The 922,746-nt window shown below is 71.4% G+C and carries 799 protein-coding genes, 8 tRNA genes, 1 other RNA gene and 6 pseudogenes (2 of these 814 only partly in view); 340 read left to right on the top strand and 474 right to left on the bottom strand.

The genetic code is table 11. The annotated features are described in order from the left end of the window. From ELQ40_RS05365 to ELQ40_RS05340, 6 genes are all read right to left on the bottom strand, one after another. Positions 1-830, bottom strand: the 5' portion of a protein-coding gene (locus tag ELQ40_RS05365; RefSeq protein WP_127792761.1) for an ABC transporter ATP-binding protein. The gene continues 70 nt to the left of window position 1, outside the view; the window shows 830 of its 900 coding nt (coding positions 1-830); the start codon lies at positions 828-830; the stop codon falls past the left edge of the window. Further along, complete coding sequence (locus ELQ40_RS05360) at positions 827-1,957, bottom strand: ABC transporter permease (RefSeq protein WP_127792760.1); 1,131 nt, start codon at positions 1,955-1,957, stop codon at positions 827-829. The genes ELQ40_RS05365 and ELQ40_RS05360 overlap by 4 nt, the downstream gene beginning before the upstream one ends. Further along, a complete protein-coding gene (locus ELQ40_RS05355; protein ID WP_127792759.1) occupies positions 1,950-2,948 on the bottom strand; it encodes an ABC transporter permease in 999 nt (332 codons plus the stop codon). Before ELQ40_RS05355 ends, ELQ40_RS05360 begins: the two co-directional genes overlap by 8 nt. Positions 2,949-3,001: 53 nt before the next feature. After that, positions 3,002-4,678, bottom strand: coding sequence for an ABC transporter substrate-binding protein (locus tag ELQ40_RS05350; protein ID WP_127792758.1), 1,677 nt, complete (start codon positions 4,676-4,678; stop codon positions 3,002-3,004). A gap of 371 nt (positions 4,679-5,049) precedes the next feature. Beyond that, positions 5,050-5,652 carry a bifunctional 4-hydroxy-2-oxoglutarate aldolase/2-dehydro-3-deoxy-phosphogluconate aldolase gene (locus tag ELQ40_RS05345; RefSeq protein WP_127792757.1) on the bottom strand — a complete coding sequence of 201 codons (603 nt, stop codon included), beginning with the start codon at positions 5,650-5,652 and terminating at the stop codon, positions 5,050-5,052. Further along, positions 5,649-6,644, bottom strand: coding sequence for a sugar kinase (locus ELQ40_RS05340; RefSeq protein WP_127792756.1), 996 nt, complete (start codon positions 6,642-6,644; stop codon positions 5,649-5,651). Before ELQ40_RS05340 ends, ELQ40_RS05345 begins: the two co-directional genes overlap by 4 nt. A gap of 104 nt (positions 6,645-6,748) precedes the next feature. Between ELQ40_RS05340 and ELQ40_RS05335 the strand changes: the two genes are divergently transcribed. From ELQ40_RS05335 to ELQ40_RS05310, 6 genes are all read left to right on the top strand, one after another. Further along, complete coding sequence (locus tag ELQ40_RS05335) at positions 6,749-8,095, top strand: alanine racemase (protein ID WP_127792755.1); 1,347 nt, start codon at positions 6,749-6,751, stop codon at positions 8,093-8,095. Positions 8,096-8,105: 10 nt separating this feature from the next. Next, positions 8,106-9,755 (top strand): amidohydrolase family protein, encoded by a 1,650-nt coding sequence (locus ELQ40_RS05330; RefSeq protein WP_127792754.1) that lies wholly within the window; start codon positions 8,106-8,108, stop codon positions 9,753-9,755. Then, a complete protein-coding gene (locus ELQ40_RS05325) occupies positions 9,755-10,486 on the top strand; it encodes an IclR family transcriptional regulator (RefSeq protein ID WP_127792753.1) in 732 nt (243 codons plus the stop codon). The genes ELQ40_RS05330 and ELQ40_RS05325 overlap by 1 nt, the downstream gene beginning before the upstream one ends. 73 nt (positions 10,487-10,559) lie before the next feature. Beyond that, complete coding sequence (locus ELQ40_RS05320) at positions 10,560-10,943, top strand: RidA family protein (protein WP_127792752.1); 384 nt, start codon at positions 10,560-10,562, stop codon at positions 10,941-10,943. 85 nt (positions 10,944-11,028) lie between these two features. Continuing rightward, entirely contained in the window at positions 11,029-12,201 is a 1,173-nt protein-coding gene (locus ELQ40_RS05315; protein ID WP_240665952.1) for a glycoside hydrolase family 6 protein, read from the top strand. A 47-nt stretch (positions 12,202-12,248) separates the two neighbouring features. After that, positions 12,249-13,181, top strand: coding sequence for a response regulator transcription factor (locus ELQ40_RS05310; RefSeq protein ID WP_127792751.1), 933 nt, complete (start codon positions 12,249-12,251; stop codon positions 13,179-13,181). Between the two features lie 18 nt (positions 13,182-13,199). Here ELQ40_RS05310 and ELQ40_RS05305 read toward each other — a convergent pair whose 3' ends face one another. After that, positions 13,200-14,696 carry a glycosyltransferase gene (locus ELQ40_RS05305; RefSeq protein WP_127792750.1) on the bottom strand — a complete coding sequence of 499 codons (1,497 nt, stop codon included), beginning with the start codon at positions 14,694-14,696 and terminating at the stop codon, positions 13,200-13,202. 165 nt (positions 14,697-14,861) lie between these two features. On the opposite strand from ELQ40_RS05305, the gene ELQ40_RS05300 reads away from it, so the two are divergent. Further along, positions 14,862-15,548 (top strand): hypothetical protein, encoded by a 687-nt coding sequence (locus ELQ40_RS05300; protein WP_205649435.1) that lies wholly within the window; start codon positions 14,862-14,864, stop codon positions 15,546-15,548. Positions 15,549-15,578: 30 nt separating this feature from the next. On the opposite strand, the gene ELQ40_RS05295 is transcribed toward ELQ40_RS05300, so the two are convergent. From ELQ40_RS05295 to ELQ40_RS05280, 4 genes are all read right to left on the bottom strand, one after another. Next, complete coding sequence (locus tag ELQ40_RS05295; protein WP_127792749.1) at positions 15,579-16,742, bottom strand: diguanylate cyclase domain-containing protein; 1,164 nt, start codon at positions 16,740-16,742, stop codon at positions 15,579-15,581. Next, positions 16,739-18,373 carry a cell wall metabolism sensor histidine kinase WalK gene (locus tag ELQ40_RS05290; protein WP_127792748.1) on the bottom strand — a complete coding sequence of 545 codons (1,635 nt, stop codon included), beginning with the start codon at positions 18,371-18,373 and terminating at the stop codon, positions 16,739-16,741. Before ELQ40_RS05290 ends, ELQ40_RS05295 begins: the two co-directional genes overlap by 4 nt. A gap of 105 nt (positions 18,374-18,478) precedes the next feature. Further along, entirely contained in the window at positions 18,479-19,534 is a 1,056-nt protein-coding gene (locus tag ELQ40_RS05285) for an aspartate-semialdehyde dehydrogenase (RefSeq protein WP_127792747.1), read from the bottom strand. Positions 19,535-19,574: 40 nt separating this feature from the next. Next, complete coding sequence (locus ELQ40_RS05280; RefSeq protein ID WP_127792746.1) at positions 19,575-20,849, bottom strand: aspartate kinase; 1,275 nt, start codon at positions 20,847-20,849, stop codon at positions 19,575-19,577. Positions 20,850-20,985: 136 nt separating this feature from the next. Between ELQ40_RS05280 and ELQ40_RS05275 the strand changes: the two genes are divergently transcribed. Further along, entirely contained in the window at positions 20,986-21,489 is a 504-nt protein-coding gene (locus ELQ40_RS05275; RefSeq protein WP_127792745.1) for a hypothetical protein, read from the top strand. A gap of 49 nt (positions 21,490-21,538) precedes the next feature. Here ELQ40_RS05275 and ELQ40_RS05270 read toward each other — a convergent pair whose 3' ends face one another. From ELQ40_RS05270 to ELQ40_RS05260, 3 genes are all read right to left on the bottom strand, one after another. Then, entirely contained in the window at positions 21,539-21,898 is a 360-nt protein-coding gene (locus tag ELQ40_RS05270; protein ID WP_127792744.1) for a nuclear transport factor 2 family protein, read from the bottom strand. Between the two features lie 145 nt (positions 21,899-22,043). Then, positions 22,044-22,640 carry a recombination mediator RecR gene (recR, locus tag ELQ40_RS05265; protein ID WP_127792743.1) on the bottom strand — a complete coding sequence of 199 codons (597 nt, stop codon included), beginning with the start codon at positions 22,638-22,640 and terminating at the stop codon, positions 22,044-22,046. Between the two features lie 3 nt (positions 22,641-22,643). Further along, positions 22,644-25,280, bottom strand: coding sequence for a DNA polymerase III subunit gamma and tau (locus tag ELQ40_RS05260; RefSeq protein ID WP_127792742.1), 2,637 nt, complete (start codon positions 25,278-25,280; stop codon positions 22,644-22,646). A 151-nt stretch (positions 25,281-25,431) separates the two neighbouring features. Here ELQ40_RS05260 and ELQ40_RS05255 point away from each other — a divergent pair, with 151 nt between their 5' ends. After that, positions 25,432-25,803 (top strand): TraR/DksA C4-type zinc finger protein, encoded by a 372-nt coding sequence (locus ELQ40_RS05255; protein ID WP_240665951.1) that lies wholly within the window; start codon positions 25,432-25,434, stop codon positions 25,801-25,803. A gap of 89 nt (positions 25,804-25,892) precedes the next feature. Here the strand turns inward: ELQ40_RS05255 and ELQ40_RS05250 are convergent, their stop codons facing one another. The 3 genes from ELQ40_RS05250 to pta form a co-directional block, all read right to left on the bottom strand. Next, the gene (locus ELQ40_RS05250; protein WP_370296668.1) at positions 25,893-27,026 is read right to left on the bottom strand and encodes a fatty acid desaturase; all 1,134 of its coding nucleotides are present in this window, start codon (positions 27,024-27,026) and stop codon (positions 25,893-25,895) included. 152 nt (positions 27,027-27,178) lie between these two features. Then, positions 27,179-28,402 carry an acetate/propionate family kinase gene (locus tag ELQ40_RS05245; RefSeq protein ID WP_127792741.1) on the bottom strand — a complete coding sequence of 408 codons (1,224 nt, stop codon included), beginning with the start codon at positions 28,400-28,402 and terminating at the stop codon, positions 27,179-27,181. Positions 28,403-28,404: 2 nt separating this feature from the next. Continuing rightward, positions 28,405-30,558: a phosphate acetyltransferase gene (pta, locus tag ELQ40_RS05240; RefSeq protein WP_127792740.1), complete on the bottom strand. Its 2,154-nt coding sequence runs from the start codon at positions 30,556-30,558 to the stop codon at positions 28,405-28,407. Positions 30,559-30,701: 143 nt separating this feature from the next. Between pta and ELQ40_RS05235 the strand changes: the two genes are divergently transcribed. From ELQ40_RS05235 to ELQ40_RS05215, 5 genes are all read left to right on the top strand, one after another. Continuing rightward, on the top strand, positions 30,702-32,033 hold the full coding sequence (locus ELQ40_RS05235; protein WP_127792739.1) for an NAD(P)/FAD-dependent oxidoreductase: 1,332 nt from the start codon (positions 30,702-30,704) through the stop codon (positions 32,031-32,033). Next, on the top strand, positions 32,030-32,989 hold the full coding sequence (locus ELQ40_RS05230; RefSeq protein ID WP_127792738.1) for a bile acid:sodium symporter family protein: 960 nt from the start codon (positions 32,030-32,032) through the stop codon (positions 32,987-32,989). Before ELQ40_RS05235 ends, ELQ40_RS05230 begins: the two co-directional genes overlap by 4 nt. Beyond that, complete coding sequence (locus ELQ40_RS05225) at positions 32,986-33,939, top strand: NAD-dependent epimerase/dehydratase family protein (protein WP_127792737.1); 954 nt, start codon at positions 32,986-32,988, stop codon at positions 33,937-33,939. Before ELQ40_RS05230 ends, ELQ40_RS05225 begins: the two co-directional genes overlap by 4 nt. Before the next feature lie 141 nt (positions 33,940-34,080). Then, positions 34,081-34,177, top strand: an RNA gene (gene ffs, locus ELQ40_RS05220) — signal recognition particle sRNA small type. Next, positions 34,175-34,259 (top strand) — tRNA-Ser (locus tag ELQ40_RS05215). The genes ffs and ELQ40_RS05215 overlap by 3 nt, the downstream gene beginning before the upstream one ends. Positions 34,260-34,534: 275 nt before the next feature. Here the strand turns inward: ELQ40_RS05215 and ELQ40_RS05210 are convergent. From ELQ40_RS05210 to ELQ40_RS05200, 3 genes are all read right to left on the bottom strand, one after another. Continuing rightward, on the bottom strand, positions 34,535-35,065 hold the full coding sequence (locus ELQ40_RS05210) for a TlpA disulfide reductase family protein (RefSeq protein WP_127792736.1): 531 nt from the start codon (positions 35,063-35,065) through the stop codon (positions 34,535-34,537). 8 nt (positions 35,066-35,073) lie between these two features. Continuing rightward, entirely contained in the window at positions 35,074-35,529 is a 456-nt protein-coding gene (locus tag ELQ40_RS05205; protein ID WP_127792735.1) for a hypothetical protein, read from the bottom strand. 100 nt (positions 35,530-35,629) lie between these two features. Further along, entirely contained in the window at positions 35,630-38,161 is a 2,532-nt protein-coding gene (locus ELQ40_RS05200; RefSeq protein ID WP_240665950.1) for an Ig-like domain-containing protein, read from the bottom strand. 540 nt (positions 38,162-38,701) lie between these two features. On the opposite strand from ELQ40_RS05200, the gene ELQ40_RS05195 reads away from it, so the two are divergent. Continuing rightward, positions 38,702-39,166 (top strand): hypothetical protein, encoded by a 465-nt coding sequence (locus ELQ40_RS05195; RefSeq protein WP_127792734.1) that lies wholly within the window; start codon positions 38,702-38,704, stop codon positions 39,164-39,166. A gap of 24 nt (positions 39,167-39,190) precedes the next feature. Here the strand turns inward: ELQ40_RS05195 and ELQ40_RS05190 are convergent, their stop codons facing one another. The 6 genes from ELQ40_RS05190 to ELQ40_RS05165 all read right to left on the bottom strand — a co-directional run bounded on the left by ELQ40_RS05190 (position 39,191) and on the right by ELQ40_RS05165 (position 45,086). Then, a complete protein-coding gene (locus ELQ40_RS05190; protein WP_127792733.1) occupies positions 39,191-39,811 on the bottom strand; it encodes a GNAT family N-acetyltransferase in 621 nt (206 codons plus the stop codon). A gap of 16 nt (positions 39,812-39,827) precedes the next feature. Beyond that, the gene (locus ELQ40_RS05185; RefSeq protein ID WP_127792732.1) at positions 39,828-41,786 is read right to left on the bottom strand and encodes a helicase HerA-like domain-containing protein; all 1,959 of its coding nucleotides are present in this window, start codon (positions 41,784-41,786) and stop codon (positions 39,828-39,830) included. Between the two features lie 84 nt (positions 41,787-41,870). Next, a complete protein-coding gene (locus ELQ40_RS05180) occupies positions 41,871-43,007 on the bottom strand; it encodes a sulfate/molybdate ABC transporter ATP-binding protein (RefSeq protein ID WP_127792731.1) in 1,137 nt (378 codons plus the stop codon). Continuing rightward, positions 43,004-43,813 (bottom strand): ABC transporter permease, encoded by an 810-nt coding sequence (locus ELQ40_RS05175; protein WP_127792730.1) that lies wholly within the window; start codon positions 43,811-43,813, stop codon positions 43,004-43,006. The genes ELQ40_RS05180 and ELQ40_RS05175 overlap by 4 nt, the downstream gene beginning before the upstream one ends. After that, positions 43,810-44,646, bottom strand: a complete 837-nt coding sequence (gene modA / locus ELQ40_RS05170) for a molybdate ABC transporter substrate-binding protein (RefSeq protein WP_370296807.1) — start codon at positions 44,644-44,646, stop codon at positions 43,810-43,812. Before modA ends, ELQ40_RS05175 begins: the two co-directional genes overlap by 4 nt. Before the next feature lie 35 nt (positions 44,647-44,681). Then, the gene (locus tag ELQ40_RS05165; protein WP_127792729.1) at positions 44,682-45,086 is read right to left on the bottom strand and encodes a molybdopterin-binding protein; all 405 of its coding nucleotides are present in this window, start codon (positions 45,084-45,086) and stop codon (positions 44,682-44,684) included. 115 nt (positions 45,087-45,201) lie between these two features. Here ELQ40_RS05165 and ELQ40_RS05160 point away from each other — a divergent pair, with 115 nt between their 5' ends. The 5 genes from ELQ40_RS05160 to ELQ40_RS05140 are packed head-to-tail and all read left to right on the top strand — an operon-like array spanning position 45,202 to position 49,631. Further along, positions 45,202-46,599, top strand: coding sequence for a ThiF family adenylyltransferase (locus tag ELQ40_RS05160; protein WP_127792728.1), 1,398 nt, complete (start codon positions 45,202-45,204; stop codon positions 46,597-46,599). Next, on the top strand, positions 46,596-47,873 hold the full coding sequence (glp, locus tag ELQ40_RS05155) for a gephyrin-like molybdotransferase Glp (protein ID WP_127792727.1): 1,278 nt from the start codon (positions 46,596-46,598) through the stop codon (positions 47,871-47,873). The genes ELQ40_RS05160 and glp overlap by 4 nt, the downstream gene beginning before the upstream one ends. Beyond that, positions 47,870-48,355 (top strand): cyclic pyranopterin monophosphate synthase MoaC, encoded by a 486-nt coding sequence (moaC, locus tag ELQ40_RS05150; protein ID WP_127792726.1) that lies wholly within the window; start codon positions 47,870-47,872, stop codon positions 48,353-48,355. Before glp ends, moaC begins: the two co-directional genes overlap by 4 nt. A gap of 2 nt (positions 48,356-48,357) precedes the next feature. After that, positions 48,358-49,392, top strand: coding sequence for an NTP transferase domain-containing protein (locus ELQ40_RS19080; protein ID WP_127792725.1), 1,035 nt, complete (start codon positions 48,358-48,360; stop codon positions 49,390-49,392). Continuing rightward, positions 49,392-49,631, top strand: a complete 240-nt coding sequence (locus ELQ40_RS05140; protein WP_127792724.1) for a MoaD/ThiS family protein — start codon at positions 49,392-49,394, stop codon at positions 49,629-49,631. The genes ELQ40_RS19080 and ELQ40_RS05140 overlap by 1 nt, the downstream gene beginning before the upstream one ends. 129 nt (positions 49,632-49,760) lie before the next feature. On the opposite strand, the gene ELQ40_RS05135 is transcribed toward ELQ40_RS05140, so the two are convergent. Both ELQ40_RS05135 and ELQ40_RS05130 read right to left on the bottom strand, forming a co-directional pair. After that, positions 49,761-50,210, bottom strand: coding sequence for a molybdenum cofactor biosynthesis protein MoaE (locus ELQ40_RS05135; protein WP_127792723.1), 450 nt, complete (start codon positions 50,208-50,210; stop codon positions 49,761-49,763). Next, positions 50,210-50,698 carry a molybdenum cofactor biosynthesis protein B gene (locus ELQ40_RS05130; protein ID WP_127792722.1) on the bottom strand — a complete coding sequence of 163 codons (489 nt, stop codon included), beginning with the start codon at positions 50,696-50,698 and terminating at the stop codon, positions 50,210-50,212. The genes ELQ40_RS05135 and ELQ40_RS05130 overlap by 1 nt, the downstream gene beginning before the upstream one ends. A gap of 66 nt (positions 50,699-50,764) precedes the next feature. Here ELQ40_RS05130 and ELQ40_RS05125 point away from each other — a divergent pair, with 66 nt between their 5' ends. Then, positions 50,765-51,619, top strand: a complete 855-nt coding sequence (locus tag ELQ40_RS05125; protein WP_127792721.1) for an aminoglycoside phosphotransferase family protein — start codon at positions 50,765-50,767, stop codon at positions 51,617-51,619. Between the two features lie 53 nt (positions 51,620-51,672). Here the strand turns inward: ELQ40_RS05125 and pucL are convergent, their stop codons facing one another. The 13 genes and pseudogenes from pucL to ELQ40_RS05065 all read right to left on the bottom strand — a co-directional run bounded on the left by pucL (position 51,673) and on the right by ELQ40_RS05065 (position 65,528). Next, positions 51,673-52,572, bottom strand: a complete 900-nt coding sequence (gene pucL / locus ELQ40_RS05120) for a factor-independent urate hydroxylase (protein WP_127795139.1) — start codon at positions 52,570-52,572, stop codon at positions 51,673-51,675. Positions 52,573-52,644: 72 nt separating this feature from the next. Continuing rightward, the gene (gene uraH / locus ELQ40_RS05115; RefSeq protein WP_127792720.1) at positions 52,645-52,986 is read right to left on the bottom strand and encodes a hydroxyisourate hydrolase; all 342 of its coding nucleotides are present in this window, start codon (positions 52,984-52,986) and stop codon (positions 52,645-52,647) included. Continuing rightward, positions 52,983-53,480 (bottom strand): 2-oxo-4-hydroxy-4-carboxy-5-ureidoimidazoline decarboxylase, encoded by a 498-nt coding sequence (gene uraD / locus ELQ40_RS05110; protein WP_127792719.1) that lies wholly within the window; start codon positions 53,478-53,480, stop codon positions 52,983-52,985. The genes uraH and uraD overlap by 4 nt, the downstream gene beginning before the upstream one ends. Beyond that, positions 53,470-53,997, bottom strand: coding sequence for a thioredoxin-dependent thiol peroxidase (bcp, locus tag ELQ40_RS05105; protein WP_127792718.1), 528 nt, complete (start codon positions 53,995-53,997; stop codon positions 53,470-53,472). Before bcp ends, uraD begins: the two co-directional genes overlap by 11 nt. Before the next feature lie 98 nt (positions 53,998-54,095). Next, on the bottom strand, positions 54,096-55,454 hold the full coding sequence (gene allB / locus ELQ40_RS18920; protein WP_255424736.1) for an allantoinase AllB: 1,359 nt from the start codon (positions 55,452-55,454) through the stop codon (positions 54,096-54,098). A 12-nt stretch (positions 55,455-55,466) separates the two neighbouring features. Next, positions 55,467-56,579, bottom strand: a pseudogene (locus tag ELQ40_RS19075) (glycerate kinase); the annotation flags it as partial. Position 56,580: 1 nt separating this feature from the next. Further along, positions 56,581-58,377 carry a glyoxylate carboligase gene (gene gcl, locus ELQ40_RS05095; protein ID WP_127792716.1) on the bottom strand — a complete coding sequence of 599 codons (1,797 nt, stop codon included), beginning with the start codon at positions 58,375-58,377 and terminating at the stop codon, positions 56,581-56,583. Positions 58,378-58,397: 20 nt separating this feature from the next. After that, complete coding sequence (locus tag ELQ40_RS05090) at positions 58,398-59,276, bottom strand: 2-hydroxy-3-oxopropionate reductase (protein WP_127792715.1); 879 nt, start codon at positions 59,274-59,276, stop codon at positions 58,398-58,400. Further along, positions 59,273-60,079 carry a hydroxypyruvate isomerase family protein gene (locus ELQ40_RS05085; protein ID WP_127792714.1) on the bottom strand — a complete coding sequence of 269 codons (807 nt, stop codon included), beginning with the start codon at positions 60,077-60,079 and terminating at the stop codon, positions 59,273-59,275. The genes ELQ40_RS05090 and ELQ40_RS05085 overlap by 4 nt, the downstream gene beginning before the upstream one ends. A 211-nt stretch (positions 60,080-60,290) precedes the next feature. After that, on the bottom strand, positions 60,291-61,127 hold the full coding sequence (locus tag ELQ40_RS05080) for a bifunctional allantoicase/(S)-ureidoglycine aminohydrolase (RefSeq protein ID WP_127792713.1): 837 nt from the start codon (positions 61,125-61,127) through the stop codon (positions 60,291-60,293). Continuing rightward, on the bottom strand, positions 61,124-62,470 hold the full coding sequence (locus tag ELQ40_RS05075; protein WP_127792712.1) for an aldolase/citrate lyase family protein: 1,347 nt from the start codon (positions 62,468-62,470) through the stop codon (positions 61,124-61,126). Before ELQ40_RS05075 ends, ELQ40_RS05080 begins: the two co-directional genes overlap by 4 nt. Next, positions 62,470-64,068, bottom strand: a complete 1,599-nt coding sequence (gene aceB / locus ELQ40_RS05070) for a malate synthase A (RefSeq protein ID WP_127792711.1) — start codon at positions 64,066-64,068, stop codon at positions 62,470-62,472. Before aceB (ELQ40_RS05070) ends, ELQ40_RS05075 begins: the two co-directional genes overlap by 1 nt. Continuing rightward, complete coding sequence (locus ELQ40_RS05065; RefSeq protein ID WP_127792710.1) at positions 64,065-65,528, bottom strand: NAD-dependent malic enzyme; 1,464 nt, start codon at positions 65,526-65,528, stop codon at positions 64,065-64,067. Before ELQ40_RS05065 ends, aceB (ELQ40_RS05070) begins: the two co-directional genes overlap by 4 nt. Positions 65,529-65,761: 233 nt before the next feature. Here ELQ40_RS05065 and ELQ40_RS05060 point away from each other — a divergent pair, with 233 nt between their 5' ends. From ELQ40_RS05060 to ELQ40_RS05035, 6 genes are all read left to right on the top strand, one after another. Then, complete coding sequence (locus ELQ40_RS05060; protein WP_127792709.1) at positions 65,762-66,511, top strand: IclR family transcriptional regulator; 750 nt, start codon at positions 65,762-65,764, stop codon at positions 66,509-66,511. Between the two features lie 306 nt (positions 66,512-66,817). Continuing rightward, positions 66,818-66,997, top strand: a complete 180-nt coding sequence (locus tag ELQ40_RS05055; RefSeq protein WP_127792708.1) for a hypothetical protein — start codon at positions 66,818-66,820, stop codon at positions 66,995-66,997. Between the two features lie 191 nt (positions 66,998-67,188). Then, positions 67,189-68,664, top strand: coding sequence for a xanthine dehydrogenase small subunit (locus ELQ40_RS05050; protein ID WP_127792707.1), 1,476 nt, complete (start codon positions 67,189-67,191; stop codon positions 68,662-68,664). Beyond that, entirely contained in the window at positions 68,661-71,096 is a 2,436-nt protein-coding gene (xdhB, locus tag ELQ40_RS05045; RefSeq protein ID WP_127792706.1) for a xanthine dehydrogenase molybdopterin binding subunit, read from the top strand. Before ELQ40_RS05050 ends, xdhB begins: the two co-directional genes overlap by 4 nt. 14 nt (positions 71,097-71,110) lie before the next feature. Beyond that, the gene (gene xdhC / locus ELQ40_RS05040) at positions 71,111-72,073 is read left to right on the top strand and encodes a xanthine dehydrogenase accessory protein XdhC (protein WP_127792705.1); all 963 of its coding nucleotides are present in this window, start codon (positions 71,111-71,113) and stop codon (positions 72,071-72,073) included. Beyond that, complete coding sequence (locus ELQ40_RS05035; RefSeq protein ID WP_240665948.1) at positions 72,070-72,816, top strand: SDR family oxidoreductase; 747 nt, start codon at positions 72,070-72,072, stop codon at positions 72,814-72,816. Before xdhC ends, ELQ40_RS05035 begins: the two co-directional genes overlap by 4 nt. Before the next feature lie 28 nt (positions 72,817-72,844). On the opposite strand, the gene ELQ40_RS05030 is transcribed toward ELQ40_RS05035, so the two are convergent. From ELQ40_RS05030 to ELQ40_RS05020, 3 genes are all read right to left on the bottom strand, one after another. Then, positions 72,845-74,098, bottom strand: coding sequence for an MFS transporter (locus tag ELQ40_RS05030; protein ID WP_127792704.1), 1,254 nt, complete (start codon positions 74,096-74,098; stop codon positions 72,845-72,847). Between the two features lie 74 nt (positions 74,099-74,172). Beyond that, the gene (locus ELQ40_RS05025; RefSeq protein ID WP_240665947.1) at positions 74,173-75,654 is read right to left on the bottom strand and encodes an NCS2 family permease; all 1,482 of its coding nucleotides are present in this window, start codon (positions 75,652-75,654) and stop codon (positions 74,173-74,175) included. A 36-nt stretch (positions 75,655-75,690) separates the two neighbouring features. Beyond that, positions 75,691-76,221 carry a nucleoside deaminase gene (locus ELQ40_RS05020; RefSeq protein ID WP_127792702.1) on the bottom strand — a complete coding sequence of 177 codons (531 nt, stop codon included), beginning with the start codon at positions 76,219-76,221 and terminating at the stop codon, positions 75,691-75,693. Positions 76,222-76,484: 263 nt separating this feature from the next. On the opposite strand from ELQ40_RS05020, the gene moaA reads away from it, so the two are divergent. Beyond that, positions 76,485-77,624: a GTP 3',8-cyclase MoaA gene (gene moaA / locus ELQ40_RS05015; protein ID WP_127792701.1), complete on the top strand. Its 1,140-nt coding sequence runs from the start codon at positions 76,485-76,487 to the stop codon at positions 77,622-77,624. 21 nt (positions 77,625-77,645) lie between these two features. On the opposite strand, the gene ELQ40_RS05010 is transcribed toward moaA, so the two are convergent. Continuing rightward, on the bottom strand, positions 77,646-78,224 hold the full coding sequence (locus tag ELQ40_RS05010) for a TetR/AcrR family transcriptional regulator (RefSeq protein WP_127792700.1): 579 nt from the start codon (positions 78,222-78,224) through the stop codon (positions 77,646-77,648). An 89-nt stretch (positions 78,225-78,313) separates the two neighbouring features. Here ELQ40_RS05010 and ELQ40_RS05005 point away from each other — a divergent pair, with 89 nt between their 5' ends. Beyond that, a complete protein-coding gene (locus ELQ40_RS05005; RefSeq protein WP_127792699.1) occupies positions 78,314-79,807 on the top strand; it encodes a hypothetical protein in 1,494 nt (497 codons plus the stop codon). A 19-nt stretch (positions 79,808-79,826) separates the two neighbouring features. Here the strand turns inward: ELQ40_RS05005 and ELQ40_RS05000 are convergent, their stop codons facing one another. The 10 genes from ELQ40_RS05000 to ELQ40_RS04955 form a co-directional block, all read right to left on the bottom strand. Further along, entirely contained in the window at positions 79,827-81,137 is a 1,311-nt protein-coding gene (locus tag ELQ40_RS05000) for a D-arabinono-1,4-lactone oxidase (protein ID WP_127792698.1), read from the bottom strand. Between the two features lie 79 nt (positions 81,138-81,216). Further along, positions 81,217-82,230, bottom strand: coding sequence for an arabinan endo-1,5-alpha-L-arabinosidase (locus tag ELQ40_RS04995; protein ID WP_240665946.1), 1,014 nt, complete (start codon positions 82,228-82,230; stop codon positions 81,217-81,219). Positions 82,231-82,232: 2 nt separating this feature from the next. After that, a complete protein-coding gene (locus ELQ40_RS04990; protein ID WP_127792697.1) occupies positions 82,233-83,744 on the bottom strand; it encodes an alpha-N-arabinofuranosidase in 1,512 nt (503 codons plus the stop codon). Between the two features lie 119 nt (positions 83,745-83,863). Beyond that, positions 83,864-84,769, bottom strand: a complete 906-nt coding sequence (locus ELQ40_RS04985) for a carbohydrate ABC transporter permease (protein ID WP_205649478.1) — start codon at positions 84,767-84,769, stop codon at positions 83,864-83,866. A gap of 35 nt (positions 84,770-84,804) precedes the next feature. Further along, positions 84,805-85,761 (bottom strand): carbohydrate ABC transporter permease, encoded by a 957-nt coding sequence (locus tag ELQ40_RS04980; protein WP_127792696.1) that lies wholly within the window; start codon positions 85,759-85,761, stop codon positions 84,805-84,807. Between the two features lie 97 nt (positions 85,762-85,858). Next, positions 85,859-87,199, bottom strand: a complete 1,341-nt coding sequence (locus ELQ40_RS04975) for an ABC transporter substrate-binding protein (protein WP_127792695.1) — start codon at positions 87,197-87,199, stop codon at positions 85,859-85,861. A gap of 387 nt (positions 87,200-87,586) precedes the next feature. Continuing rightward, complete coding sequence (locus tag ELQ40_RS04970; RefSeq protein WP_127792694.1) at positions 87,587-88,609, bottom strand: LacI family DNA-binding transcriptional regulator; 1,023 nt, start codon at positions 88,607-88,609, stop codon at positions 87,587-87,589. 21 nt (positions 88,610-88,630) lie between these two features. After that, positions 88,631-89,473 carry a phosphatase PAP2 family protein gene (locus ELQ40_RS04965; RefSeq protein WP_127792693.1) on the bottom strand — a complete coding sequence of 281 codons (843 nt, stop codon included), beginning with the start codon at positions 89,471-89,473 and terminating at the stop codon, positions 88,631-88,633. A 124-nt stretch (positions 89,474-89,597) separates the two neighbouring features. Beyond that, complete coding sequence (locus ELQ40_RS04960; protein WP_127792692.1) at positions 89,598-90,884, bottom strand: multidrug effflux MFS transporter; 1,287 nt, start codon at positions 90,882-90,884, stop codon at positions 89,598-89,600. 181 nt (positions 90,885-91,065) lie between these two features. After that, positions 91,066-92,289 carry an ROK family transcriptional regulator gene (locus ELQ40_RS04955; RefSeq protein ID WP_127792691.1) on the bottom strand — a complete coding sequence of 408 codons (1,224 nt, stop codon included), beginning with the start codon at positions 92,287-92,289 and terminating at the stop codon, positions 91,066-91,068. Positions 92,290-92,410: 121 nt separating this feature from the next. On the opposite strand from ELQ40_RS04955, the gene ELQ40_RS04950 reads away from it, so the two are divergent. From ELQ40_RS04950 to ELQ40_RS04930, 5 genes are all read left to right on the top strand, one after another. Next, entirely contained in the window at positions 92,411-93,700 is a 1,290-nt protein-coding gene (locus ELQ40_RS04950) for an ABC transporter substrate-binding protein (RefSeq protein WP_240665944.1), read from the top strand. A gap of 157 nt (positions 93,701-93,857) precedes the next feature. Next, the gene (locus tag ELQ40_RS04945; protein WP_240665943.1) at positions 93,858-94,721 is read left to right on the top strand and encodes a carbohydrate ABC transporter permease; all 864 of its coding nucleotides are present in this window, start codon (positions 93,858-93,860) and stop codon (positions 94,719-94,721) included. 1 nt (position 94,722) lies between these two features. Further along, on the top strand, positions 94,723-95,628 hold the full coding sequence (locus ELQ40_RS04940) for a carbohydrate ABC transporter permease (protein WP_127792688.1): 906 nt from the start codon (positions 94,723-94,725) through the stop codon (positions 95,626-95,628). Then, entirely contained in the window at positions 95,625-98,018 is a 2,394-nt protein-coding gene (locus ELQ40_RS04935; protein WP_127792687.1) for a beta-glucosidase, read from the top strand. Before ELQ40_RS04940 ends, ELQ40_RS04935 begins: the two co-directional genes overlap by 4 nt. Before the next feature lie 201 nt (positions 98,019-98,219). After that, on the top strand, positions 98,220-101,669 hold the full coding sequence (locus ELQ40_RS04930; protein ID WP_164863474.1) for an endo-1,4-beta-xylanase: 3,450 nt from the start codon (positions 98,220-98,222) through the stop codon (positions 101,667-101,669). 91 nt (positions 101,670-101,760) lie between these two features. On the opposite strand, the gene ELQ40_RS04925 is transcribed toward ELQ40_RS04930, so the two are convergent. Beyond that, on the bottom strand, positions 101,761-102,810 hold the full coding sequence (locus ELQ40_RS04925) for a LacI family DNA-binding transcriptional regulator (protein WP_127792685.1): 1,050 nt from the start codon (positions 102,808-102,810) through the stop codon (positions 101,761-101,763). Between the two features lie 62 nt (positions 102,811-102,872). Here ELQ40_RS04925 and ELQ40_RS04920 point away from each other — a divergent pair, with 62 nt between their 5' ends. From ELQ40_RS04920 to xylB, 3 genes are all read left to right on the top strand, one after another. Then, the gene (locus ELQ40_RS04920; protein ID WP_127792684.1) at positions 102,873-103,541 is read left to right on the top strand and encodes an MOSC domain-containing protein; all 669 of its coding nucleotides are present in this window, start codon (positions 102,873-102,875) and stop codon (positions 103,539-103,541) included. 89 nt (positions 103,542-103,630) lie between these two features. Beyond that, positions 103,631-104,821, top strand: a complete 1,191-nt coding sequence (xylA, locus tag ELQ40_RS04915; protein ID WP_127792683.1) for a xylose isomerase — start codon at positions 103,631-103,633, stop codon at positions 104,819-104,821. 120 nt (positions 104,822-104,941) lie between these two features. After that, a complete protein-coding gene (gene xylB, locus ELQ40_RS04910) occupies positions 104,942-106,375 on the top strand; it encodes a xylulokinase (RefSeq protein ID WP_127792682.1) in 1,434 nt (477 codons plus the stop codon). A gap of 105 nt (positions 106,376-106,480) precedes the next feature. On the opposite strand, the gene ELQ40_RS04905 is transcribed toward xylB, so the two are convergent. The 8 genes from ELQ40_RS04905 to ELQ40_RS04870 form a co-directional block, all read right to left on the bottom strand. Continuing rightward, on the bottom strand, positions 106,481-107,545 hold the full coding sequence (locus ELQ40_RS04905) for a DUF1648 domain-containing protein (protein WP_127792681.1): 1,065 nt from the start codon (positions 107,543-107,545) through the stop codon (positions 106,481-106,483). Beyond that, positions 107,542-108,000, bottom strand: coding sequence for a GntR family transcriptional regulator (locus ELQ40_RS04900; RefSeq protein ID WP_370296658.1), 459 nt, complete (start codon positions 107,998-108,000; stop codon positions 107,542-107,544). Before ELQ40_RS04900 ends, ELQ40_RS04905 begins: the two co-directional genes overlap by 4 nt. A gap of 98 nt (positions 108,001-108,098) precedes the next feature. Continuing rightward, positions 108,099-109,214, bottom strand: a complete 1,116-nt coding sequence (locus ELQ40_RS04895) for a glycerate kinase (protein WP_127795134.1) — start codon at positions 109,212-109,214, stop codon at positions 108,099-108,101. 50 nt (positions 109,215-109,264) lie between these two features. After that, positions 109,265-110,029 carry a ThuA domain-containing protein gene (locus ELQ40_RS04890; RefSeq protein WP_127792680.1) on the bottom strand — a complete coding sequence of 255 codons (765 nt, stop codon included), beginning with the start codon at positions 110,027-110,029 and terminating at the stop codon, positions 109,265-109,267. A 2-nt stretch (positions 110,030-110,031) separates the two neighbouring features. After that, positions 110,032-112,011 carry a beta-galactosidase gene (locus ELQ40_RS04885; RefSeq protein WP_240665942.1) on the bottom strand — a complete coding sequence of 660 codons (1,980 nt, stop codon included), beginning with the start codon at positions 112,009-112,011 and terminating at the stop codon, positions 110,032-110,034. Positions 112,012-112,141: 130 nt separating this feature from the next. Next, positions 112,142-113,821 carry a cyclic nucleotide-binding domain-containing thioredoxin-disulfide reductase gene (locus tag ELQ40_RS04880; RefSeq protein WP_127792679.1) on the bottom strand — a complete coding sequence of 560 codons (1,680 nt, stop codon included), beginning with the start codon at positions 113,819-113,821 and terminating at the stop codon, positions 112,142-112,144. A gap of 335 nt (positions 113,822-114,156) precedes the next feature. Then, entirely contained in the window at positions 114,157-115,365 is a 1,209-nt protein-coding gene (locus ELQ40_RS04875) for a M24 family metallopeptidase (protein ID WP_240665941.1), read from the bottom strand. After that, entirely contained in the window at positions 115,362-116,465 is a 1,104-nt protein-coding gene (locus ELQ40_RS04870; RefSeq protein ID WP_127792678.1) for a LacI family DNA-binding transcriptional regulator, read from the bottom strand. Before ELQ40_RS04870 ends, ELQ40_RS04875 begins: the two co-directional genes overlap by 4 nt. 245 nt (positions 116,466-116,710) lie before the next feature. Between ELQ40_RS04870 and ELQ40_RS04865 the strand changes: the two genes are divergently transcribed. The 5 genes from ELQ40_RS04865 (at position 116,711) to ELQ40_RS04840 (ending at position 122,798) form a co-directional block, all read left to right on the top strand. Continuing rightward, positions 116,711-117,751 carry an NAD(P)-dependent oxidoreductase gene (locus ELQ40_RS04865; protein ID WP_127792677.1) on the top strand — a complete coding sequence of 347 codons (1,041 nt, stop codon included), beginning with the start codon at positions 116,711-116,713 and terminating at the stop codon, positions 117,749-117,751. A gap of 131 nt (positions 117,752-117,882) precedes the next feature. Beyond that, positions 117,883-118,878, top strand: coding sequence for a 5-dehydro-4-deoxyglucarate dehydratase (locus ELQ40_RS04855; protein WP_127792675.1), 996 nt, complete (start codon positions 117,883-117,885; stop codon positions 118,876-118,878). Next, positions 118,875-119,978 (top strand): mandelate racemase/muconate lactonizing enzyme family protein, encoded by a 1,104-nt coding sequence (locus tag ELQ40_RS04850; protein WP_127792674.1) that lies wholly within the window; start codon positions 118,875-118,877, stop codon positions 119,976-119,978. Before ELQ40_RS04855 ends, ELQ40_RS04850 begins: the two co-directional genes overlap by 4 nt. An 88-nt stretch (positions 119,979-120,066) precedes the next feature. Next, positions 120,067-121,566, top strand: coding sequence for an aldehyde dehydrogenase (NADP(+)) (locus tag ELQ40_RS04845; protein ID WP_127792673.1), 1,500 nt, complete (start codon positions 120,067-120,069; stop codon positions 121,564-121,566). A 62-nt stretch (positions 121,567-121,628) separates the two neighbouring features. Then, complete coding sequence (locus ELQ40_RS04840; protein ID WP_127792672.1) at positions 121,629-122,798, top strand: MFS transporter; 1,170 nt, start codon at positions 121,629-121,631, stop codon at positions 122,796-122,798. A gap of 133 nt (positions 122,799-122,931) precedes the next feature. Here the strand turns inward: ELQ40_RS04840 and ELQ40_RS04835 are convergent, their stop codons facing one another. Beyond that, positions 122,932-124,275: a Gfo/Idh/MocA family protein gene (locus ELQ40_RS04835; RefSeq protein WP_127792671.1), complete on the bottom strand. Its 1,344-nt coding sequence runs from the start codon at positions 124,273-124,275 to the stop codon at positions 122,932-122,934. A gap of 229 nt (positions 124,276-124,504) precedes the next feature. Between ELQ40_RS04835 and ELQ40_RS04830 the strand changes: the two genes are divergently transcribed. From ELQ40_RS04830 to ELQ40_RS04790, 9 genes are all read left to right on the top strand, one after another. Beyond that, positions 124,505-125,566 (top strand): LacI family DNA-binding transcriptional regulator, encoded by a 1,062-nt coding sequence (locus ELQ40_RS04830; protein ID WP_127792670.1) that lies wholly within the window; start codon positions 124,505-124,507, stop codon positions 125,564-125,566. A 182-nt stretch (positions 125,567-125,748) separates the two neighbouring features. Then, positions 125,749-127,008, top strand: coding sequence for a Gfo/Idh/MocA family protein (locus tag ELQ40_RS04825; protein ID WP_127792669.1), 1,260 nt, complete (start codon positions 125,749-125,751; stop codon positions 127,006-127,008). Continuing rightward, complete coding sequence (locus ELQ40_RS04820) at positions 127,008-128,231, top strand: dihydrodipicolinate synthase family protein (protein WP_127792668.1); 1,224 nt, start codon at positions 127,008-127,010, stop codon at positions 128,229-128,231. Before ELQ40_RS04825 ends, ELQ40_RS04820 begins: the two co-directional genes overlap by 1 nt. A 95-nt stretch (positions 128,232-128,326) precedes the next feature. Beyond that, the gene (locus ELQ40_RS04815) at positions 128,327-129,211 is read left to right on the top strand and encodes a sugar phosphate isomerase/epimerase (RefSeq protein WP_127795132.1); all 885 of its coding nucleotides are present in this window, start codon (positions 128,327-128,329) and stop codon (positions 129,209-129,211) included. 86 nt (positions 129,212-129,297) lie between these two features. Continuing rightward, complete coding sequence (locus tag ELQ40_RS04810) at positions 129,298-130,593, top strand: GNAT family N-acetyltransferase (protein ID WP_164863473.1); 1,296 nt, start codon at positions 129,298-129,300, stop codon at positions 130,591-130,593. Between the two features lie 237 nt (positions 130,594-130,830). After that, complete coding sequence (locus ELQ40_RS04805) at positions 130,831-131,901, top strand: sugar ABC transporter substrate-binding protein (RefSeq protein WP_127792666.1); 1,071 nt, start codon at positions 130,831-130,833, stop codon at positions 131,899-131,901. A gap of 118 nt (positions 131,902-132,019) precedes the next feature. Then, entirely contained in the window at positions 132,020-132,772 is a 753-nt protein-coding gene (locus ELQ40_RS04800; protein WP_127792665.1) for an ATP-binding cassette domain-containing protein, read from the top strand. After that, the gene (locus tag ELQ40_RS04795) at positions 132,769-134,052 is read left to right on the top strand and encodes a sugar ABC transporter permease (protein ID WP_127792664.1); all 1,284 of its coding nucleotides are present in this window, start codon (positions 132,769-132,771) and stop codon (positions 134,050-134,052) included. The genes ELQ40_RS04800 and ELQ40_RS04795 overlap by 4 nt, the downstream gene beginning before the upstream one ends. 206 nt (positions 134,053-134,258) lie before the next feature. Next, positions 134,259-135,860 (top strand): peroxidase family protein, encoded by a 1,602-nt coding sequence (locus ELQ40_RS04790; protein WP_127792663.1) that lies wholly within the window; start codon positions 134,259-134,261, stop codon positions 135,858-135,860. 62 nt (positions 135,861-135,922) lie between these two features. Here the strand turns inward: ELQ40_RS04790 and ELQ40_RS04785 are convergent, their stop codons facing one another. The 4 genes from ELQ40_RS04785 to ELQ40_RS04770 form a co-directional block, all read right to left on the bottom strand. Beyond that, positions 135,923-137,059: an AI-2E family transporter gene (locus ELQ40_RS04785; RefSeq protein ID WP_127792662.1), complete on the bottom strand. Its 1,137-nt coding sequence runs from the start codon at positions 137,057-137,059 to the stop codon at positions 135,923-135,925. A gap of 17 nt (positions 137,060-137,076) precedes the next feature. After that, positions 137,077-138,090: a serine/threonine-protein kinase gene (locus tag ELQ40_RS04780; RefSeq protein WP_164863472.1), complete on the bottom strand. Its 1,014-nt coding sequence runs from the start codon at positions 138,088-138,090 to the stop codon at positions 137,077-137,079. 116 nt (positions 138,091-138,206) lie between these two features. Next, positions 138,207-139,715 (bottom strand): lipase maturation factor family protein, encoded by a 1,509-nt coding sequence (locus tag ELQ40_RS04775; protein WP_127792660.1) that lies wholly within the window; start codon positions 139,713-139,715, stop codon positions 138,207-138,209. A gap of 4 nt (positions 139,716-139,719) precedes the next feature. Further along, entirely contained in the window at positions 139,720-140,454 is a 735-nt protein-coding gene (locus ELQ40_RS04770; protein ID WP_127792659.1) for an NUDIX domain-containing protein, read from the bottom strand. A 58-nt stretch (positions 140,455-140,512) separates the two neighbouring features. Here ELQ40_RS04770 and ELQ40_RS04765 point away from each other — a divergent pair, with 58 nt between their 5' ends. Further along, positions 140,513-141,280, top strand: coding sequence for an MBL fold metallo-hydrolase (locus ELQ40_RS04765; RefSeq protein WP_205649431.1), 768 nt, complete (start codon positions 140,513-140,515; stop codon positions 141,278-141,280). A gap of 6 nt (positions 141,281-141,286) precedes the next feature. On the opposite strand, the gene ELQ40_RS04760 is transcribed toward ELQ40_RS04765, so the two are convergent. Further along, the gene (locus ELQ40_RS04760; RefSeq protein ID WP_127792657.1) at positions 141,287-141,859 is read right to left on the bottom strand and encodes an NADPH-dependent F420 reductase; all 573 of its coding nucleotides are present in this window, start codon (positions 141,857-141,859) and stop codon (positions 141,287-141,289) included. A gap of 100 nt (positions 141,860-141,959) precedes the next feature. Between ELQ40_RS04760 and ELQ40_RS04755 the strand changes: the two genes are divergently transcribed. Beyond that, a complete protein-coding gene (locus ELQ40_RS04755) occupies positions 141,960-142,484 on the top strand; it encodes a MarR family winged helix-turn-helix transcriptional regulator (protein ID WP_127792656.1) in 525 nt (174 codons plus the stop codon). 111 nt (positions 142,485-142,595) lie between these two features. Here ELQ40_RS04755 and ELQ40_RS04750 read toward each other — a convergent pair whose 3' ends face one another. Then, a complete protein-coding gene (locus tag ELQ40_RS04750) occupies positions 142,596-142,898 on the bottom strand; it encodes a DUF1540 domain-containing protein (RefSeq protein ID WP_127792655.1) in 303 nt (100 codons plus the stop codon). A gap of 203 nt (positions 142,899-143,101) precedes the next feature. On the opposite strand from ELQ40_RS04750, the gene ELQ40_RS04745 reads away from it, so the two are divergent. Then, the gene (locus ELQ40_RS04745) at positions 143,102-144,115 is read left to right on the top strand and encodes a PHP domain-containing protein (RefSeq protein WP_127792654.1); all 1,014 of its coding nucleotides are present in this window, start codon (positions 143,102-143,104) and stop codon (positions 144,113-144,115) included. Between the two features lie 9 nt (positions 144,116-144,124). Here ELQ40_RS04745 and ELQ40_RS18730 read toward each other — a convergent pair whose 3' ends face one another. Continuing rightward, entirely contained in the window at positions 144,125-144,286 is a 162-nt protein-coding gene (locus ELQ40_RS18730) for a hypothetical protein (RefSeq protein WP_164863418.1), read from the bottom strand. Between the two features lie 142 nt (positions 144,287-144,428). Beyond that, the gene (locus ELQ40_RS04740; protein ID WP_127792653.1) at positions 144,429-145,070 is read right to left on the bottom strand and encodes an SDR family oxidoreductase; all 642 of its coding nucleotides are present in this window, start codon (positions 145,068-145,070) and stop codon (positions 144,429-144,431) included. Positions 145,071-145,332: 262 nt separating this feature from the next. Here ELQ40_RS04740 and ELQ40_RS04735 point away from each other — a divergent pair, with 262 nt between their 5' ends. Continuing rightward, positions 145,333-145,824 (top strand): NUDIX domain-containing protein, encoded by a 492-nt coding sequence (locus tag ELQ40_RS04735; RefSeq protein WP_127792652.1) that lies wholly within the window; start codon positions 145,333-145,335, stop codon positions 145,822-145,824. A gap of 40 nt (positions 145,825-145,864) precedes the next feature. Here the strand turns inward: ELQ40_RS04735 and ELQ40_RS04730 are convergent, their stop codons facing one another. Next, positions 145,865-147,052: a S9 family peptidase gene (locus ELQ40_RS04730; protein WP_205649430.1), complete on the bottom strand. Its 1,188-nt coding sequence runs from the start codon at positions 147,050-147,052 to the stop codon at positions 145,865-145,867. 172 nt (positions 147,053-147,224) lie between these two features. Here ELQ40_RS04730 and ELQ40_RS04725 point away from each other — a divergent pair, with 172 nt between their 5' ends. Both ELQ40_RS04725 and ELQ40_RS04720 read left to right on the top strand, forming a co-directional pair. Further along, the gene (locus ELQ40_RS04725) at positions 147,225-148,205 is read left to right on the top strand and encodes a hypothetical protein (protein ID WP_127792650.1); all 981 of its coding nucleotides are present in this window, start codon (positions 147,225-147,227) and stop codon (positions 148,203-148,205) included. Positions 148,206-148,407: 202 nt separating this feature from the next. Next, positions 148,408-148,869 carry an Lrp/AsnC family transcriptional regulator gene (locus ELQ40_RS04720; RefSeq protein ID WP_127792649.1) on the top strand — a complete coding sequence of 154 codons (462 nt, stop codon included), beginning with the start codon at positions 148,408-148,410 and terminating at the stop codon, positions 148,867-148,869. A gap of 8 nt (positions 148,870-148,877) precedes the next feature. On the opposite strand, the gene ELQ40_RS04715 is transcribed toward ELQ40_RS04720, so the two are convergent. Next, positions 148,878-149,573 carry an NAD-dependent deacylase gene (locus ELQ40_RS04715; protein ID WP_127792648.1) on the bottom strand — a complete coding sequence of 232 codons (696 nt, stop codon included), beginning with the start codon at positions 149,571-149,573 and terminating at the stop codon, positions 148,878-148,880. 93 nt (positions 149,574-149,666) lie between these two features. Here ELQ40_RS04715 and ELQ40_RS04710 point away from each other — a divergent pair, with 93 nt between their 5' ends. Further along, on the top strand, positions 149,667-150,764 hold the full coding sequence (locus ELQ40_RS04710) for a PLP-dependent aspartate aminotransferase family protein (protein ID WP_127792647.1): 1,098 nt from the start codon (positions 149,667-149,669) through the stop codon (positions 150,762-150,764). Between the two features lie 13 nt (positions 150,765-150,777). On the opposite strand, the gene ELQ40_RS04705 is transcribed toward ELQ40_RS04710, so the two are convergent. The 3 genes and pseudogenes from ELQ40_RS04705 to ELQ40_RS04695 all read right to left on the bottom strand — a co-directional run bounded on the left by ELQ40_RS04705 (position 150,778) and on the right by ELQ40_RS04695 (position 152,607). After that, positions 150,778-151,374 (bottom strand): class I SAM-dependent methyltransferase, encoded by a 597-nt coding sequence (locus tag ELQ40_RS04705; protein ID WP_164863471.1) that lies wholly within the window; start codon positions 151,372-151,374, stop codon positions 150,778-150,780. Between the two features lie 32 nt (positions 151,375-151,406). After that, on the bottom strand, positions 151,407-152,156 hold the full coding sequence (locus ELQ40_RS04700) for a putative immunity protein (RefSeq protein WP_370296654.1): 750 nt from the start codon (positions 152,154-152,156) through the stop codon (positions 151,407-151,409). Then, positions 152,153-152,607 (bottom strand): annotated as a pseudogene (locus tag ELQ40_RS04695) (DUF6194 family protein). Before ELQ40_RS04695 ends, ELQ40_RS04700 begins: the two are co-directional and overlap by 4 nt. Positions 152,608-152,649: 42 nt before the next feature. Between ELQ40_RS04695 and ELQ40_RS04690 the strand changes: the two are divergent. Beyond that, positions 152,650-153,399: a MerR family transcriptional regulator gene (locus tag ELQ40_RS04690; protein WP_127792645.1), complete on the top strand. Its 750-nt coding sequence runs from the start codon at positions 152,650-152,652 to the stop codon at positions 153,397-153,399. A gap of 22 nt (positions 153,400-153,421) precedes the next feature. Beyond that, positions 153,422-154,264 carry an EI24 domain-containing protein gene (locus ELQ40_RS04685; RefSeq protein ID WP_240665939.1) on the top strand — a complete coding sequence of 281 codons (843 nt, stop codon included), beginning with the start codon at positions 153,422-153,424 and terminating at the stop codon, positions 154,262-154,264. Between the two features lie 11 nt (positions 154,265-154,275). On the opposite strand, the gene ELQ40_RS04680 is transcribed toward ELQ40_RS04685, so the two are convergent. Next, complete coding sequence (locus ELQ40_RS04680; protein WP_127792644.1) at positions 154,276-154,911, bottom strand: histidine phosphatase family protein; 636 nt, start codon at positions 154,909-154,911, stop codon at positions 154,276-154,278. A 196-nt stretch (positions 154,912-155,107) separates the two neighbouring features. Continuing rightward, a complete protein-coding gene (locus ELQ40_RS04675) occupies positions 155,108-156,271 on the bottom strand; it encodes an epoxide hydrolase family protein (protein WP_127792643.1) in 1,164 nt (387 codons plus the stop codon). Between the two features lie 69 nt (positions 156,272-156,340). Between ELQ40_RS04675 and ELQ40_RS04670 the strand changes: the two genes are divergently transcribed. The 5 genes from ELQ40_RS04670 (at position 156,341) to ELQ40_RS04650 (ending at position 161,392) form a co-directional block, all read left to right on the top strand. Next, positions 156,341-157,327, top strand: coding sequence for a YafY family protein (locus tag ELQ40_RS04670; protein WP_127792642.1), 987 nt, complete (start codon positions 156,341-156,343; stop codon positions 157,325-157,327). A gap of 91 nt (positions 157,328-157,418) precedes the next feature. Beyond that, positions 157,419-158,270 carry a class I SAM-dependent methyltransferase gene (locus ELQ40_RS04665; RefSeq protein WP_127792641.1) on the top strand — a complete coding sequence of 284 codons (852 nt, stop codon included), beginning with the start codon at positions 157,419-157,421 and terminating at the stop codon, positions 158,268-158,270. Positions 158,271-158,297: 27 nt separating this feature from the next. Next, on the top strand, positions 158,298-158,591 hold the full coding sequence (locus ELQ40_RS04660) for a hypothetical protein (RefSeq protein WP_127792640.1): 294 nt from the start codon (positions 158,298-158,300) through the stop codon (positions 158,589-158,591). An 11-nt stretch (positions 158,592-158,602) separates the two neighbouring features. Then, entirely contained in the window at positions 158,603-160,954 is a 2,352-nt protein-coding gene (locus ELQ40_RS04655; protein WP_127792639.1) for a LuxR C-terminal-related transcriptional regulator, read from the top strand. Positions 160,955-161,074: 120 nt separating this feature from the next. Next, positions 161,075-161,392, top strand: a complete 318-nt coding sequence (locus tag ELQ40_RS04650; protein ID WP_127792638.1) for a hypothetical protein — start codon at positions 161,075-161,077, stop codon at positions 161,390-161,392. 84 nt (positions 161,393-161,476) lie between these two features. On the opposite strand, the gene ELQ40_RS04645 is transcribed toward ELQ40_RS04650, so the two are convergent. Together ELQ40_RS04645 and ELQ40_RS04640 are read right to left on the bottom strand one after the other, a co-directional pair. Then, positions 161,477-161,893 carry a hypothetical protein gene (locus ELQ40_RS04645; RefSeq protein WP_127792637.1) on the bottom strand — a complete coding sequence of 139 codons (417 nt, stop codon included), beginning with the start codon at positions 161,891-161,893 and terminating at the stop codon, positions 161,477-161,479. A 97-nt stretch (positions 161,894-161,990) separates the two neighbouring features. Then, positions 161,991-163,532 carry an ATP-dependent DNA ligase gene (locus ELQ40_RS04640; RefSeq protein WP_127792636.1) on the bottom strand — a complete coding sequence of 514 codons (1,542 nt, stop codon included), beginning with the start codon at positions 163,530-163,532 and terminating at the stop codon, positions 161,991-161,993. Positions 163,533-163,656: 124 nt separating this feature from the next. On the opposite strand from ELQ40_RS04640, the gene ELQ40_RS04635 reads away from it, so the two are divergent. The 3 genes from ELQ40_RS04635 (at position 163,657) to ELQ40_RS18725 (ending at position 167,202) form a co-directional block, all read left to right on the top strand. Further along, complete coding sequence (locus ELQ40_RS04635) at positions 163,657-164,679, top strand: 1-aminocyclopropane-1-carboxylate deaminase (protein ID WP_127792635.1); 1,023 nt, start codon at positions 163,657-163,659, stop codon at positions 164,677-164,679. Positions 164,680-164,816: 137 nt separating this feature from the next. After that, positions 164,817-166,937: an acyltransferase family protein gene (locus tag ELQ40_RS04630; RefSeq protein ID WP_164863470.1), complete on the top strand. Its 2,121-nt coding sequence runs from the start codon at positions 164,817-164,819 to the stop codon at positions 166,935-166,937. A 118-nt stretch (positions 166,938-167,055) separates the two neighbouring features. After that, positions 167,056-167,202: a hypothetical protein gene (locus ELQ40_RS18725; protein ID WP_164863469.1), complete on the top strand. Its 147-nt coding sequence runs from the start codon at positions 167,056-167,058 to the stop codon at positions 167,200-167,202. Between the two features lie 35 nt (positions 167,203-167,237). Here ELQ40_RS18725 and ELQ40_RS04625 read toward each other — a convergent pair whose 3' ends face one another. Further along, the gene (locus tag ELQ40_RS04625; RefSeq protein ID WP_127792633.1) at positions 167,238-168,239 is read right to left on the bottom strand and encodes a DUF5937 family protein; all 1,002 of its coding nucleotides are present in this window, start codon (positions 168,237-168,239) and stop codon (positions 167,238-167,240) included. Positions 168,240-168,317: 78 nt separating this feature from the next. Here ELQ40_RS04625 and ELQ40_RS04620 point away from each other — a divergent pair, with 78 nt between their 5' ends. Both ELQ40_RS04620 and ELQ40_RS04615 read left to right on the top strand, forming a co-directional pair. After that, on the top strand, positions 168,318-168,611 hold the full coding sequence (locus ELQ40_RS04620) for a DUF4287 domain-containing protein (protein WP_127792632.1): 294 nt from the start codon (positions 168,318-168,320) through the stop codon (positions 168,609-168,611). A 123-nt stretch (positions 168,612-168,734) separates the two neighbouring features. Continuing rightward, entirely contained in the window at positions 168,735-169,640 is a 906-nt protein-coding gene (locus ELQ40_RS04615) for a 3-methyladenine DNA glycosylase (RefSeq protein ID WP_240665938.1), read from the top strand. 41 nt (positions 169,641-169,681) lie between these two features. Here the strand turns inward: ELQ40_RS04615 and ELQ40_RS04610 are convergent, their stop codons facing one another. After that, positions 169,682-170,431 carry an SDR family oxidoreductase gene (locus ELQ40_RS04610; RefSeq protein WP_127792631.1) on the bottom strand — a complete coding sequence of 250 codons (750 nt, stop codon included), beginning with the start codon at positions 170,429-170,431 and terminating at the stop codon, positions 169,682-169,684. 147 nt (positions 170,432-170,578) lie between these two features. On the opposite strand from ELQ40_RS04610, the gene sigJ reads away from it, so the two are divergent. Next, positions 170,579-171,523, top strand: a complete 945-nt coding sequence (gene sigJ / locus ELQ40_RS04605) for an RNA polymerase sigma factor SigJ (RefSeq protein ID WP_127792630.1) — start codon at positions 170,579-170,581, stop codon at positions 171,521-171,523. A gap of 104 nt (positions 171,524-171,627) precedes the next feature. On the opposite strand, the gene ELQ40_RS04600 is transcribed toward sigJ, so the two are convergent. From ELQ40_RS04600 to ELQ40_RS04580, 5 genes are all read right to left on the bottom strand, one after another. After that, on the bottom strand, positions 171,628-172,419 hold the full coding sequence (locus ELQ40_RS04600; RefSeq protein WP_127792629.1) for a siderophore-interacting protein: 792 nt from the start codon (positions 172,417-172,419) through the stop codon (positions 171,628-171,630). An 88-nt stretch (positions 172,420-172,507) separates the two neighbouring features. Next, positions 172,508-174,319 (bottom strand): beta-galactosidase family protein, encoded by a 1,812-nt coding sequence (locus ELQ40_RS04595; protein ID WP_127792628.1) that lies wholly within the window; start codon positions 174,317-174,319, stop codon positions 172,508-172,510. Positions 174,320-174,423: 104 nt separating this feature from the next. Beyond that, the gene (locus tag ELQ40_RS04590) at positions 174,424-175,770 is read right to left on the bottom strand and encodes a sugar ABC transporter substrate-binding protein (protein ID WP_127792627.1); all 1,347 of its coding nucleotides are present in this window, start codon (positions 175,768-175,770) and stop codon (positions 174,424-174,426) included. Between the two features lie 53 nt (positions 175,771-175,823). Continuing rightward, on the bottom strand, positions 175,824-176,636 hold the full coding sequence (locus ELQ40_RS04585; protein ID WP_240666092.1) for a carbohydrate ABC transporter permease: 813 nt from the start codon (positions 176,634-176,636) through the stop codon (positions 175,824-175,826). 158 nt (positions 176,637-176,794) lie between these two features. Beyond that, entirely contained in the window at positions 176,795-177,736 is a 942-nt protein-coding gene (locus ELQ40_RS04580; protein WP_127792626.1) for a carbohydrate ABC transporter permease, read from the bottom strand. Between the two features lie 163 nt (positions 177,737-177,899). On the opposite strand from ELQ40_RS04580, the gene ELQ40_RS04575 reads away from it, so the two are divergent. Further along, a complete protein-coding gene (locus tag ELQ40_RS04575; protein ID WP_240665937.1) occupies positions 177,900-178,937 on the top strand; it encodes a LacI family DNA-binding transcriptional regulator in 1,038 nt (345 codons plus the stop codon). Between the two features lie 87 nt (positions 178,938-179,024). On the opposite strand, the gene ELQ40_RS04570 is transcribed toward ELQ40_RS04575, so the two are convergent. From ELQ40_RS04570 to speB, 6 genes are all read right to left on the bottom strand, one after another. Beyond that, entirely contained in the window at positions 179,025-180,470 is a 1,446-nt protein-coding gene (locus ELQ40_RS04570; protein WP_127792625.1) for a basic amino acid/polyamine antiporter, read from the bottom strand. Positions 180,471-180,528: 58 nt separating this feature from the next. Continuing rightward, on the bottom strand, positions 180,529-183,390 hold the full coding sequence (locus ELQ40_RS04565) for a hypothetical protein (RefSeq protein ID WP_127792624.1): 2,862 nt from the start codon (positions 183,388-183,390) through the stop codon (positions 180,529-180,531). 232 nt (positions 183,391-183,622) lie between these two features. After that, positions 183,623-184,315, bottom strand: coding sequence for a cyclase family protein (locus ELQ40_RS04560; protein ID WP_127792623.1), 693 nt, complete (start codon positions 184,313-184,315; stop codon positions 183,623-183,625). A gap of 10 nt (positions 184,316-184,325) precedes the next feature. Next, entirely contained in the window at positions 184,326-185,735 is a 1,410-nt protein-coding gene (locus tag ELQ40_RS04555) for a cytosine permease (RefSeq protein WP_127792622.1), read from the bottom strand. 36 nt (positions 185,736-185,771) lie between these two features. Then, on the bottom strand, positions 185,772-186,233 hold the full coding sequence (locus ELQ40_RS04550) for a nuclear transport factor 2 family protein (protein WP_127792621.1): 462 nt from the start codon (positions 186,231-186,233) through the stop codon (positions 185,772-185,774). Continuing rightward, positions 186,230-187,249: an agmatinase gene (gene speB, locus ELQ40_RS04545; RefSeq protein ID WP_127792620.1), complete on the bottom strand. Its 1,020-nt coding sequence runs from the start codon at positions 187,247-187,249 to the stop codon at positions 186,230-186,232. Before speB ends, ELQ40_RS04550 begins: the two co-directional genes overlap by 4 nt. An 83-nt stretch (positions 187,250-187,332) precedes the next feature. Between speB and ELQ40_RS04540 the strand changes: the two genes are divergently transcribed. Beyond that, positions 187,333-187,917 (top strand): helix-turn-helix domain-containing protein, encoded by a 585-nt coding sequence (locus tag ELQ40_RS04540; protein WP_127792619.1) that lies wholly within the window; start codon positions 187,333-187,335, stop codon positions 187,915-187,917. 48 nt (positions 187,918-187,965) lie between these two features. Here ELQ40_RS04540 and ELQ40_RS04535 read toward each other — a convergent pair whose 3' ends face one another. From ELQ40_RS04535 to ELQ40_RS04525, 3 genes are all read right to left on the bottom strand, one after another. Beyond that, complete coding sequence (locus tag ELQ40_RS04535; protein WP_127792618.1) at positions 187,966-188,574, bottom strand: hypothetical protein; 609 nt, start codon at positions 188,572-188,574, stop codon at positions 187,966-187,968. A gap of 185 nt (positions 188,575-188,759) precedes the next feature. Further along, on the bottom strand, positions 188,760-191,402 hold the full coding sequence (locus tag ELQ40_RS04530) for a fibronectin type III domain-containing protein (protein WP_127792617.1): 2,643 nt from the start codon (positions 191,400-191,402) through the stop codon (positions 188,760-188,762). A 155-nt stretch (positions 191,403-191,557) separates the two neighbouring features. Next, the gene (locus ELQ40_RS04525) at positions 191,558-192,223 is read right to left on the bottom strand and encodes a GyrI-like domain-containing protein (protein WP_127792616.1); all 666 of its coding nucleotides are present in this window, start codon (positions 192,221-192,223) and stop codon (positions 191,558-191,560) included. Between the two features lie 228 nt (positions 192,224-192,451). Here ELQ40_RS04525 and ELQ40_RS04520 point away from each other — a divergent pair, with 228 nt between their 5' ends. Then, complete coding sequence (locus ELQ40_RS04520) at positions 192,452-194,152, top strand: ABC-F family ATP-binding cassette domain-containing protein (RefSeq protein WP_127792615.1); 1,701 nt, start codon at positions 192,452-192,454, stop codon at positions 194,150-194,152. On the opposite strand, the gene ELQ40_RS04515 is transcribed toward ELQ40_RS04520, so the two are convergent. The 4 genes from ELQ40_RS04515 to tatA all read right to left on the bottom strand — a co-directional run bounded on the left by ELQ40_RS04515 (position 194,094) and on the right by tatA (position 196,728). After that, the gene (locus ELQ40_RS04515) at positions 194,094-195,077 is read right to left on the bottom strand and encodes an oxygenase MpaB family protein (RefSeq protein ID WP_127792614.1); all 984 of its coding nucleotides are present in this window, start codon (positions 195,075-195,077) and stop codon (positions 194,094-194,096) included. The genes ELQ40_RS04520 and ELQ40_RS04515 overlap by 59 nt on opposite strands. Positions 195,078-195,138: 61 nt before the next feature. Continuing rightward, positions 195,139-195,912 (bottom strand): IclR family transcriptional regulator, encoded by a 774-nt coding sequence (locus ELQ40_RS04510; RefSeq protein WP_127792613.1) that lies wholly within the window; start codon positions 195,910-195,912, stop codon positions 195,139-195,141. 91 nt (positions 195,913-196,003) lie between these two features. Further along, positions 196,004-196,462 (bottom strand): hypothetical protein, encoded by a 459-nt coding sequence (locus tag ELQ40_RS04505; RefSeq protein WP_127792612.1) that lies wholly within the window; start codon positions 196,460-196,462, stop codon positions 196,004-196,006. A 68-nt stretch (positions 196,463-196,530) separates the two neighbouring features. After that, entirely contained in the window at positions 196,531-196,728 is a 198-nt protein-coding gene (gene tatA / locus ELQ40_RS04500; RefSeq protein ID WP_127792611.1) for a twin-arginine translocase TatA/TatE family subunit, read from the bottom strand. A 274-nt stretch (positions 196,729-197,002) separates the two neighbouring features. Between tatA and ELQ40_RS04495 the strand changes: the two genes are divergently transcribed. The 6 genes from ELQ40_RS04495 to ELQ40_RS04470 all read left to right on the top strand — a co-directional run bounded on the left by ELQ40_RS04495 (position 197,003) and on the right by ELQ40_RS04470 (position 208,587). Then, positions 197,003-197,932 (top strand): carbohydrate ABC transporter permease, encoded by a 930-nt coding sequence (locus ELQ40_RS04495; protein WP_127792610.1) that lies wholly within the window; start codon positions 197,003-197,005, stop codon positions 197,930-197,932. Position 197,933: 1 nt separating this feature from the next. Continuing rightward, entirely contained in the window at positions 197,934-198,845 is a 912-nt protein-coding gene (locus tag ELQ40_RS04490) for a carbohydrate ABC transporter permease (protein WP_127792609.1), read from the top strand. 55 nt (positions 198,846-198,900) lie between these two features. Then, positions 198,901-200,193, top strand: coding sequence for an extracellular solute-binding protein (locus ELQ40_RS04485; protein WP_127792608.1), 1,293 nt, complete (start codon positions 198,901-198,903; stop codon positions 200,191-200,193). A 55-nt stretch (positions 200,194-200,248) separates the two neighbouring features. Beyond that, positions 200,249-202,501 (top strand): FAD-dependent oxidoreductase, encoded by a 2,253-nt coding sequence (locus ELQ40_RS04480; protein WP_127792607.1) that lies wholly within the window; start codon positions 200,249-200,251, stop codon positions 202,499-202,501. A 34-nt stretch (positions 202,502-202,535) separates the two neighbouring features. After that, entirely contained in the window at positions 202,536-203,171 is a 636-nt protein-coding gene (locus ELQ40_RS04475) for a TetR/AcrR family transcriptional regulator (RefSeq protein ID WP_127792606.1), read from the top strand. A 202-nt stretch (positions 203,172-203,373) separates the two neighbouring features. Beyond that, the gene (locus ELQ40_RS04470; protein WP_164863468.1) at positions 203,374-208,587 is read left to right on the top strand and encodes a glycoside hydrolase family 2 TIM barrel-domain containing protein; all 5,214 of its coding nucleotides are present in this window, start codon (positions 203,374-203,376) and stop codon (positions 208,585-208,587) included. 64 nt (positions 208,588-208,651) lie between these two features. Here ELQ40_RS04470 and ELQ40_RS04465 read toward each other — a convergent pair whose 3' ends face one another. From ELQ40_RS04465 to ELQ40_RS04440, 6 genes are all read right to left on the bottom strand, one after another. Continuing rightward, a complete protein-coding gene (locus tag ELQ40_RS04465; RefSeq protein WP_127792604.1) occupies positions 208,652-209,554 on the bottom strand; it encodes an ABC transporter ATP-binding protein in 903 nt (300 codons plus the stop codon). Then, positions 209,551-210,573: an iron chelate uptake ABC transporter family permease subunit gene (locus tag ELQ40_RS04460; protein ID WP_127795127.1), complete on the bottom strand. Its 1,023-nt coding sequence runs from the start codon at positions 210,571-210,573 to the stop codon at positions 209,551-209,553. The genes ELQ40_RS04465 and ELQ40_RS04460 overlap by 4 nt, the downstream gene beginning before the upstream one ends. Before the next feature lie 95 nt (positions 210,574-210,668). Continuing rightward, on the bottom strand, positions 210,669-211,760 hold the full coding sequence (locus ELQ40_RS04455; protein WP_127792603.1) for an iron chelate uptake ABC transporter family permease subunit: 1,092 nt from the start codon (positions 211,758-211,760) through the stop codon (positions 210,669-210,671). 15 nt (positions 211,761-211,775) lie between these two features. Next, positions 211,776-212,672, bottom strand: coding sequence for a siderophore-interacting protein (locus ELQ40_RS04450; protein ID WP_240665936.1), 897 nt, complete (start codon positions 212,670-212,672; stop codon positions 211,776-211,778). After that, positions 212,669-213,634, bottom strand: coding sequence for an ABC transporter substrate-binding protein (locus ELQ40_RS04445; protein WP_240665935.1), 966 nt, complete (start codon positions 213,632-213,634; stop codon positions 212,669-212,671). The genes ELQ40_RS04450 and ELQ40_RS04445 overlap by 4 nt, the downstream gene beginning before the upstream one ends. 100 nt (positions 213,635-213,734) lie before the next feature. Next, the gene (locus ELQ40_RS04440; protein ID WP_127792602.1) at positions 213,735-214,568 is read right to left on the bottom strand and encodes an AraC family transcriptional regulator; all 834 of its coding nucleotides are present in this window, start codon (positions 214,566-214,568) and stop codon (positions 213,735-213,737) included. A gap of 54 nt (positions 214,569-214,622) precedes the next feature. Between ELQ40_RS04440 and ELQ40_RS04435 the strand changes: the two genes are divergently transcribed. The 3 genes from ELQ40_RS04435 (at position 214,623) to ELQ40_RS04425 (ending at position 218,882) form a co-directional block, all read left to right on the top strand. After that, on the top strand, positions 214,623-216,293 hold the full coding sequence (locus tag ELQ40_RS04435) for an ABC transporter ATP-binding protein (RefSeq protein ID WP_127792601.1): 1,671 nt from the start codon (positions 214,623-214,625) through the stop codon (positions 216,291-216,293). Further along, positions 216,290-218,095 carry an ABC transporter ATP-binding protein gene (locus ELQ40_RS04430; RefSeq protein WP_127792600.1) on the top strand — a complete coding sequence of 602 codons (1,806 nt, stop codon included), beginning with the start codon at positions 216,290-216,292 and terminating at the stop codon, positions 218,093-218,095. The genes ELQ40_RS04435 and ELQ40_RS04430 overlap by 4 nt, the downstream gene beginning before the upstream one ends. A 76-nt stretch (positions 218,096-218,171) precedes the next feature. Next, the gene (locus ELQ40_RS04425; protein ID WP_127792599.1) at positions 218,172-218,882 is read left to right on the top strand and encodes an endonuclease/exonuclease/phosphatase family protein; all 711 of its coding nucleotides are present in this window, start codon (positions 218,172-218,174) and stop codon (positions 218,880-218,882) included. A 58-nt stretch (positions 218,883-218,940) separates the two neighbouring features. Here ELQ40_RS04425 and ELQ40_RS04420 read toward each other — a convergent pair whose 3' ends face one another. The 3 genes from ELQ40_RS04420 to ELQ40_RS04410 all read right to left on the bottom strand — a co-directional run bounded on the left by ELQ40_RS04420 (position 218,941) and on the right by ELQ40_RS04410 (position 221,270). Continuing rightward, positions 218,941-220,275 carry a serine hydrolase gene (locus ELQ40_RS04420; protein ID WP_127792598.1) on the bottom strand — a complete coding sequence of 445 codons (1,335 nt, stop codon included), beginning with the start codon at positions 220,273-220,275 and terminating at the stop codon, positions 218,941-218,943. A 67-nt stretch (positions 220,276-220,342) separates the two neighbouring features. Further along, the gene (locus tag ELQ40_RS04415; protein ID WP_127792597.1) at positions 220,343-220,789 is read right to left on the bottom strand and encodes a hypothetical protein; all 447 of its coding nucleotides are present in this window, start codon (positions 220,787-220,789) and stop codon (positions 220,343-220,345) included. Between the two features lie 4 nt (positions 220,790-220,793). Further along, positions 220,794-221,270, bottom strand: coding sequence for a GNAT family N-acetyltransferase (locus ELQ40_RS04410; RefSeq protein ID WP_240665934.1), 477 nt, complete (start codon positions 221,268-221,270; stop codon positions 220,794-220,796). A gap of 146 nt (positions 221,271-221,416) precedes the next feature. Between ELQ40_RS04410 and ELQ40_RS04405 the strand changes: the two genes are divergently transcribed. The 3 genes from ELQ40_RS04405 to ELQ40_RS04395 are packed head-to-tail and all read left to right on the top strand — an operon-like array spanning position 221,417 to position 224,047. Beyond that, positions 221,417-222,109, top strand: coding sequence for a DUF2306 domain-containing protein (locus ELQ40_RS04405; RefSeq protein WP_127792596.1), 693 nt, complete (start codon positions 221,417-221,419; stop codon positions 222,107-222,109). Between the two features lie 28 nt (positions 222,110-222,137). Beyond that, the gene (locus tag ELQ40_RS04400; protein WP_127792595.1) at positions 222,138-223,340 is read left to right on the top strand and encodes a sensor histidine kinase; all 1,203 of its coding nucleotides are present in this window, start codon (positions 222,138-222,140) and stop codon (positions 223,338-223,340) included. Between the two features lie 35 nt (positions 223,341-223,375). Beyond that, positions 223,376-224,047, top strand: coding sequence for a response regulator transcription factor (locus ELQ40_RS04395; protein WP_127792594.1), 672 nt, complete (start codon positions 223,376-223,378; stop codon positions 224,045-224,047). A 54-nt stretch (positions 224,048-224,101) separates the two neighbouring features. Here ELQ40_RS04395 and ELQ40_RS04390 read toward each other — a convergent pair whose 3' ends face one another. Beyond that, positions 224,102-224,680, bottom strand: a complete 579-nt coding sequence (locus ELQ40_RS04390) for a helix-turn-helix domain-containing protein (RefSeq protein WP_127792593.1) — start codon at positions 224,678-224,680, stop codon at positions 224,102-224,104. Between the two features lie 79 nt (positions 224,681-224,759). Here ELQ40_RS04390 and ELQ40_RS04385 point away from each other — a divergent pair, with 79 nt between their 5' ends. Together ELQ40_RS04385 and ELQ40_RS04380 are read left to right on the top strand one after the other, a co-directional pair. Next, positions 224,760-225,776, top strand: coding sequence for an NAD(P)/FAD-dependent oxidoreductase (locus ELQ40_RS04385; protein ID WP_127792592.1), 1,017 nt, complete (start codon positions 224,760-224,762; stop codon positions 225,774-225,776). A gap of 167 nt (positions 225,777-225,943) precedes the next feature. Further along, positions 225,944-226,447 carry a hypothetical protein gene (locus ELQ40_RS04380; RefSeq protein WP_127792591.1) on the top strand — a complete coding sequence of 168 codons (504 nt, stop codon included), beginning with the start codon at positions 225,944-225,946 and terminating at the stop codon, positions 226,445-226,447. 78 nt (positions 226,448-226,525) lie between these two features. On the opposite strand, the gene ELQ40_RS04375 is transcribed toward ELQ40_RS04380, so the two are convergent. Beyond that, entirely contained in the window at positions 226,526-229,123 is a 2,598-nt protein-coding gene (locus ELQ40_RS04375; RefSeq protein WP_127792590.1) for a lamin tail domain-containing protein, read from the bottom strand. Positions 229,124-229,366: 243 nt separating this feature from the next. Between ELQ40_RS04375 and ELQ40_RS04370 the strand changes: the two genes are divergently transcribed. Continuing rightward, a complete protein-coding gene (locus ELQ40_RS04370) occupies positions 229,367-230,674 on the top strand; it encodes an endonuclease/exonuclease/phosphatase family protein (RefSeq protein ID WP_240665933.1) in 1,308 nt (435 codons plus the stop codon). Positions 230,675-230,687: 13 nt separating this feature from the next. Further along, the gene (locus ELQ40_RS04365) at positions 230,688-231,185 is read left to right on the top strand and encodes a DUF427 domain-containing protein (RefSeq protein WP_127792589.1); all 498 of its coding nucleotides are present in this window, start codon (positions 230,688-230,690) and stop codon (positions 231,183-231,185) included. A gap of 10 nt (positions 231,186-231,195) precedes the next feature. Here the strand turns inward: ELQ40_RS04365 and ELQ40_RS04360 are convergent, their stop codons facing one another. Beyond that, a complete protein-coding gene (locus tag ELQ40_RS04360; protein ID WP_127792588.1) occupies positions 231,196-231,708 on the bottom strand; it encodes a DUF1453 domain-containing protein in 513 nt (170 codons plus the stop codon). A 123-nt stretch (positions 231,709-231,831) separates the two neighbouring features. Between ELQ40_RS04360 and ELQ40_RS04355 the strand changes: the two genes are divergently transcribed. Further along, the gene (locus ELQ40_RS04355; RefSeq protein ID WP_205649426.1) at positions 231,832-232,380 is read left to right on the top strand and encodes a TetR/AcrR family transcriptional regulator; all 549 of its coding nucleotides are present in this window, start codon (positions 231,832-231,834) and stop codon (positions 232,378-232,380) included. Further along, positions 232,373-232,777 (top strand): hypothetical protein, encoded by a 405-nt coding sequence (locus ELQ40_RS04350; RefSeq protein WP_205649425.1) that lies wholly within the window; start codon positions 232,373-232,375, stop codon positions 232,775-232,777. The genes ELQ40_RS04355 and ELQ40_RS04350 overlap by 8 nt, the downstream gene beginning before the upstream one ends. Here ELQ40_RS04350 and ELQ40_RS04345 read toward each other — a convergent pair. Both ELQ40_RS04345 and ELQ40_RS04340 read right to left on the bottom strand, forming a co-directional pair. Further along, positions 232,728-233,375 carry an RNA polymerase sigma factor gene (locus ELQ40_RS04345; RefSeq protein ID WP_127792586.1) on the bottom strand — a complete coding sequence of 216 codons (648 nt, stop codon included), beginning with the start codon at positions 233,373-233,375 and terminating at the stop codon, positions 232,728-232,730. The genes ELQ40_RS04350 and ELQ40_RS04345 overlap by 50 nt on opposite strands. Positions 233,376-233,620: 245 nt before the next feature. Further along, positions 233,621-233,824, bottom strand: coding sequence for a hypothetical protein (locus ELQ40_RS04340; RefSeq protein WP_127792585.1), 204 nt, complete (start codon positions 233,822-233,824; stop codon positions 233,621-233,623). 136 nt (positions 233,825-233,960) lie between these two features. Between ELQ40_RS04340 and ELQ40_RS04335 the strand changes: the two genes are divergently transcribed. Then, positions 233,961-234,356 (top strand): DUF4440 domain-containing protein, encoded by a 396-nt coding sequence (locus tag ELQ40_RS04335; RefSeq protein WP_127792584.1) that lies wholly within the window; start codon positions 233,961-233,963, stop codon positions 234,354-234,356. A 20-nt stretch (positions 234,357-234,376) separates the two neighbouring features. Here the strand turns inward: ELQ40_RS04335 and ELQ40_RS04330 are convergent, their stop codons facing one another. Further along, on the bottom strand, positions 234,377-235,213 hold the full coding sequence (locus tag ELQ40_RS04330) for a CPBP family intramembrane glutamic endopeptidase (protein WP_127792583.1): 837 nt from the start codon (positions 235,211-235,213) through the stop codon (positions 234,377-234,379). A gap of 189 nt (positions 235,214-235,402) precedes the next feature. Between ELQ40_RS04330 and ELQ40_RS04325 the strand changes: the two genes are divergently transcribed. After that, positions 235,403-235,621 carry a DUF2188 domain-containing protein gene (locus ELQ40_RS04325; protein WP_127792582.1) on the top strand — a complete coding sequence of 73 codons (219 nt, stop codon included), beginning with the start codon at positions 235,403-235,405 and terminating at the stop codon, positions 235,619-235,621. A gap of 39 nt (positions 235,622-235,660) precedes the next feature. Here the strand turns inward: ELQ40_RS04325 and ELQ40_RS04320 are convergent, their stop codons facing one another. From ELQ40_RS04320 to ELQ40_RS04305, 4 genes are all read right to left on the bottom strand, one after another. Beyond that, entirely contained in the window at positions 235,661-236,455 is a 795-nt protein-coding gene (locus ELQ40_RS04320) for an MBL fold metallo-hydrolase (RefSeq protein ID WP_127792581.1), read from the bottom strand. Then, complete coding sequence (locus tag ELQ40_RS04315; RefSeq protein ID WP_127792580.1) at positions 236,452-236,898, bottom strand: nitroreductase/quinone reductase family protein; 447 nt, start codon at positions 236,896-236,898, stop codon at positions 236,452-236,454. Before ELQ40_RS04315 ends, ELQ40_RS04320 begins: the two co-directional genes overlap by 4 nt. 137 nt (positions 236,899-237,035) lie before the next feature. Further along, positions 237,036-239,630, bottom strand: a complete 2,595-nt coding sequence (locus ELQ40_RS04310) for an ATP-dependent Clp protease ATP-binding subunit (protein ID WP_127792579.1) — start codon at positions 239,628-239,630, stop codon at positions 237,036-237,038. Between the two features lie 129 nt (positions 239,631-239,759). Continuing rightward, complete coding sequence (locus ELQ40_RS04305) at positions 239,760-240,833, bottom strand: PIN domain-containing protein (protein WP_127792578.1); 1,074 nt, start codon at positions 240,831-240,833, stop codon at positions 239,760-239,762. A 154-nt stretch (positions 240,834-240,987) separates the two neighbouring features. Between ELQ40_RS04305 and ELQ40_RS04300 the strand changes: the two genes are divergently transcribed. The 3 genes from ELQ40_RS04300 to ELQ40_RS04290 are packed head-to-tail and all read left to right on the top strand — an operon-like array spanning position 240,988 to position 244,260. Then, positions 240,988-242,229 carry a DNA cytosine methyltransferase gene (locus tag ELQ40_RS04300; protein WP_127792577.1) on the top strand — a complete coding sequence of 414 codons (1,242 nt, stop codon included), beginning with the start codon at positions 240,988-240,990 and terminating at the stop codon, positions 242,227-242,229. Then, complete coding sequence (locus tag ELQ40_RS04295) at positions 242,216-243,328, top strand: hypothetical protein (RefSeq protein ID WP_127792576.1); 1,113 nt, start codon at positions 242,216-242,218, stop codon at positions 243,326-243,328. Before ELQ40_RS04300 ends, ELQ40_RS04295 begins: the two co-directional genes overlap by 14 nt. Continuing rightward, on the top strand, positions 243,325-244,260 hold the full coding sequence (locus ELQ40_RS04290) for a hypothetical protein (RefSeq protein ID WP_127792575.1): 936 nt from the start codon (positions 243,325-243,327) through the stop codon (positions 244,258-244,260). Before ELQ40_RS04295 ends, ELQ40_RS04290 begins: the two co-directional genes overlap by 4 nt. Before the next feature lie 170 nt (positions 244,261-244,430). Here ELQ40_RS04290 and ELQ40_RS04285 read toward each other — a convergent pair whose 3' ends face one another. From ELQ40_RS04285 to ELQ40_RS04250, 8 genes are all read right to left on the bottom strand, one after another. Then, positions 244,431-245,381, bottom strand: a complete 951-nt coding sequence (locus ELQ40_RS04285) for a carbohydrate kinase (protein WP_127792574.1) — start codon at positions 245,379-245,381, stop codon at positions 244,431-244,433. After that, positions 245,381-246,943: a glycoside hydrolase family 32 protein gene (locus ELQ40_RS04280; protein ID WP_127792573.1), complete on the bottom strand. Its 1,563-nt coding sequence runs from the start codon at positions 246,941-246,943 to the stop codon at positions 245,381-245,383. Before ELQ40_RS04280 ends, ELQ40_RS04285 begins: the two co-directional genes overlap by 1 nt. Before the next feature lie 78 nt (positions 246,944-247,021). After that, entirely contained in the window at positions 247,022-248,497 is a 1,476-nt protein-coding gene (locus ELQ40_RS04275) for a glycoside hydrolase family 32 protein (RefSeq protein WP_127792572.1), read from the bottom strand. 35 nt (positions 248,498-248,532) lie between these two features. Beyond that, on the bottom strand, positions 248,533-249,552 hold the full coding sequence (locus tag ELQ40_RS04270; protein ID WP_127792571.1) for a LacI family DNA-binding transcriptional regulator: 1,020 nt from the start codon (positions 249,550-249,552) through the stop codon (positions 248,533-248,535). Beyond that, positions 249,549-250,478, bottom strand: a complete 930-nt coding sequence (locus tag ELQ40_RS04265; RefSeq protein ID WP_240665932.1) for a carbohydrate ABC transporter permease — start codon at positions 250,476-250,478, stop codon at positions 249,549-249,551. The genes ELQ40_RS04270 and ELQ40_RS04265 overlap by 4 nt, the downstream gene beginning before the upstream one ends. Next, entirely contained in the window at positions 250,475-251,356 is an 882-nt protein-coding gene (locus ELQ40_RS04260; RefSeq protein ID WP_127795121.1) for a carbohydrate ABC transporter permease, read from the bottom strand. The genes ELQ40_RS04265 and ELQ40_RS04260 overlap by 4 nt, the downstream gene beginning before the upstream one ends. Before the next feature lie 70 nt (positions 251,357-251,426). Next, on the bottom strand, positions 251,427-252,776 hold the full coding sequence (locus ELQ40_RS04255; RefSeq protein WP_127792570.1) for an ABC transporter substrate-binding protein: 1,350 nt from the start codon (positions 252,774-252,776) through the stop codon (positions 251,427-251,429). Positions 252,777-252,844: 68 nt separating this feature from the next. Then, positions 252,845-254,332: a glycoside hydrolase family 32 protein gene (locus ELQ40_RS04250; RefSeq protein WP_127795120.1), complete on the bottom strand. Its 1,488-nt coding sequence runs from the start codon at positions 254,330-254,332 to the stop codon at positions 252,845-252,847. Between the two features lie 172 nt (positions 254,333-254,504). Between ELQ40_RS04250 and ELQ40_RS04245 the strand changes: the two genes are divergently transcribed. Continuing rightward, positions 254,505-256,601 (top strand): PQQ-dependent sugar dehydrogenase, encoded by a 2,097-nt coding sequence (locus ELQ40_RS04245; protein ID WP_127792569.1) that lies wholly within the window; start codon positions 254,505-254,507, stop codon positions 256,599-256,601. 24 nt (positions 256,602-256,625) lie between these two features. On the opposite strand, the gene ELQ40_RS04240 is transcribed toward ELQ40_RS04245, so the two are convergent. Beyond that, entirely contained in the window at positions 256,626-257,912 is a 1,287-nt protein-coding gene (locus ELQ40_RS04240) for a serine hydrolase (protein ID WP_127792568.1), read from the bottom strand. A 172-nt stretch (positions 257,913-258,084) separates the two neighbouring features. On the opposite strand from ELQ40_RS04240, the gene ELQ40_RS04235 reads away from it, so the two are divergent. Together ELQ40_RS04235 and ELQ40_RS04230 are read left to right on the top strand one after the other, a co-directional pair. After that, a complete protein-coding gene (locus ELQ40_RS04235) occupies positions 258,085-258,444 on the top strand; it encodes a VOC family protein (protein ID WP_127792567.1) in 360 nt (119 codons plus the stop codon). A 22-nt stretch (positions 258,445-258,466) separates the two neighbouring features. Beyond that, the gene (locus tag ELQ40_RS04230; protein ID WP_127792566.1) at positions 258,467-260,221 is read left to right on the top strand and encodes an HNH endonuclease signature motif containing protein; all 1,755 of its coding nucleotides are present in this window, start codon (positions 258,467-258,469) and stop codon (positions 260,219-260,221) included. A 38-nt stretch (positions 260,222-260,259) separates the two neighbouring features. Here the strand turns inward: ELQ40_RS04230 and ELQ40_RS04225 are convergent, their stop codons facing one another. Beyond that, on the bottom strand, positions 260,260-260,970 hold the full coding sequence (locus ELQ40_RS04225) for a LysE family translocator (protein ID WP_127792565.1): 711 nt from the start codon (positions 260,968-260,970) through the stop codon (positions 260,260-260,262). Between the two features lie 171 nt (positions 260,971-261,141). Here ELQ40_RS04225 and ELQ40_RS04220 point away from each other — a divergent pair, with 171 nt between their 5' ends. From ELQ40_RS04220 to ELQ40_RS04205, 4 genes are all read left to right on the top strand, one after another. Beyond that, positions 261,142-261,489 carry a PadR family transcriptional regulator gene (locus ELQ40_RS04220; protein ID WP_164863466.1) on the top strand — a complete coding sequence of 116 codons (348 nt, stop codon included), beginning with the start codon at positions 261,142-261,144 and terminating at the stop codon, positions 261,487-261,489. Beyond that, positions 261,486-262,250, top strand: a complete 765-nt coding sequence (locus ELQ40_RS04215; protein ID WP_127792563.1) for a hypothetical protein — start codon at positions 261,486-261,488, stop codon at positions 262,248-262,250. Before ELQ40_RS04220 ends, ELQ40_RS04215 begins: the two co-directional genes overlap by 4 nt. Beyond that, a complete protein-coding gene (locus tag ELQ40_RS04210; RefSeq protein ID WP_127792562.1) occupies positions 262,247-263,011 on the top strand; it encodes a hypothetical protein in 765 nt (254 codons plus the stop codon). Before ELQ40_RS04215 ends, ELQ40_RS04210 begins: the two co-directional genes overlap by 4 nt. Positions 263,012-263,097: 86 nt before the next feature. Then, positions 263,098-264,345, top strand: a complete 1,248-nt coding sequence (locus ELQ40_RS04205; RefSeq protein ID WP_127792561.1) for a serine hydrolase — start codon at positions 263,098-263,100, stop codon at positions 264,343-264,345. Here ELQ40_RS04205 and ELQ40_RS04200 read toward each other — a convergent pair. Next, positions 264,335-265,294: a LysR family transcriptional regulator gene (locus ELQ40_RS04200; protein WP_127792560.1), complete on the bottom strand. Its 960-nt coding sequence runs from the start codon at positions 265,292-265,294 to the stop codon at positions 264,335-264,337. The two genes, ELQ40_RS04205 and ELQ40_RS04200, sit on opposite strands and share 11 nt — an antisense overlap. Before the next feature lie 72 nt (positions 265,295-265,366). Here ELQ40_RS04200 and ELQ40_RS04195 point away from each other — a divergent pair, with 72 nt between their 5' ends. The 3 genes from ELQ40_RS04195 (at position 265,367) to ELQ40_RS04185 (ending at position 269,855) form a co-directional block, all read left to right on the top strand. Next, entirely contained in the window at positions 265,367-266,317 is a 951-nt protein-coding gene (locus ELQ40_RS04195; protein WP_127792559.1) for an EamA family transporter, read from the top strand. 58 nt (positions 266,318-266,375) lie between these two features. Further along, positions 266,376-266,798: a thioesterase family protein gene (locus ELQ40_RS04190; RefSeq protein ID WP_127792558.1), complete on the top strand. Its 423-nt coding sequence runs from the start codon at positions 266,376-266,378 to the stop codon at positions 266,796-266,798. A 108-nt stretch (positions 266,799-266,906) separates the two neighbouring features. After that, complete coding sequence (locus tag ELQ40_RS04185; protein ID WP_127792557.1) at positions 266,907-269,855, top strand: hypothetical protein; 2,949 nt, start codon at positions 266,907-266,909, stop codon at positions 269,853-269,855. A 51-nt stretch (positions 269,856-269,906) separates the two neighbouring features. Here ELQ40_RS04185 and ELQ40_RS04180 read toward each other — a convergent pair whose 3' ends face one another. The 3 genes from ELQ40_RS04180 to ELQ40_RS04170 are packed head-to-tail and all read right to left on the bottom strand — an operon-like array spanning position 269,907 to position 271,984. Continuing rightward, a complete protein-coding gene (locus tag ELQ40_RS04180) occupies positions 269,907-270,257 on the bottom strand; it encodes a metallopeptidase family protein (protein ID WP_127792556.1) in 351 nt (116 codons plus the stop codon). 50 nt (positions 270,258-270,307) lie between these two features. Then, positions 270,308-271,174, bottom strand: a complete 867-nt coding sequence (locus ELQ40_RS04175) for an alpha/beta fold hydrolase (protein WP_127792555.1) — start codon at positions 271,172-271,174, stop codon at positions 270,308-270,310. A gap of 60 nt (positions 271,175-271,234) precedes the next feature. Beyond that, the gene (locus ELQ40_RS04170; protein WP_127792554.1) at positions 271,235-271,984 is read right to left on the bottom strand and encodes a TetR/AcrR family transcriptional regulator; all 750 of its coding nucleotides are present in this window, start codon (positions 271,982-271,984) and stop codon (positions 271,235-271,237) included. Between the two features lie 54 nt (positions 271,985-272,038). Between ELQ40_RS04170 and ELQ40_RS04165 the strand changes: the two genes are divergently transcribed. The 6 genes from ELQ40_RS04165 (at position 272,039) to ELQ40_RS04140 (ending at position 276,273) form a co-directional block, all read left to right on the top strand. Further along, positions 272,039-272,422, top strand: coding sequence for a VOC family protein (locus ELQ40_RS04165; protein WP_127792553.1), 384 nt, complete (start codon positions 272,039-272,041; stop codon positions 272,420-272,422). 72 nt (positions 272,423-272,494) lie between these two features. After that, positions 272,495-273,460: a DUF389 domain-containing protein gene (locus tag ELQ40_RS04160; RefSeq protein WP_127792552.1), complete on the top strand. Its 966-nt coding sequence runs from the start codon at positions 272,495-272,497 to the stop codon at positions 273,458-273,460. Between the two features lie 97 nt (positions 273,461-273,557). Next, positions 273,558-274,181, top strand: a complete 624-nt coding sequence (locus ELQ40_RS04155; RefSeq protein WP_127792551.1) for a dihydrofolate reductase family protein — start codon at positions 273,558-273,560, stop codon at positions 274,179-274,181. Positions 274,182-274,196: 15 nt separating this feature from the next. Further along, positions 274,197-274,556 carry a YciI family protein gene (locus tag ELQ40_RS04150; RefSeq protein WP_127792550.1) on the top strand — a complete coding sequence of 120 codons (360 nt, stop codon included), beginning with the start codon at positions 274,197-274,199 and terminating at the stop codon, positions 274,554-274,556. After that, on the top strand, positions 274,553-275,779 hold the full coding sequence (locus ELQ40_RS04145; protein ID WP_127795119.1) for a DUF6596 domain-containing protein: 1,227 nt from the start codon (positions 274,553-274,555) through the stop codon (positions 275,777-275,779). The genes ELQ40_RS04150 and ELQ40_RS04145 overlap by 4 nt, the downstream gene beginning before the upstream one ends. An 80-nt stretch (positions 275,780-275,859) precedes the next feature. Continuing rightward, on the top strand, positions 275,860-276,273 hold the full coding sequence (locus ELQ40_RS04140; protein WP_127792549.1) for a hypothetical protein: 414 nt from the start codon (positions 275,860-275,862) through the stop codon (positions 276,271-276,273). 19 nt (positions 276,274-276,292) lie between these two features. On the opposite strand, the gene ELQ40_RS04135 is transcribed toward ELQ40_RS04140, so the two are convergent. The 4 genes from ELQ40_RS04135 to ELQ40_RS04120 all read right to left on the bottom strand — a co-directional run bounded on the left by ELQ40_RS04135 (position 276,293) and on the right by ELQ40_RS04120 (position 278,989). Further along, positions 276,293-276,865, bottom strand: coding sequence for a cytochrome b (locus tag ELQ40_RS04135; RefSeq protein WP_164863465.1), 573 nt, complete (start codon positions 276,863-276,865; stop codon positions 276,293-276,295). Positions 276,866-276,912: 47 nt separating this feature from the next. Next, on the bottom strand, positions 276,913-277,677 hold the full coding sequence (locus ELQ40_RS04130; RefSeq protein WP_127792547.1) for an SGNH/GDSL hydrolase family protein: 765 nt from the start codon (positions 277,675-277,677) through the stop codon (positions 276,913-276,915). Then, entirely contained in the window at positions 277,674-278,168 is a 495-nt protein-coding gene (locus ELQ40_RS04125; protein ID WP_164863464.1) for a nitroreductase family deazaflavin-dependent oxidoreductase, read from the bottom strand. Before ELQ40_RS04125 ends, ELQ40_RS04130 begins: the two co-directional genes overlap by 4 nt. A gap of 152 nt (positions 278,169-278,320) precedes the next feature. Further along, the gene (locus ELQ40_RS04120) at positions 278,321-278,989 is read right to left on the bottom strand and encodes a LysE family translocator (RefSeq protein ID WP_240665930.1); all 669 of its coding nucleotides are present in this window, start codon (positions 278,987-278,989) and stop codon (positions 278,321-278,323) included. 81 nt (positions 278,990-279,070) lie between these two features. Between ELQ40_RS04120 and ELQ40_RS04115 the strand changes: the two genes are divergently transcribed. From ELQ40_RS04115 to ELQ40_RS04105, 3 genes are all read left to right on the top strand, one after another. Beyond that, on the top strand, positions 279,071-279,523 hold the full coding sequence (locus ELQ40_RS04115) for an Lrp/AsnC family transcriptional regulator (RefSeq protein ID WP_127792545.1): 453 nt from the start codon (positions 279,071-279,073) through the stop codon (positions 279,521-279,523). 72 nt (positions 279,524-279,595) lie between these two features. Then, positions 279,596-279,949, top strand: coding sequence for a Fe-S protein (locus ELQ40_RS04110; RefSeq protein ID WP_127792544.1), 354 nt, complete (start codon positions 279,596-279,598; stop codon positions 279,947-279,949). A 59-nt stretch (positions 279,950-280,008) separates the two neighbouring features. Then, positions 280,009-280,494: an ASCH domain-containing protein gene (locus tag ELQ40_RS04105; RefSeq protein WP_127792543.1), complete on the top strand. Its 486-nt coding sequence runs from the start codon at positions 280,009-280,011 to the stop codon at positions 280,492-280,494. Positions 280,495-280,528: 34 nt separating this feature from the next. Here ELQ40_RS04105 and ELQ40_RS04100 read toward each other — a convergent pair whose 3' ends face one another. Next, positions 280,529-281,101, bottom strand: a complete 573-nt coding sequence (locus ELQ40_RS04100) for a dihydrofolate reductase family protein (protein WP_127792542.1) — start codon at positions 281,099-281,101, stop codon at positions 280,529-280,531. Positions 281,102-281,377: 276 nt separating this feature from the next. Here ELQ40_RS04100 and ELQ40_RS04095 point away from each other — a divergent pair, with 276 nt between their 5' ends. From ELQ40_RS04095 to ELQ40_RS04075, 5 genes are read left to right on the top strand one after another with little or no spacing between them, the layout of a single operon-like run. Then, entirely contained in the window at positions 281,378-281,707 is a 330-nt protein-coding gene (locus tag ELQ40_RS04095) for a PadR family transcriptional regulator (protein ID WP_127792541.1), read from the top strand. A 1-nt stretch (position 281,708) separates the two neighbouring features. Beyond that, a complete protein-coding gene (locus ELQ40_RS04090) occupies positions 281,709-282,083 on the top strand; it encodes a DUF1048 domain-containing protein (RefSeq protein ID WP_127792540.1) in 375 nt (124 codons plus the stop codon). Positions 282,084-282,085: 2 nt separating this feature from the next. Further along, on the top strand, positions 282,086-282,451 hold the full coding sequence (locus ELQ40_RS04085) for a DUF1048 domain-containing protein (protein ID WP_127792539.1): 366 nt from the start codon (positions 282,086-282,088) through the stop codon (positions 282,449-282,451). Positions 282,452-282,495: 44 nt separating this feature from the next. Further along, on the top strand, positions 282,496-283,317 hold the full coding sequence (locus ELQ40_RS04080) for an ABC transporter ATP-binding protein (RefSeq protein ID WP_127792538.1): 822 nt from the start codon (positions 282,496-282,498) through the stop codon (positions 283,315-283,317). Position 283,318: 1 nt separating this feature from the next. Then, on the top strand, positions 283,319-284,083 hold the full coding sequence (locus ELQ40_RS04075) for an ABC transporter permease (protein ID WP_127792537.1): 765 nt from the start codon (positions 283,319-283,321) through the stop codon (positions 284,081-284,083). A 203-nt stretch (positions 284,084-284,286) separates the two neighbouring features. Here the strand turns inward: ELQ40_RS04075 and ELQ40_RS04070 are convergent, their stop codons facing one another. After that, a complete protein-coding gene (locus tag ELQ40_RS04070) occupies positions 284,287-285,363 on the bottom strand; it encodes a winged helix DNA-binding domain-containing protein (protein ID WP_127792536.1) in 1,077 nt (358 codons plus the stop codon). Positions 285,364-285,460: 97 nt separating this feature from the next. Between ELQ40_RS04070 and ELQ40_RS04065 the strand changes: the two genes are divergently transcribed. Beyond that, the gene (locus ELQ40_RS04065) at positions 285,461-286,483 is read left to right on the top strand and encodes an NADPH:quinone reductase (protein WP_127792535.1); all 1,023 of its coding nucleotides are present in this window, start codon (positions 285,461-285,463) and stop codon (positions 286,481-286,483) included. A 95-nt stretch (positions 286,484-286,578) separates the two neighbouring features. Then, the gene (locus ELQ40_RS04060) at positions 286,579-287,553 is read left to right on the top strand and encodes a hypothetical protein (protein ID WP_127792534.1); all 975 of its coding nucleotides are present in this window, start codon (positions 286,579-286,581) and stop codon (positions 287,551-287,553) included. A gap of 78 nt (positions 287,554-287,631) precedes the next feature. On the opposite strand, the gene ELQ40_RS04055 is transcribed toward ELQ40_RS04060, so the two are convergent. The 4 genes from ELQ40_RS04055 to ELQ40_RS04040 form a co-directional block, all read right to left on the bottom strand. Continuing rightward, positions 287,632-288,522, bottom strand: a complete 891-nt coding sequence (locus ELQ40_RS04055; RefSeq protein ID WP_127792533.1) for an RNA polymerase sigma-70 factor — start codon at positions 288,520-288,522, stop codon at positions 287,632-287,634. Further along, positions 288,519-289,202 carry a carboxymuconolactone decarboxylase family protein gene (locus ELQ40_RS04050; RefSeq protein ID WP_127792532.1) on the bottom strand — a complete coding sequence of 228 codons (684 nt, stop codon included), beginning with the start codon at positions 289,200-289,202 and terminating at the stop codon, positions 288,519-288,521. Before ELQ40_RS04050 ends, ELQ40_RS04055 begins: the two co-directional genes overlap by 4 nt. A 92-nt stretch (positions 289,203-289,294) precedes the next feature. Next, positions 289,295-289,759, bottom strand: coding sequence for a hypothetical protein (locus tag ELQ40_RS04045; RefSeq protein WP_127792531.1), 465 nt, complete (start codon positions 289,757-289,759; stop codon positions 289,295-289,297). Continuing rightward, positions 289,756-290,229 carry a cupin domain-containing protein gene (locus ELQ40_RS04040; RefSeq protein WP_127792530.1) on the bottom strand — a complete coding sequence of 158 codons (474 nt, stop codon included), beginning with the start codon at positions 290,227-290,229 and terminating at the stop codon, positions 289,756-289,758. Before ELQ40_RS04040 ends, ELQ40_RS04045 begins: the two co-directional genes overlap by 4 nt. Positions 290,230-290,308: 79 nt before the next feature. Between ELQ40_RS04040 and ELQ40_RS04035 the strand changes: the two genes are divergently transcribed. Next, positions 290,309-291,136 carry an SGNH/GDSL hydrolase family protein gene (locus ELQ40_RS04035; RefSeq protein WP_127792529.1) on the top strand — a complete coding sequence of 276 codons (828 nt, stop codon included), beginning with the start codon at positions 290,309-290,311 and terminating at the stop codon, positions 291,134-291,136. 62 nt (positions 291,137-291,198) lie between these two features. Beyond that, positions 291,199-292,464 (top strand): GNAT family N-acetyltransferase, encoded by a 1,266-nt coding sequence (locus ELQ40_RS04030; protein ID WP_127792528.1) that lies wholly within the window; start codon positions 291,199-291,201, stop codon positions 292,462-292,464. Positions 292,465-292,489: 25 nt separating this feature from the next. Here the strand turns inward: ELQ40_RS04030 and ELQ40_RS04025 are convergent, their stop codons facing one another. From ELQ40_RS04025 to ELQ40_RS04015, 3 genes are all read right to left on the bottom strand, one after another. Beyond that, positions 292,490-293,362: a CPBP family intramembrane glutamic endopeptidase gene (locus tag ELQ40_RS04025; RefSeq protein WP_127792527.1), complete on the bottom strand. Its 873-nt coding sequence runs from the start codon at positions 293,360-293,362 to the stop codon at positions 292,490-292,492. Between the two features lie 126 nt (positions 293,363-293,488). Continuing rightward, positions 293,489-294,382 (bottom strand): TerC family protein, encoded by an 894-nt coding sequence (locus ELQ40_RS04020; protein WP_127792526.1) that lies wholly within the window; start codon positions 294,380-294,382, stop codon positions 293,489-293,491. Positions 294,383-294,444: 62 nt separating this feature from the next. Then, positions 294,445-294,930 carry a dehydrogenase gene (locus ELQ40_RS04015; RefSeq protein WP_127792525.1) on the bottom strand — a complete coding sequence of 162 codons (486 nt, stop codon included), beginning with the start codon at positions 294,928-294,930 and terminating at the stop codon, positions 294,445-294,447. Between the two features lie 80 nt (positions 294,931-295,010). On the opposite strand from ELQ40_RS04015, the gene ELQ40_RS04010 reads away from it, so the two are divergent. Next, entirely contained in the window at positions 295,011-295,394 is a 384-nt protein-coding gene (locus ELQ40_RS04010; RefSeq protein WP_127792524.1) for a YciI family protein, read from the top strand. On the opposite strand, the gene ELQ40_RS04005 is transcribed toward ELQ40_RS04010, so the two are convergent. Next, the gene (locus ELQ40_RS04005; RefSeq protein ID WP_127792523.1) at positions 295,391-295,855 is read right to left on the bottom strand and encodes a MarR family winged helix-turn-helix transcriptional regulator; all 465 of its coding nucleotides are present in this window, start codon (positions 295,853-295,855) and stop codon (positions 295,391-295,393) included. The genes ELQ40_RS04010 and ELQ40_RS04005 overlap by 4 nt on opposite strands. A 123-nt stretch (positions 295,856-295,978) precedes the next feature. Between ELQ40_RS04005 and ELQ40_RS04000 the strand changes: the two genes are divergently transcribed. Then, positions 295,979-297,208, top strand: a complete 1,230-nt coding sequence (locus ELQ40_RS04000; protein WP_127792522.1) for an MFS transporter — start codon at positions 295,979-295,981, stop codon at positions 297,206-297,208. A gap of 22 nt (positions 297,209-297,230) precedes the next feature. Here the strand turns inward: ELQ40_RS04000 and ELQ40_RS03995 are convergent, their stop codons facing one another. Further along, complete coding sequence (locus ELQ40_RS03995; RefSeq protein WP_205649424.1) at positions 297,231-298,238, bottom strand: NAD(P)-dependent alcohol dehydrogenase; 1,008 nt, start codon at positions 298,236-298,238, stop codon at positions 297,231-297,233. A gap of 102 nt (positions 298,239-298,340) precedes the next feature. Here ELQ40_RS03995 and ELQ40_RS03990 point away from each other — a divergent pair, with 102 nt between their 5' ends. Together ELQ40_RS03990 and ELQ40_RS03985 are read left to right on the top strand one after the other, a co-directional pair. Continuing rightward, positions 298,341-299,030, top strand: coding sequence for a TetR/AcrR family transcriptional regulator (locus ELQ40_RS03990; RefSeq protein WP_127792521.1), 690 nt, complete (start codon positions 298,341-298,343; stop codon positions 299,028-299,030). 166 nt (positions 299,031-299,196) lie between these two features. Continuing rightward, entirely contained in the window at positions 299,197-299,664 is a 468-nt protein-coding gene (locus ELQ40_RS03985) for a VOC family protein (RefSeq protein WP_127792520.1), read from the top strand. Between the two features lie 7 nt (positions 299,665-299,671). Here ELQ40_RS03985 and ELQ40_RS03980 read toward each other — a convergent pair whose 3' ends face one another. Continuing rightward, the gene (locus tag ELQ40_RS03980; RefSeq protein WP_127792519.1) at positions 299,672-300,127 is read right to left on the bottom strand and encodes an SRPBCC family protein; all 456 of its coding nucleotides are present in this window, start codon (positions 300,125-300,127) and stop codon (positions 299,672-299,674) included. Positions 300,128-300,231: 104 nt separating this feature from the next. Here ELQ40_RS03980 and ELQ40_RS03975 point away from each other — a divergent pair, with 104 nt between their 5' ends. Together ELQ40_RS03975 and ELQ40_RS03970 are read left to right on the top strand one after the other, a co-directional pair. Next, the gene (locus tag ELQ40_RS03975; RefSeq protein ID WP_127792518.1) at positions 300,232-300,693 is read left to right on the top strand and encodes a nitroreductase family deazaflavin-dependent oxidoreductase; all 462 of its coding nucleotides are present in this window, start codon (positions 300,232-300,234) and stop codon (positions 300,691-300,693) included. 73 nt (positions 300,694-300,766) lie between these two features. Beyond that, positions 300,767-301,366, top strand: coding sequence for a hypothetical protein (locus ELQ40_RS03970; RefSeq protein ID WP_127792517.1), 600 nt, complete (start codon positions 300,767-300,769; stop codon positions 301,364-301,366). A gap of 15 nt (positions 301,367-301,381) precedes the next feature. On the opposite strand, the gene ELQ40_RS03965 is transcribed toward ELQ40_RS03970, so the two are convergent. The 3 genes from ELQ40_RS03965 to ELQ40_RS03955 are packed head-to-tail and all read right to left on the bottom strand — an operon-like array spanning position 301,382 to position 303,395. Beyond that, complete coding sequence (locus ELQ40_RS03965) at positions 301,382-301,696, bottom strand: metalloregulator ArsR/SmtB family transcription factor (protein ID WP_127792516.1); 315 nt, start codon at positions 301,694-301,696, stop codon at positions 301,382-301,384. Next, the gene (locus tag ELQ40_RS03960; RefSeq protein WP_240665929.1) at positions 301,693-302,166 is read right to left on the bottom strand and encodes an SRPBCC domain-containing protein; all 474 of its coding nucleotides are present in this window, start codon (positions 302,164-302,166) and stop codon (positions 301,693-301,695) included. Before ELQ40_RS03960 ends, ELQ40_RS03965 begins: the two co-directional genes overlap by 4 nt. Beyond that, positions 302,163-303,395 (bottom strand): MFS transporter, encoded by a 1,233-nt coding sequence (locus tag ELQ40_RS03955; RefSeq protein WP_127792514.1) that lies wholly within the window; start codon positions 303,393-303,395, stop codon positions 302,163-302,165. Before ELQ40_RS03955 ends, ELQ40_RS03960 begins: the two co-directional genes overlap by 4 nt. 217 nt (positions 303,396-303,612) lie before the next feature. Here ELQ40_RS03955 and ELQ40_RS03950 point away from each other — a divergent pair, with 217 nt between their 5' ends. Both ELQ40_RS03950 and solA read left to right on the top strand, forming a co-directional pair. After that, complete coding sequence (locus tag ELQ40_RS03950; protein WP_127792513.1) at positions 303,613-303,858, top strand: hypothetical protein; 246 nt, start codon at positions 303,613-303,615, stop codon at positions 303,856-303,858. A gap of 107 nt (positions 303,859-303,965) precedes the next feature. Further along, complete coding sequence (gene solA, locus ELQ40_RS03945; RefSeq protein WP_127792512.1) at positions 303,966-305,186, top strand: N-methyl-L-tryptophan oxidase; 1,221 nt, start codon at positions 303,966-303,968, stop codon at positions 305,184-305,186. Between the two features lie 126 nt (positions 305,187-305,312). Here solA and ELQ40_RS03940 read toward each other — a convergent pair whose 3' ends face one another. Beyond that, the gene (locus tag ELQ40_RS03940) at positions 305,313-308,783 is read right to left on the bottom strand and encodes a right-handed parallel beta-helix repeat-containing protein (protein WP_127792511.1); all 3,471 of its coding nucleotides are present in this window, start codon (positions 308,781-308,783) and stop codon (positions 305,313-305,315) included. A 479-nt stretch (positions 308,784-309,262) separates the two neighbouring features. On the opposite strand from ELQ40_RS03940, the gene ELQ40_RS03935 reads away from it, so the two are divergent. From ELQ40_RS03935 to ELQ40_RS03920, 4 genes are read left to right on the top strand one after another with little or no spacing between them, the layout of a single operon-like run. Beyond that, positions 309,263-310,138, top strand: coding sequence for an RNA polymerase sigma-70 factor (locus tag ELQ40_RS03935; protein ID WP_127792510.1), 876 nt, complete (start codon positions 309,263-309,265; stop codon positions 310,136-310,138). A gap of 19 nt (positions 310,139-310,157) precedes the next feature. Continuing rightward, positions 310,158-310,541: a hypothetical protein gene (locus ELQ40_RS03930; RefSeq protein WP_127792509.1), complete on the top strand. Its 384-nt coding sequence runs from the start codon at positions 310,158-310,160 to the stop codon at positions 310,539-310,541. Positions 310,542-310,581: 40 nt separating this feature from the next. After that, positions 310,582-311,340, top strand: a complete 759-nt coding sequence (locus ELQ40_RS03925; RefSeq protein ID WP_127792508.1) for an SDR family oxidoreductase — start codon at positions 310,582-310,584, stop codon at positions 311,338-311,340. An 8-nt stretch (positions 311,341-311,348) separates the two neighbouring features. Continuing rightward, positions 311,349-312,155: an SDR family oxidoreductase gene (locus ELQ40_RS03920; protein WP_127792507.1), complete on the top strand. Its 807-nt coding sequence runs from the start codon at positions 311,349-311,351 to the stop codon at positions 312,153-312,155. Positions 312,156-312,230: 75 nt separating this feature from the next. Here the strand turns inward: ELQ40_RS03920 and ELQ40_RS03915 are convergent, their stop codons facing one another. Further along, complete coding sequence (locus ELQ40_RS03915) at positions 312,231-313,643, bottom strand: hypothetical protein (protein ID WP_127792506.1); 1,413 nt, start codon at positions 313,641-313,643, stop codon at positions 312,231-312,233. Continuing rightward, positions 313,640-315,232, bottom strand: a complete 1,593-nt coding sequence (locus ELQ40_RS03910; protein WP_127792505.1) for an ABC-F family ATP-binding cassette domain-containing protein — start codon at positions 315,230-315,232, stop codon at positions 313,640-313,642. Before ELQ40_RS03910 ends, ELQ40_RS03915 begins: the two co-directional genes overlap by 4 nt. A gap of 155 nt (positions 315,233-315,387) precedes the next feature. Between ELQ40_RS03910 and ELQ40_RS03905 the strand changes: the two genes are divergently transcribed. Next, positions 315,388-315,711 carry a PadR family transcriptional regulator gene (locus tag ELQ40_RS03905; RefSeq protein ID WP_127792504.1) on the top strand — a complete coding sequence of 108 codons (324 nt, stop codon included), beginning with the start codon at positions 315,388-315,390 and terminating at the stop codon, positions 315,709-315,711. Then, a complete protein-coding gene (locus tag ELQ40_RS03900; protein WP_127792503.1) occupies positions 315,708-316,310 on the top strand; it encodes a DUF2812 domain-containing protein in 603 nt (200 codons plus the stop codon). The genes ELQ40_RS03905 and ELQ40_RS03900 overlap by 4 nt, the downstream gene beginning before the upstream one ends. 15 nt (positions 316,311-316,325) lie before the next feature. Here the strand turns inward: ELQ40_RS03900 and ELQ40_RS03895 are convergent, their stop codons facing one another. The 5 genes from ELQ40_RS03895 to ELQ40_RS03875 form a co-directional block, all read right to left on the bottom strand. Next, positions 316,326-316,967, bottom strand: coding sequence for a TMEM175 family protein (locus ELQ40_RS03895; protein ID WP_127792502.1), 642 nt, complete (start codon positions 316,965-316,967; stop codon positions 316,326-316,328). A gap of 62 nt (positions 316,968-317,029) precedes the next feature. Next, entirely contained in the window at positions 317,030-317,242 is a 213-nt protein-coding gene (locus tag ELQ40_RS03890; protein ID WP_127792501.1) for a hypothetical protein, read from the bottom strand. A gap of 182 nt (positions 317,243-317,424) precedes the next feature. After that, the gene (locus ELQ40_RS03885) at positions 317,425-318,219 is read right to left on the bottom strand and encodes an SDR family NAD(P)-dependent oxidoreductase (protein WP_127795116.1); all 795 of its coding nucleotides are present in this window, start codon (positions 318,217-318,219) and stop codon (positions 317,425-317,427) included. After that, a complete protein-coding gene (locus ELQ40_RS03880; RefSeq protein WP_127792500.1) occupies positions 318,219-318,650 on the bottom strand; it encodes an SRPBCC domain-containing protein in 432 nt (143 codons plus the stop codon). Before ELQ40_RS03880 ends, ELQ40_RS03885 begins: the two co-directional genes overlap by 1 nt. Continuing rightward, positions 318,647-319,087 (bottom strand): helix-turn-helix transcriptional regulator, encoded by a 441-nt coding sequence (locus ELQ40_RS03875; protein ID WP_127792499.1) that lies wholly within the window; start codon positions 319,085-319,087, stop codon positions 318,647-318,649. Before ELQ40_RS03875 ends, ELQ40_RS03880 begins: the two co-directional genes overlap by 4 nt. A gap of 153 nt (positions 319,088-319,240) precedes the next feature. Here ELQ40_RS03875 and ELQ40_RS03870 point away from each other — a divergent pair, with 153 nt between their 5' ends. After that, positions 319,241-319,645: a cupin domain-containing protein gene (locus tag ELQ40_RS03870; RefSeq protein ID WP_127792498.1), complete on the top strand. Its 405-nt coding sequence runs from the start codon at positions 319,241-319,243 to the stop codon at positions 319,643-319,645. Between the two features lie 140 nt (positions 319,646-319,785). On the opposite strand, the gene ELQ40_RS03865 is transcribed toward ELQ40_RS03870, so the two are convergent. After that, positions 319,786-320,172: a PLD nuclease N-terminal domain-containing protein gene (locus ELQ40_RS03865; RefSeq protein ID WP_127792497.1), complete on the bottom strand. Its 387-nt coding sequence runs from the start codon at positions 320,170-320,172 to the stop codon at positions 319,786-319,788. 61 nt (positions 320,173-320,233) lie between these two features. Further along, on the bottom strand, positions 320,234-321,049 hold the full coding sequence (locus ELQ40_RS03860; RefSeq protein ID WP_255424735.1) for a helix-turn-helix transcriptional regulator: 816 nt from the start codon (positions 321,047-321,049) through the stop codon (positions 320,234-320,236). 342 nt (positions 321,050-321,391) lie between these two features. Here ELQ40_RS03860 and ELQ40_RS03855 point away from each other — a divergent pair, with 342 nt between their 5' ends. Then, the gene (locus tag ELQ40_RS03855) at positions 321,392-325,831 is read left to right on the top strand and encodes an alpha-amylase family glycosyl hydrolase (protein ID WP_127792495.1); all 4,440 of its coding nucleotides are present in this window, start codon (positions 321,392-321,394) and stop codon (positions 325,829-325,831) included. A 61-nt stretch (positions 325,832-325,892) separates the two neighbouring features. Here the strand turns inward: ELQ40_RS03855 and ELQ40_RS03850 are convergent, their stop codons facing one another. Beyond that, the gene (locus ELQ40_RS03850; protein ID WP_127792494.1) at positions 325,893-326,609 is read right to left on the bottom strand and encodes a TetR/AcrR family transcriptional regulator; all 717 of its coding nucleotides are present in this window, start codon (positions 326,607-326,609) and stop codon (positions 325,893-325,895) included. Between the two features lie 82 nt (positions 326,610-326,691). Between ELQ40_RS03850 and ELQ40_RS03845 the strand changes: the two genes are divergently transcribed. Next, positions 326,692-327,495 (top strand): alpha/beta fold hydrolase, encoded by an 804-nt coding sequence (locus tag ELQ40_RS03845; protein ID WP_127792493.1) that lies wholly within the window; start codon positions 326,692-326,694, stop codon positions 327,493-327,495. 41 nt (positions 327,496-327,536) lie between these two features. Here ELQ40_RS03845 and ELQ40_RS03840 read toward each other — a convergent pair whose 3' ends face one another. After that, positions 327,537-328,178, bottom strand: a complete 642-nt coding sequence (locus ELQ40_RS03840; protein ID WP_127792492.1) for a PLD nuclease N-terminal domain-containing protein — start codon at positions 328,176-328,178, stop codon at positions 327,537-327,539. Positions 328,179-328,301: 123 nt separating this feature from the next. On the opposite strand from ELQ40_RS03840, the gene ELQ40_RS03835 reads away from it, so the two are divergent. The 6 genes from ELQ40_RS03835 (at position 328,302) to ELQ40_RS03810 (ending at position 334,021) form a co-directional block, all read left to right on the top strand. Further along, the gene (locus tag ELQ40_RS03835) at positions 328,302-328,886 is read left to right on the top strand and encodes a GNAT family N-acetyltransferase (RefSeq protein WP_127792491.1); all 585 of its coding nucleotides are present in this window, start codon (positions 328,302-328,304) and stop codon (positions 328,884-328,886) included. Between the two features lie 76 nt (positions 328,887-328,962). After that, complete coding sequence (locus ELQ40_RS03830; protein ID WP_127792490.1) at positions 328,963-330,363, top strand: FAD-binding oxidoreductase; 1,401 nt, start codon at positions 328,963-328,965, stop codon at positions 330,361-330,363. Between the two features lie 111 nt (positions 330,364-330,474). Further along, entirely contained in the window at positions 330,475-331,824 is a 1,350-nt protein-coding gene (locus tag ELQ40_RS03825) for a SufS family cysteine desulfurase (RefSeq protein ID WP_240665928.1), read from the top strand. Next, on the top strand, positions 331,821-332,273 hold the full coding sequence (gene sufU / locus ELQ40_RS03820) for a Fe-S cluster assembly sulfur transfer protein SufU (protein ID WP_127792489.1): 453 nt from the start codon (positions 331,821-331,823) through the stop codon (positions 332,271-332,273). The genes ELQ40_RS03825 and sufU overlap by 4 nt, the downstream gene beginning before the upstream one ends. 42 nt (positions 332,274-332,315) lie before the next feature. Beyond that, positions 332,316-333,620, top strand: coding sequence for a diaminobutyrate--2-oxoglutarate transaminase (gene ectB / locus ELQ40_RS03815; protein ID WP_127792488.1), 1,305 nt, complete (start codon positions 332,316-332,318; stop codon positions 333,618-333,620). 56 nt (positions 333,621-333,676) lie between these two features. Then, positions 333,677-334,021, top strand: a complete 345-nt coding sequence (locus ELQ40_RS03810) for a CHY zinc finger protein (RefSeq protein ID WP_127795114.1) — start codon at positions 333,677-333,679, stop codon at positions 334,019-334,021. Positions 334,022-334,023: 2 nt separating this feature from the next. Here the strand turns inward: ELQ40_RS03810 and ELQ40_RS03805 are convergent, their stop codons facing one another. The 3 genes from ELQ40_RS03805 to ELQ40_RS03795 form a co-directional block, all read right to left on the bottom strand. Then, entirely contained in the window at positions 334,024-334,491 is a 468-nt protein-coding gene (locus ELQ40_RS03805; RefSeq protein ID WP_240665927.1) for a MarR family winged helix-turn-helix transcriptional regulator, read from the bottom strand. An 80-nt stretch (positions 334,492-334,571) separates the two neighbouring features. Continuing rightward, positions 334,572-335,369, bottom strand: a complete 798-nt coding sequence (locus tag ELQ40_RS03800; protein ID WP_127792486.1) for an alpha/beta fold hydrolase — start codon at positions 335,367-335,369, stop codon at positions 334,572-334,574. A 58-nt stretch (positions 335,370-335,427) separates the two neighbouring features. Next, on the bottom strand, positions 335,428-335,955 hold the full coding sequence (locus ELQ40_RS03795; RefSeq protein ID WP_127792485.1) for a bifunctional nuclease family protein: 528 nt from the start codon (positions 335,953-335,955) through the stop codon (positions 335,428-335,430). Positions 335,956-336,016: 61 nt separating this feature from the next. On the opposite strand from ELQ40_RS03795, the gene ELQ40_RS03790 reads away from it, so the two are divergent. Beyond that, positions 336,017-336,499, top strand: a complete 483-nt coding sequence (locus ELQ40_RS03790) for a hypothetical protein (RefSeq protein ID WP_205649422.1) — start codon at positions 336,017-336,019, stop codon at positions 336,497-336,499. Here ELQ40_RS03790 and ELQ40_RS03785 read toward each other — a convergent pair. Next, positions 336,423-338,885 (bottom strand): HAD-IC family P-type ATPase, encoded by a 2,463-nt coding sequence (locus tag ELQ40_RS03785; protein ID WP_240666090.1) that lies wholly within the window; start codon positions 338,883-338,885, stop codon positions 336,423-336,425. The genes ELQ40_RS03790 and ELQ40_RS03785 overlap by 77 nt on opposite strands. Before the next feature lie 162 nt (positions 338,886-339,047). Here ELQ40_RS03785 and ELQ40_RS03780 point away from each other — a divergent pair, with 162 nt between their 5' ends. The 8 genes from ELQ40_RS03780 to ELQ40_RS03745 all read left to right on the top strand — a co-directional run bounded on the left by ELQ40_RS03780 (position 339,048) and on the right by ELQ40_RS03745 (position 350,387). Then, positions 339,048-342,761 (top strand): nitrate reductase subunit alpha, encoded by a 3,714-nt coding sequence (locus ELQ40_RS03780; protein ID WP_127792483.1) that lies wholly within the window; start codon positions 339,048-339,050, stop codon positions 342,759-342,761. A gap of 123 nt (positions 342,762-342,884) precedes the next feature. Beyond that, on the top strand, positions 342,885-344,627 hold the full coding sequence (narH, locus tag ELQ40_RS03775) for a nitrate reductase subunit beta (protein ID WP_127792482.1): 1,743 nt from the start codon (positions 342,885-342,887) through the stop codon (positions 344,625-344,627). Further along, positions 344,624-345,247 carry a nitrate reductase molybdenum cofactor assembly chaperone gene (narJ, locus tag ELQ40_RS03770; protein WP_127792481.1) on the top strand — a complete coding sequence of 208 codons (624 nt, stop codon included), beginning with the start codon at positions 344,624-344,626 and terminating at the stop codon, positions 345,245-345,247. Before narH ends, narJ begins: the two co-directional genes overlap by 4 nt. Then, entirely contained in the window at positions 345,247-346,059 is an 813-nt protein-coding gene (gene narI, locus ELQ40_RS03765; RefSeq protein WP_127792480.1) for a respiratory nitrate reductase subunit gamma, read from the top strand. The genes narJ and narI overlap by 1 nt, the downstream gene beginning before the upstream one ends. Further along, positions 346,059-347,297: a NarK/NasA family nitrate transporter gene (locus tag ELQ40_RS03760; RefSeq protein WP_127792479.1), complete on the top strand. Its 1,239-nt coding sequence runs from the start codon at positions 346,059-346,061 to the stop codon at positions 347,295-347,297. Before narI ends, ELQ40_RS03760 begins: the two co-directional genes overlap by 1 nt. A 51-nt stretch (positions 347,298-347,348) precedes the next feature. Beyond that, a complete protein-coding gene (locus ELQ40_RS03755; protein ID WP_127792478.1) occupies positions 347,349-348,185 on the top strand; it encodes an alpha/beta fold hydrolase in 837 nt (278 codons plus the stop codon). Positions 348,186-348,242: 57 nt separating this feature from the next. Next, positions 348,243-349,682: an MFS transporter gene (locus tag ELQ40_RS03750; RefSeq protein ID WP_127792477.1), complete on the top strand. Its 1,440-nt coding sequence runs from the start codon at positions 348,243-348,245 to the stop codon at positions 349,680-349,682. A gap of 42 nt (positions 349,683-349,724) precedes the next feature. Next, positions 349,725-350,387 carry a collagen-like protein gene (locus ELQ40_RS03745; RefSeq protein WP_127792476.1) on the top strand — a complete coding sequence of 221 codons (663 nt, stop codon included), beginning with the start codon at positions 349,725-349,727 and terminating at the stop codon, positions 350,385-350,387. Here ELQ40_RS03745 and ELQ40_RS03740 read toward each other — a convergent pair. From ELQ40_RS03740 to ELQ40_RS03710, 7 genes are all read right to left on the bottom strand, one after another. Continuing rightward, on the bottom strand, positions 350,376-351,404 hold the full coding sequence (locus ELQ40_RS03740) for a putative zinc-binding metallopeptidase (RefSeq protein WP_127792475.1): 1,029 nt from the start codon (positions 351,402-351,404) through the stop codon (positions 350,376-350,378). The two genes, ELQ40_RS03745 and ELQ40_RS03740, sit on opposite strands and share 12 nt — an antisense overlap. 69 nt (positions 351,405-351,473) lie before the next feature. Next, positions 351,474-352,553: a permease prefix domain 1-containing protein gene (locus ELQ40_RS03735; RefSeq protein WP_127792474.1), complete on the bottom strand. Its 1,080-nt coding sequence runs from the start codon at positions 352,551-352,553 to the stop codon at positions 351,474-351,476. After that, positions 352,550-352,894, bottom strand: coding sequence for a PadR family transcriptional regulator (locus ELQ40_RS03730; protein ID WP_127792473.1), 345 nt, complete (start codon positions 352,892-352,894; stop codon positions 352,550-352,552). The genes ELQ40_RS03735 and ELQ40_RS03730 overlap by 4 nt, the downstream gene beginning before the upstream one ends. Positions 352,895-353,019: 125 nt before the next feature. Beyond that, the gene (locus ELQ40_RS03725; protein WP_127792472.1) at positions 353,020-353,313 is read right to left on the bottom strand and encodes an ATP-binding domain-containing protein; all 294 of its coding nucleotides are present in this window, start codon (positions 353,311-353,313) and stop codon (positions 353,020-353,022) included. Next, entirely contained in the window at positions 353,310-355,118 is a 1,809-nt protein-coding gene (locus ELQ40_RS03720) for an AAA family ATPase (RefSeq protein ID WP_127792471.1), read from the bottom strand. The genes ELQ40_RS03725 and ELQ40_RS03720 overlap by 4 nt, the downstream gene beginning before the upstream one ends. Before the next feature lie 336 nt (positions 355,119-355,454). Next, the gene (locus ELQ40_RS03715; protein WP_127792470.1) at positions 355,455-356,228 is read right to left on the bottom strand and encodes a PspA/IM30 family protein; all 774 of its coding nucleotides are present in this window, start codon (positions 356,226-356,228) and stop codon (positions 355,455-355,457) included. Positions 356,229-356,280: 52 nt separating this feature from the next. After that, a complete protein-coding gene (locus ELQ40_RS03710) occupies positions 356,281-356,928 on the bottom strand; it encodes a hypothetical protein (protein WP_127792469.1) in 648 nt (215 codons plus the stop codon). 192 nt (positions 356,929-357,120) lie between these two features. Here ELQ40_RS03710 and ELQ40_RS03705 point away from each other — a divergent pair, with 192 nt between their 5' ends. Then, positions 357,121-357,744, top strand: a complete 624-nt coding sequence (locus ELQ40_RS03705; RefSeq protein ID WP_127792468.1) for a TetR/AcrR family transcriptional regulator — start codon at positions 357,121-357,123, stop codon at positions 357,742-357,744. 136 nt (positions 357,745-357,880) lie between these two features. Here the strand turns inward: ELQ40_RS03705 and ELQ40_RS03700 are convergent, their stop codons facing one another. From ELQ40_RS03700 to ELQ40_RS03685, 4 genes and pseudogenes are all read right to left on the bottom strand, one after another. After that, positions 357,881-358,864, bottom strand: a complete 984-nt coding sequence (locus ELQ40_RS03700) for a nitronate monooxygenase family protein (protein ID WP_127792467.1) — start codon at positions 358,862-358,864, stop codon at positions 357,881-357,883. Between the two features lie 9 nt (positions 358,865-358,873). Next, a complete protein-coding gene (locus ELQ40_RS03695; RefSeq protein WP_127792466.1) occupies positions 358,874-361,066 on the bottom strand; it encodes a 3-hydroxyacyl-CoA dehydrogenase NAD-binding domain-containing protein in 2,193 nt (730 codons plus the stop codon). Between the two features lie 86 nt (positions 361,067-361,152). After that, positions 361,153-362,358, bottom strand: a pseudogene (locus ELQ40_RS03690) (acetyl-CoA C-acetyltransferase); the annotation flags it as partial. An 11-nt stretch (positions 362,359-362,369) separates the two neighbouring features. Beyond that, positions 362,370-363,545, bottom strand: a complete 1,176-nt coding sequence (locus tag ELQ40_RS03685; RefSeq protein ID WP_127792464.1) for an acyl-CoA dehydrogenase family protein — start codon at positions 363,543-363,545, stop codon at positions 362,370-362,372. A 192-nt stretch (positions 363,546-363,737) separates the two neighbouring features. On the opposite strand from ELQ40_RS03685, the gene ELQ40_RS03680 reads away from it, so the two are divergent. Together ELQ40_RS03680 and ELQ40_RS03675 are read left to right on the top strand one after the other, a co-directional pair. Beyond that, positions 363,738-365,072 carry an acyl-CoA dehydrogenase family protein gene (locus ELQ40_RS03680; RefSeq protein WP_205649421.1) on the top strand — a complete coding sequence of 445 codons (1,335 nt, stop codon included), beginning with the start codon at positions 363,738-363,740 and terminating at the stop codon, positions 365,070-365,072. Beyond that, entirely contained in the window at positions 365,056-365,802 is a 747-nt protein-coding gene (locus tag ELQ40_RS03675; protein WP_127792462.1) for an SDR family oxidoreductase, read from the top strand. Before ELQ40_RS03680 ends, ELQ40_RS03675 begins: the two co-directional genes overlap by 17 nt. Positions 365,803-365,964: 162 nt before the next feature. Here the strand turns inward: ELQ40_RS03675 and ELQ40_RS03670 are convergent, their stop codons facing one another. The 7 genes from ELQ40_RS03670 to ELQ40_RS03640 form a co-directional block, all read right to left on the bottom strand. Then, positions 365,965-367,029 carry a branched-chain amino acid ABC transporter permease gene (locus ELQ40_RS03670; RefSeq protein WP_127792461.1) on the bottom strand — a complete coding sequence of 355 codons (1,065 nt, stop codon included), beginning with the start codon at positions 367,027-367,029 and terminating at the stop codon, positions 365,965-365,967. Continuing rightward, positions 367,026-367,901 (bottom strand): branched-chain amino acid ABC transporter permease, encoded by an 876-nt coding sequence (locus ELQ40_RS03665; protein WP_127792460.1) that lies wholly within the window; start codon positions 367,899-367,901, stop codon positions 367,026-367,028. The genes ELQ40_RS03670 and ELQ40_RS03665 overlap by 4 nt, the downstream gene beginning before the upstream one ends. Positions 367,902-367,991: 90 nt before the next feature. Beyond that, positions 367,992-368,699: an ABC transporter ATP-binding protein gene (locus tag ELQ40_RS03660; RefSeq protein WP_127792459.1), complete on the bottom strand. Its 708-nt coding sequence runs from the start codon at positions 368,697-368,699 to the stop codon at positions 367,992-367,994. Further along, positions 368,696-369,466, bottom strand: coding sequence for an ABC transporter ATP-binding protein (locus ELQ40_RS03655; protein WP_127792458.1), 771 nt, complete (start codon positions 369,464-369,466; stop codon positions 368,696-368,698). The genes ELQ40_RS03660 and ELQ40_RS03655 overlap by 4 nt, the downstream gene beginning before the upstream one ends. Positions 369,467-369,559: 93 nt before the next feature. Continuing rightward, positions 369,560-370,843, bottom strand: coding sequence for an ABC transporter substrate-binding protein (locus ELQ40_RS03650; RefSeq protein WP_127792457.1), 1,284 nt, complete (start codon positions 370,841-370,843; stop codon positions 369,560-369,562). A 145-nt stretch (positions 370,844-370,988) separates the two neighbouring features. Next, positions 370,989-372,578 (bottom strand): alcohol dehydrogenase catalytic domain-containing protein, encoded by a 1,590-nt coding sequence (locus ELQ40_RS03645; protein ID WP_127792456.1) that lies wholly within the window; start codon positions 372,576-372,578, stop codon positions 370,989-370,991. Between the two features lie 4 nt (positions 372,579-372,582). Next, the gene (locus ELQ40_RS03640) at positions 372,583-374,157 is read right to left on the bottom strand and encodes a long-chain-fatty-acid--CoA ligase (RefSeq protein ID WP_127792455.1); all 1,575 of its coding nucleotides are present in this window, start codon (positions 374,155-374,157) and stop codon (positions 372,583-372,585) included. Positions 374,158-374,335: 178 nt separating this feature from the next. On the opposite strand from ELQ40_RS03640, the gene ELQ40_RS03635 reads away from it, so the two are divergent. After that, the gene (locus tag ELQ40_RS03635; RefSeq protein WP_127792454.1) at positions 374,336-375,562 is read left to right on the top strand and encodes a TetR/AcrR family transcriptional regulator; all 1,227 of its coding nucleotides are present in this window, start codon (positions 374,336-374,338) and stop codon (positions 375,560-375,562) included. A gap of 65 nt (positions 375,563-375,627) precedes the next feature. Here the strand turns inward: ELQ40_RS03635 and ELQ40_RS03630 are convergent, their stop codons facing one another. The 7 genes from ELQ40_RS03630 to ELQ40_RS03600 form a co-directional block, all read right to left on the bottom strand. Beyond that, on the bottom strand, positions 375,628-377,133 hold the full coding sequence (locus ELQ40_RS03630; protein ID WP_127792453.1) for an aldehyde dehydrogenase family protein: 1,506 nt from the start codon (positions 377,131-377,133) through the stop codon (positions 375,628-375,630). 91 nt (positions 377,134-377,224) lie between these two features. Then, positions 377,225-378,304 carry a phosphotransferase family protein gene (locus ELQ40_RS03625; RefSeq protein ID WP_127792452.1) on the bottom strand — a complete coding sequence of 360 codons (1,080 nt, stop codon included), beginning with the start codon at positions 378,302-378,304 and terminating at the stop codon, positions 377,225-377,227. Then, positions 378,301-379,158 carry a cytochrome b/b6 domain-containing protein gene (locus ELQ40_RS19065; RefSeq protein ID WP_240665926.1) on the bottom strand — a complete coding sequence of 286 codons (858 nt, stop codon included), beginning with the start codon at positions 379,156-379,158 and terminating at the stop codon, positions 378,301-378,303. Before ELQ40_RS19065 ends, ELQ40_RS03625 begins: the two co-directional genes overlap by 4 nt. A gap of 575 nt (positions 379,159-379,733) precedes the next feature. Then, a complete protein-coding gene (locus ELQ40_RS03615) occupies positions 379,734-380,771 on the bottom strand; it encodes an electron transfer flavoprotein subunit alpha/FixB family protein (RefSeq protein ID WP_127792450.1) in 1,038 nt (345 codons plus the stop codon). An 11-nt stretch (positions 380,772-380,782) separates the two neighbouring features. Then, positions 380,783-381,559 (bottom strand): electron transfer flavoprotein subunit beta/FixA family protein, encoded by a 777-nt coding sequence (locus ELQ40_RS03610; protein ID WP_127792449.1) that lies wholly within the window; start codon positions 381,557-381,559, stop codon positions 380,783-380,785. Continuing rightward, the gene (locus ELQ40_RS03605; RefSeq protein ID WP_127792448.1) at positions 381,556-382,761 is read right to left on the bottom strand and encodes a CaiB/BaiF CoA-transferase family protein; all 1,206 of its coding nucleotides are present in this window, start codon (positions 382,759-382,761) and stop codon (positions 381,556-381,558) included. The genes ELQ40_RS03610 and ELQ40_RS03605 overlap by 4 nt, the downstream gene beginning before the upstream one ends. A gap of 237 nt (positions 382,762-382,998) precedes the next feature. Continuing rightward, complete coding sequence (locus ELQ40_RS03600; RefSeq protein ID WP_127792447.1) at positions 382,999-383,628, bottom strand: TetR/AcrR family transcriptional regulator; 630 nt, start codon at positions 383,626-383,628, stop codon at positions 382,999-383,001. Positions 383,629-383,862: 234 nt separating this feature from the next. On the opposite strand from ELQ40_RS03600, the gene ELQ40_RS03595 reads away from it, so the two are divergent. The 3 genes from ELQ40_RS03595 (at position 383,863) to ELQ40_RS03585 (ending at position 387,174) form a co-directional block, all read left to right on the top strand. Next, complete coding sequence (locus ELQ40_RS03595) at positions 383,863-386,328, top strand: phosphoketolase (protein WP_127792446.1); 2,466 nt, start codon at positions 383,863-383,865, stop codon at positions 386,326-386,328. A gap of 46 nt (positions 386,329-386,374) precedes the next feature. Beyond that, positions 386,375-386,842 carry an ATP-binding protein gene (locus ELQ40_RS03590; protein WP_127792445.1) on the top strand — a complete coding sequence of 156 codons (468 nt, stop codon included), beginning with the start codon at positions 386,375-386,377 and terminating at the stop codon, positions 386,840-386,842. Between the two features lie 95 nt (positions 386,843-386,937). Then, the gene (locus ELQ40_RS03585) at positions 386,938-387,174 is read left to right on the top strand and encodes a hypothetical protein (protein ID WP_240665925.1); all 237 of its coding nucleotides are present in this window, start codon (positions 386,938-386,940) and stop codon (positions 387,172-387,174) included. 130 nt (positions 387,175-387,304) lie between these two features. Here the strand turns inward: ELQ40_RS03585 and ELQ40_RS03580 are convergent, their stop codons facing one another. The 11 genes from ELQ40_RS03580 to ELQ40_RS03530 all read right to left on the bottom strand — a co-directional run bounded on the left by ELQ40_RS03580 (position 387,305) and on the right by ELQ40_RS03530 (position 405,844). Further along, the gene (locus tag ELQ40_RS03580; RefSeq protein ID WP_164863462.1) at positions 387,305-393,073 is read right to left on the bottom strand and encodes a peroxidase family protein; all 5,769 of its coding nucleotides are present in this window, start codon (positions 393,071-393,073) and stop codon (positions 387,305-387,307) included. 385 nt (positions 393,074-393,458) lie between these two features. Then, positions 393,459-395,681, bottom strand: coding sequence for an MMPL family transporter (locus tag ELQ40_RS03575; RefSeq protein ID WP_127792443.1), 2,223 nt, complete (start codon positions 395,679-395,681; stop codon positions 393,459-393,461). 94 nt (positions 395,682-395,775) lie between these two features. Beyond that, the gene (locus ELQ40_RS03570) at positions 395,776-396,894 is read right to left on the bottom strand and encodes a hypothetical protein (RefSeq protein ID WP_127792442.1); all 1,119 of its coding nucleotides are present in this window, start codon (positions 396,892-396,894) and stop codon (positions 395,776-395,778) included. Beyond that, positions 396,891-398,540, bottom strand: coding sequence for a cell wall metabolism sensor histidine kinase WalK (locus ELQ40_RS03565; RefSeq protein ID WP_127792441.1), 1,650 nt, complete (start codon positions 398,538-398,540; stop codon positions 396,891-396,893). The genes ELQ40_RS03570 and ELQ40_RS03565 overlap by 4 nt, the downstream gene beginning before the upstream one ends. Before the next feature lie 20 nt (positions 398,541-398,560). Further along, a complete protein-coding gene (locus ELQ40_RS03560; protein WP_127792440.1) occupies positions 398,561-399,355 on the bottom strand; it encodes a response regulator transcription factor in 795 nt (264 codons plus the stop codon). 130 nt (positions 399,356-399,485) lie between these two features. Then, positions 399,486-400,679 (bottom strand): NAD-dependent epimerase/dehydratase family protein, encoded by a 1,194-nt coding sequence (locus tag ELQ40_RS03555; RefSeq protein ID WP_127792439.1) that lies wholly within the window; start codon positions 400,677-400,679, stop codon positions 399,486-399,488. 169 nt (positions 400,680-400,848) lie between these two features. Continuing rightward, a complete protein-coding gene (locus tag ELQ40_RS03550) occupies positions 400,849-401,391 on the bottom strand; it encodes a hypothetical protein (protein WP_127792438.1) in 543 nt (180 codons plus the stop codon). A gap of 115 nt (positions 401,392-401,506) precedes the next feature. Next, on the bottom strand, positions 401,507-402,787 hold the full coding sequence (locus tag ELQ40_RS03545) for a carbohydrate-binding protein (protein ID WP_127792437.1): 1,281 nt from the start codon (positions 402,785-402,787) through the stop codon (positions 401,507-401,509). A 149-nt stretch (positions 402,788-402,936) separates the two neighbouring features. Continuing rightward, positions 402,937-403,749 (bottom strand): cupin domain-containing protein, encoded by an 813-nt coding sequence (locus ELQ40_RS03540; RefSeq protein WP_127792436.1) that lies wholly within the window; start codon positions 403,747-403,749, stop codon positions 402,937-402,939. Further along, on the bottom strand, positions 403,749-404,666 hold the full coding sequence (locus ELQ40_RS03535) for a PmoA family protein (RefSeq protein WP_127792435.1): 918 nt from the start codon (positions 404,664-404,666) through the stop codon (positions 403,749-403,751). The genes ELQ40_RS03540 and ELQ40_RS03535 overlap by 1 nt, the downstream gene beginning before the upstream one ends. Continuing rightward, on the bottom strand, positions 404,663-405,844 hold the full coding sequence (locus tag ELQ40_RS03530) for a Gfo/Idh/MocA family protein (RefSeq protein WP_127792434.1): 1,182 nt from the start codon (positions 405,842-405,844) through the stop codon (positions 404,663-404,665). Before ELQ40_RS03530 ends, ELQ40_RS03535 begins: the two co-directional genes overlap by 4 nt. A gap of 67 nt (positions 405,845-405,911) precedes the next feature. Between ELQ40_RS03530 and ELQ40_RS03525 the strand changes: the two genes are divergently transcribed. Beyond that, entirely contained in the window at positions 405,912-406,229 is a 318-nt protein-coding gene (locus ELQ40_RS03525; protein WP_127792433.1) for a Dabb family protein, read from the top strand. A 100-nt stretch (positions 406,230-406,329) separates the two neighbouring features. On the opposite strand, the gene ELQ40_RS03520 is transcribed toward ELQ40_RS03525, so the two are convergent. Continuing rightward, positions 406,330-407,307 carry a zinc-binding dehydrogenase gene (locus tag ELQ40_RS03520; protein WP_127795112.1) on the bottom strand — a complete coding sequence of 326 codons (978 nt, stop codon included), beginning with the start codon at positions 407,305-407,307 and terminating at the stop codon, positions 406,330-406,332. Between the two features lie 247 nt (positions 407,308-407,554). On the opposite strand from ELQ40_RS03520, the gene ELQ40_RS03515 reads away from it, so the two are divergent. The 4 genes from ELQ40_RS03515 (at position 407,555) to ELQ40_RS03500 (ending at position 413,187) form a co-directional block, all read left to right on the top strand. Continuing rightward, positions 407,555-410,758: a BTAD domain-containing putative transcriptional regulator gene (locus ELQ40_RS03515; RefSeq protein ID WP_205649419.1), complete on the top strand. Its 3,204-nt coding sequence runs from the start codon at positions 407,555-407,557 to the stop codon at positions 410,756-410,758. A gap of 126 nt (positions 410,759-410,884) precedes the next feature. Continuing rightward, positions 410,885-411,142 (top strand): hypothetical protein, encoded by a 258-nt coding sequence (locus tag ELQ40_RS03510; protein ID WP_127792432.1) that lies wholly within the window; start codon positions 410,885-410,887, stop codon positions 411,140-411,142. A 34-nt stretch (positions 411,143-411,176) separates the two neighbouring features. Beyond that, a complete protein-coding gene (locus ELQ40_RS03505) occupies positions 411,177-411,863 on the top strand; it encodes an alpha/beta fold hydrolase (RefSeq protein ID WP_205649418.1) in 687 nt (228 codons plus the stop codon). Between the two features lie 82 nt (positions 411,864-411,945). Then, positions 411,946-413,187, top strand: a complete 1,242-nt coding sequence (locus tag ELQ40_RS03500; protein WP_127792430.1) for an MFS transporter — start codon at positions 411,946-411,948, stop codon at positions 413,185-413,187. Between the two features lie 64 nt (positions 413,188-413,251). Here the strand turns inward: ELQ40_RS03500 and ELQ40_RS03495 are convergent, their stop codons facing one another. Beyond that, positions 413,252-414,220: a LysR family transcriptional regulator gene (locus ELQ40_RS03495; protein WP_127792429.1), complete on the bottom strand. Its 969-nt coding sequence runs from the start codon at positions 414,218-414,220 to the stop codon at positions 413,252-413,254. Positions 414,221-414,291: 71 nt separating this feature from the next. On the opposite strand from ELQ40_RS03495, the gene ELQ40_RS03490 reads away from it, so the two are divergent. From ELQ40_RS03490 to ELQ40_RS03470, 5 genes are all read left to right on the top strand, one after another. Continuing rightward, positions 414,292-416,067: an L-aspartate oxidase gene (locus tag ELQ40_RS03490; RefSeq protein WP_127792428.1), complete on the top strand. Its 1,776-nt coding sequence runs from the start codon at positions 414,292-414,294 to the stop codon at positions 416,065-416,067. A 159-nt stretch (positions 416,068-416,226) separates the two neighbouring features. Then, positions 416,227-419,262, top strand: coding sequence for an FtsX-like permease family protein (locus ELQ40_RS18720; RefSeq protein ID WP_164863461.1), 3,036 nt, complete (start codon positions 416,227-416,229; stop codon positions 419,260-419,262). Continuing rightward, positions 419,259-422,114 carry an FtsX-like permease family protein gene (locus ELQ40_RS03480; RefSeq protein WP_127792427.1) on the top strand — a complete coding sequence of 952 codons (2,856 nt, stop codon included), beginning with the start codon at positions 419,259-419,261 and terminating at the stop codon, positions 422,112-422,114. Before ELQ40_RS18720 ends, ELQ40_RS03480 begins: the two co-directional genes overlap by 4 nt. A 5-nt stretch (positions 422,115-422,119) precedes the next feature. Next, positions 422,120-423,109, top strand: coding sequence for an ABC transporter ATP-binding protein (locus tag ELQ40_RS03475; RefSeq protein WP_127792426.1), 990 nt, complete (start codon positions 422,120-422,122; stop codon positions 423,107-423,109). Next, a complete protein-coding gene (locus tag ELQ40_RS03470; RefSeq protein ID WP_127792425.1) occupies positions 423,106-423,783 on the top strand; it encodes an ABC transporter ATP-binding protein in 678 nt (225 codons plus the stop codon). The genes ELQ40_RS03475 and ELQ40_RS03470 overlap by 4 nt, the downstream gene beginning before the upstream one ends. A 73-nt stretch (positions 423,784-423,856) precedes the next feature. Here the strand turns inward: ELQ40_RS03470 and ELQ40_RS03465 are convergent, their stop codons facing one another. The 5 genes from ELQ40_RS03465 to ELQ40_RS03445 are packed head-to-tail and all read right to left on the bottom strand — an operon-like array spanning position 423,857 to position 427,659. Continuing rightward, positions 423,857-424,339 (bottom strand): DNA alkylation repair protein, encoded by a 483-nt coding sequence (locus ELQ40_RS03465; protein ID WP_240665924.1) that lies wholly within the window; start codon positions 424,337-424,339, stop codon positions 423,857-423,859. After that, entirely contained in the window at positions 424,336-425,067 is a 732-nt protein-coding gene (locus tag ELQ40_RS03460; RefSeq protein WP_127792424.1) for a hypothetical protein, read from the bottom strand. The genes ELQ40_RS03465 and ELQ40_RS03460 overlap by 4 nt, the downstream gene beginning before the upstream one ends. A gap of 56 nt (positions 425,068-425,123) precedes the next feature. Continuing rightward, positions 425,124-425,939 carry an MBL fold metallo-hydrolase gene (locus tag ELQ40_RS03455; protein ID WP_127792423.1) on the bottom strand — a complete coding sequence of 272 codons (816 nt, stop codon included), beginning with the start codon at positions 425,937-425,939 and terminating at the stop codon, positions 425,124-425,126. A gap of 12 nt (positions 425,940-425,951) precedes the next feature. Continuing rightward, positions 425,952-426,797: an alpha/beta hydrolase gene (locus ELQ40_RS03450; RefSeq protein ID WP_127792422.1), complete on the bottom strand. Its 846-nt coding sequence runs from the start codon at positions 426,795-426,797 to the stop codon at positions 425,952-425,954. A gap of 37 nt (positions 426,798-426,834) precedes the next feature. Then, positions 426,835-427,659 (bottom strand): alpha/beta fold hydrolase, encoded by an 825-nt coding sequence (locus ELQ40_RS03445; RefSeq protein ID WP_127792421.1) that lies wholly within the window; start codon positions 427,657-427,659, stop codon positions 426,835-426,837. Here ELQ40_RS03445 and ELQ40_RS03440 point away from each other — a divergent pair. Then, positions 427,658-430,552, top strand: coding sequence for an AAA family ATPase (locus tag ELQ40_RS03440; RefSeq protein WP_127792420.1), 2,895 nt, complete (start codon positions 427,658-427,660; stop codon positions 430,550-430,552). The two genes, ELQ40_RS03445 and ELQ40_RS03440, sit on opposite strands and share 2 nt — an antisense overlap. Here the strand turns inward: ELQ40_RS03440 and ELQ40_RS03435 are convergent. Next, entirely contained in the window at positions 430,524-432,035 is a 1,512-nt protein-coding gene (locus tag ELQ40_RS03435) for an MFS transporter (RefSeq protein ID WP_127792419.1), read from the bottom strand. The two genes, ELQ40_RS03440 and ELQ40_RS03435, sit on opposite strands and share 29 nt — an antisense overlap. A 132-nt stretch (positions 432,036-432,167) precedes the next feature. Continuing rightward, positions 432,168-434,318 carry a nucleoside hydrolase-like domain-containing protein gene (locus ELQ40_RS03430; RefSeq protein WP_240665923.1) on the bottom strand — a complete coding sequence of 717 codons (2,151 nt, stop codon included), beginning with the start codon at positions 434,316-434,318 and terminating at the stop codon, positions 432,168-432,170. Positions 434,319-434,559: 241 nt separating this feature from the next. On the opposite strand from ELQ40_RS03430, the gene ELQ40_RS03425 reads away from it, so the two are divergent. After that, positions 434,560-435,543 carry a sugar-binding transcriptional regulator gene (locus ELQ40_RS03425; protein WP_240665922.1) on the top strand — a complete coding sequence of 328 codons (984 nt, stop codon included), beginning with the start codon at positions 434,560-434,562 and terminating at the stop codon, positions 435,541-435,543. Here the strand turns inward: ELQ40_RS03425 and ELQ40_RS03420 are convergent. The 9 genes from ELQ40_RS03420 to ELQ40_RS03380 all read right to left on the bottom strand — a co-directional run bounded on the left by ELQ40_RS03420 (position 435,503) and on the right by ELQ40_RS03380 (position 445,402). Then, positions 435,503-436,522 (bottom strand): sugar-binding transcriptional regulator, encoded by a 1,020-nt coding sequence (locus ELQ40_RS03420; RefSeq protein WP_127792418.1) that lies wholly within the window; start codon positions 436,520-436,522, stop codon positions 435,503-435,505. The two genes, ELQ40_RS03425 and ELQ40_RS03420, sit on opposite strands and share 41 nt — an antisense overlap. 28 nt (positions 436,523-436,550) lie before the next feature. Continuing rightward, positions 436,551-437,537 carry a sugar phosphate isomerase/epimerase gene (locus tag ELQ40_RS03415; RefSeq protein WP_127792417.1) on the bottom strand — a complete coding sequence of 329 codons (987 nt, stop codon included), beginning with the start codon at positions 437,535-437,537 and terminating at the stop codon, positions 436,551-436,553. A gap of 90 nt (positions 437,538-437,627) precedes the next feature. Continuing rightward, a complete protein-coding gene (locus ELQ40_RS03410; RefSeq protein WP_127792416.1) occupies positions 437,628-438,605 on the bottom strand; it encodes a D-ribose ABC transporter substrate-binding protein in 978 nt (325 codons plus the stop codon). A 72-nt stretch (positions 438,606-438,677) separates the two neighbouring features. Then, complete coding sequence (locus tag ELQ40_RS03405; RefSeq protein ID WP_127792415.1) at positions 438,678-439,808, bottom strand: ABC transporter permease; 1,131 nt, start codon at positions 439,806-439,808, stop codon at positions 438,678-438,680. Then, the gene (locus tag ELQ40_RS03400) at positions 439,805-441,370 is read right to left on the bottom strand and encodes a sugar ABC transporter ATP-binding protein (RefSeq protein ID WP_127792413.1); all 1,566 of its coding nucleotides are present in this window, start codon (positions 441,368-441,370) and stop codon (positions 439,805-439,807) included. The genes ELQ40_RS03405 and ELQ40_RS03400 overlap by 4 nt, the downstream gene beginning before the upstream one ends. After that, positions 441,367-442,017 (bottom strand): DUF2291 family protein, encoded by a 651-nt coding sequence (locus tag ELQ40_RS03395; RefSeq protein ID WP_164863459.1) that lies wholly within the window; start codon positions 442,015-442,017, stop codon positions 441,367-441,369. Before ELQ40_RS03395 ends, ELQ40_RS03400 begins: the two co-directional genes overlap by 4 nt. Positions 442,018-442,057: 40 nt before the next feature. After that, positions 442,058-443,572 carry an FGGY family carbohydrate kinase gene (locus ELQ40_RS03390; RefSeq protein ID WP_127792411.1) on the bottom strand — a complete coding sequence of 505 codons (1,515 nt, stop codon included), beginning with the start codon at positions 443,570-443,572 and terminating at the stop codon, positions 442,058-442,060. After that, positions 443,565-444,530 carry a transketolase family protein gene (locus ELQ40_RS03385; RefSeq protein ID WP_127792410.1) on the bottom strand — a complete coding sequence of 322 codons (966 nt, stop codon included), beginning with the start codon at positions 444,528-444,530 and terminating at the stop codon, positions 443,565-443,567. The genes ELQ40_RS03390 and ELQ40_RS03385 overlap by 8 nt, the downstream gene beginning before the upstream one ends. Further along, positions 444,527-445,402 (bottom strand): transketolase, encoded by an 876-nt coding sequence (locus ELQ40_RS03380; RefSeq protein WP_127792409.1) that lies wholly within the window; start codon positions 445,400-445,402, stop codon positions 444,527-444,529. Before ELQ40_RS03380 ends, ELQ40_RS03385 begins: the two co-directional genes overlap by 4 nt. 191 nt (positions 445,403-445,593) lie before the next feature. On the opposite strand from ELQ40_RS03380, the gene ELQ40_RS03375 reads away from it, so the two are divergent. The 3 genes from ELQ40_RS03375 to ELQ40_RS18715 all read left to right on the top strand — a co-directional run bounded on the left by ELQ40_RS03375 (position 445,594) and on the right by ELQ40_RS18715 (position 447,508). Beyond that, complete coding sequence (locus ELQ40_RS03375) at positions 445,594-446,808, top strand: S9 family peptidase (protein WP_127792408.1); 1,215 nt, start codon at positions 445,594-445,596, stop codon at positions 446,806-446,808. Positions 446,809-446,841: 33 nt separating this feature from the next. Next, positions 446,842-447,264: a tautomerase family protein gene (locus ELQ40_RS03370; protein ID WP_240666088.1), complete on the top strand. Its 423-nt coding sequence runs from the start codon at positions 446,842-446,844 to the stop codon at positions 447,262-447,264. Between the two features lie 85 nt (positions 447,265-447,349). Next, positions 447,350-447,508, top strand: coding sequence for a hypothetical protein (locus tag ELQ40_RS18715; protein WP_164863458.1), 159 nt, complete (start codon positions 447,350-447,352; stop codon positions 447,506-447,508). 59 nt (positions 447,509-447,567) lie between these two features. On the opposite strand, the gene nrdF is transcribed toward ELQ40_RS18715, so the two are convergent. The 4 genes from nrdF to nrdH all read right to left on the bottom strand — a co-directional run bounded on the left by nrdF (position 447,568) and on the right by nrdH (position 451,488). Beyond that, on the bottom strand, positions 447,568-448,590 hold the full coding sequence (nrdF, locus tag ELQ40_RS03365; protein WP_127792407.1) for a class 1b ribonucleoside-diphosphate reductase subunit beta: 1,023 nt from the start codon (positions 448,588-448,590) through the stop codon (positions 447,568-447,570). A 37-nt stretch (positions 448,591-448,627) separates the two neighbouring features. Next, a complete protein-coding gene (gene nrdE / locus ELQ40_RS03360) occupies positions 448,628-450,760 on the bottom strand; it encodes a class 1b ribonucleoside-diphosphate reductase subunit alpha (RefSeq protein WP_127792406.1) in 2,133 nt (710 codons plus the stop codon). A gap of 5 nt (positions 450,761-450,765) precedes the next feature. Continuing rightward, on the bottom strand, positions 450,766-451,182 hold the full coding sequence (gene nrdI, locus ELQ40_RS03355; protein ID WP_127792405.1) for a class Ib ribonucleoside-diphosphate reductase assembly flavoprotein NrdI: 417 nt from the start codon (positions 451,180-451,182) through the stop codon (positions 450,766-450,768). 72 nt (positions 451,183-451,254) lie between these two features. Next, positions 451,255-451,488, bottom strand: coding sequence for a glutaredoxin-like protein NrdH (nrdH, locus tag ELQ40_RS03350; protein WP_127792404.1), 234 nt, complete (start codon positions 451,486-451,488; stop codon positions 451,255-451,257). 440 nt (positions 451,489-451,928) lie between these two features. On the opposite strand from nrdH, the gene ELQ40_RS03345 reads away from it, so the two are divergent. Further along, positions 451,929-452,726 carry an alpha/beta fold hydrolase gene (locus tag ELQ40_RS03345; RefSeq protein WP_127792403.1) on the top strand — a complete coding sequence of 266 codons (798 nt, stop codon included), beginning with the start codon at positions 451,929-451,931 and terminating at the stop codon, positions 452,724-452,726. On the opposite strand, the gene ELQ40_RS03340 is transcribed toward ELQ40_RS03345, so the two are convergent. The 4 genes from ELQ40_RS03340 to ELQ40_RS03325 all read right to left on the bottom strand — a co-directional run bounded on the left by ELQ40_RS03340 (position 452,716) and on the right by ELQ40_RS03325 (position 457,190). After that, on the bottom strand, positions 452,716-454,161 hold the full coding sequence (locus ELQ40_RS03340; RefSeq protein WP_127792402.1) for an acyltransferase: 1,446 nt from the start codon (positions 454,159-454,161) through the stop codon (positions 452,716-452,718). The genes ELQ40_RS03345 and ELQ40_RS03340 overlap by 11 nt on opposite strands. A gap of 157 nt (positions 454,162-454,318) precedes the next feature. Continuing rightward, positions 454,319-454,990 (bottom strand): response regulator transcription factor, encoded by a 672-nt coding sequence (locus ELQ40_RS03335; protein WP_127792401.1) that lies wholly within the window; start codon positions 454,988-454,990, stop codon positions 454,319-454,321. A gap of 58 nt (positions 454,991-455,048) precedes the next feature. Further along, positions 455,049-456,494, bottom strand: coding sequence for a sensor histidine kinase (locus ELQ40_RS03330; protein ID WP_127792400.1), 1,446 nt, complete (start codon positions 456,492-456,494; stop codon positions 455,049-455,051). A gap of 111 nt (positions 456,495-456,605) precedes the next feature. Continuing rightward, entirely contained in the window at positions 456,606-457,190 is a 585-nt protein-coding gene (locus ELQ40_RS03325; protein WP_127792399.1) for an HhH-GPD-type base excision DNA repair protein, read from the bottom strand. Between the two features lie 278 nt (positions 457,191-457,468). On the opposite strand from ELQ40_RS03325, the gene ELQ40_RS03320 reads away from it, so the two are divergent. After that, on the top strand, positions 457,469-457,840 hold the full coding sequence (locus ELQ40_RS03320) for a VOC family protein (protein ID WP_127792398.1): 372 nt from the start codon (positions 457,469-457,471) through the stop codon (positions 457,838-457,840). Here the strand turns inward: ELQ40_RS03320 and ELQ40_RS03315 are convergent. The 15 genes from ELQ40_RS03315 to ELQ40_RS03240 form a co-directional block, all read right to left on the bottom strand. Continuing rightward, a complete protein-coding gene (locus tag ELQ40_RS03315) occupies positions 457,779-458,864 on the bottom strand; it encodes a LacI family DNA-binding transcriptional regulator (protein WP_127792397.1) in 1,086 nt (361 codons plus the stop codon). The two genes, ELQ40_RS03320 and ELQ40_RS03315, sit on opposite strands and share 62 nt — an antisense overlap. A 66-nt stretch (positions 458,865-458,930) precedes the next feature. Then, positions 458,931-459,953, bottom strand: coding sequence for a galactofuranose ABC transporter, permease protein YjfF (yjfF, locus tag ELQ40_RS03310; protein WP_127792396.1), 1,023 nt, complete (start codon positions 459,951-459,953; stop codon positions 458,931-458,933). Next, a complete protein-coding gene (locus tag ELQ40_RS03305; RefSeq protein WP_127792395.1) occupies positions 459,950-460,996 on the bottom strand; it encodes an ABC transporter permease in 1,047 nt (348 codons plus the stop codon). Before ELQ40_RS03305 ends, yjfF begins: the two co-directional genes overlap by 4 nt. Beyond that, the gene (locus tag ELQ40_RS03300) at positions 460,993-462,609 is read right to left on the bottom strand and encodes a sugar ABC transporter ATP-binding protein (protein WP_127792394.1); all 1,617 of its coding nucleotides are present in this window, start codon (positions 462,607-462,609) and stop codon (positions 460,993-460,995) included. Before ELQ40_RS03300 ends, ELQ40_RS03305 begins: the two co-directional genes overlap by 4 nt. 167 nt (positions 462,610-462,776) lie before the next feature. Further along, positions 462,777-463,766: an ABC transporter substrate-binding protein gene (locus ELQ40_RS03295; protein WP_127792393.1), complete on the bottom strand. Its 990-nt coding sequence runs from the start codon at positions 463,764-463,766 to the stop codon at positions 462,777-462,779. Positions 463,767-464,110: 344 nt separating this feature from the next. Continuing rightward, the gene (locus tag ELQ40_RS03290) at positions 464,111-465,115 is read right to left on the bottom strand and encodes a type IV toxin-antitoxin system AbiEi family antitoxin domain-containing protein (protein ID WP_164863457.1); all 1,005 of its coding nucleotides are present in this window, start codon (positions 465,113-465,115) and stop codon (positions 464,111-464,113) included. A gap of 213 nt (positions 465,116-465,328) precedes the next feature. Then, positions 465,329-466,471, bottom strand: a complete 1,143-nt coding sequence (locus ELQ40_RS03285; RefSeq protein WP_205649417.1) for a LacI family DNA-binding transcriptional regulator — start codon at positions 466,469-466,471, stop codon at positions 465,329-465,331. 54 nt (positions 466,472-466,525) lie between these two features. Beyond that, entirely contained in the window at positions 466,526-468,049 is a 1,524-nt protein-coding gene (gene araA, locus ELQ40_RS03275; RefSeq protein WP_127792389.1) for an L-arabinose isomerase, read from the bottom strand. Positions 468,050-468,078: 29 nt separating this feature from the next. Then, positions 468,079-469,743 carry a xylulokinase gene (locus ELQ40_RS03270; RefSeq protein WP_127792388.1) on the bottom strand — a complete coding sequence of 555 codons (1,665 nt, stop codon included), beginning with the start codon at positions 469,741-469,743 and terminating at the stop codon, positions 468,079-468,081. Continuing rightward, entirely contained in the window at positions 469,740-470,459 is a 720-nt protein-coding gene (locus ELQ40_RS03265; RefSeq protein ID WP_127792387.1) for an L-ribulose-5-phosphate 4-epimerase, read from the bottom strand. Before ELQ40_RS03265 ends, ELQ40_RS03270 begins: the two co-directional genes overlap by 4 nt. A 332-nt stretch (positions 470,460-470,791) precedes the next feature. Next, entirely contained in the window at positions 470,792-472,048 is a 1,257-nt protein-coding gene (mmsB, locus tag ELQ40_RS03260) for a multiple monosaccharide ABC transporter permease (RefSeq protein WP_127792386.1), read from the bottom strand. A gap of 37 nt (positions 472,049-472,085) precedes the next feature. Then, on the bottom strand, positions 472,086-473,615 hold the full coding sequence (gene mmsA / locus ELQ40_RS03255; protein ID WP_127792385.1) for a multiple monosaccharide ABC transporter ATP-binding protein: 1,530 nt from the start codon (positions 473,613-473,615) through the stop codon (positions 472,086-472,088). 90 nt (positions 473,616-473,705) lie between these two features. Continuing rightward, on the bottom strand, positions 473,706-474,782 hold the full coding sequence (gene chvE, locus ELQ40_RS03250; protein WP_127795106.1) for a multiple monosaccharide ABC transporter substrate-binding protein: 1,077 nt from the start codon (positions 474,780-474,782) through the stop codon (positions 473,706-473,708). 159 nt (positions 474,783-474,941) lie between these two features. After that, entirely contained in the window at positions 474,942-475,670 is a 729-nt protein-coding gene (locus ELQ40_RS03245; RefSeq protein ID WP_127792384.1) for an L-ribulose-5-phosphate 4-epimerase, read from the bottom strand. A 272-nt stretch (positions 475,671-475,942) separates the two neighbouring features. Continuing rightward, complete coding sequence (locus tag ELQ40_RS03240) at positions 475,943-477,028, bottom strand: LacI family DNA-binding transcriptional regulator (protein ID WP_127792383.1); 1,086 nt, start codon at positions 477,026-477,028, stop codon at positions 475,943-475,945. A 215-nt stretch (positions 477,029-477,243) separates the two neighbouring features. Here ELQ40_RS03240 and ELQ40_RS03235 point away from each other — a divergent pair, with 215 nt between their 5' ends. Continuing rightward, positions 477,244-477,741: a hypothetical protein gene (locus ELQ40_RS03235; protein ID WP_127792382.1), complete on the top strand. Its 498-nt coding sequence runs from the start codon at positions 477,244-477,246 to the stop codon at positions 477,739-477,741. Here the strand turns inward: ELQ40_RS03235 and ELQ40_RS03230 are convergent. The 4 genes from ELQ40_RS03230 to ELQ40_RS03215 form a co-directional block, all read right to left on the bottom strand. Further along, positions 477,710-479,155 (bottom strand): MFS transporter, encoded by a 1,446-nt coding sequence (locus ELQ40_RS03230; protein ID WP_240665921.1) that lies wholly within the window; start codon positions 479,153-479,155, stop codon positions 477,710-477,712. The two genes, ELQ40_RS03235 and ELQ40_RS03230, sit on opposite strands and share 32 nt — an antisense overlap. A gap of 21 nt (positions 479,156-479,176) precedes the next feature. After that, entirely contained in the window at positions 479,177-480,007 is an 831-nt protein-coding gene (locus ELQ40_RS03225; protein ID WP_127792381.1) for an aldo/keto reductase, read from the bottom strand. A 121-nt stretch (positions 480,008-480,128) separates the two neighbouring features. Next, entirely contained in the window at positions 480,129-481,052 is a 924-nt protein-coding gene (locus ELQ40_RS03220; protein WP_127792380.1) for a cyclase family protein, read from the bottom strand. Then, positions 481,049-482,452 carry an APC family permease gene (locus tag ELQ40_RS03215; RefSeq protein WP_240665920.1) on the bottom strand — a complete coding sequence of 468 codons (1,404 nt, stop codon included), beginning with the start codon at positions 482,450-482,452 and terminating at the stop codon, positions 481,049-481,051. The genes ELQ40_RS03220 and ELQ40_RS03215 overlap by 4 nt, the downstream gene beginning before the upstream one ends. 135 nt (positions 482,453-482,587) lie before the next feature. Here ELQ40_RS03215 and ELQ40_RS03210 point away from each other — a divergent pair, with 135 nt between their 5' ends. Next, positions 482,588-483,052: a nitroreductase/quinone reductase family protein gene (locus tag ELQ40_RS03210; RefSeq protein WP_205649416.1), complete on the top strand. Its 465-nt coding sequence runs from the start codon at positions 482,588-482,590 to the stop codon at positions 483,050-483,052. A gap of 9 nt (positions 483,053-483,061) precedes the next feature. On the opposite strand, the gene ELQ40_RS03205 is transcribed toward ELQ40_RS03210, so the two are convergent. The 3 genes from ELQ40_RS03205 to ELQ40_RS03195 all read right to left on the bottom strand — a co-directional run bounded on the left by ELQ40_RS03205 (position 483,062) and on the right by ELQ40_RS03195 (position 487,403). Then, complete coding sequence (locus ELQ40_RS03205; protein WP_127792379.1) at positions 483,062-484,219, bottom strand: cystathionine gamma-synthase; 1,158 nt, start codon at positions 484,217-484,219, stop codon at positions 483,062-483,064. 149 nt (positions 484,220-484,368) lie between these two features. Continuing rightward, complete coding sequence (locus ELQ40_RS03200) at positions 484,369-485,742, bottom strand: cystathionine beta-synthase (RefSeq protein WP_127792378.1); 1,374 nt, start codon at positions 485,740-485,742, stop codon at positions 484,369-484,371. A gap of 158 nt (positions 485,743-485,900) precedes the next feature. Beyond that, positions 485,901-487,403, bottom strand: a complete 1,503-nt coding sequence (locus tag ELQ40_RS03195; protein ID WP_127792377.1) for a sugar porter family MFS transporter — start codon at positions 487,401-487,403, stop codon at positions 485,901-485,903. A gap of 151 nt (positions 487,404-487,554) precedes the next feature. Between ELQ40_RS03195 and ELQ40_RS03190 the strand changes: the two genes are divergently transcribed. Together ELQ40_RS03190 and ELQ40_RS03185 are read left to right on the top strand one after the other, a co-directional pair. Further along, positions 487,555-488,223 (top strand): DUF3105 domain-containing protein, encoded by a 669-nt coding sequence (locus tag ELQ40_RS03190; RefSeq protein ID WP_127792376.1) that lies wholly within the window; start codon positions 487,555-487,557, stop codon positions 488,221-488,223. Then, the gene (locus ELQ40_RS03185) at positions 488,220-488,996 is read left to right on the top strand and encodes a DUF305 domain-containing protein (protein ID WP_127792375.1); all 777 of its coding nucleotides are present in this window, start codon (positions 488,220-488,222) and stop codon (positions 488,994-488,996) included. The genes ELQ40_RS03190 and ELQ40_RS03185 overlap by 4 nt, the downstream gene beginning before the upstream one ends. 6 nt (positions 488,997-489,002) lie before the next feature. Here ELQ40_RS03185 and ELQ40_RS03180 read toward each other — a convergent pair whose 3' ends face one another. From ELQ40_RS03180 to ELQ40_RS03165, 4 genes are all read right to left on the bottom strand, one after another. Further along, positions 489,003-490,895, bottom strand: coding sequence for an ABC transporter ATP-binding protein (locus tag ELQ40_RS03180; RefSeq protein ID WP_127795102.1), 1,893 nt, complete (start codon positions 490,893-490,895; stop codon positions 489,003-489,005). A 66-nt stretch (positions 490,896-490,961) separates the two neighbouring features. Continuing rightward, positions 490,962-491,963: a carbohydrate ABC transporter permease gene (locus ELQ40_RS03175; RefSeq protein WP_127792374.1), complete on the bottom strand. Its 1,002-nt coding sequence runs from the start codon at positions 491,961-491,963 to the stop codon at positions 490,962-490,964. After that, on the bottom strand, positions 491,960-492,928 hold the full coding sequence (locus tag ELQ40_RS03170) for a carbohydrate ABC transporter permease (RefSeq protein ID WP_127792373.1): 969 nt from the start codon (positions 492,926-492,928) through the stop codon (positions 491,960-491,962). Before ELQ40_RS03170 ends, ELQ40_RS03175 begins: the two co-directional genes overlap by 4 nt. A 122-nt stretch (positions 492,929-493,050) precedes the next feature. After that, positions 493,051-494,409, bottom strand: a complete 1,359-nt coding sequence (locus ELQ40_RS03165; protein ID WP_127792372.1) for an ABC transporter substrate-binding protein — start codon at positions 494,407-494,409, stop codon at positions 493,051-493,053. A gap of 271 nt (positions 494,410-494,680) precedes the next feature. Between ELQ40_RS03165 and ELQ40_RS03160 the strand changes: the two genes are divergently transcribed. Beyond that, complete coding sequence (locus tag ELQ40_RS03160; protein WP_127792371.1) at positions 494,681-495,706, top strand: LacI family DNA-binding transcriptional regulator; 1,026 nt, start codon at positions 494,681-494,683, stop codon at positions 495,704-495,706. Between the two features lie 42 nt (positions 495,707-495,748). Here the strand turns inward: ELQ40_RS03160 and ELQ40_RS03155 are convergent, their stop codons facing one another. Continuing rightward, positions 495,749-496,987 carry an MFS transporter gene (locus tag ELQ40_RS03155; protein ID WP_127792370.1) on the bottom strand — a complete coding sequence of 413 codons (1,239 nt, stop codon included), beginning with the start codon at positions 496,985-496,987 and terminating at the stop codon, positions 495,749-495,751. Next, a complete protein-coding gene (locus tag ELQ40_RS03150) occupies positions 496,984-497,457 on the bottom strand; it encodes a MarR family winged helix-turn-helix transcriptional regulator (RefSeq protein ID WP_240665919.1) in 474 nt (157 codons plus the stop codon). Before ELQ40_RS03150 ends, ELQ40_RS03155 begins: the two co-directional genes overlap by 4 nt. Positions 497,458-497,759: 302 nt before the next feature. Here ELQ40_RS03150 and ELQ40_RS03145 point away from each other — a divergent pair, with 302 nt between their 5' ends. The 5 genes from ELQ40_RS03145 to ELQ40_RS03125 all read left to right on the top strand — a co-directional run bounded on the left by ELQ40_RS03145 (position 497,760) and on the right by ELQ40_RS03125 (position 504,296). Next, on the top strand, positions 497,760-498,689 hold the full coding sequence (locus ELQ40_RS03145) for a carbohydrate ABC transporter permease (RefSeq protein ID WP_127792368.1): 930 nt from the start codon (positions 497,760-497,762) through the stop codon (positions 498,687-498,689). After that, positions 498,676-499,608: a carbohydrate ABC transporter permease gene (locus ELQ40_RS03140; protein WP_127792367.1), complete on the top strand. Its 933-nt coding sequence runs from the start codon at positions 498,676-498,678 to the stop codon at positions 499,606-499,608. Before ELQ40_RS03145 ends, ELQ40_RS03140 begins: the two co-directional genes overlap by 14 nt. An 86-nt stretch (positions 499,609-499,694) precedes the next feature. Beyond that, positions 499,695-501,017 (top strand): ABC transporter substrate-binding protein, encoded by a 1,323-nt coding sequence (locus ELQ40_RS03135; protein ID WP_127792366.1) that lies wholly within the window; start codon positions 499,695-499,697, stop codon positions 501,015-501,017. A 208-nt stretch (positions 501,018-501,225) separates the two neighbouring features. Further along, on the top strand, positions 501,226-503,133 hold the full coding sequence (locus ELQ40_RS03130) for a DUF6807 family protein (RefSeq protein WP_127792365.1): 1,908 nt from the start codon (positions 501,226-501,228) through the stop codon (positions 503,131-503,133). Continuing rightward, on the top strand, positions 503,130-504,296 hold the full coding sequence (locus ELQ40_RS03125; RefSeq protein WP_127792364.1) for a Gfo/Idh/MocA family protein: 1,167 nt from the start codon (positions 503,130-503,132) through the stop codon (positions 504,294-504,296). Before ELQ40_RS03130 ends, ELQ40_RS03125 begins: the two co-directional genes overlap by 4 nt. 154 nt (positions 504,297-504,450) lie before the next feature. On the opposite strand, the gene rplL is transcribed toward ELQ40_RS03125, so the two are convergent. The 6 genes from rplL to ELQ40_RS03095 form a co-directional block, all read right to left on the bottom strand. Continuing rightward, positions 504,451-504,840, bottom strand: coding sequence for a 50S ribosomal protein L7/L12 (rplL, locus tag ELQ40_RS03120; RefSeq protein ID WP_127792363.1), 390 nt, complete (start codon positions 504,838-504,840; stop codon positions 504,451-504,453). Between the two features lie 50 nt (positions 504,841-504,890). Beyond that, complete coding sequence (rplJ, locus tag ELQ40_RS03115) at positions 504,891-505,406, bottom strand: 50S ribosomal protein L10 (protein WP_127795101.1); 516 nt, start codon at positions 505,404-505,406, stop codon at positions 504,891-504,893. Between the two features lie 348 nt (positions 505,407-505,754). After that, a complete protein-coding gene (locus tag ELQ40_RS03110; protein WP_205649415.1) occupies positions 505,755-508,091 on the bottom strand; it encodes a Xaa-Pro dipeptidyl-peptidase in 2,337 nt (778 codons plus the stop codon). Between the two features lie 43 nt (positions 508,092-508,134). Beyond that, entirely contained in the window at positions 508,135-510,528 is a 2,394-nt protein-coding gene (locus ELQ40_RS03105; protein ID WP_127792362.1) for a M64 family metallopeptidase, read from the bottom strand. Positions 510,529-510,645: 117 nt separating this feature from the next. After that, complete coding sequence (locus tag ELQ40_RS03100) at positions 510,646-511,749, bottom strand: DUF916 domain-containing protein (RefSeq protein WP_127792361.1); 1,104 nt, start codon at positions 511,747-511,749, stop codon at positions 510,646-510,648. Positions 511,750-511,907: 158 nt separating this feature from the next. Further along, positions 511,908-513,170, bottom strand: coding sequence for a CdaR family transcriptional regulator (locus ELQ40_RS03095; RefSeq protein WP_127792360.1), 1,263 nt, complete (start codon positions 513,168-513,170; stop codon positions 511,908-511,910). A gap of 165 nt (positions 513,171-513,335) precedes the next feature. Between ELQ40_RS03095 and ELQ40_RS03090 the strand changes: the two genes are divergently transcribed. From ELQ40_RS03090 to ELQ40_RS03080, 3 genes are all read left to right on the top strand, one after another. Beyond that, entirely contained in the window at positions 513,336-515,129 is a 1,794-nt protein-coding gene (locus ELQ40_RS03090; RefSeq protein ID WP_240665918.1) for an MDR family MFS transporter, read from the top strand. A gap of 10 nt (positions 515,130-515,139) precedes the next feature. Further along, positions 515,140-515,580, top strand: coding sequence for a MarR family winged helix-turn-helix transcriptional regulator (locus ELQ40_RS03085; protein WP_164863456.1), 441 nt, complete (start codon positions 515,140-515,142; stop codon positions 515,578-515,580). Between the two features lie 105 nt (positions 515,581-515,685). Further along, positions 515,686-516,081 (top strand): RidA family protein, encoded by a 396-nt coding sequence (locus ELQ40_RS03080; protein ID WP_127792358.1) that lies wholly within the window; start codon positions 515,686-515,688, stop codon positions 516,079-516,081. Position 516,082: 1 nt separating this feature from the next. On the opposite strand, the gene ELQ40_RS19320 is transcribed toward ELQ40_RS03080, so the two are convergent. Together ELQ40_RS19320 and ELQ40_RS03070 are read right to left on the bottom strand one after the other, a co-directional pair. Further along, positions 516,083-517,711, bottom strand: coding sequence for a cell wall metabolism sensor histidine kinase WalK (locus ELQ40_RS19320; RefSeq protein WP_305004409.1), 1,629 nt, complete (start codon positions 517,709-517,711; stop codon positions 516,083-516,085). Further along, positions 517,708-518,454, bottom strand: coding sequence for a response regulator transcription factor (locus ELQ40_RS03070; RefSeq protein ID WP_127792357.1), 747 nt, complete (start codon positions 518,452-518,454; stop codon positions 517,708-517,710). The genes ELQ40_RS19320 and ELQ40_RS03070 overlap by 4 nt, the downstream gene beginning before the upstream one ends. Positions 518,455-518,670: 216 nt before the next feature. Between ELQ40_RS03070 and ELQ40_RS03065 the strand changes: the two genes are divergently transcribed. After that, the gene (locus tag ELQ40_RS03065; RefSeq protein ID WP_127792356.1) at positions 518,671-520,197 is read left to right on the top strand and encodes an ABC transporter permease; all 1,527 of its coding nucleotides are present in this window, start codon (positions 518,671-518,673) and stop codon (positions 520,195-520,197) included. Then, positions 520,194-520,988 (top strand): ABC transporter ATP-binding protein, encoded by a 795-nt coding sequence (locus ELQ40_RS03060; protein ID WP_240665917.1) that lies wholly within the window; start codon positions 520,194-520,196, stop codon positions 520,986-520,988. Before ELQ40_RS03065 ends, ELQ40_RS03060 begins: the two co-directional genes overlap by 4 nt. 131 nt (positions 520,989-521,119) lie before the next feature. Here the strand turns inward: ELQ40_RS03060 and ELQ40_RS03055 are convergent, their stop codons facing one another. Continuing rightward, a complete protein-coding gene (locus tag ELQ40_RS03055; RefSeq protein ID WP_127792355.1) occupies positions 521,120-522,322 on the bottom strand; it encodes a bifunctional 2-polyprenyl-6-hydroxyphenol methylase/3-demethylubiquinol 3-O-methyltransferase UbiG in 1,203 nt (400 codons plus the stop codon). A gap of 168 nt (positions 522,323-522,490) precedes the next feature. Next, positions 522,491-523,564: an alpha/beta fold hydrolase gene (locus tag ELQ40_RS19060; protein ID WP_127792354.1), complete on the bottom strand. Its 1,074-nt coding sequence runs from the start codon at positions 523,562-523,564 to the stop codon at positions 522,491-522,493. 102 nt (positions 523,565-523,666) lie between these two features. Here ELQ40_RS19060 and ELQ40_RS03045 point away from each other — a divergent pair, with 102 nt between their 5' ends. Next, positions 523,667-524,605, top strand: coding sequence for a DUF1254 domain-containing protein (locus tag ELQ40_RS03045; protein ID WP_127792353.1), 939 nt, complete (start codon positions 523,667-523,669; stop codon positions 524,603-524,605). A gap of 76 nt (positions 524,606-524,681) precedes the next feature. Here ELQ40_RS03045 and ELQ40_RS03040 read toward each other — a convergent pair whose 3' ends face one another. Next, positions 524,682-525,173 carry a hypothetical protein gene (locus ELQ40_RS03040; RefSeq protein ID WP_127792352.1) on the bottom strand — a complete coding sequence of 164 codons (492 nt, stop codon included), beginning with the start codon at positions 525,171-525,173 and terminating at the stop codon, positions 524,682-524,684. A gap of 196 nt (positions 525,174-525,369) precedes the next feature. On the opposite strand from ELQ40_RS03040, the gene ELQ40_RS03035 reads away from it, so the two are divergent. After that, a complete protein-coding gene (locus tag ELQ40_RS03035; protein WP_127792351.1) occupies positions 525,370-526,158 on the top strand; it encodes an amidase domain-containing protein in 789 nt (262 codons plus the stop codon). A gap of 45 nt (positions 526,159-526,203) precedes the next feature. Here the strand turns inward: ELQ40_RS03035 and ELQ40_RS03030 are convergent, their stop codons facing one another. From ELQ40_RS03030 to ELQ40_RS02995, 8 genes are all read right to left on the bottom strand, one after another. Next, positions 526,204-526,599 carry an SIP domain-containing protein gene (locus ELQ40_RS03030; RefSeq protein WP_127792350.1) on the bottom strand — a complete coding sequence of 132 codons (396 nt, stop codon included), beginning with the start codon at positions 526,597-526,599 and terminating at the stop codon, positions 526,204-526,206. A 98-nt stretch (positions 526,600-526,697) separates the two neighbouring features. Next, a complete protein-coding gene (locus ELQ40_RS03025; RefSeq protein ID WP_164863455.1) occupies positions 526,698-527,741 on the bottom strand; it encodes a sugar phosphate isomerase/epimerase in 1,044 nt (347 codons plus the stop codon). Then, complete coding sequence (locus tag ELQ40_RS03020) at positions 527,738-528,607, bottom strand: sugar phosphate isomerase/epimerase (protein ID WP_127792349.1); 870 nt, start codon at positions 528,605-528,607, stop codon at positions 527,738-527,740. The genes ELQ40_RS03025 and ELQ40_RS03020 overlap by 4 nt, the downstream gene beginning before the upstream one ends. A 106-nt stretch (positions 528,608-528,713) precedes the next feature. Continuing rightward, positions 528,714-529,919 (bottom strand): substrate-binding domain-containing protein, encoded by a 1,206-nt coding sequence (locus tag ELQ40_RS03015; protein WP_127792348.1) that lies wholly within the window; start codon positions 529,917-529,919, stop codon positions 528,714-528,716. After that, positions 529,919-531,082: an ABC transporter permease gene (locus ELQ40_RS03010; protein ID WP_127792347.1), complete on the bottom strand. Its 1,164-nt coding sequence runs from the start codon at positions 531,080-531,082 to the stop codon at positions 529,919-529,921. Before ELQ40_RS03010 ends, ELQ40_RS03015 begins: the two co-directional genes overlap by 1 nt. After that, on the bottom strand, positions 531,079-532,164 hold the full coding sequence (locus ELQ40_RS03005) for an ABC transporter permease (protein ID WP_240665916.1): 1,086 nt from the start codon (positions 532,162-532,164) through the stop codon (positions 531,079-531,081). Before ELQ40_RS03005 ends, ELQ40_RS03010 begins: the two co-directional genes overlap by 4 nt. Beyond that, positions 532,161-533,756, bottom strand: coding sequence for a sugar ABC transporter ATP-binding protein (locus ELQ40_RS03000; protein ID WP_127792346.1), 1,596 nt, complete (start codon positions 533,754-533,756; stop codon positions 532,161-532,163). The genes ELQ40_RS03005 and ELQ40_RS03000 overlap by 4 nt, the downstream gene beginning before the upstream one ends. Then, a complete protein-coding gene (locus ELQ40_RS02995; protein WP_127792345.1) occupies positions 533,753-534,865 on the bottom strand; it encodes a Gfo/Idh/MocA family protein in 1,113 nt (370 codons plus the stop codon). Before ELQ40_RS02995 ends, ELQ40_RS03000 begins: the two co-directional genes overlap by 4 nt. A 116-nt stretch (positions 534,866-534,981) precedes the next feature. Between ELQ40_RS02995 and ELQ40_RS02990 the strand changes: the two genes are divergently transcribed. The 3 genes from ELQ40_RS02990 (at position 534,982) to ELQ40_RS02980 (ending at position 537,786) form a co-directional block, all read left to right on the top strand. Further along, positions 534,982-536,172, top strand: a complete 1,191-nt coding sequence (locus ELQ40_RS02990) for an ROK family transcriptional regulator (protein ID WP_127792344.1) — start codon at positions 534,982-534,984, stop codon at positions 536,170-536,172. An 82-nt stretch (positions 536,173-536,254) separates the two neighbouring features. After that, on the top strand, positions 536,255-536,971 hold the full coding sequence (locus ELQ40_RS02985; RefSeq protein ID WP_127792343.1) for a YqaJ viral recombinase family protein: 717 nt from the start codon (positions 536,255-536,257) through the stop codon (positions 536,969-536,971). Continuing rightward, positions 536,968-537,786 (top strand): alpha/beta fold hydrolase, encoded by an 819-nt coding sequence (locus tag ELQ40_RS02980; protein ID WP_127792342.1) that lies wholly within the window; start codon positions 536,968-536,970, stop codon positions 537,784-537,786. Before ELQ40_RS02985 ends, ELQ40_RS02980 begins: the two co-directional genes overlap by 4 nt. Positions 537,787-537,818: 32 nt before the next feature. Here ELQ40_RS02980 and ELQ40_RS02975 read toward each other — a convergent pair whose 3' ends face one another. Continuing rightward, positions 537,819-538,823, bottom strand: coding sequence for a DUF5937 family protein (locus tag ELQ40_RS02975; RefSeq protein ID WP_127792341.1), 1,005 nt, complete (start codon positions 538,821-538,823; stop codon positions 537,819-537,821). Positions 538,824-538,878: 55 nt separating this feature from the next. Here ELQ40_RS02975 and ELQ40_RS02970 point away from each other — a divergent pair, with 55 nt between their 5' ends. Beyond that, entirely contained in the window at positions 538,879-540,201 is a 1,323-nt protein-coding gene (locus ELQ40_RS02970) for an MFS transporter (protein ID WP_240665915.1), read from the top strand. 92 nt (positions 540,202-540,293) lie between these two features. Here the strand turns inward: ELQ40_RS02970 and ELQ40_RS02965 are convergent, their stop codons facing one another. The 10 genes from ELQ40_RS02965 to ELQ40_RS02920 all read right to left on the bottom strand — a co-directional run bounded on the left by ELQ40_RS02965 (position 540,294) and on the right by ELQ40_RS02920 (position 556,510). After that, entirely contained in the window at positions 540,294-541,016 is a 723-nt protein-coding gene (locus ELQ40_RS02965) for a hypothetical protein (RefSeq protein WP_127792339.1), read from the bottom strand. Continuing rightward, on the bottom strand, positions 541,013-541,873 hold the full coding sequence (locus ELQ40_RS02960) for a PP2C family serine/threonine-protein phosphatase (protein WP_240665914.1): 861 nt from the start codon (positions 541,871-541,873) through the stop codon (positions 541,013-541,015). The genes ELQ40_RS02965 and ELQ40_RS02960 overlap by 4 nt, the downstream gene beginning before the upstream one ends. Beyond that, on the bottom strand, positions 541,870-542,508 hold the full coding sequence (locus ELQ40_RS19315; protein ID WP_127792337.1) for an FHA domain-containing protein: 639 nt from the start codon (positions 542,506-542,508) through the stop codon (positions 541,870-541,872). The genes ELQ40_RS02960 and ELQ40_RS19315 overlap by 4 nt, the downstream gene beginning before the upstream one ends. Further along, entirely contained in the window at positions 542,447-543,280 is an 834-nt protein-coding gene (locus ELQ40_RS19310; protein ID WP_127792336.1) for a DUF5684 domain-containing protein, read from the bottom strand. Before ELQ40_RS19310 ends, ELQ40_RS19315 begins: the two co-directional genes overlap by 62 nt. Continuing rightward, positions 543,277-545,859 carry a transglutaminase domain-containing protein gene (locus ELQ40_RS02945; protein ID WP_127792335.1) on the bottom strand — a complete coding sequence of 861 codons (2,583 nt, stop codon included), beginning with the start codon at positions 545,857-545,859 and terminating at the stop codon, positions 543,277-543,279. Before ELQ40_RS02945 ends, ELQ40_RS19310 begins: the two co-directional genes overlap by 4 nt. Next, positions 545,856-547,241, bottom strand: coding sequence for a DUF58 domain-containing protein (locus ELQ40_RS02940; protein ID WP_127792334.1), 1,386 nt, complete (start codon positions 547,239-547,241; stop codon positions 545,856-545,858). The genes ELQ40_RS02945 and ELQ40_RS02940 overlap by 4 nt, the downstream gene beginning before the upstream one ends. Next, positions 547,238-548,203, bottom strand: a complete 966-nt coding sequence (locus ELQ40_RS02935; RefSeq protein ID WP_127792333.1) for a MoxR family ATPase — start codon at positions 548,201-548,203, stop codon at positions 547,238-547,240. The genes ELQ40_RS02940 and ELQ40_RS02935 overlap by 4 nt, the downstream gene beginning before the upstream one ends. 75 nt (positions 548,204-548,278) lie before the next feature. Beyond that, positions 548,279-554,356 (bottom strand): Ig-like domain-containing protein, encoded by a 6,078-nt coding sequence (locus ELQ40_RS02930; protein ID WP_127792332.1) that lies wholly within the window; start codon positions 554,354-554,356, stop codon positions 548,279-548,281. After that, a complete protein-coding gene (locus tag ELQ40_RS02925; protein ID WP_255424717.1) occupies positions 554,356-555,453 on the bottom strand; it encodes a serine/threonine-protein kinase in 1,098 nt (365 codons plus the stop codon). The genes ELQ40_RS02930 and ELQ40_RS02925 overlap by 1 nt, the downstream gene beginning before the upstream one ends. 46 nt (positions 555,454-555,499) lie before the next feature. Next, the gene (locus tag ELQ40_RS02920) at positions 555,500-556,510 is read right to left on the bottom strand and encodes an FHA domain-containing protein (RefSeq protein ID WP_127792330.1); all 1,011 of its coding nucleotides are present in this window, start codon (positions 556,508-556,510) and stop codon (positions 555,500-555,502) included. Between the two features lie 62 nt (positions 556,511-556,572). Here ELQ40_RS02920 and ELQ40_RS02915 point away from each other — a divergent pair, with 62 nt between their 5' ends. Next, positions 556,573-557,937, top strand: coding sequence for a deoxyribodipyrimidine photo-lyase (locus tag ELQ40_RS02915; RefSeq protein ID WP_127792329.1), 1,365 nt, complete (start codon positions 556,573-556,575; stop codon positions 557,935-557,937). A 9-nt stretch (positions 557,938-557,946) separates the two neighbouring features. Here the strand turns inward: ELQ40_RS02915 and ELQ40_RS02910 are convergent, their stop codons facing one another. From ELQ40_RS02910 to aceA, 3 genes are all read right to left on the bottom strand, one after another. Further along, on the bottom strand, positions 557,947-558,483 hold the full coding sequence (locus ELQ40_RS02910) for a GNAT family N-acetyltransferase (protein ID WP_127792328.1): 537 nt from the start codon (positions 558,481-558,483) through the stop codon (positions 557,947-557,949). Between the two features lie 130 nt (positions 558,484-558,613). Beyond that, positions 558,614-560,284: a malate synthase A gene (aceB, locus tag ELQ40_RS02905; RefSeq protein WP_205649414.1), complete on the bottom strand. Its 1,671-nt coding sequence runs from the start codon at positions 560,282-560,284 to the stop codon at positions 558,614-558,616. Positions 560,285-560,312: 28 nt separating this feature from the next. Beyond that, on the bottom strand, positions 560,313-561,644 hold the full coding sequence (gene aceA, locus ELQ40_RS02900) for an isocitrate lyase (RefSeq protein ID WP_127792327.1): 1,332 nt from the start codon (positions 561,642-561,644) through the stop codon (positions 560,313-560,315). Between the two features lie 683 nt (positions 561,645-562,327). On the opposite strand from aceA, the gene ELQ40_RS02895 reads away from it, so the two are divergent. The 3 genes from ELQ40_RS02895 (at position 562,328) to ELQ40_RS02885 (ending at position 565,144) form a co-directional block, all read left to right on the top strand. Then, entirely contained in the window at positions 562,328-563,038 is a 711-nt protein-coding gene (locus ELQ40_RS02895; RefSeq protein WP_127792326.1) for a hypothetical protein, read from the top strand. 200 nt (positions 563,039-563,238) lie between these two features. Further along, a complete protein-coding gene (locus ELQ40_RS02890) occupies positions 563,239-563,598 on the top strand; it encodes a PadR family transcriptional regulator (RefSeq protein ID WP_127792325.1) in 360 nt (119 codons plus the stop codon). Between the two features lies 1 nt (position 563,599). Beyond that, a complete protein-coding gene (locus ELQ40_RS02885; RefSeq protein ID WP_127792324.1) occupies positions 563,600-565,144 on the top strand; it encodes a permease prefix domain 1-containing protein in 1,545 nt (514 codons plus the stop codon). A gap of 7 nt (positions 565,145-565,151) precedes the next feature. On the opposite strand, the gene ELQ40_RS02880 is transcribed toward ELQ40_RS02885, so the two are convergent. Then, on the bottom strand, positions 565,152-566,105 hold the full coding sequence (locus ELQ40_RS02880; protein ID WP_127792323.1) for a YafY family protein: 954 nt from the start codon (positions 566,103-566,105) through the stop codon (positions 565,152-565,154). Positions 566,106-566,234: 129 nt separating this feature from the next. On the opposite strand from ELQ40_RS02880, the gene ELQ40_RS02875 reads away from it, so the two are divergent. Next, a complete protein-coding gene (locus tag ELQ40_RS02875; protein ID WP_127792322.1) occupies positions 566,235-566,681 on the top strand; it encodes a VOC family protein in 447 nt (148 codons plus the stop codon). A 24-nt stretch (positions 566,682-566,705) separates the two neighbouring features. Here ELQ40_RS02875 and ELQ40_RS18710 read toward each other — a convergent pair whose 3' ends face one another. From ELQ40_RS18710 to ELQ40_RS02860, 3 genes are all read right to left on the bottom strand, one after another. Further along, positions 566,706-567,194 carry a hypothetical protein gene (locus ELQ40_RS18710; RefSeq protein ID WP_164863454.1) on the bottom strand — a complete coding sequence of 163 codons (489 nt, stop codon included), beginning with the start codon at positions 567,192-567,194 and terminating at the stop codon, positions 566,706-566,708. A gap of 106 nt (positions 567,195-567,300) precedes the next feature. Next, entirely contained in the window at positions 567,301-568,653 is a 1,353-nt protein-coding gene (locus ELQ40_RS02865; RefSeq protein ID WP_127792320.1) for a M20/M25/M40 family metallo-hydrolase, read from the bottom strand. Positions 568,654-568,666: 13 nt separating this feature from the next. Beyond that, positions 568,667-570,136, bottom strand: a complete 1,470-nt coding sequence (locus tag ELQ40_RS02860; RefSeq protein WP_127792319.1) for an anaerobic C4-dicarboxylate transporter family protein — start codon at positions 570,134-570,136, stop codon at positions 568,667-568,669. 264 nt (positions 570,137-570,400) lie between these two features. On the opposite strand from ELQ40_RS02860, the gene ELQ40_RS02855 reads away from it, so the two are divergent. The 3 genes from ELQ40_RS02855 to ELQ40_RS02845 all read left to right on the top strand — a co-directional run bounded on the left by ELQ40_RS02855 (position 570,401) and on the right by ELQ40_RS02845 (position 573,964). Next, on the top strand, positions 570,401-571,909 hold the full coding sequence (locus tag ELQ40_RS02855) for an XRE family transcriptional regulator (RefSeq protein ID WP_127792318.1): 1,509 nt from the start codon (positions 570,401-570,403) through the stop codon (positions 571,907-571,909). Positions 571,910-572,111: 202 nt separating this feature from the next. Then, positions 572,112-573,560 (top strand): FAD-binding oxidoreductase, encoded by a 1,449-nt coding sequence (locus ELQ40_RS02850; protein WP_127792317.1) that lies wholly within the window; start codon positions 572,112-572,114, stop codon positions 573,558-573,560. Beyond that, on the top strand, positions 573,557-573,964 hold the full coding sequence (locus tag ELQ40_RS02845; RefSeq protein ID WP_127792316.1) for a cupin domain-containing protein: 408 nt from the start codon (positions 573,557-573,559) through the stop codon (positions 573,962-573,964). Before ELQ40_RS02850 ends, ELQ40_RS02845 begins: the two co-directional genes overlap by 4 nt. Before the next feature lie 11 nt (positions 573,965-573,975). Here ELQ40_RS02845 and ELQ40_RS02840 read toward each other — a convergent pair whose 3' ends face one another. The 3 genes from ELQ40_RS02840 to ELQ40_RS02830 form a co-directional block, all read right to left on the bottom strand. After that, the gene (locus tag ELQ40_RS02840) at positions 573,976-574,722 is read right to left on the bottom strand and encodes a helix-turn-helix domain-containing protein (protein ID WP_127792315.1); all 747 of its coding nucleotides are present in this window, start codon (positions 574,720-574,722) and stop codon (positions 573,976-573,978) included. Between the two features lie 4 nt (positions 574,723-574,726). Next, positions 574,727-575,179, bottom strand: coding sequence for a VOC family protein (locus ELQ40_RS02835; protein WP_127792314.1), 453 nt, complete (start codon positions 575,177-575,179; stop codon positions 574,727-574,729). A 103-nt stretch (positions 575,180-575,282) separates the two neighbouring features. Then, positions 575,283-576,911: a PucR family transcriptional regulator gene (locus ELQ40_RS02830; protein WP_127792313.1), complete on the bottom strand. Its 1,629-nt coding sequence runs from the start codon at positions 576,909-576,911 to the stop codon at positions 575,283-575,285. A 226-nt stretch (positions 576,912-577,137) separates the two neighbouring features. Here ELQ40_RS02830 and ELQ40_RS02825 point away from each other — a divergent pair, with 226 nt between their 5' ends. The 5 genes and pseudogenes from ELQ40_RS02825 (at position 577,138) to ELQ40_RS19305 (ending at position 582,991) form a co-directional block, all read left to right on the top strand. Beyond that, positions 577,138-578,622, top strand: a complete 1,485-nt coding sequence (locus ELQ40_RS02825) for a CoA-acylating methylmalonate-semialdehyde dehydrogenase (RefSeq protein WP_127792312.1) — start codon at positions 577,138-577,140, stop codon at positions 578,620-578,622. 11 nt (positions 578,623-578,633) lie between these two features. Then, the gene (locus tag ELQ40_RS02820; protein ID WP_127792311.1) at positions 578,634-580,025 is read left to right on the top strand and encodes an aspartate aminotransferase family protein; all 1,392 of its coding nucleotides are present in this window, start codon (positions 578,634-578,636) and stop codon (positions 580,023-580,025) included. Positions 580,026-580,138: 113 nt separating this feature from the next. Beyond that, positions 580,139-581,329 (top strand): aminotransferase class I/II-fold pyridoxal phosphate-dependent enzyme, encoded by a 1,191-nt coding sequence (locus ELQ40_RS02815; protein WP_127792310.1) that lies wholly within the window; start codon positions 580,139-580,141, stop codon positions 581,327-581,329. Positions 581,330-581,617: 288 nt separating this feature from the next. Continuing rightward, positions 581,618-581,749: pseudogene (locus ELQ40_RS19385) on the top strand (hypothetical protein); the annotation flags it as partial. 90 nt (positions 581,750-581,839) lie between these two features. Beyond that, positions 581,840-582,991, top strand: a complete 1,152-nt coding sequence (locus tag ELQ40_RS19305; RefSeq protein ID WP_127792308.1) for an NAD(P)/FAD-dependent oxidoreductase — start codon at positions 581,840-581,842, stop codon at positions 582,989-582,991. Here ELQ40_RS19305 and ELQ40_RS02800 read toward each other — a convergent pair. Beyond that, positions 582,876-583,610, bottom strand: a complete 735-nt coding sequence (locus ELQ40_RS02800) for a Pr6Pr family membrane protein (protein WP_127792307.1) — start codon at positions 583,608-583,610, stop codon at positions 582,876-582,878. The genes ELQ40_RS19305 and ELQ40_RS02800 overlap by 116 nt on opposite strands. A 173-nt stretch (positions 583,611-583,783) precedes the next feature. Between ELQ40_RS02800 and ELQ40_RS02795 the strand changes: the two genes are divergently transcribed. Further along, positions 583,784-586,588, top strand: a complete 2,805-nt coding sequence (locus ELQ40_RS02795) for a helix-turn-helix transcriptional regulator (RefSeq protein WP_127792306.1) — start codon at positions 583,784-583,786, stop codon at positions 586,586-586,588. Here ELQ40_RS02795 and ELQ40_RS02790 read toward each other — a convergent pair. From ELQ40_RS02790 to ELQ40_RS02770, 5 genes are all read right to left on the bottom strand, one after another. After that, positions 586,528-587,472, bottom strand: coding sequence for an NADP-dependent oxidoreductase (locus ELQ40_RS02790; protein WP_127792305.1), 945 nt, complete (start codon positions 587,470-587,472; stop codon positions 586,528-586,530). The two genes, ELQ40_RS02795 and ELQ40_RS02790, sit on opposite strands and share 61 nt — an antisense overlap. 2 nt (positions 587,473-587,474) lie before the next feature. Beyond that, positions 587,475-588,674 (bottom strand): epoxide hydrolase family protein, encoded by a 1,200-nt coding sequence (locus ELQ40_RS02785; RefSeq protein ID WP_127792304.1) that lies wholly within the window; start codon positions 588,672-588,674, stop codon positions 587,475-587,477. Positions 588,675-588,826: 152 nt separating this feature from the next. Further along, positions 588,827-589,705, bottom strand: a complete 879-nt coding sequence (locus tag ELQ40_RS02780; protein ID WP_127792303.1) for an amino acid ABC transporter ATP-binding protein — start codon at positions 589,703-589,705, stop codon at positions 588,827-588,829. After that, positions 589,689-590,372 (bottom strand): amino acid ABC transporter permease, encoded by a 684-nt coding sequence (locus tag ELQ40_RS02775; RefSeq protein ID WP_240665912.1) that lies wholly within the window; start codon positions 590,370-590,372, stop codon positions 589,689-589,691. The genes ELQ40_RS02780 and ELQ40_RS02775 overlap by 17 nt, the downstream gene beginning before the upstream one ends. Before the next feature lie 114 nt (positions 590,373-590,486). Continuing rightward, positions 590,487-591,314, bottom strand: coding sequence for an amino acid ABC transporter substrate-binding protein (locus ELQ40_RS02770; protein ID WP_127792302.1), 828 nt, complete (start codon positions 591,312-591,314; stop codon positions 590,487-590,489). Between the two features lie 282 nt (positions 591,315-591,596). On the opposite strand from ELQ40_RS02770, the gene ELQ40_RS02765 reads away from it, so the two are divergent. Then, the gene (locus ELQ40_RS02765) at positions 591,597-591,923 is read left to right on the top strand and encodes a hypothetical protein (protein WP_127792301.1); all 327 of its coding nucleotides are present in this window, start codon (positions 591,597-591,599) and stop codon (positions 591,921-591,923) included. 99 nt (positions 591,924-592,022) lie between these two features. On the opposite strand, the gene ELQ40_RS02760 is transcribed toward ELQ40_RS02765, so the two are convergent. Together ELQ40_RS02760 and ELQ40_RS02755 are read right to left on the bottom strand one after the other, a co-directional pair. Then, a complete protein-coding gene (locus ELQ40_RS02760) occupies positions 592,023-593,267 on the bottom strand; it encodes an acyl-CoA dehydrogenase family protein (protein ID WP_127792300.1) in 1,245 nt (414 codons plus the stop codon). Further along, positions 593,264-594,403, bottom strand: coding sequence for a CaiB/BaiF CoA-transferase family protein (locus tag ELQ40_RS02755; protein ID WP_127792299.1), 1,140 nt, complete (start codon positions 594,401-594,403; stop codon positions 593,264-593,266). The genes ELQ40_RS02760 and ELQ40_RS02755 overlap by 4 nt, the downstream gene beginning before the upstream one ends. 216 nt (positions 594,404-594,619) lie before the next feature. On the opposite strand from ELQ40_RS02755, the gene ELQ40_RS02750 reads away from it, so the two are divergent. Continuing rightward, positions 594,620-595,984 carry an NAD-dependent succinate-semialdehyde dehydrogenase gene (locus ELQ40_RS02750; RefSeq protein WP_127792298.1) on the top strand — a complete coding sequence of 455 codons (1,365 nt, stop codon included), beginning with the start codon at positions 594,620-594,622 and terminating at the stop codon, positions 595,982-595,984. 89 nt (positions 595,985-596,073) lie between these two features. Further along, on the top strand, positions 596,074-596,379 hold the full coding sequence (locus ELQ40_RS02745; protein WP_127792297.1) for an acylphosphatase: 306 nt from the start codon (positions 596,074-596,076) through the stop codon (positions 596,377-596,379). 96 nt (positions 596,380-596,475) lie between these two features. On the opposite strand, the gene rplA is transcribed toward ELQ40_RS02745, so the two are convergent. The 5 genes from rplA to ELQ40_RS02720 all read right to left on the bottom strand — a co-directional run bounded on the left by rplA (position 596,476) and on the right by ELQ40_RS02720 (position 599,272). After that, positions 596,476-597,165, bottom strand: a complete 690-nt coding sequence (gene rplA, locus ELQ40_RS02740; RefSeq protein ID WP_127792296.1) for a 50S ribosomal protein L1 — start codon at positions 597,163-597,165, stop codon at positions 596,476-596,478. A 100-nt stretch (positions 597,166-597,265) separates the two neighbouring features. Next, a complete protein-coding gene (rplK, locus tag ELQ40_RS02735; RefSeq protein WP_127792295.1) occupies positions 597,266-597,694 on the bottom strand; it encodes a 50S ribosomal protein L11 in 429 nt (142 codons plus the stop codon). 187 nt (positions 597,695-597,881) lie between these two features. Beyond that, entirely contained in the window at positions 597,882-598,811 is a 930-nt protein-coding gene (gene nusG, locus ELQ40_RS02730; RefSeq protein ID WP_127792294.1) for a transcription termination/antitermination protein NusG, read from the bottom strand. Between the two features lie 70 nt (positions 598,812-598,881). Continuing rightward, positions 598,882-599,157, bottom strand: coding sequence for a preprotein translocase subunit SecE (secE, locus tag ELQ40_RS02725; RefSeq protein ID WP_127792293.1), 276 nt, complete (start codon positions 599,155-599,157; stop codon positions 598,882-598,884). 42 nt (positions 599,158-599,199) lie between these two features. Continuing rightward, positions 599,200-599,272: transfer RNA gene (locus ELQ40_RS02720), tRNA-Trp, on the bottom strand. Between the two features lie 178 nt (positions 599,273-599,450). Between ELQ40_RS02720 and ELQ40_RS02715 the strand changes: the two genes are divergently transcribed. Then, positions 599,451-601,019 (top strand): deoxyguanosinetriphosphate triphosphohydrolase family protein, encoded by a 1,569-nt coding sequence (locus ELQ40_RS02715; protein ID WP_205649413.1) that lies wholly within the window; start codon positions 599,451-599,453, stop codon positions 601,017-601,019. A gap of 14 nt (positions 601,020-601,033) precedes the next feature. Here the strand turns inward: ELQ40_RS02715 and ELQ40_RS02710 are convergent, their stop codons facing one another. Continuing rightward, entirely contained in the window at positions 601,034-601,423 is a 390-nt protein-coding gene (locus ELQ40_RS02710) for a hypothetical protein (RefSeq protein ID WP_127792292.1), read from the bottom strand. Between the two features lie 119 nt (positions 601,424-601,542). On the opposite strand from ELQ40_RS02710, the gene ELQ40_RS02705 reads away from it, so the two are divergent. Then, positions 601,543-602,769 carry a pyridoxal phosphate-dependent aminotransferase gene (locus ELQ40_RS02705; protein ID WP_127792291.1) on the top strand — a complete coding sequence of 409 codons (1,227 nt, stop codon included), beginning with the start codon at positions 601,543-601,545 and terminating at the stop codon, positions 602,767-602,769. Between the two features lie 149 nt (positions 602,770-602,918). Here the strand turns inward: ELQ40_RS02705 and ELQ40_RS02700 are convergent, their stop codons facing one another. From ELQ40_RS02700 to ELQ40_RS02690, 3 genes are all read right to left on the bottom strand, one after another. Beyond that, positions 602,919-603,092 (bottom strand): CsbD family protein, encoded by a 174-nt coding sequence (locus ELQ40_RS02700; RefSeq protein ID WP_127792290.1) that lies wholly within the window; start codon positions 603,090-603,092, stop codon positions 602,919-602,921. 120 nt (positions 603,093-603,212) lie between these two features. Then, positions 603,213-606,365 carry a hypothetical protein gene (locus tag ELQ40_RS02695; RefSeq protein ID WP_205649412.1) on the bottom strand — a complete coding sequence of 1,051 codons (3,153 nt, stop codon included), beginning with the start codon at positions 606,363-606,365 and terminating at the stop codon, positions 603,213-603,215. 208 nt (positions 606,366-606,573) lie between these two features. After that, positions 606,574-607,470, bottom strand: a complete 897-nt coding sequence (locus tag ELQ40_RS02690) for a LysR family transcriptional regulator ArgP (protein ID WP_127792289.1) — start codon at positions 607,468-607,470, stop codon at positions 606,574-606,576. 72 nt (positions 607,471-607,542) lie between these two features. Between ELQ40_RS02690 and ELQ40_RS02685 the strand changes: the two genes are divergently transcribed. After that, complete coding sequence (locus tag ELQ40_RS02685) at positions 607,543-608,325, top strand: LysE/ArgO family amino acid transporter (protein WP_240665911.1); 783 nt, start codon at positions 607,543-607,545, stop codon at positions 608,323-608,325. A gap of 69 nt (positions 608,326-608,394) precedes the next feature. On the opposite strand, the gene ELQ40_RS02680 is transcribed toward ELQ40_RS02685, so the two are convergent. Continuing rightward, on the bottom strand, positions 608,395-609,801 hold the full coding sequence (locus tag ELQ40_RS02680; protein ID WP_205649411.1) for an alanine--tRNA ligase-related protein: 1,407 nt from the start codon (positions 609,799-609,801) through the stop codon (positions 608,395-608,397). 197 nt (positions 609,802-609,998) lie between these two features. Between ELQ40_RS02680 and ELQ40_RS19380 the strand changes: the two genes are divergently transcribed. Further along, positions 609,999-610,838: a YciI family protein gene (locus tag ELQ40_RS19380; protein WP_370296596.1), complete on the top strand. Its 840-nt coding sequence runs from the start codon at positions 609,999-610,001 to the stop codon at positions 610,836-610,838. Then, positions 610,835-612,172, top strand: a complete 1,338-nt coding sequence (locus tag ELQ40_RS02665; protein ID WP_205649472.1) for an RNA polymerase sigma factor — start codon at positions 610,835-610,837, stop codon at positions 612,170-612,172. Before ELQ40_RS19380 ends, ELQ40_RS02665 begins: the two co-directional genes overlap by 4 nt. Before the next feature lie 142 nt (positions 612,173-612,314). Here the strand turns inward: ELQ40_RS02665 and ELQ40_RS02660 are convergent, their stop codons facing one another. Continuing rightward, positions 612,315-615,005 (bottom strand): phosphoenolpyruvate carboxylase, encoded by a 2,691-nt coding sequence (locus ELQ40_RS02660; protein WP_240665910.1) that lies wholly within the window; start codon positions 615,003-615,005, stop codon positions 612,315-612,317. Between the two features lie 164 nt (positions 615,006-615,169). Between ELQ40_RS02660 and ELQ40_RS02655 the strand changes: the two genes are divergently transcribed. The 5 genes from ELQ40_RS02655 (at position 615,170) to ELQ40_RS02635 (ending at position 620,698) form a co-directional block, all read left to right on the top strand. Beyond that, a complete protein-coding gene (locus tag ELQ40_RS02655; RefSeq protein ID WP_127792287.1) occupies positions 615,170-616,120 on the top strand; it encodes an ABC transporter ATP-binding protein in 951 nt (316 codons plus the stop codon). After that, complete coding sequence (locus tag ELQ40_RS02650) at positions 616,117-616,932, top strand: ABC transporter permease (RefSeq protein WP_127792286.1); 816 nt, start codon at positions 616,117-616,119, stop codon at positions 616,930-616,932. Before ELQ40_RS02655 ends, ELQ40_RS02650 begins: the two co-directional genes overlap by 4 nt. Before the next feature lie 108 nt (positions 616,933-617,040). Beyond that, positions 617,041-618,327, top strand: a complete 1,287-nt coding sequence (locus ELQ40_RS02645) for a sensor histidine kinase (RefSeq protein ID WP_127792285.1) — start codon at positions 617,041-617,043, stop codon at positions 618,325-618,327. Then, a complete protein-coding gene (locus ELQ40_RS02640; RefSeq protein WP_127792284.1) occupies positions 618,324-618,959 on the top strand; it encodes a response regulator transcription factor in 636 nt (211 codons plus the stop codon). Before ELQ40_RS02645 ends, ELQ40_RS02640 begins: the two co-directional genes overlap by 4 nt. A gap of 62 nt (positions 618,960-619,021) precedes the next feature. Continuing rightward, a complete protein-coding gene (locus ELQ40_RS02635; RefSeq protein ID WP_127792283.1) occupies positions 619,022-620,698 on the top strand; it encodes a bifunctional phosphatase PAP2/diacylglycerol kinase family protein in 1,677 nt (558 codons plus the stop codon). A 56-nt stretch (positions 620,699-620,754) separates the two neighbouring features. On the opposite strand, the gene ELQ40_RS02630 is transcribed toward ELQ40_RS02635, so the two are convergent. Genes ELQ40_RS02630 through ELQ40_RS02620 form a run of 3 tightly spaced genes read right to left on the bottom strand, consistent with a single transcriptional unit; the run spans position 620,755 to position 622,852 of the window. Further along, positions 620,755-621,954, bottom strand: coding sequence for a UDP-N-acetylmuramate dehydrogenase (locus ELQ40_RS02630; RefSeq protein ID WP_127792282.1), 1,200 nt, complete (start codon positions 621,952-621,954; stop codon positions 620,755-620,757). Beyond that, positions 621,954-622,406, bottom strand: a complete 453-nt coding sequence (locus tag ELQ40_RS02625; RefSeq protein WP_127792281.1) for a MaoC family dehydratase — start codon at positions 622,404-622,406, stop codon at positions 621,954-621,956. Before ELQ40_RS02625 ends, ELQ40_RS02630 begins: the two co-directional genes overlap by 1 nt. Continuing rightward, positions 622,406-622,852 carry a MaoC family dehydratase N-terminal domain-containing protein gene (locus ELQ40_RS02620; protein ID WP_127792280.1) on the bottom strand — a complete coding sequence of 149 codons (447 nt, stop codon included), beginning with the start codon at positions 622,850-622,852 and terminating at the stop codon, positions 622,406-622,408. The genes ELQ40_RS02625 and ELQ40_RS02620 overlap by 1 nt, the downstream gene beginning before the upstream one ends. 130 nt (positions 622,853-622,982) lie before the next feature. Between ELQ40_RS02620 and ELQ40_RS02615 the strand changes: the two genes are divergently transcribed. Beyond that, positions 622,983-625,508 carry a collagen binding domain-containing protein gene (locus ELQ40_RS02615; RefSeq protein ID WP_127792279.1) on the top strand — a complete coding sequence of 842 codons (2,526 nt, stop codon included), beginning with the start codon at positions 622,983-622,985 and terminating at the stop codon, positions 625,506-625,508. Between the two features lie 61 nt (positions 625,509-625,569). On the opposite strand, the gene ELQ40_RS02610 is transcribed toward ELQ40_RS02615, so the two are convergent. After that, complete coding sequence (locus ELQ40_RS02610; protein WP_164863453.1) at positions 625,570-625,983, bottom strand: nuclear transport factor 2 family protein; 414 nt, start codon at positions 625,981-625,983, stop codon at positions 625,570-625,572. 164 nt (positions 625,984-626,147) lie between these two features. Here ELQ40_RS02610 and ELQ40_RS02605 point away from each other — a divergent pair, with 164 nt between their 5' ends. After that, a complete protein-coding gene (locus ELQ40_RS02605) occupies positions 626,148-626,753 on the top strand; it encodes a hypothetical protein (protein WP_127792277.1) in 606 nt (201 codons plus the stop codon). Positions 626,754-626,792: 39 nt separating this feature from the next. Here the strand turns inward: ELQ40_RS02605 and ELQ40_RS02600 are convergent, their stop codons facing one another. Both ELQ40_RS02600 and ELQ40_RS02595 read right to left on the bottom strand, forming a co-directional pair. Then, a complete protein-coding gene (locus ELQ40_RS02600; protein ID WP_127792276.1) occupies positions 626,793-627,467 on the bottom strand; it encodes a response regulator transcription factor in 675 nt (224 codons plus the stop codon). Beyond that, positions 627,460-628,626 carry an ATP-binding protein gene (locus ELQ40_RS02595; protein ID WP_127792275.1) on the bottom strand — a complete coding sequence of 389 codons (1,167 nt, stop codon included), beginning with the start codon at positions 628,624-628,626 and terminating at the stop codon, positions 627,460-627,462. Before ELQ40_RS02595 ends, ELQ40_RS02600 begins: the two co-directional genes overlap by 8 nt. A gap of 77 nt (positions 628,627-628,703) precedes the next feature. Here ELQ40_RS02595 and ELQ40_RS02590 point away from each other — a divergent pair, with 77 nt between their 5' ends. Next, the gene (locus ELQ40_RS02590) at positions 628,704-630,401 is read left to right on the top strand and encodes a PspC domain-containing protein (protein ID WP_127792274.1); all 1,698 of its coding nucleotides are present in this window, start codon (positions 628,704-628,706) and stop codon (positions 630,399-630,401) included. Position 630,402: 1 nt separating this feature from the next. Then, positions 630,403-630,912: a hypothetical protein gene (locus ELQ40_RS02585; RefSeq protein WP_127792273.1), complete on the top strand. Its 510-nt coding sequence runs from the start codon at positions 630,403-630,405 to the stop codon at positions 630,910-630,912. Between the two features lie 174 nt (positions 630,913-631,086). Here ELQ40_RS02585 and ELQ40_RS02580 read toward each other — a convergent pair whose 3' ends face one another. From ELQ40_RS02580 to ELQ40_RS02530, 11 genes are all read right to left on the bottom strand, one after another. After that, the gene (locus ELQ40_RS02580; protein WP_127792272.1) at positions 631,087-632,655 is read right to left on the bottom strand and encodes an APC family permease; all 1,569 of its coding nucleotides are present in this window, start codon (positions 632,653-632,655) and stop codon (positions 631,087-631,089) included. Then, entirely contained in the window at positions 632,652-633,542 is an 891-nt protein-coding gene (locus ELQ40_RS02575; protein WP_240665909.1) for a universal stress protein, read from the bottom strand. The genes ELQ40_RS02580 and ELQ40_RS02575 overlap by 4 nt, the downstream gene beginning before the upstream one ends. Continuing rightward, positions 633,539-634,915 carry an NAD(P)/FAD-dependent oxidoreductase gene (locus ELQ40_RS02570; protein WP_127792271.1) on the bottom strand — a complete coding sequence of 459 codons (1,377 nt, stop codon included), beginning with the start codon at positions 634,913-634,915 and terminating at the stop codon, positions 633,539-633,541. The genes ELQ40_RS02575 and ELQ40_RS02570 overlap by 4 nt, the downstream gene beginning before the upstream one ends. A gap of 162 nt (positions 634,916-635,077) precedes the next feature. Beyond that, positions 635,078-636,547 (bottom strand): NAD-dependent succinate-semialdehyde dehydrogenase, encoded by a 1,470-nt coding sequence (locus tag ELQ40_RS02565; RefSeq protein WP_127792270.1) that lies wholly within the window; start codon positions 636,545-636,547, stop codon positions 635,078-635,080. Positions 636,548-636,645: 98 nt separating this feature from the next. Then, complete coding sequence (locus tag ELQ40_RS02560; protein ID WP_127792269.1) at positions 636,646-637,932, bottom strand: Glu/Leu/Phe/Val dehydrogenase; 1,287 nt, start codon at positions 637,930-637,932, stop codon at positions 636,646-636,648. After that, positions 637,929-639,296, bottom strand: coding sequence for a 4-aminobutyrate--2-oxoglutarate transaminase (gabT, locus tag ELQ40_RS02555; RefSeq protein ID WP_127792268.1), 1,368 nt, complete (start codon positions 639,294-639,296; stop codon positions 637,929-637,931). The genes ELQ40_RS02560 and gabT overlap by 4 nt, the downstream gene beginning before the upstream one ends. A gap of 181 nt (positions 639,297-639,477) precedes the next feature. Beyond that, the gene (locus tag ELQ40_RS02550) at positions 639,478-641,391 is read right to left on the bottom strand and encodes an iron ABC transporter permease (protein ID WP_127792267.1); all 1,914 of its coding nucleotides are present in this window, start codon (positions 641,389-641,391) and stop codon (positions 639,478-639,480) included. Positions 641,392-641,395: 4 nt separating this feature from the next. After that, positions 641,396-642,568 carry a hypothetical protein gene (locus ELQ40_RS02545; RefSeq protein WP_127792266.1) on the bottom strand — a complete coding sequence of 391 codons (1,173 nt, stop codon included), beginning with the start codon at positions 642,566-642,568 and terminating at the stop codon, positions 641,396-641,398. Between the two features lie 62 nt (positions 642,569-642,630). Next, positions 642,631-643,767 (bottom strand): ABC transporter ATP-binding protein, encoded by a 1,137-nt coding sequence (locus tag ELQ40_RS02540; RefSeq protein WP_127792265.1) that lies wholly within the window; start codon positions 643,765-643,767, stop codon positions 642,631-642,633. Next, positions 643,764-645,383 carry an LVIVD repeat-containing protein gene (locus tag ELQ40_RS02535; protein WP_127792264.1) on the bottom strand — a complete coding sequence of 540 codons (1,620 nt, stop codon included), beginning with the start codon at positions 645,381-645,383 and terminating at the stop codon, positions 643,764-643,766. The genes ELQ40_RS02540 and ELQ40_RS02535 overlap by 4 nt, the downstream gene beginning before the upstream one ends. A gap of 129 nt (positions 645,384-645,512) precedes the next feature. Beyond that, complete coding sequence (locus tag ELQ40_RS02530) at positions 645,513-646,481, bottom strand: LysR substrate-binding domain-containing protein (protein WP_127792263.1); 969 nt, start codon at positions 646,479-646,481, stop codon at positions 645,513-645,515. Positions 646,482-646,562: 81 nt separating this feature from the next. Between ELQ40_RS02530 and ELQ40_RS02525 the strand changes: the two genes are divergently transcribed. From ELQ40_RS02525 to ELQ40_RS02455, 15 genes are all read left to right on the top strand, one after another. Then, the gene (locus tag ELQ40_RS02525) at positions 646,563-648,101 is read left to right on the top strand and encodes a 2-hydroxymuconic semialdehyde dehydrogenase (protein ID WP_127792262.1); all 1,539 of its coding nucleotides are present in this window, start codon (positions 646,563-646,565) and stop codon (positions 648,099-648,101) included. Then, a complete protein-coding gene (locus ELQ40_RS02520; RefSeq protein WP_305004408.1) occupies positions 648,098-648,991 on the top strand; it encodes a 2-keto-4-pentenoate hydratase in 894 nt (297 codons plus the stop codon). The genes ELQ40_RS02525 and ELQ40_RS02520 overlap by 4 nt, the downstream gene beginning before the upstream one ends. Next, positions 648,988-649,932 carry an acetaldehyde dehydrogenase (acetylating) gene (locus ELQ40_RS02515; RefSeq protein WP_127792261.1) on the top strand — a complete coding sequence of 315 codons (945 nt, stop codon included), beginning with the start codon at positions 648,988-648,990 and terminating at the stop codon, positions 649,930-649,932. The genes ELQ40_RS02520 and ELQ40_RS02515 overlap by 4 nt, the downstream gene beginning before the upstream one ends. Continuing rightward, the gene (gene dmpG, locus ELQ40_RS02510; protein ID WP_127792260.1) at positions 649,929-651,050 is read left to right on the top strand and encodes a 4-hydroxy-2-oxovalerate aldolase; all 1,122 of its coding nucleotides are present in this window, start codon (positions 649,929-649,931) and stop codon (positions 651,048-651,050) included. The genes ELQ40_RS02515 and dmpG overlap by 4 nt, the downstream gene beginning before the upstream one ends. After that, complete coding sequence (locus tag ELQ40_RS02505; protein ID WP_127792259.1) at positions 651,047-651,862, top strand: 2-keto-4-pentenoate hydratase; 816 nt, start codon at positions 651,047-651,049, stop codon at positions 651,860-651,862. The genes dmpG and ELQ40_RS02505 overlap by 4 nt, the downstream gene beginning before the upstream one ends. After that, entirely contained in the window at positions 651,859-652,317 is a 459-nt protein-coding gene (locus tag ELQ40_RS02500) for a RidA family protein (protein WP_127792258.1), read from the top strand. The genes ELQ40_RS02505 and ELQ40_RS02500 overlap by 4 nt, the downstream gene beginning before the upstream one ends. Beyond that, positions 652,314-652,838 carry a 3-hydroxyanthranilate 3,4-dioxygenase gene (locus tag ELQ40_RS02495; RefSeq protein ID WP_127792257.1) on the top strand — a complete coding sequence of 175 codons (525 nt, stop codon included), beginning with the start codon at positions 652,314-652,316 and terminating at the stop codon, positions 652,836-652,838. Before ELQ40_RS02500 ends, ELQ40_RS02495 begins: the two co-directional genes overlap by 4 nt. 5 nt (positions 652,839-652,843) lie before the next feature. Then, positions 652,844-653,836, top strand: a complete 993-nt coding sequence (locus ELQ40_RS02490; protein ID WP_127792256.1) for an amidohydrolase family protein — start codon at positions 652,844-652,846, stop codon at positions 653,834-653,836. Between the two features lie 56 nt (positions 653,837-653,892). Continuing rightward, positions 653,893-655,164: a kynureninase gene (kynU, locus tag ELQ40_RS02485; protein ID WP_127792255.1), complete on the top strand. Its 1,272-nt coding sequence runs from the start codon at positions 653,893-653,895 to the stop codon at positions 655,162-655,164. A 145-nt stretch (positions 655,165-655,309) separates the two neighbouring features. Continuing rightward, positions 655,310-656,869: a PucR family transcriptional regulator gene (locus ELQ40_RS02480; RefSeq protein ID WP_127792254.1), complete on the top strand. Its 1,560-nt coding sequence runs from the start codon at positions 655,310-655,312 to the stop codon at positions 656,867-656,869. 77 nt (positions 656,870-656,946) lie between these two features. Continuing rightward, a complete protein-coding gene (locus ELQ40_RS02475) occupies positions 656,947-657,141 on the top strand; it encodes a DUF1918 domain-containing protein (protein ID WP_127792253.1) in 195 nt (64 codons plus the stop codon). Between the two features lie 116 nt (positions 657,142-657,257). Beyond that, positions 657,258-657,764, top strand: coding sequence for a hypothetical protein (locus tag ELQ40_RS02470; protein WP_127792252.1), 507 nt, complete (start codon positions 657,258-657,260; stop codon positions 657,762-657,764). Continuing rightward, entirely contained in the window at positions 657,761-658,105 is a 345-nt protein-coding gene (locus ELQ40_RS02465) for a hypothetical protein (protein ID WP_127792251.1), read from the top strand. The genes ELQ40_RS02470 and ELQ40_RS02465 overlap by 4 nt, the downstream gene beginning before the upstream one ends. Before the next feature lie 102 nt (positions 658,106-658,207). Further along, entirely contained in the window at positions 658,208-658,591 is a 384-nt protein-coding gene (locus ELQ40_RS02460; protein ID WP_127792250.1) for a DUF2255 family protein, read from the top strand. 51 nt (positions 658,592-658,642) lie between these two features. Continuing rightward, positions 658,643-659,401, top strand: a complete 759-nt coding sequence (locus tag ELQ40_RS02455) for an SGNH/GDSL hydrolase family protein (RefSeq protein WP_127792249.1) — start codon at positions 658,643-658,645, stop codon at positions 659,399-659,401. A gap of 10 nt (positions 659,402-659,411) precedes the next feature. Here the strand turns inward: ELQ40_RS02455 and ELQ40_RS02450 are convergent, their stop codons facing one another. The 6 genes from ELQ40_RS02450 to msuE all read right to left on the bottom strand — a co-directional run bounded on the left by ELQ40_RS02450 (position 659,412) and on the right by msuE (position 665,404). Continuing rightward, positions 659,412-659,906: an FBP domain-containing protein gene (locus ELQ40_RS02450; protein ID WP_127792248.1), complete on the bottom strand. Its 495-nt coding sequence runs from the start codon at positions 659,904-659,906 to the stop codon at positions 659,412-659,414. 53 nt (positions 659,907-659,959) lie between these two features. Continuing rightward, positions 659,960-660,799, bottom strand: a complete 840-nt coding sequence (locus tag ELQ40_RS02445) for a hypothetical protein (protein ID WP_127792247.1) — start codon at positions 660,797-660,799, stop codon at positions 659,960-659,962. Between the two features lie 59 nt (positions 660,800-660,858). Next, positions 660,859-661,752: a bile acid:sodium symporter family protein gene (locus ELQ40_RS02440; RefSeq protein ID WP_240665908.1), complete on the bottom strand. Its 894-nt coding sequence runs from the start codon at positions 661,750-661,752 to the stop codon at positions 660,859-660,861. Between the two features lie 86 nt (positions 661,753-661,838). Beyond that, entirely contained in the window at positions 661,839-663,152 is a 1,314-nt protein-coding gene (locus ELQ40_RS02435; protein ID WP_127792245.1) for an aminotransferase class V-fold PLP-dependent enzyme, read from the bottom strand. Positions 663,153-663,369: 217 nt separating this feature from the next. Continuing rightward, positions 663,370-664,776: an NtaA/DmoA family FMN-dependent monooxygenase gene (locus ELQ40_RS02430; RefSeq protein ID WP_127792244.1), complete on the bottom strand. Its 1,407-nt coding sequence runs from the start codon at positions 664,774-664,776 to the stop codon at positions 663,370-663,372. 34 nt (positions 664,777-664,810) lie between these two features. Continuing rightward, positions 664,811-665,404 carry an FMN reductase gene (gene msuE, locus ELQ40_RS02425; protein ID WP_127792243.1) on the bottom strand — a complete coding sequence of 198 codons (594 nt, stop codon included), beginning with the start codon at positions 665,402-665,404 and terminating at the stop codon, positions 664,811-664,813. 199 nt (positions 665,405-665,603) lie between these two features. On the opposite strand from msuE, the gene ELQ40_RS02420 reads away from it, so the two are divergent. After that, on the top strand, positions 665,604-666,167 hold the full coding sequence (locus ELQ40_RS02420) for a GIY-YIG nuclease family protein (RefSeq protein ID WP_127792242.1): 564 nt from the start codon (positions 665,604-665,606) through the stop codon (positions 666,165-666,167). Positions 666,168-666,177: 10 nt separating this feature from the next. Further along, positions 666,178-667,437 (top strand): non-homologous end-joining DNA ligase, encoded by a 1,260-nt coding sequence (gene ligD, locus ELQ40_RS02415; protein WP_127792241.1) that lies wholly within the window; start codon positions 666,178-666,180, stop codon positions 667,435-667,437. Here the strand turns inward: ligD and ELQ40_RS02410 are convergent. Beyond that, entirely contained in the window at positions 667,434-668,381 is a 948-nt protein-coding gene (locus ELQ40_RS02410) for an aldo/keto reductase (protein ID WP_127792240.1), read from the bottom strand. The two genes, ligD and ELQ40_RS02410, sit on opposite strands and share 4 nt — an antisense overlap. A 161-nt stretch (positions 668,382-668,542) precedes the next feature. Between ELQ40_RS02410 and ELQ40_RS02405 the strand changes: the two genes are divergently transcribed. Then, positions 668,543-668,833: a Fe-S cluster assembly protein HesB gene (locus ELQ40_RS02405; protein WP_127792239.1), complete on the top strand. Its 291-nt coding sequence runs from the start codon at positions 668,543-668,545 to the stop codon at positions 668,831-668,833. Between the two features lie 136 nt (positions 668,834-668,969). Here ELQ40_RS02405 and ELQ40_RS02400 read toward each other — a convergent pair whose 3' ends face one another. Then, positions 668,970-670,871 carry a DEAD/DEAH box helicase gene (locus ELQ40_RS02400; RefSeq protein ID WP_127792238.1) on the bottom strand — a complete coding sequence of 634 codons (1,902 nt, stop codon included), beginning with the start codon at positions 670,869-670,871 and terminating at the stop codon, positions 668,970-668,972. 106 nt (positions 670,872-670,977) lie between these two features. Between ELQ40_RS02400 and ELQ40_RS02395 the strand changes: the two genes are divergently transcribed. The 9 genes from ELQ40_RS02395 (at position 670,978) to ELQ40_RS19025 (ending at position 678,050) form a co-directional block, all read left to right on the top strand. Next, entirely contained in the window at positions 670,978-672,036 is a 1,059-nt protein-coding gene (locus tag ELQ40_RS02395; RefSeq protein ID WP_127795085.1) for a DNA polymerase IV, read from the top strand. A 114-nt stretch (positions 672,037-672,150) separates the two neighbouring features. After that, complete coding sequence (locus tag ELQ40_RS02390; RefSeq protein ID WP_127792237.1) at positions 672,151-672,552, top strand: group 1 truncated hemoglobin; 402 nt, start codon at positions 672,151-672,153, stop codon at positions 672,550-672,552. 5 nt (positions 672,553-672,557) lie between these two features. Continuing rightward, positions 672,558-673,766: a globin domain-containing protein gene (locus ELQ40_RS02385; RefSeq protein WP_127792236.1), complete on the top strand. Its 1,209-nt coding sequence runs from the start codon at positions 672,558-672,560 to the stop codon at positions 673,764-673,766. After that, complete coding sequence (locus ELQ40_RS02380) at positions 673,763-674,572, top strand: DivIVA domain-containing protein (protein ID WP_127792235.1); 810 nt, start codon at positions 673,763-673,765, stop codon at positions 674,570-674,572. The genes ELQ40_RS02385 and ELQ40_RS02380 overlap by 4 nt, the downstream gene beginning before the upstream one ends. A 13-nt stretch (positions 674,573-674,585) precedes the next feature. Continuing rightward, positions 674,586-675,050, top strand: coding sequence for a GNAT family N-acetyltransferase (locus ELQ40_RS02375; protein ID WP_127792234.1), 465 nt, complete (start codon positions 674,586-674,588; stop codon positions 675,048-675,050). Continuing rightward, a complete protein-coding gene (locus ELQ40_RS02370; protein ID WP_127792233.1) occupies positions 675,047-675,529 on the top strand; it encodes a hypothetical protein in 483 nt (160 codons plus the stop codon). Before ELQ40_RS02375 ends, ELQ40_RS02370 begins: the two co-directional genes overlap by 4 nt. 139 nt (positions 675,530-675,668) lie before the next feature. Beyond that, positions 675,669-677,261 (top strand): SPFH domain-containing protein, encoded by a 1,593-nt coding sequence (locus tag ELQ40_RS02365; protein WP_127792232.1) that lies wholly within the window; start codon positions 675,669-675,671, stop codon positions 677,259-677,261. Positions 677,262-677,301: 40 nt separating this feature from the next. Further along, positions 677,302-677,619 carry a helix-turn-helix transcriptional regulator gene (locus ELQ40_RS19030; RefSeq protein ID WP_127792231.1) on the top strand — a complete coding sequence of 106 codons (318 nt, stop codon included), beginning with the start codon at positions 677,302-677,304 and terminating at the stop codon, positions 677,617-677,619. Next, complete coding sequence (locus tag ELQ40_RS19025; protein ID WP_127792230.1) at positions 677,616-678,050, top strand: SRPBCC domain-containing protein; 435 nt, start codon at positions 677,616-677,618, stop codon at positions 678,048-678,050. Before ELQ40_RS19030 ends, ELQ40_RS19025 begins: the two co-directional genes overlap by 4 nt. Before the next feature lie 56 nt (positions 678,051-678,106). Here the strand turns inward: ELQ40_RS19025 and ELQ40_RS02350 are convergent. From ELQ40_RS02350 to ELQ40_RS02340, 3 genes are all read right to left on the bottom strand, one after another. Continuing rightward, positions 678,107-678,183 (bottom strand) — tRNA-Met (locus tag ELQ40_RS02350). Between the two features lie 34 nt (positions 678,184-678,217). Next, positions 678,218-678,289 (bottom strand) — tRNA-Thr (locus tag ELQ40_RS02345). 66 nt (positions 678,290-678,355) lie between these two features. Beyond that, entirely contained in the window at positions 678,356-678,721 is a 366-nt protein-coding gene (locus tag ELQ40_RS02340) for a DUF4190 domain-containing protein (protein WP_164863452.1), read from the bottom strand. 299 nt (positions 678,722-679,020) lie between these two features. Between ELQ40_RS02340 and ELQ40_RS02335 the strand changes: the two genes are divergently transcribed. After that, positions 679,021-681,750, top strand: coding sequence for a BTAD domain-containing putative transcriptional regulator (locus ELQ40_RS02335; RefSeq protein ID WP_127792228.1), 2,730 nt, complete (start codon positions 679,021-679,023; stop codon positions 681,748-681,750). Positions 681,751-681,765: 15 nt separating this feature from the next. Here the strand turns inward: ELQ40_RS02335 and ELQ40_RS18905 are convergent, their stop codons facing one another. The 19 genes from ELQ40_RS18905 to ELQ40_RS02240 form a co-directional block, all read right to left on the bottom strand. Then, a complete protein-coding gene (locus tag ELQ40_RS18905) occupies positions 681,766-683,175 on the bottom strand; it encodes a zinc ribbon domain-containing protein (protein WP_205649409.1) in 1,410 nt (469 codons plus the stop codon). After that, the gene (locus tag ELQ40_RS02325) at positions 683,172-683,735 is read right to left on the bottom strand and encodes a phage tail protein (protein WP_164863451.1); all 564 of its coding nucleotides are present in this window, start codon (positions 683,733-683,735) and stop codon (positions 683,172-683,174) included. The genes ELQ40_RS18905 and ELQ40_RS02325 overlap by 4 nt, the downstream gene beginning before the upstream one ends. A gap of 1 nt (position 683,736) precedes the next feature. Beyond that, the gene (locus ELQ40_RS02320) at positions 683,737-685,680 is read right to left on the bottom strand and encodes a putative baseplate assembly protein (protein ID WP_127792226.1); all 1,944 of its coding nucleotides are present in this window, start codon (positions 685,678-685,680) and stop codon (positions 683,737-683,739) included. Further along, positions 685,677-686,090: a GPW/gp25 family protein gene (locus tag ELQ40_RS02315; RefSeq protein ID WP_127792225.1), complete on the bottom strand. Its 414-nt coding sequence runs from the start codon at positions 686,088-686,090 to the stop codon at positions 685,677-685,679. The genes ELQ40_RS02320 and ELQ40_RS02315 overlap by 4 nt, the downstream gene beginning before the upstream one ends. A gap of 14 nt (positions 686,091-686,104) precedes the next feature. Continuing rightward, the gene (locus ELQ40_RS02310) at positions 686,105-687,967 is read right to left on the bottom strand and encodes a VgrG-related protein (protein WP_127792224.1); all 1,863 of its coding nucleotides are present in this window, start codon (positions 687,965-687,967) and stop codon (positions 686,105-686,107) included. After that, positions 687,954-688,706 carry a LysM peptidoglycan-binding domain-containing protein gene (locus ELQ40_RS02305; RefSeq protein ID WP_127792223.1) on the bottom strand — a complete coding sequence of 251 codons (753 nt, stop codon included), beginning with the start codon at positions 688,704-688,706 and terminating at the stop codon, positions 687,954-687,956. Before ELQ40_RS02305 ends, ELQ40_RS02310 begins: the two co-directional genes overlap by 14 nt. 9 nt (positions 688,707-688,715) lie before the next feature. After that, positions 688,716-689,159 (bottom strand): phage tail protein, encoded by a 444-nt coding sequence (locus ELQ40_RS02300; RefSeq protein WP_127792222.1) that lies wholly within the window; start codon positions 689,157-689,159, stop codon positions 688,716-688,718. Continuing rightward, positions 689,156-691,771, bottom strand: coding sequence for a hypothetical protein (locus ELQ40_RS02295; RefSeq protein ID WP_127792221.1), 2,616 nt, complete (start codon positions 691,769-691,771; stop codon positions 689,156-689,158). Before ELQ40_RS02295 ends, ELQ40_RS02300 begins: the two co-directional genes overlap by 4 nt. 3 nt (positions 691,772-691,774) lie before the next feature. Beyond that, the gene (locus tag ELQ40_RS02290; RefSeq protein ID WP_127792220.1) at positions 691,775-691,933 is read right to left on the bottom strand and encodes a DUF6760 family protein; all 159 of its coding nucleotides are present in this window, start codon (positions 691,931-691,933) and stop codon (positions 691,775-691,777) included. Then, on the bottom strand, positions 691,930-692,364 hold the full coding sequence (locus ELQ40_RS02285) for a hypothetical protein (RefSeq protein WP_127792219.1): 435 nt from the start codon (positions 692,362-692,364) through the stop codon (positions 691,930-691,932). Before ELQ40_RS02285 ends, ELQ40_RS02290 begins: the two co-directional genes overlap by 4 nt. Beyond that, a complete protein-coding gene (locus ELQ40_RS02280; RefSeq protein WP_127792218.1) occupies positions 692,364-692,810 on the bottom strand; it encodes a phage tail protein in 447 nt (148 codons plus the stop codon). The genes ELQ40_RS02285 and ELQ40_RS02280 overlap by 1 nt, the downstream gene beginning before the upstream one ends. 61 nt (positions 692,811-692,871) lie before the next feature. After that, on the bottom strand, positions 692,872-694,428 hold the full coding sequence (locus tag ELQ40_RS02275; RefSeq protein ID WP_127792217.1) for a phage tail sheath subtilisin-like domain-containing protein: 1,557 nt from the start codon (positions 694,426-694,428) through the stop codon (positions 692,872-692,874). Positions 694,429-694,576: 148 nt separating this feature from the next. Beyond that, complete coding sequence (locus ELQ40_RS02270; protein WP_127792216.1) at positions 694,577-698,050, bottom strand: hypothetical protein; 3,474 nt, start codon at positions 698,048-698,050, stop codon at positions 694,577-694,579. 4 nt (positions 698,051-698,054) lie between these two features. Further along, complete coding sequence (locus ELQ40_RS02265; RefSeq protein ID WP_127792215.1) at positions 698,055-698,849, bottom strand: DUF4157 domain-containing protein; 795 nt, start codon at positions 698,847-698,849, stop codon at positions 698,055-698,057. Positions 698,850-698,963: 114 nt separating this feature from the next. After that, positions 698,964-701,264: an SH3 domain-containing protein gene (locus ELQ40_RS02260; RefSeq protein WP_127792214.1), complete on the bottom strand. Its 2,301-nt coding sequence runs from the start codon at positions 701,262-701,264 to the stop codon at positions 698,964-698,966. A 71-nt stretch (positions 701,265-701,335) separates the two neighbouring features. After that, positions 701,336-703,387 carry an ATP-binding protein gene (locus ELQ40_RS02255; RefSeq protein ID WP_127792213.1) on the bottom strand — a complete coding sequence of 684 codons (2,052 nt, stop codon included), beginning with the start codon at positions 703,385-703,387 and terminating at the stop codon, positions 701,336-701,338. After that, a complete protein-coding gene (locus ELQ40_RS02250; RefSeq protein ID WP_127792212.1) occupies positions 703,387-704,049 on the bottom strand; it encodes a DUF4255 domain-containing protein in 663 nt (220 codons plus the stop codon). The genes ELQ40_RS02255 and ELQ40_RS02250 overlap by 1 nt, the downstream gene beginning before the upstream one ends. Next, entirely contained in the window at positions 704,046-707,978 is a 3,933-nt protein-coding gene (locus ELQ40_RS02245) for a hypothetical protein (protein ID WP_127792211.1), read from the bottom strand. The genes ELQ40_RS02250 and ELQ40_RS02245 overlap by 4 nt, the downstream gene beginning before the upstream one ends. 148 nt (positions 707,979-708,126) lie before the next feature. Continuing rightward, positions 708,127-708,747, bottom strand: coding sequence for a response regulator transcription factor (locus tag ELQ40_RS02240; protein ID WP_127792210.1), 621 nt, complete (start codon positions 708,745-708,747; stop codon positions 708,127-708,129). Positions 708,748-708,929: 182 nt separating this feature from the next. On the opposite strand from ELQ40_RS02240, the gene ELQ40_RS02235 reads away from it, so the two are divergent. Together ELQ40_RS02235 and ELQ40_RS02230 are read left to right on the top strand one after the other, a co-directional pair. Further along, positions 708,930-710,207, top strand: coding sequence for a hypothetical protein (locus ELQ40_RS02235; protein WP_127792209.1), 1,278 nt, complete (start codon positions 708,930-708,932; stop codon positions 710,205-710,207). A gap of 2 nt (positions 710,208-710,209) precedes the next feature. Further along, on the top strand, positions 710,210-710,524 hold the full coding sequence (locus tag ELQ40_RS02230) for a PAAR domain-containing protein (RefSeq protein ID WP_127792208.1): 315 nt from the start codon (positions 710,210-710,212) through the stop codon (positions 710,522-710,524). Positions 710,525-710,615: 91 nt separating this feature from the next. Here ELQ40_RS02230 and ELQ40_RS02225 read toward each other — a convergent pair whose 3' ends face one another. From ELQ40_RS02225 to ELQ40_RS02210, 4 genes are all read right to left on the bottom strand, one after another. After that, on the bottom strand, positions 710,616-712,472 hold the full coding sequence (locus tag ELQ40_RS02225) for a glycoside hydrolase family 13 protein (RefSeq protein ID WP_370296575.1): 1,857 nt from the start codon (positions 712,470-712,472) through the stop codon (positions 710,616-710,618). Positions 712,473-712,520: 48 nt separating this feature from the next. After that, positions 712,521-713,519 carry a sugar ABC transporter permease gene (locus tag ELQ40_RS02220; RefSeq protein WP_127792206.1) on the bottom strand — a complete coding sequence of 333 codons (999 nt, stop codon included), beginning with the start codon at positions 713,517-713,519 and terminating at the stop codon, positions 712,521-712,523. Beyond that, positions 713,519-715,141 (bottom strand): ABC transporter permease subunit, encoded by a 1,623-nt coding sequence (locus ELQ40_RS02215; RefSeq protein ID WP_127792205.1) that lies wholly within the window; start codon positions 715,139-715,141, stop codon positions 713,519-713,521. Before ELQ40_RS02215 ends, ELQ40_RS02220 begins: the two co-directional genes overlap by 1 nt. A gap of 113 nt (positions 715,142-715,254) precedes the next feature. After that, on the bottom strand, positions 715,255-716,490 hold the full coding sequence (locus ELQ40_RS02210) for a maltose ABC transporter substrate-binding protein (RefSeq protein WP_127792204.1): 1,236 nt from the start codon (positions 716,488-716,490) through the stop codon (positions 715,255-715,257). Positions 716,491-716,775: 285 nt separating this feature from the next. Here ELQ40_RS02210 and ELQ40_RS02205 point away from each other — a divergent pair, with 285 nt between their 5' ends. Continuing rightward, positions 716,776-718,512, top strand: coding sequence for a glycoside hydrolase family 13 protein (locus ELQ40_RS02205; protein ID WP_127792203.1), 1,737 nt, complete (start codon positions 716,776-716,778; stop codon positions 718,510-718,512). A gap of 51 nt (positions 718,513-718,563) precedes the next feature. Here the strand turns inward: ELQ40_RS02205 and ELQ40_RS02200 are convergent, their stop codons facing one another. Together ELQ40_RS02200 and ELQ40_RS18700 are read right to left on the bottom strand one after the other, a co-directional pair. Then, on the bottom strand, positions 718,564-719,010 hold the full coding sequence (locus ELQ40_RS02200) for a hypothetical protein (RefSeq protein ID WP_127792202.1): 447 nt from the start codon (positions 719,008-719,010) through the stop codon (positions 718,564-718,566). 28 nt (positions 719,011-719,038) lie between these two features. Next, positions 719,039-720,094 (bottom strand): M23 family metallopeptidase, encoded by a 1,056-nt coding sequence (locus tag ELQ40_RS18700; RefSeq protein WP_164863450.1) that lies wholly within the window; start codon positions 720,092-720,094, stop codon positions 719,039-719,041. A 120-nt stretch (positions 720,095-720,214) separates the two neighbouring features. Here ELQ40_RS18700 and ELQ40_RS18695 point away from each other — a divergent pair, with 120 nt between their 5' ends. Beyond that, entirely contained in the window at positions 720,215-720,616 is a 402-nt protein-coding gene (locus ELQ40_RS18695; protein WP_164863449.1) for a hypothetical protein, read from the top strand. A gap of 215 nt (positions 720,617-720,831) precedes the next feature. Here ELQ40_RS18695 and ELQ40_RS02190 read toward each other — a convergent pair whose 3' ends face one another. After that, the gene (locus ELQ40_RS02190; RefSeq protein ID WP_127792200.1) at positions 720,832-721,674 is read right to left on the bottom strand and encodes an inositol monophosphatase family protein; all 843 of its coding nucleotides are present in this window, start codon (positions 721,672-721,674) and stop codon (positions 720,832-720,834) included. Positions 721,675-721,842: 168 nt separating this feature from the next. Here ELQ40_RS02190 and ELQ40_RS02185 point away from each other — a divergent pair, with 168 nt between their 5' ends. Continuing rightward, positions 721,843-724,587 (top strand): HAD-IC family P-type ATPase, encoded by a 2,745-nt coding sequence (locus ELQ40_RS02185; protein WP_127795084.1) that lies wholly within the window; start codon positions 721,843-721,845, stop codon positions 724,585-724,587. A gap of 38 nt (positions 724,588-724,625) precedes the next feature. Further along, the gene (locus tag ELQ40_RS02180) at positions 724,626-724,946 is read left to right on the top strand and encodes an ATP-dependent DNA ligase (protein WP_127792199.1); all 321 of its coding nucleotides are present in this window, start codon (positions 724,626-724,628) and stop codon (positions 724,944-724,946) included. A 10-nt stretch (positions 724,947-724,956) separates the two neighbouring features. On the opposite strand, the gene ELQ40_RS02175 is transcribed toward ELQ40_RS02180, so the two are convergent. Next, on the bottom strand, positions 724,957-725,268 hold the full coding sequence (locus ELQ40_RS02175; protein ID WP_127792198.1) for an ATP-dependent DNA ligase: 312 nt from the start codon (positions 725,266-725,268) through the stop codon (positions 724,957-724,959). 141 nt (positions 725,269-725,409) lie between these two features. Here ELQ40_RS02175 and ELQ40_RS02170 point away from each other — a divergent pair, with 141 nt between their 5' ends. Beyond that, positions 725,410-726,189, top strand: coding sequence for an EAL domain-containing protein (locus tag ELQ40_RS02170; protein WP_164863448.1), 780 nt, complete (start codon positions 725,410-725,412; stop codon positions 726,187-726,189). Positions 726,190-726,193: 4 nt separating this feature from the next. Here the strand turns inward: ELQ40_RS02170 and ELQ40_RS02165 are convergent, their stop codons facing one another. Next, complete coding sequence (locus ELQ40_RS02165; protein WP_127792196.1) at positions 726,194-726,460, bottom strand: hypothetical protein; 267 nt, start codon at positions 726,458-726,460, stop codon at positions 726,194-726,196. 34 nt (positions 726,461-726,494) lie between these two features. Here ELQ40_RS02165 and ELQ40_RS02160 point away from each other — a divergent pair, with 34 nt between their 5' ends. Further along, positions 726,495-726,788 (top strand): hypothetical protein, encoded by a 294-nt coding sequence (locus ELQ40_RS02160; protein ID WP_127792195.1) that lies wholly within the window; start codon positions 726,495-726,497, stop codon positions 726,786-726,788. An 8-nt stretch (positions 726,789-726,796) separates the two neighbouring features. Here ELQ40_RS02160 and ELQ40_RS02155 read toward each other — a convergent pair whose 3' ends face one another. From ELQ40_RS02155 to ELQ40_RS18690, 4 genes are all read right to left on the bottom strand, one after another. After that, positions 726,797-728,728, bottom strand: coding sequence for a diguanylate cyclase (locus ELQ40_RS02155; protein ID WP_240665906.1), 1,932 nt, complete (start codon positions 728,726-728,728; stop codon positions 726,797-726,799). Positions 728,729-728,889: 161 nt separating this feature from the next. After that, positions 728,890-728,974 (bottom strand) — tRNA-Tyr (locus ELQ40_RS02150). A 100-nt stretch (positions 728,975-729,074) separates the two neighbouring features. Further along, a complete protein-coding gene (locus ELQ40_RS02145; RefSeq protein WP_127792194.1) occupies positions 729,075-729,803 on the bottom strand; it encodes a PH domain-containing protein in 729 nt (242 codons plus the stop codon). A 9-nt stretch (positions 729,804-729,812) separates the two neighbouring features. After that, entirely contained in the window at positions 729,813-729,977 is a 165-nt protein-coding gene (locus ELQ40_RS18690) for a hypothetical protein (RefSeq protein WP_164863447.1), read from the bottom strand. 167 nt (positions 729,978-730,144) lie between these two features. On the opposite strand from ELQ40_RS18690, the gene ELQ40_RS02140 reads away from it, so the two are divergent. The 4 genes from ELQ40_RS02140 to ELQ40_RS02125 are packed head-to-tail and all read left to right on the top strand — an operon-like array spanning position 730,145 to position 733,261. Next, positions 730,145-731,164, top strand: coding sequence for a LacI family DNA-binding transcriptional regulator (locus ELQ40_RS02140; RefSeq protein ID WP_127792193.1), 1,020 nt, complete (start codon positions 730,145-730,147; stop codon positions 731,162-731,164). 2 nt (positions 731,165-731,166) lie between these two features. Continuing rightward, the gene (locus ELQ40_RS02135; protein WP_127792192.1) at positions 731,167-732,024 is read left to right on the top strand and encodes an MOSC domain-containing protein; all 858 of its coding nucleotides are present in this window, start codon (positions 731,167-731,169) and stop codon (positions 732,022-732,024) included. Positions 732,025-732,054: 30 nt separating this feature from the next. After that, the gene (locus tag ELQ40_RS02130) at positions 732,055-732,543 is read left to right on the top strand and encodes a YajQ family cyclic di-GMP-binding protein (RefSeq protein WP_127792191.1); all 489 of its coding nucleotides are present in this window, start codon (positions 732,055-732,057) and stop codon (positions 732,541-732,543) included. 7 nt (positions 732,544-732,550) lie between these two features. Further along, positions 732,551-733,261, top strand: coding sequence for an NUDIX domain-containing protein (locus tag ELQ40_RS02125; RefSeq protein ID WP_127792190.1), 711 nt, complete (start codon positions 732,551-732,553; stop codon positions 733,259-733,261). Here ELQ40_RS02125 and ELQ40_RS02120 read toward each other — a convergent pair. Then, a complete protein-coding gene (locus tag ELQ40_RS02120; protein WP_127792189.1) occupies positions 733,242-734,078 on the bottom strand; it encodes a GAP family protein in 837 nt (278 codons plus the stop codon). The genes ELQ40_RS02125 and ELQ40_RS02120 overlap by 20 nt on opposite strands. Positions 734,079-734,196: 118 nt before the next feature. On the opposite strand from ELQ40_RS02120, the gene ELQ40_RS02115 reads away from it, so the two are divergent. Together ELQ40_RS02115 and ELQ40_RS02110 are read left to right on the top strand one after the other, a co-directional pair. After that, complete coding sequence (locus ELQ40_RS02115; protein WP_127792188.1) at positions 734,197-735,447, top strand: sensor histidine kinase; 1,251 nt, start codon at positions 734,197-734,199, stop codon at positions 735,445-735,447. Continuing rightward, complete coding sequence (locus tag ELQ40_RS02110) at positions 735,444-736,091, top strand: response regulator transcription factor (protein WP_127792187.1); 648 nt, start codon at positions 735,444-735,446, stop codon at positions 736,089-736,091. Before ELQ40_RS02115 ends, ELQ40_RS02110 begins: the two co-directional genes overlap by 4 nt. Positions 736,092-736,154: 63 nt before the next feature. On the opposite strand, the gene ELQ40_RS02105 is transcribed toward ELQ40_RS02110, so the two are convergent. The 5 genes from ELQ40_RS02105 to ELQ40_RS02085 form a co-directional block, all read right to left on the bottom strand. Further along, complete coding sequence (locus ELQ40_RS02105) at positions 736,155-737,171, bottom strand: alpha/beta fold hydrolase (RefSeq protein ID WP_127795082.1); 1,017 nt, start codon at positions 737,169-737,171, stop codon at positions 736,155-736,157. Between the two features lie 68 nt (positions 737,172-737,239). Then, on the bottom strand, positions 737,240-737,887 hold the full coding sequence (locus ELQ40_RS02100; protein ID WP_127792186.1) for an A24 family peptidase: 648 nt from the start codon (positions 737,885-737,887) through the stop codon (positions 737,240-737,242). Between the two features lie 66 nt (positions 737,888-737,953). After that, positions 737,954-739,333 (bottom strand): FAD-dependent oxidoreductase, encoded by a 1,380-nt coding sequence (locus ELQ40_RS02095; protein ID WP_127792185.1) that lies wholly within the window; start codon positions 739,331-739,333, stop codon positions 737,954-737,956. A gap of 59 nt (positions 739,334-739,392) precedes the next feature. Continuing rightward, a complete protein-coding gene (locus ELQ40_RS02090) occupies positions 739,393-740,514 on the bottom strand; it encodes a polyprenyl synthetase family protein (RefSeq protein WP_127792184.1) in 1,122 nt (373 codons plus the stop codon). A 75-nt stretch (positions 740,515-740,589) separates the two neighbouring features. Beyond that, positions 740,590-741,294, bottom strand: coding sequence for a class I SAM-dependent methyltransferase (locus tag ELQ40_RS02085; protein ID WP_127792183.1), 705 nt, complete (start codon positions 741,292-741,294; stop codon positions 740,590-740,592). Between the two features lie 66 nt (positions 741,295-741,360). Between ELQ40_RS02085 and ELQ40_RS02080 the strand changes: the two genes are divergently transcribed. Continuing rightward, on the top strand, positions 741,361-742,683 hold the full coding sequence (locus ELQ40_RS02080) for an isochorismate synthase MenF (RefSeq protein ID WP_240665904.1): 1,323 nt from the start codon (positions 741,361-741,363) through the stop codon (positions 742,681-742,683). A 12-nt stretch (positions 742,684-742,695) separates the two neighbouring features. On the opposite strand, the gene ELQ40_RS02075 is transcribed toward ELQ40_RS02080, so the two are convergent. From ELQ40_RS02075 to ELQ40_RS02065, 3 genes are all read right to left on the bottom strand, one after another. Next, positions 742,696-743,553 carry a polyphosphate kinase 2 family protein gene (locus ELQ40_RS02075; protein WP_127792182.1) on the bottom strand — a complete coding sequence of 286 codons (858 nt, stop codon included), beginning with the start codon at positions 743,551-743,553 and terminating at the stop codon, positions 742,696-742,698. A gap of 79 nt (positions 743,554-743,632) precedes the next feature. Continuing rightward, on the bottom strand, positions 743,633-745,501 hold the full coding sequence (gene menD / locus ELQ40_RS02070) for a 2-succinyl-5-enolpyruvyl-6-hydroxy-3-cyclohexene-1-carboxylic-acid synthase (protein ID WP_240665903.1): 1,869 nt from the start codon (positions 745,499-745,501) through the stop codon (positions 743,633-743,635). Beyond that, positions 745,494-745,934: a PLD nuclease N-terminal domain-containing protein gene (locus ELQ40_RS02065; RefSeq protein WP_127792180.1), complete on the bottom strand. Its 441-nt coding sequence runs from the start codon at positions 745,932-745,934 to the stop codon at positions 745,494-745,496. The genes menD and ELQ40_RS02065 overlap by 8 nt, the downstream gene beginning before the upstream one ends. A 131-nt stretch (positions 745,935-746,065) precedes the next feature. Here ELQ40_RS02065 and ELQ40_RS02060 point away from each other — a divergent pair, with 131 nt between their 5' ends. Then, the gene (locus ELQ40_RS02060; RefSeq protein WP_127792179.1) at positions 746,066-746,341 is read left to right on the top strand and encodes a DUF4229 domain-containing protein; all 276 of its coding nucleotides are present in this window, start codon (positions 746,066-746,068) and stop codon (positions 746,339-746,341) included. A 36-nt stretch (positions 746,342-746,377) separates the two neighbouring features. Here the strand turns inward: ELQ40_RS02060 and ELQ40_RS02055 are convergent, their stop codons facing one another. From ELQ40_RS02055 to ELQ40_RS02045, 3 genes are all read right to left on the bottom strand, one after another. After that, the gene (locus tag ELQ40_RS02055; RefSeq protein ID WP_127792178.1) at positions 746,378-747,385 is read right to left on the bottom strand and encodes a 1,4-dihydroxy-2-naphthoate polyprenyltransferase; all 1,008 of its coding nucleotides are present in this window, start codon (positions 747,383-747,385) and stop codon (positions 746,378-746,380) included. Between the two features lie 79 nt (positions 747,386-747,464). Continuing rightward, complete coding sequence (locus ELQ40_RS02050) at positions 747,465-748,664, bottom strand: AMP-binding protein (RefSeq protein ID WP_240665902.1); 1,200 nt, start codon at positions 748,662-748,664, stop codon at positions 747,465-747,467. A gap of 43 nt (positions 748,665-748,707) precedes the next feature. Further along, positions 748,708-749,640 carry a 1,4-dihydroxy-2-naphthoyl-CoA synthase gene (locus tag ELQ40_RS02045; protein WP_127792176.1) on the bottom strand — a complete coding sequence of 311 codons (933 nt, stop codon included), beginning with the start codon at positions 749,638-749,640 and terminating at the stop codon, positions 748,708-748,710. Between the two features lie 62 nt (positions 749,641-749,702). On the opposite strand from ELQ40_RS02045, the gene ELQ40_RS02040 reads away from it, so the two are divergent. After that, positions 749,703-750,728 carry an o-succinylbenzoate synthase gene (locus tag ELQ40_RS02040; protein WP_127792175.1) on the top strand — a complete coding sequence of 342 codons (1,026 nt, stop codon included), beginning with the start codon at positions 749,703-749,705 and terminating at the stop codon, positions 750,726-750,728. Positions 750,729-750,782: 54 nt separating this feature from the next. Here the strand turns inward: ELQ40_RS02040 and ELQ40_RS02035 are convergent, their stop codons facing one another. The 8 genes from ELQ40_RS02035 to ELQ40_RS02000 form a co-directional block, all read right to left on the bottom strand. Then, positions 750,783-751,016 (bottom strand): hypothetical protein, encoded by a 234-nt coding sequence (locus tag ELQ40_RS02035; RefSeq protein WP_127792174.1) that lies wholly within the window; start codon positions 751,014-751,016, stop codon positions 750,783-750,785. Between the two features lie 87 nt (positions 751,017-751,103). Next, on the bottom strand, positions 751,104-753,779 hold the full coding sequence (locus tag ELQ40_RS02030; protein ID WP_127792173.1) for an AAA family ATPase: 2,676 nt from the start codon (positions 753,777-753,779) through the stop codon (positions 751,104-751,106). 75 nt (positions 753,780-753,854) lie between these two features. Then, complete coding sequence (gene pulA / locus ELQ40_RS02025; RefSeq protein WP_127792172.1) at positions 753,855-759,977, bottom strand: pullulanase-type alpha-1,6-glucosidase; 6,123 nt, start codon at positions 759,975-759,977, stop codon at positions 753,855-753,857. 327 nt (positions 759,978-760,304) lie between these two features. Further along, positions 760,305-761,393, bottom strand: coding sequence for a c-type cytochrome biogenesis protein CcsB (gene ccsB / locus ELQ40_RS02020; protein WP_127792171.1), 1,089 nt, complete (start codon positions 761,391-761,393; stop codon positions 760,305-760,307). A 9-nt stretch (positions 761,394-761,402) separates the two neighbouring features. Continuing rightward, positions 761,403-763,127 (bottom strand): cytochrome c biogenesis protein ResB, encoded by a 1,725-nt coding sequence (locus ELQ40_RS02015; protein WP_205649408.1) that lies wholly within the window; start codon positions 763,125-763,127, stop codon positions 761,403-761,405. A 37-nt stretch (positions 763,128-763,164) separates the two neighbouring features. Further along, positions 763,165-763,917, bottom strand: coding sequence for a cytochrome c biogenesis CcdA family protein (locus ELQ40_RS02010; protein ID WP_127792170.1), 753 nt, complete (start codon positions 763,915-763,917; stop codon positions 763,165-763,167). 1 nt (position 763,918) lies between these two features. Further along, the gene (locus ELQ40_RS02005; RefSeq protein ID WP_370296569.1) at positions 763,919-764,476 is read right to left on the bottom strand and encodes a TlpA family protein disulfide reductase; all 558 of its coding nucleotides are present in this window, start codon (positions 764,474-764,476) and stop codon (positions 763,919-763,921) included. An 89-nt stretch (positions 764,477-764,565) separates the two neighbouring features. Next, positions 764,566-765,228 carry a histidine phosphatase family protein gene (locus ELQ40_RS02000; protein WP_127792168.1) on the bottom strand — a complete coding sequence of 221 codons (663 nt, stop codon included), beginning with the start codon at positions 765,226-765,228 and terminating at the stop codon, positions 764,566-764,568. Positions 765,229-765,382: 154 nt separating this feature from the next. Here ELQ40_RS02000 and aspS point away from each other — a divergent pair, with 154 nt between their 5' ends. Then, entirely contained in the window at positions 765,383-766,732 is a 1,350-nt protein-coding gene (gene aspS / locus ELQ40_RS01995) for an aspartate--tRNA(Asn) ligase (RefSeq protein ID WP_164863446.1), read from the top strand. A gap of 21 nt (positions 766,733-766,753) precedes the next feature. Here the strand turns inward: aspS and ELQ40_RS01990 are convergent, their stop codons facing one another. From ELQ40_RS01990 to ELQ40_RS01970, 5 genes are all read right to left on the bottom strand, one after another. After that, positions 766,754-768,409, bottom strand: coding sequence for a SulP family inorganic anion transporter (locus ELQ40_RS01990; RefSeq protein WP_127792166.1), 1,656 nt, complete (start codon positions 768,407-768,409; stop codon positions 766,754-766,756). Between the two features lie 4 nt (positions 768,410-768,413). Then, positions 768,414-769,370, bottom strand: coding sequence for an HAD family phosphatase (locus tag ELQ40_RS01985; RefSeq protein ID WP_240665901.1), 957 nt, complete (start codon positions 769,368-769,370; stop codon positions 768,414-768,416). Beyond that, the gene (locus ELQ40_RS01980) at positions 769,363-771,705 is read right to left on the bottom strand and encodes an arylsulfatase (protein ID WP_127792165.1); all 2,343 of its coding nucleotides are present in this window, start codon (positions 771,703-771,705) and stop codon (positions 769,363-769,365) included. The genes ELQ40_RS01985 and ELQ40_RS01980 overlap by 8 nt, the downstream gene beginning before the upstream one ends. 105 nt (positions 771,706-771,810) lie before the next feature. Then, positions 771,811-772,074 (bottom strand): glutaredoxin family protein, encoded by a 264-nt coding sequence (locus ELQ40_RS01975; protein ID WP_127792164.1) that lies wholly within the window; start codon positions 772,072-772,074, stop codon positions 771,811-771,813. Between the two features lie 158 nt (positions 772,075-772,232). After that, positions 772,233-772,331 carry a 30S ribosomal protein bS22 gene (locus tag ELQ40_RS01970; RefSeq protein WP_003792170.1) on the bottom strand — a complete coding sequence of 33 codons (99 nt, stop codon included), beginning with the start codon at positions 772,329-772,331 and terminating at the stop codon, positions 772,233-772,235. A gap of 128 nt (positions 772,332-772,459) precedes the next feature. On the opposite strand from ELQ40_RS01970, the gene ELQ40_RS01965 reads away from it, so the two are divergent. Together ELQ40_RS01965 and ELQ40_RS01960 are read left to right on the top strand one after the other, a co-directional pair. Next, positions 772,460-772,969 carry a GNAT family N-acetyltransferase gene (locus tag ELQ40_RS01965; RefSeq protein ID WP_127792163.1) on the top strand — a complete coding sequence of 170 codons (510 nt, stop codon included), beginning with the start codon at positions 772,460-772,462 and terminating at the stop codon, positions 772,967-772,969. A 97-nt stretch (positions 772,970-773,066) separates the two neighbouring features. After that, positions 773,067-773,549, top strand: a complete 483-nt coding sequence (locus tag ELQ40_RS01960) for an anthrone oxygenase family protein (RefSeq protein WP_127792162.1) — start codon at positions 773,067-773,069, stop codon at positions 773,547-773,549. A 32-nt stretch (positions 773,550-773,581) separates the two neighbouring features. On the opposite strand, the gene ELQ40_RS01955 is transcribed toward ELQ40_RS01960, so the two are convergent. After that, a complete protein-coding gene (locus ELQ40_RS01955) occupies positions 773,582-774,013 on the bottom strand; it encodes a helix-turn-helix transcriptional regulator (protein WP_127792161.1) in 432 nt (143 codons plus the stop codon). Between the two features lie 71 nt (positions 774,014-774,084). On the opposite strand from ELQ40_RS01955, the gene ELQ40_RS01950 reads away from it, so the two are divergent. The 5 genes from ELQ40_RS01950 to ELQ40_RS01930 all read left to right on the top strand — a co-directional run bounded on the left by ELQ40_RS01950 (position 774,085) and on the right by ELQ40_RS01930 (position 779,667). After that, positions 774,085-775,530, top strand: coding sequence for a TrkH family potassium uptake protein (locus tag ELQ40_RS01950; RefSeq protein ID WP_127792160.1), 1,446 nt, complete (start codon positions 774,085-774,087; stop codon positions 775,528-775,530). Further along, complete coding sequence (locus ELQ40_RS01945; RefSeq protein WP_127792159.1) at positions 775,523-776,191, top strand: TrkA family potassium uptake protein; 669 nt, start codon at positions 775,523-775,525, stop codon at positions 776,189-776,191. Before ELQ40_RS01950 ends, ELQ40_RS01945 begins: the two co-directional genes overlap by 8 nt. 94 nt (positions 776,192-776,285) lie before the next feature. Next, a complete protein-coding gene (locus ELQ40_RS01940; RefSeq protein ID WP_127792158.1) occupies positions 776,286-777,287 on the top strand; it encodes an ABC transporter ATP-binding protein in 1,002 nt (333 codons plus the stop codon). Then, positions 777,287-778,897, top strand: a complete 1,611-nt coding sequence (locus ELQ40_RS01935; protein ID WP_127792157.1) for an ABC transporter permease — start codon at positions 777,287-777,289, stop codon at positions 778,895-778,897. The genes ELQ40_RS01940 and ELQ40_RS01935 overlap by 1 nt, the downstream gene beginning before the upstream one ends. A gap of 221 nt (positions 778,898-779,118) precedes the next feature. Then, positions 779,119-779,667 (top strand): DUF6611 family protein, encoded by a 549-nt coding sequence (locus tag ELQ40_RS01930; RefSeq protein ID WP_127792156.1) that lies wholly within the window; start codon positions 779,119-779,121, stop codon positions 779,665-779,667. 52 nt (positions 779,668-779,719) lie between these two features. Here ELQ40_RS01930 and ELQ40_RS01925 read toward each other — a convergent pair whose 3' ends face one another. Beyond that, positions 779,720-780,142, bottom strand: coding sequence for a hypothetical protein (locus ELQ40_RS01925; RefSeq protein ID WP_127792155.1), 423 nt, complete (start codon positions 780,140-780,142; stop codon positions 779,720-779,722). Between the two features lie 351 nt (positions 780,143-780,493). Between ELQ40_RS01925 and kdpF the strand changes: the two genes are divergently transcribed. From kdpF to ELQ40_RS01895, 6 genes are all read left to right on the top strand, one after another. Beyond that, positions 780,494-780,583 (top strand): K(+)-transporting ATPase subunit F, encoded by a 90-nt coding sequence (gene kdpF, locus ELQ40_RS01920; RefSeq protein WP_127792154.1) that lies wholly within the window; start codon positions 780,494-780,496, stop codon positions 780,581-780,583. Between the two features lies 1 nt (position 780,584). Then, positions 780,585-782,258: a potassium-transporting ATPase subunit KdpA gene (gene kdpA, locus ELQ40_RS01915; RefSeq protein WP_127792153.1), complete on the top strand. Its 1,674-nt coding sequence runs from the start codon at positions 780,585-780,587 to the stop codon at positions 782,256-782,258. A 3-nt stretch (positions 782,259-782,261) separates the two neighbouring features. Beyond that, positions 782,262-784,511, top strand: a complete 2,250-nt coding sequence (gene kdpB, locus ELQ40_RS01910) for a potassium-transporting ATPase subunit KdpB (protein ID WP_127792152.1) — start codon at positions 782,262-782,264, stop codon at positions 784,509-784,511. A gap of 25 nt (positions 784,512-784,536) precedes the next feature. Beyond that, on the top strand, positions 784,537-785,148 hold the full coding sequence (gene kdpC, locus ELQ40_RS01905; protein WP_127792151.1) for a K(+)-transporting ATPase subunit C: 612 nt from the start codon (positions 784,537-784,539) through the stop codon (positions 785,146-785,148). Positions 785,149-785,283: 135 nt separating this feature from the next. Next, positions 785,284-787,713 carry an ATP-binding protein gene (locus ELQ40_RS01900; protein ID WP_240666079.1) on the top strand — a complete coding sequence of 810 codons (2,430 nt, stop codon included), beginning with the start codon at positions 785,284-785,286 and terminating at the stop codon, positions 787,711-787,713. Further along, positions 787,710-788,432, top strand: coding sequence for a response regulator (locus ELQ40_RS01895; RefSeq protein WP_127792150.1), 723 nt, complete (start codon positions 787,710-787,712; stop codon positions 788,430-788,432). Before ELQ40_RS01900 ends, ELQ40_RS01895 begins: the two co-directional genes overlap by 4 nt. A gap of 13 nt (positions 788,433-788,445) precedes the next feature. On the opposite strand, the gene ELQ40_RS01890 is transcribed toward ELQ40_RS01895, so the two are convergent. Then, positions 788,446-789,006: a DUF402 domain-containing protein gene (locus ELQ40_RS01890; protein WP_127792149.1), complete on the bottom strand. Its 561-nt coding sequence runs from the start codon at positions 789,004-789,006 to the stop codon at positions 788,446-788,448. Between the two features lie 35 nt (positions 789,007-789,041). On the opposite strand from ELQ40_RS01890, the gene rlmC reads away from it, so the two are divergent. Beyond that, a complete protein-coding gene (gene rlmC / locus ELQ40_RS01885) occupies positions 789,042-790,226 on the top strand; it encodes a 23S rRNA (uracil(747)-C(5))-methyltransferase RlmC (protein WP_127792148.1) in 1,185 nt (394 codons plus the stop codon). Between the two features lie 12 nt (positions 790,227-790,238). Here rlmC and ELQ40_RS01880 read toward each other — a convergent pair whose 3' ends face one another. Beyond that, positions 790,239-791,576 carry a beta-N-acetylhexosaminidase gene (locus ELQ40_RS01880; RefSeq protein WP_127792147.1) on the bottom strand — a complete coding sequence of 446 codons (1,338 nt, stop codon included), beginning with the start codon at positions 791,574-791,576 and terminating at the stop codon, positions 790,239-790,241. Beyond that, positions 791,573-792,421, bottom strand: coding sequence for a pyrroline-5-carboxylate reductase (gene proC, locus ELQ40_RS01875; protein ID WP_127792146.1), 849 nt, complete (start codon positions 792,419-792,421; stop codon positions 791,573-791,575). Before proC ends, ELQ40_RS01880 begins: the two co-directional genes overlap by 4 nt. A gap of 23 nt (positions 792,422-792,444) precedes the next feature. On the opposite strand from proC, the gene ELQ40_RS01870 reads away from it, so the two are divergent. Together ELQ40_RS01870 and ELQ40_RS01865 are read left to right on the top strand one after the other, a co-directional pair. Next, complete coding sequence (locus ELQ40_RS01870) at positions 792,445-793,407, top strand: cation diffusion facilitator family transporter (protein ID WP_127792145.1); 963 nt, start codon at positions 792,445-792,447, stop codon at positions 793,405-793,407. Next, positions 793,404-794,138, top strand: coding sequence for a gamma-glutamyl-gamma-aminobutyrate hydrolase family protein (locus tag ELQ40_RS01865; RefSeq protein WP_240665900.1), 735 nt, complete (start codon positions 793,404-793,406; stop codon positions 794,136-794,138). Before ELQ40_RS01870 ends, ELQ40_RS01865 begins: the two co-directional genes overlap by 4 nt. 28 nt (positions 794,139-794,166) lie before the next feature. Here the strand turns inward: ELQ40_RS01865 and ELQ40_RS01860 are convergent, their stop codons facing one another. Continuing rightward, complete coding sequence (locus tag ELQ40_RS01860; protein WP_127795077.1) at positions 794,167-794,613, bottom strand: nucleoside deaminase; 447 nt, start codon at positions 794,611-794,613, stop codon at positions 794,167-794,169. A gap of 86 nt (positions 794,614-794,699) precedes the next feature. Between ELQ40_RS01860 and upp the strand changes: the two genes are divergently transcribed. The 4 genes from upp to ELQ40_RS18685 all read left to right on the top strand — a co-directional run bounded on the left by upp (position 794,700) and on the right by ELQ40_RS18685 (position 799,004). Further along, on the top strand, positions 794,700-795,332 hold the full coding sequence (upp, locus tag ELQ40_RS01855) for a uracil phosphoribosyltransferase (protein WP_127792144.1): 633 nt from the start codon (positions 794,700-794,702) through the stop codon (positions 795,330-795,332). 503 nt (positions 795,333-795,835) lie between these two features. Then, positions 795,836-796,615, top strand: coding sequence for a winged helix-turn-helix domain-containing protein (locus ELQ40_RS01850; RefSeq protein ID WP_127792143.1), 780 nt, complete (start codon positions 795,836-795,838; stop codon positions 796,613-796,615). Positions 796,616-796,731: 116 nt separating this feature from the next. Next, entirely contained in the window at positions 796,732-798,237 is a 1,506-nt protein-coding gene (locus ELQ40_RS01845) for an APC family permease (protein ID WP_127792142.1), read from the top strand. Next, complete coding sequence (locus ELQ40_RS18685) at positions 798,234-799,004, top strand: IclR family transcriptional regulator (RefSeq protein WP_164863445.1); 771 nt, start codon at positions 798,234-798,236, stop codon at positions 799,002-799,004. The genes ELQ40_RS01845 and ELQ40_RS18685 overlap by 4 nt, the downstream gene beginning before the upstream one ends. Before the next feature lie 41 nt (positions 799,005-799,045). On the opposite strand, the gene lepB is transcribed toward ELQ40_RS18685, so the two are convergent. The 6 genes from lepB to ELQ40_RS01810 form a co-directional block, all read right to left on the bottom strand. Continuing rightward, the gene (lepB, locus tag ELQ40_RS01835; protein WP_164863444.1) at positions 799,046-799,600 is read right to left on the bottom strand and encodes a signal peptidase I; all 555 of its coding nucleotides are present in this window, start codon (positions 799,598-799,600) and stop codon (positions 799,046-799,048) included. After that, positions 799,597-800,274 carry a DUF305 domain-containing protein gene (locus ELQ40_RS01830; protein ID WP_127792139.1) on the bottom strand — a complete coding sequence of 226 codons (678 nt, stop codon included), beginning with the start codon at positions 800,272-800,274 and terminating at the stop codon, positions 799,597-799,599. Before ELQ40_RS01830 ends, lepB begins: the two co-directional genes overlap by 4 nt. A 67-nt stretch (positions 800,275-800,341) precedes the next feature. After that, positions 800,342-802,264, bottom strand: coding sequence for a hypothetical protein (locus ELQ40_RS01825; protein ID WP_127792138.1), 1,923 nt, complete (start codon positions 802,262-802,264; stop codon positions 800,342-800,344). Between the two features lie 5 nt (positions 802,265-802,269). Further along, a complete protein-coding gene (locus tag ELQ40_RS01820; RefSeq protein WP_127792137.1) occupies positions 802,270-803,016 on the bottom strand; it encodes a hypothetical protein in 747 nt (248 codons plus the stop codon). Positions 803,017-803,204: 188 nt separating this feature from the next. Continuing rightward, entirely contained in the window at positions 803,205-804,656 is a 1,452-nt protein-coding gene (locus ELQ40_RS01815; RefSeq protein WP_127792136.1) for an Ig-like domain-containing protein, read from the bottom strand. Between the two features lie 193 nt (positions 804,657-804,849). Next, positions 804,850-805,635: a hypothetical protein gene (locus ELQ40_RS01810; RefSeq protein ID WP_127792135.1), complete on the bottom strand. Its 786-nt coding sequence runs from the start codon at positions 805,633-805,635 to the stop codon at positions 804,850-804,852. A gap of 293 nt (positions 805,636-805,928) precedes the next feature. Between ELQ40_RS01810 and ELQ40_RS01805 the strand changes: the two genes are divergently transcribed. Continuing rightward, entirely contained in the window at positions 805,929-806,402 is a 474-nt protein-coding gene (locus ELQ40_RS01805; RefSeq protein WP_370296562.1) for a MarR family winged helix-turn-helix transcriptional regulator, read from the top strand. Positions 806,403-806,663: 261 nt separating this feature from the next. On the opposite strand, the gene ELQ40_RS01800 is transcribed toward ELQ40_RS01805, so the two are convergent. The 9 genes from ELQ40_RS01800 to ELQ40_RS18680 form a co-directional block, all read right to left on the bottom strand. Then, the gene (locus ELQ40_RS01800; protein WP_127792134.1) at positions 806,664-806,954 is read right to left on the bottom strand and encodes a GNAT family N-acetyltransferase; all 291 of its coding nucleotides are present in this window, start codon (positions 806,952-806,954) and stop codon (positions 806,664-806,666) included. A gap of 16 nt (positions 806,955-806,970) precedes the next feature. Further along, positions 806,971-808,329: a hypothetical protein gene (locus ELQ40_RS01795; protein WP_127792133.1), complete on the bottom strand. Its 1,359-nt coding sequence runs from the start codon at positions 808,327-808,329 to the stop codon at positions 806,971-806,973. 184 nt (positions 808,330-808,513) lie between these two features. Next, a tRNA-Arg gene (locus ELQ40_RS01790) sits at positions 808,514-808,586 on the bottom strand. Positions 808,587-808,674: 88 nt separating this feature from the next. Next, entirely contained in the window at positions 808,675-809,661 is a 987-nt protein-coding gene (locus ELQ40_RS01785; protein WP_205649407.1) for a carbohydrate ABC transporter permease, read from the bottom strand. After that, complete coding sequence (locus ELQ40_RS01780) at positions 809,658-810,635, bottom strand: carbohydrate ABC transporter permease (RefSeq protein WP_127795075.1); 978 nt, start codon at positions 810,633-810,635, stop codon at positions 809,658-809,660. The genes ELQ40_RS01785 and ELQ40_RS01780 overlap by 4 nt, the downstream gene beginning before the upstream one ends. Positions 810,636-810,714: 79 nt before the next feature. After that, positions 810,715-812,076: an ABC transporter substrate-binding protein gene (locus ELQ40_RS01775; RefSeq protein ID WP_127792131.1), complete on the bottom strand. Its 1,362-nt coding sequence runs from the start codon at positions 812,074-812,076 to the stop codon at positions 810,715-810,717. A 74-nt stretch (positions 812,077-812,150) separates the two neighbouring features. Then, positions 812,151-813,821 carry a glycoside hydrolase family 13 protein gene (locus tag ELQ40_RS01770; protein ID WP_127795074.1) on the bottom strand — a complete coding sequence of 557 codons (1,671 nt, stop codon included), beginning with the start codon at positions 813,819-813,821 and terminating at the stop codon, positions 812,151-812,153. A 345-nt stretch (positions 813,822-814,166) separates the two neighbouring features. Further along, entirely contained in the window at positions 814,167-815,174 is a 1,008-nt protein-coding gene (locus tag ELQ40_RS01765; RefSeq protein ID WP_240665899.1) for a LacI family DNA-binding transcriptional regulator, read from the bottom strand. Between the two features lie 144 nt (positions 815,175-815,318). Beyond that, complete coding sequence (locus tag ELQ40_RS18680) at positions 815,319-815,486, bottom strand: hypothetical protein (RefSeq protein ID WP_164863443.1); 168 nt, start codon at positions 815,484-815,486, stop codon at positions 815,319-815,321. A gap of 341 nt (positions 815,487-815,827) precedes the next feature. Between ELQ40_RS18680 and ELQ40_RS01760 the strand changes: the two genes are divergently transcribed. Together ELQ40_RS01760 and ELQ40_RS01755 are read left to right on the top strand one after the other, a co-directional pair. Further along, a complete protein-coding gene (locus ELQ40_RS01760) occupies positions 815,828-816,094 on the top strand; it encodes a Rho termination factor N-terminal domain-containing protein (protein ID WP_127792129.1) in 267 nt (88 codons plus the stop codon). 6 nt (positions 816,095-816,100) lie between these two features. Beyond that, positions 816,101-817,099 carry a DNA topoisomerase IB gene (locus tag ELQ40_RS01755; RefSeq protein ID WP_127792128.1) on the top strand — a complete coding sequence of 333 codons (999 nt, stop codon included), beginning with the start codon at positions 816,101-816,103 and terminating at the stop codon, positions 817,097-817,099. A 62-nt stretch (positions 817,100-817,161) separates the two neighbouring features. Here ELQ40_RS01755 and ELQ40_RS01750 read toward each other — a convergent pair whose 3' ends face one another. After that, on the bottom strand, positions 817,162-819,657 hold the full coding sequence (locus ELQ40_RS01750) for an ATP-dependent DNA ligase (RefSeq protein WP_127792127.1): 2,496 nt from the start codon (positions 819,655-819,657) through the stop codon (positions 817,162-817,164). Between the two features lie 103 nt (positions 819,658-819,760). On the opposite strand from ELQ40_RS01750, the gene ELQ40_RS01745 reads away from it, so the two are divergent. Further along, positions 819,761-820,720: a Ku protein gene (locus tag ELQ40_RS01745; protein ID WP_127792126.1), complete on the top strand. Its 960-nt coding sequence runs from the start codon at positions 819,761-819,763 to the stop codon at positions 820,718-820,720. A 3-nt stretch (positions 820,721-820,723) separates the two neighbouring features. Here ELQ40_RS01745 and ELQ40_RS01740 read toward each other — a convergent pair whose 3' ends face one another. Continuing rightward, positions 820,724-821,149: a hypothetical protein gene (locus tag ELQ40_RS01740; RefSeq protein WP_127792125.1), complete on the bottom strand. Its 426-nt coding sequence runs from the start codon at positions 821,147-821,149 to the stop codon at positions 820,724-820,726. A 92-nt stretch (positions 821,150-821,241) separates the two neighbouring features. Here ELQ40_RS01740 and ELQ40_RS01735 point away from each other — a divergent pair, with 92 nt between their 5' ends. Both ELQ40_RS01735 and ELQ40_RS01730 read left to right on the top strand, forming a co-directional pair. Next, positions 821,242-821,799, top strand: coding sequence for a hypothetical protein (locus ELQ40_RS01735; protein ID WP_240665898.1), 558 nt, complete (start codon positions 821,242-821,244; stop codon positions 821,797-821,799). Positions 821,800-822,301: 502 nt separating this feature from the next. Further along, the gene (locus ELQ40_RS01730) at positions 822,302-822,550 is read left to right on the top strand and encodes a hypothetical protein (protein WP_127792124.1); all 249 of its coding nucleotides are present in this window, start codon (positions 822,302-822,304) and stop codon (positions 822,548-822,550) included. 1,009 nt (positions 822,551-823,559) lie between these two features. Here ELQ40_RS01730 and ELQ40_RS01725 read toward each other — a convergent pair. After that, positions 823,560-823,727 carry a twin-arginine translocase TatA/TatE family subunit gene (locus ELQ40_RS01725; RefSeq protein WP_127792123.1) on the bottom strand — a complete coding sequence of 56 codons (168 nt, stop codon included), beginning with the start codon at positions 823,725-823,727 and terminating at the stop codon, positions 823,560-823,562. A 26-nt stretch (positions 823,728-823,753) separates the two neighbouring features. Next, positions 823,754-826,498 carry a Tat pathway signal sequence domain protein gene (locus ELQ40_RS01720; protein ID WP_127795072.1) on the bottom strand — a complete coding sequence of 915 codons (2,745 nt, stop codon included), beginning with the start codon at positions 826,496-826,498 and terminating at the stop codon, positions 823,754-823,756. Positions 826,499-826,741: 243 nt separating this feature from the next. On the opposite strand from ELQ40_RS01720, the gene ELQ40_RS01715 reads away from it, so the two are divergent. Next, positions 826,742-827,842, top strand: a complete 1,101-nt coding sequence (locus tag ELQ40_RS01715; protein ID WP_127792122.1) for a rhamnogalacturonan acetylesterase — start codon at positions 826,742-826,744, stop codon at positions 827,840-827,842. 568 nt (positions 827,843-828,410) lie between these two features. Here the strand turns inward: ELQ40_RS01715 and ELQ40_RS01710 are convergent. The 5 genes from ELQ40_RS01710 to ELQ40_RS01690 all read right to left on the bottom strand — a co-directional run bounded on the left by ELQ40_RS01710 (position 828,411) and on the right by ELQ40_RS01690 (position 833,542). Beyond that, positions 828,411-829,040, bottom strand: coding sequence for a hypothetical protein (locus ELQ40_RS01710; RefSeq protein ID WP_127792121.1), 630 nt, complete (start codon positions 829,038-829,040; stop codon positions 828,411-828,413). Beyond that, positions 829,037-829,933 (bottom strand): carbohydrate ABC transporter permease, encoded by an 897-nt coding sequence (locus ELQ40_RS01705; protein ID WP_127792120.1) that lies wholly within the window; start codon positions 829,931-829,933, stop codon positions 829,037-829,039. The genes ELQ40_RS01710 and ELQ40_RS01705 overlap by 4 nt, the downstream gene beginning before the upstream one ends. Next, positions 829,930-830,898, bottom strand: a complete 969-nt coding sequence (locus tag ELQ40_RS01700; protein ID WP_127792119.1) for a carbohydrate ABC transporter permease — start codon at positions 830,896-830,898, stop codon at positions 829,930-829,932. Before ELQ40_RS01700 ends, ELQ40_RS01705 begins: the two co-directional genes overlap by 4 nt. Before the next feature lie 60 nt (positions 830,899-830,958). Continuing rightward, positions 830,959-832,284, bottom strand: coding sequence for an ABC transporter substrate-binding protein (locus ELQ40_RS01695; RefSeq protein ID WP_127792118.1), 1,326 nt, complete (start codon positions 832,282-832,284; stop codon positions 830,959-830,961). A 100-nt stretch (positions 832,285-832,384) separates the two neighbouring features. Then, a complete protein-coding gene (locus ELQ40_RS01690; protein ID WP_240665897.1) occupies positions 832,385-833,542 on the bottom strand; it encodes a LacI family DNA-binding transcriptional regulator in 1,158 nt (385 codons plus the stop codon). A 9-nt stretch (positions 833,543-833,551) separates the two neighbouring features. On the opposite strand from ELQ40_RS01690, the gene ELQ40_RS01685 reads away from it, so the two are divergent. After that, positions 833,552-835,531: a DUF2264 domain-containing protein gene (locus tag ELQ40_RS01685; protein ID WP_240665896.1), complete on the top strand. Its 1,980-nt coding sequence runs from the start codon at positions 833,552-833,554 to the stop codon at positions 835,529-835,531. 41 nt (positions 835,532-835,572) lie between these two features. Then, positions 835,573-836,529, top strand: a complete 957-nt coding sequence (locus ELQ40_RS01680) for a hydroxyacid dehydrogenase (protein WP_240665895.1) — start codon at positions 835,573-835,575, stop codon at positions 836,527-836,529. A gap of 224 nt (positions 836,530-836,753) precedes the next feature. On the opposite strand, the gene ELQ40_RS01675 is transcribed toward ELQ40_RS01680, so the two are convergent. The 5 genes from ELQ40_RS01675 to ELQ40_RS01655 form a co-directional block, all read right to left on the bottom strand. Beyond that, positions 836,754-840,467 carry a carboxypeptidase regulatory-like domain-containing protein gene (locus ELQ40_RS01675; protein ID WP_164863442.1) on the bottom strand — a complete coding sequence of 1,238 codons (3,714 nt, stop codon included), beginning with the start codon at positions 840,465-840,467 and terminating at the stop codon, positions 836,754-836,756. 162 nt (positions 840,468-840,629) lie between these two features. Beyond that, complete coding sequence (locus tag ELQ40_RS01670) at positions 840,630-842,666, bottom strand: beta-galactosidase (protein ID WP_127792114.1); 2,037 nt, start codon at positions 842,664-842,666, stop codon at positions 840,630-840,632. 103 nt (positions 842,667-842,769) lie between these two features. Continuing rightward, positions 842,770-844,074 carry an ABC transporter substrate-binding protein gene (locus tag ELQ40_RS01665; RefSeq protein ID WP_127792113.1) on the bottom strand — a complete coding sequence of 435 codons (1,305 nt, stop codon included), beginning with the start codon at positions 844,072-844,074 and terminating at the stop codon, positions 842,770-842,772. A 79-nt stretch (positions 844,075-844,153) separates the two neighbouring features. Next, positions 844,154-845,080 (bottom strand): carbohydrate ABC transporter permease, encoded by a 927-nt coding sequence (locus ELQ40_RS01660; RefSeq protein ID WP_127792112.1) that lies wholly within the window; start codon positions 845,078-845,080, stop codon positions 844,154-844,156. Next, the gene (locus ELQ40_RS01655) at positions 845,073-845,993 is read right to left on the bottom strand and encodes a carbohydrate ABC transporter permease (protein ID WP_127792111.1); all 921 of its coding nucleotides are present in this window, start codon (positions 845,991-845,993) and stop codon (positions 845,073-845,075) included. Before ELQ40_RS01655 ends, ELQ40_RS01660 begins: the two co-directional genes overlap by 8 nt. Before the next feature lie 196 nt (positions 845,994-846,189). Between ELQ40_RS01655 and ELQ40_RS01650 the strand changes: the two genes are divergently transcribed. Further along, positions 846,190-847,191: a LacI family DNA-binding transcriptional regulator gene (locus tag ELQ40_RS01650; protein WP_127792110.1), complete on the top strand. Its 1,002-nt coding sequence runs from the start codon at positions 846,190-846,192 to the stop codon at positions 847,189-847,191. Positions 847,192-847,227: 36 nt separating this feature from the next. Here the strand turns inward: ELQ40_RS01650 and ELQ40_RS01645 are convergent, their stop codons facing one another. Together ELQ40_RS01645 and uxaC are read right to left on the bottom strand one after the other, a co-directional pair. Continuing rightward, positions 847,228-848,559, bottom strand: coding sequence for a mannitol dehydrogenase family protein (locus tag ELQ40_RS01645; protein ID WP_205649406.1), 1,332 nt, complete (start codon positions 848,557-848,559; stop codon positions 847,228-847,230). 74 nt (positions 848,560-848,633) lie between these two features. After that, the gene (gene uxaC, locus ELQ40_RS01640) at positions 848,634-849,968 is read right to left on the bottom strand and encodes a glucuronate isomerase (protein ID WP_240666077.1); all 1,335 of its coding nucleotides are present in this window, start codon (positions 849,966-849,968) and stop codon (positions 848,634-848,636) included. 320 nt (positions 849,969-850,288) lie between these two features. On the opposite strand from uxaC, the gene ELQ40_RS01635 reads away from it, so the two are divergent. The 4 genes from ELQ40_RS01635 to ELQ40_RS01620 are packed head-to-tail and all read left to right on the top strand — an operon-like array spanning position 850,289 to position 856,607. Further along, positions 850,289-853,843, top strand: coding sequence for a glycosyl hydrolase 115 family protein (locus tag ELQ40_RS01635; RefSeq protein WP_164863441.1), 3,555 nt, complete (start codon positions 850,289-850,291; stop codon positions 853,841-853,843). 21 nt (positions 853,844-853,864) lie between these two features. Next, on the top strand, positions 853,865-855,052 hold the full coding sequence (gene uxuA, locus ELQ40_RS01630) for a mannonate dehydratase (RefSeq protein ID WP_127792108.1): 1,188 nt from the start codon (positions 853,865-853,867) through the stop codon (positions 855,050-855,052). Further along, entirely contained in the window at positions 855,049-855,984 is a 936-nt protein-coding gene (locus ELQ40_RS01625) for a sugar kinase (RefSeq protein WP_240665894.1), read from the top strand. Before uxuA ends, ELQ40_RS01625 begins: the two co-directional genes overlap by 4 nt. After that, positions 855,981-856,607, top strand: a complete 627-nt coding sequence (locus tag ELQ40_RS01620) for a bifunctional 4-hydroxy-2-oxoglutarate aldolase/2-dehydro-3-deoxy-phosphogluconate aldolase (RefSeq protein WP_127792107.1) — start codon at positions 855,981-855,983, stop codon at positions 856,605-856,607. Before ELQ40_RS01625 ends, ELQ40_RS01620 begins: the two co-directional genes overlap by 4 nt. A 233-nt stretch (positions 856,608-856,840) precedes the next feature. Here ELQ40_RS01620 and ELQ40_RS01615 read toward each other — a convergent pair whose 3' ends face one another. After that, a complete protein-coding gene (locus ELQ40_RS01615) occupies positions 856,841-857,821 on the bottom strand; it encodes a hypothetical protein (protein WP_127792106.1) in 981 nt (326 codons plus the stop codon). Beyond that, the gene (locus ELQ40_RS01610; RefSeq protein WP_127792105.1) at positions 857,818-858,198 is read right to left on the bottom strand and encodes a hypothetical protein; all 381 of its coding nucleotides are present in this window, start codon (positions 858,196-858,198) and stop codon (positions 857,818-857,820) included. Before ELQ40_RS01610 ends, ELQ40_RS01615 begins: the two co-directional genes overlap by 4 nt. Before the next feature lie 144 nt (positions 858,199-858,342). Here ELQ40_RS01610 and ELQ40_RS19375 point away from each other — a divergent pair, with 144 nt between their 5' ends. The 7 genes and pseudogenes from ELQ40_RS19375 (at position 858,343) to ELQ40_RS19360 (ending at position 862,589) form a co-directional block, all read left to right on the top strand. Next, entirely contained in the window at positions 858,343-858,633 is a 291-nt protein-coding gene (locus ELQ40_RS19375; RefSeq protein WP_164863440.1) for a transposase, read from the top strand. After that, a complete protein-coding gene (locus ELQ40_RS01600; RefSeq protein WP_127792103.1) occupies positions 858,630-859,427 on the top strand; it encodes an IS3 family transposase in 798 nt (265 codons plus the stop codon). The genes ELQ40_RS19375 and ELQ40_RS01600 overlap by 4 nt, the downstream gene beginning before the upstream one ends. 89 nt (positions 859,428-859,516) lie before the next feature. Next, the gene (locus ELQ40_RS01595) at positions 859,517-860,716 is read left to right on the top strand and encodes an IS30 family transposase (protein ID WP_127792102.1); all 1,200 of its coding nucleotides are present in this window, start codon (positions 859,517-859,519) and stop codon (positions 860,714-860,716) included. A gap of 7 nt (positions 860,717-860,723) precedes the next feature. Further along, positions 860,724-861,014 (top strand): annotated as a pseudogene (locus ELQ40_RS01590) (IS3 family transposase); the annotation flags it as partial. Positions 861,015-861,057: 43 nt separating this feature from the next. After that, a pseudogene (locus tag ELQ40_RS19370) lies at positions 861,058-861,195 on the top strand (zinc-ribbon domain-containing protein); the annotation flags it as partial. A gap of 36 nt (positions 861,196-861,231) precedes the next feature. Then, entirely contained in the window at positions 861,232-861,675 is a 444-nt protein-coding gene (locus ELQ40_RS19365; protein ID WP_370296547.1) for a zinc-ribbon domain-containing protein, read from the top strand. A gap of 230 nt (positions 861,676-861,905) precedes the next feature. Next, positions 861,906-862,589: an HNH endonuclease signature motif containing protein gene (locus tag ELQ40_RS19360; RefSeq protein WP_127792100.1), complete on the top strand. Its 684-nt coding sequence runs from the start codon at positions 861,906-861,908 to the stop codon at positions 862,587-862,589. Between the two features lie 422 nt (positions 862,590-863,011). Here the strand turns inward: ELQ40_RS19360 and ELQ40_RS01575 are convergent. From ELQ40_RS01575 to serS, 6 genes are all read right to left on the bottom strand, one after another. Beyond that, positions 863,012-863,100 (bottom strand) — tRNA-Ser (locus tag ELQ40_RS01575). Between the two features lie 96 nt (positions 863,101-863,196). Continuing rightward, positions 863,197-864,489, bottom strand: coding sequence for an LCP family protein (locus ELQ40_RS01570; protein ID WP_240665893.1), 1,293 nt, complete (start codon positions 864,487-864,489; stop codon positions 863,197-863,199). 40 nt (positions 864,490-864,529) lie between these two features. Further along, positions 864,530-864,614, bottom strand: a tRNA-Ser gene (locus ELQ40_RS01565). Between the two features lie 130 nt (positions 864,615-864,744). Continuing rightward, positions 864,745-866,016: an LCP family protein gene (locus tag ELQ40_RS01560; protein WP_164863439.1), complete on the bottom strand. Its 1,272-nt coding sequence runs from the start codon at positions 866,014-866,016 to the stop codon at positions 864,745-864,747. A 70-nt stretch (positions 866,017-866,086) separates the two neighbouring features. After that, positions 866,087-866,902: an HAD family hydrolase gene (locus ELQ40_RS01555; protein ID WP_127792097.1), complete on the bottom strand. Its 816-nt coding sequence runs from the start codon at positions 866,900-866,902 to the stop codon at positions 866,087-866,089. Next, on the bottom strand, positions 866,899-868,164 hold the full coding sequence (serS, locus tag ELQ40_RS01550) for a serine--tRNA ligase (RefSeq protein WP_127792096.1): 1,266 nt from the start codon (positions 868,162-868,164) through the stop codon (positions 866,899-866,901). The genes ELQ40_RS01555 and serS overlap by 4 nt, the downstream gene beginning before the upstream one ends. 83 nt (positions 868,165-868,247) lie before the next feature. Here serS and ELQ40_RS01545 point away from each other — a divergent pair, with 83 nt between their 5' ends. Next, positions 868,248-869,270, top strand: coding sequence for a diacylglycerol kinase family protein (locus ELQ40_RS01545; RefSeq protein WP_240665892.1), 1,023 nt, complete (start codon positions 868,248-868,250; stop codon positions 869,268-869,270). Here ELQ40_RS01545 and ELQ40_RS01540 read toward each other — a convergent pair. The 3 genes from ELQ40_RS01540 to pheA form a co-directional block, all read right to left on the bottom strand. Continuing rightward, the gene (locus ELQ40_RS01540; RefSeq protein WP_127792094.1) at positions 869,208-869,564 is read right to left on the bottom strand and encodes a hypothetical protein; all 357 of its coding nucleotides are present in this window, start codon (positions 869,562-869,564) and stop codon (positions 869,208-869,210) included. The genes ELQ40_RS01545 and ELQ40_RS01540 overlap by 63 nt on opposite strands. Then, on the bottom strand, positions 869,561-870,172 hold the full coding sequence (locus ELQ40_RS01535; protein ID WP_127792093.1) for a hypothetical protein: 612 nt from the start codon (positions 870,170-870,172) through the stop codon (positions 869,561-869,563). The genes ELQ40_RS01540 and ELQ40_RS01535 overlap by 4 nt, the downstream gene beginning before the upstream one ends. Before the next feature lie 63 nt (positions 870,173-870,235). Continuing rightward, complete coding sequence (gene pheA, locus ELQ40_RS01530) at positions 870,236-871,210, bottom strand: prephenate dehydratase (RefSeq protein WP_127792092.1); 975 nt, start codon at positions 871,208-871,210, stop codon at positions 870,236-870,238. 122 nt (positions 871,211-871,332) lie between these two features. Between pheA and ELQ40_RS01525 the strand changes: the two genes are divergently transcribed. Next, positions 871,333-872,607, top strand: coding sequence for a DUF445 domain-containing protein (locus ELQ40_RS01525; protein WP_127792091.1), 1,275 nt, complete (start codon positions 871,333-871,335; stop codon positions 872,605-872,607). 75 nt (positions 872,608-872,682) lie between these two features. Here the strand turns inward: ELQ40_RS01525 and ELQ40_RS01520 are convergent, their stop codons facing one another. Both ELQ40_RS01520 and ELQ40_RS19300 read right to left on the bottom strand, forming a co-directional pair. Further along, positions 872,683-873,339, bottom strand: coding sequence for a hypothetical protein (locus ELQ40_RS01520; protein WP_127792090.1), 657 nt, complete (start codon positions 873,337-873,339; stop codon positions 872,683-872,685). Between the two features lie 111 nt (positions 873,340-873,450). Next, complete coding sequence (locus ELQ40_RS19300; protein ID WP_127792089.1) at positions 873,451-875,001, bottom strand: helix-turn-helix transcriptional regulator; 1,551 nt, start codon at positions 874,999-875,001, stop codon at positions 873,451-873,453. A 65-nt stretch (positions 875,002-875,066) separates the two neighbouring features. On the opposite strand from ELQ40_RS19300, the gene pgm reads away from it, so the two are divergent. Beyond that, the gene (gene pgm, locus ELQ40_RS01510) at positions 875,067-876,692 is read left to right on the top strand and encodes a phosphoglucomutase (alpha-D-glucose-1,6-bisphosphate-dependent) (protein ID WP_127792088.1); all 1,626 of its coding nucleotides are present in this window, start codon (positions 875,067-875,069) and stop codon (positions 876,690-876,692) included. A 126-nt stretch (positions 876,693-876,818) separates the two neighbouring features. Here the strand turns inward: pgm and ELQ40_RS01505 are convergent, their stop codons facing one another. The 3 genes from ELQ40_RS01505 to ELQ40_RS01495 all read right to left on the bottom strand — a co-directional run bounded on the left by ELQ40_RS01505 (position 876,819) and on the right by ELQ40_RS01495 (position 880,582). Continuing rightward, the gene (locus tag ELQ40_RS01505) at positions 876,819-877,859 is read right to left on the bottom strand and encodes an amidase domain-containing protein (RefSeq protein WP_127792087.1); all 1,041 of its coding nucleotides are present in this window, start codon (positions 877,857-877,859) and stop codon (positions 876,819-876,821) included. Between the two features lie 435 nt (positions 877,860-878,294). Continuing rightward, entirely contained in the window at positions 878,295-879,629 is a 1,335-nt protein-coding gene (locus ELQ40_RS01500; protein WP_127792086.1) for an MFS transporter, read from the bottom strand. Positions 879,630-879,637: 8 nt separating this feature from the next. Then, a complete protein-coding gene (locus ELQ40_RS01495) occupies positions 879,638-880,582 on the bottom strand; it encodes a M15 family metallopeptidase (protein ID WP_240665891.1) in 945 nt (314 codons plus the stop codon). A gap of 215 nt (positions 880,583-880,797) precedes the next feature. Here ELQ40_RS01495 and ELQ40_RS01490 point away from each other — a divergent pair, with 215 nt between their 5' ends. The 5 genes from ELQ40_RS01490 to ELQ40_RS01470 all read left to right on the top strand — a co-directional run bounded on the left by ELQ40_RS01490 (position 880,798) and on the right by ELQ40_RS01470 (position 886,733). Beyond that, positions 880,798-882,099, top strand: coding sequence for an ABC transporter substrate-binding protein (locus tag ELQ40_RS01490; RefSeq protein ID WP_127792085.1), 1,302 nt, complete (start codon positions 880,798-880,800; stop codon positions 882,097-882,099). 90 nt (positions 882,100-882,189) lie between these two features. Continuing rightward, entirely contained in the window at positions 882,190-883,233 is a 1,044-nt protein-coding gene (locus ELQ40_RS01485; RefSeq protein ID WP_127792084.1) for a carbohydrate ABC transporter permease, read from the top strand. Then, on the top strand, positions 883,230-884,195 hold the full coding sequence (locus ELQ40_RS01480) for a carbohydrate ABC transporter permease (protein WP_240665890.1): 966 nt from the start codon (positions 883,230-883,232) through the stop codon (positions 884,193-884,195). Before ELQ40_RS01485 ends, ELQ40_RS01480 begins: the two co-directional genes overlap by 4 nt. Then, positions 884,195-885,697, top strand: coding sequence for a glycoside hydrolase family 1 protein (locus ELQ40_RS01475; RefSeq protein WP_127792083.1), 1,503 nt, complete (start codon positions 884,195-884,197; stop codon positions 885,695-885,697). Before ELQ40_RS01480 ends, ELQ40_RS01475 begins: the two co-directional genes overlap by 1 nt. 22 nt (positions 885,698-885,719) lie before the next feature. Next, entirely contained in the window at positions 885,720-886,733 is a 1,014-nt protein-coding gene (locus tag ELQ40_RS01470; protein WP_127792082.1) for a LacI family DNA-binding transcriptional regulator, read from the top strand. Positions 886,734-886,883: 150 nt separating this feature from the next. Here the strand turns inward: ELQ40_RS01470 and ELQ40_RS01465 are convergent, their stop codons facing one another. The 4 genes from ELQ40_RS01465 to ELQ40_RS01450 form a co-directional block, all read right to left on the bottom strand. Then, positions 886,884-887,804 (bottom strand): LLM class F420-dependent oxidoreductase, encoded by a 921-nt coding sequence (locus ELQ40_RS01465; RefSeq protein WP_127792081.1) that lies wholly within the window; start codon positions 887,802-887,804, stop codon positions 886,884-886,886. Further along, positions 887,801-888,727, bottom strand: coding sequence for a site-specific DNA-methyltransferase (locus ELQ40_RS01460; protein ID WP_240665889.1), 927 nt, complete (start codon positions 888,725-888,727; stop codon positions 887,801-887,803). Before ELQ40_RS01460 ends, ELQ40_RS01465 begins: the two co-directional genes overlap by 4 nt. A 31-nt stretch (positions 888,728-888,758) precedes the next feature. Then, positions 888,759-889,073 carry a hypothetical protein gene (locus ELQ40_RS01455; protein WP_127792079.1) on the bottom strand — a complete coding sequence of 105 codons (315 nt, stop codon included), beginning with the start codon at positions 889,071-889,073 and terminating at the stop codon, positions 888,759-888,761. A 106-nt stretch (positions 889,074-889,179) separates the two neighbouring features. Beyond that, positions 889,180-890,238, bottom strand: a complete 1,059-nt coding sequence (locus ELQ40_RS01450) for a biotin/lipoate A/B protein ligase family protein (protein WP_127792078.1) — start codon at positions 890,236-890,238, stop codon at positions 889,180-889,182. Positions 890,239-890,272: 34 nt separating this feature from the next. On the opposite strand from ELQ40_RS01450, the gene ELQ40_RS01445 reads away from it, so the two are divergent. Beyond that, positions 890,273-890,923 (top strand): histidine phosphatase family protein, encoded by a 651-nt coding sequence (locus ELQ40_RS01445; RefSeq protein ID WP_127792077.1) that lies wholly within the window; start codon positions 890,273-890,275, stop codon positions 890,921-890,923. 39 nt (positions 890,924-890,962) lie between these two features. Here ELQ40_RS01445 and ELQ40_RS01440 read toward each other — a convergent pair whose 3' ends face one another. From ELQ40_RS01440 to ELQ40_RS01415, 7 genes are all read right to left on the bottom strand, one after another. Continuing rightward, positions 890,963-892,528 carry a glycoside hydrolase family 6 protein gene (locus tag ELQ40_RS01440; RefSeq protein ID WP_127792076.1) on the bottom strand — a complete coding sequence of 522 codons (1,566 nt, stop codon included), beginning with the start codon at positions 892,526-892,528 and terminating at the stop codon, positions 890,963-890,965. Positions 892,529-892,700: 172 nt separating this feature from the next. Further along, positions 892,701-893,549, bottom strand: a complete 849-nt coding sequence (locus ELQ40_RS01435) for an alpha/beta hydrolase (protein ID WP_127792075.1) — start codon at positions 893,547-893,549, stop codon at positions 892,701-892,703. Between the two features lie 123 nt (positions 893,550-893,672). Next, positions 893,673-896,597 (bottom strand): NPCBM/NEW2 domain-containing protein, encoded by a 2,925-nt coding sequence (locus tag ELQ40_RS01430; protein WP_240665888.1) that lies wholly within the window; start codon positions 896,595-896,597, stop codon positions 893,673-893,675. Positions 896,598-896,657: 60 nt separating this feature from the next. Then, positions 896,658-897,485: an alpha-glucosidase domain-containing protein gene (locus ELQ40_RS19015; RefSeq protein WP_240665887.1), complete on the bottom strand. Its 828-nt coding sequence runs from the start codon at positions 897,483-897,485 to the stop codon at positions 896,658-896,660. A gap of 203 nt (positions 897,486-897,688) precedes the next feature. Continuing rightward, positions 897,689-898,534: a transglutaminase family protein gene (locus ELQ40_RS01425; RefSeq protein WP_127792074.1), complete on the bottom strand. Its 846-nt coding sequence runs from the start codon at positions 898,532-898,534 to the stop codon at positions 897,689-897,691. Then, positions 898,531-899,460: an alpha-E domain-containing protein gene (locus ELQ40_RS01420; protein ID WP_127792073.1), complete on the bottom strand. Its 930-nt coding sequence runs from the start codon at positions 899,458-899,460 to the stop codon at positions 898,531-898,533. Before ELQ40_RS01420 ends, ELQ40_RS01425 begins: the two co-directional genes overlap by 4 nt. Next, a complete protein-coding gene (locus tag ELQ40_RS01415; protein WP_127792072.1) occupies positions 899,454-901,196 on the bottom strand; it encodes a circularly permuted type 2 ATP-grasp protein in 1,743 nt (580 codons plus the stop codon). The genes ELQ40_RS01420 and ELQ40_RS01415 overlap by 7 nt, the downstream gene beginning before the upstream one ends. 147 nt (positions 901,197-901,343) lie before the next feature. On the opposite strand from ELQ40_RS01415, the gene ELQ40_RS01410 reads away from it, so the two are divergent. Together ELQ40_RS01410 and ELQ40_RS01405 are read left to right on the top strand one after the other, a co-directional pair. Further along, positions 901,344-901,844, top strand: coding sequence for a MarR family winged helix-turn-helix transcriptional regulator (locus ELQ40_RS01410; protein ID WP_127792071.1), 501 nt, complete (start codon positions 901,344-901,346; stop codon positions 901,842-901,844). Beyond that, positions 901,841-903,259, top strand: coding sequence for an MFS transporter (locus ELQ40_RS01405; protein ID WP_127792070.1), 1,419 nt, complete (start codon positions 901,841-901,843; stop codon positions 903,257-903,259). The genes ELQ40_RS01410 and ELQ40_RS01405 overlap by 4 nt, the downstream gene beginning before the upstream one ends. A 26-nt stretch (positions 903,260-903,285) precedes the next feature. On the opposite strand, the gene ELQ40_RS01400 is transcribed toward ELQ40_RS01405, so the two are convergent. From ELQ40_RS01400 to ELQ40_RS01380, 5 genes are all read right to left on the bottom strand, one after another. Further along, complete coding sequence (locus tag ELQ40_RS01400) at positions 903,286-904,329, bottom strand: LacI family DNA-binding transcriptional regulator (RefSeq protein ID WP_127792069.1); 1,044 nt, start codon at positions 904,327-904,329, stop codon at positions 903,286-903,288. Between the two features lie 50 nt (positions 904,330-904,379). Continuing rightward, the gene (locus ELQ40_RS01395; RefSeq protein WP_127792068.1) at positions 904,380-906,497 is read right to left on the bottom strand and encodes a family 78 glycoside hydrolase catalytic domain; all 2,118 of its coding nucleotides are present in this window, start codon (positions 906,495-906,497) and stop codon (positions 904,380-904,382) included. Between the two features lie 5 nt (positions 906,498-906,502). Then, positions 906,503-907,333 carry a carbohydrate ABC transporter permease gene (locus ELQ40_RS01390; protein WP_127792067.1) on the bottom strand — a complete coding sequence of 277 codons (831 nt, stop codon included), beginning with the start codon at positions 907,331-907,333 and terminating at the stop codon, positions 906,503-906,505. Then, on the bottom strand, positions 907,330-908,271 hold the full coding sequence (locus ELQ40_RS01385) for a carbohydrate ABC transporter permease (protein WP_127792066.1): 942 nt from the start codon (positions 908,269-908,271) through the stop codon (positions 907,330-907,332). The genes ELQ40_RS01390 and ELQ40_RS01385 overlap by 4 nt, the downstream gene beginning before the upstream one ends. Positions 908,272-908,350: 79 nt before the next feature. After that, positions 908,351-909,670, bottom strand: a complete 1,320-nt coding sequence (locus tag ELQ40_RS01380) for an ABC transporter substrate-binding protein (RefSeq protein ID WP_127792065.1) — start codon at positions 909,668-909,670, stop codon at positions 908,351-908,353. 240 nt (positions 909,671-909,910) lie between these two features. Between ELQ40_RS01380 and ELQ40_RS01375 the strand changes: the two genes are divergently transcribed. Continuing rightward, the gene (locus ELQ40_RS01375) at positions 909,911-910,957 is read left to right on the top strand and encodes a LacI family DNA-binding transcriptional regulator (RefSeq protein WP_127792064.1); all 1,047 of its coding nucleotides are present in this window, start codon (positions 909,911-909,913) and stop codon (positions 910,955-910,957) included. 72 nt (positions 910,958-911,029) lie between these two features. Beyond that, positions 911,030-913,699 carry a family 78 glycoside hydrolase catalytic domain gene (locus ELQ40_RS01370; RefSeq protein ID WP_127792063.1) on the top strand — a complete coding sequence of 890 codons (2,670 nt, stop codon included), beginning with the start codon at positions 911,030-911,032 and terminating at the stop codon, positions 913,697-913,699. Between the two features lie 78 nt (positions 913,700-913,777). Here the strand turns inward: ELQ40_RS01370 and ELQ40_RS01365 are convergent, their stop codons facing one another. Continuing rightward, positions 913,778-914,812 carry a LacI family DNA-binding transcriptional regulator gene (locus ELQ40_RS01365; RefSeq protein ID WP_127792062.1) on the bottom strand — a complete coding sequence of 345 codons (1,035 nt, stop codon included), beginning with the start codon at positions 914,810-914,812 and terminating at the stop codon, positions 913,778-913,780. 170 nt (positions 914,813-914,982) lie between these two features. Between ELQ40_RS01365 and ELQ40_RS01360 the strand changes: the two genes are divergently transcribed. The 7 genes from ELQ40_RS01360 to ELQ40_RS01330 all read left to right on the top strand — a co-directional run. Next, a complete protein-coding gene (locus ELQ40_RS01360; protein ID WP_127795066.1) occupies positions 914,983-916,473 on the top strand; it encodes a sugar ABC transporter ATP-binding protein in 1,491 nt (496 codons plus the stop codon). Positions 916,474-916,520: 47 nt separating this feature from the next. Then, complete coding sequence (locus tag ELQ40_RS01355; protein ID WP_205649466.1) at positions 916,521-917,528, top strand: ABC transporter permease; 1,008 nt, start codon at positions 916,521-916,523, stop codon at positions 917,526-917,528. Continuing rightward, positions 917,528-918,586: an ABC transporter permease gene (locus ELQ40_RS01350; protein WP_127792060.1), complete on the top strand. Its 1,059-nt coding sequence runs from the start codon at positions 917,528-917,530 to the stop codon at positions 918,584-918,586. The genes ELQ40_RS01355 and ELQ40_RS01350 overlap by 1 nt, the downstream gene beginning before the upstream one ends. A 63-nt stretch (positions 918,587-918,649) precedes the next feature. Further along, positions 918,650-919,690: a rhamnose ABC transporter substrate-binding protein gene (gene rhaS / locus ELQ40_RS01345; RefSeq protein ID WP_127792059.1), complete on the top strand. Its 1,041-nt coding sequence runs from the start codon at positions 918,650-918,652 to the stop codon at positions 919,688-919,690. A gap of 313 nt (positions 919,691-920,003) precedes the next feature. Continuing rightward, positions 920,004-920,378 carry an L-rhamnose mutarotase gene (locus ELQ40_RS01340; protein WP_127792058.1) on the top strand — a complete coding sequence of 125 codons (375 nt, stop codon included), beginning with the start codon at positions 920,004-920,006 and terminating at the stop codon, positions 920,376-920,378. Positions 920,379-920,435: 57 nt separating this feature from the next. Beyond that, positions 920,436-921,602 carry an L-rhamnose isomerase gene (rhaI, locus tag ELQ40_RS01335; protein WP_127792057.1) on the top strand — a complete coding sequence of 389 codons (1,167 nt, stop codon included), beginning with the start codon at positions 920,436-920,438 and terminating at the stop codon, positions 921,600-921,602. 158 nt (positions 921,603-921,760) lie between these two features. Beyond that, positions 921,761-922,746, top strand: partial view of a bifunctional aldolase/short-chain dehydrogenase gene (locus ELQ40_RS01330; RefSeq protein WP_127792056.1) — the 5' end (the start) only. 1,066 nt of this gene lie beyond the right edge of the window; 986 of the gene's 2,052 nt are visible here — the first part of the coding sequence; its start codon is at positions 921,761-921,763; the stop codon falls past the right edge of the window.

Here is a 922,746-nt window from a genome sequence, read left to right as displayed (position 1 = left end):
CCGCCTGCGCGCAGGAACCCGCCGCGCTCGCCGCGCAGGCTCGGGAAGCTCGACAGCAGGCGCTTCGTGTACTCATGCTTCGGCGCCCGGTAGATCTGCTCGGCGGTGCCGATCTCGACGATCTCGCCCTGCAGCATCACCGCGATGCGATCGCTGATCTCGATCAGCAGCGGAAGGTCGTGCGTGATGAACACGACGGCGAAGCCGAGCCGCTCGCGCAGGCGCATGATCTCGCGGATGATCTCGCGCTGCACCACAACGTCGAGCGCGGTCGTCGGCTCGTCCATGATCATGACCTGGGGGTCGAGGGCGAGCGCCATCGCGATCATGACGCGCTGGCGCATGCCGCCCGACAGCTCGTGCGGGAAGCTCGCGAGCCGATCCGGGTCGACGCCGACGAGCTGCAGCAGCTCGCGACTGCGCGACCGGCGCTCGGCGCGCCGCATGCCCGGGCGGTGCGTGCGGAACACGTCGTCGAGCTGCGCCTTGACGCTCAGCACCGGATTCAGCGAGTTCATCGCCCCCTGGAACACCATCGACACCTTGCTCCAGCGGAACGCGCGCAGATCTTCGGCGCGGAGCCCGACGACGTCGATGTCGACGCCGTCGCGATCGTGCAGCACGACCTCGCCGCCGGTCATGATCGCCGGCGGCTTCAGCAGCCGGTTGAGGCCGTAGGCGAGGGTCGTCTTGCCGCAGCCGGACTCCCCCGCGAGCCCGAGGATCTCCCCCCGGTGCAGCGTGAGCGACACGTCGCGGACCGCCAGCACGGGCGGGGCGACCTCGTACTCGATGCTGACGTTGCGCGCGGTCAGGACGGGGTCGTTCATGCTCCGGCCTCCTCGGCGCCGACGATGCCGCGACCGGCCTTCGCCGCCTCGCGCTGGCGGCGCGCGTGGTCGGGTGCGATCCGCAGCTTCGGGTTGATGATCTCGTCGATCGAGAAGTTGATCATCGCGAGGCCGCCCCCGAGCAGCGCGATCAGCAGCCCCGGAGGTACGAACCACCACCACGCGCCCGTGCCGAGCGCCTGCCCGGTCTGCGCGTCGTTGAGCATCGTGCCCCACGTGATCGAGTCGGTCGCGCCGAGGCCCAGGTACGACAGGCCGGCCTCGCCGAGGATCGCGAAGATGATCGCGAACAGGAACTGCGCGGCGAGCAGCGGCAGCAGGTTCGGGAGCACCTCGACGAGGATGACCCGCACCGCCTTCTCGCCCGACACGCGAGCCGCCGACACGTAGTCGCGCGCCCGCAACGACCGGGTCTGCACGCGCAGCACCACCGCGGAACCCGCCCAGCACGTGATGCCGAGGACGAAGGCGACCAGCAGCCAGCTGCGACCCGGGAAGTAGGTCGCGATCACCATCACGAGCGGCAGGCCCGGGATCACCAGCATGATGTTCGTCACGACGTTGAGGCTCTCGTCACCCCATCCGCCCACGTACCCCGCGAGCACGCCGAACACGATCGACAGGGTGAGCGCGATGAGGCCGGCGATGAGGCCGATCATCAGCGAGCCCTGCGTGCCGTGTGCGAGCTGCGCGAACACGTCGTAGCCGAGTTTGGTCGTGCCGAGCAGGTGCTCGGGCGACGGCGGCTGCAGCGACGGGTTGTCGCTGTCGCGCGGGTCCTGCACGAACAGCGGTCCGAGCACGCCGAACAGCACGATCGCGCCGACCAGTCCCACGCCGATGAGCAGCTTCGCCGACCTCCGCGGCAGGAGCTGGCGGATGCCCCGCCGCGGCGCGCGCGCCGGAGCGGTCAGCCCGGCATCCTCGATCGCGGCGCTCGAGACCGTGAGCGGCGTCGGAACGGTGGGCGGCGACGGCGTCGGCACGGTCGCCTGCGACGGGACGGCGGTCTCCGGAGCAGTGGTCGTCGGAACGTCGAGCGGCGTCACCGCCTCGGCGACCTGCTGCTCGCGCAGGTCGGGTCCGGTGGTCTGCGTCTCAGGCATGCTGGCGGGCTCTCGGGTCGATGGTCCCGTAGACGAGGTCCATGATGAAGTTGGCGGCGAGCACCGTGATGGTGATCACCAGGAACACGCCCTGCATGAGCGCGTAGTCGTTGTTCTGCACCGCCTGGAACATGAGCTTGCCGACCCCGGGGTAGGTGAACACCTGCTCCATGACGATGGACCCGGCGACGACGGTGCCGAGCGTGATCGAGAATCCCGCGATCGACGGGATCGCCGCGTTCCGGGCGGCGTAGGCGCCCAGGATGCGACGCGGGCGGAGGCCCTTGGCCTCGGCGGTGACGATGTAGTCCTCGCTGAGCGTGGACACCATCATGTTGCGCATGCCGAACAGCCAGCCGCCGACCGAGCTCAGCACGATCGTGAGGGCGGGCAGCGTGCCGTGCTCGATCACGCTCGCGACGAACGCCCAGCTGGGGTCGGGGCCGGCTGGGAACTCGAAGACGTCGTACCCGCCGATGATGGGGAACCAGCGCAGGTTCACCGCGAAGATCGACACGAGGATCAGGGCGAGCCAGAAGTACGGGATGGATTGCAGCACCGTCGTGGACGGCACCAGGTGGTCGACCCAGGTTCCGCGCCGCCACCCGGCGATCGCGCCGAGGCCGACGCCGAGGACGAACGAGATGATCGTCGCCAGGCCGACGAGCCCGATCGTCCACGGCAGGGCGTTCGCGATGAGCTCGCTCACCGGGGCCGGGTACTTGGTCACGGAGACGCCGAGGTCTCCCTGCAGCAACCGGCCCCAGTAGGCGACGTACTGGTCCCAGAGGGACGAGTCGTCGTCGGACGAGCCCAGCATGAGCTGGATGTTGCGGATGGTGGTCGCGCTGATCTCACCGTTCCGTTGCAGCTTGGCGATCATGATGTCGGCGGGGTCGCCGGGCATCAGTCGCGGCAGCAGGAAGTTGAGCGAGATCGTCGCCCAGAGGGTCACGAGGTAGAACGTGATCCTTCGTGCGTAGAACTTCATGGTGAGGTGTGCGACTTCCCTGTCTCAGCGCTGCCGGGCTCGTCCGACGCGGATCACTCGGCCGGCTCGAGGTTCGCGAGCACGACCCCGGCCGAGGACGAGCCCCAGGCCGGCGGGAACACGTACAGGTCGTCCTCGGTGGGCCATCCGGTGAAGTCCTTCGAGTTGAAGAACGTCTGCGTGGCGTTGATCACGAGCGGGATGTAGGGCAGGTCGCGCACGATCTCGGTCTGGATGGTGGCGTACGCCTCGCGCTTGGCCGCGTCGTCGTTCGTCGCCGCGGCTGCCGCGACGGCCTCGTCGACGACGGGGTTCGAGTAGCGCGAGAAGTTCCACGTGCCGGGCTGCAGCTCGCTGCCGACCGCGACGGTCGAGGTGCCCGAGAACCAGTCCTTGTAGATCTGGTACGGGTCGGCCACCGACGTGCCGATCACGCCGCCGACGATGAGCTCGAACTGGCCGGTCTGGCGGGCGTCCGAGAACTCCTGCCACTGCACGGTGCCGACGTTGACCTTGATGCCGGCCTCCGCGGCCTGCTCGCCGATCAGCTTCGCGGCGTCGTTGTAGTCGGTCCAGCCGTCGACCGAGATCAGGTCGAGCTCGATGGTCGCGCCGTCCTTGCCGTAGAACCCGTCGGCGCCCTTGACGTAGCCGGCGCTCTCGAGGATCTGGCCCGCCGCCGCGGCATCCGACGTCTGCGGGCTGACCTCGTTCGCCGGGTCGGCGAGCCACTTCTCGTCGCGCGGCATGAGGGTGAACGCGGGTGAGATGTCGCCGGTGAGGCCGACGAACGCCTTGTCCTTGATGGTGCCGCGGTCGATCGCGACGTTGAGGGCCTGACGCACCGCGACATCCGTCTGCTCGCCCGCGCAACCGAGGTCGACGTTCGCGCAGGTGTACAGCACGGTCGGATCCTGCGGGGTGTTGATCGTCGAGATGATGCCGTTCGAGGTGACGTCGTCGGGGTTCGGCACGAACATGCCGGCCCAGTCGAGCTCGCCGGCGGCCAGCAGGTCCTGCGCCGACTGGTTGGCGTCGAGCGCGACGTACTGCACGGTCTTGACCGCGGGCTTGCCCTCCTCGCGGAACTGCTCGTTCGCGACGACCGTGTACGACGCCTCGGTCGTCGCCTCGACCACGTACGGACCGGTCGCGACGGGCTCCTCGTCGAGGAACGTCGTGAAGTCGTCGACCTCGCTCCAGACGTGCTCCGGGATCATCCACGTGTTGCCGAGCAGCTTGAACTCGTTCGTGAACTGCGGCGTCGAGAAGGTGAGCACCACGGTCGTCTCGTCGGTCGCCTCGGCGCTGACGAGTCCGACCTGGTTGGCGTAGTCGTTGGCCTCGTACTCGAACGAGAAGACGACGTCGTCGGCCGCGAAGTCCTCGCCGTCGTTCCAGGTGACGCCGTCCTTGAGCGCGACCGTGAGCTGCGTGCCGTCCTCGTTGAACTCGTAGGACTCGGCGAGGAGGCCTGTGGGCTCCTCGTCGGCGGTCTTGTTGAACGAGAAGAGCGTCTCGTAGATCGGGCCGAGCGCGGCGTGCAGCACGTTCGGCGCGTACGGGTTGAAGGTGACGGTCAGCGGGGTCTGGCTGCCGGCCCAGACGCGGAGCGCGTCGCCCCCGCCGGACTCGCCGCTGTCGGACGGCGCGCAACCGGTGAAGGCGAGCGCGAGGGCGGCCGCTCCGGCCGCGGCGGCGATCGCCGCACGGCGCTTGGTTCGGATCATCGTTCCGTGGTTCCTTTCGAGGCTTCATTGCAGGGAAGGTGCGGGCGACGACGGCTGCGCCGAACCGGCGGGCCGTGCTACCTCGAAGGAACCTAACAGAAAAGGAACTTTATGGAAAGAGTCCTTACAAATCACGGATCACGACTCGGTCACGATGGATGCCGGCCCCTGCGGCCCCGCCGCCCCGTCCCGAGCCGGACTGCCCGCGGCCAAGTCCATCGCGTGCGGGTTTCTCCCACGCGTGCGAGATGCATGGCGCACGCGCGGGAGAAACCCGCACGCCGCGGAAGAACTCGCACGCGTCGGGTACGGGAGGGATGGGGACGGCGAGGAGGGAGAGGGCTGTCGGGCCCCGCGGCTTCGACTGCCGGTCAGCCGAGCAGGGCGGCGAGGCGCGGGAGCTGCTCGGGGTCCTCGAGGGCGGAACCGACGGCGGCGACCCGCACGCCGGCGTCGAGGTATGTCGCGATGTTGCCGGCGTCGAGCCCACCGGTCGCGACGAACGACACCTCCGGGAACGGCCCGCGCATCGCACGGAACCAGTCGGGGCCGAGCGCGGTCGCGGGGAACGCCTTCAGCCAGGTGAGTCCGAGCGCCCGCGCCGCCATCACCTCGGTCGGCGTCGCGACGCCGGGGAGGGCCGGCACACCGGCGTCGAGCGCGGCCCGCACGACGTCCGCGTCGAACCCGGGGCTCACGATGAAGGCGGCGCCGACGGATGCCGCGACCTCGACCTGGTCGACGGTCAGGACGGTGCCGGCACCGACGCCGACCCCGCGCGCGCGTCCGGCCTCGACGACCGCGGCGAGCGCGTCGACGTCCTCGGCGCTCTGGATCGGCACCTCGACGGCTTCGATGCCGAGATCCCACGCGGTGTTCGCGAGCGCCAGGCACCGCTCGGCCCCCATGCCCCGGAAGATCGCCATGATCCGCCGTCCGGCGAAGAGCTGCTCGAAGGTGACGTCGGTCGTCATGCGGGAGTCCTTTCGTTGCCGGCTGCGGAGCCACCGGCTGCGGAGCCACCGACCGCGGACTCCCCGGTCGCTGACGCCCCGCTCGCCGGGCGTCTCGGGAAGTCGGCGGTGTCCGCCAGCGTCAGCGCCGCCCGGGCGTGCCCGGCCGACAGTCGTTCGGCGGCGGCGCGTCCGTCCAGCAGCGCGTGCAGGTACCCGGCGGCGAACGCGTCGCCGGCGCCGACGACCTCGACGACGTCGACGGCCGGCGTCGCCACGAACACGGCCGATCCGTCGCGTGCGAGGGCGGTGGCACCGACTTCGCCGTCCTTCACGACGACCTCGTCGGGTTCGGGCAGCAGGGCGCGCACGTCGGCGGGGGTCCGCGCCCCCCAGAGCACCTGGGCCTCGTCGAGCCCGACGAACACGAGATCGGCACGGCGGGCGAGCGCCAGGAGCCGTTCGCCGGCACGGTCGGGTTCGCCGGCGGCGCGCCAGAGGGCCGGTCGGTGGTTGACGTCGAACGCCAGGCGCGCGCGACCCGCGGCGACGCGGTCGACTGCGGCGTCGACGAAGGCGCCGCAGGTCGCCGACAGGGCCGGGGTGATGCCGCTGAGGTGCACGATCGCGACCTCGTCGATCGGCATCCGATCGAGGAATCCCGGATCCGTCCGCGACGCCGCCGAACCGGCGCGGTAGTACGTCACGGCCCCGCCGGGATCCTTCACGTACAGCCCGGACGGGGCGTGCGGGTCGAGTTCGACCCAGCGCGTGTCGACGCCGCGATCGCGGAGTTCGGCGGCGATGCGGCGGCCGAGCGCATCGTCGCCGAGGCGCCCGGCGAAGGCGGCGCGGCGACCGAGTGCGGCCAGGTGCGAGGCGACGTTCGCCTCGGCGCCGGCGGCATCGATGCGGAACTCGCGGGCGTGTTCGACGGACTCGGCGGCGGCCGGCACGACGAGCGCCATGACCTCCCCGATGGCGAGCACCTCGGGATGCGTCGGCGCGGGCATGCACCTATGCTGACCATTGTGCAATCGCAGCGCAAGCGCGTTGCAACATACGCAACACGGAGCGGTCCAGCACCGCGAGACGCACAGAGACGAGACGACTCCGGATGCCCCACCTCGACGCCGACGCCCTCGCCGGGCTCGACGACCTCGTGCTCTCCCCCGTCGACACCGGCCTGCCCGCCCGTGCGGCCGGCATGACCGCGCGCGACTTCCTGGCGACCGCACCGACCATCGACGAGTTCTGGACGCCGCTCACCGTGCTCGACCGCGCCGCGCTCGAGCACAATGCCGACACCATCCAGGCGTGGTCGGCCGACCGCGGCCTCGAACTCATGCCGCACGGCAAGACGACGATGGCGCCGGCCCTCTGGCAGCTCCAGCTCGAGCGCGGGGCGACCGGGCTCACCCTCGCGACGCCCGGGCAGGTGCGCACGGCGAGGGCGTTCGGCGCGACCTCGATCCAGCTCGCGAACGCGATCGCGGCACCGCAAGCGCTGGCGTGGCTGGCCGCCGAGCTCTCCGACGAGGCGTTCGCGTTCCGCAGCTGGGCCGATTCCGCCGCCACCGTCGAGGCGATGGAGCGGGGCCTCGCTGCGACAGGCGCCGACCGTACGCTCCCCCGTCCCATCGACGTGCTCGTGGAACTCGGCGCCCCAGGCGGCCGAACCGGCGCGCGCACCGTCGACGAGGCGATCGAGGTCGCACGGCGCATCACCGCGTCGCCGGTGCTCCGCCTCGCGGGCGTGGCCGGATACGAGGGCAGCCTCGGCCACGATCGATCCGACGCCGCTGAGGGCGCCGTGCGCGGATACCTCGGCGACATGCTCGACCTGTTCACCGAGGTCCGCGGCCTCCGCGCCGACCAGGGCAGCGCGGACCGACGCCGCGCCGACGACCCCGGCGCCGACGACCCCATCCTCTCGGCCGGCGGCAGCGCCTACCTCGACCTGGTCGCCGAGGTGTTCGCCCCGGCAGCAGCCGACCCCGGGGCTCGCGTCGTGCTGCGGTCCGGAGCTTCGCTCGTCCACGACGAGGGCTTCTACCGCGGCATCTCCCCCATCGACGAGGCGCTCCGGCCGGCGATGCGCGGCGTCGCCCGCGTCGTGTCGCACCCTGAACCAGGGCTCGCGCTCCTCGACGGGGGCAAGCGCGACCTGCCGTACGACGAGGGGCTGCCGATCCCGCTCGCATCCGGCGACGGCGTCGGAGCGGCGCTGCGCGCCGCGGCGGAGGCATCCGACGTGCGCCCGCTCGCGGAGGCATCCGTCACCGCGGTGAACGACCAGCACGCCTACCTGCGATCGGATGCCCCGCTGCCCGTCGCCGTCGGCGACGTCGTCGCGCTCGGGTTGTCGCACCCGTGCACCGCGTTCGACAAGCGCCGGGTGCTGCCCGTCGTCGAGCACGCCGGCTCCGATCTCGTCGTGGCCCTCGTCCGGACCCTGTTCTGAGGCCGGCGGCATGAGCGTGCTGATCACGAACGTCTTCGCGGTCGACGGCGACGGGCGCGGCGACGCCCTCGTCGACGTGCGCGTCACCGGTGATCGGATCGCCGCGATCACGCCGGCCGCGTCCGGTGGGTCGGATGCCTCGGGCGAGGCAACCGCCGTCGGTGCATCGGTGATCGACGGCGACGGCAGGCTGCTCCTGCCCGGCTTCGTCGATGCGCACTCGCACGCGGGCGGCCTGCTCGGCGACCCCGAGGTCCCGCTCGCGCTGCTCCGGCAGGGCGTCACGACCGTCGTCTCCGGGCAGGACGGCGTCGGCTCGGCGCCCGGCGACGGACGCTACGCGGGCGAGTACTTCGCCGCGATCGACGGACCGAACGGCGGGTACGACGGCGGCGGGATCGCGGCGCTGCTCGCCGCCGCCGACGGCGCATCCGCGCTCAACCTCGCGACCCTCGTGCCCGCGGGCACCGTGCGCTTCGAGGTCATGGGCCGTTCGACCGCGGCCGCCACCGCCGATGAACTCGACGCCATGGCGGCGCTCGTCGCCGAAGGCCTCGCACAGGGCGCCGTCGGGCTGTCGACCGGACTGGACTACGTGCCCGGCATCTTCGCGAGCACCGACGAACTGACCGCGCTCGCGCGCCCGCTCGCCGACGCGGGCGGCGTCTTCGTGTCGCACATGCGGGGCGGCTACGAGTCGGGCTCGGCCGCCGGCATCGCGGAGCTCGCCGCGATCTCGCGCGGCTCGGGCGCGCCGATCCACGTCTCGCACTTCCACGCCGAGCCGCACCTGCTGCTGGGCCTCCTCGACCAACTCGACGCCGACGGCATCGACGCCACGTTCGACGCGTACCCGTACGGCCGCGGATGCAGCCTGCTCGGGATGCCGATCCTGCCCGCCGCCCTCTCGGTGCTGCCCGTCGACCGGGTGCTCGCGACGCTCCGAGACCCGGTCGAGCGCGAGCGGCTGCTCACCGAGTGGTTCCCGACCATCGTCGACTACCCGAGCCTCGGCCCCGACTGGCCCTCGATGCTCACCTTCGCGCACATCGCCGCCCCCGAGTACGACTGGGCGCACGGATGCACCGTGGCCGAGGCATCCGCGCGCGGCGGCGCGTCGCCCGCCGAGTTCGCACTCGACGTGCTGGTCGCGAGCCGCCTCGAGGTCACCGTCGTCATGGCCGTGCAGGTCGAGCGCCGGGACGCCGACCTGCGGCGGATCCTCGCGCACCCCGCGGCGATGGGCGGATCGGACGGGATCTTCATCGGCAGGCATCCGCATCCGCGGGCGCGCGGCACCTTCGCGCGGTACCTCGACCTGCTGGTCGGCGGGGGCGACGGCGATCGCGGCGGCGTGCTCGACTGGGCGCAGGCGGCCGCGCTGTGCTCGACGCGGGCGGTCGACCGGTTCGGCCTCGGCGAGCGAGGTCGCGTGCGCCCGGGAGCGATCGCCGACCTGGTGCTCGTGGACCCGGCGCGCGTGCGCGACCGGGCGTCGTATGACGAACCCCTGCGCCTCGCGGAGGGCATCGACGACGTGCTCGTCGGCGGGGTGCCGGTGCTCGCCGGCGGTCTGGTCACCGGTGCGGCCCCGGGCCGGGGTATCCGCCGGTCGGGCATCCGGCCGTCAACCGATCGATCCGCCGGAGGGGAGCCCTGATGTCGCAGTCCGTCACGCGCGCCGCACGCATCATCGACCGCATCGCGGCAGACCCCGGCACCGTCGCCGAACTCGCCGAGCAGTTCGGCCTGCACCGGTCGACGATGTTCCGCGAACTGCAGGCGCTCGAGCAGGTCGGATGGGTCCGACGCCGGCCGAGCGGGCGCTACGCGCTCGGCACCCAGCTGGCCGCGCTGTCACGGCAGGCGCTCGAATCGCTCGACCTGCGCGACGTCGGCGGGGAGCATGTGCGACGACTGCACCGGCGCACCGGGAACACCGTGCACCTCGCCGCGCTGATGGACCGGTCGATCGTCTACGTCGACAAGGTCGAGGACGAGTCCGGCATGCGCATGTACTCGCGGGTCGGCAAGGCCGTGATCCCCCACTGCTCGGCCGTCGGCAAGGCGATCCTCGCCGGGCTCGACGCCGACCGGCGCGACGACATCCTGGCCCGCGCGACCTGGGAACGCTTCACCGAGACGACCATCACCACGCGCGAGCGCCTCGACCGCGAACTCGCGACCGTCACGGCGCGCGGCTACGCGACCGACGACCGCGAGTTCGAGGCCTTCGTGAACTGCATCGCCGTGCCGATCGTCGCGGACGTCGGCGTCGTCGGCGCGGTGTCGGTCACCGCGATCCAGATGGTCGCCGATCTCGACCGCCTCGCCGCGCACGTGCCCGCCATGCGGGAGACCGCAGCCGCCATCGCCGACGAGCTCGACTGACCATCGGATGCCCCGCCCGGGGCATCCGCCGCCATCGTCGGCGCCGCCGACATCCACCCGCCAGGAGGACCCCATGCCCAAGACCGCCGTCACCCTCTCCAACGCACCCAAGCCGGCCGGCCCCTACAGCCACGGCGTCGTCGCGAACGGCTTCCTGTACACCGCGGGCTTCGGCCCGCAGGACCCGGCCACCGGCCTCGTCGTCGAGGGCGGCGTGCAGGAGCAGACCCGGCAGGTGCTGCGGAACATCGGCGCCGTGCTCGCCGAGTACGGCCTCACCTTCGACGACGTGGTGAAGGTCACCGCGCACCTCGAGGACCTCGCCGACTTCGCCGAGTACAACGAGGCCTACGCCGAGTTCTTCACCGAGCCCTACCCGGTGCGCACGACCGTCGGGTCGCGGCTCGCGAACATCCTCGTCGAGATCGACGTGGTCGCGGCGGTGCCGCAGGGCTGAGACGCCGCCCTGAATCCCGGCCGAGCGCCGATCGTAGACTGGCGACCGGGGGCACGCCGGCACGGTACGGCGCGGAGGGGGCGAAGTGAGCGACGGTCGGAGCGGCGAGCGCGCCGGGCATCACCGCGACGACGATCGCTACCTGGTGGTGCGCGCCGACTCGCCGGATCCGCGTGGCGGCACCCCGCCCGACGCGGAAGGCGCCGCGAGCGGAGCCCCTTCGACCTCGTCGAGTGCGCAGGCCGCCCCGGCACCGCACGACCGGCGAAGCCGACGGCGTCGGCGGCGCGCCGCCTGGATCGCCGCCGGCACGATCGCCGCGGTCGGGCTGGTCGTCGGAGCCGTCGCCGTCGTTCGCCTCCTCACTGCCGACGACGACCCGTTCGCCGCGCGTGCGGAGATCTGGACCGACGCCGACTCCTCAGCCGCGCGCGCCGCGGTCGAGGGTGCCTCCGCCGCGGAACGCGACGCCGCCGAGGTGCTCGCGGCACGCCCGACCGCGATCTGGCTCACCCCCGAACGCGACCCCGTCGACGACATCGGCTCGCGGCTCGACGGCATCATCGACGCCGCGGCGTCGGCGGACGCGGTCCCGGTCGTCGTCGTCTACGGGATCACCGACCGCGACTGCGGCGGGGCGTCGGCGGGCGGCCTGCCGCCCGCCGAGTACGAGGACTGGATCGACGAGATCGCGCGAACACTGCGACCGCCCGCCGCGGTCGTGCTCGAACCCGACGCCCTCGCCCTCGCCCCCGAGTGCGACGACCCCGACGCCCGGATCGACCAGGTCGCCGACGCGCTCGACGCGCTGGGGCGCTCCGGCGCAGCGATCTACCTCGACGGCGGGCACTCGGCGTGGCTCCCGCCCGACCGGATGGCCGACCTCCTGCGCCGTGCGGGCGTCGACCACGCCCGAGGATTCGCGACCAACGTGTCGAACACGCAGTCGACCGACGCGGAACTCGAGTACGCGAGCGCGCTGTCGACCGCGCTCGGCGGTTCGCACGCCGTCATCGACGTGTCACGCAACGGCGCGGGACCGCCCGCCGACGGCGAATGGTGCAATGCTCCCGACCGCGCGATCGGCACCGACCCACGGCCGATCGACGACCCCGTCGTCGACGCGCTGCTCTGGGTGAAGCCGCCGGGCGAGAGCGACGGACCCTGCAACGGCGGTCCCGCCGCCGGCACGTGGTGGCCGGATGCCGCGATCGAGCTCGTGCGCAACGCGGAGGGGTCGCCCGCGGGCGACCGTTGATCGGAGCGGGGCCGATCGGACAGACTCGGGACAGGGGGTACACCGGAATGACGGATCAGCAGCGCATCGCCATCGTGATCGAGGACGAGCCCGACATCCGCGAACTGCTCGTGCAGGTGCTCGGCCAGGGCGGGTTCACCGTGCACGCGGCCGGCAACGGGCTCGACGGGGTCGCGCTGGTGGAACGCCACCGGCCGCTCGTGACGACGCTCGACGTGAGCATGCCCGGCATCGACGGCTTCGAGGCCGCAAAGCGCATCCGGGCGATCAGCGACACCTACCTGATCATGCTCACGGCCCGCGGTGACGAGATCGACACGCTGATGGGGCTCGAGGCGGGCGCAGACGACTACATGCTCAAGCCGTTCCGGCCGCGCGAGCTCCGCGCCAGGATCGACGCGATGCTGCGCCGGCGCGCACGCGACGCCGCGGTGGCGCCGGCTCCGAACGGCTCACCGCGACCGGAGGGGGCCGCCGACGCAGGCACTGCCGCATCCCCCGTCACGACGACTCCGGATGCAGCAGCGGCACCGGCACCGGCACCGAGCGACGAGCGGCCTGCCCGGCCGGCCGAGGCAAGGGCGGCAGGGGCCGCGACCGCGGACGGCGATCCGACGAGCACCCGTCCCCGATCCGTGCCCGGCGACGACGACGGCTGGCTCGAGCACCGGGGCATCCGGCTCCAGCCCGACATGCACCTCGTCACGCTCGACGGCGAGGAGCTCGACCTCACCCGTAGCGAGTTCGAGCTCCTCCACCTGCTCCTGACCTCGCGCCGTCGCGTGCGGAGCAAGGCCGATCTCGCGCTCGCGCTGCGCGGTGAGAGCTACGTCACGTCGTACTACGTCGGCGACGCCGACAAGCGCGCTGTCGAGGTGCACCTCGCCAACCTGCGCCGCAAGCTCGGCGAGAGCGCCACGCAGCCGACGTGGATCGAGACGGTGCGCGGCGTCGGCTACCGGCTCACCGCCGACGACTGATCCACCCGACCGGGCCGGTCAGACCTGGTAGCCGTGGTGGCGGCGGACCAGCTTGCCGAACATGCCGAGCGTCTGCAGCACGGTGATCACGCCCAGCACCGGCCAGCCGACCCACAGGATCGACGACTGCACCACCGGCGAGAGCTGCGTCCAGATCGCGATCATCGCGATCACCACGGCGAGCGCGATGAGCAGCGGCGTGAGGTAGCCGTGGCCGCCACCGCGCTCGGCCTTCGCCTGCGCGTCCCAGTTGTCGACCTGCTTGCGGCTCGCAAACTTCGTCCACGCCCGGAGGAAGTGGCCGATGCGCACCCACATGTAGACCTCCGCGGGAAGGATCAGCACGGCGAACAGCACGTCCTTCCACCCCCGATCGCGCATCGACAGCGCGATGCGCAGGTTCAGCAGCACCGCGACCACCGGCGGGATCAACCACACCGGGCTGAACACGAACGCGTCGATCGACAGCGACCCCGCCAGCAAGACCAGGAACAGCACGCGCGTGAGCGCATTGACCGCCATCGAGAGGTTCTCGAACCACCTCAGGCGCAGGTTCGGGTGGAAGGGCTGGCCCTTCGTGTCACCGCGCTGCCCCGGCCACATGAGCTCGATCGCACCGTAGTTCCACTTGACCTGCTGCGCGTCGAGCGCGCGCAGGGTGGTCATGCCGCCGACGTCCGCGCGGGCGCGGGCGGAGATCTTCGTCAGGTACCCGGCCGACTTGATCTGCAGCGACAACAGCGAGTCCTCGACCTCGCTGTCCTTGACCCACGGCGTCGTCTGGCGGTTCGCGGCCATCGCGTCGCGCAGGGCCTTCGTCGAGAAGATCGAGTACTGGCCGCCGAGCACCGCCATGTTCCGTCCGCGCAGCATGTTCTGCATGTTGAACGCCGCGAACTGCGCGCGCTGGCCGGCGATGAGGAAGGGTGCCACGACGCCGGTGAACGGGCGGTCGTCGATCGAGTAGATCGCCGAGATGCCGCCGATGCGGCTGTCCGACGCGATCTCGGCCTCGAGGAATTCGACGGCCTGGGGATCGGCGACCGTGTCGCCGTCGACACCGAGCAGGTAGTCGAGGCCCTCGACGAGGGTGTACCCGTAGTTGAGGGCGCCGACCTTCTTGTCGGGGTTCGAGCCGATGTCGTGCACGTACACCTCGGCCTGCTGCTCCACGCCGTCCGCATCGACCCGCGTGTGCAGGCCGGCGAACGCGGCGGCGCGCTCCACGGTGCGGTCGGTCGAATTGTTGACGACCACGTGGATGACGTCGGGCAGACGGCTCTGCGCGAGCAGCGAGTCGAGCACCTCGGCGATCGACTCCTCCTCGTTGTAGGCCGGAACGACGCATCCGATCGTCGAACGTGCCGTCGGAAGGGTCTCGACGACGGCGAGGAACTCCCCGGCCAGCGAATCCGCCACGGGACTGCGGTACTGCCGGTCGTCCCGAGGGTCGGCGTCGCGCCCCATCGATGCGGTCCGAGGGGCGTCGGACACGGGGGTCGCGAGGTCGGTCATCTCGGTTCGTCCTCCTGTTCATGGTGACGCGGATGCGTCGTTCCGGTGTTTCCATGGTCGAGCGCCGACCGCAGCGGGAGCCGAGGGATGCGATAGCGTCGGCTCAAGATCTCCTCAGGATTCGGCGTTTGGGGGGCCAGGCGTCGCCGGACCGGAAGGAACCGCGTGCCGAACCGATCCCAGCACCGCCCGCTGCGCGCCGTCGGCGCCGCTGCGCTGCTCGCCGCCGGCCTCGCCGTGGGGCTGTCGTCGTGCTCGACCCCGCCCTGGCTCGGGCCGGACGACACCGCCGCCCCCACGACGAGCGCACCGCAGACCACGCCGGCCCAGCCGGTGCAGAACGACCTCGCGGCCGGCTCCGCGACCCGCACCCTCGAGGTCGGCGCCGTGACGCTGACCGTCGACTACTGGTCGACGCTCTCGATGGACCAGTGGACGGCGGCCGCCCAGAAGCCGCTCAGCTTCTCGCTGCGCGGCACGATCGCACCGGCCGACGGACAGAAGCTGTACCTGTCGCGGGTCACCGCGACGCCGGCGGTGCGCGCCGCCGACGGCTCCGCGCTGCCCGGGTTCGATCCGATCGTCGACCAGTCCACGGTCGCCCCGGGTTACCTCATCCTCGACCCGTACAGCTACAGCCAGACGTTCACGCTGCCTCCGGTCGACCAGGCGGCGACGAGCATCGAGATCTCCATGCGCTACGAACTGCTGCAGCAGTCGACGCCGACCTCGACCGACTACGCGAAACAGACCGTCGTGGACACCCTGACCATCGCGATCGCCGCCGAGCCGGGCGACTCGGAGCCAGGCGATGCAGAGGCGCCCACGGAGACCACCGAACCGGCCGAGTAGCGCAGAGCGCGCCGCATGCGCGCGCGAACCTCAGGCCGACGCGGTGTCGGCGCCGACGACCACGTCGCCGCCGCTCGCCGCGGCCTGATCCACCGCCTCGGACGCCGCCGTGAGCAACCGATCGTAGTCGTGCCCGAAGGCGTCGCTTCCGGCAAGCCCGATGCTCGCCGACATGCGCAGGCCCTGCACTCCCTCGATCGGCCGCTCGCGCAGGCCCCCCTGCATCGCCAGGGCGTTGCGCCGGGCGTCGTCCAGGCGCGCGAACGGCGCGACGATGGCGAGCTCGCCCTCCGAGAGCCACCCGACCGCCGAGTTGGGCGCGGTGTGCCGTCGCACGTCGGCCGTGAACCGATCGACGAACGCCGCCCCCGCCGACCGTCCGAAGGCCGTGTTGATCGGGCCGAGCCCGTCGAGCCGGACCACCGAGAACACCAGCTGCTCGTCGTGGAACGCCGACCGGTCGAGCCAGTCCTCGACGATGCGCCGGAACGCGACGGGCGCGAGCACGTCACCGGGCAGGTACAGCTCGGCGGCGCGCGCGGCGATGGGCCTCGGCACCCGCTCGGACTGGAGCACCACCATGCTGATGACCGACACGATGATGAGCGAGATCAGCACGAATCCGGCCGCCTCCGTCCCGAGGAACGCGCGGAACCACGGGTCGTCCGGACCGGCCACGACGAAGGCCGCCGCCCGGAGCGCATAGTACGCGGCGACGAAGAGGAACATGACGGTCAGCCCGCGCGCCGTCCAGTTCTCGCGCATCGGCGCCCGCAACGACTCGGCGGCACCCAGGGCGGCGAAGACCGCGATGGCGATGAACATCGCCGCGCCGCCCGCCCACCCGTCCTCACGCGACCTCTCCACGATCGCCGCGAGACCCACCAGCACGGCGCCGACCAGCGCGACCCAGACGAGGTCGCGCCGGCCGTTGTAGGCGCGGCATCCGGCCCACAACAGCCCCGGGGACAGCGCCACCGCGGCGTTGCCGAGGGCGACCGCCCACCAGGCCGCCGGCTCGAGCGCCCACACCGCATACGCGACCGAACCGAGGATGCCCGCCACGAACGCGACGGCCCAGACACGTCCGGCGGCATCGGTGCGCCGCAGGAACGTGTCGAGGATGAACATCACGCCCGCGACGATCGTCACCGTCGTCGTCGCGAGCTGCATCGTGAACAGGTCGATCGTCATGCGTCCTCCGGTCCTGCGATGGGTAGCGCGATCGAGACCGTCGTGCCGCGGCCGATCGCGCTGTCGAGGTCGATGGTCCCGCCGTGACGCAGGACGAGGTCGCGCACGATGCCGAGGCCCAGCCCGCTGCCGTGCACCGTGCCTCGGCGTACGGTGTCGGCGCGGTAGAACCGGTCGAACACCCTCGGCAGGTCGGCGGCCGGGATGCCCGCCCCGGAGTCGCGGAACACGAGGTGCGCCGTGCCGCCGTCGACCGTGACGTCGATCGCGACCTCGCCGGCGTGACGGTTGTACTTGACGGCATTCGACAGGACGTTGTCGACGACCTGCCGGATCCGGAACGCGTCCACCCGCGCGACGACCACCGGATCGCCCGTGACGCGGACCGCGATCTCGCGCTCGGCGGCCCGCGGCGCCGCAGCCTCGACGGCGTCGCGCACGATCTGCGCCAGGTCGGCCGGCGCGAGGTCGAGCGGAGCCGGTGCATCGGCCCGCTCCGCGCCCTGGAGGATCGAGGCGATGAGCTCGAGCATCCGGTCGCCGTTGCGCTCGATGACCTCGAGGTTCCGCCGGATCGCCGGGGTCACGTCGGGCTCGTCGAGTGAGAGCTCGACGTAGCCGAGCACCGACGTCATCGGCGTTCGCAACTCGTGCGACACCGAGGCGACGAGGTCGTCGCGCGCACGCACGGCGCGGCGCTCGGCGGTGACGTCGCGGGCGACGATGACGCTCCCGTCGGACCGGCCCTCGGCGTCGCGCAGGGCGCGGGAGGTCACCGCCACGGCGCGCAATCCTCCGATGCCGTCCGGGATCCAGGTCACGACGTCGTCGAACTCCTCGCCGGACACGGCCCGGGCGAACGGGAGGTCGGCGTCGGCGAGCGGCGTCACGCCATCCTCGGCGAATGCCGTGCCCGCCGCGGCAGCCGTCGGATCGCCGCGCCGGATGCCGTAGAGGCGGCCGTACGCGGCGTTCATCACGGCTCCCCGCCCGTCGCGATCCAGCCGGACCACGCCGAACTCGACCGCATCCAGGACCTCCGCGAGCAGCGCCTCCTGGCGGTTCGCCCGGCGCACCGCGCGCTCGAGCTGCTGGGACTGGGATTGGAGGAGCACGCGCTGGGCTGCCGTCCTCCGACTCGAGAGCACCGCGCTGGTGGCGACGAACACGAGCGCGATCGGCAGCAGCACGACGCTCGGGATGCTCTCGGGCGTGAACGCCCGGCCCGCCGCGAACTCGGACACCCAGAGCATGACCCCGGTCGATCCGATCGCGATGATCGCTCCGCGCGCGCCGAAGTAGGTCGCGAGCCACAGCGTGGGGAAGATCCACAGCAGCCCGATGCCGCTCGTGGCTTCGGCGATGCGGATGCATCCGATCGCGACGATGTCGAGGATCGGCACGATCATCACCACACCGCGTCGGACCCGGTGCCACGGCACGAGCATCGTCACCCCGGTGACCGCGAACGCCACGCCGATGCCGGCGATGGTGAGCGGCTCGACCAGCATCTCGGGCTGGAACAGCAGCAGCGTGAACAGCACCACGACGAAGGCCACGCCGAACAGCAGCTGCGAGAGGATGACGGAACGGTCGAACACCGCCCGCCGCGGTTCCCCCGAGCCCGGCATGCTGTCGAGTGTATCCACCGCGGCGCCCGGGAACGCGGAACGGCCGGTCCCGTCAGGGACCGGCCGTTCAGGCGGTCGGCGACAGCCGACGCACGCGTGCGACCGTCAGACGGCGGCGGGCAGCTTCGCGGCGATGAGCTCGGCGATCTGCACCGCGTTCAGCGCGGCGCCCTTGCGCAGGTTGTCGTTGGAGACGAAGAGCACGAGGCCCTTGCCGTCCGCCGCCGACTGGTCCTGGCGGATCCGGCCCACGTAGCTCGGGTCGTTGCCGGCCGCCTGCAGCGGCGTCGGCACCTCGCTGAGCTCGACGCCCGGGGCATCCGCCAGCAGTTCGGCGGCCCGCTCGGGCGTGATCGGGTTCGCGAACTCGGCGTGGATCGACAGCGAGTGCCCGGTGAAGACCGGCACCCGGACGCACGTGCCCGCGACGCGCAGGCCCGGCAGCTCCAGGATCTTGCGGCTCTCGTTTCGGAGCTTCTTCTCCTCGTCGGTCTCGAGGTCGCCGTCGTCGACGATCGAGCCGGCGAGCGGGATCACGTCGAACGCGATCGTGCGGGGGAACTTCTCGGCGTCGGGGAACTCGACGGATGCCCCGTCGTGCACGAGCGACCGAGGGTCCTGCTCGACGGCTGCCTTGGCCTGCTCGTAGAGCTCCTCGCCGCCGGCGAGCCCGGCACCCGACACGGCCTGATACGTCGAGACGACGAGTCGCTCGAGGCCGGCTTCGTCGTGCAGCGGCTTCAGCACCGGCATCGCGGCCATCGTGGTGCAGTTCGGATTCGCGATGATGCCCTTGCGCGCCTCGTCGATGGCGTGCGGGTTGACCTCGCTGACCACGAGCGGCACGTCGGGGTCCATGCGCCAGCCCGACGAGTTGTCGATGACCGTGACGCCGGCTGCGGCGAACCGCGGGGCCTGCGCCTTCGACGTCGTGGCACCGGCGGAGAAGATCGCGACGTCGAGCCCGGTCGGATCGGCCGTCGCGGCATCCTCGACCGTGATCTCCTCGCCCTTCCACGGCAGCGTCGAGCCGGCCGAGCGCGCCGAGGCGAAGAAGCGGATCGTCGCGACCGGGAAGTCGCGCTCCTCGAGCAGCCGGCGCACGACCGCGCCGACCTGGCCGGTGGCACCGACCACGCCGATTTTCACTCCGTTGGACATTGCAGGTTCCTCACGTTTCGGGGTCTGGTTCCAGTGTGCGCTATCGGCCGGTGCCGGCGTGCACGACCGCGTCCTGCTCGGCATCCAACTCGAACGCCGAGTGCACCGCGCGGGCAGCCTCGTGCACGCTGTCGGCGCGCGTCACGACCGAGATCCGGATCTCGCTCGTCGAGATCATCTCGATGTTGATGCCGGCCTCGTACAGCGCCTCGAACAGCTTCGCCGAGACGCCGGTCGCCGACCGCATGGCCGCGCCGACGAGCGAGAGCTTGCCGATCTGGTCGTCGTACTGCAGCGACTGGAAGCCAACCTGGTCCTGCACGCTGCCGAGCGCGGCGAGCGCACGCTCGCCGTCGGACTTGGGCAGGGTGAACGAGATGTCGGTGCGACCCGTGGCGGCGGCCGAGACGTTCTGCACGATCATGTCGACGTTGGCGTTGGTGTTCGCGACGATCTTGAAGATCTTCGCGGCGGCACCGGGCTTGTCGGGAACGCCGACCACGGTGATCTTCGCCTCGGAGAGATCGACGGCGACACCGGCGATGACGGACTCTTCCACTTCGGCTCCTTCGGCCTCACGCGAGGGGTCGTAGACGATCGTCCCCTCGTTGTTGTTGAACGACGAACGCACGTGCAGCGTGACGCCGTGGCGACGCGCGAACTCGACCGCGCGGATGTGCAGCACCTTCGCACCGGATGCCGCGAGCTCGAGCATCTCCTCGCTCGTGACCTTGTCGAGCTTGCGCGCCTTCTTCACGATGCGCGGGTCGGAGGTGAACACGCCGTCGACGTCGGTGTAGATCTCGCAGACGTCGGCCTCGAGCGCCGCGGCCAGCGCGACGGCCGTGGTGTCGCTCCCGCCGCGGCCGAGCGTCGTGATGTCGCGCGACTCGCGGCTGAATCCCTGGAAGCCCGCGACGATGACGATCGCGCCCTCGTCGAGCGCCTCGCGCAGCCGCACCGGGGTGACGTCGACGATGCGGGCGGCGCCGTGCGTGGCATCCGTGATCATGCCCGCCTGGCTTCCCGTGAACGAACGCGCGTCGTGGCCCATGCCCTTGATCGCCATCGCGAGCAGCGCCATCGAGATGCGCTCGCCGGCGCTCAGCAGCATGTCGAGCTCCCGCGGCGCCTGGATCGGCGTGACGTCGTTCGCGAGATCGAGCAGCTCGTCGGTCGTGTCGCCCATCGCGGACACCGCGACCACGACGTCGTTGCCCGCCTTGCGGGTCTCGACGATGCGCTTGGCGACCCGCTTGATGCTCTCCGCATCGGCGACGGACGATCCGCCGAACTTCTGCACGATCAAGCTCACGTGGTCTCCCAAGGGGGTGGGGTGTGCGCGCCTCGACCGACCGGCGGGCGCCGGAGCCTTCATCATACGGCGGCGGGCATGCACGCCCCGCCATGTGACAGGGCGCGACGGATGCCCCGCCCACTAGCATTTCGGCATGGGGGAACTACTCGAGGCGTGGTCGGAGTTCAACGTCGCGATGGTCGGTGCCACCGCCGCGCTCGCGGGCCTGCTCATCGTCGCGATGTCCGTGAACATCGCCACGATCCTGCAGTCGCCGACGCTGCCCGCCCGCGCGGCCGCGTCGATCGCGACGCTCGTTCTCGCGATCGCCGTGACGGGCCTGGCGCTCGCCCCCGGCCTGGCGGCCTGGGTGTACGGCCTCATCGTGCTCGTGGCCGCCGCCGGCACGAGCGTCTTCGAACTGCATGCGATCCGGGTCATCCGGCACGATTCGAGCGCGCACGGCGGCACCCCGGGCGAGCGCGTCGCGAAGTCGATCGCGGGGGTCGTCCCGCTGGTCGTCTACCTCGTCGGGGCCGTGGCGCTCCTGGCCGGGGCGACCGCGCTCGGACTCTGGTCGCTGGCCGTCGCGACGATCCTCGCGATCGCGTCGGCGATCCTCTACGCCTGGATCGTGCTGGTCGAGGTGCTGCGCTGAACCTCCGCGCTGCGCCGAGCGGATGCCTCGGCGGAGCGTCGACGGTCAGTCAGTCGCGCGGGCGCTCCATGTACCACTCGGTGAAGCGGCTGGCCCGCCCGTCGGGTTCGAGGCGCACGACCCAGAGGCTGTCGTAGTCCTTCTCGGCGGGGTACTCGACCCGGCCGACCACGACGGCGAGTTCGGGGGTGTCGACGAGCAGCGTCCAGTCGTAGGTCCACGTGCCGGGCTGGTCGTCGGCCTCGATCCATTCCCGGATGATCGCCTCGCGCCCGCGGGCGGCCTCCGGGTCGTCGGGCCGGTACTCGTAGACGGCGTCGTCGGTGAACAGCGCCCCGATGTCGTCCGGATCGTTGGTCTCCCACGCCCGGATGTATCCCTCGACCCATGCAGCCCCAGCGCTCGACATGCGCATAGTCCACTCCCGCGGCGAGGCCGCGTCAAGGGCCGGCCGCCGCGCGCCGGTGTATGCGCCGGTTCGTCGGGCCCGCGCCAGACGGTCGGGCGCGATGCCGACCAATTGGCGCAGCGCGGCAGGCGCGAGGGCGCGGGCGTCAGCCGACGACGCGGCGACCTTCGAACGCCCGGCCGAGCGTCACCTCGTCGGCGTACTCCAGGTCGCCGCCGACGGGCAGGCCCGAGGCGAGGCGCGTGATCTTGATGCCGAGCGTCGTGAGCAGGCGGCTCAGGTAGGTCGCGGTCGCCTCGCCCTCGAGGTTCGGGTCGGTCGCGATGATGACCTCCTGCACCGTGCCGTCGGCCAGACGCTGCATGAGCTGCCGGATGCGCAGCTCGTCGGGGCCGATGCCGTCGATCGGGCTGATCGCGCCGCCGAGCACGTGGTACAGCCCGCGGAACTCGCGCGTCCGCTCGATCGCGACGACGTCCTTCGCCTCCTCGACCACGCAGATCAGCGCGGGGTCGCGGCGCGGGTCGCGACAGATCGAGCAGGTCGCCTGCTCGGAGACGTTGCCGCAGATCTCGCAGAAGCGCACCTTGTCGCGCACCTCGAGCAGCACCTCGGCGAGCCGGGTCACGTCGAAGTGCTCCGTCTGCACGATGTGGAACGCGATGCGCTGCGCCGACTTCGGCCCGATGCCGGGCAGCCGGCCCAGCTCGTCGATCAGTTCCTGGACGATTCCCTCGTACACGGCCTAGCCACGCTCCCCGAACCCGCGAACGGGCGCTTCGACCTCTTCGAGGAACCTCGCGCCGAGCACCTCGCGCACGACCGCCTCGCCGTACCGCTGGATGCCGTCGGCGTCGGCGCGCGCCGGCCGCGTCGCACCGGATGCGTTGCGGGTCGGGCGAGCGGATGCCTCCGCACCGCGGCCCGTCGTCGCGCCGCCGTTCGGCGTCCCTGTCGGGGCGGCCGTCGGCGCAGCAGGCGCGGCGGGCGACGGGCCTGGGCCTCGCACGCCGTCGATCGCGGGGTCGAGCGGAGGCTCGAAGTCGTCGGGCGGCGGCGCGTCGTCGTCGCTCGGCAGGTCGGTCGGCGGCCGGCCGGTTCGAGCCGCGACGTCGGGGGCGTCGCCGGCCTGCGCCCCGGTGCGCGGGCGCTCGACCACGGCCGTCGCGGTCGCGGTCGCGACTGCGGCGCCGCCGCTCGTGATCGGCGATCCGAATGATCCGTCGGAACCGGAACCCGGCTCGGGGTCGGCGGGGATCGCGACCGTGGTCCACGAGTCGACCGATCCCGAGGGCGCCGACGTGGCCGACGCGCGACCCGCTGGCGTCACGGGCGACGACCCGGCGCGGTCGGTTCCCGGCGCCTGCGGGGCAGCGCTGCTCCGCACACCACCCGCCGTGCCATTCGACGGGCCGGTTCCGTTCGAGGAGCCGGTCCCGTTCGACGGGCCGGTTCCGTTCGAGGAGCCGGTCCCGTTCGCGGGGCCCGCCGCGGGCGTTGCGGTGCCCGACGGGGCGGCACCGGCGGAATCGACTCCCGACGGGGTGCCGCCGGAGGGCACCGGCGCAGGCGGTGCAGTACCCGGCGTTCCCGACGCGGCAGACGCTCCTCCTCCCGCTCCCGGCTCGTCCGACTGCCCGCCGACGCCCGGGCCTCCGCTGCGCGCCGCGGCGCCCTCGGCGCGGGCGATGAACTTGACGCGCACGCCGAGCACGTCGGCGATCGCGTTGCGCAGCAGGTCGCTGACCGACTGGCCGGGCGAACCGCCGCGGAATCCGGCGACATCCTGCTCGCTCGGGAACCCGAGCACGAGGATGTCGTCGTCGCGGTAGTCGCGGACCTGCGCCGTGAAGGCCACCATCCACGCCGAGCGCTTGGTGCGCTGGAGCGCGGCGAGCACCTCGGGCCAGGCATCCTTCACCTGCTGCAGGGTCACCGGCCCGACCGGACGCGGCGGCGCGATCGGAGCCGACGGCTCCGCAGCGCGTGACGAGGAGTCGGTCGACGGCGCTGCTGATGGCGACGACGAGATCGAGTCCGAGACCGCTGCACTGCGAGCATCCTGAGCGGCGGGCTCGGCGGTCGGCGCGGGTTCGCCGGCGGGGGTGGGCGCACCGGCAGGTCGGCCCGACTCCGGGGGGCGCGGCGCTTCGGCGACCCGAACCGGCTCGGCGGCCGGCGTGCGGGCCGGCGACGACACCGCGGCATCCGCTCCTTCGACGCCGACACGGCGTTCGAGCCGCTCGACCCGGGCGAGCGCGCCGCGCTCGGAGTCGTCCGATGCGGGAACGAGGACCCGGGCGAGCATCAGTTCGAGGTGGAGTCGCGGCGACGTGGCGCCCGTCATCTCGGTGAGGGTCTGGTTGACCAGGTCGGCGACCCGGGAGAGCTCGGCCTGCCCGAACGCGCGCGCCTGCGCGGCCATGCGGGCGAGTTCGTCGGCGGGCACGCCGCGCAGCACCGCGGCCGCAGCCTCCGGCGAGGATGCCGCGACCACGATCAGGTCGCGGAGCCGCTCGAGCAGGTCTTCGACGAAGCGGCGCGGGTCCTGGCCGGTCTGCACGACGCGGTCGGCTGCCGCGAAGGCGCCCGCCGCATCCTTCGCGCCGATCGCGTCGACGACCTCGTCGAGCAGCGCGCCGTGCGTGTAGCCGAGCAGCGCGACCGCGCGCTCGTAGTCGATCGTCGTGCCCTCGGATCCGGCGATGAGCTGGTCGAGCAACGACAGGGTGTCGCGGGGCGAACCGCCTCCCGCACGCACGACGAGCGCGAGCACGCCCGGCTGCACCTCGATGCCCTCCTCGGTGCAGAGCTGCTGCACGTATTCGAGCATCGGCGCCGGCGGCACGAGCCGGAACGGGTAGTGGTGGGTGCGCGAGCGGATGGTGCCGAGCACCTTGTCGGGCTCGGTGGTCGCGAAGATGAACTTGACGTGCTCGGGCGGCTCCTCGACGAGCTTCAGCAGGGCGTTGAACCCCTGCGGCGTCACCATGTGCGCCTCGTCGAGGATGAAGATCTTGTACCGGTCGCGTGCGGGCGCGAACACGGCCCGCTCGCGCAGGTCGCGCGCGTCGTCGACGCCGTTGTGGCTGGCGGCGTCGATCTCGACGACGTCGAGCGAACCGCCGCCGCCGCGCGAGAGCTCCACGCAGCTCGGGCAGGTGCCGCACGGGGTGTCGGTCGGGCCCTCGGCACAGTTGAGGCAGCGCGCGAGGATGCGCGCCGACGTCGTCTTGCCGCAGCCCCGGGGGCCGCTGAAGAGGTAGGCGTGGTTGACCCGGTCGGTGCGCAGCGCCGTCATGAGCGGCTCGGTGACCTGCGACTGGCCGATCATCTCGGCGAACGTCTCTGGCCGGTAGCGGCGATACAGGGCGGTGACCACGCGTCAATGCTAGACGCCCCCGCCGACAGCGCGGCGGGCGGATGCCGCAGCACGCGGGGTCGGCTCCGCCACCTCGTCGGCGGGTGGGGCTACGATGCCAGCACGCACGCGCGACGGCGAGGACGACGGCGCACGCGGGGGAGGAATCGGCATGACGAGGACGTTCACGCCCGACCGCATCGAGAAGTTCGAGCGCCTGCTCGAGGCCGAGCGCACGGAGGCGAAAGCGAGGCTGGCCGAGCACCTCGAGGGCATCGACGAGGTGCGCGTCGCGCGATCGGATGCCGCAGCCGACGACGAGCACGACCCCGAGGGTCCGACGATGACGCAGGAGTGGTCGCAGCGCACCGCCGTGCTCGCCGACGCCGAGGCCGAGGTCGCCGACGTCGAACGGGCGCTGTCGCGTCTGGCGCAGGGCACCTACGGCACCTGCGAGCGCTGCGGCAAGCCGATCACGGTCGCGCGGCTCGAGGCCAGGCCGACGGCGACGCTCTGCATCGACTGCGCCCGGCTCGTGCGCTGAGGCGCGCGCCGCGTCACGCGGACGACAGGCGCCGGGCCGCGCCGTCGCGGTTCGGCTCGGTCGCAGTCCGGCTCGGTCGCAGTCCGGGTTCAGTCGCGTCGGCGATACGCCCCGACCACCGGGCAGTCGAACGGATCCCGCGCGGCCAGCCCCACCCGGTTCAGGTAGGCGATGACGATCCCGTACGACTCGAAGAGCCCGGTCTCGGTGTACGGCACGTCGTTCTCGCGGCAGTACTCGCGAACGATCTCCTGTGCGCGGGCGAGGGCCGGCCGCGCCATGCTCGGGAACAGGTGATGCTCGATCTGGTAATTCAGTCCGCCCATGGCGGCGTCGATGAACCGCCCGCCACGGATGTTGCGGCTGGTCAGCACCTGACGCTCGAGGAAGTCGACGCGTGCCCCGCGCGGGATCAGCGGCATGCCCTTGTGATTGGGTGCGAACGACGCGCCCATGTACACGCCGAACACGCCGAGCTGCACGAACAGGAACACGGCGGCGAGCGGCGGCGGGAACGCCCAGAACACGAGTGCCGCCACGCCCACCAGGCGCGCCCCGATGAGCGAGAGCTCGAGCGCACGCCGCTTCACCCCCGCCTTGGCGACGAGGTGCCGGATACCGTGCACGTGGAGGTTCAGGCCCTCGAGCAGCAGCAGCGGGAAGAACGCGTAGCCCTGCCTGCGCGTGATCAGACGCACGAGCCCGCGGCTGCGCGCCGCGTCCTCCTCGAGGAAGGAGATCGTGTCCTTCTCGATGTCGGGGTCCCGCCCGACCACGTTGGGGTTGCCGTGGTGCCTCGTGTGCTTGTTCATCCACCAGCTGTAGCTGATGCCGACGACGAGGTTCGCGAGGATCAGGCCGGCCCAGTCGTTCGCCGGCCCCGACCGGAAGATCTGCCGGTGCGACGCCTCATGCGCCATGAACGCGAACTGCGTCAGCACGACACCGAGCACGGCGGCCACCGCCAGCTGCCACCACGAGTCGCCGAGGAACACGGATGCCGCCACCGCCGTGCCGCCCACGAGCGCCCAGAACACGGCCTTCCGCACGTAGAAGCCGACGAAGCGGTCGAGCAGCCCTTCCGCCTTGATCTGCCGCGACAGTCTCGCGAACCCGCTCTGCGCGGGGTCGACCCGGTCGCGGTCGCCTCGACGACCGACGGTCGAGATCACGGGTGAGAGGGTGCCGGCGGCTCCCCCGGGTCGTTCGAGGACGGTGCTCACATGCGCTCATCTCGTCAGGGGAACGCACGAATGGGACAGACGAACGCTTCGGGCTCAGCGGCCGGGATCGACCGTGCTTCGACCGTACGAACGCCGCACCCCCGGGCGCATCACCCCGGTGAGCCATCTGCACCCCGTACCGGGGTAGGGGGTCAGCCCTGGGCGGCGCCCGCTCCCGACATCGCCCCGAGCGTCTGCCGCGCGATCTCGAGCTCCTCGTTGGTCGGGATCACGAGCACGTCGGTGAGGGAGGCATCCGTCGAGATGCGCCGTGCGCCGCGGCCTCCGTCGCGGTTGCGCGCCGGGTCGACCTCGACGCCGAAGAACTCGAGGCCGGCCAGCGACCATTCGCGCACGGTCGCGGAGTTCTCGCCGACGCCGGCCGTGAACGCGATCGCGTCGACGCGGCCCAGCTGCGCGGCGTACGCCCCGACGTACGAGCGCACGCGATGCGCGTAGATCTCGAGCGCGAGCGCCGACTGCGGGTCGCCCGCGGCGACCGCGGCCTCGAGGTCGCGCATGTCGGCATGGCCGCTGAGGCCGAGCAGGCCGCTGCGCGAGTTCAGCATTCGGTCGACCTCGTCGGTCGAGAACCCGGCGCGACGCTGCAGGTGCAGCAGCACCGCCGGATCCACGTCGCCCGACCGCGTGCCCATGACCAGGCCCTCGAGCGGCGTCATGCCCATGCTCGTCTCGACCGACCGACCGCCCGACACGGCGCACGCGGATGCCCCGTTGCCGAGGTGCAGCACGATCGTGCGCAGGTCCTCGACGGGTCGGCCCAGGAACTCGGCGGTCGCGCGCGACACGAACCGGTGCGACGTGCCGTGGAACCCGTACCGGCGGACGCGGTGCTTGGCGGCGACCTCGCGGTCGATCGCGTATGTGTACGCCGCGGGCGGCATCGTCTGGTGGAACGCGGTGTCGAACACGGCGACGTGCGGCACGTCGGGGAACGCGCGCTGCGCGGCCTCGATCCCGGCCAGGTTCGCGGGGTTGTGCAACGGCGCCAGCGCCGACAGTTCGTCGATGTTGATCTTCACGAGGTCGGTGATGATCGTCGGCTCGAAGAACCGTGCGCCGCCCTGCACCACCCGGTGCCCGACCGCGATGGGCGCGTACTCCTGGAGCGACGGGCCGTGGGTCTCGAACGCCGCCAGCATCGCCCCGAATGCGGCGAAGTGATCGGATGCCTCGACCGCGCCCTCGAACGAACCGCCGGTGCCCGAGGCATCCGTCTCGTTGCGGTGCTTCGCCGAGGCATCCGAACCGATCCGCTCGACCAGACCGCTCGCGAGCGTGTGCGACCGTTCCACGTCGATGAGCTGGTACTTGAACGACGACGAACCCGAGTTCACGACCAGCACGACGCTCACGGTCACTCCCCTTCTGCGGCCTGGATCGCGGTGATCGCGACCGTGTTCACGATGTCCTGCACGAGCGCGCCGCGCGAGAGGTCGTTGACGGGCTTGCGCAGGCCCTGCAGCACCGGTCCGATCGCGACCGCCCCGGCCGACCGCTGCACCGCCTTGTAGGTGTTGTTGCCCGTGTTGAGGTCGGGGAAGACGAACACGGTCGCACGGCCCGCGACATCCGAATCGGGGAGCTTGGTGCGCGCGACGGCGGCGTCGGCGGCCGCGTCGTATTGGATCGGTCCCTCGATCGCGAGCTCCGGAGCGCGCTCGCGCGCCAGTTCGGTGGCTCGGCGCACCTTCTCGACATCGGCGCCCGACCCGGACTCCCCCGTCGAGTACGACAGCATCGCGACGCGCGGCTCGATGCCGAACTGCGCGGCCGTGCGCGCCGACGAGATCGCGATGTCGGCGAGCTGCTCGGCCGTCGGGTCCGGCACCACCGCGCAGTCGCCGTAGACGAGCACGCGATCGGCGAGCGCCATCAGGAACACGCTCGAGACGACCTCGACCCCGGGTTTCGTCTTCACGATCTCGAACGCCGGGCGGATCGTGTGCGCGGTCGTGTGCGCGGCGCCCGACACCATGCCGTCGGCGAGCCCGAGCTCGACCATCATCGTGCCGAAGTACGAGACGTCCTGCACGGTGTCGCGCGCCTGTTCGAGCGTCACGCCCTTGTGCGCACGCCGCCGCTGATACTCCTCGGCGAAGCGGTACACGTGCACGATGTCGTGGTTGGACAGCACCTGGGCCTTCGAGATGTCGAGGCCGAGGCCGATCGCGCGCGACCGGACCTCGATCTCCTCGCCCAGGATCGTCAGCTCGGCGACGTCGCGCGCGAGCAGCGTCGCGGCAGCGCGCAGCACGCGGTCGTCGTAGCCCTCGGGCAGGACGATGTGCCGTCGGGCGCGGCGGGCACGCTCGAGCAGCCCGTACTCGAACATGAGCGGGGTCACGACGTCGGTGCGCGCCACGTCGAGGCGGTCGAGCAGCGCCTGCCCGTCGACGTGCGTCTCGAAGAGGGCCAGCGCGGTGTCGCGCTTGCGCTGCGACTCCGCGGCGAGCCGGCCGCGGGTCTGCGTGATCGCGACCGCGGTCTCGTACGTGCTGAGCTCGGTGCGGAGGATCGGCAGTCCGGCCTTGAGGCCCTCGATGAGCCGTTCGACGGCCTCGGGCGTCGGGAACCCGCCGTTCAGGATGATGCCCGAGATCGACGGGAACGTCGCCGACGCGTGCGCGGTGAGCACTCCCAGCAGCACCTCGCTGCGGTCGCCCGGAACGATCACGACCGCGCCCTCGATCAGTCGGGTCAGCACGTGCTCCATCGACATCGCCGCGACCACGACCGCGAGCGCCTCGCGGTCGAGCAGGTCGGGATCGCCCGCGTACAGCTCACCGTCGACGGCCTGCATGATGGCCCGCATCGACGGCGCGACGAGGTACGGGTCCTCGGGGATCGCCGCGACCAGCAGTCCACCGGTCGTCGGGGTGTTCGTGGCACCCGCCTCATGCGCAGCGGCGCGTTCGACGGCGCCGGCGATCTCGGGGAGCCGGTCGGGGTCGGCGCGGTTCGCGATCACCCCGAGCAGCGTCGCGTGCTCGCGGGCGAGCTCGTCGACCGCGAGCTCGGTGAGCTGCGCGAGATCGTCGGGCGTGCGCGCCTCGCCCTGGCCGAGATGCTCCGACCGGATGCCGCCGGAGGGCACCCGCCCGCCCACGACCAGCAGCACCGGGATGCCCAGGTTCGCGGCGATCCGCGCGTTGTAGGCGAGCTCGGTCGGGCTGCCGACGTCGGTGTAGTCCGACCCGAGCACGACGACCGAGTCGCAGCGCGCCTCGACGGCCTTGAACCGGCGCACGATCTTCGCGAGCGCGGCCTCCGGGTCGGCGTGCACGGCGTCGTAGCCCACGCCGATCGCGTCGTCGTACGCGAGGTCGATCACGCCGTCGTGCGCGAGCAGCAGCTCGAGCACGTAGTCGCGTTCCTCGACGGATCGCGCGATGGGCCGGAACACCCCCACCCGGGTCGCCCGGCGGACGAGCGTGTCGAGCGCGCCGAGCGCGACGGTGGACTTGCCGGTGTTCCCCTCGGCGGAACAGATGTAGATGCTGTGCGCCACGCGCTCCAGCCTATGCGGCGAGCACGCCGGCATGCGAGGAAGCGAGCGGTGGTCGCTTATGCTGTCGAGGCGCCGCGCCCCCTCGCGGAGCCTTCCCAACCCCCTTCAGACAGTGGAGTCTGCTCCCATGAACCCCATCGCCGATCGGCGCGGGTCCGTCCGGCCTCGCCGGCGCACGCGCCCTCGACCGGGCGGGCCTCCCGTTCGAGGTCTACGAGGCGGCCGACGACGTCGGCGGCCTCTGGAACATCGACAACCCGCGCTCGACGGTCTACGAGTCCGCCCACCTCATCTCGAGTCGCACGACCACCGAGTTCGCCGAATTCCCGATGGACTCGCAGACCGACTACCCCGGTCACCGCGAGCTCATGGCGTACTTCCGGTCGTTCGCCGACCGCTTCGGCCTGGCCGACCGCATCCGGTTCGGCACCCGCGTCACCGCGGTCGCGCCCGTCGGCGGCGACGCGACCGGGCGGAGCGGATGGCTCGTCACGAGCGAACCCGTCGGCGGCGGCGCCCCGGTCACGCGCACGTACTCCGCCGTGGTGCTCGCGAACGGCACCCTCGCCGAGCCCAACGTGCCCGAGTTCTCCGGCGAGTTCAGCGGCGAGGTGCTGCACACCAGCGCGTACAAGCGGGCCTCGACGTTCGACGGCAAACGGGTGCTGATCATCGGCGCCGGCAACTCCGGCTGCGACATCGCCGTCGACGCCGTGCACCACGCGGCATCCGTCGACCTGTCGGTGCGTCGCGGGTACTACTTCGTGCCCCGGTACCTGTTCGGGCGCCCGTCGGACACGCTCAACCAGGGCCGGCCGCTGCCGGCGCGCCTCAAGCAGGCGATCGACACGCGCGTCCTCCGTGCGTTCACCGGAGACCCGGCCCGGTTCGGGTTCCCCGAGCCCGACTACAAGATCTACGAGTCGCACCCGATCGTGAACACGCTCGTGCTGCACCACCTGGGCCAGGGCGACCTGCGCGTCATGCCCGACATCGAGCGGTTCGACGGCGACACCGTGCACTTCCGCGGGCGCGACGGCGCACCGGGCACGTCCGCCGAGTACGACCTGATCATGCTCGCCACCGGGTACCGACTCGACTACCCGTTCGTCGACCGGGCGCACCTGAACTGGACGAACGCATCGCCCGACCTGTACCTGAACGTCTTCCCGCCGAGCTTCAACGGCCTGTTCGTGCTCGGCATGATCGAGGCGTCGGGCATCGGCTGGCAGGGCAGGGCCGAGCAGGCCGAGCTCGTCGCGGCCTACCTCGCCGCCGAGCAGGACGCGCCCGAGGCATCCGCCGAGTTCCGCCGCACCGCGCAGGGTCCGTGGCCCGACCTCACCGGAGGCTACGACTACCTGGGGCTGGACCGCATGTCGTACTACGTGAACAAGGACGCCTATCGCAGGCAGGTCAAGCGCGGCATCCGCTCGCTCCCCCGCCCGACCGCGCTCGAGGGGGTGCGCGCATGAACGTCGACGACGTCATCGTCAGCTTCGCGCCCGGATCCATGCTGATCCTCAACGTCGTGCTCGGCCTCATCATGTTCGGCATCGCGCTCGACACGTCGGTCGACGACTTCAAGGCCGTCGCCAAGGCGCCCAAGGCCATGGCGATCGCCTTGATCGCGCAGATCGTGCTGCTGCCCGCCGTCACGTTCGGACTCACCCTGCTGCTCCAGGTGCAGGGCTCGATCGCGCTCGGCATGATCCTCGTCGCGTGCTGCCCGCCCGGGAACATCTCGCAGGTGCTGACCTATCGGGCGCGCGGCAACGTCGCCCTGTCGGTGTCGATGACCGCCGTCGCGAACGTGCTGTACATCTTCGTGCTGCCGCTGAGCCTCGCGTTCTGGGGCGGCCTGCACCCGACGGGCCGCGAGTTCCTCGAGGAGGTCAGCCTCAACGGCTGGCAGATGATGGGCGAGATCCTCCTGATCATCGGCCTGCCGTTCGCGGTCGGATTCCTCCTGCGCGCCCGGTTCCCGCGGTTCGCGGCGAAGGTGCAGCCCTACGCCCGCTGGATCAGCCTGATCGCCCTCGTCGGCTTCATCGTCGCCGCGCTCGTCGGCAACTGGACCGTGTTCGTCGCCGTGCTCGGCATCGTGCTGTCGGTCGTGTTCCTGCACGACGCCGTCGCGCTCGGCCTCGGCTACGCGTCGGCGCGCATCGGCGGCCTCCCGTCGCGCGACCGCAAGGCGCTCACGTTCGAGGTCGGCATCCGCAACGCGGGACTCGGCCTCGGCCTCGTCTTCACCTTCTTCGGCGGGCTCGGCGGCATGGCGGTCGTGGCCGGCTGGTGGGGCGTATGGGACATCATCGCGGGCCTCATCGTCGCCTCCCTCTGGGCGTGGCGCACGAAGCGGGCTGATGCCGCGGCCGCAGCGACCCCGGCGGACGCGCCGTCTGGCGCCTCGGGAGACGCCGCGTGAGGCGCGTGCTCGTCACCGGCGGAGCCGGGTTCCTCGGGTCGTCGGCCGTTCGCGCGCTCGCGGGGCATCCGTCGGTCGAGGCCGTCGTCGCGGGCGACATCCGCGAACCGGCCGCGCCGCTGCCCGAAGGCGCCGCCTTCGAGACGCTCGACGTGACGGATGCCTCCGGCATCGCCGGTGTACTCGCCCGCCACCGCATCGACACGATCGTGCACCTCGCCGCGATCGTGAATCCCGGCACCGTCGGCGAGGACGTCGAGCGCCGCGTCGACGTCGACGGCACCCGCAACGTGCTCGATGCGGCCGTCACCGCCGGCGTCACGCGCATCGTGGTCTCGTCGTCGGGCGCGGCCTACGGGTACCACCCCGACAACGCCGAGTGGCTCACCGAGGACGACCCGATCCGCGGCAACGAGGAGTTCAGCTACTCACGACACAAGCGGCTCGTCGAGGAGATGCTCGCGTCGTACCGCCGGACCGCCCCCTCGCTCGGGCAGGTGGTCCTGCGCATCGGCACGATCCTCGGCCCGGAGGTGCGGAACCAGATCACCGCGCTGTGGGATGCCCCGCGCCTGCTGCTCGTGCGCGGATCGGACAGCCCGTTCGTGTTCGTCTGGGTCGACGACGTGGTCGGGGCGATCGTCGCCGGCACGACCGGCACGGCGACGGGTGCGTTCAACGTCGCGGGTGACGGCCGGGTCACCGTGCCCGAGATCGCGCAGCGGCTGGGCAAGCGCACGATCGCGGTGCCGGCGCCGGTGCTCGCCGGGGCCCTGCGGGTGGGCCGGGCGCTCAGGCTCACCGTGCACGGGCCGGAGCGGGTCGGGTTCCTGCGCTACCGGCCGGTGCTCGACAACACGCGCCTCAAGTCCGTGCTCGGCTACACGCCCACGATGACGAGCCGCGAGGCGTTCGAGGCGTTCGCGACCCTGAGATATCCGGATGCGTGAGGCCTGCGCGGCTTCGCAGCGGCCGTACTCCGGATCCCCGCGCGTGGCGCGGCGTGTCGGTTCCAGGCGGCCGGCGCGTCGCCCGAAGCATCCGGAATTCGGCAGTCGTTCAAACCGGGCTCACGCCTCGGGTAGACTGACTCAGGCTCCTCACGTGGCGCCATCCAGGCCAACTCCCCCAGGGCGGAAACGCAGCAAGGGTAACCGGGCTCTGGCGGGTGCGTGAGGAGTCCCAGGAGGATTCGCCTAGTGGCCTATGGCGCACGCTTGGAAAGCGTGTTGGGTGAAAGCCCTCGGGGGTTCGAATCCCCCATCCTCCGCTGAGACGAAACGAGCGCCGCGCCCGAAGGGTGTGGCGCTCGTTTCGTCTCAATTGATGCTGTGGATTCGGGGAGGAGTGAGGCGGAGCCGAACGACGGAGTCCCCCATCCTCCGCCATGCGAAAGGCGCCGTGCCCGAAGGGTACGGCGCCTTTCGCATCGATGGACGCTGTGATTCGAGGAGGAGGGAGGGCGGAGCCCGACCGACGGAGTCCCCCATCCTCCGCTGAGACGAAACGAGCGCCGCGCCCGAAGGGTACGGCACCGTTCGCGCTTCATCCCAGCAGCGCGTCGAGCTCTGTTCGCAGGTCGGCTTCGGTGGCGCCGCCCGGCCACATCCTGACGATGCCCCCGCTCGCGTCGATGACGGCGGTGACCGGCGGCTCGACGACCGCGTAGCGCTCGAACAGGCTCCCGTCGGGATCGACGACGACGGGGACCGACGGGGCGTGGTCTCGCAGGAACGCCTGCAGGTCGGCCGGCTCGTCCTGCTCGGCCCCCACGAACACGACCTGCACGTCATCGCCGTGCTCCTGCGCGGTGTCGGTCAGCAGTTCCGCCTGGTCCACGCACTGCGTACACCAACTGGCCATGAACTGCACGAGCGTGACTCGGCCGGCGAACAACTCGTCGGAGTCGACCTCGGTGCCGTCTGCGAGTTCGGCGGTGAAGTGGGGCGCGGGCACGGACTCCGCCGCGGTCGCGTCGGTTGCACCGCCGCCCGAGCGGACGGCGTCCGCCCCGCCGAGCGTCGAGCTGCATCCGGCGAGGGCGAAGGCGGCCGCGACGGCGAGGGAGGAGATCATGATGCGCTTCACGGCGTACCTCCGGCATTGGCTTCGGGGATCAGGATGGTCGGGATGCCTTCGGCCTCGGGCAGGTAGGTGAACGTCCCGTGTTCGTTGCCGTCGACCGAGACGTGGTACTCGCCGTCGGCTCGGAGGTCTCCGGCATCGAGCGTGAAGACGCAGAACGTCGGCACCCGCGGCGTGTCCTCGAGGTCGAGGCCGGTCGCGTCGACCGCGGCTCCCGGTTCGAGGGTCCGACGCAGCGCCTCGCGACCCTCCGAGTCGGTCAGGACCACCTCGACCCCGGCGTGGATGTGCCGGTACGGCGCGGTGCCCGCGCAGTCGTCGCCGACGGCTCGGAGCGACCCGTCGCCCACCGCCAGCTGCAACGGATGACTCGGCGAGCCTGCGCCCGCGCAACCGGCGAGGAGCATCGCGGCGAGCGCGAGCCCGCCGCCGATGCCGCTGCTGCGTCTGATCAAGCTTTCCTCCGTGCTTCGGTTCGGCTCCGCCGTCGCCCCTGCGGGACGGGGCGGAGCGGGCTGCACCCCACCAGGGGTGCAGCCCGCCCGTTCCGATCGATTACTGCAGTGTGAACGGAACGACCGTCGTGTTTCCCGCGACGTCGTACACGATCAACTCGTTCGTGCCGGACACGGCTCCGAACGTGCCGGGCTTGACGAAGTTCACGTCAGACCAGGCGTTGTTCGTCAGATCCTTGACCACGCCGTTCAGCGTGACCTTGTCGATCTTGCCCGCGTCGTAGAGCTTGAAGCTCACGAGCGAGTACGACCCGTCGGATCCGATCGTCTCGTTGGCTCCGGTCTTGACCGTCACCGTCGGCTTCGTGGCGTCGACGACGACGTCGAACGTCTTCGTCTGCGACACGTTGCCCACGAGGTCGTGCGCGTTGTACTTGATGGTGTACGTCCCGTCGGGCAGCGTGACCGTCGCCGAGTGGCTTGCGGCGGTCGCGCCGTTCGCCGCCGACTGGGTCGACTTCACGAGCGTGCCGCCCTGGTAGATGTTCGCGACGATCTTCGCCACGCCGGTGTCGTCGGTGGCGTCGACCGTCAGGGCGATCGCCGAGAACGGACCCGCCGTGGCCGGAGCCGTGAGGGTCACCTCCGGACGGGTGGTGTCGATGATGCAGTCGACCGAGGAGGTCGCGGCCGGGTCGTTCTCCGAGGTCGCCGTGATGGTGACCTTGGCGCCCGATGCGCCCTCGCCTTCCTTGAGCGCGTAGACCGGGACCTCGATGGTCTCGCCCGCCGCGGCGGTGACGATCGCGCTCGGCGTGTGCGCGGCCCATCCGTCGCCCGCGACCGAGGTCGAGATGCGGTAGATGTCGCTGTTCGCGGCCTCGTCGGCCACCGCTGCGCCGGTGTTGGTGAGCGGAACCGTGCACTGCGCGATCTGGCCGGACTCGACGGCACCCTTGGCGCCCACGACCGCGGGCGCGGCGAGGCCGACGCCGCGCGCCTGCGGACCGGCGTTCCCGATCGAGCGGATCGCCACGTCGTACTCGAGCAGGCCGTCGGCGTCGCGACGCATCTCCTCGATGTAGAAGTGGAGCCCGTTCGCCTCGTCGACGTACTCGTACTCCGAGCCGGAGTCGACCCCGGCGTGGAACAGGGCGTCGTTGAGCTGGCGCTGGTCACCACGCGTGACGGGGATCGGAACGCCGTCGCCGCGGATGTAATCGAGTGTGTCGATGTCCTGCGGGTTGGCGTCGATCGTCCAGATGAACGGGTTGCGGTCGGCCACCTTCGTCTTGGCGATCATGACACCGTGGTCGGGCTGGAACGAGTCCGTGCCCATCCGGTCGATCACCTCGAGCGTGTAGTGGTTGAATCCGCCTCCGTCGCAGTCCCACTTCTCGCGGCGCGTGCACGAACCGGTCGACTGGTCGCCGCCGCTGAGCTCGAGGTTGATGCCGGTAAGGCGGTCGTCGAGCATGACCGCACGGCTCAGGACGTTCGCCGTGACCGATCCCTTGGCCGCGAGATCGGCGGTGGAGAGCTGCATCACGTTGTCCTCGCCGATCACGTCGAGGTTCAGGCGGTTGCGCAGCGCGATACCCGCAGGGACGGATCCACCCTGGACGGACGGGATGTTCCAGCGCGTGTGGGTTCCGCCGGGACCGTTGAAGGAGCCACGCGCGAGGATGTCGAACGGCCCGGAGGTGTCGCGCAGCGGTCCGCCGTCGGCGGCATCCGTTCCGTAGGGATTGCCGTAGTTGTCCGAGATCTCGAGGATGTGCGCGAACTCGTGCGCGAACGTGCCCATGCCCGAGGACTCGCCCTGGGTCGAGTTGCCGGCCCGGGTCGACGTCGGGAAGTTGGCGTTCGGCCAGTGGTTGATCGCGGCCTTCCACGACGTCCACGGCACGTACCGGGTCTTGGCCCAGTTCGCCATCGGCTGACCGTTCTGGTCGAGCGCGACGCCGTTCTCATCGCGGGGCGGTCCGAATGCGTCGGGAACGTCCTCCGGAGCGGCGAACATCATCTGGCCGAACTCCTCCCACGTCGACGACTCGTCGTGGCCGGCCGTGATGTAGAACACCTGGTCGAACTGCGTCAGCGGGTCGGCGACGCCCGTGTCCGCTGCCCAGAGGGCGTTCGCGTCGGTGCGGATGACCTTGTTGCAGCTGTCGCCTTGCGGGCAGAACGCCTGGTTCGGGCGGTTGAAGCTGTCGTTGAGACCGTACTCGTGGATCTTGCCGGGCATCTCGTACGGTCCGAAGGCCTCCATCTGGACGCTGATGCGGCCGCCCGTCTGCTCCATCCAGTACTCGTTGAGGGTGCGTCCGCCGTTGAGTTCGCTCGGCGTGTTCAGCAGATCGAGGTAGTACTCCGGGACGTCCTCGCGGTCGATCGGGTCGAAGCCGGCCGTCGGGTTCTCGAACGCGTGGCTCTCAGGCTCCTGCGTGACGACGAACGGCTGGTCGGTGAAGTCCAGGAGCACGATCGCGCCATTGAACTCGCGCTGGGTCCCCTCCGAATCCTGGGACCAGTTCGTGTTCGGGACCGGGACGTAGTCGTCCCGGGTCATGTCGTCCATGTTGACCCAGTTCTGCGGGTCGACGGGCTCCAGGACGGACGGGTCGACCACCGGGGCCGTAGGTGCCGCGGTGGCCGCCTGCGACGCGAGTGCGCCGCTCAGGACGACACCGAGGGTCGCTGTCGCAGCGATCCCGACGCGCCAACTCCGCGAGCGTCGTGTGCTTGACGTGGGGCTCAAAAGCTCCTCCTCTGATGGAATGAAGCGATGCGCCGGTGCCCGGGCCGGGCTGCGGTGCCAAGTGAGTGGCGCATTCGTGGTCAGTACTATGTCACGCACGCAATGCGTGGTCCGATGGGAATACCCGGCGCGTATCGGTTGGAAAAAGCGAACGTTCGATCCCCGTTTCGTGACGGCGCGAACTGTAGCGCACGGCCGCCCGAACGCCGTGTCCTCATTAATGCCGAATGGTGCGCCGCCGATTCGTTCCGCATGATGTGAGAGATGTCGGCGACGAAAGCGAAGCTCAGGAGTGGGGACGCAGGGGGCTCCTTCGCATCGGAGACGGCAGAAGGGGGCGACGGCCTCAGGGTTCTGACCCTGAGGCCGCGTCGCTCGCTCGCACTCAGCTTCGGCCTCCCGATCGGGATCGTGCTGATCTCGCTCGGCGGCGTGCTGGCGTGGCAGCAGCAGCAGTTGCATCCCGGCATCCGCACGGCCTTCATCTGGACCGCGGTGATCGTCGCCGCGGCGATCGTCTACGTCGTGTTCCGGTTCCGGCGCACCGAGATCACGGTCAGCCCGTACGGCATCGTCGAGCGCGGCTTCTTCGGGATCACGCACAGCGTGCCCGTGCGCGACATCGACTCGGTCGTGCGCGTCGACCTGTACCGCGGAGCCAGCGACGAGACCGTCAACCAGGTCTTCGTGGTCGGCCACGACGGTCGCTGCCTGGTGCGCATGCGGGGCACCTTCTGGCACGCGACGGACATGGACGAGGTGGCGACCGTCCTCGACGTTCCGGAGCACGTCCGGTCGGAACCGGTCTCGAAGGCCGAGCTGCACGCGACGGATTCGAAGCTGCTCTACTGGTTCGAGCGGCCGTTCATCGGCTGACGCCGGGAAGGCGCCCGTCGCGCGTCAGTCGCGCGTCGCGATGCCGAGCAGCGGGGCTTCCGGGCGGCTCGACGGCAGTTCGTGGAAGCCGAGCCGATCGTAGAACGCCCGCGCCGAGGTGTTCGCCGGGTCCATGCCGAGGTGCAGCGCGGGCACGCCGCGTTCGGCGAGCGCTGCGCGCAGCACGTCGATGAGCCGTCGCCCGAAGCCCAGGCCCTGGAGCTCCGGCAGCAGGTCGATGTGCAGGTGCGCGGGGTAGTCGTCGAGCTCGGCGATGCGCATCCGCTCCGGGTCGCCGCCCGCCTCGAGCAACTCGGCCTCGGTGAACGTGGGAGCCGCCGCCGTCACCGGCCCGGGCGACGGATGCCGCTCCCGGAACCCGGGGGCCCACTCGCGCGCGTACCAGTCGACGAAGGCGGCGGTGTCGGCGACGCCCAGGACGTACCCGACGGCGAGGTCGTCGTCATCGGCGACGACGAACGCGAGGTCGGGCGCGTACTCGACGTAGGGCAACGCGAACACCTCGGGCATCAGCGAGTCGTCCGAGTAGACGCCCGTCGCATCGCCGCCGCCGCGCGCGGTGAGCAGGCAGATGTGCCGGATCCGGTCGCGGTCGGCGACACGGTACGGACGGATTGCGGGCATGGAGCTCCTCGGTGGTTCAGCGTCTGCGCCGAGTTCCGAAGATACCCTCCACGACGCTGGTCAGCACGTCGCGGGTCGCCTTCGAGCCGAGCACCTGCTCGAGCATCGAACCCCCGCCGCGCGATGCGGATCCCGACCGCGAACCGGAGCGCGATCGGCTCGCGCCGGACGTCTGCTTCATGATCCGGTCGTACTCGGCCTGCGCGGCCTTCGCCTCCTTCTCGCGCTGCTTCTCGGCTGCAGCCTGCAGCTTGGCGGCCTCCGCGTCGGCCTTCGCCTGGGCGACGGCGGCGTCGGCTGCGGCCTGCGCCTCGGCGGCCGCGTTCATCTTGGCCGTGAGGAGCTCGTGCGCCGACTCGCGATCGACCTCGGCGCCGTACCTGGCCTGCAGCGGCGAGGCGGCGACGACCTGGTCGATCGAGGCATCCGACGACGGCGACATGAGCGCCTGCGGAGCGCGCAGCCGGGTCCAGGCGACCGGGCTGGGTGCGCCCTTCTCGTTCATCACGGTGACGATGGCCTCGCCGGTGCCGAGGGTGGTGAGCACCTCCTCGAGCTCGTAGCCCGACCTGGGGTAGGTCGACACGGTCTGCCGGAGCGACTTCGCGTCGTCGGGCGTGAAGGCCCGCAGTTGGTGCTGGACGCGCGAACCGAGCTGCGCGAGCACATCGCCGGGAACGTCCTTCGGGGTCTGCGTGACGAAGAACACCCCGACGCCCTTCGACCGGATGAGTCGGACGGTCTGCACGACCTGTGCGAGGAAGTCCTTCGACGCGTCGGCGAACAGCAGGTGCGCCTCGTCGAAGAAGAACACCAGCTTGGGCTGGTCGAGGTCGCCGACCTCGGGCAGGTCGTTGAACAGGTCGGCCAGCAACCACATGAGGAACGTCGAGTAGAGGGCCGGCTTGTCGGCGACGCCCGGTACCTCGAGCAGGCTGACGATGCCGCGGCCGTCGGAAGCCACGCGCAGGAACTCGGCCGTGTCGATCTCGGGTTCGCCGAACAGCGCGTCGGCACCGGCCTCGGCGAACGCGACCAGCGCGCGCAGGATCACGCCGACCGTCGCCTTCGACAGGCCGCCGAGCCCCTCGAGTTCGCCCTTGCCCTCGTCGCTCACGAGGTACTGCAGCACCGAGCGCAGGTCCTCGAGGTCGAGCAGGGCGAGCCCGGCATCCTCGGCGTAATGGAAGACCAGTGCGAGGCTCGACTCCTGCGTGGCGTTGAGCCCGAGCACCTTGCTGAGCAGGAGCGGCCCGAACCCGGCGACGGTCGCGCGGATCGGCACGCCGCGGCCGACGCCGCCCAGCGCGAAGTACTCGACGGGGAAGGAGGCCGGCGTCCAGTCCTGTCCGATTCCCGCGGTGCGGGCCAGCAGCTTCTCGCTCGATTCGCCGGGCGTCGCGATACCCGACAGGTCGCCCTTGATGTCGGCGGCGAAGACCGCGACGCCCGCGGCTGAGAGCTGCTCGACGAGCACCTGCAACGTGCGGGTCTTGCCGGTGCCGGTCGCACCGGCGACGAGCCCGTGCCGGTTCGTCATCGCGATCGGGATGCGCACGGGGACGTCGGGCAGCGCGTCGCCGTTGACGAGCGCACCCATCTCGAGCGCCCGCCCCTCGAAGGCGTATCCGGCGCGGATCGCATCGACCTGCGCCTGGTCGAGCGGGCCGGACGCGGCGGCGGGAGCGTTCGCGGATGCCTCGGCGGACGCCTCGGCGGACGCCTCCGCGGGCGCTTCCGCGGGTGCGGATGCCTCGGCGGGTGCTTCCGCGGGTGCGGAGGCCGTCGCGCTCGCGCGCTGCGACGCCTCCTGCGCCTCGGCCGCGGCCTGTTGCGCCTCGGCGGCAGCCTGCGCGAGCTGCGCCGCCTTCTCCGCCCTGCGGATCGCCTCCTGGGCCTGCGCCTGGAGCGCCTCGGCCGCTGCTGCGGCCTGCGCGGCCGCTTCCTTCGCCTGCTGGACCGCATCGTCGGACATGGCCCGATCCTATCGAGGGGTGCTCAGCTTGCGGCCGGCGATTCAGTCCAGGGCGTGCAGGCGTCAGTCCAGGGCGTGCAGGCGTCAGTCCAGGGCGTGCACGCGCACCTCGGATGCCTTCACCGCCAGCCAGACCTCGTCGCCGACCGAGAGGCCGAGTTCGGCGAGCGCGGCCGCCGTCACCTCGGCGGCGAGGGCCGGCCGGTCGAACCGGAGCCGGGCGCCGCCCTGCGCCGGATCGATCGCGACGAGGCGCTCACGCCAGATGTTGCGCAGGCTCGTGCCCTCGGGCCGCTGCACGGCGACGATGACCGAGGCCGGCCGGAACACCGCCGCTGCGGGCTCGCCGTCGCGCAGCGTCTCGCCGCCCTGCCCAGCGAATCGTTCGCCGCCCGCCTGCACCGCACCGTCGCGCACCGTGCCGATCAGCAGGTTGACCCCGGCGATCGCGGCGGTGAACGGGCTGCGCGGCGCCGAGAGCACGCTCGCGGTCGGCCCGTCGTCGACGATGCGCCCGCGTTCGATGACGGCGGTGCGGTCGGCGAGCACGACGGCGTCGAGCACGTCGTGGCTCACGACCACGGCGGAGGTGCCCGACGCGGCGAGCTGCTCACGGAGGAGCCGGCGGATGTCGGTGACGACCTCGACGTCGAGCGACGCGAAGGGCTCGTCGAGCAGGAGTACCGAGGGCGCCGCGGCGAGCGCGCGTGCGATGGCCGCGCGCTGGCGCTGCCCGCCCGAGAGTTCGGCGGGCCGTCGGTCGCCGAGTCCCGAGAGCCCGACGCGGTCGAGCCAGTCCGCGGCGAGCGCTGCGGCGTCGCGCCGGTGCATGCCCGCGGTCCGCGGGCCGAAGGCGATGTTCTGGGCCGCCGTGAGGTGCGGGAAGAGTCGCGGGTCCTGGCCGAGCAGGCCGATGCGGCGCCGCTCCGGCCGCACGTGGGTGCCGGCCGTGACGTCGTCGAGCACGACACCGTCGAGCGCGACGCGCCCTGCGTCCGGTCGCTCGAGGCCCGCGAGCATGCCGAGGATCGTCGACTTGCCGGCACCGTTCGGGCCGAGGAGGGCGAGCACCTCGCCCGGGAGGAGCCCGATCCGGGCGTCGAGCCGGAAGGCGTCGCGCGCGAGCGCGACTTCGGCGGTGAGCGCGCCGCGCGGGGCATCCGACGTGGTGGGCGCACCGGGCGTCGCGCGGACGCGGCGAGCGCCGGTGGCATCCGTCACGTCGAGCTCCCCGGTCGCCAGCCGCGCACGAGCACGAGGATCACGACCGCGACGGCGAGCAGCATGAGCGACAGGGCGACCGCGGTGCCCTGGGTGACGCCCGCGCCGTTGAACGCGGTGTAGATCGCGAGGGGCATCGTGCGGGTCGTGCCCGCGGCGTTGCCCGCGAAGAGCGCGGTCGCGCCGAACTCGCCGAGCGCGCGGGCGAAGCACAGCACGGTGCCGGCGACGAGACCGGGCGCCGCGAGCGGCAGGGTGATGCGGCGGAACGCGGTCCACCGGCTCGCCCCGAGGGTCGCGGCGACGCGCTCGTAGGCGGTGCCGGCGGCGCGCACGGTGCCCTCGACCGAGAGCACCAGGAACGGGAGCGCGACGAACGTCTGCGCGATGATCACGGCCGCCGTCGTGAACGGCAGGCGCAGGCCGACGGCGTCGTCGAGCCACTGCCCGAGCGGGCTGGTCCGGCCGAGCAGGTAGAGCAGGGCGATGCCGCCCACCATCGGCGGCAGCACCAGCGGGATCGTCACCAGCGCCCGAAGCCAACCGGCGAGGCGGCCCGACGCCCGCGCGATCACGAGGGCGAGCGGCACGCCGAGTACCAGGCAGCAGGCTGTGGACGCCGTCGCCGTCGCGAGCGAGAGGCCGAGCGCCTCGACTGCGGCCGGCGAGGTCGCGTCGGCGACGAACGTCGTCCAGTCGACCCGCGCCAGCAACGCCAGGAGCGGGAGGACGAGCACGGCGACGCCGATCGCCGCCGGCACGATGACGAGCGGCGGGATGTCCCGCAGCGTCGCCGTGCGGGTCACGGGGCGCCGAACCCGTGGGCCTCGAGCACCGCCTGCCCCTCGTCGCCGAGCACGAACGCGACGAACGCCGCCGCGACGTCGGACGATGCGGCACCGCGCAGCGCCGCGATCGGGTACGTGTTGACGACCTCGTCGGCGCCCTCTGGCTCGATCGACTCGACGTCGTCGCCCGCAGCGGCCACGTCGGTCGCGTAGACGAGTCCCGCGTCGGCCTCGCCGGACTTCACCTTCGTGAGCACCGCCGAGACGTTCTGCTCCTCGCTGACGGGTGTCACCGACACCCCGTCGAGGTCGAGCAGCTTGCGGGATGCGGCGCCGCAGGGCACCTCGACGGCGCAGAGCACGACCGAGAGGGCAGGGTCGGCGAGATCGTCGATCGTCTCGACGCCGCCGGGGTTGCCGGCGGGAGTCGCGATGCGCAGCGTGTTCGACGCGAACAGCTCGGGTTCGCCGTCGACGAGGTCGGCATCGGTCACGGTCGCCATGGTCCGCTCGTCGGCGGACGCGAACACGTCGGCCGGCGCGCCCTCGACGAGCTGCGTCGCGAGCACCGACGACCCGTCGTAGACGATCGGCAGGACGTCGACGCCGGGGTGGGCCTCCTCGAACGACTCGGCGAGCTCGTCGAAGGAGGCCGTCAGGGACGCCGCGGCGTAGACCGTCAGCTCGCCCTCGAGCTCGGGAGCGGCATCCGCCGACGCGGTCGGCTCGGGCGACGAGCTGTCGCCGGACGTGCCGCCCGTCGCGCAGCCGACGAGCGCGAGCGCGGCGAGGCCGGCGACGAGGATCCCGGCGGCGCGGGACGCACCGCGCGTGGCGGAGCGGGACGGGATGCGAGCGGCGGTGGGGTGGGTGATGCGGCGGGTGTTCAACGGGATCCTTCCGGGGTCTCGACGATGACGGTGGTGGCCTTGACGACGGCGACGGCGAGCGAGCCCGGTTCGAGCCGGAGGTCGTCGACGGCTTCGGCGGACATGAGCGAGACGACGCGGTGGGGGCCCGCCTGGATGTCGACCTGCGCCATGATGCCGTCGCGTTGGATGCGGGTGACGATGCCGACGAACCGGTTGCGCGCGCTGCGGCCGACGCGCGACGGGTCCTCGGCGGCCTCGGCGAGTTCGACGGCGCGGCGGGCGGCGTCGACGCCGTCGACGATGAGCCGGCCGACGTCATCGGTCGTGGCGGCGAGCGTGCCGGCATCGATCCAGCGGCGCACGGTGTCGTCGCTGACGCCGAGCAGGCTCGCGAGTTCTGAAATCCGATAGTGCGGCATGAATGGAAGATTACTTCCGCAGATGCGGAGTTGTCGAGTCGGATGCCGCGCGATGCGCGTCGTCACGTGACCGGGTGCCGAGCCCGCAACCGCCCGGCCGGGTTAGCGTTGAGGCATGTCCCTGCCTCCCCTGGTCGAACCCGCGCCCGCGCTGCCCGCGGGCGAGGTCGGCCGCACCGACCGGCAGCGCCGCCTGCCCGAGCTCGGCGACCTCGGCCAGCGACGGCTCGCGAACGCCCGGGTGGTGGTCATCGGCGCCGGCGGCCTCGGCTCGCCCGCGCTCACCTGGCTCGCCGCCGCGGGCGTCGGCACCATCGGCATCGTCGACGACGACGTCGTCGAGCACTCGAACCTGCACCGGCAGCCGCTGCACGGCATCCACGACCTCGGGCATCCGAAGGTCGACAGCGCCGCCGAGTCGATCGCCCAGCTCGCCCCCGACGCCACCGTGATCCGTCACGGCGTCCGGCTCGTCGCGGCCAACGCCCGCGAACTCCTCTCGGGCTACGACCTCGTGCTCGACGGCACCGACACCTTCGAGACCCGCTACCTCGTCGACGACACGTGCGCCGAGCTCGGCCTGCCGCTGGTCTGGGCGAGCGTGCTCCGGTTCGACGCCCAGCTGTCGGTGTTCTGGGCCACGCCCCCGACCGGCGACGGCGTGCGGTTACGCACGCTGTTCCCCGAGCCGCCCGCGCCCGGCGAGGTGCCCTCGTGCGCCGAGGCCGGCGTGCTCGGCGCCCTCTGCGGGCAGGTCGGCGCGATGATGGCGCAGGAGGCCGTGAAGCTCATCACGGGCATCGGCGAGCCGCTGCTCGGCCGCGTGCTCGTGATCGACGCGCTGCGGGGTCGGCAGCGCGAGATCCCGCTGATCGCGACGTCGGATGCCCCGGCGCCCGCCGCGCGGACAGGCTCCGTGGCACCCGCCTGCGACGTGGCGCCGACGGCCGCCGCGATCCCGCGTGTGGACGCGGTCCGTGTCGGTGTTGCCGGTCGCAGTGCCGCCGGTGGCGGTACCGCTGCGGTCGGTGCCGGCGGTGCCGGTTCGGACCGTCCCGCGGTCGCCCACGTCGACGTCGCCGCACTGACCGAACGCCTCGCGGCGCGCGCGGCCGGGGCCGACGAGTTCGCCCTGGTCGACGTGCGCGAACCCGACGAGGTCGCCGCCGGGGCCATCCCCGGTTCGGTGCCGCTCCCCCTCGGCGAGATCCTGCGAGACCCGGCCGGTGCTCGCGAACGCATCGCGGCCGCGGCCGCGGCGGCAGGGTTGCCGCCGGTGACGGAGGACACCGCGCTCGTGCTGCACTGCCTCGTGGACCTGCGGTCGCGTCGCGGAGCCGCGGCGCTCGCGTCCGCGGGCGAGGCCGTCACGATCGTCGACGGCGGGTACACGGCGTGGCGCGAGGCATCCGACCTCGTCGCAACCGGTGCCGCGTCGGATGCCGATGCCTCGACGGATGCCGGCGCCTCGACCGATGCCCCGGACCGCACCGGCGCCGAGGCCCACGCATGAGCGTCGAACCCACTGCCGCCGCGCAGGAGTCCGCACCCGTCGAGGTCGAGGTGCATCTCGCCGCGATCCTCGACCTCGTCGAGCCGCTCCCGGTGGAACGCGTGCCGCTCGCCGCGGCGCTCGGACGCGTGCTCGCGACCGACGTGATCGCCGTGCAGTCCGTGCCGCGCTTCGACAACACCGGCATGGACGGCTACGCCGTGCGCAGCGCCGACCTGGCGGGTGCCGACGAGGCGAACCCGGTCTCGCTCCACGTCGTCGGCGAGGTCGCCGCGGGCTCGGCGGAGGACCCCGCGCTCGCCGCCGGCCAGGCCGTGCGCATCATGACCGGAGCCGCGCTGCCCAGCGATGCCGACACGATCGTGCCGGTCGAGCACACCGCCGCCTACCGCGACGCCCACGCGTGGGCCGAGGTGGGCGGCGTCGTCGAGGTCGTGACCGAACCCGCGCCGGGCGCGCACGTCCGCCGCGCTGGCGAGGACGTGGCGGCCGGTGCCGTCGTGCTCGAGGCCGGTGCCGTGCTCACGCCCTACCGGCTCGGCGCCGCGGCATCCGCGGGCGTCGGCGAGGTCTCGGTGCGACGCGCGCCGCGGGTCGCGATCGTGGCGACCGGCGACGAACTCGTCGCCCCGGGCGAGACGCCCGCGCGCGGGCAGATCCCCGAGTCGAACTCGGTCCTGCTCGCCGGCGTCGTCGCGGGTGCAGGGGCCGATGTCGTCTCGATCGCGCGGGTCGGCGACGACCCAGCGGACCTGCTCGCCGAACTCGAGCGGCTCGGAGCCGAGCACGCGCCCGACCTCGTGGTCTGCACCGGCGGCGTCTCGGTCGGCGCGCACGACGTGGTGAAGGCCGCGCTCGACGGACGCGGCATCGTCTTCCGCAAGGTCGCGATGCAGCCCGGCAAGCCGCAGGCGTTCGGGCGCCTCGAATCGGGTGCGCTGCTCGCCGGGCTGCCCGGCAACCCGGTCTCGGTCGCGGTGTCCTTCGAGGTCTTCGTGCGACCCGTGCTGCAGGCGATGCAGGGACTTGAGCCCACCGGGGCCGCGCGCACCGAGGCCGAGGTCGTCGACGGCTGGCGCAGCCCGCCGGGCCGTCGCCAGTACATGCCCGTCGCGTTCGACGGTTCGGGCCGCATCCGCCGGGCGACCGGCGGCGGGTCGGGCTCGCACCTCGCCGGCGGACTCGCGCACGCCCAGGGATTCGCGATCGTGCCCGCCGAGGCCGAGGCGGTTCGCGCGGGCGAACGCCTGCCTGTCATGCTGGTCGGACCATGACCGACGCGCCCCGCAGCCCCTTCACGCACCTCGACGATGCCGGACACGCCCGCATGGTCGACGTCACGCAGAAGACGCCGACCGTGCGCAGCGCGACCGCCGAGGGGTTCGTGCGGTGCCCGGCCACGGTCGTCGCGGCGCTCCGCGACGGGACGGTGCCGAAGGGCGACGTGCTCGCGGTCGCCCGCATCGCCGGAATCCAGGGCGCCAAGCGCTGCGCCGAACTGCTGCCGCTCGCGCACGTGATCGGCGTGCACGCGGCATCCGTCGACCTCGAGGTCGTCGACGACGGCGTCGCGATCCGCGCCACCGTCGGCACCGCCGACCGGACCGGCGTCGAGATGGAGGCGTTCACCGCCGTGTCGGTCGCCGCGCTCGCGGTCGTCGACATGGTCAAGGGCCTCGACAAGGACGTCTCGATCGAGGGCGTCCGACTGCTTTCCAAGACCGGCGGCAAGTCGGGCGAGTGGCACCGGAGCTGATCGTGGCCGCTGCCACCCACACGACCGGCGCCGACACGACGGGCACCGACAAGACCGGCACCGACCCGAGCGCCACCGACCCGACCGGCACCGACCCGACGGGCACGACCGCAACCGGTGCCGCCGCCAGCCGGAGCGCTGCGACGGGCGGCCTCGACGCGATCGTGCTCGCCGGCGGCCGTGCCGAACGGCTCGGCGGCGTCGACAAGGGCCGCCTGCACGTCGGCGGCACGGCGCTCGTCGACCGGGTCGTCGCGGCCGCGGCATCCGCCGGCGCGGCACGCATCGTCGTCGCCGGCCCTCGCCCTGCATCCGGCGCGGCGGCCGACGGCGCCGACCTGCGACACGTCGTCGACGACCCGCCCTTCGGCGGACCGCTCGCCGGACTCGCCGCCGCGCTCGACGAGACGGATGCCCCTCTGGTGCTCGTGCTGGCGTGCGACCTGCCGTTCGCGGAGGCATCCGTCGCCGAACTCGCGGCACGGATCTCGGCCGCACGCGAGGCCGACGGCGCCGTGCTCGTCGACGACGACGGCCGCGCGCAGTGGCTGTTCGCCGCCTACCGGCGCGACGCCCTCGCCGCCGGCGTCGCCCGACTCGGCGACGTGCGGGACCTGCCCGTGCGGGCGCTCGTCGGGGCGCTCGACCTCGTCGAGGTGCCGGCGACCGGCGACTCGGCGCTCGACGTCGACCGTTGGGGCGACCTCGCCCGCGCGTCGACGATCGCCGCCGGCGGCGTATCCTCGTCCAGTTCCGTCTCAGAGCCGGGAGGCCGACCCATGTCCGAATCCACGCCCGCCACCCCCGAGGTGCTCGACGACTGGGTCGCCGCGCTCAGCGCCAGGCTCGGCATCGAGGCGACCGACGTCCCCGTCGGCACGCTGCTCGACCTGACCCGCGACGTCGCGCACGCCGTCACCCGGCCCGCGGGCCCGCTCACGACGTTCCTCGTCGGCTACGCCGCAGGTCGCACGGGCGACCTCGACGGCGCCGTGGCGCAGGCCGAGGCGCTCGCGGCCGAGTGGGGTGCACGCTGATGGCGACCGTCCGGTACTTCGCCGGGGCGGCCGACGCCGCCGGCACCGAGCAGGAACGCCTCGACGCGACCGACCTCGGGTCGTTGCGCGCCGCGATGCTCGCCGCGCACGGCGAGGAGCTCGGCCGGGTGCTCGGCCGGTGCAGCCTCCTGCTCAACGGCCGGCGCACCGAGGACGACGCGGCCGCGGTCGGCGACGACGACCTCGTCGACGTGCTCCCGCCGTTCGCCGGCGGCTGAGCGACCGCAGCAGCAGCGCACCAGCAGCGCTGGCGCCGATCGAGTGGGCGCGAATCGCTGTTGCCCAACTCAGGAACAGCGATGATCGCCCACTCGAATCATGTCCGACGCGGGCGGCGGGCGGCCCGCTCAGGTCAGGCCGACCCAGTGGCTGCTGCCGTCGTCGGTCTCCTGCTGCTTCCAGATCGGCAGCTCGGCCTTCACGCGCTCGACGAGCTCGCGACAGATCTCGAAGGCCTGCGCACGATGCGCCGTCGACACCGCGCACACGAGTGCGAGGTCGCCGACCGTCAGCGTGCCGATGCGGTGGCTCACGGCGATCAGCACACCATCCGTCGCGAACCGGTCGGCGATCTCGCGAAGGATGCGCGGCGCGTCGGGGTGCGAGCTGTACCGCAGCTCGACGACGGTGCCCGCGGCCTCCGGGTCGTGGTCGCGGACGACGCCGATGAAGTTCGCGATGGCGCCCGCGTGGGGGTCGGCGACGGCGTCGAGGTGGGCGGCCACGTCGAGCGGTTCGTCGACGACGGCGGTGCGGGGCTCGGAAGCAGGGACCGGGGCATCCGGTGCGGTGGTCATCAGTGGTCGCCTCCGTCGAGTTGGGCGATCGCGTGGGGCGCGATGCGCAGGAGCAGGTCGATGCCGTCGGATGCCCCGCCCGGCGAGCCGGGCAGGTTGACGACGAGTGCGCCGCCCGTCCCGGGCTGGTCGGCGATGCCCGCGATCCCGCGGGACAGGACCGCGGTGGGCACGTGTTCGGCCCCGGTGCGTCGCAGCGCCTCGGGGATGCCGGGCAGCTCGCGGGCCAGCACCGGCGCGGTGCCCTCGGGCGTCCGGTCGCGGGGGCCGAGGCCGGTGCCGCCGCTCGTGACGATCAGGCGCGCGCCGGCGGCGACGGCGTCGCGGAGCGCGGCTTCGACCGAGGCGGCGCCGTCGGGCACGACCCGCGGCTCGTCGACGGCGAAGCCGCCTCCACGCAGCCGCTCGACGAGCACGGGACCGACTGCGTCGGCGCGTTCGCCGCGCGAGCTGCGGTCGGACACGATCACGACGACGGCGGGGGTCATCCTGCCAGCGTAGACGCCGACGGCAACCCCCGGCACCGGGCGGGCGGACCGCCGATACTGGAGTGGATGAGCGATCTCGGACCCGTCTCCCCCGGCCACCGGGCCGACGCCGAGTGGCAGCGCCGCTGGCGCCTGCGTCCCGACGGCGACCCGCGCACGACCGCGTCGAGCGCCCTGCTGCCGGTCACCACGCGGCAGGGCGAACCCGCGATGCTCAAGCTCTCGCGCGTCGCCGAGGAGCAGCGCGGCGGCGTGCTCCTCGAGGCGCTCGACGGGCACGGCGTGGCCAGGGTGCTGCGGCGGAAGGGCCGCGCCATCCTGATCGAGCGCGCGACCGGCATGGGCGACCTCGTCGCGATGGTCGCCGCGGGGCGCGACGACGAGGCGACGCGCATCGTGTGCGAGACGGGCGCGCTGCTGCACGCGGCATCCGCCGACGTGCTCGCGCTCGACGATCCGCCCGAGCTCGTCGACCTGCCCACCTGGTTCCGGCAGCTCTTCGAACGCGCCGACCGGCTCGATCCGTTCCATCGTCGCGGCGCCGACCTCGCCTGGACGCTGCTCGAGGCCCCGCGTGACGAGGTCGTGCTGCACGGCGACCTGCACCACGGCAACGTGCTCGACTTCGGCGAGCGGGGCTGGCTCGCGATCGACCCGAAGGCGCTGTACGGCGAGCGCGCCTTCGACTTCGCGAACCTCCTCTGCAATCCCTCGCACGAGCGGGCGCTGCGACCGGGCCGGCTCGCGCGGCAGCTCGACGTGGTCGTCGCGACCACCGGCATCGATCGCGGGCGGATGCTCGACTGGCTGGTCGCGTGGTGCGCCCTGTCGTCGACCTGGTTCGCGATCGACGGCGACCCGGGGCATGCGCGGTCGGCGGTGGCGATCGGCGAGCTCGCGCTCGCCCTGCGCGCAGGCTGAGCGCGCGGCATCCGCCCCGTTCACAGCGGCGGATGCCGGCGCCCCACCGCGGCTCAGCAGAAGCTGCTGACGCTCCCCCACGCGATCGGTGCCGGCGCGACGCCCTCACGGGCGACCTCGGCCTCGATCAGGCCGTACGACCGGTCGGAGGCGTAGAAGACCTCGTTCGGGTTGTCGAGACCGAACGGCTCGAGGTCGACCACGAAGTGGTGCTTGTTCGGCATCGAGAAGCGGATCTCGACGATCTCGGGCACCGACTCGAGCACCGCCTGGCCCATCTCGAACAGGGTCGTCTGCAGCGCGGCCGAGTAGTTCTCGGTGAAGGCCTCCAGCAGCGTCGCCTTCACGCGGTCGTAGACGGCGTTGTAGTCGACCTCGGCACCGGGCGCGTAGCGCCAGCGGGTCGACACGCTCGTCGCGAGGATGCGGTCGGTCGTCTCGGGCAGGGTCGTGTAGCGGTCGCGCGGGTAGCCCTCGAAGCCGGACCCGGTGGTCTTCAGCACCGTGAGGTCCTTGAGGCCCGCGATGACGTGGCGCTCGTCGCCGTCGACGACGACCGCGGCCGTGCGCACCTCCTGGCCCTTGCGCACGAACGAGTGGTCGTGGTCGGCGCCGTGCGCGACGATGCGCTCCCACGCGTAGCTCTCGGCGAGCCAGCGACCGCCGGTGACCCAGTCGAAGCTCCCGGTGAAGTGGTCGGCGAGCCGGCCGAGGAACGCCTCGGGCGAGCCGACGCCGTCGCGGGCGAACGCGAAGATCGTGTTCTTCTGCGTGTCGGTGGCGACGACGTGCGCGTTGTCGCCGTCGAGGTGCGCGCCCGCGAAGTCGCCGCGGAGCTGCGACGTGACGTTCAGGTCCTCGATCTCGTGGCGGTCGGTGTCGCGGGTGACCTTGACGACGCGGACCTCGGCCTTGCCGTACTGGTTCGCGCCGAGCACGATGCCGCCGGGCACCGCGTTCGCTGCGCCGGGCGTCGTCGCCTCGGGCTGCGGTGCGATCAGGGTGTCGGTCATGGTGTTTCCTCTCTAGCTTCCTCGGTAGGTGGAGTAGGCGAACGGGCTCAGCAGGATCGGCACGTGGTAGTGCCGGGCCTCGTCGTCGACGACGAATGCGAGCTGGATCTCGGGGTGGAACGCGGCGACGTCCTGCGCCTGGAACCAGGCGCCGGTCTCGAACCGCAGGCGGTACTCGCCGGCCGGCACGGACTCGGGCCCCAGGTCGGTGATGCGGCCGTCGGCGTCGGTGACACCCTGCGCGAGCCGGGTCCAGTCGTCGCCGTCGCGCTGCGACAGCTCGACCCCGATGCCCGCGGCGGGCAGTCCCTTCGTGGCGTCGAGCACGTGGGTGGTGATGTGCGAGCGGCTCATGCGGCGATCCGATCGTCCAGGCGCAGCAGCGCGATCTCGCGCAACTGGGCGGCGACGATGGCCTGCTCGGTCACGAGGTCGTTGCCGAGCCGGTCGTGGAGGGCATCGAGGATCTCGGCGGCCGAACGGCCGGCCGCACGGATCAGGAACACGCGGCCGAAGCGGCGCTCGTACTCGGCGTTGCCCTCGGCGAGCGCGGTCAGCACGGCCGCGTCCGAGGGGTCGACACCGGCCTGTTCGGTGCGGGAGTGCTCGGCCTCGGCGTGCGTGCCCCTCGCGCGGTCGCCGATGCGGGGGTGGTGCGACAGCGCCTGCTCGACCTCGGCGGCGGTGAACGGCAGCGCTGCCGCGGCGGCGGCGGCGCGCAGGTCGGACCCGGTCGCGTACGGACGCCCGTCGGCGATCTCGGCGCACCACCGGTTCACGTCGACGCAGGGGCGGAGCTCGGCGATCACGTCGTCGCGATCGGCCTCGTTGAACTGGTCAAGCCGCATTGCCGGCCTCCGTCCCGTCGACGGATGCCCCAGTGGATGCCCCGGCCCCGAGCAGTTCGCGCAGCCGCGCGACGTGCCCGTTCGGGTCGACGTTGTACTCGACGTGGCGTACGACGCCGTCGGCATCGACGACGACGGTCGAGCGGATCAGCCCGTCGAACGTGCGGTCGCCGACGGTCTTCTGGCCCCACGCGCCGAAGGCGCGGGCGACATCGGCATCGGGGTCGGACAGCAGGGTGTACGGCAGCGCCTGCGCGGCCGCGAACTCGGCGAGCTGCTCGACCGGGTCGGGCGAGATGCCGAGCACCCGGTAGCCGGCGGACTCGAACGCCGCGAGGTTGTCGCGGAAGTCGCAGGCCTCGGTCGTGCAGCCGGGCGTGAACGCGGCCGGATAGAAGTAGACGATCGCGGGCGTGCCGCGGACCTCCGAGAGGGTGCGGGCGGTGCCCGAGGCATCCCTGAGCGAGAAGTCGGGCGCGGGCGTGCCGGGCTCGAGCTCGTCGGACGAGGTGATCATGTGGTGCTCCAGTCGGTCGGAACGTGCGCGGCGCGCACGTCGTACGGCGGGGTGGGGGTGGGCCGGGGCGCGGTGGGCGCGCCCCGGCCGGGTGGGCGTCAGCTTCCCCGACGAAGCAGACGACCCTGTCCGCGAGCGTCATCGATCGGCGCGCCGGAGAGCAGCGTGCGCCGAACGACCCCTTCCAGCTCGCGGCCGTCATAGGGGGTGATCGGATGCCGGTGCGCGAGCGCCGCGGCATCCACGGTGAAGGTCTCCTCGGGGGCGAAGACGACGAAGTCGGCGGCGCCCCCCACACGGATGCGTCCCTTGTCGCGAAGGCCGACCAGGTCGGCCGGCGCCGCCGACATCCAGTGGACGACCCGCTCGAGGGGGATGCCCCGGCGGTGCGCCTCGGTCCACATGAGCGGCAGCCCGATCTGGAGCGACGCGATGCCGCCCCAGGCCTGCCCGAAGTCGCCGTCGCCGGCGTACTTCATCTCGGGCGTCGACGGCGAGTGGTCGGAGACCACGAGGTCGATCAGCCCGTCCTCGAGGCCCTGCCAGAGGGCGTCGCGGTTGTCGTCCTCGCGGATCGGCGGGCAGCACTTGAACGCGGTCGCCCCGTTCGGCACGTCCTCGGCCCGGAGGGTGAGGTAGTGCGGGCAGGTCTCGACCGTGAGCCGGACGCCGTCGGCCTTCGCGGCCGCGATCTGCGGCAGCGAGTCGGCCGAGCTCAGGTGCACGATGTGCGCCCGGGCGCCCGTGCGGCGCGCGCGCTCGATGACCTCGGCGATCGCCGCGTCCTCGGCGGCGCGCGGCCTGGATGCGAGGAAGCCGGCGTACTCGGGACCGTGCGCGTGCGGGGCCGCGTCGATGACGTGGCCGTCCTCGGCGTGCACGATGAGCAGCGAGTCGGCCTCGGCGATGACCCGCATCGCCGCCTCCATCTCGTCGGGCGTGACCTCGGGGAACTCGTCGACGCCGGAGTGCAGCAGGAAGCACTTGAATCCGAAGACGCCGGCGTCGACCATCGGTCGCAGCTCGTCGAGGTTGCCCGGCACGACGCCGCCCCAGAAGCCCACGTCGACGCGGACCTGGTCGGCGGCGACCCGGCGCTTCTCCTCCAGCGCCGCCACCGACACGGTCGCCGGGACGCTGTTGAGCGGCATGTCGACGATCGTCGTCACCCCGCCGTGGGCGGCGGCGCGGGTCGCCGAGTCGAAGCCCTCCCACTCGGTGCGGCCGGGCTCGTTGACGTGCACGTGCGTGTCGACGAGTCCGGGCAGTAGCACCTCGTCGTCGGCCAGTTCGACGACGCGCTCGGCCTGCAGGTGCTCGCCGCCCCGGTTGCGCGGGGCGATGCGCACGATCCGGCCGTCGCGGACCGCGACCTCGGCGGCCGTGAATCCGCCCTCGAGCAGCACCCACTCGGCGCGAACGACGAGGTCGTACGGCCGGGCGAGCGCGTCGAGGATGTCTCGGGCGAGCAGCCCGGCCGTGCGCTCGAGGAGCGCGGGCGCGTCGGTCATCGCCTGCTCGGCGTCGGGCTGGAGGTCGAGCAGGGCGCGCACGCCGTCGAGGCCCGCCGCGGAGCTCGCCGCGGGATCGAGCAGCGAGCGCCCGCACACCGCGAACGTCGGGATGCCGGCCGCGGATGCGGCGCGGGCGACCCCGATCGGCGTCTTGCCGCCGAGGCTCTGCGCGTCGAGGCTGCCCTCGCCCGTGATCACCGCGTCGGCGCCCGAGATCGCTTCGGCGAACCCGATGATCTCGAGCACCACGTCGACGCCCGGTCGACGTACGGCGCCGAGCACCGCGATCGCGGCGAACCCGACCCCGCCTGCGGCACCGGCGCCCGGCCGGACCGCCGCTTCGCGCGCCTCGACCTGGATCGCATCGCCGAGGGCGGCGAGCACGTCGACGAGGCGCGCCAGCGCCGCGTCGAGCATCGCCACGTCATCGGCGGTGGCGCCCTTCTGCGGGCCGAACACGGCCGCGGCGCCGTCGGCACCGAGCAGCGGATGGTCGACGTCGCTCGCGAGCACGATCTCGGTGCCGGCCAGGCGGGGGTCGAGCCCGGACAGGTCGACCTCCGCCAGGTCGGCGAGCGCTGCGCCGCCGTCGGGCAGCTCGGCGCCCGAGGCATCCAGGAACCGGGCACCCAGCGCGCGGAGCAGTCCAGCTCCGCCGTCGGTGCACGCGCTGCCGCCGATTGCGAGCACGATCCGCCGGCACCCGGCGTCGAGCGCGCGGGCGACGAGTTCGCCCGTGCCGCGGCTGGACGCTCCGAGCGGGTCGAGCGAGCCCCGAGGCATCCGGTCGAGGCCGGAGGCCCTGGCCATCTCGATCACCGCATCGGTGCCGCGGACCGCGAAGCCCGCGGCGACCGGCGTGCCCACCGGGCCCGTGACCGTCGCGACCCGCAGTTCGTACCCGACGGCGAGCGCCGCATCGATCGTGCCCTCGCCGCCGTCGGCGACCGGGAGCTCGACGACCTCGATCGCGGGGTCGACGCCGTGCAGCCCGGAGGCGACGAGCGACGCCACCTCGCGGGCCGACAGCGACCCCTTGAACTTGTCGGGTGCGATGACGATGCGCATGTCAGGCCCTGGCGAGCGAGAGGATCGCGGTCGGTGCGTCCTCGGGCGACTCGGCGATCGGCTCGAACTCGTTCACCGCGTCGATCTCGGTGCCCATCGAGATGTTCGTCACGCGCTCGAGGATGACCTCGACGACCACCGGCACCCGGTACTCCTCGGCGAGGCGGCCGGCCTCGTCGAACGCGGCGCCGAGCTGATCGGGGTCCTCCACGCGGATCGCCTTGCAGCCGAGGCCCTCGGCGACCTTGACGTGGTCGACGCCGTAGCCCTGGGCGGTGCTGGTGCCGTCCTGCGGGGTGTTGACGTTCTCGAACGCGAGCGACACGTGGTAGTCCATCTGGAAGCCGCGCTGCGACTGGCGGATGAGGCCCAGGTAGCTGTTGTTCACGACGACGTGCACGTACGGCAGGTTGAACTGCGCACCGACGGCGAGCTCCTCGATCATGAACTGGAAGTCGTAGTCGCCCGAGAGCGCGACGACCGTCGAGTCGGGCTTGCCGCGCACGACGCCGAGGGCCGCGGGGCCGGTCCAGCCGAGCGGGCCCGCCTGGCCGGCGTTGATCCACCGGCGGGGTCCGAACACGTGCAGCATCTGCGCGCCCGCGATCTGCGACAGGCCGATCGTCGTGACGTAGGTGGTGTCGGGGCCGAACGCCCGGTTCATCTCCTGGTAGACCCGCTGCGGCTTGATCGGGATGTCCGGGAAGTTCGTCTTGCGCTGCAGCTTCGCCTTGCGCTCGCGCACCTCGTCGGCCCAGCCCGAGTAGTCGGGCAGCTTTCCGGTCAGGGCCCAGCGGCGGGCGACCTCGAGGAAGCGGTCGATCGCCGCTCCCGCGTCGGAGACGATGCCGAGGTCGGGGGCGAACACGCGGCCGATCTGCGTCGGCTCGATGTCGACGTGCACGAAGGTGCGGCCCTTCGTGTACGTGTCGATGCCGCCGGTGTGGCGGTTCGCCCACCGGTTGCCGATGCCGAGCACGAAGTCGGAGGCGAGGAACGACTCGTTGCCGTACCGGTGCGAGGTCTGCAGGCCCACCATGCCCGCCGAGAGGCGGTGGTCGTCGGGGATCGCGCCCCAGCCCATGAGCGTCGGCACGACGGGCACGCCGAGGAGTTCGGCGAGTTCGACGAGGCGGTCGGATGCCCCGGCGTTGATGACGCCGCCGCCTGCGACGATCAGCGGACGCTCGCTCGCGATGAGCATCTCGAGCGCACGCTCGGCCTGGCGGACCGTGGCCGCCGGGTTCACGACCGGCAGCGGCTCGTAGGTGTCGATGTCGAACTCGATCTCGGCCATCTGCACGTCGATCGGCAGGTCGAGCAGCACCGGGCCCGGGCGACCCGAACGCATGAGCTGGAACGCCTTCTGGAACGCGCCCGGCACCTGCGCCGGCTCGAGGACGGTCATCGCCATCTTCGTCAGCGGCTTCGCGATCGACTCGATGTCGACGGCCTGGAAGTCCTCCTTGTGGAGCTTCGAGACCGGCGCCTGGCCGGTGATGCACAGGATCGGCACCGAATCGGCCCAGGCCGCATAGAGCCCGGTGATCATGTCGGTGCCGGCGGGGCCGGACGTGCCGATGCAGATGCCGATGTTGCCGTCGGCGGCGCGCGAGTAGCCGTCGGCCATGTGCGAGGCGCCCTCGACGTGACGGGCGAGGGTGTGCCGGATGCCGCCGTGGGCGCGCATCGCGGAGTAGAACGGGTTGATCGCCGCCCCGGGAAGGCCGAACGCCTCGGTGGCGCCCTCCTTCTCGAGGATGGCCACGGCCGCGTCGACCGTGCGCATGCGGGTCATGTTCGTGTCCTTCGTGGGATTCAGTCGCGGCCGGAGGCGGCGAGGGTGAGCTTGAAGAGTCCGGAGTGGTCGAGCCCGCCGTCGCCGTTGGCGACGGTCGAGCCGACGAGCTGGGCGACCTGGGCGCCGAGCGGGATGACGATGCCGGCCTCGCGGGCGGCACCGGTGACGATGCCGAGGTCCTTGTTGTGCAGCGCGAGGCGGAAGCCCGGGCCGAAGTCGCGGTCGAGCATCTTGCGGCCCTTCTGCTCGAGCACCTTGGAGCCGGCGAGCCCGCCGCCGAGCACCCGGAGGCCGGCCTCGGTGTCGACGCCGTAGGCCTCGAGGAAGAGGATCGCCTCGGCGAGCGCCTGGATGTTGACGGCGACGATGAGCTGGTTGGCCGCCTTGACGGTCTGGCCCGAACCCGACGGCCCGACGTGCACGATGGTCTTGCCGACCGCCTCGAGCACGGGCAGCGCGGCCTGGTAGTCGCCGTCCGAGCCGCCGACCATGATCGACAGCGCGGCGTCGATCGCGCCCTGCTCGCCGCCCGAGACGGGGGCGTCGACGGCGCGCAGGCCGGCTGCGGCGGCCTCGGCCGCGAGCTCCTTGGCGACGTCGGGGCGGATGCTCGACGCGTCGATCCAGAGGGCGCCGGCCGGCGCGTTGGCGATGATGCCGTCGTCGCCGCGGACGACCGCCGCGACGTCGGGCGAGTCGGGGACCATGGTGATCACGACGTCGGCGCGCTCGACCGCGTTCGCGATGCTGGTGGCGCCTCGGCCGCCGGCCTCCACGAGGAGGTCGATGCGCTCCTGGCTGCGGTTGTAGCCGGTGACGGTGTGGCCGGCCTTGACGAGGTTGACGGCCATGGGCAGGCCCATGATGCCGAGGCCGATGACGGTGACGTTGCTCATGCTGAAGTCCTCACGGTGGTGGTGGCGAGCCAGCCGAACGCCTCGTCGGCGGGCGACTGGTACTCGAGGCCGATCGGGCCGGCGTAGCCGAGTTCGCGGCTGCGCTCGACCCACGCGGCGATGGGGAGTTCCCCGGTTCCCGGGGCGCCGCGGCCCGGGGCATCCGCGATCTGGATGTGCCCGAACTGCGCGGCGTGCGCCTCGATCACGGCGGCGACGTCGTCGCCGTTGACCGAGAGGTGGTAGAAGTCGGCGAGCAGGCGCACGTTGTCGGCGCCGGATGCCTCGCGCACGCCGTCGATGACGCGCAGGGCGTCGGCGGCGGTGCGCAGCGGGTAGCGGTCGGCGCCGGAGACCGGCTCGAGGAGCACGGTGCCGCCGATGGCCGCGACGCCCTCGGCCGCGGCCGCGAGGTTCTCGAGCGCGACCGCGTCCTGCTCGGCGGGGTCGACGCCGTCGAGGCGGTTGCCGTAGAGGGCGTTGAACCCGCGGGTGCCGAGCGCCTCGCCGATGGCGGCGACGACGGGGATGTTGTCGCGGAACTCCTTCGCGCGGGCGGGATTGGAGACGAGGCCGCGCTCACCGGCGGGCATGTCGCCGGCGTTGAAGTTCAAGCCGGTGAGCTGCACGCCCGCGTCGCGGATCGCGGCGATGAACGCGTCGACCTCGCGGTCGGCCGGGACGGAGTCCTGGAAGGGCCACCAGAACTCGACCGCGTCGAAGCCGGCGGCGGCTGCGGCGGCCGGGCGCTCGAGCAGCGGGAGCTCCTTGAGGAGGATCGAGCAGTTCACGGTGTACGTCATCGTGCATCCTTCGCGCTGGTGTGGCGTGCGCTTCCTTTTCGTATTGTGGAAGCTAATTTCTATCTGTCGAAAGTAAAGCACGGAGACCGGCATGCGTCAACCACGCGTGGACGACTGATCGACGACCTGTTTCCGGGCAGCGCAAAGCGCCCGACGGCGTGCGCGTGCGCCGGGCGCTTCCCGAGCAGGGGCGGCGGGGTGCCGCGTGCGCTCAGGTCAACCGGATCTGCCGGTTGACGTCCTTGTAGAGCAGGTACCGGAACGGCCCCGGTCCACCCGCATAGCAGGCCTGCGGGCAGAACGCCCGAAGCCACATGAAGTCGCCCGCCTCGACCTCGACCCAGTCGTCGTTGAGGCGGTAGACGGCCTTGCCCTCGAGCACGAACAGGCCGTGCTCCATGACGTGCGTCTCCGCGAACGGGATCGACGCGCCGGGCTGGAAGGTGACGATGTTGACGTGCATGTCGTGCGCGAGGTCGTCGGGGTCGACGAACCGGGTCGTCTTCCACGCGCCGTTCGTGTCGGGCATCTCGCGCGGCTCGACGTCCTGGTCGCGCGTCACGAACGACGCCGGCGGCTCGATGCCGTCGACCGGCTCGTACGCCTTGCGGATCCAGTGGAACCCGGCGAGGGCCGAGCCGTTGTTCGCGAGCGACCAGTCGGCACCGGCCGCGAGGAACGCGTAGCCGCCGGCGGCGAGCACGTGCCGTTCGCCCTCGATGACGAGCGTGAGCTCGCCGGCCGTGACGAACACCACGCCCTCGACGCCCGCCTCGGGCTCGGGCTTCGTTGCCCCGCCGCCCGGTGCGATCTCGACGATGAGCTGCGCGAACGTCGTCGCGAACCCGGCGATCGGGCGCGCGATGATCCAGGAGCGCGTGTCGGTGAACCCGGGCAGGTTGCTCGTCACGATGTCGCGCAGCACGCCCTTCGGGATGACCGTGTAGGCCTCCTTGACGACCGCACGGTCGGTGAGCAGGTCGGTCTGCGCGGGCAGGCCGCCCTTCGGGGTGAAGTACGTCGCGGGCGCGGTGTCGGTCAGGTTCATGGCTGGTCCTCGTTCGTGGAGTGGACGGTCGCGGACGGCGACGACGACGTCGGCGCCGCGAGCCGCGGGTGGGCGAGCAGGGTGAGCGTGCGCCGGTCGACCCCCGTGTCGGCCGTCACCTCGGCGTCGGTCAGGGCACCGCACTGCAGGCCGCGGAGCACGACGTCGGCGAGCGCGCGGGCCGTCGCCGGCTCGTCGAGCACGGCGCCCGGCGTGCGCTCGAGGTAGGCGCGCAACCGCGCCGCGGCCGGGGCGTAGGCGTCGCGATAGAACGCGTACGTCGCGAGGTACCGGGTCGGCAGCTGCGCGGGATGCAGGTCCCACCCCTGGTAGTAGCCGCGTTCGAGCGAGCGGCGCACGAGCCTGGCGTGCAGCGCCCACGCCTCCTCGGCGCGGTCGCCGATGGGCAGGATGTTCGTCGAGCCGTCCGAGAGGCGGACGCCGGTGCCGGCGACCGCGAGCTGCATGACGCCCTTCGCGAGGTCGGCGACCGGATGCTCCATCGACTGGTGGCCGGCGGCGATCTGCAGCGACGCGCTGTAGTCGTAGGTGCCGTAGTGCAGGCCGCTGATGCGGCCGGGTGCCGCGAGCGGCAGCTGCGCGACGGGCGAGCGGCCGTCGGCGCCGAGCACGAGCTGCGGCGTCTCGACCTGCACCTCGAAGCGGATGCGTCCGGGCGCGAGCCCGTGCGCCTGCTCGAGCGCCTCGGCGAGCTGCACCATCGCCTCGACCTGCGCGACGGTCGTCACCTTCGGGAGGGTGAGCACGAGCCCGTCGGGCAGCCCTCCCTTCTCGATGAGCCGGGTGACGAACAGGTCGAGCGTCCGGATGCCCCGAGCCCTGGTCGGCCGTTCGAAGCACTTGAACCGGATGCCGATGAACGGCGGCGCGGTGCCCTCGTCGACGGCTCGTCGCACGCGTTCGGCGGCGAGCCGCACGTCGGCGTCCTCGGTGTCGTCGCCGCGGTCGCCGTAGCCGTCCTCGAAGTCGATCCGGAGATCCTCGATCGGCTCCGTGCGCAGCTTCTCGGCGACCCTCGGCACGACCGCCGCGGCCAGGTCGGCGGGCAGCCCGACGCGGTCGGCGAGCCCGTCGAGCCCGCCGCCCGCCTCGACCGCGGCCAGCGCCTGCTCGCCCCACTCCGCGGCGAGCGCCGGCGTGAACCGGTCGGCGGGCACGTAGACCGTGTGCACGGGTTGGCGCGTGCCGTCGTCGCCGGGATAGGCGCGCTCGAGGAGTTCGTCGGTGTCGAGGAGCCGTGCCTCGACGTCGCGGAGGACGTCGGCACCGAGGGACGCGCCGTGCGCGACCCCTGCCGCCGATTGCGCCTGCCGACCCGTCATCAGTCGACCAGCTCGTACGCGGGCAGCGTCAGGAAGTCGACGTAGTCGTCGTCGAGGCAGATGTCGCCGATGAGGCGTGCTGCCGGCTCGTAGTAGGCGACGAACCAGTCGGGGTCGACCTCGACGCGCAGCTGCTCGACCTCCTCGGCGAGGAGTTCGCGCACCAGGTCGTCGGTGACGAGGCGGCCCGTGTCGGCCAGCACCACGCCGTTGCGCAGCTGCTGCCACACCTGCGAGCGCGAGATCTCGGCCGTCGCGGCATCCTCCATCAGGTTGTGGATCGCGACCGCGCCGTTGCCGGCGAGCCAGGCGGCCGTGTACGCGACGGCGACGTAGAGGTTCGTGCGGAGGCCGGCCTCGGTCGCCTCGCCGGGCGCGCTCGGCACGTCGAGCAGGTCGCTCGCGGCGACCTCGACGTCGGGGCGCTGGCGCTCGAGCTGGTTCGGCCGGTCGCCGAGCACCGCGTCGAACACCTCGCGGCACACCGGCACGAGGTCGGGGTGCGCGACCCACGAGCCGTCGAACCCGGCCTCGGCCTCGCGGGTCTTGTCGGCACGGACCTTCTCGAACGCCGCGCGCGTGACCTCGAGGTCGTTGCGGTTGGGCACGACGGCGGCCATGCCGCCCATGGCGAACGCTCCGCGCCGGTGGCACGTCTTGACGAGCAGCTCGGCGTACGCGCGCATGAACGGCGCGGTCATGGCGACCTGGCCGCGGTCGGGCAGCACGAAGCGCTCGCCCGCGTCGCGGAAGACCTTGATGAGGCTGAACAGGTAGTCCCAGCGGCCGGCGTTCAGGCCGGATGCGTGCTCGCGGAGCTCGTAGAGGATCTCGTCCATCTCGAACGCGGCGGGGATCGTCTCGATCAGCACGGTCGCCCGGATCGTGCCCTGCGGGAGGCCGAGGTGCTCCTGCGCGAACACGAACACGTCGTTCCAGAGGCGCGCCTCGAGGTGGCTCTCGAGCTTGGGCAGGTAGTAGTACGGGCCGTGCCCGCCTGCGAGCAGCAGCTTCGCGGTGTGGTGGAAGTGCAGTCCGAAGTCGACCAGCGCACCGGCGACGGGCTCGCCGTCGACGAGCAGGTGGCGCTCGGGAAGGTGCCAGCCGCGAGGGCGGGTGACGACGACGGGCCGGCGCACGTCGGTGCGCAGTGCGTACTCCTTGCCGGCGGGCGAGGTCCAGGCGAGCGTTCCGCGTGCGGCGTCGCGCAGGTTGCGGATGCCGGTGATCACGTTGTCCCACGTCGGGGTCATCGCGTCCTCGAGGTCGGCGAGCCAGACGCGGGCGCCGGAGTTGAGCGCGTTGATGGCCATCTTCGCGGGCGACGCGGGCCCGGTGATCTCGACCCGGCGGTCGCGGAGCGCCTCGGGCGCCTCGGCGACGACCCAGTCGGACTCGCGGACCTCGCGGGTCTCCTCGAGGAAGTCGAGGGTGCCGGTCTCGGCGGCCGTCGCGCGGCGGACCGCGCGGCGCTCGAGCAGTTCGCGTCGGCGCGGCTCGAAGCGGCGGTGCAGGGCCTCGACGAGCGCGAGGGCCTCGGGGCTCAGGATCTCGGCGGCGCCCTCGACGCCGGCAGGACGGACGATCTCGATGCTCACGCGGCGACCTCCTCGTGCCGTGCGCCCGATCCGGCCGTTTCGGCCGCATCGGCCGGTTCGACCCTCCCGGCATCCTCGCCCCGTGCGGCCGCGCCCGCAACCGCCTCGGCCACCGCGCGCGACACGTTGGGGTCGAACACGCTCGGGATGATGCGGCTCGCGTTGAGCTCGTCGGCGTGGACGCACGAGGCGATCGCCTCGGCGGCGGCGACGAGCATCTCGGGCGTGATGTCGACGGCTCCGGCGTCGAGCAGCCCGCGGAAGAACCCGGGGAACGCCAGCACGTTGTTGATCTGGTTGGGGAAGTCGCTGCGACCGGTCGCGACGACCGCGGCGTACCGGGCGGCCAGGACGGGGTCGACCTCGGGGTCGGGGTTGGCCATGGCGAAGACGATCGCGTCGCCGGCCATCGACGCGAGCTCGGCCTCGCCGAGCAGGTCGGGGGCGCTGACGCCGATGAAGACGTCGGCTCCCACGAGGGCCTCGGCGAGCGTGCCCGTGACGCCGTCGGCGTTGGTGTGCTCGGCGATCCACGCGCGGTGCTCGTCGTCGTACCGCTCACCGCGGTGGATGACGCCGGCGCGGCCGGCGGCCACGATGTGGCGCGCACCCTCGATGAGCAGGAGCTGGATGATCGCGTGGCCTGCTGCACCGACCCCGGAGATCACGATGCGGACCTCGTCGAGTCGCTTGCCGACGACGCGCAGCGCGTTCACGAGCGCGGCGAGGGTCACGATGGCGGTGCCGTGCTGGTCGTCGTGGAACACGGGGATGTCGAGTTCCTCGCGCAGGCGGCGTTCGATCTCGAAGCAGCGCGGGGCGGCGATGTCCTCGAGGTTGATGCCGCCGTAGACGGGCGCGATCGCCTTGACTGTGCGGATGATCTCCTCGGTGTCCTGCGTGTCGAGCGCGACGGGCCAGGCATCGACGTCGGCGAACTGCTTGAACAGGGCGGCCTTGCCCTCCATCACGGGGATGGATGCCTCGGCGCCGATGTTGCCGAGGCCGAGCACGGCCGACCCGTCGGTGACGACGGCGATCGTGTTGCCCTTGACCGTGAGGCGACGGGCATCCGCCGGCTTCTCGGCGATGGCGAGGCAGACGCGGGCCACGCCGGGCGTGTACGCGCGGGAGAGGTCGTCACGGTTGCGCAGGGGCGACTTGGGCACGATCTCGAGCTTTCCGCCGGCGTGCATGCGGAAGGTGCGGTCGGCGACGTCGAAGACCTCGACGCCCTCGCGTGCGGCGAGGACGGCGGCGACGCGGTCGGCGTGCTCGGTGCTCGCGGCGTAGCAGGTGAGGTCGACGAGCACGCGATCGGGCGTCGACTCGCTGACGTCGACCGCGGTGACCACGGCTCCGGTCTCGGCGACGGCCTGCACGAGTTCGCTCGTCGCGGTCAGGCCGGCCGGTGTGCCGACGCGGAGCTGGATGGAGTAGCCGGGACTGGGATTCGCCATCGGATCGTCTTTTCTCGAGCGTCAGGCCGCTCGCTCAGCCGTCGGCCGGGGCGCTTCCGTGCGACATCCGGTCGATGAATTTCGTATCACGGACATTATTATCTGTATTTCGGAAACGCAAGTCGGTGCGGGCCGATCGTCCACCTGACCGCATCGGCGTGTGCGATATCGTGAGCGAACCCCGATTTCCGCGATGCGGATACTTCATCCACACGATCCCAGGAGACCGCGACATGGCGGAAGCCGAAGGCGTCAAGTCCGTCGCCCGAGTGTTCGACCTGCTCGAACTCATCGCCGACGCCGGCGGAGACGTCACCCTGAGCGAGCTGTCGACGATGGCCGAACTCCCCCTCCCCACCATCCATCGACTGCTCCGCACGCTCGTGTCGCTCGGGTACGCCCGCCAGCTCGCGAACCGTCGCTACGCGCTCGGCCCGCGCCTCGTGCGCCTCGGCGAGGTCGCCAATCGCCAATTCGGCCAGATCGCCCGCCCCCAGTTGAAGCAGCTCGTCGAGCGACTCGGCGAGACCGCCAACCTGGCCACCCTCGACGGCGACCGCGTGATCTACGTGTCGCAGTCGCCGTCGCCGCACGCGATGCGCATGTTCACCGAGGTCGGCCGCCGCTCCTACCTGCACTGCACGAGCGTCGGCAAGGCGATCCTGGCCGAGCTTCCAGAGGAGCGCGTCCGCGAGATCGTCTCGCGCACGGGCCTGCCCGCCGAAACCGAGCACTCGATCACCTCGCTCGACGCGTTGCTCGAGGACCTCCACAGGGTGCGCGAGCGCGGCTACGCCATCGACGACGGCGAGCAGGAGATCGGCGTGCGCTGCTACGCGATGTCCGTGCCCGGCGCGCCCGTGCCGACCGCGGTGTCGGTATCGGGTCCGGTCGCCCGAGTCGACGACGCGTTCGCGGAGCGCGCCATCCCGGTGCTGCGCGAGGCCGCCGGCGAGATCGGCGTGCTCGCCTCGATCACGTAGGACCGCACGCGCTCGCGCTCGACCACGCCCTCACGAAACGCCGCCGGCTCCGCCCGGCGGCGTTTCGTGCATCGCTGGGGCGGCCGCGCGGCAGGGCGCGTCGCGTCGCCCGAAGTGCTGGATTCAGGAAATCGAACGCAGATCAGGACCGAATCCACCTATCCCTCCTGATTGGCTTTCGATCTCCTGAATCCAGCACTGGCGGCAGGACAAGCGCGCGCTTGACGCATCCGCCGCTCTCGCATACTCTTTCCGGACCACAGAAGTTGGTTTCCATATCTCGGAACTCCATGGAGGAGGGTGGCAATGATGCTCCAAGCGACGACCTCGACCCCCGCGGCGGATGTCCGCGTCAGCGTCTCCTCCCTCTATGCGAGCGTCGACGTCGACCCGGACATCCACATCCCGGAGCGACGCATGACCACCGGGCGATTCACGAGACTGCTGCGCCGAACCCTCGGCCGGCGGCGCCTCGCGGCCGCCTGAATCCGGATCGCGGAAACCCGCCGTCGGGATCCGAGAACGCACACAGCCGTGCGGAGTATCATCGGCAGATTCGACGGATGTCACCGAGGCATCCGGCGGATGAGGCGCGATGTCGGGCCGAACTGCTGAGGGATTTCGAGAGTCCGACGCCGGTCGCCCCGACCGGCAGCGCCAGAACCGAGGAGCTCGTCATGCAACACACCGCCGTCAACGTCAACGGGCAGCCCCGCCCGCTCGAGGGGGTGGCGTCGCACGCCACCGCACTCGACTGGCTGCGCGACACCGGCCTCTCCGGCAGCAAGGAGGGCTGCGCCGAGGGCGAGTGCGGCGCCTGCGCGATGCTCCTCGCGACGCCGACGCCCGAGGGCGGCACCGCGTGGACCCCCGTGAACGCATGCCTCGTTCCCGTCCTCGCCCTCAACGGCCAGGAGATCGTGACTGCCGAGGGCCTCGGCGACGTCGAGGCCCTCCACCCCGTGCAGGAGAAGCTGGCCGAGGCCGGCGGCTCGCAGTGCGGCTACTGCACCCCGGGCTTCGCATGCAGCATGGCCGGCGAGTACTACCGCGCCGACCGCGAACCATCCGAGCACGGCGAGGACTGCCCCGAGCACGGCGCCAACGGGTTCGACCTGCACGCGCTCAGCGGCAACCTCTGCCGCTGCACCGGATACCGCCCGATCCGCGACGCCGCCTACGCCCTCGGCGAGCCCGAGGCCGGCGACCCGCTCGCCGAGCGACGCGATCGGCCGGCCCCCGCGCCGGTCCCCACCGACCACGAGGTCGACGGCGCGCGCTTCATCCGGCCGGCGACGCTCGCCGAGGCGCTGCGACTCCTGGCCGACGAGCCGGATGCCACGCTGGTCGCGGGCTCCACCGACTGGGGCGTCGAGGTGAACCTCCGCGGCCGTCGCGCGCCGCTCGTCGTCGCGATCGAGCAGCTCGAGGAACTCCGCACGCTCGAGGTCGGCGCCGACGTGATCGAGATCGGTGCGGCGTTGCCGCTGTCGGAGGTCGAGCAGCGCCTCGCCGGCGAGGTGCCGTTGCTCGCGCAGCTCTTCCCGCAGTTCGCGTCGCGGCTGATCCGCAACCGCGGCACCATCGGCGGCAACCTCGGCACCGGCTCCCCGATCGGCGACACCCCGCCGGCACTGCTCGCCCTCGAGGCGAAGGTCGTGCTCGCCCGCATCGACGGCGAAGCCGTCGTCGAGCGCGAGGTGGAACTCGCCGAGTACTTCACCGGCTACCGCCAGACCGTGCGACGCAGGGACGAGCTGATCCGGGCCATCCGCATCCCGCGTCCGCTGGCCCGGGTCACGGCGTTCCACAAGATCGCGAAGCGCCGCTTCGACGACATCTCGAGCGTCGCCGTCGCGTTCGCGCTCGACATCGAGGGCGGCGTCGTCACGCGCGCCCGCATCGGCCTCGGCGGCGTCGCCGCAACGCCGCTGCGCGCGCTCGCCACCGAGCAGGCGCTCGTCGGCAAGGTCTGGAACGTCGCCACCATCCGCGCCGCCTCGGCGATCCTCCGCGGCGAGGGCACGCCGATGTCCGACCACCGGGCGAGCGCCGACTACCGCTCGCTCATGCTCGGCAGCGCCCTGCTGAAGCTCTACAGCTCGACCGTCATCGATCAGTCCGGCACCGACTCGAAGGAGGCCTCCGCATGAGCGCCCTCGCCGATCGCCCCGCGAACCCCGTCGTCGGCCTCCGCGCCGCGCACGAGAGCGCCGCCCTGCACGTCACGGGCGCCGCCATGTACACCGACGACCTCGCCGCGCACACCGCGGGCGTGCTCACCGCCTGGCCCGTGCAGTCCACGAACGCCCACGCGAACGTCACGATCGACGTCGCTCCCGCGTACGACGTGCCGGGCGTCGTGCGCGTGCTCACGGCCGAGGACGTCCCCGGCATCAACGACGCCGGCATCAAGCACGACGAGCCGCTGTTCCCCACCGAGTCCATGTTCAACGGGCACGCGCTGGTCTGGGTGCTCGGCGAGACGCAGGAGGCCGCGCGCCTCGGCGCCGCCGCCGTGCGGGTCGACTACGAGCCGCTCCCCTCCTACATCTCCGTGCGCGACGCCATCGCGGCGGAGTCGTACCAGGGCATCGCCCGCACGGTCAGCCGGGGTGACGCGCCGGGCGCCATGGCGGGCGCGGCCCACGTGTACGAGGGCGTCACCGAGTTCGGCGGCCAGGAGCACTTCTACCTCGAGACGCACGCGTCGCTCGCGCTGCGGGACTCCGAGGGCCAGTACTTCGTGCAGTGCTCGACGCAGCACCCGTCGGAGACGCAGGAGATCGTCGCGCACGTGCTCGGCATCTCGTCGAGCGAGGTCACGGTGCAGTCGCTGCGCATGGGAGGCGCGTTCGGCGGCAAGGAGATGCAGCCGCACGGGTTCGCGGCGATCGCGGCCCTGGGCGCGAAGCTCACCGGCCGGCCCGTGCGACTGCGCCTCAACCGCACGCAGGACATCACGATGACCGGCAAGCGCCACCCGTTCCACATCACCTGGCGCGCGGGCTTCGACGCCGACGGCTTCATCCAGGCCCTCGAGGCCACCCTCACCGCCGACGGCGGGTGGAGCATCGACCTCTCCGAGCCGGTGCTCGGCCGGGCGCTCTGCCACCTCGACAACGCGTACTGGATCCCCAACGTGCTCGCGCACGGCCGCATCGCGAAGACGAACAAGACGTCGCAGACCGCGTTCCGCGGCTTCGGCGGCCCGCAGGGCGTGTTCCTCATCGAGGACATCCTCGGCCGGGTCGCGCCGCAGCTCGGCATCGACCCGATCGAGCTGCGCCGCCGCAACTTCTACCGGCCGGGCCAGTCGACGCCGTACGGCCAGCTCGTCAAGGACGCCGACCGCATCTCGACGATCTGGGGCCAGCTCGAGTCCGAGTCCGACGTCGCCGCACGCCGCGCGGAGATCGAGGCGTTCAACGCGCAGAGCCCCGACGTGAAGCGGGCCCTCGCGATGACCCCGGTGAAGTTCGGCATCTCGTTCAATTTCGCCGCGTTCAACCAGGCCGGCGCGCTCGTGCACGTCTACAAGGACGGCTCGGTGCTGATCAACCACGGCGGCACCGAGATGGGCCAGGGCCTGCACACGAAGATGCTGCAGGTCGCCGCGACCGCGCTCGGCCTCGAGCTGCACCAGGTGCGGCTCGCGCCGACCCGCACCGACAAGGTGCCGAACACCTCGGCGACAGCGGCGTCCTCGGGTGCCGACCTCAACGGCGGTGCGGTGAAGAACGCGTGCGAGCAGATCCGCGAGCGCATGGCCAAGGTGGCCGGGCGCCGGCTCAACGTCGACGAGCGCGACGTGCGCTTCGAGGGCGGGTTCGTCACGGGTCTCGGCAACCGCGAGCAGCGCCTGACCTTCGCCGAGGTCGCGAACGCCGCCTACCTGCAGCGCGTGCAGCTGTGGGCGGCCGGCTACTACCGCACCGAGGGGCTGCACTGGAACCCCGATCTCATGCAGGGTTCGCCGTTCAAGTACTTCGCCTACGGCGCGGCGGCGACCGAGGTCGAGGTCGACGGGTTCACGGGCGCGTACCGCATCCGCCGCGTCGACATCGTGCACGACGTCGGCGACTCGCTCTCGCCCATGCTCGACATCGGCCAGATCGAGGGCGCGTACGTGCAGGGCGTCGGATGGCTCACGCTCGAGGAACTGCGCTGGGACGAGACCGACGGCCCGAACCGAGGTCGCCTGCTCACCCAGTCGGCGTCGACGTACAAGCTGCCGAGCTTCTCGGAGATGCCCGAGGAGTTCAACGTGCGCCTGTTCGAGGACGCCCGCGAGGACGGCGCCGTGTACGGCTCGAAGGCCGTCGGCGAGCCGCCGTTCATGCTCGCCTTCAGCGCCCGTGAGGCGCTGCGCGAGGCGGTCGCCGAGTTCGGCCCGGCCGGCCACTCGGTGGACCTGGGTTCGCCGGCCACGCCGGAGGCCGTGTTCTGGGCCGTCGAGGCGGCGCGCGGCGCATCCGGCGAGGCATCCGTCGGCGAGACGACCGCAGCCGGAGCGGCGGATGCCGAGGCGACCGCCGTCGAGGACGCGGCCGGCGCCGACGTGCTCGTGCCCGCCGGCAGCTGAGGGGTTCGCGCACCATGGACTGGATCGACGAGCTCCACCGGTTGCGGGCCGCGCGCCTGCCGGCCGTCGTCGTGACGATGGCCATGGTGCGCGGGCACGCGCCGCGCAACGGCGGCGCGAAGATGGTGGTCTCCCCCGACGGCGTCTTCGGCACCGTCGGCGGGGGCAACCTCGAGCAGACCGCGATCGAGCGCGCGCACGACCTGCTGGGTTCGGGCGCCGCCGAGCCCGAACTGCTCACGCTGACGCTCAGCGACAAGGCGAACACCGACTACGGCGTGCAGTGCTGCGGAGGCGAGGTCACGATGATGCTCGAACCGGTGCGGGTCGTGCCCGCCGTCGCGATCTTCGGCGTCGGGCACGTCGGACTCGAGCTCGCCCGCATCCTCTCGCGACAGGAGCTCGACCTGCACCTCGTGGACTCGCGCGCCGAGATGCTCGCGCCCGACCGCATCGGCGTTCCAGGGCGCTCGGGCGTGCTCGCCGACGCGGTCGCCTCGGTGACCGTGCGGCATGCGCCCGTGCCCGAGTCGGCGATCGCCGACCTGCCGGCGGGCGCGCACGTGCTGATCATGACGCACGACCACGTGGAGGACCTCGCGATCACCGACATGTCGCTGCGCGCCGAAGGGCTCGGCTCGATCGGACTCATCGGCTCCGCGTCGAAGTGGTCGCGGTTCCGCGTGAAGCTGCGCGACCTCGGCCACGACGACCGTTCGCTCGAACGGGTCACGACGCCGATCGGCATCCCCGAGGTCGCCGGCAAGGCTCCCGCGACGATCGCGGTGAGCGTGGCCGCGAAGATCCTGCAGCTCGTCGAGGCGGGCGCAGCGACATCCGAATCGGATGCCGCGCCGGGGTCGGATGCGGCGCCGGATGCCGCGCCGGGGTCGGATGCCGGCACTCGGGCGAACTCGGACACCGAATCGGATGCCGCCGCTCGCGGCTCGGCCGCCGCGGCGGGCGCCGAATCGTGACCGCGCCGCGCACCGCGGTCGTGACCGGTGCCGGCAGCGGCGTCGGCCGCGCCTGCGCGGCGGCCCTGCTCGACGCCGGCTGGCACGTGACGCTCGCCGGGCGACGTCCCGCACCGCTCGACGCGACCGCGGCGGGGCGCCGGACGGCACTCGTCGTACCGACCGACGTGACCGACGCCGCACAGGTCGCCGACCTGTTCGCGCGCCACGAGTCGCGGTTCGGCCGCCTCGACCTGCTCTTCAACAACGCGGGCGTGTTCGGCCCGGCCGCCGACGTCAGTGAACTCTCGCCCGACGACTGGCAGGCGACCTTGGCGGTGAACCTCACCGGCGCGGTGCTCTGCGCGGGCGAGGCCTTCAGGCGCATGTCGGCGCAGCGGCCGAGCGGCGGGCGCATCATCAACAACGGATCGGTGTCGGCCCAGGTGCCTCGTCCGCGATCGGCGGCCTACACGACGACCAAGCATGCGATCGCGGGGCTCTCCAAGACGATCGAGCTCGACGGACGCCGGCACGGCATCACGTGCACCCAGCTCGACCTCGGCAACGCCCGTACCGAGCTCATCGACGCACTCGTCGGCGACGGCGCCCTGCAGGCCGACGGGTCGCGTGCGGTCGAGCCGACGATGGATGTCTCGGCCGTCGCGGCCCTGGTGCTCGCCATCGCGCAACTGCCCGCGGAGGCGAGCGTGCCGAACCTCACCGCGACCGCCGCGGGCATGCCGTACATCGGACGGGGCTAAGCCCCGAGCCGGTCGGCGCTCGAGCGGTTCAGGCCTCCGCCGACCCGCGCCGACGTGCCCGCACGAACGCGAACGGCAGAGTGCACAGCGTGATCGCGGCGGCGGCGGCGGCGGCGAGCGCCCAGCCGAACCCGGTCGCCGCGGCGATGGCTCCGGTGACGACGGCCCCGAGGCCGGTGCCCGCGTCGAAGCCGACGTTCCACGCTGCGGAGGCGACGACCGCGTCGCGCGGCGCCACGGCGGAGAACGACTGCACGAGGGTGAGGTTCTGCAACCCGCCGTAGGCGATGCCGATCAGCACGGCCCCGACGGGCACGGCGGCACCGGCAACGCCCTGGGTGAGGAGCCCGGGCGCAACCGCTGCCGCCACGATCGTGAGTCCGACGACGGCGACGATCACGAGCGGCCACGTCAGCCTCGACGGACCCAGGCGATCGGCCAGCCCGCCCACGAGCCACCTCGTGAGCGCGGCGGTCGCCGTCAGCAGCACGAGCCCGACCGTGACCAGCAACGCGTCGTCGAGCATCTGCGGCAGGAACGTGATGATCGCCCCGCCCGCCAGCGTGGCGCCGAGCAGCAGCACCACCGGGGGCACCAGACCGCGGAAGCGCGCGAACACGTGTCCGTGCTCGAGGTGCTCGGCGGGGGGATGCGGCGGGCGAGCCCGGATGCGCGCCGCCAGCACGAGCGCGGGCGCGATGCCGAGCACGGGCACGGCACCGCAGGCGAGCACGACCGGGGCGCCGAACTGCTCGACGAGCCACGGCCCGAGGGGGAGCACGATCACCTGCGGCCCCGCGATCGCGAGTCCGAACGCGCCGATCGCCCGTCCCCGCCGCGCGGGTTCGACGAGCTCGGCCACGGCGGCGCTGCCGGCGACGGTGATCACCGCGAACCCCATGCCGCGCACCGCAGACCAGGCGAGCACGGGCCCGAGCTCGGCGGAGAGCAGGTAGCCGAGGGCCGGGGCGCCGAGCAGCACGAGGCCGACGACGAGCACCGGGCCCCACCCGAACCGTCGGAGTGCGGCGGGCACGAACCCCTGCGCGAGCACGGTGGCGAGCATGAACACGCCCGTGACGAAGCCGGCGCCCGCGGCATCCGCCCCGCCCGACACGGCCCACAGCGGGGCGACGGGCAGCAGCACCGAGTACCCGGCGAACGCGAGCGCGACCGTCGCGATGAGCGGCGGCATGCCGGGCGCCCGCCAGACCGAGACGGGCCGCACGGCCTCGGGCGCGGGGGCATCCGATCGGTCGGCGGGTGCGGGATGCGGATCCATGGAACTCCTGTCGGACGCACCGCCGCCCCGGCAGGCGAACCTGCCGGGGCGGCGGTGGGCTGGTACTTCGGATGCTACGCGCCGAGGAGCGCCTCGATGGGTCCGCGGACGAAGTAGAGCAGGAAGCCCGCCGCCACGACCCACAGCAGCCAGTGCACCTTGCGGGCACGACCGGCCGCGGCGTTCACGAGCGCCCACGAGATGAACCCGACGCCGATGCCGTTCGCGATCGAGTACGTCAGCGGCATCGTGACGATCGTCAGGAACGCCGGGAGGGCGACCGCGAAGTTCGTGAACTTGATCTCCTTGACCTGCGCCATCATCATCGCGCCGACGACCACGAGGGCAGCCGAGCCGACCTCGATCGGCACGACGAGGGTGAGCGGCGTGAGGAACATCGACAGGAAGAACAGGCCACCGGTGACGAGCGAGGCGAGGCCCGTGCGGGCACCCTCGCCGATGCCCGCCGCGCTGTCGACGTACACCGTCGCCGACGAGCTCGACGTCGCGCCGCCGATGATGGCGCCGGCACCCTCGACGACGAACGCCGAGCGCAGGCGGGGGAACGTGCCGTCCTTCTGCGCGAGTCCGGCGTTCTTCGCGAGACCGGTCATCGTGCCCATCGCGTCGAAGAAGTTCGTGAACACGAGGGTGAAGATGAGCATCACGGCCGCGAGCGCGCCGATCCGACCGAACGCCCCGAACAGGTCGAACTGGCCGACGAGGCCGAAGTCGGGGATCGTGACGATCGACGTCGGCAGCTCGGGGATGGTCATGTGCCAGCCGCCCGGGTCGCTGAAGCTCGGGCCGAGCTTCAGGATCGACTGCGCCACGATCGCGAGGACCGTGCCGACGACGATGCCGATCAGGATGCCTCCGGGCACGCGCCGGGCGACCAGGATGCCGATGACGACGAGCGTGACGAGGAAGACCAGCGTCGGCACGGATGCGATCGAGCCGCCGTCGCCGAGTTGCACGGGCGGGCCGCCCGGGGTGCGCGTGACGAAGCCGGAGTCGACGAACCCGATGAAGGCGATGAACAGGCCGATGCCGACCGTGATCGCGGCCTTCAGCGCCTGCGGCACCGCGCGGAAGATCGCGGTACGCGCGCCGGTGGCACCGAGCAGCACGATGATGACGCCGTTGATGACGACGAGGCCCATGGCCTCGGCCCAGGTGACCTGCCCGACGACCGAGACGGCGAGGAACGAGTTGATGCCCAGGCCCGCGGCGATCGCGAAGGGCATCCGGGCGAAGATGCCGAACAGGGCGGTCATGAGGCCGGCCGTCAGGCCGGTCACGGCGCCGACCTGTGCCGGGTTGAGGAACTGGCCCGAGACGTCGGTGGCGTTCTCGCCACCCAGGATCAGCGGGTTGAGGATCACGATGTACGCCATCGTGAAGAAGGTGACGACGCCGCCGCGGATCTCGCGGGAGACGGTCGAGCCGCGGCGGGTGATCTCGAAGAAGCGGTCGAAGGCGCTCGGCGCCTTGCCGTTCTCCTGCTTCGGGGCCGCGTTGTCCGTGCCGTCGTCGACGGCTGTGGGTTGTGACACGTGTTGCCTCCAGATGAGGTTCGACCGAGGTCGAAGTCAGTAGTCGATGCGGGTGGTGTTCTGGTTCCACTCGGTGAACGGCGCGACCCTGCGCTCGTCATCGAGGGGGATCCGATCCACGGGCATGATCCGTCGGTCTTCCGGGCCGCCCTCGAAGTAGCGGTAGAAGACGGCGTCGTCGAACCCGGCGTCGGCGGCATCGTCGCGGTCGGCGGCGAAGTACACGCGGTCGAGACGCGCCCAGAGGGAGGTCGCGAGGCACATCGGGCAGGGCTCGCAGCTCGTGTAGAGCGTCGCGCCCGTGAGGTCGAACGTGCCGAGCCCCTGGCAGGCGTTGCGAATCGCCGTCACCTCGGCGTGCGCCGACGGGTCGAGGTTCGCGGTCACCCGGTTGACGCCCTCGAAGACCCGGCCGTCGGCGGAGACCACGATGGCTCCGAACGGGCCGCCGCTGTTGCGGACGTTCTCGGTGGCGATGTCCACCGCACGGAGCAGGTAGTCGGCGGCGAGACGTTCGCCGTCGGATGCGCCTGCGGCGGGCGGGAGGGTGATGCCGATCGTTTCCATGGGGAGAGCTTCCTTGCTGCACGTGCCGGCTCAGCGAGGCATCCCAGATGGGAGTTGGATCCTCGTCGATCCGGCGGCGGTGTTCCGTCTGGTGGATGGGTCGCCGGCGCTTCGTGGGGTGGGCGACGTCGTCGACAGTACCAACGGATGCTGGGAATGCCAAGTTTTTCGAAATCTTTTTTCTGGATCGTGAAATTGCCCGGAACGTGGTCAAATGGTGTGGACTGGAGTCCTCGACTCCTGTCGACTCCGAGACGACGACGATGACCCTCACCGATCCCGCGATCGCGCCTGCCGCGCCCACCACACCGGATTCCGCTCCGACGGACCCCGGCCACTCGCGTGCGCGGACGATCACCCGGCTGCCGTCGTCCGGCCTCACCGATCGCCGCGGACGCGGCCTGCGCGACCTGCGCATCTCGATCACCGATCGCTGCAACTTCCGCTGCGTCTACTGCATGCCGAAGTCCGTGTTCGGGCGCGACTACGCGTTCCTCGACCGCGACGAGCTGCTGAGCTTCGAGGAGATCACCCGCATCGCGCGCGCGGCCGCCGCGCACGGCGTCGAGAAGCTGCGCCTGACCGGCGGCGAGCCGCTCCTGCGCCGCGGCATCGAGGAGCTCATCGCCCAGCTCGCGGAGCTGCGCACCCCCGACGGACGCCCGCTCGAGATCGCGCTCACGACGAACGGCGCGGCCCTCGCGGTCAAGGCGCAGTCGCTGCGCGACGCCGGGCTCTCGCGCGTGACGGTCTCGCTCGACTCGCTCGACGACGCTCGCTTCCAGGCGATGAACGACGTCAAGTTCCCCGTCGGCCGGGTGCTCGACGGCATCGACGCCGCGCACGCAGCCGGCCTCGGGCCGATCAAGCTCAACATGGTCGTCAAGCGCGGCATGAACGACGACGAGATCCTGCCGATGGCCCGTCACTTCAAGGGCACGCCGTACACGCTGCGGTTCATCGAGTACATGGACGTCGGCAACTCCAACGGCTGGTCGCTCGACGAAGTCGTGCCGTCGAGCGAGATCGTCGAGCGCATCGGCCGCGAACTCCCCCTCGAACCCGCCGCGCCGACCGCGCCGGGCGAGACCGCCGCCCGTTGGCGGTACGCCGACGGCGAGGGCGAGATCGGCGTGATCTCGAGCGTCACGAACGCCTTCTGCGGCACCTGCAATCGCGCACGCCTGTCGACCGAGGGGAAGCTGTTCACCTGCCTCTTCGCGACCGACGGCCACGACCTGCGCGCGCTCCTGCGCGGCGGCGCCTCCGACGACGAGCTCTCCCAAGCGCTGGGAGCTATCTGGGGCACGCGCGACGACCGCTACTCCGAGGTGCGCTCGTCGCTCACGCCCGAGCTGCGCGCGTCGCGCCAGCGCGTCGAGATGAGCTACATCGGCGGGTAGGCCCGTTCGCGCGACGGACGCCTAGGCCGACGCAGGTGTGCCGATCCGCGCCAGCGTGGGCGCCAGGTCGTCGAATCCACGGGCGGCCAGGGGGTCGATGAGCCACTGCAGGGTCGCACCGTTGATGAGGGCGAGCGCGACCGAGCCGACCGACGCCGCATCATCGTCGCTCAAGTGCTCCGCGGGCACACCGAGGATCAGGGCGGCGAGGTCGACGCGGGCGCGTTCGTACGTGCTCCTGAACTGCTCCCGGACCACATCCGAGAACGCTGCCTGACCATAGGCCTGCACACTGGCGGCGATCACCTGGCGCTCCTGCGGCCCTGCGGCGAGGACACCTCGGATGAAGTGTTCCAGGCGTTCGCCGGGCGTGTTTCCCGCCGCGCCGTCGGCAGCTTCGGCGATGCGGTCGCCCCATTCCTCGATGAGCTGCAGCACCGCGGCGATCATCAGGGCGTCCTTCGACCCGAAGTGGTAGCCGATCGACGCGAGGTTGGCACCCGGATTCGCCGCCACGATGTCGCGGGCGGTGGTGTGCGCGTATCCGCGCTCGAGCAGGCAGGTCCTCGCCCCTGCCAGCAACTGTTCTCGCTGACCCACGAGCCGAGTCTAGCGCCCCGCGAACATCCGTGTTATACATTTGTACCGTACAACTGTATACATTTCTCCTCGACGGAAGATGACTCGCCATGACTGACCACTCACTGCTCGCCCCGCCGGAACACGCACCCGCGATTCCCGTGTCCGTCGACTGGACCGACGCCTCGCGGACCGTCGACACCGTTCTGACCACGCACCTCTGGGCTGCGCCGCCCATCGAACGCGGCGCTCCGGCGCACGACCGTGCGTTCCAGGCCCTTCGCGAACTCCAGGTGGACCACGCGCGGTTCCTCCCCTGGTTCTCCAACCCTCTCGTCTCGGTGCCTGCGCTCCGGGCGCCGACCGCAGCAGAGACCTCGTGGGACTTCTCCCGGCTCGATCCGTACGTCGAGGACTTCATGGAAGCCGCGGAGGGCCGCCCGGTCGTCGCGAACTTCGCGACCATCCCGCACTGGATGTTCGTCGGCGGCGAAGACGTGGTGATCGGCGACGACCCCGACCGCATCCACTGGGACTACGAGCAGGGCATGCACTTCCGCGACGAGTCCCTCGAGGAGGTCGCCGACTACTTCTACCGGCTGGCCAGCTGGTACATCGCCGGCGGCTTCACCGACGAACTCGGCGTTCGCCACGAATCGGGACATCACTACCGGTTCGCGCACTGGGAGGTGCTGTGCGAGCCCGACCTCAACCGCCGGATGAGCCCTGAGGTCTACGTGCGCCTCTACGACGCCGTGGTCTCCCGCCTGCGCACGCTCGATCCGGAGATGCGGTTCATCGGCCTTTCCCTCAGCCATGTGCACCACGACCCCGAGTACTTCTGGACCTTCCTCGATCCGTCGAAGCACGCGCCGGGTATCCCGCTCGACGCGTTCTCGGTGCATTTCTATGCCTCGCCCGACATCGTCAACCCGTTCGGAATCGAGGGGAACCCGCCCTTCGACCAGTGGCAGACGGCCTTCTTCACGCAGGCCGACGGGTTCATCGAGCAGTTGCGATACGTCCGATCGATCGCGCAACGCCTGTCGCCGCAGACGAAGATGCTGCTGAACGAGATCGGAACCTACCCATCCGACGTGATGAACCCGGACCCGGAGATCCCGGACGCGTACTGGGCGCTGAGCGCGGCCGTGCAGACCTACCTCTGGGCGCGCAGCCTCGAGCTCGGTGCCGCGCTCTTCGGCGTCGCCGAGTTCAACGGCTACCCGGGGATGATCCCGGGGACCTCCCTCGTCGACTGGGAGACGGGCGAACCGAACGCCCGCTACCGCGCGCTGAAGCTCGTCGTCGACAGCGTCAGGCTCGGCGACATGATCGCACCGACGATCACCGGGTATCCGGGGTTCCCCGACGCCCGCGTGCTCGCCCAGGCGTTCACCGGGAACGACGGCAGGAGGACGGTCGTCCTCGTGAACAAGCGAGACGAACCGCTCGACGTCGAGATCGAGGGGTGGGATGCACCCGCCACGTCGTCCTCGGTCGATCGACGGTCGGGATCGGGTGAGCCGCTGACCGAGTCCGTGGTCGGGGGCCGGATCACCCTCGCTCCCCATGCCACCCTGGTGCTGCGGGCCTCGCGCTGAGGTATCCGCTGCGGCCGGCTCAGAGCCCGATGCGCTCCAGGTAGGGGTTCACCAGTCGCCGATCCGGGTCGAACCGGGCGCGGAGCGCCGCGAAGTCGTCGAATCGCGGGTACCGCGCCCGGATCTCCTCGGCCGGCAGCGTGAACAGCTTGCCCCAGTGCGGACGCGCCGTCTCGGGCAGCGCGGCCTCGATCACCGGCAGCACGGCCGTGACCGCGGGCTCGTCGAGCTTCCAGGTGAAGTGGATGCCCATGACATCGCGCTCGTACGCGGAGCTCAGCCACAGGTCGTCGGCACGCACCGTGCGCACCTCGCAGACCTGCAGGACCGGCGCGATCCGCGGCGCGAGCGCGCGCACGGCCTCGAGCGCCGCGACCGCGTCGGAGCGCGGCACGAGGTATTCCGACTGCAGTTCCGCGCCGGCCGACGGTGTGAACTCGAGCCGGAAGTGCGGCAGACGCTCGAACCACGGGCCCGGTTCGCCGAGCTGAGGCGTGCACGCGTCGGCCGCGAGTCCGATGATCGGATGCCTCGCCTCGGTCGCCGCGCGGGCGCCGAGCCTCGCGGCGACCGCGTCGCGGCGCGCGGCGGCATCCGATGCGCCATCGTCGGATGCCGCGGGATCGACCCGCTGCTTGACCCAGAGCTGGTCGGCGCGGCCGGTGTCGAGCCACCGTGTGAAGATGCTGACGCTCGTGCCGAGCGAGGTCACCGCGTCGAGGTCGGCGAGGATCGCGTCCCATGAGGGGCCCTCGAACACGTACTGGGCGACGTCGTACGTCGGTTCGACGTCGAGCTCGAGGGCGGTGACGAGTCCGAGCGCGCCGAGGCTGACGACCGCCCCGGCGAAGTCGCGGTCCGTACCACGCGTCAGCGTCAGCGACTCGGCCGACGGCGTCACGATCGAGATCGACCGCACCGCGCTCGCGAGCGAACCGATCCCGTCGCCCGAGCCGTGCGTACCGGTCGCCACCGCGCCCGCCACCGAGATGTGCGGCAGCGAGGCGAGGTTCGCGAGCGCCGTGCCGTTCGCGTGCAGGATCGGCGCGAGGTCGCCGTAGCGGAGGCCTCCCGTCACGCGAACGGTGCTCGCGCCCCCGCTCGACGTGTCGACGTGCACCGGCAGCCGGTCGGTCGCGATGAGCGTGCCGGCCGTGTCGGCGAGGTCGTTGAACGAGTGGCGCGTGCCGAGGAAGCGCACGGGTCCGTCGGTCGCCAGCACGGCGTCGACGACGTCCGGCACCGACGTCGGGTGCAGCACGCGCTCGGCTCGGTAGGCGAGGTTGCCCGCCCAGTTGCGCTCGACGCTGGTTCCGTCGGACTCGGTCACGGTTCCTCCTCAGCAGGGACGACGACTTCAGCAGCGTCGGCGGGGCATCCGTCAACGCTACCCGGGTGCGTCACGGGGCTCACCACTCGACGACCGGCCAGCCGTCGGCATCCCATCGCAGCGGCACGAGCGCGAGCTGGTGCGCGCCGTCGAGCCGCGCGTCGTAGTAGTGCAGCGCCATCGTGTCGCCGTACACCGATTGCCCGCCGGGCCCGATCCGGTCGCCGGATGCCTCGAGCACGGGCTCGTACCCGTCGAGCAGCATCGGGGTGCCGTCGCGGTCGAGGTAGGGCCCCGTGATCTCGTCGGCGCGGCCGACCGCGATCGAGTACGTGCTGTCGAGGCCCTGGCAGCACGAGTCGCGCGAGACGAACAGGAACCAGTCGCCGTCGTGCTCGACGAGGTAGGGCGCCTCGACCGCGTTGGGCGGCGCGCCCCGGTCGACGAGGTGCAACGGCTCGGCGTCGTCGGCCCGAAGCCCGCTCGGCCATTCGAGCGGGACCATGCGGATGCCGCTCCAGAACGAGCCGAACGCCATCCACGGCCGTCCGTCCTCGTCGGTCGCGACGCCCGCGTCGATCGCGTTGAAGTCGTCCGACGTCGACGAGGCGATCACCTCACCGCGATCGACCCACTCGGAGTCGGGGTCGTCGGGATCGAGCGTGGTGTTCGTCGCGAGCGCGATGACCGAGCGGTTCTTCCCGAACGTCGAGGCCGAGTAGTACAGGTACCAGGTGCCGTCGTGCTCGACGAGTTCGGGCGCCCACAGGTTCTTGACACCCGGGACCGCGTCAGCGAGCCAGTCGGGCTGCTCGTCCCACACGGTGCCGCGCGACACCCAGTCCGCGCCGTCGTCGGACGAGCGGATCTGGATGTTGCCGTCGCCGCTCGTCTCCGACCCCGTCGAGTAGACGTACCAGGTGTCGCCGTCACGGGCGAGGGCCGGGTCGTGCGCCGTGAGGTCGCCGGTGAGGTCGCGGGCACCCTGGGGAGCACAGCCGGAGAGCGCGGCGAGTGCCGCGAGGGCCGCCGACGCGATCAGCGCTCCGACGGCCCTCGCGGTCCCCCTCCCGGCGCCCCTCCGCCGGTGCACGGTCACCCGAGGCCGACCGCGGTCCACGAGACGGGCGGCAGGGTCACGGTGAGCGTGCCCCCGTCGAGCGCGGCCGACTCGTTCGCCCGCACGCCGACCCGCTCGGGCTCGTCGAGCGTGTTCTTCGCGTACACGTCGTCGTCGGCCAGCAGGAGCGTCTCGCGGATGCCCAGGCCGTCGAGCCCGACGAGGTCGACCGTGACCGTGATCGCCTCGGTCTGCGAGCGGTTCACGAGGAACACGGCCGCCTGGCCGGCATCCGCGTCGTGCGTGGCGACCGCGTCGACGAGCGGCACCTCGCCGTACGCCTTCGTCTCGTAGGTCGGCGCGTCGAGCTTCAACTCGAGCGCCTCGCCCTGTGCGAGCCGGGAGGTGATCGAGAACGGGAAGAAGGTCGTCTGACGCCAGGCGATGCCGCCCGGCTCGGTCATGATGGGCGCGATGACGTTGACGAGCTGCGCGAGCGACGCGCTCGTGACCCGGTCGGCGTGCTTGAGCAGCGAGATCATCAGGTTGCCGAAGACGACGGCGTCGGCGACCGAGTAGACGTCTTCGAGCAGGCGGGGCGCGACCGGCCAGTTGTCGATGCCGGAGATCTTGTCGACCCCGTGGAACCGCTCGATGTACCAGACGTTCCACTCGTCGAACGAGATGTTGATCGTCTTCGAGCTGCCGTTGACGGCCTTCACGTGGTCGGCCGTCGCGACGACCGACTCGATGAAGTGGTCCATGTCGACCGCCGACGCGAGGAACGAGCCGAGGTCGCCGTCGCGCTCCTCGTAGTACGCGTGGCACGAGATGTAGTCGACGTCGTCGTACGTGTGCGTGAGCACGACGCGCTCCCACTCGCCGAACGTCGGCATGTGCGCGCTCGACGACCCGCAGACGACGAGTTCGACCGACGGGTCGAGCTGGCGCATCGCCTTCGCGGTCTGGCTCGCGATCTTGCCGTAGTCGTCGGCCGAGCGGTGGCCGAGCTGCCACGGACCGTCCATCTCGTTGCCGAGGCACCACATCTTCACGCCGAACGCATCGGTGCGGCCGTTGTCGATGCGGCGCTGCGAGAGCGCCGTTCCGCCACTGAGGTTCGAGTACTCCAGGAGGTCCAGGGCCTCGAGCGTGCCGCGGGTGCCGAGGTTGACGGCGAGCATCAGGTCGCTGCCGACCTTGTCGAGCCAGTCGGCGAACTCGTGCATGCCGACCTCGTTGGTCTCGGTCGAGTGCCACGCGAGGTCGAGGCGGCGCGGGCGCTCCTCGCGCGGGCCGACGGAGTCCTCCCAGCGGAAGCCCGACACGAAGTTGCCGCCCGGATAGCGGATCGTCGAGACGCCGAGCTCCTTGACCAGGTCGATGACGTCGGTGCGGAAGCCGTCGGCATCCGCCAGTTCGTGGCCGGGCTCGTAGATCCCGTCGTAGACGTGGCGGCCGAGGTGCTCGACGAACCCGCCGAAGACGCGGCGATCGATGCGGCCCACCGCGAAGTGCGGGTCGACGGTCAGGCGTGCTGCAGACATGATGCTCATTTCGAAGTGGGGTCCGCGGCGCGGACCGATGGAACGAAGTCGTGGGAACGGATGGGTCGGGTGGTCGGATGCCGGGCCGAGCGCGCGGCCGGCACGTTGCGGACTCTGCGCTACTTGATCGAGCCGATCGTGAGACCGCCCTGCCAGTAGCGCTGGAGGAAGAGGAAGGAGAGGATCAGCGGCAGCACCGAGATGAAGGCACCCGTGGTGATCAGGTTCCACACCTGCTCGCCGCCGGCGCCGGCGTTCGACAGCGCCGTCCACCGGTTGAGGCCGACGGTCACGGGCAGCAGGTTCGGGTCGGTGAGCACGGCGAGCGGCAGGAAGAAGTTGTTCCACGTGCCGACGACCGAGAGCAGCAGCACCGTGACGATCGCGGGCCGCAGCAGCGGAAGCGCAACCTGGAAGAACGTGCGGATCTCCCCAGCGCCGTCGATGCGCGCCGCCTCGAGCATCTCGTCGGGCACCGCGTCCTGCGTGTAGACGCGCATCAGGTACACGCCGAACGGGCTCAGCAGGCTCGGCAGGATCACCGCCCACGGGGTGTTGATCAGGCCGTACTGGCTCAGCAGCATGAACGTCGGGATGACGAGCGCGGTCAGCGGCACCATGATCGAGCCGAGGATGATGCCGAACACCGCGCCGCGGCCGCGGAAGCGGTACTTCGCGAAGCCGTAGCCGGCGAGGATCGACAGGATCGTGGCACCGATGCCGCCCGCGAAGGCGTACAGGAACGAGTTGCCGAGCCAGGTCCAGTAGATTCCGTTCTGCTGGCTGAACAGGCCCGCGATGTTCTCGAACAGCGCGAAGTGGTCGTCGAACCAGAACGCCGGGCTCGAGAAGAGCCCCGAGGTGTTCTTCGTCGCGGCGACGAAGAGCCACCAGATCGGGATGACGAAGTAGATCGCGAGGATGATCAGGAAGACGTGCGACCCGATGCGGCGGCCGCCCTCGCGGCCGGAGCGTCCACGGGGTCCGCGCGGGGTGCGACTCGGCATGCCGGTGACCGTCGTCATCGGCTCGGGGCCGGTGGTGCTGGCGTGGAGGGTCATCACTTCAGTCCGCTCTGCTTGCGCGTGAGGAAGAGGAACAGGTACGAGCCGGCGAACACGAGGATGCCGAGCGCGAACGCGATCGTCGACGCGTAGTTGAACTGGCTGTAGCTGAAGGCGAGCGAGTACGCGTACATGTTCGGCGTGTACGCCGCGTCGATCGCGCCCTGCGCGATGTTGCGCAGCACCACGGGTTCGGTGAAGAACTGGAGCGTGCCGATGAGCGCGAAGGTGATCACCATGACCATCGACGACGAGATCATCGGCACCTTGATGCGGGTGGCGGTCTGGAACCCGTTCGCGCCGTCGATGCGGGCGGCCTCGTAGATCGACGGGTCGATCGACCGGAGCGCTGCGTAGATCACGACCATGTAGTAGCCCGACCACTGCCAGGTCACGATGTTGACGAGGCTGCCGAAGATCGTGTCGGGGGCCAGGAAGCTCGGTGCGTCGAGGCCGACGAGGTCGAACAGGGTGGTCGCCGGCCCGAAGCGCGGGCTGTAGAGGAAGCTCCACATGAGCGCCCCGATGACGACCGGGATCGCGTACGGCGCGAAGATCAGCAGCCGCGAGAGCTTCGAGACCCAGGTCGTCAGGCTGTCGAGCACGAGGGCGGCGACGAGGGCGACCAGCAACTGGGCCGGGATCATCACGAGCGCGTACGCGCCGACCCGCAGCAGGCCCTCGAGGAACAACGGGTCGGTGAACGCCTTGAGGTAGTTGTCGATGCCCGTGAACTTCGTGCCCGTCGCGAGCGTCGAGGTGAACAGGCTCATCCCGAACGCGTAGAACAACGGGAAGACGAGGAACGCCGCGAAGACGACGAGGAACGGGCTCACGAACAGCCAGCCCCAGCGCTGCCGTCGGCGTTCGAGCCTCGACCCGCGAGGCTTGCGGGCGTCGCGCCCGCTGCGCGTCGCCGTAGGCGGCGGCGCGGCGGTGGTCTGGATGGTCATGCTCGCTCTCCTCGTCGAGGCAGTCGTCGATCGATGGGATGCGCAGGAGCGGTGCGGATGCCTCGGGCACGGCCACGAGGCATCCGCTCGCCTGCTCCTACTGCAGGGTGAAGCCCTGCTCGCCGGCGTACTTCTCGAGCGACGCCTGCAGGTCGTCGAGCGCCTGGTCGGAGCTCTTCTCGCCCTGCACCATCGCGAACAGCTGCTCGGTGAGCTGGTCGTACGCGTAGTTCTGGAAGGGGCTGAACGTGAAGCCCTCGTAGCCGGCCGCGGCCTCGAGGAACACGTCCTTGTTGATCTGCTGGCCGCCGAAGAACGGGTACTCGAGGTCGCGGAAGTAGTCGGACTCGAGGATCGGCTTCCACAGCGGGAACAGCGCGGCCTCCTCGATGCCGATCTTCCACGCCTCCTCGGTGCCGAAGATCTCCTTGGCGACGACCGCGGCCGCCTCCTTGTCCTTCGCCTGGCTGGTCACCGCGAAGGTCGAGCCGCCCCAGTTGATCTGGACGGGGTTCGCCGGGTCCCATTGCGGGACGGGCGCGGCCACCCACTGCGCGTCGGCGTCGGCGTCGCTGAGGCCGGCGAGGTAGCCGGGGCCCCAGGCGGCTGCGACGTAGATCGCGTAGGAGCCGTCGACGAGCTTCGTGTTGTAGTCGGCCGTGAACGCGTCGTCGGTCGCGACGAGGCCGTTCTGCACCAGGTCGTCCCAGTACGCGAGCACGTCCTTCGAGCCCTGGTCGTTGACCTCGATGCCGATCTCGGTCGGGTTCGCGCTGTCGTAGGTCCACGGCGTCGAGCCGGCCTGCGCGAAGAGGGCCTGGTTGTACGCGCGGCCGTTCGTCGGGAAGTCGGCGAGCACGCCGGGCGCACCGGCATCCTTCAGCGCCTGCGCGGCGGCCGCGAACTCGTCCCACGTGGTGGGCGCCGCGATGCCGTACTGGTCGAGGATGTCCTTGCGGTACAGCATGCCCATGGGGCCGCCGTCGACCGGGATGCCGTAGACCGCGTCGCCCGAGGAGACGTCCTTCCACGCGCCCGCGGTGTAGTCACCCTCGACGTCGGCGGCGCCGTACTCGCTCAGGTCGACGAGCGCGTCGCGGATCGAGAAGCTCGAGAGCACCTCGGACTCGAGCATGATGACGTCGGGCGCACCCGAGCCGGCCTCGATCGCGGTGGAGAACTTCGTGTACTCGTCGTTGCCCTGACCGGCGTTGGTCCAGCAGACCTGGACGTCGTCGTGGGTCTCGTTGAACAGGTCGACCACGCCCTCGAAGGCGGGGTACCAGGCCCAGACGCTGACCTGGGTCGCGTCGGGGTTCACGATCGTGTTGGTGCACTCGCTCTTCGCCGAGTCACCGCCGTCGCCGGGGGCGCAACCGGTCAGGGCGGCGGCCGAGACGGCGGCCACCCCGGCGATCGCCAGGAGCTTGCTCTTCATGCTCAGGTGCTCTTTCTCTCGCGGTGTACGACACCGTTGTCTGCTGTGCGGAGGCCCTCGACCGTCGTCGACGGGAGGTCCTCGTCGTCGAGATCGAGCGCTTTTACAACGTTGTAGGTAAACGTTGTAGGAGTCATATTGACGGCAACTCCGGACGCTGTCAAGTGCAGCGCTCCGCGCGTCCGGCGTGGTGAGGGGTGGCCGTCCGGCGCGACGGCACGGCGCAACTCCGGAACGGCGCGACGACTCGCCGGAACATTGCCGGCGACACGCCGACGCGCCGGGCGATCCACCGGAGATGCGCCGACCGGATGCCTCGGGGGCGCGGCCGGCACGGGGCAAGCGCGCGTCAGTGCCGCGCAGACCCGTCAGCGCCGCGCAGGCCCGTCAGCGCCGCGCGGTCGACTCCCGCTCGACGACCCGGAACGGCACCTCGACCTCGCGGGCGACCGGCCCGTCGTCACCGGCGTTGATGCGCTCGACGAGGAAGTCCACCGCGGTCTCGGCGATGCGTTGGCGACCCGGGTCGATGGTCGACAACGCGGGCTTGGTGTACCTGGTCTCGTCGAGGTCGTCGAAGCCCATGACGAGCACGTCCTCGGGGACCCGCCGTCCCGACTCCTGCAGCACGCGCATCGCGCCGAACGCGACGGCGTCGTTGAACCCGAACACGGCGTCGAACTCCACTCCGTCGTCGATCAGCTCCTGCATGAGCCGCGCGCCGTCGGAGCGGAACCACGTGCCGCCGGGCGGCACGAGACGCTCGTCGTACGGGATGCCCGCCGCCTCGAGCGCCTCGCGATAGCCGCGCAGGCGGAGGCCCGCCGAGCCGACGACCTCGCCGGTGTGCGCGCCGAGCGCGGCGATCCGCGTCGCGCCGCGGGAGATCAGGTGCTCGGTCGCCGCGCGGGCGGCCTCGACGTTCTGCATCGTCACGTGGTCGGTGGGTCCGCCGAAGATGCGCTCGCCGAGCAGCACCATCGGCACGGGCGCCTTGCGGAGCTCGGCGACGTCTTCGTCGCGCATGGCCAGCACGCTGTAGAGCACGCCGTCGACCCCGCGGCGCATCGCCGCGTCGACGACCTCGAGTTCGGCCTCGGGCCCCTCCTCGCCGCGGATCTGCTCGATGAGCACCGACAGGCCGTGCGTGGCCGCGGCCGTCATGACGTCGTTCGCGAGCTCGGCGAAGTACACGTTGCGCAGGTCGGGCATGATCAGGCTGATCAGCCCGGATCTGCCGGAGCGCAGCAGGCGCGCCGCCCGGTTCGGTCGATAGCCGGTCTGGGCGATCGCCTCCTCGACGCGTTCTCGCGTGGCGGGTCGCACGTGCGGGTAGTCGTTGATGACGTTCGAGACGGTCTTGATCGAGACCCCCGCAAGCCGTGCGACATCGTGCAGCGTCGCAGCCATGGTCCTCCCTCGCGGGACACTCTACAACGTTGTAGAGCCGTCGCCGCCACCCCTCGGCTTCGCGGGCGGCGTGACGTGCGCCTCGGCTCGCGCCCTGGCGGCATCCGCTCGCCGTTCGCCCCACGCGAGCCGCTCGCGCTCGAGCGGCTTCGCGAGCACGGTCCACACCACCAGGGCGACCCCCGCCCCGACGAGCGCGCCGCCGATCGTGTCCGTGATCCAGTGCGCCCCGAGGTAGGTGCGGCTGATCGCCATGAGCACGGTGTAGCACGCACCCGCGATCCACACGGCGACTCGCGGCACGATCACGCCGAGGGCGACGGCGATGGTAGCCGCGTTCGCGACGTGGCCCGACGGGAAGGACCCGTAGTCGCTGGTGACCATCATGTCCTCGGGCCGAGCGCGCCCGAACAGCTCCTTGAGCAGCTGCACGACGAGCGCGCTCGCGGCCGAGGCGACGATGAAGTAGAGCGCACCCCACGGCCGGCGGCTCACCAGCAGCAGCACGGCGACGAGCACCGGGATGATGAAGACGCCCACCACGCCGCCGCCCAGCCAGTTCATGGTGAGGGCCAGGAAGTCGCCGAACGGGCCGTGGATCGTGAGGATCTCCTCCGCCCACTCCTCGTCGAGGTCGACGAGGATGCCGTTGCGGATCGTGACCACCAGCCCCAGCAGCGCCGCAAGCCCGACGGCGACGAGACCCGCGACGAGCGGCACCCGCCGGCTGAACGCGTGCGCGCGGCGTTCGAGGCGCGGTTCGAGCGCCGGCCCGGGGCCCGGGGCATCCGTCGGCGGGGCATCGGGGCTCGCGGCGGGCACCCCGTCCGAGGCATCCGCTGCGTCGCGCTCGTCGCTTCCCATCGCCCAACCGTACCGGCGGCTCGTCGAACGTCTCCGAACCCGTCCAGCGTTTCCGTTCGGACGGATGCGCTCGGCGACGACGGAGCCACTCGGCGCGGCGCGCGGCGCGGCGCCCGCGGCGCGCTCAGTCCGCGAGCGGCGGCACCGTCTTCGGTCGGATGAGCGCCCACAGCGCGATGATCGCGACGGATGCCGCGAGCACCATGACGAAGGCCATCGGCACGGCGCTGCCCACGCCGAGCAGGCCGATGAGCGGCGAGATGACGCCCGCGAGGCCGAAGTTCATGGCGCCGAGCAGCGACGCCGCGGTGCCGGCCTCGGCGCCGTGGTTCGCGAGGGCGAGCACCTGCACGGCCGGGAACGAGAAGCCGCACGCGAGGATGAAGAACCACAGCGGGATCGCGGTGCCCCAGAATCCCGCGCCCGAGAGGTCGAGCCCGATGATGGCGAGGGCCATGACCACGTGCACGATCGTGGTCGCCGCGAGGATCCACTGCGGCGGCACGGGCCCGCGCATGAGCCGGGAGCTGGTCTGCACGCCGATGATCACGCCGATCGAGTTCACGGCGAAGAGCAGGCCGTACTCCTGCGCGCTGAACGCGTAGACCTCCTGGAAGAGGAACGACGACGTCGACAGGTAGGCGAAGAGCCCCGTGAAGGTCATGCCGCCGACGATCGCCGCACCGAGGTACACGCGGTCGCGGAAGAGCGCCCCGTAGCGCGCCCGCATCGTCGAGTGGCCGGCCACGTGGCGTCGCGTCTCGGGCAGCGTCTCGACGATGAACAGCGCGACCGCCACCACGACCACCGCGCCGTACGCGCCGAGCACCCAGAACACGCCGCGCCAGTCCATGACGGCGAGCAGCTGCGAGCCGATGACCGGTGCGAGCACGGGGGCGAGGCCGTTGACGAGCGCGAGCCGCGAGAGCATCCGCACGAGGGGCTTGCCGCCGAAGAGGTCGCGCACCATCGCCATCGCGACGACGCCGCCGGCCGCGGCGCCGAAGCCCTGGAGCAGTCGGAACACGAAGAGCCACGTGATGTCGGGCGCGAGCGCCGCACCGACGGATGCCGCGATGTGCAGGATCGTCGAGAGGATCAGGGGCAGGCGGCGACCGACCTTGTCGCTCCACGGTCCGACGATGAGCTGGCCGAACCCGAAGCCCAGCATGGTGCCGGTGAGGGTGAGCTGGACGGCCGTCGCCGAGACGCCGAGTTCGTCCTGGAGCACCGGGAAGGCGGGCAGGTAGAGGTCGACCGTGAACGGTCCGAGCGCGGTGAGGGCACCGAGCACGAGCACGTAAACGAGGCGCTGGCGGCGCGACAGCGCGTCGCCGGGGTGCGCGTGGACGACCGGGGTCGACCGGGTGTCGTCGGGGCGGATGATGGGGATGGAGCTCGTTGCAGACATGGATTCCTACTGGCGCGCGGGCGGAACGACGGACGCGGCGCGCGACGGTCGGCACCGATGGGAACGGCGGTGTCGCGGGGACACCGCCGGGTTCGATGAGCCGATGGAGCGGGCTCGAATCGATTCGACTGCGTGTCAGTCTAGCGCGCGACCCCGGGGTCGCCGCAACCCGCCGAGTCGGTCAGGCCGCGCCCTCGACGCCCATCGGGTCGGCGAGCAGGGCCGCGAACGCGGCCTCGGCGGCGCCGATCAGCAGGCGATCCTCGCCGAGCGCCGCCACCCGCAGGTCGACGTCCTCGACCGCCGCGGGCATCGCCTGGGCGACCACCGCGTCGCGCAGGGCGGCCGGATCCTGCGCCGCGAGCGTGGCGAGGAACCCGCCCAGGATCACGACCGACGGGTTCAGCACGTTCACCGCGTTGGCGAGGGCCGTGCCGAGGATCCGGCGCTGCCGCGCGATCTCGTCGGCGACGGGTGCGGAGGCGTCCGATTCCGGGGCATCGGATGCCTCGGCGCCCGCGGTCGCCGCCTCGATCGCCGCGGCGAGCGCGGGCTCGTCGGCGTGCCGGAGGCCGACCACCTCGAGCAGTCGGGCGCGGCTCACCTCGTCCTCGAGCACGCCGCCAGGCACCAGGCGGTCGCCCGGCGCGTCGATGCCGGGACGGTTCTGGCCGAACTCGCCCGCGTAGCCGCCGGCCCCGCCGATGAGCGCACCCCCGACGATCACTCCCCCGCCGATGCCGCTGGCGCCGCCGTTGAGGTAGACGAGGTCGTCGACGCCGCGGCCGGCGCCGAAGAGGTGCTCGGCCATCGCGCCGAGGCTCGCATCGTTGCCGACGGCCGCGGGCAGGCCGGTCGCGTCCTCCACGAGCGCGCGGATCGGGGCGTCCCGCCAGTCGAGGTGCGGGGCGAACCGCACGAGGCCGTCGGAGGCGCGCACGAGACCCGGCACCGCGAGGCCGACGGCGATCGGTCGGGCGTCCGCGAGCAGCCCACCCGGTGCACGCCATCGCGCGACGGCCTCGGCGGTCAGGCGCGCGGCCTGCTCGGGCGTGACGAGGTCGTCCATCTCGACGCGCTCGCGCGCGGGAATCGTGCCGTCGAGCGCGACCGCGGCGATGGTGACCGCGTCGACCTCGGGGTTTACGGCGATGGCGACCACGCCCGAGTGCGGGGCGACGACCGGCGACGGCCGACCGACGCGGTTGGTGGGGTCGGGCGCACGCTCCTCGACGAGTCCGAGGTCGACGAGCTCGGCGGCGAGCGAGGCGACGGTCGACCGGTTGAGCCCGGTCGCGGCGGTCAGACGGGCTCGCGAGAGCGGCCCGTCGAGGTGCACCAGGCCGAGGATCTTCGAAAGGTTTCGGCGGTGCACGCCGTCGAACGTTCCGGCGCGGTCGGTCATGGCTCCACTCTAGGGCGAAGGTGCGAATATGTTGCGCTTGACGCCAAATCCGGCGCCACGTATATTCGAGGCGTCCAGATCACTTTCGACGTTGGCGTCGAAATTTTCGAGAGGTTCGATGATGAACAGACGCAGCACCACGCTCGTCGCCCTGGGGGCCGGCACCGCCCTCGTGGCGGCCGCCCTCGCCGGATGCAGCCCCTCGGGTGACGGCGGCGGCGACGGCGACGTGACGATCACCTGGTGGCACAACGCCACCTCGGGTCCGATGCCCGCCGTGTGGGAAGAGGTCGCCGCCGAGTTCGAGGAGGCCCACCCCGGCGTCAAGGTCGAGCAGACCGGCTACCAGAACGAGGAACTGCAGCGCACCCTCATCCCGAACGCGCTCGCCTCGGGCGACGCCCCCGACCTGTTCCAGGTGTGGCCGGGCGGCGAACTGCGCGACCAGGTCGCCAACGGCTACCTCATGGAACTCGACGACTCGCTCGCCGACACCATCTCGAGCGTCGGCGCGACGGCGACCCCGTGGCAGGTCGACGGCAAGACGTACGGCATCCCCTTCACGTTCGGCATCGAGGGCTTCTGGTACAACGCCGACCTGTTCGAGCAGGCCGGCATCAGCGAGCCGCCCGCCACGCTCGACGAGCTGAACGACGCCGTCACGGCGCTCAAGGGCGCCGGCGCAGCGCCCATCGCAGTCGGCGCGGGCGACAAGTGGCCGGCCGCGCACTGGTGGTACCAGTTCGCGCTCAAGTCGTGCTCGCCCGAGACGCTGCAGGCCGCCGAGCTCGAGTACGACTTCAGCGACGACTGCTGGGTCGAGGCCGGCGAGCAGCTCGAGGCCTTCATCGCTACCGAGCCGTTCCAGGAGGGCTTCCTCGGCACCGCGGCCCAGCAGGGCGCGGGCAGCTCGGCCGGCCTCGTCGCCAACGGCCAGGCGGCCATGGAGCTCATGGGGCACTGGAACGCGGGCGTCATCGGCGGGCTCACGCCGGACGAGGAGGTCCCCGAGTTCCTCCGCTGGTTCCCCGTCCCCGGCATCGACGGCGCCGACGGCGACCCGACCGCAGCCCTCGGCGGCGGCGACGGATTCGGCTGCTCCGCGGAGGCCCCGCCGGAGTGCGCCGAGCTGCTCGAGTACATCATGAGCGAAGAGGTCCAGAAGAAGTTCGCCGCGTCCGGCTCGGGCATCCCGACGGTGCCTGCCGCGATGGAGTCGCTCGAGGACCCGAACCTGAAGCTCGTCGCGGAAGGCCTGCAGAACGCGTCGTTCGTGCAGCTCTGGCTCGACACGGCGTTCGGCACCACCGTGGGCAACGCGATGAACGAGGGCATCGTGAACCTCTTCGCCGGCACCGGCACCCCGGAGGACATCGTCACCAAGATGCAGGCCGCGGCGGACACCCTCTGACCATGGCCGCCCTGCTCGACTCGGCCGGGCCCGCGATCGCCGCGGGCCCGGCCCCCTCCCCGAATCCGCCGCCGGACGCGGCGAGCGCCGGCCCCGCCGTCGTGGCGCCGCGCGCACGCGCGTCGAGATCGCCCTGTTCGCGGGCCCCGCCCTCGTCGTGTTCGTCGGCTTCGTGATCCTGCCCGTCGTGCTCGCGGCGGTGTACTCCTTCTACAACCTTCCCGCGGCGTTCAAGTGGGAGAACCTCGCCGACCCCGAGCGATTCGTCGGCTTCGACAACTACGTGCGGGCGCTCACGACGCCCGAGTTCCTCCGGGCGATCGGCAACAACTTCACGATCCTCGCGCTGTCGCTGCTCATCCAGGGTCCGCTCGCGATCGGCATCGCGCTGCTCCTCAATCGCCGCATGCGCGGCCGCAGCGCCCTCCGCCTCCTGATCTTCGTGCCGTACGTCCTCGCCGAGGTCATCGCGGGCCTCGCCTGGAAGCTGCTGCTCCAGCCGAACGGCGGGGTCAACGCTCTCCTCGAGGCCGTGGGCCTCGGCGCGCTGCAGCAGAACTGGCTCGCCGACCCGGACATCGCCCTGTGGACGCTGTTCGGCATCCTCACGTGGAAGTACACGGGCTTCGCGATCATCCTCATGCTCGCCGGCCTCCAGGGCGTGCCCGAGGAGCTCGGCGAGGCGGCATCCATCGACGGTGCGAGCTGGTGGCAGATCCAGCGACACATCACGATCCCGCTGCTCGGCCCGACCATCCGCATCTGGGCGTTCCTGTCGATGATCGGCGCCCTCCAGCTGTTCGACATGGTGTGGGTCACGGTCGCGCCGACCGTGCGCCAGATGTCGACCGAGACGATGGCGACGTACATGGTGCAGCAGGGCCAGTTCGCCGGGCAGCCCGGCTACGGCAGCGCGATCGCCGTCATCCTCTTCCTCATCTCGCTCGTCGTCGCGCTCGTGTACCAGCGCTTCGCCCTCCGCCGCGACCTCGCCGGCGCAGTCACCTCTGGAGTGCGCTGACATGACCGCCACCTCCGCAACCTCCGCCGTCGTCACCGGCCGCGATCGGCCGCCTCGGGGCGCCGCCGCGGGGCGCCGCTTCGACTGGGGCCAGCCGTTCGTGTACCTGATCGCGCTCGTGGTCGCCGCGCTCGCCATCGGCCCCGTGCTGTACGTCATCATCGGCGGGTTCCGCACCACGGGCGACCTGAACGCGAACCCCGCTGGGATGCCGAACCCGTGGGTGTTCGAGAACTACGCGACCGTGCTCGGCTCGACCCGGTTCTGGGGCAACGTGCTCGCGAGCATGATCCTCGCGTTCGCCACGACCGCGGGCGTGGTCGTGCTCGGCATCATGGCCGCGTTCGTCATCGCCAGGTACGAGTTCCGTGGCCGGCAGGGCCTCTACACGATGTTCACGGCGGGGCTCATGTTCCCGCTGACGGTCGCGGCGCTCCCGCTCACGCTGCTGCTGCGGACCCTCGGCCTGCACGGCACGTATCTCGGCGTCATCATCCCGTCGATCGCGTTCGCGCTGCCGACGACGATCATCATCCTGGTGCCGTTCCTGCGGGCGATCCCCGACGAACTCGAGGAGGCCGCGGCGATCGACGGCACGACTCGCATCGGGTTCTTCTGGCGCATCCTGCTGCCGCTGTCGATGCCGGGGCTCGTCACGGTCGGCGTGCTCGCGTTCGTCGGCAGCTGGAACGGCTACCTGCTGCCGCTGCTCGTCATCTCGACCGGCACGCTGCCGCAGGACTTCTGGCCGCTGCCGCTCGGCGTCACGCAGTTCTCGACCCAGTACTCGCAGAACACGGGTGCGGTGCTCGCGTACACGTCGCTCGCGATGATCCCGGCCCTCGTGTTCTTCCTCGCCGCCGAGAAGCGCATCGTCGGCGGACTGCAGGGTGCGGTGAAGGGATGAGCGACGTGACGATCACGGATGCCCCGTGGCGGGACGCCACCCGCCCGGTCGCCGAGCGCGTCGAGGCGTTGCTGGCCGAGCTCACGCTCGAGGAGAAGATCGCCCAGCTCTACGGCGTATGGGTGGGCGCCTCGGCCGACGGCGAGGACGTGGCGCCGAACCAGCACGAGATGCAGAGCGAGCCGGTCGACCTCGACGTCCTGCTGCCGAAGGGGCTGGGTCAGCTCACCCGGCCGTTCGGCACGGCCCCGGTCGACCCGGCGCTCGGCGCCCGCTCGCTCGCCAGGACGCAGCGGCGCATCGTCGCCGAGTCGCGGCTCGGCATCCCCGCGCTCGCGCACGAGGAGTGCCTCGCGGGCTTCGCCGCCTGGGGCGCGACCGCCTACCCCGTTCCGCTGTCGTGGGCGGCGACCTTCGATCCCGCGCTCGTCGAGCGGATGAGCCGCCGCATCGGCGACGACCTGCGCTCGGTCGGCGTGCACCAGGGCCTCGCACCCGTGCTCGACGTCGTGCGCGACGCCCGGTGGGGGCGCGTCGAGGAGACCATGGGCGAGGATCCGTTCCTCGTCGGCACCATCGGCGCCGCGTACGTGCGCGGCCTCGAGGCGGCCGGCGTCGTCGCGACCCTGAAGCACTTCGTGGGCTACTCGGCCTCTCGGGCCGGGCGCAACCTCGCCCCGGTCTCGGTGGGGCCGCGCGAACTCGCCGACGTGCTGCTGCCGCCGTTCGAGACCGTGCTCCGCGAGGGCCGCCCGCGGTCGGTCATGAACGCCTACACCGACCTCGACGGCGTACCGACGGCCGCCGACGCGACCCTGCTCACCGACCTGCTGCGCGGCGTCTGGGGCTTCGAGGGCACCGTGGTCGCCGACTACTTCTCGGTGGCGTTCCTGCACACCCTGCACGGCACGGCCGGTTCGCTCGGCGACGCGGCCGTGGCCGCGCTCGAAGCCGGCATCGACGTCGAACTGCCGACGGTGCACGCGTTCGGCGCCCCGCTCGTCGAGGCGGTCGGCGGCGGCAGGCTCGACGAGGCGGTGATCGACCGCGCGCTGCGCCGCGTGCTCGCGCAGAAGGTCGACCTCGGCCTGCTCGACGCCGGATGGGACGCGACGCCGCCGGCGCTGGCCGCGCTCGGGGCGGGCGCACCGCGCGGTTCGATCGACCTCGACCCGCCCGCCAACCGCGCGCTCGCGGCCGAGGTCGCCGAGCGGGCGATCGTGCTGCTGCGCAACGACGGCACCCTGCCCCTGACCGGCCGCGGCGTCGACGGCCAGGACCGCACGGCGCCGGCGCGCATCGCGGTGATCGGGCCGACCGCCGACGACCGGTTCGCCGTACTCGGGTGCTACGCCTTCCCGACGCACGTCGGCGTGCACCACCCGGAGTGGGGCGACGGCATCGAGCTGCCGACCCTCGTGGAGTCGCTGCGCGCCGAGTTCCCGGACTCGGCGATCACGGTCGCCCAGGGCACCTCGATCGACGGCGACGAGACCGACGGGTTCGCGGATGCCTCCGCCGCGGCATCCGACGCCGACCTCGTGGTGCTCGCCCTCGGCGACCGGGCTGGGCTGTTCGGGCGCGGCACGAGCGGCGAGGGCTGCGACGCCGAGGACCTCGAGCTCCCGGGCGCGCAGCGCGCGCTGCTCGAGACCGTGCTCGACACCGGCACACCGACGATCGTGACGCTACTCGCGGGCCGCCCCTACACGCTCGGCACCGCACCCGTGCGGGCGGCGGGCATCGTCGAGGCGTTCTTCGCCGGCGAGGAGGGCACGCGTGCGATCGCGGGAGTCTTGAGCGGGCGCGTCGAGCCGTCGGGCCGGCTGCCCGTGTCGGTGCCGGCCTCCGCGGGCGTGCACCCGTCGACCTACCTGGGCTCGAAGCTCGCGCACGCCAACGGCGTCTCCAGCATCGACCCGACCGCGACGTACCCGTTCGGGCACGGCCTGTCGTACACGTCGTTCGACTGGACCGAGCTCTCCGGCGATGCCGGCGAGATCGAGACGGCCGGCAGCCTCACCGTCCGCCTCCGGGTCCAGAACGTCGGCGGGCGCGCGGGCAGCGACGTCGTGCAGCTCTACCTGCACGACCCGGTGGCATCGGTCGTGCAGCCCGTGCAGCGGCTCATCGGCTTCGCGCGGGTCGACCTCGCGCCCGGCGAGGCATCCGACGTGTCGTTCGAGGTGCCGGCCGACCTCGCCTCGTTCACCGGACGCGGCGGCGAACGCCTCGTCGAGCCCGGCGAGATCGTGCTCAGCGCTGGGCGCTCGAGCGGCGACCTCCGCTCGACGCACACGGTCTCGCTGACCGGGCCGGTGCGCACGCTCGGAACCGACCGGGCGCTGCGACCGACCGTCGTGATCGGAGGCCCGCTCCCCGGCGCGTGAGGGTGGTCCGGCGCCGGACCTCCCCACCGGCGCCGGACCACGATCGCGGCCGGATCTCCCACCACCCCACCGGCACCATCGCACAGCACGAACAGCACCACCGGCACCACCCATGCGCCGGCGCTCCTTCGCGCGCCGGCCCGACGCGCGAAGGAGCGCAGCATCATGCAACGACGCAGGATACGAACGGGAATCGGGCTCGTGACCGCCGCAGCGGTCGCCGCCGCGGGGGTGCTGCTCGGCACCACGCCCGCCGCGGCCGAGCCCACCACGGTCAGCTCGGTCGACTTCGAGGACGGCACCACCGGCGCCTGGACGCAGTCGGGCGGCGGATCGGGCCTCCTCGAGGTGGTCGACGGCCCCGACGGCGGCAAGGTCCTCCGGGTGAACCAGCGAGCCGCCGACTACGAGGGCGTCCAGTCGCCGACCGGCCTCTTCGAGCCCGGCGCGACGTACGACTTCAGCATGCGGGCCCGGCTCGCCGACGGGGTCGCAGGGCCCGCCGGGGTGCGCTTCGTCATGAAGCCCGCCTACAGCTGGATCGGCAACACCACGATGACGGCGGATGCCTGGACCACGGTCGCCGGCTCCTTCACCGTGCCGGCCGACGCCGACCCCGCCGCGCTGCAGGTGTACCTCGGCACGGGCGACCTCACGCCGGCGGCACCGTACTCGTACCTGATCGACGACCTCCGCATCACCACGGAAGATACCTCGGGGCCGACCGACCCCGGCAGCCCGGGCGAGGTCGTGCTCTCGAGCGACTTCGAGGCCGGGCTCGACGGTTGGGCGCTGCGCGGCGGCAGCGGCTCGACCGCGGCGACCGTGTCGCTCAGCACCGAGCAGGCGCACGCCGGCGCGCAGTCGGCGGTCGTGACCGGCCGCGAGGGCCAGGGCGACGGCATCGGACACGAGGTCACCGGCCTGCTCGACGCCGGCGTCACCTACGAGCTCAGCGCGTGGCTGCGGTTCGGCGACGGACAACCGGTCGACGACGTGTGGCTGAGCCGGGCGAACACGACGGCCGGTTCGACGTCGTATGCGACGCTCGCCCAGTTCGACGGGGTGACGGACGAGGGCTGGACGAAGGTCACCGCGACGTTCCAGGGCTCGGACGCCGAGGCCTCGCAGCTGTACTTCGAGACCCGCTGGGACAACGGCGCCACGGGCAACACGAGCGACCTGTACCTCGACGACGTCACGCTGCGCGTCCCCGAGCCGCCCGTCATCGAGGACCTGACCGGCATCCGCGAGACCGTCGACTTCCCGGTCGGCGTCGCGATCGACAGCCGGGAGACCGCGGGTGCGGCATCCGAACTCGTGCTGCGCCACTTCGATCAGGTGACGCCCGAGAACTTCATGAAGCCCGAGGCCTGGTACGACGCCGACGGTGCGTTCGTCGAGGTCAACGCCGAGTCCGACGCGCTCATGGACTTCGCGCAGGCGAACGGCCTCGACGTCTACGGCCACGTGCTGGTCTGGCACAGCCAGACGCCCGCCCGGTTCTTCCAGGACGACGCCGGGCAGCCGCTGGCCGCCGACGACGCCGGGAAGCAGGTGCTGCGCGACCGGCTGCGACAGCACGTGTTCGACGTGGCCGGATACCTCGCCGGCAAGTACGGCGAGTTCGGCAGCGACACGAACCCGCTCGCCGCGATCGACGTGGTCAACGAGGTCGTCTCCGACGGCGGCGAACACCCCGACGGGCTGCGTCGCAGCGAGTGGTTCCGGGTGCTCGGCGAGGAGTTCATCGACCTGGCGTTCCAGTACGCCGACGAGGCGTTCAACGGCGAGTTCGCGGCCGCAGGCGCGGACCGCCCGGTGACGCTGTTCATCAACGACTACAACACCGAGCAGGGCGGCAAGCAGGATCGCTACCGGGCGCTCGTCGACCGGCTCCTCGAACGCGGCGTGCCGCTCGACGGCGTCGGCCACCAGTTCCACGTGAGCCTCGCGATGCCGGTCTCGGCGCTCGAGGGCGCGATCGAACGGTTCGCCGACCTGCCGGTGACGCAGGCCGTCACGGAGCTCGACGTGACCACCGGAACCCCGGTGACGCAGGCGAAGCTCATCGAGCAGGGCTACTACTACCGCGACGCGTTCCGGGTGTTCCGCGAGCACGCCGACGAACTGTACTCGGTCACGGTGTGGGGCCTCACCGACGGGCGCAGCTGGCGGGTCGACTCGGGCGCGCCGCTGCTGTTCACGGACGCCCTGAAGGCCAAGCCGGCCTACGTCGGCGCGGTCGACGGCGAGCTGCCGGCGCTGCAGCGCACCGCGAACGTGTTCGGCGCCGACGTGCCGCTCGGCACCTCGCCCGACGGCGCCCTCGCGTCGCCGGAGTGGGCGCGGCTGCCGCTGCACCCGATCGGGCAGGCGGCCGCGTTCCAGCTGCGTTGGGCGGGCGAGCGGTTGACGGCGTACGTGCGGGTGGAGGATGCCTCGCCCGAGGCATCCGACGCCGTGACCTTCACGCTCGACGGCACCGAGTACCGGGCCGCGCGCGACGGCACCGGCGACGTCCCGGCCATGGTCGGCGAGCGCGACGGCGGGTACGACCTCGCCGCCGAGCTGCCGATCCCGGGTGCCGCCGAGGGTGCGACGCTCACGTTCGACGTTCGGGCGACCGACGGCGACACGACCGCGGGCTGGAACTCGGAGGGCGCCGTCGGCACCCTCACCCTCGTCGAGCCGCTGTCGTACCTCGAGGTGTCGGAGGTGCCGGTCGACGCCGATGCACCGACGATCGACGGCGCAGTCGACGACGTGTGGTCGGATGCCTCCGCCTCGGCGGTCACGACGGGCAAGGTCGTCAGCGGGACGGACGGCGCCACCGCGACCGTGCGCACGCTCTGGCGCGACCAGACGCTGTACGTGCTCGCCGAGGTCGCCGACCCGATCGTCGACGTCACCGGGTCCGACCCGTGGATCCAGGACTCCGTCGAGGTGTACGTCGACGCCGGCAACGCGAAGAACGGCTCGTACCGATACGACGACACGCAGATCCGCATCAGCGCGGCGAACGCGGTCTCGTTCGGCACCGGCGACGAAGCGTTCCAGCGGGCGCGCGTGCAATCGGCGACGACGACCGTCGAGGGCGGGTACGTGGTCGAGGCGGCGATCGGGTTGCTCGAGTACGGCGGCGCGGGCACGTTCCACGGGCTCGATTTCCAGGTCAACGACGCGTCGGGCGGACAGCGGACGGCAATCCGCAACTGGGCCGACCCTACGGGCGCCGGCTACCAAACGACCGCGCACTGGGGCGTCGGGCGGCTCATCGCGGCCGCGGACCCCGAGCCCGTGCTCGAGAACCTCGTCGCCCCCTCGATCACGGGCGACCCGGTGAAGGGCCGCACCGTCACCGCGGATCCCGGCGAGTGGTCGACCGGCGACGCCGCGTTCGCCTACCAGTGGCACCTCGACGGCACGCCGATCCGGCGGGCGTCGGATGCCGCCTACAAGGTGAAGCCCGGCGATGTCGGGCGCGAGCTCACCGTCGTCGTCACGGCGACCGCCGATGGATTCGACCCCGTCGCGGCGACGTCGGCGCCCGTGGAGGCACTGCCCAAGCCGTCGACTCCGAGCCCCGGCGACGTCATCCGGTCGATCGTCGCCGCGATCCTCGACTGGCTGTCGAAGCTGTTCCCGTGATTCTGCGATGATGCTCGGGGGTCCGGCCGACGCGATCGGGCCCCCGAGCCGGCGCTCAGCCCCGAGTCGTCGCTCAGCCCCGAGTGGTCGCTCAGCCCCGCGGCGCCGCCGTCGACTCGCGCACGACGAGGCTCGTCGCGAGGTCCATCCGCGGCGTGGCGCCGGCCTGCGCCGAGGCACCTGCGGGTTCGGCGGCCAGCCGCAGCGCGAGCCGTACCGCCTCCTCCCCCATGCGGCGCAGCGGCTGGTGCACGGTCGTGAGCGGCGGGTTCACCCACCGGCTGATCGGCACGTCGTCGTAGCCGACGATCGAGAGGTCGTCGGGGATCGACAGCCCGGCGCTGCGCGCGGCATCCATCACGCCGAGCGCCTGGAGGTCGCTGCCCGCGAAGATCGCCGTCGGCCGTTCGCCGGCGGGGCGGCTGAGCAGCTCGGTCGCGTGGTTGCGCCCGCCGGTCACGTGGAAGTCGCCGAACCGGATCCAGGCAGGATCGATCGGCAGGCCCGCGGAGTTCATCGCCGACCGGTAGCCGTCGACTCGGGCGAGCGAGCACATCATGTCCTCGGGACCGGTGATCGTCGCGATGCGCCGGTGGCCGAGCTCGATCAGGTGCCGGGTGGCCGCGAGGCCGCCCGACCAGTTCGCCGATCCGACGCTCGGCACGTCGGGCGACGGGTCGCCCGCGGGGTCGACGATGACGAACGGGATGCTCCGCGTGCGCAGCTGTTCGCGGTACTCGGGCGCGAGTTCGCTGAAGACGAGCACGATGCCGACCGGCCGGCGCCGGATCACGCCGTCGATCCAGTCGGGGTCGGGCGCGTGGCGGCTGCCCGACACGGTGAGCACCACGCTGAGGCCGTGCTCCTTGGCGACCTGCTCGACGCCGCCGATGAGTTCCATCGACCAGATCTCGTCGAGCTCGTGGAACACCAGCTCGATGAGGTCGGCGTGGCCCTCGCTGCGCCCCGCGCCTCGGCGCTGGTACCCCCGGCGCTGGAGCAGTTCCTCGACGCGCGAACGCGTCGCGGGCGACACGTCGGACCGCCCGTTGAGCACCTTCGAGATCGTCGAGAGCGAGACGCCGGCCTCGTCGGCGACCTCGGCGAGCGTCACGCGCTCCGCGGAGACATCCGATGACATGTTTCGAATCCTAGCCCCGAAACTTGCGGCACCGCGGAATCGATCCCCGATAGCCTGTCGCGATGGGCCACGTCGACTCGGTGAACCTCGCACAACCCCGTCCGAACCCGTACAAGGACGCCCGGTCGACCGGCATCGGCAAGGTGCCCGTCGCCGGGCCGGTGGAGGTGCGAGCTCCGGGCTCGAAGGCCGACGGACTCGGCAGCGGGCTCGTCGGCGACTTCATCGGCGACCGCCGCCATCACGGCGGCGACGACCAGGCGGTCTACGCGTTCCAGCGCGAGGACCTCGACGACTGGGAGACGCGGCTCGACCGGGAGCTGCCGAACGGCTCCTTCGGCGAGAACCTCACGACCGTCGGGGTCGAGGTCAACGACGCGCGCATCGGCGAGATCTGGCGCGTCGGTCGCGATCTCGTGCTCCAGGTGACGAGCCCGCGCACGCCGTGCGCGACCTTCCGGGGTTCGATGGGCGAGCGGGGATGGGCGAAGACCTTCGCGGCGGCCGCCCGGCCGGGCGCCTACCTGCGGGTGCTCGAGCCCGGCCCGGTGTCGGCGGGAGACGAGGTGACGGTCGAGCACCGACCAGACCACGACGTCACGGTCTCGCTCGTGCTGCGCGCGACGACGACCGAGCGCGAGCTGCTGCCGCTCCTGCTCGCCGCGGGCGACGACCTCGACGACGAGCTGCGCGAGATGGCCCGCTCCGGCACGGTGTTCGAGCTCGACTGAGCGCGTCGCGGCGGCTTGCGTGCGCGGCATCCGTCCTTTATGTTGATCTTGCCAACAAATCACCGAAGACGCTGAAAGGCGGATCCACCATGGCCAGCGCGCCCACCCGCGACGACAAGTTCTCCTTCGGCCTCTGGACCGTCGGCTACAACGGCACCGACCCCTTCGGTGGCCCGACGCGCAACGCACTCGACGTCGTGCACGTGGTCGAGAAGCTCGCCGAGCTCGGCGCCTACGGCCTCACCTTCCACGACGACGACCTGTTCGCCTTCGGATCCACCGACGCCGAGCGCCAGACCCAGATCGACCGCCTCAAGGGCGCCCTCGCCGACACCGGCCTCATCGTGCCCATGGTCACCACCAACCTCTTCTCGGCCCCCGTCTTCAAGGACGGCGGCTTCACCTCGAACGACCGCCAGGTGCGCCGCTTCGCGCTTCGCAAGGTGTTCCGCCAGCTCGACCTCGGCGCCGAGCTCGGTGCGAAGACCTTCGTCATGTGGGGCGGCCGCGAGGGCGCCGAGTACGACTCGGCCAAGGACATCCGCGCCGCCCTCGAACGCTACCGCGAGGCCGTCAACCTCCTCGGCGACTACGTGACCGACAAGGGCTACGACATCCGCTTCGCGATCGAGCCGAAGCCGAACGAGCCGCGCGGCGACATCCTGCTGCCGACCCTCGGCCACGCGATCGCCTTCATCGACTCGCTCGAGCGCCCCGAGCTCGTGGGCCTCAACCCCGAGGTCGGCCACGAGCAGATGGCGGGCCTGAACTTCACCGCCGGCATCGCGCAGGCGCTCTACCACGGCAAGCTCTTCCACATCGACCTCAACGGCCAGCGCGGCATCAAGTACGACCAGGACCTCGTCTTCGGCCACGGCGACCTGCACAACGCGTTCTCGCTCGTCGACCTGCTCGAGCACGGCGGCCCCGGCGGCGTCCCGGCCTACGAGGGCCCGCGCCACTTCGACTACAAGCCGTCGCGCACCGAGGACGAGACCGGCGTCTGGGAGTCGGCCGCCGCCAACATGCGCACCTACCTGCTGCTCAAGGAGCGCGCCGCAGCGTTCCGCGCCGACCCCGAGGTGCAGGAGGCGCTCGAAGCCGCGAAGGTGACCGAGCTGTCGGTGCCGACGCTCGGCGAGGGCGAGTCGTACGACGACTTCCTCGCCGACCGCTCGGCCTATGAGGACTTCGACGCGAACGCGTACCTCGGCGGCAAGGGCTTCGGCTTCGTGCGCCTCCAGCAGCTCGCCACCGAGCACCTCCTCGGCGCCCGCTGACGCCTTCCACCCCGCCTCCGGTGGTCGAGTAGCGACGAAGGAGCGTATCGAGACCTCGCAGGCGGTCTCGATACGCGCTTCGCGCTACTCGACCAGCGGGACAACCCAAGGAGAGCACAGATGACGCTCGTCGCCGGGGTCGACTCGTCGACCCAGTCGTGCAAGGTCGTGATCCGGGATGCCTCGACCGGTGCGCTGGTGCGCACCGGTCGGGCCGCGCACCCCGACGGGACCGAGGTCGACCCGCAGGCCTGGTGGGTCGCACTGCAGGCGGCGATCGCCGACGCCGGCGGCCTCGACGACGTCGCCGCGATCTCGATCGCCGGCCAGCAGCACGGCATGGTCGTGCTCGACGCCGAGGGCCGGGTCATCCGCAACGCCCTGCTCTGGAACGACACGCGCTCGGCCGGCGCCGCCCGCGACCTGATCGACGAGGTCGGCGCGGCCGAGTACGCCGAGCGCACCGGCGTCGTGCCGGTCGCATCGTTCACCGCCACGAAGCTGCGCTGGCTGCGCGACGCCGAACCGTCGAACGCGCAGCGCGTCGCGGCCGTCGCGCTGCCGCACGACTGGCTGACCTGGCGACTGCGCGGGTACGGTCCGGCAGGTGCGCCGGATGCCCCGCTCGGCCCGGTGCTCGACGAACTCGCCACCGACCGGTCGGATGCCTCGGGCACCGCCTACTGGGGCGGCTCAGGCTCGGGAAGAGACGGCTACGACCGCGACCTGCTCGCACTGGCCCTCGGCCATGACGCGGTGCTCCCCCGCGTGCTCGGCCCCGCCGACCGCGTCGGCGAGACGCCTTCGGGCCTCGTCGTCGCGCCCGGAGCGGGCGACAACGCCGGCGCCGCGCTCGGCCTCGACGCCCAGCCCGGCGACGTCGTCGTGTCGATCGGCACGTCGGGCACCGTGTTCGCCGTCACGGGACAGCCGGTCGCGGATGCCTCGGGCACGGTTGCCGGCTTCGCCGACGCGAGCGGCAACTGGCTGCCGCTGATCGCGACCCTGAACGCCGCCCGGGTGCTCGACTCGACGGCGGGCCTGCTCGGGGTGGACCACGAGGAGCTCGGGCGCCTCGCGCTCGAGGCCGAGCCCGGGGCATCCGGACTCGTGCTCGTGCCCTACTTCGAGGGCGAGCGCACCCCGAACCTGCCCGATGCGACCGCATCGCTGCACGGGATGACCCTCACGTCGACGACGCGGGCGAACCTCGCACGCGCGGCCGTCGAGGGACTGCTCTGCGGACTCGCCGACGGGCTCGACGCCGTGCGCGGCCAGGGGGTCGAGGCGTCGCGGGTGCTGCTCATCGGCGGGGCCGCGCAGAACCCGGCCGTCCGGGCCGTCGCAGCCCAGGTGTTCGACGTGCCCGTGGCGGTGCCGGCTCCGGGCGAGTACGTCGCCGACGGCGCCGCCCGCCAGGCCGCGTGGGCGCTCACCGGCGACCGCCCGGCGTGGCCGGTCGAACTCGCGGCCGAACTCGCGCCCGACCCGCGGCCCGAGATCCGCGCCGCGTACGCCGCGGCGGTCGGCACGTCGCACGTCGATCCCCGCTGACCTCGCGCCCCGGCCCCCTACCGACCCGAGCACCCTTTTCAGGACCACAGCCCCGGTGGCTCGCAGAGCGGGTCCACGCCGCCCTGGTCCTGAAAAGGTGGGGGGTCAGCCGCGCGCCGCTGCGGCGAGCGCGTTCAGCAGCGCCGCGCCCGTGCGGGCGTCCGGCACCGTGACGACGAGTGTGGGGGCGTCCGTTCGCCGCACCTCGATGCCGGGGCCGCCGCGCAGGATGATGCCGCGCCGCCCCTGACCATCGAAGCGGAACCCCCAGCCGCCGAACTCGCCGGGCAGGACCTCGACGTCGGCGGCCGATTCGACCCGGTCGAGTGGCACCCGCGTGAGGCGGAATCCGAGCATCGTGCGCGCGGTGAGTCCCCGTCGGTCGACGGTGACGGTCATCCGGAGCGTCGTCGCGAGCGCCAGCACCACGACGAGCAGGATGCCCCAGAGCCACCAGGCCGCGGGCGCCATGACGATCGGCACGACGAGCCACGCGGAGGCGAGCCCCACGATGAGCAGCACCGCCCACGGCGCGGTCACCGACTCGGTCCACACCGCGCGCTCACCCGGCGCCAGCGCGAGCGCCGGTGTCGCGTCGGGCACCGCACCGCGTACCGGGGCCGGAAGCGCACGCCAGATGAGCCAGGCGACGAGGCCGCTGACCACGATGCCGCCGATGACGATGACGGGGATCGCCCACGCCGCGGGCACGCCGTCGTCGAGCTGCGTGCCGGTCAGCGAGAGGGTGATCACCGCGAGCAGCAGGGCGATGGCGGGCGCGATCGCCGCCATGAAGCGCACGCGTGCAAGCAGTCGGGCGTCGGCGTCCACGCCGGGAGCGAGTGCCTGCCGACCGGCGAATGTCGCCAGCGCGAGCGCGACGACGAGTGAGACGGCGATCGCGAGGTACGCGAACAGCGCCTGCGTCGGCGTCGCCCAGTTGTCGGGCTGCCCGGCGGCATCGAAGTGGATCGCGATCTCCTCGGGCAGCCGGTGCGCCCAGCCGAGCTGGATCACCGTGGCGAGTGCGACGATCGCGAGGGGCACCCAGACCACGAGCAGCCACAGGATGCGGCGGTCGCGGCGATGCTGTGCGACGCGGTCGGCATCGGCGGGTGCGGGTGCGGGTGCGGAGGCACTGGGCCGCTGGTCGTCGTGACGGTCGGTCATCGGTCGAATTCCTCTCGGATGATGGCGAACACGGTGTCTGCGGCGAGTCCGGATTCGCGGGCGGCTGCGACGAGGCCGGCGGCGAGGTCGCGCACGGCCTCGGCGTCGGCGGCCGCGTTCGTGACCACGGCCCCTCGCCCACGGCGCAGCTCGATGAGTCCCTCGTCGCGGAGCGTCTGGTAGGCGTGCAGCACGGTGTGCGCGTTCACGTCGAGCGAATCGGCGAGGTCGCGCGCGGCGGGCAGCCGTTCGCCTGCGGCAACCCGCCCGGCCAGCACCTCGGTGCGCACGGCGCGGACGAGCTGCTCGAAGATCGGCGTCGCCGAGCCGGGGTCGATGCGGATGATCACGCGGCCTATTATTCTAGTTATCACTAGAACAAGCCAAACTGCGGTCGACTGGCCGAACCCGACCTCCTCGTCGCGGCTCAGGAAGGACTGCGCACGGGACGGCATGTCCCGTCCGTCGAGACGGCGTGTCGGCCGAACGATCCTGAATCGCGAAGATCCCGCCCATGCCGGGCGCTCGACGCTCGGCGCTGGGCACGCGACGCTCAGGCGCGCCCGATCGCCACCGCGGCCAGCGCCGCCCCAGCCGCCTCCAGCCAGTGCAGCGGGTCGCGCATCGCGGCGTCCGAGGAGCCGGCGAGCTCGGTCAGCGACACCGCCCCGCCCTCGAAGCCCGAGGCGTCCGCCGTGATCGCACCCGCGACGAGCGCGACGGGCACTCCCGCGGCGACCGCTCGCGAAGCGACCTCGCTCGGCACCTTGCCAGCGGCCGACTGCCCGTCGAACCGGCCTTCACCGGTCACGACCACGGATGCCCCCGCCAGCGCGGCATCCATTCCGATTGCGTCGGCTACGGCGCCCGCGCCGCCGGCCATCGCCGCGCCCCACACCAGGAGCCCGAACCCGGCACCGCCCGCAGCGCCGGCGCCCGGCGCCGACGCGAACGAGGCACCGCCCGCCACGACGGCGACGAGGTGCGCGAGATTCGCCTCGAGGCGTTCGACCTGCGCCGGGTCGGCGCCCTTCTGCGGGCCGAACACGGCGGCGGCACCGGCCGGGCCGAGGAGCGGGTTGGTCACGTCGGAGAGGATGCTGGCGCCGCCGGGCGGCAGCGCCCTGAGCCCGTGCAGGTCGAGGGCCTCGATCGCGGCGAGCCCACCGCCGCCGGGCGGGATCGGCCGGCCGGAGGCATCCATCGCCCGCGCGCCGAGCGCCGCGAGCGCGCCGACCCCGCCGTCGGTCGACGAGCTGCCGCCGATCGCGAGGAGCAACCTGGTCGCGCCGCTGTCGAGGGCCGCGGCGATCGCCTGCCCGAATCCGAGGGTGTGCGCGTCGAGCGGACGCAGCGGGTCGAGCAGCGTGATGCCGCTCGCGAGGGCGAGTTCGACGAGCGCCGTGCCGTCGGGCAGTCGCAGCCAGCACGCGTCGACCGGGCGGTCGTCGGGGCCCTGCACGGTGACGGGCAGGCGCTCGGCGCCGGGCACGGCCACCGCGAACGCGTCGAGCGTGCCCTCGCCGCCGTCGGCCATCGGCAGTTCGACGATCTGGTCGGCGGGTGCGACCGAGCGCCAGCCGCGCGCGAGCGCGGCGGCCGCCTCGGTCGCGGTGGCGGTGCCCTTGAACGAGTCGGGCGCGAGCACGACGCGGCGCGGGGCGTTCACGACGCCCGGTGCGACCGTGCCGGCGGTGCTGGCGGGGCCGCCGACGCCGTTCACGACGGGAAGCCGAAGTCGGCGACGCCGTGCCCCGCGCTCGGTGCGGGGACCTCGGCGAGCCAGCCGAGCGCCCTCGCGATCAGGTCGCGATTCGCGTCGGACTCGTACGAGCGCGCATCGTGCCCGAGGCCCGAGTACACGAGCCGCGACCGCCCGATCTCCCGCGCCCAGACGAGCGGATGCCGCTCGCCGCCCTCGTCGTGCTCGGCGATCGGCTCGATGACGCCGGTCAGGCGCAGGTCGGTGTACCGCTCGTCGAGCACCGAGAAGTCGACGAGGCCCTCCGCGATCGGGTGGTTGCCCACGACGTGCACGTGCGCCTCGCCGAACGGCGGATGCCACGAGTGCCCGGCGATCCATCGGGCGCCGAGCGCCTCGCCGTAGGCGGGCAGCTCGCGCAGCGTCGCGGCCGCCGAGTGCAGCGCGAGGATGCCGACACCGCGTTCGAGCGCCGCGTCGAGCGAGTCGGCGGCAGTGGCCACGAGCTCGGCCGACGGCTGCGGCAGGTCGACGGCGCCCGGCGCGGGTTCGCCGTCGGGGTCGCCGGCGTTCACGATGAGCACCCGCACGTCGTCGGCCACGGCCTGCCCCGACGACCCGACCGCCCTGCCGAGCCCGGCGAGCCCCTCGAGCGGTCCTTCCACGATCTCGACGTCGAAGCCCGCGTCGCGCGCGATCGCGGCGAGCGCGGCACTGGTCTCGGGGTAGGGGTGCCACGGGTCCGCCGTCCGGCCGGATCCGCTCAGGATCACTGCTCGCATGTTCACTTCCTCACCATCGCCCAACCGTACGGCGCGAGCGTCAGGCCGTCGACCGGGGCTCCGGTCGCGGCATCCGTTCCGACCAGGTTCACGGCGACATCGCCGGTGGCGTGGTTGACCACGGTGACGACGTCGCCGCGGCGCATCGCCTCCACCTGCTCGGGCAGCCTCACGGCGACCGGCTCCACCCCGGTCGCCGTGAGGAGATGGTCGACGAGGGCCTGGGTGCCCGCCTCGTCGGGGATCGTCGCGAGGTACCGGGCCGACCCGGCACCGTGCTCGCGCAGCGTGAGTGCGGGGCGGCCCGTCAGGCGCCCGCCCGTGAAGGAGGCCTCGATCGAGGCATCCGTCACCCGGAGTTCCTCGGCGAGCAGCGTGCCCGTCGCGTCGCCGAACGGGCCCGCGAACGGCGCGACGCGCTCGCCCGGTTCGGCCGCCGGCGCGTCGGGGGCGACCAGCGCGCCGAAGTCCTCGACGTCGACGCCCAGGATCCCCCGCAGCTGCGTCGTGAACCCGCCCTCGCGGAACCGGTCGTGCTCGTCGACGACATCGGTGAACGGCCCCGTGACGAGGTGGCCGCCCGCGTCGACGAACGCCGTGAGCGCCGCGGCATCCGACTCGCGCAGCAGGTACAGCAGCGGCGCGATGACGAGGTCGTACTCCCCCGCGCGCTCGGCCGGGATCAGGTCGACCTGCACGTGCCGGCGGTGCAGCGCGCGGTGCCAGCGCTGCACGACCGCGGTGACGTCGAGCGCGTTCTGCGGGTGATCGGAGCCTTCGGCGGCCCACCGGTTCTCCCAGTCGTACACGATCGCGACGCGCGCGTCCGCGGGCTGCGGGGCGGGCAGTCCGGGCAGCGCCGCGAGCCGCGCGCCGAGGTCGACGACCTCGCGCCAGGTGCGCGTGTCGGTGCCCGCGTGGGGCAGCATCGCCGAGTGGAACTTCTCGGCGCCCGCCCGCGACTGCCGCCACTGGAAGAACAGGATGCCGTCGGCCCCGCGCCCGACCGCCTGGGCACTCAGCGCCGCCATCTGGCCCGGCGCCTTCGGCGCGTTCGTCGGGCGCCAGTTCAGGGCGTTCGTCGACTGCTCCATCAGCAGCCACGGCACGCCCGGCTTCAACGACCGCATGAGGTCGCGCGAGAACGCCGCAGTCCGGAACGACTCCGGGTCATTCGGGTCCGGGTAGCAGTCGTCGCTGACGACGTCGACGTGCTCGGCCCATTTCCGGTAGTCGGCCGGCTCGAACGCCCCCATGAAGTTCGTGGTGATCGGCTGGGTCGCCCCGGCGGCGCGGATCAGGTCGCGCTCCATCAGGTAGCACTCCAGGAGCATGTCGTTCGTGAACCGCTTGAAGTCGAGCACCTGGCCCGGATTGCGGCTGTACGGCGCCTTGCGCGGCGGCAGGATCTCGTCGAACGAGCCGTAGCGCTGCGACCAGAAGTCGGTGCCCCACGCCGCGTTGAGCGCGCCGATGTCGTCGTACCGATCGGCGAGCCAGCGGCGGAATGCGTCGCGCGCGGCATCCGAGTAGTCGGCGTGGAGGTGGCATCCGTACTCGTTGTTGACGTGCCACATCACGACCGCCGGATGCCCCGCATAGCGCTCGGCGATCGCCGTGACCAGCTCGCCCGCGAGCCGCCGGTAGACCGGCGACGACGGCGCGTAGGCCTGCCGGGAGCCGGGCCAGAAGACGGAGCCGTCGGCGTCGCGCGGCAGCAGTTCGGGGTAGGCGGCGCTCGCCCACGGCGGGGGCGACGCGGTGGCGGTCGCGAGGTCGACGGCGATGCCGCCGGCGTGGAGGAGGTCGATCACCCGGTCGAGCCAGCCGAAGTCGAACTCGCCCTCGCGCGGCTGGATGCGCGCCCACGAGAAGATGCCGAGGCTGACCATCGTGACGCCGGCTTCGCGCATGCGGGCGACGTCGTCGGGCCAGATCTCCTCGGGCCATTGCTCGGGGTTGTAGTCGGCGCCGTAGAGCACGCGGGTTCCTCTCGTCGGTGGGGTCGGACTCCCGTGGGATCGGCAGCCCGCGGCAGGCCGCGCCGCAGGAAAGCGTATTCCAATCGTACGCCATGCTCACGCCCCGCGCGCACCTCGAGATGCCGGAGGCCTAGGCTCGGGCGTCCTCGCGCGGCAGGGCCAGGTACCGGTGCACGAACGCGATCGCCATGCCGCCCTCGCCGACCCCGGCGGCGACGCGCTTCACCGAGCCCGATCGCACGTCGCCCACCGCGAACACGCCCGGCACGCTCGTCTCCAGGGCGAACGGCGGGCGCTCCTGCGTCCACGAGCCGCTCGACGCGGCATCCGCGCCCGTGAGCACGTATCCGCGATCATCGCGGGCGATCTCGGCCGGCATCCATCCGGTCACCGCGTCGGCGCCGATCATCACGAAGACCACGTCGCAGTCGCGACGCAGCGTCGTCCCGGTGCGGCGATCGGCGACGTCGATCGCGTCGAGTCCGTCGACGCCGTGGAGTCCGACGACCTCGCTGCGGGTCTCGATCCGGATGTCCTCGTGCGCCTCGAGCTGGTCGATGAGGTACCTCGACATGCTCGCCTCGAGCGACTCCCCGCGCACGAGCATGGTCACCGACCTCGCGTGCCGCGAGAAGAACAGCGCGGCCTGGCCGGCGGAGTTCCCGGCGCCGATGATGCAGACGTCGGCCCCCTTCGCGACGGCCGCGTCGCTGCGCGCGGCGCCGTAGAAGACGCCGTTGCCGAGGTACCGATCGACGCCGTCCACGGGCAGGTCGCGCCACTCCACCCCGGTCGACACGATCACGACCGCCGCGTGCAGGCGCTCACCGCCGTCGAGCACGAGGACGTGCGCCGGCGCTCCCGTCTCGATCGCCTCGACCGTGCGGGTCACCACGATCTCGGCCCCGAGCCGCTTCGCCTGCTTCAGCGCACGGCTGGCGAGGTCGTCGCCGGAGATGCCGAACGGGAACCCCGTGTAGTTCTCGATGCGGGTCGACGTACCCGCCTGGCCGCCCGGCGCGAGGGACTCGATCACGACCGTGCGAAGGCCCTCGGCCGCTCCGTTCACCGCGGCCGTCAGTCCGGCCGGTCCGGCGCCGAGGATGACGACGTCGTACGCAGCGGATGCCGGCTCGACGTCGAGTCCCGCGGCGACCGCGACCTCGCGGAGCGTCGGGTCGACGAGGCGGTCGCCGTCGGCGGTCTCCAGCACTGGGCGTTCGTCGGGTTCGGGACCGCCGGGTCGCTCGTCGTGATCGCCATCCACGCCCTCGACGGCGACCCGGTCGAACGCGACCTGGTTGCGCGTGAGGAACCGTTCGATGCGGTGCGTGCGCGCCTCGTTGCGCGGCCCGACGAGCCGGATGGCCGTCTCGGGCACCTCGGCGGCGATGGCCTGGAGGGAGTCGAGGTACCGGCGCGCGAGCGCCGCGACCCGGGCGGGCACCGACGGCGCCTGCGCCGCGAGGGTGTAGAACGCGGTCACGTCGAGCTTGAGGATTCGCGAGGCCGCCAGGCCCGGCGCCGCACGCCCGCTCGCGGGGAACGGCGTGCTCAACGTCATCGGCACCTCGCCGAAGAACCGGCCCGGCCTGCGCGTGCCGATCACGCGCTCCTCGCCGTTGACGACCTTCGTGATCTCGGCACCGCCCTCGATCACGACGAACAGCGCACGCTCGTCGCCCTCGTGCGCGAAGTACTCCCCCGGCGAGAGGTGGATGTCCTCGGCCGCCCGCGCCAGGCCGGCGAGCGTCGCCTCCGGCAGCGTCGAGAAGATGGGGACGGAGCGGAGCAGTTCGACCGTGATCACGACGCGCCTCGCCGCATCGCCCGAACCGACATCGACGTCCCCGCATCCGGCATTCGCACGCTGCGACCGTACTGAGCGGGCGACGACCGTCGCCACCCCCAGATCGCGGGCACCGACGGCGATCCGGGCATCACCCCGACCGTGGGATCCACCGGATCTCCGTGCGACCGGTGCGGCCGAGACCGTGGGGGCGTCAGGGGTGCGCGAGGGGAGGAGAATCGCGTGACGGGAGGCCTCCCATGACCACGATCGACCTCCCGTCACGCGATTCCCCTCCCCTCCCCTCGCGCCGCGAAGCGTGCGCCGGCCGCGTGCGTCGGTTGAGTACGTCGGGCTCAGCGAACGAGGGTGATCGGCCGGGCGAGCCCGCCGACCTGGACCGTGGGCCACCCCGGGTCGACCGTGAGCACCTCGAACCCGTCGACGTCGCGCACGATCGTGTCCTCGACCTTCGCGTCGGGCGCGGTCGGGTTCCAGGCGAACGCCTGCCCGGCCTGGACGAGGTCGTCGACCCCCGGCCCCGGCAGCGCGCGCGGATCGCGCCCCACGTAGCCGGCCGCGCCGCCCTGGTGGTGCCTGCGCCACTCCTCGGCGTCGAAGCCGTGCGCGGCGTAGGCGGCCGTGCCGGCGGCGAAGACGTCGGCGATCGGCGTGCCCGGCCGGGTCGCGTCGAGGAACGCCCGTTCGACCTCGAGGATGCGCCGCTCGCGGTCGGTCGATTCGCCGGTCGAGTCGCCGGTCGAGGCCGCCGGCGCGTCGCTCGCGGAGGCATCCGTCGCCGTGGCACCGGATGCGGCGATCCCGGCGAACGAGACCCAGCGCGTGACGTTCGAGATGAGCCCGTGCTTCCGACCGCAGACGACGAGCATCGCGCGAGAGCCGATCGGAGCGCCGGTCGGGAGCGGATGCCGGTGCCGCAGGCGCTGCGCGCCGGCGACGAGCACGACGAGCGGGTCCACACCCTGGAGCACGAGCCGCTCCGCGAGCAGGGCGGCCGCCTGCCGCTCGGTCCAACCCGGTTCGACGACGGATGCCACGCCCCCGACGGCCTCCGCCGACGCGCGGCCGAGGTGACGGAACCGGTCGCGTTCGGCCGGGAGCAGGCTCGCCCGCGCGGCGCGCAGGTCGGCTGCGACCTCGGATTCCTCGAGTGCGGCCACGCCGGCCGGCGCGAGCTGGTCGAACCACGGCACCTCGTGCACCGACGCGCGGTCGGCCGCGCCGAGCTCCTCGTCGGCGAGGCGATCGGCCTCGTTCGCGAACACCCGGATCTCGTCGCCGGCCCGGTCGACGACGACGGCGACGACCGGATCGCCCGCCAGCGAGACGTGGGTGCGCACCCCGTCGAGGTACCACGACACCGCGCCATGCGATCGGAGCACGAGCGAATCGGCGCCGTGCCGGTCGAGGATCTCCAGCACGCGCGCACGCTTCGCGCGGCGATCGGATGCCGAGGGTCCGGGCGAGCTCGAAGCGGTCGAGCCGACCGACGGCGCCATCGGAGCGGGTGCGGTGGTCGCCGCACCGCGGGTCGCGGCGCTCACGCGTCGACCCCGGCCGCGTCGATGCCGGCTGCGTCGACGCCGACTGCCTCGATGCCGGCTGCGTCGGGGCCCGCTGCGTCGGGGCCCGCTGCCGCACCGACCGGCCCGGCGCTCTCGCGCACCTCGAGCCGTGGGCGGTACACGACCGCGTGCCCGACCGGGTCGCCGGCGATGAGCGCGCGGAGCCTCGACCACACCTGGCCGCCGAGTTCGGCACGCGGCACCGAGAGGCTCGTGAGCGCCGGTGTCGCGAACGCGGCCATCGGCACGTCGTCGAACCCGGCGACGGAGAGGTCCTCGGGCACGCGGACCCCGAGCTTCCGGAGCCGCGTGAGCAGGCCGAGCGCGACGAGGTCGTTGAAGGCGAGGACGCCGGTCACCCCGTCGCGCTGCGCGGCGACCACCGCCTCGGCGGCGGCGAACCCGTCGTCGAGCCTCGAACCGCAGGGCTGGACGGAGATCTGCATCCCCGGGTCGGCGGCGATGGCCTCGGCGACGCCGCGGATGCGGTCGGCGTTCGAGGCGCTCGACTCGGGGCCGGCGAGGTAGAGCAGCCGGCGGTGGCCGAGCGCCGCGAAGTGTTCGACCAGGTCGCGGATGCCTCGGGCGTAGTCGACGCCGATGACCGGCGCGTCGCCCTCGAGCGTGCGGTTCACGACGACAGCGGGGGCCAGCCGTGCCGTGAGCTTCGCGAGCCGTTCGGCGGGTAGTCGCGGCGCGCACAGCACGATCGCGTCGCACCGCTCGCGGGCCTCGATGGCGATCTCCTCCTCGTCGTCGACCCGCTCGTTCGTGTCGGCGACGAGCACCCGGTAGCCCTCTGCCGCCGCCGCGACGCTCAGGCCCTTGAGGATGCCCTGGAACAACGGGTTCTCGAGGTCGGGCACGACCATCGCGATCGTCTGGTTGCGTCCCTGCACGAGGCTGCGCGCGGCGGGGCTCGGCCGGTACCCGAGGTCGGCCACCGCGCGGCGCACCGCCCGGACGATCTCGGGGTCGACCGAGGCCTTGCCGTTGAGCACGCGCGACACGCTCGCCTGCGACACCCCCGCCCGCGCCGCGACGTCGGCGATCGTCGTCGCCCGGCCTCGCTCACCCATGATCGCCTCCACTGCGCGTCGCGCGTCGCATCCGTTGTCGCCGCACCCGTCGCTCGTCGCGCGGATCCGAGAAATCGATTCCCCATCTTATGCATGAGATTGCCGAACCCGCTTGCATTCTGTACGCTCACGGCGAGAAAGCGATTTCTCGAACTATCTCAGATACGCCGAACCGGCCGAGCATCGACGCGGGTCGGCGCACCACGGGCCACGAACGGCACGACCACGAACAGAAGGAGACCTCGATGCGCGTCCTCGTCACGGGCTCGGCCGGGCGGCTCGGCCGCAGCACCGCCATCGGGCTGGCCCGCATCGGCCACGAGGTGATCGGCGCCGACCGCGAGATCGCCGGCCTCGACGGCGTCGACGAGCGCGGAATCGACCTCGTCGACGAGGCATCCGTCGCCCGCCTGCTCGCGGAGGTCCGCCCCGATGCCGTCGTGCACCTCGCGGCCATCGCCGTGCCGTTCAGCGCCCCCGAGCGCCACATCCTGGTGACGAACACCACGCTCGCGCACACGGTGCTCGCGGCCGCTGCGAACGCCGGAGTCGAGCGCGTGCTCGCGGCCAGCAGCCCGACCGTCATCGGCTACGGCACGCCCTCGTGGCGGCCGTCGTACCTGCCGCTCGACGAGGCCCACCCGGTCGCGCCCTCGAACGCGTACGCGGTCTCGAAGGTGATGATCGAGGAGCTCGTGCGCACCTTCGCCCGCACCGCGCCCGGCGCGTTCGGCTTCTACCGTCCCTGCTACGTCGTCTCGCCGGAGGAGTGGTCGGGCGCCCCGACCCAGCAGGGCCACACCATGGCCGAGCGCCTCGCCGACCCCGCACTCGCCGCGGTCAGCCTGTTCAACTACGTCGACGCGCGCGACGCGGCCGACTTCGCGAACGCCTGGCTCGCCGCGCCCGCGTCCGCCGTCGACGGCGAGGGCTTCTTCGTCGGCGCCGCCGACGCGCTCGCCGTGGAACCCGTCGCCGACCTGTGGCGCGAGTTCGCCCCGGCACTCGGCGAGGCCGCGGACGCGCTGACGGGCACCCGGCCCGTCTTCACCTCTGCCAAGGCCGCCGAGCGTCTGGGCTGGCGCCCTCGCCGCAGCTGGCGAACCGAGCTGTCGTTCGCCCGCCCGGCCGCGCCCACGCCCCTGCGCACGTGCCCGCCCGCGCCGCCACGCCCGCACCCTCGCGCACCTCCGCCCCCGCGCCCGCACACGTGCCGGATTCAGGAGATCGCACGCTGCTCAGGACCGAATCCGGCATTTCGTCCTGATCCGGCGCCGATCTCCTGAAACCGGCACCACCAGCCCCAGCCCGCCGGTTCACAGCCCACCAGCCACCAGCCACCAGCCACCAGCCACCAGCCACCAGCCACCAGCCACCAGCCACCAGCCACCAGCCACCAGCAGCATTGGAGTCGCAGATGACCCTCTCGTTCGACGGAGTCCTGTTCTTCCCCGTCACGCCGTTCGACCGTCGGGGTCGGGTCGACCTCGACCGATTCGCCGAGCACGTCTCGAGCCGACTCGACTTCGCGCCCGGCGGCGTCTTCCCGGCGTGCGGCACGGGCGAGTTCCACGCCCTCTCGACGCGCGAGATCGGCGACGTCGTGCGCGCCGCGGTCGACACGGTGGCCGGGCGCGTGCCGGTCATCGCCGGTTCCGGAGGCTCGCTGGGCGATGCGCTCGAGACCGCCCGGGCGGCGGCGGATGCCGGGGCCGACGGCCTGCTGCTGCTCCCGCCGTACCTCGTGTCGGGCACGACCGACGGGCTCGTCGCCTGGGTCGACGCGATCACGGCGGAGACCGACCTGCCCGTCGTCGTCTACCACCGCGGCACCGCCCGGTACACGCCGGGCGCGATCGCGCGGCTGGCCGAGAACCCGAAGGTCGTCGGCTTCAAGGACGGCACCGGCGACATCGGGCTCGCCCAGGAGATCGTGCTCGCCGCGAACGCCACAGGCCGCGAGTTCGCGTTCTTCAACGGCCTCCTGACCGCCGAGCTCAGCCAGGGCGCCTACCGCGGCATCGGCATCCCGCTGTACTCGTCGGCCGCGTTCGCGATGCTCCCCGAACTGGCGTCGCTGCACTACCGCGCCTACGAGTCGGGCGACGAGGCGACGCGGATGTCGCTCCTCGAGGAGTTCTACCGCCCGCTCGTCGCGCTGCGCGACGAGACCCCCGGGTTCGGCGTCTCGCTGATCAAGGCCGGCCTGCGGTTGCGCGGCGTCGACGTCGGCTCGGTGCGCCCGCCGCTGGTCGACCCGACGCCGGCGCAGGAGCAGCGGTTGCAGGCCATCCTCGACCACGGCCTGGAACTCGCGGAGCGATTCGCAGCGACCGCGGCGACCGCAGCGACCACCGCAGCCTCGGCGGCCGCCCCCGAGTCGCCCGCCCCCGAGCCGGCCGCCGCGCGATGACCGCCACGATCCGCCGGATCGACGTCCGGCCGCTGCGGGCGGAACTCCGCCGCCCGTGGGGTCCCGACGTGCGCGACCTGACGTTCCTCGCCGTCGAGGTCGAGGACTCCGACGGCGCCGTCGGCGACGGCTTCTCGTGGACGCCGACCATCGGTGCGGCATCCGTGCGGGCGATGCTCGAGCACGACATCCGCGACTGGGCGATCGGCAGGCCTGCCGACGCGACCGAGGTGTGGGAGCCGCTGTGGCGGCACCTGCACGAGGCGGGCGGCGGCGGCGTCACGACGATCGCGATGGCCGGGCTCGACCTGGCCCTGTGGGACCTCGCCGCGCGGCGCGCGGGGGCATCCGTCGCCGACCACCTCGGGCGTCGCCGCGATCGGGTACGCGCGTACGGCAGCGGCATCAACCGCCACTACCCGTTCGACGAGCTCGTGGCGCAGGCCGAGCGCTGGGTCGCGGCCGGGTTCGACGCGGTCAAGGTCAAGGTCGGCCTGCCCGACCTCGCCGATGACGTCGCACGCGTGCGCGCCGTGCGCGAGGTCATCGGGCCCGACCGCGGGCTCATGATCGACGCGAACCAGCTGTGGACGCTCGACCAGGCGCTGCGCGCCGTGGACGCGCTCGCCCCGTTCGGCCTCCGCTGGATCGAGGAGCCGCTGCGCGCCGACGACCTCGCGTCGCACCAGCGGCTCGCCGCGCACCTCCGGCTCGCCGACGCGTTCGACGTGCCGATCGCAGTCGGCGAGAACCTCTACACGCGCTACCGGTTCGCCGAGTACATCGACGCGGGCGTCGCGCGCATCGTGCAGCCCAATATCGTGCGCGTCGGCGGCATCACGCCGTTCCTCGAGATCGCGAAGCTCGCGGAGTCCCGCGGCGTGCAGTTGGCCCCGCACCTCCTGCTCGACCTCAGCGCGCAGCTCGCGATGGCGGTTCCGCAGGAGATCGCCGTCGAGGCTGCGGAGGATGCCTCCCTCGCCGAGCTCGGCGTGCTCGCCGACGATCCGCCGGTCGCGGTCGACGGCGGCTGGGCGCGCGACACCTCGCAGGTCGGGCTCGGACTCCGGCTCGCGGCATCCGTGCCGACGCCGGCCTGAGTCGCCGCGCCGCCCGTCCCGCCGCGCACCTGCGCGCCGACCCGAACCCGCCTACCCTGAACACGGCCCCGAACACGGAGGATCGACGATGACCGACCTGACCACCGCACCCGCGACATCCGATGCCGAAACCGGCGCGACCGGATCCCCGGTTGATGCCGCGGCCGCCGCGGCCCGCACCGCGTTCGCCGCGACCGTCGCGTCGACGGCCGCGGAGCGCGCCGCCTGGCTGCGCGCCGTCGCCGATGCGCTCGAGGCGGCGCGCGACGAACTCGTCGCCCTCGCCGACGAGGAGTCGCACCTGGGCCCGGTGCGCCTGAACGGCGAGCTCAGCCGCACCACCAACCAGCTGCGGTTGTTCGCCGACGCCGTGCTCGAGGGCTCCTACCTCGAGGCGACGATCGACCACGTTGACCCGTCGGCGATCCCGCCCCGACCCGACCTCCGCCGCATCCTGCGGGCGCTCGGCCCGGTCGCGGTGTTCAGCGCCTCGAACTTCCCGTTCGCGTTCTCCGTCGCGGGCGGCGACACCGCATCGGCCCTCGCCGCCGGATGCCCCGTCATCGTGAAGGGGCACTCGGCCCACCCGCGCCTGTCGGCGCGCACCGCCGAGATCGTCGCGGGCGCCCTGGCCGCCGCCGGAGCCCCCGACGGGATCTTCGGCCACGTCACCGGGCGTGAAGCGGGGGTCGCGCTGGTGCAGCACCCCGAGATCCGCGCGGTCGGGTTCACGGGGTCGCTGCACGGCGGCCGGATCCTCTTCGACCTCGCGGTCGGACGCCCCGATCCCATCCCGTTCTACGGCGAGCTCAGCGCCGTGAACCCCGTGATCATCACGCAGGCCGCCCTCGACGCGCGCGCCGACGAGCTCGCCTCGGGCCTCGCGGGATCCTTCACGCTCGGCGCGGGGCAGTTCTGCACCAACCCGGGCGTCGTGTTCGTGCCGGCCGGCAGCGGCTTCGCCGAGCGGGTCGCGACGGCGGTCGGGGCCGAGCCCGCGGCCGTGCCCATGCTCACCGACGGCATCGCGTCGGCGTTCGCCGGCGGGCTCGCCGACCTGGCCGCCCGCGACGGCGTCCGCCTCGTCGCCGGGTCCGTCTCCCAGCAGGCCGCGACCGGATCGGCCGTGGTGCTCGGGACCGACGCCGCGACCGTCGCCGCCGATCCGCAGGCCCTGTTCGCCGAGTGCTTCGGTCCGTCGACGCTCGTGGTCGAGTACGACGACGTCGACCAGGCGCTCGACGCGATCTCGCGCGTCGGCGGCAGCCTCACCGCGACGGTGCACGCCGAGCCCGACGAGGACGTCGCCGAGATCGTCGCGGTGCTCACCGAGATCGCCGGCCGCGTGCTGTTCGCGGGCTGGCCGACGGGCGTCGCGGTGAGCTGGGCCCAGCAGCACGGCGGACCGTGGCCGTCGACGACGACGATCCACACGTCGGTCGGCATGACCGCGATCCGCCGGTTCCTTCGCCCGGTCGCGTACCAGGATGCCCCGGCGCACGCGCTGCCGGCCGAACTGCGCGACGACAACCCGCTCGGCATCCCGCAGCGGGTGGACGGCGTGCTGGTGGTGCCCTCGGGCGCGTAGCCCGCGGGCATCGGCTCGGGGCGTCGGCCCGCGGGCGGTCGGGCACCGCGTAGCCTCGGAGGATGCCCCGCCAGCACGTCGCCAGCTACCTCGCGGCGGCGACGCCGCCCAGGCTCGCGGTCGGAGGCATCACCGTCGCGATCCCGGTGCTCGCCGTCGAGCAGACGGGCGACGTCGCGCTCGGCGGCCTGCTCGCGGCGGCGACCCTCGCCCCGAGCATCGTCGCGGCGCCGTTCGTGGGCGTGCTGCTGGACCGCAGCCGCAGGCCCGGTGCGCTGATCGCGATCGCCGCCCTCGTGATGGGCGTCTCGTACGGCGTCGCGGCGTTCCTCGGCCCCATCCCGGCCTGGGCGGTCGCGATCGTCCTGCTCGCCGGCGGGGCATCCGGCCCGTTCGTGATGGGCGGGCTCTCGAGCTTCGTGACCGAGCGCATCCCCGACGAGCGCCGTGCGTATGCGATCGACGCGCTCGCCTACAACCTGGGCTCGGTGGTCGGCCCTGCGGTCGTCGCGGCCGCGGCGGCGCTCGGCTCCGCCCGGCTCGCGACGCTGCTGATGGCGGCGAGCGCGCTCCTCGGCGCGGCAGGCACCCTCCCGCTCGGCCTGCAGCCCCTGGGGGCGCCGGCGCGCGGGTCGATGCTGCACACCATGGCGCGGGGCATCCGGCACATCGCCCTGCACCGCCCGCTCGCGATCGTGACGGCGAGCGGCACGCTCAGCCAATTCGGCGCCGGCGGACTCGCGATCGCGGCGGTCGCGCTGTCGCTGCAGCGCACCGGCGACGCCGACCAGGGCGCCGTCGTCGTCACCGCCTTCGCGATCGGCGGCCTCATCGGCGCACTGTGGAACTCGAGCCGGCCGGCGCGCCTGCGCCCCGAGGCGACGATGGGCTGGGGGTTCGCCGCGACGGGGGTGCTGACCGTGCTCGCGGCCCTCGACCTCGGCCTGTGGTGGACGGTCGCGGCGATCGGGGCATCCGGCCTGTTCACGGCGGCGAGCGCCGCCGCGATGCTGCTGATCCGCAAGCAGCAGAGCCCGCCCGCACTGCGGTCTCAGGTGTTCACCGTCGGTGCAGGGCTCCGGGCCGCAGCCGCCGCGGCCGGCGCCGCGGTGGCAGGGCTCGCATCCGGACTCGGCGCAGGCCCCCTGCTCGTGCTCATCGGCCTCAGCTGGATCGCCTCGGGCGCGATGCTCCTCGCCTACCCGCGCGACGCCCAACCGATCGACCGCTGAGCGCAGCGCCGTCGACCGCCCGGCCCATGGCCTGCACGCGTGCGGGTTTCGCCCTCGCGTGCGAGGAACTCGGCGCACGCGTGGGTGGAAGCCGCACGCGCGACTGAAACCCGCACGCGTCGGTGAAGCCCGCTCAGGTCCCGAGCTCGAGGTCGGCCACCAGCACCGGCTCGCCGGTCTCGAGCGACCGGTTGCCGGCGATGCCGACCGACACCGCGCGCACCCCGTCGGCGTAACCGGCGACCCGCGCGAGCGGCGCGTCATCCGTCACCCGTCCGAACAGGTGCCGCAGCAGGAACGCGTCGCCGCCGCCGTGGCTGCCGATGCCCTTCGGGATCTCGACCGTCTCGGCCTGCTCCCAGTGCCGCTGCACGACGAGCCGCTCCGAGTGGGGGCGGATGTCGTCGGCCGGCACGTCCTCGGGGTGCATGCTCGGGTCGACGACGACCCTGCCGTCGGCGCCCACGAGCACCGACCCGCGCTCGACCACCTCGAGTTCCGCGCGGCCTTCGGTGCCGTTGACCGTGACCCGGTATCCCTCCCACGGCGCGTGCGCGTTGAGCGAGTAGCTCAGCGTCGCTCCCGAGTCGTAGTCGACGAGCGCGGCGAGGTTGTCCTCGATCGTGATGCCCGGGTCGAACACGTCGCGGTCGCGCAGGTAGCCGTCGTGGTGCTCCTGGTCGAGGTAGAGGCGCTTGAGGCGCGCATCGGCCGCCAGGTCGAGGGCGAACGGGTCGCCGGATGCCCCGGTCCCCCGCTCCGGCCTCGCGCCGAGGCCGCGCGCTGCGGCGTTCTCGGCGCCGTAGAACCGCAGGCCGCCGCTCGCGAACACGCGCACCGGCGCGGCCTGGATCCACCAGTTCACGAGGTCGAAGTGGTGCGATGCCTTGTGGATGAACAGCCCGCCGGAGTTCCGCTTGTCGCGGTGCCAGCGGCGGAAGTAGTCGGCCCCGTGCACGGTGTCGAGCGCCCATTCGAAGTGCACGCTCGTGACGCGGCCGATGCGCCCGTCGGCGATGACCTGGCGAAGGGTCGAGTTGCGCGGGCTGTACCGGTAGTTGAACGTGGTGATGACCTCGCGGCCGGTCTCGGCGATCGCGTCGCCGATGCGCCGGACGCTCTCGGCGTCGATGGTCAGCGGCTTCTCGACGACGACGTCGGCGCCGGCCCGCAGCGACCGCACGATGAAGTCGGCGTGCGTGAAGTCGGGTGTGGTGATGACGACGCGGTCGACCTGCTCGTCGACGATCATGCGTTCGAGCTCGTCGGGTGCGTACCGCTTCGGCACCGGATGCCCCGCCGCCGTGAGCTCGCGTTCGTACACGTCGAGCCGGCCGGGGTTGAGATCGCTCCACGCGACGAGCTCGGCGAGCCCCGGCACCTCCTCGGCACCGGTGAAGGTGCCGCTGATCGCCTCGAGGTACATGCCGGCGCGGCTGCCGGCTCCGATCAGGGCGTACCGTTCGCGTCGCGTCATCGCGTGCTGCTCCTCGTGGTCGTTGTGGTGCTGGAATCGATTTCCCGTGTATGGACGGGTGTTGACGGCCCATCGACGAAGGGTTCGGGAAAGCGCTATCTCGCTCCGACAGTTGTAGCAGATCCCCGCCGCCCGGCCAACCGACGTCCGCCGCGTCCGAGGACGCCGTGCCGCGCGAGACTCCTCGCGCTAGCATGTGTGATCCCCTTGAACCCGCGTGGAGGACCCGATGAGCGCGACCGACCGCACCTCCCCCGCAACCCTCCACGACGTGGCCCGCGAGGCCGGGGTCTCGCTCGCCACCGCGTCCCGATCGCTGAACGGGAGCACGCGCAAGGTCAACGAGGAGTACCGCTCCCGCGTCCTGGAGGCCGCGGCCCGCCTGAACTACACGCCGAACCTCTCGGCGCAGGCCGTCGCGAGAGGCACGACGACGACCGTCGCCCTGCTCGTCGCCGACATCGCCGACCCCTACTTCTCGTCGATCGCTGCGGGCGTCGTCGCCGAGGCCGACGGCGAGCATCTCATCGTCACCATGGCGGCCACCGAGCGCGATCCGGCACGCGAGCTCGAACTCGTGCGACAGCTCCGCGGGCAGCGTCCCAGGGTCATGATCCTCGCGGGGTCGCGGCCGCTCACGGACGCCACCGACGGCGCCCTCACGGCCGAGCTCTCGGCGTACGAGGCATCCGGCGGTCGCGTCGTGCTGATCAGCCGGAACGAACTCGACTTCCCGACCGTTCCCCTCGACAACCGCGGCGGCGCCGAGCGCCTCGCGCGCGCGCTGGTCGACCTGGGCTATCGGCGGTTCGCCGTCGTCACCGGCGACGAAGGCCTGCGCACCGCGGCCGACCGGCTCGACGGATTCCGCGCCGGGATCGAAGCCGCGGGGGGCCGGCTCGACGACGCCGACGTCATCCGCTCGGCGTTCACGCGCGACGGCGGATACGACGGCGCGAAGCGGCTCATCGATCGCGGCCTCGACGGCATCGACGCCGTGTTCGCGACGAACGACGTCATGGCGGTCGGCGCGCTGTCGGCGATCCGCGACGCCGGGCTCGAGCCGGGACGCGACCTCGCGATCGCCGGATTCGACGACATCCCGACGGTGCAGGACGTGACGCCCGCGCTCACGACCGTACGGGTCCCACTCGAGGAACTCGGCCGGCGCGCACTGCGCCTGGCGCTCGAGGGCGCGCCGAACGAGGGCGAGGCATCCGGCGCCGACGCGCCCGTGGTGGCGACCGAGGTCGTCCTGCGCGCCTCGACACCGGGCATCAGCCGCGCCTGACCGCCGCGGCGCCGCACCGGTCGGCGGCCGCACGACCGGCCGCGCGAGCGTTCGCACTCGCCGTGCTTGCGGCCGCGCCGACGCTGTGGCACACTTTGGTAAACGCTTTCCGGCGCCGGGGTCCGCCCCACCCGCCACGGCGGCCACGCACCCGCATCCCAGGCTCGAAGAGGAACCACACCATGGCAGACCAGACCGCCCCCCAGTCCATCGGCATCATCATGAACGGCGTCAGCGGCCGCATGGGGTACCGCCAGCACCTCGTGCGCTCGATCCTCGCGATCCGCGAGCAGGGCGGCGTGCTCCTCGCCGACGGCGAGACGCGCGTGCAGGTCGAGCCGATCCTCGTCGGCCGCAGCGAGAAGAAGCTCGCCGACCTCGCCGCCAAGCACGGCATCGAGCACTGGACGACGAACCTCGACGAAGCGCTCGCCGACGACCGCTGGCAGATCTACGCCGACTTCCTCGTGACGAAGGCCCGAGCGGCGGCGCTCAAGAAGGCCATCGCGGCGGGCAAGGCGATCTACACCGAGAAGCCGACGGCCGAATCGTTCGAGGAAGCCCTCGAGCTGGCGCGGCTGGCCGACGAGGCCGGCATCAAGAACGGCGTCGTGCACGACAAGCTCTACCTGCCGGGGCTCCAGAAGCTCAAGCGCCTCATCGACTCGGGCTTCTTCGGCCGCGTCCTGAGCGTCCGCGGCGAGTTCGGCTACTGGGTGTTCGAGGGCGACTGGCAGCCCGCCCAGCGCCCGAGCTGGAACTACCGCGCCGAGGACGGCGGCGGCATCATCGTCGACATGTTCCCGCACTGGAACTACGTGCTCGAGAACCTCTTCGGTCGCGTCGAGTCGGTCTATGCGAAGGCCGTGACCGAGATCCCGCAGCGCGTCGACGAGCGCGGCGAGGCGTACGCCGCGACGGCGGATGACGCGGCCTACGCGATCTTCGAGCTCGAGGGCGGCGTCGTGGCGCAGCTCAACTCGAGCTGGACCACGCGCGTCAACCGCGACGAGCTCGTCGAGTTCCAGGTCGACGGCACGCACGGCTCGGCCGTCGTGGGGCTCTTCGGCTGCAAGATCCAGCCTCGCAACGCGACCCCGAAGCCGGTGTGGAACCCCGATCTCGCCGATGAGCACGACTACGCCGGCGACTGGATCGAGAGCCCGGGCAACCGCGACTTCCAGAACGGGTTCAAGGAGCAGTGGGAGGAGTTCGTCCGCCACGTCGTCGAGGACGCCCCCAACCGCTTCGACTTCCTCGCCGGCGCCCGCGGCGTGCTGCTCGCCGAGGCCGGCCTGCAGTCGTCGGCCGAGGGACGTCGGGTCGAGATCCCGGTGGTCACCCTGGCGACCGGTGCGCAGGCGGATGCCGCAGCGGATGCCTCGGCCGTCGCCGAAGCCGCCGACGACGAGCTCTCGGCCGAGTTCGCCGGAGCCCGCTGATGACGTCGCTCACCCTGCTCGCGGCCGACGGCGCGCTCAGCGCCGTGCCGCTCGCGACGGCTCCGGCGTTCCGCAAGCCGACCCAGCCGCTGCGCAGCCGCGTCGCGTACGCCGCAGCCCACGTCGTGCCGAAGCCGTTCGCCGACAACACGCCGGGGCAGCCGGCCGAGATCGACTGGGACGCGACCCTCGCGTTCCGCCACCACGTGTGGTCCTGGGGCCTCGGCGTCGCGGACGCGATGGACACCGCGCAGCGCAACATGGGCCTGGACCCGGCGGCGACGCGCGAGCTCATCTCGCGCAGCGCGGCCGCGGCGAACTCGGTGGGCGGCAAGCTCGTCGTGGGCGTCAACACCGACCACCTCGAGCACGAGCAGGTCTCGCTCGACGAGGTGATCGACGCGTACAAGCAGCAGCTGCACCACGCCGAGGACTCGGGCGCGGGTGCCGTGCTGATGGCGAGCCGGCACCTCGCCAGGGCCGCGCGCAGCGCCGACGACTACCGCCGCGTGTACCGCGAGGTGCTTGCCGCGGCGTCCGCGCCCGTCGTGCTGCACTGGCTCGGCACCGCGTTCGATCCGCAGCTCGAGGGGTACTTCGGCTCGACCGACTGGCAGGCGGCGGCGCAGACGCTGCTCGAGATCATCGACGCCGACGCCGACCAGGTGCAGGGCGTGAAGATGAGCCTGCTCGACGCCGACGCCGAGATCTCGGTGCGCGAGCGCCTGCCCGAGTCTGCGCGCATGTTCACGGGCGACGACTTCCACTACGTGAGCCTGATCGCCGGCGACGGCTCCTCGCACTCGGACGCGCTCCTCGGCGCGTTCGCCGCGCTCGCGCCGAACGCGTCGGCGGCGATCCAGGCGCTCGACGCCGGCGACGAGGCCGCGTACCACCGCATCCTCGGGCCGACCGAGGCGCTGTCGCAGCAGGTGTTCGCCGCGCCGACGTACTACTACAAGACGGGCGTGGCGTTCCTGTCCTGGCTGAACGGCCACCAGGTCGCCTTCCAGATGGTCGGCGGCCTGCACGCCGCACGGAGCCTGCCGCACCTGTCGCGCATCGTCGAGCTCGCCAACGCCTCGGGCGCACTCGAGCGGCCCGAACTCGCCGCCGCGCGCTGGCACGAGCTGCTCACGCTCAACGGGCTCGACCCGGCCGCAGCGAGCGCCGCACCGGCCGTCGAGGTCGCCGGAGTCCCCGCCGAGGAGGTGCTCGCGTGAGCACGCTGCCGAGCCCGAGCCCGAGCCCGAGCCCGAGCCGGAGCACGGGGACGGTCCCGGGTACGAGCCCGGGCAGGCCGCACCCGCGCCTCTCGATGAACCAGGGCACGATCAAGCGCTCGACGCTCGACGACGCGCTGCGTGCGGTCGCCAGCGGCGGCTACGAGTCGATCGGCCTCTGGCGCGAGCCGGTGCAGGAGGTCGGCCTCGCCGAGTCGGCCCGCCGGCTCAGCGCGAGCGGGCTGCGATTCTCGACGCTCTGCCGAGCCGGATTCTTCACGATGGAGGAGGGCCCGGCACGCCGGGCCGCGATCGACGACAACCGTCGCGCGATCGAGGAGACGGCCACGCTCGCCGCGGCGGGCGCCGACGGCTCCGCCGCCGTGCTCGTGCTGGTCGCGGGCGCGATCCCCGACGGCTCTCGCGACGTGATCGGCGCTCGCGAACGGGTCGCGGACGCGCTCGCCGAGCTCGCGCCGGAGGCTGCCGCGTCGGGCGTCACGCTGGCCATCGAGCCGCTGCATCCGATGTTCGCGTCGGACCGCTGCGTGGTGACGACGCTGAAGCAGGCGCTCGACCTCGCCGAGCCGTTCGATCCCGCGGTCGTGGGCGTCACGGTGGACACGTTCCACATCTGGTGGGATCCCGAGGTGCTGCCGCAGATCGCGCGCGCCGGGGCATCCGGTCGAATCGCGACCTACCAGGTGTGCGACTGGAAGACGCCGTTGCCCGCGAACGTCCTGAACAGCCGGCACTACCCGGGCGACGGCGTGATCGACTTCGCGACCCTGACCCGTGCCGTCGAGGCGACGGGTTATGCCGGTGACGTCGAGGTCGAGCTCTTCAACGACGACATCTGGGCTGCACCGTTCGACGAGGTCGTCGCCCGCACGGCGGCGAGCTTCGGCGAGGCCGTCGCCCCGCACCTCGCGCCGGTCGATTCGGCCGCCGCCGTTCCGGCGCCGGCGACCGCGGTCTGACCGCGACGGCGGACGTCGGGCGTCGCTAGGCTGGATCGGTGCCGTTCGACCTCCGCAGCCAGTCCGTAGACCGTCGGTCCGAGGCCGTGCTCGCGGCGCACGGACTCGAATACCGGCTCGTCGACCCGAACGATCGCGACCGCTTCGACGCCTGGGTCGAGGCCGACAACCGCGGGTTCCACCACGGGCGACCCCGCGAGGTCGACCTCCAGCACGAGCGGGCGAGCTTCGCCGATCGGCGGGTGCACGGCGTCTACGACCCGACGAGCCCCGAGTCGCGCATCCCGGTCGCGACGATCTCCAGCTGGCCGACCGGACTCAGCATGCCCGGCGGCCGCGGTGTCGACGCGTGGGCGATCAGCTCGGTCACGGTCGCGCCGACGCACCGTCGTCGCGGCATCGCCCGCGCGATGGTCGAGGCCGAGCTGCGCGATGCCGTCGACGTCGGTGCCGCGCTCGCCGTGCTCACCGTGAGCGAGGCGACGATCTACGGCCGGTTCGGCTTCGCACCGGCCACCCGCGCGGCGACCGTCGAGATCGATCGGCGGCGCGCCCGGTGGATCGGTCCGGATGCCCCGGGCCGCACGCACCTCGTCGACCCGCGGTCGCTCCGCGAGGTCGCTCCGCAGGTGATCCGCCGCGCGGTCGCCCGCACCCCGGGCGAGATCGACCGGTGGCCGGCGCTGCTCGACAAGGTGCTCGGCCTGGTCGATCCCGAGTCCGACGCGTCTCGCCGCACCCGGGCCGTGCGCTACGACGACCGCAACGGCGAGACGCAGGGCTTCGCCACCTACCGCATCACGCGCGACGCCAATCAGGCGGGCGTCCTCGAGTTCGACTTCCTCGCGGCGGCGACCGACGACGCCGAGCGGGCACTCTGGCGCTCGCTCATCGAGGTCGACTTCATCGACAAGGTCCGCGGGCTGCTCCGCTCCCCCGACGAGCCCCTTCCCTGGCTGCTCGACGATCCGCGCGCGTTCCGCGTCGCCGAGGTCGTCGACCACCTCTGGGTGCGGGTGCTCGACCCCGTGGCGGCCCTCCGCGCGCGCCGCTACGGCTCACCCGGGTCGCTCACGATCGAGGTGACCGACCCGCTCGGTTTCGCGGCGGGCACCTTCGAGCTCGAGGTCTCAAACGGCGGCCGCGCCGAGGTCAGCCGGGTCGAGTCGTCGGATGCCTCGCCGGCGGCGTCGCGCCGCGGCCTCCGCGCTGCCGGCGGAGGCATCCGCCTGAGCGTGAACGAACTGGGCGCGATCCTGCTCGGCGACGTCCGCCCGTCGACGCTCGCCCGTGCCGGGCGGGTCGTCGATGCCGGCGCGGTGGAGCTCGCCGACCGCATGTTCGCGACGTCGAAGGCACCGCAGCTGAGCATCTGGTTCTGACGCGCGACCGTCGAAACCCTTCGCCCGTCATCCCGGCGATGAGAGCGCGACCGCTCGACAACGCTTTCCAGCCGGGGCTCCGGTGAGTGAAGAGTTACTGACTCGTAAGTAAGTTATGTGACCGTTATCATCGGATGCTTCCGGTGCCGCGATCCACGCGCCAGTATGGCCCTGCCGACGTCGACGAAGACGGCGGAACCCGGAGGGGTCGACCTCACCTTGATGAAGGGGAGAGCCGTGAAGAAGACTTCATTGGTCTCTGTTGCAGCGATCGCCGGAGCGTCGGCGCTGCTGCTCGCAGCCTGTTCCAGCGGAAGCGGTAGCGGTAGCGAGGAGGGCGGCGGCGGCGAAGCGGCCGGCACCCGCGCGTGCGTCATCCTTCCCGACGCGGCGTCATCGCCCCGCTGGGAGAACAACGACCGCACGTACCTCGAGCAGGGCCTGGCCGACGCCGGGTTCGAGACCGACATCCAGAACGCCCAGGGCGACACGAGCAAGTACGCGACCATCGCCGACCAGCAGCTCAGCAAGGGCTGCGGCGTGATGCTGCTCGTCGACTACAACGGCGCGGGCGCCGCGGTCGCCGAGAAGGCCAAGGCCGAGGGCATCCCGGTCATCGCCTACGACCGCCCGATCGAGGGCGCCGACTACTACGTCTCCTTCGACAACGTCGAGGTCGGCCGGCTCGAGGGCCAGTCGATCGTCGACGGCCTCGCCGCCGCAGGCAAGGACCCGGCTTCCGCAGTCGTCGTGTACATGGGCGGCGACCCGACCGACGGCAACGCCAAGATGTTCCACGACGGCGCCGTCGAGGTGATGGAGGGTGCGGGCATCTCGCCGGCCGCCGAGCCGCCGGGGGTCTGGGACGGCGACGAGAGCGCGACGAACTTCGAGAACGCGCTGACGTCGCTCGGCGGCAAGGTCGACGCGGTCTGGGTCGCCAACGACACCAACGCGGCCGGCGTCATCACGGTGCTCGACAAGAACAACCTCGTCGTGCCCGTCTCCGGCCAGGACGCCTCGATCGCGGGCCTGCAGAACGTGCTGCTCGGCAAGCAGACCGCCACGGTCTACAAGCCGATCAAGGAGGAGGCCGACGCGGCCGTCGAGCTCGCCATCGCGCTGCTCAACGGCGAGTCGCCGACCGCCGACCAGGAACTCGAGGACGGCACCCCCTACATCGCGGTCACGCCCATCCTGGTCGGGCCGGAGGAGGTCGTCACGGTCGTCGAGGCCGGCGACGCGGACGCCGGCGAGCTGTGCCAGGGCGAGGTCGAGGCCAAGTGCGCTGAGTTCGGCATCGAGTGACCCACCGGTCGGGGCTCCCGGCGACGCCGTCGCCGGGAGCCCCGACCCATCCGGCTCGCGAGCCGAAACGCGTGTCGCAGCTGCGGCACGAGACAGCGTCGTCTGAAAGGAACCCGGCATGGAAGTGCCGCTCATCGAGCTCACCGGAGTCGTCAAGGGCTTCGGACCGGTCAGCGTCCTCAAGGGCGTCGACCTCAAGGCGTACCCGGGGAAGGTCACTGCGCTCGTCGGCGACAACGGCGCCGGCAAGTCGACCCTGATCAAGGGCCTCGCCGGCGTCCAGCCGTACGACGGGGGCACCGTGCGCTTCGACGGCGAGGAGGTCGCGCTCCACACGCCGCGCGACGCGGCGCGACTGGGCATCGAGGTCGTCTACCAGGACCTCGCCCTGTGCGACAACCTCGACATCGTGCAGAACATGTTCCTCGGCCGGGAGGAGACGTCGTTCGGCACGTTCGACGAGGGACGCATGGAGCGCGAGGCATCCGACACGCTGCGCTCGCTGTCGGTGCGGACCGTGAAGTCGGTCCGCCAGAAGGTGTCGAGCCTGTCGGGCGGCCAGCGCCAGACCGTCGCGATCGCCCGCGCGGTGTTGAAGAAGGCGCGGGTCGTCATCCTCGACGAACCGACGGCCGCGCTCGGCGTCGCCCAGACCGAACAGGTGCTCAACCTCGTCACCCGCCTCGCCGAGCAGGGCGTCGCGGTCATCATCATCAGCCACAACCTGAGCGACGTCTTCCAGGTCGCCGACCACATCAACGTGCTCTACCTCGGCCAGATGGTCGCGTCGCTCGAGACGCGACAGACGAACACCGACGAGGTCGTCGGCTACATCACCGGAACCCGGATGCAGGCGGGAGCAGGCGCATGACCACGCAACGGCAGTCCCCCGCACCCGACACGTCGGTGACCGATGTCGCTCCCGACCTCATCGGCAGCGGTCACGAGGGCACGATCGGCGACCAGGTGCGCGCCTGGCTCCAGCGGGTGCGCGCCGGCGACATGGGCGCCCTCCCGGCCATCGGCGGGTTCATCGTGCTCAGCGTGATGTTCTCGATCCTGAGCCCCTTCTTCCTCACCGAACGCAACTTCGCGAACCTCATGACGCAGGCCGCGACGCTCGTGATGCTCGGCATGGCGCTCGTGTTCGTCATCCTCCTCGGCGAGATCGACCTGTCGGCCGGCGTCACGGCAGGCGTCTCGATGTGCCTGTTCATCGTGCTCGTGAACGTGCAGGGGCTGCACTGGCTGGTCGCCCTCCTGATCGCGTTCGCGGCCGGGCTCGCGATCGGCACGTTCATCGGGTTCTTCGTGGCGAAAGTCGGCATTCCATCGTTCGTCGTGACGTTGGGCCTGTTCCTCGGGCTCCAGGGGTTCGAACTCATGATCATCGGCTCGGGCGGGCTGTACCGCGTGCAGATCCCCGAGATCCTCGCGATCCAGAACAGCAACCTGCCGATCTGGGCCGGCTGGGTGATGCTCGCCGTCATCCTGGCGGTGTCTGCGTCGACCTCCTTCTGGGACCGCGCACGCCGTCGCCGCGCCGGCGTCGCGAACCGCACGATCGCACTCGTGTGGATCAAGCTCGGCGTCATCGCGGTGCTCGGCGGGCTCGCGGTCTACATCTTCAACCAGGACCGCGGGCAGTCGGTGAAGGCCGTCCAGGGCGTGCCGATCGTCGTGCCGATCGTGCTCGCGATCCTCTGGATCGGCACGTTCGTGCTCGACCGCACCAAGTACGGCCGGTACATCTACGCGATCGGCGGCAACGCCGAGGCCGCCAGGAGATCGGGCGTGAAGGTCGTGCTGATCCGCTGGACCGCGTTCATCGTGTGCTCGACCCTGTCGGTGGTCGCGGGCGTGTTCATGATCAGCAAGGTCGGATCGGTGGATGCCGCCGCCGGTCGCGACCTGGTGCTGAGCGGCGTCGCCGCCGCCGTCGTCGGCGGGGTGAGCCTCTTCGGCGGCCGAGGCCGGCTCCTGCACGCCGCGATCGGCGCGCTCGTGATCGCCGTGATCACGAACGGCCTGGGCCTGCTCAACCTGCCGGCGGGCGTGAACTACGCGGTGACCGGTGGCGTGCTGATCCTCGCGGCCACGGTCGACGCGGTGTCGCGGCACCGCGCCGGCGGCCAGGTCCTGCGCACCTGATCTGCACCCGAGCCGGCCCACGCCGGCCGGGCTCAGGGCCAGCCCTGAAAAGCGTGCCACCCGTCCGCGCCCACCTCCGGGCGCGGACGGGTGCGCGTACGGTGGCGCGCGTCCGACACCATCCATCTCGCGCACCGGCCCTCGGCATTCCCCCGACCGAACACGGCCACCGCCGGTTCGGCGCGCATCCCTGGGGAGGGAACGCCATGAGACACGCCGCCGCGCACTCCATCGTGCCGCTCAACGTCCCGCATTCGCGCAGTCACGAGGGCCGGTTCGGCCGGCTCTTCGGCCGGGGATTCTCGGTCTGGGAGCCGCCGGGCGCCGGTGACCTCGAGAAACAGGTCGCGATCCACGACTTCGCCGTCAACGAGATGTTCGCCGACGGCGCGCCGCCGGACTCGACGATCCCGGTGGGATACACCTATCTCGGCCAGTTCGTCGACCACGACATCACGTTCGACCCGCAGTCGAGTCTCACCCGCCACAACGACCCCGACGGCCTGCAGAACTTCCGCTCGCCCCGGTTCGACCTGGACAGCCTCTACGGGCGCGGACCCGACGACCAGCCGTACCTGTACGACCAGCAGCGACCGCTGCACGACGGCTTCGCCGGGTTCCTCCGGACCGGGTTCGGCGAGAACGGCACGGAGCCCGACCTGCAGCGCAACTCCGACGGCATCGCCGTGATCGGCGACCCGCGCAACGACGAGAACGTGATCGTCGCCCAGATGCAGCTCGCCTTCGCGCGGTTGCACAACGCCGTGCTCGAGCGGCTCGCCGAGGCATCCGACGCGGCGCTCTCGACCGGACGCAAGCTGTTCCTCGAGGCGCAGCGCATCACCGTGTGGTTCTACCAGTACGTCGTCTGGAACGACTTCGTGTCGCGCATCGTCGACCCCGCGGTGTTCGCGAAGGCCGTCGAGTTCGACGAGGACGGCGGCGACGGCGGCGGACCGAGGTACGACGTGAGGTACGGGCTCGACGACGTCTACGACTGGAGCGTGAACCCGTACATGCCCGTCGAGTTCTCGGTCGCGGCGTACCGGTTCGGGCACTCGATGATCCGCGGCGAGTACCAGCTCAACTTCCCGCTCCAGGGCGGCACCGGCATCGAGTTCGGCAAGCCGATCTTCGTCGCGCCGCCCGTGCCGCCGACGCATCCCGAGACGCCGGGGCCCGCCGACCTGCGCGGCGGACGCGCCCTGCCCGACCGGCACTCGCTGCAGTGGGACTGGTACTTCGACTTCGCGTCGTCGCGCCGCCCGCAGTTCCCGCAGTTCGCGCACAAGATCGACATGAAGCTCTCGCGGTCGGTGTTCAACATCCCCGCCGGGCCGAACGCGTCGAATCCGTTGGCGGAGCTCAACATCCGGCGCGGCTGGAAGATGGAGCTGCCGCCGGCGTCCGAGGTGGCGACGGCGCTGCACATCGATCCGATCCAGGGCCTGCACCCGATGGAGGAGTCGCTCTGGGTGTACGTCCTGAAGGAGGCGATGCAGGAGCACGACGGCGAACGGCTCGGCTCGGTCGGTTCGACGATCGTGGCCGCGGTGTTCTCGGGCCTGCTGCGCGGCGACGAGTTCTCGTACCTGAACAAGGCGCCCCGGTGGACGCCGGCGCACGAGCTCGTCGACGGCGAGCCGCTGTTCGAGAAGGTCTCGGATGCCGCCGCCGAGTCCCGTGGCGAACAGCCCCGGGCCGTGTGGGAGATGGTGGACCTGATCCATGCGGCCGGGATGCCCGAGGACGTGCCGCAGACGGCCGCGTTCTTCGGCACGGCACCGGTCGCTCCGCCGCAACCGTAGCGACGCGACTGCGCGGAGCGGGCGGGCGGATGCCGAGGCATCCGCCCGCCCGCTCGCCGTGTCTAGATCGAGTCCTGTCTCGGGAAGACGACCTTCTCGATGATGATGATGAGCGAGGCCGCGACGGGGATCGCGACGAGCGCGCCCATGACGCCGCCGAGCGTGCCGCCCGCGACGGCCGCGATCACGACCAGTGCGCCGGGCACGGCGACCGCGCGGTTCATGATCCGCGGGCTCAGCACGTACGCCTCGACCTGCATGTAGACGAGGTAGTAGATGATCGCGGCGAGCGCGGTGATCGGCGACGCGATCAGGCAGACGAGCGAGATGACGATCGCGCCGGTGAGCGTGCCGACGAGGGGCACGAGCGAGCAGAGGAAGGCGATGAACGCCAGCAGGATCGGCGACGGCGCGCCGATGATCGAGAGGTAGATGAAGCTGAGGACGCCGTTGATGAGGCCGAGCGCGACCTGGCCCATGACGTACCGGCCGACCGATCCAGTGATCTCGTCCGACAGGTCGAGGAAGCGCTGCCGGCTGGTGGCCGGTACGAACCGGGCGGCGTAGCGCTCCATCGATCGCAGCGAGGCCATGAAGTAGAGCATCAGGATCAGCACGATCACGACACCGGTGAATCCACCGGCGATGCCTGCACCGACGGCGAGCACGCCGCCGCCGAGCGATGCGAGGTGCCCGGGGTCGGCGAGCCAGGTCGCCGCGTCCTCGATGATCGTCTCCAGGTTGAGCTGGTCGCCGAACAGGCCCTGCGCCCAGACGACGATCGGGCTGTCGGCGAGTCCCTTGCCGATCTCCTCCCAGTTCTCGATGAGGAACGCCGTCTGCTGGACGATGATCGGCACGATGGTCGCGACCAGGATGGCGACGATGCCGAGCACGAGCGCCACGATGACGAGGATCGACACCCAGCGCGGCATCCACCGCTCCAGCCAGGTGACGAGCGGATCGAGGCCGAGTGCCAGGAACAGGGCGAACACGACGTAGAGGATGACGGTCGTGAGCTGCCCGATCACGCTGCCGAGCAGGAGGGCGGCGAGCACGCCGAGCGCGCCGACGAACCCGATGCGGAACGCCCGGATCTTGAACTCGGGTCCCCGGCTGTCGCCGTTGGTCGTGAGCTCGGCGACCGGCGGCGGCGACGGGATCGGCGTGGTGCGCGGCTTCCTGCGGATGACGGCCATATCGCGACGCTACTGCGTCAGCCCTTCATGCCCCAGAAGCGGCGCGCGGGCCGGGCGGATGCATCGTGACGCGCACCCGCACGCCGGCCGGCCCTGCGTGATCTGCGACCGGCTCCCGCTGCGGCGAGTTCGTGCACGAGGTCGCGCATGACCGCGGCGACGTCGTGCGCGGTCGGCCTCGCCGACGGATCGGCGTGCGTCATCGCGGCCAGCAGCTCCTGCCAGTCCTCGGGCAGGTCCTCGGGCACCTCGGGGTCGCGTGCCAACCGCCCGAGCGCGGACTCGATCGCCGTGCCCGAATACTCCCGTTCCCCCTTGAGCGCCTCGAGCAGCACGAGCCCCAGCGAGTAGACGTCGCTGGCCGGCCCGACCTCCTCGCCGCGCGCCTGCTCCGGCGAGATGTACGCGGCCGTGCCCATGATCGCGCCGTCGGCCGTGAGCCGCGACGAGTCGACGTACTGGGCCACCCCGAAGTCCGCGAGCTTCGCGATCACGGAGTACCCGAGCGCGGGCGTCTCGTCGAGCAGGATGTTCTCGGGCTTGACGTCGCGGTGCACGACGTCGTGGCCGTGCACGTAACTGAGCGCGTCGGCGACCTGGGCCCCGATGTCGGCGACCGACCGCGGCTTCAGGGCCCCGATGCGGATGCGGTCGGCGAGCGCGTGCCCGGCGACGTGCTCCATCACGAAGAACCGTCGCGCTGCGCCGCCGTCGTGCACGAAGCCCGCGTCATGGACGGCGACCAGGCCCGGGTGCGAGAAGCCGACGAGCAACTGGATCTCGCGCTCGCGGCGGAGCCGGTCGTCGGCGGTGTCGTGGTCGGCGCGGAACACCTTGACGGCCACCTCGCGCCCCAACACGGTGTCGCGGGCGAGGTAGACGTCGGCCATGCCGCCCGAGCCGATGAGCCGCGAGGCCTCGTACCGGCCGTCGGCGGTCGGGGCCGCGGCGAAGGCGGCCGAGTCGAAACCGGCGGCGTCGAAACCGGCGTCGAAGCCGTGCAGGCGACGAGCGGAACGGGCGTCGATCATGGGTTCCTCCTGCGAGCGGTCCGGGAGCTCCGCGCGGTGGGGGCGCGGTCGGCTTCGGGGATCGTATCCGCCACGGCCGACATCCCGGAGGCCGTTGCCCACCGGTGATGCGTCTGCTAGCGGCGCATCTGCTGCGCGCCCGTCGGCGGCACCACGATGCCCTCGAGCTCGCGGATCCATCGGGCCCGCGTCGCCCGGAACTCCGCCCGGCCGGCGAACCGGTACCGGTACGCCGACGCGCGGACGTACGCCGGCCGCTCCCCCGCGAACGGGTCGTGTGCGAGCAGCCGCAGGGTCGGGGCATCCGCGTCCAGCAGGCGTTCGAGGAACCGCGCGAACCACGGTTCGGCCATCCGCCCGAGCGGCAGGAACCACATCAGCCAGTCGAGCCGCAGGTGGTACGGCGCGAACTGCCCCGGGATGCGCCGGACGTCGCCGGGCTTGCCCTTGAACCCGTACTCGCGCCACTCGGCGTCGACGGCGTCGGGGTCGTCGGCGAGGGTCCCCTCGACCACGATCTCGATCCGGCGCCTGGTCACCGTGCCGAACGCGCCGTACGCGTTGCCGAGCATGAACCGGTTGAAGCTCGCGTTCATGAGCTGCCGCTTCGAGAGCAGGTTGCGCAGCGGCCACCAGGCGAGCACGACGAACAGCACGGATGCCGCGCCGACGACGATCGCCCACCACAGCGGCAGCGCCCCCGCGGCGGCCTGGCCGGACACGGCGGCGTGGGGCACTGCGGCGTCCGGCACGGCGGCGTCCGCGAGACCGGCCCACGGCAGCAGCGCGTGCCACGCCGAGTCGCTGATCGCGCCGGCCGCGAGCACGACGGTGATCCAGTTGAGCCAGGCGAAGTTGCCGGTGACGATGAGCCAGAGCTGGGTCAGGACGATCACCCCGGCCGCGATCGACCGGACCGGGCCGGGCACGAAGAGCAGGAACGGCACCGCGAGCTGGGCGACGTGGTTGCCGACGACCTCGACCCGGTGGAACCACGCGGGCAGCAGGTGCGCCTGCCGGCTCAGCGGCCCGGGCATCGGCTGGGTCTCGTGGTGGTACATGAGCGCGGTGAGGTCGCGCCATTCGCGACCGCCGCGGATCTTGATCATGCCCGCGCCGAACTCGAGCCGGAACACGAGCCACCAGATCGCGATGAGCACCGGCCAGGGCGGTGCGTCGTGCACCGACCCGAGGAAGGCCACCGTGAACAGCGCCTCGCACAGCAGCATCTCCCAGCCGAACCCGTAGAAGGTCTGGCCGACGACCACGATCGACAGGTACAGCACCCAGAGCGCGAGGAACACGAGCAGCGGCACGAACGGCGGCCCGAGCTGCGGCAGTCCCACGACGACGGATGCCGCGAGCACGATGCCGACCCAGCACACCGCGACCAGTCTCCGGTCGGTGTAGCGCCACCACCGGAACAGGCTCGGCCCGCGCAGACGCCCGCCGGTCGCGCGCAGCAGCGCCGGCACCGGCAGCAGGCCGTGCTCGCCGAGCAACGGCCGGAACTGGTTCAGCGTCGAGGCGAACGCGACGATCGCGAGCGCGGCGACCCCTCGCTGCAGGATCTCGCGGGCGATCGTGTAGTCGCCGGCGCCGAGCACTGCGAGGAGGTCTGGCATCCGCTCAGAACGTGTGCAGGTACACCCACGGCAGCCGGTCCATCATGAGCCGGTGCCGGTTGCCGTGCGCGTCGGGCGCGTCGTCGGGCACCGCCGGGTGGCCGTGTCCGTCGCCTTCGACGTCGTGCTCGTACTCGGCGTCCTCCTGCCAGAGCAGCGTGGTGCGGTCCGAGGAGGTGAACCGCGACACGTAGGGGCGCACGTCGTTCGCCCGCAGGCCGGCGAGGGCCGCGTCGACGGACGCCGCCTCGCGCAGGCCGTGCAGCGTCACGAAGGTCGGCGGCCACAGCGTGAGGGCGCCCGCGGCGTGGCGGTCGAGCGCGTCGTCGGGGCGCAGCCACTCGACCTCGACGACCTCGGCCGGCGCGGGGCGCAGTTCGCCCTCGGGCGCGCGGACGGCGAAGAACGTGGTGACGAGGTGCTTCGGCGAGCCCGCGGGCGGAGTCCACCGGGAGAAGGGCACCAGGTCGGCCGGATCGACGACGAGGCCGACCTCCTCCTCGGTCTCGCGCACGGCGGTGCGCCGGGCGACGTCGTCGCTCCACGGGTCGCCGCCGTCGAGGTCGCCCGGCTCCACGACACCGCCCGGGAAGACCCATGCGCCGGCGAACGACCCGCCGTCGCGGGGCCGTTCGGCCAGCAGCACCTCGAGGCCGCGCTCGCCGTCGCGCAGCAGCACGACGGTGGCGGCGAACCCACGCTTCGTCGCGGCGGTGAGGGACCCGAGATCGCTGTCCATGTCGATCACCCTAGGTCGACCCGCCGACCTCCGCACCCTCGCGCGTAGGCTGCCCGGTATGGATCCTGCCCCCGACGTGCGGCTCGTGCTCGCCCCGAACCCCGGCCCGATGACCCTCGACGGCACGAACTCGTACGTGCTGCAGGCACCCGGCTCCGAGACGTCGGTCGTCGTCGATCCGGGGCCGCTCGTCGACGCGCACCTGCACGAGCTCGCGGCATCCGATCGCGTGGAGCTGATCCTGCTGACGCATCACCACGTCGACCACACCGCGGCGGCGACCGCGTTCGCCGAGCTGACGGGCGCCCCGATCCGGGCGATCGACCCGGCGTTGTGCCGCGAGGCCGAGCCGCTCGTCGACGGCGAGCGGATCCGGGCGGGCGGGCTCGAGTTCGAGGTGTGGGCCACGCCCGGGCACACGGCGGACTCGATGTGCGTGGTGCTCACGGGCGACGACGGCTCGGCCGCGGTGCTCACCGGTGACACCGTGCTCGGCCGGGGGACGACGATCATCGCGCACCCCGACGGGGCGCTCGGCCCCTACCTCGCCTCGCTCGAGCGGCTGCGCGCCTTCGGCGAGCGCGGCGACGTCACGGTGCTGCCGGGCCACGGACCGGTGCTGCCCGACCTCGCGGCGATCTGCGCCGCGTACCTCGCCCACCGCGAGGAGCGGCTCGGCCAGGTGCGCGAGGCGCTCGACGAGCTCGGCGCGGATGCCTCGGCGGAGGCCGTCACCGACCTCGTGTACGCCGACGTCGACGCCGGGGTGCGGCCGGCCGCCGAGGCATCCGTTCGCGCGCAATTGGAGTACCTGCGCGCGAACTGAGATCGATCAGGCGGCGACGGCGAAGCCGCCGGTCCAGCCGATCTTCTCCTGCACGGCGAGGGTGAGCTGGAGGAAGCCGATCGACTCCAGCTCGCGGGCGCGCTTGAGGGCTCCGGCGTCGATCGCCTGCACGCCGCCGGCGCGCACGACGTCGATGAGGGCCTGCTTGGCCTCGGTGTCGTCTCCCGCGACGAGCACGGTGGTCGCCCCGTCGCCGACGCTCTTCGTGGCGAGCGTCGCGGCGAAGTTCGTGTTGAACGCCTTGAGCACTCGCGACTCCGGCAGGAGTGCCGCGAGCTCGGCGGCCTTCGAGCTGTCGGACGCTGGCACGAGCGAGTCGAAGGTCTCGAAGTCGAGCGGGTTCGTGATGTCGACGACGACCTTGCCGGCGAGGTCGGCACGGCGCGCCTCGGCGATCTCGGGGAGCGCGAAGTGCGGCACCGCCAGCACGACGATGTCGCCCGTGACGGGCTGCGCGAGGTCGCGGCCGATCACCTCGACGCTGTTGCCGCCCGCGGCGACGACGGCGCCGATCGCCTGGCCCATGTTGCCGTTTCCGATGATGCTGACCGTGGTCATGGTGTTCCTCTCCGCGCCGTGCGACGCGATTACTTGTATCGACAACAAACACCCTAGCCGCAATCAGTTGTTGCGTCAACCAATGCGGTAGACTTCCGTCATGACCGACGACACGAAGTGGCTGAGCACCGAGGAATCGGCCGCGTGGGTGCGCCTGGTCGCCGTCGCCGAGCTCCTGCCCGGGGCTCTCGACGCACAGCTGCTGCGCGACGCCGGGCTCACCCACTTCGAGTACGCCGCGCTCATGGCGCTCGCCGAGGCGCCGGCCCGCACCATGCGCATGACCGAGCTCGCCTCGCGCACCAACGCCACGCTGCCGCGACTGTCGCACGTCGCCCGCAGGCTGGAGGAGCGCGGGTTGATCCGGCGCTTCCCCTGCCCCGAAGACCGCCGGGCGACCAACGCGACCGTGACCGAGGCCGGCCTCGAGCTCATCGCCGACGCCGCACCCGGCCACGTCGGCACCGTGCGCGCGAACGTGCTCGACGCGCTCACCCCCGAGCAGCTCGAGCAGCTCTACGTCATCGCCGGCGCGGTGCTCGCGCGCCTCGACCCCGACGAGCGACTGACCGCCACGTCGTGCCAGTTCAGCGAGGGCCCGGTCGCGCGCACGCTCCCTGTCTGACGCCGACCTCGCACCCAGGCTGCGACGCCGCACCGATCGCGCCGCGCAGGCGAACGGGCCGCCCCGCGTGCGCGGAACGGCCCGTTCGGTCCGATGGGTGCGGTCGGCCGGTCAGGCGACCTCGTAGGTGAGGCAGTCGGCCTCCTCGGCGCCCGCACCGATGCGCACCGACGCGGCGGTGCATTCGAGCGAGGAGTTGTGCACGCACTCCGAACGCTGGCAGGCCCCGACGTGCGTGACGACCTTGTCGAGGCCGCCCTTCGGGCCGAGCGGGATGAACGTCGCGCACTCGGCGTCGCCGACCGCGCCGGCGATCGTGACGGCGGCCGCGTGGCAGTGCGAGTGGTCGTTGTAGGAGCATCCGCTCACCGAACATTCGGCGACGGCGGGCAGATCGTCGAGCGTCATGCTCATGGGTGCCTCCCTGGGAACAGGGCCGCTCGTGCGGCTCGCGTACCGGCGATGGTACGCCGACGAGGACGTGGCCGGAAGAGTTGACACGCGCTCTTTCCGCAGGTCAGGCGGTATTTCTGGGTTAGGCTAGCCTTTCCTTGCGCGTCATGAGCGACCGCTGCCGAGGGTGGCCCGCGCCCGAGTTCACGGGCAGGATGGAGCGCATGGACGCCCTCACCGCGCTGGAGGAGATCGCCACCCTCCTCGAACGCGAACTCGCCAATCCCTACAAGGCGAAGGCGTTCCGCAAGGCCGCCGCCGCGATCGAGCCGTTCGCCCCGGACGATCTCGCCGCGCGCATCGCCGACGGTCGGCTCCGGCGCCTCGAGGGCATCGGCGCCACGACGTACGACGTGATCGTCGCGGCTTCGGCGGGCGAGGTGCCGGCGTACCTCGCCGACCTGCGCGCCAAGGTCGGCGGCGGGCAGCGCACCGGCCTCGCCGCCATGCTCAAGGGCGACCTGCACAGCCACTCCGACTGGTCGGACGGCACGACGAGCATCCAGACGATGGCCGAGGGCGCGAAGGGAGTCGGCCTCGAATGGGTCGCCCTCACCGACCACTCCCCCAGCCTCCGCGTCGCGAACGGTCTCTCCGCCGAGCGGCTCGCGTCGCAGCTCGAGATCGTCGAGGCCCTCGACGGCTCGGGCTCGCTCGGCATCAGGCTGCTGCCGGGCATCGAGGTCGACATCCTCGAGGACGGATCGCTCGACCAGTCGCCCGAGATGCTCGACCGGCTCGACGTCGTCGTCGCCAGCGTGCATTCCAAGCTGCGCACCCCGTCTCCGGCCATGACGGAGCGGATGCTCGGCGCGATCGCCGACCGGCACACCAACGTGCTCGGGCACTGCACGGGCCGCCTGATCCGCGGATCGCGCGGCACCCGCCCGCAGTCGACGTTCGACGCCGAGGCGGTCTTCGCCGCGTGCGCCGCGAACGACGTCGCCGTCGAGATCAACTCCCGGCCCGAGCGCGAGGACCCGCCCGACGAACTCATCGCGATCGCGCTGGCGGCAGGATGCCTGTTCAGCATCGACTCCGACGCGCACGCGCCCGGGCACTACGGCTTCCTCGGCCTCGGCGCCGAACGCGCCGAGCGCGCCGGCATCCCGCCCGAGCGAATCGTGACGACGTGGGAGGTCGAACGACTGCTCGAGTGGACGCACCGGAAGCGGTGACCCGGGGAATCAGGCCGGGGCGTTCTCGGGATCGACGGTCTCGATCGTGTCCTCCTCGACGGGGTTGTCGGCGTCGAGGTCGTCGGGCTCGGTCGCCTCGGCGTCCTCCGACAGGTCGCCGGTCGGCGCGAGCCGATCCTCTTCCTCCCAGGGGTTGAGCGGGTCGCTCATGGGGTCCTCCAGACTTCGGATGCCCCGAGCCTCGCGCGATCCGGCGGGCGCGGCAACGCCCTTGACGGGCGGCGTGCGGCGAGGCACCTCGCGCGGCGCCGGCTCAGCCGCGCAGCGTGAGGCTCAGCCGCGCAGCGTGGGCTCAGCCGCGCAGCGCCTCGGCGATCGGCGTCGCACCGGTGTTGAAGCGGATGGTGCGCCCGATGGTGCCGTCGTCGGCCAGCGCGGCCGCCACGACCGCGGCGACGTCGTCGCGCGACACCTCGGTGCCGGCCGATGCATTCGTGTCGATCGCGCCGACCGCCGGGGCATCCGTCAGCTTCGACGGCCCGAGGATCGTCCACCGCAGCGTGGTGGACGCGAGGTGCTCGTCGGCGTCTGCCTTGGCCTCGGCGTAGGTGTGGAACGGATTCGACGACGGGACGTCGCGGTCGGGCGAACCGAAGTAGGAGACCATGACGTACCGCTCGACGCCGGCCTGCTCGGCCGCCTGCATCGATCGGATGGCCGCCTCACGGTCGACCGCGAGCGTGCGCGCGGGATCGCCCCCGCCCGCACCGGCCGACCACACCACGGCGTCCTGCCCTGACAGGAGCCGGGCGAGGGCGTCGACGTCGAGCGGTTCGATGTCGGCGACGATCGGCGTCGCGCCGGCAGCCGAGACGTCGGCGGCGTGGTCGGGATTGCGGATGATGCCGCTCACGTGGTCGCCGCGGTCGGCGAGCAGACGCTCGAGCCGGAGGGCGACCTTGCCGTGAGCACCGATGATCGCGATGCGTGCCATGGCCCAACGCTAGCCCGAAGGGACGCCCGCGGGGCAGAATGGGCGGATCGGTGCAGGTCGCCGAACGGTGCGGGTCGCCGAACGGTGCGGGTCGCCGAACGGTGCGGGTCGAGGAGGGGTCGAGGAGGGGTCGATGACGGTCGAGCAGATGCTCTGGGCGGTACTGGGTGCGATCGGGGTGGTCGGCGGGCTGGGCCTGCTCCTCGCGCTGTGGTCCCTCATCAAGGCGCCCAAGGAGCACTAGGTCGGTGAGGGTCGCCCGATGCCGGTGACGAGCGCCGGCCTGCTGCTCGTGCGGCGCGGCGCCGGGGTGTCGGCCCGTGCGGCCGGCGCGCTCGACGTGTTCATCGCGCACATGGGCGGGCCGTTCTGGGCGCGGAAGACGGATGCCTCGTGGTCGATCCCGAAGGGCGAGTACGACCCCGACGGCGAACCGTCCCTCGACGCGGCCCGACGCGAGTTCGCCGAGGAGATCGGGGTCGAGGCACCGCCGGGCGACGCCGAGGACCTGGGCGAGTTCCGGTACTCGTCGGGCAAGCGGCTGCGCGTGTTCGCGATCGTGGCGCCGGCGTTCGAGGTCGACGAGGTCGCGAGCAACACGTTCGAACTCGAATGGCCGCCGAGATCGGGCCGCACGCAGTCCTTCCCCGAGGTCGACGACGCCCGCTGGGTCGGGCTCGAAGAGGCTCGGCCGATGCTCGTCGCCGGTCAGCGACCGGTGCTCGACGTCGTCGCCGCGCGGTTCGGGCGGTGAGCGCACCGGGTTCTCGACCCGGAGCCGCATCCGCGGTCGGTCACCCGCCCGTCGGCGGCGCGTGCTCGGCGAGCCAGGGCATGAGGGTCGGCATCGCGCGATCCGCGACCAATCCGTGTCCGGTGTCGGGGATCGAGAGGAAGGTCACGTCGGTGCCGAGGGACTGCTGCCGTTCGACGTAGGCCTTCGTCAGGTCGGGGTGCACGAGTGTGTCGGTCGCGCCCTGCGCGACGAAGAGCGGGATCGTGAATCCGTCGGCCCCTGGCGTGTTCCGCGCGAGCAGGCTCGCCCATGGCTCGGTGGTCGCCGGGTCGGACGACACGAAGTTCCCGATCAGCGGCTGCCCCAGGTCGTGCAACTCGCTGTTCTGGCCGAGCAGGCAGAGGTCGGCCATCTTCGGCACCGCCGCGACGGCCTCGGGCGTCAGGATGGTCGACAGTTCGGCGCCGTCGGAACCGGCGTAGACGTCGGCGTAGGCGGTGAACGCGTACGACCCGATGCTCACCCCCGAGATCGTGTCGAGGTCGGCGTCGAGCAGTGCGGTGAGATCGGCGGCCGGGGCCGCGACCGACGCCGCCTGCACCTCGAGTTCGGGTGCGTAGTCGTCGGCGAGGTCCGCCGCCGCGAGCACGGCGTGGCCGCCCTGCGAATGGCCCCACAGCGCGACCCGCTCGGACGCCCCCAGATCGTCGAACTGTTGCACGGCCCGCACGATGTCGAGCATGTTGCGGCCCTCGACGTCGGAGATCAGGTACGAGTCGGGTCCCTCGATGCCCATGCCCGAATAGTCCGTCGCGGCGACGGTGTACCCCGCTGCGATGAGATCTCCGAAGCCTTCGATCAGGTCGAACGGATCGATGCCGTTCGAGGGCGCGCATCGCGGTGCCGTCCCGGTCGTGGGATGCCCCCACGACACGACGGTCCGTCCACCCGCGGGCGCCGGATCGTCGAGCGCCGCGACCACTCCGGAGACCAGCGCGTCGTCGCCGTGCGCATCGAGCGAGTGGTAGACCACCCGGTACGCGACGACGCCGTCGGGTGCGCTGGCGAGCCGCTCGGAGCGGACGACATCGCCGGGATCACCCGACGGCATCGGCGTCGGGAGCGCGTAGAACGGGCCTTCGCCGATCGCCTCCTCGGCACCCTCGATGAGCCGGCGTTCCCACGTGCACGAGCCGAGCGCCCCGATTGCGAACGCCGCGACGGCGATCGCGGCGAGCGCGCGCACCGTCGGAGCCGACAGCCTCCGACCGGCCCGACCAGCGCCGACCCCGACACTTCCGGCCCGCACCCTTCCGCCCACCGCCATCTGATCTCCTCGCCTCCGGTTCTGACAGTCTGCTGCCCACGTCGTCCCGTGTCGATGGCCGCGCGTCCGCCGAATGCGGCAGGATGGCGGCATGGCCGCTGGGGGGACGACCATCGTCGAGATCGCCGACGAGCTGTACGGCCTGCCCGCGAACGAGTTCACCGCCGCGCGCAACGCGAGCGCGAAGCGGCTGCGCGCCGACGACCGCGAGGCGGCCGCGCGCGTGGCGGAGCTGCGGAAGCCGTCGGCCTCGGCCTGGGTGGTGAACCAGTTCGCCCGCCACCGCGCCGACGAGCTCGACGAACTGCTGGCACTGGGCGCCGAGCTTCGCGCCGCCCAGGACGACCTCGACGCGGCCGCCCTGACGGCCCTCGCGCGCGAGCGACGCGCGCTCGTCACGGCGATGGCCCGCGCCGCGGCATCCCTCGCCGAGGAACTGGGCCAGCCGGTGCGCGACGCGACCTTCGACGAGATCGTCGAGACCCTGCAGGCGGCCACGACGGATGCCTCCGCCGCCGCGGCCGTGCGCAGCGGGCGACTCGTTCGGGCGCTCGAGACCATCGGCACCGAGGTCGACCTCGCGGGCGCCGTCAGCGGCGGCGAGGTCGCAGCCTCGGACGCGCCGGCCCGCCGGGACGGCCGAACCGCTCGCGACGATCGCGAGGGCACCGGCGCCGAGGCGGACGGTCGATCGGGCCTCACCGCCGTCGAGCCGGTGCAGGAGGACTCGCGGTTCGCCGCCAGGCGCCAGGCCGAGCGCGAACGCGCCGAGCGCGCGGCCGCCGAGGCCGAGTCGCGGGCCGATGCCGCCGAGCAGGCCGAGGCCGAGGCATCCGATCGGCTCGCCGAGGCCAGGTCGGCCGTCGACGACGCGTCCCGCGTGCGCGACGACCTCGAGCGGCGCATCCGCGATCTCGAGACGCAGCTCGCCGCCGCCGAACGCGTGCACGCCGAAGCTCAGCGCGCGGTGCGGCCGCTCGAACGCGAGCACGACCGCGCGACACGCGCCGCCGAGGAGGCGCGGGCCGCGGCGGACGAGCTGCGGGACGAGCTCGACGACGAGGCGAACTGACCACGACTCCTCGGCGTGCTGGTTCCGGCCGAGGGGACTCGTCGAGCGGGTGTGCTCTCCGGCCCCACGATCGCTGCTCGTGGCGGCTCTCGTCTGCGTGTGCAAGGATCACACCACTTGCAATGCAGATCACACAACAGCATCCGTTTCAATTGATCGAACTGATCAATCGAGGACGTGCCGCCCGACGAGGAGTGAACAGATGAGCCAACTCGACGAGACCGACCGCCGCATCCTGCTCGCGCTCGACGACGATCCGCGCCTACCGGTGGCGATCCTGGCGCAGCGCCTGTCGCTCGCGCGGGGCACGGTGCACGCCCGGCTGGACCGGCTTTCGCGCGCCGGGATCCTGCGGGCCAACAGCACCCGCGTGACACCGCAGTCGCTCGGCCGCGGGGTGGCGGCATCCATCCGGGTGGAACTCGACCAGCACCTGATCGGCGAAGCGATCGAGGCCCTGCGCGGAGTTCCCGAAGTGCTCGAGTGCTTCGCCCCCGCCGGCGACACCGACCTGCTCCTGCGGGTCGTGGCCAAGAGCCCGGACGACCTCTATCGCGTCGCCGAGGTCGTACGGCTCTGCCCGGGCATCCTGCGCACGTCGACGAGCCTGTTCCTGCGGGAGGTCATCCCGTATCGCGTGAGCGAGCTGCTGCGAGCCGGGTGAACGCGACCTCAGCCGACCTCGGCGAGGATCTCGTCGACCCACGCCGGCACGAGCATGCTCGCGAGCCCGTGGCGCACCTCGTCGAACAGCAGCGAGACCTCGCTCTCGACGAGGTTGAGTTCGAGCGTGCGCGCGCCAAACCCGGCCGCGGTGAGCACGAAGCCGGCCGCCGGGTACACGGCGCCCGAGGTGCCGATCGCGACGAACCGGTCGCACGCAGCCAACTCGAGGTCGATGCGGTCCAGGTCGTACGGCATCTCGCCGAACCAGACCACGTCTGGCCGGAGCGAGGCCGTGCCGCAGGCCGGGCAGCCAGCGTCGTCGGCCAGGTCGCGGTCGACCGGGGTGCGCGCGCCGCACGTCTCGCAGAGGGCCGTGTCGAGCCGCCCGTGCATGTGCACCACCCGGGTCGACCCCGCCTGCTCGTGCAGGTCGTCGATGTTCTGCGTGACCACGACCAGGTCGTCGCCGAGCCGGCGTTCGAGCTCGGCGAGCGCGACGTGCGCGGGATTCGGCCGTACCGCGGCGACCGCGCGGCGACGCTCGTCGTAGAAGCGCTGCACCGTGCGAGGGTCGCGCTCGAAGGCCTCGGGTGTCGCGACGTCCTCGACGCGGTGCCCCTCCCAGAGTCCGTCGGCATCGCGGAAGGTCGGCACGCCGCTCTCGGCGGAGATCCCCGCCCCGGTCAGCACCACGATCCGCACTCCCCCATCATGGCCGCTCGCACCTTGCGGCCGCTCGCACAGCCGGGCGTCACACGGTCGGGAGCCACCGGCTCGCGGGGTTACGCTCGAAGCATGCCCCCCGAGTTCCACGCCGACGCCGCGCGCGCCGAAGCACCCGCACTCCACCCCGAGACCCTCGTGGTCACCGCCGGGCGCCCCGGACACGAGCCGGGCGACCCGATGAACGTGCCGATCCACCTCACGTCGACGTACGTCGCGGGCGGCGAGCACGAGTACGGACGCTTCGGCAACCCGTCGTGGACCGCGTTCGAAGAGACCCTCGGTGCGCTCGAGGGCGGCCGCTGCGTCTCGTTCGCCTCGGGGCAGGCGGCGATCTCGGCGGTGCTCGACCTCGTGCCGAACGGCGGCATCGTGGTCGCCCCGCGGCACTCGTACACCGGCACGATCGGGCACTTCGAAGACCGGGTCGCCACCGGGCGCATCGAGATCCGCTGGGTCGACATCACGGACACCGAGGCGGTCATCGCCGCGAGCCGGGGCGCTGCACTCGTCTGGTTCGAGTCGCCCACCAACCCCGCGCTCGAGGTCGGCGACATCGCCGCGATCACCGCAGGCGCCCACGCAGGCGGGGCGCTCGTCGCCGTCGACAACACGTTCGCGACGCCGCTGCGCCAGCGCCCGCTCGCCGACGGCTCCGACATCGTCGTGCATTCGGCGACCAAGTCGATCTCGGGGCACAGCGACCTCGTGATGGGCGCGGTCGTCGCCACCGACGACGCGACGGTCGACGCGATCACGGCACGGCGCACCCTCGTCGGCGGCATCCCGTCGGCGTTCGAGGCGTTCCTCGCGTTGCGGGGCATCCGCACCCTCCCGGTGCGTCTCGATCGCGCCGAGGCGACCGCGCGCACGCTCGTCGAGCGACTCACGGGCCACCCTGCCCTCGCCGAGGTGCGCTACCCCGGCTTCGGCACGATCGTCTCGATCGTGCTCCACGGCGCCGAACCGGCCGACGAACTCGTCACGAAGACCTCCCTGTGGATCCACGCGACAAGCCTCGGCGGCGTGGAATCGACCTTCGAGCGCCGCCGCCGGTGGCCGGCCGAGGCCGAGACGATCCCCGCGGGCCTCGTGCGCCTCTCAGTCGGCCTCGAGCACGCCGACGACCTCGCCGGCGACCTGCTCGCGGCGCTCGACTCGCTCGGCTGAGGCTCGGACTTCGCTAGTCGCCGCGCGCGGCGGCGTGCCCGTCGAAGAGCAGGATGGGCTCGGCGGGGAACGGCGTCGTACGCACCCGGACCCGCTGCACGTCGTCGGCGACGAATCCGGCGGCGGCGAACGCCGGCTCGGGGTCGCGGTCCCAGTGGCATCCGTGGCACACCCGGCGCGTGACCGGCGTCGCGACGCGCTGCACGAGACGCGTGAATGTGCGCGGCGGGGCGATGACGTGATCGACGAACACGATCCGGCCTCCGGGAACGAGCACGCGACGCGCTTCGGCGAGCACCCCCTCGAGGTCGGTCACCGAGCACAGCACGTAGGTGCCCACGACCGCGTCGACCGAGGCATCCGGCAGCGGGATCGACTCGGCGACCGCATCGAGCGGCGCGCGCGGATGCCGCCACTCGCGGGCCCGCGTCGCGAGTTCGGCGCGGCGGGTCGCGTCGGGTTCGAGGCCGATCCACTCGACATCCGGATGCCACGCGCCGAAGTTCGCACCGTCGCCCGCGCCGATCTCGAGCACGCGCCCTCGCACCCTGCCGAGGAGCTCGCGTTCCAGGTCGTCGAGGGCGTCGTCGTCGATGAGCGGGGCGGGCACCGCTCCATGCGACCACCACGCCGGCGCCGGCGTCAAGCCGACGGCCACCTCGTTTCAGGAGAACGGAAGCTGCTCAGGACGGATGCCCCGATTCGGTCCTGATCAGCCTCCGATCTCCTGAATCCAGATCGTCCGAACGGGTGCGGATGAATCGGATGACTCGGATGACTCGGATGAGGTAGATGGCTCGCGATGCGGGTCTGGAGGTCGCGGATGATCTCGCCGACGCGTCCCGCGGCGAGCAGGCCGCTGCCGAGCGGGCCCGCGGTGTCTTCGCCGACCGCGGGCAACCGGCGCACGGCCGCTGCGGTGTCCGGGGTCAGCTGCGCGACCTGCCACGCGAGCTCCGCCGCGGCTGCTGCCGCCGGGTCCAGCGCCGTCGGGTCCGGCGCGGCGGCGTCCGGCTCGGCCGGCCGCTGGGATGCCGCTGCCGCAAGCTCCACCGCCCGCACCGCGTAGGCCGCGGCGCCGAGCGCGTGCGCGCCCATGTGCGCGACCCCGGCAGCCTGTGCAGCGGCGCGGGCGGCGGCGACCGCCGCCGGTGCGCGCACCGTGTTCGCCGCGCGACCCGCGACGAAGCGGCGTCGGATCTCCTCGGCCGCACCCAGTTCGCCTCGCGCAAATGCCCTCGCCCGCGCGATCGCATCCCTCGGTCGCCCGTCGGCCGGCGCCTCGGCCTCGAACAGGTGCAGCACCCGCTCGGCGCAGTCCGCCGCCCAGGCCGCGACCAGGCGACGATCGGGCTCGTCCAACGTCTGGGGCGAGCGGGGGCGCGAGGTCACCGGTCCCTCCTGGCCGCACGGCGCCTCGCCGCCTCGTGCGCGTCGCGGAGCAGGTCGATCACGGCGTCGGCGGTGCGCGGGCCGGGATCCACGACCGAGATCCAGCCCTGTCGTCGTACAGCGGGTGGCGGACGAACACATCGGGCTCGGCCGGGTCCGCGCCGTCCTGCACCAGCCGCGCCGCGGCATCACGGCCGACGTGGACGTTGACACGGAACCGGCCCGGTTCGTCCAGCCGCGACGCCGAGTCATCCGGATAGTCCTTCGTGACGATGGTGCCGTACGGCTGCGTGCGCTCGGGCATCACGCCGTCGGGTGCGTGGAAGAAGAACGCGTCGCCCCACGCGATCTCGGGGAACGGTCCGCCCTCGTCCGGAATCACGACGAGCGCTCCGTCGAACGCGCGGACGGCCGCGACGATCCGATCGATGTCCAGGTTGCGTCGGTTCATGCCTCGATCGTGACATTCGCGTGCTTATGTGGACTCATGCCGATGATCACGGGCGACAACGGGCGGAAGCCTCAAGTCGGCATCTCGACCACCACCTCGGGCCTCGGGCGCGCGGTCGGATACTCGACGCAGCAGGTCCGCGACCTCGAACGCCTCGGCGTGCTGCCCGCGGCCGAGCGCGGCGCGAACGGCTACCGCCGCTACCGGGAGGAGCACCTCGTGGCGCTGCGCGCCTACCGCGCGCTCGCGGCCGCGATCGGGCCCGTGGCCGCCCGACACCTCATGCCCGGACTGCGGTCGGCGCCCGTCGCCGAGGCCGCCGAGCACATCGACGGACTCCACGTCGTGATCGCCGCTGAGCGTGCGCGCGTGCGCCGGGCTCGCATCGGCCTGGATGCCGTGCTCGCCGACACCGGTGCCGACGCACGTTCCGGCGCCGCGTTCGAGGACCGCGATGCGATGTCGATCGGCGAGCTCGCCGGCGCGCTCGGCGTGCGGACCTCCGCGCTGCGCCACTGGGAACGCGAAGGCCTCGTCTCGCCCGGCCGGACGACCGCGACCCGCGCCCGTCGGTACGACGCCCGGGCGATCGCCGAGGCGAGGATCGTCGCCGCACTGCGCGAGGGCGGATACGGCCTGCCGCCGATCGCCCGGGTGCTCGACGACCTGCGCGATCGGGGCCTCACCACGGAGGCTCGGCGCCTCCTCGACGAGCGCCTCGACGCCCTGACCCGACGCAGCGTCGCACTGCTCGAGGCATCCGGAGACCTGCACCGGCTGCTCACGACGTGAGCGCGCGCCCTATCCTGATCCGGTGGTGAAGGAGTTCGCGGCCGGATTCGGCGTCCTCGCGAAGGGGTTCGGGTACTTCCGTCGCGAACCCGGATACCTCGTGCTCGGGCTCGTCCCCGCCGCGATCGCGTTCGTGCTGCTCGTGGCCGCGCTGATCGGCCTCGGACTCGCGCTGCCGGGACTCGTCGACTGGGCGACGCCGTTCGCCGACGGCTGGCAGGAGGCATGGCGCAACCTGTTCCGCATCTCGGTGAGCGTCGTCGCATTCGGCGCGGCCGCGGTGCTCTCGGCGATCGCGTTCACCGCGATCACGCTCGTCATCGGCGATCCGTTCTACGAGCAGATCTGGAGGGCGGTCGAGGAGGACCTCGGCGGCGACGTCCCCGAGACCGGGTCGGGGTTCTGGCGCACGGTCGTCGACGCGCTCGAGCTCATCGCGCTGGGCATCCTGGTCGCGATCGCGGCCGCGCTGCTCGGGCTCATCCCCGTCGTCGGGGGCGTCGTCGGCGCGGTGCTGGGCGTCGTGCTGACGGGCAACCTGCTCGCGCGCGAGCTCATGACCCGCGCGTTCGAATCGCGCGGGATCCCGAGCGCCGAGCGCCGAGCGCTCATCCGCTCGCAGCGGTGGCGTGTGCTCGGATTCGGCGTCGCGACGCAGCTGTGCTTCCTCGTCCCCCTCGGCGCGATCGCGACGATGCCCGCGGCCGTGGCCGGGGCGACCGTGCTCGCGCGACGGCTGCTCGACGGGGCATCCGGTCCAGGGGCCGATGCCGGGCCGGGTGCCGCGCCGGATGCCGGGCCGGGCGCGGCGCCGCCTCCGGCCCCGGCGGCCGATTCGGGGACGCCGGGTCCCTCGGCAGGCTGACGCGCGACGAGTCAGCCCGCGAGTTCGACCGGCGTTCCCGCCGCGCGGGCGTCGAGGTCGATGACGAGCTCGTCGAACGCGACCCCGCCGACGGTGTGGACAAACCATGCCGCCTCGTCGCCGGATGCCGACCCCGGGCGGACCTCCGAGCTCGAGAGGTTGTCGAGCCGCGGGTAGTGCTCGGGGTCGTGGCCCGAGAGCGCGGCGAGGGTGCGGCGGATGAGCGTGCCGTGCGCGACCGCCAGCACTCGGCGGCCGGGGTGCTGCTCGGCGATCGCCGTGAGCACGGCGACGCCGCGGCGGGCGACGTCGGCGTCGGGCTCCATGCCCGGGATGTCGCGCGCCGGCCAGCGCTCGCGGATCTCGGCGACCGGAACGCCCTCGGCGTCGCCGAACTCCTGCTCGATGAGTCCCTCGAACGTGCCGCCGAGCTCGATGCCCAGCTCGTCCGCGAGGATCCCGGCCGTCTCGCGGGCCCGTCCGAGCGGCGAGCTCACGACCAGGTCCCAACCGCCCGCGGCGAGCGCGGCGGCAGCGGTGCGCGCCTGCTCGCGCCCGGTCCGGTTGAGCGGGATGTCGGTGCGACCCTGCATGCGGAGTTCGCGGTTCCAGTCGGTCTGACCATGACGGATGAGGGCGATGACCATCGCTCCAGCCTAGGGCGGGTGGGCTGGGCGGGCGCTGGGTGGGGGTGCTGGTGCGGTGGTGGGGCAGGCGGCGGTGGGGTGACCGGCGCAACTCCGGATGCGCAGAGTTCAGGAGATCCGGGGTCATGTGGGCGGGAGGCGCCCCATGACCCCGGATCTCCTGAATTTCTCGGGATGCCTCGCCGCCCGGCCCGGCTCAGCGCAGCGAGGCGAAGAACGCCCGGATGTCCCCGGCGACGTCGCCGGGCCGCTCGAGCGCGGCGTAGTGGCCGCCCTCCTCGAACCGGCTCCAGTGCACGATGTTCGAGTTGTCGCGCTCGGCGAAGACCTTGATCGTCTGGAAGTCGGCGGCGAACACCGCGACACCCGTCGGCGACGCGTTCACGGCCGGCTGCTCGCCGGCGGCCTCCGCGGCCGCGGCCTCCCGCGCGTTCTCGAGGTACGCCTGGCTCATGCCTGCGGCGGCGTTCTGGAACCAGTTGACGCTGACCTCGGTGAGGAGCTGGTCCATCGTGACGAGCGCCGTGCCGTTGCCGAACGACTCGAACAGCTCGCTGTACGCCAGCAGCCCGATCGGCGAGTCGCTGAGGCCGACGGCGACGGTGTGCGGCCGCGAGGCGTTCATCGTGTTGTACCCGCCGACGGACTGGAACCACTGCATGTGCTCGAGGCCGGCGTAGTCCTGCGGTTCGAGCCGCTCGAACTCGGTCGGGTCGCCCGACGGGAACGAGAACAGCTGCAGCACGTGCAGGCCGATCAGGCCCTCGGGCGCGAGCACGCCGAGGTCCCGCGCGACGAGCGCGCCGTTGTCGGAGCCGTGGACGCCGTACCGCTCGTAGCCGAGCCGCCGCATGAGCGCGTCGTAGGCCGCGGCGACGCGGGCCGTGGTCCAGCCCGACGAGGCGAGCGGCTGCGAGAAGCCGAAGCCCGGGGCATCCGGCACCACGACGTCGAACGCGTCCTCGGCGCGGCCGCCGTACGCGACCGGGTCGACCAGCGGCCCGATGACGTCGAGGTAGTCGACGGCCGATCCCGGGTAGGTGTGCGCGAGCAGCAGCGGGGTCGCGTCCGGGTGCGGGGAGCGCACGTGCATGAAGTGGATCGGCTGGCCGTCGATCTCGGTCATGAAGTGCTCGAACTCGTTGATGCGGGCCTCGGCGGCACGCCAGTCGAACGCCTTCCACGCTTCGACGGCGTCACGGAGGTAGCTGTTCGGGGTGCCGGTCGACCAGTCGTCGCCTGGGGCCGGCTGCGGGAGCCGGGTGCGCGCGAGACGGTCGCGGAGGTCGTCGACGTCGGCCTGGGCGATGTCGACGCGGAACGGGCGGATGTCGGTCACGGTGGCGGTTGCGCTGTTCATGACCCTCACGTTACGGTCGATATAGGAATGCTCAATTCCTATATTCCGAAACTCGTTCGGAGGCCTTCCATGGCGCTCGACACCGCCGCACGTCGGCTCTCGATCCTCGGCCTGCTGCAGTCCCGGCCGGAGTGGTCGGGCCGCGAACTCGCCGAGCGATTCGACGTGACGACCCGCACCGTCCGCAACGACATCGAGGCGCTCCGCGCGCTCGACTACCCGGTGCACGCGACCCGCGGAGCCGCCGGCGCGTATCGGCTGGGCGCGGGCGGGCGGATGCCGCCGCTCATGCTCGACGACGACGAGGCCGTCGCGGTCGCCGTCGGACTGCGCACGGCAGCCGGGCTCGCCGGAGTCGAAGCCGCCGGCCGGCGGGCGCTCGTCAAGCTCGAGCAGGTGCTGCCGGCTCGACTGCGAGCGAGCGTCGATGCGCTCGGCCAGGCCGTCGAGCGCGCTCCCGAGAACACCGGCACGGATGCCCCCGACCCCGAGGTCGACCCCGCGGTGCTCCGGCAGCTCGCAACCGCGATCGGCGATGCCGAACGGGTGCGCTTCGAGTCGGGCGGGCGTGCGTGGGCGGTCGAGCCGTACCGCCTGCTGTCATGGCAGCGGCGCTGGTACCTCGTCGGCCGTATCGCCGAATCGGGCGCGTGGGACGTCTGGCGCGTCGACGGGCTCGAGCCGAAGCCCCCCACCCGGCGCCGGTTCGAACCGGTCGTCGTGGCATCCGACGAACTGACCGCCTTCATGATGCGCCGCGTCGCCACCACCGGGTGGAACGTGCACGCGCGGCTGCGCATCGCGGCATCCGCGCAATCCGTGCTCGACCGTATCAATCCCGCGGTCGGCGCCGTCGAGGCGGTCTCGGCGACCGAGTGCGTGCTCGTCACCGGCGCCGACAGCCTCGACACGATCGCCGCCTACATCGGCATGCTCAACATGGACTTCACGGTGGACTCGCCGGCCGAGCTGGTGCCGTTGCTGCGCACCATCGGCGAGCGGTACCTGCGGGTCGCGGCCGCCGCAGCCGCCGCGGCCGCCCCGGGTGGACACTGAGGAAATCTCCGTGCGCAGCACGGATGCCGGCCGGGGGCCGGGCGAGCACCCTTGGCAGCACGGGACATCCGTGATGCAGAAGGAGAACCAGATGACCGACCTCCAGACCCGAGCGGCGACCACCGGCGTCGACGCCGAGGCCGACCTCGCCCTCAAGGCGAAGCACCGCAGCATGTGGGCGTCCGGGGACTACCCGACGCTCGCCTCCGACCTGATCTGGGACCTCGGGCGCCGCGTCGTCGACGCGGTCGATCCCCGACCCGGCGAGCGCGTGCTCGACATCGCGGCCGGCAGCGGGAACGTCGCGATCCCGGCTGCGCTGCGCGGCGCGACGGTCGTCGCCTCCGACCTCGCGCCAGAGCTGTTCGAGACCGGCAGGCGCCTCGCCACCGAGGCCGGCGCCGAGCTCGAATGGCGCGAGGCCGACGCCGAGGCGCTCCCGTTCGACGACGCGTCGTTCGACGTCGCGACCTCGTGCGTCGGCATCATGTTCGCGCCGCACCACGAGCGCGCCGCCGACGAGCTCGTGCGCGTCGTGCGCCGCGACGGCCGGATCGGCCTGCTCAGCTGGACGCCTGAAGGGTTCATCGGGCAGATGTTCGGCGTCATGAAGCCGTACGCTCCGCCGCCCCCGCCCGGAGCGCAGCCCGCTCCCCGATGGGGCGACGAGGCGCACGTGCGGGAGCTCCTCGGCGACCGCGTCGACGACGTCGTCGCCCGCCGCGACACGATCCTCGTCGATCGCTTCGCGACGGCCGAGGCATTCCGCGACTACTTCAAGACCCACTACGGCCCCACCATCGCGGTCTACTCGCGCATCGCCGACGACCCGGAGCAGGTCGCGGCACTCGACGCCGCGCTGGTCGACAACGCGCGGGCCCACGGCGCCGACGACGGCGTCATGCGGTGGGAGTACCTGCTCCTCACCGCTCGTCGCCGCTGACGGCGACCCACTCGGAAGGAACCCGACATGTACGTCCACGAACACCAGTTCCCGCACCTCGTGCGCTCGCACGAGGACTCGCTGGCCGCCGCCCTCGAGCAGCGACGCGTCGTGCTCGAGCGCCTCGCGGAGGAGCGCGACGCGACCGCCGGCTGGGTCGACGCCGGCGCGGCGCGCGGCATCCGCCAGCACCTGCCCTCGCGGCTCGCCGCGATCCTGGGCCGCATCGCGGCGCGCGATCGCGGAGGGCGCCCCGCCGGCACCGGCGGTGCGGTGCCGGGAGCGCCGCTCGTCGGCGTGCACGCGCGACCGATCGGGTGACGATCGCCCAGATGCCCACCCGGCACACCGGCCCTAGACTGGTCGGCGTGCCGGGTCAGGCATTGACGCCGCGGGAGCGGGCCGTGCTGGCCGCGATCGAGCGGCGGCTGAACAACTCCGAGATCGCCTCGGAGCTGTTCATCTCCGTGCGCACCGTCGAGAGCCACATCGCGTCGCTGCGCCGGAAGCTCGGCGCCGACTCCCGCGCCGGACTCATCGACGCGTCGGCCGAACTGCGGGGCGTCGCGATCCGGGTGCCCGCGACCAGCTTCGTCGGTCGAACCGCCGACCTCGCCGAACTCGGGCGGCGCCTCGATCGGCATCGCCTCGTCACCATCGCCGGCCCCGGCGGCGTGGGCAAGACCCGACTCGCGCTCGAGCACGCGCGCGACGCCGGGGAGCGGGTCCCCGTCGTCGTCGAACTCGAGCACGCCGGCCCCGACGACGTCGCGGCGCGCATCGCCCGGGCGATCGACGTCGAGTCCGCCCGCGGCACCGATCCACTCGAGCGATGCGCGGTCGCGCTCTCGACGCATCCGTACCTGCTCGTGCTCGACAACGTCGACCGCGTCGGCGAGTCCGTCGCCCGTGCCGCCGCCGTGCTGCTCGCCGCCGCCCCCGACCTGCGGATCGTCACGACCTCGCGGACCCCGATCGGCGCACCGGAGGAATCGGTGCTCCAGGTCGGCCCGCTCGACTGCGACGGCCCGGAGGCGCCGGGCGTGCGCATGTTCCTCGACCGGCTCGATCGATGGGGCCGCGATCCGCAGGCCGGCGATCGAGAACTCGCCCAGGAGGTCTGTTCACGGCTCGACGGCCTGCCGCTCGCGATCGAGCTCGCGGCGTCGGTCGCCCGTCACCTCTCGCTCGCGGAGCTCGCGGCTCGCCTGGATCGGGACTTCACGACCCTCGACCGCGCGACGCCGTCGGGCCGGCACCGCACGCTGGAGACGGCGTTCGAATGGACCTGGGACCTGCTGGACGACGACTCGCGGGACATCCTCTGCCGTCTCGCGGCGCTGCCTCGCACGTTCGACGTCGACCTCGCGACGGCGGCGACCCGGCCCGGCACCGAGGGAACCCTCCTGCGACTGGTCGACCACTCCCTCATCGTGCCGATGGGCGGCAGCCCTGCCCGGTTCCGCCTGCTCGCCGTCATGCGGGAGTTCGTGCGCGCCCGAACCGAGCCCGCCGTCATCCGCGAGGTGCTCGAACGGCACGCCCGGTACCACACGGAGATCGCCGAGGTCTTCGTCGGACGAGCCCGGACCGACGACAGCGAGGAGGCGCTGCAGATGTCGGCGCGGCTCTGCCCCGAGGTCAACGCAGCCCTGCGCTGGGCGCTCGCCGCCGAGCATGCGACCGCGCTGCCCCTCGCGGCTGCGCTGTCGGTCGGCATCGAGCAGTACGGATCCGATGTCGACAGCGTCCACTCGATCGCGCTGGCCGCCCGCAGTCCCCGGTTGCGCGCGGAGGCGAGCGCCGAGGACCTGCTCGCCATGGGCGTCGCGCTCTCCTACCTCGACGTGCCGCTCGTCGAGGAACTCGCCGAGCTGGCACTGCTGCTCGTCGCCGACGCCGCGACCGAACCCGGCGGCGACCGGATGCGGATGGCCGCCGAGCACCTCGCAGGCGTCGCGGGCGCCTATCGCGACGACGGCGAGCGCACGCTCGCCCACCTCGATGCCGCCGAGCGACTCGCGCTCGAGATCGGCGACGGATGGAGCCTCGCGGCGGTCCGCCAGATGCGCGGCATCGCCCTGCGCGGCGCCGCCCTCGACGACCCGGTGGGAGCGATCGCCCAGTTCTCCGCCGCCATGCACGGCTACGCGGCCGCCGGAGACGCGATGCACGTCAACAACGCCCGCTGCATGATGGCGCGGACCGCGGCCGAGCACGGGATCCGCACCGAGGAGGCCGCGACCTGGGCTGCGGAGTGCGTCGACTACGCCGGCAGGGTCGGCAACCTGCACGAGCTCGCGCACGCCGCGATGGTGCAGCACCTGCTCGCGTCACCCGAACCGGCGCTCGGCGCCGAGGAGCTCACCGAGACGTTCCGCCGGCTCGGCGACGTCCGCTGCCTCACGCAGTCGCTGCTCATCGCGGCCGACGACGGGTCACCGCCATCGGGGCCTGGGTCGGGGCCGGCACGGAGACTCGCGCACCTCGAGGAGGCGCAGCGCCTGGCCCGCGACACCGGCGACCGCACGCAGCAGGCCCGAGCGCTCGCTCGGCTGACGCGCGCGTACCGATCGAGCGGCGACACGGTCCGCGCTCGAACCGCCTTCGGGCAGCTGGCGGCCCTGATCGGCGCCGAACCGGCGGCGCTCGCCGCTCCCGACGGGCTCGAGCTCGTCGATTGAGTCGCGGGACTGCATCGCAGGTGTGAATCGCGGGCGTGAGTCGCGGGACTGAATCGCAGGCGTGAATCGCGGGCTCGGATGTCGGGCTCGGATGTCGGAATCCGGAGGTATCCTCACGCCATGGATGAACGAGCGCACGGCCGAGACCTCCTGCGCGACGCGGCGACCGAGCTGCTCGACCGCCCCGACGTCGAATCCGGTCGGTTCTTCGGCTCCGACGGGCTCGGGGTGCGCGGCAAGCTGTTCGCCTTCGTCGGCACCGACGGCGAACTCGTGCTGAAGCTCCCGAGCGCGCGCATCGACGAGCTCGCACTCGAGCACATGGTCATGCGCGGCAGGCCAATGCGGGAATGGGCGGTGGTGCCCCAGACGCGATCGGCCGACTGGCGCGACCTCACGATCGAGGCGCACGCGTTCGTCGACGCGATCACGCCCTGAGGCGGCCGGCGCGCCCGCCAGCGCCTCAGCACGTCGGCGGCTGGAGCGCTCGTCGCCGGCTCGGCCCGCCAGCGGTTCGGCGCCTCAGCGCTTCGCGCGGCGCGGCCCCGTCGCCCAGATCGCCAGCCACACGAGCAGCGGCTGGAACAGCAGGCGCACGCCGCGCTTGGCGTCGGTGTCGAGGCCGAACCCGTCGCGGTGCTGCGTGAACTGGGCGATGTTGCCCGGGAATACGGCGGCGAAGAACGCCGCGGCGATCCAGCCGATGCGGCGGCGTTCCTTCGGCAGCGCGACGAGCGCGGCGCCGAGGCCGATCTCGGCGACGCCGGAACCGACGACGACCGCGTCGGCATCCATCGGGACCCACGGCGGCACCTGGGCCCGGAACTCCTTCCGCGCCCAGAACAGGTGGCTGACGCCCGCGAAGACGAGACCCGCGGCCAGGGCCCATCGGGCGATCGTGCGGCCGCGCGTGGTCTCGGGTCCGTCGTGCTCGGTCATGCGATGCTCCTCCGGTTGCGGTCCTTGGTCACGGCGAGATCCACGCTAGACGGCGGCGACCGCCGGGTGGAGGGGTTGCGCCGAACCGCCACCGCCCCTATCCGCGCAGCAGCGCGCGCAGCGTCTGGATCGTGTCGGCCTCGTCGGGCCGCTTATCGTCACGGTAGGCCTTGACGCGGGCGAACCGCAGCGCGACGCCGCCCGGGTAGCGAGTCGAACGCTGCACGCCGTCGATCGCGATCTCGACGACGAGCACCGGCGCGATCTGCACGGTCGAGGACGTGCGCGCGATCTCGAGCTCCTGGAAGCGCTCGGTCTGCCAGGCGAGGAGCTTGTCGGTGAGCCCCTTGAACGTCTTGCCGACCATGACGAAGCCGCCCGGTTCGCCGAAGTCGCCCGAGGGATCGCGCGCGCCGAGGTGCAGGTTGGAGAGCATCCCGGTGCGCCGGCCGTACCCCCACTCGGCCGCGAGCACGACAAGGTCGTACGTGAGCACGGGCTTCACCTTGATCCAGCTCGAGCCGCGGCGCCCGGCGGCGTAGGTCGAGTCGATCGCCTTCACCACGACGCCCTCGTGGCCGGCGGCGAGCGCGTCGCGCGAGACACGCTCGGCCTCTGCCGGGTCTGCGGTGACCTCGCCGGGGATGCGGTGGTCGGGCGCGATGCGCGCCAGTTCGGCGAGGCGCACCGAGAGCGGCTCGTCGAGCAGGTCGCGGCCGTCGACGTGGAGCACGTCGAAGAACCACGGGTGCAGCAGCGCCTCGCGGGCCGAATCGGCGCCGAACCGCGACATCGTGTCCTGGAACGGGCGCGGTGCGTCGTCCTCGTCGAGCGCGAGCGTCTCGCCGTCGAGGATCACGCGGTCGACGGGGAACCCGCGCACGACGTCGACGACCTCGGGCAGTCGCGTGGTGATGTCGGCGAGGTTGCGGGTGAAGACGCGGATGTCGTCGCCGTCGCGATGCACCTGGATGCGCGCCCCGTCGAGCTTGTATTCGACGGATGCCTCGCCGACGGCTTCGACCGCCTCGGTCGGCGTCGCCGCGGTGGCGGCGAGCATGGGCTGCACGGGGCGGCCGACCACGAGTCCGACGCCCGCGAGGGCGCCGGGCTCGCGAGGTTCCACGACGAGCGCGAGGCGCGCCGTCTCGCCCAGGTCGCCGGTGAGCATGGCCGCCCGGCGCACGGCGGGTGCCGGCTGCTCGGCGGCGCGCGCGATCGCCTCGACGAGCACGCCCTCGAGCGCGCCGGTGCGCAGTTCGCCGAGGATCACCCGACCGAGGAAGTCGCGCTCGGCCTCGGTGGCACGGCCCGTGAGCTCGGCGAGGAGTGCGGCCCGCCCCGAGGCCGACCCGCTGCCGGTCGCGGCCTGCAACCGGTCGAGCAGGTCGTCGACGTCGGTGATCTCGAGCGAGGGCTCGGCCGCCGCTGCGCCGGATGCCTCGACCGCCGAGGCCCAGCCGCGCCATCCGACGCCGACCCGGCCCTGCCTGGGCTTCGCGGTGAGGAACCCGATCGCCGGTGCCAGTTCGGCCTCGTCGAGGCGCGCGAGCAGCCCCGCGAGTGCGTCGACCTTCGCGAGTCGCGACCTGGTGGCGCCGACGGCGTCGGCGACGCGCACGACCTCATCGAGCAGCATCCAGGCAGTCTGCCATCGACCGCCGACATCGGGACGGGTGCCGGGTGCCGACTTGACGGATCGCCGTTCTCCCGCTGCAATATATTGCATGCCGCCAGCCGGCACGAACCCTCGAAGGAGCACCATGGCCCTCGCCGACTTCCCCCGTCATCGCCTCACGTTCGGGCCGAGCCCGATCCACCCGGTCGACCGGCTCAGCGCCCACCTCGGCGGCGCCCGCGTCTGGATGAAGCGCGAAGACGTCTCGAGCGGGCTCGCCTTCGGCGGCAACAAGACCCGCAAGCTCGAGTACCTCGTGCCCGACGCGCTCGCGAAGGGCGCGGACACGCTCGTGTCGATCGGCGGCGTCCAGTCGAACCACACCCGGCAGGTCGCCGCCGTCGCCGCGCACCTCGGGCTCAAGGCCGTGCTCGTGCAGGAGCACTGGGTGGACTGGCCCGACTCCGTCAACGACCGGGTCGGCAACATCCTGCTCTCCCGGCTCATGGGCGCCGACGTCCGGCTCGACTCGGCCGGCTTCAGCATCGGCTTCCGGGACTCGTGGAAGCAGGCGATCGCCGACGTCGAGGCATCCGGCGGAGTGCCCTACGCGATCCCGGCGGGGGCATCCGACCACCCGCTCGGCGGACTCGGATTCGCGAACTGGGCGCACGAGGTCGCCGCGCAGGAGGCCGAGCTCGGCGTGTTCTTCGACACCATCGTGGTGTGCGCCGTCACCGGGTCGACGCAGGCCGGCATGATCGCCGGATTCGCCGACCTGCAGGAGCACTTCGGCGGCCGCCCTCGCACGGTGATCGGCATCGACGCCTCGGCGAAGCTCGACGAGACGCGCGACCAGGTCGCCCGCATCGCCCGGAACACGGCGGCGACCATCGACCTCGGCCGCGACCTGCGCGACGACGAGATCACGGTGCTGGAGGGGTGGGCCGGCGACGAGTACGGCGTCCCCGTCGAGTCGACCGACGAGGCGATGCGGCTCACGGCGAGCCTCGAGGGCGTGATCCTCGACCCGGTCTACGAGGGCAAGTCGATGGCCGGACTGATCGACCTCGTCGCGACCGGCCGGATCGCGAAGGACGCCAACGTGCTCTACGCGCATCTCGGCGGGCAGCCCGCGATCAACGCGTACAGCGGTCGGTACCATTGAGCACCTCTCCCCGCTGACCGTGAGGCGGGGCTCGGGCGTGCTGATGACCTCCGGATGTCAACGAACGCAGGCACCGTATATCATCTACATCACCCCCGACCCGGCGCAGTAGCCCCCCACCCGAACGCGAGCCCGAAGTGCCCGACACGCGCCCCGCTCTCCGCGCGCCCAGACGCCTGGACATCCAGGGACTGCGCGCGATCGCGGTCCTGGCCGTCATCGCCTACCACGTGCGACCGAGTTGGCTGCCCGGCGGCTTCGTCGGTGTGGACGTGTTCTTCGTGATCTCGGGGTTCCTCATCACGGGCGCCCTCGTACGCGAACTCGACTCGAACGGCCGGATCCGCCTCCGCCGATTCTGGGGGCGACGCGTTCGACGGCTGATGCCCGCGGCGACGCTGGTGATCCTGGTCACGCTGCTGGTGGCGTACCTGGTGATGCCGCCCACCGCGTGGGCCGGGCTCGCCGCGCAGGGCATCGCCGCCTCGGTGTCCGTGCAGAACTGGGCCCTTCTCGCGAACTCCGTGAACTACCTCCACGCCAGTGAGCTGCCCAGCCCGCTCCAGCATTTCTGGTCGCTCTCGGTGGAGGAGCAGTACTACCTCGTCCTGCCCCTCGTGCTGATCGCTGCGGCGTGGTTCGCCGTTCGAACGGGCGGCCGGTCACGGACGTGGCTCCTCGGCGCGGTCTCGGTCATCGCCGTCGCCTCGTTCGTGTTCGGCGTCGTGCAGTCCAGGGTGCAGCCCGACGTGGCGTACCTCTCGACCGCGACACGCGCCTGGGAGCTGCTGATCGGCTCCATGCTCGCGATCGTCCTCCCGGGGTTGCGGATCGGGCCTCGCACAGCCGGCGCGCTCGCGCTCACGGGAGCGGTCGCACTCGTCGCGAGCCTTTGGCTGATCACCGGGACGATGCCGTTCCCGGGGATCGTCGCACTCGTCCCGACGATCGCGACGGCCGCGCTCATCGCGTCGGGCGCCGCGAACGAGACGAGGGTCGGCCGGGTGCTCGGGTCGCGGCCGCTCACGTTCGTCGGCGACATCTCCTACAGCGCCTACCTCTGGCATTGGCCGCTCGTGGTGTTCGCCATCTCGCTCACCGGCTCGGCCGCCCTTCCGCTCTGGGTGGTCGCGATGATTCTCGCAGCGACGGGCGTCCTGGCCGTGCTCTCGAAACGCCACGTGGAGGATCGGTTCCTTCATCCGAGCCCGCCCGTGGAGCCGCAGCGCCGACGCGATCGATTCCGCCGGAGCTCCCTCGCGCTCGGGAGCGCGCTGGTGCTCTCGACCGTGCTCGCCGGCAGTGCCCTGCAGTTCGGGCTCGTGCGCGCCGAGGCGGCGCAGGCCGACTTCGACGCCGTCGCCTATCCCGGTGCGCGGCTGCTCGACCCCGACTTCCACGCGTCGAATGTCCCCGACGGGCCGGTCCCGCCCCGTCCGACGTCCTTGAGCCTGCAGAAGATCGAACGGCAACTCACTCCGGAGTGCATGTCCATCGTCGCCGATTCGTCGATCACCACGTGCTCCGGCGGAGATCCGGAGGGCGACCGCACCGTTGCGCTCGTCGGCGACTCCCACGCCGCTGAATGGCTTCCCGCGCTCGACGAGATCGGCGCCCGCGAAGGCTGGCGCATCGTCGTCATCGCCAAGCAGTCGTGTCCGCTCACGACACTCGGGCAGGCCGACGACGGGTACGTGGACGGAGATCCGGTCTACCCGGCATGCGAGGCGTGGAACGATCGCGTCACGCCCTTCCTCCGGGAGTTGGCGCCTTCGTTGATCGTCACGTCCGCCGCCGAGTACTCGACGCGCCACGACTTCGCGCCGGGCGATCCCGTCTTCGAGCAGATCGCGGCGCAGGCCCACACCGAAGCGTTCATGTCGATCGCGACCCCCGAAACACCCGTCGTCGCCATCGTCGAGACGCCGACGTTCCCGGGGCACAGTATCCCCGAGTGTCTGGAGACCCCGGGCCGAACGGTCGCGGAGTGCGCCGAATCGATGGATCGCTCGCGCTCGCACGCACCGTCGCGGCTCCGGGTGGCGGCGGAGCTTGCCGGCTCGGTCGGCCTCATCGACGTGAACCCGCTCATCTGCCCCCCGAGCGGCTGCCGCCCGGTCTCGGGGAACGTGGTCGTCTACCGCGACGACAACCACCTCACGCCGCAGTTCGTGGAGAGCCTCACCTGGTTCATCGAGCAGCAGCTACGCACCCAGCACCCGTCGCTCTTCGACCGCGGCAGCGGGCCAGCCGGCTGACGCTCCCGTCGTCGCCGAAGCCTCGGTCCTGCGGGTCGCGCTGCCGACCCCGAGGTTGACCCGAGCAGGTGTCGGGGAGAGGATCGATGGATCAGCCGACCCCGGCGACAGGAGCGACATGACCGAGACCGAGCACCACGACGGGCACATCGTGTCGCACCATCATTTCGATGCGCTCAAGGCCGACTACTGCCGTCGGTGCGGCCTGCCGATCTCACCGAGCGAGCGGCACGACCACGACGACGAGGAACCGACCGAGCGCTGAGCGCGAGGACGCGTCAGCGCGAAGTGCGCCCCCCGTCACGCCGGCCCCGATACCGCCGCGCCCACGACGGCCTCGCCGAGCGGCGTGCGGACGTGGAACACCCGGGCTCCGTCGCGTTCGGATGCCACGAACCCGGCATCGCGCAGCACCGTGAGGTGGTGCGACGCGGTCGAGATCGCGAGTTCGGCGTCGGCCGCGACCTGCGAGGTCGTGCGCGGTTCGTGGGCGCCGAGCAGGATCGCCGCGCGGGTCGGGCCGAGCAGCGCGCCGAGGGCGTGCTCGACCTCCGGTGCGTCGCGCGCCCACCGTTCGGTGACGCCCAGCGCCGGATAGAACAGCGTGGGCTGCGCCGGCTGTTCGGTGAGCACGGCGCAGCCGCGGGACCCGAACACCGAGGGCACCAGCACGAGCCCGATACCGCGGCAGTCGAGCACCTCCGAGAACGCGCGCATCTCGACGAGCACGGCGTCGTCGCCCCAGCTCACGTGCGGATGCATCGCGCCGATCATGCGCGCGAGGCCCTCGGTCGCCGCCCGCCGCGACCTGACGGCGATGTCGGCGCGCAGCACGCGCTCGAGCTGGGCCCAGACCGGGTCGAGCATGGTGCGCCAGACCTCGCTCCACGCGTCGGCGATGAGGGCGCGGGCGCGTTCAGGCTGCTCGCGCATCCGTTCGATCGCCTGCTGCCGCGGGCCGACGGAGCGGAGCACCATCTTGGCGAGGTCGGCGCGGATGAGCTCGGCCGGCACCTCCCGCAGGCGTGCGGCCTCGTCCTCGGGCGTCGTGTCCCAGGTCGGCGTCGTCGTGAAGAAGTCCGGGAAGTACCCCTCCGGGCCGATCACCATCGCGAGCAGGTCGAACGCGTCGCGTGGCACGCGGTCGCGAACCTGGCGCAGCCACCCCCACTGCAGCGGATGCTCCGCCGGGCGTTGCACGACCCGCACCGCATGGCACAGTTCGTGCCCGGGCGAGACGCCGAACCGGATCGCCGAGACGTCGTGCGGCGCGAGGCGGAACTCCACGATGTTTCGATCCACGTCGAAATCGTACCGACCGACTCCTCGACCGGACAGGCTGGGAACCACATCCACCACCACCGAATCCGGGAGCATCCGATGTCATTCCAGGCCTATCTCGACAACGCCGAGGCGAAGACCGGGGTCACGCCGCGGCAGTTCATCGACCTCGCCCGCGAACAGGGCTTCGACGAGTCCACGAAGACGACGCCGATCATCGCCTGGCTCAAGGCGGACTACGGCCTGGGCCACGGTCACGCGGCCGCGCTCGCCCATGTCATCACCAAGGGCCCGAAGATCGACGCCAAGCACGTGAACTCGGGCGGCACGCACGCCGACCCGTCGGACACGCTCTGGCTCGACGGTGCCGCCACCAAGCCCCCGGGCTTCTGACCGCTCCCGCCGTGCATGAGATTCCGGTCTACGGATGCCTCCACGGCGTCGTAGGCCGGAATCTCATGCACGGCGCTCAGGCCGGACGGGCAGGTGCTCAGGCGCCGCGCCTACCATCGAGGGATGACCTCGCCCGCCGCACCGATCGCCGTCGCCGACCCGGCGACGGCGATCGTGCTGCCCGAGCGGGCCTGGCGCGAGCGCGAGGCCGCGCACGAGGCGCGCGCCGATGCGCTGACCCGCGCGCACCGGGATCGCGCGGCCCGACGCGAGCGGCATCCGATCGAAGACTTCCTCTTCACGTACTACTCGTACTCGCCGAGCCTGCTGCGCCGGTGGCATCCCGGCCCGGGCGTCGACCTCGACGGGGCCGCCGGCGACGCGCGTGCCGCGTGGCGCTGGTACTCCCCCGGCGCGGCGAGCGGCTCGCTGACGGTGGACCCCGCGGCCATCCGTGCGGAGAAGGCGCCGATGCTCGGCGCGATCGAGCGGATGCTCCGCCTCACCGCTGCACGACCTGCGAGCTTCGGATGCTTCGGCCTCCACGAGTGGGCGATGGTGTATCGCCAGCCCGAGCATCGGCATCCGGTGCCGTTGCGGCTGGGGCAGGCGGCGACCGACGAGGTCGTCGACGCGCACGACCTGCGCTGCACGCACATCGACGCGTTCCGGTTCTTCACCCCTGAGGCGGTGCCGCGCAACCGGTTCGCGCCGACGCGCGAGTCGCAGCCGCAGCTCGAGCAGCCCGGATGCCTGCACGCCAACATGGACGTCTACAAGTGGGTCGTGAAGCTCGGCCCGCTCGTGCCGGGCGAGCTGCTGCTCGACGCGTTCGAGCTCGCGCGCGACATCCGGTACCTCGACATGCAGGCGTCACCGTACGACATGGAGCCGTGGGGCGGCGACCCCGTGCGCATCGAGACGGCCGAGGGCAAGGCCGAGTACGTGCGGCGGCAGCGCGGGTTCGCGGAGCGGGCGAATGCGCTGCGCGCGCGCATCCTCGCGGCGGCGTTCGCGGTCGACGCCTGAGGCCGTTCGCGGTCGAGGTCAGAGGCCGTTCGCGGTCGAGGTCAGGCCGCGACCTGGGTGCCCAGCCACTCCTCGTACGTCTGCCGGCCAAGCTGCGCATCGCGGCCGGGCAGCGCCTCGCCGCGGCGCATCGCCGCCATCTGCTTGCCGGGCAGGCTCACGGCGATCACCGGACCGCGAAGCGCCCGAGCGCGCACGAGCCGGCGCACCATGTCGTCGAGCTGCTCCTCGCGCGGTCCCGCGAGATCCGCCACGCGGCCGGCGGGCGCCCCCTCGGCGAGCTCGACCAGGCGCTGCGCGACCTCGTGCGCGGCGATCGGCTGCGTGCGCGCCCGCGGGGCGAGGTGGATGCCGGCGACGGTGAGGTTCTCGAGCATCTGCCCCGCGAACTCGTGGAACTGCGTCGCCCGCAGGATCGTCCACGGCACGTCTCCCGACTCGACCGCGCGCTCCTGCGCGACCTTTCCGGCGTAGTACGCGTACGGCGCGCGGTCGACGCCGACGATCGACAGGGCGACGTGGTGGCCGACGCCCGCGTCGCGCTCGGCAGCCAGCAGGTTGCGGGTGACGGTCGTGAAGAACACCTCGCTCTCGGCGGCCTTCAGCGTCGACACGTTGCTCACGTCGACGACGACCTCCACGCCAGCGAGGGCGGCGGCGAGCCCGGTGCCCGCGACGAGGTCGACGCCCGAGGCCCGCGACAGCACCACGACCTCGTGCCCGCGCTCCCGGGCGATCTCGACGACGTGGCGGCCGAGCGTTCCGGTTCCCCCGGCGACGGCGATCTTCATGATGCGGTTCCCTTCGCGGCGAGTCATCCGCTCGCCCTCACCCTGTTCGACGACGCAGCCGCTCGGAATGTCAGGCGGATGCCGCGATTCGGTCGCGGCGGGCCCGGATTCCGTCACGGATGCCCCGCACGCTGCCAAGCTGGAGCGATGACGCCTGCCGACCCGGATGCCTCGGACCCGGGTGCCTCGGACCCGGTCGACGCCGAACGCGGCCGGTTGCTGGGCCTCGCGTATCGCATGCTGGGATCGACCGCCGACGCCGAGGACGCCGTGCAGGAGACGTACCTGCGCTGGTACCGGATGCCGCAGGCCGAACGCGACGGCGTCGACAACGTCGCCGCGTGGCTCACCACTGCTGCGAGCCGGGTGTGCCTGGACGTGCTCGGGTCGGCGCGGGCGCGCCGCGAACGGTACGTCGGCGAGTGGCTGCCCGAGCCGATCCCGGAGTCGGCGGCGGGAACGTTCGGCTACTCGGTCGGGGCGCGAGCAGGTGCCGGTCGCGGCGACGACCCGCTCGAGCGCGCCGCGCTGGACGAGTCGGTGAGCGCGGCCGTGCTGGTGCTGCTCGAGTCGCTGTCGCCGGCCGAGCGCGTCGCGTTCGTGTTGCACGACGTGTTCGCCGTGCCGTTCGACGAGATCGCCGAGGCCGTCGGCCGGACGCCCGCCGCGAGCCGGCAGCTCGCGTCGTCCGCGCGACGCCACGTGCGCGAGGGCCGACGGCGCGCGGCATCGCGTGAGGAGCACGACGGCGTCGTCCGGGCGTTCCTCGCCGCGGCCGCGGGCGGAAGCATCGACCTGCTCGTCGGGCTCCTCGACCCCGCCGTCGAACTGCACGGCGACGGGGGCGGCCTGGCCACGGCCGTCCGACGGCCGGTGCTGGGGCCCGACCACGTGTCGCGGTTCCTCGCCGGCACGGTGGCGAAGCGCCCCGGAATGACGGTCGACCTCCGCGGCACGGCCGACGGCCTCGCGCTCGTGGCAGCCGAGGGCGGCGTCGTCGACACGGTGATGGTGTTCGAGGTGGAGGACGGGCGCATCACGCGCATCTGGACGATGCGCAACCCGGCCAAGCTCCGGCTCTGGAACGCGTGAACGTCGATCGCCGGTCGGTCACCGGGGCGGGCGGCCCATCCTCCCCCCACTGATCGGATGGGACGCCCGCGCCGGGGTCTGGTGGCGGCGCCCTGCGGTCGCGCCTACTGGTGGCGCCAGTACCCGCAGAACGACACGGCCTGCTTGGCGACGCCGCGATCGCCCACGAGGTGACGCCGTGCGCCGGTCGCGAGCTTCGACTCGCCCCCCGCGAACGCCTCGACGGACCCCTCGAACGCCGGCAGGTCGCGCAGCCGGGCGAGCGCCGCTTCGGCCGGCGTCTGTCCCTTCGCGCGCTCGAGCCAGTGCACCGAGAACCCGTCGGGCGCGGCGACGTCCTGCCGGTCGGCGAGGTCCGCGAGCTCGATGATCGCGTGGCCGCTCGCCTCGCGCGGCAGGTCGCGCAGGATGCCCACGACGGCCGGCAGCGCGGTCTCGTCGCCGACGAGCACGGTCGTGTCGGCCCCCTTGGGCGTGAACCCGCAGCCCTGGTCGATCAGGCCGACCGTGTCGCCGACGGGGAACCGCTGCGCCCAGGGTCCGGCGATGCCGTGGTCGCCGTGCACGACGAAGTCGATGTCCATCCGCCGCTGCTCGCGGCGGAACTCGCGGACCGTGTAGTTGCGGATCACCGGCCGCGTCGCCTTCGGCAGTGTGAGGTACTTGAGGTAGGCGGCCGTGTTGAACGTGTCCGACAGGTTGTCGAAGCGGTTGTGGTCGTTCGTCGGCACGGCGAGGCGGAACCACTGGTCGAATCCGAGGTCGCGCCATGCGGCGAGCTCGTCGCCCTCGATCGTGACCCGGACGAAGTTCGGCGAGATCCGCCGGGCCTCGACGACCTCGGCGGTCACGAGACCGGTCTCGGCGTGGGTGACGACGATGTTGCTGGATGCCATGGGGCGACTCCTCGGGGCGACGGGTAAGGATCACCTTACCTGCTGCGGACGGATGTCTCCACTTGGCGCGGTCCGCGGTCGCGCGGCCTCAGACCTCGGTGTGCCCGAGTTCGGGGTGCGCGAGCGTGCGCAGCGAGGCATCCGCGAACGCCTCGAACTCGAGCACCACGACCCGGTTCTCGCCCGCACGCGTCACGGGCGACGGCACGACGAGCGTGCGCTGCGGGCCGCGCCGCCAGTACCGGCCGAGCAGGAACCCGTTGACCCATACGACGCCCTTGCCCCAGTCGAGCGTGTCGAGGAACAGGTCGGCGGGCCCGTCGAGGTCGAACGTGGCGGTCGCGAAACCCGGACCCGGCCCGAACGAGCGCGGCGCGGTCGGCGCCGACCCTGGCCACCAGCCGCGGCCGGCGAGCGCGGCGGGGGCATCCGCCTGCGCCTGTTCGACCGTCTCGACCACGCGATCGAGGTCGATCGGCACGACTCGCCAGCCGGTCAGCTCCTCGCCGTCGAGGTGGACGCCGCCGACGAGTCCCTTGTGCTCGCCGATGCGGACCCCGTAGTCGACGCGCCCCTGGTCCTCGACCACGATCGCGAGCTCGCCGGATGCGTCCGGCAGCACGATCGCGCGTTCGTGCGCATCGCGGGCCAGCACGCCGACGGGCGACCCGTCGATCAGCACCCACGCCCGGTCGCGCACCTCCTCGCCGATCGTGAGCGTCGCGGGGCCGCCGCGGTCGATCCGGGTCGTGAAGACCGCGAAGCCGCGGTAGTGCTCCAGGTCGTCGAACGTCGGCATCCCGCGATGATCGGATGCCTCGCCGAGCGCCTCGGCGATCTCGAGCAGGCGGGGGCCGGGGTCGAGCGGCGTCTCCACCACCGGGGCGGCCGGTCGCAGGCCCGGGACCTCGTCGGGCACCGGCGCGTACTTCGCGATGACCTCGCGGAACGCGAAGTACTTCTCGGTCGGGTGACCGCTCTCGTCGAGCGGCGCGTCGTAGTCGTAGCTCGTGGTGATCGGGGCGTACCGGCCCTTGTCGTTCGCGCCCGTGGTCAGCCCGAAGTTCGTGCCGCCGTGGAACATGTAGATGTTGACCGAGCCGCCGGCCGCGAGCAGCGCGTCGAGCTCGGCGGCCGAGGCCGAGGCATCCGTCACGTGGTGATGCGATCCCCAGTCGTCGAACCATCCGCACCAGAACTCCATGCAGACCAGCGGACCCGTCGGCTGGAACTCGCGCAGGGTCGCGAGGCGGTCGGGAACCCGAGAGCCGAACGACCCCGTGAGGTGCAGGCCGGGCAGGCTGCCCGCAGCGAGCATCTCCGGCGTCGGCTGGTCGATGGTGGTGAGCGGCACCGTGACGCCGGCCTCGCGCGTGACGTCGACGAGATGCTGCAGGTACGCCTTGTCCGAGCCGTACGCCCCGTACTCGTTCTCGATCTGCACCAGCACGACCGGGCCGCCCGCGTCGACCTGCCGCGGCACGACGATCTCGTAGACGCGCCGGAGGTAGCCGGTGACGGCATCGACGTAGCGGGGTTCCGAGCGCCGGATGCCGACCTCCCGGTCGCGGAAGAGCCACGCCGGCAGTCCGCCGCCGTCGAACTCGGCGCAGATGTACGGGCCCGGGCGCACGATCGCGTGCATCCCCTCGGCTGCGACGAGGTCGAGGAACCGGCCGAGATCGAGCTCGGCGTCGGCGCGCCACTGCCCACGGCGGGGCTCGTGGAGGTTCCAGGCGACGTACGTCTCGATGGTGTTCAGCCCCATCAGGCGCGCCTTGCGGATGCGGTCGGCCCACAGGTCGGGGTGGACACGGAAGTAGTGGAGGGCACCCGCGAGGATGCGGACGGGCCGGCCGTCGAGTTCGAAGTCGGTCTCGCCGATCGTGAAGCGGCTCACTGGTTCTCCTGGGTGACGCGCGTGGGGTGACGCGATGCTCGGTGACGCGGAAGGGGCCGACTCGGGCCGGCCCCTTCCGTCGTCGGGACGGTGGTCGCAGGCGGCTACTGGTTGACCGAGAAGCCCTGCTCGTTGCCGTAGTCGACGAGCTGCTGCTGCCAGTCGGCGAGGCCGTCTTCGAGGCTCGTGCCGTTCGCGTAGGCCTGGCCGACGGTGTCGCCGAAGATGCTGTTCGCGTACACCTGGTAGGGCAGGTACTGCCAACCGCTCGACACGTCCTTCGAGGCCTGCACGAGCACCTCGTTGATCTTCTGGCCGCCGAAGTACTCCGACTCGTACGCGAGGAACTCGGGGGCCTCGAGGTCGGCCGTCGTCGACGGGAAGCCGCCGGACTCGAGGAAGACCTCGATCGACGCCGGGTCGTTGTTCAGCCAGCGCAGGAACGCCGCGGCGAGCGCGGGGTTCTCCGACTGCTTGGTGACGGACTGGCCGCCGCCGCCGTTCTCGGCCGACACCGCGGTGCCGTCGTACGTCGGCATCGGCGCGACCGCCCAGTCGCCGGCGGCGTCGGCGACGCTCGACTCGAGCACGCCGGGCATCCAGGCGCCGGTCACGAGCGACGCGATCGACCCGTCGCCGAGGCCCTGGTACCACTCGTCGGTCCAGCCGGGCGTCGGCGAGAGCAGGCCCTCGGCGATGAGCTGGTCCCACACGCCGGTCCACTTCGCGGTGCCCTCGTCGGCGAGGTCGATCGTCACGTCGGTGCCGTCGGCTTCGAAGGGGCGGCCGCCGGCCTGCCAGATCATGCTCGTCGCGAAGCCGGAGTCGCCGGTGTCGGAGGTGATGTACTTCGTCGGGTCGGCCGCGTGGAGCTGGCGGGCCGCCTCGACGTACTCGTCCCACGTGGTGGGCACGGCGATGCCGTACTGGTCGAAGACCGTCTTGTTGTAGAACAGCGCCATGGGGCCGGAGTCCTGCGGCAGGCCGACGAGCTTGCCGCCGACGTTCACGGCTCCCCAGGTCGACGCGCTGTAGTCGTCCTCGAGCTCGTCGAGCCCGTACTCGCTCAGGTCGACGAGCGAGTCCGACAGCGCGAACTGCGGGATGGCGTAATACTCGATCTGGACGACGTCGGGGGCGCCCGAGCCGGCCTTGATCGCGTTCTGGAGCTTGGTGTACTCCTCGGTGTTGGTGCCGGCGTTGACGAGTTCGACGTCGACGTTGGGGTACGCCTCCTCGAACGCCGCGACCTGCGCCTCGGCGCTGGGGGTCCAGCTCCAGTAGGTCAGCTCGCCGCCGGCCTCGAGGGCCGCGTCGAGGTCCTTCGGGTCGCCGGCGCCCGCGGCGGAACCGCCGCCGGAGGGGCTGCAGGCGGCGAGGCCGCCGATCGCGAGGGCCGCGGTGGCCGCGATCGTCAGGGTCCGCCGGAGGGCGGCACGCGAGCTGCTCATGTGGTGTCTCTCACTTCCTTGTGCTGTGCAGGTGGTGGGTGGTGTGCTGCGCGTCACTGCTTGACGCTGCCGGCGCTGAGCCCGGACTGCCAGAACCGCTGGAGGCCGAGGAACGCGACGACGATGGGGATGATCGTGAGGAGGGACCCCGTGATCACCAGGTTGTAGATGGGCTGCGCGCTCACGCCCGAGGCCTGCGCGCTCCACTGGTTGAGGCCGACCGTGAGCGGGTACCAGGTGGGGTCGCTCAGCATGATCAGCGGGAGGAAGTAGTTGTTCCAGGTCGCGACGACGGTGAACAGGAGCACCGTGACGATGCCGGGCGCGAGCAGCCGGATCGAGATCGTGAAGAACGTGCGGAACTCGCCCGCGCCGTCCATGCGGGCCGCCTCGAGCAGCTCCGTCGGCACCGAGTCGACGGCGTAGACCCAGATCAGGTACAGGCCGAACGGGCTGATCAACGACGGGATGATGATCGCCCACGGCGTGTTCGTGAGCCCGAGCTGGCTGAACATGAGGAAGGTCGGCACGGCGAGCGCGGTGCCCGGCACGGCGATCGCGCCGAGCACGACCGCGAAGATCGCGCGGCGGCCGGCGAAGCGGAACTTGGCGAGCCCGTAGCCGGCGAGCGTCGCGAGCAGCGTCGCACCGCCCGCGCCGACGACGACGTAGAGCAGCGTGTTGCCGAGCCAGCGCAGGAAGATGCCGTCGCGGTACGTGAGCGTCTCCCAGATGTTCTGGAAGAGCACGAACTCGTCGTCGAACCAGAGTCCGAAGCTCGAGAACAGCCCTGCCTGGGTCTTGGTGGCGTTGATCACGAGCCACAGCAGCGGGACGAGTGCGTAGAGGGCGAAGATCGCCATCATGATCGTGAACGCGACCGACTTGCGGGGGCGCAGCGGCGAACCGGCGCGGCGGCGTGCGCCGTCGGTCCGGCCCCGGCGGCGGCCGAGCCCGGCGCGGCGGTCCTCGCTCGCGTGGGCGGAGGCATCCGACGTGGTCATCGCCTCGGTGAGCGTCGTGGTCATCGCTCCTCCTTCCGCGAGCCGCGGAGTTGCACGACGTAGGCGATCACCGCGGTGATGACGCCCATGACGATCGCCACCGTGGCGGACGCGTTGTACTGCTGGCCGCTGAACGAGAGGTTGTAGGCGTACATGTTCGGGGTGAAGAACGTCGTGATGATGTTGGGGGCGAGCGTGCGCAGGATGTTCGGCTCGTTGAAGAGCTGGAAGCTTCCGATGATCGAGAAGATCGTGGCGATGACGATCGCGCCCCGAAGCGCCGGGAGCTTGATGGCCCGGACGACCCGGAACGGGCCCGCCCCGTCGAGCTCGGCCGCCTCGTACAGGTCGCCGGGGATCACCTTGAGCGCGGAGTAGAAGATCAGCATGTTGTAGCCGACGAACTCCCAGGTGACGATGTTGCCGATCGACAGCAGGATCCATTCGCGGGCGAACGGCGCGAAGACGGATGCCCCGAGCCAGTCGTTGAGGTTCGCGACGAGGCCGAACTGGTCGCCGTAGATGAAGCCCCACATGAGGACGGCGACGACCGCGGGCACGGCGTACGGCAGGAAGATCGCGATGCGGAAGAAGCCCGTGGCGTGCAGCCGTGCGGAGTCGATGGCGAGCGCGGCGACGAGCGCGAGGCCGAGCATGATCGGCACCTGGATGACCAGGAACAGCAGGACCCGCAGGAATCCGTCCCAGAACTGCGGATCGACGAACAGCTGCGCGTAGTTGTCGACGCCGACGAACGCGTTTCCGCCGACGAGCTGCTCGCGGAACAGGCTGAGGTAGATCGAGTAGGCGACGGGCGCGATGAAGACGAGGAGGAACACGATGAGGAAGGGGGCGGTGAACGCCAGGCCCTTCCACTCGCTGCGCGAACGCAGGCGCCTGGGGCGCGGCGCCGGAGCGGCGAGTCGCGTCGCAGTCGCCGGCGGCGGGGACGTCGTTGTCATCGGTTTGGTCCAATCCTGCATGTTCACGTCAACATACGATGGAGGCACCGTAGCATGTTGACGTGAACATGCGCCAGTCTGGGTCGAGATGCCGAACGGCGGCGGGCGACGAGCCCACCGTGCCGGCGCGAACCCCGCCGGGCCGCATCAGGAGGAGACCGCGATGACGAACACGAACCCCGTCGACCAGGCCGGCGCGCGGCGGCGCGGCCCCTCGATGGCGGACGTCGCGCGCGAGGCCGGCGTGTCCGGCCAGACCGTGAGCCGCGTCGCGAACGACCGCAGCAACGTCGACCCCGAGACGCGATCGCGCGTGCTCGCCGCCATGCGCACCCTCGGCTACCGCCCCAACAGCGCCGCGCGGGCCCTCCGGTCGGGCCGCTTCCACAGCATCGGCGTCATCATGTTCACCCTCGAGAGCCTCGGCAACATGCGCACCCTCGACGCCATCGCCGCCGCCGCGACCGACTCCGGGTACTCGCTGTCGCTCATCGTGCCCAACCCCACCCGCGGCGAGGTCTCCGTCGCCTTCGACCGACTCAGCGAGGAGGCCGTCGACGGCGTCATCATCATCGTCGAGGCGCACCTGCTCGACGAGCGGGAGATCGAGCTGCCGGCCGGGCTCCCCGTCGTCATCGTCGACTCGAACGCCGGCGACCGATTCCCCGTCGTCGACACCGACCAGGCGCACGGCGCACGCCTCGCGACGAACCACCTGCTCGACCTCGGCCACGCCACCGTGCACCACCTCGCCGGGCCCGACCGCTCGTACTCGGCCGTGCACCGACGCGAAGCCTGGCAGGCCGCGCTCCGCGAACGCGGGGCGAGCGTGCCCGACGCCCACGTCGGCGACTGGTCGAGCGAGTCGGGCCACCGCATCGGCCGACTCCTGGCCGCCGACCCGTCGGTCACCGCCGTCTTCGCCGCCAATGACCAGATGGCCCTCGGTGTGCTGCGGGCCATGCACGAAGCCGGGCGCCGCGTGCCCGACGAGGTCAGCGTCGTCGGCTTCGACGACATGGAGGAATCGGCCAACTTCTGGCCGCCGCTCACGACCGTGCGGCAGTCGTTCGCCGAGGTCGGGCGTCGCTCGTTCGAAGCCCTGCTGCAGGAGGTCGAGTCGGGCGAGGCCCACGGCACGACGCTCGTGCCGACCGAGCTGGTGGTCCGCCGGAGCACGGCCGCGCCGCCCGCGGCCTGACCGCGGTCACGCCCTCCGGTTCGGGACGGTTCGACTCGCTCCGGACGGTCGGATGCCACGGTCCTCGACGAAAGGAACCGTCCCGGGTCAGAGCACGATCCAGCCCGCGGCGATGCCCACGACGCCGACGACCGCCCCCGCGGCGGCCATCCCGAGGATCACCCACTCCGCGGGCGTGAGCAGCCGGCGCCCCCGCTGGTGCCGCGCGACGAGGAACAGCGCCACGGCCGGCACCTGCACGATCAGCGAGACGAGCAGGTACGACCACCCCGCGCCGACCAGCAGGAACAGCACGTAGACCGTCGCCAGCGCCCCGATGACGAGATCGCGCCGCCTCGTCCGCCGATCATCGGATGCCGCGTCCGGCGAGATGCCGATGCGCAGCAGGTACCCGGCCGCGAACAGGAACGGCACCAGCGCGAGCGCGCTCGTGAGGTTCAGCGCGAAGTCGAACGCGTCGACCGCGAACATCGCGACCACGAGCACGGCCTGCGCGAGCACCGTGGAGCTCAGCAGCGCACCGACCGGGACGTCGCGGTCGTTCGCGCGTGCCAGGAACCGGGGCATGTCGCCGTCCTTCGCGGCGACGAACACGACCTCTGCGGCCATCAACGTCCACGCGAGGTAGGCGCCGAGCACCGACACGATCAGTCCGGCGCTCACGAGCACCGCACCCCACGGCCCGACGGCCGCCTCGAGCACGCCGGCGAGCGACGGCTGCCGCAGCGCGGCGAGGTCGTCGGCCGGCATCACGCCGAACGACACGATCGTCACCGAGGCGAACACCGAGAACACCGCGAGGAAGCCGAGCACGGTCGCGCGACCGACGTCGGCCCTGCGGCGCGCGTGCCGCGAGTACACGCTGGCGCCCTCGACGCCGAGGAACACGAACACCGTGATGAGCATCGTGCCCTGCACCTGCTCGAAGAGTCCGCCGGTGTCGGTACCGCCGAGCAGGTTCGCCGCGAACACCGCGGGGTCGAGCACCGACAGGGCGAGCACGATGGCGACGAGGATCGGCACGAGCTTCGCGACCGTGACGATGCGGTTGACCGCGGCGGCCTCGCGCACGCCGCGGCGCACGAGCAGGAAGAACACCCACAGCCCCACGCTCGACAGGGCGAACGAGAGCAGCGTGTCGCCGGCGCCGAGCGCGGGGATCACGGCCCCGAGGGTCGACATGATCAGCACCCAGTACGTGACGTTGCCGACGCATGCGCTCGCCCAGTAGCCGAACGCCGAGAAGAAGCCGATCAACTCGCCGAATCCCGCCTTGGCGTAGGCGTAGACGCCGGCGTCGAGCTGCGGGCGGCGCACGGCGAGCGCCTGGAACGCGAGCGCCAGCATCAGCATGCCGAGGCCCGCGATCACCCACGCGATGAGGGCGCCGAGCACCCCGGTCTCCTGCGCGAACGTCGCGGGCAGCGAGAACACGCCGGCACCGACCATCGACCCCACGACCATCGCGGTCAGCGTGGGCACGCCGAGCTTCACCGCACCCCGTGCGCCCTGCACGCCCCCCGGCCGGCTCATGAGCAGACCGTAGCGCGCAGGCTGCGACCGGCGCCAGCGCGAGCGGTCGGCGCCGCCGTCAGGGCTGCTTCGGCGGCCCGCCCACGGGCTCCCGCGCGGCCTGGGCGCCCAGCGCCGCCACCAGGCGGCGCCGCGCCGCGCGGTACTGCGCCGTCGGGAGGTAGTCGTTGTGCTGCGCCACCTGCCACATGTAGCTCGCGGGCGAGCGTTCGCTGGCACCGAGGTCGATCGGGTTGCCGTCGGGGTTGTAGCCGTATGCCGGGAAGCCGAGGTAGTCGGTACGCCGCCAGAGGCTGAGCCACCGGTCGGGCGTCGAGCGGTCGCCGTCGACGCCGAGGAGCCCGGCGACGGTGACGTTCCGGCACGCGATCTCGCCGCCGTTCTGCGCGGCCGGGACCGACGAGGTGGCCTCGTCGTCGGCAGCGAACGGGTTCGAGCCCCGCACCGGCTTCGGTTCGAACGTGCCCGGCCATTCGCGGCGGACCTGCCGCTTCCACGGGTCCGCGTGCCAGAGCGACGGCCCTTCGCACGGCGGCACGCCGAGCACCTGCGGACCGAGCACCGAGGGGAAGAACCGGCTGAAGAACGCGCGCAACTGGGTGCCGTAGGTGATCATCGCCACTCCCCGGAGGCGGCATCGTGCGCGCCCGTCCGGACCCACGTCCTCGACGAGCGCACCGGGCACGTTCGACAGGGCGAGCACGGTCGCCGCTGCGAGGACGGTGCCCATCGAGTGCGCCGCGAGCACCACGCCGGTCGTGCCGTCCTTCGTGTCGCGCAGCCACCGGTTGGTCCGGTCCGTGAGCTCCGGCACCGCGCGCTCGCCGTAGCACGGCGGCGAGAACGGATGCCCCGCGCGCGGGAAGAAGCACACGATGTCCCAGATCAGCGCGAGCGGCCGTTCGGCGCTCGCGGCCGCTCGGGTCGCGACGGCGGCGACCGCCGCGAGCGCGACCAGCCCCAGGATCGTGACGGATGCCGCGCGGATGCCGGCGCGGATCGACTCGGGCGCGAGCGAGCGGAACCAGTCGAACAGGTCGCTCGAGACGAGCGGCAGGAACCCGATGGCGGTGAGCACGGCGATCCAGCCGAGCAGGGCCTCGCCGCGGTGCACCATCGTCGCGGAACGCCGCGCGGCGATGATCCGCTGGTCCTTCGGGTCGAGTTCGCCGTCTTCGCGAAGCGTGTACTTCGCCCCGGGCTGGGCGACGCCCCGGCGGTTCCGGTCGCCCTCGTCGTCGATCGGCGGCACCGTGAGCTGCGGCGACCGGGTGAGTGCGGCGATCGCGGCCGCACCCGCGACGAGCACCACCGCCACCGCGATCACGGCCAGCACCACGCTGAAGCGCTCGTAGGCGTCGGGGGCGTCGAGCAGCTCGGTTCCGCGCGGGGCGGGCGTGCGCCAGATGTCCTCGGTCTGCCCCGCGTCGCTCGGCGTGCTGAGCCACGTGCTCACGCCGATCACGAGCAGGCTCGAGATGACCATGGACGACAGCAGCCCCAGCAGCATCCCGACGGCGGGTCCCTGCCCCGACCACCCGACCGTCCGCAGGTCGATGCGCTTCGTCCACGTGACCACGAAGAAGGCGACCACGCAGGCCACTCCCCCCGCGATCAGCCAGGCGACGTAGGCGGGCGCCTCGCCGTCGGCACCGTCGGGGACGAGTTCCGCCACCAGCAGGAACCCGAGCGCGCCGCACAGCAGCGGGTACGAGATCCAGGGCGACACCCGTCGCACCCAGCCGGCACCCGCGTAGGCGATGCCGAGGGCGACGACGATGAGCACCATCGGGGTGGTGATGAGCCCGGCGAAGACCGGCGAGACCTCCATCTCGACGTCGACCCGACGCGACGTCGTCACGAGCATGTATGCGACGTAGCCGACGTAGGCGGTCGCGCCGAGGGCGAGCATGATCCGGCCGCGGAACCGGTCGGCACGGTCCTTCTGCATGCTGCCGGGATTCGTCGCCATCAGCACGAAGACCGCCGACAGCACGAGCACGGCGGCACCGACCGCGATCGCGGCGATCGCCCACGGTGGCGCCGAGGCGAACCCGCGCAGCGTCTCGGCGAGCGGATCCGCCTCGATCGAGACATCCGTCGCCTGCCCGCTGAGCGCGGAATCCCAGCCGAGCAGCAGCAGCACGAGCCCCATCGCCGCGGCGAAGTGCAACTGCTCGCTCGTGGAGCTGATCCGGCACGCCGTCCAGAACCCCTTGGTCGCGAGCAGCGGCCGCGGGAACTCGTGCCGGCTGCTCAGGAACCGCTCCGAGAAGTTCGCGACGTTGGCCTCGTACCGCACGCGCCCCGTCCTCGAGATGAGGTAGATCACGAGCACCGCGCCAATCGGCGCGAGGCTGAACAGCGCCGCACGGGCGCCCCGGTCGAGGTCGCCGAGCCCGGCGAGCCACTCGGGCAGCGCCGCGCACATGCGGCCGCCGCGGAAGCACTGCACCGCGACGAGGTCGACCGCGACCGACATGAAGGCCGTCACGTAGATGAGGGTGAGCACCAGCGCGAACAGCCGCAGCGTGACCGCCCCGCGACCGCCCTTCCAGGCGAATGCGTCCGCCCGTTTCGGCGTCGGGACGTCGCGCATCCAGTAGGCGACGTTGCACAGGCCGAACGGGAGGATGAACAGCCAGCCGAGGTGCACGAACACCCGCCCGATCATCGCGAGCGCACCGCCGCCGGCGCGGGACTGCGCGCCCCACGAGTAGGCCTCCTTCGCCTCGATCCCGTCGGCGGGTGCGTCGTCCTTCCTGCTCCAGAACGAACCGAGGTCGTCGCCGGTGCGCCGGGTGATCTCGTCGCGCTCGGCCTCGAGCATCACCTCGGGCGGCGCGTTCGCGATGCCGTGGATCCGGATCTCGAGCACTCGCGGGGACTGCGCGGCGCTGCGCGCCTGCGTCTCGGACATGATGCACCTCGGCTCGACGGGTGGCAGGGATGGCGATTCGGCCACATCCTGCTCCCTGCCGGATCCCGGCGGATCAGTGACGGCACTGAGAAGCGCGGTACGCCGCCGCACGCGCTCCCCGTTCGCCCAGTGCATGACGATCCGGGCGATGACGCCGGAGCGGCATCCGTACACCGGAATCTCATGCAGACGACGGTGCCGCGATCGAAGCGCGACACGGATGCCTCGGCGGTCAGTCCGTGAACGCCACCGCCCGCACCGGCGCCCCATCGGCGTCGATCGGCAGCGGGAAGAACCCGATGCGCACGCGCTCGGGCAGCCCGGCGAGCCCCGTCAGGTTCTCGACGATGAGCGCGTCGGCGCCGAGCACGACCTCGTGCACGGGGAACGAGGATGCCCCGGCCCCCGTCGGATCCGGGCTCAGCGTGTCGACCGCGAGCACCCGCATCCCGCGCCGCACGAGCTCGGCCGCGGCATCCGGACTGATCGCGGGGTGCGCGAACGCCTCGGGCGTGCCGAACTGCAGCGCCCAGCCGGTGTGCACGACGACGATCGGCGGCACGGCCTCGGGCAGTCCGCCGTGCACTGCGGCGGCGAGGTCGTCGAGTCCGATGACCGCGCCGGGCGCCACGGCGCCGGGAACCTCCGCGCTGGGCGCCACCGCGCCCAGCGTGCCGGCTCGGCCGGCGAGGTGCACCACGAGCGCCTCGCCGACGAGCTCGTCGAGCCCGATCCGTCCGGTCGTGCGCCCGCCCGCGACGGTGTGCGACGGGGCGTCGAGGTGGGTGCCGGTGTGCGACCCGAGGTCGAGGTGCGCGACGTCGACGCCGTCGAGCGCGAGCTCGAGCGCCGGCTCGATCCGCACCTCGGGGTCGCCGGGGTAGACCTGCATCCCCCCGGTGATCCGGTGGCTGAGCTCGCGCATGCCGCCGAGCCTAGTTCGCGGCGGCGGATGCGGTCGGTGCGTCCGATCCGGTCTCGTCGGTCCCCGCGAGGTGCACGCTCCGCTCGCGCGCGTGCCGTGCGCGGTCGGGCAGCATGAGCACGAGGTAGAGCACGAAGCTCAGCGCGAACGCCGGGATCGTCGCCCCGGTCGGCAGCGGCCACACCTTGGTCCAGAGGTAGGTCGCGACCGCGCCGAGCACCCAGACGCCGACGGCCGCCCAGTTGACGCCGGCGGCGTACCAGTAGCGACCGCCGGTCGGTCGGAGCAGATCGGCGGTGTAGGCCGAACGCTTCACGAGGTAGTAGTCGACGATCATGATCGCGAACACCGGCACGAAGAGTGCGCTGATCAGCACGAGGAACTCGGTGAACTGGGCGAGCAGGCCCAGCCACGTCGAGCCGATGATCGAGATCGCACCGAGCACGAGCGCGGTCGGCAGGAACTTCAGCCGGCTGCCGTGCTTCGCGTTCACGACCGAGGTCGTCATGCCGTACACGACCATCGTGTTGGTCGCCATGACCGAGAGGAAGATGACGATCGCGAGCGGTGCGCCGAAGGCGCCGACGATGGTGGCAGGGTCGAACGCGATCGCGTCGCCGCCGCTGAGGATCACGTATCCGAGGGCGGTGAGCCCCAGCACCATCGCGATGACGGTCGACAGCGTGTAGCCGATGCCCGAGCCGAGGATGCCCGCGCGGCTCGACCTCGCGAGCCGGTTGAAGTCGGCCGACAGCACGGTCCACGACACCGCGGTCGCGATGACGATGTCGAGCACGATCACCGGCGAGTACCCGATCGACGCGTCGACCGGGATGGCCTGGAACTCCGCCGGGCTGTACGTCGTGAACGCGACGACGAAGATCCACGCGATGATCGCGAGCATCGCGACGGCGAGCCACGGCTCGACCTTCGAGATGCCCTCATGGCCGAAGATGGCGAGGATCACGACGAGCGTCTGGCAGAGCACCGAGAACAGGATCGGGTTCGAGAAGCCGGTGAGGCTCGCCACGAGGTAGTCGACGGTGACGCCGGCGAGCATCGCCTGCACCCAGCTCCACCCCATGAGGATCACGACGTTCGCGACCACGGTGAGGTAGCTGCCCCGGGTGCCGAACGCGCCCCGCGTGAGCGCCATCGTCGGCAGCCCGGTGCGGGTGCCGATGTTGCCGACGGCGGTGAGCACGACCGCACCCGCCAGCGTTCCCACGAGGATCATCGTGACGGCGGTGGCGTAGTCGACGCCGGGGATGAACAGCGTGCCGGTCAGCAGCGTCGTGACGACGAGGTTGGCGGCCAGCCAGATCATGCCGATTCGGGGTCCCGACAGGATGCCCCGCACGGGGCCGTCGTTGTCGGCCTGCGATTCGAGGCGACGGTCGAGTCGAGCGTAGAGCGACATTGCTCCTCCAGGAGGTTTCGGGTTCGGGTTCGGGTTTCAGGCGGTGGGGTTCGGGGACAGGTGCTCGTGCACGGCGACCAGGCGGTCGCCGCCGGCGGGGCCGGGGTCGGCCGGGCCGGGGTCGGCCGGGCCGTCCGGGCCGGCCGACGGCTCGACGCGGAAGACGATGGTCTCCCGCTCGCGGTACGAGTCGGCGCCGTCGGAGGTCTCGACGGAGGTGGCGACGTCGTGGGCGAACACCGCGCCGCCCGGGAACACCTGCACGTGCGGATTCGTCGACTCGCATGAGGTGACGCGCCAGCCGTCGGCGATCCATCCGGACCACAGCCGCTCGTACGCGGCGCGGTCGTCGAGGCGATCGGCCTCGACGTGGAACACGAAGGACGCCTGCGGGTCGAACGTCGCGAAGTAGCGCTCGCCGTCGGTCGCGGCGAACGCCGCGACGATCTCGGCGGCCGCGGCGAGCACCTCGTCGACGGATGGGGTGCGGCTCGTCATGGGGTCTCCGTTCCGGTGCGCGGTGCCATCGCGCTGATGAGCTCGTACGCGACGTGCGACGCCGCGACGGCGGTGAGCTGGGCGTGGTCGTAGGCGGGTGCGACCTCGACGACGTCGGCGCCGACGATCGTGCGGTCGGCGAGCGCGCGGATGATGCGCAGCAGCTCGCGGCTGGTGAGGCCGCCGGCCTCGGGTGTGCCGGTGCCCGGGGCGTGGGCCGGGTCGAGCACGTCGATATCGATCGAGATGTAGAGGGGGGCGTCGCCGATGCGGGCCCTGATGCGCTCGACGGCGACGGCGACGCCGTGCTCCTCGACGTCCTCGCTCGTCACGATCGCGAAGCCGAGGCGCGCGTCGTCGGTCAGGTCGTCGACACCGTAGAGCGGGCCGCGCGTACCGACGTGCATGCTCGCGGTGAGGTCGATGAGTCCTTCCTCGGATGCCCGGCGGAACGGCGTGCCGTGCGTGACGGGTGCCCCGAAGTAGGTGTCCCAGGTGTCGAGGTGGGCGTCGAAGTGGAGGACCGCGACGGGGCCGTGCTTCGCGTGCACCGCCCGCAGGAGCGGCAGCGCGATGGTGTGGTCGCCGCCGATGACCACGAGCCGGTCGGCCCGGTCGCCGAGCGCGAGCGCTCCGGCCTCGACCTGGGCGACGGCTTCGTCGAGGTGGAACGGGTTCACGGCGATGTCGCCGGCGTCGACGACCTGCTGCGCGGCGAACGGCGACACGTCCTGCGCGGGGTTGTAGGGGCGCAGCAGCCGGGATGCCTCGCGCACGTGCGCCGGGCCGAACCGGGCGCCGGGGCGGTAGCTCACGCCGCTGTCGAACGGGACGCCGACGACGGCGACGTCGGCGTGGTCGACGTCTTCGAGCCGCGGCAGGCGTGCGAACGTCGCGATGCCCGCGAACCGGGGCACGACGCTCGCGTCGATGGGCCCGACCGGGCCGCCGGGTACGCCGACTCGCGGTTCGGCGTCGGGCTGTCCGGGGCGGTCTTCCGCGTCGAGAGGTTGCATGTCAGTAAACCTTTGATATTCTGGAGTAAACGCATCGTCATCGTACGGTTGCGGCCCGACCGTGTCAACGAAGGAGCGGACGAATGCGCCCGGTGCACCCCGACCCGAGCGAATCGCGCGTCGCGATCGGCGCGAAGCTGCGCAACGTCCGGCGCGCGCAGGGCCTCTCGCTCTCGCAGGTCGCCGCGACGAGCGGCCTGACGAAGGGATTCCTCAGCCGACTCGAACGCGACGAGACCTCGCCGAGCGTCGCAACCCTCGTGCAGCTGTGCCAGGTGCTGTCGTTGCCGGTCGGCGCCCTGTTCTCCGAGCCGGAGGTGCAGAAGGTCGCGTTCGACGACGCTCCGCGCATCAACCTCGGCGGGACGGGCGTGGTCGAGCGGCTGGTGTCGCCGCGCAGCGAGTCGCGCGTGCAGGTCATCCGGTCGAGCATGGAGCCGGGCGCCTCGGGCGGCACCGAGCTGTACACGATCGCGAGCGAGGTCGAGGTACTGCACGTGCTCGCCGGGAGGCTGACCGCCCACTTCGTGAACGAGGACCTCCCGCTCGAGGCGGGCGACTCGCTCACCTTTCCCGGCCGCGAGCCGCACAACTGGACGGCGGACCCCGACGTCGGCGCCGAGGTCGCGTGGATCCTGGTGCCGGCCGCGTGGAGCGGCACGGCGTAGACGACGCCCGATCCGACCGCGGCGACCGGCGCCGCGGTGTCGTGCTCCTCAGCCGACGATCGCGAGGACGACGCAGCCGAGGCCCGCGACGAGGTCGAGGCCCATGCACCACAGCGCGAGCGAGCGGTTCACGACGATGTCGCGGCGGAAGTGCACGAAGTCCCATGCCGCGTGCGCGGCGAGCGCGAGGCCGCCGACGACCAGCCCGACCCGGACGTCGAACGCGAGCGCGACGACCGCGACGGCGACGTAGACGGCGCCGCCCAGCGTCTGAGCCAGCGTGTACGCCGACCGGCGGATCAGGCCGACGACGGCCAGCGCGACTCCGGTTGCGCCGAGGACGACCCAGGCGGGCAGGTCGAGCACCTCGGCGAGCCCGACGAGCAGCGACCCGATTCCGGCCCACAGCCAGCCCATCCATCGGATCCCGATCGCCGCGGCCGCGATGTAGGCGAGCACCGCCACGCAGACCACCGTCATCGGGAGGGCCGCCGAGGTGCCGCTCGCACCACCGCCGAGCAGCGCGACGGCGCCCGTCGCGACGCCGATCACGAGCAGCAGGACGACGAATCCCGCGCGCGCACGTCGGGGCGCACCCGGCGAGGCGTCCGGGATGCGGGCCGCGGTGGCCGCGGATGTCGACGGCGATTCGGACATATCCATACCCCCTATAAGTATTCTCCCGCGCTCACGATAGGCCGGTCACCGGACGCCCGCAACCGATTCGAGGCATCCGTTCGTCTCGCCGAACATGAGAATCCGGCCTACGACGCCGGAGCGGCAGCCGTAGACCGGATTCTCATGCGGACGCGACCCGTTCAGTCGGGCGCGCGGTGGATGCCTCAGCCGAGCGTGAACTCCACGACCGAGGTGTTCCCGGCCACGTCGTACACCGTCAGGGTGTTCGCGCCGGCGACCGCGCCGAAGACGCCGGGCTTGATGAAGTTGACGTCCGACCAGGCGTCGTCCGACAGGTCCTTGACCTTCCCGTTGATCTCCACCCGGTCGATCTTGCCGGCGTCGTACAGCTTGAAGCTGATGAGGCGGAAGACCTCGCCGCTCTTCGCCGTGTACGAGGCGCCGTCCTTGATCGTCGCCTTGGGCGCGGTCGCGTCGACGGTCACCGCGAAGGTGCTCGTCTTCGAGATGTTGCCCGCGGCATCCTGCGCGTTGTACTTGACCGTGTAGTCGCCCGACGGCAGCTGGACGGTCGCCCTGTGCGTCCCGGCCTTCGCGCCGCCGACGGGGGTCTGCGTCGACTTCACCAGCTTGCCGCCCTGGTAGATGTTCGCGACGATGCGCTGGAGGCCGCGGTCGTCGGTCGCGTCGACCTGCACCGCGAGCTCGCGGAACGGACCGGCCGCCGCGGGCGCGACGAGCGTGACCTCGGGGCGGGTCGTGTCGGGCTCCTCGACCGGCGGCTCGACGCCCGCCTCGGTGACCCACTTCTCACCCTCGTCGGTCTTCGTGACGGTGAACTCGTCGTAGACGGCGCCGACCGCGAGGTCGGTCGTCGCGGCAGCCGTCTTCTCGGCGAGGTACGAGCGGTAGTGCAGCGAGTCGGCCGTCACGTCGATCACCTGGTACGTCGTCACGCCCGCCCCGCGCAGCACCTGCGTCGCGCCGTTGTTGGTCCAGACGTTCTTCGCGTCGGTCTCGAGCTCGTAGTGCTTCGCACCCGAGTTGGAGACGATGTAGACCGGGCCGTCGGTGATGCCGGGGGTCTCGGTCACGTCCTCGTTGTTGTAGCCGCGCGCGTAGGTGTGGTCGTGGCCCATCATGACGAGGTCGATGTCGTGCTCCTGGAACACCGGCACCCAGTACTGGCGCAGTACGGGCTCGTCGCGCCCGGCCGACGTCGAGTACACGGGCTGGTGGAAGGTCACGACGTTCCACTTCGAGGGGCTCTCGGTGAGCACGTGGTCGAGCCAGGCCGCCTGGAACTGCGTCCACAGCGCGGCGATCTTCGTCGACGGGCACTCCGCACCCGAGCAGGCGGGCAGCCCGTCGGGGGTGAGGAACGTGGTGTCGCGGGTCGCGTTGATCGTGATGAAGCGCACGCCCTGGTAGTCGGTGAAGTACACCGTCTCGGTCGCGAACTGCGTCCAGTGCGCGAAGTACGCGGCGTACTGCTTCGCCACGTCGGTGTCGCCGACGGCGAGGTCGGCCAGGTCGCCGATCGTCTCGGTGGACGGGTTGTTGTGCGGGTACTCGAAGTTCGCCTTCCACGACTTCATGAGCTTGTCACCCGAGTACTCGTGGTTGCCGGGCGCGGCCATGACGTTCGTCGTCGCCGCCGAGGTCTGCATGCCCTTGAACCAGTTGATCCACTGGGTCTCGTTGCTCGCGGTGTCGATCAGGTCGCCGGCGTGCACCGATCCGATGGAGTCCGGGGCGGATGCCTCGGCCATCGCGACGACCTTGGGCCACGTCGAGTCGAGCCCGATCTGGGCGTCGCCGTAGTAGACGAACTGGAAGTCGGTGTCGGTCGGGTCCTCGGTGGTGAACTCGGTCCACGCGCCCCAGGCGCCCTCGAGTCCGACGCGGTACTCATACGCGGTCGCGGCGGTCAGGCCGTCGACGGTGGCGGAGAAGTGCTGGAGGGGGTTGCCGTTGACGGCACCCGCCGCGTAGGCGTCGACCGTGCGCACGTCGCCGCCGGCGGCCGGGCGGATCTGCACCTGGCCCGTGGTGTGCGAGGCGTCGCCCGCGAGCCACGAGAACGACTGGCTCACGTCGGGCGTCTCGGTGGGCGTCAGGATCACGCGGCTCGGCGGGGTCGGCACCACGACGCCGGGCTCGGTCTCCTCGATGAGGCGGATCGACGGGACGTCGAGGTAGATGTCGCTCGAGGTCTCGCGGTCCTGGTAGAGCGCGACGGCGACGGTGTTGACGCCGTCGACCAGCACGTCGCCGTCGGCGGTGAAGCTCGCGGCCGTCGGGTCGGAGTTGCCCGAGCCCGCGTACTGCAGGTTGGACGACTCGGTGACGCGGTCGGCGTGGAGGCCCGCGACGCGCTGGCCGTTGATCCACACCACTGCTCCGTCGTCGTAGACGAGATCGCCCACCACGTCGGCGACCCGATCGGCGACGCCCGCCTCGAGCGTGAAGCTCGACCGGAAGAAGAACGTCGGCACGTTCGGCGCCGAGGTGCCGTTCAGGTACTGGTTGAGCAGCGTCTTCGGGGTGCGCGGGCCGACCGCGGCGAGCTTGCCGCCCTTCGCGCCGAAGCCGCCCTGGGCCTGCTTCCACGCGGTGTCGTCGTAGCCGGTGGTCGTCCAGACCCGCAGGTTCGCATCGCCGCGGGCGGGGTCGGTGCCGTCGTCGAGGTAGCGCCAGGTCGTGTTCGCGTCGACCACCGGGGCGGTGGGCACCTCGGATGCCGCCGCCGCGGGCAGCGGCAGTGCGAGCGCGCCGGCGACGAGGCCCGCGAGCGTGGCGGCGACGGCGACCGTGCGGCCGCGTCGTCTGTTCGTGTCGGTCATGTTCTCCCTCTCGAGACCGTTCCGATCGCATGCCGGACGACGCCCCGCGATGAGGCGTCGTCCGGTCGGATTCGGTGCCAGCGAATCCGGTCGGGATGACCCGGAGGTGTCGACGCGCGCGACCGCGCGGTGAACGGCAGGGGGACGAGCGGGCCTCAGCTTCCGTCGGAGACCGGCCGCACCGGCTGCCGCAGGATCGTCTTGAGCTTCTCGGGCGCGGTGCGGCGCGGGTCGCCGAGGTAGATCTCATGGTGGTCGCCGGCGAACGTCAGTCCGCGCCCGGGCATCCACTCGTCGTGGAGTCGCGCGAGCGTCGGCCCTTCGTCGTCGTAGGAGCCGAGGTGCAGGATCTGGGCACTGGACCCCTCGTGCAGGTGGAGCAGGCGCACGAGGTCGAGCGCGGGCGGGGCATCCTGTCGCTGCTTCGCCGCCTTCGCGCGGACTGCGGTGATCGCGGCGTCGACGGATGCCTCGTCGATCCAGTCGGGCTGCGCGATGAGCATCGTCCAGCGCCACGCGTCCTTCTCGCGCGTGACGAACGTCGCCGGGTCGTCGGCCCGCCACAGCCCTTCGAGCGGCCCGACGACGAAGTCGCGGCCGGACTCCCGCTTGCTCGCGAACTTGACGGTGTACGCGGTCGCGTAGAGCCCCTCGACGGCCTCGCGGTACGCCGGCGCGGCGTTCGGGTCGCCGTGCCCGTCGACGGCGAGGTACCGCATCGGCGGCACGTCGACGAGCACCCAGTCCTTCGCGGCGCGCGCCGACGCGGCGTAGAGCGACGGATGCGCGCGCTTCAGGTCGAACTTCTCGACAGCTCCCATGACGGCATGCTAGGTTCGTCGCCCTATGGGTACTCTGATTTTCGAGTAGTGGCGACCGTGTCGAGCTCAGCTCCACGGCCGTTCCGGCGCACGTCGATGCGCACCAGCCACTGACCGCTACCCAGCAGACCCGCGCCGCGAGGCGTCGACCGTCATCCGCATCCGGATGCCGCCAGCACGGCGACGCCGACGGTCGACCCGCCGCAGCGGGTCGGAATCGAGGCTTCCATGACCCGATCACTCCATCATTCCTCCGCCTTCCTGGCCCTGCGCGGCGCGACCAAGCGCTTCGCCGACCGCGTCGTGCTCGACCGCGTCGAGGTCGCCACCCGACCCGGCGAGCACGTCGGCGTCATCGGCGACAACGGCTCGGGCAAGTCGACCCTGCTCCGCCTGCTCGCCGGCTCCATCGAGCCGGATGCCGGCGACGTCGTGGTGACCGCTCCGGGCGGAGTCGCCCTGCTCGAGCAGGTCGTCGAGCTGCCGGAGCATGCGACCGTGCACGACGCGATCGACGCGTGCTCCGGCGACCTGCGGGCGCTCGAACGCGCACTCGGCGACGCCGGGCAGGCGCTCGGCGGCACCGACGGCGCGGGCCTCGCGGGCGAAGACCTGCAGGTCGCGCTCGACCGATACCAGTCGCTGCTCGACCGGTACGAGGCCCGCGACGGGTACGGGGCATCCGCTCGGCTCGACGCGGCGCTCGACGTGCTGGGCGTTTCCGGGATCGACCGCGGCAGGCCGTGGTCGACGCTCTCGGGCGGAGAGCGGTCGCGCGTCGCGCTTGCCGCGACGATCGCGGCGAACGCCGAGGTGCTGCTGCTCGACGAGCCGACGAACGACCTCGACGACGACGCGTGGGACTGGCTCGTCGCCGCCCTGCGGGCGCATCGCGGGCTCGTCGTCGCGGTCACGCACGACCGCGCGTTCCTCGAGGCGTTCACCGACGCCATCTGGGAGGTCGACGCCGGCTCGGTGTCGAGGCACGGCGACGGCTACTCGGGCTACCTGCGGGCGAAGGCCGCCGAGCGCGAGCGCCTGCGGCTCGCGCACGAGGCCTGGACCGAGGAGCTTGCGCGCCAGCGCGCCCTGCTCGGGGCGAACGCGTTCAAGCTCGACGCGATCCCCCGCCGCATGGAGAAGGCGGGTTTCGGGCACGGCGCGTTCCGCCTGCGTGGCCGCGACCACGGCGCGATGGGCCGTATCCGCAACGCGAAGGAGCGCGTGGCGAGGCTCCTCGACGACCCGGCTCCCCCGCCGCCGGAGCCGCTGGTGTTCGCGCCGAGGCTCGAGCGAGCGGCATCCGGTGGCTCGGATGCCGCCGCGACCGGGACGGATGCCGCTCCGCGACCGCTGCTCGAACTCGCGGGCGTACGCGTCGCGGGCACCGACGTCGACGACCTGTCGCTCGGCCCCGGCGATCGCGTCCTGGTCACCGGTGCGAACGGCGCGGGCAAGACCTCGCTGCTTCGGGCGATCGAGGGCGAACTCGCGCTCGACGCCGGCCGCGCGTCGGTCGAGGGCCGCGTCGGCCACCTGCGCCAGCACACCACGGCGGGCGGGACGAGCACGGTGCTCGAGTCGTTCGCGGCGGGCACGCTCGACGACGTCGAGACGGCACGTGACCGGATGCTCCGGCTCGGCCTGTTCCGCGGGCCCGAGCTCGGCGTCGCCGTCGGCGCGCTGTCGTACGGCCAGCGGCGCAGGCTCGAACTCGCGCTGCTGGTGAGTCGCCCGCATGACGTGCTGCTGCTCGACGAGCCCACGAACCACCTCTCGCCCGACCTCGTCGACGACCTCGAGCGCGCGCTCGATTCGTTCGAGGGCGCGGTCGTGCTGGTCACGCACGACCGGCGCATGCGCGAGCGGTTCAGGGGGCGGCGGCTCCGGCTGGAGCGCCGGTGCCTGCTGGCGGATCCGGCCGCGTGAGGCCGGGCGGCGGCGCAGCGGCCCGCTGCGCCGCCGCGAGCCGGGCGATGCGCGATCTCGCGTTCCGCTCGCTGGGCGACATCCGCCCGAGCACGAGGGTGCCGCCGGCCAGCAGCAGGCGGGTCGTCGTGATCGCCGGCCACCAGGGCCGGCGAAGTCCGAGCAACTCGCGCACCTCGGCGGGCAGCGACGCGACGGCGCCGGCGAACAGCATCGGGTAGAGCCGGCCGGTGAGCCCCGGCAGGCCCGGGCGGCGCAGGAACCGCAGTGCCTCGCGCACCCGGTCGTCGACCTTCGCCTCCGCGAGGTACCCGGCGAGCTCGGCTCGCAGTTCGGCCGCGTTCTCGGGCGGATCCACCACGCCCATGAGCCGGCCCGCCTGCGCCCACTCGCGCACGTACGCGTCGGCACCGCCCGGGATTCGCCCGCCCCAGGTCAGGTGCGCGCCGAGGAACGCCTCGGTGAACGCGTCGTGCACCCAGCGCAGCAGGTGCTGGTCGTTCGCCGCGTACGGGCGAGGTGCGCCCGCGGCATCCGTGTACGTGCCGGTCACGCGCTCGTGCAGTCTCGAGACGTGCGCGGATGCCGCGGCCGCCTGCCTGCGGTCTCCGAAGGTCGTCGTCGCGACCCACCGGATCGTGCCGTCGAGCCGGCCCAGCGGGTCCTCGTTGTAGCGCGACCACTCGGCGACGCCGGCCATCGCGCCCGGGTGCAGCGTCTGCAGCAGCAGCGCGCGGATGCCCGCCGCCAGGGTCGGCAGTGCCCCGTTCACGGCCCAGACCGCGCTGCCCGGGCCGAAGAATCCGGCGTCGTCACCCTCGGCGAGCGCCCGCGTCCACGCGGGCTGCTCGTCGCGACTCAGCCGCGAGCGTCCGCGGACGCGCCACCTGACCGCGTCACCGCCGGAATCGCCTCGCCGGGCCATAGTCGACGATACCCGGGAGATCTCGATCATCGAGGGCGGCGATCGAGGCGTCCGCCCCGCGTCACGCGATCGCGGCGACGTACCCCAGCCCGGAACCGATGCGGTCGGCCGCCTCGATCACGATCGCCGCGAGCGAGGCTTCGCGCTCGTCGAGGCGGATCGCGGTCGCCGGTCCGGAGATCGAGAGCGCGGCGATGACGGCCCCCGACTGGTCGCGCACCGGCGTGGCGACGCTCGCGCGCCCGAGCGCGAACTCGTCGACGTCGACGGCGTAGCCTCTCGCGGCCGCCTCGGCGACCTCGGCGTTCAGCCGATCGAGGTCGGTGATGGTGCGGACGGTGTAGGCGACGAGGTCGCCGAGCAGGTCGGCGCGTTCGGCTTCGGGCACGCCGATCAGCAGGCACTTGCCCATGCTCGTGGCGTGCAGGGGGTCGCGCCGCCCGGCGATCGTGTGGTTCCTGGGCGCCTTCGTGCCGTCGAAGTTGGCGAGGTACATCACGGTGTCCTCGCGCCGCACCGCGACGTTCGCGCCGAGTCCGAGGTCGGCGGCGAGGTTCTGGAGGACCTGGCGGGACCCGCGATACAGCGGATGCTGGTTGAGGGCGACGCTGCCGAGCGTGATCACGTCGGGACCGAGACGGTAGAGCCCCGTGATGGGGTCGCGCTCGACGAGCGCGACCGACTCGAGGGTGCTCAGGAGCCGGGATGCGGTCGACTGGCCGAGCTGCGTGGCCTTCGCGACGTCGGAGACGCGCTGCGGCTGGCCGCCGGCGAACACGTTCAGGACCGCGACGGCCTTCTCGACACTCTGGTTGTTTCCGCGTTCCGAGGGCATTCCATCATCCTAACGGGCGCTGTTGCCGTCACGGCGTACGCCATGCACAGAGCGCGTATCGATTGCAAGAGACGCGCCGGCGCGCCTGGGATCAGCCGACGGCGCCCAGGACCTGCTCGGAGTGGAGCGCGGGTGCCGGCAGATCGGGCCCGACGAACTCGAGCTCCGCACCGGAGGCCTCGGCGGCACGACCGCGCGCCACCCGGACGTTCCAGAGCGGACCCGGGCGCGACGACGCCCCCCGCCGGTCGCGGCCACCGGCCGCCGAGACCACGAGCGATCCGTCACGGGCGACGACGGTGTCGCCACCATCCGACTCCTCGAGGGAACCCGGCCGACCCGGGTCGACACGCAGGCTCGTTCCGGCGCGCACCGACATGACGCCCTCCACGACGTCCCCCGGGACCCCGCCGAGCGACGCCCCGCCGACGACGCGGATGCGCACGATGGTCGCCCAGTGCGGCACGCGCACCCGCCGGCCGTCGCCCCGGACGACGACCTGCTCGCGACGAACGCCGTCGACGTCGGGTCCGGACTGCTCATTGCTCACCCCGATAAAATAGAACGGAACTTCGGTTTAGGCCTGCTCGTGGGGTCGATGCCCAGCAAGCTCCAAGGCTATGAGGAGGCGGCCGGGCCCTTCGCATCCTCGGCGAGCGGGTCGGCCACCGGGCCCTGGTCGCGCACCTCCGTCTTGAAGATGCGCATCGACTGGCCGAGGCTGCGCGCGAGCATCGGGATCTTCGGCGCCCCGAAGAGCAGCAGGATCACGGCGACGATGATGACGGCGTGCCAGCCGTTGAGGTTCGCGAACACGAGAGGTCCTTTCGTCCGGTCCGCCCGCCGACCGCGTCGCTGCGGGCTGGAACACGTCGACGTGATCCGAATCACGTCGTTGCATGGTGAGGACTTGAGCGTAACATGCGTTATGTGCGATAGTCATGCCACCAGTGCACAGCACTTTCCGGAAACGGATGATCAATGCAGATCGGTGGGGCGGCGACGCCCCGCCAGAGCCGAGAAGGAACCGCCCTATGTCCCCCACCCCATCGCGACCCGCTCCCGCCCCGTCGGGACGGGCGACCCGTCCGTGACCGCCCTCGCCCCTCGGCCGCGCACCGACGAGCGGACGGCCGGCATCCGGCCGGGTCGGCTGTCGGAGCTCGGGTTCATCTCCCTCCTGCTCCTGCCGGGCCTCGCGCTCCTGCTGTGCGTCGTGCTCTATCCGCTGCTGCGGTCGCTCGCCTCCGCGTTCTTCACCGAGAGCCTCGTCTACCCGGGCGTGGAATGGGCCGGCCTGTCGAACCTGGCCGACGTGCTCGCCCACGACTTCGCCGGCCTGCTCGGGCAGACCGCGATCTTCACCATCGGCGCGACGATCTTCCCCTTCCTGATCGGACTCGCGCTGGCGCTCGCCCTGAACGAGCGGTTCCGGGGCTCGCGCATGCTGCGCGGCGCGTTCCTCGTGCCGTGGCTGCTGCCGGGCGTGGTGGTCTCGTTCCTCTGGATGTGGATCTTCGACGCGAACTACGGCGTCCTCAACGGACTGCTCATGCAGGCCGGCTGGATCGATGCTCCGATCGCGTGGCTGTTCCAGACCGACACCGCGCGGGGCGCCCTGATCATCGCGAAGACGTGGAACTCGTTCCCGTGGATCATGGTGATGCTGCTGGCCGCGCTGCAGACCGTCCCGACCGAGCTGCACGAGGCGGCCGCGATGGACGGCGCCGGGCCCATCCGCCGCTTCTTCACCGTGACCTGGCCCCACATCAGCGGGGTGGCGGGCCTCGTGCTCCTGCTCGAGGTGATCTGGAACTTCCAGCACTTCGACACGATCTTCGTGCTCACGGGCGGAGGCCCGGCCGGAACGACCTCGACCTTCGCCACCGAGGTGTACGACACCGCCTTCAAGGGATACGACCTGGGCCACGCCGGGGCGCTCGGCCTGCTCTGGATGGGTCTGCTCATGATCCTCGTGGTCGTCTACGTGCGCTTCTCGGAGCGCGGAGAGAAGCACTGACATGTCGACGACGCTGACCGTCCGCCCGGACGTCTCCGAAGCCGGAACCCCCGTCGCATCCGCGGAGCGCCTGCGGCGTCCCCGCCGCCGCCGCGTGCGGCCGCGGTGGGCGATCGGGATCACCGTGGTGCTCGCGAGCCTGTTCGCGTTCCTTCCGCTCTACTGGCTCGTGATCACCTCGCTCACACCCGACGGGGACGTCTTCGCGTTCCCGCCACGGCTGTTCCCCGCCGAGGTCACGTTCGACCACTACGCGAACGTCTTCGCGGATCCGGCGATCTTCGGGTACCTGACCAACAGCATCGTCGTCTCGGTGATCACGGCGGTCCTGTCGGTCGTGGTCTCGATGTACATGGCGTACGCGTTCTCCAAGTTCCGGTACCGCGGGCGCAAGGCGCTGATGTACTTCGTGCTCTCGAGCCAGATGTTCCCGCAGGCGCTGCTGCTCGTGACGCTGTACGTGGTGTTCGCCCAGTTCGGCCTGCTGAACACCTACCAGGCGCTCATCATCTCGTTCACGACGTTCACCCTGCCGCTGTGCGTCTGGATGCTGAAGGGGTTCTTCGACGCGCTGCCCGACGAGCTGATCGAGGCATCCAAGATCGACGGCGCCGGCCACTGGCGCACGCTCCACGCGATCGTGCTGCCGCTCGCCGCGCCGGGCCTCGTCGCCGCGGGGCTGTTCGCCTTCGTCCGCGGATGGAACGACTTCATCTTCGCGCTCACCCTCGCGGGCCCCGAGAAGCAGACCCTGCCGCCCGGCCTGGTCAACCGCTTCATCGGCGAGTCCGCGACCGCGTGGCCGTCGCTCATGGCGGCCTCGCTCATCACGTCCATCCCCGTCTGCATCGCCTTCATCGCCCTGCAGCGCTACCTCGTCGGCGGCATCACGGCCGGCGCCGTCAAGGGCTGACGGCGCCGGGCCGCCACGATCCACCCCACCGAGAGAACCGATCAAGGAGAACACCATGTCAGCACAGCTCAGCCGGCGCGACCTGCTCCGCTTCAGCGCCATCGGCATCGGAGCCGCGGCCGTCGCGGGCCTCGCCGGATGCGCGCCCGGAGCCACGGGCGGCGGAGCCGCCGCGACCAAGGCACCCGCCGGGCCCACGAATTTCGCATTCGCGTCGTGGGGCATGTCGGAGGATGCCACGAAGGCCGTGCTCGGCCCGGCCGTGCAGACCTTCGCGAAGCAGGACGCGATCACGGTCGACACGCCGAACTACCCCTACAACGACTACCTGAACCAGCTCACCCTCCAGGTCCGCGGTGGCCAGTTCGCGGGAGCCGCGCAGTTGGACGTCGCCTGGCTCTCGAGCCTCGCCGCGCTCGGCAAGCTGCGCGACCTCGGCTCCTACGCGAAGGACCGCGGCTACACGACGTCGGCGCTGACCGCGGGCCGGTTCGACGACCGGCAGCTCGGACTGCCGTGGACGATCGCGGCGATCGGGCTCGTGACCAACACCGAGCTGTTCGAGAAGGCCGGTGTGTCGAAGGCTCCCGCGACCATCGCGGAGTTCGAGGATGCGCTCGTCGCGCTCAAGGGCACCGGGGTGATCCCGTACGCGGCGTCGACCAAGACCGCGCAGCTGAAGGACTTCATCGTCTGGGCGCAGACGTTCGGATCGCCGATCATCGAGAAGGGCAAGGCGAGCTTCGGCGACGAGGCGTCGGTCGACGCCCTCACCTGGTACAAGAAGCTGTTCGACGACGGGCTCATCACCGCCGACGTCGACCGCGCCGCCGCTCGGACGCTGTTCAGCCAGGGCAAGGCCGCCATGTACGACGACGCTCCGGTCGGCCGCGCCGGCGTGCTCAAGACGGCCTCCGACCCCGACCTCGGCTCGAAGATGGCGCCGATCGCCCGGCCGGTGCTGAAGCGGGGCGACACGCCGCAGGAACTGCTCTGGGGCCACCTGGTCGTCGTCGTCGACGGCGACGGCGCCGACACCGCGTCCGAGTTCGCGCAGTGGATCACGAGCGATCCGGTCCAGGAGGTCAGCTACTTCTCCGCGCTCGGCCTGCCGCCGACGACCGAGGAGGCGCTGGCCGCGTCCGCCGTCCAGGCGAACCCGTTCGTCAACTCGTTCACCGAGCTCGTGACGAAGGACGCCAAGGCCAGCCCGCTGTGGCAGTTCCCGCAGTACGCCCAGATGGAGACCGCCGTCGCCGAGCAGGTGCAGGCCGCGCTCGTCGGCCAGGCATCCCCGAAGGACGCCATGAAGCGAGCCGGCGAGGCCGTCAACGCCCTCATCGGCTGACCGGCCCGGTCGCCCCGTCCCCCCACCGCACCACTCCCCACCAGAGAAGGACGTCATGCTCCACCGAGAGATCACCACCGATATCGTCGTCGTCGGCGGCGGATTGGCCGGCGTGTCGGCCGCGATCAGCGCGGCACGACTCGGCCGGACGGTCGCCCTCGTCGGCAATCGGCCGGTCCTCGGCGGCAACTCCTCCTCGGAGGTGCGGGTCTGGGTGGTCGGGGCGACCGCCCACGGCATGCAGCGCTTCGCCCGCGAGACCGGCGTGATCGGCGAGCTGTACGTCGAGAACCAGTACCGCAACCCCGACGGCAATCCGATCCACTGGGACGAGGTGGTCTTCGACGCGGTGCGGGCCGAACCCCTCATCAGCCTGCACCTGAACACCGACGTCCGGGCCGTCGAAGCCGTCGAGGTCGACGGCGAGCGCGTCGTCCGCTCCGTCACCGGTTGGACGATGGGCTCCGAGATCGAGACCGTGTTCCGGGCGTCGTACGTCATCGACGCGACCGGCGACGGCCTGGTCGGCGCACTCGCCGGCGCCGACTTCCGGTTGGGCCGCGAGGCGCAGGCCGAGTTCGGCGAGGACTGGGCTCCCGAGGTCGCCGACCGGCAGTTCCTCGGATCGACCATCCTCTTCTACACCAAGGATGCGGGCCATCCGGTGCGGTTCGTCGCCCCCGACTCCGCGAAGGACATCTCGACCACGCCGATCCCGACGTCGCGCATCATCCGGTCGGGGGACAAGGGCGCGCACTACTGGTGGATCGAATGGGGCGGCGAGCTCGACATCGTGCACGACAACGAGCGCATCCGGGACGAGCTGCGGTCGGTGATCTTCGGCATCTGGGACCACATCAAGAACTCGGGCGCGTTCGACGCCGAGAACCTCGACCTCGAATGGGTCGGTTCCATGCCGGGCAAGCGCGAGTACCGCCGGTTCCTGGGTGACCACGTCCTCACCCAGAACGACATCCTCGACCAGGTCGACTTCGACGACCAGGTCGCGTTCGGCGGCTGGTCGATCGACCTGCACCCCGTCGAGGGCATGTACGCCACGGCCTCGGGCGCGCACCAGCGCTACTCCAACGGCATCTACGGCATCCCGTTCCGGAGCTACTACTCGCGCAACGTCGCCAACCTCCTGATGGCGGGACGCGACATCTCCGCGACGCACGTGGCGTTCGGCTCGTCGCGCGTCATGGCGACGTGCGCCGCGGGCGGCGAGGCCGCGGGCACCGGTGCGGCCGTCGCGCTCGATCTCGCCGTGCGACCGCGCGAGCTGGCCGAGCGCCATGCCGCCGACCTGCAGCAGGTGCTGCTCCGGCAGGATGCCTCGCTGTTCGGCGTCCGGAACACCGATCCGCACGACGTCGCCCGGCGTGGCCGGGTCAGCGCGTCCGGAGCGGTGCGATCGCTCGCGGCCGCCGCCGACGCCTCGGACCGCGACTTCGCGCTCGAGCACGACCTCGGCGTGCTGCTGCCGGTGGATCCGCGGCTCGACGGGCTCGACGTCCTCGTCCGCGCCCGCACCGACACCGTGCTGCGCGCCTCGCTCTGGACCACCGGGCGGCGCCAGAACGCGGTGCCGGTCGATCGCCGGTCCGAGGTCGAGGTGGCCGTCGCCGGGTCTCCGGACCCGCAATGGGTGCGGCTGCGGCTCGCGTGGGCGCCCGACGAGCCCGAGAACGTCGTCGTCGTCCTGCATGCCGACCCCGAGCTCTCGGTCGTGCTGGCCGCCGACGGGATCCCGGGCGTGCTCGCCCTCACGCACCGGCCCGAGGCCGACGGCGACGTGAACGTCGAGTTCGACCCCGACGAAGCCCTCGTGGCCTGGCCGGCGCATCCGCTGCGGGGGTGGGTGCCGCGCATCGAGGCGCATCCGCCGACGTCGGCCTACGCGGCGGCCAAGGCCGTCGGCGGCTACCAGCGCCCCTACGGCGGCCCGCAGCAGTGGGCGTCGGCACCGCTCGACGAGGGGCCGGCGTGGCTCCAGGTGGAGTGGGACGCGCCGGTCCGTCCGGCCGAGGTGCGGCTGGTGTTCGACGACGACGTCGACACCGAGCTCAACACCCTCCACCACCACCGGTCCCCGCACCTCGTGTTCCCGCAGCTCGTGCGCGACTACGTCGTGGAGGGCCGACGAGCCGGGGCGTGGCATCCGCTCGCCGAGGAGACCGGCAACCGCCGGCGCCATCGCATCCATCGCATCGAGTCCGCCGATCCCGTCGACGCCGTGCGCGTGCGGATCGAGGCGACCAACGGCGACCGCCGCGCGCGGATCGTGGGCCTGCGCGTCTACGAGTGACCGTCACCCGCGCACCGCTTGATACGGTTGCGGGATGCCGCGGGTGACGGATGCCTATCGTGCCGAGCGACTCGACGACCTCTTCCGGGCGACCTGGCGCTGCATCGCCGAGATCGGCATCGAGCGCACGACGATCACCGACATCATCCGCGCGTCCGGATTCAGCGCCGGGATGGTCTACAACTACTTCGCGAGCAAGGACGAGCTCGTGGACGCCGCCCAGGTCGAGGCGATCCGGCGTGCCCGGGGCGCGGTCGAGGCGGCCACCGCGAGGCCGACGTCCGGGCCCGACCAGCTCTTCGAACGCACCGTCCGTGCCGTCGCCACCCGTCCCGAAGCCGGTGACAACGCGATGCTCGCCCTCTGGGTGATGAACGTCAGCGAGCGCTCGAGCGACGACGCGCGTGCGGCGCTCGCCGAGTTGCAGCGCTTCGCGATCGCCCGGTTCTCGGCCCAGGCCGCGACCTGGCCCGAAGCCGACGGCGGGTTGCCGAGCCGATCGCATGCGCGCGCCGATGCCGAGCTGCTGGTCTCGATCGTCCTCGGGTTCTTCGCCCAGCAGCGGTTCGCCGGGCTCACGTCGTCGCAGCCGCTGCTCGACGCCATGCGCGCGGCGCGCCGGCACCGGGCGGCCCTCCGCCGCGGCCGGCGGTTCTCGCGAGGCGCCTGATCCGCGGGGCGCCGCATTCGCGCGACGCCTCACGCACCCACGCGAATCTGGCACAGGTCAGGGCGCTTGCATGCCTCTTCGGCATGCACCATGCCGTCAGGGCACGTCGCACGCTTTTTTCGCATCGGCTTTGCGGAGAGCGTTGCCGCCATGCGCTCCGTGCGCTAACTTCGGCGTCGCCCGACGATTCGAAGGAGATTCCGTGCGGCCGTCAACCACCCTCCGCCTCGCGGCGGCGTCCGTTTCCGCAGTCCTGCTCCCAGCGGTCGGGGTCACGTCCGCATCCGCGCTCGACGGCCCCGGGCCGATCGGGCCGGGGTCCGTGCACCTCTCGACCTTCGCCGGCGGCCTGACCGGCTGGACGGCCGTCACCGGTTCGATCGACGAATGGAGCTCCGAGGGCGGCACGATCGCCGTCGACACGCTCGCGCAGTCGGCCGGTCGGTACATCCGCCCGGCCGATGCGCTGACGCTCCCCGACGCGTACGAGCTGCGCACGCACGTGCGCGTGGACGAGATCGGACCCCAGGGCACCGTCACCGTCATGCTCGACCTGCGCGACACCGTCAACTGGAAGAGCACCGGCATCAGCCCCCAGCTCACCTCGTTCGACGACGACCGCGCCGGCTTCCGGATCTCGAAGCCGATCACCGGCGCCTTCGTGTGCGAGGGCGGGTCGCCCGTCGCCCCGGGCGAATGGGTCGAGCTCGTCATCCGGCGCGCGGCGGGCATCACCGCCGTCTACGCCGACGGTGCGCTCCTCGCCGCGGTCGCGTCACCGACAGCCGGAGGCACCTTCGGCTTCGGCGCATATCGGAGCCGCGTCGCCTTCGGGCCGGTCTCGATCGACCCGCTGGAGTCGGTGCCCGCCGGGCACCCGACCGATCCCGCCGGCTGCCCCTGGGTACCGCCGGCCGAGCCCGGCGTCGAGCCCGATCCGGCGCCCGGCGACGGCGAGGTGAGCGGCGACGGCGAGTGGATCCCCGCCACCGCGACCACCGGCGACCGTCCCGGCCACGAGATCACGGCCGGCCGGTCGCGCATCTCCCTCGACGGCGACTGGGCCTTCAGGGCCGAGGACCTCGCCCGGGCGAGCGACCCCGACGCCCCCGACGTGGACGGCGTCGCCGAGGGCTGGCACGAGCCGGCGACCGACGTGTCCGACTGGGACACACTGTCGGTCCCCGGCAACTGGAGCGTCCACGACCGGTACGGCCGGTACGAGGGCAACGGCTGGTACCGCCGCACCTTCGAACCCGGTTCCCTGAGCGCGGCCGCGGGCGAACGCGCCAGCATCCGCTTCGGCGCCGTGTACGACACCGCCACGGTCTGGCTCAACGGCGCCCGACTGGGAGCGCACACCGGCGGCTACACCCCGTTCGAGTTCGACGTGACCGACTATCTGGTCGATGGCGAGAACACCCTGGTCGTGCGAGCCGACAACTCGTTCCAGCAGGGCGCGTGGTGGTCGTGGGGCGGCATGTCGCGCTCGGTCGAACTCGTGAAGACCGGCCAGGTCGTCATCGACCGCCAGCAGATCGTCGCGACCCCCGATCTCGCGGCCGGGACCGCGCACGTGGCATCCACGGTGTTCCTTCAGAACGCGGGCGACGAGGCGCGCTCCGTCTCGCTGCGCGGCCGGATCACGGATGCGGCGACCGGGTCGACCGTCGCCGACGGCCTGCACGCCGAGGTCGAGGTGCCCGCCGGCGGCTCGGCGCAGGCGGTGCTCGCCGCCGACCTCGCACCCGGCGCGTTCCAGCTCTGGAGCATGGACGACCCGAACCTGTACCGGCTCGACGTGTCGCTCGACTCCCCCGTCGACGTCGACGATGCCGCGCAGAGCGACCGATTCGGCATCCGGACGTTCGAGATCGACGGCACGACCATGCGGCTCAACGGCGAGGTCCTCAAGCTCGCGGGCGCGAACCGCGTGTCCGACGACCCGGCCAACGGCAACGTCGAGCCGACGTGGCTCGTTCGCCGCGACCTCGACCGCATGAAGGCCTCGGGCCTGAACCTCGCGCGGATCATGCACTACGCGCAGGCTCCCGAGCTGCTCGACTACGCGGACGAGATCGGGATGCTGCTCATCGACGAGGTCCCCGTGTGGGGCGGCGCGCGCGACCTCGTGCACGACATCCCGCAGATCCAGCAGGAGTTCCGCGAGATGGTCGAACGCGACTTCAACCACGCCTCGGTGTTCGCGCATTCGGTCGCCAACGAGATCGAGTCGCGATCGTGGGAGGGCCGCGAGTTCCTGCGCATCATGGCGGACTACTCGCACGAGATCGACCCCGGGCGGTTCGTCACGCACGCGAACAACAAGGCCGAGTTCGTGAGCGCCCCGGCACAGGACGGCACGCAGTTCATGGACTTCGTGAGCATCAACCTCTACGGCAACTTCGCGGGCGCCACCGACAAGGTGCACGCCCTGTACCCCGACAAGCCGATGTTCATCTCGGAGTACAGCCCCGACAGCTTCAGCTTCCCGACGCGGCGCGAGTGGCTCGACTTCTCGACGGGCGCCGACACGACCGCGCAGACGTTCGAGAGCCGGCCGTTCGTGTTCGGGTGGTCGCAGTGGACCTTCAACGACTACCGCAGCGAGTTCAGCGGCTCGAGCGAGAACCTCGTCCGCGGCTGGGGCAACGTCGACGTCTGGGGCCGGCTCAAGGCGGCGTACGACGAGACGCAGTCGGCGAACGCGCCCGTGCGCGCATTCGCCCTGGGCGATGTCGCGGTGGCCGCGGGAGGCGGGCTCGGCGTCGTGTCGATCACCCCGTCCGGCGCCGTCCCGGCCGACGGGCCGGGCAACATCCTGCGCGGTTACCGGGTGACGCTGCAGGCGTTCGACGACACCGGCGCCGTCGTGGGCGGCACGCTCGTCGACCTGCCCGACCTCGAACCGGGCGCGCCCGCGTTCGAGGTGCCGGTCGCCTGGGACGCGCAGGACGCCGCGACCCGGGTGCGAGCCACCCTCCTCTCACCCACCGGGTACGAGGTCGCCGTCTCGGTGGCGGATGCCGCTGCACCCGCAGCCCCCGAGATCCGCGAGGTGGTGGCGGCGAGCACGGGGCTCCGGGTCCGCTTCGACGACACCGCGGGCATCGGGCGCTACCGGGTGGTCGCGACCGCGCCCGACGGCACGGCGACCACGGTGACCACTCGCGAGACCTTCGCCGACCTCGCCGGACTCGCGACCGGCGTCGAGTACGCCGTCACCGTCTCGGCGGTCGGGAGCGACGGCCGGCCCGGACCGGCCGACGACGTCACGGCGACGACCGCGGGCACCCTCGCGCTGCCGCCCAAGGCGATCCACGCGGAGCCCGTGGACGGCGGCCTCGTGCTCGGGTACTCGAGCCAGACCCGGAACGGCTCGTTCGAGGTGCGCGTCACCGACGCGGAGTCGGGAGCGGAGTCCGCGACCCACCGCACCGCCAACCGCCCGAGCACGCGGATCGACGGCCTCGAACCCGGGGCCGCGGTCGACGTCAGGATCCGGGAGGTCGACGCGGCGGGCGAACCGGTCTCCGAGTGGAGCGAGGGCCTTCGGGTCACGCCGCTCGGCGCCGGGTCGGACGCTCCCCCGCTCCAGGTGCGCGGGCTCGTCGGGGGGATCCACGACGCCGCCATCGTGCTGCGGCCGTCGAACCGCACGGAGCGCTACCTCGTGACCGTGACGGGCGAGTCGGTCGACGCCGACTTCGCGGTGGAGCGCTCGGGCATCGACCTGATCCCGATCGCCGGGCTGGCCCCCGACCGCGAGTACGCGGTCACCGTCGCCGCGCAGGGCGAGGCGGGCACGTCGCCCATCTGGTCGGGCACGGTGCGCACGAGCGCGGAACGACCCGGCGGCGAGGCATCCGTGCCGGCGAACGTCCGCGTCGGGAACCGCACCGACGACGCGTTCCTCGCCTGGGACGATTCGGGCGCCGACGGCTACATCGTGTCGCGCAACGCGTGCGGCTCGACCGCCTCGACCACGGTGATCGGCGCCGAGCACGCCCTGGGGCGCATCGGCGAGCGCCCGGGCTCCTACACGGTCGCCGCCATCCTCGGGTCGTCCGTCTCGGCGCCGTCGGAGCCGGTCACGGTGCCCGGCGAGCCGCGGTGCCCGATCGTGGTCACCATCGGGGAGAAGGCACCTCGCGCCGACGGCTCGGTCCCGTTCCGCACGACCGGCACGTGGTCGGCCAGCTCGCTCACCGCACCGGGCGGGTACGCCTCGGTCTACGCCGAGCTCGCCGGGTCCGCGGGCGCCACGGCCACCTGGACGGGGCCTGCGCTCGAGCAGCCGACCCGTCAGCTGGTCGAGGTCGCGCTGCCGTCCAACAGCATCAGCACGACGAACGCGACGTACACGGTGACGACGGCCGACGGACCCACGGAGGTCGCGATCGACCAGGTCGAGCGCGGCGGCGGCTGGGTCGCGCTCGGCGAGTTCGAGTTCGACGCGGATCACCGGCCGACGGTCGCGCTGAAGGGGGTCGGCGGCTTCCTCCGCGCATCGGCGGTCCGGTTCACCGACGTCGGGAACGACCTCCCGAGCGCTCCGAGCCCGGCCTTCGCCGCGCAGACGATCGGTACCGCGGACGCGATCACCGGTCGGGGCACGGCCGAGGGCAACACGGTCGTGGTCCGCGCCGCCGACGGCACGGAGCTCGGCCGCGCGACGGTGGCCGCCGACCTCACCTGGGCCGCCCGGGGCGACGCTCCGCTCGCGGCGGGATCGTACGTCGACGTGGTCGCCACCGAGACCGACGCCGACGGCTGGACGGGCACCGCGACCGCGACGCTCACGGTCGCGACCGTGGCCGTCGACGGGGCGATCGCAGCCCCCGGGCAGGCGGTCCTCTCCTCGGACGACGGCTGGGACACCGGGTTGCGCGACGGATCGTTCCGGATCGGCATGGACCTGTGGTGGGGCGAGAACGCGACGACGTTCCGGCTCTACGAGAACGGCGAGCTGGTCGCGACCGTCCCCCTCACCTGGGGCACCCCGGCCGCCCAGTCGGCGTCGGTCGAGATCCACGGGCTCCGCAACGGCGTCTACCAGTACACCGGCGAGCTCGAGAACTCGAAGGGCGTGACGCGCGTCGAGCCGCTCACCGTGCAGGTGACGGATGCCTCGCCGGGCCGGCCCGTGCTCAGCAGCGACAACTGGGACGGCGACGGCGACTACCTCGTCACGGCCGACCTGTGGTGGGGCACCAACGCGACGGCCTACCGCCTGTACGAGGACGACGTCCTGGTGGCGGATGGAGCGCTGGCGGCGGCCTCGCCGGGCGCGCAGCGCGCGAGCATCCCGCTCGCCGATCGCGCGCCCGGCGACCACCGCTACGTGGTCGAGTTCCGGAACGCGAGCGGTTCGACCGCGAGCGAGCCCTTCGTCGTCTCGGTGCGACGTCACTGACGGGACGCGTTCGGGGGTCTCGATACGCTCCGCTACTCGACCACCGGACGGGGCATCCGCTCCGCTACTCGACGACCGGCCGCGGCACCACCAGCGGGGTGCCCGTGTGCGGGTCGGGGATGATCGTGCAGGGCAGGCCGAAGACGTCCTCGACGAGGTCCGCGGTAAGCACCTCCGTCGGGTCGCCGGTCGCCACCACCTCACCGTCGCGCATGACGATGAGGTGGTCGGCGTAGCGCGCGGCCTGGTTCAGGTCGTGCAGCACGGCGACGAGCGTGCGATCGCCGGCCGCGTGGAGGCCCCGCAGCAGTTCGAGCAGCTCGTACTGGTGGGCGATGTCGAGGAAGGTGGTCGGCTCGTCGAGCAGCATGATCGGCGTCTGCTGCGCGAGCACCATGGCGACCCAGACGCGCTGGCGCTGCCCGCCCGAGAGCTCCTCGACGAGCCGGCCCGACAGTCCGGTCGTGTTGGTGGCGTCGAGCGCGTCGAGGACGGCCTGTTCGTCGGCCGCGGTCCACTGCCGGAACACGCCCTGGTGCGGGTGCCGACCGCGGGCGACGAGGTCGGCGACGGTGATGCCCTCGGGCGCGATCGACGTCTGCGGCAGGAGTCCGAGCCGGCGCGCGACCTCCTTCGGCGGGTACGACGAGATCGACCTGCCGTCGAGCACGATCGTGCCGGCCGCGGGAGCCATGACCCGCGCGAGCGCACGGAGCAGGGTCGACTTGCCGCACGCGTTCGGCCCGATCACGACCGTGAACGACCCGGTCGGGATCTCGACGCTGAGGTCCTGCGCGATCACCCGTCGGTCGTAGCCGAGCGTGACCGCGTCGGCGGCGAGGCGCGCGCCGACGGGAGTCGCGGAGGCCTCCGCAGCACTCGCGGACGCCACCGCGCCCGAGGGCGATGCAGCGTCGGCGGACGACGCCGCGCTCGCGGCATCCGTTCGGGTCGAGACATCCGTCATCGTCGCCGCACCTCCATGATGAGCAGCCAGATCAGGTAGAGGCCGCCGACGCTCACCGTGATGATGCCGACGGGCAGTTGCAGGGGCGAGAACGCATGCTGCGCGACGAAGTCGCTCGCCGAGAGCAGCACCGCGCCCATCGCCGCCGACGCGGCGATCGTGACGCCCGCCGACCGGGTGAGGCGACGCGCGAGCTGGGGCGCCGCGAGCGCGATGAACGCGATCGGCCCGGCCGCGGCCGTCGCAGTCGCGGTCAGGGCGACGCCGACCACCACGAGGGCGAGGCGGCGACGTCGCACGTTCACGCCGAGCGCGGTCGCGGCGTCGTCGCCGAGCTCGAGCACGTGCATCGAGCGGGCGAGCGAGGCGGTGACGGCCCAGAGCACCAGCAGCACGCCCGCTGCCGGGACCGCCTGCTCCCAGCCCACGATGTTCAGGGAACCTGCACCCCATGCGGCCGCGGCCATCGCGAACATCTGGTCGTTGACGAGCAGCAGCCAGGTGTTCACCGAGGCCAGCATCGACGCCACGGCGATGCCGACGATGATGAGCCGGAACCCGTGGAACCCCCGCCGGTACGCCAGCAGGTACACGACGACCGCCGCGGCCAGGCCGCCGCCGAGCGCGCCCGCAGCGGTCGCGAGGTAGCCGGTTCCGACGGTCGTGATCACGATCAGCGCGCCCGTGAACGCGCCCGCGTCGAATCCGATGATGTCGGGGCTGCCGAGCGGGTTGCGGGTGAGCGACTGGAAGATCGCACCGGATGCCCCGAGCGCCGCGCCCAGCATCAGCGCGAGCGCGACGCGCGGCATCCGCCAGTCGAGCACCACGAGCTGCGACCGGCGGTCCCCGCCGCCGAACAGCGTCGCGATGACGTCGCCGACCGGCACGGCGAAGTCGCCCGTACCGAGGCTGACGACCCCCACCGCCGAGGCGATGAGGAGGAGCGCTGCGACCACGACGACGTGGCGCACCCCGATGACGGTGCCGAAACCGCCTCGGGGGGTGCGCAGGCGCATGGCCCGGTAGCCGCGGTCGAGGGTCGGGCGGTCGGGTTCGGGACGGTCCGCGAGGGCGGGGCCGGAGCCGGGGCTGGGGCTGAAGCCGGTGCCGGTCACAGCGCGCTCACCGACCTGCGTCGCACGAGCACGATGAGCACGGGGGCGCCGATGAACGCGGTGACGATGCCGACCGGCAGTTCGCCGCTCGGCAGGATGACGCGGCCGACGATGTCGCTCGCGAGCAGCAGCACGGGTGCCGCGACCGCGCTGCCCGCGAGGATCCAGCGCTGGTCGGGCCCCGTGAACCACCGCACGACGTGCGGGACCATGAGGCCGAGGAAGCCGATGGGCCCGGCCGCGGCCGTCGCGGCACCGCACAGGAGCGTGACCGCGACGATCGAGGCGATGCGGGTCGGCACGATGCGCGAACCCAGTGCGACGGCGAGGTCGTCGCCGAGCGCGACGGCGTTGAGCGGCTTCGCCACGGCGAACGCGACGATCAGGCCCACGACGATGAACGGGGCGATGGTCATCGTGAGGCCGAGCGGCGTGACCGAGATGCTGCCCGCGTTCCAGCCGCGCATGAGGTCGAACACCTCGGGCAGCAGCAGCGTGATGCCGCTCGTCACCCCGCCGAGGAACGCGCCGACCGCGACGCCGGCGAGCGTGATGCGCAGCGGCTCCGGTCCGCCCCGGCCCGCCGAGCCGATCGCGTACACCGCGAAGGTCGCGACCAGCGCACCGGCGAAGGCGAACCACACGGTGCCCGACAGCGAGCTGAGGCCGAACGCGGCCGCCCCGAGCACCACGGCGAGCGCGGCACCCGCGTTCACGCCGAGAAGGCCCGGATCGGCGAGCGGGTTCCGCGTGAACGCCTGCATGACGGCGCCGGCGACGCCGAGCGCCGCCCCGACGAGCAACCCGAGCAGCGTGCGCGGCACGCGGAGGTCGCGCACGATGGTGCCGGCCTCACCGGTCGCGCCCTGGAGCGCCGCGATCACCTGGTCGAGCGGCAGGTGCTTCGAGCCGATCGCGAGGCTGAGCGCGCAGCAGATCACGAGGGCCGCGAGCGTGATGGCGAACCCGAGCAGCCGCCGCCGCCACAGCGCGCCGGTCACCGCGCGGGTCGACCGCGCGGCGCGCGCAGCGCGCACCGGACTGCGGCCGCCCGGCGACGGCGTCGGCGGCGTCTGCGTCGTGGTCATCGGCGTCGGTCGGCGTCAGAGCCCGTGGGCTTCGAGCGTCGCCTCGTACTCGTCGGTGATCTCCTCCTCGTCGCGGTCCTCCGACCACATCGCCTGGAGCCGGGCGAGCACGTCCTCGGGGAGCGCGTCGTACGCGTCGCGCCACGCCTCCGCCTTCTCGGTCCAGTACCCGACGACCTTGTAGGCGTTCGCGGGCAGGCCGAGCTCGTGGCGGAGGTGCTTGCGCACGCCGCGGGTGGCCTTCGTCTCGCCGGCGACCCAGACGTAGCCGGGCTCGTCGGGGAAGTCGGCGGCGCGCACGATCTCCTCGATGCGCGTCGGCCCGTGCCCGTTGCCGCCGTGCACCCACGCGAGGTCGACATGCGCCGGAAGCGCCGGACGCTGTTCGTCGCGGTCGTCGGCGACCTCGATCACGACGCGCGTGCGCACGCCCTCGGGCGCCGACTCGGCGAGGCGCAGCGCCGCCGGGAGTCCGGTGGCGTCGGCGACGAGGAGCTGCCAGGTGATGCCGTCGGCCGGCTCGTACAGCCCGCGCGGCGAGTTGGCGCCGATGACGTCGCCGACCTTCGCGCGCAGCGCCCACGCGGCGGCCACGCCGCCCTCGTGCACGACGAAGTCGACGGTGAGGAGCCCGGCCGAGGCATCCCACCCGCGGACGGTGTAGGTGCGCACCTCGCTCGGCTCGACGCCGTCGGGGAACTCCCAGTAGCCGTCCTCCGTCGCGTTCGGGAGGTTCGGCACGTCCTGGCCCTCGAGCGGCAGGAACAGCCGGAAGTACTCGTCGCCGACGCCGGTCGACTCGAACTGCGCGACGCCGTCGCCGCCGAACACGATGCGGAGCATGCCGGGCGTGAGGCGCTGCGTCTCGACGACCTCGAGGCGGTGGATGCGGTTGGCGACCGAGGTGCTCACGGCAGCAGCGCTTCCGAGATCACGTCGAGCAGGCCGTCCTGGCCGCTCGGCGAGCCGTAGCTCATCTCGTAGTTGTACGGGAAGACCTGGCCGTTCTGCACCGCGGGCAGCGAGGTCCAGAGCGCGTTCGTCTTGAGGGCCTCGTCGTCGCCGATGAAGCCGGAGCCGTCTTCGCTGACGCCGGTGAAGATCACGTCGACGTCGGCGAGCTCGCCGATCTGCTCGAGGCTGAGCGTCTGGCCCGTGTTGTCGGGCTCACCGTCGCCGTCGCCGTCGGCGAGCGGCGAGATCTCGAGACCGAGGTCGGCGAACACGAGGCACGAGATGCTGTAGCAGCCGACCGAGAGCTGGCCGTCCCAGAACGAGACGTCGGCGACGACGGGCGCGATGCCCTGCGACTCGAGCTCTGCCTTGACCTCCTCGGCGCGCGCCTGGTAGTCGTCGAGCCACGCCTGCGCCTGCTCCTCGCGCCCCAAGTCGGTCGCGAGCGCGAGGAACTTGTCGCGCCAGTCGCCGCCGTCGAAGCCGTTGAAGGTGTAGGTCGGCGCGATGTCCTCGAGCTGGCCGTGCAGGTCGGTCTCGTAGCCGAGGCCGTTGAGGATGAAGTCGGGCCCGACCTCGAGGATGTGCTCGAGGTTGAACTCCGGGTAGTTGTGGAAGCCCGTGATGCCCTCGAGCGCCTCCTGCGGGAAGAAGCTCGGGAATGTCTCCCAGTCGTCGCGGATCGGCTGCTCGTCGGCGAGCTCGTAGCCGAGCGTGATGAGCATGTCGACGTCGGTCGTGTAGAAGCCCATTGCCGCGGTCGGCTCGGTGGGGACCGTGACCTCGCCGAACTCGGTGTCGACGGTGATCGTCTCCTCGGACGACTCGCTGCTCGCCCCCGCGGTCGCGCAACCGGCGAGCAGGAGGGCGGACGCCGAGACGGCGAGTGCGGCGCGGATCGCGCGTGCGTGCTTGGTCATGGATGCCTCTTCGGTGGGGGAAGGTGGTGCGCGGATCGCTTCGCGCGGACGCTGGAGGGAAGTTTAGCCTTGCCTAAGCTGCGCCGCAGTCGATCCTGCCTCACCCGGATGTCGTATGACCGCCATCGGATGCCGCCTGCCGGACAGCTTGGCCCGATTCCCCAGCCGCGAACGCTCCCGGCGTGCAGCCGACCTCACGACGGAACGCCTGCACGAACGCGCTCGCGGTCGCATAGCCGACCCTTCGTCCGACCGTCGCGACCGGCATCCCGTCGGCGAGCAGGTCGATGGCCGACCGCATCCGGGCCTTGGTCCGCCACTCGGCGAACGTGAGCCCCGTCTGCCGGTGGAACAGTCGCGAGAGGTTGCGCTCGCTCGCCCCCACCAGGCTCCCCCAGTCCTCGAGCGTGCGCGCGTCCGCCGGATCGACGACGACCGCCTCCGCGACCCGCTGCGTGCGATCGTCGCTCGGCCACGGCAGGTCGAGCCGCGTCAGTTCCGAACCGTCGAGCAGGCGGACCGCGAGGCGCTCGGCGAGCGCTCGCGTCTCGTCGTCGAGGTCGTGCTCGCTGAGCTCGGCGAGCAGCGCACGCGCGAGGCCGGAGACCGTGACCGATCCGACGTCGGATCTCGGTGCCGTGAACCGCGTCGCGACGAACGTGCAGGAGAACTCGGTGCCCGAGCCCGCGACGACGCGGTGCGCCGTTCCGGCGGGGATCCACAGCCCACGCGTCCAGGGGACGGTGTACCTCGAGTCCGCGGCGTCGACGACGAGCGAGCCCCGCGTCCCCCACAGCAGCTCGTGGACCTCATGGCGGTGCCAGCCCCATTCCGACGCCTCCCGCACGGCGAAGGCGTTCGTCAGCACGCCGACGACGGGAACCGGCACGTCCGTCGCGTCGGGACGCTCGTCGTTCTGTCCGGTCGGCGACATGATCCGGCCTCCTATCGCCAGTCGTACAAGTGAGGGAATCCTAAGCTGGAGCGCGTGCCGATTCCAGCCGCGCCCCCCTCCGCCTTCCGGACGTTGTTCCGCGGGCGCCGCCTCCTGCTCGTCGTCGGCGTGGCCGGCCTCGTCGGCCATCAGGTCGCCGAGGCCCTCGTGCCGGTGCTGATCGGCATCGTGATCGACCGCGCGATCGAACCGAACGACCCCGTGGCGCTCGCCTGGTCGCTCGCCGCGCTGGCCGCGCTCTTCCTCGGCCTGCTGCTCGCCTGGCGCATGGGCGAGCTCGCGACCGTTCGCGCGACCGAGACGGGCGGGCTCGACCTGCGCCGCGCCGTGGTCGGCCGCCTCCTGGCGCCGCGCGGCTTCGCGAAGCGGCGCACACCGGGCGACCTGCTGGCCGTCGCATCCGGCGACGTCGACCGGGTCACCGGCATGTTCTGGCTCGTCGGCGGTTCGGTCGCCGAGCTCGCCGCGGTCGTGACCGTCGCGGTCTCCCTGTTCGTCATCTCGCCCCTGCTGGGCGTCATCGTGCTGGTGGCCACCCCCGTGCTGGTCGTGGCCCTGCACTTCGCGACCGCTCCGCTCGAGCGCCGATCGCACGCCGAGCAGGAGGCCGCGGCGACCGCGAGCGCCGTGGCGAGCGACCTGCTGACCGGCCTTCGCACGGTGAAGGGCCTGCACGCCGAGGAGGCGGCGGTCGCCCGGTTCGAGCTCGCGAACGCCGCGTCGCTCAGGGCCTCGCGCCGCGCGATCACCGCGAAGGGGAGCTATTCGATCGTGAGCATGAGCGCGTCGGGGCTCCTGCTCGCCGGCATCGCCTGGGTGGGTGGCGCGCAGGCGATCGACGGCACGATCTCGGTCGGCGAACTGGTCGCGGTGCTGGGCCTCGCGCAGTTCCTGTACTGGCCGGTGAGCGGCCTCGCGTTCATCAGTGCGGAGTTCGTCGCCAAGCGCGCCTCGGCGCACCGGGTCGACGACGTGCTGCGCGCAGCGGCGGCGGATGCCGCGACGGACGCACGCACGGATGCCTCCGCTCCGACCGACTCGACCGCCGCCGACCTCGACGGGGGCGCACCGGTGCTGGTGCTCGACGCGGTCCGCGGCGACCTGCTCCCGCCCGTGTCCGTGGAGGTCGCGCGCGGCGCACTCGTCGGCGTCCTGCTCGACGACGACGAGGCGGCCCGCGAGCTGTCCGAACTGCTCGCCGGGTTGCGGCCGCCGCGATCGGGGCGGGTGCTCGTCGACGGTCGCGAACTCTCGGGCCCGTTGGCGCCCGAATCGGCCGCCGAACCCCCGATGCTGTCGGTGCCGAGGCATCCGGTGCTCTTCTCGGGCACCGTCCGCTCGAACCTCGAACTCGCCGCCCCGGTCTCCGCCGACGCGCTCGAGCGCGCGACCTGGGCTGCGGTGCTCGACGACGTGCTCGACGCGTCGCCGGAGCGCCTGGACCGCGGCGTCGGCGAACGCGGGCTGACCCTCTCGGGCGGACAGCGCCAGCGGGTGTCGCTCGCGCGAGGGCTCGCCCGCGATCCGCGGGTGCTCGTGCTGCACGACCCGACGAGCGCCGTCGACTCCGTCACCGAGGCTCGCATCGTCGAGCGGCTCCGCGGCGCCCGGACCGGCGCGACGCTCGTGATCGCGCCGAGTCCGGCGCTCCAGCGCGTCTGCGACGCCGTGGTCCGCGTGCAGACGGCCGAGGTGTCCGCATGAGCCTCGAGATCCTCCCCGTCGCCACGCCGAAGCAGATCCGACGCGAGGTCGGGCAGCTCTTCTCGTCCCGCCGCCTCGCGCTCACCGGCGCGGTCGTCGTGCTACTCGCCTCGGCCATCGCCGGACTCGCCATGCCCGCCCTGCTCGGCCGGATCGTCGACGCCGCCATCGACGGCGACGCGACCGCCCTGCCCGCGCTGGTCGCGGCGATCGCCGGGTTCGGCGTCGCCTACGGCGCACTGACCGGCTCCGGGCGGATGCTCGTGGCCCGGCTCGGCGAGCGCGTGCTCGCGGACCTTCGCGGCCGCGTCGTCACGCGCATCCTCAGGCTGCCGCTGCCCGTCGTCGAACGCGCCGGCCGCGGCGACCTCGTGGCCCGGGCCGCGGGCGACACCCGCATCGTCGGCGAGGTCGTCAGCGGCGTGCTGCCGGTCTTCGCGTCGGCCGGGTTCAGCATCGTCGTGACGATCGTCGGACTCGGCGTGATCGACTGGCGGTTCTCGCTGGCCGCACTCGCGGCGGTGCCGGTGCAGGCGTTCGCCCTCCGCGGGTACCTGCGCCGCTCGCGCCCGGTGTACCGCGACGCGCGTGCCGCCGACGGCGACCGCTCGCAGCGCATCCTCGAGTCGATCGACGCGGTCGACACGGTCCGCGCGATGGGTGCGTCCGCGCCCCGCGAGGCGGACATCGAGCAGGCCGCCATCCGTTCGGCGGAGCTCGAGTTCCGATCGTCGCGGATCGCGGTGGACTTCTGGAACCGGCTCAACGCGGCCGAGTTCGTCGGGCTCGCCGCCGTGCTCGCGGTCGGATTCTGGCTGGTCGGCGCCGACCTCGCGACGGTCGGGCAGGCGACGGCGGCCGCCCTCTACTTCCACGCCCTGTTCGGGCCGGTCGGGTCGGTGCTGTCGGGCGTCGACGACCTGCAGCGCGCCGGCGCGGGCCTCGCGCGGCTCGTCGGCGTGCTCGAGCTGCCGGAGCAGGCGCCCCGCCGGGCCGCCTCGGCCGGGTCGGCCGCGCCGGTGCGGTTCGACGGCGTGCGGTTCGGCTACGACGCGCAACCCGCGGTCGACGACCTGACGTTCCGGGTCGAGGCCGGCGAGACGGTCGCGCTCGTCGGCGCGAGCGGCGCGGGCAAGAGCACGGTCGCCGCGCTCGTGCTCGGCACCCTGCTGCCCGACGACGGTCGCATCCGGCTGGGCGCCGACGGCGCGCCGCCTCGCGTCGGCGTCGCCGGTCAGGAGCCGCACGTGTTCGCGGGCACCCTCGCCGACGACCTGCGGATGGCGGCGCCGGATGCCTCCGACGACGCACTGCACGACGCCCTCACCCGGGTCGGCGCCGCGGAGTGGGCCGCGCGACTCCCCGACGGGCTCGACACCGTCGTGGGGTCGGGCGGGCACGCGCTCACCCCGACGCAGTCGCAGCAGCTTATGCTGGCGCGACTCGTGCTCCACGACCCCGGCGTGCTGGTGCTCGACGAGGCGACGGCGGCCGACGGCGGGGCATCCGAACCCGTGCTCGAACGCGCCGCCCGCGACCTGGCGGCGGGGCGCACGACGATCACCATCGCCCACCGGCTCGATCAGGCGGCGCAGGCCGACCGGGTCATCGTGCTGGATCGGGGCCGGCTCGTGGAGAGCGGGACGCACGCCGATCTCGTCGCCGCCGACGGGGTCTACGCCGAACTCTGGACGGCATGGTCGCGCGCGCATGACTCGCGACGACCGCCGACCTCGATCGTCGCCGACGGGCTGACCGTCGGCGCGGCCGTCGCGGCCGGTCAGCCGCCTGCGGGTCGGTGAACGCGCGGCTGTCACACGGCGAACTCGAAGGCAACCCCACGCCCGACGCCCGAGTAGCAGGCCTAGGCTGAATCGCATGCTGGTCATCAGCTACAACCTCAGGAAGCACCGCGCGATCGCCGAGCTCGCGGAGCTCGACGAGCGCTACTCACCCGACGCGATCTGCGTGCAGGAGTGCGAGACGCACGGGCTCGCCGAAGACGTGGGGCGTCTCCGCCTCGCGCACTCGACGACGGGCAACCGCCTCGGCCTGGCGGTGTACTACCGCCCCGACCGGTTGCTGCCGCGGTCGATCCGCGCGTTCGCCCTGAAGAAGTCGTTGCACGACCGCATCCTGCGGCCGGCGCACGAGCGGCTGCTCGGCGCCCGCTTCATCGACCTCGAGCACCAGCGCGACGTCATCGTCGCCTCCTTCCACGCGGCGCCGCTGACCGCGCTGAACTCGCTGCGGCGGCATCAGATCCGCACGGCGCTGAGCGAGCTGCAACTGCTCGGCCCGGGCTTGCCGATCCTCATGGTCGGCGACTACAACTACCCGGTCTTCAAGGACAACCTCGCAGAGAAGGTCCGCGAGCACGGCTACGAGCTGACGCTGAGCGACTCGCGCACGTACACGCGTTACAAGTTCTTCCGCGGGCACTTCGACCTGGCGACGTCGGCCGGCCTCGACATCCGCCGCGTCGAGACGCTGCCGCGCGGGTCGAGCGACCACCTGCCGATCCTCGTCGACGCGGAGTACGCGGACCTGCGCGCGAGCGATCACCAGGACGCCGACATCGTCATCTGAGGGATTGCCTCAGCCGCCGCGGGCGGCTGACGACCCCACCGGAGCGGATGCCCCGGGTTCAGTCCGCGGCGATCGCGGCCGCGACGAGCGCGACGGTGCGCGGCTCGTGCTCGACCTCGGGCGTGAACCCGAGCCGCACCACGACGACGTCCTCCGACGGCACGACGAAGATGACCTGGCCGTCGTGGCCGTTCGCCGTGAACGTGTCCTCGGGCAGCTCGGGCCACGCGAGGCTGCCGTCCGGCAGCCTGTTGGTCCGCCAACCCATGCCGTAGCCGGGGTCGTCGGTCGACTCGACCGGGTCGACGGTGACGCTCTGCGCCATCCAGTCGTCGGGCAGCAGCCGTTCGCCGCCCCACACCCCGCCCTGCTCGGCGAACCAGCCGATCGCGGCCCAGTCGCGCGGCGTCGCCCACAGGTACGACGAGCACACGGGCAGGCCCGAGGCATCCGGTTCGAAGACGGCCGACGACATGCCGAGCGGCCCGAGCAGCAGCTGTCGCGGCAGGTCGGCGCCGAGGCCCGTGCGCTCCGCGAGCACCGAGCAGAGCAGGTTGGTGCTGCCGCTGGAGTACTGCTGCACGGTGCCGGGCTCGTGCGCGAGCGGCAGGCTCGCGACGTAGCCGGCCATGTCGGGCTCGAGGTAGAGCATCTGGGTGATGGGCGTGCCGAGGTCGTAGGTCTCGTCCCACTCGATGCCGCTGGTCATGCGCACGAGCTGTTCGACGGTGATGTCGGCGCGCTCGTCGGTCCACTCGGGGCGCAGGTGGTCGTCGTCGAGCGCGACCTCGCCGCGCTCGACGAGCACGCCGAGCATGAGCGACGCGACCGACTTCGACATCGACCAGCCGAGCTGCGGCGTCGACGCGTCGAACCCGTCGGCGTAGCGTTCGCCGACGAGGTCGCCGCCCTTCACCACGACGACGCCGCGGGTGCCGAGCGCGGCGGCATCCGGGTCGGCGAGGTCGTCGCCGAACGCGCCGGCGATCGCCGCGTCGATGGCCGGGTCGGCGTCGACGGATGCCTCGGCGAACGGGTTCGCGTCAGGCGAGATCGAAGTCGCCTCGCCGAACTCGGGCCGGTCGCCCGCAAGGGTGCAGCCGAAGCCCTCGGTGTACCAGGCCCGCTGCCCGGCGAGGACGCCGAACAGGTTCGCGGTCGCGCCGTCGTCGTCGACGCCGGCCTGGAGGTACGGCACGAGCGGGTTGTCGGGCAGGTCGGTCTCGGGGTGGTCGCGGTCGGCGACGTGGGCGACGGCGCACGCGTTGTGGGCCGCGTATCCGGTGGCCGTGACGAGGATGGGCCGCTGCCAGAGGTAGACGCCGACGACAGCGGCGATGAGGACGAGGAGCGTGACGGCGACGACGACGAACACGCGGCGGGATCTGCGCACCGACGGATGCTATATCAGCGGACCCCCGCCGCCGAATCGGCCGCGGGCGCGGCGGTCGACCCGGCGCTCACCGGCCGAGGAGGGCGTTGAGCCAGCCCTGCCCGGCGACGAGCACGGCCGGGTCGAGTCGGGCGCGCAGGCCGCGATCGGCGGTGACCACGAGCGGATGCCCCTCCCCCGCGTGTGCCGGCCCGGCGAGCTCGTTCGCGAGCTCGTTGGCGATCTCGGCGATGGTCGAGTCGCCGTCGGCGGCCGCGAGCACGACGTCGATGCCCTCGGGCGCTTCAGCGCGTCTCGCCTGGCCCTCGAGCACCGCGACGATGCGAGCGATGCGCAGCGGCGGGGCATCCGGGTCGTCGGAATCGGGTGCGACGACTTCGCCTCCGACCAGCGCGGGCATGCCGGCGAGCAGCCGGGTCGCGGCGCCCGCCCGGTCGCGCCACCAGCCGTCGGGCCGCGAACCCATCACGTTCGCCACGTCGACCACGACGACGACGGGGATCGCCGCGGGCATCGGATCAGCGCCCGTCGAGCTCGATGGTCATGAAGACGCTGTTCGGGTCGAGCGCGTACGACGCGAACGGGCCGGTCTCGACGAAGCCGTACTTGGCGTACAGCGCGCGGGCCGGGGCGAAGAAGTCCTCGGTGCCGGTCTCGAGGCTGACCCGACGGTAGTCGCGGCGGATCGCCTCGGCGAGCACGTGCTCGAGCAGCCCGGCGCCGAGCCCGCGGCCGCGCACCGAGGCATCCGTGCGCATCGACTTGAGCTCGCCGTGCCCGGGGTCGAGCTCCTTCAGCGCGACGCATCCGACGATCTCGCCCTCGTGCGCGACCGTCCAGAACGTGATCTCGGGCACCGACAGGCCGGAGACGTCGAGGGCGTGCACGCTCTCGGCGGGCGAGGTCGCGAACATGTCCTGGAGGTGGTCGGCGAGCAGTCGCAGCACGCGCTCGTCGTTCAGGTCGCCCGGCTGGATGTCGAGGGTTGCGGTCACCCGCCCATTCTCGCTGGTCTCGCGGTTCCGACGGAATCAGGCGCCGGCGTCGACCTCGCCGCTCGGCCGTTCGGCCGATGCCGCACCCGCCGAGACCGACCGTCGAGCCGATGTGCCGCGCCGGTCGCCCACGCGAGCATCGGATCATGACCGAATCCTCCCGTCGCAGCCCGGCCGAATGGATGGTGCCGGCCGGGCTCCTCGTGCTGAGCGTGATCCCCATCCTCGGCGGTGCGATGCGCGTCTCCGAGCTCTCGACCGGCGCCGTCATCACCGAGGAGAACGCCCGCTTCTTCCATTCGCCGGTGCCGGTGCTCGTGCACATCGTCGGCTCCACGGTGTACCTCGTGCTCGGCGCACTGCAGTTCGCCCCGGCGCTGCGGCGGCGCCGCTGGCACCGCATCTCGGGCCGCATCGTGCTGCCGATGGGTCTCGCCTCGGCGCTGTCGGCGCTCTGGATGACCGTCTTCTACGTGATCCCGCCGCCCGCGGGCCCGGCGCTCGCGGTGATGCGGCTCGTAGTCGGGGTGGCGATGACCGCGGCGCTGATCACGGCGTTCCTCGCGATCCGGCGCGGAGACGTGGGCACCCACCGGGCGTGGATGATCCGGGCGTACGCGATCGGCATGGGCGCAGGCACCCAGGTGCTCACCGTCGCGCCGTACGCGATCATCACCGGGCGGGCGCCCGACACCGGCATGCACGCCGTGCTCATGGGCGCCGGGTGGGCGATCAACCTCGTCATCGCCGAGATCGCGATCCGTCGCGGGGCGAGCCGCCCGCGCCCGGCGGCGGCGAACCCGCCCGTGGGCGCCTCGGCCGTCCGGCCGATCCGGTGAGCAGGGCGCCCGCCCTACCATGAGGGGCATGACGAGCACGCTGCGCGCCTGGTGGGAGGCGCCGGCCGCGACACCGCCGCCGCCGCGACGGGTCTGGCGCGACTGGGTGCTGGTCTCCCTTGCGCCCGTGCTCGCCGTCGTCGAGGCGGCGACGCGCACCGACGTGCCGTGGCGCTGGGCGTGGGCGCTGGTGCTCGCGGGCCTCGCGCCGACCCTGCTGTGGCGTCGCGTGCGGCCATTCACGATGCTGGCGATCGCCTTCGCCGCGGGCACGGCGATGAGCGTCGTGGTCGGCGCGGAGTCGGAGTTCATCACCACCGCGTACTTCCTGGTACTCGCATACGCGGTCATGCGCTGGGGCTCCGGCCGGGCGATGTTCGGCGGCGCGGCGCTCATGACGGTCGGCATCCTCGTGTCGATCCCGTTCGGCGAGACGACGGCGGGCAGCCTCGTCGGCGCGGTCGCCGTGGTCGCGACGACCCTCGCGCTCGGGGTCGTGTTCCGGCTCCGCGCGACCGGCAGGGCCCGCGAGCTCGACCGCGTGCGCCTGCTCGAGCGCGAGCAGCTCGCCCGCGACCTGCACGACACCGTGGCCCACCACGTCTCGGCGATCGCGATCCAGGCCCAGGCGGGCACGGCGCTCGCGGAACAGCGACCGGATGCCGCCGCCGAGGCGCTCCGCCGCATCGAGGGCGAAGCGTCGAAGACGCTCGACGAGCTCCGCGCGATGGTGCGCGTGCTGCGCGCCGACGAGGCCGCCCTCGCGCCGGTGCCCGGGCTCGAGGAGTTGCGGGCGCTCGACGTCGCGGGCGAGGTGCCACGGGTCTCCGTCGTGGTCGAGGACGGGGCATCCGCCCTGCCGTCGGCGACCGGTGCCGCCCTGTTCCGCATCGCGCAGGAGGCGGTGACCAACGCGCGCCGGCACGCGCGCGGGGCGACCCGCGTCGACGTCCGCGTCGGGGTCGACGCCGACCGCGTGCACCTCGAGGTGCGCGACGACGGGCGCGACGACGGTCGCGGCGAGTGGCGCGGCGACGTGCCGCCCCGAGGGCCGGACGCGCTGCCGGGTGACGGGCCGGCCGGCGCGCGCGTGGCCGGCGCGGCGCCACGGGGGTACGGGCTCGCCGGCATGCGCGAACGCGCAGCCCTCCTCGGCGGCGTCTGCAGGGCCGGCCCGTCGCCGGACGGCGGCTGGATCGTCGCCGCCGAGCTCCCGAGGGCGGGATGGTGACGTGGGCGGAGTGGTGACGTGGGCGGAGTGGTGACGTGACGGAACGGGCGCTGCGGGTGCTCGTCGCCGACGACCAGGAGCTGGTGCGGTCGGGGTTGCGGATGCTGCTCGACGCGCAGCCCGGCATCGAGGTCGTCGGCGAGGCGGCCGACGGCGCCCAGGCGGTCGCGCTCGCGCGCAGCCTGCGACCCGACGTGTGCCTGATCGACATCCGGATGCCCGTGATGGACGGCCTCGAGGCGACCAGGCTGCTCGCCGGTCCCGGCGTGCACGACCCGGTGCCGGTCGTCGTGGTCACGACCTTCGACCTCGACGAGTACGTCTACGGCGCGCTGCGGGCGGGCGCCCGCGGGTTCCTCATGAAGAACGCCGGCGCGACCCTGCTCACCGAGGCCGTGCACGCCGCCGCGCGCGGTGACGCGCTCATCGACCCGCTCGTCACCGTCCGTCTCATCGAGGCGTTCTCCGGGGCTCCCCACGACGCACCCGCTGCCCCGTCGGCACCGCTCACCGACCGCGAGGAGGACGTGCTGGCCGCAGTGGCGACCGGGCTCGGCAACTCCGAGATCGGTGCGGCCCTGCACATCTCGCTCGGCACGGTGAAGACGCACCTCGGCAGCCTCATGGCGAAGGTCGGTGCGCGCAACCGGGTCGAGCTCGCGATCTGGGCGCACGAGCGGGCACGGGCCGGCGGGCGCCGCGGCTGAGTGCGTGACGGGCTGTCCGGTCGAACGGGCGGGCCGCCGACTCTCGCGCGCCGCTCACTCCACGTCGCGCAGGTGCACCCGCTCGCCCTGGGTACTCAGCAGGTTGAGGATCTCGGCGGGCTCGGTGCTCGACGCGTTCGCCGTGCCGTGCGGCAGGCGCGTGTCGAACTCCGCGGCCTCGCCCGGCTCGAGCACGATCTCGTCGTCGCCCAGCGCGAGGCGCACGCGACCCGAGAGCACGTAGATCCAGTCGTAGCCCTCGTGCCGCCGCTGCTCGACGGGCGCGTCCGCCGGATGCGGGGGCAGCACCATCTTGTAGGCGTGCACGTCGGGGTTCTCGCGCGTGAGCGGGATGATCGCGCGGCCGTTCCGGTAGAACGTGCGCGGCCGCACCCGGGGGTCGGCGAGCTCGGGTGCGCCGACGAGGTCGTCGAGGGTCGCCCGGTAGACGCCGGCGATGCGGATGAGCAGGTCGAGGGTCGGCTTGCGGCCACCCGATTCGAGCCGCGACAGCGTGCTCACCGAGATGCCCGTCTGCTCCGAGAGTTCGGCGAGCGTCAGTCCGCGCCGCTGGCGCAGCGCGCGCAGGCGCGGTGCGACGCCGTCGATCACGCCGTCGACGTCGTCCGACATCCCGTGCCTCCCCGTGTTCGACTTGCCACTCTAGCAAACACGTTTGCCGAACAGCTGGGCGGGCCGCAGGATCGTCTGCATGCAGACCTCAACCTGGGACGTCATCATCGTCGGCGGCGGCAGCGCCGGACTCAGCGCCGCCCTCATGCTCGGGCGGTCGCTCCGCCGCACGCTCGTCATCGACGAGGGCCGCCCACGCAACGCGGTCGCCGGGCACATGCACGGCGTGCTCGGCCGCGACCACACCTCGCCGCTCGACCTGCTCGCCGAGGGGCGACGCGAGCTCGGACGCTACGAGCACGTCGCCGTCGAGGCATCCGCCGTCGTCGCCTCCGCCGTCGTCACCGCCACGCGAACGGATGCCGCGTCCCGAACGGATCCCTCGGGCGGCGGGTCGTCCGGCGCGCCACGGTTCGCGGTCGAGCTCGCCGACGGAACCCGGCACCTCGCGCGCCGCCTGCTGGTGGCGAGCGGCCTGCGCGACGAGCTGCCCGACATCCCCGGCCTCGCGGCGCAGTGGGGCACCGGCGTCGTGGTGTGTCCGTACTGCGACGGCTGGGAGCATCGCGGCCGGCGGGTGGCCGTGCTCGCGGGCGGGCCGATGAGCACGCACCAGGCGCAGCTGATGCGCCAGCTCAGCGATGACGTGGTCTACCTCGTGAGCGGCACCGAACTGTCGGATGCCTCGCGCGCCGCGCTCCTCGCCCGCGGCATCGCCGTCGAGCAGCGCGAGGTGCGCGAGGTCGTCGCCGACGACGACGGCCGGCTCCGGGGCATCCGGTTCGAGGACGGCGACGTCCGCGAGGTCGACGTCGTGTTCGCCGCGCCGGCACCCCGCCCGAACGACACCGTGCTGCGTGCGCTCGACGCCGCGTTCGAGGAGCGGCAGGGTGCCGAGTGGGTCGTGCTCGACCAGATGGGGCGCACGAGCGTGCCCGGCCTCTTCGCGGCCGGCAACGTGACCGACCCTCGGTCGTCGGTGCCGTTCGCGATGGCCGGGGGCAACTTCGCGGGGGCCGCGATCAACGCCGACCTCGTCGAGGAGGAGATCGAAGCCGCGGTGGCCGCCGCTGCGACGGCGGCGCCCGCGGCCTGATCAGACCCGCCCGACCGCCTCGGGCTCCGGTGCCCGCTCGTCCACCAGCGACCCGTCGACCCCGACGGCGCGGAGCACCATCCGCGCGGACCTTCCGAGCACCGCGGCGTGCAGTGTTCACCCCCGCGCGATGGACAGTCCGAACCGCGCTCCGCGAGGATGTCGCCATGACGACTCCTCCCCCGGGCTCCGGCCAGCCGACGCCGCCCGCGAATCCGGTGCAGCCGCCTCCCGGGTACTCGACGCCGCCCGCATATCCGACCCAGCCCGGCTACCCGGCGCAACCCGGCTACCCGACCCAGCCCGGCTACCCCGGCGCTCCCGTCGGATACGGCCCGCCGGCCACCCCGCGACCGACCCCGCAGCGCTCGCCGCTCGCGCTGACCGCGGTGATCGCCGGCGCCATCTCAACGCTGGTCGGCTCGCTCGTCGTGCTCTCCTACCCGGTGCTGCTGCAGGGCGAGTACAGCTACACGCTGTTCACCACGGTGCAGTGGGTCAGCAACACCCTGATCGGCCTGCTCGGACTCGTCGCGCTCGCCACCGGCGTCATCTCCCTCGTCCGTCGCGAGCCCGCCCGGGCGCTCGCCGGCGCCGGCACCGCGCTCGGCGCGGCCGCGGTGTTCGGCATCCTGACCGGTCTGCTGCAGGGACTCATCGCGCTGTTCTGAGCCGCGCTGTTCTGAGCGACGACGAGCGGATGCCCCGGGCTCGCGCCCGGGGCATCCGCTCGTGGTGTGGTCGGCAGGTCAGCCGCGCGGGTCCGCGCCGCCGACGCGGGCGGTGCGCCGCCGGCGCGCGATCACGAGCAGCGCGGCGCCCGCGGCAAGGCCGAACAGCGCGACCGGGATCAGGGCCAGGAGCCCGTCGTCGACACCGGTCGACGCGAGGCCCGCGCGACCCGCGACCGCGGGCGTCTGCCCGGTCGTGCCACCGCCGGGACCGACCGCCGTGCCGCCGTCGCCCGGGGGCGCGGGCTCGACGATCGCTGCGCCGGGAACCGTGCCGAGACGCAGGGCGCCGGGCTGCACGCCGTCGGCGAACCAGAAGGCCGCGCGGGCCGGCGCCGCCTCGGCGACGGCGACACGAGCGTCCGATGCGGCTGCCGCGGTCGCCGCCTCGGCGCGCAGTGCAACGGCGCCCTCCACCGAGCTCAGCGACGTCGGCACGGTCGCGAAGCCCTCGTTGTTGAGGTTCGGCATGCCGGCCGGCCGCGCGAACCGGGTGATCTCGGGCTCGGCGCCGGTGAACGCGATCTGCACCGACTCGCCCTCGCAGCCGTCGTCGCAGACCGCCCACAGGCGGTCGAGCACGATGTCGTAGTCGAGCGCCATGACCCCGCCGAGGCCGGGGTCGATCTCGGCGACCTTCGCGATGGAGCCGTCGGCACCGAGGGCGAAGGCGTACACGTGACCGTTGTCCTCGACCGCGACGAAGAAGAGCCCGTCGCCGTGGCCGGGGTAGTCGGCCGGGTCGTACGCGGCGCCGGTGTTCGCGTCGAGGAGCAGGCCCTCGAGCACGGTGTCCGCCACCCACTCCACGGCCTCGATGCCCGTGTTGGCGGCGACGGCCGGCAGCGACGCGGTGAGGTCCCACTCCTGGTCGGCGACGACGTCGGGGCCGGGGGCATCCGCGTCGACGGCGAGCACGACGTTCTGGTTCACGCCCTTGTCGGAGTTGTCGCGCTCGCTCGCCAGGTAGACCCCGCCGTCGCCGTCGACCGTGATGCCCTCGGCGTCGGGGCCGGCGGCACCCGGGTCGTCGGCGTCGCGCTGGAAGCGGGCCCGCTTGCCCGTCTCCCAGCCGTCTGCGAAGGTCGCGCCGCCCGCGGCGTCGACCGCGAGCTTCCAGAAGGTTCCGGTGCCGTTGTCGACCGCCCAGAGGAACGTGCCCTCGGCGGTCGCCTGCACGTCGAGGCCGGACGAGTCCTCGAGGAACATCGCCGCGTCGTCGACCACGGTGACGTCGGGCGAGCCGGGCCACGGCTGTGCGGCCGGGTCGCCGGGCTCGCCGGGCCCGCCGGGTCCGCCGTCGCACGCGTTGGGCGCACCCTTGGTCGATGCCGTCGAGTCGGCGAACTCGCCGGTGCCGTCGGGGCAGCGGGCGTAGGTCACCGCGGCGTGCGGACCCCAGGCGTACTCGGCGACGGTCGTGCCGGCCGCGTCGCGCACGGTCGCACGGTCGTCGGTGCCGAGCCCGAAGCCGAAGTGCGCGTTCTGGTCGAACACGAAGAACGCACCGGGCGCGAGCGACGTGCCCACGGGCAGCGGCGTCACGTCGGCCGCGTGGCCGACCGGGTCGCCGTCCATCAGCGTCCAGCCCGACAGGTCGACGGGGGCGGCGCCGGTGTTCACGACCTCGACCCAGTCGGTCGCGTCGCCATTGGACTCGACCTCGTTGATCGCGACGGCCGGCGGGACGCAGTCGTTCGCAGCGCCCTTCGTGACGTGGGCCAGGCCCCACGACCCGGTCGCGTCGGGGCAACGGGCCCAGCTCGCCGAGGCCTCGTCGCCGTCGATGGCCGGATGCGCCGACCATGAGTAGTCGTCGAGCAGCGTGCCCGTCGGGTCGAACAGGCGGATCGCGTCGGCGCCGCCGATGCCGATCGGATCGCCGAACGCCAACGGGGCGCCGTCGGCGTCGGTGCCGACCGTGTCGGCTTCGACCACGAGCCGCTCGCCGGCGTCGATCGTGGCGCCTTCCGCGAAGAACCACCGGTGGTCGTCGCTGTTGTCGCGCAGTTCGAAGCCCGAGAGGTCGAACGCCGTCGCGCCGGGGTTGATCAGCTCGACCCAGTCGGCCGGGCCGGAGTCGATCTCGTTCAGGACGGCGGCCGCGGGCACCGCAGGCTCCTCGACCGGGTCGCAGGTGTTGGGCGCGCCGAGCGTGACCGCGGTCGCGTGGGCCCACTCGCCGCCGTCGGCACAGCGCGACCAGTCGGCGAGCGGCGCGGTGGCCTCGTACGCATACGAGTCGACGACGACGTCTGCGGCGTCGAGCAGGGTGACGGCGTCGCCCTTGCCGAGACCGAATGGGAAGCCGGGCGTCGCATCCTTCGCGAGCACGAGGAATCCGCCCGGGCCGATCGTCGTGCCCGCGGGGATCACGCCCGTCTCGGTCAGCTTGTCGTCCTGGACCTTCCAGCCCGAGACGTCGACCGGCTCGGCGGAGGTGTTGTACAGCTCGATCGCGTCGGCGGGGACGCCGTCGTACCAGATCTCGTTCACGACGACGCCGGCGTCGGCCGCGAGGGCCGGCGCGCTCGCCGAGATCGCGAGACCGGATGCCGCGACGGCGGCGGCCGCGAGCATCGCGGCGGCGCGACGCGTGGGGGTGGGGACGGGCATGCAGGTGCTCCTGTCGGGGGCGGGGGATGAGGGCTCCTGCCACTTGATCGCTCGACGATGACTCGCAATCGGCGTCTCGGTGAACGGACGGTGTCGCACGGGTGGCGACGCGGGGTCTCGACCGACTCGACCCCCGGCCAACGGCCGGCCCGTTCCGATGCCGTCCGTCCTTCGTTCTTCCCCCGGACACGGGATGTGCCTAGTTTGGGGGTACCGATCTCATCCGCTGCGAAGGAGCACGCCATGCCCGCGAGACGCCGAACGACCGTCATGCTCTCCGCCGTCGGCATCGGCGTCGCGGCAGCCCTCGCCGTCGGCGCGGTGCCCGCAGCGATCGCAGCCCCCGCCTCGACCGGCGCCGAGGCATCCGGTGATCGGTTGCACGAACTGCTGAAGCGAGGCGGCACCGACCTGCGGGTGGCGACGTTCAACCTGTCGCTGAACCGCTCGGTCGCGGGCGAACTCGAGGCCGACCTGTCGAACGGCGACGACCCGCAGGCGAGGACGGTCGCCGAGATCATCCAGCGGGCGGACCCCGACATCGTGCTGCTCAACGAGTTCGACTACGTCGCCGACGGCGTGGCCGCCGACCTGTTCCGCACCAACTACCTCGAGGTCTCGCAGAACGGCGCCGACCCGGTCGAGTATCCGTACGCCTTCGTGGCGCCGTCGAACACGGGGGTGCCGAGCGGGTTCGACCTCAACAACGACGGCGTCGTCGCGGGGGGCGACGACGCGTTCGGTTTCGGCCTCTTCGAGGGCCAGTACGGGATGGCGGTGCTGTCGAAGTTCCCGATCCTGACCGACGAGGTGCGCACGTTCCAGCACTTCCTGTGGAAGGACATGCCCGGCGCGCTGCTGCCCGACGATCCGAACACCCCGGAGGCGGCCGACTGGTACTCCCCCGAGGAGCTCGCGGTCATGCGCCTGTCGAGCAAGTCCCACTGGGACGTCCCGGTGCGTGTCGGCCGGTCGACCGTGCACGTGCTCGCGTCGCACCCGACGCCGCCGACGTTCGACGGCCCGGAGGACCGCAACGGGCTGCGCAATCACGACGAGATCCGCTTCTGGGCCGACTACGTGACCCCGCTCAAGGGTCGGTACATCGTCGACGACGCGGGTCGCAGGGGCGGGCTGGGCCTGGCCGAGCCGTTCGTGATCCTGGGCGACCAGAACGCCGACCCGCTCGACGGCGACTCGGCCGACGACGCGATCCTCCAGCTGCTCGACAACCGGCGCATCACCGATCCGCTGCCCACTTCGGAGGGGGCGGTCGAGGCCGCGGTGCTGCAGGGCGGCGCCAACGCGACCCACGCGGGCGACCCCGCGTACGACACCGCCGACTTCGCCGACGGCGCACCGGGCAACCTGCGGGCCGACTACGTGCTGCCCTCGCGGTACTTCCTGCGCGTGCAGGACGCCGGGGTGTTCTGGCCGGTGCAGTCGGACCCGCTGTCGACGCTGACGGGCGTCTTCCCCTTCCCGTCGAGCGACCACCGGCTCGTCTGGGCCGACCTGCGCGTGCCGGGCTGGACCGGCTGGATCAGCTGACCGGCGGCGACCGATCATGCGACCGACCCCCTCGCCGACGCGGCCGGGTCAGGAATCCGTCTGGGACTATCCGCGCCCGCCCCGCGTCGAGTCCGTCGACCGGCGCGTCACGATCGAACTCGGCGGCGTGCGGATCGTCGACACGCGCGACGTGGTCCGTGTGCTCGAGACGAGTCATCCGCCCGTCTACTACCTGCCCGTCGAGGAGTTCGTGCCGGGCTCGGTGCAGCGCGCGGGCGGATCCTCGTTCTGCGAGTTCAAGGGAGCGGCCCGGTACTTCGACCTCGCGGGCGGCGGCGTGCTCGCGGAGCGGGCCGGGTGGGACTACCCATCGCCGATGCCGGGATTCGAATCACTCGTCGGCCGGGTCGCGGTGTACGCGGACCGGATGGATCGGTGCACGGTCGACGGCGAGCTCGTGGTGCCGCAGCCTGGGCGCTACTACGGCGGCTGGATCACGTCGGAGGTCGCGGGCCCGTTCAAGGGCGGCCCGGGCTCCATGGGCTGGTAGCGCGCGTCGGTCAGGGCGAGACTGCGGGTCGGATGCCGTCGGCGACTGCCGAACCGGCACCGTCCGGCAGGGCGAGTGCGCGCCGGTGCACGATCTCCGCCTGCACGGCGACCATGATCGCGACGATGACGAGGATCTCGGCGAAGCTCGACCCGTCGGCGACGCCCAGCAGGCCGGCCGTGACGCCGAGCGCGATCTTGACGACGATCACGGCGACGAACAGCGCGACCGTCAGCCAGGTGCCCTGACGCAGACGGCTGCCGTCTTCAGCGACCCAGACGCGAGTGAGGATGCCCCGGACCACGCCGACGACGACGCTCAGCAGGATGCCGACAGCGAGGAAGAGCCACCCGACGCCTTCCGGCGGCCGCCAGCCGGTGACCACGAGACTTGCGATCCCAACGGCACCGTACACGATCGCGAGCTTGAAGCGGTTGCCGTCGCCGACCCGCGCGACGCGGGTCTGACGGAAGATCGCGTAGCCGACCATGCCGAGGAGGACGAGGTATTGCAGGGGTTCCATGCGGATGCTCCGGGAGATATTAGAAACAATTTCGTATCTAATACTCTACGATCGCCTTGATAAGATACGCAAGTGGATCTTGAATCGGATACCCCAACGGCAACCCGACGACGCGGTGCCGCATTGGAGGACGCGGTCCTCGCAGCCGGCTGGGACCAACTCGCCGAGGGCGGATACGCGGGCTTCACGTACGATGCGATCGCGCGGCGCGCCGGCACGAGCAAGCCCGTCCTCTACCGTCGTTGGCCGACCCGCGAGCATCTGGTCGAGGCCGTGATCGAATGGCGCGGCTCGCGTGACCGTCTCGCCGTTCCCGACACCGGGGCACTCCGAACCGACCTGCTCGCGCTCCTGCGCGAGGCCAACCAGCGCCCAGAGCGATACCTCGCACTCCTGAGCGCCCAGTTCGGCGGGCTCTATGAAGGTCGGTTGACCCCCGCGACCATCCGCGAACGGTATCTCGGCACCGGTCCCGGCGCGATGTCGCGCGTCCTCGACCACGCGATCGAGCGCGGCGAGATCGAACCGGGCGTGCTCACGCCCACGGTCGCCGCCGTGCCGTTCGACCTGTTCCGCATGCACGTGCTGCTCACGCTCGGCCCCCTCGAGGACGGCGCCCTCGTCGCCATCGTCGACGAGGTGTTCCTGCCCCTCGTGAGTCGCCGTGGCTGACCCGGGCGCCGAGCGCGGAAGCAGGTCGGGCTTCGCCGCGATCGCCCGCGCTGCGGCCGGCGCCGCGCTGCTCGTGAACGCGGTGCCGCACGGCATCGCCGGGGTCCAGGGCGCGCCGTTCCCGACCCCGTTCGCCGACCCGCCCGGCGTCGGCGAATCCGGCCCGGTCGCGAACATCGCCTGGAGTGCCATCAACGCCGCCGTCGGCGCCGTGCTGCTGCGGCGCGGCCTGCGCGGCCCGGGGCAACGGGTGGCGGCCGCCATCGGAGCCGTGACGATGGCCGCGGTGCTCGGGTATCACTTCGGCAGTGTTCGATCCGGCGGCAACGGATTGCGTGGAGTGCACGTCAGTCGAGCGGCGCGACCGCATCGACGAGGGCAGCACGGGCACGGGTGAGCCGCTGGCGCACGGCCGCGTCGCTGATGCCGAGGCGCTCGGCGATGTCACGGGTCGGCAACTCGTCGCCGTAGCGGAGGTCCACGACCTCGCGAAGCTGCGGGGCGAGCCGCTGGATCGCCCTCGCCGTCGCGAGCACCCGCTCCCGCTGCTCCCACTGCGCCTCCGCGGAGCGCACGTCCAGGCCTTCGGTCTCGTCCGGCGCCGTCTCGGCATCATGGGCCAGGGCGCCGACGGCGGCGCGTTCGCGCTCACGACGCCGATGCTCGTCGGCGACGACGCGACGGGCGATCGTGTCGACCCAGGCGCAGATCGCCGGCTCCTCGGGGATCCGCACGGCGCCGACGTGCTCGAGCGCCGCGGCGGCGACCGACTGCGCGGCGTCCTCGGCGTCCTCATGGCGCAGCCCGAGGCTCACGGCACGGCGGCGAAGGCGGTCGGGCTGCTCCACGAGCATGGCGCGCAGCACGCGACCGGCAGCGCCGGCGGAGTCGGCTGCCGGCACGGTGTCGGTCGTCTCGGTATTCGTCGTCTCGGGGTTCGTCGTCTCGGGGTTCGTCGTCTCGGGGTTCGTCGTCTCGGGGTTCGTCTCGGGCACGTCACTCCGATCGGGTCTCGGGGCGGGGGCCGCCGTTCGCGAGAGTACCGGAAACATGTGTCACATTTCCGTGATCCCTGCGTCTCACTTCTCGGAGGGCCCGTGTCAGTACGACCGTGGCCGGCCGCCGGCCCACGCGAACGCTCGATGCACTGGGGGGATCGAGCGCTCGCGGGCCGGCGGCGGAGCGGATGGGCTCGAGCGGCGGAGCTCGTCGGAGCTCAAAGCGGCGGAGCGGGCGGGGCTCAGGCGGCGTGCCGCCCGCGAGTCCGGGTCGGCAGGATGCGCCGTGCCGTCACACGGCGCGGTGCGACCGATCGATGCGTGTGCGGCGCGTCGGCGCCGAGGAACGAGGTCGGCCGGGCGTGGTCGCGACCGCGCGCGCAGCCGCACGGCAGGACCGAGAGCTCGCCGAGCGGCCCGTTCACGTACTCCAGATGCGTTGCCATCGCGGCACCTCCCTTCACCGATGAGACCCACGATCGCCCGGATCATGACGCGAGTCGTCCGGACGAGCCCTGACTTCGGGTGCTCCGTCGGGCGCGTCCGTTGCGCTGGGCGCCACGGCGGGAGCATCCTGATGGGATGAGCGACCGCGACGACTTCCTGGCCTGGTTGGAGACCGAGTACTCGGAGGCGGAGCGCGCGATGCTCGGCGGCAATGCGTTCCCGCGGCGCGGGCTCTGGTCGAAGAGCGAGCCCGTCAGCGTGCTCGGCGCGTGGCGCAACGGCGTCGGGCGCGAGGCCGTCGTCGAGGCTTTCGACGTGCTCGCGACCAGCTTCTCCGAGTGCGAGGCGTTCCAGCTCGAGCTGATCTCGTACGACATCCAGGGCGATATGGCCTACACCGTCGGCTACGAGCGGTTCACCACGTCGATCGACGGCAAGCCGCGCACCGTCACGCTGCGCGCCACCCAGGTGTACCGCCGTGAAGACGGCGAGTGGCGGGTCGTGCACCGCCACGCCGACACGACGAGCTGAACGACGGCGACGGTCGGGCCTCAGCGGGCGGGGGATGCGCGCCGGCGCCGGCGATCTTCGAGCGCCGCGCTGACCACGACTGCGATCGAAAGCGCGACGAGCACGACCTGGACCGGAACGACGGACGGGTCGACATCGATGTCGGCGTGACCGCCTGCGGCCGCACCGCCGCCGGACTGCACGTAGAGCGAGAAGTCCGTGAGGGCGTGCAGCACGATGGGCACCCAGAGCCGACCGGTCACGCGGAACACGGCGTAGTAGAGCGCGCCGTCCATCGAGGTGACGGCGACCTGGAACAGGATCATGCCGACCGGGGCACCGTTCAGCAGCGAGCCCAACGAGTGGCTCAGGCCGAACAGCAGCGAGGTCGCGAGCAGGGTGACCAGTTCACCGTGCCGAGCGCGCAGCGAGACCCGCAGGATGCCGCGGTAGAAGAACTCCTCGCCGAGCCCGACGAGGAGGCATCCGACCGCCACCACGAGCACCAGCGACGCCGATCGATCGGCCCAGGGCGTCTGCACGAGCCCGACCACGGGCGACACGAGCAGCAGCGCCGGGATCGCGAGCATCCACCACCGTCGCGGCGGACGCGCGAGTGTCGGCTCCTGCACCCAGATGTCGTGCGACCACCCCGACCAACGGGCGAACCAGAGGCCCGCCGCGATCGCGATGGGGAGGGGCACGAGGTGCGAGAGGGCGAACTCGAGCTCGACCGAGTCCGTCGGCACGATGAGGTCCATCAGGTTGCCGAGGCCGGCCGCGACCAGCACGTACACGACGATCGCGACGAGCCCCACCCAGAAGACCCGCGGCACCCGATCGGTCGCACGGGTGTCGGTCGGGTGTTCGGTCGTCATTCGTCCTCCTGATCGCGAGCGTTTCGATGCCGCTCCGAGTCAGGATTCTGGCATGCGAGATCCGCATGTCCCTCCCCGACCTGCCGCCGTCAACCCGCTGGCGGCACGGTACTGCGGGCGTACGGTGGCGACCAGCGCGATGGCACACGCGACCGTATGGCACACGAAACGACGATCAGGGAGGCGATCATGGCTGAGGGCGACATCGAGACGCGGTCGAACCGCGGGCAGTGGGAGAACCGGGTGGAGGGGCATCCGGAGCGTTCGCAGAGCTACGCGAGCCGCGACGAGGCGATCGACGCGGGGCGGCTCGCCGCGGAGGAGCACGGCACCGTGCACACCGTCGTCGAGAGCGAACCGACCGGCGTGATCACCGACGAGGAGGCGCCGACGGGCGACCCGGCCTGACGCACGGCGCGCCGACGCGCGGAGGTTCGACGCGTCCCGTCACCACGGCGCTCCGGCGCTGAGCGCCGCCTCGGCGGCCGCATCGGCCGGGCCGATCCACGCTTCGCCGTGGCCGGGCAGCACGACCCGCGCCGTAGATGATCCGATGGCGCCCACGGTCGTCCGGGCGCGCTCGGCGTCGTGGTGGAACAACGACGGCAGCAGGTGGGGCCCGAGCAGCGGCGAGGTGCGGTGCCGGGTGACCAGTGCGTCGCCGACGGCGAGGACGCCGTCGCCGTCGAACTCGAACACGGCGTGGCCGCTCGTGTGCCCGTCGATCAGGCGCATGCGCGGGCGCCCGGGCACGTCGAGCCGGTCGTCGCGCATGGGAGGCGCGGTGACGCTCGGCACCCCGAGGGTCGCGCGGCCGTCGAGCAGCGGCACGATCGCGAACGCCCACGCCGCGACGCCGGGCCGCCACGCGTTGCGCAGCACGCTGCCGGTGCCGGCCTGCTCCAGGACGTCGCGTCGCACGTTCGGGAGCTCGAGCGGATGCGCGTGCACGGGCGTGCCGAACTCGGTCGCGAGCCACGCGGCACCGCCGAGGTGGTCGGCGTGGCCGTGGGTGACGAGCACGGCGGCGACATCCGCAGGGCCCACGCCGACCGTATCGAGGGATGCCTCGAGCAGCCGGCGCTGGCCGGCGTAGCCGGAGTCGACGAGCGTGACGCCGTCGGGGCCCGCGTAGATCACCCAGTTCACGTGCTCGGTGCGGGCGAAGTGGATGCGGTCGCCGATCGCGCTGACGCGCAGTTCGGCGGGTCGGCGACCAGTGCGGCGCTGTGCGCCGCTCATGTCGCGGGTTCGCAGATCACGACCGGGATGACGCGCGCCGTGCGCTCCTGGTACCGCCGGTACCCGCTGTAGCGGCGGACGATGCGCGGCCAGAGCGCCGCTCGCTCATCGGGGTCGGCCGTGCGCGCGACCATCCGGCGATGCCCGGCGCTGGTCGTCACCTCGACGTCCGGGTCGGCGACGAGGTTGAGATACCAGGCCGGATGCCGGTCGGCTCCGCCCTTCGACGCGACGAGCACGATGCGGTCGCCATCGGCGATCGGGGTGGTCAGCATGGCGGACCGCCGCTGCCCGCTGCGTCGGCCTCGCGTGTGCAGTTCGACGACCTCGAGCCGGCCGAGTCGCCAACCGAGCCGGCCCCCGGTCGCGCGGATGACGAGCCGGTGCAGGCCCGCGAGGAACGCGAGCGTGCGATCGCCCGCGACTGCGCCGTCCGCCCCCATCCCCCGAGGCTACGCGCGCCGGCTCCAGGACGCAGCAGCGCGGACGAAGGCCCGGCCCTCGTTCGAGGGACCGGGCCTTCTCCGAGTATCGAGGGAGCGTCGCGCCGGATGCGACACTCCCGGGCTGCCGATACGGGTTACGCCGCGACCGGCAGGTCGGCGACCGTCGCGCGCGGCACGGATGCCACGACGAGCGCACCGTCGACCGCGTCGACCCGCACGGCCTCGCCGTCGCCGAGCGCACCGCTCACGAACAGGTCGGCGATGCGGTCGTCGACCTCGCGCTGGATGAGCCGGCGCAGCGGGCGAGCGCCGTACTCGGGCTCGTAGCCGTGCTCGGCGATCCATGCGACCGCGGCATCCGTCATCTCGATGGCGACCTCGCGCGCGGCGAGCCGCTGCTCGGTCGCGCCGAGCATGAGGCGCACGATCCGCGCGATCTCGGGCTGGGTGAGCTTCGTGAACAGCACGATCTCGTCGATGCGGTTGAGGAACTCGGGCCGCATCGCCTCACGCAACCTGCCCATGACGCGCTGGCGCACGTCGTCCTGCGACGAGAAGCCGTTGGCCGAGGCATCCGTCGATGCGACGAAGCCGAGCGCACCCGACCGGCTCGCGAGGAACTCCGAACCGAGGTTGCTCGTCATGATCACGACGGTGTTGCGGAAGTCGACCGTGCGACCCTGCCCATCGGTGAGGCGACCGTCGTCGAGCACCTGCAGCAGCAGGTTGAACACGTCGGGGTGCGCCTTCTCGATCTCGTCGAACAGCACGATCGAGTACGGATTGCGGCGGACGCGCTCGGTCAGCTGGCCGGCCTCGTCATAGCCGACGTACCCGGGAGGGGCGCCGACCAACCTGCTCACCGTGTGGCGCTCACCGAACTCGCTCATGTCGAAGCGCACGATCGCGCCCTCGTCGTCGAACAGCCGGTCGGCGAGCGCGCGGGCGAGTTCGGTTTTGCCCACGCCCGTCGGTCCGAGGAACAGGAAGCTGCCCACCGGGCGCTTCGCATCGCCCATGCCGGTGCGGTTGCGGCGCACGGCCTTGGCGACCGCGGTGACCGCGTCGTCCTGGCCGATGACGCGCGCGTGCAGCTCGCCCTCGAGGTCCGCGAGGCGCTCGCGCTCGGACTCGGTGAGCCGGTTCACCGGGATGCCGGTGGCCCGCGAGATCACCGCGGCGATCTGCGCCTCGTCGATGACGGTGGCGTTCGCGTCGACGGATGCCGCGGCGCGGCCCGTGGCGGATGCCTCATCGAGCCGGTCCTGCACCTTCTGGATCTCGTCGCGGATGCGCGACGCCTCCTCGTAGTGCTCGGCGGTGACGGCGGCGTTCTTGTCGGCCTCGAGGGTCGCGAGACGCTCGATCAGCTCGCTCACATCGACCTTCACGCCCAGCTTGAGGCGCAGGCGTGCTCCGGCCTGGTCGATGAGGTCGATCGCCTTGTCGGGCAGCACGCGGTCGCTGAGGTAGCGGTCGCTGAGCTCGACGGCGGCGCGGATCGCGGCATCCGTGTACTCGACGCCGTGGTGCTGCTCGTACGCGGGCTTGAGGCCCTGCAGGATCAGCACGGCGTCCTCGATCGACGGCTCGCCGACACGCACCGGCTGGAAGCGGCGCTCGAGCGCCGGGTCCTTCTCGATGGTTCGGTACTCCTTCAGCGTGGTCGCGCCGACGAGGTGCAGGTCGCCGCGCGCGAGGCGGGGCTTCAGGATGTTTCCGGCATCCGTGCCGCCGTCGCCCGAGCCGCCCGCGCCGACGACCGTGTGGATCTCGTCGATGAAGACGATGAGCTCGCCCTTGTTCGCGGCGATCTCCTCCATGGTCTTGGTGAGGCGCTCCTCGAAGTCACCGCGGTAGCGGGTGCCGGCGAGCATGCCGGGCAGGTCGAGCGAGATCACGCGCTTGCCGAGCAGCGCCTCGGGCACGCTCTCCTCCACGATCGCGCGGGCCAGGCCCTCGACGATCGCGGTCTTGCCGACGCCGGCCTCGCCGATCAGCACGGGATTGTTCTTCGTGCGGCGGCTCAAGATCTCGATCGTCTGCTCGATCTCGTCGACGCGGCCGATCACGGGGTCGAGCTCGCCGTTCTCGGCGCGCTCGGTGAGGTCCATGCCGAACTTGTCGAGCATGGGCGTCGCGGATGCCCCTCCGCCGGTGTCGCCCATCGCGTCGGTCGCGTCGTCGACGCCGTCGCCTGCGTGGATGGTCTCGCGCACCTGCTGCGTGAGCGCCTCGGCGGTGACGCCGGCGCGAGCCAGCACCTGCCCGGCGGGGGCGTCCTGGCCGAGGACCAGCGCGAAGAAGAGGTGCTCGGGCTCGATGTAGGTGGCACCCGACGAGCGAGCGACCTGGTAGCTGTGGAACAGCGCGCGGCTCGCGCTCGGGGTGATGGTGGCCGCGTTGATGTCGGCGGTCTCGGTCGCGCGCGGCAGGCGCGCCTCGGTCGCCGTGATGATGCGCTCGGGGCTCGCGCCGATGCGCGTGATCGCCTGCTGCACGCTGTCGTCCTCGACGATGACGCGCAGGATGTGCAGGGCGTCGAGCTCGGTCTGCCCGCGTTCGAGCGCGAACTTGCCGGCGCGCTGCAGGATGCTCTGGGTGCGCTGCGTCAGGAATCGGCTGAGGTCGATCGACCGAGCCTGCCTGGCCTGCTCACCCGCGAGATACCGGGCGAGGAACTCGTCGAACGAGCTCGCGCCGGCTTCGGGGTTGAAGTCTTCGGGCACCAATCCTCCTGGAACTTGAGTGGCGTACGCTCAAGTTCAACGCGGGGGTGGCTGGTGTATTCCCAATCACCTCCCGCGGCATCGCCGACGACTGATTCATGCATACGGGGTGGGTTCAATCCGGGTCGACTAGCGGGTGAAATCGAACAGCGGAGTATCTTGGTCGCGATCCATCAACCCGTGCCCCGGCCCTCGACCGTCCGATCGCCTCCACGACAAGCTCTCGATGCTCATCCCATCATCAGCATCGAACAAGACCGCTACCCGTAGCACAAGACCAAGGTCACCCCTGACCTGGATTCGCCCGTAGTCGTCGGAAACATCCCAGTCCGGGTCTGTTCGCGTGCCAAGAGGTAGAACAGCCGAGAAGCGAACGCGTTGCCCTATGTCGTACTGCGCAACGACGAGTTCTTGGTCGATCGAGTCAGCCTCTACCCGCCCGCGCCACAGCTCGGTCTCGACATCCTCGATCTCGACCTCAATTGGAGGCCGATCAAACCCGAAGGCTTCGATATCCGGCCAGAGCTGATCCTGAAGATCGGACTCGTAGTAGTAGCGCTCGAAAGCTTCGTCCCGAGCAAGCAACACAGCTTCCTTAATGGTGGTTGCCCGCCACGGGAGCGCACCAAGTAGCCACGAAGCCAGATCGCGCGTCAGCTCAACGCTTCCCTTCAGTGGGCCGACCTCGAACGCGAGAGCCTTCGCGAGTCCCACCCCATCCTCCCCCGCGAATGCCCGGTCCGCCGACGCCAATACAACGTCACGTCCATCTCGAGCTAGCTCCACTACGCTCGCCCACACGAGTGAGTCCCTATACCCGCCGCCCTTGTGATCGAACGGCGGAACGCGATTTACTGCGCGGTTGACCAGCTCCTCGTGCGACACTGCAGGCCACTCGGCAACATCGAAGCCCAATACCTCGTCGAATCGTGACTCGAGGTAACTTTCATAGCTGTCCTTCGAGTCGCTAGCGGAAAGCTCGGTCAAGCCGAGCCGACGCCGAGATGAATTTAGTTTCTCGAGATCTCTCGCAAGTGCATCTCGCTCGCGTTCATAGTTGCCAGCGACTTCTCTTAGCACCGAGCGAGGTACAACCACCGTCACTAACGTCTGCCAAATAGCGTGGCTCAAGAGCTGAGCCGTCAGGCCGACTTGCATCCAGTCGCGGCGCACCTCAGTCGCGTCCAACACGATCGTCTTCATACCGGCCCCTTCCCAGTCCGAGTTGATCACCAAGCTCGCAACTACATCGACATATCCAACCGAATGTTGCTACGCGCGAATACGCGCGACCTAAAAGCTTGACAAACTTATTCCTTGGGTGTGAGCTCAGAACGATTCCAATCGAAAGGTCGACTTGAACGCGACGGTCCTATCTTGTTTCAGCGGTCTTGGGGGCCTAGATCTCGGACTAGAAGCGGCAGGATTTGAAACGGTTGGCTGCCTTGAGATCGACGCAGCGGCACGGGTCGCAATGGCACTCAATCGGCCCAGTTGGCAACTCTTGGAGCCATCGAATGTTGTCGCTGCTGGAAAAATATTGCGACCTTCTGATTTAGGGCTCGAGAAGGGTGATCTAACGCTCCTCGCTGGTGGGCCGCCATGCCAACCTTTCAGCAAAGCCGCCCAGTGGGCTGCACCAAAGCAGGGAGTACGGGACGAGCGCGGACAGACCACCGCGGGCATGCTCGATCTGATCGAGCATTTCCTGCCTCGTGCGGTATTGATCGAAAATGTGTCCGGCTACTTGAGTGGGCGGAATAATGCCGCTCCGCTTATTGAGCAGCGGTTCAAAGAGATCAACGCGACGCATGGGACGGCGTACAACCTAAGTTCGTGGGTTGTGAATGCTGCTGATTACGGCGTACCGCAGTACAGACGTCGTGCGGTTGTTATCGCGTTCAGAGATGGATCAGAGCTGCCAGGCACCCTCCCGACCACGCACGCGGACAAGCACGCCACAGCCTGGGATGCGATTGGCGGCGTAATGCCTTCGAATCCTCCGAAGGCGACGGGAAAGTACTCCGATCTGCTTCCGAGCATCCCCGAGGGTGGCAACTATCAGTATTTGACCGCGAGGGGCGCTGGCTCCGAGCACGAAGTCTTCGGCTACCGCACACGGTTCTGGTCGTTTCTCCTGAAACTCTCTAAGAGCCAGCCCGCATGGACCCTTCCTGCTTCGCCTGGCCCCTCAACGGGCCCCTTCCATTGGGAAAACCGTCCTTTGACCGGGACGGAACGGCTGCTCCTTCAAGGTTTTCCTGCCGAATGGAAGCTCACCGGCAACGAACGAGTCGATGCTCGACTCGCTGGCAACGCGACTCCCCCACCACTTGCTGAATCGATGGGCAGATTGATTCTCGCAATGCTCGAGGACCCCTCGCGCGTGCCACATGCTGACACTATCCGCCCGGTGCTCGCGGTACAGCAGCGGGACGCAGCCCCACCTCCACCCCATCCAGCAGCCCCCCTCCCGCTGCGATGGCGGGCGGTCGTAGGCTCAAAGGAGCCGCATCCCGGCCCAGGGCAGGGACCCGGCGGCCACGCTCCAACTGATTTCGAACCTACTGACTCGGAGGTACAAGTTGAAGCGACTTGAAGATCGGATCAATGTTGTTGAACTGGATCTCGACCCAGCAAACCCCCGATTGCCCGAGGAGGTGCAGCATTCAGGCCAAGCCGAGATTCTGACGTACCTATGGGAAAACGACGTGCTCGAAGAACTAATCGACTCCTACCTGACGAACGGGTACTTCGAGAGCGAACCACTCATTGCGCTACCTCCGGCCGACGGCAGGCGTGTCGTGGTCGAGGGCAACCGTCGGCTCGCGGCCCTCATGATCGTCCACCAGCTCGGCCCGGCGATCGAGGCCGGGATTGAACTGGATGGAGATCAGGTCCTCGACCAAGGCCGCCTCGCTGAGCTTGGGTTACTCGAGTTGCCCGTCGTCGAGGCAGAAGACCACGAAGACGTCGCTGCATTCCTCGGTTTCCGCCACATCAGCGGCATGAAGAAATGGAATGCCGAGGCGAAGGCTCGTTGGTTGTTCGAGCAAGTCCAGCAACGACGCCAGACAGCGTCAACGAGAGGCGTCTTCTACGACGTGGGCCGCCAAGTTGGAAGCAACGCCCGAGGCGTGCGCTCGTCCTACATTGCATACGCGGTGATTAGGTATGCGAGAGACATCCTTCACCTTGACAGCAGAGTTGTTGGTTACGTCTCTCGGGAGCGCTTCGGAGTCTGGCTTCGACTACTCGGAACCGCAAATGTGGCGGAGTACATCGGCTTGAGCGATAAGCCGACGATGGACGCAGACGAGATCGATTCCCAGATCGAGGCGCTTAAGGCCGATGAGCTTCTTGAAGTGCTTTCGGATCTCACTCCGCCTACAGCTGGCGGTCGACCTGTCCTTGGTGACTCGCGAGATGTCACCGACTACTCAGATGTACTCGGCAGCGAACCTGCACGGCTCACGATGCGGGAATTCGGCTCTTTGTCCCTAGCAACAGAGATCGCGAGGCAAGGCGAGCTGGCGCCTCGATTGCGACAGATGACCCGCGCCGTTGAACTCCTCACCCTCGATATCAAACGATACGTAGTGGGTGAGGATGAGCTACTTGCGGCAGAGGAACATGCGGCGGCCGCGCGCTCTCTCAAGGGAGCTATTGCCGCCGCGTCCGCTGAGGATGATGAATGACGGTCGGCACCAGTTCGCCAGCACTCGTCGAAGCAGATATCGACCGTTACGGGTCGGATGCGCGTGTAAGTGCGCTGGCAGACTACGTCGAACTTGCAGCGCTCTCAGGTTATCGAGTGACGCGGGCGCGATTGCAAGATCTGATCGTCGACAACGAGTGGGTCCGTCGCCCTACGCGCCGGTATCTGCTGCCAGACGACGTCGAAGATGATCCCGAATCTTGGGCCGATGCCGTCTTTTCAATGCTCAGCGAACGTGAGGCTGTTTTGGGAGACCTGTACCCATTCGTTGAGCAAGGACGCGCACTGAAGCTAAAGACTCCAGGATTCTCCAGGCTCGACTCGCCATACCTAGCGCTGCTCGCTATCACCGTGGTTCATGCATGGGAGCTTCCATGCGCCACGCCGGCAGAGTCGACCCTTGAATCAGTGGTCGCCAGCACACTCGGCCAGTTGGGCATTTCAGCCGTTGGAATCGGTGCAACAGACCGAGGCACCGGGTTCGTCGATGCCCTCGCGTTCGGTGGCGCAGCGCTCGCCTTGCGCCCGATGATCGATCCGCGCCCGCGGAGCAGGTCCGCTAAGGACGCCGGGGTCGACACGCTGGCGGGGGTAGTGTGGCGCGACTATCGTCCCGCTGGACACTGGCTCTTCATCGGTCAGGTCACCGTCGGAAAAAGCCAGAGTTGGCGTGAGAAGTTGAACCAGCCTGATGCACCCCGCTGGGCGAAGTTCTTGCAAGAACCACTCCACCCACAGGTCTTTCTCGCGATTCCGCATCATGCGCAGGACGATCACATCCGTGACTTGATGGCCGGCCAAAGAGGGATCATCATCGATCGCCTTCGGCTCGTCGGTAACAAGCCAGAAAACACTCCAGCAGAGCGCTCACTGATTGAAGCGATGCTTGACGCTAGTGTCACAGGCCCGTGACTTCGAAACGCATCAGCGCAGCATGGGTCGAACCTTCGATGTTGAGGACGTCTAGCCACCCACGAGCACGTCGACTGTCGTCCGAGCACTGATGTAGGCGACTGAGGCAAGCATCCGTACCGCCCACGACCGCGTCAAGTACCGGCTGTCCGTCAACGCGGCTGCCAAACTCAGGCAAGGGGTCGCGCGTTCAATTCGTCGCGCGTCGGCGGGTCGGCGCCAGGCCGAGCGACGGTGACAGCAGCTGCGCGTGCGCTTCGCTTCAGCAGAACCGAAAGCAACTCTGAGTCCCCCAGCGACTCGATACGGCGGAGCGCCACCGAGCCCAAGGCGCCCTCGTTGAGGAGACCGTCGATCAGAGCGGCCATGAAGGTGTCGCCGGCACCGACGGTGTCGACCACGTCGACCTTGATGGCCGGCACTCGGAGTTCGAAGCGCGGCACGACAGCGAGGCATCCGCTCGATCCCAGGGTCACCACCACCAGCGCCGGGCCTGACCGTGACCAGCGTCGCGCGACGTCGGCGATGTCCTCGCCCGGGTGGAGCCACGCGACATCCTCGTCGCTCGCCTTGATCACGTCAGCTCGCTCGATGAGGGACAGCACCCGGCGCCGCACCGCGTCGCGGTCGTCGATGAGGCTCGGGCGGATGTTCGGGTCGTAGGTGATGAGCGCCCGACCGCAGTGCCGATCGACGAGCTCGGCGACGGCGGTCGCACCCGGTTCGAGCGTCGCGGCGATAGAACCGATGTGCAGCGCATCCGCCGTCGTGACGTCCGAAGCCTCGATCCGCCAGTCGAGGTCGAACTCGTAGCTCGCAGCGCCCTGCGCGTCGAGGCGCGCCAACGCCGTCGAAGTTCGAGCAGCGGGAGTCCCCTGCACCGAGACATCCGAGGCCTCAAGCCACGCGCGCACCGCGCGGCCGTGAGGGTCGTCACCGATCGAGGTGAGCAGACGCGGGCTCCGCCCCAACCGCCCGAGCGCCAGGGCGACGTTGGCTGGGCTGCCGCCCGGTGACTCGTCGGTCGAGCCGTCGGCGCGGTGCACGACGTCGACGAGGGCCTCGCCTACAACGAGCACATCCGGCGTTGGCCGCGCGGGCGACGTGTGAGTCGTATCCATCAGTTCACACCGCCGATCTCGCGGATGGTGATGCCGCTGAAGGTCGCCGGCCCGCCATCCGAGTAGAGCGAGATGCCCGTGTCGCCCTCGGCGAAGTGCACCTGCTGCGAGAGGACGGTGTGGCCGGCGTTGACGAAGACCTCGACGCTCTGCGTGTCGACGAAGATGCGCAGGTGCACCGAGCGGGCGCCGGCGTCGATCGGGGCGGCGGCGCGGGTGTACGGCACGAGCGAGAATCCGCTGAGGTCCGACGGCCCGCGGTCGACGTAGAGGTCGGCGCCGTACTTGCCGATGTTCGTGTGGCGGGCGCCGTTCGCCGAACGTCCGACGGAGACGCCGACGTTCGTCGCGGCATCCCAGGCGATGTCGAGTTCGAGCTCGTAGGCGCGACCGGTGAAGGGCAGCACGACACTGCCGTTCACGGTCTGGTTCGGGATCGTCGTGGTTGCGGTGACGTAGTCGGCGAGCGCGTCGACCGGGGTGCTCAGCAGGCTGTACCAGCCGCCTCCCTGCCGCTCGAGTCGCAGCTCGCGCACGATCGAGTTCTGACCGTTGTATCCGTCGGATGCGTCGGTGGGCACGTCGCGGGCGGCGTACTTCCAATTGTTCATCCACGCGATCGCGAGGCGGCGCGTGGTGGGTGCGTCGATCGACGGCCACGTGACGGCGGCGTACCAGTCCCAACCCCAGTCGAGCCACTGCGGGGTGAGGCTATCCGCGATGAACGCCGAGCCGTTCCACGTGCCCATCCAGTAGGCGTAGGTCATCGGCATGCCCACGCCGTAGCCGTCCATGCTCGCGCCGAGCACCCAGTGCGAGGTGCCGTCGCCCGCCGTCATCTCGAACAGGTCCGGGCACTCGATGCCGCCGAGCGCGTGGTTCGGATAGTCGAAGTTGCTCTTCCACGCCCAGTCGACGAGGTTCGGTGAAGTGTAGAAGGCGGCGTACCGCGCACGACCGATGACGCAGACCCACTCGTTGCGAGCGGCATCCCAGTGGATCTTCGGGTCGCGGAACCACTCGGCGTTGTCGATCTCGGCCTGGGTCGTCGCGGTACGGCCATCCGTGTTCACGATGACGGGGTCGGGCAGCGCAGTTAACGTAAAGCCGCCGTCGGTCGACCGGTAGAGGTACTGCTCCTGGTACTTGCGGATGCCGTCGGTCGGCTGCGTTGCGAGCGCGATGACCGCGCCGGCGCCGAAGCCCGCGGTGTTCGCGGTGTCGACGACCGCCGATCCCGACCACACCGGGAAGTCGGGCTGCAACGGCATCACCGTGCCGTGATGCGTGAACGCGACGCCATCGCTCGTGGTGGCGTGGTCCCAGCCGCCGGGGCCGTTGTTCTGGTCGGAGTGCAGGTAGTAGAGCTGGTAGGCGCCGTTCGTCAGGACCGGCCGCTGCGGGTCGCAGAGCCAGCCCGTCGGCGGGGTCATGTGGTAGATCGCGCGCAACGAGGGCAGGGCTCGCGCGGCGAGGGGCGCCGCGGCGCTGCTCATCAAGAGAGCGAAGGCTCCTGCGCCGGCGCCCTGCAGCAGACTGCGTCGTGAGATCGGATGCATCATGATCGGTCCTTTTCCTATTCAGCGGGCACGACGGTGCGCCCGCCGGGTCGAACGGCGGTGGATGGTGCGATGGGTGAGTCAGCCGAGTGCGGCGGAGAGTGCCGGGCTGGCACGTCCTTCGGCGTCGTGCGGTTCTGCGACGGTCAGCGAGAACGGGCCGTGCAGCTCGGTCGCGAGCGTGGTCGCGACCGGGCCGGCGCCGAGCACGACGAGGTTCGAGATCGTCGCCTCGCCGTCGCACGCGAAGACCTCGAGGAGGGGGCCGTCGAGACTCATGAGCAGGCGCAGCGGGCGGTCGCCGTTGTCAGGCAACTCGACCGTGCTCGTCGCCGGAAAGTCTGGATGCACGGCCTCCATCGCCGCCCCGCGCCGCGTGACGCTGAGCACGTTCGACGAGGGGTCGTGCCTCAGCTCGACGAGCGCGTCAGCATAGCCGCGGAACTGCACCCGAAGCGTGCCCGTGCCAGCCGGATCCCACGCCAGCTCGACCAGCGAGTGCCCGCTCAACGTGAACTCGGCGGGCGAGGTCGCGCCGAAGACGGTCGATGGCACCGCGCCCGCGAGCATCTCCCCCACGAACCCCATCGGATGCTGCACGAGACGCACCTCTCCGTCAACGCTCCGCAACGACAACCGCCGTGGCAGTGACATCGCGCCTCGCCAGGGCGACGACGGGAAGGCGGCGGCGTAGCGCCAGTTGCTCATCCAGGCGAGCATGACGGCCTCGCCGCCGGGGGCGCTGTCGAAGGTGACGCCGGCGTAGAAGTCGCGACCGTGGTCGAGGCGCGTGAGCCCGGCGGCATCCGACCGGAACACAGCACCGTCGAAGGAACCGACGACGTAGTGCATCGACGAGCCGTCGGGGTCCGGGTCGTCGCCGACGGGGTTCGTGCTGAGCAGCAGCACCCAGCGCACGTCGTCGGGGTCGCCGTCGACCGCGAGGGGCACGAGGTCGGGGCACTCCCAGACGACGCCCGTCTCGCCGAGCGGGCCGAAGGTGCTGACGTGCTTCCACAAGCGCAGGTCGGGTGACGAGAAGAACAGCACCTGACGGTCGTCGGCCTCGACGGTGAGCATGACCCAGAGTGGTGCGCCATCGGCATCCGTGACCCTGATGACCTTCGGGTCGCGGAACGCGCTCGTGCCGCGGTCGACCACCGGGTTCTGCGGGTCGGAGTGCCACGTGTAGCCGCCGTCGCGACTCGTCGCCAGCGACTGCGCCTGATGGTCGTCGTCGTACGCGCTGGTGTAGAACGCGGTGAGCAACGAGGCATCCGTCTCACCATCGGCCGGCGTCGCCACCACCGACCCCGAGAACACCTGCTCCCCGTCGCGGTACCGCAGCGCCACCTCGTGCTCGGTCCAGTGCCGCAGGTCAGGGCTCGTCGCATGGCCCCAGCTCATGTTGCCCCAGTCGGTGCCCTCAGGGTTGTACTGGAAATACAGGTGCCAGAGGCCGCGGTCGTAGACGAGCCCATTGGGGTCGTTCATCCAGTTGCGCTCGGGGGTGAAGTGGAATCGGGGTCGCGGAACGTGGCCGTTCGTGTCTCGCACGTCGTCTCCAGGGGTGAAAAGTCGAGAAGAAGCCGTCAGATCGAGTGCCGCAGCACCGGCGGGCACGCCACGAGCAGCGGGCCCGTATCGGGTGCGCGGTCGAGTCCGAGCAGCAGTCGAACCCCGGCCACGCCGAGCTCGTAGTGCGGCAGCGCGACGGTCGAGAGCGTGGGGCGCAGGTGGGCTGCGATGACATCCTGGTTATCGAATCCCATCACCGCGACATCCTCGGGAATGCGCAGGCCGTGCTCGCGCAGGCCGTCGTAGAGGCCCATCGCCACCCGGTCGTTGTGGCAGAACACGGCCGTCGCCTTCGATTCGAGCACGGCGGATGTCGCGGCGTAGCCGCCCTCCTGCTCGGGCGCGGCAGGGAACACCAACGATTCGTCGAACTCGATACCGGCCGCGGCGAGCGCGGCGCGGTACCCCGCGAGACGTCCGGTCTGCGCGGGCGACGGCGTGGTCGTGTTGATGAACGCGATGCGGCGGTGGCCGGCGGCGAGCAGCTCCTCGGTGGCCGTGCGGCCGCCCTGCTCCTCATTGGGCACGACCGCGGGCAGGCCGTTGCCGTCGGCGAAGCAGTCGACGAGCACGGTGTCGGTCTGGTGCAGCGCCTCCGGCACCTCGATCTCGCGGTGGTACCAGGTCGAGTAGAGGATGCCGTGCACCTGGTGCTCGAGCATCATCGCGATGGCGTCGTTCTCGGCCGCGGCGTTGCCATCGGTGTTGGCGACGAGCAGCACGTAGCCGTGCTTCCACGCCTCGTCCTGCGCGCCGTGGATGATCTGGCCGGCGAACGGGGTCGTGGCGATCGCGTCGGCGACGAGGCCGATGAAGCGCGAGGTGCCCTGCGACAGCGTCTTCGCGAGCGCGTTCGGCCGGTAGCCGAGCGCGATCACCGCCTCCTGTACGCGGCGCCTGGCGTCATCGCCGATACGGGCCCCCGGCTTGTCGTTCACGACATGCGACACCGTGGCCACCGACACCCCCGCCGCCTTCGCGACGTCGCGCATGGTGACGGCAGCGCCGTTCCGGCCGTGCTCGGAGGTGCTCATCCCTTGGTCGCTCCACTCTCGAGTCCGTTGATCATCGCCTTGTTCAGCACGAGGAAGACCAGCAGCAGCGGCGTCACCGTCACGCACACCGCCGCGAACGTCGCGGTCCAGTCGGTGTTGCCCATCGCTCCGATGTAGTTTTGCAGGCCGAGCGGGATCGTCTTCAACCCATCGGAGAGCACGAACGTGTTCGCGAAGATGAAGTCGTTCCAGATGAAGATGCTGTTCACGAGCACGACCGTGATGATCGTGTTGGCCGACAGCGGGAACGTGATCTGGCCGAAGATGCGGTACGGACCCGCGCCGTCGATCGACGCGGCCTCGTACATCTCGCGCGGGATGTACTCGTAGAACGACGAGAACAGGTAGATCGACATGGGCAGTGAGAACGCCGCGAGCGGGATGATCATCGACAGGTGCGTGTCGAGCAGTCCGACCTGCGAGTAGTCGATGAAGAGGGGCACGAGCGCGATCTGCACGGGCACGATGATGCCGAGCAGGAACACCGCCTTGACGACCCCGCTGAACCGGAACCCGAGCACCTCGAGCGCGTACGCGGCCATCATGCCCGCGACCACGATGAGGACGCTCGCACCGAGCGTGACGATGAGGCTGTTCAGGATGTTCAGCCACAGGTTCCCGGTGTCGAACGCGCGGGCGTAGTTCTCGAGCGTCCACTCGCTCGGCAGTGCGAACGGGTTGCCGCCCGCGAAGTCCGACGCGGTGCGGAAACTCGTGATGAACAGCCACGCGAGCGGGTACACCTGCACGATCACGATCAGCACGATCGTCACCGTCAGGATGGTGCGCTGCACTCGGAGCTTCGGCGAGAGCGAGCGGACGCGTCGCCGTGCCGGCCCGCCCGACCGTGGCGGCTCGGGCTGCGACGGCACTGGGGCGGCCGGGGTGAGGACCGAGGCGGTCACGAGTCATCCCTTCGTCGGAGGAGCAGGAAGATCAGGCCGACGGCGATGAGGCACTCGACCACGATGAAGACCGAGATCGCGCTGGCGTAGCCGTAGTCGGTGTGCACGAACGCCGTCTTGTACATGTACGTCGTGAGCAGCTCCGACGACTGGCCCGGCCCGCCGTTGGTGAGCAGGTACGGGATGTCGAACCCGCGCAGGGCGAAGGTCGTCGCCATGATCGTGGTCGTGATCCACACGGGGCGGATGTACGGGAAGCGGATCCTCCAGAACACCTGCCACCACGAGGCGCCGTCGAGGCGGGCTGCCTCCTCGAGCTCCTTCGGCACCGCGATGAGCGCCGCGTACACGATGAGCATGTAGAGCCCGGTGAAGCGCCACCCCTCGGGGATCGAGACCGCGGCGAGCACGGTGTCCACGTCGGAGAGCCAGGCGTTCTGCAGGTTCTCGAGGCCGACCCAGGCGAGGAGCTGGTTCAGCAGGCCGACCGGCTCGAGCGAGTAGATGCGCTGGAAGAGGAACGCGATCGCGACCGTCGAGATGACGGCCGGCAGCAGGTAGACCGTCTTCACGAGCTCGCGCGCCCGGGGCAGCGCGGTGAGGAGCGCCGCGACGATCAGCGCCCCGCCGAGCTGGATCACGAGGCAGATGGCGAGGTAGCCGAGCGCGTTGCCGAACGCCGTCCAGAAGACGTCGTCACGCGTGAGCATCTTCACGTAGTTGTCGAACCCGACGAACGTCATGTCGGTGATGCCGTCCCAGCGGAACACACTGAGGACCAGCGACTGGATGATCGGCAGCAGCACGGCCACGCCGAACAGGAGGAGCGGTGGAACGAGGAAGACCAGCACCGACAGCTTCGACCGACGCGGCAGCATCGACGTCGACATCGGGCGGGCCCGCCGGGGCGGGCGCGGCTTCACCGCGCCTGCCCCGGTGGAGAGGGTCTCAGCCATCGAGGTTCTCCGTGAGGGTGGCATCCATCGTCTCGATGAACTCGTCGGGCGTGATGTCGCCCTGCACCAGCAGCGTGAGCTCCTGCTGGAGTCGCGTGTTCGTCGCAGGGTCGAGTTGCGTGTCCCACGGCATCGCGATCTTCGGGCCGACCTCGTTCGCCTGTGCGACGGCGCGCGGGTACAGCTCGGTCGCGTTGTCGGGAATGGTGGTCTCGACGTCGGAGGTCGGCGACAGCGCACCGGTCGCGGCGTAGACCGCGGGGTAGCGCTCGAGCGCGAACGCCAGGAAGTCGCGCACGAGCGGGTCGTACGTCTTGGCGTTCACGGCCATGCCGATGCCCGACGGCGTCACGTACTCATGGTCTTCGGTGACCGCGCCGTCGATGGTCGGCAGGGTGAAGTAGTCGACCGAGTCCCGTACGCCGGCGTCGAGCGTGTCGGTGGCGAGGTTGCCGAGCTCCCACGTGCCGATGTTGTAGACCGCGGCCTTGCCCGAGGTGAAGAGCGCCTGTGCGTCGGCGTAGCCCGTCGACGAGAAGCCTTGCTGGAAGCATCCGGCCTGGCCGAGCGAGTACAGCCACTCGGCGGCGGCCCTGCCGGCCGGGTCGGCGAACGACGCGTCGCCGGTCTTCAGCTGCTGCACGTACTCCGGGCCTGCCATGCGGAACGGGTAGTACGCCATGTACCGCTCGAGCGGCCACTGGTCCTGGCCGTCGAGCGCGATCGGCGTGACGCCGTTCGCGCGCAGCGCTTCGCACATCGCGGGGAAGTCGTCGAGCGTTGCCGGAACCTCGACGCCCGCCTCGGCGAGCAGGTCCGTGTTGTACCAGAAGAACTCGAGCTGGAACTCGAACGGCACCATGTACAGCGAGCCGTCGTCGAAGCGCTGGTAGTTGAGGGCAGCCTCGCGGTAGGTGTCCGAGAGGTCGAGGTCGTCGAGCAGCGCGTCGACGTCCATCATCTGACCCTTCTTCGCCAGCTTCTGCGCGAAGGGCGTGGCATCCGTGTCGAAGAGCTCCGGCAGCTTGTTCGCCGCGGCCAGGGTTTCGTACTTCTGGATGTACGACGGGCGGTCGGGGGTCGTGACGAGGTTGAGCGAGAAACCGGGGTGCTCGTCGGCGTACTCGTCGGCGATCTGCTGCATCGCCGTGATCACCCCTCCGTCGGCCGGGCGCGAGAGCAGCCAGGAGATCTCGCGGGGCACGATCTCGCCCTCGGGGTCGACGTCGGTCGGGTCGGCGCCGCCTGCGGCTCCGCCCGAGCATCCCGTGAGCACGAGTGCGGCTGCGGCGGCCGTGGCGGCGGCTGCGAGGAAGCCTCGCCTGCGCGTCGGAGTGGACATGGGCTGAATCTCCTTTGATCGAACTGCAGGGGTGGTGCGTGTGCGGTGGTGCGGTTGCGTGGTGATTGCTAGGTGGTGATGGAGGTCATGAGATCGTCGGCGTCGAGTGCGTCGACGGCGATGGCGGATGTCTCGGTTTCGTCGCGTGCCGACAGCGTGAACTCGTCGACCGTGACGCTGCCTTCGCCGACGAACGCACCGACGCGGCCACTGACGCGGTCGTACAGCCTCGTGCTCAGCACGGTGGCGTCATCGAGAGTCGCGACGCAGAGATCGCCGTCGACGATCACGTCGAGCTCGTGCACCCCGGCATCGAGGCGGCAGGGCCGCTCGAGCTCGACCGCGAACGGCACGTCGCCCGAGATCTGCCACTGCTCGGTGCCGGTCGACCGTCGCGGCCACCGGTCGAACACGAGGCGACCGCGTTTCGGCTCGAGCCTGAGCGCATATCCCTCGTCGCCGTCGGCACTGGCACGGAGCAGCACGCCGACCTCGGTCGTGCCGTCTGCGATGTCGAAGCGCGCCCGGAGGCGGAACGACGACGGTGCGTCTTCGGCGCTCAGGGTGTCGCGGTACCCGTCAGGGGCGGAGAGCACAGTGCCCGCGGCGATCGGGTCGCTCGGCTCGGTGAAGAGCTCGCGGAACTCGACCGCCGGATGGAAGGCGAGTGTTCCGTCCTCGCGCTGCTCGGCCTCGAGTACCGACATCGTGCCGGCCCACTGCCAGGCACCATCGTCGCTCCCGGCTTCGCGCGATGCGATCCAGCCGAAGAACAGACGGCGGCCGTCGCGCTCGGCCGACTTCGCCGCGTAGAACGCGCGGCCGTCGAGGGAATCGAACTCGGGCGTGATCCACGGTCCCCGCAGGCTGCGCGACATCCGGTACCGGGTGGTGAACGTGTCGCTGAACTCGGAGTAGACGAGGTACCACCAGTCGCCGATGCGGAAGACCTCGGGGCATTCGTGCGCGAGGTAGCGGCGCGGGTCCCAGAACGGTTCGGAAGCTGCCCAGTTCGTGAGGTCGGTCGACGTGCACTGCGCGATGACGCCGCGGCGACGCGCAGGACCGGCGGCGTGGCGGGCGGTGATCAGCATGCGCCAGAGCTGCGCCTCGTCATCCCAGAAGACGTACGGGTCACGCCAGTCTGCGGTCTCGTATCCGGCGGTCGCGCCGAACGTGTCGGCCGGATGCCGCTGCCACGACGCCATGCCGTCAGTGCTGGTCGCGTGCATGACGAGCTGCAGCGGCAGGCCGTCGGCTCCGGTGTTGAGCGGGTTCTGACCGGTGTAGAACGCGTGGTGCACGCCGTCGGCGACCACGATGCTGCCCGTGTAGATGTTGAAGTCGTCGGCCGCAGGGCCACCCGAGGCGATGGCCTCGCCGGCATCCGTGAAGTCGACCAGGTTCGAGGTGACCACCCGGCGCCAGGGCATGCCTTCTTTCGGAGTCGAGCGGGTCTCGTGCAGGTAGAAGAGGTGGAACACCCCGTCCTCCTGCCACGGGATCACGTCGCCGATCCACGCGCCGTCCGGCTGGTACAACCCTCGCTGGTCCATCGTCACCTCAATTGGTTAATCGGTTACGCAGGACCATACCCGACGATTTCGCGTTGGTCAAACGGTTAATCACCGCGAGGCACCAGCCACCCTCACGGGTCACTCCGCCGACGCCGACCGGTGGCCGCGGCAAGGGCGCGCGCGTAGATTGGCGGCGAGCGAGGGGGCTTGCGTGAGCATCAGCCGTGTTTCGACCGTTTCAGACACCCGACGCAGGGTGATGGGCCCGGGCCGTCGTCGACGCCGATCCGCAGTCGTCCTCGCCGTCGCACTCTCGTCGAGCCTCGCCCTCAGCATGGCGCCGCAGGTCGCAGGAGCCGCCCCGCCCACGCTTTCGACCAGCGTCGTGCAGGAGGGGTTGAGCATCCCGTGGGACGTCGCCTTCCTGCCGAACGGCCACATGCTCGTCACCGAGCGGGCCGGACGGGTGCGCGTCTATGCGAGCGGCTCCCCCGGCGCCGCGCTGATCCGGACGGTCACCATCCCGTCGGTGCGCGCGGAGGGCGAAGCCGGATTGATGGGCATCGCCGTCGACGTCGATTTCGCCGCGAACCCCTACGTCTACGTGTGCGGCTCGCGGCAGTACTCAGGCAGCGGCGGATGGAGGAACCAGCTCCTGAGGTACCAGGTCCTCGCCGACGGCAGTTGGGGTGCCGAGACGGTGCTGCTGGGCGGCATGCTGGCCAACACCATCCACAACGGCTGCGCCGTCGAGATGGACCGGTCCAGGAAGCTCTGGGTCGGCATGGGCGATGCGAACACCACGTCCCTCGCGCAGGACCGGAACAGCCTGAACGGCAAGATCCTGCGCCTGAATGCCGACGGCAGCGTTCCCGCCGACAATCCCGTCATCGCCGGCACGCGGAACGTGGTCTACTCGATGGGCCACCGGAACCCCCAGGGCATCGCCATCCGTGCCGGGACCGACCAGGTCTTCGCCGTCGAGCACGGCCCCAGCGTGAACGACGAGATCAATCGCATCGACGCGGGCGGCAACTACGGGTGGCCCTGCAACACCGGCGCTGCGACCGGCCCGTGCGGCTCCTCACCTTCGACGATCGGGGCGATCTGGGCGTCCGGCGGCTCGACGATCGCGACATCCGGTGCCGCCTTCGTCGGCGGCACGCAGTGGGCGGATCACACCGGCGACCTCTTCGTGGGCACGCTCAAGGAATCCGACGTCCGCCGGTTCACGATCAGCGGCGACGGCACGAACGTGAGCGGCAGCCAGGTCTTCTTCGACACCGCCTGGGGACGGATCCGCGCCTCGACGCTCGGACCGGGCGGGCAGTTGTACCTCACCACCTCGAACGGCAGCAACGACCGGGTGATCCGCGTTCGACCCGCCGCGACATCGGTCACCCGGGTGGCCGGCGCCGACCGTTACGCCACCGCGGCGTCGCTGAGTCGGAGCGCCTACCCCTCCGGCGTCACCGACGTGGTGATCGCCACGGGATCGGACTTTCCCGACGCCCTGGCCGGGAGCGCGGTCGCCGGCATGCGCGGTATGCCGATCCTCCTCGCCGGCGCGAACACCCTGCCCGCCGAGACGGCGGCCGAACTCGACCGCCTCAACCCCCAGCGCATCTGGGTGCTGGGCGACACGAACGTGATCGGCGAGACGGTGCGAACCGCTGCGGCCCAATACGCGTCAACGGGGCAGGCCACGCGCGTGGCGGGAACCGACCGCTTCGAAACCGCGGCCGCGATCAGCAACCGCTGGTACGCGCCCGGCGTCCAAGCCGTCTTCATCGCGGTCGGGACCGGGTTCGCCGACGCGCTCGCGGCGGCTCCGGCAGCCGCGCGGATCGACTCCCCGCTGCTCCTCGTACATGGCGACGCCATCCCCGCCGCGACCGCCGTCGAATTGCGACGCCTGCAGCCGCAGGGCATCTACGTGCTGGGCGGACCCGTCACGATCAGCCCGACGGTCGCGTCGCAATTGGACGCCTACACCGGCGGACAGGTCGTCCGGCTGGCCGGCGCGGATCGATTCGCGACGGCCGAGGCGATCAGTCGCCGGTTCTGGGACAAGGCACCGGCCGCGTACGTCGCGAGCGGCAGCAACTTCCCCGACGCACTCGCCGGGAGCGCGATCGCCGGCACCCGAGACCTGCCGATGCTGCTCTCCCCATCCGGCGACGTCTCGTTGTTCACGGGGCAGGACCTCCTGCGGCTCTCGCCGACTCAGGCGATCATGCTCGGCGGGCCGCCGACGCTGACGACCACGGTGGAAGCGCAGTTGCGGAGGCTCCTCGCCGCGCCGTAGTCCGCACATGCCGGGCAGGGATCGTCACCCCTCCACGAGCGGATGCCCCACGACCTCGGCGAGCGCGTGCCCGATGTGGACGGCGGGCTCGGTGCACTCGCCGGTCGTCCGCCCGTCGGGCAGCACCTCCGACCCCTCGGGGCACTCCCCCGACTTGATGTCGCTGTCGGTCATGACGATGAGCGTGGTGCCCGATTCGAGGTGGTGCTGCAGCACGGTGTTGAAGCCGGGCATGGTGCCGTCGTGGCCGTACCATCCGAGCGCCAGTCCGAGGCCGAGGCCGTAGGCGCGGGCGGGAGTCTGCGGGGCATCCACGCCTTCGCCTGCGTAGACGGGGATGCTGAAGTCGAACGAGTCGATGCGCTGTTGCTGCCACTCGGGCGCGAGCAGGCCGTCGCCGGTCGCGATCGCCTCGCTCCAGGTCAGCAGGTCGTCGCGGTCGGAGATGATGGAGCCCGCCGTCCACCCCCACGACGGGTTCCAGTCGGTCGTCTCGACGGGCACGCCGTCGGTGACGCCCTGCAGGGTGAACCCGCGGGCGTGCGGCTCGGGGAACGAGGCATCCGTCGGGAAGATCGTGCCGTCGAGCGCCATCGGGCCGATGATCTGCTCCTCGAACACGTCCTCGATCGGCTGCCCCGTGACCTGTTCGATGACCAACCCGAGCAGGATGGTGTTGGTGTTCGAGTAGAACGTCTTGGTGCCGGGTGCGAACATCGGCTCCTGTCCGCGCACGATGTCGACGAGCTCCTCGGGCGTCCAGACGTGGTTCGGGTTGGTGAACAGCTCCTGCTCGAATGCCGGGTCGAACGTGTACGACGGGATGCCGCTGCGCATCGCGCCGAGCTCGAACAGTGTGGCGTCGCCGTTCGGCATGCCCGGCACGTACTGCTCGATCGGATCGTCGAGCGAGAGCTCGCCGCGCTCGGCCAGCTGCAACAGCGCCGTGACGGTGTACGTCTTGGTGACGCTGCCGACGCGATGGTTGAGGTCGGCCGTCTGCGGCACGGATCCGTCCCAGTCGGTGAAGCCGACGGTCGCGGCCCACGTACCCTCGGGCGTCCGGACCGCCATCACGGCACCGGGAGAACTGACGCCCTCGAACGCCTCGGATGCCGCAGCCGCGAGCTGCTCGCCGAGTTCGGCGCCGAGGCCGTCTTCGACGACGGTGAGCGCACCATCGGATGCCTCGGCCGTCGCGGTGCCCGTCGGCGACGGGTCGTCGGCCGGCCCGGCGCACCCGGTCGCGGCGACGACGACGAGCCCGCCGAGCGTCAGGGTGAGCAGGGCGGTGCGGATGGTGCTCGGCATGTCGGTCCCCCATCGATCAAGCCCGGGCTGCCCTCACTCTAGTGGGACGACACTCTCCGGATAGGTCGTCGGTCGGGGGAACGCCGGGTGTCCACCCCCTTCACGCGATCTCGATGAACTGGAAGCCTGTGCCGGAGCGGCATCCGCTCATCGACGAGTTCCGGAGGAACCCATGACCGTACGGAAGACCTATCCGTCACTGCGCACCGCCGACCTCGCGACGGCCGAGGTCTGGTACACCAAGCTGCTGGGACGGGGCCCCGACCATCGACCGATGGCGACGCTGGTGCAGTGGGAGCTCTCCGACGGCGGCGGCGTGATGCTGTTCGCGAGCGAGGAGTTCGCGGCGAACGGCGCCCTGTTCGTCTACGTCGACGACCTGGATGCCGAGCGTCGCAGGCTCGCCGAGGCGCGCATCGAGATCGGCGAAGACCTACTGGGCGACTACTCCACGCTCGCGCAGGTGCGCGACCCCGACGGCAACCTCGTCACGCTGGCGAGCCCGCCGGTCCGGCCGTTCCCGCCGGCCTGAGACCCGAGCGCCGATCCGCTTCGTGCTACGCCGCGCGGCAGCTGACGCACTCCTCCTCCACAGGTGCGTCGCGGGCGAGTTGTCCACATATAAATCCCAGATCAATGCTGGTTTATGGGCGCGACCGGATGTCGGTGGGTCGGGGCATGATCGAAGCATGAGAGGGACACCCGCAGCGCACGAGCCGGTCGTGGCCGAGCCGGTCGCTGTCGAGCCGGTCGGGCACGAGTCGGATGCGCAGAGGTCGGAAGCGCTCGAGCCGGTTCCGCACGGGCCGGTTGCGCCCGGCGCGGGGCTCGACCCGGTCTCGCGAGCCGCGGGTGACGCACTGCTCTCCCTCGAGCGCGACATCGCCGCGCTGCGCGAGACGTGGATCGACGCCATGCCCGCCTGGGGCGCCGTCAGCGGTTCGGCGCAAGTCGAGGTCGAGCAGATGAGCGACACCGGGCTCGTGCGGGTCGTCGATGTGCTCGCCCGGGTCCGGCGCGTCGCCGAGGGGATGCTCGCGCGCGTCGCCGCCGAGGTCGCGAAGCGTTCCGGGCCTGAGTTCGGAGAGATCGGGCTGGCGAAGGCGAACGGCTTCCACAATCCGTCCCGGCTGATCGCGGCATCGACCGGAGCATCCCGTGCCGACGCGATGCGGCTGCTCGCCGTCGGCACCGCCGCCGCCGGGCGCCGCAAGTTCACCGGCGAGTACCTCCCGTCGAGGCATCCGCACGTCGCGGCCGCAGTCGACCAGGCGGCGATCAGCATCGAGGCGGCGGCCGCGATCGTGTCGATGCTCGAACGGGCATCTGCGCGCGCCGATGCGAGCCGCATCGATGTCGTGGAGACCGCACTCGTGGGCCTCGCGAGCCGAGTGCCGCTCGAAACACTGATGCGAGGCGTCCGCGAGGCCGAGGCGCGACTCGATCCCGACGGCGTCGAACCCCGCGAAGACCTGCTGCGCATGGATCGATCTCTGACGATTCGCGAAGACGGCAACGGCATGGTGCACCTGCGCGCCCGCCTCGATCCGGAGAGCGCGGCGCCGGTCAAGGCGGCGATCGAGTCGCTCGTGACCGATGCGCTGCGCCGGCGGGAGCACGCCGGTGCCGCCACGGCGGACCACGACGCGACCGGCACCGGCACCGGCACCGGCACGGCCGGCACCGCGAGCAGAATCGGTGCGCCCGGAGCCGTCGTCGACGACCGGCGGACGATCCCGCAGTTGCAGGCTGACGCGCTCGCCGCGCTGGCCCGCCATGCCCTCGGGTGCACCCAGACCGCCACGCCGCTCGCGAAGACGACGGTCGTGGTGCGCGTCGATCTCGACGACCTCGTCAGCGGGCTCGGGCAGGCGTCGATCGACGGCATCGACCAGCCGATCTCGGCCGCCACCGCCCGGCGCATGGCCGCAGACGCCGAGTTCATCCCCGCCGTGTTCGGCGGCACGAGCCTCCCGCTCGACCTCGGGCGTGCCGCCAGGCTGTTCACCAAGGGCCAGCGACTCGCCCTCGGCGAGCGCGACGGCGGATGCGCCTCGTGCGGGCAGAACATCGCCTACGTCGAGGCCCACCACATCGACTGGTGGGAGCGTGACACCGGCCCGACCGACCTGGCGAACGGCGTCCTGTTGTGCAGCTTCTGCCACCACATGGTGCACCGCGACGGATGGGAGATCCATGCGAGCCCGAACGAGGTGTGGTTCATCCCTCCCCCGCACATCGACCCGGCACAGGTTCCGAGACTCGGCGGTCGCGCACGCTTCACGATGCCGAGGACGCAGGCGGCGTGACACGTGCCGTCGCGCCCGCGAGCCCGCGGCATCCGCCCTCAGACGAGCATGTCCATCGCCACCTCGACCAGGACGAAGACCCCGAACGCGAGCAGCAGCGCGCCGCAGACCGCCTCGAGCACGGCCCGCGGCTTCGGCTGCAGCAGGTGGGTGCGCGCCCACCCGGCCAGGATCGAGACGACGCTGAGCCAGATGATGCCCCACGCGGCGTGGATGCCGCCCAGCAGGAGACCGAGCCACACCGTGAGGCTCTGGCCGATGAACAACCCCGGCATGACCGAGAGGTAGAACACGCCGATCTTCGGGTTCAGGAGGTTCGTGGTCAAGCCGGTCGTGAAGGTCCGCAACCGCGCCGCCGGCGATGCCGGGCGCCGGCGCTCGACATCCGAACCGGCATCCGCATCCGTCGCCCCCGCATCGAGCCCCTCGGATCGCGACGCGCTTCCCCACATCTGCACAGCGGCGACGAACGTGCGCACCGCGAGGTATCCGAGGTACAGGCCTCCGCCGATCGCGATGACGTTGTACGCGAGCGGGAACCGCACCAGCAGCAGCGCCACGCCGAGCCCGGCGAGCCCGGCCCACACGACGACGCCGCAGACGATGCCGAACGCCGCGACCACCCCCGCGCGCCAACCGTCGCGGAGGCTGGAGCGGATCACGAACACCGTGTCCGATCCGGGCGCCAGCGTCATCGCCAGAGCGAGCCACGTGAATGCGATGATGCCGGCGCTCGGGTCGGAGGTCATTCGGTCATGCTGGCAGTGCGCGACCGGTCGACCCCGCGGAAAGACGGACACGACCGCGCGAGATCACGCCAAGCACGTGTTCGCCCCCTGTTCCTCGGGCCGCGCGATCAGCCCCGGGCCGATCGTCCGGAGGCCTGGATTAATACGCATATAGGTGCGTATACTCGCGGCATGCCACGACGACGGCCGGGAGTACTCCTCCCCATCGAGCTCGCGATCCTCGACGCGGGGCTCACGATCCAGCCGCGCGAGGGGTCGTTCTTCGGCTTCGCGCTCGCGCGCACGCTCGCCGAGACGCAGGGCTCCGAACTCCTCGCTCACGGCACGTTGTACCGGGCGCTGAACCGAATGGATGCCGCGGGATTGCTCGAATCCGAGTGGGAGGCGCCGGAGTTGGCCGAGGCCGATGGGCGGCCGCGCCGGCGACTGTACCGGGTGACCGGAGTCGGCGAGGCCGCGTTTCGACAGGCGGTCCGCGCCGGGCAGCGAGGCGCCGTGACCGGGGAGGCGCTCGCATGACCTCCCCGGGCGCACGCAGGCCCGCCCCGGGCGCGCGCACGCCCGCTCGCGCCGACCGCGCCGTCGAGCGCGCAGCGCGCGCGACGCTCCGCTGGTCGCTGCGGTACACCGACGGTCTCGACCCGCTCGTCGCGTCCGACCGACGGCAGGAGATCCTCTCCGACCTGCACGAGCACGCGGCCTGGGCGAACGAGACCGGCATCAGCTCGCGGACGGCCGCCCGATCGATCCGAAGCCGGATGCTGCGCGGCATCCCCGCCGACATCGGCTGGCGCCGTGCGCAGCTGACCGGCCGGGAGAGCCCCGCCCGGTCGAATCTCTTCCCGATCGAGGGCCTGATGCTCGCAGCCGTCGCACTCGTCGGCGTCGTGCAGATCGCCGTCGGCGGGTTCGTCGCGTTCCGGCAGGTCCGCGCCCTGCTGATCGGCGATATCGGCTGGGTTCCGACCTCCGCCGCATTCACCATCGCACTCGGCGCGATCGCCGTCGCCGCGACCGCGGTGCTCGCTCACCGGCGATGGCGAGCGTGGGGCGCCCCGGTGCTCGCCCTGACCGGATTCCTGATCTTCGCGCAGAGCATCGAGACCCTGTGGTTCCTCAGCGCGAGCGCCCTCGTGGTGATCAATCGCCTGACGTGGTGGGAGCCGGCAGCCTATGCGGTCGGCCTCGGAGTCGCGACGCTGTGCCTGGCAGCGACGGCGCAATGGGCCGATGGCAGACGCTCCGACGCGAGCGCGACGATCGGAGAGGCATCCCGATGAACGCCGAGTTCGACATGCAGGGCCTCCTCGACGACGAGCAGCGGCGCGAGGAGGAGAATCGCGGGCAGCGGCGCACCCGGCGCCATCGCCTCACGCTCGTGGCGGGCGTCGTGGGAGCCGTCGTGGTCCTCGGAACCGGCGGGGTGCTGACCGCGGCCGCGGTCTCCACACTCACCGAAGACCCCGCGATTGCCACGACGGCCGCCACTGTCGACCTCCCGGCGCCGACAAGCCAGGCGGCGACAAGCCAGGCGCCGACGCCGTCCGCCGTTCCGACGCCCGCGCCCGCGGCGGAAGGAGCCATCCCGCCGACCGCGGCACCGGCGGAGGCATCCGATACTCCCCTGGCGGGATCCGAGCAGCCCGCACCCGGCGGCATCGGCACCATCCTCGGATACACCGTGTACGACGAGACCTCCGACCTCGACCTGATCCCCCGCCCCACGCCCGAGTTCGCCGAGGAGTGGCAACTCGACCACGAGACGTCCCTGATGCAGTCACACCTGGACGCGGTCTGCATGGCCGAGAAGGGCTTCAAGGCGGCATACGTGCTCATGTGGCAGACCTGGGAGGCGGAGGAGCCGGGGCGCGCCATGCAGGTGCTCGACGAACTCGACGCGCTCAACGGGTCCCGGGACCCGGCCTGGATGGAGGCGATGTACGGCCCCGACGACCAACCGCTCGGCGAGGACTACGACTGGCGGCAGGCCGGATGCCACGGGGCATCTGTGCACGCCACCGGCATGGACGACGCCAACTGACCGACGCCGAGTGACCGACGCCCCCCGAACTGGAGCGCGACACCACTCGCGCCGCCGCGTACTGTCGCACGCGGGGGGAGCTTCGCATGCGGGGTTCGAAGCCGGCGGTCGCCGGGTCGAGCGCGTCGGCGGTCGCGATCATCGTCGCGCTCGCCGTCGCGCTCCTGGGCGGATGCGTCGGCGAGACGTCGAACCCCGCGTCGACTCCTCCCCCGTCGGATGCCGCGGTCGCGTCCGCAGCCCCGTTCGACCCGGCCCTGCGCGAGCAACTCGACACGGTGCTCGACGAGGGATTCGAGGCATCCGGCATGCCCGGCGTCGCCGTCGGACTCTGGATCCCCGGCCACGAGGAATGGGTCGCGACCAGGGGCGTGTCCGACGTCGACGCCGAAACCCCCATGGACCGGGCGAACCAGTCCAAGATCGGCAGCATCACGAAGACGATCGTGGGACAGGCTGCGCTCCAGGTCATCGGCGACGGCTCCGCCGGACTCTCGCTCGACGACACGATCGATCGCTGGTACCCCGACTTCCCCGAGGCCGGCGACATCACCGTGCGCATGCTCATGAACATGTCGAGCGGCATCGGCGAGCCCGGCCAGGCGCAGCTCGACCGCATCTGCGGCGACCCGTACTCCATGATCACGCCCGACGAGATGATCGCGATCGGCGCGACCACCCCGCGCGCCGACTTCGCACCAGGCGAGGGCATGACGTACTCGGGGTACAACACGTTCCTCCTCGGGCGGATCCTCGAGCAGACGACCGGGAGCGAACTCGGCACGCTGATCGAGGATCGACTCCTGATGCCGCTCGGCATGACCCGCAGCCGCTTCGCCCCCGATGCCGTGCTCGACGACCCCTTCAACCACGGGTACTCCGAGTTCTGCCCGCTGTGGCCCAGGCCCACCGACACCACCGACTGGACCAACCACGAGTCGTGGGCCGCCGGGGCGATGCTGTCGACGCTCGACGACCTGCATCTGTGGGGCCTCGCGTTCGGCGAGGGATTCGGGCTCAGCCCCGAGTTGCGCGCCGCACGCATCGAAGATCGTGCACCGGTCGAGGTCGCTCCCGGGTACTGGTACGGCCTCGGCGCCAACGTCCACCTCGACCCCGAATCGGGATGCCTCCTCGACCTCAACCACAGCGGCACCGAGCCCGGCTACGGCGCCCACGTGCAGTACTTCGAGGGATCGGGCGCTGTGCTCGCCCTCATCGGCAACGGCGACGGCGGTACCGGCCACGCGTTCAACGAGGTGCTGCTGCCGATCGTCCAAGCACTGCCGGAGTCGGTCGCGGCGACGTCGAGCACCGCCTGCGTCAGCGGGTGACGGGCTCGCGCTCCGCGGCGACCGACCGCACCGCGTCGAGCACGGCCTGCAGCGCCGGCGAATCGGCCTGACTTCGACGGTGCACGGCCGACACGCCGCGCGTCGACACCGGTCGCGCGGTCGGAACAGCGACGAGATCCGGATGCAGCGGCGGCCGCCCCATGCGCGGCACCAACGCCACGCCGAGCCCCGCACGCACGAGTTCGAGGTGGTTCTCGAACTCCATCGACTCGTGCACGACGCGCGGCGCGTTCGACACTCCGTCGAACAGGCGGCGGAGCCATTGGCGGCAGATCGTCGAGTCGAACGTCGCGATCCACGGCTCGTCGGCGAGGTCGAGCGGGGTCAGTTCGAGTGCACCGGAGAGCGCCAGCGGATGTTCGCGCCGAAGGATCACGTCCGCGACATCCGTGAACAGCGGCGTCTCGATCAGGTGATCGGGCATCGCGAGTGCGACGCCACCCCAGCGGTGCACGATGCCGAGGTCGCGCTGCCCCGACGCGACCAGCGCGATGGTCTCCCACGGCTCGCTCTCGCGCAGCGGCGTGCGCAGGTCGGGGTGTCCGTCGCGCAGGCGCGGCAGGACGTCGACGAGCAGTCCGCGCACCGCGGTCGAGAACGCGCCGATGCGCACCTCGCCGGTGATGCGCCGGCGCGCGTTGCCGCCGGCTCCGTCGGTCGCGACGCCGCCGGCGAGGTGCAGGTCGGCCTCGAGCCGTTCGAGGTCGGCGAGCACCGACGCCGACGAGGTCACGAGGTGGCGGGCGGCATCGGTCAGCACGACACCGCGACCGACGCGCTCGAGCAGCGCGACACTCGTGCCGCGTTCGAGCCGCTTGATCTGCTGCGACACCGCCGATGGCGTGAACCCGAGCGCGTCGGCCGCGGCCGCGACGCTGCCGTTCGTCGCCACCGCACGCAGCGCGACCACCGCTTCGAGATCGATCATGCAGCAATGCTACCGAATCAGGCGCAGAAATGATCGCTGGTGTTTCCGGATGCTGCGCCGCACGCTGGAGACATGACGAGACGCGACATGCTGCTGGCCGCTGCCGTTGCCACGCTCTGGGGCTTCAACTTCGTCGTGATCGACTGGGGCATGGCCGGCATCCCGCCCCTGTTCTTCGTCGCCGTGCGGTTCGCCGTCGTGGCCCTCGCCGCGATCGTGGTGCCGCGCCCGCTCGCGAACTGGAAGACCGTCGTCGGCGTCGGCCTGTTCATGAGCCTCGGCCAGTTCGGCCTGCTCTACACGTCGATCGCGCTCGGACTGCAGCCCGGCATCGCCGCCCTGCTGCTCCAGGCGCAGGTCGTGCTCACGATCCTCGTCGCGGCGCTCGCGCTGCGGGAACGCCCGACGCGCCTCCAGGCCGTCGGCGTCCTCGTCGGCACCGTGGGCCTCGGCATCGTCGCCCTCGGCCGCGGCGGCGACGCGCCCGCCCTCGCCGTCGTGCTGTGCCTGCTCGCCGCACTGTCCTGGGCGATCGGCAACGTCATCTCACGGCACGCCGGCCCGGTCGCCCCGGCCGCACGCTTCGGCGCGCTCTCGCTCACGGTGTGGTCGTCGCTCGTCGTACCGCTCCCCGCGCTCGGCCTCTCGGCGCTCATCGAGGGACCCGACGCGATCGCCGCAGGCATCGCGGCGTTCGGCTGGCGCCCCATACTCTCCACCCTCTACACCGCGGGCCTGTGCACCCTGATCGGCTACGCGATCTTCAACGCCCTGCTGGCGCGCAACCGGTCGGCGTCGGTGGTGCCGTGGGTGCTGCTCGCACCCGTCGTGGCGATGGCCTCCGCCGCCCTGCTGCTCGGACAGGTGCCGAACCTGTGGGAGACGGTCGGCGGGCTCGTGCTCGTCGCCGGAGTGTTCGTTGCGAACGCGCCCGGGCGGCGGCGCAGACCGGCCTCGCCGGCAGCGAACCCCGACCGGATCGCCGCCGACCCTCCCCGCTCGGCCGCGACCGGCGTACCGTGACCCTCGACGGCGCCCCCGACCCCAACCGGTCGGCGCAGCGTCGGGGAGGAGGCATCCGATGGCGCGCACCCCGATCGTCTACGAGACGACGCACCGCATCGCGTTCTCCGAGCTCGACCCGTTCCAGCACATGAGCACGGGCAACTACGCGAAGTACTTCGCCGACCACCGTATGGAGGGGCTCGCAAGGTACGCCGGCTGGGACCTGCCGACGCTCGGCAGCCTCGGCTTCATGACCTGGGTTCGACGCATGGAGATCGACTTCGTCCGCCCCGTCGGCGCCGACCAGCAGGTCACGATCACGTCGTTCGTGCGCGAGTTCCGCGGGACCGACGCGTTCATCGAGTGCACGATGTCGGATGCCTCGGGCATCGCCCTCGCACGATGCGTCATGGTCGTGGCGCATGTCGACGGAACGACCCGGCGAGCGTCCGACTGGCCGCCGGAGCTGCAGGCGCTGTTCTTCGAGCCGGCTGACTGAGATCTCGCCGCGCACCTGCCCGATCGGGCACGCATCCGTGCGCGGCCGCTGGCCTTCCGGCTGTTCCGGCCGCGGCGAGCCGCACGCAGGCTCGACCAGAGGTGTTCGATGGCTCGCACGGTGCAGGAGGTCCAGGCCGATCAGGCCGGCTCCGCCCGCAAGCCCTCGGCCGACGCCTCGGAGCGGTCGGCCGCGCCGACGGATGCACTCGCGATCGCGCTCGCCGATCGTCGTCTGCGGCCGCCGCCCGGCGCGGTCGCCGCGCTGCAGCGCTCGGCGGGAAACGCCGCGGTCACGCGACTGCTCGGCGCGCCGTCACCGCGGCCGCGGCTGCGACCGACGACCGCTGATCGACCGCCGACCGCGTCGACCGGCCGGCCGCCGTCGGCGCCGGCGACCGTCCCCGTGGCGGCCTCGACCGCGCCCCCGGCGGCGGAAGTCGCGACCGAGGCATCCGCCGGCGCCGAGGCATCCGTCGTCGAGGCATCCGTCGGCGCGGGGGCGCACGCGCCCACCGCGCCCGTCGGGACCGCCGCGATGGCGACCGGCGCGGCCGCCGCTCCCGCCGTTGCCCCGAACACCACCGGCGGTGTCGTGCAACGCGACGACGAGGAGGACTCCGGCTTCATCGCCTCGATCCGTCGACGGTTGTCCGGGATCGGCGACGGCATCCGGTCGGGTTGGAGCAGCCTCCGCGACGGCGCGAGCGGCATCGTCGAGGGGCTCCGGGAGCGCGGCGCCGGTGCGCTCGACGCGATCCGCGCCGCCGGAACACGCGTGGGCGAGTTCGTCCGCACCACCATCGCCGCGCTCCCCGATTCGGCGAAGGCCGCGTTCCTCGCCATCCGCAACGCCGTCACGGCACCGGTGACCGCGATCGTGGCGGGCGCGGGGCGCCTGCGCGACGCCGTCCTCCGCCTCGACGCCGACGGTCTCGCTGCTGCATGGGGAGCGGTCACCGGACTCGCCTCGGGCGCGCTCGGTGCCGCGGAGGCGATGGCCGGGGCCGTCGGTCGCGCCCTGTCGGGCCTGTGGGACGGCGCCGTCGCGGGATTCCGCGGCGTGCTCGACGCGGCTCGCACCGGCGCGAACGCGGCGGTCGACGGGCTCGTCGGCCTCGCCTCGTCGGCGACCAGCCGACTCGGTGCGCTCTGGTCACGGGTCGAGGGGTTCGGCGCGGACCTCGTCTCGGCCGACAGCTGGGGAGGGCGCATCGTCCGCCGCGTGCTCGGCACCCTGCTGTCAGGTGCGCAACGGGCATGGAGCACGGCGCAGTCGGGGTGGCAGCGGACCAAGGACTTCGCCGGCGGCGTGGCATCCTCCGTCGTCTCGGGTGCGCGGCGGGCGTGGGATGCCGCGTCAGGCGCCGCATCGGCCGCCTGGGATGCCGCCGGCCGCACCTGGCGCACGGCCAAGGACGGCATCGGCGCGGCGGCCGACGCGGTCACCGGCGGGGTCAGGTCGTTCGTGCACCGCGTGCGCTCGTTCTCGGTCACGTCGATCGTCGCGAAGCTGCGCAAGTACGCCGAGGCCGTCACCGGGCTGCGCACGGTGGTCGGCGATCCGATGTCGACGATCGAGCCGTACGCGGCGGGCATCGCGGGGAAGCTGGACGCCGGCATGCCGGCGGCGGCATCCGACGCGGTCGCGCCGCACGTGTCCGCCGCTGCCGGCGGAGGCGGGGCGGTCGCCCCCGTCGCAGCACCGGTGCAGCGGCAGGCGACGGCGGCCCCCACCGAGGTCGAACGGACGACGTCGAGCGGCGGCGAGGTGTGGGCGGGCCTCGGCGCCGCATTCAGCGAGAAGTGGGCGAAGCTCGACGTCAAGAAGATGGCGCTCGATGCGCTGAAGAGCATCGTCTGGCCGTGGCCGAAGATCGGCGAGGAGCTGACGGGCATCGGCACGGACCTGTCGAAGGCGGCCGGCAACCTCTTCATGCCGAGGAACCTGTTCGACCACCCGGCGCAGTTCTTCCACGACCTGTGGAGCGACGTCATGAAGCTCCTCGACTTCCCGCTGATCCTGTGGCGCAGGCTCAACAACATCGCCCTGCTGCTGCTCGGCCCGATCACGATCGTGCTCACCGTCATCGGATTCATCGGCGGGAGCCTCGCGGGAACCGTGCTCGGCGGCATCGCCGGCGCGCTCGCGGGCGTCGGCATCGGTGCGGCGCCCGGCGCAGGCGTCGGCTTCGCCGGCGGCGGCGTCGGCGGCGCGGGGCTCGGGTTCGGCGTCGCGATGGGACTCGGCCAGGCGTTCCTCGTGTCGTTCGCCGCGGGCGAGGTCACCGCGCTCGTCAAGGTGCTCGTCGACCTGTTCACCACCCGGCAGACCCGTCAGGAGAAGGCCGACGACTACAACACGGCCGCCGACAGCGGTCTGGCGCTCGGCATCACCGGAATCCTCGTGGGCCTGGGCTGGATCGGCGGGCGCATCGCCTCGGCGTGCGCCTCGGTGCTCCGGGGGTTCCTGCCCGCGTCGGTGCTCGCCGTCATCGACGAGTTCGCCGCCGGCGTGCGGGCGGCACGCAAGGGCGGCCTGCCGACCGAGGACAAGCCGCCGGTCGACGACAAGCCCCCGGTTCCCGACGAGAAGCCGCCGATCGTCGACCCGGTCGCCCCCGACATGCGGGTGCCCGGGCCGCAGACGCTGACGGCGGCCGAGCTGGCCGAGCTCCAGGGCATCGCCAACAAGCACCAGACCCGCCTGCAGGTCACCGGCAGCCGGGGCCGCGGCATGGGTCGCGGCGTCGAGTCGGATGCGCCGGCGGGCAAGGGGCCCGGGACGAGCAGCGACATCGACGTCGTCATCGACGGGCAGCGCGACATCGACACGCGCGGCGCACTGTCGAACGACGTCAGCGGGGCCTGCAACGGCAAGGCCAACGTCGCGAGCTCGATCGGCGAGGCCAGCGGCCCGCACATCGACATCCTGCCGCAGCCGCAGGGTCTTTCCCCGGGCGAACGGCCGACGATCCCGCCGAGCGAACGTCCGACGGTGCCTCCCGGCCCGCCGAGCGACCGACCGACCCTGCCGCCCGGCGGCAGCCGCGACTGAGGCGGGCGTGCAGACGACACGTGCGACGAGTGCGACGCGCGACGCGCGACGCTACGCCCAGCCCAGTTCGCGAAGTCGGGCGTCGTCCAACCCGAAGTAGTGCCCGATCTCGTGCACGAGCGTGACCCGAACCCGCTGCCGAAGCTCGCCGAGATCGTCGCTGTGCTCCTCGAGGTTGTTCTTGTACAGGGTGATGCGGTCGGGCAGCTCACCGAATCCGTACACGCCGCGCGTCGTGATCGGATGCCCGCGGTACAGTCCGAACAGGCGCGGCCGCTCCTCCGGCGGCTGGTTCTCGAAGGAGATCCCGACGTTCTCGATGCCGCGGACCATGTCGTCGGGCAACGCGTCGAACACCTCGGAGACGAGCCGGTCGAAGTCGTCGTCGGAGATCGGGAGCATACGTCGATTCTGCCCGCGATGCGGCGTGAACCGGCCCCTCCCGGCGCCGGTCAGTTCCCCGTCGGCGCCGCGGACCCGGTGATCGCCCGCACGACGGCCGGCCACGCGGTCGGCGGCAGCTCGTGCCCGCCGCCGGGGATCCGCACGAGCGAGGCGCCGGGGATGTCTCGTGCGAGCGCCTCGCCGTGGGCGAAGGGGAACATCGGGTCGGACGTGCCGTGCACGACCGTGGTCGGGGCGGCGACGCCGCCGAGGCGCTCGCGCCAGCGCGGGGCATCCGCCCACTCGCCGCCCTCCTCATCGCGATGCATGCCGGGCGACCTCCGCACCGTGTCGGCCCAGATCGCCCGGTCGTGCTCCTCGTCGAACTCGTCGCCCGCGTAGTCGCGGTCGATGTCGACGTGGTGTTCGACGACCGCTGCCGCGTCGTTCCAGTCCGGATCGGGACGTGGGTTCGCCCACGCCTGCTGCAACCGTTCGGCGGATGCCGGCAGGTCGTCGTCGGTCTCGAACATCGTCGGCGAACTCGACACGAGCGTCAGGGCCCGCACGCGGTCGGGGTGATCGAGCGCGGCCAGTTGGCAGACCCAGCCGCCAGCCGAGAACCCGACCCAGTGCGCGTCCGCCGCACCGGCGGCGTCGAGCACGGCGAGCGCGTCGCCCAGGCTGACCTCGAGTCCGTCGCGCCGGGATCCGGGCGGACCCAGCGTCGTCTCGCCCATGCCGCGCTGGTCGTAGCGTGCGACTCGGAATCCCCGTTCGACGATCAGGTCGCAGAACGCGGGTCGCCACCAGTCCATCGACGACTCGCCGCCGGCAACGAGCAGGACCAGCGGATGCCCCGCCGAGCCGCGGACTTCGGCAGCGATGGCGGCACCGTCAGGGCGAGGGACGCGGAGCGACGTTGGCGCGGTCATGCCCGCGAGCCTCGCCGGTCGGCGACGCCGCCGCAACCGCGACGCGCCCCCCTCTGCCACCTATCCGGCCTCCTGCTGCCGCTCGATGCCGTCGAGGATGACGGCGAGGCCGAACTCGTAGGCCCGGCGGGCGTCGTGCGCGGCGTTGGCCGTCGCGCCGGCAGCGGCACCGATCCGACTCGCGAGCGGGAACCGGGCTTCGACGCCGAGTGCCGCGAGCAGCTCGCCCTCTCGCGCCCACCACTGCTCGGGCGTCTCGACGGCGCGCTCCACGGATGCCGCGGCGAGCGCCCGCGCGCTCGCCCGCACGAAGTCGAGCACGAGCGCGAGCGCGGCATCCTTCCCTGGGTCGTCGAGGCGCAGGGACTCGACGGCCTGCAGTTCGCGTTCGTACTTCGCGAGGGTGCCCGGACCGAGTACCGCGCGCTCGGATTCGAGGTGGGCCATCCACGGATGCCTCGCCAGCAGCGCGAGGTTGTCGGCGGCCACCAGCGCGAGGCTCTCGCGCCAGGCGCGGTCACCGCCGGTCTCGCCGGGCGTGAACGCCATCGTCTCCCGGCAGCGATCGACCATGAGTTCGAGCAGCTGTTCCTTCGTCGACACGTAGGAATAGAGCGTCATCGTGCCGACCTCGAGCGCATCGGCGACCGCCCGCAGTGCGAAGTCGGGCGTGCCGAGCTCGTCGGCGATGCGGACTCCGGCCTCGATCACCGCGTCGAGCGTGATCTTGCGCGGACGACCGAGCTTCGGCGGGGTGGGCAGTTCGTGCCGCCAGAGGAGCTGGACGGTGCCGGGGTCATCGCTTGCCATGCATTTCAGTATGGTGTACGTTATTTATCCGTACAACATACGAAAAGGTGATCCATGCCGCACGCCATCTCCCGAACCGCCCTCTCGCTCAACGTCGCCGACCCCGCGGCGTCCCGCGACTTCCTCGTCGGCATGTTCGACTTCGAGGTCGAGATGGACCACGGCGACGTCGTGTCGCTCCGGCGCGACGATGTCGGATGCAACGTGATCTACCTCCGCACCGGCCTCGAGTCCTTCAAGCCCGCCCACCGCTCCGGCTCGGCAGGCGACGGCCTGCTCGTCGTCTTCGTCACCGACGCACTCGACGCCTGGCACGACGACCTCGTCGACCGCGGCATCCGCGTCGTCACGCCGCCCGAGACCGAACCCTGGGGAGAGCGGTACAGCCAGTACGAGGACCCGAACGGGGTGATCGTCCAGCTCGTGCAGTGGATGTGAGGCCGGTGCGGGGGTGCGCGCGCAGCGCGCGCCCTCCCGCGCGCGGCGCGGCCCGCGCGCGATACTGGCGCCGTGCTGCACGTGCGCCTGATCGTCCCACCCGACCTGCGCGACGCCGTCGATGCCGTCCTGCGCGACGCCGTCGACGACGTCACGAACCACGTCGTGCACCCGAATGCCGCCGTCTCCCCCGCGGGCGACGTCGTGCTGTTCGACGTCGACCGCGCCGGCGCGAGCGAACTGCTGGGCCGCCTGCGGCACACGGGGCTCGCGGCATCCGGTTCGATCTCGGCCGAGCACCTCGACCTCGAGCTCGACCGGTACACGACCGACCGTGATCGCGACGACGCCATGGGCGGTGACGACGACGCGGTCGTCTGGGAGGAGGTCGAGGCGAAGACGAACGACGAGGTGCGCCTGTCGGCGACGTTCCTCGCGTTCATCGCGATCGCCACGATGATCGCCGCGGTCGGCATCGTCATCGACCAGCCGATCCTCATCGTCGGCGCCATGATCGTGGGCCCCGAGTTCGGACCGCTCGCGGCGATCGCCGTGGGCATCGTCCGGCGCCGCGGCCGCGTCGTCGGCCGGTCGCTGGCGACCCTGACGATCGGCTTCGCCTTCGCGGTGCTCGCCACCGTGCTCTTCGGCGCCGTGCTGCGGTGGGCCGGCGTGTTCGCCCGCAACCCGTTCCTCGAGCAGCATCCGTCGACGAGCTTCATCTGGTCGCCCGACGCGCTCAGCTGGGTCGTCGCGTTCCTCGCGGGTGTCGCGGGCATCCTGTCGCTGACGTCCGCGAAGTCGGGCGCCCTCATCGGCGTGCTGATCTCGGTGACGACGGTTCCCGCTGCGGGCGCGATCGCCGTCGCCGCCACCGTCGGCGCCTGGGACATCGCCGGCACCGCGACGATCCAACTCGGCATCAACCTGCTCTCGATCATCGTCGCCGGCGTGCTGACGCTCAGCGTGCAGCTCTGGGCCCAGCGTCTGGGTCGCGAGCGGCGCCGGGTCGCGCGTCGGCGCGCAGCGGAATCCTGATCAGGAATCTTCGCCCGAGCTGTCCGATCCGGCCGACCCCGTTCGTGGAATCGGTGAGAGGGTGCCCAGGAGGGGCATCCGCAGAAGGGATCCGATCATGAAGCTGGTCACGAACACGCAGGTCACCGTCGACGGGGTCATGCAGGCGAACGGCGGAAACGACCCCGTGCTCGACCCCGGGTTCGACCGGGGCGGCTGGGCGATGCCGTTCGACGAGCCGGAGTCGACGGCGTACGTCGCCGACGCCTACCTGCGCGCCGACGCGTTCCTGTTCGGTCGGCGCACGTACGACCTGTTCGCCGCGTACTGGGGCGGGGTGCGCAAGGACGACCTCGACGACCCGTTCGTCGCCTCCCTGAACTCGCGGCCGAAGTTCGTGGCATCCGACTCGATCACGGAGCCGGCCTGGGCCGAGACCACCGTGCTTCCCGGCCGGAGCGACGAAGCCGGCCTCGAGCGGCGCATCCGGGAACTGAAGGCCCGACCGGGCGGCGAACTCCAGGTGCACGGCAGCGGGCAGCTCATCCGATGGCTGCTCGCGCGCGGGCTCGTCGACGAGCTGACGCTCATCGTCTTCCCCGTGATCGTCGGGGGCGGAGGCATCCGCCTGTTCGACGTCGACGGACCGGACGTTGCACTCGAGCTGCTCGATTCGCGCACCTTCGCGAACGGCGTGGTCGCGCAGACCTTCCGCCCCGACGGTCGACCGGAGTATGCATGAACGGGGAGGTGTGACATGCAGTACCTGGTGTCGGTGATCGACGACCGCACGAACTCCGGCACGGCCGAGGAGATGCGCGAGATCACCGCGTTCAACGAGCGGCTGGTGGCTCGCGGCCACTGGGTCTTCGCAGGCGGGCTCGCGGCGCCGTCGACCTCGACCGTGATCGACAACCGCGGCGAGCGCCCGCTGCTCACCGACGGCCCGTTCATCGAGTCGAAGGAGCACATCGCGGGCCTCTGGATCATCGAGGCACCCGATCTCGACGTCGCCCTCGCGCTCATGACCGAGGGGTCGCGGGCGTGCAACCGGCGGCTCGAGCTTCGGCCGTTCCTCCCGCCGCCGACCGCTGTCGACCGGTCGGAGCCCTCCTGAGCGACGCGGGCGACGCGCTCGCCCGGGTCCACCGCGACGAGTGGGCCCGGGTGGTCGCGACGCTCGCCCGGCGCTTCGGTTCCCTCGATATCGCCGAGGATGCCGCCGCCGAGGCGTTCGCGGTCGCGGTCGAGCGGTGGCCGACCGACGGCGTGCCGCCGAACCCCGGCGGGTGGCTCACGACCACCGCGATCCGGAGGGCGCTCGACCGGCTGCGCCGCGAGCAGCGCCGCGACGACAAGCACCGCGAGGCGATGATGCTGACGGATGACTCCCCGCCCGACCCGATCGGCGCGGTCGACGACGACCGGCTCCAGCTCGTGTTCACCTGCTGCCACCCGGCCCTGGCGATGGAGGCGCGCGTCGCCCTCACGCTCCGCATGCTCGGCGGACTCTCGGTCGACGAGATCGCCCGCGCGTTCCTCGTGCAGGAGGGCGCGATGGCCCGCCGCATCACTCGCGCGAAGGACAAGATCTCGGCGGCGGGCGTCCCGTACCGCGTGCCGTCGGCCGCCGACCTGCCCGAGCGCGTCGGGGGCGTGCTCGCGGTGCTGTACCTCGCGTTCAACGAGGGATACCTCGCGACGGGTGTCGAGTCCGACCCGGTGCGCGCCGACCTCACCGCCGAGGCGATTCGCCTGACACGGCTCGTTCGCGACCTGCTGCCCGACGACGGCGAGGTCGCGGGACTCCTCGCCCTGATGCTGCTCACCGAGGCCCGGCGTCCGGCGCGGGTCTCGGCCGACGGCGCGCTAGTTCCGCTCGCCGAGCAGGACCGGGCACTGTGGGACGCATCGCTCATCGCGGAGGGGCACCGGCTCGTCCGCGAGCGCCTCGAGTCCGGCGAGTCGCCGGGCCGGTACCAGGTGCTCGCGGCGATCAACGCCGTGCACACCGATGCCCCGGTCGCCGACGAGACCGACTGGTGGCAGGTCGTGGCACTGTACGACCGGCTGACGCTGATCGATCCGTCGCCGGTCGTTGCGCTGAACCGCGCGATCGCGGTCGCCGAACTCGACGGCCCGGATGCCGCGCTCGCCCTCATCGGCCCGTTCGCCGCGGCGCTCGACGGCTATCACGCGTTCCATGCCGCGCGGGCGGACCTGCTGCGCCGCCTCGGGCGCGACGACGAGGCGCGGGCGGCCTACGACCGCGCGATCGCGCTCGCGGGCAACCGCGCCGAGACCGAGTACCTGACGCGACGGCGCGACCAACTCGGCTGAACGCAAGCCCTCCATCCGGAGCACCGATCTCCGTGGAGGGCACGGATGCCGCCGCGCGACGCGCGACCTACGGTGCCCGCATGAACACTCGGATCCCCACCACCACGCCGCGTGCACGGGTCGCAGCGCTCACCGCCGCGGCCGGGGCGCTGGTCGTCGCCGCCACGATCGCCGCGGCGGTCTCCGTCACCGCCGAGGCCGGCGCTTCGCCGGGCGGGTCGGGGTCGCCGGGCGGGTCGGGCTCGTCGGGCTCGGCCGTCACCGCCGAGGGCCTGTGTCGCTCGGCCATCGAGGAGCGGCTCGTGTCGCGCGGCCATGCCGACGTCGTGGTGGCGCGATCGATGCGCGTCACCGAGGCCGACGGCGCTCAGCGCGTGTCGGGTTCGGTGCGATCGGTGGACGACGACGGCCGCGTCGACACGGCCGAACTGCGCTGCGTCGTCCGCGGGGAGGGCGACGGTCTGCGCGTCGTGAGTGCGCGCACGTCCGACTGACGCGCAGCCGGGCAGACGCTTAGAGCATCCGCCGCAGGAAGCGGTCGCGGTCGACGATCTGCCGCTTCAGCACGAACCCGACGTGCAGCACGATCGCGACCAGCAGCAGCACCTGCGCGGTCACGTGCACCGCGACGAGGAGGTCGTCGTCGAACAGTTCGATCGGCGACGTCCATTCGGTCCGGTCGCCCGTCTCCCAGTCCTCGCCGGTGAGGAACACGAGCGCGAGCCCGCTCGCCGGGGTCACGAACAGCAGCAGGTAGAGCGCACGCTCGGTGCCGCTCGCGAACCGACGACCGGCGCTCGAGAGCGTGTCGGGCCAGGGCGGCAGCGTGACGATGCGCCGCCACGCGAACCGCACGGTCGTGAGCACGAGGATGCCGCACCCGATCGCGACGTGCACGGGCAGGAGCAGATCCTCGTCACCGTCGTACGCCGCCTCGACCCACGGCTCGAGCACTCCCTCGGCGCCCGCCATCGCGAAGCCGACGACGTACTGCGCGAGCAGCGCGAGCACGGTGAGCCAGTGCAGCACGCGCGCGACGACGCCGTGCCGCGCGAGCCGTGCGCGTTCCGTGCCGTCCGTGGCCATGCCCCATCGAACCATGCCCGGCCCGATCCGGCGCAGAGCCTCGGCGATCACCCCGCGCGCAGCTCGTCGATGATCGCGTCGGCGAGCACCCGGGCGCCGCGCTCCGTCGGGTGCAACCCGTCGTACGACATGCCGTCGGCGAACCGGCCGTCACCGCCGCGGAGCCCGGCCGAGGCGTCGACGAACCGCCACCCCCGATCATCGGCGAACGCCTCGAGCTCGTCGTTGAACTCCGCGGCGCCGCCGGGGTTCAGGTCGATCGGCGGGATCGACGAGATCACGACCTCGTCGATGCCGACGGTGTCGACGATGCGATCGAGGTGCTCGGCGGTCTCGGCGAACGGGATCCCGAACGCGACGTCGTTCGTACCCGCGATCATGACGAGCACCTCGGCGTCGACCTCGGTCACCGACTCGGCCATGAGCGAGGTCGGCGCACCCCATTCGGCCCAGCCGCCCGCGAATTCGGAGCCCGCCTCGACGACGTACGTGGCCCACGACTCCGAGCCGAGGTCGCCCGCCGCGAGGTCGGGGCTGTTCGCGTCGGTGATCGAGTCGCCGACGGCGGCGAACGCCGCGGGCATCCCGCCGGTCGCGGCAGGGTCGGATGCGTCGGGTGCGCCGGGTGCGCCGGATGCCCCGGGTGCACTGGATGCCCCGTCGCGCGCCGACGACGTCGCGGGATCGGCCGAGGGCGAAGCCGGGGCATCCGTCGCGGTGCACGCGGCGAGCAGCGCGAGTATCGCGGCCGCCGTGCAGGCGACGTGGAGTCGCCGCAGCAGCGCGCCGCTCCGCGCCGCCGGTCCGCTCACCCCGGCGCTCCTTCGCGAACGGTGAGTCGCAGCGCCTCGCGGATGCCGAAGAGCCGTACGGTCCACGCGTCGTCGCGGGCCATCGAGGTGGTCTCGATCGCCACCACCTCGGGGAGGTGCAGCTGGTGCACGCGACCGTCGTGCTCGAGCCGCGCCTCCCCTGCCGCCAACACGTTCCGCACCCACTGCGGCTCGGTGCCGTACGGCAGGGCGATGACGAATCCGCCGGGCTCGGGCACCGCACCGACGGGTGTCGCGTACTCGCGGCCGGTCGTCCGGCCGACGTGCCGGATGATCGCGTGCGGGTCGCCCGGCTGCCCGGCGGTGGACAGTGCCTGCATGTTCAGGACGTCGCGCTGCATCCGGAACATCGGCCGGAGCACCCGTGGATCGCGCCGGCGGATGCCGATGACGATCGTCGCCCCGAGCGCGATCGCCGCGGCGACGGCCGCCCCGACGAGTCCGACCACGATCCTGCCGAGCACCCGCATCCGTCGTCCCTCCGACCGGGCCGCGCCAGACGCGCGGCGGCGTCCGGCCAGCATCGCCCACCGCACGGCGGAGGTCCACCCCTTGCGGAGGACCTCCTCGAGCGTCGGGACGAGCGGCCCGGCCCGGAGATCCCGAGTCGACCGGACGACGATCACGTCAGGTGCGCGACCTGCTCGACGACGAGCCAGACCGCGAGCACGATCATCGCGGCGCCCGAGACGCGCGACACGATGCGCATCGCCGACGGACGAAGCCGCAGCACGGTGCGTGCGCCGTAGCCGACGATCGAGTACACGAGCGCACAGGCGCCGACGAAAATGAGGCCGAGCACGGCGAGCTGCAGCGGGATCGGCCACGCGCCCGAGGCATCCGTGAACTGCGGCAGCAGCACCACGAGCACCAGCAGGCCCTTCGGGTTCAGCCCCGAGACGCCGGCCCCCTGCAGCACGCGCAGCCACGGGCGATCGGATGCCTCGGGCTGCGCCCCGCCGCTCTCGACATCGGCCGTCGCTCCGCGCGAGGCCCCGGCCACCACGACCACCGGCGGTGCACGGAGCACGCGAACCCCGAGGTAGACCAGGTACGCGGCTGCGGCGAACGTGAGCACGACGATGAACCACGGCAGGGTCGCCACGACCGCGCCGACGCCGAGCGCGACGGCAGCGACCGTCGCGAGATAGCCGAGCAGGATTCCCGAGAGCGAAGGGAGGATGCTCCGCTCGCTGGTGCCCGTGGCGATGACGAACGCCCAGTCGGGGCCGGGCAGCACGACCATGAGCGTCATCATCACCGAGCAGGCGATCAGCAGTTGCGGGTCCACGCGACGAACCTAGATCGATCGACGGGGAAGCCGCTGCCGAAATCCACCCGGCAGCGCCCCGGCAGTGGAAGAATCCACCTTATGGACGCGATCGATCGGAGAATCCTTGCCGAGCTGCAGCAGGACGGCCGGCTCACCCTCACCGAGCTCGCCGACCGCGTGCAACTGAGCATGTCGCCCACGCATCGCCGACTGCGCGCGCTCGAGGAATCCGGTGCGATCAGCGGCTACCGGGCCGTCATCGATCCCGAGGTCGTCGGCCTCGGCTTCACCGCCCTCGTCTTCGTCACCATGGACCAGGCGAACCGAGCCACCGTGCCCGCGTTCGATGCGGCGGTCGCCGAGATCCCCGAGGTGATCCAGGCCCTCCGCCTGTTCGGCGACCCCGACTACCTGCTGCGCGTCGCGGTCCGCGACCTCGCCGCCTACCAGCGCCTCTGGGACGAGCAGCTCTCGGCACTGCCGGGCGCCCGTCGCGTCGAGTCGACGCTGGTGATGAAGACGATCGTCGACGACCGGCCGCTGCCGCTCTGACGGCACCGCGCTGACCGGACCGCGCTGACCGGACCGCACTGACCACACCGCGCCGAGCGGTAGATTTGAGCCATGGAATTCCTCCGCCACCTCGTGCTGCTCATCCACCTGATCGGCTTCGCCGTGCTGTTCGGAGCCTGGGTCGTGGAACTGTTCAACGGCAAGCGCGGCATCACGCGCGTCATGCACTGGGGCCTCGCGATCGCGGGTGTCGCCGGCCTCGTGCTCGCCGCCCCGTGGGGCATCGAGTACGACCTGAACTACGTCAAGATCGGCACGAAGCTGGTCATCCTGCTCGCCATCGGCGCGCTGCTCGGCATCGGTGCCGGCCGTCAGCGCCGCAACGGCTCGGTGCCGCCGGCGATCTTCTGGCTGATCGGCGTGCTCACGCTCGCGAACGCGGCGATCGCGGTGCTCTGGCGGTAGTCGCCGGTCGGGTCGCGGACTGCACCGCCGCCCATCGCGCCGACTGCCAGACTGATCGGATGCCCGACAACGCACCGATCGACCATGCCGCAGCCATGCGCCTGTGGGAGCGCTACCGCGCCGCCCGTCCCGACGTCGCGACCGACCCTGAGCCGCCGTCGGTGGAGCGGTTCGGCGACCACCCCGAACTGACCGACGCGTTGCTCGCGCTCGTGCTCGACGGCACGAAGCGCGCCACCGCCGGGCTCGTCGCCGAGTTCGCGGCCGAGGGGCAGCCGCTCCCCCGCGTCGGCAGCCACTGGATCGCGTGCGACTCGACCGGCGCACCACGGGTGATCCTGCGCAGTACCGAACTCCGGGTCGGCCCGTTCGCGAGCGTCGACGCCGCGTTCGCGTACGACGAGGGCGAGGACGACCGCTCCATCGAATCGTGGCGCGACAACCACAGCCGCTACTGGCGGCGGGTGGCATCCTCGCTCGGATTCGAGTGGACCGAGCAGCACGAGATCGTGTTCGAGCGGTTCGACGTGGCCTGGACGGCCTGAGCCGCCAGCCCGTCACCCGTCAGCCCGTCACCCGTCAGCCCGTCTCGTCCGCGGCATCGACGACCTCCGGCGCCGTCGACGGCGCGTACCTCGCGGCGATGATGCCCGAGTCGTAGGCCTCGACGCCGAGCAGTCGCATCCCGACGAGGTGCGGCGTGCGCAGTCGGTCGCCCGCGTTCCCGACGAGGAACGGGTGGATCCCCGCGTGGATCTCGTCGACGAGCCCGGCATCCACCAGCTCCGCCGCGAGGTCGCCGTACCCGTGCGACACGATCGAGTCGTAGCGATCGCGGAGGCCGCGCACGTAGTCGACCACGTCGCCCTCGATGAGCGTCGCGTTCCAGTCGAGCGGTCCCTCGAGCGTGGTCGACGCCACGAACTTCGGCAGTGCGTTGTAGTAGGCGGCGAAGCCGCGGTCGTCGTCCTGCTCGGGCCAGTACTCGCGGAAGAACTCGTAGCTCGCGCGCCCCATGAGCACGGCGTCGGCGCCGAACACGAGTTCGTCGGATGCGCGCTGCACGCCCGGGTCGTCGACGTCGAACCACTGCTCCATCTGGTCGAACACGCCGTCGAGCGTCATTTCGAAGGAGATCGTCACGGTTCCCATGCCCCCAGACTGCGCCTGATCCGAGCGGATGTCACGGGCTTGCGCATCCCGTCTCAGTTCCCTCGTGCATGAGATTCCGGCGAACAAGGTCCGTCAGGGGACCTCTGGGCCGGATCCTCATGCGCTGGAAACGGGGCGTCGGAAGAAGTTGGTATTCAGTGTTGCCAAGTACCGGTTCTCTGTGTCACTATGTAGTGGTACTCAGCAACACCGATTACCAGCGTCACTGAATACCAGCGACACCGAGTAGTCCCGAACAGCGAAAGGAGGCACGCCATGGGAAAGCAGATGACGGAGATGCTCAAGGGCACCCTCGAGGGCATCGTCCTCGCCATCCTGTCGACCGCGCCGGCCTACGGCTACGAGATCACCGCCCGGCTCCGCGACCAGGGCTTCACCGACATCGCCGAGGGCACCGTCTACGCCCTGCTCGTGCGCATCGAGCAGCGCGGCCTCGTCGACGTCGAGAAGGTCCCCTCCGAGAAGGGACCGCCGCGCAAGGTGTTCTCGCTCAACGAGCGGGGCCGCCAGGACCTCGAGGAGTTCTGGACCACCTGGTCCTTCCTCGCCGACCGCATCGAACAGCTCCACCGGAAGGGAAACTGACATGGCCGCCAAGTGGCTCGAAGCGATCGTCGGATCGCTCGAAGGCAAGAAGCAGTACAAGGAGTACCGGGCCCGCGTGAAGGCCCTGCCCGAGGGCTACCGCGAGGCGGCCGGCGCGCTCGAGCGCTACCTCCTCAACCTCGGGCCGAGCGACAACAGCGACAGCCTGATCGCGATGCTCACCGACCTCGCCGACCTGCTCGAGCAGCACGCCGCCGCCGGCACCCCGCTGCGCGACGTCGTCGGCACGGACCCCGTCGACTTCGCCGAGACGTTCATGCAGAACTACGGCGGCGGCAGCTGGATCCGCAAGGAGCAGTCCAAGCTCACCACGGCGATCGACGCCGCGGAACGACTCGACCAGAAGGGAATCTGACCATGGCCGCGAAGTGGATCGAGACGATCACCGGATCGCTCGACGACAAGAAGGCGTACCGCCAGTACAAGGCCCGCCTCGAGGCGCTGCCCGGCAAGTACCGCACCGCAGCCAAGGGCCTCGACCGCTACGTCATCTACGCAGGCGGCGTCTCGCAGCCCGACGTGATGCTCAAGATGCTCGACGACCTGGCCACGCTCTTCGAGCAGGCCGCCGCCGACGGCACCCCCGTCAGCGCGATCGTCGGTGACGACCCCGTCGAGTTCGCCGAGACCTTCCTCGCGAACTACACCGACGGGCAGTGGCAGAACAAGGAGAAGCAGCGGCTCGCCGACGCGATCGGCGAAGCGACCGCAGACGAGCACTGACCGACGCCGGCGCCCGCGAGGCCTCGGCAGGAAAGGGAACCACCATGAACACCGCAACATCGCCCGCGCCCGCGATCCGGGTGCAGGGCATCGAGAAGTCCTTCAAGGACAACCAGGTCCTCCGCGGCGTCGACTTCGACGTCGCACCCGGCACCATCTTCGCCCTGCTCGGATCGAACGGCGCGGGCAAGACGACGCTGGTCCGGATCCTGTCGACCCTGCTGAAGGCCGACGCCGGCACCGCCACGGTGCACGGCTTCGACGCCGCGAAGCAGCCCGGCGACGTCCGTCAGTCGATCAGCCTGACCGGGCAGTTCGCCGCGGTCGACGAGGTGCTCTCGGGCCGCGAGAACCTCGTGCTGGTCGCGAAGCTGCGCCACCTGAAGCACCCGGGTGCGATCGCCGACGACCTGCTCGCACGCTTCTCGCTCACCGACGCCGGCGCCCGCAAGGCGGCGACGTACTCGGGCGGCATGCGCCGCCGGCTCGACATCGCGATGAGCCTGATCGGCGACCCGCCGATCATCTTCCTCGACGAGCCGACCACGGGCCTCGACCCGCAGGCGCGCATCGACGTGTGGAAGACCGTGAAGGCCCTGGCCGACTCGGGCACCACCGTGCTGCTCACCACGCAGTACCTCGACGAGGCCGAGCAGCTCGCCGACCGCATCGCGATCCTGCACCAGGGCCGCATCATCCAGAACGGCACCCTCGCCGAACTCAAGCAGCTGCTTCCCGCGGCGACCGTCGAGTACGTCGAGAAGCAGCCGACCCTCGAGGAGGTCTTCCTCGCCCTCGTCGGAGACGCCGGCGAGGCAGCGGATGCCTCGGGCGAGGGATCCATCGAATCAGTGAAGGAGTCCTGACATGACCACCCACGTCCTCAGCGACACCCGGGTCCTCACGGGCCGCTCGCTGACCCACATCCTCCGCAGCCCCGACACCATCATCACGACCGCGGTCACCCCGATCGCACTGATGCTGCTGTTCGTGTACGTGCTCGGCGGGGCGATCAACACCGGGTCCGACGAGTCGTACATCAACTACATGCTCCCGGGCATCCTGTTGATCACGATCGCGTCGGGCATCGCCTACACGGCGTACCGGCTGTTCCTCGACCTGCAGGGCGGCATCTTCGAGCGGTTCCAGTCCATGCCGATCGCCAGGTCGAGCGTGCTCTGGGCGCACGTGCTCACCTCGCTGGTGGCGAACCTGATCTCGGTCGCGATCGTCATCGGCGTGGCGCTCATCATGGGCTTCCGCACCGGGGCATCCGTCGGCGCCTGGCTGGCGGTCGCCGGCATCCTGGTCCTGTTCACGCTGGCCCTCACGTGGCTGGCCGTGATCGCGGGCCTGTCGGCCAAGACCGTCGACGGGGCGAGCGCGTTCAGCTACCCGCTGATCTTCCTCCCGTTCATCAGCTCGGCGTTCGTGCCCACCGACACGATGCCCGGCCCGGTCGCCTGGTTCGCCGAGAACCAGCCCGTCACCTCGATCGTCGACACGATCCGCGCCCTGTTCGCGCAGGAGCCGGTCGGCAGCGACATCTGGATCGCCCTCGCCTGGCTCGTCGGCATCCTGATCGTCGCGTACGGATTCGCGATCGCGAAGTACCGCAGCAAGTTCAACTGATCGGATGCCGCGCCGCCGGCACCGACCCGAACGCCCCGCCCGTCACCACGGGCGGGGCGTTTCGGCGTGGACAGTAGGCGGAAGTCCTGGTTTCAGGAGAACGGAAGCTGTTCAGGACGAAAACTGCAGAATGATCCTGAGCAGCCTCCGATCTCCTGAATCGGACGTCTTCGCCGAAAGGATGCCTCAGCGCGATGGCGGGCTCACGCGATTGCGACGCGCGGCTCGAGCCCGAGGAACGCACCGTAGCGCGCCGCGGCGGCCTCGATCGCCTCCACCTCGGTCGCCAAGAACGGCCGGTGCGGATGCAGCGCGAACGTCACACCCTTCGCCGTCACCGTGCGCTTCATCCCCGCGAGCAACTGCCCGTCGACGACGGCCATGCCGATCGCGGCCTCCCGGGCGCGTGGCACGATGCCCTCGCGGTCGATCACCCAGCGCGAGTCCTGGTAGCCGCGGTACATCTCGTCGAGCAGCTGCAGCAGATGCGCCGCCGGCTCGGCGGACGCGCCGGATGCGGCATCCGGGGCATCCGACGCGGCGTGCAGGAACCGCCGACCGTCGTGCTCGAACGAGGCGAGCCGGTCGCCGGCCGCCGCGATGCCACGGCGCACGTCGCCGAGGGTGAGCGTCGCCCAGTAGGCGAGGTCGCGTTCGGTCGCCGGGCCGTGCGACGAGAAGTAGCGCGTCGCGAGCTCGGCGAGCGCCTCGTCGCGCTCGAGCCGGCGGGGCGAGCGCACGCGGTCGGCGAACAGCGCGTACGTGTGCTCGCCGTCGCGCGGCGCGCCACTGCAGATCACCGTCTGCATCTCGAGGTACGCCAGCAGGATCATGACGTCGTGGCCCGTGAGGTCGAACCTGCGGTCGGCGAGGGACGCGGCGAGCTCCGGCCTCGTGCGATCGGGTGCCTTGCCCAGGGTCTCGACGACCGCGTCGGTGAGCTCGGTGATGCGCTCGGCGAACGGCTGCACCTGCGAGTCGATGGCGGCCAGCACGCGCGGCGCGGTGAGCTCGATGAGCCATTGCGCGTCGTCGGCGTGCACATAGTGCCACGTCGAGCGCAGGACGTGGGTGCGGACGACCCGCGCCTCGGCGAGCGCCCCCGCCAGATCGGCGGGATCCGTCGCCGCCGTCCGCGTCGCGACCGCCCACGCCGACTGCGACGGGTTCTCGGCCTGCACCGCGAGCAGCGTGCCCACGACGTGCTCGGCGTCGCCGGCCGGAGCGGAGAGCAGCTGCGAGCGAAGCCGCCAGCGTGCGAGATCGCGGTCGGAGGTCACCCCGGCAGCCTATGCCTGTCGCCAGCCTGGCGGGGTCGGTCGGGTCGACCGGGTCGCTTGCCGGAATATCTCGGGCAGGCGCGGGTTACCCTTCCACATGAGAGCGATCACGTACTCGCAGACCGGCCCCTCATCCGTCCTCGGCCTGATCGAGCGCGACCTTCCCGAACCCGGCCCCGGCGAGGTGCGCGTGCGCGTCGTCGTGTCGGGCGTGAACCCGACGGACTGGAAGGCGCGCGCCGGCGGCTCCGGCCCGATCCCGTTCGCCGAGGTCGTGCCGAACCAGGACGGCTCGGGCGTCGTCGACGCGGTCGGCGACGGCGTGACCGACCTCGCCGTCGGCGACCGCGTGTGGGTGTACCTGGCCGCGTTCCAGCGCCCGACGGGCACTGCGCAGGACTACACGGTGCTGCCGCGCGAGCGGGTCGTCGCGCTGCCGGATGCCGCGGGCTTCGACGTCGGGGCATCCCTCGGCGTCCCGGCGATGACCGCGCACCGGGCGCTCACCGTGCACGAGGGCGGGCCGACCCGGCTCGCCCCCGGTGCGCTCGACGGCCGCGTCGTGCTCATCGCCGGCGGCGCCGGCGCGGTCGGGCACGCGGCGATCCAGCTCGCCCGCTGGGCGGGCGCGACCGTGATCACGACGGTCAGCTCGCCGGAGAAGGCGGCGCTCGCGACCGCGGCGGGCGCGCATCACGTCGTCGACTACCGCGAGGAGGACGCGGCCGCCGCGATCCGCGCGATCGCGCCCGACGGCGTCGACCAGGTCGTCGAGGTCTCCCCCGGCCGGAATGCCGACCTGAACGCGCAGGTCCTCGCGAACCACGGCTCGGTCTCGATCTACTCGACCGACGGCGGCGGCCAGGTCACGCTCGACGTCGCGCACCATTTCGTGCGGAACGTGCGGTACCAGTTCCTGCTGCTCTACACGGTCGGCGACGAGGCGCTCGCCGCTGCGGCGGAGGACGTCTCCCGCGCGCTCGAGGACGGCGCCCTGCCGGTCGGCGAGGATGCCGGGCTGCCGCTCACGCGGTTCCCCCTGGAGCGCACGGCCGACGCACATGACGCGGTCGAGGCCGCGACCGTCGGCAAGGTGCTCATCGACGTGGGCGAGGGCTGACCGGGCGCGTCGCGCCAGGGGCGTCGCATTCGCACCCGCGCGGCCCCCGCGCGCAACCCCGTGACGGCGTCGGCGGCATGCGCGAGCATGGCGGGATGACGCACACGATCGACGACCCCATCATCGAGTGGCTGCTGCACGCCGATCCGGCGATCCGGTGGCAGGTGCACCGCGACCTGCTCGACTCGCCCGCCGACGTGGTCGCCGCCGAGCGGGCGGCGATCGTCGCCGACGACGAGGGGTGGGGTGCGGCGATCCTCGAACTGCAGGCCGACGACGGCTACTGGGGCGGCAGCGTGTACGGGCACCGTCGTCAGCGCGACTCCGTGATGTGGACCCTGCACGTGCTCACGCAGTTCGGCATCGACCCGGCCGATCCCGCGGTGGGCGATGCGATCGCCCGCGTGCGCGACGGCGTGAGGTGGGCCGACGACGTGGGCGCGAAGCCGTTCTTCGCCGGCGAGGTCGAGGAGTGCGTCAACGGCGGCGTGGTCGGATACGCCGCGTACTTCGGCGTCGTCGACGAGCACGTCGGCGCCCTCGCCGAACGGCTCGTCGGACAGCGTCGCGACGACGGCGGCTGGAACTGCGATCCGATCGAGGAGACCCGCCGGTCGTCCTTCGACAGCACGCTCGACGTGCTGGAGGGGCTTCGCGCCTACCAGCGTTGCGTCGTCTCCGACGGTGCGACGACGACGGATGCCTCCCTCGCCGAGGCGATCCGCACGGGCGAGGAATTCCTCCTGGAGCGCAGTCTGTTCCGCCGCGCGTCGACCGGCGAGGTCGCGAATCCGAGGTTCCCGGTCTCGACGTTCCCGATGTACTGGTTCTACGACGTGCTCCGCGCGCTCGAGTACTTCCGGGCGCGCGGCGGCGACCCCGACCCGCGCCTGCAGCCCGCGATCGACGTGCTCCTCGACCAGCGCGGCGACGACGGCCGCTGGGTCGCCGGCCCGCAGCGTCCGACGCTCCGCGGCTACGTGCTCGAGAAGCCCGAGGGGCAGCCGAGCCGCTGGAACACGCTGCGGGCGCTCCGCGTGCTGCGCTGGGCGCGGCCCGACGCGATCTGAGTCCACGCGATCTGAGCCCACGCGATCTGAGCCCACGCGATCGAGCTGCGGCGCAGGCCCCGCGCGGCGAGCGGTCCGTCAGCGCGCGAGCGGAGCCTCGTCGGTCACGAACCCGAGCTTGTCGGGGTTGGCGATGTTGAAGATTCGCGTGACCCGGCCGTCCTCCACGACCAGGTTGACGATGCCCGCGAGCGAGCCGTCGATCTCGACCCGCATCGCGGGGTGCCCGTTGACCCACACGACGCTCGCGGTCGGCACCAGGCCGAACTTCGCCATGCCCCCCTGCAGGTAGGCGATGAGCCTCGTCGCGCCTTCGATGGGCCTGCGCGCAGCGCCGGGCACCTTGCCGCCGCTGTCCGCGACGGACACGACGTCGGGTGCCAGCACGTCCATGAGCCCCTGGAGATCGCCCGAGTTGAACGCCGCGACGAAGCGCTCGACGACCTCGAGATGCTCCTCGCGGTCGACCGTGACCCGCGGCCGACGGGCGGCGACGTGCTCCTTCGCGCGGTGCGCGATCTGGCGCACCGCGGCCGTCGACTTGCCGACCGCCTCGGCGATCTCGTCGTACGGCACGTCGAACACCTCTCGCAGCACGAACACCGCCCGCTCCGACGGCCCCAGCGTCTCGAGCACCGTGAGCGTGGCCATCGACAGGCTCTCGGCGAGTTCGACGTCGTCGGCGACATCCGGGCTCGTCAGCAGGGGCTCGGGGAGCCACTCGCCGACGTAGTCCTCACGTCGCCGCGACAGCGTCCGCAACTGGTTCAGCGACTGGCGCGTGACGATGCGCACGAGGTAGGCGCGGGGATCGCCGACCGCGGCCCGGTCGACCGCCGCCCACCGCAGCCACGACTCCTGCAGCACGTCCTCCGCGTCGGCGGCCGAGCCGAGCAGCTCGTAGGCGACGGTGAAGAGCAGCCCGCGGTGGACGACGAACGGGTCGTCGGTCGCGTCGGCGGCGGTCATGCCGCCGAGCCTACGACTGGCGCGGGGCCGACGGGTGCCGAGCCCACGGGTACGGTGCCGGCGGGCGCCTCGCCCGCCCGCGTCGCGATCGGCGGCAGCCCGCAGGCGTCGGCGTATCCGTCGGAGTGGATGCCGAGCGAGATGTTCATCCGCCCGCTCATGTTCATGAAGGCGATGCGCGCGGTCAGCTCGAGCAGCGCGGTGGGCCCGATCTCGTCGAGGATCGCCGCCGAGAGCTCGTCGGTCACGGTGATCGGCGTGGTGCTCATCGCCTCGGCGTACTCCATGACGTTGCGCTCGAGCGGCGTGAACGCGTCGGATTCGCGCCACATGGGGACTTGACGCGCCTTCGCCTCGTCGAGGCCCTCGTGGTGCGACTTGAAGTAGTGGTAGTCGAGGCACCAACTGCAGCCGACGAAGGCGGCAGTCGCCATCGTCGCGTACGACGCGAGGTCCTTGTCGAGGTCGTCGAGCGCCTCGACCTTCCGCCCGATGGTCATCGACGCCATCATCAGCCGGCGGTTGTGGGCGAGCACGCCGATCGAGTCGGGCACGTTCCCGACCATGCGCCGCGCGGCGGATCGCACGATCATGCCGAAGAGGCCGTTGAGCTCCGTGGGCGGCACGCGGGACGCGGTCGTCGGGCCGGCGGTTCGTTCGGTGGTCTGGTCGGTGGTCATGGTGTCCTCCTGATCTTGTCGACGGGAACCCCGTCGACATGAAGACACCGCCCGGCGCGCGCGTGTGACACCCTCGGCCGAACCCGGTGGTGTCAGGTGGGACGCCCGGCCCCGCACAGCCTCGAGCGCACCCACGCGGCCGCGTCGGCCTGCGCGACGGAGCCCGACCGGATGGATCTCGTGAACTCGACCGCTGCGGCCGTCAACCGACCATCGGCGGAGTCGGGGCCGTCGCGCAGCACGACCCGGGTCATCCATGCGGTGAGACCACCGCCGATCCGGGCTGCCACGGCGACCGTGCCGGCGAAATGTCGCACCTGCCCGTCGGTTCCGTCGTCGTACGCGCGTCGGAAGCCGCGGCCGCGAACCCGGTTGCTGCCGCCCGACCCGGCATCCGTCACCCAGAACAGGCCTCGCCGCACTCCGCCCAACCGCCCCAACTCCCGGAGGAACCGTCCGTTCGAATGCCCCAGCGCGGCGAGCCGGTCGACCGCGTCGGCGAGCGCCGCGCACGCGTCCACGTGATCCTGGAGACCGGCGGATGTCCCGTCGGTCATGCCTGCTCGTCGGGCTCGCCCTCGGCGGGCTGCGAGGTCCACGTCGGCGGCTCGTCGTTCCCGGCCTCCTCGTCGGCGTCGGCCGCGTCCTTCGTCGGCTGGACCTTGCCCGCCGCGTGGTGCACGGGCGCGTAGACCGCGTAGAGCCGCATCGGCTCGTCGCCGATGTTCTCGATGTCGTGCCACGTGCCGGCCGGCACCTGCACGCTCCACCCGTCGCCGACCTCCTGCCGGAGCGGCAGGTCGTCCTTCGCCGGACCCATCTTCACGAGACCCCGGCCGGCGTCGAGCCGGAGGAACTGATCGGTGTCGTGGTGCACCTCGAGGCCGATCGACTCGCCGACGGGGATCGACATCAGCGTGACCTGCAGGTATGTGCCGGTCCAGGCGACGGTGCGGTAGTTCGGATTCCTGGTCGTCTCGGTCTCGAGGTCGAAGACGTTCGGCTGGGGTCCGTTGTCGGTGGTCATACCCGCGAGGCTATCCGGGCCTCGGGCGGCCGGGCAGCCCCTTGCGGTGGAAGCACGGACGGCTCATAGGCTGGTCGGGATGCGTCGTCACGCCCGAGCTTCCCGCCCGCCCGCGACCGCCGATCGCCGAGTCCGGTCGAGCGGCGGTGCACGGCTTCGCAGTGCGATCGCGTGGCTCGCGGGCGCTGCGGCGGCCGCGGCGACGATCGCGGTCTGGTGGACCTGGCTCGCCCGGCGCCAGCACCACTGGCGCACGGCGCTCGCCGAGGCGATCCCGGTGAACTCCGCCTATTGGCGCGAGCAGCGCGCGCGGAAGGGCGAGCTGCTCTACGTCGCGATCGGCGACTCGGCGGCGCAGGGCATCGGCGCCAGCCGGCCGGGCCACAGTTACGTCGGGTTCCTCGCGAGGCGGATCGCCGGGGCATCCGGCCGCCGGGTGCGCACCGTGAACCTGGCGATCTCGGGCGCGACCGTGCGGATCGCGATCGACAGCGAGGTGCCCGTGCTGCAGCGGCTCGACCCCGACGTGGTGACCGTCGCGATCGGTGCGAACGACATCGCCGGGTTCGACGCCGAGCGCTTCCAACGGGAGATCCGCGAACTCTTCGCCGTGTTGCCCGACCACGCGATCGTGGCCGACCTGCCGAGCTTCTACTTCCTGCCGGCGCAGCGGAGGGTCCGCGTCGCGAACCGGATCCTGCGCGCGGCCGCTGCCGAGCGCGGGCTCTCGGTCGCACCCCTGCACGCGAGGACCGACCGCCAGGGGCTGTGGGGCGTGACCACGCAGTTCGCGGGCGACCTGTTCCACCCGAACGACCGAGGGTACCGGGTGTGGGCGTCGGCCTTCACCCCGGCCGTCGAACGGCGGGTCGCCGAGGTCGGTGGTCGGGGGCAGACTCGTCCCTGAGCGGCTCACCCGCAGTGCTGCACCCCGCAGGCGCTCGCGCGGACGCCGGAAGGGACGTCACCATGCTCGTCGAACTCGAGCCCTGGGGTCCGGGCGACCGGCACCTGCTCGATCGGGCGAACACGCCGGAGATGACGAGGTACCTCGGCGGCCCCGAGACCGACGAGCAGCTCGCCGACCGGCAGGAACGCTACCTGCGCGGCTGGCGCGAGGGCACCTCGTGGATGTTCCGCATCGTCGTCGACGGCGAGCCCGCCGGCGGCATCGGCTGGTGGCCGGTCGAGCACGACGGGGTGCCCGCGTACGAGACGGGCTGGAACACCATGCCCGAATTCCAGGGGCGCGGCGTCGGCCGCGAGGCGCTCCGGCAGGTCGTCCGGCGGGTGGCCGCGCTCGGCGACCGGGAGCTGCTCGTCGCGTACCCGGGCGTCGACAACCCCGGATCGAACGCCCTCTGCCGCAGCGCGGGGTTCGAGCACGTCGGCGGCGACACCATGCCCTGGCGCGGCGGCACGATCACGTTCAACACCTGGGTGCTCGACCTGTCGCCGCTCGACCTCGCCGGCCGCGAGCCCGACCTCGACGAGCGGTTCGACGGCGGATTGGACCCGGCGACCTGGTGGCCGCACTACACGCCGCACTGGTCGTCGCGCGAGCGGTCCGCCGCCCGGTGGACGACCGACGAGCGCGGTCTCGAACTCCGGATCGACGCCGACACCGAGCCGTGGGCACCCGAGTGGGACGGCGACGTCCGTGTCTCGCACGTGCAGACCGGGAAGCATTCCGGCGCGGTCGGCACGGCGACCGGCCAGCATCGGTTCCGCGACGGACTGGTGGTGCGCGAGGCGCAATCCGACCAGCGCCTGCACCTCGTGCACCACGGCGTCATCGAGGTGCGCATGGCCGCGATCCGGCACCCCGCCGCGATGGTCGCCTGTTGGCCGATCGGCTACGAGGAGCGCCCCGACGACTGCGGCGAGATCTGCATCGCCGAGATCTTCGGGTCGGAGCTCGACGACGGGGGCGGTCTCGTCGGCGTCGGCGTGAAGCCGCAGCGCGATCCACGCCTCCACGCCGACTTCGAGAAGGTCCGTGTCGACGGCGACCTCACCGAAGCGCACGACTACGCCGTCGAGTGGGAACCGCACCGGCTTCGGTTCTTCATCGACGGACGCTGGGTGAAGACCGTCGTCCAGTCGATCGACTACCCCGTGCAGCTGATGCTCGACGTGTACGAACTGCCATCGGCGTCGGCGCCCCGTGACACCTCGCAGCATCCGCTGCGGTTCCGCGTCGAGCGGGTGCGGACCTTCCCGCCGCTCCCGTGACGCCGACGATGGCCGCGGGCGATCCTCAGCCCGCGAGCGCGGCCTTGTCCTTCACCCGCCCCTTCACGAGGAAGATCGCGACGATCGCGAGCACGATGTACGCGTAGTTGAACAGACCCGCGATCGTCACGAGCCCGTCGGCTCCGGCAGTGGCGCCGTGCGCATCGACCCCGCCGGTCACGAGGATGGTCGTCGGGTCGGTGGCCGCGTGCAGCAGCATCGCCCAGACGACACTGCCCGTCACCCGCATCGACAGGTACATCATCGCGCCGAAGCCGAACGCGTAGACGACGGTGATGGCCACGTTCAGCACCGGCTGCCCCGACAGCACGTTGACCGAGTGCATCAGGCCGAACAGCGCCGATGAGATCACCATGACCACGCGCTCGCTGTACCCGCCGGCCCGGAGCAGGTTCACGCCGACACCGCGCGTGATCAGCTCCTCCGCGAAGCCGATGCACAGGCCCAGGAACAGCATCGTGAACACCACCGCGACCGAGTACGCCGACCAGTTCGTCGCGAACAGGCGGATCACGATCGGCACCACGACGAGCACGACCGCGATCCACATCCACGGGCGGCCCTCGATCGGCTGACGCCCGAAGATCCCGGGCAGCCATCCGACCGACCAGACGAACAGCAGCAGCAGGCCGCCGGCGAGGAGGATCGGCAACGCGATCCCGAAGAAGATGCTCGCCGGGTCGGCGAGCTGGTCGTCGGGGTCGACCAGGCCGCCGAACAGCGTGCCGACCAGGAGGCCCAGGAGCTGGTAGACCACGATGTAGACCACGGTGATCAGCAGCGCACGCCACCACCCGCCGCGATTCCAGAAGCGGCTCCAGGCGTTGGCGGGTTCGGGTGCGGGTGCGACGTGTTGGGGTGCGACGCGCTCAGTCATTCGGCGTGCCCTTCTCGGCGGATGCGGCGGGTACTGCGGGTACTGCGGCTGCTGCGGCTGCTGGCGGGTGCGGCTGAGCCGGTGGCGGTGCGGGTCGGTGCGGTGCGGTGCGGGGCGGTTCGATCCTCAGCCGAGGCCGCCGCGCTCGGCGGAGGCATCCGCGTCGCCCTCGACCGGCCGGTTCGACAGGCCGACCGATCCGCGACCCGGTGCGGTCGACAGCGCAGCGGTGACCGCCGCCGACTCGTCGACATCGGGGTACTGCGGGCGCAGCTGCACCGGCTTCCGGCGCTTCGCGGCACGCTTGGCCTTGCGGCCCGCGGCGATGAGGTTGAGCGCCTCGACCAGCACCGCGAACGCCATCGTCACGTAGATCAGCGCCTTGTCGATGTGGACGCCGAAGCCCTCGGCGATCAGGAACACGCCGATGAGCAGCAGGAACGACAGCGCCAGCATCTTCACCGTCGGGTGGTTGTTGACGAACGCGAAGATGAACCGCGACGCGAAGAGCATCAGGCCGAACGAGAGCACCACGACCGTCACGATGACGATGATGTTCTCGGTCATGCCGACCGCGGTGATGACCGAGTCGAGCGAGAACACGATGTCGAGCGCGAGGATCTGCGCGAGCACCGAGCCGAAGGTGATGCGCTTCGGCGCGGCACCGTGCTCCTCCTCGGCGCCCTCGAGCTTGTGGTGGATCTCGGTCACGGCCTTGTAGACGAGGAACAGGCCGCCGGCGATGAGGATCAGGTCCTTCACCGAGAAGCCCATGCCCCAGAGGACGAAGATCTCCTCCTTCAGCGTGATGATCCAGCCGGCGAAGAACACCAGGATCACGCGGATCACCATCGCGAGCGTGAGGCCGAGATTGCGGGCCTTCGCCTGCTGCTCCTTCGGCAGCTTCGACGCGAGGATCGAGATGAAGATCACGTTGTCGACGCCGAGCACCACCTCGAGCACGAACAGCGTGAGGAAGACGGCGATCAGGTCGGGCGTGAAGGCGAGGGAGAAGTCCACCCGATGATTCTAGGGAGCGCGCGGCGCGGGGGAAGACCCTGCGTGGGCCGCGATCGCGGCGATCAGCCCTGCGCGTCCTCCAGGTGACGGGCACCGTGGTTGAGCACCTTCACGACGAGGTTGTGCCGGCGCAGCGCCTGGATGGTCCGCGTGATCTCGTCGGACGTCCGGCCGAGCACCCGCTCGGTCGACACGACGAGCACGTCGCCGGCGCGGAGCGTGTCGAACAGCCGGCCCAGCCGCTGCTCCCACGTCTCGATGATGCTCTCGGGGGCGGGGTGCTTGAAGTCGAGGATCTGCACGCCGAACGCGCCGAGGTCGTCGCGCTGCTCGACGATCGACGGCAGGTCGTCGCGGGCCACGACGAGGCCGACGAGGCGCGAGCCCTCTGGCCGGGCCTTCCACCAGTCGTGGTTGCGCTGGAGCTCCTCGAAGCACTCGGGGCATCCGATCGCGCCGTGCCCGGGCACGTGGGCACCGGCCGCGCCGTCGGGACCGCCGGCAGGGTTCGACCGGCGGTTCGTCGTCGAATCGGTCGTCTCGTGCATCGTGGGCGCCTCCAAGGTCGGGTTCCATTGTCGCGCAGTTCGACACTGCGGCAACCGCATGCCCGCTCTACGATCGGCGCATGGCGCGCAATCCCGACATCCCCGACGCGTTCGACGTCTACACGGTCGTCGTCCTGCGACGTCCGGTCGACGCCCCGGAGATGACGGACGCCGAGCTCGACGAGCTCCAGGCCCGACACCTCGCCTATCGCGCCGACCTGCGGCGAGCGGGCAAGCTCGCCGCGAACGGGCCGTTCCTCGGGCAGAGCGACGAGACGTACCGCGGGATGTCGGTGTTCGCCTGCGGCCCGGAGGAGGCGGCCGCGCTCTCCGAAGCCGACCCTTCGGTCGTCGCTGGCCGCCTCGCGTACGACGTCATGGAGTGGTGGGTCGCCGCGGGGTCGATGGCGTTCCCGCTCGCTGATGGCCTCGTCGGCGATCGTCGGGAGCTGCCCGAGGGCTAGTTCGACCCGCTCAGCGCGAGCGGCGCGGCGCCCTGCAGCGCATCGACGACCGGAGCCAGTTCCGGTCGCTCGCCGGCCTCGGCGAGCACCTGTTCGAGCGAGCGGTCGTGGATCGGCTTCGCGCGTCGGTACAGGTCGCGGCCCGCGGCGGTGAGCTCGGTGTAGATGCCGCGGCGGTCGTCGGCGCAGAGGATGCGGGTGAGCAGGCCGCGGTCTTCGAGCCGGTTCACGAGCCGCGTCGTCGCGCTGGGGCTGAGGGCCGCCGCGCGCGCCAGCTGCTGCATGCGCATGTGCCAGCCGTCCTGGCGACTGAGCGCGTCGAGCACCGTGTACTCGACGACCGAGAGTTCGACCTCATCCCCGAGCGCGCGCTCGAGCTCGGCCTCGATCATCGTGTGCAGTGCCGCGAGGGTGCGCCATCCCTGCGCCCGTACCTCGACCGCGTCGTCGCCGATGCCCATTGCGTCTCCCTCGTTCGCCGACACTCGTTGCTTGCGCTTTATATTTGCGTGTGCAACTATCTTCTTCGCGGATGCAATATCCCGCGTCTGCAACTACCCATCCACTCTACAGGAGGCTGCGGCATGCCGCTCGGGCTCATCGCACTCGCCATCGGCGGATTCGGCATCGGACTCACGGAGTTCGTGATCATGGGCCTGCTGCCCGAGGTCGCGACCGACTTCGGGGTGAGCGAGGCCGAGGCCGGGTGGTTCATCTCGGGCTACGCGCTCGCAGTCGTCGTCGGCGCACTCGGCCTCACAGCGGCCACGACGCGGCTGCCGCGGAAGCCCGTGCTGATGGGCCTGCTCGGACTCTTCATCGCCGGCAACGCGCTCTCGGCGCTCGCGACGACCTACGAGGCGATGATGGCCGGACGAGTGGTGGCCGCCCTCTGCCACGGCGCGTTCTTCGGCATCGGCTCGGTCGTGGCCGCGCGCCTCGTCGCGCCCGAGAAGGCCGCAGGCGCGATCGCGATCATGTTCACCGGGCTCACCGCCGCGAACGTGCTCGGCGTGCCGTTCGGCACCTTCATCGGCCAGCAGTTCGGCTGGCGGTCCACGTTCTGGGCGATCTCGGCGATCGGCGTCGTCGCGCTCATCGGCATCGCGGCGCTCGTGCCCGCGACCCGCAACGGTGACGCCCCCGCGCCGAGCCTGCGACGGGAGCTGGCGGCGTTCCGGTCCGGCCAGGTCTGGCTGTCGCTCACGGTCACGGTGCTGGGCTTCGGTGGGATGTTCGGCGCATTCACCTACATCGCCTACACGCTCACCGAGGTGGGCGGCTTCGGCTCGGACGCCGTGCCGTGGCTGCTCGTCCTCTTCGGAGCGGGCCTGGTCGTCGGCAACTGGATCGGCGGTCGCCTCGCCGACCGCGCGATCGACCGGACGCTCGTCGGCTTCCTCACCGCGCTCACGACCGTGCTCGTCGCGTTCGGCCTGCTCGCGAGCAACCAGATCGCGACGATCGTGCTGCTGGTGCTCATGGGTGGATTCGGGTTCGGCACCGTCCCCGGTCTGCAGAGCCGGATCATGCGGTACGCACCGGACGCGCCGACGCTCGCGTCGGGCGCCAACATCGGCGCGTTCAACCTCGGCAACGCGCTGGGCGCCTGGGCGGGCGGGCTCGCGATCACCGCAGGCCTCGGCTACGCCTCGCCAATGTTCGTCGGCGCCGGCATCACGGCGGCGGCGCTGGTCGTCATGATCGTCGCGGCGGCCGCGGCACGACGGATCCCCCGCGCATCGGTCGCGCGCGAGGCATCCGGCCAGGCGCCGGCATCCGAGTCGAGGCAGGTCGCGACCGCGCAGCGGTAGCCGCGGCGGAGGGCTCGCGTGGTCACGGGATCCGGACCACCACGCTCCCCCGCTTGCGGCCGGTGTCGACGTACCGGTGGGCCTCCACGATCTCGTCGAGTTCGTAGGTCCGGTCGATCACCGGGCGCAGGTCACCGGATTCCGCGAGCGCTGCGACGCGTTGCATGAGCGCGGGACCCATCGGCCCGCCGGATTGGTTCACCAGGACGCCCCGGCGTCGCGGCCGGATGCCGGCCCCGATCATGCCGGCGAGGTCGGCGATCACGAGCAGGAGCGCGCCGCCGGGCCGGATCAGGTGCCGCACCCTCGAGTACGGCGCATTGCCGACGCACTCGACGACGACGTCGTACCGCGGGCGCGGGGCATCCGTCGCCGTGAAGTCCTCGCGCGTGTAGTCGATGGCCCGGGATGCCCCGAGCGAGCGCACGAGGGCGGTGTTGCGGCCGCTGGTGACCGCGGTCACGGTCGCACCGCGCGCCGCGGCGAGCTGCACGACCGCCGATCCGACGGCGCCGGACGCGCCGTTGACGAGCACCTCGACGCCGGGCCGGAGGTCGACGAGGTCGAGGTAGCGGACCGCGGTGTGTCCGCCGAAGATCACGGCGGCAGCCTCCTCGAACGACAGGGCGGCCGGCTTGCGGGCGACGTCGCCGGTCTCCGCGACGGTGGCGTACTCGGCGTGGCAGCCGAACGCGGCGCCGCGCATGACCATCACCTCGTCGCCGGGCGCGAAGCGGGTGACCGCGGCGCCGACCGCCTCGACGACGCCCGCGCCCTCCATGCCGAGCGTTCGGACCCGCGGACGGAACAACCCGATCTTCGGCGCGGCGACGAGCCCGAGTCCGCGCGGCACCTCACGCGTGCGCAGCCGGTGGTCGGCGATGCTCACCGTGGTCGCGCGGAGCCTGACGAGCAGTTCGCGCGCGTCGGGCTCGGGCCGCAGCGCGTCGCCGACACTGACGACCTCGGGCGGACCGAACCGCTCCAGGCGTGCCGCTCGCATGGTCGTCCGGGTCTCGGTGGTCGTCATGATCCGCTCCCTTACACTGTAAGCCTTACGGCGTAAGATACGCCTGCAGGCGCTCCGTGTCCAGAGGCGGAGACGAGAAACCTGACGCTGTAAGGTGACAGCATGCCGACGAGGTCGATCGAACGCTCCCGCCTGACCCGCGCACACGTGCTGCGAACGGCGATGGCGCTCGCCGACCGCGACGGGATCGACGCGCTCACGATGCGCGGGCTCGCCGCCGAACTCGGCGTCGAGGCCATGTCGATCTACCACCACCTGCCGAACAAGGACGCCATCCTCGACGGCGTCGTCGAAGAGGTCTTCGGCGAGATCGAGACCGAGGTGGGCGGCTTCACGGCTCCCGTGGCGGATGCCGCATCCTGGTCGCCGCTCGTCCGCGGACGCATCCTCGGCGCGCGGGCCGTGCTGCTGCGGCATCCATGGGCGGCCTGGGTCATGAACGCGCGCGGCGCCCCCGGACCGACCGCCGCACGACACGTCGACGGCATCGTCGGCATCATGCACGCCGGCGGGTTCTCGTACGACCTCATCCACCACTCGCTGCACGCGCTCGGCAGCCGCGTCTACGGCTACGTGCAGGAGCTCAGCGACGACAAGGATGCCCCGCCGCCCGTCGCGCTCGCGCAACTCGCGACGTTCGCGCCGAACCTCGCGGCGATGCTCGGGGAGGTCGTGCACGACGACCCCGACTCGACGCTCGGCTGGTGCGACGACCAGACGGAGTTCGAGTTCGGGCTCGACCTGCTGCTCGAGGGACTCGAGCGGCGCCGGCTGGCGCAGAACCGGGCCTGACCACGGGGACGCGGGCCGCCGCCGCATCGCACTGGCCGCCACCGCATCGCACCGGCCGCCGGCGCTGCACACTGGCCGCCGGCGACGACCGGGCGTAGCGTGGCATCCGATCTCGAGGTACCGATTCGAGGCATCCGACCGACGCCGCCGGAGAAGGGGGACGCACATGGCCGCGCTCGCACCGATCAGCCCGTGCCTGTGGTTCGACGACCAGGCCCGGGAGGCGATGGAGTACTACGTCTCGGTCTTCCCGGACTCGAGGATCGACCGTATCGACGAGTACCCCGACGAGTCGCTCGACGAGCACTTCGCCGGCATGGCGGGCAAGGTGATCAACGGGCAGTTCACGCTCAACGGCATGCCGTTCACCTGCCTCGACGGCGGCCCGCTGTTCACCTTCAACGAGTCGATCTCGTTCATCGTGAGCTGCGCCGACCAGGCCGAGATCGACGAGTACTGGTCGAAGCTGTCGCACGTGCCCGAAGCCGAGCAGTGCGGCTGGTGCAAGGACCGGTTCGGCGTGAGCTGGCAGGTGATCCCCGCGAACATGGCGGAGCTCACGCGGACGCCGGCGCAGATCCAGGTGATGATGCAGCAGAAGAAGGTCGTGATCGCCGAGCTCCTGACGGCGTGACGGGTCGTCAGCAGTCGGTGGCGAGCGAGGCCACGAGGTGCGCGTTGCGCCGACGGATGAGCCGCCGGAGGTAGGGCACCAGCACGAGCCGCTCGGCCAGGGCACCGAAGACCGGCGAGCCGAGCTCGATCGTGTCGACCATGATGCAGCCCCCGTCGACGCCGCGCCGGAACTCGTGCACGTGCCGGAACGACCGGAAGGGCCCGCGCACCTGTTCGTCGACGAACCGGCCGGGACGGTCGAGTTCGGTGATGCGCGAGGTCATCGTCCAGCGGATGCCGAAGTGCCTCGCGCTCCACGTCACCGACTCGCCGAGCCCGATCGCCCCCTCGACGACTCCCCCGATCGCGCGCTCGCCGGTGTGCGACATCGACGCGACGTGGGCATCGATGTCGAGCGAGCGGTCGAAGAGCGTCTCGGGTGGAACCGGGCTCTGCGTCTCGAGCGTGAACGAGGTGGGCACACGCCGATCCTCTCAGCCCGGCTGGCCGTCGCGGACCGGCAGCGCGTAGCGTGTGTGGACCGGGGCGTCCGACCCGGATCGCGCCGAGGCATCGGAGAATTCGCATGGATGAGCCGCGCCGACCGACCACGGGGCCGAGCCGACTCCGGATCGCACTCGGGCACGCGCTGCGCGGACCCGTGCGCGCCGGCCTCATCCCGCACGCGGTGGTCCTCACCGTGACCGGCCGGAAGAGGGGTGAGCCGCGGTCCACCCCGATCACGCCGATCGAGGTGGGCGGACGACACTGGCTCGTGTCCCCGTACGGCACCGTCGAGTGGGTGAAGAACCTCCGCGCCGACCCCGAGGCCACCCTGGCCCGTCGCCGGACCGTGCGGCGCTTCATCGCCCGGGAGGCGTCGGCCGCCGAAGCCGGCCCGGTGCTCAAGCGATACGTCGCGATCGTGCCGATCGCACGGCCGTACTTCTCCGCCGGCCCCCAGGACCCCGCCGGGGCCTTCGCGGCCGAGGCCGACCGGCATCCGGTCTTCGAAGTGATCGACCCCGGCGCACTCGACGCCGACTGACCGCGCATCGTCGTCGACCCGTGCCGCGCCGCGTCGACGAGAATGGATCGTCGCCGACGAGAGGAGCGCCCGGATGTCGTGGTGGCAGGAGTACCAGGGATTCGTGATCGTCGGCGCGCTCTTCGCGCTCGTCGGGGTGTTGGCCGCCGTCCGGATCCGAATGCGAGCGTGGACGGGGGACGTCGCGAAGGCGTCCGCCGAGGGCCGGACCTGGCAGGACAACCCCGACCCCGCGGTGACGAAGGCGCTCGCCTCGCTGGCGACCGTGGTGCACGTGCCGCTCGAGGTGGGAGCCGCGGCCGACCTGCTGGCCGACGCGAAGCTCCCGAGGTTCTGGCGGCACGACGACCCCCGCGAGTGGAACCTGCCGGCGAGCGCCATCGATCCGACGCCGATCACCGTCGCGCGCCTCGAACCGGCACCCGACGGCTCGACCGTCAGGCTCGTCCGCGCGCAGGAGTTCGCGAGCGTCCCGCACGAGGCGGACTGGCGCAAGCTGCGCCGTGCGCTCGCGAAAGCCGCGGAGGCCCGCGGCATCACCGTCGCCGAACGGCTCGGCCCCCAGCTGGTCCGCACGCCCACGACCGACGTGTCGAACCTCTCGCCCGGCGAGGCCGCCCGGACCCCGCACGTCTGGCTCGCGCCCGCGCCGGCGCCGCCTGGCGCAGGTTGACGGGAAGCCGCGCGACTACAGGCCCTCGGCGATCTCCTTGATCGCGGCCAGACGACGGTCCCAGACGGCGCCGAGCGCCTCGAGCCTGCGCGCGGTCTCGCCGAGCCGGGCCCCGATCACGCGGAACCGCACCTCGCGGCCGACGCGGATCGGCTCGACGAGTCCGACCTCCTGCAGCACGGCGAGGTGCTTCGCGATCGCCTGCCTGCTGACGGGCAGGCGCCCGGCGAGGGCGGACGCCGAGGCATCCCCCTCGCCGAGCGCCGCGAGGATGCTCCACCGGGTCTCGTCTCCGAGCGCGGCGAACACCGGGACCAGCGCCTGGGTCATCCGGCGCCCTCGAGCAGGGCGACGAGCTTGTCGAGTTCGGAGTCCCAGCCCTGCCGGTGGCTCTCGAGGTTCGCGGCGGGGTCGCTCGTGCGTTCGAACCCGGTCTCGACGACGGTGAGCTGCGTGCCGTCGTCGCCGAGGTCCTCGAGGGTGAAGGTGAACACGGTCGACGACTCGTCGACCTCGGCGGGCGGCGTACCCGCCGCGTCGTCGGCGCCCCAGCGGTAGGCGACGAGCCGCTGCGGCTCGATCGCCTCGATGCGCATCGGGATCACGCCGTACCCCTCGACGGTCATACCGCCGCGGGCGCCGACGGCCGCGCCGTCGAGCACGACCTGCCCGAACCACCTCGAGATGTGCTCGGGATCGGTCACCGCCCGCCAGACCTTGTCGACGGATGCGGCGATGCGGATCGTGCGCCGGACGCTGAATCCCTGCTCGTCGATGACGGATGCCGAGGTCGAGGTCATGTGCTCCATGATGGTGCCTTCCTGTGCGTGTCGGGTGGTTCCTGGTTCCGCGGTTCCGCCGCGGGCGGTCTGAAGCGGCTGGTCGCGACGGCCGCGACGAGCGCGAGGACGCCGACCGCGATGCCGATCGCGACGGCGAGACGGGCGCCGGAGGCGTCGAGCGCGACGCCGCCGGCGAAGGCACCGAGCGCGATGCCGACGTTCACCGCGGATGCGGGCAGCGATGACGCGAGGGGTGCGCCGGGCCCGGCAAGCGCGACCACGCGATGCTGGATCGAGGGCCCGGTCGCCATCCCGAAGAGACCGATGCCGAACACGGCGAGCGCGACGACGACCGCGTTGGCGCCGAAGGCCCACAACACAACGAGCGATGCGATCACCCCGAGCGCGCCGTACACCAGTGAGCGGGCGGCGTTCGCGTCGGCGAAGCGCCCGCCGGCGAACGATCCGATCGCGGTCGCGACGCCGTAGACGAGCAGGAACACCGTGACGGCCGCACCGCCGACCCCGGTGACCTGGTCGAGGAACGGCACGAGGTAGGTGATCGCGGTCAGCATCGCGGCGAACGTGAGCGTGCTCACGCCGAGCACGGCGAGCACCCGCGGCGCGAAGGCGTGCCGGGCCTGTCCGACGGCGCCGGCACCGGGAGCCGTGGGCACGGACGGCAGCAGGACCCACGCGAGCGCGAACACGGCGACGCCCGCGCCGACCACGACGGCGAACGATCCGCGCCAGCCGACCGCCTGTCCGAGCAGGGTGCCGAGCGGGAGGCCGATCGCGCTCGAGGTCGCGAAGCCGGAGATGACGACGGCCATCGCGCGCCCGGTCCGCTCCGGCGGCACGACGGTGGTGGCGGTCGTCATGGCTGCGGCGATGAAGAGGCCCTGCACCGCGCCGATCGCGGCGCGGGCGATCACGAACACGAGGTGGTCGGCACCGAGGACTGCCGGCAGCAGGTTGAGCGCGACGAACACCCCGGTCGCCGCGAGCAGCACGTGGCGGCGGTCGAACCGCGTGGTGAGGAACGTGAGGAGCGGGCCGCCGACGGCGAGGCCGAGAGCGTTCGCGGTGAGCAGGGCACCGGCCGCCGCGACGGAGACGTCCAGGTCGACCGCGATGAGGTCGATGAGGCCCACGACGAGCATCTCGGCGCAACCCATCGTGAACGCCCCCGCGAAGAGGAGGCCGAGGACGGCACCCGGGCGGGTGCGCTTGGCGGTCTGGGTCATCTCGTCTCCGTTCTGATCTGCAACCTGATCATTGCAAGTAAGGCCTCATTCTGCAACATTTTCATTGCAGATGGATGCCCGCACCGACGGCCCACCCCTCTCCGGCTCAGGCGCCCCTCGTGCAGATGGGGAGCACTCCCCGTTCCGCTCACCGCCGAACCGTCGCTACGGTGTCCGAACGGACAAGGGCCGGAAGATTGGGGAATGACGGATGCACGTGAAGGCACGACTGATGAAGATGATGGTCGCCGCCGGGCTGGGGGTCGCCTTGACCGTCGGCGGCGGCGCGGCCGTCTCGGCCAGCGCGGCACCGCAGGTCTGGTACAAGATCACCGGGTACTCGCAGGAGGAATGCTCGCGCACCCTCACCTGGTACCGCGGCCACGGCGCCAGGATCTGGTCGGGATGCCACTACCGCACATACGACCACAAGTGGGCGTTCTCGTACTACTGGGCCACCTGACCCGAATGCCGATCTGACGTGCGGACATCGGTGCTCCACGCCGGCTCTCGAGGGTGGCTGGGGCACCGATTCCGTGCAGGTTCCGCCAGGGAACCTACGATCGGAACATGACGGATGCATCTGCCGGCCCCACCGAGTTCGACGCCGACGTCGCCGTGATCGGGCTCGGCGCGGTCGGGTCGAGCGCCGCCTGGCGGGCCGCCGTGCGCGGCCTCGACGTCATCGGGTTCGAGCAGTTCGAGCCCGGGCACCCGTGGGGCGGGTCCACCGGGGCGACGCGCCTGTTCCGCGTGGCCTGCCTCGAGCACCCCGGCCTCACGCCGATCGCGCGCCGCGCCCGCGAGCTCTGGATCGAGCTCGAGGCATCCGCCGGCGACCGCCTGTTCGTCGAGACCGGCGGCCTCATGATCGGTCCGCCGGATTCGCACATCATCGAGGGCACGCTCGCCGCGGCAGCCGCGCACGGACTGCCCGTCGAACGGCTGACGGCCGCCGAGCTCGCCGACCGGTTCCCCGGGCACGCCCGCATGAACCCGGGCGACGTCGGCGTGTGGGATCCGGAGGCGGGCATCCTCCGTCCGGAGGCGGCGATCGTCGCCGCGACGGATGCCGCCCGCGCCGCGGGCGCGCGCATCCGCACCGGCACGCGCGTGACCGCGATCGAACCCGACGCCGACGCCGTCACCGTGCGTACCGACGACGGGTCCGCCGTCCGAGTGCGCCGGGTCGCGATCACCGCCGGCCCCTGGATCGGCCGGTTCGTACCGGGCGCCCCGTTGACGCCGCACCGCGTCGTGATGACGTGGTTCCGAGCGCGCGAGGGGCGGACGGCCGACCTCGACGTGCTGCCCGTGTTCATCCGCAGCGTCCCGGGCCGCGACACCTGGATCTGGGGGCACGGCGCCATGCCGGCCGGCGGGGCATCCGATTCGGATGGACCCGGGGTCGGCGGGTCGGGGTTCGATGGGGGCTTCGACGTCAAGGTCGGCCCCGAGTTCGACGGCCCGTTCGACGCCGACGACCCCGACGCGATCGATCGAGTGGTGCACGAGGGCGAGACCGACGAGATCGGCGACCTCGTCGCGGCGACCTTCCCCGACGTCGACCCCGAGCCGTCGGCCGTCACGACCTGCATCATGGCGCACACGCCCGACGGGCAGTTCCTCGTCGGGCGCACCGCCGACCCCAGGATCGTGGTCGGGGGCGGCTGCTCGGGTCACTCGTTCAAGCACGCCGCCGCGCTCGGCGAGCTCGTCGCCCAGGCATTGGCCGACGAGCCCCCCTTCACGGATGCCGCGTTCCTCGACCCGCGCCGCTTCGACGTCTGAGACCCCGGCCGCCGTCCTCCTCGCGTGCGCCTTTCCGCTACGCGTGCGACTACCTCCCTTGCGTGCGACGTGTACGTCGCACGCGTGGGAGGAAGTCGCACGCGAGGAGGGGCGGATGCTGAGCGGCTACCCGAACAGCCTCCAGAGCCAGTCGAGGATCGTGCGGATGATCTTGCGGATCACCTCGGCCGGGGTCGGCGGCTCCGGCGCGACGTCGGGCTTCACCTCGGGATACACCTCGAGGTCGGTCGGCTCCGCGATCGGCTCGATCACGGCGCCGGCGTCGGCCGGAGCGGCATCCGTCAGCTCGAGGAGCCCGTGCAGGTCGACCGAGCCGTCGGCGGCGATCGTCGGCCGGATGCCGTCGAGGTCGACCGACTCGAACCAGTCGGCGGTCACCGGCGATGCGGCCCCGGTGTTCCAGTGGTTCGACGGGTCGGCCAGCAGCGACGTGTCCGCCTGCTTCAGCGCGAGCACGTCGACCTGCGGCGACTGCCACGAGATCACGCCCGTCGCGCGGAAGTCGGTCGTCGCCGCGTTCGTCTCGAGGCGCACGCCGCGATCGTTGCCGACCGAGGTGATCCGCTCGAGGCGGATGTCCGGACCCGAGTTCGACGTGACGCCCGTCGCCAGGTTGCCGTAGCTGACCGAGTTGCGCAGCAGGTGATCGCCGGGAATCGACTCGCCGCCGAGCTTGAACCCGTTGCCCTCGCCGGTGCTGGTCGGGTCGGCCTCGAGCCAGCCGTTGTCGTAGGCGACCGAGTCCTCGACGATGACCGTGCCGATCGGGCCGGTCGTCGACTTGGCGTAGAGGTCCCAGCCGTCGTCGATGTTGTTGTAGGCGATGTTCGACCGGAACACGTTGCCCTCGCCGACCGCGAGCTTCGCCGCGAACCCGTCGGCGTCGTTGCCCCCGACATCGGCGTTGTTGTGCGACACCGACGAGACGACGAGGTTGTTCGTCGGCCACAGGGCGGGCGGCTCGGACTCGGATCCGGAGATCTGGATGCCGGTGTCCTGGTTGTGGTGCGACTCGACGCGCTCGACGACGTTGTGGTGGCCCTGCACGAGCATCGGCTTCTTCTTGTCGGCGGAGCCGGTGATCTCGAGGTCGTAGACGTGCCACCAGTCGCCGCGGAGCACGAGTCCGCCGTCGGGTGATGCCGTGAGGTCGAGCACGGCGCGGGTGCCGGGCTCGCTCATCAGCGTGATCGGTGCCTCGGCGGTGCCGTTGCGGCCGCGCTCGGCGACGACCTTGCGGGTGACCGCGTAGGTGCCGCCTTCCAGCACGATCTGCTGCCCGGCCTGCGCGAACGCGACCGCGGAGTGCAGGTCGAGCGGCGACGCCGCGGTGCCGGCGCCGTCGGCCGAGCCGTCGGGGGCGACGCGGATCGACTGACCCGGCTTCCCGTACGACCGCACGGTCACGTCGAGCGGCACGTCGACGGGGTCGGTCGACTCGATCGCCTCGTACTCGCCGAGGTGCGGCTGCTCGGCGGCCGGCACGAGCCGCGCGGTGAGGGCGTTGACACCCGGCTTCAGCGAGACGGGTACCAGCACCCGCTCCCCCGGGGCGACCGGGACGCCGCCGGCGACGACCGCGCCCGAGGCATCCAGCACCTGCGCGGTGCCGTACATGTTCGCGACGAACGGGACGTCGAGGTGCTTCTCGGGGGTGGTGCGCGTGACGTCGACCGACAGGGTCGCCGGGATGAGCTCGGTCGGCGGGTCCTGCCGCGGGTCGTCGTCGGCCGGGAGGATGGTCGTGAACTCCCAGTCGGTGACGGTGACCTGGATCTTGCGGGCGACCGCGAGGCCGACGAAGGAGGCTCCGGCGTTCTGCACGTCGAGCATGCCCGGGTCGTACTGGATGACCTCGAGGTCCTCGCCGTCGCGGTGCCAGGTCGCGTGGTAGCCGGTGTTCGACTTGCGCAGGCTCAGCTCGTACACGTCGCCCGCCTGGAACTTCACGCCGGCCGTGTCGGCCCGCCACTGCGGGTCGAACTCCTCGGAGTCGCTCATGTCGCGGGCACCGGCGGCGTTGTCGGTCGTCGCGCCCGTGTAGCCGTGCACGAACCGCGCGCCGGGCGTGCCGTCGCGCCACTCGCCCGCGCCGGTCCCCCAGTTGTAGCGCGTCAGCAGTGCGCCGGCCGAGTTGAAGTACCGCGCGGCGGAGACACCGGGCACGAGGTCGTCGACGGCGACCACACCGAAGCCGGACTGCGCGTCCTTCGCGGTCGCGTCGTCGACGCGGAACGTGGCCGTGAGCGTGAAGTTCTCGGTCGCCGGATCGACCTGCGTGTAGAAGTACTGGAATCCGTCCTCCGAGTTCGCGAGCTTCGTGGAGCTCGCCTTCGCGTCGAACGTGATCGAGCCGTCGGCGTTCTCGACGACCGTGCCGCCGGAGCCGGCGTTGGAGCCGACGTCGGCGATCTGCCAGCGCTCCACCTCGGCGGCGACGTCGACGGTCGTCTCGGTGCCGGCGACCGACTCGGTGCCGCGGTGGGCGACGACGCGCACCTGGTAGGTCGCGCCGGGCGTGAAGCCGGCCACGTCGGCCGCGGTGCCGGTGAGCCCCTCGGCGAGCGTGACGAACGCCTCGCCGCCGGTGCTCGCCTCGACCGAGTACGACTCGGCCTCGGCCGAGGCCGACCACGTGAGCGCGAGCGTCGCGCTGCCGCCCGAGATCGCGCTCGTGAGCGCACCGGTGACGGCCGGGCCGGCGAGCGGGAGCGAGAATCCGTCGACGACCTGCCGCGCCGACACGAGGGCGGATGCCTCTCCGGCGCGCGTGAGGCGCACCTCCACGTCGTACGATCCCGAGGCCGGCGGCGTCAGTTCGAGCTCGCCCGATGCGCCCTCGGTCGCGGCGAGCGCCTGGTCGACGACCGCGCCCGCTGCGTCGTACAGGGTGGCGTAGACGACGTCACCACCGTCGGCGCCGAGCAGGCCCTCGTAGCCGACGACGAGGTTCGCCGGGTTCGATGGGTCGACGTCGACCGACGTCACGACGGGTGGGGCGACCTCGGCCCACGGCGCGCGGGCCTCGGACTCGAATGCCCCGAGCTGGGCGAAGTAGACGTTCACGCCCGAGCTCGGGGAGGCAAGCCAGTACTCGCCCGGTGCGGTGATCGGGATGCTCCCGGTCACGACCGCCTGCGTGTCGACGTCGGCGAGCGCCGGCGTGCGGCCGACCTCGCCGGTCGCGCTGTACAGCGCAACGGCGCGGTCGGCGGTCGCGCTGCCGCTGCGCGCGTTGACGTGCACCTCGGTCGGCACGTCGCCCTCGCCGACGGTGAAGTGCAGCGAACGGGATGCCTCGGTGCCCGAGCCGTTCAGCTTGATGCGCTTGGTGAACGCCTCGCCACGGTCGGAGATGCGCGCGTGGGCGTCGACGGTGACGTTCTTGCCCGCCGCCGCGTAGATCGTGAAGTCGGTGCCGGTCGGGGTGATCGCGACGTGGTCGGCGACCGCGAGGTCGCTCGCATCGAGCGCCCCGGCCGGGCCGAGGGCGACGGCGCCGACCGCGCCCGTCATGGTCAGGGCCGCGGCGGTCAGCACCGCGAGCGAGGTTCGGAGCGTGCGCGTTCGGGGCATGGGTCTCCTCATCGAGAACGGACCGTAGAGCATGGCTCATCGCGCCGGCCGTTCCGCATCGAACGGGGCGAGAAAGCGCTTTCTCAGGCGGGTACGTTCGGTACGGTAACCGCATTCCCGCCTGCCGTCAAGGCGGAAACGGAGCCATCCGCGATGGGCCCGACGCGCGACGTCGCCCTCACCCCGCGCGGCGACATCCGTCACGAATCGACGAGGCGTCCGGTCCTCGCTCATGACGACTCCGGTCGAGCCGTGAGGTGAGAGCGGGAGCACCGGGTTTCAGGCGGCCCTCCTCCTCGGGGTATGCGCCAAGCAGAGCATGGCTGGTCCCACCCGCCGCCGGAGCGTCGCCCGCAGGGAATCGGAGCCGTCCGTCGGCCGGAGGTCGACGGACGGCACCGAGTTCTGTCACGATTCGGCTGGATACCCGGTCGCAGTGTGCAGGGGGCGATCGCGCCCCCACCAGGGGAGGACTGCGCATGAACGACGATCTCGACGATGCCGTCGCCGTGTTCGAAGGCGTCCGCGGCAGGCTGTTCGGCATCGCCTACCGGATGCTCGGCAGCGCGACGGAGGCCGAGGACCTGGTCCAGGACGCCTGGATCCGCTGGCAGGGCACCGATCGCTCCGCCGTGCTCGATCCGCCCGCGTTCCTCGCCACCACCACCACGCGGCTCGCGATCAACGCCCTCCAGTCGGCTCGAGTTCGGCGTGAGACCTACATCGGCCCCTGGCTGCCCGAACCGGTCGACACGAGCGCTGACCCGATGCTCGGCGCCGAACGCAACGAGGCGCTCGGGTTCGCCGTGCTGACGATGCTCGAACGACTCACCCCGACCGAGCGTGCCGCCTACGTGCTGCACGAGGCGTTCGCCTATTCGTACGCCCAGATCGCCGAGGTCGTGCAGCTCTCGGAGCCGGCGTGCCGGCAGCTCGTGAGCCGGGCCCGCAAGCACCTGCACGGGGACCGCAGGCGAGAGGTCGCCGCATCCGAGCAGCGTCGCCTGCTCACCGCGTTCGTCGCGGCCGCACAGACCGGCGACCTGGAGCAGCTCGAACGCCTGTTCGCGGAGGACGTCGTGTCGTACTCCGACGGCGGCGGGCGCGTGCGCGCCTCCAAGTTCCCCGTGCACGGCCGGGTCATCGTCGCGAAGTTCCACCGCGCGTTCCACACCCACTTCTGGCCGGGCGTCGAGGTGCGCCCTTCGGAGCTCAACGGCCAGCCGTCGATGCTGCTCTCGAAGGACGGCACGACCTTCGCCGCGCTCGCGCTCGTCGCCTCGGACGACGGGATCGACCAGGTGCTGTGGATGATGAACCCCGACAAGCTGGGGGCCGTGGCAGCGCATGCGTGACGAGCATCCGGCCGGCCGGATGCGATCTGCGCTCGACGCGCACGACGAGATCGAACTGGTCCGCCTGTTCACAGCCGACGCGCGCCTGATCGTCGACGCCGGCGACCCCACCGGCGGGGAATGGCGGGGGCGTGCGTCCGTCGCCCGGATCCTGCTCGACCGCCTCGCAGATCGGCAGGACGTGGTGTTCGACCTGGTCGACGTCAACGGCGGGCCCGGCGTCTCGCTCCGCGGTGCCGGAGGCCGCGTGATCGGGGTCGTCGCACTCGGCATCGACGCGACCGGACTCGTCGAGGCCGTCTGGGTGACGACGGCTCCGCGAAAGCTCACGTCGTGGAATCCGGATCCGCCGGATCCGCCGGATCCGTCACATCCGGCGTCGCAACCCGGTCGGAGCAGGTGAGGGCGGCGGATCGCCGCCGCGGGAGGAGAGGACCCACATCATGAAGATCGTCGTCATCGGAGGCACCGGCCTCATCGGCTCCCGCGTCGTCTCGCAGCTCGAGGCGCACGGGCACGAGGCGATCGCCGCATCGCCGAACACGGGCGTCGACACGCTCACCGGAGCAGGCATCGCCGAGGCGCTCGCCGGTGCCGACGTCGTCGTGGACGTCTCGAACTCGCCGTCGTTCGCCGACGACGACGTGCTCGCCTTCTTCACCACGTCGACGAACACGCTCCTCGCGGCCGAGCGCGAGGCCGGCGTCGGTCACCACGTCGCGCTCTCGATCGTCGGCGCGGACCGCCTTCCCGACAGCGGATACCTCCGCGCGAAGGTCGCCCAGGAGCGGCTCATCGTCGACTCCGGCCAGCCCTACAGCATCGTCCGTGCCACCCAGTTCTACGAGTTCGGATCGCGGATCGCCGACGCCGCGACGACCGACGGCACCGTCCGGGTGTCGACGGGCCTCATGCAGCCCATCGCCGCGGCCGACGTCTCCGACCAGGTCGCCCGCGTCGCCGCCTCGGCCCCGCTGAACGCCACGATCGACGTGGCCGGCCCCGAGAAGCTCGGTCAGGACGAGTTCATCCGCCGGGTGCTGACCGCCGCCGGCGACGCCCGCACCGTCGAGTCCGACCCGGCCGCCGAGTACTTCGGGACCGTGCTGGCCGGCGACGAGCTGACCCCCGGGCCCGGCGCCCAGCTGTCCACGACGACCTACGACGAGTGGCTCGCCGCGCAGCCGACGCCGGCGAAGTAGGCGCGATCATGCGAATCGCAGTGGTCGGCGGCACCGGCCTCATCGGTGCCCGTGTCGTCGACCGGCTCCAGTCCACGGGGCACGACGTCGTCGTCGCCTCCCGCGCGACCGGCGTCGACTCCTACTCGGGCGACGGCCTCGCCGACGCGCTCGCCGGAGCCGACGCGCTGATCGACGTCTCGAACTCGGACTACCTCGACGAGGCCGGCGCGAACGAGTTCTTCTACGCCTCGACGCTGAACCTGCTCACCTACGGCGCCGCGGCCGGTGTCGGGCACCACGTCGCCCTGTCCGTCGTCGGCACCGACCGCCTCGCCCGATCGGAGGGCGGGTACTTCGCCGCGAAGGCGGCCCAGGAGCGACTCATCCGGGCGTCGCAGCGGCCGTACACGATCGTGCACTCGACGCAGTTCTTCGAGTTCATCCAGAGCATCGCGGATGCTTCCGCGGTGCGGCACACGGTGCGCGTGTCGAACGCGTTCATCCAGCCCATCGCAGCCGACGACATCGCAGCCGCGGTGGCGGCGACGGCGGTCGGCCAGCCGGTGAACGACATGATCGAGTTCGCGGGACCCGACCGGTTCCGTCTCGCCGACCTCGTCCGGCGCGGGCTCTCGATCCGCACCGACCCGCGCGAGGTCGTGGCCGATCCGCTGGCCGACTACTTCGGCACCCGGCTCGAGGAGCACGACCTGCTGCCGGGCCCAGACGCGACGCTGGCGACGACGCACTTCACGGACTGGCTCGAGGCCGGCATCGCGTCGGGTCAGGGGCGCGACGAGCGGGCGCTCGGGCTCAGGCCCGCCTCGAATTGAGCGAGGATCCACCGGCGGGCCCGGCCGGATTCGCCTGATGGCGGAAACGGTCGGGCCGGCACCCGCGAGCCTCGTTCAGCTCTGGCCGCGACGCGCCGCGCGGGCGGCCGCGCGACGCGCCCGGCGGGCCTGCGCCTCACGTTCCGCGATCTCCTTCAGGTCGGGGTCGCCGGGCGAGAACACCGTGCGGAGCGCATTGCGCTCGACGGCCGCAGCGCGCGCGTCGCGCGTGGCGATCAGCAGCGCCGAGCCCGACGCGGCGATGGCGACGACGGCCGCGACCACCCCTGCCGTGCGCACGGCCGAGGCATCCGCCCATTCGGGCTCGAAACCGGACACCACGACGGCCGCCACCCAGAGCGCGGGCGGAGCGATGCCGCCCGCGACGAGCCACGTCGTCATGCGGCCCGCCCGCTGCCGGAGCAGCAGCGGCAGTGCGGCATCGTCGGTCCACCACCGGGGCCGGCCGTCGGCGACCTGGCGGAACGCGGTGCGCTCGCGGATCCGCCGCACGATCACGAAGGCCGCCGTGAGGAGCACGACGATCGCCCCGCACACGGCGATCGCGATCCCGCCGTACAGGCTCAGCCCGTCGATGAACCGCTCGACGGGTTCGTCGTAGTACTGCTCGTCGCAGCGACGGCAGGGCTGGCGCAGCCAGACCGAGGCGAACCACGCCACGACGCTGACGCCGGTCGCGACGGCGGCGACGATCAGGGCGGTCTCGAGCCGAGCGAACGCACGCGGTCGAAGCAGGGCGGGCGGGTCCTCGACCGGCAGCGCCTCGCGACGACGCCGTTCCATCGCCTCGGTCGTCGACTCGAGTCGCTGCCACGGCGCGCGGATCGCGACGCGGCGCGCATCCTGCTCCTCCTCCGCGGCCTGCAGCAGCACGCGCACGACCAGCCAGCCGAGCACCGCGACGACGCTGACGACCACGATCGCCCAGACCGCGGGTTGGCCGCGGCCCTCGTCGTCGAAGAGCCCGAAGAGCAGCGCGAATCCGCCGACGGCCATCGCCACGACGGCGATCGTGAGCACCGCGCGGCGCGCATACCGGGCGGGCAGGATCGCGATCCGCGACTCCTGCGCCCACGACGGCACCGCATCGGGATGCTGCGCCGCGTGCCGTTCGAGCAGCCGCAGCGACTGCGCGGCGGCGACCCCCGACAGGGTCGGGATGGCGAGAGCGAGCACGGGTCCCAGGACGAACAGCGCCGGAACCGTCAGACGGAAGAACTCGTCGAAGCCGGTCGCACGCTCGAGATCCCACAGCGCCTCGTCGAAGACGATCGCCGCGACCAGCAGCAGCACCCAGGTCGCCGCGGTGCCGGCGGTGAAGCCGATCGCGACATCGACTCCGGCACGGGCCACCGCCGAAGCCGTGGTCTCGGGCACCTCGACGAACCGCAGCTGCGACGCGGCGCGCTGCGGCACCCCGCGCCGGGACGCCTCCTCCTCGCGCGCGCGCCGTCGCCGCCGGGTCACAGCGCCCCGGTCGCCGGCTGCTCGACGACCCGCCCGGCACCCTCGAACACGAGCAGGCGGTCGGCGAGCTTGTCGACGAAGAACCGGTCGTGGCTCACGACGAGCACGGCCCCCGGGAAGTGCGTCAGCGCCCGCTCCATGACCTGCGTCGACGTGATGTCGAGGTGGTTCGTCGGCTCGTCGAGCACGATGACCGCGGCACCCGAGAGCAGGCACTGCGCGATCGCGACCCGCGCGCGCTGCCCACCCGAGAGCGTGCCGATCTTCTGCTGCAGGTCGGACTCCGAGAACTGCAGCATCGCGAGGAACCGGTTGACGCTCTTCTTCGTCGCGCTGAACGCGAGCGAATCGGGGTAGGCGTTGACCGCGTGCCCGACCGTGTCGGTCAGGTCGAGCTCGGCGTACACCCGGTTGTACGAGACGAACCCGGCGCCCTTCGCCCAGCGCACCTGGCCGGAGTCGGGTTCGGTCTCGCCGGTGACGACGTCGAGCAGGGTCGACTTGCCCGAGCCGTTCGACCCGAGCACTGCGACCCGGTCGCCGCGCTGCAGGTCGAACGTGACGTCCTCGAACAGCGGTTCGCCGCCGTACCCCTTGGTCAAGCGGGTCACCGTCAGCAGGTCGTTCGACACCCGGAGCCCGTCGTAGATCGACGTGATGATCTGGTCGATCGGGCGCGGCGCCTGCTTCTTCTTGATGTCGGCGAGGCGACGGGCGACCGCATTCGATGGGTTGCGGGCCGCTTCGCGGCGCGCCGCGGCGGCATCCTGCTCGTAGGCCAGCAGCTCCTCCTCGTGGGCGAACTGCCGCTCGAGCATCCTGAGCCGCGACTGCTTCGCGTGCACGTAGGCCGAGTAGTCGCCCTCGTACTCCTGCAGCCGGTAGTTCTCGATCTCGATGATGCGAGTGACGACGCCGTCGAGGAACTGGCGGTCGTGCGACACGACGAGCACGGCGCCGCCGAACCCGGCGAGCCAGTTCTCGACCCACTTCACGCCGTCGAGGTCGAGGAAGTTCGTCGGTTCGTCGAGCAGCAGCACGTCGGGTGCGCGCACGAGCAGCAGCGCGAGCGCCGCGCGATTGCGCCAGCCGCCCGAGAGGCGATCGACCGGCAGGGCGCGCCGCTCGTCGTCGAAGCCGAGCCGCGTGAGCACGGTGTCGATGGTCGTCTCGTAGGTCCAGCCGTCGATCGCGTCCATGCGCTCGAGCAGCTCGCCCTGCTCGGCGAGCAGTCGGTTCATCTCGGCGTCGGGCATGGGCTCGGCCAGCAGCATGCCGATCTCGTCGATCCGCGCCTGGGTGTCGTGCACGTCGGCGAACTCGGCGCTCAGGATCTCGTGCACGCTGCGCTCGCCGTCGAGTTCGGAGAACTGCGAGAAGTAGCCGACGGTGGTGCCCTGCGTCATGTCGACCGTGCCGCCCGTGGGTTCGCGGCGACCGAGGACGAGCTCGAGCAGCGTCGACTTGCCGACGCCGTTCTTGCCGATGAGGCCGATGCGGTCGCCCCGGCGGAGCTTGAGGTACACCTCTTTCAGGACCTGCCGCCCCTCGAGGTCGATGCTCACGTCGTTCAGGCGGATCAGGCTCACGATCGGCGATTCTACCGGCGGCGCGGGAGGCCGCCGAGGCGCAGGCAGACGTCGGCGGAACACGGCAGCGCGAACGGCCGCATATGCCGCCGCGCTGTATACCGTTGCACTGTATATCGGCAGACTGTACAGTTGGCCGATAGAGGAGGTGCCACGTGAACCGCAACCCGCTGCTGCCGCTCACCGAGACGGTGCACTACATCCTGCTCGCGCTCATCGAGCCGGGTCACGGGTACGCGATCATGGCGCGCGTCGAGTCGATGAGCGACGGCGCGGTGCGCCTCGCCCCCGGCACGCTCTACGGCGCCCTCGAGACGCTCGTGAAGCAGGGCCTGATCGTCCGCGTCGAGAGCGCCGACCCGCGCCGCAAGGTCTACCGCATCACCGAGGCCGGGTTCGGCGCACTCGCGCAGGACGCCGATCGCATGGCGCACATGCTGCGGGTGTTCGAGCAGATCCGAGGAGGCGCAGGATCATGAAGGTGCTGAAGTTCTTCGTCGATTTCGACAAGGAGGAGGCCTGGCTCAACCGCATGGCCGCCGACGGGCAGCTCCTCGTCGGCGCGAGCGTGCGGTACCGGTTCGCACCCATCGCTCCCGGCAGCGCCGTCGTGCGCGTCGACTACCGCGACTCGATGAGCGCGGCCGACTTCGCCGACTACGTGACGCTCTTCGCCGACGCGGGCTGGCGCCACGTCGCCGGCTCCCGCTGGAGCGGGGCGCAGTACTTCACGTCGTTCACCGGCGACGCGAACGCCGACATCTTCTCGGATGCCGCGTCGAAGGCGCAGCGGTACCGTCGCGCGATGGGCGTCACCGGAGCGATCCTGGCGTCGTTCGCGCTCTTCGTCTTCGTGCTCGGGATGCAGGGGTCGCTCGCGCCCGATCAGCTCTACCTCACGCCGGGGCTCTGGGAGAAGCAGGGGTGGTCGTTCGTCGGCGCGTTTCTCTTCGAGACGCCCTTCGCGCTGCTGCGGACCGCGCCCCTGCTCATGCTGCTCGCATGCGCCGTGCTGGCCGTGCAATTCGCGTACCAGTCCGTGCTCTACCGGCGCGCCCTCCGCGCCGAGCCGCACTGACCCGGAACCGTCTCGTCACTCCTCCGTCTGCGCGCCCGCCCTGGGGCCCCGCAGCAGTCGAGTGAGGGGGCCGTCGGCCAGGAACAGCAGGAACGCGAACGAACCGGTCCACGGCGCGAGCAGCACGACCGCGCCCGAGATGATGAGCGCGCTGAGCGACCCGCGGCCGAAGGCCGCGACCTCGGCCGCCGTGAGATCGGGCAGCAGGTCCTGTCGGCGGCGCGCTGCCCACGCCCACTGCAGCCAACTGCTCAGGATCGCGAGGAAGAAGACGACCGGCATCGCCAGGCGGCCCGCGAAGTAGTCGGAATAATCGGTCGTCAGGTTCGTCGCGAACGGCACGAGTGCGACGAACAGCAGTCGCGCGTTGTTCAGCCAGATCATCGTCGAGTCCACGCGGGTGATGTGCTCGAACTGGTCGACGTGCGTCATCCAGAGCAGGCACAGCAGCACGAAGCTCAGCGCGAAGTTCAGGAACAGCTGGCTCATGCCGCCGACGGCCGCCCACATCTCGGCATCCGACGACACCTCGCCGAGCGAATGGGTCGTCAGGTCGAGCACGAGCAGGGTCGCCGCGATCGCGAACACGCCGTCGGTGAACGCCTCGACCCGGATCGTGCGCTTCGTCGCGGCCGGATGCCGCCGCTGCCTGATCATGCGGACATGGTAACGACGGCGCGCCCGGCTGAGCGGGCGCCGCGCGCACGCCTGCCGCCGAACTACGCTTCGAACGTCATCCCGCGCTCGGCGAGCGCCGCCTCGAGGAGCCGGATCGCCTTGGGCCCGACACCGTGCATGGCGAGCAGCGTCGAGCGTCCGGTGGCCGCGACCTGCTCGAGCGTGGTGATCCCGGCCTCGAGCAGGGCGCTGTTGGCCGGGCGGCCGATCGGCGGGAGGTCGCCGATCTGCGCCGGGATGTGCGCGGTTCCCATGCGTCGAGGCTATTCCGACGCGACGCAGGTCGCCACCGGCGACAGGCTCGGTCGGGGTGCGGGCGCCCGCCCGTACTCCGGTGCGCCCCTCGGACACACCGGTGAACGGGCGACGATCGGCGGCGTGCCGCCGCGAAGGTCCGGAGATCGGGCAGCACGCAGCGGCCGGGCACGCTGCGACCTCAGTCGACCAGCGCTCCCGCGGTCAGGTTCGCGATGCCGCCGGTCATCGACGCGGCGCGGTCGGATGCCGCGAACGCGAGGTACTCGGCGACCTCGTCGAGCACGGGCAGGCGGCCGAGCAGCGTCGTGGACTCGAGGCCGTCCCACCAGTCGTCGAGGGTTCCGCCGCCGCCGTCGGCGATGCGCCCGAACATGTCCATCGTGTACGACTCCGAGGCGTCTCGGAACGCGTGCGGTCTCACGCACACCACGCGGACGCCGCCGGGGCCGAGCTCGCCCGCGAGCGCTCGCGAGAACCCCTCCAGCCCGGCGCTCTGCGCCGCGTTGCCGATGAGTCCGCGCCCGGTCAGCCGGGCGCCGGGCGTCGAGATCGTGAGGATCACGCCGTGGCCCTGGGCCAGCATGACGCGCGACGCCGCCTTCGCGGTCACGAAGTTCGTGGTGAGGTATCCGACCGTCGGATGCAGGTAGTCCTCGAGCGACGTGTCGGCGATCGCAAGGCCCTGCACGTGGTCGAAGCCGACCGCGTTGAGGGCGATGTCGACCGTTCCGGCCTCCATCGCGACCGCGTCGACGTGCGCGTCGACCTCGTCCTGCCGCATCGCGTCGACGACGGCGATCGAGACCTCGGATGCCCCCGCGTCCCGCGCGGCGGCCGCGGCCCGTTCGAGTCGGGGCAGGCTGCGTCCGGCCAGGTGCAGTCGGGCGCCCTCCCGTGCGAAGACGCGCGCGGTCGCAGCGCCGATCGATCCCCCGCCGCCGTGGATGACGGCGACCTTCCCGTCGAGCAGCATCACGCCGCCTCCTCCCCATAGGTGTGCGCGTAGCGGTCGAGGATCTCGGTCCAACCCGCGCGGTGCTTGCCGGCCGACTCCTCGTCGGGCAGCAGTTCGTGGCGCACGGCGACGAGCGTGGCGTCGTCGTCGGGCGTGAAGGTCACGTGCACGACCGAGTCGACGCCCACGGTGTGCTCCGATCGCCAGGTGAAGTCGAGTGCGTGCGGCCGGTCGATGCGCAGGTAATCCCCGAGGTGCACGACGTCGCCCGTCGGGCCCGACATCGTGATCGAGAAGCCCCCGCCGACGCGCGGCTCGGCGACCACGACGGGCGTGCCGTCGCCGGGGCGGCGCATCCACACGGCGAGCGCGACCGGGTCGAGCCAGGCGTCGAAGAGCCGCTCGGCCGACGCCCGGATGCGCCGGCTGACGAGCACCGCGCCGGTCATCGCGCCACTCCCCCGTCGTCGCGGGCGTCGCCTGTCGCACCGGACGCTTCGGCGACCTCCGATGCGCCCGCGCGCTCGGATGCCTCCGCGACCCCGGATGCCTCCGTGACCGCGGTTGCCTCCGTGTCGAGCATGTACGCTTCGAGCGCCTCGAGCCGGTCCTCCCAGAAGGCGCGGTAGCGCTGCATCCACTCGACGGCATCGCCGAGCGCCTCGGCGCGGAGCGACAGCACGTGGTCGCGGCCACGCACCTCGCGCCGCACGAGCCGGGCGCGTTCGAGCACCTTGATGTGCTTGCTCGTGGAGTTCAGCGAGATCGGGAACGCGCTGGCGAGGTCGGTGACCCGTGCGTCCGAGACCAGGAGCCGGTCGAGGATCGCCCGCCGCGTGGGGTCGGCGACCGCGCCGAGCACGGCATCCAGATGATATTCACCCATGCGGGTGAATATAGGCGGCCGCTTCGCCCGCGTCAATCACTTGTCGAGGACCCCTCGAAGATTCGATCCACATCGAAACACTCACGGCGACGGATGCCCCGGCGCGAACCTGAGACCACGGCGGACCTCGCCGGACGACCTGAGGAGGACACCATGCCCAGCGCCACCTACTCCACCGAGATCACCCTCGCCCCCACCGGCGGCGCCGAGCTGCCCGAGGTCGTCGACGGCGACTCGTTGCTGCTCGGCCCCACCAGCCGCACCCGCCGGTTCGTCGGCGCCGAGCACGGCGCGGGCGTCTCCTACTTCTCAGTGGACAACGAGCCCGGCGAGGGCCCGGGCCTGCACTGGCACCCCTACACCGAGACGTGGGTGCTCATCGAGGGCACTGCGCGCATCCGCATCGGCGAGCGGTCGTTCGTCGCGAACGCCGGCGACACCGCGACCGTGCCCGCCGGCGTCTGGCACGGCTTCACGAACATCGGAGAGGGCCGGCTCAAGGTGATCTGCATCCACGCGTCGGCGGTCATCATCCAGACCTGGGCCGAGGAGGGCTGAGCGGTAGGCCGTCGCCGGCCCATCGTCGACCGCAGGGCCATTCGCGTGCGACTTCCTCCCATGCGTGCGACATGTTCGACGCACGCATGGGAGAAACCCGCACGCGGAGACGAAACCCGCACGCGTGGATGCGGGTGATGTCAGCGGCTCGGGTCGGCTGCGCCGGGCTCGTCGGATGCCGCGCCGGCCTCGAGCGCGCGGCGGCGCTCCCACTCCTCGATCTCACGGTCGAGGTCGGCGATCTGCTCCTCCGTCGAACGGCTGTCGACCGGGTACCGCGGCTCGGCCGGCGCCGGCGCGGCATCCGTCGTCGGCCGCGCGGGCCGGCGTCGGCGCGGCGCGAACCCGCCGGCGTCGTACTCTCGCCCGATCGTGAACCACAGGATCGAGCCGATGAGCGGCAGGAACACCACCAGGAGCACCCAGACGATCTTCGGCAGGTGCTTCACCTGCCAGTCGTCGCGGCGGATGATGTCGACGAGCGCGATCACGAGGACGGCGAGGATCAGCAGCGTCAGCACTGGCATACCGGGCAGCCTAGCGATCGGCCGCCCGATTCGGTCCGGCGTTCACGTTCGGTCCCGGCGCTCACGTGCGAGTGCGCTCGCCGAGCGTTCGCAGCCGATCGGCGTCGATCGATCCGGCGGCGGCCGTGAACACGATGAGGTCGTGGTCCTCGGCCTCATCGCGCAGCACCTGCCTCCGCAGCACGATCCTGCCGACATCCGGGTGCTCGACCCGTACGATCCGCGACCGCGGCGCCGACCGCTGCGCGCCGACGCCGGTCGCCTCCGCCCACAAGCCCGCGAACTCGGTGCTCGCCCGATGGAGCAGCCGCACCAGCGAACCGGCGGGTGCTGCGGCCGGTCCGTCCGTCGCGCTCCGCAGCCGGTCGACGAACTCGCGGCCGAGTCCGACCCGGTCCTCGGGCGCGTACCGCTCGCGAACCTCGGGATGCAGGAACCAGCGGTAGACGAGGCTGCGGTCCTCTCGCCGGAACCCCGACTCATCGCCGAACACGGCCACGGCGAGCGACGACTGGCGGATGGTCTCGCCGAGTCCGGTCCTGATCACCGCGGGTACGTCACCCAGACGCTCGAACACGGTGCGCAGGCCGATGTCGACGTGCGCCCGACCCGAACCGTGCCGCGGCGGTTCGACGCCGGCGGCACGGAAGAGTTCGTCGCGCTCCTCGGTCGAGAACCGCAGGCCGGCCGCGATCGATGCGAGCATGCGCGGACTCGGGTGCGGGCCGCGCTGCTGCTCGAGGCGACTGAGGTAGTCGGCCGACATGCGGCAGAGCTCGGCCGCCTCCGCTCGGCGGAGTCCCGTCGCGCGACGACCCGGTCCACGCTCGAGTCCTACGTCCTCGGGCTGCAACGCCTCACGGCGGCCCCGCAGCATCCGTGCCAGCGCCGCCCGGTCCATCCGCCCTCCGTTCGCCGTCGAACCGCCCGTCGACCCTGGGAATCCACAGCGCAGGCTGCTCACCTGAGCATGGAAGCGCTTGCAATCCGAGGGTAGGACTGACACCAAGCTAGCGATTGTCGGGGGCGGTTGTCACGCCATACCGTGAGCCCCGGACGCGGCGTCGCGTCCGCATGCACCGTCGCATGATCACCGAGTGGTCAAGGGACGTCGATGTCTCGAGGCCACCCTGAAGTCTGGAAGTCTCCAATGCCGTCGACATTCCCTCACCCGGACACCCACGCGCCGGGACAACGCAAACGCTTGCAAGCACCCGCGATGCTCGCGGTCTGGGCACTCCTCGCCAGCCTCATCGCCCTCGGCGCGTCGTTCGCCACGACCAGCCAGGCGAACGCCGCGGCATCCGGCCCCAAGGACACCACCGCGGTGATGTTCTCCTGGACCTGGAACGCGATCGCCCGCGAGTGCACCGACAACCTCGGCCCGGCCGGATACGGGTACGTGCAGACCTCGCCGCCGCAGGAGCACGTGCAGGGCCCCGAATGGTGGACGTACTACCAGCCCGTGAGCTATCGGATCGAATCGCGTCTCGGCACCCGCGCCGAGTTCGAGTCCATGGTCGACACCTGCCACGACGCCGGCGTCAAGGTGATCGCCGACGCCGTCATCAACCACATGTCGGGCAAGAGCGCGGGCGGCACCGGATGGGCCGGCTCCACGTTCCAGCACTACGACTACCCCGGCATCTACCAGTCCCAGGACTTCCACTCCTGCCGCCGCGACATCGCGAACTACCAGAACCGGTGGGAGGTGCAGGAGTGCAACCTCGTCAACCTCTCCGACCTGAACACCTCGTCGAACCACGTCCAGCAGCGCATCGCGGACTACCTGAACGACCTCGTCGCGCTCGGCGTCGACGGGTTCCGCATCGACGCCGTCAAGCACATCGCGGCATCCGACATGCAGGGCATCCTCTCGAAGGTGAACGACCGCGCGCGGCTGTACCTCGTGCAGGAGGTCATCCGCGCCAACGAGCCCATCCAGCCCGAGGAGTACACCTCGTACGGCGACATCCACGAGTTCGCGTTCGCACGCAAGCTCAAGGAGGCCTTCGGCGGCGGCACGATCAACTGGCTCGTCTCCCCGACCGGCATCGGTCCGGCGTGGTCGGGCTTCCTCCCGCAGCAGAACGCCGCCGTCTTCGTCGACAACCACGACACCGAGCGCAACGGCGAGACGCTGAGCTACAAGGACGGGTCGGCCTACGACCTGGCCCAGGTCTTCACGCTCGCGTGGAACTACGGATCCCCCTCGATCCACTCGGGCTACCAGTTCTCGAACAAGGACGCCGGGCCTGCCCTCGCCGGCAACGGCGAGGTGATCGACCCCGTCTGCGGCCAGAACGGCTGGACCTGCAAGCACGCGCAGACCTCGATCGAGAACATGGTCGGGTTCCGCAACGCGACGTCCGGCACCGCCGTCGTGAACACCTGGACCAACGGCTCGAACGCGATCGCCTTCGGCCGCGGCGACAAGGGGTACGTGGTCATCAACCGCGGCGGCGGCTCGGTCGACCGGACCTTCCAGACGTCGCTGCCCGCCGGCACGTACTGCAACGTCGTGACCGGTCTGCCGACGGCGAGCGGATGCTCCGCCGGCACGGTGACCGTCGGCGCCGACGGCCGCTTCACCGCGAACATCGGCGGCAACCAGGCCCTCGCGATCCACGCGGGCGCGAAGTCCGGCTCGACGACGACCCCCACGCCGACGCCGACGCCGACGCCGACCCCGACGCCTGGCTCGTCGATGAAGGTGTACTACTCGATCGCCGACCGCGGCTGGGGCACCGCGAACCTGCACTACCGCGTCGGCACCGGCGCCTGGACCGCCGTACCCGGCGTCGCCATGACCGCCGCCTGCACCGGCTGGGTCTCCAAGACGGTCGACCTCGGCGCCGGCACCGCGATCACCGCGGCCTTCAACAACGGCTCGGGCACCTGGGACAACAACGGCGGCAGGGACTACGCGCTCGCGGGCGCGGTCGTCACCGTCAAGGGCGGGGCCATCGGCACGACCGATCCCTGCACCACCACGCCCACGCCGACCCCCACTCCCACGCCGACCCCCACGCCCACGCCGTCCCCGGTCGTGGACGCCGTGCGCATCACCTACAAGCCGGCGGCAGGCTGGTCGACCACGAACATCCACTACCAGATCGGCACCGGCAGCTGGACGACCGTCCCTGGCGTCCCGATGACGGCGGCGTGCACCGGTTGGGTGACCAAGACCATCGACATCGGCAGCGCGTCTGGCATCACCACGGTGTTCAACAACGGCTCCGGCACGTGGGACAACAACGCGGGCAGGAACTACACCATCGCCGAGGGCGCCTGGCAGCTCTCGAACGGCACGCTCACCGCAGGCTCGCCGTGTCCGGACGAGCCGGTGGAGCCCGAGCCGCCGGTCACGACGCCGACGACGCCCGCCGGTCTCACCGCCACGCCCGACTCGACGTCGCAGATCACGGTGGCCTGGCAGGCGTCGACCGATGACGAGGGCATCGCCTCGTACGAGCTCGAACGCAGTGGCGGGCCGACCGGCACGGCGGTCTTCACCGTGACCGGTGCCACGACCCGCGCCGACGCCGGGCTGATCGCCGGCACCGCGTACTCGTACCGGGTGCGCGCGATCGACACCGACGGGCAGCCCTCGGCGTGGTCGGCGGCGGTGCCCGCCCGCACGACGAGCGCCACGACTCCCGTCGCCACGGGCGAGCCGCTCGGAGGAGACCCCCGTGAGGACTCGATCTACTTCATCATGACCGCGCGGTGGAACGACGGGGATGCGAGCAACAACCGCGGCGGCTCCCAGCACGTGAAGTCGGGCAACGCCGCGAATGCGGACCCGATGTTCCGCGGCGACTTCGCCGGGGTCATCGACAAGCTCGACTACATCAAGGGCCTCGGGTTCTCGGCGATCTGGATCACGCCGGTGGTGCTGAACCGGTCGGACTACGACTTCCACGGGTACCACGGCTGGGACTTCTTCCGGGTCGATCCGAGGCTGGAGTCCGAAGGTGCGTCGTACCAGGAGTTGATCGACGAGGCGCACGCACGCGGCATCAAGATCTACCAGGACGTCGTCTACAACCACTCGTCGCGCTGGGGCGCCAAGGGACTCTTCGTGCCGACCGTGTGGGGGGCGCGCGACGGCCAGTGGGACTGGATGTACTCGCAGCAGCAGCCCGGGCGCGAATACGACCCGATGCTCGAGCACGACGGCGCCGATCCGTCGCTCACCGCCGCGCAGAACGCGCTCGCGAAGGGTCGCCCCTACAACGGCGACCTGTGGTCGGCGACGCCTCCGGCGGGCAACACGTGCGCGAACTTCGGCACGGCGACGCAGTACAAGAGCCCCGAGGGCTTCACCATCCGCAACTGCCAGTGGCCGTCGCCGACGTCCGGCATGTTCCCGAAGGAGTCCTACCACCAGTGCTGGATCGGCAACTGGGAGGGCAAGGACGCGCAGGACTGCTGGCTGCACGACGACCTGGCCGACTTCAACACCGAGAGCGCCGCCGTGCAGGAGTACCTGATCGACGCCTACAACTCGTACATCGACATGGGCGTGGACGGGTTCCGCATCGACACGGCCGTGCACATCCCCCGCGTCATGTGGAACCGGCACTTCCTGCCGGCGATCCGGGAGCACGCGACCGAGGTGCACGGCGAGAAGGGCGAGGACTTCTACGTCTTCGGCGAGGTCGCGTCCTTCGTGCACGACAAGTGGAACCGCGGCTCGGTGAACCACTCGGCGCAGTTCTACACGTGGAAGGAGCGGCGCGAGTACTCGCTGGACGACGTGGTCGCCGCGGCCGAGCAGTTCCAGTACGAGAACCTGCAGGGCAGCGGCAACCAGCCGACGTCCGACAACGCGTTCCTCACCGGCTCGGGCGGCAACACGTACCACGCACCCGACCACTCGAAGTTCTCGGGAATGAACGTGATCGACATGCGCATGCACATGAACTTCGGCAACGCGTCGAGCGCATTCCACAACGGCAAGGACTCCGACGACTCGTACAACGACGCCACGTTCAACCCGGTGTACGTCGACTCGCACGACTACGGGCCGAACAAGTCGACCGTGCGGTACGACGGCGGCACGTCGGCGTGGGCCGAGAACATGAGCCTGATGTGGACGTTCCGGGGCATCCCGACGCTCTACTACGGCTCGGAGATCGAGTTCCAGGCGGGCAAGCCGATCGACTGCGGGCCGACCTGCCCGCTCGCCACGACCGGTCGCGCCTACTTCGGCGACCACCTCGACGGTTCCGTGGTCGCGAGCGACTTCGGCGTCGTCTCGTCGGCGTCGGGTGCGGTCGCGCAGACGCTCGCCTCGCCGCTCGCGGAGCACGTGCAGACGCTCAATCGCATCCGCCGCGCGGTGCCCGCGCTCCAGAAGGGGCAGTACTCCACGACGGGCGTCCAGGGGGACATGGCGTTCAAGCGGCGGTACACGGATGCCGCGACGGGCGTCGACAGCTTCGTGCTGGTGACCGTGTCGAACAGTGCGACCTTCAGCGGCATCCCGAACGGCACCTACACCGACGCGGTGACCGGTGACGTGAAGGTCGTCGCGAACGGCACGCTGACCGCCTCGGCCGGCGGGCAGGGCAACCTGCGCGCCTACGTACTGGCGCTGCCCGGCAACCCGGCCCCCGGCAAGGTCGGCTCGGGGAGCGACTTCCTGAAGTGAGCCGAATCACCCCGTGACGCGGCCGATGGGGCCGGGCGGATCGCCCGGCCCCATCGCCGTCTCACCTCGGCGGCGCCGGCCGCGCACCGTACGCGGCGAGGAACACGCCGACGGCGTGCGCGACGTGCGCGGAGCGCTCCGCGGGCGACGGGATGCCCCCGTCGCCGAGCAGCATGGCCCGGTTGATCGGGTCGCCCATGACGAGCCAGTTGAACTGCCCGGCCGCGACGGATGCCTCGTCGAACGCGAGCAGCCCGGCCTCGCGCAGCCGTTCGAACGCATCGGCCAGCGCGAGGATCGCCCGTGCCGGGCCGCGTTCGTACAGCGCCGAGGCGAGCTCGGGGAATCTCCCGACCTCGCCGATGACCAGCCGGCGCAGCTGCAGCAGCTTCGGCGTCATCACGATCTCGAGCTGCCGCTCCGCGTACGACTCGAGGTAGGCACGCACGTCGTCGACGTCCGACGTGTCGAGCACGTCGTGGTGCACGGCATCGCCGGCGGCATCCGTCATCGACGTGACGAGCTCGACGAAGAGCGCCTCCTTGCTGCCGAAGTGCTTGTAGACGGTCTGCTTCGAGACCTGCGAGCGGGCGGCGAGCTCGTCCATGTTGGTGCCGAGGTACCCGCCCGCGAGGAACATCTCCTCGGCCGCGACGAGGATCGCGCGGTGCTTGCGCGCGGTGCGGCCCGCGGGCTCCGGCGGCCTGGCGGTGGCGGAGGTCTCGACGGTCGTGGACGTCTCGGCGGTCGGCTCGGCTTCGGCGGGCGGGGTCGGCATGCAGCTCCCTTGACGTTGAGTACTGGTCAGTCTAGTCTCGTTCAAACGGAACTATACGGTCTAGTTTGATTGTGAGTGCATCATGAGCGAGTTCGTCACCACCCCCGCCGGCGACCGGGTCGCCTTCGACCGGCGCGGAACGGGTCCGGCGCTGGTCTTCGTCGCCGGCGCCGGCCCCTACCGGGCCATCGATCCGTGGACCACCGAGACCGCCGAGCTGATGGCCGAATCCGGGGTGCAGACGATCGTCTACGACCGCCTCGGCCGCGGCGAGAGCGAGGCATCCGGTCGCATCGACCTCGACCGCGACCTCGAGAGCCTCGCGGCCGTGATCGAGACGGCAGGCGGCAGCGCCGTGCTGTGCGGGCACTCGTCAGGGTGCTCGATCGCGCTCGCGGCGGCGGTGCGGGGCGTCCCGGTCACTGGCCTCGTCCTGTGGGAGCCGCCGTTCGGAGCCGTCGACGGCGGCGCGCGCGAGTGGGCGGCGGAGGTCGAGCGACGCATGGACGCCGGCGACCTCGAGGGCGCGCTCGAGCACTACATGAAAGACATGCCACCGGAGTGGCTCGCCGGCATGCGCCAGTCGCCCGACTACCCGCTGTTCCGCTCGCAGGTCGTGAGCTACCGCGCCGACGGCCAGTCGCTCGCGTGGGTGGAGTCCGCACCGCTCGCCGACCTGTTGCGCGATGTGCGCGTGCCTCTCGAGGTACTGCTCGGCACCGAGACGTTCCCCGAGCTGTTCGCCGCGGCGGAGGCGATCGCCGCCGCCGTCCCCGGCGCGACCTGGAAGCAGATCGCGGGCGCCGACCACTCGTGGGACCCGGCGACGATGGCCGCCGAGCTCACCGCGTTCGTCTCGGAAGCGGCGGCGCGCGCTGCTCGGTGAGGGGCGGTCGACCGGCCGGATGGCACCGGCCCGCACGAGGATCAGGTGCGCGAGCCGGCGCCGTCGACCTCGTCGGCATGGGGCGCTGCCGTTGCGGCCGACGCGCGCTCGCGCTCCCATTCCGCGATCTCGCGCTCGAGTTCCCTGACCTGCTCCTCGGTCGAGCGCGTCGAGGGGATGTACTCGATCTTCGGACGCACCGGCTTGGGCTTCGGTGCCGCCCGGTGGCGCCGCCGACCTCTGGCGCGGGGGGCGAGGGGAATGCGGATCCAGGCCGTCGGCCGCGCCGACTGGTGCTCCGACGCCGGCTCGGGCTCAGCGGCTGCGGGCTCCGGCTCCGCGGCGGCGGGCTCGGGCTCCGCGGCGGGTTCGGGCTCCGCGGCCGGCTCGGACGCGACGACGTGCTCCGGGTCCGCCGAGCGCTCCGTCGGCGACTCCGGCGCCGTCACGTGTGCCCGGTTCGTCGCGGAGTCCGTGGTGCGCGATCGCGCGTGCTCATGCGGCCCGACCGGCGCGTAGTCGCGACCGAAGAGGAACCAGAGCCCCGGCCCGAGCATGGGGACCACTGCGACGACGAGCATCCAGGTGCTCCGCGGATACCGCTTCACCTGATGGTCTTCGCGCGTGACGATGTCGATGAGCCCGATCGCCATCACGGCGAGGACGAGGGTCAGCATCGGCATCGTTCCAGACTATCGAGCGGCGGGGCCGGCGGATGGGTCCCGCCCCCGCCTGTGGATCGCACGCGAGGCATCCGGTGGGCGCGGCGCCTGCCGGATGTCGGTGGCCGCCGCGAGACTGACGGCATGCCGATCGAGGTGCGCCCGGCGACGAGCTTCGCCGACGTGAAGACGATGGTCGGGCCGAAGCGCCCCGACGCGAACGTGTGCTGGTGCCTCAGCTATCGCATCCCGTCGAAGGAGAACCTCGCCCTGAAGGGCCCCGAGCGGGGCGAGCGGGTGCGACAGCTGGTGCGGCACAAGATCCCGCCCGGCGTGCTCGCCTACGACGGCGGCGACGTCGTCGGCTGGGCCGCCGTGCACCCGCGCGCAGACACGTCGTTCGCCAGGAACCGCAAGATCCCGCACGTCGACGACGTCGACGTCTGGTCGGTCTGGTGCATCCGGGTGAGGCCGGGCCATCGCGGCGAGGGCCTCTCGCACCGGCTGCTCGCGGGCGCCGTCGACTTCGCGCGAGACCACGGTGCGCCGGCGATCGAGGGCTACCCGGTCGACAACAGCGGCGAGCGGGTCGACCTGACGATGGCGTACGTGGGCACCCGGAAGCTGTTCGAGCGGGCGGGGTTCACCATGGCGGCCGGCACCGACTCGGTGCTCAACGGCTTCCCCCGCGTCGTGATGCGGCTCGACCTCGCTCGACCGGCGGGCTGAGTCGCGTGCCGCGCAGCCCTCGACACCCCGGCACTGCACCGCTATCTTCGACCCGTCACCGACGAGAGGATGACTCATGTCCACACCCCTGTCCGGCCCGGCCGCGTCGCAACCTTCCCCCCGCTTCGACGCCGAGGCACTGACGGCGCTCCGCACGCAGGTCGGCGGTCGGGTGATCCTTCCCGGCGATCCCGAGTATGACGCGGCACGCCGCCCGTGGAACCTCGCGATCGGCCAGCGCCCCGCGGCCATCGTGGAACCGGCCGACACCGATGACCTCGCGGCGACGCTCCGCATCGCCCGCGACGCCGGTGCAGGGGTGACGACGCAGCCGAACGGACACGGCGCCGACGGCGACCTCGAGGGTGTCGTGCTGATCCGCCCGACCGCCTTCGATGATCTCTCGGTCGACGTCGGGGCGCGGCGGGTCCGCATCGGCGCGGGCCTGAACTGGGGCGTGGTGCTGGCCGAGCTCGACGGAACCGGCCTCGTCGCCCTGGCCGGTTCGAACCCGGAGGTGAACGCCGTCGCGCTCGCCCTCGGCGGCGGCCAGTCGATGTTCAGCCGCCGCTACGGCCTGACCGCTCGATCCATCCTGTCGGTCGACCTGGTCGACGCCGCCGGCGAGCTCCGCATCGTGACCGACACGACCGACGCCGACCTGATCTGGGCGCTGCGCGGCGCCGGCGGGCACCTCGGCGTCGTCACCGCGATCGAACTCGCCCTCTACCCCGCCGAGCAGCTCTTCGGCGGCAGTCTGATGTTCGACGCCGAGCACGCCGAGGCCGTGCTCGCCGAGGCGGTGGCGCTCTCGCGCGACGAGCCGGAGCTCGGCCTCGATTTCGGCATGATGGCGTTCCCCGACGCCCCGATGGTGCCGGAGCCGCTTCGCGGCCGGATGGTGGCGACCGTCGCCGTCGTCCACGTCGGCGACGAGGCCGCCGGCCGCGCCCTCGTGCGACGGCTGACCGACCGCGCGGCGCCGTTCGCCGACACGCTCACGCCGTTCACGATCGGTGCGCTGGCCGCGGTCGCGGCCGAACCGATCGACCCGATGCCGATCGTGGACTTCGGCGGCGCACTCGACGTCTTCGACGACGGGTTCGTCCCCGACCTGGTCGCGGCCTTCCGGGCCGGGGCACCTCACGGGTTGATGCGCGTCAGCGTGCGGGCGATGGGCGGCGCGATCGCCGACGAGCTCGGCGCCGAGTTCGCGATCGTCGGCGCGCCGCAGTACTCGGGCCTGCTGAACTCCGGCGTCGTGCTCGCCGCTCCCGGGATCGACCCCGTCGCCGCGCTGGCGCCGCTGCGCGACCTCGTCGCACGCCACGGCATCGGCTCGGCCGTCCCCACGTTCCTCGGGGCGGGATCGACACTCGCCGACGCGTACGACGCCGAGCGCCTCGACCGCCTCGCCTCGGTGAAGCGACGCGTGGACCCCGGCGGGCTCATCCGCGGCAACCGCCCGCTCGGCTGACCACGGCGCAGGCCGGACGAACATCCCGTTCCCGGGCATCACCCATCGGATCTGCGTCAGACTGGAGGGTGCACATCCCCGCGCCGCCGCGCGGGACGACCCGGAGGTACCGTGACCCTCGACCAGACCGCCGCGCCCGGCGCGCTCGGCGCACTCCTGCCCGAGGCGCTGCGCGCCCAGTTCCCGTACCTCGACCAGGAGCTGCACGGCCGCCCGCTCGCCTACCTCGACTCGGGCGCGACCGCGCAGCGCCCCCTCGCGGTGCTCGATGCCGAACGCGACTACCTCGAGCACCACAACGCGGCCGTGCACCGCGGCGCGTCGACCCTCGTCGGCGACGCCACGAGCCTGTTCGAGGACGCCCGCGCGACGGTCGCCCGGTTCGTCGGAGCCGAGGACCGCGAGATCGTCTGGGCCGAGAACGCGACCGACGCGATCAACATCGTCGCGCTGGGCATGGCGGATGCCTCGGCCGGACTCGGCGGCGGCGAAGCGAAGCCGTTCGTCCTCGGCGCGGGCGACGAGATCGTCGTGACCGAGGCCGAGCACCACGCGAACCTCATCCCGTGGCAGCGGCTCGCGGCCCGCACGGGCGCGACGCTGCGCTGGATCCCGGTCGACGACGACGGCACGTGGAGCGCCGACGCGGCGGCATCCGTCATCGGACCGCGCACGAAGGTCGTCGCGTTCGCGCACGTCTCGAACGTGACCGGGTTCCTGGCGCCCGTCGAGGACGTGGTCGAACTCGCGCACGCGCACGGCGCGCTCGTCGTGCTCGACGCGTGCCAGTCGGTGCCGCACCGCCCGGTCGACTTCGGCGCACTCGGAGTGGACTTCGCCGCGTTCTCGGGGCACAAGATGCTCGGGCCCAACGGCATCGGCGTGCTGTACGGGCGCGAGCACCTGCTCGACGCGCTGCCGCCCGCCCGCACCGGCGGCTCGACGATCACGGTCGTGACGATGGAGTCGGCAGAGTTCCTGCCCTCGCCGCACCGGTTCGAAGCGGGCACGCAGCCCGTGTCGCAGGCCGTCGGGCTCGCGGCTGCGATCCGTTTCCTCGACGGCATCGGCATGGACCGCGTGCACGCGCACGAGACCGCCCTCGCCGAGCTGCTCGTGGACGAGGTGGCCCGGGTCCCCGGCATCCGATTGGTCGGCAGCGGTCCCGGTGTCGAGCGCGCGGCGCTCGCGAGCGTCGACGTGCCGGGCGTGCACGCGCACGACGTCGGACAGTACCTCGACTCGCAGGGCATCGCGGTGCGCGTCGGGCACCACTGCGCGCAGCCGCTGCACCGCCGGCTCGGGCTGCGGGCGACGACCCGGGCGAGCGCCTACGTGTACACGACCGAGGACGAGGTGCGGCGGTTCGCCACCGCGCTCGGCGAGGTGCGCGCGTTCTTCGGCGCCGACGGCGCCGCTGCCGCGACCGCCGCCGTCCGCGCGACGGGAGGCCGTGCGTGAGCGACCTCTCGGGCCTCTACCAGGAGCTGATCCTCGACCACTCGCGCCGCCGCAACGGCGAGGGCGAACTGGTCGACGCGCACGCCAGCCACCACGAACTCAACCCGACCTGCGGTGACGAGATCACGCTCGGCCTCCGACTCGACGCCTCCGGCGAGAAGATCGAGGCCATCGGCTGGACCGGCGACGGCTGCTCGATCTCGATGGCGTCGGCCTCCGCGCTGACCGACCTCGCCGTCGGCGCCGACCTCGCCGACGTGCGGCGCATGATCGACGCCTTCCGCGAGATGATGCGCTCGAAGGGCGAGGGCGACCCCGACGAGGAACTGCTGGGCGACGCGATCGCATTCCACGGCGTCTCGAAGTACGTCATGCGCGTCAAGTGCGCGATGCTCGCGTGGGTCGCGCTCGAGGCCGACGTGGCCGCAGCGACCTCGCGCGACGCCTAGGCTCGAACCACCGCCCGAACCCCCTCCAGGAGGAGCCCCGCCATGAGCGATGCCACGTCCCTCGACGTCTTCGACCGCCGCGAGTCCGAGGTGCGCGGCTACGTCCGCGCGTTCCCGACCGTGTTCGACCGCGCGAGCGGTTCGACGCTCGTCGACGCCGACGGCCGCGAGTACCTCGACTTCTTCGCCGGCGCGGGCGTGCTGAACTACGGCCACAACAACCCGGCGTTCACGAAGGCGCTCATCGAGTACCTCGAGCACGGCGGCATCATCCACGGCCTCGACATGGCGACGAGCGCGAAGCGCGCGTTCATCGAGGCGTTCGAGCGGCTCGTGCTCGAGCCCCGCGGGCTCGACCACAAGCTCCAGTTCACGGGCCCGACCGGCGCCAACGCGGTCGAGGCGGCCCTGAAGGTCGCGCGCCGGGCCACCGGGCGTTCCACGGTGGTCGCCTTCACGAACGCGTTCCACGGTCTCAGCCTCGGCTCGCTCGCCGCGACGGGCAACAGCCACTACCGCGGCGCGGCCGGGGTCGGCCTCGACGACGTCGCGCGCCTGCCGTACGACGGCTACCTCGGCCCCGACGTCGACACGCTCGACCTGTTCGAGAAGATGCTCGACGACTCGGGCTCCGGGCTCGACCTGCCCGCCGCCGTCATCGTCGAGGCGGTGCAGGGCGAGGGCGGCATCAACGTCGCGAGCCCCGCGTGGCTGCAGCGGCTGCGCCGGATCACCGAGGAGCGGGGCATCCTGCTGATCCTCGACGAGATCCAGGCGGGCATCGGCCGCACCGGCGCGTTCTTCGCGTTCGAGGAGTCGGGCATCGTGCCCGACCTCGTCACGGTGTCGAAGTCGATCTCGGGCTCGGGTCTGCCGATGTCGCTCGTGCTCCTGCGTCCCGGCGTCGACGTGTGGAAGCCCGGCCAGCACACCGGCACCTTCCGCGGCAACAACCTGGCCTTCGTGTCGGCGCGCATCGCGCTCGAGACCTACTGGTCCGACGGCGCGTTCATGGACGGCGTCGCCGCGAAGTCGGCGCTCCTCGTCGCCGAGCTCGAGCAGATCGCCGCCGCGCATCCCGAACTCGGGCTCACCGTGCGCGGACGCGGCCTGTTCCAGGGGCTCGTCTGCGACGGCGACCGCACGCTCGCCGGCCGCGTCTCGAAGGCGGCGTTCCAGCGCGGGCTCGTGATCGAGACCTCCGGCGCGTTCGACGAGGTGCTGAAGTTCCTGCCGGCGCTCACCATCACCGAAGACGAGCTGCGCCGCGGCCTCGCGATCGTGCGCGAGAGCCTCGACGACGTGCTCGCCGACGCCCCGCTGACGGACGCGGCGACCGCGGGCTGATCGCGAACGCCGGACCGCCCATGTCGGATGCAGCGCCCAAGTCGGATACCGCGCCCATGTCGGATGCCGCGCCGCGCTCGGCCCCGCGACCGCGGGTGCTCGGGCCGACGGTCGACGACCAGACCCGCTGCATCCACTACCGGACGCCGCTCGACGTCGTCGCGATCCGGTTCGCGTGCTGCGGCGAGTACTACCCGTGCCACGCCTGCCACGCCGAGACGGCCGGGCACGAGGCCCGGCAGTGGCCGCGCGCCCGCCGCGGCGAGCGCGCGATCCTCTGCGGCGTGTGCGGCTGCGAACTGACGATCGACGAGTACCTCGCGACGGATGCCTGCACCCGCTGCGGCGCGCCGTTCAACCCGGGCTGCGCACTGCACGCGGACCGGTACTTCGAGGTCTGAGCTCAGCCGCTCGTGAGCCGGCGAAGGAGCTCGGCGAGGGTCGCCTGCTCCTCGCGGCTGAGGCCCCGCAACTCGACGGCCTCGCGTTCGGCGAGGCTGCGCATCGCGTCATCGACCCGGGTCGTGCCCTCCGGGGTGATGCGCACGAGCACGCTGCGGCCGTCGCGCGGGTTCGGGTGCCGCTCGACGAGCCCGCGCTTCACGAGGTTGTCGAGGCGGTTCGTCATCGCCGCGCTGCCGATCATCGTCGCCGAGATCAGCTGGGCCGGGCTGAGCTCGTGCGGCGGCTCCTCCCGGCGGAGCGCGGCGAGCACGTCGAACTCCCACGACGCGAGACCGGCGCTCTCGAACGCGTCCGCGCGCAGCCGCGACAGCCGGTTCGCCGCGCGGCGCAGCCGTGACATCACGTCGAGCGGGGTGAGGTCGACATCGGGCAGGCGCCTCGACCACGCGTCGATCAGCAGGTCCACCTCGTCGTCGTGTCGACGCGATGCGCGGGTGGGCAGATCGCCGCCCGAACCGTCGCGTCGACGCGATGCGCCGCCCGGCATCAGGCGCCCTCCGCGAGGAACTCCAGTGCCGCCTGCCGGAAGTGCCGGGAGCCGGGGGCGTTGAAGTGGTGCCGGCCCGCGAGCTCGACGAATCGGCCCGTCGGCGTGGCATCCGCCAGCGCCTTCGACCGCTCCAGGATGGCGTCCTCGCTGCCGGTGACGAAGAGCACCGGCTGGGTCGGCGGCTTCGACGGATCGGGATCGGCGTCGCCCAGCGCCATCCCCTCGGCGAGCGCGACGAGCGACAGCAGGTCGTTGCCCCCGACCCGTTCGGCGAGCGTCAGGTAGTTCTGGGTGACCCGGTCCTCGACGGGGGTGCCGTCGGCCACGAGCGCTCGCACCTGATCCAGCTGCAACCGTGCCAGCGGCCGCCCGTCGGGGATGCCGCCGAGCACCGCCCGCGAGACCCGGTGCGGTGCCTGCACGGCGACCTGCCAGCCCACGCGGGCTCCGAGCGAGTAGCCGACGTACCGCACCTGGTCGATCAGGTACGTGTCGAGCACGATGACGAGGTCGTCGACGAGCGCGTCCATCGAGTACTCGACCGCCTCGTGCGGCTTGTCGCTGTCGCCGTGGCCGAGCTGGTCGACGGCGAGCACGCGGTACCCGGCGCGGGTGAGGTCGCGCACCCAGCCCGTGTTCACCCAGTTGTCGCGGGCGCTCGAGGCGAAGCCGTGCACGCACAGCACGGTCGGCGCATCCTCGTCGCCCCAGGTGTAGGTCGCGATGCGGCGGCCTTCGGCCGACATCACGAACTGCGGCGAGGGCATCTCGGTGAGGGAGGAGATCGCGACCATACCGCCCATTCTGCCGCGCCCGCACCTCCGCGCGGCGCGGGCCCGCGCCGGCGTCGGCTCAGCCCTGGAAGTCCTCGGGGTCGACGTCGTCGATGAAGCGCTTGAACTCGCGCAGCTTCGCCTCCTCGGCGGCGCGCACCTCGTCGGGATCGTCGGGTTCGTCGTGCTCCTCGAGCAGCTCCGCCTCGATGCCCGCGGTCTCGAGCACCTCGTCGGCGACATGGATCGGCGCGTCGGCCCGCAGCGCGAGGGCGACGGCATCCGACGGCCGCGCATCGATCACCTGCGTGCCCGTCGGCGTCGCGATCGTGAGCTCGGCGTAGAACGTCCCGTCGTCGATGCGCGTGATCACGACCTGCGCGATGCGCGAGTCGACGGCCTCGAACAGCGTGGTCAGCAGGTCGTGCGACAGCGGCCTCGGCGCCTGCTCGCCCTGCAGCGCGACGAGGATGGACGTCGCCTCCTGGGCTCCGATCCAGATCGGCAGGATGCGGCCCTCGCCGCCGGCCTCGAGCAGGGGCTTCAGCAGCACGACGTGCTGCTTCGCCGCGTCGAGCGCGACGCCGAGCACTCGGACCTGGACCATTCCACTCCCCCGTCTGATGCGGGCCTCCTGCCATCGTACGTCGCGCCGGTAGGGTGACCTCATGACCGCAGCGGCACCAGCACCGGCACCGGATGCGGCCCCGCGTCGGCGCCCCGTGGTCCTCACGGTCGTGCTCGTGCTCGTGTACCTGAACGCCGGCGCGAACGTGCTCATCGGCCTGTTCGTGCTGCTCAGCCGGTACGACGTCACCGGCGACGCGGTGCTCGCGGTGTCGCTCGTGGGCGCCGCGATCATCCTGTTCGGGTTGCTGGAACTCGCCGCGGCGGGCGGCGTCGGGCGCGGCAGCACCCTGTCGCGGATCCTGCTGACGATCTACGTGGGCGTGCTCGCGCTGCTCAACCTCACGACGATCCTGATCGCCGACACCTGGGACTGGGCCGCGTCGGCGACGCTCGCCGTCGAGCTCGCGATCATCGTGGTGCTCTGGCTGCCTCCGGTGTCCGCGTTCATGCGCGACGCCGCGACAGCCGCGCGAGGTACCGGCGGTGGAACGCCCGCACCACCTCGATCGCCGCGATCGTGACCACGACGGTCAGGGCGATCAGGTAGGCCGCATCCTTACCCGGGTCGACGAGCTGGAAGAACTCCGTCGCGAGCGGGATCGTGAAGATGCCGACGAGGCCGATGAACATCGCGCCGATGACGAGCACCTTCCAGCGGTTCAACGGGCGCGACAGCACGGTGAGCACCCAGATGCCGACGACCGCGAGGATGATCGTCGACCCGGTCCGCAGTTCGGGTTCGGGGATGCCGAGCGACATCGCCGCCCGGGTGTAGAGCGTGAGGGCGATCGCGATGATGATGCCCGACGGGATCGCGAACGAGAGCGACCGTCGCAGGAAGCCCGGTTCGTAGCGGCGGGCGTTCGGCATGAGGGCGAGGAAGAACGCCGGGATGCCGATGGTCAGGCCGTCGGTGATCGAGAGCTGCCGGGGCAGGAACGGGAACTCCATGACCATCACGCCGAACAGGATCGCGAGGCCGGTCGCGTAGACCGTCTTGTTGAGGAACAGCATCGAGACGCGTTCGATGTTGGCGATGACCTGCCGGCCCTCGGCGACCACGTCGGGCAGGTGCGAGAAGCGGCCGTCGAGGAGCACGAGCCGGGCGACGGCCTTCGTCGCCGCGGCGCCCGAGTTCATGGCGATGCCGATGTCGGCGGTCTTGATCGCGAGGGCGTCGTTGACGCCGTCACCGGTCATCGCGACGGTGTGCCCCCTGGCCTGCAGGGCGACGACGATGCGCTGCTTCTGCTCGGGCGTGACGCGGCCGAACACGACGTGCTGCTCGAGCACCTCGCCGAGCGCCGCGTCGTCGTCGGGGAGCTTGCGGGCATCGAACCCCTCGCCGGCCTCGAGTCCGACCTCGTGCGCGATCGCGGCGACCGTCCGCGGGTTGTCGCCCGAGATGATGCGCACCTGCACGCCCTGCTCCGCGAAGTACGCGAGGGTCTGCGCGGCGTCGGGCCGCACCTGCTCGCGGAACGTGACGACGACGACCGGTCGCAGGTCGGCGGGCAGCCGCTCGGCGTCGATGTCGTCGGGCGACAGCCCGGTCGGGGCGTGGGCGAGCACGAGGGTGCGGCGCCCGGTCGAGGCGAGGGGGATGATCGTGCCGCCGAGCGGGGTCGACGCGTCCGCGGCGGCATCGCCGAAGACCATCTCGGGCGCGCCCATCACCCAGGTGCCGTCGGGCGAGGATGCCCCGCCGTCGGCCGCGCCGGCGAACGACACCGCACTCCACTTCCGCGCCGACGAGAACGGGATGCCGCCCGTGACCTCGGGCGCCGACGCCTGCGCCTGCGGATAGGCCCCGGCGAGGGCGCGGGCCGTGGCATTGGCGTCGGGCGCGGCGCCGTACCAGGCCAGCACGGCGTCCCAGCCCGGGACGCCGGAGTCGACGGGGTGCACGCCGTCGAACGCGATCTCGCCGGCCGTGAGCGTGCCGGTCTTGTCGAGGCAGATCACGTCGACGCGGGCGAGGCCCTCGACCGCCGGCAGTTCGTTGACGAGCACCTGTCGGCTCGCGAGCTTCGCGGCGCCGACCGCGAACGCGATCGAGGTCATCAGCACGAGTCCGAGCGGGATCATCGCGGTGAGCGACGCGATCGTGTTGACGACGGCCTGCTGCCAGGCATCCGACGAGAAGACCGTCGCCCATCCGCCCGCGACCATCACCTGCGAGTTCAGCACCAGCAGGCCGACCGGGCCGATCGCCCAGCCGACCCACTTGAGCACGCGGTCGACCGATGAGCGCAACTCGGAGGCGACGAGCGAGAACCGCTTGGCCTCGTTCGCGAAGCGGTTCGCGTACGAGTCGGCACCGACCCGCGACACCTGTGCGTCGCCCTCGCCGGCCACGACGATCGATCCCGAGAGCACCTCGTCGCCCGGCGACTTGACGACGGCGTCGGCCTCGCCCGTGAGCATCGACTCGTCGACCTGCAATGCGCGCGAGGCGACGACGACCGCGTCGGCGGTGACCTGGTCGCCCGCCCTGAGGACGAGGAGATCGTCGATGACCACGTCGCCGGTGGCCAGCTCCTGCTCTTCGCCGTCGCGGCGCACCCGGGCGTGCGGCGCGTTCAGCAGCGCGAGCCGGTCGAGCGCGGCCTTCGCGCGGAACTCCTGCACCGAGCCGATGATCGCGTTCGCGATCGCGCTGAGGCCGAACAGCGCGTCCTGCCAGCGACCGACGAGGAGCAGCACCAGGAAGCACGCGCCCACGATGCCGTTGAAGAGCGTGAACACGTTGGCCCGGACGATGCTGCCCGCGCTGCGGCTCGTGTCGGCGATGAACGCGTTGGTCTTCCCCGCGGCGACGCGTTCCGCCACCGCGGCGCCGGACAGCCCCGTCGCGGGGTCGGTCGCGATCGCGGGTGCGGGTGCGGGCGCGGGCGCGGGCGCGATATCGGTGCCGGGCGGATCGGATGACTCGGTCTCCACCCGGTCAGGGTATGGGACGCGAACGCCCGGCGGCGGGTGCGCCGGGCGCGATCCGCACCCGCGGGCTCCGTCGACACGCGCCGGTGAGCCTTCCCTAACCCGAGGAGTCCTCGATAGGTTCGCGGCATGGCCACGTCGGCGGGGGTAGACGGTCCGGCTTCCGATGCACTGCTCGGCATCGGGAGGTTCTTCACGCGATGGGACGAGACGTCGGACCATCGCGCGGCGTTCCTGAAGGGCGGCCGCGAGGGCGACGCGTTCTACCGCGACCGCTGGAGCCACGACAAGGTGGTCCGCTCCACGCACGGCGTGAACTGCACCGGGTCGTGCTCGTGGAAGGTGTACGTCAAGGACGGCATCATCACGTGGGAGGCCCAGCAGACCGACTATCCGAGCGTCGGCCCCGACCGGCCCGAGTACGAGCCCAGGGGGTGCCCCCGCGGCGCGGCGTTCTCCTGGTACACCTACTCGCCCACGCGAGTCCGGTACCCGTACGTGCGGGGCGTGCTGCTCGACGCGTACCGCGAGGCGAAGGCCCGCACGGGCGATCCCGTCCTCGCGTTCGCGGAGGTGTCGAGGGACCCCGAGACCCGCCGCCGGTACCAGCAGGCGCGCGGCAAGGGCGGGTTGGTCCGGGCGAGCTGGGCGGAGGCCGTCGAGCTGACGGCGGCCGGATACGTCCACACGATCAAGGAGTACGGACCCGACCGGGTCGCCGGATTCTCGCCGATCCCGGCGATGTCGATGGTCTCGCACTGCATCGGCACCCGGTTCACGCAACTCGTCGGCGGCGTGATGACGAGCTTCTACGACTGGTACGCCGACCTGCCGGTCGCGAGTCCGCAGGTGTTCGGCGACCAGACCGACGTGCCGGAGTCGGGCGACTGGTGGGATGCGACGTACCTGATGATGTGGGGCTCCAACGTGCCCGTGACGCGCACGCCCGACGCCCACTGGATGGCCGAGGTCCGCTACCGCGGCACGAAGGTCGTGACCGTCAGCCCCGACTACGCCGACAACACCAAGTTCGCCGACGAGTGGCTCCCGTGCCAGGCGGGCACGGACGCGGCGCTCGCGATGGCGATGGGGCACGTGCTGCTGAAGGAACGGTACGTCGACCGCCGCGAGCCCTTCTTCGTCGAGTTCGCGCAGCAGTACACCGACCTGCCGCACCTCGTCACCCTGGTCGAGCATGCCGGCGGCGGGCTGGTGCCCGGGAAGTTCCTGACGGCGGCGGACCTCACGGCCGAGCAGGGCGGCGCCGCCTCGGAGGAGGCCTGGAAGACCGTGCTGTTGAACGCGGCCACCGGCGAGCCCGCCGTGCCGAACGGCTCGATGGGATTCCGGTACGCCGAGTCGGGCGAAGGGCGCTGGAACCTCGACCTCGACGGCGTCGAGCCGGCCCTCTCCGTTCGCGATGCCGAGGTCGAGACCGAGGACGTCCAGGTGCTCATGCCGAGGTTCGACGCGCCCGACGGCGAGGGCGCGGTGCTGCGCCGCGGTGTACCCGCGACCCGCGTGAACGGCCGCCTCGTCACGACCGTGTTCGACCTGCTGCTCGCCCAGTACGGCGTCGCGCGGCCCGGGCTGCCCGGCGAGTGGCCCGCGGACTACGACGACGACGCGTCCCCGTACACCCCCGCGTGGCAGGCGGAGATCACGGGCGTGCCCGCCGAGGCCTGCATCCGCGTGTCGCGCGAGTTCGCCCAGAACGCGGTGGACTCGGGCGGGCGGTCGATGATCATCATGGGCGCCGGCATCTGCCAGTGGTTCCACGGCGACGCGACCTACCGGTCGATCCTCTCGCTGCTGATCCTGACCGGGTCGATGGGCCGCAACGGCGGCGGGTGGGCGCACTACGTCGGCCAGGAGAAGTGCCGGCCGATCACCGGGTGGCTCTCGCTGGCGAACGCGCTCGACTGGTCGCGACCGCCCCGCACCATGATCGGCACGGCCTACTGGTACATGCACACCGACCAGTGGCGGTTCGACGGCTACTCGGCCGACGCGCTGGCCTCGCCGCTCGCCGAGGGCAACCTCGACGGCATGCACACCGCCGATGCGATCGCGCAGTCGGCGCGACTGGGCTGGATGCCGTTCTACCCGCAGTTCGACCGCAACCCGCTGCAGGTCGCCGACGACGCGCGCCGGGCCGTCGACGCGGGCGAGGCGCCCGACGCGGCATCCTATGTCGCCTCGAAGCTCGGCGACGGCTCGCTCCGCCCCGCGATCGCCGACGTCGACGCGCCCGAGAACTGGCCGCGCCTGCTCACGCTGTGGCGGTCGAACCTGATGGGCTCGAGCGCGAAGGGCAACGAGTACTTCCTGAAGCACCTCCTGGGCACGCACAGCAACGTGCTGGCGAGCGACGAGGCATCCGTGCGCCCGAAGGACGTCGTGTGGCGCGACGAGATCCCCGAGGGCAAGCTCGACCTGCTCGTCTCCGCGGACTTCCGGATGACGTCGACGACGCTGCTGAGCGACGTCGTCTTCCCCGCCGCCACCTGGTACGAGAAGCACGACCTGTCGTCGACCGACATGCATCCGTTCGTGCACGCGTTCACCCCGGCGATCGACCCGCCGTGGGAGGCGAAGAGCGACTTCGACCTCTTCCATGCGATCGCGCGCGAGTTCTCGCGGCTGGCGGCGACCCACCTCGGCACCCGCCACGACCTCGTCTCCGTGCCGATGCAGCACGACACGCCGGGTGAGACCGCCCAGCCCGGCGGCGTGGTGCGCGACTGGGCGCGCGGCGACGTGCCGCCGGCACCGGGGAAGTCGATGCCGGTGTTCGCGGTCGTCGAGCGCGACTACACCGCCATCGCCGACAAGCTCGCGAGCGTCGGCCCGCTGGCCGAGAAGCTGGGCTTCACGATCAAGAACGTGACCTACGACGTGTCGCACGAGGTCGAACGCCTCGCACGGGAGGGCGGCGTCTTCCCGAGCGGACCGGCGGAGGGCCGCCCGGCGATCGACACCGACGTGAAGATGGCCGAGGCGATCCTCGCGTTCTCCGGCACGACGAACGGCGAGCTCGCCGTGCAGGGCTTCCGGACCCTCGAGAAGCGGGTCGGCAAGCCGCTCGCCGACCTGGCCGAGGGCTCGGAGGAGAAACGCATCACGTTCGCGATGACGCAGTCCTCGCCGCAACCGGTCATCACGAGCCCCGAGTGGTCGGGCTCGGAGACCGGCGGCCGGAGGTACGCGCCGTTCACGGTCAACATCGAACGCCTCAAGCCGTTCCACACGTTGACCGGTCGCATGCACTTCTACCTCGACCACGACTGGATGCGCGACCTCGGCGAGGCGCTGCCGATCTACCGCCCGCCGCTGGACATGCACCGGCTCTTCGGCGAACCCCGGCTCGGACCCGACGGCGGGCAGCAGGTCGTCGTGCGCTACCTGACCCCGCACTCGAAGTGGTCGATCCACTCGGAGTACCAGGACAACCTGTTCATGCTGTCCCTCTCCCGCGGCGGGCCGACCGTCTGGATGAGCCCCGCCGATGCGGCGGCGATCGGCGCGGCCGACAACGACTGGGTCGAGGCCGTCAACTCGAACGGCGTGCTCGTCGCCCGCGCCATCGTGTCGCATCGGATGCCCGACGGCGTGGTCTACGTGCACCACGCGCAGGAGCGCACGATCGACGTGCCGAAATCCGAGGCGACGGGTCGCCGCGGCGGCATCCACAACTCCGTCACCCGCCTGCTCGTCAAACCCACGCACCTGATCGGCGGGTACGCCCAACTGTCGTACACGTTCAACTACCTGGGGCCGACCGGCAACCAGCGCGACATGGTGGCGACGATCCGTCGCCGCTCGCAGGAGGTGACGTACTGATGCACGCGGTTCGTGAACGCAGTATGGCGCAGCTCGGCCGCCCGCTGGAGGTGACGTACTGATGCACGCGGTTCGTGAACGCAGTATGGCGCAGCTCGGCCGCCCGCAGGAGGTGACGTACTGATGCGGGTCATGGCTCAGATGGGCATGGTCATGAACCTCGACAAGTGCATCGGATGCCACACTTGTTCGGTCACGTGCAAGCAGGCGTGGACGAACCGGGCCGGCACCGAGTACGTCTGGTTCAACAACGTCGAGACCAGGCCGGGGCAGGGGTATCCGCGGCGCTACGAGGACCAGGAGCAGTGGCGCGGCGGGTGGACGCTGAACGGCCGCGGCCGGTTGAAGCTGCGAACCGGCAGCCGGCTCAAGCGCCTGTTCACGATCTTCTCGTCGCCCGTGCAACCCGAACTCGACGACTACTACGAGCCGTGGACGTACGACTACCAGACCCTGATCGATGCGCCGCTCGGCGACGACTTCCCCGTCGCCCGCCCGAAGTCGCTCATCACCGGCGAGGACACGAAGATCACCTGGTCCGCCAACTGGGACGACGACCTCGGCGGTGCCAGCGAGCTCGGCCACCTCGACCCGATCGTCGAGAAGGTCCGGCAGGAGTCGGAGCAGGCGATCAAGTTCCAGTTCGAGCAGACCTTCATGTTCTACCTGCCGCGGATCTGCGAGCACTGCCTGAATCCGTCGTGCATGGCCTCGTGCCCGTCGGGCGCGATCTACAAGCGCGAGGAGGACGGCATCGTCCTCGTCGACCAGGACCGCTGCCGCGGTTGGCGGCAGTGCATCACCGGATGCCCCTACAAGAAGATCTACTTCAACCACCGCACCGGCAAGGCCGAGAAATGCACGCTCTGCTACCCGCGGCTCGAGGTCGGCATCCCGACGGTCTGCTCCGAGACGTGCGTGGGGCGCCTGCGCTACCTCGGCCTGTTCCTCTACGACGCCGACCGGGTCACCGAGGCGGCCTCGACGCCCGATGAGCGCGACCTGTACGAGGCGCAGCTCGACCTGATGCTCGACCCGGACGACCCCGAGGTCATCCGGGCCGCGCGCGAGCAGGGCATCCCCGACGACTGGATGGACGCGGCCCGACGCTCCCCGGTGTACGCGCTCGCGAAGCGGTACCGGGTGGCGCTGCCGCTGCACCCGGAGTACCGCACGATGCCGATGGTCTGGTACATCCCGCCGCTCTCCCCCATCGTCGACCTGCTGCGCGACCAGGGGCACGACGCGGAGTCGGCCGGCACGCTCTTCGGCGCGATCGAGGCACTGCGCATCCCGGTCGAGTACCTCGCCGAGCTGTTCACCGCGGGCGACGCCGACCTCGTGACCGGCGTGCTCCGCAAGCTCGCGGCCATGCGGGCGTACCTGCGCGACATCACGCTCGACCGCGGGCGAGACGAGTCGATCCCCGCCGCGGTCGGCATGGACGGATCGACGATGTACGAGATGTACCGGCTCCTCGCCATCGCCAAGTACGACGAACGGTACGTGATCCCGACCGCGCACTACGAACGGGCCCACGAGCTCGAGGAGCTCGGCTGCTCGCTCGACTTCGACGGCGGTCCGTACGAGATCGGCGAGTCGGGGCCGTTCGGCGAGGCATCCGGTCGTCCGGCGCCCGTCGCCGTCGAGACCTTCCACGCGCTGCGCGACCGCCAGACCGCCGAGGGCGGGGCGAGCAGCGAGTCGCTGCGCGGCCGCGTGAACCTCCTCAACTGGGACGGCAACGGCGCCCCGACGGGGCTGTTCCCGCCGCGCGATGCGGGCGCACCGCGGGGCGGGGCGGCATCCGGGGCCGGCGAGCCGCCCGGCGCGTCGAGCGCGTCGTCCGAGGGCGGCCCCCGATGAATCGCGCGGTGGTCTACCAGGCGGCCTCCGTCGCGCTCAGCTACCCCGACGAGCAGGTGCTCGGCCTCGCCGGCCTGATCTCCCGCGCCCTCGTCGAGTCGGCGCCGCAGGCGGCGGCATCCTTCGCGCCCCTGTTGCACTGGTGGGAGACCACACCGGCCGTCGAGGTCCAGCGGACGTACGTCGACGTGTTCGACCTCTCGAAGCGGCACGCGCTCTACCTGTCGTACTGGACCGACGGCGACACGAGACGACGCGGCATGGTGCTCGCCGACTTCAAGCAGCGGTACCGCGATGCGGGCCTGGTGCTCGGGGACGGCGGCGAGCTGCCCGACCACCTGCCGCTCGTGCTGGAGTACGCGCGGCACCGCCCCGACGACGGCGCCGACCTGCTCCAGTCGTACCGCGCGAGCCTCGAGCTCATCCGCATCGCCCTCGCCGAGCGCGGCTCGCCGTACGCGGGCGTGGTCGCCGCCGTGTGCGCCACGTTGCCCGGCCGCTCCCCCGAGGACCGCGCGCAGGCCATGGCCATGGCCGCGCAGGGTCCCCCGAGCGAATCGGTCGGGCTCGACCCGTACGATCCACGCCTCCTGCCGCTCGAACCGACGGGGGGCCGCTGATGGACGTGCTGCTCTGGGGCATCTTCCCGTACGTCATGGTCGCCGTCCTCGTCGGCGGGCTCGTCTGGCGTTACCGGTACGACCAGTTCGGCTGGACCACCCGGTCGTCCCAGCTCTACGAGTCGAGGCTGCTGCGGTACGGGTCGCCGCTGTTCCACTTCGGCATCCTGGTGGTGATCGTCGGGCACGTCGTCGGCCTGTTCATCCCGAAGCAATGGACCGAGGCGGTCGGGGTCACCGAGGAGGTCTACCACGTCATGGCGCTCGGACTCGGCACGGTCGCCGGCATCGCGACCCTCCTCGGCGTCGGCATCCTCATCTACCGTCGCCGCACGACCGGGCCCGTCTTCATGGCGACCACGAAGAACGACAAGGCGATGTACGTCGTGCTCGTTGCGGCGATCATCGCCGGACTCGCCACCACGGTCATCAGCGTGTTCGGCCCGCACGAGGAGGTCACCTACCGGGACACCGTGTCGCCCTGGTTCCGGTCGCTGTTCATCCTCCAGCCCGACGTCCAGTCGATGGCGGCCGCGACCTTCGCGTTCCAGCTGCACACGATCATCGGCATGGTGCTGTTCATGATCTGGCCGTTCACCAGGCTCGTGCACGCGTTCACCGCGCCGGTGCACTACCTGTTCCGGCCGTACATCGTGTACCGCTCGCGCGACGGACGGCCGAGCACGAGTCGCGGCATCCGCCGGGCGTGGGTGCCGATCGGCACCGCCGACCGTACCCGCGACACACGACGCGGCGCAGGGCCCGGCCCCCGCTCGGGCGACCGCGGCACCCCGACCGGAGGGAGACGATGATGTCCGCATCCGCACCCGTACCCGCACCTGCACCCGCCGAGCCGGTCGTGCTCCCGGGCCGTGGCCGGAACCTCGGGCTCGCGCTGCTCGCCTTCACGATCACGTTCTGGGCCTGGAACCTGATCGCGCCGCTCGGCGTGCGCTACGCCGAGGACATCGGACTCGACGCCACGCAGCAGTCGCTGCTCGTCGCGACCCCGGTCATCGTCGGATCGCTCGGCCGGATCGTGACCGGCGCGCTCACCGACCGGTTCGGCGGCCGGCTCATGTTCACCGTGCTCACCGCGTTCTCGGCGATCCCGGTGCTGCTCGTGATGTGGGCCGGCGACGCCGGGTCGTACGCGCTCCTCATCGTCTTCGGCTTTCTGCTCGGCATCGCCGGCACCACGTTCGCGGTCGGCATCCCGTTCGTGAACGCGTGGTACGACCCCGCGAAGCGCGGCTTCGCGACCGGCCTGTTCGGCGCCGGCATGGGCGGAACCGCGCTGTCGGCGTTCTTCACGCCACGGTTCGTGCAGTGGTTCGGCTACGACGCGACGCACTGGATCATCGCGATCGCACTCGTCGTCGTGGCCGCGGTCGTCTGGCTGTTCATGCGGGACGCCCCGACGTGGAAGCCGAGCACGGACAAGGTGCTGCCGAAGCTCGCCGCGGCGTCGAAGCTCGCGGTGACCTGGCAGATGGCGTTCCTGTACGCGATCACGTTCGGCGGATTCGTCGCGTTCTCGACGTACCTGCCGACGTACCTCCACGAGGTGTACTCGTACGATCTCGCCGACGCCGGTGCGCGCACGGCCGGCTTCGCGATCGCCGCCGTGATCGCGCGGCCGCTCGGCGGCATCCTGAGCGACCGGATCGGACCGGCGAAGGTGCTCATGATCTCGCTCGCGGGCACCGCGGTGATGGCGGTCGTCGAGACCTTCGTGCCGCCGCCCGAGATCCCCGCGGGTGTCTCGTTCGTGCTCATGGCCGGGTTCCTCGGCCTCGGCACCGGCGCGGTGTTCACGTGGGTCGCGCAGAAGTCGCCGCCCGAACGCGTCGGCACCGTGACGGGCATCGTCGGGGCCGCCGGCGGCCTCGGCGGCTACTTCCCGCCGCTCGTGATGGGCGCGACGTACAGTGCGACCGGAAACTACGTCCTCGGCCTGCTGCTCCTCTGCGCCGCCGCGCTCGTCGCCCTCGCGTTCACGATCCTCCTCGCGCGCCGGAGCGGATCGACGGCTTCGACGAAGGACTGACCCGCGTCCACCCCCTTCCACGGCGGATGCCTCGTGGGTATCGTCGGGCAGATGGCACGCATCGCAGTCGGCACCGAGAATTCCGCGGAGATCGAACTCCACTACGACGACCAGGGCGAAGGTCGACCGGTCGTCCTGATCCACGGCTTCCCGCTGAACGGCGAGTCGTGGGGCAGGCAGCAGGCGGCCCTGCTCGACGCGGGGTACCGCGTGATCAGCTACGACCGACGCGGGTTCGGGGCATCCGATCACGCGTCGTCGGGCTACGACTACGACACGTTCGCCGCCGACCTGCACGTGCTGATGGAGCACCTCGACCTGCGCGACGCCGTGCTCGTGGGGTTCTCGATGGGCACCGGCGAGGTCGCCCGCTACCTGGCGAGGTACGGCAGCGAGCGCGTGTCGAAGGCCGCGTTCCTCGGCTCGCTCGAGCCCTACCTCCTGAAGGCCGACGACAACCCCGGCGGCGCCGGCCCGATCGAGTTCTTCGAGGGCATCGCGGCATCGGTGCGCGACGACCGGTACGCGTTCCTCACCGGGTTCTTCAGCGACTTCTACAACCTCGACGAGTTCCTCGGCAACCGCATCTCGCAGGAGGCGCTCGATGCGAGCGTCGCGGTCGCGAACCGTGCCGGCAACGCGGCGATCGCCGCCGCGCCGCTCACCTGGCCGACCGACTTCCGGGCCGACATCGCGAAGCTCGACGTGCCGGCGTTCATCCTGCACGGCACGGCCGACCGCATCCTCCCGATCGACGTGACCGCGCGCCGGTTCCGCGAACTGCTGCCGGACGCGGCCTACGTCGAGATCGAGGGTGCGCCGCACGGCCTGCTCTGGACGCACGGCGCCGAGGTGAACGAGGCGCTGCTCGCCTTCCTCGAGGCGTGAGCGCGGCGGGTTGATGGGGGCGCCCGGGTCGATGGCAGCGACCGGCACGGTCACGTCATGACCGTGCGGATGCCCCGCGACCAGCGGCTCGTGCTCGCGATCGCGGTGCTGGCATCGTTCGTCTCGTTCCTCGACGGCACGGTCGTGACCGTGGCGCTGCCCGCGATCCTCGACGAACTCGGCGGCGGGCTCGCGACGCAGCAGTGGGTCGTCGACGCCTACCTCGTCACGCTCGGCGCGCTGATCCTCGTGGCCGGCTCGATCAGCGACGTGTACGGCCGCCTGCTCGTCATCCGCATCGGGCTCGTCGGGTTCGGGCTCACCTCGATCGCGATCGCCGCCGCGCCGACGCCGGAGTTCCTCATCATCGCCCGCGCCCTGCAGGGCGTCGCCGGCGCGCTGCTGGTGCCGAGCTCCCTCGCGCTCATCACCTCGAACTTCCGCGACGAGGCGCAGGCGCGCGCGATCGGCATCTGGACCGCGCTCACGACCGCCGCGATGGTCGCCGGCCCGGTCGTCGGCGGGCTCTTCGTCGACTTCGGGAGCTGGCGATACGCATTCCTCATCAACGTCCTCCCGATCGCGGTGACGCTGTGGCTCACGGTGTCGCTCGCGCGGATCGGCCACCGGGACGTCCGCCGCGAGGGTGCGCGCATCGACTGGCTCGGCGCGGTGCTCTGCACCGTCGGCCTCGGCGGCACGGTCTTCGCGCTGATCGAGGAGCCGAGCTTCGGCTGGTCGTCGCCGGCGATCTGGGTGCCGCTCACCGTCGGGCTCGCCGCATTCGCCGGATTCCTGGTGCGGCAGCGGTTCGCGGCGCAGCCGATGATGCCGCTGTCGCTCTTCCGGGTGCGCAACTTCTGGAGCGGCAACATCACGACGCTGTTCGTCTACGGCGCGCTCTCCCTGAACGGTTTCGTGCTCGGGGTCTACCTGCAGCAGGGGGCGGGCCTGCCCGCCACGCTCGCCGGGCTCGCGACCCTGCCGTCGACGATCCTGATGATCGTGCTCAGCTCGCGGGTCGGCGTCTGGTCGGGCAGGCTCGGCCCGCGCCTGTTCATGACCGTCGGCCCGCTCACCATGGCGGCCGGCGCGCTGCTGCTGCTGACCGTGTCGGAGGACTTCTCGTACTGGTGGCAGGTGCTGCCGAGCGTGCTCGTGTTCGGCTTCGGGCTCACGCTGACCGTGACGCCGCTCACCTCGGCGATCCTCGGCGCGATCGAGCCCGCCCGGTCGGGCATCGCGTCAGCCGTCAACAACGCCGTGTCGCGCGTCGCGGGCCTGCTGGTCATCGCCATGCTGTCGGCCATCGTCGGCGGGCAGCTGGACCTCGACGGATTCCACCGCGCCGCGGTGGTGACGGCCGCGCTGATGGCCGCGGGCGGTGTCGTCTCGTGGATCTGGATCCGCAAGCCCGAGGCGGAGCCCGGCAGCGCGGCGGCGATCGAGGCCGAGTCCGGAGTCGATCCCGAGACCGGAACCGGCCCACTCCGTTAGCATCGAGCCAGCGGATCGATTCGACCGGCGGGGGGGGCCACGATGGAGACGACGTCCGAACGCAGTACGCCTGCCGTGGTGACCGTGCCGATGCTCATCTGGGCCGGCGTCGCGATCGTCGTGCTGGCCTTCGTGGCCGCCTTCCTCGGTGCCTGGCTCGCGCCGACCGGTGATCCGGATGCATCCGGCACGGTCGTCGCCTCGCCGACGCCCGAGGCATCGCCCGACGACGACCTCGAGGCCGACGCCGACGCCCCCACCGAGAGCGAGGTGCTGCCCGCCGGCTCGGACGTCAGGGCGGGCGTCGGGACGCCGTCGGCCGAGTACGGCACCGAGGGCGAGGTGTTCATCGACATCGAGTCGGCGAACCTCTACGTGCACCGCGACGGCGCGTGGGTCTCGGTGGGCAATCTCCGCACCGTGGCGGTCGACCACCTGACCGGGCCGCAGGGCGAACAGGGCGAGCAGGGCGCGGCCGGCGAACAGGGCGCGACCGGTGAGCAGGGCGAGCAGGGCGCGCAGGGCGAGCAGGGCGCGACCGGTGAGCAGGGTGCTCCGGGTGCCGACGGCACGCAGGTACTGCTCGGCACCACGCCGCCCCCGGCCGACGAGGCGTGCGCACCCGAGGGCAGCATCTACATCGACACCACGACGACGGGCTTCTACTCCTGCGCCGAGGGCGCCTGGGTGCGGTCAGGCGCCTGAGCCGGCGGTGCGCCCGAGCGCGCTCCCGCGCAGCGAGGCCGCGAACTCCAGCTTGTCGAGCACCCGCTCGGGGATCACGAACGGGTACAGGTCGCCGTTGCCCATCGAGCGGTTGATCATGTTGAGCGCGATCGAGAGCGGGATCCACACGCCGGTGACGAGATCGCGGAACTGCGCGAACGCGTCGATCCCCGCGACGGTCACGAGCCCGTACTCGCGGGCCGTCTCCACCGTGTCGGCGATGTGCAGGACATGCGCGAACGTCTCGGCGAAGTCCTCGTACGGATGCATCGTGGCGTAGGTCGTGAGGTACGACTCGCGCCAGTCGGCGGGCGGCCCGTCGGCGTAGTGCCGGTCGATCGCGGCCCGGTAGTCGGCGCGCTCGTCGCCGAAGAGCTCGCGGGCCCGGGCGAGCCGGCCGGGGTCGGATTCGACCAGCTGCCACTCGACGTAGTGCCCGACCTCGTGCCGGAAGTGGCCGAGCATCGTGCGGTAGGGCTCGTCGAGCTCGTCGCGCACCCGCTCGCGGTGCGCGTCGTCGCTCTCGGCGAGGTCGATCGTGATGACCCCGTCGGCGTGGCCGATGACGACGGGCTCGTTCGCGCTCGAGAGCAGGTCGAAGCAGAGGCCGTTCAGCGGGTCGCCGTCGGGCCCGCCCTTGCCGACGACGGCGATCCCGAGCCGATCGAGCTCGAACACGAGTGCCCGCTTCGCGCGCTCGGCGACCAGGAAGCGCTCGAGGCCCTCGAGGTCGGCGTCGTTCGGCCTCGTCCGCGTGAGCCAGCAGCTGAAGCACTGGCCGCCGGGCTCATCGGCGAGCCAGGTGCACCCCGAGAGCCCGAGGTTGCGGCACACGTGCCAGGTTGTGCCCGAGGCATCCGTGTACGTCCCGGTGTCGTCGACCGGCACGATCTCGCCCTCGGCGCGCGAGAAGCCGAGCGCGGTGCCGCAGGTCAGGCACACCGAGTTCTCGAAGTACAGGGCATTGCCGCATACGCGACACCGGAAGGCCTTCACGCGGTCGATCGTGGCACAGGCGCCCACCCTGAGCGCGGGGCTTGCGCTCGCGCCGGGTCGCCCTGCCGCCTACTGCGCCGAGGCCTGCCGGTTCCGGTAGGCCTCCAGCGCGCTGATGCCGCCGGCGATCGCCCCGAAGGCCACGGCGCCGATCGGCCAGACGACCCACGAGATGTACCAGGCGTTGCCGATGAAGCTCCAGGCGAGGAACACCGCGGTCAGCGACGGCCAGTAGATCGCGGCGACGACCGAGACGAGGCTGCCCTCCTCGTCGACGCGCCCGGCACGCCGGTCGAGCTGCTCCGAGATCGTGTGCGCCCACGTGCGGGGCAGCAGTATGCCGAGGCCGGTGGCCACGAACACGAGGACCAGCGCGACGCCGACGGTGGTCCAGAAGCCCTGGACGGGCGACCCGACGAGCAGCAGGGCGAAGCCGAGCAGCGGGACGGGCGCGAGCACCCAGAGGGTGATGGCGATGCCCAGGGCTCGGATGCGTGCGCGCTCGTGCGCTTCGCCGAGCGCGGCGGCCCAGCGGCCGACCTCCGGGTCCGGAGTGAAGCGCCCGTCGGCCAGGCGCTCGTACGGGGCGGTCTCCCGCGAGGCGGTGATGGTCAGCGTCACCCCGATGGCGATCAGCACGAGGAGGATCAGGATGCCGATGAACGCCGCGGCGGTCTGGGTGAGCGGCACCAGGCCGTTCTGGGCCGCGACGGTCAGCACCATCAGCACGGCCGGCGAGAGGACGAACAGCACGACGGCGGCCGCGACCCGGAATCGCGTGCGTTCCTTGGCCGCGGCGTACGCCCGCGCCTCCTCCAGGGTGACCACCGGAAGCCGGTCGGCCGGCAAGGTCGATCGCGCGCCGCCTTCCCGTGCCGTGTCCGCCGCGGGGCCCGCGATCGGGGCGGCGACAGATTCCGTACCCGGGGCGAGGTCGGAGGTGATGCCGAGCACCGGCGCGAGCTCGTCGAGGTTGCCGAAGTCGCGGATCACCTGTCCGACCGCCTCGTTCTCGGAGCGGCCCTCGGCGATGAGGCCGGCGTACGCGTCCTCCATCATGCCCCGGAGTTCGGCCTTCGCCTCCAGGAGGCGCGGGGTCTGCGGATACGCGCTGAACATGGTGTCCAGGTATGCGATGACGACGTTCACGGCGTGCCTCCTGCGGCGGGTGCGGTGATGAAGCGGTCGACGACCGCCTTGATGGTGCGCCATTCGTCGACCTTCAGGTCGAGGTGGTCGCGACCGGCATCGGTGATGGCGTAGTACGTGCGCGGCTTGCCCGATGGCGAGATTCCGGGTGACGAGGCGACGAGACCCGTGGCCTCGAGCCGCTTCACGGCCGAGTACAGCGTCGTCTGCTTGATCGCGTAGTCGTCATCGCTGATCGCGGTGATCCGCTGCGCGAGCTCGTACGCGTATGACGGCCCGGCCGCGAGCAGCGACAGCACCATGAGGTCGACGTAGCCGCGGATGGCGTCGGCGCTGATCATGCCCGGCTCCCTCCCACGACGACGTCGGTACTGCGTCGAACATACTACGCCTGAGATAGTACGTCAATCGTGGTTGCTGGATCCCGGTACGGCGCTGCGCGCCGACTCGGCCACCGGGAGCGAGGTCAGCCGATCGCGTCGCCCGCCTCGACGACCGTGAGCCGCTGCGTGGGCCTGGTGAGCGCGACGTAGAGCCGCTTCCACGTCGCCGGCGCGACCTGTTCGGGCAGCGGCGGCACGGCGACCACGACCGCGTCGAACTCGAGGCCCTTCGCCTCGTCGGGCGTGCCGACCCAGAGCCGGTCCGTTCCTGCCTTGGCGAGGTCGTCGTCACCGTCCATCAGGTCGGCCGCCGCCCGGGCGGCCTCAGCGGCCTGCACCTCGCGCAGCGCGCCGAGCAGGCCGAGCGGCGCGATCACGCCGACGGTCCCCGCGTGTCGGCGACGGCGTCGAGCGCCGCCTGCGCCTCGCGCGCGGTCGCGGCGCCGAGCTCGGACGCGTCGACGCGCACGACGTGCGGCTCGTGCTCGCCGTCACGGGCGGACGCGGGCTCGGGGGCATCCGGTTCGACGCGCCGCAGCACGCCGGTCGCGAGCTTCAGGATGCGACCCGGCGTGCGGTAGTTGACGGTCAGGTCGTCGCGCCGCCAGCGCGGCACCTGCGGGTCGAGCAGGCCGGCCCACGTGAAGGCGGAGTCGGTCGCGGTGTACTGGTGCTCGTCGCCGACGAGGGTCATCGAGCGCGTCGGGCAGCGGCGGATCAGCGCGCGCAGCAGCATCGGGCTCGTCTCCTGCGCCTCGTCCACGATGATGTGGCCGTACACCCACTCGCGGTCGTGCATCGCCCGCTCGGCGGGCGTGCGGTCGTCGCCGAGCACCTGCCGGTCGGCGAGCACCTCTGCTGCCACGATCGAGACCGGTGCGGCCTCGTCGTCTTCGTGCGCGTCGGCGTCGGCGACCATGTCGAGCACGTGCTGCGCGTACGCGACGTCGGTGAGCCGGTCGGCCTGCGCGCGGGCGCGGGCGGCCGCTCCGGGGCGCGGGTCCTCCCCGAGGAGCTCGGCGATCTCGTCGACGAGCGGCACGTCGGCCACGGTGACCGGATGCCCCGGCGCCCGCAGCAGCACGCCGCGCAGGGCCGGATCGAGGTCGGGGAACGCCCGGTCGAACCGGGCCGGGTCGCTGAAGAGGTCGCGCACGACGTCGACCGGGTCGAGCAACGGCCAGAGCTCGTCGAAGAGCTCCTGCACGGCAGGGTCCTCGGCCCAGTCGGCGCGCCGCTCGGCGTCGTCCATGCTCGACGGGCCGTGCTCGGCGTCCTCGAGCCGCAGGATCTCGGTGAGCAGCGCCTTCTCGAACTGCGGCCGCGCCCGATTGTGCGCGACGCCGCCCGCGCGGCCGCGCGTGCGCACGCGCCGAAGCAGCTGACCGTCGAGCGTCATCGGCTTCATGCCGGCCGGATGCAGCATGCGGCGGCCGCCGTCGGCGGGCACCTGGTAGCCGCGGACGACCTCCTTCAGCACCGGGACGAGGTCGAGCCGTCCCTTGAACTCGGCCGCGGCCGGGGCATCCGTCGCCGTCGCGACCAGGCCCGGCACCAGCGTGCCCGGGGTCATCAGCACGGCCGCGTCCTCGCCGAGCGACGGGAGCACCTGGCCGATGTAGTCGAGGAAGCGGGCGTTCGGACCGACGATGAGCACGACCGACTTCGCGAGCCGGTTGCGGTGCTCGTACAGCAGGTAGGCCGCGCGATGCAGCGCCACCGCCGTCTTGCCGGTGCCGGGGCCGCCCTGCACGACGAGCGTGCCGGGCAGCGCGCCGCGGATGATCGCGTCCTGCTCGCGCTGGATCGTGCCGACGATGTCGCCCATGTGCGCGGTGCGCGGGCGGTCGAGCGCGGCCATCAGCGCGGCGTCGCGGCTGTCGGTCTCGCCGAGGTCATCGGCGCGCAGCGCCTCGTCGTAGACCGCCGTGACCCTGCGGTCGGTCGCGGTGATGCGGCGGCGGGCGCGAAGGCCCTCGCGGTGCAGCGGCGTCGCGGTGTAGAAGGCGCGCGCGACGGGCGCCCGCCAGTCGACGAGCAGCCGCTCGCCGTCGTCGGGGTCGCTCAGCCCGATGCGGCCGATGCGGAACCGCTCTCCCTCGTCGTTCTCGACGCCGCCGAACAGCAACCCGTACTGCGCGGCGCGCAGGCCCTGGAGCCGCTGCGCGTGATGCGCGACCATCGCGTCGCGCTCGGTCAGGTCGAGGCCCTCGGTCGGCCGGCCGAGCGCCGCCGAGAGTTGCGACTGCTCATGCTCGAGGAGCTGGGCGACGACCTCGCGGATGCGGTCGAGCGCCGCCTGTTCCTCGGCGACTGGCGTGGTGGGCAGGATGCTGCTGATGACGGTTCCCCTCGTACGACAGGACCGTCGATTCTATCGTGCCGGGGAGGTCCCGCCGGCAGCGGCGCAACTCCGGAACCCGTCTGCGGCACGCCGCGTCCTGCGCGCGCGGACGCGGCGATCCGTGCGCCGGCTCCGGAGTTCGGGCGCTCGTTCCGCAGGCTGCGCGTTCTTCCCCTACGCCTTGCCGATGGCGAGCCACCCGTCGGGCCCGTCGAGCCTCCGGTCGGCGGGCGAAGCGCCGCTCGCGGCGGTGCCGTCGCGCATGGCCTGGAGCTGCCGGTTGATGTCGGCGTTCGCCGACAGCGATGCGAGCTGCCGCTCGATGTCGGCGTCGGGCGCGGCCGTCAGGTCGGCGAGCGCGCCACTCGCGAGCAGCTCGTTGGTGGCCGCCGCGCGAGCCTGCATCTCGGCGACGCGGTCGCGCGCGCGGTCGAGGCTCGAGCCGACGTCCTCGATGGTCGAGCTGATGCCGGAGACCGCCTCGTTCGCGCGCACCTGCGCCTCCGACGCGGTGTAGGTCGCCTTGATGGTCTCCTTCTCGATGCGGAATGCGGCGACCTGGTCGGTGAGCCGGCGCTCGCGGTCCTGCAGCTGCGCGGTCTGCTGCTCGAGCGACGAGTACTGCTTCTGCAGGTTCGCGACCTGCCCCTCGAGCATCGCCCGCCGTTCGAGGGCTGCACGCGCGAGGTCTTCGCGGCCCTGCGCGAGCGCCTCCGCGGCCTGCGCGCCGAGCTTCTGGAAGCGCGCGCCCATCTCCTGACCCTGCAGCTCGATGCGCTTCTTCGCGGTCGCGACCTCGGCGACGGCCTGACGAACCTGCTGGAGCAGTTTCACCTGCTGGTCGTAACTGTCGTCGAGGGTGTCGCGCGGATCCTCGAGCTTGTCGAGCGCCTTGTTGGTCTTGGTGCGGAAGATCGTCTTGACCCGCGAGGAGTTGGTGCTGCTCATGGTCGGTTCCCTTGCTCGTGGACGGTGTCGTGAGGCGTGTCGTGAACGGTGGTCAGGTGCGCGGCGGCTGCTGCCGGAGCGGTGTCGGCGACGCCGGTCGCGTCGGTGCCGCCTCCGGCTGCGACGGCGCCGGGTCGAGGCCGTCGCGGCGGTTGAACGCGCGAAGCTGCTCGACGCCCGCGCGGAGCGCGGCGACCTCGTGGTCGACCTCGCGGTCGAGGGCGCCGAGCGCGTCGTCTGAGGTGTCGGAGAACCCGGATGCCACCGCGCCGCGCACGCGGCGGACCAGGTGCTCGACCTGCTCGACCCGGGCCCTTGCGGCGGTGAGCTCGGCCGCGAGCGCGGCGGCATCCGTCTCGCTCTCCATGAGCCGAAGCTGCAGGTCGAGGGCGGCGCCCTGTTCGGCGACGCGGCTGAACAGCCGCGGGATCTCGCGGAGCCGGTCGTCGCCGGCGGCGAGTTCGACGGCGGCGCGACCGCTCCGCAGCGACTCGTCGAGCCGGACCCGCAGGGCGAGCACGGTGCGCTGCGGTCCGCGGCTCACGCGGGCCCTGGTGCGCAGGGAGGCGCCGCTGGCGACCCGGTTGCGCCGGTAGCGGCGGTACAGCGATCGCAGGACGAGCGCGATCGTGAGCATGGCCGCGAACGACAGCAGCACGATCACGCCGAGCCCGATCAGCACGACCTCGATGCCGCTCATCCGCCTCACCCCCTGATCGCAATGCGTTTCGGGCACCGTCGCCGAAACGCGATATAACGCGTGTTGCCCAAGATACGCGGTCGCGCGCGATCCGTCTGCCCCCAGTTCGGATTCGCAGCACGCACGCAGGTTCGGAGAACTTCCCGACGACCCTTCCCCACGACGCACGGAATCTAACTAGAATTCGAAACGATGAGCAACGCAGCGGATGCCACGCCGACGATCAGCAAGTCGGCGCGCACGCGCGAGCGCATCCTCGACGCCGCAGCGCACGTGCTCAGCCGCAAGGGCTACGCGGGCACCCGGCTCGTCGACGTCGCCGCCCACGCGGGCCTGCAGGCGCCCGCGATCTACTACCACTTCGGCTCGCGTGACGAGCTCATCGAGGAGGTCATGTGGGTCGGTGCCGCACGCGTGCACGCCCACGTCATCGACGAACTCGAGGCGCTCCCGGCCGGCACGACGCCGCTCGACCGCATCCTCGCCGCGGTCGAAGGGCACCTGCGGTACGAGCTGCTCATCTCCGACTACACGACCGCGTCGATCCGCAACGCGAACCAGGTGCCCGAGGGCATCCGAGCGAAGGCCGCGGCCGAGGAGGCCGCCTACGCCCGCCTGTGGCGCGACCTCTTCACCGCCGCGCAGGATGCCGGGCAGCTGCGCGCCGACCTCGACCTCGCGGTCTCGCGCATGCTGCTGCTCGGCGCGATGAACTGGGCCGCGGAGTGGTGGAACCCCCGCCACCGCACGCTCGAAGACCTCGTGTCGGCCACGCAGGACCTCGTGCGCCACGGCATGTCGCCCGACCCGCGGTAGGGCGAGCCGCAACCCGCGGCGGGGCGCGGCGCGCAGCGCGGGCCGGGGCGCGGCGGAGGCATCCGACGAGGGGTGTCGCCCGGCGGCGTGCGGAGCTGGTGGACGAATCCGCCGGGCGAGCCTGTGGCGGTGGGCGCTACGCGACCACCGGTTCGCCGAAGAGCGCGAGGCGGCTGCGCAGCACGTCCTCGGCCTCCTCGACGATGCGTCGGACGACGTCGCCCGCCGTCGGGATGTCGCGGATGATGCCCTGCACCAGCCCGACCGTCCAGATGCCGGCGTCGAGGTCGCCGTCCTCGAAGACCCTGCGCCCGCGGGCGCCGGCGACGAGCGGTTGCACGTCGGGGAACTGCCCGCCCGCGGCGAGGATCTCGACGACCTCGTCGCTGACCGCGTTCTTGGCGACGCGGGCCGTGTTGCGCAGGCTCCGGAAGATGAGGTTCGTGTCGAGCTCGGATGCCTCGACGATGCGCTCCTTCACCTCCTGCGCGATCGGCGACTCGACGGTGCACATGAACCGCGAGCCCATGTTCACGCCGTCGGCGCCGAGCGCGAGCGCGGCCGCCAGGCCCCGGCCGTCGGCGAAGCCGCCCGACGCGATGAACGGGATCGTGAGCGCGTCGGCGGCGGCGGGGATCAGCACGAGGCCGGGCACGTCGTCCTCGCCCGGATGCCCCGCGCACTCGAAGCCGTCGATCGACACGGCCGTGACGCCGAGGCGCTCGGCCTTCAGCGCGTGCCGGACGCTCGTGCACTTGTGGATCACCTTGATGCCGTGGGGTGCGAACGCCTCGACGTGGGGCTCGGGGTTCGACCCCGCCGTCTCGACGATCGTGACGCCCGCGTCGATGATCGCGCGCCGGTACTCGTCGTAGGGCGGCGGGTTGATCGACGGCAGGATCGTGAGGTTGACCCCGATCGGCTTGTCCGTGAGCGCGCGGGCGCGCTCGACCTCCTTCACGAGGTCGGCGGGCGTCGGCTGGGTCAGCGCGGTGATGATGCCGAGGCCGCCGGCCTCGGAGACCGCGGCGGCCAGCTCGGCGCGGCCGACCCACATCATCCCGCCCTGCACGACGGGGTGCTCGATGCCGACCGCCTCGGTGAACCTGGTCCGGAGCATCCTTCTCCCCTACTCGTAGGTCTCGCCGGCGGCGGCGCGGGCGACGAGCGACTCGGGCGGCAGGAACCGGTCGCCGTACGCGGCCGCGAGTTCGCGCGCACGGTCGACGAAGCCCTGCAGCCCGCCCTCGTACTGGTTGACGTACTGGAGTACGCCGCCCGTCCAGGCCGGGAAGCCGATGCCGTAGATCGAGCCGATGTTCGCGTCGGGCACGCTCGTGAGCACGCCGTCGTCGAGGCACCGGATGGTGTCGATCGCCTCGGCGAAGAGCATCCGCTCCTCGAGGTCCTTCAGCGGCAGCTCGGTGCGACCCGAGCCGAACTGTTCGCGTAGCCCCGGCCAGATGCCGACCCGCTTGCCCTGCTCGTCGTAGTCGTAGAACCCGGCCCGTGCCTTGCGGCCCGTGCGGCCGGCGTCGTCGATCATCCAGTCGACCACCGCGTGCGACGGGTGCACGGCGTACTCGCCGCCCTCGGCGACGACCGCGGCCTGCGTCTCGTGCCGGATCTTCTGCGTGAGCGACAGCGTGAGCTCGTCGAGCAGCTGGAGCGCGCCGGCGGGGTATCCGGCCTGCAGCGCCGCCTGCTCGACCGACGCGGGCTCGACGCCCTCGCCGACGGCGGCGACCGCCTCGGCGATGAACTCGCCGATGACCCGCGAGGTGAAGAACCCGCGCGCGTCGTTCACGACGATGGGCATCTTGCGGATCTGCTGCACGAAGTCGAACGTCTTCGCGAGCACCTCGTCGCTCGTGCGGGCACCGCGGACGATCTCGACGAGCGGCATCTTGTCGACCGGTGAGAAGAAGTGGATGCCGATGAAGTCGGGCGTGCGCAAGACTCCCTCGGCGAGCAGCGAGATCGGCAGGGTCGAGGTGTTCGAGCCGAGCACGGCGTCGGGTTCGACGACGTCCTGGATCTCGGCGAACACGGCCTGCTTCACCGGCACCGACTCGAAGACGGCCTCGATCACGAAGTCGACGCCCGCGAAGTCGGCGGGGTCGCCCGTCGCCGTGATGCGGCCGAGGAGCTCGGCGCTGCGCTCGGCGGTCGTCTTGCCGCGGGCGAGGGCGCGCTCCTCGAGGTTGCGCGAGTAGTCCTTGCCCCGCTCGGCGGCCTCGGCCGAGACATCCTTCAGCACGACCTCGATGCCCGCCTTCGCCGAGACGTACGCGATCGCGGCGCCCATCATGCCGGCGCCGATCACGCCGACCTTGCGGGCGGTGTACTTCGGGAACCCGTCGGGGCGGCTGCCGCCCGCGTTGATGTGCTGGAGGTCGAAGAAGAACGCCTTGATCATGTTCTTCGCGACCTGGGTGTGCGTCAGCGACACGAGGTAGCGCGTCTCGATCTTGGATGCGGTGTCGAAGTCGACGTACGCGCCCTCGACCGCGGCGGCCATCGCCGCCCGCGGCGCCGGCATCGGCGACCCCTTGAGCTGCTTGCGCAGCGTCGCGGGCATGGCCGGCAGCAGCGAGGCGACGCCGGGGCTGTTCGGCGCACCGCCGGGCAGCTTGAATCCGCGGACGTCCCACGGCTTGACCGCCTCGGGGTTGGCCGCGATCCAGGCCTTCGCCGCGGGCACGAGCTCGTCGGGGCTCGCGACGACCTCGTCGACGAGTCCGACCGCGAGCGCGTCGGTCGGCGAGAACTTCGTGCCGGGCAGGATCACCTCGGCGAGCGCGCGCTGCAGTCCGAGCATGCGCACGAGGCGCGTGATGCCGCCGCCGCCGGGCAGGAGCCCCAGCGTGACCTCGGGCACGCCGAACTGGGCGCCCTTCGCGTCGACCGCGATGCGGCGGTGGCAGGCGAGCGCGACCTCGAGGCCGCCGCCGAGCGCGGTGCCGTTGAGCACGGCGACGACGGGCTTGCCGAGCAGCTCGAGGCGGCGCAGGTCGTGCTTGACCGCGTCGATGTGGGCGGTCTCCTCGGCCGACCGCGCCGGGTCTGCGGCACGGAGCAGGTTGAGGTCGCCGCCCGCGAACCAGCTGCGCTTCGCCGAGGCGAGGATGACGCCGGTGATGCTCTCGCGCTCCGCCTCGAGCCGGTCGACCGTGGCGCGCATCGACGCGACGAAGTGCGCGTTCATGGTGTTGACGACGCTGTCGGGGTCGTCGATCGTGATCGTGACGATGCCGTCGTCGTCGCGGTCCCACGCGTAGCCGGCCGGGTCGGCGCGGACGTCGTGTTCGATGATGCTCATCGGGTTCCCTCCGGGTCGGTGGTGGCGCTGACGGAAGCGGGCGCGTCGAATCCGTCGGTGTCAGACCCGTCGGTGTCGAATCCGTCGACGCGTTCGATGACGGTCGCGATGCCCATGCCCGCGCCGACGCACAGCGTCGCGAGTCCGCGCCGCTGGTCGCGGCGCTCGAGCTCGTCGAGCAGGGTGCCGAGGATCATCGCCCCCGTCGCGCCGAGCGGATGCCCCATCGCGATCGCTCCCCCGTTGACGTTGACCTTCTCGTGCGGGATGTCGAGGTCGCTCATCCACCGCATGACCACGGCCGCGAACGCCTCGTTCAGCTCGAACAGGTCGATGTCGTCGACCGTGAGCCCGGCCTTGGCGAGCACCTTCTGCGTCGCGGGCGTCGGACCGGTCAGCATGATCGTCGGCTCGGAGCCGGTGACCGCGGTCGCGACGATCTTCGCGCGCGGCGTGAGGCCGAACCGCTCGCCGACCTCGCGGCTGCCGATGACGACCAGCGCCGCGCCGTCGACGATGCCCGACGAGTTGCCGGCGGTGTGCACGTGCGAGATGCGCTCGACCGCGTGGTACTTCTGCATCGCGACGGCGTCGAACCCGGCCTGGTCGCCGAGCGCCGCGAACGCCGCGGGCAACTCGCCCAGGGTCGCGGTCGTGGTGCCGGCGCGGCGGTGCTCGTCCGTGTCGAGCAGCGTCACGCCGTTCTGGTCTCGCACGGGCACGACCGACCTGGCGAACCACCCGTTGCTCCAGGCCTGCTCGGCGCGGCGCTGCGACTCGGCGGCGTACGCGTCGACGTCTTCGCGGGTGAAGCCCTCGAGCGTGGCGATGAGGTCGGCGCCGATGCCCTGCGGCACGAAGTACAGGTCGTAGTTCGTCGTCGGGTCCTGCGCGTACGCGCCGCCGTCCGATCCGATCGGGACGCGCGACATCGACTCCACGCCGCCCGCGAGCACGAGGTCCTCGAAGCCCGAGGCGACCTTCTGCGCCGCCATGTTCACGGCCTCGAGCCCCGAGGCGCAGAAGCGGTTGAGCTGCACGCCCGCGACGGTCTCGGGCAGGCCGGCCACGAGCGCCGCGGTGCGCGCGATGTCGCCGCCCTGCTCGCCGATCGGCGAGACGACGCCGAGGACGATGTCGTCGATCGCGGCCGGATCGAGGCCCGGGTTGCGCTCGCGCACGGCGTCGATGAGGCCGACGACGAGGTCGACCGGCTTGGTTCCGTGCAGCGATCCGCCGCGGTTGCGCCCGCGCGGGGTGCGCACGGCGTCGTAGATGTATGCCTCTGGCACGTCGCTCCTCCTCAGAGTCCGAGGCTCCGACCGACGATCTCCTTCATGATCTCGGTCGTGCCGCCGTAGATGGTGGTGATGCGCGCGTCCTCGTAGTCGCGCGCGATCCGGTACTCGCGCATGTAGCCGTACCCGCCGTGCAGCTGCAGGCAGCGGTTCACGATCTGCACGTACTGCTCGGTGGTCCAGAACTTCGCGGCTGCGGCATCCTCTGCAGACAGCTCGCCGGCGGCGTGCCGCACGATGCACTGGTCGATGTACGCGCGGCTGACCTGCGTGGCCGTGAACATCTCGGCGAGCTCGAAGCGCGTGTTCTGGAACGCGCCGACCGGCTTGCCGAACGCCTGCCGCTCCTGCACGTACGCGATCGTGCGGTCGATGACGCCCTCGCTCGAGGCGACCGCGGCCGCGGCGATCGAGAGGCGCTCCTGGGGCAGGTTGCGCATGAGCCCGAGGAAGCCCTGCCCCTCGGAGCCGAGCAGGTTCCCGGCGGGCACGCGCACGTTCTCGAAGATGAGCTCGGAGGTGTCCTGCGCGTGCAGACCGACCTTGTCGAGGTTGCGGCCGCGGCTGAAGCCGGGCAGGTCGGTCGGGATGACGAGCAGGCTGAGGCCCTTGTGCGGGTCGGCGCTCGTGCGCACCGCCGTGACGACGAGGTCGGCGTTCTGCCCGTTCGAGATGAAGATCTTGGAGCCGTTGACGACGTACGCGTCGCCGTCGAGCACGGCGGTGGTGCGGATGCCGGCGAGGTCGCTGCCGGTGCCGGGTTCGGTCATCGCGACGGCCGTGATGAGCTCGCCCGCGGCGATGCCCGGCAGCCATCGGCGCTTCTGCTCGTCGTTCGTGAGCTCGATGAAGTACGGGATCACGATGTCGTTCGAGAGCGCGATGCCCGCCATGCCGTCGGAGACCGGGTGGCGCGCGAGCTCCTCGCCCATGACCGCGTTGAAGCGGAAGTCGTCGGCGCCGCCGCCGCCGAACTCCTCGGGGATGGTTAAGCCGAGGATGCCGGCCTCCGCGGCCTTCGTGAACAGGTCGCGGTCGACCTTGCCCTCGGCCTCCCAGCGCTCGGCGTGGGGCTTGGCGTGACGGTCGACGAACTCGCGGACGAGCTCGCGGAACTGCTCGTGCTCCTCTTCGTAGACCGTACGGATGCGGTCGACGGCGGCGAGCGAGGTCTGGGGCATGTGCGAGATCTCCCTTGATCGGCCGGCGCGGTTGCATCGGCATGTTCCGAGCATACGTCGCGCCCCTACTTTTTACAACGGATTAGAAAAATTCCCGCTCGCCCTTGAAGAACGACGGGCACGCGGACAGAATCGAAGCGGCGGATTTTCTCATCGCCATAAGAAAACGACTCACACGACGCGAGGATGCGCATGGGCGAAGCACCACCGACCACCGAGGGGCTCGCCGGGCGCGTCCGCGACTTCGTGCGGGACACCGTGATCCCCGTCGAGGTCGAGCACCTCGGCGTGCTGCACCGGCCCGTCGACGGCGGAGCCGCCTCGGCGGCGAGCGCACCGATCGACGAGACCGAGCGCGCGCTGCGCCGCGACCTCCAGGCGGCCGCACGCGAAGCCGGGCTGCTCACCCCCCACCTGCCGGTCGAGTGGGGCGGCCGCGGGCTCACCCACCTCGAGCAGGCCGACGTCTTCGAGGCGGCCGGCTACTCGCTCTTCGGCCCCGTCGCCCTCAACGTCTCGGCGCCCGACGAGGGCAACATGCACCTGCTGCTCGAAGCCGCGAGCGACGCGCAACGCGAACGATGGCTGCGACCCCTCGCCGCGGGCGACCTCCACTCCGCGTTCGCCATGACCGAGCCCGCTCCGGGCGCAGGCAGCGACCCGCGCGCCCTGACCACCCGCGCCGAGCGGGTGGCCGGCGGCTGGCGCATCACCGGCGAGAAGTGGTTCATCACCGGCGCACGCGGCGCCGGCCTCGTCATCTGCCTCGCGCGCACCGCGGGCGAGCCCGGTGACCCGGGCGGCGCGACCATGTTCCTCATCGACGGCGACACGGCGGGGCTCACGATCGAGCGCGACGTGCACACCATCGACGCGGGCCTGTTCGGCGGGCACAGCGTGGTGCGATTCGACGGATGCCTCGTGCCCGACGACGCCGTGCTCGGCGAGGTCGACCACGGCCTCGAAGCCGCCCAGGTGCGGCTCGCCCCGGCCCGGCTCACGCACTGCATGCGCTGGCTCGGCCTCGCCGGCCGCGCCCACGACCTCGCCCTCGACCACGTCACGACCCGGCACGCCTTCGGTTCGACCGTCGCCGACCTCGGCCCCGCACAGCAGCTCGTCGCCGAGAACGAGATCGACCTCGCCGCGGCACGGGCGGTGGTGCGCGAGACGGCGCGCGTGCTCGACGCCGCGCACGGCGGGGCGCACGGCGAGGCGCACGGCGAGGCCGGGGCATCCGACGATGCCACTGCTGCTGCCGCGCCGCGCCGCGCCGCAGCCGACCCGATCGCCGCCTCGTCGATCGCGAAGACGTTCGTCTCCGAAGCCGTCGGCCGGGTCGTCGACCGCAGCGTGCAGCTCGCCGGCGGCCAGGGGGTCTCCGACGAGCTGCTGCTGGCACGGTACTGGCGTGACATCCGCCCGTTCCGCATCTACGACGGGTCGAACGAGACGCATCGCTGGTCGATCGCCAAGCACGCCGTGCGCGCCCACCGGAAGGGACACCGCCATGACCTCCCAGCCTGAGGCCCGAGCTGCGCTCGTCACCGGCGGATCGCGGGGCATCGGCCTCGCGATCGCACGCCGGCTCGCCGCGGAGGGGTTCGCGATCACGCTGTCGGCCCGAACCGGCGACGCGCTCGAGGCGGCCGCCGCCGAGCTCGCCGAGACCGGGGCACGGGTCACGACGGTCGTCGCCGACGCGTCCGACGACGGCGACCTCGCGCGACTCGTCACCCATCACGAGGAGGCGTGGGGCCGGCTCGACGCCCTCGTGCTGAACGCCGGCATGGGCTTCGGCTCCCCCATCGACGCCACCCCCCTTCGGCGCGTCGACAAGCACTACGCACTGAACTTCCGGGGCGCGTTCGCCCTCGTCGCGGCGGCGCTTCCGCTGCTGCGCGCCACCGCCGCGACCGGCCCGCGGGGCGCGCGCGTCATCGCCCTCGCGTCACTTGCGGGCCTGCTGCCCGAACCCGATCTCGCGGCCTACAGCGCGACGAAGGCCGCGGTCGTCTCGCTCTGCCGGTCGATCTGCATCGAGGAGGTCGCGACCGGGGTGAGCGCCACGGCGATCTGTCCCGGCTACGTCGACACCGACATGGCGGCCTGGAAGCACGACGTGCTGCCCGCGACCGACATGATCCGGCCCGACGACCTCGCCGAGCTCGCCGTGTCGCTCACCCGGCTGTCGCGCAATGCGGCCGTTCCGGTGCTGCCCGTCTACCGCGCGGGCGGCGGCCTCACCGGGGCGTAGCCGCGCTCCGTCGGGCCGGCGCCCTGCCCCCCGTCCCTTCGGGACGGTTCTTCAACCACCGGACCCCTGTATCTGAGGGTCCCGACGGAGAGGAACCGTCCCGAAGGATGGAGGCGAGGAAGGAAGGTGACGAGCGGGCGGGCGGGCGAGGAGGCGGGCGGGTCAGGCGGGCGGACGGCGTCCGGGGATCCGGCGCACGAGCGGGGCGAGTGCGCCGCGGAGGAGACCGACGAGGCCGTACGGCAGGAAGAACGCGAAGACCACGAGCACCGCGCCGTAGGCCGCGCCCGTCGCGGCCGGGCTGAGGCTCGACGTGAACGTCGGCACGTACTGCACGAACAGGGCACCGAGCACCGCGCCGGGCACCGTCGCGAGGCCGCCGACCACGATGAGCGTCACGAACGAGATCGACAGCGTCAGGTTGAAGTTCTCGGGCCCCACGAACTCGAGCAGCATGGCGTACAGCCCGCCCGCGACGCCCGCGTACGCGGCCGACACCGCGAAGAGGCGGGTCTTGGTCTGCCACACGTCGACGCCGAGCGTCTCGGCGACGAGTTCGGCGTCGCGCACCGCGACGAACGAGCGCCCGAGGCGGCCGCGTGCGAGCCGGCGCGTCACGACGTAGCCGATCACGGCGGCCGCGAGCGCGAGGTAGTACACCCACTGGTCGTGGTCGAGCGGCACCCAGGCGGGCGGGTCTCCGTCGATCGCGATCCCGCGGCTGCCGTGCGTGAGGGGCTGGAGGCCGCGGATCACCGCGGGCGTCGCCATCGCCATCGCGAGGGTGACGAGGCCGAGCTGCAGCCCCTTGAGTCGCAGGGCGGGAAGGCCGAGCACATAGCCCACGACGAACGGCACGGCCGCGGCGACGAGCAGCGTCGCGGGGTGCGGCATCCCGGCTTCGCCGCCCACGGCGACGGCGTAGGCGCCGATCGCGAAGAACGCCGAGTGGCCGAGCGACACCTGACCGCCGAAGCCGACGAGGAGGTTGAGGCCGAGGCCGACGATCGTCCAGATCAGCACGAGCGTGACGGTGAGGTTGATGTAGCTCGGGTTGACGAGCGGCAGCACGGCCAGCACGACCGCGCCGAGCCCGACGATCGCGATCGCGAGCCATCGCGGCGGGTCGAGCGGCGGTCGGGGCCGGCGCAGCCATTCGGCGGCCGACGGCCGCGCGGCCCGGCCGGCGAGGAAGGCGCGGACCGGAGAGGTCGAGGTCGTCGTCATGCGCGCACCAGCTCCCGTCGTCCGAACATGCCCTGCGGTCGCACGAGCAGCACGACCACGATGATCAGCAGCGCGACCACCTGCTTGAACTCCGATCCGCCGGGCAGGTAGCTCCCGGCCAGGTTCTCGACGATGCCGACCGCGACCCCGCCGATCAGGGCGCCGACCGGCGATTCCAGCCCGCCGAGGGTGGCCGCCGCGAAGGCGTAGATGAGCACCGGAGCCATCATGCCCGGGTGCAGGAACAGCTCCGGGGCGATCAGCGTGCCGGCGAGCGCGCCGACGGCACCCGCGACCGCCCAGCCGATCGTCATCGTGCGACCGGTCGAGATGCCCGAGAGCTCGGCCGACTCGGGCGCCGACACGGCGGCGCGCATGCGCAGGCCGATGCGGGTGAACCCGAACAGCGCGGCGAGCAGGAGGGCGACGACCACGACCGTGACCACGATGCCCACGTCCTGGCGCGACACCGCGACCCCGCCGACCGCCACCGTGCCCGGGCCGAACAGCGCGGGCACCTCCTTCGTCTGGTACGTCCAGACCCACCCGATGAGGGCGTTCAGCGCGATCATGAGCCCGAGGCTCACGATGATGAGCGGCAGGTGCTGGTGGCGGCGCACGAGCGGCCGGATCAGCACCCGCTCGATGCCGGCCGACAACAGGGCGAGCGCGGCCATCGAGACGGCGACCGCGACCGGGAGCGGCAGCCCCCACGCGGTGCACTGCCACGAGACGTACGCGCCCAGCAGGGCGAGCTCGCCCTGCGCGAAGTTCAACGTGCGCGATGCCCGGTAGACGAGCACGATCGCGAGCGCCAGCGCCCCGTAGATCGCCCCGGTCGCGATGCCGTCGGCCAACTGTTGCAGCAGCATCCTTCTCCTCTCAGCCGTCTTCGATGCGTTCAGCCGTCTTCGATGCGTTCAGCCGTCGATGCGTTCAGCGTCTTCGATGCGTCGCCGCCGTCAGACGCCCAGGTAGGCGCGGCGCACGTCGTCGTTCTCGCGGAGCTCGTCGGCCGGCCCGCGCACGGTGATCCGTCCGCTCTCCACGACGAGCGCCTCCTCGGCGATGCCGAGGGCGACCTGTGCGTTCTGCTCGACGAGCAGCAACGCGGTGCCGGTCTCGCGGCCGAGCTCGTCGAGGGTCGCGAACAGTTCGGTCGTGATCTTCGGCGCGAGCCCGAGCGACGGCTCGTCGAGGAGCACCACCCGGGGAGCGGCCATGAAGGCCCTGGCGATCGCGAGCAGTTGCTGCTCGCCGCCGCTCAGCCCCGATGCCGGCCGGGCGCTGCGCTCGGCGAGCCGTGGGAATCGTTCGAGCCAGCGGTCGGCGTCGGCGGATGCCGCGCGACGCGGCCTCGTCGAACCGCCCGCGAGCAGGTTCTCCCGCACGGTCAGGTCGCCGAACGTGCCGCGGCCCTGGGGGACGTGTGCGATGCCCTCGGCGGCGATGCGGTGCGCCGGCCGGCCGACGAGCTCGCGACCGTCGAGCCGGATCGATCCGTCGACCCGGCACAGTCCCGAGATCGCACGGAGCGTGGTCGTCTTGCCGGCGCCGTTGGCGCCGAGGATCACGAGGCGGCCGCCTTCCGGCACCTCGAATCGGATGTCGCGGAGCACGGTCGCGGGACCGTACCCGGCCTCGACGAGGTCGACGACGAGCAGGCTCATGCGGCTGCGCTCCCCAGGTAGGCGGCGACGACCTCGGGGGCGCGGGCGACCTCCCGCGGGTCGCCCTCGGCGATGCGGCGGCCGAAGTTGAGCACGACGACCCGGTCGCACACGGAGGTGACGAGGCCCATGTGGTGCTCGACGAGCAGGATCGCGGTGCCCCGTTCGGAGGCGAGTCGCCTGAGCGTCTCCCCGAGCTCGCGGACCTCGCCGTGGACGAGTCCGTTGGCGGGTTCGTCGACGAGCAGCAGTCGTGGTTCGGGCAGCAGGGCCCGCGCGAGCTCGATGCGCTTGAGCGTGCCGAACGGCAGGGTGCCGACGATTCGGCCGGCGACGGCGGCGAGGTCGAGCTCGTCGAGCAGCGCCGCCGCGCGCTCGCGCATCGCCCGCTCGTCCCGGCGGATGCCGGGCAGCGCGAGCGCGGTCGCCCAGAACCCGCCGCGGGTCGCGGAGTACCCGCCGGCGAGCACGTTCTCGAGGACGGTCTGCGATGGCAGCAGGCCCAGGTTCTGGAACGTCCGGCCGACGCCGAGCCCGGCGATGCGGTGGCGCGGGAGCGCGGTCGCGTCGCGTCCGGCGATGCGGATCGTGCCCGACTGGCGCCGGTAGAGCCCGGAGATGCAGTTGAACAGGCTCGTCTTGCCGGCGCCGTTCGGCCCGATCAGGCCGACGACCTCGCCGTCGCCGACCGTGAGGCTCGGTCCGTCGAGCGCCTGCAGCCCCCCGAACGAGAGCCGGACGTCGCGGACCTCGAGCAGTGCGCCCATGCCGCCCTCCTGGTGATCGTGGTGGTGGTGGCCCGCGCGTCGAGCACGGGCGGGTGCGCCCCGGGGTCGGGATCGCCGGCCCCGGGGCATCCGTCAGTCGACCGTGTAGGTGCCCTCGGTCAGGTCCCAGTTCTCGCCGTTGAAGACCTGGACGCCGATCTCGCTGAACACGAACGGGTACTCGGGCGTCGTCGACACCGGCACCGGTGCGAGGTCGAGCTCGAGTCCGTCGAACGAGGTCGCCGCGTCGAGGAGCGCCTCGCGGGTGCATCCCTCCATCTCGACGAGCGCCGCCTCGAGCAGCTGCGCGGTCTGGTAGCCGGCCGCTGCGGGGGCGGAGAGGGCGTTCACCTCGCCCTCGTGCGCGGCCGCGAACTCGGTCCACGCGTCGAAGCCCGGGTCGCCCGCGAGCGACGGGTCGGTGATGTCCTTCGTGTACGCGATCGAGACGACGCCGTCGGCGGCGCCGGGCCCGGCGGGCTTGAGGAAGAACGTCGCGTCGGCCGCGGGTGCGTTGATCACCGTAGTGGCGTCCCAACCGAGTTCGAGCTTCTTCTTGAGCGACTGCGTGGCGAACGCACCCACCGCCCAGTTCAGGAAGAGATCGGCGTCGGATGCCGCGAGCGCGGTCACCTGGCTGTCGACCGACGGGCTCGCGAGCTCGTACGGCTCGGCCGCGACGATCTCGATGCCGCTGCCCTCGAACGCCGCCTCGAAGCCGGCGCGGATGCTCTCGCCGAAGTCGTCGTTCTGGTACAGGATCGCGGCGGTCGAGCCGGGGTGCTCGGCGATCAGGTATTCGGCGAGCGCCTGCACCTCGAACCCGTACTGCGGCATGAAGCCGGTGGTCCACGGGTCCTGCTCGTGCAGGGCGAGGATCGCGTCGGAGCCGGTCCCGGTGAAGAGGTTCGGCACCCCGGCCTCCTCGACGTAGGGCGCGACGCTGATCGCCGCACCGGTGCCGAGCACGCCGGCGAGCGCGAACACTTCATCCTGCTCGACGAGGGTCCGCACGTTGGCGGCGGTCTTCGCCGGGTCGTACGAGTCGTCGACGACGGTGACGACGACCTCGCGGGTGACGCCGTCGGCGAACTCGAGGCCGCCAGCGGCGTTGAGGTCGTCGAAGTAGGCCTGGATGGTCGTGCCGATCGCGCCGTACGCCGCGGCGGGACCGGACAGCGGGATGCTGTTCCCGATCCGCACCTCGGTGTCGGTGAAGCCGGGGCTGCAATCGGCCTCGGCCTGCGCCGCGTCGGCGCCGGCGTCGCCGGAGTCGCCGTCGCGTCCGACGCAACCGGCGAGCGCGAGCGCGGTGACCGCGGCGGATGCCACGGCGATCGTGGCGCGACGTCGTCGCGCGGGGTGGGTGATGGTCATCGTCGTGCCTCTCTGATGGGTGATCGCGAGCTGGGTGCAGGGTGGGGGTGCAGGGTCGGGCGGCGCCGCGCGAGGGCGCACTGGATCACGGTCCGACGGCTCGGGGCCGCCGGTCGGGGGTTCGCGCTCGCCGTTCGGCGCGGGTTCAGCCGGCGGGCGCCGGAGCGGTTCCGATCTGGTCGGGATCGCGGTCGCGGTCGCGTTCGAGCAGGAAGTGGTACGCGCGCCCGTCGTCGAGGGTGTCGCGGCCGGTCATGACGCCGAGGAGGGCGTCGGGTCCGACGCGGACGAAGCAGTCGATCACCGGCTGGCCGTCGTAGACCATCGCCGCCGTCGCGACGCCGTCGTGCACGACGCGGTGCAGGCTCGCACCGCCGCGGGCGAGCACCGGGTCGCTCACGAGTCCGCCGGCGCCGTCGGTGCGCACGATGGGGGCGACGTCGTCGTCGGAGCGGAAGAGCTTGCCGTACCAGCCGCTGCGCGTGAGCAGCCGGTGCACGCGGTGACCGGGGCTCAGGCCCGTGCCCCGCCACAGGCCGCGGAGCTCGGCGGGCTCGACCGGCGGCAGCGATCGCCAGAGCCCGGCGAGGTCGTCCTCGGCGACCGCGCCGCCGCGCAGGGTCTCGACCAGGTCGGCCGGCGCGGCCGGCGGTGCGACGCGGCGCTCGTCGCCCATGCGCAGCACCGGCTTGACGACGCGGCCGTCGCGGGCGTCCTCGACGGCCTGGGCGACGTCGGCGAACGGGTACGTCGCGACGAGCCACTCGACGGGCAGTCGGCCGGCTCGCCACAGTGCGGCGAGCGAGCGGATGTCTCGCGCGACGTCGGCGTCGCCTTCGATCACGCCGGTCAGCGTCCGCCCCCAGAGCAGCCGGGACTGCGACACCTCGACCCGGTTGGCGCCCGGCTTCAACGCGACCGTCGCGCAGGTGCCGCGGGTCGCGAGCTGGGAGAGCGCGAGGTCGAGCGCGGGCTGCGTGCCGACGGTGTCGAGCACGTGCGACGCCGTTCCCCTGACCGCCTCGGCGACCCGGTCGGGCGCGAGCGCCTCGGTGGCGCCGAGCAGCATGGCGAGGTCTCGGCGGTCGGCGATCGGGTCGCTCACGACGATGCGCGCGACGCCGCGGTGCTTCGCCGCCATGACGGCCGCGAGCCCGGTGGTGCCTGCGCCGATGACGAGCAGGGTGTCGCCCGGGCCGGGACGGAGCACGTTCAGCACCGCACCGGCACCGGTGAGCACCCCGCAGCCGAGGGTCGCCGCGACGGCCCACGGCACGTCGTCGCCGATGACCACCGCACTGCGGGCATCCACGACCACGTGGGCCGCCCACGACGACTGGCCCATCCAGCCCGTCGTCACCGGGCCGGTCGTCGAGGTGGCGCCGGCGTGCGCGGCGTAGTTGAGCTCGGCGAATCGGCCGCAGTACGCCGAGTGCCCGTGGAGACAGGCGTCGCAGTCGCCGCACGAGGCGAACCCGAGCACGACACGGTCGCCGGAACGGATTTCGGTCACACCGTCGCCGACGGCCTCGACGATGCCCGCGCCTTCGTGCCCGAAGACCGCCGGGAAGCGATCGCCCGCTCCCCCGTCGATGCCGAAGAGGTCGGTCGCGCACACGCCGGAGGCCATCACGCGCACCACGAGTTCGTGTGCGCCCGGCTGCCGGATGGTCACCTTCGAGAGCGTGGCCGTGCCGCCGCGCTCGTGGACGAGCGCGGCCGTCGTCGCGGTCATCGCCCTAGGCCGGCGTGGGCTCGCGGTCGGCGGCGCGCAGCGCGACCTTGTTGACTTTGCCGCCCGCGTTGCGCGGGAGCACCTCGACGAGCACGACGTGCTTGGGCCGCTTGAACCTGGCCAGCTTGTCGCCGAGGAACTCCGCGAGCGAGTCGACGGTGATCTCGGTGCCGCCGGCCGCGACGATCACGGCGACCGGCACCTCGCCCCACTGCTCGTCGGCGCGGCCGTAGACGGCGACGTCGAGGATCTCGGGGTGCGCGAAGAGGGCGTTCTCGACCTCGGCGCAGTAGACGTTCTCGCCGCCGGTGATGATCATGTCCTTCTTGCGGTCGACGACCCAGACGAAGCCCTCATCGTCCTGCCGGACGAGGTCGCCCGAGTGGAACCATCCGCCCTCGAACGCCTCGGCGGTCTCGACCGGCTTGCGCCAGTAGCCCTTCATCATCGTCGGCCCGCGGTAGACGATCTCGCCGACCTGGCCCGGCGCCACGTCGCGCATCTCGTCGTCGACGACGCGCGTCTGGATCGTGGGGATGGGGCGACCCACCGAGCCGAGCTTGCGCAGCGAATCGGGGCCGCGGAGCACGCAGGTGATCGGCGACATCTCGGTCTGCCCGAACACGGCGACGTTCATCGCGTTCGGGAAGCAGTCCTCCATCTGCCGCAGGAGCGTGTCGGATGCCGGGGCCGCGCCCCAGCTGATGATGCGCAGTGCGAGGTCGCGCTCCTTGATCCCGGGCAGGGCGCAGATCGCCTGCCACTGCTGCGGCACGTTGAACACGATGGTGGCCCGCTCGGCCTCCCACGCGTCGACGATCGCGGCCGGGTCGAACGCCCCGAGCGGATGGATGATCGTCGGGATGCCGATGATGAAGTTCGGCGCGATCGAGCCGAGGCCGGCGATGTGGAAGAGCGGCGCGGTCATGAACGAGATGTCGGACTCGTCGACCACCGCGTTCGCGCGCAGGCACGTGAGCGCCTGCGCGTTGAGGTTGAGGTGATCGAGCATGGCGCCCTTCGGGCGCCCGGTGGTGCCCGAGGTGTACATGATCAGGGCCGTGGTGTCCTCGGGGACGTCGGGGGCCTCGAACCCGTCGAGGTCCTCGGCGATGAGGTCGGGCACGGACTCCTGGCCCTCGCCGGCGGGGCCGAGCACGAGGACCCGCTCGATGCGCGGGGTGAGCTGGGCGACGACGCCCACGAGCGGGGCGAGGGGGGCGTCGACGATGATGACCGAGGCATCCGCGTCGTCGACGATGTAGGCGATCTCGGGCGGCGTGAGACGCACGTTGATCGGCACCGCGATGGCGCCGAGCGTGTTGATCGCGAAGACCGACTCGACGACCTCGGGGCTGTTCAGGGTCAGGAGCAGGACGCGGTCGCCCTCGGCGACGCCGCGGCGTCGCAGCGCGGCGGCCAGGTGCGTGACGCGCTCCTGCACCTGCGCCCACGACGTGTCACGGCCGAGGTACCGGAACGCGAGCGCGTCGGGCCGGTTCTGGGCGTGCGTGGCGACCTGGCTCATCCAGTGGTTGCGACGCGCGCCTCGCGGGATCGGGAGGGGTTCGGTGCTCATTCGGGGGTTCCCTTTCGTACGACGCTGTACCCGGCGCCGGCGGACCGGCGACGAAGGCTGCCCCCAGTATGCCTCCCGAACCCGGCGATGTCACGCATTTTGTTAATCACGATTCACATCGGTTCGTGAATCGTGATTCACAGGGCCCGGCATGGCGCCCCTGCGGTAGCCTGACGTGATGAGCGCAGTGCAGGCGGTGCCCGCCGCCGAACGGCGGATCCGCCCGAAGGACCGCCGCCAGCGGATCGCGATGGCCGCGGCCGAGGCGTTCTCCGAGCGCGGCTACCACCAGGTCGGCATGGGCGACGTCGCCGCCGCCGTCGGCATCTCGGCGCCCGCGCTCTACCGGCACTTCCCGAACAAGTACGCCCTTTTCGTCGACGCCGTCGACCGGCTCGCGCACGGCCTCATCGAGGCGACCGACGCCGCAGCCGAGCCCCGAGAGGGCGAGCCCGCGTCCGGCTGGTTCGACGCCGTCGTCGTGGACCTCATCGAGGCGACCATCGGCAACCGGCGCACGGGCGGGCTCTACCGCTGGGAGGGCCGCTACCTCGAGCCGGCCGATCGCCGTCGCGTCCGCGACGACTTCGCCCTCATCACCGACCGCGTCCGGCGACCGCTCGAAGCGCTCCGGCTCGAGGAGGGTCGCCCCGTGCCCGACGGCGACGGCGACGCGCTCGCCGCGGCCGCGATGAGCGCCGTGGCCAGCATCACGTCGCACCACACGAAGCTGCCGCACCGCCAGCTCGTCGACCTGTTGCGCGACGTCGCGCGCGACGTCGCGGAGACCGACCTGCCGCCGTACGCGCCGGCCGTCCCGGACGACGCATCCGGCCTGCCCAGCGCGTCCAAGCGCGAACTCATCATCAGCGAGGCGCTCGTGCTGTTCCACCGGCGCGGGTACCACGACACGGGCATCGACGAGATCAGCGCCGCCGTCGGGCTCACCGCGTCGGGGTTCTACCGGTACTTCGGCAGCAAGTCCGAGCTGCTCCTCGAGGCCTGCGTGCGCGCGGCCGAGCGGCTCAGCGCGACCACCGCCGACGCCCTCGGCGGCGCGACCTCCCCGGAGGTCGGGTTGCACGACCTGGTCGACGCGTACGTCGCCCACAGCTTCACCCACCACGACCTGATGAGCGTGTACTTCTCGGACGCCGGGGCACTGCCGCCCGCCGAGCAGGAGCGCCTGCGCGCCCTCCAGCGCCGCCACGTCGACGAGTGGGTCGCGCTGCTGCGCGCCGTGCGACCGGAGCTCTCCCCCGCGGCCGCCCGGTTCCGGGTGCACGCGGGGCTCAACATCGTGGTCGACATCGGCCGCCTGGTGCACTTCGACGCGACGCCGTCGCGGCGCGCCCGGGTCTGCGCACTCGTGCGATCGGCGCTCGGCGTCGGCGCGAACGCCTGACGCCGAGCGCCGATCCGACCGTGCCGCGCCGGCATAATGCTCGCCGCGCGCAGTGCTCGCCGCGCTCAGTGCTTGCCGCGCCGCCCGTGGAGCAGGTGCAGCACCTTCTCGGTCATCCTCATGTCCTTCTCGGACCGGTCCATGGTGAGCAGGTCGAGCATGGGCTTGCGCGTCTGCACCGCGACCGACTTGACCACGCTGAACTCGCGCAGGCCGTCGGCGCCGTGGATGCGCCCGAAGCCCGAGTCGCCGCGGCCGCCGAACGGCAGCGACGGGATGCCGGCGAAGCCGAGCACCGAGTTCACCGTCACGGCGCCCACCTTCAGCCGCGCGGCGAGCGCGCGCCCCTTCGCGAGGTCCTTGGTGAAGATCGAGGCGGTGAGCCCGTAGTCGGTGTCGTTGGTGCGACGCACGGCCTCGTCGAGGTCCGCGACCCGGTCGACGACGAGCACGGGCCCGAACGTCTCCTCGCGCGAGACGGCGCAGTCCGCGGGCACGTCGCGCAGCACGACCGGCCCGACGTATCCGTCGGCGACCGAGTCCGGTCCGCCCACGACGGCCGTGGCGCCGCGCGCGATGGCCTCGTCGAGCTGCCGGGCGACGATGTCGGACTGGCGGGCGAGGGTCATCGGCCCGTAGCTGTCGGATGCCCCGGGCCCCGGGTGCAGCTTCGCCGCGGCCTTCGCGAGCCGCGAGAGGAACTCGTCGTGCACGGATGCCTCGACGAAGACCCGCTCGACGCCCGCGCAGGTCTGCCCGGCGTTGCCCATGCCGCCGAAGACCGCGAAGCCGACCGCGGCGTCGAGGTCGGCGTCGGCGGCGACGATCATCGCATCCTTGCCGCCGGCCTCGACGACGATCGGCGTGAGCCGCTCGGCGCAGGCGGCCATGACCTTGCGCGCCGTGCCGGGCGACCCGGTGAAGGCGATCTTGTCGACGCCGGCGTGCACGAGTGCGGCACCGGTCGCGCCGTCGCCGACGACGACGCTGAACACCGGATGCCCCGGAACCGCGCGGTTCCAGGCATCCTCGATCCACTTCGCCGTGGCCGGGGTGAGCTCGCTCGGCTTGAAGACGATGGCGTTGCCGGCCGACAGCGCGTACGAGATCGAGCCCATCGGCGTGTAGAACGGGTAGTTCCACGGGCCGATCACGCCGACGACGCCGTAGGGCTCGTAGCCCACCGAGGCCGATTGGTTGATGTTCGCGAGGCCGGAGGGCACCTTCGTCCGGCGGAGCACCTTGTGCGCCTCCTTGGAGGCCCAGTCGAGGTGCGTGAGCGTGAGCACGACCTCGAGCAGGGCGTCGCCCGAGGGCTTGCCGGTCTCGCGCGAGATGACGTCGGCGAGCGCGTGCGCGCCCTCGGTGATCTCGGTCTTCCACGCCTGGAGGTGCCGCTTGCGTCCGGCGAAGCCCTGCGCGTGCCACCATTCGGCGGCGTCGCGCGCCGCGGCGACCGCACGGTCGACGGCGGCCTGGTCGGCGACCGGCCAGGAGCCGACCTGCGATCCGTCGCGAGGGTCGGTGGACACGAGCTGGGCGGAGGTCGGGTCATCCGCGATGAGCGTCATGGCCGTCCTTTCGTCGTTGAATGAACTGGACCAAGAAGTGAATCCGGATTCACTGTAGGCCCCGCGTGGCTCCGCCACAAGTGAGACGCGGTCACGATCTTGCGGCGAGTTCGCCCGCGAGCCCGAGCAGCTGCGGGACGCCCTGCTCCAGTCGCGGTGCGAAGTCGGTGTCGTCGGGGCGCTCGCCCTCGAGCCAGCGCGTGTGGATCGCCTCGCAGAACACCGCCGACTTCCACAGCGCGAGGGCCTGGTACCAGGCGAGCGACGACAGGTCGGCACCCGTGCGCCGCTCGTACGCCCGCGCGAGCCCGTCGCGGTCGGGGAACCCGTCGAGCGCGGTCACCGGCGACAGCTCCATGACCGTGGCCGGCGACCCCGGCTCGCTCCATGTCGCCGTGAAATAGCCGAGGTCGGCGAGCGGATCGCCGAGCGTCGCCATCTCCCAGTCGAGCACGGCGGCGACCGACGGGCGCACCGCCGCGGCGGGGCCGCCGGGCGCGAGCATCAGGTTGCCCAGCCGGAAGTCGCCGTGCACCACGCTCGCCCGCCCGCTCACGGGCACGGCTGCGGCGAGCAGGTCGGCGACCTCCTCGACCTCGGGCAGCGACCGGCGCGACACCCGCCCCCAGAGCCCGCGGAAGCGTTCGACCTGTCGCGCGAGGTATCCGTCGGGCCGTCCGAGCGTGCTGAGCTGTCCCGTGGACACGTCGATCGCGTGGAGCTGCGCAAGGGCCTCCACCGCGGCATCCGCCAGCGCCGCACGATCGTGCGCGGTTCCGAACCGCTCGGGCAGGTGCGTGGTGACCACGTCGCCGCGCACGAAGTCCATCAGGTAGAACGGCACGCCCAGCACCGTGTCGTCCTCGCACGTCGCGAGCACCTGGGGCACGGGGTATCCGGCGTCGCGGAGCGCGAGCTGCACGCGCGCCTCGCGGAGCATGTCGTGCGCCGAGGGCGGCAGCGGCGGCCTCGGACCGCGCCGCAGCACGACCTCGGCATCGCCCCGGCGCAGCAGGAACGTGACGTTCGACTGCCCCTCGCCGATGCGAGTCCACGAGATCGGGCCCGCGCCGAGCGCGTGCGCGTCCAGGAACGCCTCGACCCGGTCGAGCACGAGCAGGGGCGCAGGACCCTCGCGCGCTCCGTCGAGCGTCGCGACGACCTCGCTCATCGGTTGCTCACCGTCCCGAACAGCCCGGCGATCGGTGCGAGCACGATCGGCCTGGCCAGCATCCAGCCGCCGGCGATCACGGCGAGCGAGCCCGCGAAGATGCCGAACCCGACCCAGTTCACGGCATCCTGCCCGCCGTACATGTGGTTGAGGTTGCGCAGCGCGCCCGTCGAGAGCACGAGCCCGACGTGCACGATCAGGAACGCGACGAAGTACAGCATCACTGGGAAGTGCACGGCGCGGGCCACCTCGACCGGGTAGATCCGGCTCAGCCGCGTCGCGCGTGCGGGCCAGATCCCCGACATCCGAACGCCGGTGACGGCCGCGAGGGGAGCGGCGACGAAGACCGTGGTGAAGTACGCGAGCTGCTGCAGCCCGTTGTAGTTCACCCAGCCGTTCTCGGTCGGCCAGTCGAGCGACGCGTACTGCAGGGCCGCCGACACCGCGTTCGGGAACACCTCCCAGCTCGTCGGCACGATGCGCATCCACTGCCCGGTCGCGAACAGCAGCACGACGTAGACCGCCCCGTTGACCAGCCACAGGATGTCGAGCGACTGGTGGAACCACAGCGCGATCGAGATCTTGCGCGACCGGTTCCAGCGCGGCGACCAGTAGGCGGCCGGCTTGCGCTCGGTGCGCACCTGCATCCCCGAGCGCACGATCAGCACCATCAGGAAGACGTTGAAGAAGTGCTGCCAGGCGAGCCAGGCCGGGAAGCCCACGGGCGCGCCCTCGGGCAGGTGATACTCGCCGGGATAGGTCGCGACGAAGCCCTGCACGGGTGGCAGGGTCAGCAGCCACCGCGCGGCGAGCACGACGATGCCGGCAACGAGGATCGCGCCGATTGCGATCAAGACCCAGCGCGCCCGGCCAGGTCGGGGACCTGCCTCGGGGCCGGAGCCGGCTGTCGCTGTCGGCCGGGATACCGGTGCCGGGGATGCTGGTGCTGGTGCTGGTGCTTCGGGCGACCGCATTTCTGCAGGAGATTCCGGTCGATGCCGCTCGTGGGACGCCTGGAAACCAGGATCTCCTGAATTTCCGTCAGCCGCCGTCGGCGCGAGGTCGGCGGATCGGACCGGCGGGGCCTCGATGGCTGCGTCGGGCGCGAGCCCGGCCGGCGGCCACGGCTCCCCGCCCGGGCGCCTGGGCAGGCCGCGGCGCAGGGGGACGCCGACCACCGCCTCGGAGGAGGCCTCCCCTCGCGCATCGGCGGCCTCGAGGGAGGCCTCCGCTCGCGCATCGACCGCAGCAGTCCCGCTTGCCCCGCCGGCCCCAGGGCCGCCCGCTGCAGCTGCGACCCCGGGGACGGCCGAGCCGACGTCGACGACCGCATCGGATGCCTCGGGCCCCACGCCGGCGGGCGGCCAGGGCTCTCCGCCGTGCACTCGCGGAAGGCCGCGGCGCAGCGGGCGCGTCGGCGTGCCGGTGCTCATGCCTTCCTCGACTCGAGCGCGTCGATGAGTTGCGGCACGACCTCGAAAAGGTCGCCGACGACGCCGAAGTCGGCGATCTCGAAGATCGGGGCATCCGCGTCGGTGTTGATCGCCACGATCGTCTTCGAGGTCTGCATGCCCGCCCGATGCTGGATCGCGCCCGAGATGCCCAGCGCGACATACAACTGGGGCGAGACCGAGACGCCCGTCTGCCCGACCTGGAGCGTCTGCGGCACGTAGCCGGCATCGACGGCGGCCCGGGATGCCCCGACGGCGGCGCCGAGGGCGTCGGCCAGTCGCTCGACGAGTTCGAACCGCTCGCCGGAGCCGAGCCCGCGCCCGCCGGAGACGACCCTCGCCGCACCGCGGAGTTCGGGGCGGGTCGACTCGGCGACCGTCGCCTCGACCGACTCGATGACGGCCGTGCGCATCCCGCTCGCCGCGACCTCGATCCGGCGCGCCTGCACCGGTTGCGCCTGAGCCCTCGCGTCGATCGCCCCCTGGCGCACGGTGATCACGGGAGCGCCGAACGTCACGGCCGACCGCACGTCGTACGCGCCGCCGTACACGGAGTGGTGGGCCACGACGCCCTCGTCATCGCGCGAGAGCCCGACGGCGTCGACGGCGAGGCCCGAACGCGACCTGGCGGCGAAGCGCCCGGCGATCTCGCGGCCGCGCACCGAGTGGGAGCAGACCACCGCGTCGGGGTGCACGAGTGCGGCCGCGGCGGCGAGGGCGTCGGCCTCGGGCACCGCGACCTGCCTGCCCAGTCCCGCGGGTTCGGCGAGCAGCACGTGGACGGCGCCCAGCTCGGCGGCCGCCGCGGCGAACGCGTCGCCGACCGAGCCGGCAGCGCCGCCCGCATCGCCCCCGCCGTCCGAAACGTCGGCGTCCCCGCCGGAAACGAGCACGAGCGCGACCGGCGTGCCGACGCCCGCGGCGGCGCCGAGCAGCCCTGCGGCGCTCGGCGCGAGCGCGCCGTCGAGTCCGACGTCGAGGAGCACGAGGATCGCGTCGTCGGGCAGGGGTTCCATCGTCGCCTCCATCACACGAGCCGGTTCTCGGCGAGGAACGCGGCGAGCTTCGAGCCGGCATCCCCCTCGTCGACGATCTTGGTTCCGGCCTGTCTCGGCGGCCGCGCGGCGATCGCGATCATGATCGAGCGCGACGCATCCCGGGCCTCGGCGTCGACGCCGAGGTCACCCAGCGACACCTGTTCGATCGGCTTCTTCTTGGCCGCCATGATGCCCTTGAAGTTCGCGAAGCGCGGGTCGGGCAGTTGCTCGGTGATCGAGACGACCGCGGGCAGCTCCGCGCTGACCCGCTCGACGCCGCCGTCGATCGCCCGTACCCCGGTCGTGCGCGCCTCGTCGAGTTCGACCGAGCCCAGGTTCGTCGCCTGCGGCACGCCGAGCAGTTCGGCCACCATCGAAGGGACCACGCCGCCCGAACCGTCGGTCGACTGGTCGCCCGCGAGCACGAGGTCGAACCCGATGCGCTCGATCGCGCGCGCCAGCACCTCGGCGGTGAGGCCGAGGTCGGCACCGAGCAGGTCGTCGTCGACGACGTGCACGGCCTTCGCCGCGCCCATCGCGAGCATGCGCCGGATCGACGCGCCAGCGGGTTCTGCCCCCATCGTCAGCACGGTCACCTCCGTGTCGGGGTGCTCGTCGGCGTACCGCAGGGCGACCTCGAGCGCGCGCTCGCCGATCTCGTCGGGCACGCGGTCGCTCGCGTCGCGATCAGCCAGCCCGGTCTCAAGATCGAGCGTGCGGTCGGCGTACGTGTCGGGCACCTCCTTGACGAGCACCACGATCCTCATCGGTTCGGACCTTCCTGCGCGGCATCCCACGCATCGATCAGGGCGCCGACGTCGGCGGCGACCTGCGGCGGGAAGACGGGTTCGACGGCCGGCGTGCGGTCGAGCCGCGGCGCCGGCGCAGGCGCGGATCGCCCACCCCACTCGCCGAACACGCCTCGGGCGACGAGGTGCGGATGCCCCTCCGCCTCGGTCATCGTCAGCACCGGGGTGACGCACGCGTCGGTGCCGTCGAAGTGCGTCGCCCACTCGTCGCGGGTGCGGCATGCGAAGGCCGACTCGAGCCCGGCGCGGAGCGCGGGCCACGTCGCCCGGTCGTCGCGGTCGAGCGCCGCGACCCCGGGCTCGAGGTCGTCGCCGAGTCCGGCGATCAGCGCCGCGTAGAACGCGGGTTCGAGGGCGCCGACCGCGACATGCGCACCGTCGGCGCACCCGTACACCGAGTAGTAGGGGGCACCGCCGTCGATGAGGTTCTGCGCGCGCCGGTCGCTCCACGTGCCGGCGGCGAGCATGGCGCGGAAGACGTGCGAGAGCTGCCCGACCCCGTCGACCATGGCCGCGTCGACGACCTGCCCCTGCCCGGACACCGCGCGCTCGACGAGCGCCGCGAGGATGCCGGTGACGAGGAACATCGCGCCGCCGCCGTAGTCGGCGACGAGGTTGAGCGGCACGGCGGGCGCCTCGGCGGGGCCGATGGCGTGGAGCATCCCGGTGATCGAGAGGTAGTTGAGGTCGTGGCCGACGCGGTCGGCCCACGGCCCGTGCTGGCCCCAGCCGGTCATGCGCCCGTAGACGAGTCGCGGGTTGCGGGCGAGCAGGTCGTCGGGTCCCAGTCCGAGCCGTTCCATGACACCGGGGCGGAATCCCTCGACGAGCACGTCGGCACGGTCGACGAGGCGGCGCACCCGTTCGGCGGCCTCGGCGTCCTTCAGGTCGGCGGCGACGATCGTGCGTCCGCGCAGCACGGTGTCGGCCGGGTCGACGACGGGTGCACCGCCAGGCCCGGGCCGGTCGATGCGCACGACCTCGGCACCGAGGTCGGCGAGCAGCATGGTCGCGAACGGCGCCGGTCCGATGCCGCCGAACTCCACGACTCGGATGCCTCGGAGCGGGCCCGTTCGCTGAGCGGATGCCTCGGCGCGCGGGCTCGGCGCCGCCGATGCAGCGGGGACTGCCGCGGGAGGGGCATCCGTCGTCGGGTTCACGCGCTGATCGCTCCTTCGAGATCAGTCCGGCCGGTGGTGCCGGTACCCCGACATTCCACCGCGAAAACCCAAAACAGTCAAGCCTGACTTTTTAGGATCACGGCCACCCGCCGCAACTCCGGGGAGCCAAGCCCGTTCGCGGCGCGTCGAGCGCGACACGCCTCCGCCGGAGGCATCCGTCCGGAGTTCGACCGACGCGCCCTGGCGAGCACGCGAGCAGGCGCGCAGGCCCGCCGGTCAGCCCAGCAGCCGCTCCCGCGCGAGCGCCCGCCAGAGCGCGAGGTTCGGCTCGCTCGCCCGGTCGGCCTTCGTGATCGCATAGGTGATCGCCGTGCCGCGCATGCTCGTCACGAGCAGCTCCATGAGCGACTCGAAGCCCGGATGCCCCGCCAGCTCGGGCCCGAACAGCGTCCGTTGCGTCTCGAGCAGGATGCCGCCCATCCGGCGCTCGGTCGGCAGCAGCGCCGCCCGCAGGCCCTCGTCGTGCCGGGCCGCCAGCCACAGCTCGAGCGACGCGACGAAGTAGGGCTGCCCGTTCGAGGCCCACATCGCCTCGATCGCGGCGTCGATGCGCGCGCCCGGGTCATCCGGCAGTTCGAACTCGACGACCAGTTCGTCGAGGCGAGCCGACGCGAGATGGTGCACCGCGGCGACGAACAGCTCGTTGCGCGACGGGAAGTGGTGCAGCAGACGCCCCCGCGAGACGCCCGCACGCTCCTGCACGCGCACCGTCGTCGCGGCCGCGTACCCCTCCTCGGCGAGCACGGCGACCGCCGCGTCGAGGATCGCGGCCTGCGTGCGCACCGCGCGCTCCTGCACCGGGCGGCGGCCCGCCTCGGGTGTCGTGACGGCATCGTCCACAGTCATCCGGCCTCCGGTCCTCCTCGACGACACGCGCCCGGCCCGTCGCACGGCCGCGCGCGTGGGCCCGAGGCTAGCAGCGTGGACCCGGCATCCGCGGACTCGACGCATCGCGGCGGTGCGGCGTGCTCCACTGCGCGGCTCCACCGGCCACTGCGCGGCTCCACCGGCCATTGTGCCGCCGCACGGAACCTGCGACGTTGGACGGAGCAACCGATCGGGGCGGGACGGAGCGGATTCATGGGCACGAGGGCACCAGCGCAAGGATGGACCGAGGGCTCCGGTGAGCCGCTCACCGACGAGACCCTGCACGCGCTCGACACCTGGTGGCGGGCGGCGAACTACCTGTCGATCGGCCAGATCTACCTGCTCGACAACCCGTTGCTGCGCCGGCCACTCACCCGCGACGACGTCAAGCCGCGCCTGCTCGGCCACTGGGGCACGACGCCGGGGCTGAACTTCGTCTACGCCCACCTGAACCGGGTGATCCAGGAGCGCAGCCTCAGCACGATCTACATCGCGGGCCCCGGCCACGGCGGCCCGGGCATGGTCGCCAATACCTACCTCGACGGCACGTACAGCGAGCTCTACGGCGACATCGACCGGTCGACGGACGGCTTGCGAGCCCTGTTCCGGCAGTTCTCGTTCCCGGGCGGCATCCCGAGCCACGCCGCGCCCGAGACGCCCGGATCCATCCACGAGGGCGGCGAGCTGGGCTATTCGCTCTCGCACGCGTACGGTGCGGCGTTCGACAATCCCGACCTGCTCGTCGCGGCGGTCGTCGGCGACGGCGAGGCCGAGACCGGCCCGCTCGCGACGGCCTGGCATTCGAACAAGTTCCTCGACCCACGGCAGGACGGGGTGGTGCTGCCGATCCTGCACCTCAACGGCTACAAGATCGCGAACCCGACCGTGCTCGCGCGAATCCCCGAGTCCGAACTGCTCGAACTCATGCGCGGGTACGGCCACACCCCGTACCTCGTGTCCGGCGGCTTCGACGGCGAGGATCCGATCGACGTGCACCGACGGTTCGCGGAGACGCTCGACGTCGTGCTCGACCAGATCGCGACGATCAAGGCGGATGCCGCGGCGGGCGCACTCGACGGCCGGCCCGCCTGGCCGATGATCATCCTGCGGACGCCGAAGGGCTGGACCTGCCCCGCGGAGATCGACGGTCATCCGGCGGAGGACAACTGGCGGGCTCACCAGGTTCCGCTCGCCAACGCGCGGGACACCGAGGCGCACCTGCGACTGCTCGAATCGTGGCTGCGCTCATACCGCCCCGATGAACTGTTCGACGAGTCGGGTGCGCCGGTGCCGCTCGCGACCGCGCTGGCCCCGCAGGGCGACCTGCGCATGAGCGCGAACCCCGTGGCCAACGGCGGGCTGCTGCGCACCGAGCTGCGGCTGCCCGACTTCCGCGAGTACGCGGTCGACGTGCCGTCGCCGGGCGAGACGACCAGCGAGGCGACCGCGGTGCTCGGCACCTGGCTGCGGGACGTGATCTCGGCGAACCCGACGAACTTCCGCATCTTCGGACCCGACGAGACCGCGTCGAACCGGCTCCAGGCGGTGTACGAGGTGACCGACAAGCAGTGGAACGCGCAGCTGTGGCCGATCGACGAGGCCGACAACCACCTCGCGCGCGCCGGCCGGGTGATGGAGATGCTGAGCGAGCACCAGTGCCAGGGGTGGCTCGAGGGCTACCTGCTGACCGGCCGGCACGGCGTGTTCAACTCGTACGAGGCGTTCATCCACATCGTCGACTCGATGTTCAACCAGCACGCGAAGTGGCTCGACTCGTCGAAGAAGATCCCGTGGCGCAGGCCCGTGTCCTCGCTCAACTACCTGCTGAGCTCGCACGTCTGGCGGCAGGACCACAACGGCTTCTCGCACCAGGACCCGGGGTTCATCGACCACGTCGTGAACAAGAAGGCCGCGGTCGTGCGGGTCTACCTGCCGTTCGACGCGAACACGCTGCTGTCGACCTACGACCACTGCCTGCGCACGGTGGACTACGTGAACGTCGTCGTCGCGGGCAAGCAGCCGGCGCCGAACTGGCTCACGATGGACGAGGCGATCGTGCACTGCACCCGCGGCCTTGGCCTGCTCGACTGGGCCGGCACCGAACGCCCCGGCGAACAGCCCGACGTGGTGCTCGCCGCCGCCGGCGACGTGCCGACGCTCGAGGTGCTCGCCGCCGCGAGCATCCTGCGCGACCGCATCCCGTCGCTCGCCGTCCGCGTGGTCAACGTGGTCGACCTGATGCGCCTGCAGAACGACACCGAGCACCCGCACGGCCTGTCCGACCACGACTTCGATGCGATCTTCACGGCCGACCGGCCGATCGTGTTCGCGTACCACGGCTACCCGTGGCTCATCCACCGCCTCACCTACAAGCGGCACGGCCACGGCGGGATCCACGTGCGCGGCTACAAGGAGGAGGGCACCACCACCACGCCGTTCGACATGGTCATGCTGAACCAGCTCGACCGGTTCCAGCTCGTCATCGACGTCATCGATCGGGTTCCGGGACTCGCCGACCGCGAGGGGCCGCTCCGGCAGGAGATGCAGGATTCCCGGCTCCGCGCCCGGGCGTACACCCGAGCGCACGGGGAGGACGACCCGGCCGTCACCGGTTGGAGCTGGAACGGCTCGGGAGCCGGGGGCAGCGGGCTCGGCGACACGGGCGACGACAACCGCTGAGCGGTTCGCTCCCCACCGCGACCGGGCCCTCCGTAGGCTGGCGGGCATGACCGACGTGGTGCTGCTGTGCGGGGTCGCCGGCGCGGGCAAGACGACCTACGCGCGTACCCTCGAGGCTCGCGGGTACCTGCGCCTCTCGTACGACGAGGAGATGTGGGCGCTGGGCCACGACAGCTCGCACGCCACCCGCGAGGTGCTCGACGAGGCCGACCGGCGGGTGCGCGACCGGCTCGGGGCATCCGTCGGCGACGGCGTTCCCGTGGTGCTCGACGCCTCGCTCTCGACGCGCGCGATCCGCGACGACTTCCGGGCGCTGGTCCGCCGGGCGCGCGGCGTCCCGCGGCTGGTCGTCGTCGATGCGCCGTTCGAGGTGCTGGTCGAGCGGATGCGGCGGCGCCTCGACCACGCCGATGCGAACAACCTGCACCTCGACGAGCGGTCGCTTCGCGACTACGTCGACGGCTTCGAGTTCCCCGGCGACGAGGAGCCGCACGAGCTCGTGCGAACGGGGTGACCGGGCCCTGGCGCGACGTCAACCGCTGGCATCCGCGGTCGCGGCCTGCTCAGATGGGAACCATTCACGGAACCACCCGACCCACGGAGGCCGACATGACGACGGATGCCACGAACCCCGACGACGACCAGGTGCCGGAGGACGACCAGGTACGAGGGGACGACCAGGTCTCGGACGACGAGCTCGACGAGCCCAGCACCGAGAAGGAGCCGGGTTCGGAACCGCGAGCCGAGCAGCCGGACGACCCGCACGCCGATCACCACGCGGTGGGCATCGGCATCGTGGATGCGTCGCTCCCCGGCGAGGCGGAGGACGACCCCGACTCCGCCTGATCGCTGATCGCTTCGACCTCACGCCGCACAGGCGGAACGGGCGGACACCGAGGGGTGGTGTCCGCCCGTTCCTTTCGGGTCATTCGCGATCCGGGGTATCAGCTTGACTGAGATCGCGCGACCCGTCGGATCAGGGCGCCGGCGCAGTCACCGGCACGTCCGTCCAATCGGATGCCTGATCGGCCGTTCCCCCACCGTCGGTGTAGGAGATCGTCACCCGGATCCAGCGACCGATGTCCTCCGCCGTGGGCGTGAACGCGGAACCCGGGGGCACCACCGCCTCCGGCGGGTAGTCGGTCCAGACCGGGGTCGCGCCCTCGACGTTCGGATCGGTGTCGGTCCACGACCACTGGTACTCGAGCACCGTGTCCTCGGCGATGCCGCCGTCAGGGTCGGTCGGCGTTCCGGCCGGGATCGCGAGGCCCGGCGTGAGCGGGTTCGCGTGGAGCATCACCAGCGTTCCCGGTCCCGTCGGCCCCTCCGCGACCTGTGCGTCCGACACTGCCGAGGTCGTCGTCCGGAACGTCCCGTCCGGTGCGGTGTAGCTCACCGTCACCCGCAGGAACAGTCCGACCGCGAGCTGGTCCGGAACGAACACCGACGAACCGGAACCGAGCGGGTTCGGGATCTCCTCCCACTCCGTCACCGTGTCGACCGTGTCGCCCTCGCCGCCCCACCAGGCGTACCGCACGTTCGTGACCTGCGAGAGGTCGAACGGCACGTCCGTCGGGTCGCCTGCTCCGTCGACCTGCCAGACCGAGGCCGTGACCGGGTCGCCCTCCACCGGCGCCGTCGGGTCCATCGTGACGGCTGCGGTCGGTGCGCAGGAGACCCAGCTGGTGCCGTCCTCCGCCAGCTCCGCACATCCGTCGGTGAACTGCAGGCGCTCGAACCCTCGGATCACGTCGACACCGTCGCTCTCCTCCGGCTCGGCGACCTGCGTGTGCTCGACTCGCCAGTACCCGGAGCCGAGCGGCCCGATCGGGGTGATCGTGTACGACGCGAACGTGTTCCGGTAGAACGCGGTGTCGACCGCGGTCTCCGCATTCGGGTCGTCCACGATGTCACGGACGATGTCGATGTCACCCGGGTTGAGCGTGCCGGCGAACACGCGTGCCTGCAGCTGCGACGCACTGTCGAAGAAGTCCGTCCCATCCGTCAGTCGCACCCGGAGCATCTTGTCGCCGTCGAGGTAGTCGTTGCCGCCTCGACCCTCGACCGTGTCATTGCCCGGGCCGGCGATCATCACCTTGTGCACGCCGTCGGCATCCGACTCGACCGCTCCCCGCAGGAACGGAAGCGAGAAGTCGCCCAACGCGACGGGGGTGCCGTCGACGTCGATCACCGGTCGCAGCATGTCCTCCAAGCCGCCGATCGAGTCGATCACCTCCTCCGTCGCCTTGTTCAGCTCGATCTCGCTCTCCGACAGGTCGTCGGCCTCGGTGATCGGTCCGCGCAGGGTGTCGTTGCCGGAGCCGCCGGACAGCGCCTCGAGCAGGTCGAACCTGGACGGCAGCGGGTTGTTCGGCTCGAACACCCGGTTGAACGCCCAGTCGGAGGTCACGCCGGTGCTCTGACCGTAGTACGTGAGCCAGTCCCAACCGAGGCCGCCGTGGTGGCGGTCGGTGCCGACGCCGACGCCGACGAGGACGTCGTTGCCGCCTTCACCCTCGATGTCGTCGTTGCCGAGCCTGCCGATCACGATGTCGTCGCCGCCCAGGGTGTCGTTCTGGAACTGGTCCGCATTGTCGCCCTGGAGCAGGTCGGCGTGACCGGAACCCTCCACCCAGTCGTCGTGCTCGCCGCCGAGGACGGTGATCCGACCTGTGCCGCCGAGTACGACGTCGTCGCCCATTCCGGAGAAGATCGTCGAGCCGTCGTCGGCACCCTTGACCACGAAGTCGTCACCGATCCCGCCGATGCCGAGGTCGATGCCCGAGCCGAGGTGCATCGCATCGTTGCCCTGCTTGCCCTTCAGGTTGTCGTCGCCGAACGAGTCCGTGAGGATGTCGTGGCCCTGGCCGCCGACGAGCGAGTCGTTGCCGGCTCCGCCCTCGATGCGGTCATCGCCGCCGTACCCCCAGATGCTGTCGTCGCCCTCGTCGCCGCGGAGGTTGTCCGCTTCGGCGGTGGCGTGCATCTCGACGTGCTCGTCACCCTGCCAGCGCCACTGGCCGCCGATGAGGCTGAGCCCGGGCTCGCGCTCCGCCGCCGGCAGTGCCGCCTGCTCCTCGATGTCGAGGATCGGATCGGCCAGCGCGAAGATGTCGGCCGGCAGGTGCGAGGCGTCCGTGTTCCGCTGGATCATGTCCGAGAACGTGTTGCCCTCGAGGCCGGCGAACAGCTGCTCGCCCTCGTTGCGGAACAGGTAGTAGAACCGGTCGCCGAACTGGAGCTTCTCCAACTGCGTCTCGAAGACGAAGTTGAACGTGGAGCCCAGCATGCCGCCGAACGGGTCGAGCCGCTCCGCGAGACCGCCGGTCCAGAAGTCGACGTTGTCGAGTCCCGTGTTCACCCCGGCCCATGCGCCGGTGCTGAACAGGAAGTCCTCGCGGTCGGCCGGCGGCGTCAACGGCTCGGGCGCGTGCGTCGCGAGCTGCGACTTGACTGCCGGGCCGACATTCGTCGGACCGCCCAGCACCACGATCTGCGCGGGGTTGAGCCGCTCGATCTCGGCCAGCACGTCCGCGGGGATGTACGACGGGTCCACCAGGAGGATGGGCGAGTCGAAGAGTCCCGCTGCGGGCCCGGCCGCGAGTGCGTCGGGGAAGTTCCGTCCGTTCGCGATGAAGAGCTTCTCGACACCGGGCTCGTAGAACTCCTGCGTGATCATCGCCGCGGTCTGGAAACGGTCCACTCCCGCGATGCGACGCGTGTCGCCGGGATCCGCGTAGGTGCGGATCGCGGCCTCCGTGGCCGCGCTGATCGAGGCGGTGCTTCCGAGGATGATGATCTCCTGCGGGTTGAGGCGCTCGAGCGCCCCGCGCGTCGCCGTCGGCAGCGCATCGCGGTGCGTCAGGAGGATCGGGACACCGTCGCGGGCTGCGACCGCCGCCGCCGCGAGCGCGTCGGGGAAGTTGTTGCCATCGGCGATGAACACGCGCTCCACGCCCTGCGTGCCCGGGTCGAACCGCTCGCTGATCATCGCTGCGGTCTCCATCCGGTCCACGCCGCCGACCACCTCGACGTCGTCGTCTCGTGTGTACGCCCGCAGGTTCTCTCGGGTGTTCACCGTGACCGAGTTGGAGTCACCCAGAACCACGATCTTCGCGGGGTTCAGGCGAGTGAGCTCTTCGGCCGTCGAGAACGGGATGTCGCCGTCGAGACGGTTGGCCACCATCAGGATCGGTCCGCCCTCGGCGCGTGCCGCGGCGCCGCCCGCCAGGGCGTCCGGGAACTTCATCGCGTCGGTGATGTACACCACCGGGATTCCGTCACCGGGCGACGGGAACTGGCGCTGGCTGATGAGGGCCGCCGTCTGGAAGCGATCGGCCCCCGCGAGCGTCAGCACGAACTCCTCGCCGAGGGGCGAACCGTTGACCAGCAGTGCGGCAGCGTTCCGCTTCTCTTCGAGCGTGGCCGCATCGAGGATCGACTGGTGCGTGCCGTAGGCCGCCACGAAGTTCACGAGGGACGCACGTTCGCCGGCACGACCGAAGTTGTTGCCGTTCTTGATGTTGCGACCGAAGTCGTCCCAGCTCGTGTACGGCGCGAGGATCGGCTCACCGGTCGCCGCGAAGAACGACCGACGTGCGTCCTGCAGGCCCGGAACACCGGTGTCGCGACCACGCAGCAGGTTGAGCGTCGCCAGGTCGAGCGGAAGCCCCAGGAGGTTGTTCCGCAGGACGTCGACGATGTGCTCGTCGATCTGGCTGCCGATCCGGGACGTCATGCCGTTGATGAGCGATCCGGTCGCCTCCTCGGGAGTGAGCGCCCCGTTCTCGTCGAACAAGGTCGGGTTGAGGAATCCGGTGAGGAGTGGCACATCCTGCATCGCTGCTCCGCCTTCGACCGCCTCACGGCCGATCTCCTCGGTCATCATCGAGTGGCCGAAGCGGTAGACGACGTGGGCGAACTCCGCGGTGATCGCGGGATTGATGCCCGGGTTGTAGCTGTTCTCGTTGAAGACGACCGCATCGATGTTCGGCGAGATCTTGCGACCGAACTCCTCGAACACGAGGTGCTGGTACTGCATCTCGGTCGCGAACTTGGCCGCCTGGAACAGGCGCTCCTCGTACGACCAGTCGTCGGCGTTCCAGCCGTCCGGAAGCGAAGCCGGGTCGGTGCCCGCCGCGAAGTAGCCGGGGAGGTTCTCCTCCGGCTTGTCCGAGACGTACGAGTGGGGCTCGCCGCGGAAGGCCCTGGCGAACTCGGCGATGCCGCCGCGCTCTGCGGAGTCCTGCGCTTCCAGTTCGGGCCGTGCACCGTCGAGCACGTCGATGATCTGGCCGACCATGCGGTTGTGCTCGGCGTGGAACACGGAGTGCACGGCGGTCAGGCCGATGTTCTCGTTCACGCGACCGTCGCCGGCGATGAAGTGCTCGTCCAGCGTCGCGTTGTCGTACCCGGTGAGCACGGGCTCGCCGTTCTCGTCGAGCACGGGCGTGCCGTCCTCGTTGAAGCGCGGAAGCAGTTCACCGCTGCCCTCGTCAGCCACGGGCGTCGAGCCGTGGGCGATGTCGTCGAGGAACGCGTGCCCGGTTCCCAGCACGTCGGCGGGAACCGTGACGCCGGTACCGCCCGGGATGCCTTCGACGAGCGTCGGGGCGTTGGGGTCTCCCGTGAGCAGCTGCGGGTAGCCGTTCTCGGGCGACGGGACGAAGTTGCCGTACGGGTCGACGAGCACCTGCGGGACGTCGAGGAGGTCGGCGTCGGTGAGGTTGATGCCGAGGATCTGCCGAGCCTGCGCCTTCACATCGCGCCACTTGGCCATTCCGCCGTTGACGCCCTCGATGAGACGACCGGTCGCGACCGGTACACCGCCCTCGAGCACGTAGTGGCGGAGGAAGACCTGGTGCGCGGGGTGCGAGCTGTAGGTCTGGTTCTGGTCGATGAAGGGCGACGTCAGGTTCTTGTGCTCCGTCGACGTCTCGTCGATCCGCGTCGCACGCGAGAGCGTGATGTAGTTGGCCTCGGGGTCGCACTGGGCGGACTCACCGGGCCGGACGCCCTCCGGCGGGCAGAACAGCGGGTCGTCCTCGGCGAGCGGGACGATCATCTGGCCGTTGCCGGCCTTGCCGACCAGGTCGAGTCCGTGGTCGAAGAACTGGCCGAAGAACCCGGTGAAGGTGTTGAACGGTGCGGACAGTTCCTCGTCGGGCGCGGTGTTCGGCGTGACGACGCGATCCGTGCCCGGCACCGGAATCGCCGTGCCGGCCTCGACCTGGTTCTGGATGGCGGGGTTGGCGGTCGACTGGTCGACGATCAGGTTGCTGATCGTACGCGGGTCGGCGTCGAACACGTTGCCCTGAGTCTGGGCGTAGCACGTGGTGCCCGCGGCACAGGCGGCCATGTCGGCCGGTGCATTCGGCTCGAACCCGAGCTCGGCGACCTCCGGGTCGGCCTGGCGCCACTCGGCCTCGAGGAGGCGCGGGAACGCGACGCTCGACGATCCGTATCCGGTCTGACCCACCAACAGGTTGTTGTACGAGCCGTCGACCGTTCGCACACCCTTGGGCCGCATGGCGTCGGACACGCAGTTCTGCGCGGTGTCGCCTTGGTCGAGGCAGAGGAGCTCGTAGTTGGAGGGGTTCAGCTCGTCGGCGGCGTGCGCCTCCGAGATCTGGATCTGCCTGAGGATGAACTCGAGGTCGTTCTGTGTGAGGACGAACGACGGGTCCTCGTCGGTGACGGCCTCGGCAGACTGCGGAGGTATCGCCAGCATCAGCGTGAACGCCACGGCACTCGCCGTGAGGAGGGCCAGTATCCGACGCCACCTCGCCCATCTTCCGAGCGAGATGTCCCCAGCAGCTTGCGTGATGGCGTCCATTTCGGGTCGTACCCCTTCGTACTGGCGAAGTGACTCAGGCGTTGCGCTTCGCACGTTCGGGTTGCAGAACACCGTCGACACCTGTCGACGATGAACCTGATCTTTATCCGAAGTTCAGTTAATCTCAAGCGAATCTTGGGGTCGCGATCGGGATTCCGTGCCCCCAAAACAGGGGCGGTGTCATCCCGTCCGGAATGCCGCCCAAGGGGCGCCGGGGTGCAGCTCTCGCGTCGCCGACCGGCCCCGGCACGGGTCCGTCAGCGGGTCGGCCAGGGGCCGTCGCCCGGTCGGCCGCTCAGTAGATCGCCGGCTCGCGTTCCGGCTGCGCGGAAGGATCGACGGGCGCGTCGGGCGGCTCGTCGGCCGCGCCGCGCGCGCGAGAGAGCGCGCCCGGCCACCACGTGCGCCGACCGAGGTCGTACACCAGTGCCGGCACCAGCAGCGTTCGCACCAGGAACGTGTCGAGCAGGACGCCGAATGCGACGATGAACGCGATCTGCGCAAGGAAGAGCAGCGGCAGCACGCCGAGCGCCGCGAACGTCGCCGCCAGCACGATGCCTGCCGAGGTGATGACCCCGCCGGTGAGGATCAGGCTGCGCAGCATCCCGTCGCGCGCGCCGTGCGCCGGCGTCTCCTCGCGCGCCCTGGTCATCAGGAAGATGTTGTAGTCGACGCCGAGCGCGATCAGGAAGACGAAGGCGAACAGCGGCACCGTCGGATCCGCGGCAGTGAAGCCGAGGACGTATTGGAAGACCAGCGCCGAGACGCCGAGCGCGGCGGCGTACGAGAGCGCGACGCTGCCGATGACGATCACCGGCGCGATGAGCGATCGCAACAGGAACACGAGCACGAGCAGCACGGCCAGCAGCACGGCCGGCACGATGAGCCCGCGGTCCCGCGACGCCGCTTCGTTCGCATCGAGGTCGATCGCGGTCTGACCGCCGACCAGGATGCCCGGATCGAGCGCGTCGAGCGCCGAGCGGAGCTCGCGGACGGTCTGCTCCGCCGCGCGAGTATCGGCCGCGTCGGTCAGGGTCGCCTCGAGGAGGACGTCGCCCTCGACCACCATCGGCGCCAACGCGATCCCCGACCCCGCCGCGAACGGCTGGACGCCGTCCGGCGTGACGGGCGTCGGTCCGCCCAACGTGGCCACGCGCACGTGATCCACGCCGTCCACGGCGAGGATCGTCGCCGTCGTATCGAGCATCGACTCCGCCTCGACGACGACGATCGCGGGAGTGCCCGACCCGGCGGGATAGTGCTCGGCGAGTACCGCGAGCCCGTCGCGCGCCTGCGACTGGCCGAGCACGTACTCGCTCGAGGGTGCGCCGTCGGCCTTCAGCTGCGTCAGGCCGAACGACATGAGGACCAGCAGCGCCGCGGAGCCGATCCACACCTTCCGGTGGTGCGCGGCCACGAACCGCGCGAGGCGCGGCCACACCCCGGGGCCGTCCAGCAGCGCCTCCGGATCGCGCGGCGCGGTCAGTTGTCGTGGCCAGAACGCGGCCCGCCCCGCCCACAGCAGCAGGGCCGGCAGCAGCGTGAACGAGGCCAGCATGGCGAACACGATCCCGATCGACGCGATCGGGCCGAGCGTGCGGTTGGATCCGAGCTCGCTCAGGAGCAGCACCATGAGCGCCGCGATCACCGTCGCCCCGGACGCGAGGATGGGCTTCCAGGTCCCTCGGAGCGCCGCGGTGGTCGCGTCCCAGCGGCCGAGACCGGATGCCAGCGCCTCGGTGTACCTGCTGACGTACAGCAGCGCGTAGTTCGTGCTCGCGCCCACGACGAGGATCAGCAGGATGCCCTGGGTCTGCCCGGCGAGCAGCACTGCACCGGTCCGGGCCAGTCCGGCGACGACGAGCACGGCGCCGCACAGGGCCGACAGGCTCGTGAAGAGCACGATCAGCGGCAGCAGCGGTGATCGGTAGACGATGATCAGGATCAGCAGGACCGCCCCCAGGGCCACGAGCAGCAGCAGGCCGTCGATTCCCGAGAACGCGGAGATGATGTCGGCGGCGAAGCCCGCGCCACCGGTGATGTAGACCGCCGTCGCATCCGGCACCGCGGTCGTCAGGCCGGAACGCAACGCCGACACGGTCTCGTCGATGGCGCCCTGCGAGTCGACCGGGACGACGAACTCCGCGGCGAGCCGATCGTCCGCCACGATGAGCGGCGTGGAGCGGAAGATCGATGCACCCTCGATCGGCGGCATCTGCTGGATGCGACGCTCGATCAACGGGGCCGCGTGGTCGTCGAGCGGTTCATCGAAGGTGAAGACGGCGACCGCGTACGAGTACCCCTGGGCACGGAACACGTTGTCGAGCTGATCGACCTGCGTCGACTCCGCGGTGTCGGGGAGGAACTGGACGCGGTCGTTCGTGCCGAGGTCGTTGAGCTGGCTGAACATCCGCCCGCCGGCGAGGAAGAGCACGACCCAGACGAGGATGATCCCGATCGTGATACCGACGCGCCTGCCACGGTGCACCGTGCTCCGGTCCGTCGTCGCACCGTCCATGCTGACCCCCAGAGTCTTCGTCAGGCCAATGTAAGGAGCGGCCTTGCGAATTGCAAACTTTTGCCCGACTTTTCAGCGCGGTTTCCGCATCGGGTCAGTCCGCGTGGTGCCAGCGATTGCCGCCGGAAGCCCTCGCCTCCGCCCTCGCGCGCCGCGCGACCGCAGTGAGGTCGTCGAGCGCGTAGCCCGTGGTCCGGACATCGGCCCACCCGACGCTCACCGCGAACTCCACGGTCAGCGTGGACTCCAGCGAGATCGTCGTGGCCCGCGCGAGGAGGTCCCGCACGTGCTCGCGCACGGCGGCGTCGGATCGGGAGAGGAGGACGAGGAAGCCGGACGACCCGTCGGTGCCGATGTCCGCATCGGCGGGGAACGCCGCCGTGATGTCGGCCGCGAGTCGTTCGACGACATGGCGGAACGGGTCCTCGCCGATCGCCTCCCTGAGCACGTCCGCGTCATCGAGCGAGATCGCGAGCACCGACCACGACCGCTCGCCGGCTGCTTCCGCCCGTGCGAGCCGGTCTTCGGCCGAGTTCCGGAAGTGACTGCTTCCGCCCGCCGGGCGGGCGGAAGGATCCCTCGCCAACGGGAGGAGCGTCACCATTGCGCAGACGACGTACACGATCTCCCCGATCGCGGTCAGGTCGGGGATGAGGTCCTCGATCGGCCCGAGTACGGTCTCGAGCGATGCGACGACGAGGCCCGCGACGGCGAGGACCGGAAGGATGCCGGAGATGACGACCAACGGGATCAGCAGTCCCCCGCCGCGTTCGGGCCGACGCCGGAGTTCGTAGACCGTCGCTGCTCCCCAGATCGCGCCGAACAGGTAGACGAGCCCGTCCGCGAGCGCGTGGATCGGGTCCTCCACCGAGGTCTGCTCGGCGATGATGCCCAGCGCGACCGCTGACACGAGGCACACGATCGGCCCGGTCCACGCGAACGGCCGCACGCCGCGCGCCGCTCGAAGGCCCGACCAGGCGAACGCGGCCGCCCCGAGGGTGAATCCCTCCGACGCGTGTTCGAGCCAGGTCACCCCGGTCGCCTGGCCGATGAGCTGGCCGATGCTCGAGAGCAGGACGACCAGGAACATGACGGACCACAGCAGGTTCGGCAGCGACGGCCGATACAGGAAGCCGAGGCCGATCATCAGCATGCAGGAGAGCGCTGCCAGCACCGGAAGCACCAGCGAGGCATCGACGGATACCGGGGTCATGTGGCCTCCGCAGGAATTCGTACGGTCACGAGCGTTCCCGAACCGAGTTCGCTCGCGATCTCGATCGTGCCCGCGTGTGCGTCCACGATGTGCCGGACGATGCCGAGCCCGAGGCCGGTGCCGGGGATCCCGCTGTCGACGGCCGCCGATCCGCGGAAGTACGGCTCGAAGACGCGATCGACGTCCGTCGGCTCCATGCCGATCCCGGTGTCGCGGACCGTCACGACGACGACGTCGCCCTCGGCCCGGCCCGTCACGTCGACGGTGCCGCCGCGGGGCGTGTACTTGATCGCATTGCCGACGAGGTTGTCGACGAGTTGTCGCAGCCGGAACGCGTCACCGAAGAGGTGCAGGTCGTCGGCGTAGTCCGCGACGACCCGCACACCTCGCTCGGCGGACGGCGCGGTGAAGGACTCCAGCGACGCCTCGAGGATCTCGCGCAGGTCCGTGACGGCGCGTGCATCCCGATCGGCGCGCGTGGCCTGGTCGGGACGGGTCTCCAGGATGGAGTCGATGAGGCGCATCATCCGGTCGCTCGCCTCCTCGATGACGACCAGCCGCTTGCGCGCGGACTCGTCGAGGCCGGTGTCCTCGAGCAGCCGATCCGTGTGGCCGAGGATGGCGGTCAAGGGGTTGCGCAGTTCGTGCGAGACGACCGCCGCGAGGGCATCGCGGCGCTTCCCCGCGGCGATCACTTCGGTGATGTCCTCGGCGATGATCATGGTGCTGGGTTGCTCTCCGGCGCCGGGATGCCGCCGACGCGTCGCGACCGACAGCGCATGCCATCGCCCGTCCGGATCGAAGAGCCAGACCGCCTCGTTCTCGAACTCCTCGCCCCGAGTGGCGCGGGCGAACGTCCGCTGCGCGCCGCGCAGGGCGGCCCCGCGGAGGGCGTCGTATTCCACCGAGCGCGCCGGGCGGTTCGGATCCGACTCGTCGATCGCGTACAGCGCGCGATACGCCGCGTTCGACGAGAGCAGCTCACCGGCCGCACTCACCTGGGCGATCCCGATGTGGACGGCGTCGAGCATGTCGCGCACCCGGCGCTGCTCGACCATGACGGTGTCGAGCGAATGCCTGACCCGTCCGGCCTGCCGGCCGACGAGCGTCCGGTAGGCGCGACCCTGCCGTGCCGTGACGTGCACGGCGATGCCGACGAAGGTGAGCGCGAGGACGGTGATCAGCACCCGGAGCGCGCTGGCGGCCGCGCTCTCGTTCGCGTGCACCTCGATCATGGCGATGACGCCGACCAAGCCCACGCCCGCCACGAGCCGCGCCAGTGAGAACTGCGACGCGAGCCAGGTGATCGGGAAGACCCAGAGGTGCGAGAGACGCAGGTCGATGCTGAACGTCAGCAGCCCCACCCAGACGATGTCGAGGTACGGCACGATCGTGGCCGCGGATTCGGGGAACCTGGCCCAGGGCGTGACGAGCGCGGCGATCGTCGTCGTCAAGACGCCGATCACGCCGGCGATGAGGGGCTCGATCGTGAGGAAGGCCGGGTCGAGCAGGTATCCCGCCAGGACGATGATCGTGACGACGGCGGCGAACAGCAGCTGCCAGATCCACACGGTGCGGACCCGCGAGACGCTCCCGATCACGTCGAAGCCGCGATCCGGCGTGGCGGTCGCAGCTTCCGTCGACATCGCTCAGACCCGGTCCGGCGTCACGTTTCCGCGCCTGCGGTGAGCCGGTATCCGACGCCGCGCACCGTCTCGATGTACCGGGGAGCGGTCGGATCGTCGTCGAGCTTCCTCCGGAGCTTCGCGACGTGCGTCTCGATCGTCCGGGTCTCGAGCTCCGAGACCCGGGTGTCGGCGTTGCCCCGCCGACTCCGGACGACGAGCGCGAGCTCCTCCTTGGTCCGCACGCGTCGGCCGGTCTCCATGAGCGCCGCGAGCAGGTCGAACTCGGTCCGCGTGAGCCCTGCATCGACGCCGTCGCGAGCAGCGATCCGCGTCGACCGGTCGACCACGAGATCGCCGATGACCAAGATGGATGCGTCCGCCGATGCGGTCGCGCTCCCGATCGACGAAGGCGGGACCGTACCCGCCGCGGGCGCCGAGACGCCCTCCGTCGAGCCTGCCTCCGCCTTCACCCGCCGCAGCACGGCCTCGATCCGGGCACGGAACTCGCGAGCACGGAACGGCTTGGCCACGAAGTCGTCGGCACCGGCCGACAGGGCCAGCACGGCGTCGGCCTCCTCGGTCAGCGCCGAGACGACGATGATGTGCGTGCTGCTCCGGTCACGGACGCGGCGCGTTGTCTCGAGCCCGTCGATGCCGGGCATGTTGATGTCGACGGTCGTGATCAGCGGGTCGTGCGCCCGCACGGCCTCGATGCCCTCCGCGCCGCTGGCCGCGCCGTAGGCGACGACCCCGGCCGATTCGAAGAGGTCGATCAGGAGATCACGGACGACGTCGTCATCCTCGATCACCACGGCCGTCACGCCGTCATCCATGGGATCCCTCGCATTCTCGACCTTCTCGGCATTGTTCCACATCCCCGGGACGCAGCCCGGAGCGGATGAACGGGCGAGTCGCCCGCTGCCCCGATCGAGCCGGTGGCCGAGGACGGCGACCGGAAGGAGGTCAGCCCGCCGCGAGGTATTCGGCGGCGATCGTTCCCGGATCCACGATCTCGCGGACCGATCGTTCCGGGGCGAGCAGACCGCGCAGGCCGAGATCGCGGAGCGGTTCGACTCCGGCGGCGTCGCCCCGAGGCTGATCGAGCACCCACCTCGCGAACGTCCGCATGCCCTCCTCGAACCGGATGCGGGGCGCCCACCCCAGTGCCCCGATGCGTCGGATGTCCGCGACGCTGTGCCGGCTGTCACCCATGCGGTAGTCGCCGGAGGCCCTGACCTCATTCGGGCGTCCGAGCGCGGCCGAGAGGACCCGGACCGCCTCCGACACCGTCGTGGCAGAACCCGAGCCGACGTTGTAGACGCCCGAGGCCATCGGGCTGACGGCGCTGACGAAGGCGGCCTCGACCGCGTCGTCGATGTAGAGGAAGTCCCGCGATCCGTCGCCGTCCTCGAAGACCTCCACCCGCTTCCCGCGACGGATGAGGTTCGCGAAACGCGACGCGAGGCCGGCATGCGGGTTCGTGAGCGATTGTCCGGGCCCGTAGACGTTCTGGAACCGCAGCACGACCGGGACGATCCCCAGGGTCGGCGCGACGGTCATCACGAGCGATTCCTGAACGTGCTTGGTGATGCCGTAGACACCGGTCGGCAGCACCGGAGCGGTCTCGGGCGTCGGGATGGATCGCAGCCGCCCCTCCCCCTCGACGTGCACGTCGAAGTCGCCGGCCGCCAGGTCGACGGCACTGCGGCCGGCAGGGAACAGCGTTCGTCCGTCCTCGGTCGCGTAGGCGCCTTCGCCGTAGACCGCGCGGGAGGATGCGACGACCAGGCGGTGCACCGTCCGGCGCGACGTCGCGAGCTGGTCCAGGAGCACCGCGGTGCCGCGGGCGTTCGTCTCGACGCAGCGGTCGATCTCGGAGCCCGACCGGCCGGTGCCGCGCTCTCCAGCGAGGTGGATGACGATCGTGGTGCCGTCGAGCGCCCGCTGCAGGTCGCGGGCGACCAGCACGCTGCCGTGCATGAAGTCGACGTCCAGGGGCAGGGATCCCGACCACAGGGCATCGGCGCCGGCGCTGCCGTGCACGTGCGGGTCCAACGAGTCGAGCACGCGGACCTCGTGTCCGGCGGCGAGGAGCCGGCGCGAGAGGGCCGTGCCGATGAATCCGGCGCCTCCGGTGATGAGGACGCGCTCGCGCATGTGGCTCTCCTTCGGCTCGTCCAGCCTCAGTCCGTCTCCACAGTTTCCTGCATTTTGCTTGAAGTTCAAGTGCAGAAATGGTGTTCGACAACCGAAGATTGACCCCAGTTCGCGGGGTGGGGACGGCCGTCGTCGCGACCGCGTCGGCACGCTCCGGCCGATTCGAGCGTCAGCGAACGAGCGGTGCCGGCCAGGCGTCACCGGCGTCCCGCTGCCGCCATCCGTCGAGGATGCGTGCGGACGCCTCATCGACGGCATCCCTCGCGTCGGCCCCGTCGACCGTCGCGCCGGCGAGGTGAGAGCGGCCTCCGGTCACCAGGCAGAGTTCGCGCCGGGGAATCGAGTGCTTCAGGGCGCGATCCGCCGATCGCGCGCGGTCATCGGGACACGAGCGGGCAAGCCCCTGCTCGAGCGCGTACCCGCCGGCCACGTTCAGGACGAGGCTCACCTGCTCGCCGCGCGAGAGGAAGTCGAGGTGCCAACCCTCGCCGACCCGTCGGTACAGCACACGAGGTCGCCCGAGCGGGAAGACCATCGATTCGCTGCGCAGCCAGATGGGCAGCGGCGCGAACCCATGGAACCGGAGGAAGGCGGCGAACTCGCGCACCGCTCCGATCGTCAGTCCGGTGCGCGCGCCGAAGCGCTCATCGAAGCTGCTTCGGGTTCGACGAGGGTAAAGCGCCTGGGTGGGCTCGTCAGGGTGGGGACCCATGTCCGGGACTGTACCCCCGCTGTCGCGGTCGTCGCGGCCCCAGTTCGGGTGACCCCGAGCCGGATCACCACGCCGTCGGAAACGGTGTGCGCTCTCCCTATTCCCGCGCCCGGCCTCAGTCGACGAGGATCCAGGGGCCGTACTCGCTCGGGCTCGGAGCGGTACCGCGGATCCACCACTGCGCCTCGTACGCCTTTCCCCGGTAGGTCACCAGATCGCCCGCCATGTAGATGCTCGACGCGTTCCAGGCGGATGCCTCGGACCCGTCAGTCCACCGGTCGCGCCGGTCAGCGTCCTCCGCCGCCTTCGCGGCCTCTTCGGCGGCTCTCGCCGCTGCGGCGGCCGCTTCGGCCGCCTTCGCCTCGGCCTCGGCTGCGGCACGAGCATCGGCAGCCGCATCGCTCGCGACGGCGGCCTCGACCGCGACCCGCATCGGGGCGAACAGGTCGACCGTCGTCTGCACGTCATCGGCCGCCGCGGCACGCAGCCGGTCGATGGCCGAAGCGGCGGCGGCCACCGTCTGCGCGTCGGCGTCGGATGCCTCCGCGAGGCGAGCGTCGGCGTCGGCGATGGCGCGCTCGATGAGCCCGGGCGTCGCATCGTGGACGGCGGACGTCGCTGCCGCGAGCGCGATCGGATCCACCCCGTCGAGGCCGGTGTCGAGGGTCGCGAGGACGGTCGCGACGTCCGCGAGCACCGCGGCGTCGGAGAATCCGCCGAGGTGCTCGGCCTGCGCGCGCAAGGGCGCTGCGGCCAGGAGCCCGTGCCGGCGAGCTCCGGCGAGCGCGGCGATACCGGCGGGCTGACGTTCAGCCGCCGTCGCCGCGGCGGAGGGCGCCGCCGCGACCGGAGCGGCGGCCGGCGCGCCGGTCGGCGTCGCGACCACCGACGGGATCCAGAGCACGACGGTCACGAGCCCGACGGCCAGCACGGGCGGGGCATCCCGCTTGAGGATGCGTCGGAGGCGCGCCGACCGCGCGTCCGCCGCCACGGTCACGGATGCGGTGCCGTCAATCGGGTCGCCGGTGGAATCGACCGCGTCCCCGTCGCCCCGACCGGTCGGCGCAGGGGCCGCAGCGTCGACGACCGCGGTCGCGCCGGCCGTCACGATCGGCAGCGGCAGCGTGCTGGCTTCCGGCTCGGGCGCCTCCGTGGCGCCCGTCCGGCTACCCACGTCGGAGGCCGTCGCCGGGCCCGCAATCACCTCGACGGCCGGGGCGTCGGCCGATTCCGTATCGGGCGCGGGCGTCTTGGGCGCGGGCGCCTCGGACGCGGACGTCGGGGTCGACTCGCCGCCGCCCATCAACACGAGCAGCGCGTCGGTCGCGGATTCGCCCTCGACCTCCCGGTCGCGAGCGGTCGGCGCCGCAGTCGCCGTCGTTCGCGGCTTCGCCACCGATCGAGGCTTCACGAATGCGCTGGGGCCGCGGCGACCGCGCTTGCGGTTGCGTGGGCGCAACTGTTCGGGCGCGGGCTGCGCGTCTGACATCTGTGCTCCGTCGGGAGGGAGGCGAGGATCGCACGAGGGGGGCGGGCGCTCCGATGCTATCGGCAGTCCGCGGTCCGTCGCGCGGCCGATGGCCTGATCATCCGCCTGCTGCCGTCGGCTCCGTCGGCGAACGGCCAGTCCCAGGTGCGGAGGCGTCCGCACATGCCGTAGGCGCGGTCGGCGCCGGTCGGCTCGGCGCGCGACACGGATGCCTCCGCGAGCAGTCTCGCGTCGCCGACGGCCAACCCGGCCAGGCGGTCGCGGGTGCGCTCCGTCTCCGTGGCGACGCTGCGTTCCCAGCGGTCCTGCCAGCCGGCGACCCTGGGCTGCACGATGCGCGCGGCCCGTTCGTGGAAGGCGCGGAGGGCGTCCTGGCCGTCGCGGTCGATCGCGGCCGCGAGCTCGAGGTATCCCTGCATCGCGAGGTCGCGGCGCGCGCGGGCGGCGTCGGCACGGCCGGCATCGACTCGCCCGGCATCCGCGCTCCCGTCGCCGGACGGCAGGATCGCGGCAGCCCGATACGCCTCGGGATCGTCGAGGATTCGCGCGGGGAACGTGAGCACGGCGTCGCCGGCCTCGGGCAGCCCCGCGTTCGACATGACGACCAGCAGGTGCAGGTCGCCGTCGTTGACGAGTCGGTGCACGGTTCCCGGCGAGAACCAGACGACGTCGCCGGGCGCGAGCGGATGCTGCTCGGCACCGGCCGATGAGAGCGTGTGCACCGCGCCCGAGCCGCCGGTCACGACGTACCCCTCGCTCGACGCGGTGTGCAGGTGCGGGCTGCCGCCACGGCATCCGTCGACGGCCTCCCAGTCGTAGACCTGCAGGTCGCTGATCGCGACGCCGCCGGGAAAGAGCGGGGCGCCCATCAGGATGCCTCTGCCTCGGCGAGCAGGGTTCGCAGGTCGTCGACGAGGGATGCCGCGCGGCTCCGGTCGGCATCGGCGATCGCGATCGCGTACCGGAATCGCGCCGTCTCCCCGGCCGGGATCTCGAGTTCCTCGCTGAAGAACGGCGCCGGGTTGAGGGCGGCGAACTCCTCGGAGCGTGCGAACCACTGCGGCGGGTGGTGCGGGTTGTCGGCGGCATCGAGCATGACCACGAGCGACGTCGCGTCGACCTCGTCGTGCCGACCCTCGAAGCCCATCCACTCGTGGTGCTGTCCTCGCACCTCGGCGCCCGATCCGGTGCCGTCCGCGGTGACGAGGGTGCCGTCGGTGAACGACCTGGGGCCGCGCCAGAACAGGCCGCCGTACCCGGCGTTGTCGCGTCCCTTGGTCGTCGGCGAGCCGATCGCGATCGGGGCATCCGTCACGTTGCGCAGCGCGGTCTCGAAGGTGAGCGCCCACGCATCGTCGGCGAGCGCGCGGGCCGACAGGGCGCGCCGCTCGCGGAACACGGCGGTGCCCGCCTCGGCGATCCAGTCGAGGTCGTGCGCGAATCGCGCGACCGCGCCGTCGAACGACAGGTCTCCGGTGCCGGTGTGCCGCTGCGCGCCGTTGTTCGGCAGTTGCACGTAGTGCCTGCCGTGGACGTACGTCGGTCCGCCCCAGAAGTTCTCGGCGCCGACGACGGGCAGCGACCAGGCGAGGCCCTTGTGCCAGACGTGGTCCCACGGCCGGAACCCGCTGACGACCCGACCGGCGCGGGTGCGCAACGGATGCAGGAACGGCTTCGGCGACTCGAGCTGCGGGGTGTCGGGGAGGTAGGTGTACGTGAACCACTCGGTCGCGCCGTCGCGGACGGCGAACCCCGACCCGAGGGCGTGCAGCACGTCGATGCTCATCGGGCGACCTCCAGGCTCGGCTTGATCGGATGCCACGGCACGGCGCCGCCGTCCATCGAACGCAGGAACGGGTCGTCACCGATGATCTCGCCGGCCGCGACGGGCCTGCCCCGGAACGCCGACGCGTACGTCGCCGCTGCGAACTCGAGCGTGCGGCGCGCGGCGTGCGCGTCGACCGCGGGCGTCTCGCCGGCGTCGAGCGCGTCGAGGATGGCGGCGAGCTGGTCGCGGTGGCCGCTCGGCTCGCCCGGCCCGGCTTCCGCCGTCGTCGCCGCGGCCGCTCCGTCGGCCGTGGCCGCATGGTCCGCGTCGGGCGCCCAAGACGCGGCGAGGTGCTCGTGGCCCGGCGCGGGCGTGAACGTCCAGTCGGCGTCGGTGTACCCGTACAGGTGCTCGACCTCGACCGTCGCGTGCTCGAAGTCGAACCGCAGCCGGGACGTCTGCCGCGCCGACACGATCGAGTTGACCACGGTCGCCAGCGCACCGCTGTCGAACTCGACGACGGCCATGGAGACGTCCTCCGTGTCGGTCGGGAGCGACTGCCGTGCGGCGAACGCCGAGAGCCGCCGCCACGGCCCGAGCACCGACAGCAGCAGGTCGAACTGGTGGATGCCGTGCCCCATGGTGGGCCCGCCGCCCTCGACCTCCCACCGGCCACGCCACGGCAGGTCGAAGTACTCGGGTCCGCGATGCCAGAGCGTCTCGCACGTCGCGACCAGGGGACGTCCGAGCGCGCCGGACGCGATGAGCCGGCGCAGCCGCACCGCCGCCGCGCCGAACCGGTGCTGGAACACGGTCAGCGCGGGCACGCCAGTCGCCTCCGAGACGGCGACGAGCGCGTCCATCTCGGCCAGGCTGAGCGCGGTCGGCTTCTCGATCAGCGCAGGCACCCCGGCGCGGAGCGCGGCCGTCGCGATCGGCACGTGCGTCTTCGGCGGCGTGCACACGTGCGCCAGGTCGAGCGGTTCGGCGGCGAGGAGATCGTCGACATCGCCGTACACCGCGGCCGACGGTGCATGCTGTCGCGCGAACGTGCGGGCGCGCCCGAGGTCGACGTCGACCACCGCGACGAGCTCGACCCGTGGTGCGAGGGCGTTCACCGCCTGCGCGTGCGCGTGGGCGATCGCTCCGGTTCCGATGATCGCGACCCTCCGTGGGTTCGCCGTGGCTGTGGTCATGCTCGCCCCTCCGTCAGGAATACGCTTTCCTCAGCCTACCCCAGCCGACGCCCGCTACCGTTGGCGGATGATCCGCCACACCGTCGCATTCCGCCTCGTCCATCCCGACGGTTCGGCAGAGGAGACCGCGTTCCTCGCCGACGGCCGCCGAATCCTGACCGGCATCCCGGGCGTCGAAGACTTCGTGGTGTCACGCCAGGTGAGCCCGAAGAGCACCCACCGCTTCCAGTTCGCGATGAGCTTCGCCGACCAGGCCGCCTACGACGCGTACAACGGGCATCCTGAGCACGTCGCGTTCGTGACGACCCGGTGGATGCCGGAGGTCGCCGAGTTCGACGAACTCGACTTCGTCGCGCTCGCCCCCGCGGCGCCCGACGCGCTCTGAGCGGATGACCCGGCGCTGAACGGATGACTCGGCGCCGAGCGGATGATCCGGCGCTGAGCGGATGAGTCGGCGGCGATGTCGCTCCGCCGGCCGAGCGCCGCTACGGCCGCAGCAGGATCTTGCCGCGGCGACCCGCGTCGAAGTTCGCGCGGCTCGCCGCTGCGATGTCGTCGAAGGCGTAGGTCGCCTCGACCGGCAGCGTGACGACGCCCTCCCCCAGACGCGTGAACACCTCGCCCATGAGGCGCGCCCGCTCGTCGGCCGCCATCGCAGCGCTGACCCGGCTGCCCCAGAACCCCTTCACCGTCGCCTGCTTGAAGATGACGTCGCCCGACGGGATCTCCATGGTGGGCGACGCCATCGCGCCGAACACGACCATCGTGCCGCCCTCGGCGAGCACGGACATGACCTGGCCGCTCGCGGCGCCGCCTACGGAGTCGACTCCCGCTCGGATCGGCGCCCCGCCCGTGATCTCGGCGACGCGCTCGCGCCATCCGTCGTCGTCGGTCGCGACGACGTCGCCGAGGCCCTGAGCGGCGAGTTCGTGGACGCCGGCCGCGCGGCGCACCAGACCGAGCACCCGGATGCCCCGCGCCGGTGCGAGCTGCGCGAGCAGCCGGCCGACCGCGCCGTTCGCGGCGTTCTGCACCAGCCACTCGCCCGACCCGAGGCCGAGCGAGTCGAGCAGGCTGATCGCGCTGAACGGCATCGCGACGAGCTGGGCGGCCGCCTCGTCGGGCACGCCGTCGGGCACCGGCACCAGCGCGGCGGCCGGCGCGACGAAGTACTCGGACCATGCGCCGCGGGCGCCTCCCGTCGCGACCCGCTGACCGACTTCGAGGTGCTCGACGCCGTCGCCGAGCGCGTCGACCACGCCGAGCGCCTCCGAGCCGCCGACCGCGGGCAGTTCGGGCTTGTAGCCGTAGGTGCCGCGCACCGTCCAGAGGTCGTGGTTGTGGATGGGCGAGCGCACCAGCCGCACGCGCACCTGCCCGGGCCCGGGCTCCGGAACCGGCATCTCCTGCACCGACAGGACCTCCGCGGGGTCTCCGAAGCGGTCGTGGACGAGTGCTCGCATCAGCGGCTGGGTCATCGTGTGCTCCCTCCGCGCCGCCCGTCCGCAGACGGCGCACGTTCATCCAACGCCCCGGATCTGACCGTTCGCCGTGCGCGCGAGATCGCCCGCCCCGCGGCGCGGAGACTTGGTATATTCACCGAAAGCTGCCGTCGGTCGACCCAACCGCGGACGGCGCCTCCACGCGCGGCGGTGCTGGCGATCAGTTGGAGTTCCGGCCGCCCGGCACACCTACGAGAGGGGCTGTGCGATGGCGGTGCCCGACGGTCCTCCGCACCCCGACGGAGCATCCGGAGCAGGCGTCCGGTTCCAGATCCTCGGCCCGATGCGAATCTGGCGGGAGGACACCGAACTCGATCCCGGCCCTCCGCAGCAGGCCGATCTGCTCGCGTTGCTGCTCGCGCACGCCGGCGCGCCGGTGAGCAGTTCGGTGCTCATCGATGCGCTCTGGGGTCCGGGATCCCCGCCGAGCGCGGCCAACTCCCTGCACAGGTACGTCGGCGCGCTTCGCCGTCTCCTCGAACCCGACATCGGCACCCGGGTCGAAGGCAGGTACATCGTTCGACGGAGCGGTGGATACCTCTGTACCGCGCCGGCGGACGGACACGACCTGGTCACGTTCCGGTCCCATCTGAACGTCGCGCGCCTCGCGCTCGCGCGCCAGCGGTACCCAGAGGCTCTCGACGCCTACGCCGACGCGCTCGACGTGTGGCGGGGCCCGGCCGGAGCGGGCCTGGTCGACCGGCTCCTGCAGGACCCGGTCTTCGCGGCCCTGAACGCCGAATTCCTCGATGCGTGCACGGCAGCGGGTGCCCTCGCCGTACAGCTCGACCAGCCGGAACGCGTGATCGGCGCGCTCCGACTCGGCGTCTCGATCGATCCTCTGCACGAGCCGGCCGCAGCCGGTCTCATGACCGTGCTGGCCGCCGCGGGTCATCAGGCCGCAGCCCTCGCCGTCTTCCGTTCGATCCGCTCACGCCTGAGCGTCGAGCTCGGCATCGAGCCGAGCGCAGCGCTCGAGACAGCCCATCGACGGGTGCTCGACCCGGTCCGGTCCGGTCCGAGCGGCGAGCGGCGTGGGCTCGGCGACGCCCCTGCCGCGACCGTCCACGACATGGTGGGTAGAGCGCACGAGGTCGCGATCCTGCGAGACGGCTTCGCCGCAGCCGCGGCCGGCGACGCCAGCGTGAGCATGGTCGTCGGCCAGCCCGGGATCGGCAAGACCCGCCTGCTCGAGGAGATCGCCGCGGTTGCCGTACGCGCCGGCGCACGCGTCGCGTGGGGACGCTGCAGGCAGGACGACGGTACTCCCACGCTCTGGCCATGGGTCGAGATCGCCCGGACCCTCGTCGAGGGGATGCCTGAGTATCGGCGAACGGATCATCCGAGCGATGGGCTTCGCCGCTTGCTGGATCCCTTCGAGGGCGACCTGACATCGCCGGTCCTCCCGGACAGCGGAGCACGATTCCGCTTGTTCGAACAGGTCGTCGATCTCGTTCGCGACGCTGCGACGCGCGCGCCGGTCGTCCTCCTGGTCGACGACATCCAGTGGGCGGACCCCGCGACCGTTCACCTGCTCGAGCATCTGGCCGCGAGACTGCCACGCGGGGTCGCGCTCATCGGAGCGCTCAGGGACCGTGCACCGGCCCCGAGCCACGAGATCGTGCACCTGCTCGCAGCGATCAGCCGAGCGTCCGACTCCCGCCGCATCCAGCTGCGAGGGCTCGGCCCGACCGAAGTGGCGGAGCTCGTGCGGCGCCAGGACGGCGTCGAGATCACGCCCTCCGCGGCGCGGCACCTGCTGCGGCGCACCGCGGGGAACCCGTTCTTCGTCCGCGAACTCTCGCGTTCGCTCAACGGGTCCGCGACGCTCGATGAGGAGATGATCGATCGCGCCGGCACCCCGGACTCGATCATCGATCTCGTCCGAGACCGCGTGTCGAACCTCGATCCGACGACCGCCGCCCTGCTCCAGACGGCCGCCGTCATCGGTGCGGAGATCGACCTCGCGGTCCTGGCCACCGCAACGGGGACCGCGAGGCAGAACCTGCTGGGACTGCTCGCCCCTGCGGAGAGCGAGGGACTGGTCGAGCTCGCCGGTGCGGGCCCGCAGTCGTTGCGCTTCGCGCACGACCTGATGCGCGAGGCGGTCATCGAGTCCACGCCGCGGTCGGAGATGGCGACCATCCATCTGCGCATCGCGAATGCTCTGGAGGACGACCCGTCACCCGATCCGATCGCCGTCGAACGCGCCGCATTCCACCTCTGGGCGGCAGGCCCCGCGGCAGCCCCGGATCGAACGGCACGGGCGCTGATCGACGCCGGCAGACTGGCGGCATCGAAGTCGACGTTCGATGCCGCCGACGCCCACCTCCGCGCCGCCGCCGCATTGGCATCCGGAGCGGGACTGGAAGAGCTCGAACTCGCCGCGCTGACGGAACTGATCGCCGTCACCGGCATGCGTACCGGGTACGTCGGTACTGCGCTCGAACCGCTCGAGCGAGCCGAGCGCATCGCGAGGAGGCTCGGTCGCGAACGGGAAGCCACGGACCTGCTCTTCTCCCGTTGGGCGGCCCACTCGCAAGGGATCCAGCTCGACGTCGCGGCCGGGCTCGCACGCCGCCTGCTGCTCGACGGCCAACAGTCCTCCGACGGCCTCGTGCAGGCGTACGGGTGGAGCGCCTGGGGCATCCATCAGTGGGACATCGGCGACGTGTCCCAAGCGCTGCACCACCTCCGCCGAGCGAACTCCACCCTGCGCGCACAAGGCTGCATCGCCGACGGAATCGGACTGCGGCGAGACCTGCAGCTGCTCTGGCCGGTCATGCTCGCCCTGATGACCGCGCTCAGCGGCGAACTCGATGAAGCCCGTTCGGTGCTCGATGCGATCGAAGTCGAAGCCGGCGACGATGCCTACGCGATCACCGTGTGGGCGGCGTTCTCGGTCGTGATCGCGGCCGTCGCCGGAGAGGTCGAATGGGCGCGCCGAGCGGCGGCGCGGGGGATGGCGGTCGACCCGGCCTCCTCGTTCGTCTTCCTGGGCGGGTATCAGCGACTCGCGTCGTGCTGGGCACGAGCGCTCTCCGGCGAACGGCCGGGGGACGCGGCGGCGGAGGCCGAGCGCATCATCCTCGCGGTGCTCGCGGACCCGGCTCGATCGGGCCTCTCCACCTGGTGGGGCCTGCACGCCGAGATGCTCCTCGCCGCAGGCCGGCCGGATGACGCGGCCGCAGCCCTCGACCGTGCCGATCGTGCGCTCGACGCGTACGGCCAGCGCTATGCGGAGGGACTGGTGCTCCTGCTCCGGGCCCGGGTGCTCCATGCGCAGGGCGCCGATCCGGCGGCGGTCGTCGAGATGGCCGAACGCTCGCGGCGGCTCTCGGCAGAGCGAGGTGCAGGCCTGTTCGCCGCGCGGGCGAGCCGTTTCCTCGGGGAGTTCTCGGAGCACCGCTGACGCCGATGTGGCGCCTCCACCCGCTGTCCACTCGTCGTCCACGGGTGACGGTTACCGTGGCGCTCATCCACTGCGTCGTCCGCCTCGCCACGGTCGCCGCGCGATCTCCCCGAGAGGAGCTTCGTCATGCCTTCTTCAGCAACGTACCCCGACACCCGGAAATCCGTGCACGACATCCCCGGCCGCGCGATGGGTATCTGGGCATTCGTGCTCGCGTTCCTCATCCCGCTGCTCGGGCTCGTGCTCGGCATCGTCGCGTATGCGACGAGTCGTCGAGCCGGCGTCTCGAACCGGCTCGCGGTGGCCGGAATCGTCATCAGCGCGGTGTTCATGGTCGGTGCGGTGATCGCGACGATCGCCGTTGCGGCGGCGGGCGGGTTCTGACGTGGTCGCGTCCGCCCGCCCCACGGTGATCTTGGTGCACGGTGCGTTCGCCGACGCCTCGGGCTTCTCGGGAGTGATCGGCGAGCTCGCTTCGGCGGGCGTCGTGGCCTTCGCCCCCCCGACGCCCCTGCGCGGCGTGGCATCCGACGCGGCGTCGCTCCGCGCCGTCGTCGAAGCCGTCGACGGCCCCGTCCTGCTCGTCGGCCATTCCTACGGCGGCGCCGTCGTGACGCAGGCCTCTGCCGGTTCGGCGAACGTCGTCGGGCTCGTCTTCCTCGCCGCCTTCGCGCCCGCCGTCGGCGAGAGCTGCGCGGGAGTGCAGGAACCGTTCGATGCGCCGCTGCTCGCCGAGACGATCAGGCCCACGCCGTACGACGCCCTCGGCGCGGTCGGCGGACCTGAGCTGCTGATCGACCGCGACCGGTTCCGCGAGACCTTCTGCGCCGACGTGCCGATCGCCCTCGCAGCATCCATGGCGGTCATCCAGCGGCCGCTCGCCGCAGCCGCGATCGGTGAGCCGCTGACCGCTGCCGGTTGGACCGAGCACCCGTCGTGGTACCTGGTCTCCGGCAGCGACCGGGCGATCTCCCCCGACGCTCAGCGATTCATGGCGGAGCGGATGGCCGCGGTGGTCGACCAGATCGACGCCAGCCACGTGGCCTTCATCTCGCGTCCGGTCGACGTCACCGGATTCATCCTGCGCGCGCTGGCCACGCTCTGAGTCGCCGAGGGCCGCCGCCGACCGTCTCGCGCTGGACTTCCCCAGCGCGAGACGCACGACGCTCGATCGAAGGAGAACGGATATGCAGGAGGCGGCATACGCGGCCCAGTGCACGGCCGAGGAGAAGCGGCACAACCCCGTCGCCGCAGCCCGACCCGGCAAGGGCCGCGCGCTGCTCGCGCTGGCGCTCGGCACGTTCGCCATCGGCACCGGCGAGTTCGGCACCAACGGAATCATCGAGCTCTATGCCGAGGAGTTGGGGGCGACACTCCCCTACGCGACCTGGGCCGTCACCGCCTATGCGCTCGGTGTGATGATCGGCTCGCCGATCATCACGATCGTCGGTGCGCGAGTCAATCGGAAGCGTCTTCTGCTCGGGCTGATCGTCCTGTTCCTCATCGGGAACGTGCTCTCGGCCGCGGCCGGCTCGATGGAGATGCTCATCGCCGCCCGGTTCCTCACCGGCACCGTGCAGGGCGCGTACTTCGGAGCCGGCGCGGTCGTCGCGGCCTACATCTACGGGCCGGGGCGGGGCGGCCAAGCCTTCGCCACCGTCATGACGGGCCTGACGGTCGCAACCATCTTCGGAGCGCCTGCGGGCACCTTCATCGGGCAGGTGTTCGGATGGGAATGGCTCTACCTCGTGGTCGCCGCCATCGGACTGGCAGCCGGATTGGCGCTGCTCGCCTGGGTGCCCTCGACGCGCGACCTGGACGGCGGGTCCGTGACCGACGAACTCCGGGCGCTCGCCAAGCCGCTGGTGTGGGCGATGGTCGCGATCGCCGCGCTGGGCATCTCCAGCATCTTCGCGGTCTACACGTTCATCGCCCCGATCGTGACGGATGCCGCCGATGCGTCCCCCAGCGTGATCCCCATCGCACTCGCCGTCTTCGGCATCGGCATGGCGGTGGGCAACGAGGTCGGCGGACGGCTCGCGGACCGGTATCCGACGCGCGGCCTCGTGCTCGGCTATGTGCTCGTGAGCGGATTCCTCGTCATCGTCGGATTCGGTGGCGGATGGCTGCCGACGCTGTTCGTCGGGCTGTTCGGTGTCGGAGCCAGTGCGATGATGGCCATCCCCACCATCCAGGTGCTGCTCACGAGGTTCGCGCCGGATGCCCCGACGTTGGTCGGTTCACTCAACCTCGCGGCGTTGAACGCCGCCAACGCCCTCGGCGCGATCGGCGGTGCGGTGACGATCAGCGCCGGCTTCGGCGTGCTCGCCACCTCATGGGCCGGATTGGTCCTGGTCGCTTGCGGGCTCCTCGTCTTCGCGGCGACCATCCCTCGCGCGCTGCGGACCGGTCGCACGTCGGGGCCGTGACCTGTCTGCCGACCGCTCGCCGTGGGCAGGTCGGCGAGGACGACGACGCGGCCGCGGAATCCGCCTACCGCTGCGCGATCCGCATCGTGTCACCCGACCTGGCGGCGAAGGCCGTCGCGGTCGCCGCGATCGTGCGCCGCATCACCTCGACCGCCGCGGTCGGCGCGACGTCGGCGGGGAGCGCGAGGCTGATCGTGCGCTCGAGCGCGGCCGTCGCGGCACCGGCCGGTGCGCGCGAGGCACCGACCAGCCGTGCCGCTCGCAGTCCCGGCCGGTCGACGAGCACCATCGCCGGCACGATCGCCACCCCGAGCCCGCGCTCGACGAAGCGCAGCACGGCGTCCATCTCGGCGCCCTCGAGCACGACCTCGGGGGCGAGGCCGGCCTCGCGGAAGGCGGCATCCGTCGCGGCCCGCAGGTCGTAGCTCGAACTGAACTCGATCTGCGGGAGGCGCGCGACCTGCTCGAGCCCGACGGCGTCCCCGGTCGTGATCGGCGGCGCCTGCGCCGACGAGATGACGACCAGCTCCTCGACGAGCAGCGGGCTGAGCGCGTAGCGGGCGCCGGGCGGCGTGGCATCCGACGTGGTGACCAGGGCGAGGTCGAGCTCCCCGCCGGCGACCTCGTCGAGCAGCCGGCGCGATCCGTGCTCCGAGAGGTGCAGCTCGATCGCGGGGTGCGCGGCGTGGAAGGCGTTCAGCACCTCGGCGACGAGGCTGATGCACAGGGTCGGCGTGGCGCCGAGTCGCACCCGGCCGCGGCGGAGCCCGGCGAGCTCGGCGAGCTCGCGGTGCACCGACTCGGCGTCGGCGAGCATGCGCCGCGCGAGCGGCAGCAGCGCCTGACCCGCGGCGGTCAGGGTGCTGCCGCCGTACGCCCGGTGGAAGAGCGGTGCGCCGAGGCTCTGCTCGAGCGCGGTGATCTGGCGGCTCAGGGTCGGTTGCGCGAGGTAGAGCTGGTCGGCCGCCTTGGTGAAGTTGCCGGTCTCGGCGACCGAGACGAAGGACTGCAGTTGCTCGAGGTTCACACCCATACCTTACGCGCATCATCTTCACGCTGAATATGCATTGGAGTAATGAAGCAGCGCGACCTAACCTGACTCGCATGACCGCCACCCCATCTCCGTCCACTCCGTCGACCGCGCCCCCGACCACCCCGGAACGCCAGATCTCCACCACGGTGCTCGTCATCGGCACCGGCGGCTCGGGGCTGCGCGCCGCCATCGAACTCGCGGAGGCGGGCGTCGACGTGCTGGCACTGGGCAAGCGCCCGAAGTCCGACGCGCACACGGCGCTCGCGGCGGGCGGCATCAACGCGGCGCTCTCCACGATGGACGCCGACGACAGCTGGCAGCAGCACGCCGCCGACACGCTGAAGGAGAGCTACCTGCTCGCCGACCCGCGCGTCGTGCAGACCGTCACCGAGGGCGCGGCCCGCGGCATCGAGGACCTGGAGCGCTACGGCATGCCGTTCGCCCGGGAGGAGGACGGCCGCATCTCGCAGCGCTTCTTCGGCGCGCACACCTACCGGCGCACGGCCTTCGCGGGCGACTACACGGGCCTCGAGATCCAGCGCACGCTCGTCAACCGGGCCGCGCAGCTCGATGTGCCGATCCTCGACTCCGTCTACGTCACGCGGATCCTCGTGAACGACGACGGCGCGGTCTTCGGCGCCTACGGCTTCGACCTGACCGACGGCACCCGGTACCTCATCCACGCCGACGCGGTGATCCTCGCCGCCGGCGGCCACAACCGCATCTGGCGGCGCACATCGTCGCGCCGCGACGAGAACACCGGCGACTCGTGGCGCCTCGCGGTCGAGGCCGGCGGCCGGGTGCGCGACCCCGAACTCGTGCAGTTCCACCCGTCGGGCATCATCGAGCCCGAGAACGCGGCCGGCACCCTCATCTCCGAGGCGGCCCGCGGCGAGGGCGGCATCCTGCGCAACGCCCTCGGCGAGCGCTTCATGGCGAAGTACGACCCCGAGCGCATGGAGCTCTCGACGCGCGACCGGGTCGCGCTGGCCTGCTACACCGAGATCAAGGAGGGGCGCGGCACCCCGAACGGCGGCGTCTGGCTGGATGTCTCGCACCTGCCCCGCGAGACGATCATGCGGCGCCTCCCCCGCGTCTACCAGACGATGCTCGAGCTCCAGATGCTCGACATCACGACGGACCCGATCGAGATCGCGCCCACCGCGCACTACTCGATGGGCGGGGTGTGGGTGCGCCCCGACGACCACGGCACCGACGTGCCCGGCCTCTACGCGATCGGCGAGGCGTCCAGCGGCCTGCACGGCGCGAACCGACTGGGCGGCAATTCGCTCATCGAACTGCTCGTCTTCGGCCGGATCGTCGGGCAGGCCGCGATCGAGTACTCGCGCGGGCTCGCCGCGCAGCGGCGGTCGCCGGCCGCGGTGCAGGCCGCGCGCGACGAGATCACCGGACTCCTGGCAGCCGACGGCAGCGAGAACGTGCGCGCCCTCCAGCGCGCGATCCGCAACACGATGACCGAGCACGCCGGCGTCGTCCGCGACGAGCAGGGCCTGCGGCAGGGACTCGCCGAGCTCGACGCGATCGAGGCGCGCATGGCCGACATCGGCGTGCACCCCGACATCGCCGGGTACCAGGACCTCGCGCACGCGTTCGACCTGAGGTCGGCCGCGCTCGCCGCGCGCGCCACCCTCGAAGCGGCGCTCGAACGGCGCGAGACCCGCGGATGCCACAACCGCAGCGACTTCCCCGAGACGGATGCCTCCCTGCAAGTGAACCTCGTCTGGTCGCCGCAGGCCGGGGTCACGCGCGAGGAGATCCCGCCGATCCCCGACGAGATCGCGGCGCTCATGCGCGACGTGTCGACCGTGGGCAAGCTCGTCGAATAGGGCGCCGCCGACCCGGTGCCGACCGTGCACGATGCGGACGCGGTCGGGCCACTCGGATCGTCGCCTAGACTCGCCTCGTCCCCGTCGCCCTCGATCGGACACGGGTGATATCGGGCCGACCCCCCTGCGCCCGACACCTGAACCACGAGGAGTCCGTCGATGGGCACCGGCCGGATGCGCGCCGCCCGCGCACGCGCGCGCATCGGGGTGCTCGCGGGCATGGCCGCGACGGTGCTCGTCGCCGCCGCGCTCGCCGGCGGACTGTCCGACCTCATGACGACCGCGCCCGCAGCCGGTGTCTCCGATGCGCTCGACCGTGCGCGGGGCGAAGCGGGCGCGATGCGATGGACGACCCGACTCGAGGCCGACGCGGAGGCGCAGCGCGCGGCCGCGGCGCCGGTGCTCGACCGGATGCTCGCGTCGCGCGGCGCCGAGTGGCAGCGCTCGGTCGCGAGCGACCCGGTCGTGGTCGATCGGCCGGACCGGCCGCTCGCCCCGATGGCAGACGGCGAGGCGCCCGCGGTCGTGCTGCTCGCCGATCCGGATGCCGCGCACGCCTCGACCCTCGTCGCCGGTACGTGGCCGGACGATCCCGGCGCCGCCGATCTCGCCGGCGCGAACGACGCCTCCCCGGCCGCACTGCAGGCGGATGCGGCGGACGCGCTCGGGGTCGAGCCGGGCGACGTCCTCGTCATCCCGGACGGAGGGGCGCGGGTCGTCGTGACCGGCACCTGGCGTCCCGACGACCCGGGCGACCCGCGCTGGTTCGGCGACGCGCTCGCCGCGGCGGGCCGGCTCGACGCCGCCTCCGGCCCCCTGCTCGTCGACGAACCCGTCGTCGCCGGGCTCCCGACGGCCGTACGGGTCCGGTGGACGGCGACCGTCCCCGCAGCGACCGCGACCGCCCGCCAGCTGGCCGCGGTCGCCGCCGTGCTCCCGAACGTCGAGCCCGCGCTGCGCGCCGACCCGGCGATCGGCGACACCGGCGTGTCGACCCACGGCGCGCTCGCCGAGACGGTCGGTCGAGTGGTCGCGGCGGATCGTGCAGCGGGGGCGCTGGCACCCGTGCCCCTCGCGGTGGTCGGCGTGTCCGCCGCGATCGCGCTCTGGCGGCTCGCGACCCTCCTGGCCGAGGCGCGACGGCGGGAGACCGCCCTGCTGCGCTCGCGCGGGGCATCCGTGCGGTGGATCGTCGGCTCGGCCGCGGCCGAGGCAGCGGTGATCGCGGTTCCCGCCGCCGCGGTCGGCCTGCTGGCCGCCGAAGGCGTCCTCGCCCTCGCCCGGCCCGCCGAACCGCGATCGTGGCTGCTCGCAGGGTCGGCGGCCGCGGTGTGCGCCGTCGCCGCCGTCGTGATCGTCGCCGTCGTCGCCTGGGCGGAGGCACGGCGACCCCTCGTGCGCGGCGCGGGCGACGACAGCGGCCGCAGTTCGCTGCTCGCGGCGACGGGGGCGGTCGCCCTCGTGGCGCTCGTCGCGTCGGTGGCGGTCGGCCGGTTCCTGCTCGACGGCGGACCGCTGGTCGCGGGCGAGCCCGACGGCCTCTCGGTGCTCGCGCCGGTGCTGGTGCTCGTCGCGCCCGCGCTGGCCGCCCTCCTGCTCGCCGCACCGGTCGGGCGACTGCTCGAGCGCGCCGCAGCGCTGCGGCGCGGGCTGGTGCCCGCGCTCCCGATGCGCCAGCTCGCGAGGCGCTCGCCCCTGTACGCATCGTCCGCCCTCGTCACGGTGGTCGCGGTCGGCGGCCTGACGCTCGCGTCGGCGCTGTCGGGCACCTGGGCGGGCTTCGAGCAACGCGCGGCGGTCGCGCGCGAGGGCGCCGACGTCCGGGTGATCCTGTCCGGCAGGGGCGTGGTCGCGGGCGCCGACGCGCTCGCCCTCGACGACCCGTTCTCGATCGACGGCGTCTCGGCGAGCGGACCGGTCTTCACCGGCGAGGTCCGCCTCGGCTCGGACCCGGCGCAGCTCGTCGCCCTGCCGGCGGCGCAGGTCGATCGACTCGCGCCCGGCGCTCGGGGCCTCGACGACGTGGCCGGGCTCACCGCTCCCGACGGCGCGCCGCCGGTCGCACCGGCCGGCATACCGGTCGAGGGTGGTGCGACCCTGAGCGCCGAGGTCCGCGCCGATGCGCCCGCCGGGACACCCGGGACGGTGGCGGCGCGGGCGTGGGTGACCGGTCCCGCGGGTGCGGCCGTCGCGATCCCACTGGGCTCCGTCCCCGTGGGCGCCGCGGCGGACCTCACCGCCGACCTTCCGCCGATCGACGGCCTCGCACTGCTGGGCGTCGAGTTCGAGCTCGACGGCGCACGCGGGCTCGGCGACCCGCGCGCGGTGCTGGGCGGCATCCGCGTCGGGGACCGGCCCGTCGAGCTGTCGGGTGAGACCGTGCTGTCCTCGACGCAGCCGACCGGTCGGGTGGTCGCCGAGAGCGCCGCCGTCGCGCTCCCCGTCATCGTGACGGGGCGTCTCGCGAGCGAGATCGACGCGGCCCGCGGCGACCCGCTCGCCTTCCGCATCCTCGTGGGCGGTGCCGCGGTCGACGCGACGGTGGCCGGGTTCGCGCCCACCCTGCCGGGCGGCGGCGACCTGCTCGCCGACCTCGGCGGCCTGCAGGCGGCGGCCTTCGCCGACGGCGCCGGCGTTCCCGCCTACGACGAGCGGTGGCTCGCTGCGGACGATCCCGAACGGGTCGCCGCCGACCTGGTCAGGGCCCAACCCGTCGCCCTCGCCGTGCACACTGCCGCGACCGCCTCGGCGGCGGCCGTGGTCGGGTCCGTCATCGACGCCCTCTGGATCGGCGCCGCCGGAGCCGCGGTGTTCGCCCTCATCGCGCTCGGAGCGCTGGCGTCCGCGCTCGCGGCCGGCCGAACCGGCGAGACGGCCGTGCTGCGCGCGCTCGGCGTCGGCGCCGGCACCCAGGGAAGGGCGCGGTTCGCCGAGTTGGCCTGGCTGCTCGCCGCAGCCGTCCCCGTCGGCATCGGCGTCGGCGTCCTCGCCGGCGTCACCACCGTGCCGGGGCTCGTCCGGGCGGCGGTGCCCGGCGCACCGGCGGCGCTCCCGGTCGAGCTCGCCGCCCAGTGGCTCCCATGGGCCGTCGCGCTGGCGATCCTCGCCGGGCTCGCGCTGGCCATCGCCGCCGTGGCGGGAGCCCGCACGGCCGCACGCGGCCGCACGGCGACAACGATCGGAGACGAGGGATGACCCGCCTCCACCGCGCCCGCATCCACCGCGCCCGCCGGCACCGCTCCCGCCTCGGCACCGTCGGGCTCTTCGCCCGCTCGATCGCCGCCAGCCCCGGCCCGTCGGCACTGCTCGCCCTCCTGGTCGCCGTGGCCGCGTTCGCAGCCGTCCTCGTGCCGCGGGCGGTCGAAGCCCTGCACACGTCGTCGCTGCACGAGCGGTTGGGCGCCATGACCGCGTTCGAACTGGATCCCGCCGTCGAGTTCGGCGAGCGACCCGCGCTCGGGCCCTCGACAGCGGGTACGACGCTCGAGCCCGACGTGGACGCGAACTGGGGCGCCCAGGAGGAGCGCCTGCACGAGCGGCTCGACCAACTCCCCGAGCCCCTGCGTTCGAAGCTCGGCGACCCGCTCGTGTTCCTCTCCTCGGGTCCTTCGCGTGCCCTCGCCGCCGATGCGTCGCCGCAGGGCCGCGTCGACCGCATCATGCCCGGTGTCGATCCGCGCATGCGCGAGCACCTGCGCCTGGTCGAGGGCGCCTGGCCCGCCCCGATCCCGGGCCCGCCGCCCGTCGCGGGCGACCCGACCGCGATGGACGAGTGGCCACCGCAGGCCCCGGCGATCACGGCACCCGTGGAACTCCTGCTGACGACCGCGGTCGCCGACCGCATGGCCTGGCCGGTCGGCGAACCTCGCACCGCCGACCTCGGCGGCCTCGGCAGCATGCCGGTGGTGCTGGTCGGCATCGCCGACGCGATCGATCCCGACGACGGCTTCTGGACGCACGCCCACGCAGCGCTCGAGCCCACGGTCATCACGAGGGGCGACGCGCCGCCCGAGATCACCGGCGTCGCCTTCGTCGATCCCGCGAGCTGGACCCACCTGCAGCACCAGCCGCTGCCGTCGAAGACCTCCGCGTGGTTCCCGGTCGACGCGGACGCGATCGACTCGGCCGAGCTGGCGGTGCTGCGCGGGCAGCTCGGCGAGTTCCAGAGCTCGGTCTTCAGCCTGGGCGACGGCTCGTGGAACGGCACCTACGGCATCGTCGGCGACGTCGGCTTCGCCGGCGGGCTGCGTGACCTGCTCGCCGAGCAGGCCGCCGAGCAGGCCGCCGTCGACGCCGTGCTCGCCACGATCGTCTCCGGACCCGCCGGCGTCCTCGTCGCGGTCATCGTGCTCGGCGCGAGCGTGGTCTTCGAACGCCGCCGGTCGGGCCTCGAGCTCGCGGCCGCGCGCGGTGCCGACGACGCGCGGCTGCGAGGCATCCTCGGCGCCGAAGGACTCGCGATCGGCATCCCGGCCGCGGTCGCGGGGGGCATCCTCGCGGTCGCGGTGTCGCCCGCGACCACGGCCTGGGGCGGATGGGTCGTCGCCGCGGTGTTCGCGGCGACGCCCGCCCTGCTGCTCGTCGCACGGGCGCACACGCTGAGCCCGCTCCGCCGCGCGCGAGCCGACCTCGGCGCCGCACCGTCGCGACTGCGCTGGGTCTGGGAGGCGCTGGTCGTGGTGCTCGCCGCGGTCGCGGTCGGGCTCCTCCTGCTGGGCCGCACCGGAGCGGTCGGCGGGACGCCCGACGAGGCCGCCTCCGGCATCGACCCGCTGCTCGCCGCGGTCCCCCTGCTCATCGCCCTCGCCGGATGCGTCGTCGTGCTGCGGCTCTACCCGCTGCCGCTCGCCGCCCTGGTGCGCCGCGCCAAGGCCGGTCGATCGCTCGTGCCGTTCCTCGGCGCGGCACGGGCGCTGCGGGACCCGGCCGCGGGTCTCGTTCCGGTGCTGGCCGTGGTCGTCGGCGTCGCCGTCGCGGTCTGCTCCACCGTCGTGCTGTCCACGGTCGATGCCGGGGTCTCCCGGGTCGCGGCCGAACGCGTCGGTGCCGACGCGATCCTCCACGAGGTCCCGCTCACGAAGGAGCAGCAGGCGGCCATCGCCGACCTTCCGGGCGTGGAGGCGACCGCTGCGGCGTACTCGGTCCGATCGGTCGAGCTCGAGGTCGACGGCCGCCGCGAGACGCCCGTCCTGATCGTGGTCGACGTCGACGACCTCGGAGTCGTGCAGGCCGGCGAGCCGGAGGCGCTGGCGTTGCCCGACGGCCTCGTGTCGACCGCCGACACCGGGGACGACGAGTCGCCGGTGCCCGTCGTGGTGTCGAGCCTCGTCGCGGACGAACTGGAGGAGGCCGCCGACGTGAGCATGGGCGGCCGGGAGATCACCGTCGCGGGCGTCGTGGACGCACGGACGCCGTTCTCGTCGCGGACCGCCTGGATCCTCATCGACCGCTCCGTTGCCGAACCGTTCGCCGACACCTTCGTTCCTCGCCAGGTCCTCATCAGGTACGCACCCGGTGCCGACCGGGAGGCGGTCGCGGCCGACATCCTCGGCATCGCCGGATCCGGTGTGCTCGACGAGCCGGCGGACCTCGCCGACGGCTACGCCGACCGGCCCGCGATGCGCGGACTCACCGCGACGCTCGTCGCCGCGCTGGCACTGACCGCAGCGCTCACGGCACTCGCGCTCGCGCTGACGCTCGTCGTCGGCCGGCCGGGTCGCGAACGGTTGCTCCCGCTGCTCGGATCGCTCGGCCTCGGCCGCCGCGACGCCCGGTGGCTCGTGGTGTGGGAGATCGCGCCCGTGACCGCCGTCGCGGTCGTCGTCGGCGCCGCGCTGGGCATCCTGATCCCGTACGCGGTGCTGCCGGGCATCGACCTGACGAGGTTCACGACCGGAGACGACCCGCCGACGATCACCGTCGACCCGGTCCTCGTCGCCGGCGTGGTGGTGGGCTTCGCCGTCGTCGCCGCCGCGGCGGCGGTCGTGGCAGCCGGAACGGGGCGGCGGCTCGACGCCGCACAGGCCCTGCGCAAGGAGGAGGATTGACCGACATGGCCCCATCCACCGTCGAGCCGCACATCAGGTGCGTCGACCTCGTCCGGATCTTCAGCGCCGACGGCGTCGAGGTGCAGGCCCTGCAGGGGCTGAACCTGCGCGTCGAACCCGGCGAGATGGTCGCGGTCGTCGGCGCCTCGGGCTCCGGCAAGTCGACGCTGCTCAGCATCCTCTCCGGACTCGACACCCCGACCGCCGGAGCCGCGACCGTCGCCGGCCACGACCTGCTCGCGATGGGAGCACGCGAACGCGTGGCGTACCGGCGGCGGACGGTCGGCTTCGTCTGGCAGCAGACGTCGCGCAACCTGCTCCCCTACCTCACCGCCGCCGAGAACGTGGCGCTCGCGATCGACGTCGCCCGCACCGCCCGCGGCGACGCGCGGGGCGGACGCGTCGCCGAGGTGCTCGACCTCCTGGGCGTCGCCGAGCTCGCCGACCGGCGTCCGGCCGAGCTGTCGGGCGGCCAGCAGCAGCGGGTGGCCATCGCCGTCGCGCTCGCCAACCGGCCGCTCGTGCTGCTCGCCGACGAACCCACCGGTGAGCTCGACGAGACCACGAGCGCCGAGGTGCTCGACGCCATGCGATCGGTGAACGAGGCCCTGGGGGTGACGACGCTCATCGTCACGCACGACCCCACCGTCTCCGGCCACGTCCGACGGACGGTGCAGATCCGCGACGGACGGACCTCCACCGAGGTGCTCCGGTCGACGCACGTCGACGAGCACGGCGAGACCCACGCCGTCGCGGAGGAGTTCGCCGTGCTCGACCGGGTCGGGCGGATGCAGCTGCCCCACGACTTCGTCGAGCAGCTCGCGCTGCGCGACCGGGTGCGACTCGCCCTGGAGGCCGACCACGTCGAGGTCTTCCCCGGCCACGAGCAACGACCGACGAACCGCGGACGCCGGGCCGCCGACGGCGCGACTGGTGCATCCGGCACCACTGACGCGCAGAATGGCGACGCGCAGGATCAGGAGCAGGCCCGATGAGCACCCTCCGGGCCGACGACCTGCGGCGCGTCTTCTCCGGCCGCGCGGGCGAGGTGCACGCGCTCGAGGGCGTGTCGCTCGAAGCCGCTCCCGGTGAACTCGTGGTCGTCACCGGTCCGTCGGGGGCCGGCAAGACGACCCTCCTGAACGTGCTCGCGGGCCTCGATCGCCCGACGAGCGGGACCGTCCGCCTCGGCGACCTCGAACTCTCGAGGCTCTCCGAGGACGAACTCGCCGCGGTCCGGCGCGACCGCCTCGGCATTGTGTTCCAGTCCTTCGGGCTCGTGCCGATCCTCTCCGCCGCCGAGAACGTCGAGGTGCCGTTGCGGCTCCAGCGAGTGGCACCGGGCGAACGCGATGCCCGCGTCGCCGAGGCGCTGGCGCTCGTCGGGCTCGCCGACCACGCGGAGCAGCGCCCCTACGAGCTCTCGGGCGGTCAGCAGCAGCGCGTCGGCATCGCCCGCGCGCTCGCGGTGCGCCCCGAGCTGCTGCTCGCCGACGAGCCGACCGGCCAGCTCGACAGCGCGACCGCGGCGACCGTGATGGACCTCATCGTCGAGCTCGTGCACGCTCGTCAGGTCGCAGCGGTGGTGACGACGCACGATCCCGCGTTCGCCGCACGGGCCGACCGGGTCGTCGAACTGCACGACGGGAGGGTCCGCGCCTCGGCGTGACGGTCGCCCGCGCTGCGGGCCGTGCCCGCGCTGCGGGCCGTGCGCACGGACGGCGGAGTCGCCGACCCTGCCGTCACTCCTGCACCAGCTCCGCCGCGCGGCGCAGGCCCGGCTCCTCGTCGCGCGCCCACCGCTCGACGATGTGCCGCGCGCGCTCGGCGTCGGCATCCGTGAGCCGTTCGAGGAGCGGCCGCACGACGTCGACAGCGAGCGGATCGACCAGCTCGTCGACCCGCGCCGAGCGGATGAACCCCTCGATCCGGGTGAGGTCGTTGCCGACGAGCGAAGGCACCCATCGCTGCAGCAGGACGATCGCGGCCAGCCGACGCTCGTAGACGGGTCGCGCCCACAGTTCGGACGCCAGCGCCGTGACCTCGTCGTGGGTGAGGTCGCGGTGGCGCCGCCCGGCGTCGCGCACCGTGCCTCGCACTGCGCCGACGGATGCCCCGTAGAAGCGCAGCCCGCCGCCGATGCGCTCTTCGTCGGCCCAGGCGCGGGTCTCCGTGCCCTCCATCCGGAGGGTGCGGTCGATGAACTCGGCCGCCGGCGAGGTCACGTCAGTTCGGCCAGCAGGTAGAGGCCGAACACGCAATAGGCGATCCAGGACGCGGTCGTGAGGATCGTGCTCGCGAGGATCAACCGCCACGCGCCGGCCCGCTCACGGATCGCGCGGCGCTCGGCCTGCACGACGGTCGTCGAATAGATCGACGGCGCGTTGACCACGATCGCGAAGCCACCGCCCACCACGCCGACCACGCCGGAGTACAGGTACGTCGAGCCCGGCAACGCGAACTCCGGTTCACCCGCGATCGTCGTCGCCGCGACGATCGCCGTGACCGCGAGGGTCACGAGCATCGCGATCGCGGTGACGAGGGATGCACGCTGACGGAACAGCGCGAATCCCGAGGCGCGATCGCAGCGGTCCGACTCCCCCACCCGGGTGCTCGCGGCGCGCCTCGCCGTGACCTCCCGCGCCACGATCGCGACGAACGTGTACGGGATCGCGACCCAGGCCGCCGCGATGCCGAGGTACAGGGTCGCGAAGATCGCCGGGCTCAGGCCGAAGACCAGGAAGCCGACGGCGAGCGCCGCCAGCGTGATCACGATCGACGCGACCATGCCGGGACGGCGTCGGCCGGATGCCTCGGGCACGGTGGCGTCGGGCACGGTGGTGTCCGGCGCGATGTCGTCCGGCGCGGTCGCCGTCGAGTCGGTCGGCGGTGCTTCGATCGGTGCCCCTTCCGACGGCGTCGCCTCGGTCGGCCGGGTCTGGTCTGCGCTCATGCGTCGAGTCTCGCAGCACCGCGCACCGCCGGCGCACGCGAGCCGGTTCAGCCGGATCAGCTCACCGGAGCCGCGAGGTCGACGGCCTCGCCGTCGGGCAGCCAGCGGATCCGGTCGCGCACCTCCGCCGGTGCGGCCCGGGCGGCGGCGCGCATGCCGTCCTCTCCGTCGCGGAAGTGTGACCAGCCGTCGTAGTGGGCGGGGACCGCGACCCTGGGCTCCAGCAGGCCGATGAGTTCCACCGCCTCGGCACCGGTCATCGTGTAGCGGATCGGCCCGGTGGCGCCGAATCGCACGCCGCCGGCGTTGACGACGGCGACGTCGACGTCCAGCCCGCCGGCGAAGGTCCGCAGTTCCCGTGTGAGCACGGTGTCGCCGGTCACCCACAGGTCGTCAGGCGACGACGCACGCTCCACCGACTCGGCCGCGCCCTGACGCACCAGGAACCCGATGACGTCGCCGACGATCGGCCGGCTCAGCGGGGGCCCGTGCCGCGCCGGCGTCGCGGTCACCTCCAGCGACGGCTTCCCGGGCGCGTCCAGCACGGTCGACTCGCCGGGACGGAGGCCGCGGACGTTCGGCAGGCCGAGGCGCCGCTCGCCGCTCGCCGTCGTGACGACGAACCCCGCCTCCGGTAGCAGGGCCCTGCCGGCGTCGTCGAGGTTGTCGGCGTGGTGGTCATGGCTGACCAGCACGACGTCGATCGGACCGAGCCGGTCGGGCTCGATCGCCGGTGCGCGGGTCTTCACGCTCGAGGTGCCGAGCGCGAACGCGTAGCGGCGACCGGGCTGGTCGAACGTCGGGTCGACGAGGATCCGCCAACCGCCGAGTTCGACCAGCACGGTCGGTCCGCCGACGCGGGTGATGCGCATGGCCGGAGGTCGTCAGCCGGTGACGGCCGGCCGGGTGCTCGTCGCGTGCGACAGCGCCCAGTCGAGGGCGTAGTCGGCGACCTCCTCCCAGCCGTCCTGGCTCACGATGCGGTGGGTGCGGCCGGGGAATTCGATCCGTTCGACGTGGGAGGGACCGGTCGCGTACCGCTCGAGCGTGGCCTTCTGGATGGCCGGCGGCGCGACGTGGTCGATCTCGCCGGAGATCAGGAGCAGCGGTGCCCGGTCGGGCTTGTGGAAGTCGACCCGCGTGATCCCGCTCTTCGGCCGCGGCAGCGACAGCACGCCCTCGAAGAACACCCGGTTCACGGAGTTCACGGCGCTCCGCTCCCATTCGACGTCGGATGCCTCGCGCGTGAGGTCGTTGCCGAACGTGTAGTGGAAGTGGCGCTTGCTGAACGCGTTCGCCTTGCCCTTCCGGAACGGGTTCGACAGGATCGGCAGGCCGGTCCGCAGGGTCGAGAACGGGAGCGTCAGGATCCCCGCCGGCTGCCCCGGCTCGACGCCCACCCCCGCGACCCCCAGGCCGCGATCGAGCAGCATCTGGATGAAGATCCCGCCGAACGAGTGGCCCATGATGATCGGCGGCTCGGGCAGCGCCCGGATGATCCGGTCGTAGGAGTCGACGATCTCGATGATCGAACGATTCTCGAGAGCGCTCGGGTCGCGGCGGACGTCCTGCGGCGTACGGTCGTCGATCCCGGGCCAGCCGGGCACGATGACCTCGTGGCCGCGGGCTCGGAACCGCTCGGCCCAGGTGTCCCAGCTCGAGGGGGTCATCCACAGGCCGTGGACGAGCACGATCGGGGGGCGGTGGATGTCGTCGGGTGCATCGGTCATGATCTGGTCTCCGAATCGTGTGGTCGGTGTCGTGGGGTCAGCGTTCGATGAAGGCGAGGAGGTCGGCGTGGAGTCGTTCGCGGTCGGTGTCGGGGATGCCGTGCGGGCGCCCCTCGTAGACCAGGAGCTCGGCGCCCGCGATGCCGGCGGCGGAGAGCCTGCCGCTGATCTCGAACGGGACGATCTGGTCGTCGTCGCCGTGGATCACGAGGGTCGGCACGTCCACCTTCGCGAGGTCGGGCCGGAAGTCGGTCGCCGAGAAGGCGGCGATGCACTCGTAGGCGTTGCGCGTGCCCGAGGCGAGGCCCTGCAGCCAGAACGCGTCGCGCGTGCCCTGCGGCACGTCACCGGCTCGGTTGTTGCCGAAGAACGGTCCGTCGGCGAGGTCCCGGTACAACTGCGACCGGTTGGCCGCCTCGCCGGCCCGGATGCCGTCGAACACGTCGATCGGGAGCCCGTGCGGGTTGTCGTCGGTCTTCAGCATCAGCGGCGGGACCGCCGAGACGAGGACCAGCTTCGCGACGCGCTCCGAACCGTGCCGGGCGACGTAGTGGAGGACCTCGCCGCCACCGGTCGAGTGGCCCACCAGGGTCAGGTCCCGGAGGTCGAGATGGTCGATGAGGCACGCGAGGTCGTCGGCGTACGTGTCCATCTCGTTGCCGGTCCACGTCTGCGTGGACTTGCCGTGGCCGCGCCGGTCGTGCGCGATCGCCCGATGCCCGTGTTCGGCGAGGAACAGCGCGGCTGCCTCCCACGCGTCGGAGTTCAACGGCCAGCCGTGGCTGAGCAGCACCGGGGAGCCGTCGCCGCCCCAGTCCTTGTAGAAGATCTCCGCTCCGTCGTCCGCGGTCACGTACGGCATGGCGCCCTCCCTCGTCGGTTTGCGCCATCGTCTCGGAACCTGGCCGCGACGCGCACCACGTGAACCACGTAGTCCGTCGCGGCTCACCCGCGAATTCGGGCTGAGAGCGCTCTTCCGTCCGCTGCCGCGCCCTCGATACGCTGCATCCATCGACGAGCCGCAGGGGTTGCTGGGACGGCGCATGGAGACCGACCGCCTCCGTGCGCTCTTCGCCGGCGTGCGGAATCGGGTCGGCGGAGCCGTGCTGGTCTCGGGCGACCCCGGGATCGGCAAGACGACCCTCGTGGATCGGGTCCTGGGCGAGCAGACCGGGCTCCGGGTGCTCCGCATCCAGGGCGTCGAGGTCGAATCGACCGTCGCGTACGGCGTCCTCCAACGCCTCGGACGTCCGCTGATCGCGTACGTCGACGAGCTGCCCGAGGCGCAGCGGACGGCGCTGCGCATCGCGGCGGGCGTGGCCGACGGTCCCCCACCGCAGCCGGCGCTCGTCGGCCTCGGCTTCCTCTCGCTGCTCGCTCGTGCCGGCACGGCCGAACCCACCGTGTGCGTCGTCGACGACGCGCACCACGCGGACTCGGAGTCCCTGCTCGCGCTCGGGTTCGTCGCCCGCCGCCTCTCCGCCGAGCGAGCCGGCGTGGTGCTCGCCGCTCGAACCGACGAAGCCGTCGAGAGCGCGCTGGCCGGTGTTCCCCGACTCGAACTGGGCGGGCTGGACCCGGAGTCCGGTTCGGCGCTGCTGCGCGGGGCGGTCCGGGGAGTCCTGGACCACACCGTCGCGGCAGACTACGTCGCCTACACGGCCGGGAACCCGCTCGCCCTGCGCGAGCTGGCCGTCGAGTGGTCCGCCGAGGAGCTGACGTCCACCGCGATCGCGCACTCGCCCGTCCCCATCGGCCGCCGTCTCGAGCAGATCTACGCTCGTCGCCTGCGCGAGCTGCCCGAACCCAGCCGAAGGTGGCTCACGGTCGCGGCCGCCGAATCCGGCGGCGACCTCGCAGCCGTCAACGCGGCCGCCGACGTGCTGGGCATCCCATCGGATGCCTCCGGCGACGCCGAGCGAATCGACTTCGTCACCGTCCGCGACACGATCCGCTTCCGGCATCCGCTGATCCGCTCGGCGGTGTACGCCGCCGCGACCGACCCGGATCGACGGCGGGTGCACCGCGCCCTCGGCGACCACGCGAGATCGCACGATCGGCCCGAGATCGCCGCCTATCACGCGGCTGCCGCCGTCGACCACCCCGACGATGACGTGGCCGCGGAGCTCGCCACCGCGGCCGACATCGCGGGCGCCCGCGGCGGCATGCTCTCGCGCGCGCACCTGCTCGCTCGGGCCGCCGCGCTCGCCACGACGGTCGGCGACCGCAGCGAACGCTCCGTCGGAGCCGCCGAGGCCGCCCTCAGCGCGGGCGCCGCACGACTCGCACTGCACCTGCTCGCCCGGGCGGACGAGTCGACCCTGAACGACCTCGGTCGCGGTCGGAAGCTCATCGTCGAGGCGATGTCCGGCCTGTTCCTGTCGGACCCGACCGGCCTTCGCGGCGGGTTGGCCAAGCTCATCGCCGCAGCGGACCTGGTCGGCGAGCTGGCTCCGGACCTCGCGCGCCAGACCCTGCTCCTCGCGCTCAACTCGGCCACGGTCACCGAGGACCAGTCGATCGGCGCGGACGTGCGGGAGCTCGCGGTGCGGATGCGCGCCGTGTCCGACGGGCCGGACCTCACGGCGACGATCCTGCGCGCCGTCAGCGCGTTCGTCCTCGACGACTACCGGGTCGCCGCCCCGTTGCTCCGCGAAGCGGTCGACGCGCTCCTGGAGACGACCGGCGACGAGCCAGCCGGACTGGCGTTCTTCGTCACCATCCCGTGCGTCGCACTGTGGGATTGGGAGGCGGCGGCGGAACTGCTTCGACGCGCTGCCCGGAACAGCCGCGCCGCGGGCGCGCTTCGCGACGTCGACGCGTGCCTGTGGATCCTCAGTGCGATCGAGATGAGCAGGATCAATCCGAACGCGGCCGCCGCATACCTCGAGCAATCCGCGGAGCTCCGTCGCGCGCTCGGCGTCGTCGACGAGCAGGCCGTGAACGCCGGCCTGCTCGCCTGGCAGGGCGCCTCCGCTGAGACGGTGGAGCAGATCACCCATGCGATCCACGAAGGCGGATGGGGCGGCATCTCGCGGATGGCCACGGGGGCCATCGCGATCAACGAGATCGCGGCCGGGGCGTACGGAGCCGCGTTCGAGCGGCTCTCGCCCCTCGTCCGACACCCCTTCCTGCAGGCGAGCTTCCATCACCTCCCCGAGTACGTCGAGGCCGCCGTGCGCAGCGGGAATCCGGCGCCGGCGCACTGGGCGCTCGACCGACTGGAGTTCTACGCGGACGCGAACGGATCGACGATCGCGCGCGGGCTCCGCGACCGATCCCGTGCGCTCCTCGCCGACGACGACCACGCCGAGCACCACTTCCTCGCCTCGGTCGCGGCGCTCACCGGAGCCCACCTCGGGGACGGCGCACGCACGCGCCTGCTCTACGGCGAGTGGCTGCGCCGGGTGAGGCGACGAGCCGACGCGCGGGTGCAGTTGCAACTCGCCCTCGACGTGTTCACCGACTTCGGCGCGGTCCTGTTCGCCGCACGCGCCGCGCGTGAGCTCCACGCGGCGGGCGCCGATGTCGTCGGCGACGGCGCAGTACCAGACGTCCTGACCAGTCAGGAGCGCGAGGTCGCTCTGCTCGCCGCACGGGGCGCGACCAACAGCGAGATCGCCGCGTCGATGTTCATCAGCACGAACACCGTCGACTACCACCTCCGCAAGGTGTTCCGGAAGCTCCGGATCAACTCGCGCCGCCAGCTGGCCGACCGGTTCGCCGTCACCCGGCCTTCGCGCCCTGCGCCGTGACCAGGTCGGGCGGGGTGAGCGTGTGCGACGTCGACGCGGCCGCCGCGGCGTACTCGAACTCGGTGGGCTTGCGCACCACGCGGCGCGCGACGAGGAGTGCCAGCGCGATGCCGACGACGCACCAGATGCCCATCGCGATCGACGACCACGAGAAGGCGTCCGCGAGGGCGGCGCCCTGCTCCGCGCCGCCGGCGACGGCGTTCGCGCTCACGGACCCGTAGACCGACGCGACGATGGCCGTCATCACGGCGGCGCCGACGTACCGTGCCATGTTCGAGATACCGGATGCCGCGCCGACCTCGCGCGGTTCGACGCACGCGGTCGAGATCGACGAGCAGGGCCCGTTCTGCAGGCTCATCCCGGCGGCGACGCCGATGAGCGGTAGCACGAACATCGCGTACGTCCACGACTCCTGCACGAACGCGAGTGCGGCGAACGCGACCGACATGATCACGAACCCGACGGCGATCGTGGTGCGCGCGCCGATCTTCCCGACGATCGGCGTGATCAGCGGCGAGAGCACGACCGCGATCGCTGCGACCGGCAGGGTCGCGAGTCCGGCCTGGAAGGCGTCCATGCCGAGCGTCGACGGATCCTGGAAGTACAGGCTGACGACGTACATGATCGCGTTCACCGTGCCGGAGCCGAGCAGGATCGACAGCGTGGCGCCGACCAGGATCGAGTTGCGCAGCAGCCCGAGGTCGAGCAGCGGAGCCTTCACGCGGCGTTCCACGAGCACGAATCCGATGGTCGCGAGCACCGTCACGGCGAGGCATCCGATCGTCGGCAGCGACGTCCACCCCCACGCGCTGCCGTTGGTCAGCGCGAAGATCAGCGGAGCGAGGATCGCGGCGATGAGCAGCGTGCCGGCGATGTCGATCGACCGGGGCCGGGTGGGATCATTCGACTCCTGGACGGCCGCGAGCGTCACCGGCACGCAGGCGACCGCGATCGCCGCGTCGATCCAGAACAGCCCCTGCCAGCCGAGCGTCGACGCGAGCAGTCCGCCGAGCAGCGGCCCGGCTGCGGCCCCGACGGCGGATGCCGCTCCCCACAGGGTGACGGCCCGCATCTGCGCCTTGCCGGTGCTCGACGCGGAGAGCAGGCTCATGCCGCACGCGAGGATCGTCGCTCCGGCGGCGCCCTGGATGCAGCGCCCGGCGATCACCCCGAGGCCCTCCTGCGAGAGCGCGATGAGCACGCACGACGCGATGAACAGCAGCAGGCCGCCGAGGAAGATGCGGCGGCGGCCGAACACGTCGCCCAGCGAGCCCGACGTCACGATCACCGCGGCGCCGACGAGGGAGTACCCGGTGACCGCCCACTGCAGCGTGTCGGTCGAGGTGCCGGTGTCCTCCGAGATCGCCGGGATCAGGATCGACACCGCCGACGTGTTGGCGTTCACCACCAGCGCCGAGACGGATGTCGCGATGAGCGCACCGCGCGCGTAGCGGGCGGTCGCCGTCGTCGTCGTTTCCCCCATGGGGCATTCGTACCACCGGCGAGCCGGGCGGGGCCAGACCCGAATCGTGTCGCGCCCACGGTTCCCGGCGCGCGTGGTGAGGCGGCGTCCACCCTCCACCGGTGGACGCCGCCTCGATCGTGGGACGGATGCCTACTTCAGCGTGAACGGCACCGTCGTCTGGTTCCCGGCCACATCGAATACGACCAGCGTGTTCGCACCCTTGACCGCACCGAACACGCCCGGCTTGACGAAGTTCACATCCGACCACGCATTGTCGGACAGGTCCTTCACGACCCCGTTGATCGTGACCTTGTCGATCTTCTTCGCGTCGTACAGCTTGAAGCTGACCAGGTCGTACCCCGCGGAAGCCGAACCCACCGTGAACGACGAACCGTCCTTCACCGTCACCGTCGGCGCCGTCGCGTCCACCGTGACCGCGAACGTCGAGGTCTTCGAGATGTTCCCGGCCAGGTCCTGCGCGTTGTACTTGATCGTGTACTCACCCGACGGCAGGTTCACCGTCGCCTCGTGCGAACCCGACAGGGCACCGTTCTGCGCGGTCTGCGTGCTCTTGACCAACGTCGACCCCTGATAGATGTTCGCCACGATCCGCGCCAGACCACCACCATCCGAGGCATCCACCTTCAGCCCGATCGCCTGCGACGGACCAGCCGACGTCGGCGCTGCCAACGACACCTCAGGACGCGTCTTATCCGCCGTCACGGTCACCACGGCGCGCTGGTAGTGCTTCAGCGCAGGGGTTCCGTCGTCCTGCACCTCGAGGATGACGTGGATCGTCGAGCCGACCGGTGCGTCGGCCGGCACGGTGAACGTCGCCTGCGCCGAGTCGGCGCCGTCGATCGCGATCGCTCCGGCGTACGTGTCGGCTTCGGCGTACTGGTACCACCGGTAGGAGACGGCGTCGCCGTCGGGGTCGACGGCTTCGGCGTTCAGCGTCACCGGGGCGCCCACCTGCGCCTCGAGGTCGACCCCATCAGCGAGCGAGACCTCGGGCGCGTGGTTCGCGCCGTCGAAGGTCGGCGTGACCGACCACTGCATGCGTGCGGCGAAGTCGAGCTGGAAGTCCTCGAACCAACGGCCCGCCGAGTAGTCGTTGCGCGGGGCACCGTTGTAGAGGTCCGTGACCCCGCGGTTGCGCCACTGGTAGGGGTCCGCCGGGTTCAGGGCCTGACGTCCACCCCATCCGCCGTACGTCGGGTCCTCCCAGTTGCGGAGTCCGTTGTCGATGAGCAACGCGAAGTTCGAGGAGTCGCCCTCCGAGATCCACGCGTCCTTGGGCTGCGGCGGAGTCCACACGCCGTAGCCCATGGCGCGGAGCTCATCGGCCGTGTAGCCGCTGAGGCCGAAGTAGTCCTCGTCGTCGAAGCCGGCGGCCATCTGCTTGCCGTCGCCCCACACTCGGTACGACTCGCCGATCGGGCCGACATCCGACACGTTCGCCCGAGTCCACTCGGGCGAGAGGTACTTCTGCCACTCCGGCAGCGCCGAGCCGCGCGCGCCGTACCCCCAGATGCTCGTCGCGACCTCGCGGTGTTCGAGGTCGGGCCAGTTCGGTCGGATGTAGTCGCGGAACGTCGTGTCCTGCTGGCCGAAGCTCGTCAGCACGACCTTCTGCGTGATCTTGTCGTGGATCGCGTCCCACTCAGGGGTGCCCTGGTATTCATCCTGGATGGACTTGAGCGCCCGGGCGATGGTGTTCGGACCGCCCCAGGCCTGCAGGAACACCTGCCCGGGCTCGTCGTCCAGGAGGATCTGCTTGATGAAGTCCGAGCCCTCGGTGTCCTCGGCCATCTCGCCGACGTTCTTCACGTTGCCCCACTTGATCAGCGAGCGGAGGTGGTCGGGCGTCGGATAGGTCGAGTCGTGCGCGACGAGGTTCGGGTACACCTGCTCGTACGCATTGACGGCCTCGTCGATGTGGAAGACGCTGCTCGGGTCGGGCCAGCGGAACGGTGCGATGCCTGCCTCCGGGTCGCCCTCGTAGTGGTGCTGGCTGGCCGAGTAGACGAGACCGGCGATGTCGAGGTCGTTGCTGTACAGCAGCATCCTCAGCATCGAGTTGAGGTCGTCGAGTTCGGGGTCGGTGGTGATGACCGTGCGCGGCGTCGCGACGCGATCCTGATCGTCGGCGACGGTCGCGGCACCGAAGGCCGACGCGGGCGCCGCCTGCGCGGGCGCGGCGACGAGCGGCGCGGCCAGGCACGCGACGCCGACGGCGACCAGACCGGTGCGGATCCATCGACGCCGCATACGGCGTTCCGGGGTGTTTTCGAGGGCCACGTTGCTCCTTCAGAACTGATTCCGACGGCCGCCCCGAACGAGACGACCCTGTCCCTGCATGTCCAGTCGCTTGCGACTCGACATATTCGAGGCTAGGCATCCGCTCGCGAGATCGTCAAGATCCATGCATTGGTGACTAAACATGCACGCCGCCGTCGGCGGGTGTACTGTGCTCACGACACCGGATGACGAAGACCCGTCGGCACACCGGGTCCCGTGCCGACGAAAGGAGCCGTCCACCGTGATCGCTGACGACCCCACTCCCGTGAGCCGTATCCCCCTGGAGCGGATGTCGCTGCTGGCGAAGGTCGCCCGCATGTACCACGAGCAGGGCATGCGCCAGCCCGAGATCGCCGAACGACTCCACGTGTCGCAGTCCCGGGTGTCGCGGTTGCTCAAGGAGGCGCAGACCCTCGGCGTGGTCCGCACCGTGGTCATCGCCCCACCCGGCGTCTACGCCGAACTCGAAGACGGCGTGCGCGACCGGTACGGACTCAGCGACGTGATCGTCGCCTCCGTCGACTCCGACGACGAGCTCAGCCTGCTCAACGCCCTCGGGAGCGCGGGCGCCGGGTACCTCGAGACCTCGCTCACGGGAGCCGACCGGGTCGGCATCTCCTCGTGGTCGGCCACGCTGCTCGCGACCGTCGACTCGATGGTGCCGCGCACGACCCGCCTGGCCACCGAGATCGTGCAGGTCATCGGCGGCGTCGGCAACCCGAGCGCTCAGGTCAAGGCCACCCACCTCGCCGACCGGCTGGCCCGGGTCACGGGCGGCGCCCCGCACTACCTGCCGGCGCCCGGGGTCGTCAGCACCAGGACCGCGCGTGACGCGCTCATGTCCGACATGAACATCCGCGGACTCCAGGATTCGTGGGAACAGCTGACGATCGTGCTCGCGGGCATCGGCAGCCTGCAGCCGTCGCCCCTGCTGCGCGACTCCGGCAACGCGCTGCCCGACGCCGACCTCGACGACCTTCGGGCGCGATCGGCGGTCGGCGACGTCTGCCTGCGATTCTTCGACGCCGACGGCGTCGCCATCGACAGCGAACTCGACGAGCGCGTCGTCGGCATCCCGCGCGACGTGCTGCTGGCCGTGCCGCGGCGGGTCGGCATCGCGGGAGGCGCACGCAAGCACGAGGCGATCCGCGCCGCATGCCGCGGCGGCTGGATCAACACGCTCATCACCGACGAGCGTACGGCTCGGGCCCTCCTCGAGGACTGACCTCCGTCGACGCCAGCCACCGCGCGACGCCCGCGTCGGTGACCAGCACGGAGATCCATCCGCCCCGGAGCGACGCCGCGATCGCGAGCCGCTTCTCGTCGCCGCCGGCGATGCCGACCCGCCGCGGCACGGCCCGCAGCACGTCGCCCCCGATGCCGAGCACGCGCTCGGACAGGCCGGTGACGACCTCGGCGCCGTCCTCGTCGAAGTAGCGCAGCGAGATATCGCCGACCGCACCGGCGCCGAGCAGCGCCGCACGGTCATCGGCGGGCACCGCGTTGCCAGACGCGCGGATCAGGGCCGACGGCGTCAGCGAGCCCACGCCGAGCAGCACTGTGTCGAGCCGATCCCACTCGCGAGCCGCCGCGGCGACCTGGTCGTCGTGCAGCAACGCGCGCCGAACGCGTGGCGACGCGGTCAGTCCCGGCGCGGTGAGGAACACCGGCCGAGCGCCGACGAGGCGGGCGAGCCGGTCCGTGAGCTGCGTCGCATAGACCTGCACGGACGGCACGCCCATGCCGCCGAGGATCTGCACGACCGTGGCCGCAGGCCTCGGCGACGGCCGCGTGATCTCCCCGACCACCGCCAGCAGGGTCGACGACCACGACGAGATCCCGATGCGCTCACGCGCGCCGATGGTCGTCTCGAGGTACGCGGCCCCAGCTCGGGCGATCGCGGCGGAGACCGCACGCTGATCGCCCGAGGCATCCGCGACGATCACATCGGCGAGCCCGAACTTGGCACGCACCGCCTCCTCGAGGTCGGTGTGCACGCCCCGGGGCTGCACGACGATCGTCCTGACGAAGCCCTGCTCGGTCGCTGCCGTCAGCATGCGCGAGACCTGCGACTGCGACAGGCCGAGTCGCGAGGCGATCTCGGCCTGTCGCAGTCCCCCCTCGTGGTAGAGCCGGGCGACCTTCAGGATCAGCAGTCGGCGGTCGTGGCCGCTCCCCCGAGCCGGCCCCGTGCCGACCGCCATGTTCCGATCCGATCCGTGGGCATCCGGCTCAGTACGAGCTGAAGAGGGCCTTCTGCACGAGCTTCATCGCGCCCATCGCGTCGTGGTTCGCCTGCGCCTCGCGCACGCCCTCGACGTCGAGCTTGCCCAGGGCCCGCTCGATCGCCTTGAGGAAGTCGATCGCGGTGTTCGCCGCCTCGACGCTGTCCTCGCGGAACGGGAACTGGTCGAGCTGCCACACGCCGTGCCAGTCGTTCTTCTCGAGCGTGTAGAAGAACTCGAACAGCTCGATCGGGTGCACGGTGCCGGCGACCATGTCGTCGTCCCACGAGCGCAGGTTGTCGTTGACGTCCATGCCGAACAGGCGACCGTAGTCGATCGCGAGCTGCGCCGAGTCGGCCGGCGACTCGCCGCCGAAGAGGGCATGGCCGAAGTCCAGCAGGATCCCGACGTTCGGCAGGCCGATCTTCTCGATGCCGAGGAGCGTCCGCGACACCGAGTCGAAACTCATGTGCACGCGCGGCTCGCGCGGCTTGTACTCGATGACGAACTTGAGGTCGGGGTTCTCCGCGGCGAGCTGGCCGACGCCGTCGAGCGACGCCTTCCACAGGGCGCCGTGGTCGACCTGGAACGGGTAGTCCCAGCCGTCCTGGCCCGGCCAGAGCTTGACGTAGTCCGCGCCGAAGTAGCGCACGACGTCGGCCGCGTCGGTGATCAGCTCGTGCGCGAGCCGGCGCACACCGGGGTCCGGGTTGGTGAACGAGCCCTTGGCGAAGACGCGGGTGTAGATCTCGGGCGTGATGCCGATGACGCCGAGGCCGTTGCGGTCGAGCGCCTCCTTCACCTGCTCGTTCGTGAAGTCGCCGCCCCAGAACGGCCAATTCAGGTCGACGACCGACAGGTCGCGCACCTGACCGGCGAGGTCGATGCCGTCGAGGATCGTGAGCGGGTCGCCGTAGCCGTCGGTGGCGTAGCGATCGACGTAGGTCGCGAAGTGCCAGATGCCGGCGCCGTAGCGCTGCTGCCGGTCGGTCATGGGATGTCCTTTCGAGGGGATGGTTCGTGCGACGGTGGGCGGCCGGTCCGGCCGCCCACCGCGATCTCCCGCGCCGGGCGGGAGGGTGGATCACTCGAGCGCGAACAGCGTGTACGACTCGGCGTTCGCCGCGTTGATCACGATGCAGTCGATCGACTGCTTCTCGTCCTCGCCGGTGTCACCGCCGTTGATGAAGGCGTCGGCCTGCTGCACCGCGAGCTGCGAGATCAGCACGGCGGGCTGGAGGCCGGTGGCGAGGAGCTTGCCCTCCTTGATCGCCTCGACCGCGTCGGGGCTGCCGTCGAAGCCGGCGATGACCACCTTGCCGGTGAGGCCGGCGGCCTCGACCGCGGCGACCGCGCCGAGCGCCATCGTGTCGTTGCCCGCGATGATGCCCTGGATGTCGGGGTCGCGCTGCAGCAGCGTCTCGATCTTCGTGAACGCCTCGTCCTGGCTCCAGTTGGCGGTCTCCTTGGCGACCGACACGAGGTTCGGGTACTGCGAGATCACGCTCGCGAACGCCTCGGAGCGCACGCCCGCGTTCGTGTCGGACTCCTTGCCGGTCAGCTCGATGTACTTGCCGCCGTTGGGCAGCGCGGCGACCCACTCCTCGGCGACGGCCGCGGCGCCCTGGGCGTTGTTCGCCACGATCTGCGCCTTGGCGATGCCGGTCTCGTTGATCTCGCGGTCGATGAGGAAGACGGGGATGCCGGCATCCGTCGCCTTTTGCACCGGACCGATCGACGCGTCGGCGCCGGCGTTGTCGAGCACGATCGCCTTGGCGCCGTTGCTGATGGCCGCGTCGATCAGCTCGCTCTGCTTGTTCGGGTCGTCGTCGTGCGACGACACCGACGTCTCGTAGCCGAGGTTCTCGGCCTCGGCCTGCGCGGCGTCGGCCTCGGCCTTGAAGAACGGGTTGTCGTGCGAGGGGGTGATGATCGCGATCGTGCCTGCGCCCTCGCTGCCGCCCTCGGTGCTCTCGCCGCCGTCGCCGCTGTTCGAGGCGCAGCCCACCAGGGCCAACGCGGTGAGCGTGGCCGCAGCAGCTGCGATGATCCTGCGTCGCATGTCTCGTACCTTTCGATTGGGATGGTGCTCTTGGTGCTCGCCCGCCCGGTCGGCCGGGGAGTTCTCCTGCGATCAGGTGCCCGCCGGGGCATCCTGTCGCGAAGCCTGTTTGTTCGCGGCGGCCAGCGCCGCGTTCTTCGAGCGCTTGATGCGCTGCTGTGCCTGGTCGAGCATCACCGCGAGGATGATGACCGCGCCCTTGATGGCGATCTGCCAGAACGTCGAGACGCCGAGCAGCACGAGGCCGTCGCTGAGGAAGCCGATGACGAACGCACCGATCAGCACGCCGCGCACGTTGCCCCGGCCGCCGGTGAGCGCCGCGCCGCCGATCACGACCGCGGCGATCGCGTTGAGCTCGAACGTCTCGCCGAGCTGTGGGGCCGCGCTCGTGAGCTCGGACGAGATGATCAGGCCGACCATCGCGGCGCAGAAGCCGCTGATCATGTAGACCCGCATCTTCACTTTCTTGACGGGCACGCCCGACAGCTCGGCCGCCCGCTCGTTGCCGCCGGTCGCGTAGACCCAGCGGCCGAAGGGCGTCTTGCGCAGCACGAAGGCCGCGACGAGCGCGAAGACCACCATGATCCAGATCGCCGTCGGGATGCCGAGGATGCGTCCGCCGCCGAGCTGCAGGAACCCCTGGTTGCCGAGCTCCTCGGTGCCGGCGAGCCTCGGATAGGTCGTGCCGTTCGAGATCAGCAGCGCCGCACCTCTGGCGACGTACAACATGCCCAGTGTCGCGATGAAGGGTGCGACGTTGAACTTCGTGACGAGGACGCCGTTGATGAGGCCGACGAGGGTGCCGACCGCGAGCGCTGCGAGCACGACGACCCACACCTGCGGGTAGACGACGATGTCGAAGAGGTCGAGCTGCCAACCCTGCAGCAGGGTACCGGCGACGACGCCGGACAGCCCCACGATCGAGCCGACCGAGAGGTCGATGCCGCCCTTAAGGATCACGAACAGCATGCCGAGCGCGAGGATCGCGTTGTAGGCGACGTGCTTGGTCATCGTGACGAGGTTGTTCCAGGTGAGGAACGAGTCGGACAGCAGCGCGAAGATGATGACGAGCACGATGAGCGCGATGAATGCGCGCCCCTCGAGCAGCAGTCCCCAGACGTCGACGTCCTTGAACCGGCGCTTCGGCTCCTTGGGCGGCTGCGTCGCCGCCGGTGCGGCCGGTTCGGTGGTGATGGCGTTCATGCGTGTGCACTCCCAGTGAGTTCTTCTTCGGTCGCTTCGCCGGAGGCGATCATGAGGTCTTCGCGGGTGGTCTGCTTCGGGTCGAACTCCCGCACGATGCGGCCCTTCGACATCACGACGACGCGGTTGGAGACCTGGAGCGCCTCGCTGACCTCCGAGGTCGCGAAGAGCACCGCCAGTCCGCGTCGGGCTTCGCGGGCCATGAGCGAGAAGATCTCGGCCTTGGCGCCGACGTCGATGCCCCGCGACGGCTCGTCGAGCAGGATCACGTCGGGTTCGGTCATGAGGACCTTCCCGATCACGACCTTCTGCTGGTTGCCGCCGGAGAGCGACGTGATGGATGCCTTCTGCCCCGCGGTCTTCACACGCACGTCGACGATCTCCTTCTCGATCGCGTCGCGCTCGCGCCGGCCGCGGATCCAGAAGCCGCGCACGTAGTCGAGCAGGCTCGCCAGCGAGCTGTTCTCGCCGACCGACATGGTCTGCACGAGGCCGTCGCGCTGCCGGTCCTCGGGTACGAGGGCGAGCCCCATGCGGATCCGCTCGCCGATGGACTCCCGACGCAGCTCGCGGCCCTCGACCGACACCGTTCCGCGCTGGATCGGCGTGCGGCCGGCGAGCGCCTCGAGCAGCTCGGTGCGGCCGGCGCCCATCAGGCCGTACAGGCAGACGATCTCGCCCTTGCGCACGTCGAGGTCGATGCCGTCGACGGCGAGGCGCGCGGGGTTCGTCGGGTCGGCCACGGTCACCGATCGCAGCGACAGCGCGACCTCGCCGAACTCGTCGAGCAGGTCGGGCGCCAGGTCGTCGGCAGACCGGCCGACCATGTTGGAGATCACCCAGTTGATATCGATCTCGGCACGCTCGCCCTTCGCGACGAGCTCGCCGTCGCGGAAGACCACGGCGTGGTCGGCGATCTCGAGCGCCTCCTCGAGGTGGTGCGAGATGTACACGATCGCGACGCCGTCGGCGGTGAGTTCGCGGATCAGCGAGAACAGCACCTCGACCTCGCTGCCCGACAGTGCCGACGTCGGCTCGTCCATGATGAGCACGCGCGCCTCGCCGGCGAGCGCCCGGGCGATCTCGACGACCTGCTGCTGGCCGAGCCGCAGGTCGCCGACCGGCGTGCGCGGGTCGAGCTCCTCCTCGAGCCGGGCCATGAGCTCGCGGGTCTTCGCGTTCTCGGAGCGGTCGTCGACCACGAACCCGCCGCGCACGAGCTCGCGGCCCATGTAGATGTTGTCGCGGATGTTCAGGTTCGGGCAGAGGCTGAGCTCCTGGTGGATGATCGCGATGCCGCGGCGGGCGGCGTCGACGGTGTCCTGGAGGCGGACCTCCTCGCCGTCGAGCTCGAGGGTGCCGCTCGTGGGCGTCTCGACGCCGGAGAGGATCTTCATGAGCGTCGACTTGCCCGCGCCGTTCTCGCCGAACAGCACGGTGACCGTGCCGCTGCGGATCTCGAAGTCGACGCCCTTCAGGGCTCGGGTCGCACCGTAGACCTTGGTGATGTCGCGGGCGCGCATCACGACACGATCTCGCGGGGCGTCGACGGGGATGCTCATGGCTGCACCTCGAACACGACCGGCACGACGGAGACGAGCGCCGGGTTCACCCGGGTGAAGGCCCCGACGACGTGCACCGTCTTGCCTTCGAGCGATGCGGGGTCGACGTCGGCGAGCACCCCGTCGCGGACGAGATTGTTGAGCTCGGTCGCCACCTCCTGGAACTCGAGCTGGTTGGTGAATTCGTTGAACGAGACCGTGCCGGTGACGTCGCGGACGGCGGTGCCGTTGATGGCCGGCCCGATCTGCACCTGCACGACCACGTCGCTCGGCACTCCCTCGACGGTGACCGGGAGGATCGACCCGTTGGGTGCCCCGGCGACGCCGGTGAACTCGACCGGGAAGCTGTACGAGCTGCCCGCGCCGGGGGTGTTGCCGAATTCGGCCTCGTCGGCGCCGCCCTGCAGGTCGGTGAGGAGCGTGGCGAGGTCCACCGACTCCTCCTCGATCTGGGGCGCGATCTCGGATTCGAACCGCTCGTCGGCGTAGGCCGCCGGGTCGAAGGTCTGCCCGCTCGCGGCGGCCTCGGCGTCTTCGATGCTGATGAACTTGGTGCTCATCACCGCTGCGACGGCGACGACGACGAGCCCGACCGTCCAGATCATCCACGGGCGGATCGGCGAACGTTTCGTCGACGGTCGGGTCATGTGTGCTGCTCCCTTGCAGAGGTCGGGGGTGGGTCTGAGGTCAGGTGTGCTGCGGTATCGAGGCGCGGATGCCGCGAGATCTGGCGATCGCGTCGAGCCAGCTGCGCCGGCGTGCGGTCGCCGCATCGGCGGCCATTCGAGGTTCGAAGCCCGTGCGGGTCCCGCCGAGGTCGCCGAGGTCGGCTGCCGTCCACGTTCCGGCGCCCATCCCCGCGAGCATGCCGGCACCGATCGCCGACAGTTCGGGGGCGTCGCTGCGCACGAGTCGGCGCTGGCTGAAGTCGGCCTGGAGCTGCATCAGCCAGGCGTTCGCCGTCGGGCCGCCGTCGACGAACACCCGTCGGATGCCTCCGGGAAGGTCGGCGTCGACGGCGGAGAGCACGTCTTCGATCTGGAGGGCGATCGAGTCGACGGCGGCGCGAGCGAGCGAGGCCCGGTCGGTGCCGAGGCTCAGGCCGCTGATGATCGCCTGGGCGTGCTCGTCCCACCACGGTGCGGCGAGGCCGGCGAACGCCGGGACGAGTTCGAGGCCGTGGTCGGGATTCGCCTCCTCGGCGAGCGCGGTCAGTTCGCCGGGCGAGATCGCGAAGAGGTTCGACAGCCAGACCAGGGTCGCGCCGGTCGAGAGGATGTTGCCCTCGAACGCGTACCGCACGGTGCCGTCGTGCCAGGCGAGGGTGCGGACGAGGCCGGCCGGCGTGGCGGCATCCGAGAGGCCCATGATCGAGGAACCGGTGCCGTAGGTGACCTTGACGTCTCCCGCGGCGACGCCGCCGTCGCCGATGCCGTGCGCGAAGAGCGCGGCGTGCGAGTCGGCGAGCACGGCGTTGAACCGGCGGTCGCCGGGGCCTGCCGCACGGATCGGCCCGGTCGGCTCGTTCGAGGGGGCGATCCGCGGCAGCGCGCGACGCGGCACCCGGAAGAGGTCGCAGAGCTCGTCGCTCCAGTCGACATCGTCGAGCGACATCAGCTGGGTCCGGCTGGCGTTGCCGGCCTCGATGCGGTGCTCGCCGGTGGCTCGGAACACCAGCCACGAGTCGACCGTGCCGAGCGCGATCTCGCCGCGACCGCTTCGCGCACGATCGGGGTCGACCTCGTCGAGCAGCCACTCGAACTTGAGCGCCGAGAACATGGGGTCGATCGGGAGCCCGGTGATGCGGCGGACGACGTCGTCGTGCCCCTCGTCGATGAGTTCCTGGGCCCGCTCGCGGGTGCGCCGGTCCTGCCACCCGAGGATCGGCCCGAGCGGCTCCCCGGTGGTTCGGTCCCAGATCACGGCCGACTCGCGCTGGGTCGAGAGTCCGAGCGCCTGGACGGCACCCGCACTGTCGCCGAGCGCACGGGTGATCCGAGCGAGCGCGGTGTCGACGCTGTCGGCGATCCGGGTCGCGTCCTGCTCGACCCAGCCGGGCCGAGGGTGGGACTGGCCGATCGACACCGCGGCGGTCGCGACGACGCGACCTCGGCCGTCGAGCGCGACGGCCTTGGTCGAGCTCGTGCCCTGGTCGACGGCCACGACCGTCGCGGTGTCGGATCGGGTGGTCGGTTCAGGCATCGGCGAGGGCGTCCCGTGCGGCGCTGACGAGGTCGAGCGAGGTGAGCCCGAAATACTCGAGCAGGAAGTCGTTGCTGCCGGTCGGCGCGAACTCGTCGATGCCGAGCAGTCGCAGCGGCACCCGGTCGGGTGCGCGCAACTGACCGACGACGGATGCCACCGCGGCTCCGAGTCCGCCCGACCGGTTCGCCTCCTCGGCGACGACGATCGCGCGCGTCTCGCGCGCCGCCGCGATGACGGCGTCGACGTCGAGCGGGGCGATGTATGCGGCGTTGAGCACGCGGGCCGACACGCCGTCGGAGGAGAGCGCACGGGCGGCGTCCACGGCGCGCGACACGAGGGTGCCGGTGGCGATGAGCGTGACATCCGACCCGTCGGCGAGCCGGTCGAATCGGCCGCGCTCGAGCGTCGCGCCCTCGGCCGACACGTCGGGCACCTTGTGGCGGCCCACCCGGATGAACGTCGGGCGCGGGTGCTCGGCGGCCTGACGCACGGCCGCGCGGGTCTGCGCGCGGTCGGCCGGGACGATGATGTCGAGTCCCGGCAGGGCGCGCAGCCAGCTGAGGTCCTCGATCGAGTGGTGCGTCGGGCCGAGTTCGCCGTAGGCCATGCCCGGGCTCATGCCGCACAGGATCACCGGGTGCTGGCTGTACGCCACGTCGGCCTTGACCTGTTCGAGCGAGCGCCCGGTGAGGAACGGGCTGGCGGCGCAGACGAACGGGATCATGCCGGCGCTCGCGAGTCCGGCGCCGACGCCGACGAGGTTCTGCTCGGCGATGCCGACGTTGATCAGCCGGTCGGGGAACCGCTCGCGGAACCCGACGAGGTTGCTCGAACCGACGGAGTCGTTGCAGACCGCGACGATGCGCTCGTCCTGCTCGGCGAGGGAGATGAGCTCCTCGGCGAACGCGACGCGATTGTCGTACACCGCGGCGTCGGTGGTGATGACGGTGCTCATGCCAGTTCCTCCAGCGCCAGTTCGACCTGTTCCTTGGTCGGCACCTTGTGGTGCCACTCGACGCGGTCCTCGATGAACGAGACGCCCTTGCCCTTGATGGTGTTCGCGATGATCGCGACCGGTCGGCCGCTGGTCGAGGGCGCGAGCGCCTCGATGAGCTGGGCGTAGTCGTGGCCGTCGATGATACGCAGTTCGTATCCGAAGGCGAGGAGCTTCTCGTCGAGCGGGTCGAGCCCGTTCGTCTCCTCGGTGCGAGCACCCTGCTGGAGGCGATTGCGGTCGACGATGGCGGTGAGGTTGTCGAGCTTGTAGTGGGCGGCCGACATGAGCGCCTCCCAGTTGCTACCCTCCTGCATCTCGCCGTCGCCCATGACCGCGAAGATGCGCGCGTCGGAACCGCGGAGCTTCGCGGCGAGCGCCTGGCCGACGGCGACGGGCAGGCCGTGCCCCAGCGGCCCGGTGTTCGTCTCGACGCCCGGCACCTTGTTGCGGTTCGGGTGGCCGTTCAGCGCCGACAGCGGCGCCATGAAGGTGCTGAGCTCGGCGGCCGGGAAGTATCCCGACAGCGCGAGCGCCGAGTACAGGGCGGCGGCGCAGTGGCCCTTGCTCATGATGAATCGGTCGCGATCGAGGGCGGTCGGGTCCGACGGGTCGATGCGGAGGGTGTGGAAGTAGAGCACCGTCAGGATGTCGCTCACCGACAGGTCGCCGCCGATGTGGCCCTGACGTGCGGCGTCGATGGTGCGAACGACCGAGCGGCGGATGGCACGGGCCTGCTCGGCGAGGAGATCCGGTGCGGCGTCGGGGTTCGACTCGATGCGCGCCCGGATGTCGCGCCAGGCCTGGACCTGGGAGACGTCGGTGTCTAGCATTGCATACCTATTCAGTAGTGATTGAAGCCTGTCACCACAGTTTGGTCGACCAGTGAATGAACTGTCAAGCACGCATTTTTATGCAATTTCTGATGGCCGCTTCGAGGACCGCGCGGGCCCCCTGTCGTCCAGCGCTCCGGTCCAATAGCCTCGTGGCGGATCCGCTCGCCACTCGCCTGGAGGCCGTCGCCATGTCCAAGCCATCGATCGCACCGTTCTCGAGCAACCCCGACTTCGACTACGACATCCGTGGCGCCCTGGGCGCCAGCGTCGCGGGCGCGGGCGACCCCGGGGAGATCCTCGCCGCCACCGGGCACGTGAAGAAGAACGACCACGAGGGCTGGTTCGCCGCGTGGCTCGCCCTCGCCGAACGCACCTCCACTGCCGCCGATGCGTCGGCCGAGGCGGGACACCGGGTCAGCGCGGCATCCGCATACCTGCGCGCCTCCGCGTACTTCGCCAACGCGGTCAACGCGGCCAGCTCCCTCGGCGATACCGCGCGGCTCGCCACGACGTTCCAACGGCAACACGACGCCTGGCAGGGGTTCATCGAGCACACCTCCGTCGAGGTGACCGCCGTGCAGATCCCATATGAAGACGACCCGCTCCCCGGGTACCTGTTCCGCTCCGCGACGCGAGCGGCCGCGGGCAACCCCGTCGTCGTCGCGGTCAACGGCAGTGACGGTTCCCTCGCCGCGCTCTGGGCGTCATGTGTCTCAGCAGGCCTCGAGCGCGGGTACGACGTGCTGGTGTTCGACGGGCCCGGCCAGCAGACGCAGCTGTTCGAGAAGGGCACCCACTTCCGGCCGGACTGGGAGCAGGTGCTCACCCCGGTCTACGACTTCGTCGCCGCACAGGACCGCGTCGACGCGGACCGGATCAGCGTCTACGGGATCAGCCAGGGCAGCTACTGGGTGGTGCGCGGGATCGCCTTCGAGCACCGTTTCGCCGCGGCCATCACCGACCCGGGTCTGGTCGACGTGTCGACGTCCTGGACCGGCCACATCCCCGCCGGCCTGCTCAAGCATCTTGCGGAGGGCGACCTCGAGACGTTCGACAAGGAGATGACCCTGGGCATGAAGTTCTCCCCCGACACCGCACGCACCTGGACGTTCCGCGCGCGCCCGTACGGCACGACCGGCTACGGCGAGACGATCAACGCCGTGCGCGCGTACAACGCCACCGACGTCGCAGGACAGATCACGACGAAGCTGCTCATCCTCTCCCCCGAGAACGAGCAGTTCTGGCCCGGTCAGGCGCAGAAGCTCGCAGAACTGACACCGGATGTCTCGACGACCATCGCCTTCACCGCCGCCGAGGGTGCCGACGAACACTGCCAACCGCTCGCCCGCGCCCTCACTGCGGAGCGCATGTACGACTGGCTGGACGACCAGCTCGGCCGCTGATCGCCTGGATCGGCGCCGCGGTCCTTGGCCGGCGTGGCGTCGGGTCTGGATAATGACGCTGTGCCTGCCGCCCTCATCGAAGTCCGCCGCCCGTATGACGCCGACCAGGAGATCGCCATCATCGACGCGGTCCACAGTGCCCTGGTCGACGCCTTCCGGATTCCGCCGGAAGACCGCAACATCCGACTGATCGTCCACGAGCCGCACCGCTTCGCCTGCGCACCGGACCTCAGCCACCCGGAGTATCGGACGATCGTCACCATCGACTGCTTCGCCGGCCGATCATCGGACGCGAAGCGCCGGCTCTACGCGGCGATCGTCGAACGACTGGGTGCGCTCGGGATCCCCGGCGATCACGTGTCGACCATCGTGCACGAGATCGACCGCGACAACTGGGGAGTCGGCGGCGGCCATGCGGCCAGCGACGTCGACCTCGGATTCGCGGTCGAGGTGTGAGCTTCACCACCGCAGCTCCTCAGGATCGCGACGGTTCGAGGGGCACCGGGGTAGGCTCGGCAACCACATCACCGGGGAGGGCGCGATGAGCAACGGCAGGAACGACGAGCTTCGCGAGGAGCACGAGAGCCAGGACGAGCACCGTCAGGCGCTGCGCGACGAGGTCTTCGACGAGTCCGACGGCGGCGCCGCGGACTTCGGCTCACAGGACGAACGCCGCCACGAGGGTCGACCGAAGCCGTAGACGACGAGAGCGGATGCCGCGCGTGGCATCCGCTCTCGTCGTATGGACGGGACAAGGGATCAGAAGTCCCAGTCCTCGTCCTCCGTGTTGACGGCCTTGCCGATGACGTACGACGAGCCCGACCCCGAGAAGAAGTCGTGGTTCTCGTCGGCGTTCGGCGAGAGGGCCGAGAGGATGGCGGGGTTCACGTCGGTCACGGTCTTCGGGAACATCGGCTCGTAGCCGAGGTTCATGAGGGCCTTGTTCGCGTTGTAGTGCAGGAACTTCTTGACGTCCTCGGTCAGGCCGACGCCGTCGTAGAGATCCTGCGTGTACTGCACCTCGTTGTCGTAGAGCTCGTAGAGCAGCGAGAACGTGTAGTCCTTGATCTCCTCGCGCTCGGCCGGGCTGACGAGCTCGAGTCCGCGCTGGAACTTGTAGCCGATGTAGTACCCGTGCACGGCCTCGTCGCGGATGATGAGGCGGATCAGGTCTGCCGTGTTGGTGAGCTTCGCCCGCGACGACCAGTACATCGGCAGGTAGAAGCCCGAGTAGAACAGGAACGACTCGAGCAGCGTCGAGGCGACCTTGCGCTTGAGTGGCGAGTCGCCGCGGTAGTACTCCATGACGATCTCGGCCTTGCGCTGCAGGTTCGGGTTCTCGACCGACCACCGGAACGCGTCGTCGATCTCCTTCGTCGAGCACAGGGTCGAGAAGATCGACGAGTAGCTCTTCGCGTGCACCGACTCCATGAACGCGATGTTGGTGTACACCGCCTCCTCGTGCGGGGTCAGCGAGTCGGGGATGAGCGACACCGCGCCGACCGTGCCCTGGATGGTGTCGAGCAGCGTGAGCCCGGTGAACACGCGCATCGTGAGCTGCTGCTCGTCGGGGGTCAGCGTGTTCCACGACTGGATGTCGTTCGACAGCGGCACCTTCTCGGGCAGCCAGAAGTTGTTGACGAGGCGGTTCCAGACCTCGAGGTCCTTGTCGTCCTGGATGCGGTTCCAGTTGATCGCGTTGACGTGGCTGACGAGCTTGAGCTTGCCGCCGGTGTGCGCCGGGTCGTTCGCCGCTGCGTTGACCGGGTCGGTGAGGGTCATCCGTCTTGTCCTATTCCTGAAATCCCTGATCAGATCGTCAAAGCGTGCAGCTGACGCACATATCCAGCTCGGTGCCCTCGAGCGCCATCTGCCGCAGGCGGATGTAGTAGATCGTCTTGATCCCCTTCTTCCACGCGTAGATCTGGGCCTTGTTGATGTCGCGCGTCGTCGCGGTGTCCTTGAAGAACAGCGTGAGCGACAGGCCCTGGTCGACGTGCTGCGTCGCCGCGGCGTACGTGTCGATGACCTTCTCGTAGCCGATCTCGTACGCGTCCTGGTAGTACTCCAGGTTGTCGTTCGTCATGAACGCCGCCGGGTAGTAGACGCGGCCGAGCTTGCCTTCCTTGCGGATCTCGATCTTCGACGCGATCGGGTGGATCGACGCGGTCGAGTTGTTGATGTACGAGATCGAGCCGGTGGGCGGCACCGCCTGCAGGTTCTGGTTGTAGATGCCGTGCTCCTGGACGGATGCCTTGAGCTCGAGCCAGTCCTGCTGCGTCGGGATGTGCACGCCCGAGTCGGCGAACAGCTGCGTGACCTTCGCCGTCGCCGGCACCCACGCCTGCTCGGTGTACTTGTCGAAGAACTCGCCCGACGCGTACTTCGAGTCGGCGAAGCCGTCGAAGACCTCGCCGCGCTCGATCGAGATGCGGTTCGAGGCGCGCAGCGCGTGGAACAGCACCGTGTAGAAGTAGATGTTCGTGAAGTCGACGCCCTCTTCGGAGCCGTAGAAGATGCGCTCGCGGGCGAGGTAGCCGTGCAGGTTCATCTGGCCGAGGCCGATGGCGTGCGACTTGTCGTTGCCGTCCTCGATCGAACGCACCGAGGTGATGTGCGACTGGTTCGACACCGAGGTGAGGCCGCGGATCGCGGTCTCGACGGTCTTGCCGAAGTCGGGCGAGTCCATCGTGAGCGCGATGTTCAGCGAACCGAGGTTGCAGGAGATGTCCTTGCCGATCTCGGCGTACGAGAGGTCCTCGTTGTAGGTCGTCGGGGTGTTGACCTGGAGGATCTCCGAGCACAGGTTCGACATGTTGATGCGGCCCTTGATCGGGTTGGCCTTGTTCACCGTGTCCTCGAACACGATGTACGGGTATCCCGATTCGAACTGGATCTCGGCGAGCGTCTGGAAGAACTCGCGCGCGTTGATCTTCGTCTTCTTGATGGCGGGGTTGTCGACCATCTCGCGGTAGTGCTCGCTGATCGGCACGTCGCCGAACGGCTTGCCGTAGACGCGCTCGACGTCGTACGGCGAGAACAGGTACATGTCCTCGTTGTTCTTCGCGAGCTCGAACGTGATGTCGGGCACGACGACGCCGAGCGACAGCGTCTTGATGCGGATCTTCTCGTCTGCGTTCTCGCGCTTGGTGTCGAGGAACCGCATGATGTCGGGGTGGTGCGCCGACAGGTAGACCGCGCCGGCGCCCTGGCGTGCGCCGAGCTGGTTGGCGTACGAGAACGAGTCCTCGAGGAGCTTCATCACGGGGATGATGCCCGACGACTGGTTCTCGATCTGCTTGATCGGGGCGCCCGACTCGCGGATGTTCGAGAGCAGCAGTGCGACGCCGCCGCCGCGCTTCGACAGCTGCAGCGAGGAGTTGATGCCGCGCGAGATCGACTCCATGTTGTCTTCGATGCGCAACAGGAAGCACGAGACGAGTTCGCCGCGCTGCGCCTTGCCGGTGTTGAGGAACGTCGGCGTCGCCGGCTGGAAGCGACCGGCGATGATCTCCTCGACGAGGTCGATCGCGACCTGCTCGTCGCCCTGGGCGAGGCCCAGCGCGGTCATCACCACGCGGTCCTCGAAGCGCTCGAGGTACCGCTTGCCGTCGAAGGTCTTGAGCGTGTAGCTCGTGTAGTACTTGAACGCGCCGAGGAACGTCTCGAAGCGGAACTTCTTCGAGTACGCGAGGTCGTTGAGCTTCTGGATGAAGGCGAAGTCGTACTGCGCGAGCACCTCGGGCTCGTAGTACTCCTTCTCGACGAGGTAGTCGAGCCGCTCCTTCAGCGAGTGGAAGAAGACCGTGTTCTGGTTGACGTGCTGGAGGAAGTACTCGCGCGCCGCCTCCCGGTCCTTCTCGAACTGGATCTTCCCGTCGGCGTCGTACAGGTTCAGCATCGCGTTGAGCGAGTGGTAGTCCATCCCGCTGTTCGTGCGCGGTGCGTCCATGAGCGCTACGCCGTCAGTTGCTGCTGACTTGACCAAAATGCGTCCAATCCCTCGTCGACGGCGCGGACGTCGTCGGGTGTTCCGAATACTTCGAAGCGATACAGGTGCGGCACGCCCGTCTTCGCGGCGACGATGTCGCCGGCGAGGCAGTAGGCGGAGCCGAAATTCGTGTTGCCGGCGCTGATCACGCCGCGGATGAGCTGGCGGTTCTCGGGGTCGTTCAGGAACCGGATGACCTGCTTGGGGACGGCGCCCTTGCCGTCACCCCCGCCGTAGGTGGGGAGGACGAGCACGTAGGGCTCGTCGGCATGCAGCGGTTCCTCGCGCGCGTGGAGCGGAATCCGGGCGGCAGGGCGGCCGAGCTTCTCCATGAATCGTGCGGTGTTGCCCGAGATGCTCGAGAAGTAGACCAGGTTCGTCATGGCTCTCGTCCTCCGAGTGGTCGAGTCGGCGCGAAGCGCCGTATCGAGACCAGCCGTATCGAGACCTGGCGCTCAGGCGAGGCGGTCGGCCAGCTCGGCGATCTTGTCGGGCCGGAAGCCGGACCAGTGGTCTTCGTCGGTGATGACCACCGGCGCCTGCTGGTACCCGAGTTCCTTGACGTGCGCGAGCGCGTTCTCGTCGAGCGACAGGTCGAGCACCTCGTACTCGATGCCCTTGCTGTCGAGGGCGCGATAGGTGGCGTTGCACTGCACGCAGGAAGGCTTCGTGTAGACCGTGACCGTCATGTGATTCCCCTCGTCGTTTTGGCTCCTGGAGGAGCCGATCCCCCGGTGTTGCTGGTGTTGCATTTCGCTTCTTCAATACTACATCTTGTGTTCGCCGAAGAGAACGACCCCAAGATGATGTAGTTACATTCGTGTAGTTTTCCACCGGGTCATCCACAGTCCATCCCCAGCCGGATGCCCCGGTGATCGGCGGATTCCCGCCACCGGGGGCCGAGTTCTCCACACCCTCGAACAACTTCCGCGATCTCGGATGTGGATGGATTCCGGGCGTGTCGCGCACACGACCCCTTGGGGCGTGAACGGCTTCGGACCCCTACATATGGTGTTGTGCCAGCCATGCTGCCACCACCCACCGACATCGCCGGGCGCCGTTGCGCGTGTCGCCGAGCTGCGCTAGGCAAGGTGGCGAGCAGGCAGGGATCGGATCAACGGGGGACGTCATGAGCGAGTACGCCACCAGCGCCGACGGCACGCGCATCGCCTTCGACCGGGTGGGTTCCGGGCCGCCGGTGATCCTCGTCGACGGCGCCTTCCAGTTCCGGGCGTTCGACCCGGGCACGACCGAACTCCAGCACCTGCTCGCCGAGCGCGGATTCGAGGTCGTGCGCTACGACCGCCGCGGCCGCGGCGAGAGCCCGGCCGACCAGCCGATGACGCTGGAGCAGACGATCGCGGACCTGCGCGCGCTCATCGAGGTCCTCACCGAGGGTGCCGACGACGCGGTCGCCCTGTTCGGCAACTCGTCGGGCGGCTCGATCGCCCTGGCCGCCGCCGCGGCCGGCCTGCCGGTGTCGAAACTCGTGCTCTTCGAGGTGCCGCTCGACGACGAGCTCGGTACCGAGGGTGCCGAGTTCCTCGACGGCCTGCGTACCCGCATCGCGACCGGCGGCGGCGAGGAGGTCGTCGCGTTCTTCATGCGCGACATGCCGCCCGAGTGGGTCGAGGGCGCGAAGTCCGGAGGGGCTTGGCCCACGATGGCCGCGATCGCACCGAGCCTCGAACCCGACGCGGAGTCGCTCGCCTGGACGCAGTCCGCTCCCCGATCGGCGCTCTGGGCGGCCGTCACGGTGCCCGTGCTCGTGCTCGTGGGCGCGGAGACGCTCGAGGTGATGGGCCCGGCGGCCGAGTCGATGGTGGCGACGCTGCACCACGCCGAGCTCGCCGAGGTGCCGGCGATCGACCACCGATGGGACCCCCGCGCGCTCGCGCTCGAGATCGCCGAGTTCCTCATCGGGTGACGGCGACCCGTCCCGGCGAGGCGGCGATCGCGGATGCCGCGGCTGGGGCGACCGACCTCCGAGACGACCCGCGCAGGGCGACGAGGAGCAGCGCCGCCGAGATCATCGCCGGCAGCGGCGCGAAGCCGATCACGAGCGCGACCCCGACGCCGATGATCCCGGCCGGCACCGCGACGGCGACCGGAACCCGCGGCATCCGCGGCACCTGCGGCATCCGCATCCCGGCCGGCCGACGGATGCCGCCCTCCGCGCGGGCCGGCCCGCCCCCTGCCCGGACCCGGCCGCGGCCGCCGCCCCGACCCCGCTCGAACCGCGCGAACACCCGCACGAGCACCGCCGTCGCGAGCGCTGCGACGACCAGCCAGGCCGGCCGCGTCGCCCACCAGGCCTCGCTCAGCGGCTCGGGCAGGTCGAGCCCGACCGCGCCGTGCAGCACGAGCAGCATCCCGGCGAGCGCGACGAACGCCGGGAGGTGCCAGAGGTAGAGGGTCATCCCCCACTCGCCGAACCGCGCGACGAGGCGCGAGGGGCGAGGCCGCTCGGCCCACCGGCGAAGCGGCGCACGCACGAGCGAGAACAGCATGAGCTGCGCGACGCCGAGCACCACCAGGGCGAGGGTCGGCGGGTTGAGGTTCTCGAGGAGGTCGGGCGAGTACGGTCCGACCAGCGTGAGCGCCGCGAGGCCGACCAGCGCACCCACGCCCAGGCCGAAACGGGTGCGCCGCGCGAGCCGGTCGACGCTGCCGTCGGCGAGGAGGAACCCGAACTGCTGCACCAGCAGCCAGACGAAGAGCAGGTTGGCGAACCCGATGCCCTCGATGCCGGTCTGCAGGCGCACGAGGTCGACGCCGACGACCACCGCGACGAGTCCCGCGACCGTGGCGAGCGGCATCCGCTCGTGCAGCGCGACCATCAGCGGAACGAGCGCCGCGCACGCGAGGTACACCGCGAGGAACCAGAGCGGCTGGCCGATGCGGAACCCGGCGGTCGCGACGATCTCGGGCGCGACGCCCGCCGCGGCGAGCGCCGCGAGGGCCGCCGCGACGACGGCGACGAGCGCGATCGCGGGGCGCACGAGGCGTTCGAGCCTGCCCCGCACGAACGATGCGGCGGTCGCGCCCCTCGCGCGCTGCGACGTCCACGCCGACCAGCCCGCGTACCCGCCGATCACGAAGAAGAGCGGCATCACCTGCATGACCCAGGTGGCCGCGGCGAAGCCGCCCCAGCCGTCCATCGCGTTCTCGAGCACGGGCCCCGAGGGCCCGACGCTGACGCCGACCATCATGGCGTGCAGCACGAAGACGACGACGAGGCACGCCGCCCGGGCGGCATCGATGCCGGCGTCGCGCGACGAGCGGCGAGGCCCCGCCTGCGCGGCGCCGGGCATCGGGTCCGGCGCCGCCGCCGCGGCAGGTCGAACGCTGAGGATCGTCACGATCGGCTCCCTGCTGCGGGCGGCGTCTCCGCCCTGCCCGAGCAGGCTAGGAAGCCGGTTCCGGCCTGGGCATCACTCCGCCGAGCCGTTCCGCACCCCTACCCGGGTATGGGCGGGTGCGTCGCGCGACGCCGCGCCCCGGGCGGGCGGCGCCACTTCACGCCCCTGGACGCACCAGTCCCGCGTCGTACGCGAACACCACCGCGTGGACGCGGTCGCGCAGCGCGAGCTTCTGCAGGATCTTGCTCACGTGCGTCTTCACGGTCTGCTCGGCGATGAACAGGTCGGACGCGATCTCCTGGTTCGACCGCCCGCGCGCGACGAGCAGCAGCACCTCGCGTTCGCGGTCGGTCAGCGACGACAGCAGGTGCGTGTCCACGACCGGTGCCGGCTGCTGCCGGGCGACCTCCTCGATGAGGCGACGCGTCACGCTCGGCGCGAGCAGCGCTTCGCCGTCGGCGATCACGCGAACCGCGCGGGCCACCTCGTCGGGCAGGGCGTCCTTCAGCAGGAAGCCGCTCGCGCCCGCGCGGAGCGCGGCATGCACGTACTCGTCGATGTCGAACGTCGTGAGCATGAGCACCCTCGGCACGTAGTCGCTCGACCGCGGCGGCACCTGCAGCGCCGCGGTCGCGTCGATGCCGTTCATGCCCGGCATGCGCACGTCCATCACGACGACGTCGGGCCGCAGCTGGTGCGCGAGCGCGACGGCCTCGGCGCCGTCGGCCGCCTGGCCGACGACGCTGATGCCGTCCTGCGCGTCGAGCACGGCCGCGAATCCGGCACGGACCATGGCCTGGTCGTCGGCGATGAGCACGGTGATCGTCACGGATGTCCCTTCATCGGCGGTCGCCGATCCATCATCGGATGCCCCTCCACGCGGTCGCTCACGCTCCCGGTCCGGATGCCCCGGCCCCAGCGGTCACCGGCAGCACGGCGTGCACCCGGAATCCGCCCTCGGGGCGAGGCCCCGTCTCGATGGTGCCACCGACGAGGCGGGCGCGCTCGCGCATCCCGATGATGCCGTGCCCGGGCACGCCGACCGGCCCGGCCGGGCCCTGCGGGCCCGGGGCGGCGGAATCCGTCACGGGCTGCGTGCCCGCTGCCTGTCGCTCGGCGGCGGCATCCGCCTCGCCGTTCACGACCGTGACGACCACCGCCGAACCGGCATCGCCGACCGTCACCGTCGTCGGTGCGCCCGGCGCGTGCCGCAGCACGTTGCTGAGCGCCTCCTGCAGGATGCGGTACGCGGCCTGCCCGACCACCGTTCCGCCCGGCAGCGCCTCGTCGATGCGGGCCGTGATCGGCAATCCCGTCTGGCGAACCGTCGCGACGAGCGCATCGAGGTCGTCGAAGCCCGGCTGGGGCGCGGTCTCGGGCTCGCCGTCGGGGTCGCGCAGCACCGCGAGCAGTTCGCGCATCTCGGCCATCGCATCGCGAGCCGACTGGGCGATCTCACGGAACTCGGCCGCGACGGGCTCGTCGAGCCCCGCGAGCCGGTACGGCGCGCTCGTCGCCTGCACCTGGATCACCGACATCCGGTGCGCGACGACGTCGTGCAGGTCACGCGCGATGCGCGTGCGCTCCTCGGCGATGAGCCGGTGTTCGCGTTCCTCGGCGCCGTGCCGGCGCTCCACGTCGATCGCCGCCGAGAACCGGCGCCGCGCCACGTCGGCGGCGAGGCCCAGCCCGATGAAGAACGCCGTGATCGACGCGCTCGTGACGAGGTTCGCGACGACGCCGTCGGGCGTCGCCCCCCGGTCCGGGAGCAGCGACGACGCCAGGGCGATCAGCAGTCCGCCGAGCGCCGACGTCACCGCCGCCGCGGCGTGCCCGCGAGCCGCGAGCACGCCGCCGGCGAGCGCGTAGATCAGCATCTGCGGCACCGACAGCGGCCACGGCGCCCCGGGCGGTGCGGCTCCGAAGAGGCCGAACAGCACCTGGCCGGCGAGCAGCATCGCGACGCCCGCCCACGGCCAGCGCAGCGCGATCGGCAGGCTGCCGACCTGCAACAGGCCGATGCCGAACGCGATCGCGACGTGCACGCCGTAGATCGCGGTGTCGATGGGCACGGACACGGCGAAGAGCACGACCGCGGCGAACGAGACGCCGAACCAGGTCAGCACCTGCTCGGGCCAGGCATCCGTCTCCATGAGGCGGGGCCGGCGACCCGGCGGGCGCGAGGCCCACCCACGCGAACCGGACCCCGTGGAGCGAGCTCGACCCGCCGCCGTGACGGCTCCGGGTTCGGGCGGCAGCGGCGGTTCTGGCGGCAGCGGCGGCTCCGGCGGCAGCGGCGGCTCCGGCGGTTCGGGCGTGGTGCTGGCGATCATGGCCTCCACCCTTCCGATCGCTCGTGGCCGACGCATCCCCCGGTGGAGCGGTTCACGCCCCCTACCCCGGTACGGGCCCGTCTCGGGGTCGCGGTCGGGGTCGGCGTCGCGTCAGCCCTTGGCGGCCTTCGCCGCCGCCTTCGCGGCCTGCTTCGTGGCTCGCACCCTGGCGAGCGACTCCGGGCTCGTGATGTCGGCGACCGAACGGAACGACCCGTCCTCGCCGTACGCCCCGGCCGCCTCGCGCCACCCGGCGGCCTCGAGGCCGCACTGCTTGCCGAGCAGGGCGAGGAAGATCTTCGCCTTCTGCTCGCCGAAGCCGGGCAGGGCGAGCAGTCGCCGCAGCACCTCCGGGCCGGTTGGGTCGCCCTGCGTCCAGATGGCGGATGCGTCCCCGCCCCAGTCGTCGCGCACCGCGGCGGCGAGCGCCTGCACGCGCCCGGCCATCGAGCCCGGGTAGCGGTGCACCGCGGGCGTGCGGCGGAACAGTTCGACGAACTCCTCGGGATCGGCGGCGGCGATCGTCGCCGGGTCGATCGAGCCGAGGCGTTCGCGGATCTTCTCCGGCCCGGCGAACGCGGTCTCCATCGCGACCTGCTGATCGAGCAGCATGCCCGTGAGCAGGGCGAACGCGTCGGTGCTCAGGAGCTCGTCGGCGCCGACGTCCCCCGTGATGTGCAGTGCCATGCCGACCATCCTCCCACCGCTCGCCGAAGCGCTCCACCCGCCCCCCGCCCCATTCGGAACCACGGACCCGCGTCGCGTGCGGGTTTCTCCCACGCGTGCGAGATACAAGACGCACGCATGGGACGAAGTCGCACGCGCAGAGCGAAGTCGCACGCGCAGGGACATCGGATGCACGCGCGAGCGCGCGAATGATGTGTACGCATCGGCAGTGGCGAGCATCGATCGATCGGCACAGACTGACCGGGGACGGTCGCAGGGCGGCGGCCGCCGAAACGGAGGGTCAGACCATGGACTGGAAGATCGAGCTCATCTTCGTTCCCGTGACCGATGTCGATCGGGCGAAGGAGTTCTACATCTCGATCGGGTTCAACGCCGACTACGACCAGAAGGTGACCGACGACCTCCGGTTCGTCCAGCTCACGCCGCCGGGGTCGGCCTGCTCGATCGCCATCGGCACGGGCCTCGGCAGCGAGATCGCCCCCGGCACCCTCGACAACATCCAGGTGGTCGTCGCGGATGCGGACCAGGCGCTCGAAGACCTTCGAGCGCTCGGCGTCGACGCGCAGGGCGTCGACGAGCAGGCATGGGGACGCTTCGTCAGCTTCGTCGACCCCGACGGGAACCGCTGGACCCTGCAACAGCTGCCGTCGTACGACTGACCTCCGGCATACGACTGACCTCCGCGGTCGACGCTCGCACCATCAAGGTCGGCACGCGCATCGGCGGGTTCTCGGCCTGCTCGTCGCCGAGCAGGGTGAGCACGGTCGACATCGCGTCGCGCCCGAGCTGGTCGAAGTCCTGCCGCACGGTCGTCAGGGGCGGCGAGAAGTGCTCGGCCTCGGGGATGTCGTCGAACGCGACGATGCTCACGTCCTCGGGGACGCGCCGGCCCGCGTCGGCGAGCGCATGGATCACCCCGAGCGCCATCTGGTCGTTCGCGACGAACACCGCCGTGCTCGAGGCATCCGTCGCCAGTCGCGCACCCAGCCGGTAGCCGCTCGCCGGAGTCCAGTCGCCGATGAGCGGCTCGACCGCGTCGAGCCCGTTCGCGGCGAGCACGTCGCGCCAGCCCCGGTCGCGTTCGGAGGCGTCCAGCGAGTCGGTCGGCCCCGCGAGGTGCCGGATGTCCCGGTGTCCGAGTTCCACGAGGTGCGACACCGCGCGGCGGGCGCCCTCGAACTGGTCGATCGTCACGCGGTGCGCGATCGCCGCGCCCTGCGACGCCACCGCGACGAGGGGGACTCCCAGCTCGACGCCCTGCACCGCCTCGAGCGCCGAACGGTGCGCGGCGACGAGCACCACGGCCTCGACGTTCTGCCGCACGAGCATCTCGGCCGCGGCCCGCAGCGAGGCCGGGTCGGTCTCGAGCATCGACGACATGATGACGGCGTACCTGGCCTCGCGGGCGGCCTCGTTGAAGTGCAGCGCCGTCGACGACGGACCGAAGTCGGGGGCCCCGGTGGTGATCAGCCCGATCGTGCGGGAGCGCCGGGTGACGAGCGCCCTCGCGGCCTGCGACGGCACGTACCGCAGTTGCGTGATCGCGCGCTCGACCCGGTCGCGGGTGGCCGGGCGCACGTTCGGCAGGTCGTTGAGCACGCGCGAGACCGTCTGGTGGGACACGCCCGCCAGTCGTGCCACGTCGAAGATCGTCGCGGCGCGCGCCTTCTCTGCTTCACTCACCGGTTCCGTCGGCTCCCTGCCCGGCGCGATCGCGCGCTCACTGTGCCTTCATTATGGGCGACGCGTTCACCGCCGCCTCGCGGTGAGCACCTTCTGCAGGATGATGAAGACCAGCAGCAGCACGCCGATGAAGATCTTCGTCCACCACGACGACAGCGTGCCCTCGAACGTGATGATCGTCTGGATCACGCCGAGCACGAGGACGCCGAGCACCGACCCCAGCACGAATCCGTAGCCCCCGGTCAGCAGCGTGCCGCCGATCACGACGGCCGCGATGGCGTCGAGTTCGGTGCCGATGGCGGTGAGCGGATACCCCGACAGCGTGTAGAAGGTGAACAGCACCCCGGCGAGACCCGAGCAGAACCCGCTGACGACGTAGACGAGCACCTTCGTGCGGGCGACCGGCAGGCCCATGAGCATGCCCGACTGCTCGCTGCCGCCGAGCGCGTAGACCGTGCGGCCGAACCGCGTGCGGTGCAGCACCCACACGGCCGCGGCGACGACCACCAGCGCGATGATCACGCTCGGGGTGATCGACATGCCGCCGCCGAGCGGGATGCGGGTGACGGCGAGCTGGATGAACGTCGGGTCGGCGATCGAGATCGACGACTGGCTGATCACGTAGCAGAGCCCGCGGGCGAGGAACATCGCGGCGAGTGTCGCGATGAACGGTTGCACTTGGAACACGTGGATCATGAGCCCGACGAGCAGTCCCAGCACGCTGGTCAGCACGAGGATGAGCGGGATCACGGCTCCCGGGGACCAGCCCGACTGCAGCAGGCTCGCCGCGATCATGCCGCTGAGGGCCACGACCGCGCCGACCGACAGGTCGATGCCGCCCGTGAGGATGACGAAGGTCATGCCGACCGCGAGCACGATGAGGTACGCGTTGTCGACGAGCAGGTTCAGGAACACCTGGCCGGAGAAGAACCCGCGGTAGCGGATGCCGCCGATCACGAACACGGCGACGAACAGCAGCGCGGTGACCATCACCGGGCCGTACTTCGGGCTCGTGACGAGGCCGAGCAGGCCGCGGACGCGTCCCTGGCGGGTTCCGGGTGCGGAAGGCGGGGCGGTGAGGGTGGTCATGATGCAGCGGCTCCCTTCCCGGCGCGCACGGCGAGGCTTCGTCGGAACGACGCGAGCGCGGCGTTCGTGGTCGGCGACTGCAGCAGGCAGACGATGATGACGACCGCGGCCTTGAACACCATGGTCGCGATCGGCGGGATGCCGACCGTGTAGACGGTGGTGACGAGGGTCTGGATCACGAGCGCACCGACCAGGGTCCCGGTGAGCGAGTACCGGCCGCCCGCGAGCGACGTGCCGCCGATCACGACCGCGAGGATCGCGTCGAGCTCGATGAACAGTCCCGTGTTGTTCGCATCCGCGGCCGCCGTGTTGGCGGTCAGGATGAGCCCGGCGATCGCCGCGCACACGGCGCAGAACGTGTACACGGTGAACAGCAGCCCGCGCGCGCGGACACCGGCCTGCCGGCTCGCCTCCGGGTTGATGCCGACCGACTCGATCAGCATGCCGAGCGCGGTGCGCCGCGTGATCAGCGCCGCCGCGGCGAAGATGACCGCCGCGATGATCGTCGCGATCGGCAGTCCCAGCCAGAACCCGGAGCCGAACGCCTTGAACGGCGGACTGTTCACGGTGAGGATCTGCCCCTCGGTGATGAGCATCGCGACGCCCCGGCCGGCGGTCATCAGGATGAGGGTCGCGATGATCGGCTGGATCCCGATGACGGCGACCAGGAACCCGTTCCACACGCCGAGCACGAGCGAGATCGCGATCGCCACCGTCACCGCGACGGCGACGGTCGCGATGCTGCCGGGCGTCGGCGAACCGAGGATGATCGCGCACGCGACCGCCCCCGAGATCGCGGCGACCGCGCCGACGGAGAGGTCGATGCCGCGCGTGGCGATGACGAGCGTCATGCCGACCGCGATGATCAGCGTCGGCGCGCCGTTGCGCAGGATGTCGATCAGGCTGCCGAACAGGTGCCCGTCGCGGACGGTGATCGAGAAGAATCCGGGGAACGCGATCAGGTTGATCGCGAACAGGACGAGCAGCATGACGATCGGCCAGAACAGCCGGCTCGCCACCATGCGGGCGATGATGGCGCTCATCGGATGCCTCCGGTCGGGGTCGTGGGTTCGGTGACGTCGGCGCCGGATGCCTCGGCGGCGGGGTCGGGCGCGGCGGCCGAGGCATCCGGCTCGTCGGAACCCTCCGCGATCAACGCCATGAGGGTGTCGACGGTGAGGTCGTCGTTCACGAGGTCGGCGACCATCTGCCGGTCGCGCATGACGGCGACGCGGTGGCTGAGGCGCAGTACCTCCTCGAGCTCGGCCGAGATGTAGACGACGGCCATGCCGTTCTCGGCGAGGTCGAACACGAGCTTCTGGATCTCGGCCTTCGCGCCGATGTCGATGCCGCGCGTCGGCTCGTCGAGGATCAGCAGCCTGGGCGCGACGGCAAGCCAGCGGGCCAGCAGCACCTTCTGCTGATTGCCGCCCGACAGGTTGCGCACCAGGGCGTCGGGATTGCCCGGGCGGATGTTCAACGCCTGGATGTAGCTCTGCGCGAGCTCCTCGCGGCGCTTGCGCGGCAGCGGGCGGAACCACCCGCGGTCGGCCTGGAGCGCGAGCACGATGTTGTCGCGTACCGTCAGGTCGCCGACGATCCCCTCGTCGCGGCGGTTCTCCGAGGAGTACGCGATGCGGCGCTTGATCGCCTGACGGGGCGTGCGCAGCCTCGTCTCCGAACCGCTCAGGGCGAGCCGACCCGAATCGGGGCGGTCGATGCCGCCGAGGAGCCGGGCGAGTTCGGTGCGACCGGATCCGAGCAGGCCCGCGAGGCCGACGACCTCGCCCTCCGCGATCGACAGGTCGACCGGCGCGAGCGCGCCCTTGCGGCCGACGCCGTTCGCGGCGAGGAAGACGTCGGCGGCGCCCGAGGCATCCGTATCGGCGGCGTGGGTGCGGCGCTCCAGGTCGTCGAGCGACGCGAGCTCCTTGCCGATCATCTTCTGGACGAGGTCGATCCGCAGGAGCTCCTCGGTCTTGTACTCGCCGACGAGCTTGCCGTTGCGGAACACCGTCAGGCGATCGGCGATCTCGTACACCTGATCGAGGAAGTGCGAGACGAAGAGGATCGCGACGCCCCGCTCCTTCAGCGCCCGGATGACCCGGAACAGCTCGGCGACCTCGTCGACGTCGAGCGAGCTCGTCGGCTCGTCGAGGATCAGGACCTTCGCGTCGACGACCATCGCCCGGGCGATCGCGACGAGCTGCTGGATCGCCAGCGAGTGGTCGCCGAGCAGCGACGAAGGGTCGATCTCGAGGTTCAGCCGCTCGAGCTGCTCGGCGGCCTGCCGTCGCGTTCGACGCCAGTCGATCGAGCCGAACCGGCGCGGCTCGCGGCCCAGCATGATGTTCTCGGCGACCGTGAGGTTGGCCAGGAGGTTGACCTCCTGGTACACCGTCGAGATGCCCGCGGCCTGCGCCTGCGCCGGGCCTGCGAAGCTCACCTGGTCGCCCGACAGCGTGACCGTGCCGGAGTCGATCTGGTAGACGCCCGTCAACGCCTTGATCAGCGTCGACTTGCCGGCGCCGTTCTCGCCCATGAGCGAGTGCACCTCGCCCGGGAACATCCGGAAGTCGACGCCGTCGAGCGCCTTGACGCCCGGGAATTCGATCGAGATGTCGCGCATCTCGACGACGGGTGCGGGGTCGGTCATGTGTGTCTCTCCGTCGAGTCCGGTGGGTGCGGGGTGCGGTCGTACGGTGTCGCCGAGCCGGTGGTCGAGTAGCGGCGAAGCCGCGTATCGAGACCCCGTCCTCACATGCTCCCAGAGCACGTCACGAGGTCTCGATACGCTGCGCTACTCGACCGACGGCGAGCGGATCAGTACTGGCGGTCGGGCAGGGCCTCGATCGCCTGCTCCTGCGTGAAGGTCGTCTCCTCGGTGATGATCCGCTTCTCGACCTCCCCGCCGTCGTTGAGCGTCTCGATGATCTCCACGAGCTGCTTGCCCAGGAGCGGCGAGCACTCGACGATGAAGTTGATCTTGCCGTCGGCGAGCGCCTGCATGCCGTCCTTGACGGCATCGACCGTGACGATCTTGATGTCCTGGCCGGGCACGAGGCCTGCCGCCTCGATCGCCTCGATCGCGCCGAGACCCATGTCGTCGTTGTGCGCGTACACGAGGTCGATGTCGGGGTTCGCCTTCAGCATCGCCTCCATGACCTGCTTGCCGCCGGCGCGCGTGAAGTCACCCGTCTGGCTGGCGATGACCTCGAGGTTGTCGTTCTCGGCGATCACCTCGGCGAACCCTTCGGCGCGGTCGATCGCCGGAGCGGCACCGGTCGTGCCCTCGAGCTGCACGATGTTGACCGGCTCGGTCGCGTCGGCGTACTCGTCGAGAACCCACTGCCCGGCCTTCTTGCCCTCCTCGATGAAGTCGGAGCCGAGGAACGAGACATAGAGCGACTCGTCCTTCGAGTCGACGGCGCGGTCCGTCAGGATCACGGGGATGCCCGCGGCCTTCGCCTCGTTCAACACGGCGTCCCATCCGGTCTCAACGACCGGCGAGAAGGCGATGTAGTCGACCTGCTGCTGGATGTACGAGCGGATCGCCTTGATCTGGTTCTCCTGCTTCTGCTGCGCGTCGGAGAACTTGAGCTCGATGCCGGCCTCCTCGAAGGACGACTGGATGTCCTTCGTGTTCGCGGTGCGCCAGCCCGACTCGGCGCCGACCTGGGCGAAGCCGACGACGAGATCTTCGATGGCCTTGGGACCCTCGGCCGCGCTGCCGCCGCCGTCACCGCCGGCACAGCCGGCGAGGCCCAACAGCAGGGCGCCGGCGGCGGCGAGTCCGATGAGCTTCTTCTTCATCAGGTGAACCTCCTTGTTCTGGGGCCGGCGGGTCTGCGTCGCTGCGAGTCTGGTGCGCCGGGCGGCCGGGTCGTTCGGGCCGCAGTCGAGATGTTAGCGCTCACTTGTGAGCGCTAACAAGACCTCTCTTCATAACGGAACGGTCACGGATGCCGCGCCGATGTGAGCGCTCACGAAAACCGGCGCCTTCGCTCGCGTGCGGGTTCGTCGCTCGCGTGCGGGTTCGTCGCTCGCGTGCGGGTTCGTCGCTCGCGTGCGGGTTCGTCGCTCGCGTGCGGGTTCGTCGCTCGCGTGCGAGTTCCATGACGCACCCGCGGGAGAAACCCGCACGCGGAGAGTGGGAGTCACCGCTGGGGCACGCCGGCGGCGCGAAGGCGTGCCGCGAATCCGGCCGGGTCGTGCAGCGTCGACCAGCCCCAGCGGACGACGCCGAACCCGAGGCGACGGAGCGCGTCCTCCCGCTGCTTCTCGCGGAAGACGACGCTCCCGGCATCGCGGCCCGAGATCGCGCGACTTCTCGTGTACTTCAGCCTCCCGTCGAATTCGCCGATGCGCCGCAAGCGGCGCCAGAGGAAGTCCACGACGGCCGCACCGTCGAAGACCTCCTCGAAGCGCACCTGCAGTTCGGGCGCTTCGAAGCCGAGCTCGTGGATGACGACCCGACTGAGCGACTCCCCCGCATTCTCGGCGAGGGGATCGGCGAAGGCGACGGATGCCTCGGCGCGCCGGCGTCCGCGTCGCCTGCCGAGGCACTCGATCTCGGCGTACACGCGTGCCCTCATCGGTGCTGCGGCATCCATCGCGTCGAATGGTTCGCGGGGGCGTCGTCCGCCTCCCGCCCCGAGCACCGCCGCGCGGAGGGCGGCATCGAGCATCGGCACGCTCCACCGCCAGGATTGCGTCGTCGCGACGTCGGCGAGGGTTCGCGTCAGCGAGGTGACCGCGACGCCGTCGACCAGCTCCACCTCGGGCTCCGGGCCGACTCGTCGAACCGATCTCCGTCCGCCGGATCGACCACCCGTGGCCCCGGCGAAGAAGGTCTCGATCGCCTCGGGCCAAGGCACCGCCGCCGGAAGCCGGTGCATCGCCGCGGCCGCCCGATGGGAGACGACGAGCGGCCCGTCCGCTTGGAGGGACTCCGCATGGATCCGCATGCGGAATCGCTCGTCGGGCCCTGCGGCTTCCCAGGCCGCGCGAGGTGCGTAGACCCCTCGGCGAACGCGTGCGAGCGCGCCGTCTCGAGTCATCCGCTGGATCGAGGTCGGCGCCCATCCGACCTCGACGAGTCGCCGAGCGGTGACGAGACCCGCCGGATGCCCCGCGGCGAGTGCTCGGAGTTCGTCGTCCATCCCGCGAGTCTCCGCTCGGTGCACCCGCTCGAGGACACGCGGCATCCGAAGCGCCAGTACCTCCCGTCGTTCACCCGATGTGGAGGAGCAGACGGCGAATGCGTGCGGGTTCGGCCCACGCGTGCGCCGAGTAGAGCGCACGTGCGGGAGCAACCCGCACGCGCAGGGCAAACCCGCACGCGCAGGCGCACCCGGTCCAGACCCTGCGCTGACTCAGCGCTCGAAGCGCGGCGGGGCGGTCGAGGCGCGCACGACGAGTTCGGGCACGCGCTCCACGCGGTCCGGAGCGCTCGGCTCGTCGCGGAGCACGTCCAGCACGGTCGCCATGATGTCGCGGCCGAGGCCGTCGAAATCCTGGCGCAGCGTGGTCAGCGGCGGGGCGAAGTACGCCGATTCCGGGATGTCGTCGAAGCCGATCACGCTGAGGCTCGCCGGAACGTCGACGCCGCCATCCCGGCAGGCGGCGAGCAGGCCGATCGACATCTGGTCGTTGCCGACGAAGACGGCGGTCGCGGAGGCATCCGTCAGCAGCTCCACGCCGGCCGCGTGACCGGATGCCGCCAGCCAGTCGCCGGCGATCGGCTCGCGCACCTCGAGCCCGTGCGCCCGGAGCGCGTCGGCCCAGCCGCGCCGGCGCTCGGCCGCGTCCATCGAGTCGGCCGGGCCGGCGACATGCCGGATCTCGCGGTGACCGAGCCCGATGAGGTGCTCGGTCGCGCGCACGGCTCCGGCGTACTGGTCGATCGAGACGCGGTGCATGCCGGGTTCGTCCTCCGAGGCGACCGCGATGATGGGCACGCCCGCGTCGATGCCTCGGGCGATCTCGGCGCCGTCGCGTTCGCCCGAGATGACGACGATCGCCTCCACCCGCTGCCCGACGAGCCGGTGCACGACCTGGGCGAGCCCGTCGGCATCGACCTCGCGCATGCTGACCTGGCTGACGGTGTATCCCGCGTCGCGCGCGGCCTCGTTGAAGCCGAGCGCCGCGTTCGACGGCCCGTAGTCGGGTCGCCCGGCCTGGATGAGGCCGATCTGGCCCGACCTGCGCTTCGCCATCGCCCGCGCGGTCGGCGACGGCGTGTAGTTGAGTTCCGCGATGACGGCACGTACGCGCTCGCGCGTCGCGCTCGACACCCCGCCCTGGTCGTTGAGCACGCGCGAGACGGTCATGTGGGAGACGCCGGCCGCCCGCGCGACGTCGAACATCGTCGGCACGGATCCCCCGGACCCACCGGATGCCCCGGGAGACACGGATGCCCCAGGAGACGCGGATCCCCCGGGCGACGCGGATCCCCCGGGCGACGCGGACCCCCCGGCCCGCGTCGCCGCGGGGCTCGGGGCATCCGTCTCGCTCATCGGATCAGTCTCACAGACGAATCGCGCCGCTCGGTCCGTCGGCCGGCAGCCCGCTCAGAGCCCCTGCGCGAGGCGGTAGTACGCCTGGTTCCAGCGCACCTCGTCCTTGAATCCGCGGATCGTGGTGTCCTCGTCGATGACGAGGAGCTCGACGCCGGCCATCTCCGCGAAGTCGCGGAACACGTCGATGCCGACGGCCGTCGACATGACGGTGTGGTGCGCGGCGCCCGCGGTCAGCCACGCGGCGGCACTCGTCTGGAAGTCCGGCGCCGGCTTCCAGATGGCCCGGCCGACGGGGAGCTTCGGCAGCGCCTCGCGCGCCGCGACGTTCTCGACGACGTTCGCGGTCAGGCGGAAGCGGTCCCGCATGTCGCTCATCGCGACGACGACGGCGGGACCGGGGTCGGCCGTGAAGACCAGGCGCACCGGGTCGTCCTTGCCGCCGATGCCGAGGGGGTGGATCTCGAGCGACGGCTTGGCGGTCGTGATCGACGGCGCGACCTCGAGCATGTGGGCGCCGAGGATGACCTCGTCGCCAGGCGTCATGTCGTAGGTGTAGTCCTCCATGAGGGTCGCCCCGCCGGGGAGGCCGGCACCCATGACGTTGGCGATGCGCACGAGCACCGCGGTCTTCCAGTCGCCCTCGGCGCCGAAGCCGTAGCCCTCCGCCATGAGGCGCTGCACCGCGAGGCCCGGCAACTGCTTGAGCGCCCCCAGGTCCTCGAACGACGTGGTGAAGGCACCGAAACCGCCCTCCTCGAGGAACGAGCGCAGGCCGATCTCGATCGCCGCGCCGTCCCGGAGCGACTGGTGCCGGTCGCCGCCGCGGCGAAGTTCGGGCACCACGTCGTACTCATCCTCGTACAGCGCGACCAGCTCGTCGATCTCGGCGTCGGATGCGGCGGCCACCGCGTCGGCGAGCTCGTTCACGCCCCACGTGTTGACCTGCACGCCGAACCGCAGCTCGGCCTCGGTCTTGTCGCCCTCGGTCACGGCGACGAAGCGCATGTTGTCGCCGAAGCGTGCAAGCTTGAGGTCACGCGAGGCCGCGAGGCCCGCGGCCGCGCGCTGCCAGGTCCCGAGCTCGCGCTGCACGCGCGGATCGGTCGCGTGGCCGACGATCGTCTTGCGCGGCACGCCGAGCCGGGTCTGGATGTACCCGAACTCGCGGTCGCCGTGCGCCGCCTGGTTCAGGTTCATGAAGTCGAAGTCGATGTCTGCCCAGGGCAGCTCGACGTTCGCCTGCGTGTGCAGGTGCGCGAGCGGCTTCTGGAGTGCGTCGAGGCCCGAGATCCACATCTTCGCGGGGCTGAACGTGTGCATCCACGCGACGAGGCCGATCACGTTGGGCGCGGCGTTCGCCTCGAGCACGACCTTCTTGATCGCGGCGGAGTCGGTGAGGACGGGCAGCCACACGATCTTGACCGGGACGTCGGATGCGTCGTCGAGCGTCGCGGCGATCTGTTCGGACTGCTTCGCGACCTGTGCGAGCGTCTCGGGGCCGTACAGGTGCTGGCTTCCGGTGAGGAACCAGACCTCGTACTGGTCGAGCGAGGTGGTGAGCGGGGTGCGGGTCATGGTGTGTCCTTCTTCTGGTCGGGTGGTCGTCAGAGCGCGGCGACGGCGGATGCCTCGGCGGCGAGCCCTGCCCGGTAGCGGTCGAGGTAGGCGGCGAAGCCGGCGACATCCGTCGGGTCGGGTGCGGCGGTGTCGACGGCGGCGTTCGCGAACACGCGCTCGTCGAGGTATCCGCCGAGATCGGTCCGGTCCGCATGCGAGAGGTACGCGGCGAGCACCGCGATGCCCCATGCGCCGCCCTCCGAGGCGGTCTCGCCGACCGCGACCGGTGCGTCGAGCGCGCCGGCGAGGAACCGCTGCGCGACGCCGGCGGTGCGGAAGATGCCACCGTGCGCGAACATGCGGTCGATCTCGACGCCCTCCTGCGCGAGCACGCGCATGCCGAGCGCGAGCGTGCCGTACACGCCGTAGATGTGGGCGCGCATCAGGTTCGCGAGGGACAGCCTGCTGTCGGGGGTGCGGATCACCATCGGCCGGCCCTCGTCGAGGCCGGCGATCGGCTCGCCGGCGAGGTGGTTGTAGGCCAGCACGCCGCCCGCGTCGGGTTCGCCCGCGAGCGCCTCGCGGAACAGCGCGCCGAACACGGCGTCGCCGTCGACGCTCGCGCCGATCGCCGATGCGAACTGCGAGAAGACGCCCGCCCACGCCGCGAGCTCGGATGCCCCGTTGTTGCAGTGCACCATGGCGACCGGGTCGCCCGCGGGCGTGGTGACGAGGTCGAGCTCGTCGTGCGCCGCAGCGAGCGGGCCCTCGAGCACGACCATCGCGAAGATGCTCGTGCCGGCGCTGACGTTGCCGGTGCGCGGCGCGACCGCGTTGGTCGCCACCATGCCGGTGCCCGCGTCGCCCTCGGGCGGGCAGAATGGAATGCCGGCGCGCAGCGCCCCCGACGGGTCGAGGAGCGCCGCGCCCTCGTCGGTGAGCTCGCCGGCGACGCGGCCGGCGGGCAGCACCTCGGGCAGGAGGCTCAGGAGCGGCTTCGGCAGCGTCGTGCCCGCGGCGATGCCGTCGTAGAGGCCGACGAGCCGTTCGTCGTAGCCGCCCGTGGCGGAGTCGATCGGGAACATGCCCGAGGCGTCGCCGACGCCGAGCACGTTGCGGCCGGTGAGCTTCCAGTGCACGTAACCGGCCAGGGTGGTGAAGGCGTCGACGCTCGGCACGTGCGGCTCGGCGTCGAGCACGGCCTGGTGCAGGTGCGCGATCGACCAGCGCAGCGGGATGTTGACCCCGAACAACTCGCTGAGCTGCGCCGAGGCCGCGCCCGTCGACGTGTTCCGCCAGGTACGGAACGGCACGAGCAGTTCGCCGGCGGCGTCGAAGGCGAGGTATCCGTGCATCATGGCGGAGACGCCGATCGCGCCCACCGTCTCGAGGGCGACGCCGTACTGGTCGCGCACGTCGGTCGCGAGGTCGGCGAACGCTGCCCGGAGGCCCGACCAGACGTCGTCGAGCGCGTACGTCCAGACGCGGTCCTCGTAGCGGTTCTCCCACTCGTGGCTGCCGACCGCGAGCACGACGGCGGGGTCGTCGGCGTCGACGAGGCACGCCTTGATGCGGGTCGAGCCGAGCTCGATGCCGAGGGCGGTGCGGGCCGCCCGGATCGTGTCGGCGCGGCCTGCCGTGGCCGGGTCGGCGGCTGGCGCGGCGGCGGAACCGGCTTCGGGGGTGTCGGGGGTGTCGGTGCGGTCGCTCATCGTCGGGCGTCTCCACTCTGTCCGTAGACGTTCTGGTATCGCGCATACAGCGCGTCGATCTGCTCCTGCGGGATCGGGATCAGCGGCCCGGCCTCGCGCGCGAGGTGGACGGTTCGCGCCACGTCCTCGACCATGACCGCGGCCTTCACCGCGTCCTTCGCGTCGACGCCGATCGTGAACGGGCCGTGGTTCTGCATGAGCACCGCGCGCGAGCGGTGGCCGTCGAGCGTCTCGACGATGCCGCGGCCGATCGAGTCGTCCCCGATGATCGCGAACGGACCGATCGGGATGGGCCCGCCGAACTCGTCGGCCATCGCCGTGATCACGCAGGGGATCTCCTCGCCACGTGCGGCCCACGCGACGGCGTACGTCGAGTGCGTATGCACCACGCCGCCGACCCACGGCATGTTCCGGTACACGTAGGCGTGCGCCGCCGTGTCGCTCGACGGGCTTCGCTCGGAACCCGGCGTGCCCGGGATCGCGTTGCCGTCGAGGTCGCAGAGGATCATGTTCTCGGGAGCCAGGTCGTCGTACGACACCCCCGACGGCTTGATCACGAAGAGGTCGGTGCCGGGCACCCGGCCCGAGACGTTGCCGCCCGTCCAGACGACCAGGCCGTAGCGGGTCAGTTCGCCGTGCAGCCGGGCGACGTCCGCGCGCACCTGCGCGATCGCGGCGTCGACCTCGGGTGCGAAGGCAGGGGCGGCGGGCTGCATCGGATGACTCCCTCGTCGGGTGGTTCGTACGCGGAAACGTTAGCGCTAACGCAGCAACGTTAGCGCTAACGCAGCGGTTTGCCAACCGCGCCCCTTCCTGCGCGTGCGAGTTTCTCCACGCGTGCGAGTTTCTCCCCCGCGTGCGAGATGGAAGGCGCACGCGTGGGAGCAAGGCGCACGCGTGGGAGCAAGGCGCACGCGCAGCGCGAAGACGCACGCGCGGCACGAAGCCGCGCGCGCAGCACGAAGGCGCACGCGTGCTGGGCCCGAGGACGACGACGGGCCCCCGCCGCGTGGCGGGGGCCCGTCGAGACCGCTGGACTTCGGCGGGGTCAGCGACCGCCGGAGCGGCGCTTGTTGTACACGTCGAACGCGACGGCCAGCAGCAGCACGAGGCCCTTGACGGCCTGCTGCCACTCGATGCCGATGCCCATGATCGACATGCCGTTGTTGAGGACACCGATGATGAGGCCACCGATGATCGCGCCGCCGATCGTGCCGACGCCGCCCTGCACGGCCGCGCCGCCGATGAACGCGGCCGAGATGGCCTCGAGCTCGAAGCCGTCGCCGGCCTTCGGGCCCGCCAGGTTGAGGCGGGCGGTGAAGATGAGGCCGGCGAGCGCGGCGAGCACGCCCATGTTGACGAAGAGCCAGAAGTCGACCCGGCGGGTCTTGATGCCCGACAGCTCGGCCGCGTGACGGTTGCCGCCGATCGCGTAGATGTGGCGGCCGAACACGGTGCGATTCATCACGATGCCGTAGACGAGCACGAGCACGGCGAGGATGATCAGCGTGATCGGGATGCCCTTGTACGAGGCGAGCGAGTAGGCGAAGAAGCCGATCGCCGCCGCCACCAGCACGAGCTTGGTGATGAACCACACCATGGGCTCGACGTCCTGGCCGTACTTCTGGCGGCCGCGGCGCGTGCGCACCTGCTGCACGACGAGCAGCACGATGGCGAGCGCGCCGATGCCGAGCGTGAGCGGGTCGATCTCGAAGTCGCCGAACACGTCGGAGAGGAAGCCGTTGCCGAGCGCACGGTACTCGGCCGGGAACGAGCCGATGTTCGCGTTGCCGAGCACGACGAGCGCGAGGCCGCGGAAGATGAGCATGCCCGCCAGGGTCACGATGAACGCGGGGATGCCGACGAAGGCGACCCAGAAGCCCTGCCAGACGCCGACGAGCGCGCCGATGCCGAGCGACAGGATGACGGCCAGCCACCACGGCAGCCCCCATTGCACCGCGAAGACCCCCGAGCAGGCGCCGACGAACGCCGCGACCGATCCGACCGACAGGTCGATATGGCCGGCGATGATGACCATCACCATGCCGATCGCGAGCACGAGGATGTAGCCGTTCTGCACGACGAGGTTCGAGATGTTCTGCGGTCGCAGCAGGATCCCGTCGGTCAGGATCGCGAACAGCACGACCACCGCGATGAGCGCGATGAAGATGCCGTTCTTGCCGAGGTCGCCGAGCACGTGGCTGAGCCAGCTCGTGAACTTGTTCTCGGAGGGGTTGATGTTGCCGCCGACCGCCTGCGATTCGCCGGTCGGCCCGGTGGGCGTCTGGGTGGGATTGTTCGTCATCGGATGTCTCCTGGGATGCGGGTCCGCGTGCGCGGGGTCAGCGGGGCTTTTCCATGGTCATGAGCTTGAGCATCGCCTCGGGCGTGGCCTCCTCGATCGGGAGCTCGCCCGTGATGCGGCCCTCCGAGAGGGCGTACACGCGGTCGCAGATGCCGAGGAGCTCGGGCAGCTCGGAGGAGATGACGATGATGCCCTTCCCCTGCGCCGCGAGCTTGTTGATGATCGTGTAGATCTCGTACTTGGCGCCGACGTCGATGCCGCGGGTCGGCTCGTCGAGGATCAGCACCTCGGGGTCGGAGTAGATCCACTTCGACAGCACGACCTTCTGCTGGTTGCCACCCGACAGCTTGCCGGTCTTCACCAGGACGTTGGGCGCCTTGATGTTCATCGACTGCTTGAACTCGGTGGCGACCTTGTATTCCTCGTTGTCGTGGACGAGGCCGAAGTTCTCGAGCTTCTTCAGCGAAGCCATCGAGATGTTCCGCTTGATGTCCTCGATGAGGTTGAGGCCATAGGTCTTGCGGTCCTCGGTGGCGTAGGCGATGCCGTTGTCAATCGCCTCCGAGACCGTGCGGGTCTTGATCTCCTTGCCGCGGAGGAACACCTTCCCCGAGATCCGCGACCCGTAGGTCTGGCCGAACAGGCTCATCGCGAACTCGGTGCGGCCGGCGCCCATGAGGCCCGCGATGCCGACGATCTCACCGGCACGGACGTTGAGGTTCACGTTGTCGACGACGACGCGCGAGACGTCCTGCGGGTGGTGCGCGGTCCAGTCCTCGACGCGCAGCAGTTCCTCGCCGAGGTTCGGGGTGTGGTCGGGGTACCGGTGCTCGAGGTCGCGGCCCACCATGTCCTTGATGATGCGGTCCTCGGTGACGTCGTTCTTCGCGATCGTCTCGATCGTCTTGCCGTCGCGGATGACCGTGACCGAGTCGGCGACCTTCTTGATCTCGTTCAGCTTGTGACTGATGATGATCGACGTGATGCCCTGCCCCTTGAGGTGGAGGATCAGGTCGAGCAGGTGGTCGGAGTCCTCGTCGTTGAGCGCGGCGGTCGGCTCGTCGAGGATGAGGAGCTTGACCTCCTTCGAGAGGGCCTTGGCGATCTCGACGAGCTGCTGCTTGCCGACGCCGATGTCCATGATCTTCGTGGTCGGGTTCTCCCGGAGTCCGACGCGCGCGAGGAGCTTGGCGGCCTCGAAGTTCGTCTGGTTCCAGTCGATCAGGCCGCCGCGGCCCTTCTGCTCGTTGTTGAGGAAGATGTTCTCGGCGATGGAGAGGTAGGGGCTCAGGGCGAGCTCCTGGTGGATGATGACGATGCCCTTGGCCTCGGAGTCGGTGAGGTCCTTGAACTCGACGACCTCGTTCTCGAAGACGATGTCGCCGTCGTAGGTGCCGTGCGGGTACACGCCCGACAGCACCTTCATCAGGGTCGACTTGCCGGCGCCGTTCTCGCCGCAGATCGCGTGCACCTCGCCGCGCGCGACCTGGAGGTTGACGTTCGAGAGGGCCTTCACGCCGGGGAAGGTCTTCGTGATGCCGCGCATCTCGAGAATGTTGGTGGTCATCCTTGCTCCTGCTCCATTGCCGAGTGACGAGACCTGCCGGTGGGGGAAGCGTAGTACTTCCCCCACCGGCCGGTCATCGGGAACTCAGCCTCAGCCGTTGATTTCCTCTTCGGTCCAGTAGCCGGTGTCGACCAGGACCTCGGTGATGTTGTCCTTGACGACGATCTGCGACTCGAGGAGGTACGACGGGACGACCTTCACGCCGTTGTCGTAGTCCTCGGTGTTGTTGACCTCGGGCTCTTCGCCGTTCAGGAGGGCCGACGCCATGTCGACGGCGACGGCGGCCAGCTCACGCGTGTCCTTGAAGATGGTCGCGTACTGCTCGCCGGCGTTGATCGCCTTGACCGAGTCGAGCTCGGCGTCCTGGCCGGAGATGATCGGCCAGCCCTCGCCGACGGTGTAGCCCGCGTCGGTGAGCGCCGAGATGATGCCGCGCGAGAGGCCGTCGTAGGGCGACAGCACCGCGTTGACGGTCGAGCCGTCCGAGTAGGTCGAGGTGAGGATGTTCTCCATCCGCTCCTGCGCGACCTCGCCGTCCCAGCGGAGGATGGCGGCCTGCTCGAAGTCGGTCTGGCCCGACTTCACGACGAGGGTGCCCTCGTCGATGTACGGCTGCAGCGTGTCGATCGCGCCGTTCCAGAAGAACGTCGCGTTGTTGTCGTCGGGCGAACCGGCGAACAGCTCGATGTTGAACGGACCGGCCGGCGCGTCGGCCGCCTCGGCGCCCTCGAGGTCGGTGAGGCCGAGGCCCGCGAGGAGCGAGGTGGCCTGCTGCACGCCGACGATGTAGTTGTCGAACGACGCGTAGTAGTCGACGTTCTCGGAGTCGCGGATGAGGCGGTCGTAGGCGATGACGGGGATGTCGGCGTCGGCCGCGTCCTGCAGCACCTGCGAGAGCGTGGTGCCGTCGATCGAGGCGATGATCAGCGCCTCGGCGCCCTTGGTGATCATGTTCTCGATCTGCGAGACCTGGGTGGGGATGTCGTCCTCGGCGTACTGGAGGTCGACCTTGAAGCCCTGCTCCTCGAGCTGCTCCTTGACGGCGTCGCCGTCCTGGATCCAGCGCTCCGACGACTTGGTGGGCATCGCGACGCCGATGAGGCCGCCGTCGCCGCCGCCCTCGCCGCCGCTGCCGCTGCCGCCCGAGCAGGCAGCCAGGGCCAGCATCGAGCCGGCCGCGAGCGTTGCGAGGAGCACCTTCTTCGTGGTCTTCACGGTGTGTCCTTTCACTGTGTCAAATGGACGTCGTTGTCTTGGTGACAGTCGGATCGGACCGCGTCCATGCCGGTCCGTTCCCTCGCCCCACCCGGGAGTGGGGGCAAGTCTTCATGTGGGGGCGGGCTCGCTCGCCCTGCGGGCGTCGGCCGCCTGTCCGTAGACGTTCTGGTACCGGTCGTACAGGCGATCGATGGAGTCCTGGGCCATGGGAACGAGCTCCCCGGCTTCGCGGGCGAGGTGCACGGTACGGGCCACGTCCTCGACCATGACCGCGGCCTTCACCGCGTCCTTCGCCGAGACGCCGATGGTGAACGGGCCGTGGTTGCGCATGAGCACGGCCCGCGACCGATGCCCGGTCAGCGTCTCCACGATGCCCCGCCCGATCGAGTCGTCCCCGATGATCGCGAACGGACCCACCGGGATCGGCCCGCCGAACTCGTCGGCCATCGCCGTGATCACGCACGGGATCTCCTCGCCGCGGGCCGCCCAGGCCGTGGCGTAGGTGGAGTGCGTGTGCACGACCCCGCCGACCTCCGGCATGTTCCGGTACACGTACGCGTGCGCCGCGGTGTCGCTCGAGGGGCTGCGTTCGGCCCCCGGCGTGCCGTCGACCACGTTCCCGTCGAGGTCGCACAGGATCATGTTCTCCGGCGCGAGGTCGTCGTACGACACCCCGGACGGCTTGATCACGAAGAGGTCCGCACCGGGCACCCGACCCGACACGTTGCCGCCGGTCCACACGACGAGGCCGTACCTGGTCAATTCGGCGTGCAGGCGTGCCACGTCGGCGCGCACCCGTGCGATCGCGACTTCCACCTGGGGTCCGAACGTGCTCATCGGCGGGCCTCCGACATCGCGACGACGCCACGGCCGGTGAGGCGGTGAGCGTGCACGGCGGGGGCGGTGGACACGTGGACTCCTTCGTCAGGTGGGGCGATGGGGCTTTCGCCGTGCGCGGCCGCGGAAGTTCCGGAGACGATGTGACGTTCCGTGTGACATCCGATGTGACCGTTCACATGGCGCTGCCCATGGTAACCCCATCGGCGCTCCGGATGTCAATTCGAACGCATCACGGATCGATAACGCGTCCGGTCCGACGGTCCGTCCGATCAGAACGCGGGTCGGCCCGTCGAAGCACGCACGACGAGTTCCGGCACGATCGTGCTCGTGCGGGGCGACGCGCCGGCCGCGGCATCGGCGGCACCCGCTCCCGCCGTGGCATCCGCGCCGTCCGCATCCGCGCCGTCGCCGTCCGGGTCTCCGAGCAGGAGCGACACGCAGCGCCGGCCCAGCTCTGCGAAGTCCTGCCGGACCGTCGTGAGGGGCGGCCAGAAGTGGGCGGCCTCGGGGATGTCGTCGAACCCGATGATCGACACGTCGCGCGGGATGTCCAGGCCGGCGTCGCGCACGGCGTGCATCAGCCCGAGGGCCATCTGGTCGTTCGATGCGAAGATCGCCGTGAAGTCGCGCACCGTGAGCAGCTCGCGGCCCGCGTAGTACCCGAACTCCGCGGTCCAGTCGCCCAGGATCGGCGCGGTCGTGGGCACGTCCTGCGCGCTCATCTCCTCGAGGAACCCGCGCATCCGCGCCTCCGCCTCGATCCAGTCCTGCGGACCCGCGAGGTGGTAGATGTTGCGATGCCCGAGTTCGATCAGGTGCCGGGTCGCGATGCGGGCCCCGGCGATCTGGTCGACGTACAGCGCGTGGTCGGGGTCGCGCTCGGTCGACTGGAGGGTCACGTAGGGCACGTCGATCGACAGCTGGGCGAGCGTGTCGAACACGCGGACCTGCGGGGCGATGACGACGAGCCCCTCGATCCCCTGCGCGGCGAGATGGGCCAGTCCGTCGGCGATCGACGCGGCGTCCGATTCGATGTTCGCGCTGCTGACCCAGTACCCCTGGGCCCTCGCCGCGGCCTCGATCGCCGCGATGCTCGAGGCCGGGCCGTACTGGGTGTTGGTGCTCGACGACGCGAGGACGCCGATCGTCCGGGAGCGGCTCGTGACGAGGGCGCGCGCGGCCCGATTGGGCTTGTACTGCAGCTCGGCCATGACGTCGAGCACGCGCTGCTTCGTCTCCGGCCGGATGCTGGGGTGGTGATTCAGCACGCGCGAGACGGTCTGGTGCGAGACACCGGCGAGACGCGCGACGTCGCGGATGCTCGGGGCCCTGCCCCTGGGCGCATCTGCAGTCATCGGCGACCTCGTTCGTTTCACGGCATGTGCACGGTCACACGCGCCGTCGACCAGTATGCACCAGTCGGCACACGGCATGTGACGGTCACACGTGTGACCGTCACATCGACCTGCTGCCCCCCGGACGGGTCACGGCGCAGGGCGCCGCCGGACGCGACGATGGGGAGCCTCGGCGAACGGATGCCGCATCCGCCGTTCAGGGGGACAATGGGGCGGTGTCCGACTTCATGAGGAACCTGCCGCTCAGCTGGAAGGAGCGCCGCGACGAATCCGACGTGCACTCGGACTGGCGGGCGGAGTTCGACGAGGTGATCCTGCAGGCGCAACTCGTGGAGACCGGGCTCGGCGACGAGGCGTCCGACCCAGCTCAGGCGCTTGCCGCGGGTCTGCGCACCCTCAGCGTGGAGGCGCGTTCGCGCCGGAAGATCCCCGTGCGCCTGCTGAGCCGTGCAGTCCTCGACTACCTCGCGCTGGCGCGCGAGGCATCCGTCACGCCGGCGCTCGCCGACCGCACCGGCGGCGCGGTCGCGCTCTACCTCGCCGCGAAGGCCCCGACCGAGATCCGTGCCGTCACGCGCGGGCACGCGCTGCGCGCGACCGACGCCGACTGGGAGTTCGGCACCGGCCCGGTGCTCGAGGCATCCGCCGTCGGCATGATCGAATTCCTCGCCGGCCGCAGCCTCACGCCCCCGCGACCCGCGCCGCAGGCCTGACCCGCGGCGCCAGCAGCGCGGCCGTCGCCGCGATGAACACCGTGACGACGAACTCCGTCGTGTACCCCGCCGAGGCCGCGACGCTCGCGACGAGCGCCGTCAGCGTGATGCCGACCACCGACCCGAGGGACTCGCCGATCGTGAGCGCGGCGGAGTTGAACCCCTGCTCGGTCTTCGACGAGTCGGCCAGCACCGCGACGGTGAACCGCGGGTACATGAAGCCCATGCCGGCGCCGGCGATGGTCCACGCGGCGAACGTGAACGCCGGATGCCACTGCAGGATCGAGCCCGTGAGCACGAGCGTGAGCGCGACGAGCAGCACCGCGGTGCCGATGCGCACAGCCGCGGTGTCGGACACGCGGTCGACCAGGCGTCCCTGCAGCCAGGATGCGAGCGCCCAGCTCAGGCCCGCGCCCGTGAGCACCGCGCCGGCGAGCGCCGGCGCCATGCCGTACTGCTCGCGGAACATCGCCGGGAGGTAGACCTCCGTCGCGAAGAACGCGGCACCGACGAAGGCGCGGATCATGACGATCGCCGGCGTACCGCGGCGGAGCGTGAGCGTGCCGCGCGGCACCAACGGTCGTGCGGCGACCACGACGACCGCGATCGCGGCCACGGCCGCGATCCCGCGCCAGGGGTCGGGCAGCTCCTTCGAGAGCCCCAGGCCGAGGGCTGCGACGGCCGCGAGCACCGACCACGCGATGCGGGCCACGCTCCACGGCACCGATGCGTCACCGCGGAGCTGGTCGCCGGCGCGGGCGAGCGGCGGCAGGATCATCGCCGCGACCGGCAGCACGAGCACGAGCACGCCGAGGAAGACCCAGTGCCAGCTGAACGCCTCCGCGACGAGACCGGCGACGGCCGGACCCACGATCGACGGGATGACCCAGGCCGCGGCGAACCCCGCGAAGACCCGCGCGCGCAGGTACTCGGGGTACACCCGGGCGACGACCACGTACAGCGGCACGATGACGGCTGCGCCGCCCAGCCCGTGCACGAACCTGCCGACGACCAGCAGCTCCATGCTCGTCGCGGTGCCTGCGATGAGCACGCCGACGAGCCAGACGACGGCCGAGGCGATCAGCGGCGGGATGGGCCCTGCGCGATCGACCCAGTTGCCGGCCACGACCATGCCGATGACGCCGGAGGCGAGCGGCATCGAGAACGCGATGGCGTACAGGGACCAGCCGTCGAGGTCGTCGGCGACGAGCGGCATGACCGTCGTGACCGCCAGCGCCTCGAACGCGGCGAGCACGATCAGCGCGAACATCCCGAGGCTGAGCCAGCGGTACGGCGCCGAGAGCACCCCCGGTCGCCGGTCGGGTGCGGACGCGCCGGTCCCGTCGGCGGGCGCGGAAGGTTCGGGAGGCTGCGTCGGCGCAGGATGCTCGGTCGGCGCAGGCTGTTCGGTCACCCGATCGAGCCTACGCCCGCGTCACATCTCCTCGTGCGTGTCGGGGTCGCCGCCCCAGAGCCGGCCGCGCTCGAGCGCCGAGACCGCCTCGACCTCCTCGGGCGCCAGGGAGAACCCGAACACGTCGAGGTTGCGCTGCCGGCGCGAGGCGTTCGATGACTTCGGGATCGGGATCGACCCGAGCTCGACGTGCCAGCGCAGTACCACCTGAGCCGGGGTCACGCCGTGCTTCGCGGCGAGCTCGCCGATGACGGGCTCGTCGAGCAGCTCGCTTCGCTTGGCCAGCGGGCTCCAGCTCTCGGTGCGGATGCCGTGCTCGTCGTGGAAGGCGCGCAGCTCGCCCTGCGGGAAGTACGGGTGCAGCTCGACCTGGTTGACGACGGGCATCAGCCCGGTCTCGCGTTCGAGGCGCTCGAGCATGGGCGCCGTGAAGTTCGAGACGCCGATCGAGCGGACGAGGCCCTTCTCTCGGAGCGTGATCATCGACCGCCAGGTCTCGACGTAGCGGTCGACGCTCGGGTTCGGCCAGTGGATCAGGTAGAGGTCGACCCATTCGAGGCCGAGCCGACGCCTCGACTCCTCGAACCCGTGCAGCGCCTCGTCGGCGCCGTGGTGGCGACCGGGCAGTTTCGTCGTGATGATGAGGTCGCTCCGGTCGACCGTCGTGCGCGCGATCGCCTCGCCGACGGCGCCCTCGTTGCCGTAGTTCGCAGCGGTGTCGAGCAGGCGGTAGCCGTCGTCGATCGCGGCGAGGATCGCCTCGACGCCCTCCGCGTCGTTCAGCCCGTAGGTGCCCAGTCCGAGGGCGGGGATCCGGTTGCCGTCACGAAGGGCGTACTCGGGCGCGGTCATCCCCCAATCCTCGCCCAGCAGGTCGACGGGCGCCAGCGCGGATCGCCGTGCGGCGCCCGATCAGCATGCGCTGCAGCATCCGATCTTCGGGCGGATCGCTTCGTCGGCGCCGCACCGGTTGTCAGGCGGGCGGCAGCTCGGCGAACGCCCGGACGGGGAACGTGCCGAAGCCTTCGACGCGCGGCGGAGCGGCCGTGAACCTCGCGCCGCGGGCCGGCAGGCGGTCGAGCCCGGTCAGGTGCTCGACGACGTGGATGCCCGCGTGAAGCAGGAGCGAGTGCGCCGGCCGCTCGCCACCCGACTCGGTGTCGTCGATGTTGAGCGAGTCGATGCCGACCAGGGCGACGCCCGCCTCGACGAGGTGCCGAGCCCCTTCGCCGGTGAGGAACGGCGCGCCGGCACCGTACTCGGGCGTGCCGAAGTGCCGGCTCCACCCCGTGTGCAGCAGCACGGCGGCACCAGCGAGGTCGCGGTCGAAGAACACCGCGGCGGGGATGCCGCGCTCCGCGGCGTCGTCGAGGTGGAACACCTCGGCCGGCAGGCCCACGAGCGTGTCGAGGTCGAGCGAGGCGAGGTCGCCGCCGCCCTCGTAGCGATGGAACGGGCTGTCGAGGTAGGTGCCCGTGTTGCCGGCGAGGTGGATCACGTCGATCTGGAACTCGGTGCCCGGCGCGTAGTGGCTCCGCGACGCCGCGCGCGTCAGGTGCGGTGTGATGCTCGGCGCCGGGATGCCCGGGTAGGTCACGAGCCCCTCGCGGATCGGGTGGCTCAGGTCGACGAGCGCGCCGCGCGCGGAGGCATCCGCTCGCGTCGCGTCGTGCGCGGTCACGCCGCGCGAGCCCTTGTGCGCCTCCTCGACGACGGTGAGGTTCGTCAGCGCGACGGATGCCACGAGCGCGAGGCCGAGGTGCCGCACGAGCAGTTCGGCGATCTGCCCCTCCGTGGCGTCGGCGCCGGGTAGGTCGAGGCGGAAGCCCTCGGCCTTCAGCCCTCCCCCGTTCACGAAGGCGATGTCGGCGTCGAAGACGGCGCGGTACTCGGTCATGCGGTGCGTTCCCTCTCGGGTCGGTTGCGGGTGGCACGGGCGTTGCGGCCGCCGCGGAGGCGGAGGCGGCGGATCACGGTGACGGCGACGGCGACGGCCGCGAGGAGCCCCGGCACGACCAGGTGGCTCCCGGCGAGCACGAGGAGTCCGGCGGTGAGCACCGTCGCGACGACCGCCAGCCACCAGCCGAACGACCACCGGCGCAGCAGGAGCGTGGCGGCGAGCATCCCGGCGAAGTAGATGGCGGCCATGTTCGCGGTGTGGATCAGGATGAACGTCTCGAGCTGGAGCCCGTTCAGCAGCATGAGCACGAAGTAGACGCCCGCGAGCAGGCCGGTCACGGCGAGGGCCCGGCGCGGGATCGCGCCCGGCTCGGCGCCCTTCGCGAACCACCGCGGCAGGTCGCCGTCGCGCCCGAGGGCGGCGCCGAGCTTGCCGAAGGCGGGCACGTAGGCGTTCGCGACGCCGGTGGTGACGATCGCGGCGACGATGGCGACGAACACTGGGCCGACCCCGGGCGCCGACTCCTGCACGATGGCCAGCAGCGGCACGGGGGTGTCGCCCGCACCGGTGCCGAGCACGCCGACGGTCACGACCTGGAGCGCGAGGTACGCCACGCCGACGACGACGATCGCGATGCCGGTCGCGAGCGGGATCACCTTGCGCGGGTTCCTGAACTCCCCCGCCACGTGCGTGCCGACCTCCCACCCGGCGAACGCCCACAGGAACAGGCTGATCGCGGTGCCGACGCCGGCCCAGCCGTACGGCAGGAACGGCTGGAAGTTCGATGCGTCGACCGCCGGGAAGCTCACCGCGACCACGAAGACCACGACGGCGACGAGCATGCCCGTGAGGACGAACTGCACCCAGCCGGCGACCCGCAGGCCGAACCAGTTGGAGATGAAGGGCAGCACGGCGATCGCGAGGCCGACGAACGGCACGGCGGCCCGGTCGACGCCGAGCACGGCGACGACGTACTCTCCGCCGAGCACCGCGAGCACGGGGTATCCGACGCCGACGCCGAAGTAGAACCAGTACCCGGTCATCCGCGCCGCGGTGTCGCCGAGCGCGCGGCGCACGAAGGTCGCCACCCCGCCGGCGTCGGGATACCGCGCGGCGAGCGCCGCGAAGGTCCCGGCGAGCGGGATCGAGAGCAGCAGGACGGCCGCGACGGCGATGATCGACGCGGGTCCGGCTGCCGCGGCCGCGAGGCCGGAGAGCGCGAGGATGCCGGAGCCGAGCACGCTCGCGATGTAGAGGGCGATGGCCTGGCCGAGGCCGAGCGTGCCGCCCGGTGCCGGCGCGCCCACGGCGTCGGTCGGTGCCGGGCCCGCGGCATCCTGCGCGGCGGCGGCGGTCGTCGCGGCGGTGGTTGCGGCGGCGTTCGTTCTCGGGGTCACGCCGTCAGTCTGGCGGACCCGGACGCAGCGCGGCTATGGCAGCGGGGCCACTCTTCATCGATAATCTGCCACCCCGTCGGTTCGGTCCCCGTCAACCCCCGTGCGGACACTCGACCGGTGCGCTTGGATGCCGCCATGGACGCGCACGAGGGTATGGACGCCGACGCGCCTGAGAACACCGACGCGCCTGAGAACACCGATGCGCACGAGATCGATCGACGCGTCGTCGAGCAGTTCCGCGCGGGCGGCGACGTCGACGGCATGCATCGCGACCGGCTCGTGCTCCTCACCACCACCGGGCGCCGCAGCGGGCGGGCGCGGACCACGCCCGTCATGTTCCTGCCGTACGAGGGCGACCGGCTCGTGGTGGGATCCGGCGACGCCGCCCCGGCGGACCCGGCATGGATCGCGAACCTGCGGTCCGACCCGCGGGTGCGCGTCGAGGCACCCGACGGCGCGTACGACGCGGTCGCCGACGTGCTCACCGGCCGCGAGCGCGACGCGGCGTGGGCGAGCGTCGTCGATCGTGCACCGTTCTTCGCCGACCAGCAGGCGAAGGTCGACCGGGTCATCCCCGTCGTCCGCCTCCGGCGCGCCTGAGGCGCCGCGCTACAGCCGCCCGAGCGCGCCGTCGATGTCGGCGAGGAGGTCGTCGACGTCCTCGATGCCGACCGAGAGGCGCACGATCGACTCGGGCACCTCGGCCTCGGTGCCGCGCACCGACGCGTGCGTCATCGACCAGGGATGGTTCACGAGTGACTCGACCCCGCCGAGGGACTCGGCCAACTGGAACAGCTCGGTCGACTCGGCGAACCGCCTGGCCGCCTCGCCGCCGCCCGCGAGCTCGATCGACAGCATCCCGCCGAAGCCCGACATCTGGCGGGCCGCCAACTCGTGGCCCGGGTGAGACTCGAGCCCCGGATAGAACACGCGCGCGACGGCCGCGTGCGCGTCGAGCCGCTCCGCGATCGCCGAGGCGTTCTCGCTGTGGCGCTGCATCCGGACGCCGAGGGTCTTGATGCCGCGGGTCGTGAGGAACGCGTCGAACGGCGCCGAGACGGCCCCGGCGGCGAACTGCGTGAACCCGACCCGCTCGGCGAGCTCCTCCTGCCCGGGCGCGAACACCAGCCCGCCGCCGACCACGTCGGAATGCCCGCCCAGGTACTTCGTGGTCGAGTGCACGACCACGTCGGCGCCGAGCGCGATCGGCTGCTGCAGCGCCGGGCTCGCGAACGTGTTGTCGACCACGGTGACAGCGCCCGCCTCGCGGCCGAGGGCCGCCAGCGCCGCGATGTCGGAGATCTTCATGAGCGGGTTCGACGGCGTCTCGACCCAGAGCACCTTCGTCTCGGGCGTGATCGCGGCGCGCACCGCGTCGAGGTCGCTCGTGTCGACGGTCGAGTGGCCGACCCCCCACGCACCCAGCACCCGGCGGATGAGCCGGTGCGTGCCCCCGTAGACGTCGTCGCCGACGACGACGTGGCCGCCCGGCGCGAGCACCGTGCGTAACAGGGCGTCCTCGGCGGCCAGGCCCGAGGCGAAGGACAGGCCGCGGACCCCGCCCTCGAGCGCCGCGAGCTGCTGCTCGAGCGCCGTGCGCGTCGGGTTGCCGCCCCGCGAGTACTCGTAGCCGTTGCGAAGGCCCCCGATGCCGTCCTGGACGTAGGTCGAGGTCTGGTAGATCGGCGGGATCACCGCGCCGGTCGTCGGGTCGAAGGCCTGGCCCGCGTGGATCGCGCGGGTGTCGAAGCGTGCGTCGTCGTGCATGGTCGGGATCGCTTTCGTCGGTGGTCGTGCTGGATTCAGGAGATGGTGGCGAAATCAGGACGGAATCGGCGACATCGTCCTGAGCAGCCTCCGATCTCCTGAATCCGGTACTCGGCGGATGGCCCGGGCGCAATCATGTGCGGTGCGTTTCAGTTGGAGAGGTAGGTGAGCAGGTCGCTGCGCGTGATGACGCCGACGGCCTTGCCGCCGTCGGTCACGAGCAGGGCGGATGCCTCCGCGAACGCGGCGCGCGCAGCAGCGACCGGCTCGGTGAGCCCGATGAGCGGGATCGGTTCCCCCAGCACCGTGCTGACCTTGTCGGTCAACTGCACGTCGCCCGCGAACACCCGGTCGAGCAGGTCCTCCTCGTTCAGCGACCCCCGCACCTCCCCCAGTACGACGGGCGGCTCGGCGGACAGCACGACGAGTTGCGAGACACCGGTCTCGGTCATCATGTCGATCGCCTCGCGCACGCTGTCGTTCGGGCGGACGAAGACGAGCGGATCGGTGCGCCCGGCCTTCGCGCCGAGCACGTCGGCGATGGTGTGCCCCTCGGGCGCGTTGCCGAAGCCGTACGCCCGCATCCACTTGTCGTTGAAGATCTTGTTCAGGTACCCGCGGCCGCCGTCGGGCAGCAGGACGACGAACACGTCGTCGGCGGTCACCTCGGGCCGGGCGGCCGCGCGCAGCGCCGCGGCGACGGCCATCCCGCTCGATCCGCCGACGAGCAGGCCCTCCTCGCTCGCGAGCCGCCGGGTCATCTCGAACGCGTCCCGATCGGAGACGGCGAGCACCTCGTTCGGCACCGACGGATCGTAGGCCTGCGGCCACATGTCCTCGCCGACGCCCTCGACGAAGTACGGCCGACCGGTGCCGCCCGAGTAGACCGAGCCCTCGGGGTCGGCGCCGATCACCCGAACGCGGTCGCCGGAGACCTCGCGCAGGAACCGCCCGGTGCCCGTGATCGTGCCGCCCGTGCCGACGCCCGCGACGAAGTGCGTGACGCGGCCGTCGGTGTCGGCCCAGATCTCGGGGCCGGTCGTCTCGTAGTGCGAGCGCGGGCCGTTCGGGTTCGCGAACTGGTCGGGCTTGAACGCACCGGGGGTCTCGCGGACGATGCGGTCGGACACGCCGTAGTACGACTCGGGGCTGTCGGGCGCGACCGCGGTCGAGGTGACCACCACCTCGGCACCGTACGCGGTCAGTACGTTGCGCTTCTCCTCGCCGACCTTGTCGGGCACGACGAAGATGCAGCGGTAGCCGCGCTGCTGGGCGACGAGCGCCAGCCCGACGCCGGTGTTGCCGCTGGTCGGCTCGACGATCGTGCCGCCGGGGCCGAGCAGCCCGTCGCGCTCGGCCGCCTCGATCATGCGCTCGGCGATCCGGTCCTTCACGGAGCCGCCCGGGTTGAGGTACTCGAGCTTCACGAGCACCGTGGCATCCGTCACGCCCTGCGTGACCCGGTTGAGCTTGACGAGCGGGGTGCCGCCGATGAGGTCCACGATGGACGCTGCGTACTTCATGTGTGTGTCGTTCCTGTCTGTCACCGACTCTGGTGGAGTGCGCCGAACAGCGAGCGGATGCCGTGCGGGCGCGAGAAGGGATCGCCTCTCAGCGACGACAACACAGCAGCGAAGTGCTCACCCGTCCACCCTAGCGGGGCCCGGCCCGCTCGGCGCGTTCAGTTGCCGCGACGATCGGCGGCGACGCCCGCCTTCGCGGAACCCTTCGCCGGGAACAGCGTCTCCGACTCCTCGAGCGACATGCCGTTCGTCTCCGGGACCTTGGTGAGCACGAACACGAACGACAGCGCCGCGAACACCGCGTACATGCCGTACGTGAACAGCAGAGAGAAGTCGCTGAGCGGCGGGAACGTGACCGTGATCAGGAAGTTCGCGATCCACTGCGCGGCGGCAGCAAGGCCGAGCGCACGTCCGCGGATCCGGCCGGGGAAGATCTCGCCGAGCAGCACCCACACCACCGGGCCCCACGAGAATCCGAAGAAGACGACGAAGAGGTTCGCGGCGACCAGCGCGATCGGGCCCCAGGCACCCGGCAGCGAGACCGCACCGTCGGTCTCGACCGAGTTCGCGAACGCGACGGCCATCGTCGCGAGGCTCACCGTCATGCCGGCGGAGCCGACGAGCAGCAGTGGCCGACGCCCGACGCGGTCGACGAGCGCGATCGCGACGAACGTCACGACGATGTTCGTGATCGAGGTGATCACGCTGATCGTGAACGAGTCGGATTCGTCGAAGCCGACCGCGCTCCACAGCGTCGTCGAGTAGTAGAAGATCACGTTGATGCCCACGAACTGCTGGAACACCGACAGCAGGATGCCGATCCAGACGATGCCCTTGAGTCCGAGCACCGGGCCCCGGAGCGCGCCCTTGACCTTCGCCGCCTGCGCATCCTCGTGCATCGAGGTGCGGATCTCGCCGATCGCCCGATCGACCTCGGTCGGCTGGATCTGCGACAGGATGCGCCTGGCCTCGTCCTCCTTGTCGACCTTCAGCAGGTACCGCGGCGATTCGGGCAGCAGGATCGCGACGACGCCGTAGACGACCGCCGGAACCGCTCCCGCGAGGAACATCCAGCGCCAGGCCTCGAGCCCCCACCAGAACACCTCGGATGCCCCGCCCGCCGCGGCCGCGAACAGCGCGTCCGAGAGCAGGGCGGTGAAGATGCCGAAGACGATCGCGAGCTGCTGCAGCGACGCGAGGCGACCGCGCGCCCGCCTCGGCGAGATCTCGGCGATGTACGCGGGCGAGACGACCGAGGCGATGCCGATGCCGAGGCCGCCGACGACACGCCAGATGATGAGGTCGACCACGCCGAACGCGAAACCCGTGCCGATCGCGGAGATGAGGAAGAGGATCGCACCGATCATCATGACCGGGATGCGTCCGAAGCGATCGGCCAGGCGGCCGCCGACCTCGGCGCCGACCGCGCAGCCGAGGAGGGCGCTCGCGACCGCGAACCCGGTCACGGCGGCCTCGAGTTCGAACTGGTGCTCGATCGCGTCGACCGCGCCGTTCACGACGGACGAGTCGAAGCCGAACAGGAATCCGCCGACCGCGCCGGCGACCGCGAGCGCGATGACCTTCGCGTTCAGTCCACTGCCCTTGGCGGCCAGGTCCACCCCATCACTTCCGGCCTTTCGGCCGTCACCCTCGTCGACCATGTCGGCATCCCCCTTCGACTGCCGCGAGCCTATCGCGCCGCCGTCCGCCCGTGGCGGCGCCGGCTCCACGGCGTTCCGCAGGACCTGTCCAGCTCCATGCGCTCGAATATGATCGACCCTCTACTCCCGACGTCCCCGGAAGGCCGCCACCGTGCCCACACCCCCCGCCGGTTCCCCCCGTCTCTCCGCGAAGCAGCAGCGCGCGGCCGACCGCGAGGCCAAGCTCGCCGAGTTCCGCCGGCAGGAGGCGCGGCGCAAGCGGAATCGCCGGATCGCGATCGGATCGGGCATCGTCGCGATCGTCGCCGTGGTCGGCCTGCTCGTCGCGGCGTTCGTGCTCGCGCCGAAGCCCGCGACCTACTCGGCCGGCGGCTCGGGGGCGGAGATCGACGGGGTCGAGACCTTCGACAACGCCTCGGCCCACGTGCAGGGCGCCGTCGACTACCCCCAGACTCCGCCCACCGGCGGGGAGCACAACCCGGTGTGGCTGAACTGCGGCGTCTACACCGAGCCCGTCCCGAACGAGAACGCGGTCCACTCGCTCGAGCACGGCGCGGTGTGGGTCACCTACGACCCGTCGCTCGCCGACGCCGAGCTCGAGGCGCTGCGCGCGAAGCTGCCCTCGACCTACGTCATCCTGTCGCCGTTCGACGGGCTGCCGTCCCCGATCGTGCTCAGCGGCTGGAACACGCAGCTGCAGGTCGACGACGCCGACGACGCGCGCATCGCCGAGTTCCTCGAGGAGTACTGGAAGAGCGACCTCGTGCCCGAGCCCGGCGCGCTCTGCACCGGCGGCGTGGACGCCCCCGGCCGGGCATGACCTCCGGGGACGAGGGGGCGGGCACTGCGGCATCCGCGACGTCCCCACCCGACGCCGCCGCACCCGAGTCGACCGGCTCGACGGGCCGGCGTCCCGCCCGGCTCGCGGCGATCGTCGCGGCCGGTGTCGTGGTGCTCGTGATCGCGACCGTCGCGTTCTCATTCGGCCGGCTCTCGACGCTCAGTTCCCCGACCCCGACCGACCGCGGCGCCGACGCCGGATTCGCCCGCGACATGCAGGTGCACCACCTCCAGGGCGTCGAGCTCGCGATGCTCGTCCGAGACCGGTCGGAGGCCGACGACATCCGCCATCTCTCGTACGACATCGCGACCTCGCAGGCGCAGCAGGCCGGGCAGATGTACGGCTGGCTCGAGGAGTGGGGGCTCTCGCAGGCCGGCTCCGAACCCTCGATGACCTGGATGACGCGCCCCGCGAAGGACGGCTCGGCCCACGACCACTCGGATGCCGCCGGCGGCCCGGGCGCCCACGCGCCCGGTGAACCGATGCCGGGGCTCGCGACGCCCGAGCAGGTCGCCCGGCTCGAGGCCGCCACGGGTGTCGAGGCGGAGCGGATCTTCCTCGAACTGATGATCGCCCACCACCGCGGCGCCGTCGAGATGGCCGAGGCCGCGCTCGATCGCGCGGATGCGCCGGTCGTGCTCAGCCTGGCGCGCGCGATCGTGGGCAGCCAGAGCGCCGAGATCGACCTCATGGAGGGCATGCTCGCGGAGCGCGGTGGCCCGCCGGAGCCGCCGACGACGACGACACCGTAGGCACGGTCACGACGCGTCGGACTGATCCCGGTACAGCGACGCGTAGACGCCGCCGGCCACGACGAGCTCGGCGTGCGTGCCGCGTTCGACGATGCGGCCGTCGACCACGACGAAGATCACGTCCGCGGCGACCACCGTCGACAGCCGATGCGCGATCGCGATCGTGGTGCGTCCGCGTGCCGCGTCGTCCAGCGCCTGCTGCACCACCCGCTCGGAGATCGTGTCGAGCGCGCTGGTCGCCTCGTCGAGCACGAGGACGGGCGGGTCCTTCAACAGGACCCGGGCGATCGCGATGCGCTGCTTCTCGCCGCCCGAGAGCCGGTAGCCGCGCTCGCCGACCGTCGTGTCGTACCCCTCCGGGAACGAGGCGATCGTCTCGTGGATGTTCGCGGCGCGGGCCGCCGCCTCGAGTTCGGCGTCGGTGGCATCCGGTTTCGCGTAGCGCAGGTTGTCGGCGATCGACGCATGGAACAGGTACGTCTCCTGGCTCACGATGCCGATCTGCGACACGAGCGACGACTGCCGGAGGTCGCGGACATCCGCGCCCGCGAACCGCACGACCCCCTCGGATGCCTCGTACAGCCGCGGCACCAGGTACGACACCGTCGTCTTGCCCGCACCGGACGGCCCGACGAACGCGGCGAACTGCCCGGGCTCGACCGTGAACGACACGTCGTCCAGGGTGGGGCGCTCGTCCGTGGCATCCGGGTAGCGGAAGGTCACGTGGTCGAACTCGATCCGACCGAGCGCGTCGCCCTCGGCGACCTCGCGGGCGTCGGGCGCATCGGTGATCGACGGCCGCAGGTCGAGGTACTCGAAGATGCGCGCGAAGAGCGCGCCGGACGTCTGCAGGTCGAGCGCGACGCGCATCAACGCCATCATGGGGAACAGCAGGCGCGCCTGCACCGTCGTGAACGCCACGATCGTGCCTGCGGTGACATCGGTCGCCCCGCCCGTGATGAGCCATCCCGACAGCAGGTACACGATCGCGGGGACCGCGGACATGAAGATGCCGACCATCGCGAAGAACCACTGGCCGGTCATCTGCTGCCGGACCTGGAGGGACACCTGGTTGGCGTTCTCACCGGAGTACCGGTCGATTTCGTCGGACTGGCGGGTGAAGCTCTTCGACAGCAGGATGCCCGACACCGACAGCGTCTCCTGGGTGATCGCGGTCATCTCGGACAGCGACTCCTGCGTCTTCGCGGCGATCCTCGCCCGGACCCGCCCGACCCGACGCTGCGCGATCACCATGACCGGCAGGAGCACGACCGCGACGAGGGTGAGCTGCCAGTTCAGGAGCAGCATCGCGACGAGCGCGGAGAGCACCGTCACGGTGTTGCCGAGCACGCTCGAGACGGTGTTCGTCAGCACCGTCGCGACGCCGCCGACGTCGTTCTGCAGCCGCGACTGGATCACGCCGGTCTTCGTTCGCGTGAAGAAGCTCAGCTCCATGCCCTGGAGGTGGGTGAACATGCGCACGCGGAGCGCGCCCATCACCTTGTTCCCGACCGTCGCGGTGAGCCAGGTCTGCCAGACCCCCAGCAGGGACGACACGACGAACACGGCCAGCATCGCGACCACGATCCAGGTCAGCACCGGCAGGTCGGGCGCCCCGATCTGCCCGTCCGGGCCGACGGGGAACAGGCCGTCGTCGAAGGCCCGCTCGGTCAGCAGGGGCGGGATGACGCTCAGCGCGGCGCCCACCAGCACCAACGCGACGGTGATCACCAGTTCGGTCCGGTGCGGCGCGAACAACTCGGCGATGCGCCGCATCAGGTGCGGGATCTTCGGCGCATCCGCGTTCTGCGCGCGCTGGGCCGCCTCGTCCATCGCGCCGATCCGGGTCGCGGGCTTGCCCAGCTTCCCGGTCTGCGCGCCGGCGGGGCGCTGATGCATCGTCACCCCGTCAACCCTAGGCGCGGATGACCCTCACCCCGCCCGTCGGGGCGACCTCGGCGCTGATCAGCCCTTCGTCGAACCGGCGAGCAGACCCCGCACGAAGTACCGTTGCAGCCCGAAGAACACCGCGAGCGGGATGATCATCGAGATGAACGCTCCGGCGGTCAATCGCTCCCACTCCTGGCCTCTCGAGCCCACCATCTCCGCCAATCGCTGGGTCAGCGGCGCGACGTCCTGCGTGCCGCCGGAGAAGATCAGGGCGACGAGCAGGTCGTTCCACACCCAGATGAACTGGAAGATCGCGAAGGACGCGATCGCGGGCGTCGCGAGCGGCAGCACGATCCGGAAGAAGATCTGGCCGTGCGTGGCGCCGTCGACTCGTGCCGCCTCGATGACCTCCGACGGGATCTCGGCGATGAAGTTGTGCAGCAGGAAGATCGCGAGCGGCAGGGCGAACATCGCGTGCGCCAGCCACACCGGTGCGTAGTTCTGCTCGGGGATGATCGGCACGACGTCGTGCAGCCAGGCCTGCATGGGTCGCAGCCAGGTCGAGAAGACCTGCAGCAGGGGCACGAGGGCCATCTGGAGCGGCACGATCTGCAGCGCGAACACCAGGATGAACAGCGTCGACGCGCCCTTGAACTTGATCCACGCGAACGCGTACGCGGCCATCGTCGCGAACACCAGCGGGATGAGCGTGCCGAGCAGCGCGATCGCGATCGAGTTCACGATGTACGCGCCGAGCTGCGGCGACGACGACGAGGTCGACAGCAGCACGTCCTGGTAGTTCTCGAACGTGAAGCCGGGGTTCTGGAAGATCGTCCACCACCCCGTCGTGCGCACGAGGTCGCCGGGACGGAACGACGAGATCAGCAGGCCGAACGTCGGGATGGTCCAGAGCACGGCGATGATGAGCGAGACGATCGTGGCCGTGCGCGACGTCATGCGCTTCTTGACGCGGTCGGCCTTGCCCCCCGTCACCTCCTGGAGGGCGGTGGTCTCGGCGGCGGACTCGAGCGTGCCCTGGTTCTTGCCGATGGGCAGGTCGGCGGGTGCGATGCTCATCGGATCTCCCTCTGCTTCCGGAGGACGTTGATGTTGTAGACGACGATCGGCAGCACCAGCAGGAACAGGATCAGCGCCAGCGCCGAGCCCCTTCCGACCTCGCTCGCGCGGAACGCCTGGGTGTACATCTCGTTCGCGACCACGGAGGTGTTGAAGTTTCCGGCGGTCATGGTGCGGACGATATCGAAGACCTTCAGGGTGGCGATCGAGATCGTGGTGAGCACCACCACGAGGGCCCCTCGGATGCTCGGCACGGTGACGTTGATGAAGCGCTGCCAGGCGTTGGTGCCGTCGAGCTCGGCTGCTTCGAGCTGCTCGGTCGGCACGCCCTTGATCGCGGCGCTCAGCAGGACCATCGCGAAGCCGGTCTGGATCCAGATCATCACGACGATGAGGAGGAACGTGTTCAGCGGATCCGTCTGCAGCCACTGCACGGGCTCACCCCCGAACGCGACGACGATGCCGTTGAGCAGGCCGATCTGGTCGCGGCCGGGCGCCTTGTACTCGTAGACGAAGCGCCAGATGATGCCGGCGCCCACGAACGAGATCGCGATCGGCATGAACAGGATGACCTTGTAGTACTTCTCACCCCGTGACTTGTCGATGAAGACCGCGTAGGCGAGCCCGATGATCGTCGACAGCGTCGGCACGAAGAGCACCCAGATCACGGTGTTGATCAGGGTGCGGATCGCAGCGGGCTGCGTGAACATCCAGACGAAGTTGTCGAACGTCCACTCGCCGCTGTTGTTCTGGAAGGCGAGCAGCGAGGTGCGGATCGCCGGATACACGAGCCCGACGATCAGGAACAGCATCGCCGGCGCGAGGAAGCCCGCGAGCTGCCAGTAGTCGCGGCCCTTCTTGGGCGCCTTGTCGATGAAGAAGATGAGGAGGCCGACGACCGCCGCGAAGATCGCGAGGCCCATCACCACCTGCAGGATCTTGCCGAGCAGATCGGCGGTCGTCATCGTGCCTCCCGGTTTCTTCGTCGAAATCAGCCGTGTTGCAGCTGGGGTGCCGAGGGGCGGGGTTCGCACCCCGCCCCTCGATCATTCCGCGCCCAGCGCGCGAGCGCCACCCGGCGCGCGGGTCAGGTGGCCGGCCAGCTCGACTCGACCGCGTCCACGACCTGCTGCGTGCTCTCGCCGCCGACCCAGGCCACGATGCCCTTCCAGAAGGAGTCGGCACCGACGGCGCCGGGCATCAGGTCGGATCCGTCGAAGCGGAACGTCGTCTCGGGGTCCTGGAGGATCTCGATCGACTGCACGAGCAGCTCGCTCGACGCGTTCTCCGGGTCGACGCCGGTGTTCGCGCTGACCACGCCGCCGAGGCTGACCCGGTTGTTCGCCCACGTGTCGCTCGAGAGGTAGGCGCGGACCGCCTCGACCTCTTCGGCGTCACGGAACGCGACCGGGAACTCGCCGCCGCCGGTCACCGACAGCGGGTCGTCGGCGTTCGCCGGCGGGAGCAGGAAGCCGAAGACGTCGCCGTCGGACGCGACCGTGACCTCATCGCCGCCCTCGGGGTTCCAGAAGGTCTCGTAGAACGAGGCCTGGTGGTGCAGCGAGCACTCGCCGTCGACGATCGGCAGGCCGGCCGTCTGGAACGCCTCGGTCACGAGCGTCGACACGTCGCCGATACCGCCGTTGACCATGTCCTCGTTCTTGAGGTACTCGCCGACCGAGTCGAACGACTCGACGATCATCGGGTCGTTGAACGGGATGCCGTGGGTCACCCACTGGTCGTACACGTCGGCTCCGTGCTGGCGCAGGACGTAGTCCTCGATCCAGTCGGTGCCCGGCCAGCCCGTCGCGTCGCCGGACTCGAGGCCGACGCACCAGGGCTTGTGCTCGCCCTCCGACGCGATCGTCTCGGACAGCGTCTTGAGCTCGTCGAGGGTCTTCGGGATCTCGTAGCCCTTCTCCTCGAACTCGGCCGGCGAGTACCAGATGTAGCCCTTGATGCTCGCCATGAGCGGGGCCGCGTAGAAGGTGTCGTCGTACGTGCCGTACGTCTTCCAGTCCTCCGACCAGAACTCGTCGACGTGGTCCTCGACCGCCTGCGAGGCCGGGATCAGCCAACCGCCGTCGGCGAGACGGCCGAGCAGACCCGGCTGCGGCACGATGCCGATGTCGGGCGCGTTGCCGCCCTCGGCGAGCACGGCGATCTGCGCCTCGAACTCGCTCGAGCCCTGGTAGTCGATCGAGATGCCGGTGCAGGACTCGAAGTCGCTCCACGACTCCACGAGCCGGTCGGCCTCGAGGTCGAGGATCGTGCCCGCCATCGTGACCTCGGCGCCGTCGAAGGTGCCGTACTCCTCGTAGTCGGTGCAGTCGACGTCTGCCGCGTCCTCCTCGGCGATGTCGCCGGTGCAACCGGTGAGGGCCAGTCCGACCGCCGCGGCCGCCGCTGCGGGGACCAACCAACGGCGTTGCCGTGTGAGTCTCATGTCGTCTCCTCGTTGAGTGAATGCAGGGTGGCCCCGGGTGCCGGAACCGTTTCCAGCGTCCACGCTAGGACAGACGCGGCGGCACGCACAAGGGCGACTCGATCACGATCCGGCAAACACGACCTCGTCGGATGCCGCACCGATGAGAGCGCGACCACCTCCCGAGCCCGGCCGGAGCGTCGCATCGGATCCACGGTCTGGAACCGATTCCAGCACCGACCGCCGCATGGCGCTATGCTCGCCCCGGAACCACCCGACGGAGGGAGGCGCTGTGGCCGCGATCTCCGATGTGGCGCGCCTCGCCGGGGTGTCCAAGGCGACCGCATCGCGCGCCCTCTCGGGGCGGGGCCACGTCGCGCCGGCCACCCGGCTCCGCGTCGAGCAGGCCGCGGCGCAGATCGGCTACGTCGCCTCGCCCGACGCAGCGAGCCTCGTCACCGGACGCACGAAGACGGTCGGCGTGATCATCCCCCACGTGAACCGGTGGTTCTACGGCGAGGTGCTCGAGGGTGTCGAACGCACACTGCTGGCCGCCGGGTACGACCTCATGCTCTACCACGTCGGCGCGCCCGGGGCCGAGCGCGACCGGGTCTTCGACTACTTCCTCAAGCGCAAGCGCGTCGACGCGGTGCTCTCGGTCGGCATCGACCTCGAGGCATCCGAGCTGGCCTCGCTCGACCAGCGCGACAAGCCCGTCGTGCTGCTCGGCGGCAGCGGAACCGGTGCCGCGCGGCTCGCGATCGACGACCGGGCCGCCGGACAGCTCGCGACCGAGCACCTGCTGCACCTGGGGCACTCGCGCATCGCGCATCTCGCCGGCACGGGCGCCGCGGCGAATCCGCACGCGGTGCCGGGGGCGCGTCGGCGCGGCTTCCTCGAGGCGATGTCGGCCGCCGGCCTGACGCCCGCGGGACGTGCCGACGTGCTCGAGGCCGAGATGAGCCTGCCCGGCGGGTACGAGTCGGGCCTGCAACTGCTCGGCCACCCCGGGCGACGCCCGACGGCCGTGTTCACGGCGTCCGACGAGATGGCGTTCGGGCTGATGCGCGCGGCCGACCGACTCGGCATCGCGGTGCCGGGAGACCTCTCGGTGATCGGCGTCGACGGCCACGAGTACGCCGAGCTGTTCGGCCTCACGACCGTCGAACAGGATCCCGGGGCCCAGGGCGCAACCGCGGTCGGCGTCGTGCTCCGACTGCTCGGCGAGGGGCCCGACGCCGATCCGCTGCCCGACTCGGGCGCCCCGTTGCCGACCAGGCTGGTGGTGCGCTCGAGCACCGTGCGGCTCGCACGGTGAGGCGCCTGCTGTTCGCGCGGTGAGGCGCCGCGGCCGCCGGCCTCAGCCCGCGTCGCCGACGAGGATCGCCTCGGCCTCGGCCTCCTCGGCGAGCGGCGCGTCGTCGGCGTCGGCGCGCGCGAGCGCGCGCGACGAGACGAGCACGATCATGGCCGCGACCAGCACCGACGCCGCACCGGCCCAGTAGGGCGCGGCGGGCGACAGCAGCTTCGCGAGCTCGGTCGCGGCGGGCGGAGCGATCGCTCCGCCGAGGAACCGGACCCCCGAGTACGCCCCGGACGCCACGGTGCGCGGCAGGTCGGTCGCGCCCATCACCGCCTCGGTGAGGACCGTGTTGAGCACGCCGAGCACCAGCCCGCCGATCACGATCAGCACCACCAGCACGACCGCCTCGTGCACGAAGACCGCGCAGGCTGCGAGGTCGAGGGCGAGCACGGGAAGCGCGACCTTCAGCACGGTCGTGCGGCGTACCCGCGCGGTCAGCCACGGCGCGACGAACACCGAGGTGACCGCGAGGCCCACACCCCAGCCGAAGAACGTGAGCCCGAGTCCCCAGACGTCGAAGAGCAGCACGAACGGCGAGTACGCGAGGAGCACGAAGAACCCGATGTTGGAGAACAGCGCGGCCAACGCCAGTGCGAGCAGCGTCCGATCACCGAGGGCGCGGAAGGAGGCGGTGAACCGCACCGGCACGCGCGCGGCCGGGTCGTCGGGCTTCAGCAGCACGGTGAGCGCGATGAACGCGATCGCCATGAGCGCGGCGGTACCGAAGAACGGTCCGCGCCAGCTCACATCGCCGAGTGCGGCACCGACGAGCGGGCCGATCGCGATGCCGAGCCCGAGGGCGGCCTCGTAGAGCACGATCGCCGCCCCGGTGCCGCCGGACGCGGCGCCGACGATCGTCGCGAGCGCGGTCGAGATGAAGAAGGCGTTGCCGAGGCCCCAGCCCGCGCGGAAGCCGATGATCGCGTCGACGTCGTTCGAGAGGCCCGCGGCGGCGGCGAACACGATGATGAGCGCGAGCCCGATCAGCAGGGTCTTCTTCGCGCCGATCCGGCTGGAGACGAAGCTGGTGACGAACATCGCGAGGCCGGTCACGGCGAGGTAGGCCGTGAACAGCATCTCCGCCTCGGTCGGCGTGGCCTCGAGGCTCTCGGCGATGGCCGGCAGGATCGGGTCGACGAGCCCGATGCCCATGAACGAGATCACGCTCGCGAACGCGACGGCCCAGACCGCCTTCGGCTGCCTCAGGATCGAACCGGATGCCCCGTGCCCGCTCACGCGACGCCGTCCACGCGCTGCTCGTCGGCGCGCTCGAACCGATCCCTCAGGATCTCGACGGCGCGCGCGAGGGTGTCGCGCTCGTCGGGGTCCAGGTCGGCGAATCGGGGGGCGAGGTTCGCGGCGAGCTCGCGCCGCCAGGAGTCGAGCGCGGCGAGGCCCTTGGGGTGCGCGGCGATGAGCCACGCCCTGGCGTCCCCCGCGTCGGCGATGCGCCGGATCCAGTCGCGTTCGTCGAGCGCGTGCACGAGCTTGGTCATCGTGGGCTGCGAGACACGGCTCACGCGCGCGAGTTCGCCGATCCGCATCGGCCCGAGGTCGCGCAGGACGCTGAGCGTGCGCCAGGTGGCCGGGGACTCGGTGCTGCCGGTCGCGGTCGCGGCGAGGCGGGTGAGTCGGTGGTTGACGGCGACGAGGTCGCCGATGACGGCGGCGAGCGCGTCGTCGGATGCGGCATCCGAAATATCCATAGCCCAACTATATAGCTTTCCTATGCACATGGCGCCCGACCCCGCCCTTCCGCATGCTGGCGCGGGTGGCGCACGGGCGACGAGCACCCCTGAGAAAGCCCTTTCACAGAATCGACCCCACGAGTTGGCAACAATTCGGGAAAGCGGTTGCGAAGGGCCGGAGGTCTGGGGTAGAAACGACTCCAGCCGCTGAGATAGCGCTTTCTCAGACCGGCATCAACGACGATGACTGGAGCATCAGTGCCCGAGATGACACCCCCCGGCGGCGGCCCGTCCCGCCCGGCGCGACGGCGAGGCGGCGTATGAGCGCCCTCGGCGAGCTGCGAAGCCTCAAGGGATCGGGGGCGGCGAAGCAGCGCAAGCAGAACAAGGCCGCCTTCCTCTTCCTCCTCCCGTGGTTCATCGGCCTCGCGCTGATCACCGTCGGTCCGATGGTCGCGTCGTTCGCCCTCTCGTTCACGCGCTACAACCTGCTGAGCCCGCCTCGGTTCAACGGCCTCGACAACTACGTGCGCATGTGGGAGGACGACCGCCTCCACCAGGCGCTCATCGTCACGTTCCAGTACGTGTTCATCTCGGTGCCGCTGCAGCTCGGCCTCGCGCTCTTCCTCGCGCTCGTGCTCGACCGCGGCCTGCGCGGACTCGCGCTCTACCGGTCGGCGTTCTACCTCCCGTCGCTGCTCGGCGCGAGCGTCGCGATCGCGATCCTCTGGCGCCAGCTCTTCGGCGTCGACGGGCTGTTCAACATCGTGCTCGGCTGGTTCGGCATCGAGGGCCAGGGCTGGATCTCCAACCCCGAGACCGCCCTCGGCACGCTGATGATCCTCAACGTCTGGACGTTCGGCGCCCCGATGGTCATCTTCCTCGCCGGCCTCCGGCAGATCCCGGTGATGTACTACGAGGCCGCGGCCGTCGACGGCGCCAGCCGGTGGAACCAGTTCCGCCACATCACACTGCCGATGTTGACCCCGATCATCTTCTTCAACCTGATCCTCCAGTTGATCGGCGCGTTCCAGTCCTTCACCCAGGCGTTCGTCGTCTCCGGTGGAACGGGCGGACCGGTCGACTCGACGCTCTTCTACACGCTGTACCTCTACCAGCAGGGGTTCGCGAACCTGAACATGGGCTACGCCTCCGCCATGGCCTGGCTGCTCCTGGTGATCGTCGCCGCGCTCACCGCGATCAACTTCTGGGCCTCGAAGTATTGGGTGTTCTACGATGACCAAGATTGACCCCGCAGTCGACGCTCCGCTGACCGAGGCGGTCGTCACCGGCCTCCCGCCCGAGCGGGTGCGCGAGCAGCGCCGCCGCCGGAGCCCGTTCCGCAAGCCGATCACGAGCATCCTGCGCCACGGCTTCCTGATCCTCGCCGCCGTGCTGATGCTCTACCCGGTGATCTGGATGGTGGTCAGCTCCTTCCGGCCGACCGAGCTCATCTTCCGCGAGCCGGGCCTCGTCTTCGACAGCTTCGAGATCTCGAACTACACCGACGGCTGGAACGCGCTGACCTACCCGTTCAACGTGTACTTGCTGAACTCGGCGATCGTCGTGATCGGCAGCATCATCGGCAACCTGGTCTCGTGCTCGCTGGCGGCCTACGCGTTCGCCCGGCTCGAGTTCAGCGGCAAGAAGTTCTGGTTCGCCATCATGCTGCTCAGCATCATGCTGCCGATCCACGTCATCATCGTCCCGCAGTACGTGCTGTTCTCCCAGCTGGACTGGGTCAACACCTTCCTGCCGCTGATCGTGCCGAAGCTCCTCGCGACCGACGCGTTCTTCATCTTCCTGATGGTGCAGTTCATCCGCGGCATCCCGCGCGAACTCGACGAGGCGGCCCGCATCGACGGGGCAGGGCATCCGCGCATCTTCCTGCAGATCATCCTGCCGCTGATGGTGCCGGCCCTCGCGACCACCACGATCTTCACCTTCATCTGGACCTGGAACGACTTCTTCAGCCAGCTGATCTTCCTCACCAAGCCGAGTCTCTACACCGTCCCGCTCGCGCTCAACGCGTTCCAGGACTCGCAGAGCTCGACCGACTTCGGGGAGATGTTCGCGATGAGCGTCGTATCGCTCATCCCGATCTTCCTGATCTTCCTCTTCGGCCAGCGGTTCCTCATCAAGGGCATCGCGACGACGGGGATCAAGTGACCGCACCCACGGTCGAACCACCCAGCACCACCCGCACCACGCTCACTCCCCGAGCACCACACGACAGCACCAGGAAGGAACCGAACATGCGAGGCATCACACGACGCCGTGCCGGATTCGTCGCAGCGCTCGGCGCAGCGACGCTCGTCCTCACGGCGTGCGCCGGCAACGACGCCGCGACCGAGCCGGAAGCCCCCGCCCTCGAGCTCAGCGACGAGCCCGTGACCCTCTCGTTCACGTGGTGGGGCAACGACACCCGCCACGCCGCGACCGAGGAGATCATCGCCGCCTTCGAGGCGGAGTACCCCAACATCACGATCGAGCCGCAGTACACCGACTGGGCCGGGTACTGGGACAAGCTCTCGACCTCGGTCGCCGCGGGCGAGATCCCCGACATCATCCAGATGGACGAGAAGCAGCTCTCGACCTACGCTGCCAACGGCGTGCTCGCCGACCTCGGCTCCCTCTCGTCGATCCTGTCGACCGAGGACTTCCCCGAGGCGGTGCTCGGCACCGGCGCCCTCGACGGCACCCAGTACGGCGTGCCCGTCGGCATCAACTCGTACACGATCATCGCCAACCAGGACCTGCTCGACCAGTACGGCGTGGAGCTGCCCGACGACGAGTCGTGGACGTGGGACGACTTCGTCGCCACCGCCGAGGAGGTCGCGACCGCGTCGGGCGGTGCGATCGTCGGCACCCAGTCGTGGGGCTTCGAGGACGGCGGCCTGAACAACTGGCTCCGCCAGAACGGCGAGTCGCTGTACGACGGCTCCGAGGTCGCCGCGAGCGAGGAGACCCTCGCGAGCTGGTGGGAGTTCCTGCTCGAGGCCACCGAGGCCGGCGCCACGCCGGACCCGGCCGCGACGATCGAGCGCGAGACCAGCGGCCTCGCCGAGTCGTTCACCGCGACCAACGCGTCGGCCTTCGGGCCCTGGTGGTCGAACCAGGTGCAGGCCCTCCGCGACGCCAGCGGCCAGGACCTCGTCGCCCTCCGCGTCCCCGGCACGGCTGACGGCAGCGCCTACTACAAGCCGTCGATGTTCTGGTCGTCGTCGGCGAAGACGGAGCACCCGGCCGAGGTGGCGACCTTCCTCGACTACCTCGCGAACAGCGAGGACGCAGCCGACCTGCTGCTCGCCGAGCGCGGCGTGCCGGCCAACGAGAAGATCCGCGAGTACATCACGCCCAAGCTCGACGAGGTCAACCAGACCGTCGTGGAGTTCCTCGACGAGCTGGCTCCCGAGGTGGGCGACGCCCCGCCGGCCACGCCCCCGGGCGGCGGCGCGATCGAGACGATCATCGACCAGCACACCCAGAAGGTGCTGTTCGGCGAGCTGACTCCCGCCGACGCGGCGGCCAGCTTCATCGAGGAGCTCCAGCGGGCCCTCGACGACGCCGCGATCTGATCCACTCCCCGACGGACTCGTCCGTCACCACGGATGCCTCCGCCCGCGCCTTCGCCGGCGCGGAGGCATCCACCCGACGGTTCCTCCCCCGACCGTCCCCGGAGCGGCTGCCGCACCCCCTGGCGGCAGCCGCTCCACCCCTTCGGCCCCGGCCGCAGCACCACCCCATCGCCTTCCACTCCCAGACGCTCTTCCGACGGAGGTCCACGTGCCCAACCCACCGCAGCGGCAGGTCACCATCGCTCAGGTGGCCGAGTACGCCGGTGTCTCGCAGGCCTCCGTGTCGCGTGTGCTGAACCGCAACGCGAAGGTGGACCCCGCCATCTCCGCGAAGGTGCTCGACGCGATCGACAAGCTCAACTACTCGCCCAGCCAGATGGCCCGCAACCTCGTGCGCGGCCGGAGCAACACGGTCGCCCTCGTCGTTCCCGACCTCGAGAACCCGATGTTCCAGGGCGTGCTCAAGGGCCTCAGCCGCGAGGCCGCGCGCGACGGCTACCGCGTGCTCGTCGCCGACACCGCGGAACGGGTCGCCGACGAGGAGGAGATCGCCATCGAGGCCCGCTCGCGCTGCGACGCGCTGGTGCTCGTCTCCCCGCGCATGCCCGCCGAGCGCCTCGAGGCGCTCCTCGACCGCGTGCGCCCGACCGTCGTCGTCAACCGGCTCGTCTCCGGGGAACCCGCCGCCGAACTCTCCGTCGACTACGCGCACGCGGCCGGCACCCTCGGCGAGCACCTCCTCTCACTGGGCCACACGCGGATCGCGTACCTCGCCGGGCCACCACAGTCGTACGCCGACAACCTGCGCCGTCGCGGGCTCGTCGAGCTCACCGCGCGCCGGCCGGAACTCGACGTGGTCGACCTCGTCGGCGGCTCCGCGATCGAAGACGGGTACCGCGCCGCCGAGCAGGTGCTCTCCTCCGGCGTCACCGGCGTCGTCGCCTTCAACGACCTCGTCGCGATGGGCCTGCTGGCCCGGCTCCGCGAACTCGGCGTCGACGTTCCCGGCGACCTGTCGGTCACCGGCATCGACGACGTGCCGCTCGCCCGCTTCGCCGCACCCGCACTGACGACGATGTCGGTGCCGCGCCTCGAGCTCGGCGCCCAGTCGTGGCGGCGCCTGCGCGACGCGATGGCCGGCGAACCGGCGACGCATCCGCTCTCCTACCGCGCGATCCTCGAGGTCCGTGCGAGCTCGGGGCCGGCGCCCGAGGCATCCGGCTGGCTGTCGCCCGGTCGTCCGGTGCTGCGCCTGGCCGATCGCATCGTAGCCCGGTACGAGGAGGGCACCTCGATCGACCAGGTGCTGTCGCCCCGGCCGTTCCTGCACCCCGTCGAGACGCTCGGCGGCGTGCGCGTCACCGACGTGCACCCGACCGACCACCTGCACCACCTCGGCATCGGCGTCGCCCTCCCCGACGTCAACCGCACGTCGTACTGGGGCGGCCGCACGTACGTGCAGGGCGTCGGCTCGGTCATGCTCGAGAACCAGGGCACGCAGCGCCGCGACGAACTCGAACTGGTCGGCGACGACACCGTCACCGAGCGCCTCACCTGGATCGACGAGCGCGAGGTCGCGCAGCTCAGCGAGGTGCGCTCGATCCGCGGACGCGCCGTGCGCGTCGGCGAACGCGACGCGTGGACCCTGAACTGGCGAAGCGTGCTCACCGCCAACTTCGGGGCGCTCCGGCTGGGCTCGCCCGCGACGAACGGGCGCACCGGCGCCGGGTACGGCGGACTGTTCTGGCGGTTCCCCAAGTGGGATGCCCAGGTCGTGACCGCCGACGGCGTCGGCGAGGAGCTCGCACACGGTTCGCGCTCGCCCTGGCTCGCGGTGACGGATCCCGCGCGCCCGGTCACCGTGCTGCTCATGCAACCCGCGGGCACCGAGCCCCGGCCGTGGTTCGCACGCGTCTCCGAGTACCTCGGCGTCTGCCCCGCGGTCGCGTGGGACGAGATCGTCGAGGTGCCCGAGGGCGGCACCCTCGACCTCGGGCTCGACGCGCTGCTGATCGACCGCGCGATCACGGACGCCGGCGAACTGGCGGCGCTCGTCGCGACGCACCGGTCGGACTGGCATCCTGGTCCGGTGGCGCACCCGGCACCGAAGGCATGACGACCCGACTTCCCCGCGTCGGCATCGCGGGCATCCACGGGCACGGCGCCAGCCATGTGCGCACTGCGCTCGAACTCGTCCGCGACGGCCGCGCCGAACTCGCGGCCGTCGCGGATCCCCGACCGACCGAAGCCGACCTGCTCGGCGGCGCGGCGGCCGGCGTGGCGGTGTTCACCGGCGCCGAGGCGATGATCGCCGAGGCGGACCTCGACATCGTCGTGCTGTCGACGCCGATGCACACGCACCTGCCGCTCTCGCGCGCCGCGCTCGACGCGGGCGTGCACGTGCTCCTCGAGAAGCCGCCGACGCCCACGCTCGCGGATTTCCGCGAGCTCGTCGCCGCGGGCCTCGCCGCCGACCGCGCGGTGCAGATCGGGTTCCAGAGCCTCGGCTCGGCGGGCATCGCGGCCGTGCGAGACCTCGTCGCGGCGGGGGCCGTCGGCGAGGTGAGGCACTACGGCGCCCTCGGCACCTGGCTGCGCAGCGAGGCGTACTGGACCCGCGCCGCCTGGGCCGGACGCCGGACGCTCGACGGGCTCCCCGTCGTCGACGGAGCGGTCACGAACCCGCTCGCCCACGCCACCGCCACCGCGCTCGCGATCGCGGGCGCCACCGGCGAATCGGATGTCTCCGCCGTGCGGCTCGACCTGTACCGGGCGAACGACATCGAGGCCGACGACACGTCGTCGCTCGTCGTCGAGCTCGTCGATCGCCCGCCCGTGGCCGCCGCGCTCAGCCTCACTGCCCCGCGGCGCAGCGAGCCCGCGGTTACCGTCGAAGGCACCGCCGGTCGGATCGTCTACTGGTACACGCTCGACCTCGTGCAGCTGTTCGAACCCGGCGCCGCGATCCCGATCACGTCGGTGCACGCGCGCACGGGCCTGCTCGCGAACCTCGTCGACCATGTCGCGGCCGGCGCGCCGCTGCTGGTGCCGGCGGCCTCGACCGGCGGGTTCATGCGCGTGCTCGAGGCCGTGCGCATGGCTCCGGCTCCGACGCCCATCGCTGCGGAGTACGTCGCTCGCGTGGACTCGGATGCCGGAACCGGCGCGGTCGCGCCGGACGGCCCGCACCGCGTGGTCGACGGCATCGAGGCGTGGAGCGAACGGGTGGTGCGCGAAGGGCGCACGTTCGCCGAGCTCGGCGCCCCCTGGGCGCGCTGACGGTCGACCGCTCCGACGCGGCGGCGTGGATTCGCCTCCACCGGTCCAGCCCGGAAACGACGGATGCCCCGTGGCTCGTGAGCCACGGGGCATCCGTGTGATTCAGGTGACGCAGGTCACCTCAAGTTCCGAGCGCCCGAACGGGCGCGCGTGATTACTTGAGGGTGACGGTTGCGCCGGCTTCCTCGAGGGCAGCCTTCGCCTTGTCGGCGGTCTCCTTGTTCGCGCCCTCGAGCACGGCCTTCGGAGCACCGTCGACGACGGCCTTGGCCTCGCCGAGGCCGAGCGAGGTGAGCTCGCGGACGACCTTGATGACCTGGATCTTCTTGTCGCCGGCGGCCTCGAGGACGACGTCGAACGAGTCCTTCTCCTCGACCTCTTCGGCAGCAGCGCCGCCGCCTGCGGCAGCGGGGCCGGCAACGGCGACCGGGGCGGCCGCGGTGACCTCGAAGGTCTCCTCGAACGCCTTGACGAACTCCGAGAGCTCGATGAGGGTCAGGCCCTTGAACTGCTCGAGCAGCTCTTCAGTGGACAGCTTCGCCATGATTTTCTCCTTCAGATTTTCTGGTTACTCACCGCTTGAGAGGCTCGCGCCTACGCAGCGGACTCCTGCTTCTCACGCAGCGCGTCGACCGTGCGAACGGCCTTCGACAGCGGTGCGTTGAACAGATATGCGGCTCCGAACAGCGAGGCCTTGAAGGCACCGGCGAGCTTCGCCAGCAGCACTTCGCGGGACTCGAGGTCGGCGAGCTTGCCTACCTCTTCGGCGGTCAGGGGCTTGCCATCGAAGTAGCCGCCCTTGACCACGAGGAGGGGGTTCGCCTTGGCGAAGTCACGCAGCGACTTCGCGACGGCGACCGGGTCACCGTGCACGAACGCGATCGCCGACGGGCCCTTGAGGTCGTCGTCGAACGAGGAGATCCCGGCGTTGTTGGCCGCGATCTTCGTCAGCGTGTTCTTCACCACGGCGTAGCTCGCGTCCCCACTGATGGACTTGCGCAGCGTCTTGAGCTGCGCAACAGTGAGGCCGCGGTATTCGGTCAGCAGAACGGCGGTCGAGCTCTCGAACAGGTTCGTGAGTTCGGCAACCGAGGCTTCCTTGTTCGCCATGGCCACTCCTTGTGTACTCAACGTGCACCGCGGTGGCGATGCACGGCCTCGGAGCGCTGGAGCCCTCGGGAAATGAAAAGAGCTCCGGCGCAGTTGCGCGGAGCTCGAACCAGAACCTGGAAAGTCTTCGTCACACCTGCGTGGGCCCCTGCTTTCGCAGAGCTTCGGTCGACCCGGATCACTCCGGGCACGACGACCAACGGTCTTCGGCTCCGACCAGCGTACCCGAGGAGTCGACCACCGCAAAATCGAGCCGGATGCCCCGGGTTCGCCGCATGACGCACACCGCACGCGACCGCGGGCCGGGGCATGCGCCCCGGCCCGCAGCCGTCCTGCGAGGTCTCGACCTCAGATCAGGGTGAGCGTGAGCACCCCGGTGTAGGTGCCCGAGCGGGTCGACCCCGGCACGCCGAGCTCGAGCCCTCCGCCGCACGCGAACGCGCCCGCGCTGTGGCCCTTCGCGGAACCGCAGAGCGTCAACGGGTCGCGCAGGCCGGCACCCGGGACGACCACGGCGCCCGGTGCGACCGTGGCGGCCTCGTCCTCCGCGGTCGGCAGGCCTCCGGTCTCCACCGACGCGCTCGGCGCCCAACCGAGGTTCTCGGCGAGGATCACGCCCGAACCGCTGGTGAAGTCCGACACCTGTCCGGTGAGGTCCCACCCTGCGGCGGAGCCGCGGGAGTCGACGACGCGAACCGGGTTCAGCGCGCCGGGCGTGGTCTGGTCGGCGCCGGTGAGCGCGACCGGGTCGAGCACGACCGGGTCGGTGCTGGGGACGGCCATCGACAGCGCGCCGCCCGTGACGTCGGCGGTGATCACCTGGTACCCCGCACCGGGCCCGCCGGCGGCGAGCTTGGAGACCAACTCGCCGGCCCCGCCGACGATCGGCAGCTCGAAGGTCGAGGCGCCGGGTGCGACCGTCAGGCGGGTGCCGGCGGCCGGACGGATCGTGTACTCGTAGTCCGAGCTCATCACGACCAGGCCGATGCGCGAGCCCTCCGCGAAGACGTAGTCCTTCGGCTCGAACTCGAAGTCGAACCGGTACGAGGTGCCGGGTTCGATCGCGTCGGTCACGGCGTCGGAGTTCCGGTTCTGCACGTCCATCCAGCCGCGCGAGACGATCCGCGGGGCGCCGGTCGGCGGGTAGCTCACGAGCAGCGCGGTGAGGTTCGCCTGCTCGCGGTCCACGGCGAGGTCGAGCGAGACCTTCGGCGTCCCGGACATCCGGACCGCACCGGTCAGCGCGCGAGTCTGGTACGCGAGCCGGTTCGGCGACTCGGCCGCCGCGGCGAGCGCCGAGGCCCGCAGCTGGGCGTCGTCGATGAACGACTCCGTGCGTCCCGAGGTGTCGCTCGCGAAGTCCAGCTCGCCCACGCCGCCGGCCGTCTCCGCGGCACCGAGGTGCAGCGAGACCGGCGCGGTCCCGGGCTGGGGCCAGTCGGGGTACTCCGTCAGCTGGTTGTTCTCGCGGACGATGTACGCCTTCGGCCGCTCCTCCACGCCGTTCTCGACCTTGTACAGGTAGCGGGTGAACCACCGGTTCAGCAGCGTGTCGTTCGGCGCGCCGCCGTGCCCGCCCTGGTGCAGGTAGAGCTGGTGCGGGGTGCCGTTCGCCTTCACGGCCTCGTAGAGGTCGGCTGCGTTCTTCGTCATCACGTTCCAGTCGTTCTGGCCGTGGGCGACGAGGGTGGCGGCGGTGATCTGATCCGCGTTCGCGAGGTAGTCGCGCTCCGACCAGAATTCGCTGCGGTCGCCGGTGGCCCGGTCCTGCTCCGCCCGAAGACCGTCGATGACGGGCTGGCAGGTCGCCTGGTCGCGACGCGTGTGGACGTAGTCGGCGAGCACGTCGAGGTCCTCGCCCTGGTACCCGCCCGGGGCGCGCACCGCACCGTTCGCGCGGTAGTAGTTGTACCAGTCCGAGATCGCCGAGATCGGCACGATCGCGTCGAGGCCCTCCACGCCCGTGCTGGCGACGCCGATCGGCAGCGTGCCGTTGTACGACGTGCCGATCATGCCGACGCTGCCGGTCGACCAGCTCGCGTCCACCTCGGTGGTGCGGTCCGTCGACGTGTACGCCTTCGCGCGGCCGTTCAGCCAGTCGACGACGGCCTTGCCGCCGAGGGATTCGTTCAGCCCACCCGAGGTCGGGCAGCCCTCCGACCAGCCGCTGCCGAGCGACTCGGCGTGCACGACGGCGAAGCCGCGCGGGACCCAGGTCGACTCGAAGGTCGAGGAGATCTTCGGGCTGGTCTGGCGGGTGTTCGGTGCGGGGAATCCCGGCTTGGTGGCCGGCGGGTCGCCGAGCTCGTGGTCGACGGGCCAGTTCGGAACGCTGCTGCCGCCCGCGTAGTAGGGGCTCATCTCCATGATGACGGGGACCTTGAGGTCGTCGCCGTCGGTCTCGGGCACACGCGTGACGTCGATGTGGACGAGGTCGTTGCGTCCGTCGAGGTCGGAGTCGACCTCGCTCTCGACCCAGAGTTCCTGGCGGATCCACTGGCTCGTGGTCCTGGTGAAGACGGCCTGCGAGAGGCCGTCCTGGAAGGTCGGCTCGGCGGGTCCGGGGACGGGGGCCGCGATCGCCGGCGAGCCGGCGAGCGCGAGCCCGCTCAGCAGCACCGGCCCGGCGATGAGGATCGCCGTGCGGCGGAGGCGGCGCCTGGCGGCGCCGACAGGACGGGACATGTGGGGTCTCCTTCGGTTGGGCGGTACTCGGGATGGAACGGGCTCAGATCAGCGTCAGGGTGAGCACTCCGGTGTAGGTGCCGGTGCGGGTGGAACCGGGCACGCCGAGCTCGAGTCCGCCGGAGCACGCGAATGCGCCCGCACTGTGCCCGGTGTCGGCGGCGCAGAGGATCAACGGATCGCGCAGGCCCGAGCCGGGTACGACCGCGGAGCCGGGCGCCACCTCGGGCGCCTCCTCGTCGACCGTGGGCAGTCCGCCCGTCTCGACCGAAGCGGCAGGCGTCCAACCGAGGTTCTCGGCGAGGATGACCCCGGTGCCGCTCGTGAAGTCGGAGACCTGGCCGGTGAGGTTCCACCCGGCGGCGGTGCCGCGCGAATCGGCGACGCGGACCGGGTGCAGGGCGCCCGCGGTGGACTGGTCGGCGCCGGTGAGCACGACCGGGTCGAGCACGACCGGTTCCGCACTGGAGACGGCCATCGACAGCGCACCGCCCGAGACCGCGGCCTGGATCACCTGGCGGGTGTCGGCGTCGTCGCCGCCGAGCACGGTCACGGTGAAGGCGCCGACCTCGCCGATGTTGCCGGCTGCATCGGTGGCGCGGTACTCGACGCGGTGGGTGCCGTACCCGGGCTCGCGCTCCTGGAACGGCGACAGGGACATGCCGCCGGTGCCGAGGTTGCCGTAGACCAGGTCGTCGATGTTCGTGCCGGTCGGGGTGAAGCGGAACGGCGCATCCTTGTCGGTCGGCCAGCCGTAGTAGTTGTGCCAGCCGTCGCCGTCGAGCCGGAACTCGGTGACGAGGGCGCCCTCGCGGTTGTCCGCGGCGACGAGCTTCATGTCGAACTGCTCGTTGACGACGTAGTGCGGCTCGCCGTTCACGCCGACGCTCGAGGCGATCGGCGCGGTGATGGCGGCATCCACCGACGGCCCCTGTCCGTCGACCGTCCAGGTCTGCACGTCGGAGCCCGCGTCGGGGAACTCCGGGTCGGTGACGGTCGCCGTGACGGTGTGCTCGCCCCCGGACAGCCCGAGCGGGGCGAGACGCAGGTTGCGGCTGTTGTAGGGGTTCGCCACGACCTGGCCGTCGACGCGCCACGTCACGTCGAGCACGCGACCCTCGGGATGCGTCGTCTCGATGTAGAGCACGTCCTGCGTGCCCGAGGCGTGGTCGGTCGTCGTGGCTTCCGTGATGCCCGGTTCCGCGGCCGACGGCGCGGGGAGCAGCGCGTCGCCCACGGTCCAGGTGCGCACCTGCGTCATCGACGGCTTGGCGCGGAGCGCCGGGTCCCGCACGAACTCGGTGTTGTCGACGATCGTCGCGGTCACGGTCGATCCGACGGCCAGGTCGAGGGTGCCGAGGTCGAGGTTTCGGGGGTTGCCCGGCAGGTCGAGCGGCGCGCCGTCCACGGCCCAGGTGACGTCGAGCTCGTGGTAGACGGGGTGGGCGGTCTCGACCCACAGCACGGCGTCGCGCGCGACCGGGGCATCCGCCGGCGCAGCGGCAGGTACCAGCGGGGTGCGGCCGGCGACGCGTTCGGTCATGATCTCGCGACCGACCTGGTCGAGCTGGTATCCGAGGGTCTTCATCATGGAGTGCCGGCTCGGACGCCAGACGCCGGTCGAGTAGTACATGCCGCCCTCGTAGGCGCCGATGGTGCCGCCCGCCTCGCTCGGTTCGCCGAGCCAGCGCCACCACTTCACCTGCTGCGCGGCCATCTGCTCGACCGTGAGCTTCGTGTGGTGCGCGCTCGACGGCTCACCGCCCTGGTAGTCGCCGGTCGTGACGCCGCGCGAGTAGTAGTCGTACTCGTCCTGGAGTCCGCCGAGCGAGTGCGCGATCTCGTGCGGGGAGATGAGGGCCGAGAGGGCGTTGCCGCCGCTCGCGGTGGCGTAGGTGCCGCCGGCACCGCCGTACGTGTCGCTGTTCGCGAGCGCGAGGATCTGGTCCACCTTCGGCGCTAGCCCGGCGAACTGCCGCGCGGCCGCGTTGTTCACGGTGAGCAGGCGCTGCACGCTGTTCGCGTTGCATCCGCCCCAGAACGCCATCTTCAGCGGCGTGTTCCGGCGCGGAGCGTCGAGCGAGGAGTCGCAGCTCACGCCGGACTCCCCCGACACGATCTCGACCGCGTAGACGTTGAACGAGTTGCGGTAGCTCTTGTACGGTTCGATGCTCCACATCGTCTCGAGGTGCTCGTCGACCTGCTCGCGGAACTTCGGGAGCTCCGACGCCGTGTAGCCGTCGCCGAGGATCACGAGCGAGAAGCGTTCGGCCGGGTCGCCCGTCACCTGGATCGGCACGAGCGTGGCCGAACCGACGGCGGGTTCGTCGGCGAGCGCCGGCGACGCGGTCGCGGTGACGAGGCCGCTGACGAGCAGGGGCACGGCGAGTGCGGCGACGACGGTTCGCCGTGCGCGCGATGGTGACGGATGGGACATCGTGATTCCTCCTACGGGATGGCGCGCGGGCGCGACCGATCACCGCGACGTGCGGGGCCGGACGCGCGGCGGCGCGACGAGTGGGCGCCGCTCAGCGCGACGCTCGGCTCGGGTCGTTCAGTGGGCGTCGACGAGGTCGCGGTCGTCGGCCCGTCGGCCGTCGGCGGCGCCTGCATCGGCGCCCTCGGCCGGAGCGTCGGCGGATGCCTCCGCGCCGGTGGGGGCGGTCGTGCCGGTGGAGCGGGCTGCCCGGCGCGCGCGCAGACGTCGCCAGATGGCGAGCCCGGCGATCGCGAGCAGCGCGAGGAGGACGAGCGCGATCGGGTAGGGGATCGCCCACCCGGTTCCGCTCGCCCGGTGTTCGCCGTCGACGGCGGCGCCGCCCTCGAACTCGGGTGCGAGTTCTGCGGACGCGGTGAGGAGCACGGCCGGGACGATTCCGGTGAACTCCTCCTCGACCCGGACGCTCGCGCCGGGCAGGATCTCGGTGGACTCGGTCGCCGGCAGGTCGGCCAGGCGCCAGCCGAACGGGCCGTCGAGCGCGAGGCGCGTGCTCCCTGCGACCCGCATGTTGCCCGGGTTGGCGACGGTGTACGAGACGGTCGCCGTTCCGCCGAAGAGGTTCCAGCCGCCGTCGTAGGCGACGCTCACGTCGGTGACCTCGAGCGCGGGGAGCTGCTCCCCGGGGACGGTCACGTAGACGCGGGCGCCGACCCGACGATCGACGGCGACCTGCTGCGCGCCCTCCCCGGTCGTCGAGAGCTCGCTGAGGGACGCGACGATGCCGCCGGCGTGGTCGCCCGGCGATGCGTCCGGCGGGACGGTCAACCGGAAGGGGATGTCGAGACGGGTGCCGGGCGCGATCTCGAACACGTCGCCGTCGCCGAGGCCCACCCAGGACCCGACGTCGACTGACTCGGTACCGGCCGGAGGCAGCGTGAACGCCCCGTCGGTGGTGGTCGACGCGTCCATCGCGTAGACCCGCACCGAGATCGGGCCGGCCCCGAGGTTCGAGACGCCGACGTAGTCGGTGACGGTCTCGCCGGGTGCGAGCACGTAGTCGAACGCCCCGCGACCGTCGGGGCCCTGTTCGCTCGACGGCTGGACCCCCCAGACGGTGTCCCCGCCCTCGGCGGCGTGCGCGGCGGGAAGGCCGGCGCCGAGGCTGAGCAGGAGCGCGAGGCCGCCGACGGCGGGCAGCGCGCGGATCGGTGTCGTCATTCGACCTCCGTTCGCCGGGCGGGGGCCCGTATGCCTCACAGCAGCCTATGAATCAGCTGGCAATCGGGCATGAGCCGGGTGTCGAACAGTCGGATGGATCGATTCGACGTTTGTCGAATCGATCCATCCGACGATCGTTCGGGCGCGCGGACCGACGATCAGGCGCGGTCGGACGCGGTGTGCTCGACCTTCATCAGCAGGATCGCGAGGTGCAGTCCGAGCCGTTCGACGCCGTTCTGCAGGTCGATGCCGAGGATCTTCTCGAGTCGCCCGAGCCGGTGGTACAGCGAGGTCCGATGCAGGTTGAGTCGTGCCGCGGTGTCCTGGACGCGGCCACCCAGCGCGAGGTAGGCCTCGGCCGTGTCGAGGAGCATCCGGCCGTCGCGTTCGGCCGACAGCCGGTCCAGGCCGGCCTGGAAGTCCGCGGGCACCAGCCCTGCGGCGGCCACCTGATCGAGACCGCGGTGGATGCCGAGCCGGTCCCAGGCGATCACCGGATCGGGTAGCGCGAAGGAGTCCGCGATGCGGTCGGCGCGCTCGGCCTCGGCGGCACTCGAGCGGGCGGCGGCGAGCGACGACCGGCTGCCGCCGATCGACACTCGGAAGGGCCCGTCGTGACCGTCGGCGGCGGCACCGCCGAACGCGACGTGCGCGGCGTCGAGGAGCACTGCGGCCGCGCGATCGGTCGCGCCGACCCCGGACGCCGAGGGCCGGGACGCCGACGGCTCGGGCGACGACGGCTCGGGCACCACGAACACGACGCGATCGCCGCGATGGAGGTGCAATGCGCCGCCGAGCTGCGCGGTGCGCAGCGCCCGCCGGGCGGCCCGATCGAGCAGCTCCCTGGCGGCATCGGGCTCGAGCCGCGCCGGGGCCCGGACGCTGAGCTGCAGCGCCCGGACCTCCGTCTCGTCGGGGAAGTGCCCGTCGGCGATGATGGCGGCGGCCGCTCGAGCGCGTGCCTTGGCGGTGCCGAGCAGCAGGTCGCGGGTCTGCTCCGTCGCGAGCACGAGGTCGAGTTCGCGCTGGCTCCGGGATCGGGTCCACTCCTCGGCGAGGCGATTCGCGAAGTCGTCCGCGCGGGCGACGTCGTCGGGGTCCATCGCGTCGGGGGCGTCGATGAACCAGAGGTAGCCGATCGATTCCTCGGCGCGGCGGATCGGGACCAGCAGTCGCGGCAGCATCCCCAGCTCGGTGTTCTGCGGGACCCGCGTCGACTCCTTCGCGCTGTAGACGCCGAGGCGTCGCAGCCAGGAGCTCACGGCGGGACCGGCGTGGTGCTGGAGGATCGTCATGCGCCGGACCTCGTCGATGACGTCGGACTGCGGACTGTACGCGACGACGCGATGCCGTTGGTCCTCGAGCACCGCGGGCCTGCCAACCACCCGAGCGATGTGGTTGACCATCTGGTGCACGCTCATCCGCACTCCGTCACCCGCTGATCCCGACCCGAGCAGTCTACGTCGCGATGGGGAGATAGTTGACCGGAGTCGACGGAATAGTTGACTTGGGTCGACAGTTGACTCAGTGCAACCATATGTGTATAGTTGACGCTCGTCAACGAATCTGTCATCGGAGGATCTCTCTTGTCCGCTGTCTCCGACACGCCACCCGCTCAGGCCGCTTCGGCCGCCGAACCGGCCGAGCGCACCCCGCGCGAGGTGTTCGTCGCGCTCTCCGGCCTCATCGTCACGATGTTCGTCGCGGTGCTCTCCGGCACCGTCGTCTCGACCTCGATGCCGCGCATCATCGCCGACCTCGAGGGCGACCAGTCCGCCTACACCTGGGTCATCACCGCGAGCCTGCTCGCGACCGCCGTCTCGACCCCGATCTGGGGCAAGCTGGCCGACCTGGTCAACCGCAAGGTGCTCCTGCAGGTCTCGATCTCGCTGTTCGTCGTCGGCTCGGCGATCGCCGGATTCGCACAGGACACGACCACCCTGATCGCGGTCCGCGTCATCCAGGGCCTCGGCGCCGGCGGCCTGATGTCGCTGGTCATGATCATCGTCGCGCTCATCATCTCGCCGCGCGAGCGCGGCAAGTACATGGGCTTCGTCGGCGGCATCATGGCCGTCGCGACCATCGGCGGACCGCTGCTCGGCGGCGTCGTCACCGATGCATGGGGCTGGCGGGCCAACTTCTTCTGGCCGCTCCCCCTCGCGATCGTCGCGCTCGTGCTGATCCAGATCACCCTGCACCTGCCGAAGACCCCGAAGCGCCCGGTCAAGATCGACGTGATCGGCGCGATGCTGCTCGCCGTCGGGGTCTCCCTCGCGCTCGTGTGGATCACGCTCGGCGGCAAGGACTTCGACTGGGACTCGACCACGAGCCTCGTCATGGTCGCCGTCGCGGCCGCCGCGATCGTCGCATTCGTGATCGTCGAGTTCTTCGTGCCAGAGCCCATCGTGCCGATGAGCCTGTTCAAGAACCGCACCTTCACGTTGGCGGTCGTCGCCTCGATCGCCATCGGCGTGGCGATGTTCGCGACCAGCGTCTTCCTGGCGCAGTACTTCCAGCTCGCGCGGGGGGCGACGCCCACCGAGTCGGGCCTCATGACCATCCCGATGATCGTCGGCCAGATGGGCGCGTCGATCCTGATCGGCGCCCTGATCAGCAAGTTCGGCAAGTGGAAGGGATTCATGGTCACGGGCGCGCTGCTCACGATCGCGGGCACGTTCCTGATGACCCGCCTCGAGTACGACACCCCGTTCGCGCTCGTCGCGGTCTACATGTTCGTCCTCGGCGCGGGCCTCGGCATGGTCATGCAGAACCTGACGCTGATCGTGCAGAACGACACCCCGGTGTCGCAGTTGGGCGCAGCGTCGTCGAACGTGAACTTCTTCCGGTCGATCGCCGGCACCGTCGGCGTGACCGTCATGGGCTCGCTCCTCGCGACCCAGGTGTCGACGCACATCACCGACGGGTTCGCGGGCTTCGTGCCCTCGACGCCCGAGGAGGGCGAGGCGCTCAAGGGCCTCGCGGGCGGCGCCGTGCCCAACGTGCACGACCTGCCGGAGTCGATCCGCGTCGTCATCGAGAGCGCGTACGGACAGGGCATCGCCGAGGTCTTCTGGATCGCCGTGCCGCTCGCCGTGCTGTCGCTGATCGCGATCGCGTTCCTGCCGAACAAGCCGCTGTCGACCAAGACCGCCGCGCAGTCGCTGCAGGAGGAGGCCGAAGAGGCTGTGATCGACCTCGCCGAGGCCGAGATCGGCGCGCCGGTCGCGTCCGCCTCCGAGCTGATCGACGAAGCGGATGCCTCCCGCGGGGCGGACCGGCGCGGTGAGCAGCCGCGACGCGGCGACCGCGAGCCGGTCGGCGTCGCCACGGGCTCGGTGCACGCGATCGACGCCGACGACGCACCGGGCGGGCGCCGATAACATGTCCACCATGACCGCCGATCCCACCCTCGACGAGGCCATCGCGGCCGTCGAGGAGCAGTTCGGCATCGTGTTCAACCGGGCTCGCGTCGTGTGGGCCGAGTCGGCCAAGCAGGTGCACCCCGAGTTGCAGCCCGCCGGGTACAAGCTGCTCGCGAGCATCGTGCGCATCGGCCCCACCAACGCGCACGTGCTCGCGGAGCACCTCGACATGGACAAGAGCGCCGTGAGCCGCCAGGTGCGACAGCTCGAGGACCTCGCGCTGGTCGAGAGCCGGGCCGACGAGCGCGACGGGCGGGCCAGGGTGCTGGTCGCGACCCCGCTCGCGCAACAGCGCGTCGCCGAGGTCCGCAGCGCGAACCAGGCCCGGCTCCGCGGGGCGCTCGAGCATCGCGGCGTCGCCGAGCTCCGCTCGCTCGCCGATGTGCTGCGCGTGATCGCCGAAGGCTGAACAGCCGGTCCGAGGGCCCGCGGGTGGGAGCACCCGCGGGCCCTCGGCGTCCCGGCAGGCGCAACCCCCCTGCGGATGTCGGTGGCCCGGCGTAGACCGGAACCCATGGACATCGAACACGTGAACCCGCCGGAGCTCCATACCAACCCGGCGTTCAGTCAGGGGGTCCTCGTCCGCGGCGACCACGACGTGCTCTACGTCGGCGGCCAGAACGGCACGGATGCCTCGGGCGACATCGTCGCCGGCGGCATCGGGCCGCAGACCGAGCAGGCGATGCGCAACGTCCTCGCCGTGCTGGCCGCGGCCGGCGCCGACCAGTCGAACGTGGTGCGCCTGGCGATCCTGCTCGTCGAGGGGCAGTCGTTCCAGGAGGGCTTCGAGGCGGCCATGCCCGTCTGGGGGCAGCACGCCACGGCGATCACCGGTGCGCAGGTCGCCGCGCTCGCCAGGCCCGACGCGCTCGTCGAGGTCGAGGCGGTCGCGGCGATCCCGCGGGGGTAGGTCAGGCGCGCGCGTCCGCGTCGCCGACCGCGCCGGCGTCGGCATCGACAGCGGCGCCTGCATCTTCGTCGCCGCGCGGCAGGCGCACCGTGAACACGGTGCGTCCGGGCTCGCTCTCGACGTCGACGCTGCCGTGGTGGGCTTCGACGACGGCACGCACGATCGCGAGCCCCAGGCCCGTGCTTCCCGCCCGGCGCGAACGCGACGAGTCCGCGCGCGCGAACCGTTCGAAGAGGGTGTCGCGCACCGCCGGGTCGATGCCGGGTCCGTCGTCGGCGATCGAGATCACGGCCGAGCGGCCGCGGCTCGCGGAGGCATCCGTCGTCAGCGTCGCCGTCACCGACGTGCCGGCGGGCGTGTGCACGCGCGCGTTGGCGAGCAGGTTCGCGATGACCTGGTGCAGGCGCGGCCGGTCGCCGTCGACGACGACCGGGTCGTCCGGGAGTTCGACCGTCCACTCGTGTTCGGTGCCGGCGACCTGCGCGTCGGCGACCGCGTCGGCCAGGAGGGCCCGCAGGTCGACGTCGTCGCTCACGAGTTCGCGGCCCTCGTCGAGCCGCGCCAGGAGCAGCAGGTCCTCGACGAGTTCGGTCATGCGCAACGACTCGGACTCGATGCGCCCGATCGCGTGCACGACGTCGTCGGGCAGCTCGCCGCCGTGCATCCGGGTGAGTTCCGCGTAGCCGCGGATCGAGGCGAGCGGGGTGCGCAACTCGTGCGAGGCATCCGCTACGAACCGTCGCACCTTCCGCTCCGACTGCTCGCGTGCGGAGAGCGCGGATGCCACGTGGCCGAGCATCCGGTTGAACGCCGTGCCGAGCCGACCGACCTCGGTGCGGGGGTCGTCGACCGGGACCCGCTCGTCGAGGTCGACGTCACCGCGATCGAGCGGGCGCTCCGAGACGGCCTGTGCGGTCTCGGTGACCCGCTCCAGCGGCGCGAGGGCGCCACGCACGACGACGGAACCGACGGCGAGCACGGCGACGAGCCCCGCGACGGCGACGATCGCGACCGTGATCGCGAGCTGGGTCGTCTGGGCGATGACCTCGGCGAGGGGAAGGGCGAGCACGATCCGCACCTCGGGGGCGGTCTCGACCGCGAGCGCCCGGTATTCGCCCAGTTCGCCGGCGCTGATGGTGTGCACCTCCCGGTCGAGCGGCACCCCCTGGAGCGCCACGAGCGCCTGCGGACCGGCCGGCACCAGGCTGCCGTCGTCGATGTACGCCGCATCGGAGGTCTGCGCGACGAAGATGCCGCCGAGCGTGCCGTCGGGCTGGCCGGGCACGCTCAGGAAGTCGCGGACCGTCGCGGCGGGGTTGTTCGGGATGCCGGGACCGGTGGCGCCGTCGGCGCGCTCGGCGGCGGCTCGGAGGCCGGCGTCCAGTCGGGCCACGTTCGACGTGTGCACCTGGATCACGGTCGCCACGCCGATCACCGCGGCCATGGCGACCAGGAGCCCGGCGACGAGGGTGAGGAGTCGCCGGCGAAGCGTCCACGGCGCCCGACCCGTCGGCGACGACGCATCCGCTGCGGGGGCCGGTGCGTCCTCGCCGACGTGCACCGAGCCGGTCGCGGCATCGGCCGCCGCCCTCGCGGCCGCCGCGTGGCCCGGGTCTCCGGGGCGGGTCATCCGCTCGTCGCCTTCAGCATGTACCCGGCGCCGCGCACCGTGTGGATCATCGGGTCCCGGCCGGCGTCGATCTTCTTCCGCAGGTACGAGATGTAGAGCTCGACCACCGATTCGCGCCCGCCGAAGTCGTACGACCAGACGCGGTCGAGGATCTGCGCCTTCGACAGCACCCGGCGCGGGTTGCGCATCAGGAATCGCAGCAGTTCGAACTCGGTGGCGGTCAGCTCGATCGGCTGCCCGTCGCGCGCGACCTCGTACGAGTCCTCGTCGAGGGTGAGGTCGCCGACGCGCAGCACCGGGTCGCGCTGGGCGGCGAGGGTCAGCGTCGAGCGGCGGATGAGTCCGCGCACGCGCGCGACGACCTCCTCGAGGCTGAACGGCTTGGTGACGTAATCGTCGCCGCCGGCGGTGAGGCCGGCGATGCGGTCGTCGAGCGAGTCCTTCGCGGTGAGGAACAGCACGGGCGTCTCGGTGCCGTCGGCGCGCACGCGCTGCAGCACCTCGAGGCCGTCGAAGTCGGGCAGCATGATGTCGAGCACGATCGCGTCGGGTCGGAACTCGCGCGCCGCCTTCACGGCGCCGATGCCGTCGCCCGCGGTACGCACGTCCCACCCCTCGTAGCGGAACGCCATCTTCAGCAGGTCGGCGAGGGATGCCTCGTCGTCGACCACCAGCACGCGCACCATCGACCCGTCGGGCTTCTGCAACTGCGGGGCGCGGGCAGCGGTCTGGTCGTTCGTCATGCGACCAGTATCGACGCGCCGACTATGCGTCGGCTATGCGTCTGCTGTGGCCGGGGTCACGGCTGAGGCCGCGGCAGCGGGCGCGGTCGCGGCATCCGGACCGATCCAGGTGCCCATACCCGATCCATAGGAATGCGAAAGCCGCGAGACAGCCTGCCTCCCTAGCGTCTGGCTCGCGGCACCGACCGGTGGCGACTCCCCGACCCGAGGACCAGCATGTTCTTCACCTACCTTCGCCGCGAGCTCGCCGGACGCCGCAGGCAGACCGCGATCATCGCGATCGGCATGGCACTCGCCATCGCCCTCGTCATGATCGTGACCGCCGTCTCGGCCGGCGTGCGCGACGCCCAGGCATCCGTGCTCCAATCCGTGTACGGCGTCGGCACCGACCTCACCGTCAGCCGGACGCCCACCCCGCCCGCCGAGGGCGAGGCCGGTGGGGGCGGCGGCCCGCAACGGTTCGAGTTCGGCGCCGATGAAGGGCAGACGACCGACGGCTCCACCGAGATCAGCCAGTCGCGGCTCACCGCAGGCTTCGGCAGTTCGACGTTCGACGCCTCGGCCCTCGAGACGGCACAGGGCGTCGACGGCGTGGCCGCGGCGTCGGCAGCGCTGTCGCTGAACAACATCTCGTTCTCTGGGCAGCTGCCCCAGCGGCAGGACGCGAACGCCGACCCCGCCCAGGGCGACCAGATGCAGTCCGGCGGCCAGCCCCCGCAGGGCGGCTTCGACGGCGCCGGCGGCAGCGCGTTCGACGTCGACAACTTCTCGGTGCTCGGCATCGACCCCGCCGGCGACGCCGTCGGCCCCCTGTCGTCGGTCGAACTGGCCGACGGCCGCGGTCTCGAGGCATCCGACGCCGGTGACGCGGTCGTCGTGCTCGATGCCGACTACGCGACCAGCGCCGAACTCGCCGTCGGCGACACGCTGGACATCGGCGGCACCGACTTCGAGATCGTCGGCACCGTGACCTCGACGTCGTCGGACGCATCCACCGCGTCGAACGCGTACATCCCGCTCGACCTCGCGCAGGAGCTCTCCGGCGAAGACGGCATGATCTCGAACGTCTACGTGCAGGCCGAGTCGTCCGATCGGATCGCGGCCGTCCAGGCCGAGCTCGAGGAGGCACTGCCCGACGCGACGGTCAGCTCGCAGTCCGACCTCGCGTCGACCGTGTCGGGCTCGCTCTCGAGCGCGTCGAGCCTCATCGCGAACCTCGGACTCTGGCTGTCGATCGCGGTGCTCGCCGCCGCGTTCCTCATCGCCATCCTCTTCACCATCCAGGGCGTCACCCGCCGCACCCGCGAGTTCGGCACGCTCAAGGCGATCGGCTGGGCCGACGGGCGCATCGTCGGCCAGGTCGCGGGCGAGTCGCTCGTACAGGGACTCATCGGCGGTGCCGTCGGCCTCGTCGTCGGACTCGCCGGCATCCAGGTCGTCAACCTGCTCGGCATCACGATCGGCGGCGCGTCGACGGATGCCGCTGCCGGCGGCCCCGGCGGCATGGGCGGCGACGGCGGCCCGGCCGGTGCCATGGGAGGCATGGGCGGCGGCGGTCCGTTCGGCGCCATGGGCCAGTCGGCCGCGGCGAACGCCGAAGTCGTGCTGAACGCACCGATCACCGTGAGCGTCATCGCGATCGCGATCGGCCTCGCCGTGCTCGGAGGGCTCCTCGCCGGCGCGATCGGCGGCTGGCGCGCCTCCCGGCTGCGGCCGGCTGAGGCCCTCCGGAGCGTCGCATGAACACCGGCACGACCCGCACCCGAACGAACGAGAGCGAGCAGGACATGACCATCGAGACCACGGCGCCCGGGGCATCCGCTGCCGGCGCATCAGACCCGACGACCCGTGCCGACCGGCCGACCGCTGGGTACCGCCTCGAGCACGTCGGCAAGCAGTACCCCGGGAAGCGCGCGGTCACCGCGCTGAAGGACATCACGCTGGAGATCCCGGCCGGCCAGCTCGTCGCGATCCAGGGGCCGACGGGCGGCGGCAAGTCGACGCTGCTCCAGATGCTCGGCGCACTCGACCGGCCGACGACCGGGCGCATCGCGCTCGGCGACCACGAGCTGTCGCACCTGCCCGACGGGAAGCTCGGCAAGCTGCGGGCGAAGGAGATCGGGTTCGTCTTCCAGAGCTTCAACCTCATCCCCACGCTCGCCGCGCAGGAGAACGTCGAGACCGCGCTCGAACCGTTGGGCGTGCCGGCTGCCGAACGGCGTCGCCGGGCGGCGGAAGCGCTCGCCGCGGTCGGGCTCGCGGAGCGCGCCGGGCATGTGCCCGGTGAGCTCTCGGGCGGTCAGCAGCAACGCGTCGCGATCGCGCGGGCGCTGGTGAAGGAACCCGCCGTGCTCCTCGCCGACGAGCCCACCGGCGCGCTCGACGAGGAGACCCGCGACGAGATCCTGAACCTCCTCGAGGGGCTCTGGCGCGACCGCGGCCTGACGCTCGTCATCGTCACGCACGACTCGGCCGTCGCCCGGAGGGCGCAGCGCCGCCTGCACCTCAAGAACGGGGTGGTCACCGAGCGCTGACGGAGGTGCGATCCTTCGGGGGCGCAGGCCTCCCGCAGGAATGCGTGCGAGTTCCTCCCGCCCGTGCGACATGCACGTCGCACCGGTTGGAGGAACTCGCACGCGATCCCCGTGGAACACGCGCCGTCGCGTCAGCCGATGCGGTAGAACCGCCAGGCCGGATGCTCGATGCCGAGCTCGTCGACACGGCCGAAGCCGGCCGCGGCGGCCCACCCCCGCACCGTCGGCGCGCGCAACACCGTGCCGTTCGCGACCTCGGCCGACTCCGCCGTCGTGGCGGGCAGGCAGTGCAGGACGCTCATCGCGTAGAGCATCTGCTCGACATGGTCGGAGTCCGGCGTGAACGCGTCGGCGACCCGCTCGTCGGCGACCAGCACCGCGCCCCCGGTGCGGAGCGCGCCTCGGAATGCGGCCAGCGCCGCCGTCGGCCGACCCATGTCGTGCAGCGCCCCGAACACCGTGACGAGGTCGAAGCCGTCGGCGCGGACGAGCTCGGCCGCCGCCCTGACCGCGTCGGCATCGGCCGCGTTCCCGACGAGGAACACCACGCGATCGTCGACCCCCTCGGCAGCCGCATGTGCACGGGCCTCGAGGATCGAGGCGGCGTCGAGGTCGATCCCGACGACCGTCGCCTCGGGGAACGCCTGCGCCAGCCCGATGGTCGACCGGCCCGTTCCGCATCCCGCATCGAGCACGACCCCGCCCGCGTCGAGCCGAGCAGCACGGTCGGGGAGGCACGCGACCCAGTCGCGCATGAAGTGATGGAACCCGGGACGGTTCAGCGCGCCCAGGCCCTGCCGGAGTTCGGCACCATACTCGTCGAACGCGACGCCGCGGCCGAGGCGGAAGTCCTCGACGACCTCGGGGAACGCGAGCGCCACGCCCGCGAGCAGGCCCGCGGCAGGGGCGGTGTGCGCCGGATGCGTCGCCTCGATGAGCACCGGGACGTGCGCCGCCGGCACCGAGAAGGTACGCAGGTCGGCGGGTTCGGCCGGGTCGTCGACCGAGAGGATGCCGGCGGCCGCCTGCTGCTCGAGCCACTCCCGCGCGTACCTCGGGACGATCCCGGTCACCCGGGCGAGCGCCGGCGGGGTCATCCGGCCGTGCTCGTGCAGCGCCCGGTAGAGGCCGTGACGGCGCCCGAGCTCGATCGTGAGCAGCGTCGTGCCCGAGGCGAGCAGGGTGAGCAGCCGTTCGGCGAACAGCTGGACGGCCTCGGCGTGGTCGACCTCCGCGAGGTGGACCTCGGCGCGCACGTCGGCCGCGGAGTGCGGGCCGACGTCGGCGTGCATCTCCAGTGCACCGCCGTCGGGTTGGGTCAGTGTGTCGGTCATGGTGGTTCCTTGATTGCCTTCCTCGCCGTGTCGGCGGCACGAGCGTGCCGCCCCGGCGTCCTCCGGCCGCACGGACGTGCGACCCGGGAGCCAGTGAACGCCGGAGCAGGCCGCGGCGAATCGCCCGTTGCGGCCAATGCGCGTGGCCGGAACCGGCCAGGCATCCGCTCAGATGACCTCGTGGCGCAGCGCCCACGCGGCCGCGGCGGTACGCGACGGGACCCCGAGCTTCGTCCGGATGTTCGCGATGTGCCGGTGCACGGTGTGCGCGGAGAGGAAGAGCTTCGCGGCGATCTGGCCGTCGGTGCGGCCCTGCGCGACCAGGCGCAGGATCTCCCGCTCGCGGTCGGTCAACCGCACGTCGCCGGGCCCCGACCCGACTGGGGCGTCGCCCCGGCGCGCCGCCGCGCCTCCCGCCGGCACCGGCGCGCCGAGGAATCCGAGGGTCGCGCGGGCGACGGCGTCGGCATCGCCGCGCCACGGGAAGTGGTCGTCGCCGTCGAGCTCCACGAAGGTCGCACCGGGGATGCGCCGGGCCACGTCCTTGCCGAGCGCGAACGGGATCGCGCGGTCGGCGCGCCGGTGCAGCACGAGCGTCGGGGCGCGCACGTCGCCGAGGTGCCCGGTGGCGTCGTAGTCGTAGACGGCGCGCAGCGAGGCGAGCGCGACCTCGCGCGACGCCGACCGTCGTTGGAACTCGACGAACTCCGCCCGCTCCTCGGCCGTCGCGTCCGGCAGGAAGAGGTCGGCCAGCACCCTGGAGCCGAGGCCCCAATGGCGGGCGACGACGTCGAGCATCGCGGCCCGCGCGTCTGGTGGAGCGAGGTCGACGCCCCGCGCGTACGACCCGTACATGATCAGCCGATCGACGCGGTCCGGGTATCGTGCGGCGTAGAGGGAGGCGACCCCGGTTCCCGATGACGCGCCGAAGAGTGCGACCCGGCCGCTCGGAGCCGCGACGTCGAGGAGCGCGGCGAGCGTCGCCAACTCCTCCTCGAGTGTCCGCGGCGACATGCCCCCGCGGTCGGAGACGCCGGCGCCCGGGCGGTCGTAGCGGATCACCGTGCGGTGCGCGGCGAGCGCTGAGACGAATCGACGGAACCGCGCGTTGCGCCAGTCGAGCTCGAGGTGGCTCGACCACCAACCGCCCACGACGAGCGGGGGGCCGTCGCCGACGGCCGCCCAGGCGACGGACGAGTCGTCGTGCTCGGCATAGCGGACGACCTGGTCCTCGGGTTCCACGGCCTGAGTCTAGGAGTCGAGCGATCCTCGGACCAGAGGGGTCGGGGCGACGGACCGGGGCGTCGTCTCCGGAACGGCGCGGAGCGGTGAAAGGATCCGAGGATGACGATTCGAGTGAATGTCGACAACTTCGCGACGGCCGAGACGCATCGGATGATGCACGACCTCCAGCAGGATGCCGGAGGGGTGAACCGATTCCGGCACAACCGGGCGCCGGCGGCGATCGACGAGCAGACGGTGATCCGGCTGAACCGGGACACGCTCTACAGTTTCGCGGTGGTCGATCTCAGCGCCGGGGCGACGTTGACCATCCCCGAGCACGGCGAGCGCTACCTGTCGGCGATGGTGGTCGACGAGCACCACTACGTCGATGCGATCTACCACGATGCGGGCGAGTACCGACTGGCCGTCGAGCAGTTCCGCACGCCCTACGTGGTGCTGGCGGTGCGGATCCTGGTCGATCCGGCCGACGAGGCCGACGTCGCGGCCGTCACCGCCCTGCAGGATCGGATCGGGCTCGAGGCCGGTTCGTCCACGCCCTTCGTGATGCCCGACTACGACACCGGCACGTTCGACGAGACGCGGAACGCGCTGCTCGCGCTGGCCCGGAACCTGACCGATTTCGATCGGACCTTCGGCACGAAGGACGAGGTCGACCCCGTCCGTCATCTCATCGGAACCGCGGCGGGATGGGGCGGACTGCCGAGCTCCGAGGCGCGCTACATCGGCGTCGACCCGCGGCTCCCGGTCGGGCGGTACGAATTGACGGTCGGCGAGGTGCCGGTCGACGGGTTCTGGTCGATCTCGGTGTACAACCGGGACGGGTTCTTCGAGCCCAACGAACGGGGTTCGTACACGATCAACAACATCACCGGCGTTCGCAACGACGACGGCACGATCACCGTCCGGTTCGGCGACCACCCCGACGACGCGCCCAACGTGATCCCGATCACCGACGGGTGGAACTACCTCGTCCGGCTGTACCGACCTCGCGCCGAGATCGCCGACGGCACCTGGACCTTCCCGACCCTGTCGGCGTGAACGGCGGCGCCGGCGTCTCGCGCGCCGTCGGCATGAACGCACGCGCCGGCGTCTCGCGGCACCGCACGACCCCGCGCTAGACGATACGGAGCAGTCGCGCCGCGTCGGCCGCCGCCCGCGCACGCTCGACCTCGTGGCCGAGCGGCGCGGGACCGCGATCGGCGGACCCGGCCGCCACGATCGGCGGCAGGTCGTCGAGCACCGCCGGGAGCTCGGCGCGGTGCTCGATCCGCATGCGGCGGGCTCCGGCGAGCGCGGGGCCGCCGTCGTCGCCGAGCAGGATCGTGACGTGTTCGCCCGGCAGGAGGACCTGCGCATCGTCGCTGCCGGGGGCGTCCACCTGGCGCAGGATCCCGGCGGCGAGCTGTTCGTCGAGCCACGAACGGGCGAACCGCTCGTCCACGCCCGCCGTCGTGGCGAAGGTCGCGGCATCGACCGGTCCCGATTCGAACAGCACGCGGTAGTAGCCCCGCTTGCGGCCGAAGGCGATCGACGCCCGTGTCCGGCGATCCCTTGCGGCGATGGCGTCGCTGCCGGCCCGATCGATGCCGATGGTGATGATGGACATGGTCGTCTCCTCGATCCGGTCGTCCCATCCGGGGCGACACCACGATCAGACGACGACCGCCGCCGCGACGCATCGCGCGTTCCGGCCACCGCCCCTGGCCCGAACGGGCCACCGCACGCGATGACGGTGACGGCGCAGATGTCCCCCAGAGGGGGCACAGAGGGGATCCACAGGTCGGCTTCCTACCCTCGAAGGAATGTCGCACCACCTGGATTCCCCCACTGATCCCGAGTCCCGACCGAGCGGCGAGGCCGTGGCCGACGGGGTTGCGCCCAGCCGCGGATCCTCGGTGCTCCGGCGACGCCGGCTCCTCGTCGGCGGGGTCGCCGGGTTGCTGCTGCTCGGCGGAGCGGCGACGGCGATCGTCGCGGCATCCGATTCAGGCGGCACCGATGCACCCCGCGTCGCGGCCGCCGAAGACGTGACGGATGCCTCGGGCACCGCGGTCTCACCCGCCGACACGACGGCTGCCGACAAGTCCTCGTTCGCCTCGCTCTCTCCCGCCGTCGCGGCGCAGATGTCGTACGTGCTGGCGAACTGGCAGTCGACCGAGCACGACGTGTTCGGATACATGACCGAGACCGACTGCGTGAACTTCGCCAGCCAGTCACTGCTCGAGCGCGGGTGGACGACCGACGACGAGTGGTGGTACGCCGAGGGCGGCGACCCCTACGCGCACTCCACCGCGTGGATCAGCTCGACCGCGTTCATGGAGTGGCTCGGGGAGCATCCCGAGCGCGCGACCGCGCTGACCGACGACCAGCGCGACCTCGTGAAGGTCGGCGACATCGTGCAGTTCGACTGGGACGACTCGGGCGACCGCGACCACACCGGCATCGTGACCGCCGTCGAGACCCGCGACGACGGGACGATCTCGATCGAGTACGCGGGCCACACGGATGCCACGTGGGACCGCACCGTCGACGAGGCGATCACGCAGATCCACCCGGGCGGGGTCGCGTACTACTGGAGCATCCCGGAGTAGGGCGCGAGGAGTTTCCGGTCCGCCACGCGGGCGGGACGGGAGCCGTCAGGCGGGCAGGCCCGCCGCGAGCTCGCGGTCGAGCTGACGGGCGTACGCGTCGACGACCTCCGACGAGCGCGCACCGATCCAGGGGCTGACCTCGACGCCGCCCTCGGGGCGCATCCACTCGTCGAGCCAGGTGTCGACCGCGGTGACCAGCACGGAACCGCGCGGCTCGACGGCCGCGTCGGCGCGCTCGCGGAAGAGCCAGTGCACGCCGATTCCGGCCGGAGCGTCGAGCGGGACGACCTGGAGGGCGTTGATCGCCTCGATCAGCACGATGCCGGAGGCATCCGCCTGGCAGTCGCGCAGCCGCTCGCGAATGGTCGGGAGGTCGGCCGTGTCACCCGCGAGCAGCACCTTCGGGGCGTCGGGTTCGCGCTTGCGCATTCGGCTGGCCATGCTTCCAGCTTAGGTAAGGCTTGCCTGCAACGCAAACAGGGGCAACCCTGACCCGCGACGGGCCTGACGGCCAGCGCTCGGCAGCGTTCGACGCGCCCCTACTGATTGCTGAATGCGGCGTCGAACGACGCGGCCGGCTTCGGCCAGAGCAGCGACCGGATGTACCCGACGGCCTCCTTCGCGCCGTGCAGCCGGTCCATCCCGGCGTCCTCCCACTCGACCGAGATCGGCCCGGCGTACCCGATCGCGTCGAGCGCGCGGAACGCGTCCTCCCACGGCACGTCCCCGTGCCCGGTCGACACGAAGTCCCAGCCGCGGCGCGGGTCGCCCCACGGCAGGTGCGACCCCATCACCCCTGCGCGACCGTTGCGCTGGCGCATCCTCGTGTCCTTGCAGTCGACATGGTAGATCCGGTCCTTGAAGTCCCAGATGAACCCGACCGGGTCGATGTGCTGCCACATCATGTGCGACGGATCCCAGTTGAACCCGAACGCCTCACGATGCCCGATCGCGTCGAGCGTGCGCACGCTCGTCCAGTAGTCGTACGCGATCTCACCCGGGTGCACCTCGTGCGCGAACCGCACACCCTCCGCGTCGAACACGTCCAGGATCGGGTTCCACCGGTTCGCGAAGTCCTCGAAGCCCTGCTCGATCACGCTCGCCGGCACCGGCGGGAACATCGCCACGTACGGCCAGATGCTCGAACCCGTGAACCCGACGACGGTATCGACGCCCAGCTTGCGGGCGACCCGCGCCGACCGCCGCATGTCCTCGGCAGCACGCTGCCGCACCCCCTCGGCGTCGCCGTCGCCCCAGACGTAGTCGCGCAGTATCGCCTGATGCCGGAAATCGATCGGCGCATCGCACACCGCCTGGCCCGCGAGGTGGTTCGAGATCGCGAAGACCCGCAGGCCGTACCGGTCGAGCACCTCGAGCCGCGACGCGACGTACGCGTCATCCTCGTCGGCGCGCGCCAGGTCGAGATGATCGCCCGAGCACGCGATCTCCAACCCGTCGTACCCCCACTCCGAGGCGAGGCGTGCGACCTCCTCGAACGGCAGGTCCGCCCACTGCCCCGTGAACAGCGTCACCGGGTGCGTCGAGGCGGGCGTGCCAGGCTCGGCGGCAGCGGCATCCGTCATCGTGATTCCCTTTCGTCCTGCAGCGCGGTCAGGAACCGGATGCTCCGTTCCGCGAGGTCGTCCTGCGAGGCGGCCAGCGGTCGCCAGACCGAGGCGGCGACGGCGATCGTCGCGTTCTCCCCGGTGAAGCTCTCGAGGCCGAGCGGCCCCGTGTACCCGACGTCGTCGAGCGCGTCGAGGAACCCCGGCCAGTCGAAGTGGTCGTCGCCGACCGGGCCGCGGTCGTTGCCGCAGACCTGCACGTAGGCCACGTGCTCGCCGGCCGCGCGCACGGCGTCGCCGATGGAGCGCTCCTCGATGTTGAGGTGGTAGGTGTCGAGCGCGAGCCCGAGTCCCGGGCCGAGCAGCGGGCCGAGCGCGTCGAGCGCCTGCTCGACGGTGTTCACGAGGCTCGTCTCGTAGCGGTTCAGCGGTTCGACGGCGAGGCGGATGCCCCGGTCCGCGGCCTGCCGAACCACCGGCCCGAGCGCGCCGCGCAGCTCCGCATAGCGGGCCTCGCGCTCCTCGTCGTCCATGCGCCACGTGCGCCCGGTCGCCGCGGTGAGGGGCCCGGCGACGATGCGCGAGCCCAGCCGCTCGGCGACCTTCACGCACTGCACGAGGTAGTTCTGCGTCGCGACGACCTCGGAGCCGGGCGCCGCGACGAGGTTGCGGCCGGGCCCCATGGCGCCGACCACGATCGGCGTCAGGCGGTGCTCGGCGAGCACGTCGGCCGCGGCATCCGGCGACCAGTCGCCCGGCTGCTCGACCGGCAGCTCGATCGCGCCGAAGCCCATGCCCGCCGCCTTCGCGGCGATCTCGCGCAGCGAGTCGTCGCGAAGCGGCGACGTCCACACCCACGTGTTCACCCCGATGGTGCGTCGCATCCTGCTCCCTTGAATGATGCCGAGTGTGGCCGACCTGTTCCGAGTGTGGCCGATCCGCGGGCCCTCGGGCTACGGATCGGCCACACTCGGCGATGAGACGGACCGGTTACGGGATGATCCGGTCCTCCCAGACCTGCGGGTAGCCCGGCAGGTCCTCGCCGCCGAACTTCGCGTAGTGGCCGTCGGGCATGCCCTCGTTGAGCGCGAGGTACTCGTCGACCTCACCGGCGGTGATCGGGGCCTGCGGCAGCACCCACTCCTTCGGCACCGGCTGGCCCGCGAAGATCATCTGCGCGGCCAGGAGCGGCGTCCGCCACTGGAAGTTCGAGTACACGGGGGCGAGGCCCGTGAGCCCGGTGTCCTTCCACTTGCGGAGGAAGCTCATCTCGTCCTCGCCGGTCATGACCGGGTAGTCGACGCCGGCGTCCTCGAACGCCTCGATCGCGGCCACGGCGCCGTCGCCGGCGTCCATCCAGATGCCGTGCACGTCGCCCTTGGCGAGCTCGTCGGAGATGATCTTCTTGATCTCGGCCGGGTCGGCTCCCGTGAAGTAGTCGACCGCGTCGATGTCGTTCTCGGAGAACAGCTTCTCGGCCGCAGCCCAGCGCTGCTCGAGCACGTCGACGCCCGGCAGGATGCGCAGCGCGACCACCTTCGATCCCGGTTCGAGCTCCTCGATGAGGAACTCGGCCGTGTCGATGCCCCACGCGAATCCGCCGATCGGGTGGATGAACGTGACGGGGCAGTCGGTCTGCACGCCGCGGTCGAACACGATCACGGGCTTGCCCGTGTCGCACGCCCGCTCGACCGCCGGTGTCATCGCGGCCGTCGAGTTCGGCGAGATGATGAAGACGTCGCAGTTGCCCTCGTTGATGAAGTAGTCGATGTCGGCGATCTGCGTGTCGTCGGAGTCCTGCGCGTCGCGCGTCTCCATCTCGCTGATCGCGCCGGCCTCCTGGAGCACCTTGAGCTGTTCGTTCATGGTGATCCAGCCGGTCTGGCGCCACGGGTTCGAGATCGACGCGTTCGCGAAGCACGCCTTCTTGGCGCCCGTGCTCGCGTACTGCGCCGTGTCGACCGGCTCGGCGTTGATCGTCTGGAGCCACGGCTGGTCTTCAGGGCCCTCGGGCGCGACGCCGCGTTCGGCGTCCTGCTTGTCGTAGAGCTCCTGGTCGAACCAGTCGACGGCCTCCTCGGTCTCGGCGGCCTCTTCCGTCGGCGCCGAGACGTTGGGGTCGGTGGTACAGCCTGCCAGCGCGATCAGCGCCAGCGCCCCGACCATGGCGGATGCCACGGTGAATCTGCGTCGCATCACGAACCTCCCTTGGTGTCGTTGTCGTCCCTCGTCGTCGAGGGCACGGGTGCAGGACGAGCGGATGCCCCGGCGGCGTCCGGCTCCTTCCCCTCGCCGGTCTCGGGCAGTGGTGCCTGCCCGGGTCCGGCGGGTGAAGTCTCGAGTGCGCGGCCACGACGACGCGCGCGGAACGTCGTCGCGGCGTACGCGACGGCGAGGATGATGATGACGCCCTGGACGGCGTCGCGGTAGGTCGACGGCACCCCGGCGAAGTTCAGCAGCGTGAACAGCGCCTCGAGCGCGAAGGCGCCGGCCGCAGCGGCGACGACCCAGCCGCGTCCGCCGCCGAGCACGACGCCGCCGAGCACGACCGCGGTGATCGCGGTGAACTCGTAGCCGCGGCCGACGCTCGGGTGCACGCCGGCGTAGCCGACGAGCAGGATGCCCGCGACCGTCGCCGACAGCGACGAGATCACGAACGTCGACGTCTTGACCCACCAGGTGCGGGTGCCGGCGTAGCGTGCCGCGACGGGGTTGTCGCCGAGCGCGATGATGGTGCGCCCGAAGGGTCGGCGGGCGAACCAGATCGCCGCGGCGAGCACGAGCGCGAGGATCACGACGGCCCACGGCAGGATGCCGATGACGGGCAGGTCGCGGATGCCGCCGCGGCCGAGCTCGCGGAACTCGTCGGCCGGGTTGCCGGTCGCGGCGCCGCCGGTCCAGTAGAGCACGCCGCCGAGGAGGGCGAGCATCATGCCGAGCGTCACGATGAAGCTCGGCACGCGCAGGAACGACACGACGAGGCCGTTGACGAGCCCCACGAGCGCGCCGAAGGCGAGCATGAGCGCCGTCACGGGCAGTGCACGCGAGGCATCCTGCCCGATCAGGTTGCCCGCGATCACGACCTGCGCGGTGACGACCGAACCCATCGACAGGTCGAACTCGCCGCCGACGATCACGAAGTACTGCCCGATGGCGACGATCGCGACGGGCGCGACGCGCTGGATGAACCGGATGAACTGGTCGGGCTCCGCGAACGACGGGTTCAGCACCGTGATCGCGACCAGCAGGATCGCGAGCAGCAGGAACACCGCGCCGCGCGGGCTGATGAGCAGGCGCCCGAAGGCGAGGAGCCGTTCGCCAGCGCTCGGCTGCGCCTGCTGCTGCGTCGCGGCGGTCATGCGCGCACCTCCTCGCGGTCGGCCGTGGCGTCGCCCGCGCCGCCGGCCGGAGCATCCGATGCCTGCGAGACCGAGCCCTTCGGCCCGAATCTCGGCCTTCGGCGATCGACCTGGCGGCTCGTGTAGATCGCGACGGCCGCGACGATGACGACGCCGCGCACGACGTCCTTCAGGAACGGGTTCACCTGGAGCACGCTCATCACGTTGTCGACGACCGCGAAGATCGCGACGCCGCCGATGGTGCCCCAGATCGAGCCGCGGCCGCCCATGAGCAGCGTGCCGCCGAGCACGACCGCCGCGATCGACAGCAGGTCGTATCCGCCCTGCGTGCCCACCGTCGGGCTGCCCACGCCGAGGCGGCTGGCCAGCAGCAGGCCCGCCAGTGCGGCCGAGATCGAGCAGAGCACGTGCGCGACGATGAGCGGGCGAGCGGTGCGGATGCCCGAGAGCCGCGCGACCTGCTCGTCGCCGCCGACCGCGTAGATGCGGTGCCCGGTGCGCGTTCGCGCCAGGAACAGCGCGGCGAGCAGTGCGACGAACAGCATGAGCAGCGTCGAGACGGGGATCGGGCCGACGCCGGAGGCGCCGATGAGCTGGAAGTCCCACGGCACCGATCCGCTCGTGCCCTGGTAGTTCGTGTCGAGGTACCCCTTGATGATGAGCCCCGTGCCGAGCGTCGCGATGAAGCCGTTGACCTTCAGCTTCGAGACGATGAGGCCGTTCGCGAGGCCGATCGCCGCGGCGACGGCGAGCACCGTGATCACCGCGACCGGGATGTTCGCCGGATTCCCGGCCATCAGGTCGGCCGCGATGAGGCTCGACAGGCTGACGACGTACGGCACCGACAGGTCGAGCGACGCGCAGAGGATCACGAGCGTCTGCCCGATCGCGACGAATCCGAGCACGCTCATCCCGGTGAGGATGTCGCGGATGTTGCCCGCGCTGAAGAAGTTGCGGCCGACGGAGGCGAGCAGGATCGCGCCGATGACGACGACCGCGATGAGCGCGATGCCCACGATCAGCGTCGCGTCGAGCCGACGCCGGCCCCGACGCGGGCGGGATGCCACGGACCCGGCGCTCACGGCGCCTCCCCCAGGTCCGCGACATCCGCTCCCCCGACTCGCAGCGTGCCGGTGGCCGCCGCGAGGATGGTCGCCTCGTCGCTGCGTGCGGGCAGCTCCGACGAGGCACGGCCGTCGTGCATCACCACGATGCGATCGGACATGCCGATCACCTCTGGCAGTTCGGACGAGATCATCAGGATCGCGACCCCCTCCTTCGCGAGTCGTCGCATCAACCGGTAGACGGCGACCTTCGCGCCGACGTCGATGCCGCGGGTCGGTTCGTCGAGCAGCACCACGCGGGGCTTGGTCGCGAGCCACTTCGCGAGCACGACCTTCTGCTGGTTGCCGCCCGAGAGGTACTGCACCTCCTGGTCGAGGCCGCGCGAGACGACCTCGAGGCTCGACAGCACGCCGGGTAGGTCGCGGCGCGAGGCGCGCGTTCGCCGGGCGAACACCGAGCGGATGACGAACAGGGCGTTGTCGGCGATCGACTGGTTGAGCGCGAGGCCCTGGGCCTTGCGGTCCTCGGTGATGAGCGCAAGGCCGGTGCGCACCGCCTGGCGCGCGCCGGTGACGCGCACCTCACGGCCGTCGAGCCGCATGCTTCCGCGGGTGAACGGCACGACGCCGAAGATCGCCTCGACGAGCTCGGTGCGGCCGGAGCCCTGCAGGCCGGCGATGCCGACGATCTCGCCCGCGCGGACCTCGAGGTCGACGCCGTCGACGTAGTCGTTGCCGGCGCCCACGAGTTCGAGCCGCGGTTCGCCGGCCTCGGTACCCGGCTCCGGGTCGGGGTAGTACGCCTCGATGGGCCGGCCCACCATGCGGCGCACGAGCTCGTCGGTGTCGAGGTCGGCGGCGCGGTCGGTCGAGACGAGGGCGCCGTCCTTCAGCACCGTGATCGTGTCGCACAGGTCGAAGATCTCGCGCAGCCGGTGCGAGACGTACAGGATCGCGACGCCGCGCTGCTGCAGCCTCCGGATGATCGAGTAGAGCAACTCGACCTCGTGGTCGGCGAGCGCGGCGGTCGGCTCGTCCATCTGGATCACGCGGGCGTCGGTCGACAGGCCCTTCACGATCTCGACGACCTGCTGTTCGGCGACGGTGAGGCTGCGCACCGGGGCATCCGCGTCGATCGACTCGATGCCGAGGTCGTCGAGCAGCTGCTGCGTCTGGCGCACCATGCCCTTGCGGTCGACGAATCCGGCCCGGCGCGGCTCGCGACCGAGGAAGACGTTCTCGGCGACGGTGCGCTCGGGCAGCAGGTTGAACTCCTGGAACACGGTCGCGAGCCCGGCGCGGGCCGCCTCGACGGGGTGGTGGAAGTCGACCTCGTCGCCGCCGAGCCGCACGCTGCCGGCGTCGCGCTCGTAGACCCCCGCGAGGATCTTCATGAACGTCGACTTGCCGGCGCCGTTCTCGCCGACCAGGCCGTGCACCTCTCCCGCCCGCAGTTCCAGGCCGACGCCGCGCAGCACGGGCACCCCGAAGAAGGCCTTCTCGAGGCCTTCGGCGACGAGCACGGGTTCGGCGGTCGCGACGACGGGCCCGGCGGCGGACTCGACCGTGCCCTCGCCGGGCACGGGACCCTGATCTGCGCGGTCGTTCATGCGGCCACCTCCGCCCAGTCGCCGGATGCCGCGGACGCGAGGACCGCCTCGGTGACGCGCACGGCGCGCGCCCCGTCGTCGAAGGTCGGCAGGCCGTCGGGCGCGGCGCCCGCGATCGCCGAGTAGGCGTCGGCCACGAACGCGTTGAACGCGTCCTGGTACCCCATCGGATGCCCCGCCGGGACGATCGACAACCGCGCCGCGTCCGGCGAGAGCCGCGCCGCGTCGCGCTCGACGACCTGCGAGGCGCCCGTGCGGCCGATCCAGAGGGTCTCGGGACGCTCCTGCTCGAAACGGACGCTCGCCGAGGTGCCGCCCAACTCGAGGACGAGGCCGTTCTTGTGCCCGGGCGCGACCTGCGAGACGAGCAGCGTGCCGACCGCGCCGCCGGCGAGTTCGACGACGACGGCCGCGAGGTCTTCGGTGGCGATGTCGGCGTTGGTGGCGCGCGAGCCGTAGACCGTGCTGGTCACGGCGTTCAGGCGCGCGATCCGGTCGCCGGTCGTGAACTCGAGGAGGTCGACCAGGTGGCTGCCGATGTCGGCGAACGCCCGCGAGGGTCCGCCGAGCGAGGGGTCGACGCGCCAGTCGTCGTCACCGGGCGTCGCGAGCCAGTCCTGCAGGTAGGCGCCGTGCACGCTCACCACGCGGCCTGCGGCACCGCCGGCGACGAGTGCCCGCGCTTCGCGCGCCATCGGGTGGAAGCGGTAGACGAACGGCACCGCGGCGACGAGGCCCCGGGCGGCGGCGAGATCGGCGAGTTCGGCGGCGGTGCGCGCATCGGTCGCGAGCGGCTTCTCGCAGATCACGTGCTTGCCGGCCTCGAGCGCGGCGCGCACGATCGCCGCGTGCGTGGTGTTCGGGGTGCAGACGTGCACGACGTCGAGGTCGGCCGTGTCGGCATCGAGGAGCTGTTCGAGCGAGTCGTATCCCCGCTGGAGCCCGAGCCGCGCCGCCGCGTCGCGCGCTCGCTCCGGCGTGGAGGATGCCCCGCCCGCGAGGGCCGCACCGGCCGCGCGTGCGGCGCGGGAGTGCACCGCGGCCATGAAGCCGCCCCCGACGAAGCCGGCCCGTATGGTGCGGGCCGGGGCGGTGACATCCGTTGTCATGCCGTCATGGTGGCACAGCGTTCGCAACTTTTGCTAGTCCTCCGACAAAAGTTGTCTGCGTCGTGACAATTTCGTGATGTGCGACATGGTGAACACGGTGTGCTTTACTCAGGGACATGGTCGACATCAGCCGAGGATCGGCGCTCGGCACCTCGGGGGCGAGCGAGCTGTTCCAGCTCCTGCGCGACGGCGCACCGCGCACGCGCGCCGCGCTCGCGCAGGCCACCGGGCTCGCCCGCTCGACCATCGCGGCGCGGGTCGACGAGCTCATGCGACTCGGGCTCGTCACGCCCGTCGCCGACGCCGCCTCGACCGGCGGGCGACCGCCGTCGCAGTTCGCGATCAACCCGGGCGCCCGCCTCGTGCTCGCGGCAGACCTCGGCGCCTCCCACGCCACGATCGCCGCGACCGACCTCACCGGCACGGTCCTCGCGCAGCGCGGCGAGGCGATGGACATCGCCGACGGCCCCGAAGCCGTGCTCACCCGCATGGTCGAGATCGGCCACGACCTCATCGACGGGCTCGGACGCGACCGGCACGACCTCGCCGCGATCGGCATCGGCGTGCCCGGGCCCGTCGAGCACTCGACCGGCCGGCCGGTCAACCCGCCGATCATGCCGGGCTGGGACCGCTTCGACGTGCCCGGCTGGGTGCAGCAGCACCTCGAGGTGCCCGTGCTCGTCGACAACGACGTGAACATCATGGCCCTCGGCGAGCGCGCCCTCGCGTGGCCCGCAGTCGAGCACCTCGTGTTCGTCAAGGTCGCCACCGGCATCGGCTCCGGCGTCATCTCGGGCGGCCTCCTCCAGCGCGGCGCGCAGGGCATCGCCGGCGACATCGGGCACGTGCAGGTCGCGCGCGGCGCCGGGGTCCCCTGCCACTGCGGGAACCGCGGATGCCTCGAAGCACTCGCCTCCGGGCCGGCGATCGCCCGCGCGCTGCGCGAGCAGGGCGTCGCCGCCGACTCCGGCAGCGACGTGATCGACCTCGTCAAGCGCGGCGACCTCGACGCGATCCAGGCGGTGCGCCAGGCCGGACGCGACATCGGCGAGGTGCTCACGGCCTGCGTCAGCCTCGTGAACCCTTCGGTCATCGCGATCGGCGGATCGATGGCGCGCGCCGGCGAGCACCTCATCGCGGGTGTCCGCGAGGTCGTCTACACCCGCTCGATGCCGCTCGCGACCGAGCACCTGTCGATCGTGCAGTCGGCGGCGGCCGCCAACGCCGCCGTGCTCGGGGCCAGCATGCTCGCCGTCCACCACGTGCTCTCGCCCGAGGGCATCGACCAGCTCGCCGCCGCCCGCTGACGCGCCGCTGGGCCCGGTCCAGCGCGGCCCTTGCGCAGCGCGGCGGACGCCCGCCGTCGGCCGGCGGCGGTACGCTCGGACGGTGACCTCGCAACCCTTCGCGCTCTTCGAGCTCGAGGAGTACGCGCCTCCGGCCCGCGCCGCCGCCGCCGTTCGCGCACCGCTGCCCCACGAGCGCCGGATCGTCGCCGACTCCGGCGACCGGGTCGCCTGGTTGCGGGCTCGCTCGCGCGGCGTCACCGCGACGGATGCCGCGAAGCTGTCGAGCCGGCAGGCGGTGCGCTCCGCGGCCTGGGACAAACTGCACGGGACCGGCGGTCGCAGCTTCGGCGGCAGCCGATTCACCGACCACGGGCGCGAACGCGAGCCCGTCATCGCCGACTGGGTCCGCCGCGAGCACGGCATCGACCCCTCCGGACTGCTGTTCCACGCCGACGGCGAGACGCGCCATCTCGCGACGCCCGACGGCTTGGCGGTCCGCGGCGGCGCGGTCGAGCTGTGCGAGATCAAGACGACCACGAAGGCCTGGCGGGGCATCCCTCGCGGCTACCTGCGGCAGGTCTGGTGGCAGCAGTACGTGCTCGGCGCCGAGCGCACGCTCGTGGTCTGGGAGCAGCACGACGGGTTCGTCCCCGTCGGCGAACCGGAGTGCCGCTGGGTCGACCGTGACGACGACCAGATCCAGATCCTCGTCGGACTCGCCGAGGAACTCCTGGCCCTGATCGCGCCCACCGCCGCCCCGCTGGCGCCGCCCGCGGGGCGCGATCGCGGCTTCTACCGTCCGGGCCCGCTCGCGTGACCACCCTGCTGCTGCACGGGCTCGGAGCGGACCGGCGGCAGCCGCTCAAGCTCCTCAGCCCCATGCTCGCGGCGATCGTCGCGCCGACGGGCCCGGTGGTCGCGGTCGACGTGCGCGCGCACGGCGCCTCGCGCGCGGTCGGCGGACCCGGGGACTTCGCGCTCGACCGGCTCGCGCACGAGGCGGCGGCGTCGGCGAAGCACGAGCTCGACGAGCTCGGCGCCGTCACGGACGCGGACGGCTCGTCGGGCACCGCGGCGCCGTTCACGGTCATCGGCATCTCGATGGGTGCGGCCCTCGCGCTGCGCATCGCCCTGCTCGGTCTCCTGCCGGTTCGACGCGCGGTCTTCATCAGGCCCTCGTTCGACGACACCTCGCTGCCGGTGAACCTGCGCGCGTTCCCGGTCATCGGCGAGATCCTCCGCGACGCGGGCCCCGGCGGACTCGAGCAGTTCCGCGAGACCGCGGTCTTCGAGCGCGTGCGGGCCGAATCGCCCGCCGGGGCCGACGGCCTGCTCACCCAGTTCACCGCGCCGATGGCGGTCGAGCGTGCGGTGCGGCTGGTCGAGATCCCGCGCAACCGCGCCTTCGCCGACGAGTCCGAGCTCGCGTCGGTGACGGACGCGGGCATCCGCTCGCTCGTCGTCGGGGCGCCCCGCGACCCGGTGCATCCGCTCGCACTCGCCGAACGGTGGGCGGGCGCGCTGGGTGCGCCGCTCGACACGGTGCCCGCGCGCGACGACGGGCAACCCGCGCAGACCGCGGCGGTCCGCGATGCGGTCGGTCGCTGGCTGGCGCTGACCGCCCGGACCTGACGACGCACGCCGTCGGCCGCGCGCCCGACGGCTCAGCTGCCGGATGCCCCCGCGCGTGCACCGGCAGGGGCGTCGGCGCTTCGGCCGGCGCCGCCGAGGAGCGCCGTCCCGAGGTCGGAGCGCAGGTAGAGCACGCTGCGACCGTACCTCGTCGCCGTCAGGAGCCCGGCGTCGCGCAGCACCCGGAGGTGCTGGTTCACGGCCGAGGCGGTGACTCCGAAGCGCACCGCGAGCTCGGTCGACGAGGCCGGCTCGGCGAGCGCGGTGACGAGCGTCGCGCGCGTCTGCCCGAGCACGGCGACGACCGCGTCGGCGGCGGGCGGGCGCTCGGCCTCCCACAGCGCCCCCTGTCCTCTCGCGGGGTAGAGGATCATGGGCGGGGCGTCGCCGACGGGGGTCGACGCATTGATCGTGAACATCGTCGGCACGAGCATCAGGCCCTCGCCGCCGACCGGTCGGCGCCGGTCGAGCTTCGAGCGCAGCCGCACGTCGACCGAGCCGTCGGCGTACGACACGGTCGGCGACAGCGTGTTCAGCATCGCCGCGAGTCCGGACTGCGCGACCAGGCGCCCCCGGTGCACGATGTCGGCCTCGAGGACCGTGCGCATCCTGGCCCAGTAGGGCTCGAAGCAGGTCCGCCAGAACTCGGCGAGCGCCTCGACCAGGCGTTCGAGCGCCGTGTCGACGGATCCTGCGAGGACGCGTGGGATCCTCCCGTGGACCGCCACGAGCTCCTCGCGGAACACGTCGTGCGGGGTCGCGAGCAGGGCCGCGAGCTCCTCGTCGAGTCGGGTGAGCGGTGAGAGCGGCCGCGGGTTCAGGAAGTCGGGTGTCCAGAGGCGGTCGTCGATGAGCGCGTCGAGCACGGCGACGTCGAGGCGCGCGCGGGCGGCCTCGGTGCGACGGACCCAGCCCAGTTGCAGCGGATAGCGCTCGGGCGCCCGGATCGCGCGCAGCGACATGCCCAGCTCGCACAGCGGGGAGATGCCGAAGCGCACGTCGCCGACGTCGGCCTCGGTGAGGAGGTACTGCAACATGTAGGAATACGCTACATCGATTTTCTCGCGCGATCGGATCTGGGAGAAACGATCCGTGATCCGAACCCTGCCCGCCCGAATCCTCGAGTCCGTCTCCGACCCGGTCCTGAGCATCCTCGTCACCGCGACGCTGATCAGCCGTGTCGGCCGCGGCATCTTCCTCGCGGTGACGGTGCTGTTCTTCACGCTGGTCGTCGGGCTGTCGGCGGGCGAGGTCGCGATCATCCTGGCGGCATCGAGCGGCGTCGGCGTCCTCGCCTCCTTCGCGGGCGGATGGCTCGCCGACCGACTCCCCGTCCGCCGCGTGCTCCTGGCCTTCACCGCACTCGAGGGGCTCGGGCTGGTCGGCTACGCCGCCATCGGCGACTTCGTCGGAGCGCTCGTCTTCGGCATCGTCGTCGGCGCGTTCGGACAGGCCGCGAACACCGCCCGCATGGCGATCCTCGCGCGGGCGTTCGGCCCCGAGTCGCGCGTGCACGCCCGGGCGGTCCTGCGGACCGTCACGAACGTCTCGATCGCGGTCGGTTCCGGCGTCGGGGCCATCGCGCTCGCGATCGGCACCGCCGAGGCGTACCGGATCCTGCTCGTCGTCGCGGGCCTGCTCTACCTCCTCGCCATCGTGCGACTCGTGCGCCTGCCGGCATCCGTCGACGACCTGCCGCAGGGTCCCGCGCTCGCCGAACTGCGCACCGAGACCGGCTCGATCGACGCCGTCGCGAACCGGCGCGCCGCCCGGCGCGCGGCAGCCGCCCATTCACCGTGGCGCGACACGCGGTTCCTCCTGCTCACCGCCCTCTGCGCCGTGTTCGGCATGCAGTTCGGCGTCGGCGAACTCGCCGTGCCGCTCTGGATCACGCAGCAGACGGATGCCTCCGACGTGCTCGTCGCCGTCGTGCTCATCCTCAACACCGTGATCGTCGTCTGCTTCCAGGTGCCGCTCTCGCGCGGCTCGCACGACTTCCACATCGCGGGCCGGATCACGGGGATCGCCGCCTGGCTCATGGCCGCGTCGTGCCTGGTCTACGCGGCCGCAGCCGGGATGCCCGCGTGGGTCTCGATCTTGCTCGTCGTCACCGCGGCGACCGGACACGCCTTCGCCGAGGTCCTCTCGCAGGCGGGCGGTTGGGGCCTGAGCTTCGAACTCGCCGACCCGGTGCGCATGGGCACGTACCAGGGCCTGTTCTCGGCGGGATACTCGGTCGGTGCGATGGCCGCCCCGCTCGTGGTCGCGGGCACGACCGAGTCGCTGGGCATCATCGGCTGGGTGATCCTCGCCGCCGTGTTCCTGGCGGCGGGGCTCGGCATCCGGGCCATCGCGCGCCACGCTGCGCGCGCGGAATCGGCGGTCGCGCCGCTCGAGCGGGTCGTGGGCGCCTGAGCATCGCGGGCGCCTGGGCCTCGCGGGCGCCTGAGCATCGTGGGCGCCTGAGCCTCGTGGGCGCCTGGGCCTCGCGGGCGCCTGAGCCGCCCTCAGCCCGAGAAGGCCAGCACGCCGACGGCGACGAGGCCCGCCGCCGACACCACGCTCGTCACGGCGACCACCGCGACCCCGACGGCTGCGCGCCGGCGCGAGCGTCGCGCCAACGACGGCAGCGCGGGGTCGTCGTTGCGCGTCGGCCGGTCGGCGTCGGTCACCTGCGGGGGGAAGGTCGCCGTCGCGGGAACCTGGCGGACCGCGTACGGCTCGATCGCGCCCGCACCGGCGCCGGGTACCACCGGTCGCAGGGTCGCAGGGTCGAGCGGCGCGGGCTGCAACGTCCGCCGCCGGTCACCGCGGCCCGAGCGGCGGCTCGTGCGGTGCGGCGCCGGCTCGGGATCCGCCCGAACCGGTGTGCCAGGGTCGCGATCGCCGACCACGCGGGTCCGGTCGAAGTCCTCGTCGTCGCCGGCCTCCGCGGTCGCGGCATCCGACGCGCTCGCGGCGCCCGATTCGCCGGGTGCTCGCTCGCGTCGCACGACCCGGGTGCGGTCCAGGTCGGCGGCGTCGTGCGGAGGAGCGAACTCCCCCGCCCGGGAGGCCTCGGCGGCGGGCCGGATCACGACCGCCGTCTCGTCGAACGGATCGCCTCGCTCGACGACCACGGTCCGGTCGACATCGTCCTCGATGACGGCGCGTCGGCCGACCACGACCGTGCGCTCGTCGACGGCCTCGCCGTCGACGATGCCGCTCTCGTGCTCGACCTCGCTGCTCACGACCGCTCGCCGGCCCTCACCGGGATGGTGGTGCCGTCGAGGTCGTCCTGCGCGGACGCCCGCATCGACGACGAACCGGATCCGTCGTCGATGGGTGCACGGCGCCCGCCCGAGACCACGTCGACGACGACGACGGTGATGTTGTCGCGGCCCCCGGCCTCGTTCGCACGCGCGACCAGCGCCTCGGCCGCCGACTCGGGGCGTCCAGCCATCGTGAGGGTCGCCCGGATCGCCTCGTCGGTGACCTCGGAGGTCAGGCCGTCGGAGCAGATGAGCAGTCGCTCGCCGTTCGTGACGGGAAGCAGCCAGCTGTCGGCCGAACTGTCGGCCGCGCCGATCGCCCGCGTGATGACGTTGCGTTGGGCGAACCCGCGCATGTCCTCGCGGCGCATCGAGCCGTCGTCGACGAGTTCCTGCGCCAGCGAATGGTCGATCGTGACCTGGTGCAACTCGGTCCCGAGGTGCCGGTACACGCGCGAGTCGCCGACGTTCAGCACCAGCCAGTTCGGCTCACCGTCGACGTCGACGAGTGCGACGCCCGTGACGGTGCTGCCGGCGCCTCGCGACGTGCCCTCTGCGACCGCCGCCACGCCGTCGTCGGCCGCGATCAGGGCCTCGCGCACGGCGTCGAGCGTGGTGTACGCACCGTGCGCGGCATGCCGGCGGAACGCGTCGACGACGGCCCGGCTCGCGCGGTCGCCCGCCTCGTAGCCGCCCATGCCGTCGGCGACGATGAACACCGGCGCCTGCGCGAGCAGCGAGTCCTCGTTCACCTCGCGTCGGCGGCCGCGATCGGTCGCCGTGCCGACGCTCAGGATGACGGATGCCTCGGCCCCGCTCGATGCAGCCGCGCTCACGACGCACTCCCGGACTCGATGCGCATGCCGACCTCCCCGAGCACGAAGCGCCCCGTCGCGGGGGTCGCGACGTGGGCGTCGATGAGTTCCTCCTCGCCCGACCGCTCGACGAGGACGCCGTTCGTCGAGCCGAGGTCGGTGATGGTCCATCGGCCGTCGGCGAAGTCGAGTCGCGCGTGCGTCTTCGAGAGCGTGCGCGTGGAGTCGGGCACCGGGAGGCGCTGCTCGCCCGACGGTCCTTCGGCCGGATTGCGACCGAGGAGGACCCGGTCGCCCGTGAGGGCGAGCGTCGTCCCGTCGTCGAGCACGAGCGTCCACGTCAGGCGCGGGCGACGGTCGACCACGACCGTCGACTCGTAGTCGTCGTCATCGATGTCGGCGATCCCGGGGATCGTGGAACCCGGGTCGCGGAGGACGGTGTGCGCGGCGGCGAAGTCGACGGGCTCGGGCTGGGCCGCTGCCGCGGCAGGCTCCGGCGCGGCGGGCTGCGGCGCCTGCTGGGGGCGGTCGGTGGCTGAGGCGGCGCCACAGCGGGCGGCGCCACGGGCGGCGCGAAGCCGGGCATGGGCGGAATCACCGTGTGCTGCGGCGCCTCGGTCGACGCCGCGGGTGCGGGCGGTGCCGGCGCCTGCCACGACCAGGGGTCGTGCGCGGCAGGAGTCGGCGCCGCCGGAGCCGGCGCAGCGGGAGCCGGTTGCTCCGGCGCAGTGGGGGCGGGGGCCTGCTGCACCCCGAACGGCGGGTACGCGGGCGTCGGCGCGGGCGTCGGCACGGCCGGAGGCTGCCCCGGCGCGGGGAACCCGGCGGCCGGAACCGGCGCGAACCCGGGCGGGGCGGCGGGAACCCGGCGGCGGGCGCGGGCGCCGGCGCAGCCGGAGCGGGAGGCGCCCCCCATCCCGGACCCGCGTAGCCGTTCGGGTCGTAGACCGGCGCGGGTGCCCCCGGAGCCGGGAGCTCCGAGAGCGGGCCGGTCGCGGTCGGCCAGGGCGCGGCCGCCGGAGCTGCGTCGAGGCGGCCGTGCTCGGGGTCGGGAGTCGCCTTCGAGAACCCGAGGATCGTCGCCCAGACGGGCGGCAGGAACACGGCGAGCACCGCGAACCCGATGCCCCGCCCGAACAGCGCGTTGATGCGGTGGGCGGCGACCCCGAACTGGTACAGCCCCCACAGGTTCGCGATCGGCACGAGCAGGAGCAGCACCATCCACCGGCTGATCCCGCCGAGCGCGTACACCTCGGCGTAGTTCAGCAGCGGCACCCACGCGCGCCAGCGCTCGGCGGAGAGCCGCTGGAAGAGCTTCGAGAACGAGATGCCGATCCACACGTAGATGCCGGCCGCGATCACGAGTTCGACGACGACCACCACGAGGAGGAACGCCAGCGCGGAGGCGGCGTCAGCGGGTTCGGTCACGGGGTGGACTCCTTCGGACGGAGGGACAGCGCAGCTGCCGGTGTTCGTGGTCTGAGGCGTGCGGTGAACCCGCGGAGCGTGAAGGTCGCTCGCCATCGCTCGAGCGGTCGCAGCGCGGCCCTGAGGTCCCGGCGCTCAGCATCGACGATAGCCCAGGCGCGTTCGGCCGTCTCCGGGGACGGCGGATGCGGCGCGAAGACCGCCAGGTCGACGAGTCGGGCGAGCTCTGCGGCGGCGGGGCGCCGAGCCGACGCCGCGGTCACCGCGCGACTGCTCGACGCAGCGAACGGCACGCCGTGTTCGACGTAGACATCCTCGAGTTCCTCCCACGCCGCGACCACGCGCAGCTCCGGGTCCTCGAGGCTGCGGCGGGCCCGCCGACGCCCGGACTTGAGGAGCAGCACCGCGAGCACGGGCAGCAGGAGGAACAGCAGTGCGCCCGTGCCGAGCGCGACCCACCGCACGATCGCGAGACCGTCGGTCGGGTCATCGTCGCCGGACACGGCCGGCGGTGCCGCGGCATCCGACGACTCGCTGTTCGCGCGTGGCGGGTCGATCGGCTCGCTGCGCTCGTCATCGGGGACGGTCGGATGCTCCGGAAGCTGCTCGCCCTCGGTGATCTGGGTCGGCGGAAGCACGAACTGGGGCGTCGTGTCGACCGCGACCCATTCGCCGCCGGGCGCGCGGACCTCGCTCCACGCCGTCATCGACGCTCCCGTGCACGTCGACTCGCACGTGGCGATACCGGGCACCGGCTCCGCACCGGGCAGGCGCATGCCGAGCACGACGCGCGACTCGAAGCCGAACGCGCGGGCCAGCAGCGCGGCCGCGACCGCGAACTGCTCGTCGTCGCCGACTCCGGCGATCAGCATCTCCTCGGGCGGGTCCTCCCCGGCACGACGCTGCTGGTCGACGAGCTGGGTGAACAGTTCGTCGATCCGGGCCTGCGAGTGACCGGCGTAGCTCGGGAGGAAGGTGTAGCCGCCCGCCGCCTGGAGTCCGGCGATCCACGGCCGGGCTTCCTCGGCGTCGAGCACGGAGTGGCTGAGGTACCCGCGCGTCCGCAGGCGGTCGACGAGGTCCAGCAGTCCGGCTCCGGTGCGCGGCACCTCCTGCATCTCGATCCAGCCCGCCATCGCGGGCAGGTCGTCCTCGGCCAGCCGGCTCTCGCCACCGCTCGCCGAGGCGAAGGCCGCCGTGGCATCGCCGGCCGAGCCGCCGGCGCGCTGGGCGACCAGGCGGTAGGCGTCGCCCGGCCGCAGGCCGTTGTCCGAGGCATCCGGGCCCGACGGGGCGTCGTCGGCGTCACGCTCGTCGACGGCGATGTCGATCGCGTCGCCCGAGGCGGCGGTGTGGAAGCCGTCGGCGAGTTCCTCGGTGCGGGCGCCCTCGAACTCGGGGGCCGCGGCGAGGCCGTCGGGCACCGGCATCCAGACGCCCGAGTACCCGTCGCCGATGCGGACCTCGAGCTCGGCGAGGTCCGCGGCGCCGTCGGCGCTGCGCACGAGCCGCGTGTAGCGGGTGTCGGGGTCCACGTGGAAGATCTCGCCCGTGTACTCGTCGAGCGTCGCGAACTCGAGCCGCTCGAACGCCTCGAGGTCGCCCGAGACCTCGATCACGGTCTCATCGAGGCGGTCGGCCTCGAACCACGAGCGGTACGTGCCGAGCGGACTCGGCTGGCGCTGCACGACGATCGAGGGCTCGACCTCGTCACGCAGCACGGACCGGTCGGCGAACGCCGCGACGGCCGGCGTCACGGCGATCCCGGCGACGAGGGCCACCGCGAGCAGCGCCCCCGCCAGCGCGTACCGCCGCACGGCGAACCATGCCGAGGCGCCGCCGCTGCGCACGACGGTGCCGGCGCGGACCCGCGCGATCGCGCGCGCGCGACGCATCCGGCTGCGCAGGATCAACCAGCCCGCCGCGAGCGTCAGGCTCGCGATGCCGAGGAGCGCCTCGCGCCCGAACGGCAGGACGAGTCCGACGACCTCGAGCGGGGGCGCCACCACGGCGGTGCCGAACGCGATGCCGTAGACCGTCATCGCGATCACGGGGATCGTGGCGAAGGGCGCAGCACGGCCACCGCGCAGCACGAGCGCGGAGGCGATCGTCGTGCCGGCCACGACGGTGACGAACAGGGGCACCAGCACGGCCTGGTAGTCGGCGAGCGGCGGCTCGACGGTCAGCACCTGCCGCCAGCCGAGCACGATGCCGGTCACGCCGTCGCGCAGTCCGCGCACCAGGTGGTCGATCGTGGCGAGCGCCGACGGGATCGCGACGGGAACGACCAGCACGAGGTACGCGGCGGTCGCGATCAGCCCGGTCACGATCGCGCCGAGCACGCCCGCGACCCGGCTGCCGAGCCAGGCGGATCCGATGCCGATCGCGGTGCCCGCGCCGACCACGAGCCACACCCGCCAGTGCTCGTGGATCGGCCAGGCGGCCCAGCCCGCGAGCGCGGCACCCGCGAGGACGTATCCGAGGCCGAGCAGCGCGACGGCCCGCTCCTCGCCGGGGCGCGAGGCGCGGGCGGCGCGCCCGGCGCGCCGCCGCCGGGCGGGAGCCTCGATGCCGCTCACGCCAGTGCTCCCCTCGCGAGCATGCGGCTCAGGTCGCCGAGCGCGCCGAGCGTGAGCACCGACAGTTCGCGAGCGGTGCGCACCGCCGGCTCCGCGCCGAGCTCGCAGCGGACGGCCACGACCTGGACGCCGGGCGGCAACGCGATCGCCGCCTGGCGCAGCCGCTGGATCGGCGTGCGGGAGCCCGCGACGAGGAACACCATCGACAGGCCTTCGGCGCTCTGCGCGGTGAGTGCGGCGGCGGCCTCGATCGGCGTCGCGCGTTCGACGCCCTCGACACCCGACATCGCGTCCAGCAGTGCGCGCGGAGTGAGGGTCGGCAGGGTGCGCAGCGAGAACACGTCGCCGCCGAACTCGGGCAGCGCCCCGCCCACGCACACCGACACGTCGCGGCCCTCGCGCACGGCCTGCAGGCCGAGCGATGCCGCGGCGCTCACCGCCGTCTCGAACTCGTCGTCGTCGACGTACTCGTCGAGGTCGACGTCGAGCAGCACCGCGATGCGCGCGTGGCGCGACTCCTCGTACTGGCGCACCATGAGCCGGCCCGTCTTCGCCGTCGCCTTCCAGTGCACGTGGCGCTGCGAATCGCCGCGCACGTACTCGCGGACGGTGTGGAACGAGAGGTCGTCGTTGACGAGCTTGCCGGTCGGCAGGCCCTCGAGATCGCGGATGAGCCCGGCGCTCGTGCTGGGCAGGCGCACCGTGCGCGGGTGCACGTGGATGCGCTGCACCTCCGGCCAGCGCTGTTCGCGGCGAAGGATGCCGATCGGGTCGCCGCGCGAGATCGTCATCGGTCCGACGTCGATCACGCCGCGACGCTCGGCCGCGATCGCGAGCCGCTCGTCATGCCTCGCCCCGCCGCGCAGCAACGGCACGTGCACCTCGACCAGTCCCGAGCCGACGGGGATGTCGACGACGCCCGGCAGCGACGTCCGCGACCCCGCGTTGACGAGGCCGAGGCTCGCCCCGACCTCGGCGCCGGCGACCACGCGGTCGCGGTCGAGCACGAGGTCGAGCCGGTAGTCGTGCGACCCCAGCAGGAACGGCACGCAGCACACCAGGAGCGCGAGCGCGATGCCCGCGGCGATCCACGCCTCGACCCAGCCGAACGCGAGGCCGGCCGCCGTGCCGACCACCGCGACCGAGATCAGTAGCGCCCCCGCGGGCGACACCGTCTCACCGAGCCATCCGCCCGCCGCGCGCAGCGCCGCGCGCGAGCGCGCGACCGCGATGCGCACGCCGACGACCGCACCGGCGACCCCGCCACGGCGGGTGCTCGCGACGCGCGTCACGGTGCTGCCACGGGTCTTCGTCCCCGTGGCAGCGGTGTGCGCCAGCCGCGATTCGGTGCGCGTCAGGCGCGACTCGGTGTGGAAGGTCACTGGCTGCCGTTCTCCCGCGGGGCGGAGACGTCGAGCAGGATCTGGCCGATGACGTCGACCGCGGTCACGCCGTCGAACTCGGCCTCGGGTTCGAGCACGAGGCGGTGCGCCAGCGCGGCGACCGCGAGCTCGCGGACGTCGTCGGGCGTGACGTAGGTGCGCCCGTGCGCGGCCGCCCAGGTCATCACGAGACGGCTGAGCGCGATCGCGCCGCGCACGCTGACCCCGAGGCGCACCTCGGTCGCGCGGCGGGAGGCATCCACGATCCGCATGATGTAGTCGGAGATGAGCGGGTTGACGTACACGCCGCGCGCGAGTTCGCCCATCGCGACGACCGTCTCGGTGGTCGCGACGGCGTCGAGCGTCTTCCGCGGGTTGGCGACGCCCTGGAGGATCCGCAGGGTCGCGGCCTCGTCGGGGTATCCGACCGAGGTCTTGATCATGAAACGGTCGAGCTGCGCCTCGGGCAGGCGGTAGGTGCCGCCCTGCTCGATCGGGTTCTGCGTCGCGATCACGAGGAAGGGGTCGCCGACCTGGCGGGTCACGCCGTCGACCGTGACGTGGCCCTCCTCCATGACCTCGAGCAGCGCCGACTGCGTCTTCGGGCTGGCACGGTTGATCTCGTCGGCGAGCACGATGTTCGCGAACACCGGGCCGGCGTGGAACTCGAACTCGCCCTGCTTCTGGTCGAACACCGTGACGCCGGTCACGTCGCCGGGCAGCAGGTCGGGCGTGAACTGGATGCGCGAGTTGGTGCCGTGCACGGTCTGCGCGATCGCCCGGGCGAGCGCGGTCTTGCCGGTGCCCGGGAAGTCCTCGAGCAGCACGTGGCCGCCCGAGATCGCGGTCGCGAGCACGAGTTCGACGACGTGGCGCTTGCCGAGGATCGCCTGCTCGACGTTCTCGGCGAGCAGCGAGAACGTCTCGGCGAACCAGGTGGTCTGCACTTGGGCGATCGTCACGGTGGCGGTCCTCTCGGGTGGGGCGGGATGTCTCGGGCGGATGCGTCGGCGGGAAGCCGGGCGGCGCGCGAAGGGTCAGGGGCTGGTGGGGGGATCGGCGGGATCGGTCGGCTCGGTCGGAGGATCCGTCGGCCCCGGGTCCGGTGGCGGCGGGGCGCAGATCGTGGTCGTTCCGGTGACTGGCGACAGGTTTCGGAAGTCATCCGAGAACCGCACCGTCACGGTGACGGGGATGCTCCCGTCGGCGTTGGCCGCGCCCGGGACGACCTCGACGTTCTTCGACCCGTTGGCCGCTGTCGACACCCGCACGGCGTTGCGCGCATCGTCGACGTTGTCGTAGCACGCGTTCGAGGGCAGGACGACCTCGACGACGGTCGGGGCGCCCGCCCATCCGACCGCGGTCTCACCCGTGCAGTTCGTGTACTGCCAGCGGCACGCACGCACGCGGACGTCCCACGGCGTCGAGTCCGCCCTGAGCTCGAAGTCGTTGCGCCAGTCGCCGTACAGGTTGTACTCGAGGTGGAACTTCGACGACGGCGGCGAGACCGAGGGCGCTGAAGCGAGCCCGTAACGCCAGACGCCGTCGCCGCCCTGCACGGCCGTCGTGGACACCTCGTAGGTCGCCGTGCCCGACGGCGGCGGAGCGCTCGCGTAGGTGAGCACATCGACGGTGTTCGACTGCGTCGCACCGTACCCGTTCGACGCGCAGACCTTCACGCGGTACCACTCGAAGTCGTCGAGCCCGGTGATCGTCGAAGTCGCCGATCTCATGGCGTTGCCGCCGGAGACGCTCAGGCTGCCGTCCGCGGCCGCCTCGCACCTGGGTTCCTGCCCGTTCCGCCAAGCCAGGTAGACCTTGTCGACTACTCGGTCGCTGCCGTTCGTGGCGACCGAATCGCCTGAGATCTGAATCGACTTGTTGTCGTCCAGGGCCGATGCAACGATCGACCGTTCGAACCACGGCGCACCCGCGGCGGTCACGCCGACCGCGGTGCTGGCGCCGTCGCTGCTCCCTTCGATCGGCGGACGGTACTGGCTGATCGGGATGATGGTGAGCAGCTGCGGGCCGGGGCTCACGTCGATGCGGTAGGTCGAGACGGCACCCTGCCGCTGGAGCGTGAGGTTGCGCTCGGCGATCCGGAACTGCCGGGTGTCGTCGCTGGAGCGGATCGTGAGTTCCACGACCGCGTTGTTCGTGCTCGTCGAGCGCTGGTCGTAGACCGGCACCGGCACCGCCTCGGTGATCTGCGGCTGCTGATACGCCCAGGTGGTCACCGCGCTGGTCTCGGCGGACTCGCCGACCTGGTTCACGGCGCGCGCGGTGAAGCGCACCTCGGCGCCGTTCTGGAGCCCGGACACCACGCAGCGGTACAGCGTCGCGATCGCGGGCGAGCAGTCCGCGCCGGTGTCGCGCCCGTCGCGGTAGATGCGCACGGCGTTCACGGCCGGGTGGGCCTTCGCGGCGTCGCCGAGCGCCACCTCGAGGGTCACGCTCGAACCGGTGTACCCCGACGTCGAGATCGAGGCGGGCCGCTGCGGGTAGCCCTGCACGTCGATGGTGAGGGTGCCGGGGCCGGTGCGCCCCTGCGCGTCGCGCACCGTGAACGGGACCACGCAGGTTCCGCCGAAGGCCTCGGTGCCCGCCTTGAACGTCGCGACGACCGACTGCTGGCCGCTCGTGCCGACGGATGCCACGTCGCACGTGACGCCGCCGCCGCCCGAGCCGATCGACGCGAGCGTGAGACCGGCACCGGTCTTGCCGGCGAACGGGTCGTACTCGCCGCCGACGCCGGCGACCTGGATGGTGCACGGGCCCGCGGTCACGGTGCACTCGCGCGTGATCGTCGCGCCACGCGGCGAGTCGGGCGGTGCGACGCCGACCACGAGCGTGATGGTCGCACTGGCGCCGCCGAACGCGGGCAGCGAGACCGTCGCCGTCTCACGGGTGCCGGGAACCGCGTCGGCGCGCGCCTCGAACGAGATCTGGTCGCCGCCGCCGGTCATCGTGAACGCCGACCCGCCGAAGGAGACGTCGTAGGCGAGCTTGGAGCGATCGCCCTCGCGGCCGCCCTCCCACGAGGTCATCGCGTCGTAGAGGGCGATCTGCTCGGTCGCACCCGGGGCGACGGTGCGCGAGATCGCGGTCAGCTGCGCCTGCGGGTCCTTCGGCTGGACGTCGATCGGCACCGCGACCTGCGACCAGCGGTCCTGCCCCAGGAGGCGCACCGGCACGAGGCAGATGTCGCTCCACGGCGCCTCGCGGCCGGCCCGGTATTCTGCCTTCGTGGAACCCGTCGGTGCGCACGTCGAGTTCTGGCGCTGCACCGGGTACTGGCCGTCTCCGTACTCCACCCGCTCGCCGTCGGCGAGGTCGAGCATCTCTCCGACGTCGAATGTCTTCGCCTGCTCCTCGCCGACCTGGACCGGCGTCACCGACGAACGCAGCTGCACGGGGAGGTCGTCGAACGCGGGGATCCGGAGGATACCGTAGGTCTCGACCGCGCCGTCCTCGGTGGAGAGGCGGAACGGCACCAGGTCGCCCTCGTCCGGCATGCGGCCGGAGATGCGCCAGCCGTCGACCCGGTATCGGGTCGACGATCCCCACAGCTCGAGGCGCAGGGTCGAGAGGTCCCCCGTCGCCCATTCGACGTGCCCGGTCACGACGTCGAGGCCGTCGCGCTCGAACTCGCCGCGGTTGCGGGCGGTCACCACGGTGTCGGTGACGACCGGATGGTCCGCAGCGGCCTGCTCGCTGACGTTGAAGACGATCAGTCCCTGAGCGGTCGAGGAGGTCGCCACCGACCGGGCCGTGTAGAGGTAGGAGTTGGTGCCCGCGACGTCGCCCGCGGCGAGCACGACGTGCCCCTCCTCGAGGTTCGTCGCGCCGTCGACGAGGCCGGCGAGTCGGTCGTACTCGGTCGAACCGGGCGGCGCGTTCGGCACCACCTCGACGAGTTCGAGTTCGCCGAGCGCGGGGTCGCGGTCGTTCGAGAGCGGTGAGACGGTGACTCCGGTGGCCGCGCCGCGCGTCGCGCGCACGTAGTCGCTGAACGTGACCGGTGCGGCATCGGCGAGCTCGGCCGCGAGGACGCCGACCCGCACGAGCGCGGTCTGCTCGGCGCCGTCGCCGTCGCGCACCGTGTAGTCGAACGCGAGCTGGCCGCCGCTCACCCCGCCAACGGGCGCGCGGTAGACGATGGTGTCGCCTTCGGCGCCGATCGAGGCGGTGCCGCTGCCTGCAGGCGGCTGGCCGATGCCCGACAGCACGACCCGGTCGCCGTCGGGGTCGATGCCGAGGCTCGGCACCGGGATCTCGACGCTCTGGCCGCTGAGCACGCGCGCGGCCAGCGCCGGCGGCTTCGGCGGTCGGTTGGCACCTGCGGGGAGCACGGTGACCGTCACGGTCGCGTAGTCGGTCATCGTCGGGTCGCTCTCGAGTGCGACCGAGTAGGTGAGCTCGTACGTGCCGATCTTCGACGGCGCGATGTAGCGGACCGCGTCGCCCGAGGTGAACGCCAGTTCGCCGTCGGCGCCGGAGCCGACGACGTCGTGACCGACGACGAGCCGAGCGCCGCGCGGGCTCACGTCGTTCGCGAGGACATGGATGTCGGTGAGCTGGCCGGCCCGCACGGTGACGGTGTCGGGGCGGGCGATGGGCGGCGCGCCCACGGCGACCGGGGCGAGGAACACGTCGACGGAGCCGACGACCGCGGCGCCTGCACCGTCGGTCACGACCACGCGCACCCGCCCGACCAGCGCCGGCTCGCCGGCCGGGGCGACGCCGCCCGAGATCGCGACCCGCAACTGCTCGGCGCCGACGATGCCCACGCCGAGGTCGCCGGTGGAACTCGACGCCTCGCTGAGCAGGAGCACTCGCCCTGTCGAGTTCTGCACGGCCGACAGCACGTCGACGCGGGTGTCCTCACCGGGGCGGACGAAGGTGGTGATCGGCGCGATCGACAACGGTGCGGAGCGGTCCACGACCGAGAGCCGGATCGTCGCGGACTCCTCGGCCTGGGTGACGGTGTCCGCGACCGTGTAGGTGACCGTGTACTCGCCGACCTCCGCGGCGCTGAGCTCGACGGTGCCCGCCGAGGCGTTGGGCGCCACGATGAGGCCGGTCGATCCGCCGAGCGGATCGACGGCGTCGACGAGCCGGTAGGAGCCGCTGCCGCCGGTGACGTGCTCGGCGACCTCGACGGCCACGTTCTCGCCGGTGCCCGCGGTGACGGCGACGCCGCCGGCCTCGACGGAGGACGAGCCCGAGATGCGGAACTCGATGGTCTTCTCGGTCGACGCGCCGTGGGAGTCGGTGACCACGATCGCGACCGCGACGGTCGCGTCTCCGGCGTTCGGGTCGGTGTGTCGGACGGCGACGCGTCCATCGGCGCGGGCGACCACGGCGACGGGCGCCGCGGGGTCGATGGCGCGCGCGTCGGAGAGGACGAAGGCGTCGCCGTCGGGGTCGACCCAGCCGTCGAGCGCGGGCACGATCGCGGTGCCGCCCGGTCGGAGCTGCGGCGACGGCCACACCTGGTGGCACTGCTCGACCGCGCACCACTCGGGTGCGGAGTTCTGGTCGTCGGGGACGACGTTGAGCGTCACGGTGGCGGGGTCGCTCGACGCGGCGCCGTCGCTGACGGCGTACGGGAAGGTCGCGCTGCCCGAGGTCGCGGCGACGCGCACCGCGAGGGACTGGCTGTGCCCGACCGTCGTCACCTCGCCGAAGGCGGGGTCGATGCCGCCGACGGAGCCCGCCGCGACCGTCAGCACGTCGGAGCGGTTGGGGTCGTGGTCGTTGAGGAGCACGGGGAGCGCGACGAGCTGGCCGCTGCGCACGCCGAACGTGTCGCCGACGGCGACCGGCGGCTTCTGCTCGGGCACGTCCTCGACGAGGATCACGCCCTCCTCCTGCTCGGTGTCGTCCTCGACCGACCATTCCTCCAGGGGGATCATCCGGCCGTCGGGCACGGTCCAGAGCAGGCCCGTACCCGGTTCGTTGAGGACGGCCCGGTCGCCGTTGGTGCGCAGCACCGGGGCGACGGCGGAGGCCTGGCCGAGGATCTCGCCGGGCGCCTCGAGTTCGCGCTCGCCGCCCGATCGGGTCCACATGGTGCCGCCCTGGTCCGAGAGCCACGCGGCGGTCGCGTCGCCGCCGACGAGGACCGGTGCCGCCGGGGTGCCGGATGCCTCGAGCTCGCGCTCGGAGGCCCCGCTGCCGAGGTCGACCGAGACGAGCCCGCTGCCGTCCGCGATCAGCGCGCGATCTCCCGTGAGGGAACTCTCCTGGAGGAGCGCCTCGGCGTCGACGTCGAGCTCGACGACGTCGTCGACGCCCTCGATCCACGCCCGGCCCGCGCCCGGCTCGACGAGGATCCACCGGCCGGCGACCATCGCCAGTTCCAGCCTCGCGTCCGCCGCGGGTGCAGGGTCGACGGCCACAGGGTCGCTGAAGGATGCCGTCGTTGCGTCGTAGCGGCTGACCGCGCCGTCGGCGGCGGAGTACATCGCGACGCGCCCGTCCGCGTCGACGGTCGCCGCAGAGGCGGAGTACACCTCGTCGACCTCGGCGTCCGCAGCCTCGCCGGCGGCCGCTTCGGCGTCGGCCGCGGCATCCGCTGCCCCGGCCTCGTCGTCGCCCTCCTCGGCGACGTACGGGTCGATCATGGTGAAGTGCTCGGAGTCGAGCGTGCCGAGCGACACCTGGCCGGTGTCGGTGCGGTAGAGCACGTACCCGCCCGCGCCGACGACCTCGCGCGTGCCTGCCGGCGTCGGCGTCGCGGCGATCTCCTCGCCGGTTCCGCCCTCGGCATCGCCCGTGTCGACGAGGTCGGCGGGAGAGGCGGGATCGATGGTCCACCGTTCGCGGAGGCCGCCGCTGAACAGCACGCCCTGCGCGCCCGACTGCGCGACCGCGCTCGGGTCGTCGACCGAGCGGACGGTGTCGAGCTCGGCGAGGTCCGCGTTGACGCGGCCGTAGCGGCCGTCGTCGCGGGTGACCCACACGGAGGTCTCGACGCGGGGCACCTCCTGCGATTCGTATCCGGCGCTGGTGATCGCGAATCCCGCGACCGTGCCGATGACCGCGACGGATGCCACGACCGCCGCGATCATCCCCCGCCGCGGGCCGCGGCGCTCGGTCGTGCGTGCCATCAGACGAGCCCCGTCAGCCTTCCGGCGACGAACGCCACGACGACGAGGCCCGCTCCGGCACCGGCCGCGATCAGCGCGATCGAGAGCCCCGACCGCTTCGCCGTGCGAGCCACGGGCAGGCCGTCGCGGTCGACCTCGGTCGAGACCTTGCGGGCCGCGCGGGCGGCTCGGCGGGAGTCGCGGGCGACGGTGGAGACAACCGGGCCGCGCGTCGACTCGTCGTGGAATCGCACGGGCATGGCGCCCGCCCACTCGGGCGCCGCGACCTCGAAGGCCGTCACGGGCAGCCCGAGCCGGTACTGCGTGTCGCGGAGACGGTCGGCGAACGCCGCCATCGACGGGTACCGCCTCGACGGGTCGCGCTGCATCGCACCCTGCAGCAGGTCGTCGAGGATCGGCGGGAGGCCCGCACGCGGCAGCTTCGGGTACGTCGCCCGCGCGATGCGGCGGGTGAGCTGCTCGCTCGTGTTCTTCGAACGGTCGTCGAGCTCGAACGGGCTGCGGCCGGCGAGCAGCGTGTACAGCGTCGCCGCGAGGCTCCACACCTCGCTCTGCACGCTCCCGCTCGTCTCCTCGCGGAGCACCTCGGGCGCGCTCCACGGCACCGACATCGCGAAGACCTCGGAATCGCCGGTGTCGTGCAGGGCCGCGGCGATGCCGAAGTCGGCGAGCACCGGTGCGCCATAGGTGTTGATGAGGACGTTCGACGGCTTGATGTCGCGGTGCAGCAGACCGGCTCGGTGCGCGGTCTCGAGCGCGGCGGCGAGCCGCACGCCGACGTCGAGCACCTCGCCGACGGGCAGCGGCTCGCGCTTGTACCTCGCGGCCATCGTGTCGGGGCAGTACTCCATCGCGAGGTAGGGGCGACCGTCGGCGGAGATCGATGCCTGGTGGATGGTGACGATCGCCGCGTGCGTCGAGAGCCGGGCCATGACGTCGGCCTCGGCGTTGAAGCTGCGCCTGACCTCGGGGTCGATCGCGTCGGCGCGCAGCACCTTGACGGCGGCGACCCGTCGGGGCATGTCCTGTTCGTATAGGAAGACGTCGGCGAATCCGCCGGAACCGAGCGGCCGGACATAGGTGAATCCGGCGATCACCGGAGGTGTCGCCACACGTCGTCTCGGCACCTCGGGTCCCTCTCCGTCAGCCCGGGCTGGCGGACCCGATTGCAGTGGATCGACGACCCTCGGAGACCTGGGAAACCGTCACCAGGTAGGACTCGCCGAGGTCCAGTATATCGCCCGATCTGAGGGTGATCTGTCCGTTGTGGATGAGCAGGCGCGGCGCACGGTCGGCCGACAGCACGATCGTGCCGTTCGTCGAACCGAGGTCGAGCGCGGCCAGCTCCGAGGCCTCGAACCGCACCTCGACGTGGCGGCCCGAGATCTCGCGACGCGGCGAGGGCGTCACGATGTGCACCGCCCCCTCGGCGCCGTCCGGCACCGGTCGGCGGCCGAACACCACCGGCGGCACGAGCTCGGTGCCGTCGGGAAGCCGCATGATCCACACGGCGACCGATTCGGATGCCACCTCACGCGAAGTCTCGGCCTCGAGCACCGCTTCGGCCTCGAGCACGGCCTCGGCTTCGAGCACCGCGTCGGACTCGTCCACGGCATCCGACACCGGTTCTGCGACGCCCGGAGCGGATGCCGCGGTGCCCGCCGACGCGATCGACGACAGGTCGATCCGGCGGGTCGGCAGGTCGGTCCGCCGTTTCGGCGACGACGCACGCACCTCGGCGATCGCGATCTGCGACGTGCGCACGACTCCGCGCTGCACCGGGAGGCGATCGGCGGCGGAGGCATCCGCGCCGTCGATCGAGAGGCGCAGGCCCGCGATGCCGGTCGATTCGCCGACCACCCAGGCACCGCCGTCGGGTCCGGAGAATCGCGTGGTCGCGGCGCCGTCGACGACGACCTCGACGCCTCCGCGGACACCGACGTGCACGCGGCGCTCGACCTCGTCGAGCACCTCGACGATGCCGCAGTCGGCCGGGCCGCCCTCGATCGCGAGCAGGTCGAGCACCTCGACGAGTGTCACGTCGTCCTCCTGGAGCACCGCGAACAGCGCACCGGCGAACTCCGCGTCGGCGTCTCGCCCGAACAGCGTGACGAACCGCCCGGTCACGATCGCGAAGCCGGGCACCGTCCCCATGCCGGCTGGAGCGTATTCGAACACCCGTCGACTCTATCCGAGGGCGGCGGTAGCGTTCGGAGATGGCTGCAGCCCCGACGATCGTCTGGTTCCGCGACGACCTCCGCGTCGCCGACCACCCGGCGCTGTCCGCCGCCGCGGAACGCGGAGCCCCGGTCGTCGCGCTGTACGTGCTCGACGAGGGCTCGCCGGGTGTGCGACCGCTCGGCGGCGCGGCCCGGTGGTGGTTGCACGGTTCGCTCGAGTCGCTCGCCGCGGACCTCGACGACCTCGGCGTGCCGCTCGTGCTGCGCCGCGGCGCCGGGGCCGACGTGGTGCGCGAGGTCGTCGACGACGCCGGTGCCGATGCCGTCGTGTGGAATCGGCGGTACGGAGCAGCACGCGAGGTCGACGCCGGCCTGAAGGCCGGACTCGCCGACGACGGGGTCGACGTCCGCAGCTTCCAGGCCTCGCTGCTGTTCGAACCGTGGACGATCCGCACCGGGCAGGGTACGCCGTACTCGGTGTTCACGCCCTTCTGGCGCGCGTGCCGCGAGGCGCCCGAGCCGCGGCATCCGCTGCCGGTCCCGGGCCGGCTCGACGGGACGCGCCTCGACGGCGACCGGCTCGCGGACTGGGCGCTGCTCCCCACTCGGCCGGACTGGGCCGGCGGGCTCCGCGAGACCTGGACGCCGGGTCCGGCGGCTGCCCGCGAGCGACTCGAGGAGTTCGCCGCCGATGCGGTGCAGGACTACGCCGACGGGCGCGATCGCATGGGCGACCCCGTCGTCTCCCGCCTCTCACCGCACCTGCGCTTCGGCGAATTGAGCCCGTTCGAGGCGTGGGAGGCGATGCGGCCCAAGCGCAGCGAGGGGGCGGCGCGGTTCCGCACCGAGCTCGGCTGGCGCGAGTTCGCCTGGCACGTGCTGTACCACTTCCCCGACCTGGCGACCCGGAACCTGCGACCGGAGTTCGACGCGTTCCCCTGGCCCCGGCTGCACCCGACCGCGCTCGAAGCCTGGCAGCGCGGACGCACGGGCATCCCGCTCGTCGACGCCGGCATGCGCGAACTCTGGCGCACCGGGTCGATGCACAACCGGGTGCGCATGGTGACGGCCTCGTTCCTGGTCAAGCACCTGCTCATCGACTGGCGCCGGGGCGAGCAGTGGTTCTGGGACACGCTCGTCGACGCCGACGAGGCGTCCAACCCGTTCAACTGGCAGTGGGTGGCCGGCTCCGGGGCCGACGCGGCGCCGTACTTCCGGATCTTCAACCCCGAGACGCAGGCGGCGAAGTTCGACGCGGACGGCGCGTACCGGCGCCGCTGGCTCCCCGACCCGGACACCGACGACTCCCCCGAGCCGATCGTCGACCTCGCCGAGGGCCGGCGCGAGGCGCTCGCGGCCTACGAGTCGGTGAAGGTGGCGGCCGCCTCCGCCCGGGCCTGACGGCTCGCGTCAGAGCGGCAGCGCGAGGACGTGGTCGTCCTCCCACCGGTCCCCGAGGCGGAACCGCTTGCGGCCCACCTGCCGGAACCCGTGCTTCGCGTAGAACCGCTGCGCGCGTTCGTTCTCCTCGTTGACGCCGAGCCAGCAGACCGTAGCGCCCGTCGCCCGTGCGACGTCGACGACCGCCTGCATGAGCGACGCGGCGACGCCCGCGCCGTGCACCGTCGGGCTCGCGTAGAACTTGCTCAGCTCGATGGCGGGCCGCTCGGCGACCGCGGCCGCGACATCGGCGTCGGACGGGTCGCCGGCGATGAGCATCGCGTACCCGAGCATGGCGCCGTCGGATGCCTCGGCCACCAGCACCGCCCGCTCGGGGTCCCCGACGTACGCGGCGAACCGCTCGGCGCTCAGGTGCTCGGCGATGAAGGCCTGCTGGGCCTCGGGCGTCGTGCTCGGCGGACACGCGAGCGGGAAGGTCGCCGCGGCGAGCACGGCGATGCGCTCGGCGTCGTCGGCGGCTGCGGCACGGATCACGAGCTCGGGCATCCATCGATCATGGCACCGCATGCGACGAGCGGATGCCCCGGGTCGGGACATCCGCTCGTCGTGGGCGGTCGGCGCGGCCGGTCGTGGCGGCCGGTCGTGGTGGCCGGTCGGCGCGGCGCGCGTGTGCTCGCTACAGGAAGCGGGCGTACGCGCTCAGGGTGAGGAACGTCGGGAACTCGGGTTCGAGCGCCACCGACCGGAACACCGAGATCGCGTCGTCGAACCGGTCGCCCTCGAAGCGGGGCAGCTCGGCGACGGCCGCGGCCATGAGGCGCACGATCGACGTCTGGTCGATGCGGGTGCCCTCGGCCGTCACGGTGTTGTCGTGCAACCACTGCCACACCTGCGAGCGCGAGATCTCCGCGGTCGCGGCGTCCTCCATCAGGTCGTCGAGCGCCGCGGCGCCGGTGCCCCGCAGCCACGACTCGACGTAGCGGATCGCGATCGAGATGTTCTCCTGCACGCCGTGCTCGGTGATCTCACCGCCGATCGACGGGATGTCGAGCAGCTGCGCCGCCGTCACCTCGACGTCCTCGCGCAGCCGGCCGAGCTGGTTCGGCTCGTCGCCGAGCACGCGGTCGAACTCGGCCCGCGCGGTGTCGATCAGGTCGGGGTGCGCGACCCAGGTGCCGTCGAACCCGTCGGATGCCTCGCGGCGCTTGTCTGCGGCCACCGCGGCGAGCGCGCGCTCGGTCACCTCGGGGTTGCGCCGGTTCGGGATGAACGCGCTCATGCCGCCGATGGCATATGCGCCTCGCTGGTGCGCGGTCGCGACCAGCAGTTCGGTGTAGGCGCGCATGAACGGCACCGTCATCGTGATCTGCCTGCGGTCGGGCAGCACCCACCGGCGACCCCGCGACCGGAACGTCTTCACGATCGAGAAGATGTAGTCCCAGCGGCCGGCGTTCAGGCCCGCGCAGTGGTCGCGCAGCTCGTAGAGGATCTCCTCCATCTGGAACGCGGCCTGGATCGTCTCGATCAGCACGGTCGCCCGGATCGTGCCCTGCGGGATGCCGAGGTACTGCTGCGTGAACACGAAGATGTCGTTCCACAGCTTCGCCTCGCGGTGCGACTCCAGCTTCGGCAGGTAGAAGTACGGCCCGCGGCCGAGCTCGATCAGCCGCTTCGCGTTGTGGAACGCGTAGAGGCCGAAGTCCACGAGCGACCCGGACGCCTGCAGCGCACGCCCCGCGCGGTCGTGGAACCGCACGTGCTTCTCGGTGAGGTGCCAGCCGCGCGGACGGAACACGATGGTCGGCGTCTCGCGGATGTCGCGCTCGAGCCGGTACGCCTTGCCCTCCGGGCTCGTGAACGACAGGTCGCCGCGCAGCGCGTCGAACAGGCTCAGCTGGCCCTCGATGACGTTCCGCCAGGTGGGGCTCGTGGCATCCTCCTGGTCGGCGAGCCAGACCTTCGCACTCGAGTTGAGCGCGTTGATCGTCATCTTGCGGTCGGTGGGACCGGTGATCTCGACGCGGCGGTCCTCGAGGCCCGGGCCCGCGCCCGCGACCCGCCAGGTGCGGTCGGCGCGGATGGACTCGGTCTCGGGCAGGAACCTCGGGTCGCGGCCGTTCGCGGCGTCGACGCGGGTCTGCAGGCGGGCCGCGAGCAGGTCGTGGCGGGTGCCGGCGAACCGGTCGTGCAACTCGGCGAGGAACTCGAGCGCCGCGGGTGTGAGGATCTCGTCGTACCGCTCGCCGATCGGGCCGGTGACCTCCATGCGCGGGCGGGCCGCGCTGAAGCTCGTCGTCGTCGTCGGACGCGGCGGGGCATCCGTTCGTTCGATGGTCAGGGTGTTCATGGTCGTCTCCTGTCTCAGTGGACGGGCGTCAGTGCTGGAACTGCTCTTCCTCGGTCGATCCGACGAGGGCGAGGGTCGCGCTGTTGGGGTTCAGCGCCGTGGCGATCCGGTCGAAGTAGCCGGTGCCGACCTCGCGCTGGTGGCGCGTGGCGGTGTACCCGGATGCCTCCGAGGCGAATTCCGCCTCCTGGAGGTCGACGTATGCGCTCATGTGCCGCTCGTTGTAGTCCTTGGCGAGCGTGAACATGGAGTGGTTGAGGGCGTGGAAGCCCGCGAGCGTGATGAACTGGAACGCGTATCCCATCGACGCGAGCTCCCGCTGGAACTTCGCGATCTGGTCGTCGTCGAGGTGGCGCTTCCAGTTGAAGCTCGGCGAGCAGTTGTAGCTCAGGCGCTTGCCCGGGAACTTCGCGTGCACGGCCTCGGCGAAGCGGCGCGCCAGGTCGAGGTCGGGCTCGGCCGACTCGACCCAGAGCAGGTCGGCGTACTCGGCGTAGGCGAGGCCGCGGGCGATGACCGGCTCGATGCCGTTCTGCACGTTGTAGAAGCCCTCGGCGGTGCGCTCGCCCGTGACGAACGGCTGGTCGCGCTCGTCGTGGTCGCTCGTCAGCAGCGTCGCGGCGAGCGCGTCGGTGCGGGCGATGATGATCGACGGGACACCGGCGACGTCGGCCGCGAGGCGCGCCGCGTTGATCGTGCGGATGTGCTGGCTCGTCGGGATCAGCACCTTGCCGCCCATGTGGCCGCACTTCTTCTCGCTCGCGAGCTGGTCCTCCCAGTGCACGCCGGCGGCGCCCGCCTCGATCATCTGGTGCATGAGCTCGTACGCGTTCAGCGGACCGCCGAAGCCGGCCTCGGCGTCAGCGACGATCGGGGCCATCCAGTCGCGCTCGCCGTCGGGGCCGGGCGTGCCCTGCTCGATCTGCCCGGCGCGCAGGAGCGCGTTGTTGATGCGGCGCACGACCGCCGGAACCGAGTTCGCAGGGTAGAGCGACTGGTCGGGGTAGGTCTGGCCGCTCAGGTTCGCGTCGGCGGCGACCTGCCAGCCGCTGAGGTAGATGGCCTTGAGTCCCGCGCGCACCTGCTGCACGGCCTGGTTGCCGGTGAGGGCGCCGAGCGCGGCCGACCACTCCGGGTCCTCCATGCGGTCGAACGCGGTGCCGGTGTTCTTCGAGATGTTCTCCCAGAGCTTCTCGGCGCCGCGCTTGGCGAGCGTCCGCTCCTCGCGGACCGGGCCGCGCAGCGCGACGACGTCCTCCGCCGTGTAGTCGCGCTTGACGCCCTCCCAGCGGGGGTCGGCGTCCCACTCGAGCTGCAGCTCGGCGGCGGTCTGGGTCTGGTCACCGGGGCGGGTGCTCATCGTCGTGCTCCTCGTGTCGTGTGGCTCGTGCCGGGTCCTGGGCCGGTGGGCTCGGGACCTCGGTCGGTGCCGTGATGTTCGCGGTGCCGGATGCCTCGTGGCGGGGCATCCGTGGCCTGTGACATCCACGATGCGCCCGGCGAGGAGCGGCCGACCGACGATTCGGGGGGTGAACTTTCCGCGAAGTTCTGCGCGGGAGAAGAACCCTCCTCTCGCGCCCTCCTCTCACGCCCTCCTCACCCGCGCGGACGCGAATGGTCGCTCGAGTCCACCCGCACCGACCAGCTGAGTCCGGGCGCGCAGGGCTGGCACCTCGCGCGGACGCGAATGGCCGCTCCAAGCCATCCGCACCGACCATCTGGGTCCGGGCGTGCGGCTGACTCCGGCCTCGCGACCCGGCGGCCGCGACCATTCCCCCCACGGGCCGTGGAGCGCGCAGAGTCCACGGATCGGGCTGCCCAGCCGGCTGCGAGCCTCCGCTCGGCGATGCTGACCGGATGCCCCGCCCGCGTGCTCTCCCCCATCCCCTCACCGAGGCGCCGTTCGGCACCGGAACGGCATTGAGCATGGGTGTGACGAGGCGGCGTCTGCGGGCAGCGGACCTCTCCGCACCCTTTCACGGCGTCCGCACGACTTCCGCCCTCGAGACCGCATTCGACCATGCGGCGGCATACGGACCGGTTATGCGCGATGACCATGCGTTCTCGCATTCGACCGCCGCGTCGATGCTCGGGCTGCCGATCCCGCCGGACCGGGAACGGGATCCGAGGGTGCATGTCTCGGCGCTGCGCGGCGGGCGAGCTCCGCGTGGACGCGGCGTCGCCGGCCACTCGACGACGGTCGATGCCGAGGTGCGACGATTCCGCGGCCTGCAGGTGATGAGCCCGTCCGACACCTGGTGCACGCTCTCGACGATGCTCGGCCTCGACGATCTGGTCGCCGCCGGTGACCGGCTGGTCGGTCTTCCCCAGCCGTTGGCGACCTTCGACGAGATCGACGCCGCGCTCGACCGGTACGCCGGGCGCGCGGGAATGGTTCGGTTGCTCCGCGCCCGGTCGGAACTCCGCGCGGACTCGTACTCGAGGCAGGAGTCTCTGCTTCGTCTGGCGCTCGTGCGCGCCGGTCTGCCCGAACCGGAGCCGAACGGGATGATCACCCTCCGGTCCGGCCGACGGACGCGCGGTGACCTCGTGTTCCGGGGGTACCGGGTGCTCGTCGAATACGACGGCGAGCACCATCGCCTGGACCTCGCGCAGTGGACGACGGACGTCGCGCGACTCAACGACCTCGCGGCCGACGGTTGGCTCGTCATCCGCACGACGAAGCGGATGCCCCGCAGCGAACTCGTCGAGCGCACGGCGCGCGCGCTGCGCGACCGCGGATGGCGTGGCTGAGTGGTCCGTCGCCGCGCTTGGACACGAGTGGTCGCTCGGGCGGGAGCGAACCGACCAATCGCGTCCACGTACACCGCCTTCGGATGGGCAGATGGGGCCGGCGGGCGGGCCGATGCACAGCCACACCTTGCACTTCTAGTTACCTTGCAGTTCAATGTATGTGGCGCTGCAAGGTACGTGGGCGCCGGAGGGAGACAGGCATGCGCATCGGCAAGGACCTCGTCGCGGCCGCCGCGACCCCGGTCGTCCTCGGCATCCTGTCGGAGGGCGAGTCGTACGGCTACGCGATCCTGCAGCAGGTGTCGCGGCTCTCCGGCGGCGAACTCGAGTGGAGCGACGGCATGCTCTACCCGCTGCTGCACCGGCTCGAACGGCAGGGGCTCGTCGCCTCCGAATGGCGGCAATCGGATGCCGGGCGCCCGCGCAAGCACTACCGGCTGAGCCCGACGGGCGCCGCGGCGCTCGCCGAGCAGCGCCGGCAGTGGACCGTCGTCGGCGACGTGCTCGACAAACTCTGGTCGGTGCAGGGCGGCCCGACTCCCGCGCTCGGGGGTGCGTGACATGCGCGCGGCCGACACCGCAGGCACGCCGGAGGCGCCCGGGCCCGGCGCCTCGCCCGGACTCGACGACCTCGTCGCCTCCTGGCGCAGCTGGGTCGAACGGCGCGAGACGCTCACGGCATCCGACATCGACGAGCTCGAGGGCCACCTGCTCGACCGCGTCGATGCGCTCCGCGCCGCCGGGCTGCACGACGACGAGGCGTTCCTCGTCGCGGTCAAGCGCCTCGGCGCGGTCGACGACCTGTCGCACGAGTACGCGCGCGTGCACTCCGAGCGCCTGTGGAAGCAGCTCGTGCTCGACGACTCCGCGGTCGCCGACGAGCGGCGCGGAGGGGCATCCGGCGCGGCATCCGGCGTCGACGCCGACTCCGGCCTCGGCGCCGCATCCGATGCCGGCTTCGCCGGCGCATCCGACGGGGCCGCTGCTGCATCCCGGTCGGTCCCGTTCTGGAATCGCGCGAACGGCCTCGCCGTCGCGCTGCTGCTCGGGGTCGGCGCGGGCCTCGCGGTGAAGGTCGCCGCCGAGCTCACGACCGACCCCGCGTTCTTCCTGCGCAACGGCGCCGTGCTCGTGCTGCCGTTCCTCGCCGCCTGGTTCGCGTGGCGGCACCGTCCGACGCTCGGCGTCCTGCTCGGCATCGCGGGCGCGTTCCTCGCCGCCGGACTCGTGTTGAACCTGTACCCGTGGGGCGGTCCGGGCGCGACCGAGCTGTTCGGCGCGCCGCCGGCCGCGACCGAACTGCTCGCTTCGCTGCACGCGGCCGTCGCCCTCTGGCTCGTCACCGGGCTCGCCTACGTCGGCGACGGGTGGCGCACGAGCGCCGGCCGCATGGACTTCGTGCGGTTCAGCGGCGAATGGGTCGTCTACTACGTGCTCATCGCGCTCGTCGGCGCCGGGCTCTCGGCCCTGACGATCGGCGTGTTCTCGACGATCGACGTCGACGTCGCCTGGTTCTTCAACGACTGGGTGCTGCCGTGCGCGATCCCCGGCGCGGTGCTCGTCGCGGCCTGGCTCGTCGACGCGAAGCAGCGCGTGATCGAGAACATCGCACCCGTGCTCACCAAGGTGTTCACTCCGCTGTTCACGATCATGCTGCTCGCGCTCGTGGTCGCGGCGGTGCTGCAGTGGAACGTCGTCGAAGCCGAGCGCGAACTGCTCATCGCGTTCGACCTCGTGCTCGTCGTGGTGCTCGCGCTGCTCGTGTATTCGTACTCGTCGCGCGATCCGCTGCAGCGGGCGGGCTGGTTCGAACGGATCCAGCTCGTCATGCTCGCCGCCGCGCTCGTCGTCGACCTGTTCGTGCTGGTCGCGATGGTCGGCCGCACGGGCGAGTTCGGCTGGAGCCCGAACAAGACCGCGTCGCTCGGACTCAACGTGATCCTGCTCGTCAACCTCGCCTGGTCGGCGTGGCTGCAGCTCGGGTTCCTGCGAGGGCGCGTGCCGTTCGACCGCCTCGAGCGGTGGCAGACCGGGTACCTGCCCGTCTACCTCGCGTGGGCGGCGATCGTGGCGGTCGCGTTCCCCGTGCTGTTCGGGTTCGAGTAGGGGCGGTTCAGGTCGGGCCGGCGCCGTACCGCGCGACGAGTGCGGCACCCGCGGCCGCGAGGGCCGCGCGCAGCGACTCCGGTTCGACGACCTCGGCGACGTGCGCCCAGGCCGCGAGGCGTCGGAGCAGCACCTCCTCGGCCGGGGCCGTGGCATGCACGCGGACGCGTCCGTCGGCCTCGACGCCTTCGAGAGTGGTGGCGCCGACCCAGCCGCGCACCTCGTCGACCATGCTCGGGTCGACGAGCACCACGGCGGATGCCCGCGCCCGGAGCTCGCCGACGCGCCCCTCGACCTCGCGCCAGGCGTCGTCGAGCGAGAATTCCGCGGGCGGCTCGAAGCGCTCGTCGAGCATCTCGAATCCGGCGACGCGATCGACGCGGTAGGTGCGCCGCTCGCCGTCTCGATCGCCACCATGGGCCTCTGCGACGAGATACCAGGCGGCGCCGTGCTCGACCAGGCCGAGCGGCCGGGCCTGGCGCTCGCGCGGCGGGCGCCCCCACGCCGTGTAGCGGAAGCGCACCACTCGATGTTCGACGACGGCGTGCTGGAGGTCCGCGAGCGTTGCAGCATCCGTCTCGCTCCCGCCAGGCCGAACGATCACCGCATCGGCGGCCGCCTCGGCATCCGCGCGGAAGGTGGCCGGCAGTGCCCGGAGCACCTTGCGCAGCGCCGACCGGCCGGCGTCGGACTCACCGGCCCGTGGCCCGAGCAGGAGGAAGAGGGCCCGCGCCTCCGACGCGGTGAAGCCGCTGAGATCGGTGCGGCCCTCGCCGAGCAGCGACCATCCGCCGCCGCGTCCGGGCTGCGGGTAGACGGGCACGCCGGCCCCCGACAGCGCTTCGAGGTCGCGACGGGCGGTCGCGACCGAGATCTCGAGCTCCTCGGCGAGCTCACGCGCGGTCACGCGCCCGCGCGCCTGCATCAGCAGCAGGGTGGCGACCAGGCGATCCGCACGCATGATCCCATTCTCCGCTGAAAAGTTGTCAGAAGGTGAGCACTTCTGCGTTCGATCATGGATGCATCGGGCGATGAGCGCCCGTCCGGCCGGCTCAGCCGACCATGAGAACGACCACGAGAAGAGGAGCCCATGCTGCGAGGCATCGCCACCGTCAACCTGTACGTCGAGGACCCCGACGCCACCGCCGCGTGGTACGCGGAGGTGCTCGGCATCGAACCGTACTTCCACACCGCCGGACCCGACGGGCGGAACGCCTACGTCGAGTTCCGCATCGGCGACCTCGAACAGGAGCTCGGGTTCGTCGACCGCCGGTTCGCACCGGCCGGCATGGCCGCGCCCGGCGACGACGCGCCGAACGGTGGCGGAGCCGCGACGGCCGGTCCGGTCATCCACTGGTATGTCGACGACCTCGCCGGATCGCTCGCCCGCCTCCTCGAACTCGGCGCCACCCCGCTGGATCCGATCACCGAGCGCGGGCCCGGCTTCGTCACGGCCTCGGTGGTCGACCCGTTCGGCAACGCACTCGGCATCATGACGAACGTGCACTACCTGGAGCAGGTCGGCGCCCGATCCTGAGACCGGGCGCCGAGCATGCCTGGCTCAGCCGGCGGCGCAGACCGTGCCGAGGTCGGTGATGCTCGTCTGCAGCGCGGTGATCTGCTCGCTCATCGCGTTCATGTCGGCGTTCGCCGGGTCGGCCATCACGCCGTCGAGGAACACCACGTAGTCGCCGAGCGCGGTGGCGGCGGCGTCGGCCGCGGGCTTGACCTCGGCGTTCTCGACGGCCGCCGCAGCCTCGGTCACCGACGCCGAGGCGCCCCGGAGCGCCTCGAGCGCCGCGGCCGGGTCGCTGGTGTCGACCGACGCGACGTCGGCGACGGCCGCCTGGATGCCCGCGCACGCCTCGGCGACGGCCTGGCCGGTGCCGTCCGACCCGCCCTCGGCATCGGGGGCCTCGCTCGTCGCGGGCGCCTTCGTCGCGGCGTTCGACGACTCGGCGGTAGGTTCGGCGGCCCCGGTGCACCCGCTGAGGAGCAGGAGTGCGATCGCAGCGGACGAGACGGCGCCGATTCGGCGGAGTGCAGACATGCGGAGATTCCCCTTCACGTGTTCCGAGGCCGGAACCGACCCCCCGGAACATCCAACCAAGGATCCTCCCCTTCGGGAAATGGGGAGCGCTCCCCGCGCGCGCCGCCTACGCCTCGGCCGCTGCGAACCTGCGGATGAACCCGACCTGCGCCGCGATCATCCGTTCGATCTCTCCCGGGTCGACCGACTCGTCCGACGCGTGGATGCGCGACTTCGCCGTGTCCTCTGCCCCCCAGAGCAGGATCGCGGCATCCGGGGACACCTTCTTGAGCGACGCGACGAGCGGGATCGACGCTCCGCTGCCGATCTTCTCGACCTCGACCCCGTAGGCGTCGGTGAGCGCGTCCTCGCCGGCGACGATCGCCGGGTGGGACTCGTCGACGTGGAACGGATACCCCGTCTTGACCTTCTCGACGGTGACCTCGCAATTCCATGGCCGGTGCGACCGCAGGAAGTCCATGAGCAGGTTGAGCTGCTCCTCGGCGTCCACGCCGGGGATGATGCGCATCGACAGCTTGGCCGTCACCTGCGGCAACAGGACGTTCGACGCCTCGGTCGTGTTCGGCAGGTCCATGCCGAGCACGGTGACCGAGGGCTTCGCCCAGATGCGGTCGGACAGCGAGCCGGTGCCGAGGAACTCCACGCCCGGCAGGATGGCGGAACCGCCGCGGTAGACGTCCTCGTCCATGTCGGCGCCGTCCCAGGTGCCGCTCGGTACGCCCGGGATCACGGTGTCGCCGTGTTCGTCGTGCAGCGAGTCGAGGATGCGGATCATGGCGGTCATCGCATCGGGCGCCGCGCCGCCGAACTCGCCGGAGTGCACGGGGAACTCCAGCGTGCGCACCGTCACCGTGCAGGCGACATCGCCGCGCAGCGCGGTCGTCAGCCCGGGCCGGCCCGCGGCCTGACCGCCGATGTCGCCGATCACGAAGGCATCGGCCGCGAACAGCTCGGGGTTCGCCTCGACGAAGGGCTCGAGGTGCGAGATCGTCTCCTCCTCGCCCTCGACGAGGATCTTGATCCGGCACGGCCGGTCGGCGCCGAGGAGCTTCAGCGTGCCGAAGTGGATCGCCAGGCCCGACTTGTCGTCGGCCGACCCTCGCCCGTAGATGCGTCCATCCTCCTTCGTGACGGGCTCCCAGGGGTCGGTCGACCAGCCCTGCGACTCGGGTGCCGGCTGCACGTCGTAGTGCGCGTAGAGCAACACGGTCGGCGAGCCCTCGGGGCCGGGCAGGTCGGCGTAGACGCACGGGTAGCCGTCGGGCACGTCGAGGAGCCTCACGCCGTCGGCGCCGGCATCCGTGAACAGATCGACGACGGCCTGCCCCATCTCGTGGACGGGCGCCGGGTCGAATCCGGGGAATGCGACCGACGGGATGCGCACGAGCGCCGCGTGGCGCTCGAGCACCTCGGGCATCAGCGCCGCGGCGGCGGACTTCAGGTCGTCGGACTCCGACATGGTTCCTCCTTGATCACACCGGGATGATCAGCTGCATGAGCAGGCCCGCGGCGACCACGGACACCCACGAGACGAGCATCGGGATGGTGAACGAGTGCCACACCGGCACCTGCGTGAGCTTCGTCGAGCCCGTGAGGTCGGTCTCGACGGCGGCGATCTGCGAGCCGTTGGCGGGGAACAGCCAGACGCCCACGAGTGACGGCCACATCGCGGTGATGACGCCCGGCGCGAGACCCGCGGCGAGCGCGATCGGCACGAGCGTGTTCGTGGTGGCGGACTGGCTCGTGGTGAGTCCCGCGACGACGAAGAGCGCGACCGCGAGCAGGATCGGCTGCTGCTCGATGAAGTCGCCGAGCGGCGCGATGATCGTCTCCTCGTTGGCGGAGATGAACGTGTCGGCCATCCAGGCGATGCCGAACAGCGCGACGGCGGCGACGAAGCCGGCCTTGAGCAGCGGCTGATCGACCACCGAGGACGGCTTCACCTTGCGGACGAGGATGATCGCGAGCGCGACGGTGAACATCACCATCTCGATGATCGTCGCCATGCCGATCGGCTCGAGGTCGCCGTCCTCGTTCGGGAACGACGGCCGCAGGCCCGAGAACAGGCCGAACAGCACGATGAGGAACGTACCGCTCAGGAAGATCCACGCCGACGTGGCTCCCCCCTTCGGCACCGGGTGCTCGATGCGCGCGGGGCGGGCGTCGGCGGCATCCGACCCAGCCGGGGCAGGCCGGCCCGAGGCATCCGCCCCGCCGCTCGACGGTGCACCCGCGCCGCCGGACCCGGTCGCGACGGCTCCGGTCGCCACCGCGTACCGGTCCTTGAGCACGGCCGGAACCTCGACCGCGCCGTCGGCGACGCGCTTGCGGAACACCGGGTCGTCGACGAGCTCCTTGCCGAGGCGCTGCTGCACGAGCGACGTCACGATGCACGCGACGACGGCGGCGGGGATCGTGATCGCGAGGATCTGCGGCAGGCCGTAGCCGGTGCCGTCCATGAGCACGAGGTACGCCGCCATCGCGGCCGACACCGGGCTCGAGGTGATGCCGAGTGCCGAGGTCACCGTCGACGACGCGAGGGCGCGCTCGGGGCGCTGGCCGTTGCGGTACGCCGTCTCGTAGATGATCGGGATGAGCGCGAAGTAGATGTTCGACGTGCCTGCCAGCAGCGTGAAGACGAACGCGACGAGCGGGGCGACGTAGGTGAGGCGCTTGGGGTTGGCCTGGATGATCTTCGACGCGATCGCGACGAGGTAGTCGATGCCGCCCGCGGCCTGCATCGCCGAGGACGCGGTGATCACGGCGATGATGATGAAGAACGCGTCGATGGGGATCGAGCCCGGCGGCAACTGGAAGCCGAACACCAGGATGGCCGTGCCGACGACGCCCCAGAGCCCGAGCCCGAGGCCGCCGGTCCGGACGCCCATCACGATGGCCCCGATGACCACGACGGCCTGCAGCACGACGACGAAGATGTCCACGGCGACCCCCCAGCACGCGATCCTTCGCTCACCATATCGCCGGGCTCAGTCGCGGGGCGAGCAGCACCGCGAAAGTCACCCGGGCGAGATGACTGGCGGCCAGCAGGCCGACCTGAGGCAACGGTCGAGCTGGAGAAGTATCCGGACTCTTCATGCGGGTACACTGCGGAGACCGGGTCGCATCGACGGGATCCGGCCTCGAAACACAGAACTTCCGATGTTGTTCCGTTTGCGGCATCCGCTCCCGCGTGTGAGCATCGAGGCATGGTCACCGCCGATCCGACCCGCGCCGCCTCGCTGGCGGCCGCGCTCGCCGCGTCCGCCGACGGCCCGGATGACTCGGGCCACGTCGACGCGCTCACCCTCGGCCGTCGCATCCGCGAGCGGCGAACGGCCCGCGGCATGACGCTCGGCGCCCTCGCCCAGGCGATCGACCGCGCCCCCTCGCAGGTCAGCGCGATCGAGAACGGCAAGCGCGAGCCGCGTCTGTCGATGCTGCGCACCATCGCGCTCGCGCTCGGCACCACCGTCGACGAACTGCTCCGCACGGATGCCCCCTCCGAACGCGCCGCGCTCGAGATCGCGGTCGAGCGCGCGCAGCGCGGGCCGGTCTTCGACGCGCTCGGACTCGAGCCGTTCCGCGTCGCGAAGACGATGAGCGACCAGACGCTCGCGACGATCCTCGCGCTGCACCACGAGATCGAACGACTGCACCGCGAACGCGCCGCGACCCCGGAGGAGGCGCGCCGCGCCAACGCCGACCTCCGCGCCGAGATGCGCGCACGCGACAACTTCGAGCCCGAACTCGAGCAGCAGGCGGCCGAGCTGCTGCAGGCGATCGGCTATGCGGGCGGCCCGGTCTCGCACCAGCTCGTCGCCGACCTCGCCTCGCATCTCGGGTTCTCGCTGCACTACGTCGGCGACCTGCCGCACTCGACCCGGTCGGTGACCGATAAGCGGCACGGCCGCATCTACCTGCCGACCTCGCAGTCGCCGTCGCGCGACTCGCGGTCGCCGATCCTGCAGGCGCTCGCGTCGCAGGTGCTCGGCCACGAGGAGCCGCAGAACTACGGCGACTTCCTGCGCCAGCGCATCGAGACGAACTACCTGACGGCCGCCATCCTGCTGCCCGAGGCGGCGGCCGTGCGCTACCTCACCGAGGCGAAGAACCTGCGCCGCATCTCGATGGAGGAACTGCGCGACCACTTCGCCGTCTCGTACGAGACGGCGGCGCACCGCTTCACGAACCTCGCGACCGCGCGCCTCGGCATCCCGGTGCACTTCGTGAAGGTGCACGAGTCGGGCACGATCATCAAGGCGTACGAGAACGACCGCGTGAAGTTCCCGTCCGACGCGCTCGGCGCGATCGAGGGCACGATCATGTGCCGCAACTGGACCGCGCGAACCGTCTTCGACGTCGAAGACCGCTTCAGCCCCTGGTACCAGTACACCGACACGTCGTCCGGAACGTTCTGGTGCACGTCGCGCATCGAGAAGGCGAAGGAGGGCGAGTACTCGGTCTCGGTCGGCGTGCCCTTCGAGCACGTCAAGTGGTTCCGCGGGCGCGAGACCCCGCACCGCGCGGTCTCCCGCTGCCCCGACCCGTCGTGCTGCCAGGCGCCCGCCGGGCTGGCCGAGAAGTGGGCGGATGCCTCGTGGCCCGCGGCCCGAACCCCGACCTCGCTGCTGGCGGCCCTGCCGACCGGCACGTTCCCCGGCGTCGACCAGACCGAGGTGTTCCAGTTCCTGGAGGCGCACGCGCCGCAGGCCTGACCCGCCACGCAGTACGCCTTTTCAGGACCAGAGCGCCGCTGGTCCGCATACGGGCGCATGACCGGTCTCGTCCTGAAATGGTCACGGGATTCGACACCCGGACGACCCGTCCGGCCGGGGCATCCGTTCGCGACACCCGAGGCTGGCGCGTCCTCGCACCCGCGCGGGAGGATGGACGCACCAACCGCATCGGAGTGATCCCGTGGGAACCACCGTCTTCGAACGACGTCGCCCGCCCGCCTCGGTCGTCGACCACGCGCTCGCCGGCACGCAGGAATCCGTGTTCTGGATCGTCGACCTCCCGGCCGCCGCCAGGCCCGACCGGCCGAAGCTCACCGGTCGCATCGTCGCCGACCTCGTCGTGATCGGCGGCGGCTACACCGGCCTCTGGACGGCACTGCTCGCGAAGGAGCGCAACCCCGACGCGCATGTCGTGCTGGTCGAGGCGCGCCGGGTCGGCTGGGCCGCGTCGGGCCGCAACGGCGGGTTCTGCGAGGCGAGCCTCACGCACGGCTTCGAGAACGGCATGAGCCGGTGGCCCGACGAGATGCCCGTGCTCGAACGGCTCGGCATGGAGAACCTCGACGCGATCGAGGCCGCCGAGTCGCGGTACGGCGTCGACTTCCAGTTCGAGCGCACCGGCCAGCTGGGCCCCGCGGTCGAACCGCACCAGGTCGAGTGGCTGCGGGAGATGGCCTCGGAGGCCGCGGCGCACGGCGACGACGACGTGGTGTTCCTCGACGAGGCCGCGGTGCAGGCATCCGTCGCCTCGCCGACGTACCTCGCCGGGCTGTGGGAGCGGCGCTCGTGCGGCATGCTGCACCCCGCGCGGCTCGCCGCCGAACTCGCACGTGCAGCCGAGGAGCGCGGGGTCGAGATCTTCGAGCGCTCCCCCGTGCGCCGCATCGACACCCCGGGTTCGACGGGCGCGGTCGAGGTCTTCACCGACGGCGGCCGCGTCGACGCGGCTCGCGCGGTGCTGGCGACCAACGTGTTCCCGTCGTTGATCAAGCGCAACCGGCTCATGACGGTACCGGTGTACGACTACGTGCTCATGACCGAACCGTTGGACGACGCGCAGCTCGACGCGATCGGGTGGAGGGACCGCCAGGGCATCGGCGACCTCGCGAACCAGTTCCACTACTACCGGCTCTCGAAGGACAACCGCATCCTGTTCGGCGGCTACGACGCGATCTACCACTACGGCCGTCGGGTGCGCGAACGGTACGAGCGCCGCCCCGAGACGTGGCGCACGCTCGCGAGCCACTTCTTCACGACGTTCCCGCAGCTCGCGGGGCTGCGGTTCAGTCACCAGTGGGCCGGCGCGATCGACACCTCGACGCAGTTCACCGCGTTCTTCGGCACGGCCCGCGACCACCGCGTCGCCTATGCCGCCGGGTTCACCGGCCTGGGCGTGGGTTCGACGCGGTTCGCCGGCGAGGTCATGCTCGACCTGCTCGAGCGCCGCGACAACGAGCGCACGCAGCTCGAGATGGTGCGCAAGCGCCCCCTGCCGTTCCCGCCCGAGCCCGCGGCATCCATCGGCATCAACGCGACCCGCTGGTCGCTCGACCGCGCCGATCACAACGGCGGCCGGCGCAACCTGCTGCTGAAGACGCTCGACGCGCTGGGATTGGGGTTCGATTCATGAGCGATGAGACGGCGACCGGCACGGATGCCCCCGCAGACGCGACCCGCCTCATCGCCGGTGCGGTGACGGATGCCTCGGGCCTGACACTCCGCCACGAACCGGTCGCGCCCGACCAGGTCGTCGCCGGCGCGCCCGAGACGGGGCACGCGGTGCTCGATGCATCCGCGCCCGATGCGGCATCCGGCCGCACGATCGGCGTCTGGGAGATGACGCCCGGCGCGATGCGCGATGTCGAGGCCGACGAGGTGTTCGTCGTGCTGGCGGGCGACGCGACGGTCGAGTTCGTCGATCCGGCGCTGCCGTCGATCGAGCTCGCGCCGGGTTCGCTCGTGCGGCTCGAGGCCGGCATGCAGACCGTATGGACGGTGCGCGAGACGCTGCGGAAGGTGTACGTCGCGCCGTAGCCGGTGACGGGCTACGCGACCGCCGTGTCCGCGGCGACCTGCTCGCCGTCGGCCGCCGGGCCGACCCGCTCCACGTGGAACGTCCGGGTGAACCGCTCGACGAACGAGGGTCGCCCGGCGAGCACCGAGACGCGGTCGATCTCGGCGGCGCCTGCGCCGGTTCCGTCGCCGGAGAGCAGCCCGGCGAACACCGGCGGCTCGGCCAGGAGTTCGAGGATCGCTTCGGGCGGCTCGGCCGACACCGCCCGAGCCGGTTGCGGCAGTGCGCCCGGGCCGACGGGCACGATGTCGAGGCGATCGCCGATCACCGTCGCGCTTACCGAGGCGCCGCCCACGTGCAGCACGTACTCGGTCGGCGGCAGCGCGGCGGCCTCGGCGGGCCGGAAGGCCGCTCGCAGCATCGTCGCGAGCACGTCTGCGGTGACGATCTCGTCGTCACCGGGTTCGCCGAGCGCCGAGATCCCCCAGCGTTCGAGCGCGAGCACGGCCGGCTCGAGCGCGCGACCGTAGGGCGTCAGCTCGTACCCGCCCCGCACGGTCGGCACGCGGCGGACGATGCCCGCCTCCTGCAGTTCCTTCAGTCGGTCGCTGAGGATGTTGGTCGGGATGCGCGGCAGCCCCTGCTTGAGGTCGCTGTACCGGCGCGCGCCGTGGAGCAGGTCGCGGACGATGAGCAGTGCCCATCGTTCGCCGACCCGCTCCACGGCGCGCGCGACGCCGCTGTACTGGCCGAGGCCTCGAACGGCGCGGGTGGCCATGTGCTCAGGCCGACGCCGGCGCGGCGCCCTGCTCGGTCATGTACGCCTCGGGGCCCTGGTCGACGGCGGTCGGCTCCATGTAGAGGAAGCCGAGCACGTTGCCGTCGGGGTCTTCGAGGTCGCGCGAGTACATGAACCCGAGGTCCTGCGCTTCGCGCGGCTCGGCGCCGCCGGCGGCGAGGCCCTTGGCCATGATCTCGTCGACGCCTTCGCGCGACTCGCGGGTGAACGCGAGCTGCACCTGCGCCTGCGTGGCGGGGTCGATGAGCTGCTTGTCGGTGAAGGTCGAGAAGTACTCGCGGGTGAGCACCATGAAGTAGAGGTGCTCGTCGATGACGACGCACGCGGCGTTCTCATCGGTGAAAAGCGGGTTGATGGTCCAGCCGAGCGACTCGTAGAACGCCTTGGCGCGGTCGAGGTCGGAGGTGGAGAAGTTGACGAAGATGCTGGTGGACATTGCTGGCTCCGGTCGGTCGATGCGGTCGAGTGATTCGGGATCCCGATGCCAAGCTTGCTCTTCGCAAGTGAACTTGTCAAGAGCAAGTAAACCTCGGTGAGCGCTATCGCTGCGTGCTCCGCCGCACGAGCAACGCCAGGTGCAGCGCCGTTTGCGTCTCGCCGTCATCGAGGTCCAGCCCGAGCAGGTCCTCGATGAGCGCGAGCCGCTGGTAGAACACCGAGCGCGACAGGTGCGATGCGGATGCCGCCGCCGTGCGGTTGCCGGGATGCGCGAGCATCGCCCCGAGTACGTCGAGCAGGTCGCCGCCGCGACCGAGATCGTGCTCGATGAGCGGTGCCAGCATGCGCTCGCCGTGCTCGAGCAGCCGGTGGTCGTCGCGGAGCGTCGCCACGAGCCGAACCAGCGGGCGGTCGTCGGCACGGCGCAGTACCGGTCCGCGTGCGGCGAGCGCCCGGCCGGTGCGAGGTGCAGCACCGCGCGCGAGGTCGACCGCCTCGTGCAGCGACGCGAGCGCACCGTCGAGGCCGACGGCCTCCGAGCCGACCGAGAGCACCAGGCGCTCGGCGGCCGGCGCATCGGCGGCGAGCGCCCGGGCGAAGGCGACCGCGGCGGCATCGGCGAGTGCGGCACCGCCCCGAGGCAGCGCGAGCAGCAGGGTCACGGCGGGCGACGGCACGCGAGCGCCCTCCGGGGCCGACCCGACCACGACCCGGCCGCCGAGGCCTCGCGCCGCGGCATCCGCTCGATCGGCGGTGACCGCGGCGCCCGAAGCAACCATGCCGTGCAGCCGCATCCCGTGCAGCGGCAGCCCCGCCGCCTCGAACCGTGCGGCCGCTGCACCCGCGCCGGCGAACCTCCCCTGCAGCAGGTCGTCGACGAGCCGGCGGCGTCCGATGCGCGCCCACTCGTCGCCGTCGCCGTCCGCGAGGCGCCCGAGGGCGAGCGCGATCGCCCCCTGCTCGAGCACACTCGACCGGCCTGCCGGATGCTCGGGGCCGGGCAGCGCGACCAGGTTCCCCCAGCGCACCCCGCGCGCCTCCACCGGGACGATGAGCCAGTCACCCTCGGTTCCCGACTCGGCGCGCCGGTCGTCGGCGCGCGGGTCGTCGGCGCGCCGGTGCGCTGCACGCGACCGCATCCCCCACCCGGCGAAGAGGTCCTGCTCGTCGGCGAGCGGTACCTCGGCCGTGACGACCTCGTGCCCGAGGTTCTCGAGCACCACTCCCGAGCCAAGCGTGCGCGCGAGCTGCTCCACGATGAAGTCGGCCGGCGACCCGCGCAGGGCCAGCGCCGTGAACCGTTCGCGCACGTCGTCGCGGGCACGAAGGGCGGCCGTCTGCTCGGAGATGATGCGCCCGTGCACGGCCTCGGTCAGCGCGACGAACTTCACCTCGCGGTGCAGCGCCACCAGCGCCAGCCCGCGCTCGCGAGCCGCGTCGACGACGACCGCGGGCACGTACCGGTAGTGCACGCCGAGCTCGACGACGAGGCCCGCGATACCGACGTCGACGAGTCCCTCGACGAGCGCACGCAGCTCGTCGGGTTCGGCCGGCCACCCGGACGCGGTCGTGAGCAGCAGCTCGCCGCCGTCGAGGAGCCGTGCGACGCCGGGGCTGTCGGAGACGTGCGCCCACCGCACGCGCGCGGCCAGGACGTCGCCCGCGTCGTCGCCGACGAGCACTTCGGGCACCCCCTCGACGACCGCGGGCAGCGCCAGGATCTCGCGCACGGTCGGCAGGCCGCCGCCGACCGATGCGTCATGCAGACGATCCGTCCGATTTGCGGCCCCTTCGCGACGATCTGCCACCCTTGCTCGCCCTTCGCCTTTGGAACACTGGGATTCGCAAGCCTAGACGACCCGGTCGATCTGTCCGACCGAGGTCGGCCAGAACCGCTCATGCGGCACGCGGCACCACCACGAACCCAGCACCACCATGAACCACGGAGGAACCCGGATGACCCTCATCCAGCACCACATCGCGGGCGAAGACCGCGCCGACGCCGAGCGGACCGGACCGGTCTACAACCCGGCGACGGGCGCGCAGGACGACGAGGTCGCGTTCGCGTCGACCGCCGAGGTCGAGCAGGCGATCGCCGCGGCGAAGGCGGCCCTGCCCGCGTGGCGCGCGACGGGTCTCGTGAAGCGCGCCGACGTGTTCTTCCGGGTCCGACAGCTCCTCGTGGACCGGCAGGACGAGCTCGCCGCGATCATCACGAGCCAGCACGGCAAGGTGCTCGACGATGCGAAGGGCGAGATCAGTCGCGGCATCGAGAACCTGGAGTTCGCGGCGGGCCTCGTGCACCTGCTCAAGGGCGAGCGCGCCGAGCAGGTCGCCCGCGGCGTCGACGTGCACTCGGTGAAGCAGCCGGTGGGCGTGGTCGGCTGCATCACCCCGTTCAACTTCCCGGTGATGGTGCCGCTGTGGATGGTCGCGTCGGCGATCGCGTGCGGCAACACCGTGGTGCTCAAGCCGAGCGAGAAGGATCCGAGCGCCTCGGTGTTCCTCGCGAAGCTGTTCGAGGAGGCGGGCCTGCCCGCAGGCGTCCTCAACGTCGTGCACGGCGACAAGGTCGCGGTCGACACGATCCTCGACTCCCCCGACGTCAAGGCCGTGAGCTTCGTCGGCTCGACGCCGATCGCGAAGTCGATCTACGAGCGCGCGTCCGCCAACGGCAAGCGCGTGCAGGCGCTCGGCGGCGCGAAGAACCACATGGTCGTCATGCCCGACGCCGACCTCGACTCGGCGGCCGACGCCGCGGTCTCCGCCGCATACGGCTCGGCGGGCGAGCGCTGCATGGCCGTCTCGGTGCTCGTCGCCGTGGGCGACGTCGCCGACGCGATGATCGAGAAGGTCGCGTCGCGCATGGCGGCGCTGAAGATCGGCGACGGCACGGATGCCTCGAGCGAGATGGGCCCGCTGATCACCCGCGAGCACCGCGACAAGGTCGCCTCGTATGTCACCGGCGCCGCGGCCGAGGGCGCCACGGTCGTGGTCGACGGCACGCAGGCGCAGTTCGACGGCGATGGCTTCTTCATCGGCACGTCGCTGGTCGACCACGTGAAGCCGGGCATGCGGGTCTACGAGGACGAGATCTTCGGGCCGGTGCTCTCGGTCGTGCGGGTCGAGACCTACGACGAGGCCGTCGAGCTCATCAATGCGAACCGGTTCGCGAACGGCGTCGCCGTCTTCACCCGCGACGGCCGCACGGCCCGGCAGTTCGAGTTCGACATCGAGGTCGGCATGGTCGGCGTCAACGTGCCGATCCCCGTGCCGATCGGCGCGTTCTCGTTCGGCGGCTGGAAGAACTCGCTGTTCGGCGACTCGCACATCTACGGCCCCGAGTCGATCCACTTCTACACGCGCTCGAAGGTCGTCACGACCCGCTGGCCCGACCCGAGCGAGTCGCAGGTCAACCTCGGCTTCCCGTCGAACCACTGAGCGAGGCCGCGATGACCGACACGATCGCCACCGCGACGGATGCCCCGCCGCTCGGCCTGCCCGACCTCGACGCCGACGCCCGCGTGCGCGCCGACGACCGGGCGCACGTGTTCCACTCGTGGAGCGCGCAGGCCCTGATCGACCCGCTGCCCGTCGCGGCGGGCTCCGGCTCGACGTTCTGGGACTACGCGGGCAACCCGTACCTCGACTTCAGTTCGCAGCTCGTGAACCTGAACCTCGGGCACCAGCACCCCGACCTGGTCGAAGCGATCCGCGACCAGGCCGGGCGACTCGCGACGATCCAGCCGTCGATGGCCTCCGACGTCCGCGGCGAGCTCGCCCGGCGCATCGCCGAGGTCGCACCGGGCGACCTCGACAGAGTGTTCTTCACGAACGGCGGCGCCGACGCGAACGAGTACGCGGTACGCATGGCCCGCGCGTTCACCGGCCGGCGCAAGGTGCTGTCGATGTACCGCAGCTACCACGGCGGCACGGGCACGGCGATCTCGCTCACGGGCGACCCGCGCCGCTGGCCGAACGAGCCGAGCGACGGCTCGGTCGCGCACTTCTTCGGTCCGTACCCGTATCGTTCGGCGTTCCATTCGGCGAGCGAGGCGGAGGAGACCGAACGTGCGCTCGCGCACCTCGAGCAGGTCATCGTGCTGGAGGGCGCGTCGACGATCGCGGCGATCCTCATCGAGACGATCGTCGGCACCAACGGCGTGCTCGTGCCGCCGCCCGGCTACCTCGAGGGCGTGCGCGCGCTGGCCGACAGGTACGGCATCGTCTACATCGCCGACGAGGTGATGGTCGGCTTCGGCCGGGTCGGCGAATGGTTCGCGGTGAACGCCTTCGGTGTCACGCCCGACCTCATCACGTTCGCGAAGGGCGTCAACTCGGGATACGTGCCGCTCGGCGGCGTCGTCATCTCGAAGCGCATCGCCGAGCACTTCGACACCGTGCCGTTCGCAGGCGGCCTCACGTACTCGGGGCATCCGCTGGCCTGCGCCGCCGGCGTCGCGACGTTCGAGGTGTTCGAACGCGACGGCATCCTCGAGCGTGTGCGAGACCTCGGCGAGCGCGTCGTCGAGCCGCGCCTGCGCGAGCTCGCGGCCGCTCACCCGTCGGTCGGCGACGTGCGCGGGCGGGGGCTGTTCTGGGCGATCGAGCTCGTGCGCGACCCCGCGACCCGTGAGCCGCTCGTGCCGTTCAACGCGTCGGGCGCGGTGGCCGCGCCGGTCGCCGAGGTCGCCGCGGCGTGCAAGCGCGCCGGGGTGTGGCCGTTCACGCACTTCAACCGCCTGCACGTCGCGCCGCCGCTCGTCATCTCGGAGGAGGAGCTGCGCCGAGGCCTCGACGTCATCGACGAGGCCCTGACGCTCGCGGACGCGCACGTCGTCTGAACCACCTCCGGGGACGCACCCGTCCCGCGGAGGCCGCCCGCGAGTACCATGGGCGGCATCCGCGGGTCCGGCCGGCGGCTCCGCCGTGCGGCCGCCCGCTCCCGGGAGGTGCCATGGACGGCAGACCCACATCCGATCGCGTCGAGGCGGTCGCCGCCGCGACGCCCTTCCGGCTGCTCTACGAGTTCTACCGACGGTCGGGCTACGAGCGGCGCAGACATGAGCCGGGCGTGCTCGACTTCACCTTCGGCGACCCGCACGACCTGGCGTCCGACGAGTACGTCGAGGCGCTGCGCGAGGCGGCCGTTCCGCGGCACGAACTCTGGTACGCCTATAACTTCGGCGACCGGGCGGCGACCGAGGCGGCCACCGAGTCCCTGCGCGAGCATCTCGGCATCCCGTTCGAGGTCGAGGACGTCCACCTGACGACGGGCGGGTTCGCCGCGATCTCGGCGGCGCTCAAGGTGGTCGCCGACCCGGGCGACGAGGTCGTGTACAGCCTGCCGCCGTGGTTCCTGTACGAGGGGCTGGTGCTCGAGGCGGGGCTGGTGCCCGTCAAGGTCTCGATCGACCGAGACACGTTCGACCTCGACCTCGACGCGATCGCCGCGGCCATCACCCCGCGAACCCGCGTCGTGATCGTCAACAGCCCGAACAACCCGACCGGGCGGGTGTATCCACCGTCGACCCTCGCCCACCTCGCCGACCTGCTCGAGGATGCGTCCCAGCGCCACGGCCGGCGCATCTTCCTCGTCTCCGACGAGGCGTACAACCGCATCGTGTTCGACGGCACCCGGTTCCGCAGCCCCGTCGAGTTCTATCCGTGGAGCTTCGTCGCGTACAGCTACGGCAAGACGCTGCTCTCCCCCGGCGAGCGCGCCGGCTACCTCGCCGTGCCGCCGTCGATGCCCGACCGCGAGGCGGTGCGCGCGGCGATCGAGGCGATCCAGATCACCGGGGGCTGGCTGTTCCCGAACGTGACGATGCAGTACGCGCTGCCGAGGCTCGAGCGGATCGCGTTCGACATCGAGCTCTTCCAGCGCAAGCGCGACACCATGCTGGCTGCGCTGCGCGAGATCGGCTACCACGTGAAGACGCCCGAGGGCACGTTCTACCTGTTCCCCGAGGCTCCCGGCGGCGACGACGCCGAGTTCGCGAGGGCGCTCGACCGGGAGGGCGTGCTGGTGCTGCCGGGCGGCATGTTCGAGACCCCCGGGTTCTTCCGCATCTGCCTGACGGCGACGATGGACACCATCGAGCAGAGCCTGCCGCGCTTCGCCGCCGCGTTCGCCTCGGTCGGCTGACGCTTCCGGCGCGGACGAGGCGGCGCGAACGCGGTGGTGCCGCCGCGCGCGGGCCGGTGCGGGTTAGCCTGAACGCATGGACTCGCAGGGCGCGCGCGGCATTCCGCGCCGCGGCTTCCTCGCGGCGGCGATCGCGGGCGTCGCGACGGTCGGCCTCGCGAGCTGCACCTGGGGTGAACCGACCCCGACGCGGACGGCGACCCCGAGCCCCACCCCCACCCCGACGCCCACCGTCGAGCCGACCCTGCCGCCGGGCGTCCCGGCCCCGACGGCGATGCGCCGGTCGCGCTGGGCGCGCGACCCCTTCGCGCGCGGCGCCTTCAGCTTCGACGCGATCGGCACGACCCCGAGACGCGCGAGCAGCTCGCGACCCCCGTCGCCGACCGCGTCTGGTTCGCGGGTGAGGCCTGTTCGGTCGACGCGCCCGGAACGCTGCACGGCGCGCTCGCCTCGGGGCTCCGCGCCGCCGACCAGATCGCGACCGTCGGCGCCGAGGGCGAGCGCATCGCCGTGATCGGCGCGGGCATCGCCGGTCTCGTCGCCGCGAACCACCTCGCCGAGCGCGGATTCGAGGTCGTCGTGATCGAGGCCCGCGACCGCGTCGGCGGACGCATCCACTCGGTCGCCGACGAGGCGACCACCGGCGACCCCGACGTCGCCGTCGAACTCGGTGCACTGCTCGTCGCGGCGCCGTCGGGCGAGGCACCGTCGATGGAACTGCCGGATGCCTCCGCCGACGCGATCGCCGCCCTCGCCGACCTGCTCGACGAGGCATCCGTCGACACGGTCGCCGTCACGCCGCCGGCCGACGCCCGCACGACCGACGGCGGTTGGGCGGCGATCCCTTCGACCGGCCCCGACGCGATCGCCGCGGCCCGGGTATGGGCGGAGTCCTGGCCGTACGACGTCGGCCTCGACGCCGCACTCGTCGGCAGCGGTGCCGGGAACCTCTCGACCGAGCCCGACACCGAGGGCGTGCCGGGGCCGTCGCAGGCCGACTGGTTGGCCTACACCCTCGCCAGCGGCGTCGAGCCGTCGACGGGCGCCTCGCCACGACTCGTCTCGGCGCGGCAGGCCGCGGCGCCAGGCCTCGACGCGCCCGCCCGGCTCGTGCGCGGACGCCTCGCCGACGCGATGGACGAACTCGCGGCATCCGTCGACGTCGCCGTCTCGAGCGTCGTGACCCGCATCGCCTACGACGATCGCCGGGTGAGCCTGCGGATGGAGACCGGCGAGTCGCTGCGGGTCGACCGCGTGATCGTGACCGCCCCGCTCGGGGTGCTGCAGACCGACACCATCCGGTTCGAGCCGCGGCTGCCGCGACCGCACCAGCACGCCATCTCGGTGCTCGGCATGGGCGCCGTCGACCTCGTCTGGCTGCGATTCGACGAGGCGTTCTGGCGCGCGGGCACCGCACCCGGCGACCCTCGCCGCGACATCCTGTCGGTCGTCGGCGAGACTCCCACGGTGGCGCTCTGGATCGATGCGAGCGTCGATGCGGTCGGCGACGCGAGCCCCGGCGGCGAAGCGCCCGTGCTCGTCGGCGTCATCGCCGCCGAGCAGGCTCGCCGACTGGAAGAGCTGGGCGACGACGAGTTCCGCGACGAGGTGCTCGCGAGCCTGGCTCCGTTCGCCGCCGCCGAGCCCACAACCGACGATTGACCGCCACGAGCCCAGCCGTGATCGCCACGAAGATCGCGAGGCACAGCAGGCAGTAGAGGATCACGCCGCCCCACCCGCCGACCTGCGTCTCGTCGAGGAAGAAGTACGGGAACCAGCCGACGTCCTGCCCGCGGATGAGCGTGTAGACCAGCCACCCCGACGGGAACACCAGCACCCAGCCGACCGTCGACCACGGCACCCGCGGATTCACGGCGATGATGCTGTCGGTCGTCCACGCGACGAGCGCGAGCGCCGGCACGACGAAGTGCAGCAGCGTGTCCGACCAGGGCACCTCGATGCGGTAGTCGCGTGTCGAGGCCTGGCTCACGATGAGTCCGAACACCACGCCCGACACCAGCACGTACACCGTCGCCATCGTGCGCACGATGCCCAGCCACGCCGGATCGCGCGGCGCGCTCAGCGCGAAGATCCCCCCGATGACGAGCACCACGACCGCGACGAACGCCGACTGGATCGTGAAGTAGCTGAAGAAGTTCGCGGTCGCGAAGAAGCGGAACCCCAGCACGTACTGGAAGTTGCCGACGATCGCCACGACCTCGAGCACCGCGACCGCGAGGCGGAATCCTCCCAGGAACCGGCGCGCGGTACGCGGGGACATGCTCCAACGGTACGCGGCCGTCGGAGCGCGGACGTCCGGCGCACCGGTCGGGTGGAACGATCCAGACGTCCCGTCTCCGGAGGATCGGCGGCGCGACCGAGCCTATGATTCCTCACGTGCGGCGTCAGCCACCCATGTCGTCGACCCGATCGCACTGACCCTGCGGAGTCGCCATGCAGTCGATCGCCCCGTCGAGCCCACGCCTGACCGACCGGCACCGCGAACGCGCGCGGCTGGAACGGCTGATCGCCGACGCCCGCGACGGCACGAGTGGGGCCGTCGTCGTCCGCGGGATGCCCGGGATCGGCAAGACCGCGATGCTCGACCACGTCCGCGCGAGCGCCGCCGGATGCCGCGTGCTGCGGTCCGGCGCGGTCGAGTCCGAGATGGAGCTCGCGTTCAGCGGGCTGCACCAGCTCTGCGCACCGCTGCTCGGCGATCTCGCCCGACTGCCCGAGCCCCAGCAGCAGGCCCTCGGGACGGCGTTCGGCATCCGGGAGGGTCCACCCGCCGACAAGTTCCTGGTGGGCCTCGCGACGCTGAACCTGCTGGCCGAATCGGCCTCGGCGCAGCCGCTCGTCTGCCTGATCGACGATGCCCAGTGGCTCGACCGGGTCTCGGCGCAGGTGCTCGGCTTCGTCGCACGGCGGCTGGGCTCCGAGTCGGTCGTGCTGGTCTTCGCGGCTCGCGACGGAGAGGACCTTCCCGAACTGGTCGGACCACCGGAGCTCGCCCTCCCACCCCTCGACGACCACGACGCGCGGCGACTGTTGGCGGCGGCGATCCGAGGCGGACTGGACGCGTCGGTGCGCGACCGCATCGTCGCCGAGGCCCGCGGCAACCCGCTCGCGCTCCTCGAACTGCCGCGGGCGTGGTCGACCGACGCGATCGCCGGCGGATTCGGGCTGCCCGACTCGGTCACCGTGCCCGAGCGGGTCGCGGAGAGCTATCGGCACCGGATCGAACTGCTGCCCGACGACTCTCGGATGCTCCTGCTCGTCGCCGCGGCCGAGCCCGTCGGCGACCCCGCACTGATCAGGGACGCGGCCGACCGTCTCGGCCTGTCGCACGACGCCGACCTGCCGGCCACCGCGGCGGGACTGCTCGACGAGCGGGGCGAGCTCGGCTTCCGGCATCCGCTCGTCCGCTCCGTCGTCTACCGGGCCGCCGCGACGGGCGACCGGCGTCGCGTGCACGCGGCGCTCGCGGCCGCGACCGACGCCTCCGCGGAGCCCGACCGGCGCGCCTGGCACCTGGCCGCGGCCACGAGCGGACCCGACGAGGAGGTCGCATCCGTCCTCGAGCGCTCCTCCGACCGCGCACAGGCCCGGGGCGGCGTCTCGGCGGCGGCGGCGTTCCTTCGTCGCTCGGCGATGCTGTCGCCTGACCCCGCGAGCCGCACGGCACGGATGCTCGCGGCGGCGCAGCTGAGCGTGCAGGCGGGTTCGTTCGCCGAGGCTCTGCACCTGCTCGACCGAGCCGAACGCGGGAGCCTCGACGCGGTCCAGCAGGTCACCGCCGATCTCCTCCGGGGCGAGATCGCCTTCGCCGCCGGCTATGGGGACGAGGCACCGCCGCTGCTCGCCGACGCCGCGGGGCGCATGGCCGGGATCGACGTGGAGCGCGGCCGCCAGACCTACCTCATCGCCTGGGTCGCGACGGTCTTCGCCGGAGCCCACGCCGATCCCGAAGCCCTGCCGCGGCTGTGTCGCGCCATCCTCGAGCTTCCGGGCTCGCCCGCCGATCCGTCACCGCTCGAGCTGCTCCTCGACGGACTCGCCTCGCTCATGCTCGACGGACCGGAGCAGGCCGCGCCGGTGCTCCGCCGGGCGGCACGCGTCCTCCCGGCACTCGGCGTGGCCGACGTGCTGCGCTGGGGATGGGCGGCGACTGCCGCGACGGACGCGACCTGGGATCCCGACGGCACGTTCGTCATCGCCGAACGGCAGAACGCCGTGCTCCGACGCCTCGGCGCGCTGGGGCAGCTGTCGCTGCCGCTGGCCGCGCTCGGCAACCACGCGATCTGGACCGGCGACCTGGCGGGTGCGGAGTCCATCGTCGCCGAAGCGACGAGCGTCGCCGCCGCGGTCGGCAGTCGGTTCCCGCCGACCGTCGAGCTCCGGCTCCTCGCGGCCCGCGGAGATCGTCGCGCGGCGGAGGCCCTCATCGAATCGACGATGACCGCGGCCCGCACCGAGGGCCAGGGCATGGCCGCCGCGAATGCGGATTGGGCGACCGCGGTGCTCGACAACGGGCTCGGGCGGTACGAGGACGCGCTGTCCGCCGCGCAGCGTGCCACCGCGGCGACGAACGAGCCGTTCGTCTCCATGTGGGCCCTGCCCGAGCTGATCGAAGCGGCGGCGCGGAGCGGCCGCCCAGATCTCGCGCGCGAGGCCCTGGATCGGCTCCGCCGCTCGACGCGGCCCTGCGGCACGGATCCGGCCCTCGGCATCGAGGCCCGGTGCCGAGCGCTGCTCGGCGAGGGCGCGGCCGCTGCGGAGGATCACCGCGAAGCGGTCGAACGGCTGGCCCGCACCTCCCTGCGCCCCGAACTGGCGAGGGCGCACCTGCTCGCCGGCGAGTGGTCGCGACGCGAGGGCCGCCGCGCCGAGGCGAGAGCGCACCTGCGCACGGCGCACGACCTGTTCGCGAACATCGGCATGGCGGGGTTCGCCGAGCGCGCGCGCCGCGAGCTGGTCGCGACCGGCGAGCACCCCCGTCGCCGCGGTGACGCCTCGCGGGAGGCGCTCACGCCGCAGGAGGAGCAGATCGCCCGCCTCGCCCGCGACGGACACTCGAACCACGAGATCAGCGCGCAGCTGTTCCTGAGCCCGCGGACCGTCGAGTGGCACCTCCGCAAGGTGTTCGCGAAGCTCGGGATCTCGTCGCGGCACGACCTGCCGCGCACCCTCGGCGCTCAGTCGCCCACGACGAGCACCACCTTGCCGGGGCCGGAGCGCCGCGCCCCGCCGCCGTAGGCCGAGCGCCCCTCCGAGACCGGCCGTTCATCGGCGACGACCGGGTGCACCCGACCGGCGTCGGCCAGGTCACCGATCTCCATGAGCTGCGCGACATCCGGTCGTACGACGAACCAGATCGCCCGCCGGCCGTCACGCGGCTCCGTGTCGGGCGGACGGGGCACCGCGATCGAGACGATCCGGCCCTCCGGTCCGAGCACGTCCCACGAGCGCTCCCAGGTCTGCCCGCCGACCGTGTCGACGACGAGGTCGATCGCGGTCGCGGCGTCTTCGAAGCGCGTTGCGCGGAAGTCGATCACCTCGTCGGCGCCGAGCGACTCGACGAACGCGGCGTCGCCCGCCGAGGCCGTCGCGATCACGTGGGCGCCGCGCCACGCGGCGAACTGAACGGCGAACGTGCCGACTCCGCCGGCGCCGCCATGGACGAGGACGCGCTGCCCGGGCATCAGCTGGCCGTGGTCGAACAGGGCCTGCCACGCCGTGAGCGCCGACAGCGGAACCGCGGATGCCTCGGCGTGCGTCAGGCCGGCCGGCTTCGGGGCGAGCTCGTCGACGTCGACCGCGACGAGCTCGGCGTCGGCGCCGTCGCGCCGGATGTCGATGAAACCGAAGACCTCCGCCCCGACCGCGACGGGCGCATCGTCGGCGAGCTCGGCACCCAGCGCGGCCACGACTCCCGATACCTCGTGGCCGATCACGATGGGCGGCGTCCGGGGGGAGCCGTCGTGCTCGAGCCACGAGGTCGGCCAGTCCAACTCCCCCGGGCTCACGCCGCTCGCCCGGACCCGGACGAGCGCATCGCGTGCGCCGATCCGGGGCTCCGGTGCGTCTTCGTACTCGAGCCGCGACGGATCGTGCGCGGCGTACGCACGGAGGGCGTGCATGATCACCGCACCGCCCGGAATGCCGCGCGCACTTCGTCGGAGAAGAGCTGCGGCTCCTCCCAGGCGGCGAAGTGCCCGCCGCGATCGACCGAGTTGAAGTAGGCGACGCCCGGGTAGACGATCTCGACCCAGCTGCGCGGCGCGGCCCAGATCTCGCCGGGGAACGCCGTGAACGCCACGGGCACCCGCGTCGGCGGCGGAGCCTGCCCGGCGGCCGCGACGGCCGCGAGGAAGCGCCCGAACTCCCAGTACCAGCGCGCGGCGCTCGCCCCGGTGCCGGTCAGCCAGTACAGGGTGATGTTGTCCAGGACATGATCACGGGTCAGGTTGCCCACGGGCGCCGAGTCGACGAACGCGCGCGAGATCTTCAGGAGGCTGTCGGTGTCGTGGTCGAGCATCCACGCCGCCAGGCCGATCGGCGAGTCGAGCAGGGAGTAGCCGATGGTCTGGGGTCGGGTCTGCTGCTCGAGGAAGTATCCGAACCCGTCGGTCGTGAACGTCTCGACCGCCGCCCGGGCGGCGCGCTCCTCGTCAGTCCCGGTCGGCAGCTGGTCCTTCAGGCCCAGCGCCGGCGCGAGCAGCGTGAGGTGGACGCCGATCAGTCCGGCCGCACCCTGGCGGGCCATGGCGTCGGTGACGTCCGCTCCGACGTCGCCGCCCTGCGCGACGTACCGGTCGTAGCCGAGCCGGCGCATGAGCTCCGCCCACGCCTGGCCGATGCGGCCGGAGTTCCAGCCGAGCTCCGTCGGGGCTCCCGAGATGCCGTATCCGGGCAGCGACGGCAGCACGAGGTGGAATGCATCCTCGGCGCGACCGCCGTACGAGGTCGGGTCGGTGAGCGGCCCGACCGTCTCGAGGAGCTCGACGACCGAGCCGGGCCAACCATGGGTCATGATGAGCGGCATCGCGTCCTCGTGCCGCGACCGCACGTGGATGAAATGGATCTCGACCCCGTCGATCTCCGTGGTGAACTGCGGCAGGGCGTTCAATCGAGCCTCGGCCCGCCGCCAGTCGTACTCGGTCGCCCAGTACCGGGCGAGTGCCTGCATGGTCGAGAGGCGGACCCCCTGGGTGCGGTCGTCCACGAGCTCGGGCGACGGCCAGCGGGTCGCCTCGATGCGTCGGCGCAGGTCGTCGAGCTGGTCCTGGGGCACGTGCATCGACGTCGGCCTGATCTCGGTCGGGGTGTCGACGATGGTCATGATCGCTTCCTTCCGTGGAAGGCCCGGCGGATCGGGCCTGCCACGAGCCTGCGCGCGATCGCCCCAGCGTCGCGCCCGCGCAGGCACGGGCGGACCACTGGTCGGACCGTCGCATCCGACGACCTCGCCTCGCTGCGCGCGGTGCCGCGGACTCAGTCCATCGGGCGGAGGATGCGGTCGAGGAACCGCCTCGTGCGTTCCTCGCGCGGGGCCGTGAACAGTTGCGCGGGGGCGCCGCGCTCGACGATCACGCCGCCGTCGAGGAACACCACCTCGTCGGCCACCTGCCTCGCGAACGCGAGCTCGTGCGTGACGATGACCATCGTCCAGCCCTCGTCGGCGAGCTCCTTGATGACCCGGAGCACCTCACCCGCCAGCTCGGGGTCGAGCGCGCTCGTCGGTTCGTCGAACAGCAGCAGGTCGGGCGCGAGCGCCAGCGCCCGCACGATCCCGACGCGCTGCTGCTGACCGCCCGAGAGTTCGAACGGGTACGCGTCGCGCTTCTCGGCGAGGCCGACGCGGGCGAGCAGCGCCTCGGCGCGGGCCACGGCCTCGGCGCGCGGCATCCGCTGCACCTGCACCGGACCCTCGATCACGTTCTGCAGCACCGTGAGATGCGGGAACAGGTTGTGCTGCTGGAAGACCATCGCCGAGCGGTCGCGCAGCGCGTACCTGGCGGCCTTCGACGGCGGCGCGGCGAAGTCGATCGCCGGCCCGCCGTCGACCTCGAGCTCGCCCGCGTCGGGCGTCTCGAGGCCGTTCAGCGACCGCAGCACCGTGGTCTTGCCCGACCCGCTCGGGCCGATCAGCGCGACCACCTCGCCGCGCCTGACCTCGAGGTCGACGCCGCGCAGCACCTCGTTCGCGCCGAACGACTTGCGGATGCCCCGGGCCCGCAGCAGCACCGAATCGTCGGGAGCCGCCTGCGGCGCGAGGGCGTCGCCCGGCCCACCTTCACCGGCGGCCCCGCCAGCACCGGCGCCGGTGCCGGCGCCCGGGCGTTCGATCGGGTCGTCAGACGGTTGCGACATGGCGGTCGAGCCTCCTCTCGATGCGCGACTGCCCGGCGGAGAGCACCAGGCAGAAGAGCCAGTAGACCAGCGCCGCCTCGAGGTAGAGCAGCATGAACTCCTGGCTGAATGCCGCGATCTGCTGCGACACCCGGAACAGCTCGGTCACGAGGATCAGCGACGCGAGCGAGGTGTCCTTCACGAGCGAGATGAACGTGTTCGACAGCGGCGGCACCGACACGCGCGCGGCCTGCGGCAGGATGATGCGCCGCAGCGTGCGCCCGGGCGACATGCCGATCGTGTACCCCGCCTCCCACTGCCCCTTCGGCACCGACAGGATCGCGGCACGGATCACCTCGGCCGCGTAGCCGCCGACGTTCAGCGAGAACGCGATGATCGCGCTCGGCCAGGGGTCGATGACGAGTCCGACGGCCGGCAGCCCGTAGAAGATCACGAACAGCTGCACGAGCAGCGGCGTGCCCCGGATGATCGACACGTACCCGCGCGCGAGCCCCGACAGCACCCGGTTCTTCGAGATCCGGGCGAGCGCGACGCCGAGCGCGATGACGAGGCCGATGACGAACGAGGCGAGCGCGAGCGGAATCGTTCCCGTCAGCCCGCCGAGGACGATCGGCCAGAACGACTCGAGGAACAACTGCAGGCTCTCGTTCAGGGGCGTCTCGTTCACGAGGGCCCTCCCTCCCGTGACAGGCCCGAGCGAGGGGTTCCGCTCAGCCGTGGTGTCACCGCTGCTGCGGAGACATCCGGCACGAACGGAACCGCTCGCGCGGTTGAGGCGAGGTTACTGCGAGACGTCCTCACCGAAGTACTTCTCGCCGATCTCGGCGAGCGTGCCGTCGGCCCGGAGTTCGTCGAGTGCCGCGTCGATCGCCGCGACGAGCGCCTCCTTGTCCTTCGTCAGCGCGAAGGCGCTCTCGGTCGGGTCGGTCTCGGCGACGGCCTCGAGCTTCGCCTCGGGGTGCTCCTTCACGTAGTCGAGGAACGTCAGCCGGTCGTTCACGGTGGCGTCGACGCGGCCCTGCTCGAGCAGCGCGACGGCCTGCGCCCAGCCCTCGACGGCCTCGACCGTGGCGCCCGCCTCCTCGGCGAGCGTGTAGAAGTTGCTCGTCAGCGACTGCGCCGTGGTCTTGCCGGCCAGGTCGTCGAAGCTCGAGATCGAGGTGTCGCCCTCGTTCACGACGACCACGCTCGGCGAGACGGTGTACGGCGACGAGAAGAGGTACTGCTCCTCGCGCTCGGGGTTGATCGAGACCTGGTTGGCGATCGCGTCGAATCGGCCCGCCTCGAGGCCCGCGAAGATCGCGTCCCACTGGGTCTCCTGGAACTCGATCTCGAGGCCGAGCTTCTCGGCGACCGCCTCGGCGATCTCGACGTCGTAGCCGATGAGGTCGCCCGAGCCCTCGTCGTGGTAGCTGAAGGGGCGGTACGTGCCCTCGGTGGCGACGGTGAGCGTGCCGGCCTTCACGAGACCGTACTCGTCGCCGGATGCGCCGGCCCCGTCGCCCGAACCGCCCGAGCCCGAACCGCTCGAGCACGCGGCGAGCCCGATCACGGCGGCAGCGGCGGCGGCGATGCCGATGGCGGTGCGGATGCGTCGGGCACGGGTCATGATGGCTCCTTCGTGGGGAATCTGCGGGCTTCCGGCCGGTGGGCGGAACGACCTGCGAGCGATGATCGTCGCCCGCGGAGGTTCCAGTCCAGCACGGGCGTTCTCCAGAACCCAACCGGATGACGCCGTGTGGCATTCCCGGCGGTATTCCGCGCGCGGCATATCGCGTCGAAGCAGCCCTTCGCAACCCCTCCAGCCGGATTCCCAGCGATCGCTAGCGTGACGGACGTCGCGGGATCCCTCCCGCGTCGCGGTGCCCCCCACACCACACGGAAGGCTGTCATGATCACCCTGACCTGGCTCCTCATCATCGCCATCGCCGGCGGCGTCCTCGCCCTCATCGACGGGATCCTGCGCGTCCGCGGACGCGGCAACTCCGTCATCGGCATCATCGAGATCGTCGTCGCCGCGCTGTTCCTGCTCTCGCTGTTCGTCCCCGGCATCCCTTGGGGCCCGCTCGTGCTCGCGGTCGCGCTCATCGTGGTCGTCGTGATCGGCCTCGTGTTCCGCGGCCGGCAGGGCATCGGCCTCACCATCGGCGCGCTGGCGCTGCTCGCGTTCTACGTGATCCTCGTCAACAAGTGGCTGGTCATCCCCGGCATCAACTGAACGGCTGTGCACCCATCACGTATTCAGGACCACAGCCCCGTCAGGCCCATATGGAGGCCGACGGGGCTGTGGTCCTGAAAAGGTGCGGCGTCAGAACGGTCAGAACGCGCTGAGCCCCGTCAGCTCGCGGCCGATCACGAGCTGGTGGATCTCGTCGGTCCCCTCGTAGGTGCGCACGGACTCGAGGTTCGCGGCGTGCCGCATCACGGGCCACGCGTTCGTGATGCCGTCGCCCGCGAGGATCGACCTGGCCTCGTGCGCGATGCGCAGCGCCTCACGCACGCTGTTGAGCTTGCCGACCGAGATCTGCGCGGCCGTCAGCGCGCCGCGCTCCTTGAGCCGGCCGAGATGCAGCGCCAGCAGCACGCCCTTCTCGACCTCGACGAACATGTCGGCGAGCTTCGCCTGCGTCAGCTGGTTCGCGCCGATCGGCTTCCCGAAGACCTCGCGCGTGATCGAGCGCTCGAGCGCCGCCTCGAGGCACGAGCGCGCGGCCCCCATGGCACCCCAGACGATGCCGTACCGCGCCTCGTTGAGGCATCCGAACGGGCCGGAGAGCCCGGATGCCCCGGGCAGCAGCGCGTCGGCGGGCACCCGCACGCCGTCGAGTTCGACGTCGCACTGCACCGACGCGCGCATCGACAGCTTGCCGTCGATCGGCGTGGCCGTGAAGCCGGGCGTCGACGTCGGCACGAGGAAGCCGCGCACCGCGCGGGCACCCTCGCCGTACGCATTCGCGCCGCCCTCGCCCGACGCGTCGTCGACGCGGGCCCAGACGACCGCGACGTCGGCGAGCGACGCGAGGCCGATCCACCGCTTCGCACCGTCGAGCACCCACTCGTCGCCGTCGCGGCGGGCGACGGTCGTCATCGCCGCGGGGTCGCTGCCGCCCTGCGGTTCGGTGAGCGCGAAGCACCCGATGAGCTCGCCGGCCGCCATGCCGGGGAGCCAGCGCTGCTTCTGCGCCTCGGAGCCGTACTTGTGGATCGCGCTCATCGCGAGCGAACCCTGCACCGACACGAACGTGCGCCAGCCGGAGTCGGCGGCCTCGAGCTCGAGGCAGACGAGGCCGTACGCGACCGCCCCGGCGCCGGCGCATCCGTAGCCGGTCAGGTGCATGCCGAGGAAACCGGCCCGGCCGAGCTCGGGCACGAGCTCGCGGCGGAAGTGCTTCGCCTCGAAGTCGTCCTCGATGACGGGGAGGATGCGCTCCTGCGCGAAGGCCCTGGCACGATGCTGCCAGTCTCGCTCGTCGTCGGTGAGCAGGGCGTCGAGGTCGAAGACCGCGTCGATGCGAGGCGCGGCGGCCGGTCGCGGCGAGGTCGGTTCGGCTGCGTCGGTCATCGGTCGTCCTTCCGGGTGGTGAGCCAGTCGGCGCCGGCGTGCTCGTCGAGCGCGGGCGGCGGAGTGCGGTGGTCTGCAGGCGTTCGCGACAGCCCGATCGGGTCGGAGATGGAGCGGCGGCCGTCGAGGTCGACGACGGGGTCGAGGCCGAGCGCCTCCGCGTACGCGATGGCCTCGCCGATGTCGTTCACGAGTCCGGCGGGAACGCCGGCTTCGGCGAGCCGCGCCACCCAGTCGCCGGCGTGGCGGCCTGCGAGCGCGCGCTCGAGCTCGGCGGTGAGGGCGTCGCGATGCGCCACGCGCGACTCGTTCGTCGCGAAGCGGTCGTCGTCGGCCAGGTCGTCGCGACCGAGCGCCGCGGCGAGCGCCCCGAACTGGCGATCGTTGCCGACCGCGAGCACGAGTTCGCGGTCCGCCGCGCGGAACACGGCGTAGGGCGAGATCGACGGATGCCGGTTGCCGAGCCGCGACGGCGGTGTCCCGGTGGCGAGGGTCGAACCGGCCTGGTTGGTGAGGGCGGAGAGCAGTCCGTGCAGGAGGTTCACCTCGACGCGCTGCCCTGCGCCCGTGCGATCGCGCTCGCGCAGCGCGAGCAGGATGCCGGCGACGGCGTTCTGGCCCGCGACGACGTCGACGAGCGCGACCCCGGCCTTCACCGGTTCGCCGTCGGGATGCCCCGTGATCGACATGAGGCCGCCGACGGCCTGCACGAGCAGGTCGTACCCGGCGAGGCCGGCTCCGCCGCTCGACCCGAACCCGGTGATCGAGCAGTACACGAGACCCGGGTTCTGCACCGCGAGGTCGTCGTACCCGAGCCCGAAGCGCGTCATCACCCCGGGCCGGAAGTTCTCGACGAGCACGTCGGCGGTCGCCGCCAACCGGCGTGCCTCGGCGAGCCCGGGCCCGGTCGCGAGGTCGAGCACGATCGACCGCTTGTTGCGGTTGACGCTGCCGAAGTACGTCGCGGTGCCCGAGGCGTCCACGGGCGGGCGCCACGCGCGCGTCTCGTCGCCGCCGGGCGGCTCGACCTTGATGACGTCGGCGCCGAAGTCCGCGAGCGTCATGGTCGCGTAGGGACCTGCCAGCACCCGCGAGAAGTCGGCGACGCGGACGCCGCCGAGTACGCCGTCGGGCATCCGTGCCTCCCTCGCCGAGCCGAGCGGTCATCCCGCCACGCGACACGATACCGACCCGACGTGCGCCGGAGACCATGTACGCCGTGTCGATTCGCACCACGAGATCCACCCGATCGGCGAATGCGTCGCCGGCCCTCCGCCGTAGGCTTGGGGCAGGTGTGCAACGTCGTCACCGGCCGGTCGACGACCCCAACGCAGCTTCGGAAGAGGAACGCCATGAACTACGCCGTCACCAACCCCGCGACCGGACAGGTCGTCGCGACCTACGACACCATCACCGACGACGCGCTGCAGGCGAAGATCGCCGCGGCCGCCGAGGCGCACCGCGCGTGGGCGAAGCAGACCACCGTCGAGGACCGCGCCGCGCTCGTGCGCCGGGTCGGCGAACTGCACGTCGAGCGGCGTGACGAGTTGGCCGAGCTGATCGTGCGCGAGATGGGCAAGCCGGTCGAGCAGGCCCTGGGCGAGGTCGACTTCGCCGGTGCCATCTACGAGTACTACGCCGACCACTCGGCCGACTTCCTCCAGGACGAGGAGATCACGCTCCTCGACGGCGAGGGCTCCGCGATCGTGCGCCGTTCGTCGCTGGGCGTGCTGCTCGGCATCATGCCGTGGAACTTCCCGTACTACCAGGTCGCCCGCTTCGCGGGCCCGAACCTCATCATCGGCAACACGATCCTCCTCAAGCACGCCGAGCAATGCCCCGAGTCGGCGGCGGCGATCGAGCGGATCTTCCTCGACGCCGGGTTCCCCGAGGGCGCGTACGTCAACCTCTACGCCTCGCACGAGCAGATCGAGACGGTCATCGCCGACCCGCGCGTGCAGGGCGTGTCGCTCACGGGCTCCGAGCGCGCCGGCTCGGCGGTCGCCGCGATCGCGGGCAAGCACCTGAAGAAGGTCGTGCTCGAACTCGGCGGCTCCGACCCGTTCATCCTCCTGTCGACCGACGACCTGGACGCTGCCGTGCAGAACGCCGTGGACGCCCGCCTCGACAACAGCGGGCAGTCCTGCAACGCCGCCAAGCGCTTCGTCGTCATCGACGACCTGTACGAGCCGTTCCTCGAGAAGTTCACCGCGAAGCTCGCCGAGGTCGAGGCGACCGACCCGACCTCCCCCGACTCGGCGCTCGGCCCGCTGTCGTCGCTCAAGGCGGCCGAGGGCCTCGACGACCAGGTCAAGCGCGCCGTCGAGCACGGCGCCACGCTCGTGCACGGCGGAGCGCGCGACGGCGCCTTCTTCCAGACGACGGTCCTCACGGACGTCACGCCCGAGAACCCGGCTTCGAAGGAGGAGTTCTTCGGGCCGGTCGCCCAGGTGTACCGCGCGACCGACGAGGCGGACGCCGTGCGCATCGCGAACGACATCCCCTTCGGCCTCGGCTCGTACGTCTACACGACCGACCGCGAGCAGGCGCTGCGCGTCGCGGACGGCATCGAGGCCGGCATGGTGTTCGTGAACGTCGTACTCGCCGACGGCGCCGAACTGCCCTTCGGCGGGGTCAAGCGCTCGGGCTCGGGCCGGGAGCTCGGCCGCTTCGGCGCCGACGAGTTCGTGAACAAGAAGCTGATCCGCATCGGCTGAGTCGCACACGGCGGGACGGATGCCCCGGAGCGCGCGCTCCGAGGCATCCGTCGTCTCCGGGCGCGTCGCTCGTGGGATAGCCTCGCGACGTGCGGCGACGGATCCGGGTGGTGGTGCAGGGGCACGTGCAGGGTGTCGGCTATCGGTATGCGACGCGGCGGCAGGCGCGGCGCCGCGAGCTGAGCGGCTGGGTGCGCAACCTGCCCGACGGGTCGGTGGAGTCCGAGGTCGAGGGCACGCCCGAGATGGTCGCGTCGATGCTGCGCTGGTTCCACGCGGGCCCGCCGGACGCGGTCGTCACGTCGGTCGACCGCGAGGAGCTCGCCCCGCAGGATGAACCTGGGCCGTCGGATGCTGCGGGCGAGCCTCCCCCCGAGTTCCGCATCCTCCGCTGACCGCTGCGACGACCGCTGACCGCGGGGACGACGAAGGGCCCGCCGGTGACCGGCGGGCCCTTCGGTGCGGCGCGGGGCCGCGAGCGAGTACGAAACTCAGATGGCGTTGACGTCCAGCGGGATGCCGGGGCCGAACGTGGTCGACACGGCGCCCTTCTGGATGTAGCGGCCCTTCGAGCTCGACGGCTTGAGACGCAGCACCTCTTCGAGGGCAGCCTTCAGGTTGTCATCGAGCTGGTCCTGCGAGAACGAGGCCTTGCCGACGACGAAGTGCACGTTGGCGTGCTTGTCGACGCGGAACTCGATCTTGCCGCCCTTGATCTCCTCGACGGCCTTCGCCGGGTTCGGGGTCACGGTGCCGGTCTTCGGGTTCGGCATGAGGCCGCGCGGGCCGAGCACCTTGCCGAGACGACCGACCTGGCCCATGAGCTCGGGGGTCGAGACGGCCGCGTCGAACGAGGTGTAGCCGCCGGCGACCTTCTCGATGAGCTCGGCGCCGCCGACCTCGTCGGCACCGGCCGCGATCGCAGCCTCGGCCGCGGGGCCGGTCGCGAACACGATGACGCGGGCGGTCTTGCCCGTGCCGTGCGGGAGGATGACGGTGCCGCGCACCATCTGGTCGGCCTTGCGGGGGTCGACGCCGAGCTTCAGCGCGACCTCGACGGTCGAGTCGAACTTCGCCGAGCCGGTCTCCTTGGCGAGGGCGACGGCCTCGGACGGTGCGTAGTACTTGCCGGCCTCGATCTTGTCGGCCGCGGCCCGGTAGGCCTTGGACTTCTGTGCCATGTTGGTTCTCCTTGCGAGAGTGTGGTCATCGCGCCTGGCGGGCGCTGCCACGAGTGAGAGTTCTGGTGTCGGATGCCTCGACGCGAGGCGTCCGGAGGTCTTATTCGACCGTGATGCCCATCGAACGAGCGGTGCCGGCGATGATCTTCGACGCGGCGTCGAGGTCGTTCGCGTTGAGGTCGGCCATCTTCTGCTCGGCGATCGCGCGGACCTGGTCGGGCGAGATCTTGCCGACCTTGGTGGTGTGCGGGACGCCCGAACCCTTGGCGACGCCGGCGGCCTTCTTGATGAGCTCCGCGGCGGGCGGGGTCTTCAGGACGAAGGTGAACGAGCGGTCCTCGTAGACGGTGATCTCGACGGGGATCACGTTGCCGCGCTGCGACTCGGTCGCCGCGTTGTAGGCCTTGCAGAACTCCATGATGTTCACGCCGTGCTGACCCAGCGCCGGACCGATGGGCGGTGCGGGGTTGGCGGCGCCGGCGTTGATCTGAAGCTTGATCAGACCAGTGACCTTCTTCTTCGGTGCCATGATTTCTCTCTTTCTGATCGAACGCCCGGGAGCCCGGGCACTCTCCCGCGAGCCCGGCGGTTCCGGGTCGCGGTGGATTGGGGAGGCAGCCCGCGCGAAGCGGGCAACCGGTCAATGATAGCGGAGGATTCCTCCGAGCGTGCTGGGCATGCGAACGCCCCGGGCGCGGCCCGGGGCATCCGACGCGTTACAGCTTGGTGACCTGGTCGAAGCTGAGCTCGACCGGGGTCTCGCGCTCGAACAGCGAGACGAGCACGGTGAGCTTGCCGCTCTCGGGCTTGATCTCGTTGATCGTGCCGGGCAGGCCCGCGAACGAGCCGTCCTTGATCGTGATGGTCTCGCCGACCTCGAAGTCGATCTCGGCGACCGCGGCGCGAGCCGCGCCGGTCGACGCGGCGGCCTTGGAGCCCTTGGCGGCCGGGGCCTCCTTGGGCTCGACGAGGCTCTTCAGCATGCCGAAGGCCTCTTCGAAGCGCAGCGGGGTCGGGTTGTGCGCGTTGCCGACGAAGCCGGTGACGCCCGGCGTGTGGCGGATGACCGACCAGCTGTCCTCGTTGAGCTCCATGCGGACGAGCACGTAGCCGGGGATGCGCACGCGGGTGACCATCTTGCGCTGGCCGTTCTTGATCTCGACGACGTCTTCCATCGGCACTTCGACCTGGTAGATGAAGTCGGCCATGGCCATGGACTCGCGGCGCTGCTCGATGTTCGCCTTGACCCGGCGCTCGAAGCCCGCGTACGAGTGGATGACGTACCACTTGCCCGGCAGGAACCGCAGCTCGGTGCGGAACTCCTCGTACGGGTCGTGGTCGTGGTCGGCCTCTTCGTCTTCGACGGCTTCGACGGAGGCCTCGGCCTCTTCGGCGGAGTCGATGTCGAGGGCGTCGTCGACGACCGCGTCGGCCTCGGGGTCGGCCGATTCGGCGATCGCGTCGAGGACAGCGTCGAGGTCGATGTCGTTGCCCTCGTCGTCGACGACGTGCACCGCACGGTGCTCGGCAGGCTCGACCGACTGCTCATCGTGCTCGAGCGACGCGCCCTCCTGGGCCTCGTCGTCCTCCGAGGACTGCTCGGCCGCGGTCGCCCAATCGACGTCGTCGCGATCGTACTTCGTCACTTCGTTGATCCTTACTCTCTCGCCGGATCGGAGACCCGATCCGGGATCCCGCTTCGGCGCCGAGGCCCGATCAGACGCCCGGCGTTCCGAAGACGTACAGCACCAGCAGGCCGGACAGCTGGTCCAGCCCCCACACGATCGCCATCATGATGACGACGAATACGAGCACCACGACCGTGTAGCTGAACAGCTCCTTGCGGGTCGGGGTGACGACCTTCCGCAGCTCCGCGAACACCTGCCGCATGAACAGGGCGATCCGGGAGAACGGGTTGCGCTTCGCCGCGCGCTCGCGCTTGGCGTTGGCGACGACGTCCTCGCTGGGTTCGTCGATGACTTTCCGGGCCACTCGTATTTCCCTTTCGGTGGGCCGGCGTTGCCTGCCGGCTCGCAGGGCGGACAGGACTCGAACCTGCAACCTGCGGTTTTGGAGACCGCTGCTCTACCAATTGAGCCACCGCCCTTCAGGGGATGTACACCCCTGAGGTGTCGCTTCCGAACGCACCGCTCCAGACCGTTTCAGGCATGGAGAAGCTTGGTCGGCGTCGCAACCTCAGCAAGTCTAGGCGACGGATGCCCCGCCGCCAAACCGGCCCGGACGCCGCGGCCGGCGCCGGGCGCTCCGCCGTAGATTGGAGCAGGATGCCGCACGTGCACGTGCGGGCGCGGAGGCATCCGTCGATCGGAGGGACGATGGCCAACGACCGGGCGGCACGCCGCGTGCCGGAGCCGAGCAGCAGCGTGGACGTGGTGGGCGAGCACTCGCAGTTCCGGCTCGACCTGGAGCGCGTGCGCTTCTCGCCGTACTTCTCGCGGCTGTCGGCGGTGACGCAGGTGATCGCGCAACCCGGCGCCGGCCCCCTGATCCACAACCGGCTCACGCACTCGATCAAGGTGACCGCCGTCGCGCGCGCGATCGCGGTCGCGTTCCCCGATACGTCCCGGGATGCCGCGCGCCTCGCCTCCGACCACGGCTGCGACGCGGTCGTCGTGCAGGCCGCCGCGAGCGCGCACGACCTCGGGCATCCGCCGTTCGGGCACCTCGGCGAGCGCGTGCTCGATCGGCTGGCCCGGGAGGAGCTGGGCCTCGCCGACGGCTTCGAGGGCAACGCGCAGTCGTACCGGATCCTCGCGACGCTGGACGTGACCGAGGAGTCGCCGCACGGGCTGAACCTCACCGCGGCCGTGCGAGCCGCCGTCGCGAAGTACCCGTGGACGCGGTTCGCCGACGTCTCGCCGCTCGCCGGCGGCCGGCTGCCGCGGGGGATGCGTCGGGCCGCAGGCGGCGTCGACATCGGCAAGTTCTCGGCATACGACCTGGACGCGGTCGACCTCGCCGACGCCCGGCGCGGACTGCCGGCGTTCCAGCAGTCGCTCGAGTGCTCGATCATGGACCTCGCCGACGACATCGCGTACTCGATCCACGACGTCGACGACTTCTACCGGGCGGGACTGCTCAGCCAGGGTGCGGTCGCGCGCGAGTTCCGCGGCTGGCTCGACGGGGCGGCCGGGCTGCGCGACCTCGCCGACGCCGACCTCGCGCGTCGGGGCGCACCGGCGGGGGCCGCGCTCGAGGGCCTGCGGCGCAAGCTCGTGCGCAGCGATCCGTGGATCGCCGACGCCGACGCGTTCGCCGCGGCCGTCGACGTCGTGGCCGACGACCTCGTCGACGGGCTGCTCGCCTCGCCGTTCGACGGCTCGATCGCGTCGGAGCGCGCCCTCTCGTCGTTCACGAACCGGTGGATCAACCACCTGCAGACCTCGGTGGTGCCCGCGCCGGCCGACGAACCGCGGACCGGCCTCGTGATGCTCGACCGACTCGCCTGGCACGAGGTCGAGGTGCTGAAGTTCGTGCACCGCCACTTCATCCTCGACCGCGCCGACATCGCGATGTACCAGCGGGGCCTGAGCCGGGTGCTGACCCGCGCGGTCAAGGGGCTCACCGCCTGGGTCACCGACGACATCGACCGGCACCGGGTGCCCGAGCGGCTGCGCGAACTCGTCGAGCTCGCGAGCGAGGGGTACGCGCGCGTGCGTGCGGCCCGACCGGAGGGGGTCCCGGTGCCCGAGGCATCCGACATCGCCCGCCTGGGCGTCGGCCGCGGCGTCGTGGACTACATCGCCTCGCTCTCCGACGACCAGGCGCTCGCGGTGTCGGAGGCGATCGACGGTCGTCCCGACCGGCTGTGGGACATCGGGCAGAGTCTCTAGAAGCCTGCGACGCCTCAGCGCGCCAGCAGGGCGCGGACCGTCGCCTCGGGGTCGGCCGATTGCAGCACGCTGAGCCCCATCCGCAGCATCAGCACCTGCGACGAGGCGACATCTCCACCCGAGACGATCCGGCCCGCGATGCCCGCGCGCTCCCAGATCAGCACGTACTCGAGCGCCAGCCGGTTGAGCGTCGCTCCGGGTTCGCCGCCCTGCGTGCGGATCATGCCGAGCTGCACACCGCAGAGCGCGCCGAGGTCGTCGCCGAGCATGCTCGTGCTCCGCGCGGGGAACGACCGGTCGTGGAGGGGCGCGAACGCCTGCCGGAACAGCAGGGTGGCGACGTGCACCGGGTCGGCGTTCCAGACGCCTTCGACCCCGGCGAAGATCGGCGACGGCGCATCCATGGCCGCACGCTACTCGTCGCGGGGCCCTGCGGCGACACCCGAACGGGGCGCCCGTCGGTCAGCCGTCATGTTCGCCGTGCACGGATGCCGCGGCGGTCGGTGCGTCCTAGGCTGTACGGGTGACCGAGAAGCGCCGCCTGTCCGCCCGTATCGCCGCCATCGCCGAGTCCGCGACCCTCAAGGTCGATGCCAAGGCCAAGGCACTCCAGGCCGACGGTCGCCCCGTCATCTCGTACGCGGCGGGTGAACCCGACTTCGCGACGCCCGCGCACATCGTCGAGGCGGCCCTCGCGGCCGTCGCCGACCCGAAGAACCACCGGTACACGCCGGCCGCGGGCCTGCCCGACCTGCGCGAGGCGATCGCCGCGAAGACGGCGCGCGACTCGGGGCTCGAGGCATCCGCTTCGCAGGTCATCGTGACCAACGGCGGCAAGCAGGCCGTCTACCAGGCCTTCCAGACCCTGCTCGACGACGGCGACGAGGTGCTCGTGCCGACCCCGTACTGGACCACGTACCCCGAGGCGATCAAGCTCGCCGGCGGCGTGCAGGTCGACGTGTTCGCGGGCGCCGACCAGGGCTACCTCGTCACCGTCGACCAGCTCGAGGCCGCGCGCACCGACCGCACGAAGGTGCTGCTGTTCGTCTCGCCGTCGAACCCGACCGGTGCGGTCTACTCGCCCGAGCAGGTGCGCGAGATCGGCGAGTGGGCGCTCGAGCACGGGATCTTCGTGATCGCCGACGAGATCTACCAGAACCTGACGTACGCCGACCTCGACACCGAGGTGGGTGCGCCCGGCCCGCGTGCGGTCTCGATCGTCGAGGCCGTCCCGGCGCTCGCCGAGCAGGCGATCCTCGTCAACGGCGTCGCGAAGACCTACGCGATGACGGGGTGGCGCCTCGGCTGGATGGTCGGCCCGGCCGACCTGATCAAGGGCGCCGCGAACCTGCAGTCGCACCTCACGTCGAACGTGTCGAACATCTCGCAGAAGGCCGCGCTCGCCGCCCTCACGGGGCCGCAGGAGCCGGTCGAGGAGATGCGCCGCGCATTCGACCGCCGTCGGCGCACGATCGTCGCCGAACTGTCGAAGATCGACGGGTTCACGGTGCCGGTGCCGCAGGGCGCCTTCTACGTGTACCCCGACGTCACGGGCCTGCTCGGCCGGGAGTGGGGCGGCGTGACGCCGACCACGTCGCTCGAGCTCGCCGACCTCATCCTCGAGCGGGCCGAGGTCGCCGCGGTGCCGGGCGAGGCGTTCGGGCCGTCGGGCTACCTGCGCTTCAGCTACGCGCTCGGCGACGGGGCGCTCCTCGACGGCGTGCAGCGGCTCCAGCGCCTGTTCGGGTAGCGGGCTCGGGTAGCCTGCGGCCGCCCAGGTAGCGAACTGGGCCGGCCAACCGGTTCCGCACACGGAAGCGCCGCCGGCTCGGTACTCCGATCCGGCGGCGTCCTCTGGGTGTCGACCGGCCGGGCGCATCGCGCGCCCGGCGGCCGGGGTCAGTGCTTGAAGGCGTCCTTGACGTCCTCGGCGGCGTTCTTCAGGTCGGACTTGACCTGGTCGCCCTTGCCCTCCGCCTCGAGGCGCTCGTCGTCGGTGGCCTTGCCCCAGGCCTCCTTCGCCTTGCCCTTGACGTCGTCGGCAGCCGCGTCGATGCGTTCTTCGTTGCCCATGTCGGACTCCTCTCCGGCGGGGTCTCCGCCTGACCTTCGTCGGCGGGTTCACCGCCTGACATCGAGTCAACGTCACGGATGCCTCGGGCGGCAGGGGCTTGCCGATTCGGGGCCGAGCCGCTACGCCGGTCGTCGCCGCCGCGGCAGGGCGAGCACGCCGCCCACCGCGGCGACCACGAGCCCCGCAGCCGCGGCGGTCCACGCCGTGTCTGCCGGGATGTCGAGGTACACCGTGATGCCGAGGATGCGCGAGAGCCCCCACGGCAGCAGCGACATCTGGTCGTTCCACACCGTGACCGCGGCCTCGAGCCCGAGGAGTCCGACGAACCCGCCGACGGCTGCGAGCACGGCGCCCGCCGCGACGAGCACGACCCCGGTCGCCCGGCGAGCGCCGATCGCGCCGGCGAGCGCCCAGGCGGCGGCGACCACGACCCAGCCGAACGCCGCGAACGCGAGCGTGACGTAGATCGACCGCGCGGTCGGGTCGGTCCAGAAGCCGTACCAGTACCCGCCGGGGCCGGTGGGCGTCAGCACGGCGAGCAGCAGCGCGACCCGGATCGTCGCGGCACCGCCGATCGCGGCCAGCACCGGCCACGCCGCACGGCGGCCGAGCAGCAGCACCACGAGCGCGAACACCAGCCAGGAACCGAGGGTCACGACCAGGTGCGCGGGCGCGAGGAACCAGGTCTGGATGCCCCGGCTCGCAGCCAGCAGCACCGCGGGCACGGCGACCAGGAGCACGCGGTCGAGCGCTCCGAGGCCGGCGGTGACCTCGGCGGCCCGCCACGGCCGGGTCGCCGCGACCTGGAGCGCGAGCGCGGCCCGGGCGCCGGGCCATCCGGCCACGCCGGTCGCGGCGGCGCCGGACGCGGCAGGGCCGGACGCGGCAGGGCCGGTTGCGGCAGGCCCGGTTGCGGAAGACGCACGCCGTGCGGCACGCCGGGCCGCGATCTCGGCCGCGACCCCGTACGCGACCCACAGCACGAGCAGCGCCAGCAGGATGCGCGCGGCCCACGCCATGGGCAGGTCGCGCTCGGCGCGCTCGACGCCGAGCTGCGCCGCGGTCAGGTTGTAGGCCGGGTGGTACGGGTCACCCGCGTAGTCGGCCTCGTGCGAGGCGGCGGATGCCTCGAACGCGATGCGCGCGGCATCCCACCGCTCGTACGCGACCGGGTCGCCCGTGTCGTGCCACTGGCCCTGGCGCAGGAACATCTCGCGGTAGTCGCCGAGCATCGCGTACGTCGACGCCTGGTAGTCGAGCGTGGCGAGGAACTCGTCGCGCATCGCGGGATCGCGCCACGCGGAGGCATCCGTCGCCTCGACGCGCTCGCGCATCCGCTCGACGGCCTCGATCGCCCGATCGCCGCCGGCGATCGCCTCGTCGATGTCGTCACGACTGATGTCGGAGATGACGTCGAGCACCGCGCTGTCGCCGGTCACGATGTCCCACTCGAAGATCCACATCATGGGCGGCGGTTCGAGGCCGATGGCGAACACGCGACGGTCGGCGAACGGCCCGATGTAGAGCCCGTCGCTGATCGCCTCGCGCGAGTCGGCCATCGCCTCGCCGATCGCGCGGACGGTCGCCGGGTCGTCGGAGAACCAGCGCCGCGCCCAGTCGGCGGTGATCGCCGCCGGATCGGCGTCGGGGTCGCGCGCGAGGCGCACCGCGAGCTCGGTGTTCAGCTCGTACAACTGCCAGAACCCGGCCTTCAGTTCGAGCGAGAGCGGTCCGGCGCGCCAGGGACCGCCGTCCTGCGTCCAGGTCCAGATGCCCTCGACCTTCGGGTTCGCGGCGAGGAACCGCTGCAGCGCCTCCCGGTACTGCACGCCCAGGTCGTTCGGGAAGGCGCCGAAGTTCTCGAACTCGCGCCGGCTCTGGAACTCGACGATGCGCCGCTGGTCGCCGGTCTCGAGCGTGTCGTTGAACGGCAGATGGCTGTAGAAGTCGCCGAGCGTGTACTTCGTCGACACGATGAGCCGGTCCGAGTCGATGCCGTCGAGTACCGCGTGGTACGACTCCGGGTTCGTGTGCATGTCGCCCACCGCGCCCACGCCGACGCTCCAGGTGCGGAAGATCACTTCGCGGTCGACGCGTTCGGCCTGCGCGGTGAGCGCGGTGAGCATCGCACGCACCGAGTCGACCGTCGTCACGCCGAGCTCCGAGTAGTAGTCCCAGCCGGGCAGGTCGTAGACGCGCCCTGCCTCGCCGATGCGGATCAGCACGCCGTCGATGTAGGGCATCTCGGCGTAGAGCTCGTCAAGGCCGGATGCGTAGACGTCCCAGAACGCGGGGTCCGCCGTCGCCGTCGCGAGGTCGCCGAACCGGGCCGTGAGGTACTCCTCGAGCGGCGTGGTCAGCGTGAGCATGTCGGTGCGGAAGAAGACGTCGAGCCCGAGGTCGTGCGCCTGCTTCCACATCGGACCGAAGGCCGCACGCATCGCCTCGGCGCGGGCCACGTGGTCGTCGTCGGGGCCATAGACCGACCCGTCGCCGCCGGCCGCACCGTCGCCGACCTCGGAGAACGTCAGGTATTCGATGAGCCCGGGCACGGCGATCGCCGTGTACCCCTCGGCGAGTACATGGCGCACGTACGCGTCGAAGTCGGCCCGCGCGACCTCGAGCGCCGCCTCGTCGATGTAGGGCGCGTCCGCGAGGATCACGTCGGCGAACGCCTTCGAGTTGTGGGAGTAGTCGTCGCCGGCGGCCCACGCCTCCTCGTCGACCGTGACGCCGACGGCACCGAGGTCGACCATCCGGAAGCCGAGGCGGCTCGTCACCTCCTCGCCGAGGTGCTCGGTGAGCGGGCGGCGGTCGCGTGCCGCCGCGGCGAGGTCGTAGACGCCGCGGACCGCGCCGGCCGCGCCGTCGGCCACGATGCGCAGCGCCGAGGCATCCCCGTCGAGCCGGTACGTCTCGTCGTCGGGATCGCCGTCGCCCGGATCGCCGTCGCCGATCACGACCTGCAACGTCGCCGAACCGGATGCCTCGCCGGCGCCGCCGGCGCCGTCGATCGCGTCGTCGACGGCCGCTCGGAGTTCGTCGACGGCGAGGTCGAGCCGCGGCGTCGACGGCGCGTCGATCGAGGTGAACTCCGGCGGGAGCACCGCCGCAGTCTCGGGCGCAGCGGTGAGCAGCTCGGCCGGGACGTCGGAGGGCTCGCTGCTGATGCCGAGCTCGTCGGAGAGCACGAACGAGATGCCCGCGCCGAGCGCGAGGAGCACCGTGAGTGCGATCCCGACGGTCACCGATCGTCGGGTTCGCGTCTTCACGCGGGTGAGCGTACCAAGAGTGGGACGGATGTCCCAGTGCGGGCATCCTCGATGTCGACCCCGTGTGCATGAGAATCCGGCGCATAGGCCTGCAGGAGTGCCTGTAGGACGGATTCTCATGCACACGGTTCTTGCGGCCAGGCTCCGCGCGGCGCGGCGCGGTGTCACCTGGCTCGGTGTCGGGCGGCTGCGTATCGGGAGGCTGGGATCAGCCGCGCAGCGCGCGGGCGGCCTCGGCCACCACCCCGTCTGCGATCGCCGCGAGGAGCGGCGAACGCAGGTTCCACTGCTGCCAGTACAGCGGAACATCGATCGGCGGCCCGCCGAGCGCGACGAGGGCGCCGGACGCCAACTCCCCGTCGGACTGGAACCCCGGCAGCATCCCCCACCCGAGCCCGAGCTTGATCGCCACCGCGAAGTCGTTCGACGCCGGAACGTAGTGCCGGGGCGCGGCCGAGGCATCCGCCCCGACGAATCGCAGGTAACCGGTCTGCAGGTCGTCACGGCGATCGAAGTCGACGACCGGCGCCCGCGTCAGTTCAGCGGGCGTCGGCCGGCCGGTGAACCATCGAGCCGCGAACGCCGGCGTCGCGACCGCCCGGTAGCGCATCACGCCGAGCGTGCGGACGACGCATCCGGCGACCGGCGTCGCCTGCGACGTGACCGCCGCCATCACGGTGCCCGACTCGAGCAGCTCGGTCGTGAAGTCCTGATCGTCGCGGTGCAGGTCGAACACGATCGGATGCCGCGCCGACAGCTCTGCCAGGGCCGGGAGGATCCACGTGCCGAGCGTGTCGGCGTTCACGGCGAGCGGGATCGAGATCGGCCGCCCGGGACCGGCCGAATCATCGAGGCCGAACTCGGCGAGCGCCTCGTGCTCGAGCAGTGCGAGCTGGCGGGCGAGCCGTACGACGACGGCGCCCGCCTCGGTCGCCCGCACGGGCTTCGAGCGGACGAGCAGCACGCGCCCGAGTTGCTGCTCGAGCGCCTTGATGCGTTGCGACACCGCCGACGGCGTGACCTGCAGCCGACGCGATGCCGCGTCGAACGTGCCCTCGTCGACGACGGCTGCAAGGGTGCGGGCGAGCTCGAACGGAATCTCCATCTGAAGCCATGCTAATGGTGCTGCAGAATCCTGAACTGGAGTTCAGGTATGCTCCGCCGTACGGTCGAAGGCGTGGACCTCACCGCTCTCATCGCCGGCATCGGCCTCGGCCTCTCGCTCATCGTCGCCATCGGCGCGCAGAACCTCTTCGTGCTGCGCCAGGGCATCCGACGCGAGCACGTGTTCGCGGTCGCCGCGATCTGCGCGATCAGCGACTTCGTGCTGATCGTGGTCGGCGTCTCCGGCATCGGCGCGGTGCTGAACGCGGTGCCGTGGCTCGTCGACGTCGTGCGCTGGGCCGGTGCCGCCTTCCTCGTCACGTACGGCCTGCTCGCCGCGAAGCGCGCGTGGCGCCCGAGCGGCGAGGCGCTCCGCGTAGAGGCATCCGACGCGAAGGCATCCCCGTCCCCCGAGGCATCCGAGCCGGTGTTCGCGGTTCAGGAGATCTCAGCGCGCGACGGCGTGTCGGGGGTCGACACGCCGACCGGGTCGACCGGATCTCCTGAACCGCGCACGGATGCCCCCGCCGCGGGCGGCGGGCGCACCATCCGAACGCTCGCCCGGACCTCGCTGGCGGCGACGATCGGCACCTGCCTCGCGCTGACCTGGCTCAACCCGCACGTCTATCTCGACACGGTGTTCCTGCTCGGATCGGTCGCGAACACCCACGGCGACGGCCGGTGGTGGTTCGCGCTCGGCGCGGGTCTCGCGAGCATCCTCTGGTTCTTCGGGCTGGCGTACGGATCGCGCGGCCTCGGCCGGTGGCTGTCGGGGCCGCGGGCCTGGCGCCTCCTCGACGCCGTCATCGCGGTCGTGATGATCGCGCTGGGCGTCTCGCTCGTGCTGCCGCACTGACCAGAGCTCGCGTGATCGGGATCGGGCGGCGCGGCAGCCTCCGGCGCGTCCACGACGCCGGCCGCCCCGTCAGACGTGCAGCGTCGTGCTCTGCTGCGACCGCGCCCGCTGCGCGGCCATCTCGCCGTCGAACTCGGCCCGCCAATCGTCGCTGACCGCGATGCCCTGCGCCAGTGCCTCCTCGGCCGAGAGCTCGACCGGGAACCCGTAGGTGTCGTACAGCACGAAGAGCTCGTGCCCGGTGACGCCCGATTCGCGGTACTCGCGCAGCTGCTTGAGGCCCTTGCGCAGCGTGCGCCGGAACGACTGCTCCTCCTTCGCGAGCACCCGCTGCACGAACTCGGCGTGCTCGCCGACCTCGGGGTAGTGCGCCGCGTAGATCTGCGCGATCGTGGGGATGATCTCGGGGAAGAAGTTCTCCTGGAGGCCGAGGTCGAACGCGAAGCGCACCGCGCGCCGGATCAGGCGCCGCATGACGTACGCCTGGCCCTTGTTGCCCGGCTGCACGCCGTCGACCGCGAGGAACGTCGCCCCGCGCAGGTGATCGGCGATGACGCGCATCGCGCGGGTCTCGTCGTCGTAGCTGCGCCCCGAGAGCTCCTCGAGCTTCGCGATGATCGGATGCAGCAGGCCGATGCGGAACACGTCGGGGCTGTCGATCGCGGCGGCGGCGATGCGCGCGAGCCCGCCGCCGTAGTCGACGTTGCGGCGCGGCAGGGGTTCGAAGCCGTCCTCGGTGCGCCGGTACTCCATGAACACCGAGTTGCCGAGCTCGATGAACCGGCCGCAGTCGCAGTTCTGGTGGCAGTGCTCGCCGTAGGCGGGGTCGTGCTCGACCTGCGGGAACAGGTAGAACATCTCGGTGTCGGGCCCGCCGGGTTCGCCGACCGGCATCTCGGAAGCCTTGCCGCCCCGGCACCACCAGTTCTTGTCGCTGTAGAACGCGATACGGGCTCCCCCGGTGCCGACCTCCGACGCGTGCTCCTCGGTGCCGACCTCGACCTGGTCGGCCGAAACGCCCGCCTCGGTGAACAGCCGGGCCCAGATGCCCGCCGACTCCTCGTCCTTCGGGATGCCGTGCTCGGGGTCGCCGCTGAAGCACGACACGTAGATGCGGTTCGGGTCGAGGCCGACCTTCTCGGTGAGGAACGTCCACACCTGCGGGATCTGCTCCTGCTTGAAGTAGTCGCCGAGGCTCCAGTTGCCGAGCATCTCGAAGAAGGTCGTGTGGCGGTTGTCGCCGACCTCGTCGATGTCCTGCACGCGCAGGCAGGTCTGGCTGTCGGCGAGGCGACGGCCGGCGGGATGCTCCGCCCCGAGCAGGTAGGGCAGCAGCGGCTGCATGCCGCTTCCGGTGAACAACGTGGTGGGGTCGTCGCGCGGGATCAGCGGCGCCCGGGGGATGATGACGTGGCCCTGCTCGGCCATGAAGTCGAGGAACACGCGGCGGATGTCGTCGGCGGTCAGCGCAGTCATACGCCCCATCCTTGCCCTCGCAGGTCCGATTTCGCTAGGCTCTGTTGCCCTAGGGGGATGCGCACCTGAGGCGCCCTGCCAGGTGCGAATCCTGGGTCCTCCACCACGAGCTCCACGCGACACCCACACCGGGTGTCGATTCCCTCTCCCCTCGTTCGTCGTACCTGCGTAGCGTGACCGAGAGAGAGGATTCCGACATGGAATACGCGCTGTTCTACGCGGTGGACGAGACCGACGCCGTGCCGTACGACCCGGCGAAGGACGACATCGGCACCTGGGTCGACGAACTCGAGGCCCGTGGCGCGTCGGAATTCGGCGAGCGCCTGCGCCCCGAGCAGGATGCCACCACCGTGCGGGTCCGCGGCGGCGAGGTGCTCGTCGCCGACGGGCCGTTCACCGAGTCGAAGGAGTCGGTCGGCGGGTTCGACGTCATCGACGTGCGTGACCTCGACGAAGCGATCGAGATCGCGTCGAGGCATCCGGTCGCGTCCTTCGGACGCGTGGAGATCCGTCCGTTCGTGCAGTGGCCGGGCGCCGACGGCTCGCGCATCGTGCCCCGCGGGATGCCGGCGGCGGCCGAGGTGGGTCGACGACGCTACGTGATGTTCGTCGTGTCGGATCCGTCGGGCGAACGCACCGAGCCCGGCGCCGAGGCAGGCGGAGACGACCCCGAGGCCTGGGTCGCCGAGATGGACGGCCGCGGCGCGAGGCTCTTCGGGGAGGTGCTGCACCCGCCCGCAGACGCCACGTTCGTGAAGCGCCGCGGCGGCGAGGTCATCGTGTCGGACGGCCCGATGGCCGAGGCGAAGGAGTGGATCGCCGGCTTCGACTACCTCGAGGTCCGCGACCTCGCGGAGGCGATCGAGGTCGCGGCGAAGCATCCGATGGCGCGCGGCGGCACGATCGAACTCCGGCCGACCTGGCCGTTCGATCACTACGAGGACCATGTCGCCCGCGACCGGCGGGAGGCCGAGCTGCGCGACGTGCGACTCGAGCCGCCGGCCGCGTCGGCGCTCGCGAGGGCGGTGGTGCGCTGACCGGCGCGGCCGGCGACCGGGCGCACGGGCGGGCCTCCGGATCCGGCGCGGGCGGCGCTGGGCCGCTCGCTCCGGAGGTCGCCGACGCGCTGCGCGACGCCCACCGCGACGAGTGGGCGCGGGTCGTCGCGACGCTGATCCGCGCGACCGGCGATTGGGACGTCGCCGAGGAGGCCTCGGCCGCCGCGTTCGAACGGGCGGCGGCGACCTGGCCGCGCGACGGCGTGCCCCGCAACCCCGGGGCGTGGCTCACGACCGCGGCGCGCAACCTCGCGCTCGACCGGCTGCGGCGCCGCGGCGTGGAGGCGACGAAGGTGCAGGAGTGGCTGATGGCTGAACGACTCGAAGGGCGGGACGACGGACCGCCGGATCCGGCCGACCTGGTCGCGCGCACCGACGGACCGGCGTGGGACGACCGGCTGCGGCTGGTGTTCACGTGCGCGCACCCGGCTTTGCCGATGGAGGCGCGTGTCGCGCTGACGCTGCGCACGGTCGGCGGGCTCGAGACCGGCGAGGTGGCTGCGGCGTTCCACGTGCCCGAGGCGACGATGGCGCAGCGCATCGTGCGGGCGAAGCGCAAGATCCGCAACGCCGGCATCCCCTACCGGGTGCCGTCGAGCGAGCAGCTGCCGGAGCGGCTCGGCGGCGTGCTCGCGGTGCTCTACCTCATCGCGAACGAGGGCTACCTCGCCTCATCGGGCGAGCGCCTGCAGCGCCTCGACCTCGCCGACGAGGCGATCCGGCTGACCCGGCTCCTCACCGCGCTGCTGCCGGATGCCCCGGAGCCGCGCGCCCTGCTCGCGCTGCTGCTCCTGCAGCACGCGCGGTCCGACGCGCGGACGGATGCCTCGGGCGACCTCGTGCCGCTCGGCGAGCAGGATCGCGGTCGCTGGGACGCCGCCGAGATCGACGAGGGCCTCGCGCTCGTCGACGGATTCCGGGGTGCGGCGCCCGGAGCGTACGGCCTGCAGGCCGAGATCCAGGCGGTCCATGCGCGCGCGGCGAGCGAGTCCGACACCGACTGGCACGCGATCGCCGACCGGTACACCCGGCTGGCACTGCTGGCGGACTCGCCGTTCGTCGAGCTCAACCGGGCGATCGCCGACGGCATGGCGTTCGGCCCCCGCCAGGGGTTGGCCGAACTCGCTGCGCTCGAGGCATCCGGCCGGCTCGCCGGCTACCACCTGCTGCCGGCGGCCCAGGCGGACTTCCTGCGCCGGCTGGGACTCGCGGACGCCGCCGCCGAGCGCTACCGCGAGGCGCTCGCCACGGTGCGCACCGAGCCTGAGCGGCGGTTCCTGGAGCGTCGACTCGCCGAGGTGACCCCGCGCTGAACCGCACCCCTCGCCGTCGACGACGTACCGGATTCAGGAGATCGGAGGCTGCTCAGGACGATTCCGGCGATCGTCTCCTGACCTGCTTCCGATCTCCTGAATCCGGCAACACGACCTCGCGACGTCACGCCGGCCGACGCGCTCAGCCGGTGTTCTGCAGACCCGCGGCGACGCCGTTGACGGTGAGCAGCAGCAGGCGACGGTCGGGATCGTCCGGCGACGGCTCCACGGCGGCACGCACGGTGCGCAGGGCACGGAGCTGCAGCAACGACAGCGCGTCGACGTAGGGGCTGCGCAGCCGCACGGTGCGGCGGAGCACCGGCCGACCCTCGAGCATGCCGCCGCGGCCGGCGACCCGTACGACCCACTCGCGGGTCAGTGCGAGCTCGTCGAGCACGAGCTGCGCGAGGTCGTCGCGGTCGCCGAGTTCGAGGTATCGGCGGGCGATGCGCTCGTCCGTCTTCGCGAGCGACATCTCCACGTTGTCGATCATCGCCGTGAACAGCGGCCACCGCTCGTAGGCGTCGTGCAGGGCAGCCTCGTCGCCGACCTCGGCGAGCGCCGAGCCGAGCCCGAACCACCCGGTGAGGTTGATGCGCGCCTGCGTCCACGAGAACACCCACGGGATGGCGCGCAGGTCTTCGAGCGACTCCACCGACAGGCCCCGGCGGGCCGGACGCGAACCGAGCGCGAGCTGGCCGACCTCCTCCATCGGGGTGACCTGTGCGTACCAGGGCGCGAAGCCGTCGGCCTTCACGAGCTCGAAGAACCGGGCCCGCGAGGTTCGGTCGAGCCTCGTGCCCAGTTCGGCGAAGTCGGATGCCGCCTGCCGGTTGCGCGCCTCGTTCGACGGGCTCGACGCGACCAGGGTCGCGGCGGCCATCTGCTCGAGGTGGCGCACCGCGATCTGCTGGTCGCCGTAGCGGGCGAAGATGACCTCGCCCTGCTCGGTGAGCTTGAACCGGCCGTCGACCGAGCCCGGGGGCTGGGCGAGCACGGCCTCGTTCGCCGGGCCGCCGCCACGGCCGAGCGCACCGCCGCGGCCGTGGAAGAGCGTGAGCTCGATGTCGTTGACCTCCGCCCAGTCGGCGATGCGGCGCTGCGCGAGGTTGAGCGCGAGCGACGCCGACACCGGGCCGACGTCCTTCGAGGAGTCGGAGTAGCCGAGCATGACCTCGAGGCTGCGGCCGGTCTCCGCGAGCCTCGCCTGCACCTGCGGCAGGGCGATCAGGCCGTCGAGGATGCCGGTCGACGCGTCGAGGTCGGCGAAGGTCTCGAACAGCGGGATGACGTCGAGCACCGGGACCTCGGCCGGGTCGTCGAACGCGGCTGCGGCCAGCGCGAACACGTTGCCCAGGTCTTCGGCGGACTGCGTGAACGACACGATGTACCTGCGGGCGGCCCGCACGCCGTACCGCTGCTGCAGGCGCTTGATCGCCCGGAAGACCTCGAGCACCTCGACCGTCATCTCCGACCGCTCGCCGCCCGCGCGGATCTCCTCGAGCGCCTGGCGGTGCACCTTCGAGTGCTGGCGCACCTCGAGTTCGGCGAGGTGGAACCCGAACGTCTCGACCTGCCAGATCAGGTGCTGCAGCTCGCCGTTCGCGCTGCGCGCGGCACCGCCCGCACGCAGCGACGCCTGCACGATGCGCAGGTCGTCGACGAGCGCCTCGGGAACCGGGTACGCGAGCCGGGCGTCGCCCGTGCGGGTCGCCGCGATGCGAGCCGCGATGACCAGCAGCACGCGGCGGTGCGGTTCGTGCGGGGCGCGGATGCCGATCCGCGACGCGACTTCGGGTGCGAGCTCGGCCTGTCGTGCGGCGAGCGCCTCGAGCGCGGCGTCGGGCGGCGTCTGCGCGGAGTCCTGCGTGAGCGTGCGGCCGATGCGGGTCGCGGCGGCCTCGAGACCGCGCAGCACGTGCTCGGCCTGGATCGCCGCGGCCTCCTCGGTGACCTGCGCGGTGACGAACGGGTTGCCGTCGCGGTCGCCGCCGATCCACGAGCCGTAGCGCACGAACGCCGGTGCCTGCGCGGCGTCGAGGCCCGCGCGGTCGCCCAGGAGCCAGTCGTCGAGCAGGCGGTACACACGCGGCACGACCTGGAACACGGTCTGGTCGAAGATGCTCATGGCCGTGCGCACCTCGTCCTGCGGGGTGGGCCGGGTCGTGCGGATCGGCGAGGTGCGCCAGAGGGTGTCGACCTCCTCCAGCAGGCGCCGATCGAGCTCGGCCGTCGGGAGCGCCCCGAGCGCGGCTCCCTCGCGGGCGCCCAGCAGGTCGGAGACCCGTCGGATCGCCGAGGCGACCGCACGACGGCGGGCCTCGGTCGGATGCGCGGTGAAGACCGGGTGGAACCGCAGGCCCCGGAGGCGCCGTCGGGCCTCGTCGTCGCCGACCTCGTCGGTCAGGCGCTCGACCGCGGCCGCCAATGAGTCGTCGATGGCCTCGGGGCCCGACGCGCGTTCGCGCAGCACCCGCACGCGGTGGTGCTCCTCGGCGAGGTTCGCCAGGTGGAAGTACACGGTGAACGCCTTGGCGACCTGCTCGGCGCGTTCGGTCGTGAACCCGTCGACGAGCGCCTCGGCGCGGGCGAACGCGTCGTCGGCGCCGCCCTCGTAGGCGTCGATCGTGAGGGCGCGCAACCGCTCGACGTCGTCGAGGAGGTCGGATCCACCCGCCTCGACGAGGACCCGGCCGAGCAGTTCGCCCAGCAGGCGGACATCGGCGCGGAGGGCGGCGTCGAGCCGATCGCTCGCGCGATCGCGGTCGTCGGTGCGGTCATCGGTCGGGGCCTCGGACGCTGCTGCAGCGGGGTGCTCTGCGGTGGTGCTCACCCGATCGACCGTACCCAATCGGCGTGACGCCCGCGTTTCGGGGTCGTCACGTGACGGCATCCGCTCGCGGCGCCGGCGTCCGCGCAGGCATCCCCCGATCGGCGGATGTGCAACCACCCGGTCGACGGCTACCGGCGAGGCGTCGGAAGCGCGAGAGTCGAGGCATGGACAGCACAACCGCAGACCCCGCGATCCGCATCCGCGGCCTCCGAAAGACCTACGGCTCGAAGCACGCCGTCGACGGCATCGACCTCGACATCGAACGCGGCGAGACCTTCGCGCTGCTCGGCCCGAACGGCGCCGGCAAGTCGACCACCGTCGAGATCCTCGAGGGATACCGGTCGCGGTCGGGCGGCGAGGCATCCGTGCTCGGCATCGACCCCGCGAAGGGCGGGCTCGAATGGAAGGCACGGCTCGGCATCGTGCTCCAGTCGACGGGCGAGTCGGGCCAGTTCACCGTGCGCGAGCAGCTGCGCCACTTCGCCGGGTTCTATCCGCACCCGCGCGACGTGGACGAGGTGATCGCCTCGGTCGGCCTCGAGCAGCAGGCAGGCACCCGTATCTCGAAGCTCTCGGGCGGCCAGCGCCGCCGGGTCGACGTCGCGCTCGGCATCGTCGGGCGACCCGAGCTGCTGTTCCTCGACGAGCCGACGACGGGGTTCGACCCCGAGGCCCGCCGGGAGTTCTGGGGCCTCGTGCGCGGACTCAAGACCGAGGGCACGACGATCGTGCTGACCACCCACTACCTCGACGAGGCCGCGCAGCTCGGCGACCGCGCTGGCGTCATCATCGGCGGGAAGCTCGTCGACGTCGGCCCAATCGACCGCATCGGCGGGCAGGCCGCCCGGGTGCCGATCGTCAGGTGGCGCGGCGCCGACGGACTGCTGCGCGAGCAGCGCACCGAGGAGCCGGCACGGCTCGTGGCATCCCTCGTCACCGACGGCGGCGGGACGGAACCCGCCGACCTCGAGGTGATCCGCCCGAGCCTCGAGGACATCTACCTCGACCTGGTGCGCGCCGCCGATGCCGTCGACGACGACGCCGACCCGGCCGCCACCGCCACCGCCGCCACTGCTGCCACCACCGCATCCGACACCCAGGAGGCCCGCGCATGAGCACCTCGATCGCCGCCATCGGCACGTCCCGCATCGGCTACGAGACGAAGGGCTACTTCCGGTCGCCCGACGCCGTCTTCTTCACCTTCCTGTTCCCGGTGATCATGCTCGGCATCTTCACCGCGGCGTTCAGCTCGTCGGGCGAGATCGTGCCCGCCCCGGGCGCCGAGGGCGTGAGCGTCGGCGCGTACTACCTGCCGGGCATGCTCGCCGCCGGGATCCTGCTGTCGGGCGTGCAGAACCTCGCCGTCGACATCGCGACCGAGAAGGGCGACGGCACGCTCAAGCGCCTCGGCGGCACGCCGCTCTCGCCCGTGTCGTACTTCCTCGGCAAGATCGGGCAGGTCTTCGTCACCGGCATCCTGCAGGCGGCGCTGCTGCTCGCGGTCGCGGCGATCGTGTTCGGCATCGCCCTGCCGACCGACGCCGCGTCGTGGCTGACGTTCGCGTGGGTCTTCGTCCTCGGCATCACCGCATCGGCGCTGCTGGGCATCGCACTCTCGGCGCTGCCGCGAAGCGGCAAGTCGGCGACGGCGGTCGTCATCCCGATCGTGCTCATCCTCCAGTTCATCTCGGGGGTCTACCTGCAGTTCAACGCGCTGCCGGAGTGGATGCAGAACATCGCGAGCCTGTTCCCGCTCAAGTGGATGGCGCAGGGCATGCGCGCCGCGTTCCTGCCGGAGGACTTCGCGGCGCTCGAGCAGCACGGCACGTGGGACCTCGGCTGGGTCGCGGTCTGGCTCGCCGCCTGGCTCGTCGTGGGCCTGGTGATCAGCCGGCTCACCTTCCGTTGGATCCGACGGGACGCGTGAGCGGATGCCCCGGCACCTCGTCTGCCACGGCCGGACACCCCTCCGCCCCGGTCCCCGCCGGGGCGGTACGGCCGTCGAGGCGCTCCACCCGCGTGAGAGCATGACGACATGGTGAACCGGCGCTGGTGGGACGTGGTCGCCTTCGGGGTCGCGGCGGTCACGGTGCTCATCGGCGTGTTCCAGCCGCCGTACGCCCGGGCCGAGATCGGCTCGTGGGTGGTCGCCGGCGTGTTCCTCATCGTCTACGTCGCCTACCTCCGGGCCCGTGTCGGGCGGGAGGACGCGCGTCATCACGTGGCGATCACCGCGGTGCTGTCGGCGATCCTCGCCACCGGCATCGCCTTCGACGCGCAGTTCGCGAACATGCTGGCGTTCGCCTACCCGTTCGTCTGGATCACCGCCGCGAGCACCCGACAGGCGATCTGGGGCAACATCGCGATCGCCGGAGCGGTGCTCGTCGGCACGATGGTGTTCTTCGGCTGGAGCGACGTGAGCGCCGCCCTCGGCATCGCGATCCTCTCGCTCGGATTCAGCCTCGCCCTCGGCCTGTGGATGACGCACATCGCCGGCATCGCCGAGGAGAACGCGCGCCTCCTCGCCGAATTGCGCGCCGCGCAGGGCGAACTCGCCGCCATGCATCGCGACGCCGGAGCGGTCGAGGAGCGCGGCCGGATGGCGCGCGAGATCCACGACACGATCGCGCAGAGCCTGACCGGCCTGGTGATGGTCGCGCAGCGGGCCGGCAACCGTCTGGCCCCGTCCGCGCTCGTGCGCGGCGCGCCCGCCGGACCAGCCCACGACGATGACCGCGTGACGGGACGCGATCTCGAGGCCGCCCGCGCCGACGTCGCATTGATCGAGGAGATGGCCCGCGACGCGCTCACCGAGGCGCGCGGACTCGTCGCGGCGGTCTCGCCCGTCGCGGTGGAGACGACCCTCGCCGACGCGCTGCATCGCCTGGCCGCGGCCTTCGAGCGCGAGACCGGTGTCCGGGTGACCGTGCACGCGGATGCCCCGGGCCTCGGCCGCGAACTGGAGGTCGTGCTCCTGCGCACCGCGCAGGAGGGACTCGCCAACGTCCGCAAGCATGCGAACGCCGGGAACGCGTGGATCGACGTCGGGCGTCCGCGGACCGGGCACGTGCGTCTCGTCGTGCGCGACGACGGGGTCGGTCCGGGCGACGGCGGTCCTGGGCAGTCGGGCGGCTTCGGCCTGGCCGGAATCCGCGACCGCGTGTCCCTGGTCGGCGGTCACGTCGCGTTCGGCGCCGACCCCGACGGGGGCGCGCTCCTCGAGATCGAGGTGCCGGCGCCCGACGTCGAGGCGCCGCCGCCCGAGGCATCCGCCACCGAAGCACCGCACCCGCCCACGAAGCCCGACGGAGCCGCCCGATGACCACCCCCCGACCGATCCGGGTCGTCGTCGCCGACGACCACCCCATCGTCCGCTCGGGCATCGTCGGGCTGCTCGAATCCGCCGACGGCATCGAGGTCGTCGGGCAGGCCGCCGACGGCGGCCAGGCCGTCGCGCTCGCGGCATCCGAACGCCCCGACCTCGTGCTCATGGACCTGCGGATGCCCGTACTCGGCGGTGCCGCCGCGACCGAGCGGATCGTCGCGGCCGGCGGCACGCGCGTGCTCGTGCTCACCACATACGACACCGACGACGACCTGCTGCCGGCGATCGAGGCGGGCGCCAGCGGCTACCTGCTGAAGGCGGCCCCGCAGGAGGAGATCCTCGCGGGCGTCCGCGCCGTCGCCGCCGGCGAGACCGTGCTCGCGCCGTCGATCGCGGCGAAGCTCGTCCGGCGCGTGCGCGCCGAGGCATCCGTGCCGGTGGCGCTGTCACCGCGCGAGCTGGAGGTGCTGCGGCACGTCGCCGCGGGTCGTTCGAATCCCGAGATCGCGCGGGCCCTGCACCTCGGGGAGGCCACCGTGAAGACGCACCTCGGCCACGTGTTCGAGAAGCTCGAGGTCGGCGATCGCACGCGCGCCGTCACGCGCGCGATGGAGCTCGGGCTGCTTTAGCGGCTCCTCGGCCGGTCGGTCAACCACTGCCCACCCGCGCGACCGATTCATACGCTGGTGCCGTGGCTTCCGGGATCACCGTCGCCGTCCGGCGCAGCAGGCTGCTCCCTGCCTGGGTGCGGCGGGTCGACCATCGGGCTGCCCGCAGGCGGAACGCGCGACGGTCGCACCCGGTGCTCGACCGCGGCTGGACGACGCTCTCGTCGTTCGCCGACCGCGGCGTGCTGTGGTGGACGCTCGCCGGCGTCCTCGCCGTCACCGGGCGCCCGCGCGCCGCCACCCGGGGCATCCTCTCGCTGCTCGCCGCCAGCGCGACCGCGAACCTCGTGGCGAAACGGCTGTTCGGCGGCGACCGGCCACTGCTCGAGGAGGTGCCGGTCGGGCGCCGGCTCACGCGGCATCCGTCGACGAAGGCGTTCCCGTCGGGTCACTCGGCGAGCGCGGTCGCCTTCGCGACCGGGGTCGCCGTCGAGGATCCGCGGCTGGGCGCCGCGATCGTGCCGCTCGCACTCGGCGTCGGCTACTCGCGGCTGCACGTCGGCGCACACTGGCTGTCGGACGTCGTCGGTGGCCTCGCGCTCGGCGCGGCGATCGGCGGCCTCGGTGCGCTCGTCGTCCGGCCGCGAACCGGCCGACGCGGCGACGGGCGCGGCGACGGTGACGACGACGGGCACGGTCGTGATCACGGCCGGCAGGGCTCGGCGGCCCGCGGCCGGCCGATCGACGTCCGTGCGGCGCGGCCCGACGAGCCGACCGGCGACGACCGCCCGCTGCCCGCGGCGCCCGAGGGCGACGGCGTGTTCGTCGTCGTCAACCCGTCGTCGGGCACGAGCGTCGTCCGTGCCGATCCGCTCGAGGTGCTTCGCCGCCGGCTGCCGAACGCCGAGTTCCACGTGCTCGACGACGAGGATCCGGCCGACGTCGTGCGAGCGGCGCTCGATCGCGCGGACCCGCCCCGCATCGTCGGCGTCTGCGGCGGCGACGGCACGGTCGCCACGGTCGCCGACGTCGCCCGGCACGCCGGCGTGCCGCTCCTGGTCGTTCCGGGCGGCACGTTCAACCATTTCGCCCGAACCGCGGGCGCATCGACGGTCGACCTCGCGATCGACGCCGTGCAGCGCGGCGAGGGCGTGCGCGTCGACGTCGCCGAGCTCCGATTCGGCGACCAGCCGCCGCTGACGGTGATGAACACGGCATCCGTCGGCGTCTACCCCGACTTCGTCGCCGCGCGCGAACGCCTGCAGGGCAGGTACGGCAAGTGGCTCGCGGCCGTGCTCGCGGCGGCGCAGGTGCTGCGTCGTTCCGATCCGGTGCGCATCGACCTGGACGGTCGCGCGATCGACGTGTGGACGCTGTTCGTCGGCGTCGGGCCGAACGACCCGGGTGTGCCGGCGCCGCTCCAGCGTCGCCGGCTCGACGGGGGCGTGCTCGACGTCAGGATCCTGCGCGCGGGATCACGCACGCGCGCAGCGGCCTCGCTGGCATTCGGCCGTCGCACGAGTGCGGTGCTCCGGGCGCTGCGGGTGCTCCCCGACCGCGTGGAATCCGTCACGGCCGAGCGGCTCGACGTCACGGTGCATCCGCGGCAGGGCCAACCGCCCGGCTTCGCCCACGACGGCGAGGTCTCGTTCGACCGACCGGCCGCGGCCGACGCGGCATCGCCCGGACCGGGGTACACCTCGACCATCCGCGTGGTTCCGACAGCGCTCGACGTCTACCGGCCGGCCACCCGGCGCTGACCGCGCGAGGCGCTCCCGCGCCGCAGTCGGACCGCGATGCCCGCCCCGCGCGACGGCTACAGCTCGAGCCCGATGAGCACCGGCTCCGGGTGCAGCACGATGCCGAACTCCGCCTGGACACGACCCTGCACGAACCGGGCGAGCTGCGCGACCTCCTCGGCGCTCGCCCCGCCGCGGTTGGTGAGCGCGAGCGTGTGCTTCGACGAGATCGCCGCCCGCGAACCCGGGATCGCGAAGCCGCGGCGCACACCCGCGTGCTCGATCAGCCAGGCGGCCGACAGCTTCACGAGCGCCTCGCCGGGCTCGGCGGCCGACGCCGGTGCGGATGCCTCGAGCGACGCCTGGTGCGCGAGGAACGCGTCGAGCGGGGACTGCTCATCGAGTCCCGACAGCGGCACGACCTCGGGCGGGGTGTCCGGCTCGAGGTACCAGCGCGGGGCGTCGGCGGGCATCGCACGTGCGACGTGCTCCGACACGATCGGGTTCGTGAAGAACGAGCCGGCACTCACCGAGTCGGCGTCGTCGGGGTCGAGCACCATGCCCTTCGAGCGGCGCAGGGCGAGCACGGCCTCGCGGACGCGGGCGATCGCGACGCGGTCGCCGACCTGCACGCCGAGCGCGTCGGCGAGCTGCCGGTACGCGACCGGGAGTCCGATCGCCTCGCCCAGCACCGCCCGCTCCCCCGAGGTGTCGTGGAGTTCGAGCTCGACCGAGATGACGATGCCCTCGAGCCCGCGCTTGAGGACCGACGTGCGGTAGCCGAGCTCGAGTTCGTCGCGGGTCATGCGGCGCGGCGACTCGGCGTACTCGTCGAGGAACTCGATCGCGACGAGCGTCGCCTCGAGCTCCTGGCCGTACGCACCGATGTTCTGCACCGGCGCCGCACCGACCGAGCCGGGGATCCCCGACAGCGCCTCGATGCCCGAGTACCCCTGCTCGACGGTCCAGGCCACGAGGTCGTCCCAGACCACGCCGGCCTGCACGCGGATACGCACGGTGTCCTCGCGGGCCGCGAGGCCCCGCTCGATCGGCAGCACCTCGATGCCGCTGGTCGCGACGCGGATCACGGTGCCGTCGAAGCCGTCGTCGCCGACGAGCAGGTTCGACCCGCCGCCGAGCACCATCCAGCGGTCGCCGTCGCGCCACGCGGCGGTGGCGAGGTCGACGAGGTCGCGCTGGGTCGTCGCGGTCGCGAGGCGGCCGATCGGCCCGCCCACGCGCAGCGTCGTCAGGTCGGAGAAGCGCGGTTCGCCCATCAGAGCCGCACGCGCACCTGGGCCTTGCCGAGCACCGTCTCGTCGCCGACCTTCACGGTCAGGTCGATGCGCGCGACGCGCTGCTCGGCGTCGAGCTGGCCGACCCTCGCGATCACGGTCACGACGTTGCCGAGCTCCGGGTCGACCACGACCGGCCGGGTGAACCTGACCTGGTAGTCGGCCACGCGGCCGGCGTCGCCGACCCAGTCGACGACGGGCTGCACGGCGAAGCCCATCGTGAGCATGCCGTGCGCGAGCACGCCGGGAAGGCCCACGGCCTTCGCCACGTCGTCGCGGTAGTGGATCGGGTTGAAGTCGCCGGATGCCCCCGCGTAGCGCACGAGCGAGTCGCGGCTGAGCGCGAAGACGCCGTCGGCCACGAGGTCGCCGACGGCGAGCACGTCGAAGTCGGGCAGGGCGGGCGCCGTGCCGGTCTCGGTGTCGTTCGTCATCAGTCGTCTCCTCGCACGACGAGGGTGGACGTCGCGGTGACGACGTGTGCGCCCGAGGCATCCGTGATCGAGGTCTCGGCGGTGACCATCGAGTGCCCGCCGAGCGTCTTGACGCTCGCGACGCGCAGCTGCGCGGTGAGCACGTCGCCGGCGACGATCGGCCGGGTCGACGTGAAGCGCTGGTCGCCGTGCACGACCCGCGAGAAGTCGATGCCCGAGTCGGGCTCGGCGAGGAGCTGCGCGAGCGTGCGCTCCTGGATCACGACCGCGAACGTGGGCGGCGCGACGACGTCGTCGTATCCGGCGGCCCGCGCCGCCTCGGGGTCGAGGTTCACGGGGTTGGTCGCGAACACCGCGCGCGCGAACTCGCGCACCTTCTCGCGGCCGACGGCGTACGGCTCGGTCGGCGGGAAGTCCCGCCCCTGCAGCTCGGGGTTCACTGGCACCCCGACAGACTACCGAACGGGGCGCTGCACGAGCTGGGCAGCTCGTCCGCGACGGGGAGTCCTCCCCATGGTGCGAACGCCCTCCGTTTCGTAGCGTGGGAGGGCTCGATCCCACCAACGGAAGGACGCCATGCGCTCCCCTGACCTCGCACCACCGACGCGGCGCCGCAGCCGCGGACTGCTCGGTGGACTCGCCGCCGTCGCGATGACGCTCGGCGTCGCCGGCTTCGCGGCCCCGGCGGCGCACGCCGCGGAGACCGCCGAGACCGGCTCGATCACCGGTGTCGTGACCGGCGAGGCCGGCGCACCGCTCGACGGCCTCTACGTGCAGCTGTTCCGCTGCGACCCCGACTTCGACCCGACGCAGCAGTACGACTGCTGGAGCCTGCTGTACGGCGAGGGCCAGGACGCGCACACCGCCGCCGACGGCTCGTTCGCGATCGAGGGCCTCGCGCCCGGCACCTACCGCGCCACGATCACCCCGCAGTGGACCAACACGCAGTACGTGCGCGAGTACTGGGACGGCGCAGAGACCCTCGCGACCGCCGCCGACATCACCGTCGAGGCGGGCGGTGCGGCATCACTCGCCTGGACGCTCGACGTCGGCGCGACCGTGTCGGGCACCGTCGTCGACGAGGGCGGCGCACCCGTCGCGGGCGGCTACGTGTACGCGTACCTCACGAGCGACCTGAACAGCTCGCGCGGCGGCGCCTCGGTCGCCGCCGACGGCAGCTACTCGATCACCGGGCTGCCGGACGGCGAGTACGTACTGAAGGCCGGCAAGGGCTGGGGCTCGACGAGCGAGGTGCTCGACGAGTACTGGCAGGACGCCTATTCGTCCGACGCCGCGACCCGCGTCGACCTCGTGGGCGGCCAGGCCTTCACCGCCGGGTTCGAGCTGAACGCGGGAGGGGCGATCACCGGCACCGTCGTCGACGGCTCCGGCACACCGGTCGAGGGTGTCGACGTCACCGCCGAGTTCTCGGTCCAGCCGACCGACCGCTGGGTCTCGCCCGTCACCGCGACCACCGCGGCCGACGGCACGTACCGCCTCGGCGGGCTCGAGCAGGGCGACTACACCGTCGGCTTCAGCGACTTCGACGGTACCCTCGGCCAGCAGTACTGGCAGGGCGCCGTCGACCAGGCCTCGGCCACGGCAGTCGCGGTCGCACCCGGTGCGGTCGTCGACGGCATCGACGCGGCGCTCACCGCGGGGGGCTCGCTCTCGGGTGCCCTGACGCAGCTCGCCGACGGGCAGAGTGCGCCCGCCGCGAACGCGTACTTCGACGTGCTCCGCAAGGACTCCACCGGCGCCTGGGAGTCGGTGACGTCCGCCGGCGCCGCCGCCGACGGCACCTACGAGGTCACCGGCCTCGCACCGGGCGAGTACACCGTGCAATCGTTCGGCTCGTCGAGCGCGAGCTGGGCGTGGACCTACCACGGCGGGGGCTTCTACCCGGAGGACGCGGTGACGGTCGACGTCGTCGCCTCGGCCGAGACCGACGGCGTCGATGTCGAGACGCCGCCCGGGGTCACACTCAAGGGCACGATCATCGACGAGCACGGCGGCCCGGCCGTCGGCGCCCGCCTGTCGATCCTGTACGAGCGCGAGCCCGGCCTCTGGGTCGCGCCGCCGCCCCACGGCGGAGCGGGCGACGAGATCTCGTGGCAGTCGGGCGGACTGCCCCCCGGGAACTACGTCGTGAAGGCCGAGGACGACGGTACGTCCGCCGAGCCCTACGCGACCCAGTTCTGGCAGAACGCGGCGACGCAGGCCGACGCGACCGTCCTCGAGGCGCCGAACGGCGGCCGGTTCGAGGACATCGACTTCGTCATGACCCGCGCGGCCGAGCCCGAGCCCGCTCCCGTGCCCACGGTGTCGGGCGTCGCCCAGGTCGGACAGGCCCTCACCGCCGACGCCGGCGACTGGGGCGCGGGTGCCGAGGTGGCCTACCGCTGGCTCGCCGACGGCGTCGCCGTCGAGGGCGCCACGGCTGCCGAGTACACGCCCGCCGACGCCCAGGCGGGCGCCGCGATCAGCGTCGAGGTCACGGGCACCCGACCGGGAGCCGAGCCGCTCGTCGCGACGTCGACGGCGACCGCCGCACTGCTGCCCCGCTTCGCCGACATCACCGGCACGAGCGGGCACGCGGTGAACATCAAGTGGGCCGGTGTCAACGGCGTCATCGACGGCGTGCGCGGCGCCGACGGCGTCGTCCGCTTCAACCCGACGGGCGCGGCGACGCGGGCGACGATCGCCGAGGCGCTGTACCGCCTCGCCGGTTCGCCCGAGTTCACGCTGCCCGCGAAGCCGACGTACAAGGACGTCCCCGCGACGCACCCGTCGTACCGGGCGATCGAGTGGTTCAAGCGCGAGGGGCTGACCTCGACGACGGGCACGTTCGGACCGGCGACGACGCTCAAGCGCCAGGAGGTCGCGGCGTTCCTGTACCGCGCCGCCGACGCCACGTTCACGGCCCCCGCGAAGGCGACCTACACCGACGTGCCGAAGGGGGCGACCTTCTTCCGCGAGATCGAGTGGATGAAGGCCGAGCGCATCACGACCGTCACCGGGAAGTTCGGCCCGACCACGGTCGTCTCCCGCGAACACCTCGCGACGTTCCTCTACCGATGGGACGCGGCGACGGCCGAGTGAGACCGGCCGCGCCGGCGGCCCGAGACCGAGATGAGCGGATGCCCCGTGGCGGGGCATCCGCTCATCGCGTTCCGGATGCGGCCTCGGTCACGTGGCTGTGCACGCACGTCCACCCGCGCTCGCGGCGCACCCAGACGTCGGTGGTCCACTCGTCGGCGTCGAACCGCTGCCCATCGAAGAACGCCGTGTTGACCACCCGGCCGGTCACGACGGCGACGTCGCCGTACGTCCGCACCTCGAGGTCGCCGACCGGCTGCATCATCGAGTGCGAGAGCACGCCGGTTCGCACCAGGTCGACGAAGCGGTCACGATCGATCGGGCCGTCGGCGCCCACGAGTCGCCACTCCCCGGCCAGCAGCGCATCGAGGCGGTCGGCGTCGTTCGCGGAGAGCGCGTCGTTCAGCGCGGTCGCCGCTGCGAGCACGGCGGCCGGCGCCGCGGTCGTGCGGTCGGATCCGTCGAGGTCCTGGGGCACGGCCCCACGATGCCCACCCGCAGCGGCCGCCGCAACCGCCTGCCGTCGCTCACCGATCGCATTGCTTGACCGCGCGGGCCGGGTGGGGGCAACCTTCACGTAGTGCCGCGTTCGAACGGGCCGGCCGTCGCAGTCTCCCACCCACCGGCGAACCGGAGGTCGGTATGGATGTCACGGGCATCCTCCCCGTCATCGCCTCGGTCGTCGTCGCAGCGGCGTTGAGCTGGGTGCTCCCGCAAGTCAGGTGGGCACGCTGGCTCAAGCGCGACCTCGACATCTACAGTGCACTGCCTGACGGCCCCGAGAAGGAGCGGTGGCAGCACGAGGTCGAATGGCAGGCGATCCGTCTTCGATCCCACCGTGAGGAGATGTCGTCGTTCGACTCCGTCGTGGGCGTGGCGTTCATGTACGGCGCGATCGTGATCACGTGGGGATTCGGCGGGCTCGTGCTCACCGAGGTACGGCAATGGGCGGCGAATACGGCGGCTTCGGGCGATGCCGCCACCGAGGATGCCCCGCTGCCGGTGTTCGCCCACTGGGAGGTCAGTCCCGCCGACATGGTCGGCATAGGCGTCGGCTTCGCCGTCGCCTTCGTGTTCGTCGCCGCCAGCATCGATTTCCTCCGCGGCGCGCGATTCGGCAGCTCGTTCCGCGTGGTGGGGCGGGCGCTCACCCCATGGCGGCGAAGGGCCGCACGATCGCCCCGATCACGGCACAAGAACTGGCACACGTGGGGCAAGGGGCGCATGCCGGACGACCCGTTCATCTGAATCCGAGCGACCTGCGCGTCGCCTGATCGGCGCGAGGGGTTACAGCAGCTTGCGCGCGCTCGCCCACGCGGTCAGCTCGTGTCGGCTCGACAGCTGGAGCTTGCGCAGCACGCTCGACACGTGGGTCTCGACGGTCTTGGTCGAGATGAAGAGGGTCGCCGCGACTTCCTTGTAGGCGTACCCGCGGGCGATGAGTCGCATGACCTCCTGCTCGCGGGCCGACAGCCGGTCGAGTTCGTCGTCGGCGGCCGCGGTCTCGCCGACGGCCGCGCCGAACGCGTCGAGCACGAAGCCCGCGAGCCGGGGCGAGAACACCGCGTCGCCGCCCGCGACGGCGTGCACGGCCCGGCTCACCTCGGCGCCGGAGGCGCCCTTCGTGATGTAGCCGCGGGCACCGGCGCGGATGACGCCGACGACGTCCTCGGCCTGGTCGGAGACGCTGAGCGCGAGGAACCTCGTCGCGGGCACCTGCGGCGCAGCCCGGCGCAGCACCTCGGCGCCGCCGGTCGAGCCGGTGTCGGACCCGCCGGGCAGGTGCACGTCGAGCAGGACCACGTCGGGTCGCTCGCGCAGGACGACCTCGATCGCCGACGGCACATCGGATGCCTCGCCGACGACGTCGATCGTCGTGTCGAGGTCGGCGCGCAGCCCCGACCGGAAGATCGAGTGGTCGTCGACGACGACGACGCGAAGGGGCGGGATGGGCTCAGCCACGGGCGACCTCCGTCTCGAATCGCAGGTGCACCTCGGTGCCCTCGCCGCCGGCGCCCGACCGCACCGTCGCGCTGCCGCCGGCGCGTCGCATCCGGCCGATGATCGACTCGCGCACCCCGAGTCGGTCGGTGGGCACCGCCGCGGGGTCGAACCCGGGGCCGCGGTCGCGCACGTACACGTCGACCGCGCGGTCGGATCCCTCGAGGTACACCGACACCTCTCCACCGGCGTGCCGCGCCGCGTTCAGCATCGCCTCGCGTGCCGCCGCGGCCAGCTCGCCGCTCGCGCGCTCCTCGGAGATGCCGACCGCGACGACCTCGATCCGTACCGGGTAGTCGAGCTCGAGCGCCGCGGCGTAGTCGCGCAGGTCGGTCGCGAGATCGCTGTCGGCCGGGGCATCCCCCTCGTACAGCCAGCTGCGGAGCTCCCGCTCCTGCGCCCTCGCGAGCCGCCCGGCCTCGCTCGACGCGCCCGCGCGATTCTGGATCAGCGCGAGCGTCTGCAGCACCGAGTCGTGCAGGTGCGCCGCCATCTCGCTGCGCTGCTCGTCGCGGATGCGGCGCACCCGCTCGTCGGTGAGGTTGCGCCACACCGTGATGAGCGACGGCGCGTAGACGAGGCCGACGCCGATCACGCAGAGCACCGCGAGCAGCGTGCCCTCCAGGCTGGAGCCCGCGGCGAGGGTCGCAGCGAGTCCCAGCAGGATGAGTCCGGCGGATGCCACCGCGCGCACGGTCTGCTCGTGACGCGGTCCGCGATCGGGATCGGCACGGTCGACGAGGGTCGCCCACGCACCGGCCGCGACCGCGGCGGGGATCGCGGCGAGCACGATCGGCGACCAGCCGCGGCCGAGCACCACCACCTCGAACGCGCCGAGCGCGAGCGCCCCGACCTCGGCTCCGACGAGGATCCACGCGACGGGCGCCCGGCGTACGACGCGGTCGCCGGGGTCATCCGCCGCTGGTTCGTCCCACGGCGCGAACGCCCAGAGCCACGCGTACAGCAGGAGCCCGGCGCCGCCCAGCAGGGCCGCGCCGACGAACGCGGCGCGCACCGCCGGCACCGGCCACCCGAGGTGGTCGGCCAGGCCCGACGCGACGCCGGCGATCCAGCAGTCGCGCCGACGGGTGAGCCGCGGCGCCGTCGAGGCGGTGGACATGCCTCGATCCAACCACCCGGATGCCTCCCCCGGCGGGTCGCGACGGACGAATCAGGGTCGGATCAGGGTGATACCCCATGGCGGGTGGCCGCCGCGGCGCGCCAGCATCGAGGTATGACCACGAACTCCGCGCCGCCCACCAGCGAGCAGCAGCCGGGCGACGAGACGCCCGCACCTGCGCCGCCGCCACCGCCCGGGGCCTCCGCGCCCGGGGCACCCGCGCCAGGGGCACCCGCGCCCGGGCAGCCGGCTCGGGCACCGGCTTCTTCGACTGGCTCCGCTCGCTGAAGCTGCCCCGCACGCCCGGGTGGATCGGCGGCGTCGCCGCCGGCATCGCCGCGCGCCTGGGCATCGACCCGATGATCGTGCGCGGCGTGCTCGTGGTGTTCGCGCTGTTCGGCGCACCCGTGTTCCTCGCGTACGGCATCGCGTGGCTGCTGCTGCCCGACGAGCACGGCCGCATCCACCTCGAGCAGACGATCCGGGGCGTGTTCGACAACGCCCTCGTCGGCATCGGCATCTTCGTGCTCGTCGGACTCGTGCCGTGGGGCTGGGCACCGTGGGCGCCGTTCGCGTGGGACGGCCCGTGGTTCGACGTGTTCAACCCGCTCGGCCTCAACTGGTGGCCCGTCTTCTGGACGCTCGTCGGACTCGGCGCGATCGCCTGGTTCATCGTCTGGGTCGTGCGCCGGGCCCGCGCCGACGCAGCGGCGCAGGGCGGCGGCACGGCTTCGCCTTCCGACGGCAGCGGACCCTCGTCGCAGGCGGACGCGAACGCGACCGCGACCGCGACCGCGGCAACCGGAACCCGGACCGCGGCGGCGAGCGCAGGCGCCGCGGCAGCCGGGGTGTCGGCCGCGGACGGAACCGCCGCCGAGGCCCCGCCCGGGCCGCCGCAACCGCCCGCGGGCGGCTACGGCACGCCGGAGTACGATGCCTGGCGCGTCCAGTACGACGCGTGGAAGGCCGACCTGGACGCGTGGAAGCGGTCGCAGGCCGAGGCGAACCGCGCGGCCCGCGCACAGGTCGCCGCGGAGAGCCGCGCGGCCGCCGTCGCCCTCCAGGCGCAGGCCGAGGCCGCGCGCGCCGAGCGCCGGCGCACCCGCCCGCGGACGAGCTTCGCCTTCGTGGTGGCGACGTTCGGCGCCGCGATGCTCGCGGGCGCCATCGGCTCGTTCACGGCGTTGGCCTCCTCGACGAGCGTCGAGTGGGCGCTGCCCATCGGCCTGGCCGCGGCGGCGCTCGTGACCGCGCTGTCGATGGTGCTGGCCGGCGTGCTGCGCCGCCGAAGCGGATTCCTCGGATTCGCCACCGTGGTGCTGCTCGTCGCCACGCTCGGCACGGCGACCGGACCGCGCACCGAGTTCGCGTGGGCGAACGACGGCGGGGCGGTGCGCACCGCGACGGTCGTGCAGCCCGTCGGCGACCTGCGCCTCACGCTCGACGAGGCGGCCGCCGACCGCCCCGGCACGCCGCGGATGACGGTGCTGCAGGGCGCAGGTTCGATCACGGTCGCCGTGGCGGAGGGCACCCGCCTCTCGCTCGACGTCGAGTGCGGCTCGTGCTTCGTCGAACTCGCACGCGTCGTGGGGGGCGACGGTGGCGGCGAGTGGCAGTACTTCGACGGGATGCAGCTCACCGCCGGTCGCGACAGCGTGAGCACCTGGCACCGCGAGATCGGCCCGGGACTCGAAGCGGGCGTCGAGGACGCCCACCTGACCATCCGCGCGGGCGCGACCCGCATCACGATCGTCCAGAGCGACGAGGAGCTGTGACATGAGCGACGACACCACCCGACCGCTGCCCGACGGCGAGCCGACGACGCCGCTCGTGCCTCCGCCCGCCCAGGCGGCGCAGACCGCGCAGGCGGCGCAGGCGGCGCAGCCCGCGCATATCGCGCAGGCGGCGCACCACGGGACCTCGGCGCAGCTCGGCGCACCGGCGCACCACGGGGCATCCGCGCACCATGGGGCATCCGCGCACCATGGGGCATCCGCGCAGTCCGGGACATCCGCGCAGTCCGGGACATCCGCCGCAGCGCCCGAGGCATCCGTCGCCGCGAGCGGCCCGCGGATCCGCTGGGCGGGCATCATCTGGGGACTCGTATTCGCCGCGATCGCGGCGGGCCTGCTCGCCGTGCTGGTCGACCCGGTACGACGCGACGACGCGATCATGTGGTGGGCGCAGCTCTCGCCCGCCGGCCTGGGCCTCGTGCTCGTCGTCGCGGTCGGCGCGCTGCTGCTCATCGCGGGCATCGCCGGGCTCGCCCGCCGCGCCGCCCGCTGACCGACGAGGTCTGCGTCGCTCGACCGTTCGAACCACGGAGTGGCGTTCGAGCCGCGCATGCGCGGGTTCCGGCGCCATCTCGTGGTTCCGATGTACGGGGCCGTGCCCGCAAGCGGAACCGCCCGCCGGGTGTCGCCGGCGGGCGGTCGCGTGTGACGTCCGACGGCCTGGGAGCTACGCCTTCGCCACGTCCTTCGACAGCCGCTCGCCGCGGAAGAACTCCGGGCGCTTGAACCGCTGCCAGACCATGATCACGACGCCGACCCCGAGGATCACGACGCCGAGGATGAACACGAGGCCGACGCCGCCGATGTTCGAGCCCGAGCCGTAGTCGGGATCCATGCTGTCGACCAGCGTGATGACGAACAGCACGGTGAGGATGAGCCCGCCGATGAGCGGCGCGAACAGCCGGAAGAACGCGTTGCGCGCGCTCGCGAACCAGGTCTTCCGGAAGTACCAGACCGCCGCGAACGCCGTCAGCCCGTAGTAGAAGCAGATCATCATGCCGAGGGTCGTGATGGTGTCCCACAGCACGTCCTCGCTGACGACGCGCATGATCGCGTAGAACGCGGCCGCCACGATCGCCGACACGACGGTCGCGTACCCGGGCGTGAAGAAGCGCGGGCTGACGCGCGCGAACTTCTCGGGCAGGGCGCCGTAGTGGCCCATCGCGAGCAGCGTGCGCGCCGGCGAGACGAAGGTCGACTGCAGCGACGCCGCCGAGCTCGACAGCACCGCGAGCGACATCAGGATGGCGAGCGGTCCGAGGATCGGGCCCGCGAGGTAGAAGAACGCGTTCTCCTGGATCTCGGGGTTGCCGAGGCCGACGCCCGTGTCGCCGATGCCGGCGAAGGCGAGCGCGCCCATCGCGACGAACAGGTAGATCGCGACGACGATCGTGACGGTGAGCGTCGCAGCCTTGCCCGGCGTCGAGTTCGACCCCTTCGTCTCCTCGTTCATGGTTAGGGTCACGTCCCAGCCCCAGAACACGAACAGCGACACCGACAGGCCCGCGACGACCGCGGTGAACGAGCCGACCTCGAACGGGTTGAACCAGCTGAGCTCGACCTGCGTCGGGTCGAACGCGGTGCCGTTCGCGACGTGCCAGAACGCGGCGACGCCGAAGCCGATCATCACGAGCAGCTGGAACCCGACGAGCCAGTACTGCACCTTCTGGGTCGTCTGCATGTCGCGGTACGAGATGAGCGTCGCCCCGAGGATGAACACCAGGCACGTCGCGACGTTCACGAACGGGTTGCCGACGAGCTCCGCGATGTCGGGGTTGTTGAACGCCTGCGCGAGCGCGAGGTAGAAGAACTCGACCGCGATGCCCGCGAGGTTCGACAGCACCACGACGGTCGCGGCGATGAGGCCCCAGCCGGCCATCCAGCCGACCCACGGGCCGAACGCGCGCGTCGCCCACGTGAACGACGTGCCGGAGTCGGGCATCGCGCTGTTGAGCTCGCGGTAGCCGAACGCGACGAGCAGCATCGGGATGAACCCGAGCAGGAAGATCGCGGGCAGCTGCGTGCCGACCTCGGCCACCGTCGGGCCGAGGGAGCCGGTCAGCGTGTACGCGGGCGCGATGCAGGAGATGCCGATGACGATCGCGCCGATGAGGCCGACCGATCCGGCCGAGAGGCCCTTCTTCGAGAGTCCGGCCTCGCCGTCGAGGGTGGCCGACGCCTGGGTGAGCGGGGCGTGGGGCTCGGGACGGCTCTCGCCTGGGTGCTGGTGCGTCATCGCTCCGTCTTCCGGGTCGTGCGGGGCACCACGATCAGCGGCACCGGGAGTTCGCGCAGCATCTTCGATGCGGTCGAACCGAGGAACAGTCGGGCAGGCGCCGCGAGGCGGCTCGAACCGACGACGACGAGCTCGCCGGCGTGCCAGTCGAGGGCCTTCACGGATGCCTCGATGGTGTCGCCGGTCGCGATCGTCGCGGTCGCCTCGACCCCCGCGGGGAGGGTCGCGCGGGCCTCGTCGAGCGCGCGCTGGGCGCCCGCCGCGCTCGTCAGGTCGACCAGGCCGGTGTCGACGCCCGCGGGCAGGTCGACGGGCACCAGCGACAGCAGCCGGAGCGGCGCGTGCACGGCCGCGGCGAGCGCGACGGATGCCTCGAGCACGACGCCCGGGGTGCCGCCGACGGCCGCGGTGATGCGCGAGACGCCCTGCGACAGCGCCACCTCGCGGGATCCGGCGGGCGCGAGGGCGACCGGCACGTCGGAGGAGTGCAGCAGCTCCTCGCCGACCGAGCCGAGCCGGGTGCGGCCGAACAGGCCGCCGCGTGCGGTGCCCACGACGATCAGCGACGCGTCGAACTCGTGCGCAGCCTCGACGAGGCCCGCGGCGAACGACTCGGCGTACCGGATGTGCAGCGACTGCGGCGCCTCGCCGATGACCGCGGACGCCTCGGCCAGCCATCCCTGCGAGCGCTCCTTGACGTGACGTTCGTAGGCCGGATCGCGGGGCACGACGCCGCCGCGCGCCTCGATGGGCAGCACCATGACGACCTCGAGCAGCGCCTCGCTCGCGACGGCGATGCGCGCGCCGAGCGCGAGGGCGTCGGCCCCGGAGTCGTCGGCGGTGTAGCCGACGAGGATCCGGCGGTCGCTCACGGCCGCCTCGCTCACGGCCGCGTCTCCTCGATCAGGCGGTCGGCGACGAGCCGGCCCATGCGGATCGCGCCGTCGACGTGCTGGTACCCCTTGCCCGCCATGTCGGAGCAGGCGAACGAGATCGGGCCGACGGGCGTGCGCAGGTCGGCGCCGTAGCGTGCGAGGCCGCCCATGTCGAAGCTCGCCGCGTAGGCGCCTCGGGTCCACTCCTCCGAGCCCCAGTCGCTCTCGTAGTAGACGACGGGGTTCAGCGCCTCGGGCCCGTAGTAGTGCGACAGCGACTCGAGGATGCGCGCCTTGCGCTCCTCGGCCGGCAGCGTGAAGACGCCGTCGGCCTCCTCGTCGGAGACGAAGCCGACGAGGGTGCCGCGGGTGTCGCCGTGGTTCGTGTTGTCGTACGCCTCGTGGCTCAGCTCGTACGGGCTGAAGGCCGTGCCCGACAGGCCCTGCTCGCGCCAGAACGGGGTCTCGTAGACCGCGTGCACCTTGATGACGAAGCCCATCGAGAGGTGCTGGTGCAGCTGGTGCTGCCGGCGCGGCAGCGGCGGCTCGTACGAGATGCGGCTGTACAGCACGGGCGCGAGCGCCAGCACGACCCGCTGCGCATGCACCTCGAGCGAGTCGGTGACGACGGTGACGCCGGCCGAGGCATCCGCGTCGACGCCGCCCCAGCGGACGGTGCGCACCGGCTGACCGAGCTTGACCGCGTCGCCGAGCTGCTCGGCGAGCAGGATCGGCACCTGCTGGAGCCCGCCGATCACGCGCTTGTCGAGGATGAAGTCGGCATCGACGAGGTGCGAGAACGAACCGGCGGATGCCGCCATGAGCAGCGCCTGCAGGGCCGAGAACGCGTGGTCGGGCTTGGTGAGCATCGCGCCCGCGATGAACAGGCCGATGTTCAGTCGCGCCTCGTCGTCGTCGGTCTGCGTCTCGAGCCAGTGGGCGAACGAGATCTCGTCGAGCTCCTTCGCCTGCGGGTGCTCCCACGGGGCATCCGGGTCGATCTCGGCGACGAGTGCGTCGAGCTTGTCGATGAGGTCGACCATCTCGTCCTCGGTGCGCTTGGCGACCGGGAACATCTCGCCCTCGAACAGCGTGCGGTTGCCGTCCCGGTCGATGTAGACGTTCTTGCCCTCGCGGTACCGGTCGTACGTCTCGAGGCCGAGTTCGGCGAGGGTCTCGATCAGGGCGTCCTGGTCGGGCGAGACCCACTGGCCGCCGATCTCGAGCATCGCGCCGTCGACGTCGTCGGTCCAGAGCCGGCCGCCGACGCGGTCGCGGGCCTCCAGCACGACGACCGACCGCCCGGCGGCCTTGAGGCGGTTCGCGGCGGTGAGTCCGGCTGCGCCGGCCCCGACGATGACGACGTCGCAGTCGATGCGTTCCATGGGTGTTGCCTTTCCGTCGGGCGGTCGTTCGAGTGGGTGCAGTCCTGGATTCAGGAGATCGGTCGCGGTTCAGGATGCTTCTGCGGTTGCGGTCCTGAGCAGCTTCCGATCTCCTGAATCCGGCACGTGCGCGGTGCGCGGTGCGACGTGCGCGGTGCGTGCTCAGCCGAGCGGGATGAGCGTGTACTTGGTGTCGAGGTACTCGTGGATGCCCTCGGCGCCGCCCTCGCGGCCGATGCCCGACTGCTTGACGCCGCCGAACGGGGCCGCCGCGTTCGAGACGAGGCCCGTGTTGAGGCCCATCATGCCGGTGGCGAGGCGGTCGATCATGCGGTGCCCGCGGGCCAGGTCCTGCGTGAAGACGTACGAGATGAGCCCGTACTCGGTATCGTTCGCGAGGCGCACGGCGTCGTCCTCGGTCGAGAACGTGGTGATGCCGAGCACGGGTCCGAAGATCTCCTCCTTCAGCAGGCGGGCGTCGGCCGAGACATCGCCGAGCACCGTCGGCGCGTAGAACGAGCCCGCGCCGTCGAGCGGCGCTCCCCCGACCAGGATCTTCGCGCCCTTGCCCACGGCGTCCTGGACCAGCTCGTCCGTCGAGGCGACGGCCTTCTCGTCGATCAGCGGACCGATGCCGACGCCGTCGTCGGTCCCCCGACCGACCTTGAACGCGGCGACGCGCTCGGCTACCCGGCGCGCGAACTCGCCGGCGACCGACTCGTGCACGATGAAGCGGTTCGCGGCCGTGCACGCCTGCCCGATGTTGCGGAACTTCGCGACCATCGCGCCGTCGACCGCCTTGTCGAGGTCGGCGTCCTCGAAGACGACGAACGGCGCGTTGCCGCCGAGCTCCATCGACGTGCGCAGGATCCCCTGGGCGGCGTCGCGCATGAGGCTGCGGCCGACCTCGGTCGATCCGGTGAAGCTCAGCTTGCGCAGCCGCGGGTCGGCGATGATCGGGCTCGACAGCGCGCTCGACTTCGACGTGGTGACGACGTTGACGACGCCCTTCGGCAGCCCGACCTCCTCGAGCAGCTGCACGAACGCGATGGTCGTGAGCGGCGTGAGCGCTGCCGGCTTCACGACGACGGTGCAGCCCGCGGCGAGCGCGGGGGCGATCTTGCGGGTCGCCATCGCGAGCGGGAAGTTCCACGGCGTGATGAAGAACGACGGCCCGACGGGGCGCTGCGACACGACGATACGGCCGGTGCCCTCGGGGTTGAGCCCGTAGCGGCCGTTGATGCGCACGGCCTCCTCGCTGAACCAGCGGAGGAACTCGCCGCCGTAGTTCACCTCGCCGCGCGCCTCGGCGAGCGGCTTGCCCATCTCGAGCGTCATCAGCAGCGCGAACTCCTCGCGGCGCGCGATGAGCGTGTCGAAGGCGCGGCGCAGCAGCTCGGCCCGCTCGCGCGGCGCGGTCGCGGCCCACTCGTCCTGCGCGGCGACCGCGGCATCGAGGGCGCGCATGCCATCGGCCGGCGAGGCATCCGCGATCTCCTTGATCACGTCGCCAGTCGACGGATCGGCGACCGTCATCGTGCGGCCGTCCTCGGCGTCGACCCACTCGCCGCCGATGTAGAGGCCGGAGGCGACGCGGTCGAGGAGGTCGGTTTCGTGCGTTGCGAGGGTCATGCTGCTCCTGTCGGTCGGATGTCGGGGTCGTCTGCGTGAACGGATGCCCCGGTCGGGCGGGCGGTGGTGCGAGGTGCCGGGTGGTGCGCTGCCGTGGTTCAGGGATAGAGGCCGCGGAGGCGGTGCGCCTCGGCGACGCGTTCGACGGCGAGCGCGGTCGCGGCGGTGCGCAGGGACAGCCCCCTGGCCCCTGCGTAGCCGAGCACGCACTCCCACGCGCTCAGCATGCGCTCCTCCAGTCTGCTCTCGACCTCGTCGGCGCGCCACCAGTAGGCCTGGTTGGCCTGCACCCACTCGAAGTACGAGACGATCACGCCGCCGGCGTTCGCGAGGATGTCGGGCACGACAAGCACGTCGCGCTCGCGCAGGATGCGGTCGGCGGCCGGCGTCGTGGGCCCGTTGGCGCCCTCGACGACGACCCTGGCCTGCACGTCGGCTGCGTTGCCCTCGTGCAGCACGCCCTCGACGGCGGCGGGGACGAGGAGGTCGACGGGCTGGGTGAGCAGCGCGTCGCGGTCGATCGGCTCGGCGCCGGTGAACCCGACCACCGAACCGGTCTCGCGGACGTGGTCGATGAGCGCGTCGACGTGGAGGCCGGACGCGTTCAGGATCGCCCCGTACTGGTCGCTGACGGCGGTGACGCGGACGCCGGCCTCGGCGAGGAACCGGGCGGTGTCGGCGCCGACCTTGCCGAAGCCCTGGACGGCCGCGGTCGAACGCGACGGCTCGAACCCCGCGTGGCGCAGGGCGGCGAGCGCGATGTGCGTGACCCCGCGGCTGGTCGCGGAGGCGCGACCCTGCGAGCCGCCGAGCGCGATCGGCTTGCCGGTGACGATGCCGGGCACGGTGTACCCGGAGTTCACCGAGTAGGTGTCCATGATCCAGGCCATGGTGCGCTCGTCGGTGCCGATGTCGGGCGCGGGGATGTCGCGCTCGGGCCCGATGATCGGCAGGATCTCGCTCGTGTACCGGCGCGTCACCCGCTCGAGCTCCGCGGTGGAGTGCGCGCGCGGGTCGATCGCGATGCCGCCCTTCGCGCCGCCGTACGGCACGTCGAGCAGGGCGCACTTCCAGGTCATCCACATGGCGAGCGCGCGCACCTCGTCGAGGTCGACGTTCGGCGCGTACCGCAGGCCGCCCTTGGCGGGGCCGCGCGAGAAGTTGTGCTGCACCCGGTACCCGGTGAAGAGCCGGGTCTCGCCCGTGTCGGTGCGCAGCGGCACGGCGACCGTCAGCTCGCGCCGCGGGGTCGCGAGCAACTGGTGGGTGCCCTCGCCGTAGCCGAGCAGCGCGATGGCCTCGGCGAGCTGCGCGCGGGCGTCCGCGAGCGGGGTCGCGATGGGCGCGGATGCGGCGGCGACGACGTTGTCGACCGTGAGGCTCATGCGGTCTTCAGCCCCTCCGCGACGACGCCGAGGCCCTCGACGAGCAGGTCGTCGCCGATGGTGAGCGGCGGCAGGAAGCGGATGACGTTGCCGTACGTGCCGCAGGTGAGCAGGATCACGCCGTGCTCGTGCGCGTACTTCGCGATGCGGTTCGTGAGCGCAGCGTCGGGGGCGCCGGTCTCGGGGTCGACGAGCTCGATGGCGACCATGGCGCCGCGGCCGCGGACGTCGCCGATGCGCGGGTCGGCGGTGCGCAGGGCGTTGAGGCGGCCGAGCAGCACGGAGCCGATCTCCTTCGCACGGCCGATCAGGCCGTCCTCCTCGTACGCCTCGATCGCGGCGAGCGCCGCGGCGCACGCGAGCGGGTTGCCGCCGTAGGTGCCGCCGAGGCCGCCGGCCATCGCGGAGTCCATGATGTCGGCGCGGCCGGTCACGGCCGACAGCGGCAGGCCGCCGGCGATGCCCTTCGCGGTGACGACGACGTCGGGCACGATGCCCTCGTGGTCGCTCGCGAACCAGGCGCCCGTGCGACTGAAGCCGGTCTGCACCTCGTCGGCGATGAAGACGACGCCGTTGGCGTTCGCCCACTCGACGAGGGCAGGCAGGAAGCCGGCGGCGGGCACGATGAAGCCGCCCTCGCCCTGGATGGGCTCGATGATGATCGCGGCGAGGTTCTCGACGCCGACCTGCTTCTCGATCTGGGTGATCGCGCGGGCCGCGGCCTCGGCGCCCGACAGGCCGCCGTCGCGGAACGGGTACGAGAGGGGCGCACGGTAGACCTCGGGTGCGAACGGGCCGAAGCCGCTCTTGTACGGGATGTTCTTCGCGGTGAGGCCCATGGTGAGGTTCGTGCGGCCGTGGTAGGCGTGGTCGAACGCGACGACGGCCTGCTTCTTCGTGAAGTGGCGGGCGATCTTGACGGCGTTCTCGACGGCTTCGGCGCCCGAGTTGAACAGGGCGGTGCGCTTCTCGTGGTCGCCGGGGGTGAGCGCGTTGAGGCGCTCGGCGACGGCGACGTAGCCCTCGTAGGGCGCGATGGTGAAGCACGTGTGGGTGAAGGCGTTCAGCTGGGCGGTGACGGCCTCGACGACGCGCGGGTTCGAGTTGCCGACGCCGGTGACGGCGATGCCCGAGCCGAGGTCGATCAGCGAGTTGCCGTCGGCGTCGACGACGACGCCCCCGCCGCCCGCGACGATCGAGACGGGCAGCGTGTGTCCGACGCCGGATGCCACGGCCTGCGCCTTGCGGGCGATGAGCTCCTGCGAGCGGGGGCCGGGGATGGCGGTGACGAGGCGGCGCTCCTGCGCGAGCGCGGGTCCGCCGGTTGCTGCGGTGCCGGTGACGGCGGGATCGACGATGGTCATGGCTGCTCCGATGCGGGTGACGACGGTGGCGTGATGGGGTCGATGGTAGGTCGGCCGCCGTCTTCGCCGCTTCGCCCGGATGTCCGGTGTACGGCCGTTCGATCGACATCGCGTACAACCGCCGTCGACGCCGCCGCCCACCGGACCATCGGCGTCCGGTGGGCGGTGACTCGATCACGGGTCAGCGGCGGGACAGCTCCCGCTGCTCCTGCGCCGCGATCGAGCGGGTGTCCGTCGCCGGCGCCTCGGCCGCCGCCACGGCGGCTGCAGCAGCACCCCCGGCCGGTCCCGGCACGGCGGCGACGTCCGCGAGCCGCGAGCGGCGACGCGCCCGGCCGATCGCCCGCAGCGAGACCGCCCATTGCAGGCCGTACCCGATGACGAAGACGAGCAGGGTGAAGATGAGCGCCATCGCCGCGCCCTGGTCGGGCGCGTAGAGCTGCGCCGAACGCGGGTTGATCATCGCGTACATGTACACCGACAGCGGCCGCGTCTCGGGGGTCGCGAGGAACGCGGGCAGCGTGAACTCGTTGGTGCCGAGGATGAACATCTGGATCCACACCGCGAACACGGTCGGCATGAGCAGCGGCGCGACGATGCGCCGGAACCCCTCGAATCGGCTCGCGCCGCTGATCTGGGCGGCCTCCTCCAGTTCCCTGCGGATCTGCAGGGTCGCGCTGTACCCGCTGCGATACGCGATCGACACCCGATAGGAGTAGGCGATGACGAGCGCGGCGATGGTGCCGGCGATCGGGATCACCGGGTTGATCACCAGGAACGTCAGGAACATCGCGAAGCCCGCGATCACCGCGGGGATCGCGACCGATGACGAGGCGAACAGGTCGACCGCCCGAGTCCACGGCGTCGACCGGCTCCGGGCGATGCCGTACGCCAGCACGGTCGCCGCGACGCACGCGATCGTGGCGCTGCCGCCGGCGATCAGGAGGGTGCGGCCCAGCGACGCCCAGAACTCGCCGTCGCCGAGCACCTCGCCGAAGGCCGTGAAGTGCGTCTGCTCGGCGAGCGCGGCGAACGAGAACGCGATCGGGTAGGGCGTGATCGCCGACCACAGCAGCGCGAACAGCGGCAGGATCGCGGTGAGCAGCGTGAACACGAAGACCGCCACGAGCACCGGGATCCGCCAGGCGCCGAGCCGCATCGTCGTCGGCCGGAACCCCTTGCCCGAGATCGACGCGCGGCGTTCGGCATCCCTCGTCGCCCGGAGGTAGATCACGAACGCGATCGTCGTGATCACCAGGAAGATGCAGCCCCACGCGGCGGCGAGCCCGTACTGCGGCAGTTCGCCCGCTCCCGCGCTGATCAGGGTCCACAGCTTCAGCGCGAAGATCGACTTGCCCGACTCCTGGCCGAACAGCAGCGGCACCTCGAGGCTGCCGAGTCCGAGGATGAAGGTCAGCACCGTGACGCCGAGCAGGCCCGGCCAGAGCATCGGCAGCGTGACGCGGCGCAGCGTCTGCGCCCACGACGCACCCGACACCCGCGCCGACTCCTCGAGCGCGCCGTCCATCCCGGTGAGGATCGGCACGATCATCAGGAACGGGAACGTGACGTTCGTCAGCGACTGGATGAAGGTCATCGTGGCGAACGAGAACGGGTCGATCGTGACCCCGGACATGCCGGGGATGAGGTGCAGCAACTGGTTGAGCACGCCCGATTCGGGCGAGAGCATCAGCAGGTAGGCCTGCGCCTTGACGATCGGCGGCACGATGAACGGCACGATCACGAGGATCGAGATCACCCGTCGGAACGGGGCGTTCGTCCGCACGGTCACCCACGCGAGCCCGAACGCCATCAGCAGCGACAGGACGGTCGAGCCGCCGACGAAGACCGCCGTCGAGCCGAGCACGGCCCAGAAGTCCTCGCGCAGGCTCCAGAGCGTCTGGAAGTTCTCGACGCCCCACTGCGCCGACGAGACGCCGAACGGCAGGAACGGACCGCGGAACGCCGTGATCACCTGCACGACCAGCGGGATCCCGAGGAGGAGGACGATCACCGCCCCGGCGACGACCGTCGCGATCGTCATCGTGGACGGGCGCTCGCGCCCGGCCTTCGCGGTCCGTCCTGCCTGGTCCATGCGGTTATCCGTTCAGTGCCGCGTCGGCGGCGTCGGTGATCGCGATCCATTCGTCGCGGGTGTCCTGCGTCTCGATCTCCGCACCGTTCTCGAGGCTGAGCAGGAGGGCGTCGGCGTTCGTCTTCATCAGGCCGGTCGCCTGCTCGAAGACGGAGCTCGGCAGGCCCGGGTACGGCACCTGGGTGGTCGAGAACTGCTCGTCGGTCATGCGCAGCTCGATCCAGTCGGGGTCGTACGCGTTCCACAGCGCCCAGAGCATCGCGCCGGGCACGTTGCCTGCATCGGCGTTCACGCCCGAGAACTGCGCGAACACGCCCGAGTGCTCGAACGGCGTGACCGCCAGGCTCGGGTTCGGGTTGAACAGCGTCTGGTTGAGCGCGATCGGCACGTCGCCGCTCGAGAGCGGCGTGTTCTGGTCCTCGAGCACCTGGAGGGCGCCCGACGACTTCAGCTCGCCGATGAGCTCGACCATCGCGTCCTCGCCCTCGGCCATGCCGTACCCGGAGAACACGATGGGGTTGTAGCTCGCGATCGACGCCTTGCCCTGGTACTCGGGTGCCAGCAGGCCCTCGAGCGAGGCGGGCGCCTGGATGCGGTCGACGTTGACCTGCATGAGCGACCCGTTGACGCTGTCGGGCAGCATCTCGGGCGCGCCGATCTCGAGGAACTCGGCGGGCACGCCGAACGCGGTCCAGTCGACGTCGGCCCAGTACCCCTCGTCGGTCATCGTCGCGGCCGAGACGAGCGAGCCCGAGAGGATGTCGGTGTTGCGCGAGCCGGTGGTCTTCGCGGTGATGACGGCCGACGGCAGGTTGTAGGTCAGCCCCTGCGTCTCGATCTCCAGGTCGGGGTAGCGCGAGTTGAACTGCGCGATCACCTCGGGGGCCAGCTCGTACCAGTCCCAGATCACCAGCCGGCCGCCATCGGTCTCCTTGGCCTGCTCGTACAGCGCGTCCATCTGGCGGTCGATCTCGGGCCAGAAGTCCTCGTAGAAGTTCTCGCAGCGCGTGAACGCGCCGACGGCGACGGCGTCGCAGGTCGCGGCCTCGCCGCCGCCGGCGACCGGTTCGACGGCGTCGGGCACACCGCCGCCCTCGTTGGTGCTGCAGGCGCTCAGCAGCAGCATCCCCGCCGCCGCGATGCCGATGCATCCGCTGCGAACTGATCGTGTGCTCATGGTGGGTGTCCTCTCAGGTGTGGTGCGCTCGGGTGGTGCGTTCGGATCCCTCGGTGTCGCGGTTACGCCGCGAGCACCCGGCACGCGTGGGGGGCGAGTTCGAGGAAGACGGTGCTGCCCGCCTCGGGCGAGTCGAGCGGTGCGCCGCGCGCGATGATGCTGCCGACGGCGGTCTCGCCGTCGAGCACCTCGGCCTCGTACTCGACGATCTCGCCGAGGAACTCGACCCGGGCCACCCTGGCCGGCAGCAGGTTGGGCCGGTCGACCGCGGCGGCGTGCCAGCGCACGCTCTCGGGCCGGAAGGTGACCGTCACGTCGTCGCCCGGGCCGACCTCGCTCGGACAGGGCGTCTCGAGCCGGGAGCCGAACGCCTCGACGAATGCCTCGCCGTCGGAGCCGCGCTCGCGCACGACGCCGGGGATCAGGTTGACGCGGCCGACGAAGTCGGCGACGAAGCGGTCGGCCGGGCGGTAGTAGAGGTCGCGCGGGGCGGCCTCCTGCACGATGCGGCCCTGATGCATCACGGCGACGCGGTCCGACATCGACAGCGCCTCGGACTGGTCGTGCGTGACGTAGAGGGCGGTGATGCCGAGCTGCTGCTGGAGGCTCCGCAGCTCGTTGCGCATCGTGTCGCGCAGCTTCGCGTCGAGGTTCGAGAGCGGTTCGTCCAGCAGCAGCAGCTTCGGCCGGTGCGCGAGCGCCCGGGCCAGGGCGAGCCGCTGCTGCTGGCCGCCCGACAGCGCCGTGGCGGGCCGGTGCGCGTAGCCGTCGAGCTGGACGAGCTCGAGGGCCTCCATCGCGCGCCGGCGGGCCTGCGCCTTCGGCAGCCGGTTCGCCGACACCTGGAGCGGGAACACCGCGTTCGCGAAGACGGTCATGTGCGGCCAGATCGCGTAGTTCTGGAACACCATCCCGACGTCGCGCCGGTCGGGCGAGACGTGCTTCGTGCCGGTGGAGAGCACGGTGTCGTCGAGCGAGATCGTGCCGCCGTTGCTGGTCTCGAGGCCGGCCACGCACCGCAGCGTCGTCGTCTTGCCGCAACCCGACGGCCCGAGCAGCGACGTGAACGTGCCGGGTTCGATCGTGAACGTCACGCCCTTGACGACCGGCACCTGCGCGCCGTCGAGCTCGTAGTGCTTCTCGAGCCCGTCGACGACGAGCCGCCCGCCGCCCGCCGCGTCGGCGCCGCCCCTGCTCATCGGTCGGATGCCTCGGCGGGCAGCCCGACGACGGGTTCGCCGAGCAGCGGGGTGGACACGGCGTAGATGCCATGGTTCGCGAACAGCCAGATGAGGTTGCGGTCCCACTCGACGAAGATCCCGTGCACGGGGGCGGCGAGGTCGTCGTCGTCCTTCAACCCCATCGGCGGCACGAAGTAGGCGCCGACCTTCGGGTCCTCGGGGTCGCGCACGTCGAAGATCTGGAGCCCGGCCGCGTAGAAGGCGTAGGGGACGACGCCGCCGTGCGGCGTGCCGGTGTTCGTGAAGTAGCCCGAGCGCTTCGGCCCGAACGAGCCGCGGCGCTGCGCCCAGTCGGTGAACTTCGCCTCGGCGGGCGGCAGCGGTCGCGGCAGGGTGCGGACGACCCTCGGGTTCGTCGGGTCGCTGACGTCGACCTGGTAGATCTCCTTGGCCGGCTCATAGCAGTCGGTGTTCATCGGGTAGCCCGAGACGTAGACGTATCCGGTCTCCTCGACCTGGGTCGTGTCGACGTTGTCGCCCTCGGTGCCGGCGACGCTGGTCGGCAGCTCGCACCAGCCGACGTGGTGGATGTCGGTCGGGTCCGAGACGTCCAGCACGAAGAAGCCCTGCCCGCCCTGGGCGGCGTAGCCGTACTTCCAGCCCGACTCGACCGAGCGGGGCATGAAGACGCCCATGCGCGAGCCGAACCACGAGGTGCGGTTGTTCCAGCGGTCGTTGTCCGCCAGGTACGGCGAGTCGTCCTCCTCGCCGGCACGCGAGCCGGGCACCCACCACTGCGAGAGCAGCTCCGGCTTGGCCGGGTCGGAGAGGTCGTATGCGGCGTGACCGGCCGTCCAAAGCGTGGTCTTGTACGGCTGGTTGGTGAAGGTGTTGTCGGGCGCCGTCGCGACGAAGAGGTACTTGTCGCCGTAGTAGACGGGCAGGTCCAGGACGCCGTTGCCCTCCTGGATCTCGTCCGGACCGTGGCTCGGGTCGGTCGACATCTCGGTGATGAGGGTCCAGTCGCGCGGGCTCGGGCCGTTCACCTCGAAGACGCGGAAGCCGCGCAGGCCCTCCCACTCCGTGAGCTGTCCCTCGACGGTGTCGTCGATCCACTTGTTCGCGACCCGGCCCTTGAGGAAGTATCGCGGGGTCTCGCTGGCCTGGATGGCGAGGTACGCGCCGCGGGCCTCGTTCCACTGCACGGTCGTCGCGCCGAACTGCGGGCGCGGGTCGTCCCAGCCCCACTGCTCCTCGTCGACGACCTTCAGGTCGCGCGGGTCGGTGATGTCGTAGAGCTTCCAGTGGTTGCCGCCGCCGTAGTGCAGCATGTACCGCACGCCGTCGACGTCGTAGATGCACTGCCACGAGTGGCTCGTGTTGACCACGATCGGGTAGAACGCCTCGGCGGTCGCGTTGAGCGCGTAGGTCTCGGGGTCGCGGTAGTCGAGCTGGCCGGGCCAGTCGACGAACACGTCGCGCGGGACCGACGGCGTGTGCGCCGGGGGCAGGAAGGTGCCGTCGGGCTGCATGCCCCAGGTTCCGGGCTCGGGGTCGGCCGGTTCACCGGCGACCCGTCGGAAATCCTCGGGGCGGTACTTCTTCGCATCGGGCACGTAGGGGGAGCCGGCCATGTCGCCTCCAGAGTCGGCAGAAGGATGGAATCGGTGCGACGCTTCCTCGCGTCGTTTCCATCAGCGTCATCGCCGCGCCCCATGCTGTCCAATATCTATCCGGCTCCGCGCCATGCTCGAACGGGTATATCAACCGATGGTGCGCGGCTCCCGTGCGGTGAACTCGCGCTCGAACTCCGCCAGCCGCGCACCCTCCTCGCGCAGGTGCCCGAGCAGCGCGGCGGCGGCCGCCGACGGCGTGCGATCCTTCGGCATGGTCACCCCCACCGCGCGCCGGATCGAACTCAGCGGCGTCGCGAGGATGCGCAGGTCGCGGTCGTCGACCGCGATGAACATCGGCAGCGCGGCGATCACGTCCGTCGACACCAGGAGGTTGCGCAGCGTCAGCATCGACGTGCACTCGACCCGGTCGGCGGGCAGGGGCAGGCCCTCGTGGAAGAAGACCGCCTCGAGTTCGGCCCGGAGCGCGGTCTGGGCGACCGGGAAGATCCACGGGTAGGCGATCAGGTCGGCCAACGCGGGTGCACGGTGGCCGTCGTGCACCGGATGCCCCTCCCTCGCGACCAGGCGGATCGGTTCGTGGTGCAGGCGCTCCTGCTCGAGCCGGACCGGCACGGTCGGCGAGAGGCGTCCGACGGTGAGGTCGAGGTCGCCGGCGAGCAGCAGTTGCTGCAGCATGTCGGGGGTGCTCTCGCGGACGACCACGGTCAGTCGCGGATGCTCGGCCTTGAGCGCGGCGATCGCCCGGGGCAGCAGCAGGTTGGAGCCCGCGAGATGCGTGCCGACCGTGACCGTGCCGAGCTGACCGGTCTGCATCAGGCGCATCTCCTCGTCGGCGGCGCGCAGCTCGGCGAGCACCGAGCGGGCACGGTCGATGAACGACTGGCCGTAGCGGGTCGGCACGACCCCGCGGGGACGACGCTCGAAGAGCGGCACGCCCAAGAGGTCCTCGACCTCCCGGAGGGCGCGGGTGACGACGGGCTGGGTGATGTGGAGCGATTCCGCGGCGCGGACGAGCGTGCCCTCGTCGGCGATGGCGGTGACGAGGACGAGGTGGCGCACCTTCAGGCGGCCGTCGAGCAGGCGTTCGGAGGACATGCCGGGACTATAGCCGTACGGGCATGGCAGCGCTTCACAAGAGCATTTGTCGGCATCGAACGCGGTTCCTAGCCTGATGGCATGTCATCCCTCACGACGCCGGCATCGACGCCGGCGCCCGCCTCGCCCCAGGCGGCTGCCGCGACGTCCTCGACCCGCGGGACCGCGCGGCAGATCCGCGGCTTCGTCGGCGGCGCGTTCCTCGACGGCATCCGAGCGTTCGACAAGATCGACCCGGTCGACGGCTCGCTCGTCGGCCAGGTGCACGAGGCGGGGCCGCACGAGGTCGACCTCGCGGTCGCCGCGGCGCGGACCGCGGCGGACGGACCGTGGGGTCGCATGACGACCGGCGAACGGGCCGCGATCCTGCGCCGCGTCGCCGACGTCATCGACCGCCGGTTCGACGAGCTCGTCGCCGCCGAGGTGCGCGACACCGGCAAGCCCGAGACGCTCGCCCGCGACCTCGACGTCGCCCGTGCCGCAGCGAACTTCCGCGCCGCCGCCGACACCGTGTCGACCGCCGGCCTCGACTCGTTCCTCACCGAACTGCCCGACGGGCGGCGCGCCCTCAACTACGCGGTCCGCAAGCCCCTCGGCGTCGTCGCCGTCATCGTCCCGTGGAACCTGCCGCTGCTGCTGCTCACGTGGAAGCTGGCGCCCGCGCTCGCCGCAGGCAACAGCGTCGTCGTCAAGCCCTCCGAGCAGACGCCGTCCTCGGCGACGATGCTCGCCGAGATCCTCGCCGAGGCGGGAGTCCCCGACGGCGTCGTCAACGTCGTGCACGGCTTCGGCGCGGGCTCCACCGGCGAGCTGCTGACGAGCCATCCGGGCATCGACGCCGTGACCTTCACCGGCGAGTCGTCCACCGGCTCGGCGATCATGCGCGCGGTCGCCCCGCGGGTCCGACCGGTGTCGTTCGAGCTCGGCGGCAAGAACGCCGCCGTGGTCTTCGCCGACGCCGACCTCGACGCCGCGATCGCGGGCCTCGCCCGGTCGACGTACCTCAACACCGGGCAGGTGTGCCTGTGCACCGAGCGGATCTACGTCGAGCGATCGGTGTTCGACGACGTCGCCGCAGGCCTCACCGAGCAGGCGCGCCGGCTCCGACTCGGCCGCCCCGAGGACCCGGCGACGACGACCGGACCCCTCATCTCGCACGAGCACCGCGAGAAGGTGCGCGCCTACCTCGACCTCGCGGTCGCCGAGGGCGCCACGGTGCTCGCCGGCGGCGGCGTCCCCGACCTCGGCGACGACCTCGCCGGCGGATCGTGGATCGAGCCGACGCTGTGGACCGGGCTCGACCAGACGCACCGCACGGTGCGCGAGGAGGTCTTCGGACCCGTCGCCGCGCTCATCCCGTTCGACACCGAGGCCGAGGCCGTCGCACTCGCCAACGACACCGACTACGGCCTCGCCGCCGTCACCTGGACCCGAGACCTCTCGAAGGGGCACCGCGTCGCCCAGCGCATGCGGGTCGGCATGTCGTGGGTCAACACCTGGTACCTGCGCGACCTCCGCAGCCCCTTCGGCGGAGTCGGGCTCTCGGGCATCGGGCGCGAGGGCGGCCGCCACTCGCTCGACTTCTACACCGAGCCGACGAACGTGTGCGTGCAGCTGTGAGCGCGGCGACGACCACCGAGGGCGGCCGCATCGACGCCGACCGCACGGCCGCGGACCGCGGTGCCGCAGATCGCACGGCCGCGATCCGCGCCGCGCACGACCGCCTCGAGTCCGCGGTGCGCACGCGGATCGCGTGCGCACCGGTGCGCGACCTCATCGGCGAGATCGATGCGGATGCCGCGTACGACGTGCAGACGCTCGGCGTCGTCGCCCGCCTTGCCGAGGGCCGCCGGGTCGCCGGGCGCAAGATCGGGCTGACCTCGGCCGCGGTGCAGGCGCAGTTCGGCGTGCACTCCCCCGACTACGGCGTGCTGTTCGACGACATGGTCGTCGCCGACCGCGAGCCGATCGCCCTCGACGGCCTCATGCAGCCCCGCGTCGAGGCGGAGGTCGCGTTCGTGCTCGGCCGCGACCTCGACGCGCCCGCGGCGAGCGTCGCCGACGTGATCCGTGCGACCGAGTTCGTGCTGCCGGCGATCGAGGTCGTGGACTCGAGGATCGCCGGGTGGGACATCCGCATCACCGACACGATCGCCGACAACGCGTCGAGCGGCGCGGTCGTGCTCGGCACCGTGCCGCGCCGGCTCGACGGCCTCGACCTCGCCGCGGTCGGCATGCGCCTGGACGTCGATGGCGAACCGGTGTCCACCGGGTCGGGCGCGGCCTGCCTCGGCAGCCCGGTCGTCGCCGTCGCCTGGCTGGCCCGAGCGGTCGCCCGGCACGGTCGCCCGCTCCGGGCCGGGGAGATCGTGCTCTCCGGAGCCCTCGGACCGATGGTCGCGGCACTCCCCGGGGTGTTCCGCGCACGACTCGACGGCCTCGGCGAGGTGCACGCCGACTTCGCAGCCACCGCCGGCGGAGCCGGCACCACGACGGGAGCCGCCGCATGACCACGGGAATCGCCATCATCGGCTCGGGCAACATCGGCACCGACCTGCTGATCAAGGTGAAGCGCCTCTCGTCGACGCTGCACGTCGCCGCCATGGCGGGCATCGACCCGGACTCCGACGGCCTCGCGAGGGCCCGCCGGCTCGGCGTCGCGACGACGCACGAGGGCGTCGAGGGCCTCGTGCGCATGCCCGAGTTCGCCGACGTCGCGCTCGTCTTCGACGCGACCTCGGCCGCGGCCCACGTGCACAACGACCGCATCGTGCGGCAGTTCGACCGGATCGTGGTCGACCTCACGCCCGCCGCGATCGGCCCGTACGTGGTGCCCGTCGTGAACCTCGACGACCACGTCGACGCCTCGAACGTCAACCTCGTCACCTGCGGCGGCCAGGCGACCGTGCCCATGGTCGCCGCCGTGTCGCGCGTCGCGCCGGTGGCGTACGCCGAGATCGTCGCGTCGATCGCCTCGCGGTCGGCTGGCCCCGGCACCCGCGCGAACATCGACGAGTTCACGCAGACGACCGCCCGCGCGATCGAGCGGATCGGCGGCGCCGAGCGGGGCAAGGCGATCATCGTGCTCAACCCGGCCGAACCGCCGCTCATCATGCGCGACACCGTGTTCTGCCTCGTCGAGGGCGAACCCGACGAGGCATCCGTACGCCGTTCGGTCGATGCGATGGTGGCCGAGGTGCAGGGCTACGTGGGCGGTTACCGCCTGAAGCAGCAGGTGCAGTTCGAGCCGGTCGACGAACCGTACGTGCCCGCGCTCGACCGTGCGTTCCGCGGCACGCGAGTGTCGATCCTGCTCGAGGTCGCGGGCGCCGGCCACTACCTCCCCGAGTACGCCGGCAACCTCGACATCATGACCTCCGCCGCCCTCCGCACGGCCGAGCGCCTCGTCGCCCGACGTCACGCCGACACCCCGATCGAGGTGCCAGCATGACGGCCGCGGCGCCGCGCGTGTACGTGCAGGACGTCACGCTGCGCGACGGCATGCATGCGATCGGCCACCGGTACACGATCGACCAGGTGCGCGCCATCGCCGCGGCCCTCGAGGCCGCCGGCGTCGACGCCGTCGAGGTTGCGCACGGCGACGGGCTGGGCGGCTCGAGCGTCGCCTACGGGCACGGCGCGAACACCGACGCGGCGTGGATCGAGGCGGCCGCATCAGTCCTCGACCGCGCGCGCCTGACGACGCTCATCCTCCCCGGCATCGGCACGATCGACGACCTCGCCCGGGCCAGGGACCGCGGGGTCCGCAGCGTGCGCGTCGCGACGCACTGCACCGAGGCCGACGTCGCCGCTCAGCACATCGGGTGGGCGCGCGACCACGGCATGGACGTCTCGGGGTTCCTCATGATGAGCCACATGAACGACCCGGCGGCCCTGGCCGCGCAGGCGAAGCTCATGGAGTCGTACGGCGCGAACTGCGTCTACGTGACCGACTCGGGCGGCAGGCTCACCGGCCGCGACGTCGCCGACCGCGTCTCGGCCTACCGCGACGTGCTCGACGCGTCGACCGAGATCGGCATCCACGCGCACGAGAACCTGTCGCTCAGCGTCGCCAACAGCGTCGTCGCGGTCGAGCACGGTGCGAATCGGGTCGACGCGTCGCTCGCCGGGCAGGGCGCGGGAGCCGGCAACACGCCGATCGAGGCGTTCGTCGCCGTGGCCGACCTGCTGGGCTGGCAGCACGCGTGCGACCTGTTCGCGCTGCAGGATGCCGCCGACGACCTCGTCCGGCCGATCCAGCGGCGCCCAGTCCGCGTCGACCGTGAGACGCTCACCCTCGGCTACGCCGGCGTCTACTCGAGCTTCCTCCTGCACGCCGAACGGGCCGCCGAGCGGCACGGGCTCGACGCGCGCGACATCCTCGTCGAGGTCGGCCGCCGTCGCATGGTCGGCGGCCAGGAGGACCTCATCGTCGACGTGGCGCTCGACCTCGCCGGCGCCCGCGACGACGCCCTCGCCGACGCCCGCGACGACGCCGGGCCGGACATCGGGCCGGACACCGGGTCCGAAGCCGCTGACGACACCTCGAACGACGGAGCTGCGGCATGAGCGCCGTCGCGCTGCACGCGCTCGCCCTCGACGACGCGCAGCGTCGAGCGAACGCGATCCGCCAGCTCTCGCACGGCGGAGCGCTCCACCTCGAGGACGCGTACGCGACCCAGCATGCGCTCGTCGCGCGGCGCGTCGGCCGTGGCGAGCGCGTGATCGGCGCGAAACTCGGCTTCACCAGTCGCGCGAAGGCGCAGCAGATGGGGGTCGACGACGTCATCATCGGCACGCTCACCGACGCGATGCGCCTCGACGACGGCGGATGCCTCGACCTCGCGGTCGCCATCCACCCGCGGGTCGAGCCCGAGGTGGCCTACCTGCTGGGCGCCGACCTCGCGGGTGGCGACGCCGACGACCGCGGCGCCGACGACGGCCCCGTGTCGGATCCATTCGCCGTGATCGCCGCCGTCGCGCCCGCGATCGAGGTCATCGACTCGCGCTACCGCGACTTCGCGTTCGACCTCGGCGACGTCGTCGCCGACAACGCGTCATCCGCCGCCTTCGCCGTCGGCACCTGGCGGGACCCGCGCGAGGTGGGCGCGCTCGACAACCGCGCCGTCCGCCTCGAGGTCGACGGCCGCGTCGTCCAGACCGGGTCGACGGGGGCGATCCTCGGCGACCCGGGCCGCGCGCTCGCCGCCGCCCTCCGACTCGCCCGCGCGCACGGCTTCGCACTGCCCGCCGGCTCGGTGCTGCTCGCAGGCGCCGCGACCGCGGCCGTACCGTTCCCCCGTGCCGGGCTGGTCGAGGCGCACGTCGCCGGGCTCGGGTCGGTCTCGATCCGGGCGGCGCGCGAGGAGGGCGCGCGATGAGCGGCGGCGACGGCATCCTCGTCGCCGGCAAGGCGACCCCGCGCGGACGGTTCCCGCACGTGCGCGTCTCGGGCGACCTCGTCTTCGTGTCCGGCACGTCGAGCCGGCGTCCCGACAACACCATCGAGGGCGCCGAGGTCGACGAGTTCGGCACGACCCGCCTCGACATCGCCGTGCAGACGCGAGCCGTGATCGCGAACATCCGCGACGTGCTGGCCGCCGCGGGCTGCGAGCTGCGCGACGTCGTGCAGGCGACCGCGTTCCTCGTCGACATGAACGACTTCGCCGGGTACAACGACGTCTGGGCCGAGCACTTCGACGAGCACGGCCCCGCCCGCACCACCGTCGCCGTGCACGCCCTGCCGCATCCGCACCTGCGCATCGAGATCCAGGCCGTCGCGCGCCGGCCCGAACGACCCATCGAATCCACCACCGCATCCGAGGAGGAGCAATGAGCACCATCCCACCCGTCATCGACTTCGCCAAGTGGATCGAGGAGCACGAGCACCTGCTCAAGCCCCCGGTGAACAACAAGCAGGCGTGGGAGCCGATCGGCGATTTCATCGTGCAGGTCGTCGGCGGCCCCAACCAGCGCACGGACTTCCACTTCGACCCGTACGAGGAGTGGTTCTACCAGTACCGCGGCAACATGCACGTGAACATCCAGACGCCCGACGGGCTGCAGCGCATCGACATCCGCGAGGGCGAGATGTGGCTGCTGCCCGGCAACGTGTTCCATTCGCCGCAGCGCCCCGAGGCCGGCTCGATCGGCATCGTCATCGAGCGCATCCGCGAGGAGGGCACGCTCGAGAAGTTCGCCTGGTTCTGCCCGGAGTGCAACACGAAGGTGCACGAGGTCGAACTCCAGGTACGCGACATCGTCGAGGACCTGCCGCCCGTGTTCCGCGAGTTCTACGAGAGCGAGGAGGGCCGCACCTGCCCGAACTGCGGCGCCGTCCACCCCGGCAAGGGCTGACCTCGTTGGGGACGATCGACATCCACACGCACTACGTGCCGAGCGCCTGGCCCGACCTGTCCACGCAGGTCGGGCACGGCGTCTGGCCGTCGCTGCGGGTGGATTCGGAACGCGACGCGATGATCCTGCTCGGCGATGCCGAGTTCCGCCGGATCGGGCCCGACTGCTGGGACGCCGGCACGCGGCTGGCCGACATGGACGCCGACGGCATCGACGTCCAGGTGGTCTCGCCGACGCCGGTCTTCTTCGCCTACGACAAGGCCGGCGACCAGGCGGTGAAGGTCGCGCGCATCTTCAACGACCTCGCCCTGGAGATCTGCGAACCGGCGCCGGGCCGCCTGCTCCCGTTCGCCCAGGTGCCGTTGCAGGACCCGGATGCCGCGTGCGCCGAGGCCGACCGGGCCGTCGCGGCCGGGCACCACGGCGTCGAGATCGGCAACCACCTCGGCGACCGCGACCTCGACGACGAGGGCGTCGTCGTCTTCCTCCAGCACTGCGCGGCGCAGGGCATCCCCGTGTTCGTGCACCCGTGGGACATGGCGGAGTCTCCCCGACTGAACCGCTGGATGGCCCGCTGGCTGACCGGCATGCCCGCCGAGACGCACCTGTCGATCATCGCGATGATCCTCGGGGGCGTGTTCGACCGGGTGTCGCCGGACCTGCGCATCGCGTTCGCGCACGGCGGCGGATCGTTCGCGTTCTGGCTGGGCCGCTTCGAGAACGCCTGGCACCAGCGCCCCGACCTCATCGGCGTGAGCGAGCGCCCGCCGTCGGCGTACCTGGACCGGTTCAGCGTGGACTCGGTCGTGTTCGACCCGACCGCGCTGCGGGTGCTGGTCGACACGCTCGGCGCCGAGCAGGTCATGGTCGGCAGCGACTACCCGTACCCGCTGGGCGAACGGCCGGTCGCCCGCGTCGTGGAGCGCGCCGACTTCCTCGACGACGCCCAGCGCGCCGCGATCCTGCACGGCAACGCCCGCCGCTTCCTCGGGCGCTGAACCCCGCACGGCACGACCGCACCCCGAACCCCCACGACCCCACCCCGGAGGACCGCATGACGCTCGCGACATCCGCCCGATCGATCGACCGCGCGACCTGCGAGGCGCTCGATGCCGCCGACCCGCTCGCCCGGTTCCGCGACCGGTTCGCGTTGCCCGACGGCGTCGTCTACCTCGACGGCAACTCGCTCGGCGCGCTCCCGGCCTCGACGCCGGCGCACGTCGCGCGGGTGATCGCCGAGGAGTGGGGCGTCGGCCTCATCCGGAGCTGGAACGACGCCGGCTGGTTCGACAAGCCGCGCGCACTCGGCGACCGGATCGCCCCGCTCATCGGTGCGGCGCCCGGCGAGGTCGTGCTGGGCGACTCCACCTCGGCGAGCCTGTTCCAGGTGGCGGTCGCGGCGGCGCGCCTGCGCCCCGGGCGTCGGGTCATCGTCTCGGAAGCGGGGAACTTCCCGACCGACCTGTACGTGCTCGAGGCCGTGCAGGAACTGCTCGGTGAGGGTGCGCCCCTCGAGCGCCGACTCATCTCCGACGCCGGGCCGACGCTCGACGACGTGCTCGACGACGACGTCGCGGTCGTCGTGCTGACCCAGGTGGACTACCGGACCGGCCGCATGCTCGACCTCGCCGACGTGACCCGGCGCGTGCACGAGGCTGGCGCGCTGATGGTGTGGGACCTCTGCCACAGCGTCGGCGCGGTGCCGGTGGACCTCAACGCGGCCGACGCCGACTTCGCGATCGGCTGCACGTACAAGTACCTCAACGGCGGCCCCGGTTCCCCGTCGTTCATCTGGGCGGCCGAGCGGCACCACGACGCCGCTCGCCCCGCGATCACCGGATGGCACGGGCACGCGCGCCCGTTCGAGTTCGGCATCGGGTACGAGCCGGCCGACGGGATCACGCGGTTCCGCGTCGGCACGCCGCAACTGCTGGCGCTCGCGGGCCTGGAATCGAGCCTCGACCTCTGGGACGAGGTCGACCTCGCCGAGCTCCGCGAGAAGAGCCTGCGGCTGACCGAGCTGTTCATCTCGCTGGTCGACGCCCGACTCGCCCGGTGGAACGTGGAGGTGGTCACGCCCCGCACGTCCGCCCGACGGGGCAGTCAGGTCGCGCTCCGCGCCGAGCACGGGTATCCCGTGATGCAGGCGCTGATCGCGCGCGGCGTCATCGGCGACTTCCGGGCGCCCGACCTCATGCGGTTCGGCTTCGCGCCCCTGTACGTCTCGCACGCCGACGTGTGGGACGCGGTCGACGTGCTCGAGCACGTGCTCGCGACCGAGGCGTGGCGCGACCCCGGGTACGCCCGCCGCGGCGCCGTCACCTGAGGAGCCGCCGGCCTCGTGGCCCGCTCCCTTCCAGCGCCGGACTGTACACTCTGGCCTGAATGTTCGACACGGCGTACACCACGCCGAGGGATGCCCCGGCCGAACCGTCCCGGACGGCGCGGCCGCCCGACGATCGAGGAGCCCAGTGCAGCCGACGGTGCAGATCCTGCTCGACCGACCCGAGCTCGGGCTCCGCCTGCTCACCCCGGTCGACGCGCTCGCGCCGGCCGCGCTCGACGCACCCGTCGCGTGGGCGCACAGCTCCGACCTCGCCGACCCCACCCCGTTCCTCGACGCCGAGCACGTCCTGCTCACGACCGGCACCCAGTTCGGCGCCGACGCGGGCGCCGACGACCCGGCCGGCTTCGACGCCTACGTCGCGCGCCTGCACGACGCCGGCGTCGCCGCGCTCGGCTTCGGCACCGAGGTCATCCGCGACGGCACCCCGGCCCTGCTGATCGAGGCGTGCGCGAAGCACGGGCTGCCGTTGTTCGAGGTGCCGTACCGCGTGCCGTTCATCCGCGTGGTCCGCACCGTCGCCGACCTGAACGCGGCCGACGCGAACGCGAGGCAGGCGTGGGCGATGCAGGCGCAGCGCGCGATCTCGCTCGCCGCGCTCCGGCCCGACGGGCTCGGCGCCACGATCGCCGAGCTCTCGAACCGACTCGGCGCGTGGGTCGGACTGATCGACGCCGCCGGCACGCTGGATCGCGAGGCGCCCGCCGGTGGCATGGGCCAGCCGTGGCTCGGCGAGATCGTCGGCGAGGCGCGCAGCGTGCTCCGCCGCGGCCAGCGCGCGAGCCGCGTGCTCGACGCCGGGGCATCCGTCGGCGATCCGCGGCGCGTGACGCTGCAGACGCTCGGCGCCGGCGGCGCCCTGCGCGGCGTCCTCGCGATCGGCGACTCGCCGCAGCTCGACTCCGCCGGCCGGGAGGTCGTGACCGCGGTCATCGCCCTCGCCGGGCTCGCGCTCGAGCAGAACCGCGACCTCGATCGCGCGCGCGGGCACCTGCGGTCGGGCCTGCTGCGCTCGATCCTCGCCGGCGAGGTCGAACTCGCGGCCGAGGTCGCCGACGAGATGTGGGGCGCCCTCCCACGCACGCCGCTACGCGTCGCGGTCGTCGACGCACGACCCGAGCACACCGACCGCCTCACGGAGTACCTCGAGCTCCGCGTCGACGAGCGCGACGGCCGCCTCTTCTTCGGACGTGCCGGGGACCGCGTCGTGGTGCTCCTCGAGCAGTCGGATGCCGCCCTCGCGGACGAGGTCGCCGAGGAGTTCGAGGCCGCCGTCGGCATCTCCGATCCGATCCCGTCGATGCAGCAGGCCGCGGCCGCGCACGAGCAGGCGCTCCGCGCCGTCGAGCGCGCCCGCGAGCAGGGCGCCGTCGTCGTGGCGTTCGAGGAGATCAGCCGGCAGGGCGTCCTGGCCTTCCTCGCGCGAACGGATGCCCGGGCCGTCGCGCAGGCGACCCTCGCGCCGCTGACCGAGCACGATGCCTCGAACGGCACCGCGCTCGTCGAAACGGTGCGCGTCTGGCTCGAGCACGGCGGGCAGTTCGACGCGACGGCGGGGCGGCTGGGCCTCCACCGCCACACCGTGCGCAGCCGGATCGCGCAGGCCGAACGCCTGCTCGGCCGCGACCTCTCCGGCTTCCACGCGCGTGCCGACCTCTGGGCGGCGCTGCTGGCCGTCGAGGCCTGACCCCGCGCCCCGGCGGCTGCGCTTCCGACGCGCGGAGCCCCGGCGTACGCTGGATCGACAGGGGGAAGGGGGCGGCCATGCACGCGGTCATCGGCGATCGACTGGTCATCCACGGCAAGCACGTCGGCGAGGCGGAACGTCACGGGGAGGTGCTCGAGGTGCGCGGCGCCGAGGGCAGCCCGCCCTACCTGGTGCGCTACGACGACGGCCACGAAGGGCTGCTGTACCCCGGCGGGGACTGCGAGATCGAACACGCGACGTCTTCGAGCTGAGTTCACGCGTCGACTCGTCTCGACCGGCGGGCACGTCATGGGGAGTCCACCCCATCGACACCGCGCCGACGGCTCCGTACCGTTGGCCGCAGCACCGCCCGCCGAAGGGATCCGAGATGACCACAGGTACGGCCTCCGTCGAAGCGACCTCGCTGGCGGAGCGCATCGATCGGCTCGAGCGACTGGCGATCGGATGGATCGTGGCACTCAGCACGATCTGCATCGGCCTCGGGCTGATCCTGCCGACCGGCACCGACCGGTCCGACGAGCGGTCGTGGAGCCTCCTGGGACTGCTCGTCGAGTTCGGCCCGGCGGTCTCGAGCGGGGACGACGACGGCGTCCTCCTCGGCGTGGCCCTGATCGTCGGGGTCATCGTGATCGCGTCGACGGCGTTCTTCGGCCTCATCATCGCGGGCCGCAGGCCTTCCCCCCGAGCCGCGACCGTGTTCCGTGCCGGCGCGGGTGCCTCGGCCGCCATGTGCCTCGGGCTGTGGATGATCGCGGGGTTCGCGACGTCGAACGGATCGACGCTCGAGGCGGGCATGCCCGTCCTGACCGTCGGTGTCCTGCTCCTGCTCGTCTACGCCTTCGCTCCGCTCTACGTGCAGATCTGGAAGCGATGACCGCCGAGCCGGACGAGCGGCCGCAACGGCGGCTCGGATTCAGGGTCGGTGCCGCTGAGTTCGGCATCGGCGCGGTGATCGGCGCCATCGCACCGTTCCTCGGCTACCAGGCCGCGACTGCGCTCCTTCCGAGTGTCACCGACCTCGGATTGATCCTGATCGCCATCGCGCCGACCGCGCTCCTGCTCGTCAGCGCGGTCGTGCCGGCCTGGCGGGGCCGCGCCATCGCCATCGCCATCGGCTGCGCCTGCGGCACGATCGTGACGCTCGCCATCGTGCTCGGCGGGATCAGCGCGATCGCCTGGCTGCTCTCCGATCCGGCCGGCGCACCGCAGGGCTGATCGGATCGACCGAGGTTGCGCCGGTCCCTCCCACCATCGGCCGATCCGGGGTTGGATGGGAGCACGGTCCCGAACGGGCCGATCACCTGAAGGGGTACCACCATGACCGCATGGAACGAGTCCGACCTGGTAGCACTGGGCGACGCCGACGAGGTCCACGTCGCATCGCGACGACGCGACGGCGATCTCAGCAAGCACATCACGATCTGGGGTGTGAGGGTCGGCGACCACTTCTACGTGCGATCGGCGTACGGGCCTGACAACGGCTGGTTCCGTCGCGCGCTCGCGGCGGGCCGCGGCGGCATCCGCGGTGGTGGATCCGACGTCGACGTGACCTTCACGCACGTCAACTCGGCCGACCCGATCAACGCCGACCTCGACGCCGTGTACCGGGAGAAGTACGGGCGCTACGCCAAGAACATCGTGGACACCGTGGTCGGGCCCGAGGCCGCCGAGGTCACGTTCCGGCTCGACCCGGAGGGGTGACCGGGCACCGGGCGGCATCCGACACCCCCTCTCCGCGTTACGGTGGAACCCATGTTCCACAGCTACGCGGCGATCGGCGACAGCTTCACCGAGGGGGTCGGCGACGAACTGCCCGACGGCAGCGTGCGCGGCTGGGCCGACTTCGTCGCGACCGGCCTCGCCGCCGCCGCGCACGAACCCGTCGGCTACGCGAACTTCGCGATCCGCGGCCGCAAGCTCGGCCCCATCATCGAGGAGCAGCTCGAGGCGGCGATCGCGCTGCGACCCGAGGTGATCAGCTTCAACGGCGGCGGCAACGACATGCTCCGCCCGCGGATGCCCGAGGAACTGGTCGCCGGGCGGTTCCGGCAGGCTGTGCACCGCATCCGCGACGAGGGCATCCACGTGCTCATGCTCTCCGGCGCCAACCCGACCGACCACCTTCCCCTGGGCCGCGTGTTCGACGCGCGCGGGGCGCGACTCACGGCGGCGCTGGTCGACCTCGCCGAGCTCGACGGCGTCACGTTCGTCGACAACTTCAACGACCGCGGGCTGCGCGACATCCGCTACTGGTCACCTGACAAGCTGCACCTGAACTCGTTGGGCCACGCCCGCGTCGCGAGCAACGTGCTCACCGCGATCGGCGTGCCGGTGCCCCCCGAGTGGGGCGTGGAGGAGGTCGCGTCGGCGCCCGCCGGGCCGCGCAGCCGCAACACCGCGGCCTACTACCGCGAGTTCGTGCTGCCGTGGATCGGCCGCCGACTCACCGGCCGGTCGTCGGGCGACGGCCGCACGGCCAAGCGACCCACGTTGGAGCCCGTCACCCGGTGACGACGCCCCGTCAGCCGGTGACGACGTCCGCGACGAAGGCGCGCGTGCGCTGGGCGACGCCCTCGATGCGCTCGATCTCGCGCACGGTCGGCACGACCTCCGACGGGGCCGGCGGCCGCCCGAGCCGCACGGTCTCCTGACAGGCGAGATCGCTGCAGATGTAGGTGCCGACGCTGTCGCCGCGCTCGCCCGCGGCGCCTGCGCGTCGCGCCGAGAACAACAGCACCTGGTCGCCGGGCTGCTGGGTGTGGCAGAGGCTGCAGATCGCGGCACGGTGGTGCGAGCCGGTGCGGTCGGCCGCACGGAGGACGATGCCGACCGGTTCGCCGTCGATCTCCGTCACGAGGTATCCGCGCGACGGGATCCTGGGATCGCGCCAGCCGAACGCGTCGAGGTGGGCCCACTCGGTCACGAAGAATCCCACGGGCAGCGAGACCTGTTCGAGTTCGGCGTCGTGCGCGTTCGCGAACACGGAACGCACCTCGCTCTCGGCCAGTGCCTGCATGCCTCCCCTTCCGACCCGTCCAGTGTAGGCACGGGGTCCGACCTCCGATCCTGCTACCGCTGGTCGGAGGTCCATTCGCCGAAGGTCCGGCCGTCACCGCCGTCGAGCGTGGGCACCCAGACGCGTTCGCGCCCTCCCGTGTCGACGGAGCCGCCGACGACCGACCACTCGATGCCCGTCGAGTCCGGCCCCCATCGCAGCTCGACGCCTTCACCGGGCAGCAGGCCGGCCGGGCGCGCGCTGCCGCTGACGTCGTCGTAGGTCAGCAGGCGCGTGATGCCGTGCCTGGCGAAGATCCGCTCGTCGACGCAGGTGCCGCCCCAGCCCGCCCAGTTGAGCCGCTGGACGATGAGGCAGACGTCGCCGCGCTCGAGGAACACCCAGGCGTCGTGCCCGAAGACGCGCCCGACGTGGCGGAGGGTCGTGGCGCGCCGGCCGAGCTGCACCTCGTACCCGCGCAGCGCGGTGTCGGCCGTGGTCTGCGGGCGCTCGAACACCGCCATCCCGCGCGGCGGCCCGCCGCCCCGGATCACCCCGGCGACGATCGCGCCCGCCGCGATCACGACCGCCGCCGCGATCGCCCATCCGATCAGGCGACGACGGCGCCGCTGCCCGACGACGGGCTCGGCGACGGGCTCGGCGACCGACCCGATCACCGGCGTCCGCGTCGGCGGTTCGGGGCCGATCCGTCCGTCGCCCCGCTCGCACGCCCGGGCGATCCGTCGCTCGAGCGCCGCGAGATCGCTCGCCGCAGACGAGTCGTATCCGCCGGGAGTTCCGTAGACGACTCGACGAAGGGCATCGGCCCTCACCTCGAGCTCTCCGACGTCGGCGTCGGATTCCGCGTCCGCCTCGGCGGCGCCGCGCACCGGTGATCCGCCCACTGGATCCATGCCGACCAGTGTGGACCGATCCGCCGTCGCGCGGTCGTCCGACGGGACGAGCGGCTCCGCTACGCCGACGACGCGGTGGCGGCCGGCCGGTCCCGGTCGGCGGCATCCTCGGGCGTCGCCCGTCCGCGGATCAGGAACCCGAAGCCGAGGGCGACGAAGAACATGAGCACGCCGTAGACGGCGGCGGGCAGGCTCATCTCGGTGCTGCCGACGACGGTCTGGGCGATCACGATCGCGAGCGTCGCGTTGTGGATGCCGATCTCGAACGAGCTGGCGATCGACTGGCGGCGGTCGACCCGCAGCAGGCGCGGCGCCACGTAGCCGACCGTCAGGCTGATGATGCAGAAGACCACCGTGATGAGCGCAAGGCTGCCGACGTTCGCGAGCAGCAGTTCGAGGTTCGACACGATCGCGCCCGCGATCACCACGACGAGGATCACGACCGAGGCGATGCGCACCGGCCGGTCCATGCGGTCGGCGAACGTCGGCTTCCACCAGCGCACCAGCATGCCGAGCGCCACCGGCAGTAGCACGATCGCGAACACCTCGAGCGTCTTCGCGAACTGGATGCCGAGCGACTCGTCGCCGGGCAGGAAGTAGGCGATCGCGAGGTTCGTGATGAGCGGCAGGGTGAACACCGCGAGCACCGAGTTGATCGCGGTGAGCGAGATGTTCAGCGCGACGTCGCCGCGGAAGAGGTGGCTGTAGAGGTTCGCGGTCGTGCCGCCGGGCGATGCCGCCAGCAGCAGCATGCCGACCGCGAGCACGGGCGGCAGGGCGAACAGCTCGACCAGCAGGAAGCAGATCGCGGGCAGCACGAGGATCTGGCACAGCAGGGCGATGATCACCGCCTTCGGATGCCTCGCCACGCGCGCGAAGTCGCCGAGGGTGAGTGAGAGCCCCAGGCCGAACATGATGATGCCGAGGGCGACGGGGAGTCCAATGGTGGTCAACGCTGATCCCATCCGATCAGTGTGATGGACGGTGGGCCCGCGACGGAATCCCCAGTTCTGGTGGATCCGCGCGTCAGCCCGCGCGGTCAGCCCGCGCGGAAGATCTGCGGCTTCGGGCGGTCGTCGGCGACGGGCTTCCAGCCGTCGCCGGTGCGCTGGTACGTCGAGGTCGGGCCGTCGGCGACGATGGACGACAGCGCGGCGACGAACCGGTCGACGTCGTCGGACGAGCTGCCCAGTCCGAGGCTCGCCCGCAGCCCGTTGGCGCGGGTCGCGACCCGGTCGAAGAACGGGTGGGCGCAGAACCGGCCCGCGCGCACCGAGACGCCGTGCTCGGCCGACAGCGCCGCGGCGACCAGGCCGACCGAGCCGCGTTCGAGCTGGACGGTGACGATGCCGACGCGGCCCGGGGCATCCGTGAACCCGTGGATGACGCGGACGCCGTCGATCGAGGCGGCACCGCGTTCGAGGCGCTCGGTGAGCGCGGCCTCGTGCGCGACGCGGGCGTCCGGACCGAGGCGCTCGAGCTCCTGCAGGGCCGCTGCGAACGACACGATGCCGAGCACGTTCGGCGTTCCGGCCTCGTGGCGTTCGGGCGACGGATGCCACGCCACGCGCTCGAGCTCGACATTGGAGACGGCGCCGCCGCCGGAGAGGTAGGCGGGCGCGACGTCGAGCCAGTCGGCACGGCCGATCAGTGCCCCTGCGCCGTACGGCGCGTAGGTCTTGTGCCCCGAGCAGACGAGGTAGTCGGCGTCGAGTTCGCCCAGGTCGACCGCGCGGTGCGGCAGCAACTGGGCGGCGTCGACCGCGATCCGGGCACCGTACGCGTGCGCGAGCGCCGCGAACCGCGCGACCGGCAGGAGTTCGCCCGTGACGTTCGACGCGCCGGTCACGGCGACGAGCGCGGCGGGCTTCGACGCGAGTTCGACGGCGAGCCGCTCGAGGGTCTCCTCGATGGTGTCGGCGGCGACGACGAGCCGGCGACTGCGCCACGGCAGCAGGTTGGCGTGGTGCTCGATGTCGAGCACCACGACGTCGCCGGGCACCGCGGTCGCGAGCAGGTTGAGCGCGTCGGTCGTGTTGCGGGTGAACACGACGACGTCGCGGTCGCGGGCGCCGACGTGCCGGGAGACGACCGCGCGGGCGTCCTCGACGAGTTCGGTCACGACCTCGCTCGGGAATCCCGTTCCACGGTGCACGCTCGAGTACCAGGGAAGCAGGTCGCCGACGGTGCGGGCGACGGTCGCCAGCGCGGGTGCGGATGCCGCGAGGTCGAGGTTCGTGTGGGCGACGCGGCCGCCGCCGAGCACGGGCACCTCGAGGCCCGCGTCGGCGAGCAGGGCGAGGGGGCGCATGGTCTCGCGGGCGGTGCTCGGTGCGGCGACGGCGATCGACACGGCTCCCCCTCGACGAGGACGGGCGCGCCGGCGGCGCGCGAATGGGTCGAGGCTACGAGCGCCCTGAGCGCCCCTCAAGGGCGGGCCGACGCGAGCCGTCACGGTGCGACATACGACGCAACATGCCGCCCGGCACGGATCGGCGACCGCTCCAACCGGCCGTGACCCCGGCCGTGACCCCGGCCCGGGCTCGCGGCCCGGGCTCGCGGCTTCCGGCTCACCGCGGCGCCGCGACGCGCACCGCGACGGATTCGCGCACGTGCACGTTGGCCGGCCGCTCGAGCCCGAGGTGGTCGCGCAGCGTGGTGCCCTCGTACTCGGTCGGGAAGACGCCGATCCGCTGCAGCTCGGGCACGACGCCGAGCGCGAACGCCTCGAACTGCGCCGGTTGCGTCGCCGAGAGCACGTTGAACCCGTCGACCGCCTCGGCCTCGGCCCAGGCCGCGAACTCGGCCGCGATCTCGGTCGCGGTGCCGACGATCATCGAGGCCTGCACCGTCGCGGTGACGACGAGGTGCCGCAGCGTCGGCGGGTCGTCCGCGCCGACGCGCCGCCCAGTGCGCTCGCCCGCGATCTCGGTGAGCTGCTGGCCGAACTCGGTGAACGCGGCACGCAGCCCGGGCGTGACGACGTCGTCGGGCGTGTACCCGGTCAGGTCGACGCCGAGCAGCGTCGCGAGGTGTGCGACCGAGCGCTGCGGCGGGAACCCCGCCGGCGGCCCGTCGCGGAAGTCCTCGGCGACCCGCACGAGCCGGGCGAGCTCGTCCGCGATCCGCTGGGCGTGCTCGCGCGTCTCGCCGACGATCGGCAGCACGGGGGCGACGACCCGGAGCGTGCGGTCGTCCCGGCCCGACTCGAACGCGAGCGCACGGAGCTCCTCGCGCAGGTCGGAGGCCTGCCGGATGTCGGAGACCGCGACGAGCGCGAGGTCCGCGCTGCGCGCGGCCAGCAGCCGCGACCGCGGCGAGGTGCCCGCGTGCACGAGCGGCAGGTGTCCCTGCACGGGCCGCGCGACGTTGAGAGGGCCGGCGACGCTCAGGTGCTCGCCGTGGAAGTCGGTCGCGTGCAGCTTCGACACGTCGAGGTACGCGCCCGATGCGGCATCCGCGATGATCGCGTCGTCCTCGAAGGAGTCCCAGAGCCGGCGCAGCACGGTCTCGAACTCGTCGGCCCGGTCGTACCGCGCGTCGTTCGCCGCCTGCTCGTCGGCGCCGTGGTTCGCCGCGGCGCGCGGTTCGGTGCCGGTCACGAGGTTGAGCCCCGCGCGGCCGCCCGAGAGCAGGTCGATCGACGCGGTCGTCCGCGCGAGCGTGTACGGGTCGGAGTAGGTCGTGTTCGCCGTGGCGATGAGGCCGATGCGACTGGTGATGCCCGCGAGGTACGTGACCGCCGACAACGGGTCGATGCGTGCGACGAGGTACGGGTCGCGGTGCTCGAGGTCGGGTCCGGTCGCCAGCCAGTCGCCGAAGAAGAGGTAGTCGAGCCGGGCGGCCTCCGCGATCTCGGCGGTGCGGCGCAGCACGGCGGCGTCGCCCGCGGGGTCGCGATGCGCGCCCGGGTACCGCCAGCCCGACGGATAGGCGCCGACCGTGCGCACCATCGCCCCGAGGATGAGCCGGGTCATCGTGGCTCCCTTCGTCGTGATCCGGGCGTCTGGCTCACCATGTCGACACGTACTCCGACATCGACCGCGACGAGTTCAGCACCACGGGCAGGCCGCGGCTCACGGCCTGGTCGATGCGCTCGTGGAGCGACGACGAGGTGATGCGGTAGTCGGCGAAGTCGGGGTCGCTCGCGTAGACGCCGATCGGCAGGGTGAGCGCCTGGAAGAACGAGAAGAGCGGCCGGAACTGGTGCTCGATGATGAGGGCGTGGCGGTCGCTGCCGCCGGTCGCGGCGAGCAGCACCGGCTTGTCGATGAGCGAGTACTGCCCGACGAAGTCGAACACGTGCTTGAACAGGCCCGTGAAGCTCGCCCGGTACACCGGGCTCGCGACGATGAGCAGGCTCGCCTGCTCGATCGCACGGATCGCGTCGTCCGCGGCCGGGCTGAGCTCGTCGCGGGTGAGCGCGCCCGAGAACTCCCGGCCGACCTCCGACAGTTCGATGAGGTGCGATTCGACCTCGAGGTCGGGTCCGCCGACCCGCGCGACGGCATCGGCGAACCGGTCGAGGATCTCCCGGCTGAGCACGGTGGTCTTCGAGGGCGCGTGCAGGCTGCCCGAGACGGCGACGAGTGAGAGGTTCGGCATGGGGCGACGGTAGGCCTGCGCGCCGCGCCCGATCCACCCCTCACGTCGCCCGCGGTAAGACGGTGCAACAGGCCGTCGCATTGCGCCGCCGGGCGACACACCGGCGCGCCGTCGGGGTCCCGTCGGACGACGCGCCCGCCGAGAACCCGCCGACAAGTCGCCGCGTGACGACGTCGGAGGCGGCGCGTAACCTGCCCGCATGACCTCGGGGTGCGGCATCCGCTCGGCCGACGGCACCGCGTGCGACGCACCGACCGTGCCGGAGTCGCCCGTGCCGCTGTGCCTGGCGCATCTGCTCGCGGCCCACGACTGGGTCGAGGGCGAACTCGGTGCGGTCGACCTGCTCGCGCCGCCGTGCGCGGCGTGCGGGCATCCGGTCGGGCGGCGATACCCGTCGGGCGTCGTCTGCGAGCGCTGCGACTGGCGCGTCGGCGACGTTCCCGACGCCGAGTTCCGGGATGCCTCGGTCGACGTCGTCTACTACGTGCGCTGGCGCGACCGGGTGAAGATCGGCACCAGCGCGTCACCGCGCCGCCGACTCGCGGTGCTGCCCGTCGAGGAGGTGCTCGCCTTCGAGCCCGGTGATCGCATCGTCGAGCGTCGCCGGCACGAGCAGTTCGCCGAGCACCGATTCGCCGGCACCGAGTGGTTCGCGATGCACGACGCGCTCGCCGGGCACATCGCCGACCTCACTATCGGCGTCGACGACCCGTGGGTGCTCGTCGACCGCTGGACCTCGCACGCGCTCGCGGCCCGGGCGTAGGGTGGGCGGCGTGAGCGCGACGGAGTCCGCGGAACTGCTCGAGGTGAACGGCCGCGAGGTGCGCATCAGCCACCCCGACAAGGTCGTCTTCCCCGAGCCCGGCCTCACCAAGCTCGACCTCGTGCGGTACTACGTGTCGGTCGCCGAGGGCGCGCTTCGCGGCGCCGCCGGACGGCCGATGGTGCTCAAGCGCTTCGTAAAGGGCATCGACCACGAGGCCTTCTTCCAGAAGCGCGCACCCGACAAGCGACCCGACTGGATCGACACGGCGACCCTGCACTACGCGCGGGGAACGTCGGCCGAGGAGGTGGTGGTGCGCGACGCCGCCGCCCTCGCGTGGGTCGTGAACCTCGGCTGCATCGACCTCAACCCGCATCCCGTTCGGGCTGAGGACCTCGACCACCCCGACGAGCTGCGGGTCGACCTCGACCCGATGCCCGGCGTCGAGTGGGGGCAGCTCGTCGACGTCGCCTTCGTCGCGCGCGACGTGCTCGCCGAACGCGGGCTGGTCGCCTGGCCGAAGACCTCGGGGTCGCGGGGCATCCACCTGCTGGTGCGCCTCGAGCCGCGCTGGGACTTCCGCGAGGTGCGCCTCGCCGCCGAGACGCTCGCGCGCGAGGTCGCACTGCGCGTGCCGCATCTCGCGACCGCCCGGTGGTGGAAGGAGGAGCGCGGCGAACGGGTCTTCGTCGACTTCAACCAGAACGCGAAGGACCGCACGGTGGCCTCCGCGTACTCGGTGCGTCCGCGACCGGATGCCCGCGTCTCCACCCCGCTCGACTGGGAGGAGCTGCTCGAGCGCCGACCCGAGGAGTTCACGGTGCGAACCGTGCTGGAGCGCTTCGCCGAGCGCGGCGACCCGATAGCCGGCCTCGACGTCTCGGCGGGCGTGCTCGACGGACTGCTCGACCTCGCGGCCGAGCTGGGTCCCGTCGAGAAGGACGCCGATGCCGAGCCGCTGCCGGTGATCGAGATCGCGCGCGCCGAGACGAAGGGCGAGGCGCTCGACGCGCTCGAGCGGTGGAAGACCGCGAATCCCCGCGCGGTCGAGCACCTGCATCCCGCCGACGTGCTCGTCGACGGCATGCGCGGCTCGAGCTCGCTCTGGTATCGCATCCGGGTGAACCTCCAGCACGTGCCCGAGGCGCAGCGGCCCGAGCAGGAGCCGCTGCTCGTCGACTACGACCCGTGGAAGGGCCGGTTCCCGGGCGGGGAGGGCGCGGCGGGCGAGGCCGCCGGCTCCGGTTCGCGTCCCGGCGAAGCCGGTTAGGTCCACGCCCGGGCGCTTCGCGCCCGCCAGTACGCTTCGGGCTCCTGCGCCAGCGCGCGAAGCGCGGAGGCATCCGTCGACGGCTTCCTGGCAGCCAGGTTCGAGACGAGCTGCGATTCGGTCACTGCGCCGATGAGCACGACGTCGGCCCAGGGCTGCGCCCTGGCCGCACCGATCGCGAACGCGTCGAGCGGCTGCCCATCGGTCGCGGCGAGGGCGGATGCCCCGGGCTCGTCGCCCGCCGGCGTGAGCCGGCCGTTCGCAACGGACTCCTTGACGACGACGAGCCATCCGTCGTCGTGAGCCCCGGTCAGTGACTGACCGGCCGACGGCTCGAGCAGGTTCCACGTCGCCTGCACCGCCGTGAACGGCGAGTCGGGCAGCTCCCGCGCCGCGTCGAGCGCGTCGCCCTGCTGCGGTCCGCTCGTGGAAACGCCCACGCGCACGCCGTCGGCGGCGAGGTCGCGAAGCCGGTCGAGCAGTGCCGCATCGCCGAACAGCGGGCTGTCGGGCGTGAGCGAGTGCACCAGGTACACGTCGGGCGGCCCGCCGAGTGCGGCGAGCGTCGACGGCCACTGCCGCTCGAACATCGCGAGCGAGTGCTCCTTGCGCTCGTGCACCTCGGCGTCCAAGCGCCAGCCGCCGACGTATTCGTAGCCCCACTTCGACTCGATCGTGAGCGCTGCCCGCCGCTCCGGATGCGCGGCGAGCCACGATCCGAGGAACTCCTCGGCGAGCCCGTACGACCGCGCCGCGTCGATGAAGCGGATGCCCCTCCCCCACGCCGCGTCCAACATGGCGTGCGTGCGGTCGCGCAGGGCGTCGACGCCGCGATCGTCGCCGAGGTCGCCGGGGCGCTCGGTCGTGATGTAGGCGGGGCGGCCGAGGGCCGCGAGACCGAGGCCGATCTCGGCGGATCGGCGGCCGGATACGGGTGCGTCCATGCCGCCGACCCTACGCCGAGGGTCGCCAAGGGTCCCGGATCCGACGCGATCGGTCAAGGGGGTGGGTCGATCGGCCGTGATCCGGCATCGTGGACGACTCACGTGCCACCGGCGCACGCTGCGGCCCCGGCCGCAGTGCATCCGAACACGGAAGGAGCACCATGCTCACGCTCACCGACACCGCCAGCACCGTCGTGCGGGAACTCGTCCACCGAAGCGGCGCCCCCGAGACGGGCGGCCTGCGCATCGACGCCGACACCCCGCAGTCGAAGGACTTCTCGGTCTCGGTCGTCCCCGGGCCGTCGGCGAACGACCAGGTCGTGGACCAGGACGGCGCCCACGTCTACCTCGGCCACGCGGCCGACGAGGCCCTGGCGGACAAGACGCTCGACGCCCGTGTCGACGAGGAGGGCCGCGTCGCGTTCGACGTGCTGCCCCAGACCATCTCGTAGCACCCCGACTCCGACGAGCGCTCGCGCGTCGTCGATCGAGTTCCCGCCATCCCCCCTGGTGGGAACAGAGGCGGAGCCCCGCGGCCGTTCGGCGCGGGGCTCCGTCGTGCGTGGGGGCGCCGGCACGGCGGGTCGCTCACCAGCGCGGCTTGCGTGCCTTCCGATCGTCGGATGCCTCGCCGCGGCCCCGGTCGTCGCGGTCGCCGGACGACCGGCGCGGCCGGTCGTCGCGATCACCGTACGACCGACGCGGCTTGTCGTCCCGGTCGTCGCGATCGCCGTGCGACCGCCGCGAGGGCCCGCCGCGGTCGGGGCGGATCTCGATGAGCCGCCCCGAGATGCGGGTGCCGTCGAGTCGCTCGAGCGTCTCCTGCGGCAGGTCGGCGGGCAGTTCGACGAGCGAGAAGTCCTGGCGGATCTGGATCGCACCGAAGTCGTCGCGCGTGAGGCCGCCCTCGTTGGCGAGTGCGCCGACGATCTGGCGCGGTTCGACGCGCTGCCTGCGGCCGACCGCGATGCGGTAGGTCGTCATGGGGGCGCCGGCCCGGCGGCGGTCGCGGCGGTCGCGGTCACCGTCGCCGTCGCGATCCCAGTCGCGCCCGCGTCGGTCGCCGCGATCGCGGTCGCCCCGGTCCCCGCGATCGCGGTCCCGGTCGAATCGCGACGGCCGCTCGGGCTCGGGCTCGAGCAGCAGCGGGTCGTCGCCCTGGGCGACCACCGCGAGCGCCGCGGCGACGTCGACCTCGGGAACGTCGTGGTGCCGGACGTAGTGGGCGATGATGTCGCGGAACCCCTCGATGCGGGTGCTCTCGCCGAGCGCCGCGGTGATCCGGTCGTCGAAGCGGGTGAGGCGCGTGGTGTTGACCTCGTCGACGCTCGGCAACTGCATCTGCGTCATGGGCTGGCGCGTGGCCTTCTCGATGCGGGCCAGGAGCCCCCGCTCGCGCGGTGTCACGAAGCTGATCGCGTCGCCCGAGCGGCCCGCGCGACCGGTGCGCCCGATGCGGTGCACGTACGGCTCGCTGTCGGTCGGGATGTCGAAGTTCACCACGTGGCTGATGCGCTCGACGTCGAGGCCGCGCGCCGCGACATCCGTGGCGACGAGGATGTCGAGCTTGCCGCTCTTCAACTGGTCGACGGTGCGCTCGCGCTGCGCCTGCGGCACGTCGCCGTTGATGGCGGCGGCCGAGTAGCCGCGGGCCCGCAGCTTCTCGGCGAGCTCCTCGGTGATGTTCTTCGTGCGGACGAAGATGATCATGCCCTCGAAGTTCTCGACCTCGAGGATCCGGGTCAGCGCGTCGATCTTCTGCGCGTACGAGACGATCAGGTACCGCTGCGTGATGTTCGCGGAGGTCTGGGTCTTCGCCTTGACCGTGATCTCCTCGGGGTCGTGCAGGTACTGCTTGGAGATGCGGCGGATCGCGGCGGGCATGGTCGCCGAGAACAGGGCGACCTGCTTGTCGTCGGGGGTGTCGGCGAGGATCGTCTCGACGTCCTCCGCGAAGCCCATCTTGAGCATCTCGTCGGCCTCGTCGAGCACGAGGTAGCGCAGTTCCGACAGGTCGAGCGTGCCGCGGTCGAGGTGGTCCATGATGCGGCCGGGCGTGCCGACGATGATGTGCACGCCGCGGCGCAGCGCGCTCAACTGCACGCCGTAGCCCTGCCCGCCGTAGACGGGGAGGATGTGCACGTCGTCGAGGTGCGCGGCGTACTTCTCGAACGCCTCGCAGACCTGGAGGGCGAGTTCGCGGGTCGGCGCGAGCACCAGCGCCTGGGGCGACTTCTGCGACACGTCGAGACGGGCGAGGATCGGCAGCGCGAATGCGGCGGTCTTGCCCGTGCCGGTCTGCGCGAGGCCGACGACGTCTCGGCCCTCGAGGAGCGTCGGGATGGTCGCCGCCTGGATCGCGGACGGCGTCTCGTAGCCGACGTCGTCGAGTGCCTTGAGCACCGGGCCGTCGAGGCCGAGGTCGGAGAACGAGAGCCCGGCGGGCTCTTCTGGAGCCTCGACCGTCTCCGGATTGTCGTCGGAAGTCACCCCTCAGGGTAGCGCTCGGGCCTGTGAGGCGGTCGGGAGGGCTCGGGATCGGATGCCCCTCGACCGCGCGTCGCCCGCCCGGCAGACTGGCCAGGTGGGCGCCTGGGTGCTGCACGTGGACCTCGACCAGTTCATCGCTGCCGTCGAGGTGCTGCGGCGCCCGGAGCTGGCCGGGCTCCCGGTCATCGTCGGCGGCCGGGGCGATCCCACCGAACGCGCCGTCGTCTCGACCGCGTCGTACGAGGCCCGCGCGTTCGGCGTCGGATCCGGGATGCCGCTGCGGATCGCCGCCCGCAAGGTGCCCGACGCGGTCATACTCCCGGTCGATCACGAGGCGTACGCCGAGGCATCCGACGCCGTGATGGCGACCCTGCGCGCGCAGCCCGGCGCGACGGTGCAGGTGCTCGGCTGGGACGAGGCGTTCGTCGGCGTCGACGTCGACGACCCCGAGGCGTACGCGCGCGGCATCCAGCAGGCGGTGCTCGACCGGACCCGACTGCACTGCAGCGTCGGCATCGGCGACACGCTCGTGCGGGCGAAGATCGCGACGGGCTTCGGCAAGCCGCAGGGCGTGTTCCGGCTGACCGCGGCGAACTGGCTCGACGTCATGGGGGAGCGGCCGACGCGGGAACTCTGGGGTGTCGGCCCCAAGGTCTCGAAGCGACTCGCCGCCCTCGGCATCGCCACGGTCGCGCAGCTCGCCGCGGCCCCGACCGACGCGCTCGTCGACGAGTTCGGTCCGAAGATGGGCCGGTGGTATCGAATGCTCGGCCGCGGCGAGGGCGAGCGGATCGTCGACGACACGCCCTGGGTCGCCCGCGGGCACAGCAGGGAGACGACGTACCAGCAGGACCTCGTCGAACCGGACGACATCACGGCCGCGCTGCACGCGCTGGGCGAGGCGGTCCTCGCCGACGTCGCCGCGGAGGGCCGGCCGGTCGTCGGGCTCACGCTCAAGGTGCGCTACGCGCCGTTCCTGACGAAGACGTACCAACGACGCATCCCCGAGTTGTCCGACCACGCCGCCGTGCTCGAACGGATGCTCGGCCTCGCCGCCGACCGGATCGAACCGGACAGGCCGATCCGACTCCTGGGCCTGCGAGCCGAGATGACGATGCCCGACGACGCCCGCGAGGGGCACACGCCGACCCGCAGCGGATGGTGACCCCCGAGCGGGTTACATGGCAATCCTCCGAGTTTTCGCAGAACTCCTTTGATGCCGTGCGCGCAGGTCTGCTAGAAATTGGCCTTGCCCCCATCGATGACGGATTGGACCAACATGAGTTCCCCCACTCAGACCGAAGCCGAACCCCTGAGCGACTACGCGGCCGTCGGAGGAGCACCGGCCGTCACCGCGGTCGTCAACCGGTTCTACGAACTCGTGCTCGCCGACGAGCAGCTCGCCGGCTACTTCGCGGACACCGAGCTGGTGCGCCTCAAGCGCCACCAGGTCGCGCTGGTCTCCCAGGTGATGGGCGGCCCGGTCGCCTACGAGGGCAAGGACCTGCGCACCGCCCACGCGGGCCGCGGCATCTCGGCCGACGACTTCGGTGCCGTCGCCGGCCACCTGATCGCCGCGCTCACCGAGGCCGGCGTCCCGGCGGACATCATCGACCGGACCGTGGGCGCCGTCGCGGCGACCCAGCCCGACGTCGTCGAGGTGCCGGCGACGCACGCCTAGTCCGCATGGACACCGCAGCACTGAAGCACACCTGGTCGCTGGCCGAGACGCTCGGCGACGAGGTGCCGCTGTTCTTCTACTCGCACCTCTTCTACACGCACCCCGAGTTGCGGGCGATGTTCCCGGTCTCGATGGCGACCCAGCGGGACCGGCTGGTCGGCGCGCTCGGACGCATCGTCTCGAACGTCGACCAGCTCGACCAGGTCACCGAGTTCATCCAGCAGCTCGGTCGCGACCATCGCAGGTTCCAGGTCGTCACGGAGCACTACGACGCGGTCGGCCTCTCGCTGCTGACGACGCTGAAGCACTTCCTCGGCGACCTCTGGACCGAGGAGCTGGCCGCCGACTGGGCCGGTGCGTACGGCGTCGTCGCGACGACCATGGTGCAGGCCGCCGAGGAGTCCGAGCGCACCGCCCCGGCGGCGTGGACCGGCCATGTCACCGCCGTCGACCGGCGCAGCATGGACGTCGCGGTCGTGCACGTGAAGCCCGAGCCCGAGCTGCCGTACGAGCCCGGCCAGTCGTTCGCGGTCGAGACGCCGCAGGCGCCGCGGCTGTGGCGCTACTTCAGCCCGGCGAACGCGCCCCGCGCCGACGGCACGATCGAGTTCCACGTGCAGCTCGTACCGGGCGGCCAGGTCTCGACCGCCGTCGTGCGGCTGCTGCAGGCGGGCGACACGCTGCGGATCGGTGCCGCGGTCGGCCAGGAACTGACGTTGAGCGCCGAGGAGCGCGAACGCGACCTCATCATGGTCGCCGGCGGCACCGGGTTCGCCCCGCTGCGCGCGCACCTCGAGCGCATCGACCTGCAGTGGCAGGAGACGGGGGACGCCCCGCGCGTGCACCTGTTCCACGGTGCGCGCGTGCCGTGGAACCTGTACGAGCACCGCCTGCTCACGAACCTCGCGGGGCGCCCGTGGTTCACGTACACGCCCGTCGTCTCCGACGACCCCAGCTATCCCGGTCGCAAGGGGTACGTCGGCGACGTCGTCGCCGAGGACGTCATCGGTCCGGGCCCGCTCGCGATGGTGTGCGGCTCTCCCGTGATGGTGCGCCACACGCTCGCGAAGCTGCGCGGGCTCGGCTTCGAGGCATCCGACCTCCGGTTCGAGCGGTTCGCGACGCTCGACGACGAGACCCTCGCCCTGGACGACGACCCGCGAGACCCGCTGCGCCCACCGGCGCCTGCTGAGCAGATGGGAAACACCCGATGACTCCCGATTGGGTTGATGGAGCACAGATCCCGGCGCCCGAGCCGCCCGCACAGGGCGCGACCCTCGCGGACGGGATGGTGCAGCTCGAACGGTCGCGGAAGCCGACCTTCGCGACGAGGCCGCTCGGCGGGTACGACCGTTCCGAGGTCGATGCGTTCGTCGCCGGCCTGCGCGGCACGATCGACGTCGTGCGGATGGGCACCGACCGGCTGACCAGCGAGGCGGTCGCGCTTCGCGCGGAGATCGAGCGGCTGCGCGTCGAGAACGCCAGGTTGCAGACGGCCTCGAATCCCGAACTCGAACAGGAGGTCACGCTCGGCGCGGTCGGCCTGCTCTCGCAGGCGCAGATGATCGCCGACAAGGCGGTCGCCGACGCCGAGCAGTATGCGCGGGACCTCGTGCTGACCGCCCGCAACCAGTACCGCGAGGTGGTGGAACGCGGCGCGGAGCGGGCCGCGGAGCAGTCGGAGGCGGATGCCGCGACGCCCGCGGCGGCTCCGATGCCGCCGATGCCCCCGATGCCCGAGATCGAGTACGTGCGGACCTACGCGCAGGTCGCGCAGATCCAGCTGCGTTCGGTCCTCGACGCGTTGACCGAGCAGGTCGACCGGCTGGGCACGCTGCCGCAGGCCGACCCCGCGGCCGCCCCGTCGACGGCCGCAGGTGCCGCCACCGGCGGCGGTGCATCGCCGCACGGGCACGTCGCCGCGGAGGACGAGTACCCCGAGGAGGAGCCGGACTGGCTGCCCGCGGTGCCGCCGCAGCCGACGGTCCAACGGCAGACGTACATCAGCCCCACCCAGTGAGCGATCGGCGACGATGGCGAGACGTGTGAACGAGATGCGCGATCCGCTCTGGACGATCGAGGATCGGCTGCCGACACCTGCCGAGCACCGCAGGCTCGCGGAGGCGGTCGGCTGGCGTGACGCGTTCGACTGGGACTCCCTGCCCCGCTCGCTCGCCGGATCGACGTTCGGGGTCGTCGCCGTCGTCGACGCCGAGGCGGTCGGCATGGCGCGCGTGGTCGGCGACGGCGTGAAGTACTTCGCGGTCCAGGACGTCGCCGTGCACCCGCACTACCAGGGCGAGGGCATCGGTCGCGACCTCGTGCAACGCGCGCTCGACCGCATCGCGGTGCTCGCCCCGAGCCCGGCCTTCGTCTCGCTGTTCTCCACGCGGGAGGGGGCCGATCTCTACGAGTCGCTGGGGTTCACGCGCGGCGACATGACCGGTATGTTCCAGATCGTGGAACCCGCCGGGCCCGGTCGGGAAGGAACCCCGTGAACGCGATCCTCACGAAGTTGAATCTCGGCACGCTCGGCGCCGTGCACGTCGTCGACGCACCCGAGTCGTTCGAGCCGGTGCTCGCAGATGCTGCCGAGGGTGGCATCGCGGTGTCGCGGACGCTCGCCGGCGGCGATCACGCAGACGTGCGCTTCGCGCTGGCGTTCGCGACGACGAAGGCGCAGGTCGATGCGTTCGCAGCCGCGGTCGCCTCGTCGACGACCGGCGATGCGGTCGTCTGGATCGCCTACCCGAAGGGTTCCTCGAAGCGGTACACCTGCGAGTTCAACCGGGACACCGGGTGGGACACGATGGGCGATGCCGGCTTCGAGCCCGTACGCCAGGTCGCGATCGACGACGACTGGTCGGCGCTGCGCTTCCGTCGAGCCGAGTTCATCACGAGCTGGACCAGGTCCTTCGCGTACAGCGCGCTCGGCAAGCGGCGACTGGCCGAGGCGCAGGCGGCGCGCGAGGGCTGAGGCGGTCGTGCATCCGCAGGGGTGACGCCGCCACCGGAATGCGCCTCCCCAGATTCGGCGAAACCCTCCGCGCGGCCGCGCGGCCCGCCGATAGGCTGGGGACTCCGCGCCGTCGCGGCGCCTGACAGGAAGGTCGCACATGGAGATCACCGGACTCGTCGGCATCCTGGTGCTCGTCGGCATCGGCGTCGTGGCGCTGATCATCGTCGCACTCATCGTGTTGCTGTTCGCTCGGAGCTGGATCAAGGTCGCCCGAGCCGACGAGGCGCTGGTCATCTCCGGGCGCAAGCAGAAGGTGCAGCGCGCCGTCGTCGCGCAGGACGGATCGACCCACTCCGAGCTCGAGGAGTCGCCGGTCACGGTCATCGTGAACGGCAAGTCCCTGGTGAACCCGATCACCCAGCGGCACGAGATCATCTCGCTGCGCTCGCGGCAGGTCTCGCTCAACGCCGAGGCGCAGTCGCTCGACAACGTGACCCTGAACGTCGACGGCGTCGCCATCGTGAAGATCGGTTCCGACCCGCTCTACGTCCGGCGGGCCGCCGAGCGATTCGCCTCGCAGGATGCCGCGATCGAGCAGTTCACCACCGAGCAGCTCGAGGGCGCGCTCCGAGGCATCGTCGCCACGCTGTCGGTCGTCGAGCTCATGCGGGAGCGCAAGAAGTTCTCCGACCAGATCGCGTCGGACGTCTCGCAGGAGCTCGCCGAGCAGGGGCTGATCCTCGACTCGTTCCAGATCAAGGGCATCACGGACGGCGTCGGGTACATCCAGTCGCTCGGCGCCCCCGAGATCCAGGCCAAGCGGCAGGCCGCCGAGATCTCGCAGACGAACGCCGACCGCGCGATCAACCAGAAGATGATCGCCAACCAGGAGGCGAACCTCATCGAGCAGACCGCGCTCGACACCAACACCGCGAACGCGAACGCCGGCATCGGCCGCGCCCGCGCCGAGGCCGAGCAGGCCGAGCAGCTGGCTCGCGCCCAGGCCACGCAGGCGGTGCTCCAGCAGCAGGCCGAGAACAAGCAGGCGCAGCTCGACGCCGACGTCAAGCGCGTCGCCGACGCGCAGCGATACGAGGCCGAGACGCGGGCCCAGGCCGACCTCTACACGCGCGAGCGGTCGGCCGAGGCCGCAGCCATCGAGCAGGTCAAGCAGGCCGAGGCCCGCACTCGCATCGCCGAGCAGCAGGCGCAGGCCGACAAGGCCCGTGCCGACGGTGAGGCGGCAGCGGCCGTCGCGAAGGCGACCGGTGACGCGAATGCGCTCCGCGCCCAGGCCGACGCCGAGGCCGAGGCACGCCGGCTGCGCGCGAACGCCGAGGCGGAGGCGATCCGTGCCGAGGGCGAGGCCCGCGCCGCGGCGGTCGAGGCGGAGGCCAAGGCCATCGCCTCGAACCAGGAGGCGTTCCTGTCGCAGCGCGTCCTCGACGTGCTGCCCGCGATCATGGCCGAGTTCTCGAAGGGGTACGCCGCGATCGGCAACGTGTCGATCATCGGCAGCTCGGGTGATGAGGGCGCATCGGGCGTCGTCGGCGGCGACAGCGCGAAGGCCCTGAAGTCAGTGTTCGACTCGGTGAGTTCGGCGACGGGCCTCGACCTCGCGGCGATCATCCAGGGCCAGGCGGTCGGTCAGGGCATCGGCGCGGGCATCGCACAGGCAAAGGCGCAGGCGCCGAAGCAGACGAGGTCGAAGGGCGCGGACCCGGAGGGGCCGGCTCGCGAGTCGCACTGAAGCATTGACATGTGACCATTTGGTCACCTAATCTGCAGGGGTGGATGACGACCCGGTGTTCAAGGCGCTCGCCGACCCCACCCGGCGGGCGCTCCTCGACCACCTGTTCGAGCACGACGGCGCCCGCCTGACCGATCTCGAGTCGATCGGCGAGATGACGCGCTTCGGCATCATGAAGCACCTGCGGGTCCTCGAGGAGGCGGGTCTCGTGACGACTCGACGAGTCGGCCGCGAGAAGCTGCACTTCCTCAACCCCGTGCCCATCCGTCTCATCCACGACCGATGGATCGACAAGTACCGTGCCGGCCCGACCGCGATGCTCGCCGACCTGAAGCACGAACTGGAGGGACGACCATGACCCAGCCGCACATCTACCACGTCTTCATCCGCGCCGAAGCGCAGGCCATCTGGGAGGCGATCACCCGCGCCGATCGCACCGCGCAGTACTTCTACGGCGTCGCGATCGACACCGACGCCGACGGGCGGCACTCGATCGGCCCCGACGGGTCCGACTGGGGTGTCGAACAGGTCGTCGAGTTCGATCCGCACCGCCGACTCGTGCACGAGTGGACGTCGAGCTACGACCCCGACCTCGCCGACGAGCCCGCGAGCCGCGTGACCTGGGAGATCGAGCCCCGCGACGGCGGCGTCTGCCTCGTCACGCTCACCCACGACCGCCTCGAAGGATCACCCCGGACCGCAGCCGACGTCGCCGGACCCGGCTGGTCGTGGGTGCTCAGTTCGATGAAGTCGCTGATCGAGACGGGGGCTGCGCTCGAGACGGCGTGACCGGTCAGGACGAACGACCTCCGGAAACGCGAAAACCCCCGGTTGCCCGAGGGTTTTGGTAGCGAGGGCGGGACTCGAACCCGCGACACCACGATTATGAGCCGTGTGCTCTAACCACCTGAGCTACCCCGCCGCGAGGCCTTTCCGGCGTAGCCGGGAAGAACCAGAGCCCCGAGTCAGGATTGAACTGACGACCCCTTCCTTACCATGGAAGTGCTCTACCACTGAGCTATCGGGGCGGCGCTGCCGAAATCGGCAACCGTACGAGGATAACACCAGATTCGGCGTCGTCCGAATCGGTGACGTCAGACGTTGGAGCCTGCTGCCGCGGCGGGAATCATGAACGCGAACATGCCCACGATGAAGAGGATGTACGCCACCAGGAACAGCACGATTCCACCGGTGATGACGTATCCGGCGATCAGTCCGGTGAGCGCCGCGCCGCCTCCCTGCTCGCCGGTCCGGCGGATGCGGGAGCGGGCGATGTGGCCCAGCACGATCGCGGGAACCGAGGCGAGCAGCCCGAACATCAGCCCGCCGAGTCCGAGCCCGAACGCGACCCAGGCGAGCACGTTCTGCGGCGGTGCCGTGGGCGGTGCCCAGTACTGCTGCGCCGGGTACGACGGCACGGCAGGATACACCGGTCCGGCCGGATACGAGGGCTGGACCACGGGCGTCGGCTGAACCGCGTACGGCTGCGTCGGCGCCCAGGCCGGTGCCTGCGGTGTCGTCGAGGGCGCGGGCACCTGAGCCGTCGGCGAGGGGACCGGATACGAAGGATGTTGCACCGGGTCGGGGTTCGACACGTCGGCTCCAATCGGGGCTTCGGGGGAGGGCGTCCACATCGTATCCGGCTGCGGATTTCCTCGTCGCCGAGTACCCCCAGTTCGGGGAGGGCACTGATGCGGCCGAACTGGAGGCAGGACTATCTTTCTCGCATCACTGGGCTCTCGACGCACGAATTGGGGCGATGATGCACGCGGAATCGGGCCAGGTCGTCGCCGCGGAATGCGGCATCGATCGCCCGCGCCTGCTCCCCCGCCTCTCGGCCCGACGCGTGTTCCTCATCGCCGGTGTCGGTGCCGGCAAGTCCACCCTGATCGCGAGCGCCGCTGCTGCCGAGGCCGCTCCGCTCGTGCTGCGCTGCACCGCCGGCCATGCGACGCCGAGCGCGCTCGCCGCCCTGCTCGAGGTCGCCAGAAGGTCCGATGCGACGGCGGTGTTCATCGACGACGCGGAATGGTGCTCGGGCGGCGAGGCATCCGATGTCCTCGAACAATTCGTGGCCGACGCGCCGATGCGGGTGATCATCGCCTCGCGCGAGCCGCTCCCGTTCGCCATGTGCCGCGCCGAGCACGGATCGACCTCGATCCTGGGGCCGCGCGACCTCGCGATCCGACTCGACGAGGTGGGAGCCGTCTTCGAAGCGGCGGGTGCAGCATGCCCCCCGCTCTCGGAGGCTTCGAGGATCCTCGCGGAGACCGCCGGATCGCCCGCGCTCGTCGATGCCCTCGCGAGGGCCGTGACCGGCGTCGACCGCGAGGGACTGGATTCCGCGATCAGCGCGGTGATCGCGGGAGGAGTGCTCGCGCCGACGCTCGAGTCGATGCTCGCCGACCTCCAGCCCGCGACGCGAGCGGTCCTCACGACTGCGAGCGCGCTTCCGATCGTGCGATTCGGGCCGCTCGCCGACCTGCTCGGCGCGGTCGACCGCGAGACGGTGGTCGGTCTGCTCGACGACGGTGTCCTGCCGCATCGCCTTCGTCCCGACGGCGGTCGGGAACTGCCGCGGATGCTCCGCCGCCACCTGGCCTCCCGCCTCTCGACCGCGGATCGGCGCGCGCTCGTGCACCGCGTCGCCGCCGTCCTGCCGACCACCGACGCGGTCCGGGTGCTCGCGGATGCCGGGCACCTCGACGAGGTCGCCGCCGTGCAGCGGCGCGACCCCCTGACGCTCGCCCGGCCGGGCGCCGCCTCGTGGGAGCAGAACCGGGCGCTGCCGGGCGACGAGTTCGCCGACCTGCTCCGGGTCCGTGCACTGATCGACGATCGCGAACCCGATGCCGCTCGCCGTCGGCTCGAGGCGGTCGCCGCACGACTCGACCGCGACCTCGCGCCGGTCGTGGCGGCGCTGCGCGAGGATCTCGACGCCCTCGCACTCCCGTTCGGCGCCGGCGCCGCGGCATCCGGTCGATCGTCATCACGGACGTCCGAGCCGAACCGCACCACGCTCGACCCGCGCGGCGCAGCCCACCGACTGCTCGCCGGCGACGCCGTGACCGCGGTCCGCATGCTGACGCGGCGGTCTCAGATCGATGCACCTGTGGGCGCGCACCTCAGCTCGCGACTCGTGCTGGCGATCGCCCGGTCGGGACACACTCCACCGGCCGACACCGGTGCGGCGCTGTGCCAGATCGAGGCCGAGGCATCCGCGCACGGGTTGTCGGGACTCGCACGCATCGCACGCGGTCTCCTGGCCGCCACGAGCACCGACGCACCGCCTCGGGCGGTGCACGAGGTGATCGCGGAGTGCGAGACGCGCGGCGACGACGAGGGTGCCGCGTTCATCGAGGGCGCCTGGTTCCTGAGCAGGGCTCGTGCCGGACAGGGCGAGACCCGCCGCGCACTCGCGCTCGCCGAACGGCTCGACCGTATCGGAGCGACCGAGGCGGCGACGGTTGCGGCCTCCGCAGCCGCGTACCTCGCGGCCGTGCACGGCGACTCCCGAGCCGGGCAACTCCTGAACTCCGCCGAGGCGGACGCGCTGGTCACCCCCGGGCCCGCGGCCCGGGCCTGGCTCGACGCCGCGCGCCTGATCACGAGCGGCGACACCTCCCGCGCCGCACGCGCACGCTCCGCAGCGCTGGATGCCGGGATGCCGCGGCTGCCCATCGACCTCCACGCGAGGTCCGCCCGCTTCGGCGCGACGAATGGCGCGCACACGTCGAGGGCATCGTTCCGGACCGACACGGCACCGATCCTGGTCGACCGGATCCCGCGCGTGACCGTGGGCTGCTTCGGCGGCTTCCGCCTCACGGTCGACGGGCGCGACCTCGACCTGCACGGCGTACGACCGCAAGCCCGGAACGTGCTGCGGATGCTGGCGCTGAACGCGGGTTCGCCGGTGCACCGGGAACTCATCGCCGAGGTCATCTGGGGCGAACTCGGGTCGACCTCGGCGATGCACGCCCTCCACGTCAGCGTCTCGAGCCTGCGCCGGGCATTGGGCCTCGACACCGCCGATCGGATCGTCGCACGCGACGGCGAGGCGTACCAGCTGCGCCTCGCCGATCGTCGGGACTGCGACCTCGCCGACTTCGACGCGAACCTCGACGGCGCAGCGCTCGCACGCCGCAACGGCGATGCCGACGGCACCGCGGACGGCCTTCGGCGCGCGCTCGGACGCTACGTCGGCGACGTGCTGCCGGAGGACGGCCCCGCGGAGTGGGCGGTCGGCGCCCGTGACCGCTACCGGATGCGCGCCTGCGAGGCGGCGTCGGCGCTCGCCCACCTCGAACTGCGGTCGGGCGACCGCGACGGCGCGCTCGACGCCGCGACCCGCGCCATCGAGATCGACCCGTGGCACGACGCTTCGTGGCGCGCCCTGCTCGCCGTGCACCGCGAGTCCGGCGACGTGGTCGCGACCCGGCGCGCCGAGCAGGGCTACCGACGGATGCGCGTCGCCCTCGGCGTCGACTGACCGAACGCGGCCGGATCAGCGTCCGCGGAACCCGAGCTCGGCGATCGCGACGTGGGTCTGGTCGGTCGCCCCGTGCGCCGTGCCGATCGTGAGTCGAAGGCCGGTGACGTCGTCGATCCCCATCTCCCACGACTGCGAGCCCGGCTGGTCGGCGACGGTGATCGTGCGTTCGACGGTCGAGCCGTCCGCGCGGGTCACCGTCACCAGGACGGTGTCGGGCCGCGCCTGGGCGAGGAATTCCGCGGGGTCATCGGATGCCCCGGGCACCATCTGCAACGACACCAATCGGAACGGCTCGTCGAACGCGGCCTCGACGAACTCGCCGGCCGCGGCCCCGGTCGGTGCCGGCGCCCACGACGTGTTCGAGAAGCCGTCGTACGTCGCCTCGGGCGGCCGCCCCTCCGCCTTGCTCGACGACACGATCGTCACCGGGCTCACGGGTGTCGCAGCGGCCACGCGGTCGACGAACCCGGCGACCATGTCTCCGATCCAGCCGCGCGAGAACCACGCCGCGGCCGCCAGCACGAGGATGATCAGCGGGAGGACCACCCAGACCGGACGGAATCGGCGGGTGCGCACGAGCGGCCTCGCCCCCGCCTCCGGCTGCGCCGACGGTGCGAGGACCGGCATCGCCGAGGCGCCGAGCTGCGTCGCGCAGCGCCGGCAGAAGTTGCGATCGGGGGCGTTGCCCGCACCGCACATCGGGCACACGACCTCCCCCGGCCGCGGCGCGTCCTCGGGCCGGGCCGTCCGCCGAAGGGGCGGCTTGCGGCGCGGGGCATCCGTGGGCTTGCGCGCGGCAGGCTGGGGCGCGAGTGGCTGGGCGGGGGCAACCTGCGCGGTCGGGCGCTGCGCCGTCGGCTGTTCGGCGGGTCGCTGCACGGGAGGCTGAACCGACGGACGGCGCGCCGCGGGCTGGGCCGCGGCGATCGTCGCGGCGGCGGCCGCGACGGCAAGGGGCGCAGGCGCGGGCTCGGGATCGCGTTCTGGTTCTGGTTCGGGCTCCGGCTCGGGTTCTGGTTCGGGCTCGGGTTCTGGTTCTGGTTCTGGCTCCGGCTCGGGCTCGGGCTCCGGCTCGGGCTCGGGCTCGGGCTCGGGCTCCGGCTCCGGCTCCGGCTCGGGCTCGGGTTCGGGCTCGGGCTCCGGTTCGGGCTCCGGCTCCGGCTCCGGCTCCGGCTCGGGTTCTGGTTCGGGCTCGGGTTCGGGCTCCGGCTCCGGGTCCGGGTCTCGATACGCTTCGCTACTCGACCAGCGTGGCTCCGGTTCGGGCTCCGGCTCGGGGGCCACTGCCGACGCCTCCGCCGCAGAGGGCGCGTTCGAGTCGGCCTCCCAGCCGAGGTACTCGCCGCACGCGCCGCAGAAGTCGTCGTCGTCGGCGTTCAGCGTGCCGCAACTCGGACAGGCCAGCGTCCTGCCTTCGCTCATCCCTTGCCGCCCTTCGCCCCACGCAGCTGCACCGAGCATGGCACGTGCGCGGGCACGAGGGAACGGACGACCCGTGTCAGTCTCGCCTCGAGGCCGTCGGCCGAGGCATCCGGCAGCGTCACCGTCACCGTCACGCCCGGCTCGTCGCGGCCGGGCAGCTTCCCGCCCGGTTTCGCCGACCACGCGGTGCCCCCGGATTCGTCGACCTCGACGGTCGAGTCGGGGCCTGCGGCGAGCCGCACCGCGTCGGCGATGCCGCCGGCCGTCCCGGTACGCCGGTGGAGTGCCACGGCGCCGGCGACGATGTCGCGGCGCTGCTGCACGGTCCAGGCCTGGTCGACGCTGATGTCCACCCAGCTCGCGAGCCAGTCGAGGTGGTCGGCGGGCGTCAGGTGCGGGTCGAGGTACGCCGCGAGGTTGTCGAGCACGGAGAGCACCGGCGCCGTCGCGTCGTCGAACGCCGGCATCATGCGCTGGAGGAACTCGTCCTCCTGCAGGATCGCGGGAAGCCTGGTGAGGTAGGCCGCCGGCGAGGGCAGACCCGGGATCGCACCGCGCACGTCACACCCCCGAGACCACTCGGACCTTGTGCTCGAAGCTGAACACGAGGGCATCCGGATCGAGCACGATGCGCTGGGCCGGCTCGCCTCGCTTGCCGGTCACGGGGTCGGCACCGAAGAGCAGCACCTCGTCGACGAGCTCGGTGCCGGGCAGCGACTGGAGCACCGAGTAGACCTCGCCGGCCAGCACGGGTCGTCCGAAGGGCCAGCCGGTGCCGTTCGCCCCGCCGACGACGGGATCGAAGTGCCGGTACAGCGCCGTGAGGGCCTGCGTGCGGAGCGCCTCGACCGCCGCACGCGGACGTGCGACGAGCTTCGCGACGACCGTGATGCCCTGGTAGGCGGGGGGCTCGATCACGAGCCGCGACCCCACCGGCCGCCGCGCGTCGAGGTCGTCGGAGATCGCCTGCAGCAACTCGTCCGAGGGCAGCAGGTCGGCGAACGCGATCCGGCCGTCGGCGTCGCTCGAGACCGTCGGCACGATCAGCAGCCGCGCGCCGTTCACCGCGTCCGCGGCGGGCACGCAGTGCGCTCGCGCGATGCCCGGAGCAGCGCTGCGCGCGAGGTGCTCGTAGTCGTCGGCGGTGACCGCGCGGTCGCGGGTGCGCACGGCCAGCGGACCGCGCACCCGCGCTTCGTCGATGGTCTCGCCGTCGCTCCCGTCGTGCGCGGCGCGGCGGTTCACGGTGCCGCTGACGAACGGCACGGTCGACCGCAGCACGTTGAGCGCGCCGGCGGACACGTTGCCGGCGACCCCGCCGCCGAGCCGGTAGCGGGGCACCCGCATGGGCGCACCCTTCGGCGGGACGGCGCCGAACCGTCGGAGCGACCCGTCGGGCTCGCGCACCGCCGGCGGGAACGAGACGACGCCCCGGGTGCGATCGACGCGGATGACCCGGTCGTCGGGGCCGGAGCCCGCGAACGAGTCGACCTCGGTCCACGCCTCCCAGTCGCCGCCGCCGCCGACCTCGACCACGAACGGCTCGCCGTCGTCGAGCACCGGGCGTCCGTCGAGTTCGAAGTCCTGCCCCGGCACACCCTCCGAGAGCCCGAGCACCTCGTCGGTGACGGTCGCGGCGTGCACGGCGGCGACCACGCCGCCGACGGTCTCGGCCTCGACCGAGCGCACCACGGGCGACGCCGAATAGGTGGGTGTGCCCTCGGGCACCTCGACGACCCGGCAGCGCAGCCACGCCGAGCGCTCGCCGGCGACGACGGATGCCTCGTGCCCGCGCGGCACGATGAGCACGACCTCGCCGGGCCGGTTGAGGCCGCCGGTGCCGTCCGAGACGACGTCGCACGCCGACCAGTCGGCGCCGGTCCACGCCTCCCAGGCGATCGGCGGGTCGAGCGGGTCGACGCCGACGCCGCGCACGGTGCTGTCGACCCGGATCGACAGGGCGAGCCCGCCCGACGGCTCCGAGAGTCCGACGAGCAGCGCGTCGCCGATCGCGGGCTGCTCGGAGAAGGGGTCCAGCGGGCCGTCCTTGAGGTTCGCCCGGCCCGCCCACGCCTCGCCCTCGACCGGGGACGTTCCGACCAGCGAGGCCGATCGCGGCGGGATCTCGAGCTGCTCGACCGTCGAGAACACGATCGACGCCCGGTCCTCGGTGCGCGGCGTGCCGACCTCTGTTCGCGGCGGCACGACGACGGTCTCGGCGTTGGGTGCCGACAGCCACAGGACGACGTCGGCGGTGGCGGCGCTCGGGGGGAACAGCTCGACCCCGAGCAGCTCGAGGAAGCTCAGGTAGAGCTTGTCGGGCACGCGGTTCAGCCGGTAGAGCAGTTCGTCGGTCATGAACGCGAACGCCTCGATGATCGTGACGCCCGGGTCCGAGACGTTGTGGTCGCTCCACTCCGGGCAGCGCAGGGCCACGAGCCGCTTCGCGTCGTCGACGAGGTCCTGGAACCTCCGGTCGTCCAGGTTCGGCGTGGGCAGGGTCATGACGGCACCTCCGAGTCCTCGCGGGGGATCACGTAGAAGGGGAACACCAGGTTGCGCGGGTCGTTCGTGCCGAGGATCACGTAGGCGACGTCGATGAGGAGGCATCCCTCGTCGGCTCGATCGAACGAGACGGAGACGTCGGCGACCTCGATCCGCGGTTCCCAGAAACGCAGGGCCGATCGCACGGCGGCGCCGATGGCGCCGGCCGTCGCCGCGTCCGCCGGGGCGAACACGTAGTCGTGCACGGCGCAGCCGAACTCGGGGCGCATCGGCCGCTCGCCGGGGGCCGTCGCGAGGATGAGCCGGATGGCCTCCTCGATCTCGCGCTCGTTCGACGACAGGGCGATCCTGCCCGTGTCGTCGGCGTGCACGGGGAACGACCACCCGCGTCCGACGAACTCCTGTGCCATGGCCTCTCCCGCCCTCAGTTGATCTTCACCAGCGAGCCGCGGACCGTCGTGACGCCGCTCGCCGACAGCTCGGCGGTGCCCTGCGCCTTCACCGCGACGGTGGCGCCCGAGACCTCGGCGCTGGCGTCGGCCTTGACCTTCACGTTCGGCGCCCCGAATTCGGCACTGGAGCCGCCCTTGAGCTTCAGGTCGGTCGTGGCCTCGATCTCGACGGTCTTGCCGGTCAGCTTGATCGCGCCCGACGCGGCCTCGACGGTGGCATCCTTCTTCGCGGTGACCTTCACCGGGCCCTCCGAGATGATCTCGATGCCCTTGTCCTGGTTCTGGGTCAGGGTGATCCGCTGGGCGCGCTCGTTCGACGAGATCTGCACGTACTCCTTCGAGCCGTCCTCCATGAACTCGACGACCATGCCGGTGCGCGAGGTCCACACGCGCTGGGCGACCTTGCCGTTCTTGACGAGGTCCTTCCACGGGTCGAGCGGCAGGTCCTTGCCGTTGAAGAGGCCGCCGAGCACGTAGGGCCGGTCGAGGTCACCGCCCTCGAAGGCGACGAGCACCTCGTCGCCGACCTCCGGCAGGACCGTCCAGCCGTAGGCGTTCCCGGCGCCGAGCTGCAGGGTTCGCGCCCAGCTGCTCTCGTAATCGTCGGAGAGCGCCGGGATCTTCACCGCGACGAGACCCTCGAACTCCTTGTCGCCGTGCTTGGTGACGATGGCGGGCAGCACGCCCGGGAACCGGAATGCCGCCGAACCGGCGGTCGCTGCGGCACCGGTGACGGATGCCCCTCCGGTCGCGATCCCGTACAGCGACCGGTCGGAGGCGTTCGTGACGTGCACCTTCGTCGTGTAGCCGACCTCCGCCGAGAACTCGTGGACCGACTCGGTCACGACGTACCGTCCGTCGAAGGGGTCGCCGAACCCGCGCACGCTCACCGCGGTGCCGGACCGCAGGGACGCCGAGCCCAGCACGACCGCCTCGAGCTCGGCGAACCCGCCGGCGATGCGCTCCGCGAACGCGCCGGCGAGCTGCTCCTGCGACTGCTGGTCGCCCTGGCCGCCGGGGTGCAGGTAGGGCGGGCTGGCGAACTCCTTCGCGAGCTTGACCGGCTCGACGGGCAGCTGGGCGCTGCGCGTCTTGGCCGGCTTCTTGGCGCTGACCGCCTGCTTGCCCACCGGGTCCCAGCCGCGCACCTCGACCTCGGGCACCTGTTCGCTGGCGGTGACCGTCGAACGCAGGTACAGGATGTTCGTCCCGTGTTCGATGACGACCGGGTCGCTGCGGGCGGCGACGCTGCCCGACGGGGCGTCGCCGGCTTCGACGGGCTTCGCGAAGGTGAGTTTGCCGCGCTCCACCGAGAAGGTGTACCCGACCCGGTCGGCGAGCCGCTTGAGGAACACCCAGTCGGTCACGTTGTCCTGGCTGATCTTGTGGTGCACGCCGGGGGTGGACGAGACCTCGGCCGTGAGCCCCGCCTCCTGGGCGACCTTCTTCACGACGTCGGCGACGGTGACGTCGATGAATGCACGCAGACGCCGGCCGCGGAAGAGCCGGTGCGAGCGGTCGAGCCCGCGCACCCGGGTGACGAGGCTGCCGACGATGTCCTCGCGCTCGAGCGCCGTCACCTCGCCCTCGACCAGGACGGGCGCCTGGCCCGGACCGTTCACCTTGACCGAGATCTTCACCTTCTTGCCGATCGCGATGCCCGCCTTCGTCAGCAGGTCGCCGGCGTTGTCGTCGAACTCGAGGTCGAACGAATCCGGCAGGCTCGCGGCATCCGTGATGCGGCCGTGCAGCAGTTTCGTCGTGAGGTCGTCGGCGAGCGGGCTGCCGTCGATGTCGACGAGGAGGTTGCTGGTGTAGACGTCAGTCGAGGGCACGCGCGAGCTCCCTCCGGATCGGCTCCCGCGGGGCGTCGAACTCCTCGGCGACGGGCAGCAGGATGCTCCGGCCCGGACGCATCCGCATCGGGTCGTCGATCCCGTTCACATCGGCGAGCGCGCGCCACAGGGCGGCGTTGCCGTACTCGCGGAAGGCGATCATCGCGAGGGTGTCGCCCTCGCGCACGACGTGCAGCCGACGCGGTTGGAGCCCGCCCGAGGTCGGGTTCTGCTTGCCCATCTCGCTCGCGAGCTCGGCCATCGCGACCGTGCAGACCGCACGGATCGGCATCCCCGACGGCGAGAACAGCGTGTACTTCGCCGAGACGCTGGTGATGTAGCCGACGAACCCCGAGAGCCCGCCCCACATGAACCGCACCCACGGCGGCGACGGCGTCTTCGTGCCCTTCGACTTCTCGGTCGGCGCGGTCGCGGCGAACAGGTCCTCCACGTGCTTGACGACGCTCGCGTCGCGCGAGAGCGAGGCGTCGAAGTACATCTCCACCGTCAGCTTCTGCGGCTCCGGGCCCTGGTAGCTCGCGGGCGGCGCCGACGACGCCTTCTTCTGGTTCTTCGACTCCCACTTGGCGCTCTTGGCCATCGTCAGCTCCTTGGGGTTGAGCTGGAACTCGATGGTGGCGATCTTCGGCCCGGGGCGACCCGGTTCCTGACCGGGTTCGAGGAGCTCGATGGACGCCTTCGTGAGCTTCCGGGTCTCCTCGGTCTGCGTGAGCGGCATGACGGCCTCCTAGTACTTCGCGCCGGTCGAGATGAACCCGTGGTGCGCGATCTCGAGGGTCTCGGTGAGCACCTTCGGCTGGTCGGAGCTGAACCCCGGACCGGTCCACCGCACCGGGATCACGTCGTTGATCGCCCATGAGGCGACGACCGCGCCCTTCGAGGTCTTCGCGACGATGCTGCCGGTGCTGCGCTTCATGCCGCCGGTGGTCGAGAGGATCCAGTTGATGACCATCTCGCTGGAGCCCTCGTAGACCGGGCGACTGAGCTTGATGTTGGGGTACTTCAGGCGGGTCGGGAACTGCCAGACGTAGAGGTTGTTGCCGCCCTCCTCGCGCGATTCGAGCACCACCTCGACGCCGAGCCCCTCGCACCCCGTGAACTCGCCGAGCTTCTGCTCGTCGAGCTTCACCTCGTACCTGACGCTGACCGCGGTCTTCAGGTCGTCGATCATCGGTTCACCTCACCCCTGTCAGATTCCGTCGATCCGGACGCCGCGCCGCTCGCGATCGAGCAGCAGTTCGGACTTGATGCGCCGCACCAGCGGTGCATAGAGCCGCGCCGCGAGCTTCTCGAGGTCGGCCGGCGACGTCGGCGCTCCCGCGGCTGCCGCACCGGATGCTCCGGGCAGCGCGCCGCCGATGCCCGCCGCGGCTCCGGCGAGTGCGCCGCCGGCTCCGTCGATCGCCGATCCGACGGCGGATGCCGCTCCCCGGCGAGTCCCGCCGCCTGGTCGGCGACCCCGGATGCCGCGGCCTGCGCATCCCCGAGCGCGCCGCCCACCGCGTCGGAGGCGGCTCCGGCCAGGCCGCCGAGCGCGTCCGCGCCCGGGATGCCCTGCGGCGGTCGGGGCAGCGGCAGCGATCCCGCGCCGGGCAGCGAGGGGAGGCCGGCCGGAAGCGACGGGATGCCGGCGGGGAGCGGCGGCAGGCCTCCCGGGAGCGCGGGCAGCGACGGCATCCCCCCGGGCAACGACGGCAATGAGGGCAGTGCGGGCATCGACGGCAGGTCGGGGAGCTCGGGGTGGCCGGGCAGGGAGGGCATGCCGCCCGGCAGCGCCGGCATGGCGCCCGGGAGTGCGGGCAGCGCCGGCATCGACGATGGGATCGGCAGGTCGTCGGCGCCCGGCAGGTCGGGGACGGAAGGCAGGCTCGGCATCGACGGCGTCGAGGGCAGGGCGGGGAGAGCCGGCATCGCGGGCGCCGAGCCGAACGGGTTCCACCGCTGGACGAAGGCGCGGAATCCGCGCGGCTCGGGTGCAGAGCCGGGCGATTCCGTCGGGGACGCCGGCTGATCGGCCGCTGCCGTTCCAGACGATGTCGAGGGGGCCGGGCCGCCGACGACGCCGACCGGGGTGCCGCCTGCCCTCTGGGCGGTCGTGCGAGCAGCACTCGTGCGAGCGCCGGTCTCCACCGCCGTCCCCGGCGCGAGCACGCGCGCCACGACGACCGGCCCCGAGTCCGCGCGCCGCCCGGCCGCGAAACGCGTCGGCGCGACGCCGATCGCGGGGCCGATGGCCGGTTCCAGCGTGCGCGCGGCGACGAGCGGCAGGCTCCGCGGCGCGCTGACCGGCGTCGGTGCGACGACGGCGCCCCGACCGGGAGCCGTGCCGGCCTCGCCCGCCGAGGCATCCGTCGGCGCCGAGGCATCCGTCGGCATCGACGGCTGGACGTCGGCGGACGCCGCCGGCAGCTGCTCGGGCTTCACCGGAAGGTCGTTGGGCGCAGCCGGCGGGTCGTCGGGCGCGGCGGTCGGGTCGACGGTGAGCGAGCGTTGCGCGATCGTCGGGATGTCGGGCGATCGCACCGCTTCGCCCGGATGATCCGACGAACGGCCGTCCGTGTCCGCGATCGTGTCGGCACCGACGTCGAGCGCACGGTCGGGCAGTCGCTGCAGCGGCATCGCGACCGGTGGCGCCGAGGGTCGCGGTGCCGTGTGCTCCGCTCCGGGTGTGGTCTCGGTGCGCTCGACGTGGCCGAGCGCGGTTCCGAGTTCCCGGTCGGCGAGGATCGGGGCCGGAATCGCCGCGTCTCCCGGCGCGGCTGCAGGAGCAGCGGGGGATGCACCGAAGGCGGGGTTCGGGGTGACCGCCGTCGCCGGCCCGGTGCGCTGCACCGGTGCGAGCGGGGCCCCGAGGCCCATCCGGCGCGGCGGGGTCCGCGCGGGCTCGGCGACCGGCGCGGCCCGGACCACCTGGTCCGGAGCGGCCGAATCGCCGGCGGCCGAATCCCCGACGGCCGAATCCCCCACGGCCGGAGCCGTCTCGCCGCTCGACGTGAGCGGGAGCTCACCGACCGGCCCGCGCGAGGCATCGGAACCGGAGCCGCGCAGCGCGAGGTCGGGCGTCGCGGCATGCGTGGTCGGACTCGGCACCGTGGCCTCGGATGCGGCGCTCGGCGTCGCCCCCAGCGTCGCACGCTGCACGGGTGCCGGCGGCGCGTCAGGGGCATCCGGGCCGGCGTCCGGGCCCACTGCGGCATCGGGCGCATCCGGCAGGTGCGAGGCCGCCGACGTGTCTGGACCGGCGTCGGGCACCGGATGCCCGGCGACGTCCGATGGCCCCGATGCGACGTCGGCGGCCAGGTCGAGCGCCGCTGCCGGGGCATCCGGTGGTCCCACCGTCGCGACGTCCGACGGCGTCGCGGCCGTGGCCGGCGTCGGCGCCGGAGCGGCGGGCGCGCCTGTCAGGCCGGCGGAGCGCTGCACCGTCGCGCCGCCTCCCTGGGTCTCCGACGGACGGAGCGTCAGTTCCGACGCGCGGACCGGCGCGTCGACCGGGGCGCCGAGCGACCCGGTGTCGGCGGCGACGGTGCCGGCCGGGGCATCCGAGTCGATGAGATGCCCCATCGAACCCATGAACGACGGGTCGACGCGCGTCGGAAGGGAACCGACGAATCCCGACCCGAGCGACGTGCTCGTCGGAGCGTCGCTCAGCCGCTGCAACGGCGGCAGGAACGCCCATCCGGCGGGGCTCGTGGGCTCCGCCGGCCGCGCAGCGGTCGCCGTGCCGCCCGGCGCCGCGTCGGCGCCGGCGGGCTCCCGATCCCGCTGCCACGGCCAGCGCATCGCTCAGCGCTCCTCGCTCATCCGGGTGTTGATCGCGGCGATCTCCCGCACGTACCGCAGACGCTGCGGATGCTCCAGGTCGAGGATCTCGTCGAGCGACCAGTGGAAGTGATAGGCGACGTACGCGACCTCCTCGTGGAGCCGGTCGGCCGCGTACGTCATGATTCCCCCAGGCGCCCGCCCGCGAGGTCGGCGGTGAACCGGTTGGAACACTGCGGGCACGTCACGGCGATGCGCGTGTGCCCTTCGGCGTTGATGCGGCGGTAGAAGTCCTGCAGGAACGCGACGTCCGACGCGAACATGTTCTCGACGACGGAACTGTCGACGTTCGGCAGGTCGCCGAGCGACGAGATCACGCGGCCGAGCAGCACGACCGTCGTGTACGCCGAGTTCTCCTGGACGCGGGCGTCGTACAGCGGCAGCAGTTCGTCGCGCGCGGTGGCGAGACGCATCACCCCCCGGCGGTGCACCCGGCCCTCGGCGTCGACGAAGCCGCGCGGGAGTTCGAAGGCGAACTCCGTGCGCATCGGCTCGTCGACACCGGCCCGACCCTCGTCGTCGGTGCTCGCGCGCGTGGAGATGACGCGTTGCATCAGCTCACCGTCGCCTCGTCGAAGCAGACGGTGAACTTCTCGGTCGCCTGCTCTGCGGCACCGGCCTTGAGCGAGTTGAGTTCGACGCTGCGCACCCAGCAGTTCATGAACGAGTACGTCTTGATCGTCTCGCCCTTGTAGTCGAGCAGCTCGACCGACGCCGTCTTGCGGGCCCCGGCGACGTCGCCCTCCATGACCATCTTGAGCCAGTCGGTGACCGTCTTCGAGTCGGTGAGGCCGCGGGTGACCGTGAACTCCCCCGCCTTCGGCCGGCCGATCAACTGGCGCACGATGTACTTGCCGTCGTTGGTGTTCTGCTTGAGCTCGATCTTGTCGACCTCGGACTTGAGGCCCGAGACCTCGATCACCTTCGGGATCTCGATGCCGTCGATGACGACCTTGAATCCGTTGGCCGGTGATGAGTCGAGCGGGTCGGCGAGTCCCATGGTTTCCTCCTGTGTTCGTTGTGGGATGGCTCAGTGGGCGTGTGCCGGCTGGCGTGCTCGCCTACTCGGCGACCAGGCTGGTGCCGCCCGAGAACTGCGAGAGCTGGAAGATGACGAACTCGGCCGGCTTCACCGGGGCGACCCCGATCTGGCAGACCACCTGGCCCGAGTCGATGACGTCGGCCGGGTTGGTCTCGTCGTCGCACTTCACGAAGAACGCCTGGTCGGGCGTGGCGCCGAACAGTGCGCCCTTGCGCCACTCGCCGATCAGGAACGCCGAGATCGAACGCCGCAGCTTGCCCCACAGGGCCTGGTCGTTGGGCTCGAACACGGCGAACTGGGTCGCGTTCAGGATCGACTTCTCGAGGTAGTTGAACAGCCGGCGCACGTTCACGTACCGCCAGGCCGAGTCGCTCGAGAGGGTCCTCGCACCCCAGACTCGGATGCCTCGGCCCGGGAAGTTGCGGATCGCATTGATGCCGATCGGGTTGAGCAGTTCCTGCTCGGTGCGGGTCAACTGCGTCTGCACCGCGACCGCGCCGCGCACGACCTCGTTCGCCGGCGCCTTGTGCACGCCGCGTTCGCTGTCGTTGCGCGCCCAGACCCCGGCCATGTGCCCCGACGGCGGCACGAAGCGGTTCGTGCCGGTCAGCGGGTCCATCACCTGGAACCACGGGTAGTAGAGGGTCGCGAACTTCGAGTCGTAGCCGGCCTGGTTGCGACGCCAGTCGACGATCTCCTGCGCGTTGAGCGCGGGCGGCGGGTCGAGGATCGCCATGCGGTCGCCCATCAGCTCGCAGTGGGCGATGATCGCCAGCTGCACGGCCTTCACCGTGTCGAGGTCGATCGCGCCCTGTTCGTACGCGGCCATCAGGTCGGGGACGCTCACCATGGTGACCTCCTCGACCTCCTCGAGGCCGGTGAAGCCGGTGCGGTCGGCCGAGTCGCCGACGTAGTTCGCCGCCGAGATCTGGTCGAGCGCGATGGGCTCGGGCTCCGGCTCCGGGATCGCCAGGTCGAACGTGCCGACGGCGGGCTTCACCGCGGTCGACGTCTCTGCCTCTTCGAGGGTCACCATCTTCGACTCGGCGGTGACCTTCGTGACGACGTAGTTGTCGCGCGCCGGCTGCGTCGAGACGTTGCCGTAGGTCTCCGGCTGGCGGCCGTCGACCATGATGACGAGCTTGAACTCGTCGTCCGGCGGATTCTCGCCGTCGGCCTTGCCGATCTCGACCTTGACGGGCTTGTTGTTCGCGGCGCCCTTCGCGATCACGCGGTAGCCGCCGACGACGACCTCCTGCGGCTCCTTCGGGGCCTCCTTGGCGTCCTTGCCGGCTTTGCCCGCCGCCACCGACGACGTGCCGATGCGGACGACGTAGCAGTTGCCGCCGCCGTTGAGGAAGTAGCCGTACACCGAGTACGCGAGGTACGAACCGGGGTACAGGCCGCCGAACTCCTCGACGAACTGGGTCCAGTTCGACACGAGGGTCGGCGTGTTCTCGGGGCCCTTGGGGGCCAAGCCGATGAAGGCGGCGACCGCGGTGCCGACGCCCTCGATCGGGCGCGTGCCTGCGTCGACCTCCTGGACGTAGACGCCGGGTGAGAGATACGTGGGCATCGGAGACTCCTTCGCGATCTGCGTATGCAGGCAGCATCGAACGGATGCCGCTCCGGCGGTGAGTCTGCGCGTGCGATCGGTCGGGAAGGGGGAAGTGCGCGAAGGGGCAGGTGGTGCCGATGCTGACCTGAGCAGTCGCTCGACTCGGTCAACCGATCACGACTGTGACCGAGTCCGCTCCCGGTGCCGAGCTGCCTGAGGCGACCTGCCACTTCCCCGCGGCAACGGCCTCGGTGTAGCACGCCTGCACGACCTCGATGTGAATCCGGCTTCGGAGTGCCTGCGCCTTCGCCGGTTCGATTCCCTGCCCACGCAGGTCGACGATGATCGCTTGGAATCGACGGTCATAGGGTAGGTGTTCCAAACGGCGCGCATACTGGGCCTTGAGTTTGTCGATGAGTGAATCCTCTCCGCCCGGTCGGGCGAGCAGGTAGCGCTTTGTCTCTATCTGCCAGTCGCTCTGCTGGATGTCGGGTCGCACGTGACCCTTTGGTCGGTCGGCGGCGGCCCGGTTGTCCATGTAAGCCCCCTGGTCGCCACCGCCGATCTCCGCGTACAGCCATGCGAGTTCCTGTTCAGAGGCTCGCCACGTCGGTAGGCCCGAAGACGACGCGACAGCGGCCCGCGCCAGATACTTGGCCCGCTTGACGGCATCGGCTTCTGCAGCGGCGAGATGCTTCCACTTGGCCTCCAGGAAGTCACGCTCTGCCGCTCCGAAGCGCACGACACCCTCAGGGAGCGCCTGCGACGGACTGACTGCTTCGGTGATGGACATCGTGGCGGATGTGACTTCGCCATCACCTGCGCTGTCGACCGCACTCTCGGCCGTCACCTCACGCTGCACTGACGCGCGCACCATCCAGTGCTTCTCGCCCGGTACGGCCTCGAGTACTGCGAGCCCGTTCCGAACTCGGGCCAGTCCGAGAGCGGGCTTCAGCAGGTGCTGCCCGACGCGCTTGCCGGCGAATCGGTTGATCGCGGTGACTCCGGCCGCCGCGCCGGCGCGCTCCTTCTCCTCCGGCGTCTTCTCCTTGATGCCGAGCTTGCCCTTGAACTTGCCCCAGGCCTCCTTGCCCTTGGCCTTGATCTTGGCGAGCGCCTTCTTGCCGAGCGCGATGGCCTTCTTGCCGAACGCGACGGCCTTGCCGACGACCCAGTCGATGACCTTGTTGACCGGCTTCTGCACGGCCTCGATGATCTTCTTGATCTTCCCCGAGATGCCGCCGAGCCCGAGCAGCGAGGCCATGAAGCCGATGAGCACCGGCACCATCTTGCCGAGGGTGTTCTCGATGTACCCGGCGACCGCGCCGACGCCGCCGGAGGCGATCGACTCGACCGAGTCGAGGATCGAGTCGACGAACGCCTTGATCTGCTGGGCCTTCTCGACGAAGAACATCACGACGTCGTAGATCATCTTGCAGGCCTTCACGAAAGCCGAGGCCGGGTTGAGCATCGAGACGAGCCAGACGATGCCGGCCTTGATGATCTCGACGGCGACCATCTCGCGGACCTGCGACATGATCATCTCCTTGATGTCGCCGACCTTCTCGAGGATGAGGCGCCAGATGCCGCCGAGTCCTTCCTTCATGACGAGCTTCACGACGTCGAAGCCCTGCTCGACCAGCTCGATCGCCCCGGGCGGGAGCTTCGCGGCGATACGGGCGCGCACGTTGGCCCACGTGAGTCCGAGGATCGAGAGCACGAGCTTCAGCACCCCCTGCAGGTCGAACTTCTCCGGGAGTTCGATGCCGGCCGCAGACAGCGCCCCGAACAGCCAGCCCTGCAGGCCGTTCTTCAGGTGGGTGAGGATGTTCGCGCCGAAGGCGACGATGCCGCCCTTGACGGCGTTGACGAGGTTGCCGAGGAACCCGATCGGGTCCTTGATGATCTTCTCGACGGCGCCGGCGGCCCGGGCGAGCACGCCGAGCAGCATGTCCTTGAGCTTGAGGATGGTCGTGATGGCGCCGCCGACGGCATCCTTCGCCTTGTCGACGAGGCCCTTGTGCTCCTCCTGCATCTTCGTGATCTCGTCGTCGACGGCGGTGCGCGCCTCGACGTACTTCGCGGCGAGGTCCTCGGCGAGCGCGTTGCCCTTCTCGTCGACCGACTGCTCGAGTTCGTCGAAACGGCCGCCGACCTCCTTGGCGGCATCCGCACCGACCCGGCGAAGCGACGGCGAGAGTCCCTTGACGTACGTGTCGATCTTGGCGCGGCCCTCCGCGACTCGGTCCTTCGCGCGTGTGAGTTCGCGGCCGACGACGTCGGCGACCGCGTTGATGACCTTCGTCATCTCGGCCTCGTAGGTGGCGCGGGCGCGCCGGAAGATCTGGTCGACCTCGGGCTCCGGCCCCAGGAGCAGGTCCGCGGTCCACCGCAGCCCGCCGCCGGCGCCCGAGTAGCGCCGGTCCTTGAAGTCGCGCATCTCGCGCGTGTGCTGGTCGGTGAACGCCTGCTTGGCCTTGCCCTCGCCGTCCTTGAAGGCCTGGTCGACGAGCGGGTCGATGCCGTTCAGGATCTGGTCGACCGCGACCTTCGTCTCGTCGAAGAGGCGCGTCACGTTGGCGGTGACGGCCGCGCGCTCCTGCTCGTCCTTCGAGCGCTGCTGCACCTGCTTCGCGGCGACCTGGGCCTGTCCGCCGCTGCGGGCGCCGAGCATCGCCATCGAGGCCTGCGCCCCCTGGGCGCCGGCCTCCTGTCGCGCGCCCGCGAGCACCTGGGTCTCCTGGGCACGCACGGCGGCGGGCGCGGCGGCGGCGTGCTGCTGCGCGTCCTGCTTCGCGGCGAGCGCGCCGGTGAACTCCGGCTCGTTCGAGTTCCGGAGCTGTTCGTCGGTCACCCCGGCCGCGGCCATCTCGCGGTTGGTCTCCGCGGGTCCGTGGCTGAGGTCGAGCTGCTCCGGTGGCGCACGCGAGGGAGCGGCCTGGCCGGCTTCGATCCGCGGTGCGCCGACGGCCGGTTCGGCCGGCAGCGGTTCGACGGGCTTCTCGACGGCGCGCGACTGGTCGGGCGGCTTCGCGGAGGCATCCGCCATCGGCTTGGCCGCGCCCTCCTTGCCGCGCGCGACCTGCCCGCGCACGTCGGCGGCGATCCGGTCGGACTTGCCCGAGCGGCCGAACTCGTCGGCGTCCTCGAGGGTCTTGGGCGACTGCTTGTCGATGGCGGCCTTCACCGCGGCGACGAAGGCGGCCTTGTCGAATCCGCCGGCCGGCGCGGCTCCCATCTCTCCCGCCTTCGCGGCCTTCGCCTGGGCGTCCTTGTCTCCGGCGGGCGGCTGCGCGGCCTTCGCCGCGGCCGCCACCTTCGAAGCGACCGACGGATGCCTCGTCAGCTTCGCGGTCGCGACGCGCGCGGTCTGCTTCGCCCGGACGAACCCCGGGTGCCTCCTCGGGTCGGGCGGCGACGGCGGCACGGGCGGGCCTGCGGCGGAGGCACGGACGAGTCGCTGGACCGGATGCCTCGTCGGCTGCCCGGCGAGCATGGCCGCGACCGCGGAATTGCCGGCGGTCGCCTGGAGCTGCAGCACCTGCGCCCGCGGCGAACGGCCTTCGGCGCCCGGCGACTGGGCCCTCGAGGCGATGGCGGCGGCGGGTCCGCGGGCGTGATGGGCATGCTGGAGGGGCATGGGCTCAGGCTTCCTCGGCCTCCTCCTCGGGAGCCTCCTCGCGCTGCACGAACGAACCCTGCACGGCCTCTTCCTCCTCCTCGGGAGCCTCCTCGCGCTGCACGAACGAACCCTGCACGGGTTCCTCCTCCTCGCCCTCGCGCTGGACCGACGCGGCTGCCCCGGGGGCCGAGGCATCCGTCTCGCGCTGGATCGGTGCCGGTTCGCTCATCACGCGGGCGGCGTTCTCGGACGCGGCGACCTCGTACCGATCCCCCGGATCCGACACGCTCACACCGCCTCCCGACGGGGTCCCGTCGACGGGGCCCGAACGCTGCTGCATGACGTGGGTCAGTTCATGGGCGAGCGTCGTACGCCCGGCCGTCGACGACGTGTCGAACGCGTCGCGTTGGAACACGACATTGTTGCCCACCGTGTACGCGTGCGCGCCGACCGACTGCGCCGACGCGTGCGCATCCGACCCCGTGTGCACGCGGACGTCCGAGAAGTCGGCTCCGAGCCGCGACTCCATGTCGTCGCGGACCCCGCTCTCCAGCGGTGAACCGCCTCCGCCCTGCACGACGTCGAGCACGGGCGAGCGCTCGGCGCCGTGGTCGTGCCCGGCATGTTCGTCCTCCTGCTCGGCGACGAGCCCGCTCACCGCGCTGTTGCCCGCGTCGCGCTGCAGGCGCAGCATCGACGCCGGGCCGAGCACGTCGGCGCGGCGCTGGGCGAGTCCGGCGAACGACGCGTCGTCCTGCCGGCTCGACCGATCGTGCGCGACGACGTCGACGCCGCGTTCCTCATCGTGGATGCGCATGGCACACCTCCCTGGCGTTCTTCCATTCCACGCCCTGCGGCGGTGGACCGACGCGGGCTCGTCCCGTTCGTCCCCGGGATCTGCCCGTTCGGGCAGCAGGTCGACTCCCCGTCATCACCGGACCGCCAGGAATCGCTTGACCACGAACCGCATGTTCGAACGCCACAGCACCGCGTACCACCGGCCGATCTGGCCGATGACGTCGATGTTCGTCCCGCGGCGGAGGACGTCGACGCGCGGCGAGGCGATGTCGGGCTCCTCGCGCACGTTCAGCCACTCCTTCGTCCGGCCCCTCAGCGACAGGGACTGCACGCCGGGCGCGACGGGCCCGCCGCCCACCGGCACGACCGGAGCGGCGCGCACGATGCCGAGCTGCTCGAGCAGCGTGTTCTCGGAAGGGTCGGCATCCGTGAGACCGTCGACGGTCGTGCCGGCGGGCGGGACGAGTCGCGTTCCCGACGCGTTCGCCCGCAGGAACGCCTCCGCGTGCGGGTCCGAACCGAGCGTGAACGCGGCGATCATGATCTGCGCGCGGGTCGGGGCCGGCGCGCTTGCGAGCGGGAGCAGTGCGGGCAGGCGTGCCGCGAGCCAGCTCGCGTCGAGATGACGGCGCAGCACGTCCAGCGAGGCGGATGCCTCCACCAGCGCGACGATCTCGGGTGCGCGGGTCGGGTCGGGTGACAGTCGCACCTGGTCGAGCGCGACCTTGCCGCCGGCGCCGAGTCCGGGGATCGCACGCACGCGCGCCGTGAGCGCGGTCTCGAACGGATCGACGTTCTGAAGCCAGCCGACCTCGCCCGGTGTCTGGTGATTCCGGTTCTCGAACTCGCTGAGTCCTCGGGAGGACTGTTCGGCGACCCGCGACATCCCGGCGATGTCGCCCGAGGACTCGAAGATGTCGAACATCGCCTGGATGACGCGGTCGCCCCAGGAGGTGAATCCGTGACCGCGCCTCGCGGCGATCGCCGACGTGGCCGCGGCCGCGTCGCGCGCCCACAGCACGACCAGGCTCCTGGCCGCGCCCTCCGGTTCGTGACCGCGCTCGACGTAGTCCGCCGGGTTGGTGGAGGTCGCGGCCTCGTCACCGGTGATGGTCTGGTGCAACTCCCCCGCGGGAGTGATGTACGACCCGGCGCCGACCGAGGCGACGTTGCCCTCGACGGTTCGTCCACCGGCCATGTTGTGCAGGAGGGTCGCGATGCTCGGGTCGGTCGTGAGCCGGTGGAGGATCGCGGCCCGCGCGAGACCCGGGTCGGCGGGCAGGCTGTCTGAAACCGGCTCCGCCGCCGTGAGGCACGCGTTGAGCACGATCCTCGCGTTCGGTCCCGGGGCCATGACCCCGACGAGTCGCCGGATGAACCGCTCCGTGCGTGCCCGCCCGGCACCCTCGGACTCGGCCGACACCGAGGCACCCGGTCGGCCCGCGAGTTCGATCGAGGTCGGCCCGCCGTGCCCGGCGAGCATCACCTGCTGCACGCGGCGGCCCTGGCCGTAGGCCCGCGCGAGCGCGGTCACCCGGTCCCCCGCGGCCTCCAGGTTCCCAACGCCCTCGATCATCAGGGTCAGGTTGGCCGCGTGCGTCACGACGGCCGTCATCCCGGCGTCGGCGTGGAACGCGCCGTTGTGGTCGCTCCCGGAGTGGAGGACCACCACCAGCGGCTTCGTCCTCGACCGATCCGCGCGGTTCGCGATCAGGGCTTCGATCATCGGCTTGGGGAATCGGTGGATGTTCCGGACGTCGGGGACGCGACCGATGAACGCTGCGGGATCCGCACCCCACTCCCGGTACGAGCGCGAGTCACGGCCGTTCTCGGCCTCGAGGAACGCCCTCGCCCCGCGGAAGTAGTCGGCCAGGTCGGCCGCCTTCCCGCTGGCGGCCAGGGTCTGCAACTCCGCCTTGGCGCTGTCCTGGGCACCGAGGCCGCGATGCAGGTCCGCCTTCGGCAGCCGTCGTTCGAGTTCCTGCACGGTCCTGCCGAGCTCGACCGCCTCGGGAAGGGAGGTGATCCCGTCCGGCGGGACCGCCGAGTCCTCCCGCTGCTTCGCACGCGCGTAGACGCCCAGTTCCGCCCGTTCCGCCGCCGTCTGCGACAGCAGGTCCGACACGACGAACGGGCGAGCGGCGTCGAGTGGGGCCGGCGAGCCGACGCGCGCCCAGCGCAGCAGGTCGATCAGCGAACGGTCGGTACCCGCGGGCAGCCTGCCGTCGGTCATCCAGTCCGGACGATCCCTCGCGTAGTCGTCGAGTGCGCCGAGCGTGAGGGTGCGGATGCGCGCCGGGTCGGTGAACGGCACCGCAGGCGGCGGGATCCGCTGCACGATCGCCGCGGCGACCGCTCGGTTCCCTGCGGAACGCTGCAGTGCCAGGATCCGCTGGACGGGCCCCGACGGCCCGGCACCGGTCCGTGACCGCATGGCCGACGGCGCTCGGGCGCGCCGCGCTGGCTCGCCGACCCCCCGGCCGGCGCGGACGTGCCCGACGGCGCTCACCCCACCGACACCACCGACCAGTAGCGGCCGAACTCGCGCTCGACGACGAGGCGCCCGAGCTTGCGGTACTCGCGCTCCACGGCGAGCACGAGGTGCCGCATGCCGACCTGCCCGCCGTCGGCGGCTGCGAGGTACGCCGCCGTGACCGCGGCGGAGCGGATCGCCCCGCCAGCGAGCTCGAACGACTCCCCGAGGAACTCGAAGTCGATGTCGGTCGCGCGCGCGACCTGGGCGCCGAGGCACCGATCCCAGAGCGCCGCGCGCTGCGAGGCATCCGGCATCGGGAAGTCGACGATCACGTCGAGCCGCCTCGTGAACGCCTCGTCGATGTTGGCGCGCAGGTTGGTGGCGAGCACCGCGAGGCCGTCGAAGGTCTCCATGCGCTGGAGCAGGTAGGCGCTCTCCACGTTGGCGTAGCGGTCGTGGGCGTCCTTGACCTCGCTGCGCTTGCCGAACACGGCGTCGGCCTCGTCGAAGAGCAGCACGGCGTTGGTGCCGGCCGCCGCGGTGAAGATGCGGTCGAGGTTCTTCTCGGTCTCGCCGATGTACTTGTCGACGACGGTCGAGAGGTCGACGACGTAGAGGTCGAGGCCGAGTTCGCGGGCGACGACCTCGGCCGACATGGTCTTGCCGGTGCCCGAATCGCCGGCGAACAGCCCGACGACGCCGTGCCCGCGTCCACCGCCCGGGCGCATGCCCCAGTCGCCGAGCACCTGCTCGCGGTGCCGCGCGCGCAGTTCGATCTCGCGGAGGGCCGAGAGGGTTGCGGCGGGGAGCACGAGGTCGTCCCAGCCGACCGCGGGCTCGACGCGTCGGGCCAGCCGGTCGAGCGCCGACCCGTTCTCGGCGCGGGCGCCCGCGGTGAGGTCGGCGATCGTGATGCCGCCGTCGTGCGAGAGGGCCGCCTGGGTGCGGGCCGTCCGCGCGGCGCGACGCACCTGCTCCGGGCGCAGCCGGAACTGGCCGGTGGCGGACGCCACGTCGAGCCGGGACCCCGCCCGCCCGAGTTCGCGACGCCACAGCTCGACTCGTTCGAGCGTCGTGCTCGCCCGTGCCTCGACGACGGCCGGATGCGTGCGCGCCCGCGACGGGTCCCACACGGCGTCGCCGACGAGCACGGTCGGCTGCGGCGAGGCATCCAGCGCATCGAGCACCTCGGCGGGCAGTTCGGGCGCGACCGGTCCTGCGATCAGCCCGGCGCGGCGAAGGCGTGCCTCGCGCACGACCAGCCGCGCGATCTGCACCCCGTCCTCGTCACTGCCGATCTTCGCCAGGTCGAGCTCGATCGGGTCGAGGCCGACCGATCGGAGCGCGTCGGCCGCGATCGCGCGTCCGGAACTCGTCGCATGCTCGCGAACGTAGACCGAGCGGATCCCCGCGGCGAGCGCCCGGGCGACCTCGCCGCCGTCGCCCCAGTCGATCGGGGCCGAGTCCTGCAGCACGCCGTCGAGTGCGCGGTCACCGCCGTCGTCGCCGAGCAGGTGGCCGACGACGCGGTCGGGCACCCGCAGCGCTCGGGTCGGCAACGGTCGGTCGGCGTCGTCGAGCGTCATCAGGGAGCCGGTGATCAGCGGGCCGCCGACGAGTCGCGCCCGATCGCCGGCCGACGTCAGGCCGACGCCGCAGAGCTCCATCGCGAGCGCCGCCGACGGTCGCCGGCGACTCACGTCGTCGTTCAGGTAGCCGAAGAACCGTTCGAACCTGGGGTCGAGGTCCGCGGCGAGCCCGACGACGAGGAGGTCCACGTCGAGGTCGTTCAGGCCGAACGTCTCGGCGACCTCGCGCAGCCGGAGCCGGTGACCGGCGGCCTCGGCGAGATCGGCGCCCTGCTCGCACTCGGCCAGACGCGACGACGCATCCGACCAGTCCGGCACTCCGCGCGCCTGGCCGAGCAGCCGGTCGATCAGCTCATCGCTGAGGTACAGGCCGCGGAACGGGTCGTCGGGCTGCGGGTCGACCGCGTGCCGCGCTGCCACGAGCCGGCGGATGCGATCCTCGATGACCCCGAGCCGCCCGAGCAGGTGCGTGAGGTTCGGGTCGCCGATCATCATTCGCCCTTCGCGCCGGGCGGGGTGGTCGCCGCGGTCGCGGGCCGGCGGCCGGTGCGCTGTTCGTCGCCGCCGAAGCCGGTGCCGGTTCCCATCCCGCTGAACTCGCCGCGCACGCCCTCCTTGACCGGCGGGCCGACCTGGTAGACCACGCCGGTGGTGATCGGCGCCGTGATGACGACGTCGAGCGAGGGCTTCAGCTCGCCGCCGAGCGACGACCAGACGTCGGCGAACGCCCGGTCCTCGGGCGGCGGCAGCGCGATCGAGAGCCACGCGGGCAGGCCGGTCTCGGCGAGCGTGTCGACCACGAGCGGCTCGGGCACGGCGTCGTACTTGAGGAAGCAGCGCATCAGCGCATCGAGCAGCCGGTGCTCGTCGTCAGGGCGCTGCGTCCACGCGGTCACGAGGTACGAGAGCTTGAAGTAGCGCGGCGCCGGGGTGCGTGCGATGACGATGCCCTGCTCGTTGCGCTCCTCGAGGAATCCCGTCTCGCGCCGCTTCACGTCCTCGCGGATGTCGTAGAGGAACAGGTCGACGGTCGGCGCGTTGCGTCTGGCCGCCCAGTCCTTCGTCGGCGCGTCGAGCACGACCTCGATGTCCTTGCCGATGCCGGGTGCCTCGCGAACCAGCCGCTTCATGGCATCGTCGATCTCGCCGATCATCCGCCCCTCCCCACGAGGTCCGGGCCGGTCGAGTTTCGCGGCGAGATCAGGATCGGAGCGGACTCGAACGTGCCGAACGTGCCGGCGGCGCTCGAGATCTGGACCCAGCGCGGACCCTGCAGCGCACGGCGGAAGACGACGACGTCGCGCCGGAACTCGGAGCCCAGCGCGCCGCCGACGACCGGCCCCGGGAAGGCGGTGACCGTCGCCTGCGCATGGCGCAGTTCCCATTCGGCGTTCAACGTCTCGCCCGGCGGGAAGTACCGCCCGAACATCGTGACCACGTCGCCGGGGTTGGCGACCGCCGGCGTGAACCAGGCGACGGGTTGCAGCAGGTTGTACGGCTCGGTGTCGTCGCCGAGCCACCCGGTGGGCGCATCCGCCCGTTCGATGCTCGACGCCGGCTCGGGCAACGGGTCGACCGGGCACTCGAGCGTGCCCCATTCGCAGCAGGCCGGGTTCGATCCGCACTCCTCGGGGTCCGGTCCCACGGGCAGCGGCGGCAGCGTGTACCGCGTCACGTCGAACGATGCGCGCTCGACGGCGACGGAGACCTGCCCGGGATGCGGGTCGTGCGCCGCTCCCGCCGGCGGCGGCGTGAACACCAGCGTCGTGTCGGTGGTCGCACCGACCGCGTCGAACCCGGTCTTCACGCAGGTGTCGACGGCGAAGCCGGGGCAGTTCTCGGCGCCGCTGAGCGTGAGGTGCGTCGTCGGCTGACCCGGCGGGCTCGTCGTCGGCCAGGTGAAGGCGAACTCCACCTCGGTGTTCGGCAGCGTCGGGTCGTACCCGGCACCGCCGTCGGTGGCGGGACCCCGCGTCAGCGTCGCCTTCGCGCGCATCGGCAGGCCGCCGTGGTAGATCGGGTTGCGATCGAGCACCAGGTCGACATCGAATTGCGCGTCGACGACCGTGGCGGATGCCTCATCGCCGCCGAGCCACTCGATCGGGAGCTCGGAGGCATCGTTGGGCACTCCGACTCCGATGGCGGCGGGCATCGCGGCGACCTCCAGCGCGCCGACCGCGACCGGATCGAGCCGGAAGGTCACCTCCCTGGCATCGCCGGGTCCGAACCAGTCCTGCAGGTAGCAGATCCCGTCGTCGAGCGGATCGCACCCGACGATTCCCGGCGGATCGACCAGGTCGGCGACGGCATCCGGCCAGTCGAACTCGAGACCGACGAACACCCGCGTCGGCGGGATGTCCTGCGGCAGCGCCTTCGACCACTGCACTCGGACGGTGACGAGCACGTCGCTCCCGTCGGGCCACGTGCGGTCGCGGTCCAGCGTGACCTGCGTCTCGAAGACGTTCGCGAGCACGGTGATCGGGGCGTCGGAGTCCTCGACCCAACTCGGCGGATAGTCGTGCTCGATGTCGCCGTCGGAATTGGACTCGACGATCATCACGCCATCGCCGGAGATCGCGAACCGCCCGAACCCCCACGCGGTCTCCGGTACCTCGAACGTCATACTGATGTCGACCGAGGATCCCGGTTCGTCGAGGCCGGTGATCGTGCAGATCTGGGCGACGAACTCGTCGCATTCGGCCGGGTCGCCCGTGGGCACGAGGATGTCCGGCCAATCGAGTGCGACGGCGACCTCGACGCCGGGCAGCACGGTCGTCACCTCGGGCGAATGCGTCACCCGGAACGTGACTTCGACGTCGTCGCCGCCGGGCACCGCGTTCGACACGGACGCGATCGTCTCGGTCGGGAACACACGGTCGAGGATCGCGAACGGCGTGCTGGCGGAATCCGCCCAGTCGGCCGTCATGGTGACTCCGCCGGGCGGTGTCGGCGACGCCAGCGGCAGCACGGCGGGTGCGTGTCCGGCCACGCTGCGACCGAATCCGCCGAGCGGCCGCGCCGAGGCCGGGTCGGACGCGATGGTGATGATCGGCTCGGTGTAGGTCCAGCCGCTCACGAAGTCGATCGTGAAGGCGCTCAGGAGTTCCCGCTGGGACTGCGCCGCAGGAAGCGTCAGGTTCAGATCCCATTCCTCGACGAGGAGCTGCCACTCGTCGTCGTTCGGCGCCTCGGGATTCGCTCCCAGTTCGTTCGCGTCGTCGATGGTGCAGTCCAGACTTCGCGGAACGACGGCGACGCAGCCCGCAGGCGGCGCACCGCCGAGGGTCATCCCCTCCGGCCAACCGAGCCGGACGACGAGTTCGGCGTCGTCGATGCCGCGCAACTGCGCCTCGCTGCTGAACACCGTGTACCGGGCGAGCACGGGGGTGACCGCGCCGACCGCGCCGAGGTCGAGGAACTCGTACTGCTCGACCCGGAGTTCGAAGGGCGAGGCGACCGGGATCGCATGGGTCGCGATCGCAGGGTTCACCGGGGCGAAGTCGTATCCGTCACCCCAGTACCAGGCCCAGTGGTCGACGGTCGCCGTGAACTCGAGGTCGCTGGTCGCCGGCCGGGGGCCGGACACCCGGAACGGCACGGTGAACGACACGGACGAACCGGGTGCGTCGAGTCCGACGAGGTAGCAGCGGTCGAACCCGCCGGTCCCGGGCAGCACGGATTCGTCCAACTCCGAGTCATCCCAGAAGTCGCAGCCGTCGACGTACCCGGGCTCCAGCGGAAGTCGGAACGCGGCACTGTCCCAGTCCAGCCGGACCGGGACCAGGAACGGCTCGTCTTCATACGGATCGGCGTCGGGAAGGGGCACATCGTGGTTCGTGACCGTGACCCGGAGTTCGAACCGGTGCCCCCACCGCAGCGGGTCGGGGGTGTGCGTGATCGACACGTCGAACCCCTCTCCATCGTCCGGCGGATCCGACGGTCCCGCCGGAACCGCCGTGGTGGCACTCGACCGGTACTCCCCGCCGATGCCGATGTACTCCAGGAACGGCTCACCGCCGTAGTCGCCGACCTGTGCCCAGGCATCGATTCGCGCGGTGAGCACAGTCTCACCCGGGGGCATCGTCCACTGCTGGAGGGTCGCGGTGCATCTTCCGACCGCCGACTCCCCCGGCTCGTCGACCCCCTCGATCAGGCACTGGTCTCCGGATGCCTCGGGCCAGCGTTCGTCGAACGAGCCGTCGGACGCGTGGCGCCACGCGTTCGGGCCGGCGGGGTCCTCCACCGGCACCACGGATCCGTCGGGCCACAACAGCGAGACGAGCAGCGCATCGGCGCCGCCCGCCGGCTCCACATCGTAGTTCCGCACCGTGATCGTGACCTCGAACGTCTCGGCTCGCGACACCGTGGTCGGCTCCGCCTCGATCGAGATGTCGAAGTGCTCGCCGTCATCGGGGCCGTCGGACACCGCGACATCCACGAAGGTCGACGTCAATGCGTCCGCCGGCGTGCTCAGCGGCTGCAGGATGTCCGGGCCTTCGACGATCTGATGATCCGCCCAGGTGACGATGCGTGCGGAGAACCGGCTCGCACTCGGCTCACCGCCGAGGTGTCGGAACTGCACCGTGCAGGACTTGGTCGGCGCGGTGGCGGCGGGCCCCATTCCGTCGAGCACGCAGACGGCACCCGGGCCGTGGGGTCCGACGGCGTCGAACCGGTAGTTCGCGCCGCCGGTCGCGAGGGTCGCCCATCGGGCGTCGTTCGGTGGATCGAGCACCGGGGCGAATTCCTCGGGTACCCACGACACTGCGACGAGGAGTTCCTCCGCACCTTCGGCGACGAACTCATCGTGGTTGGTCACCGTGAAGGTGACGGTCGTGGTCTCGCCCTCGTTCACCGGATCCGGCGTGGCCGCGATCTCCAGGTCGAACCCCTCGCCGTTGGCGGGACCGTCGACCGCGACACCGTCGCGCGTCCAACCGTTCGACGGGTCCCAGGTCGGCGACCCGCTGCCGTCGCTCGTCCCTCCGCCCGGCGTCTCCACCGCCGACGCGGGCACGACCGACCCCGTCACCACCATCAGGGCGGCGGCGACGATCGCGATCAGCGGTCGCAGCCTGCGCATCGGGTTCCTCTCGCCACGGTTCAACCTTGCGGCCGGCCGGCGCCGGCGCCGGTGGGGCGCCGGGCACCGTTCGGGGCATCCGGGGTTGCCCGCACGGGCAGCGGCATCCGTTCCGTGCCGCCGTCGCGCCGGCAACCCCGCGGATGCCTCAGATCAGCCCCTCCCGAACCGCGTACGCGACCGCGTGCGAGCGGTTGCGCAACTGGAGCCGGGTGGTCACGTCGTGCAGCACGTTCTTCACGGTCCGCTCCGAGTACGACAGCTGGCGGGCGATCTGCGCGGTGTCGCAGCCCTCGGCCACGAGCCGGAGCACCTCGACCTCGCGCGACGAGAGCCCGTTGAACGTGAGTCCGCGGGGGTCGAGCACGGTGCGCTGGAGGCGACCGACCTGGTCGAGGAGTCGCCCGAGCAGGTCCGGGGGCACGCTGCCCTCGCCCCGACCGGCGCCGACGACGGCGGCGGTGAGCTTGTCGGGCGTCGCCTCGGCCCGCCGGACGAGCCCGACGACGCCGCTCTCGACGGCACGCACGAGCCCCTGGTCGTCGAGGTCGGAGACGACGAGCACGACCTGGGCGTCGCCGTTGCGGCGCAGGAAGCGGATCGAGTTGACGGCCTCGTCGTCGACACGCTCGACGATGACGAGCACGACGTCGGGCGGCTCCTCCTCCGGCGCGACCACGCGCACCTCGGGCCTCGGACGAAGTTGGCTGGCCACGCCGGCCTCGGATATCGGATCGCGCGCGAAGACGCGCACCGTCGTTCGGGTCATGATCTCCCCCTCTGAAGATCGTTCGGGTCCGCGCGTGGTCATCGGGTTCGTGCGGATGCCGGTCATCCTCCTCCCCGGTGCTCTTCGCGCACTAAACAAGGACTCAACGGGCAACCGATCTGCACTCGCCGGTGACCTTGCGGCCCTCGTCCCGAATGGAAGGGCGGTCCTACGTTGGCGACATGGCGACCACTGCGACGCTCGAGCCCGGCTCGGCGTCAGTCCTCCCGGGCGAGTCCGCGACGTTCACCCTGACCGTCGCGAACGACTCGCTGCTCGTCGAGTCCTACGCGCTCTCGCCCGTGGGACCGGTGGCCGGGTGGGCGACGATCCAGCCCGAGCGACTGACGATCTACCCGGGCACCAAGGAGACGGCGGTCGTCGTCGTGTCGCCGCCGCGGACCTCGGAGGCCCTGCCCGGCACCGTCGCGGTCGGCGTCCGGGTGCTGCCCACCGAGCAGCCGGAGTTCGCCGCGTCCGCCGAGGCGGACCTGCAGATCCTCCCGTTCGCCGAGCTCGACGCCGAGCTCGTCCCGCGGATCTCCCGCGGTCGTGGCCGCAAGCGCGTGCGCCTGGCGGTCGACAACCGAGGCAGCACACCCCTCTCCGCCTCGATCGCCGGCACCAGCAGCGACGCCCTCACGATCACGACGCCCACGCCCGACATCGACGTCGACCCCGGGCACGCCCTGTTCGTCGACGTCGACCTGCACCCGCGCAAGCGCGTGTGGCGCGGGCAGGACCTCAACCATCCGTTCCAGCTCACCGTGGTGCCCGAGGGCGAGGGCGCACCCGAGCCGCGCACCCTCGACGGCAGCTACACGCAGTTGCGCATGTTCCCGAGGTGGTTGTGGAAGGCGCTGCTCGCGCTGCTCCTGCTGCTGCTCGCGCTCATCGCGCTCTGGTTCCTGGTGCTGAAGCCCGCGATCGAGGCGACCGCGAAGGAGGCGATCGAGGGTCCGGTCGCGGAGGCGCAGGACAAGGCGGATGCCGCTGCGCAACAGGCCGATCAGGCTGCGCAGAGCGCGAACGAGGCGAAGGCCGCGGTCGGGCAGCCGACGGAGCCGATCGATCCGGTCGCCCCGGGGCCGACCGTGACCAGCAACGAGATCGACCTGCGGTTCAGCGCCTCGGCGGCCGCCAACGGCGAGGACGAGAGCGAGCGGTTCACGATCCCCGCGAACGCGCAGTTCCGCATCACCGACCTGGTGCTGCAGAATCCGTCGGGGTCGTTCGGCACCCTCACGATCGAGAACGCCGATGTCGCGGCACCGATCATCTCGACCGGGATGGAGAACTTCCGCGACATCGACTACCACTTCGTGACGCCGGTCGAACTCCAGAGCGAGGACGAACTGTTCATCAAGGTCGTGTGCACGCCGGCCGTCGCCGGTCCGACGGCCACGCCGTGCGGTGCGAGCGTCCTGGTGACGGGCATCCTCCTGACCACCCAGCAGTGACCATGCCCACCGGTCCGGCTCTGCGCGCAGGCGACATGGCGATGTGCCCGCTGTTCGACGGCCCGAAGCCGCACGTGGGCGGCCCGATCACGCCGGCGGGTTGCGTGATGACCGTGATGATCGTCAACATGCCCGCCGCGGTGGCGAACAGCATGCCGGGCTCGATTCCTTGCGTGGGACCGCCCAACGGCATCGCGATGGGCAGCATGACGGTGCTGATCGGCGGATTCCCCGCTGCGCGGCTCGCAGACCTGTCGATGCACGGCACGCCGATCGTGCCCGGCCCGGGCGCGCCGACGGTCATCATCGGCGGCTGACGCCCAGTCACGGATTCAGGAGATCGGCGGCTGCTCGGGACCAGAAACGCCGTTCCGGTCCTGAATTGCGTGCGTACACCTGAATCCGGCACTACTGCCGCGGTGCCGCGACTCCCGGCAACAGCCAGGCGCCGAACGCGGCGCCCGTCGCCGCGAGCACGGTACCGGCGTCGGATGCCTCGAGCCGCAACTCCCCGAACGCCGCGAGTTCGACGGCGCCGACGCCGCCCGCGAGCTGCGGCAGGGCATCCGCATCGAGGTCGAGCCGGGCCGCAGCTCGCGCGGCGAACACGAGGACCGAGGCATCCGCCGCCTCCCTGACGAACGCGACGGCGTCGTCGGATGCCTCCAGCCAGCGGATGCCGCCCATCTGCAGCACCTCGTGCTCGCGCCGGAGCGCGACGAGGTCGCGGTAGGCCTCGATCGTGGGCGCGACCTCGGGGTCGTCCTCCGAGCCCCACGGGATCGGCGTGCGACTCGCCTCGCCGTCCTCGCCCGTGAGCGCGAACTCGTCGCCGGCCCAGACCACCGGGATGCCGGGCATCGTCACGGCGAGCCCGAACGCGACCGGCACCGTGCCCGGGCGCGAGTGCGTGAGGAACCGGGGCGTGTCGTGCGTGTCGAGCGCGTTCATCGTCGCGAGCCGCGTGCGCCACGGGAACCCCGCGGCGAACCGCAGGTGGGCTTCCACGAACTCGCTGCCGGTGAACGTCGGCACGGCATTGCGCGCGAACCCGATGCCGCCGGCCGCCGGGCCGCCCGGCTGCTGCAACCAGCTCCACATCGGCCTGGTGAACGGCGTGTACGTCATGGCGCCATGCCACGCGTCGCCCTGGAAGTCGGATGCCGCGTCGTTCGTCGACTCGCCCAGCAGGATCGTGTCGGGGTTCACCGCGACCATCGTCGCCCGGATGGTCTGGCGCACCTCGGCGTTCAGGTCGACCGCGCCGATGCGACCGGTCATGTTCGCAACGTCGATGCGCCAGCCGTCGAGCGAGAACGGGGCCCGAAGGTACCTGGCGACGACCGAGTCGGGACCCTCGATGAACCGCCGGCGCAGCTCGACCGACGACCAGTCGAACTTCGGCAGGCTCGGCACCCCGAGCCACGACTCGTAGGAGCCGTCCTCTCGGAAGAGGTAGAACCCGCGCTCGATCGAGTCGGGGTCGGCCTGCGCAGTGCGGAACCACTCGTGCGCGTCGCCCGAGTGGTTCGACGTCAGGTCGCCGATGACGCGGATGCCGCGTGCGTGCGCCGCCTCGACGAGCCGCACCAGCGCGTCGTCGCCGCCGAGCAGGTCGTCGACCCGGTCGAACGTGGACGCGTCGTACCGGTGGTTCGATCGCGCCGGGAACACGGGCGTGAGGTACAGCAGGTTCACGCCGAGGCCGACGAGGTGGTCGAGCCGCTCGCGGACGCCGTCGAGGTCGCCGCCGAAGACCTGCTGCGACCGCCCGGGCGGCTCGGGGTCGACGGCGTCGCCCCACGACGCCGGGATCGCCCACTCGGGCCACACGCGCTCGGCGGCGGCATCCGACCTCGCGAACCGGTCGGGGAAGACCTGGTACAGCACGCTCGCCGCCGCCCAATCTGGCGCGGGCTCGTGCGCGACCAGCCTGAAGTCGTCCTGGTCGCGGGTCTCGACCCTCGACAGGCCGGCCTGGCTCAGCCAGTGCTGCCGGCCGTCCTCGCCGACCAGGAGCCAACGATAGCCGTGCACCGGGTTCTCGACCTCGACGTCGGCCTCCCACCAGTTCCACCCGGCGGCGGCGCCGATCAGTCGGGCCTCGCTGTACCGCGGTTCGCGGTTCGGGTTCGAGCGCGTGCCCACCCAGTCGAGCAGGCCGAACCCGGAAGGCACGCGCAGGCGAACCCGCACGACCTCGCCGAGCTCGGGAGCGGCGTTCGAGACGTGCAGCGGGGATCCGTCGTGGTGCGGCGTCAGCATGCCCATCACCCTTCCATGCCGAGGTTTCGGCGGTGAGAACAGCCCGGCTTACTTCACCGCACCCGCGGTGAGCCCGCCGACGATGTACTTCTGCAGGAACAGGAACAGGGCGACGACCGGCGCGGCCGCGATCACGGCACCCGCCGAGAACGCCGACCAGTCCGCGTAGCGCGGGTTGGAGACGAGCTTCGTCAGGCCGACGGCGAGCGTCTGCTTCTCCGTGTCGATCAGCATGACCGAGGCGACGACGAACTCGTTGACGCTCGTGATGAACGACAGCAGTGCGACGACCGCGAGGATCGGTGCGACCAGCCGCAGGATGATCGTGAAGAAGATGCGTGCGTGCCCGGCCCCGTCGATCTTCGCGGCCTCGTCGATCGACGCGGGCACGGTGTTGAAGAAGCCGTACATGAGGAACGTGTTCACCCCCAGCGCACCGCCGAGGTAGACCATGATCAGGCCGATGTGCGTGTTGAGGCCGATCGCCGGGAACAGGTCGCCGATGGTCGACATGAGCAGGAAGATCGCCACGACCGCGAGCAGCTGCGGGAACATCTGCACGACCACGATCGAGACGAGCCCGAACCGCCGCCCGGTGAACCGCATCCGCGAGAACGAGTACGCCGCGAGCGCGCCGAGGAACACGGTGCCGAGCGCCGTGATGCCCGCGATGATCAGCGTGTTCGCGAACCACTGCGTGAACGGCACCTGCGGGTCGGAGAGGATGCGCACGTAGCTGTCGAACCCGATCTTCGAGAACAGCGCGTTCGATCCGGTGAGCGTGCCGTTCGGGTTCAGCGACGACGAGATCACGAACACGATCGGGAACAGCGAGAACACGACCATCACGACGCCGACGACGTGGCGCCAGCCGGTCTGGCCGAACCAGCGGCCGAACCGGAACGGGCGCTTCGGCGGAACGTATCCGCCCTCGCCGGCGCTGCCGCCGCGGGTCGAGTGCGCGCGCGTCGAGGCATCCGAGAATTCGTCCGCCTCGCCGGCGAGCAGGCCCGCCTGGCTGCCGGATACGGGGTGGTTCGCAGCCATCAGTTCAGCTCCTCGAGGCTCTTGGTGCGGCGGAAGGCGATGATCGAGATCACCGCGACCACGATGAAGATGATGATCGAGTAGGCGCTCGCGAGACCGTAGTCACGCGTCTGCCCCGTGAACGCGACCTTGTAGACCATCGTGATGAGGATGTCGGTGAACCCGACCGGGATCGGCGCGTTCGAGTCGCGCGGCCCGCCGTCGGTGAGCATGTAGATCACGTTGAAGTTGTTGAAGTTGAACGCGAACGACGCGATCAGCAGGGGCGCGACGCTGACGAGCAGCAGCGGCAGCTTGATCAGGCGGAAGATCGCCCACGGCCTCGCGCCGTCGACCTTCGCCGCTTCCTGGATGTCGTCGGGGATGGACTGCAGTGCGCCCATGCACACGAGGAACATGTACGGGAACCCGAGCCACAGGTTGACGATCAGGATCGACACCTTCGCCAGCAGCGGATCCGTGAGCCAGGGGATGGATGCCCCGCCGAAGAGCACCTGGTTGATGAACCCGAAGCTCTCGTTCATCATGCCCGCCCACACCAGCGCCGAGAGGAACGACGGGATCGCGTACGGGAGGATCATGAGGACCCGGTACGCCTTGCGCCCGCGCATCCGCATGTCGTTGAACGCGATCGCGAGGAACAGCCCGAGGAAGAACGTCGACGCGACCGACACGAGCGCGAAGACGAAGGTCCACACGGTCACGTAGAAGAGCGGTCCGGCGAGACGCGGGTCGGTGACGGCCCGCACGAAGTTGTCGAACCCGACGGTGATCTGCCAGCCCGGAAGCAGTTGCTCGCCGTCCTCGGCGGTGAACGCCCCCACGCCGGTGTCGGCGTAGACCGTGCCCGACTCCACGTCGGTCATGGTGCCTGCGGCCTCGTCGTACTCGAGCGCCGAGACGTAGCGGTAGCCGCTCGACCCGTCGGGCGTGCGGATCGCGCCGTCGTTCGGGTCGTCCGAATAGGGCACCGAGAGGGCCGTGACCTGGTCGGTGCGGGCGAGCACGTCGGCGAACTGGAGCGTCGTCCACCCGTCGGTCGCGACCGCGGTCTCGCCGTCGAACTCGGCGTCGACGGGTTCGAGCGCCTGGTCGTTGGTGCCGACGAAGGCGTCGCCGGACTCGGGGTCGGTGACGAGGAGGCCGAGCTCGCCGCCCTGCTCGACCACGGTGATCGGGTACGTCGGCGAGTCCTCGACGCGCTGCAGCGACGACGCCATGAGCGACGAGACCGCCTGCTCCTTGGTGCCGTTGTGGCCGGTGCCGTAGTTGGTGAACGCGATGTAGCCGGTGTAGATGAGCACGAACACCTGGAACACGACGAGGAAGATCACGCCGGGCGTCAGGTACTTCGCGGGCAGCTTTCGCCGCGAGAAGTAGATCCAGTTCACGACCACCGTGACCGCGGCCACGACGACCGCGGGGATCCACTGGCCGGCGCCGATGAGCACGAACAGCGCGTACACCGCCAGCGCGTCGACGATGCCGAGCGCGATCAGCTTCACGAGGAGCACCTTCACCCCGCCGGATGCCGCGTCGGCGATGGCCGCCGCCTGGCGCTGGCGCTTGGTGGGGCGCTCGGGTGGGGCATCCTGGCGGATGTCGTCGGTCGTCGTGCTCATCGTCTGCTCCTCATCGCAGGACCGATGGTCGAGTAGCGACGAAGGAGCGTATCGAGACCGTGGGGTCTCGATACGCGTCCTCCTGCGTCGGTCGCTACTCGACCATCGACCGATTACTTGGCGTCGATCGCGGCCTGCACGTCCGACGTGAGCTTCTGCCACGTCGCGACGGGGTCGGCGCCGTTGATGATCTCGGCCTCGGCGATGCCCCAGTACTGCCACACGGCACCCATCGCGGGGATCGCCGGCATCGGCACGGCCTCGGCACCGACGGCGGCGAAGCCCTCGATGATCGGGTCGCTGGACGCGGTCTCGGCTGCGCCGGCGTTCGCCGGGAGGATGTTGCCGGCCTCGAACAGCTCGAGCTGGGTCTCCTCGCTGCCGAGGTAGTTCACCAGGAAGTCGTTCGCGGCGACCTTGTTCTCCGACTCGGCCGAGACGAAGAAGCCCTTCACGCCGGCGAACGGCGAGGCGGCCTCACCGGTCGGGCTGGGCACGGTGTCGATCGCGACGTTGATGCCGCCGTCGACCGCGGCGCCCACGTTCCACGGGCCGGTCAGCCAGAAGGCGGCCTTGCCGGTGAGGAACGCGTCCTTGGCGATGTCACCGTCGATGTCGGTGTTGAACGCGGCGGTGCCGTTCTTGCCCTGCGTGCCGAGCCAGGTCGCGAACTGCTCGCCGCCCGCGCTGCCGAGCTGCAGGTCGGTCGGGTCGTAGCCCTGCTCGTTGGTGCCGAACACCGGGGCGCCGAACGCCGTCTGGAACGGGTAGAGGTGGTACGGGTTGCCCTCGGCGCCCTGCTCGACGACGAACGGCTGGGTGAGGCCGGCGGCCTGGCCCTTCGCGATCATGTCGTCGAAGCTCGTGGCGGCCTCGGGGACGAGGTCGGCGTTGCGCAGCACCGCGATGTTCTCGACGGCGTAGGGAAGCATGTAGGTGGTGCCCTCGTAGGTCGAGGCCTCGACCGCGACGGGCAGGTAGTCGGCGGCGGAGTCGCCGAGCTCGATCGGGGCGACGACGCCGTTCGTCGACAGCTCGCCGAGCCAGTCGTGCGCACCCATCGTGATGTCGGGGCCCTTGCCGGTCGGCACCTGCTGGATGAAGTCGTCCTTGATGTCGGCGTTGTCCTTGCCGACGAGCTTGACCTCGACGCCGGTCTCGTCGGAGTACGCCTTCGCCGCGCCCTGCAGCGCGTCGACGCGCTCGGCGTCGACCCAGACGGTGAGCGTGCTCGCCGCCGACGAGTCGTCGGTGGACTCGTTGCCGCCCGCTGCGCATCCGGCCAGTCCCAGCGTCGTCACGACGGCCACGGCGCCCGCAGCGAGGAGGCCCTTCCTGTTCACCCTCATTGGTGTGTGCCCTTCTCAGTTCGCGTGAATCGGCGCCTTCGCCGGTGATGCGCGGGTCCCGCGGGAACCGCTGCTCCCCCGATGGCGGGTTCGCGTACCGAGCCGAAAGGCCGTTCTTTCGTTGTGTGATGCCCGCAACCGCGTTGCAAGCGATTACAGGTATACCCCGACACATGAAGTTCACAAAACCGGGAGCGGCGTTTTGATACCGGTCTGTGACCAATTGGTTTCAGGCATCCGCTGCAAGCGTTTCCAGTAGATGACGAAATACCGTATGGTTTCGGCATGACTTCGGAATGGTGGCGCACCGCCGCGATCTACCAGATCTACCCCCGCTCCTTCGCGGACGCGAACGGCGACGGCATGGGCGACCTGGCCGGCATCACGTCGCGCCTCGCCGCGCTCGAGACCCTCGGCATCGACGCCATCTGGCTCTCGCCGTTCTACACGTCGCCGCAGAAGGACGCCGGCTACGACGTCGCGGACTACTGCGACGTCGACCCGCGGTTCGGTTCGCTCGCCGACTTCGACGCGATGGTCGCCGAGGCGCACGCCCGCGGCATCCGGGTCATCGTCGACCTGGTCCCCAACCACTCCTCCGACCAGCACGCCTGGTTCCAGGAGGCGCTCGCGGCCGCACCCGGCAGCGCGGCTCGCGGGCGCTACATGTTCCGCGACGGCCGGGGCGAGCACGGCGAGCTCGCGCCGAACAACTGGGACTCCGTCTTCGGCGGGCCCGCCTGGACGCGCGTCGTCGAACCCGACGGCACGCCCGGCCAGTGGTACCTGCACCTCTTCGACAGCTCGCAGCCCGACTTCGACTGGACGAACGAGGAGGTGCGCGAGGAGTTCCGGCGCATCCTGCGCTTCTGGCTCGACCGCGGCGTCGACGGGTTCCGCGTCGACGTGGCGCACGGCCTCATCAAGGCCGACGGACTGCCCGACTGGACCCCCGCCGAGGGCGCCGGCAGCATGGGCGGCGCCGGCGGTGCGACCGGCGATTCCCCCGTCTCCCACGACACGCTCGGAACGGATGCCTCGGGCGTCGCGCTCGAGCCCGCGATCAGCGAGGAGAACGGCGACGGCGCACCCTTCTGGGCGCAGGAGGGCGTGCACGAGATCTACCGCGACTGGCGGCTGCTGCTCGACGAGTACGACGGCGAGCGCATCCTCGCCGCCGAGGCCTGGGTCGACCCGCTCGCGAAGGTCGCGAAGTGGGTGCGCCCCGACGAGATGCACCAGTCGTTCAACTTCGCCTACCTCGAGACGCCGTGGAACGCGGCCGCACTCCACGCCGTGATCGACCAGTCGCTCGACGCGTTCGGATCGGTCGGCGCGCCGTCGACCTGGGTCCTCTCGAACCACGACGTGGTCCGCCACGCCACCCGCCTGTCGGTCACCGCCGACAACCCGCAGGGACACGGGCTCGGGCCGCGCTCGCTCGGCCTCCCGGAGTACGAGCCCGGCCTCCGCCGCGCCCGCGCCGCGACGGCGCTCATGCTCGCCCTCCCCGGCTCGGTGTACCTCTACCAGGGTGAGGAGCTCGGCCTGCCCGAGGTCATCGACCTGCCAGACGACGCCCGACAGGATCCGACCTGGTTCCGCACGAACGGCGAGCGCTACGGGCGAGACGGATGCCGCGTGCCGCTGCCCTGGGAGGCCGACGCGCCCTCGTACGGCTTCGGGCCGACCGATGGGTCGTGGCTCCCGCAGCCCGACCAGTGGCGCGAGCTCGCCCGCGACCGCCAGCAGGGCGTCGCGGGGTCGACGCTGTCGCTCTACCAGGACGCGTTGCGGCTGCGCCGCGAGCACGACCTCGGGGCCGGCTCCGGTTCCGGTCCGCTCGAGTGGGTCGACCTCGGACTCGGCACCGATGTGCTCGCGTTCCGCAACGGCCCCGTCACCGTCGTCGCGAACACCGGGACCGAGCCCGTCGCGCTGCCCGCCGGCGACGTGGCGCTCGCATCGGACCCGCTCGACGGCGACCTCCTCCCCGCCGACACGACCGTCTGGCTGGCCTGACGACCCGCGTGCCGGGTGTCGGCGCGCTCGGCGCAGGCGTCCGGCGAGCCGTCACTCGGCCGGCGGCGTGAGGTCCACGCCACGGGCCGAGGCCAGCGCACGGAGCTTCTCGACGTCGTCGACCTGGATGCAGGCCGTGGCGCGCAGATCGGTGTCGACGGCGCGGAGGAGGTAGTAGGCGCTGCTGTCGGTGAGGAGTTCACCGTCGGCGTCGAAGAATCTCCAGCGGACGCGAACCAGGACGAGGTTCCCGGTGAGGTGGTGCTCGTCGACGACGTCGTAGCCCACCGACGCCAGACCGAGCTTCCGGTAGAGCGGGTAGGACTGCTTCAGGCCCTCGATCATCTCGGACCGGGATATGAGGACGCCGGAGAACCGATCGTCTGCGATCATTCCGGGCATCGTCCACAGGTCGGCGGCGGCTTCGGCGTCGAGGTTCGTGAGCGTGTCGGCGTAGCGGGCGAGGTAGTCGACGATCCTGTCGTGGTCGATGCTCATGCCACGACGATACGGCGACGCCGCAGCGTCAGTTCGTGTTGTCGTAGAGCCACTCGAGCGGGTCGACCCACTCGCCGTTCATCCCGCCGATGCGGATCTCGAAGTGCAGGTGCGGGCCGGTCGACATGCCGGTGCTGCCGGTCTTGCCGAGGACGTCGCCGACTTCGACCGTGTCGCCGATCTGGAACCGCCGCGAGTCGTACTGCATGTGCGCGTAGACGCTGGTGATCTTCTCGCCGTCGATCTCGTGGTCGATCATCATCACGACGCCGAGCGACCCGCCCGAGTCCGTCGACTCGACGACCACGCCGTCGGCGATCGACTGGATCTCGGCGCCGTACCCCGGGTTGAAGTCCTGGCCGTGGTGATCCGACGAGCAGCCCGCGCAGTCCCGGTACCCGAACCGGTCGCCGATCGTGACGCCGACCGCGAACGGCCACTGGATCGTGCCGAGCGGGTTGTTCGTGAACGTCGCGGCCGGACGGATGCCGGCTGCCGCGGCGTATTCGGCGATCGACTGGTGCTGGTACCCCTCGCGGGCGACCTGCGGGGAGGCGATGAGGTCGCCCTCGACCGAGACCACCTGCGAACCGCCGTCGCGCTGGCTCGCCGCGGCGAGTGCGAGCGCCTGGACGTCGTCGGCGGTGAGCAGCGACAGCGCCGGGACCGAGGTCGCCAGCGCGAGCGTCGCGGCGAAACCCATCGCGACGACGGCACGGAGCGCGCGCCCCTTGCGCCGACGGGGCGTCGCGACGGACGCGGGCTGCGGCTGGGTGAGGGCGGATGTCGCGCGATCGGACTCCTGCCCGGAAACCGTCCGCCGCGTCACCGGCCGCGAGCGCGAAGGTTCGGGAGCGGGCGACTCGGATGCCGCGGCTCGCGCACGGCGCGTCGGATGCTGCGGCGCGGCGTCGGCGGCGCGGTCGGCCCCGCTGTGCAACGTCAGCGCAGGTTGATTCGCGGCGGCTCCGAGGAGGGCAGCGAAGTCGGCGGAGGACTCGGCGATCGACTGGTGCGGTGCTCGCGGCACGGACGGCTGCGCCTGCTGAGCCGGCTGCGGCCGGCGCAGCTGCGGCTGTGCCACAGACTGAGGCTGCTGCGACTGGTTCGTCGGGCGTGGCTGCTGCGACTGGTGCGTCGGGCGTGGCTGCGGTGCCGGCTGCGGCTGCGGTGCCGGTGCGGACTCCGGTTGCCGCATGGGTGCTTGCTGCGCCTGCGGCGCCTGCATCGGGCGTGGCTGCTCGGGGGCCAGCGGCGCCTGCATCGGTCGCGCCTGCTGCACGGGTGCCTGCTGCGCCTGCGACGGTCGCGCCTGCGGCTCGTCCGTCGCGGGTCCCGCCGAACGACGGCCCCTGGCCGGCGGAGCCGGCTCCTGGACGACCGGCGCCTGGCGGACCACCGGCGCCTGCTGAACGACCGGCTGGACGACCTGCGGCTGAACGACCTGCGGCTGACCGCCGTGAGCGTTCCCGGCAAGCAACGCCTCGAATCCGCCGGCCTGCGGCGCTCCGGCCCCCTGCTGGCCGCCGGCCGCGCGCGCCTCGCGCTCCCGAAGTTCGCGTCGCGTCAGGGGTCGCCCAGCAGCATGCTGGGTGCCTGGCGTTGAACCGTCGGGCACGAGGGGGGACTCGGGCACGTGGGGGACCTTCGGCGTAGGGGAACGGACCGGTGAGGAGGTGAGCATCACGACGCTACGCCGAGATAACGGATCGGTAAAGCGTACCCCGAGGCATCCGTTCTCGCCACGCGACACCGACGGATCGCTCATCCGAGCAGCGCCTCGGCGACGGATCGCGTCGCCGCCGGCGGCGCTGCCGGAGGTCAGGCCCGCAGGCCCGCGGCACGCAGCGCGGCGCAGAGGTCCGGGTGCAGGTCCGGGCCCGCTGCGACGAGTAGTGCGGAGCCCTCGGATCCGCCGTCGATGCCGGATACCTGCGCACCGGCCTCGCGGGCGATCAGCGCGCCGGCGGCGTGGTCCCACGCGTTCAGGCCGACCTCGTAGTGGGCGTCGAGCCTGCCTGCGGCGAGCGCGCACAGGTCGAGCGCGGCGGATCCGATCCGGCGGATGTCACGGACCTCGGGCAGCAGCGCCGCGACGACCGCGGCCTGTTCGCGACGCCGTTCGACGGAGTACCCGAATCCGGTGCCGACGAGTGCGTGCGAGAGGGGCACGCCGGCGTTGACGGCCAGTTCCCGGACGCTGCCGTCGGTCGAGGTGACGCGCGCCCCACCGGCCGCTGATGCCTCGAACACCTCGCCCGAGACCGGATTGACGACCACCCCCGCGAGGGCGGTCCAGGCGTCGGGGGTCGGCGGCCCGGACACGACGGCGATGCTGACCGCCCACGCCGGGATGCCGTAGAGGAAGTTGACGGTGCCGTCGATGGGGTCGACGACCCAGGTGACCCCGCTGGCGCCGACGCGCGCGGCATCCTCCTCACCGACGATGCCGTCGTCGGGGCGCGCCTCGAGGATCGCGTCGCGGATGAGCGCCTCGGTGTCGCGGTCGGCCGCGGTGACGATGTCGGTCGGCGTCGACTTGGTCGCCGCCACCTCCACGCCGGCGCGGCGAGCGTCGAGCGCCGAGCCGGCGGCGCGGATCGCGATGCTGCGGGCGAGGTCGAGCAGGTCGGTGGGCACGGGCACGGATGCTTCGGCGGTCATGGCCCCACGCTACGCGCGTGCGCCGCGTGCCGGTTCGACGGGGGCGGGCGCACGGCCGAACGTCGGGCGAATCCCGCGCGGCACTTCCCCCGCCACGGCGCAGTCGAGAGACTGGGACGGGTGGACGCGAAGGGGGTGGCGTCGATGGGCGCTGGGTCGGGTGAGGAGATGCGGGCGGCGGGACCTGCGACCGTGCAGGATGCGCGGCAGCACGCCGGCGACGGCCTGGGCGTCGACCGGCCGTACGCGCTCGAATCCGACCGCGTGGCCGAGCTCCTCGGCACGGAACCGGCGGGGCTCACGGGGGCCGAGGCATCCGCTCGTCTCGCGGTGGCCGGACCCAACCTGCTGCCGGAGCCGAAACGCAAGCCGGCGATCGTCCGATTCCTGGCGCATTTCAACGACACGCTGATCTACATCCTGCTCGGCGCCGCGGCGATCAAGGCGGTGATGGCGGACTGGCTCGACTTCTGGGTCATCCTCGCGGTGACGATCATCAACGCCGTCATCGGATACCTCCAGGAGGGGCGTGCCGAGAAAGCGCTCGCGGGCATCCGCGGGATGCTGTCGGCCGATGCCAGCGTGCGCCGCGATGGCGCCTGGGCGACCGTTCCGGCGGCGGACCTCGTGCCGGGCGACGTGGTCCGGCTGATGCCCGGCGACAAGGTTCCCGCCGACGTTCGCCTGATCCAGTCGTTCCAGCTCCGCATCGACGAGTCGGCCCTGACCGGCGAGTCCGTGCCGGCCTCGAAGGACGTCGAGCCCGTCGCATCGGACGCGGGCATCGGCGACCGCGCCTCGATGGCGTTCTCCGGCACGATCGTGTCCGCCGGGCAGGGGCGCGGCATCGTGACCGGCACGGGCATCGCGACCGAGATCGGCAAGATCCAGAGCCTCGTCGGCGAGGCGGGTTCGCTGGATACTCCCCTGACGAAGCAACTGGATGCCTTCGGCCGGGTGCTGACCCTGGTGATCCTCGGCATGGCCGTGGTGATGCTGCTGATCGGGCGGTTCCTGCACGGCATGCCGTTCGCCGACCTGATCTCCGCGGCGATCGGGTTCGCGGTCGCCGCGATCCCCGAGGGCCTGCCGGCGCTCGTCACGATCACGCTCGCGATCGGGGTGCAGCAGATGGCGAAGCGCAACGCCATCACCCGCAAGCTCACCGCGGTCGAGGCGCTCGGGTCGGTGACGACGGTGTGCTCCGACAAGACCGGCACCCTCACGAAGAACGAGATGACGGTGCGCAGCGTGGTCACGGGTGTCCGCTCGTACGCGGTGGCCGGCATCGGCTACGAGCCGAACGGGGCGATCACGGTCGCCACGGCGGGCGAGACGGCATCGGATGCCGCACCGGCGACGCATCCGGACCTCGCCGCGATACTCGCGGTCGCGACCCTCTGCAATGACGCGCACATCGTGCAGGACGACGCCGGCCACTGGTCGCTCGTCGGCGAGCCGACCGAGGGCGCGCTCAAGGTCGTCGCGATGAAGGGCGGCGTGAAGTCCGCGAGCACGCGCGTCGACGTGGTCCCATTCGACTCGGCGAACAAGTTCATGGCGACGCTCAACGACGCCGGGGACGGCGCGCGGGCCATCCTCGTGAAGGGGGCGCCCGACCGCCTGCTCGAGCGATCGCTCACGCAGCGCGGGCGCGACGGTGCAGAACCCCTGGACGCGGTGCGATGGGAGGAGCGCGTCGCCGAACTCAGTGGGCAGGGCCTTCGCGTGCTCGCCGCGGCTCGCAAGCCGGTCCGCCCCGACACGGCCACCGTCGCGATCGAGGATCTGCAGGACCTCGAGTTCCTCGGCCTGTGGGGCATCGTCGACCCGCCGCGACCCGAGGCGATCGAGGCGATCGCCGACTGCCACGCGGCGCACGTGGACGTCAAGATGATCACCGGCGACCACGGCGGCACGGCGCTCGCGATCGCCCGCGAGATGGGCATCGTGGATGCCTCCGCCGCAGGCGACGTGCGCGTGCTCGCCGGGACCGAGCTCGAGCAGATGAGCCAGGAACAGCTCAAGGAGGTCGTGCGGGATGTCCACGTGTATGCGCGGACGAGCCCCGAGCACAAGATCCGCATCGTTCGGGCCCTGCAATCGCACGACGAGGTCGTGGCGATGACGGGCGACGGCGTCAACGACGCTCCCGCGCTCACTCGCGCCGACGTCGGCATCGCGATGGGCATCAAGGGCACCGAGGCGACCAAGGAGGCCGCCGAGATCGTGCTCGCCGACGACAACTTCGCGACCATCCGCTCGGCGATCCGCGAAGGGCGTCGGATCTACGACAACCTGCGGAAGTCGGTCGTCTTCCTGCTGCCCACGAACGGTGCGCAGTCGCTGGTCATCCTCGTCGCGGTACTGTTCGGCCTGACCCTCCCGCTCACGCCGGTGCAGGTGCTCTGGGTGAACATGGTCACGGCGATCACGCTCTCGCTCGCGCTCGCCTACGAACCCGCGGAACGTGGGATCATGTCGCGGCCGCCGAGGAAGCCCGGCGGGTCGATCATCAGCCTCCGCGAGCTCGGCTTCGTGCTCGCCGTCTCGGTGCTCATCGGCGGCGCGGCGATCGGGTTGTTCTACGCCCAACTCGCCGCCGGGGTCGACCTGGACTACGCGCGCACCCAGACGGTGCTGATGCTGACCCTCGGGCAGCTCGCGTACCTCTTCAACTGCCGGTTCCTGAACCGGTCGAGCCTCACGATCGACGTGTTCCGGGGCAACCCGATGGTGTGGTGGTCGAGTCTCGCGCTGCTCGCCCTGCAACTCGTCTACACCTACGTCCCGTTCATGCAGACGCTCTTCGAGGCCGAGCCGCTGGCGCCGCAGTCGTGGGTCGTCCCGGCGCTGCTCGCGATCGCGATCTTCCTCGCGGTGGAGGGGCTCAAGGCGCTTCGGCGCCGCTGACGCGCGTTCGGCCGCGGCCGACATGGCATGCTGATGCGGTGGGCATCCTGACCTATCGCTTCATCCGGACCGTGCAGATCGAGGACCGGCCGCTCGCGCACCTCCGCAGCGTCATCCTCGCGAAGCTGCGGCGGGGCGAGTCGTTCGCGTTCTCGTGGGAGACGCCGGTCGAGCAGGGCAGCGGGCGCAACTCGATCTGGCTCTCGCCGGACATCCCGATCGTGTTCGAGTTCTTCGACGGCCGCGACATCGCCCTCGACCCGGCGTGGATCCGCGCGCTGACGAAGGCGGCCAACTCCCCCGGCGGGCTCGTGCTCGTGCCGGAGCCCGGCACGGAGGACGCACCCGACGCGAACTGAGCGCGGCGGATCAGCCTTCGGCGTCCGGAGGCTCGGGAACGATGGTCAGCCCGCCCGCCGAGTTCGCCGACCGCGACAGCACGCCGACCCAGGCCTGGTTCAGGCGCGGCGCCCGCCCGCCGAAGTACTCGAACGCGACCGGGATCGACGGCGCGAGCCACACCGAGGTGCGCCCGAACCCGCTGCCCGACGAGGACTCGGTCCAGGTGAACGCGAACGGCTCGCCGCGACGCAGCTTCGCCCAGATCACGGCCTGCAGGTGCGCGAGCACCCGGTCGTCGAACGAGACGACCAGCTTGGAGTCATAGGTGAGAGTGCCCATCACGGGAAGGATATCGGCTTCGCGCGTGCTGGGCCGTCGACTCGACACGCCGACTCACCTGACCGGTCGCGGAGCATACACCCCGAATCTGAGATGAAGCGAGGTTTGCCAGCGGGACTTGACACGGGGGATTCTGGAGCGATGCAGGGGCGGAATCCGAACCACACGCCGACCGGGGGCACCAGGGAACTGCGGCGTGCCGTGCGCCGCGGAGAGTTGGTTCCCTACTTCCAACCGGAGTACGACCTGAACTCGGGCCGCCCGGTCGCGGTCGAGGCCCTGTGCCGCTGGCAACACCCCGACCGCGGCATGATCATGCCCGATCGGTTCATCCCGCTCGCGGAGCGGGCCGGTCTCATCGGCGAACTCGGCCGGGTGATCCTCGAGCAGTCCGGCCGCAGACTGGTCGAATGGCGCCGAAAGGGCGTTCGGGTCGGACTCGCCGTCAACGTGTCACCGACCGAGCTCCGTCCCGAGTTCGCGCGCGCGGTGCTCGACCTCGTTCGCCGGCTCGGACTGCCACGGGGCACGGTCACGGCCGAGATCACCGAGACTCCGGCGCTCACGGACTCGTGCGAGGAGCACGAGGCCATGCAGGCGCTCATCGACGGCGGCGTCGGGGTCTCCATCGACGACTTCGGAGCCGGTTTCACGTCGGTCGAGGGGCTGCGCAACATCCCGTTCACCGAGGTCAAGATCGACCGCTCGCTCATGCGCGACGACCGGCCCGAGACCGACGCGCTCGTCGCGACCTGCGTCGAGATCGCGCACGGCCGTGACGCGCTGGTCGTCGCCGAGGGCGTCGAGACCGCCGAAGACCTCGAACGGGCTCGCGCGTGGGGATGCGACCGCGCGCAGGGCTTCTACTTCTCCCCGGCGGTGACCGCCGAGGAGCTCGAGCCCGTGCTCACCATGGCCTGACGGCCTACAGGTTGAAGTCGTCGTCGGCGCTGCCGCCGGATTTCTCGTCGCTCCGGTCGCCGATGTCGCCGCCGACATCGATCTGCGACCAGGTCACCGGCATGCCCGGCGAGAACAGGATGTCGATCCCCGGACCGCCGCGCAGCGGCGGGATGTTCACGTATCCGCCGCCCTGGCGGATCGCGTCGAGGATCTGCGTCTTGAGTTCGGTCACGGGGTCCGGCAGGAAGTAGTCACGGCCGTCCACGGTCAAGCGATGCACGAGGGTCACCGTTTCAGGCTACCGCCCAACTAGGATCGATCCGATGGGACACCTGCATTACGGCTCGCCTCCGGCCTCCTTCGAGCTCCCCGACCGCACGCTCGCGCACGTGGAATTCGTCGTGCTCGCGAAGCTCCGGCGCAAGGAGAGCTTCGCGCTCTCCGTCGAGTCCGAGGGCGGAGGACGTCAGCAGGTGTGGATCAACCCCGCCGCGACGCTGCGCTTCGAGTTCGACGGGGCGGTGTCCGACATCAACCGGCTCTGGCTCGAGGAGCTCATCGACTCGGCGAACGGGGCATCCGGCATGCGCATCGTGCCGGAGCCGAAGGCCGGTTGAGCTCGCCGCTACAGCGAGATGCGGTTGCGCCCCGCGTGCTTCGCCCGGTACATCGCGGCATCGGCGGCCTCGAGCAGGCCGATCCGCGGTGACCCGGGAGCCGCGATCACGACACCGCACGAGGCGGTGACGGTCAGCAGCACCCGACCCGCGACGATCGGCATCGCGATCGCCTGGACCATGCGGTCGGCGATCGCCTCGACGTCCTCGCCGATCACGCCGTCGAGCAGCACGACGAACTCGTCGCCGCCGAGGCGCACCACGTCGTCCTGCTCGCGCGAGTGCGCCGCCAGGCGGTTCGCGACCTCGAGGATCACCGCGTCGCCGACGTCGTGGCCGTGCTGGTCGTTGACCCCCTTGAAGTCGTCGAGGTCGACGAAGAGCAGCGCCTTGCCGGCTTCGCCGACGGGCCCGCGCGTCGCGAGGCGCTCCACCAGGTAGCGGCGGTTGTACAGGCCGGTGAGCGCGTCGCGCATCGCGAGCTCGGCCAACTGGGCTTCGGCGCGACGCTGCAATGCGACCTCGAGCTCGCGCCCGAGCTCGCCGGCCTCGTCGAACGCCGTGCCCCACGGCTCGCTGCGGTCTCGGACGGTGTACCGCCATGCCGCGAACGAGGTGCGCGGCGACAGGCCGCCCGCCGGCCGGTGCGCCGGACCGGGATCGCCGAGCCAGCCGATCTCGCGCGCGACCTCCACCCGGAAGAAGACCAGCATGTCGCCGCTCTCGACCAGCGGCACGACCAGCAGGCCGGCCACTCCCGGGAGCAGGTCGGCGATGTCGGGGCGGTCGGTGGTCAGGCACTCCGACACGAACGCCCCGCCGCCGAGGCGCTCGACCGCGCGGAGGACCGCGCCGAGCGGCGGCACTTCCCCGGCCGATCGGGCCGTTCCGCCGACGCGCACGATGACGCCGTCGGCCGGGACGAGGTCGCGGACGGTCTCGGAACCCGACAGCAGCGCCGAGTGGATGTCGTCCGAGCCGTAGAGCGGAGCCAGCAGCCGGGCCCGGCGCTCGCGGACCTCGACGACGTGCCGAAGGCGCGAGATCTCGCGCATCGAGGCGAGCTGCAGCGAGATCTGCTGGGCGAGCACCTCGAGCGCGCGGCGAAGCAGCACGGGGAGCCGGCGCTCGGTGCGGTGCGCGCACGTGATCATGCCGACCAGGCGGCCGTCCTCGACGATCGAGAGCGAGAAGGTCGAGGCCTGACCCATGTTGCGCATGTACTGGAGGTGGTACGGCGAGACGCTGCGCAGCTCGGCGTTCGACAGGTCGATCGACCTCGGGTCGTCGGCCAGCGACAGCAGCGGGATGCCGCGATCCGACGTGCTGGCGATCATCCGGCCGACCTTGGAGATGTAGAGCGCACGCGCCTGCAGGGGGATGTCGGACGCGGGGAAGTGCAGCCCGAGGTAGGGCTCGAGGTCGTCGGCCCGGTCGTCGGCGACCACCTCGCCGTGCCCGTCCTCGTGGAAGTGGTAGACCATCACGCGGTCGAAGCCGGTGATCTCGCGGATCTCCGCGGCGGCCATCTGCCGGAGTTCGTCGGCCGTGCTCATGGTCGCCACGCGCATGATGGCGCCGACGACCGCGGTGCGCGCGTACTCCTCGCCGTCGGGAACGGGCTCGATCTCCACGATGGTGAGGCCGTCGGCACGGTGCACGATCGCGTCCGACTCGAGTCCCTCCCACGTGATGCGGACCGGGTCGATCGAGCGTCCGGTGCGCACCGCGTATTCGAGCTCGTCGTTGCCGACGTCGAGCACCGGATGCCCGAGCCAGTGCTCGGCATTCTCGCTCACGACCGAGATGAGCCCGGTGGCGTCCACGCCCAGCAGGGTGCCGTGCGCCTGGATCGACCCGGGCGTGCGAATGGGCTCCTTCGCGCATTCGTCGAGTCGCCGCAGTTCGTCGGGGTCGAGTGCGAGTTCGGCCGGGTCCACGGTTGCTCCGTCTGCCGGTGAGGTTGGGGGGTACCGGTCGCTCAAGCGTACGCGGACGAGCCGATATTTTCCCCTGAACGGGGGAACTGGTCCGAGAACCCGTCCGATCCGGGGCATCCGACCGCTGCGAACGCGAAAAGCCCCGGCGAACCGGGGCTTCATGGTGGCGAGTGAGGGATTCGAACCCCCGAATGCAATGCAGTCTGATTTACAGTCAGATCCCTTTGGCCGCTTGGGTAACTCGCCATCGCACCCGACCGAGTTCTGCACACAACCGGGGGCTGAACAAGGATACCCGCCCACCCTCGAACCGCGAAATCAGCCCGAGGTGGTCGGGGCGGCGGGTCTAGCGCCCGTCCTGCGTCGGGATCGGCTGCGTCCACGAGTCGCGCTCGACGGTGTCGACGCGGGTGGGGTCGCCGATGATCCGGTCGAACTGGAGGGTCTCGTTCGTGCCCGTGCCGTCATCGTCGTCCTGCTCCTGACCGCCGTATCCGACATCGAGCGGTTGCGTTCCTGTCGTCGACGGCGCCGGCTGAACAGCCTCCGAGCCGTACCCGCCCGAGCGCTGACCTGCCGGCCCGCGCAGGCCCGCCTGCTGGATGACCCGCTGGATCGTGAGCCCGCGCTCGTCGGGGTCGCCGACGTACAGGATGTCGCGCAGGCCCTGGTCCTGCGCCGCGGATTCGAAGACGAAGTGCCCGTATCCGAGGATCCGGCCGATGAGCGGCTTGCGCACCGAGATGTCGAGGATGCGCGAGATCGGCATGGTCGCGATGTGCTGCGACAGGATGCCGTGCACCCGGAACACGCGCATGTTCGTGATGACGAACCGGTCCATGCGCACATCGAGGATGCGCCACGACGCGTGGAGGAGGATGAGCGGCGCCGCGAGCAGGGGCAGGAAGTACAGCTCCTTCGGGAGCACGAGGATGAGCAGCAGCACCGGGATCACGAGCAGCAGTTCGAGGAACGGCTTGATCATCGCCGTCCAGTGCTTCTCGACCTCGTCGATGATCACCTCGCCGTGGTCGGCGATGAGGTGCTTCTGCACCTTCGGGTCGATGAGGCTCATCGGCCCGGCTCAGCTGGCGAGCGAACTGAAGAACCGGCCGATCGACGAGACCGCGTTCCACACCGCATCGACCGCGGCCTGCACGGCGTTCGCCGCGTCCTCGGGCCGGGTGACGAGGTAGAACAGGGCGAACACGACCACGAGCGCGACGACGATGCGCTTGACCCACTTCACGCGAGCTCTCCTTCTCTGACGGTGCGGGCGGGCGAGCCGCACCCCCCCGACAGGCAAGCCCCGAGCGCCCATTCTTACCGCATCGCCCCCGTTCCGGGGACATGCCACGCGGGGCGGGCGTGTTCCCGAGGTCCTGCGACTCGCCGAACGCTAGGATTTCGGTGATCATGGCGGGCATCGAAGAGGTGGCACGACTGGCGGGTGTGTCGACCGCCACGGTGTCCCGCGCGCTCTCCGGGCGCGGCCACGTCTCCCCCGCGTCGAAGGCGAAGGTCGAGGAGGCCGCGGCTCGCCTGGGCTACGTCGTCTCGTCGAACGCGTCGAGCCTGGCGTCGGGACGGACCCGCAACGTCGGCGTCGTGATCCCGTTCCTGAACCGCTGGTACTTCTCGTCGGTGCTCGAGGGTGCCCAGCAGGCGCTGCTCCGGCGCGGCTACGACCTCACCCTCTACAACCTCTCGGGCGATGGGCAGGAGCGCGCGAGCGTGTTCGAGCACTTCCTGCTGCGGCAGCGCGTCGACGCCGTCCTCGCCGTGTCGCTCGAACTCACGGAGTCCGAGGTGCGGCGACTGCACGACCTCGGCAAGCCGCTCGTCGGCGTGGGCGGGCCGATCCCCGGCGTGCACACGCTGACGATCGACGACGTCGCGGTCGCGCGACTGGCGACCGAGCACCTCCTGGCGCTCGGGCACCGTCGCATCGCGCACATCGGCGGCGACCTCGAGTTCGACCTCGACTTCCACCTGCCCACGAGTCGCCGACTGGGCTACGAGGCCGCCCTCGGCGACGCGGGCATCGAGGTCGAGCCTCGGTACTTCGCCCCGGCGGACTTCACGGTCCGCGGCGGCTACCACGCCGCGAAGCAGCTGCTCGGCGCGCCGCATGGCCGCCCGACGGCGATCTTCGCGGCATCCGACGAGATGGCGATGGGTACGATCCTCGCCGCCCGCGACCTCGGGCTCGACGTGCCGCGCGACCTGTCGGTCGTGGGCATCGACGACCACGACCTGTCGGACTTCTTCGGATTGACGACGGTCGCCCAGTTCCCGCGCGGCCAGGGCGAGCACGCCGTCGCGCTGCTCATGGACGAACTCGAACCCGGCCGAGGCGTGCCCGAGCCCGACGACATCGCCCTCCCGTTCGAGCTCCGCGTGCGCTCGTCGACCGCCACGCCGCCGCAGGACTGAGCATGCGGCTCACCCGGATCCGGATCCACCCGGTCAAGTCGTTCGCGGGCGCCGATCACACCTCCGCCCGGGTGCTGCCGTGGGGCCTCGAGGGAGACCGCCGCTGGGCCGTCGTGGACGCCGACGGCGCGCTCGTGACCGCGCGCGAGGCGCACGGCCTGCTCGGTCTCACCGCCGAGCCCGTCGCCGGCGGCCTCGTGCTCGGCGAGCGCGAACGCCCGGGCGATTCGCCGCCTCGCGTCGAGGCCCCGACGGATGCCGCCCCGGTGCCGGTGACGCAGTCCCGGCAGGGCACCGCCCTGCCGGCGGGGCCCGGCGCCGACACGTGGCTGAGCGAGCGCATCGGCCGGCCGCTGCGGCTGGTGTGGCAGCCCGACCCGACCGTGCGCACCGTGAAGCCCGAACTGGGCGGGCTGCCCGGCGATCGGGTGACCCTCGCCGACGCGGCGCCGCTGCTGCTCGCCAGCGAGGCATCCGTCGCGAAGCTGAACGAGCTCGCGCTGCAGGATGCGATCGATCGCGGCGAGACGGATGCCCCTCCCCTGGTCGTCGAGCGCTTCCGCCCGAATCTCGTCATCGACGGCGACCCGCGAGCGCCGTTCGCCGAGGAGACGTGGGAGCTGGTCCGCATCGGCGGTGTCCGGTTCCGGGTCCTCGGCCCGTGCGACCGGTGCGTGATGACGACCATCGACCCGGAGACGCTCGAGACCGGCAAGGAGCCGATACGCACCCTTGCACGGCATCGCCGCCGCGACGGCAAGACCTGGTTCGGCATCTGGCTGGTGCCCGAGCTCGAGGCATCCGACGTCGACGTCCTGGACGTGGGCGACCCGGTCGAGGTGCTGCGGGAGTCCGCGTGAGAGTCCCGCCCGCTCGGTAGACTGGCCCGCATGGCAGATTCGACGTTCGACATCGTCAGCAAGGTCGACAAGATGGAGGCCGACAACGCGGTCAACCAGGCGCGAAAGGAGATCGAGCAGCGCTACGACTTCAAGGGCGTCGGCGCCTCGGTCGAGTGGAGCGGCGAGAAGATCCTGCTCCGGGCGAGCTCCGAGGAGCGGGTCAAGGCGGTGCTCGACGTCGTGCAGTCGAAGTTCATCAAGCGCGGCATCACGCTGAAGAGCCTCGACGCGGGTGAGCCGTACGCGTCGGGCAAGGAGTTCCGCATCGAGATCGCCCTGAAGAACGGCATCGACCAGAAGAACGCCAAGGAGATCGGCAAGATCCTTCGTGAAGAGGCGCCGAAGACGGTCAAGAGCCAGATCCAGGGCGACGAGCTGCGCGTCTCGTCGAAGAGCCGCGACGACCTGCAGGAGGCGATCCGCATCCTGAAGGCCGCCGACCTCGAGATCGACCTCCAGTTCGTCAACTTCCGCTGATCCGCGCGTGAGCGAGCAGGGCTCCGGCGGATCGGGCCCAGAGGAGCGGACGCCGCAGCCCGGAGTGGACGTGCCCGATCGGCGCGGGCGCACCGGGCTGGACCGGGTCGGCCGCGACCTCGACCGCAATCCCGACGTCGTGGTGCGCGACGTTCGCGTCCTGACGTCCAACTGGTACGTCACCAGGGCGACCACGTTCGACTACCGTCACGCCGACGGGCGGTGGACCACCGAGGAACGCGAGACCTACGACCGCGGCGACGGCGCGACGATCCTGCTCTACGACGCGGATGCCCGAACCGTCGTGCTCACCCGGCAGTTCCGGTTCCCGGCCTACGTGAACGAGCACCCCGACGGCATGCTCATCGAGTCGGCTGCAGGGCTGCTCGACGACGACGACCCGGAGACGGCCATCCGCCGGGAGGCCGAGGAGGAGACCGGGCTCTCGGTCGGCGAGGTCGAGCACGTCTTCGACGTCTACATGAGCCCGGGGTCGGTCACCGAACGATTGCACTTCTTCGCCGCTCCGTACGAACGCGGCTCGATCGCCGATGGGGCGCGGGCGGGTCTGGCCGCCGAGGGCGAGGACATCGAGGTGCTCGAACTCGACCTCGACGACGCCCTCGACCGGATCGGCCGCGACATCGTCGACGCGAAGACGATCATGCTGCTCCAGTGGGCGGTGCTGCGCGGGCCGTTCAGCCCAGTTCGTCGCTGATCGCGTCGATCACGTCGAACAGCCCGAGCGCGGTGACCGCGTCGCGGAACAGCAGGAACCCGACGATGCCGACGATCCACGCAGTCGTCTCGCCCGAGGTGCGCTGCAACCACGCCGCGAACCGCTGCAGGCCGGGCTCCACGAACCGACGCGCGACCACGCGCACGGCGAGCAGCACGAGCGCCGGCACGATCATCACCGCGCAGTAGGCCGCGAGCACCCACAGCCAGGTGGCGGCGGGCAGGCCGGCGCTCGTGATCAACCCGACCGCCCCGAGGTAGGGCAGCATGGTCGCCGCCTCGATCAGCCCGGCGCCGAGGGCGACCGCGACGACCGTGATCGCCGGTCCGTCGCCGAGCAGGATCCCGCGCCAGCGCGCGAGGCGGCCGATGCGAGCGGTGGTGTCGACGGCGACGGATGCCTCACCGACGACCTCGCGGGACCCGTCTGCCCGTTCGGCACCCCGGTCTCGCGCGACGTCGTTCGCCGCCCCGGTGCCTCCGCCGTCGCCCTTCGGCTTGCGTCCGATGAAGAAGCTGCCGATCAGCAGGCCGGCCCCCAGCACGAGCTGCAGCCAGCGCGCGACGGGCGACTCGAACCACCTCGCCGCACCCTCGACGATCGCGCCCGCGCCCGCCGTGAGCGCGACGCCGAGGACGAAGTAGAACCCGGCGATCGTGCCGAGGTAGAGCAGCATCCGGCCGACGCGGACGCGACCCGGCGCGATGAGCAGGAACAGCGGGATCAGCAGCGTGCCGATGCTGAGGCTGTCGACCAGCGCGAGCGCGCCGAGGGTCAGGGCCAATTCCGGGGTCATGTTCCGAGCCTGACCGGCATCGCGTGCGGGCGCGTCGGGCGAAGGACGTCCGAGGGGTGCGCCCGCCTGCATCCTTCGGATGACCCGCCGTCTCGCGGGCTGTGCTGGGATGAGGAGCATGGAGTTCCCCCGCGGCTTCGTCGCACGGTCGAAGGCGGTGTACGCCGGGCATCCCGAGGTGTACTCCGCGGCCGCGACCGTCGGCGTGGGCGCCGTGCTGCTCGCCCTCGACCTGCCACCGATCTGGACGTCGACCGCCCTGACCGACCCGGCTTCGATCCCGGACGGGTGGCGGTACGCGATCCTCGCCGCGGGATTCGTGGTCATGCTGGGGCGGCGACGGCATCCGATGATCGCCCTCACGGCCGGCACCACGCTGTTCGCCGCCGACCTCGCGATCGGCGGCACCCTGGGCATGCTGTTCGTGTTCTTCGACCTGATCTACTCGGCCGCGTTCTGGGCGTCGGCACGAGCGCGGGGCATCCTGTTCTGGCTCATCGTCGCGGCCACGTTGGCGAGCGCGGTGCTGCCGTGGGCCCTGGGACTCGGCGCACAGCTGGCGGTGCTGCTGGCGATCCAGGCGTTCGCGGTCCTCGCGACGCCGTACTGGTGGGCGTCGGCGGTGCGCCGCGGCCGGGAGCTCGCGGCGAGCGAGGCCGCCCGCGCCGACGACGCGCAGCGGCTCGCCGCCGTCGAACGCGAGCGGGCCGTACGCGCCGAGCGAGCCCGCATGGCGCAGGACCTGCACGACGTGATCGCGGGCAACCTCGCCGCGATCGCCATCACCTCGGAGGCCTCGCTGGCACGAAGCGCCTATGCAGCCCGCGATCGCGCCGCGCTCGTCGCCGTGCGCGAGGCGAGCGTGGCGGGCCTCGAGCAGATGCGGTCGATGATCGTGCTGCTGCGCACGGGTGACGAGGGGCGGTCGGCACCGCCCCGGCTGGCCGACCTCGATGAGCTCGTCGCCGCGGTCGAGATCGAGGTGTCGGTCGTCGGCGCCCCGCCCGCCCTGCCGACCGCCGTCGACCAGGCCGCCGCACGCATCGTAGTCGAGAGCCTGCGCAACGCAGCGAAGCATCGGCCCGGGGCTGCGGTCGAGCTCTCGTTCGCGGTCGACGGCGACGACGTCGTCGTGCAGGTCAGGTCGTCGGGCGGGCGCGCAGTGCGCGCGGTCGGCACCGGGCACGGCGTGCCGATGATGCGCGACCGCGCCGAGGGCGTCGGCGGCACGCTCACCGCGGGGCCGGTGCCCGCCGTGACACCCGCCGAGGCGACGGGTGCCGTTCCGGGTGCGTCGACGGCAGGGGGTCCCGCCTCCGTCCTCGAGGATTGGCTCGTGACCGCGCGACTGCCCAGGAGGACCGGATGAACGTGCGCGTGCTCATCGCCGACGACCACGCGGCGATCCGGGCAGGCCTGCGAAGCCTGCTCGACGGCGACGGCATCGAGGTCGTCGGCGAGGCCGCCGACGGCGCATCCGCCGTGCGGAACGCGCGTGCCCTACGCCCCGACGTGGTGCTGATGGACATCCGGATGCCCGGCACCGACGGCATCTCGGCGACTCGCGAGATCGTCGCCGATCGCACCGCGCAGGTGCTCGTGCTGACTGCCTTCGACCTCGACGAGGACGTGCTCGGGGCCGTGCGGGCCGGCGCCGCCGGGTTCCTGTTGAAGACCGCGACGGCCGAACAGTTGCGCGGCGCCGTGCAGGCGGTCGCCCGCGGCGAGGGCGCGCTCGCACCCGAGGTCACCCGGCGGGTGCTCGCCGAGCTCGCGACCGGCGGCGGCGAGCGCAAACCGCCTCAGCCGCCGGCCGGCCTCGACGACCTCACCCCGCGCGAACTCGAAGTGCTGCGCGCCCTCGGCCGCGGGCTCTCGAACGCCGAACTCGCCGCCGAGCTGTCGATCAGCGAGCCGACGGCCAAGACCCACGTGTCGCGCATCCTCGCGAAGCTCGACGCCGCCAGCCGCATGCAGCTCGCCGTGATCGCCCGCGAGGCCGGCCTCGCCTGAGCTGGGGTTCGCAGTCGGTCGGCGGGCGCCGCTCGACAGCGAGGCCATTCGACAGCGAGGCCATCAGCGGCGCGGGGTGTACCCGCGCAGCCAGCGGTCGATCGCGGCGTACGCGGCCTCCCGCGCAGCGGGCCGCGACAGCACGACGTCGTGCAGGGCGCCGTCGATGCGGGCGACCGCGACCTCGCGCCCGAGGCGCAGCGAGCGTTCGGCGATCTCGTCGACGACCAGCACGCCGTCGCTCTCGCGCATCGCCTCGCTCCATTGCGCCTGCAAGGTCGACCTGGTGGAGAGCAGCGTGAGCACGGGGCATCCGACGTCGACGCCCGCCTCGATCGTCGCGTGCCCGCGCAGGATGGCCGTCAACCAAGCCGGATGCACCGGGAACCCGCGGTCGGGCCGCCACGCGTGGTCGTACTCCCACTCGCCCCCCTCGCCGGCCGCGACCGCGCGCGTGTAGAAGCCGAAGTCGACGTTGGGAAGCGTCGCACCGGGATTCAGCTGCGCCCCCCAGCCGACGACCGGCGCGAGCGCCTGCCGGCCGAGGCGGCTCAGCTGGAACTCGAGCCATGGGCTGTTCAGCACGAGCGCCGACGCGAGTCCCGGGTGCCTCGCCGCCCACAGGCTCAGCGTGAGCCCGCCGGTCGAGTGGCCCATGAGGATGAGCGGGCGCCGTGCAGCTCCCGTGGGGTGCTCGCCCGGGGCATCCGACGTGCGTCCCATCGCGGCGAGCGCCGCCGCGATGTCGGCGTCGTAGTCGTCGAGGTTCGTGATGTACCCGGGCGTCTGCCCGTCGCGGAGGCTGCGACCGTACTTGCGCAGGTCGAGCGCGTGGAAACGCGCACCGAGGCCCGCCCAGCGCTCGGCGAGCTCGCGGTTGAAGAAGTAGTCGCTCCATCCGTGCACGTACAGCACGTCGGCGCCCGCGGCAGGACCGCGGTCGAGTCGCCACCGGAACGGCGGCCGGTACCGCACGAGGGTCGCGACGACCTCACCCTCGGCATCCTCGCCGAGCGGCAGCGTCCGCTGCTCGAACCGATCCCCGAGGATGTCGGGGCGCCACCCGCCGGACTCGCCCACGGTGCCCACGGTGCCTCCCCTCGCCGTCCGGCCAGCCTAGCTATGGCCATGGCTCGGCCGGCAGTGATTCAGCCGAGGAGGAGCATGGCGCCCAGCGCACCCGCGAGCATCGACGGCCCGAACGGGATCGATCCCCGCAGGCCCACGCGACGGGTGGCGAGCGCCACGACCGCGACCACGCCGCCGATCGCGAACGCGCCGATGAGCCCCACGACCCAGGCCGTGATGCCGAACCAGCCGAGCAGCATCCCGATGACCCCGGCGAGCTTCACGTCGCCCATGCCCATGGCCGAGGGCGCGATGAGGGCGAGCAGCAGGTATGCGGCGAACATCGCAGCGCCGCCGAGCACGGCGCTGAGGAACGACATCCACTCGCCCGAGAACGCCGCCGCGACGACGAGGAGGAGACCGGTGCCGACGCCGGCAGCCGCCACCACGCGGTTCGGCAGCCGCTGCTCGGCGAGGTCCACGATGGCGAGCACGACTCCCGCGGCGGTGAAGGCGAGCAGCGCGGGCAGCACCGGCTCGACGCCCTGCCGCCACACGACGACGCCCCACACGATCGAGGTCGACACCGCGGCGACGACGCGGATGCCCCGAATCGGCAATCCCTCGCGCCGGAGCAGGCTCGACCGCACCCACGCCGCGAGTGGCCACCATCCGATCACGCCGCCGACGAGTGCCGCGATCAGCACGGTGAGCGTCGTGGCGGGCATGCTCGCACCCTAGTGCCGAGCCGTCTCGGCGCGCGGCCCGTCATGCACAGCGGGCGGGTGGTGGGCTCAGACCTCGCCGCGCGAGATCCCGACCATGTCGTCGCGCGGCACGACCTTGATGCGCACGCGCCCCTCGCCCGAACCGAGCTCGAGCTCGTGCTGGTCCAGCCGGTGCCAGCCGTCGAGGTCGGTCCACCTGATGCCGCGCGAGTCGAGCAACTCGACCACCGACTCCTCCGACGGCGAGGCGGGGTTCCACCAGTTGCCGAGGTCGTTGATGAGGTGCTTGACCGTCTCCATCGCGTCGGACTTGGTGTGGCCGATGAGCCCGACGGGCCCGCGCTTGATCCACCCGGTCGCGTAGACGCCGTAGAGCTGTCGTGCCTCGCCGGTCTCGGGATCACGGGTGAGCACCTGGCCCTCGTGGTTCGGAATCACCCCGAACTTCTCGTCGTAGGGCACGCCGGGCAGCGGCGACCCGAAGTACCCGACCGCCCGGTACACCGCCTGGATCGGCAGCTCGCGGATCTCGCCGGTTCCCCGAACGCCGCCCTCGCCGTCGGGCGCGGTGCGCTCCCAGCGGATCGCGCCGACGCGGCCGTTCCCGTCGTCCACGACCTCGAGCGGTTTCGCGTAGAAGTGCAGGTGGAGGCGGCGGGATGCCTCGCCGACCTCGCGCTGCCGCCACTGCTGGAGCACCTTGTCGATGACGAAGACCTGCTTGTTGCCCGCGACGGCCGCCCGTGCGGCGTCGTCGTAGTCGAAGTCCTCGTCGTAGACGATCATGTCGACGTCGCGCAGCTCTCCGAGTTCACGCAGTTCGAGCGGCGTGAACTTCACCGAGGTCGGCCCCCGACGGCCGAAGACGTGCACGTCCGTCACGGGCGAGGCCTTCAGGATCTCGGCGACGTTGTCGGGGATCTCGGTGACCATCAGGTCTTCGGCGTGCTTGGCGAGGATGCGCGACACGTCGAGCGCGACGTTGCCGTTGCCGATGACGGCGACCTCCTTCGCCTCGAGCGGCCACGTGCGCGGCACGTCGGGGTGCCCGTCGAACCAGCTCACGAAGTCGGCGGCGCCGTACGAGCCCTCGAGGTCGATGCCCGGGATGCGCAGGTCCGCATCATGCACCGCCCCGGTCGCGAAGATCACGGCGTGGTAGTGGTGCTTCAGGTCGTCGAGCGTGAGGTCCTCGCCGAACCGGACGTTGCCGAAGATCCGGATGTCGCCCCGGTCGAGCACCTCGCGGAGCGCCGTGATGATGCCCTTGATCCGAGGGTGGTCGGGCGCGACGCCGTATCGCACGAGACCGTACGGTGCGGGCAGGTGATCGAACAGGTCGATCGAGACGTCGAAGTTGCGCTCGGCCTTCAGCAGGATGTCGGCGGCGTAGATGCCGGCGGGGCCGGCCCCGACGATCGCCAGGCGGAGCTTGTTCCTCGTCACGTGGTCGGCCTCCTCGATGATGGCGGTGGACGGTATCGGCGGTCGGTCGGTGCCCGGGGTCAGCTGGACCGCTCGACGACGGTGTCGGCGAAGCGGGTCAGCGCCTTCTTGACGGAGCCCTCGGGCAGCGGGTCGAGGGCCGCGACGGCGTCGCGCGCCCAGCGGTGCGCCTCGTCGAGCGTGGCACGGGTCACCGCGTGGTCGCGGAGCTCGGCGACGATCGCGTCGACGCTCGCCTTCGACGGCACGGCACGGGCCGCCTGCGTGTTCGTGTCGAGCGGATCGAACCCGGTGTCGGGCTCCTGCGGCATCACGTCGCGCTCGATGCGCGCGAGCAACCCGGCGGCCGAGGCATCCGTCTTCGCCGCCTCGCGCAGCCGGAGCAGCGGCAGCGTGACGACCCCGGCGCGCAGGTCGGTGCCGGGAACCTTGCCGGTCTCCGCAGGGCTCGGCGACAGGTCGATGACGTCGTCGATGAGCTGGAATGCCACGCCGATGCGCTCGCCGAACGCGACGATCGGCGCCTCGAGCGCAGGGTCGGCGTTCGAGAAGATGACGCCGGACTGCGCCGCCGCGGCGATGAGCGACCCCGTCTTGTCGGCGAGCACCTGGATGTAGTGGTCGATCGGGTCGTCCTCGGGTCGCGGCCCGACGGTCTCGTGCAACTGTCCGAGCACGAGCCGCTCGAAGGTGTCGGCCTGCATGCGGATCGCCCGCTCCCCGAGGCGGGCCATCAGCTGGCTGGCCCGCGCGAACAGCAGGTCGCCCGTGAGGATCGCGACCGAGTTGCCCCACACCGTCTGCGCGCTGGGAACCCCGCGTCGACGCTCGGACTCGTCCATCACGTCGTCGTGGTACAGGCTCGCGAGGTGCGTGATCTCGATCGCCTCGGCGGCCGTGACGACCTCGTCGGTCACGCCGTCGCCCAACTGCGCGGCGAGCAGGGTGAGCATCGGGCGGACGCGCTTGCCGCCCGCGTCGAACAGGTAGCGCGAGGGTGCCGCGGCGATCGGGTCGGCGTGGGCGACCTCGCGCACGAGGCCGGCCTCGACCCGCTCCAGCCCCTCGTCGATCGCCGCGACCATGGCACGGTCGGAGGCGGATGCGAAAATGCGCTCGCTGAGCCCCAGGTTGGCGGCGAGCGAGGAGCCGCGACGAACGACCGGGAGGCTCGGATTCACGTCCACCAGCCTACCCGTGCCGATTCGCGCGGACGACGCACGACGACGAGCGCCGGCGTACGACCGGATTCCCGGTCAGGGGGCCTTTCGAGCCCGGTGCAGCGCCACGACGCCGAGGGTGAGGTCGCGCCATGCGACCGCCGTCCACCCCGCCTCGCGGATCCATGCCGCGAGTTGGCGCTGCGCGGGCCAGGCGTTGATCGACTCGTTGAGGTACTCGTAGGCCGTGTCGTTCGAGCTGGAGAGTCGCACGAGCGGCGGCATCACGTACCGCTGGTACAGGTCGTACCCCGTCCGCGCGACCGGCGACTGCGGGTGCGAGAACTCGCAGATCACGAGGCGCCCGCCGGGCTTCGTGACGCGCAGGAACTCGGCCAGCGCGCGCTTGGGCTCGTGCACGTTGCGCAGGCCGAACGAGATGGTGACGGCGTCGAACTGCCCGTCGTCGAACGGCAGCGCGGTCGCGTCGGCCTCGACGAACACGAGGTTCGGCACGTGCGCCTGTCGCTGACGACCGACCTCGATCATGCCGGGCGAGAAGTCGGCGGCGACGACGGATGCCCCGGAGCGCGCGAGGCTGGCGCTGGAGGTGCCGGTGCCGGCGGCGACGTCGAGGATCCGCTCGCCGGGCTTCGGGTCGACCGCGCGTGTCGTAGCGATGCGCCAGAGCGGCGCGTTGCCGACCGACAGCACCGTGTTCGTGCGGTCGTAGCCGGCGGCGACGCGATCGAACATCGCCGACACCTGCGACGGGTCCTTGCCGAGGTCTGCGCGGGTCATCCCTCGATTCTACGTTCGCGCCGCAGGTGGCGCCCTCCGCTCCGCGGGCGGACGTAGGCTTGCACGGTGATCCACACGGATGCCCCGGCACCGGGCGCCGCCGAACCGCGGCTCGTCGTGCGCACCCACGCGGTCGACGAGACCGAGCCGCTGATCCCCCGCACCGATCCCCGCAGCCCGCTCGTGTGGTTGCGTCGCGGCGAAGGAGTGGTCGGGCTCGGCGAGGTGCTGCGGATCGAGTCCTCCGGACCGTCGAGGATCGAGGATGCCGCGGCCGCATGGTCGGCGCTCGCCGACGCGGCCGATGTGGACGACCGCGTCGGACTCCCCGGCACGGGCCTGATCGCCTTCGGCGCGTTCGCGTTCGCCGACGAGTCGGCGGCGACGAGCGTGCTCATCGTGCCCGAACTCGTGATCGGACGACGGGACGGCCGGGCCTGGGTCACCCGCGTCGCGCTCGAGACGGGCGACCGCGAGTCCGGCGAAGCCGGTGGTTCGGGCGAGCCGGGCGAGGTCGTCGGCGACGGATTCGAAGTCGCCATTCCCGAGCCCGCGCCGCGGCGCAAGATCCCGCATGTCGCCTTCACTCCGGGGCGCGTGCCGCCGTCGGCATATGAGTCCGCAGTGGCCGAGGCCGTCCGGCGCATCGACGCCGGCGAGCTGCGCAAGGTCGTGCTCGCCCGCGAGCTGGTCGGCGAGCTCCACGAAGACGACGGGCTCCGCGCGACCATCATGCGACTCGCCGACGACTACCCCGACACCTGGGTGTTCGCCGTCGACGGCCTGATCGGCGCGAGCCCCGAGACGCTCGTCCGGGTCGACCACGGCCAGGTCTCGGCGCGCGTGCTCGCGGGCACGAGCGCACGCGGAGCCGGCGAGGCATCCGATCGCGACCGCGCCGTCGCGCTGCAGCACTCGCAGAAGGACCGCGACGAACATGCGCTCGCGGTGGCGAGCGCGGTGAAGCGCCTCGAACCGCACACCGCACGGCTCGACGCGAGCCCCGAGCCGTTCACGCTGCAGTTGCCGAACCTCTGGCACCTCGCGACCGACCTGAAGGGCACGCTCGGCGACGGCTCCACGTCGCTCGACCTCGTGCGCGCGGTGCATCCGACGGCGGCGGTCGCGGGCACGCCGCGACGGGTGGCGCTCGCGGCGCTCGCCGAGTTGGAGGGCTTCGACCGGGGGCGCTACGCCGGTCCGGTGGGCTGGGTCGACGGCGACGGCGACGGCGAGTGGGCGATCGCGCTCCGCTGCGCGCAGGTGGGCGCCGACGGTCGCGTGACGGCATATGCCGGTTGCGGCATAGTCCACGACTCGGTGCCCGCCGACGAGCTCGCCGAGACCGACATGAAGTTCCGGCCGATCATCGAGGCGTTCGGCGGCTGAGGCCGCTCACCGTCACTCGCTCGCGAGCAGGCGCTCCCGCTGCTCGGCGACGTCGAAGTCGGCCGCGGGCCACTCGAGGTGCAACCGCTCGAGCGCGGCGACGAGCAGGTGCTGCACGGCGAGCCGCGCGTACCACTTGCGGTCGGCCGGCACCACGTGCCACGGGGCGATCGGCGTCGAGGTGCGGTCGAACGCGACCTGGTAGGCGTCGGTGTAGGCACCCCAGTGCCCGCGCTCGTCGATGTCGCCCGGGTTGAACTTCCAGTGCTTGTCCGCGCGGTCGAGCCGTTCGAGCAGGCGGACGCGCTGCTCGTCGCGCGAGAGGTGCAGCATGACCTTGACGATCGACGTGCCGGCCTCCGCGAGCTCGGCCTCGAAGTCGTTGATCGCGCCATAGCGCCGCTCGATCTCCTCGGGCGGCGCGAAGCCGTGCACCCGCGCGATCAGCACGTCCTCGTAGTGCGACCGGTCGAAGACCCCGATCATGCCGGCGCCCGGCGTCTGCCGATGGATGCGCCAGAGGAAGTCGTGCGCGAGCTCCTCCTCGGTGGGCTTCTTGAACGCGGCGAGCTGCACGCCCTGCGGGTCGACCGACCCCACGACGTGCTTGACGATGCCGCCCTTGCCGGCCGTGTCCATGGCCTGCAGCACCAGGAGCACCCGGCGCTGGTCGCCCATCCGGCTGTTGGCGAACAACCGCTCCTGGAGGTCGGCGAGCCGCGTCGCCCCCGCTGCGAGCGCGGCGACGCCCTCGGCCTTGCCGCCGGCGAATCCCGGATGGGCGTTCGCTGAGGCCTCGGCGAGCCGGAACCCCGGTTCGACGCGGAGCAGCGGCGCCGGGTCCTCGGTCCAGTACAGCTGATGCGTCATCGCGCGCCCTCCCTCGCACGGCGCGTCGGCCCTCGAACACGCGCGCCTGGTTCATCCTGCCGCGCGCGTGAGGCGGTTGTCACGCGCGCTGGAGCACGACCTCGACGATGCCGACGCCGCTCACCGCCGTGCCGAGGGCCTCCTCGAGCTCGCCGCGCGTCGTCACGCGTGTGTGCCGCCACCCGTACGCCGCTGCGAGCGCGGCGAGGTCGACCTGCTGCGGCGTGAACTGGACACGGTCGAACGCGTCCGCGGGTGCGGATGCCGCGACCTCGAGCGCGTCGAAGATCGCGCCGCCGCCGTCGTTGCCGACGATGACCTGCAGCCGCGGCGCCTCCTCCCCCGCGCCGAGCAGCAGCGAGCCGACGTCGTGCAGCAGCGTCAGGTCGCCGATGAGCGCGCGGGTGACGCCGGGCTTCGCCTCGGGGGCGCGCTGGCTCGCGATCGCGATGCCGGTCGCGGTCGCGACGGTGCCGTCGATGCCGGCGAGGCCGCGGTTCGCGTGCACCGTGATCCTGCGTCCCGGCACGGCCCGGTCGGCATCGCGGATCAATCGGGATGCCCCGAGCACGAGCCGATCGTGCGGCCAGGTCGCACCCCACACCGCCTGCACGAGCATGCGTCGGGTCACGGGTTCGCGGACGGCTGCGAGCTGGGCCTTCAGGAACGCGCGCTGCGCCGCGTAGTCGGTGACGTGCCCGGTCTCGTCCACCCCGCTGCGGATGCCGGTGGACCCGCCGTCGGCCACGGGGGCCGATCCCGCATCCGGCGCCGCATCCGTCTCGGCCGCGTCGACCAGCATGCGGCTCGCCCGCACCCACCGCCCCGTCCACGCGCGCTCGTCGTCGGTCGGCGTGTGCGGTTCGGGGTGCACGGCGCGTTCGAACCGGCGCACGCGACGGCCCGGGTTGAACCACTCGATGCCCGACGGCGCGACGACGATCGTCTCGACGCCCGCGCGCTGCACGAGCGCCGGCACCTCTCGCGACAGCGTCGGATGCCCGAACACCACGACCCGCTCGACGCGGTCGCCGAATCCGGGCTCGGCGAGCAGTTCGCGGTACGCGACGACGAGGTTCGGGCCGAAGTGCGCGCCGCTGGTCACCTCGGCCGCGAGCGGCCAGCCACCCTCGCGCGCGAACGCCTCGGCACCGGGGCCCGCCCCGGCGCCGGCGACGACCAGGGTGCGGGGACCTGCCGCGACGACGTTGCCGGAACCGGCGCGATCGTCGGATGCCTCGGCTGCCGCCCCCGCCAGCGCCGCCGCCGGCGGGCGCAGCTCGGCGACGCGCGCGCGACGCGCCGCGACGGCGGCCCGATCGAGCGCGACGGGCGACGACAGCGGCTCGCGGAGCTGCACGTTCAGGTGCACGGGGCCGGGACCGGGGTGCACGATCGGCACGCCGCGGTCGTCGACCCCGAGCGAGGCGTCGACGGCGCGACGCGCGAGCCGTGCGGCATCGTCGCCGACGTCGGTGGACTCGGGCGGCGGGGCATCCTTCTCGAGCCGGACCGCCCCGGCGAAGATGCCGGGCTGCATGGTCGTCTGGTTCGAGCGGATGCCGCGGAGTTCCGCCGGGCGGTCGGCGGTCAGCGCGATGAGCGGCACGCCGGCGTGATGGGCTTCGAGTATCGCGGGGTGCAGGTTCGCGACCGCGGTGCCCGACGTCGTGACGACGACCGCAGGGGTCCCCGATTCGACGCCCAGGCCGAGCGCGAGGAATCCCGCGCCGCGCTCGTCGATGCGCACGTGCAGGCGCACCAGGCCGGCGCGTTCGAACTCGGCGGCCGCGAGCGCCAGGGCCTGCGAGCGCGATCCGGGCGACACGACCACGTCGGTGACCCCGAGCGCGACGAACTCGGTGAACAGGGCGACCGCGAAGGCGCTCGCGGGCGAGCGTGTCGAACCGGGCGGGCGGTCGTCGGTGAGGCCGGAGCCGTCAGCCATTCGGTCGGCCGCTGGTGCCGGCATCCGGGTTGTCGGGGGCGTCGGGTCGGCGTTGGTCGTGCGCGGCGCCGTGGTCGGGGTGGTCGTCGCCCGGGCTGCCGCCCTCGCCGTCGAGATCGGCCAGTTCCTGTTCGAGCCGGCGGATGCGCTCGTCCTGTTCGGCATCGCGCCCGAGGCGCTGGAGGAACTCGGTGTCGTCGTCGGGGGCGACCGGGCCGCTCCGTCGACCGGCACGGGGCGACGTGAGCCGGGGTCCCCGACCGATGGTGAACCAGAGGATGGCGCCGAGCACGGGGATCAGGATCACGACGATCCACCATCCCCGGCGCAGGCCGCGGATGCGGGTCCGGTCGAAGAGCGCGCAGTCCACGATGGCGTAGACCATGAGTCCGATGATCACGACCGCCGCTGGGATGGCGAGCCTGACGAGCATGCCCTGAGTATAGGCATGCAGAGGTCACGACGGGCTGGGAGCGGGCCGGATCGGCGGCCCCTTGACATCGGCGGTTGACATCGGCGGTCGACATCGGCGGGCGCTCAGGATTCGTTTCCTAGACTTGAGGGGTGAAATCCGTCCCCGCCTGGCTCCGGTACTCCGTGCTGCGCGTGCTGCTGTTCGCCGTGCCGTTCGCCGTCCTCATGATCGCCGGGGTGACGTGGTGGCTGTCGGCGGTGGTGGCCGCGCTGTTCGGGCTCGCGGCATCCGCCGTGTTCCTCCGGGGCCAGCGCGACCAGGTCTCGCGCGACCTCTACGCGGCCCGCAACCGCTCGACCGAGCCGACCGCCGACGACGAGGCGGAGGACGACGCGATCGAATCCCGCGAGCGCACGTCCGAGTAGCGCACGGCGGAGTATCGCACCACGGGAGCGGGCCTCCTACAGCGCGAAGACGAGCCCGAGCCCGATGCCGTAGGCCAGCGAGGTGACGCTCGCGAGCTGCAGCGCCGTGATGAGCTCGCGCGGCGTGCGGCCCCAGATCGCGATCGCGCAGGCCGGGAGCGCGGCCAGGAGCGCGAACTGCACGAGGATCGCCGCGGGGTAGAGCACGGCGAGGAACGCGGCGATCCCGAACGGCACCAGCAGGAACAGGGCGAACAGCACGCGTCCGGCCACCGGGCCGACGCGGACCGCGAGCGTGCGCTTGCCGACCACCCGGTCCTGCGGGATGTCGCGCAGGTTGTTCGCCATGAGCACCGCGCACGCGATGAGCCCGACGCCGACGCCGCCGAGGATCGACTCGATGTTGACGGTGCCCGCCTGCACCCACGTCGAACCGAGCGTGGCGACGAGGCCGAAGAAGACGAACACGACGAGCTCGCCCAGGCCCGCGTACCCGTAGGGCCGCTTGCCGCCGGTGTAGAACCATGCCGCGACGATCGCGACGGCGCCCACGGCGAGCAGCCACCACTGCTGCGTGATGATCGTGAGGGCGAGGCCCGCGAGCGCCGCGACGCCGAAGAACGCGAGCGCGACGACGAGCACGTGCCGGGGCTTCGCGAGGCCCGAACCCGTCAGGCGTGCCGGGCCGACGCGGTGGTCGTCGGTGCCGCGGATGCCGTCGGAGTAGTCGTTCGCGTAGTTCACGCCGATCTGCAGCGCGAGCGCGACGACGAGCGCGAGCACCGCGCGGATCGGATGCCACGGGCCGTCGGCGATGAGCACGACACCCGCGCCGGTGCCGAGTGCGACCGGCGAGATCGCGAGCGGCAGGGTGCGCAGGCGCGCACCGGCGATCCAGTCGCGGGCGGTCGCCGGGCCGCGCGCCACGGTCGGCGCCGCGGCGGCCTTGGCCGGGTTTCCGGACGCCGAGTACGTCTTCGACTTCGGCTTCGACTGGGGGGTGTCGGGGGCGGCGGACTTCCGCCGATCGTTCGGGCGTGCCACCCGGTCATCCTAACGAGCGCGGCTACGAACGAGCTATGGAAGCGGCGCCGTCGTCGGGTTCGCCTCGCCGCGCGCCGCGTCAGTGCCCGTCGACGACGAGCGCCGCCAGCGCCCGCCGGTCGGGCTTGCCCGAGGCGAGGAGCGGCATCGCGTCGACCGCGAGCACGCGCACGGGTCGCGCCGCAGGCGGCAGCCCCGCGGCATCCGTCGCCGCCGCGAGCACGTCCAGCGCGACGGATGCCCCCTCGACGACCACCGCGGCACGTTCGCCCCACTCGGGGTCGGCGACCGCGACCACGACGGCGCTTGCGAGGCCCGGGGCATCCGCTCGGCGCACCGCGCGCTCGATCTCGCCGAGCGCGACCTTGACGCCACCCGAGATGATGACGTCGTCGGCGCGCCCGCCGATGCGGAGCGTGCCGTCTGCGGTGAGTTCGCCGAGGTCGCCGGTGCGGTACCACCGGGTGCCGTCGGCGTCTTCGCCGAACGCCGACGCAGTTCGGTCGGGGTCGCCGAGGTAGCCCGTCGCGAGCATGCGGCCGGAGAGCTCCACGGTGCCGTCGGCCCCGATCCGCACCCCGACGCCCGGCAGCGCGCGGCCGTCGTAGACGCAGCCGCCCGCGGTCTCGCTCGACCCGTAGGTGCGGTGCACGGTGGCGCCGAGTTCGCGCGCGCGTTCGACGAGTCCGGGCGGTGCCGCCTGCCCGCCGAGGAGGATCCGGTCGAACGAGCCGAGCGCGGTGCCGACCGCGCGGTCGTGCTCGGCGGCCTCGACGAGCCGTGCGAGCTGCACGGGCACGAGCGACGTGAACCAGGGGTGGTCGGGGTCGAGCCCGCGCGCGGCCTCGACGAAGGCGCCCGGCGTGAATCCGCCCGGCGGCAGCACGGCGGGTTCGGTTCCGGCGAGGATCGATCGCACGAGCACCTGGATGCCCGCGATGTACGTCACCGGGAGCGCGAGCAGCCACTGTCCGTACTGTCCCCCGAACCACTGCTCGGTCGCGCCCGCGCTCGCGCGGAGCGCGGCGCCCGAGAGCATGACGCGCTTCGGGGCATCCGTCGATCCGCTCGTCTCGACGACGAGGGCGATCTCGTCGGGGACGGCGGCGGCGACGGTCGACGGCGCGGAACGGTGGGACGACGGCTCGGACCCACCCGACGACGGCTCCGCCTGCGTCGGCAGCACCGCCGCGACGGCCTCGTCGAAGAGCACGGCCTCGCGCAGCCGGCGGGTGAACGCGTCGAGTTCGGCGACCGGAACCCGCTCGAGCGGTTTCACCGTCGCCCCCATAACCGGCTCTGCCGGATACCCGTGACCGGCATCAGAAGTGCCACGGATAGGGACCCCAGTCGGGGTCGCGCTTCTCGAGGAACGCATCGCGCCCCTCGACCGCCTCGTCGGTGCCGTACGCGAGGCGCGTCGCCTCGCCCGCGAACACCTGCTGGCCCACCATCCCGTCGTCGACCGCGTTGAACGCGAACTTCAGCATGCGGATCGCCGTCGGCGACTTCGTGAGGATCGTGCGCGCCATCGCGATCGCCTCGCGCTCGAGGTCGGCGTGCGGCACGACCCGGTTGACGGCACCCATCTCGTACGCGCGATCGGCCGAGTACTCCTCGGCGAGGAAGAACACCTCGCGCGCGAACTTCTGGCCGATCTGCCGGGCGAAGTACGCCGAACCGTAGCCGGCGTCGAACGAACCGACGTCGGCATCGGTCTGCTTGAACCGCCCGTGCTCACGGCTCGCGATCGTCAGGTCGCAGACCACGTGCAGCGAATGTCCCCCGCCGGCGGCCCAGCCGGGCACGACCGCGATGACGACCTTCGGCATGAAGCGGATCAGCCGCTGCACCTCGAGGATGTGCAGGCGACCGGTGGCCGCGGCAGCGGCCGGATCGCGAACGACCCCGGACTCGTCGGCGGAGTACTGGTAGCCGTCGCGGCCGCGGATGCGCTGGTCGCCGCCCGAGCAGAACGCCCAGCCGCCGTCCTTGGCGCTCGGCCCGTTGCCGGTCAGCAGCACGACCCCGATGCGGGGGTTCGTGCGGGCGTCCTCGAGCGCGCGGTACAGCTCGTCGACCGTGTGCGGGCGGAACGCGTTGCGCACCTCGGGCCGATCGAACGCCACCCGCGCGATGCGCCCGTCGGTCGAGTGGTGGTACGTGATGTCGGAGAACCCGTCGGGCCCGGCGACGGCGGGTGCGGCATCCGTCCACTCATTCGCATCGAACAGTTCGGTGACCTCGGCACTCATGGAATCCAGCCTAGTTTCCGCGCCCGCTCGATCGATCAGGCGACGGATGCCACGATGAGGGGATGCACGACGACGCGCAGCCCGTTCCGCCGCCCCTCCCGCCGCTCGCCGACCTGCTCGCGACCGCGCGCGTGGTCGCCCTCCCCCTCGTGACCCGTTTCCGCGGCATCGACGTGCGCGAGGCCGTGCTATTCGAGGGACCCGAGGGGTGGACGGAGTTCTCGCCGTTCGCGGAGTACGGCGACGAGGAGTCGAGCGCGTGGCTCGAGGCATCCGTCGATTACGGCTGGCGCCAGGCGCCGCCGCCGCTGCGCGACCGCATCCCGGTGAACGCGACCGTGCCGTCGGTCGACCCCGACGAGGTCGCCGCCGTGCTCGAGCGCTTCCCGGGCTGCCGTACGGCGAAGGTCAAGGTCGCCGCATCCGACCAGACGCTCGCGCAGGATGTCGCGCGCGTGCGCGCCGCGCGCCAGGCGCTCGGACCCGAGGGGCGGGTCCGCCTCGACGCGAACGGCGGCTGGAACGTCGACGAGGCCGAGCACGCGATCCACGCGCTCGCGGAGTTCGACCTGGAGTACGTCGAACAGCCGTGTCCCGGCATCGACGACCTCGCCGAGATCAGGCTTCGCACGAAGTACATGGGCATCCCGATCGCGGCCGACGAGTCGGTGCGACGCGTCGACGACCCGCTCGCGGTCGCCGAGGCCGGAGCGGCCGACCTGCTGGTGATCAAGGCGCAACCGCTCGGCGGCATCCGCCGGGCACTGTCGATCGTCGAGGCCGCGGGCCTCCCCGTGAACGTGTCGAGCGCGCTGGACACGAGCGTCGGGCTCGCGATGGGCGCCGCGCTCGCGGCCGCCGTTCCTCACCTGGAGTACGACTGCGGGCTGGGCACCGCGTCGCTGCTCGCGGCGGACGTCACGCGCGAACCGCTCGTGCCGGAGGCCGGTGCGATCGCCGTCCGGCGCGTCGAGCCCGACCCGGGCCTGCTCGACCGGTACGCCGCCGACGCCGACCGCACGGCCTGGTGGCTGGCTCGGCTCGAACGGTGCCATGCGCTGCTCGCACGGCGCGGAAGCGTGCTGTAGCGTCCGGGGACTCAGCCGATCCCGCAGGCTCGCCCGGGCGGGCCGACCGCCCGCTCAGAACGCGCGGGTGAGCACCTGCAGCCGATGCTCGTCGCGGAGCCGCTCCGCCTCGACGCGACGTTCGTGCCGCCAGGCGAGTTGCTCCTGCGAGGGGCGACGCCGTTCGATACGGCGACTCCAGGCCAGCAGCGCGACGCCCGTACGTCGGACGAGCTGCCCGAGGCCCGGAGCGGGCCGGGTCCTGGACGGTCCTGCGGGTGCGACTGGGATCGAGACTGCGGCATGCATGTCGACCACTCCTTCGGTTGCTCCGCCCGTGGTCGCGGGCGATGCGTCAGGTCTACGCGGAGCACGCCCGCGTCGGATCCGCGACGACTACCGAACTCGGGGCGGCGGGGTACCGAGATCGCGCGCACCGGTGCGGTGATCGGCATCCTCGACGGCGCCGGGCGCACCTGTCGCGACGCCGAGCTCGACGGCTCGCCGAGCGGCCTCGCGGCGCGTCGTGACCCCGAGCTTCGCGAACAGGGCCTGCAGGTGGCTGTCGACCGTGCGGACCGAGAGCACCAGTCGTTCGGCGATCTGCGCGTTCGTGAGGCCGGTCTCGACGAGCCGAAGCACGTCGACCTGCCGATCGGTCAGCCCCTCGGGATTGCGCCGGGTCGCCTCCTGCGGGCCGCGCGGCACGCCCCGCACTCCGCGGCGTCCCAGCTCGGCACGGATCATCCGGGCGAGCGGGGCGGCACCGAGCCGGTCGGCGATGGCGAGTCCGGCGAGCAGGTCGTCGTCGCCGCCCTGCGCGAGCGCCGACGCCTCGTGGTAGGGGCAGCCCAGCGAGCGCCAGCGCCGCGCCGCCTCGCCCGCATCGCCCCAAGCCTCGGTCGCGAACGGATGCCGAGCGCCGGGCTCGGCCGGCGGCGCGGAGCCCGCGCGGCGGAGCAGCGCGGCGAGCTCGGCGCTCAGGTTGCGGGCTCCGAGTCGGCGGGATTCCTCGTACGCGGGTGTCGCGACCGCGCGGGCCGCATCGACATCGCCGCGCAGCAGCGCCGACTCCGCGCGTGCCGCGGCCACCGGCCCGGTGCGCTGGAGCTCCGCGAGCTCGTCGGCGAGGGCGGCCGCCTCCTCGAGGACCGCCTCGGCACCGGGATCCCCGCGCCGAATCCCCACCGTGCCCGCGACCGTCAGCGCAACGCACCTCGCGTGCGGCAGCGATTCCAGCGGCCGGTCGACCGCCGCGAGCGCGTCCTCCCACCGCGCTCTGGCCAGCAGCAGTCGGCCCTCCTCCATCCGCTGGTAGGTGAGCAGGCCGAGGAACTCCGCCCGTTCGGTGAGGTCCATCGCCCGGCTGAGCTCCCGCTCGGCTTCGTCGAGCCGGAAGTCGTCGAGGTAGCTCCACACGATGTTGATGTGCGCGCGGGCCGCGTTCTCCATGTCGCCGCGCTCGAGGGCGACCGCGGCCGCCCGCAGCAGCTCGGCCTCGCCGCCGCGCCCCTGGAACATCAGCGCCGTGCCGAGGTTGTTGAGGGCGTGCGACAGCGTGCCGGGGTCGTCGACCGCTTCGGCGAGCTCGATCGCGCGGGTCGCGAGCTCGACCGTCGTGTCGACGTCGTGGGCGAGCATCGCGAGTTGCGACTCGTTGCTCAGCGCCATCGCGTAAAGCCCGGTGTCGCCGGCGTGCTCGAGGACCGCGGATGCCTCGCTCGCCGCGCGCTCGGCGCCGGCCCGGTCGCCCGCGAACCACGCGAACCGGCTGAGCCACCGCAGCCCGGCGCCCAGCGCGATCGGGTCGCCGAGCGCGCGGCGGAGCTCGAGGGCCTGCTCCTGCCGGGCGACGGCGGCGGGCCCGCCGCCCACCGTGTACTGCTCGACCGCGGAGCGCTCGAGCAGGGTGGCGAGTCGGGCCGGGTCGAATCGATCGGGGTGCTCGAGCGCCGCCGCGTAGTGCGCGACCGCCTGGCGGTGCGCGCCCGAGGCGGCCGCGTCGGCACCGGCGTTCGGCGCGTGCCGGACGATCGCATCGACGTCTCCGGCCTCGACGGCGTGATGCACGAGCCGGCCCGGGTCGACATCGATCCCCGACGCCGCATCGGCCTCGAGGGCTGCGAGGACCCGCCGCTCGAGCTGGATCCGCCGCGCCGCCGCGAGGGCGTCGAGCACGGCGTGACGGGTCAGCTCGTGCCGGAAGCCGACACCGCCGGGGGTGACGACGAGGATGCCGGCCTCCTCCGCGCTCCGCAGGGCTCCGACGCCGGCGGGGACGAGTCGCGCGAGCAGGTCTGGACCGACGGCGAAGGGGATCGTCGCGAGCAGCTCGACCTGGGCCTGGGTTTCGACGTCGAGGCGGCGCAGCCGCCCGGTGACCGCCTCGACGACCGTCGGCGGGACGGCCGGGCCTCCCGCGGACGCGACGAGCTCGCTGACGAAGTACGGGTTGCCGCCCGTGACGTCGTAGATCCGCGCGGCATCGAGCCCCCGCTCGGCGGTGAGGGCGGCGACGGCGCTCGGCGTGAGCCTGGGCAGGGCGACGCGATGGACGTTCGCACCGTGCCCGATGTCGCCGAGCACCTGCGAGAGCGGGTGATCACGTTCGAGTTCGTCGCGGTACGTGACCACGAAGACGACCGGCAGCACGTCGATCCGACGCGCGAGGAAGCGGACCACGTCCAGCGTCGCCTCGTCGGCCCAGTGCGCGTCCTCGACGACGAGCACCGTCGGATGGTCGCGGAACTCCTCGATCAGCGCGGCGAACACCGCCTCGCGATCGGCCTCGCGCAGCGCGTCCGCGAGCGGACCCGCCACGAGCTCGGCGGCGCCGGTCGCGAGGTCGCGGAACGGGCCGAGGGTGCGCGGGGTCGACATGGCGTCGCAGGCTCCGACGAGCACCCGGAAGCCCTGCGGCGGCTCGGCTCGGATCGCCGCGACGACCGCGGACTTGCCGATGCCTGCTTCGCCGTGCAGCAGGACGAGGGAGCCGCGACGGTCGCGTGCGTCGTCCGTCGCGCGCCGCACCTCGGCGAGCGCGGACTCGCGTTCGAGCAGCCGCTCCCCCATGCCGCGATCGTGCTCCCGGTGCCGAGCCGCCGCAACCGGGAGGGCCCTGAGACCCTCCCGGTCGCGACGTGACGCCTACCAGAGCAGGATCGGCGCCGGGGTGAACCGGGTGTCGGCGTAACCGGGGTCGCCGTCGAACGACGCCTGCACCCAGTGCAGCCCGCGCCCGAGCTTGGGCAGCTTCACGTCGAACCGGCCACGGTCGGCCCGCTCGATGCGCTCGGTCGCGACGACCGCTCCGTCGACGGTCACGGTCACCGTGCCGATCGGGCGCGAGCCGTCGGTCGCGAAGACCTGGCCCACCTCCCGGATCGAGCTGCCCGCCTTCGCCAGCAGCTTCGACGGCACCGCGATCATGTAGGTCGCCACGGCGGGCGGCGGTTCCTCGTCGACGAGCACCGCGGCGCTGCGCGCCGGGATGGTCAGCGTGCCCGTCGCGGCATCCCACGCGGTGCCCTTGACGACCTCGTCGGCCCCCGAGGCCTGCACCTCGTTGAGCGCGAAGTCGCGCCCGGCGAGGCCGTCGACCTGCTGGGTGATCGCCTCGGGTGACGCGTTGAACACGACCAGCGCACCGTCGAGCTCGGCGTCGACGTCGTCGCCGACCGTGTCGTCGATGAGCATCGTGATGAGGCCGGGCGCGGCATCCGGTCCGCTGCCGGGGAACGTGACCTTCTGCTCGATCAGCTCCGCGGAGCCGAGCTGCAGCAGGTCGACCGACGAGCGCACGCGCAGCAGGTCGAGCGCGGATGCCTCCGCCTGGGCGATGTCGGCCGCCTGCGGCTTCAGGGCCGGGTCGGCGAGCAACGGCGCCATCTCGTCCCAGAAGTCGGCGTTGTCGGCCTCCATCGGCAGGCCGGAGCCGAACGTCGACTCCTGCCCGGTCCAGTCGATCCGGTTGAACCAGTCGCCCGAGTTGTAGCTGTTGCGGTCGAGCGACTTGGAGCGCAGCAGCTCGGTGCCGGCGTGCCAGAACGACGGCGTCTGCGCGAACGCGGTGGTCGCGAGCGACAGCGTGTTCATGCGGACGCGGTCGGCCATCGACGTGTCGGTCGGCAGCTTGAACACGCCGTGGTCGTACAGCGTCTCGTTGTCATGCGCGTCGACGTACGTGATGATCTCGTCGGGCTGGTCGGCGTAGCCGGCCGGCGACCCGCGGTAGTCGAGCGCGTCGCCGCGGACGACGGCGCCCGTGGCATCCGTCAGCTCGTACGCGCGGAGGTTGCCCGCGAGTCCGAGCTTCACCAGGTCGGTCTGGTGCGCGAGGTCGGCGAGCTGCTCCTCGGGGGTGCCGTCGGTGTACGCGTTCGGGTCGGTGCCGAGGCCGGTGCCGAAGCCCTGGTCGAACTTCGTGTCGGATGCCACCGGGCTGCCACCGTGGACGGCGTCGCGCAAGCGGTCGCTGAACGTCGCGATGCCGGTGCCGCCGAGCTGGCCCTGCGTGGCCTGCTCGAACAGCGCGTTGTTCGCGACTTCGCCGAAGTTCCAGCCCTCGCCGTAGAGGAACACCTTCGAGCCGTCGACACCGTCGTCCTCGAGCGTGAGCTCGTCGAGGGCGGCGCGGATCGCCAGCATGTTCTGCTTCGAGTGGTGGCCCATCAGGTCGAACCGGAACCCGTCGACCTTGTACTCGCGGGCCCACAGCACGACGGAGTCGACCATGAGCTGTTCGGCGACGGCGTGCTCGGTGGCGACGTTCTGGCAGCAGGTCGAGGTCTCGACGCCGCCGGCGAGGTTGAGCCGCTGGTAGTAGCCCGGTACGACGCGGTCGAGCACGCTCTTGCCGCCCTGTCCGGCCTCGGCGGTGTGGTTGTACACCTCGTCGAGCACGACCTCGAGGCCCATGCCGTGCAGGGCGCCGACCATCTCGCGGAACTCGCTCACGCGCGCGCCGCCCTCCGGGTCCACCGCGTAGGAGCCCTCGGGCGCCTGGTAGTGGAACGGGTCGTAGCCCCAGTTGAAGCCGTCGGCGTCGCGGATGGCCGAGATGCACGCCTGCTGCTCGCTCGACGCCGGGCCGTACGATGCGAGGTCGCACTGCGGGACGGCCTGCTGGTCGCGTCGCTCCTCGATGGTCGCGAGGTCGAAGGTCGGCAGCAGGTGCACGGTCGTGATGCCGGCATCCGCCAGCTCGGCGAGCTGCGCCGTTCCGGCCGAGTCCCGGGTGAACGCCCGGTAGGTGCCGCGCTCGGCCTCGGGCACGGTCTCGTCGCTGATCGAGAAGTCGCGCACGTGCAGCTCGTAGATCGCACGGTCGACCGAGCGCTCGACCGTCGGTGCCGGGGTGTCCGCCCACCGCGCGGGCGCCAGCGACTCGTCGTCGAGGTCGACGACGACGGTGCGCGCCGAGTTCACGGTGAGCGCGACCGAGTACGGGTCGGTCACGCGGTTCACCTCGACCGCGTCGGTCGTCGGCGCGTACACCGTCACGACCCAGCGGTACTCGTCGCCCGCCGAGACGGATGCCGCGGGCACGGCCCAGGTGCCGTCCTCGGCGTCGAACGCGGCGTCGACGAGTTCGGGCTCGCCGGTCGACCCCGAGCCCCAACGCTCGAGGGCCACGTGCTGCGCCGTCGGCGCCCACACGGTCGCGGTCGCCTCGGCGCCACCGGAAGCGCCACCGGAACCGCTGCCGGACCAGGCGACGCCGAGCTCGGCGTCGGCCACGGCGTCGGCGTAGAGGTCGTCGAGCACGCCGGGGATCTGCACGCCCGTGAAGGCGGTCAACTCGTCACCCTCGGCGGTCGAGCCCGTCGAGGCCCGCTGCGCGACACCCAGCTCCTCGGTCAGCAGCGCCTGCGCGGCCTCACGGTCGAGGTCGACCGGCTTGAGCGCGAGGAACCCGGCGAGCGCGGGGAACCGCGCGGCCTGCTCGTCGCTGAGGCCCGCCGGGTCGAGCTCGAGCTCGATCGGCTCGCCCCCGCCGACGACCTCGGTGGCCCCGCCGTCGCCGTCCGCGACGCCGAGTCCGGCGTCGGCCGCGTGCTCGATCGTCCACGAGGCATCCGCCGCGTCGAGGTCGCCGAGCAGCGACGGCGGCCAGGCGAGGGTCTCGGCGTCGATCCAGTGCGCGCGCTGCTCGCCGACGCCGGCCAGCGGCGGGTTGCTCACGACGATCTCGAGCACGTGCGTCGCGAGCGTGTAGCGGAACTCCACGACCTCGCCGCCGCCCGTGGTGAACGTGTAGTTCGGCCCGCCGGGCACGCCGCCGACGCCGTAGTTCTCGTCCCACGAGCGGCCGTGCGCGACCTTGCCCTCGAACGCGCCCTCGGGGATCCCGGCCGTCGAGAAGGTGTACACCCCGTCGCCGTCACCGTCGAACATCATCGACGCGAGGCAGTCGGGCGACCAGTCGCCGGGGCATCCGATCTCGGACTGGAACGATCCGGGCACCGTGACGATCGGGCCCTCGGCGGTCGACGTCATGACGTGCGAGCGCGGGTCCCAGAAGAACGTGATCGGGCCGCCGGGGTGCGTGTAGGTCAGGTTCGGGCCGTCCTGCACGCCGTTCGCACCGTAGTTCAGGGTCCAGCTGCCGTTGATCGCGACCTTGTACTCGTAGTCACCGGCCGGCAGGTCGAACGTGCCCTCGTACACGCCGTCGGCGCGCAGCGTGAGCTTCGCCTGCTCGCAGCCCGGCGCCCAGTCGCCCGCGCAGCCCATCTCGGAGTTGTGGCTGCCGGGCACGGTCACGAGCTCGATCGGCTGCTCGGGCTCCTCCTCCACGACGAGGCTCACCGAGTTGCCGACCGACGCGTACGTCGAGGCCGCGGCGCGGTGGCCCGCGGCATCCGTCGAAACGGCCCGGTACTCGAGCAGCGTGCCCTTCGCGAGGCCTGCGGTGTCGTGGAAGACGCGCGGCGAGGTGTCCTCGGCGGTGCCGAGGGCGTGCCAGGCGTCGTCACCGGCGCCCGCGACGCGCCACGCGAAGCTCGTCTCCTGCCAGGTGGCGTCGTCGACGTCGGCGGCGACCGGGGTGACGCCGGTGACGCCCGCACCCGGCGTCGGCACCGAGACGGTGATCGCCGGTGCCGCGTCGGGCGCCGTGACCTGGCTCGTCGCGCGGTAGACGACGGTCCCGAGCGCGGGCACGGTGACGGATGCCTCGCCGCCGGCGCCCGCCGTGAGCGTCGTGGTCGCGCCGCCGGCGGTGTCGCCGTACAGCAGCTCGTACGAGCCGTCGGCGGTGAGGGTCGTGAGGTCGACCGTCTTCGCCGCGTTCGCGTTGTTCGCGGCGACGAGGTACTCGACCTGCTCGCCGCGGTCGACCCGGCTGAAGGCGTACACGCCCGCTCCGGTGTCGGCGTACCGCTCGATCTGCGCACCGGTCGACAGCGCGGGATGCGCAGCGCGGAGGGCCGCGAGGTCGGCGATATGCCCGTAGAGCGGGGCATCCGTCGAGGTGTGCTCGCCGGTTCCGAACGTCTCGCCGGTCACGAGGGTCTGGCCCGTGTACTCGCCCACCTGCGACGGGAACAGCGTCTGCCGTGCGCTCTGGTCGCCGCCGATGCCGGCGAAGCCCTGCTCGTCGCCGTAGTAGACGACGGGCTGGCCGCGGGTGAGGAAGAGCAGCTCGTGCGCGAGCTCGTCGCGCTGGAGCGGGGCATCCGTGGTCTGCAGGAAGTAGCCGACGCGACCCATGTCGTGGTTGCCGAGGAAGGTCGGCAGCGCCGTCGCCGACGAATCGGGCGTCGTGTAGTAGTCGTCGCCCGCGAACAGGGCCTGCAGGTTCTTCGCCGAGTTGCCGGCCGCGAAGCTCACGGTCTGCGACTGGAAGGTGAAGTCGAGCACCGAGTTCATGTCGGTGTCGCGCACGTACGGCGAGAGCTTCACCGGGTCGGCGTCGTAGACCTCGCCGAACATGAAGAACTCGGGCTTCTCGGCGACGTCGTGCGCGTAGTCGAGCACCTCGGTCGCCCACTGCTCCCAGAACTCGAAGTTGACGTGCTTGGCGGTGTCGATGCGGAAGCCGTCGATCCCGAGGTCGATCCAGTCCTGGTAGACGTCGACGAAGCCGTCGACGACGGTCGGGTGCTCGGTCATCAGGTCGTCGAGGCCCACGAAGTCGCCGTACGTGACCGACTCGCCCTCCCACGTCGAGTCGCCGCGGTTGTGGTACAACGTCGGGTCGTTGAGCCATGCCGGCACCTTGAGCGTCTCCTCGCCGGGCTCGAGCACCGGCGTGTACGGGAAGCTTGTCTCGGCGTCGAGCTCGGGGAACGCGGGCGCGTCGGCTCCCGCGTAGTGGGCGAGGTTGATCTCGTTCCCGTCGGCGTCGAAGTACGGTTCGGTGGCCTGGTCGATGTACGCGTACTCGCCCTCGGCGTAGTCGATGACGTCGGCGGTGTGGTTGGTGATGATGTCGAAGTACACCTTGATGCCGCGCGCGTGGGCGTCGTCGATGAGCGCCTCGAGCTCGGCGTTCGTGCCGAGGTGCGGGTCGATCTGGGTGAAGTCGGTGACCCAGTAGCCGTGGTAGCCGGCGCTCGCGTTCGCGCCCTCGCCCTGCACCGGGTTGTTCTTGAAGCTGGGCGTCAGCCAGATCGCGGTCGTGCCGAGGCCCTCGATGTAGTCGAGCTGCGAGTGCAGGCCCGCGAGGTCGCCGCCCTGGTAGAAGCCCTTGTGGGTCGGGTCGAAGCCGGTCGCCAGCGCGTCGCCCGTGAGTCCGCCGAGATCGTTCGAGGCATCGCCGTTCGCGAACCGGTCGGTCATCACGAAGTAGAAGACCTCGTCGCTGCCGGCCTGGCGCACCGGGTCGGCGACGAGTGCGGCGTCGGATGCCTCGTCGTACGCGCCGCGCACGTCGAGCAGCTCGAGGCCCACGCGGTGGGTGGTGTCGTCGAACAGCACGCGCACGTCGGCGTCGCCGGCGACCGTCAGCGGGATGTTGTCGCCGCCGCCGTCCAGGCCGTAGGACTCGTCCCACGAGTCGTTCACCGCGACCTTGTACTCGTAGGTACCGGCGGGGATCGTGAACTCGGCCGCGTATACACCTGCGGTGTCGGTCGCGGCGAGCTCGGTCTCGGCGCAGTCGGGCGACCAGTCGGCGGCGCAGCCGAGCTCGTCCTGGAGGCTGCCGACGAGGGCGAAGGTACGTTCCTCGGCCGCTGCCGGGACCACGGGCAGCACGGTCACGGCGGAGACCGCCAACGCTCCCGTCAGTACCGTTGCGAACCATCTGCGCGAGCGCTGCGTCATCTTCGACTCCTGCTGTCCGGGCACGACCGCGTGCCACCCCAATACGAGGGCCAAGCTAGCAGCGCGGCCCCTCGGATTGCAAGCGTTTGCAGCGAGGTGGACCAGAGATCAGGCTAGGGGGCGGATGAGCGCGCGCCCATCCTGCAAGCGCTCCCACAATCGCCGAGTGTGGCCGATAACCCCGCTCCGATGACGCATGTCGGTCACGTTCGGCGCGGATCGGCCACCCTCGGCGGGCAGGCGCGAGCGGGCGGGCGGGCGCGGGCGGGCGCGGGCGCGGGCGCGGGCGGGCGGCTACGGGGGCGAAGGCGCGCGACAGCGCGCCGCCTACAGGCCCGAGTAGGCGTGCAGGCCCTTGAAGAACAGGTTCACCACGGTGAAGTTGAAGAGCACCGCCGAGAACCCGATGATCGACAGCCAGGCCGACCGGGTGCCGCGCCAGCCGCGCGTCGCGCGCGCGTGGATGTACCCGGCGTAGACCACCCAGATGATGAAGGTCCACACCTCCTTGGTGTCCCAACCCCAGTAGCGGCCCCACGCCTTCTCGGCCCAGATCGCGCCGGCGATGAGCGTGAAGGTCCAGAAGATGAAGCCCACGATGTTGACGCGGTAGGCGAGGTTCTCGAGTGTCGTCGAGTCGGGCAGCGTCGCGAGGAACGACCGCTTGACGGACTCCGCGGTGGCCACGACGGCCTCTCGCCGGGCCTGCAGCAGCTGCACCAGCGACAGGGCGAAGCCGAGTGCGAAGAACCCGACCGACGCCGTCGCGACGAACACGTGGATGACGAGCCACGCCGACTGGAGCGCCGGCGGCAGCGGCACGACGTCGACCCGGAAGTTCACGGTCGCGACGCCGAGGAGCACGAGCACGAGCCCGGTCACGAACGTGCCGAGGAAGCGCAGGTCCTGCTTCACGACGAGCAGCACGACGAGGAACACCGTGGTGACGATGAGCGTGCCGGTGAGCGCGAACTCGTACATGTTGGCCCACGGCACGCGGCCGGCCGCGAGGCCGCGCAGCAGCACGCCGGCGAAGTGCAGCACCCAGGCGAGCACGGTCATCGCGACGGCGACCCGCAGCGACGGCGAGCGCCCGTACTCGACGGATGCCCCGGCCTCGGTCGCCCGCGCCCAGCGCGAGCGCTTCACGGGTGCATCGAGCTCGCCGCCGCCCGCGGCAGCGGACGCGCCGGCGGCAGCGGCCGACCGCTGCGCGGCGAGCGCGGCTCCGACCGTCGCGGGCTCCAGCGCCGCCTCGGCCTCGGCCTCCGCCTCGGCGGCCTTCGCATCGGCCGCCTGCGCCGCGACCGCGCCCCGGCGAGCGAGGTCGAGCGAGTAGGCGATGAACGCGATCGCGTACACGGCCAGCGCCGAGTACACGCAGAGCACCGAGATCTCGTCGAGCGTGAATGTCACTGGACCACCTTACGTCGCGGGCTTCGAGGATTCTTCACGGGCAGCGGATGCCGCGGGCCCCACGTGCGCGTCGGCGAGCGCCGTCACGGCCGCCTCGAGCGTCGGGTCCTCGCCCCGGGCGAGTCCGGCGTACTCGAGCACGACGGTGCCGTCGCGTCGCTTCGCGGCCTTGACCCACATGCGACGACGCGGCACGAAGAGCGAGGTCAGCAGCCCCGCGAGGATCAGGATCGCGAAGACCAGCACCCAGATCTGGGTCGGGTCGTGGTGGATGTCGAACGACGCGAACCGCTTCACGCTCTGCGAGTAGTCGCCGGAGGCGGCGGCATCCCCGCTCGGCGAGGCATCCTCGAACGTGACCGTTCCGCGCCCGTCGGGGAGGTCGGCGGTCTCGCCCGGCATGAGCTCGATGGAGTCGACCCCGGTGTCGCCGCCCGTGAGCTGGCGCATGTCGGTCGGGTCGAGCGAGTACACCGACGTGGGGGTGCCGTCGTCGAGGCCGAGGTCGCCCTCGTACACGTTCATCGTCAGCACCGGGTAGAACAGGTCGGGGTAGGTCGACGTGTACGCGCCCGTCTCGAGCACGTCCTGCGTCGGGTAGAAGAACGCGATCATGCCGAGCTGCTCGTCGAGCCCGTCGGGCACCTTGACGACGCCGATCGAGGTGAGGTTCGCGTCCTGCGGCAGGAACGGCACGGAGTCGGTGAAGACGATCTCGCCGTCCGGGTCGCGCACGGTGATCGTGGGCGCGTAGCCGTTGCCGAGGAGGTACACGTCGGTGCCGTGCGTGCGCAGCGGCTCGTTGACCTTGACCGTGCCCTCGACCGCGCCGTCCTCGCTGTCGACGGTGACGTGCGCGGTGAAGTCGATCGGCTGCCCGATCGCCTCGGGGTTCTGCGTCTCGTAGACGGCGTCGAGGTCGTCCAGGCCGAGCCGGTACGGCGTGAGCCGCTCGTCGTCGAAGAAGCGCCCGGGGTTGAACGAGTCGAACGCGGCGAGCGTGTTGACGAACGACTGGCCCTCGACGACGACGCGCTGGCCCGAGAACCCGAATCCGCCGCCGACGCCCACGGTCACGAGGATGCCGAGCAAAGCGGTGTGGAACACGAGGTTGCCGGTCTCCCGGAGGTAGCCGCGTTCCGCGGAGACGGATGCCTCCCCCCGCAGGTCATAGCGCTCGACGCGGTAGCCCTGCGCCTCGAGCCGCTTGGCCGCATCGTCGATCGCGGCCTCGGCGGCGGCATCCGTCGTCTGGCCGTCCGCCACGGCGAGGTCGCGCTCGGTGTAGCCGGCGAGCCGCGACAGCCGCACCGGCGTGCGAGGCGGGCGCGCCCGCAGCGCCTCGAGGTGGTGCTTCGTGCGCGGGATGATGCACCCGATCAGCGACAGGAACAGCAACAGGTAGACCGCCGAGAACCACGCCGACGTGTAGACGTCGAACATCTGGAACGAGTCGAGCACCGGCGCGAGGTCGGGGTTGTCCTGGAAGTACTGGGTGACGCCGTTCGGGTCGCTCGACCGCTGCGGTACGAGCGATCCCGGCACGGCCGCGATCGCCAGGAGCAGCAGCAGGAGCAGCGCCGTGCGCATGCTCGTGAGCTGCCGCCAGCCGAAGCGGAGCCAGCCGACGACGCCGAGCTTCGGGCGGCTCACGCCGTCGCCCGAGTCCTTCGGGTCGGGCTCGACCGAGTCGACGTGGTCGGCCGGACGCAACGGGTCGTGCGCGTCGCTCACGTCGTCCGGCTCGGATCGGTTCCGGTTCCGGTTCCGGTCAGAGGAGGAGGTCGACACCGCTCATCACCCCCTGGAGTTCGCTCATCCAGGCGGTCCACAGTCCCGACACCATGACGATGCCGATGACGATCAGCAGTGCGCCGCCGATGAGGTTGATGGTGCGGATGTGGCGCCGCAGGAACGCCATCGAGCCCGTCACCCAGCCGAAGCCGAGCGCGACGAGCAGGAACGGGATGCCGAGGCCGACGCAGTACGCGAGCCCGAGCAGGGCGCCGCGCCACGCCGACTCGGCGTTGAGGCTGAGGCTCAGCACCGCGGCGAGGGCCGGGCCGATGCACGGCGTCCAGCCGAGGCCGAACACGACGCCCAGCAGGGGTGCGCCGGCCAGCCCGGTCGCGGGCCGCCAGGTCGGCTTCAGCTGCCGCTGGAGGAACGTGAACTGGCCGATGAACACGAGGCCCATGACGATGAGCACCACGCCGAGCACGCGCGTGATCGGGTCCTGCCACATGCGCAGCCACGCGCCGGCGGCACCGGCGAGCGCCGTGTAGAGCAGGAACACCGCCGTGAAGCCCGCGATGAACAGCGTCACGCCGAGCAGGAGGCGGCGGCGGTTGCGGCGTTCGGTCGCGGCGTCGGCGGAGGCATCCGTGAACCCGCCGATGTAGCCGAGGTACCCGGGGACGAGGGGCAGCACGCACGGCGAGAGGAACGAGATGAGGCCGGCGGCCAGGGCGATGGGGATCGCGACGAAGAGCTGCCCGCTGAAGACGAGCTCGCCCGGCCCCACGTCAGGTGCCCTCGGCGACGAGGTCGCCGACGATCGTGTCGAGGATCGACTCGTCCTGGATCTGCCCGAGGATCCGCGCCGCGACTCGGCCCTCGCGGTCGAGCACGAGCGTGGTCGGCACGGCGGCGGCGGGCACCTGGCCCGCGAAGGCGTACTGCACGAGCCCCTGGTCGGCGTCGAGGATCGACGGGTACGTGATGCCGAAGTCCTCCTCGAACGGACGCGCGGTGCCGGCCTGGTCGCGCACGTTCACGCCGACGAAGGTGACGTCGTCGGGGTACGCCTCGTGCACGTCCTGGAGGATCGGCGCCTCGGCCCGGCAGGGCGCGCAGGAGGCGTACCAGAAGTTCACGACGGTGACGTCGCCGAGCGCGTCGGCGGAGTCGAACGTGCCGCCGTCGACCGTGTCGCCGGCGAACGAGACGGGTTCGCCACGGCCGTCGGGCGCGAACTCCGAGACCGTGCCGTCGCCGGCGATGTAGTTCTTGCCGCTGCCCTCGCGGTACTGCTCCGCGAGCGGGTCGCTCGAGCAGCCGGCGAGCAGCATCGCGGCGGACACGGCGATGGCAACGATGGATGCACGACGAGACCGCGCGATCGTCGATCCGGCGGTCGAGTAGCGAGCGGAGCGAGCGTATCGAGCCCCCATCACACGGCCCCCACGTCGGTCGCCGCGGCCGCGAGCCCGCCGGCGGGGTTCGCGTACCCGACCTCGACGAAGCGGCCGGCGCCGAGGTCGTTGACCTGGCGGCGCTCGAAGGTGGTGATGCTCGACAGCGCGCAGCGACGGCGGCGCGGGTCGTGCGCGAGTCCCTTGCCCGCGGTCCGGCGGTGCACCATCCAGATCGGCAGCTGGTGGCTCACCATCACGACGTCGCCGCCGTCGGCCGCCTGCCAGGCGTCCTCCATCGCGGCGATCATGCGCGCGGCGATCGACCCGAACGGCTCGCCCCAGCTCGGCTCCCACGGGTTCACGAGCAGTCCCCAGTTGCGGATGTCGCGGAGCGCGCCGTCGCGCCCGCGCATGCGCTTGCCCTCGAACCGGTTCTCGGGCTCGATGATGCGCGGCTCGAGCGTGGGCTCCAGGCCGAACGCCTCGGCGATGGGCTCGGCGGACTGCTGCGTGCGCTGCAGGGGCGAGCTCACGAGCGAGGTGACGGCCCGGTTCCGGGCGACGAGGTCGTCGGCGGCGGACTGCGCCATGCGGCGACCGAGGTCGGAGAGGCCGAAGCCCTCGAGCCGTCCGTACAGCACGCCCTGGGGGTTGAACACCTCGCCATGGCGCACGAGATGGATCTGGTCGGCCGGCACGGATTCCAGTCTACGGAGCCGGTTCCTTCGAATTCGCCGAGGGTCTCGATACGCTGCTTCGTCGCTCCTCGACCACCGGGGGTCGAGCAGGCGCGCAGCGCCGTGGTCGAGGCCGGAGGACCACGCTCATTCCCGGCCGGTAGGATGTGCTGCTGTGACTTCACGCACCCTCATCTCCGACCTGGCCGCGCTTCCCGACGGTCCCGTGACCGTCGCCGGATGGGTCGAGACCGTCCGCGATCAGAAGAAGGTGCAGTTCGTCATCCTGCGCGACGAGTCGGGCGCCGCCCAGCTCGTGAATCCCGCGACCCGCGAACTGGCCGAGGATGCCCCGGCCGAAGGCGCCGGCTCGGCGCCGGCGCTCGCGCTGACCGAGTCGATCTCCACGCTGTCGCACGGGTCGTTCGTTCGCGTCACCGGCGAACTCAAGCACGACGAGCGGGTGAAGCTCGGCGGGCTCGAGGTCAAGGTCGCCGCGCTCGAGGTCGTCAGCGAGGCCCTCGAGACGCCGATCGCCGCCGACTCGAGCGTCGACAAGCGCATGGACTGGCGGTTCCTCGACCTGCGCCAGCCGAAGCAGAACCTGATCTTCCGGGTGCAGACGACGTTCCTGCACGCACTGCGCGGGGTCTGGATCGAGAAGGGCCTCATCGAGGTGCAGACGCCGAAGCTGATGGCGTCGGCGTCGGAGTCGCGCGCCGAGCTGTTCGAGGTGGACTACTTCGAGGGCAAGGCGTACCTGGCGCAGAGCCCGCAGTTCTTCAAGCAGATGGCGCAGGCCGCCGGCTTCGGCGGCATCTTCGAGGTCGGCCCCGCGTTCCGCGCCGACCCGTCGTTCACGAGCCGCCACGCGACCGAGTTCACCTCGATCGACACCGAGATCAGCTGGATCGACTCGCACGAGGACGTGATGGCGCTGCACGAGGAGCTCCTCGTCGCCGGCTTCCAGGCGGTCGCCGACAAGCACGGCGACGAGATCCGCGAGCTGTTCGACGTCGACGTGACGGTGCCGAGCCGGCCGTTCCCGCGCATCCCGCTCGCCGAGGCGAAGCAGATCGTCGCCGACCACGGCTACGTCGTGCCCCGCGCCGACGCCGACATGGACCCGGAGGGCGAGCGGCGCATCTCGGAGTACGTCAAGGAGACGTACGGGCACGAGTTCGTGTTCCTCACCGACTACGCCTCGAGCATCCGGCCGTTCTACCACATGCGCCACGAGGGCGACCCGTCGCTCACGAACTCGTACGACCTCATCTTCAACGGGGTCGAGATCTCGACCGGCGCGCAGCGCGAGCACCGCGTCGACGTGCTCGTCGAGCAGGCGGTGGACAAGGGCATGGACCCCGAGGAGCTCGGGTTCTACCTCGACTTCTTCCGCTACGGCGTGCCGCCGCACGGCGGGTTCGGCATGGGCCTCGCGCGCGTGCTGATGCTCATGCTGCACGAGTCGTCGATCCGCGAGACCACCTACCTGTTCCGCGGGCCGACCCGCCTGCTGCCGTAAGCGCGACGCTCCTCGCGTCGCTCAGGTCCGCTGCTCCGTCGGCGGTGCGGCGACCGCTGCTTCGAGCGTCGGGTGCACGCGGCCGGCTGCCTCGAGCCCGGTGAACCAGGTGCCTCGCCGGGCCGCGGTTGCGCCCGCTTCGGGAACGGCCGCAAGGCGGAGCTCGATCCCGCGGGCTTCGAGCTCCCGGTCGAGTTCGGCCAGCCCGTCGAGGATGGTGACCGATACGACTTCGAGCCGCGTCAGCTCGAGCGCGACGGCGCGGATGTCCGGCCGGGCGTCCACGTCGCCGAGGATCGCGGTCTCGTACGCGAGTATGTTCGCCGTGTACAGCGGGCCGAGCAGGCGGATCGGAAGCACGCCGTCGCGCGGTTCGTCGGCCTCGATCCGCACCCGGTCGAGTTCGCGCAGGACGACGATGAGGGTCGCGATCACGCCGACGGCCACCGCGACCAGCAGGCCCGCCGTGAGGCCGACGATCGCGGTGATCGTGGCGATCCAGAAGTCGTTGCGGCTGATCCGCCGGAACCGTACGAGCGACCGCACGTCGATGAGCCCGATGACGGCGACGAACACGAGCGACGCGAGCGTCGCCTGCGGGAGCAGGCTCAGCACCGGCCCGAGGAAGAGCGCGACGAGCACGGCGAGCCCGACGGTCACGATCGACGAGAGCTGCGTCCTGGCACCTGCACCCTGGTTCACCGCGCTCTGCGAGAAACCGCCGGCCGCGGGCAGCACCTGGAAGAACGACCCGACCGCGTTCGCGGCGCCGGTCGCGAACAGCTCCTGGTTGCTGTCGACCTGCGGCTCGCCGAGGCGGCGGATGCCTCGCGCCACGGCCGCCGACTCGAGGAAGGCCATGACGGCGATGGCGAGCGCCCCGGGGACCATGGGACCGAGGTCCGCGAAGGTCGGCAGCTCGAGCGGCGGGAACCCCTGCGGCACCGCGGCGATGAGCTCGAGGCCCTGGTCCTCGACGGGCGTGAGGGCGACGAGCAGGATGCCCGCGGCGACGACGACCAGCGGCGCAGGAACCCTGGGGAGCAGCCGTTTCAGCACGAGCAGCACCGCGATCGACGCAGCCGACAGCACGACGGTGGGCAGGTGCACCGTCGGCAGCGCCCGCACCGCGGCGTTCACGGCGGCGAAGAAGCCCTCGCCCGACGGGTTCCCGGTCTCGCCGAGGAGCTTGGGCAACTGACCGACCGCCACGGTCGCGCCGACGCCGATCTGGATGCCGACGATCGTCGCCTGCGAGATGTTCTCCACGAGCGAGCCGAGCCTGGCGAGCCGTGCGAGCAGCAGGATGACGCCGACGAGGAGCGTGAGGGCGATGAGGTCGGGCACCGGGTCGTCGGAACCCGCGGCGATACCGGCGCTGACGAGGGTGGTGGCGGTGAGCGTGGCGATGGTCGACGTGGTCGACACGCTCATCGCCCGAGAGCCGCCGAGCATCGCGTAGACGAGCATCGGCACCATGCAGGTGTAGAGCCCGAGCTGCACCGGCAGGTTCGCGATCGTGGCGTACGCCATGGCCTGTGGAATGACGACGGCCCCGGCCGAGAGCCCGGCGAGGAGGTCGGGGCCGAGCCATCCGCGCCGGTATCCGACCAGCGTCGGGAAGAGACGGAACCGGCGCGCCGCCGGGGGCCTCGCGGGCGTCGCGGGCCGGGCCACCGGGTCAGGCCTCCGGGAAGACGTCGGTCCAGTCGCGCTTGACGCTGACGACCGTGTAGCCGCGATCGGATGCCGCGCCGAGCGCCCGCTCGGCTCCGGCGTCGTACGGCTGGTCGCCACGACCGGAGTCGTCGTCATGATGCACCAGGAGCGCCATCCCGCCGCCCTTGCGCGCGAAGTCGAGCATCGCCATGTCCCCGTTCGAGTTGCCTCCGGCGAGCAGCGGGCGTCGCCCGATCCTGCTCCAGATGCGGACCGGTTTGACGGGGCCGTCGTCGAAGAAGTCGAGCGCTGCGGTGTACCTGACGTCACCGGTCTCCTCGTCCCATTCGAGTCCGAGCGCGGTCCCCACGACGTGCTCGGGCGGGATGCCGTAGTAGTCCTCCGTCATCGGTCGCATGAAGTCGCGCTCACCGCCCGAGACGAGGTAGACGGTGAAGCCATGCGCCTCGAGGTACCGCAGCAGTTCGATCATCGGCTTGAACACCGCCGCCGAGTAGGGCCGACCGAGCGTGAGGTGCTTCGCCTCGGCGTAGAACCGCGACACCGACGCCGCGTAGTCCTCGACGCTCATGCCGGCGGTGATGCCGACCACGCCGCGGATGAGCACCTGCAGGTCTGCGTCGTCGCCGGCGTAGTGCTTGTCGAGGGCACCCCCGAGCCAGCCGTAGTCGCCCGTCACGGCGGCCTTCCACGGTTGCCGCTCGGCGAGCGAGGCATCCTGCTGCGCCTGCCGCTTCCACTCCTCGACGATGTACGCGAGTTGCGTGGGCATCGGCTTCTCGGTCCAGAGGGTGCCGTCGTTGTCGAACACCGCGATGCGTTCGGCCTCGGGCACGGCATCGGGACCCGACGAGACCGACGCGACGAACGCGAGGATCGCGTCGCGGGTCGGTCCCTCGGCCCACGACGGCAGGGCGCGGTCGCGGTCGGATGCCTCAGTCACGGGCTGCTCAGTCACGCGCCATCGCCGCGGCCAGGTGCGCCTCCAGGTCGAGGTACGCGTCGTCCGCGATGTCGAACACGACCTTGGCGACCTCGCCGCCCGTGAAGTCGAACCCGTACCCGTACAGCGAGGAGACGGGATCGGCGCTGTCGCGACCGATCGTCAGCCCCTCGCCGCAGAGCGAGAAGTGACCGAGCACGGTGCGGATGTCCTTCTCGTCGACCTGCTCGTCGTCGATGTAGAGCTTCACCGGGCCGGTGCCCTCACGGTAGGGTCCTGTGCCGGTCTTGGTGAACTCGACCCCGATGATGTGGCGGCCCGAGGTCGGGACGGGAGCCGACACGCGATCCTCGGGCGGGATGCCCAGGAAGTTGTACACGTAGTGCACCTGACCGTCCTTGACCACCAGCGCGTGCCCGCCGAACCTCGACCCGTGCGCGAAGATCACGCCCTGGGACTCGGGCGTGAACTCGACCTCTGCCGCGATCTTGTACGAGACCCCGTGGACGTTCGCCGCGGAGCGTTCGGGCACCTCGGAGGTGCCCGGATAGTAGACGAACCGCCCGCTCGGCGGCGCCGGCTGGTGGAACTCCATCGCGACGAACGTCTCGAAGTCCTTCGGATTGCCGATGATCTGCAGGTCGTTGAGCGGCAGCACCTGGTTGGCCTTCGCCTCCTCGAGCCAGAGCGCCTTCAACTCCTCGAGCTTCTCGGGATGCTCGTCGGCGAGGTCGTGTGCCTCCGCCCGGTCGACGTCGGTGTGGAACAGTTGCCACACGTCGTCCTCGAAACCGCTCGTGCCGGCCATCGGCCCATGCTCGGCGACCGCTTTCCAACCTTCGTGCCAGATCCCGCGGCTCCCGAGCATCTCGTAGTACTGCGTGCGCTTGGTGGTCGGGCCGTCCGGCGCGGCGTCGAACGAGTACCTCATCGAGACGCCGGACAACGGCGTCTGCTGGACGCCGTTGTAGGTCTCGGGCATCTCGACGCCGCACGCATCGAGGATGGTGGGGACGATGTCCGTCGAGTGGTGGTACTGCGAGCGGACTTCGCCTTTCGCATGGAACCCCGCCGGCCAATGGATGACGAGCGGATCGCAGACGCCGCCCTGGTAGGTGTACCGCTTGAACATCCGGTACGGCGTCGAGAACGCCATAGCCCACCCGGTCGGGTAGTGGTTGTAGGTCTCGGGGCTGCCGAGCTCGTCGACCAGTCGCAGGTTGTCCGCCTCGTCGTCGGGGTAGCCGCCGAAGATCTTGCCCTCGTTCACCGATCCGTTCGGGCTGCCCTCGCCCGACGCACCGTTGTCGGCGCAGTAGATGATCAGGGTGTTCTCCAACTGCCCCGACTCCTCGAGGTAGTCGACGATACGGCCGACCTGCGCGTCGGTGTACTCGGAGAAGCCCGCGAACACCTCGGCCATTCGAGAGAACATCGCCCGTTCCTGATCGTCGAGCTCTGCCCACGGGCGCACCAGGTCGGTCTGGGTGAAGGTTCCGTCGGGCATCGGGTTGATGTCCGTCAGGTCGGTGTCGTCGGGCAGGATGCCACGCTCGATCATCCGCGGCAGCACCCACTCCCGGTAGGCCTCGTAGCCGTCGTCGAACCTGCCCTTGTACCGGTCGATGTACTCCTGCGGCGCGTGGTGGGGTGCGTGGTTCGCTCCCGGGCAGAACCAGAGGTACCAGGGCTTGTCGGGCTCGGTCTGCTTCACGTCGCGGATCATCTTGAGCGCCTGGTCGGCGAGATCCTTCGAGAGGTGGTAACCGTCCTCCGGCAGGTACGGCTGGTCGATGTAGTGGTTGTCCTCGGCGAGCGAGGGGTACCAGTTGTTCGTCTCGCCGCCGATGAATCCGTAGAACCGGTCGTACCCCTGCGCGAGCGGCCAGTTCTTCTTCGACGCGCCTGCCGTCCACTCGTCGATGGGCACGTTGTGGTTCTTTCCGACCCAGAACGTCGACCAGCCGGCGTCGCGCAGCAGGTGCGCCATGGTCACGTTGGAAGGCGGGATGTGGGAGTTGTACCCGGGGAATCCCGTGGAGGACTCGGAGATCGTCGCGAAGCCGTTCAGGTGGTGGTTGCGCCCGGTCAGGAACGTCGAGCGCGTCGGCGAGCACAGCGCCGTCGTGTGCCACTGCGAGTAGGTGAGTCCGTCGGCGGCGAGGCGGTCCATCGTCGGCATGTTGATGCGGCCACCGTAGGGCGACCACGCGGCCATGCCGGTGTCGTCGTAGAGCACGACGAGCACGTTCGGGGCTCCTTCCGGTGCCGGGTCGGGCAGGAAGGCGTCCCAGTCCGCCTTCGAGTCGCGGACGTCGAGTTCGATCTCACCCTTGAATTCCCGAGCCATGCTCAATTACCCCCATCGAGACGACAACGGGGATGAGCCGACGCCCTCCCCCGGGTTCGAACCTAGCGCCGAGAACCCGCCCGGGCTAGGGGTGACCGCAGGCGCTCAGCGCAGCAGGGCCGTCTTCAGCCGGACCGGGTCGATCCGCCAGTAGCCGTGCACCTCGCCGTCGATGAGCACGACGGGGATCTCCTCGGCGAACCGCTCGGCGAGCGCCGCGTCGTCGAGGATCGACTGCTCGTCGAACTCGATCGCGGGGGCATCCGGTTGCGCAGCGAGTTCCTCGCGGACCGCGGCGACGATGTCGCGGGCGTCATCGCAGAGGTGGCATCCGGGCTTGCCGATGAGCGTGAGTCGGTGCGTCGTCACGATATCGAGGGTACGCGGGCCCGAGTCTCGATACGCTCCTTCGTCGCTACTCGACCACCGGTGGTCGAGTAGCGGAGCGTATCGAGACCGGTACGCGGGGACAGCGAAAAGCGCCGGGTCCAGGGGACCCGACGCTCAGCCGATCGTCTGACGACGACCTACTTCTTGTTGCGACGCTGGTGGCGAGTCTTGCGAAGCAGCTTGCGGTGCTTCTTCTTCGCCATACGCTTGCGACGCTTCTTGATGACGGAACCCATCAGAACCTCACAGAGAAAGTCGAGCCGGCGGCGCGTGCCGCTGCCGGGGGCAGGAAAGCCTCGGGATAGTCTAGCCGATTCAGCACGCGCCCCCGAACGCGGCCGGGATCGTGCGTTACGCTCGCGTGATGTCCCGCTCCACCCTGCTGATCCGGACCACTCGCGAGGAGGACTGGCAGGCCGTGCGCGCGTTGCGCCTCGAGATGCTCCGCGACACCCCGCTCGCCTACGCGGAGACCCTCGAGCACGCGCTCCAGGTCGAGGAGCCGGCGTGGCGACTGCGCGCCCGCCGCGGCGAGACCGCCGGGCAGACCTCGGTGGTCGCGATCGAAGGAGCACGCTGGGTCGGACACATGGGCGGGTACCTCCCGGATGCCGCGACCGGACCAGTGCTCGTCGCCGTCTACGTCGCGCCCGATCGGCGCGGCGACCAGGCCGGCGTCGCCCGCGCACTGCTCGACGAGGTCGAGCGCTGGGCGCGGCAGTTCGGCTCCACCCTGCGCCTCGAGGTGCACGAGGAGAACCCGCGCGCCCGCAGGTTCTACGAGAAGCTCGGCTTCACGCTCACCGGGCGCAGCCGCCGGTACGAACTCGAGCCGGGTGGCCTCGAGCTCGAGATGATCAAGCCGCTCGCCTGAGCGCACGACCGACCCGCATCCGCGACGGGAGCCCGCTGCGCGAGGGTGACCATGACACGGGGCCGCAGCTGCCGGGTCGAGACGCCAGACTGGGCGCATGGATGGATGGATCCTCGCCCTGCTCGTGATCGCAACGGTCGGCGCCGGCGTCGCCGGTGGCATCTTCTTCGCCTTCTCGGGCTTCGTGGTGCAGGGCCTCGAGCGCCTCGCGCCCGCCGACGCGGCCCGCGCCATGCGCGGCATCAACGAGACGGCGCTGCGGCCGCCGCTCATGCTCGAACTCTTCGGCACCGCACTCGTCGCGGCCGCCGTCGCGGTGCTCGTGCTGGTCGCCCCCGGGCCCGAGACCTGGTGGACGGTCGCGGCAGCCGCCGTCTACGTGGTCACGGTCGTCGTCGTGACCGCTGCCGCGAACGTCCCGCGCAACGACGCGCTCATGCGCGCCCCGGCCGACGACGCGGCACTGGCCGCCGCGTGGGCCGCATTCCGACCGGGATGGATGGGCTGGAACCACGTGCGCACGCTCGGGGCATCCGTCTCCTGCGGGCTCTTCGCGATCGCCCTCGCGCTGGCGTGGTGAGCGCTACCCGGTGATCGCCCGGCGGCGCGGCGCTACTTGCGGCCGACGACCGCGGTGACCTTCTGCGCGGTCTCGGCGAAGGCCTTGCCGATCGCCGACGCGAAGGCGCGCTGCTCGTCGCTCAGTCCCTCGGCGGCGGCCGACTCGGCCGATGCGAGGGTCGCGGCATCCGCGGCCGCGCCGTCCGAGAAGAACGGGATGAGCCAGTCCTCGAGCGTCTCGAGCGGGGTGCGGTCGAGCCGGTAGTACCGGTGCTGGCCCTCCTCGCGGACGACGACGAGCCCGGCCTCGCGCAGCACCTTGAGGTGCTTCGACACGGTGGGCTGGCTCGTGCCGAGGGTCGCGACGATCTCGGAGACGCTGATCTCGCCGTTCGACTGCGGCTCGACGGACTCGCGTTCGAGGAGCACCCCGAGGATGTCGCGCCGGGTCCGGTCCGCCACCACGTCGAAGATGTCCGCCATGGTGCAAGGCTAGCCACTCGGCGCGGGGAGTACCATGACACACGCGTCGGCGGAGCACGAAGGGGGCGCGGATGGCACTTCGATCGGCGAGCCCTCGCGGCGGGCTGCAGCCCCGCTCGTGGCTCGGCCGGTTCCGTGACGGTCTCGACGGCGTCCTGCGTCACTCGCCGTCGCGGTTCGCGATCCTCGTGTTCGCCGGGCTCATCCTGATCTTCACGCTGCTGTTCTCGTTGCCGATCGCGCGCGCGGGAACCAGCGGCTCCGCGCCGCTGCACGACGCGCTGTTCACCGCCGTCTCCGTGATCTGCGTCACCGGCCTGGCGACCGTGGACATGGCCACCTACTGGTCGCCGTTCGGTCACGCCCTCGTGTTCATCGGGGTGAACATCGGCGGTATCGGCGTGCTCACCCTCGCCTCGATCCTCGGCCTGGTGATCTCCCGACGGCTCGGGCTGCGCGCCAAGCTCATCGCGGCGAGCGATTCGAACCCCTCCCGCATCCACGTCGGTCCAGTGGCCGAACGCCAGGCGGTACGACTCGGCGAGGTCGGCGGGCTGCTCGTCACCGTCGCGGTCAGCGCCCTCGTGATCGAGGGGATCATCGCCCTCGCGATGGTTCCGAGCATGCTCGCCGAGGGGTTCAGCTGGCTGCAGTCGATCTGGTACAGCATGTACTACTCGGCGATGGCGTTCACGAACACGGGGTTCAGCCCGAATCCGGGCGGCCTCGCACCCTTCGAGCACGACTACTGGATGCTGACGATGCTCATGCTCGGGGTGTTCCTCGGCAGCCTGGGCTTCCCGGTGATCTTCGCGCTCGCGCGCGGCTGGCGGCAGCCCCGCAAGTGGAGCGTGCACGTCAAGCTGACGCTGACGACCACGACGATCCTGTTCGTCGCCGGTGCGGCGATGTTCCTGCTGCTCGAGCACGCCAACCCCAAGACGTACGGTCACCTCGACGCAGGACCGACGATCTACCAGTCGTTCTTCATGTCGATGATGACGAGGTCGGGAGGGTTCGCCACCATCGACATGCACGACCTGTACGGCTCGAGCCAGCTCGTCAGCAGCATGCTGATGTTCGTCGGCGGCGGCTCCGCGTCGACGGCCGGAGGCATCAAGGTGACGACCCTTGCGGTGCTGTTCCTCGCCGCGTTCGCCGAGGCCCGCGGCGCGCCCTCGATGGAGGCGTTCGGGCGCCGCATCCCACGCGACATGCTGCGCCTGTCGGTCAGCGTCGTCCTGTGGGGCGCGACGATCGTCGCGGCGTCGTCGATCGCGATCCTGCAGATCACGAAGGCGCCGTTCGAGAACGTGTTGTTCGACGTGATCTCCGCGTTCGCGACCTGCGGCCTGTCGACGGGGCTGACCGCCGAACTGCCTCCGTCGGGCGTCTACGTGATGGCCCTGACGATGTTCATGGGCCGCGTGGGCACCGTGACCCTCGCCGCTGCCCTCGCGGCCAGCCAGAAGCGGCAGTTGTACAAGCGACCGGAAGAGAGGCCCATCGTTGGTTGATCGCATCAAGCATGACGCCCCCGTGCTCGTCATCGGGCTCGGACGGTTCGGGGCGGCCACCGCAGGCCAGCTCGACCGCCTCGGCCGCGAGGTGCTCGCGGTGGACACCGACGAGACGCTCGTGCAGAAGTGGTCGGATCGCGTGACGCACGCGGTCGTCGCCGACGCGAAGTCGATCGACGCGCTGCGCCAGATCGGCGCCCAGGACTTCTCGATCGCGGTGTGCGCCGTCGGCTCCTCGGTCGAGGCATCCGTGCTCATCACGGCGAACCTCGTGGACCTCAAGATTCCGCAGATCTGGGCGAAGGCCATCTCGGCGTCGCACGGCAAGATCCTCGAGCGCATCGGCGCGAATCACGTCATCTACCCCGAGCGCGAGGCGGGTGAGCGCACCGCGCATCTGGTCAGCGGTCGGATGCTCGACTTCATCGAGTTCGACGACGACTTCGCGCTCGTGAAGATGTACCCGCCCAAGCCGATCCGCGGCAAGAACCTGACCGAGTCGGGCGTGCGCAGCCGGCACCGCGTGACGGTGGTCGGCGTGAAGAGCCCGGGGAAGCCGTTCACGTACGCGACCGAGCACACCGTGGTGTCGAACCACGACCTGATCATCGTGTCGGGCACCGAGGGCGACATCGAGAAGTTCGCGGCGCTCGAGTGACGTGATCGGATGCCGCCGGGCGCGAGGCGGGGCATCCGATCATCCGACGATGCGTTGTTCCCAAGGGGCCGTTCCCAGGAGCAGGATGGGCGCCATGGAACAGTCCGGCGCCGGCGCGCCCGTCATCGAGATCGAGGGGCTGGTCAAGCGGTTCGGCCGCACGACCGCCCTCGACGAGTTCGAACTCCGCGTCTCGGAGGGCGAGGTCCACGGCTTCCTCGGCCCGAACGGCGCCGGCAAGTCCACCACCATCCGCATCCTGCTCGGCCTCGCGCGGGCGACGTCGGGCACCGCCCGGCTGTTCGGGCGCGACCCGTGGACCGAAGCCGCCGACCTGCACCGACGGGTCGCCTACGTGCCCGGCGATGTCAGCCTCTGGCCGAACCTGACCGGCGGCGAGGCGATCGACCTGCTGTCGAGGCTGCGGGGCGGCACCGCCGACCGGGCGACGTACGCCGACCGCCGACAGCGCCTGCTCGACGCGTTCCAGCTCGACCCGCGCAAGAAGGGCCGCGCGTACTCGAAGGGCAACCGGCAGAAGGTCGCGCTGGTGGCGGCGTTCGCGACGCCCGCCGACCTGTACCTGCTCGACGAGCCGACGAGCGGGCTCGACCCGCTCATGGAGCAGGTCTTCAACCGCGAGATCGCGCGTGTCGCCGCCGAGGGCGCGACCGTGCTGCTGTCGAGCCACATCCTCTCCGAGGTCGAGGAGCTCTGCGACCGGGTGAGCATCATCCGGGCCGGACGGCTCGTCGAGTCCGGCACGCTCGCCGAGCTTCGGCACCTCACGCGCACCGAGGTCGCGTTCGTGCACGACCCCGCCCGCGACGCGGCGGTCGCGGCGCTCGACGGTGCGCACGACGTGCGCGTCGACAGCGGACGCGTGAGGTTCACGGTCGACAGCGATCGGGTGGCGGGGATCCTGCCCGACCTCGGGCGGCTCGGAGTGGAGGGGCTCACGATCACGCCGCCGTCGCTCGAGGAGCTGTTCCTGCGGCACTACGGCGACGATCTCGCGGCATCCGATGGCGTCGGCGCAGCATCCGATCGTGCCGCCGCACGGCCCGGCTCGCGGGCCGGCTCGCGGGAGGGATGATGCGCACCCTGCTGGGGCAGCGGGTGCGCCGCGACTGGCTGCAGCTGCTGCTGTGGATCGCGGGGACCGCCGCGCTCGCCGGCGCCGCGGGCACCGCGGTGACGACGACGTTCGCCGACGCGACCGAGCGCGCCGGGGTGCTCGCGCTGACCGCGACGGCGCCCGCCATCCTGATCTTCCGCGGAACCCCGAACGGCGCCGACGAGGGGCCGTTCGCGTTCTTCCTGATCTTCGCGTTCCTCGCGCTCATGGCGGGGCTCATGAGCACGTTCCTCGCGGTCCGGCACACGCGGGCCGACGAGGAGCAGGGGCGTGCCGAGCTCGTCGCGGCCACGCCGGCGGGCCGGGTGCTGCCCACCGTCGCGACGCTCGCGCACGGCATCGGCGCGAACGTGCTGCTCGGCCTCGCGGTCGCGGCGGTGTTCATCGCGGGCGGGTTCGACGCCGGGGGGTCGCTCACCACGGGTGCCGCGACCGCGGCGAGCGGCGTCGCGTTCCTCGGGTTCGGCTTGTTCGCGGCTCAGCTGTTCCGAACCTCTCGGGCGGCGAACGCGGCGTCGGTCGCATTCGTGCTCGGCGCGTACCTCGTGCGCGGCATCGGCGACGCGACGGGCACCTACTCCGACGACGGGCAGCACGTGACGCCGTCGTGGGTGAGCTGGCTGTCGCCGATCGGCTGGGCGCAGCGCACCGAGGCGTTCGACGCGAACGACCTGACCCCGCTGCTGCTCTCGCTCGGCTTCGCTGCGGTGCTCGTCGGCCTCGTGTTCGCCTTCCAGTCGGCACGCGACCAGGGCGCGAGCATCTTCGCAGGCGGTCGGGGTCGCGCGACCGCCGGCGCGCTGCTGAGCGGTGGCACTGGCCTCGCCTGGGCCCTCAACCGGGGCGCGGTCATCGCGTGGGCGGTGGGCGCCGTCGCGACGGGCCTGCTGGCGACCGCGTTGAGCCCGCTCATCGACCAGATCGGCACCGAGGTCCCCGCGGTCGCGCAGACGCTCCAGCAGCTGAATCCCGGCGGGTCGATGGCGCAGGCGCTGACGGCGACCTTCTTCAGCATCGTCGGCATCCTGGCCTCCGCGGCGGCGCTGCAGGTCGTGATCAGGGCCCGGCAGGAGGAGGCGCACGGCACGGCAGAGCTCATCCTCGCGACGCCGCTGTCGAGGCTGCGCTGGCTCAGCGGCTACCTCGTCATCGGCGTCGTCGCCGTGACCGCGATCCTGGCGAGCGCGGCCCTCGGCGGCGTGGTCGGGGCACAGCGCGCCGACGACCCGGCGCAGGCCGCGGGCGACGCCCTCGAGGCCGCGGCCGCGCAGTTCCCCGCAGCGCTGCTGTTCCTCGCGTTCGGGCTCCTGCTGCTCGTCTTCGTGCCGCGACTGACGATCGCGCTCGCGTGGGCCGTGCTCGGGGTGCTGGCGTTCCTGGGCGTGTTCGGCGACCTGCTCGGCCTGCCCGATTGGACGCACGACCTCTCGCCGTTCGCGCACTCGCCCGTGCCGGTCGGCGACGACGTCGACTGGTCGGGCGCGTTCTGGATGCTCGGCCTCGCGGTCGTCGGCACCGTCGCGGCGGTGGCCGGCATGCGGCGCCGCGAGCTCGCCACCGGCGGATAGCGCGCGCCGAGGCATCCACCGCCGACAGGCAACGCCGGATTCAGGAGATCGGAAGCTGCTCAGGAGCGTATCGGCGATCTGGTCCTGAACAGCTTCCGATCTCCTGAATCGGGTACTCCTCAGGATGGCGGTCGTGTGCGGGCCGTCGGGATCGCCCGCCGAGGCGTTCGGATTCCGTGAGGATGCCTCCGCACCGGCGCCGGGCGACGCACGATGGCGACATGACGTCCACGCGAACGGAGCCCCCGAGTCATCCCCTCGTCGCACGCCCGGCTCGGCGGGCGCATCCATGGGGATGGACCGAGACCGAGACCGGCCGGTACGGCGAGACCACGACCTTCCTCGTGATCCTGCCGCCCGGCACGCCCGACGCCCTCCGACGGCTGGTCCGCGTGCACCGCGCCTCGCCGCTGGTCGCGATCGCGGCGGTCGTGGGCGCCGCGGCCGTCGCCGCGCTCCTCGGCGGCCTCGACGCCGTCATGGCCGGCGTCGCCGCGGGCGCCGCCCTCGCCGTGATCTCGTCGATCACGGTCGCCGTGCTCACCGCGAGGGTGCGTCGGCGGACCGCGGTGCTCAGCGCGCACCACTCCGACCTGCACCCGACGCTCGCCGAGGAACGCGGCTGCGCGAAGGTCCGCCGGATCCGGGCGGACCTCGAACGAGCCGACGACCGGCTCGCTTCAGGCGCCCAGACCGCCGACGACCATCGGACGGCGTGGACGCGGGCCCACGCCGAGGCCCGTCGAGCGGCGTCGCTGCTGGACGACTGATCCGGGCGATCCGCCCAGCCCGCTCAGCCGCTCAGCCCTCGACGAGCCCCGCTCAGCCGTCGACGAACATCAGCACGAACGAGGCGATGAGCGACAGCGAACCCACGCCGAGCAGCACGACCGCGAGCGTCGTGAGCACCTTCGCCGCCGAACCGCGGCGATGGAAGCGCAGGTCGCCGCCGCGCGCGTAGCCGACGGCGCCGTCGTGGTCGTCGATCTCGTCGAGCTCGCCAGGCTCCACGGGGCGTTCGTGCAGCTCGTCGCCCGCGAACCAGCGCAGCACCGGGCGCCCCTGGCCGGGCATCCGCTCCGCGCCTTCGGCGACCTCGGGGTGCAGGACGACGACGTCGACCTCGTCGCGGCTCGCGTCGACCGCCCGCGCGATCAGCGCGGCGATGAGCAGCGGCACGCCGACGCCGAGTCCGATCCAACTCAGCACCTCGACGGCGACGGAGAGGATCTCGAGCGCGGTCACGTGCTGAGCGTATCCGCACCACGGCCCGAAGCCGCGCCGGCGGGCTCGGATCGCGCAGCGGCGACCGGCGCGGCGGGCGAGCGACCGGCTGACGCATCGGGCGTTCGGCGGGGCATCCGATCTGCGACGCGTCAGGATCGCGGCGCCGGCCGTTAGGGATCCGTGAGGATCGGCACGACGCGGCGGGACCGGGTGTTGCATCTTCCGTGCAGCCCGATCGGGCTGCCCGCCGCCGCGTCCGCGGCCCCGGAATCCCAAGCCTGGAGTCCCCGTGCTGGACCTCGTCTACGTCGCCATCGTCATCGCGACGTTCGCCCTCCTCGGCCTCATCGCGAAGGGGGTCGAGAAGCTGTGATCGTCTTCGAGCTGCTCGCCGCCGCGCTGGGGGTCGCCGCCATCGCGTACCTCGTGGTCGCCCTGATCCGTCCCGAGAGGTTCTGAGTTGGACGTCCTCTTCGCCATCCTCCAGGCCGCGACGGTCGCCCTGATCATCGCCCTGTTGTATCGCCCGCTGGGCGACTACCTCGCCCACGTCTTCACCACCGAGAAGCACGCCCGCATCGAGCGCGGCGTCTACCGCCTGATCGGGGTCGACCCCGACCGCGAGCAGACGGCCGGCGCGTACACGCGGGGCGTGCTCGCGTTCAGCGTCGTCGGCGTGCTGCTGGTCTACGCACTGCAGCGCACGCAGGCCCTGCTGCCGTACTCGCTCGGCCTGCCGGCCGTGCCCGAGGGCCTCTCGTTCAACACCGCCGCATCGTTCGTCACCAACACGAACTGGCAGTCGTACTCGCCCGAGCTCACGCTCGGGTACACGGTGCAGTTCGCCGGACTCGCGGTGCAGAACTTCGTCTCCGGCGCCGTCGGCATCGCCGTCGCGATCGCCCTGGTGCGCGGGTTCGCCCGCCGCCGCAGCGGCACGATCGGCAACGTCTGGGTCGACATCGTGCGCGGTTCGTTCCGCGTGCTGCTCCCGCTCTCGTTCGTCGCGGCCATCGTGCTGCTCATCGGCGGAGTGGTGCAGAACGTCAACGGCTTCACCGAGGCCACCACGCTCTCGGGCGGCACGCAGGTGCTCCCCGGCGGCCCCGTCGCCTCGCAGGAGGCGATCAAGGAACTCGGCACGAACGGCGGCGGATTCTTCAACGCGAACTCGGCGCACCCGTTCGAGAACCCGACGGCGTGGACGAGCCTCTTCGAGATCGTGCTGCTGCTTGCCATCCCGTTCGCGCTCCCCCGCACCTTCGGCCGCATGGTCGGCTCGAACAGGCAGGGCTACGCGATCCTGGGCGTGATGTCGACGCTCTTCGTCGCCTCCCTCGTCGCGGCGACCGCGTTCGAGATGGTCGGCTCCGGCACCGCCCCCGAACTCGCGGGCGGCGCCATGGAGGGCAAGGAGACCCGCTACGGCATCGCCGGCTCGACGCTGTTCGCCAGCGCGACGACCCTCACGTCGACGGGCGCGGTCAACTCGATGCACGACTCGTACACGGCGCTCGGCGGCATGATGCCGATGCTGAACATGATGCTCGGCGAGGTCGCCCCCGGCGGCGTCGGCTCGGGCCTGTACGGCATGCTCGTGCTCGCGGTCATCGCGGTGTTCATCGCGGGGCTCCTCGTCGGCCGCACGCCCGAGTACCTCGGCAAGAAGATCGGGCCGCGCGAGATCAAGCTCGCGGCCCTGTACATCCTCGTCACCCCGACGCTCGTGCTCGCCGGCACCGCGCTGAGCTTCGCGCTCCCCGGCGTTCGCGAGGACGTCGAGTCCACGTCGATCTGGAACCCCGGTGTGCACGGCCTGAGCGAGGTGCTGTACGCGTTCACCTCGGCGGCGAACAACAACGGCTCCGCGTTCGCCGGCCTGACGGCGAACACCGACTGGATGAACACCGCGCTCGGCATCGCGATGCTGCTCGGCCGGTTCATCCCGATCGTCCTGGTGCTCGCCCTGGCCGGCAGCCTCGCCGCGCAGGACCGCGTTCCCTCGACGGCGGGCACCCTGCCGACGCACCGGCCGCAGTTCGTCGGCCTCCTCGTCGGCGTCACGGTCATCGTGACCGCACTCACCTATTTCCCCGTTCTCACGCTGGGTCCCCTGGCGGAAGGGCTGAGCTGATCCATGTCCACCATCACCACACGCACCTCGTCGCCGAGCGACGGCCCGGGCGCCGCGGGCGCCACGGGCTCCACCGGCCCTGCCGTCAGCGGTCCCGGCCACCCGGGTGACTCCGGCCACGACCACGGCCAGCCGAAGGCCCCCTTCGGCGTGAAGCAGGTCGTCGCCGCCCTCCCCGGCGCACTGCGCAAGCTCGACCCCCGCGAAATGTGGCGGAACCCCGTCATGTTCATCGTGGAGATCGGCGCCCTGCTCACCACGGCGATCGCGATCGCCGAACCCTTCCTGGGCGGCCCGTCGACCTCCGGCGGCTCCGACGTCCCCGCGAGCTTCACCTGGGCCATCGCGGCCTGGCTCTGGCTCACAGTCGTCTTCGCGAACCTCGCGGAGTCGGTCGCCGAGGGCCGCGGCAAGGCGCAGGCCGACACCCTGCGCAAGACCCGCACGTCCACGGTCGCGCACCGCGTCGAGCAGTACGACGCGAAGGCCGACCCGGCGGCGCGCACCGCATCGACGACGGATGTCGCGAGCGGCGACCTGCGCATCGGCGACGTGGTCGTCGTGGCGGCGGGCGACCTCATCCCTGGCGACGGCGACATCGTCGACGGCATCGCGTCGGTCGACGAGTCGGCCATCACCGGCGAGTCGGCCCCCGTCGTCCGCGAGTCGGGCGGCGACCGCTCGGCCGTCACCGGCGGCACCCGCGTGCTGAGCGACCGCATCGTCGTCCGCATCACGTCGAAGCCGGGCGAGACGTTCGTCGACCGCATGATCGCGCTCGTCGAGGGCGCCGCCCGGCAGAAGACGCCGAACGAGGTGGCGCTGAACATCCTGCTGGCAAGCCTGTCGATCGTGTTCCTGGTCGTCGTGCTGACGATCAACCCGATCGCGTCCTACGCGGCGGCGCCGGCGAGCATCCCGGTGCTCATCGCACTGCTCGTCTGCCTGATCCCGACGACGATCGGCGCTCTCCTCTCGGCCATCGGCATCGCCGGCATGGACCGCCTGGTGCAGCGCAACGTGCTCGCCATGTCGGGGCGCGCGGTCGAGGCCGCGGGCGACGTGACCACGCTGCTGCTCGACAAGACCGGCACGATCACCTACGGCAACCGTCGGGCGACCGAGTTCGTCGCGCTCTCGGGCGTCGCCGAGCACGAGTTCACCCGTGCCGCCGCGCTCGCGTCGCTCGCCGACCCGACCCCTGAGGGCAGCTCGATCGTCGAGCTCGCCGCGACCCGCGGCATCCGGTTCGACGACCCGGCCTCCGTGCCCGCCGGCGAGCCGGTGCCGTTCACCGCCCAGACCCGCATGTCGGGCATCGACCTCGCCGGCGGCCTGGTCGTGCGCAAGGGTGCGGCATCCGCCGTCCTCGCCTGGACCGAGGAGACCGGGCGCATCCCCGTGAACCTGCACGACGAACTCCAGCGACACGTCGACGCGATCTCGTCGTCCGGCGGCACCCCGCTCGTCGTCGCCGTGCGCACGCCCGGCGCCGACGGGGCGGAGCCGGCGACGCGCCTGCTCGGCGTCATCCACCTCAAGGACGTCGTCAAGGACGGCCTCGTCGAGCGGTTCGCGGAACTGCGCGCGATGGGCATCCGCACAGTCATGATCACGGGCGACAACCCGCTCACCGCAAAGGCCATCGCCGCCGAGGCCGGCGTCGACGACTACCTCGCCGAGGCGACGCCCGAGGACAAGCTGGCGCTGATCAGGAAGGCGCAGGAGGACGGTGACCTCGTCGCGATGACCGGCGACGGCACCAACGACGCGCCCGCGCTCGCGCAGGCCGACGTCGGCGTCGCGATGAACTCCGGCACGTCGGCCGCGAAGGAGGCCGGCAACATGGTCGACCTCGACAGCGACCCGACGAAGCTCATCGACATCGTGCGCATCGGCAAGCAGTTGCTCATCACGCGCGGCGCCCTGACCACGTTCTCGATCGCCAACGACATCGCGAAGTACTTCGCGATCATCCCGGCGATGTTCGCGGGCGTGTTCCCGGGCCTCCAGGCGCTGAACCTGATGCAGCTGCACTCGCCGGCCTCGGCCGTGCTGTCGGCGATCATCTTCAACGCGATCATCATCATCGTGCTGATCCCGCTCGCCCTCCGCGGCGTCCGCTATCGCGCGGGCAGTGCCTCGAAGGTGCTCGGCCGCAACCTGCTGGTCTACGGGCTCGGCGGCATCATCGCCCCGTTCATCGGCATCTGGCTCATCGACCTCGTCGTGCGCCTCATCCCCGGATTCTGAGTCCGGACGGAAGGAAACCACACCCATGTCCACCACCACGCAGACCGCGCGCACCCACTGGACCGCACTGCGCGCCCTCCTCGTGTTCACCGTCGTGCTCGGCCTCGGCTACCCGCTCGCGGTCACCGTGATCGGCCAGGTCGCGATGCCGGCCCAGGCGAACGGCTCGATCGTCCGGAACGCCGACGGCGATGTCGTCGGCTCCTCGCTCATCGGCCAGTCGTTCACCGACGCCGACGGCGAACCGCTGGCCGAATGGTTCCAGCCGCGGCCCTCGGCCGCCGGCGACGGCTACGACGGCGGCGCATCGAGCGGCAGCAACCTCGGGCCCGAGAACGAGGACCTCATCGCCGCGATCACCGAGCGCAAGGCGCAGGTCGCCGAGTTCGACGGCGTCCCCGAGGCGGAGGTCCCGGCCGACGCGGTCACCGCATCCGCGTCGGGCCTCGACCCGCACATCAGCCCCGCGTACGCGCGGCTGCAGGTCGATCGCGTCGCCGCGGCACGCGACCTGCCCGCCGACGAGGTCGCGTCCCTCGTCGAACAGCACACGCAGGGCCGGGACCTCGGATACCTCGGCGAGCCGACGGTCAACGTGCTCGAGCTGAACCTCGCGCTCACCGAGCTCGGCCGATGATCCGGGCGACCGGCGTGGGAGACTGACCGCGTGACCACGAGTGCCGACCAGGGCACGGCGACTTCCGCCCATTCCCGCCGGGGGCGGCTCCGAGTCCTCCTCGGAGCCGCCCCCGGCGTCGGGAAGACGTACACGATGCTCGAGGAGGGCCGCCGGCTCCTGGCGGAGGGCCGAGACATCGTGGTCGCCTTCGTGGAGACGCACGGGCGGGCGGCGACCGCCGCGATGGTCGACGGCCTCGAGGTCGTGCCGCGTCGCCGCGAGGAGCACCGCGGACTCGGGCTCGACGAGCTCGACCTCGACGCGGTCCTCGCCCGGGCCCCCGAGATCGCCCTGGTCGACGAGCTCGCGCACACCAACGCGCCGGGCGGCCGGCACGCGAAGCGCTGGCAGGACGTGCAGGACCTCCTCGACGCCGGCATCGACGTCATCTCGACGGTGAACGCCCAGCACATCGAGTCGCTCGGAGACGTCGTGCTCGAGATCACCGGTGCCGCGCAACGCGAGACGATCCCCGACGCCGTGCTCCGCAGCGCCGACCAGGTCGAGGTGGTCGACCTGGCGCCGCAGGCGCTGCGCGACCGGCTCGCGCAGGGCCTCGTCTACCCCGCCGAGCGCATCGACGCCGCGCTGTCGAACTACTTCCGGCTCGGCAACCTGACGGCGTTGCGCGAGCTCGCGCTGCTGTGGCTCGCCGACGAGGTCGACCAGGCCCTGAAGGCGTACCGGGCCGAGCACGGGATCGACCGCAAGTGGGAGGCCCGCGAACGCGTCGTGGTCGCCCTGCCCGGTGGGCCCGAAGGCGAGACCCTGCTGCGACGGGGCGCGCGCATCGCGTCGCGGTCGTCGGGCGGGCAGCTCATGGCCGTTCACGTCACGACCCCCGACGGCCTGCGGGCCCGGCATCCCGAGGCGATCGACCGGCAGCGAACGCTCGTCGAGCAGCTCGGCGGCACATTCCACCAGGTGGTCGGCGAGGACGTGCCCCGCGCCCTGGTCGACTTCGCGCGGGGTTCGGATGCCACGCAGCTCGTCATCGGCGTGAGCCGGCGTTCGCGTCTCCAGGCCGCATTCACCGGGCCCGGCATCGGCGCCACCGTGATCCGCGAGTCGGGCGACATCGACGTGCACATCGTCACGCATGCGGCAGCCGGGCGCGGGTTCACGCTCCCCCGCATCGGCGGCGCCCTCAGCCGCACGCGCCTGCTCGCCGGCTTCGCGATCGCGCTCGTCGCCGGCCCGCTGGTGAGCTGGCTGCTGACGATCTTCCATACCGAGGCGTCGATCACCAGCGACGTGCTGGCGTACCAGCTCCTGGTCGTCGTGGTGGCCCTCGTCGGCGGCATCTGGCCGGCCCTGTTCGCGGCCGTGCTGTCGGGGCTCACCCTCAACTTCCTGTTCATCCAGCCGCTGTACACGCTGACCATCGCCGAACCGCGGCAGTTCCTCGCCCTCGTGTTCTACGTGCTCAACGCCCTGCTCGTCAGCTACGTCGTCGACCAGGCAGCCCGCCGCACCCGCGTCGCCAGGCGCGCGGCCGCCGAGTCGCAGCTGCTCGCCACGATCGCCGGCAGCGTGCTTCGCGGCGAGGACGCATTGCAGGCCATGGTCACGCAGACGCGCGAGGCGTTCGGGCTCACCGGGGTGCGCCTGCTCGTCGACGGCGAGCCCCGGGTGGCCGACGGCGAGCCCGCCAACGACGACCGGATCACCGAGATCCCGATCGGCACGCGCGGCGTGCTCGTACTGCACGGGCCCGACCTCGAGGCATCCGAACGCCGTCTGCTCCAGGTCATCGCGACCCGGCTCGATGCGGCGGTCGAACACGGCGGGCTCGAACGCGCGGCGGAGGAGGCCGGCGAGCTCGCCGCTGCCGATCGGGTGCGCTCGGCGCTGCTGGCCGCGGTCGGCCACGACCTGCGCCGCCCGCTCACCTCGGCGTCGGCGTCGGTGAGCGCGCTGCGGGAACCCGACCTGCGCCTCACCGACGACGAGCGGGCCGAGTTGCTCGCGACGGCGTCGGAGAGCCTCGACGCGCTCGCGGCGCTCGTCGAGAACCTGCTCGACACGAGCCGCGTGCAGGCCGGCGCCCTCGCGGTGACGCTCGCACCGACCGACGTCGTCGACGTCGTGCTCCCCGCGCTCGACGAGCTGGGCCTGGGGCCCGGCGAGGTCGAACTGCACTTCGCCGACGACCTGCGTCCGGCGTCGGCCGACGCGGTGCTGCTCCAGCGCGTCATGGTGAACCTCCTCGCGAACGCGGTGCGGCACTCCCCAGCGGGGCAACGGGTGCGCGTCGCGGCCAGCGCGTTCCTCGACCGCGTCGAACTGCGCGTGGTCGACCGCGGCCCGGGCATCAGCGCGGACCGTCGCGACGAGATGTTCACGCCGTTCCAGCGACTCGGCGACACCGACAACGACACCGGCCTCGGGCTCGGGCTGGCCCTGTCGAAGGGATTCGTCGAGGGCATGTCGGGCACGCTCGAAGCCGAGGACACGCCGGGCGGCGGCCTCACGATGGTCGTCACGCTGCCGGCCGCCGGCGCGAAGGAGGAGACGCGATGAGGATCCTGGTCGCCGACGACGATGCGCAGTTGCAGCGCGCCCTGCGCATCACGCTGGCCGCCCGCGGGTACGAGGTGCTCACCGCGCACGACGGCGCCGAGGCGATCGACGTCGCGGCGAACGGCCACCCCGACCTGGTGCTGCTCGACCTCGGCATGCCGAACGTCGACGGCCTCGACGTGATCCGTGCGGTGCGGGCGTGGTCGAAGGTGCCGATCGTCGTGCTGTCGGGCCGAACCGACTCGGCCGAGAAGGTCGAGGCGCTCGACGCGGGCGCCGACGACTACGTCACCAAGCCGTTCGCGATGGACGAGCTGCTCGCTCGCATCCGGGCTCGGGCGCGGGCGGCGGGCACGGATGCCTCGGGCGACACGGATGCCTCCACCCACCGCATCGGCGACCTCGTGGTCGACCTGGCGGCGAAGACCGTGCGACGCGACGGCGACGCGCGCGGTGCGGCATCCGTGCGGCTGACGCCCACCGAGTGGCGGCTGCTGGAGTTGTTCCTGCGCAATCCCGGCAAGCTCCTCACCCGGCAGATGCTGCTCAGCGACGTCTGGGGTCCGTACCACGCGAACGACGCCGGCTACCTGCGCCTGTACGTCGCGCAATTGCGGCGCAAGCTCGAGCCGGTGCCGGGCGAGCCGCGGTTCTTCCTGAATGAGCCGGGCCTCGGCTACCGGTTCGAGCCGGACGGCGGGACTGCGGCACCGGTGTGAGACGGTTGCTGCGCTACCCCGCCGCCAGCTCCTCGAGCCGATGCCGCCATCGCTCGGCCGTCGCGCCGTCGAACGGCGCCTCGAACCGCTGCATCGCGGCGAGCACGGCGTCGGCGTCGGCCTCGACGCGGGCGACGACCTCGTCCGGGTACCCGTACTTCGCCCGGTGCTCGGCGAACTCGTCCTCGTCGTCGATGTACGGCTCGCCGACGGACCGCAGCACGACGTCCAGGTCGAGATCGTGCATGGTCACGGTGTACCCGCCATCGGCGTCGCGAGACCAGGTCGGCGTCGACGACACGTCGACGTAGATCGGCGTGCGGTAGCCGTCGAAATTGAAGCCCGGTGTCCAGCCCGCGTCGGGGAACAGGCCCACCGACGACCAGGATGCCTCGAAGTCCCGGCCGGGGCGGCTGTACCGCGTGCCGCGCGGGTACCCGACCCATTCGCCGTGCTCGTCGCGGCCGAGCCAGATGCCGTCGTACGCCCAGTGCGGCGAGCCGTCCCACTTCGTGTAGCGGACGCGCACCGGGGTGCCGGGCGCGCTCGGGCGCCCATCTGGAACGGGGGGCATGGGGCGATCCTACGCCCCGGCTTACGCTTGGACGCGTGGACTGCGCCTACTTCGACGCGGGGCGATGCCGGTCGTGCTCGCTCATGGGGCAGCCGTACGCCGATCAGCTCGCGGGCAAGCAGGCGCACGCCGAGGCGCTGCTCGCCCCGTTCGCCGTCGACTCGTGGCTCACGCCGGTCGCGAGCGCCGAGGCGTCGTACCGCAACAAGGCGAAGATGGTCGTCGGCGGCACCGTCGACGCGCCGACGATCGGCATCCTCGATGCCGACGGGCACGGCATCGACCTGCAGGCGTGCGGCATCTGCTCGCCGGGGCACCGGGCCGCGTTCCCCGCGATCGCCCGGTTCATCACGCTCGCCCGCATCCGCCCCTACGACGTCGCGACGCGCACCGGCGAGCTGAAGCACCTGATCGTCACCGAGTCGCCCGACGGCGAGCTGATGATCCGCTTCGTGCTGCGGTCGACCGAGCCCGTCGCCCGCATCCGCAAGCACCTGCCGTCGCTGCTGGCCGAACTGCCGAGCGCGCGGGTCGTCACGGTCAACCTGCTGCCCGAGCACAAGGCCGTCGTCGAGGGCGCCGACGAGATCGTGCTCACCGAGCAGCAGACCCTGCCGATGCGCCTGAACGACGTCACGATGCACCTGCGCCCGCAGAGCTTCTTCCAGACCAACTCCGAGATCGCCGCAGCGCTGTACGCAGTGGCGCGGGACTGGATCCGCGACCTCGCCCCCGATTCCGCCTGGGACCTCTACTCGGGCGTCGGCGGGTTCGCGCTGCACCTCGCGACGGCGGCGGATGCCTCGGGCACGGGGCCTGCACCCGTCGCGGGCGGCCCGCAGGTCACCGGCATCGAGACGAGCGTCGAGGCGGTCGCGAGCGCCGAGCTCAGCCGATCGGATGCCGCGCTCGAGCGCGTGCGATTCGCCGCGGGCGACGCGACCGCGTTCGCGCTGGGCGCGGAAGCATCCGCCGTGCCCGATCTCGTGGTCGTGAACCCGCCGCGCCGCGGCATCGGGCCGGAGCTCGCAGCCTGGCTCGAGGCATCCGAGGTGTCGAACGTGCTCTACTCGAGCTGCAACGCGGCCTCGCTCGCGAAGGACCTCGCGGCGATGCCGTCGCTGCGCCCGGTGCGGGCGCGCGTGTTCGACATGTTCCCCCAGACGACCCACTTCGAGGTCATGGTGCTGCTGGAGCGACGTGTTCCAGTGGTCGAGTAGGCGCCTGCGTCACTACTCCGCGAGCGACGCCGTGAGCCGGGCGAGTTCGGCGAGACGCTCCTCGCGGCTGCGCGGGACGCCGGGCACGCCGGGGCGCTGCTGGTCGGGCCGCGGGCCGTCGAGCGGGCGGAAGTCGGCGCCGCGCTCGCCGAGCCACGCGAGGTAGCCGGGCAGCCGCGTCGCGAAGTCGGCCCAGTCGAGCGGACCGCCGTTCCAGGCGACCTCGGCGAATGCGCCGAGGCGCGGGAACACCGCGTAGTCGAGGCGGTCGCGGGTGTCGAGGTGCTCGCACCACACGTTCGCCTGCACGCCGACGATTCGGTCGGCGTACCAGGCCGGGGCATCCGCAGGCACCGGATCGAACGTCGCGACGTCCTCGATCGAGAGCACCGTGCCGACCGGGATCGGCTCGGTCGCGGCATCCGACTGCCGGTAGTCGAGGTAGGTCCACAGGTCGGGGCACAAGACGACGTCGTGTCCGGTGCGGGCGCCGAGCTCCGCGCCCACCGGCCCGCGCCACGACGCGACGACGGCGTCGGCGGGAATGCCTCGGGCGCCGCCCTCGAGCATCTCGTCCCAGCCGACGACGCGTCGCCCCTGGGCGGCGAGGTGGTCGGCCACACGGCCCAGGAACCAGGCCTGCAGTTCGCCCTCGTCGGCGATGCCGCGCTCGGCCATGAGCTCCTGCGTGCGCGGGTCGTCGCGCCAGCGGTCCTTGCGCACCTCGTCACCGCCGAACCCGACGACGTCCGAGTCGAACACGTCGCACACGTCGTCGAGCACGTCGCAGACGAACGCGACGGTCGCGTCCTCGACGTTGAGCAACTCGTCGGAGACGCCGAACCGCTTCCACGGCTCGCCGATGCGCTCGCGCACGGCATCGGCGCCGCCCACGCCGAACTCGGGGTACGCCGCCAGGATCGCCGTCGCGTGCCCCGGAACGTCGACCTCGGGCACCACCCGGATGCCCCGCTCCCCCGCGTACCGCACCAGCTCGCGGAGGTCTTCCTGCGAATACCATCCCTCGTGCGGCACGTCGTCGACCGTCGACGCCGGGCCGTGGCCGACCTGCGTGCCCGATCGCCGCGCGCCCACTTCGGTCAGGCGCGGGTACCTCGGCACCTCGAAGCGCCAGCCCTGGTCGTCGGTGAGGTGCAGCTGCAGCACGTTGAGTCCGTGCGCGGCGACGAGGTCGACGAACCGGTACAGGTCGGGCAGCGGCCGGAACCGGCGGGCGACGTCGAGCATGACCCCGCGCCAGGCGAACCGCGGCTCGCCGTCGAGCGCGAGCGGCGCACGGTCGGCGCGAGCGCCGTCCACCGGCGCGGCGCTTCCGGGCAAGGCGCTCACGCGCCGGCGGCCAGTTCGCGGGCGCGAGCGAGCGCGGCCTGCGTCGCGGAGTCGAAGGTCGCCTTGAGGGAGGCCTCCTCGAGCACGGCGATCGCGCGCTCGGTCGTGCCCTTCGGGCTCGTCACCCGGCGCCGCAGCTCGGTCGGCTCGACGTGCTCCGCCGCGAGCAGCTCGGATGCCCCGCGGAACGTGCCCTGCACCATCCTCGCGGCCTCCTCGGGCGTGAAGCCCAGGTCGATCGCCGTCGCGGTGAGCTGTTCGATCAGGTAGAAGACGTACGCGGGCCCGGACCCGGAGATGGTCGACAGCGCGTCGAGCTTCGACTCGGGCACGACGAGCACCTCGCCGACCGTCTCGAACAGCGAGACCGCGAGCGCCAGGTCGTCGTCGCTCGACCGCAAGCCCGCGGCGACCCCGGTGACCGCACGGCCCACGATCGCCGGGGTGTTCGGCATGGTGCGGACCACCGAGACGTGCTCGGGCAGGATCGACTCGAACGTCGCCACGGTGACGCCCGCTGCGACGCTGATCACGAGCGTGCCCGGCTCCAGCGCGTCGGCGATCTCGCGCAGCAGGTCGGGCACCATCGCAGGCTTCACGCCGACCACGACGACCCGGGCCCCGGCGACCGCGTCGCGGTTCGCGGAGGCATCCGTCTCGGTCGAGTACGAGGTCACGCCGGGCAGCGCGGCGAGCGCCTCGGCCTTCGCCGTCGTGCGGTTCGTCGCACGGATCCCCTCGACCTCGACGCCCGGCCGGAGCAGCCCCGAGAGGATCGCGCCGGACATCGAACCGGCCCCGAGGAAGGCGATCACGGGCAGCTTCACGACGGTGTCGACGGTCATGCGACCATCCTAGGATTGGCCGCATGAGTGCTTCAGGCGGAACGAAGGCGATCGTTGCGGCGTTCGCCGCGAACCTCGGTATCGCGATCACCAAGTTCATCGCCTGGGCCGTCTCGGGCTCGGCCTCGATGCTCGCCGAGGGCATCCACTCGGTCGCCGACTCGGGCAACCAGCTGCTCCTCCTGCTGGGCGGCCGCCGCGCGAAGCGCGCCGCCGACAAGGAGCATCCCTTCGGCTACGGACGCGAGCGCTACGTGTACGCGTTCGTGGTGTCGATCATCCTGTTCTCGGTCGGCGGGGTGTTCTCGCTGTACGAGGGTGTCGAGAAGCTCACGCACCCGCACGAGCTCACCAACGCCTGGCTGCCGCTGCTCGTGCTCGTCATCGCGATCGGCCTCGAGTCGTTCTCGCTGCGCACGGCGGTGAAGGAGTCGAACCACGTGCGCGGCAACCAGTCGTGGGTGCAGTTCGTGCGCCGCGCCAAGGCGCCTGAGCTGCCCGTTGTGCTCCTCGAGGACATCGCGGCGCTGACCGGCCTCGTGTTCGCGCTCCTCGGCGTCGGCCTCACCGTGCTCACTGGCGACCCGATGTGGGACGCGATCGGCACGATCGCGATCGGCCTGCTGCTCGTCGCGGTCGCCGTGGTCCTCGGCATCGAGACGAAGAGCCTGCTCGTGGGCGAGGGCGCGGGCGACGACGACCTCGAGAAGATCGAGCAGGCGATCCTGTCCGGCGACGAGGGCCTGCGGATCATCCACATGAAGACCCTCTACCTCGGGCCCGACGAGCTGCTCGTGGGCGCGAAGCTCGGCTTCCCCGAGGACCAGAAGCTCCTCGAGGTCGCGGCCGCCACCAACGCGATCGAGCAGCGCATCCGGGCGGCGGTTCCGGCCGCACGGGTCATCTACATCGAACCCGACGTGTACGTCGACCCGACCACGACCACGCCGCCGACCGACGCGATCGTCATCAAGGGCCTCGAGTGACACGGCCGGACCCGGTGCGGCGCACCGCGCTCGTGCTCCGGCACGACTCCGCGATCGGCCTCGGCAACCTGGGCCCCACGCTCGAAGCGCACGGATACGACATCCGGTTCATCGACGCACCGACGACGGATGTCTCCGCGCTCGACGCGCTCGAGCCCGACCTCGTCGTGGTGCTCGGTGGCGAGGAGGGCGCGTACGAGACCGATCGGTACCCGTACCTCGTCGACGAGATCGCCCTGCTGCGGGAGCGGATCGCGGCCGAGGCGCCCGTGTTCGGCGTCTGCCTCGGCGCGCAGCTGCTCGCCGCGTCGCTCGACGCGAAGGTCTACCGCGGCCCGCGCAAGGAGGTCGGCTGGCTGACGGTCGAACCGACCGAGGCCGGCGACCGTTCGCCGGTGCGCCACTTCCGCGGGGTGCCCGCGGTGCAGTGGCACGGCGACACGTTCGACCTGCCCGAGGGCGTCGAGCGGCTCGCGGGCAGCGCCCAGTACCCGAACCAGGCGTTCAGCCGCGGCGACTGGCTCCTCGCGGTGCAGTTCCACCCCGAGGTGACCCCCGAGATCCACGAGGACTGGCTCGCGGCGTGGGGCGACGAACTGCCCGGGTACGGGTTGAGCGCCGAGCGGCTGCGCGCCGAGCGCGCCGACTTCGGCGGGCCGGCCGAGATCGCTTCCGCGGCGCTCCTGGGCGAGTTCCTCGACGGGTTGGGCGAGGGCACGCTGGCCGCGTGAACGACGGGCCAGGCATCCGATCCGGCGTTCAGTCCACCGGCCGTCGGAGGGGATCCTCGAAGAATTCGACGAGCAGCGCGGCCGAGGCATCCGCTTCGACGCCGGCATAGACCTCGACCCGGTGGTTGAGCCGGCGATCGCGCAGGAGGTCGTAGAGGCTCCCCGCGGCGCCGGCCTTCTCGTCCCATGCGCCGAACACGACGGTGGGCACGCGCGCGGCGAGGATGGCGCCCGCGCAGAGCAGGCACGGTTCGAGGGTCACCACGAGGGTGCATCCGCTCAACCGCCAGTCGCCGAGCTGCTCCGCCGCGGCCCGGATGGCGAGCACCTCGGCGTGCGCGGTCGGGTCACCGGTCAGTTCGCGCTCGTTGCGCGCTGCGGCGATCACCTCGCCGGCGGCGTCGACGACGATCGCACCGACCGGCACGTCGCGGGTCGCGGGCGCCTGCGCGGCCTCGGCGAGTGCGAGGCGCATCCAGTCGCGGTGGACGGGCAGGACCTCCACGCGAACTCCCTCCGCCCCCTCCGGGAATCGACACCCCCGGAACTAGACTCGAGCCTATGCGAGTCCACGTTGCAGACCACCCGCTCATCACCCACAAGCTGACGGTCCTGCGCGACAAGGACACGCCGTCGCCGGTGTTCCGCTCGCTCGTCCAGGAGCTCATGACCCTCCTCGCCTACGAGGGCACGCGCGGCGTCCGCGTCGAGCCCGTCGACATCGTGACCCCGGTCGCGCCGACGACCGGCGTGCGGATCGCCGACCCGAAGCCGCTCATCGTGCCGATCCTGCGCGCGGGCCTCGGCATGCTCGACGGCATGGTGACCCTGCTGCCGAGCGCGGAGGTCGGATTCCTCGGGATGGCCCGCGACGAGGAGACGCTGGAGCCGACGACCTACGCCGAGCGGCTGCCCGAGGACCTCTCGAACCGGCAGTGCTTCGTGCTCGACCCGATGCTTGCGACCGGCGGCTCGCTCACGGCCGCGATCGAGTTCCTCTTCGCCCGCGGGGCGGTCGACGTGACGGCGATCTGCATCCTCGCCGCGCCCGAGGGCCTGGCGGCCGTCGAGGAGGCGTTGCACGGCCGCGAGGTCACCGTGGTGCTCGGCGCGCTCGACGAGCGTCTCAACGAGCACGGGTTCATCGTCCCCGGGCTCGGCGACGCGGGCGATCGCCTCTACGGCACGGTATAAGCCGGGGCGGATCCTCCGAGATCCGAAGGATCTGCGCCTCGACCCGAGGATATCCGGGCAATCACTACAGAAGATTTTTCTCTCGACTGATTCGTCGAAGCTCCTTTCGCATGATTCATCGTCATCCGTGATCCTTCCGGATGCCTCGGCGGGCCCCGCACCCGATGCGACGTCACGCCCCGTCATCCGGGCGTCACGAATTGACACATCCGAATACATCGGATTTACTCGCACCCATGACTGACACGGCCCGCCACCTGACCGCCCCCGAGGCTTTCAGGACCACCGACATGATGATGTCGGCGCGCGCGCCCATGTGTTGTCGAATGTGCCGCTGACCCGCGCCCTTTCCGCCGAGCCCGCGAGAGCGACCAGATCCCGGTCGCCCCGGCTCCGTTGAACCCACCGATCCCGGAGGGTTCGCCCGGCCACCGACGGCCATTCGTCGCCGACCCCGCAATCGGGGTCAGTCGCATGCACCACCTCGCCAGCAAGGATTCGTCATGTCTCTCGCCTACGCTCCCGCTCGTCAGAACGTCGTCCACCCCGCCCGCCCCGTGTCGCTCGCGCCGCAGCCGACCGCCGTCACCGCGACGCCCGTCGCGACCCGGCCTGCGCCGTCGATCCAGGCCGCGCCCACCGCCCCGGCGGCACCCCGCGTCCGCGCCGTGCCCGAGGGCACCGAGGCCCGCGGCTTCGTGCTGTACGTCGGCATCGACGAGGCCAAGGCCCTCGAGGATGGCACCAGCCTCCACCGCATCGTCGAGGCGCTTCGCCGACTGACCGCCGAGATCGCGCCGTCGTCCGAGACCTACGCGGCGGTCGCCCTCGCACCGGAGGGCGCCGGCGGCCGCGACGTCGACGTCGTGCGCCTCGCCCTGCAGGACCCGGCAGCGCTCGCCAAGCAGCGCGAGCAGCAGCATCCGGGCGAGGACGCCGACCGCCACCCGAACGGCGTCATCATCGACATCTCGCGCAAGCGCGTGCTGCTCGACGGCGAGGCCGCGGGCCTCACCTACAAGGAGTTCGAACTTCTCCAGTACCTCGTGCTCCGCGAGGGCCGCACGATCGACCGCCACGAGCTCATCGACAACCTCTGGGCGGCGGCCGACGACGAGATCCCGAGCGAGCGCACCATCGACGTGCACGTGCGTCGCCTGCGCTCGAAGCTCGCGCACTACCAGGACATCGTCCGCACCGTCCGTGGCTCCGGATACCGGTTCGACCGCCACGCCGACGTCTCGATCCGCCAGGCATCGACGCCGTCGCCCGACGTGTTCTGATCGGGTCGGCGCGGCACTCGCGGCGTCCCGCACGGCGACACACGATCGAAACGTCCGCGCGCCAGGCGTGAAACCGGCCCTCCGTAGCCTCCTTGCGAGGATTCGGAGGGTCGGGCATGAGCGCACTCGGCGAGGCCATCGCCCGTCGGCAGCCGGCCGTGAGCCTGCGCGCGACATCGCCGCTGCACGGGCTGCGGCGCGGATCGCTCGGCACGGTCGACCTCGTCGCGCAGTCCGTGGCCGCGGCCGCACCCGCGGGCGTCCTGCTGACCCAGGCGGGCCTGGCCGAAGGGCTCGGCACCTGGGCCTATGCGACGCTCGTCGTGGCGGCGGGCGTGGTCATGCTCGTCGCCGGCTCGGCATCCGTGTTCGCGCGCAGGATCGCGGCCGCCGGCGGCGTCTACACCTTCGTCACGCGCGGCCTCGGCCCGATCCTCGGGTTCGTCGCCGGCGCGGCGATCGCCGCCGGGTATGCCGGCATGTCGATCGACACGCTGCACAGCGGCGCGCGCCGGATCGCTCGCCTGCTCCAGCCGGGCGATCCGGCGTCCGCCGCACCGCCCGGCAGCGGGCCCTCCACCGACCCGGGCATGGTCGCGCTCGTCACGGTCGTCGCCGTCGCCGTCATCGTGCTCGTGATCGTGGTCGGTGCACGAGCCACCACGCGGGTACTGCTCGTGATCGAGATCGCGGCGGTCTCCGGAATCCTGGCGCTCTCGCTCGTCGTGTTCGCGACGACGGGCTGGAACCTGGGTCAATTGGTTCCGGATCTCGACGACGTGCCGTCGGTCGGCGCGTTCGCGGCGGGACTCGGTCTCGCACTGATGTCGTTCGTCGGCTTCGAGAGCGGCGCCGCGCTCGGGCCCGAGGCTCGGCGGCCCCTCGCGAGCGTCCCCCGCGCGCTGGTGTGGACCGGCGCGGCGCTCGCGCTCGTCTACCTGTTCGGTGCGGCGGCCGAGGTCTCCGCGTCCGCGAGCGGCGCGACCGGGCGCACGTCGGGCCTCCAGGGCAGCGCGGTCGCGCTCGCACCCTGGCTCGGGACCGTCGTCGAGGTCGTCGTCGCCGCGTCCTGGATCGCCTGCACGCTCGCCTGCACGAACGCGCTCGTCAGGCTCGTGCTGACGATGGCGCGCGAGGGCGTGCTTCCCGCGTGGCTCGGCCGCACCTCCCACCGGTTCGGCACCCCCCATGTCGCCGCCGTGGCCGTCGGCGTCCTCATCGGAGCGGGCACGCTGATCGAGTCGGCGACGGGTCGCGGGGCCATGTTCGACGCGACCGCGGCGCTGGCCTCGGGTCTCGGCTTCGTCATCGCCTACCTCCTGCTGAGCGCCGCCGCGGTCGCGTACCTGATGGGCATCGGCGAGTTCACCCTTCGCGAGGCCTGGCCGGCGATGCTCGGCGTCGGCATCCTGGGGGCGATCGCCCTGGCCGAGACACTGACGCTCTCGGGCGTCGACCTCGCCGCACTCGGCGTGCTGATCGTCGTGGTCGGCGCGGCGACCGCAATCCATGTGGTACGACTGCGCCGGGGGGCCGTCGTCGCGGCGAGCACGGGCGTGTACGACACCCCTGTCGCCCGGGACGCGCTCGCGACGAGCGGCGAGCGACAAGGACGGTCGTGAGCGCGGCCGGGCGGAGCGGTATCGGGCAGACCCTCGCGGTGCTCGAGGAGGTCGCGCGGTCGGGTCCCGCGGCGTCGGCGAACGGCATCGCGCGAGCGCTCGGGATCCCGCGCGCCACGGCGTACCGCCTGATCAACTCGCTCGTCGCCGACGAATACCTGCTCCGGCATCCCGAACTGCCGGGATTCCTGCTCGGGGTGCGCGTCGTCGAACTCGCGCACCTGGTCGCGCCCGCCCACGCCGACCCGACGCAGGACACGGTGGCAGGGGTGCGCGCCGCGACGGGTGCCGCCGTGCATCTCGTGCGCTATCGCGACGGCCGGGTCGTCGTCGCCGACGAGGATCCGACGATGCCGCTCAGGTCGCTCGATCGAACCCGGCTCCAGCTCGGGTCGACCGCGATCGGCCGACTGCTCCTCGCCGCCTACGGGCCGCCCTTCGCGGGGCATACGGATCGTGCCGCCGTGATGACCGTGACCACGACCGCGGCCGCCTCGGGCATCACGGCACGCGAGCACCGCGACATCGCGGCGTCCGTGGCCGAGGTCGGGTTCGCCGCATACGCCGAGGCCGGACCGTCGGCTCGGGCATGCATCGCGGTTCCGTTGCGATCGGGGGGTGGCCGCATCCACGGCGCGCTGGCGCTCGCGACCCCGAGCGGCGACCCCGAGGTCGCCCGCAGCCACCTCGATGCGCTCTTCAACGCCGCGGACCGCCTCTCGCAGCCGGGCGGAGATCGCGGGACCCGCACGGCGGTGTGGACCTAGGCGAACACCATGCGCATGCGGGGCGAGCCCGACACCCGGGCTCAGGGCGCGGCATCCGTCTTCGACATCGGCAGGTCGAGCACCACCCGCGCCAGGCCGCGGACCGCCGACCACGGAACCGGCCCCAGGTACCTGGAGTCGATCGACGCGCCGCGGTTGTCGCCGAGGACGAACACCGAGGCATCCGGCACGACGACGTCGAACGCGAGCACGCTCGCGAGTCGGTCGGGCTCCGCCAGGTATGGCTCGTCCCGGCGGACCCCGTCGACGGTGAGGCGGCCGGCCTCGTCGCAGCACGCGACCCGCTCGCCCGGCAGGCCGATGACCCGCTTCACGAAGATCGGCGCCGCCGGTTCGCCGCTGAGCCGCTCGACGTCGGCCGCCCAGCCGCCCGGGTCGTCGAAGACGACGACGTCGCCGCGGCGCAGCGCGTCACCGTCGGCGCGTTCCACGACGACGACATCGCCCGCGTCGATCGCGGGCGCCATCGAATCCGACCCGAGCCGGAACACCTCGAACCGCAGCGCGCCCGTCAGAACGAGCGACGCCAGCAGCCCCACGCCGGCGGCGGCCGCGACGAGGCGGATCCGGCTCACAGCTGCTCCAGCCTCGCGACCATCGCCTCGATCTCGCGCTGCTGCTCGCTCGCGATGTGCTTTGCGAGCGCCCGGATCCAGCTGTTGCGGCCTGCCGCGATGGCGTCCCTGGTCATCGCGAGCGCGCCCTCGTGGTGCACGATCATGAGCTCGAGGAATCGACGTTCCGCAGCGACGCCGTCGAGCGCGTCGAACTCGGCGATCTGCTCGGCGGTCGCCATGCCCGACATGAATCCTCCATGCTCGTGCCCGACCGCGCCGGTCTCGTGCCAAGCGTCGAGCCACCCCTGCATGCGCACGATCTCGGCGCCCTGATCGCGCTCGATGAACGCGGCGAGGGCCGCGGAGGTCTGGTCGATCCCCCGGGTCGCGGCGAGGATCCGCGACAGCTCGACGGCCTGCGCGTGGTGCGGGATCATCATCGTCGCGAACTCGAGGTCCGCCTCGTTCGGCACGTCGCCGAGCGGATCCCGCTCCACCTGGGCCGCCGCGAAGACGGCGGCAGCGCCGTCGGCTCCCGCAGTGCCGCCCGCAGTGCCGCCCGCACGGGATGCCTCGGCCGCGCCGCCGGCGACGGCCTCGGGCGGCGCACCGGCGAGCACGACGCCGACCCCGAGTGCGCTCGCCAGCACGACGGCCGCGATCGAGATGGATGTGGCGAGCGGTCGTCGCATGGCGGCCTCCTGGGTTCGGTGAGGTGAGGAAGGGGCGACCCGACCGGGCGGCCGGGTCGCCCCCGGGTCACTCGGCGGTGATCGAGGTGGCGCGGCGGCGGCGCACGACGAGCGCGATACCGAGCGCGACCAACGCGAGCGCGAGCCCGCCGGCCCCCCACGCGATCGTCGTCCCGGTACTGGCGAGGCCACTGCCCGACGACGACGCGGATGCGGCTGCGGCTGCGGCCTTCAGCACCGTGATGTCGACCGCGGCGGTGACGCCGCTGGTTGCGCCGGTCACGACGACGCGGTGCGCCCCGGCCGGAGCCCCTGCCGGCACGGTGAGCGTGCCCGCGACCGCGCCGGAGGCATCCGCCGCCAGTGACCCGACCGGGATCGGCTCGGAATGGAGTTCGACCGCGACCGACTCGTCCGGCGCGAAGCCCGTGCCTTCCAGGTCGAACTCCTCGCCCGGCGACAGCTCGGTCGCGGACAGCGTGAGGGTGGCGCCCTCCGTCGGCTGCTCGGTCGGCTCGGTCGGTTGCTCGGTCGGCTCCGTGGGCTGCTCCGTCGGCGCGGTCGGCTCCTCGGTCGGCTCGGTCGGCTGCTCGGTCGGCTCGGTCGGCTGCTCGCAGGGCTGCTCGTCCGTGTGGATCTCGCCGCCCGGGTCGCCGTTGATGCACGACCGGCCTGCGGGCGTGCCCATCGACTGCGCCGTCCAGTCGCGCGGGATGATCGAGAACGACTGCCAGTGGGTCTGCATCGGGCTCTGGTCCTCGTCGCGGACGACGTGGTGGAACCCGCTGTTCACCCACGCGACCGGGTCGGTGAGCGACTGGTCGGCCGACGTCGCGACGTAGTCGATGACGTTCTTCTCCGTGCACGCGGGGTTGAGGTTGTTCGTCGCGTACTCCTGGCAGGCGTTGTAGTTCGTCACCGTGATGAGCGGCTGCGTGACCGGGTCGGCCTGGTACAACTGCGAGCCGGGGAACACGAACTCGTACGAGCGGACGTGCCCGTCGCCGTTGACGCTGCCCGGCGCGGCGACCCGCCACCAGGTGAGGTCGTCGACGGGGGCGAGGTTCGCGGGATTCGCGATCGTCTGCGCCGTCGTGTGCATGAGCTCGGTCTTCTCGCCCATCTCGCCCACCACCGAGTCGTACTGCTCGACCTGCATCGCTTCCTGGCCGTCGAGACCGAAGTCGAGGCGCCAGATCGCGTTGTGCCAGTGCGAGGCCGCGAACGCGGAGGCATCCGTGCCGATCGGCCAGCCGGTCGTCGCGTCCGCGTCGAAGTCCTCGTACGAGACGTCGCCGGTGGCACCGAGGTCGAACGAGATGCCGCCCTCGTCGGTGAACTCGACCTTCGTGGCGTACTCGTACCAGTCGACCTTCGAGATCGTCTGGAGCGTGAAGCCCTGCTTGTCGGCCGTGAACAGCGGTGCGTCCTCGATGGACCCCCACGACTGCTCGTGCGACCGGTAGGCCAGCGGGCTGGTGGTGTCGGTGATGCACAGCGCCGGGATGGTCCGCATCCAGGTCGTCGTCTCGCCGCGGCGGGTCGTCGTCCATGTCTGGGCGACGTCGCGGAGCGTGCCGTCGCCGCACTCGGCGGGGCTGAGCTTCTGCAGGTACTGGTTTCCGAAGCCGTACGATGTGATGTCGTTCCAGACGTTCTTGCCGGTGTCGTACGGCACGTGCAGTTGGCTCAGGTACACCGAGTCGAGGACCCGGCGGTAGCCGTCCTCCCCCGGCGCCTTGACCGCCACCTGCTCGAGCACGAGGCCCTTCTTGCTGTCGACGCGCCAGCACATCTGCCACGCGGTGCCGTTATCGAACTCCTTCTCGATGAGCGCATCGCCGGAGCAGTTGATGGGCGGCGGGGCAGCGGACGCCGCCGTCGCCGGGACGAGCGCGAGGCCGGCGAACGCCGCCACGGCGGTCGCGGCGAGCGCGATGGATCGCGTGAGGCGTGCGCTCACGGAGGTCGTGTCCTTCACGGAGGTCATGCCCTTCACTGGATGCCGATGACGGAGCGGGTGGACAGGTCGACGACGAACCCGGTCGTGTCGAGGTAGCCGCCGCCGGGGATGCGGAACTGCATCTCGACGCAGCGGTCGATGGCGCAGGCATCGGCACCGACCGTGCCCGCATCGGGCACGAATGCGCCGCCGGTCACGCCCAGCTGGTCGATCGAGGAGAGCGCGTCACCGGTCACGGCGGCGAACTCGGCGCGCACGGCGTCGCTCGCGACGGTGTCGCCGAGGAAGACGGAGAACGCGAAGTCGACCTCGTCCGCGCTCGGCGGCGGCTGGACGCCCTGCGTCGCCGAGCTCGTGACCGTGCCGTCGGCGAGGTTCACGGCCTGCAGGAAGGCCCGGTTCGACGTGTAGTCGTAGAGCACGACGTCGGCCGTGCGGGCATCCGAATCGACATCGCGTGTGGCGATGTCGATCGACAGCACCTGCGGCGCGTCGGATCCGTCGACGGACGTCACGTCCTCGGGCAGGCTCGCGTCCGTCGTGGCGAGGTGGAGCGCATAGCTCAGCTCCTCGGCGCTCAGTGGGTCGCGGGCGTGGCCGAGCGCCGGTCGCTCGGAGACCCGGGCGACCTCCTCGGCGGCGGATGCCTCGCCGCCCGCAGCCCCGCTGACGGACGGGATCATCAGGGCGCCGCCGACGATCGCGGCGGCTGCGACCGCCGCGCCGCCGATGATCGCGTACGGCGTCCGGTTCCTACGTGTACGTGGTGGTGCTTGCACCTGGCCTCCTCGAAGCGTGGTGTCGCTGTGTCGTCGCGCGGGAAGTCGCGCGACCGCGACGCTACGGGCGGAGTGTTTCCACGTTTCGGGAGGGGATGTTTCGCGGACGTGACGTCGTGCGGGACATCCGCGACGCGCACGACAAGGGGCGGCAGGCCATCGGCCTGCCGCCCCTCGGTGCGATGCGACTACTCCGCTGCGGGCGCGACCGCGTCGACGACGAGCGGGTACGACCCGGGGTTGCCGGCGAGGTCGGTGAATGCGACATCGACCGTCTTGGCGCGGTAGAACACCTTGGTGTAGACGGTGTCGTCGCCGTACCAGCCCTGGCCGAGCGATGCACCCGAGACGGGCTCGCTGAACGTCAGCGTGACCGCCCAGCGGCCGCTCTCCTTCGATTCCCAGGTCTCGGACTCCGCCGTGACGACCGGCTCCACGTCGTCGAACTCGAACGTCACCTCCGAGGCGTTGCCCGCGGTGTCGACCACGACGATCGTGTTCTTCCCCTGCACCGGGGTGTAGGCGCCGGCGTTCAGGTCGGACCACTTGTTGTCGGTCAGGTCCTTCTTCACGCCGTTGACCACGAGGTAGTCGACCTTGCCGATGCCCGCGTCGCTCAGCTTGAAGCTCGGGGCCTTCGTGTACACGCCGTCGACGGCTTCGACGCCGGGCTTCACCTCGGCCTTCGGGGCGACCGAGTCGAACGTGAAGGTCACGGGCTCGCTGCGGTTGCCCGCGGTGTCGACGGCGACGATGGTGTTCACACCCTGTGCGGGGGTGTAGCCGCCCGTGTTGAGGTCGGACCACTTGTTGTTCGTCAGGTCCTTCTTCACGCCGTTGATCTCGACGTAGTCGACCTCACCGACGCCCGCGTCGCTCAGCTTGAAGCTCGGCGCCGACCCGAAGACGCCCTTGGCGGGGGTCTCGTCCTTGGGGGTCACGGTCGGGGCGACGGTGTCGATCTCGAAGGCGAACTGGCCGGTCGTGGAGACGCTGCCGGCGAGGTCCGACGCGTTGAAGCGGATCGAGTACTCGCCGTCGGGCAGCGTGACCGACTTGCTGTGCGTCGCCGCGGTGGCACCGCCCGCGCTCGACGAGGTGCTCTTCACGAGCTTGCCGGCCTGGTAGACGTTCGCCGTGACGCGGTCGAGGCCGAGGTTGTCGGTCGCGTCGACGGTCAGCTCGATGGTCGAAGTGTTGAACGGGCCGCCGGTCGCCGGCGTGACCAGGTTCGCGACGGGCTTCGTGCGGTCGATCACGACCGGGAAGGTCTTGCTCGTGTGGTTGTCGTTGAGGTCCCAGCTCGACACCTTGACCTGGGTGGCGACGCCCTCGGCGAGCGCGGCCGTGTCGACGGTGAGCGCGAACTCGTTGGTGCCCTTGAACTCCTGGCCCTTGAGCTTCTTCCACTTGGCGTCGGCGCCGAGCTGCTGGATCTCGACGTATGCGCGCTTCGGGGCATCCTCGGCCTGCGTGACGGTGAAGGTGACGATGCCCTTGACCGTGCCGAACGCCGTGTCGGCGATGACCGGCTTGACGGTGTCGGCGCCGTCGGCGTGCGCGGCGATCGGGGCCGAGCACATGAGCGCGGTGAGCGCGGCAGCCGAGATGGTCGCGGCGGCGATGCGGTTGCGGGGCATGGAACTCCTCAGGTCGTGCTCGCGCGGGGACGTCGGTCGACGCCCGCGGTGCGGGCCGGGCGATGGGGGGTGGCGGCATCCGCACCGATCCATGCGAGTGAATCGATTCGACCGCCGTGTCGATCCTTTCAGGAGAACGTTTGCCCCGGCCTGCGAGCCCGACCCCCAGTTGGAGGGCCAGCGGCAGCGATCGTCAGTAGTAGACGCCGACGTCCAGGTCGACGCCGCTCGGCACGGTGACGGTCTCGGCCCACGCAACGGCCGCGTCCCTCGCCTGCTCGGAGTCCGAGATGACGGTCACCTCGACGAGCCCGTCCTCCGCCCGCGAGAGCCCGACCCGGGTGAGGTGTGCACCGCCGAGGTCGTCGATCGCCGTGTCGGCGAAGCCGCACGCCTCCGCGAAGCCGTCCGAGCCCGGGGCATCCGCACGGATCTCCAGGTCGGGGGCGCCTGCGGAACGCGAGGTGATCGACGGCGCCGGATCAGCCGAGGTCGCGATGCGGCACAGCCGATCGAACGTCGTGACGCCGTCGAGCCAGAGCGTGTACCCGTCCGCCGCCAGCAGGACCTCGTCGACGTCGGCGTCGGTCGGCAGGGTCGGGGCGATCGCCTCGGCGCGACGCAGGTCGTCCGGTGCGCCGCGGTAGACGCGTCCCTGATAGACGAGGGTCCAGCGCGACTCATCCGGCTCGGCTCGAAGTGCCTGGATCCCGATCGCCGCCTGGACGTCGTCGAGATCGTCGGTCGTGATCGTCACCTTCGGCCGGCAGGTGGTCGCCGTCAGCGGAAGGGCTCCCGTGCAGGAGAATTCCGCCTCGACGACGTCCTGCAGACCGGCCGCAGCGATGGCCTGGTCGACGCGCTGCTGCCCCTCGTTCGTCTTCGCGAAGTAGTCGACCGCGCAGCCGCTCAACCCGCCGGCCGTGACCGCCGCGAGCAGCAGCAGGCCGGCGATACGGCGCAATCGATGGGAGCTCACCCGCCAACCATATGCCGCGTCGACGCGACACCCAGGCCCGACGGAGCGGGCATCGAACCGAAGACCGGGGCCTGACGAAAAATCACGGAACGATAACTAGCGCTCGTTACCTATCCGTTATATATTCGAAGAGCACCGACTGTTTGCTGTGGCGGTCGGTGCGGAATGTGATTGCAGGACACTCTTGGTGCAAGGGAGAGGGTCGGTCGCCAGCCTCTGCGACCGGCCCTCACTCATGTCCGGACGGTTCCGTATTGTTGAACCAGTCCGACCGTGTACCGAACGGAGCCGCCGTGGCCGAACGCATTCAGACCGTCTCCGCATGGGAGTCGCTCTTCCGCGCCCAGGTCAGCGTGATGCGCACCCTGTCCGCGGAGTTCCCGTCCGACATCATGTCGTTGAACGAGTACGACGTGCTCTTCAACATCTCCCGGGCACCCGGTCGTCGGCTGCGGCTCCGTGAACTCAACCGGCAGGTGCTCATCACGCAGCCGAGCGTGAGCCGGCTCATCGACCGCCTGGTCGCGCGCGGCCTCGTCGAGAAGAGCGAGGATCCGCTCGACGGGCGGGGCACCGTCGTCGCCCTCACGCCGAAGGGCTTCAGCCTGTTCCGCCAGGTCGCGTTCGTCCACATGGACGCGATCTCGCGCAACGTCGGGGCAGTGCTCGACGACGAGGAACTCGCGACCCTCGCCGCGCTCTGCGACCGGCTGCGCATCGGCATCACCGGCGACGCCGGCCCCGAGGCACCAGTCGTCGAGGCCTGACGACCCGGGAGCGGGAATGACGGTGGGACGGGAACCCTACCTCCCGCCCCACCGCGACCCCCATCGGAGGCCATTCCCGCCGGGCGACCCGAACTGAGCCCGGCGAGTCAGCTCCCGCCGATCGTTCGGGATCGAAGGCCGCGCGCGGCCTCGTCGGCGCTGGTCCGACTCGGGTTTGCTCGAATCGTAACGCCCGACGGCGTTTCCTCACCCGCCCCCGAACAGGGGTGGACGGCGCCGTGCGCTTCGCGATCGACGCGGTCAGGCGGCCACGTACGTCGAGTACTCGGGGTGCTGCTCGATGTACGACGCGATGAAGGGGCACTCGGGCACGATCTCGAGCCCGTGCTCGACCGCCTCGTCGAGCACGTGCGACGCGAGGCGACTGCCGATGCCGCGGCCCTCGAACTCGGGCCTCACCACGGTGTGGGTGAAGACGATGCGTCCGGGTTCCTCCCGGTACATCGCGAACGCCGCGACCTCGCCGTCGATCTCGACCTCGTACCGACCACGCGTCGTGTTGCGCGTGATCGCGATCGCCTCGCTGCTCATCGGATGCCTCCTGCCGTCATCGCCTCACCGAGGCCAACGCACCGGCCTGCGGAGTATTCCGATCGGCCTGAATCGGGAGGCTCCTCGGCGGGCCGCGTCGATCGCAGGCCGCGCCCACCGGCTCCGGCTCGACGCCGTCGCGACGCCGGGACGACCCGACGCGAAGACCACCCGACCTGCCGCGGCGCCCGCTGCGAGGTGGACGGCGCAGGCCCCTTGCCGCGGCGCCGGGATGCGGATGGGCCACACCCCGACGTCGACGGCGACGCCCGAGGTGCCGGCGCGCACGGGCCGCTTCGCCGTGCTCCCCGCCGTGCGTGGTGGCGACGAGCGCGATGAGCCAGGCGAACACGAGCGAGAACGCCACGATCTCGAACACCGTGAGGTTGAACAGGTCCAACCCGTCGTACGCGATCATCGCGCCGACCTCGACGGCGACCGCGCAGTACGAGAAGACGACCAGCCTGAGCGGCATCCATCTGGCGAAGCCGCGGATGCCGACCGCGAGTGCTGCGAACCCCGCCGCGGCGGTGCACGCGAACACGTTGTGGAGCACCGTGGCGCCGTCGATCGGCACCAGGCCGACTCCGGCGAGGCTCACCCCGATCAGGACGATGAGCGCGCGGATCGTCGCCAGGCCGCCGCGCCGGAGCCCGAACCGCGGAACCCTGAGCGCACGGCTCATCGCCGGACCGAGTGCCGCCATCGCGAGTCCGGCCACGATGATGGCGATGTTGAAGCATGCGGCGGCGAGGTCGTCCGAGGTGCCCAGCGTGCTGAAGTTGACCGACCACCACGGTCCGGTCGGCGTGAGCGACATGCTGGCGAGCGCGCCCGCGGCGAGCAGCATGGCGACGAGGTTGAAGGTGCGATAGGCCTCGTGGTCGGCGGCCGACGCGTGCAGCCGGCCCGTCGCGATGCCGAGCACGGATGCGAGCACCGCGCCTGCGAGGATCGGCCCGCCGGGCAGGGGGCGGAACGCCTCGGCCGTGAAGTGCACGGCGAGGAGTCCGATCGCCGCCCACGACAGGCCGTTGGTACCGGCACGATAGCGCGCGACGACCACCCGGAACCCGTGCCGGTTCAGCACCGCGAGGGTGGACGGCGATGCGGACGCACCGAGGATCGCGGCCCCGATCCCGGCTCCCCCGGCCACGGCGGGGAGCGCCCAGAACATGGCCGCGGTGTGCAACGGCAACCCGCCGGGTCGGTGCTCGAGCAACTGGAACGTCACGATCGCGAACGCGATGGCGATCATGAGGGCGAGCACGCGCCGCACGCACGCCTGGCCACCCCGACCGACCACCAGGTTCGCGATCGTGGGAACGGCTTGGTCGCCGGATTGCACACCCCACATATGCGAACCCTTGATCACGGGAGAACGGTCGTGATTGGAGCATAACCACCAGAGCCGGAACCGCGCACCGGCGATCCGGAGGCCGAGCGTCCATGTTCAGCCGATTCCCAGCGGGGACCGAACGCCCCCGGAGACACGAACGGCCCGCTTCCGCGGGCCGTTCGTTCACTGTCTCAACACAGTTCTGTCTGCTTGCGCAGTGTGCGCCCGGAGGGACTCGAACCCCCAACCTTCTGATCCGTAGTCAGATGCTCTATCCATTGAGCTACGGGCGCATGGGATGCAGCCCGGCACATCTCTGCGATCAGGCAACCACGAGAGTCTAACCCACGCGGCACCCCGAACGGAAATCGGGCGCGGCCGTCATCCCTTCACCGCGCCGCCCAGCCCGGCGCCTCGCAGGAACAGTCGCTGGAACACGAGGAACAGCACGACCGGGATCAGCGTCGAGATCGCGAGCGCGGCGAGGAACACGTCGAGCTCGGTCTGCGACTGCACCGCGGGCAGCCGCACCGACAGCGGCTGCACGGCCGGGTCCGGCAGCACGAGCAGCGGCCAGAGGAAGTCCTTCCACGCGGCGATGATCGCGAACACCGACACCACGCCGAGGATCGGCCTCGACATGGGCAGCACGATCGACCAGAACACCCGGAACGGGCCCGCACCGTCGGTCTTCGCAGCCTCGAACACCTCTCGGGGCAGTGAATCGAAGAACCGCTTGACCAGCAGGATGTTGAACGCGTTCGCCGCCGCAGGCAGCCACACCGCCCAGTACGTGTTGAGCAGCGACACCCCGATCACGGGCGGATGCAGGATGGTCAGGTAGAGCGGCACGAGCAGCACGACCGCCGGGATGAAGAGCGTCGCGAGGACGAGCGCGTTCAGGATCGGCGCGTACTTCGGCCGCAGCACCGACAGCGCGTAGCCGGCGGTCGTCGCGATGAAGACCTGGAAGAACCACGAGCCCGCGGCGACGACGATCGTGTTCCAGAAGTACTGGTCGATGTGGATGTCGTTCCACGCGGTCGACAGGTTCGCCCAGTCGATCCCGTTCGGCCAGAGCGCGAACGGCTGGCTCAGCGTGTCCTGCGTCGGCGTGACGGCCGCCTTCGCGAGCCAGAGCAGGGGGCCCAGCCCGGCGATGACGAGCCCGACGAACAGGAACAGGTGCACCCCCGTCATCGAGATGCGCACGCCCCTGCGCTTGCGATCGTGGTCGCTGAGGATGCTCCGGTCCCCCGCATCGTCGCGGGCGTCGCGCTCGCGTCGGCGCGTCGCCGTCGCGAGCCTGCCGCGCAGCGTGGCCGAGGCCGGCGTCGTCGCCGGGGCGGTGGTGCCTGGGGTGGTCAATTCGTGCTCCAACGTTCGGTCAGCTTGAAGTAGAGCCAGCTGAGCAGGCCCAGGAACACGGCGAGCATGAGGCTGAGCGCCGTCGCCTCGCCGTAGTCGCCGCCGAGGCTGTTCTGGAATGCGTATCGGTAGATGAGCAGGAGCACGGTGAGGGTCGCGTTGTTCGGCCCGCCGCCCGTGAACAGGAACGGTTCGAGGAACACCTGCGCGGTGCCGATCACCTGCAGGATCAGCATGATGAAGAGGATGCCGCGAAGCTGCGGGAGCGTGACGTGCCAGATCTTGCGCCAGATGCCGGCGCCGTCGACCTCGGCCGCGTCGTACAGTTCCGGCGGGACCGCGATCAGCGCCGCCAGGTAGATGATGATCGAGCCGCCGGCCGCGGCCCAGGTCGCCTCGATGACGAGCGACGGCATGGCCGTCGCGGATGACTGGAGCCACGGCTGTGCGGGGATGCCGAACCAGCCGAGCACCGTGTTGAACACGCCGTCGGGCGACGCGTTGAAGAACACCTTCCAGAGCAGCACCGCGACGACCGGCGGCACCACCACGGGCAGGTAGGCGAGCGCGCTGTAGAGGCCCTTGCCGCGCCGGACCTCGCTCATCAGCACCGCCATGATGATCGGCAGCGGGAATCCGAAGACGAGCGCGAGCAGCGCGAAGTAGAGGGTGTTGACCACGGCGGTGCCGAGGTTCGGATCGCTGAGCACCCGGACGAAGTTGTCGAGCCCGACCCACTCGGGCGTCGTGATCAGGTTGGTCTCCTGGAAGCTCATGATCACGGACTGCGCGATCGGCCCCCAGCTGAAGACGCCGAACACGATCAGCATCGGCGCGAGGAACGCGAGGTTCCAGAGGCCTCCGCCACGGAACCAGGTCATCGGGGTGCGGCGGCGCCTGACTGCGCGCACGGATGCCGGCGGCTGCGCCGGCGCGGAGGCCGGCGGAGGGGCATCCGTCGTCGTTCGGGTCATCGTCATCGGTGGTCCTTCGGGTGTCGTGGAGCGGGCGGGATGCCGCGGCCGCGCGGGAGGACGCGGCCGCGGCATCCGATCACTCGTCGAGCAGGGCCTGCGCGTCGACGTCGACCTGCTTGAGCAGCGCGTCGATGTCGGCGTTCTCGTCGGTCAGGACCGCCTGCACCAGGTTGTCCATGAGCGCGTAGATCGGCTGGGTCTGACCCTTGAACTCGCCGATCGGGGTCTGCTCGAAGATCCCCTCGGTGAAGCCGGTCATCTGGTCGAGCGGCACGTTGACGTACGGGGCGATCCACTCGAGCGACTGCTCGTAGGTCTCCCGGTCGAGCACCGGCAGCACGGGCGTGCCCACGGCCTGGTCGGCGTCGGCGAGCGCCTTCGCGTCGGCGACGGCGGCATCCTCGTTCAGCAGCTTCTGCATGTAGTACCAGTCGATCCACTTGACCGCTGCGGCCTTGGTGTCGTCGTCGAGCGTGGGCGGCATGACGGCGATGTCGCCGCCGCCGAGCACGGCGCCGCCGTCCTCCGTCGGGATGACGGTCAGGCCGTAGTCGTCGGGCGCGAGCCCGAAGTCGCGCACGAGGGCGTAGTAGACGTCGGAGCCCGACGTGTACATGCCGACGTTCCCGGCGGCGAACTCCTGGTTGATGCCGCCCCAGTCGAGGTCGAACGTCGCCCCCATCGAGTTGTCCTCCCAGCGGAGGTCGTGCAGGTACTCGAGGGTCGCCTTCGTCGCGTCGTTGTCGATCGTCGACGTGTAAGTGCCGTCGCCGTTGTCGGTCTGCAGTTCGGCACCGCGCGAGTCGGCCTGCACCGACAGCTGCCAGCCGCCGGTGTTGCCGCTGGTCATCGTCGCGTAGCCGGCCTTGCCGGTCTTCTCGGCGATCGTCTTCGCGGCCTCACGGACCTCTTCCCACGTCGTGGGCGGGCTGTCGGGGTCGAGCCCGGCCTGTTCGAACAGCGCCCGGTTGTAGTGCAGGCCGTTCGCGTAGGCCTGCCGCGGGAAGCCGTAGAGCGCGCCGTCCGACCCGGTGACCTCCTCGAGGAGGATCGGGTTGAACTTGTCGGAGTAGCCGAGGCTCTCGATCTCGGCGGTGACGTCCATGAGCTGGTCGTTCTCGAGGAGCGTCTTGGTGTCGGTGAACGGCACCGTGAAGACGTCGGGCAGGCTGCCGCCAGCGAGCTGCGCGGCGAAGGTGGGCGCCGTCCATTCGTACTCGAGTCCGACGATGTCGATGTCGGGGTTGGCCTCCTCGAACTGCTTCTCCTGTTCGGCGAAGGCGTCGTAGGCGGCCTGGTCGGCGCCGGGTGGGAACGTCGCGACGCGGAGCTCGAGCTTGCCGTCGTCGCTCTCCCCTCCGGGGCTGCACGCGGCGAGGGCTCCGACCATCGCGATCGTGGCGATGCCCGCGATCGCGATCCTGCGTGGTGACTTCATTGTCCAGTCCTTTCGGTGCTGTGTTCAGGTGTGGTGCGGTGGGAGGTGCGCGGCGGGGCCGCAGGGGTCGACGATCAGCTCCTGGTGCGGAGCCATGCCGTCGAGTCGGTGGGGAGCCGGCCGCCGTCCAGCGGCGAGCTCGCGAGGAGGATGTGGTGGTGCTCCGGAAGTTCGATCGGCTCGGCGCCGAGGTTGACGACGCAGACGACCTCGTCGGGCCCGGACCCCCGGCGGAACGCGAGTACGTCGGGCGCGCTGTCGAGCCAGGTCATCGGGCCGTCGCCGAGGGCGGTCTCCCGGCGGCGGATGCGCAGGGCCTGGCGGTAGAGCCAGAGCATCGAGGCCGGGTCCGCCTCCTGCGCCTGCACGCTGAGCCCCGCCCAGGCGGCCGGCTGCGGCAGCCACGGCGCGGCGTACGACCCGTCCGGGCTGAACCCGAACGGTTCGACGGTGCCGCGCCAGGGCATCGGCACGCGGCATCCGTCCCGGCCGGGGTCGACGCCCTCGGACCGGAAGTGCATCGGGTCCTCGAGCACGTCGCGCGGCAGCTCGACCTCGGGCAGGCCCAGCTCGTCGCCCTGGTAGAGGTAGAGCGAGCCGGGCAGGGCTGCGGTCAACAACGCCGCGGCGCGGGCGCGCCGCGTGCCGAGGGCGACGTCGGTCGGGGTGCCGAAGCGCTTCTTGGCGAACGCGAAGCTGGAGTCCTCCCGGCCGTAGCGGGTGACCGGGCGGGTCACATCGTGGTTCGAGAGCACCCAGGTGCTCGGCGCGCCGACGAGCGCGTGCGCGTCGAGCATGAGGTCGACCGAGCGGCGCAGCTCCGAGGCATCCCACGGCCGGGACATGAAGTCGAAGTTGAACGCGGTGTGCATCTCGTCGGGTCGCAGGTAGGCCGCGAACCGCTCGGCGTCGGGCAGCCAGACCTCGCCCACCAGGACGCGCGTGCCGTCGTACTCGTCGGCGATCGCCCGCCACGAGCGGTACACGTCGTGCAGTTCGTCGCGGTCGATGTGCGGGTGCTCGCCCGGGCCGGGCTGCTCGGGGTAGTCGACCAGGTCGGGATGCTTCATCAGCTGCGCCGCCGAGTCGATGCGTACGCCCGCGACGCCGCGGTCGAACCAGAAGCGCAGGATGTCCTCGTGCTCGGCCCGCACATCGGGATGGTTCCAGTTGAGGTCGGGCTGCTCGGGCGTGAAGAGGTGGAGGTACCAGTCGCCGGGCGTGCCGTCGGGGTTGACGGTGCGCGTCCACGGTTCGCCGGTGAACTCGGAGACCCAGCCGTTCGGCTTCTCGTCGCCGCCGGCGCCGCGTCCGGGGTGGAACCAGAACCGTTCCCGCTCGGGGCTGCCCGGGCCGGCGGCCAGCGCCGCCTGGAACCACGGATGCTCCGAGCTGATGTGGTTCGGGACGATGTCGATGATCGTGCGGATGCCGAGCGCCAGCGCGTCGGCGATGAGCTGCTCCGCATCCTCGAGGGTGCCGAACGCCGGGTGGATGTCGCGGTAGTCGGCGACGTCGTAGCCGCCGTCGGCGAACGGCGACGGGTACCAGGGGTTGAACCAGAGCGCGTCGACGCCGAGTTCCTTGAGGTACCCCAGCCGGGAGCGCACCCCGCGCAGGTCGCCGGTGCCGTCGCCGTCGGAGTCCGCGAAGCTGCGCACGTAGACCTGGTAGATCACGGCGCTGCGCCACCACTGCGCGTCGTCGGCCGGCACGCCCTGCGCAGCGGCATCCGTCAGCGGCATCGTCACCTGTTCACTCCTCGTTGCTCGGCGGCGCTCGGCCGAGTCGGGAGGACGTCGGCGTCGCGATGTTCGTCAACGTAATGAGGGCAACAGAATGAAGCAACTTTTCAACAAACCGCCATCAGATTGCGACAGATTTCAGCGGATTGCGGAAGCGGCTTGCAGAATTCGAGCAATCGGCCGCCAGCCGGCTGGCCGATTGCCGGGCCGCCGTCCGCCGACCGCCGTCCGCCGTCCGCCGTCCGCCGTCCGCCGACATCGAGTGCATGAGAATGCGGCGCACGGATGCCCCCGCGCGTGCATGCCGCGGAATCTCATGCACGGTACGAGCTCAGCTGCCCGGGCTCAGCGCGGCGCGGGGCCCGTCGACGACCGCACGACCAGCTCGGGCGCGAAGAAGACCTCGTCGCCGAGCGGCTGGTGCGTCGACATCTGCCGCATGAGCAGCTCGATCACGGTCTTGCCCATGGCCTCGATCGGCTGGCGGACCGTGGTCAACGGCGGCTCCGTGCAGTTCATGAGCGCGGAGTCGTCGTAGCCGATGACCGAGACGTCCTCGGGCACCCGCAGGCCCGCCCGCCGGACGGCGCGGATCGCGCCGAGCGCCATCGGGTCGCTCGCGCAGATGATGCCGGTCGCACCTGCCGCGATCAACCGCGACGCCGCGGTCTGCCCCGCCTCGAGCGAGTACAGCGAGTGCACGACCAGGTCGTCGGTGAGCTCGATGCCGTGCCGCTGCGCCATGCGGACGGCGGCGGCGAGCTTGCGCTGCGACGGCACGTGATCGCGCGGGCCCAGCAGGATACCGATGCGCCGGTGGCCGAGCTGCACGAGGTGGCCGAACGCCTGCTCGGTCGAGGCCGCGTCGTCGCACGAGACCGTCGCGAACTCGAGCCCGTCGACGGGAGCGCTGATGAGCACCGTCGGCAGCTTCAGTTCGACGAGCCGCTCGTAGTGCTCGTGCCCCGCCTCGCCCTGCGTGTACGCGCCGCCGGCGAAGATCACGCCGGACACCTGCTGGTGCAGCAGCAGTTCGACGTAGTCGGACTCCGAGATGCCACCGGCGGTCTGGATGCAGAGCACGGGCGTGAACCCGTTCTGCGCGAGCCCGCCGCCGAGCACCTCGGCGAGCGCCGGGAAGATCGGGTTCTGCAGCTCGGGCAGCATCAGGCCGACGAGCCGCGCCCGTTCGCCGCGGAGCTTGGTGGGCCGCTCGTAGCCGAGCACGTCGAGTGCGGTCAGCACCGCGTCGCGGGTGGATGCCGAGACGCCGGGCTTGCCGTTGAGGACCCGCGAGACCGTGGCCTCGCTGACTCCGACCTTCCGCGCGACATCCGCAAGCCGTCTCGACATGGCGGCAATCGTACGCGAGTCATTGCAAGAACTCGACGATCGGATGCCTCGCGCTGCGCGCCTCGCGAGCGAGCAGCGCGCACGGGTCGGCAGACGCGGAACGGGCGCCCCGAGGGGCGCCCGTTCGCGATGGTCCGGTGAGCGTCACGCTCGGGTGCGGTTGCCTCCGAGGTAGCGCACGAGGAACACGATGACCGCGATGACGGCCAGCACCAGCCCGACCCAGAGCAGGAAGTTCAGGGTGGGGACGAGGCCACCGGCGATCAGCAGTGCGATGGCTGCGATGACGATGACGGCGACGAGGATGTTCACGATTGATCTCCTTCACGTTCCGCCACGCGGATGGGCGGGCGGTTGCGGCCTGCGGCCGGGCTTTCGGAACGCGGGTGGCGTTCCGTGACTCGAAGGTATGCCCGCGCCGCTCCGAGGCCGACGGGGTTGACCTCGCCTCGCAGACGGTGCTACCGCGCGGCCCGCGCGCGTCGGAGGAAGGGTGACGCTCGGCGGCAGCGGCCGACGCGAGGATGTCAACCCCGTGGCCGCCGGCGAGGCATCCCCCCTACCGTGGCGGCCATGCGGGGCATCCCACCGACCCGGATCGGCCTCACCGCCTCCGATCGGCGGCCCCGCGGAGGAGCAGGAAGGAGTGGACGATGCCAGGACGACGGAACGCCTCACTGAAGGACCCCGAGCTGTACGAGGAGCTCCGCAAGGAGGGCAACTCGAAGGAGAAGTCCGCCCGCATCTCGAACGCGGCCGCGGCGCAGGGCCGGAAGGCCATCGGAAGGAAGGGAGGCAAGTCCGGCGACTACGAGGACTGGACGGTTCCCGAGCTCAAGAAGCGCGCCAAGGAACTCGGGCTCCACGGCTACAGCGGCAAGCGCAAGGGCGAGCTGATCTCGGCCCTCCGCAACCACTGACCGCGGATGCCCCGGCTCAGACGGGTCGAACCGTATTCGACCCCGGGGTGGCGGCGGATCCGGCGCGGCACCGGCTTCGCGTACGTCCACGACGACGGCGCGCACGCCGGCCGCGCCGAGCGCAGCCGATTCGCCGAGCTCGCCGTGCCGCCCGCCTGGACGGAGGTCTGGATCGCGGATGCTCCGAACGCGCACATCCTCGCGGTCGGCGTCGACGCCGCCGGGCGCCGGCAGTACCTCTACCACCCCGCCTGGCGTGAACGGCAGGATGCCGAGAAGTTCCAGCGGATGACCGAGCTGGTGCGCGCCCTGCCCGCGGCGAGGCGGTCGGTCGCACGCGACCTCGCGCTCGACGAACTGCCCCGCGAGCGGGTGCTCGCCGCCGCCTTCCGCACGCTCGACCGGGGCGGGCTGCGCGTCGGCTCGGAGGAGTCGCTCGCCACGGCCCGCAGCCGCGGCCTCACCACCCTGCTCGTGCGCAACGCCTCGATCGACTCGGTCGACGCCGACGGCGACGCCGTGCGCTTCCGGTTCCGGGCGAAGGGCGGCATCGCGCAGGACCTGCTCGTGCCCGACCCCGACCTGGCGGTGTTCGTCACGGTCAACGCCGAGCGGTCGGCATCCGCTCGGCTCTATGCCTGGCGTGACGGGCGCCGGTACCGGGCGCTGACCGCGGCCGACGTGAACGACGACGTGCGCGAGCGCACCGGCGGGGACTTCACGGCGAAGGACTTCCGCACGCTGCGCGGCACGCTGGCCGCCGCGACCAGGCTCGCCGAGCTCGGTCCGGAGACGACCGAGCGGGCCCGGGCCGCCGCGGTGCGCGACTCGATCGAGGCCGCGGCCGGCGCCCTCGGCAACACCCCGGCCATCGCGAAGGCGAGCTACGTCGACCCGCGGGTGATCGCGGCGTACGAGACGGGCGCCGTGCTCAGCCGGCGAGGCGCGCCGGAGCGTGCACTGCTCGCGCTCGTCGAACCGCCCGGAGCGTCCGACGCCGCGTAGCGGCGATCACGCGCGCGGTCGCCCGGTCGTGCCCACGCGACCACGCCGGCTCGCGCAACGCGTCAGCCCGCGACATCCGGCTCCCGCACCACGTCCTCAGGCGCCCGATCGGGCCGCAGCCCGCGCCACCGCGGATGCCGGAGCACGCCCGTGCGCGTCCACTCGCCGAACTCGACCTCGCCGACGAGCGCGGGCTCGACCCACACGGCGTCGGCGGCGTCGACGGCCGGGACCTCGACGAACGGCGATGCGGCGCGTTCGAGCGGCGCGAACCGTTCGAGCAGGGCTGCGAGCCCGGCCTGGGTGAAGCCCGAGCCGACCCGGCCCGCGTACTCGAGGCCGTTCGGCCCCGGGATGCCGACCAGGAGCGACCGCAGGTGCTCGGTCGTGCGGCCGTCGCCGCGCCGGTAGCCGCCGATGACGACGTCCTGCGTGCGGGTCAGCTTGAGCTTGACCCAGTCCGCGCTGCGCGCGCCCGGTCGATACCTCGACGTGCGTCGCTTCGCGACGAGACCCTCGAGCCCGAGCGCGCGCGCCTCGTCGAGCGCGGCCTGCGGCGTCCCCTCGGCGAGCGCGGGCACCTCGACGGGGGCATCCGCTCCGGCTCGGACGAGGCGCTCGAGCCGCTCGCGACGCTGGCTCCACGGCTCGTCGATCGTCGGCGATCCGGCGATCTCGAGCACGTCGAAGAGCAGCAGCCGCACCGGGACGGATGCCGCGAGTTCCGCGATCTCGCGCGACCCCGTCACGTTCATCCGCGGCTGGAGCCGACCGAAGTCGGGGCGGCCCTCGTCGTCGAGCGCGACGATCTCGCCGTCGACGAGCGCGTCGGCCCGGAGCACCCGCGCCAGCCCGGCGAGTTCGGGGTAGCGCGCCGTCTCGTCGCGACCGCTGCGGCTCAGCAGCCGCACCCGGTCGCCGTCGACCCGCGCGAGCACCCGGATGCCGTCCCACTTCCACTCGAGCGCCCAGTCGTCGCCGGTGACGAGCCCGGGCTTGCCCGGCACCGCGAGCATCGGTCGCTCGCCGGGAGCGGCCTCGCGCCCGGTCGCCGCACCGTCCCGTGTCGTGGCGCCGGCCCGTGCGCGACCGACGGGCCGGACGCCACCGCCCGCGGGCGACGTCCGCGACCCGCCTCGGGCGCCGCCGCCGGATCCCCCGCCGCCCTGCTCCTTCATGCGGTGCAGCAGCCACTGCGACTTCTCGCCGTCGCCCGACGTGCGGATGAGCGCGAGCCGCACCGTGCCGAGCGGCCCGCCCGCACGCCCGGTGAGCGTGAAGATCACCTCGCCCTCGCGCCACTTCTCGGCGTCGTACGTGCCGGTGTCCCAGACCGTCATGCTTCCCGCGCCGTACTGCCCGTCGGGGATCGAACCTTCGAAGGTCAGGTACTCGAGCGGGTGGTCCTCGGTCTGAACGGCGAGGTGGTTGGTGCCGGCGTCCTCGGGCACCCCCTTGGGCACGGCCCAGCTCTTCAGCACACCGTCGCGTTCGAGCCGCAGGTCGAAGTGCAGCCGCCGCGCATGGTGCTCGCCGATCACGAAGCGGGGCGTCCCCTCCCCCGGCGCACCCCACGGGTAGGCGGGCATCGGCTCAGGCGTGGCATCCGCCGATCGCATCGACAGGTACGCCGCCAAGGGACCTGAAGACGGATCGGATGCCCCTCCCGCCGCGGCGAGCGGTGCCGCCGGGTCGTTCCTCGCCGCGAGCCGCTCGAGCACCTCGTGGAACTCGAGCTGCCGCAGGCCCGTGTCGTCGAGTTCCGCCCACGTGCGCGGCGCCGCGACCGTCGGTCGAGCGCGTCCTCGGAGCGAATACGGCGCGATCGTCGTCTTCGCCGCGTTGTTCTGGCTCCAGTCGATCAGCACGCGCCCCGTGCGCAACGTCTTCTTCATGCTCGACACGATGAGCTCGGGGTGATCCGCCTCGAGCGCGCGGGCGAGTTCGTGCGCGACATCCGACACCTGCGACGACGTCTGCGACCCATCCAGCGGGGAATACAGGTGGATGCCCTTGCTGCCGCTCGTGACCGGGTACGCGTCGAGCCCCATGCCCGCGATGAGGTCGCGCACGAGCCGCGCCACCTCGGCGCAGTCGGCGAGCCCGGTGCCCTCGCCCGGGTCGAGGTCGAACACCAGGCGATCGGGGTTGCCCCGCGAACCGTCGGGCCGGAACCGCCACTGCGGCACGTGCACCTCGAGCGCCGCCTGCTGTGCGAGCCAGACCAGCGCGGCACGCGAGTCCGCGATCGGGTAGGTCTTGGGGCCGTCGCTGTGCTCGATCACGCCGCTGCGCAGCCAGTCGGGCGCGTGGTCGGCGAGGTTCTTCTCGAAGAACACCTGGCCCGGGGCATCCGGCGTTCCGACGCCGTGCACCCAGCGCTTGCGCGTCACCGGGCGACCGGCGACCAGGGGCAGCATCGCCGGGGCGACCTCCGCGGAGTACGCGATGACCTCGCCCTTGGTCGTGCCGGTCTCGGGGTACATGACCTTGTCGAGGTTCGTCAGCCGGAGCCTCCGGCCGTCGACCTCGACGAGTTGGCGCTCCCCCTCGGCCATGTGCCCATCCTGCCGTACGCGGTGCTGCCGTACGCGGTGCGCCTCCACGCCGACACCGGTCGAGGGGGTTCCGCGCGGCGGCGCGGGGGTGTGTACTTGGGGGATGCGAGCCGTCTGGAAGGGGGCGGTCACATTCGGCCTCGTGAATGTGCCCGTCAAGCTGTACAGCGCCACCGAGGATCACGACGTGTCCCTGCACCAGGTGCACGCCGAGGACGGCGGGCGGATCCGCTACCAGCGCGTGTGCGAGATCGACGGGCAGGTCGTGGCGTACCAGGACATCGACAAGGCCTACGACGACGGCGAACGCACCGTCGTCATCACCGACGAGGACCTCAAGTCGCTGCCCGCCGAACGCAGCCGCGAGATCGAGGTCGTCGAGTTCGTGCCGACCGAGCAGATCGACCCGATCATGTACGACAAGAGCTACTACCTCGAACCCGACTCCGCGTCGTCGAAGGCGTACGTGCTCCTGCGGCGCACGCTCGAGTCGACCGACCGCACGGCGATCGTGCAGATGGCGCTGCGCCAGAAGACCCGCCTCGCAGCCCTTCGCGTGTTCGGCGACGTGCTCATGGTGCAGACCCTGCTGTGGAGCGACGAGGTGCGGGCCGCCTCGTTCAAGAGCCTCGACGAGGAGGTGAAGATCTCGCCGAAGGAGCTCGACCTCTCGAAGCAGCTCGTCGAGAGCCTCGTCTCCGAGTTCGAGCCGGGCAAGTACGTCGACGAGTACCAGCAGGACCTGCGCACCCTCATCGCCGCCAAGCTCGAACAGGGCGACGCCCTCGACACCGCGGCGACGTTCGGAGAGCAGCCCGAGGAGGAGGACGGCGGGGAGGTCATCGACCTCATGGAGGCGCTGCGTCGCTCCATCGCGACGAAACGCGGCGGCGCGGAGGCATCCACCGAATCGAAGGGCGCGTCGAAGGGCACCACGAAGGCCGGCTCGAAGGCCGCCGCTTCGTCGAAGGGCAGTTCCACGAAGAAGGCCTCCGCGAAGAAGTCCGGCGCCGGCGCATCCGACGCGAAGAAGGCGGCCCCCAAGAAGAAGGCCGCCTCCTAGGCGCTACTCGGCGGTGCAGGCGGCGGTGACGTCGCTCGCCGCCTCCTGGATGCCGGCCTGCTGCTCGGCGATCGCGTCGGCGTCGCGCTCGGCCTCAGGGTCGGCGGGCAGGGTCTCGGCGAAGTCGGCGGCCGCATCGATCCGCTCGTCGAGCACCTCGAGCGCGTCCTCGACCGCCTGGTCCTCGACCTGGTCGGACAGGTCGTCGACCCGCTCCGACAGGCTCTCCAGGTACTCGTGCATCTCGTCCGGCGCCTGCGTCGACGCGAGCGCGTTCTGGGCGCCGTTCGAGATGTTGCGGACCTCGTCGTTCACGGCGTCGCAGCTCCCGGCGGCCGGTGTGGCGCCGCCGCCTCCCCCCTGCGCGCAGCCGGCGAGCAGCAGGAGTCCCGCCGCGACGAGCGCGACGGACGTGGTGGTTCGTTGCATGATGATCCCCCGATCATGGTTCCCATCAGCGTATCCGGCGGCGCCTCGGCGCGGCACCGCCTGCCGCCGACAGCGCTGGCTACCGTACGACCATGACCACGGATGCCCCCGCGAAGCCGCTTCGGCGACCCACGCAGGGCGCGCTCGTGCTCGTCGGCATGGCGCTCACCGTCTGGTGGCCGGCGTTCACGCTCGGCGCGTGGGGCACCCTGTTCTTCGACCAGTTGCTGACGATCTGGGTGGCGGCGACCGTAGGCCTGCTCATCGTGTGCGTGCAGCCCCGACCGCATCGGCACCGGGTCGGCAAGATCCTGGCGCTGCTCGTGCCGTCGCTCTGGCTGACGCTCGCGTTCGTCCTCCGGAACGAGACCGACGACCTGCTCGTCTTCATCGTCGACCTCACCGGCATCGTCGTCGCCCTCATCGGGGCGCCGTTCACGCTCATCGTGCTGATCCGCATCGTCTGGCCCGACTACGGCAGCGGCCTCAGCCGCGGGCAGCGCTGGATGCTGGTGGGTGCGCTCGCCGGCGTGATGCTCGCGTCGTTCGTGCTCGGGTCGAACCACCCGGCGTTCCTGACCTGCGAGGACTTCACGATCAGCGGGAACTCCGAACCGCCGGGATGCGTGCACAACTCCGACGTGGGGTGACCGCAAGAGAGAGTGAGAGTGGAGTGGGTGACATCTAGAAACTCTGGAGCCCAATATCCGCGCCGGAGACGCGCAGGCCTTCAATGTTTTTTCCCCTCGCCGGAGTCGCTTTTCCCCCTCCGAGCGACGTTCGGAGTCGCGGCGGGGTTCGATCAGTCGGATGGCTCGGGGGGCATCACGGGGTAGGACCCTTGCAACGCGAAGTCCCTCCCGGTTCGATCCGTCCTTACGTCGATGCGCCAGCCAGCGTCGGCTCGGGCGATTGACCCGATTGAGTTCGAGGTCAACTTGAACACGCCAGCCGGGCTGGCTGTTCATGACTAGGAACCGTCACTATCCCGCAGACGGGCTCAGACTTCCTCGTTTGAGTAGGAAGAGCCTGCCCTGGTTGTCACTGCTGGCGAGCTGACCGAACCCCTGTTCTGGGGTGACTTGTTCCGTTGACGCATCCACGGCCGAGAATGCAAGCTTTCCTCAGGTACGACTGGGGGCGACCATATCGATGGCTGACGAGCGTGTGTACTGCGAGAAGGAGGAGCGCTTCCTGCGCCCTGAAGAACGCGTGCCGCTCGATGACGGCTGGCTTCACATTGCGCCGAAGAAGGACACCGACACGGTGACGGATCTAGGCCATATGACCTGTTATGCGGGCTTTGCCGCGCCGGATGGGCGAGCCCGCGGTAACGTGCTGCTCGCTCACCAATCGGCGCAACTCCTCTCCAGCGCTGACGATTCGGCCTCACCTCGGTGACCATCGGTCCCCGCGTCTCGAATCAGGGGTCAGCGCGGGCGTTCGGCGAGACGGAGACGTGGTCCACCGTCGGCATCACCTACAGCGGACGAGAATGGCACGATCGTCCACTCGTTGCGGGCCGACGCGCGACGTCTGCCTGATCCAACCCAAGGAGATGGCAGCCACGGTCCAGCGTCAGCCGCGGTTCTCCGGGTCCCCGCTCACCCATCGTCTCCGCCATCCTCTGCAGTAATGCGACTTTCGTCTGCCAACCACACCACGAATCGAAGGAGCGGATCCTGAATCGTGTCAGGGTCCTGCATCCATGCCTCTCGGAGCACCCGGAGCAGACTTATCCGATAGCGGTGGGCCGCAGCCGCCTCAGGATCCTTCCCTCGCAGTTCCAAGAGAGCAGACTCGTCCCACGCGCCGTCAGACATTGCAAGCGCCAATCAAGGAACAGGTCTTATCTCACTCCCCCGAGCCGAGTATGCCGAGATTACAGCAGCAGGACATCCGCTGACTCAAGGAACCGCGCGAGGACGCGCTCACGCAGACAACAGACAACTTCTTCGCTTACGAGAATGCGGGCATCTCTGATCGCGAACCGGTTATCGACGAGCTCTCTCGTCACTTTGAGACTTTCGTCATGCCGGAGTTCGAGGAAGGCGATGACTGGGAGGACAATTCCGCGCCGCCAATGCCACACAATTCGGATGCGCAGTAGCGGTGCCTTGCTTGCCTGCGAGACCGCCACCGTAAGCGGGACGGCTGGGGGCCGCACACACACTGGGCATGCACCTGTCCCAGAATAATTCGTCATCCATCCTGAATTAGAGGACGGCACGAAACCCAGGCCGAATCAAGGTCCGCTCCCGACTCCCTCGGGCACACTCGCGACGGGTGTGCGCCGAGTTTTCGCCGAGTGATCGATTCCCCACGTCCCAGAGCATGTGAATCGGCGTCAACCAACTTCGACCAGCACGGGTGGGGCATCGAGTCGGCTATGGCGCGTTCGTCGATGCCATCAGTCTCTGTTCTCCGGTGTAGGTTCATCCGCTCCGGATTCCTTGCGCAGGATGCGAATCGACTGGCCAACCCCACGGGCGAGGGCGGGCAGTCTGGCGGCACCGAAAAGGATGAGGATCACGGCGAGCACGATGAGGAGGTGCCAGCCTGTGAGGTTCGCGAACATGTCGTACTCCGATCCGTTGGGTCGTCTCAGACGTGATTGCCCACGAGCGCGAGGTTTTGAATCGCCGCGAGTCCGTACTGGGCGCTGGCGTTGGTGCTGAACGGAGCCTCATCGATCGGGTTGAGCACGCGAGTGCCGTCGACCCGGGTGGACGTGAACGCCAGGCTCTCGGGATAGCCGGCGTGTCCGGTGCGGAATTCCTTCCATGCGCGCTGGGCGAGCGCCGTGTCATCGAGCCGGGTCGCCGCGTAGGCGGTCGCTCTCGAGTATGCCTGGCGCAGGTTCTGGCCGCCCCAGGAGGTTCCGGTGATCGCGATCTGCTCTGCGGAGGTGCCGTTGTACAGCCGGCAGTAGTTCACCCACTGCCGCTCGACCTCGGGGTCGCCCATGAGGTCGATGAGCTCGGTCATCAGCTCGAACAGTCCGAACACGGAGTCAAGCGAGCCAACGCTGACGGTTCGCTCGGTCTCCTCGGCGTAGGTGCCGTCTTCCAGGTTGTATTTGAGAGTGCCGCCCTGCGCCCATCCATTGGGCATCGCGGCGATGGTTTTCGCCCCGTTGGTGAGCTTGAGCTGGGCGATCGGGTCGCCGTTGCGTTCCCATTCAGCGAGCCAAGCGAGCCCGAGCGCCCCCCAGTCCGTCGTGTTCGATACGGCGAGCGCGTCGGGTTGTGGTGCATACACGTCGTCACGGACCTTTCGCGATGGGTCGAGCACCAGGAACGTCTTGTCTGCATCGACGAGGTCGTGAAGGAGATCACCGACGCGTTCGTCCGCGGTGAGGAAGTAATAGAAGCGGCGGTAGCCAGCGTTGCTGATGCGCTGCTGCTTCGCACTGTCGCCCCAGTGCATGATGCCGTGCCGGGTGCCGAGGTCGGCCCACTGACCGAGGTGGTACACGTCGACTTCACCGGTATGCCGCGTCATCGCCTCGGCGAACCGGAACGCGGTCGCGTCGCCCGTACGCAGGTAGTGGTACCAGAGCCACATGTCGGTGCTGAGCTCGGAGTTGTCCCACGCGTATCCGCCGATGTCGTACCGCCAGACGTGCCGGTCGCGGTCGAAGTCGTGCATGACGTCGCCGTAGTCCCAGAACCCGTACCAGGATCGCTGGTCGACCTGCTGCACGTAGTGGTCGTGCATGAACGCGAGCTTGTCCTCGATCGCGATCTTCGCCGGGGACGAGCGATCGACCGGCGACCACGACCCGAACACCCCGGCCGAGTGATTGTGCTCGGGCGGGCTGACCAGCAACGGCGGTGTCGAGTTCGCGTCGGCGAGGGCGCTGAACGCGTCGGCCGTCGGCGTGGCGGGGAGGGCCCAGAACATGAGTTCGGTCGTGCGGGCCACCCCGTACGGGCTCCCGAATCCGGGCTCGTAGTCCTCGTAGGTGATCTCGAGCGCGTCCAGCTGCTCAGGGTAGGTGTCCTGTCCCATGCCGTCGTGGTAGAACCGCAGGTCCATCGCCTCCGCCCTGGGCGACCACATCCAGACGGTCGCAGTGGCACGGTCGGTCGCGGCGCCCGAGATCTCGAGCTCGGTCGGATGCAGCTGCCAGAAATTGCGCATACCGAACGCAAGTCCCCCTGCGGGGGTGCCGATGTACGCGAGACCGCGGGAACGCGTGCCGCCGTCGACGCGGATCCAGGAGTGCCCCGACGAGGTGCGCTTCCGAATCTCGAATCCGTGCGCGGTGAGCTGGCTGAGGCTGTAGTCGCCCCAGGCGGGGATCCACTTCAGCCGCGAAGTGACGCGTTGGTCCCACGTCGCCGGGTCCGGCGTCCAAGCACCGGCGATCTGCGCCTCGCGTGCGGCCGCGCCGGGGTCGCGCCGAAGGCCGGTGATGCCGCGGACGGCTTCGCCGAGCACACCTGCCCCTGCTCCGGCGAACCTGACGTGCCGGTCGTGGGGTTGTGCCGGCAGCGGGACGTCGAACTGCACGCCGAGGCCGTTGATGAAGTCGGTCTTCTCGTCGCCGTCGAAGACGAAGCTGTGCACGACTCGGATGCCGTCGGAACCGGCGTAGAGATAGAACCGCAGGTCGAACGGCAACCAGTTGCGTCCTCCCTTCTTGTGCGTGCCCGTGACACGGATCACCGCGCGCACTGGACCCGTCTGCTCGACGACGACTTCGTCTACCTGGCTTTCGAACCACTCGTGGTTGACCTTGTCGGGCCGGTCGGTGTCGGGCGCGTTCTGCCGGGACGCCACGAGCCGCCCGTTCTCGGCAATCACCGTGGCACCTCGCCGGATGTCCGATACCAGGACGCGTCCTCGCTTGGGGAACTCGACGCGGATGGTTCCCGTGTTCACGACCACGGACGACCTTGAGTCCGCGACCGAGAGTGCCGACGGATGGGCCGCGGCGTCTCCGGGCGCGAGCGTATAGGTCGCGGATCGCTCGGCGTCGCCGCTGATTGCATGCGCTGTCCACTTGACGGTGCCGTCGGGCCACCAACCGGTCGGCCACGACTGCACCGGGATCGAAACGCCCGACTCAGCGGTGAGTGAGAACCCCTGATCGGGGCTGAGTGCTCCCTTCGGCCAAGGGACACCCCACGTGGCGCCGGATGCAACCTGTGCGGGCGCCGCACCCTCGAGCCACCGCAACGTCACCGGGCCGTGTCCGGTTGGCGTTGCGGCGAGGATCCTCCCGAAAGCGTCGCGCGCGATCGGCGCCGCGTGCGCCGCCTGCCCTCCGAGTGACCCGAGCGCTGCGGTGAGCCCCACCGCGAGCGACGACTGCAGCAGGCCCCGACGACTGATCTCCATGTCCACGACTCCTCGTTGAGTGGCATCCGCGCGTCGAACGCGCTCCGAATGGCACGACCTTACGAATCGGTCACCCGACCTCGGGTCGATCCGGACAAAAGCGATCACCGGGTAATGACGAGGACAACAGTCCCATCGGATGTCCGGAAATGTCCGGTTCGTGCCGCGACGCCTTGTGCGTTCCGATACTGGTCGCGCGCCGGACGCCGAGGTCACGGCGACAATCGGAGGGACGACGACGTCATGACCGCTCACCACCGCCTCACCACTCGCGCCGTCCGGGCGACCGCCATCGCCGCGGGCGGTGCGCTCACCGCTGCGTTGCTCGCGGCCGCACCTGCAGCCGGCGCGGCCGAATCCGCGCGCGCGTCGACTGCCTTCCGCTACGGGCTCGAACACTGCACTGGCACCGCACCGATCACGTGCACGTTTCCTGACCTGACGCCGGGCCACTACAACGTCGCGGTCGTCCTCGGCGCGGACGACGCTGCGGCGAGCACGAACGTCTACGCCGAAAGCCGCCGCCTGATGATCGACGAGACTCGGACCGCCGCGGGCGAGCACATTGCCCGGGCCTTCACCGTGAACGTGCGCGACCCCGAGGGCCAGCAGAACGCATTCAACGGTCGCGGCAACCCCGGCCTCACGCTCGCGTTCGCCGGGACGGCACCACGTGTGGCGCACCTGCTGGTGACCCCGACGATCGGGTTCGCGCAGCGGCTGGTGCTCTTCGGTGACTCCACCGTGACCGACCAGGACAACCCGCCCTACACCGGTTGGGGGCAGCGTCTCCCGGCATACTTCCGACCCGGCCTCAGTGTGATCAACCACTCCGGCTCCGGTGAGAGCACCATCTCGATGCTCGAGAACCCCGAGATGTTCGACGCGGCCGAACCACAGCTTCGACGCGGCGACGTCGCGCTCATCCAGCTCGCGCACAACGACAAGACGACGACCGCTGAGCAGTATCGCGCCAACCTCGCTGAGCTCGTCGACCGCATCCGCGCTCGAGGCGCGACGCCCGTGCTCGTGACCCCGATCGTGCGACTCCGGTTCAGCGGCGCCGTGCTCAACTCGACAGGCCTGATCGTGACCGACCTCGCCGATCTGCCCGCCGAGATGCGACGCGTCGCCGAGGAGCTCGACGTGCCGCTCATCGATCTCACGGCACGCAGCAAGGAGCTCGTCGAAGGCCTCGGTCCCGTGGGGGCGGAGCCGATCTACCTCTTCCGGGTGAACGGCGATCGGACCCACACCTCGGAGTACGGGGCATCCGTATACGCAGGCATCGTCGCGGAGGAGCTGCGCGGGCTCGGGCTGATCGCCGACTGGCGCTGGCGGTAAGCGTTCGGAGGCGACGCGACCGAGGACCAAGGTGCGGATGACGGTTGTCCTCGGGATGACGGGGACAGGACGGCGCAAGGCAGAACAGCGACGTGGGCGCGTTCCGGCCAGGATCCCGGGGCAGCGCGGCCCCGGCGGCCCCTCTTCAACCTGGCCGCGGCCGGCGCGGCGGGGGTCACGACGCCGGCCGGTCACGATTGGCTTCCGAGAACAGGTGCTGGAGCGTTCCGATTCAGTCCGGTCGGCTCGATCGCGGTCTCGTCGACCCGTCATACGGGAACGTCATCGTTCCGGTCGCGCGCAGCGCTGAGTCCCCAGTGCGTTCCATGGACCTGCCGGCGGCACCGGGGATGCCGTATTGGCGGTTGGGACTCCGCTGACTGTGCTTCCCGTGAACCACGGCGACGACAAGCCTTCCCATCCCGTGTCGAATTCGGTCTGGATGCGCCGGGGCGTTCGTGCCGTTCGGTTTCCGGTCCCGAACGCGTGCTTGTGCGGCCCGCAACCGATGCGTCAGCCGCGGCGGGACCACTGCTCGAACCCACGACTCCGCGGTCTCGGAACACCCTTACGGGCGAGGGCTGTTGACCCGCCACGTCACCGCGAGTGCGGCCAAGACCAGCAAGCCGGGCACCAACACGATCAGCGGCGCGAACATCCAGACGATGAGGCCGCACATGCCGCAGGCGACGGCGATCATCAGCGATCCGAGCGGATCCGCCACGCTCGCCACGGCCGATCCACGGATCAGGTCCGACCACCGTTCGCCTGGCGTCCAACCGGCCGCCGCTCGCAGGACCACGATCAGGCCCGCGAAGGCGAACACGATGGATGCCCAACGCACGACCTCACCACCGGGCACCTCCGACGTGGCAGGCGCCGTGAGGTTGAACACCACCGCGAATCCCGCGAGGCCGATACCCACGCACCACACCCATCCCTGGCGGAAGGCGGTGATCAGGTCGAGCAGGAATGCGGTGATTCGGTCGGGCTCGCCACGCAGGTGGCGGCGAAGATGGGCTGCGCCGGCGGCCAGGGCCGCCGGCGCCGTCACGATCGGCAGTACGAAGAGCGCCACCAGGAGGCCGACGACCACCACCTCTCCGAACAGTGCGACCGGCCGGCCAAGCAGCGCCGCGCCGACCTTGCCCCGCGTTGCCTCGCTTCGACGACGCCGGCGGTCGGTTGCCGCGGTCACCCCTTCAGCCCCTGCGTCGCGACCCCGTCGACCAGGTACCGCTGGAAGATGAGGAAGAACAGGAACACGGGGATGAGCGCAAGCACCGCCATCGCCATCTGTGCACCGTAGTCGGCTGCGCTCGACTGATCGACGAAGAGCCGGAGCGCGATCGGAAGCGTGTAGAGGTCGGGATCCTTGAGGTAGAGCAACGGTCCGAAGAAGTCGTTCCAGTTCCAGATGAACGCGAAGATCGCGCTCGTCACAAGGGCGGGCTTCAGCAGCGGCAGCATGATCGAAACGAACGTGCGGTAGTGCCCTGCCCCGTCGATGCGGGCAGCTTCGTCGAGCTCACGCGGCAAGCCGCGCATGAACTGCACCATCAGGAAGATGAAGAAGGACTCTGTCGCGAGGAACTTCCCGAGCAGCAGCGGCCAGAAGGTGTTCACCATGCCGAGCGTGTTGAACATGATGTACTGCGGGATGATCACGACGTGGAACGGCAGCAGCAGCGTCGCGATCATGAGGCCGAAGTAGACGTTGCGGCCGGGGAACGGAATCCGCGCGAATGCGTACGCCGAGACCGCCGAGGACAACACCACGCCGACGACGGATGCCAGGGCGAGGATGACGGAATTCTGGAAGAAGGTCCAAAACGAGACCCCACCGATTCCGGCGAGGGCTGTCTCGTAATTCTCCAGCGTCGTCTCTCGCGGGAGGAGCTGCACGTTGCCGACGATGTCCGCGGATGGCTTGAAGGTCGACAGCAGCATCCAGACGACGGGGTACAGGATCACGACGAGGATTGCGAGGACGACCACATGGAATACGACCTCACCCCACACCGAACCATTTCGGCGGCGGCGGCGCACCGGCGCCTCACGTCGAGTGACGATTGCTTCGGTCAGAGTCATCGTCCTTCATCTCCTGCGTAGTGGACCCATGCCTTCGAGCTCCGGAAGAACAGCACCGTGATGAACGCGATCACGAGTACGAGGACCCAGGCCATCGCTGACGCGTACCCCATCTGGAAATCACGGAAGCCCCGGAAATACAGGTAGAGCGTGTAGAACAGCGTGGATCTTGCCGGACCACCCGTTCCGCCCGAGATGACGAATGCCGAAGCGAAAACCTGAAATGCGTTGATCGTCTCGAGCAGCAGATTGAAGAAGATCACCGGCGAGAGCATGGGCAAGGTGATGTTCCGGAACTTTCGCACCGGCCCTGCGCCATCCACGGACGCCGCTTCGTAGAGCTCGATCGGGACCTGCTTCAGTCCCGCGAGGAAGATCACCATCGGTGCACCGAATTGCCACACTGCGAGGAGCACGAGCATCGGCATCGTGCGGTCGGGGTCTCCGACCCAGCCACCGGCTGGGAACCCGAAGAACTGCTGGATGTTGTCGACCGGGCCGTTGTCGATGAACATCGCCTTCCAGACAACCGCGATCGACACCGACGCGCCGACGAGTGACGGGAGGTAGAACGCGGATCGGTAGAAGCCGGTACCTCGGAAGGTCGCGTTCAAGAGCATGGCAACGGCGAGGGCGGCGATGAGCTTCAACGGGGTTCCGACGAGTACGTAGATCGCCGTCACCTCCCAGGCCTTCAGATAGTCGGGATCGCTCCAGAGGCGCACGAAGTTGTCGAAGCCGACCCACCGCGGCGGCGCGAACAGGTTGTAGTCCGTGAACGCGAGGTACAGCGATGCGAGCATTGGCCCCACTGTCAGCAACGCGAACCCGAGCAACCACGGCGCGAGGAAGATGTACCCCGCCCGGATGTCCGACCAATTACGACGCCGCTTTCGCGCGGGCCTAGGCGGCGCCGACGGAGGTTCGACGGGCGACGCAGGCCTCGTCGGGGTTTCGACGGTCATCGTCTACTCCAAACAGATCAGCGGGCGGCACGCTCTCAGCAGCGTGCCGCCCGCGTCGAATCAACGGCCCAGTGCGGCCTCGGCCTCGGTGAACCACTTGTCGACGGCCTCGTCGACGCTGATCGTCCCGTACGTGACGTCCTGACTGATGGCGACGAACGTCTGTTCGAGGGTGCCCAAGCCCTTCACCGCCGGCGGCGCCTGTCCGTCGAGACGATCCGCGATGGACTCCTCGTAGGTGAGGATCTGCTCGTCCAGCGGGCCCGCCTCAACGCCCGCTCGAGCGTCGCTCGACGCGGGAACGCCGCGGGACATGCCGAAGATCTTGCCGACCTCAGGGCTGTTCACGAGGAAGTCGATGAACGCCGCAGCTTCGGTGGGGTGTTCGCTGTTGCTGGCGATGGAGAGCATGAGGCCGGGCTTGAGGAACAGCCCCGTCTCGTCCTCGTCGTCGATCGGCGGGGTGATCATCGTGAGTTCAGGCGCAGCCGGGCCCTCACTGAACCGAGGCAGGAAGTTGTCCCAGCTGATGTCCGTCGCGATTTCCGCGGCGCCCAGTGCGTCGACGCCCTCGAGCTGCGCCTGTCGCTCCGGAGGGAGCACAGCCCCACCGGACTGCAGGCCTGCGCTGCGGCCCCACCACGCGGCGAGGTCATCCTTCTCGAAGCCCAGCGCACCGTCATCGATGAGCGACGCGCCCTGCTGGCCGAGCCAGGTCTGGAAGAGCCAGAAGTACTGCGTGTAGTCCAGCCCGCCGTAGACCGCCGGCGAACGCTGCGCACCCGCGGCTGCGACCTCTCCCAGGAAGGCGTCGTACTCGTCCCACGTCAGCGGGCCTTCGGGTACCGAGATGCCGAGCTCGGCGAGCAGCGGCTCATTGACGAACGTCGCCTGCGTGCTGCTGCTCGAGGCGATGCCGAAGGTCTGGTCGTCAACGGTGCCGGCTGCCACGAGCCCTTCGTCGATGGTGTCGACGGTGATCTGCTCGCCGAAGTACTCGTCGAGGGGCCGGACGTGGCCGTAGCTGCCGTACTCGTTCAGATAGGCGAGGTCCATCTGGAATACATCGGGCAGCGTGCGGCTCGCCGCCTCGGTGTTGCGCGCGGTCCAGTAGTCGCCGAACCCCGCGTACCCGGTCTGGATCGTGATGTCGGGGTTCTCTTCCTCGAACAGGTCGATCGCCTGCTCGTAGCGATCCGCGCGGCTTGCGTCGCCCCACCAGGCGAAGTTCAAGGTAACCGGGCCAGAGGCCTCGTCCTTCGTTTCCGCGGGACCGCTGGCGCAGCCCGCGAAGAGCATCGCCGCGCTCAATCCCGCCCCGACGGCCAGGACGGATGCGCGCCGGCTGCGGCGTCGTTCGGCGGACATGTTGATCGCTCGAATCATTGGGGAGCCTCCTTGCTCGATGGGCTGGGTGCGGTGATCGCCAGACGCGGACAATCTAGGCAGGTTGCTCGCTCGCTCGTGGCCATCCGGACAAAAACGATCACGGCAGCGCGCCGCACGAATCGCGCACCGTCAAGTGCGGCAGCAGGGTGAGATGTCGAGGAGCGCCTCGCGACGCTGGCGGCTCGGCGATGCGATCCGCCATGATCCTCATGACCTCGCCGCCGAGATCCCGGCGTGGAGCGGTGACTGCCGTGAGTGGGACCATGCCGAATGCGGCGGTGTCGTCGTCGTACGCGACGATCGCGAGATCGCCCGGCACGTGGATGCCGCGATCCGCGGCCAGCTCCACGAGCCTTGCGGCGTGGGCGTCGGTGTGCACCAGCACCGCCGTGGTCTTCGCCTCCAGGCAGGAGTCCAGCACGCTACCGAGCGCGCCGTCGAGTGCCTCGTGTTCGTCATCCTTCGGGAGGCCGACGACGAAGCCGATGTCGACACCGGCGCGGTCTGCGGCGGCGGCGAATCCCTCGCGAACCAGCGGCGCGGTCGGCGTGCGCTCGAAGACGGCGAGCCCGATCCGGTGGTGGCCGAGGTTCGCGAGGTGTTCCACGGCGAGCATCGCGCCGCGTGCATGGTCGGTGCGCACACTGTCGTGGAAGGCGAGCAGAAGTGAATCGAGCCGTCGTTCGAGAAAGACCACAGGCACCGGAATCTGGTCGACCCATGATGCAAGAGCTGCTTCGCCCTGCGGGTGAAGGGTCGGCGCGAACACAAGGCCACGGACCCCGATCTCCACGAGCCGCTCGACCTGCCGGCGCTCAAGCTCCGGACGGTACTGGGATGTTGCGAGAACGAGCCTCGCCCGTGCGCCGGTCGCCGCGGCGTCCATTCCCTTGATGATGACGAGAAAGTGTCCGACTGTTCCCGGCACCACCACGCCGATGTTCGCCCGCGCGGATTGGGGTTCGGGCGGCGCCCCCTTGGCGATGGCTCCGCCATGGACCCGCGTGAGCCGTCCGGCGGTCTCGAGGTCGACGATGTCACGGCGGACTGTCACCTGCGAGACGCCGAGTTCGTCCGCGATGCTCGCCGCGCTGACGGATCCGTGCAGCTCGAGTTGACGAAGCAAGTGTTCGTGTCGTGCGCGTGGCAGCGGGTTTTGGATGCTCATTCCGGTCCCTCCGTCGACCCGCTCGCCGTCGTTGGCGAAGTGATCGAAATTGTCCGATGTCCGAATGAGCAACAGATCGTAATGCACGATCAAGGGGTGAGCACGACGCACGACGACGCAACTCGACCCGACCTCAGCACCCGTGAGGGGTGGCAAGAGCTGGCAGATGCGCTGCTGGATGCGACGGTTCCGTTCGCATCGCCGGGAGGCGCGTTGATCTCGCTGCCCGGTCCGGCGAGCGCTTCGGGCCGGTGGAGCGATGGGCTCGAGGGCTTCGCGCGCACCTTCCTGCTCGCCGCCTTTCGAGTCAGCGGTGCCCGTGGTGGCGACCCGAACGGACTGCTCGAGCGATATGGCCGGGGTCTCGCGGCGGGCGTGAATCCGGACGATCCCGAACGTTGGCCAACCGTTCTGGAACGCCGTCAGGCAGTGGTAGAGGCCGCATCGATTGCGATCGGACTCGGCGAGACGCGCCCGTGGCTGTGGGATCGGCTGGACCCGGCCGTCCAGCAGCACGTGGTCGACTGGCTCGCCGGCGTCGTCGGCACGAGCGGATACACCAACAACTGGCTGTGGTTCCAGAACGTGATCGAGGCGTTCCTCGCCTCGGTGGGCGGCCCGTGGCTCCAAGACGACCTCGACCGCAACGATCAGCAGGCGGAGGAGCTCTATATCGGCGATGGCTGGTACTCCGACGGCGCTGGACCGTCGGGCGTCCGACAGAGCTTCGACTGGTACGCGGGCTGGGCGTGGCACGTCTACCCGCTGCTCCGGGCCCGGATCCGGGGCGTCGACCTCGAGGCCCGCCACCGTGAGCGGTTGACTGCCTACCTCGACCAGGCGAGGCATCTCATCGGTACAGGCGGCGCACCCCTGTTCCAGGGTCGCTCTCTGGCGTACCGGTTCGCGGTCGTTGCGCCCTTCTGGGCGGGCGCCATCGCGAATGCGACGCCGTTGGCGAGCGGCGAGACCCGCGACCTGGCGTCGCGCACCGTGAACCACTTCCTCGATGCAGGAAGCATCGACCAGCGCGGGCTGCTGCCGATCGGGTGGCACCGCACCTTCCACGGAATCCGACAGCTGTACACGGGTTCCGCGTCGCCGTACTGGGCCAGCAAGGGTCTGCTCGGCCTGCTGTTGCCGGCCGAACACAACGAGTGGCGTGCGGCGCCGGCAGCATCTCCGCCGACGACGTCCGTCGAGATCGCGCCCATTGCGGCGCCGGGATGGATCGCGGTCGGCACCCCCGGGGATGGCGTCGTCCGGGTCGTGAACCACGGGTCCGACGGGATGCGCCACCTGACCGGCGGACCCAACGCCGACAACCCCTTTTACCAACGCCTCGCGTACTCGAACCTCACCTCCCCGGACCTCTCGCCGGGTGCAATCGCCGCGCCGATCGACTCGCACGTCGCACTGCTCGATGGCCGGGGAGTTCCATCGCACCGCGATGCGATCCAACGGGTGTATGTCGATGGCCGGGTCGCCGTGTCGCGCTCGCGGGTGCACTGGCTCGACTTGCCGTCGGATGACCGTGCTGTCGGGTATGCGGGGTGGGCGGGCCAGCGCCGCGGACCGATCGTGACGGTCGCCTCGGTGGTTCATGGAGCCCACGAGCTTCGACTCGCGTGGTGGTCGCCACGCAACGACAACCCACGCCCGCCAGCTCTGGCCGACTGGGTTGCCCCGTGGTCCGATGATCCCGGACCCTGGCGCTTTCGCATCGGAGGATGGGCGATCGCCGACGAATCCGAGCCCGAAGCGACCGGTCAGGGAGCGCGACGAGAAGACGGGTTGAGCTCGACCGTGGTCGACGTTCGCGGACTCGACGTCGCGGGCGTCGTGCGCCGGGATGGCGCGAACCCGATCGCCCGATTCTCTGCGACCCCGTGGGTCGAGAGTGCGGGCCCTGTTCCCGCCGGGCGGGTCATCGCCGCACTCGTCATCCTGTCGGGCGAAGAGATCACGATGCTGGACGACTTGCCCTCGATCACCCCCGATCATGACTCGATCCGCATCTCTTGGAAGGACGGCACGATCGATCTCGTTCCGACCGGCGGGGAGGTCGTGTCGTGATGCGCCCGTTGGCTGTGATCTCCATCGGAGATGCGGATCTCGTGCACGACCTGTTCGACGAGGCCGCGTGGTCGCGACTTCGCGGGCTCGTTCGCCTGCACGACGACATCGCCACGCCCGGCGCTCCCGTACCGGCCGACGTAGCCGAGCAGGCCGAGATTTTGATCACCGGCTGGGGAGCGGGACGCCTCGACGCTGACGTGTTGGAACGATGGCCGCGCCTGCGAGCGGTTTTCCATGCAGCCGGCTCGGTGAAGCGACTGGTCTCCCCAGAACTCTGGGATGCGGGCATTCGAGTCGCGAGTTGCGCCGATGCCAATGCGCTGCCCGTCGCGGAGTACACCCTCGCGATGATCCTCCTGAGCGCGAAGGGCACGCTGGAATCGGCCAACCGCTACATCAACTCCGCAGATCTCGGCGCGTCGCGCCCCATTCGACGTCACGGCGCGTACGGCATCACGGTCGGCATCGTCGGAGCGTCCCGCATCGGGCGGCGCGTCATCGACCTTCTCCGCCCCTTCGACATCCGGTGTCTGGTGTTCGACCCGTCGCTCACCACAGCCGAGGCCGCGGCGCTTGGAGTCGAGCTCGTGCCGCTCGCCGCCCTGATGAGTCACTCGGATGTCGTCAGCGTCCACGCGCCATCCCTCCCTGAGACGCATCGGATGATCGGCGCCGCCGAGCTCGCGAGGATGCCAGACGATGGCATCCTCATCAACACGTCGCGAGGCGCGCTCGTGGACACCGATGCACTGGTCGCCGAGGTCGCGAGCGGCCGCTTGCAAGCGATCCTCGACGTCACCGACCCGGAACCGCTGCCCACCGGTCATCCATTGTTCTCGCTCCCCGGCGTGCTCCTCACCCCGCACGTCGCGGGGTCGCTCGGGAACGAACTGCGCCGCATCGGCGACCAGCTCGTGAGCCAGGTCGAGCGGTACGTCAAGTCCGGCACGTTCGAGGGCGAAATCCGAGCGAGCGATCTCGCGATGATCGCCTGAACTCGACTCCCATCCCGTGCGATGGGGCTCGCCCGCTCTCCACCGCGACCCAGCGGTCTCTGCGACGCGAGCGACCGGCTCCAGGCGCTCGATGTGGCTCGGCACCGAATGGCGGCGGCATCGGTCGCTGCGACCGGTGTCGCGCGCGCCGTGTCCGATGGAAGTTCTCATGATTGCGACGACCGCATGCCACGCGCAGGCGCGCGCGACATGCGGTCGAGCCGTCAGCAGGCGCCGACCGGCTGCCAGGGACCGTACTGGTCGCCGGGGGCCTGGCCACGCGTCCACCACTTGGCCTTGAACCGCTGGCCGCCGTGGACGACAACCTCGCCGCCGGTGTAGACCCACGAGTTCGTCCAGGCCCGCCCGTCGCCGGCTGCGCACGCGATCGTGGCACCGACTTCGGCCCAAGGTCCCGTGGCGGTCAGTCCGGGCTGCTGGTTCTGCGTCCACCACTGCGCGCGGTACAGCTTGCCACCGAACGTCACCTCATCTCCGGTGAGGTAGACCGTCGACGCTGACCAGGCGGGCGCCTGGGGCTCGGCCGGCGCTGCGGTCACGGCGACGCGGACGGTGCCCTGCGATGCGGCGCCCGTCGAGTTCGTGACCCGATATGCGACGGTGGCCTCCCCGGAGTCAGCGTCAGCGTCAGCCGTGAACGCCACCCGACCTCCGACGATCGCGAAGCGCCCGCGCTCGACGTCGACCGTCGCGCTCGGTTGTCCTGTGCCGTCCAGCAGCGTGAGGCTGACCGGATCGATCACCGGCGAGGCGCTGTCATTGGCGAGCACGTCGATCTCGACCTGATTGCCGCCTACGACCTCGCCTGCATCATCGACGAGCACCGATGGCACGACGACGGCGATCGTGTACGCCACCGATGATCCGTCCTCCGCTGTGACGACGACCTCGATCGGAGACCCGTCGATGTCGACCTCGACACCATCACCCTCAGGGTCCACCTCGACGCCGTTGACCTGCGTGGCGTCAGCGAAGGGGCTGAGGGCGCTGGGCTTCACCTTCACCGTTTCGGTTCCCGGCGCAAGCTCGAGCCGGTAGGCCGTGCCGGAGGTCTGGGTGAGTGTGCCCGCGCTCGCTTCGAGGGATGCCAGCGACGCTTCCGACGGACTGTACCCGACACCGTGTGCGATTCGGAGGTCGTCGACGTCCAGCGTGCCGCGGTTCGGCCCGTCTGCGTAGTTGGCCACGACCGACACGCCTGCTCCGATCGGCGCACGGAGGGCGGCTTCCTGGAGAACCGCTTCACCGTCGAGGAACAGGCTGTAGGTCTGCGCGTACGTGTCGATGACCACCCGGACAGACATCCACTCATTGTTGGTGTAGGTACCGACCTGCGAGAGGAAGGTACCCCCGTTGTAGGCGCTGACCCGGTTCGCCGACAGGCCGACGCTGACCACGTTCTGGCCGGCCGCGTTGCGGATGTACGGGCCGCCGAAGAACTGGTTCGATGGCTGACCGCCCGGGCGCCGGACCTTCTGATCGACGGTGACGACCCCGGTCAACGGCTGCGCGGCCGTGTACAGGAGGCTCGTCGCGGGCGCGGTACTACCGGTGCCGCTCGTGCGGTTCAGCCGGGCGAACTGGTTGCCGGTCTCAGCACCGACGGTGACGGTGCCGTTCACCTGCGCGGCCACGAGCGGCGCGAGACCGGTCGAACCGGCGACCAACTCCTCGAAGTCGAAGATCGCTTCGTACGTGACGTCCTTGTCGGAAAGGATGATGTTGCCGGCAGCCGTGCTCAGCCCAGCGTTGACGACGATGCCGGAGCGGACGGCGCTCAGATACTCATCCGCGGAGGCGGTGAGGCGATAGCCCGTGCCGACCGGCACTTCCAACACGAATGCGCCGTCCTGATCGGTCGTTCCGGATCCGACTTCGACGCCCGCAGTGGTCGTGACCACTACCCGTGCGCCGGGAATCGGAGATGCGGTGGCGTCGATGACCTTGCCGGTGACGGTGCCGGTGGTGGCGGTGGACACCAGCGTCGGGTCGATGCGCGTCGGGGTTCCGGCTGCGACGACGATGTCGGAAACGGTCTTCGTTGCGAAACCTTCCCGCTGGACCGTGACTGAGGTCGTTCCAAACGGGACACCGGACAATGCGAACCATCCGTCCGGGCCGGTCAGGGCAGTGCCCTCCACGCCGGGGGCCGAGACCACGGCCTGGTCGATGGGGAGTCCGTTGGCGGTGCTCGTCACGATGCCGACGACGGATTCCGTCTGCTGGCCCGCGGGCGTCGAGTACTCGAACGCGCCGAAGTCCGGAGTGCCCTGGTACAAGGTGACGCCGGCGAAGTCGCGACCGCCGTTGCCGGGGATGGATGTGCCTGCGTTGAGTGCACGGGACGAGGCGAGCGGAAGCAGGCCATTGGCCTGGCTGAGGTCGGCGGCACGAACGACGCCGGACACGGGCGGTACGAGGTCCACGTTGGTGAAGCCGGGGTCGACGATGACGGCGTCGGTTTCTTGCGGACGTGGTGCGACACCGGAGTAGAGGTTCCGGGTGAACGTGAGGTTGCTGTTCCCAGTTGAGGCGGCATTGCCGGTGGTGCTGAAGATGATGTTGTTCCGCACCAGGTACTTGCCTGACTGGCTGCCTCCTGAGATCACGTTGTTGTACGCGCCGCGATCGATCACGGTGTTGTTGTAGATCTCACCGTGCGCAGCAGATTCACTTGCGATGTGGATCTGCGACTTGGTGCTCGCTGCGACGACGTTGTACCGGTAGACCGCGTCACCGAACCGCTTCTGATAGATCAGGAAGCCTTCGCCATTGCCGTACACGTAGTTGTACTGCACGAGCTGGTTCGTCGACGCGATGTCGGTGTCGATGGCGGTCTGATCCTGGCCGCCGGCCTTGACGCTCGTGTAGTTGACCTCGTTGTACTGGATGGTGACGTCGTCAGCGTTGTAGGTCTCGATTCCGCACGTTCCGACTTCTTCGACGAGATTGCGTTCGACGACGACATCCCGGGCACCCGTCACGTAGATGCCGTTCGCACCGTACGCGGTGCCGGCCTGGGAGATGTAGTTGTCACGGATGACGATGTCGGTGTGCGGTGAGAAGTTCGCATCGTTCTCCGATGCACGATCACCCCACCCTGTTGGCACCGCACCAGGCGCATCACCGGTGTACTGCTTGATGGTCACGGCCCCGAACGAGGTGTTGCGGATCGTGCTGTTCTCAATGACGACGCCGTTGAACGTCGTGGCCGTCGGACCGGGATTCGCGAAATCGGCGATCGAACCGAGCACCACGATGCCGCCGGTGTTCTTCGATCGATCCCACCCGTTGCCGAAACTGATGCCGTTCGGTGGCGTGTACCCGCCACGCTCGCCGATCCACTTCACGGCCCCGGTGACATCGTGGACATCGACGGAATCGATCACGAAGTGGTGGTGGGCTTTGCCGTCATCTCCTCCGATGTACACCCCGCGATAGTCGCCCGCACGCCCGGCGGCGTTGTAGATCTCCGGGTCCGTCACGAACGTCGCGTTGCTGACGTCGAGATCACGGATCTCCCAGTAGTCGAGATTCCAAAGACGCACCGCGTCGGCATGTGCCCCATTCGTCTCGATCTTCGGCTTCGCGCCGTCTCCGTAGGCGCCGACGAGGATCGGCGAGCCTTCTTCACCGGACGAGCTCGGGCTCAGCTGCTCGCCTGTCCAAGTCGCGCCCCGGCGCAGGAGGATTTCGTCGCCCGGCTCAAGATCGGCTTCGTTCACCTGGTCGAGCGAGCGCCAGGCCGAGGAGGTCGAGGTTCCGTCGGCGCTGTCGTCACCGTCGACCGAGTCGACGTAGTAGGTCGTTCCCGTCGCTGCGACAGCTGGCAGAGCACCGAAGCCCATCGCTGTGATCGTCGCTACGAGCGCACCGGCCATGGCCGCATGGCGCTTGCGTCGTCTCGAGTTCGTCATCGCACATCCCACTTCCTTGTAGAGCGTTGCTGGATCGATTGAACGAGTGCTCAACCGACCGCATCTTTGGTGAACGTTCACTATTTGGACCATCCGCATCCGCGGTGGTTGGCGACCATGATCGGCGGCGATCAACGCGGCGCGACGGTCGGGCACCGAGGGCTACGCGGGGGTCACATCGATGACCCTCCACTCGAACTGCTCCAGGGTGACCTGGGAGACGGGCTGATCGGCGGTGACGTCGACACCTTCGATGGGGATCGTGGTGGCTGCGGCACCGTGGTTGATGAGAAAGACGATCTCGCCCCTGGCGATCACTTCTACGGTATCGGGCACTTGCGCCGCGCCCGGGATGGTCGCCTCGACTCCCGCGGTCGCGACCGCCCAGGCGGTGAGCGCCGTCATGCCTGCGTCATCGGGGATAGTCGCCAGATAGTGCGCCTGGCCGGTCCCGAGGGACTTGGTGATGAAGGCAGGAAGACCCTGGTTCCGACCGCTTGTGAAGGTGCCGAGAATGTCCGCGTCTGTGACGTGGATCACTTCCGCGAGGTATTCGCCGCGCAGCTCGCCCCATGGTGCCGCAACCGCCGCCGAATCTTCGCCCGGGCCGCCGGAGGTGCGGAGTGTCCCTGCCGTGTCGCCGGCGGAGGTCCCTGCTGAGGCCTGCGGGGGCGGCACGAGCGCGCCGTATTCCTCGAGCCAGATTCCGAGGGTCGGCCCGAGGGTTGCCAGGTATCCGTGCTCTCGGAATCCATCCGTTTCGTCCACCACGTCGGTGAACGCCGAGAGCAGGAGGTGTCCACCCTGCTCGGCGTACTCCACCAGGTTTGTTGCCGCGGCATCGGTGAGCAGGTACAGGTGAGGGGCGATGACCAGCTGGTATGCGCTCAGGTCGTGTTCGGGGTGGACGATGTCGATCTGGATGTGTTGCCGGTGCAAGGCGTCGTACCATCGCTGCACGAGCGCGAGGTAGTCGAGTTCAACGGGGTGGTCGCGATTGCTGATCGCCCACCAGTTCTGCCAGTCGAACACGAGGGCGACGTTGGCGCGCTTCGATGGCTCGAGTTTCGGCAGCTCGCCGAGCGTCCGCCCGAGCTCCACGACCTCGCGCCATACCCGGGTCCGCGTGCCCGAATGGGGAAGCATGCCGGTCAGGAACTTCTCGCTTCCTCGGCGGGACTGCCGCCACTGGAAGAACATGACGCCGTCGGCGCCGCGACCGACAGCCTGGGCCGACAAGGCTGCGAGCTGCCCTGGCGCTTTCGGTGCGTTGGTGGGCCGCCAGTTGATCGCGCTGCTGGCTTGCTCCATCAGGATCCAGGGCACATCGGGTTTGAGCGAGCGCATCAGGTCGCGCGTGAAGGCTGCGCCGCGGAACGACTCGGGGTCGTTCGGGTCCGGGTAATTGTCATCGGAGATGAAGTCGAGCTCTGGCGCCCAGCTCCAGTAGTCCGCGGCGGGGAATGCTCCCATGAAGTTCGTCGTGATCGGCTGTGTGGCGCCGGCCGCGCGGATGATGTCCCGCTCGGTTTTGTACAGGTCCAGCAGTGCGTCGGAGGTGAAGCGTTTGAAGTCGAGCACGCCGGATGAGTTGGGGCTGTAGGGCATTGATCGTGGCGGGACGATCTGGTCGAACGTCGTGTATCTCTGTGACCAGAAGTCAGTTCCCCACGCCGTGTTGAGTTCGTCGATGTGTCCGTACTTGGCCTGCAGCCAGACTCGGAATGCTCGTGCGGCGTGGTCCGAGTAGTCGGCATGAACGTGGCATCCGAGCTCGTTGTTGACGTGCCACATCACGATCGCGGGGTGATCGACGTACCGATCGACCAATGCGGTGACCAGCTCGCGAGCCAGTCGCCGGTACTCCGGTGACGTGGGCGCGTACGCTTGGCGGCTGCCCGGCCAGAGGATTGCTCCGTCTGCTGTTCTCGGCAGCATGTCCGGATACGCGCTCGTCGCCCACGGCGGTGGTGATGCCGTAGCCGTCGCCATGTCGACGCCGATGCCCGCTGCATGCAGGAGCCCCAGGATGCGGTCGAGCCACTCCCACTCGAACACGCCCTCGGCCGGTTGGATTCGTGCCCATGCGAAGACGCCGAGCGTCACCGTGGTGACACCGGCTTCCTTCATCAGTCGGATGTCTTCGGGCCAGACGTGCTCCGGCCACTGTTCCGGGTTGTAGTCCCCGCCGTAATGCAATCTTCTTCCTCCGTGCAGGTGAGCGCCGAGGTCGTACCGCGACCAGGGCCAACCCGCGGACGGGGGCCGGGGCGGACAGCGTCCGACCCGGCCCCTCTTTCGTTCAGTTCGCGGCGTCTACCTCTGCCTGAAGTTCGGCGATCGTGGCCTTCGCGGCGTCTTCAGGCGACGTCTGTCCCGCAAGGACTTCCTGCGTGTAGCGCTGGAAGATGCCCTCCATTGCGCTGGCGCCATTCGGGGTGGTGAACGCCGGACCGGGCGTGACGCGGTCCAGGAACTCGACGGCCTGCTGGTCGGTCGGCTCGAGGCTGTCGGCGACGAACGCGCGGATGCTGTCGTTCGCGGGGATGCCGCGCTCGGTCTTGATGATCTCGCCGGCGGCCTCGCTGTTCACGAGGAAGTCGACCAACAGCGCGGCCTCAGCGGGGTGCTCGCTCTGCGAGGAGACGGCCCAGAACATCGACGGCTTGTAGAAGTTGGGGTCCTCACCCTTCGGCTCCGGCAGCTTCAGCAGGCGCAGGTCTGCGCCGCTCGCAGCCGTGACCGCGGTGATCTGGGTGTTCCACAGGGTGCCGAGCGCGACCTTGCCGGTCGCCATGGAGCTGCCGGCGAGGCCCGCGGTCTGGCTCTCGACGATCGCGTCCGCCGACTCCATGCCGCCGTCGGCGATCATGTCGAGCTGGGTCTGCCACATCTCAGTGAGCGCCTCGGGGTCGAGGGTCACCTTGGTGCCGTCGAAGACCTCGCTGCCGAACTGGCGACCCCAGTAGCGCACGCTGCCGATGTCCCAGCCGCCGATCAGGGATGAGCCGTGGATCGCGCCGCCGCTCTTCTCGGTGATCTCCTTGGCGAGGGCGGCGTAGTCGTCCCAGGTCCAGGTCTCGTCGTCGGGAAGTTCGATGCCGTACTGCTCGAACAGGTCGGCGTTCGCGACCATCGCGTACGTGGTCATGCCGATCGGGACCGCATACTGCGCGTCGTCGACGTAGCCGGTCTTGACGATCTCGGCGGGGAAGTCGGTCGTGTCGACGAGGTCCCCTCCGAGGTCGTACAGGGCGCCGCGAGTGCCGTAGGACGCGAGATAGAGCTCGTCCATCTGCACGACATCGGCGGAGTCGCCTGCGGCCGTGGCCGTGGCCAGCTGGTCCCAGTACCCGGTCCAGTCCGCGTACTGCGGCTCGACGGTGATATTCGGGTGCTCCTCCTCGAACGCGTCAATCGCCTGCTGGGTGAGCTCGGCGCGGGCGTCGCCACCCCACCAGCTCAGGGTGATGGTGACGGGCTCGTCGCTGAGCTCGGGCGCGTCACTGCCGGCCTCCGTGCCGCCTCCCGAGCAAGCGGACAGGATCAGTGCTGCGGACACGGCGGCGGCGACAATGCCGGCGCGACGGAAGGTGGTGCCTCTCATTGGGTTCTCCTCGGATCAGGATGGGTGGGTTGGGGTAGGACGGTAAGGGCTGGTCGTGCCCGGTTCATGCGGGCGCTTCTCATTTGCCTCCGGTCGTCGCGATGCCTTGGAGAAGGAACCGCTGACCGAAGAGGAAGACGAGGAAGACAGGCAAGAGGGAGACGACGCTCATCGCGAACACCGCGCCCCAGTCGGTCGCCGCCTGCTGATCGACGAACGAACGCAACGCGAGCGGCGTCGTGTACTTCTCCGGCTTCGTGAGGTAGATGAGCTGCGAGAAGAAGTCGTTCCAGGTCCAGATGAACGTGAAGATCGTCGTGGTCCCGAGGGCCGGAACCATCAACGGCAGGATGATCTGCGAGAAGATCCGCGGGTGCCCGGCGCCGTCGATGCGGGCTGCCTCGTCGAGTTCGCGCGGGATGCCGCGGATGAACTGGACCATCAGGAAGATGAAGAACGCATCGGTCGCGAGGACCTTCGGAATGATGAGCGGGAGGTAGGTATTCACCCACCCGATCTCCGAGAACATGATGTACTGCGGCACGATGATGACGTGGATCGGCAGCATGATCGTGACGAGCATGATTGCGAACCACCACCGCTTGCCTCGGAACTCGAGTCGTGCGAACGCGTAGGCAGCGAGCGTGCAAGCGACGAGATTCCCGAGGATGCATCCCAGGACCAAGACCGCCGAATTGATCAGATAGTGGCCGAACGGTTCGGTGAACGCATTCCATCCGTTGACGTAGTTCTCGATCTCGAACGTCTTGAGGATGATGCTCGGATCATCGAAGATCGCGTCGTTGGGTCGCAGGGAACTTGCAACCATCCACAGCACCGGGTACAGCATGATCAGCGCGGTGAGAATCAGAACGACGTGTTTGATGACCGCGCGAACCGGTCGGCCGATGAGCCGGCGCCCGGCCCGAGTCGTGGTCGCCCCGGTGGGGGCGGCGAGGAAGGCGGAGGTGGCCGTGTCGCCACGGCGCTTCAACAGATCAGTCATCGTAGAACACCCAGTACTTCGAAGCCCAGAAATTGATTGCGGTGAATCCGCCGATGATGAGCACCAGCAGCCAGGCCAGCGCCGATGCGTAGCCCATGTCGAAGGCGCCGAATCCGCGCTGGTACAGGTAGAGCGAGAACACGAGCGTTGAATCGGCAGGACCACCCGTTCCACCGGAGACGACGAACGCCTGCGTGAACGATTGGAACGCGTGGATGATCTGCAGGACGAGGTTGAAGAAGATGATCGGGCTCAGCAGGGGCATCGTGATGCTCCAGAACTGCCTCCACCTGGATGCGCCGTCGACGCTCGCGGCTTCGTAGTAGGAGCCGGGGATCTGACGCAGGCCGGCGAGGAAGATCACCATCGGCGATCCGAACGTCCACACGTTCAGCAGGATCAGCGTTGCCAGGGCTGTGTCCGGGTTCGAGATCCAGCCCTGTCCCTGAATGCCGAAGAACGCGAGGAACTGATTGAACAGCCCTTCGGTACCGAAGACGGTGCGCCACAGGACTGCGATCGCGACGCTCCCGCCGATCAGCGACGGCAGGTAGAAGACCGACCGATAGAACGAGAGGCCGCGTACACCGCGGTCGAGCAGGACCGCGAGGGCGAGGGCCAAGGCGAGCTGCAGCGGCACCGAAACCAGCACGTACGTGAACGTCACGCCGAGCGACTTGTGCAGGCGCTCATCCGTGAGCATGCGGGTGAAGTTCTCCAGCCCGATGAACGACGGCGGCTGGAGGAGGTTGTACTTCGTGAAGCTGAGGTACAGCGAAGCCAGCATCGGGCCCGCGGTAACAGCGAAGAGGCCGATGAACCAGGGCAGCAGAAACCAGAATGCCGCACGGTTGTCACGCTTGGTCGTGCGTACCGTGCCTTTCAGGTGACGCAGCTCATTGAGGGCGCTCATCGGATGCCTCGATCACATGCCACCGCGGAACCGCTCAAGCGGAAGCGCTGATGGGAAGAGACTGCGGGTGACACTGATGCTCCTTTGAATCTGCAGTGAACGTTCACTGGTGCTCGAAGGCGAGATTAGTGAACGTTCTCAAAGTTGTCAAGTGAACGTTCCTTATTCTGTGCCAAGATGGGAGGGGAGGATAACAATGACGACCGAACCGGTGCCGAGAAAGCGACCGACGCTGCTGGATGTGGCCCAGCTTTCCGGGCTGTCGCACCAGACGGTGTCGCGATTCTTCCGCGACAACACGAGCCTGAAGCCGCGAACGCGCGAGCGTGTGGAGGCGGCTGTGCGGGAACTCAATTATCGTCCGAATCTCACGGCCCGGTCGATGAGGACCCGACAGACCGGACGAATCGCAGTCGTCGTGCCCACCCTCGCGTACAGCCCGGCACGCATGCTGGCCGGTGCGAGTTCGACCGCCCACGCGGCCGGATTCGGCGTGGACGTGATCTCCATCGAGGGCGGCGCTGACGCACGAACTGATCGCGTGCTCGATCTCGCCGATTCCGGCCAGGTGGACGGGGTCGTCTCGTTCGCGCCACTGAACGCGGACGTGGACCTCACTCCCACGACCGCGACGATCCTGGTCGCCGCCGAACTGGACGACGAGATGCGCGGTATCGGCGAGCTCGCCGATGCCGCACCGGTCGCCGCGATGATCGAGCGGCTGGCTGAAGCGGGGCACACGCGTTTCCTGCACATCACCGGCTCCCTCCAGTTCGCATCCGCTCGAGCGCGCCTCGAGCAGTTCCGTGCGTCTCTGGGTGCGCTTGGCCTGTCAGGAGAGGTCGTCGAAGGCGACTGGACCGCCGAAGCCGGCCTCGAAGCCGTCCTCGCGTTCGGTGACGACCACCCGACGGCCGTCATCGCCGCGAGCGACATCATCGCTGCCGGTGTCATCCGCGGCGCACGGCGGCGCGGGTGGAGCGTCCCCGAGGACCTCAGCGTCACCGGATGGGACAACCACCCGCTGGGCCAGTACCTCTATCCGTCGCTGACCACGGTGGACGTCGATCTGGAACGTGTCGGATCCACCGCGATGGCTAGACTCATCGCCGCGCTGCGAGGCGAGCCCGCCCCGCCTGCCGCGCACTCCATCAATCAGCTCGTCTGGGGCGAGTCGACTGGGCCGGCGCCCCGCTGAAGCCAGGCGGGGCACCGAGCCGGTCGACAGCCGGCCTCAGGGAGTTCGAACAGACGCCAGGGCGCACACGTCGGAGACCACCTCGGCACTGAACCCGGGATCCGCAGCGAGATCGGCGGACACCGCAGCCAGGAGCGCGAGCGTGGGATCGGAGTCTGCCAGGGCGGCGTCCACCTCGGCGCGCCGGGCATCCGCCATGGGCAGCCCCGACCGCAAAGCGGTGATCCAGGCCGCAAAGACGAGGGCGGACGCCTGCGCTCCCCGGCCCGCGCGACGCTCGAGCACCGCGACCGGCGCGATCCGCACTGAAAGCTTGGTGAGACCATCGGTTGAGATCTGGGCGAGCAGGTGTTCGATGCGCTGGTTCTCGAACCGTGCGGTGAGGGCGCGCCGATACGCGTCGACATCCATGCCGGCGGGCAGGTGACGGGCGGCCTCGTCCCACCACGCTTCGATCGAGTATCGGACGAACGGATCGCCCATCGCGGCGGCGACGGTCGTGTGGCCGCGCAACCGGCCGAGGTAGGCCAGGAGGCTGTGCGCGCCGTTCAGCATCCAGAGCTTCCGCGACTCATAGGCGTCGATGTCTTCGACGAACGCCGCTCCGCTCCGCTCCCACTGGGGGCGCCCTGCTGGGAACTCACCGGAGAGCGTCCAATCCGCGAACGGTTCGGTCGCCACGGGTGCGGCATCGGTCCAGCCGAGCGCGCGTTCGACCTCGCGCGTGAGGCCGTCGTCCACCTTCGGGGTGATCCGGTCGACCGACGTGGAGACGAAGGAGACGTGATCGACGAGCCACTGGTTCAGGTGCGGGTCGATCGCCGTGATGAACTCGGTGACGGCGTCCCGGAGCAGGGGTCCGTTGCTGGGGAAGTTGTCACATGGGACGATCGCGATCGATCCCGCGCCTGCCCGGTGGCGTTCGATGAGGCCGGCGGCGAGCATCCCGACGACCGTCTGGGTCGCTTCGGCGGCGTGGTCGCCGTCTACCGCTGTCCGTCGGACGCGTGCGAGGTCCGCGGTGACTGCTGGCGCCGCGGTGTCGAGGGACCCATCGGGCCGAAGTGTGTACCCCGCCTCGGTGACCGTCAGGGTGACGACCGCCGTGCGCGGCGCGGCGAGCAGGGTCGCCCGGCGCAGCGCGTTCGACGAGGGCTGGGCTTCCACGATGCTTCCGATGGGTGCGAGCCGGTCACCGTCGGCTCCTCGTTCGACGAGGGTGAAGACGCCGTCCTGCGGAATCAGGGCGTCGGCCGCCGCGGTGGATCGGCCGGAGAATGCCGCGATCCCCCAGTCGGCGCCGTCGCCGGCGCGGGCCGTGTACCAGGCCTGGTGCGCGCGGTGGAAGGCTCCGAGTCCGATGTGCACGATTCGAGGCTCGGGCGCAGGGATCGGGATGCCGCGCGCGGTGAGCAGTGCGCGGGTCAGCCGCGGCGAGCCGCTCACAGCTTGAACGCCCGACGCGGGATGGAGTCGACCAGGTCGACTGCGATCGCTTCGGCTCGGGACGGCGTGAGCCGGCCTTCGACCACCAGACGTGCGAGGAACGCGGCGTCGGCTCGTCGGGCGGTGTCGTGCCGAGCAGGGATCGAGAGGAATGCGCGGGTGTCGTCGACGAAGCCGGAGCCGCGGTAGAAGCCTGCCGTCTCGGTGACCGCGCTGCGGAAGCGGGCGATCGCGTCGGGGGCATCCAGGAACCACCAGGGTGAGCCGATGAATACCGAGGGGTAGAAGCCCGCCAGCGGTGCGATCTCGCGCGAGTACGTCGTCTCGTCGATCGTGAACAGCACGAGGTGAAAGCCGGACGCCAGCCCGTAGCGCTCGAGCAGGGGCCGCAGGCCCTCGACGAACGAGACCGGCACCGGGATGTCGTGCCCGGTGTCCGCTCCGTGCCGCAGCAGCGTGTCGGAGCTGTGGTTGCGGAACACGCCAGGATGAAGCGTCATGACGAGGCCGTCGTCGACGCTCATTCTCGCCATCTGCAGGAGCATGTGCGCCCGGAATCGGCGCGCATCATCCGCGGTGCCTCCGCGGAGCACGCGCTGGAAGAGGGTTTCAGCCTCGTGCGGGTCGAGGTCGAGCGTGGTCGGCTCGAGCACTCCGTGGTCGGTCGAGACCGCTCCGGCGTCGACGAAATGGGCACGACGCGCTTGGAGCGCCCGAAGGTACCCGGAGAAGGACGCCGCCTCGGTGGTCGAACCGAGCAGCGCATCGACGGAGTCCGCGAAGCGCGCGTCGCCGGGGTCGAGGTATCGATCGGGACGGAACGTCGGGAGCACCCGGAACCCGTCCGCCTGGAGCGCTCGGTGGTCCGCGAGATCGTCGAGCGGGTCGTCGGTCGTCGCGAGCACGTCGATCCCGAAGCGGTTGAACAGCGCCCGGGGACGGTATTCGTCGGTACGAAGGTTCGCGGCGATCCGGTCGTAGATTTCGTCCGCGGTCGTCGCCGACAGCTCGAGGTCGATGCCGAAGACGCCGGCGAGCGCCTCGGCCATCCAGTATCCGGTCGCCGTTCCTGCGAAGGCATGCCAGTGCCGTGCGACCGTCCTCCACGCCTCGCGCGGATCGACGTCAACTCCACCGACGCCGAGCGTCGCCAGATCGACGCCCTCGGCGTGCAGCAGGCGGGTGAGGTAGTGGTCGCTGGACACCAACAGTTCGGTCGGGTCGGCGAAGGGCTCGTCGCGTGCCAGGCTGCCGGCCGGCACGTGCCCGTGGGGCGAGATAATCGGCGCGTGCTCGACCGCGGCCATGAGGTCGCGGGCGATCGCGCGCAGTTCGGGATCGGCGGGGAGGAGCCGGTTCGGGTCGCGCCGCGTTGCGGGCTCGAGCCGGTCCTGGGTGTCGGTGGTCTGGGCGGAAACGCTCACGAGAGGAGTTTGACATACAAAGTGATCGTTCACTACTCTTGCCGTGAACGATCACTTTTGGCCCGTAGCACGGCCTCCGATTTTCACCTTCTGCGACGGAAAGCACGATGACGTATCCCCAGGTCCCCCCGCACCCCTATCTGGCCGCACCGTCCGTCGAAGGACTTGTGATCACGGACGACGGGCGACCGGTCTCCATCCATGTGTCGCTCGACGAGACTCCCGCGGTGCAACGCGCGGTGACCGATCTCGTCCGCGACGTCGAACGCGTCACCGGCGCCCCGGTCGCCATCGTGCCGGACGCGGCCGTGGCGAACATCGTGGTGGGCACCGTTGGCGTGTCCGCCGCGATCGACGCCCTGATCGCGTCGGGCCAGCTCGACCTCGCCTCGCTTCGCGACGACGCGGATGGCGAGCTGCGCTGGGAGGGCCTGCTCGTCACCGTCGTGGGGGAAACGCTCTACCTCATCGGGACCGATCGTCGCGGCACGATCTACGCGGTGTACGACTTCGCCGAGGCGATCGGCGTCTCACCCTGGTACTGGTGGGCGGATGTCCCGGTCCGCACCCGTCGGCGGATCGTCGTGCGACGCGACGCCTCGCACGCCGACTGGCCCGCCGTTCGGTTCCGCGGCGTCTTCATCAACGACGAGGAGGAGCTGTTCCACTGGTCGCGCCGGCACACCCCCGATGGCACGATCGGCCCGGTGACCTACGGCCGGGTGTTCGAGCTCCTGCTCCGCCTCAAGGGCAACTACCTGTGGCCTGCGATGCACATCGGGGCGTTCAACCACGACCCCGAGAACGGTCGTCTCGCCGATGAGATGGGCGTCGTGATCGGTACAAGCCATTGCGACATGCTGCTGCGCAGCAACGAACACGAATTCCGTCCGTGGGTCGCCGCCCAGGGCGAGGACATCCGCTACGACTACTCGATCCCCGGTCGCAACCGCGACAAGCTCCATGAGTATTGGCGCGGCAGCGTCGAGCAGAACGGCGACTACGAAGTGACGTGGACGGTCGGCATCCGTGGGGTGCACGACTCCGGCTTCGAGACCGCCGCGATCGACGGGAACGACGCGTTGAGCGCCGAGGAGAAGCTCAGCGCACGGGTGGAACTGCTCGAGACCGCGATCCGCGACCAGCGCGGAATCCTCGAGGACACCCTCGGCGTCGAAGCCGACCGGGCACCGCAGCTATTCGTGCCCTACAAGGAGGTCCTTCCCCTCTACGACGCAGGCCTTGACCTTCCCGACGACGTCACCGTGGTCTGGGCCAATGACAACTTCGGGTACATCCGCCGGTTCCCCGACGAGGCCGAGCTCGCCCGCTCCGGAGGCCACGGGCTGTACTACCACGCGTCCTACTGGGCGAACTTCGCCACCAGCTACCTCGCCACCTCCACTGCACCGCTGGCGCTCGTCGGCTCGGAGCTCAGCAAGGCATGGGAGCGAGGCATCCGGCGTCTCTGGGTCGACAACATCGGCGGACTCAAGCCCCTCGAACTGGAGATGGACTTCTTCCTCCGCCGGGCCTGGGCGGCGGACCGCCCGTCGGCGACCGACGACGTCGTCGACTTCGTCGCACAGTGGGTCGACTCCGCCTACAGCGGCGAACACGGCGCACGCGCCGGCGCTCTCTACGCGGAGTACTCGCGCGTGAACCAGCAGCGCAAGATCGAGCACCTCGGCAGCGGCGCCTTCGCCCAGACCGGCTGGGGCGACGAAGCCTCCCGCCGCCTGGCCGTGCTGCGCCGGATCTACGACGAGACGAACGAGATCCTCGCCGCACTGCCCGAGGACGAGCGCGACTCGTTCTTCCAGGTGTTCGCGCTCAAGATCCACATGTCGTACCTCACGAACGCGCAGTTCTACTTCGCCGACCGAAGCCTGCTCGCCTCCCAGCAGGGCAAGGCGGCCGCCGCTGACCAGTGGCTCGCGGTCTCCCGCCAGTTCGACGACGCGAAGCGCGCACTGATCCGCTACTACAACGAGGGACTGTCGGGCGGAAAGTGGAACGGGATGTTCACGCCCGAGGCGTTCCCGCCGCCGGTGATGCCGCTCTTCCCGCCCGGGTCCCCCGCCCTCGAGATCCGCGGGCACGGACTGGATGCCACGGTCTGGGGCGCGGCCCCCGACAACGACGATCGCGGTTTGACGTTCTGGCAGCACGGCGCTGATGCCAAGTGGATCGAGGTGTTCAGCACCGGCGTTCCCGGCGTTGCCTACACGATCGACGCAGACCCGTGGATCCAGGTCACCCGTGGCAGCGGCATCGCCGGCGCCGAGACCAGACTGCACGTCGCCGTCGATGCAGCGGCGAACGCCGGCCGATCGGGCACGATTCGGATCACCTCGCCGACGATCGCCGATGCGGTCGAGATCCCGGTGCGGGTGGCCGAGACACCGGCGATCGAGCCCGGATTCGTGGGCGCGGTCGAAGCCGACGGCGTCGTGAGCCTCGACCCGGCCCGTCCGGACGAGGTGCGCGACGGCACGTCGTCGCGTTGGCACGTCATCCCACACCTCGGCCGTGACGGCGTGGATGCGCTGCAGGCCGAAGCCGTCGTGCGTCACCCCGATGCGGCGGCCGATGCGGCGGCCGCCGAGTTCGGGTTCCACCTGCACACGGCGGGCGCGCACGTGCTCGAGCTGCACCGCTTGCCGACGCTCGATTCGACCGGTCGCATCCGCGTCGCGGTGACCGTCGACGACAGCGAGCCGTTCACGGTCGAGAGCCCGACGACGGATGAGCATCGGGGCGCGTGGTATACCGGCATTCAGGACAACGTGGAGCGCCTTCGAGTGACGCTGCCCGACCTCGAGGCCGGCGGGCACACCTTGCGACTGCACGTCGTCGACGGCGCGGTCACGCTGACGAAGCTCGTCATCCACACGGCAGACGAGATCCTCGACACGAACCTCGGTGCGCCCTTCAGCCGGCACACGCGCTCGGCGGACGCCCCCGTTCCCGACCCCGCACTGTCGGCCTCGGCGCTGAGCGAGGTCGACCGCGTCGTCCGGGAGGTCTACGGGGTCGACCCGACGGAGAACGCGATCCTCGACCAGGTGTACGTGGATCGGTACTGGTTCGACCACGAGACCACGTTCCGCCGCACCCGCAACGTGCCGCAGACCAATCGCGGCGCCGCGGTCACCTGGCACGGCCCCGACGGAACGAAGGACATCGTCAGGGCGCTGGGCACCGGTGCGCCGGTCGGCGCTGATGGACGTCTCGCCTTCGAGGCGGAGTTGGCGCTCGTCGGCGGCGATCACGCGTGGCTGACGCCGAGCCGCGATTCGGAGGCGGCTTGGGAGCTCACGCAGGCGGAAACCCAGGCGCGCACCGGTCTCGCCCTTCAGGCGCGCCCGCGAGGTCTGCAATGGGATGACCCGGCGGATGCACCGGGGATGCACTTCGCGATCGAGCTACCGGATGGCGGCGCGTATCGGGTGTGGCTCCTCGTCAAGTTCGACGACGGCACCGACGACGCGTGCTTCCTCGCCCTCGACGGCGCCGTTCAGCCCCTCGAGGCGCAGTTCTCCGGCGGCGACCTCTGCTCGTACGGCACGCGCCAGATCTGGCTGTGGACGCACGTCTCGGACCTCGAGATCACGGCCGGGTCGCACGTGCTCTCGATCTACGCGCGGAAGTCGGGCCTTCGCGTCGACCGGGTGTATCTCACACTCGGCGACGAGCTCCCCCCGATCGACGCCGACTGGGCGCCGAGCGCACGCGTCGACGTCGCCGCCGGCGAGGCCGCCGCCGTCACCCTCTCCTGATTCACACCGCAAGGACATCCCATGGAACACACCTGGCGCTGGTTCGGCCCCAATGACCCCGTCAGCCTCGCCGAGATCCGGCAGACCGACGCGACCGGCATCGTCACCGCCCTGCACCACATCCCCAACGGCGAGGTCTGGACGATCGACGAGATCCTCGCCCGCAAGGCGGTCATCGAGGCAGCCGGCCTCACCTGGTCGGTTGTCGAGTCCGTCCCCGTGCACGAACACATCAAGTGGGGCGGGCCCGAGCGCGATCGGGCGATCGGGAACTACGCGCAGACGCTGCTCAACCTCGGCGAGGCCGGGCTGAAGACCGTCTGCTACAACTTCATGCCCGTGATCGACTGGGCCCGCACCGACCAGCGGTACGAGCTCGACAACGGCGGCTTCGCGATGCGGTTCGATTTCATCGAGCACGCCGCGTTCGACCTGTTCGTCCTCAAACGCGTCGGCGCGGAGGCGGACTACACGCCCGACGAGGTCGAGCGTGCGCGGCAGTTCTTCGAGTCGGCCGACGAGGCGACCCTCGCCGCGCTCAGCGACACCGTTCTGCTGGGGCTACCCGGCTCCGAGGAAGCGTACGACCTCGAGTCCCTCCGCGCGGGCCTCGCCCTCTACGACGGGTTGAGCGCCCACGACCTTCGCGAGAATCTCGGCGTGTTCCTGCGCGGGATCGTGCCAGCGGCCGAAAAGGCCGGGGTTCGGCTCGCGATCCACCCCGACGACCCGCCCCGCCCCCTCTTCGGGCTGCCGCGCGTGGTGTCCAACGCCGACGACGCGCAATGGCTGCTGGATGCGGCGCCGTCGTGGGCGAACGGTCTGACGATGTGCGTCGGATCGTACGGCTCGGTCGCGACGAACGACGTCGTGGCGATGACCCGCCGCTTCGCCGACCGGATCTACTTCGCGCACCTGCGGAACGTGACCATCGAAGCCGACGGGAAGAGCTTCTTCGAGGACGGGCACATCGACGGCGGCTCCGACATGGTCGGCGTCATCCGCGAACTCGTCCGCGAGGAGCGTCGACGGGCGGACGCCGGCGAAGACGCCGCCGTCATCCCGATGCGCCCCGACCACGGCCACTTCCTCCTCGACGACCTGAAGCGGCCCACCTACCCGGGCTACGCACTCGTCGGACGGCTGAAGGGCCTCGCCCAGCTCCGCGGCGTCGAACTCGCGGTCACCCGGACGCTGGAGTACGCGTGACCTCTCCCGCGGCCGAACCGCTCGTGGCGCAGCAGACCGAGCTGCTCACGATCGGAGAGTCGATGGCGCTCGTCGCTTCGACGTCGGGCGAGCTGTCCGAGGGTGCGCCCCTGACGCTCGGTGTCGGCGGCGCCGAGAGCAACGTCGCGATCGGCGCCGCGGCCCTCGGCATCCACGCCACATGGAGCTCCCGGGTGGGAGCAGATCCGCTCGGCGAACTCGTCGTCGAGAGCATCCGGCGCCGCGGGGTCGACACCACGCACGTCGAGGTCGATCCCGCCCGCAGCACGGGGCTGATGGTGAAGCAATCGGCGCCGACCGGTTCCAAGGTGCTCTACTACCGGGCCGGATCGGCGGCGTCCGCGCTGTCGCCGCATAGCCTCGACCGGTTGCCCGCCACCCGCGTCGTCCACATGAGCGGGATCACCGCGGCGCTGTCCAGCTCCGCCCGGGAGCTCGTCGCCCAGGTCACCGCAGGTGCGCTCGCGCCGGCGGTCGCCAGCTTCGACGTGAACTTCCGCCCCGCCCTGTGGCCGTCACGCGACGACGCCGCGCCCGTCCTCCTCGCGCTTGCGCAGTCTGCGCACATCGTGTTCGTCGGCCGTGACGAGGCCGAGGCCCTGTGGGGTACCCCGACTGCTGAGGCGATCCGGGAACTCCTGCCCGACGTCGCGCATCTCGTGGTGAAGGACGGCGCGATCGAGGCGGTCGAGTTCGCCGGTCTTGAGACCACCCGCCTGCCCGCGCAGGTGGTCGAGGTCGTCGAGCCCGTCGGTGCCGGCGACGCCTTTGCCGCAGGGTGGCTTGCCGCATGGATCCGTGGCGAGGACGCGAGCGCCCGTCTGGCGGCCGGCCACACCGGCGCCGCCGCGGTCCTCCGCAGCCCCTTCGACACGGTCGAGCCCGTCGCAGAACGAGAGGAGTCGGCATGACTGACGCGTACTTCCAGTCCACCTTCGCGGATGTCCCGGTGATGGGCATCTTCCGCCGCCAAGGACTGGAGCGAACCATGCAACTCGCGGAGGCAGCGTGGGATGTCGGCGTGCGAATCATGGAGGTCCCGGTCATGGACTCGGAGGATCTTGTCGTCCTCCGCGCCGTCGCCGACGCGGCGCGCGACCGCGGCCTCGATGTCGGCGCCGGAACGATCGTGTCGGTCGAGCAACTGGACGCCGTGGCCGCCGCTGGCGCCGCATTCACCGTGGCCCCGGGGTTCGACGCCGAGGTCGCTGCGGCGAGCGTCGCCCGCGGTCTGCCGCACATCCCGGGGGTCGCGACCGGCAGCGAGGTCCAGGCGGCTCTGCGGGCCGGCTTCACCTGGCTCAAGGCGTTCCCCGCCGAACGGCTCGGCCCGGCCTGGATCCGCCACCTGCACGGCCCCTTCCCGCAGGTGCGGTTCGTCGCGACCGGCGGCGTCACCCCGGAGACGGCGCAGTCCTTCCTGGATGCCGGCTGCCGGGTCGTGGCGCTCGGCTCGGCGTTCGACAACGAGGAACAGATCGCCAAGCTTGGCGCCATCCTTCCCCGGAGTGCTGCGGCAACACCGCCGCGGTGACCGCAGGTTCGTGATCTGCCACCTCGAAGGCGGCTCGATCGCCGCCGCCCTCACGCCGGGCGAGGAGTCGAGGTCAGGGCGGGATCACCAGTTCGGCTCATGAGTCGACGAACGGGCCTGAACCTCGCCACAGGCGCGGCCTTCCCCTCGACGGACCGTCGGATTCGAAAGAGCGACCGCCCGCGCAGTCGGATCTGGCGCGCCGCCGCCCAACACGGGTCGACTGATCCGGGCTATTGGTCCGCGGTCGCCGGGCGGACCTGGCGGAGGTGTCGGATGAAGCTGGATTGGGACCACCAGTAGTCGATGAGGTCGTTGCCGTGGAGGGTGACGAATCCGCATTCGCCGAGTCGGTAGTCGCGGATGCTTCGGATGGTGCCGGCGTTGGGTTCGCGGATGGTGGCGTGTGGGCCGGGGATGCGTTCCCAGGTTCCGTTGTCGAGGTCGATGATGTGCACGGAGCCGAACGTGATCACTTCCCACACGCCGGTGTAGACGTCGTCGAGGTCGGTCACCGGGTGGCTCAACGGTTCGGAGGTTCCGGCGTCGGTAATCGTCGCGATCTCGTTGAGGTCGTCGGACAGGATGATCCCGGCGGACTCGGTGCCGATGGGTGGCAGGGTGATGATCCGGGTCCAGAATCCCCGGAGGTCGGCGTCGTAGCCGAGAGCATCGTCGGTGAACGCAGGCCCTGGGGTGATCGTCAGGCGTGGCCGGAACGCTCGTAGGCGTGCGTCGAACTCGAACCGTGCGGCGAGGTCGGGCGGGATGGTGGCCGGGATGTCACCGGGTCGTTTCGGCGCATGGTCCAGGGCCGGGGGTTCCAGGTCGCTGAACAGGATGTCGGCCCGCGCCGGTGTCCCGTGGGGCCCGCTGCAGACGGCGAAGGTGCGTCCGCAGATGGCGAGCAGGCCCCGGGCGCCGTGGTGCAGGATCCCGACGACGTCCTCGACGACCCAATCCACCTCGTCAGGATCTGCACCCGGTTCCGCGTCTGCGGTCGCGTTCACGATCGCGTGGGCGCGTAAGCCGTACATCTGCAGGCGTGGAGCGAGGCCCGCGAGTGCGTCGATCGACTCCTCAACAACAGGGTCGGTGAACAGGATCAGGTTGCGGACGCCGTTCGTGCTCATCTGTTCCGCCGCGACCAGCAATTCCGCGGCGCTCGCGTGTGGGTAGCCGAGTACGCCGACCGGCCCGTCCAGTTCGATCATGACGATCCCCCTCCTCCATCGGCCTGGTCGTCGTGTTCCGCGTTCTCGATCGCGCCACGGAGTTCCTTGAGCTGTTGCTCCCGGATCGCTCGGGCGCGGGTGCGCATCAGGTCGCGCCCCGGACCTCGCACGATCGGGGGTCCGGCCAGTTGGATGCCGCCGTCGGTGACGTGGGTGATCAGGTCCTCGGGCTCAAGTCGTGCGTTCCAGTACTGGGACCAGGTCCGGATCGCGACATCCGTGTCGTTTCGGTCCACGAGCGTCGCGACCTGGTCCCACAACCTGCGACGCAACCGGTCCTGGGTTGCCGCGGTGATCGAGTCCGGCACGACCGCGATCACCATCGAGCCGTGGATCGTGCCGCGAGGCAGGAGCACGATCGCGATGTCTTCATCGAATGCCGTCCCGTGCAGTCGGATCTGCCAGTGCGGGTCGTGCAGCCACTCGAGGATCGGGACTGCTGAAGGTTTAGGTGACTCCTGATCTGTGGCGATTTGGTCGCTGCTGGAAGGATGGCCGTTGTGCCGAAGCCGTATCCGAAGGAGTTCCGTGAGGACGTTGTGGCGATCGCCCGGCGGCGTGAGCAGTCGTTCGCGCAGGTCGCGAAGAGCTTCGGGATCTCCGAGTCGTGTGTGCAGAACTGGGTCCGCCGGGCCGATATCGAGGACGGTGCCGCGCCTGGGCAGACGCGTGCCGAGCTCGACGAGATGCGTGAGCTGAAGAAGCGGGTGCGTCTGCTCGAGCAGGAGAACGAGGTCCTGCGCCGCGCGGCAGCGTATCTCTCGCAAGGCGTGCTGCGTTCCCCAAAATGATCTACCCGCTCGTCCGCGAGCTTGCCGCGACCGGCGCACCCGTCAGGGTGCCGGTCGCGGTGACGTGCCGGGTCTTGAAGATCGCGAAGCAGCCGTTCTACCGGTGGTTGAAAGCCCCGGTGTCGGACCGGTGCTGGGAGGAAGCGCAGCTGGTCAACGCGGCCGCGGACACGCACGCTGAAGCGCCGGCGTTCGGGTACCGGTTGATCGCGGACGAGCTGGCCGATCTCGGGTTCGAAGCGTCCGAACGTCGCGTGTGGCGACTGTGCCGGGACAATCAGATCGTCTCGACCACGGTGCGCCGGCGACGTGGCAAGAACACCAGGCCCGGACCTCCCGTGCATGACGACCTCGTGAAACGGGCATTCACCGCGGATGCGCCGAACCGGTTGTGGCTCACGGACATCACGGAGCATCGCACGAGCGAAGGCAAGCTGTACTGCTGCGCGATCAAGGACGTCTACTCGAACCGGATCGTGGGTTACTCGATCGATTCCACGATGACCGCCGAGCTCGCCGTGAACGCGTTGACCATGGCGATCCAACGTCGAAGCCCGGTCGGCACGACCGTGCACTCCGACAGGGGCAGTCAAGGTGGATTCAACTGGTCGTCGCAACACCTTGATCGTGGAGGTGTTCAGCAGTGGCGACGAAGGATTGGTTCGCGAAGACGAGTGACGTTCCTGAAGGGGCGCGTCGGCAGTGGCGTGCGGATCGAGCGCTACGACCTCCGATGCGCTCACCCGGTCGGCCAGAGCCCTCGCGGGCGGTGCAGCGGCAGTTCTGGAAGTTGATCGCGACGGGCATCACTTCGGCCGAAGCGGCGTTGAAGGTGGGCGTGTCCGTGCCGGTCGGGTCCCGATGGTTTCGCCACGCTGGGGGCATGCCGCCGATCTCATTGGCCGAGCCGTCCGGGCGCTACCTGACCTTCGAGGAGCGTGAGGAGATCGCGCTGCTTCGTGCCAGGCAGGTTGGAGTTCGTGAGATCGCGCGCAAGATCGGGCGCGATCCCGGCACGATCTCTCGCGAGCTGCGTCGCAACGCGGCCACACGGAGCGGGAAGCAGGAGTACCGGGCGTTGGTCGCGCAGTGGAAGGCTCAGCAGGCCGCGAAGCGCCCGAAGGCCGGAAAGCTCGTCACCAACGACAGATTGCGCGAATACGTGCAGGAGCGTCTGTCCGGGCACGTCCGACGATCAGACGGCACGATCGTCGTGGGGCCGGAACCGCCGGCATGGAAAGGACTGAACAAGCCGCACCGGCAGGACCGGCGGTGGACGCTGGCGTGGAGTCCGGAGCAGATCTCGCACCGGCTGCAGGTCGACTTCCCGGATGATGAGTCCATGCGCATCAGCCACGAGGCGATCTACCAGTCGCTCTTCATCCAAGGCCGTGGCGCGCTCAAACGCGAGCTCGTCGCCTGCCTGCGGACCGGCCGTGCACTCCGGCAACCACGAGCGCGAGCACGCAACCGACCGCAGGGGCATGTCACCGAGGATGTGGTGTTCTCAGAGCGCCCTGCTGAGGCCGCGGACCGCGCGGTTCCCGGCCATTGGGAAGGTGACCTGATCATCGGCACCGGCCGATCCGCGATCGGCACGATCGTCGAACGCAGGAGCCGCTCGACGTTGCTCGTGCATCTGCCTCGGCTTGAGGGTTGGGGCGAGATACCACCGGTGAAGAACGGTCCGGCGCTGGGCGGCTACGGCGCGATGGCGATGAACGCCGCATTGACGACGTCGATGACGAAGCTTCCCGAGCAGCTCCGAAAGACGATCACCTGGGACCGCGGCAAAGAACTCTCCGGACATGCGCAGTTCGCGCTCGAGACCGGCACGAAGGTGTTTTTCGCGGACCCGCACTCGCCCTGGCAGCGCCCGACGAACGAGAACACGAACGGGCTGCTACGTCAGTACTTCCCGAAGGGGACCGATCTATCGCGCTGGAGTGCCGAAGACCTCGAGGCTGTCGCGCTCACGCTCAACAACCGGCCACGCAAGAGTCTCGACTGGAAGACTCCCGCGGAGGTGTTCGAGGAGCAGCTACGCTCACTCCAACAGTCCGGTGTTGCAACGACCGGTTGAACTCAGGCAATTTCGTTCCAGGCGATTCGTGCTCGCGCTCCAGCACGCAGGCTTGACGGGGTCGATGGGCAGGGTCGGTGCAGCTGGCGATAACGCGGCGATGGAGTCCTTCTTCGCGTTGCTGCAGAAGAACGTGCTCAACACTCGTACCTGGCAGACCCGGCAAGAGCTCCGACTCGAGATCGTGTCCTGGATCGAAGCGGTCTACCACCGCCGACGCCGGCAACGCGCACTCGGACGCCTCACACCGATCGAGTACGAGATGATTACCACCAGACCGGCCGCACTCGCGGCCTAACCCGAAGAGTCACCAAGACCTTCAGCAGTCCCTATCCAAGGAGTGGGACCCTGACTTGAACGGGTTCCTACGTCCGTGCTTTGTCGGAAGGGGCTCAACGTTGATGGTTCGTTGGCGTTGCGCGGTAGGGCACAGTTGGACGCAAACAGTGGTCCGAAGAGCCCAAAGTCGACATCCCACTTGCCCAATCTGCCGGAACCATCGGATCCAGCAAGGGATGAACAGCATCGCGGTTAGGGCGGCGCCCAACCTCAGAGTCGAATGGGATGAGTCGCGGAACGGGATGCGTCTCGATGAGGTCAGCACGACTGTCATGGTCGCCTGGTGGAGCTGCCCGGTCGGACACTCCTACCGCGCGAGGATCCAGAGCAGGCTCGCCGGTACAGGCTGCGGAGCCTGCGCCCGAAATCGGGTCCTTCCTGGCTTCAACAGCTTCGCCAGTTTGCATCCTTCCGAATCGAAAGAATGGGACAGCGCAAGGAATGGCCCCCAGCCAATCGACTTGGCAAGCTCGAGCACTTTCCGCGCATGGTGGGTCTGCCCAATTGGTCACCACTATCAGCGCTCTGTTCGGACTCGATCGAGCGGTTCGCAATGTCCTACTTGCCGGAGGCAGCTGGGGAGCGGGGCCGTCAAGAATAGTCGACCACGCTCGCGGTGAGACTGAGATCACAAGAAGCAAGCCGGACGCATTCGCGGAACCAAATGCGATCACGACACGTCCTCCGCTTCACAGAATCTGGCTCCGGCCAGAGCCGCATGAATGCCGCGAGCCCGAGAGCTGAGATCGTCGCCGCATCCGGCCGTCTCAGTCCATCGAGTGTCTTGAGCAGGCTCGCAGAGTGTTGCCGACCGTGATAGCGCGCAACGGTCGTCACGCGTGAAAGTTGCGTGATTGCCCGCGAGGCGCATGCGGCTATCGTGGCGAAGGTGTCCGCCGAAGTGTCCGAAGAACGGAAGCTGTACTCGACCGCATGTCGTGGGTGCGGGGTCGTGTTCGATACCCACCTAAGTTTGCGGCGGTACTGCTCCTCGGACTGTCAATTGTTCTTCACCTTCGCCAAAAGCGGCCATTGCTATATCTGCAACACGGAGTACGAACAGTTCTTTCGGATCGGCGGTCAACTCGGGTATGAGTTCGCTGCTGAGCACCTGCCGTGCCGTGTGCGGTTTCGGGAAGAGCACCCGGAGCTTGTCGGGTGTGACTGTCCGCCGTGCCGTGATGTCCGCGGGCTACGGCCTAAACACAGGAAGAGTCCGCCGAAGAACAGACGACCGCAGGGGTACCGGAAGCACCGACCGGCCGTCCTTGAACGCGACAACCACATCTGCCACCTGTGCAAGCTTCCAACCGACCCGGATGCCCACCCGTTGGACGATACGTATCCGGTGCTTGACCACGATCACCCGCATGCCTGGGGAGGCAGCGACGACATCGAGAACCTCCGAACCGCGCACAGGTGGTGCAATGAGACACTGTCCGACAGCCTCGAGTCGTTCGATCGGATCCGGCCTGCCGCGCATGCGAGGCTTCGGCCGATCCTGGAAGCGGCAGGGTTGCTCGACGTTGCTTGACGTGTCCTCTGCTAGCCCGAGTCTGGTCCCGGCCAGAGCCTCTTCGATGCGGCGATCTCAAGAGCCGAAATCGTCGCCGCATCCGGCCAACTCGCTCCATCGAGTGTCTTGAGCAGGGTTGCGTGGTTAATGCCCGCCGCAAGCGCAAAGGAACGAACGCTACGGTCGCCGATTTGGGCCCGAACGTTGAGAACGAACCTGCGCACCATCTCTGCCTGAGGATCATTGGACGCGGATTCGGGCCACGCATCGCTGAAACTACTCGGCGAATCACGACTGGGACGCCCTGACATCACGTCTCCTCAAAATGATGAGATCCTCTGCTACTGATGAGATTCAGCGAGCGGATGATGGGCTTCTTTGACCAAATGATGAGTTAGCGTGACGTCGGACAGAATCTCTGGACGAGAGAGAGAGGAGTGCGGAGACGGCGGGATTTGAACCCGCGGTCCCCTTACGGGGACTCCACCTTAGCAGGGTGGTGCACTCGACCGGACTATGCGACGTCTCCTTGCATGCGACGAGCGCACGCGACAGCCATCATAACCCGATGGTCGCCGGAATCACGATTCGGCGGAGCCGCAGGACCGCGCAGGAGATCTCGGGTCTACTGGTCGTCGAGCGTGCGCCCCGCCGAGCAGCGCACATCGGCCGCGGTCTGACCGGAGACGCCCTCGAGGTCGGCCTGCTGCGTGGGTGCGGGCGCCGTCTCGGTGCCCTCCGCGGGAGCCTCCTCGACCGGAGCCTCCTCGACCGGCGTCTCGGCGACCGGCGCGTTCGGGTCGCCGGCCGATGCGAAGTCCGAGTCCTGCTCGGTCGGCAGCACCACGGGGACGTCCTGCTGCAAGGCGAGGTTCACGGCCTCCGCCTGCCAGGTCGGCTCGACCGCGCCGCCGCCCTCGACATATGCCGTCGGGTACTGGATGAACGCGATCTTGGCGAGGTCCACATCCTTCATCGCTTTGGCGATGGAGATCATGTAGGTCGGGTTCGCCAAGGAATTCGACAGTTGCATGTTGGCGAGCGCGGCCTTCGCGATCGAGTAGAGCTTGGTCGGGTCGCCGAGCGTGCCGTCGGACTGCAGTTTTCGCGCCAGGGCTGAGAGGAAGACCTGCTGATTCGAGATGCGCCCGAGATCCGATCCGTCGCCGACTCCGTGTCGGGTCCGGAGGAACTGCAGCGCGGCCATGCCGCTGAGCGAGTGCGTGCCGGCGTCGAGGAACGTGCCGGTGTACTCGTCCTCGATCGGTTCGGCGACGCACACATCGACGCCGCCGACCGCCTCGGACAGGCCTGCGACGCCATTGAACTGCACGATTCCGGCCAACGGGATGCTGATGCCGAGCAGCTCTTCGACGGTCTTGACGACGCAGTCCATGCCGCCGTACGACAGCACGGAGTTGATCTTCGTCGAGGACATCGACGACAGCGTGTCGGAGGGGTCGTCCGGGTCGGTGCAGGTGCCGGGCACCGAGACGAGCATGTCGCGAGGGAAGCTGACGACCTCGACGTGCGAATGGTCCTGCGAGATGTGCAGCAGCATCGTCACGTCGTTGAGGACAGCGGTCTCCTCGTCGGGGTCGCCATATGCGTCGCCCTGACCTTGCCGGCTGTCGCTGCCGATGATCAGCAGGTTGACTCCGCCGTCGATGGCCCCGATGTCGGGCACGCCTTCGAGGATCTTCTCGCTCTCGAGCTTCACCGTCGGCTTCACGGTCGACGCGAGGTCCCATGCGGCGTACGCGGCGACCGAGGCACCGGAGACCAGCACGACTGCGGTGATCGACGCGACGACCTTCGCGACGGTCTTCCACGCACTGCGGGTCTTCAGGCGACCGTGCCGGGCGACGGACGGGCGCGCCTGGGCGCGACGGGTGGGCGGGGTCGGCTGCTCCTGCACCTCGCTCCTCTCGGTCGGTCGTCTCGGTCTCGTCGATACGCGGAGGGCGTGGGATTCGAACCCACGAGGCATTGCTGCCCACTGGTTTTCAAGACCAGCTCCATCGGCCGCTCGGACAGCCCTCCTCACCGCACGCGACGAGCCCCGCGGGTCGATCCGGGAGCTCGTCATCGGGCGGGTCGACGGCGATTCTAGCCGACGCGCATCTCAGCCAGACTGTCAGTGCAGGCTGTGAAGGCGCTGAAGTGCGCGGATTCAGCCCCCGTTGGACGTCGAGCACCGCACCTCGGCGCCGGTCTGCCCGCTGACCTCGGGCGGCAGCGCGACGACCGTCGAATCGGTCGGGGCAGGCGATCCCGTGCCCGGGTCGGGAGGGGCATCCGACGGCGTGTCTGATGCCTCCGGCGGCGGCGCGACCGGGGCGGAGGTCTCGGCGGGAACCGTGCCGAACGGGTTGTCGACCGAGTCATCCGTCGTCAGCTGCAGCGGCGCATCCGACCGGAGTGCCGCGTTCAGCGCCTCCGCCGAATCGGTCGGGACGACCGCGCCGAAGTCGTCGGTGTACGCGGTCGGGTACTGCACGAACACGACCTTCGACAGGTCGACGTGCTGCAGGGTCCGTGCAACGGAGACCAGCGTGATCGGATCCTGGAGGCGCGTCGAGAGCTGCATCTGCCCGAGCACGACCTTGGCGATGTTGTAGAGCCGCACCGGGTCGCCCAGGACGCCGTCGCGCTGGATCGTGCGGATGAGCGACGAGAGGAACTGCTGCTGGTTGGAGATGCGGCCGAGATCGCTGCCGTCGCCGATCGCCTTGCGCGTCCGGAGGAACGCGAGCGCCGTATACCCCGTGATCGAACTCGTGCCCGCCTCGAGGAACAGCCCCGACTCGGGATCCTCGATCGGGTCGACCAGGCACACCTCCACGCCGCCGACCGCCTCGGCCATCGCGGCGACCCCGTGGAAGCGGATGAGCCCCGCGAGGGGAACGGTGAGGCCGGTGAGCCCCTCGATGGTCGCGGCCACGCATCCGACACCGCCGTGGAAGAGCACGGTGTTGAGCTTCACGCCGTACAGCTCGTCGAGCACGTCGCCCTCGCCGCCCTCGGGATCGGGGCACTCGGGGACGTCGACGAGCAGATCGCGTGGGAAGCTCACGACCTCGACGTGCGAGTGGTCCTGCGAGATGTGCAACAGGATGTTGACGTCGTTGAGGATGCCGCTGTCTTCGTACGGGTCGCCGAACGCGCCGTCCTCCGGTCGCTGGTCGCTGCCGACGAGCAGGAACGCGAGCCCGCCCTCCATCGCACCGATGTCGGGCACGCCCTCGAGCAGGCGTTCGCTCTGCAGTTCCACCGGGGGGACGTCCTTGAGCGCGCGATAGAGGTCGTACACGAGGTATCCAGCCACGACGGTGGTCGCGACGAGGAGCACCGCGACCGACGAGCCGACGAATGCCGACAGCGTGCGCCAGGCACCTCGCCGCGGGAGCCGACCGTGTCGCGCCGTGCCCGTCCCCCCGGACACCACCTTCGCCCCCATGCGACCCCCGCCCCCACGGATGTGACCCCGGCGGCAGTGGGCGAGCGGCGCGGAATCACGGCAATGTCTCCAGTATGGCCGCGAGACCGGCCTCCGCGATCGAACCGGTGGACTCTCCCGCGGCGCGTCGCACCTCGTCGGGCGCCTGCCCCATCGCGACGGCACGCCCTGCGGCCCGCGCCCACGTGAACATCTCGATGTCGTTGCGGCCGTCGCCGGCGACGAACACGCGGTCGAGGGGCACGTCGAGCCAGCCCCTCACTCGCTCGAGGGCGGTCGCCTTGTTCACCCCGTCGGGCGCGATGTCGAGCCAGGCCGTCCAGCCGATGGCGTAGCTGACATGGTGCAGCCCCATGCGGTCGACGATGGCGAAGAACTCGTCGAGGTCGTGGTCGACGCTCGTGACCACCACGCGGGTCGCGCGCTGGTCGAGGAGTTCGTCGAACGTCACCTCGCGCGCGTTGTCGAGGTTCCAGTCGCTCATGCCCTCGGTGTACAGCCGGAACCCGTCGGGCAGTTCGACCAGGAATCGTCCGGCAGGGAGGAACCCGCGGATGCGCTGCAGCACGTCGGTGGGGTCGAAGGTCTCGACGTGCACCCGTGCGTATCCGCCCGGCTCGCGGTCGTCGCGGCCCATCGTGATGGCGCCGTTCGCGCACACGACGAACTCGGGTCGGATGTCGAGGCGTTCGAGCACGGGCGCGGTCGTGGCCCAAGACCGCCCCGTCGCGAGCGTCACCAGGTGACCGCGGTCGACGGCGGATGCGACGGCGTCGACGACGGCCGCGTCGATCGACTCGTCCTCGTGCATGACGGTGCCGTCCACGTCGAGGGCGACGAGCCAGGGCGTCGCGCCGGTTCCGTCCGTCATGCGACCGGCTCGAGCACCTCGAGTCCGCCGAGGTACCCGCGCAGCGCCTCCGGCACGACCACCGAGCCGTCGGCCTGCTGGTGGGTCTCGAGGATCGCGACGATCCAGCGGGTCGTCGCGAGCGTGCCGTTGAGGGTCGCGACGGGCGACGTCTTCCCGTTCTCGCCGCGGTGGCGGATGTCGAGGCGGCGGGCCTGGAAGGTGGTGCAGTTCGACGTGCTGGTGAGCTCGCGGTACGCGCCCTGGGTCGGCACCCACGCCTCGACGTCGAACTTGCGGGCCGCGCTCGACCCGAGGTCGCCGGCCGCGGTGTCGATCACGCGGTACGACAGGCCGAGCGACTGCAGCATGCCCTCCTGCCAGCCGAGGAGCCGCTCGTGCTCCTCGGCGGCGTCGGCGGGGTCGACGTAGCTGAACATCTCGAGCTTGTTGAACTGGTGCACGCGGATGATGCCGCGCGTGTCCTTGCCGTGGCTGCCCGCCTCGCGGCGGTAGCAGGTCGACCATCCGGCGTACCGCAGCGGTCCGTTCGAGAGGTCGACGATCTCGCCCTGGTGGTAGCCGGCGAGCGCGACCTCGCTCGTGCCCGTCAGGTAGAGGTCGTCGGCGGGCAGGTGGTAGACCTCCTCGGCGTGCGCGCCGAGGAACCCGGTGCCCTGCATGATCTCGGGGCGCACCAGCGTGGGGGTGATCAGCGGCGTGAACCCGGCGGCGATCGCACGGTCGAGGCCCATCGTCATGAGGCCGAGCTCGAGTCGCGCGCCGACGCCCTTCAGGAAGTGGAACCGCGCCCCGGCGACCTTCGCACCGCGGGCCATGTCGATGGCGTCGAGGCGTTCGCCGATCTCCACGTGGTCTCGCGGCTCGAAGTCGAACGCGGGCACACCGCCGACCTCGCGGAGCACGATGTAGTCGTCCTCGCCGCCGGCCGGAACGCCGTCGATCACGATGTTGCCGAGGCGTTGCAGGGCGGCCGTGAACGCCGCCTCGGCCTCGCCGGCGCGGTGATCGGCCGCCTTGACGGATGCCGCAAGCGTCTGCGCCTGCGCGACGAGCGCGGCCTTCTCGTCCTTCGGGGCCTTCGCGACCTGCTTGCCGAAGGCGTTCTGCTCGGCGCGGAGGGTCTCGAACGCGGAGATCGCGGAGCGTCGTGCGGTGTCGGCGGCCACGGCGTCGTCGACGAGCGTCGTCGACTCGCCGCGCATCGTCTGCGAACGCTTGACCAGGTCTGGGTTCTCGCGGAGGAGCACGGGGTCGATCACGCAGCAAGTCTAATCGGGACGATCCGCGGCGCATCCGGGGCCTCCACGCTCGCGAGACGGGCGCGATGGCGTACCGTTGCCACGTGGGCGGACAGGGAGACGGCGAGACCGGGGCGGCGACTGGTTCCGAGCGTCCCGACCGGCCGAGGGCGGCGATCATCTCGAACCCGTCGAAGCAGGGCATCGAGCAGCTCCGGCAGGCCGTCGCCGACGCCGAGGACCGCCAGGGCTTCGCGCCGAGCCTGTGGATCGACACGACGGTCGACGACCCCGGCAAGGGACAGGCCCGTGAGGCGATCGCCGAGGGCGTCGACCTGGTCGTCGCGGCCGGGGGCGACGGCACGGTCCGCTCGGTCGCGGCGGGACTGCGCGGTTCGGGCGTGCCGATGGGGATCGTGCCGCTGGGCACCGGCAACCTCTTCGCCAGGAACGTCGACATCCCCGTGAACAACCTCGGCGACGCCGTCGTGATCGCGTTCGCGGGGATCGACCGCGAGGTCGACGTGCTCGTGGCGGACATCCTGCGCGCCGACCGATCGCAGGAGACGCACGTGTCGCTCGTGATGGCGGGCATCGGCATCGACGCCACGATGATCGCGGCGACCAATCCCGACCTGAAGAAACGGGTCGGATGGCTCGCGTACGTCGACGCGGGCCTGCGCGCGCTGCCGAACTCGCAGCCGTTCCGGGCGCACTACCGGGTCGACACCGGCAGGCACCACCGGCCTCGCGCGTCGAGCATCCTGGTCGCCAACCTCGGATACCTGCCGGGCAACATCGAGTTGATCCCCGATGCCGAGGTCGACGACGGCAAGCTCGACGTCGTCGTGCTGCAACCGCGCAACCTGTTCGGGTGGCTGCTCGTCTGGCGCAAGGTCACGTGGGAGAACCGGGTGCTGCGGCGCTCGGCGCTCGGCCGCCAGTTCCTCGACCTGACGGGCGGCAACAAGCGCCGCGAGGTCGTGTACCACCGCGGTCGCCGGGTGCAGATCACGGTCGACGGCGAACCGCAGGAGTTCGAGATCGACGGCGACGAGTTCGGCTCAGTGCTCGCCGCGGACTTCCGCGCCGATCCGAAGGCGCTCATCGTCCGCGTCGCCGACTGAGCCGGTCGCGCCGGTTCGCGCATCGGCCCGGGCGGCGACGATGCGGGTGGCGACCGACCGCGCCCCGACGACCAGCAGGGCGAACCCGGATGCCGCCGCGAGGAGCGCGGAGGCCGGCGCCAGCACGAGGTAACCCAATGTCTGCGCGGCGAATCCGACTCGAATCTCCTCGGGCATCTCGTCCCCGCTCCAAGAGGCCTGGAAGCCCGAGATCAGGTCGACTGAAGCCTGCACGCCCGCGACTCCCGCGACGACGAGCGCGGCGAGCACGACGAGCGCGACTCGGCGGCTCACCGCCCGGCCTGCCGTCGCCGGCCGAACAGCGCCCACACCAGGAGCGCGGCGACGAGGCCGAGCACGCCCACCTGCACGGCGGCCGGTCCGAACGCCATGACGATCTGGCGCGCCGCCATGGCCTCCGTGTCCATCTGACCGTGCATCTCGTACGCCACGTTCCACGTGGCGATGAGCCCGACCGCGATGAACAGCACGCCGCCGCCGATCACGACCCACAGCCAGGCGGTCGGCGCCGTCCCGGCGACCGGCATCGGCGGCGCGTCGGCTTCCGCACCGCCGTGAGGCGCAGCCGACCACACGGCGGATACTGCCGAGACGGCGGTGCCGTCAGCCGGCATCGTCGGTGGCATCGCCGTTCCTGCGCTGATCGGCTCCACACCGAGGCCTCTGAACAGTTCGGTGAAGGCATCCCGATCGTCATGCCCTCCCACCGCAGGAGCCGCCACGCGGGGCCCAGCATCGGGCGGCACCGCCGCTCCGCGCACGGCTGCGACCGGCGTGGTCGCGACGACCTCTTCGGCGACACCCCCGACCGGCGGCTCGTACCCGCGCTGGAACCGCGCGTCGTACCTCGGATCGAATCGGTTCCCCGCCGTTCCCGCCACGTTGCTCCTCCGTCCGGTGGCGTCAGCCTAGCGATCCGGACGGCGGCGGCGGAGGGGCATCCGTCAGTCGTCGCCCGGCTCGCCGCTCAGGATGCCCCTGAGCCAGTCGCGCGCCTCGATGAAGATCTCGTCGTCGTACTTCGAGTGGTACTCGACCTCGCGCCGGTCGGCGCGCGGGTACGAGCCGAGGAAGATGACGTTCGGGCTGAACCGGCGGAGGCCGAGCAGCGCGTCGGCGACGCGTTCGTCCTCGACGTGGCCGTCGAGGTCGATCACGAACCGGTACCGGCCGAGCGCGTCGCCGATCGGGCGCGACTCGAGCAGCGACATGTTGACGCCGCGCGTCGAGAACTGCTCGAGCATGGCCAGCAGCGACCCGGGCTCGTCGTCGGGGAGCTCGACGATCAGGCTCGTCTTGTCGGCTCCCGTTCGGACCGGGATGACCCGCGACCGGCTGACGAGCACGAACCGCGTGACCGCGTTCGGGTTGTCGCCGATGCCCTCGGCGAGCAGTTCGACGTCGAGCTGCTCGACGATGCCGGGAGGTGCGACCGCGGCGTCGGCGTTGCTGTCGGCGTCGAACAGCGACGTCGCCGACTGCACGTTGCTCGAGGCGGGGATGTGGCCGTGGTCGGGCAGGTTGCGCTCGAGCCATCCGCGGGTCTGCGCGTACGCCACGGGGTGGGCGTTCACGGTGCGCACGTCGGCGAGGGTCGCGCCCGGCCGGCCGACGAGCACGAAGTTCACGGGCACGAGGTACTCGCCGACGATGCGCAGTCCCGGGACCGTCGCGAGCGCGTCCTGCGCGGCCGAGACGCCGCCCTCGATGGAGTTCTCGATGGCGATGATCGCCGCGATCGAGCGGCCGCTCGTGACGTCGGCGAGCGCCTCGCCCACGTTGTTGACCGATCGCCAGTGCCGGCCGACCGCCTCGGGCACCTGCTTGAGCGCCGCCTCCGTGAAGGTGCCGGCCGGTCCGAGGTAGGAGTACGTCTCGACCCCTTCGGTGTCGGGCGTCGGCGCGGCGGGCTCGGTCATGCAGGCCAGCCTAGCCAGCGCCCGCGCGGCACCCGACTAGCGTGACGCGCAGGGACGTCGCCGCGGGCGTCCGCCCCGGACGCTGGAGCGGCGAAGGGGTTGCGATGACGAGGAGGGCCGGGATGACGGTCACGACCCGGGTGCTGCCGACCGACGCCGAGCGGCTGGCCGCGCTCCGCAGGATGCAGCGCCTCGCGACCTCGCTGCTGCTGTTGGCCGCGGTCGTGTTCGGCGTCGCGTTCGCGCTCCAGGAGCAGGTGCCGGGGCTGGCGTACGTGCGCGCGGCCGCCGAGGGCGCGATGGTCGGCGCGATCGCCGACTGGTTCGCCGTGACCGCGCTGTTCCGCAGGCCGCTCGGCCTGCCGATCCCGCACACCGCGATCATCCCGACCCGGAAGGACGAGATCGGCGCCACGCTCGGCGCCTTCGTCGAGCACGAGTTCCTCTCCGACGAGGTCGTGCTCGGCAAGCTCCGCTCCGTCGGGATCGCCCGCCGCCTCGGCGGTTGGCTCGCGGATCCGGCGAACGCCGACCGCCTGACGGCGGAGGCATCCGTCGCCGCGCGCGGCATGCTCACCCTGCTCGGCGACGCCGACGTCGAGGACGTCATCGAGCGGCTCGCGCGGCGGCACCTGTTCGAGCCCGAGTGGGGTCCGGCCATCGGGCGGGTCGGCGAGCGGCTCGTCGCGGCCGACCAGCAGCGCGCGGCCGTCGACGCCGTCCTCGAGAAGGCCGACGCCTGGCTGGCGTCGCATCCGGAGGCCTTCGGGCGGATGGTGTCCGAGCGGCTCCCCCGCTGGGTGCCCGGCTTCGTCGATCGGCTCGTCGACGACCGCGCGCACCGGGAGGTGCTCGCGTTCGTGCGGGCGGTGCGCGCGGATCCGCGGCATCCGCTGCGGCAGGCGATCGACCGCTGGCTGGTCGAGTTCGCCGACTCGCTGCAGCACGACCCGGCGACCATCGCGAAGGTCGAGGCGATCAAGGCGGACCTCCTCGCGAGCCCGCGCGTACGCGAGTTCGCGGGCGAGGCGTGGGCGAGCATCAAGGACACGCTCGACCGCGCGCTCGCCGATCCGGACAGCGAGCTGCGTGTCGCGCTGCGCCAGGCGGTCATCGAGGTCGGCGCTCGGCTCGTCGCCGACGAGCGACTCGCCGGCAAGGTCGACGAATGGGTGACGGATGCCGCCGCCTACGTCGTGCGCACGTACCGGCACGAGATCGCGGGCGTCATCACCGAGACCGTCGAACGGTGGGACCCCCGCGAGACGACCGAGAAGCTCGAGCTGCAGGTCGGCCGCGACCTCCAGTTCATCCGCATCAACGGCACGGTCGTCGGCGCGCTCGCCGGGCTCGCGATCTTCTCGGTCGCGACGCTCGTGCACGGCGCGATCGGCTGAGGGCGGGGGCGTTCGGTCTCGATACGGTCGCTGCGCCCCCTACTCGACCACCGGGCCGCGGGTGCGCTGCGCTCCCTACTCGACCACCGGCCGGCGGCCGGCGCGACGGACGATCGCGAGTCCGAACACGGCCCAGGCGACCATCCACACGACGAGCGCGAGGCGACCCGCGACGAACCCGAGCATGAGCCCCGGCGTGACGACGAGGAACACCATCGCCCCGAGCACGAGCGTGATCCACCGCTGCCACCCGCCGAGCCCCGGATCGCGCGATCGCAGGATGCCGACGCCGAGCAGGACCAGCCCGATGCCGAGCGTGATGCTCGACAGGCCGTACAGGGTGTCGATGCCGGCCGTCGCATCCGAGGGCCACGGCGCGGCGGCCAGCGTGATCGCCCAGATCTCCGCGACGGTCAGCGCGAGCATGCCTGCGACGGCGATCCAGCCGCCGAGCCGGCCCGGTCGCTTCGCGGCCTCGGGCGAGAGCGTCACGGCGACGAGGCCGAACGCGAGCAGCACGTGGTTGAGCGCGAACACCGATTGGGCGAACGCGTGGCCGGTGGCGTCGAGCGGGTACGCGAACGTGCCCTCGACGGCGCCCGGAGCCGGCGGGATGAAGGCCAGCACGAGCCCGCCGATCGCGCCGACGAGCGCGGCGACGACGGTGAGCACGCCCGCGAGGCGGACGACCCGGACGGCCTGAAGTGATGGAGTGATCGTTGCCGTGGACATGGCGCGAACGTACGGGCGTCAGCGCGACGGGGCATCCGTGGAACCGCGGAGGCGCCACTGAACCGCACCCCCTGCCGAACGGGCCGCAGCCGAACGGGCCGGATGCCGGGCTCACGACCGATCGCGGTACCAGGCGGCGACCTGCACGCGGGAGCGCACCTCGAGCTTCTCGAGGACGTGCCGCATGTGCGTCTCGACCGTGCGCTCCGACAGGTAGAGGCGCGCCCCGATCTCGCGGTTGCTGAGCCCTTCGGCGACGAGCCCGGCGACCTCGAACTCGCGCGCCGAGAGACCGCCCCTGGTCGAGGATGCGGCATCCGCGTCGACGGCGTCGGCGAGCTCCGGCCACCCCAGCCGCCGGGCGATCGCGCGCGCCTCGGCGCGGTGCGCGCTCGCCGCGACCCCGAGTCGGGCGAGGGTCGCGTGCGCCAGTCCCTGGTACGGGACCGAGCCCATGCTGCGGGCCGAGCGAAGCGCGTCCTCGGCGTGGTCCCGGGCCGAGGACTCGTCGCCCAGTCCCTCGGCCAGGAGTGCCAGGTAGTGGCTGACCGGGCCGTTCGACGGCGTGAACGCGTTGCCGATGCCCTGCAGTTCGGCGTACGGCACGAGGTCCGCGTAGACGGTCGCGGCGAAGTCGAGGTCGCCCTGGGCGAGGCAGACCGGCACGGTGCCGCACATCGCCACGAGCCATTCGGGGACGTGCCGCGGGGCGTCGCGGATCCGATCCCGTACGATCGCCCACTCGAGGCCCGCTTCGTCGTGCCGCCCCGCCTGGGTCAGCAGCTGCGCCAGCCAGGCGTGGGCGAGGAACACCCCGCCCTCGATCGCACCGCGCACGAACGGGATCACCGCCTCGTCCGCCGCGTCGACGACCCCGGTGAACCTGGCGAGGTAGCCGTGGAAGACCATGCCGAAGAACCGGGCCTCCCCGACGCCGTCGGCCTCGGCCGATCCGGTCGCGGCGTCGACCCGGCGGCGCGCCTCCTCGAACGCGCCGTCGTGCAGCGCGAGGGCCGCGCGCACGAGCTCGAGCTGCCAGACCGCGTGCGGCGCGAGGCGATCCCCGAGCTCATCGACGAGGGCGCCGAACTCGTGCTCGAGGTCGAGCCTGCGGCCCTGCACCCAGAACGCGTCCATGCGCGACATCCGACCCCACGCGATCGCCTCGGCGTCGCCCGAGCCGACGCCCAACGCGACGGCGCGGTCGCCGATCTCGATCCAGTCGGAGCTTCGGAGCGGGTCGCCGAGCGCGAGCCGCAGCGCCTGGAGTGCGTCCAGGATCGCATCGGCGTCGCCGAGCCGCTCGGCCTCCGCCAGCGCGCGGGCGGCATCGCTCGGCCAGTCGCGCACCGACCAGCGGTCCGCGGTCGCAGCGACCTGCGCGGCGAGGCGGGCGCGCAGCACCTCGTCGCCGGCGGGCAGTCGGGCGAGCGCCTCCTTCGCGAGCGCATGCACCCTGGGCCGCGCCGGGTCCTCGTGTCGCGGCCGGCCGACGAGCGCGGCCCGCGCCATCGTCTCGACGTCGCCGGCTTCGCGGGCACGATCGGCGGCCTCGAGCGCGGTGCGCCACGACTCGCTGGGCGCGCCCCGCCAGGCGAGTCGTCGCGCGTGCTCGAGCGCAGACCCGCCTGCCTCGTTCCCCGGCGCCTCCGCAGCCGCCATGGACTCAGGATAGGGCGGCCGCTCCGTCCCTGTCGGACCGGGTCGCGCGGTGCCAGACTTGGAGCATGCATGAGCGCGCCGGAACCCCCGCGACCGAGTCCGACCTGATCGACGTGGAGGCGCTCGTCCGGGCCTACTACGAGCGCAAGCCCGACGCGTCCGTAGCCGAGCAGCGCGTCGCGTTCGGCACCTCGGGGCACCGCGGATCGTCGCTGAAGACGAGCTTCAACGAAGACCACATCCTCGCGATCACGCAGGCGATCTGCGAGTACCGGGCGTCGCAGGGCATCACCGGCCCGCTCTTCATCGGCTCCGACACGCACGCGCTCTCGGCCCCGGCGCAGACGACCGCCCTCGACGTGCTCGTCGCGAACGGCGTGCGCGTGCTCGTCGACGAGTACGACGACTACGTGCCGACGCCGGCGCTCAGCCACGCGATCCTCAGCTGGAACAACGACGCCGACCGCCGTGCCGAGGGCGAGGCCGACGGCATCGTCATCACGCCGTCGCACAATCCGCCGGCCGACGGCGGCTTCAAGTACAACCCGCCGCACGGCGGCCCTGCCGACTCCGACGCGACCGGGTGGATCGCGAACCGCGCCAACGAGCTCATCACCGGCGGCCTGAAGGACGTGAACCAGGCCGAGCCGAGCGCGGTCGAGACGTACGACTTCCGGGGCCGGTACGTCGACGACCTCGCGAACATCATCGACTTCGACGCGATCCGCGAGTCGGGCATCCGCATCGGGGCCGACCCGCTGGGCGGGGCATCCGTCTCGTACTGGGCGGCGATCCGCGATCGGTACGGCCTCGACCTGACCGTCGTCAACGAGCGCGTCGACCCGGCGTGGTCGTTCATGACGCTCGACTGGGACGGCAAGATCCGGATGGACCCGTCGAGCGCGAACGCGATGGCGTCGGTCGTCGCGAAGGCCGGCGACTACGACATCCTCACCGGCAACGACGCCGACGCCGACCGGCACGGCATCGTCACGCCCGACGGCGGCCTGATGAACCCGAACCACTACCTCGCGGTCGCGATCGAGTACCTGTTCGGTCACCGCGACGGCTGGCGGCAGGATGCCTCGATCGGCAAGACCCTCGTGTCGAGCTCGATGATCGACCGGGTCGCCGAGGGGCTCGGCCGGCACCTGTGGGAGGTGCCCGTCGGCTTCAAGTGGTTCGTGCCGGGGCTCGTCGACGGCTCGGTCGGCTTCGGCGGCGAGGAGAGCGCGGGCGCCTCGTTCCTGCGGTTCGACGGCACGGTGTGGACCACCGACAAGGACGGGATCCTGCTGTGCCTGCTGGCGTCGGAGATCCGTGCCGTGACGGGCCGGTCGCCGTCGGAGCTCTACGCCGACCTCGTCGCCCGCTACGGCGACCCGGCCTACGAGCGCACGGATGCCGCGGCCACGCCCGCCCAGAAGCAGGCGCTCGGCAAGCTCGACGGCGACGCGATCGCGGCGACCGAGCTCGCGGGCGAGCCGATCACGGCGAAGCTCTCGCACGCCCCCGGCAACGGCGCCGCCGTCGGCGGGGTCAAGGTCTCGAGCGAGCACGCCTGGTTCGCCGCGCGCCCGAGCGGGACGGAGGACGTCTACAAGATCTACGCCGAATCGTTCCTCGGGCCGGAGCACCTGGCGAAGGTGCAGGCGGAGGCGCAGCGCATCGTCGGTGAGGCGCTCGGCTGATCGGCGCTCGGCTCATCGGCACTGCGGCGCCGCGACATCCGATTTCAGGAGATCGGAAGCCGCTCAGGACGAAATCGCCGGATGTCTCCTGATCAGGCTTCGACTTCCTGAATCCGGTACCCGGCTTCAGCTCAGCGAGAAGTAGTGGACCGAGCCGCCGCCGGTGGCGAGGGCCTGGTCGACGTCCCAGTAGTCGGCATCCTTGGTGTGGCCGCCGACCCAGACCTTGGTGCCGTTCTCGGTGCGCTCGACGCGCGTGACGACGGCCGTGTGGTCGCGGTCGCCCGAGGAGTCCCAGTCGAACTGGGCGATGTCGCCGACCTTGACCTGCATGCGCTGCGAGTCCTCGAGCGGGGTGGCGAGGTCGGGCCGGGAGTTCAGCCAGTCGCGCATCGCGGTCGAGCTCGTCCACGTCGGCGACATCGCGCCGGTCGCGGCGTCGTAGTACCAGGCGCCGTCCATCGTCCAGCCGCGGGCGATGAGCGACTGGCTGGCGAAGTTCGCGCAGTCGTAGCCCGTGATGACGGGGTACTGACCCGAGTTGTAGCTCGACCAGTAGGCGAGCACATAGCCGACCTGCGCGTCGATGCCCGGGTCGCTCGTGTACGTCAGGGTGAGGGCGTCGGCGCTGGCCGCGGCCGCCGTGACCGGCGCGGCGGATGCCTCGGCGGCGGCGGCCTCGGGCGACGCGACCGAGGCGAGGACGCCGGCCGTCGAGGCGGTCGCTGCGGCTGCGGCGGATGGCTCCGTGAACGAGGCCGTCGGGAGCTCGACGTCGGCGGGGGCGCCGGCCGCGTCGCTGAACGTGACGGGCACGTCGCCGAGACCGGTGTCGACGGTCGCGGGGACCGCGAACGTGACGTGGTCGTCGGCGGCCGCGACGATCGAGGCGGCCGTACCCCCGACCGAGACCTGGGCGACCTGGTCGAGCCCGGTCCCGGCGACGGTGACCTGGGTTCCACCCGTGAACGGGGCCTGCGCGACGGAGAGGCCGCTCGTGATGACCGGCCCGGCGGCGGCTGCGGTGGCGTCGGCCTGCGCGATCGCGTCGCCCGAGTGCGCGCCGGGCGCGACGGCGATCGTGTCGGACACCGCGGCCTCGGCCACGACGGCATCGGCGGAGGCGGGGGCGTCCTCGGCGACGGCGAGGGCACCGAAGGCGCTCACGCCGACGATCGCCGTCGCCGAGGAGAGGGCGGCCCAACGGCGCGCCTCGCGGCGCGTCGTGGGGGTGGACCGCCGGTTCCCGACAGGCTCTGCACGGTGCTTGGGAGTCTTCGCCGCGTCCGCCGTCTCACGCTTCCCGCCCGGCTCGGGCACGGGCGGGCGGTAGGTGGAGCGGGCGCGGTGGGGGGTGAAGGATTCCTGCACGGTGAGGGGGGATGTTCCTGTCGGTCGTTTGGGGGACAGCGAAGAGTTCACCATGCAAAATTGTGAGGAACCCTCTCGGATGCTGAGAGGGCCGTGAGAGCGCGCTCATGAATCGCCGGGCGCGTCGGGGGGGGCCGTGCCGCGGTGCCGCCGCCCGAACCGCGCGTTCGGGACTTCGGCCGCCCGCCCAGCGGCTCGCGGCGGCCCGCCCAGCGATTCGCGGCGGAACGCCTAACGGCTCGCGGCGGAACGCCGCCTCGCGATCACCGGAACGCCGGCGAGCACCAGCGGCACGAGCACGAGTGCCGCGACGAGGTTGACGGTCGCGAATCCGCCCGCCACGAGCAGCAACCCCGACGACGCCGCGGCGATGGCGGCCGCGTAGTTCATCGCGGCATCCGAGGCGCCCTGCAACGGCACCCGCAGCTCGCGGTCGACCGAGGTCGTCAGCAGGGCGGACCCGCCGATCATCCCGGCCGACCACCCGAGCCCGAGCAGGCCGAGCGCGAGCGGCACGAGCAGCAGGTCGTCGGCGGGTGCCAGCGCGCCGATCGCGGTCGCGCTCAGCAGGATGAGCACGCCGACCCCGATCACCGGGATCGCCCCGAGCCGGTCGACGATCCAGCCGACGATCGGGCTCGCGCCGTACATGCCGAGGATGTGGATCGAGATGACCAGTCCGATCAGCGACAGCGACAGCCCGTGGCCGTGCATGTGCACCGGCGTCATCACCATGACGGCGACCATGACCGTGTGCGAGCACACGATCGCCGCGAGCGCGAGGCGGGAACGCGGCGACCGGATCGCGACCGAGAGCGCGCGCCAGGCGCCCACGGACGGGGCGGATGCGCCGGGCGCACGCTCGGGCGAACCGCCGATGTCCGACCCGGCGTCGGCCGGCGCGCCGGATTCCGTTCCGATGCCGGCACGTTCGCCCGAGGCCGGGACATCGGCTTCGAGGTCGCCCGGGCGGGGCATCCGGAGCAGCGTCGCGACCACGATCGTGGAGATCGCGAACGCGGCGCCCGACAGCAGGAACGGCCCGACGAGGGGCGGCAGTCCGAGCGCCCGCCCGAGGTCGTCGCCGAACTGCGACAGGTTCGGGCCCGCCACCGAACCGATCGTGGTCGCCCACAGCACGAGCGACATCGACCGCGCCTCGAACCCCGGATGCGCGACCTCGGTCGCGGCGAAGCGCGCCTGGAGGCCCGCCGCCGCGCCGGCCCCGAACGCGGCGAGGCCGACGAAGACCAGCGGCACGATCGTCGTGACCGCCGCGACGATGACGAGCACCGCGCCGAGCGCCGCGAGCGCGTAGCCGACGCCGAGCGCGACGTGGCGGCCGCGCGCGACGGCGAGCCTGGCCAGCGGCACCGCCACGAGCCCGGCGCCGAAGACCGAGGCGGTCTGGCTCAGGCCCGCGAGCACGGCCGTCCCGGTCAGTTCCTCGGCCAGCAGCGCCGCGACGGCGATGCCCGACGCCACGCCGACGCCGGCGAGCAACTGGTTGCCGATGAGGATGCCGAGGGCGAGCCCTCGGTGCGGCACTCGGCCTGCGGGCGGCATCGGCGCGGTCACTCGTAGTCGGGCGCCGCGGGCAGCCCGAAGAACTCCTCGAGCGTCGTGAAGCCGGTCTCGCGCATCTCGGTCGCGAGGTCGACGCCTACGTACCGGAAGTGCCACGGCTCGTAGGTGTACCCGGTGACGTCTCGCTTGTCGGCCGGGTACCGCAGGACGAAGCCGAACCGGTAGGCGTTGTCGCGCAGCCACATGCCCTCTGCGGTCTCGCCGAAGCACTCCTCGAGCGAGCAGTCGCCCGACTCGGCGCCGATGTCCATGACGAGCCCGGTCTGGTGCTCGCTGTAACCGGGCCGCGCCGTCGTCTCGTCGTCGCCGCCGTAGACCTCCTCCTGCGCGGAGTACGAGCGGAAGGCGCTGTTCGACGCGAGGTACAGGTCGGCTTCGTTCGCCGCAGCGTCGAACATCGCGACCACCGCGTCGGATGCCTCCTGCCGCATGAGCGGCTCCCAGGTGTGCGCGACGGGAACGTCGACCAGGTCGCCGGGCTCGAAGTCCTCGGGGTTGACCGGTCGCAGCTTGTTCACGACCACCCAGATGCTGTTCGGGTCGTCGAGGGAGAAGGCCTGGCGGTTGAAGGTGTCGACGACTGCGGGCGCCTGGGCCGCCGCCGGCTCCGGCCGAGGCGCCGGCGCCTGGGTCTCGGCGGCTGCGCCGCCGGCGGTGCCGCCGCCCGGACTGCCCGACACCATGCCGACGACGAGGGCGGCGACCGCGATCAGCACGCCGATCAGGGGAAGTGCGACCCTCAGGCGGCGGCGCGAGAGCTCGGCGGCCTCCTCGGCCTCGGCCTGCTCGGCGCGGGCCGCCGCGAGGCGGGCCCGCTCGCCGGAGGAGTCGTAGGGGGCGGCCGCGCCGTACGGGTCGTGGTCGTACGCGTCATACGGGTCGCGGTCGTACGCGTCGTACGGGCGCCGTCCGCCACTCGCGTCGATGGGCATCGCCAGAGTCTACCCGGGCGCGCACGAGGCATCCTGAGCGCCCGGCGCACCATCGACCGGAAATGGAATGAGAGCGCTCTCTTGACATTCGCCCCAGAGCCCCCTATCGTCATCCCGGAAGTCATGAGAGCGCTCTCACGCTGACGTGAGAGAGCGCTCTCACGACCCTTGCAGCAACCCTGAATCCCACACCCCACGCACACAAAGGAGTGACCGTGAAGCTCTCACGACGCACCCGCGCTGCGGCCGCCATCGCCGGTGCCGCATCGATCGCCCTGCTCGCCACCGCCTGCTCGTCGGGAGGCGACTCGGGCGAAGGCGAGACCACCACCCTCACCGTCACGACGTTCGGCACGTTCGGCTACGACGACCTCTACGAGGAGTACGAGGCCGCCAACCCGGGCATCGAGATCGAGGCGACCAACATCGACACCGGCGGCAACGCCCGGACCGACGCGTTCACCAAGATCGCCGCGGGCTCCGGCCTCAGCGACATCGTCGCCGTCGAGGAGGGCTGGCTCGGCGCGATCATGGAGGTCTCCGACCAGTTCGTCGACCTCACCGAGTACGGCATCGACGACCGCAAGTCCGACTGGGTCGACTGGAAGTACGAGCAGGCGACCGACGCCGACGGCCGCGTGATCGGCTACGGCACCGACATCGGACCGACCGGCCTCTGCTACAACGGGCCCGCATTCGAGGCCGCCGGCCTCCCGAGCGACCGCGAGTCGGTCGCCACGCTGCTCGAGGGCGACTGGGCGCACTACTTCGACATCGGCCGCCAGTACCAGGCCGCGACCGGCAAGGCCTGGTTCGACCACTCCGGCTTCGTCTGGAACTCGATGGTCAACCAGCTGCCCGAGGGCTATTACACGACCGACGGCGAGCTGAACGTCGAGGACAACGCCGACCTCAAGGCGAACTTCGAGCTGCTCGGCGCCGCGGTCGGCGACAACCTCTCGGCCGCGCAGGCCGCGTGGGACTGGAACGGCGGCAAGTCGTTCGTCGACGGCACGTTCGCCACGTTCGTGTGCCCCGGCTGGATGCTGGGCGTCGTGCAGGGCCAGACCGAGGCCGGCGGTGGCGACGCCTCCACCGGCTGGGACTTCGCCGACGTCTTCCCCGGCGGTGCCGGCAACTGGGGTGGCGCGTTCCTCTCCATCCCCGAGACCTCGCAGCACAAGGAAGAGGCCGCGAAGCTGGCCGACTGGCTGACCCAGCCCGAGCAGCAGGTGAAGCAGTCGAAGGCCGCAGGCAACTTCCCGAGCACCACGGCCGCGCAGGAGGAGCTCGCCTCGGCAGCCGAGCCGAACGAGTTCTTCAACGGCGCACCGACCGGCGCGATCCTGGCCACCCGCGCCGAGGGCGTCGTCGCCCAGTTCAAGGGACCGGACGACTCGGTGATCCAGGAGAACGTCTTCGGACCGGCACTCACGGGCCTCGACCGCGGTGAGCTCGACACGGCCGCCGCCTGGGCCGAGGCGATCGCCCTCCTCAACGAGCTCGTCGAGGAATGATCCCGGGGCGGGGTCGGGCGGCATCCGTCGCCCGGCCCCGCCGCCCTTCCCGCCCTGCGCGAATCCCAGACCCGCACGAACAGGACCACCATGACCGCCACCTTGCCGCCCACGACCGGCACTCCGTCGCCGGAACGTCCCGAGTCAGCCCGCACCGACACGAGACCGGGCTTCCGTCAGCGGCTGTCGCGGTTCGACCTGAAGGCGTCGCCGTACTTCTACATCTCCCCGTTCTTCCTCCTCTTCGCCCTCGTCGGCCTGTTCCCCCTCGCCTACACGCTCGTCGTGTCGATGCACGACTGGGACCTGCTGAAGGGGCAGGGCGAGTTCGTCGGGCTCGCGAACTTCGTCGAGATCCTCGGCGACTCGATGTTCTGGAACTCGATCTTCAACACGGTCAGCATCTTCCTGCTGTCCGCGATCCCGCAGCTGATCGTCGCGCTCGTCGTCGCGTACCTGCTCGACCAGGGCCTGCGCGCGCCGACGTTCTGGCGCATGGGCGTGCTGCTGCCGTTCGTCGTCACCCCGGTCGCCGTCGCGCTGATCTTCTCCAGCATCTTCAACGAGGCCGACGGCCTCGTGAACAACATCCTCAACGTGTTCGGCATCCCCGACCAGGAGTGGAAGCACGACACGTTCCTCAGCCACCTCGCGATCGCGACGATGGTGAACTTCCGCTGGACCGGCTACAACGCGCTCATCCTGCTCGCGGCGATGCAGGCCGTCCCCCGCGACCTGTACGAGTCGGCCGCGATCGACGGCGCCGGCAGCATCCGCCGGTTCTTCTCGATCACGATCCCGTCGATCCGCCCGACGCTCATCTTCGTGATCATCACCGCCACCATCGGCGGCCTCCAGATCTTCGCCGAGCCGCGGCTGTTCGACGTCTCGACGGCCGGTGGCATCGGCGGCAGCGACCGGCAGTTCCAGACCACCGTCCTGTTCATGTGGGAACTCGGCTTCTTCCGCCGCGACCTCGGCGAGGCATCCGCCGTCGCCTGGCTGCTGTTCCTGCTCATCGTCGGATTCGGCCTGATCAACTTCCTGATCTCCAGGCGCATCGCGACCGGGGACGGCCCGAAGCGACCGAACCGACGCACCCGACGCGCCCTCGCCCGAGGAGAGAACCGATGAGCACCGCCACCCCAGAGCCGATCCCCGCCGTGCGCGTCGACGTCGTCGAGCCCGAGACCGCCGCGCACCCCGACGTCGTCGGCCGGGGCGATCGCGATCGTGCCGGCCGCGGTCGCCGCGGCGGCCGCTCCGGCGGACTCGCCGGCATCGGCAGCCGACCCGGATTCCTCACCTACGGCCTGCTCGCCGCGTTCCTCATCGGCAGCGCCTACCCGCTCTGGTGGTCGTTCGTCGTCGGCTCGAGCACCAACGCCACGCGCGGCGAGACGCTGCCGCTGATCCCCGGCGGCAACTTCCTCGCCAACGCGCAGAAGGTGTTCGACGCGATCCCGTTCTGGCTCGCGCTCGGCAACTCCATCATCGTGTCGTCGATCATCACCATCTCGGTGGTCACGTTCTCGACGCTCGCCGGATACGCGTTCGCGAAGCTCCGCTTCAAGGGACGTGACGGGCTCATGGTCTTCGTGGTCGCGACGATGGCGATCCCCACGCAGCTGGGCATCATCCCGCTGTTCATGGTCATGCGGGAGCTCGGCTGGACCGGCACGCTCGGGGCCGTCATCGTGCCCACGCTCGTCACCGCGTTCGGCGTGTTCTTCATGCGCCAGTACCTCGTCGACGTCATCCCCGACGAGCTGATCGAGGCCGCCCGCGTCGACGGCGCGAACCAGTTCCGCACGTTCCTCACCGTCGGCCTGCCCGCCGCACGCCCGGCCATGGCGATCCTCGGCCTCTTCACGTTCATGACGGCGTGGACCGACTACCTGTGGCCGCTCATCGTGCTGAGCCCCACCAACCCGACCCTGCAGACGGCGCTCAGCCAGCTCCAGTCGGGCTACTACATCGACTACTCGATCGTGCTCACGGGCGCGGTCATGGCGACGATCCCCCTGCTCGTGCTCTTCGTGATCGCGGGCAAGCAACTCATCTCCGGAATCATGGCAGGAGCGGTCAAGGGCTGATGGCAGCGACGAACTTCCCCAAGGGCTTCATCTGGGGTTCCGCCACGGCGGCCGCGCAGATCGAGGGAGCCGCCCACGAGGGCGGCAAGGAGGACTCCATCTGGGACGCGTACGCGCGCGTTCCCGGGGCGGTCGCGTTCGGCGACACCCCCGAGCAGGCGGTCGACCACTACCACCGGATGCCCGAGGACGTGGCGCTCATGCGCGACCTGGGCCTCGACTCCTACCGGTTCTCGACGAGCTGGGCGCGCGTCGTCCCCGGCGGCCGCAGCGTCAACCGGGAAGGCCTCGACTTCTACTCGCGCCTCGTCGACGAACTGCTCGAGCAGGGCGTGCTGCCCTGGCTGACGCTCTACCACTGGGACCTGCCGCAGGCACTGCAGGAGCAGGGCGGCTGGGCGAACCGCGACACGTCGTACCGGTTCCTCGAGTACGCCGAGGCCGTGTACGGCGCACTCGGCGACCGCGTCGCGCACTGGACGACGTTCAACGAGCCGCTGTGCTCGTCGCTCATCGGATACGTCGGGGGCGAGCACGCTCCCGGCCTCACCGACCCCTTCGCCGGCCTCGCCGCGGTGCACCACCAGCACCTCGCGCACGGGCTCGCGGTGCAGCGCCTGCGCGAACTCGCCGGCGGAGCCGGCCGGGAGATCAGCCTCGGCATCACGCTCAACCTCACGAACGCGGTGCCGAACGACCCGACCGACCCGGTCGACCTCGAGGCCGCGCGCCGCATCGACGCCCTCTGGAACCGGATGTACCTCGAGCCGATGCTGCTCGGCGCATACCCCGAGGACCTGCTCCGGGACGTCGCGGAGTTCGGCCTGGCCGACCGCATCGAGGTGGGCGACCTCGACCTGATCTCGCAGCCCATCGACTTCCTCGGCGTGAACCACTACCACGACGACAACGTCTCGGGGCATCCGCTCCCGGCCGATGCGACTCCCGGGCTGCGTCCCACCGACAAGCCGGGCCGCTCGCCGTTCCCGGGCAGCGAGTACGTCACCATGCCGAGCCGCGGCCTGCCGCGCACCGCCATGGACTGGGAGGTCAACCCTGACGGGCTCGAGACGCTGCTCGTGCGCCTCGGCCGCACGTACCCGAACCTGCCCCCGCTCTACATCACCGAGAACGGCGCCGCGTACGACGACGTGGTGAGCGAGGACGGCCGGGTGCACGACGTCGAGCGGACGCAGTACATCCTCGACCACATCGACGCGGTGGGCCGCGCGATCGAGGCCGGTGCCGACGTGCGCGGCTACTTCGTGTGGTCGCTGCTCGACAACTTCGAGTGGGCCTGGGGGTACGCCAAGCGCTTCGGCATCGTGCGGGTCGACTACGACACGCTCGTGCGCACGCCGAAGGACAGCGCGATCGCGTTCGCGCAGCTCATCGCCGACCACAAGGCGGTGTACGGGGCCTCCGCGGGAACGGGCGCGCTCGCGGTCGCCGCGTCGGCGTCGGTCGACGGCGCCCCGGTCGCGGCGACTATCGTGGAATGATCCGGAGTGGGAGGGGGCGACGATGACTGGGATCTCCGGGGGCGGCGCCCCCACGCTCGAGATGGTCGCCGCCCACGCGGGCGTCTCGCGGGCGACGGTGTCGCGCGTGGTCAACGGGTCGACGAAGGTGAGCCCCGACGTCGTCGAGGCCGTGCAACGGTCGATCGAGGAGCTCAACTACGTCCCGAACCGGGCGGCCCGCTCGCTCGCGAGCCGGCGGACGCAGGCGATCGCGCTGATCGTCCCCGAGTCGTCGGCGCGCGTCTTCGACGACCCGTTCTTCGCCGCGATCGTGCAGGGCGTCGCGATGGCGCTCTCGCCGACCGAGTACACGCTCACGATGATGCTCGAGTCCGAGGCCGACCCCGACAAGACCCGGCGCTACCTGCTCGGCGGCAACGTCGACGGCGCCCTCGTCGTGTCGCACCACACCGGCGACCACTCGTACGCGCACCTCAGCCGCTCGCTGCCGCTCGTCTTCGGCGGCCGCCCGCTCGACGGCGAGTCGACGGAGTACACCGTCGACGTCGACAACGAGCACGGCGCGCTCCTCGGGTCGCAGCACCTCGTCGCCCGCGGGCGAACCCGCCCGGCCACGATCGCCGGCCCGCAGGACATGCCGCCGGGCGTCGACCGGCTGCGCGGGTTCCGCCGGGCGGTGACGGATGCCGGGCTCGACGCCGACCTCGTCGAGTACGGCGACTTCACCCCGGCGTCCGGCGCCGAGGCGATGCGCCGACTGCTCGCGCGCGAGCCCGGGATCGACGGCGTGTTCGTCGCGAACGACCAGATGGCGATGGGGGCAATCGCCGTGCTCGCCGAGTCCGGCCGGACCGTGCCCGGTGACGTGTCCGTCGTCGGATTCGACGACGACCGGTACGCCGCGACCGCGAGGCCGGCGCTCACGACCGTCCGCCAGCCGTCGCACGAGATGGGCGCCGAGATGGCGCGCAAGCTGGTGCGCCTGATCGAGGGCCAGGACATCGAGCAGGCGACGGTGCTCCCCACCGAGCTCGTGGTGCGCGCCTCGAGCTGAGCGCCTCGAGCTGGGCGCGCTCGCCCGCCCGCGCCTCGCCCCCCGCGCACCCATTCGAACCACCATGTGGCGGTGGAACCGAACCGTTCCGTGGTTCGGACGCAACTCGGTGGTTCGAACGGTGACGGGAAGGGTGCAGGAGGGCGCCGCTCAGGCGAAGTGCGGCACGACCTCCGCGGCGAGCAGTTCGAGCACGTCGAGGTCGTCGAAGTCGAGCACCTGCAGGTACACGGTCTCGGCGCCGAGCTCGGCGAGTCCGCCGATCCGGTCGACGACCTCCTGCGGCGTGCCGCCGATGCCCGAACGCCGGAGGCCGTCGGCGTCGCGGCCGATGCGCTCCGCCCGAGCCCGGTACTCGGCGTCCGTCGCGCCCAGCGTCGTCGTGAGCGCGGTCGAGTACCGCATCGAGGATGCCTCGCGCCCCGCTTCCCCGACCGCTTCGCGCACCCGTGCGAATCCGGCGGCGATGTCCTCGTCGGAGCGGAACGCGATGTTGTATTCGCTCGCGAACCGCGCGGCGATCGCCGGCGTGCGCTTCGGTCCCCCGCCGCCGACGATCAGCGGCACCGGGCGTTGCACGGGCTTCGGCAGGGCCGGGGCATCCGTCAGCGTGTAGATCGCGCCCGAGTGCGAGAACGTCTCGCCGACCGGGGTCGACCACAGGCCGGTGATCACCTCGAGCTGCTCCTCGAGGATTCCGAAGCGCCGCTCGGGGAACGCGAACCCGTACGCCGCGTGCTCGGCCTCGAACCATCCGGTGCCGAGGCCGAAGTCGACGCGGCCGCCGCTCATCTCGTCGACCTGGGCGACCTGGATCGCGAGCAGCGACGGATGCCGGAACGTCGCGCTGGTGACGAGCGTGCCGAGCCGGATCGTCGACGTCTCGCGCGCGATCGCGCCGAGCGTGACCCACGAGTCGGTCGGGCCGGGGCCCGGGTCGACGTCCATCGCGAGGAAGTGGTCGCTGCGGAACCACGCGTCGAAGCCGAGGCGCTCGGCGGCCTGCGCCATGCGGACCTGCTGGCCGTAGGTGGCGCCCTGCTGGGGCTCGGTGAAGATGCGGAACTTCATGCGGTCTCCTCGTGGGTGGTCGCGGCTGTCGCCGCTGGTTCGAACGCGAGGCCCGGCCGGCGGGCGAACCGCCGTCGCATCACCTCGATCGCCTCGGGGTTCTCGTCGACGAGCACGAAGCGTCGGCCGAGTTCGGCCGCGGCCGCCCCGGTGGTGCCCGACCCCGCGAAGAAGTCGAGCACCCAGTCGCCCTCGCGCGTCGACGCCTGCACGATGCGCCGCAGGATGCCCGCGGGTTTCTGGGTGGGGTATCCGGTCTTCTCGCGTCCGGTCGGCGAGACGATCGTGTGCCACCAGACGTCGGTCGGCAGCTTGCCGCGCTCGGCCTTCTCCGCGGTCACCAGGCCCGGCGCCATGTACGGCTCCCGGTCGACGGCGGTCGAGTCGAACCAGTACCGGTCGGGGTCCTTCACGTAGACGAGGATCGTGTCGTGCTTCGTCGGCCAGCGCCGCCTCGCCTTGGCGCCGTAGTCGTACGCCCAGATCAGCTCGTTCAGGAAGCACTCGCGCCCGAACAGCGCGTCGAGCAGCACCTTCGCGTAGTGCGCCTCGCGGTAGTCGAGGTGCAGGTACAGCGTGCCGTCGTCGGCGAGCAGCCGCCACGCGTGCAGCAGCCGCGGTTCGAGGAACGCCCAGTAGTCGTCGAACCGGTCGTCGTAGCGCAGCAGGTCGCCGCGGATGCGTTCGTACCGCTTGCCGGCGAAACCGGTGATCAGGCCGGATGCCTCGGGCGCGGCATCCGTCGCGGCACCCGTCGCTTCCCCGGGCTCGACGCGCACGTGCCGGGTGGACCGACGCGCCTGCATCCGACCGGTGTTGAACGGCGGGTCGAGGTAGACGAGCGTGAACGCGCCGTCGGGCAGGCCGGGCAGCACATCGAGGTTCTCCGCATGGATGATGCGGTCAGGTCCGTCGAGCGCCACGCGCTCCAGTCTGCCACCGTGGCGGCGCGGTTCAGCGTTCGACGTCGATGCGGATGCTGCCGCGGAAGCGCTCGGGGTCGTCGTCCGCCGCGTCCGCCGCGGCGAATGCGATGCCCTTGTCGCCGTCGGGCGTCGGGGCGGGCGTCGGGAGGCGGGCCTGGCGATCCTGCTCGACCTGCGCCTCGTACTTGCGCGGCGCGAAGACCTCGTCGCCGATCATCATCACGCCGCCCGCGGTGCCGCCGCGCTTCGTCTTGTCGGAGAGGTCGATCCAGCCGGCCCGCTGCGCGAGCCAGCCGAGGAGCACGATCGCGGCAGCGATCAGCACCCAGATCCACCAGTCCATCAGGCGATTCTAACCGGCGGTCGGGGCGCGGACCTCCGAAGTGCCACCGAGCTGTGGATGGCGCGGGATGCGCAGCGGCGGGCGCGGTCGCGTGTGGGATGCGCGCTCACGGCACGCGCTGGAGCCACTCCTCGGTCGAGAACTTCGACTCGACGAGCGCCTCGGCCTCGGCGAGTTCGTCGGCGGTCACCGCGCCCGGGGTCGCCCCGTACAGCGAGGTGAACGTCTGCTTCAGGCTCTCGATGATCGCGGCCCGGCTGAGGCCGGTCTGCGACCGCAGCGGATCGACGCGCTTCGCGGCCGACGCGATGCCCTTGTCGCTGATCTTCTCGCGGCCGATGCGCAGCACCTCGAGCATCTTCTCGTTGTCGAGGTCGTACGCCATGGTGACGTGGTGCAGCACCCCGCCGGAGCCGAGTCGCTTCTGCGCGGCCCCGCCGATCTTGCCGAGCGGGCTCGCGATGTCGTTGAGCGGCTGGTAGGTCGCCTCGATGCCGAGGGCCCGCAGACCCTGGAGCACCCAGTCGTCGAGGAACGCGTACGAGTCGGCGAAGCTCATGCCCTGCACGAGCTCGGCCGGCACGTACAGCGAGTAGGTGACGACGTTGCCGCGCTCCATCATCATCGCGCCGCCGCCCGAGATGCGGCGCACGACGTCGAAGCCGTGCTTCGCGGCACCCTCGGGGTCGACCTCGTTGCGCACCGACTGGAACGATCCGATGACGACGGCCGATTCGTCCCACTCCCAGATGCGGAGCGTGGGCTTGCGGCGCCCCTCCCCCACGCGCGCCGCGAGCACCTCGTCGAGTGCGAGGTGCAGGCGCGGCGGCACGGCGGCGTCGTGCACGATCTCCCACTCGTAGTCCGTCCACGTCCGCGCGTCGGTGAGCGCCCGGCGCACCGCGACGGCGACGGCCTCGGCCGAGAAGCCGAGCATGACCGCGTCGGGTCGCAGCTCGCGCGTGATCGCCGCGGCGATCTGCTTCGCGTCGGAGCCGGCCGCGAGTCCGTCGAGGGCGCGGTCGATGTCGCCGAGCGCCTCGTCGGGCTCGAGGAAGAAGTCACCCGCGACGCGCGGGTCGCGGATCACCTCATCGACGACGTCGAAGTCGACGACCACGAGCTTGCCGCCGGGGACCTTGTACTCGCCGTGCTTTCGAGCCATACGGGAAAGCCTACGTCCGCCCTAGGCTGGGCGGGTGACGACCTTCTTCCTGGCCCGGCATGGCGAGACGGTGTGGCACGCCGACCACCGCTACGCCGGCAACTCGGATGTCGGGCTGACGCGGCACGGCCTCGGCCAGGCGGCCGCGCTCGGCGCCTGGGCGGTCGACGCGAGCCTCGACGCCATCGTCGCCTCGCCGCTGAGCCGCGCGCAGCGCTCGGCCGCGCCCGCGGTCGAGACGACGGGGCTGCCGCTGCGCACCGACGACCGCCTCGTCGAGATCGACTTCGGGGTCGCGGAGGGGCTGACCCCCGACGAGATCGCCGACCGGTTCCCCGAGGAGTGGCGCGTGTTCTGCCGCGCGCCCGCATCGAACCCCCTGCCGGGCGGCGAGTCCGGGCGGGCAGGCATCGCCAGGGCGCTGCCGGCGCTCGACGACCTGGTGGCGGAATTCCCCGACGGCCGCGTGCTGATCGTCGGTCACGCGACCCTGATCCGCCTGTTGTTCTGCGAGCTGGCGGGCATGGACCCCGACGGGTACCGCGACCTGCTGCCGGTGCTCGGCAACTGCAGCGTGACCACGATCGTCTACCCGTGGACGACGGAGTCGGGCGCGGCGCATCCGAACCACCCGCGCATGCGGCTGCTGGGGTTCGACGTGCCGCCCGACCGCGCCGGGGTGTAGCGCGACGGCCCGGTCGTTCGCGCCGGGCCGCCCGCCCGCTCACTCGCTCGTGCAGGGCCTCCCGTTGAGGGTGAACTGCCACGGCTCGACCCGCGACTGGGCGTCCTTGCCGATGAACGCGAACGCGGTCTTGCCTCCCGCCCGGATCTTCGACGTCAGCTTGCCGCTCGTGACCGTGACCGCGTCGGCGGCCTGCGACCCGGAGGCGCCGATCGCCTTCACGAGCCGCTCGCGGCCGGCCCAGTGCCACGCGAGGGTCCACCCGGCGATCGGCTCGGCACCGAGGTTGGTGATGACGAGGTCGCCGACGAACGCACCTCGCCACGGCTTGGTCGCTTCGTACCTGACGTGGCAGGTCGGCGACGCGATCGCCGGCGAGGCGAGCGCGATGAGCTCGCGGGCCTGCTCGGGGAACCATTCGCCCGCGGCGGGATCCTCGATGCCGCGGATCGGGTCGAGCGGACCGCCGGTGCCGCGGTAGCACTTGCCGTCGCTCTCGCCGGGCACCTTGATCCACAGGTAGGCGTCGAGGTACGGGTCTCCCGTCGCAGTGGTCGGCAGCTCGCCGGCCCCGCGGTCCGGCGGATTGCACCAGGCCTCGATGTCGCCCTCCCAGTCGGGCGGCGTCCACGCGCCCTGCCCGTTTCGGCTGGTGTCGGCGACGAAGTGCGCCTGCGCCTCGGCATCACGAGCGAGACCGGCACCGGCGAGGTCGGCGTCGTACTTCTGGTCCGTGAGCGTCCAGGTCGAGAAGTCCGACGACGTCGCCGGGTAGTACTGGCTGGCGCACCACGACGCCTCCCACCACGGAACCTGGGTCTCGAGCCAGAGGCAGTCGCTGATCCAGTGCCCGTACTTCTGCAGCCTCGGGGTGTCGATGTAGTTGGAGGCGTTGAGGAAGAACCCGTCGGCCCGGTCGACGCCGCCCTTGAGCAGCCGGTCGCTGATGTCGCCGACACCGAGCCAGCCGGGGTGGGTGCCGTCGAGGTAGACGGCGGTGTTCGGCAGCGCGGTGAGCGCGTCGACGGCGTAGTTCAGCTGGGCGAACCGGTCGGCTGCGGCGGTCGCCGGGTCGAGTTCTGCCGGCTGACACCACTCGGCGTTGCCGTTGATGTCGGTGTACCAGGGGATGATTCCGAGCCCGTCGGGTTCGAGGATGATCGCCGCCTCGGTGTCGCCGATGCCTTCGGCGACGCCGTCGATCCAGGCCTGGTAGGCGGCGGTGTCGAGCGCACCGCCGGCGGAGTACTGCGCGCAGTCGCGGAACGGCAGGTTGTAGACGACGAACACGGGCACGGCGCCTGCTGCGGTCGCGTGCGATGCGGTGGATGCCGCGGCGTCGCGCACCTCGTCGGGTGTGCCCTTCGTGAGCCAGGTCGACGACGGCAGGCTGCCGAGGAGTTGGGCGTCGGCGCGGGCCTGACCGCCCAGCGAGGCGGCGGCCTCGAGCGTGGTCGAGTGCGGGTCGACGAAGAGCACGGCGTCGTCGCCGAGCACATCGCCGTCGGCCGCAGCGGCAGCGGCCGGGAGCGCGACGAGCGCGAGGGCGGCCAGTGCCGTCGAGGCGGCGATGCCCGCGACGCGGGCGAGGGGATGTCTGATCATCTGCGTTGCTCCAAGGGTCGTCGTCGACCGTGGCCGACATCATCGTGGACCGGTTCGTGGTGCAGGGCAAAGAACGCGTGAGAGCGCTCTCACGAAGTTCCGCCTCCGACACTGGCACAACCTCGGAACCGCGTCAACGATCACTCGACGAGCGGCTGCCGCCGCGCGCGCCTCAGTCGACGGCGAACCGCGCGTCCAGCCATCCGATCAGGTCGCTGCGCACCTGCTCGCGGTTGACCTCGTTGAACACCTCGTGCCGCGCGCCCTCGTAGACGATGCACTCGACGTCGACGAGCCCGGACCGGCGCACGTACGCCTCGGCGAGCCGCCTCGCGCTCTCCTCGCCCCCGAGGGTGTCCTCGTCACCGACCATGATGAGCAGCGGCAGTTCGGCCGGCAGCCCACGGGCCGGGCGGCCGAGGAGCCGGGCGGCGTCGACCAGCCCGAACAGCTTCTGCAGCCGCACCTCGGTCGTGTACGGGTCGGCCATGAACTCGGCCGGCACGTCGGGGTCGCGGCTGAGCCACTCCACCGGCGTCGGGCCCAGGTGGGCATGCCGCTTGTTCAGGTCGCCGCCGTTCATCCACCGGAGCGTGCGGTACGCCGTGCCGGTGAGCACGACGCCGTCGTACCGCTCGGCCGAGCGGTTCACGATGATCTGCGCCATGAGCGACCCCCACGAATGCCCGAGCAGCACCAGCGGCACCTCGGCGCCCTCGACCTCGCGGACCACGTCGGTGAACTGCTCGACCCCGGCGATCGCGGCTCGGAGCCCGCCGGGGCCGAGGCGTCCGATCCGGGTCAGGTCGCCGCCGTGCTGCTCGAACCCGGTCTGCCCGTGGCCGCGATGGTCGTCGGCCCACACCGAGTACCCCGCCTCGTTGAGCGCCGTGACCAGCGGGCCGTATCGGCCGATGTGTTCGCCGACGCCGTGCGCGAGCTGGATCACCGCGTTCGGCTCGGGCACCCGCCACGACTCGTAGTGGATGCGGACGCCGTGGCCGTCGGTGAAGGTGGGCATGCGGCCATCATGGCAGGTGACCACCGCCGCGGATCGCCCCACTCGAAGCGGGGCCCGCGCGTCGCGCGGGCCCCACCCCTCCCCCCGGATGCCGACGTCGTCGAACGACGCCGGCCGACCGGCTCACTCGCAGGTGAACCGAGCGTCGCCCCAGATGCCGTGGGCGCCGTTGATGCTTCCCGGCGCCTCGACGATGAGGTCGACGTACTGCGACCCCGTCAGGTCCACGTCCACGACATCCGGTGCGAACCCGGGCGTGAACGTCCGCGACTGGAAACGGTTCACGCCGTCGACGTCGACCTTGAAGATGACGTTGCCGACGAACCCCTTCTCGAGGCCGACCTCCGCTGTGAACGCCTGGCACTCACCGCCCGTGTAGTACGTCACCTTCGAGGCCGCGTGCACGCCGAGACCCTTCTCGTAGGTGGGCGACTCGCCCGTCTCGGGGTCCACGTGGTCGATGGCGAGCGGCACGTCGGGCGAGTCCGCCGCGTCCTTGTTCGCGACGTCCTTGCCGATCACGCCCCAGCCGGTGGTCGCGGCGACCCACGGCAGGTCCGACGCCCACGCCGACGCCGACGGACCCGGCTGCGTCGGCTGCGTGACGACCTTCCAGTCGAAGATCCGCAACCGGCTCTCGGTGGGCAGGGTGACCGACGCGACCTCCTTGCCCGGCGTCAGCCGGACGAGGTTCGAGTACACCTGGTACGGGTACGTCGGGTACTCGTACACGTCGGGATTGGTGGCGCTGTTCCGGCCGAGCGACCGGATCGCGACGGACGCCCCGCCGAGTCCGGACGCCTGCGGCAACCAGTTCGGGAAGAACACCGTCTGCTTCGATACCGTGCCGTCGGTGTACGCGATGGTCAGCTCGGGGTTCACCCCGCCGCCGGAGGCGGCGGAGGCGAGGATCGCGAGGTGCGTCCCGCTGCCCTCGACCGAGATCGTCTGGCCTGCCGGTGAGACCGAGTTCGGCTCGCCGGCCGGCTCGGGCCAGCGGTACTCGATCGCGGCCTCACCGCTGCCGACCGTCACCGCGCCGCCCGGGACGACCCCGGCCCGCTCGAGGGCCTCGGCCGAGAACGTCGCCCCGCCGCCGTCGAAGTCGCCCGCCGACGCCGTCGAGAGGTCGGTGATCGACACCGCGTTGTAGGCGCCGGCGATCGAGCCGTAGGCGACGTACAGCTGGTTCGCCCCGCTCACCGTCACGACCTGGCGCGACGCCGACGTGTACTCGGCGCCGACCCGCACGGTCTGCGCACCGGCGGCCGCCTGATCGGTGAGCTCGTAGACGAACTCGCCGGTGACGCTGCCTCCCGCGTCGACGCGGTCGTGGCGGTCTCCCGTCGCCGAGACGAGCGTCCAACCGTCGGGCGCCGTCGGCGTCAGCGCGACATCCGTCTTCGCCTTCCTGCCCGTGTTCGCGAAGGTGGCCGAGACGGTGGTCCGGTCACCCTGGAAGACGCGACCGTCGAGTGCGACCGAGACGGATGCCGCAGCCGCGTCCGCGTCCTGCCCGCCGACGCCGCTGGTGTCGGTGAGCGTGATGCGGGTCCGCTCGGCCGACGGCACGTCGGCGGTCTGCACGATCACCACCCCGCCCGCGCGGTCGGCGTCGTAGGTCCACCCGACCCGGCGGTCGAGCACCGACTCGTCGGAGACCTCGACGAGCTTCGTCGATCCGATCTTCACGTCCTTCGGCTTCGAACCGGTGTGGACGACGAGGCGGTAGTCGCGGGCGTCGGCCTTGCCGTCGTAGTCGCCGTCTCGGGCGCCGAGCTCGACCTTGACCGTGCCCTTCTTGCCCGCCTTGGGTGCGTCGACCTCGAACGCCTGCCGGCTCGAGGCTCCGTCCTGATGGGCCCGCGTGACCTCGTCGTCCTCGTACAGCGTGAACTCCGAGTCGCCCTGCGGGTAGACCTCGAGCGTGACCGTCGAGTCCTCGGGCACGAGCGAGGCGTTGCGGGCGACCGGTCCCTGCGGGATCACGGCGCCGGCCCGAACGAAGATCGGCAGCGTCTCGAGGGGCGCCGGGTACCCGTTGAGCACCGTGCCGCCCTCGTGGAGGGCGCCGGTCCAGTAGTCGACCCACTGCGTGCCGGCCGGCAGGTAGATGCCGTTTCGCACGTCGGTGTCGCTGAACACCGGGGCGACCAGGTAGTCCTCGCCGAGGAGGAACTCGTTGCCCGCCTCGACGCTGTAGGCGCCGGGGTCGTCGGGGTATTCGAGCGCCAGCGATCGCATCATCGGCAGGCCCGTGCGGTGCGACTGCTCGGCCAGCGTGTAGAGGTAGGGCATCAGCCGCTGACGCAGCTGGAGGTACGACCGGTTGATCTCGGTCGCCTCCTCGCCGTAGAGCCACGGCCGCTTGTCGACGGGTGCCCAGCCGCTCATCGAGTACAGCGCCGGAGCGAATGCCTTCCACTGGAGGTCGCGCACGTAGCTCTCGGCCGATCCGCCGAAGATGCCGTCGACGTCGCCCGTGGTGAACGCGAGGCCCGAGTTGCCGGCGCCGGCCAGGGCCGAGACCTGCCAGCGGACGGCGTCGAGGTTGCCCGAGTGATCTCCCGTCCACTGCATGCCGCAGCGCTGGGAGCCGGCCCACCCCTCGACCATCAGCGAGGTTCCGCGGGCGTCGGAGTACTGCTCGATGCCGCCGTGCGCGGCCTCGCAGCCGGTGAGGGCCTGCCGGTAGCCGGAGCCGACCCACGCGACGTCGAGCTTGCGCAGGCGCACGCCGGCCTCGCCGACCTCGTACTCCTGGTTCGTCAGCGAGCGCTGGGTCCAGAGGCCGACCTCGAGACCCGTCTCCGCGCCGATCGCGTCGACCGTCTCGGGCAGCTCCACGTACTCGCATCCGTAGCCGTCGTTGACGAGCATCCAGCCGGCGGGCATGTCGTGCTCGACGAACTGCTTCGCGATGTTGAGGGCCTGCGGGGTGCGCTGCTTCGTGTTCTCGGGGTCGCCGTAGCCCGACGAGCTGTAGTCCGGGTTCGACCGGTTGTAGCAGTCGGCGTCGCCGTACTCGAGCGCGTAGATCGGCGGCATGAGCGGGCGGCCGGTGAGCTGCGTGTACGACTCGAGCGCCTGGCCGTAGTCGCCGACGAATTAGTACGCGTCGAACCGGCGCTCCTCGTGCGTCGTGGTGCCGGCGGCGAAGTCGTAGCTGCCGCGTGCGAAGGTGTTCCGCAGCACCCCGTAGCCCTGCGACGACATGTAGTACGGAACGGCGTTCGGGTAGCCGTCGTCATCCCAGTCGAAGTTGCGGGCGATGTTGATGGTGGCGCCGGTGTGCACCGACCGGCCGTTCTGCATGCCGCCGCCGAGGAACTGCTCGCCCGCGCCGACCCGGAGGTGCTGGGTCGCGGAGCCGGCGCCGAAGGTGAGCGGCGACGACTCCTCGAGGATCGGCGTGCCGTTCTTCAGGTGCGCCGAGATCCGGCCGGTCGCCCGGTCGACGTCGACGGTCACCTGCTTGCTGGTGATGCGGATGGTGGTGCCCTGCGTGACCTTCACGCCACCGCCGTCGAAGGTGTCGGCGCCGACGACGATGTTCGCCGTGCGGGCCGGGTCGCCCTGCGGCGTGTTCGCCGGGTCGGTGAACGATCCGGTGGGGTCGGCCTCGAGCCGGAACGTGCCGGATTCGAGGAAGGTCACCCGGAATGCGCCGCGTTCGGCGGTGAGGGTGACCGCCGCGCCGTGGCGTTCGACGCCGGTGACGGCGCCGAGGGTCTCACCGGCCGGGTCGACCGGCACCTCGGGGGTGACGGGCTTCGGGGTGATCGGCGTGGTGGCGGCCGCGGGCGATGCCGTGGCCGATGGTGCCGCCGTCGCGGGCGCGGCGACGAGGCCGACCCCGGTGACGGCGAGGAGCACGGATGCCGCGACCGCCGCCGTGCGGAGGTTCGCGGACCGTCTGGACGGGTACTGCTGCACGAGCGCGTCCTCTCTCGAAGTTTGATCGACAGTGATTGAAACTCTGGAAAGCAATCACATAGGATCATTGAGCGAGCACAGCCGTCAAGTATTCAGCGGGAATCGGTGATCGGAACCGCGAGAGGGCCGCGGAGTGGATGATCGCTGCGCGCAGGCGCGCCCGTGTACCCTTCGGCAGAGTCACCCCTGCTGCGGGGCACCGTTCACGAGACGCGCGTGATCTCCACCGACACGAACAGCTCGGATGCCCCGGGCCCCGCGTACACGCCCCGAAGCGGGGAGACGTCCGTGTAGTCGCGGCCGCGGCCGACCGTCACGTGCAGCTCGCCGACCTCGGTGAGGTTGGTCGGGTCGTAGGCGCGCCACTCCCCCGCGAACCACTCGACCCAGGCATGCGACTCGCCGGTCACCGTCTGCCCGATCGCCGCCCCGGCATCGGGGTGCAGGTAGCCCGACACGTAGCGGGCGGGAATCCCGGCCGAGCGCAGCGCGCCGAGCGCGACGTGCGCGATGTCCTGGCAGACGCCCTTGCGGTCGCCCCAGGCATCCGACGCGGTCGAACCGACGCCCGTGACGCCGGGCACGTACTGCATCGCGGCCCCCACCTCGCGGCAGATCTCGAGCGCGGTCTCGCCGACCGGCGCGCCCTCGTCGGCGACGCGTCGGGCGAGTTCGGCGAGATCGTCCGGCGGGGTCGTCGACGCGGTCTGCGTCAGGGCCTCGACGAGCGCGACCGACGAGCCGACGGCGCCGGCGAGCTCGTCCCAGCCCAGGTCGGAGCGCGGCACGGGCGCCGGCCGCACCTCGACGAGGCTCGTCGCCGTGACCGACAGTTCGGTGTGCGGCGTCAGCACCTCGAACGTCGAGACCCGAGTGCCCCAGTAGTCCAGGTACGTGTGCTGCGTGGCCGCGGGCCGGATGTCGAGGCCCGCCTGGAGCACGAACTGCTCGCCGGCCGAGTGCGGCAGCATGCGCGCCTCGTTGTACGACGCCGTCGCCGGCGCGTCGTAGCTGAAGCCCGTGCGGTGCACGATGCGGATGCGGCTCATGTGACCTCCCCGATCCAGACCGGCATCGCGATCGCCGGGAAGTAGCGCTGCCGGATCGCCTCGCTCGCGGCCGACATGCCCTCCTGCACGCGTTCCATGTTGCCGTCGAGGTCGACGAGCAGTTCCGGCACGGGAAGGTACTCGAGCTCGGAGCGGATGCGGCCGAGCTGCCGTTGCGCCTGGTCGGTGATGCCGACGCGGCCGGCGGTCGGATCGATCTCGCGCAGCGACTGCTCGGCGCGGATGATGCTCGAGATGATCGACCTCGGGAACAACCGGTCGACGAGCAGGAACTCCGCCGCGGACTCGGTCGAGGGCACGCCTCGGTAGCTGCGAAGGTACGCCTCGTAGCCGCCGCAGCTGCGCAGCAACGTGGTCCAGCTCGGGCCGCTCGCCTCGGTGAGCGAGCGGGTCGCGAGCAGTCGCGCGGTCATGTCGGCCCGCTCGATCGCACGGCCGAGCGAGAAGAAGTGCCAGGCCTCGTCGCGGCTCGACGCGGAGTCGACGACGCCCGTGGCGAGCGCCGACCGGTCGCGCACCCACCGGAAGAACTCGTGGGTCTTGTCGCTCGCCACCCGCCGGGGCATCCGCGCGTTCGTCTCGTTGAGCGCCTCCCACAGCTCGGTCGACACGATCTCGCGAGCGCGACGCGCGTTCTCGCGGGCCGAGGCGACGGAGTGCGCGATGGATGCCGCGTGCGTGCGGTCGACCGCGAGGAGCGCGATCACGTCGCCTCGGCGCATCGGCACGTCGTCGTTGGGGATGCTGCCCATGACCGACAGCAGCGACCGGCAGGCCGAGTCCTCGTCGATCCACGGGTCCTCGAGCAGGAGTTGCAGGTGCACGTCGAGGATGCGCGCGGTGCCGTCGGCCCGCTCGATGTACCGGCCGATCCAGAACAGCGACTCGGCGATGCGGCTCAGCATGGCGTGCCTCCCGTCCGCCCCGGTGGTCGAGGAGGTCGCGACGAAGGAGCGGCCGTATCGAGACCCGTCTGCTGTTGCTGCTGCTGCTGCTGGCGGACGGGAGCGTCCCAGTCCTGCGGCGATGCCTCGACGGCGTGGCGGACGGATGCCTCGGCCGGGGCATCCGTCGCCCCCGAGGCCGGCGCACCGGGCCGCGACGGCGACGGCGCCGTCGCCTGAGCGGCGACGACCGACCCGGGCGCCGGGCGCTGCTCCGCGATGGGACCGGTCGCGAAGCCGTCGCCCAGCACCCAGGTGTCCTTGGACCCGCCGCCCTGCGACGAGTTCACGACGAGCTGCCCCTCGGGCAGCGCGACCCGCGTGAGGCCGCCCGGCAGCACCCACACGTCGTTCCCGTCGTTCACGGCGAACGGCCGGAGGTCGGCGTGCCGGGGGCGCATGCCCTCCTCGACGAGTGTCGGGATCGTCGACAGCTGCACGACGGGCTGGGCGATCCAGCCGCGCGGATCGGCCTTCAGGCGCGATCGCAGCTCGTCGAGTTCGGCACGGGATGCCGCGGGCCCGACGACGAGCCCCTTGCCGCCCGAGCCGTCGACGGGCTTGACGACGAGCTCGTCGAGCCGGTCGAGCACCTCGGCGAGCGCGCCCGGCTCCTCGAGCCGCCAGGTGTGCACGTTCGGGAGGATCGGCTCCTCGCCCAGGTAGTAGCGGATCAGGTCGGGCACGTACGTGTAGACGAGCTTGTCGTCGGCGACGCCATTGCCGACGGCGTTCGCGATCGTGACGTGGCCGAGCCGCGCCGCGAGCATCAGGCCCGGCGCGCCGAGCACCGAGTCGGGCCGGAACTGCTGGGGGTCGAGGAACTCGTCGTCGACCCGCCGGTAGATCACGTCGACGCGGGTGGGGCCGGCGGTCGTGCGCATCCACACGCGCCCGCCGGAGCAGAAGAGGTCGCGGCCCTCGACGAGTTCGACGCCCATGAGGCGGGCGAGCAGCGTGTGCTCGTAGTACGCCGAGTTGTAGACGCCGGGCGTGAGCACCACGATCGTCGGGTCGTCGATACCCTCGGGTGCGCTCGCGCGCAGCGCCGCAAGCAGGCGGTTCGGGTAGTCGCCGACGGGCCGCACCCGCATGCTCGTGAACAGCTCCGGCAGGGTCTGCGCCATGACACGGCGGTTCGAGATGACGTAGCTGACGCCGCTCGGCACGCGCACGTTGTCTTCGAGCACGCGCCATTCGCCCTGCTCGTCGCGGATCAGGTCGATGCCCGAGACCTGGATGCGTACGCCGTTCGCGCTGACGATGCCGGCGGCCTGCCGGTGGAAGTGCGTCGACGAACTGACGAGCGCGGCCGGGATCACCCCGTCGCGCACCGCGTGCTGCGGCCCGTAGACGTCGGCGAGGAACCGCTCGAGCGCCCGCACCCGTTGCGCGACGCCCGATTCGACCCTCGCCCAGTCGGATGCCGCGATGACCCGCGGCACCGCGTCGAGCGGGAACGGCCGCTCCTCGCCCGCGAAGTCGAACGTGACGCCCTGCGCGAGGTACGAGCTCGCGAGCGCCTCGGTGCGCCCGCGGATCTCCTCCTGCGACATGCCCGCGAGCACCGGGAAGAGCTCGCGGTACGTGTCGCGGACCTCGCTGAGTCCGTCGGGGAACATCTCGTCCCATGGGGGCGGCGCAGCCCCGCGGCGCGAACCCGCGGTCGTCGCGTAGTCGTCGAAGAGCGTGCCCATGCCCCGAAGAGTCGCACCCGGGGGTTTCGCGGCTGTTTCCGGCTCGGGTCGAGTTCGTGGCCGGCGAACGCGGCTCGGGGCATCCGCGCCGGGCATCCGCGCCGGGCATCCGAATCGTTAGCCAGACTAATTTGGTATGCTAACGAAATGCCCGAAACGCTCGCCTCCGCCCCGATCGCCGCCGACACGGCGGCGGTCGGCTCGACGCCCCGGCGCCCGGCGACCCGCCGCACGTCGACCGCGGAGCAGAGCACCGAGCTGCGGCTCGCGGTCATGCGCCTCGCGCGTCGGCTGCGGCAGGAACGTGCAGAGGCCGAGCTCAGCGCCGCGCAGTTCTCCGCACTGATGTGGACGGCGGCAGAGGGACCGCTCACGCTCGGGCGCCTGGCCGAACTCGAGCGGGTCACTCCCCCGTCGATGAACCGCACCGTGAACTGCCTCGTCGACGGCGGCTGGATCGCTCGCGAAGCGTCGCCCGACGACGGCCGCAAGGTGCTGCTCCGGGTCACCGAACCCGGCGACGCGATCGTCCGCGAGACCCGCCGCCGCCGCGAGGCGTGGCTCGCGAAGCGGTTCGCCGCACTCACGGCCGACGAGCGGGAGACCCTCGTCGCGGCCACGGCGATCCTCGCGAGGCTCACCGGGTGAAGGCCGTCTTCCGCTCCCTCCGCCACGTCGACTACCGGATCTGGTTCATCGGCGCCCTCGTGTCGAACATCGGCACGTGGATGCAGTCGACCGCGCAGAACTGGGTGGTGCTGACCGAGCTCACCGACAACGACGCCCTCGCGGTCGGCGTGACCATGGCCCTGCAGTTCGGCCCGCAGCTCCTGCTGGTGCCGGTCACCGGGCTCATCGCCGACCGGTTCGACCGGCGGAAGATCCTGCTCGCCACCCAGACCGCGATGATGCTGCTCGGCATCGCGCTCGGCCTGCTGCTCCTCCTCGGCCACGCCGAGCTCTGGCACCTCTACGTCTTCGCGGGCCTGCTCGGCATCGTGAACGCGGTCGACACGCCCGCACGGCAGACGTTCGTCTCCGACCTCGTCGCCGGCTCCGACATGTCGAACGCCGTCGCCCTGAACTCGGCGTCGTTCAACGCCGCCCGCCTCATCGGCCCGGCGTTCGCCGGGTTCGCGATCGTCGCGGTCGGTTCGGGCTGGGTGTTCCTCGTCAACGCGGTCACGTTCCTCGCGGTGATCGCCGCGCTGCTCCTCCTGCTCCGGCGGCCCATGCGCCGCACCCCGCGGGCGAAGCCGCAACGCGGCGCCTTCGTCGCCGGATTCCGCTACGTCGGCACCCGCCCCGACCTCATCGTCGTGTTCGTCATGGTGTTCCTCATCGGGGCGTTCTGCATGAACTTCCCGATCTTCTCGTCGACGATGGCGGTCGAGTTCGGCCGCGGCGCCGGCGAGTACGGCGTGCTGAACTCGATCCTCGCGATCGGATCGCTCACGGGCGCGCTGCTGGCCGCCCGGCGCGAACGCGCCCGGATCCGGGTGCTGATCATCGCCGCCGGAGGCCTCGCCGCGAGCCTGCTCATCTCGACGGTCATGCCCGTGTACTGGGCGTTCGCGGCCTCCACGATCCTGATCGGCCTCGCCACGGTGACGCTGCTCACGACGGCGAACGGGTACGTGCAGACCACGACCGACCCGCTGCTGCGCGGCCGGGTCATGGCGATCTACATGGCGATCATGATGGGCGGCACGCCCGTCGGCGCGCCGATCGTCGGCGCGATCGCGAACGACTGGGGACCGCGCTGGGCACTCGGCATGGCCGCCGTCGCGGCAGGCGTCGCCGCGCTCATCGGCGTCGGCTGGCTCGTGGTCGCACGCGGCATGCGCGTGGTGCGGCATCCGAACCGGCGCTGGACGCCGGCCATCCGGTTCGCGGACGCCCCGACCGCGGCGATCGCGGTGCCGCAGACGGTGCCGGTGCCGGTCGCCGAGGCATCCGAACCCGTCGTCGACACGCTCGTCGCGCAGGCGGTGGATGCGGCGCACGAGGCATCGGAGGCCGAGCACGCGGCCGCCGGTTCACGATCGGCGCGGGTCGGCTAGACCGGCCCGTGCGCCGAGCGGATGCCTCAGCCGACCGCGGCCGTCGACGCACGCACGACGAGCTCGGGCTGGAACACGACGCGCTCGCGCGAAGCGCCGGCGCCGGCATCGGGCCCGGCCGCACCGGCCGCTGCGCCCTCCGCCTCGCGGAGCAGCAGCTCCACCGCGGTGTGGCCGATCAGCGCGGCGGGCTGCCGGATCGAGGTGAGCGGCACCACCGCGGCCGAGGCGAAGTCGATGTCGTCGTACCCGACGAGGGCGATGTCGTCGGGCACGCGCACGTCGCCCTGCATCACGAGTGCCTGCAGCACGCCCATGGCCAGCAGGTCGTTGGCGGCGAACACCGCGTCGGGCCGGTCTTCGGGCGGGAGGTCGCGGATGCGCTCGCCCGCGGCGCGCCCTTCGAGCACCGTGAGCGCGCCGGTCGGGACGACCTCGATCGTGGCGCCGTCGACGCGCTCGACCGCGCGGCGCGCGCCCGCGAGACGGTCGGCGACCTGGCGGATGCCGCTCGGGCCGCCGACGAACGCGATGCGGCGGCGCCCCGTCTCGAGCAGGTGACCGGCCGCCAGCTCGCCCCCGACCACGTCGTCGACCGACACCGACGAGAAGCCGAGGTCGGGCGCCTCGCGATCGACCAGCACGACGGGCGTGCCGCGCGACCGCAGCCGCTCGAGCCGTCGCAGGTCGTCGCCCAACGGCGACACCAGCACCCCGTGCACGCGCTGCTCCTCGAACAGGTCGAGGTAGGCGGCCTCCCGCTCGGGGTCGTCGTCGCCGTTGCCGAGCAGGATCGTGAGTCCCTCGGTCGCAGCGCGCTCCTCGGCGCCGCGCGCCACGTCGGTGAAGAACGGGTTGCGCACGTCGAGCACCACGAGGCCGATCGACCGGCTGCGGCCGGCCCGCAACTGGCGGGCGGCGTCGTTGCGGACGAACCCGAGCTCGTCGATCGCAGCCTGCACGCGCGCGACGGTCGCCGGCGCGACCTTGTCGGGGCGGTTCAGCACGTTCGAGACGGTTCCGACCGACACGTTCGCGAGGGCCGCGACGTCGCGCACGCTCACCGACATGCCGCCCCCTTCCGTGGTCTTGCTCGATCGTACTGAGTCGGCCGGGTTCCTCAGGCGATCTCGGCGGCGTCGTCGAGATCGCCGCCGCCGACGGCCGGCGTGCTCCATTCCACGCGGGCGGGCCCGGGAACCTCGCGCGCGCCCCGGACGAGGACCGACCCGGCGGGGATCTCCACTCGCACGTCGGTCGCGGTCGCCGAGACGACGAGGTCTCCGCCTGCGGTCGGCACCACCGCCCCCGCCCAATCGAGCCCGCCGAGCGCGGGTGCGACCTCGAATCGCGACCAGCCGTCGGCGACGGGGCGGATGCCGAGGATCGCGGCCGGCAGCAGCGCGGCCGGCCCGGAGGCCCAACCGTGGCAGCGGCTGCGGCCGAAGGGTCGCCCGTACATCTCGAGGACGTCGCCGTCGGCCTTCGCCTCCTCCCAGAACGTGCCGGGCCCGGCGTCGACCATCGGACCCCAGATGTCGCGGACGCCGGCGACCGCGGCCTCCGGGAGGCCGGCCTCCGTCAGCGCGAGCAACCGGAACGCGGTCATGAACGGCGTGCCGCCGGGGTCATCGCGCAGCGCGTCCACCACGCCGGCGGGCACCGGCGCCTCCTCGTGGATGCCGCACAGCACCGCGAGGAAGTTCGCATACCGCGCGGGCCGCTCCGATCGCCGGGCGTCGAGGTAGTCGGCCCAGCGATCGTGGTCGGCCAGCCACGCGCGTCGTCGGAGCGACGCGGCGAGCGTATCGGCGACGGCGGCCCACCGCTCGGCGCCCGCGTGCCCGACCTCGCGCAGGACCCGCTCCGCGCTGCGGAGCGCCCACAGCCACAGCATCTGCAGCGCGACGGAATCGCGTCCGTGCTCGAGGCGGAGGCCCCAGTCGAGGAAGACCGACCCCGGGCCGGCATCGGGGAAGCCGCCGCGTTGCGAGGTCGGCCTGAAGACGCCGTCGAGGCCCGCGTGGGTCGCGAGGTCGGCGACGAACCGATCGAGGCGGTCGGCCTCGCCGGCGGCGAACGCGGCGTCGCCGAACCATCGCAGCCGCAGCCCGGCGTTGACGACCCACCACAGCGAGTAGTCCGCGATGCCGTTGACGTACCCGTGCTCGGGTCGGCCGAGCGCGACCAACCCGTCGGCGACGGTGCCGCCGTCGCCGAGCGCGTAGGCATTCGCGAGCGTGCTCAGCGCCTGGTCGCCGGCCCACGGCATCCGGTCGCGCTTGATGCCGTCGATCATGAGCCCCTGCGAGCAGAGGCGCAGCGTGTACTGCGCCGTCGCCCAGATGCGCGTGAGGCGGTCGTCGGAACAGGCGAACGCACCCGGGCTCGGAACCGTCGCGATCGAGGCCTCGATACGCACCGCCGCCGGGAGCGGGTCGACGCCGCGGATCGACAGGTACCGGAAGCCCAGCGGATGCCTCGTGGTCCACGTGCCGTCCGCGCGACGGACGACCTCGTGGCGCGTCTCGTGGTGGTCGGGCCCGGCGAGCGCCTCCTCGACGCTCTCGCCGGTCGAGACGACCGGGGGCGACCCGCTCTCGATCACGGGTCGTCCGAGCACGGGTGCGCCGAGGTCGTACAGGCCGTCGGCGCCCGGGCGCACCCGGAGCTCGACCGTGCCGACCGCGTGCTCGTGGGGCGGCGAGCCGCCGCCGGAGCGCAGCCGGATCTCCTCGAGCGGCGCTCCGTCGCAGCCGGCCAGCCAGCGCGTGAGCGGGGCATCCGACGGGACGGAGACGGCCGGCACCCCGCCGTCGGCGCCCGCGACCACGTGGATCCGGATCGCGGCGCCGGGGGCCGGGAGGCGCAGCCGGTACGACGTCGGGTCCGCCGTCGGTTCGGTCGACGGTTCGAGCGTGACGGGATCGCCGCCGACGGTCAGGCCCTCGAGCCTGCCGGAGATGCGCAGCTCGACCGACCCCGAAGCCGACGCCGCAGCGGTGAAGACCGTGGAGCCGGCGACCCGCCCGTGATTGCGCGGATAGTGCACGTGCCGGTTCGCGGCGAACCCCTCGTCGACCAGCCGGTTCAGGAGCGCGAGCTCGTATTGCCCCGGCCCGTAGGCCCAGGCGCGGCCCGTCGGCGGCGCCTGGACGTCGGCATCCTCGAACGGCTGCGGCGAGCGCGCACGCACCCACCGCCGCAGTTCCGCGGCCGACCGCGGGGGTTCCTGCATCGCGGTCAGCCCTTCACCGCACCGGAGGTCATGCCGGCCACGATCTGACGCTGGAAGAAGACGTACATGATCAGCGGCGGGATGGTGATGATCAGCACGTTCGCGAAGAGCAGGTTGTCGGCACGGACGGACTGCGCGATGTAGTTGAACGTCGTCAGCTGCACCGTCGCGTTCTCGTCGCCCGGCAGGAAGTACAGCGCATAGGTGAAGTCGTTGAAGACCGCGACGGCCTGCACGACGATCACCGTCACGATGACCGAGCGAAGCAGCGGGAAGATCACGCGGAAGAACAGCTTGATCGGCCCGGCGCCGTCGATGGTCGCCGCCTCGTCGAGTTCGCGCGGGATCGTCGCCACGAACGCTCGGAACAGCAGGATGCAGAACGAGAGTCCGAACGCCACGTGCACGGCGATGAGTCCCGGCAGCGTCTTGAACAGCTCGATGCCCTGGAGCACCCAGATCGTCGGCACGACGGCGGGCGGGATGATCAGACCCGCGAGCACGAACGCGTTGACCAACGGGTTCCACCTGGACCTGCGCCGCTGCAGCACGTAGCCGACCATCGCCCCGAGGATCACCATGATCGCCACGGCGACGACGGTCAGCACGACGCTGTTGACGAAGGCGCGCACGAGGAGGAAGTCGCGGTTCGTCAGCACCGTCACGATGTTGTCGAAGAGCACCCACTCGGTCGGCCAGCTGAACTCGAGGGCGGCGGCCTCCGCCTGGGTCTTCCCGGCGGTGAACACGATGAACGCGAAGGGAACCAGGAACACGACGATCGCGATCAGGATCGCCACGGTGCCGGCGCCCCATCTCCAGGCGACGTTCTTCATCGGTCGTCCTCCTTCCGGTTGAGCCACCACGAGAGCGGGAAGATGATCGCCGCCACGACGACGAACAGCACGACGTTGCCGGCCGTCGACAGGCCGAAGAAGCCAGCCTGGTACTGCTTGTAGACCACCGACGCGAGCACGTCGCTCGAGAAGCCGGGGCCGCCCCCCGTCATGGTCCAGATGAGGTCGAACCGACGCAGGCCGCCGATGAGCGAGAGGAGCACGACGGTGACGGTCGCCGGGCGCAGCAGCGGGAGGGTCACGTGGCGGAACGTGTTCCAGGCGCTCGCCCCGTCGACCTTGGACGCCTCGAAGTACTCCTGCGGGATCGCGACCATGCCGGCGATGTAGATGAGCGTGGCGAGGCCGACACCGGACCACACGTCGACCATCGCTACGGAGAACAGCGCGAGGGACGGATCCGTGAGCCAGCCCGGGCCCTCGATGCCGACGGCGGCGAGGACGCCGTTCACGGGTCCGTCGAACGGGTCGAGCAGCACCTCGAAGAGGATGCCGACCCCGATCACGGAAACCAGGACGGGGAAGAACACGACCGAGCGGAGGAATCCGCGGCCGATGATCTGGGAGCTGAGGAAGACGCCGAGCACCAACCCCAGCACGACCTTCGTGCCTGAGGTGAGGAACGCGTAGATGAACGTGTTGACGAAGCCCTGGACCAACTGGGGCTCCTGGAAGAACCGGACGAAATTGTCGATGCCGATGAACTCGACGTCGAAGAGCGTCCAGCGTGTGAGCGAGAAGTAGAACGACGCCACGGTCGGGATCAGGAACAGCACGACGTAGAAGGCGCCGGCGGGGATGAAGAACCACGTCGGGTACGGGCTCTTCATGGGGCGGCGCTTGCGCTTCGCCTCGGTGGGCCGACCGGGCGACCCGGGTGGCGAACTGGTGCGGCCTGGTGCCGTGGCGGTGGTCATGCGGTTCTCCCCGTTGAGCGGCGGGGCGGGGTCGTGCGGACCCCCACCCCGCCGGATTGCCGATGGTGCGGAGGGCGGATTACCAGCCCTCGAGCCCGAGTTGCTGGGCCTGCTTCACCACATCCTCGTCGTACTGGGCTGCGCCTTCAGCGGCGGTCGTGATGCCCGAGCCGACGGCGACGGTGATCTGCTCGAGGGCCGGTCCCTTGATGGGCGAGAGGAATTCGAGCGCGAGGTTCGTCTTGCCCTCGTCGAAGTACGGCTGCATGTCCGAGATCATGGCGGGCACGTCGTCGGGGAGGTCGCAGCCCTCGATCACGAACGGTCCCTGCGGCGCGTTGCTCTCCGCCTGGATCTCGCAGCTCTCGGGTGTGGCGAGGAACGCCGCGAACTGCTTCGCGGCCTCGAGCTTGTCGCCCTCGACCGAGTTCGGGATGTAGACGCCGTTCGGCATCCAGACGGTGAGTCCGTTGGTCGCGGCATCCGGTCCCGGGAGCGGGAAGGTGCCGACCACGTCGGCCGCCTCGGGGTTCGTCGTCATGAGCTGCTGGGCGGCGAACGTCAGGATCGGGTACTGCGCGCCCTCGCCGGTCGCGACCATCGTCACGCCGTCGGCGTAGGTGGCCGAGGCGAAGTCCTCGTTCATGAGCGACTTGTCGAAGACCTCCTGGAGGTGCTCGAAGCCGGCGAACGCGGGCTCCTCCGAGTAACTGACCTCGTTGTTCGTGTACTGCTCGGCCCAGTCGGGGCTCGCGGCCGTGACGTTGTTGAAGTCGCCGAGGACGAACAGCTGCGACGTCCACGTGTCGTCGTAGGTCTGCACGATCGGAGCGGCCGCGCCTGCCGCCTTGATCGCCTCGCTGTTGGCGATGAAGTCGTCCCAGGTGGTCGGGATCTCGAGGCCGAGCTCGGCGTAGACATCCTTGTTGTAGATGACGGCGCCGGCCATCGACTGCCCCATCGGGACACCGTACAGACCGGAGTCGGTGGAGACGGCTCGCACGAAGTTGTCGTTCAACGACGCGACCCACTCCTCGTCGGAGAGGTCGACGAGCGTCTCGTCGGGGTTGAGCGCCTGCATGAGCGACCCCGAGTTGTACGAGAAGAGGTCGTTCATCTCGCCGGTCGCGAGGCGGGTCTTGATCAGGTTGTCGCCGTCGGCGCCCTGAGGACGGGTCTCGACCTCGACGGTGATGTCGGGGTTCTCGGACATGAAGGCGTCGGCGAGCGCCTGGGCGGTGGCGACCGTCGCCTCGCCGTTGTCGACGAGGTAGCTGAGGGAGACCGAGCCGTCCTCGGACTCCGATCCGCCGGCGGTGCAGCCGGCGAGGGCCAGGGAGAGCGCGAGGCCTCCTGCGCCGACGGCGAGGATCGACCGTCGCTGGGTACGGGTGACCATGGTTCTTTACCTCCTTGTAAAGCCTGCGTGTGATCGCGCCGAATGACGCTCGGTGCTTGGCGATCCTCACGCTACGAGCGGTCCAGTCGTTTTGTCAACCGATCTACACAAATTGTGTGAAACGATCTACGATGCAACCGTAGATCGATCTATCGAACAGCGACCTGCGAGTATCGTGACACCGAGCACGGGCTGGCGATCGCCCGGGTGCACCCGACGAAGGGAGTCGACGTGGAGCGGATGCGTGCTGCCACCATCGAGGACGTCGCCCGCATGGCCGGCGTCTCACGGGCGGCCGTCTCGAAGGTCATCCGCGACGCGTACGGCGTCAGCCCCGCGATGCGGGAGCGGGTGAACGCCGCGATCGATGCCCTCGACTACCGCCCGCGCGTGGCCGCACGCGCGATGCGCGGCGCGAGCTTCACCCTGGGCATCGAGCTGCCGCACATCGGCAACCCGTTCTTCACGAAGGTCGTCGCCGGCGCAACCGCCGCGCTGCAGGACTCGCAGTACCAGCTCATCATCGCGCCCGCCGAGATCGGGCGGGGCGAGGAGGGTGTGCGCGCACTCGGCGCCCTCGCCGACCGCCAGGTCGACGGGATCGTGGCGATCTCGCCGCTCGTCGAGCCCGCCTGGCTCGAGCGCCTCGCGACCCGGGTGCCGGTCGTCATGCTGGGCCGGCACGACCGCTCCGAGCACTACGACACGGTCACGGGCGACGACGCCGAGGGCACGCGCCTCGTCATGGACCACCTCCTCGGCCTCGGCCATCGGCGCATCGTCCACCTCACCCGCAGCGAGGAGGTCACCGCGCCCGGGTCGGGGACCCCGCACGCCATCCGCCTCGAGGGGTACGAGCGCGCGATGCACGAGGCCGGGATCGCCGACCGCATCCGCGTGGTGCGCACCGGCGCGACCGAGGAGACCGCGCGGCTCGACACCCTCGCACTGCTGGACGACGACATCCCCACCGCGATCTTCGCCGGCAACGACGAACTCGCGCTCGGAGCCCAGCGCGCCGTCGCCGAGCACGCACTCGCGGCCGGTGCCGTGTCGGTCGCCGGATACGACGACGTCGAGATCGCGAGCCATCCGGCCATCTCGCTGACCAGCGTCGACCAGGCCGGCGTCGCGATGGGCGAGCGGGCGATCCACCTCCTGCTCGAGCGCATCGTCGGCCGCACCGAGGCCGTGCACCACATCGTCGAGCCGGTGCTCCGTCCGCGCGCGTCCACCCGGGCCGTGACCGGATCCGCACCGGATGCCGCTCCGGGCCGATCCGGCTGACCACCCGGGGCCCATGCCCCGCCGAACCGCACAACCGCCAGACCCTCCCGGGTCTCGACAGGAAGGACGACGATGTCCGTCACCCTCCCGGAACCCACGACCGCCGACCGCGACGCCCGAGTCATCGACCTGCGCTCGCAGTACCCCGAGGGGTTGATCGGGGTCCCGCGCGCCGGGGTCCGACTCACTTGGCGGGCCGACGCCGGTTCACCGCAGGTGGGCTATCAGCTCCGGTGGTCCGGCGACGCCGTCGGTACGGGAGACCCGGTCGCCTCCGCGGAGTCGATCGGCATCGTCGCCCCCGCCCCGGATCTCACGGCGGGCGCGACGCGCCGATACGCGGTGCGCATCGCCACCGCCGACGGATGGTCCGACTGGAGCGAGGAGCTCGAGCTCGAGGCATCCGTCGATCCGGCCTCGTTGACGGCGCGGCCGATCGGCGGGTCCGAGTCGGTCGAGGGACCGGTCATGCTGCTGCGCAGCGCCCTCCACCTGCCTGCCGCGCCCGTCCGCGCCAGACTACGGGCGACGTTCTGGGGCGTCGGCGAGGTGAGGATCAACGGACGCAAGGCCGTCGACGAGCACCTCGCACCGGGCTGGACCGCCTACCGCGACCGCGTGCTGCTCGGCACGTGGGACGTGACCGCGCTCCTGCACGAGGGCGAGAACGCGATCGGCGCGCTGCTCGGCGACGGCTGGTACCGGGGGCGCCTCGGCTGGACGGACGGCGTCGAGCACTACGGCTCCGAACTCGCCGCGCTGGTGCAGCTCGACGTCGAATGCGCCGACGGGTCGGTCGTGCGGGCCGGCAGCTCCGCCGATTGGACGACGTCGGTCGGCGGCATCCGCATGGCGAGCCTCTACGACGGCGTGGAGATCGATCTCCGCGCCGAGCCCGAGGGGTGGGACGAACCCGGATTCGACGACGCCGGCTGGCACCCGGCCCGCACGATCGACGTCGACACGGCGGTCGTCGAGCCGCGGATCGCCGGCGGCGTCCGCACCATCGCCGAATGGGCGGTCGAGCCGACCCCGCGTGGCGATCGCGTCGTCCTCGACGTCGGCCAGAACATCGCCGGCTGGCTCAGGCTCGTGGTGCGCGGCCGCGCCGGCGAGGTCGTGACCGTGCGCCATGCGGAGGTGCTCGAGCCCGACGGCTCGCTCCACACGTTCGCGCTGCGCACCGCGAAGGCGACCGACACCTACGTGCTCGCGCACGACGGCGAGACGGTGCTCGAGCCGACCTTCACCTTCCACGGGTTCCAGCACGCCGACGTCACGGGCGCCGACGTCGTCTCGGCGACGGCGGTCGCGATCTCCAGCGCCGACCGGCCGCGATCGTCGTTCGCCGCCGCCGAGCCGCTCCTCGAGCGGCTGCACTCGAACGTCGCCTGGTCGCAGCTCGACAACTTCGTCTCCATTCCCAGCGACTGCCCGCAGCGCGACGAACGACTCGGCTGGACCGGCGACGCGCAGGCGTTCGCGCCGACCGCATCGACCCTCTTCGACGTCGAGGCCTTCTGGATGTCATGGCTGCGCGACCTCGAACTCGACCAGGACGCCGACGGCGGTGTCGCCAACGTCGTGCCCGACATCCTCAGCCGCGAGGACGGGCCCGCAGACGGGGGCTTCCCGCCGACCGGTCGCGCCGGATGGGCGGATGCCGCGACCATCGTGCCGTGGGCGGTCCACGAGTCGTACGGCAGCGACGAGGTGCTCGAGCGGCAACTCGACAGCATGCGCCGGTGGGTGGCCAGCCTCGAACGTCGCGCCGGCGACGGCCTGCTGCCCACCGAGTTCCAGTTCGGCGACTGGCTCGACCCGGACGCCCCTGGCGACGAGCCGTGGTCGGCGAAGGTCTCGCGGGACTTCGTCGCGAACGCCTTCTTCGCCCACAGCGCGCGCCTGCTCGCCGACGCCGAGGAGCTCGTCGGCGACGCCGACCGCGCCGCGCACGCCCGCCGCACGGCCGACCGGGTCGCCCGCGCGACCTGGGAGCGGTGGGGCGATGAGGCCGTCACGACGCAGACCGGCGCGGCGATCGCGCTCGAGTTCACGATCGCCCCCGGCTCGGAGCGCGACCGGATCGCTGCGGGCCTCGCCGCGAACGTGCGCGCCGAACGAGGACGCATCGCCACCGGGTTCCTCGGGACGCCGCTGGTGCTCTTCGCGCTCACCCGGGCCGGGTACGTCGACGAGGCGTACCTGATGCTCCTGCGCACCGAGGCGCCGTCATGGCTCTACCAGGTGGAGATGGGCGCGACCACGGTGTGGGAGCGCTGGGACGCGATCGCCCCCGACGGCAGCATCCACGGCGGCGAGATGGCGACCGGTGACAGCTCGGGCATGCTCTCGTTCAACCACTACGCCTACGGCGCGGTCATCGACTGGGTGTACCGGTACGTCGGCGGGATCGGCACCACGCGCGAGCGGCCCGGCTACCGCCGCATCGTCGTCGCTCCGCGGCCGTCGACCGCGGTCCCCTGGGCTCGCGCGTCGGTGCAGACCCGGCTCGGCGAGGCATCCGTCGACTGGCGCGTCGACGACGGCGGGCGGCTCGCCCTCGACCTGGTCGTCCCGTTCGGCGCGGACGCGGTGCTCGACCTCGCGCTCGAGGAGGGTGCCGTGGTCGAGGTCGACGGGCAGGGACACGACGGCGGTCCGATCGGTCCCGGCACGCATCGCGTGACCGCGACCGCCGTCCGCGTCGCGGACCCCGAGGCGCTGCGAGTCGGGGCCTGACGCCGCGGCCGCCGCGCTCGAGCCGGCCGGCCGGTCGCCGCCGCGCGTGAGCCGCCTGCCCGGGCGGGCGGGTGGGAGCTACCGCCCCCGCCCGGCCCGCGTCGGCGCGTCGGTCGAACGCCGGACGACGAGTTCGGGCAGGAAGACGGTCTGCCGAGGGATGAGCTCCGGGTCGGCGGTCTCCTCGAGCAGGATCCGCAGCGCGGTGCGGCCGATCATGCGACTGGGCTGGCGCATCGACGAGATCGGCACCGCGGCCGCCGCGGCGAACGGGATGTCGTCGAAGCCGATGATCGCGATCTCGTCGGGCACGAGCATGCGGCCGTCGACGACGAGCGCCTGGAGCAGGCCGAGGGCGAGCAGGTCGTTCGCGGCGAAGAGCGCGTCGGGTCGGTCGCGCGCCTGACGCGCGAGGATGCGGGCGCCGGCGGCGACGCCGGCCCCGACGGTCGTGGCCTCCGTCGCGACGATCTCGACGTCGACCGCGACCGACGCGTTCTCGGCGGCGACGCGCGCGCCCGCGAGTCGATCGCGCACCTGCTGCATCTCGAACGGCCCGCCGACGAACGCGATCCGCCGGCGGCCGGTCGCGATGAGGTGCTCGACGGCCATGCGGCCGCCGGCGACGCTGTCGACCGAGACCGAGCTGAACCTGCCGTCGCCGCTGAACCGGTCGACGAGCACCGCGGGGATGCCCCGGGCTCGCAGCCGATCGAGCCTGGTGTGGATGTCGCCGTACGGCGAGATGAGCACGCCGCGCACCTGCTGCTCCTCGAACAGGTCGAGGTACATGCGCTCGCGCGAGACGTCTTCGTCGGTGTTGCCGTAGAGGATCGCGAGGCTGTGGCGGGATGCCTCGTCCTCGGCGCCGCGCACGACGTCGGTGAAGAAGGGGTTCTGCCCGTCGAGCACGACGAACCCGACGCTCGAAGAGACGCCGGCGCGGAGCTTGCGGGCGGCCTCGTTGCGCACGTAGCCGAGCTCCTCGATCGCGCGCTGCACGCGTTCGACGGAGTCGGCCGAGACGTCCGCGGGGCGGTTGAGCACGTTGGACACCGTGCCGACCGAGACGCCCGCACGCTCGGCGACGTCGCGGATGCGCACCCCTGCCATGCGAGCTCCCTTGCCGGTTCCGGATCCGATGCGACTTGACGCACGTTGAAACGATCCATACAGTGTCACTGCATCGTACATGAATCGATTCAGATCGGTTCACCGCAATCCACACCCTCGATGAGGAGGCCACCGTGCAGCCGGACTCGCCGCAGACGCAGGCGCCGCCCATGCTCGAACTCTCCAAGGTCGTCAAGTCCTTCGGCCCGGTGGTCGCCCTCCGGTCCGGCAGCCTGCGGCTCGAGTCCGGGTCGATCCACGCCCTCGTCGGCGAGAACGGCGCCGGCAAGTCCACGCTCGTCAAGATCGTCGCCGGACTCTACCGCCGCGACGCGGGCGACCTGCGGCTGCGCGGCGAGGACGTCGACTTCACCTCGACGGCGCAGTCGAAGGCCGCGGGCATCGCGGTCATCTACCAGGAGCCGACCCTGTTCCCCGACCTCACGGTCACCGAGAACATCTTCATGGGCCGTCAGCCGACCGGGCGCTTCGGCCGCATCGACCGCAAGGCGATGCGCCACGAGGCCGAGGCCCTCTTCCAGCGCCTCGGGGTGAAGATCGACCCCGAGCGCCCCGCCGAGGGCCTCTCGATCGCCGACCAGCAGGTCATCGAGATCGCCAAGGCCGTCTCGCTCGACGCGCGCGTGCTCATCATGGACGAGCCGACCGCCGCTCTGTCGGGCGTCGAGGTCGACCGGCTGTTCGCCGTCGCGCGGAGCCTGCGCGACGAGGGACGCGCGCTCCTGTTCATCTCGCACCGCTTCGACGAGATCTTCGCGCTCTGCGACACCGTCACCGTCATGCGCGACGGCGCGTACGTCGCCACCACGCCCATCGCCGAGACCACAGTCGACGACCTCGTCCGCCAGATGGTCGGCCGCGACGTCACCGAACTCTTCCCCAAGACCGAGGCCGAGATCGGCGACCCGCTCCTCGAGGTCGAGGGCCTCACCCGCACCGGCGTCTTCCACGACATCTCGTTCACGGTGCGCGCCGGCGAGATCGTCGGCCTCGCCGGTCTCGTCGGCGCCGGCCGGAGCGAGGTCGCCCGCGCGGTGTTCGGCGTCGACCCCTACGAGTCGGGCAGCGTGCGCGTCGGCGGTCGACCGCTCGCCAAGCGCCGGCCCGACGCCGCGATCCGCGCGGGCCTCGCGCTCGTGCCGGAGGACCGACGCAAGCAGGGCCTCGTGCTCGAGTCATCCGTCGCCCGGAACATCGGCCTCGTCATCCGCGACCAGCTCGCGAGCGCCGGGCTCATCACCTCGGGCCGGGAGAACCGCGCCGCGAAGGTGTGGGCCAGCCGGCTCGAGGTCAAGGCCAACGCGCTCTCGACCGTCGCCGGCACGCTGTCCGGCGGCAACCAGCAGAAGGTCGTGCTCGGCAAGTGGCTCGCCACCGACCCGACCGTGCTCATCATCGACGAGCCGACCCGCGGCATCGACGTCGGCACCAAGGCCGAGGTGCACCGACTGCTCTCGGAGCTCGCGGGCAAGGGCATGGGCATCCTCATGATCTCGTCGGAGCTGCCCGAGGTGCTCGGCATGGCCGACCGCGTGCTCGTCATGCGCGAGGGCCGCATCACCGCCGAGATCGACCGAGCCGACGCCACCAGCGAGAACGTCATGTTCGCCGCGACCCACGCCGAGGGAGCCCACGCGTGACCGCCCCGACCAACGCCCCGAACGACGCCCGGGCCGACGCCCCGACGATCGAGAAGACCGCGGTCACCAAGCGGCTCCAGGCCGTCGGCGCCGCCCGCGAGTTCGGCATCCTGCTCGCGCTCGTCATCGTGGTCGTCGCCGCGACCGTCGCGAACCCGAACTTCCTGTTCAGCTCCGACGGCTGGCGCGACCTGCTGCTGACCCCGTCGATCCTGGTGCTCGTCGCGATCGGCCAGGCGATCGTCATCATCACCCGCAACGTCGACCTGTCCGTCGGCTCGATCCTCGGGCTCTCGGCGTACCTGACCGGCCGGCTGTTCGTCGACCTCCAGGGCATCCCGATCGTGCTCGTGTTCCTGATCGCCGTCGTGTTCGGCGGTCTGCTCGGACTCGTCAACGGCGCGCTCGTCGCCTACGCGAAGGTGCCCGCCATGGTCATCACGCTGGGCACGCTCTACGCCTATCGCGGCATCAACGTGCTGTGGACCGGCAGCGACCGCATCAACGCGTCCGACCTGCCGAAGGACTTCCTCGCGCTCGGCACCGGGCAGATCCTGTGGATCCCGATCCTCACGATCATCGCCCTCGTGGTGCTCGTCGTCGCCGGCTGGGTCATGAAGAACACCCGCGGCGGTCGCGAGTTCTACGCGATCGGGTCCGACCCCGCCGCGGCCGAACTCTACGGCCTGCGCGTCACGCGGCGCCTGCTCATCGCGTTCACGCTCTCGGGCGCGCTCGCGGGCCTGGCCGGTGTGCTCTACGCCGCCCGCTACGGCACGATCAACTCGCAGGCCGGCGCGGGATGGGAGCTCGACGCGGTCGGCGCCGCCGTCATCGGCGGCGTCGCGATCACGGGCGGCGTCGGCTCGGTCTGGGGCGCCGCGATCGGCGCCGTGCTGCTGCTCACCATCAACCGGGCGCTGCCGATCCTCGGCATCCCCGACTTCTGGCAGCGGGCCGTCGTCGGCGCGCTCATCATCGGCGCGATCGTGCTCGACCGCGTGCTCGCCGTGCGCCAGAGACGCAGGCTCATCGAGGCGAGGGAGGACGACTGATGACCACCGCCACCACCTCCGCCAGCGCGGCCGTGCGCACCTACCGCGACTACGACCGGCCGCTGTGGCAGCGCATCGTGCTCACGCGCGAGTCGGCCATCGTCGGGCTGCTCGTGATCGTGGCCGTCGTCGCGACGCTCACCGTGCGCGGGTTCAGCCAGCCGATCACGCTGACGTACCTGCTGCTCGACGTCATGCCGATCCTGCTCATCGCGCTGCCGATGACGCTCATCATGATCACGGGCGAGATCGACCTCTCGGTCGCCAGCATCGTCGGGCTCTCGAGCGTCACGACGGGCGTGCTGACCCAGGCGGGCGTGCCGTTCGAGGCGGCCGCGGTCATCGCACTCGTCGTCGGCGCGGCGTGCGGCGCGATCAACGGGTTCCTCGTCACCGTCGTCGGGCTGCCGTCGCTCGCGGTCACGATCGGTACGCTCGCGCTGTTCCGCGGCCTCGCCGTCGGCCTCCTCGGCACGACCGCGATCACCGACTTCCCCGAGTTCTGGACCGACCTCGCGAAGGCCCGCGTCGGCGGCTCGAACATCCCCGTCGTGCTGTTCCTCTTCCTCGCGCTGCTGGTGGTGTTCGTCGTGCTGCTGCACTTCACGCCCTTCGGGCGCGGCATCTACGCGATCGGGCTCTCGAAGGCGGCCGCGCACTTCTCGGGAGTGCACGTCGAGCGCACGAAGCTGATCCTCTTCGTGCTGAGCGGGGTGATCTCGGCGCTCGCCGGCATCTTCTACACCCTGCGCTTCGGCAGCGCCCGCGGCGACAACGCGACGGGGCTCGAGCTCCAGGTCATCGCGGCCGTCGTGCTGGGCGGGGTGTCCGTCTTCGGCGGTCGCGGTGCGATCCCGGGTGTCATCGCCGGCGTGCTGCTCATCGGCGTGCTGGCCAGCGCCCTGCGCCTCGCCAACGTCACGAGCGACGTCATCAACATCATCACCGGCGCACTGCTCGTGCTGTCGGTGGTGGCCAACAGCTTCCTGGCGTGGCTGCGCATGCGGCGCCGAGCACCAGGGGGAACACCGCGCGTCGAGGCCTCCACAGCAGGGTGACCGGGCCGCGCGACCCGTCGATGCGATCACCCATCGACTGAACCGATGAAGGGAAGAACAACGATGTTTCAACACAAGCGGCGCGCAGGTGCGCTGACCGCCCTCGCCGTGGGCGTCGCGCTCGTCGCGAGCGGTTGCGCGGTCGACTCGGGCACCGACGGCGGCGACGGCGGCGGTTCGGGCGACTCGGGCAACCTCGCGATCACGTTCCTGCCGAAGAACCTGGGCAACCCGTACTTCGACACCTCGTCGGCCGGCGCGCAGGAGGCCATCGACGAGTTCAGCGGCACGTTCGCCGAGGTCGGTCCGGCCGAGGCGACCCCCGACGCGCAGGTGAGCTACATCAACACGCTCACGCAGCAGGGCGTCGGCGCCATCGCGGTGTCGGCGAACGACCCGGAGGCGATCTGCGACGCCCTCAACGAGGCGCGCGACGCCGGCGTCAAGGTCGTGACCTTCGACTCCGACACGAACCCCGACTGCCGCGACCTGTTCATCAACCAGGCCACGTCCGAGGGCATCGCGAAGATCCAGGTCGACCTCATCGCCGAGCAGATCGGCGGCGCCGGCGAGATCGCGATCCTCTCGGCGTCGGCGAACGCGACGAACCAGAACGCCTGGATCGAGCTGATGGAGGAGGAGCTCGCCGCGAGCCACCCCGACATCACGCTCGTCGAGACGGTCTACGGCGACGACGACGACCAGACGTCGTTCGACAAGACCGCGGCCCTGCTGCAGACCCACCCGAACCTGAAGGGCATCATCTCGCCCACGACGGTCGGCATCGCGGCTGCCGCGCGCTACCTCTCGACGTCGGAGTACAAGGGCACGGTCGCGCTGACCGGCCTCGGCACCCCGAACCAGATGCGCGAGTACGTCGAGGACGGCACCGTCACCGCGTTCGCGCTGTGGAACCCGGCCGACCTGGGCTACCTCGCCTCGTACGCCGCGAAGGCGCTCATCGAGGGCGAGATCACCGGTGAAGAGGGCGACACGTTCGACGCCGGCAAGCTCGGCGAGTACGAGGTCGGGGCGGATGCCACGGTCCTCCTCGGCGACCCGTACGTGTTCGACGCGGACAACATCGGCGACTTCGACTTCTGATCGGATGTCGCGACGGGAGGCCCGGCCGGTGCGCACGCACGGGCCGGGCCTCCTGCCTTCCCCGTGGCCTGCCCCACTTCTCCCCTCTTGCTCCTGCCCCCTCCCTTCCCCCGGCCGAACTCCGGACGGACGGGCCGGCACGCCGACGCCGGCGTGCGGCGCGCGGCATGTCGGGCGGGTTGTCCGGAGTTCGGGCGGGCGCGTCGAGGGGCGCGATACTGACGGCGACCGGATGCCCCGGATGCCCGGGTTGCGCGACCCGCGGGGCATCCGTAGTATTGAAACGATTCATTGACGGAACGGGAGGTGCTCGATGACGAGCCCCACCACGCCGGAACGCGTCTGCTTCCAGCTCCAGGTCGACCCGTCGCGCCTCGACGAGTACCGCGAGCGGCACGCGGCCGTCTGGCCGGACATGCTCCGCGCGATCGAGGCATCCGGCCGGCGCAACTACTCCCTCTTCCTCCGCGAGGACGGCCTGCTCGTCGGCTACTACGAGACCGACGACGACGCGGCATCCCAACGCGCGCTCGAAGCCGACCCGCGCACCGCCGCCTGGGAGGCCGACATGGCCCCCTTCTTCATCGCACTCGACGGAGCGCGACCCGACCAGGGCGCCCCGCGCGTCGTCGAGGTGTTCAACCTCGAATCCCAACTCGCCGCGCTCGACGCCGAAGCCGGCCGTTGAGACATCCGCGCTGAACCTCCGCACTCAGACATCCAGCCCATCCAGAAAGCAGGAATCGTGTCCATCCTCACCGACGAGATCCAGGCCCAGCTCGCTGCGCAGGCCATCGAGCTGCCCAGCTGGGCGTTCGGCAACTCCGGCACCCGGTTCCGGGTGTTCACGACGCCGGGCACGCCACGCGACCCGTACGAGAAGATCGCCGACGCAGCCCAGGTGCAGCAGTACACCGCGCTCGCCCCGACCGTCGCGCTGCACATCCCGTGGGACAAGGTCGACTCCTACGACGACCTGCGCAGGCATGCCGAAGACCTCGGCGTGCGGCTCGGCACGATCAACTCGAACACGTTCCAGGACGAGGACTACAAGTTCGGCGCCCTCACCCATGAGGACCCGGCCGTGCGCCGGAAGGCCATCGACCACCACTTCGAGTGCATCGACATCATGCACGCGACCGGCAGCCGCGACCTCAAGATCTGGCTCGCCGAGGGCTCGAACTATCCGGGCCAGGCCGACCTGCGCGGTCGCCAGGACCGCCTGCACGAGTCGCTCCAGGAGATCTACGCCCGTCTCGGCGACGAGCAGCGCCTCGTGCTCGAGTACAAGTTCTTCGAGCCGGCGTTCTACCACACGGATGTCCCGGACTGGGGCACCTCGTACGCCCAGGTCGCCGCGCTCGGCGACAAGGCGATGGTCTGCCTCGACACCGGCCACCACGCGCCGGGCACGAACATCGAGTTCATCGTCATGCAGCTCCTGCGCCTCGGCAAGCTCGGCTCCTTCGACTTCAACTCGCGCTTCTACGCCGACGACGACCTGATCGTCGGCGCGGCCGACCCGTTCCAGCTGTTCCGGATCATCTTCGAGGTGCTCCGCGGCGGCGGCCTGAACAACCCGGATGTCGCGTTCATGCTCGACCAGTGCCACAACGTCGAGGACAAGATCCCCGGCCAGATCCGCTCGGTGCTGAACGTGCAGGAGATGACGGCTCGCGCGCTCCTCGTGGACGACGCGGCGCTGCGCGCCGCGCAGGTCTCGGGCGACGTGCTCGAGGCGAACCGCGTCTTCATGGACGCGTTCTACTCGGACGTGCGCCCGGCGCTGGCCGAGTGGCGCGAGTCGCGCGGCCTGCCGGCCGACCCGATGCGCGCGTTCGCCGACTCGGGATACCTCGCGAAGATCGCCGAGGAGCGCGTCGGCGGCACGCAGGCCGGCTGGGGCGCGTGAGGTCAGCGTGGCGCGAAGCGACACGCTTCCTCACGAAAGGCGGAGCAGGAGTCAGGCGACGCGCCAGCGTTGACTGACGTATCCGGCAGACCACGAAACGCATCCAGTCACGACAGCCACGGGCTCGACAGCCACAGACTCGAAGGAAACGAAGGACCATGACCAACCAGGCAGCAGCCGAGCTCATCGCACGGTCGAACCGCCTCGGCGCCGACCCCAAGAACACCAACTACGCCGGCGGCAATACGTCGGCCAAGGGCACCGAGACCGACCCGGTCACCGGCGAGCCCGTCGAACTGCTCTGGGTCAAGGGGTCGGGCGGCGACCTCGGCACCCTCACCGAGCAGGGCCTCGCGGTCCTGCGCCTCGACCGCATGCGTTCGCTCGTGAACGTGTACCCGGGCGTCGACCGCGAAGACGAGATGGTCGCCGCCTTCGACTACTGCCTGCACGGCAAGGGCGGCGCGGCTCCGTCGATCGACACGGCCATGCACGGCCTCGTCGACGCGGCGCACGTCGACCACCTGCACCCCGACTCGGGGATCGCGATCGCGACCGCCGCCGACGGTGAAGAACTGACCGGCAAGATCTTCGGCGACGGAGCAGGCGGACAGCGTGTCGTCTGGGTGCCGTGGCGCCGCCCCGGCTTCCAGCTCGGGCTCGACATCGCCGAGATCAAGCGGGCGAACCCGCAGGCGATCGGATGCATCCTGGGCGGGCACGGCATCACCGCATGGGGCGATACCTCCGAGGAGGCCGAGCGCAACTCGCTCTGGATCATCGACACGGCCGCCGCGTACATCGCCGAGCACGGGGCATCCGAGCCGTTCGGCTCCGTCGTCGAGGGCTACGAGCCGCTCGATCCGGCCGAGCGGCGCGCCAAGGCCGCCGCGCTGGCGGCGACGATCCGCGGCGTCGCGAGCCACGACAAGCCGATGGTCGGCCACTTCACCGACGCCGACGTCGTGCTCGACTTCCTCGCGTCCGAGCGTGCGCCCGAGCTCGCCGCACTCGGCACGAGCTGCCCCGACCACTTCCTCCGCACCAAGGTCAAGCCGATGCTGCTCGACCTCCCGGCAGGCGCCTCGATCGAGGAATCCGTCGCCCGACTGCACGAGCTGCACGAGGCGTACCGCGCCGACTA

The organism is Agromyces sp. LHK192 (genome assembly GCF_004006235.1).
Taxonomy (GTDB): Bacteria; Actinomycetota; Actinomycetes; order Actinomycetales; family Microbacteriaceae; genus Agromyces.
This window is presented reverse-complemented; position numbering and strand designations above follow the sequence as displayed.

Coding starts and splice junctions, on each gene's coding strand:
- ELQ40_RS04840 (WP_127792672.1), top strand. CDS start 121,629: ATGCCCCGCCAGCACGTCGCCAGCTACCTCGCGGCGGCGACGCCGCCC.
- ELQ40_RS03245 (WP_127792384.1), bottom strand. CDS start 475,670: ATGAGCACGTTCGGACCCCAGGTGGAAGTCGCGATCGCACGGGTGCGC.
- ELQ40_RS02035 (WP_127792174.1), bottom strand. CDS start 751,016: ATGCATGCCGCAGTCTCGATCCCAGTCGCACCCGCAGGACCGTCCAGG.
- ELQ40_RS03680 (WP_205649421.1), top strand. CDS start 363,738: ATGGGCGAAGCACCACCGACCACCGAGGGGCTCGCCGGGCGCGTCCGC.
- ELQ40_RS04555 (WP_127792622.1), bottom strand. CDS start 185,735: ATGTCGCTCTACGCTCGACTCGACCGTCGCCTCGAATCGCAGGCCGAC.
- ELQ40_RS03515 (WP_205649419.1), top strand. CDS start 407,555: ATGGCGGTGCCCGACGGTCCTCCGCACCCCGACGGAGCATCCGGAGCA.
- ELQ40_RS02825 (WP_127792312.1), top strand. CDS start 577,138: ATGACCCTCATCCAGCACCACATCGCGGGCGAAGACCGCGCCGACGCC.
- ELQ40_RS04785 (WP_127792662.1), bottom strand. CDS start 137,059: ATGGCCGTCATCCGCAGGAAGCCGCGCACCACGCCGATCCCGTCGCCG.
- ELQ40_RS03870 (WP_127792498.1), top strand. CDS start 319,241: ATGCCCAGCGCCACCTACTCCACCGAGATCACCCTCGCCCCCACCGGC.
- ELQ40_RS03780 (WP_127792483.1), top strand. CDS start 339,048: ATGGCCACGTCGGCGGGGGTAGACGGTCCGGCTTCCGATGCACTGCTC.
- ELQ40_RS04455 (WP_127792603.1), bottom strand. CDS start 211,760: ATGACCACGACGCAGACGCCGCCGACGCCGTCGCCGGGCGGCCGCAGT.
- ELQ40_RS01495 (WP_240665891.1), bottom strand. CDS start 880,582: ATGCCCATCGACGCGAGTGGCGGACGGCGCCCGTACGACGCGTACGAC.
- ELQ40_RS02995 (WP_127792345.1), bottom strand. CDS start 534,865: ATGACAACGGATGTCACCGCCCCGGCCCGCACCATACGGGCCGGCTTC.
- ELQ40_RS02700 (WP_127792290.1), bottom strand. CDS start 603,092: ATGGGCAACGAAGAACGCATCGACGCGGCTGCCGACGACGTCAAGGGC.
- ELQ40_RS03475 (WP_127792426.1), top strand. CDS start 422,120: ATGGCCCCATCCACCGTCGAGCCGCACATCAGGTGCGTCGACCTCGTC.
- ELQ40_RS04480 (WP_127792607.1), top strand. CDS start 200,249: ATGCTCCACCGAGAGATCACCACCGATATCGTCGTCGTCGGCGGCGGA.
- ELQ40_RS04170 (WP_127792554.1), bottom strand. CDS start 271,984: ATGGCAAGCGATGACCCCGGCACCGTCCAGCTCCTCTGGCGGCACGAA.
- ELQ40_RS03095 (WP_127792360.1), bottom strand. CDS start 513,170: ATGAGCGTGCACCAGATGGTCAACCACATCGCTCGGGTGGTTGGCAGG.
- aceA (WP_127792327.1), bottom strand. CDS start 561,644: ATGAGCACCCGCCCCGGTGACCAGACCCAGACCGCCGCCGAGCTGCAG.
- ELQ40_RS04985 (WP_205649478.1), bottom strand. CDS start 84,769: ATGACGACGGTCACCGGCATGCCGAGTCGCACCCCGCGCGGACCCCGT.
- ELQ40_RS19380 (WP_370296596.1), top strand. CDS start 609,999: ATGGAATACGCGCTGTTCTACGCGGTGGACGAGACCGACGCCGTGCCG.
- ELQ40_RS04085 (WP_127792539.1), top strand. CDS start 282,086: ATGGCCGCGAAGTGGATCGAGACGATCACCGGATCGCTCGACGACAAG.
- ELQ40_RS03955 (WP_127792514.1), bottom strand. CDS start 303,395: ATGACCCAGACCGCCAAGCGCACCCGCCCGGGTGCCGTCCTCGGCCTC.
- ELQ40_RS04010 (WP_127792524.1), top strand. CDS start 295,011: ATGGCGCGCAATCCCGACATCCCCGACGCGTTCGACGTCTACACGGTC.
- ELQ40_RS01765 (WP_240665899.1), bottom strand. CDS start 815,174: ATGTCGAGACGGCTTGCGGATGTCGCGCGGAAGGTCGGAGTCAGCGAG.
- ELQ40_RS05320 (WP_127792752.1), top strand. CDS start 10,560: ATGCCCAAGACCGCCGTCACCCTCTCCAACGCACCCAAGCCGGCCGGC.
- ELQ40_RS05080 (WP_127792713.1), bottom strand. CDS start 61,127: ATGAACCTGACCGACACCGCGCCCGCGACGTACTTCACCCCGAAGGGC.
- ELQ40_RS02785 (WP_127792304.1), bottom strand. CDS start 588,674: ATGACCATCGTCGACACCCCGACCGAGATCAGGCCGACGTCGATGCAC.
- ELQ40_RS02160 (WP_127792195.1), top strand. CDS start 726,495: ATGGGACACCTGCATTACGGCTCGCCTCCGGCCTCCTTCGAGCTCCCC.
- ELQ40_RS03890 (WP_127792501.1), bottom strand. CDS start 317,242: ATGGGAACCGCGCACATCCCGGCGCAGATCGGCGACCTCCCGCCGATC.
- ELQ40_RS03375 (WP_127792408.1), top strand. CDS start 445,594: ATGTCCAAGCCATCGATCGCACCGTTCTCGAGCAACCCCGACTTCGAC.
- ELQ40_RS04900 (WP_370296658.1), bottom strand. CDS start 108,000: ATGCCGTCCCGTGCGCAGTCCTTCCTGAGCCGCGACGAGGAGGTCGGG.
- ELQ40_RS01695 (WP_127792118.1), bottom strand. CDS start 832,284: ATGATTCGAGCGATCAACATGTCCGCCGAACGACGCCGCAGCCGGCGC.
- ELQ40_RS02680 (WP_205649411.1), bottom strand. CDS start 609,801: ATGACTGCGCTGACCGCCGACGACATCCGCCGCGTGTTCCTCGACTTC.
- ELQ40_RS04335 (WP_127792584.1), top strand. CDS start 233,961: ATGAGCGACCGCGACGACTTCCTGGCCTGGTTGGAGACCGAGTACTCG.
- ELQ40_RS04205 (WP_127792561.1), top strand. CDS start 263,098: ATGCGGGGTTCGAAGCCGGCGGTCGCCGGGTCGAGCGCGTCGGCGGTC.
- ELQ40_RS03510 (WP_127792432.1), top strand. CDS start 410,885: ATGCCTTCTTCAGCAACGTACCCCGACACCCGGAAATCCGTGCACGAC.
- ELQ40_RS02045 (WP_127792176.1), bottom strand. CDS start 749,640: ATGAGTGCCGAGGTCACCGAACTGTTCGATGCGAATGAGTGGACGGAT.
- ELQ40_RS03570 (WP_127792442.1), bottom strand. CDS start 396,894: ATGACCCCGGTATCCGTCGATGCCTCGCTGGTGCTTCCGGTGCTGGCA.
- ELQ40_RS04305 (WP_127792578.1), bottom strand. CDS start 240,833: ATGAAGACGATCGTGTTGGACGCGACTGAGGTGCGCCGCGACTGGATG.
- ELQ40_RS04635 (WP_127792635.1), top strand. CDS start 163,657: ATGGCCCTCGCCGACTTCCCCCGTCATCGCCTCACGTTCGGGCCGAGC.
- ELQ40_RS03105 (WP_127792362.1), bottom strand. CDS start 510,528: ATGTCCCATCCGTCACCATCGCGCGCACGGCGAACCGTCGTCGCCGCA.
- ELQ40_RS02770 (WP_127792302.1), bottom strand. CDS start 591,314: ATGACCCGTGCCCGACGCATCCGCACCGCCATCGGCATCGCCGCCGCC.
- ELQ40_RS04575 (WP_240665937.1), top strand. CDS start 177,900: ATGACGAACACGAACCCCGTCGACCAGGCCGGCGCGCGGCGGCGCGGC.
- ELQ40_RS01715 (WP_127792122.1), top strand. CDS start 826,742: ATGACCGCTCACCACCGCCTCACCACTCGCGCCGTCCGGGCGACCGCC.
- ELQ40_RS04115 (WP_127792545.1), top strand. CDS start 279,071: ATGGACGCGATCGATCGGAGAATCCTTGCCGAGCTGCAGCAGGACGGC.
- ELQ40_RS03055 (WP_127792355.1), bottom strand. CDS start 522,322: ATGACCGACACACTGACCCAACCCGACGGCGGTGCACTGGAGATGCAC.
- narH (WP_127792482.1), top strand. CDS start 342,885: ATGCGGGTCATGGCTCAGATGGGCATGGTCATGAACCTCGACAAGTGC.
- ELQ40_RS04940 (WP_127792688.1), top strand. CDS start 94,723: ATGACCGCCACCTCCGCAACCTCCGCCGTCGTCACCGGCCGCGATCGG.
- ELQ40_RS04670 (WP_127792642.1), top strand. CDS start 156,341: ATGGCGCTCGACACCGCCGCACGTCGGCTCTCGATCCTCGGCCTGCTG.
- ELQ40_RS04835 (WP_127792671.1), bottom strand. CDS start 124,275: ATGACGCGACGCGAACGGTACGCCCTGATCGGAGCCGGCAGCCGCGCC.
- ELQ40_RS03885 (WP_127795116.1), bottom strand. CDS start 318,219: ATGCTGCTCGACGGGAAGGTCGCCGTCATCCACGGCGGCGGGGGATCG.
- narI (WP_127792480.1), top strand. CDS start 345,247: ATGGACGTGCTGCTCTGGGGCATCTTCCCGTACGTCATGGTCGCCGTC.
- ELQ40_RS03940 (WP_127792511.1), bottom strand. CDS start 308,783: ATGCCCCGAACGCGCACGCTCCGAACCTCGCTCGCGGTGCTGACCGCC.
- ELQ40_RS02840 (WP_127792315.1), bottom strand. CDS start 574,722: ATGGCCACCCGCGCCGTTCGAGGCCTCGGCCAGTACAGCGGCGTCGCG.
- ELQ40_RS01950 (WP_127792160.1), top strand. CDS start 774,085: ATGGCACTTCGATCGGCGAGCCCTCGCGGCGGGCTGCAGCCCCGCTCG.
- ELQ40_RS02625 (WP_127792281.1), bottom strand. CDS start 622,406: ATGACGAACGACACCGAGACCGGCACGGCGCCCGCCCTGCCCGACTTC.
- ELQ40_RS03635 (WP_127792454.1), top strand. CDS start 374,336: ATGAGCGCAGTGCAGGCGGTGCCCGCCGCCGAACGGCGGATCCGCCCG.
- ELQ40_RS02260 (WP_127792214.1), bottom strand. CDS start 701,264: ATGCGGTCACGGACCGGTGCCGGGCCGTCGGGGCCCGTCCAGCGGATC.
- ELQ40_RS03925 (WP_127792508.1), top strand. CDS start 310,582: ATGAAGATCGTCGTCATCGGAGGCACCGGCCTCATCGGCTCCCGCGTC.
- ELQ40_RS04285 (WP_127792574.1), bottom strand. CDS start 245,381: ATGGATACGACTCACACGTCGCCCGCGCGGCCAACGCCGGATGTGCTC.
- ELQ40_RS03670 (WP_127792461.1), bottom strand. CDS start 367,029: ATGACGACGACCTCGACCTCTCCGGTCCGCGCCTTCCTCGCCGGCCGG.
- ELQ40_RS02040 (WP_127792175.1), top strand. CDS start 749,703: ATGCACGACGACGCGCAGCCCGTTCCGCCGCCCCTCCCGCCGCTCGCC.
- ELQ40_RS05055 (WP_127792708.1), top strand. CDS start 66,818: ATGATGCTCCAAGCGACGACCTCGACCCCCGCGGCGGATGTCCGCGTC.
- ELQ40_RS04430 (WP_127792600.1), top strand. CDS start 216,290: ATGAGCCTCGAGATCCTCCCCGTCGCCACGCCGAAGCAGATCCGACGC.
- ELQ40_RS04790 (WP_127792663.1), top strand. CDS start 134,259: ATGAGACACGCCGCCGCGCACTCCATCGTGCCGCTCAACGTCCCGCAT.
- ELQ40_RS03640 (WP_127792455.1), bottom strand. CDS start 374,157: ATGAGCACCGAACCCCTCCCGATCCCGCGAGGCGCGCGTCGCAACCAC.
- ELQ40_RS18720 (WP_164863461.1), top strand. CDS start 416,227: ATGGGCACCGGCCGGATGCGCGCCGCCCGCGCACGCGCGCGCATCGGG.
- ELQ40_RS03530 (WP_127792434.1), bottom strand. CDS start 405,844: ATGACCACAGCCACGGCGAACCCACGGAGGGTCGCGATCATCGGAACC.
- ELQ40_RS02420 (WP_127792242.1), top strand. CDS start 665,604: ATGACCTCGGGGTGCGGCATCCGCTCGGCCGACGGCACCGCGTGCGAC.
- ELQ40_RS01600 (WP_127792103.1), top strand. CDS start 858,630: ATGATCTACCCGCTCGTCCGCGAGCTTGCCGCGACCGGCGCACCCGTC.
- ELQ40_RS04000 (WP_127792522.1), top strand. CDS start 295,979: ATGCCGCTCGGGCTCATCGCACTCGCCATCGGCGGATTCGGCATCGGA.
- ELQ40_RS03395 (WP_164863459.1), bottom strand. CDS start 442,017: ATGACCCGACCGTCGACGAAACGTTCGCCGATCCGCCCGTGGATGATC.
- ELQ40_RS02465 (WP_127792251.1), top strand. CDS start 657,761: ATGACCGCCGAGCCGGACGAGCGGCCGCAACGGCGGCTCGGATTCAGG.
- ELQ40_RS02790 (WP_127792305.1), bottom strand. CDS start 587,472: ATGCACGCCCTCCGTGCGTACGCCGCGCACGATCCGTCGCGGCTCGAG.
- ELQ40_RS03930 (WP_127792509.1), top strand. CDS start 310,158: ATGCGATCTGCGCTCGACGCGCACGACGAGATCGAACTGGTCCGCCTG.
- ELQ40_RS03000 (WP_127792346.1), bottom strand. CDS start 533,756: ATGAACGACCGCGCAGATCAGGGTCCCGTGCCCGGCGAGGGCACGGTC.
- ELQ40_RS05020 (WP_127792702.1), bottom strand. CDS start 76,221: ATGGAAACGATCGGCATCACCCTCCCGCCCGCCGCAGGCGCATCCGAC.
- ELQ40_RS04400 (WP_127792595.1), top strand. CDS start 222,138: ATGACGAGCACGCTGCGCGCCTGGTGGGAGGCGCCGGCCGCGACACCG.
- ELQ40_RS05130 (WP_127792722.1), bottom strand. CDS start 50,698: ATGACCCCCGCCGTCGTCGTGATCGTGTCCGACCGCAGCTCGCGCGGC.
- ELQ40_RS01385 (WP_127792066.1), bottom strand. CDS start 908,271: ATGACCACCGCCACGGCACCAGGCCGCACCAGTTCGCCACCCGGGTCG.
- ELQ40_RS05090 (WP_127792715.1), bottom strand. CDS start 59,276: ATGAGCAACGTCACCGTCATCGGCCTCGGCATCATGGGCCTGCCCATG.
- ELQ40_RS03065 (WP_127792356.1), top strand. CDS start 518,671: ATGTTCTTCACCTACCTTCGCCGCGAGCTCGCCGGACGCCGCAGGCAG.
- uxuA (WP_127792108.1), top strand. CDS start 853,865: ATGGAACACACCTGGCGCTGGTTCGGCCCCAATGACCCCGTCAGCCTC.
- ELQ40_RS04180 (WP_127792556.1), bottom strand. CDS start 270,257: ATGCTCCCGATCTCCGACGACGACTTCGACCGGCTCGTCTCCGAGGTG.
- ELQ40_RS03385 (WP_127792410.1), bottom strand. CDS start 444,530: ATGAGCACCGTCATCACCACCGACGCCGCGGTGTACGACAATCGCGTC.
- ELQ40_RS03565 (WP_127792441.1), bottom strand. CDS start 398,540: ATGTCGACGGAAGCTGCGACCGCCACGCCGGATCGCGGCTTCGACGTG.
- ELQ40_RS03630 (WP_127792453.1), bottom strand. CDS start 377,133: ATGACGCTCATCGCGGATGACCCGACCTCCGCCCAGCTCGTGTCCACC.
- ELQ40_RS04255 (WP_127792570.1), bottom strand. CDS start 252,776: ATGTCCACTCCGACGCGCAGGCGAGGCTTCCTCGCAGCCGCCGCCACG.
- ELQ40_RS04015 (WP_127792525.1), bottom strand. CDS start 294,930: ATGCACGAGACGACCGATTCGACGACGAACCGCCGGTCGAACCCTGCC.
- ELQ40_RS01360 (WP_127795066.1), top strand. CDS start 914,983: ATGCTCGAACTCTCCAAGGTCGTCAAGTCCTTCGGCCCGGTGGTCGCC.
- ELQ40_RS02290 (WP_127792220.1), bottom strand. CDS start 691,933: ATGACGTACGCGGCCGACCGGCTCCACGAGGAGGTCGCGTACGTCGCC.
- ELQ40_RS04650 (WP_127792638.1), top strand. CDS start 161,075: ATGGATGAACGAGCGCACGGCCGAGACCTCCTGCGCGACGCGGCGACC.
- ELQ40_RS04795 (WP_127792664.1), top strand. CDS start 132,769: ATGACCACGCAACGGCAGTCCCCCGCACCCGACACGTCGGTGACCGAT.
- ELQ40_RS03755 (WP_127792478.1), top strand. CDS start 347,349: ATGGCACGCATCGCAGTCGGCACCGAGAATTCCGCGGAGATCGAACTC.
- ELQ40_RS03170 (WP_127792373.1), bottom strand. CDS start 492,928: ATGACGACCGCCGATCTGCTCGGCAAGATCCTGCAGGTGGTGATGGGC.
- ELQ40_RS04030 (WP_127792528.1), top strand. CDS start 291,199: ATGCTCGTCGAACTCGAGCCCTGGGGTCCGGGCGACCGGCACCTGCTC.
- ELQ40_RS04600 (WP_127792629.1), bottom strand. CDS start 172,419: ATGGCATCCAGCAACATCGTCGTCACCCACGCCGAGACCGGTCTCGTG.
- ELQ40_RS04475 (WP_127792606.1), top strand. CDS start 202,536: ATGCCGCGGGTGACGGATGCCTATCGTGCCGAGCGACTCGACGACCTC.
- ELQ40_RS03210 (WP_205649416.1), top strand. CDS start 482,588: ATGGACGCGCACGAGGGTATGGACGCCGACGCGCCTGAGAACACCGAC.
- ELQ40_RS02755 (WP_127792299.1), bottom strand. CDS start 594,403: ATGCCCGACGGCGTACTCGGCGGCGTCCGCGTCGCCGACTTCTCGCGG.
- ELQ40_RS04330 (WP_127792583.1), bottom strand. CDS start 235,213: ATGACGACCGAACACCCGACCGACACCCGTGCGACCGATCGGGTGCCG.
- chvE (WP_127795106.1), bottom strand. CDS start 474,782: ATGCTGGCCCTGGCTGCCTGCTCGGGCGGCAGCGGCAGCGGCGGCGAG.
- ELQ40_RS01520 (WP_127792090.1), bottom strand. CDS start 873,339: ATGTCCACGGCAACGATCACTCCATCACTTCAGGCCGTCCGGGTCGTC.
- ELQ40_RS01425 (WP_127792074.1), bottom strand. CDS start 898,534: ATGAGCCGCATCCGCATCGTGCACCGCACGGGCTTCAGCTACGACGCG.
- ELQ40_RS01895 (WP_127792150.1), top strand. CDS start 787,710: ATGAGGATCCTGGTCGCCGACGACGATGCGCAGTTGCAGCGCGCCCTG.
- ELQ40_RS03295 (WP_127792393.1), bottom strand. CDS start 463,766: ATGAAGAAGAAGCTCATCGGACTCGCCGCCGCCGGCGCCCTGCTGTTG.
- ELQ40_RS02405 (WP_127792239.1), top strand. CDS start 668,543: ATGCTCACGCTCACCGACACCGCCAGCACCGTCGTGCGGGAACTCGTC.
- ELQ40_RS01675 (WP_164863442.1), bottom strand. CDS start 840,467: ATGACGAACTCGAGACGACGCAAGCGCCATGCGGCCATGGCCGGTGCG.
- ELQ40_RS03995 (WP_205649424.1), bottom strand. CDS start 298,238: ATGACGACCACCGAGACCCGGACGACCATGCGAGCGGCACGCCTGGAG.
- ELQ40_RS05345 (WP_127792757.1), bottom strand. CDS start 5,652: ATGACGACCGACGTCACCTTCGAGCAGCTCTTCGCCGGACGGCGGATC.
- ELQ40_RS01340 (WP_127792058.1), top strand. CDS start 920,004: ATGACGAGCCCCACCACGCCGGAACGCGTCTGCTTCCAGCTCCAGGTC.
- rhaS (WP_127792059.1), top strand. CDS start 918,650: ATGTTTCAACACAAGCGGCGCGCAGGTGCGCTGACCGCCCTCGCCGTG.
- ELQ40_RS02585 (WP_127792273.1), top strand. CDS start 630,403: ATGAGCGACGACACCACCCGACCGCTGCCCGACGGCGAGCCGACGACG.
- dmpG (WP_127792260.1), top strand. CDS start 649,929: ATGACGGCCGCGGCGCCGCGCGTGTACGTGCAGGACGTCACGCTGCGC.
- ELQ40_RS02210 (WP_127792204.1), bottom strand. CDS start 716,490: ATGAGGGTGAACAGGAAGGGCCTCCTCGCTGCGGGCGCCGTGGCCGTC.
- ELQ40_RS03900 (WP_127792503.1), top strand. CDS start 315,708: ATGAAGGTGCTGAAGTTCTTCGTCGATTTCGACAAGGAGGAGGCCTGG.
- ELQ40_RS03150 (WP_240665919.1), bottom strand. CDS start 497,457: ATGGATATTTCGGATGCCGCATCCGACGACGCGCTCGCCGCCGTCATC.
- ELQ40_RS02220 (WP_127792206.1), bottom strand. CDS start 713,519: ATGGCTGCGAACCACCCCGTATCCGGCAGCCAGGCGGGCCTGCTCGCC.
- ELQ40_RS03110 (WP_205649415.1), bottom strand. CDS start 508,091: ATGTCCCGTCCTGTCGGCGCCGCCAGGCGCCGCCTCCGCCGCACGGCG.
- ELQ40_RS03525 (WP_127792433.1), top strand. CDS start 405,912: ATGATCCGCCACACCGTCGCATTCCGCCTCGTCCATCCCGACGGTTCG.
- ELQ40_RS04640 (WP_127792636.1), bottom strand. CDS start 163,532: ATGCTGCTCGATGAGGTCGTGCGCGTCGCCGACGCCGTCGGCGCCACC.
- ELQ40_RS02885 (WP_127792324.1), top strand. CDS start 563,600: ATGCGCGCGGCCGACACCGCAGGCACGCCGGAGGCGCCCGGGCCCGGC.
- ELQ40_RS01400 (WP_127792069.1), bottom strand. CDS start 904,329: ATGTCGGTGAGCGTGCGCGACGTCGCGGCCCTCGCGAACGTGTCGGTC.
- ELQ40_RS02295 (WP_127792221.1), bottom strand. CDS start 691,771: ATGCGCTGGCCGTGGCAGCGGGATCGGGAGCCCGCCGGCGCCGACGCG.
- ELQ40_RS01735 (WP_240665898.1), top strand. CDS start 821,242: ATGACCACGGATGCCCCCGCGAAGCCGCTTCGGCGACCCACGCAGGGC.
- ELQ40_RS03840 (WP_127792492.1), bottom strand. CDS start 328,178: ATGCCGATGCTGACCCTCGTCCTCGCCGTGATGGCGATCGGGCTCATC.
- aceB (WP_205649414.1), bottom strand. CDS start 560,284: ATGAACACCCTGACCATCGAACGAACGGATGCCCCGCCGCGTCCGACG.
- ELQ40_RS03175 (WP_127792374.1), bottom strand. CDS start 491,963: ATGAGCATCGCACCCGCCGACCTGCCCATCGGCAAGAACCAGGGCACG.
- rplJ (WP_127795101.1), bottom strand. CDS start 505,406: ATGGCGAACAAGGAAGCCTCGGTTGCCGAACTCACGAACCTGTTCGAG.
- ELQ40_RS04025 (WP_127792527.1), bottom strand. CDS start 293,362: ATGACTGAGCGCGTCGCACCCCAACACGTCGCACCCGCACCCGAACCC.
- ELQ40_RS04725 (WP_127792650.1), top strand. CDS start 147,225: ATGGCCGCTGGGGGGACGACCATCGTCGAGATCGCCGACGAGCTGTAC.
- ELQ40_RS04260 (WP_127795121.1), bottom strand. CDS start 251,356: ATGCTGCCGCGTCGGTCGAAGCTGTCGGTGCTGGTCTTCCTCGTTCCA.
- ELQ40_RS04490 (WP_127792609.1), top strand. CDS start 197,934: ATGTCGACGACGCTGACCGTCCGCCCGGACGTCTCCGAAGCCGGAACC.
- ELQ40_RS04830 (WP_127792670.1), top strand. CDS start 124,505: ATGAGCGCGACCGACCGCACCTCCCCCGCAACCCTCCACGACGTGGCC.
- ELQ40_RS03455 (WP_127792423.1), bottom strand. CDS start 425,939: ATGCGCATCACCCGCGTCGGCGGACCGACCGTGCTGGTCGAACTCGGC.
- ELQ40_RS04550 (WP_127792621.1), bottom strand. CDS start 186,233: ATGACGAGCCGCACCCCATCCGTCGACGAGGTGCTCGCCGCGGCCGCC.
- ELQ40_RS04680 (WP_127792644.1), bottom strand. CDS start 154,911: ATGGTCATCGCCCTCATCCGTCATGGTCAGACCGACTGGAACCGCGAA.
- ELQ40_RS02120 (WP_127792189.1), bottom strand. CDS start 734,078: ATGACCCCGGAATTGGCCCTGACCCTCGGCGCGCTCGCGCTGGTCGAC.
- ELQ40_RS04375 (WP_127792590.1), bottom strand. CDS start 229,123: ATGCCCGTCCCCACCCCCACGCGTCGCGCCGCCGCGATGCTCGCGGCC.
- ELQ40_RS04220 (WP_164863466.1), top strand. CDS start 261,142: ATGCCACGACGACGGCCGGGAGTACTCCTCCCCATCGAGCTCGCGATC.
- ELQ40_RS03380 (WP_127792409.1), bottom strand. CDS start 445,402: ATGCTAGACACCGACGTCTCCCAGGTCCAGGCCTGGCGCGACATCCGG.
- ELQ40_RS01435 (WP_127792075.1), bottom strand. CDS start 893,549: ATGCCCACCTTCACCGACGGCCACGGCGTCCGCATCCACTACGAGTCG.
- ELQ40_RS04615 (WP_240665938.1), top strand. CDS start 168,735: ATGACCTCGCCCGCCGCACCGATCGCCGTCGCCGACCCGGCGACGGCG.
- ELQ40_RS05125 (WP_127792721.1), top strand. CDS start 50,765: ATGAGCGATCTCGGACCCGTCTCCCCCGGCCACCGGGCCGACGCCGAG.
- ELQ40_RS01430 (WP_240665888.1), bottom strand. CDS start 896,597: ATGCCGCCGATCTACGCGCTCGAGTACGGCGACGCCGACTGCTACAAC.
- ELQ40_RS04040 (WP_127792530.1), bottom strand. CDS start 290,229: ATGACCACCGACAACGGACCCCAGCCGAACGTCTTCGACCTCGAGACC.
- ELQ40_RS03390 (WP_127792411.1), bottom strand. CDS start 443,572: ATGCCTGAACCGACCACCCGATCCGACACCGCGACGGTCGTGGCCGTC.
- ELQ40_RS04965 (WP_127792693.1), bottom strand. CDS start 89,473: ATGGGAAGCGACGAGCGCGACGCAGCGGATGCCTCGGACGGGGTGCCC.
- ELQ40_RS04655 (WP_127792639.1), top strand. CDS start 158,603: ATGCCCACCCGGCACACCGGCCCTAGACTGGTCGGCGTGCCGGGTCAG.
- ELQ40_RS03705 (WP_127792468.1), top strand. CDS start 357,121: ATGAGCAACGCAGCGGATGCCACGCCGACGATCAGCAAGTCGGCGCGC.
- ELQ40_RS05140 (WP_127792724.1), top strand. CDS start 49,392: ATGGCGACCGTCCGGTACTTCGCCGGGGCGGCCGACGCCGCCGGCACC.
- ELQ40_RS01850 (WP_127792143.1), top strand. CDS start 795,836: ATGTCTCTCGCCTACGCTCCCGCTCGTCAGAACGTCGTCCACCCCGCC.
- ELQ40_RS04665 (WP_127792641.1), top strand. CDS start 157,419: ATGACCGACCTCCAGACCCGAGCGGCGACCACCGGCGTCGACGCCGAG.
- ELQ40_RS02460 (WP_127792250.1), top strand. CDS start 658,208: ATGACCGCATGGAACGAGTCCGACCTGGTAGCACTGGGCGACGCCGAC.
- ELQ40_RS04920 (WP_127792684.1), top strand. CDS start 102,873: ATGGGCCACGTCGACTCGGTGAACCTCGCACAACCCCGTCCGAACCCG.
- ELQ40_RS01390 (WP_127792067.1), bottom strand. CDS start 907,333: ATGAAGAACGTCGCCTGGAGATGGGGCGCCGGCACCGTGGCGATCCTG.
- ELQ40_RS03790 (WP_205649422.1), top strand. CDS start 336,017: ATGACCGCAGCGGCACCAGCACCGGCACCGGATGCGGCCCCGCGTCGG.
- ELQ40_RS02085 (WP_127792183.1), bottom strand. CDS start 741,294: ATGACCCGCGCAGACCTCGGCAAGGACCCGTCGCAGGTGTCGGCGATG.
- ELQ40_RS02535 (WP_127792264.1), bottom strand. CDS start 645,383: ATGGCCGGCTCCCCCTACGTGCCCGATGCGAAGAAGTACCGCCCCGAG.
- ELQ40_RS03470 (WP_127792425.1), top strand. CDS start 423,106: ATGAGCACCCTCCGGGCCGACGACCTGCGGCGCGTCTTCTCCGGCCGC.
- ELQ40_RS03685 (WP_127792464.1), bottom strand. CDS start 363,545: ATGCCCCAGACCTCGCTCGCCGCCGTCGACCGCATCCGTACGGTCTAC.
- ELQ40_RS04060 (WP_127792534.1), top strand. CDS start 286,579: ATGACGCACACGATCGACGACCCCATCATCGAGTGGCTGCTGCACGCC.
- ELQ40_RS02495 (WP_127792257.1), top strand. CDS start 652,314: ATGAGCACCATCCCACCCGTCATCGACTTCGCCAAGTGGATCGAGGAG.
- ELQ40_RS01730 (WP_127792124.1), top strand. CDS start 822,302: ATGGCTGACGAGCGTGTGTACTGCGAGAAGGAGGAGCGCTTCCTGCGC.
- ELQ40_RS03520 (WP_127795112.1), bottom strand. CDS start 407,307: ATGCGAGCACTCGTCCACGACCGCTTCGGAGACCCCGCGGAGGTCCTG.
- ELQ40_RS02230 (WP_127792208.1), top strand. CDS start 710,210: ATGCCCACCGGTCCGGCTCTGCGCGCAGGCGACATGGCGATGTGCCCG.
- ELQ40_RS02475 (WP_127792253.1), top strand. CDS start 656,947: ATGCACGCGGTCATCGGCGATCGACTGGTCATCCACGGCAAGCACGTC.
- ELQ40_RS01370 (WP_127792063.1), top strand. CDS start 911,030: ATGTCCGTCACCCTCCCGGAACCCACGACCGCCGACCGCGACGCCCGA.
- ELQ40_RS02075 (WP_127792182.1), bottom strand. CDS start 743,553: ATGACGCATCAGCTGTACTGGACCGAGGACCCGGCGCCGCTGCTCCGC.
- ELQ40_RS03875 (WP_127792499.1), bottom strand. CDS start 319,087: ATGGGTGAATATCATCTGGATGCCGTGCTCGGCGCGGTCGCCGACCCC.
- ELQ40_RS05075 (WP_127792712.1), bottom strand. CDS start 62,470: ATGACGGGTCGGCAGGCGCAATCGGCGGCAGGGGTCGCGCACGGCGCG.
- ELQ40_RS02145 (WP_127792194.1), bottom strand. CDS start 729,803: ATGAGCCTCATCGACCCGAAGGTGCAGAAGCACCTCATCGCCGACCAC.
- ELQ40_RS04960 (WP_127792692.1), bottom strand. CDS start 90,884: ATGTCTGCAACGAGCTCCATCCCCATCATCCGCCCCGACGACACCCGG.
- ELQ40_RS04460 (WP_127795127.1), bottom strand. CDS start 210,573: ATGCGCCTGCGCACCCCCCGAGGCGGTTTCGGCACCGTCATCGGGGTG.
- ELQ40_RS03535 (WP_127792435.1), bottom strand. CDS start 404,666: ATGAGCATCGACGTGCTGCACGCCCTCGGGTCGGGGTTCGCCGTCCGC.
- ELQ40_RS01420 (WP_127792073.1), bottom strand. CDS start 899,460: ATGCTGAGCCGCATCGCCGAGTCGCTGTTCTGGATCGGCCGGTACATC.
- ELQ40_RS05275 (WP_127792745.1), top strand. CDS start 20,986: ATGGGGGAACTACTCGAGGCGTGGTCGGAGTTCAACGTCGCGATGGTC.
- ELQ40_RS03085 (WP_164863456.1), top strand. CDS start 515,140: ATGACCGCCGATCCCACCCTCGACGAGGCCATCGCGGCCGTCGAGGAG.
- ELQ40_RS02545 (WP_127792266.1), bottom strand. CDS start 642,568: ATGAGCACACGATCAGTTCGCAGCGGATGCATCGGCATCGCGGCGGCG.
- ELQ40_RS03920 (WP_127792507.1), top strand. CDS start 311,349: ATGCGAATCGCAGTGGTCGGCGGCACCGGCCTCATCGGTGCCCGTGTC.
- ELQ40_RS03760 (WP_127792479.1), top strand. CDS start 346,059: ATGTCCGCATCCGCACCCGTACCCGCACCTGCACCCGCCGAGCCGGTC.
- ELQ40_RS01415 (WP_127792072.1), bottom strand. CDS start 901,196: ATGGGCACGCTCTTCGACGACTACGCGACGACCGCGGGTTCGCGCCGC.
- ELQ40_RS03970 (WP_127792517.1), top strand. CDS start 300,767: ATGTCGTGGTGGCAGGAGTACCAGGGATTCGTGATCGTCGGCGCGCTC.
- ELQ40_RS01650 (WP_127792110.1), top strand. CDS start 846,190: ATGACGACCGAACCGGTGCCGAGAAAGCGACCGACGCTGCTGGATGTG.
- ELQ40_RS03730 (WP_127792473.1), bottom strand. CDS start 352,894: ATGATCAGCGCCGACGCCATCCGCGGCTACGTCGACCTCATGGTGCTG.
- ELQ40_RS02205 (WP_127792203.1), top strand. CDS start 716,776: ATGACTTCGGAATGGTGGCGCACCGCCGCGATCTACCAGATCTACCCC.
- ELQ40_RS03585 (WP_240665925.1), top strand. CDS start 386,938: ATGACGACGGATGCCACGAACCCCGACGACGACCAGGTGCCGGAGGAC.
- ELQ40_RS04325 (WP_127792582.1), top strand. CDS start 235,403: ATGGCTGAGGGCGACATCGAGACGCGGTCGAACCGCGGGCAGTGGGAG.
- ELQ40_RS02130 (WP_127792191.1), top strand. CDS start 732,055: ATGGCAGATTCGACGTTCGACATCGTCAGCAAGGTCGACAAGATGGAG.
- ELQ40_RS02305 (WP_127792223.1), bottom strand. CDS start 688,706: ATGCCGCTCACGCAGACCGAGGAGACCCGGAAGCTCACGAAGGCGTCC.
- ELQ40_RS03835 (WP_127792491.1), top strand. CDS start 328,302: ATGCCGATCGAGGTGCGCCCGGCGACGAGCTTCGCCGACGTGAAGACG.
- ELQ40_RS05050 (WP_127792707.1), top strand. CDS start 67,189: ATGCAACACACCGCCGTCAACGTCAACGGGCAGCCCCGCCCGCTCGAG.
- ELQ40_RS01720 (WP_127795072.1), bottom strand. CDS start 826,498: ATGGAGATCAGTCGTCGGGGCCTGCTGCAGTCGTCGCTCGCGGTGGGG.
- ELQ40_RS03800 (WP_127792486.1), bottom strand. CDS start 335,369: ATGGTCGCGATCTCCTCCCTCACCGAGATGCCCTCGCCGCAGTTCGTG.
- ELQ40_RS05360 (WP_127792760.1), bottom strand. CDS start 1,957: ATGCCTGAGACGCAGACCACCGGACCCGACCTGCGCGAGCAGCAGGTC.
- nrdE (WP_127792406.1), bottom strand. CDS start 450,760: ATGGACGCACCGCGCACGAACAGCGGGATGGACTACCACTCGCTCAAC.
- ELQ40_RS04815 (WP_127795132.1), top strand. CDS start 128,327: ATGAACCAGGGCACGATCAAGCGCTCGACGCTCGACGACGCGCTGCGT.
- ELQ40_RS02455 (WP_127792249.1), top strand. CDS start 658,643: ATGTTCCACAGCTACGCGGCGATCGGCGACAGCTTCACCGAGGGGGTC.
- ELQ40_RS18710 (WP_164863454.1), bottom strand. CDS start 567,194: ATGTCTGCACTCCGCCGAATCGGCGCCGTCTCGTCCGCTGCGATCGCA.
- ELQ40_RS04175 (WP_127792555.1), bottom strand. CDS start 271,174: ATGACCGCGCCAACGTCGCTCCGCGTCCCTCGCCCTGACGGTGCCGCC.
- ELQ40_RS04825 (WP_127792669.1), top strand. CDS start 125,749: ATGGCAGACCAGACCGCCCCCCAGTCCATCGGCATCATCATGAACGGC.
- ELQ40_RS04075 (WP_127792537.1), top strand. CDS start 283,319: ATGACCACCCACGTCCTCAGCGACACCCGGGTCCTCACGGGCCGCTCG.
- ELQ40_RS19300 (WP_127792089.1), bottom strand. CDS start 875,001: ATGGCGGCTGCGGAGGCGCCGGGGAACGAGGCAGGCGGGTCTGCGCTC.
- ELQ40_RS02975 (WP_127792341.1), bottom strand. CDS start 538,823: ATGTTGCAGTACCTCCTCACCGAGGCCGACGTCGGCGACGTGCGCTTC.
- bcp (WP_127792718.1), bottom strand. CDS start 53,997: ATGATCACCTCGTCCGACGAGCTCGAGCCCGGCACGCCCGCGCCCGAC.
- ELQ40_RS04380 (WP_127792591.1), top strand. CDS start 225,944: ATGACGACTCCTCCCCCGGGCTCCGGCCAGCCGACGCCGCCCGCGAAT.
- ELQ40_RS05085 (WP_127792714.1), bottom strand. CDS start 60,079: ATGACGTACACCGTGAACTGCTCGATCCTCCTCAAGGAGCTCCCGCTG.
- ELQ40_RS02255 (WP_127792213.1), bottom strand. CDS start 703,387: ATGATCGGCGACCCGAACCTCACGCACCTGCTCGGGCGGCTCGGGGTC.
- ELQ40_RS03540 (WP_127792436.1), bottom strand. CDS start 403,749: ATGGGCGCCCCGCTCTTTCCCGGCGGCGTCGCGATCAGCGACCTGCAG.
- ELQ40_RS05310 (WP_127792751.1), top strand. CDS start 12,249: ATGACGGATCAGCAGCGCATCGCCATCGTGATCGAGGACGAGCCCGAC.
- ELQ40_RS02505 (WP_127792259.1), top strand. CDS start 651,047: ATGAGCGCCGTCGCGCTGCACGCGCTCGCCCTCGACGACGCGCAGCGT.
- ELQ40_RS04225 (WP_127792565.1), bottom strand. CDS start 260,970: ATGACCTCCGACCCGAGCGCCGGCATCATCGCATTCACGTGGCTCGCT.
- ELQ40_RS01930 (WP_127792156.1), top strand. CDS start 779,119: ATGACGTCCACGCGAACGGAGCCCCCGAGTCATCCCCTCGTCGCACGC.
- ELQ40_RS02315 (WP_127792225.1), bottom strand. CDS start 686,090: ATGGCACAGGAGTTCGTCGGACGCGGGTGGTCGTTCCCCGTGCACGCC.
- ELQ40_RS03935 (WP_127792510.1), top strand. CDS start 309,263: ATGAACGACGATCTCGACGATGCCGTCGCCGTGTTCGAAGGCGTCCGC.
- ELQ40_RS02265 (WP_127792215.1), bottom strand. CDS start 698,849: ATGCGCATCCACGATGAGGAACGCGGCGTCGACGTCGTCGCGCACGAT.
- ELQ40_RS04850 (WP_127792674.1), top strand. CDS start 118,875: ATGACCGCCACGATCCGCCGGATCGACGTCCGGCCGCTGCGGGCGGAA.
- ELQ40_RS04770 (WP_127792659.1), bottom strand. CDS start 140,454: ATGGACAGCGATCTCGGGTCCCTCACCGCCGCGACGAAGCGTGGGTTC.
- ELQ40_RS02100 (WP_127792186.1), bottom strand. CDS start 737,887: ATGCCCGCCACGACGCTCACCGTGCTGATCGCGGCACTCGTCGGCGGC.
- ELQ40_RS04765 (WP_205649431.1), top strand. CDS start 140,513: ATGGATCCTGCCCCCGACGTGCGGCTCGTGCTCGCCCCGAACCCCGGC.
- ELQ40_RS05350 (WP_127792758.1), bottom strand. CDS start 4,678: ATGATCCGAACCAAGCGCCGTGCGGCGATCGCCGCCGCGGCCGGAGCG.
- ELQ40_RS04155 (WP_127792551.1), top strand. CDS start 273,558: ATGAAGCTGGTCACGAACACGCAGGTCACCGTCGACGGGGTCATGCAG.
- ELQ40_RS03290 (WP_164863457.1), bottom strand. CDS start 465,115: ATGGACGACGAACTCCGAGCACTCGCCGCGGGGCATCCGGCGGGTCTC.
- ELQ40_RS01815 (WP_127792136.1), bottom strand. CDS start 804,656: ATGCCCCGCAACCGCATCGCCGCCGCGACCATCTCGGCTGCCGCGCTC.
- ELQ40_RS02890 (WP_127792325.1), top strand. CDS start 563,239: ATGCGCATCGGCAAGGACCTCGTCGCGGCCGCCGCGACCCCGGTCGTC.
- ELQ40_RS05335 (WP_127792755.1), top strand. CDS start 6,749: ATGCCCCACCTCGACGCCGACGCCCTCGCCGGGCTCGACGACCTCGTG.
- ELQ40_RS04290 (WP_127792575.1), top strand. CDS start 243,325: ATGACGGTCGGCACCAGTTCGCCAGCACTCGTCGAAGCAGATATCGAC.
- ELQ40_RS03745 (WP_127792476.1), top strand. CDS start 349,725: ATGGAGACGACGTCCGAACGCAGTACGCCTGCCGTGGTGACCGTGCCG.
- ELQ40_RS05160 (WP_127792728.1), top strand. CDS start 45,202: ATGTCCCTGCCTCCCCTGGTCGAACCCGCGCCCGCGCTGCCCGCGGGC.
- ELQ40_RS01660 (WP_127792112.1), bottom strand. CDS start 845,080: ATGACTGATCTGTTGAAGCGCCGTGGCGACACGGCCACCTCCGCCTTC.
- ELQ40_RS02760 (WP_127792300.1), bottom strand. CDS start 593,267: ATGACCGACGCAGCCGAACCGACCTCGCCGCGACCGGCCGCCGCGCCT.
- ELQ40_RS03655 (WP_127792458.1), bottom strand. CDS start 369,466: ATGGGCGCACTGCTCGAGGTCCGCGACGTCCGGCTCTCGTTCGGGGGG.
- ELQ40_RS05005 (WP_127792699.1), top strand. CDS start 78,314: ATGACTGACCACTCACTGCTCGCCCCGCCGGAACACGCACCCGCGATT.
- ELQ40_RS04580 (WP_127792626.1), bottom strand. CDS start 177,736: ATGACAACGACGTCCCCGCCGCCGGCGACTGCGACGCGACTCGCCGCT.
- ELQ40_RS01395 (WP_127792068.1), bottom strand. CDS start 906,497: ATGCAGGAACCCCCGCGGTCGGCCGCGGAACTGCGGCGGTGGGTGCGT.
- ELQ40_RS04710 (WP_127792647.1), top strand. CDS start 149,667: ATGCCCCCCGAGTTCCACGCCGACGCCGCGCGCGCCGAAGCACCCGCA.
- ELQ40_RS05290 (WP_127792748.1), bottom strand. CDS start 18,373: ATGCCGGGCTCGGGGGAACCGCGGCGGGCGGTGTTCGACCGTTCCGTC.
- ELQ40_RS02215 (WP_127792205.1), bottom strand. CDS start 715,141: ATGAGCACGACGACCGACGACATCCGCCAGGATGCCCCACCCGAGCGC.
- ELQ40_RS03810 (WP_127795114.1), top strand. CDS start 333,677: ATGTCGGATGCCGCGCCGCGCTCGGCCCCGCGACCGCGGGTGCTCGGG.
- ELQ40_RS05325 (WP_127792753.1), top strand. CDS start 9,755: ATGTCGCAGTCCGTCACGCGCGCCGCACGCATCATCGACCGCATCGCG.
- ELQ40_RS01410 (WP_127792071.1), top strand. CDS start 901,344: ATGCCCGAAACGCTCGCCTCCGCCCCGATCGCCGCCGACACGGCGGCG.
- xdhC (WP_127792705.1), top strand. CDS start 71,111: ATGGACTGGATCGACGAGCTCCACCGGTTGCGGGCCGCGCGCCTGCCG.
- ELQ40_RS01750 (WP_127792127.1), bottom strand. CDS start 819,657: ATGGCCGAGGGGGAGCGCCAACTCGTCGAGGTCGACGGCCGGAGGCTC.
- ELQ40_RS04560 (WP_127792623.1), bottom strand. CDS start 184,315: ATGCGCGAGCTCAGCCACCGGATCACCGGGGGGATGCAGGTCTACCCC.
- ELQ40_RS03200 (WP_127792378.1), bottom strand. CDS start 485,742: ATGAAGTACGCAGCGTCCATCGTGGACCTCATCGGCGGCACCCCGCTC.
- ectB (WP_127792488.1), top strand. CDS start 332,316: ATGAGCGATGCCACGTCCCTCGACGTCTTCGACCGCCGCGAGTCCGAG.
- ELQ40_RS03040 (WP_127792352.1), bottom strand. CDS start 525,173: ATGTCCATCATCACCATCGGCATCGATCGGGCCGGCAGCGACGCCATC.
- ELQ40_RS04590 (WP_127792627.1), bottom strand. CDS start 175,770: ATGAGCAGCTCGCGTGCCGCCCTCCGGCGGACCCTGACGATCGCGGCC.
- ELQ40_RS01800 (WP_127792134.1), bottom strand. CDS start 806,954: ATGAGCAGCGAGGCGATCGCGATCACGCGCAACACGACGCGTGGTCGG.
- ELQ40_RS02910 (WP_127792328.1), bottom strand. CDS start 558,483: ATGCCCGAGCTCGTGATCCGTGCCGCAGCCGCCGACGACGCCGAGCGC.
- ELQ40_RS04140 (WP_127792549.1), top strand. CDS start 275,860: ATGAACACTCGGATCCCCACCACCACGCCGCGTGCACGGGTCGCAGCG.
- xdhB (WP_127792706.1), top strand. CDS start 68,661: ATGAGCGCCCTCGCCGATCGCCCCGCGAACCCCGTCGTCGGCCTCCGC.
- ELQ40_RS05060 (WP_127792709.1), top strand. CDS start 65,762: ATGGCGGAAGCCGAAGGCGTCAAGTCCGTCGCCCGAGTGTTCGACCTG.
- ELQ40_RS02835 (WP_127792314.1), bottom strand. CDS start 575,179: ATGTCCACCAGCATCTTCGTCAACTTCTCCACCTCCGACCTCGACCGC.
- ELQ40_RS01775 (WP_127792131.1), bottom strand. CDS start 812,076: ATGAAGTCACCACGCAGGATCGCGATCGCGGGCATCGCCACGATCGCG.
- ELQ40_RS01555 (WP_127792097.1), bottom strand. CDS start 866,902: ATGACGGACGGAACCGGCGCGACGCCCTGGCTCGTCGCCCTCGACGTG.
- ELQ40_RS01830 (WP_127792139.1), bottom strand. CDS start 800,274: ATGCGACGACCGCTCGCCACATCCATCTCGATCGCGGCCGTCGTGCTG.
- ELQ40_RS03845 (WP_127792493.1), top strand. CDS start 326,692: ATGAGCGAGTTCGTCACCACCCCCGCCGGCGACCGGGTCGCCTTCGAC.
- ELQ40_RS03975 (WP_127792518.1), top strand. CDS start 300,232: ATGGATGAGCCGCGCCGACCGACCACGGGGCCGAGCCGACTCCGGATC.
- ELQ40_RS02855 (WP_127792318.1), top strand. CDS start 570,401: ATGGTCACCGCCGATCCGACCCGCGCCGCCTCGCTGGCGGCCGCGCTC.
- narJ (WP_127792481.1), top strand. CDS start 344,624: ATGAATCGCGCGGTGGTCTACCAGGCGGCCTCCGTCGCGCTCAGCTAC.
- ELQ40_RS02820 (WP_127792311.1), top strand. CDS start 578,634: ATGACCGACACGATCGCCACCGCGACGGATGCCCCGCCGCTCGGCCTG.
- ELQ40_RS02780 (WP_127792303.1), bottom strand. CDS start 589,705: ATGTCGCAACCGTCTGACGACCCGATCGAACGCCCGGGCGCCGGCACC.
- ELQ40_RS19365 (WP_370296547.1), top strand. CDS start 861,232: ATGAACAGCATCGCGGTTAGGGCGGCGCCCAACCTCAGAGTCGAATGG.
- ELQ40_RS02615 (WP_127792279.1), top strand. CDS start 622,983: ATGCGCTCCCCTGACCTCGCACCACCGACGCGGCGCCGCAGCCGCGGA.
- ELQ40_RS01705 (WP_127792120.1), bottom strand. CDS start 829,933: ATGACTCTGACCGAAGCAATCGTCACTCGACGTGAGGCGCCGGTGCGC.
- ELQ40_RS03140 (WP_127792367.1), top strand. CDS start 498,676: ATGACCAAGATTGACCCCGCAGTCGACGCTCCGCTGACCGAGGCGGTC.
- ELQ40_RS03440 (WP_127792420.1), top strand. CDS start 427,658: ATGGCGCCCTCCCTCGTCGGTTTGCGCCATCGTCTCGGAACCTGGCCG.
- nrdH (WP_127792404.1), bottom strand. CDS start 451,488: ATGACGGTCACGGTCTACACGAAGCCTTCCTGCGTGCAGTGCAACGCC.
- ELQ40_RS01940 (WP_127792158.1), top strand. CDS start 776,286: ATGGAACAGTCCGGCGCCGGCGCGCCCGTCATCGAGATCGAGGGGCTG.
- ELQ40_RS03490 (WP_127792428.1), top strand. CDS start 414,292: ATGACCGCCACCCCATCTCCGTCCACTCCGTCGACCGCGCCCCCGACC.
- ELQ40_RS05210 (WP_127792736.1), bottom strand. CDS start 35,065: ATGATCTCCTCCCTCGCCGTCGCGGCCGCCTTCGCCCTCGCCGGATGC.
- ELQ40_RS02645 (WP_127792285.1), top strand. CDS start 617,041: ATGGTGAACCGGCGCTGGTGGGACGTGGTCGCCTTCGGGGTCGCGGCG.
- ELQ40_RS04090 (WP_127792540.1), top strand. CDS start 281,709: ATGGCCGCCAAGTGGCTCGAAGCGATCGTCGGATCGCTCGAAGGCAAG.
- ELQ40_RS04950 (WP_240665944.1), top strand. CDS start 92,411: ATGAACAGACGCAGCACCACGCTCGTCGCCCTGGGGGCCGGCACCGCC.
- ELQ40_RS04975 (WP_127792695.1), bottom strand. CDS start 87,199: ATGAAGAGCAAGCTCCTGGCGATCGCCGGGGTGGCCGCCGTCTCGGCC.
- ELQ40_RS03030 (WP_127792350.1), bottom strand. CDS start 526,599: ATGGCCAGCCGAATGCGCAAGCGCGAACCCGACGCCCCGAAGGTGCTG.
- xylA (WP_127792683.1), top strand. CDS start 103,631: ATGGCCAGCGCGCCCACCCGCGACGACAAGTTCTCCTTCGGCCTCTGG.
- ELQ40_RS03720 (WP_127792471.1), bottom strand. CDS start 355,118: ATGGTCGCGCATCACGCGCAGCGGCTCCAGGGCCTGCGCGCCGCGCAG.
- ELQ40_RS02650 (WP_127792286.1), top strand. CDS start 616,117: ATGAGCACCTCGATCGCCGCCATCGGCACGTCCCGCATCGGCTACGAG.
- ELQ40_RS04935 (WP_127792687.1), top strand. CDS start 95,625: ATGAGCGACGTGACGATCACGGATGCCCCGTGGCGGGACGCCACCCGC.
- ELQ40_RS02560 (WP_127792269.1), bottom strand. CDS start 637,932: ATGAGCCTCACGGTCGACAACGTCGTCGCCGCCGCATCCGCGCCCATC.
- ELQ40_RS02185 (WP_127795084.1), top strand. CDS start 721,843: ATGCGGGCGGCGGGACCTGCGACCGTGCAGGATGCGCGGCAGCACGCC.
- ELQ40_RS04845 (WP_127792673.1), top strand. CDS start 120,067: ATGACCGACCTGACCACCGCACCCGCGACATCCGATGCCGAAACCGGC.
- ELQ40_RS03575 (WP_127792443.1), bottom strand. CDS start 395,681: ATGGACGGTGCGACGACGGACCGGAGCACGGTGCACCGTGGCAGGCGC.
- ELQ40_RS04645 (WP_127792637.1), bottom strand. CDS start 161,893: ATGACCGAGCACGACGGACCCGAGACCACGCGCGGCCGCACGATCGCC.
- ELQ40_RS02285 (WP_127792219.1), bottom strand. CDS start 692,364: ATGCAACGCGTCATCTCCACGCGCGCGAGCACCGACGACGAGGGTCGG.
- ELQ40_RS05340 (WP_127792756.1), bottom strand. CDS start 6,644: ATGCCCGCGCCGACGCATCCCGAGGTGCTCGCCATCGGGGAGGTCATG.
- rplA (WP_127792296.1), bottom strand. CDS start 597,165: ATGGCACAGAAGTCCAAGGCCTACCGGGCCGCGGCCGACAAGATCGAG.
- ELQ40_RS03185 (WP_127792375.1), top strand. CDS start 488,220: ATGACCTCCGGGGACGAGGGGGCGGGCACTGCGGCATCCGCGACGTCC.
- ELQ40_RS18905 (WP_205649409.1), bottom strand. CDS start 683,175: ATGAGCGAAGGCAGGACGCTGGCCTGTCCGAGTTGCGGCACGCTGAAC.
- ELQ40_RS02430 (WP_127792244.1), bottom strand. CDS start 664,776: ATGACCCGGCTCATCCTCGGGGCGATGGTGCGCACGGTCGGCGCCTAT.
- ELQ40_RS04190 (WP_127792558.1), top strand. CDS start 266,376: ATGGCGCGCACCCCGATCGTCTACGAGACGACGCACCGCATCGCGTTC.
- ELQ40_RS03625 (WP_127792452.1), bottom strand. CDS start 378,304: ATGAGCGAGGTCGTCGCGACGCTCGACGGAGCGCGCGAGGGTCCTGCG.
- ELQ40_RS04905 (WP_127792681.1), bottom strand. CDS start 107,545: ATGACCGACCGTCACGACGACCAGCGGCCCAGTGCCTCCGCACCCGCA.
- ELQ40_RS03965 (WP_127792516.1), bottom strand. CDS start 301,696: ATGACCCAGGCGCTGGTCCCGGTGTTCGCCGCGCTCGGAGACGAGACC.
- rplK (WP_127792295.1), bottom strand. CDS start 597,694: ATGGCACCGAAGAAGAAGGTCACTGGTCTGATCAAGCTTCAGATCAAC.
- ELQ40_RS01870 (WP_127792145.1), top strand. CDS start 792,445: ATGAGTGCTTCAGGCGGAACGAAGGCGATCGTTGCGGCGTTCGCCGCG.
- nrdI (WP_127792405.1), bottom strand. CDS start 451,182: ATGACGAACCTGGTCTACTTCTCGAGCATCTCGGGCAACACCGCACGA.
- ELQ40_RS02270 (WP_127792216.1), bottom strand. CDS start 698,050: ATGCCCCTCCAGCATGCCCATCACGCCCGCGGACCCGCCGCCGCCATC.
- ELQ40_RS02375 (WP_127792234.1), top strand. CDS start 674,586: ATGGCGAGACGTGTGAACGAGATGCGCGATCCGCTCTGGACGATCGAG.
- ELQ40_RS04415 (WP_127792597.1), bottom strand. CDS start 220,789: ATGCCCGCGGCGATCCCCGTCGTCGTCGTGGTCGACGTGGCGAACGTG.
- ELQ40_RS03855 (WP_127792495.1), top strand. CDS start 321,392: ATGCTCGCGGTCTGGGCACTCCTCGCCAGCCTCATCGCCCTCGGCGCG.
- ELQ40_RS03880 (WP_127792500.1), bottom strand. CDS start 318,650: ATGACCGGCGCGGTGCTCGTCAGCCGGCGCATCCGGGCGTCGGCCGAG.
- ELQ40_RS03550 (WP_127792438.1), bottom strand. CDS start 401,391: ATGGGTCCCCACCCTGACGAGCCCACCCAGGCGCTTTACCCTCGTCGA.
- ELQ40_RS05255 (WP_240665951.1), top strand. CDS start 25,432: ATGACGAGGACGTTCACGCCCGACCGCATCGAGAAGTTCGAGCGCCTG.
- ELQ40_RS18725 (WP_164863469.1), top strand. CDS start 167,056: ATGACCGAGACCGAGCACCACGACGGGCACATCGTGTCGCACCATCAT.
- ELQ40_RS04865 (WP_127792677.1), top strand. CDS start 116,711: ATGCGCGTCCTCGTCACGGGCTCGGCCGGGCGGCTCGGCCGCAGCACC.
- ELQ40_RS02275 (WP_127792217.1), bottom strand. CDS start 694,428: ATGCCCACGTATCTCTCACCCGGCGTCTACGTCCAGGAGGTCGACGCA.
- ELQ40_RS03010 (WP_127792347.1), bottom strand. CDS start 531,082: ATGACCGCCGCGACGCAGCAGCAGGCGCAGCCGAGCGCTGGCGAACGG.
- ELQ40_RS04320 (WP_127792581.1), bottom strand. CDS start 236,455: ATGAGCGGCGCACAGCGCCGCACTGGTCGCCGACCCGCCGAACTGCGC.
- kynU (WP_127792255.1), top strand. CDS start 653,893: ATGACGCTCGCGACATCCGCCCGATCGATCGACCGCGCGACCTGCGAG.
- ELQ40_RS04440 (WP_127792602.1), bottom strand. CDS start 214,568: ATGTCGCCGACCGGACAGAACGACGAGCGTCCCGACGCGACGGACGTG.
- ELQ40_RS02565 (WP_127792270.1), bottom strand. CDS start 636,547: ATGACCCTCGCAACGCACGAAACCGACCTCCTCGACCGCGTCGCCTCC.
- ELQ40_RS04565 (WP_127792624.1), bottom strand. CDS start 183,390: ATGTCCGAGACGCAGGCGCGCAGCGCCGCGCAGTCCCCGCGAGTGCTC.
- gcl (WP_127792716.1), bottom strand. CDS start 58,377: ATGACCCGCATGCGCACGGTCGACGCGGCCGTGGCCATCCTCGAGAAG.
- ELQ40_RS04720 (WP_127792649.1), top strand. CDS start 148,408: ATGAGCCAACTCGACGAGACCGACCGCCGCATCCTGCTCGCGCTCGAC.
- ELQ40_RS03650 (WP_127792457.1), bottom strand. CDS start 370,843: ATGACCATCACCCACCCCGCGCGACGACGTCGCGCCACGATCGCCGTG.
- rplL (WP_127792363.1), bottom strand. CDS start 504,840: ATGGCGAAGCTGTCCACTGAAGAGCTGCTCGAGCAGTTCAAGGGCCTG.
- ELQ40_RS02895 (WP_127792326.1), top strand. CDS start 562,328: ATGCGCGATGACCATGCGTTCTCGCATTCGACCGCCGCGTCGATGCTC.
- ELQ40_RS04510 (WP_127792613.1), bottom strand. CDS start 195,912: ATGCCCTCGGAACGCGGAAACAACCAGAGTGTCGAGAAGGCCGTCGCG.
- ELQ40_RS03035 (WP_127792351.1), top strand. CDS start 525,370: ATGTCGCACCACCTGGATTCCCCCACTGATCCCGAGTCCCGACCGAGC.
- ELQ40_RS03165 (WP_127792372.1), bottom strand. CDS start 494,409: ATGAGACTCACACGGCAACGCCGTTGGTTGGTCCCCGCAGCGGCGGCC.
- ELQ40_RS03125 (WP_127792364.1), top strand. CDS start 503,130: ATGACGACCCGACTTCCCCGCGTCGGCATCGCGGGCATCCACGGGCAC.
- ELQ40_RS02300 (WP_127792222.1), bottom strand. CDS start 689,159: ATGATCGACGACCTGAAGACCGCGGTCAGCGTCAGGTACGAGGTGAAG.
- ELQ40_RS01845 (WP_127792142.1), top strand. CDS start 796,732: ATGAGCGCACTCGGCGAGGCCATCGCCCGTCGGCAGCCGGCCGTGAGC.
- ELQ40_RS03070 (WP_127792357.1), bottom strand. CDS start 518,454: ATGACGAACGACCAGACCGCTGCCCGCGCCCCGCAGTTGCAGAAGCCC.
- ELQ40_RS03850 (WP_127792494.1), bottom strand. CDS start 326,609: ATGCCGACCCCGCCCGCCGAAGCCGAGCCGACCGCCGAGACGTCCACG.
- ELQ40_RS04925 (WP_127792685.1), bottom strand. CDS start 102,810: ATGTCATCGGATGTCTCCGCGGAGCGCGTGACGCTCGCCGAGGTCGCC.
- ELQ40_RS04390 (WP_127792593.1), bottom strand. CDS start 224,680: ATGTCGGACGACGTCGACGGCGTGATCGACGGCGTCGCACCGCGCCTG.
- ELQ40_RS04800 (WP_127792665.1), top strand. CDS start 132,020: ATGGAAGTGCCGCTCATCGAGCTCACCGGAGTCGTCAAGGGCTTCGGA.
- ELQ40_RS01825 (WP_127792138.1), bottom strand. CDS start 802,264: ATGACCTCCGTGAAGGACACGACCTCCGTGAGCGCACGCCTCACGCGA.
- ELQ40_RS04005 (WP_127792523.1), bottom strand. CDS start 295,855: ATGGGCATCGGCGACGACGCGGTCGAGGTACGGGCGCAGGGATGGCGC.
- ELQ40_RS03665 (WP_127792460.1), bottom strand. CDS start 367,901: ATGCTGCTGCAACAGTTGGCCGACGGCATCGCGACCGGGGCGATCTAC.
- ELQ40_RS01470 (WP_127792082.1), top strand. CDS start 885,720: ATGACTGGGATCTCCGGGGGCGGCGCCCCCACGCTCGAGATGGTCGCC.
- ELQ40_RS03600 (WP_127792447.1), bottom strand. CDS start 383,628: ATGACTGTGGACGATGCCGTCACGACACCCGAGGCGGGCCGCCGCCCG.
- ELQ40_RS03560 (WP_127792440.1), bottom strand. CDS start 399,355: ATGGATGACGGCGTGACGGCCGTGGTGATCGAGGATGACGACGTCGTC.
- ELQ40_RS03500 (WP_127792430.1), top strand. CDS start 411,946: ATGCAGGAGGCGGCATACGCGGCCCAGTGCACGGCCGAGGAGAAGCGG.
- kdpC (WP_127792151.1), top strand. CDS start 784,537: ATGTCCACCACCACGCAGACCGCGCGCACCCACTGGACCGCACTGCGC.
- msuE (WP_127792243.1), bottom strand. CDS start 665,404: ATGCCGAACCTCTCACTCGTCGCCGTCTCGGGCAGCCTGCACGCGCCC.
- ELQ40_RS04780 (WP_164863472.1), bottom strand. CDS start 138,090: ATGATCGACGCCCGTTCCGCTCGTCGCCTGCACGGCTTCGACGCCGGT.
- ELQ40_RS04750 (WP_127792655.1), bottom strand. CDS start 142,898: ATGAGCATGACGCTCGACGATCTGCCCGCCGTCGCCGAATGTTCGGTG.
- ELQ40_RS02990 (WP_127792344.1), top strand. CDS start 534,982: ATGGTCGACATCAGCCGAGGATCGGCGCTCGGCACCTCGGGGGCGAGC.
- ELQ40_RS02500 (WP_127792258.1), top strand. CDS start 651,859: ATGAGCGGCGGCGACGGCATCCTCGTCGCCGGCAAGGCGACCCCGCGC.
- ELQ40_RS02175 (WP_127792198.1), bottom strand. CDS start 725,268: ATGGGCACTCTCACCTATGACTCCAAGCTGGTCGTCTCGTTCGACGAC.
- ELQ40_RS01960 (WP_127792162.1), top strand. CDS start 773,067: ATGGATGGATGGATCCTCGCCCTGCTCGTGATCGCAACGGTCGGCGCC.
- pheA (WP_127792092.1), bottom strand. CDS start 871,210: ATGACCGAGCCCGCCGCGCCGACGCCCGACACCGAAGGGGTCGAGACG.
- ELQ40_RS04110 (WP_127792544.1), top strand. CDS start 279,596: ATGGAATTCCTCCGCCACCTCGTGCTGCTCATCCACCTGATCGGCTTC.
- ELQ40_RS04465 (WP_127792604.1), bottom strand. CDS start 209,554: ATGACGGATGTCTCGACCCGAACGGATGCCGCGAGCGCGGCGTCGTCC.
- ELQ40_RS02655 (WP_127792287.1), top strand. CDS start 615,170: ATGGACAGCACAACCGCAGACCCCGCGATCCGCATCCGCGGCCTCCGA.
- ELQ40_RS01475 (WP_127792083.1), top strand. CDS start 884,195: ATGGCAGCGACGAACTTCCCCAAGGGCTTCATCTGGGGTTCCGCCACG.
- ELQ40_RS03960 (WP_240665929.1), bottom strand. CDS start 302,166: ATGACCTCGACCTCGGCATCCGTCATCGACGAGCAGGGATTCAGCGTC.
- ELQ40_RS05065 (WP_127792710.1), bottom strand. CDS start 65,528: ATGGCGAATCCCAGTCCCGGCTACTCCATCCAGCTCCGCGTCGGCACA.
- ELQ40_RS01860 (WP_127795077.1), bottom strand. CDS start 794,613: ATGCGCCTCGCACTCGCCGAGGCCGCGCAGGCGCCCGCGACCCGCGAC.
- ELQ40_RS02710 (WP_127792292.1), bottom strand. CDS start 601,423: ATGGATGCGCCGTCGCCGATCTTCGCCGGGGTCGAAGGCGTCTGGAAC.
- moaC (WP_127792726.1), top strand. CDS start 47,870: ATGACCGACGCGCCCCGCAGCCCCTTCACGCACCTCGACGATGCCGGA.
- ELQ40_RS02875 (WP_127792322.1), top strand. CDS start 566,235: ATGCTGCGAGGCATCGCCACCGTCAACCTGTACGTCGAGGACCCCGAC.
- ELQ40_RS02595 (WP_127792275.1), bottom strand. CDS start 628,626: ATGTCCACCGCCTCGACGGCGCCGCGGCTCACCCGTCGGCGCGACTGC.
- sigJ (WP_127792630.1), top strand. CDS start 170,579: ATGACGCCTGCCGACCCGGATGCCTCGGACCCGGGTGCCTCGGACCCG.
- ELQ40_RS03460 (WP_127792424.1), bottom strand. CDS start 425,067: ATGAGCGCAGACCAGACCCGGCCGACCGAGGCGACGCCGTCGGAAGGG.
- ELQ40_RS05330 (WP_127792754.1), top strand. CDS start 8,106: ATGAGCGTGCTGATCACGAACGTCTTCGCGGTCGACGGCGACGGGCGC.
- ELQ40_RS05185 (WP_127792732.1), bottom strand. CDS start 41,786: ATGTCCGACGATGCGGTCCAGCAGGCGAAGGAAGCGGCCGCGCAGGCC.
- ELQ40_RS04250 (WP_127795120.1), bottom strand. CDS start 254,332: ATGGACCAGCGAGGGTTGTACCAGCCGGACGGCGCGTGGATCGGCGAC.
- ELQ40_RS04315 (WP_127792580.1), bottom strand. CDS start 236,898: ATGGGGGCGGACGGCGCAGTCGCGGGCGATCGCACGCTCGCGTTCCTC.
- ELQ40_RS19320 (WP_305004409.1), bottom strand. CDS start 517,711: ATGACCCGCCCCGGAGACCCGGGCCACGCGGCGGCCGCGAGGGCGGCG.
- kdpB (WP_127792152.1), top strand. CDS start 782,262: ATGTCCACCATCACCACACGCACCTCGTCGCCGAGCGACGGCCCGGGC.
- ELQ40_RS04445 (WP_240665935.1), bottom strand. CDS start 213,634: ATGACCAAGCACGCACGCGCGATCCGCGCCGCACTCGCCGTCTCGGCG.
- ELQ40_RS04520 (WP_127792615.1), top strand. CDS start 192,452: ATGACCCGATCACTCCATCATTCCTCCGCCTTCCTGGCCCTGCGCGGC.
- ELQ40_RS04970 (WP_127792694.1), bottom strand. CDS start 88,609: ATGGCTGCGACGCTGCACGATGTCGCACGGCTTGCGGGGGTCTCGATC.
- ELQ40_RS01350 (WP_127792060.1), top strand. CDS start 917,528: ATGACCACCGCCACCACCTCCGCCAGCGCGGCCGTGCGCACCTACCGC.
- ELQ40_RS03345 (WP_127792403.1), top strand. CDS start 451,929: ATGAGCGAGTACGCCACCAGCGCCGACGGCACGCGCATCGCCTTCGAC.
- solA (WP_127792512.1), top strand. CDS start 303,966: ATGACGGATGCATCTGCCGGCCCCACCGAGTTCGACGCCGACGTCGCC.
- ELQ40_RS03660 (WP_127792459.1), bottom strand. CDS start 368,699: ATGAGCCTGCTCGTCGTCGACCTCGTCGAGGCCGGGTACGGTCCCGCG.
- ELQ40_RS02240 (WP_127792210.1), bottom strand. CDS start 708,747: ATGACCCGAACGACGGTGCGCGTCTTCGCGCGCGATCCGATATCCGAG.
- ELQ40_RS04530 (WP_127792617.1), bottom strand. CDS start 191,402: ATGACCGACACGAACAGACGACGCGGCCGCACGGTCGCCGTCGCCGCC.
- upp (WP_127792144.1), top strand. CDS start 794,700: ATGCGAGTCCACGTTGCAGACCACCCGCTCATCACCCACAAGCTGACG.
- ELQ40_RS01970 (WP_003792170.1), bottom strand. CDS start 772,331: ATGGGTTCCGTCATCAAGAAGCGTCGCAAGCGTATGGCGAAGAAGAAG.
- ELQ40_RS02800 (WP_127792307.1), bottom strand. CDS start 583,610: ATGTCCCCGCGTACCGCGCGCCGGTTCCTGGGAGGATTCCGCCTCGCG.
- ELQ40_RS01485 (WP_127792084.1), top strand. CDS start 882,190: ATGACCGCCACCTTGCCGCCCACGACCGGCACTCCGTCGCCGGAACGT.
- ELQ40_RS04740 (WP_127792653.1), bottom strand. CDS start 145,070: ATGGCACGCATCGCGATCATCGGTGCTCACGGCAAGGTCGCCCTCCGG.
- ELQ40_RS01935 (WP_127792157.1), top strand. CDS start 777,287: ATGCGCACCCTGCTGGGGCAGCGGGTGCGCCGCGACTGGCTGCAGCTG.
- ELQ40_RS04045 (WP_127792531.1), bottom strand. CDS start 289,759: ATGACCGACGGGACATCCGCCGGTCTCCAGGATCACGTGGACGCGTGC.
- ELQ40_RS04675 (WP_127792643.1), bottom strand. CDS start 156,271: ATGAACAGCGCAACCGCCACCGTGACCGACATCCGCCCGTTCCGCGTC.
- nrdF (WP_127792407.1), bottom strand. CDS start 448,590: ATGACCCTCACCGACCCGGTCAACGCAGCGGCGAACGACCCGGCGCAC.
- ELQ40_RS05165 (WP_127792729.1), bottom strand. CDS start 45,086: ATGCCGCACTATCGGATTTCAGAACTCGCGAGCCTGCTCGGCGTCAGC.
- ELQ40_RS02170 (WP_164863448.1), top strand. CDS start 725,410: ATGCAGGGGCGGAATCCGAACCACACGCCGACCGGGGGCACCAGGGAA.
- ELQ40_RS02880 (WP_127792323.1), bottom strand. CDS start 566,105: ATGCGTGCGGATCGCCTGGTCGCCACCCTGCTGCTGATGCAGGCGCGC.
- ELQ40_RS02690 (WP_127792289.1), bottom strand. CDS start 607,470: ATGGAGATTCCGTTCGAGCTCGCCCGCACCCTTGCAGCCGTCGTCGAC.
- ELQ40_RS02550 (WP_127792267.1), bottom strand. CDS start 641,391: ATGGACCAGGCAGGACGGACCGCGAAGGCCGGGCGCGAGCGCCCGTCC.
- ELQ40_RS01620 (WP_127792107.1), top strand. CDS start 855,981: ATGACTGACGCGTACTTCCAGTCCACCTTCGCGGATGTCCCGGTGATG.
- ELQ40_RS04150 (WP_127792550.1), top strand. CDS start 274,197: ATGCAGTACCTGGTGTCGGTGATCGACGACCGCACGAACTCCGGCACG.
- ELQ40_RS05270 (WP_127792744.1), bottom strand. CDS start 21,898: ATGTCGAGCGCTGGGGCTGCATGGGTCGAGGGATACATCCGGGCGTGG.
- ELQ40_RS03610 (WP_127792449.1), bottom strand. CDS start 381,559: ATGAGGATCGTGGTGCTCGTCAAGGAGGTGCCCGACACGTACGCCGAC.
- ELQ40_RS02515 (WP_127792261.1), top strand. CDS start 648,988: ATGACCACGGGAATCGCCATCATCGGCTCGGGCAACATCGGCACCGAC.
- ELQ40_RS03750 (WP_127792477.1), top strand. CDS start 348,243: ATGACCGTGCGGATGCCCCGCGACCAGCGGCTCGTGCTCGCGATCGCG.
- ELQ40_RS03595 (WP_127792446.1), top strand. CDS start 383,863: ATGGGCACGAGGGCACCAGCGCAAGGATGGACCGAGGGCTCCGGTGAG.
- ELQ40_RS02750 (WP_127792298.1), top strand. CDS start 594,620: ATGAACTACGCCGTCACCAACCCCGCGACCGGACAGGTCGTCGCGACC.
- uraH (WP_127792720.1), bottom strand. CDS start 52,986: ATGAGCCGCTCGCACATCACCACCCACGTGCTCGACGCCACGAAGGGA.
- ELQ40_RS03100 (WP_127792361.1), bottom strand. CDS start 511,749: ATGACGACACCGATCCGCGCGCTGCCCGCCGTCGGCGGCCTCGCGCTC.
- ELQ40_RS04585 (WP_240666092.1), bottom strand. CDS start 176,636: ATGATGGCGATCTTCGCCCTCTACGCACTCGTCCCGCTGCTGTGGCTC.
- ELQ40_RS03710 (WP_127792469.1), bottom strand. CDS start 356,928: ATGAGCGGCATCGAGGTCGTGCTGATCGGGCTCGGCGTGATCGTGCTG.
- ELQ40_RS01595 (WP_127792102.1), top strand. CDS start 859,517: ATGCCGCCGATCTCATTGGCCGAGCCGTCCGGGCGCTACCTGACCTTC.
- yjfF (WP_127792396.1), bottom strand. CDS start 459,953: ATGACCACCCTCACCGCCCCGCCTTCCGCACCCGGAACCCGCCAGGGA.
- ELQ40_RS04745 (WP_127792654.1), top strand. CDS start 143,102: ATGGACGCCCTCACCGCGCTGGAGGAGATCGCCACCCTCCTCGAACGC.
- mmsA (WP_127792385.1), bottom strand. CDS start 473,615: ATGACCACCAACATTCTCGAGATGCGCGGCATCACGAAGACCTTCCCC.
- ELQ40_RS03015 (WP_127792348.1), bottom strand. CDS start 529,919: ATGCGACGCAGATTCACCGTGGCATCCGCCATGGTCGGGGCGCTGGCG.
- ELQ40_RS02140 (WP_127792193.1), top strand. CDS start 730,145: ATGGCGGGCATCGAAGAGGTGGCACGACTGGCGGGTGTGTCGACCGCC.
- ELQ40_RS03645 (WP_127792456.1), bottom strand. CDS start 372,578: ATGACCGCGACGACGGCCGCGCTCGTCCACGAGCGCGGCGGCACGGCC.
- ELQ40_RS03020 (WP_127792349.1), bottom strand. CDS start 528,607: ATGCGACGCACCATCGGGGTGAACACGTGGGTGTGGACGTCGCCGCTT.
- ELQ40_RS02570 (WP_127792271.1), bottom strand. CDS start 634,915: ATGGAACGCATCGACTGCGACGTCGTCATCGTCGGGGCCGGCGCAGCC.
- ELQ40_RS03220 (WP_127792380.1), bottom strand. CDS start 481,052: ATGACCGAGTACCGCGCCGTCTTCGACGCCGACATCGCCTTCGTGAAC.
- ELQ40_RS01525 (WP_127792091.1), top strand. CDS start 871,333: ATGACGGTCACGACCCGGGTGCTGCCGACCGACGCCGAGCGGCTGGCC.
- ELQ40_RS03145 (WP_127792368.1), top strand. CDS start 497,760: ATGAGCGCCCTCGGCGAGCTGCGAAGCCTCAAGGGATCGGGGGCGGCG.
- glp (WP_127792727.1), top strand. CDS start 46,596: ATGAGCGTCGAACCCACTGCCGCCGCGCAGGAGTCCGCACCCGTCGAG.
- ELQ40_RS05135 (WP_127792723.1), bottom strand. CDS start 50,210: ATGACCACCGCACCGGATGCCCCGGTCCCTGCTTCCGAGCCCCGCACC.
- ELQ40_RS05190 (WP_127792733.1), bottom strand. CDS start 39,811: ATGCCCGCAATCCGTCCGTACCGTGTCGCCGACCGCGACCGGATCCGG.
- ELQ40_RS03405 (WP_127792415.1), bottom strand. CDS start 439,808: ATGAACGCCATCACCACCGAACCGGCCGCACCGGCGGCGACGCAGCCG.
- ELQ40_RS04370 (WP_240665933.1), top strand. CDS start 229,367: ATGCCCGCGAGACGCCGAACGACCGTCATGCTCTCCGCCGTCGGCATC.
- ELQ40_RS03895 (WP_127792502.1), bottom strand. CDS start 316,967: ATGATCAGGCAGCGGCGGCATCCGGCCGCGACGAAGCGCACGATCCGG.
- ELQ40_RS03305 (WP_127792395.1), bottom strand. CDS start 460,996: ATGAGCGCCATCATCGCCCGCATGGTGGCGAGCCGGCTGTTCTGGCCG.
- ELQ40_RS18715 (WP_164863458.1), top strand. CDS start 447,350: ATGAGCAACGGCAGGAACGACGAGCTTCGCGAGGAGCACGAGAGCCAG.
- ELQ40_RS04050 (WP_127792532.1), bottom strand. CDS start 289,202: ATGACCACCGACCAGACCACCGAACGAACCGCCGGCCCGACGACCGCG.
- ELQ40_RS02590 (WP_127792274.1), top strand. CDS start 628,704: ATGGCGGGTGGCCGCCGCGGCGCGCCAGCATCGAGGTATGACCACGAA.
- ELQ40_RS04235 (WP_127792567.1), top strand. CDS start 258,085: ATGACCGTACGGAAGACCTATCCGTCACTGCGCACCGCCGACCTCGCG.
- ELQ40_RS02470 (WP_127792252.1), top strand. CDS start 657,258: ATGACCACAGGTACGGCCTCCGTCGAAGCGACCTCGCTGGCGGAGCGC.
- ELQ40_RS01500 (WP_127792086.1), bottom strand. CDS start 879,629: ATGCCGCCCGCAGGCCGAGTGCCGCACCGAGGGCTCGCCCTCGGCATC.
- ELQ40_RS02605 (WP_127792277.1), top strand. CDS start 626,148: ATGGATGTCACGGGCATCCTCCCCGTCATCGCCTCGGTCGTCGTCGCA.
- ELQ40_RS03675 (WP_127792462.1), top strand. CDS start 365,056: ATGACCTCCCAGCCTGAGGCCCGAGCTGCGCTCGTCACCGGCGGATCG.
- ELQ40_RS02115 (WP_127792188.1), top strand. CDS start 734,197: ATGGAGTTCCCCCGCGGCTTCGTCGCACGGTCGAAGGCGGTGTACGCC.
- pulA (WP_127792172.1), bottom strand. CDS start 759,977: ATGACGCAGCGCTCGCGCAGATGGTTCGCAACGGTACTGACGGGAGCG.
- ELQ40_RS01440 (WP_127792076.1), bottom strand. CDS start 892,528: ATGATCAGACATCCCCTCGCCCGCGTCGCGGGCATCGCCGCCTCGACG.
- ELQ40_RS05285 (WP_127792747.1), bottom strand. CDS start 19,534: ATGTCCAACGGAGTGAAAATCGGCGTGGTCGGTGCCACCGGCCAGGTC.
- ELQ40_RS04570 (WP_127792625.1), bottom strand. CDS start 180,470: ATGAGCCGGCCGGGGGGCGTGCAGGGCGCACGGGGTGCGGTGAAGCTC.
- ELQ40_RS03450 (WP_127792422.1), bottom strand. CDS start 426,797: ATGACCGATGCACCCGACGACATCCACCGCCCCCCGATCGTGCTCGTC.
- ELQ40_RS02915 (WP_127792329.1), top strand. CDS start 556,573: ATGGCTGCAGCCCCGACGATCGTCTGGTTCCGCGACGACCTCCGCGTC.
- ELQ40_RS04525 (WP_127792616.1), bottom strand. CDS start 192,223: ATGGGAGCTGTCGAGAAGTTCGACCTGAAGCGCGCGCATCCGTCGCTC.
- ELQ40_RS03300 (WP_127792394.1), bottom strand. CDS start 462,609: ATGACCGACCCCGCACCCGTCGTCGAGATGCGCGACATCTCGATCGAA.
- araA (WP_127792389.1), bottom strand. CDS start 468,049: ATGACCCGCACCCCGCTCACCACCTCGCTCGACCAGTACGAGGTCTGG.
- ELQ40_RS02250 (WP_127792212.1), bottom strand. CDS start 704,049: ATGATCGGCGAGATCGACGATGCCATGAAGCGGCTGGTTCGCGAGGCA.
- ELQ40_RS01615 (WP_127792106.1), bottom strand. CDS start 857,821: ATGATCGAACTGGACGGGCCGGTCGGCGTACTCGGCTACCCACACGCG.
- ELQ40_RS19025 (WP_127792230.1), top strand. CDS start 677,616: ATGACCCAGCCGCACATCTACCACGTCTTCATCCGCGCCGAAGCGCAG.
- ELQ40_RS03225 (WP_127792381.1), bottom strand. CDS start 480,007: ATGACCGCGCCCGAGTACGCCCTTCGTGACGGCAACCGGATCCCCGCC.
- ELQ40_RS04890 (WP_127792680.1), bottom strand. CDS start 110,029: ATGCGAGCAGTGATCCTGAGCGGATCCGGCCGGACGGCGGACCCGTGG.
- ELQ40_RS04405 (WP_127792596.1), top strand. CDS start 221,417: ATGACCGAATCCTCCCGTCGCAGCCCGGCCGAATGGATGGTGCCGGCC.
- ELQ40_RS02450 (WP_127792248.1), bottom strand. CDS start 659,906: ATGCAGGCACTGGCCGAGAGCGAGGTGCGTTCCGTGTTCGCGAACGCG.
- ELQ40_RS04855 (WP_127792675.1), top strand. CDS start 117,883: ATGACCCTCTCGTTCGACGGAGTCCTGTTCTTCCCCGTCACGCCGTTC.
- ELQ40_RS04105 (WP_127792543.1), top strand. CDS start 280,009: ATGCCCGACAACGCACCGATCGACCATGCCGCAGCCATGCGCCTGTGG.
- ELQ40_RS04990 (WP_127792697.1), bottom strand. CDS start 83,744: ATGTCTGCAGCACGCCTGACCGTCGACCCGCACTTCGCGGTGGGCCGC.
- xylB (WP_127792682.1), top strand. CDS start 104,942: ATGACGCTCGTCGCCGGGGTCGACTCGTCGACCCAGTCGTGCAAGGTC.
- ELQ40_RS03795 (WP_127792485.1), bottom strand. CDS start 335,955: ATGGTCCAGGTCCGAGTGCTCGGCGTCGCGCTCGACGCGGCGAAGCAG.
- ELQ40_RS02110 (WP_127792187.1), top strand. CDS start 735,444: ATGAACGTGCGCGTGCTCATCGCCGACGACCACGCGGCGATCCGGGCA.
- ELQ40_RS04620 (WP_127792632.1), top strand. CDS start 168,318: ATGTCATTCCAGGCCTATCTCGACAACGCCGAGGCGAAGACCGGGGTC.
- ELQ40_RS03325 (WP_127792399.1), bottom strand. CDS start 457,190: ATGGTCGGCATGGCACTGCACATCACGGGGGACGTCGGCGCCGACGAG.
- ELQ40_RS02320 (WP_127792226.1), bottom strand. CDS start 685,680: ATGACCCTGCCCACGCCGAACCTGGACGACCGGAGGTTCCAGGACCTC.
- gabT (WP_127792268.1), bottom strand. CDS start 639,296: ATGACCATCGTCGATCCCGCCGTCACCGGCACCGCAGCAACCGGCGGA.
- ELQ40_RS01465 (WP_127792081.1), bottom strand. CDS start 887,804: ATGAAGTTCCGCATCTTCACCGAGCCCCAGCAGGGCGCCACCTACGGC.
- ELQ40_RS03330 (WP_127792400.1), bottom strand. CDS start 456,494: ATGATCGCCAGCACCACGCCCGAACCGCCGGAGCCGCCGCTGCCGCCG.
- ELQ40_RS03830 (WP_127792490.1), top strand. CDS start 328,963: ATGTCCACACCCCTGTCCGGCCCGGCCGCGTCGCAACCTTCCCCCCGC.
- ELQ40_RS04955 (WP_127792691.1), bottom strand. CDS start 92,289: ATGACCGACCGCGCCGGAACGTTCGACGGCGTGCACCGCCGAAACCTT.
- ELQ40_RS04340 (WP_127792585.1), bottom strand. CDS start 233,824: ATGGCAACGCATCTGGAGTACGTGAACGGGCCGCTCGGCGAGCTCTCG.
- ELQ40_RS04280 (WP_127792573.1), bottom strand. CDS start 246,943: ATGATGCATCCGATCTCACGACGCAGTCTGCTGCAGGGCGCCGGCGCA.
- ELQ40_RS01700 (WP_127792119.1), bottom strand. CDS start 830,898: ATGACCGTCGAAACCCCGACGAGGCCTGCGTCGCCCGTCGAACCTCCG.
- ELQ40_RS03420 (WP_127792418.1), bottom strand. CDS start 436,522: ATGGCGGTCGGCACGGGGCCGGCTCGGGGGAGCGGCCACGACCGCCGA.
- ELQ40_RS04735 (WP_127792652.1), top strand. CDS start 145,333: ATGCCGGTGACGAGCGCCGGCCTGCTGCTCGTGCGGCGCGGCGCCGGG.
- ELQ40_RS02530 (WP_127792263.1), bottom strand. CDS start 646,481: ATGTCCTCCGAACGCCTGCTCGACGGCCGCCTGAAGGTGCGCCACCTC.
- ELQ40_RS03045 (WP_127792353.1), top strand. CDS start 523,667: ATGACGATTCGAGTGAATGTCGACAACTTCGCGACGGCCGAGACGCAT.
- ELQ40_RS02190 (WP_127792200.1), bottom strand. CDS start 721,674: ATGACCGCCGAAGCATCCGTGCCCGTGCCCACCGACCTGCTCGACCTC.
- ELQ40_RS03240 (WP_127792383.1), bottom strand. CDS start 477,028: ATGACTGCAGATGCGCCCAGGGGCAGGGCCCCGAGCATCCGCGACGTC.
- ELQ40_RS02715 (WP_205649413.1), top strand. CDS start 599,451: ATGCCGCACGTGCACGTGCGGGCGCGGAGGCATCCGTCGATCGGAGGG.
- ELQ40_RS03285 (WP_205649417.1), bottom strand. CDS start 466,471: ATGAGCGAGACGGATGCCCCGAGCCCCGCGGCGACGCGGGCCGGGGGG.
- ELQ40_RS02065 (WP_127792180.1), bottom strand. CDS start 745,934: ATGCTCGTCAGGCTCGCCATCCCAGCGGCGGTCGTGATCATCGGACTC.
- ELQ40_RS04125 (WP_164863464.1), bottom strand. CDS start 278,168: ATGCGGGTGCTCGGCAGGATCGTGGTCGGACTCGTCGGGGCGGCCGTC.
- ELQ40_RS04385 (WP_127792592.1), top strand. CDS start 224,760: ATGCAGACCTCAACCTGGGACGTCATCATCGTCGGCGGCGGCAGCGCC.
- ELQ40_RS03615 (WP_127792450.1), bottom strand. CDS start 380,771: ATGGAACCCCTGCCCGACGACGCGATCCTCGTGCTCCTCGACGTCGGA.
- ELQ40_RS03445 (WP_127792421.1), bottom strand. CDS start 427,659: ATGCCGTACGTGACCGCGGACGACGGAGCGGAGATCTTCTACAAGGAC.
- ELQ40_RS03195 (WP_127792377.1), bottom strand. CDS start 487,403: ATGGTCGACGAGGGTGACGGCCGAAAGGCCGGAAGTGATGGGGTGGAC.
- ELQ40_RS03495 (WP_127792429.1), bottom strand. CDS start 414,220: ATGGGTGTGAACCTCGAGCAACTGCAGTCCTTCGTCTCGGTCGCCGAG.
- ELQ40_RS01760 (WP_127792129.1), top strand. CDS start 815,828: ATGCCAGGACGACGGAACGCCTCACTGAAGGACCCCGAGCTGTACGAG.
- ELQ40_RS01450 (WP_127792078.1), bottom strand. CDS start 890,238: ATGGCTCGAAAGCACGGCGAGTACAAGGTCCCCGGCGGCAAGCTCGTG.
- ELQ40_RS04100 (WP_127792542.1), bottom strand. CDS start 281,101: ATGGGAACCGTGACGATCTCCTTCGAAATGACGCTCGACGGCGTGTTC.
- ELQ40_RS03205 (WP_127792379.1), bottom strand. CDS start 484,219: ATGCACGACGACGCACGCTTCGACACCCGCGCGATCCACGCGGGCCAG.
- speB (WP_127792620.1), bottom strand. CDS start 187,249: ATGCAACCTCTCGACGCGGAAGACCGCCCCGGACAGCCCGACGCCGAA.
- ELQ40_RS04135 (WP_164863465.1), bottom strand. CDS start 276,865: ATGGCCACGGACGGCACGGAACGCGCACGGCTCGCGCGGCACGGCGTC.
- ELQ40_RS02135 (WP_127792192.1), top strand. CDS start 731,167: ATGCGGCTCACCCGGATCCGGATCCACCCGGTCAAGTCGTTCGCGGGC.
- moaA (WP_127792701.1), top strand. CDS start 76,485: ATGACCCTCACCGATCCCGCGATCGCGCCTGCCGCGCCCACCACACCG.
- ELQ40_RS02765 (WP_127792301.1), top strand. CDS start 591,597: ATGATCACCCTGACCTGGCTCCTCATCATCGCCATCGCCGGCGGCGTC.
- ELQ40_RS03715 (WP_127792470.1), bottom strand. CDS start 356,228: ATGAGCAGCACCAACTCCTCGCGGGTCAAGACGATCTTCCGCACCAAG.
- ELQ40_RS01655 (WP_127792111.1), bottom strand. CDS start 845,993: ATGAGCGCCCTCAATGAGCTGCGTCACCTGAAAGGCACGGTACGCACG.
- ELQ40_RS03480 (WP_127792427.1), top strand. CDS start 419,259: ATGACCCGCCTCCACCGCGCCCGCATCCACCGCGCCCGCCGGCACCGC.
- ELQ40_RS04690 (WP_127792645.1), top strand. CDS start 152,650: ATGATCACGGGCGACAACGGGCGGAAGCCTCAAGTCGGCATCTCGACC.
- uraD (WP_127792719.1), bottom strand. CDS start 53,480: ATGCGGCTTGACCAGTTCAACGAGGCCGATCGCGACGACGTGATCGCC.
- ELQ40_RS01375 (WP_127792064.1), top strand. CDS start 909,911: ATGCGTGCTGCCACCATCGAGGACGTCGCCCGCATGGCCGGCGTCTCA.
- ELQ40_RS01740 (WP_127792125.1), bottom strand. CDS start 821,149: ATGCAACGAACCACCACGTCCGTCGCGCTCGTCGCGGCGGGACTCCTG.
- ELQ40_RS02385 (WP_127792236.1), top strand. CDS start 672,558: ATGGACACCGCAGCACTGAAGCACACCTGGTCGCTGGCCGAGACGCTC.
- ELQ40_RS04540 (WP_127792619.1), top strand. CDS start 187,333: ATGCGCCCGGTGCACCCCGACCCGAGCGAATCGCGCGTCGCGATCGGC.
- ELQ40_RS01380 (WP_127792065.1), bottom strand. CDS start 909,670: ATGGTCACCCGTACCCAGCGACGGTCGATCCTCGCCGTCGGCGCAGGA.
- ELQ40_RS03555 (WP_127792439.1), bottom strand. CDS start 400,679: ATGCGCGAGCGCGTCCTCATCACCGGAGGCGCCGGATTCATCGGCACG.
- ELQ40_RS02525 (WP_127792262.1), top strand. CDS start 646,563: ATGTCATCCCTCACGACGCCGGCATCGACGCCGGCGCCCGCCTCGCCC.
- ELQ40_RS04215 (WP_127792563.1), top strand. CDS start 261,486: ATGACCTCCCCGGGCGCACGCAGGCCCGCCCCGGGCGCGCGCACGCCC.
- ELQ40_RS04760 (WP_127792657.1), bottom strand. CDS start 141,859: ATGACCACGGTCAGCATCATCGGAAACGGCAACATGGGCCAGGCGATC.
- ELQ40_RS02390 (WP_127792237.1), top strand. CDS start 672,151: ATGAGTTCCCCCACTCAGACCGAAGCCGAACCCCTGAGCGACTACGCG.
- ELQ40_RS03080 (WP_127792358.1), top strand. CDS start 515,686: ATGGACATCGAACACGTGAACCCGCCGGAGCTCCATACCAACCCGGCG.
- ELQ40_RS01745 (WP_127792126.1), top strand. CDS start 819,761: ATGCGAGCCGTCTGGAAGGGGGCGGTCACATTCGGCCTCGTGAATGTG.
- ELQ40_RS01770 (WP_127795074.1), bottom strand. CDS start 813,821: ATGCCGCTGACGGATGCCGCTGCGCAGGGCGTGCCGGCCGACGACGCG.
- ELQ40_RS04755 (WP_127792656.1), top strand. CDS start 141,960: ATGACCGACGACACGAAGTGGCTGAGCACCGAGGAATCGGCCGCGTGG.
- ELQ40_RS01965 (WP_127792163.1), top strand. CDS start 772,460: ATGTCCCGCTCCACCCTGCTGATCCGGACCACTCGCGAGGAGGACTGG.
- ELQ40_RS02865 (WP_127792320.1), bottom strand. CDS start 568,653: ATGTCGGAGTCCGACGACCTGAAGTCCGCCGCCGCGGCGCTGATGCCC.
- ELQ40_RS02845 (WP_127792316.1), top strand. CDS start 573,557: ATGAGCGATGAGACGGCGACCGGCACGGATGCCCCCGCAGACGCGACC.
- ELQ40_RS05355 (WP_127792759.1), bottom strand. CDS start 2,948: ATGAAGTTCTACGCACGAAGGATCACGTTCTACCTCGTGACCCTCTGG.
- ELQ40_RS02245 (WP_127792211.1), bottom strand. CDS start 707,978: ATGCGCAGGCTGCGACCGCTGATCGCGATCGTCGCCGCCGCCCTGATG.
- ELQ40_RS03990 (WP_127792521.1), top strand. CDS start 298,341: ATGCCGACGAGGTCGATCGAACGCTCCCGCCTGACCCGCGCACACGTG.
- proC (WP_127792146.1), bottom strand. CDS start 792,421: ATGACCGTCGACACCGTCGTGAAGCTGCCCGTGATCGCCTTCCTCGGG.
- ELQ40_RS04240 (WP_127792568.1), bottom strand. CDS start 257,912: ATGCCGAGCACCATCCGCACCGCCCTGCTCACCCTGACGCTCGGCGGG.
- ELQ40_RS02225 (WP_370296575.1), bottom strand. CDS start 712,472: ATGCTGACGCCGCACCACGACGGATCCCCGCTGCACGTCTCGAACGCC.
- ELQ40_RS03435 (WP_127792419.1), bottom strand. CDS start 432,035: ATGGGGGAAACGACGACGACGGCGACCGCCCGCTACGCGCGCGGTGCG.
- ELQ40_RS03265 (WP_127792387.1), bottom strand. CDS start 470,459: ATGCAGCCCGCCGCCCCTGCCTTCGCACCCGAGGTCGACGCCGCGATC.
- ELQ40_RS18730 (WP_164863418.1), bottom strand. CDS start 144,286: ATGAGCGACCCGCTCAACCCCTGGGAGGAAGAGGATCGGCTCGCGCCG.
- ELQ40_RS01980 (WP_127792165.1), bottom strand. CDS start 771,705: ATGGCTCGGGAATTCAAGGGTGAGATCGAACTCGACGTCCGCGACTCG.
- ELQ40_RS04080 (WP_127792538.1), top strand. CDS start 282,496: ATGAACACCGCAACATCGCCCGCGCCCGCGATCCGGGTGCAGGGCATC.
- ELQ40_RS01900 (WP_240666079.1), top strand. CDS start 785,284: ATGCTCGAGGAGGGCCGCCGGCTCCTGGCGGAGGGCCGAGACATCGTG.
- ELQ40_RS03180 (WP_127795102.1), bottom strand. CDS start 490,895: ATGCATCAGCGCCCCGCCGGCGCGCAGACCGGGAAGCTGGGCAAGCCC.
- ELQ40_RS02815 (WP_127792310.1), top strand. CDS start 580,139: ATGGACGGCAGACCCACATCCGATCGCGTCGAGGCGGTCGCCGCCGCG.
- ELQ40_RS03060 (WP_240665917.1), top strand. CDS start 520,194: ATGAACACCGGCACGACCCGCACCCGAACGAACGAGAGCGAGCAGGAC.
- ELQ40_RS02920 (WP_127792330.1), bottom strand. CDS start 556,510: ATGGGGACGGTGCCCGGCTTCGCGATCGTGACCGGGCGGTTCGTCACG.
- ELQ40_RS04055 (WP_127792533.1), bottom strand. CDS start 288,522: ATGACCGCCGCCGACGCGACCGACGACCCGTTCGTCGTCCACCGCGGG.
- ELQ40_RS02930 (WP_127792332.1), bottom strand. CDS start 554,356: ATGGCACGCACGACCGAGCGCCGCGGCCCGCGGCGGGGGATGATCGCG.
- ELQ40_RS04485 (WP_127792608.1), top strand. CDS start 198,901: ATGTCAGCACAGCTCAGCCGGCGCGACCTGCTCCGCTTCAGCGCCATC.
- menD (WP_240665903.1), bottom strand. CDS start 745,501: ATGGCTGACGGCTCCGGCCTCACCGACGACCGCCCGCCCGGTTCGACA.
- ELQ40_RS04095 (WP_127792541.1), top strand. CDS start 281,378: ATGGGAAAGCAGATGACGGAGATGCTCAAGGGCACCCTCGAGGGCATC.
- ELQ40_RS03410 (WP_127792416.1), bottom strand. CDS start 438,605: ATGCGACGCAGGATCATCGCAGCTGCTGCGGCCACGCTCACCGCGTTG.
- ELQ40_RS04210 (WP_127792562.1), top strand. CDS start 262,247: ATGAACGCCGAGTTCGACATGCAGGGCCTCCTCGACGACGAGCAGCGG.
- ELQ40_RS01725 (WP_127792123.1), bottom strand. CDS start 823,727: ATGTTCGCGAACCTCACAGGCTGGCACCTCCTCATCGTGCTCGCCGTG.
- ELQ40_RS03400 (WP_127792413.1), bottom strand. CDS start 441,370: ATGAGCATCCCCGTCGACGCCCCGCGAGATCGTGTCGTGATGCGCGCC.
- ELQ40_RS01665 (WP_127792113.1), bottom strand. CDS start 844,074: ATGAGAGGCACCACCTTCCGTCGCGCCGGCATTGTCGCCGCCGCCGTG.
- ELQ40_RS01755 (WP_127792128.1), top strand. CDS start 816,101: ATGCCCCGGCTCAGACGGGTCGAACCGTATTCGACCCCGGGGTGGCGG.
- ELQ40_RS04870 (WP_127792678.1), bottom strand. CDS start 116,465: ATGGGTGAGCGAGGCCGGGCGACGACGATCGCCGACGTCGCGGCGCGG.
- ELQ40_RS02795 (WP_127792306.1), top strand. CDS start 583,784: ATGCAGTCGATCGCCCCGTCGAGCCCACGCCTGACCGACCGGCACCGC.
- ELQ40_RS04515 (WP_127792614.1), bottom strand. CDS start 195,077: ATGGCCCGGCGAGGCGATTCCGGCGGTGACGCGGTCAGGTGGCGCGTC.
- ELQ40_RS01890 (WP_127792149.1), bottom strand. CDS start 789,006: ATGCCCCCCGTTCCAGATGGGCGCCCGAGCGCGCCCGGCACCCCGGTG.
- ELQ40_RS02445 (WP_127792247.1), bottom strand. CDS start 660,799: ATGGATCCAGTGGGCGGATCACCGGTGCGCGGCGCCGCCGAGGCGGAC.
- ELQ40_RS03025 (WP_164863455.1), bottom strand. CDS start 527,741: ATGACGGATGCCGCTGCCGCCGAGCCTGGCACGCCCGCCTCGACGCAC.
- ELQ40_RS03415 (WP_127792417.1), bottom strand. CDS start 437,537: ATGACCGACCGGCAGCAGCGCTACGGCGCCGGCATCTGGCACTTCGCG.
- ELQ40_RS02365 (WP_127792232.1), top strand. CDS start 675,669: ATGGAGATCACCGGACTCGTCGGCATCCTGGTGCTCGTCGGCATCGGC.
- ELQ40_RS02580 (WP_127792272.1), bottom strand. CDS start 632,655: ATGACGCACCAGCACCCAGGCGAGAGCCGTCCCGAGCCCCACGCCCCG.
- ELQ40_RS04270 (WP_127792571.1), bottom strand. CDS start 249,552: ATGAGCACCTCCGAGCACGGCCGGAACGGCGCTGCCGTCACCATGCGC.
- ELQ40_RS04535 (WP_127792618.1), bottom strand. CDS start 188,574: ATGTCCGAATCGCCGTCGACATCCGCGGCCACCGCGGCCCGCATCCCG.
- ELQ40_RS02380 (WP_127792235.1), top strand. CDS start 673,763: ATGACTCCCGATTGGGTTGATGGAGCACAGATCCCGGCGCCCGAGCCG.
- ELQ40_RS04660 (WP_127792640.1), top strand. CDS start 158,298: ATGTACGTCCACGAACACCAGTTCCCGCACCTCGTGCGCTCGCACGAG.
- ELQ40_RS04820 (WP_127792668.1), top strand. CDS start 127,008: ATGACGTCGCTCACCCTGCTCGCGGCCGACGGCGCGCTCAGCGCCGTG.
- ELQ40_RS02200 (WP_127792202.1), bottom strand. CDS start 719,010: ATGAGCATCGACCACGACAGGATCGTCGACTACCTCGCCCGCTACGCC.
- ELQ40_RS04195 (WP_127792559.1), top strand. CDS start 265,367: ATGACGAGACGCGACATGCTGCTGGCCGCTGCCGTTGCCACGCTCTGG.
- ELQ40_RS01480 (WP_240665890.1), top strand. CDS start 883,230: ATGAGCACCGCCACCCCAGAGCCGATCCCCGCCGTGCGCGTCGACGTC.
- ELQ40_RS04200 (WP_127792560.1), bottom strand. CDS start 265,294: ATGATCGATCTCGAAGCGGTGGTCGCGCTGCGTGCGGTGGCGACGAAC.
- ELQ40_RS05295 (WP_127792749.1), bottom strand. CDS start 16,742: ATGACGATCGACCTGTTCACGATGCAGCTCGCGACGACGACGGTGACG.
- ELQ40_RS02630 (WP_127792282.1), bottom strand. CDS start 621,954: ATGGGCGAACCGCGCTTCTCCGACCTGACGACGCTGCGCGTGGGCGGG.
- ELQ40_RS03700 (WP_127792467.1), bottom strand. CDS start 358,864: ATGCTCCGGACCAGGTTCACCGAGGCGGTCGGCATCGAGCACCCCGTC.
- ELQ40_RS04425 (WP_127792599.1), top strand. CDS start 218,172: ATGCTGGTCATCAGCTACAACCTCAGGAAGCACCGCGCGATCGCCGAG.
- ELQ40_RS02280 (WP_127792218.1), bottom strand. CDS start 692,810: ATGGGACTCGCCGACCCGCTCGACTCATCACCGGCCAACGGATTCAAG.
- ELQ40_RS01780 (WP_127795075.1), bottom strand. CDS start 810,635: ATGACCCGAACGACGACGGATGCCCCTCCGCCGGCCTCCGCGCCGGCG.
- ELQ40_RS02235 (WP_127792209.1), top strand. CDS start 708,930: ATGGCGACCACTGCGACGCTCGAGCCCGGCTCGGCGTCAGTCCTCCCG.
- ELQ40_RS04610 (WP_127792631.1), bottom strand. CDS start 170,431: ATGAAGATCGCCGTCGCCGGGGGAACCGGAACGCTCGGCCGCCACGTC.
- ELQ40_RS04185 (WP_127792557.1), top strand. CDS start 266,907: ATGGCTCGCACGGTGCAGGAGGTCCAGGCCGATCAGGCCGGCTCCGCC.
- ELQ40_RS05030 (WP_127792704.1), bottom strand. CDS start 74,098: ATGGATCCGCATCCCGCACCCGCCGACCGATCGGATGCCCCCGCGCCC.
- ELQ40_RS01365 (WP_127792062.1), bottom strand. CDS start 914,812: ATGGCAGGGGTGCGCATCCGCGACGTCGCCGAGCGTGCGGGCGTCTCG.
- ELQ40_RS02410 (WP_127792240.1), bottom strand. CDS start 668,381: ATGGACGCACCCGTATCCGGCCGCCGATCCGCCGAGATCGGCCTCGGT.
- mmsB (WP_127792386.1), bottom strand. CDS start 472,048: ATGACGAACAATCCCACCCAGACGCCCACCGGGCCGACCGGCGAATCG.
- ELQ40_RS03695 (WP_127792466.1), bottom strand. CDS start 361,066: ATGAGCATCATCGAACACGACGTCCGCGCCGACCCGGCCGGCTACGCG.
- ELQ40_RS01955 (WP_127792161.1), bottom strand. CDS start 774,013: ATGGCGGACATCTTCGACGTGGTGGCGGACCGGACCCGGCGCGACATC.
- ELQ40_RS05305 (WP_127792750.1), bottom strand. CDS start 14,696: ATGACCGACCTCGCGACCCCCGTGTCCGACGCCCCTCGGACCGCATCG.
- ELQ40_RS04035 (WP_127792529.1), top strand. CDS start 290,309: ATGCGTCGTCACGCCCGAGCTTCCCGCCCGCCCGCGACCGCCGATCGC.
- pgm (WP_127792088.1), top strand. CDS start 875,067: ATGCATGAGCGCGCCGGAACCCCCGCGACCGAGTCCGACCTGATCGAC.
- ELQ40_RS04065 (WP_127792535.1), top strand. CDS start 285,461: ATGAGAGCGATCACGTACTCGCAGACCGGCCCCTCATCCGTCCTCGGC.
- ELQ40_RS03270 (WP_127792388.1), bottom strand. CDS start 469,743: ATGAGCGACCGCACCGACACCCCCGACACCCCCGAAGCCGGTTCCGCC.
- ELQ40_RS04165 (WP_127792553.1), top strand. CDS start 272,039: ATGCCGCACGCCATCTCCCGAACCGCCCTCTCGCTCAACGTCGCCGAC.
- ELQ40_RS02335 (WP_127792228.1), top strand. CDS start 679,021: ATGATGCACGCGGAATCGGGCCAGGTCGTCGCCGCGGAATGCGGCATC.
- ELQ40_RS01455 (WP_127792079.1), bottom strand. CDS start 889,073: ATGGACTGGTGGATCTGGGTGCTGATCGCTGCCGCGATCGTGCTCCTC.
- ELQ40_RS02030 (WP_127792173.1), bottom strand. CDS start 753,779: ATGGGGGAGCGGCTGCTCGAACGCGAGTCCGCGCTCGCCGAGGTGCGG.
- ELQ40_RS03860 (WP_255424735.1), bottom strand. CDS start 321,049: ATGCTGCGGGGCCGCCGTGAGGCGTTGCAGCCCGAGGACGTAGGACTC.
- ELQ40_RS02640 (WP_127792284.1), top strand. CDS start 618,324: ATGACCACCCCCCGACCGATCCGGGTCGTCGTCGCCGACGACCACCCC.
- ELQ40_RS03590 (WP_127792445.1), top strand. CDS start 386,375: ATGACCGACGTGGTGCTGCTGTGCGGGGTCGCCGGCGCGGGCAAGACG.
- ELQ40_RS04360 (WP_127792588.1), bottom strand. CDS start 231,708: ATGGAACCCCTGCAATACCTCGTCCTCCTCGGCATGGTCGGCTACGCG.
- ELQ40_RS05230 (WP_127792738.1), top strand. CDS start 32,030: ATGAACGTCGACGACGTCATCGTCAGCTTCGCGCCCGGATCCATGCTG.
- ELQ40_RS03985 (WP_127792520.1), top strand. CDS start 299,197: ATGGCCGCGCTCGCACCGATCAGCCCGTGCCTGTGGTTCGACGACCAG.
- ELQ40_RS04980 (WP_127792696.1), bottom strand. CDS start 85,761: ATGACCATCCAGACCACCGCCGCGCCGCCGCCTACGGCGACGCGCAGC.
- ELQ40_RS04775 (WP_127792660.1), bottom strand. CDS start 139,715: ATGCCAGACCTCCTCGCAGTGCTCGGCGCCGGCGACTACACGATCGCC.
- ELQ40_RS03320 (WP_127792398.1), top strand. CDS start 457,469: ATGGACTGGAAGATCGAGCTCATCTTCGTTCCCGTGACCGATGTCGAT.
- ELQ40_RS03865 (WP_127792497.1), bottom strand. CDS start 320,172: ATGCCAGTGCTGACGCTGCTGATCCTCGCCGTCCTCGTGATCGCGCTC.
- ELQ40_RS02540 (WP_127792265.1), bottom strand. CDS start 643,767: ATGAGCAGGGGCGGCGCCGACGCGGCGGGCGGCGGGCGGCTCGTCGTC.
- ELQ40_RS03135 (WP_127792366.1), top strand. CDS start 499,695: ATGCGAGGCATCACACGACGCCGTGCCGGATTCGTCGCAGCGCTCGGC.